This is a genomic window from Ralstonia sp. 22086, assembly GCF_052045975.1.
GTDB classification, from domain to species: domain Bacteria; phylum Pseudomonadota; class Gammaproteobacteria; order Burkholderiales; family Burkholderiaceae; genus Ralstonia; species Ralstonia wenshanensis.
Map to the genome: position 1 here is coordinate 1 of NZ_JBQEPZ010000004.1, position 762,307 is coordinate 762,307.

Genomic DNA, 762,307 nt, shown 5'->3' on the forward strand with positions numbered 1-762,307 from the left:
TGGAACCCGGACAAGTTCGTTGGCCCCGCCGGTCTGCTGCAGGCGTATCGTTTCATCGCCGACAGCCGCGATCAGGCTACCAGCGAGCGTCTGGACAACCTGGAAGATCCGTACCGCCTCTTCCGCTGCCACACGATCATGAACTGCGTCGATGTGTGCCCGAAGGGTCTGAACCCGACCAAGGCCATCGGCAAGATCAAGGAATTGATGGTGCGCCGCGCGGTGTGAGCGCGCAGTGGTTCAGACTCATCTGAGCCACTCACAAACACCAGTGCTCGCGCACAAGCGCCACGGCGCCCAAGTTGCCTTCAGCCTTTTTCCGGCGCGCCGTTCAGCCGCCCTCCGGCGGCAGCTAGAGGGAGAACTATCGCGCCGCCCATAGGCGCAGATAAGCCCCTTCGGGGTCGTACTCGGAGGCTTCCTTCCGGGGGTTGAATCGCCTGCCGCCACGTGGGTCTGTGCCGCGCCCCGCGATATACAACCAATTGCCCTGATTGCTGTAGACGTCGTAGTCCACGAGTTGCGATTCGAACCACGCGGCACCTGCGCGCCAGTCGCCTTTCAGGTCATGCACGAGGTAGCTGGCGACCACCTGCCTGAGCCTGTTGCTAAGGTACCCGGTGGCCTCAAGTTCGCGCATCGCCGCATCGACAAGCGGTTCCCCAGTCGATGCACGACGCCAGCGCTCGAAACCCTGGGCATCGAGGCGCCCGGCATGCTGCGGTTGATCGGAGAGCCCGCGTGCGCGGTAGAGTCGCGCGCCATGCTGAAGATGCAGGAAGCGAAAGTAGTCTCGCCATAGCAACTCGAACCACAGCCAATAGCTGCCGTCACTCTTGCCGTGCAACTGTTCGAACTGCCGCAGCTCCGCCACCACGCGCCGCGGCGACAACGCGCCGCTGGCCAGCCACACAGACCACTTGCTTGAGAAGTCCAGCCCCGCCAAGGCGTTGCGTGTGCGCTTGTACGTATGAGGCAGCTTGCGCTGCAGGTAATTGGCAAGGTGCTGAAGGCCCGCCCTCTCACCTCCATCAAACTCCGGCCTGCCATACGGAAACGACGAGCGCGAATCCGCCGCCGACACTTCGGCTGCATCGGGAGCAGGCCCACGCACCAGGCCAGGCGGAAAGACGAGACCAGGCGGCTGTGGCGGAAGGTAGGCCGGCGGAGGCAGAGGCTGCGACGGTTCGATCCGCGCTTGCTCGATCGCTTGCCTGAACGTTGTGAACACTCGCGGCAGCGATTGAACGGGCCAAGGCAGGCCAAGCGGATCAATCAGACTGCTCTGCCAGACCGTGTGCACATGCAGTCCCGCACTTCGCAGTTCGGCCACTTCCGCCTGCTCGTATGGTGCGGCGATGTCTTCGCAAAACACAGCCGTGGCACCCATAGCACGCGCCAATGCGGGCAGGACCTTTCCTGGCGGGCCGCAGCACTCGACCAGGGGGTTGCCGAGATCGGCCAACTGGCGCCTCAGATCCCGGACAGCTGCCGCAAGCACGGCCCGACGGTGCACGCCCACGCGTGCGAAACCCCAGGGCGTCGGCTCGTCGTAGTCGGCATGGCAGTACACCGGTACGAGATGCCCGGCCCCGCTCTCGCACGCTGCACGCAGTGCCCGCTGATCATGCAGCCGTAGATCGTTGCGAAACCAGAACAGGACGGTACTCAACGCGCCTCTCCATCGCGTGCCTTGCCTTGCTTGGCGTCTTTGCGGCAACGCTCGGAGCAGTACTTGACCGCACCCCAGTCCCTTGCCCACTTCTTGCGCCACGTGAACGGCAAGCCGCAGTGCACGCAGTGCTTGCTCGGCAGATTCAGCTTCTTGTGCATCGACGGATTCAAAAGTCGAGACTGAGCTGCGAGTACGTGGCCCCTTTCCCGCGGGGGGTGTCAACACGGTCCCGGCGCGAGCGGGAGGCGTGCCTCTTCACGATAACGTCATTGGCGGCCCGAACCTCCGGCCGGGCGCGCAGCGCATACACGCGCGTCTTGGCCTGCCGCGTAGCCGCATCAAGATCGACCAGCGGAACAGGGATGTCCTCCCCAACCCGCACGCCACAGCGGGCCTGCACATCGGGGGGCATACGCCACGGCTGCAGGAGCCATGCATCGGGCACGCGACGCAGCGCTGGCACCCAGCGCCTGACAAAACGGCCATGGGGGTCTTGATCCTGCGCTTGTTTGATGGGGTTGTAGACCCGAGTGGTGTTGATGCCGGTGGTGCCGGCTTGCATCTGCATCTGGCTCCAGTGGATTCCCGGCTCGTAATCGATGAACTGCCGGGCCAGCCAGAGGCCCACCGGCCGCCAGTGCAACCATAACGGGTAGGAAGCAACGGAGACAAGCATGGCCCGCATGCGAAAGTTGATCCAACCGGTTTCTCTCAGCATGGCCACACAGGCATCCACCATCGGCCAGCCGGTGCGCCCAGCTATCAGAGCAGCAAAGTGCGCCGCGTTCCATCCCGCTTCGCGCAGGCCGTCGTAGCCGCGGTGCAGATTGCAGAACTCGATGGCGGGTTCAGATTCCAGTTTCTGGATGAAGTGGCAATGCCAATGCAGGCGACTGACAAACGCAGACAGCCCCTTACGCTGCCACACCGCATCGTCGTCTGCGTTGCCCTTGAGCTGGAGCAGGCGTTGCTCGGTGCCCTGCACCACTTCACGCATGCTCAGGCATCCGTATGCCAAGTAAGGGGAAAGTCGCGAGCACGCGCTTGGCGCCGTCAAAGGTGAGGAGATTCCGCCTCGATAGTGGCGGCTTCGCTCGGACAGGAATTCGCGCAGTACCTCTGCGCCGCGCGCTCGTCCGCCGCGCTGGCGGCGCGGTGGCGAAGAGGCATCCAAGCCAAGTGCCTCGCACCCAGGCCAATCCATCGTCTTCCATGGCAGGGCAAGATCACTCAAGCTGCCCGCTTCGGGCGCGGCCACGCACGGCGCGTACATGTGTTCGGCCCAGCGGTCGTGCCAGACGTCCCGGGTCGGCAGGCGCCGCACCACCCCATGCTGGGGCCACTCGCGCCAGTTAACACCGTGATCAAGGCACCAACGGGCGACGGCTTTGTCGCGCGCGAATGTATGACCATTGCCCGTCTCTTCGTGAGACACCAGGTGGCTGAAAGGCGCCGCTGCATGCAGCCGCGCCAACACTTCTGTCACTTCGCCCACGGCCACCTGCAACCGTGCGCCGCACGCACGCAACTGTTGCGAGAGATCCCGCAAACATTCCTGGATAAAGAAATAGTGCTGCGATGCGGCGTCCGGCTGAGCCCAAAGGCTGGGCTCGATGACGTACAGACACAGGACCTTTCCCTGGCGGGCGGCATGGACAAGCGGGGCATGGTCGTGCACCCGCAAGTCACGCTTGAACCAGACGACGGTGTAGTTCATTGATCTTCGGCAACTGACAGCGCAGCTTGATCGGCCCGACCGAGTATATGGATGACGGGCCCGCAATCAACATGTGACATAGCCGGCCGGGCGCGAATTTTCAACGCATCCCCGATTCAATCAGCGGGGCACACCGTTGAAGATGCATTTCGCGCCTAATCATGTGCAGCTGCGCCGCGCGCGCTCAGGCAGTGGCCACGAAGCGCGCCATATCTGACAGCACAGGCCCCAGAAACTGCAGCGGCGAAGCCAGCGCGGCCACGAGTGTCTTATGGTCCAGCTGCGGGTAGACCTTGAGTTCCACCGGGTGCCGATACTGCATCAGGCGTTCGGCAAGCGACAGCGTATTTCGCCGGACATCAACGTACGCATCGTGCTCCCCAGTGAGCAGCAAAGCTGGAGGGAGCCACCCCTGGCTTACATGGAACAGCGGCTGGCTATCCGCTGTTTCGTTCGGATGATTGAACACGGGCAACACATCGGTTGCTTGAATCGGAAGGAAGTTGTAGGGGCCGGCCATACCGATCCAGCCCGATAGCGTTTCGATGCGCAGACCCTGCGCTTCGAGCCAGCGACCATCGGTCGCCACCATCGCAGCGTTGTAGGCGCCCGCGCTATGCCCGGCGACGAACAAGCGCGAGCCGGCATGGCCCTGCCGATCCAGCCACCGCCGCGCGAAAGCCGTGGCGGCTGCGCAGTCCAGCAGGAAGTCGGGGTAGCGCACTTCCGGATACAGCCGGTAGTCGGCAACCATCGCAATCGCCCCAGTTGCGGCCAATGCTTCACCCACGAATGCGTAGTCCTTGCGGTCTCCCTCGCGCCACGACCCGCCGTAGAAGAACACAACCGCACGGGGCGGCCCTTCCATCGGCCGGACGGGTCGATAGATATCCAATCTCTGGCGCGGGTGTGGACCATAGGCCAGACCCAGCGTCGGCACGCTTGCGTCGGACTTGGTCACTGCGTTGAGCACGTCCAGGGCGGAACACCCTGCGAGGCTCGCCAACGCAGTTGCCATCCATGCTCGGCGGGTTACGCCACGCATCGACTTCCTCCTTGCAGCCAAAAAAATGCCGGGCAAACGCACGGGTAGCGGTCAACGCCGCCCATGCTCGATGAGATATGAATCAAGTGCAGGCACATACAGGTTGAGTTCAAGACAGAGCGCTGGAAAATATACGCACACCCGTGCGCGTTGGATGCAATGTCCAGGATGGTTCGCGAAAACGTGATCGCACAGCCAGCCAACCTGCGCACGCACCCATCTGTGGCACTGATGCTCAAGCAGGGCCGTATGAATCTGTACGGCGGGGTGTATGACATCGAAACGGGCGGCATCGATGCGCTCGTTGGCGCAACACGCCGCTTTGCGGGGTTGGCCGAATCCCCCATCCCCCGACGAAGACAGCCCAGAGCTCTCGGGCTCGGGTCGGTAGCCGGCTATGCGCTGCGGGCGCAATGCCCTCCTCTGCAGGTCATTCTGCGGGGCGCCGGGTAGCGGGATGTTTCTCGCGCCCCAACAGGCAACCCAATGCCGCTTCCAGATGCGGAAAGCGAAATCGATAGCCGGCCTCCATCGCTTTCTTGGGTTGCAAGTGCTGGCTGCCCAGCAGCAACACTGACATTTCGCCTAGCGCCATGCGCAATGTCCACGCGGGAACAGACGAGAGCATCGGCCGGCGCAGCGTAGTCGCCAGCGTGCCGGCAAAGTCCGCATTTCTGACAAGATGCGGCGCACATGCATTGAAGGCGCCGCGGCAATCGGTGCGATGCAAGAGGAAATCGATCAGGCCGACCACGTCGTCAAGATGGATCCACGGCATCCACTGCTGGCCACTGCCGAGCCGTCCGCCAAGTCCCATGCTGAACGGCAGACGCAGCCTCGGCAACATGCCGCCGTCACGCGCCAGCACGGGCGCCGTGCGCAGAAATACGACGCGCATACCCAGCCCCTCCGCGCGGCGGGCTTCGTCTTCCCATGCGACGCAGAGTTGACTGCCAAAGTCGTGCTCGCCCGGGTGGCTGTCTTCATCCAGGGGCGCCTGCCCTCGATCTCCATACCAACCGGTGGCGGATCCGGAAACAAGCACGCGAGGCCGTTGCTCGCAACGGCTCAGCCAATCCACGAGCTCCCGTGTCAGGTCGACACGGCTGCGCCATAGAACCTTCCGACGCTGAACCGTCCATGGGCGATCGGCAATCGGTGCGCCGGCCAGATTGATGACCGCATCAAACGGCGGGGCGTCATCCAGCTCACGCAGCGTTGCCACACCGTGTGCACCCGCACACAACCGAGCTACCCGTTCAGGCGAGCGGCTCCAGACAACCAGATCGTGGCCCTGCGCACGCCACTGGCGGCAAAGCGCCCGCCCGATCAATCCGGTTCCGCCAGTCAACAAGATGCGCACGATGGTTGGTCTCCTGATTGCAGTTGAGCCGCGCAGGCCGTCGCATCCGTCATAACGTTTCGAGCCGCGCTCGCACTTGGGCTGCACGTGTGCGCAGGGCATCGCGCTCCTCGGCTTCCATCTTGGCGAGTTGCCGATACACCATGGCCAGGCGCGGATTGCGGCCGAACACGTCAATATGGCGTGCGAAGAAATCCCAGTACAACGCGTTGTAAGGGCAGGCGCGCTCTCCGACACGCTGCTTGCTGTCGTAGTGGCAGCCCTTGCAGTAATCGCTCATGCGCGAAAGGTAAGCGGCACTGCTGACATACGGCTTGGTGGCAATGCGACCGCCGTCTGCCCACTGGCTCATTCCCACCGTATTCGGCAGCTCCACCCATTCGAATGCGTCGATGTACACACCGAGATACCAGCGGTGGACCTCGTCGGGTGAGAGCCCCGCCAGCAAGGCGAAGTTGCCGATCACCATGAGGCGCTGAATGTGATGGGCGTGGGCCGTTTGCAGCGACTGGCCAATCGCCAGTTGCAGGCAGCGCATCTGCGTCTTTCCGCTCCAGAACCACGAGGGCAACGGCGCATCATGATTCAGCACGTTGCACGACGCGTATCCGGGCATCTGCGCCCAATAGATGCCGCGTACATATTCCCTCCAGCCCAGTATCTGGCGAACGAACCCCTCCACTGCAGGCAACGGCGCCCTGCCATGCCGATACGCTGCCTCTGCGCGGGCGATCACCTCGCGCGGATTCAGCATCTTCACGTTGAGGGAAAACGACAGCAGCGAGTGGAATAGCCGCTGGTGGCTGCTGCTCATGGCGTCTTCAAAATCGCCAAAATGCGGCAGCGTCTGTTCGATAAATGCGTCAAGGCAAGCCAGCGCTTCCGTGCGGTTCACGGGCCACCGAAACTCACCGGCCTGCGGGTCGCCGAACGACTTCACACCGCAGCGTTCCACCGTGAGCCACAACGCCTGGTGGTCATGCACGGGGCGCGCGTCGGCAGGTTCGGGGGGCGTGCCACGCCATGGCTTGCGGTTGTCATGATCAAAATTCCATTGCCCGCTTTCCGGCCCGCCCGTGTCGTCGAGCAGCACGTTGAAGCGGCGGCGCATCTCACGATAGAACCGCTCCATCAGCCACTGCTTGCGGCCTGCAAACATGGTGGCCAGATCATGCCTGCCCGTGAGGAAGTGTTCTGTGTCGACTTCGCACGTGGATAGCGGCTGCGTTTGGGCCCATTCGCGCAACTGCGCATCCAAGCGCCACTCATCGGGGGATTGCCACTCCACGCGCTCGGCACCGTAGTGTCTGGCCAATGCGGCAAGATTCTCGGTCAGGGACTGGCGGTTGCTTTCATCGTCGATCGCCACATAGCGAACCCGATGGCCGCCGGCCCGCAGCCCCTGTGCAAAATCGCGCATGGCTGCAAAGATGGCGAGGATCTTCTGCGCGTGATGCAGCACGTAATCGGTTTCTTGCCGCACCTCCATCAGCACATAGATCACGTCGTGATCCACACGCGCAAACCACGAATGCTGCGGGTTGAGCTGATCGCCCAGCACCAGCCGGATCGTCTTTGCGCTCTGGTTCATGTCATTGCCCGCCGGAACATGGCGCCACGGTCTTGCGCTGCGTGCTCGCTCTTGGTGTGGTGCATGCGCCCTCGCCGCTACTTGGACGGATCCTGCCGCTCGTGTGACACGGAGATCAGCGCGGACGTGTCAATGCCCAGCGCACGCGCACGCGCAAAGATCGCGTCACGCTGTGCGGGGTCGAGATGCTTGTCGCGTGTCAGCACCCAGCAGTAGCTGCGGTCCGGCCCGACAACCAGGGCCCAGCGATAGCCTGGATCGAGCGCCGCCACGTGGTAACCGCCGTAGAACGGACCGAAGAATGACACCTTCAGCGAACCGGTATCGTGGTCGCCCACGAACAGGGCCCTGCCAACCGCCTCACGCCATTCACCCTTGGCAGGATCAAAGCCACGATTGACCACGCGAACGCTGCCATCGGGCTGCGGCTGGTACGTGGCCGAGACATCGGTCAAGCCTCGCTCAAAAGAATGATCGAGCCTGGCCTGCTCGTACCAGCGCCCCTGGTAGCGTTGAAGATCGAACGGCGTGACGGCCGTGATGCCTTCTGGCGGGCTGGTTGGCGCACAACCTGCCAGGAATGCCCCTGCAAGCAGCGGAGCCAGCCAGTGCAGGCGCGCACGCACTGTGGACAATGCTGCCGCCCGCAGAACAACGCCGATCTGCTTGAACATGCCCCCGCCATGCAGCCCTGCGCGCTTCGCGAATTGAAATGCGGTTGTCAACGCATCTGCCATTCGAGTCCCCTTAGAGTGAATGCCGCTACTTGCGACATGAAACGCTGCGCAGCGCAGCCCGTCAACGAAATGCAGCAGAACAAGCGGCTCATTTCCGCCAATGAACATGCTTTGAGTTGGCATGCCAGCTCACGCAGCCGCAATCCCGGTGGTGCTCAGCAATGTCAATCGTGAGCAGGATTTGCATCAAGAAAACTTGGTGCGAGCGTTTCCGTGTCATACGCTGCGTCAGTAGACTTTGGAAGCCGACAGTCCGCCGCTTGACCCACCTGTAAGCATGCCCTCGCGATATGCCAGCCCAACGCATTCACGCCGTCCGAGCCCTGATCCTCACGCTTTGCACGCTCATGAGCGTTGGAGCGTGGGCCGACTGCCGCGACACGGTGCCCGCGCCGCAACTCTCCGGCAAGGGCGCGCTGTGCCTTTTCGGATTCTGCCTCTACGATGCACAACTATGGACCGCAGAACTCCCGCCCAGCTATAACGCGCCCTTTGCCTTGGAGGTGACGTATCGGCGCGCGATCGAACGCAGCCGCCTCATCGAGACCGCCATCGACGAGATCCGCAGACTCCAGGCGCCCGTCCCGTCCGATGACACCCTCGCGCAATGGCAGCGTGCAATGACCCCCGCCTTCCCCGATGTCAGGCCGGGCGACACCTTGTGCGGCGTGTATTTGCCCGGGCGCGGTGCACGCTTCTACGCCAATGGACAATTGACGACCGAGGTGGACGATCCGGCCTTCGCGCGTGCCTTCTTCGATATCTGGCTGGCACCCGGCACGCGCGCTCCGTCCCTGCGTCGTCATCTTCTGGGCAAGTCACGTTGACGCACGCAAGGCTAGTTGGCATCTCCCGGCGATTGGAAGCCCGGTTGCCCAATCTGGCTCGGCACTTGCGGCACACGCCGGAAGCGCGAAATGTCATATCCCATCGCGTCGAAACGGCTCAGTGCTGCGCGATAGTCGGCATCGCTCATGTTGGGGTCGCGCGAGAACACCCAGCCGAGGCTCTTGTCTGGATAGCCGAGCAGCGTCACCCGGTATTCCGGATCGACATACAGCGTCAGTTGCGACACGTAGATCGGCCAGAACAAACGCACGCGCCACTCGCCACCGCCGCTGCCCTCCACCACCGAATCAACGAACTGCATGCGTTTGAAGGGGGCATCGAAACTGCCCGGCCGGTAGACATAGGCGTCGTCAATACGGCCATCGGGCCGCAGGGACCATTCGGCATAGCTGCCGACATTGCCGCGCTCACCAAAGTACGGAATGTTGGCGATGACATACCAGCGCCCCATGTAGCGCGGCAGATCAACCGGTACGGTCTTCAGCGGCACGGCAGCCCGTGGGTTGGGATTCGGGGGTGGGCTGGAGCAGGCGGCACTGGCGATGGCCAGCGTGAACACCGCCAAACGACGTGCCCAACCTGACAGGGTGAGCCAACGGTGGCCTCTTTGATGCGTTCTCATCGTGCTCTCCTCTATACGGTAGCCGGACAAGCCGGCTGGTTTGTCTGCGTGCTGAGTGCCGCGCGCGATGCCGCGTGGGTCGGCATCGTTTTTGTCGCTGCGCTGCTGGCGCTTCATCTGCGGCAAGCCCACCGGCCATACCAGGAACTGCGGCTCGTGATGTGGGTGGTGGTGCTCGCGGCGCCGTGGGAAACCCTGCTGATACGCACCGGTGTCATCGTCTATCCGCACGGGGCCGTGTGGGCCGGGTTCGTACCGCCCTGGCTGCTGGCGCTGTGGGTGCTGTTCGCGATCCAAGTGAATGTCCTCTTTCGTTGGCTGCGCGGCAGGTGGTGGCTGGCCATGGCGCTGGGTGCTATTGCCGGCCCTCTGTCGTTTCGTGCGGGAGCGGCACTTGGAGCGGCGCTCATTCCCGATCTGACCACCACGCTGGGCGTGTTGGCCATCGGGTGGGCGGTATGGATGCCGCTCCTGGTATGGATGGGCGAGCGCAGCGACGGAACCGGCAGCCTGCCCTGACGGCCACGGCGGCCGGCGTTCAGCTAGCGCTTGACGAACCGGTAATGCGCCACGCCCCACTCGTTGCCGCCGGCATAGCCGAACAAGGTCGACACCGCCAGATAGAACATGCGCCACCGCTGAAACCACACGGCGGCCTGGCGCTCGCCATAGGTCTGCACGAACACCGGCATCAACCTGCCACGGGCCGCGTCAAGATTGGCCAGCCAATGGTCCGCCGTGCGCGCGTAGTGCGCGCCACTGACCCACCACTGCCGCGCCACGCGCAGGTCTTCCTGGAAATGCAGCAGCAGCGCTTCGGATGGCATGGTGCCGCCGGTGAAGAAGTACTTCGACATCCAGTCGGTGCCGTCCTGCACCTGAAAGTGATACGCCAGCGTGCGATGCGCAAAGATGTGCACGAACAGCACCGCATCCGGTCGCATCCAGCGAGCAATCTTGCCCAGCAACAGGCCGTAGTTCTTCATGTGCTCGAACATTTCGATCGACACGACGCGGTCAAAGCGGCCACCCGCGGGCATGTCTGCAAAATCGAAATCGACGATGTTTCCGGTGTGCACGCTGAGATTCGTCAGCCCGCGCTCGGCAGCCCGGGCCTCGATCCAGATGCGCTGACCGCGCGAATTGGACAACGCCACAATGCGTGCGTTGGGATAGCGCTTGGCCATCCACAACGACAGCGATCCCCAGCCGCAGCCCAGGTCCAGAATGCACTGCCCGTCGGCCAGGCTGGCGCGTTCGGCATAGCAGGCAAACATGGCCTCTTCCGCCTCGGCCAGCGTTTCATTGCCGCTCGGGTATAGCGCGCAGGAATACTTCAACTGCGGCCCCAGATGGGCCTCGAAGAATGCGGGTGGCAATTCATAGTGCTGCGTGTTGGCCGCGTCTGTCTCAATTGCGATGGGGCTGCCGTGCAACTCATCCAGTAGCGCGTTGAAGCGCCGTGAACGCAGTTCGCCGTCATGAAGGCCTTCATCTTGCAAACGCTGGCGCATCAGGGCGCGCATGCCGGCACGCACCAGCACATCCGGCAGCCAACCGCGCTCGCAGCATTGGATAAGCCAGCCGTCGCTGGCGTCGGCCGCGGCCTGCGGCGGTATGGTCGGCGTGGACAGCGCAGTCATGTGAGGCTCCTTGGGTCTGTATGTCTGTACATCAGTGGCGCGGCGGCCAGGGAATCAACACGCTCGTTGTGCGGGCGTATTCGGCATAGTCGTCGCGCGTGGCGCGCATATGGGCTTCGAGCATGGGAACGCCCGAGACCTTTACAAGCAGCCATGCCATGGCCACCGGCGGCAACAGCGTGAGCCATGCCCACGGCGTGCCGATCGCCAACGGCACGTAGGCCAGCCAGTGCACGCATTCAAAGAAATAGTTCGGGTGCCGCGAATAGCGCCACAGCCCCACCCGGCAGGTCTTGCCCCGGTTTGCCGGGTCCGCCGCAAAGCTGCGCAGTTGCCTGTCGGCCAGGGCTTCGCCGGTTACCGCCATCAGCCACAGGGCCACAGCGGCCGCCATGGCAAGCACACTCGGTGCATCGGGCCGGTAACTCGGCACGGCAAACGCGATCGACAGGAACATCGATACCGCCGCCTGCAATTGGAAGAAGCCAAACATGTTTCGCGGTGCGGCAGTGCCCCACTCCTCGCGCAATTTCCGGTAGCGCGCGTCTTCCGGCTTGCCCGCATTGCGGCGCCACAAGTGCCAGCCAAGGCGCGCGCCCCACACTGCGCCGCCTACCCCGACCAACACGCGCGCGAGCAGCGACCCCGTACCCAACCACGCGTAAAGCAATGCCACCATGCCCAGCGAAAACGCCCAGACAGGGTCGACCATGCCGGCGTTCCCACTGCGCAACTGCCACGCCCATACGGCGCTGAACACGGCCACCAGGAACACCAGCGCAACGAGTGCGACGCCGATCGCCGACATGGTCACCCCCGCTCCAGCAGAAACTGCGACACGCCGATCCGGCCCTCGTCAAAGCCGGCCTCGCAATACGCGAAGTACAGGCGCCAGATGCGGATGAAGGGCTCGTCGAATCCGAGTGCGCGCGCAGATTCCAACCGGGCTTCGAAACGCTGGCTCCAGCGGCGCAGCGTCTCTGCGTAGTCGCGACCGAAGTCGAGGCGGTCGACCAGTCGCAAGCCGTGCTGCTCCGCCAGCCTGATAAAGCGCTCGCGGCTGGGCAACATGCCGCCCGGGAAGATGAACTGCTGAATGAAATCGGTGCCGGCGCGGTACCGCTCGAAGTGCGCCTCGTCGATGGTGATGCTCTGCACCAGGGCCCGCCCGCCATGCCGCAAGCAGCGCACCAGCGTCTGAAAGTAGGTCGACCAATAAGATTCGCCCACCGCCTCGAACATCTCGATGGAGGCGATGGCATCGTAAGCACCGTCCAGGTCTCGGTAGTCGCGCAGTTCAACGCGGGCGCGTGGCTCGTCGGCCAGGCGCTCGGCCGTGTAGCGTCGCTGTTCTTCCGAGAGCGTGATGCCGTGAACATGGGCACCGCGCGCGCAGGCCATTTCCATCAGGCCGCCCCATCCGCAGCCGATTTCCAGCACATCCATGCCGGGCCCCACCTTGAGCAGATCGCACACGCGCCGGTACTTGGCGGCCTGGGCGTCTGCCAACCCCTGCCGCAGGTTGCCGTTGAACCATGCAGACGAATATGCCATGCCCTCGTCCAACCACAGCCGATAGAAATCGTTGCCGAGGTCGTAATGCAAGTGGATGTTGCGGCGACTGCCGCGACGGCTGTTCCTGCGCAGCAGGTGGCGCAAGCGAAGGACGGAACGCGCCAGCGCATGACCGAAGATCGCCTGATCAAGCGTGGCGGCATTGACGATGGCCAGGCGCAGCAGGTTGGCGAGGTTGCCCGTGTCGATCCATCCGTCACGATAGGCCTCGGCAAACCCCACATCGCCGCTGCGCAGGATGCGCCCGCACGCGCGCCAGTCGGTAATGCGCAGCTCGGCCGACAGCGGCGACGCGGCATCGCCGATCTGCACATCGCCGTCGGGCGTGACAAGATGAAGGAAGCCGTGCCGCAACCGACCGGCCAGTGCCAGGAACAGCCGGCCGGCCGCAGGAACATGAGGCGGCACCCAGGCCAGGGAGCGCGAGGCTGTCATCGGGAATTCTCCGGAGAAGTTCTGTCGTGGGCACCACGGCCAAAGAACGGCACGCCCTTGACCCACAAGCGCAGGGCCTGCCAATGGATGCGACAGATAACCTGCAGCGCAAGCAACGGCTGCCGCAGCAACGCACGGCGCAGGTGAGCCGCATCAAACGGCTGCAGCCATCCGCCGATGGCGGTATGCAGCAAGAGACCGTCGTGGTCGTGGTAATCGATGCGCACCAGCGCGGTTGCCGCCGTCTCGGTAAAGCGGAACCGATAACCGCCCTCGACCCTGCAGAAGGGCGAGACATGCAACTGCTTGCGGCACGTCAGCACGGTCTGTGCGTCGATGGCCCCGCCGTCCTGCGCGCACAGCAGGTAACGGTGGTGCTGCCCGAAGGTGTTGTTGACCTCAGCCAGCACGGCGCGCAGCGTGCCGGCCGCGTCGTGGCAATACCAGAACGAGACGGGATTGAACATCCAGCCGGCAATGCGCGGAAAGGTCTGCAACCAGACCTCGCCATCGGCAGGCAAACCCGCGCTGCTCAGCACGCCACGTATCCAGGCGAGCAGATCCGTGCCGTCCCGCGGGCCATAGTCACGCACGCGCAACGACAGCGGCCGCAAGCAGTCCACGCCAAACCACGCGCCCGTCAGTCGCCCCAGCGCCGAGAGCTTCACGCGCACGGCAAACACCGGGTAGACAAAGCGGTTGGCCACCGGCCGCAGGCGGCGGTGCATGACCTGGCCGACGAGAAGCTGCGCGTCGCCGTTCATGGCGCCACCTGCGCCCAGGCGGGAGCGCAGCCAAAATCCGCCACCACGCGCAGGGCAGACTTCAGCCCGTCTTCATGGAAGCCGTACCCCGTCCAGGCGCCTGCAAACCAGGTGTGGCCGCGACCTTGCAACTCCGGCAAGCGGGCCTGCGCGTCAATGGCCGGCTGATCGAACACCGGGTGCTCATATTCGAAGCGCTGATACTCCAGCTCGGGCGCGGGCGGTTCGGACGGATTCAAGGTCACGACCACCGGCGTCGACACCGGCAGCGGTTGCAACTGGTTCAGCAGATAGCTGACGCACGGCGCCGCGCCCGTTGTGCCCGCCCGCGAGGCATCGAGATAATTCCACGCCGACCACACGCGCCGCCGACGCGGAAGCAGGCGGGTATCGCGGTGCAGGAAGGCAGTGTTGGGCTGATAACGGAAGGCGCCCAGCACGGCGCGCTCGTCGTCCGTGGGATCGTCGAGCAGACGCAGCGTCTGGGGCGCGTGCGTGGCAAGCACGACGGCGTCATAGCGCTCGCTGCCGGAATCGGTCCGCACGTCGACGTGGTCCGCCGCACGGTGGATGCCGCGTACCGGCGTGCCGACGCGCACGTCTGCCAGCCCGCGCGCAATCGTGTGGACATAGCTGCGTGCCCCGCCTTTGACGGTGCGCCAACGCGGCCGGTTGAAAATCTGCAGCAAGCCGTGGTTCAGGCAAAACCGCAGAAAGGTTTCCGCCGGAAAAGCCAGGATGTCGCGACTGGGCGTGGACCAGATTGCCGCCGCCATCGGCAACAGGTAATGCGCACAGAACGGCTCGCCATAGCGGCCGGCGGCAAGCAGCGCGCCCAGGCTGTGGCGCTCGTTGCGCGCCGCCGCCAGATTGGCGTGGGCTTGCCGGTTGAAGCGCAGGATGTCGCCCAGCATCGACAGAAACCGCGCCGACACCAAGTTGCGCGGCTGGGCAAAGACCGTACTCAGGCTGGTGCCGGCCCATTCCAGCGCCCCGCCGTCAACCGACACGCTGAACGACATGTCGCTCTCGCAATGGGCAACGCCAAGCTCGTCAAACAGCGCGATGAGGTTGGGATACGTGCGCGCGTTGAAGACCAGAAAGCCGGTGTCGACACCGAAGACTTGCCCGCCTTCTTCAATATCGACTGTATTGGTATGCCCGCCAAGCCGAGGGGCGGCCTCGAACAGCGTCACGGCGTGCCGCTTCGCAAGAAAATGCGCAGCCGCGAGCCCCGAGATACCGGAGCCGACCACGGCAATGCGCTTTGCAGGAAACTGAAGAATGTTCAAGGCGATGCCTCTTAGTGTGGCTTGGCGCTCAATCGCCGGTGCGGCCGGGCAGCAGCGCAAGAAACTCGCGCCGCAAGCTGGGATCGGTCAGAAACACCCCGCGCATCACGCTGCTCACCATGCGCGATCCGTCGTCCTTCGTGCCGCGCCAGTGCATGCAGTAGTGTTCCGCCTCCAGCACGACCGCCAGGCCATCAGGCGCCATGCGGTCTTCCAGCAAGTCGGCAATCTGCTTGATGGCTTCTTCCTGGATCTGGGGGCGGCTCATGACCCAGTCGATCAGCCGGGCGTACTTGGACAGCCCGATCAACTGGGAGTCTTTGTGCGGCATGACACCAACCCACGCACGCCCCATGACCGGGCACAGATGGTGAGAGCAGGCGCTGCGCACGCGCAACGGCCCCACCACCATGAGTTCGTTGAGCCGCTCCGCATTCGGAAACGCGGTCACTTCGGGGGCCTCGACGTAGCGCCCCGCAAATACCTCGCGCACGAACATCTTGGCGACGCGGCGAGCCGTCTCCCGGCTGTTGTGGTCTTGCTCGACATCGATGACCAGCGCACGCAGCACGGCTTGCAGGCGCTCCTCAACCTCGGCCTGCAGGAGATCCAGTTCACCATCGCGCAGGTAGGCCGCGATGTTGTCATTGGCGTGAAAGCGGTGGCCGGCGCTCATCAACCGCTCACGAATCCGGACAGAAAGCGGCACGCTGCCAGCCGCACCGGCAAACCCGGGCGGATCCAAAGTCAGTTTCATTGAAGTTGCTCCGAAAATTCGGCGGTGCTGTCGCTGCCCATGCCGCCTCAGGCAAGCTCCCGAGCGAGGCGGATGGGACGCATACGGTATATACGTGGCTAACCTGCTGGTGGATGCAGCGATTCCGCCCGGATTGCGAATTCCATGGCGTCTTCGAGCATCAACCGGGCGCGGTTGGCGACATCCCCGAGATAGCGGTGCAGTTGTTCATCAAGCGAAGACCGCACCGCACAGCCATCGCTGAAACGCTCGAATGCATCGAGCTGGCGAATCAGCCCGACAAGGTGCCGCGGGCACTCGCAGGCAAGCGTCTGCGAGGCGTTGGCAAAGATCTCCAACTGCCGGTCTGTGAACCTGCGCGCATTGCGTCGCAACGGTTCGAGCTTTCCGTAGACCGCGTCCACACGCACGAGCTGCGCCAGTTCTTGCAGAACCTGGTCAAGCTCACCGTGCGCATTGGGCTCCCGATACAGCCGCACGCCGGCCGCGCGCAGCATGTCGGTGGCGCGCACCGTGCCGAAGCTGTAGATCACCCCGACGGCGCTGGCACCGCACCGCCGCGCCAGCGCCAATAAGGCTTCCGCCGTTTCCGGATGCAGGGACGCGGCTTCGGCGATCAACGCATCTGTGCTCGGCGGTGACTCAAGCTGGGCCTCGGCGTCCAGCGCGGGCAATTCGATGACGGGCTCGATCCCAAGCGACACCAGCGTGCTTTTTCTGCGCCGGACGCGCTCCGCCAGCAACGTGCCACAGACGGAAAGCGAAATTGCGGCGGTGGCCGGCGCGAGCGCCGGTGCTTCAGCAGCGAGCGAGGCGTCCAGCAACTGCTGGAGCTCGGTGCTGTCTGCATGCGCAATGGCGCCGATCGCGTGCCCCTGGTTGACGAGCGAGCGCAGAAGGGCAAGGCGCTTGACGTCCTCGCTCGAGTACAACCGCTGGCCGGACTGTGATTTGGTGGGCGAAATCACGCCATAGCGCTGCTCCCACACACGGAGCGTGGATACAGGCATCTTGGCCATGCGGGCGGCCGTTCCGCTTCGGTACATCGGCGCTGCGTTGTCTTCGTGTGGCACGTGCGTCTCCAAGCAAGCTGCTTTGCTGACATGAAACGCTGTGCCGCCGACATCGTCAATGAAATGAAGCGCAAAATGCGTGTCTTGCGCACAAATGAGTCGGAATTGAATCGCTATTCCGGTGTGGACGAACAGATCGCGCAGCGGCCACACGGGCGGGCTCCAGCCGCGCTCCCGCCAAACCGCTTCGGCGGGAGCCGCCCTCACGTTACGAAGCGCGTGCCGTCAACCACTGAGTTGGTTGCAGCGGGGCGCCCACAATCCGCATCTCCCCGAGACTGCCGAAGAAACCATTGCCCATGCTGCCACCGTACTGCGCGCAACCGATTGCCATCTGCTGGTTGCTCGCCACGTAGCGGATGCCGTCCATCCCGCTGTTGTTGCGCAGAATGGGCGCGCCTTCCACGTACATCGTCGTACTGCCCTTTCCATCGTTGACGATGGCAACGTGCAGCCATTGCCCGGCCGAGACACCGCCGGACCAGCACGCCAGGTTCTCGGTGTTATCGGTCGGGATGACCTCCCACTGGAACTCCATCAGGTTGGAAAACGCGAACATCGCCATTGTGTCGCCCTGGTCGACATCGCCCGGCCATGACACGCCAGTGGCTGCGCTGCGCGCGCCAAGCCGGTAGAGAATGCCCATCCACGCGTTGTTCTGGGCGGTCCAGGCCGAGTCGATCTTCACGAACGCCTCGATGGTGTAGCCATTGGCAAACGTTTGTACGTTCAACGGCGAAGTCGTATCGGTCGTGAAATACGAAGACCTCGTCTGGGTGGCGTTCTTGAACTGCAGGCTGCCCGGAGCGGAAGACAGCGGGTGATGATCCTTCGACCACACCAGGTCGCCGGGCTGACCACCCATCCACGTGTTGAGCGAAATGGGATTCGCGCCCGCCGTGGCATCGCCCGGCACGGAGGCGTCCTTGATCTGGAAGCCCGGTTGGTACGGCGACAGCGCCTGGCCTTCCGCAGCGGCCGTGTTGTAGAAGCGCCAGTGCGCCAGCGTGTTCGGTACCACCGGGTAGTCGTTCGGGCCGGACGCCGGCTTGCCCGCTTCCTGCGGCGGGTTGTGATAGTTCGCCAGGATCAGCCCCTTGGCGACATCCGTCAGGCTACCCGGCACCGAGCCGGCTGCCGCCTTGAAGGCGGGGTTGAAGCCGGCAAAGCGCTTGGCAAAATCGATGTCGATCGAGAAGTTCTGGTTATCCGCCGTCAGCCATGCCGAATCGAACTGATTCAGGCTCGCTTCCGGCTTGACCGGCACCCACGGCGAGAACGAACTGGCGATGATCTTGTTGTTCGTCAGATCGAATTCGTACAAGCGCATCAGGCCATTGCCGCCCATATACGCCATCTGATAATCGACGACCATGAAGATGACGTCGTTGCCGGCCGCGTTCTTTTTCGTCATCTTGCACGACCCGTGGTAGTGACCAGATACGGCCATGAAAATCTGGTCGTTATTCTTGATCAGCTTGTCCCACAGGTAATTCGAATACGCCGTATCGGCTGCCGTAACAGCGTCCGGGCCAATGCCCGCAAGCTGGTGGCAAATCAGGATGACCGGAATGCCGGGGTTCTTTGCGATGACCCAGTTGGCCCACGCAATCGCATCGTCCGAAGCGCGCCACGACATCGACAGCACCAGGAACTGATTCCCTTCCGCGTTGAAGACGTGGTACTCGTGAAAGCCCGAGCCATGGCGGCCGCCGAAGGTTGGCTGCCGTTGTGCACGCGCGGTCGGAAACACCTTCAGATATGGCTCCACCAACCCTTGCCGGTGGCTGCCGCCATCTTGGTACCCATCGGTGTTGTCAAAGCCCGAGACGCCAACGCCCCAGTCAGGCCCCCATTGCATCGACGAGCCGATGGCGCCAACGTCGTGGTTGCCCGCGCAGATCGAATAATTGCAGTTGGCCTTTTCCAGCACCCGCATCGCCTGGCTCGCCAGCTCCCATTCTTTGGTCACCGTGCCGTTGGTGAGTTGGCTATTGCTCAGCAGATCTGTGCTTGCACTCCACGGCGCCGAACCTTCAGACGTGTAATACCAGGACTGGTCGACAATATCGCCAAGGTGCGTGGTAAATGCCAGCTTCAGCGCTTTTGCATTTTGGGCAATCCATTGCGTCTGCGCCTTGAATGGATTGTCGAATTGCGGATTGATGGTCGGATAATTCTTTTGATACAACCCGCCCATTTTCGCAGATGCATAGCGCGGATAAAATTGCGTATCCGGCAAGGCCGCCAGCGTGAATGACGACACCAGCTTTGGTGTCGTCGTTCCGGTGCCCGGATCGCCCGCACTTGGCGGGGTGCCCGTTGAACCCGGTGAGGCGTCCGGCGAATCGCCGCCACCGCACCCGCTCAGCACGCCCGACAGTCCGACCGCCGTCGAAGCCAGCATCATGTGCAGCAATTGCCGGCGCTTCAGCTCAGGAACAGCGGCCAGATCATCCAGCGTCAGCTGCTGTTGATCGGCCCCACTTTTCATTGACATGGTTCTCTCCGTTACGTTTTAGGCTACCCAGAAGGCAAAGCGATTGCCGCCGCAATTCGCAGGGTTGGTCCAACGCTCGAAGGGAAATGAAGTGATGCCTGAAAAGCCGCAATTCTCATCGACACAGATCAACCGCACTGAGTCCCCGAGAAACAACATTCTCAAAAATCCTCAGATCGCGAATGCGTTCGATGCTCTTTTTATTGCCTGCGATTCATGAAATGAATCGGTCACATCGATTGGCACTCGCATGGTAGGAATGATGTGTGACAGGGGCGTTTCTTTAAGTCGTACACATTCAATCGCGATTGGATCAAATCGCAATTCGATACCCCGAAACAGAGCGCCTGTTTGATGCCGTGCGGGGAAGGCCAATACCGCGCTGCCATGCGCTGCCCCGGCCCGCAGCAGCACCTGCAGCGGGTGGCAGATGGACGATCCGTTGTCGCCCCAGCATGTCTGCAGACGTTGCCATCGAGCCCAATGCGACGCCGCACCGAGCGGGTTACCTAGTTGTCGTCGCCCTCCGTACCCCGCTGGTGGGGATCGGGAAAACCCGCCCTTGACCTCTAATATATCAATCAATAAATTCTGATATATCAAAAGACGTGCCCGGATTCAGCAGCCTCCTGCCGGGTCGACACGTCAGACAAAAAACCGACGAGGAGACCCAATGACAGCGCCCTTCCGTAACCGGCGGCGGCAGGCATCTGATGCCCGCGCCCCGCACAGTCCGTCGCGACGTGCCTTTCTGAGTTACGGCGGTGCCGTGGTCGGGGGCGCGCTGGTGAGCGCCTGTGGCGGCGGCTCCGACAACGCCGCAGCACCGGTCGCCACCACGCCCACCGCACCTGTGCAAGCGGACCCGATCTGGGGCACGAACGGCTTGGCCACCACCATCATTTCGTCGCTGAAGGGCGTGGCGCAGAGTGCGTTCCCGGCAGTTGATTTCCAGGTCGAGGCGTATGGCGCGCAGCCGTGCAGCGTTGTCGCACAAACAAGCCCCTACACCGACCCGACCAAGTCGCCCGTCAGTTCAGGCGCCAGCGCAACGCAGGCGCCCGGCGCATTCGATTCGCGCCCGGCATTCCTGGCAGCCATTGCAGCATGCAACGCAGCCGGTGGCGGGCGCGTGGTGGTGCCGTCGGGCACGTGGTATTGCGCCGGGCCGATCGTGCTGCAGAGCAACGTCAACTTTCACCTCAGCGCCAACTGCACGATCTATTTCAGCGCCAATCCGGCCGACTACGCCAAGGATGGCCCGATCGATTGCGGCACCAACGGCAAGCTCTACTACAGCCGTTGGCAGGCCGACGATTGCCTGAATTACGGCTCGCCCATCTACGCACGCAACGCCAGCAACATCGCGCTGACGGGCGAAGGGGCGACCTCGGTGCTCAACGGCCAGGCCATGACACCGTTTGCCGGCACGGGCAACACCAGCACGTGCTGGTGGACTTTCAAGGGCACCAACGGCGCCTATGGCTGCGCCAGCTCCAGTACGCCGTCGCAGGCTTACAGCAACCCGAACAACGTCGACTTGCAGACCGCGGTGCCGGGTATTCCGAGCGCGCTGTATACGCTGCTCACCAATCCGGCAACGCCCTGGCAGCAAGACCAGAACTATCTGCCCGCGCTGTCCGAAGCCGGCGTGCCGGTTGAGAAGCGCATCTTCGGGCTCGGTCACTACTTGCGCCCCAGCATGGTGGAGTTCATCGGCTGCACCAACGTGCTGATGGAGAACTACCGCACGGTCAACACGCCGTTCTGGCAGCACCATCCGGTGCACTGCACGAACGTGGTCATCCGTGGCGTAACGGTCGACAGCATCGGGCCCAACAACGACGGCTTCGATCCCGACGCCTGCAGCAACGTGCTGTGCGAAAACGTCACGTTCAACACGGGCGACGACTGCATCGCCATCAAGTCGGGCAAGAACCTCGACAGCGGCTACGGCCCGGCGCAAGACCACGTCATCCAGAACTGCACGATGAACAGCGGCCACGGCGGCATCACGCTGGGCAGCGAAATGGGCGGCGGCGTGCAAAACATCTATGCGCGCAACCTGGCGATGCTCAACCAGTTCTGGGCGACAAACTCGCTGAACATCGCCATCCGCATCAAGACGAACATGAACCGTGGCGGGTTCGTGAAGAATTTCTATGTCACCAACGTGAGCCTGCCCAACGGCGTGAACCTCACCGGTGCCGGTTACGGCAGCAAGATGCTGGCAGGCAGCCCGATCAACAGCACGGTGCCGCTGGGCGTGGTGACGGCGGCCGCAGCAAACCCGTCAGCTTCGCAAGGCGGCCTGATCACGTTCGACTGCGATTACCAGCCTGCAGCCGATGCCATTCGTACGCGGCCGGCACTGGTGCAGAACGTGAACATCTCCAACGTAACCGCCGGCAACGTCACCACCGGCGGCCTGACGGGCTCGTGCTTCCAGGCCATCGTTGCGCAGGGCCCCGTGGCGTTCGACTACAACGGCGCGCTGCCTGTGCCCACCGTTCCGCCCATTACTGGCGTGACGATCTCAAATTGCAACTTCGGCACGCCCACGGCGGCAGGCCCGGCAAGCGCCACTACGCCGGGGCCGATCTACGCCTACAACGTGCACGACATCACGCTGCAGAACGTCGTGATCGGTGGACAGACTTTCAACACCACCGTAACCGACGCCCGCTGAGCAACCCGCCTCCTTCGCGCTTGGCTGGTTCTGCTGGCCAGCGCCTTTTTATTCCGACCCTGCTGCCCATCCATCCATCATGAAACGCCCTACCGCAATCGCTCGTACCTCCCTGCTGTTCGCCGCACTGCTGGCCGCCTTTGCAAGCGGCGCTGCGCAAGCGCGCACTTTCCGTGTTGCCGACGTGCACGGCGATACCTACCCCACCAACATGGCCGTCAAGTTCATGGGTGAGGAGATCAAAAAGGCCACTGACGGCAAGGACTCCGTCAAGGTGTTCGGCAACAGCGCGCTGGGCTCGGAGAAAGACACCATCGACCAAGTGCGCATCGGCGCCATCGACATGGTGCGCGCCAATGGCGCGGCCTTCAACGAGATCGTCCCGGAATCGGTGATCCCCTCGCTGCCCTTCCTGTTCCGCGACATCGACCATTTCCGCAAGGTGATGTACGGCCCGGTCGGCCAGAAGATCCTCGATGCGTTTGCCGCCAAGGGCTTTGTCGCCCTGACGTTCTATGAGAGCGGCGCGCGCTCGATCTATGCCAAGAAGGCCATCCACACGCCGGCCGACATGAAGGGCGTGAAGATCCGCGTGCAGCCGTCGGACCTGATGGTCGACGAGATCAAGGCCATGGGCGGCACACCCACGCCGATGCCGTTCAGCGAGGTCTACACCGGCCTGAAGACGGGCCTGGTGGATGCGGCGGAAAACAACATCCCGTCGTATGAAGAAACCAAGCACTTTGAAGTCGCGCAGATCTACTCCGAAACGCAGCATGCGATGACGCCGGAAGTGCTCGTCTTCTCCAAGAAAATCTGGGACACGCTGACGCCGCAGGAGCAAGCCGCAATCCGCAAGGCTGCTGCCGACTCCGTGCCGTACTACGTCAAGCTCTGGACCGCGCGCGAGCAGGCGGCCACGGCAACCGTGACCAAGGGCAACGCCACGATCGTGCCGGCTTCGCAGGTTGACCGTGCCGCCTTCGTCAAGGCCATGCAGCCGATCTGGACGAAGTACGAGACCACGCCGCAGATGAAGGACATCGTCAACGCAATCGTTGCCACCAAGTAAGCCTGCATCACCGCTCAAGCGTGGGGCCTGCGACTTTCCCGCAGGCCCCACGCCGGGCAGGCTCCCGATGTATGCCGTTGGTACACCGGCCCCGCCTGCCCACCTCCGATACCGCGCTCCCCTCCAGGTTCAGCATGCAATCGATGTCTTTCCTCAAACGCATCAACGATGCGTTTGCGCTCGTGCTCACGCTTGTGGCGGCGTCATGCCTGGCCACGCTGACCGTGCTTGTCTTCTACGGCGTGATCATGCGCTACGTCTTCAACAACGCGCCGGATTTTGTTGAACCCATCGCCCTGCTCATGGTGGTGGCCATTGCCATGTTCGGGGCCGCGCTCAAGGTGCGCGAAGGCGGCCATATCGGCCTGGATTCCTTTGTCGAACGCCTGCCCGCGGGCGGCAAGCGCGCCGCGCACGTGCTGCAGAAGCTCTGTCTGATCGCCTTTGCCGTGGTGATCTTCATCGGCTGCTTCGACATGGCCGAAACCACGTTCAGTGACCGCATCCCCATCCTCGGCCTGCCGGAAGCCGTCCGCTACTGGATTCCCATCGTGGCCAGTGTCGCCATCGCCCTGTTCGCTCTCGAACGCCTGATCGGGCTGTTCGCGCAAGACGCAAGTTAAGTCACCATGGATCTCGCCATTCTCTCCGTCAGTTTTCTGGCGTTTCTTCTGCTGGGCGTGCCGGTTTCGTTCGCGCTCGGCCTGTCATGCGTGCTGACGTATCTGCACGAGGGTCTGCCGGCGGCCACCGCCATGCAGTCGATGATCTCGGGCATGAACGCGTTCTCGTTCCTGGCCGTGCCGTTCTTCATCCTGTCGGGCGAGCTGATGCTGCACGGCGGCATTGCAGACCGCATCCTGCGCTTCGCGCAATCCCTGGTGGGGCACTTCCGCGGTGGCCTGGGCATGGCCAACGTGGTGGCCTGCACGCTGTTCGGCGGCGTCTCGGGCTCGCCCACCGCCGACACGTCGGCCATGGGTGGCGTGGTAATCCCGCTGATGAAGCGCGAAGGCTACAGCGCCGCCTACGCCGTCAACGTGACCACGCATGCCTCGCTGGCCGGCGCGCTCATGCCGACTTCCACCAACATGATCATCTACGCCTTTGCGGCGCAGGGCATTGTGGGCTCGCTCAACGGCCAGCAGGTGAGCGGCGTGTCGATTGGCGACCTGCTGTTCTCGGGGCTGCTGCCGGTGCTGTGGGTCATGGGCTTCGTGCTGATTGCCGCCTACTGGCAAGCCAAGCGCTACGGTTTCCCGCGCCGCGCCGACGGCTCGACCGAGCTGCCGCCTTTCCCCGGCTGGTTTGCCGTGGCACGTGCCTTTGTGGGCGCAGTTCCGGGCCTGATGGTGATCGCGCTGATCCTGGTGTGCGTGGCCATGGGCATTGCCACCGCCACCGAAGCCGCCGCCATCGCAGTCGCCTATTCGCTGTGCCTGACGGTGCTCGTCTATCGCTCCATGACGTGGAGCAAGTTTCGTCGTGCGCTGGCCCACGCCGCCAAGACTACCGGCGTGGTGCTGCTGCTGATTGCCGTATCGAACATGCTGCGCTTCCAGATGGCCTACCTGGAGATCCCGGACGCCATCGAGCAGATGCTCACGCAGACCAGCGCCGCACCCTGGCTGATGCTGCTCTACATCAACATCCTGCAGGTGTTCCTGGGCACGTTCGTCGACATGGCGGCGCACATCCTGATCACCACGCCGTTGTTCCTGCCCATGGCCATGCATTGCGGCGTCGGCCCCGTGCAGTTCGGGATCATGCTGCTGCTCAACTGCTCGCTGGGGCTGGTGCATCCGCCCATCGGCTCGGTGCAGTTTGTCGGCTGCGCCATCGGCGAAGTCTCCATCGGCGAGACCACCAAGATCGCCTGGCCCTACTACCTCGCCATCTTCACCGCCATCAATGTGGTGACGTACATGCCGTTCTTCTCGACCTGGCTGCCGAGCGTGATCAACGGGCACCCGGTGTTCTGAGCGCATACCCAATCCAAAACGAATAACCAACATGCAGCCACGGCTGCGACATCAAGGAAGGAGTCATCATGAAGAGCCAAGTAGCAATCGCGGCAGCGATCGCACTCACGGGAGGGATCGCCGGATCGGCGTACGCGCAGAGCAGCGTCACGCTGTACGGCAACATCGACGTGTCGGTCGGGTATCAGAGCAACCAGACCTCGGTCGGCTCCACGTCGAACGGCCATTCGGTCGTCAAGCAGAACAGCGGCATCTGGTCGGGCAGCCGCTTCGGCTTCAAGGGCAACGAAGACCTGGGCGGTGGCAACAGCGCGCAGTTCGTGCTTGAAGAAGGCTTTAACGGCGACACGGGCTCGCAATCGGTCTCGGGGCTGATGTTCAACCGCCAGGCCTTCGTCGGTCTGGCCAACCGCGAGCTGGGCACCGTTACGCTGGGCCGCCAGTACACGGCGTACTTCTCGATCCTGGCCCCGTACAGCCCGATCAACTGGCTGACCGGCTTCTACGGTGCGCACCCGGGCGACATCGACTCGCTCGACACCAACTACCGCGTCAACAACTCCGTGGTCTATACCTCGCCCACACTGGGCGGCGTGACCTTCAGCGGCTCCTACGGCATGGGCGAAACGCCGGGCAGCGTGGGCAACGGTTCGACCTGGAGCTTTGCCGCGCGCTATGCCAATGGCCCGGTCGGCGTGGGTGCCGGTTTCATGCGCGTGAACAACTCGACGGTGGGTGGCGGTGCCTGGGGCGCGAACTCGGCGCTGTCCAACAACGGCAGCCAGCCGGCCGTGTCCGCCATCAACGCGGGCTACCAACTGGCGGCGGCGCAACAGCGCTTTGCCGTGCTCGGTTCGTACACGTTCTCGCCGGCATGGGACGTGTCGGTGTCGTACTCCAACGTGCAGTACATCCCCGGCGTGAACTCCAAGTTCGCCAGCGAGGCGATCTTCAACACCGGCGGCGCCGTCCTGCACTACAAGGCCACCCCGACGCTCGACCTGGCGGCCGGCTATTCGTACACGCGCGCCACCAAGGCCAACGGCATTGCGGACGCGGCGACATATCACCAGTTCAACCTGTCGCAGTACTACAGCTTCTCCAAGCGCACGGGCCTGTACCTGCTGGAGGCGTATCAGAAAGCCAAGGGTAAGACGATCTCCCCCACGGGGGGCATCATCGATGCCACGGCGTCCATCGGCGATGGCCAGAACGGCGCGCCCTCGGCAACCGGGTCGCAACTTACCGTGGCTGTCGGCATGATCCACCGGTTCTGACCGGTTTGAACGCCGGTCACGGCGTCCGCCCGGACGCTGTGACCGGGTTCACCTCAGTTCAAGTGCGCGGAGTTTGCCGCTATCATGGTGCCCGCGCTGCCCTTGGTCTCTGACCGCATCGACACCTCAGGCCGCGCCGTTGCGATCCCTTCCACTTCCTCCCGAACTCGTTGCGAGCTGTATGACTTCGCGCCCTTTCCCCTCGCCCCCTGAGGACGAGGCCACCATGACCGCCGCCCGACGCGTGTATCTGAAGCTGCGTGAGCGGATTGTCGAGATGGAACTGCTACCCGGAACGCGCATCGTCGAGAAGGATCTCGCAGAAGAATTTGGCACCAGCCGTACCCCCGTTCATGAGGCCGTCCAGCGGTTGGCGGAGGAAGGGCTGATCGATGTCCAGGCCCGTGTCGGGACGTTCGTGTCGCGCATTCCGCTCAACACGCTGGAAGAAGCCATGCTCGTGCGTGGTGCGCTGGAAGTCGCCATCATCGAGAAGGCTGCCGAGCGCATGACGCCCGAAGGCATCCACAAGCTGAACGTCGTGCTCGAACGGCAAGCGCAATGCGTGCGCGAGAGCAACCGGCGCGGCTTCTTCCGCACCGACGAAGCCTTTCACGCCACGCTGGCCGAGCTGTCCGGCTACCCCGGCGTCTGGCAGATCATCCTGGAAGTCAAAACGCAGATCGACCGCTACCGGCTGCTGACGCTCCCGCTCGAGGGCCGCATGACTGAAGTCCTGGCCGAGCACCGCGCGGTGATCGACGCCCTCGCCTCCAACAATCCGAAACGCGCCGTGCGCGCCATGCGTGAGCACCTGGACCATGTGCTGCCGGTGCTGGAAATTACCCGCCGGCTGCGTCCGGAGTACTTCACCATCTAGGCAGGTTCGGGCGAGTGGCCGCTTCGGGCTGGGGCGGCCGCCTGTTCAACCGTGTCGATGCACGGCCTTCGCCAGCCTGCACCACCGTGAGCGGCTTCGGCGCCGACGCGTGGAACATCGGGAATTTACATTCCCGAATCGATCTGCCGAATTCACCTTTCGTTCGACCTTGGCTCGCTGTTAATCCTCGATTCACATGCGCAGTGGATCATGTCGGACCGACTCGCTCCCCATGCAACGCCACTCCATGCCGAATTCCACTTCCGTGAATCCTTTGCCGAGCACCTTGTGCAGTGCCGTATTGGCACTCAGCCTGGCACTCTCGTTGCCAACGTTGGCGCAAACAAACGCCCTGCGTGTGGCCTCCGATGTAAAGGACATCCGCATCAAGGCGCTGAACGTGCTGCCCAAGGCCAATGGCAGCAAGAGCGACCGCGATGACTGCCCCCAGGCCGTCATGAAGCCCGTGTCGGCACCAGCCAGGCAGGTAGCGGCACAAGGCTGGGCGGTGATGGCCGATGTGCCGCTTGGCTCGGCATCTTCCGGCACGTATCGCGCCATCAGTTTTGCGGGCCGCCTGGAAGCCGGTACCAGCGCAACCTGCAACATCACGCAAGGCAACGTGGCCGTGTTCGACAACGACAAGCTCGTCGCGCTGGCCTACGGCAAATCCGCCGAAGACACCGCCATCGGCACCCTTACTGCGCTCGAAGGCGGCGCCGTGCGCGTGTGGGACGGCGACATGGTTGCGTCGCCGGTCGGTGACTTGCGTGTCGACGCTGATGGCACGGTGCGGCTGGGCAAAATTGCCGACGAAGATGCCGTCTGCCATGGCCGCGCCAAGGTGCCGACGATCTATGGCATGCCGATCGGCAAGGCCCGCAAGGCACTTGCCGCCAAGGGCTGGAAACCGGTACGAGGCGGCCCCAACGGTGAGCCGCGCCAGAGCGCCCTGGTCAAGCAGGGCCTGGTGGAAACCGAAAACTGTGCGGGCACCGGCCTCGCCTACTGCGACTTCAGCTACACCAGCCCCGCAGGCAAGCTGACCGTGACCACCGCGGGGGAGGACGACCCGCCGCACGTTGTCGACTACGAGGTCAAATGCCGTTGAACGGCAGTGGCGCGCTCGTCAGGCATCGCCACCGCTACATCTTGTTACATTTTCGCTTGCCAGGTCTGTCGATTCCGCCCACCCTTCATTCGACGTGCAAGTAGAGGCGCGAACATCATCCGTCGCCTCCAACCCAATCGAACTGAAGGAGAAGCACCATGCGATTCATGATTCTGCGTCTGGCCGACAAAGACACCGAAGCCGCCGTCATGCCAAGCGAAGAACTGCTCACCGCCATGGGCAAGTACATGGAAGACTTGGCCAAGGCAGGCGTGCTGCTGGGCGGCGAAGGGCTGCATCCCAGCTCGCGCGGCGCACGCGTGGAATTCAAGCATGGCAAGCCGACCGTGATCGATGGCCCGTTTGCCGAAGCGAAGGAGCTGATCGCCGGCTACACCATGTTGCAGGTCAAGTCGGAAGAAGAAGCACTGGAGTGGGTCAAGCGCTGGCCCGCACTGGATGCCGGCGGCAACGTGCGGCTGGAAATCCGGCGCGTGTTTGAAGCGGAAGATTTTGGTGCGGAGTTCACACCCGAAGCCCGCGAGCGCGAAGACCGCCTGCGCGCAGAACTGGCGGCCAGGCAGCAATAAGCGGCAATAAGCGGCACCGTCATGGCCGGTTCGACGCCCGATGCACTCGCCATCCACCGCACCATCGATGCGGTGTGGCGCATTGAATCGGCCAGGATCATTGCCGGGCTTGCACGCCTGTTGCGCGACGTGGGGCTGGCCGAAGAACTGGCGCAGGATGCGCTGGTCGCGGCGCTGGAGCAGTGGCCTGCGTCCGGTATCCCCGATAATCCGGCCGCCTGGCTTACTGCCACCGCCAAACACCGCGCCATTGACCGGCTGCGCCATCACACGCTGGCGGAGCAAAAACATGCGCTGCTTGCCATCCAGCTTGGGATCGAACAGGAGCTAGCCGAGGCCGATGCCGAAACAGCGCGCGAAGCCGCCATCGGCGACGATCTGCTGCGGCTGGTCTTCATTTCTTGCCATCCGGTGCTGCCGCACGAAGCCCGCGTGGCGCTCACACTACGGCTGCTTGGCGGGCTGACCACACACGAGATCGCCCGCGCGTTTCTGGTGCCGGAACCCACGGTGGCGCAGCGCATTGTGCGCGCCAAGAAGACGCTCTCTGCAGCACACGTGCCGTTCGAGCTGCCCGAGCCCGAAGCGTTACCCGAGCGGCTTTCGGCCGTGCTGCAGGTGATCTATCTCGTCTTCAACGAAGGCTATGCCGCTACCGCCGGTGACGACTGGACGCGCCCCACGCTGTGTGAAGAGGCGCAGCGCCTGGGCCGCATCCTGGCGGGGCTCATGCCAGGCGAGCCGGAAGTGCTTGGCTGGCTTGCGCTGATGGAGCTTCAAGCCTCGCGCCTGCGTGCACGCGTGGGCCCCGGCGGCCAGCCCATCCTCCTGATGGAGCAGGACCGCAGCCGTTGGGATTACCTGCTTATCCAGCGTGGCTTTGCGGCGCTGGCACAAGCCGAAGCCTGCGGGCGCGGGCTTGGCCCTTATGGGCTGCAAGCGGCCATTGCGGCATGCCATGCAAGCGCGCGCACTGCCGAACAAACCGACTGGACACGCATTGCCGCGCTGTACGACGCGCTCGCCCAGCTCTCGCCCTCGCCCGTCGTCGAACTCAACCGTGCCGTTGCTGTAGCCATGGCGTATGGGCCGCAAGCCGGCCTCGACATCGTCGATACGCTGCTCGCCGAACCGGCGTTGCGCAGCTATCACCTGCTGCCCAGCGTACGCGCCGATTTTCTTGCGCGCCTTAACCGCATGGAGGAAGCCCGCGTGGAGTACGAGCGCGCTGCTGCACTCGCACACAATCGGCAGGAACGCGCGCTTTTGCTGGAGCGCGCAGCCAAGTGCGCGTCCTCGGAGTAACACCGCGGCACGCTGCTTGCTACGCAGATTGGCTTGTCGACAACACGACCGCCGCGGAACCTTGATTGCGCTGCGGCCGTCCATCCTGCGTGAACCGTTCTCCGTCTTCCCTTCTCAGCATTCAGGCGCTGCGGGGCTTTGCCGCGCTGTATGTGGTGGTGTTCCACTCCGGGCTGGCCCTGGCCCACACCGACATCCCTGCCCTTGCGTGGCTGACCACACATGTGATCAAGCGCGGTCATGTAGGGGTTGATGTGTTCTTCGTCATCAGCGGTTTCATCATTGCGTGGGTCGCCATTCTTGGCCCGAAGGGGCCTGAGCCGGCCGGCGAATTTCTCGTCAAGCGTGCATTCAGGCTGGCGCCGCCTTACTGGTTGATGTCGGTGCTGCATTCCACGTGGCTCAACCCGGTGTCGGCCGGCGTTTTGCTCACGTCGCTCGCGTTTGTGCCGCAGGCCAATGTGGATGCACCGTACTTCGGGTATCCGGCACTGTATGTAGGCTGGTCGCTCAACTACGAGGTGTTCTTCTATGGGCTGTGCGCGGTGGGGCTTGCGCTGTTCGGCCGGCGTGCGCTGGGGCTGGTGGCACTGTCGTTGTTCACAACGACCATCATTGTGCCGTTCTGGCACAGCGGTTTCGTCCAGCGCAATCCAGATGCGCTTTACGCCTGGGCCACACCGCTGGAGGCCATGGCGGCAAACACACTAGTGCTGGAGTTCCTGCTCGGCGCGGGGCTGGCATGGCTGTATTCGGCGCATCGGCATCGTCTAACGCCGGCAGTTGCGCGGGGGCTGATGGCAGTAGGCGTAGCAACGTTCTTGATGTCGGTCGTTGGCCCGCTTCCGAAGTTCGATCTGCTCGGCCGGAGCTTGCCCGCAGGCGCTTTGCTGATCGGCATGGTGGCCATGGAGCACTGCGGCGAGCTTCGCGTGCCGCGCGTCGCCGTTTGGCTGGGTGAGCTGTCATACGCGCTCTACCTCGTGCACCCGAGCGTGATCGAAGCCACGCACCGACTGGTAGGCAGGCTGGCGCCGGAATGGATCGGCACGCAGTTGATGCTGTTTGCCGTCAACCTTGCGCTCACGCTGGTGTTGGCCATGCTGCTGCATCGCTATGTCGAGCGACCGTCCATCGCCCTGGGCCGCCGCGCCGTCGACTGGATGCGCAACCGTCGACACGCCTCGCGTATGCGCCTGGGCCAACAAGAATCTTGAGCTGCGACGCCTCCGCACCACCTGCGATGCGTAACGCGATGCCGATGCCGATGCCGCTAGCAGCTCCCCCTCAAGCTGTCACGCTGAACATCAACGCCTGGATCTTGCCCTCGACTGGGCCCGGGCCGAACTGCGCCGTCAATGCATCGGTACATACTTCGGTGGCGTCGGTCAGTGCATCGGGGCCGAATGCCTCCAGTTCGCCGCGCACCGGTGTGCCCTGGCAATAGGCGATGGCCACCCCGCGTGCCGTCTCTGCCCGGCTGCGCGCTGCAACAACGTCGTACATGACGTCTGCGGTAAAACCGCCCGCACGGGCGTCGGCTTGAATCGGCGCCGGGTCGTAATGGCCATGCGGCGTGCGCGCCAGAAACATGGGCGGATTCTCGGGAAAGCGCTGCACCAGCGCCTTCGTCACCACATTTGCGAAGTCGTTGTCTTCAATCCGGCCCCACACGCTCAAGAGCAGCTTGCCGCCCGGTGTCAGCACACGACGCGCCTCAGCAAAGGCCCTGGGCCGGTCGGGGAAGAACATCGCGCCAAACTGGCAGATCACCAGATCGAAAGAGCCGTCGGCAAACGGCAGTTGCTGGGCGTCGGCCTGCTGCCATGTCACGGGCCGGTCCGTGCCCACGGCGGCCGCGCGATCGAGCATCGGCAGGTTCAGGTCTGTTGCGACAATCTCCGTGGTTGCGGGTAGTGCACGCGCCAGTGCGCGCGTCACTGCTCCGGTACCTGCGGCAACTTCCAGCACGCGCTTCGGCTGACATGCCGCCGCCCGCGCAGCCATGTCCACCGCATAGGGCTCGAAGATCAACGGGACCAGCAGCGTGTCATACAGCTCGGGAATCGAACCGGAGAAGACCTGATCGGTGCCATGCGCAGCCATCGTTCACCACCTTTGCCCAAGAGGATGCTTGGGTATGAATGGTTATAGTCCGGAACCGCGCGGCGGGCACTCCGCCAAGTCGACTAGATGACATGCCTGCCAAGGCATGAAGGAGCCGGCAAGGCGCGGGATTACGCACGCTTTCTGACGGCCGCCCCCGCCTGACGGGGCATGCGCCCCAACGACGGCTTGAGCAACGGTGCGTGGTCGCCAAGAAAATCCCACAGCCGATTGGCGACGGGCCCGTGCGGCTGATCCCGCCGTCGTGCAACCGCCAGCTCCTGCACCATGCCAGGAAAATGCCGCCCCGCAATCGACAGCAATGCCCCTTCGCGCAATTCCGCATCGATCAGGAACCGCGGCAGATGCCCCCACGCCATGCCGTGGAGGATCAGCTCTTTCTTCATCAACTGATCGGGCACGGCGCACTGCGGCGCCCCTTCGATGACGTAGTGGGATTGCTCCGGTGGGTTCCGCGCCGAATCATTGATGACGCACTGCATGAAGCGCTGCATCTGCTGTGCCGTCACTGCCGGTGTGATGGGAAACGGGAGAAAGCCCGGCGCCACCACCGGCACCATGGCGATCTTGCCCAGGTCGATCCACTCCATGCGCACATCCCCTTTCGGCACGCGGTGGACGATCAGGTCAGTGTCGTCTTCCAGCAAGCGCTCCCACGGTCCGGTGACGGCCTCAAACTGCAATTGCAGACGCGTCTGCGGGCACTGACCGAAGAACTGGCTGAGCAATGCCAGCACGGGCTGCAGCGGGCACAGGTCACCCAGCACCACGCGTAGCTCGGCTTCCTCGCCCATCGCCAGCTGCTTTGCATGAGTCCGCAGTTCATCGCTTTCGCGCAGCACGGACTGCACCTTGCGGTGGAATGATCGCCCCGCCTCCGTCAAGCGCACGCGATAGCCGCTACGGTCCAGCAGGCACAAACCCAATTGCCCCTCCAGCTTGGCGACCGCCGCAAACACGGAAGGGTGCGAACGATGCAGCCGGTCGGCGGCCGCCTGAAAACTGCCGCCCGTCACCACCGCATCGAAGCACTGCAGCTCGTGAAGCGTGAAGTTCTGCATTGTCGGCAAAACCTACAAAGTTCGTCAGAACTTCATAGTATCCCCGAACCTCATCGGCTTCTAGGATGACGACATCCCAATCGTTTCAACCGTCTTTCTCAGGAGCCCATCATGACCACCCGAAACGACCTCTCGTTCATCTCCACCGGTGACGGCACACGCATCGCCTATCGCTTCGACGGCGCGGCGGGCAAGCCCGTCCTGCTGTTGTCCAATTCCATCGGCACCGACCTGCACATGTGGGACGTGAGCGTGCCGCGCCTGGCCGAGCACTTTCACGTGCTGCGCTACGACGCGCGCGGTCATGGCGCTTCGGATGCACCGGCCGGCGCATATTCGATGGATCGTCTCGGTCGTGACGTGGTGGAACTGCTCGATGCGCTGGGCATCCAGCGCGTGCATATGCTGGGGTTGTCGCTGGGCGGCATCGTGGCGCAATGGCTGGCGATCCATGTTCCGGAGCGCATCGACCGGCTGATCCTCTCCAACACCGCCGCGCACATCGGCCCGACACAGTATTTCGATCAGGCCATCGTCGAGCTCAATCGAGCACCCAACATGCAAGCGACGACGGAAACGTTCCTGCGGAACTGGTTTCCAGCACGGATGCTGGAGGCCAACGACCCAGTCGTTGATCCATTCCGCCGCACACTCCTGGCCACGCCGCGCGAGGGCATCATCGGCGGGTGGACGGCGGTGCGCGATGCCGACCTGCGCCGCACAATCACGCTGATCACGCATCCGACGCTCGTCATTGCCGGTCAGCACGACACCGTGACGTCTGCCCGCCATGGCGAGGAAATTGCCGCCGCCATTCCAGGAGCGCAACTGCACATGCTGGACACCGTGCACCTTGCCAACGTGGAGTTGCCGGACGCGTTCCTTGAAGCCGTGCTGGATTTCCTGGGCGTGCTCGAAACTGTTTGATACATCGACACACCGCAACGCAGCCGGTTAACATGGCGGCCATCCAACCGATGTGCCGCCAGCCATGTCCCGCGTCAAGAACGAAGACGAATTCGAGCTACGCCGCGAAAGCGTGCTCGACACCGCCGCCGAAGCCTTTGCGGCCGACAGCTACCCGAGCGTGTCGATGAACCAGCTTGCCGCTGCGTGCGGCGGCTCGAAATCGCGCCTGTATCACTACTACGAAGGCAAGGAGGCCATCCTCTTCGACCTGCTCGACCGCTACACGCGCCGGCTGGCCGATCTGGTTGAACGCGCCGAGAGCGACGCGCGCCATGCCAAGCTCTCGGCACGCGCCACATTGCATTTGCTGATCCGCACGTTTTTGGCCGAGTACGCCACGTCGCGCACGCGGCATGTGGCCTTGCTCAATGATGTGAAATACCTGGCGCCGGAACAGCGCGACATCGTGCTCGCGCGCGAGCGGGACGTGGTGGCAGCCGTGGGGCGGCAACTTGGTGCCGCCTACCCGGACAAGGTGGATGAAGCCAACCGCACGCCCATCACGATGATGCTCTTCGGCATGATGAACTGGACGTTCACCTGGCTCAAACCTGACGGACCGCTCTCGTACGAAGGCTATGCGGAAATGGTGATCGACATGCTGGAGAACGGCCTGGGCGGGCTAGCTGGCCCGAGCGGCACGAAAGGCTGACGTTCAACGCTCGTCATAGCTGACCACCACGCGCTGCGTGAGCGGCCGCGCCTGGCAGGTCAGCACAAACCCCTGCTGGATCTCCCAGTCTTCCAGGGTGAAGTTCTTGTCCATCTCCACACGGCCTTCCAGCACCTTGGCACGGCACGTGCAGCACACGCCGCCCTTGCACGCATAGGGCAGATCCAGCCCCGCACTCAACGCACTGTCCAGCACCTTGGCGTCGCCCGCCATCGGCACCTCGTGCAATTTGCCATCGAGCACAACGGTGAGCGCGACATCGCCCGCCACGGCGGCATGCTTGCGCGGCTTGGCCACCGCCGTCGCGTCGCCCACCGGCACGCCAAAGCGCTCGGCATGCACGCGCTCGCGCGGCACACCGCGCTCGAGCAGCGCCGCCTCCACCGCATCGATCATCGTCGACGGGCCACAGATGAAGGCAGCATCGATATCGTCGGGCGGGATCAGCGTGTCCAGAAAAGCGCGCACCTTCGCGCCATCAAGCCGCCCGTTGAACAGCGCGATCTCCTGCGCCTGACGCGACAACACGTGATACAGGGCGAAGCGATCGAGGTAGCGGTCTTTCAAATCTTCGAGCGCTTCGCCAAAGATGATGCTGTCGACACTGCGATTGCCATAGACCAGCGTGAAGTGGCTCTGCGGCTCCGCCGCCAGCGTCGTCTTGATGAGCGAGAGGATGGGCGTGATGCCGCTGCCAGCCGCAAAGGCGACGTAGTGGCGGGCGCTGTCGGCTGCAAGCGGCACGTAGAAGCGGCCGTCTGGCGGCAGCACATCGAGCGTCTGGCCTACGCGGATGCGGTCGTGCAAGTGGTTGGAGAAGACCCCCGCATCGACACGCTTGACTGCCACACGCAACTCGCCGTGCGCGTCATAGTCCTGTACGGCGCAGCAGATGGAATACGAGCGCCGCAGTTCTTCGTGTCCGGGCAGTTGGCCCGGCGGTACGCGCAGCGTCAGGAACTGACCCTGCGTAAAGCGGTATGCGCTACGCAGATCGTTCGGCACGTCAAAGCGCACGGAAATCGTATCGGCCGTCTCGCCGCGCACTTCGGCAACACGCAAGGGGTGGAATTGCGGAGTCATGGCGATCGCGCTCAGGGGGCTTAGTAGGGCTTGAAATAGTCGAACGGCTCGCCACAGGCGCGGCAGCGGTACAGCGCCTTGCAAGCTGTCGAACCGAAGGCGGAGATGAGTACCGTATCGTGCGATCCGCATTGCGGGCAGGCGATGTGCTCGGCCTGCGTTGGGCGAGTAAGACGAATCGGGCGTGCACCATCCGCTTCGGCCGCATGTGCCGGCGGCGCAATACCAAAGTCGCGCAGCTTGCGGCGCCCTTCAGTCGTAATCCAATCGGTCGTCCATGCCGGCGACAGCACCGAGCGCACGCGATACGCACCCACGTCTGCCGCCTGCAACGCACGACTCACATCATCGGCAATTTGCTCCATGGCGGGGCAGCCGGAATACGTAGGCGTGATCGTCGCCACCAGTGTGCCGGCCTCGTCGAGCTGCACATCGCGCAGGATGCCAAGCTCGGCAATCGTCACCACGGGAATCTCCGGGTCGGTGACGGCCTCCAGCGCGATACGTGCGCGGGCCAACCGCTCGCTTACCACGATGCCCCCGGGAACTGGCGCGCCAGCCCCTGCATCTCGGCCAGCAGATAGCCCATATGTTCGGAATGCACGCCGTGCTTGCCGGTGCTGACATACGGGCCAGGCTCCGGCCAACGCAGCGTCGCCTCATCCAGCGCGTCACGCACGGTGGCTTCCCATGCGTCACGCAGGTCTGCCGGGCGCACGCCAATGCCGGCCTCGGCCACGGCAGTTTCAACATCGTCCGTGGCGAAGACTTCGTTGGTGTATGGCATCAGCCAATCGAGCGCGGCTTGGGCCCGCGCATGCGACTCATCGGTGCCATCACCGAAGCGCACAAGCCAATCACGCGTATGGGCGAGGTGGTAACGCATCTCCTTCACCGATTTGGCGGCAATGGCGGCCAGTTCGGTGTCGGTCGAACGCGTCAACGCTTCCCAAAGCGGCACCATCAATGCCGCGTACAGGAAGTGGCGGACGATGGTGACAGCGTAGTCGCGCGCGGCTGCCGAGGTCGCTACCATCGGCCCTGCGTGCGGCAGCTCCAGCAGCGTGTAATTGCGGAAAGCGGGCTCCGCACGCCAGTAGGCGTACTCATCCTCGGTGCGCGGTGTACCGGTAAGCCTGCCTTCGATCTGCCCCGCGCGCGTGTAGAGCAACCGCGCCTGGCCGATCAGGTCAAGACTCAGGTTGGACAGCGCGATGTCTTCTTCCAGCACGGGGCCATGGCCCGTCCATTCCGCGTTGCGCTGGCCGAGGATGAGCGCGTTGTCGGCCAGACGAAGGATGTATTGCAGATGCGCGTCAGAAGTCATCACCGCGGCTCACATGTGGTTGACTTCATCGGGCAGCCGATAGAACGTCGGGTGGCGATAGATCTTGTCGGCCATCGGGTCGAACAGCATCGGCTTGTCGTCGGGTTCGCTGGCAGTGATGGCGGCCGACGGCACCACCCAGATCGAGACGCCTTCCTGCCGGCGCGTGTAGACATCGCGCGCCATCTGCAGCGCCTGCTTGGCGTCTACCGCATGCAGGCTGCCGCAGTGCTTGTGCTCCAGGCCCTGCTTGCTGCGGATGAACACTTCCCACAGCGGCCATTCGTGTTGATGCATGGTGGGCTCCTTCCGGTTCAGGCAGCTTGTTGGTTGGCGGCGGCGCGTTCGGCCTGCTTGCGAGCGTAGGCGAGCGCGGCTTCGCGCACCCACTCGCCTTCTTCGTGTGCACGTTTGCGGGTGGCAAGGCGCTCGCGGTTGCAGGGGCCGTGGCCATCGAGCACGCGCTTGAATTCGGACCAATCGAGCGGCGAGAAATCGTAGTGGCCGCGGGCTTCGTTCCACGTGAGGCCGGGGTCGGGCAGCGTCACGCCGAGCACGCGCGCCTGCTCCACGGTGGCATCAACAAACCGCTGCCGCAGGTCGTCGTTCGAGATGCGCTTGATACCCCAGGCCATGGTTTGCGCGCTGTTGGGCGATGCGGTATCGGGCGGGCCAAACATCATCAGCACGGGAAACCACCAGCGGTTGACGGCTTCCTGCACCATGTCGCGCTGCGCCTGCGTGCCTCCCATCATCGTCAACAACGACTCGTAGCCCTGACGCTGGTGAAACGACTCTTCCTTGCAGATGCGGATCATGGCGCGCGCATATGGGCCATACGAACAGCGGCACAGCGGGACCTGATTCATGATCGCCGCGCCATCGACCAGCCAGCCGATCACGCCCACGTCTGCCCAAGAGAGCGTCGGGTAATTGAAGATCGACGAATACTTTGCGCGCCCCTCGTGCAGCGCGTCGATCATCTCGTCGCGTGAGCTGCCGAGTGTTTCTGCAGCGGAATAGAGATAGAGGCCGTGGCCCGCTTCGTCCTGCACTTTGGCCAGGAGGATAGCCTTGCGCTTGAGCGACGGCGCGCGGCTGATCCAGTTGCCCTCGGGCAGCATGCCCACCACCTCGGAATGCGCGTGTTGCGAAATCTGCCGCAGCAGCGTCTTGCGGTACGGCGCGGGCATCCAGTCTTGCGGCTCGATCTTGTGGTCGGCCCCGATGCGTGCATCAAAGCGCGCCTGCAACTCGGCTTCGCCTTGGGAGGCGGCGGCCAGTTCCTGCTCTGTGGGCAGACCGCCGGGCTGGTCGAGGCTTTGGGTGTACATGCGATCCTCCGGCCGCTTTTGGGCATGTGCACGGCACGTCATGCGCGCCGTGTTTTGGATGGATCGATTATAAACCGTCCGACCGGTCGGTCAATAACGGGTTTCACCGCATGCCTCGTTTGAGACATGCGGTGCGTCCTTCCCTCTCTTCTTTTCCAGCGACTTAAATTGGCGCTGCCGACGATGCTTCGTCCTGCGCCGCTCCGTGCGCGCGCGTGCGCACGAACACGCCCGCCAGCACCGAGCCGAGCACCGCTGCAACCGCGCCCAGCAGGAACGCGAGGTGATAGCCGCCATTCAGCGCGGTCGTGGCATCGGCCCCTGCCGCAGCCAGACCTTCGGTGCGCCCGGCAGCCAGACTTGCCAGGATGGCGAGGCCCAATGCGCCGCCCATCATGAACGAGGTGTTGACCACGCCCGACGCCAAGCCCGATTCATCCGGCGCCACATCGCTCATGGCAGCCAGCAGCACCGGGTTGAATGCGACACCGGCGCCCAAGCCCAGCAATAGCATGCCGGGCAGCACGTCCAGCACAAAGCTGCCGCCCGCAGGCGCGCGCGCAAACAGCACCAGCCCAATGCCTGCCACCAGCAAACCCACCGAGAGCGGCGCGCGAATGCCGAAGCGCATCACCAGCTTGGCCGACAAACCCAGCGAGAACACCGCCATGATGATGTTGGCCGGCAGGAAGGCCAGCCCCACCTGCATGGCGCTGTAGTCGAGCACGCGCTGCATGTACAGCGCCGAGATGAAGAACCACGCGAACATCGCCGCCGCCCACAACACGCCCACCACGTTGGCCGTAGCGACGTTGCGCAGAGCAAACATGTGCAGCGGCATCAACGGATGCGACACGCGAGATTCAATGATCAGGAACGCGATCATCAGCGCAATGGCCATGCCCAGCTGCGTTAGCGTTTGCGTGGACGTCCAACCGGCTTCGTTGCCATGCACGACGGCGTACACCGCCAGCATCAGGGATGCGGTCACGGCAATAGCACCCGCCACGTCCAGCTTCGTACGGTCGGCCAACGGCTTGCCCGCAGGCAACAACGCCACGCACGCGGCGTATACCGCCACACCAATCGGCAGGTTGACCAAGAAGATCCAGTGCCAACTCAGCGTGCTCGTCAGCAAGCCACCGAGCAACACGCCGATGCTGCCACCGCCCGCACACACAAAGCCGTAGATGCCCATTGCCTTGGCGCGGTCCGCCGGCGAAGTGAACAGATTCATGATGAGCGACAGCGACACCGCCGACACCACCGCGCCGCCCAGCCCCTGCACGGCGCGCGCCGTGATCAGCAGCCCTTGCGAATTCGCGAGCCCGCATGCGGCCGACGCCAGCGTGAACAGCGTGAGCCCGAGCAGGAACACCTTGCGATGTCCGAACAGGTCGCCCAGCCGACCACCCAGCAGCAGGCAGCCGCCAAAGGTCAGCATGTAGGCGTTGACGACCCACACGAGCGAGGTTTCGGTAAAGCCCAGGTCTGCCTGGATGGACGGCAGCGCAACGTTCACGATGGTCGTATCCAGCACGATCATCAGCACGCCCAGACAGAGCACGATGAGGGCAAGCCAGCGCTTGCGTTCGTCGATGCCATGCGTCATGGAGTCACTCCTATGCTTGGCTGCTGCGCCTGGATGTCGCTCAGAATTGCGCAGCCGATTTAAGGTTGGCGAGACCGGCTTCAAAGCCCTTGCCGGCCATCGCGTTCATACAGAAAAAGGCCCGTCAGCTTGGCGATGTGCCCGGCACAGCGGTCATCGCAACGACGATGCCCAACGCAATGATCTTCAGCATGAAGAGCGCTCCGGCAGATGGGGCAGCACGTGAATTGGACGCCTTTGCGTGGGCCAGACAAAGGGTCGCGGCCAGACCAGCCGGTCGTCACCAAGGGGGTGGTTTCGTTGATATTGGTAAGGCCCCGGTGATCGCGCAGTCTAGCACCGGACCATCGCCCTGCGCCAAGGCAAGCTTCCTACGATTTTGCGTAGCACGGCCACCGCCCGGTGGCCGCTTGCACACGCATTGCAGCAATTACATCGGCTTGGGCGCGATCACCATCCACGTGATGCCAAAGCGGTCGGTCACCATGCCGAATGCGTTGGCGAAAAACGTTTCGGACATCGGCATCGTGACTTGTCCGCCCTCGCCGAGTGCCTTGAATGTCCGCTCGGCAGTGGCGTTGTCGGGCACGCTGACGGACAACCCGAAACCCTTGAAATCCGTCTTGCCGCCGGCCATGCCGTCGGACGCCAGAATCTGGGTTTCGCCCACGCGGAAGGCGGCGTGCATCACCTTGTCGAGCGGGGGCGCCACGCCGCCGCATTGCTCGGCAGTGGGCTGCGCATCCTTGGGCGCATCCTTGTAGCGCATCACGACATCGACCTTGGCGCTGAGCGTTTTCTTGTAGAACTCCAGCGCTTCTTCACAACGACCTTCGAAGAACAGATACGGTTGAACTTGCATCACAACTCCTTGGGGTGGACTCGGGGGACTGCAAAGCCGCGCATTGCGCCACGCGGTCGGGGGAAACCTCGCTCAGCCGCACGCCGGTTCAGGCACCGGCATCGGCACCGACGCATGCTCGTGCACGACTTGCCAACGACCATCGCGCTTGCGGAAACACACGGTGGCGCGCGTCTGTGCATCGTGCTTCGCACCGTCGCGATAGCGCGCACGCAGGCGATTGATGCTGAAGCAATAGGCCAGATCGCCACTCACCTCAAGATGCAGCTCGGCGAACTGGAAATCGGCCTGGCCCTCAAGCGCATCGAACCAGCTTTGCCAGTTGCGGCGGTATGCGTCGACACCTTTGACGAACAGCGGCGGCATCACATCGAACACCACTACGTCGGGCGCGTAATGACGCATGACGGCGTCGATATCCTTGGCGCGGACGGCGGCAGCCCATGCGTCGATCAACGTGCGGAGCTCCGCTGCATCGTCCGTTGCAGCTGTGGCTAGGGTCATGTTGGCCTCCGAAAGATCTGTCGCAATAAAGGCTTGGAAATTTGCGAAGCAGCGCCTACGGTTGAATTGTGAACACTGTCCACAAACAGTAGCAGACATAATGGACGGTGTCCACATAGAACTTGCGGAGTTGCATTGCATGACCCAGGAACCACCCCGACCGCCCGTGCGCACCACGTATCGCCATGGCGACTTGCGGCGTGCGTTGCTCGACGCCGGCATTGAACTGGCGCGCGCGGGCGGGCCCGACGCCATCGTGCTGCGCGAAGCCACGCGCCGCGCGGGCGTGGTGCCGAATGCCGCCTACCGGCATTTCGCGGGGCGACAGGACCTGCTGCAGGCCGTCCGGGCAGAGGCATTGGCCGCATTGGCGCGCGCCATGGAAGCGGAGTTGGATGCCATCGACCCAACGTGGCCCGAGGATGTGCGCGCACGTGCGTCGCTACGCGCCATCGGCGTGGGTTATCTGCGGTTTGCGCAGTCGGAAACCGGCCTCTTTCGCACAGCCTTTGCGGTGCCCGATGAAGTAGAAAACGACGCGGACCCCGCCAAGGCCGGCAATAGCGGCCTGAACCCGTTCCAGTTGCTGAGCCTGGCGCTGGACCGGATGACCGCTGCCGGCGTACTGCCGGCCGAACGCCGCCCGGGCGCCGAATACCTCGCGTGGTCGGCGGTGCACGGGCTGGCCCTGCTCATCATTGATGGGCCGTTGCGCGGGCGCCCGCCCGAGCAGACCGGCGCCATTGCATTGCGTGTGGTGGAAATGGTGGAAAACGGCCTGTAGAGACTGCCAGACCGGCGGGCCGATGGAATATTGCCCGCACCCAAAGTGTTTACCATCAGCACAAGCCACACACACCGGAGAATCACCATGCAGATGCGACCAGGCAGATGGATCGGCGCCGCCGCGCTCGTGCTGAGCGCATGCGCGTCGCTCTCACCCATCCAGACAGCACAAAAGATGATTGGCCAGCCCGAAAGTGCCGTACGCGAGACCTTTGGCGCGCCCACCGAGACGTATCAACTGGCAAACGGCACGCACCGCTGGATCTATTCCAAGCAGCCGATGGGGCACGAAGTCTATGCCGCCGACTTTGATGCCAGCGGCAAGCTCACCAACTATCGGCAGATGCTGACGGAAAAGGAAATCTACGAGGCACGCCCTGGTGTGTGGACCAAACGCGATGTGCTTGAGCGCTTCGGCTCACCGAAAGAGCCGACGCAGTACTACCCTCTGATGAAGCGGGAGGCGTGGTCATATCGGATGTACGTGCTCGGGTATCAGCAGGCGCACTTCAACGCCCTCTTCGACGACAACGGCGTGCTCGATCGCACCATGATCGTCGTCGACCCGCTTGGCGGCGATCACCAGAGCCGCAAGTGATACACAGCCCTGGTGGCGCATTGCACGCCGCCAGGGCTTCAGGGCTTAGCCCAGCGCAGAAGCGATAGCCTGCGCGAGTTCGTTGGCTTCAAACTTGGCGACGTAGCCGTTGGCGCCAACACGGCGTACGTGGTCTTCGTTGGCCGAGCCCGACAGCGACGAGTGGATCACCACCGGAATCGACTGGAACGCCGGCTCGGTCTTGATCTTGCGCGTCAGCGTAAAGCCATCCATCTCTGGCATTTCCAGATCGGTCAGCACCAGCGCGATCTTGTCGCGCACGGTCTTGCCTTCGCGTGCGGCATCGCGCGCGATGTTCTGCAGCGTATCCCACGCTTCCTGCCCGCTCTTGGTCATCACGTATGGTGTGCCCATCGCTTCCAGGCCATTGGCGATCAGCGAGCGCGCGAGGCCGGAGTCATCCGCAACCAGCAGCTTGGCGCCCGGCGGCAGCTTGATCGGACGCTCGTCATTGTCGGGCGCCAGATCGGTGCGGCGCGTCGGGAACACATCCACCAGGATCTGCTCAACGTCGATCACCTGCGCCAGGCGCGAGTTGTCGGCGTTGCCGTCCAGGCGCGCCAGGCTGGTGATGTTGCTGCTGCCCACACTCGCCTCGGCCGGGAAGATCTGGCTCCATTCCAGGCGCACGATCTCGTCCACCTCTTCCACCGCAAAGCCCTGGGTGGAACGCGCGTATTCGGTAATCAGCAGGATGTTGGCATTGCCGTTCTTGGTGCCGATCACGCTGGCAAGGTCGATCACGGGAATAATCTGGCCGCGCACATTGACCGCACCCAGGATATGGGCGCCAGCATCGGCTACATGCGTCACGGGCGGCATGACCATGATCTCGCGCACCTTGAAGACGTTAATGCCGAACATTTCGCGCTGATTGGAACGCGCAGATTCGCCCAGGCGGAACAGCAACAGTTCAAAACGGTTGTTGTTTGTCAGATTGGTCCGTTCATCAACTTCGTGCTGCGACATTGTCTTCCCCCGTTCAAGCACACGTTATGTGGCGGTAAACGGCACGGCGTTTGGCAACTTGAAGGGGTTTTGCGAATGTGAAGGCCGCGCCCTTCCTGCGTGGGGAAACACAAGCCTAGGCAACCTTTAGGTGCGCGACCAGAAAATCGAGAAATGCCCGCACGCGCGCCGGCAGATGCGCTCCCTGACCGACATAGACGGCGTGGATGTCTTCGGTCTCGCCCGGGTTGTAATCCTCCAGGACGGGGACGAGACGGCCCGCCTCCAGATCGGCGCGCACCTGAAACTCGGCCAGGCGCGCCAAACCCAGGCCAGCGACCGCTACGGCGCGCAGCGCCTCGCCATCGCTGAGCTGCGTGTTGCCGTGTGGGGTGAATTCGGTGCGGCGACCGCGCTTGATAAAGGGCCAGGCGTTGCCGGCGCGAACGTAACTGAACGCCAGGCAATTGTGGTTTGCTAAATCAGCCGGCGTGCGTGGCGTGCCCGCGCGTGCCAGATACGCCGGCGACGCCACCACCATCAAGCGTGTCTGCCCCAGCTTGCGCGCCACCAGCCGCGAACTCTTCAGCGGACCACTGCGCAGCGCAACATCGGTGCGGTCTTCCAGCAGATCGACCACGCGATCCGTGAGCGCAATGTCGAGCGACACCTCCGGATGGCATGCCAGAAACGCCGGCACAATCGGCAGCAACAAATGCGTGCCGACCGGCACATTCGCATTGATGCGTAATCGCCCCGAAGGCTGCGCCCCGGCGGAAGCCTCGCGCTCGGCCTCTTCCAGATCGGCCAGTACCGTCACACTGCGCTCGTAAAACGCCATGCCCTCGGGCGTGAGTTGAAAGCGCCGGGTGGAACGGTTCACCAGCCTCGCGCCCAGCCGGGTTTCCAACCGCGCGACCAGTTTGCTCACCGCCGATGGCGTCATCCGGCAAGCGCGCGCCGCAGCGGAGAAACCGCCCTCTTCCACCACCCGCACGAAGACTTCCATTTCGCCAAAGCGATTGACATCAAGCCGCGACATTGTGATTTCAATTCATAGATGTTGTGCTTGCAGGCAGTCTATCGCACAGATTCGATCGTTCTCATACTGGCCGCCATTGCCATCGCTGCGTTGGGCTCAACCCAACACCAACATGACTGCACAGAACAAAGTCGCGCTCGTCGTGGGCGCACAAGGCGTGATCGGCCGCAACCTGATCGAGCACCTCGCCACATTGGACGACTGGCGCATCGTGGGCCTGTCGCGCCGCGGCGGAGAATCCACTGAGCGCATCCAACATGTGGCCGTCGACCTGCTCGACGCGGCCGGCACGCGCGCCAAGCTCCGCGCGCTTGGCGACGTTACCCACATCTTCTACGCCGCCTTTCAGGATCGTCCGACCTGGGCTGAACTGGTGCCGCCCAACCTCACCATGCTGACCAATGTGGTCGACGCCTTGGAAGCCGCGTCGCCACATCTCACGCACATCAGCCTGATGCAGGGCTACAAGGTTTACGGCGGCCACCTCGGGCCGTTCAAAACCCCGGCACGTGAAACCGATGCGCATTTCATGCCGCCCGAATTCATGTTCGATCAGCAGACCTTCCTGGAAGCACGACAGGGGGGCAAGGCGTGGACATGGTCGGCAATGCGCCCGTCGGTGGTCGGCGGCTTTGCGCTGGGCAATCCGATGAACCTTTCCGTGGCCATCGCCATGTACGCGTCGATCTCGAAAGAACTGGGCCTGCCGCTGCGCTTTCCCGGGAAACCCGGCGCTTACGACCACCTGCTGGAAATGACCGATGCCGGCCTGCTCGCCCGCGCCACCGTGTGGGCCGCCACCGACGCGCGCTGCGCCAACCAGGCCTTCAACATCAACAACGGTGACCTATTCCGCTGGAGCGAAATGTGGCCCAAGATCGCGCGGTACTTTGACCTGGAAGTCGCCCCACCGCTGCCCTTGTCGCTTGACACCGTCATGGCCGACAAGGCGCCGCTCTGGCAGAGCATGATCGCCAAGCATGGCCTGGCGAACACGCCCTACCGCGATGTGTCTTCGTGGCGCTTTGCCGACTTCGTCTTCTCGTGGGATTACGACATGTTCGGCGACGGCTCCAAGGCACGCCGCTTTGGCTTTCACGAATACGTGGAGACGGAGGCGATGTTCATGCGCATCTTCGACGACTTGCGCCAGCGCAGCATCATTCCGGGGTAGAGCGTCCGGATGCCTCCTCGGGGACGATGCACTGACCGATCCGGCTAGGGGGATGTCCCGACTCGGGTTTCCACAGGAAGGGTCGATATAGTGAAGGCGGGACGGTAGCTCATGGGTCGAGCGGCGACGGTTTACCGACGCAGGCAGGCAGGTTCAAATCCTGTACGTCCCACCATCTCATGATTTATTGAGGATCAACAAAACTGTGCCGTTAAGCATAAAGTGGCCATTTGGACAGGTTATGGTTGTTTACCCGTTCGGCCACGTTATGCTTTATCGGCGCGGCGCATCTTAACGCGCGAGTCCTCAAACGGTCGCAAAACCGACGGGCAAAAACAGCCGGCCAATGGCCGGCTTTTGTCTTGACGTCTCACTCTTCGGTGACCTTCAGTCCGCCGCGATACGCTCTCCTTCGAAGCAGCGTGCGTGACTTCGCAAACGGCTCGAAAATCTAGCAGAGCCGGGAGAATACTGTTCACGCTGTCGCCGCTGACCGTTTCGAGACAAATGGCGGCGCGCCCGACAACAGGACTTGCCGCTTCAAATTGGACGGGATTCGAATGATCAGAAGGCCCCTTCGCGAACGTATTCAGGGCTGTCTCGCATCGCCTCGACGCGCTCCCGATCGGACGAAATCGCTGACGAACTCGCACTGCTGAGGAAATCGCACGTGCGGCTGGACCCCGGGGGTAAACAGGCCGCGTCTGCAGGCGTGCGCAACCCCACCAATTCACTACGTCGGCAGATGAACTTCAGCGCCTGTGCTTCAACTACACTCGACTAAAAGGAGAAAGGTTGTGGCTTGCGAGTTGATATGAGATGGGCAGATTTACTTGGTGTTAGCGGAGCCCGGCGTTTGAGCGCCGTTGAAAGGCTGCCGGAGTATGAGCAAGCGCTGTTGCGGATCTACCTGGGCCCGCTGCCCTTCCTGGCCTATGGAGTCGTTGCGTTCATCCAACCAACGCCTGAGGCCCACCGAACGCTATTGGCATGTCTTTTTTATGTCGTATTCAGCGTCGGTACGTATATAGCTGTCAATGCACTGTCCGGCCCATCGCGCACACGGTTAGTCACAACCACCGTCATGGACCAGGCTTCGGTGGTGATGATTCTTGCCGCAGGCGGCCGGATAGCATTGCCCATGCTCTGGGCCTTCTTCTGGTTTTTGGTAGGCGCAGGATGTCGCCATGGCAAACGCATGTTGGCACTCTCCTGCACTGTCGCGCTTGCTGGCATTGCAGCGCTCATGCGATGGGCGCCGTGGTGGCAAGAGAACTTTTCCGCCGCGCTAGGCATCGCCTTTGGTGTTACCGCAACCTCGATCTATTTGTCAGTGCTGGTCAACAGGCTCGAGAAGCGAGCCGCTACCGACCCTTTGACTGGACTGAGCAATCGCAAGAGCCTTGAGAAGACCATCGCGCGCGTACTGTGTGGTCATGATGGCGAAGCGGAACGAACGGCCCTGTTGCTCATTGATTTGGACGGGTTCAAACAAGTCAACGACGCATATGGGCACGGAGTAGGAGACTTGCTGCTGCAACGCTTTGCCCAAGCCTTGCAAGCTCGCATGCGTCGGGGCGATACGCTCTCCCGCTTGGGAGGCGACGAGTTCGTGATTCTGGCGCGCGACCTTGATAGCAAGACAGACGCCCAAGCCATTGCAGATGATGTCCAGTCGGTACTGAATGCGATTCAAACCGTTGATGGACATCCTGTTTCTGTGTCGGCCAGCATCGGCGTCTATCTGTTTTCAACCGGCACGGGAGGCAAACCGCTCGACATTCCTGCCATCATGCGCCGCGCAGATAATGCGATGTATCGTGCGAAGACCGTCGGCAAGAACCACACCGTGTTCTCCGACTAGCAGGTCCTGTGAGATGGTGGGGGAGCGGAAAACGCGCTCGCTTCCAAATGCGATCCGCTGCCGTTGCCGGATCTTTAACGGCCCGAACAGGCGAAGACATCCACCGCATTGATTTCAAGTCATCCCATGAGAAAAAGTCTACTGCCCTAAGGGGGGGTGGTTCACTAGTGCACCTGCTGTCGAATAGACAACGTCACTGTCTTCCAGGCACATGGAGCCACGTGGCAGGGCTGAGAGATCTTTCGCGCGAATCGTAAGCCAACTCCCCCCCGATATCTCGACACACCTGCGCAACGAATTTGCGCGCCGCGACTGACCGATCACACCGAAAGGCGCGAATGACCGCGCGCGCGTAAGGGCATGTATCCGATATCTGACGTGGCAACATGAAGTTCTCTGAGCGGCGGCCGATAACACCATTGTCTTCCCCCCAAAATGCCCCCCATGTCCGAGAGCGCCCCCAATCAAGGCTGTACCACGTGTCGGAACGGTCACCTTTGCCTTTCGCGCGGTTTGAACGCCCGTGAAGCCGCGCTGGTAGAAGACATCGCACAGCGAAAAATCCGGGTAAAGAGAGGCGAGTCAATCTTCCGCTCCGGCGATCCCCTGGATGAAATCTACGCGGTGAAATACGGTACGTTCAAGCTGACGCTTGGCACAGCCGAAGGCCGCGAGATGATTGCCGCGTTCTACCTGAGCGGCGACATATTCGGCGCGGATGGATTCGAATCGGATACCCGAACCTCAACCGCGATTGCATTGGAAGACTCGGAGGTGTGCGCCGTATCGTGGAAGCACCTTGCCGAGTTAGCACAGCAAGAAGGTGCGATTCAAAAACTGGTTACGCAGATCTTCAGCGCGCGCATCGGCCGCAAACAACGGCTGATGCTCTGTCTCGGATCCATGCGCTCGGAGGAACGCGTCGCCAGTTTCTTGCTCGATCTTTCGGAGCGCCTGAAAGAGCGGGGCTTTTCCGATCGGCACATTATTCTGCGCATGAGTCGCGAAGAGATTGCCGAGCACCTAGCCATGCAGCTCGAAACCGTGAGTCGAATTTTCAGTTCGCTCGCGCGCGAGGGCATTTTGCGGGTCAATCATCGCGAAATTCAGATATTGGACATCCAGGGGCTGGCGACGGTCTCACAGGCAGGTGTTCAGAAAAATCGTGCCTTCTAAGATCGTTTGCTTGCGGGTTGGCTCGTGAATACCGACGCAAAGAGCCATCAGGACCGTTGTAAATCGACGCTCGGACGAAAGATGCCTCCCGGCACAAGCGCGCAGATATCGAAGCCCATATCGTTGTCGCCAGTCTCTTCCGCGCCCTCGAGCGCCCAGTTCGCCCAATCCTTCAATCGCCCGCAGGTACTTGCTCGAGCGTCGATCGACTGGTGAAAGTAGATCTGCAACATCAACTCCGTCAGGTGAAATGAAAATGAATTGACCTGCTTGTCGCCTCGCGGGCCTTCTACGATCCACCACGCGTGTACATCGATTCCGCCCAGTTCATCGCCTTCAAGCCGCAAGACGGCCCGACGAGGCAGCGTTTCTGCTAGCGCATCTTGGAGTTCACGTAGACAAGTCCTTTCGGCTTCGTTGATCCGCTCGCGCATAAGACCTCCGCAGTTCCGCGCGCCCATACTCTCGGGCCGCTATTCGAAGGTAGCTGCTGCGCACCCCTGTGCCTTGACGGCGCACAATCAACCGGCGTTTAGAAGGCAGATCGGTGGGCAGACACACGTCAAGAACCTGCGGATAGAACTGCCGCTCACGTCAATGGCGGCAGGGATGCGCCCCGATGAAGCGAAAAATCGTGTTCTCGATCCTGCCGCCCCACACGAATGGCGTCTCTCTCATCAAGAAAGAAGCCGTTTGGCACGGTGAGCACCAGGTCGTAGCCCGTGTCTGCGCACTGTTCTCCGCCGTGGAATTCCAACTGGACGGACAGCCATTCGCTCACCCGCCGACAGATCTCTTCCCGTCTTGGATGATTGAATCGGCAGTACGCCTTGGCCTCAGCCACACTGAAATGCACCGCCAACGTGCATTCCTGCCGATTGCCACGGGCTGTAGACATGGTCCACTTCGCTGCCACGTCGTAGCCACCGCAATTGGCACGAGTCGAATTGACGAGGGCCCCTCTGGCTAACGCACGGGACACTGAGGACTCCAGTTCCCAAAGCGTGGCGGCGACCACCTCATCTGGTTGTTGTTCAAGCATGACGTTTCCCCGTTTTCAGCCTATTGGATGGCTCTTTCTAATAGCACTCCACGGTAAGCCGACGCCGGCCTTCGTTGGCTGATACAGATCAACCTCTGGATCTGTCGCGCAGCACCTGAGAAATGACGCTCGCGATTATCCAGCGCTCCAAGACCGCCGATCGTCCCTTTTTCCCCTCTATTGCAGAAATGGCCGACCGCCTCCGTTGCCCGGAAAGCCAATCGCTCCGCGCCCACCGGCGAAGAGCCCTGGCATGCCGGCTGCTTCCGCCCACGGGAGCGCAACGGAGGCCACGCATGCATTACGCATTACAAGTGACAAAACGAACAGCAGCTGGTTGGCTGTTCTTCCTGGCATCGACGGGCTGCGGCGGACTTTCGCTTGCGCAGCCTACTGAGCCGCGCCCGGCATCGCCAGACGTCGCTCCAGCAGCCCCACCGAAGACCGCAAAACATTCCTTGTCGCGATATCCGGACACCATGCCGGCCTCCGCGCCTGATCCGTCTACGCCGCCGGCCGCGTCTGCCTCCTCAGGAGCGGGCGGGACTGGCGGCATCACTGGGCCTTCGGGCAACAGTGCCGCCGCAGGCCCCGGCGGCCCGGCCGACATGCGTGGCGAGCCTGCGCATAAGCAGCCATTGCGTTAATGTTGTCGCCAAAACCTGATAGGGGTCTCGAATGAGAGCGAGTGATGACCAGCGCAGCGGAACTGATCGTGACAACGCCCAAAGGCTTGTACTGCCCAGTAGGCGACTTCTACATTGACCCTTGGCGGCCGGTTGACCGCGCCGTCATCACGCACGCCCACAGTGACCACGCCCGCATCGGGCACCAGCATTACCTCGCTGCCGCCCCTGGTGCGGGCGTGCTGCGTGCGCGCCTGGGTGACAACATCCCCCTGCAGACGCTGTCGTACGGCGAATCCATCGTCCATCACGGCGTCCGGTTGAGCTTTCATCCAGCAGGGCACGTGCTGGGCTCTGCGCAGGTGCGGCTGGAATACGGTGGCGACGTGTGGGTCGTATCTGGCGACTACAAGGTCGAGGCGGATAGCACCTGCACGCCGTTCGAGCCCGTGCGCTGCAATACATTCATCACCGAATCCACATTCGGACTGCCGATCTACCACTGGCGGCCGCAGACGGAGATCTTTGCGCAGCTCAACGCATGGTGGCGGGAGAATGCCGAGGCGGGCCGCGCGAGCGTCGTGTTCTGCTATGCGTTCGGAAAGGCTCAGCGCATTCTGTCGGGGCTCGATACCGGCATCGGGCCAATTGTTTCGCACGGCGCCATGCTGCAGTTGGACGCCGCCTATCGGCACGCGGGCGTGGCGCTCCCACCCACGCAACTGGCGGCCGACGTGCCCCGCGCTGAATTGCGACGCGCACTCGTGCTGGCACCGCCCTCCGCCCAACGCACACCGTGGATGCGCCGTTTTGGCGACTATGCCGATGCCTTTGCCAGCGGCTGGATGCAGCTTCGCGGGGCACGCCGGCGGCGCGGCGTCGATCGCGGCATCGTGCTGTCCGATCACGCAGACTGGCCCGGCTTGCTGCAAGCCATTGATGCCACGGGCGCCACGCGGGTCTATGTCACGCATGGCCAGGTCGCGCCGATGGTGCGCTGGCTATGCGAGCGCGGCCTGGATGCGCGCGCCTTCGCCACCGAGTATGGCGACGAAGGCGAAGAAGTCGAACCAGCGGCCCCTCCCGCGCCATGAAAGCCTTTGCCGACCTGTACGCGCAGCTCGACGCCACCACATCGAGCAACGGCAAGTTGGCCGCACTGGTGGCCTACCTGCGCACCGCGCCCGATGCCGACGCAGCCTGGGCGGTCTACTTCCTGGCCGGCGGCAAGCCCCGCCAGTTGGTGCCCGCGCGCGTGCTCGCCAGCTTTGCGCAGACCACATCCGGCCTGCCCGAATGGCTGTTTGACGAGTGCTACCAAGCCGTAGGCGACCTGGCCGAGACCATCGCCCTCGTCCTGCCCGATGCAGATCACGCAGACGACACCAGCCTGGCCGAGTGGATGGAAGCCCGCCTGCTGCCGTTGCGCGGGCAGCCGCCCGAGCTGGTGCTGCCTCGCCTGGCTGCACTGTGCCGCGGCCTTCCGCTGAAAGCGCGGCTGGTGTTGATGAAGCTGATCACGGGGGCGTTTCGTGTGGGGGTGTCAAAACTGCTGGTCACGCGCGCACTGGCCGAAGTGGGCGGCACCGATCCCAAGCACGTCGCGCAACGGCTGATGGGCTATACCGATATCGGCCAAGCGCCCACGGCCGAGCGCTATCGCGCGCTGCTGGCCGATGCCAGTGTCGACGGCCAAGCGCTCGATACCGGCCACCCGTATCCGTTCTTTCTCGCGCACCCGCTACAGGCCGAGGTGGACGCCTTCGACACACTGCTCGGCACGCCCGCTGACTGGCAAATCGAATGGAAGTGGGATGGCATCCGCGCACAGCTCGTGCGTCGCGCCGACAGCGCATGGCTGTGGTCTCGCGGCGAGGAACTCATCACCGAGCGCTTTCCCGAACTGTCCTCCATGGCGGAGGCGCTGCCTTCTGGCACCGTGCTCGACGGCGAGATCGTGGTGTGGCAAGAGGGCCGCGTGCAGCCCTTTGCGCTGCTTCAGCAACGCATCGGCCGCAAGACGCTGAACGCGCGCGTGCTGCGAGAAGCGCCGGCGGTGCTCCTGGCGTATGACCTGCTGGAATGGCAAGGGCAGGATTTGCGCGAGCGCACGCAAAGCGAGCGGCGCGTACAACTTGAACGCGTGATTGCCGAATACATTCATCCGGCGCTGGAGCTGTCTCCGCTGCTGTACGGCGACGATTGGCACCACCTTGCGCGCCAGCGTGAAGCCTCGCGCGAGCTCGGCGTGGAGGGGCTGATGCTCAAGCGGCGCGACGCGCGCTACGGCGTGGGGCGCACCAAGGATGTGGGCGTCTGGTGGAAGTGGAAGATCGATCCGTTCTCGGTGGATGCCGTCCTGATCTATGCGCAGCGCGGCCACGGCCGGCGCGCGAGCCTCTACACCGACTACACCTTTGCCGTATGGGATGCACCGCCTGAGGTGCCCGAGCGCAAGCTGGTGCCATTTGCCAAGGCGTACTCGGGCTTGAGCGACGCGGAGATCCGCAAGGTCGACGCGCTCATCCGCAAGACCACGGTTGAAAGTTTTGGCCCCGTGCGCAGCGTGACCCCAACGCTGGTGTTTGAACTCGGCTTTGAAGGCATTGCGCGCAGCGCGCGCCACAAGAGCGGCATCGCGGTACGGTTTCCGCGCATGCTGCGCTGGCGCCATGACAAGCCGGTCGCAGAAGCCGATACATTGCAGGCACTGGAAAGCCTGCTGCCTCCGCCATGAACGAACCCCCAATGCCCGATCTTGATGCGTGGTTTGCCGCGCGTGGCTGGACGCCAATGCCATTCCAGCGCACCGTGTGGTCGGCCATGGCACGCGGTGAATCGGGCCTGCTGCACGCCACCACGGGGGCGGGAAAAACCTATGCGGTGTGGCTCGGCGCGCTACAGCGGTTGGCGCAGGTGCGCGGGCGCGGCGGCGCGCCGCCTTTGTCGGCGCTGTGGCTCACGCCCATGCGTGCGCTGGCGGCCGACACCACGCGGGCATTGAACGAAGCTGCACAGGCGCTGGCACCGCACTGGACGCTCGGGCTGCGCACCGGCGACACCGGCAGCGCCGAGCGTGCCGCGCAATCGCGCCGCTTGCCCACGGCCCTGGTGACAACACCCGAAAGCCTGTCGTTGCTGCTCGCGCGTGCCGATGCGCGTGAGGCGCTCGGCTCGGTGCGCGTGGTGATCGTGGATGAATGGCACGAACTGGTCGGCAACAAGCGTGGCGTGCAGGTGCAATTGGCGCTGGCACGGTTGCGCGCGTGGTCGCCGGGGCTGGTCGTGTGGGGCCTCTCCGCCACGCTGGGCAACCTGCCGGAAGCCATGGACGCGCTGGGCGATGCGGCGGCGCCCAGCGCCGGCACGCTGGTGCAAGGCCACCTGCCCAAGCGCATGGAGATCGATACGTTGCTGCCGGATGGTGTGGGCCGGTTTCCGTGGGCCGGACACCTGGGCATGGCGATGCTGCCCCACGTGCTTGAGGAGCTGGAAAGTGCCCGCACCGCGCTGGTGTTTCTCAATACGCGCTCGCAGGCGGAGCTGTGGTATCAGGCCGTCATCAATGCGCGGCCGGAGTGGGCGGGGCTCATCGCGTTGCATCACGGCTCGCTGGACCGCGCAACGCGCGATTGGGTCGAGACCGGGCTCAAGCAAGGCATGCTCAAGGCGGTGTTCTGCACGTCGAGCCTGGATTTGGGTGTGGACTTTCTGCCGGTGGAACGCGTCCTGCAGATCGGCTCACCCAAGGGCGTGGCGCGCCTGTTGCAGCGTGCAGGGCGATCTGGCCATGCACCCGGCCGGGCTTCTCGCGTGACGGTGGTGCCCACCCATAGTCTTGAGCTCGTGGAAGGCGCGGCCGCGCGCGCGGCCGCCATGTCGGGCCACGTGGAAGCCCGCACCTCGCCGCATAAACCGCTTGATGTGCTGGTCCAGCATCTGGTGACGGTGGCACTCGGGGGCGGCTTCGTACCCGAGGCGCTGTTGCAGGAAGTGCGCCGGGCATGGGCCTACCGAGATCTGCGCGACGACGAGTGGCAATGGGCGCTCGACTTCGTGCGGCAAGGCGGCCACTCGCTCACGGCGTATCCCGACTACCACCGCGTCACGCCCGATGAACATGGTATCTGGCGCGTGCCCGACGCACGGCTCGCGCGGCGGCACCGCATGAGCATCGGCACCATCGTCAGCGATGCAACGATGACCGTGCGCTGGTGGCGCGCTTCCGGCGGCGGTGCGCTGGGCTCGATCGAGGAAGGTTTCATTGCGCGGCTGCGCCCCGGTGACAACTTCCTGTTTGCGGGCCGCCTGCTGGAGCTGGTGCGCGTGCAGGACATGACAGCCTATGTGCGGCGCGCCACCGGCAAACGCGCTGCCGTGCCGCGCTGGAACGGTGGTCGCATGCCGCTTTCCACCGAGCTGGCGCACGCAGTGGTGACGCAACTCGATGCGGCGGCACATGCGCGTTTCGACAGCCCCGAAATGGAAGCCGCGCGCCCGCTGCTGGAGCTGCAGGCGCGCTGGTCTGCGCTGCCCACCACGGCAACGCTGGTGGCCGAAACCCTGCACTCCCGCGAAGGCTGGCATCTCTTTCTCTACCCGTTTGCCGGGCGGCATGCGCACCTGGGGCTGGCAAGCTTGCTGGGCTGGCGCGCCGCCAATCGCACGCCGGCCACGTTTTCCCTGGCGTTCAACGACTACGGCCTCGAACTCCTGTCGGCCACGCCCATCGACTGGCCCGCGCTGCTGGCCAGCGGCGAACTCTTCGCGACCCACACGCTCATGCAGGATGTGCTGGCCAGCCTCAACGCCGGAGAACTGGCGCAGCGCCGCTTTCGCGAGATTGCACGCGTATCGGGGCTCGTGTTTCAGGGCTACCCCGGTGCGCACAAAAGTACCCGCCAGTTGCAGGCTTCATCCGGTTTGTTCTATGAAGTCTTCCGGCGCCACGACCCCGGCAACCTGCTGCTCTCGCAGGCAGAAACCGAAGTGCTGCGCCAGGAGCTGGACCTCGACCGCATCGAAGCCGCCCTCATCCGCATGCGCGGTTTGCGGCTCGAACTGTGCGCGCTGAAGCGGCCTTCGCCGTTCGGCTTTCCGTTGATGGTGGAGCGGTTTCGCGAGCAACTCTCGACCGAGAAGCTCGCCGATCGGATCGCCCGCATGCTGGCCGAAGCAGAACGCGCTGCCGGCCCCGAGCCGACCGATCCGGATGCCGCAACGCGGCCAGACATCGAGACAGACGTACAGGCCGCGCTGCGCCTGACCGATTCGCCCGACACCGCGGGCAAATCCAGCCGCCGCACGCGCCGGCCGCGCAAGACATCGAAGCCGCTGCCACTGCTATGACCTCTGCTCAAGACCTCGTCATCCAATGCGCGGGCGAGACCGTATGGCTCCTGCCCGAGCGCGCGCTGTGGTGGCCCGCGCAACGCATGCTGATGGTGGCCGACGCGCATTTCGGCAAGGCGGCAACCTTCCGTGCGCGCGGTGTGCCGGTGCCCGCCGGAAGCACAGTCCAGGCTATCGCCCGCCTGGATGCCATGCTGGCGCGGTTACCCGTCGCACATATTGCATGGCTGGGCGACCTGCTCCACGCGCGCGAGGCACACGGTGCAATCGACGCGCTCGTCGCGTGGCGCATACGGCACGCCGACATGGCCTGCACGCTGGTCCGCGGCAACCACGACCGCCATGCGGGCGACCCGCCTGCGGACCTGCAATTCAACGTGGTGGAAGAGCCGTGGGAGATCGGCCCCTTCGCGCTATGCCATGAGCCGCAAGTGGTGCCCGATCGCTACGTCATTGCCGGTCACGTGCACCCGGGCGTGGTCATCAGCGGACGCGGAAAAGATCGGCTCCGGCTACCGTGCTTCCGCTTCGGGCAACGCGGAGCGCTGCTACCCGCGTTCGGCGAGTTCACAGGGTTGTGGACCGCACCTGTTGCGGCCGGGGAAGCGCTCTACGGAGTTGTGGACGACCGCGTTTGGCCGCTACCGGGTTTGAGCTAGACACGACTTCCACAACTTCGCCCATCGTTTCATGACCGACGGCGACGCCGTCCTCCACGCCCGGCATGACGGCGTCGAACAGCAGGACTCAAGGCCACTCATGCGTCAGCAGCAACCGCGCCTGTTCCATCCCATCTCGAACGGCCTCGCCTTCGGTATACCAGCCGCGCCACGTCTGGGATATTTCCCGGATTTGGAACTGCCGCTCGCCGTTTGCGACAGCAATGCGCGGCACCCACACGCCCTGCGCGTCCTGCTCCGCGCTGACCGTGGCGGTATGGCCGGCACACTCGAACCGCACCTCGCCTTCGCGCGCCGTATCGCTCGCCATCATCGCTTTCCGTTCAAGAAAGGGTGAGGCGGATTGACGCCCGAATACATCAGCGCGAGTGGTTGCGCACCCGCCCCGAACACACCTGCGGGCAAGCCACGGGCGAGGGAGTACATGGCAATCACGGCAAGAGTGAGCGCCGCGATCGCAAGCAGTTCTTGCATATGCATGAGCGTCTCCATGTCTGTTCGAGCTTGAAACAGCCAGTGCCTGGCGTAGACGCAATGTCCAGGCCCGAGCGGCGCAGCACCCGGGCCTGGGTGCGGTCGTTACGTGGACGTTACGCCTTCGTTTCACCAAGCTCCGCGCCGGTCGTCGGATCGACAGCAGGATCCGACGCCAGGCGCGTCTTCATGGCTTCAAGCGCTTCCAGCTCGGCGTCGGTCAGGTTGACCGATGCGTTGCCGTCCCCGCCGTCGACGGGCACGGGCGGGTCCGAGACCAACTCGAGGCCCGTGCCGCTATTCCACGGCGCCTGCACGATGGGGCCACCGCGCGACATCTTGAAATACGCGTCGCTGAACTCAGGCACCGGCGGCCGCTTGCCCGGGGGAAAGTTGCCGTTGATGGCATACAGCGCTTTCTCGAACGACTTCTGGTGCGACACTTCGCGCGTCATGAGAAAGCCCAGCGCGTCGCGCACACCGGGGTCATCGCTCACGTTGATCAACCGTTCATAGATGATCTTGGCGCGTGCTTCGGCCGCAATGTTCGAGCGCAAGTCCGCCGTCGGCTCGCCCAGCGAATCGATATAGGCCGCCGTCCACGGAACGCCCGCCGAGTTCGTCAACGACGGGCCGCCGCCATAAAGCACCTGCGTCACATGGCTGTCGTTACCGGCGCCATTGAGCTTGCGATACAGCTCCGCCTGCTCGTCCACCGCTTCCGCCAATTCCCCTTTCGCACCGCGATTGAGCATGGCGACGATGGTGCCGATGATCTCCAGGTGGCTCAGTTCCTCCGTCGCGATGTCGTAGAGCATGTCCTTGCGGCCTGCATCTTCTTCTGCCACGGCTTGCGTGAAGTAGCGCATGGCGGCAGCAAGCTCGCCTTGCGGGCCACCGAACTGTTCCAGCAACAGGTTGGCCAAGCCTGGATCGGTTTCGCTGACCCGAACGGTGTACTGCAATCGCTTGTTGTGCATGAACATGGGTGTTCTCCGGGAATGGGTGGGTGCCTTCATGGCGCGTCCCTTCTCCGCAACACCCGTTCCATCGCACGCTGCACGCTTGCCCTGCGGGCAATCAGGTACGCGCGTTGCGAAGGGCCCTGCGCCACCTATCCGGGAGATTCCATGGACGACACTCTCGCGCTTGAACGCGACACCTCTTCTGCATCGCGATGCGTCGTCGCCCACGCACGCGAAGCGCTGGAAGGCCGGCGACGCGGTTGGCGCACGTGCATCCCGTTTGTGGGCCCGGCCGTGGTGGTTTCAGTTGCGTATACCGACCCGGGCAACATCGCCACCGGCATTGAAGCCGGTGCGCGATACGGGTATCAGTTGCTCTGGGTTGTGCTCGCGTCCAGCTTGGTGGCGATGCTCTTCCAGATGCTCTCTGCACGGGTGGGCATTGTGACGGGCCAGAATCTGGCGCAGCTCTGTCGCACGCATTTGCCGGCACCTGCCCGCCTTGGCATGTGGCTGCTCAGCGAGCTTGCGGCCATGGCGACCGACCTTGCGGAGTTCGTCGGTGCCGCTGTCGGCATCGCGCTCCTGACGGGAATGCCGTTGCTGCACGCCATGGTTGTCGCCGGTGTGCTGACCTATCTGCTGCTGATGCTGCAGGCGCGCGGGTTCCGCCATGTCGAGCTGATGATCGGCGCGCTGGTGGCCGTGATCGGTATCTCTTACATCATCCAAGTGTGGATCTTGCCTGTTTCGTGGACGGCCGCCCTTCGGCAAACCCTGGTCCCCACAGCACTTCCACCCGATGCATTCATGGTGGCGGCGGGCATTGTTGGGGCCACGGTGATGCCGCACGCGCTCTTTCTGCACTCGGGGCTGGTCAATGCGCGTGTACGCCCACGCAGTGCATCGGAGACGTCGCAACTGCTTCGGTATTCCAACCGCGAGGTGGTGGCCGCGCTAGCCGCTGCTGGCTGCATCAATCTCGCCATGGTGGTGGTATCAGCGGGCGCGTTTCACGGCGCACATGCGGAGGTGGCCGGCATTGAGGATGCCTATGTCACGTTGGCGCCGCTGTTCGGGGCATCAGCCGGGCTGGTGTTTCTGGTTGGGCTGATCGCGTCGGGGTTGTCCAGCTCGGTGGTCGGCACACTGGCGGGGCAGATGGTACTGCAGGGTTTCCTGCGTGCGCGCTTGCCGGTGTGGATGCGCCGGCTGATCACCATGGTGCCTGCGTTCATCGTCATCGGGGCAGGTATGGATGTCACGCGCGCCCTCGTGCTGAGCCAAGTCATTCTGAGCATGGTGGTGCCGTTTCCCATGGCGGCGCTGATCTGGTTGGCGCGCCGGCCCGACTTGATGGGACAGCATGCAGCCGGTCACGGTCTGGTAGTGCTGGCTGCGGTGGGCGCCGTGCTGGTTGCGGGGTTGAACTGTGCGCTGCTTGCCCATCTCGTCGCCTAGCAATGTGCGACGGCGCTCATTTCGGCGGCCTGATCATGCGAGCGCCGCCTGCACTACCGCCGCTGCAATGAAATCTGCCAATGAGACATGGCCGCGCACAACGTCGCTCAACATGTCGAAACCCTCGTCCAGAGTCACGGCGGTCATCCGTACGTAGGCGCGGGCAGCTTCATCAGAGAAGCCGAGCCCTTTGTAGATCGTTTCCCAACGGTCGCGTGGCGCAACTTCCACCGCCACACCACGGCCAAGCGTGCGCGCCATGGCTTGTGCAACATCCTGCGGTGTGTAGCGCTGCGGGCCCTCCACATAGCGCACGCCCACGTCTTCCACTGGTGTCAGGAGCCGCGCCGCCGCTGTCTCGCCCAGGTCGGCCGGTGCCACCATCGGCATCGGCATGTCGGCGGGGAACATGCTCGGCAGCTTGCCCGTCTGCGTAACCGTCTCAAGCAGGCCGGCCCAGTTGGTCATGTAATAGGCGCCACGATTGATTGCGGCCGGGATTGGCTGGCGACGCAAGCCCTCCTCCAATTCCCACAACGTCGTCAGGTCGCCGATGCCCTGCCCGGGGCGCGCGCCATAGGTTGACGCGGCCACCACCTTCTCCAGCCCTGAATCCTCCAGTGCCGCGAGAATGTTGGCGATCGTCCGGCGCTCCGCCGCATCGGTGTCGCCGGCAATATCGGCAGGCGGGTTGAGGAGGAATGCGCGCCGCCCGCGCCGGAATGCCGCCCTTAACGAATCGACGTCCTCCACGTCGGCCATCGCGACCGATGCACCTTTGTCCCGCCAGCGACCTGCGCGCTCGGGCCTCCGGGTCAGGATCGTCACCTGTTCCCCGCTCGCCAGCAGCGTTTGCGCAACGGCGCCCCCCACGTGTCCGGTTGCACCCATCACCACGTACATCGCGCGTCTCCTTGATGTCTTGGCTGCGTACCCGAGCAGCCCAGCGCCATCGCCATGGATGACTTGCGATGGTCTGAATGCCTCGCAAGCAGCGTTTGTGCCTGCGGATGGATGCGTGGCAGCGCATCGGATCAATCAGCCCAGGCGCGACAGTGCTCAAGATACTGGCGCTCGTGCAGCCCGAGCAGATCGACAATCGAAGACCACAGCCAGAACGGCGCATTGATGGAACGTCCGTGACGCGCCTCCAGCTCGCGGTGCCAGGCCATGGCGACATCTCGCGGCATCTGGCTGCCGTGTGCAAGGCCCACGACATTGCCCAGATACGCAGCCAATACCGTGGCGTCCTTGTGCTCCAGCTTGTCGACGGACAGCTTCATATCTTGCGGTTGAAGCTCACGCATGAAAAAGCTGCTGCCGAGCATGCGTCCCCATGCCATGCGATCACCCAGGTCGGGAGAGAGACGACGCGCGCCCGTGACCACGCGCTCGCCGTTGATCCGGGGCATATCGCGTGCGCAGGCACTGGGCGCTGCGGCTTTTCCCGCCTCCTTGATGTCGATCAGCCGATACCGCGGCCCGCGATCCTGGTCGACTGCCAGCAAGACGGCATAGCGCCGCTGCCCGAGCGAGCTGCAACCTTTGACCCAGTACGCCGCATCGACGATGCTGACGGAGGCTTCCCCAGGCATTTCGTAAAGGCGCGCCACCAGGGCAAGCACTTCGTGCTGGCTCACGAGTTGTTTCAGTTCGCGCCGTTCCTCGCGAGAGAGCGGCCAGAAATGGCGCCCGAGAGGAATGGTGGGGGACGTGCCGTCGAGCCGGTCCTTGGCCAGTTCTTTCCACGTGCGCGCTATCGCTGCCTTCATGGCCGTGCGCACGGACGCGGGGCGCGGCGGCAGGTGCGCCGCCGCATCCGGATCGATACCGTGCAGGTAGCCCGCCATCAGCGCTTCCACCATGCGTGCGGTCACGATGCCGGGCAGGTCCGACCCGCGGGCGGCCGTCGCCAGCGACACGCCAAGCCGAATCAAGTCGTGCGCGGGATTGCCCAGTACGGTCTGGTCCATATCCCGGATCTGTATGTGCGTGGCGCCAGAGGCATCGCCAACGGGGCCAAGGTTTCCGACATGGCAATCGCCGCAAATCCAGATGATGGGCCCTTCTGGGAACGTGTGCGGCTGCACCTCGCTCAACCACTCGTAAAACCTCACGGTACTGCCGCGAACGTACGCATGGGTCGAGCGCGTCATCTTGGATTGACGCAGCCGGGTGAGCACGGGCGCGCGATTCTTGGGGCTCACCACGCTACGCGACGATTTTCGTTGGGCCATGCTTGTGCTGAACTTGGCACGCTTGATCTGGTTGATGGACACCCCAAACCGCATGCAATAAGCGTTCCCTGCCCACCGGACAGTGGAGATAACACCTCAACGGCGCTGAACCTTTGCTATGCTTGCTCGAAGCGCGCTGCACAGCGTTGCTTCCATTGAATGGTCAACTTTACTCAACCATCTATTCTCACTATGGCCACCAAAACCAAGACCGCTGCCAAGACCGCTGCAAAGAAGGCCTCGCCGGCTAAGAAGGCCGCTCCGGCAAAGAAGCCTGCCGCAACGACGCCGACCCTCAAGCCTTTGAAGGACACGTTCACCAAGGCGAGCCTGGTGAGCCATCTGGCTGAACAAGCTGCCGTCGACGCCAAGGCGGTGAAGGCGGTGCTGCTCCATCTGGAGAACACCATCGTGGCTTCGCTGCACAAGAAGGGCGCCGGTGAATTCACGCTGCCGGGCCTGTTCAAGGTGACGTCGGTCAAGGTGCCGGCAACCAAGCGCCGCTTCGGCAAGAACCCCTTTACTGGCGTGGACCAGTGGTTCGAAGCCAAACCGGCAACCGTGCGTGTCAAGGTCCGCGCCCTGAAGAAGGTCAAGGACGCAGCCATCAACGGCTGAGCGCAGCCACAAAAAAAAGGGAGCTTCGGCTCCCTTTTTTTTTGCGTGTCTGCCGGCTGGACTAACCGGAAGTGAGGCTCAGTTCTGTGTCAGCGGGTTAAGTGCCGTGCACAAGAACCCCGCGCAGTTCGTGGGCTGGAAGTAATACGACGCAGCCGTCCCGAGCGCGAGGTCGCCAAAGTAGGCGATGCCCTGCGCGCCGAGCGTATTCGACTGCTGCACGAACGCCGCGCTGCTCGCTTGCATGGCGGCCGACTGATACGTGAACGTCGGCGATTGCGTCTGATCCTTCACGTAGATCCAGGCCACATCGGTGCCGAACGCCAACTCACCCTTCCCGCGATAGCCCTTGGCGCCTTCGCTATTTGCCTGTGCGAGGAAACTCGCCGCGCTGGCTTGCGGCGCCAGCGCGTCGTACGTATACGTCGCGCTGGACGCGTTGTTCTTCATGTACAGGCTCGCGCTGGTCGAGCCCAGCATGATCGGGCCCACCAGCCAATAGCCCGACTGCCCCTGGCCGTTCGCCTGTGTGAGAAACGCTGCCTGACTCGTCGGCCAAGCAGCGGCCACGTAGGTGTAAGTCGCTGACGAGCCGCCATCCTTGCGATAGAGGTTTCCGTATGTCAGCGGCCCTTCAAAGCGGTAGCCGCGCGCGCCCTCGCCGTTTGCTTGCGCGATGAAGGTCGACTGAGTCGTCTGCGCCGCGGCCAGTTCGTACGTATACGTTTGCGCAGCGCCGTCGTTGACGAAGATCGAACTCGTCGTGTTGGTCGTTGCGTTGAACATATCGCTCAGATAGCGGAAGCCCTTTGCGCCTTCAGCATTCACCTGCGTCAGAAAACTCGCTGCGTCGGGTGCGGGCGTCAGCGCTTCGTAGCGCAACGTCAGCGTGCTGCCTGAGGTGCCACCACCACTGCCGGATCCCGAGCCCGAACCCGAACCCGTGCCTGCACCAGTACCGGAACCCGACCCGGAGCCGGTCGCTACCGTGGAGGACGAATCGCCACCACCACAAGCCGTGAGCGCAACACAAGTCAGCGCAATGAGCGCAACGGTTTTCATAAGTTCACCTCGGCAGAGAAACAAACGGATTTTGGAATCCAGCCGCGCCTCATCCGGCGCAGCGGCACATCGATGAAATGAAAATATACCGATCTATCTCATTTCAACGGTGATCGTTTGTTAACCTATGTCGCCTTTCAAAGGATTTACTGCTGTGACGGCTAGCGCGCCTTGCCCCGCGCGGCCTTGCCGCCGCCGCGGGCAGCGTCCTGGCCAACGAAGGGGCCGTCCCCGCTCATGCGCTCCAGCCACGAAAGCGCGTCCACATACGACAAAAACTGCCGCAGATAATCGGGGGACACCTCGCGCATCAATAGCAATGACCGGTGCACAAGACTGCTCGAATTCAGCGGACCGGCATTCACCGGCACCTTGTCCAACGCATCGCGCAACTGTTTCTCGGCGCTGACGCGGGACCAGGTGTCCCGCACGTCTTCGAGAATCTTCAGTTCCGGCAATGCGTGCAGATGATGCCCCGGACCGCCGTCCGCAGCGCTCACGACATCCGTGCGTTCACGGTTGGCAATATCACGCAGCAGTTCGGACAGCACGCTGCCGGAAGGTGCCTCTGCGCCGGTCGCATCGGACATCACCGTCGCGCGATCGACCTCTTTTGCATAAGCCGCCATCAGCGCGCCCAGGCGCGCATCGAGAATGCGCCGCGCCTCGCCGGTTTGATCGGCCGTGCGCCGATGCAGCGCTTCGATAAAGCAAAAGCGCACGCGGTCCAGGCGGTCCGCGCCACTTGCGCGCCAACTGTCGAGCGTGGCTAGCGTGGGCAAATCAGTGCGGCTCACGGCGTCCACCGTTGGAAGCGGCCTGCCTTGGAACAGGCGCGATCTCCACCCGCCGGTTCTTGGCGCGCCCCACGTCGTCTGCATTGGAACTCACCGGCTGCTGCGAACCAAACGCTGCCGCAAACACGCTCGACGCGGGAATGCCTTCGTCAATCAGCGCGCGCGTTACGGTCAGTGCGCGCTTGGCGGACAGCTCCCAGTTATCTGCAAACAGGCGGTTGCCAGCACGCACCTGCTGGTCGTCAGAAAAGCCGCTCACCATCAGGATCTCTTCACGCGATGTGAGATACGCGGCCAGCGGCCCCGCCAAGCTCTTCATCAGCGCGCGGCCCTCGGGCTGCAGCTGGTCGGAGTTGATCGCGAACAGCACATTGCCATTGATGCCAATGCGCCCGTTGACGAGTGTCACGCGCCCCGCCGCCAGCGGGCCGGCCAGCGCCTGCTCCAGCGTCTTGCGGCGCTGCGCTTCGGCCTCGCGCTGCTTGACCTCGTTCTCCAGCTTGGACGACAGCTCCAGCTGCACGCCGATCACGCCCACCAGGATCAGCACGAACGCGCCCAGCAGCACCGACATCAGATCGCCAAACGCGGCCCAGACCGGCGCTGTGGCGTCGATGCCACCGTCAATCTCGTCGTTCATGCCGCTTCGGTCCCGGCCAGCGCGCGCTGATCACCCAGCCGCTGCAGGTCTTCCAGGATCTGCTTCTGAGACAGCATGCTCAGGTCGATCACCTCACGCGCCTGCGCCACGTAGTAGGCAAGCTGTTCGTCGCTGCGGGTGAGCGACTTGTCGAGCGCGGCTTCGATGCGCTGAAGCTGTGCCGCAAGCTTGTCGTTCGATTCGCCAAACAGCTGCACAGCCGCACCAAAGGCCTCGCCCAGGCTCGCCACCTCGACCGCGCTGCCGGTCACCTGCGCCGCCACCGCGCCAAGCTTGCCGGTCTCGGCTTCCACCCGATCGGTAAACCGCACGCCCACGCGCTCCAGCAGATCTGCCGACGTTGCCACCAGCGCATCCACCGCCGTGCGCTGCTCGGTCGACGCATGGTTGACCGCATCGAGCAGCGTTTCCAGCGTACCCAGCAGGCGCGCACGCTCGTCCAGCATCGCGGTATCGCGCACCATGCTGTCGGACAGCTTCTGGCGCAGTTCGGCCACCACTTCCGCTGCCGCCTTTGGTGCTTCCGATGCGGCCTGCACCAGGCGAGAAATCTCGCCGATCGTGTTGTTGGCGTGCGCCTGCGTTTGCGCGGAGATATCGCGCGCGGTTTGCGCCAGTGCGTCGCAAATCTGTTGCTGACGGCTCGCGGTATCGGCGCCTGTCTTCTCCCACGCCTCGCTCAGCTTGGCGGCCATCGTGCCGAGTGCATCGGTCCAGGCCGCCAGACGTTGCGCGTCGCGCGCTTCCAGCGCAGCTTGCAGCGTGGCATGCGATTGGCGCGATGCGTCCTGCTGCGAAGCGATATCGCGCGCGGTCTGCGCCAGCGCATTGCAGATGTCTTGCTGACGATTTGCCGTATCGGCGCCCGCTTTCTCCCACGCCTGGCTCAGCTTCTCGCCCGTGGCGCCGAGCGCCTCGGTCCAGACCGCCAGACGTTGCGCGTCCCGTGCTTCCAGTGCGGCTTGCAGCGCCGTATGCGACTGGCGCGACGCGTCTTGCAACGCCACGGCGTGTTGCTCGAACGTGGCGGCAGCGGCCTCCAGCGCGCGCTGGTTCCGGGCGGCCAGTTCGGCGTGGGCCTGATCTTGGCGGGCAAGCGCATCCGCCCAAGCGGTGGACAAGCCGCCCGCCGTGGCGTTCAGGCGGTCGGTTACGCCATCGAGCAACCGCGCCGAGCGTTGCTCGAATGTTTCAGCAAACCGGTCGAGCGAGGCACCGACTTGGCCAACCAGGGCTTCGCTGGAACGTTGATGCGCCGACAGGGCGTTGTTCCAGATGCCGGAAACCGTCTCGGCCGTGGCTTCAAAGCGGGTCGACAGGCCATCCAGCTGACGCTGCACCGCGTGCGTGACCGTTTCCTGCAGCGCCGCCGATTCACGGGCGAGCCCCGCCATCGTCGTTTCCACCACAGGCTGCAGGGCGGCGGTCGCAAGGCGGGCGCTCTCCGATGCGCTGTCTTTCAACGACTGCCCCACCGAGGATGCAAGCTGGCTGTAGGCGGCTTCCGTCTTGTCGAGAAATGCCTGCTGGGCGGTGATCTGTCGCGCGCCGCTGGCCGCACTCTGCTGCTCCAGCGACGCCATCATCGCCTGCAACCGGTCAACCAGTGCGGGCATCACATCGGATTGCCGCTGCAGGAGCTTGAACGTCTCTTCACGCTGATGCGCGTGCGAATAGATGCGCAGCGTGGTCGCGATCTTCGTGTCGAGCGCCTGGACTGCCTGCAGCCGCTCGCGCCGGCACAGCGCCGAGAGCAACCCCAGCATGGCGGATGTCGCCACACCGGCAATCGAGGTGCCGAACGAGAATCCCAACCCCTTGATGGGGGCGGCCAGCGATGCGCGGATCGCCTGCAGATCCGTCGCGCTCTCCAGCGCCGCACCTGTGCCTTTGAGCGTCACCACCATACCGAGCAGCGTGCCCAGCATACCGAGCAGCACCAGCAAGCCCACCAGATACGGTGTCAACGCGGGCGCAGGCAGCGCAACGCGCTCGCCTTCCACGCGCAGGCGCACGGCATTGCGCAGACTCGGGTGCAGTTGGTCCAGCCAGGTAGCCAGATTGGGCGGTGCCTCGGACAGCCCCGTCACGGCCTGCGCAACGGTGCTCGTGGCCTGACGATAGCGGCGCAGCTCGAGCGCGCCTGTTACATAGACGGCACCGATCACGAGCGTGACCGCCAGCGCCAGCAGGTTTCCGCCGACGACGTAGCCGCCGGCAATCCACCCCAAGGCCGCCAGCCCGACAAAGAAAACGATGAGATTCAGGTGAAGTCTGGACATGAATGGTGTCTGTCCCGCTTAGCGGGGGCGAAGGGCTGCGAGCAACCCGTCGATCGGTTGAAAACGAACATCAAGCTCGGCCAGGAGCACGCTCTGCATATCCTTGCGGAACGCGTCCAGCCAGGCGCGGGATGTGGATGGGGTGGCCTGGCCCTCTGCGGGCAACTCGGCCTGCCGCTGCTGCTCAGCCGCGCGCAAGCGCTCGAAGTACGGCCCCAGCATCGACGGAATGGCCCCCAGCAACGAACGTTCGCGGCCGGCGAGCGCCTGCTCCATGCTGGCATCCAGCACCGCAAGCCGCGCGAGGTCGGGCGTCCTGGCAGCCAGCAGGCGACGCAGACGGGCACGCAGGTCGCCGATCTCCAGTTCCATGGTCTGCTGCATCAACACATAGCGCTGCCGAAAATCGGCATAGTCGACCACCAACGGTACCGATGGGTTCTGAATCGGCGCGCGTGGCCCAGGCCTCGTCTCTGGCGCGCAACTGGACGCGATGGATTTCGTCAGCGCCGCACGGACACGGCTGCCGATGGTCTCGGCGTCGGGACCGACAGGCCGCCTGCTGGAGGCACTGGCCGGCGGTGCCGCGCTCAATGCCGACGACAGCGTGATGGCATCCGTCCAACTGAGCCATTGGCTCAACCGGTCGGAAAGCGGCTGCGCGGATGCGGAAACGTCGACGTCCGCCAGGCGAGCAAGAATGCGGATCAGCGCAGGGGCGCTGAGCGCCCTGCGTTGCTGGACGTGCGCCATGCTACGAGTGCCGAAAAAAGGCTGGAGTTTACACTGCCTGCCGGGTCGGACTGGCGTCTTTGGGTGGCAGAAGAATCACTTCGCCCGAAGAATTGCAGCGATCCATCGGCTCGCCGCCGATAGCGGCCCGCCTCTTCGCGCGCATAGCCTGGCATCGGGTCTTTTTCTGACACAGGCCCCATCGAAACCGCGTCAGTGCAGCGACGCTCGGGTCGCCCGCCCACATTTGTGCGATCACGCCGACAGCGGTATCGTGTCGCCCACGACCGCACCCTCCCCCGCCTTCCGCCCATTTCCCCCGTGACCGACCACCCCACCCTGACCTGGACCGACGACCGCCCTGAAGCCAGCAGCGACGCCGTCCATACCGCCCTCTGGCGCTCCGAAGCCGGCAATCCGCCGCCCAAGCGCGTGGTCATCGCCGACGATCGGACCACCGCCGATGCCGCCTACCGCCTCGCGTGCGAAGGCACCGCACTGCTATGGCAGGGCGATTTCCAGAACGCGCGCCAACTGCTGCAGGCGATGTCCCGCCGCACCGATCGCAAACCCGGCAAGGCACGCAAGGAACCCACCTCGCCCATCGATGCGTTCAACCTGCACCGGCAGGCGCAATCGCAGCGCGCCCGCACGCTCGGCATGCTGCTGATTCCGCTGGATGCGGATTACACGATCCCGCTGCGCCGCGCCCCCGACATGCGCGAGGCCTGCACGGAGGCCTACAACACGAGCAACGCCGCTTCCGTCGTCTCGCTGCGTGAGCTGCTGGGCCTGATCGGCGCGCATGAGTGGCGCAAGAAAGGGGTCGAGATTCCCGCGCTCGGTGGTGAGCGCATTCACCCGCACTATGGCGTGTTCTCGCCCGTGCGCGGGGAATACATCGAACTGGTGGCGAAGGCGCCGTTGCCTTCAAAAGCGCTGGCATTCGACATCGGCACGGGTACAGGTGTGCTGGCAGCGGTGCTGGCCAAACGCGGCGTGAAGCGCGTCATCGGCACGGACCAGGACCCGCGTGCCCTGGCCTGCGCCCGTGAGAACGTGGCGCGCCTTGGGCTGCAAACCCAGGTCGATATTGTTGAGGCCGATCTGTTTCCCGAAGGGCGTGCCCCGCTGATCGTGTGCAACCCGCCGTGGCTGCCCGCGCGGCCAAGCTCGCCCATCGAGCGCGCCGTTTACGACCCTGACAGCCGCATGCTGCGCGGCTTCCTGGACGGGCTGGCCGCCCACCTGGAGCCCAATGGCGAAGGCTGGTTGATCCTGTCGGACTTTGCCGAGCACCTGGGCTTGCGCACGCGCGATGCCCTGCTGGCCATGATCGACGCTGCCGGCCTGCAGGTTGTTAGCCGGGAAGACATCAAGCCGAAGCACCCGAAGGCGTCCGATGAGAACGACCCGCTCTATCGCGCCCGTGTTGCCGAGGTGACATCGTTGTGGCGCTTGAAGGCGCGCCAATAGGCCAGCAATTCAGCGCGCCATCTTCGCCAGGTAGTCGAGCGCGCCCTGCCCTGCAGCGGCGCCGCTCGCGAAGCACGCCGTCAGCAGATAGCCGCCGGTCGGTGCCTCCCAGTCGAGCATCTCGCCTGCGCAGAACACGCCCGGCAGCCGCTCGATCATCAGCTTTGCATCCAGCGCTTCGAACGCCACGCCGCCTGCGGTGCTGATCGCCTCGTCGATGGGCCGAGTGCGTGTGAGCCGCAACGGCAACGCCTTGATGGCCTTGGCCAGTTGCGCAAGATCGGCAAACGCCTCCTTGCTCAGGCACTCGCGCAGCAGGCCGAGCTTTACGCCCGTGATATTCAGCTTGCTTTGCAGATGACTCGACATCGAACGCGCGCCGCGCGGGCGCATCAGTTCATCGCTCACACGTTGCGCGCTCCAGCCTGGCGCAAGGTCAAGCCAGATCGTCGCACTGCCCTCTGCGGCCAGCGCATCGCGAATCGGGGCTGACAACGCATAGACGAGGCTGCCTTCAATGCCGGTCTGCGTGACGACGAACTCGCCCTGGCGGAATTGCAGCGCACCCTCATTGCCCGACGGCAAACCGATGGCGACCGACTTGACCGGCTGCCCCGCAAAACGCTCCTGGAAATACGCGCTCCAATCGGCATCAAACCCGCAGTTGGCAGGCTGCAATGGCTGCACCTGCACGCCGCGCGCCTCCAGCAACGGCACCCAGGCGCCGTCGGAGCCCAGGCGCGGCCAACTGCCGCCGCCCATGGCCAGCACCACGGCATCGGCTTGCACCAGCCGTTCAACATCGGCGGTTTCAAAGCGCAGCACCTGCGCGTGGTCCGACGGTTCTGCCCACCCTACCCAGCGATGCCGCATGTGCAACTGCACGCCCGCCTCGCGCAGCCGGTGCAGCCATGCGCGCAGCAGGGGCGCGGCCTTCATCTCGGTCGGAAACACCCGCCCCGAACTGCCGACAAACGTGTCGATGCCCAGCTCATGAATCCACGCACGCAGAGCGTCCGGGCTGAAGCGGCCGATGAACGGCGCCAGCGCCTCGCGCCGAGTGCGATAGCGCCCGAGGAACGCGTCGATCGGCTCGGAATGCGTGATGTTCATCCCCCCAATGCCCGCCAGCAGGAACTTGCGCCCGGCCGAAGGCATGGCATCGAACACTTCCACACGCACGCCGTTGCGCGACAGGACTTCAGCGGCCATCAGCCCGGCAGGGCCGGCACCGATCACGGCAACGAGAGGAGCGTTAGGTGTTTCTGACATGCGGGGTGGACGGGTTCATGCGGGACAGACAAGCGGGGCGCTATTGTCACATCCTGCCCGAGCGCGGGCAAACGAGGCCGCGGGTGGCGGCCACTGACGTGCGCTTGCCGTCGCCCACTGCGCTTTTCGGTAAACTGGCGCCCTCTTTCCGCTTTTTCTCCGCGCCGCCGCACCGATCCCCTTCCGTGCGACATGTCGCCCAAGCTGTCCTGACGATGTCCAACAAGACCCACGAAATCCGCCCCAACCAGTCGATCGAGCTGCTCAAGGAACTGCACATCCTGACGCGCGACGGCAAGATGAACCAGGACAGCCGGCGCAAGCTCAAGCAGGTCTATCACCTGTACCAGTTCATCGAGCCGCTGATGGCCGACGTGCAGCAAGCCAAGGGGCACGTCACGCTCGTCGACCACGGCGCGGGCAAGTCGTACCTCGGCTTCATCCTGTACGACCTGTTCTGCAAGGAACAGCCGGGCGATGGCACGTCCCACATTTACGGCATTGAGACGCGCGAAGAGCTGGTCGCCAAGTCGACCGAACTTGCCGCGAGGCTCGGCTTCAAGGGGATGTCGTTCCTGAACCTGTCGGTGGCAGAATCGATCACGTCTGACCGACTGCCGGCCACGATCGACATCGTGACCGCACTGCATGCGTGCAATACCGCCACGGACGATGCGATCCGCTTTGCGCTCGAAAAGCATGCGCAGTACATCGTGCTCGTGCCGTGCTGCCAGGCGGAGGTGGCCGGCGTGCTGCGCAAGAACAAAGGCAAATCGCTCGGCAATGCGCTCACGGAAATCTGGCGCCACCCGCTGCACACGCGTGAATTCGGCAGCCAGGTCACCAACGTGCTGCGCTGCCTGCAGCTTGAGGCGCACGGCTATCAGGTCAGCGTAACGGAACTCGTCGGGTGGGAACACTCGATGAAGAACGAGCTGATCATCGCGCAGTACAAAGACCTGCCGCGCCGCCGCCCGACCGAGCGGCTGAACGAGGTGATCAGCACGCTGGGACTGGGAGAACTGCACGAGCGGTTCTTTGCGCCGGCTGGCTCTTGAAGAAGTGGGACGCCGCGGTTATGCCGGGCGTCTACCTTCGTGCTGCACCCGCTTGTCTTCGTACATGGCCACATCGGCTTCGCGCAGCGTTTCTTCCAGGCGCCCGCCTTCGTGGCAGGTGGCGCAACCCATGGAAAAGCCGAGCACCGCGCCCGGATAGAACTGGTTGTTGAGTTCCACCAGCTTGCGCAAGCTTTCCACCAGTGCCGCACCGGCCTGTGCGTCGGCGCCGGGCAGCAGCACGGCAAACTCATCGCCGCCAATGCGCGCGGCGTGTGCGGGCTTGTCGATGGCCTTGCCGAGCACCTCGCCGGCGCGGCGCAGTAGCGCGTCGCCTGCGGCGTGGCCGAGCTGGTCGTTCACGCTCTTCAAGTCGTTCAGGTCGATCATGATGACCGTGACCGGGAACGGGCCCTTGCGCTCCAGCCGGTTGATCTCGTCCACGTAGAACGAGCGGTTCTTCAGCTTGGTCAGCACGTCGTGCTTGCCCAGATATTCGAGGTACGACTCGGCCTTCTTGCGCGCCGTGATGTCGGTCAGCGCCAGCAGCACCATGTCCCAATCCTTCTCGCGACCGGGGAAGACGGAGAACTGCAGGTGGATGTTCAGCGGGTTGCCATCGAGCCCATAGTTGATGACCTCGCGCTGCTGGAACAGCCTGCCGTCCCACAGGTCGATCAACTGCTCGCGAAAGTGCGAGCGCATGTCGTCGCGAAACACCTCCGGCAAGCGGCCAAGCAAGTCGTTGCGGTTGCGGGCCTTGAACATCTCCAGCGTAAAGCCGTTGACGTCGAGCACCTGGATCTCCTGCATGCAGCGCTCGACAAACTCAGGGTGCACGTCGGTAAAGGTGCGGAAATCGGTGATGCCCTGCATGCGCACTTCGTCCAGCAGCATCTTGATGGTGCTGAAGTTTTCCACCCACAGCGACACAGGCGCGTGCTCGAACACGCCGCGCGCGTAGAGCTGGCTGGCCGCGACGCGGCGGCGGGCGTCTTCAAGTTCGGTGATGTCGTCCACGGCCACCAGCACGCGGTCCCACGGCTGCTCGTGGTCGGGCAGGACCACGCCCTTGAGCAGGATGTCCAGACGGCGGCCGTCGAGCGTGTAGTTGACGCTGCGGCTCTCGAACGACGACTCGCCCGACCAAAGCTGCACGAGTTCGCCCACGTGGGCTTCGAGCATGTCGTCGCGCAGCACGTCTGCCAGGCGCGCGGTCAGGGTTTCGGCATCCGGGGCGGCGTACATGGACAACGTGCGCCGGTTCACGCGCAGCACCTTGATGCAGGCCGAACACGCCGCCACGCGTGAGACGTCTTCTTCCAGAAAGCGCTGCAGATCGGTCACGCCGGCGGCGCGCCATTGGGCGAAGAGGCGGTGCAGATCGCTGTAGTCCTCCAGCCACAATGACGTGGGCGTGACATCGAAAAAGTCGATCAGGTTGACACCCACAGCCGCCGGGCTGCTGACGCTATCGGACGCGGATTGCATGAATCGCTCTACGGAAGACAGAAAACACTTTGCGAACCTTGCGAGCGTACCGGTTTTGTGTAACACCGCGCACAGCGCCGGCCTCATCCGGAAGGATTACCCCCAGGCAGACGACGCTGATCAACTGCTGCAGCGCAATACCTTGCCGAATACGTGGAAAGTTCCCCAGCGCGATTTTCGACTCCCACTCCGTATTTAGTTTTGCTTTATCTGGCGTTGTAAAAATATCCGTTTCGATTTTTAAGATATTTTCACGAATCGCGAAGCGCATTTCATTTTTTCAACGCGCTTTGCAGAAGTCGCCCTTCACCCCGGAAAGCCGCCGCAGCTTTGCAGATAGGCATACCGAAAACTGCAAAGCCCCCAGCGCATTCTCTTGCACGTGATTTAAAAAACTTCGTCTCGATTCGCAGGCCGTTTCCTCCAGAATCCGTGCATCCCGTGCGCGGGCTGTGATTTGCACCGCGCAAGAAGCGGGTAATTCCTTGTCCCGATTCTGCGGCCTGCCCCCCACTTTTCTTTTGAGCCCTGGGCCGCCGATTCGTTTCCACCTCAGGAGAAATGCAATGCGGGATTCGACAACCTTCCGTCGTACGGCCACGACACGCACCGGACGCGCGCACAGCGCCCGGACACGTCGCTCGTTCAAGCTGGCACTCGTGGCCCAGGCTGCGGCAGCGCTGATTCTGGCCGCATGCGGCGGCGGCGGAGATGACGCGCTGACCCCGTCCGGCGGCAAGCTGGACGCAAACGGCTCGCAGCAGCAGGGCAATACCAATACCGGCAACACCAATGCGCAGGCGCCGGCCGTCGACGCATCGGTGCCCCCGGTTGAACTGCCGGACACCATCAAGCCCGTCAACTACAAACTGTGGTTCCGCCCGAGCGCAGACCTGAACAGCTTCTCGGGCCGCGCCGACGTGGAGATCAAGGTCACCAAGCAGACCGGCGCCGTGACGCTGGCCGTGCGTGACCTGAAGCTCGACGCCTCGCGCCTGACGCTCACGCCCACCTCGGGCGGCGGTGCATCGCGCGTGCTGGTGCCGATTCCGCAATCGCAAGGGGCCTTCTACGACCTGCGCGACCCGACTGGAGACATCAAGCCCGGCAACTACGTGCTGCACATGGAATGGACGGGCACGATCAACTTCACCAAGGCCGAGGGCATCTTCAAGCTGGGCCTGCAGGCGGCAACGGGTGAGAGTTCCGACGCCATCGTCACGCAGGGCGAATCGAACTTCGCGCGCGAGTGGTTCCCGAGCTGGGATGAGCCGGCCTTCCGCAACACCTTCGAGGTGACGGCGGAAATTCCGGGCGACTGGAAGGCCGTGGCCAACGGCAGGCAGACGGGTGCCACCAAGCTGCCGGATGGCTATCAGCAGGTGTCGTTTGCCAAGACGCCGTCGATGCCGGCGTACCTGCTGTTCTTCGGCGGCGGCAAGTTCGACATCCTGGAAGACCAGTTCACCAACCCGCTCGATGGCAGCAGCATGCGCCTGCGCTGGTGGGTGCCGCCTGGCGAGGCGCACTCGGCGGTGGCCGGCATGCAGTTCACGAAGGAAGCGCTGAACCACTACTACAACTACTTCCAGATCCCGCTGCCGTTCGACAAGATGGACACCATCGTCGCGAACGACAGCTACGACAACAAGAATGCCGGCTTTGGCGGGATGGAGAACTGGGGCGCCATCTTCGAATTTGCCGACCAGGTGCTGGTGCCGCCCGATGGCGCACCGACGACCGTCCACTCGATGGGCAAGGCACGCTCGTTCGTTGTTGTGTCGCATGAACTGGCGCACCAATGGTTTGGCGACCTCGTCACGCTGGACTGGTGGGACGACATCTGGTTGAACGAATCCTTTGCCAACTGGTTCGAGAACGTCACCAAGATCGCACTGCACCCGGAGTTCCAGGGCAACACGTGGGCCGACTATGCGGCCGTCAAGCAGCGCGTCTACACGCTCGACCTGCAGCCGACCTCGGTGCCGGTGCAGCACAACTTGAGTGATGCCGGCTCGATGGACTTCCTCGACCGCTTTGCCTACAACAAGGGCGGCCATGTCCTGCAGATGATCGAGAACTACGTCGGCAAGGACGCCATGCGCAAGGGGCTGCAGAGCTACCTGAACAAGTACAAGTTCGGCAACGGCACACCGCCGCGCCTGTGGGCAGAGCTTGAAGCCGCCAGCGGCAAGCCTGTCGGCAAGGTGGGCGACAGCTTTGTGCGCCAGACGGGCGTGCCGCTCGTCAGCATCGACGCGCAGTGCAACCCGGCCACCAACCAGAACGTACTGACGATCACGCAGAAGGCGTTCCCGAACAAGAACGTCTATTCCGGCTATCAGTGGAATATTCCGCTCACGATCGCCTACGGCGATGGGCTGGCGCAGACGCAGACGGTGGTGCTGGATCAGCAGACCGCACAGGTCACGCTGCCGACCTGCTCGGCCGTGCTGGCGAACCCCACGGGCCTGGACTACTACGTGACCAACTACAGCCCGACGCTGTGGAGTGCGCTGCTGGCGCAGGCCGGCACCATCACCAACAAGGCGACGACGACCAACATCGCCGGCGATGCAACGCAGCTGTACAACGCGCAGATCATCGACAAGGCGCTGTATGACCAGATCGTCGGCATCCAGAACATGCAGCCGGCCGTCGCAACGCTGCGTGCACAGGCTGTGACGCCGACGGGCTCGCTGCGTCCGCAAGCGGTGCAGCTGCAACAGATGCAGAACATGGATCGCCCGATCCACAAGTTCCGCTACGAAGGTCTCATGAAGCATCTGACCGACATCAAGCGGTAAGCACCAAAGCAAGCGGGCCGCTTCCCGTGTGTCTTAGGAAGCAGCCCGCTGCAACGTTGGCTCCTGATTTTCGGCGGACATGGTCCGCCGTTTTTCATGTGCGCATCACACGATCTTCAACCCGTGCGATGCAGGAAGGTGGCCTGAATCACATCGGTCATCCAGATGGCGCTGTCACCGGTCTGGCCGTGTTCCAGCACCTTGACGGCGCTTTCGAACAGCACGCCGGCCAGCGCATCGGAGGCCACGATCTCGATGCGTACGCGCGGCACAAACTCCGTCAGGTCTTCCTTGATGGAATGCGCGCCAGCCTGCGAAGCCGTTGGCGGATAGGCATTCACTTCGGCCACCGTCATACCGGGAAACCCCGGGCAACTGCGCAGCGCTTCATGCATGCGTTCCAGCAGTTGCGGGCGCACTACGATGCGGATTTCCTTCATGCCTTCGACTCCTCATCAAACCATTTGTACAGCGTGGGCAGCATCACCAGCGTGAGCAGCGTGCAGGTCAACAGACCGCCGATCACCACGATGGCCAGCGGCCGTTGCACCTCTGAACCCGGCCCCGTGGCAAACAGGAACGGGATCAAGCCCAGCATGGCCACCGTGGCCGTCATCATCACGGGCCGGAAACGCATGCGCGAGCCCAGCCGCACCGATTCCTCCACCGACATGCCCTGCTCGCGCAGACTGCGGATCGTGCTGACCAGCACCACGCCGTTGAGCACCGCGATGCCCCAAAGCGCCACAAAACCCACCGATGCTGGCACAGACAGGTACTCACCCGTGACAAACAGGCCGATGATCCCGCCCACCGAGGCAAACGGCAGCACCAGAATGATCAGCGTGGCGTAGCGCACCGAGTTGAACAGCAGGAAGAGCAGGAAGAAGATGGCGGCCACCGTAATCGGCACGATCACCTTCAGGTGGCCCATGGCGCGTTCCATGTTCTGGAACTGGCCGCCCCACTCCAGGTAGTAGCCCTCGGGCAGCTTGACCTTCTGCGCGACGGCCGCCTGCAACTCGGCCACGAAGCCGCCCAAGTCGCGGTCGCGCACATTCACGCCCACCACCACGCGGCGCTTGCCCAGCTCACGGCTGATCTGCGCGGGGCCGTCGGTCACATCAATGCGGGCGATGCTTTCCATCGGCACCTGTGCGCCATTGGGGGCGGCCACGATCAGGTTGCGGACGGCCTCCACGCTGCCGCGATATGCGTCCGGCAGACGCACCACCGCGCTGAAGCGGCGCTCGCCTTCGAAGATTTCCGTGGCTTCCTTGCCGCCGATGGCGGTCTCGATCACGTTGTGCACGTCGGCCGCGTTCAGGCCGTGACGCGCGATGGCCTGGCGGTCGATCGCGATCTGCAGATACTGCTGGCCGGTAATGCGCTCGACACGCATGTCCTGCGCACCCTGGATGCCCTGCGCCACCTTGGCAATCGCCTCGGCCTTTTCGCGCAGCGTGTTCAGGTCGTCGCCGAACACCTTGATGGCCACGTCGGAACGCACGCCGGTCACCATCTCGTCCACGCGGTCGGAGATCGGCTGCGCCATCACGATCTGCACGCCGGGCAACACCTGCAGCGCCTTGCGCATCGCCTCGGCAATGTCGTCCTGATTCCAGCCCTTGGGCCATTCGTCGCGCGGCTTCAATGACACGATCGGCGTCGATTCATTCTGGCCCTGCGGGTCGGCCGGAGACTCGCCTCGGCCCACACCGGAAACCGCCGACTTCACGCCCGGCACTTGCATCACTAGGCGCATGGCTTCCATCTCCATGCGGATCGACTCTTCCAGCGAGATATTCGGCGCGCGGTTGATGCCTGGCACCACCGAGCCCTCCTTCATTTCCGGAATGAACGCCGTACCCAGGAATGGCATCAGCGCGCCGGTGGCGAGAAACACCGCCACAGCCACGATGACGGTCTTGCGGCCGTTGTTCAGGCTCAGCTCCAGCAAGCGCAGATACGGCTTTTTCATCTTCCGAATCAGCCACGTATCGTGCGCATCGTGCTCGGCGTGTGGGTCATCGCTGTGTTCGCCTTCCACGTGTTTGTGCGCCTTGGGCTTGAGCAGATACGACGACAGCACAGGCGTCAGCGTCAGCGACAGCACCAGCGAGAAGAACAGCGCAATCGCAATCGTGAAGGCTAGCGGCGCAAACATCTTGCCTTCCATGCCCTCCAGCGTCATCAGCGGCAGGAACACCAGGATGATGATGCCCACGCCAAAGATCACGGGCGTCGCCACTTCCGTCACCGCATGCAGGATGATGCGGGCGCGGCTCTCGTTCGGGTCGCGCGGCTTGGCCAGATGCGCAAAGGCGTTTTCCACCACGACCACGGAGCCATCGACCATCAAGCCGATGGCGATGGCCAACCCGCCCAATGACATCAAATTGGCCGAGATGCCGAGCTTGTTCATCGCCATGAACGTCAGCAACGGCGTGAGGATCAGCGTGCCGACCACGATGAGCGATGAACGTATGTCACCCAGGAACAGCAGCAGCACGATCACCACCAGCACCACGCCTTCGGCCAGCACCTTGATGACGGTCTGCAAGGCTGAATCGACCAGCTCTGAACGCTCGTAGTACGGCACGATCTTCAGGCCATCGGGCAGCATGCCGTCGTTGTTGATGGCCTTGACGCGATCCTGGATGCGGGCGACGACTTCCTTGGCATTGCCGCCGCGCATCATCATCACCACACCGCCAACGGATTCCGTCACGCCGTTCTTGACCACCGCCCCCGCACGCACCGCCGTGCCGATCTTCACCTCAGCCACGTCGCGAATCGTGAGCGGCGTACCGTTGACCTCCTTGAGCACGATGGCGCCAATGTCGTTGGTGTCGCGCACCAAACCCACGCCGCGAATCAGGTACTGCTCTGCAAAGTGCGGCAGCACGCCGCCACCCGAGTTGGCGTTGTTGGCGGCCAGCGCCTCGAATACCTGCTTGACCGTCACGTTGTGGTGGCGCAGGCGTTCCGGGTTGACGAGCACCTGGTACTGCTTCTCGTAACCGCCCTGCGAGTTGATCTCGGCCACGCCCGGAATGGAGCGCAGCAGCGGACGCACCACCCAGTCCTGCGCAATGCGGCGCTGGGTGAGTTCCTCCACCGAAAGCTCCTTGTCGCCGTCATCCGGTTTGTCGAGCGTGTACTGATACACCTCGCCCAGCCCCGTCGATACAGGACCCAGCACCGGCGTCACACCCGCCGGCATACGGGACTGCACCTCGATCAACCGCTCCATCACCAGCTGGCGCGCGAAGTACACGTCGGTCTCGTCGGTAAAGACGAGCGTGATGAGCGACAGGCCCGGCTTGTTGAGCGAGCGCATCTCGGTCAGCGCCGGCAGGCCTGTCATGGCCATTTCCACCGGCACGGTCACAAAGCGCTCGACCTCTTCGGGTGAGCGCCCAGGCGCCTCCGTAGCGATCTGCACCTGCACGTTGGTCACATCCGGAAAGGCGTCAAGCGAGAGCTTGCGTGCGGCGTCCAACCCGAAGAACAGCAGCACGGCGGCGATCACCGCCACCACGAGCCGTTGCTTGAGCGCGCCGCGAATCAATGCGTCGATCATGCGCCCTCCATCTCGGCGCGCTTGCGCTCATTGTTCAGATGGAAGCCGCCTTCAACGACGATCGGCTGCCCGGCCTGCACGCCGGAGATGACCGGGCGCACACCGTTCGATTCATCGCCGAGCTTGACCGGCGTGAGCCGGTAGTTCGTCTCGCTGGCGCGCACGAATACGTAGTCGCGGTTGTCTTCACGCACCACGGCGGAGGTTGGCACCACCACCCGCTCTTCCGGGCGCGACTGGATGAGCAGCGTGGCCAGCATCGACGGCTTGAGCGTGCGCTCTGCGTTGTCCACTTCGGTGCGCACCGTGACCGTCCGCGTTTGCGGGTCGACAATGTCCGACACCCAGATCAGCTTGCCGACAATGCGGTCGCCGGCGCCGGTGTCGATCTCCACGGCCTGGCCTGCGCGCACGCCCGCAGCGGCGTTTTCGGGCACTTCGCCCACCACCCACACGCGCGACAGGTCGGCCACGGTGAACAGCTCATCGGCTGGCTGCACGACTTGGCCGCGCGTCACCTTGCGCTCCACCACCGTGCCGCTGATGCTTGCCACCACGGGCGAGATCGACGACATGCCGCCCGTGCGCATCTTTGCCAGCGTGCCGGGCGACACGCCCATCACGCGCAGTTGGTCGACGGCCGCGCGCACTTCGGCATCGGCCATCGCCAGTTCGCTCTGGCGCTTCTGGAGCTCGGCTGAGCCGATCACGTCGGCGGCCAGCAGCAGCTTGGCGCGCTCCAGCGCACGTGCCTGCAAATCACGCTGCGCAGCAGCCTTCTGATAGGCAAGCTGCGCGGCGCCAAGCTCGGTGCTGTGCAATTGCGCGAGGATGTCGCCTGCCTTGACGCTCTGCCCCGGCGTGGCGACCAGCTCCGTCACACGACCCGTGACGGTGGCACCAATACGCGCCACGCGCTGTTCGTCAAACGCGATCTGCCCCGGCACGCGCAAGCGCTCGGCAATCGGCTGCTTGCCCACCGGCGCCACTTTCAGGCGCTGCACCAGCGTGGGTTGTGCAACCACGAGATTCGGGTCGACGGCCTGTTGCGCGGCCTTGGCATCGTTGGCAGCGTCTTTGCCGCAGGCGCCAAGCAACAACATCGCCGCAAGGGCAACGCCGGCCAGCCGGATCGAAGAAGAGAAGGAAGCAGGTGCGTTCATGGTGAGGCTGGATTCATGGGTTCGGGAGGCAACGCGATGGCTCGGGCGTGTCATTGGGCCTCCGGGCGCAGGCGGTCGAGTTCAACGGCGGCGGTGCGCAGGTCTGCGCGTGCGGCAATCAGGTCATTGCGTGCCTGGCGGAAGACGCGCTGGGCATCGAGGTAGTCGAGAATCCCGCGCTCGCCGTGGCGGTATGCGGCTTCGGCCACGCGCAGCGCCGATTCGGCCTGCTTGATGACGCCGGATTCGAGCGCGCTGACTTGCGACTCTGCAATCTCGTATTGGCGATAGGCGGACTCCACCGCCTGCCGCACACGCAACTCGCGGTCGCGCAACAGGGCGCGGGCGCGTTCGCGGGCAGCCACGGCTTCGCCCACCGGGCCTTCACGTCGGTCGAACAGCGGAATCGACATCACCAGGCCCACGCGGCTGTCCTGCAGATCGGGCTGGCGATCGACCGATCCGCGCAGCGCGAGCGACGGCCAGCGTTGGCTGCGCTCGTGCGCGAGACGCGCTTCGGCCTCGCGCACGGCGGCACGGTCGGCCTCCAGCTCCGGATGCGTGGCAAGGACCGTGCTGACGAGATCCGCCAGAGGCGGCAGATGCGCCACCGGAGGGGTCTCCGCACCGGCATCGACATCGAACGTCAGCGGCAGATCGGCGCCCACGGCGCGGCGCAGTTCCGCCAGCGCCTGTTGCACGCGCAGTGCGGCGGCCTGTTCATTGCGCTGCGCGTTGAGCAACTCCGCGTCGCCACGGATGAGTTCATAGCGCGGGGCCTCGCCGGTTTCCACACGCACGGCCACGCCACGGCGGATCTGCTCGACCAGCGTCACGTCTTCGCGCGCGTTGCGCTGCTCGGCCTCGCGGCGCACCACGTCGTAGAAGCGCAGCTTGAGATCGGCCTCTACGTCACGTGCCTGCGACCGGGCAGTCGCCTGCGACGCCTCGTACGCGGCATCGGCGGCTTGCGTGCGGGCCGCGCGCTGCCACGGCAAGTCGAGCTTTTGCGTGATCGACACGCTATTGGTGCGGCCTTCCGCCGCACCCGGCATGCGGGCACGCTGGCGGCCGGCCATGGCTTCCACCTCGGGGTTGGGCCAGGCGCGCGCGGTGGCAGTGCCCGCCTGCGCGGCCTGCACCTGCGCCTGCGAAGCGGCGAGCGCCGGGTGGTTGGCGCGGGCTAACTCCAGCAACTGCGGCAAGGTGTAGCGCGGCTGCGGAAGCGCCTCGTCAGCGCGGGCAGTGGCGGTCTGGGCACCACGCGGTGAAGGCACTGGCGGCGCTGCATTGGCGTGGACGGCCATTGCGGCCAGCACAGCGAAAAGAACAGCACGTCGCGACGCGCGCGCACCGGCTGCGGGGCGCGGAGTGGCCGCATCCTGATTGGACAACATCCGAAATCATCCTGAAAAAGAAGAACAGGCAAGCGCGAGCGCGCAGCCGGTCAACAGACCAGTTGGCGCAGCACTAGCAACTCAAGGGGATGGTTTCCGGCGCATGCCGGAAGTCAGACGCGTGCGGGAGGACGCAGCATGGGGGCCGGCGTGGGGCCAGCCTGGAACGGAGGAAGAGAGACGCGGACGCGCGCGACACGCAAGCCGGGCATCAACGCCATCGGAGGCGGCGGCAGCCAGAGTTCCGGCGCGTCGCTGGGGTGATCGGGGGCGGCGGCGCTGCTCGTTGGCATATCCGGCGCATCGGACGCATGCGCCACCCAATGCTCAACGCTGAAACACTGGCCGGGCTGCTTGACCGCCTTGCCGAGCGCAACCTTGATGGCACGCTCGAAACCCTTGCCGGGCTTGGCCGTCTGCAGCGCATCGCCCGGCACGTCGTCGACCACGGCTTCGATGGCTTCCAGCGCGTCGTCCGCAGCCTGGCCATCTGGGAAGTGCGTGGCCGAGAACACCGACACCGTAAACAACAGGCACCAGATCGTGACGATCCAACGTACGCCGCGCACGCGCGACAGCACGCCCCGCGCGGTGGCGCGAGACAACGTCGGCAAGGCGGAGGAGAGAGTCGTCACAAACATGGGCCCCGAATACTATCGGAAAAATGCTGCATCCGCACACAACGTCGGGCAGATCGCGCGGATGTCAATCGGAATCGACCTGCGTTTTCCGGATCCGTTCCATTTCGGGCCAATGCGCGCGCACCCAGTCGTCCAGGCCGACGAGCGTCCGGTTGAGCGATTCACCGAGCGGGCTGAGACGATATTCGACGTGCGGCGGGACGCTGTCGTAGATGGTGCGCAGGATGAGGCCGTTGGCTTCCAGCTCGCGCAGCGTTTGCGTGAGCATTTTTTGGGAGATGCCGTCGCCCACGCGGCGCAGGAGTTCGTTGTTGCGCACGGGACCGTTTTCCAGCGCCGGGAAAATGCGCAACGCCCATTTGCCGGCTACCAGTTTGAGTGCGCGCGTAGACGGACAGGCGCCGGCGGTGCCTTCAGACGGGTTTTCCTGCGTTGAAGAAGAAGCCATGTTGTCGGCCATGGGGCCTCCGGAACACGATTGGGATACGCGTGACCGTACCGTCAATCGTGCCACCCTGCAACGCGCCCCGTCAGTCGAGCTGGCCCTGGCAAACGTACTTGGTGTGAAGGTAGTCGTCCAACCCGTGGACGGAGCCTTCCCGGCCGTAGCCGGATTCCTTCACGCCGCCAAACGGCGCGGCCTCGGCTGCCAGCGCGCCCTCATTGATGCCGACAATGCCTGTCTCCAGCGCTTCGGCCACGCGCCAGATGCGACGCACGTCCTGGCTGTAGAAGTAAGCGGCCAAGCCAAACGGCGTGTCGTTGGCGGCGGCAATCACGTCCTCTTCGGTGGTGAAACGCGTGAGCGGCGCGACGGGGCCGAAAGTTTCTTCGCACGCGCAGGCCATGGTGGCATCGGCGTTGATCAGCACCGTGGGTGCGTAGTAATTGGCGCCGAGCTGGGTCAGGCGTGCGCCGCCAGTCAACACCTTGGCGCCCTTGGCGATGGCGTCCTGCACGTGCCGGTCAATCTTCTCGACCGCGCGTGCGTTGATCATCGGGCCGATCTGCGAAGCGGGGTCGCTGGCCTGTCCGACCTTGAGTGCAGCCACGCGTGCGGCCAACTTGGCGGCAAATGCATCGTGCACCGCGTCGTGCACGAACACGCGGTTCGGGCACACACAGGTCTGCCCGCCGTTGCGAAATTTGGCTGCCATGAAGCCGTCCACGGCGGCATCGATGTCCGCATCCTCGAACACGATAAAGGGCGCATTGCCGCCGAGTTCGAGCGAGAGCTTCTTGAGCGTGTCGGCGCTGCGGCGCGCCAGATGCTTGCCGACCGGCGTCGAGCCCGTGAAGGTGATCTTGCGCACACGGGCATCGTCCAGCCAAACGTCCACCACCTCGGGCGTGCGTTCGCGCGACGCGGTGACGATGTTGAGCACGCCCGGCGGCACGCCCGCTTCCTGCGCGAGGCGCACTAGCGCGAGTGAAGTCAACGGCGTGTCTTCGGCGGGCTTGCAGACCACAGTGCAGCCCACGGCCAACGCCGGCGCAATCTTGCGCGCGATCATCGCCGCCGGGAAGTTCCACGGCGTGATGGCCGCCACCACGCCCACCGGCTCCTTGAGTGCAAACATGCGCCGGCCCGGCACGGGCGCGGGTATGACCTCGCCGTTCATGCGCGTGGCTTGTTCGCCAAACCATTCGATGTAGCTCGCGGCGTAGGCCACCTCGCCCTTGCCTTCGGCGAGCGGCTTGCCCTGCTCCAGCGAGATCAGCTTGCCGAGATCATCCTGATGCGCCAGCACGAGATCGTTCCAGCGTTTGATGATCTGCGCGCGCTGCTTGGCGGGCACCTTGCGCCACGCCGGGAAGGCGGCATGCGCGGCGTCAAGGGCAGCCCGTGCCTCATCCGCGCCGGAGTCGGGCACGCGTGTGATGAGGTCGCCAGTGGCAGGATTTGTCACGTCCAGCAGCGGCCCGGTTGCGCTCAGCCATTCGCCGGAAATGTAGTTGCCGCTGCGGATCAAGTCCGCGCGTTCGAGTGAGAGAGACATCGTCTTTTGGTCCACAGCAAATGAAAATCAGGCACCCGCAACGTGCGCGGCAATCGCCTCGCCCACCTGCGTGGTGTTGGCGGTGCCGCCCAGATCCGGAGTGCGCGGGCCGTCCTTCAACACGGCTTCGATGGCCGCGACGATGGCGTCGTGCGCCGCACGCCCCGCGCCCTGCCCTTGCGTCAGGAAATCCAGCATCAACGCGCCCGACCAGATCATCGCAATCGGGTTGGCGATGTTCTTGCCGTAGATGTCCGGCGCCGAACCGTGCACCGGCTCGAACAGCGAGGGGAACGTGCGATCGGGGTTCAGGTTGGCGGAAGGTGCCAGGCCGATCGTGCCCGTCGTTGCGGGGCCAAGATCGGACAGGATGTCGCCAAACAGGTTGGTGGCGGCCACCACATCGAAGCGGCCCGGCTGCAGCACGAAGCGTGCGGTCAGGATGTCGATGTGCTGCTTGTCGAGCGTGACGTCGGGGTATTGCTGCGCGACTTCATCTGCACGCTTGTCCCACCACGGCATGCTGATGGCGATGCCGTTGCTCTTGGTGGCGAGCGTCACGTGCTTGCGCTCGCGGCTCTGCGCAAGGTCGAAGGCGAACTTCAGCAGCCGCTCTGCACCCTTGCGCGAGTAGACCGATTCCTGGATCACGATTTCGCGGTCGGTGCCTTCATACATGATGCCGCCGAGCGATGTGTATTCGCCTTCGGTGTTCTCGCGCACGACGTAGTAGTCGATGTCGCCCGGCTTGCGATTGGCGAGGGGGCACGGCACACCTTCAAACAAACGCACGGGGCGCAGGTTGATGTATTGGTCGAACTCGCGGCGGAACTTGAGCAGCGAGCCCCACAGCGAGACGTGATCGGGCACGGTCGCCGGCCAGCCGACCGCGCCAAAGAAAATCGCGTCCATGCCTTTCAGTTGCGCCTTCCAGTCGTCGGGCATCATCGTGCCGTGCTGCTGGTAGTAGTCGCAGCTGGCCCAATCGATGGTGTGGCACTCAAGCTCGAAGCCAAAGCGCTCGGCCGCCGCCTGGATGACGCGCAGGCCTTCGGGCATGACCTCGCGGCCGATGCCGTCTCCGGGAATGATCGCGATGCGGAATGCTGGAATCATGTCGTTCCTTTTTTTCTCTGTTAGATGGAGACCGCCGCGGCATGGGCTACCGTGCGGTCCCGCTCGTCAAGCCAGCCCTGGCGCAGTTCGGGCACCGAGTTGGCAAGTTGTTCGTAGTACGGATGGTGCGGGCCGCGATCGAAATCGGCACGCGCCACCTGCGTGAGCTTGCGGCCGTGCTGCATGACGACGATCTCGTCGCACACCGCGCGCACCGTGTGCAGATCGTGGCTGATGAAGAGGTACGACACGCCCAGATCGCGCCGCAGGTCGGCCATGAGGTTGAGCACGGCGGCGCCGACCACGGTGTCGAGCGCGGAAGTCACCTCGTCGCAGAGGATCAGGTCAGGCTCGGCCGCCAGGGCACGCGCCAGGTTCACGCGCTGCTTCTGTCCGCCCGAGAGCCCGCCCGGCAAGCGTTGAGCCACACTGTGCGGCAAGCGCACCAGATCGAGCAGCTCGCGAATCCGCCGCTGCAATGCTTCGCCCTTCAACCCCTTATAGAACTGCAGGGGCCGCGCCAGAATGCGCTCGATGGTGTGCGACGGGTTGAGCGCCGTGTCGGCCATCTGGAAGACGATCTGGATGCGGCGCAGCGCGTCGGGCGAACGTTTTGCAAGCAGTGGTTCGAGCGCCTTGCCGTGGAACGTCATGCTGCCCTCGCACGGCGCAATCAACCCCGCAATGGCGCGGGCCAGCGTGGTCTTGCCCGAGCCGGATTCACCGATCACGCCGATGGCCTGCCCCCGATAGAGCTTGAAGTTGATGTCGTCGAGGATGCGCGTGGCGGGCTGGCCCTTGGCATCCACCGCCCCGTAGCCGGCGCCCAACCCCTGCACATCGAGCAGCAATTCGCCCTCGCCCAGGCAGTGCTCTGCCGGGCGCGCCTTTGGCCGTGCCGCCGCCAGCAGGCTCCGGGTGTAGTCGTGATCGGGCGTGGCGAGAATGTGCGCGGTCGGGTTGATCTCCTGCATCTGGCCGCCGCGCAGCACCAGGATGTGATCGGCCATCTGCGCCACCACGGCCAGGTCATGGCTCACGTAGACGGCGGTAGCGCGGCGCTCGCGCACCACGCGGCGGAACGCACGGAGCACTTCGATCTGCGTGGTCACGTCCAGCGCGGTGGTCGGTTCGTCCAGGATCACCAGATCCGGATCGATGATCAGCGCCATGGCAGCCATGAGCCGTTGCAACTGCCCGCCCGACACCTGATGCGGATACCGCTCGCCAATGGTTTCGGGATTGGGCAGCGCCAGTTCGCGGAACAACTCCACGGCTTTGGCCTCAGCTTCTGCCCGCGACATCGTACGGTGAATGCGCGCAGGCTCCACCACCTGATCCAGGATCGTGCGCGACGGGTTGAACGACGCCGCTGCGCTCTGCGCGATGTAGGCCACGGTGCGCCCGCGCAGCGCGCGCTGCTCTGCGGGCGGCAGGTGCAGCACGTCGATATCGCCAATGCGCACGCTGCCCGATGCGATCTCGCAGCCGCGGCGCGCATAGCCCATCAGTGCAAGCGCGGTGGTGGTCTTGCCGGAGCCCGACTCGCCAATCAGCGCCAGCACTTCGCCGGGCTGGATGGCAAAGCTGAGGTTGTCTACGAGGGTCTGTTCGCCTGCGGTAATGCGCAGGCCTTCTACGACGACGGACGCGCCCATGTTCAACGCCCTCCGCGTTCGCGGGCCCGAGAACGACCTCGGCCCGGCAGGTTGTCGATGACGATATTGACCGCAATGGTCAGGCTCGCAATGGCCAGCGCCGGCACGATGACCGAAGCGCCCGCATCCGGCAGCGCGCCGATGTTCTCGCGCACCAGCGAGCCCCAGTCGGCCGACGGTGGCTGAATGCCGAGGCCCAGGAAGCTGAGGCTCGCCAGCAGCAGCACGACGTACACGAAGCGCAGGCCCAGATCGGCCAGCATGGGCCCGAGGATGTTGGGCAGGATCTCGCGCAGCATGATGTACAGCGTGCCCTCGCCTCGTGTGCGCGCCACGGTCACGTAGTCGAGCGCGTTGATGTTGACCGCCAGCGAGCGTGCGATGCGATACGCGCCGGGCACGTAGATGATGGCGGCGGTCACCACCAGCATCGTCACCGAAGAACCGAAGCCCGCCACCATGAGCAGCGCGAACATCTTGCTCGGGATGGCCGTGAGCGTATCGAGCACGCGGCTCAACGTGGCGTCGACCAGACCACCCATGGCAGCGGCAAACAGCGCCAGCACCGTGCCCGTGCCGCTGGCCAGCACGGTGGCCACGAGCGCCACACCCACCGTGTAGCGCGCGCCTTCCACTACGCGGACGAACATGTCGCGGCCGAGGTAATCGGTGCCGAACCAGTGGGCCGCGCTCATGGGGCCGAATACATCGCCGTTGCCGTCGCCGCTGGTAATCAGGTGTGCGGGCAGCAGCGCGGGGCCGACCAGCGCCGCGAGCACCCAGAACACCAGCACGGCCAGGCCGATGAGGCCCGTGACACCGAAGCTGCTCAGCAGGCGCCGTATGGGGTGGCGCGGTGCGGGCGGCGCGGGTGGCGTGCCGGCCGGCAACGTAGGGGAAGTTGGCGTGGTTTCCATCGTCAGGCTCTTGTTCATAGGATCAGCATCAACGGTGGCGCAGACGCGGGTTGGCGACAATGCCCAGCACATCGGCCGTGGTCACGAGCAGCAGGTAGCCCGCACAGAAAATCATGGCGCAGGCCTGGACGAGCGGCATGTCACGCTGCGACACGCCATCCACCATCAACTTGGCGATGCCGGGATAGTTGAAGATCGTCTCGATGATGATCACGCCACCCAGCAGGTACGACAGCGACAGCGCCACCGCATTGGCGATCGGACCCACGGCATTGGGCAGCGCATGCGCAAGCACCACGCGCATCGGCGAGGCGCCCTTCAGACGCACCATTTCGATGTACGGCGCCTCGAGCTGGTCGATGACCGCGGCGCGGCTCATCCGCATCATCTGCGCAACGATCACGCAGCACAGGCTGAGCACCGGCATGGCAAACGCCTTCAGCATGTGGCCCAGCGATTCGATGTCGTTGACGTACGACAGCGCTGGCAGCCAGCGCAGCTTGACGGCGAACACCAGCACAGCGAGCGTCGCCACCAGAAACTCCGGCACCGACACCACGGCCACGGATGCCGTGGAGGCCACCCTGTCGAACCATGAGCCGCGCCAGACGGCCGAAGCAACACCAAGGCTGAGCGCGATCGGCACCGAGAACAACGCCGTCACCGCCGCCAGCAGGAGCGAGTTTGGCAATCGGCTTGCCACGAGTTCGGCCACTGGCATCTGCGTGGTGGTCGATTGCCCGAGGTCGCCGCGCGCAATGCCGGCGAGCCAATGCACATAGCGCTGCGGCGCCGGCACGTTCAGGCCCATCTGCGCACGCAGCGCGGCCAGGGCTTCGGGCGTGGCGTCCTGCCCCAACTGTTCTTGCGCGGCGTCGCCGGGCAGCACAGCGGTGATCGAGAACACGATGACCGACACCGCCAGCAACGACAGCAGCGCCAGCGCCACGCGCCGCACAAGCAGCTTAAGGATGACTCGATTCATGACAGCCCCTTCATCACCTTCGGCAAGAACGCCACCATCGCACCGTCAGGCTTCAAGCCAGACGTTCTCGGCAAACGAGTAGCCCATCAGTCCACCCAGCGGGATCGGGGCCAGGCCCTTGAGCTTGGTCGTGTGCCCATCGATGCTGGCCAGGAACAGCGGAATGCCGATGCCCGCTTCCCCGTGGATCATGGTCTGCATGTCGGCGTACATCTGCTTGCGCTTGGCGACATCGGTCTCGGCGCGGGCGGCGACGAGCAACTGGTCGAACTTCGGGCTTTTCCAGCGCGACTCGTTCCACGCCGCATCGGATTTGAAGAACTGCGTGAGGATGGTGTCGGCGCTCGGGCGTGGATTGACGTTGCCAAAACCGACCGGGCTGCTCAGCCAGTGGTTGGACCAGTAACCGTCGGCCGGCATGCGCTTGACGTCGAGGTCCAGGCCGATGCGCTGTGCGGTCTGCTGCAGCACCAGTGCAATCTCGACCGAATACTGGGCCGCCGGTGATGCCACAACAGGAATTTTGCCGGTCACGCCCGACTTCTGCAGGTGGAATTTCGCCTTCTCGATGTCAAACGCGCGCTGCGGCAGCCCCTTGAAATAGAAGCGGTTGGTCGGGTCGATCGGCTGGTCGTTGCCGAGCACCGCGTAGTCCAGCGCGATGGTCTTCTTCATCTGTTCGCGGTCGAACAGGTACTTCATCGCCATCACGAAATCGGGGTTCGCGCCCGGGCCCATATCCTTGCGCATGATCAGGTCAGAGTACTGGCCCGATTGCGTCGTGAAGATGGCGTAGCCTGGCGTGCTCTTGACGCGTGCCACGGCACGCGGGTTGACGGACGCCACCAGGTCCATCCCGCCCGAGAGCAGCGCGTTGACGCGCGCGCTTTCATCGCCGATGCCGACAAACTCGATCTCGTCCAGATACGGCTTGCCCGGTTTCCAGTACCCGTCGTTGCGCACGACGACGGTACGCACGCCGGGCTTAAACTCCTTGATCTTGTACGGGCCGGTGCCGATGCCGCCGCTGAAATCGGTCGTGCCGTCCTTGACGATATGGAAGTGGAAGGTGCCGAGGATCACGGGCAAGTCGGCGTTCGGAGCGGTCAGCACCACCGTCACCTCGTTCGGCCCGGTCGCCTTGACGCTCTCGATCTGGTCGGCCAGCACCTTGGCCTTCGAGGCAGTGGCCGGATCCTTGTGGCGCATGACGGAATACACCACGTCTGCCGGGGACAGGGCCTTGCCATCGTGGAAGGTCACACCCTTGCGCAGCGTCAGCACCCAGGTCTTGGCATCGGCCGTGTGGTACGACTCGGCCAGCGCAGGGCGCGGCGTGAGGCTGCCGTCCAGCACGAACAGGCCGTTGTAGACCATGTTGCAGCGCACGTAGTCGTTCTGGTTCGACTGCTTGGCCGGGTCGAGCGTGTCGGTCGCTGCTGCGGTGGCCGCCGCCACGCGGATGCGTCCACCACGGCGCGGCGTCTGCGCATACGCGCTGACGGCCGTGCCCGCCAGGCTGCCGGCGAGCGTGGCCTGCATGCCACCGGCCATCAGCATCTTCAACACGTCGCGTCGCGAGGCACCGCGCTTGAGCGACGCCATCACCCGCTGGCTTTCGGCGGGACCGACAAGGTTCTCGAACTCGTTATGGCTGTCGCTCATGGTGGGGCTCCTGATGGATCTGGTCTGATTGGAATGCGTTGCGATCGTTGGATACTGCGGAAGACTGCGTTTGCGGCACCGCTCAGGCAAACCGGTCTTTGAGCTGGTAGTACATGCCGACCGCGGGCAAAAACCACGGCGGGCCAAAGTGACCGGGAATGGCGCTCCACGCGCGATCTCGCCACGGGTTGGCAGCAGCGTCGCCGGCCATGACTTCGGCCATGCGCTCGCCCATGTGCACGGACATCTGCGTGCCATGCCCGCTGTAGCCCATGGAGTAGAACAGGCCGTCACGTTCACCCGCATGCGGCAGGCGATCTTGCGTCATGTCGACAAGGCCGCCCCAGCAGTAATCGAGGCGCACATCGCGCAACTGCGGGAAGGTTTCCGTCAGGCCGGCGCGGAGCACCTCGCCGCTCATCGCATCCTGCTGCGGGCTCGACACCGCAAAGCGTGCGCGGCCACCAAACACCAACCGGTGGTCTGGCGTGAGGCGGAAGTAATGGTGAATATTCGCCACCGTCACATACGTGCGGCGCGCTGCCAGCAACGCGTGCGCACGCTCCGCACCGAGCGGTTCGGTGGTGACGATAAAGCTGCCAATCGGGACGATGCGCCGACGCAGCCAGCCGAACGTGCCATAACCGCCGTGGCGCGACGCGCCCGTCGCCAGCAGCACCTGTTTGGCCAGCACCGTGCCGCGCGTGGTGTGGACACGATGCACCTGCCCTTGCACACGCTCGACGCGTTGCACGCACGTGCGCGTATGAACTTGAGCACCCTGACGCTGTGCCGCCATGGCCAGGCCCTGCGCAAAGCGGCCCATGTGCATCTGCCCGCTGCGCTTGTAGAGCAGGCCGCCATGAAAGCGCTCGCTCTGGATTTCAGCGCGCACGCGGGCAGCATCGAGTATCTCGACATCCCGATCCACACCATCCGCGATCAGCCGGTCCGCACTGCGTTGCAGGGCGTCCATCTGATACAGCTTGGTGGCGAGCTTGAGCTTGCCGTTGCGCTGGAAGTCGCAGGCGATGCCCTCCTCGCGCACGATGCGCTCCACCGTATCCACGGCGGCGTCGTAGGCGTGATACCAGGCGCGGGCGCGGTCCACGCCCACCTTGGCGGCCAGGTCGGCGTAATCCACTGCCAGGCCGTTGTTCACGTGGCCGCCGTTCCGCCCCGACGCCTCGGGCGCCACCCTCTCGCCCGCTTCCAGCACGACCACGCTGGCGCCACGCCGGGCCAGCGCCAGCGCGGCCGACAACCCCGTGAAACCACCGCCGACAATCACCACGTCTGCCTGCGCCGGCAGATCGTGCGCGTCCAGCGCCAGCGCGGGCACCGAGTCGTTCCAGTAGGAGTCGAGTTTCATGGAGGTCATGTGGGGTGGCGATCGAGACGCAGCTTAGAGGCCAACAACACCGGGCAGGCCGCCGATGTCCTGGATCTCGGTGTAACGGTACGCCGGATTGCCGGGGCCGTGACCGCGGTTGACGAACACCTTGTTGACGATGCCGAGGTCATCGGCCGACATCAGGTCGTAGCGCAGGCTGGACGACACGTGCAGCACGTCTTCCGGATTGCAGCCCAATGAATCGAACATGTATTCGAACGCCTTCAGGCGCGGCTTGTAGGCCTGAGCCTGCTGCGCCGTGTACACGCGGTGGAACGGCGCACCGAGCATCGCCACATTCTTCTGGATCTGCGAGTCATCGGCGTTGGACAGGATCACCAGCGGGATTTCCTTGGCGACCTTGGCCAGACCTGCCGGCACGTCGGCATGCGGGTCCCACGTCGGCACGGCATCGTAGTAAGCCTGGCCATCGGTGTCGAAGTATTGGATCTTCCATTTCTTGCACAGGCGGCGCACAGCGTTCTTCAGCACGACCTCGTACGGTTTCCAGTCGCCCAGCACCTCGTCGAAGCGGTAGGCAGTGAAGTCGGCGATGAACTGCTCCATCTGCTCGGCCGGAATGCGATCGGCAAACAGCTCGCGCGTCATCTCGCCCATGCGGAAGCGCGTGAGCGTGCCATAGCAGTCAAAGGTGATGTACTTGGGGCGGAAGGTCATGGTTTGAGGTCCTAAGGTCCTGAAGGTGGCTGCTGTTATGCAGTCTTTGCAGCACGGTTATGACGAAATCATTGAAGCACGCAGACTCGTCACGGTTGTAGGGAAATGCGCGGTCTCACGTGAGAAAGCTGCTGTTTCCGATGGCACTCGCGGCATGCCATGCGGTCTGCACCGCTGGCGTGCCGCACGCACCGCCAAGGCACGCTAGTGCGTCGCAGCAAAATCGATCAGCACACTTTTGAAGCGCAGGTTGGCCTCCACGGCTTGCCGGCCCAGATCCTTGCCGATACCCGACTGGTGATAGCCGCCGGTGGGGATGACGAAATCTGCGCTGCGTCCATAGCGGTTGATCCAGACCGTACCCGCTGCGATGCCACGCATGGCGCGCAGCGCGCGTCCGATATCTGCGGTGTGCACGCCGGCGGCCAGGCCGTAGTGTTCGTGTGCGGCGAGTGCCAGGCCTTCCTCTTCGTCATCGAAGGTTTGCACCGTCAGCACAGGGCCGAAGATTTCTTCCTGCACGGCGGGGTTGTCTGCGCGCACGCCTTCGAGCACCGTGGGCTGGAAATACGCCCCGCCGGGGCCGTCGCCAAACAGGCCGCCGCCGCAGCGCACCTGCGCGCCGGCATCGCGTGACCGCTCCACGATGTCGAGAATGCGCCCCGCCTGCGCCGCCGAAATGATCGGCGGCAGCGTGGCGGTGTCGTCCCAGGTGGCGCCGGGCCGCAACGCGGCAAAGCGTGCGGTGATGCGCTCGATCAATGCCTGGGCAATCTGCCGTTGCACGATCAGGCGCGAGCCCGCCACGCACACCTGCCCCGCGTTGCCGGTGATGGCACCCGCGACAATGCCGGCCACCCGGTCGATGTCGGGCGCGTCGGCAAAGACGAGCTGAGGGCTCTTGCCGCCCAGCTCCAACGTGACGGGCTTCGGGCCATGCGAGGCGCAGGTCGCCATGATGGCGGCGCCGGTGCGGGTCGAGCCGGTGAAGGTCATCTTGGAGATCAGCAGATGCCGCGTGAGCGCGTCGCCCGTGGTGCGGCCATCTCCCTGCACCACGTTGAAGAGGCCCGGTGGCACGCCCGCTTCGATGGCGAGTTCAGCCAGCCGGATAGCGGAATACGGCGTCAATTCGGAAGGTTTGAGCACGACCGCGTTGCCGGCGGCCAACGCCGCACCGACCTTCCACGAGACCATCACCAGCGGAAAATTCCACGGCGTGATCGCACCGACTACGCCATAGGGTTCGGCCACCACCATGCCGAGGTTGTCGTGACGCGTGGCTGCCACGTCGCCGCCGAGCTTGTCGGCGTATTCGGCAAAGAAGCGCAGGCCCTCGGCGGTGAATGGCACGTCCCAGGCGGCGGCGTCACGCAGCGGGCGGGTGGAGCACACGGCCTCGAGCGGCGCCATGTTGGCCACGTCGGCGTCGATCAGATCAGCCCAGCGGCGCAGCACGCGCGCCCGGTCACGCGGTGCACGGCGCGCCCAGTCCGTCGTGCGCCACGCCTGCCACGCATCTTGCACGGCAGCGTCCACGGTGGAAGCGTCCGCCAGCGGCAGCTCCGCATGCACAGCGTTGTCGGAAGGGCGGCGTACAGTGATGCGGCCGGCGTCGGGCACAAGCCTGCCGCCGATGAAATGGCCGGAAGGCACGCGGATGGTCTGGGGGTCAAATTTGGCCACGAAATTGGGGGCGCCGAAGCCCGGCACCCATATCGAAATGAGGTCATTGATGCTAGGCAGGAAGGCTCGGCATTTGGTTTCGTAACCGGGGGCGCTACCGCATCGAATTGCGAAACCCACACCCTCGACAGACGATGCTTGCAAATTGCGGGCAAACCCGAATTCGATCTGGCTCCCGGCGGCGATGTCGTCCAAGATGAGTGCCGGTGCCACCTTCATCCTTCGCCGGAAGGAACCTCCCATGTCTTCCTCGTCCGTACCTGCCCAGAACCTGCCCGCCGACGACGGCGTGGTGCTGCGCCCCATGACTGCCGACGATCTGGCCCAGGCGCATGCCCTGTCAGAAGAGCAGCGCTGGCCGCACCGCCCGGCCGACTGGGCGCAGAGTTTTGCGCATGCCGAGGGCATCGTCGCCGAGCGCGACGGCCAGATCATCGCCACCGCACAACGCTGGCGCTGGGGCCCCCGCCACGCCACCATCGGGCTGGTCATCGTGACACCGGCATGCCAGGGCCGGCGCATCGGCCATCGCTTGATGAGCGCGCTGCTCGACGGCCTGGACAACCACACCGTGCTGCTGCATGCCACCGCAGAAGGGCGCGGCTTGTATGAGCGACTGGGCTTTGTGCGCACCGGCGAGATCCGCCAGCACCAGGGCGTTGCGCAACCCACGCCGCTGATCGCCCTGCCCACAGGCTGGCGCTTGCGCCCTGCCGGGCTCAATGAGGCTGCGGATTTGCGCCGGCTCGATGCGCAGGCGCGGGGCATGCCGCGCGATGCACTGATCGACGATCTGCTCGCCAGCGCAGACGCCTGCGTCGTGCTGGACGACGACGGCGAGGCGCGCGGCTTTGCGATGCTGCGCCGATTCGGGCGCGGCCACGCCATCGGCCCCGTGGTCGCCCCGGACGCCGAGAGCGCCAAGGCGCTGATCGCGCATCTGGCGGGCATCAACGCCGGCCACTTCACCCGCATCGACATCGACTTCGACAGCGGCCTGGCCGAGTGGCTGGAGAGCATCGGCCTGCTGCGCGTGGACGCCCCCACCACCATGGTGCGCGGCGAGCCGCTGGCCACACCACCCGGCGCGCCCGCGCTGTTTGCCATCGTGACCCAGGCAATGGGTTGAGCCCCGAACACCGCGCCGATCGCTCATCGTGACCACCACGTTCCTCTACAAGTCCGACCCTGTTCGCGGCCGGCAATGGGCGGAGGTCTTCCGCCAGCACGCGCCCGACATCGACTTCCGCATCTGGCCCGACATCGGCGATCCGCTACGGGTGCGCTTTCTTGCAGCCTGGGAGCCGCCCGCCGATATCGCGACGCAGTTCCCGCACCTGGAGGTGCTGTTCTCTTCGGGCGCGGGGGTCGATCAATTCAACTTTGCCGCGCTGCCGCCCGCACTGCCCGTGGTGCGCATGGTGGAACCCGGAATCGTGCGCGGCATGGTGGAGTACGTCACGCATGCCGTGCTGGGCCTGCACCGCGATATTCCCGCCTACCGCCGCCAGCAGCAGGCGGAACAGTGGCGCCCGCTGCCGGTACGGCCCGCCAATGAACGCCGCATTGGTGTGCTCGGGCTCGGCTCGCTTGGGCAGGCCGTGCTGGCCCAGTTGAAGGGTTTCGATTTCGACTGCGCGGGCTGGAGCCGATCGCGCCATGCCATCGACGGCGTGCATTGCTTTGCCGGGCAAGAGGAACTGGAAGCCTTCCTGGCGCGCACCGACATCCTCATCTGCCTGATGCCGTTGACCGATGCCACGCGCGGCGTGCTGAACGCAGCGCTGTTCGCACAATTGCCGCAAGGCGCCGCGCTGGTGCACGTTGGCCGCGGCCCGCAACTGGTGAGCGACGACCTGCTTGCAGCGCTTGACAGTGGGCAGCTCAGCGAAGCCATGCTCGACGTGACCGACCCCGAACCGCTGCCCGCCGGCCATGCGTTGTGGCGCCATCCGCGCATCCACATCACGCCGCACATTGCCAGCATGACGCAACCGCTTTCCGCAGCAGCGGTGGTCATCGACAACCTGCGTCGCTTTACCGCCGGCGAACCCATGGTCGGGCTTGTGGACCGCTCGCGCGGCTACTGAAACCCCGCATCAAACGGCGCGCCGCACGATCTGCTGCTGCGCGCCGAACAACAGCAGCACGCTGCGTTCTTCCCGCGCAAAGCAGCACCAAGCCTCAGGCCGTACAGCCTACTCTTGAGTCCATTGATTGCCTTCACTGCACGAACGGACTCTGCCATGACCCAGCTCACCGATCTGCCCCAGCTTGCCTCGCTTGACGCCATCGACCGCGCGCACCTGATTCACCCGGTCGCCGCCTGGCGCACCCACGAGCAACGCGGGCCGACCGTGCTGACATCCGGACGCGGTGCGTGGCTGACCGACGCGCACGGCAACGAGTTACTCGACGCCTTCGCGGGCCTCTGGTGTGTCAACGTCGGCTATGGCCAGGAGAGCGTGGTGCAGGCCGCCGCCGAGCAGATGCGCCGGCTGCCCTACGCCACGGGCTACTTCCATTTCAGCAGCGAGCCCGCCATCCGCCTGGCCGACAAGCTCGTGCAGATCACGCCGCGCTCGCTCAATCACGTCTATCTCACGCTGGGTGGGTCTGAGGCGGTGGATGCAGCGGTGCGTTTTATCGTCCAGTACTTCAATGCCATCGGCAAGCCGGCGAAGAAGCATTTCATTTCGCTGGAGCGCGGGTACCACGGCTCGTCGTCCACGGGCGCGGGGCTGACGGCGCTGCCTGCGTTCCATCGCGGTTTCGACCTGCCGCTGCCGACGCAGCATTACATCCCTTCGCCCAACCCGTACCGCGCGGCCAATCCGGCAGACTCGCAGGGCATCATCGCGGCATCGGTGGCGGCATTGCGCGCCAAGGTGGCGGAGCTGGGCGCAGACAACGTCGCCGCATTCTTCTGTGAGCCGATCCAGGGCTCCGGCGGCGTGATCGTCCCGCCCAAGGGCTGGCTCAAGGCCATGCGCGACGCCACGCGCGAACTGGGCATCCTGTTCGTCGTGGATGAAGTCATCACCGGCTTCGGGCGCACCGGCCCGATGTTTGCCTGCGATGCCGAAGGCGTCGACCCCGACATCATGACGATGGCCAAGGGGCTCACGGCAGGCTACGTGCCGATGGGCGCGACGCTGATTTCCGACCAGATCTACGCGGGCATTGCCGACGGCGCTCCTGCCGGTGTGCCGATCGGCCATGGGGCGACGTATTCGGCCCACCCGGTGAGCGCGGCCGTGGCGCTCGAAGTGCTGCGCCTGTACGAAGAAGGCGGCATCCTCGCCAACGGCCAGCGCGGCGCGGCCAGTTTTGCGGCGGGACTGGACGGGTTGCTCACGCATCCGCTGGTGGGCGACTCACGCCATCGCGGCCTGCTGGGCGCGCTGGAACTCGTGAGCGACAAGGCCACCAAGCTCGGCTTCGATGCCGCACTTGGCCTGCCCAACCTGATTGCCTCGGCTGCCTATGGCAACGGCCTCGTGTTCCGCGCGTTTGGCGACAACATCCTCGGCTTTGCCCCCGCGCTGACCTACACCGAAGACGAATTCGCCCAACTCTTCGCGCGCCTGAAAAAGACGCTCGACGACGTGCTGGCCATGCCGGCCGTGCGTGCGGCGCTCGCCTGATGCAACCAGTAGCAACAGGCCCAACAAGCTGACACAAAAGACACCGGCTGCCGCAGAATCGGATCTATCTTCCACGCCTTCGCCCCTGCCATGACCGAAGCTCTCAAGATCGATCGTCTGGACCTGCGCATCCTCGCCCAACTACAGAAGAACGGGCGCATGACGAACGTGGACCTGGCCGACGCCGTGGGCCTGTCGCCCAGCCCGTGCCTGATCCGCGTCAAGCGCCTGGAGCAGGCCGGCTACATCTCCGGCTACGGCGCGCACATCCGCCTGGAAAAGCTGGGCGACACGCTGACCGTCTTCACCGAGGTCACGCTGTCGGACCACCACCGCGAAACCTTCGTGCGCTTCGAAGCTGCCATCCGCGAGGTGGACGAAGTGCTCGAATGCCACCTGCTCTCCGGCGGCTACGACTACCTGCTGCGCTTCATCACGCGAGGCGTCAACCACTACCAGGAAGTGATTGAAGACCTGTTGGAACGCAACATCGGCATTGCCAAGTATTTCAGCTACATCGTCATCAAATCGCCGTTCATCAAAACGCACTGTCCGATCGAACGGCTCTTTCCCAACCAACGCTGACGCCTCTCGAAACCGAGTCCACTGTTGGATACGGTGAGGACCCACCCTGCATGACAACCGCCCTGATGCTGCACCGCGCCGACGGCGCCCCAATCTCAACCGAGTTCCGGCAAGCCGCCCTGAGCCCAAACGACCCCTTCGCGCAAGAACGGGAGATTGCCTGGGAAGGGCCAAACGCAATGAGCGCGGGGCGGGCGACCTTTGTCGGCGAGCGGGATGTCGCTAGCTTTCCGCATACGGAGACGCTCGCCGTCGTGGAGGGCGAGTTGACGCTCACGGCGCCGGGCTCGGCACCGCAGGTGATCGGTGCGGGCTCCGGCGCGGTCATTGCATCCGGCACAGCGGTGCGCATCGAGGCTGCCGCCGGCGTTCGATTCGTGTTCTGCGCTGCTGTCATCAACACACCGACCACGCCGGCGCTCATCCCGCTGCACGCCGATGCGGACTTCAAACCGTCGGGTGGACCCGCGCCCGAAGTGCTGATCGGGCCGGTTCCGCAGTGTCGCAGCGATAACGTCTTCACCGACGAGCCAACGCAATACCGTGCGGGCACGTGGGACTCGACGCCGTATCACCGCATCGTGCGCGCGCATCCGGTGAACGAGTTCATGTACGTGCTCGATGGCGGTGTGCAATTCGCTGGCCCGGATGGCAACGTGCTGTCCGTTGGCACCGGCGATGCCATCTTCGTGCCGCAGGGCACCGCCATGGGATGGCAAAGCACAGAGCGCGTCGCCAAGTTCTACGTGGTGCAGAACGCACAAGCCTGAACGAACGAGGAGCACGAGTCATGTCCCAGCCGTTGCGCCTCATCGAGAGCGCCTCTTCCCTTCCAGCGCAGGCCGACGTCGTCGTGGTCGGCGGCGGCATCATCGGCGTCTTTGCTGCCTATTACCTGGCCAAGCGCGGCGTGTCGGTGGCCGTGGTCGAAAAGGGCCGCATCGGGGCCGAACAGTCGAGCCGCAATTGGGGCTGGTGCCGACAGCAAAACCGCGATGCACGTGAACTACCGATGGCCACCAAGAGCCTTGAACTGTGGGAGCAGTTTGCCGCTGACACGGGAGAAGACACGGGTTTCCGCCGGTGCGGCCTGCTCTATCTGAGCAACGACGAAGAAGAACTTGCCCGCTGGACGAAGTGGCGCGATTTCGCAAAGACGGCCGGCGTGACCACGCACATGCTGAGCAGCCAAGAAGCGTCCGAGCGTGGCCGTCTCACAGGCCGCGCTTGGAAGGGCGGCGTGTTCTCACCGAGTGACGGCACGGCGGACCCTGCCAAGGCGGCGCCATCTGTGGCGGCTGCGCTCATGAAGCTCGGCGGGACCGTTCACCAGAACTGCGCCGCACGGGGCATTGAGGTCGCGGGCGGCCGCGTGAGCGGCGTCGTCACGGAAGCCGGAACCATCAAGACCCGCACCGTGGTGTTTGCCGGCGGCGCTTGGGCCTCGTCGTTCTGTCGCCAATTGGGCATCCGCTTTCCGCAGGCCACCGTTCGCCAGTCCATCGTGCGGGTGACGGGCGTGACCGAGCCGGTGCCAGACGCCTTGCACACTGCACGCGTTTCCATCACCCGCCGCAGCGATGGCAGCTACAACCTGGCCATCAGCGGGCGCGGGCGCGTGGACCCAACCGCGCAGTTGCTGCGCTTCGCCCCGCAGTTTCTGCCGATGTTCGCAAAGCGCTGGCGCAATGTGTTTCCGGGCGGATTGGAAGGCATTCGCGCCGGCCACGAAACACTCGCGCGGTGGCGGCTCGATGCCCCCACGCCCATGGAGCGCATGCGCATCCTCGACCCGCGGCCCGATGCAGCGGCCGTCAGACAAACCTACAACCGCGCTGTTGAACTGCTGCCGGTGCTGGGCCAAGCAGGCGTCGCCAACGCCTGGGCCGGTTTCGTGGACAACACCCCGGACGGCGTGCCGGGCATCGGTGAAGTGCCGGAGATTCCCGGGTTCATTTTGGCCGCGGGCTTCTCGGGTCACGGGTTCGGAATCGGCCCCGGCGCCGGTCATCTGATCGCCGATCTGGTGACCGGTGAAAAGCCGATCTTCGACCCTGCCCCCTACGACCCGGCGCGTTTCAAGCACTCGGCCTGGGGCAAGGTCGCAGATTTCTAAGGCAGCAATATCGGCAAGGCGACGCGCGTGGCCGCGGTTCAAGAAGCAGATGGAACGGCGGCCAACGCGCGGCGGGCGACTTCGCAAAACCAGCGCACGCCCAGCGGCAACGCGTCGTCGTTGAAGTCGTAGCACGGGTGGTGCAGCGGGTATTCGCCATCGGGGCCGGCGCCGGCACGGCATTGGCCGAGCCAGAGATAGGCGCCAGGCTTGCGCTGCAACATGAAAGCGAAGTCTTCTGAGGTGAATGCAGCGCGTGGTGCCTCTGCAGCCTCCAGGCCGATCGCTTGCGCCGCGTCCAACGCGAGCAGCGCCTCGGCCGGCGTGTTGATGGTGGCCGGGTAATAGCGGCGGTAGTCCACCTCCACCTGCGTGCCGCTGCCCAGCGCGATGCCATTGGCCGTGTCGCGCAGCGCCGCCTCGATGCGATCCTGCGATACGGCATCAAAGCTGCGCACGGTGCCGGTGATGCGCACTTCGGCCGGCAACACGTTGTGGCTGTGGCCGCCTTCGATGCGCGTGACGGACAACACCGCCGATTCGTTCGGATCAATCCGCCGCGACACGATGGTGTGCAGCTGCGCCACCAGCTGGCTGGCCGCGAGGATGGCATCCGGCGTGTGGTGGGGCTGGGCCGCATGCCCGCCACGCCCGCGCACGGTGATGTCGAACCGGTCTGCCGCCGCCATGATCGGGCCGGGCCGCGTCTGCGCGTGCCCCAGCGGCAGATCCGGCCAGTTATGCAGCGCATAGACGCTGTCGCACGGAAAACGCTCGAACAGGCCGTCTTCAATCATCCGGCGCGCGCCGGCCTGGCCCTCTTCGGCTGGCTGGAAGATGAAGTGGACCGTGCCGTCGACGCCCGTTCGCGCAAGCTGGCGCGCCGCGCCGATCAGCATGCTGGTGTGACCGTCATGCCCGCAGCCGTGGTGCCTGCCCTGCATGCGGCTCGCGTGCGCTGAGCGGCCCAGCTCCACCATCGGCAGTGCATCCATGTCGGCACGCAGCGCAACGCTGCGTGTGCCCTGGCCGCCGCGCAGCGTACCTACTACGCCGGTGCCGCCGATGCCCTCCTCCACCGCCAGCCCCAACACCCGCAGCGACTGCGCGACGATGCCCGCCGTACGGTGTTCTTCGTAGGCGAGCTCCGGATTCGCGTGCAGGTCGCGGCGCAGTGCCACGAGGTCCGGCAGCAGATCGGCGACCGGCTCGGCAATGTCGTCGTGCTTCACTTGCCGGCCTCGACCGCATCGGCCAACTGGGCCAGCGTATGGAAATGGTAGTCAGGCACGGTGTGCTCGGATTCGATGGTGCCGCCCGAATCCTTCATGCCGTGCCGGCGCTCGATCCAGCAGGTGGTGATGCCGAGGCGCTTCGCGATGCCGATGTCGTGGTACTGGCTCTGCGCCACGTGCAGGTTGTCGCCCTGCTTGAAGCCCCACGCGCCTTCATAGCGGCCGCGTGCGTAGGCGAAATACCGCGCATCGGGCTTCTCGCACAAGGCATCGTCGCAGCTGAGCAGCAGATCGAACGGTGCGCCGAGCGTCCGTTGAAAATGGTCGAGCGCCCACGATTGCGCGTTGGTCATGGTGACGAGCTTGAAGTGCTTGCCCAACCGCTGCAGCGCCTCCACCGAATCGGGAAACGCCGGCCATTCGGCCACCGAATCGCGAAAGCCGCGGGCCAGCGTATCGGTATCGGGCAAACCAAGCTGCTGCGCGACGATGTGCCAGCACGGTACCAGGTCGTCGGGGTACCACTCGGTCTGGCCGCGTTTGCGTGCGGCCCGATAGGCGCTCAGAAAATCCTCGTCGGTAACCTTGCTGTCGGGCACCGCACGGCGCAGGTAGGCGAGCATGCCGCCCTCGAAATCGATCAACGTTCCGACGACGTCGAAAGTCAGCACTTTGAAATCCCGAAGGGCCATGACAACGCTCCTGAGTGGTTGAACGCGAGAATGAATCCAAGGGTGGCGGCAAGCCGCCTTGCATGGCGTCTAGCTTAGGAGCAGCGGCGCCGACGATGGTGCCGATCGCGCGCCGCGACACGGCAGCGAATTGCGTTTTTGCCGACGCAGCGCACAGATCGTTTGGTGGGCGCCCGGACGTCCGGAGGCCCGGAGGCCCGGACACCCTTAACCGCGCCGCCCGTGGTGGTTACCTCCAGGTGCGTACTTGTTGCCGCGCCGCACCGTCCTTACTCTGGGTGCATCGCAACGCATCCGCTTGCCGGCCCGGCAACGGAAACCACGGAGGCCCCATGCTTCAAACCGCCTGGCTCTGGCTGCTGGCAGCCGGCGCTGTGGAGATCGCCATGGCGATCTCGCTCAAATTTGCGCAAGGGTGGACGCGACCCATCCCCAGCGTGCTCGGCATCGTGACGGCGCTTGTCAGCGTCTTCTTGCTCACGCATGCCATGCGCGGCCTGCCTGCCGGCACGGCCTACGCCATCTGGACGGGCATCGGCTCGGTGGGGGTGACGGTGCTCGGCATCGTGCTCTTTGGCGAGAGCATGCAGCCCGCGCGCCTGGCCTGCATCGGGCTCGTGATTGCCGGCACGGTGGGCCTCAACTTCTTCAACGCTGCGTAAAACGTATCAGGATCCCATCATGACCCGCCTGCTTTATATCGAAGCTTCACCCATGAAAACGCTGTCCCACTCCATCGACGTGGCCAAGCAGTTTCTCAACGCCTACCGCACCGCGCACCCCGGCCACGAGATGGACACGATCGACTTGTGGAGCAAGAGCATCGACCTGCCCGAGTTCGACGCCGACATGATCGGCGCCAAGTTTGCCGTCCTGCGCTCCCAGAACGCCACGCCGGAACAGCATGCGCAATGGCAGCGCGCCGTGGCGTTGTCGCAGCGCTTCAACGCGGCCGATCATTACCTCTTTTCCGTTCCGATGTGGAATTTCGGAGTGCCGTATCGGCTCAAGCACTTCATTGATGTGGTGACGCTGCCGGGGCAGAACTGGAACTGGTCGGCCGCCACGGGCTATCAGGCGCTGCTCTCGGGCAAGAAGGCGGCGCTTATCTACGCCAGCGCCGGCGCATACGCAGCGCACACGGAAGGCGCGAGCGAATCGCCCGACGATTTCCAGAAGCCCTATCTGCGCCGCTGGCTGCGTTTTCTCGGCATTGAAGACGTGACGGAGATCAGCGCCGCCCCCACGCTGACGGCGCCCGATCTGCTCGCGGCGACCAAGGCCGACGCAAACGCGCGGGCGGCGGCGTTGGGCGCAGCCTTCTGAAGCGCACATCTTCTAGCCGGGTTGACTGCATACCAAAGTGTATCTACTATGGTTACACTTTGCGCTTACCACCATGTCTACCAGCAGCCGCTTCGCCGTCGCCGTACACATCCTGACCCTGCTCGCCAGTACGGAGGGGCCGGTGCCGTCATCGCTCATCGCTGGCAGCGTAGGAACGAACCCGGCGCTCATCCGGCGGTTGGTGGCGCAGTTGGCCGACGCCGGTTTCGTGACCTCGCAGATGGGCGCAACAGGCGGCGCCAAGCTGGCGCGGCCGGCAGATCGCATCACGCTGCTCGACGTCTTTCGCGTGGTGGAATCTCCGGTGCTGATTGCGCTGCCACCCAATGCGCCCAACCCGGCGTGCGAGGTCGGCCGCGAGATCACCGGCGTGCTGGAGCGCGTGACGGAACGCGCGCAAGCCGCGCTGGAAGCCGAGCTGGCGGCACAAACCATCGCCGGCATCCTCAGCGAGGTCGGACACGCACAGCGCCGCCGTCGCCGGGCCTAGCCGGGCCGCATGACGGCCTATTTTTTTACCCCTATATGTAACCACAGCAATTACATATAACGTTTCAGCCACCCACCCAACTATAAGGAATTGACCATGAAGATCGCAATCATCGGCGCCACGGGGCACGTGGGCACCCGCCTGATCGACGAAGCGCTACGCCGAGGCCATCAGGTGACGGCCATTGCGCGCACCGCGTCGAAACTGCCCGCACGCGCGGGGCTGACCACCAAGGATGTCGACGTGGCCGACCAGGCTGGCCTCGTTGCCGCGCTTGCCGGCAACGATGTGGTCTATAGCACCGTGCGTTTCTTGCAAGCCAATGCCGAGCAGATTGTTGGTGCGGTGAAGAAGGCCGCCGTGCCGCGCCTGCTGGTGGTCGGTGGCGCGGGCAGCCTGGAAGTAGCCCCGGGCGTCGCGCTGATCGACACGCCGCAGTTCCCCAAGGAGTACTTTGACGAAGCTTCGGCCGGCCGCGATTTCCTCAACGCGCTGCGCAAGGAAACCGAGTTGAATTGGACGTTCGTGTCGCCGTCGGCCATCTTCGAGCCGGGCGAGCGCACGGGGCACTTCCGCGTCGGCAAGGATTCGCTGCTGGTGGATGCGAACGGCAAGCCCTGGATTTCGATGGAGGACTTCGCCATCGCCTTCCTCGACGAAACAGAAAAGCCGGCACACCCGCGCCAGCGTTTCACGGTCGGTTACTGATCAGCGGCAGCTGGAGGTCTGTGCCGGCGCGCGCCAATCAATGGCTGGGCGTGTCGGCCATGCCGGGAGGCGCGTCATCGGGCTCGATCGGCTCGGGCGTGGAATCCAGCGCCGGCAGGCGGATCACGATCGCGCAGCCTCTGCCGTCTGCATGGGCCAGGCCGTCTTCGATTGCCACCGAGCCATTCCCCAGTTCAACGATACGGCGCACGATCGCCAGGCCCAGGCCGCTGCCCTGCGACTGGCTGGTGCGCGGGCGGTAGAAACGCTCGAACACGCGATCGCGCTCGTCGGGCGGGATACCGGGGCCGGAGTCTTCTATGCGCAGTTCGACCATCGGCGCACCGGCTTGCTCGATACGCTTGACGGCCAGGCGCACCTCGCCGCCGTTGGGCGTTTCGCGCACGGCGTTGTCGAGCACGTTTTCCACCAGCGTCGCAGCGTCTTCGTGCGATACCGAGACCCACGCCTGGTTGGCGCCGTCGTACGACAGCGTGATGTTGCGGCGCTCGGCGCGCGAAGCCTGCTGGATCACGCCGCTGCGCGCGCACCCCGCCAAGTCGGACAATGCGCCCTGCGCAAGTTGCGCCTCCACGCGGCGCGCGTCCAGCCGCGCGATGGCGAGCAGCTTGGCAAGCGACTGCGTTGCGCGCGATATGCCGCGATCAAATTCGCGCAGCGCGGTGGAACGATCGTCTTCGCTGTCGGAATGCGACACGACATACGCCTGCGCCTGAATGGCAGCGAGCGGCGTGCGCAGCTCGTGCGCGGCATCGGCAAAGAAACGGCGATCCGCCTCGATGCCGCGACGCACGCGCGCGAACAGTGCGTTCAAAGCGTCGACCAGCGGTTTCAGCTCGGCATGTTCCACGCTCTGCACGGGGTCGAGGTCGGCAGAATCGCGCGCCTCGACCTGACGCGTGAGCGTGCGCAGGGGCTTGAGGCCCTGGTGTGCGGCCCAGCCGACCATCACCATCAGCGCGCTCGCCAGGATGGCCAGCGCCACCGCCACTTCCTGGAAGAGATCGCGGATGGCGCGCTCGTAGGCCGTCAGCGGCTGCGCCACCGTGGCGGAAATCTTGCCGTCGACGCTGTCGACCGTGTAGCTGCGCCACGGCTTGCCTTCCAGCATGATCTCGACGACGGTGCCTTGCGCCTTGCCGCATGGCATGTTAGGCGCACCGGGGAAGGCGGTGATGACATTGCCGGCGCGATCGCACAGCACGTAGCGGAATTCGCCCGGCAGGATGTTGGGCAGCGACAGGCCCAGTTTGATGTCGGTGAGGCGGCGCAGGAATTCTTCGCGGCGCGGCACGTCATCCATGTTGAGCGTGGTGAGGTCCGCATAGGCCTGGGCCGACATGCGCAGATCGCTCACCACCTGGCGGCTGTTGGTGCGCGAGATTTCCAGATGCGCGATGACGAGCTGCACCAGCAGCATCAACACCAGCGCCAGCAGGATCAGCACATACAGGCGGAATGACAGCGAGCGAACCCGCAGGATGGCTGGAACCGCCAGCTTCATTGGGCGGCCCCACGGTTGCCGCCGATCATGTAGCCGACACCGCGAATGGTCTGGATGGTTTCGTTGCCGAGCTTGCGGCGCAGGTGGTGGATGACGACTTCGAGCGCGTTGGCACTGACGCTGTCGCCCTCACGATAAAGCGCGTCCATGAGCGTTTCGCGCGGCACCCAGCGGTGGGCGCGGCGCACAAGTTCAAGCAGCAGTTGGTATTCGCGCGGCGTGAGTTCGATGACCTGGCCCTCTTGCGTCACGCGCTTCTGCGAGGGCTCCACCACCAGGTTGCCGACGTTCCACTGATTGGTGCTCTGCCCCGCATGGCGACGCAGCACGGCACGCAGGCGGGCGATGAGTTCGTCCACGGGAAACGGCTTGACCAGAAAATCGTCCGCGCCGGAATCGAGCCCTTTCAGCCGTTCCGACAGCGCATCGCGCGCGCTCGCAATGATGACGGGCACGTCGCTGTGCGCGGCGCGCAGTTCTTCCAGGAACGTATGACCCTCACCATCGGGCAGCCCCAGGTCGAGCACGATGGCTTCGAAGGTGTTGGTGGTGATCCATTTCTGCGCGTCGACCAGGCGGCGCACCCAGGTCGCGTTGTAGCCGGCCTGACGCAGCGCGCGGGCCAGTGCGGTGCCCAGCGGCAAATCGTCTTCGATAAGGAGGATGGCGTTCATGCGCGGGAATCTCGGCGGCGGTAATGACGGTAAACGGACAACCGGCACCTTGAAAACAGGCGCCGGCGAAGGTCGAAATCTACCGCAACGGACTGAGCTTTGCCTTAAATGTGTTGAGACACGTGACGAGAAAGTCGCCTCGCGAACACATACCGGACGCGGGTCCGGGCATGCAACGTTGCATTTAGCTATCATTCCAAAATTCCGATTGCATTTTCCTTAAACCGCCGCGCATGTTCCGCCTGCCCACCACCGCCACCGCGCCGTTCTGTCCATCCGAGGTGCGCGGCACGGTTGCCGTGCCGCCCGGCCTGCCGCTGTGGAAGAAGCTGCTGCGCTTTGCGGGGCCGGGGCTGCTGGTGTCGGTCGGTTATATGGACCCGGGCAACTGGGCCACCGACATCGAAGCCGGCTCGCGCTACGGCTATGCGCTGCTGTTCGTGGTGTTGCTCTCCAGCCTGGCGGCCATGGTGCTGCAGTGCCTGTCGGCGCGGTTGGGCATCGTCACCGGCATGGACTTGGCGCGTGCTTCCCGCAACCGCTATCAGCCCGGCGCATTGCGCGTGCAATGGCTTCTGGCAGAGCTGTCCATCATTGCATGCGACCTGGCCGAGGTGCTGGGCTGCGCGCTGGCCTTCCATCTGCTGCTGGGCGTGCCGATCCTGTGGGGCGTGGCGCTCACCGCGCTGGACACGCTGATCGTGCTTGGCCTGAAGGGCAAAAACTTCCGCCAACTGGAAGCCATCGTGCTGGGGCTCATTCTCACGATCGGGCTGTGTTACTTCGTTGAACTCGTGCTCATCAAACCGCACTGGCCTTCAGTGGCGGCCGGGCTGATGCCCTCGTGGCAGGCCGTGAGCCAGCGCGAGCCGCTGTATCTGGCCATCGGCATCCTCGGCGCCACGGTGATGCCGCATAACCTGTACCTGCACTCGTCCATCGTGCAGACGCGCATGACGGCCAACACCGAAGATGCCAAGCGCGAGGCCATCGGCCTGTCGCGGCTGGACACCATCGCGTCGCTGGGCCTGGCCCTGCTTGTGAACGGCGCAATCCTGATCATGGCGGCAGCGGCATTCAACGCGCACGGCCATCAGAACGTGGCTGACATCGAGGACGCCTACCACCTGCTGGAGCCCATCGTCGGAACGGCGCTGGCCGGGCTGCTGTTTGGCATCGCGCTGCTGGCGGCGGGGCAAAGCTCCACCTTTACCGGCACCATCGCGGGGCAGGTTCTGATGGAGGGCTTCCTCGACTTGCGCATCCCCTGCTGGCAGCGGCGTTTGATCACGCGGGCGCTGGCGCTGGTCCCCGCGTTCATCGGTGTGGCGATGCTCGGCGACCACGCCATCGGCAAACTGCTTGTCATCAGCCAGGTGGTGCTCGGCCTGCAACTGCCGTTTGCGATGCTTCCGCTGATCCGCATGACGGGCGATCGCACGCTGATGGGCGTGTTTGTGAGCAGCCGGTTAACGTCTTGGCTGGCGTGGGGGTTATTCATCGTCATCAGCGTCGCCAACGTGTGGCTGGTGTGGCAGGTGCTGACAGGCTGAGTCGTACATTGCGGGATTCCCCCCACTAAAAAACCGCGCACGGGGTTGGCCACCGCTATTAGAATGCGCGCTTTGTTGCGCAATCCGGCCCCGCCCGCGCCCGCATCATCCCGTCGCGCCAGAGGGTCTCTCTTGCCCTGCCTTGAGCGCGAACCTGCCTACCGCCTCCGACCTGCCCGACGCTCGCACACCCTCGCGTGACTATCAGGCGCGCCATTTTGTGCCGATGATCATCGCGCTGAGCAAATGCGGCGTGCTCGGTTACGCCTTCGCGATCGTGCTGGGCTGGTCGGTCGGGCTGCTGCATCGGCCGGAGCCGCTGCTTGCGCTGCTCTTGCTGCTGATGGCAATCGTGGTGGTGGCACAGCGGTATCGGCACACCGGCTTGTGGGGGGTGCTGGCGCTTACGCACCTGCTGGCAGAGGAAGTGGCCATCATCGCGTTCGGTCATCAGGCGGGGCTCCAATGGGTACTGCCGGCGTTCTATCTAATGCCGCTTGCGACCAGCCCCGCGTGGCTCAACCGGCGTGATTTCTGCATCGCCATGGCGCTGTGCACGGCCGGGCCCATCGTCGCGCTGCTGATCGCGCCAGAACCCGCCACGGCAATCCACCACGGCTGGCTGGGGCTGGTGCTTTATCTGCCGATCTGCATGGCTGCGGCCGCCGTCATTCACCACTACCTGCTGCGCGCCATGGCGCGGCACTTTGCGGCCGAACGCAGCCTGGCCGATCGCGCCAACACCGACCACCTGACCGGCATGCTCGCGCGGCAACGCTTCTTCGAGCTGGGCACCTTTGCGGTCGAGCGCGCGCAGCATCATGCCGAGCCGTTGTGCGCGCTGTACCTCGACGTCGATCACTTCAAATCCATCAACGATACGTGGGGACATGCCGCCGGTGACGATGCACTCGTCGCGTTGTCCGATGCGCTGGCGGGCGTGCTGCGCCCGGCCGACCTGTTCGGCCGTCTGGGCGGAGACGAGTTTGCCGTGCTGCTGCCGGGCTGCGGCCTGACCGGCGCGCTTGCCGTGGTGGAACGGCTCAAGACGGCCGTGGCAGGCACGCAAACGCCCGTGGGGCCGCTGACAGTGAGCGTGGGGGCCGCGCCGCTGCGCCCCGGGCAAGATCTGGCGCGTCTTTTGGCCGATGCCGATCTCGGCCTGATGGAAGCCAAGCGACAGGGCCGCAACCGCGTGTGCGTGCCGACCGACGCAGAGCCGAAGGCAACATTGCGGCAGTAAGGCAGGCACGCTATGTGCGGCGCAGCATCCGTGTTTTCTGCACGGAGATGCCCATGGAGTGGCTCAACGCCCACACCTTCCTGCGCGTGCCGGCCCGCGATTGGGCCGCCGCCGCATTGACTGTGATCGCTGCATACGTGTTGCTGTCCAGCGTGTTGCACCTGATCTGCAACCGGTTTGATGCGCGCGCGCGCCGCACCGGCTACCGCTTCGACATTCTCGTCACGGCGGTGCTACGCGATACACACCCGCTGTTCATTGCGCTGGCCGCCTTACTTGCAGGTTCGTACTTCATCGATCTGCCCACGCGCATTGCCAACAAGCTCGATCACATCTGGTTCGTCATCATCGGCTTCCAGATCGCCCTGTGGCTCAACCGCGGCGTGAAGCTGTGGGCGCGTGATCGGCTGTCGACGCAGACCCACGCGACGCGCAACCCGGTGATCACTTCCATGACGGCATGGGTGCTGCGCTTTGCACTGTGGTCGATGCTGCTGCTGGCCATCCTGGCCAATGTGGGCGTCAACATCACCGCCTTTGTCGCCAGCCTGGGTGTGGGCGGCGTGGCGGTGGCGCTGGCGGTGCAGAGCATCCTGAGTGACCTGTTTGCCTCGCTCGCCATTGGGCTGGACAAGCCGTTCGAGATCGGAGACTTCATCGTCTTTGAATCGATTGCCGGCACGGTGCAGCACGTTGGCCTCAAGACCACGCGCATCCGCAGCCTGTCGGGCGAAGAGATCGTCGCTTCCAACACGGCGCTGCTCAAGAGCACGATTCACAATTACAAACGAATGTCGGAACGACGTATCGTCTTCACCTTTGGGGTGACCTACGATGCGCGTGCCGCACAGCTGCAGAAGATTCCGGACATCGTGCGCCGCGCGGTGGAAGCCGCCGGCAACACGCGGTTTGATCGCGCGCACTTCAAGGAATTTGGCGAGAACGCGCTGAACTTCGAGGTCGTGTATTTCGTGACCGATCCGGACTTCAACCTCTATATGGATATTCAGCAGCGCATCAACCTGACCATCCTGGAGGGGCTGGAAAACCTCGGCACCTCGTTCGCACTGCCCACACGCACGATCCAGCTCGTGCGTCGTGACGGTGAGCCCGTTGAACCCGAAGACCTGGCAGGCCGTAAATCAACCACGAGTACACAACGCGTCAGCGCGCGAGCTAGCGGCTGACCGCCACGGGCATGCTGAGGAACGCCGCATCGAGGCTGCGCCACAGCGGCCTTGAGCGCGGCACCATGTCCTGGCGGAAGTACCACCAGAAGTAGCCGCCGACAAAGCGAGGATGCGTGACCGCGAGCCCGTAGTAATGCGCAACGAGCGCCGGCTTGCGTGCGGCATGTCGCGTCCCGACCTCTCCAAACCCGAGCGCGGCATGCGAAAACAGTCCGCCTAGCCGGGTGAACACAGCGTTCCAGTCGGGCGGCGGGATCTTGCAGTCGTCTTCATAGAAGCTGATGAAGACGTAATCGAGCCCATCGCGCAGGCGCAGCGGCACATTACGTTGCACCCACTCGAACATCGCGCGTGACGGCTGCTCGGCGCAGCCTTCGTTGTAGTACAGCGTGAGCGCAGTGCGGCCGCCGCCGGCTCTGATGACTTCATAGGCCGCCATGGTCTTGTCGATCACGTCGCGTGTGGGGCCCGTCCACTCGCCGTTGATCTCGTTGCCCACTTCCCAGACGTCGACGTTGGTGCCGAGCGTGTGCAGGTAGGCGGCGGCACGCTCGCGCAGTTGCTGTGCGGTGTATTGCTTGAGCGTGGAGGAGTCCACCAGTTCGCCCATCACATACGCTACGTCCCGGATTGCGGCCACCGGCCCGACGTAATGCGGTGCATCCATGCCTTCATCAAAGACGACGCGCACTGTGGGCGTGCGCGAGAGATGCGACAACGCGTCCACCACGGCAGGCACGTTGTCCACTGCGTCAACCGTCACGCCATACAACGGCACAGGGCCGGCAGGCATTTCGCCCACCGACCCTGCGGCCTCAGAGGATGCGCTCAATGCCAGCATGACAGTCGCCAGTAACAAGCGCATCCGCCTCATCGTCACTTCACCGTGCTCGCGTCCGCCCAGGTGTACCCCATGCTGGTGATACCCGTGATGATGGTCTGGAAGTCGGTATAGCCCGGCGTACCAAGATCCGGCTCCAGCCAGAACGGATGGAAGAAGAACGAGGCAAAGCCGTCTCGTACCACCTGTGCATACGTCGCGTTGGTCAGGATGTCCTGTGCGGTGTACGTCAGGCATGACGACGGATCGATATTGCAGATGTTGTATTCCACGTTGCCGAGGTTTTCCGGAATGATGCGCTGGTTGTAGTAGTCCTTCTGAATGATGTAGGGGAAGAACTGGCCAACCGAAAAATCATGTCCTGCGGCGGTCGAGTTCAAGGTCTGCGGGTTGTCCGATGTGTAATACACCACGCGCTGATACGTGTTCTTGAAGTACTGCGGCACGGCCTTGATGGACAACGGAGACGATTGATAGTGCGGCGCCTCCCAGGCAAACGGCGCATAGCCATTGAGCTGGAACTCCAGCAAACCCGACGACAACCGCCCGGCTGCCCATTGCGTCGAGTCCTCGTTCACAGGCCGGTTCTGCGTGGCGAGCCAGAACTCGAAGTCGTTCGCGCTGACGGCGTTGATGAGGTTCGGGATGTTGCTGTACTGGTGGGTGTAGCCGTGCATCAGGATCTTCCCGCCACGTGGCAACGCATGGTTGAGCGCTGACTTGAGCCCCGTCGCGTTGACCAGGTGGATGGTCTGCGACACGCCGCCGTTGTAGACGCCGTTCGGGTCTTTGTACAGCGGGATGGTGGCGATCGAGAATGGGATCTTCTTGCTGTAGAGGTAGTCCGTCAGCGTGTTGATGGACGTCACGGTATTCGTCGCGTTGACGTCTTCCAGGCGCACCAGCGCGCGGTGCAGCGTAGGCGCATTGGTACCCAGGATGTCATGCAGCATGTCGCACATCGCCAGATAGCGATCGCGTGGGCCGATATACGAGAACGGCATGTCCGCCACGTACCAGAAATTACCCGACCGCATGATGTATGGCGCCGTCTCCTGCGTCACCGAGTTGGTGATCGTCACCACGCTGCTGGCCTTGGTCGGGTCAGCCACGGAGGTCACGCCAATGTCCGGATCCGCGCTGATGGCGCCGGTCGTGGCATTGAAGGCGTAGTACTTGGTCATGGTCTGGTTCTTGTACGACACCGTATCGAAGAAGCCGGGGTTCGGCGCGCTCGCCGACGGTGCCGCGTTCATGCCGCGCAGACCAACGAAGTTGATGCCGTAACGTGACGTGAACGGATACGCCGTGTTCCAGGCAAGTTCCCACAGGTTGTACTTGAACCAGACGACGGTCTTCTGCGTGGTGGTCACATCCGACAGGAACGCCGCCGGGATGGGGTTGTTGTAGTAACTCCCCATATAGAAGATGGCGGTGTACTGCTCGGTCATGCCAGCCGTGTAGTTCTGCACGGGCAGCATGGTGATGGTGGTGTTGAAGTGCGCGAGCAGGTTGTAGAGCATGATCGCGTATGCCTTGCCCAGATTGGTGTACTGGTCGTTGGGCGGCGCGTCGTACAGCACCAGCATGGGAGCTGGCGTGCTGGTTGTCGTCCCGCCCACCGTCACACAGATGGTGCCGAGGCCGATCGTGCAGGTTGCGGCCTGCGCTGGCGCTGTCAGCGATATGCCAAGCAGGCCGCTCGCAAAGACGAGCGCGCACAGGAACTTTCGTAGCAATGTCTTCATGATGACTCTCCGACTCATGGCAATCATGGGCGATAGAACGAGCCGTCCGCTTGGCGGTAGAGCCCGAGGTTGAAGTTGGGGCCACGATCGTGGCCACGGTCTGTACCTGCCGCCTCGTTTTCCGGCGTGCCGGGGCGGACTTCGGTCATGACTGCCGGGCGCGGCGGTGGGATGACCTGTCCGTTCTCGTCCATGACGCCGTAGCCGTAGGCGCGGCCGCCTCCAGTCACGGGCCTGGGTGTGACTGCTGCCACAACGGTGGGTTGCATGGGTTGCGCAGCCGTGGCCGTCGCCCTGGAAGACGCGGGCGCTGGGGCTTTCTTGTCTGTGTCGGTACTGAGGTTGCCCTGGCCAGTCGCGCCGGCCACGATGGCGGGGACACCTCCATCACCAGCCCACGGCGGCGCGACGATCAGCCACCCGGCAACAAGTGCGGACGCAACCAACACGCCGCCCCCGATTTGCTTCGCTTTCATCAAAGCCTCCTAACCGTTCAGGCGCTGCTGCGTTGACGACCCTTGCGCGGTGGCGCGCGCCGCTTCCAGATCGATGATTTCGGCCTCGGTGGCCGGTTTGCGAATGAGTTGCGGGCCGCGCGCCACCTTCTGCGGCTGTGTGGTGAACGCCTTCTTCAGCGCATCGACAATGCGCCGGCAGGCGTGGCCGTCGCCGTAGGGGTTGTGGGCCTGTGCCATGCGCTCGTATTCGGCAGTGTTGTTGAGCAGCGTTTCTGCTTCGTCGACGATGCGTTGCGTATCGGTGCCGACCAGCCGCGCGGTGCCCGATGCAACGGCCTCCGGCCGCTCGGTGGTGTCGCGCGTCACCAGCACCGGCTTGCCCAGCGCGGGCGCCTCTTCCTGGATGCCACCGGAATCGGTGACGATCAGGTAGGCGCGGTCCATCAGGTAGACGAACGGCAGGTAGTCCTGTGGCGCAATCAGGTGAACGTTGTCATGGCCGGATAGGATGGCGTTGACGGGCTGCTGCACGTTCGGGTTCAGGTGCACCGGATACACAATCTGCACATCCGGATGACGCGCCGCCAGCAGGCGCAGCGCCACGCAGAAGTTCTCGAATGGCTCGCCGAAGTTCTCGCGGCGATGGCCAGTCACCAGGATCATCCGACGCCTGGCCTCCAGAAACGGATAGCGCGCCGCCATCTGGGCGGACAGCGCGGCGTCGATGTCCAGCCGTTGCTTCACGGCCAGCAGCGCATCGATGACGGTGTTGCCGGTAAGCGTGACCTGCTCGGGGTCAATGCCCTCGTCCAGCAAGTTCTGGCGCGATTCGGCGGTGGGCGCGAAGTGCCATGTGGTCACGGAATCGGTGACGCGCCGGTTCAGCTCTTCCGGCCATGGCGACCAGATGTTGCCGGTACGCAAACCCGCTTCCACATGCCCCACCGGAATGCGCCGGTAGAACGCGGCCAGACTTGCCGCCAGCGTGGTTGTCGTGTCGCCGTGCACGAGCACGGCATCGGGCTTGTAGGCATCGAGCACGCCGTCGATGCCGCCCAACACGTTGGACGTGATGTCGGACAGCGTCTGCCCCGGCCGCATCAGATTGAGGTCAAACTCCGGCACGATGCCGAAGAGTTCCAGCACTTGATCCAGCATCTGCCGGTGCTGCGCGCTGACGCACACCGCCGAAGCAAAGCCTGCCTCGGCCTGCAATGCCTGCACCAGCGGCGCCATCTTGATGGCCTCCGGGCGCGTGCCGAACACGGTCAAGATCTTTCCCATCATCACTGCATTCCCCTGTCATCTGCTCGGCGCGCCTGCAAAGCGCGACAGGCACGAGGACGTGCGTGCCGCTTCTGACGCCGGCGCAGACTTCGCCACTGAGCGAAGGCCGTGCCATGCATCCCGCTTTGACCCACCACGGCGCCGCGACGCCATCCTGCGGACGTCGCTGCCGGTTCTCTTTGTTACCCGTTTCCCTCGGCGGTCAAAAACGTTTCATCTGCGACACCTCTGACTGGGGTCTGCTTGAATACGGTGTTGCCTTAGAACCAAAGAATGGCTCGCGCGACCACCCCCTTTGCTCGATCCGCGTGCGTCAATGGCAAGCGGTACTGCACGGTCAAATCCAGCCAACTGGCTGGCGCTGCGTAGTGCGACTCCCGAAACCAGTAGCGGAAGTTGATGCCTGGGCCAACACCCAGCGCAAGCCGCTGCCCGATCGCCTTGTTGTCGTGATCGCCCGCCAGCACGATATGCGGATACACCGTCAGGCGATCGCTGATCGAGTTGAGCAACCACGTGTGTCCGTAGCGCATTTCAGTGCTGATGATCATGCGGCCCTGGTTGAGGAAGTACGCGCCCTCGCCGTACACCTGCCACGTCTGCCAGCGCGGCTTGGTGACCTGCAGATCGAGCCCCTGATCGGTCGAAAATCCAATGCGCAGCAGCGTGTCGTTGGTGGTCAGTTGCCCGATGCGAAAGAGCCGTTCGGCGGTGAACACCAGGTTGATGTCCTTGATCGGCTTGTAGCGTGCGCCCACCGAACCCTGCGCGGTTGGCAGGCCGGTGTTGCCGTTGCGGTCGTACACGCTGTCGTAGCCACGCGCGAAGAGCTGGAAGATGCTGCCGTCTCGATAACCGATGCCCGGCGGCTGCCAGTACACCTCCGCGCCCGCCTGCGCTGCGCTGACGGTGTTGGGCAGCCCAAACGCTGAAGTCTGATACGCACCCGAGAGCACCATGCCGAAGGTGCGCTGCATCTGCTCGACTTCGCGCCGGTAGCCGAAGCGGCGGTCTGGCTGGAGGCGGTCGTCGCCGTTGCCACCGGTGTCGCTCTTGGCATCGGCATCGGCATGGTCAAGGCTTTCCCGGAAGAGCTTGATGGCGGTCGGGTTGTCGCCCAGGCGCTTGGCTGCGTAGGCGGCATCTGCGTAGTGTGTCCAGGTGCCCTCGCCCGTAGCGAAGCCACGCTGGAACGCTGCCAATGCAGCGCGATCGTCACGCGCACGCAAGTGGCTGTAGGCCTCGTTCAACTCGCGCTGGCCGACCACGCGCGGGTCATTGGCGGACGTGGCGTCGCCCTGCGCTTCCGGCGCCATCGCCTGGGCAAGCAGCGCCTTGGCGTAGCGCTGGCGCGCCGGATCCGCAGCGTGCTCGACGGCCAGCGTGGCCGCCTGGGTTGCGCCATCCCGGTCGCCCAATTGCAGGCGTGACTGCGCGAGGCGCACTTGCACGTCAGCATCGGGGTCGTCCTTCATGCCGCTGAGCGCATCCAGCGCGGCCTGCGGATGCTTTGCGGAATACGCGCTGTCCGACCAGGCCAGATGCAGGTTGCGCTGCTCCTGTGCAGTCCAGTCGGTGCCTTGTACAGCGTGCGCAAAGTCCTGTTCAGCGACAGCGGGGTCGTTGGCCTTCTGCGCGAGGAACCCGTGCTGCGCGTATACGCGTGGCTCGTCGGGATACTTCCGCAGCAGCGCATCGGCCTGCGCACGTGCCGAATCCAACTGGCCCTTGCGCGTGAGCACATCCAGCAGCAGCAGGTTCAGTTGCAGGCTGTCAGGCTGCACGGCCAATGCCGCACGCGTGGCGGCTTCGGCATCGTCAAGCTTGTTGGCATCGATGGCGTGATAGGCGCGGTCGGCGCGAAAGTAGGCATCGGGCTGCAACGGCGCGGGCTGCTCTGCCAGCGATACGCCATGACACAGCGCCCAGACTGCCGCGGCAATCGGCCAGCGCAGACGGCGCACGTTTAAAAGGTTGGCTCTCTCGTGTGTCATGCCACACCTCCCGCAACAGATGGGTTCGGCCGCGGGTCGGGCCCAGGGGGCAGGTCCGGCGGCACAGGAATCGGGGGGATGGTGGAAGCCTCGGGTGCGGGTGCCGTGCCGGCTACAGCTTCTGGGCCGGCGCCCGTCATGGATTCAATGGCCAGCATGGCCGAATGCGCCGCCGGGCCGAACACGACCGTGGTACGGCGGTTGGGATCAGCCATCTGCGCCAGCTCGGCCGACATTTCGTGATCGCACGCCATGAAGCACGCGACCTTGCGACCGGCCGCACGGGCCAACTCTTCCAGCACTTCGCCGTTGGGCAACTCCGACACGGCGATGTTGAGCGAACCGTCTTCGCCAATCGAGAACGGCACCACGTGATGCCGCACAGCCAGGTCACGCGGCAGGCAATCGGCCAGCGCACCGAGCACGACGTTGGTCAGGCTCACGCGCGGCAGGTCGACCTGCTCGGCCAGCGCATCGGCCAGCGTGTCGGGCGTGACCAGCCCCTGCTCGATCAGCACTTGCCCGAGCCGGCGCCCGGTCTGGCGCTGGATAGCAAGTGCGGCATCCAGCTGCTCCTGCGTGAGCACTTCCCACTTGACGAGCGTCTCGCCCAGCTTGCAGCGCGTGCGGCCCAGCGCGTCGTTCGACAGGTACGTGTGCTGCGTCTTGTCCCAGGCGATGGGCTTGCCGGTCAGGCAGTAGATCAGGAAGATCTTCCACGCCCGGCATACCGAGAAGAAGTTGATGAAGTTGTTCACCACCAGCCTGGGCAGACACAGCACACCCTGCAGCGGGCCGTTGAGCCGCCCGACAAAGTACACGCGCTGCGCCAGCCGGTTGAAGAGCAACGCGGCGTTGACGGCCAGCAGATCCTGCATCCAGATGCTGCCGACCACGAACGTGCCATCCGGAATGGTCATCACACCTTTGGCGGAAAGCGCGGCCAGCGCCAGATAGTTCAGCGACAACACATAGGCCAGGATCGAGAACAGCGCCGTCAGCACGCCCTTGCGGTCCCGGAAGAACATGTAGCGGGTGATGAGGTTGCCGTTCCAGCCCATCTGCAACCAGCCCTGGAACGCAATGCCGAGCACCCAGCGTGCGCGCTGGCGGTACGCCGTGCGGAACGTGCTCGGAAAGTACTCACGCGTGGCCAGCAGTTGCGGGCGGGCGCCCTTGCGCCGCCCAAAACGCCAGCGTGTTCTTGTCTTGCCCTGAGCGTCTTCAGTCGGCTCTGCGTTCTCGCAGATCGGGAAATGCACGAACGCTTCACGCATGCCGAGTTCGCGCAGCCGGAAGCTGAAGTCGTAGTCTTCGGTGAGCGTGCTGGTGTTGAACGGAGAATCACCGCGCACCTTCATCACCGCTTCTATGGCACGGCGGCTGTAGCACAGCGCAACACCGGCCCCGGGCACCGTGCCGGTCAGTGCCTGGCGCGCCACCAGGTCTTTCTGGTGCGTCTCGGAAAAATCATCCATGTACGTACCGGCCACCCACTCGTACCACTTGCGCTCAAGCGATAGCACCGGCAACTGCACGAGATCCTGATCGCGGATGAAGTAGTTGAAGTACTTCAGCTCCAGCGGGTGGATCACGTCTTCGCAGTCGTGCATGATCACGCCCGCAAAGCGGATGCCGTGGCCTGCCTCGTGCCGGATGATGGTCTGGATGATGGTGTTCAGGCAGTCGGCCTTGCACGTCGGGCCATCGTGCGTGACGGCTGCGCGCACCACACGGCCCGGATAGCGGCGCACCATGCGCTCGACTTCAGTGGTGGTTTCCGCATCGTTGCGGTACGCACCAGCAAAGATGATGAAGCGCGTGTACTCCATCGTCGCCAGGGTGTTCTCGACCATCTTGGCGATGACGTCGTACTCCTTCCACGCCGGCACCATGATCGCGAGCCATTGCTCTTCGCGCTCGCGCAACGATTGCGCCGAGATCGTGACCGGCGTGCGCCCACGCTGCGGCCACAGCCACAGTTCCCGCACCCAGTAAAAGGCGTCCAGGAAAAAATCGTCGGCGGTGCTGATGAAGATGACGAGTGTGGTCGCCACCGTCAAGGTGTTGAGCAACGCCAGGTAAAGCTCCCATGGCAGATCGCTCATGGCTGCTCCCCTGCTCCCACCCGACGGGCGCGTTGCCAGTGTCCGGCGTACCTTCCGCCTTGCGCTGCGGCGCTCATGCTTCCCCCAAGGTCTTTTCGACTTGCGGCGCAACCGCTTTGCGCCGTGGCATCCGACCCGTTCACCTACTGTCGACCGGGTTGATGCGTCGCCCTCTAGCCTGCTTCCGGCGAGGGAGAACGCGAGGACCATACCAACGCCCACCAAAGCGCACGGTTATGCGGTGCAGCGCACCACAGACGTCTTCGGACACGTGCCGGATACGCCAGGTTGTTGCATGCGTGAACGCAAGACGCGGGCGGCAAGGGTGGCAAGATCAACGCCACGGCATGCAACGCCATCAAATGAGCTGGGACATTCGTCCGGGCAGCGGACAAGGCCTCCCTACGAATGACGGAGGCGCAGAGCGGTCAGGTGCAGGGTGTTTGGGTTAGGCGAGCACAGCGCCCGCCAGACCGGCACGGTTCGCATGTTGCCGCATGCACGTCGGCGCGCAACGGGACGCGGCTCGCAAAGCCTTGTGCATAAAGGATCCGCCAGGGGGATCTCACACCGCAGGCATGCCGACCACGCAGGCTGCCTAGGCGCGCGCTACGTTGTCGCGCGAATCGCAATCCAGGCCGACAACATCGGCCCAAGCAATTCCGCAAATCCGTTACAGCGCTGAAACACAAAGCCGCGCTCGGGGCGCGGCTTGTTGAGATGAACGCGTCGACTTCTGCGTCAGAACTGTTCCCAGTCGTCGGCATCGTTGGAGGCCGCAGCCAAGGCAAGCTTGCCAGGCTTGGGGTCGGCTGCCATGGCAGGCGCTACCTTCACGCTCTGAGCCGGCACAGCAGCCGGCTTGACCCGCGCAGCGGCGCGCTTGCTGGCCGAACGCACCGTCGCCACGGCAGGTTTGCGTGCCGCCGGTTTAGCGACCGGGCTGGGCACGGCCGATGTATTCGACGCAGCCGACGCGGCAGGCGCCGCCTTTGCAACCACGGGCACCAGCACGGGTTCAGCGTGCACACCCGCTGCAGGCAGGCGGAACGATGCCACCGCCTCGCGCAGCACGCCAGCCTGCTCTTCCAGCGATTGCGCAGCAGCAGCAGCCTCTTCTACCAGCGCGGCGTTCTGCTGGGTCACCTCGTCCATCTGCGTGACGGCCTGGTTGACTTGCTCGATACCGGCGCTTTGCTCGTCCGATGCAGAGCTGATCTCGCCCATGATGTCGGTCACGCGCTTGACTGCCACCACCACTTCGTCAATCACCGCCCCGGCTTCGGTCACCAGCGTCGAGCCGTTCTCGACACGGCCCACTGAATCGCTGATCAACTCCTTGATCTCCTTGGCTGCCGTGGCCGAGCGCTGCGCCAGGCTGCGCACCTCGCCCGCCACCACCGCAAACCCACGGCCCTGCTCGCCCGCGCGCGCGGCTTCCACCGCCGCATTCAATGCCAGAATGTTCGTCTGGAACGCGATGCCTTCGATCACGCCGATGATGTCTGCGATCTTCTTGCTGCTGTCGTTGATGCCCGACATCGTCTCGATCACGCGGCCTACCACCTCACCGCCCTTGACGGCGATGTCCGATGCGTTGCCCGCGAGTTGGCTGGCCTGGCGAGCGTTGTCGGCGTTCTGACGCACGATGCTCGTCAGCTCTTCCATGCTCGACGCCGTCTCTTCCAGCGACGAAGCCTGCTCTTCGGTGCGCTGAGACAGGTCCATGTTGCCGGCCGCAATCTGCTTGGTGGCGCTGGCGATGGATTCGCTGCCGCCGCGCATCGTCACGATGGTGCGGATCAGGCCGTGCTGCATGTCGATAAGACCTTGCGTGAGCGCACCCATTTCGTCCTTGCTGCTGACGGTGATGCGCTCGGTCAGGTTGCCCTGCGAGATCGCGCTGAAGTGGCCCAGCATCTTTGAGAGCGGCACCGAGATCGCACGGTGCAGGCCAAATGCGCAGCCCAGCGCTGCGGCAATACCCACCACGATGGCGCCGACGATCAGCATCAGGAATGCGTGCGAGCGGGCGACCGCGCCTTCGTAGGCTGTCTTGGCCTGCTCAGCCTGGCTGCGATCCAGCACGTCAACGGCCGCAGACAGCGCCACAAACTGCGGCGGGATGACGGTCATGACCACCTTGTCTGCGGCAGCGGCATCGTGCGCGCGCAGTGCGCTCATCAGGGGCTCGATGCCGTCGCGGAACAACGCGGCGCGTTTGGCTTCAACGTCCGCGGCCAGGCGCGCTTCCTCCGCGGTCATGGGCAGCGCCTTGTATTGCTTCCACGCGCCTTCCGACTTGGCGCGGTAAGCGTTGGCCTTCTCGATGATGGCCGGCACGTCGGCCGCATCCGGATGGAAGACCGCCCGATCAAGCGTCGTACGCACGATCGCGGCATTCAGCTGCGCCTTGCCCATCAGCGATGCCGAAGCGAGCTGATTGGAGTAGATCTCGTTGATATTTGCGTCGGAGGCGCGCATCCCGATCACGCCAATGGTGCCCGTAATCGTGAGCAGCAAGGCGAGCAGCGTCAGCGCTGCGTTGAGACGGAAACGGATGGAAAGTCGATTGAGCATGGGAATCACCGCGGGGTTATCGCCTCCGCTATATCGGTCGGCCCGCGCCGTTTCTGAAGCCCGGCGCGGGCACATCCCATGCAGGATGTGGCTAGTACGGCACTGCCATGTTGTTTTCGATGCGGGCGCGATCCCCCACGCGCAGGCCGTTCGGGTTGTTCTGCGTGAGCGTCACGCGCGAGTTGTCGTTCAGCCGCATGGTCACGCGGTAGGTCTGGCCGACCACCGTGTTGCCTTCCACGGCGTTGCCCGCCATGGCGCCCGCCACCGCACCGCCGATGGTGGCCACGGTGTTGCCGCGCCCGCCGCCAACCTGGTGGCCAAGCAAGCCGCCCACCACGCCGCCGAGCACGGCACCCACGCCGCTCGACTGGCCCCGCACGGGCACCGCTTCGACGTATTCGACAACGCCGTAGCGGTTATCCGCCGGTGCTTGGTAAGACGGATCGCCGTTGCTCGGATACGGCGAATAGTTCGGCTGCGAGTAAGCCGGCTGTGGCTGCGAATAGGTCGGCGCCGGCTGCTGTGGATACGGCTGCGGCGCGTTCGTACCGTAGCCATTGTTGTACGTGTTGTCGTACCCGCTGGTATAGCCGCTGCTGTAAGTGGCCGGGCCGACGCTGTTGCCATAAGCATTACTGCCCGCGGCATAACCCGCCCCATAGCCCGCTCCATAACCGGGGTACGCAGGTGCTGTCACGCAGCCTGTCAGCCCGGCTGCCACGGCAGCCAATGTGGCTGCTGTCACCCAACGCGCTGCGCGCCCTGCACGGTCCGACTTGTTCGTTGCTCGCATGATGATTCCCGTCTTGTGAACGAGGCGTCTGCGCCGGACCTGCAGTCTGTTCTGCGGCCTGCGGCCATGCGCCTCTTGCCGCAAAGTCTATGCCGCAGCCCTGCAAACCCGTGCAACCAAACCTGCTCATCGGTAACGGGGTGTAACCGCATCGCCGCCGTGGCTTTGGGCAAGGCGCTGGGGGCGCGCGCTATCATCGCCAGGCGCCGTGCGACGCACCTCCTTGCCGATCGGGGTCTCGCCCCCATTGATGCGGTCCGCCTTCTCTCCTGACCATGCAACCGACCCTGCTGCTCCTCATTGCGATGACGCCCGATAACGTGGCGCAGATCGCTGAATATTTTCACGTCATCCATGCACCCACCCGCGCCGAACGCGATGCCGCCATCGCGCGCGAGGGGAAAAACGTCCGCATCGTGCTGACCAATGGCTCGACGGGCCTGACCGGTGCAGAGATCGCCGCGATGCCCAAGCTGGAGCTCGCCTGCGCGCTGGGCGCTGGCTACGAGAACATCGATGTAGAGGCCGCCCGCGCCCGCGGCGTGGTGGTGGCCAACGGCGCCGGCACCAACGACGCCTGCGTGGCCGACCACGCCTTTGGCTTGCTGCTGGCCACCGTGCGCGGCATTCCCAAGCTGGACCGGTCCACACGCAACGGCGTCTGGCGCGACGACATTCCGCTGCAGCCCGGCGTATGCGGCAAGCGCCTGGGCATCGTAGGTCTCGGCACCATCGGCATGCAGATCGCGCGCCGCGCTGCCGGCTTCGACATGCAGATCGGCTATCACAACCGCAAGCCACGCGACGGCGTGTCGTACCGCTACTTCGATGCGCTCAAGGACATGGCCGAGTGGGCTGACTTCCTGATCGTTGCCACGCCAGGCGGTGCGCAGACCAAGCACCTCGTCAACCAGCCGATCCTGGAAGCGCTGGGCCCCAACGGCTACGTGGTCAACATTGCGCGCGGCAGCGTGGTGGATACGGCGGCGCTGGAAGCGGCCATCCGCGCAGGCAAGCTGGGTGGCGCGGGGCTGGATGTGTATGAGAGCGAGCCCAAGCCGCCAGCCGGACTGCTTGACCTGGAGCAGGTCGTTCTGACGCCGCACATTGCCGGCTGGTCGCCGGAATCGGTGCAGGCCACGGTAGATCGCTTTCTGGAGAACGCCCGCGGACATCTGGCGGGCACAGGCGTGGTGTCCCCGGTCTAATGAACTGACCCGGGGACACCACGATCACGCGGTTACGACGCCGGACGCTTCATCTGGCACGACGTCGGCTGGGCCGCGAGGTGCGGTTCCAGCGTGACGTCGGTACGCCAGCCGTAGCCGGTGTTTTCCTGGTCGTACTTGATCTTCTTGCCGTCGGCCTTTACCCAGGTGGTCACGTACAGCGTCTGCTGCGCCTGGTGATCGGTCTTGCGCATTTCGATCGGACCATTGAGGCCATCGACCGTCATGCCTTCCATCACCTTGGCCACCTTGGCCGGCTCGGCCGAACCGCTGGTCTTGATGGCCTTGGCCAGGAAGGCGATGCCGGTGTAGACATCGGCATTAAAGAAGTCGTCGTTGTACTTCTTCTTGAAGCCGTCGAGCACGGCGCTCGTCTTGGCGTTGCCGTCGTTCGGGGCAAAGTAGCTGATGACCTTCACGCGATCCGCGCCTGAGGCGCCCATCGCCGTGGGCACACCGGTTGTGCCGGCATAGTACGTATAGAAATTGGTGGTCAGGCCCGCATCTTTCGATGCGCGGATCAGCAGCGCCAGATCGCTCCCCCAGTTGCCGGTGATGACGGTATCGGCGCCGGACGCACGAATCTTCGCGACATACGGCGAAAAGTCCTTCACCTGCGCAAGCGGGTGCAGATCTTCACCCACCACCTGGATGTCCGGACGCTTGCGCTTGAGGTATTCCTTGGCTGCACGCGCCACCTGGTGGCCGAACGAGTAGTTCTGGTTCAGCAGGTAGACCTTCTTGATGTTCTGGTCCTTGGCGAGATAGCTCGTCAGGGCCTCCATCTTCATGTCGGAGTTGGCGTCCAGGCGGAAGTGCCAGTAGTTGCACTTGCTGTTGGTCATGTCCGGGTCGACCGCGGCGTAGTTGAGATAGATGATCTCCTTGCCCGGGTTGCGGTCGTTGTACTTGGCGATGGCGTCCTGCAGCGCCATGCCCACGCTGGAACCGTCGCCCTGGGCAACGTAACGGATGCCCTGGTCGGTGATCTGCTTGAGGATCGTCAGGCTCTCTTGCGGCGACACCTTGTTGTCAAAGCCGACGACTTCAAATTTGGTGCCGTTGCCGCTCCAGTTCTGCTGGTTGGCCAGATCAGCCGCGTATTGCCAGCTGCGCAGCTGGTTCTGGCCCAGCGCGCCCATCAGCCCGGACAGCGGATCGATCCACGCGATCTTGACGGTCTCGGCGTGGACGGTGCCCGGGCAAAATGCGCCTGCGAATGTGCTAACTGCTGCCGCCGCGCACAGCGCGAGTCGGAATGCCTTCATGCAAATGTCTCCTGATGTCTTATCGTTTGACGCCGTGCAGAAGGCATCGTCGAGCATGGTTCTTACACTAAGCCGCAAACCAAGGCTTGCGGTAGCTCGATCCTTCCATACACAAACGTATGTGCATGGTAGGAGGGCGTTTGTTGCCGTGTCAACCCGCGCAAACCTGGGGGCCTCAGCACGATTTAAGCGCTGGACAGCCCCGCCAGCGGGGCTAGAATCCGCCTTCATGCCAAAGCCATCCCTGCAGATCGACGAACGCGACGAAGCCGTCGAAGTCGATGCCGATTCCGCCTCCCCCGCCGCGCCGCGTACACAGCTCACGCCTGACGACTGGGTGCGCGCCGCTACCGATCTGCTTGTGACAAAGAGCATCGATGCCGTGCGCGTGGACGTGCTTGCCAAGCAGCTGGACGTGACGCGCGGCAGCTTCTACTGGCACTTCAAGAACCGCGACGATCTGCTGCACCAGGTATTGCAGGACTGGAGCGAGCGCACGCGCGTGGGCCCCAAGCTGGAGCGGCAAAACCCGTCGGTGCAGGGCCTGGTGCGCGATCTGCTCGCGCTGCCGTTTCGCGGACGCAGCGCCCGCCGCACAGCCATGATCGAATTCGCCATCCGTGCCTGGGCGCGGCGCGACCCGATGGCGCAAGAAGCCGTCGAAGCGGTGGACGAGCATCGCATGGACTACTACGTCCAGCATTTCCAGGCGATCGGCTTTGCGCGCAAGGACGCCAAGACGCGCGCCTTCATGCTCTACGCCTACCAGCTATCGGAGGCCACGCTCTGGCACCAGGGCAGCAAGCCCGACAAGGACGCGCGCCGCCGCTTCTTTGAAGACACGCTGCTCGCGGGTGCACCCTCTGAAGGTTCGTCCGCCCCGTCGCAGGAATAATTCGTGCTGCATGGGGCGCATTCCCCTCCGAGTGCGCCGCGATGCCCGAATCGCCAGCCTTTCACACATCCGACCTTCCCAGCCGGCTCGATCGCCTGCCGTGGAGCCGCTTTCACACGCGCGTGGTCATTGCGCTGGGCATTACGTGGCTGCTCGACGGCCTGGAGGTGACACTGGCCGGTGCTGTGGCGGGCGCACTCAAGCAAAGCCCTGCCCTACATCTCACCAACGCGCAGGTCGGCATTGCCAGCAGCGCATACCTGGTCGGGGCGGTATTCGGGGCGCTGCTGTTCGGCTGGATGACGGACCGACTCGGCCGTCGCAAGCTGTTCTTCATCACGTTGGGCGTCTACATCCTGGCCACGCTGGCTACGGCGTTCTCATGGAGCTTTGCCAGCCTGGTCGTGTTTCGGGTGCTCACAGGCGCAGGCATCGGCGGTGAATACGCGGCCATCAACTCGACCATCCAGGAGCTAACGCCGGCACGCGTGCGCGGCTGGACTGACCTCGCCATCAACGGCACGTTCTGGATCGGTGCCGCGTTGGGCGCAGGTGCATCGTTGTGGCTGCTGGATCCGGCGCACATGAGCATCGATACCGGCTGGCGGCTGTGCTTCTTCATTGGCGCCCTGCTGGGGCTCATCATCCTGGTGATGCGTTTCTGGATTCCGGAAAGCCCGCGCTGGCTCATCACGCGCGGCCGGCACGAAGAAGCACAGACCATCGTGCAGGACATCGAAAGCGAAATTGCCGCACGCGGCCATCGCTTCGATACCGCGCCGCTGCCTGCATTGCGCATGCGCCGCCGCGGCCATCCACGCTTGATGGAAGTCGCACGCGTGCTGTTCATGCTGCACCGGCAACGCGCGCTGGTGGGCCTCGCGCTGATGGCGGCACAGGCGTTTTTCTACAACGCGATTTTCTTCACCTACGCGCTGGTGCTGACGGATTTTTATGACGTGCCCGCAACGAAGGTCGGCACGTACCTGCTGCCGTTCGCACTGGGCAATTTTCTCGGGCCGCTGCTGCTCGGGCGATTGTTTGACGTGGTGGGCCGGCGCACGATGATTGCAGCGACCTACGCAATCAGCGGCGTGCTGTTGCTGGCAAGCGGCGCGCTGTTCAAGGCCGGTGTGCTTGATGGCACCACGCAGACCATCGCGTGGACCGTGGTGTTCTTCTTTGCATCGGCCGCTGCCAGCTCGGCATATCTGACAGTGAGCGAAACCTTTCCGCTTGAGGTGCGCGCGCTGGCCATTGCGCTGTTCTATGCCGTGGGCACGGGGCTTGGCGGCGTGGCCGGGCCCGCGCTGTTCGGCTGGCTGATCGATACGCACTCGCGCGGCGCCGTGTTCGGCGGCTACGCATTCGGTGCCGTGCTGATGCTGCTGGCTGCCGTTGTGCAGGCTTGCTGGGGGACGGCGGCCGAACGCAAACCCCTGGAACACGTGGCTGCGCCGCTGTCGGTGGACGACAGCCCGGCTTGATCTGCGCCAAACCGGCGCCACGCGCGTCCCCGCCGGTCGCCTATATACTTTCGCGCAGCGCTTTCCCGTGCATTTCCCGCTTACTGGAGACACCCATGCCTGACGCGACTTACGACAACCAGAACATTTTCGCCAAGATCCTGCGCGGCGAGCTGCCGTGCATCAAGGTGTACGAAGACGACCACACCATCGCTTTCATGGACATCATGCCGCAGGCCGACGGCCACGTGCTGGTGCTGCCCAAGGAAGGCGCGGCAGAGCTGTTCGACCTGTCGGATGATGCTGCATCGGCCGCCATCCGCACCACGCGCAAGCTGGCGCGCGCCGTGCGCGCTGCGTTCACGCCGCCGGGCATCGCGGTCTTCCAGCTCAACGGCAGCGCTGCCGGGCAGACGGTGCCGCATGTGCACTTTCACGTGCTGCCGCGCTACAGCGATACGCCGCTGCAACCCCACGCCCGCGTGCAGGCCGACAGCGACAAGCTCAAGGCCCACGCCGAGAAGATCATCGCCGCACTGCAAGCGGAATAAGCGCCCCCGTCACGGCGCAGCGGACGGCACTGCCGAATCCGCCTGCGCCGTGGCGCCTTCTCGTCCGCCCTCCCGTCGATAAGCCAGCCGATACAGCACCGGCAACACCAGCAGCGTTAGCGCCGTCGACGACAGAATCCCTCCGATCACCACCGTGGCCAGCGGACGCTGCACTTCCGCGCCCGTACCGGTTGCCAGCGCCATCGGCACGAAGCCGAGCGACGCCACCAGCGCGGTCATCAACACCGGGCGCAAGCGTGTGAGGGCGCCCTCACGCACGGCCTCGTCGACCGACTTGCCGTTCTCTCGCAGGCCGCGGATAAAGCTCAGCATCACCAGCCCGTTGAGCACCGCCACGCCCGACAGCGCGATGAAGCCCACCGCCGCTGAAATCGACAGCGGAATACCGCGCAACGCCAGCGCCAGAATGGCGCCCGACAGCGCGAACGGAATACCGGAGAACACCAGCAAACCGTCCTTCAGGTTGCCGAACATCATGAACAGCAGCGTGAGCACCATGGCCAGCGCCAGCGGCACCACGATCTGCAGGCGTTCGGTAGCCGACTGCAACTGCTCGAACTGCCCGCCCCACGCCATCCAGTAACCGGCCGGCAGACGCACCTGCGCATCGAGCACCGCCTGCGCTTCCTCCACAAACGAGGCGATGTCGCGCCCACGCACATTTGCGCTGACGACGATGCGGCGCTTGCCGTCTTCGCGGCTGACCTGGTTGGGGCCCGTGATTTCGTTGAGCGTGGCCACATCCGCCAGTGGCACGTAACCCTGCCCGTTGGGCAACGCCAGCGGCAGGCGGCCCAGTGCTGCCGGATCACTGCGTGCGGTTTCCGGCAGGCGCACGACGATGCCGAAACGACGGTCGCCCTGGAATACCGTGCCCGCATCCTTACCGCCGATGGCCGCGGACACCGTGTCCTGGATCGCACCGATGGAGAGGCCGTAGCGTGCAGCCTTGTCGCGATCAATGTCGACGTTCAGGAAAGGCAGTCCGCCGGTCTGTTCGATCTTCACCTCGGTGGCGCCGGCCAGCTTGCCGAGCTGCGCGGCAATGATCCTGGCCTGCGCCTCAAGCACGCCCATGTCATCGCCGAAAAGCTTGACAGCCACGTCGCTGCGCACGCCCGAGATCAGCTCGTTGAAGCGCAGCTGAATCGGCTGCGAGAACTCGTACGCATTGCCGGGCAGTGCTTCCACCGTGGCACGAATGTCGGCGAGCAACTGATCCCGGTTGCGGCGTTTGCCATCGGCGCCGGCCGGCCAGTCGCGCTCGGGCTTGAGCATGATGTAGCCGTCGGAGATGCTGGGCGGCATCACGTCGGTCGCGACTTCTGCGGTGCCTGTGCGCGCGAATACACGCTCGATCTCGGGAAACTTAGCCTTGAGCGCGCGCTCGATCTGCATCTGCATGTCCAGCGATTGCGCCAGGCCCGTGCCCGGCACGCGCATGGCCTGAATGGAAAGATCGCCTTCGTTCAGGTTGGGCACGAACTCTGCGCCCAGGCGCGTGGCAGCCACCAGCGAGACCGACACGGCTACCGCGGCAAACGTCAACACCACGGCGGGTGCGGCCAGCACGCGTTCGAGCAGCGGCGCATACACACGGCGCGCCCAGCCCATCAGGCGGTTCTCCTTCTCGGCCACGCGTTCGCCAATGAACAACGCCACGGCAGCGGGCACAAACGTGATGGAGAGGATCATGGCCGCAGCCAGCGCCAGCACCACCGTGATCGCCATCGGGTGAAACATCTTCCCTTCCACACCCGAGAGCGCAAAGATCGGCAGGTACACCACCATGATGATGAGCTGGCCATACAGCAACGGGCGGCGTGCCTCGCGGGCGGCTTCAAATACCTCGTCGAAACGCTCGGCGCGCGTGAGCGGTCGACCACGTGCCTCCTGCGCATGCGCAAGGCGCCGCACGCAGTTCTCGACGATCACCACGGCACCGTCGACGATGATGCCGAAGTCCAGCGCGCCCAGACTCATCAGATTGGCGCTCACCTTGGCCGACACCATGCCGCTGAACGTCATCAGCATCGACAGGGGAATCACCAGCGCGGTCAGCACGGCTGCACGCAGGTTGCCCAGGAAGAGAAACAGCACCGCCATCACCAAAATGGCGCCTTCCAGCAGGTTCTTCTTGACCGTGGCGATGGCCTTGTCGACGAGTACCGTGCGGTCGTACACCGACTCCACCCGAATGCCCGGCGGCAGCGTCTTGCGGATCTCCTGCATGCGCTTGTCCACGGCCTGCGAAACCGTGCGGCTGTTCTCACCCATCAACAGGAATGCCGTGCCGAGCACCACCTCGCGCCCATTGCTGGTGGCGGCGCCCGTGCGCAACTCGCTGCCGCTTTCGATGGTGGCGACGTCACGCAAGCGCACCGGCGTGCCGTTCGGGCTGGCAAGCACCACGTTGCCGATGTCGGCCGCGTCACGCAGCTGGCCGGGCGCGCGCACGAGGTATTGCTCGCCCTTGCGTTCGATATAGCCGGCGCCGATGTTGGCGTTGTTGCGCTCCAGCGCGGCCACCACATCGGCCAGTGTGAGCTTGTACGAAGCCAGGCGTTCCGGGCTTGTTGCCACCAGGAATTCCTTTGCAAAGCCGCCGATGGTGTTGACCTCCGTCACGCCCGGCACGTTGCGGATCTGCGGGCGGATCACCCAGTCCTGCAACTCGCGCAAATCTGCGGGGGTGTAGGCGGTGCCGTCGGGCTTGCGCGCGTTGGCGTCGGCCTCCACGGTCCACAGGTAGATTTCGCCCAGGCCCGTGGAGACGGGCCCCATGCTTGGCGAAATACCATCGGGCAACTGTTCCTTTGCGGCCTGCAGGCGTTCGCTCACCAACTGGCGCGCGAAGTAGATGTCGGTGCCTTCCTTGAAGATCACCGTCACCTGCGACAGGCCGTAGCGCGAGAGCGAGCGCGTCTGCTCCAGCTTCGGTAAGCCGGCCATGGCGGTTTCCAGCGCATACGTGATGCGCTGTTCGGTTTCCAGCGGCGAATAGCCCGGTGCCGGCGTGTTGATCTGCACCTGCACGTTGGTGATGTCGGGCACCGCGTCGATCGACAGGCGCGTATAGCTGTACGCGCCAAACGCGGCGGCCGCCAGCACGGCCATCAACACCAGCCAGCGCTGCGCGATGACGGTGCGCAAGAGGCGTTCAAACATGGCGCCTCCTTTCAGTGGCCGTGGTCAGCGGACTTGCCGGCTTCGGCCTTCAGCACGTAGCTGTTGGCCGCAGCGTAGCGCGTGCCGGCGGGAAGGCCCTCCAGGATTTCCGTCCAACTGCCGTCAGTGCGGCCTGTCTTGACGGGGCGCACCTCGAAGCCGGTCGGCACGGGCACGAACACCGACGGCTTGTCATCGACGGTCTGCACGGCATCGGCGCGCACAGCCACGGGCACCTGCACGCGCCCCGATTCAACGGACACGTTGACGAACATGCCCGGGCGCCATGCGAGCTTAGGGTTGTCGAGCGTGACGCGGGCGGGCGCGGTGCGGGTCTGCTCGCCAAGCAATGCGCCAACGTAAGCGACCTTGCCTTGCACGGCGGTACCGGTGGCCGTGGCACGCACAGTGGCCGACGCGTTGGCGGTGACCGCCTCCAGATCCTTGGCGGTGACAGAGAAATCGGCCCAGACGGTGCGCAGGTCCGCCACCGTAAAGACGGCTGTTTCCGCCTGCACTGCTTCGCCCTGCGACAAGTGCTTGGCAACCACCACGCCATCAAACGGCGCACGCAGCTCGAAGCGATTCAACGCCGAGCCCGCCGGCGCGGCACCAATGGCTGTCAGCTTCTGGCGGGCGTTGTCCGCGGCAATGCGCGCTTCCTGCAGTGATGTACGCGCCTGCTGGTAATCCTGTTCGGCAGCGATGCCCTGCTCCCACAGGCGCTTTTCGCGTGCGTGTGTTTCCTGCGCGAGCGCAAGGCGTTGCTGGGCCGCCTGCAGTTCGCTGCGTTGATCCGACAGCGCGGGGCTGGACAGCACGGCCAGCAGTTGGCCGCGCGCCACCGGTTGGCCAAGCTCCACCGCCACCTTCTCCGCCACGCCCGCCACACGGGGGACCACGTGGGCGGTGCGGTCTTCGTTCAGGCGAATTTCACCGGGCAGGACAACCTCCGTTCGCAGCTCGGCGGCGCCTGCGCTTTCCACGCCGATCTTCGCATTGGCGATGGCTTCAGCCGTCATGGCAAGCGTTTCGGCGTGCGGTGCGTCAGGCTGCTCGGTGGTGGCGGGTGCAGGTGCCGCCTCGGCCTCGGGCGTCGCAGCCTGGCGCGCGCCCGTACCGAACCAGAGCCCGGCAGCGGCCAGCGCGCCAAGCACGACGATGAGCGCGATGGCGCGCCGTTGTTGCGGTGGAAGTGTCATGTCAGCGGAAAGAGAGCGGCCGCATTACCGGCCGAGGATGCGATCGATACCGGCGGCCGCCTGATGCGCGCGCGACAGCGCGGCCAGGTATTGCGCGCGCGCCTGGAACAGCGTGCGCTGGGCGTCCAGCACATCGAGAAAATTGAACTTGCCCGCATCAAAGCCGATGCGTGCGGCGTCATACGCGCGCTGCGCACCTGGCAACACGTCTTGCCGCAGCGACTGCACGGCGGCGCGCGCTGCGTCGAGCCGTGCCACGTCCTGCGCGAGCGTGGCGTTCTGTTCAAGCTGCAGGGCGCGGTAGTCTTCAAAGGCCTTGTCGGCCAACCGCTGTGCTTCGAGCTGGCTGCCCTGGTTGCGATCAAACAGCGGCAAAGGCACGGCAATGCCGAGCACCGCCATGTTGTTGTTCGCGGCGCTGTCGCGCTTGGCGCCCACCGTGAGCGTCACGTCGGGCACGCGTTTGCTGCGCTCCACGTTGGCAAGTGCCTGGCGGCGGTCGATCTCCAGACGGGCACGGACGGCACGGGGCGTATTTTCCAGTGCACCGGTGGCTTGGCGCGCTTCGGGCGGCACGACGGGCAGCGTCTCCGCGCTTCCGTCGGCTTCAGGCGCGGCAGAAGGCGTGCCCCAGAAGGCCGCCAATGCACGTTGAGCGACCAACAGTTCGGCATTCGCGTCACGCAGTTCGATGGCAGCACTGGCGCGGGCCACGCCAGCCTTGGTCTGCTCCACCGGCGAGACTTTCCCCGCTTGCACGCGCCGCGCGGCCGCGGATTCGGCCTGAGCGGCCAACGCATCCGACGCCTGCGCGAGCGCCAGGCGCTCCTGCGCGATCACCAGGTCGAAGAACGCGCGCGTGACATCCGCACGCAACTCGGCCTGCAGCACGGCGGCATCTTGCGCCGTGGCGTCCCGGGTGATTTGTGCGGCGCGCGTGCGGGCACCACGCTTGCCGCCCAGTTCCAACGGGATATTCAGTTGCGCCGTCATCGTGGCGCGGTCGCGCCGGACGTCTTCTGTCGTGAAGGCGGCGTCGGGATTGCGCAGCCGGCGGGCCTGGTCGAGTGCGCCCTCGCTGGCGGCCACCTCATACCCGGCAGCGGCCAGCGCCGGATGCGACTGCACCGCGCGTTCAACGGCTTGCTGCAGCGTCACGCGTTCGGATGACGCAGCCGCAGGCCCGCCTGGCATAGAAAGGGCCACCGGAGCGACGGGGTCCGGCACCGCTGCGGTGGCCAACGGGGCAGCCAAAAGGCAGATGAGAGCCGCCCCGGCGGTCTGGAAACAACGCATTACGCAATCGCGCCGTCGGTGTACGGATCCGGGCTGCGCGGGCTGCTCAAGCCGCCATCGGTGTAAGGATCGCGGGCGCCAACGCGGGCCTCGAGCGCCGTTTGTGCTGCACCGTCCGTGTAAGGATCGCGGGCGCCGGTTTTGCCGCCGTCGGTGTAGGGGTCGCGGGTACCGGACTTGGCGCCATCGGTGTACGGGTCACGCGCGCCGGCCTTGGCCAGCGGCGCGGCCATCGACTTGATCTGCGGAGCGCAGCAGGCAGACTGGTTGTCTTGCGCGGCAACGGCGGTGCCGGTTGCCAGCATTGCGGCCAGAGCCGCCAGGGACAGCACACGTTGGAATCGAATCGCCATGAGAATCTCCTTCAAAAGGCCTGACATCAGCAAACAGGAAGGGGGGCGATGTCAGTGGGGCCAGTCTAGGGAGCGGTGCACCACGCGGGCATGACTCGAAGATGACAAACTTGTCATCTTTGTGCCCCCGTCGGGGGTTTTGGCATATCGTGGCGGCACTGGCGGATGCATCAAGCGCGCGCCATTTTTCATCATGCGACTGCTCATTGTTGAAGACGAGCCCAAAGCGGGCGATTACCTGCTCAAGGGCCTGACGGAATCCGGCTTTGTGGCCGACCTCGCCCGCACAGGCCCCGATGGCCTGTTCCAGGCCATGGAGCATGACTACGACCTGATCGTGCTCGACGTCATGCTGCCCGGCATGGACGGCTGGCAGGTGCTGCAGGAACTGCGCCGCCGCAAGAGCACGCCGGTGCTGTGCCTGACCGCGCGCGATGAACTGGCCGACCGCCTGAAGGGCCTGGAGCTGGGCGCGGACGACTACCTCGTCAAACCCTTCGCCTTTGCCGAGCTGGTGGCGCGCGTGCGCACCATCCTGCGGCGCGGCCCGCTGCGTGAAAGCGAGATCCTCGAAATTGCCGACCTGACGATCGACACGATCAAGCGCCGCGTGACACGCGCAGGCCAGCGCATCGACCTGACCGCCAAGGAATACGCGCTGCTGCATCTGCTGGCGCGCCGCGCGGGCGAGGTCCTCTCGCGCTCGCTGATCGCCTCGCAGGTGTGGGACGTGAACTTCGACAGCAACACCAACGTGGTGGATGTGTCGATCCGGCGTCTGCGCGCCAAGGTGGACGATCCGTTCGAGCACAAGCTGATCCACACCTTGCGCGGCATGGGCTACGTGCTGGACGCGGTGGGCCGTTGATGCGCTGGCCTGCATCCCTTGCCGGCCGGCTCGTGCTGGCGTTTGTGGTGGTGGCGTCGGTCACGCTCACGGCAGCCGGCACGTATCTGTACTTCGCACTCAACGCGCAACTGCGCGTGGCTGACGATGCAATGCTGCTCGGCAAGATCACGCAACTGCGCCACCTGGCCAGTGAGGCGCTCAACGCCGACGATCTGGCGCGCACCGCGCACCGCTATACCGATGTGGTGTCGGGCCACGATGGGCTGATCCTGCGCATTGCCACGCCCGAAGGCCGCACCCTGGTGGAGGTGAACCCCGAGGGGGAACAGGTGAAGATGCCGCACGTGGTTGCGGCTGCGGTGCCGCCGTCGGAGTCTTCCGTACAGACTTGGACGTCGATGACTGGCATGGCATCACGCGCCGTGGCCGCGGAGGCATGGCTGGGGCAGAACACCGCAAAAGTCGTCGTGCTGGTGGCGCAGGATGGCGACAGCCGTGCAGCGTTGCTGACCCAGTATCAGCGCCACATCGTGTTTGCCGTGCTTGGCGGCGTGGCCGCGGTGGCACTGCTGAGCCTGCTGCTCGTGCGGGGCACGCTGCGCGGTTTGGCACGCATCGGCAATCAGGCCGCGGCCGTGGTGCCGAGCCAGCTCGACACGCGTCTCACGCTGCAGGGCGCGCCGCGCGAATTGGCGGACCTGCTGGCATCGCTCAACGCCATGCTCACGCGCCTGCAGGACGGCTTTGCGCGGCTGTCGCAGTTCTCTGCGGACCTGGCGCATGACTTCCGCACGCCGCTGGCCAATCTGGTGGGCCAGACGGAAGTCACACTCGCACACCCGCGCACGGTCGAGGAATACCGCAGCGTGCTCGAATCCAACCTGGAGGAATACGCGCGCCTGTCGCACATGATCGAAGACATGCTGTTCCTGGCGCGCGCCGACCATGCACGCGTGGCGCTGTCCATCGCGCCGCTGGATGCGCGGCACGAGGTGCAGGTGCTGGTCGACTACTTCGAGGCGGTGGCCGCCGATCGTGATATCGCCATCGATGTGCACGGTGATGCGCGGCTGCACGCAGACGCCACGTTGCTGCGCCGGGCGATCAACAACCTGCTCGACAACGCGCTGCGTCACACCCCTACCGGCGAGCGCATCGACGTGACGATCGCGGCAGCGCCGCAGGGGATCGCAATCGCCGTGCGCAACCCTGGAACGGGCATTCCGGCTGCGGCCCTGCCGCTGCTATTCGAGCGGTTCTACCGGGGCGACCCCGCGCGCGCGCAATCCGGGGCGCAATCGAGCCAGTCCACCGGGTTGGGACTGGCCATCGTCAAGACCATCATGGACCTGCACGGCGGTAGCGTGCACGCCAGCAGCCCGCCGGGTGGGCGGACCGAATTCCGGCTCGTGTTTCCGGCTTGACGCAAGGCTTAGGTGCCGATCCGCTGTGCCGACGGCGTACGCGCGGCATCCTGCCCGTCGTCACGCAGAATCTGCCGATACGCAGCCACCACCAGCAAGCCGATAAAACGCAGCAGGCGGCGCGGGGCGTTGATATCTTCGGTCACGGCAAAGCGCGCCGGCGTACCGTCGACCGGCTCACCGGAGAGCCAGAAGCGCACGCCCGCCGGCACGTCGATCGACTGGCCTGGCTTGAGCCAGATGTCCTGCCGCTGATGCTCTTGCGTGACCCACAACAGCCCGGCTTGTGCGGCGATGGTTTGGGCCCGTGCCGACCGCCAGCTCACCGGCACGCCCGGCCGGTCCAGTTCGAAGATTCTGATTTCGCGCATGATTGAGACTCCTGTGCCGGGGTTCGTGGTGGATTTTTATGGGGACTGCGGATCGGCACGGTTCCATCTTGCGCGGCAGATCAAACCGATGACATGAACAGTTGCGAACAGTTTGGCTGAACTGTTCAGCATCTTTCACGAACAGTTCATCGGCATGACCGACAGAACTGCATTTGGATATGTCAAACCGTTCGTTCTCGGCGGGGCGCGGGCTCATTAGCATGGTCCATCGCCATCTTTTGCCGGAGCCGCCATGCCAGACGATCACAACGCCGCCATCGACACCACGTTCGGCACCCTGCGCGTACGCCGGGTGGCCGGACATATCGGCGGGGAGGTGCTCGACCTCAAGCTCGGCGCGGAGTTGGCAGAAGACACGTTCGCGAGCCTGTATGCGGCGCTGCTCAAGTACAAGGTGTTGTTCTTTCGCGACCAGCAGCATCTGGACGATGACCGGCACCAGGCCTTCGGCAAACGCTTTGGCCGCATCGTCGCCCACCCGACCGTGCCGGCGCCTACCGGCACGCAACTGTTTGAACTCGACGCGTCAAAGGGTGGCGGCCGTGCAGACTCGTGGCATACCGACGTGACGTTTCTCGATGCGTTTCCGAAGGTGTCGATCCTGCGCGCGGTGACGATTCCGGCTTTCGGCGGCGACACGGTCTGGGCCAACACCGCCCGCGCCTATGAACAGTTGCCCGACCCGCTCAAACAGCTTGCCGAGCAGTTCTGGGCCGTGCACACCAACGATTACGACTACGGCGCCGAGCGCACTCAAATCGATAGCGCACGCCTGCGGCATCATCGCGATGTGTTTACCGCCTCGGTGTATGAAGCCTCGCACCCCGTGGTGCACGTGCACCCGGAGACCAGCGAACGCGCCCTGCTGCTCGGGCACTTCGTCAAACGCTTCACCGGGCTGTCGGGCAGCGAATCGACGCGGCTGTTCGAACTGCTGCAGAACCGCGTGACGCGGCTGGACAACACCGTGCGATGGCAATGGCGCCAGCACGACGTCGCCATCTGGGACAACCGCGCCACGCAGCACTACGCCATCAACGATTACGGCAACCAGCCGCGCCTGGTACGCCGCGTGACCGTGCATGGCGACACGGCCATCTCAGTGGACGGCAGCCGCAGCACGCAACTGCGCCGCCCCGAAGCCACCAACGACGCGCACATCGACACGCTGCTGGCGGCCTCGCACTGACATCAAGCCCCGGCCGCCTGCTGCACCAACCGGTGGTAGAACCGGATCAGCTCCACCAGGTTGGCCTCGGTGATCCGCTCGTTGGTGCCGTGAAAGCGCGGCAGGTCTTCGGGCTTGGCGCGCACCGGCGAGAACCGATACACATGGTCGGCAATTTCGATCATGTGGCGCGAATCCGTCGCCCCAATCATCAGCCCGGGCGCCACGACCGTGCCCGGGAACAGCTCGCGCACCGTCTTGTTGATCAACTGATACGACGCCGACTGCGTGGGCGACACCGGCGACGCTTCGCTGGAACCCGGCAGCCGGGTCAGCTCGAACTTGCCTTTGGGCGCGGCCGCCTTGGCGGCGTCTTCCACGTGCGCGGTGACGGAGGCGATGGTGTCGCCGGGCAGCAGGCGGAAGTTGACCGTGGCCTCGGCGCGGCCGGGCAACACGTTGTCTTTGTTGCCGGCCTGCACGATGGTCAGCGCGGTGGTGGTACGCAGCATGGCGTTGGAGCTGCCCGATGCTTCCAGTTGCTTCTGCACCAGCGGCCCGAACAGCCACAGGTTCGACAGTGCCACGCGGCTGAACCCCTGCATCTCGGGTGCCAGCGTTGCAAACATCTCCTGCGCAACGCCGCGAATGCCGGCGGGCAATTGATCGTCATCCAACCGCTTGAGCGTGGCGCTCATCATGGCGATGGCGCTCTGCCCGTGCGGCGGCGGCATCGACGAATGCCCCGGCGTGGCCCCGACCTTGAGCTGTACGGAGAGAAAGCCCTTCTCTGCCACGCCAATCAGCGCCGCCGGTTTGGTGAGCCCCGGCAGCACGCCCTCGGTAATCAGCAGCCCTTCGTCGATCACGAAGTCGAGACGCTCGCCGCGCGATTTAAGCAGCGCGGCAATTTGCTTGGCACCACGCTCGCCGCCCACTTCCTCGTCGGCACCAAAGGCCAGGTGGATGGTGCGGCGCGGCTTGAAACCGCTGGCGGCCAGCAGCTCGATGGCTTCCATCTGCGAGATCAGGTTGCCCTTGTCGTCCCACGCGCCGCGGCCCCAGACCATGCCGTCTTTCACCACGCCGTCAAAAGGTGGTTGGGCCCAGTCGCCTTCCGTACCGGGGGCGATGGGCACGACGTCCTGGTGCGCCATCAGCATGATGGGCTTGAGCGACGGGTCGGAGCCCTTCCAGGTGTAGAGCAACGCAAAGTCGCCCACTTGCTCACGCTGCAGCACGGCATGCGCCTTGGGATAACGGGCCTCGAGCATGGCGTGCAACTGGCGGAACTGGTCGGCATTCAGTTGCGCATCGGTCGCGCTCGACACGGTGCGTGCGCGCACGGCTTCCGCCAGGTGAGCCGCAGCCGTCGGGCCATCCACGGCGACCGGCGTAACGGCGGGCACATCGAGCTGCCGCGAGCTGTGCCGCCATGTATTGACGGCGACGGCAGCCGCCAGTGCCAGCAGGACGACGGCAACCGCCAACAACAAGCGGCCGACAACGCGGCCTGCCATCCCATGACGTCGCTTGAACGAAGCCTTCATTCGTCTCCCCTCTCTTTCGGTATGCGCAGTTGTTGAACCAGGAACGCAAGTATCACTGCAACTCGGTGCATTCGCCACTTGCCCGGGGGCTGGGTTTCCCAGGATTACAATGCGCTGAACAGTTGTGAACAGTCTTTGCCAACTGTCTCGTAGCTTTCACGCTCTACAGCCGTTCGCGCCATGAAACTCCAGATCGACCCCGCCACCCGCGTCCCCATCTCCGACCAGATCGTGGCCGGCGTGCAGGCATGGATCGGCGGCAATGACGTGCGCCCCGGCGCCAAGCTGCCGTCGATCCGGCAACTGGCGGCGGACTACGGCATTAGCCGCTTCCCCGTGATCGAGGCGTATGACCGGCTGGTGTCGCTGGGGCTGCTGGACTCGCGGCACGGCTCCGGTTTCTACGTGGCGGAGAGCAACCTCACCGGGCGCGACGGGCGCGGCTGGTCGGACCCGCGCCGGGCGGAGGCCGAGTCCAAGCACATCTTCGAGCAGTTCAGTTACCCCGACGGCATGCTCAAGCTCGGCGGCGGGTTCGTGCCGGCCGACTGGCGCGATGTGGAAGGCCTGACGCAGGCCATCCGCCAGGTCTCCCGCACCGACACGCACGCCGTCATCGACTATTCGTCACCGCTTGGCAACACCGCGCTGCGTCATCAGGTCATGATGCGAGCACGCCAGCTCGGCATCCAGGCAGACCAGCCCAATGTGCTCATCACCGCCGGCACGAGCCAGGCGATCGACTTGGTGATGCGCCACCTGCTCAAGCCCGGCGACACGGTGTTTGTGGAAGACCCGGGCTATTACACCGTGTTTGGCCTACTGCGGTTGCACGGGGTGAAGCTGGTCGGCATTCCGCGCCGCAGCGACGGGCCCGACGTGGAAGTCACCGAAGCGATGCTGCGCGAGCACCGGCCCAAGCTGTTCTTCATCAACAGCGTGCTGCAGAATCCCACCGGCTCGGTCGTGTCGCCGCCGGTCGCGTTTCGGCTGCTGGAGCTGGCGCGTCGCCACGGCTTCACCTTTCTGGAAGACGACATCTTTGCCGACCTGCAGGCCGATCCGACCGCGCGGCTGGCGACGCTGGACCAGCTCGACCATGTGATCTACGTGGGCGGGTTTTCCAAGACGGTGTCGGCGTCACTGCCGGTGGGTTACCTGATTGCCAAGCGTGAACTGGTGCATGACCTGACCAACGTGAAGATGCTCACCAGCGTGGGCGGCTCGCGCTTTGCCGAGGCCGTGGTGAGCACGCTGCTGGAGCGCGGCGCCTATCGCAAATATGTGGAGCGGCTTCGCCAACGCGCGGGTGACTCCGTCATCGCGTCGCTCGATGTGTTGGCGGATGCGGGCTGGGAGGTGTTTCACCATCCGTCGGGCGGCAACTTCCTGTGGGCGCGGGTGCCGCATGTGGAGGACTCGCGCGATCTGGCGGCTACTGCCGAAAAGCACGGTGTGACGCTGGCGCCGGGGCACTACTTTCGCCCGAACCTGGAAGTATCGCCATGGGTGCGCATCAATAGCGCGTACGCAACGGAGCCGCGTGCGGTGGGGTTCCTGCAGGAGGCAGGGCGCCGGCCTTCGCGCAAGCGGGCCTGAAGCCTCGGGGTCGGGCACGCGCGTTGCGGCGCTGTCGAGGTTCATGCCGCATGCAGCGGCGCAGGAGCCCGATCATGCACAACGCCGAGCACAACCAAGCGCAACCCCAACCCGAAGAGCCGGTGACTCACCGACCGGAGGGCTCCAAGCTGACGGAGCCACCACCCGACTCGCCGCGCGACGACCCGCTTGCGCGCGCCTCCCGTCGCATCCGCTCCGTCGACGCCGCAGGCGCCGAAGCATCTGACAACACCATCGACACAGACGGCAAGGGCCTGGAGGCAGCGAAGAGCCCATCACAATGGCAAGACAACGTCATCTACTCAAACGCGTCGCTGGAGAACAGCCGCCCCGAGCCCGACCCGGCAGCGCCCATCGCAGGGATCGACAGCCGGCCTAACCAGGGGCGTCCGACCATTGCGACGGAGCCCGGCCAGCACGTGGTCATGCGCGGCGTGGTCGATGAAACGGCCCGCAACGGCACGCGCGCGGCGCAGCGGTTTTCGCTGGAAGACGACGAGCAGCCTTAACGTGCCGTGCTGACGCCCTGCCTCAGACCTTGCCTGCGAGTTCGTGCTCAAGCCTGCGCTCAGGCGTTTGAATCCGCTCCGCGTGGGCTGAAGGTGCGCGGAAAAACGACCGGCGTGCTTCGGTCAATCAGGCGGTAGCCCTTGGCAGGGCGATACGAATCGCCTTCTGCCACGCCCGCTTCTTCCAAAAAGTTGGCAGCCAGCATGCGGGTGCGGAAGCCGCTTTTGTCGACCGGACGGCCGAGCACGATCTCGTACATGCGCTGCAACTGCGGCAGCGAGAACGGCTCGGCCAGCAGAAACGCCGGCAACGATGTGTATTCGACCTTGCTGCGCAAACGCTCTACGGCGGTGCGCAAAATCTCTGCATGGTCGAACGCCAGTTCTGGCGCGCGCAGTACATCGTCCACCGCAAACCACGCCACCTCAGCCGCATTGGCGCCCTTGGCAAGCGCCACACCCTGCGCCGGTATCAACGCAAAGTAGACATGCGTGGCAGACCAGCCGCGCGGGTCACGCGTGGCGCTGCCCCAGCTGCCCAACTGCTCCAGATACGGGCTGCCCACGCCGGTCTTCTCCAGCAGCTTGCGGCGCGCGCAATCTTCCAGCGTGGCATCGACGGCCGTATCGACAAATCCGCCCGGCAACGCCCACGCGCCGGAATAGGGCTCCCCTTCCGCATTGGGACGCTGCACGAGCAGCACGCGCAACACGTCGTCCAGCACCGTAAAGATGACGACATCCACGGTGGCGAATGGCAGCGGGAAGGACTTCACGGAAGGTCGGGTGGCCATGGCAGATCACAAATGTCTTGACGGCCCCAATAGTAAGTTGTATTGTCCAACCCATACAAGTTGTACTGTACAACTCAAAACAACAAGGAGGTCATCATGTTCGGCATCCGCTTCATCAAGTCGCAGCCCACCGTTCACCTCATGCAGTTCCGCGCCGGCAAGGTCGTGCGCGAAGGCTCGGGCCTGTCGTTCTTCTATTACGGCCCGACGACCACGCTGGTGGCGGTGCCGGTAGCCAGCCAGGACCGCCCTTTCATCCTTGAACTGGTGACGGCCGACTTCCAGAGCGTGACCGTACAGGGCCAGGTGACGTACCGCATCAGCGACCCGCGCCGCACCGCCGCGATGATGGATTTCTCGCTCGCCAAGAATGGCCAGAGCTACGTGTCCGAAGACCCGACCCGCTTGGGTGACCGTGTAGCGCAGCAGGTGGAAGTGATCGTGCAGCAGGCCGTGCAGGCCATGGAGCTGAAGGCCGCGCTGCGCGCATCGGCGGCCATCGCACGCACCGCGCAAGCCGAGTTGGCTGCGCAGCCTGAAATTGCCGCATTGGGGCTGGAGATCCTGGGCGTGTCGGTCATGGCGGTCAAGCCGACGCCTGACATCGCCCGCGCACTGGAAGCCGAAGCGCGCGAATCCAACCTCAAGGCCGCGGATGACGCTGTCTATTTGCGCCGCATGTCGGCCGTGGAAAACGAACGCGCCATCCGTCAGAACGAGCTGGACACCGACATTGCGGTTGAGCAGAAGAAGCGCCAGATCCGCGAGACGCAGATGGAAGCCAAGGCCACGCTGATGCGCAAGGAGAACGCCCTGCGCAACGAACAGATGGCCGCCGATGTGGAACTCGAAGGCCAGCGCAAGGCCTTCGTGGCCGGCCAGGCCGAGAACAGCCGCACGCTGGCCGAAGCCGAGGCCTACCGCGTGGCCGCTGTCATGCAGGCGCTGGAAAAGGCCGACCCGCGCATCGTCAACGCGCTGGCTGCGGCCGGCATGCAGCCCGGCCAGCTCATCGCGCAGGCCTTTGGCGGCATTGCCGAACGTGCGGAACGCATCGGCCAATTGAACGTGTCGCCGGACCTGCTGCAAGGGCTGATGAACGCCACCCCGCCCAACGCCACCGCACGGGCCGCATCATGAGCAACGAAGGCCGCAAGGTTGTGCTGGTGACGCGCCGCACCCGGCTTGAAGAGCTGGTGGCGCGCCACCACACGCTGGCACAGGCGAAGTTCTATCTGGAACACCTGGGCGCCGATTTTTCCGACTACCTGGCCGAGAACGCCGCCTACGCACGCAGCCTCGAAATCACCGTGCGCGCGCTGGAAACCTGGGGCCGCTATCAGGTGGTGGATCGCGGCTACCTGCCCAACTTCATCTTTGCGCCGGACGATATCGTCGTAGCGCTCGGGCAAGACGGGCTGGTCGCCAACTCGATGAAGTATCTCGACGGCCAGCCGCTGATCGGCCTGAACCCCGAGCCCGGCCGCTGGGACGGCGTGCTGCTGCCCTTCGAGCCGAAAGATCTCGGCACCGTGCTGGCCGACGTGGCGCGCGACAAGCGCCCCACCAAAGCCGTGACGATGGCCGAAGCGCGCCTGTCCGACGGACAGGTGCTGCGCGCCGTCAACGACCTGTTTATCGGACCGCGCACGCATGCGTCTGCGCTGTATGAAATCGAGCTGGGTGAGCAGCGTGAAGCGCAATCGTCGTCGGGCATCATCGTCGCCACAGGACTGGGTTCGACGGCGTGGTTGAAGAGCATCGTGACCGGCTCGATAGGCGTCGCACGCGCAATGCATGCCGGCGGAGACGGCTTCCGCTACGAACCCGAACCGTGGGACACCCCGCAACTGACGTTCGCCGTGCGCGAGCCGTTTCCGAGCCGCGCATCGCAGGCCACGCTAGTGTTCGGGCATGTGGATGCGGATCAACCGCTCAAGCTGCGCTCGCGCATGCCGGAGAACGGCGTGATCTTTTCCGATGGCATGGAGGCCGATTACCTGCGTTTTACCGCCGGCATGGAAGCGACGATTTCCGTGGCGGCCACGCAAGGGCGCTTGGCGGTTTGAATGAAAAAAGGCGGCCGGACCAGGGCCGCCGAAGGAGACACCGCCGCGCTCAATGCGCCACGGCGTTGAAATTGGGCGGCCGTCGATCGACAAACGCCCGGAAGGCTTCATGCGCCTCCGGAGACTGCAGCCGCTGCGCAAAGCAGGCGCTCTCCGCATCCATCTGCTGCTTGAGCAGTTCGGCATCGCGCATCAGGCGCTTGGTTTCGGTCAGGGCGCCCAGCGGCTGGCGCGCCAATCGCGCCGCAATGGCCTGCGCCTCCGTGCCAAGCTGGTACAGCGGCACCACCCGATTCGCCAAACCCCACGCGAGCGCCGATTCCGCGCTCACCGCATCGCCCAGCGCGAACATCTCGAACGCGCGCACGTGGCCCAGTCGGGCGGGCATCAGCAGGCTCGATGCCGCTTCGGGCACCAGCGCCAGATTGACGAACGGCGTGGAAAGCTGCGCGTTGTCCGCCAACAGCACGAAGTCGCAATGCAGCAGCATGGTCGTGCCGATGCCGACCGCGCGACCTTGCACCGCAGCCACCAGCGGACGCGTGGCCCGCGCCAGTGCATGCAGGAAGCGGATGACGTTGCGTTCACCACCGCCTTTGCCGCCAGTCATGGCAATCGATGCGAATTCGCCGATGTCGTTGCCGGCGGAGAACATGTCGCCTTCGGCGCGCAGCAACACTACGCGCACAGTGTTGTCGCGTTCGGCGGCGCTCAGCGCATCGGCCAGCGCGCCGTACATCGCATCGGTGATGGCGTTCTTCTTGTCGGCGCGTGCCAGGGTGAGCGTCAAAACGCCGTCGGCGTTGTGGCTCTGGATGTGTTCACTCATTGCTCGTCTCCGGTGGGGAACTTGGTTTGCAGACTGGCCAGCCAGCGTGCGACAACGTCGATCTCGGCGTCGGTAAAACCTTCGGTCAGCCGCGCGTTCAATTCGGCCAGGCCGTTGCGTGTTTCGGCCAAAGCGTCGCGGCCGGCCGGCGTGATCCAGAGCTGCCACGCGCGGCCATCCTTGGCATCGGCGCGGCGCTCGATGAGGCCCGCGTCGACAGAGCGATCGACCAGGCCGCTCATGGCGGAGGGGCCGAGGTCCAACGCGCCGCCGGCTTCGCGCATCAACGCGCCGTCGTTCTTCTCCAGGAAGAACAGCAGGCCGGATTGCGCGGCGGTCACACCCTCGCCGGTGCGCGATTGAATCCAGCGCTGCAGGCGGCGTTGCCCAACGCTGATCAGATAGACGAGGCGGCGGTCGGGTGCTGTCATGCGGCCTCCGCTTCGTTGCGTGTGGCGGCGGCACGCTCGCGCAGCCAATCCACCAGACCTGGCCACAGCGTGGCGGCAAACTGCGAACGGAAGAAGCCCATGTGCCCCACCGCGCCGCCGGCCTGCGCAGGCGCGATCTGCCGGCGCTCGACCCACGTGTTCGTGAAGTGCATGGTCAACGCGTTGATGGCGGCGGGCGTGGCCCACGGGTCGTCGTCAAAGCCGTAGACGAGCACGGGGTGCGTCACGCGGTTGAATCGCTCGATGGCGCCGAGCGTGGGGTCATCAAAAAAGTAGCGCTGCATGCCAGCCCATGCGCCCCATTCAATGGCGACGCCGCCCGGCAGGTCTTCGCCCAGGCCGAGGCGCTTGCCGGGCACGTAGCCGATCAGCCGGGCCATCAACGGGCCAACGGCGCGCAGGATCAGCTCCACGCGCCAGCGTTCGCCGCGTTGGCGGATGAAGCGCGAGTTGCCCGTGTGGCAGGCTACTTGCACCACGCCCGCGACATCCCAGTCGGCGCAGCACAGGCCGATGGCGTGGCCGCCGACCGAGTGTCCGACCGCCAGTTGCGGCAGTTCCGGATAACGCGCCTTCGCCCATCGCATCACGCCTTCTGCGTCGAGCAGCGCCCAGTCGCGCATGCGGGCCGCAAAACGCCGCAGGCTCTTGGGCCGGGATGCGCCGATGCCACGGTAGTCGTACGTAATCGTGTGAAAGCCGCGCTCGGCCAGAAACTTGGCAAACGCTTGATAGATGCGCTGCGGCACGCCCGTGGCCGGATGCATGACCACCACGCCCTGCGGCGTGCTGGCAGCCGTCCAGAGCATGGCGCCCAGCGGGTAGGCGTCGGTGGCGAGAATCGTTTGCGGCGTGCTGTCCATGACGTCGATTTAGTTCGTATGCGAAGTGTTTTACTTTGTATGCGAAGTAAATCGGTGTGTCAAACACGGAAAGATAAAGTACTTGCTTAACTATTCAGAGTCGCTATAGTTAACCACATGCTTAACCATGACACTTCCCTCAATCTCGCCTTCCAGGCGCTGGCCGACGGCAACCGGCGCGCGATGCTGGTCCAGCTCGTGCGCGGGCCGGCGTCGGTGAGCGAACTTGCCCAACCTCTCGATATCTCGCTGCCTGCGGTGATGCAGCACCTGGCGGTGCTAGAGCACTCCGGTCTCGTGCGATCGGAAAAGGTGGGCCGCGTGCGGACTTGCCGTATCGAACCCGAGGCGCTGAGCCTCGCAGAGCAGTGGATCAACCAGCGGCGCCTGGAGTGGGAACAGCACTTCGACCGCCTCGGCGCCTATCTGGAAACTCTGAAAACTGAAGGAGACTTGCATGACGACGACCATTGACAGCCCCGCCGGCACGACCCTGCGCCCCCTCGTGATCTCGCGCACCTTCCCCGTATCGCGCGACTGGGTGTTCAAGGCGTGGAGCACCGCCGAGCACATCAAGCGATGGTTCTGCCCGACGCACTTCACGGTGCCCGAAGCGACGGTCGAGTTTCGCGTGGGCGGCAAATTTGACGTCTGCATGCGCTCGCCCGAGGGGCAAGACCACTGGTCGCGCGGCCACTTTCTTGAGATCGTGCCTAACGCGCGCCTCGTCATCGACATGAACGTTGTAGACGGCGACAACCGCCCGCTGATGAACGCCCACACCGTCGTCACGTTTGCCGAAGAGTGCGGGGGCACACGCATGGAAGTCACGCAAACCCACACGCCGCTCGCCCCGATTGCCGAGATGATGATCAAGGGCGCGTCCGAAGGCTGGAAGCAGACGCTCGACAAGCTGGATCGCGAAGCCGCAAGCGTGCCGGTGGCCGATGGCATCCAGCGCTCGGTCGTGCATGCCACCTTCACGGTGGAGCGCACGTACGATGCGCCGCGCGCGCGCGTGTTCAAGGCGTTGACCGACCCGGCCGCCAAGGCCAAGTGGTTTGCCGGCGGCAACGGCTACACGCTGCTCGTGCGTGAGATGGACGCCACGCCCGGCGGCCGCGAAATCGTCAAGGGCCGTTGGGACAGCGGTGTCGTCTCCAGCTTCGAGGCGCTGTATCACGACGTCATCCCGAACGAACGCGTCGTCTATTCGTACGTGATGCACCTGGACGATCGCAAGATCTCCGCCTCGCTCGCCACGTTGGAGTTGCGTGAGCCCAAGGACGGCTCCGGCGGCACGCACCTCGTCATGACCGAGCAAGGCGCCTTCCTGGATGGCTACGACGATTCCGGATCGCGCGAGCGCGGCACGCAGTTCCTGCTCGACATGCTGGGCAACTCGCTCAAGGACTGAGCCTGTGCAATACGTCGCGCGCGACGGCCGCCAACGTGACCGCCGCGCCGACGATCAACACTGCTGCCCACAACACACCGCCCAGGTGCGCCAGCAGCGCCTGGCGCGGCGTCATTTCGCGTACTGCGCGAGACCGTTACCGAACGACCAGTTCTCGGGCAGCACCTCCACCAGGTTGATGAACACGTCTTCGGGCCGCACGCCGGGCTTGTCGCCCAGCAACTCGACGATGCGGCGATAGAGCGCCTGCTTCTGCTGCAGGTTGCGCGTGTTGTTCGCGGTGATCTGGATGATCACCACGTCGTCGCTGCGCGCGATGCCGAAGTAGTTCGGGCTGACGCTGAAGGTGCTGGCGTCGTGCTCGGTCAGCGTCATGAAGCGGTCGTCTTCCGGCACGTTGAACGTCTCGCGCATGGCGCGATAGACGCCGTCGAAGAGGGCCTGGTGATAAGCGGCAGGCTTGCCGCGCCGCAGCGACACTTGAACGAGAGGCATGGTCCACTCCTTGGTTTGCAGTGACCACAGAATGCCCCACGTTGATCATTGAAAAAAGGCATCCTAAGCTATTTCAATCATTCGATTTCAAAATGATTGAACCATGAGGATGCTCGATCTGGAGGCCGTCCAGGCCTTCGTGCTGACCGCCGATCTGAAGAGCTTCACGCGCGCGGCGCAGGCCATGGATTCCACGCAATCCGCCGTGAGCCTGAAGATCAAGCGGCTGGAAGAGGTGCTGGGCCGCCGGCTTCTGGAACGCACGCCGCGTCTCGTGCGGCTGTCTCAGGATGGCGCGGCGTTTCTGGCGGCAGCGCGTGACCTGGTCGCTGCGCACGAAGGCGCCCTGGGCTCGTTTGGCGTGGAACGGCGACGCTTGTCGGTCGGGATGAGCCACCACATCGTCGGCGCGGAACTGCCGCGCCTGCTGCGACAGATGGGCCGGGCCGAACCGACGCTCACACTGGAGATCCGCATCGCCAGTTCCTGGGAAGTCCTGGAGATGTTCGAAGCCGGCGTGTTGGATGCCGCCATCGTGCTGCGCCACGACAACCGGCGCACCGACGGCGAAGTCCTCATGGAAGAGCCGTTCGGCTGGATGGCCGCACCGGATTTCGAGCACCGCGCGGGCGAACCCCTCCGCTTGGCGAATCAGACCGAAACGTGCCGCATACGGCAAATGGCAACGACGGCATTGGACGCCGCGGGCATCGCCTGGCAAGAGGTGTTTATCGGCGGCGGCGTCGCCACCATTGGCGCGGCGGTGGCAGCCGGTCTAGCAGTCGCGGCATTGAGCCGACGCGTGGCACCCGCCGGCACCATCGATGTGGGCGAAGCGCTCGGTCTGCCGCCGCTTCCATCGCGCAGCGTGGTGCTGCATTCGCGGCTCGCCGATCCGACTGCAAAGAAGGCGCTGCGGACCTTCGCCTCCACCTTGCGGGCCACGGGCGGACGGTAGCGGAACGCCCTTCCCCCCACGCGCATTTTGCGCAATCGCTGCGCCGCACAGCGCCTGCGGGGCGACTATGCTTTGCCGCATGAAGCCCCGCACTGAACACGACTACCACCGCCGCATCGCCCGCGTGATCGAGGCGATCCTGGCCGACCCTGCAGCGCCGCATACCGTGCAGAGCCTGGCGGCGGTGGCGCACCTGTCTCCGTTTCATTTTCATCGCATTTACCGGGCGCTCACTGGCGAAGGGGTGTTTGAGACCGTCCAGCGCATGCGGCTGGCGCAGGCTGCGCACCGGTTGAGCGGCGCAGAAGATTCCGTCACCGACGTCGCGCTCAACGTCGGCTATGGAAGCCCGCAGGCATTCGCTCGCGCCTTTCGCGAGTTCACCGGCGTGAGCCCGCGCGCGTTCCAGACCCGGCAGCAGGCGCTGAATGCGCGCAGCACCGAGACTGCAGACCTGCCGCCCATCGAGCTGATCGAACAGCCGCCTCTGCACGCGCTCTGCCTGCGCCACGACGGCCCCGTTGCGACCATTCGCCAGACGTTTGTCATGCTGCGGCAACTGCTTGGCATCGATATGGAATCGGCGGATGCGCCTGACCGCATTGGCGTTTGCTATGGCGACCCGGAAACGCCTGGCTCGTTCGAATACTTCGCGGGCGTGATCCTCGATACGCCGCGCGCGATCACTGGCCGCCTGCTGCCGATGCGCATCGAAGGCGGTTTCTACGCTTGCCATCGGCTGATCGGCCCCTATGCGCTGATCGCGCCCACCATGCAGGCGCTCTACGGCGGTTGCCTCCCAAGCTACGGCTTCGAACCGGACGACCGGCCGGCGCTTGAGTTGTATCGCAGCCCCGGGCGGCACCACCCGCCTCGCGCCTGCGTGACTGACTTGATGATCCCCATCCGCAAGGAGTAAAGATGTTGCGTCGTTGCCTTGCCGCCGCGCTGGCGGCCTTTGCCATGGGCGCTGCCTATGGCGGTTCCGCTGACGAGCCCGCAGCGCCGTACCACGTGGGTGAAACTACCCGCGCGTTCCACCCGCAGGCTGAACGCCATTGGCGCGGCGCACGTACGCGGGCGCTCATTACCAACGTCTGGTATCCGGTGGACGTTTCTCTGCCGGAGGTTTCGCACAACGTCGATGCACCGGGCCGGTCGCCGTTCCGCATGCAGCCATCTGCGGGCGAAGCGCCCGTCGCGTCAGCGCAGGCGCAATATCCCTTGCTGCTGCTTTCACATGGCACCGGCGGCACGGCTGGGAGCCTCGATTGGATGGCCGCTGCTCTGGCCGCGCACGGCTACATCGTCGCGGGCGTGAACCACCCGGGCAACACGGCGCTGGAACCGCTCACGCACGACGGCTTCATGCTGTGGTGGGAGCGCGCCACCGATGTGAGCGAAGTGTTGGATGGCGTGCTCGCCGATCCCGTATTGGACGCGCATGTCGATCGCACGCGCATCGGCGCAGTGGGCTTTTCATTGGGCGGCTATACCGTGCTGGAGCTGGCCGGTGCGCGCACGGATGTCGCCGCCTTCATGGCGTTCTGCAGCTCGCCAAAGGGCGATGCAATCTGCCATCCGCCGGAGATGGCCCGCGCGCAGATCAACCCGGCTGCCGACACAACGAGGTCACCGCAGACGGAAGCGTCCCTCGCCCGCTCCGGTGCGTCTTACCGCGACGCACGCATCAAAGCCGTCTTTGCGATGGCGCCTGCACTGGGCATGGCGATGGACGCCACGTCGCTCGGCAACATCAGCATTCCGGTCTCACTGATGGCCGGAGACGCGGATGTCACCGTGCCCGTCGACACCAACGTGCGACGCGTCGCCAAGATGCTGCCCAAGGCCGATCTGCTGCTGGTGCCGGGCGCGTCGCACTACACGTTCATGGATACGTGCCTGCCCGGCGCCGCATCCCATGTGCCGCTGCTGTGCAAGGACAACCCCGGCGTGGATCGCGATGCGGTACATGCCCAGGCCGTGCGCCGGGCGCTGGACTTTTTCGGGGCGACGCTGCCCGCTCAAAGCTGAGCATCGCCGGCGATTCGATGCGAGTGATTACAGCTTCTGCACTGCCACGCTGCCGATCGAATAGCCCGCGCCAAACGAGCAGATCATGCCCAGATCGCCCGACTTCAGGTCGGCACGATGACGGTGGAACGCAATGATGGAACCTGCTGATGCGGTGTTGGCGAACTCATCCAGAATGACTGGCGCCTCGTCGGCCGATGCATCGTGCCCAAGCAGGCGCTTGCCGATCAGCTGGTTCATCGCCAGGTTGGCCTGATGCAGCCAGAAGCGGCGCACGTCGGCCGGGGCGTGGCCCAGTTGCTGCAGATGGCCGGCAATGTGTTCGGCGGCCATCGGGCAGACTTCCTTGAAGACCTTGCGGCCTTCCTGGCGGAAGAGCTGATCGCGATCGTCCGGGTTGCGGTCTTCGCTGCGCGAGAGGTAGCCGGCGTTGTTGCGGATGTTGTTGGAAAAGCTCGTCGCGCATTTGGTGCCGAGCACGCGCCAGGCGTCGGCCGAGCGCGTGTCTTCGGCGCGCTCGACCAGCACGGCCGTGCACACGTCGCCAAAGATGAAGTGGCAATCGCGGTCTTTCCAATCGAGGTGGCCGGAGGTGATTTCCGGGCTCACCACCAGCGCGGCGCGCGCCGTGCCGCTGCGCACGGCATTGATGGCCTGCTCCAGCCCGAAGGTGGCCGACGAGCACGCGACGTTCATGTCGAACGCATAACCGCCCGCGCCAATGCCGTTCTGGATCTCCACGCCCAATGCCGGATACGGGCGTTGGAAGTTGGACGTCGCGCACAGCAGCATGTCGACGTGTGCGGCATCGCGGCCGGCGGCGGCCAATGCATCGCGCGCGGCGGCCACGCCAATCTCGGCTTGCAGCGACAGCGCATCGTCCGGGCGCGGCGTCAGATGCGGGCGCATGCGCGTGGGGTCCAGCACGCCGGCCTTGTCGACCACGTAGCGCTGGCGAATACCCGACGCCTTCTCGATGAACTCCGCCGACGACTCCGCCAGCGCCGTCAACTCGCCCGCAGCAATCGCTGCGGCGTGCTGCGCGTTGTAGAGCTGTGCGTATGCGTTGTAGGAGGCGACCAGCTCCTCGTTGGTGATGACCTCGGGCGCGACCCACAGGCCCGTGCCGCTGATAACGACGTCGTGCATACCCGGAATGTGTGAATTTTTCGTGGCGGCGACGATAGCACATCGGCCTGGCAATGCGGGGCGCAGGATGTGGTCGTTTACATCTACTTTGACCTTGCGCTCCCACGCGCACATGGGCCGGCGGGCAACCCCAGCGGAAAACAATGCGTTACGCTAACCGCCATCTCGCAACTTCGCAGGAAACCCGCATGTCTATGCCCAGAACTTCCCGACTTGCCCAAGCGTGCGTGGCCGTGGGTGCCGCCCTCGTCACCACGCTGGCGCTGGCCCATCCGAAGCTGCTCTCGGCCAATCCTGCCGACAAATCGACGGGACCTGCGCCGGCCCAGATTGCGCTCCATTTCTCGGAAAAACTGGTCGCGCAGTTCTGCGACGCAACGCTGGTCATGACGGCAGCATCCGGCCCCACAACTGTGGCCGCCAAGATTGCCACCGGCAGCGACGGGCGCACGCTGACCGTATCCCCCACGCAGCCCCTCGCGCCCGGGGCCTACCGCGTCGACTGGCATGTCGTGGCCGCAGACACCCACCGCGTGGCCGGCAACCTCACGTTCCAGGTGAAGTAACGCAATGCCGGAGGACTGGCTGGCCGTCACCCTGCGCTTTGCGCTGTATCTGGATTTGATGGTGCTCTTTGGCGTATCGCTCTTCAGCCTTTACGCGCTGCACCCAACCGATCGGCCGTCGGCCATCTCGCGGTTGTACGGCAGGGTGACCGAAGCATCGGTATTGGCCGGCATCGTGCTGTCGATCTGGGATGTGGTGGCCATGGCCGAAGCGATGACCGGCGCCACGCGCTACAGCGAGCTGACCCGCCATGTCTTCGACATGATCCTGACCGGCACGGCAGTCGGCGCGGCATGGCTGGTGCGCGTAGTGGTGCTTGCCGCCGGTCTGGTCGTGGGAATCGCATGGCGCGGAAATACCCGCCGCCAACGAGCGGGGTTTGCTGCTTCGGGCGCCATCGCACTCGCCACGCTTGCGTGGGCCGGGCACGGCGCCATGGACGACGGCGCGCGCGGCATGTTCCATCTCGCCGCCGACATCGCACATCTGCTGGCGGCTGGCATGTGGGTGGGTGCGCTGGTCGCTTTCGTGTTGCTGTCGTCGGCTGCGGAGGCCAGCACGCCAGATTCGGTGCAAACACTCAGCCGTGCCGCACGCGGCTTCGCGACCATCGGTACGTGCATCGTTGGGATGTTGGTCGCCACGGGCGTCGTCAACTACGTGTTTGTCGCCGGCCCAACGTTCGATCCACTCTTCACCATGCCGTATGGATGGTTACTGCTTGGCAAGCTCACGCTGTTTGCGTTGATGCTCGCGCTGGCTGCAGGCAACCGCTATCGATTGAGCCCCCGGCTTGCAGCCGCCATCCGCACGGGCGACTACACGGGCGCTATCAAGACGCTGCGCACCAGCCTGCTGGTGGAAACCTGTCTTGCCACGCTGATCCTGGCGCTTGTGGCGTGGCTTGGCATGCTTTCGCCGTTGCCTTCGTAGCGCCCGCACAGGCAGCAAAGCAACGCGGACGTTGGTGCCCCTTCCGGCGTGGCGCGCACCGTTTCCACCTGGATACGGACCTTGCGCAATGGATGGGTGACGAGACCTGGGGCATGCGACCAGGACTATTCATCGCATGCATTACCGGTCATTCAAAGAATAAATTTCACAAATAATGCGTGCGCCGCTAATCTGATCCTCTTTGATTTGGCGAGCAGACGATGGCGGAGCTTTATCTCGTACGGCACGGACAAGCCTCGTTTGGCGCGGCAGATTACGACCGGCTCTCCGAACGCGGCGAGCAGCAGAGCCTCTGGCTTGGTGAATATTTCGCGCGACATGACATCGTTTTTGATCGCGTCATCTGCGGCACCCTGCGCCGACATGAGCAGACCGTCGACGGCATCCTGCGCGGCATGGGCACTTCGGGCATGGCGGTAGAGCAGCATGCCGGGCTGAACGAATACGACTTCCAGGGGCTGTTTGCCGCGCTCGGCGAAGATTTTCCAGAGCTGACGCAACTGGCTTCGGGCTCGATGCGCGATCACTACCGGGCGCTCAAGCAGGTGCTGCACCTGTGGTCGGACGACAAGATCCGCGGACCGCTGCCAGAGACGTGGGCCGCCTTCCAGCAGCGCGTGGCCGATGCACGCGCCGCGATCCAGGCCGGCGGCGGGCAGCGTGTGCTGGCGATCAGTTCTGGCGGCCCCATCGCCGTGACCGCACAGCAGGTGCTAGCCGCACCGCCCACCAGCGCCATTGCGCTGAACCTGCAGATCCGCAACAGCAGCGTCTCGCAATATTTCTTCAACGCCGAATCGTTTCAGCTCGCCACCTTCAACAGCATCCCGCATCTGGACGATCCGACGCGACGCGCTTTCCAGACATACGGTTGATCGCCCTGGCGGCCGACCAAAACACAAAACCATTGGAGGAGCACACCATGAGCACGAACCTGTTCGACCTGACCGGAAAGATCGCCCTGGTCACCGGCGCCAGCCGCGGCATTGGCGAGGAGATTGCCAAGCTGCTGGCAGAACAAGGCGCGCACGTGATCGTGTCGAGCCGCAAGCTGGGCGACTGCGAGGTCGTGGCCGAACGCATCCGCGAAGCCGGCGGCAAAGCTGAAGCCCTCGCCTGCCACGTCGGGCGCATGGAAGACATTGCGGCGGCGTTCGACACCATCCGCCGCACGCACGGCCGGCTAGACATTCTCATCAACAACGCGGCGGCAAACCCGCACTTCGGCCACATCCTCGACACGGATCTGGCGGCCTACGAGAAGACCGTGGAGGTGAACATCCGCGGCTACTTCTTCATGTCGGTCGAAGCCGGCAAGATGATGAAGGCGCAGGGCGGCGGCGCGATCGTCAATACGGCGTCGGTCAATGCGCTGCACCCGGGCGACAAGCAGGGCATCTACTCCATCACCAAGGCCGCCGTGGCCCACATGACGCGCGCGTTCGCCAAGGAATGCGGGCCCTTCGGCATTCGCGTGAACGCGCTGCTGCCGGGGCTGACCAAGACCAAGTTCGCGGGCGCCCTGTTCGAAGACAAGGCTACGTACGACCGCTGGATCAGCGAGATCCCGATGCGCCGCCACGCCGAGCCGCGCGAGATGGCCGGCACGGTGCTTTACCTCGTGTCAGATGCAGCGAGCTACACCAACGGCGAGTGCATCGTCGTCGATGGCGGCATGACGGTCTGACAATGGGGCGCTTACCGCATCGGCTGAGCCGCCTGTCACACTAGTGCGGCGCGGCCGCAACATCGTCCTTGAAATCTGTGAATACCTGTATATATTTACAGTAACTGTAAATTTATACAGCATTCACCATGGACGATCTGATCCGCATCGAAAACGAGTACGACCGCCAGACGGTGCTCTGGCTGCGCGAGCGCCTGGGTGAACAGGCGCTGAACGAAGTCGTGTTGCGCATGGATGTGCGCGGGCGGCCCTATGCGTCGGGAGTCTGCCGTACCCTGGGCCTGACGCCGCCGCCGCGCAAGCGGGCGACACCGCGTGCGCGACCGCTCAACCGGGCCGTTGGCGAGGCCTATCTGGCTACCATTCGCGGCATCCTGGGCGGCGGGCACGCGGCGGCGTAAGGCTGGCGTGCGTTAGTCAGCAAGCGTGGCGGCCGTTTCTTCGCGCAACCAGGCCAGCCACGTGCCGGCCGCGCTATCGGCCGCAATAGGCGCATCGGCCAGCAGGTAATAGCGCGAGCCATCACGCCGGAACCCTTCGGGCGCAATCAGCCGCCCATCTTTCAGGTCATCAATGGCCATCAGCTTTGATGCGATGGCGGTGCCCTGCCCCGCCAGGGCCGCCTGCAAGCTCAGATAGAAATGTTCGTAGCGCCCCTCGGGTAACCGGCCACGCGGCCGCGCCGTGCTGCTGGCCCGCCACCACGCCTGCCAAGCATCGGGGCGCGTGGCGGTATGCAGCAGTCGCCGGCGCGCGGCGATATCCGCTTGCGGAGCGTGCACCGGGCCGATCCACTCATCGCAAATGGGCGCTGCATGCACGTGCGCGGGCCATGCAAAGTCATCACGGCGCACTGCCACGTCCACACCGGTGCGTGCGAAATCGATTGGGCCGCCCGCGGCAAACAGATGCACCTGGATGGCCGGATGCCGGGCCTGAAAGCGCGACAGCCGCGGGATCAACCACCGCATCGCCAGCGTCGGTTCGCATGACACCACCAGCGCCGATGACGTTGCCCGGCGCGCAATCCGGTCGATGCTATCCGTGAGAATAGAGAACGCATCGGTAGCAGCGAGCCGCAACTGTTCGCCCGACGGCGTCAAGAAGACTGCCCGGTTGCGCCGCTCGAACAGCTCCACCCCCAAAGATGCTTCCAACTGCCGTATCTGGCGGCTGACCGCACCATGTGTCACGTGCAATTCCTGCGCCGCGCGCACGAAGCTGCCATGTCGGGCGGCGGCTTCAAACACGCGCAAGGTATTGAGTGGAGGCAGCGCCATCTGTCAGTTTTTCTCACTGAAAAACGGCATCATAAATCGATTTTCAGCGATGGCGGAGGCCTCCAGAATCGGCGCATCCTCACTTTGCAATTGCGCTCGACATGACCGAACTCCTTGCTGTTGCCGTCATCACCATCCTGGCCGTCATCAGTCCGGGCGCGGACTTTGCCATGGTCACGCGCAACAGCCTGCTGCATGGGCGGCGCGCAGGCGCGCTCTGCGCACTGGGCATTGCGCTGGGCGTGCAGGTGCACGTGTTCTACACAATGTTTGGCGTCGGGCTGCTGATTGCGCATGCTCCCGCGCTTCTGCACGGCATCAAGCTGGTAGGCGCGGCGTACTTGGTGTGGATTGGCTGGAGGACGCTGTCGGACAAGGCGTTGGCCAGCAGTGAGGCAAGCGCCCACGGCGTCGGCACGCCGACGCTATCGACCCTCGCCGCACTGCGCATGGGCTTTCTTACCAATGCGCTCAATCCCAAAACGACGCTGTTCGTGGTCAGCACGTACACGCAGGTCGTTCACGCGGGCACACCGCTGGTCGCGCAGTTCGGCTACGGCGTGTTCATGTCAGCAGCGCATGCGGCGTGGTTTGCATTGGTGGCAACGGTGTTTGCGTCAGGTACGTTGCGACGTTCGCTGCTGGCACGGCAGCGCATCGTGGACCGTGTGATTGGCGTGATCCTGATCGGGTTGGGATTGGCGCTGGGACTCGCGCGGCTTGCGTGATGTCATGCACGGCGGCCTTCCCATGCCTGTATCCATGCCGTCCGTCCCAGGTCTTCTGCTGCATTAACAGGCGCCAGCCCGTTTGAGACAGTGCCCTCGCGCCCTGCCCGTCGCCACGCGGCGATGAAGGCCACCGCGCAAACCTGACTCGCAGCACAACCTCACACCTGGAGTGCAACCATGCAATGGAATCGCGCCTTCACCGACCTCATCCGCAACGGCCGCGCAGCTTACTGGGGCAACTGGACGCTCGCGCCCACAATCAAACCCGGCGCCGTGGGTTTTGTGTCGCCCGACACCGGCGACTTCACGCCCGTCAAGCCAGAAACGCCGGGCGTGGCCATCAACACGCGCACCGTACCGAATCAATGGAAGCTGTCGACCAACAACGTCCACCGCACCGAGACCAACGTCAAACTCGATGGCTCGGCCACCGATCCTGAGAGCGGCACCAAGATCAACGCCGGCGTCGAAGTGAAATGGGAGTTCTCGTCCGTCGGGTCGATTGCCTCGGAGTTCGGCATTGCCTCGGAGTCGTACATCAACGACCTCACGCAGCTCACGCGGCCCGACACGATCAAGTGGCTGGCCGAGCAGGCGCAGTCCGTGAGCATGGGCTCGGGCGGCAACATTGCGCAGGGCTTCGGTGTGGTGACCAGTGTGATCCTGGCCAACAGCGGGCTGAACGTGGGGTCGCAAGACAACAACTCGTCGTTCTCGATCACGGGCTCGGCGGGTGCCGTGCATGACATGCTCGGCAGCGCGACGGGTAAGGGATCGTTCGTGTCGGTCAACCAGACCAAGAGCGTCGACCAGCACCTGTGGCCGTTCGAGCCGGGCAAGCAGGCGCCGGCGCCCATTCCGGTCGCCTACACGTTTGCGTCGTTCGACGGCAACCTGCTGATCCCGAACTGGATCACGCGCCTGGGCGGCTTCGAGATCTACTTCAACAACAAGCCGGGCTGCACCTACGTCACGCATATCAAGCTGCGCTACAACACGCCGCAGGGCCCGCGCAGCGATGAGTTCTCGCTCAGCGGCGGTATCTCCAAGACGGTCGCGAACATCCCGCTCAACGCCACCGATATCCAGGTCGACGTGAAATTCCAGGGCGTCGTGAACAGCGACAACTATTCGTTCCGCTGGCCCAACCCGCTCGGCCAGTGGCTGACCGGCCGGCGCGAGATCGAGATGACGGGCGTGTGGCCGGGCCCGACCCACGCCGTCGAGAAGTAACGCCCAAAGGCAGAAAGCAAAGCGGCGGATCTTCCGGGAGGGGACGTCCGCCGCGCTGCATCTGTAAGTGGTGTGGGTCGCGTTACGCCGCCTGCTGGCGCTTGCGTTCGATATCCGGCAGGAACACCGTCAACAAGCCGATAAGCGGCAGGAACGAACAGAGGTGGTAGACGTTGTAGATGTCGGTCGCATCGGCCAGCTTGCCGAGCACCGCGGCGCCAATGCCACCCAGGCCGAACGCAAACCCGAAGAACAGGCCCGACACCATCCCGACCTTGCCGGGAATCAGCTCCTGCGCATATACGAGGATGGCCGAGAACGCCGAGGCCAGCACCAGCCCGATGATCACCGTCAGCACGGCGGTCCAGAACAGGTTGGCGTACGGCAGCAGCAGCGTAAAGGGCGCCACGCCAAGGATCGACACCCAGATCACGACCTTGCGGCCCACCCGATCACCAATCGGCCCGCCCACGATCGTGCCCACCGCCACCGAGAACAGGAAGAGGAACAGGAACAGCTGCGACGTCTGCGCCGACAAGTGGAACTTGGTGATCAGGAAAAACGTGTAATAGCTGTTCAGGCTCGCCAGGTAGAAGTACTTGGAGAACAGCAGCACAACCAGCAGCGTCATCGCAAACGCCACCTGCTTGCCCGACAGCTTGACCGCGGCATGCGCTCGGCCACCCGCCTTGCGACCATGGCCCGCGGCACGTTCACGCTTGTACCAGCCGCCTACGTGGTAAAGCACGAAGATAGCGATCAGCGCAGCAATCGAAAACCATGCCAGGCTGTGCTGCCCATACGGCATGATGATGATTGCCGCGAGCAGCGGCCCCATCGCGCTGCCCACATTGCCGCCCACCTGGAACAGCGATTGCGCCAGCCCATGACGGCCACCCGAGGCCATACGCGCCACGCGCGACGATTCCGGATGGAAGATCGACGAGCCGGTGCCCACCAGCGCCGCCGCCAGCAGCACCGTGCCAAAGTTGGGCGCCACCGACAGCAGCACCAGCCCCACCAGCGTAAAGCCCATGCCCACCGACAGCGAATACGGCTTCGGATGCTTGTCGGTATACAGCCCGACCATCGGCTGCAGCAGCGACGCCGTGATCTGGTACGTGAGCGTGATCAGCCCGATCTGCGAAAAATCGAGGTGGAAGTTGCCCTTGAGCAGCGGATAGATCGCCAGGATCAACGACTGCATCATGTCGTTGAGGAAGTGCGCGAAGCTGATGGCGCCGATCACGCCAAAGCCGGTCTTGTCGGCCTGCGCGGCGGGGGCTGCCGATGCAGCGGCCGTGCCGTTTGCGGTGGTTTGCATGATGGTTTGAGGTCACGAGGATGAGGCAAGGAAGCGCTCAATCTTGCGCCTAAACGGTGCAGGCGTGTTACCGCAAATTCGACAACGATTAACGCAAACCGGACAAATTACTGTCGGGGCAGAAGCGTCAGCCCGCGCGGCGCCATTTCCACCAAAACACCGCCCCTCTTCCCGCAAACCCTTGCCCAGCTTGCCCTGGCAGGTAGCTAACGTGTTAGCCGTTTTCTCGCCCGGGGCTACTCCGTTCGGAGCATGGCCGCTCAGGAGACGCTTTCTATACTCGCCAGCATGGACTGCAGAACGACGCCAGAAGCAAGCGCAAGGCGCCAGTGCCGACAGCCTGACGGAACCCGCTGCGCAAGCAATTTCACACGCACAACGATCCGCAAACCGAACCGATGACCAGCATCGAGATGCCGCACATCGGCCAACATGGGAGGGGAGCCATGATGATCCTGCTAACGGGAACGCTATGCCGCGCGATGGGAGACCTTTTCTATCAGGCCCTGCTCGACGACCGGGTCGTCTGCTGCTTCGTCACGTCCGAAGCCGTGGATGTCACCGGCAACGCCACGCGCCCGCCGCCCGCTTCGTTCCCGTGTACCGACCCTCGGCTCGCTGACGTCTCTCGGTCAGCGAGTTATTGCGCGCCCCTCGTCCCGTAGGGCGCGCTCTTTTCTGCCGATGCCGTCAGCGCGGGGGCGCTGGCGGGTCACCCCGCACCTCAACCCAAGCGATAGATGTTTCAGCCGATCAGCTCGGCGTCCGTCAGCTCGCGCTTCATATAGGCGTACACCACGGGCGCGGCAATCACGCCACCCAAACCAAACAACGCCTCCATCACGATCAGCGCGAGGATCAGCTCCCACGCGCGCGCATCGATGCGGCTGCCGATGATGCGCGCGTTCACGAAGTATTCCAGCTTGTGCACCACCACCAGAAAGATGAGCGATGCCACCGCCAGCTCCAACGATGCGGTCACGCTCATCACCACGATGGCCGTGTTGGAGATGAGATTGCCCGCCACCGGAATCAGCCCTGCCACAAAGGTCAGCAGGATCAGCGATTTGGAATACGGCACGTGCTGGCCGAACAGCGGCAGCGCACCCAGCAGGTAGATGGCGGCGAGCGCCGTGTTGAGCGCCGAGATTTTCACCTGGGCAAACACCACGGCTTCGAACGCATCGGTCAACCGGCTCAGCCGGTTCACCAGTGCTGCGGCCAGCGGCTTGTGGTGCTCGGGGTCAAGCGTATCCGACCACGCCACCATCGCCCCCAGGATCAGCCCGACCAGCATCAATGCGCTGGCACGCAACCCGTCGATACCGAGAGTCGACACCTGGTGGCCATGCTCCTTGATCATCTGCACAAGCTGCACACGCAGCTCGGTCACCGATTGCGGAACGTAATTGACCACCGCCGCCGGCAACGATTCCCGAACGTTGTCGAGCACGTCGGCAATGTGCGTGAGCATCCCTTCCAACCCATGCCCATGCTCGACCAGGCGGCCGATCCCGGTGCCGAGGCCAGCCAGAATAAGGGCGGCAATGACGGACACGCAGATCACGGCAATCGACTTCGCGCGCTGGGACAGCCTGCTGCGCTCGCGCAAGCGCGCCTCCAGCTTGCGCGCCAATGCATAGACAAGAAAGCCGGCAATGGCGGCCGGCAAGAGGTGCAGCCACAGCACGGCAGCAATCATCGCCGCAACCAGCACGTAGCTGACAGCGTTGATGGAGCGAGCGGGTGCGCTGGAGGGAAGCTCGGGAGGCAGCATCGTCATGAAAACAGGCCGGCAGCAATGTTGATGGAGAGCGCGAGGATGCTCGTATTGAAGAAGAACGACAGCAGCGATTGCCCCAGCACCGCCCGCCGCATCGCACGCGAACGAATGCTGATATCGGCCGTCTGGCTGGCGACCGCGATCGTAAAGGAGAAGTAGAGGAAATCCCAGTAATCGGGCTCGATCTGGTCGTCGGGAAACCGCAATGGCGGCTCGTGGGACGCACGGTAATACAGATGCGCGTAGTGCACCGTGAACATCATCGGCACCATGAGCCACGCGCCCAGCACCGTGATACCGGTGAACAGGTAGTGCGACGACTGCGCATGCCCCGCCGACTTGGCCGTCGCGAGTTCAAACGCAATGGCCACCATGCTGGCCACCACCCCCAAGCAGACCACTGCCAGCACGGCCGAGGCGCGCTCGTCTTCGCGGCGGGCGACGGCGCGGATGCGGCGTGGATCTGCGCCCAGCATCATCAACGTGATCAGGATGAGGTACGCCCACACGGCGATGTCCCAGCCGAGCAGCAGACGCGCAAGCCACCCATGCGCTGGCACAACAGCGACCGCTACAGCGCCCAACGCAAACGCCGACAGCAGCCGCGGCCGTGTCGCTGCAAAGCGGGAAACCTGGGAGATCTCGGAGGACTTGTCTTGCGGGTTCACGTGCGCCTCAGGTGCGTGATGGGGGTGTTCACACAAGGCCGGCAACGCCAGCCGATGAGGCGACATGGTAGCCGCTTCAGCGCAGCATCAGGACAGAGAGAGCATTGAAGCAAACGAGCGCTTGCAGCGCTCCTGCAGGCGCTCGTGCGTTGAGAGCTGCTCTGCGATGACGGTGGCTTCCGGATACACGCGGCACATGCCGATCATGGCGGTCTCAAGCGACCCCTGCGAGCCGGCCTGGAACTGGAATTGCTCCAGCACCGTGTCATCGGCATCACGCACGGTGATCTGGAATGGGCCCGGCGTGACGGTCGCACAGCCAGCCAGCATGGCAGCCGCGGCCAGCGTAGGGCACAGGAGGGAGCGGGTCGGACGACGGAAACGAATCATCATGGCTTCCTGGTTGCGATGAGAGTAAGACGCCGCAATGGCAACTCGGTTCGCAATCATCGCGCTTCCCGGTGACGCAAACAAAAACGCCCGCTGTGTGCGGGCGCTTTTGCGGGACGAACCAGGCTCAGGCCACGGCGCCTTCGGTGTACGGGTCGAACTTGCTACCGGCCTTGGCACCTTCGGTGTAGGTATCGAACTTGCCGGCACGAGCCAGTGCACCTTCGGTGTACGGGTCGAACTTGCTGCCAGCCTTGGCACCTTCGGTGTACGTATCAAACTTGCCGGCACGAGCCAGTGCACCTTCGGTGTACGGGTCGAACTTGCTGCCAGCCTTGGCACCTTCGGTGTACGTATCAAACTTGCCGGCACGAGCCAGTGCACCTTCGGTGTACGGATCAAACTTGCTGCCGGACTTGGCGCCTTGCGTGTACGGATCGAACTTGTCGCCAGCCTTGGCGCCATCCAAATACACGTCGAAACGTTGGCTGACTTGCGTGGCACCTTGCGTGTACACGTCAAACTTGGCTGCTGCCAGGGCCGGCACACTTGCCAGGGCGATCAGGGCAGCAATCAGGGTACGTTGGGCTTTCATGATGTCTTCTCCAGATGGGCGCAGCGCGTCGGGCAGGTGATCCGGGCATTTCCTGGATCTTCTTTTTCGCTGCGGCGCCGCATTCGATGGAGTCATCGTAGGCGAGCCTGTTCAGACAATAAATGTCGCGACAGACAATTTATTGTTGCGATATGTGAAATTACGGGAAAACCCGCATCAACAGTGGTTTTGCGGCCTGTACCAAAGGCCGGCGGGCTAATTTGCGCAAATACAGAATGTGACTTTTTCGTCAAAAGCCAGCGTTGTGCGACTCTCGAACGGGTTTTATTGTTGCGCTCTGACGCATCGCATCATGGTTTCGAGACCCGCACAGATTGTCATTTCCCGATACAAACGCGCACAGGTTGGCGAATGACTCTGTGTCACACTGCGCGGCATTCTCTTTCAAACCCACCGACGATGAAACGCCTTCTGCTCGCAGTGTCCCTGCTTGGTGCTGCACTCCTTTCGGGCTGCGGCGTGGTGGCCGCGCCATGCCGCGTGGCATCGGCGGGCCTGAAGATGGTGCCGTTGGTGGGGCATGTGGCGGCCGCGCCCACCGACGCCTGCGCCGACATCATCGATTGAGCATCATTGGCTGCAGCCCGCCCAAACATCTATTGAGGTTTCGCAGCCTCCCTCTGCTGAATCACCCAATCCTGCAAGTCCTTCAGTTGCTGGGCGTTTCTGTGGAAAGCTTCGGCCTCGCGCTCATGCTGGGCTTCAACGTCAGAGAGGACAACGCCACTGGCGGCTTCATCAAGGAGGCCGGCGGCGGAGGGAAGCTCGGCGCGATTGGCGGAGTTCCACATGCCGACAAAGCGGCTAGGGATACGGCAAGCAGCATCGTCGTGCACAACGATTTCATGGGGTACCTCACGGTCTCGGTAAAGGATGCGGTCTCGGAAGACGGTCTGGATGCGCGTCTGGGCCTGGGCTGCTTGATCGGCCACGTGCGCGCTGACATTTGCCTGGCGCGTTTCGGTTTGTGCGACTGCCACCTTGGCTTGCAGCGCGTGCGATCGCTCGACCTGAAGCCGATGCAGATCGCCGGCGCCGTAGCCAAGGCCGAACGCGAACACCAGCGCCAGGATGGTGCACGCCCAGAAGCGTGGGTCGAGCAGGCTCATGACGCGGCGCCTCCAGTCAGCACAGCGCGAGCGCGCGACCACAGCGCGCGCCGATCATCGAGGCCATTCGTGCCGCCATTGATGCGGCGCGTCAGCTGCACAAATGCGGCGTCGGTGTCCTGATCTGCAAAGCGGTTGAGCCCATTGCTCAGCCAGAACCACGCGGCCGATGCAGCGGCGTTTGCGGGCGTCTCTAGCAGCTCGGGCTGCGTTTCCAGATCGAGGCCCAATGCGATGCCGCAGGCACGGTAGTTGACGCGACCGGTGATCTGGATAAGGCCACGGCCAAGAAAGCGCTTGCCGTCGCCGGGTTGCGTATTGCCGAGGTCGGCGCGCCCCTCATAGCCGCGCTGCGCCAGCGTCGGCCCCCACAGCTCGCGCACGTAGCGCAGTTGCCCGGATTCGTGCCCAACCTGCGCGAGAAACGCGGCAATGCGGGCGGGCGTGTTGATCTGCCGGAAGAGCAAAACGTCGGCGAGGATGGGAGCGAACACATCGGCGCGTCCGCCGGCGTTGGGCATGACGGCGCGCAGTTGCGCCGCGGTGATAAGCGGTTCAGCCATGGTTTGCCTTGTGCAGGGATTCGCGCACGTCGTCGACGACCTCGGCGAGGTCGGCATCGCGCCGCTTGTTAATGAAATTGAAGACCCAGCGCACGAACGCCCAGCCGGGCAGGCCGCAGACGAAATAGATGCCGCCGAGTGCCATGGCGCCGTTGCTCGAGCCGATCCAATGCGCCACCCCGAAGTACTGGATAACGGTGGCGCCACCGCCCAGGCTGGCGATGACGGTGGAGATGAGCGCAACGGCCCACTCCCCGCGCGCGCGCGGCAACGTCATGACCATGACGACAATGGTGGCGAGCACAGTCGCAGCGCCGGCCACGGCTGCGAACCCGCCAAGCGCCTTGAAGGCCGCCGCACCCGCAACCCCCGCTGCGGCGGTGCTGGTAATGGGTTCTGACATGGTGTCTCCCGGAAATGAAAACGCCCGCGCAAAGGCGGGCTCAGTTGCTGAGATGGAGGTACTTACCAGTCGATGGCCTGCACCTCTGCAATGCTCGTTGCTGCGTTGATCCTTGCGATCAGGTCGGCGTACTTCTGCTGCGCAGCGACGCGGTGGGCCAGCCAGTCGACGTTGACTTGCTGGACTTGTGCGGCGGTGTGCGCGGTGAAGGACCAGGCATCGTTGCTGGCACACCAGATGGGCGTCGTCCAGTTTGACGGAGCGACAATCGCAGCGCTGACGGCGCTTTGGAGGTTGCGTTGGTCGTCGTCTTGGGATGGGTAGGTGTGGGTTGTGCCGAGGGCGGATGAGGGGAAGCCGGCGGTGAGGGCCGAGGCGCAGGCGATGCTGGCTTTGGTGGTTTGCAACGCTTTCGCTTGTGCCAGAAGTTCCTCATTCGTCGGCGGCAATGGTGCGGCCAATGCACCGTTCACCACTGTGTAGCCGGGCTGGTTGATACAGGCAAGCCATTCGTCCTGCGTAATCTCAATTACGTTGGTCACGCCCGGGGGAACGGGACTATCGATGCTGTCGTAGTAGGCGGTGATGTGGCCTTGGGAGTCGTATGCTGCGAATTTTTGGGTCATGAAAACTCCAGATTAATAGCCCAAAGCGATAATGGAAGCGCCCGTCGAGTTCGCGATCGTCGAATAGCAATAGATTTGAATGTTGGACCGGCTGGAACCGCTCGAGCGCCATTGAACGGGGGCATCGTTGTTGTTGCCATTCTCAATACTGCTAACGGAGGCAAACAACAACGTACTGGGGAATGCGATTGGCGGCGTGTAGTTGATAACCTGCGTGGTACCACTAGCCGGGAAGCTGGTGACTCCCCACTGAATAATCAATCCGCTTGGCAGCTTCTGATAGCCCGCCCCTCCAAGCGATGACCCGAACTGGGAGGAAAACTGCGCCTGCCCGGAGCCTGTAATCGGCAACCAGCAGACAGTCGAAGCAAGCAAGGTTATCGAATCGTTACCAGCCAGGGGAAAAGCCGAGATATTGCCGCCTTGCCCAAAAATGGTGTCCGCACCTTGACGCTGAATGACGGTTCCTGAAGCACCACCAGGGTGAAAAGTGATGGTTGAGCCAACGGAAACAGACGACAGCAGAGGCAATGTCAATGTGATCCCGTTACCCACCACCGTGACCACTTTTCCGCAGACAGATACAGGCAATGTGGTGTTCACGCTGAAGCCGACGTAGTCCCCAAGCTGTAGCCCTGCGCTCTTCACAAACGCCGTCGTAGCCAACTTCCCACTGCTATCAAACTGCGCCGGCGTCGCCCCCGTCGTCAACGTCTGGCCGGCGCTGACCCACCCATTCACGCCGTTCGACACAAACTGCACAGCCTCGCCGGGATTGAGCGTGAGGCTGTTTGCGCTGCTGCCTTGGCCGAACGACAGCGTGTCGGTGCCATTGCGCGTGACGGCGGTGGACCCGCTCGCCTGCATGTACGTCACGCAGATACTGGTGCCATTCGGGCAGTTGGCTGCGGGCGGCAGCGTGACGGTCTGGCCGGTGGCCGTAACGTTCACCAGTGCGCCGAGCGCCGCCGTGCTGAGCGTGCTCGATACGGCGACGTTTTGAATGCTGGAATATCGCTCACCAATGGCCGCAAGGAAGCCGCCCGTCGGTGCCGTTGGCGCGCTCGGATACGGGACGATGCTGGCGCTGGTGATCGTGCTCTGGCCGTTGGCAACCGTGATGACGGCCAAGCCCACGTAGCCGGCGGTGACTGCAGGCGTCGTCTGCGTGCCGGTGGCCGCGGCGGTGCCGGCCACGAGCTGCAACGACACCTGCCCCGCCCGCGTGGTCGGTTGCGCATTGCCGCTGCCGCCCGGCCCGTTGAACGCCTGCGACGGATTCGCGCTGTTGTAGTACGGCAGCACGACGTTGTTGACGTCGGTCTCAAGGTAAGCCGCCTGGATCAGGTAGTTCTGGCTGTAGCCCGATGTGGCGGGCGTTGTGAGGACGAAGGACTGCGCGTCCATCAGGATGCCCTGCTTCAGGACGCTGTGCGCAGTATCTTGCGGCAGCGCGCTGTACGGCGTGCCGTCCACATTGGCGAGCTGGTAGATCTGCCCCGGGTTGATGGTCACGCTCATCGATGCGGGCGTGGTGGGCGCGCAGCCCAGGCCAGAGATGACGGTGGACGTGCCAAACAGATCGGCGCAGAGCTTTGCCAGCGCGTTCATGGTCTGCCTGTTCGTGTTCAGCAGGTCTGTGGTTTGCGGCACCTGGCCGCTGTAGACAATCTGACGATCCAAGACTGTTCTCCAAAAGAAAAACCCGGCGTAGTGCCGGGCTGTCGGTGGTTAGGAAAGCGTGTGTGCGCACCTAGGAGCTGATGCGCGTCCAGATGATCGAAGCCGCGGGCCGTACCGATTCGATGGCGGCATAGATGTCAGCGTCTGATACGTTGTTGCTGCTCATCGACGCGTCAACGTATTCGCCTTGCGACGGCGCGCTGTAGCCGGTGGTGACGATGCTGTAGCCGGCCACGTTCGGGATGCCGCTGCCGAGCGGCCGATACGCCTGCACAAATGCCTGATACGTCAATGAGACCTGCCCATACGCACCCGCCATGCCGTAGCCGCTGTTGGGCGCATCGTAGGCACCGCAGTCTGCGGGGCGACTGGGCTCGATGATCGTAGGCGCGCGTCCGGTCAGGTCGGTCAGTACGCGGATGATCGCGTTGCGCGTGCCCCGCTCACGAAACAGGTTGGCGACGATGTTGGCGCGAAACGATGCGTCGGACTGGCCGGTCCTGCGCCTGATCGACAGGCCGAAAAAATCCGCCGCAATCATGTCGAGCCAGCCATCGGACGCGGTCAGGATGCGCGTCTGCTGTTTCGCATAGGCATACAGGCTGTAGATGTATGCGCCGCTGTACGCGAGGCCCTGAAGCACCCCGTTGATGATGGGCGACTGCGCCACATCGCCAAACCAGCGCGGCAGGTAACCGCGGATGCGCGCGATGATGTCCTGTTGGTCACCGGTTGCCATTACGTCACCGTGATCGAGTTGGCGGTGGTCTTGATGACCTGCAAGCTCGTGGCAGGCAAGTCTGCAGTGCTGCCGTTGAGCAGTGCGCTGGTAACGTTGGTCACCGCGGGCGACGCGTCATACGCCACCTGGGCCAGCCGCGAGTACGCCAACGCCATACCCAGCGGCAGGCTGTTGATGTAGTTCAGCAACGCCGCCTGCACCTGCGCCGTGATCGTCTGATGCGTGTAGCCCGCGGCGGTGGTAATGCTCATGGAGACCGTCGCGTTCACGACGACCGGCCCATACACGTAGAACGTACTGGTCACTGGTCGCACGGCATCCACGGCGTTGCTCACGCTGGCGAGCAATGTAGACGTGGGCGTCCCCGAGCCGTCATCCACGATCACGATGAAAGTGCCGTTCTGCGGCAACCCGGCGTAGGTCTGGTTCTCCAGGATCACGTACGTCAACCCTTGCTTGACGCTGGCGATGGCCGAGCCGATGGCCGTCTTCGTGGCTTTTGACAGGCTCGCCACGTAAGCAATGAAGCGTGAACGGAACGCCGTGTCAGGCTCAGCATCCGCGCCATTCACGAACGTCACTGCATTGCTGACGGTGTCCACCCCGGAGATAGCGCCGACGATCGTCGACACCGCTCCCGCCACCGCATTGCCCGCCGCACCGGGCGTCACAGCTTGCACCGGCACGTTCACACTCGCCGTACCGGCAGCAATCACGTAGCCGCCCAGCGTGGCGCTGTAGGCAGGGTTGGTCGTATCGCCCACCACGTTGAACTGCTGCGTGCCATCGCCCGTCTGTACCACGGCGGTCAGCGGTACCAGCACTTGCTGCGTGACAGTGAAGCGCGAGAACGTGACAGTGCCCGTGGCCGGCACCGCCGCCAGGCGTGTCAAACCGAAATCGGCCATCCACGTATCGAGATCGGCGCCGCTTGAGGTTGCCGCCCGGGTGATTGCCAGCACCTGCAGGATCAACCCTTGCAGCCACACTGTGACCGCCGCGTTGGCTTCAACGACGGCGCGCAGCACCGATCCGACGGTCAGGTCGACCAGCACCTTGGCATAGCCCTGGATGGCCGCCACCTGGTTGCGCACGAGCGTCACCCAGTCTTGCGTCTGAATGGACATATCGATCATTTGCTCACATTGAATTGAAGGGACACCGGCTCACGCGTGACTGCACTGCTGTACAAGATGCGCACGCTCACGCCGCCTGTGATGGCGGCCACGTCCACCTGCGGCTCAGGGTCTTGCGCGACCCCGGCTTCCTGCAGGATTTGCGAACGGATCAAGCCGCGCAGCGCGGGCACGTCAAGCGTCTCGCCGATCTTCTGCGGCAGGCCTGCGCCATAGTCGGTGTGGAAGATGTAGTCGCCGGGGTTGGTGACGAGGCGCCGCACGATGCGTTGCTGCGTTCGCAGGTCCGCACTGGCAAGGCCCAGATCGCCGGTGGGCGACACGGTGATGTCGCCACCCACCCAGTGGTTCACATCGTTCAAAAGTTGCTGCGTCATGCCACGCTCCCTGTATTGCCGGACCCGGGCTGCACACCTGTATGGCGGTGCGTATCGTCGATCCGGCGGCCATTTGCCGAGACCTGGCCGCTGAACTGCGTATTGCCGCTGATGCTCATCGAGTTGCCCGTACCGTTGTTGCCCGACACGGCCATGCCCGCCTGGCCCGTGATGGTTTGCATGACCACCAGCGTGCCGTCGATCTGCACAGGCCCCGTGTGGTTCCACTGCGGCGCCTGGCTGGTGAGCGTGCCCGCGCTGACGAGCGTGACCGTGCCGTCGTTGTGGAACTGCAGCTTGGAGCCCGATGCATGTGTCAGGAAAAACTCGCCCGACTGCGCACCTGTGGGCCGTGCCTGATCACTGAACAGGCGCGCGCAGATGACGCCGTTCTCGATGTCGCCGCCCACGAACTGCACCTCTACCTGATCGCCCGGGCTGACCGGCGCATCGATGCCCCAGCCATTGCCGACCCAGGCAGTGGCAACGGGCATCCAACCGGTCAGCGAGCGCGCTGGGTCGGCGGGGTCTTCAGGTTGGAGACGTACGCGCGCAGAGGCCGTCCCCGGGTCGTAGCTAGTAACGATGCCCATGCGGTTCTCCGCGCGATTGGACTGCGCCATCATTGCGGCGAGCACCATCTGGTTGCGAAGCTGTTGGATCATTGGCTCGTGTCCTTGTTGATGTTCTTGGCCGACACCTCCATCACGTAGCCTTCGCTCAAGCTCATGCTGCGGGTGATGCTGTCGATGAGGTAGTCCTGATCGAAGTTCGTCCCGGTGCCGGTCAGGCTGACGATGTCGGTTGGTGTGAGGAAGTGGTCGGCGGGCAAGCGCGCACGCAGCTTCATTTCGTGCTGCGCGACCTCGTCGAACTTCTGCTTGGCCAAACGCTTGACGCCGGCCTGGTCGAGTCCGTTACGCTCGACGGTGTGCGTCGGCTTCTGGCCATTGCCACCACCGGGCGCATTGCTGTAGCGGGCCGTGAACTTCTTGCCTTGCTTTGGGTTCCACGAACGCGCCTCCACCGTCACGCCCTTGGCTACCGTCAGGTCGCGCGACAGTTGCAGACTCGAGACGTTGGCGGCCGGGTTGCCGTTTTCGTCACGCGCCCATCGCAACTCGTAGGGCAACGCAGGCCCTTGCAAGCGCGGCGCGAAGTAGAGCGTCTTGCCACTCACGTACCAGAGGAAGTCCTCTTCGCGCGCCAACGCGGCAAGCAGGTCCCATTCGGTACGTTGCGCGGTCAGGCTGACGTTGTCGTGCGCGTAGGTCTTGCCGATCAGCCGCTTCGTCTCCGGCCCGACGGTTTGCAGGCCGTGTGCCGCAGCCAGCTTTGCAACGACCTGCGATGCCGTCATGTTCTGAAACTGCAGCGTCACCTGCGCATCGATGAACAACGCAGTCAGGTCTCGGCCACTGAGCGTGAGTTGCGCGGAAACCGGGTCCAGCTCGACGCTATCCACACGTCCGTAGATGAGGCTTTGGAGCGTGGTCTCGTCGTACTGCAGCGGATTCGGCGGAAAGCCGGCAAAGATTTCAACGTCCAGCGCAAGCTGGTTGGAAAACCAGTTCGCATCGCGATCGGGAGGCAGAGCACTCGCCGCCAGCGTGATCTGGAATGTGTCCGCTTGCTCATACGAGTTGCTCAGGACCGACCAGCTCACACACGCGGGCACACGTTCGCCGCCCACCTTCACGACCGTGCGTGGCTGCCGCACATCGGGTATCACGGGTAGCTTGTTCAGGCTCATAAGAAAAAGCCCCGCGTGGCGGGGCTGTCCGGTTGATGAGAGCGGTGCGCTATGGATTCGGCAAACCACCGGCCGTGTCTTTGTGGAGCGGCACCATCAGTGTCTTGACGCCTTCCACCAGGGGGTCCCACAACAACTCGGGGTTGGCCTTGGCGAGGCTGGTCCATGCCATCGCGTCGTCGTACTCCTTGGCGGCCAGCTTCATCAGATCACCACCGGCTGTCACCACATGCTTGGCGCTCTTGTAGACCGACGCGATATTCGTCTGCATGCGGCCCGCAACGCGATCCAGTTGCACCAGCACGGGCAATCTCAGCGCCGAGTTGATCTGCCCGTTGAGCTTCGCCACCTGCTGCGCCACCGGATTGTTCGGCAGGATGCCGCCCAGCGTTGCCACCTTCATCAGTTCGCTGTTGGCTGACGCCACCAATGCCTGCGCACGATCCCGCACGGCCGTCACCTTCTGCAGCACGTTGCTGAGCGTGGACTGCGCGGCGTTGGCAAAGCTCGCCACGGTGTCGATGGCCGAGTTGGCCGAGTCGATCAGACCAGACAGCGTGCCATCACCAATCGCGCTGCCCATATCCGTCACTGCAGCGGCATCGCTTTTGATCTGGCGATCAATGCTCTGGCCCGCATCACTGCCTGCAAATTTCGACAGATCGCTCGCCACTTCGCACACGATCTTGTATGGGATCTTGTAAGCGCGCTGAAAATCTGCACGAAAGTCGCGAATGACGACGGCGTAGTAGATCTCGGACCACTGCAACAACAGCGAGGCGCCACGTTCGCGCAGATCGTCCAACTGCCGCGCGCGCGCCAACGCATCCTTGCCGAGCAGCCAGCCGGACCATTCGACCGGTCCGCAGAACGCCCCCATCGAATCGATCACGCGCGTGCCGCCCACCAAGTCGTGCATGGCGAGTTTCTGCGTCCCGCCAAACGGGATGCTTTCAGGGACTTCCAGATCCTTGAACTGGAAGTTTCCGAGTTTGAGAGCGAAGTCGGGCATGGTCAATCAGAGTCCGGATGGCATGAGCTGCATGCCGGTATTGAAAGTGCTGAAGCCAGTCTGCGGGCGCGCCAGGTGCCCTTCGATCTGCTTCCAGACCACCTGGCCAACGGAGCGGCCGTCCATGGTCACGTCGCCTTTTAGGTAGACGAACTTGGGCTCGGCGACCTTCACGGCGGTGCTGGGCGCGCTTGTGCCATGGCTGGAGTCCGGCTTGGTGGCTGGCAATTTCCTCACGGTGTCTCCGTGAAGTACGTCGTACAGAAACGTGCCCAGCGTCGCACCCTTGACTCCGCTGACCCGCTCGATCAATGGACTGATGACGTTGTCGTTAACGTAACCACCGAGCTTGTAACCGCCGTATGCCGCGGTGATGAGGCCGCTGCCTCGCCCCAGCACCCCCAGCACCCCCAGCGCCTTCGACGCAAGCGGCGATTCCATCAGCGTTCCTGCAGCGCTCAGCAGACCGCGGCCCACTCCACCGCCCGCGCGAACCATAGACAGGCTTGCCCGCCCCACACCGGCTCCCAGCCAAAGTGCGCTGGTGGCTGCAGACCTCACCATACGCGCTACGCCGCGTGCGAAACCACCGCCACGCATCGCTCCGCCGCCGCCCGGCAAAGGCACCGACAGCGTGGAGCTGACCTTGTGTAGGAAAGCGAGTCCCGTGGCGAACGCCATGATCGCCTTCGTTGTGCCCGGAAACTCCTGTGCAAGGTGGGTGATGCCCCCAATCAAGCCATTGAATTTCTCCAACCCGGCAATTGCCAACGGCAAAACATGTTCGCCAAGTGCGATATTGAGATTCGCCTTCTTGGCCTCGTAGTCCTTCAGCTTGCCTTCGAGCCCTTCGTTATCCTTCTCGTAAAGCTTGACCGCGCCCGGTCCTTTTCCGGCATTGGCGAGGTACAGCCCAGCTCGCTCCTTGTCGTGCTGAAGCTGCTCCAGGATGTTCTTCTCGCCCTGTATGCCGAGCAGGTTGCCCAGCTTGGCGTTGAGACTGTCTCCGGCATATCCGCGCTTCTGCAGCGCCGGCACGATCTCGTCCAACAAATACTGGAGCGGATTCTTGGCGAAGCTCTCCGCGTCCTTGACGCCCGTCGCATCCACGCCGGTGATGTGCCCAGCCTTGTCGCGACGCACGGCCTTGGGGTCCAGCAGCTTGACGCGTTCGAGCTCATGCACAACGGTCGCGGACATATTCCCCGCCACCCAGCCTTGGAGCGCCGACATGGCCTCAACGCCGGCCTTCGTGCCGCCATTGGCTTGCATGAACTGCTTCAGCCCAAACACCGCGGCCTCAGACGGCTTCAGTGCACCAGACAGCTTGCCGCCTTGCATGGCCTCCAGGTAGTCCTTGGGCAGCACACCGCCGCCGCTCGCCATCGCCGTATTGACGAGCATATTGAAGGTCTCTTCCACCTTCTTCGTATCGATCTTGCCGTCTCTGCCGATCACGCCGTCGCGCATCTGCGCAACCTTCAGCGCGGTCAGCGTCATGCTGTCAAGTTGCGCGCCGTCCTTGATACCTGTTGCCGAACCAAAGGCCGTCCGCGCCTGGGCCAGCAGTTTCGTCACGTCCTGTGCTTGGGTCGAACTCTGCAGAATGGTCTGCGCTCCGCCAAACAGCTGACCGACATCGGTGAGCGACATGCCCTTGATGTCGAGCCCTTTGAGGAACTTCTCGTTCGCCGCCGCAGCCCCGGCGTCAAAGCGGCTGATCCGTTCAAGAACAGCGTGGTACTTCGAAGCAGCATCCACCTGCTTGTCCCACATGTGGGCGGCTTCGTTGCCGGCCTTGAACAGACCGCTGCCGAACTCGGTCAGCTTCTTAACCCTCTCCAGCCGGGTCTCCAACTTCTCCGCACTCTTGTTGACGGAGTCGAACTGCGCGGCGATCGCCAACAACCCGCGCGACACGTTATCGACCAACGCAATCTGTATCCCGATTTTGTAAGCATCGAGGCTCATGGGAATCCTTGTTCGTCTGTTGAGGCCACCGATCTCACGTGTGCGCGCTTGCGGCGGAAGCCAACGGGCGGCCCTTCAGCACCGCCGTCACCGCATCACCCACACTCTTTTGCACAGCATCCGCGTGCGCGTCTGCCACCGCACCCAAAAATGGATGCGGTGGCGTCTGCGCACTGCCAAGCTCCAGGACGACGGCCCGGTTGGCGTTGGAGCCGATGGCCGCCTCCAACCCCTTGGCTTCCCGGCCGATGGAATCGCGCAATGCATTCACGTGCGCCGCATCCGTGATGCCGGCGGCTGCTGCGCTTTCCATCGCCTTGGCGCGGGCCGCCTGCTCCATTGCTGCTGTGGCTGAGGCCAGCCCCTGCGACAGCGCCTCCGGCACCCGCGCCTCCAACGCCGTCAGGCGACGCGACATCTCAATCAACGAGAGGTTCATTCGCGCTCCTTGAAAGACATCGTCTTCAGGTCGAACTCCGCGCCATGGAATTCGCTGCATTTGATGGCCATCGCCTGACGCATGGTGTCGTCCAGTGAAAACGCCACGTCGAACGGAACACCGTTATGCACGAGCCACATTGCCTCGTGAAACGGGCCGTTCGTCAGGAGTTTTTTAGCTCGGACTCCGACGTGGCAACGTTGATGAAGCTGGCCGCCACACCGCGCTGCGCGGCCTCGTTGCCCTCTTCGCCCAGGCGTTGATACAGCGCACGCAACTGGGCTTCCGAGGCGGGCGTCGGCACCGGTTCACCGTCAATGGCGCAGACGAACTTCAGATGCGCAACCTCGGCCAGGTACAGCATGTTCAACTCACTGCCGCCCGCGGCCTTGGCAAAGTCGAGGTTCGCCAGCGGGCTCGGTTTGCGCAGCGTGATCTTGCGGCCCAATGCATCGTCGACCACCTGCTCTTTCGCGGCGGCCTTGATGATCTGTTCGGAGGGAGTGATCGTCACGTTGGTCATCAGGACACCTTGATGCGGCGCGAAGCCACGAAGTTGACGGACTGCTTGATGGTGGCATCGCCGGCGCGGTTGCCTGCGTCGGCCAGCGTCATGAGCACCCCGTCATAGCGGAACTGCGAGACCGAGCCGTTGGCCTCCTGGATCGTTTCGTAGATCTGCGCGGGGGCCTCGTTCAGGCCCGCGTAGAAGCCTGCTTCGAGCTGCGCAAAGTAGTTGTCGAGCGTCGCGTCCTGGCGCTCCACGTCGAACGAACCCGACCAGCCGTCGAAGAAGCGCACATGATCGGTGATGCCGCCCAGGCGTTTGACGCGCACGTCGGTTACGTCCTGCTTGCTCTTGAATGCGGTGATCTTGTTCGGTTGCAGCGTGCCGCCTGCGGTCTGGATGACCAGGGTGTAGTCGCGGCCCACGGAGTAGCCTTGAATCGGCATAACGTTCTCCAAAAGAAAAGCCCCACGTCATGCGGGGCGAGAAGATTGATGGATATGCGAAGGGTGAAGCGCCTGACGCGCGTGTTACTGATTTGCCGTCGACGTGCGGATCACCGTGGCCTGCGAGCCTTCCACGTTCACCAGGAACTTCTCGATGACTGACAGGTAGACCACCTTCACGTCGGCCTGCATGTAGCCCAGCGCAACGCGATTCATCGGATTGTTGTTGGCATCGATCTGCACGGAGAACGCCGGGCCGCCATTGACCGCGCCGATCATTCCTTGCTGCTCCATCGAGCTGAGGAAGTTCGACAGCGTGGCTGCGGCCTGCGCGCGCACCGTGGCCGACTGCAGCTGGCCGACATACTTGCCCATGCCGGCGTTGATCGTGCTGGCGATGTAGTTGGTCATGCGCGTGTAGTTGTCGCCCTGCGTGAGCGCGTTGGAGCTGGTGTTGTGCCCCGCCCGGCAACCGAAGTACGCGCCGCCCGGCACGGGATTCGTCACGACATCGATGCCGGCCTGGATCAAGGCTTGTAACTCGGCCGAGCTGTAGCTCTGGTTGGCGAACGTCTTCTGCGTGCCCACCACGCCGTAGATCTGCTTGTTCAGGCTGCTGCTCTGCGGTGACAGGTTGGCCAGCAAGCCCGCAACGAAGCCTTGCGGCGACACCAGGCGCGTTACACCGTTGACGGTATCGAGCCAATACACCCAATCGCCAAACAGCAGCTTGAAGGCGTACGAATCGATGCCGGCGGTGCTCTTCGCCGTGACGGCATTGGCGATGGTGTCGCCGCTCGGACCTGTGCCGATCATGTAGATGCCTTCGGACAGGCCGAACGCCACCTGGGTCGGCCAGGTCGTTGCGTCGGTGCAGTCGGCGAGCATGGCAATCGACACGCCCTGGTTGCGCAGCGCGTACATGCCCTTACGCGGCACGGTATCCTGACCGAGCAGCACGGCGCCGGTGATGGTGGCCGCGCCGTCCGTACCGCCCGCCAGTTGCAGCGTGGCGGCCGTCGGTGCGGTGGTGCTCGCGCCTGCGGTGGCAGTGATGATTTGCGACGCGCCGCGCATCACGCTCACGCCGTTGTTGATGGCGTTGGCAATTGCGATCCACAACGCATTGCCGGTCTGACCGGCACCGATGTTGTCGAACACCTCAGGCGCCAGCGTCGGAGCGGCCACGGTCACCTTCCACGTGTTGGCGGCGGAGCCGGCCGTCAGCGCCACCGTGACGGTGTTGCCGAGCGAACCCGTGTACTTGGCCGTGAACGTCACGCCGTTGGTTTGCGCGACCACCGTGGCGGCGGTGTCGGTGCCGTCGGTCACGCGCACACAGCGGAAGTTGTTGGCGCCCTGCTGAACCGCCACGGCCACGGCCGTACCCATATCGTAGGTGCGGTTCTGGATCGCACCGAACGTCTGCGCGTACATGGCCATATTGCCGATCAGCGTCGGCGAGTTGACGGGGCCCCAGGTGGCCGTGCCGACCACGCCAAGCACGTTGGTGGGAACGCCGTTGAGCAGGGTGACCTGCGGCGGAACAATCTGGACGTACAGGTCCGGAACGATGAGTGCAGTGGTATTGATGCTGCCCTGCTGGACGATCGGCATGCGTGCCTCCGAGTGAGAAAAGCAAAAGGCCGCACAAAGGCGGCCGGACATAAAAAAAAACCGCCCTAGTTAAAACGGGCGGCACGGTGGGGTGACTTCGACCGCAATACGGCTACGGCTGCGCTACTGCACGAGTGTTCGAACAGGAAACTGCCCGTCCATCGCCGCGCCAGCGGTCACGTTCTCTACGCCCGTCGCAATCTGGTACGCCGTATCGGTCACGATGGTCGCGTACTCGACGGCATAGCGCAGGTCACGCCGGTAGATGCCATTGGTCAGGTCGTCGTATTGATGGCCGCGCTTATAGCGCAGCGCGGCGCCCTGGTCCGGCAACGTCAATCGCACGATGCCCGAGAGCACTGCATCGACCTTACCCGCGATGAGGTCGCGGGGCGCAGCACCATTCGCCCAAGCCGAGATAAGGAACGTGCGCTCTTGCCGGCGCGTCTCGCGCTGTACCGTACCGATGCCGCCCACGCGCGCCGAGATGTATGTCGCATTCGGAATGGTGATCGACGAATCAGCAGCCGTTGCAGGTCGGTCAACAGCAACCAGCGTAGCCAGCGCCGTCGCAATGCTGGCCGGTGTATCACTCGCCTGCACGGCGTAGGCATATGCGCGGCCATCCACCAACAGCACAACGTTCTGCGGCGTGCTGACGGTACCGTTCACCATGACGGTCTGGGCGGTCACGCTCAAGGCAAGTGTGTTTGCTGGCGGTGTGGCGACGGTCCAATCGGAGAACGCGGTGTTTGCGTGCCTTTGATGACTCGTGGTCGGAAAGATCGACACGTGTGCCTTGTTGGCTTGCAGGTCAGTCTTCAGTTGCGTCATGTTGGGCCAGCCGCTGTAGACCACCACCGGATTGCCCGTGATCGATGGCTGGCTGGTTCCGTTCGGATAGACCACGCCAGTGATCAGCGTGACGAGTGCGTTGGAAACATCGGAGAGATCTGCCATAGGACAAGTGCCTTCATCGATGCGCGCTGCAATGCGTGATCGATCGAGTGAGTTGCATCCAGGATTGAGACAGCCGCGCTCGGTTCCTCACCGTGCAGCGACATCGAGGCATGTATTGCGTGCGAATACGTCAGCGAGCGAAGCCGAGAAACAAAAAAGCCCGCTGGGTGGCGGGCTTTTCTTCGCGATGTCTGCGCTTCGTCTGGGTAAGTCAATGCACCCCAGTGGGGTGCATGTCTCGGTCTGAACCGGTTACGCCGCGAGGGCAATCGAACATCTGGGAAACAGAATACGAAGGGGATATAAACCGTGCAAGTGGGCTGAAGAAAAAATTCCGAAAAAAAATTTCAGGCAGCCAACGGAGCCGCAGTCACAGTCGCAGCAGCAGCCGCTGCACGCACGGCCTTCGTCATCTGCACACGGGCGACCTCCGAATCGATGACGTGCGACATGATCGACTGCGCCTTTGCAAGCCGGACCTTCCAGTGCTTGAGCGTGTGCGGCGACGCGCCGTACTTGCGCACAAGAATGCGGCACACCATCTCTGCCGGCATGCGATGCACGTAGTGATACTGCAATAGCCGCTTGGCTACGGGGTCGGCGATTTTTTGCCAAGCATGCTCCACCAGCCAGCCGTCGTTCACGTCGATGCTGACAATGGCCTGCGGCGCGCCGCTTTCTGCATCGCGCATGGCGACGGCCAGGCGTGCCCACGAAGCGCAGTACTGCGGTTGCCAGCTAGGGTCGCGCACGACGCGACTCCAGTTCTCCAGACGGTCTTCGATTCCCATGTCCCTTGTCCTCGTATGTTCATTGCTCGTTGATGCCGATATCGGGCTGCATCACTTGGCCCTCGCGCCGTCGCCTTGCACACTCCGGACAGCGCGAGAACACGACGATGCATGCGCCTATTGGAAAACGCGCACCTGCGCAGGCACCGCACGCACCGATTGCACCCAGCGGCCTGTGACGCCGCATTTGCGTTCCTCATCGAGCTCAAGCCGCTTGGCGGCGATCAATTCACTGCGGCGCGCAGAGACGCTCGATTTTTCAATACGCAGCGCCTGCGCGATCTCGGCAATCGTGGCGGTGCCACTACGGGCGACGTAGTCGGCAATGCGATCGCACTGCAGCTTGGCCGTGGACGTGGCACGGTCACGTCGAAAAGCATCCATCGAAATTTGGGTGGCGGTCATGGGAAGAGGCTCCAGTCGGCGCGGCGTGGCGCGCGGATTGAACAAGATTCCGATCGGCCGAGCCGCCCACAGTGGATGGGCGCCGAGCCGATGCAGAGAAGTTTAGATTGTTCTAAACTGTTGCGTCAAGACACTTCTAATACACAAATTAGAAATTTCTTGCTCTAATGCGACCCATGGACATCTACGACAACCGCCGCCAGTGGCTGACCTACTGGATCCAGACCCTCGTCAACGGAGACCGCTCGGCGTTCGAGCGTCTGTATGGGTATTCGCGCTCACAGGTGGCGCAGTTCCTGTCGCGCACCTATCAGGATGGACGCAGCATCGGCGACATCGCCGCGCGACGTCTTGAGAAGAAGCTGGGGTTTGCCGACCGCGTGATGGACACACCCTTCTCCGATGCCGCCGCGCAGGCCGCCGGCGGCAGCGCGGGGGACATCGTCCGCACGAGTGCTGGCGCATCGGCGCACAGCAAGGGCTTTCCCGCGCGCCCCATCACGACGTACAACAGCCTGGACGAACTGCCGGCCGAGACCACCATCTTGATCACGCATGTCGACGTGGCGCTATCTGCCGGCAACGGACGCGAAACGTGGCACGTTGAAGAGAAGGAACCGCTGCCGTTCCAGGCCGATTACGTCCGCCGGCTGGACGCCAGCCCCAAGCACCTCGTGGCGGTGAAAGTGCGCGGCGACAGCATGGAGCCGCGCCTGTTTGATGACGACACGGTGGTCGTCGATAAGGCGGATCGGCGCATCCCCACGGGCGGCGGCGTGTTTGCCCTGGTGTATTGCGGCGAGATGCTGGTGAAGCGACTGTTTCGCTTGCCTGACGGCTCCATCCGGGTGGTCAGCGACAACAAGGAGAAGCACGACCCATTCATCGTGACGCCGGACCAGCTCGAACACATCGACATCGTCGGTCGCGTCAAGTACCGGTCTGGCATGGGCGATTTTTGAGCCTTCCAGCCCCCCAGTTCTCAACATGCAAACCCGCTTCGGCGGGTTTTTTCGTGCCACGCCGCAACGTTCTAATCGAGAAAAGTAGACATTTCTTGACATAAAATTAGAAATATCTAAAATATCGGTGTGCGACACGTTCGAGACAAGGTCGCCAGGAGGGGGCATGATGGTCGGCACAGCCACCAACAAACATGGGGCATGGCCCCTGGCAGCGTGAACCACCACCTCCGGCGTCGCGCATGGATGCGCAACCGGCAGATCGATCTGGTGATCGTGCTGGCGCTGCTTGGCGCAGTGCTGCGCGGGCTAGGGCAACTGCTCTGACACCGAGACCCTCATGAAGCACGTACCGCATGCAGACCCACCGCCCGTGGCCAGCGGGCACACGGCCTTCGTCGACTGGCTGCTCGTCATCGTCATGGGGCTGTTCGCCGGCGGCGCGATGTATCTGGCCTTGCTCGTGCGCATCACTTACTGAACGCGCAGCGCTCAACCAACCTATCGCAAACTGAATGACTGAAACCGAAACACTCGACCGTATTCTTGAAGCGACCCGCAAGGCATGGTGCCTACCGGCCGTGCGACTCGGCGACCCTGCTCTCACCTCACAGGGCCCGCTGCATCAGCAGACAATCCAGCCAGCGTCCAAACTTGTAGCCCACCGCCTCCAGCACGCCCACCTCGCGAAACCCGCAGCGCGCGTGCAACTTGGCTGACCCCGGGTTCTCACGGCCGCCGCCCACCACGGCCACCATCTGCTTGAAACCCCGCGCCTGGCATTCGCGTATCAGCGCCTCCAGCAGCAACGTCCCCACGCCCCGGCCCTGCGCAGCAGTATCAAGATAAATGGAATCTTCCACCGTATGGCGATACGCAGGCCGCGCACGATGCGGGCCGGCATACGCGTAGCCGAGCAACGCGCCACCCGCTTCGGCCACAACGTAGGGCATGCCGGCATCCTGCAATGCGTGAAAGCGGCGCGTCATCTCGGCCAGATCGGGAGCGTCGATCTCAAAGCTGGCGGTGCCAGTACGCACATGATGTGCGTAGATGCCGACGATGGTCGGCAAATCCGCTACGGTAGCTGCGCGAATAGCGATGGCACCAGATTCGTCCACGGTAGCGGCGTCGATGGGCATTGCAGAAGACATGGCGGCAATTCAGAAGCGGTATGAAGTGCTCATTGTCACGCCAATTTCACTCGAACCGCAGATCGCCGAGCGCATTCCGGTGACATGGCTATCGGGCGGCGCCGGAATGCGGTAACTTGGCAGACGCTTTCGCCCCCGCCCGCCGCGCCCTTCCTGCCATGCACGACCTGTTTCCCCTGATCGCCGAATACGGCGCGTTTGCCGTATTCCTCAATGTGCTGCTGACGCAAGCCGGTGCGCCGCTGCCGGCCGTGCCAACGCTGCTGGTGGCCGGTGCGCTTACGTTCCATGGACCGCTCTACCTGATGGAGCTGGCGCCCGCCGCCGTGTCCGGCGCGCTGCTGGGCGACGGCCTGTGGTACTTCGCAGGCAAGCGCTATGGCCGGCACGTCATGGCACTGCTGTGCCGTGTGTCCCTGTCGCCCGATTCGTGCGTGCGGCGCACGCGCACACAGTTCGAGCGCTGGGGCGCGCCGATGCTGCTCATTGCGAAATTCGTTCCGGGTTTGTCGACCGTATCCTCTGCGCTACTGGGAACAATGCGCACGCCGTTCAGCACGTTTGCGCTGTACAACCTGGTGGGCTCCGCAGTTTGGGCAACGCTCTGGTTGATGCTGGGCCGCGTGGCGCATGACAGCATCGACCAGGCGCTGCGCCAGCTCGACCAGCTCGGCACGCGCGCCATACTGCTGATCGCGTTGCTGGCGGCGGTGTATGTGGCTGCACGTTGGCTGCAGCGTTGGCGCTTTCGCAAGATGCTGGAGATGGCACGCATCTCGCCCGATGAGCTGCACGCACTGATCGAATCGGGCGCGGCTCCCGTCATCATCGACGTGCGCGCCGACAGCTCGCGCATGCTGCAGCCGCAGCGCATTCCGGGGGCAATGCTGTACGACATGTCCGCCAGCCACCGCGCGATCGAGATCGATGGCCCCGACCGCGAGATCATCATCTACTGCGCCTGCCCCAACGAGGCGTCTGCCGTGATGCTGGCGCGCACGCTGATGGGGCGCGGCTTCAAGCGCGTGCGTCCGCTGCATGGCGGGATCGATGCATGGGTGGCGCGCGGCTATGGTGTGGAGCACGTGGTGTCGGTCACGCCCGCCACATTGGCAACGGCGGAAGCGGGCGCCTGAGGCTTTCCCGCTGGCGCACAAAAACAAAAAGCGCACCTCGCGGTGCGCTCTCCCGTAAGTACGGCAAACATGCGGTGCGCCAGCCCCCCGGCTCGGACACCCCGCATCGGTCCGTGTGCATCCGCCCGAAGACGGATGTGGCGAAATGATCCCCGTTTGATCCCTTCTTCGCCAGTCGGACTTGACCCCCTTGTTATTCATTTGCAACGCTGCCGCGCCAAACCTGTGCGCGGCGTGCTCGCATTGTTATTTCCCGTCCTTCTTTCGTTGCCTTGCGGCTGGCCATTTTTGCATGGCACTCGTGCGTACTAACGGCCGGCTGACCTCAAACTTTAGGCGCCGTCCGCAATCGTCAGGCGAATGTATCAATCACGCCTTCGTGGCTGGAAACCCGGCGCGGCGCCACCGTCAGCGTATCGGCGCGGTCTTGCGAGCCGCTGCTGCCATACCGGCTGCCGCTGCCACCGTTGCCTGAACCGCCACCTTGGTTTTGCGCCGACGAGCCTTGCGATGCACTCTGCTGCTGGCTGAAGTCGCCCGTGCTGACAGACGTTTGCGCAAGCTGCATCCCGCCTTGCTGCATGGCGTCGCGCAGGCGCGGCATGGCGTCCTGCACGAGTTCGGCCACGGCTTGGTGCTGGCAGACAAAGCTCGCGTTGACGGCGCCGTTGTCCACCTCCAGCTTGACGTGCATGCCCCCCAGCTCGGCCGGGTTCAACTGCAGCTCGGCTGACGATTGGCGATGTACCTGCATGAAGGCAAGCTGGCTGGCCATGCTTTGCGGCCATGCGGCATCGCCAAAGGTGGGCAGCGTGTGCACTTGCTGTGGCGTGATCGATGCCCCTGCCGCCGCGCCTGCGTTGGCGCCGCCCACCGCAAAGGTCGGTGCGGCCATGCCCGCGTCGCCATTGGCGCGCGACAGCACGCCCTGGAACTGCGCACCGTTGCCCTGCGCATTGGCTTGCGTGCCGGCGTTATCCGAATTGCCCGTGTTACCGCCATTGCTGGCGTGGCTGGTGGCATCGGTCACGGCGGCGGCAGGCGTTTGCGCGGTGGCGTTGTGTGCGCTCAAATCGCTGCGACGCGGCAGGCCCCGGTCGACATCGGCGCCTTTTGCAGCCGACGTGCAGCCGAGCTGACGCACGGTGGCCGGCGTGTTGTCGGCAACGGCGCGCGTGCGGGCCATGGCCTGGGCCAGCGTGCCGCTGTCAGGCAGTGCGGTGGCAGGCGGCGTCGGCGTGTTTGCGGCGTTGGCTTTGGCGTCCTTGGCGGCAGGCAGTCCGGCTTGGCCAACCTGTGCCGTCGCGGCCGGATCTGCGGCGCCCTGCGTCCCGTTGGCAGCCGCAGTTGCGGCAGCCAGTGCGGCGGCGTCATTTGTGGACGATTTGCCAGCAGCCTGCGTCGTCGCGTCTGTGTCGGCGTTGGTATTTGATTGAGCTGCGGGCTGGGCAAGCGGCAGTTGCGTGGCTGCGGCCTGCTGCGCAGCCTGGCGAGCGGCCTCGATCTGCGCAGCCAGTTGTGCGGCCGGATCGACCACCGCCTGTTGCGCAGCGGTATCGAGATCCTTGGCGTTGGCAGGCTGCGCCGGCTTGGCGCTGGCCGTATCGGCGGTGCTGGCCGGCGTGGTGATGGCCTGTTCCGGCGTGTTGGCATCGGCCGGTTTCGCATCCTGATCGTTGCGCGCGGCGCCGGTGCGTGCGACATCCTTGCGGGCGATGTCGGCTCGGCGGCTGGCATCGTCGGCGGTGGATTGCGCATCGGCGCGACGGCGCGCGGCGTCCTGAGCCAGGCGGTCGGACAACAGGTTGCCGAAGGTATCGGTGCCCGACGAAGAAGCCTGCGTCTTGTCTGCGGCGGCAGTATTGCCGGCCGACAGCATGGCGCCCAGGTCCTTGGCGGCGGTGTTGGGGGTGGCACTCAAGCCCACGTTGACTCCATCTTGCGACTGCGTGTTCGCGTTCGTCTTCAATTACCGCCCTGCGCCGCACGCATGCGGATCACCTTGGCGGCGTGTTCGTCGTTGTCGCGCTGGGCTCGGCGTTCTTCGTCCAGGCGCTGCTCTTCAATGTGGCGCTGGCGCAGGATGTCGAACGACTGTTCGCGGCGCTGCTTTTCCAGCCAGTTGGCACGGCTCATTGCGAGCTGCTGCTCCAGCGCATTGATGGTGCCCTTCTGCTGGTGCACGGCATTGCCCAGGCGGTCGATAAAAGCCGCGTAGTTGCGCAGGCGCGTCACGTCCATGCCGCCTTCGGCGCTGCTCAGCATCTGCTGGTGGTAGTTGTTGCGGTAGTCGGACAGCAGCGCCAGCTTTTGCGTGGCAGCCTCGCGCGTGTTCATCAGGCGGCCGACTTCCTGCGTGGCTTTCTCGGTGTCCTTCTGGGCCAGTTCCAGCACGGTTTCGAGGCGGAACGGCTTGTTCATGGTGGTCATCGGTCGACCCTCCAGCTTCCCGTTACATCAACCCATCGGACGCAAACCCGGCAGCTTTAGCCTCCGGTTTGCGCAACGCTTGCGGCTTCACAGTGTCAAGCGGGCACATCACGCCAGCACTCCCTGCATCTTCTGCAGCGTGTGCTCGCGGCTTTCGTTCTCGAACATGCCTTGCTGCAGGAATGCTTCCATGTCGGGGTAGCGCGCGATGGCCTGGTCGGTCACCGGGTCGCTGCCACGTGCGTAGGCGCCTACGGCAATCAGGTCGCGGTTGCGCTGATAGCGGGCGTAGAGCTGCTTGAAGCGGCGCGCCGTGTCGAGCTGCTCGCGCGGCACGATGGCCGACATCACGCGGCTGATCGACTGTTCGATATCGATGGCCGGGTAGTGGCCCTGCTCCGCCAGCTTGCGCGAGAGCACGAAGTGGCCGTCCAGAATGGCGCGCGCCGCATCGGCAATCGGGTCCTGCTGGTCATCGCCTTCGGCCAGCACCGTGTAGAACGCCGTGATGGAGCCGCCGCGGCCGTTGGCATCCACCATGCCGTTGCCGGCACGCTCAACCAGCGCGGGCAGCTTGGCAAACGCCGAGGGCGGATAGCCCTTGGTGGCCGGCGGCTCGCCGATGGCCAGGGCGATCTCGCGCTGCGCCATCGCATAACGCGTGAGCGAATCGACGATCAGCAGCACGTTGCAGCCGCGGTCGCGGAAGTATTCGGCAATGGTGTGGGCGTAAGCGGCACCCTGCAGGCGCATCAGCGGCGAGGTGTCGGCAGGCGCAGCCACCACGGCCGAGCGTGCCAAGCCTTCGTCGCCAAGAATCTCGTCGATGAATTCCTTCACTTCGCGGCCGCGCTCGCCGATCAGGCCCACCACCACCACGTCGGCCTGCGTGTAGCGGGCCATCATGCCCAGCAGCACGCTCTTGCCCACGCCGGAGCCGGCAAACAGGCCCAGACGCTGGCCTTGGCCAACAGTCAGCAGACCATTGATGGCACGCACGCCCACGTCCAGCACATGCTCGATCGGCTTGCGCTTGAGCGGGTTCAGCGGTGCGGGGTTCAACGTGCCCCAGGCCAGGTCTTCGTGCGCGCCCAGCGGCCCCTTGCCATCGAGCGGCTCGCCGTTGGCGTCCACCACACGGCCCAGCAGGCGCGGACCCACGGGCAAGAACTTGCTGTGCGAAATCGTCGGGTCGGCGCCGTCTTCGCTCGACACCGGCAGGCGTTGCGGCTCCATCGGGAACACGCGCGCGCCGGGCACCACGCCCACCAGATCCGTTTGCGGCATCAGGAAGGCACGCTCTTCGGCAAAGCCCACCACTTCGGCCAGCACGTGGCGGCCGTGCGGGAGTTCTACGCGGCAAGCGCTGCCCACCGGCAGCTTCAGGCCAACGGCTTCCATGACCAGGCCGGCCACGCGCGTGAGCTTGCCGCACGTCACCACCGGGCGCGCCAGACGCGCACGCTGCGCAGTCTGCTGCAGGTGGGTTTGCCAAACGCGCACGTTCGGGTTGTTGGCGGCGGGCTGCACGGTCTCAGGCGACATGGAGTGCTCCTCCTGCCACGCGCTCGGCTTCAGAGCGTTCGCTGGCAAGCCATGCGGTATCGCGGCCCAGCGCGCGGGTCAGTTCGGCCCAGCGGGTTTGCAGCGTGGCATCGGTTTCGCCAAAGCGGGTCTGCACACGGCAGCCGCCGCGCTCGATGGCGGCATCGACGATGAGCGTCCAGCCGGCCGCGGCCAGCTCGGTGCCCAGCGTCTGACGGATCAATTCGGCATCATCGGCGTGCACGCGCAGCATGGCCGGTGCCGGTGCGGTCGGCGCGTCGCCCAGTACTTCGCGAATCATCGGCAGGATGCGTTCGGGCTGGGCATGCAGCGCGCCGCGCAGAAACTGCTGCGCGAGTTGCAGCGCCAGATCCACCAGCTCTTCGGCAACGCTGCCGTTCAGTTGGTCGATCGCCTCGCGCACGGACTGCATGAGCGTGGCGATGTGCTTGGAATCTTCCTCGCCCTGGCGGCGGCCTTGTTCAAAGCCATCCTGAAAGCCTTGCGCGAAACCATCGCGGCGGCCTTCGTCGCGGGCGGTGGCAAGCTCGGCGTCCAGCGCGGCCTGCCATTCCTCTTCGGAAATGGGCGGTTCTTCGGGCTCAGGCGGCGGAGGCGGCGGCGCGGCTGCAGCAGCAGCCTCTGCGGCCTGCCGCCGGAAGTCGGTCGGCTCCCACGCCTGGTATTCGAGCAATGTGTCGCGCGGGATGATCGGAGGACGCGGCATCTCAGCGCCCCATCAAAACAATGCGGCCAGCGCGGTCAGACATAGGCGTCCTCCGCCTTGCGGCCGATGGTGATCTCGCCTTCGTCGGCCAGGCGGCGCGCAACGACCAGGATTTCCTTCTGCTGCGCTTCGACTTCCGACACCTTGACGGGCCCCAGCACTTCCAGCTCTTCCTTGAGCATCGTGCCGGCACGCTGCGACATGTTGGCGAACACCTTGTCGCGGAACTCCTGCTTGGCGCCCTTGAGGGCCACCACCAGAACGTCCTGGCTGATCTCGCGCAGCAGCGTCTGCAGCGCACGGCCATCCAGATCGATCAGGTTGTCGAACACGAACATCTTCTCGACGATGGCATCGGCCAGTTCCGGATCGCGCGAGCGCACGCCTTCGATGACGGAGCTTTCCACGGCGCTCGGCACCAGGTTGAGGATTTCCGCAGCCGTGAGCACGCCGCCCATCGCGTTCTTCTTGCGGTGGTCGTTGCCTTGCAGCAGCTTGGTCAGCACGTCGTTCAGCTCGCGCAGGGCGCTGGGCTGAATGCCGTCGAGCGTGGCGATACGCAGGATGGTGTCGTTGCGCAGGCGCTCGGTGAAATAGGTCAGGATTTCCGAAGCCTGATCACGATCCAGGTGGACCAGGATCGTGGCGATGATCTGCGGGTGCTCGTTACGGATCAGTTCCGCCACCGACGATGCATCCATCCACTTCAGGCCTTCGATGCCGCTGGTGTCACCGCCCGATAGGATGCGGTCGATGATGTTGGCGGCGCGGTCATCGCCCAGTGCCTTGCGGAAGACGGTGCGGATGTACTCGTTCGAATCCACGTCCAGCGGCAGGTCTTCGGCTTCCACAAAGAACGCGTCAAAGGCGTCGAGCACACGCTCGCGCGACACGTTCTTCAGCGCGGCCATGGTCGCGCCCAGCTTCTGCACTTCGCGCGGGCCGAGGTGCTTGAGCACTTCGGCGGCTTCGCTTTCGCCCAGCGACATCATGAGGATGGCGCTGCGTTGGAGTCCTTCGGCGCTCATTCGTTACTCACCCATTGTTTGATGACGGCCGCGACGGCGCGCGGGTTGCTCTGCGCCACGCGGCGCATGGTCTCGAGCTTCTTCTCGAAGTCGTTGTTCTTGAGTTGCGGCAGCGCGTCCGGCAGCTCTTCGGAATCGGTGCCGGCAGTTCCCGGCCCTTCCAGCTCCGGCCCGGCCGAAGCCGCGGCACCGGTGATGATCGGCGCGTTCGGATCTTCGCCTTCGCGGCCGACGAAGGTGGGCGTGGCCGCGTCGTCCTTCTTGCCCATCGAGCGGATCGCCGGACGGATCACCGCAAACACCAGGATAAGGAAGCCGATGGCCAGCGCCAGATACTTGGCGGCCTGGATGGCGTACTGGATCATCTCCGGCTGCTTCCACAGCGGCAGGTCGTCCTTGGCCATCGGCAGCGTGCCCGAGAACTGGCTGTTGACCACGTTCACGGAGTCGCCGCGCTTGGCGTCAAAGCCCACGGCATCCTTGACCAGCGCGTTGAGGTTGGCCATCTCGGCTTCCGACAACGGCTTCCAGGTCTTGCCGTCGCCACGGTAGTTGACGACCACGGCCACCGACAGGCGGCGCACGGTGCCCACTGCGGCGCGGGTGCGGCGCACGGTCTTGTCGACTTCGTAGTTGGTCGTCGTGTCGCGGGTGCTCGACGAGTTACCGCTGGTTGCGGTGCCGCTCGTGTTGGCAGCCGCTGCTTGTTGCGGTTGGCCGTTCGGGCCCGTTGCAGCCGGTTGCGACGCCGAGGCCGGCGCCGGTGCGGTCGGCAGCATGCGCGGCGCGGTCGGCGGTTGGTTGGACAGCGCGCCGGGCACGCCACCCTGGGCGTCGGCCTTGTTCTGCGTGGCTTCAGCGGTGTGCGTGCTACGCACGGCTGCGTTGGCCGGGTCCTGGTTCGGACGGTACGTCTCGGCCATCTGCTCGGTGTTGTCCAGATCGACGTCGGCCGTCACCTGCGCGCGTACGTTGTCTTCGCCCACCACGGGGCCGAGGATGGCTTCGATGCGCTTAATGTAGCCCTGCTCGACGTCGCGCACGTAGCTCAGCTGCGTCGGGTCAAGGCCCGAGGCGTTGTCCTGGAACGACGACGACAGCAGGCGGCCGGATTGGTCGACCACCGTCACGTTGGCCAGCGGCAGGTTCGGCACGCTGCTCGACACCAGGTGGCCAATCGCCTGCACCTGCGAGCGGTCGATCATGCGGCCCGGATACAGCTTGAGCAGCACCGAGGCGCTGGGCTTGGCCTGTTCGCGCACGAACACCGACGGCTTGGTCATGGCCAGATGCACGCGGGCGGATTGCACCTCCTGCATGGCCTGGATGGTGCGGGCCAGCTCGCCTTCCAGGGCGCGCTGGTAATTGACTTGTTCGGCAAACTGGCTGGTGCCGAATTTCTGGTTCTCCATCAGCTCGAAGCCGGCCTGGCCGCCCTTGGGCAGGCCTTGCGAAGCAAGCTTCAGACGCGCTTCATGCACGCTCGCCTCGGGCACCATGATGGCGGTGCCGCCTTCGGCAAAGCGGTACGGCACGTTCATTTGTTGCAGCGCAGCGATGATCGCCCCGCCGTCGCTGTCGGACACATTGCTGTACAGGACGCGATAGTCCGGAGCGCGGCTCCACAGCATCGCGGCGGCAATGACGGCCACCAGTGCGGCACCGCCGATCATCATCAGCAGGCGCGGCGACAGACGGCCGAGCGGGCCCAGGGCGCCCAGCGCACCTGCACCTCCCGCTTTCTGGCGCGTCATCGCGCCCTGGCCCACCGCCGGCATATCCACCGTACCGAGCGTGTCGGCGACAGCAACCGAATCGGCTGTCGTTGGCATCCCAAATCTCCTGACTGACTACGTTGCTTGAGCGCTCACCCAATGTCTGGGCATGGCTCCGTGGTTGCCATTATCGGCAGTGGGCGCGCAAGCAAATCGGCAAGAAGAGGGCCTTTTCCCGTTCTTTTGGGCGCTTGGGAACGGCGGCCTGGCGGCTACCTTTGCATCACCGTGGCGCCATAGCGACCAACCGGCCGGGACGGGAAACACCCCAGAAAGCCGGCCCAGGCAGCTAAACGGCGGCGCCGCAAGCAATACAAGCAAAGAGGAGTTGTCTTCACATGGATATTACGAACGCCAATTCAGTGGTTTCGCTGATGAACAGCGTGCTGGCGCCGTCGAAGACGGTGGGTGGCATTGGGGCGGGCGTCGGTTCGGGCGATGACGCCAAGGTCAGCGTCGACTTCGGCGCGGTGCTCAAGTCGTCGCTGGACCGGGTGGATGCGTCGCAGCAGAAGGCCGAATCCGTCTCGCGCAGCTTCGAAATGGGCAACAACGACGTCGACCTGCACGACGTGATGCTCTCGCTGCAGAAGGCCAACATCGACATGCAGACCGCGGTGCAGGTGCGCAACAAGTTCGTCTCGGCGTACCAGAGCATCATGAGTATGTCTATCTGACGTCACTTTTCACGCTTTCTTTTTTTCGCGCCGCATGTCCAAACACGCCAAACACCGCGCCAAGCTCGCCAAGAGCACTCTTGCGCTGGTCGTCATCGCCCGCGACGAGGCCGCGTGCATCGAGCGCTGCCTGATGAGCGCCAAGCCGCACGTCGACCGCATGATCGTGCTGGACACCGGCTCGACCGACGACACCGTGGCGATTGCCAAGGCGTGCGGCGCGCAGGTGCACCATTTCACGTGGGTGGATGACTTTTCCGCCGCCCGCAACGCCGCGCTGGCCGCCGCCAATGCGGACTGGAACCTCGTGCTGGACGCCGACGAATGGATCGAGGCCGGCACGGACGAGCTGCGCGACGCCTGCACCTTCGGCCCGTTGCTGGGCGTGGTGTGCATCCGCAGCGGGTTTGAAGTCTCGGGCAAGGTGGAGCAATCCAACAGCTGGATTGCGCGCTTGCTGCCGCGCGGCGTGCGCTACAAGGGCCGCATCCACGAGCAACCCGATGCCGACCTGCAACGGGTTCGCCTGCCGCTGGTGATTGGCCACGACGGCTACCTAGACGTCAAGCTCGACAAGAAGCGCGGGCGCAACCACACCCTGCTGCAGCTAGAGCTGGCCGCGCGTCCGGACGATCCGTACGTGCTTTACCAGCTCGGCAAGGATTTCCAGATCAACCAGGGCGATGCAGCCCAGGCCGCCGAGTATTACCGCCGCGCCGTGGCGACGGCACCCAAGCAGTCGCCCTATCGGCACGACCTGTGTATCTGCCTGCTGGCGTGCCTGAGCCAGACCGGACAACTCGACGAGGCCATCACCCTGGCCGGCGAGTGGATGGACGAATGGTCGGGCTCGCCCGACTACTTCTACCTGCTCGGCCACCTGATGTTTGAAGCCGCCGCCAAGCACCCGGCCGAGGCAGAAAAGCAATGGCTGCCGATGGCGGAAAACGCCTTCCTGAAGTGCCTGGAGATTGGCGAGCAGCCCAAGCTGGACGCTGCCGTGTTCGGGCGCGGCAGCTTTGCCGCCGCAAAGTACCTGGCGCTGACCTACCGCGCCCTGGCCGACACACTGGCCATCAAGTCGAACCAATATTCCGACCTCGCGCGGCAGATGCAGGAACGCAGCGCAGTCGCCGCCGCATGAGTACGCAATCATGAAGACAGTGATCCTGGCCGGGGGCCTCGGCACACGCATCAGCGAGGAATCGCACCTGCGGCCCAAGCCGATGATCGAAATTGGTGGCCGCCCGATCCTGTGGCACATCATGAAGATCTATGCCGCCCACGGCATCAACGACTTCATCATCTGCCTCGGCTACAAGGGCTACGTCATCAAGGAGTACTTCGCCAACTACTTCCTGCACATGTCGGACGTGACGTTCGATATGTCGAAGAACGAAGTGACCGTGCATGAGCGCCACGCCGAGCCCTGGCGCGTCACGCTGGTCGACACCGGCGAGCAATCGCAGACCGGCGGGCGCCTGAAGCGCGTGGCCGCCTACCTGGACCCGAACGAGCCGTTCTGCTTCACCTACGGCGACGGCGTGTCCGACATCGACATCACGAGCAAGATCGCCTTCCACCGCGAACACGGCAAGATGGCGACCGTGACGGCCGTGCAGCCGCCGGGCCGCTACGGCATGCTCCAGCGCGACGGCGCCCGCGTGACCGGCTTTACCGAAAAGCCGCCCGGCGACGGCGGCAGCTGGATCAACGGCGGCTTCTTCGTGCTCAATCCGTCGGTCATCGAATACATCGCGAGCGAAGACACGCCGTGGGAAGGCGCGCCCATGACGCGCCTAGCCGAGATGGGCGAACTGAACACGTTCGAGCACCACGGCTTCTGGCAGCCGATGGACACGCTGCGCGACAAGAACAGTCTGGAAGCCCTTTGGCAAGCGGGGAGTGCACCGTGGAAAAAGTGGTGACGCTCGACCCGCGTGCGTGGGCCGGCAAGCGCGTCTTCCTGACCGGGCACACCGGCTTCAAGGGCAGCTGGCTGGCACTGTGGCTGCGCCAGCTTGGCGCCGAGGTGACCGGCTACAGCCTGGCGCCCGAAACGCACCCCAATCTCTTTACGCTGGCCGAGGTGAAATCCGCCTTGGCCGGCCATACGCTCGGCGATATCCGTGACGCGGATGCCTTGCGTGCCGCCATGACCGCGGCGCGACCCGACGTCGTCTTTCACCTGGCCGCGCAACCGCTGGTGCGCGCGTCGTACAACGACCCAGTCGGCACCTACGCCACCAACGTAATGGGCACCGTGAACGTGCTGGAGGCCGCGCGCGGCTGCACGAACCTGTCCGCCATCGTGGTCGCCACCACCGACAAGTGCTACGACAACCGCGAGTGGGCCTGGGGCTACCGCGAGACAGATGCACTCGGCGGCCATGACCCGTACAGCGCCTCCAAGGCCTGCGCCGAACTGGTGGCCGCAAGCTACCGGCGCGCCTTCTTCGCCAACGGCCCGTTGCTGGCCACCGGCCGCGCAGGCAATGTGATCGGCGGCGGCGACTGGTCGGAAGACCGGCTCATCCCCGATGTCGAGCGCGCGATGCGTGCCGGTACGCCGCTGGTGATCCGCTCACCGCACGCCACGCGGCCGTGGCAGCACGTTCTGGACTGCCTGCATGGGTACCTGGTGCTCGCGCAACGGCTGTTGGCCGGCGACGCCGCGTGCGCAACCGCCTGGAACTTCGGCCCGGACAGCGCCGCCACGCGCACGGTCGAACAGGTCTTGCAAGGCTTGCAGCAACATTGGCCCGCACTGATCTGGCAACTGGACGCCAATGCCGCCACCGGCAAGCACGAGGCCGGCATGCTGCATCTCGACGCCAGCCGGGCACGCCAGCAACTAGGCTGGCAGACGGCGTGGCCGTTCGAGACCGCGCTGGAACAAACCGCCGCGTGGTACCGGCATCTGCATGAAAGAACCGCGGATGCGCGCGCGCTGTGCGACCAACAGATCGACCGCTTCACCGCTGCCGCATCTGCTGCCACACCCAGGAGCGCCGCATGAGCCGCTTCAGCATCCAACCGACACCGCTGGACGGCGTGGTTGAAATCAGCCGCAAGGTCATCGGTGACCATCGCGGTTACTTCACGCGCTTCTTCTGCGCAGATGAACTTGCCGCCGCCGGCTTTGACAGCCCGATCGCGCAAATCAATCACTCGTATTCCGCCAAGCGCGGCACCGTGCGTGGGCTGCATTTTCAATACCCGCCACATGCCGAGATCAAGCTGGTGAGTTGCGTGCGCGGTCGCGTGTTCGACGTGGCCGTTGACCTGCGTGCTGGCTCACCAACGTTCCTGCAATGGCATGCGGTGGAGTTATCCGCCGAACGCCACAACAGCCTGCTGGTGCCGCGCGGCTTTGCCCACGGCTTCCAGGCGCTGGAAGACGATTGCGAGCTGCTGTATCTGACCTCGACGCCGTACGCGCAAGCCGCTGAAGACGGCCTTAACCCGACCGACAGCCGCCTGGGCATTGCCTGGCCGCTCGACATTACCGAATGCTCCGACCGGGACCGCAACCATCCGCCGCTGACCGACGCATTTGCGGGCATCACGTTGCGTGCCCAGAATCCTGAACTGCAGGAACAGCCATGACCCAGAAGATTCTGTACTCCAAGCCGTCGATCACCGAGCTGGAAGTCGAATACGCCACCGACGCCGCACGCAACGGCTGGGGCGACCAGTGCTACGCCTACATCAACCGCTTCGAAAAGCAGTTTGCCGAGTTTGTCGGCACGCAGTACGCCATTGCGACCTCAAGCTGCACCGGTGCCATGCACATGGGCCTGGCCGCGCTCGGCATCGGCGCCGGCGATGAGGTGATCCTGGCCGACACGAACTGGATCGCCACGGCGTCGCCCATCACTTACGTGGGCGCCACGCCCGTGTTTGTCGACATCCTGCCGGACACGTGGTGCCTGGACCCGGCGCTCGTGGAAGCCGCCATCACGCCGCGCACGAAAGCCATCATCGCCACGCACCTCTACGGCAACCTGTGCGAGATGGACCGCCTGCTGGATATCGGCAAGCGCCACGGCATTCCTGTCATCGAAGACGCAGCCGAGGCTGTGGGCTCGCGCTGGCACGGGCATGCAACGGGTGCGCAAGGCATCTTCGGCACGTTCTCGTTCCATGGCACCAAGACCATGACGACGGGCGAAGGCGGCATGTTCGTCACCAACGACCGCGCGCTGTACGACCGCGTGATGACGCTGAACAACCACGGCCGCGTGCCGGGCGGCAAGCAGTTCTGGTCCGACTTCATCGGCTTCAAGTACCGGATTTCCAACGTGCAGGCCGCGATCGGCTGCGCGCAGCTTGAGCGTATCGACGCGCTGGTGGCGCGCAAGCGCGAGATCTTTGCCGAATATCAGGCGCACCTTGGCGGCGTTGCCGGCTTGGCGCTCAACCCCGAGGCACCCGGCACGCTCAACAGCTACTGGATGCCCACCGTCGTGTTTGACGAAGCGCTGGGCATTACGCGCGACGGGCTGCTGGCCGCGTTCTCGCGCTGCGGCATCGATGCGCGCGTGTTCTTCTATCCGCTAAGCCAGACGGAGTTGTTCGGCACGTCCGAGGCCACCGGGCGCCACAAGGCGCCCAACAGCTACGCGATTGCCGAGCGCGCCATCAACTTGCCCTCGTACCACGACATGTCGAGCGAGAACATCGAGACGGTGTGCAACGTGGTGCTCGATCTCGTGAAGGCCCATCAGGAGACGCTGACATGCCTGGCATCCTGAGCCCCGATCAGATCGAGACCTTCCGGCGCGATGGCCTGCTGATCCTGCGCGACTTCTATGCGCCGTCGCAGGTCGAGCCGATTCAGCGCGCCATCTACGACATCATCGGTCTGGTGATCGACAAATACAGTCTCGACATCGAGCGCGCACCGTTTGCGCCGGAGCGGTTCGACGACGGTTATCAGGCCGTCATCAAGGCCAATCGCAAATATGGCGCGGAGGTGTACGACGCCGTCAAGCAGATCCCCGCGTTTGTCCGCCTGCTGGGCGACGAGCGCCATGAGCAGCTCGTTCGCCAAGTGCGCCCCGGCGCGCTGCCGGGCATTGCGCACGCGGGCTCCGGCATCCGCATCGACAACCCGCGCGAAGAGAAATTTCGCGCCAACTGGCATCAGGAGTATCCGGCCCAGTTGCGCAGCCTGGACGGCGTGGTGTTCTGGAGCCCGCTCGTCGACATCACGCCCGAGATCGGGCCCGTGGAGTTCTGCCCGGGCTCGCACGTCGAAGGACCGCTGCCCGTCTTCAGCGCCGACCCGGACAACGCCGGCAAGCAAGGCGCCTACGCATTGCTGATCAAGGACGAGGCGAGCTACCTCGCGCGCTATCCGCACGTGCAGCCGTTGACCAAGCCGGGCGATCTGGTGATGGTAGACTTCCTGGTGCTGCACGCCTCGGGCCACAACACGAGCCAGCGATCGCGCTGGTCGATGCAGTTCCGCTACTTCAATTTTTGCGAGCCGACCGGGCGCTCGCACGGCTGGAAGGGCTCGTACGCCAACGGCGTCGACTTCCGTACCGTCCACCCAGAACTCTCCGTGGAAGCCTGACCATGACCCAAGGTGCACTGCCCTGCAATGTCTGCCAGCAACCGCTGGCCGAACCGATTTACCGCGCTGCGCCGCAAAGCTCGCTGTCTTCCCTGCGTCGTGCCATGGACGGCACGCTGGAAGTCTTCTGCTGTGCCGCGTGCGGCCATATCCAGACCGCCGAGCTGTGTGACAACGGCAGCTTCTACGACACGGAGTACGACATCCTCGTGGGCAGCGAGGAAGAAGACCAGATCTACGCGGTTGAGAACGGCCAGAAGATCTTCCGTGCCGACCACCAGGTCGCCACGTTCCAACGCAAGCTGGCCCTGCCGGAAGGCGCTCGGGTGGTCGACTTCGGCTGCGCAAAAAGCGCCACTATGCGCCTGCTGAAACAGCAGCGCCCCGACGTAAACGTCCACCTGTTCGATATCAGCGACCGCTACGTCGGCTTCTGGGAAAAGTTCCTGAGCCCCGAACAATGGGCGACGTACACGATTCCGCCGGCATGGCAGCGTTCGTTCGATGTCGTCAGCTCGTTCTTCTCGCTGGAGCACATCCCCGACCTGACGACCGCGCTGCGCAACATCCACAGCCTGCTGCGTGACGGCGGCCGGCTGTACGCGATCGTGCCAAACACGTTCACCAACTCGGTCGACTTTCTGGTGGCCGATCACGTCAACCATTTCACGCACACGTCGCTGCAGACGCTGCTGGCCAACCACGGGTTTGATCTGCTCGAGGCCGACGCCCAAAGCCATCGTGGCGCGTTCGTCGTGACCGCCGTGCGCCGTCCTGGTGACAGCAAAGTCGCGCCGATGCTCGACACACAAGAATTGGCCGACACGCAGCGCGCCGCTCGCAAGCTTGCGGGTTTCTGGCAGCAAGCCTCCAGCCATCTGACGGACTTTGAAACGCAGCACGGCAGCGCGCCCGCTGTGATTTACGGTGCCGGGTTCTACGGCGCCTACACCGCAAGCAACCTGCAACAGCCGCATGCCCTGCGCGCGTTTGTCGATCAGAACCCGTACCTGCAAGGGTCGTCCCTGGCCGGCAAGCCGGTGGTGGCGCTCGACAGCATTCCGGACGAAGTTGAAGTGGTGTACCTGGCCGTGAACCCGGTCATTGCCGATGAAGTGCGGCACACCGTGGAAGCCGCGTATCCGAATCGCTTCCGCTATTTCCGTTTCCAGCCATGATCGCGCGCGGTTCACTCGTTCTTCGGGAATGGCGCGAGAGCGACATCGCCCAACTGCTGCCGCTGCGCAACGACGTGCCGACGCAGCTGCAGCTCATGACGCGCCCGCGGCCAAACTCGGCTGCGAGTGTGCGCGACTGGCTGATCGCGAAATCGAAGCAGAGCGACCTGGTGCTCTTCGTCATTGCCAGCCAAGCAGATGACAGCGTGCTGGGCTATCTGCAGTTGAACCACATCGATGCGGTCAATCGACACGCTTCGCTGGGCATCTGCCTGGCGTCGTCCGCGCAAGGCAAGGGCCACGGGCGGGCCGCATGCGAAGCCGCGTTTGCGTACGCCAGCGAAACGCTGTGCCTGCGCAAGATCACGCTGGAGGTGCTGGCCGAAAACACACGCGCCATCGCGCTGTACGAGAAGCTCGACTTCCGCACCATCGGCACGTTGGCCGGCCACTACCTGCAAGACAACCGTTGGCATGACGTTGTCCTGATGGAACGGATGCTGGCGTCATGAAGGTCGTGATCACACAACCGATGCTGTTCCCGTGGGTGGGTCTGCTCGAGCAGATCATGCTGGCGGATGTGCTCGTCAATTACGCTGACGTGCAGTTCTCCAAGGGCAGCTTCACCAACCGGGTGCAGATCAAGGAGCCGGCCGGCACGCGCTGGATGACGGTGCCGCTGGAGAAGTTCCACCTCGGTGCGCGCATTGATGAAGTCAAACCCGCTACCAATGTCGACTGGCGTGCGCAGCATCTGCGCATGCTGGAGCAGGCCTACGAAGCCGCACCGCATGCAAGCGACATGCTGGCGCTGGTGCGCACGGTGTACGAGGCCGAGTACGCCAACATGGGTGCGCTGGCACTGGCGTCCATGCGCGCGGTGTGCCGCTACCTGGGCATCGACCTGGACAGCAAGTTTGTCGACTCGCCTGAGCTGGACATTCCCGGCCGCAACAGCGACCGCGTACTCGCCATCGTGAAGAAGCTGCAAGGCGACACCTACATCACTGGACACGGCGCCAAGAACTACCTGGCCCACGCCGAGTTCGAGCAGCAAGGCGTTGCAGTCGAATACATGAATTACGCCATGCGGCCGTATCCGCAACTGCATGGCGCGTTCACCCCGTTTGTCAGCAGCCTGGACCTGATTGCCAACCACGGCCCGGCCGGCAAGCAGTACATGTGCCCTCAGACCCTCCACTGGCGCGAGTTCATCCAATGAGTGAGATCGAAGCAATCCAAACCGAAGCGCTGCAGGACATCGCGCCCGTGAAGCACGACGCGGTCATCCAGCAGGTTGCGCTGAGCGTCTGCATCCCGACCTACAACCGCGCCCGCTATCTCGAGAATCTGCTTGCAGAACTCGTCTCGCAGATTGGCGAGCTGAAGTTCAGCTACGAATTGCTGATCGGCGACAACTGCTCGACCGACGCCACCGAAGAGGTCGTGGGCCGCTACCAGGACAAGCTGAACATCCGGTATTTCCGCCGCCCGTCGAACCTCGGCTCGGCAGAAAACCTGAACCAGCTCTATCGCAGCGCGCAGGGCAAGTACGTGCTCTACCACGCCGATGACGACCTCCCGATCCTGGCCGAAATCAACAACAACATCGACATCTTCGAGCGCAACCCGGGCGTGGATGTCATCTTTGCGCCGTGGTTCATTCACGACTTGCCGACGCGGCAGGACGTCACCGCGTTCTATCGCCAGGACGACAACTACCTGATCGAGCAGCACGACTACGCCAAGCTGCTGGCACTGGTGTTGTCGCACCACCTCTTTCCGGAGATCTACCTGGCGCGCCGCGAGGTGATGGACCGCATCTACTTCAGCGCGCCGGAACCTGCGTTCTACGCCTTCGTGCACGCGGCGGAAATGCTCGGCTCCAGCGCGGTGTACTTCAGCAAGACGCCGTTCTATCGTTCGGTCTCGCGCTACTTTGCCGACGAGACCCGCGCCCAGGCCGGCAACGAAGAAGTGAAACACGCGTGGGACCGCTATCGCGGTGGTCTCGAATATCTGTTCGGCAAGTTCTCGCACACGCTGCCGGCCGCCGAGCGCCCCGAATGGCTGAACGCCATCAACCAGTTCGTGCTGGCACGCATGAAGGTTGCGCTGCGCCTGCGCACGCATGAAGGCGGCAACTGGATCGACAACTACTACATCGCGAACCGCGTCCGCGCGCTGGGTGAAGTGTCCGATCTTCCCGCACCGTATGACCTGTACCGTGTCAACGCGGCGTTCGAATACGTGACCAAGCTCGACCCGTTCAAGCCCGAGCCGCCGAAGTACGCCACGCTGCGCCGCGCGCCGCTGCAGGTCTTCCACCACGCGCACGGCTTTGCCGACACGGAGTTCCTGGTGCTCGACGACGATGACGCCATTCCGCATCACACCATCGTCGTCACGCCGATCCCGATGGACATTGCGGTGCCGGCCGGCCGCGAAGTCCGTTTCGTGTCGGAACTCGAAACGCTCGCCAAATTCCCCTGAGTCACTGGTCACACCCACATGGATCTCTCCAACGCCCATTCCGTGGTCTCGCTGATGAACAGCGTGCTGGCGCCGTCCACTGTCGGCGGCAGCACAGCCAGTGGCGAAACCGGCAAACCCAGCGTCGACTTCGGCTCCGTGCTGAAGTCGTCGCTGGACCGCGTCGACGCTTCACAGCAGAAGGCCGAGTCCATCTCTCGCAGCTTTGAAATGGGCAACAACGACGTCGACCTGCACGACGTGATGCTCTCGCTGCAGAAGGCCAACATCGACATGCAGACGGCCGTACAGGTGCGCAACAAGCTGGTCTCGGCCTATCAAAGCATCATGAGCATGTCGATCTGAGATCACTCTCCCCTCCCCCTTTTTCCACGTTTGGGAAAAGGGTTTGCGGTCGCCCTTGCGATTTATATTGCACGCAATATAATTGCATCATCGATTTCCGACATCGATCTCCCGGCCGACATGTCGCCGACCGGGTTTCCCAGCAAGAGGACCCGACCATGAAGACGCTTTACCAGACCCAAGTCACCGCTGAAGGCGGCCGCGCCGGCCATGTTCGCAGCGCCGACGGCACGCTTGACCTGCCCCTGTCGCTGCCGCGCGAACTCGGCGGCGCTGGCGGTGCCGCCACCAACCCTGAGCAACTGTTTGCCGCCGGTTACGCCGCCTGCTTTGAAAATGCAGTGCTGCATGTTGCACGTGCCAAGCAGATCAAGCTGGCGTCGACATCGGTCACGGCCACGGTCGGCATCGGCCCGCGCGAAGACGGCGGGTTTGCGTTGACGGTGTCGCTGGCGGCCACCCTGAGCGGCGTTGATCAGGCGACGGCGGAGGCGCTTGTGGCTGCCGCACATGGTGTATGCCCCTATTCGCATGCCGTCCGTGGCAATATTGACGTCCAATTGAACACGGTCACGCGCTGAGCCTCGCTTAGCCTTTTCAGGGCCGATGCGGCACTCGCCGCTCGGGCGCCAGACCGTCCCCCCGGGAGTTTTCCGTGAACGACGTGCTGGCGCTCGATCAGCAGCTCTGCTTTCCTTTGTATGCCGCAGGCCATCTACTGACGCGCCTCTATCGGCCGCTGCTGGATGAGCTGGGCCTGACCTATCCGCAATACCTCGTGATGCTGGCGTGCTGGCAGCAGGCGCCGTGCGCCGTAGGTGACCTCGGCCGCACGCTGTACCTCGATACGGGTACGCTGACCCCGTTGCTCAAGCGCCTGGAAGAACAAGGCCTCGTCACCCGCACGCGCGATCCCGAGGATCAGCGCCGCGTCGTCATCGAGCTGACCGATGCCGGCCGCGGGCTGCGCGAGCGCGCTGCCAAGGTGCCCGAAGCCCTTGTCTGCAAGATTCCGCTGGAATTGGACGAGATTGGCGCCACGCGCAACGTGCTGCGCAAGCTGCTCGACGCACTGGCTACGGCGGACGACCGCGAATGAGCGCACCGTCCGCTTCCGCCGATGTGGCGCTGGTTGTCATCGCCCGCAATGAAGCCGCCAGCATTGCGCGCTGCCTGCTCAGCGCCAAGCCGTTTGTCGATCGCATGGTGGTGCTGGATACGGGCTCGACCGACGACACCGTAGCCATTGCCCAGTCGTGCGGCGCGCTCGTCAGCCACATGGCCTGGACGAACGATTTCTCGGCCGCGCGCAACACCGCGCTGCAGGCTGCCAATGCCGACTGGAATCTCGTCCTCGACGCTGACGAATGGCTGGAGAGTGGCGGCGAGCACCTCCGCACGCTCTGCGGCCGAGAGCCGTCCGTGGGCGTGGTGTGCGTCAAGAACGATACCGATGCGGCCGAAGCCGCCAGCCAACTGATTGCGTGGATCCCGCGCGTGCTGCCGCGTGGCGTGCACTATACGGGGCGCATTCACGAGCAGCCGGTGTCGTCATTGCCAGCGGCGCGCGTGCCGATCGTGGTCCGCCACGACGGCTATACCGCGGCCAAGATGCAGAAGAAAGGCGAGCGCAATACGCAACTGCTGCTCGATGAGCTCGCGCACCGGCCGGACGACCCATACGTGCTGTATCAGCTCGGCAAGGAAACCGAGCTGCACCATGAAGACTACGCAAAGGCCGCAACGTACTACGCACGCGCCTTCAGCCTGGCGCCGCCTGACGCGCCCTACCGCCGCAACCTCGCGCTGCGCTATGTGTACAGCCTCGGCAAGGCCGACCGCGTTGAAGAGGCGCTCGCGCAAGGCGATGTCGCCATCCAGACGTGGCCGGACTTTCCTGATCTGTGCTTTGCGCTGGGATTGGTGTTGCTGGATGCGGCGGCCAAGCAGCCTGATGAGGCAGGCGCCCGGTGGCTACCGTTGGCAGAGCAGGTCTTCAACCGTTGCCTTGAGATCGGCGATCAACCGGAGATGGACGGCAGCGTCGTCGGCCGGGGCAGCTTCCTCGCTGCCCAGCAACTGGCGATCGTGTACCAGATGCAGAGTCACGCGCTCGCACGCAAGTCCGAGCACTATCTGACGCTGTCAAAACAGCTGCAGGACGCTTCGTCTCAATAACGCGCCATGCTGCCGTAAGCGTTGCTTGCGGTGGTGGCGCGGCGCGCCGTGTCGATGCGCTTCTGCAGGCGGTCCAGGCGCGGATACACCATGGCGCGCACGCGGGCGTCATCTTCCAGAATGCGCACGAGCAGCGTGCGCTTGCGCTCCACGTCTGCACGCGAGAGCTGCGGATGCGGCTCGGAACGGCGCAGCGCATCCACATAGGCGGCGCTCTCGCGTTCCAGCGTACTGACGACTTCCCAGTTACCCACTTCGGCCGCGCTGACCATTTCGGCGGTCAGGCGTGCGATGGCTTCGTAGCAGGTGAACAGACTTTCGCTGTCCTTGATCGGGATGTTGCGGTGCATATTGGCTCCAGTTGGGCCGAATTCAGTCAAAGGTCGCGTTCCTACAAACGACCGGCAATCAGCTCACAACGCTCAGATGGCTGTTCGCCGCGGCGGCAGCCGGCTGGCCGGTCTGGCCGATGGCGAGCCACGCATCCTGCAGCGGGACCAACAAGGCGTCCACCTCTGCGAGGATTGTCAGATCGTTGTTGCCGTTGGCCACCAGCAGGCGGCGCAGCATGTAGTCGTACAGCGTGTTCAGTTGCACAGCGATGTCGCCGCCGCGCTGGTGATCGAGGCTGGCCTGCAGGCCCTGGCCGATGATCGAGATGGCCTTGTCGAACGCCCGCACCTTGGCCAGCACGTCGCCGCGCTGGATGGCGGCGCCGGCCAGGTTGATGGCGGCGCGCGCGCCTTCGAACAGCATGGCGATGAGGCGGTGCGGATTGGCGTCTACCACGGACGTCTCGATGCCGACTTGCGCATAGGCACCGATGGCACGGCGTGCAGCGTACATGGAAAAGGTCCTCGCTGTAGTCTGTTTTGTTTTGGGTTGTGCTCTAAACCTGAACCTGGCTTAGTTGCTGCTCGAAGTTTGCTTCGCAATGGCCGCGAGCTGCGTCGTCAGGTAATTGCTTGTGTTCGTCATGCTCGCCACCGCTGCCGACAACGCGTTGAACTGCGTGTAGTACAGCGCCTGCTTGTTATCCAGCCGCGTCTGCATGGCGGTGATCTGGCTGGCAAGCGAAGTGAGCGAACTGTTGATCGCGTCCGTCTCGTTCTGCACCATGCCGCTGGACGACAGCAGGCTCGTCATCACCGTATTGAGCTGGGCGGCGTAACCGCGCTGCACCGTGACCGTGCCACGGGCGCCCAGCGGGCCGCCGGCCACCTGCACCGTCAAGCCGTCGGTGGCCGAACCGCTGACCCCATACAGGTTCTGCCCCGAACTGGTGGCAGCAACGCCGTTGATGGTGCCCTGCACATCCAGACCGTTGGTGGCCGTCGGGCTCGCGCCGAAGAGCGATGAAGCCCCCGCGCCTGATACCGACACCGCCGACACCGAGCCGAACTGGCTATCGGTCACGCTCAGCACGCCGCTGGCGTCAGCCGACACCGACGCAGTGACCTTGGCGCTCTGCAGCGTGGTCGATGCGTTGATCTGGCTCTGGATCTGCGCAGCCAGGGTCGCTGCGGTGTAGCTGCCGGCCGCCAACGTCACGTTGACGGACATGCCGCTGATGTTGAACGCGAGCGTGTCATTCACACCCGCCGTGATGGTCGTGTTGGCGGCGGCAGAACCCGTGAGCGTGCCCTGCGTGGCCAACTGCGTCACGTTGACGGCGTAGGTGCCGGCCTGCGTGGAATCCGAAAACGTCGGCACGCTGACGAGCGAATCGGTGGCCGTGCCGGTACCGGCAAACAAGCCCGCCACCTGGCTGGGCGACTTTGCAACCGCTGCCGACAGCTTGGTGTTGTCAACCGACAGCGTGCCGTCGGAATTCATCGTCACACCCACGCTGCCCAGCGACTGGTAATTGCCGTTGCCGACCGCCTGGCCCAGCACGTCGGTAATCTGGTTGATGAGCGTCTTGGTGCTCACATCGCCCGCCAGCGGGCCGTTGTTGGCGCTGTTGGCGGTGTCGATCTTGGTGAGCGAATTCAGTTGCGTGCGCAGCGCGTTGTAGCCGTTCACGAAGTTGGTGACGGCGGTGGTGGTGGCGGTCGGGTCGTTGCCCACCGTCACGTTGGTGCTGCCCGTCTTTGAGAGCGTGAAGGACGTACCGTCCACCACGTTCGACAACGTGTTGGTCGGGCTCTGCACGGCAATGCCGTTGATGGTGGCCAGGGCGTTCTGGCCCGTGGTCACCTCGGTCATGTTCTGCGTGCCAGCCGGGTCTTGCGAGAGCAGCGATTGCAGCGTCGAGTCGCCCGACACCGAAATCTTCATCTCCGAGCTGGAGCCTCCTGCGGTGGACGTCAGCACCAGACGGTACGGGCTGCCGCTGCCGTCGTTCACGATGCTGGCCGACACACCCAGGTTGGCCGAGTTGATCGCGTCACGGATGCCCGCCAGCGTGTTGTTGGAAGAATCGATCGTGATCGAGCCACCCGCCAGATTGCCGTTCTGCGTGAACGTCGAACCGGTGTACTTGCCACCGGAAAACGAGCCGCCCGACACCGAGCCGAACGAGAACGAAATCGTGGTCGAGGCACCGCTGCCGATGGCGGTCGTGGTGGACGTCTGCCCCTGCGCCGCCAGCACCTGCGATTGCGCAAGCTGCGTGACATTGACCGCGTAGGAACCTGCAGGCGCCGAGCCCGTCACCGACGCACTCAGCATCGACGTGTCGTAGCCGCTGGCCTTCATCGCGCTGTAGTTCGACGCGCTCGTCAGGTTTGACAACGCGGTCTGGAAGGTCGATAGCGCACTCTTGAGCGAACCAACGGCCGACAGCTGCGTCTGGTACGAGCTTTGCTGCGTCTGCAGTTGCGTCAGCGGCTGGCTTTCCACCTTCATGAGGCTGGACACCAGCGAATTGACATCGATGCTCGTCCCGATACCGGGAATGGAGATCGGCGGAACGTAGCTGCTGGTTGAGGAGGTGGTAGTGGTAGTCGCCATGATCGGGTCCGATAAGCATCTGCGCCGGCGGAAGTCTCTCTACACAACGGCACTGGCCGCAGCTTCTTTAGGGCAGGTTATGCAGGCGCCACCCACGAAAAAGTGGGGTATCCGACAAAAGAAAAAAGGCCGACGCCCCGAGGAGCGCCGGCCCTTGGCCCAACCGCGAGGCGGCGAGGCTGCATCCAACTTACTGATTAACCCTTCAGCAGGCTCAGGATGCTGTTCGGTGCCGAGTTGGCTTGCGCCAGCATCGCCGTACCCGCTTGCTGCAGGATGTTCTGGCGGGTCATGTTCGACGTTTCCGACGCATAGTCGGTATCGATCATGGCCGACTTGGCAGCCGACAGGGCGGTGTTCGACGAGGTCAGCGTGTTGATGGTCGAGCTCAGACCGCTTTGCTGTGCACCCAGGCTGGCACGTGCCGACTTCAGGTTAGCCAGATCGGTATCGATGGCCGCCTGAGCTGCCGTTGCGTTGGCAGTCGAGGTCACGCTCGTGCTCGACAGCGTACCGAAGCTGGCCAGGTTGGCGTTGGTGACGGTGGCGACGTCGGTCGATGCGCTTTGGCCGTACTGGAACGTGGTCGAAGTCACCGAACCATCGAACAGCTTGGCGCCGTTGTAGTTGGCGTTCGTTTCGATGTTCTTGTTGGCGGTGGCCAGCTGTTGGTATTCCTTGTCCAGGTTGGCCTGGTCGGTGGTCGACAGACCGCCGTTGTTGGCTTCCACAGCCAGTTGGCGCATACGTTGCAGGTTGTTTTCAACCTGGCCCAGGTACGAGTCAGCCGTTTGCAGGTACGACTGAGCGTTGTTGGCGTTCTGGATACCTTGGGTTTGCGAGTTCAGCGTGGTGGTCAGGCTCGACGACACAGCGTAAGCGGCGGCATCGTCCTTGGCGCTGTTCACGCGCAGGCCGGTCGACAGACGTTGCAGCGACGTTTGCAGAGCGGACTGCGATTGCGACAGAGCTTGCTGCGTTTGCAGGGACGAGATGTTGGTATTGAGGCTGAGGGACATGACGGCTCCTAAGTTTCCCGATGGTTTGTTGCCCGTGTTTGCTAATTCCGGCTAGGCCGGGCAACGTGACCTGCAACTTGAAGGGGATCAGGTCTGCGTTGTACTCAGGTTATCGGTGGCCTCTGAGGAAAGTTTAGGGTCGCCTTGACAAATTTGTGCGTCGGCGGCGGTTTGGGCTTGCGGGCGCCTGACTTTAGGCACCCCTCCAAAAGAGGCGGTGAGCCTGCTTCTTGGCCTGCAGGCCCTCGGCTATACTCGATCGACCAGTCCATAGGCGCCAGCATCCTTCTCTATATAGAGCGCCACACAGTGCACAGATGGGGAGTTGCAAGCCTGCCAGGTCGGCCCAACAGCCTGCCGGCGGAAAGAAGAGCTCGATGCGAGCCCGCGTTTGACCCGCAACACCCACCATGCTCAATGTCCTGATCGTCGAACCGCACGATATTGCCCGTGTCGGCCTGCGCCAGATCCTCAAGGATTCGCGCCTGGCCCGGCAGATCGAGGCCGTGCCGGACCTGCGCGATGCCAATAACGACCTGCTCGCCCAGCGCGAGTGGGACGTCATGCTTTTCTCGGTGGAATCGGCCACCGGGGACGAATTCCAGACCATCAAGACCGTGCGCCAGCAGCATGCGCGCCTGGCCGTGCTGGCACTGGGCCGTCACCCCGAAGCGCTGCTTGCCGTCCGGGCGCTGAAGGCGGGCGCCGCCGGCTATCTGCCAATGGACGCCAGCCAGCCGCAGTTGCTGGCCGCCGTCAACGCCATCTCCAAGGGCAAGAAATACCTGCCTTCGGACCTTGTGGAAGTCCTGGCCGACAACCTGAACGTCGACTGGGACAAGCCCCGCCACGACATCCTATCCGACCGCGAATTCCAGACGCTGCGCATGCTGGGCTCCGGCCGCACGCTGGGCGAGATTGCCGAGGCACTGCAGATCAGCGTCAAGACGGTCAGCGTGTACCGGGGGCGCGTGCTCTCGAAAATGAAGCTGCGCAACAACGCCGAGCTGACCATGTACGTGGTCAGCAACGGCCTCCAACTCTAGGGTGCCCCGTAAAGCTACTGCGCACCCCGATCTTGGCCTTGCGATGCTCGCCGTACACGTGTACGGCTGTGCTTCTCACGCCAACCTCGGGGCGCTCGCTACGCTTTCCGGGGTCCCCTAAATGAACTCGATATTTACAGAAACCGGGGGACGCGCTCGCCGTAGCGGCGCGCGTTCTCGCGCACGAGATCCTGCACCGCCGTCGGCTCCAGTGGCCGCGTGAGCAGATAGCCCTGAAACTCGTCGCAGCCGACTTTCCGCAGGAATTCAAGCTGGCCGGTGGTCTCCACGCCTTCGGCCACGGTCTTCATGCCCATGGCCTGCGCCATCATGATGATGGCCCGCGTGATGGCCGCGCGCTCGGCCACATGCGGCAGGTCTTGCACGAACGAACGGTCGATCTTCAGCGTATCGATCGGGAAGCGGTGCAGGTACGACAGCGATGAATATCCGGTACCGAAATCGTCCAGCGCCAGCGATACGCCCATCGCGCGCAGCTCGGTCAGCAGCGCATGCAATGACGGATCGTCGCGAATCAGGATGCCTTCGGTCATCTCCAGTTCCACCGCGTTACCCGGCAAGCCGCTGGTCGATAGCGCACCACGCACCATCGCACTCAACTGCCCCGAGCTGAATGCCTGACCCGAAAGGTTGATCGACATGCGCAGGTCTGGCAGCCCGATGCGGCGCCAGCGTGCAAGCTGGTCGCAGGCGGCGCGCAGAATCCAGCGGTCGATCTCGACGATCAGGCCGGTTTCTTCGGCGTCCTGGATGAACTGGCCGGGCATCATGCGGCCGAAATCGGCCGAGTTCCAGCGGATGAGCGCTTCCACGCCGACGATGCGTCCGCTGCGCACATCCACGCGCGGCTGGTAGTCGGCGTAGAACTCGTTGCGGTCGCTCGCACGCCGCAGGCCCGATTCAATACGGAAGCGGCGCGAGACGCGATCGTCCAGGTCGCTCGTAAAGGTTTGGAAGTTGTTGCGGCCGCGCTCCTTTGCCAGGTACATGGCGGCATCGGCCTTGCGCAGCAGCGTGTTTGGGTCGTCGCCGTCGTGCGGCGCCACGGCAATCCCGATCGACACACCCAGGTACAGCTCCTGCCCCTCGATATGGAACGGCGCGCTGATGGCCGAGAGAATGCGTTCGGCCACGCGCCGCGTGCCCAGGCCATCAAGCGCTTCAAGCATGACGACAAATTCGTCACCGCCCAGGCGCGCCACGGTGTCGGCTTCGCGCGCGCAGGCCTGCAGGCGGGCCGCCACTTCGCGCAACAGCATGTCGCCAAACTGGTGGCCCAGCGTGTCGTTGACGTTCTTGAAACGATCGAGGTCGAGGAACATGACCGAGACGCGCGAGCGGTTGCGGCGGGCAATCGCCAAAGCATGCTCCAGGCGATCTTCCAGCGCGGAGCGGTTCAGCAACCCCGTCAGCGTGTCGTGCGTGGCCAGATGCCGGATGCGCTGCTGCGCTTCGCGGATCTGCGTGATGTCGACCAGCGACACCAGCACCGAATATGGCGTTGCACCGGCCTCCGAAGCCCGCGGAGAGGCCGTCATCGAATGACCGCCATCGGCATACAGCGGCGTCCAGTTGCTCGAAACCCACACCGTGCGGCCATCCACGCAGTGCATCCCGAAAATCTGGTTCAGCTGCGGCTGCCCTTCGGCGATCACTTCTTGATCGGGCCAGTCGGCCTCGTGGATGGACGCGTCGAACTCGTCCACCGCGGCATTGACGACCGTGGGCAGCAAACGCCCCAGCAGGGCCTCCACCGGCAAACCCAGCAGCCGCGCGGCGCTCGGATTGGCGTAGGTGACGCGGCGGTCCGACCCACACACGAGGATGCCCTCTGTCAGCGCGTTGACCATCGACAGCAGATCCAGCTTCGGGCAGAAGCCCGGCGGCTCGCCGCGCGCAGGACAGTCGGCCGGCAAGCCATCGGCATCGACAAGCGCCAGGTCAATACGGGTGGAAAAGGGCAAGGAATTCAAGGCGGCTTCCGGCAAAACAATGCAGGTATGCAGGGCCGGACCATGCCGGCCTGTTCTTTCCTTACAACGGCAAGCGCGGGCAAATCTTTCGGACCAACGTCACTTTTGCGGTGCAAGAGGCGAACAGGGGTACCGGTCAGGCGCCCGGGGCAACGTAACCCCCCACATAAAGTGCACTCTGAGTCACTTATAAAATCGTACGGCTTTGCACCGCACGTCGCAAACGCCCGAGATAAGCAGGATTGACCGCGTTTCTTGCTGGAATGAGCTGGACAGAGGTGGGGAAGAATGCCATCCGAGAACCCGACTCTGTGCTTTGCGTTGTTTTTTACGGTGTGTTGCGCGACGCGAGCCGGGAAAGCCCACCCCCCCTTAGTCCCCGAGTGATCCCCATGGCCGAAGCCGCTGCCGCCACTACCGCCCCCGCCCCAGCAAAGGGCGGCTCCACCAAGCTGCTGCTGATCATCCTGATCGTGCTCCTGCTCGTCGGCATGGGCGGCGGTGCCGCCTGGTTCTTCCTCGGAGGCGGCAATCACGCCGCATCCGGCCCCGCCGCACCGCCCAAGCCCAAAGAGCCGGTGTTCGTGGCCATGGAAACCCTGACCGTCAACCTGCAGCCCGAAGAAGGCAACGACCGTTACCTGCAGATCGGCATCACGTTCAAGAGCTTCGACAAGCATGCCGAAGAAGAGATCAAGACCTATACGCCCGAGCTGCGCAGCAAGGTCCTGATGCTCCTGGCCAGCAAGACCCCTACCGAGCTGTATCCGGCGGACGGCAAGGTCAAGCTGGCCAAGGAAATCGTTGAACTGTGCGAACACGTCTTCAAGGCTGTCGGCAAGGAATCGCCCGTGGCAGACGTCTTGTTCACCAACTTTGTGATTCAGTGACATGCTCAAGGAAGAGTTTCTTTCCCAGGAGGAAATCGACGCGCTCCTGAAAGGCGTGTCCGATGACGCGGACGACGACCCCGTCGAAGCCGCCGATCCCTCGGGCATACGCTCGTACAACCTGGGCTCGCAGGAGCGCATCGTCCGTGGGCGCATGCCCACGCTGGAAATCATCAACGAGCGGTTCGCGCGCAACTGGCGCATCGGGCTGTTCAACTTCATGCGGCGCAACGCGGAAATCTCCGTCGGGCCGGTGAAGGTGCAGAAGTACAGCGAGTTCATCCGCAACCTGGTGGTGCCGACCTCGCTCAACCTTGTGCACGTCAAGCCGCTGCGCGGCACGGCGCTGTTCGTATTCGACCCCAACCTGATCTTCCTGGTGGTCGACAACCTGTTCGGTGGCGACGGCCGCTTCCACATGCGCGTGGAAGGCCGGGACTTTACCGATGTGGAGCAGCGCATCATCCAGCGCATGCTGCAGCTCGTGTTCGAGCACTACGCCAAGGCGTGGCAGCCGGTCTACCCGATCGATTTCGAATTCCTGCGCATGGAAATGCACACCGAGTTCGCCAACGTGGCCACGCCCAATGAAGTGGTGGTCACCACCAGCTTCAGCATCGAGCTGGGCAACAACGGCGGCGACGTGCACATCTGCATGCCCTACACGATGATCGAGCCGATCCGCGACCGGCTCACATCGGCCATCCAGGGCGAAGCGCTGGAAGTGGACAAGCGCTGGCTGCGGCTGCTCTCGCAACAGGTGCAGACCGCCGAGGTGGAGCTGATTGCCGACCTCGCCACGGCCAAGGTGCAGGTATCCGACATCCTGAACATGAAGGTGGGCGACGTCATTCCGCTGGAGCTGGATGACAGCGTGACCGCCAAGGTAGACGGCGTGCCCGTCATGGAATGCAACTACGGCACGTTCAACGGCCAATACGCGCTGCGGGTCAACCGCATGCTGAATATGAGCGGCAGCGACGCTGCCACGGAGTCTGACGATGACAACTGAACCGACCATGAACCCCGAAGCCAACGCCGACGACATCGATGTCGAGATGACGATGGAAGAGGCCATGGCCCTGGAAGCCGCGCAGCGTGCTGCGGCAAACCCGCCGGCCGCCGCGCCCGCCGCCGCCGAATCCAGCCCGGTGTTCAAGCCCCTGACGGCCGACGGCCTGGGCGGTGCCCAGCGCAACGACATCGACATGATCCTGGACATCCCCGTGCAGTTGACGGTGGAGCTGGGCCGCACCAAGGTGCCCATCAAGAACCTGCTGCAGCTTGCGCAAGGTTCGGTGGTGGAACTCGACGCACTGGCCGGTGAACCGATGGATGTACTTGTCAACGGCTACCTGATCGCCCAAGGTGAAGTGGTGGTGGTCAACGAGAAGTTCGGTATCCGCCTCACCGACATCATTACGCCGTCGGAGCGGATCCGTAAGTTGAACCGATAAGCCATACACGCGCGCCGTCCATCGGCACCCTGACAGCAACCAGTGCTCCCCCCGGGCAAGGTGTTGAAATGAACCATGCAGTTGATTGGGCCCGCACCCTAGGCGGGCTGTTTGTAGTGTTGGCGATGATCGTGGCGGCCGGCTGGCTGCTGCGCCGTCTGCAGCAGCGCGCGGGCATGGGCCCCGGCGGTTTAGGCCGGCGCCGCAGTCAGGTGATCACCGTGGTCGCGCAGCAGATGCTGGGCGCCCGCGAGAAGGTCGTCGTCGTCGACGTGGAAGGCACATGGCTCGTGCTGGGCGTCACGCAGCAGCACGTGCAGACGCTCCACACGCTGCCGCGCCCCGCAGAAGCCGCTTCCACGCCGGACGACCCGTCCGGCGACGGCACTTCCGGCTCCGGCAAGCCGCCCCGCTTTGCCGACGCGCTGTCCATCCAGCTCAAGCGTCACCTGACGGGAAAGTCGGAATGAACGCGCGCACCTTCTTCCGCTGCCTGATTGCCCTGGCGCTGCTGGGCGCCGCGCCCGCCGTGTTCGCCCAGGCGCAACCCGGTCTGCCGCTGCTCACGGGCACCGCCGGCGGTCAAAGCTATTCGCTGCCCGTCCAGACGCTGGTCTTCCTGACGTCGCTCGGGTTTCTGCCGGCCATCATCCTGATGATGAGCAGCTTCACGCGCATCATCATCGTGCTGTCGCTGCTGCGCCATGCGCTAGGCACACAAACCACGCCGCCCAACCAGGTGCTGATCGGGCTGGCGCTGTTCCTCACGTTCTTCGTCATGTCGCCGGTGCTCGACAAGGTCTACACCGACGCCTACGTGCCGCTGCGTGACAACAAGATCACCGTCGAGCAGGCCATGGACACCGCCGCCACGCCGCTGCGCCAGTTCATGCTCAAGCAGACGCGCGAGCCGGACCTCGCCCTGTTCGTCAAGATGGGCAACATGCCGGCCATTGCCTCGCCCGAGCAAACGCCCATGCGTGCGCTCATCCCGGCCTTCGTCACGAGCGAGCTGAAAAGCGCGTTCCAGATCGGGTTTGCCATCTTCATTCCGTTCCTGGTAATCGACATCGTGGTGGCGGCCGTGCTGATGTCGATGGGGATGATGATGGTCACGCCGTCGATCTTCTCGCTTCCGTTCAAGATCATGCTGTTCGTGCTGGTGGATGGCTGGCACCTGCTGCTGGGCTCGCTGGCGCAGAGCTTTGTGCAATAAGCGCCGATAGGAAACCGACATGACACCCGAATACGTTCTGGACATGGCCCGTCAGGCCATGCAGGTCGCCATGATGGTGGGCGCGCCGATGTTGCTGGTGTCGCTCGTCGTCGGTCTGCTGGTGGCCGTGTTCCAGGCCGCCACGCAGCTCAACGAGCAGACGCTGTCGTTCATCCCCAAGCTGCTGGCCGTGGCTGCCACGATGGTGCTCGCTGGCCCGTGGATCGTCGCCGTGATCGTCGACTACACGCGCGGCGTGCTGACCAATATCCCCAACTACGTCAACTAACGCGACGTAGCGCGCAGGGCACCGACACCGATGATCCAATTCACCGCCACGCAGCTCAACGGCTGGATCGCCATGTACTGGTGGCCGCTGGTGCGCGTGCTCGCGTTCATCGCCATTGCGCCCCCGTTTGCCAATACCGAGATCCCGACGTCGATCAAGGTGGCATTCGGCGTGGTCATCACGGTGGCGCTGGCGCCCATGCTGCCGGTGCCCGCAGGCGTGTCGGTGGGCTCGTACGAAGGGCTGTGGATCACGCTGGTGCAGGTGTTGATCGGGCTGGCGCTGGGCTTTTGCGTGCAGCTCGTATTCTCGGCCATCAGCGGTGCCGGCGAGGTGATGTCGGTGCAGATGGGCCTGGGCTTTGCGTCCCTGCTCGACCCGACGCAAACCGAGAGCAGCATGCTGCTTGGCCGCTTCCTCAGCCTCACGGCCGTCACGGCGTTCATTGCCGGCGACGGCCATCTCGTACTGCTGCACGCCCTGTTCGACAGCTTTACCGCCCTGCCCGTCTCGGCGGCGCCGCTGGGCAACCCGGGCTGGCAAACGCTGGCCGGCGGCGGCACGATCGTCTTTGCGCTGGCCCTGCGCATCGCCCTGCCCATCATCGCGATCATGATGATCGTCAACCTTGGCTTTGCCGTGCTCTCGCGCACGGCACAGGCGCTCAACCCGTTTGCGGTCGGCATCGCCGCCACGCTGGTGGTGGGGCTGATGCTCGTCATGGTGATGATGACGTCGCTGGCGCCGGTAGTGGAGCGGTCTGTGATGGATGCGCTGGACTTGGGTGGGCGGGCGTTCAGCCAGTTCAGCACCCTGCCTCGATAGGCACCGCGCGCCAGCAGCAATACCTGCCGCGCGTGCGATGATCGCGGTATTCCGCCGACCGATCTTCAAGGGAGTCTCACCACATGAGCCGCCGCGTTCTTGTGACGGGTGCCAGCCGCGGCATTGGCCGCGCCATCGCCTACCAATTGGCCTCCGACGGGTTTGACGTGTCCGTGCATTGCCGCAGCGGCCGTGCCGAGGCCGAAGCCATCGTTGCCGACATCCAAGCCAAAAACGGCAGCGCTCGCGTGTTGCAATTCGACGTGCGCGACCGCGCCGCATGCCGCACCGAGCTTGACGCCGACGTGGAAGCCCACGGTGCCTACTACGGCATCGTCCTGTGTGCAGGCGTCACCCGCGACGCCGCCTTCCCTGCCCTGACCGACGAAGACTGGGACATCGTTCTCGAGACCGGCCTGGATGGCTTCTACAACGTCGTCCACCCGCTCACCATGCCGATGGTGCGAGCACGCCAGGGCGGGCGCATCGTCACCATCGCATCTGTCTCTGGGGTGATGGGCAATCGCGGGCAGGTGAACTACAGCGCTGCCAAGGCCGGGCTGATCGGCGCAACCAAGGCGCTGGCCGTCGAACTGGCGTCGCGCAAGATCACCGTCAACTGTGTGGCACCAGGCCTGATTGAAACCGACATGCTGGCCCACATGGAACACATCGACCAAGCCCTGCAAGCCGTGCCGATGCAACGTGTCGGCCAACCCGCAGAGGTGGCTTCCGTGGTCGCCTTCCTGATGTCGGATGCAGCGTCGTATGTGACGCGACAAGTGATCGGCGTAAACGGAGGCATGATCTGATGACCGCTGAAGCAACACACGTCGACGTCGCCATCATCGGCGCCGGCCCCTCCGGTGCTGTTGCTGCGGCCTTGCTGCGAAAGGCGGGCCACAACGTGCTGGTGCTCGAACGCCAGCAATTCCCGCGCTTCTCCATTGGAGAAAGCTTGCTGCCCCAAAGCATGGCCTACCTTGAAGCGGCGGGCATGCTGCAAGCCGTTGTGGAAGCAGGATTCCAGTACAAGAACGGGGCGTATTTCGTACATCAGGACAGGCACGCCTCCTTCGATTTCCGAGACAAGCATTCAGCGGGCTGGGGCACGACGTATCAGGTCGAACGCGCGGTGTTTGACCAGACGCTGATCCGGTGTGCGGCCGAGCAAGGCGCGGAGGTTCGCTTTGGCCACACCGTACGCTCCATGCATCCTGGCGACGCACCTGGGCTGGAAGTGGAAGACGAAGCCGGGGTCGCTTACGCCGTCCACGCCCGCTTCGTGCTGGACGCAAGCGGCTTTGGCCGCGTGCTACCACGCCTGCTGAATCTTGAAGCGCCGACCCGCATGCCAACGCGTGCGGCACTGTTCAGCCATGTGCGCGACGCCTTACCGGCCGGCAGCACCGATCGCGACAAGATCTGCATCGCTGTCCACCCGGAGCGGCGCGATGTCTGGTATTGGATGATCCCGCTGGCCAACGGTCGCTCTTCAGTCGGCTGCGTAGCCGAAGCGAGTTTTCTCGACGTACCGGAAGCAGAACGCGAAGCGACGTTGCGCAAACTGATCCGGGCCGAACCCAATATCGCAGCGCTGATCGGCGATGCGCCGTTTCTTATGCCCGTGCGCCAGATTGGGGGCTACGCCGCCAACGTGGAGCGTCTCTACGGGCCGGGCTATGCGTTGCTGGGCAATGCTGGCGAGTTCCTGGACCCGGTGTTCTCGTCAGGCGTAACGATTGCATTGCGCTCGGCGGACCTGGCGACGCGCGTCCTCGTACGCCAACTCAACGGCGAAACCGTCGATTGGCTTGCCGATTACGACAAGCCGCTGCGCAAAGGCGTCGATACGTTCCGCGCCTTCGTTGATCGGTGGTACTCGGGCGAGTTACAGGACATCATTTTCCACCCGCGCCATTCGCCGGGCATCCGCCGCATGATCAGCGCCATCCTGGCGGGCTACGCCTGGGACGAAACGAATCCGTTTGTGGTCAATCCAGAGCGGCGTCTGAATACGCTGCACGAGGTATGCCGGCGGGAAATGGCCTGAGAGAGGCGCCGCGCGCGCAGGCCGATGCAGCCCTGGCCCGCTTACCGCCTGCGCGCCAACAAATCATCCACCACCGGCACAACGGCCAGCAGCATCAGGATGGATGCCAGCGGAATCGTGGCGGCATAACCCAGATACTTGAAGCCCAACGCACCCGCCACGCCGCCCACGAAGAACATCCCCAGCAACGACGCCAGCAGTCGCAGCTTGGGCCGATTGGCCACGACGGCCGGCAGGTTCCGGTGCCCGTGGTTCCAGTAGAGCGCCTTGCCGACTTCGATGCCGATGTCGGTGGCCAGGCCGGTCACGTGCGTGGTACGGATCTCGGCTTTCGAAATCTTGGTGATGATGGCGTTCTGCAGCCCCATCAGGAAGCACAGCAGCGCCACGGTGGCCGGCACGAACACGACCCGGTATTGCCCCAGCGATGTGCCCATCAAGCCGAACAGCAACAGCAGCGCGGCTTCGAGCATGAGCGGCAACGCGAATTCGCTCTGCGTGCTGCGCCGGCGGCCCCAGTTGACGAGCACCGCCGTGCAGGCGGCACCACAAAGGAATGCCAGCAGCGAAGCGAATCCGGCGAGCACGAGGACGATATCGCCCAGCACGAGCGCGTCGGCCATCGTCGAGACGATGCCAGACATGTGCGAGGTGTATTGCTTGACGGCGAGAAATCCGCCTGCGTTGGCGGCGCCCGCCACGAAGGCCAGCGACTGACCGAGGCGCCGGTTGGCGTCCTCTGAGCGTTCTGGGCTGGTCAGGCGGCGAAGATACTGGATGGGCATGACCAGTCCTGACGGTAGGTGAGCCGACATGATACGCCGCGCCACCCCACCGTCTGCCCGCGCCGCATCAAGGATTGATGTACTGGAACAGCGACATGCCCTGCATGGCCGTGAACGTCTTCTGCGCGGCCTGCAGCGACACCTGCTGCTGAGAGAACTGCGAGATGGCGGTGGTGTAATCCACCGACTGCAGCTTCGAGATCTGCTCCTTCAACTGCTCGCCGTAGTTCGAGCCGCTGCTGTTGAGCGTTGTGATCTGCGCTTGCTGCGTGCCCACCGTCACCTGCGCTTGCAGGGCGACCTGATAAGCGTTGTCCAGATTGCCCTGCGCCGTCTGCACGGCCTTTTGCAGGTTCGCGACGTCGGTGGCCTGGGTGGCAGCGTTGATCGGGGTCGACAGCGCCGTGATCAGGTTCTCGTACGTCTTGAAAATGCTCTGGTTGGTGTTCGGGTTGGACGTATCCGAGTTGGGGATGCGCACGAACACCGAATCGCCCGACACCGAATTCGGCATCGAGATGTTCTGCGAAACCTGCACTACCGGCGGCTGACCGCTGCCGACGTACTGCACGGAACCGCTGGTGCTGGTGAAAGGATCGGTCGTGCCGTTGGCACCGCCAAACAGGGCCACGCCTGACGCATCGCGCTGGTTGGCCGTCGACAGTAGCTGCTGATACTGCTGCTTGACCTGCGCCAGCACGCCAATGCGCTGCGAATCCGTCATCAGCGAGGTGTTGGCCCCCACCAATGTCTGCTTGCCTTGCTGCAGCGTGGTCACCAGGTTGGTGAGCGCCGAAGACACGCTGGTCAGGCGTGCGTCGGTGGTGTCGCGATTGGCTTGGTACTGATCGTTGGCGTCCTGCGTTTGTTGCAGTTGCGCCATCTGGCCGAACGCGCTGGGGTTGTCGCCCGCGCTGTTGAGCGCGATGCCGCTCGCAATCTGCTGCTGCAGCGTGAGCAGGTTCGATTGCGTGTTCTGCATCGAAGCGGAAGACGCTGCAAAGAATTGGGCGCTACTGACTCGCATGATCGGTCCGGACGAAGGGCTTTAGGACGTTATCGGCAGGCGGGGCGATTTCTTCAGCTGCCCCGATCAGCCGCCGGCAATCGACAGCAGGCTGTCGAACAGCGAATTGGCCGTCTGCATCACCTTGGCGGAGGCCTGGTAGGCCTGCTGGTACTTCATCAGGTTCATCGCCTCGTCATCGAGATTCACCCCCGACACCGACTGCTGCTGTTGCGTGGAGCTGGCCAGCAGCGCCTTCTGCGAGGTCAGGTTGGTGCTGGCGCGGTTGGCCTGCACACCCACCTGGGTGACGAGGTTGTTCCACGCCGAGCCGATCGACGTCGTGCCGCCGTCCAGCAGGTTGCTGTTGCGCAGCTTGGCCAGCGCGCTGGCGTTGCCGTTGTCGGTGCTGTTGGCGGTGTTGGCCGAAATGGTGAACGTGTCGCCGTTGCCGGGCGAGCCCGAAAGCGTCATCTGCACGCCGTTGAAAGCGTACGTCGCGCCCTGCGTGTACGGCGCCGTACCGCCCGTGTACGTGGTCGACGTACCACCCACCGTGACAGTGACGCTGCCCGGGAACCCCGACAGCGAGCCGCCGACTGCCGAGCTGTACGTCAGGTTGATCGGCGACGTGAGCGGCGAGCCGGCATACGTGCTGTCCACGCCCAACGACGACACCGCGGCGCTGCCCGTGTTGTTGCTGCCCTGGTTGAGCACCACGGGCGAGGCCGCCGCCACGTTGTGGTAGTCGGTGGTGAGCGTCTGCATGGTGGCGGCCGCGTTGGCGGTCGGGCGCACCAGGAAGGAGTCACCGCTGTTCATCGTGCCCGACAGGTTCAGCGTGACGCCGTCGATCGTGGTCGGCCAGCTCGACACCGTCACGGAGCCGGAGCCGTCCGGATAGTGCGAAACGGTATAGGCGCCGCCCTGATACTTGACCTGGTAGTCGTAGCCCTGCCCCGCATTGGCGTTGGTGATGCTGGCCGTGAGCGTGCCGCTGCCGGTGTTGTTCGTGCTGGGCGCGACGCTGGGGCTGGCCACGGAGAAGAGGTCCGTGCCCATCTTGCCGTTGGCGTCCATGCCCAGCTTGTTCTGCGCATTCACGTCGGCCGTCACGGCCGTGGCCAGGCGGCCCAGGCTGTTCTGCGCCGGAATGAGCGTGTTGTTGCGGAAGTCCATCAGGCCGCCCAGCGCACCGCCGCCGAGCTGGCTGTCGTCGATGTTGACCGTGCCGCCCGGGCTCTTGTAGCCCACCGACAGTTGCGTCGGGTCGTACTGCGACGGCACCGCCGTCAGCTGGTAGCTCTGGTTGCCCTGCACAAGCGCCTGGCCGTTGCCCACGTAGATGTTGAACTGGCCGTCGCCGGTCTGCACCACGCTGGCCTTGATCGACTGATTGAGCGTCTGGACAAGCTGGTCGCGCTGATCACGCAAATCATTGGCCGGCTGGCCGGTCGACGCTTCGGCCTTGGAAATCTGGTCGTTCAACGAGGCGATCTGCTGCGCGGTGCCATTGACGGAGCTGATCTGCGTCTGCACCTGCGTATTGACCTGGTTGTTGAGCGAACTCAGCTGCCCGGCAATCGAATTGAAACGGCTCTGCAGGCCGGCCGCAGCGTTCAGGAAGACCTGGCGCGCGGTGGTGTCCGACGGCTTGGAGGCCAGGCCATCGGCGGCATTGAAGAAGCTGGTGAGCGACGAAGTCAGGCCGCTGTTGCTGTCCGACATGTACTTGCTCAGGCCCGACACCAGGCTGTTGAGCTGGTCGGCCGCACTGGTCGAGGCCTGGCCGCTTTGCACCTGCGCGGTCAGAAACTGGTCATAGATGCGCTTGACGGTCGTGACGTTGGCGCCCTGGCCGAGATAGCCCACGCCGGCGTACAGCGGAATGTTTTCCGTCTGCACGGCTTCCTGGCGCGAATAACCGGGCGTGCTGGCGTTGGCGATGTTGTTGCCGGTCACCTGCAGGTTGATATCGGCCACCCGCAGGCCGGACGCGCCAATATTCAGAAGGGAGCTGCTCATAGTTGTCTCGGTGCGGGCAGCACGAAGCCGCCGAAATAAGCTCTAGAAACAACATCGGCCGGACAAGCGGAAACTTGAGCCGGCCGTCGTCGCCAAAATATGCTTTTTAAATCACTCAAACGATCTGCTTGAGCACCGCCATGATCTTGTGGGCGTAGTTCGGGTCGGTGGCGTAGCCGGCGCGCTGCAGCCCCTTGGCGAACGACGCCGCATCGTTGCCGTTGCCGGCTGCCACGACGTTGCTGTAGCGCGGGTTGTTGGCCAGCAGGTTGGCGTAGTCCTTGAAGGCCTCGGCGTACGAGCTGTACGCGCGGAACTTCTCCTGCACCTTGTGGGCGACGCCGCCGATGTATTCGGTGGTGGTCACCGTGGCAGTCTTGCCGGCCCACGAGCTGCCGGCCTTGATGCCGAACAGGTTGTGCGTGATCGTGCCGTCGCGTGCCTTGATCTCGCGACGGCCCCAGCCGGACTCCAGCGCGGCATGCCCGATCATGAAGTTGGCCGGAATGCCGGTTTCCTGCGCGGCCTGCGATGCGTGGCCGATCAGCTTGTTGTAGAAGCTGGTCATGCGCTCGCCGCGCGGCTCGGACGCCACCGTCGACAGGTCAACCTCGGGCGGTGCGCTCGGGGTCTGTGCCTGCGCATCTGCCTGCTTGCGCAGGGCGGCCAGTGCACGTTGCACGCGTTCTTCCAAGCCGGGGCGCGGCACAGTGCTGATGCCCGAGCCGTCGTCTTCCGTGCCCGGCGCCACGGCGGCCGCCATGCTGTTGAGCGACGAACGGGCGATGGCCTTGGCGGCATCGCTCGTGGCACCGGCGGCACCAGCAGCACCCGGCAGCGCGGTATTGGTGGCCGTCGTGTTCGACAGGGCGGTGTTCACTTTGCCGCCCGCATCCGGGTTCACATGCGTGGCCTGACGCAGCATCTGCTTCAGAAGCTGGTCTGCAACGCCCACGCCGCGCGAGGCCATGGTCTGCGAAAGCTGCTGATCGAGCATCGACGTGTACATCTTGCTCGACGACGAATCGAGCGGCCCGTTCTGCGGCGATGCATCGCGCATCTGCTTGAGCATCATGTTCACGAAGATCGCGTCGAACTGCTTGGCGACGGTCTTGGCGGCGCCGGTCGGATCGGTACGCGCCGTTTGCTTGAGCGACTCGAAACCCTTGGAATCGAGCGCCAGGCGGCTGGTGAGGTCGGTTTGGTTCATCGTGGCCTCCCCAGCGTCAGATGATTTCCAGATCGGCGCGCAGCGCGTTGGCCGCCTTCATCGCCTGCAGGATCGAGATCAGGTCTTGCGGGTTGGCACCGATCGCGTTGATGGCCTTGACCACGTCCGCAAGGTTGGTACCGCCCTTCACGCTGATGAGGCTGCCCCCTTGCTGCTTGACCTCGATGCTCGAGCGCGCCGCCGCCACCGTCTGCCCTTGCGAGAACGGCGCCGGCTGGCTCACAACCGGGTCGGTGCTGATGGTGACCGACAGGCTGCCATGCGCCACCGCGCAGGGCTCGAGCTTGACGAGCTGGTTCATCACCACCGAGCCCGTACGGGCGTTGATCACCACACGCGCGGCGGCCAACGCCGGCGTCACGTCAATGTTCTGCAGCTTGGCCAGGAAGCCGACGCGGTCCGACGCCAGGGCCGGTGCCCGCACGTTGATCGTGCGGCCGTCCGCGGCTTGCGCCGTATCCGTGCCGAACTGCTTGTTGATGGCGGTAACGATGTTCTGCACGGTGCCGAAATCCGTCGTGCCGGTATCGAGCTGGATGCTGCCGGCCTCGCCCACCGTGGCCTGCACGGCGCGCTCCACCGTGGCGCCATTGGCGATGCGGCCGGCGCCAAGCTGGTTGATCTGCACCTTGCTGCCATTGGCCGATGCGCCTGCGCCGCCAATCACCACGTTGCCCTGTGCCAATGCGTAGAGCTGGCCGTCCACGCCCTTGAGCGGCGTGAGCAGCAGCGTGCCGCCACGCAGGCTCTTGGCGTTACCGATGGACGACACCGTCACGTCGATGGTCTGGCCCGGCCGCACAAAGGCAGGCAGCGTGGCCGTCACCACCACGGCGGCGGTGTTTTTCAGCTGGATGCTCGCGCCGGCCGGCACATTGATGCCGAACTGCGTGAGCATGTTGTTGAAGCTCTGGACCGTGAACGGGGTTTGCGTGGTCTGGTCGCCGCTACCGTCCAGGCCCACGACCAGGCCGTAGCCGATCAGCGCGTTGTCGCGCACGCCGGCAACGGTGGTCAGATCCTTGATGCGGTCAGCGTGTGCCGTGCTCGGAACAACCGCCGAAATTGCGCTCAGTGCCACCAGGGCCGCGCCGATGATGCGATGCAAAGTCATGGCAGATCCCTCAGAACGGTGACACGGTCAGGAAGAACCGCGACAGCCAGCCCATCTGCTGCGACTCGGCAACGTAGCCCGTGCCGCGGTATTCCATGCGTGCGTCCGCCACCTGGGTAGACAACACGGTGTTTTGATTGTTGACGGTGGTCGGGTTGACCACGCCGGAGAACTTGATCGACTCGGTGCCCTGGCCCACGGCCATCTGCTTCTCGCCGCTCACCACCAGGTTGCCGTTGCCCAGCACTTCCACCACCGTCACCGTAATCGTGGCCGTGAAGTTGTTCTGTGCACCGTTGGCGCCCTTGCTGTCGAACTTGTTGGCGTCGCTGGCCGACACACCCAGCAGAGAGAGCACGCCCGCGTTCATGCCGGCGAAGGTCGGCACCGAAGCGCTCATGCTGCCCGTGCGGTTGACGCTGCCGGAGGTCTGCTTGCTGGCCGCCGTGTTCTCGGTGATCACGATGGTGATCGTGTCACCCACCATGTGGGCGCGGCGGTCTTCGAACATGCCGCGGAAACCACCGCTGCCCGATGCCACTTCCTGGTAGATCGCCCCGTTCTGGCGCGGCGCCATCACCGGCATCGGTGGGCGCGCGGTTGTCGGACCCTGCACGATCGGGGCCGGCGGCGGCAGCATGCCGCACGCCGTAGCGAGCAAGGCGGCCGTGCCAAGCACGGCCAATCGAACGACTCGAGCAGCCGGCACAGCGCGGCCGCTGTGCTTGCCATTCTGGAGCGAGTAAACCGGGGGGGTATGCATCGCACTACATCCTCAAAAACTGCGCCGTCAGCTCAAAGCTGAGACAGCTTCTCCAGCATCTGGTCCGACGTCTGGACCGACTTGCTGTTGATCTCGTACGCACGCTGCGTCTGGATCATGTTGACCATTTCTTCCACCACGTTCACGTTGGACGTTTCAACGTAGTTCTGATTGAGCGCGCCCACGCCGTTCGAGCCCGGGTTGGCCAGGTTGGCCGTGCCCGACGCTTCGGTTTCGGCGTACAGGTTTTCGCCCATGCTGCGCAGGCCGGCCGGGTTGATGAAGTTGGCCAGCTGGAACGTGCCCACCTGCGTGTTGTTGACCGTGCCCGGCGTGGTGACCGTCACGACGCCGTCCTTGCCGATGGTCAGGCTGGTGGCGTTCTGCGGCACCGTCACGGCCGGCTGGACCGGGTAACCGCTCGAGGTCACAAGCTGGCCCTGCGCGTTGATCTGGAAGCTGCCGTCACGCGTGTAGGCCAGCGTGCCGTCGGGCATCTGCACCTGGAAGAAGCCGTTGCCGTTGATGGCCACGTCGGTCGAGTTGCCGGTCTGCTGCAGGTTGCCCTGCGTGTGCAGACGCTCGGTGGCGACGATGCGCGTACCGGTACCGATCTGCATGCCCGAAGGCAGCGTGGTCTGTTGCGACGACTGCGCACCCGGCTCGCGCACGTTCTGGTACAGCAAGTCTTCGAACACGGCGCGCGAGCGCTTGAAGCCCGTCGTGTTGACGTTCGCCAGGTTGTTCGAGATGACATCCAGCTGCGATTGCTGGGCATCCATCCCGGTCTTGGAAATCCACAGGGAGCGAATCATGTTCGAGTCCTTGGTTGATTCAATTCAATGCGCCGGCCGTTCAGGCGTGGCGCAGCAGTTCATTGGCCGACTGGGCGTTCGTGTCGCTCGTGTGCAGCGACTTCATCTGCATTTCCAGTTGGCGCGAGATTTCGATCATGTTGACCAGCGAGTCGGTCAGGTTGACGTTGCTGCCTTCCAGCGCCCCGCCGGTCACACGAACTTTTTCATCCACGTCGGCGTCCTGGCCGTCGCGCTGGCGGAACAGGCCGTCGGCGCCGCGGTCGATGTTCGACGGGTCGATGCTCACCAGCTTCAGGCGGCCCAGCGACACGGGCGGCGTACGGCTGTCGGCGCTGATCGCGTTGACCGTACCGTCCTTGGCAAACTGCACCGTGGTATCGGGCGGCAGCGTGATCGGGCCGCCATCACCCAGCACGGGCTGGCCGGAGAGCGTCTGGATCGTGCCGTCAGGACCGAGCTGGAACGTACCGGCGCGGGTGTAAGCCTCGCTGCCATCAGGCGTCTGCACGGCAAAGAAGCCTTGCCCGTCGATGGCCACGTCCAGGCTGCGGCCGGTGGTCTCGATCGGGCCGGGCGCGAGGTCCGTCCCGATGGCCGAGGCCATCACGTAGCTGCGCGTGGGCGAGCCATCGCCTTGCACACCCACCGTATGGAACGCATCGATCTGCGCCTTGAAGCCGGTGGTGCTGGCGTTGGCGAGGTTGTTGGCGCTGGCAGCCTGTTGGTCGAACAGGTGCTTTACGCCAGTCATCGACACGTAGATCGAGCGGTCCATGCGAGTGTCCTTGGTGTGCGGTCAGTCAGCTTCGGGCAACGACGATTACATCGTCACCAGGGTCTGCAGGATGGTGTCCTGCGTCTTGATGGTCTGCGCGTTGGCCTGATACGAGCGCTGGGCAATGATCATGTTGACCAGCTCGGCAGACAGGTCCACGTTGGATTGCTCCACCGCCGACGACTGCAGCAGGCCGAACGAACCCATGCCCGGCGTACCCAGGTTGGGGGCGCCCGAGTTGGACGTTTCCACCCACTGGTTGCCACCGATGTTCTGCAGGCCTTCCGGTGCCTTGAAATTGGCCATGGCGACCTGGCCCAGCGTTGCCGTGCGGCCGTTGGAGTAGCGCGCGGTGACAGTGCCATCGGTACCGACCGAGTAGCTGGCCAGGCGGCCGGTGGCGTAACCGTCTTGGGTCACGCCCGGAGCGGTGTCGTTGTAGCCGCCGCCGTACTGCGTGGTGCCCGTGAAATCCATGCTCGCGATGCTCATCCCGGGGAAGGCCGTGGCGATCTTGCTTGGCGTCGAGGTGAGCTGGCCGCTGCTGTTGAACGTGAGCGACGTCACCGGGTTGCCGCCGGTCGGGTTGTTGCCGTCAACTTGCGAGTACACATCCCAGCCCGAAGCGGTGCGCACGTAGTAATTGGTCAGCATGTGGGCCGTGCCCGTGCCGTCGTACACCTGTTCCGAAACGGAGTGGTTGAACGTTGCCGAGTTGGTGGGCGAGAACGGCGTGGTGGTCGGCGCCGTGGCGGCGGCGTCCAGGTTCACGCCGAACGCCGTGTTGGTGGTGGCCAGCGGCGCCAGGTCGTTGACGGGAATCTTCAAGTTGGTCAGCACGGCGGTGTTGACCTTACCGGTGGAATCCACGCCGTAGCCGGTCAGGTTCTGGCCGGTGGCCGAGATGATGAAGCCGTTCTTGTCGGTCTGGAACTGGCCGTTACGCGTGTACGACACCTGGCCGCTTGACGGGTCGACCATGCGGTAGAAGCCCGTGCCGTTGATGGCGATGTCCAGCGGGTTGCCGGTGTTGGTCACGTTGCCCTGCGTGAACGACTGCGAGACCTTGGTCACGCTCACGCCCTGGCCGATCTGGTTGTCGGACGCACCCACCAGCGAGCGTGCGTACACGTCGCCAAACTCGGCGGTCGATTTCTTGTAGCCGACAGTGTTGGCGTTTGCCACGTTGCTGCCGATCACGTCGAGGTTTGCAGAGGCGGCGTCGAGACCGCTGAGGCCTTGCTGGAATCCCATAATGTTCTCCCGTAGATAAAAAAGCGGGTTCGACCCGTTACTGAATGGTGGTGACGTCCGACAGCTTGGCCGTGTTGCCCGAGGCCAGTTGCAGCTGCGTCGTTCCGTTGGTGATGGTCACGCCCGTTACCTTGTCGGCGCCGGTGGCGTTGGCCGTTGTGATCTTGCCGCCAAGCGTGGCAGAAACCGAGATGGAGTAAGAGCCGTCGGCCACCGTGGTGCCGCTGTCGTTCTTGCCGTTCCAGGTGTAGTTGCCGCTGCCGGCGGACATCTGGCCCAGATCGACCGAACGCACGGTGTTGCCGTTGGCATCCTTGATGGTCACGACCACATCGTCGGCGCCGTTGGGTACCGAGATGCCGAAGTTGGCCGTGCCGGAGGCCAGCGTCAGGTTGGACGACGGCACCTGCACGGTACGGCCGATCAGTGACGAAGCCTGCGTGGCCGCGCTCTGCGTCGCCATGCTCGACATGGTGGTGTTCAGTTGCTGGATACCGTTCACAGTGTTGATCTGCGCAAGCTGCGAGGTCATCTGCGAGTTGTCCATCGGGTTGAGCGGATCCTGGTTCTGCAACTGCGCGACCAGCAACTGCATGAACGTGTTCTGCAGATCGGTGCCGCTGGTGATGGCAAGCTGGTTGCCGGAGGTCGTGCTCGAGGTGCCGGTGGTGCTGCTGGTTGAGCTGACGGTCATGTTCGTGTCTCGCTAGGAATGTGCCGCTTACTGGCCCAGGGTCAGAGCCTTGGAGGCCATCGTCTTGGTGGTGTTGGCGACTTCCACGTTGGCCTGGTACGAGCGCGACGCAGAAATCATGTTGACCATTTCGTCCACCACATCGACGTTCGGCATGGTCACGTAGCCGTCGGCATCGGCCAGCGGGTTGCCCGGCTGGTGCATGCGCTTCATGGGGGTGACGGTGTCTTCGACCACGCGGTCGACCGACACGCCCGTGGCGTAGTCGTCAGACTCCTGCACGGGCGAGAACACCACCTGCTTGGCGCGGTACGCCTTGCCGTCCGGGCCCGTCACGCTTTCGGCGTTGGCCAGGTTGGAGGCGACCACGTTCATGCGCTTGGACTGCGCGGTGAGCGCGCTGCCAGCTACATCCATCACCTTGAATAGCGACATGTTGATTCCGATGTCTTCAAATACTGTTGCCGGCACTGCTGCCGGACCGATCCGGTTGTTCTGTATGGCGGCTTGCTCCGGACCGATCTTTCCCGGCCCGGAGCGCCACACAGTTCCCGCCCCTCTTTCGCCGCGCGTGACTGCTGCGCGGTCGTCTTAATGCCTGTCTGCTGCTCTTGATGCTCTTGCTGCTGTTGCTACATCGCGCGCTAGCTGTTCTGAATGGCCGCCAGCATCGACTTGATCTTCTGCGTCACGATGCTCAGATCGGCCTCGTAGCGCACGGTATTATCGGCAAAGCGCATGCGCTCGCCATCCATGTCCACCGTGTTGCCGTCGATGGACGGCTGCTGCGACGTGCGGTACTGCACTTCACCCTGCAGCGCCTTGGTTTGCTGCGACAGCGACGCCTGCATCAGCGACACATCGCCGGCCGGTGCGCCATCCACTGTCAGGTGCCCCGCAGCCGTTGCCGTCATCGGCAGGCTGTTTCCGCTTTGCTGGCCGACCGCCTTCTGCAGCGCCGACTGAAAATCGAAGTCGCGCGCCTTGTAGTTGGGCGTATCGGCGTTGGCGATGTTCGAGGCCAGGATCTGGTGACGCTGCGAGCGCAAGTGCAGCGCCTGCTCCTGAAAACCGAACAACTGATCCAGCTTGTCGACCATGTCTGTCATTCCTTGCGTGTGGCGTCCTGGTGATTGCTGCCACCCGCCGGGGTTGCGTTCTGTCTTGCGTTTGTGTGTTGCGCGTTCCCTTCGGCTGGAGAACTCGGCATCAGCGGCCCCTTCAAAACCGCCGATGCCGTCTCCAAAACCGCTGAACCGCTTGTCATGCTGAGTTGCCGTCATGCAACCTCAGTGGAAAAGACCTGTCTGCGAATCCAGAGATTGGCCGGGAAACCCTCCCCCGGGGCAGGCTGTACGGCCAGGAACCGCACAACGCCAGGGACTTCACCACGTTGCAAAGTCTAGGGGCGGGTGTGCAAGACCATTCGTCCGAATAAGGGGGGGATTGGCCGACATTTCCGCATTTGGCGCTCGCGCACGCGTGGCTAAACTTCACCGGACTTTTGATGAAGGGGCTCTCCATGTCCACGCGGTTTGCACGCAGCGCGCACCACCCGACCCAACCTGCCACCACGGCCACGCCGCTGGCTGGGCGCCAGCGCAAGCTGTTGTTGATCCTGGCGCTGGGCCTGCTGGCCAGCGTCGTGCACCCGATCCTGGCGCACGCACAGGGCATGGTGCGGGTCGGGTATCCGCCCGCCCAAGCCGTACAGCAGCCCATGCAGCCCATGCAGCCCACCACAATCCAGGGGCCGAACGCCATTCAGATGCAGATTCAGCAGCAACTGCAGTCGCAACTGGACATCCTGGGCGGCACAAATGAGACGGGAGCGCCACGTGCGTCGGTCGAGGTCGGCCCGGTAGATGCCCGCGTGGCCAACCAGCCCTGCGACCAGATCGACCTGATGCTGCCGGCGGCCAACCGCCTGCGCGGCCGTATACAAGTGGGCGTGCGCTGCCGCTCGCCGCATGCCTGGGCGGCTTGGGTACCGGCCACAATTCAGATTACGGGGACGTATTACGTCGCCTCGCACCAGCTCTCGCCGGGCAAGACGCTCGATATGGGCGATCTGGAAGCCCGCACGGGCGACCTGTCGATGCTGCCGGCCTCGGTCGTGCAACAGCCGGCCGATGTGGTGGGGCGTGTACTGCTCACGAGCGTGGCCGCCAATCAGCCGCTGCGCGCCGAAAGCCTGCGCCTGCCAATTGCCGTGCAAGCCGGCCAGACCGTCAAGCTCATCGCCGAGGGCGGCGGCTTCCAGGTCAGCAGCGACGGCCGGGCCTTGAACCAGGCCGCCGTGGGGCAGGTGGCGCAGGTGCGCACGGCCAACGGCAATGTCGTCTCCGGCATCGCGCAGTCTGCCGGCGTCGTGGCAATCCAGTTCTAAGATCAGATTGATAACGACAGATCACTTTTCGATTGTGATGCTTGATCGATACCTGCCGCTAAAGTTTGGGCCGGGGTTGGCCGATATGGGTGATAGGATGAACGCGCTCTTCGGAGACACCCGTGAAAATCAACCATATCGTGAACAACACGCCGGCCGTTGCGCCGACCAAGGACGCTGCGTCCGGGTCGACGCGCGCGACCGGTTCGTCCCCGGCCGCTACGACGGCTTCGGGCACCACGCGCCACACCGGCGATGCACCGTCGCTGTCGGTCCAACAAGTCTCGCGCCAAGTGGGCAGCGGCGACTTCGACGCCGCACGCGTCGAGCAGATCCGCAGTGCCATCCAGAACGGCACGCTCAAGATGGACGCCGGCAAGATCGCCGATGCGGCGCTTTCCGACGCGCAATCGCTGCTCTCCACGCGCTCCAAGAAGGTCTGACGGGGGTTTCCCGTCGTCCGTCCCCTGTATTTTCTGACGCCGCCGGTCCGAGGGTTTCCGACTCTCGACCGATCGCGGCGGGGCGGTGTGCCAGCCGGCGGCTGCCCAAGCTTCCAAGCCTGAGCCTGAGGTAGTCACCATGGACAACACACTGCTGATCCGCACCCTTGCCGACGAGCAGGAACTGCTGCGCGCAGCCACCCTCACCCTGGATGCCGAAGCGCAGGCGTTGCGCGATGGCGACATGGTCGAACTCGAGCGCATCACCCAGACCAAGCAGAAACAGCTCGCCGCGCTGGGCGAAGCCGACCGGGACCGCCGCCTTTGGTGGGCCCAGCACGGCGGCGCCGATCCGTACGGGCTGGTCAAATACCTGCGCACCGATGAGACTGCCAGCCGCCTGTTCGACGAGAACCTGGCCCTGGCCCGCCTGCTGCGCCAGCGCAACATCGACAACGGCACCCTGATCGACCTGCGCCTGCGTGCCACGCAGAACGCGCTGTCTGTCCTGCATGCTGCCAACAACGGCGGCGGTACACCCTACGGCCGCGACGGCAAACAACCGCTGTCGATGCCACGCTTCTCGGTCGTCGCGCAATAAGCCACCACAACACGTTTTTTGGGTACAAAAGCCCCGCTTTACGCTTACGTCAATGGGCGTGAAGTGGGGCTAGCTGCTGCTGCCTGATCCTGCTATGTATAGAGGGGTCTAGCACACCACCGATCGGGGTAAACAAAAAGGTTTACATCCCATTGATGGGTGCAACAAGCATGCTGGGGATTTATTCTGCGATTTTGGCGGGGTTAATCCTCCGCGCCTGGCGACATAAACAAGAAAAACCGGAAGGATTTGCGCCTGAATGGCGTGCCAAGGTTTCGGCCCGGTGGCACCGCACTGCGGTGACTGCCGGTTGAACGGGGAAATATACCGAGACCGCACGTCAGAAGCATTTCCACACGCACGCCCACGTTGATTTTCGACCGGCTGGTCCAAATAGACGCGGCAACGAGCTGATTCCGGAAATGGGCAAACAAACCATAACCAGACAGGCGGCGCAGTGAAATCAATCGTAGTGGAGGCACACCCTTTGGTGCGTGCCGGCGCGACCCATGTGTTGCAATCCTTGCCGGCCATCACCGAAGTGGTCAGCGTCGAGCCGGACGAAGCTCTCTTTGAAAACCTCGCGGCGCATGCGGACGCCGAACTGGCCCTGATCGGCCTGCCCTTGCCTGGCATCGACGATCTGCCAGCGCTCTCCCGGCTGCTGCAACAGCCGCATCCCCGACATGTCGCCGTACTGGGCGAAACCGATTCCGCTGCGCACGTGCGCACGCTGATGCAATTGAATGTGTCGGCCTATCTGCTGAAAAGCTATTCCGGCAAATTGATTGCAGCGGCATTGGAATTGGTGCTCGCGGGCGGCCGTTATGTGCCGGCGTCGATCGTGCTGACACGGCCTGAAGCGATTGGGGCAGGTTCGGCCAACGGTAATGACGATGGCGCGTTACTCGGCCTGACGCAGCGTCAATATGAAATTCTCGTCTTGCTCTCGCGCGGGCATCCGGTCAAAACCATCAGCCGCATGCTGAGTATTTCCGAGGCGACAACCAAGGCGCATATCAACGCGCTGTATCGCCGGCTGGAAGTGCGCAGCCGTACCGAGGCTGTGTTCGTGGCCACGCAGCGCGGCGCCATGCTGCTGAATCAGCCAAACATTGGAGCCGAGGCTCCGGCGCCGCTATCGCCGCCGTTGCGCCTGGCGCGCACCGGCTGACACCGCCGCCCTTTCGGCTTTTGCCCATAACAAAAAACGGCGCCCGGAATCCGGACGCCGTTGAAAATGCCCACCCACGCTGTCGAGACGCGGGCGGTGACAAGGAAAAGCAGAACGCGAAGGCTTAGAACTTTGCGCGGATGCCTACACCGAAGGTGTCAGCCGTCGAGAGATCCGACACCTTGTCGCGGAAGTAAGCCGCATACACATCGGTGCGCTTGGACAGCGAATAGTCGTAACCGACCGCCCAGGTGTTGCGCTTCACGTCGGCTGCACCCGAGGTCTTCGTGTAGGCATACGATGCCAGCACGGCGCCCGGGCCCACCGGAATCGACACGCCCAGCTGACCGCCGTTGCTCTTGGCGTCGCCGGTGCTGATCGTGTTCTTGATGTACTGGTATTGGCCGTACAGCTTGACCACGCCAAAGTCGTACGTGGCACCCAACTGCCCCGCCGTCTGGCGCGCAAAGCCAGCCACCAGGCTGTTCAGGTCGCCAGGCGCGCCGTCGTAGCGCACCTGCTGGAACGCCGCCGTGGCCGCAAAGTTGCCACGGAAATACAGCAGGCTGCCGCCCCACTTGTTCTGACCGTTGTGGCCGGCTTGCTCGCCCGCGCCGTAGATCAGGTTGGCCGTCAGGCCGCCCATGTCCGGCGTGGAGTACATGATCGAGTTGTCCCAGCCCGAATCGCCCACCAGGCCCGAGATACCTGCGGCGCCCGTACGGCCGTTGCCGAGGTAGGTGTGGAACACCATCGGCGAGAACGTGTACGAATCGATGAACGGGTTAAACAGGATCGTCGAAACGAAGTACGGCGGGGTGTTACGGCCGAGCTTGATCGAGCCCCAGCTGTTCGACTGCAGACCGACAAACGAATTACGTGCGAAGAAGTGGTCGCCATCAAAGCGGCCGGACTTGCCCGTGTCGGGGCGGAAGAACGCTTCCAGCGTGAAGATGGCCTTCAGGCCGTTGCCCAGGTCTTCGCTGCCCTTCATGCCCCAGTACGACGTCGACATGCCGCCCGAGTTGACACCCCAGGCGCGGTCCTGGCCCAGGTTCTTGGTGGCGCCCGCCCAGGCATCCACCTGGCCATACAGCGTCACAGACGATTGGGCCTGCGCCGCGCCTGCAGTCAGGGCCGCGGCAGCAGCCAGTGCGGCCAGCGAAAAACGTCGCTTGAGTTGCATTGTTGATTTCTCCCTCTTGTGGTTCCGGTGTGTTGAATCGACTGAATCAGCGTTGAGGCGGCAGGTGGCTCAACCCGCCGCCGCTGAGATGGGGCCGTGAATGCAACTGCCGTGCCAATACGTTGTCGGCAAAGCGTCGCTTCACAAATAAATACGTTTTCTGGGGAAGGGGCGCAGACTAGCTTGAATACTTTAGGCGGACAAGTCCCCATCGCGGGGTGTGTGGCGCCGTTTCTGCACCGGTCTGGCGCAGTGCGCTTTCAGTCGTTTTGGAGCACGCGGATGTCGACTTCGCGTGTGTAGCGCTCGGGGGAAAAATCGCAGTACGTGAGGGAGATCGGCACGTCGGCCACGCTGTAGCCAATGCGGCGCACGCGCACCAGCGGCACACCCGCTTGCACGCCGAGCTGGGCGGCCTGGTGTGCATCGGCCACACAGGCAAGCGGCGCCTCGCGTGAGCGCGCGATGGTCAGGTTGGCGCGCTGGAAGACCTGCACGAACAGGCGATCTTCAAAGTCGCGCGCCTCCAGCATCGCCGCCAGCCGCGTCGTCAGCCACGTGCGCAGCAGCATGATCGGCTGCCCCTCCACCTGGGCGCGCCGCTCGACAAACGCCACCTGCGCGCCCACCGCCAGGTCGAGCGCGGCGGCCACGGTCTCGTCGGCCGCCTCCAGTCGAAAAGCACTGACCGTATAGACCGCGCCCGGCACGTATTCGAGCGCCGCATCTGACTGGCCCGGCGCATACAGCACCGGCCGATGCGGCCCCACGCGATCGAGCACCACGCTGCGCTGCCCCCGCGAGCGCTTGAGCAACCCGCGGGCCGCCAGCTCATTCAGCGTGCGGCGCGCCGTCAAGCGCGAGACGCCATAGCGCTGGGCGACTTCGTTCTCGCTGGGCGCGATGCTGCCCGCCGGCAGCGTTCCGTGCAGGATGTCGAGCCGAATGCGGTCGGCCAGTTCGAGGTATTTGGGCAGGCGGGGCGTCATGCCGTCGTTATACAGGAACGCTCATCGCGCGCAGCAACGCAAATGGCCCACCGGGCAGGTGGGCCATTTGCGTTGCACGCTTGCGTGCGCGCCAGGCAGGGCCTGGCAGATCAGGCGATCAGGAATTTATCGCGGTTCTTGCCGATCCAGGCCGGAGCACGGCCGCGGCCGGACCACGTTGCGCCCGTCTTCGGGTCACGGTACTTGGCCGGCACCGGCGCCTTCGCACCGGCACGGCGGCCGCGACGCTGAGCGAGGCCCAGGTCTTCAGCCGTCAGGCCATATTCGGCAACCGTCTGGCGCACTTGCTGGATCACCGCTTCCAGCTCCTTGGCACGCGCAGTTTCGATCTGCTCTTCCAGTTTGGCCTTTTGTGCAATCAATTCCTTGTATGTCGCCATATGCGCTCCCAATAAATTCTGGTGTGAAGTCTGGTGTGGATCAGATATTAGATCAATTGTATTCATAACTGAAATCAAATTTCAACGTTTTTGATCCTGCCCCTTCAAACCGCGCCACTAAGCCTGGAATCAACTCGCAACACACCGGATGCTCAGTTTCAACCGGAAAGTCGGATTGACGTATCGGATTAGCGTACGCGATCATGCAAGGCCACAAACTGGTATCGCGCTGCATTTCAGTGCCACCACCATAGCAAGCGCCGCCGGGTCCCGCAATTCCGGCTTTTGCCGCAAGCGGCAATCCGCAGCATCGCAGCAAACGCAATATCAATTCATATGCAAGTCGCCGGCCAGGTGTGCCATTGCACCGCGATGGCGCTCGCCAAGGCATGCCCATTTGGCGTGGCCGTAAAACGATTCAAAGCACCACCTTCCAGGTTGCAGTTGGATGAGACAACGATGAATTCGCTCTTGCCACGTCGTTTTTACTATCTGCTTTTGGTCTTTGGCGCGCTGGTCGGCTCCCTGTTTGTCGCCGCGACGTTTTTCTTTCCCGAACGTTCAGCCGAACGAATCAGCGCTTACTTCCTCCTGACAATGGGAACATGCGTTTTGATGTGTGCAATCGGGGGAGCACTGACGCATCGCTGGATCGATCAGCATTTCGCCGCGCCAGAACGTGGGAATGGCGCGGATACTGAAATAGAACGCGCACCCCCGACCGAGCCGCAGCAAACCGTTTTGAAACCCGTAACCCAAAAGAGCCACAGCGAGGTCGACAAAGCGCGCTCAGAATGTGTTGTATCGACCACAAACTAGACTTTGCGCCGCGCACGACTTTTGCGCATGATGAAGAGCATTGCCCCCGGCTTCCAGTAGCCGGCGTTCTCGTGGCCAGCGTCGCCCGAGGTCCATGCTGAGTGAGATATTGGGCAATACCTCAGGTTGGAGCGTGGGATGCCAGACGAAATTTCCTACCCGTTGTCGGCGCAAAGCCTTCCGGTTCCGCTCTATGTGGTGCTCGAAGGCCGCATCGTCTTTGCCAATGCAGCCGGCGTTTGCATGGTGCGGGCGCTTTCGTCCGACCAACTGCTCGGCGAGCCCTTTTCGCGCTTCTTCCAGGACGTGCCTGCGTGGCTCGAGACCCATGCCGGCGGCGACACCGATGCAGGCCCGCCCGATGCTGGGGCCACGTCGGCAGCGCAACTTGTCTCCGCCCTTTGCGCAGGCGACTCCAACGAGGTGGTCAGCGTTCGACTGACGGTCACGCCAACCCGCTTTGACGGGCTGCCGGCACAGCAGGTGGTGGTGCACGGATTGCCGCTGCCGCTCGATGCGCAACTGCCCGGCAAGGCCGGCGAGCGCGTGCTCAGCGCCGAAGCGATTGGCGCAGCGCTGCCGCACGAGCATCTCGATCACCTGCTTTCCACGCTGCCGTCCTCCGCGTCGCTGGGCGAGCGGCTGCATGCTGCGTTGCGGGCGCTGGAGGCAGCGTTGCCCTCGACGCTGTGCGTAGTGGTGCGTGTCGTCTCCGGCCGCGCGCGGCTCTATGGCACGCAGCGCGCGCGTGCGAAGCTGGCGTTGCGCGACGATCGTGCAGCGCACCAGCCTCCCACAGCGCACGGTGAATTCGATATCGAACTCGCCCGCATCGCGCCGCTGCTCAATGAGCTGGCGCCCATCGAGCTGATTCGCGAAACCAATGCGCCCACGGCTGTGCGCGATGCGCTCGTGCGCGTGCTGGAGACCGCGCAGCCGACATGGCTATGCCGCATCCCGGCCCAGCATGGCGGCATGGCCGTCGCCGATGATCTGCTCTGCCTCTTCTTCCCCACGGCCAACCCGACCGACGACGCAACGTTGCGCGCAGTGTGCGGCCGCTACATCGCCGCGTTGGTCAAGCTGCTGCGCCTGGAGAATGAATATCGCCAGTCCCGCGAGTTGCGCGACCAGTACCGGCTGGTCGTCAACCATCTGAGCGAGGGCGTGCTGACGCTGTCCACCGATGGCCGCGTGCTGTCGTACAACCGCAGCGCGGCCGAGATCCTTCGCATGTCGGGCGCGTCATGGAAAGGCCGCCCGCGTGTGGCACTGAACGACATGATGCTGGGCGAAGACGGCGCCATCCTGCCCCGCGCGGCATGGCCGTCCACACTGGCGGCCCGCACGGGACGCGCGATCAGCAACGTCGTCGTGGGTGTGCCGGCCGGCAATGGGCAGATCGTGTGGCTGCGTGAGTCGGTGCTGCCGATGTTCTCGCCGGACAGCGCGTCACCGCACGCGGTGCTGCTCATCTTTACCGACATCACGGCCGAGCGTTCCGCCTACGAGCAGTTGCGCCTGCTGGAGACCAAGGATTCGCTTACCGGCCTGCCCAACCGCGCGGCATTCATCGAGCGGCTCGATGCGCGGCTGGCGCTGCCGTCGACCGGGGAATCCGCACTGCTGTATATCGGGCTGGACCACTTCAAGACCGTGAACGAGGCGATGGGGCACCACGTGGGCAACCAGGTGCTCAACATGGCGGCGCAGCGCATCCGCAGCCAGGCGGGCCAACGCGCGTTGCTGGCACGATTGGGGGGCGATCAGTTCTGCGTGGCCATCGATGACCCGAAGGCCGCCGACACACTCGCCCAACAGGTGCTCGACGCGCTGGCCCGCCCCTTCACCGGCGGCGAGCGCGAGGTGCATCTGTCCGCCAGCATTGGCGTGGCGGCCTACCCCGAAGACGGCGGTGACGCGGCCACGCTGGTCAGTCACGCTGAAGCCGCCATGTACCGCGCCAAGGAAAGCGGCCGTAACCGCATCACCCGGTATTCGCGCACGCTGGAAACCCAGATGCTGCGCCGCTTCACGCTCAACGAGCGCATGCGGCGTGCGCTGGGGCGTGGTCAGGTGCGGCTGGTGTATCAACCCAAGTACGCACTCGACTCGGGTGAACTGGTGGCGGTTGAGGCGCTGATGCGGTGGTCGGACCCCGAGTTGGGCGCGGTGTCACCCAGCGAGTTCATCGACGTGGCGGAGGAGTCGGGCTACATCCTCGAGCTCGGCCGCTGGGCGCTCATGCAGGCCTGCGCGCAAGGCGAGGCATGGGCGCGAAAGTTCGGCTTCACAGGTCGCATGGCGGTCAACGTATCCGCACGGCAGTGCGATGCCGGCGTGATCGAGCGCGACGTCGACGAGGCACTCAAGGCCTCGGGCATGGCGCCGGGCCGGCTGGAGCTTGAATTGACCGAAAGCGTGCTGCTGGCCGACAGGCAATCGACACAGCGTCTGCTGATGAGCCTGGCCGCGCGGGGCGTGCGCATCTCGCTCGATGATTTCGGCATCGGGTTCTCGTCGCTGTCGTATCTGCGCAGCTTGCCGATCCACAACATCAAGATCGATCGATCGTTCATCAGCGGCGTACCTGGGGTGGCCGACTGCGTGGCACTCACCAAGACCATCATCGCAATGGCCCGCGCGCTGAACATGACCGTCACGGCCGAAGGTGTGGAAACCCCCGAGCAATCGGCCTTTTTGTCTGCGCATGCATGCGACGAGGTGCAGGGCTTCCTGTTTGGGCGGCCCCTTGAAGTGTCTGCACTGGAAGAGTTGCTGCGCACCCGTAGCCGCGCGCAGGCATAAAAAACGGACCCGAGGTTTAGCCTCGGGTCCGTTTCTTTTCAGGTCGACGCCCGGGTCGAACCGAAATCAACGCGTCGATACGTTGCCCACCAGGCCGCCCAGCGCGGCGCCGCCCAGCGTAGCACCGGGGCCGCCAATCAGCGCAGCGCCGGCCAACCCGCCCACACCCGCGCCGATGGCGGTATTGCGTTGACGTGCCGTCATGTCGGCACAGCCGGTTGCAGTCAGCAGCGTGGCACCGGCCAGCAGAATCGTCAGTACCCGAACCATGTTCTTCTCCTTGAATGCGTCGGTCGCGATCAAGCCATCGCGTATCGGAAGTCTGGCCAACGGGCGCTCAATATGCTGTTTCAAGTTGTAATCAATCGTTGCAATGTGCAGACCGGCGTCTTCCGACAAGCGCTTGCCACATTCGCGAGCAGCGCCGATCAAAACCCGTCACCACGCGGGTCGGATGATGTTTCCCACAGACTTATCCACATGTTCTGTGCATAACCTGCCCAAACGGCGAAGACCCAAGTCACAAAAGGGCTTGACGGGTTTGGGCAAACGTGCAGATCACGTAAAACGTGTGCGTGCAGCGCAAGTTATCCACATCGGCAGGGGCTGTTACATCGTGCAACAAACCCTTGTGCGTCAAGCGTTTGCGATGGGTTCTGCAAGCAGTGTGCGCGCTACTGTGGACAAGTTGTGCCGGCCGGAAGCGCCGGGCCGGTTTGCCGACCGCCGCAGGAACCGCACGCCCACGGGCGAGCGTCGGCCTAAAACACCCGTCCACGAGCGTTTGACGCTCGAACACGCGCGCTCAACTGTCGGCGTCGAACCTCTGCGAGCGGACGACGACCCTCAAACAGTCGCATTCGGATGTTCGAGCTCGAAATTTTCGACCTCTGACAACCGGCTCCCACCCTCGGACAGTGGCGCTTCGGCCTGAACGAGTCGACGTCGAGTCTTTGATGGCGAAGCTCGGCTCTCGGAGGTCCAATGGGTCGGATGTTTTTGGGCCGAGTCCGGACCCCTGAGGGCCGTGCACCACTGTTTAACGGTGACGTGCCGGTGTCGGACTATCGCAATCGAATGTTTGAGATCGGCACACGCACCCAACACAGCGGCGCTGGGCAAGCCGCAGTCAACCGGCGGGGCGCGTTGCGCTGGATCTGCTTGGCCGATGGCCGATCGCCGCATGCATCGGACGGACATACGCCCAGCGTGATCGGGTTCCGGAGCATTTCGGGCCAATCCGATCATGACGATCTCACCGGTCAGCAGATCGTGATCCGCGGCGGCGCCTCGTTGTGAGTCAATCCCGTTAGATCACGGGGTCAGATCGGCCGGCGTATCGACATCGCGCAAGATGCCGGCGTCATCGGTCTCGATGCGGATGAGCTTGTGGGGATCGATCAGTCGCCGCGCGCCCTCGTCGCCGTCGAGCGATGTCAGCCCTGCGAAGAAGTCGGCGCCGAAGCCGATGGGGTGGCCCCGCTGCCCGGCGTGAAAGGGCGCAACGCAAGAGTGCGAGTCGAGTGCGTTGGTAACTTGAGTGATGGTCTCGGGTGCAATCCACGGCATATCGGCCAGCGCGATGACCCACCCGCCGGCTTGCGGGCGCGCGGCCACACCGGCAGCCAGGCTGGCACCCATGCCACGTGCGGCCTCGGCATACCGCAGGACTTCACAGCCTGCTTCGCGCAAGAGCGCTACCAATTGCTCGACCTGCGCGCCATGCGTGGCAGCGGCGGGCACCACTGCCACCACGTCGCCCAATGCCTGCTTCAGATGGCGCGCGGCTTGGACTGCCACGGGGGTGCCATCGGGCAGCAGGGCAAGCAGCTTGTTGGCCACGCCCGCCGCATCAAACCGGCTGCCGCGGCCTGCGGCCAGCAACACACCAACAACAGGCCGCTGCGGCATCAGACCACCTCGGTCTTGAGCGTGACTTCCACGTTGTTACGCGTGGCGTTCGAATAGGGGCAGACCTGATGCGCCTGGGCCACCAGCTTCTCGGCATCGGCTTGCGACAGGCCGCTGATCCGCGCGGTCAGCCCCACCTTCAGGCCGAAACCGCCCTCCTCACGCGTGCCGATACCCACGTCGCAGTGGATCTCGATGTTGCTCGGATTGAGTTTGAGCATGCTCTTGGCGACAAAGTCGCACGCCGAGCCAAAGCAAGCGGCATAGCCTGCGGCAAAGAGGTCTTCGGGCGTGGTGGTGTTGGGCTTGCCGGGGCCGCCCATGGCCTTGGGCACCGACAGGTCGTGCGAGACCTGGCCGTCGTCGGTTTGCGTGTGGCCGTTGCGGCCGCCTGTGGCCTTGGCGTGGGCGGTGTACAGAATATTCAATGCCATGACATGCTCCTCCGGGGGTGAACAACGCAACCGCGGACGCAAGAATCGGTCCGCAATACTGGGGGATACGAGGCTGCAAGAACAAGAAAGCCGGCACACATCACTGCATACCGGCTTCTATCTCATCACGCGATGATGACAATCACACCGTATCGAACGGCAGCTTGCGCTGACGCTTGCCGGTCAGGGTGAACAGCGCGTTGGCCACCGCCGGTGCAATCGGCGGCGTGCCAGGCTCGCCCAGTCCGGTCGGGTTGTCTTCCGACGGCACGAAGAACACGTTCACCGGCGGCGCGTCCGGCATGCGCACGGGCGGGAAGTCGGTGAAGTTGCTGTTCTTGGTGGCACCGTTTTCGATGTCGATGGCAAAGCCGGGCTGGATCATCGCCAGGCCGAACACGCAAGCGCCCTGGATCTGCGCTTCCGCACCCATCGGGTTGACCACGCGGTTGGCATGCACGCCTGCGGTGACACGATGCACGCGCGGCTTGCCCTGGTCGACCGACACCTCCACAACGTACGCCACCACCGACTCGAACGACGCATGCACCGCTACGCCCCAGGCCTGGCCCTTGGGCAGCTTGCGCTTGCCGTAGCCGGACTTGTCGACGGCGAGTTGCAGTGCGGCGCGATGGCGCTCATGTTCCTTGCCGGTAAAGCGCGCGAGACGGAAAGCGACCGGGTCCTGCTTGGCTGCATGCGCAACCTCGTCGACCATCGTTTCCATCACGTACGCCGTATGCGTGTGGCCCACGGAACGCCACCACAGCACCGGCACGTTCACGTCCGGATGGTGCACCGTCAGCTGCATCGGGAAGCCGTAGTCGTTTTCGACCACGCCCTCGACCATGGTCTCGTCCACACCGTTCTTGACCATGAAGGCTTCGAACGGCGTGCCCTTGAGGATCGACTGACCGACGATCACGTGGTCCCAGCCGACGACCTTGCCACTGTTGTCCACGCCCACGTTGACACGGTGCAGATGCATCGGGCGGTAGTAGCCGCCGCGGATGTCGTCTTCGCGGCTCCAGATCACCTTGACGGGACCGTTGTGCCCGGCCGCCGCATAGGCCTTCGCCACGTTGGCGGCTTCCACTACGTAGTCCGACGTGGTGATCGCGCGCCGGCCAAAGCCGCCGCCCGCCATCATCGTGTTCAGCTCGATCTTCTCGGGCGATACGCCGAGTACCTTGGCGATGGCTCCCTGGTCGATGGTCTGGAATTGCGAGCCGACCCACACCTTCGCGCCCGTGGTCTTGCCACCGTCTTTCTGCAGATCGATCGTGCAGTTCAGCGGCTCCATTGGCGCGTGCGCGAGGTACGGAAATTCGTAGTCGGCCTGGATGCGCGTTGCGGCGGATTGGATGGCGCTCATGTCGGCGGCCTTGGCCACCGTGCCGGGCTGGCCGGCGAGCTTCTTGTACTCCGCCATCAACGCCGGCGTGGACACCGTCGAGCCGGCGTCTTCCCACGTGACCTGCAGCGCGTCGCGGCCCTGCTTGGCCGGCCAGTATCCGTCGGCAATGACGGCCACGCCCGTGCCGCCACGGTCGGTCGGGATCTGCAGCACGTCGACCACGCCCTTCACCGCCTTGGCCGCAGCCGCGTCGTACTTGGCCACCTTGCCGCCAAAGCGCGGCGGGCGCGCCAGCACGGCGACCTTCATGTTGGGCAGGCGCGTGTCGAGGCCAAACTTGAGCGAGCTGTCGAGCTTTGCGCGCGCATCCAGGCGCGCCGTCGGCTTGCCGACAATGCGGAACTGCGACGGGTTCTTCAGCGTGACCTGGGCCGGCACCGGCAGCGCCATCGCGGCCTGTGCAAGCTCGCCGTACGTAGCGCGGTGGCTGCCCGACGTAACCACGCCGTTGGCCGTGCGGCATGTGGACGGATCGACCTTCCAGCGCTCGGCCGCCGCCGAGATCAACATGGCACGCGCGCGACCGCCCAGCTCGCGGTATTGCTGGAACGAGTGGTTCAGCGCGGTCGAGCCGCCCGTCATCTGGATACCAAAGCCCGGGTCCTTGTACGGATCGCCCGCGGGCGCGAGCATGCCACGCACGTTGCGCCAATCCACGTCGAGTTCTTCGGCCAGCGCCATCGGCAATGCCGTGTGCACGCCCTGACCGAACTCAAGACGGTTGACCGCCACGGTGACAGTGTTGTCCGGCGCAATGATGATGAACGCCTGCGGCGGCGAGGGCGGCTTGGCCTTGGCGTCCTGCGCTCCGGCCAGCATCGGCGCCACACCCAGCGCCAGACCGCCGCCCGCCAGCGTCGTGAGTTTCAGAAAGCTGCGGCGATCAAACGTGGCCGACCCGGCATCCGCAGACGCCGGTTGATGTTGCGCGCCGCCACCGGCCAGCGCTTCAAGATTTCGAATACGCATCGTGAATTCTCCGGTGGGGTTCAGGCCAGCGATTTCGCTGCGTCGTGAATGGCCGCGCGAATGCGTTGGTACGTTGCGCAACGGCACAGGTTGCCGGCCATCGCGCTGTCGATATCGGCGTCGGTCGGCTTCTTCTTGGTGCGCAGCAAACCCACCGCGCTCATCATCTGGCCGCTCTGGCAGTAGCCGCATTGCGCCACGTCGTGCTTGACCCAGGCGTCGAGCACGGCCTTGCCGACCTTGTCATCGGCGATGTGTTCAGACGTGGTGATCTGCTGGCCGGCCACCGCAGAGATCGGCAGCACGCAGCTGCGCGTGGGCTGGCCGTTCAGGTGCACCGTGCAGGCGCCGCACGATGCGACACCGCAACCGAATTTCGTGCCAGTCAGACCGAGGTTGTCGCGCAGCGCCCAGAGCAGCGGCGTCGACGGATCAGCATCAACTTCCACTGGTTTGCCGTTGATGTTCAACGTGACCATTGGGGGATTCTCCTTGTGGGGCGTGAGGGGGTCTTGCCGTTATAAAGCCGTTGACATAGCGGGCTGGCGGCATGGACGGGGTGTATTAAAGCAGGTTCGGATGGGTTCTGCTGGCGCCCACGTCACATGGCTTCTGGCGGGTAGCACACGTTTTCGTTGGCGTTGGATCTGGTGTTTCATCTGCCCCAAAAAACCGACCTCTATCCGCCAAAGCAACTTGACAGCCCCCGGCCTTCCCCATCACTATCGCCGAATGCATTCTCAGCAGACCACCCTCCAAACCGCTCCTGCCCGCACCCTCTTGTGCGTGCGCGGTCTGCTATCCGCTTCTCTACTACGCGTGTAAGCGCGTAGACCTCTATTTCCCCCTCGTTCCGGTGTTTGACCGGTCCGTGCCCTAAGCGGCGACGGGCCTTGTGTGTGGCGCAGTCCGTGCGCCGAATCGTTGGAGCCTCTCATGCCCGCCTCGATCCCGCTTTCGCTACGACTACCGACCGGTTGCCAGACCACGCGCCCGTGGCTGTCTGGCCGCCACATCCCGAACCCGATTCCGGCCACCCCGGACGCCGCCCGCGCGGCCGACCCCGTTGTACGAAACCGATCTCGATCTCACAGGACGCACTCACCATGTTGAAGAACCCCGCCACCAAGTACCGCCCCTTCCCCGCTATCGCCCTCGCCGATCGCACTTGGCCCAACAAGACGATCACCCGTGCCCCGATCTGGATGAGCACGGACCTGCGCGATGGCAATCAGGCCTTGTTCGAGCCCATGAACGCCGAGCGCAAGATGCGCATGTTCAAGATGCTCGTGCAGATCGGCTTCAAGGAAATCGAAGCCGCTTTCCCCGCCGCCTCTCAAACCGATTTTGATTTTGTGCGCGAGCTGATCGAGGGTGGACACATCCCCGACGGCGTGGCCATCGAAGTGCTCACGCAGGCACGCGAAGACCTGATCCGCCGCACGATGGAATCGCTGCGCGGTGCCAAACGCGCCATCATCCACGTCTACAACGCAACCGCGCCGGTGTTCCGCCGCACGGTGTTCAACACCGACCGCGAGGGCGTCAAGCGCATTGCCGTGCAAAGCGCCAAGCTGATCCGCGAGATTGCTCAGACGATGCCCGAGACGCAGTGGACGTACCAATACAGCCCCGAAGTCTTCAGCGGCACCGAACTGGATTTCGCGCTGGAGGTGTGCAACGCGGTGACCGAGGTCTGGGAGCCGACGCCCGAGCACAAGATCATCTTCAACCTGCCTGCCACGGTGGAGATGGCCACGCCAAACATCTACGCCGACCAGATCGAATGGATGCATCGCAACCTGGCGCGCCGCGATTCGATCATCCTGTCCGTGCATCCGCACAATGACCGCGGCACGGCCGTGGCAGCGGCTGAACTGGCCGTGATGGCCGGCGCCGATCGCGTGGAAGGTTGCCTGTTCGGCAACGGCGAGCGCACCGGAAACGTGGATCTCGTCACGCTGGCGTTGAACCTGTATTCGCAAGGCGTGGATCCGGAGCTGGATTTCTCGCACATCAATGACGTGGCACGGACCTGCGAAGACTGCACGCAACTGCCGGTGCATCCGCGTCACCCGTACGTGGGCGACCTGGTGTTCACGGCGTTCTCGGGCTCGCACCAGGACGCAATCAAGAAGGGCTTTGCGGTGCAGAAACCCGATGCGCTGTGGGAAATGCCCTACCTGCCGATTGACCCGGCCGACGTGGGCCGCACGTATGACTCGATCATTCGCGTGAACAGCCAGTCGGGCAAGGGCGGCATCGCCTATCTGCTGGAATCCGGCTATGGCGTGGCCATGCCGCGCCGCCTGCAGGTGGAGTTCAGCAGCACCGTGCAGCAGTTGACCGATGAGAGCGGCCGCGAAGCGACGGGCGCCGACATCTGGGCGCTGTTTCAGCAGACCTATCTGCGCGGCGACGGCGCGATCGGCTACGTATCGCACCGCCTGACCGAGCGCGATGACGGCAGCCAGCACATCCGCCTGGTCGTCAACATCGCTGACCGCGAGCACATTTGCGAAGGCAGCGGCAACGGGCCGCTCGATGCGCTGGTGCATGCGCTGTCGCACGTGCTGGCGTCCCCCGTGTCAATCCATCATTACGAAGAACGTGCGCTGGGCCAGGGCGCCAATGCCGATGCCATCGCATTTGCAGAAATGGCTGCACCGGACGTGGCGGGCAGCGTATTCGGCGTGGGCGTGGATGCCAACCTGACCACCGCGTCGATTCGCGCCGTGGTGGGCGGGGTCAATCGCCTGATCGCACGCGCCGGTAGCAGCATGCTGCGCAGCGGCAAAAGCGAGGCGCAAGCGGTGTAACGCACAAGTCGGGCTCACACAGTGGAGCGCGAGTTGCTAAATTGGAAAGATGAGTCTCGGGCCGCGCCCGGGCTCATCCCTTTCCAAGCGCGCCCGCGTGCACATCCACTGCCACAGGAGAACCGACATGACCACTCGTCCGACCGCGAAAGAGAATGCCAAGCGTTTTGCCAGTGTGATCCAGGCGCTGCAGGCATGCGAGGCCGCTTGCACTCATTGCGCGACGGAATGCGGCAAGAATGGCCACGCTGAAGCCATGGCCCGCTGCATCAGCGTGTGCACGGATTGCGCGGAATACTGTGCCCTCACGCGCAAATTCCTGGAGCGCAACAGCGAATTCGCAGACCTGCTTCTCGAAGACTGCGCCGAGATCTGCTCCCAATGCGCGGAAGAATGCGATCATCACGGCCAAGGCCATTGCAGCGCCTGCGCAACGGCCTGCCGCGCCTGCATGGACGCCTGCCTGAAAGTCGCCGGCGTCGAAGCGGTCACCGCGGAGCCGACTGTTTTTTGATTCTTTTTTCAACGCGTATGAAAATTGGCGAACTCGCCCAGCGCACGGGCATCAGCATCGAGACCATCCGCTTCTATGAAGCGCAGGGCCTGCTGCCTCCGGCTGCGCGCGCCGCCAACAACTACCGCGTCTACACACCCGAGCATGTCGAGCAGTTGGCCTTCATTGCGAAGTGCCGGTCGCTCGACATGGCGCATACGGAAATCCGCCGCCTGCTCGAACTGCAGGCCAACCCGCAGGCGTCGTGCGAAGAGATCAACAACCTGCTGGACGAACACCTGCGTCACGTTGAAGCGCGCATCGCCGAGCTGACCGACCTCAAAGGCCAGATCGAGGCGATCGGGCAGCGCTGCACGACGGCCGCTTCGGTGGCTGAGTGCGGCGTGCTGCAATCGCTGCACGAAGAGCCCGTCGCCGCCAATCATCACGGGCACAGCCATGAACATGGCGAGGGCGAACACGCGCACCGGCATATTCGCGGCGTGCATCGCTGAGCGGTCTTTTCCCATACCGGGCACATCACTTTGACGTGCGCGTTGACGTGCCATACTCGCCGCATTTCACGACACGTGGGGTGGGGCGATGAAGGCAAAACCAGCGGCGGCAGCACGAATCCAGCATCGACAGCGCAAGGCACACGCGGCGCTTGGCGCGATTGCGGCAGTTGCGGCTATCACGGCGCAGGCAGCGACGCCTTCGCGCATCACCGATGTCACGTTGTATCCGGATAGCGCCACCGTCGTCCGCACGGCCACGGTGGCCGCAGGCGCCCGCAGCGTAGAACTGACCTGCCTGCCAATGACGTTCGACGCGGATAGCGTGCGCGTGGAAGGCGGCAGCAGCATCCGTGTGGGCGATGTGCGCGTGGAGAGCGTTCCCAGCGAAGGCAGTGGCTGTGCGAGAACGGCGCTGGACACGCAAATCCGCACGCTGGAAGACCAGCGCGCCGCACTTGGCGTGCAGATCCAGGCGAATGCGCTGTCGGCCAGCTACCTGAAGGCCGTGAGCGAGCGCACGGGCGGCGATGGCCGCGCACCGGCCACCGATTTTTCAACGCTGGGCCGCGCGACCGACGCGCTGGCACGTAACGCGCAAGACGTCTTTACCCGCCAGGAACATCTGAAGAAGCGCGACGCTGAATTGAAGGCGCAACTCGACGCGCTGCAACGCACGCATGGCTCGGCGTCGAGCACGCTGCGCACGGTGCGCATTGCCGTGGCGGCACCGCGCGGCGGTGAGTTGCGCGTCAGCTATCAGACGTCGCGTGCAGGCTGGCGGCCGGCCTATCAGGCGAGTGTCGATTCAGTGCGTTCGAATGTCGTTGTCGAACGGCAAGCCACGCTTGCGCAATCCACCGGCGAGGACTGGCGGGGCGTGCATCTGCGCCTATCGACCGGCCAGCCGCGCAACACGCCGCGCGGGCCGGAACCGTATGCGTGGCAATTGGACATCCAACCGCCACCGCAAACCCTGCCCTACCCGGCCGCACCCGCAGCCGCGATGGCGCCCGCGCCGAAGGCCAGAATCGGCCGAAACAACGAGCAACGCGAGGCCGATAGCGAACCGCTGTTCGAAGTGAACGCCGTCCAGACCGCCTTTGCCACCGAGTTCGATGTGCCGGGCGCGGCCGAGCTGCCCTCCGACGCGCAGAGGATCACGCTCACGCTGGCGAGCGAAACGCTGCCCGCCAAGCTGGCCGCGCGAAGCACGCCGCGCATGGACGCCACAGCCTACCTGGTCGCCACGGTGGACCGCCCGCAAGGCATCTGGCCCGCAGGCAACATGCAGTTACGCCGCGACGGCGCGGTAGTGGGCAGCACGCAGTGGAATCCGGCAGGCGAAGACCAGAAAGTCACGCTGCCCTTTGGGCGCGACGATCTCGTGAACGTGGTGGTGGAAGCGCCGAAGACCTTCCAGCGCAGTGTGGGCCTGCTCGACAACCGCAACGAGCGCCAATTGGCGGCGCTGTACACGGTACGTAACCGACACCGCGACGCGATCGACGTGCAGATCCTGGAAGCCACGCCGGTCAGCCAGTCCGACGATATCAGCGTGCGCTCGACCTTCTCGCCCGAACCCGCCAAGCGCAACTGGGAACGCCGCCCTGGCGTGATCGCGTGGGAGCAGACGATTCCGGCCGGCGAAAGCGCACGTTTCTCCGCCGACTACCAGATCACCTATCCGAAAGACGCGCGCATCACCGGCTTGCGCTGATCGCGTTGCCGCGCGCGCCGGCCAATCAGGCGTGCGTGCGCATCACCCGCAGGCCGTTGAACACCACCAGCAGGCTCGCGCCCACGTCGGCAAAGATCGCCATCCACAACGTGGCCTCGCCCATCACGGCCAACGCGAGAAACACTGCCTTGATGCCCAGCGCCAGCACGATGTTCTGACGCAGCACGGCCACCGTGCGACGGCTGATGCGGATGAAGCTGGCGAGCTTGCGCGGGTCGTCGTCCATGATGGCCACGTCGGCCGCTTCCAGCGCGGTAGCGGTACCTGCGGCGCCCATGGCGAAACCGATATCGGCGCGCGCAAGTGCGGGGGCATCGTTGATGCCATCGCCGACCATGCCGACGAAGCGGTGCTGTGCGGCAAGCTCACCCACCACGCGTTGCTTATCGGCGGGTAGCTGTTCTGCGTGCACGCTGTCGATGCCGACCGTCTTGGCGATGGCCTGCGCAGCGCGGCGGTCGTCGCCGGTGAGCATGACGGGCGTCACGTCCAGTGCGCGCAAAGCAGCGATGGCTTCGGCGCTTTCGGGGCGCTCGCGATCTCGCACGCCAAAGAGCGCAACTGCGCCGTTCGCATCGCACAGCGTGACGGCAGACATGCCTTCCGCTTGCAGCGACTCGGCAGCAGCGCGCCAGTCGGACGTGTCGAAGCCACGCTCTGCGACAAGCGCCGCGTTGCCCAGATGCCAACGCACGCCATTGAGCGTGCCCGCCACACCGCGGCCCGGCAGGACCGACAGGTCTTCCACCGAATTCGCATCGACCGCGCCGTGCGCCGCAGCGGCCTGCACGATGGCCACGGCAATCGGGTGCGTGGTGTTGGCATCGAGCGCCGCGGCCACTGCCAATGCTTGCAACTGCGTCGCGTCGGTTGCGGCGTTCAAATCCGCGACGGCGCGGCGTGCGCCGTCGGGCAGCATCACCGTATCCAGCACCGGGCGGCCGGCAGTGAGCGTACCGGTCTTGTCCAGCGCCAACGCGCGCAGGCGCCGGCCGCTTTCCAGATACACACCGCCCTTCACGACGATGCCGCGGCGCGCGGCGGCGGCCAGGCCGCTGACGACCGTGACGGGCGTGGAGATCACCAGCGCGCACGGGCAGGCGATCACCAGCAACACCAGCGCGCGATACGTCCACGCCAGCCAACCGTCGGCCGTGACCAGCGGGCCGATGACGGCCACCGCCAACGCCAGCAACATCATCGCGGGCGTGTAGATGGACGAGAACTTGTCGACAAAGCGCTGCGTGGGCGCGCGCTGCGATTGCGCTTGCTGGATAGCCCCGGCGATACGCGCCAGCGTGCTGTCCGCAGCCACCGCCGTGGCTTGCGCCTCGACCACGCCGTCGGTGACGATGGTGCCGGCAAGGATGGAGTCGCCAACGGCTTTTTCCACCGGCAGGCTTTCGCCCGTGACTGGCGATTCGTCCAGCGCGGCGCGGCCGCTCACGATGCGCGCGTCGACAGGCACGCGGCTGCCGGTGCGCACACGCAGGCGCGCGCCAACGGCAACGCTGTCGACCGCCACATCGCGCCAGCCGCCCGCCCCATCGGCTAACTCGGCGGTGTCCGGCGCGATGGCCGTCAGCGCGCGCACGGCATCGCGGGCACGCACCAGCGCGCGCGCTTCGATGGCTTCTGCCACGGCAAACAGGAAGATCACCATGGCCGCTTCGGCCCACTTGCCGATCAGCAGCGCGCCGATGACGGCCACCGCCATCAGGAAGTTGATGTTGAACGTGAGTGCGCGCACGGCGATCCAGCCCTTGCGCAGCGTCGGGCCGCCGGCCAGTGCAATAGAAGCAAGCGCCAGCGCCAGTACCGGCCATGCGTGATCACCGAGCGACCAGGCGATGGCCTCGGCGCCGAATGCGGTCACGCCACCGATGCCGAGCAGCCAGGTGCGGCGCGAGATGCGGGCCGGCTCAACAGGTGTTGCAGCCAGGCGATCGCGCTGCTCAAGCACCTCGCCGTCCATGCCGATGGCGCGCAGCGCTTCCAGGAAGGGCGCGACATCGTCAACGGTGTGGTGGATGGTGAGATGACGCTCCAGCAAATTGAAATCCAGCGCGACAACGCCCTCCGCATTGCCCAGCTTGGCGCGGATCATGCGCTCTTCGGTTGGGCAATCCATCTGCTCGATGCGCAGGACGGTGCGGCCGGTGGCGGCTGCGCGCGCTTCGGCATCGACGGGGGCAGCGGCTTCGGGCGCGTGGCCGTGGTCATGATCGTGGTGGTCGTGCTCATGATCATGCGCATGTTGAGCGGTGTCCCTTGCGACCGGTTGCGCATGACCGCAGCAACCGCCACAGCCGGAGGCTTCCGGCTTGGCGTGGTCGTGGACAGGCAGGGTGGAGGCGAGATCGGGTTTCATGCCTCCATTCAAAACCCTGAAGAAGCTTCAGGGTCAAGCCCCATGTTCCCGTGGCGTCAGATGAGGTCTTTCATCCACTTGGTGACGATGGCACGGGCTTCCGGCCAATCGCCCAGCCCCGATTCGGCATTGATATGGCCGCGCGCGCCGAGGTTGACGGGCTCGGCTCCCCACACTTCGGCCTGGCCATCGCTCCAGGCTGCGTCACTGAACGGGTCATCGGTGCTGGAGACGAGCACAGCGGGAAATGGCAAACGCTGTTGCGGAATGGGCCGGAAGTCGGCCAGCTCCGGCGGCATGTCGGCGCGATCAATCTGCGGCGGTGCGACCAGCAAGGCGCCGCGCACGCGCACCGCACGAGCTGAAGTGGCCGCCCAATGCGCCGTCAGCACGCAGCCGAGGCTGTGCGCCACCAATACGACATCGCCAGGCGCCGCGCTGACTTCGGCTTCCAGCGCGGCCACCCAATCCGCACGCTTCGGGGCAAACCAGTCGCGCTGTTGAACACGGCGGTCACCATGCAGGCGTTCCCAGCGCGATTGCCAATGCTCGGGGCCGGAGTTCTGCCAGCCGGGCAGGATCAAGACGGTCGGGGTAGCGCTCACGGGGGCTCCGGCGTTGGATAGGCAGATGGGGAATGCGAGACATTCTGCCGCGATTTGGCAGGCGGCGTAGGCACCACTCATCGGCAAGTCCGCACAATCGATCCAAATATTCTGTTTCACAGGCAGATCGCCAACTTCTACAGTCGCTCCTAAATCCCGCCAACAGGGATTCCGAATCCAAAAAACTCGGAGGAGACCATGCTCGCACTGCTCGGGCTGCTGACCATCGTGGCGCTGTTTGTCGTCATCCTGACGAAGCGCATGTCACCGCTGGTCGCGCTCATCGCCATTCCCGTCATCGCCGCGCTTGTGGGCGGCTTCGGGCTCAACACCAGCAAGTTCATCATCGGCGGCATCAAGGACGTCGCGCCCGTGGCGGGGATGTTCATCTTCGCCATCCTGTACTTCGGCATCGTCACTGACGCCGGCATGCTGGACCCGATCATCGACCGCATCCTGCGCACTGTGGGCAGCCGCCCGCCGCGCATCGTGGTTGGCTCTGCGCTGCTGGCCCTGCTGATTCACCTGGACGGCTCGGGCGCGGTGGCGTTTCTGATCACCATTCCGGCAATGCTGCCGCTGTATGACCGGCTCGGCATGGACCGCCGCATCCTGGCGTGCGTGACGTCAATGGCCTGCGGCGTGAACTTCCTTCCGTGGACCGGGCCAATGATTCGCGCATCCGCATCCCTGCACATGCCCGTCACGGACATCTTCAACCCGCTGATCCCGGTGCAGATTGCGGGGCTCATCTTCGTGTTCGCGTGCGCATGGCTGCTGGGCAAGCGTGAAGAAAAACGCCTGGGCCTCACCAACCACGCCGACGGCGCGCAAGTCGTCGCGCGCCCGCTGTCAGATGCGGAACAAGCGCTGCGCCGCCCGCGCAATTTCTGGATCAACATCATCCTCACCGTCGTCGTGATGGGCGTGATGGTGAGCGGCAAGGTCGACCCGGTGGTGATGTTCATGCTGGGCGTGGTGGCCGCGCTGCTCATCAACTACCCGAATGTCGATCAGCAACGCCAGCGCGTGGACGCCCACGCCAAGGCCGCGTTGATGATGGCGAGCATTCTGCTGGCGGCAGGCGTGTTCACCGGCATCATGAGCAAGTCCGGCATGCTCACGGCGATGGCGAAGACGGCGGTCGACTTCATTCCGCCCGGCATGGCACACCACATTCCGGTGGTGCTGGGCGTGCTGTCGATGCCGCTGTCGCTGTTGTTCGATCCGGATTCGTTCTACTTCGGTGTGCTGCCGGTTGTGGCAGAAGCCTCGAAGATGCTGGGGGTTGCACCGGTGCATGTGGCGCAGGCCGCCGTGCTTGGCCAGATGACTACCGGCTTCCCGGTCAGCCCGCTCACGCCGGCGACCTTCCTCGTGGTGGGCCTGTGCGGCATCGAGCTGGCGGATCACCAAAAATTCTCGATCCCCTTCCTGTTCGGTGCCTCGCTGCTGATGACCGCAGTGGCCGTGGTGCTGGGCGTGCTTCCGTGGTGATAGCATGCAGACCGCGTTGAAAACATTCCGCATCGGCGGCGGCGCCGGTTATTCCGGCGACCGCATCGAACCGGCGCTGGAACTCGCAGAGCACGGCGACATCGACGTGCTGATGTTCGAGTGCCTGGCCGAGCGCACCATCGCGCTGGCGCAGCAGATGCGCCGCAAAGACCCATCGCACGGCTACGACCCGCTGCTCGAAGCGCGCATGCGCGCCGTGCTGCCGGCATGCGCGGCGCGCGGCATCCGCATCGTCACCAACATGGGCGCGGCCAACCCGCAGGCGGCGGCGGAGCGCACGCGCGACATCGCCCGCGAGCTGGGCCTGAAGCTGCGCGTGGCGGCCGTGACCGGCGACGATGTGTTCGACCTTCTGCAAGCCCGCGGCCAGGACTTCACGCTGATGGATGGCGGCGCACCGGTCACATCGCTGCACGCGCGCATGGTGTCAGCCAATGCGTATCTCGGTGCGCAAGGCATTGTCGATGCGCTGGCGCAAGGCGCGGACGTCGTCATCACCGGGCGCGTGGCCGATCCGGCGCTCGCGCTCGGGCCGCTCATCCACGCCTTTGGATGGCGCATGGACGATTGGCACCGCCTGGGCTGCGGCACGCTTGCCGGGCATTTGCTCGAATGCGCGGGGCAAATCACCGGCGGCTACTTTGCCGACCCCGGCATCAAGGACGTACCCGACCTTGCGCGCCTGGGCTTTCCGATTGGCGAAGTGGGTGAAGACGGCTCGGTGCTGATCACCAAGGTCGCCTCGGCTGGCGGCCTCGTCACCGAAGCCACGTGCAAGGAGCAGTTGCTGTACGAGATCCATGACCCTGCGCGGTACCTCACGCCTGACGTGGTGGCGGACTTCTCCAACGTGCGCATGCACAGCGGCGGCAAAGACCGCGTCGTCATTGAAGGCGCCACCGGCACACCGCGCACGGGCCAGTTGAAGGTCTCGATCGGCTATCTCGACAGCTATATCGGCGAAGGCCAGATCAGCTATGCCGGCCCCAACGCGGTGGCGCGCGGCAAGCTGGCGCTCGACATCGTGCGCGAGCGATTGGCGCTGACCGGCGTGCAGATGACGGAAACGCGCTTCGAGCTGATCGGCGTGGATGCGCTGCACGGTGCAGCCCTCTCTCGCACCGATGCCGAACCGTACGAAGTGCGCGTGCGCGTGGCCGCGCGCACCGAGTCGATGGCCGAAGCCGTGCGCATTGGCAACGAAGTCGAAACCCTGCTGACGTGCGGCCCGTCCGGCGGCGGCGGCGCAACGAAGAGTGCGCGCGAGATCATCGCCGTGGCGTCGACGTTGATTCCCGCTGAACTCGCCCCGCACGCCGTGCACATTCTGGAGAGCTGATATGCCCCGCACCCTCCGCGACCTCGCCCACACCCGCGCCGGCGACAAGGGCGACATCTCGTGCATCTCCGTCATCGCACTTCGTCCGGAATGCGCCGAAGACTTCGCCGTGCTCGAACAACACGTGACGGCCGAGCGCGTGCGCGCGCATTTCGCTGAACTCGTCCGCGGCGATGTCGAGCGCTACGTGCTGCCCCAGCTCGGCGCGCTCAACTTTGTGCTGCACGGTGCGTTGGCCGGTGGCGTGACGCGCTCGCTGGCGCTGGATGCGCATGGCAAGTCGCTGTCCAGCGCGCTGCTCACGCTGGAGATTCCGGGCTAAGCTGGCGCAACCACGCCCGCCATCGCCATGAACCTTTCCGTCAAGCAGCTCCGCGCCTTTGCCGCGCTACGCGAGCACAAGAACTTCACGCAGGCGGCACAGACGTGTCACCTGTCGCAGTCGGCCTTCAGCGCGCTCATTCAGAACCTGGAGGCCGACGCAGGCGTGCGCCTGTTCGACCGGAATACGCGCCATGTTGAACTGACGCCCGAGGGCGAAGCCTTTGCAGAATCGGCGCTGCGGCTGCTGGCCGATTTCGAGGCGACGTTTTCCGAGCTGCGCGATCGCGCCGCAGCCCGCACGGGACGCGTAACGGTGGCCGCCTTGCCGTCGATCGCGGCGGGCATTCTGCCGGGCGTGCTGGCCGCGTTCTCTGCACAGCATCCGGGCATTCAACTGGCGCTGCACGATCAACTGTCGGACCCGTGCATCGACATGGTCCGGCGCGGGTCAGCGGACTTCGCCATTGCGGCCATGGGCGCCGACATGGCGGGCCTGACCGCGCAACCGTTCTGCACCGACGACTTCCACCTCGTCTGCCACCAGGATCACCCGCTGGCGCGCAAGCCGGCGCTGGCCGTGGGCGACCTCGTCGATACGCCGTTCATCCACCTCGCGCGCAACACCAGCATCCGCCAATACCTGGATGCGGCGTTGCACCCGACCAAGCTGCGCAGCGGCATGGAAGTCGAGCACCTGGCCACGGCGGCGGCGCTTGTGGCGGCCAACCTGGGCATCACCGTCATTCCTGCGCTGGCGCTGTTCCAGTTCCGCCTGCCGGAGTTGGTGGTGCGGCCGCTGCCGCTGCCTGGGCTCGTGCGTACGCTGTATGTCATCCGACGCGACGGGCGCAGCCTGTCGGTGGCGGCGCAAGGGCTGCTCGACTTGCTGCTGGCGCACCCCGCGCACACGACGGCGTCTGTTTGATGCGGCGCAACCCGGGCACATCCGGGTGCAGCATCCCCCACCTGCGCTGCTACAGTGAGGCATTCCCATTCCGATTCTGCGGAGCGCCCCCATGCATCAACGCATTCTTGCTGCCTTCGACGGCACCCATGAATCCCACCTGGCGGTGGAGGAAGCCGCCGCCCTTGCCCGCGCATTCAACGGCCGAGTCCGGGTCGTCTGGGCGATCGGCTCGCCGGCCATGCCGGAGTCGCGCGAAATCTACAGCGTCGACAAGTTGCGTGAAGAGGCCCACCGCACGGCCAGCGCATCGCTGGTCGAAGTGCAACGCCTGTTCGACGCTGACGGCACCGCTGCTGAAACTGGCGTGCTGATGCTTGACTCCACCGACGACGACATCGGCCTCGCGCTCGAGCACGAGGCCGAGCGGTGGCAGGCCGACACCATCGTGGTGGGCTCGCACGGCAAGCACGGGCTCGCGCGCCTTCTGCTGGGCAGTGTGGCCGAGCGCACGGCGCGCCTGTCGCACCGCACCGTCATCGTGGTACGTGCACCGCACCCCCAGAACGCTGCCGGCTGACAACGACTGAAGTCGAAGGGCCCCACTATGCAACTTGTTGCATAGAGAAAGTTGGCTGTGCTATGTTGCGTCCCACGTTGATGCAATCCGTTGCACTTTCTGCTCAGGAGCCAGCATGCCGCAGCCGATTCCCCAGACATTGAACGCCCCCGCGCAAGCCACGCTCGAGGCGTGGCACGCCATGCTCGACAGCGGCAACATGGACGATCTCGACCGGCTGTTCGCCGACGAAGTGGTCTTCCGCTCGCCCGTGGCGCACACGCCTTACCCGGGCCGCACTGCAACCACGCTGGTGCTGCGCACCGTCAACACCGTCTTTGAAGACTTCAAATACCACCGCAGCTTCGCCACCGACGATGGCGCCAGCGTGGTGCTGGAATTCAGCGCCAACGTGAGCGGCAAGGCCCTCAAGGGCATCGACATGGTGCGCTTCAACGCTGAAGGCAAGATCGTCGAATTTGAAGTCATGGTCCGTCCGGCCACCGGCTTGCAGGCACTCGGCGCAGCCATGGGCGCCAAGCTGGGCGACAAGCTCGCACTGCTCAAGGCTGAAGCCTGAGACCCGCTCGCCCCCTTTCCCTCATTCCATAACGATTCCAACGGAGACTGCCATGTCGCTGCCCCCGATCCTGCAAAACCGCCTGTCCGTGCCCGTGGTGGGCTCGCCGCTGTTCATCATTTCCAACCCCGACCTCGTGATCGCGCAGTGCAAGGCGGGCGTGGTCGGCTCGTTCCCGGCGCTGAATGCGCGACCGGCAGAGCTGCTGGAGACCTGGCTGCAGCGCATTACCACGGAGCTGGCCGAATACGACGCGCAGCACCCCGACAAGCCGTCGGCACCGTTTGCCGTCAACCAGATCGTGCACAAGTCGAACGACCGCCTGGAGCACGACCTGGAGCTGTGCGTGAAGTACAAGGTGCCCATCGTCATCACCTCGCTGGGCGCGCGTGAAGACGTGAACCAGGCGGTGCACAGCTACGGCGGCATCGTGCTGCACGATGTCATCAACAACAAATTTGCCAAGAAGGCGATCGAGAAAGGCGCGGATGGCTTGATTGCGGTGGCGGCGGGCGCGGGCGGCCATGCGGGCACGACCTCGCCGTTTGCGCTGATCCACGAAATTCGCGAATGGTTTGACGGCCCGCTGCTGCTGTCGGGCGCCATCGCCAACGGCAATGCGATCCTGGCGGCGTTGGCAGCGGGCGCGGACCTGGCCTACGTCGGATCCGCGTTCATCGCCACCGAAGAAGCCAACGCAATCGAGGGCTACAAGCAAGCGATCGTGGAAAGCACCGCCAGCGATATCGTCTACACGAACCTGTTCACCGGCGTGCACGGCAACTACCTGCGCAAGAGCATCGAAGGCGCCGGCCTTGACCCCGACGCGCTTCCGGAATCCGACCCGAGCAAGATGAACTTCGGCTCGGGCGGCGGCGCCAAGGCCAAGGCATGGAAAGACATCTGGGGCGCCGGCCAGGGCGTGGGCGCGGTCAAGCGCGTCGTGCCGGCAGAGGAACTCGTCAAGCGCTTTGCCGAGGAGTTCGAAGTGGCGCGCCGTCGCCTGAACAACATCGAAGCGCTGCGCGCTCCGGCCGGTAGCAAGGCGACGGCTTGAGTTTTAAGCGGTGACTGAGGCTGGCTCCAGCAACGGCAGCACATCGTCTGCCCATGCGAGCCAGCCTTCTTCGTAAACGATGCCGCGCTGAAGCACCGCGTGCTGCAACTGCTGCGCACGTGTGAGATCAGCCCGCAAAAAATCGCGCTGCTCGATTTCGCGGAAGGTGTTCAGGCGCGTGCGGTGCTGCTCGATCAGGCGCTGCATCTCGTCGGCAAAACCGAGCGGGCCGATCACGGCCTCGGCACGCAGCTTCACCAGCACTTCTTCTCGATTGTCCGACGACACGGTCGGCTCCAGCACCCAGCGGGCGAGTTCGTCCCGGCCCGGCGGCAGTACGGTGTACGTCTTCTTGCGGCTGTCTTCCTCTTCTTCCACGCTCACCCAGCCTGCTTCGGCCATACGGCCGAGCTCGCGGTAGATCTGCTGATGCGTGGCGCTCCAGAAATAGCCCATCGACTTGTCAAAGCGTCGGGCAAGCTCGTAGCCCGACGAGGGCTTTTCCAGCAGGGATGTCAGCAGTGCGTGTTGGATGGACATGGTGGAATTTTTTTTGTAAGCCGTTGATTCTAAATGCAGAGCGGCCCTCAAGTGGAGGATTTTTTCCCACCAAATCAAGGTTTTCCTTGGTAATAAAATCAATGACTTGCCAGGGGGTTTTGAACAGTAATTGCCCCCTCCGGCTCGCGCCGGCAGCCGCCGAGCAGAGCTCTAGGTGATCAAAGGCGCATTCGCCACGCAGTGCCCTTCCCTCCACGTCTGCATTGTCTACGTTGACGCGTAGCATCCGGCCCACGATACTGTATATTCATACAGTATCTGCGCCATGCCCTACCCCCTCCGCATCGAATACCCCGCGCTCAGCACCGAGCAACTGACGGCCATCGGCGACCGCTATGGCCACGACCCCGTCGTGCGGCGGCTGGTCATGGAAGTGCAGGCCCTGCGCAACCTCGTCTTCCGCGTGCACCAGGTCGCTCAGGCGGCCGGGCCCGGCGGACGAACAGACGCGTTCGGCATTGCCGTCGCAGCGCTGCACGAAGAGCTCGCGGCAGAGACATGGTTCCACGAGCACGTTGCAGAGAAAGAGGCATACCGCGCGTCCCTCCCCGCCGAGCCCGCGCCCCATGACCGCCGGGCCATGCGCAACGCTCGCAAATGGTGACGGTGCACCCATGGCGAAATACATCCGCGAGCGCTTTCCCGCGCTCACCCTTGCCGAGCTGCACAAGCTGGCCGAAGAGCACCGAGACAACGAAACCGTGATGCGGCTCCTCTGGGAGATCCGCGCGCTCCACAACGTCGGCTACCACGCCTGGCGCGTAGAAACGGAAGAGTATTTTGTCTACCCCGACAACCCGCTCGGCGCTGCGCTTTTAGCCTTGCGGGCGGTGCTGCAACAAGAGAGCTGGCTGTCAGAGATGATCGACAAGGTCAGAGGCAAGCGACCGCCAGCCGACCGGCGGTGACTGCCTAATACAAGCCGGATGCTCCCCCTTCTTGGTGGTTTGGTTTCTGTTTCAATCACCGATAATGAAGGTACGCAGGATGCTCATTGGCCCGTACTTTTGCGTCTCCTGCATTTTATGCCGCTTCCTTTCGAGGGGGGAGCGTCACGCCCGCGTGTGCAGGGCGTTTTTTTCCGGTTCGCAGCAAACGTTTACGCGGTCTGGTGAATCGATACGCCTTTCGCAGCGCCTTCCCATACGGGCCTGGGCTGATGCGGGTATACCGTCGCGCTGTCGCATCGGCGCGGGCAGTATCATCAGACACCCCACCGCATGGGTGTGCCTCCATGTGCTACTCCGCCCAAATCGAAGCCGACTATCGACGGTTCGTACACGAGTACGGCGCCATCATGTCGCTCGACGATTTCACGCGGATGGTGATGGAGTACTTCGCCAACCCGAAGATGCGCGTGCCGAGGGCGATGACCGCGCACTTCCTCGAATCGCCCGAGACTGACGAAGAAAAGAAAATCGCCGAGGTCATCCGCGCGCGCATGGCCGCAGACGAGATCGCGCTGCTGCAGGAGCTGGCCAAGCAGACCGAACGGCTGGAGAAAGCCCAGCAGAGCCTCGCCGCCAAGGCCACCAAGAAGGCCGCTGACGACGTCCGCATCGCCACCAACAAGATCGCGGCGGCCAAAGGCAAACTCGAAGAACTCAAGAGCACCGAACTCAAGCCGCGCGACTCGCGCATCTACCCCGGCTGGTACGCGCCCGTGATGGTCATGGAGAACGGCCGGCGCGTCGTCAAACCGATGCGCTACCAGTGCCGCCCCGCCGGCAAGCCGGCCTTCTACGACGAACAGTACCCCGGCACCTACAACGCCCGCCGTGACAACCTGCGCGGCTTCTGGAAAGGCCAGTACGGCCACACACACGGCCTGGTCCTGGTCGACGCGTTCTACGAGAACGTGACCGGGCCAGATGGCAAAAACGTCATCCTCGAATTCCGCCCCGACCCGCCGCAAACGCTGCTCGTTGCCTGCGTGTGGTCACACTGGCGCGCGACCAAGCCCGGCGAAACGGATCTGCTGTCGTTCGCCATCATCACCGACGACCCGACGCCGGAGATTGCCGAGGCCGGGCACGACCGCTGCCCGGTGCCGATCAAGCCGGAGAACTTTGATGCGTGGCTGAACCCGGAGCCGCGCGACCTCGATGCCGTGGACGCGATTTTGGATGACAAGCCACGGATTTTCTACGCGCACTCGAAGGTAAGTTAGCGACGCACATTGCCATGGCAGAAGTAATCAATGGCATGTCAGTACCACCTGAAATCGCGCATCCCTTCGACGCCTTGCCCGATGTCGTCGGACAGATCCACCGAGGGCTCGAAAGCGAGTTGGGGTATAGGAAACAAATCAACCAGAGCGCCTGATGTGCCGCACCCGCGCAACTTTGGTAGCAGTCCCCCCGTTGGGACTGTTCATATCGCAGACGTCCTATCTGGCCAGAACACGTTTAGGGGTACGACGACACTGATATCGAACCCCTCCTCCCCGTCACTCACACGGGGGCCACTATCGAGCGCCCACGCTGCCCATGCTTTCAGCCGAGAACATCGGTCAGCGCGTTCAGCCTGTGGCAATTGCAGGTAGGTCGCCAACATCGCCGAAGAGAGATAGAAGGACAGCGAATTCACTGCCTCCTGCCCATCAATGGTGCCCACCCGCCACCACGCGTGAACGTACAGTTCTGATAGATAGTCCTCTTCGAGTCGCAACACCGCGTTTTCTGGAAGTACCCCAAGGATCGCAGTGCGGAGTTCGCCATGCGCAGCGCAGCGAATGGCATCTAAGTCTTGCCGTTCCATGCTCTATCCATCCTTCCTGCGCACCCACGCGTGCCTTTCACTGGAGCATAGTCATGGGGTGCCAGACTAGGTTGACAAGGCTCAACGGGGCCAGCGATTACCAGCCGTTTCAAGCGTGCGCAGGCTGATTGCTGCGCACGTTTGATTCTCTCGGGGCGGACAGACATGAGGGCTTCGGGCCCTGCCGGCCACTCCTCCGGTCTGCCAACGTGTTCTGTCCGCCTGCCCTCATTACGAGTCTAAAATTGCTGACTCCGTGTCCAACGGTGGGCCGGGTGCTGACTTCTCGTTGAGCGCACCGGATCGAGGCCTTATCGTAAAAACTTGGATGACCAGGATTGCCGACACAGGAAATCTCGAAACGGGACACGTCGGACACTAAATATTGCGCCAAGGCCGTCGATACTTCATGTTGACAACCCGCGCGCCGCGTTTATGACCGAAACCCTTCAAGTGGAAGGCGCCTCCCCTTCCCGCCACGAGCTCCATGCTGCTGCAGTCGTGTCGGCGACCATTATTGCCTTGGCAATCGCCTCTTTCATTGGTGCACGTATTCAATTGCCAGAGGTCAGGTCATTCCTGCCCATCTTCCTGACAATGGTGGTCCTGTTTGAGGGCTTGACCGGCTATCTCCTGCTGCAGCGTGCGCGCCTAGCTGGTACGCCGTTCTACGGAGTTCTTGCCGGCGCTTACATCTTTACTGCCTCGGCAGCGGCAGCTCAACTGCCCGCCTTTCCTGGTCTCTTATCGGAGACCGGCCTTTTCGGCGCTGGCCCGCAAACGGCTGTATGGCTTTGGACGTTCTGGCACTCTGGATACCCGCTTTTGGCGTTGCTGGCGGGGCTGAGCCGACATTTCCACGAACGCGCACAACCGCATCAGTCTGTCTCAGCCACTCTTAGGGCTCTCCGTTGGACCGGTCCGGTGGTTGCCGCAGTCATTGTGCCGCTTTCCATCTGGGGCACGAGCCTTCTTCCACAACTCATTCAGGGTGGAACTTACGCCAACCTCGTCCACATCTTGGGTGTGCCAGTTATCGGCGCGAATGTCGTTGCGCTTATTGGATACCTGTCGCTGACCAGGCTGCGCCGTTCGGTGGACGTATGGGTGGCTGTTGCACTGGTCGTCAGCCTCGCGGATTCGGTACTCACGCTGCACGGCGGAGCACGATTCACATTGGGCTGGTATGCGGCACGGGTGTTGAGCGTGATTTCGTCGGCGGTTGTGCTATCTATGCTGATTGCTGAAATCAAGCGGCTGTACGGTGCTCTGATTGCCGCAAACAGAAGACTCGAACAGCAGGCGTCATTGGATGGTTTGACCCAGATTGCGAATCGACAGGCTTTCGCTAATCGATGGGACACAGAGTGGCGAAGAGCAGAGCGGGAGGGAACACCGCTCTCGATTCTCATGATCGACATCGACCATTTCAAGCAGATCAACGATACCTTCGGCCATGGTCGTGGAGATGCATATCTGATAGCCGTTGCGAGTGTCCTCTCGCAAATCGCAGCTCGGCGGGGGACGGACTTCGTTGCCCGCTATGGCGGCGAAGAGTTCATCGTTCTCCTTCCAAACACCGGACGCCCTGGCGCACAGCAGGTTGCAGAGCGAGTACGCCGCGACGTCGAAGCAGCCGCCTTGCCTGCGCCAACGATGGGCGGTGTTGTTACAGTAAGTGTTGGGGTGGCGACGGATATTCCAGCGCAGCACGCGGTCGCAGACCACACCCACGGCGGCATGTCCGCGCGCGCGACAGCAGAAGTCCTCGCTAGGGCCGATATGGCACTCTACGACGCCAAACGGGCAGGCAGGAACGCAGTCGCCATTCGCTGAATTGCACAGCAGCACGATTAGTGGTGCCGCCTGAAGTGAGGCCGGCGGTTTTTCGCAGAGGTGCAAAACCCGTCGCGTAACAAACTAGGAAGAAAGGCCGTGCAATTCCCCACCGCGATTCACAAAGACAAGGGAAGCGTCTATAGCGTCACGGTGCCGGACATTCCCGGCGTGCATTCCTCGGACAATAAGATCGAAGGGATGTGATCGATCCCCCTGCCAGGAAGAACCCCGCGATGCGGGGTTTTTTTTCGTGCTCGCACCAGATACGCAGCCATGCATATATGGGAGTACAGTGGGACACCATCCTCCCGTTCCGCACACGGTCTCTTGCCCGTTGATGCTCCGACTGGCGATGTAAGTCATGGAGACCCGTGATGCTCGACCTTGTCGCGTTTACAAAACCGATACTGGATGAAATAACCGGCCAGGATCTGCGGACCTGGCACTCCGCGCCGTGTGTGCTCGGTGCAAACTGGCAAGTACCTGAGTTCGACAGCCGTATCTGGCGTGGGAGAACGCTGACGATCGCATTCACTCACGAAGTCATGAATCAATTGATGCACGCAGATCGGCAAGACCTCTGTCAGCTGCAGTGCATGCTTGACCGAGTTCTGCGGTCGCAGTTGGGCCTGCATGCCCAAGCGGACCATGGAGATGGGTTGCTCGTGATCACCGTAGATCAACTAGCGGACGCATGACCGCCGCAGCCGTGAGCGGGTACTGCTAGCAGTCAAAATCGATGCCTAGCCGGGCATTGATGACGAACGCCACCGGTAGAAGCCAGTCATGATTACAAGCCCGTCTGCCACGTACAAAGGGTTCGATCTGTATCCATTGGTGTACCGGACTGAGACGGTTCCGTCCTGGCCACGCACGCGTCTCGAACGTACTTTCAACGCATCTGTAGTGATCTGCCGCGCAGGTCATCCGCCTGGAAGTGAACACTCGCGCGTCTTTCGGATGACTCCCACCGCGTGGGGGAACGTCGGCACCGCAAGACGGGGCGTGCTCAAGTTCGGCGAAGACGTTATCAATGGTTTGGTCCCCGGCGAATCGGTAGCATCGCTGTAACGCCCGCACCTCGTTTCTGTAATCGCAATTTTGATATTGCGTTGGCGAGGCGTGTTGCTCGCGGGACTTTGTTTGCGCACGCTTGGCAACTCCTATGGTGGGCCGGGTGGGGACTCCTTCGGGGGTGCCGGAGCCTGTGGTCCGGTCGGCCAACCCCGCTTCGGTCCACCCCCCACGCTTGGCCGCGTGGTGGGCGGTACAAAAACCGCACCACAGGAGTCTGCTATGACTATAAATCTCAGCAGCGCGTCCGCGCTCGCCTCCACCCCGAACACCTTCAATTTCGAATCCCACAGCGTGCGCGTCGTCATGCGCGACGACGAGCCGTGGTTCGTTGCCACAGATGTCTGCATGGCGTTGGGATTGTCGAATCCGAGCGAAGCCATGCGGTCGCTCGATAGTGACGAGCGAATGACCCTCAGCTTAACTGAGGGTCATTCCGGCCGACGTGGTGGAGCGCGTCTTCAGACGATCATCAGCGAATCCGGCATGTACACCCTAGTCCTGCGCTGCCGCGACGCCGTGAAGCCCGGCACCGTACCGCACCGCTTCCGCAAGTGGGTCACGTCCATCGTCCTGCCGGCCATCCGCAAGACCGGCCAGTTCGCGGCACAACCGTGCATCGACGACGCGCCCGCCGCCGCCCGCACACCCGCCGACCTCGCCAGCCTCTACCCCGCCGACGTCGAGCGCGCGCTGCAACTGCTCAACAAACACATCTACCAGGCAGACCGCTACACCGGCATGCTCATCGTCCTGCAGGACGACGAAGCCAAAGAACCCGTCGTCATCTCCGCCGGCAGCTATCGGCACAAGCGCGCCCGCGCGCTGACTGACTTCGCGCGGGCGTCGGTGCAGATTTCGGATTTGATTGAGGCGGGGGTGTAGGGAGCGGGATGGGGCTCGCATCGCTGGCCGGGTGGGCGGCGGTGCGGGCCATTTGCTTTGATCGGTTGAATCCGCAGTCGGGAGCAGACACCAGCTATGAGAACCAAGATCCTACTCAGTTCCGATTCAGCGCTACCAAGTAATCAATGCGAGCGCGTATTTGAATTGCGTTCTGCTGTGGGTCGCCGAAGATAAGCCTACGCAGGCTATCCACCCACCCCGCGATAGTGCTCCTCTAGGCCTGCGTCTTTCGACGTCCGTTTCGAAAGCAAAAACGTCTGCGCCCTTGTACAGGGCGCATTTTTTTGCTTGAAATGCAGGTCATCAGCCAAGTGGTGTGCCAACTTCTTCCAGTTGCTTGGCCCTACAGTCGAGCGCGTCGAGCTGTCGGTAAGCCGCCGGTTTGCACGTAACTGCAGCCCGCCGTATACTCGGCCAGTTGCCGAAACAGCGGCACACGGGGGTGACAGCCCGGAATACTCAGGCGCACATCAGCCGCGCTTTGTCTTTACGCGCGGCTTTTTGTTTGCGCACGTCTGGCACTCCTATGGGCGGGCCGGATAGGAGGGCTTCGGCCCTGCCGGTTCCTGAGTTCCGGTCTGTCAACCTGTTCGGTTCCGCCCCACCCTCGATTGACAGCGAGCGGGGCGGCCCACTTACCGCAACTCAGGAGTCTGCTATGACTGGAAATCTCAGCAGCGCGCCCGCGCTCGCCCCTACCCCGAACACCTTCAATTTCGAATCGCACGCGGTGCGCGTTGTCATGCGTGACGATGAGCCGTGGTTTGTCGCGACCGACATCTGCGGCGCGCTCAAGATTCAAAACGCCTCGCAAGTCATTGCCCGGCTTGATCAAGATGAACGGTCTATGTTCAACATAGGTCGTCAGGGCGCAGCCCATATCGTGAGCGAATCCGGCATGTACACCCTAGTCCTGCGCTGCCGCGACGCCATCAACCCCGGCACCGTGCCACACCGCTTCCGCAAGTGGGTCACGTCCATCGTCCTGCCGGCCATCCGCAAGACCGGCCACTTCACGGCACAACCGTGCATCGACGCCGCGCCCGCCGCCGCCCGCACACCCGCCGACCTCGCCAGCCTCTACCCCGCCGACGTCGAGCGCGCGCTGCAACTGCTTAACAAACACATCTACCAGGCAGACCGCTACACCGGCATGCTCATCGTCCTGCAGGACGACGAAGCCAAAGAACCCGTCGTCATCTCCGCCGGCAGCTATCGGCACAAGCGCGCCCGCGCGCTGACTGACTTTGCGCGGGCGTCGGTGCAGATTTCGGATTTGATTGAGGCGGGGGTGTAAAGCGGGTGGGATGGGGCTCGCATCGCTGGGCGGCTGGCGACGACGCGGGCCACTTACAATGACTGCTATTGGCCGAGAACGGACGCACGGTCAATTCGAGATGTCTTCTCGTATCGACTTCGAATTTTTGGGCTCCCAGTAGCCGCCGCTACCATGATACGTTTCCGCGCGCAGCCAGAACTCCTCACTGCAATGCAGGCAGCGAAAATGGTATTCAACGTAGTCGTCCCACTTTTCTCCTCTAAGGAGCTCCTCGAACGGGACGGAGACACATCGCGGATCAGGAATCGTTTCGACAAGTATCCCATCCGCGATGTTCTGCGCAGCGATTTTTATTGCTTTGTGCAGCTCGCGGGGATGTCGGATTGCGTAGCGAACACAAAGGTCTGCACATTGTTGGCACGGCACACGGGCCTCCATCGAAACTCGCTCTGGTAGGAAAGTCGTCCGATTTTCGATGATTGTGGCAATCAAGTCGAACGACGGCAGCTGGCCGGAAGCGGACATTCTGCAGGCTGCGTCAAACCTGACGAGGCACATGCCGATAGCGGCCCCGCTCATCAACCGGCAGAACCTTGGACCGCATCGCCTCACAGCACGCCCCTATGTGCGCAAAATTCGCCCGCGCTTGCCGCAGGGTGAGGCCGTGGTTTGCGCCCGACCACGAATCGAGGTCATCCAATTCGAAGCCGTCATCTTCCCAAAAGCACACAGGACAGATTTCCCACTCCCCTCTCACGCCCACGGTGAAGTAGTCACAGCAGCCGCATTGGTACTCGAGATCCATTGAGGCGCACCAGTCGTTGCAAAGCGATGATTCTCGCTCATTGGCGGCATGGTAACGGGCACGCTATCGTCCAAGAGCTGCAACTGCCACCCCAAGGACAACCACACACTGTTGGCCCGCCAACAAGCGGCGTATGCTTGGCTTTTCGGCTACCAGAAGCCTAGAGCACAACGACTCAAAGCATGCCCGCGCGACACAATGCAGCTCTGACTGCAGCCGCCCTTCTCGTTCTGCTGTTCCTCACAGGCTTCGGCATCTACCTGTCAGCCGATTGCCATGCCGCATCGCTGTTCCCCCGGTTCTACATCGCATTGGCCGGAGGGATCGTTGTAGGAATGGTGTTCACCCTAATCGAGCTTCAAGGGCAAAAACCATTTCCAACGAAAAAGAGGATGCCCGTGGAGCAGTTCGTCTGCTTCGGGTTGGTCGGGTTCTTGGCTGCGTGGATGTGGGCCACCGCGCTGCCGAGGATTACATCTAACCGCGTACTCACATCGCAGGCGTCGTATGTGAGAGTGCCGGGGTTCAAAAGCTGCCGCTACGCCATCGAATTTGATGATCCTGGGCGGGCCGGCACAATCCGGACGTGCGCTTCGCTGTGGGGCCTCCACCCCGTCCCTGAGCGCGGCACGGTCAGCGTCACCGAGAAGGTCAGCGGGCTGGGGGTCTACCTTATGGACATCAAGTTTAATCCTTCGTAGAGCAGTCAAAGGAACAAGAAATGCACATCACGAAGATCAGCATCGAAAACTACAAGAGCTTCCACAATGAAACCGAGATATTTCTTTCACCAGGAATAAATCTAATTCTCGGGGAAAACAATTCTGGCAAGAGCTCTATTCTTGATGCACTTATACCAAAAGAAGCCCAAGCAATTCCACATCTTTCAGAAATAACAAAACCGCACCCCACAGACACGCCGCCATCAACCTCCACGATTAGACTAACTTTCTCAATCAAAAAAGAAGAACTTTCCAGATACCTGGGAGAACAAGCATACATACCAGTTCCAGACGATCAAAAAAATATCGCAGTTGATTTCGCCTATTACATAAACAATTCGACCGACCTTCAGTTCCTAATTACAACGAATCTACAAATCACTGGTACCGCGATTGGATTTCAAATCCTAGTAAATAACAAAGCATATGGCCCCGCGAACCAAAACCATGACTCACACAATCTTTGCTATGTAAACTTTAAAGCCATAGACAAATTAAAAATTTCGAACTACTCGAATACATTTTCCTTACTGCAACAACAAAGCACATCACTGCTCTCCAAGCTCTATCGATTTAAAGCAGAGCGCCTAAATGTTGATCGCCACAACTTTGGCGCATCAGGACAATTAAGATCTGATGCGAGCAATCTCCCGGAATGCCTGAATTATTTGCAGTCGCACAACCCTGACCTCTTCAACGAATACAACGCATTAGTATCGCGGGTCTTCCCGAGCGTGTATCGCGTACAAGCAACACCATATCAGGCGCAGCAGTTCGAAATTCGGGTGTGGCTGGTTCCACCAAAATCGCGCCGCCCCGACATCTCCATCCCGCTTTCACAGTGTGGAACAGGAATTGGCCAAGTTCTTGCGATACTTTATGTTTCCATGAGCGCAACCTTACCGCTCTCGATCGCAATTGATGAGCCTAATAGTTTCCTCCACCCGAAGGCAGTACGCACCCTCCTACAGATTCTGAATGACCTAGACATAAAGCACCAATACATCATCACAACACACTCACCCGAGGTCATTCGCTCTTCGGAAGCAAGTACCATTACAAATGTGGTCAATGACCTCGGCGTATCAAAGACACTGTCACTCGACCCCACCAATCTTGATGACATCCAGAAAGGACTCGCAAACATTGGGGCCAAACTTTCAGACGTCTATGGTGCCGATCAGATTCTGTGGGTAGAGGGCGAAACGGAAGAGCTAGCGTTCCCACGCATAGCCTCTGAAATTGCGAAGATCAAAACAATTGGCATCTCCATCTTGAAAGTCAACTCGACGGGCGATTTTGAATCTAGGAAAACGCGCCCGCGCATGATCTTTGATGTGTACACCAACCTAAGCAAGGCAGGCGCACTATTGCCTCCGGCGGTCGGATTCATTTTTGACAGCGAAGGAAGACCGAGCCACGAGATATCGAGCTTGTCCGCCGCATCTAACGGACTGGTACATTTCCTTCCTCGCCTTTGTTTTGAGAACTTTATTCTCCACCCGCAAGCGATTGCGGAGACGCTATCGAGCTCAACGAAGCAAACATTCGGCGCCGACGCCATCAAAAATTGGATCGAAGAAAACGGGCGCCAACAGAGCTATCTATCGTCGACGACCGACATTCCGGACGAAGCTGATCTCCTTTCTTCGAGCGTTTGGTTGACGCGAGTGCACGCCCCCAAGCTCCTCAAGGACCTTTTCGCAGCCCTTCCTGAACAGCCCGAGCAATACCGCAAGACGACCCATTCCGTGGAGATCACCGAGTGGCTGATTGCAAACGAACCAACATTCCTGCAGCCTCTGGCGGATGTGCTGACCCGCGCCTTGTCGGCTTCATAACCTACGGTACGCCGAATAGCCTATGCCTTTTGGGCTGCCAGGGCTTTCGGCCGTCGTTGTCCTGTGACCATAACGCGTGATGCCGATTGCCATGACGACTTATGAAATCTGGGCCTCACCGCCGTCTCTCCGGCGAGATCCGATCTTGGTTGAGAAAGGAACCAAAGAGAAGCAACCGCAAGCCTTCGAAGAAGATTCGGTGTTGGTGAAAACGTTCGAGGCCGCAGTTGGGAGGAGGCCAATCAGGTCTTCTATGACTACATGGGCTTTGGCAAGTATCACCCGATGTGAAGTGGGTAGGACGGGCGGCCGGTTGGACGCCCCCTTTTTTCTCCCGCGCCGCTAGCAAATGGAACTAGGTGGGGTGCATTTGACCAGCACAGAAAACGCAGTCACCTCACCCAGGTCCGGAAATTCCTCCCCGAAATCACCCCACATGGTGACTGAGGCGCGATGGAGCGCGACGAGATACTTGTGATACTTGCCGTAGAACTCCGATAGTTTTAGGCCCGCACGCTCATGCTTTACGTGTCCCATCGCAATGTTGCGAGCTTTTCGGAACGCTTTTGCGAGGTCCCTCATCTCCTGAAGCGACACGCTAATTCCTGAGCCCAGCACAGACGAACCGAGCGGTGCGGAGTTGATGGATGACGTCCCGACCCTGAAAGCGCGTTGCGCGCAAGCTGCGATCACCCCCTCAGCGGCCTCTCCCTGAATTGAAGAGGTATCGCCCCGCGTGCGCTGATCACAAGCCAATATGAATTCGTAGAGGTGGAAGATGAAACGTGCGTAGGAATTGTATGCCCGATAGGCAAGCTCGCGCCCTTGCTCGCCATCCTGCAACTGCCGAGCTGCGGTCACGAAGTCATGAAACGCTTCGGTGCACCGCAAATACTCATGCCGTAGCATTCGGCAAAGGTTCGCGTCCGTTTCATCGCCAGGGATGAATTTCATTTCTTTATCTGACTGGGGAAGGTGGGAAGGAGACAGCCCTGTTCGGCACTGCCGTCGTGAGTTATCCCGCAGGCATCCGCCTGTAGGGCTCCTTCAAAGCAGCGGTCTGACCCGCCGTCTCCCGTCTTATGTCGAACTGCACTCCATCGGACCCGGCATGGTCGAATGGAAGCGGGTCTGAGCACGCCTGTGAAGGTAGCGCACAGAATGCCGCTTTTGACGTTACTCCCAGAACATCACCCCATAGGATCAGACCCTCACTGGATGCCGCCAGCGCGAACGGTTGGGGTATTCAAAAATTGGGTCAACATTCGGCCCTCCTTAAGAAGTCCCCATTATTGGGCCGGATTAGCTTGGCATAGGGCTGAAGCTCCGCGCAATACTCAAAATAGGGGTGAGCCGGTCCAACAAGTCGGTCAGCGGCTGATTTCTTTGCATTAACCCGTTTGTTTGCACGTAACCCCAACCAGCCGTATACTCGGCCGGTCGCCGGAAACACCGGCACACGGGATTGGCGTCCCGGTATACTTCGGCGCATACGAGCCGCGCCTACACATTGGTCGCGGCTTTTTGTTTGCGCAGCATGGTTCTCCTTCGGGCGGGCTGTGCAGGAGGGCTTCGGCCCTGCCGGTTCCGAAGTACCGGTACGCCAACCTGCACAGTTCCGCCCACCCGATTGGCGTCGGGTTGGCGGTTCACACACCGCTACTTCGGAGTCATGCCATGACTGGTACGTCTATTGGCGCGTCCGCGCTCGCCCCTACCCCCAACACCTTCAATTTCGAATCCCATGCGGTCCGCGTTGTCATGCGTGACGATGAGCCGTGGTTCGTTGCAGCCGACGTGTGCCGCGCGCTGCAACTCACGAATCCGACCAAGGCGCTTCTTTCTCTCGATGCCGACGAGAAAGCCCTAACTTCAATTCAGGGCTTATCCCGGGGGAACGATCAGGCCAACGTCATCAGCGAATCCGGCATGTACACGCTCGTCCTGCGCTGCCGCGACGCCATGAAACCCGGCACCGTACCGCACCGCTTCCGCAAGTGGGTCACATCCATCGTCCTGCCGGCCATCCGCAAGACCGGCCAGTTCACGGCTCAACCGTGCATCGACGACGCGCCCGCCGCCGCCCGCACACCCGCCGACCTCGCCAGCCTCTACCCCGCCGACGTCGAGCGCGCGCTGCAACTGCTCAACAAACACATCTACCAGGCAGACCGCTACACCGGCATGCTCATCGTCCTGCAGGACGACGAAGCCAAAGAACCCGTCGTCATCTCCGCCGGCAGCTATCGGCACAAGCGCGCCCGCGCGCTGACCGACTTTGCGCGCGCGTCGGTGCAGATTTCGGATTTGATTGAGGCGGGGGTGTAGGGGCTGGGATGGGGCTCGCATCGCTGGGCGATTGGCGGCGGTGCGGCCGTCCAGAATGGCCGTTGTTGGCCGAACTCGGCCATTCCAACAACGGCCGCACAGACATCCCCAAAAATGCAGTGAAAGTCTCGCTCGAGCACAGGGGCCCGCATCAATACGAGCTGCGATAGACCTCCACTTCACATCCATGGTGACAAGCCGCACCCTCGCGGCGGAACTGCAGTTTGCATAAAACACGAATAGAAGCATTGTTGCCCGGCCAGACCACGGCAACACATTCCGGCAGTTCAAGTACAGACTGCGAGTATTTGACCATCGCTAGCCCAGCTTCAGTGGCATAGCCCTTCCCCCAAGCCGTGCGAACGAAGCGGTAGGCAAGCTGAATTCGCCCAGTTTCTTCGAGCGGTGTCAGACTGGTCCACCCAATCGCAACCCCGTCTCGCTCCACGCACCAGTGCCCCAAACCATCGGCGTTGGCGGCGCAAACTGCCGCCAAAAGCTCATCGCGGCGCCTCGGGGTCGGCTCTATAAGACCGGTTGTGTAACGCATCACCTCCGGATCTGACTCCATGGTCAGGAACACGTCGATGTCTTGGATCGCAAGCCTACGAAGTGTCAGCCGATCGGTAGCCAGAGTCGTCATATTTGCCGGGTGCGTAGATGGAGAAGGAAAATTCGATTCCGGATTGTCGCCAATTCATTCGTGACTGTCGAAGGTCTACTTCTGGCTGCGGACGTTCACGTTCGCCCGAGCTGTTGCACCCCCGTCACGGCTGAACACAAACACCAGCCCCCTCAACCGCACGCTCACGCGCCTGCAAGTATCTCAGTTTCTCGGCATCCCGCTCTGCCCCGGCGAAGAGATCGACAAGATCCGCCGCATCCTCTCCAGATAGCTCACATCGGCCGGCGGCTCCATCGCCCAGGCCGGGGCCGGGCTTATCTTCACTTGCGCCGGCACGGGCGTCGGGTTGGCAACGGGCGCGCACTGACATCCGTACATCACCTGCAGCAAGAGCGCGCTGCAGACGCGTGTTTTCAGCGGTGGCACGTTGCATCTCCGAGAAATGGGTACGGTCGAGCGCGTCGAGCTGGTCGGTAAGCTGCCGGTGGCGGGCGATGGCAGCCTGGAGCGCCGTCACGACGGTATCGACGGCGGTCTGGCGCTCGATGGTGTGGTCGCGCTGGATCTGCGCGATGGCGGTTTCGTAGCGGTTGGCTTGCCAGCCCCACGCAGCTGCTGCAGCCACCGCTGCCACTGCCAGGAGCCGGGCGATTGCGAAGTTCATTGGCTTTGCCTTGTCGGATGATGTACGTGACCCACAGGCCCGCCACCGCCAGCACGCAATGCAGTTGCACGGTGGCGATGTCGCGATGGGCGTGGAGTGCTGCGGCGGCGCTGCCTAGCGCGCACAGGGCGACGGCGCACAGCAGCAGCGCACCGCGCAGCCCGTGCGGAATGGCCTGCGTGAGGGCAGACCACGCCGCGCCCGCGCAGATGGCCACGAGCGCCACGATGTCGATGGCGGTGAGCACGTCGTTTTGGGTGAGCGTCATTCCTTGCGGCCTCCTGTCCAGCGTTGCGCTGCCTGCTGCAGCCAGTCGTGCACCAGGCGCCGCAGCGCCGGAAGCTCGCCGTATGCGTAGCCGACGATGGTCAGCCCGAACACGCCGGCGATGAACTTGACGGCATCCGACACCAGCCCCGTTGGCACCTGCCAGAAGCCGATGACGCCGTTGCCGAGGTAATGCGCGCACACAATGCCCAGCAGCAGCGAAGCCACGCGCTGCACCGGCGTGCCCGGAATGAACCGCAACGACACCAGCGCGCCGGCCGCACTGGGCAAAATCGTGTCCAACACGCGCAGCAGCGCGCCCCAACCTGTTGGCTGTGCCATCTATGCTCCCAATGCTTGTTTGGCGACCGCCCAGCGCGCACGGCGTGCCTCTGCGCCTTCCATGGCCAGGCCGTTGATGCGGCGCGTGATCTCGTCAAACTTGCCGGCGTCGGCCAGCTTGCCGAGCCCAAAGGCCCACCAGTACCAGCCGGCGGAGAGCGCGGCGTATTCGTCCCGCTCCAGCAGCTCGGGCCGCGCAACGAGGTCGATATCCAGCGCGTGTCCGCACTCGCGGTAGTTGGCCCGGAAGGTGATTTGCTTGAGCCCGCGGCCCCGGTATCGCCAGCCGTCGCCGCTGGCGGCATCGCCATTGCCGTAGCGGTTGGCGTAAGCGATGTTGGCAATGCGCTGCTGCCGCTCGAGCGGCACCGCGCGCTCGCCCGGGTGTCGGCCGAGCGTCGCGGCCAAGGCGGGCGTGACGCGCGAGAACATGGCGGGCAGCGCTGCCACGGCGTAGTTGAAGGATTCCGTGACGCGCGTGAAGCCGGCGGACTCATGCCCGATCTGCGCGATAAACGCTGCCTGCTGTGCGGGCGTGGTGATGCCGAAGCGTTTGCACGTGGCATCGATGTGCGGCCACCAGCGATCGGCAAGCGCCGGCGGCAAGGCGGCTGCCTTGCTGAAGGAGTGTTTGTTCATGGCTTGGAAATGAAAAAGCCCGCCGGGTGGCGGGCTGTCTTGGATGCGCTCGCAACAGCGAACGCGTGTGTTTTATTGCTTGGGTGGCGCCGGAATGACCAGGTTGGTCACCTTGGTCGCCTTCTTGGCTTTGCCCTGCCCCGCCTTGGCCTTGCCGCTGTTGCCGCCGTTCAGGCTCACGTTCACCAGCCAGCTTTTGTTGGCGTAGATGTGCGTGACGGTTTCGGCCAGGTAGTCGCCGTCGGCCTGGGCTTTGAAGCCTTCCAGGCGCAGCGTTTTCTCGGCACTGATATCGCCGCGGCCCATCATCTCCACCTCGCCTTCGGCGGTGCTGCGATTCATGTCTTGCAGCTTGGCTTTGGCGGCGGCTTTTGCTGCCTGCGGGCTGGCGTGCACGTGCCGGTCGGTGTGCGTGGCCTGCGCCGGTGGGCCGTTGGGCGCTTCCGGGTTGGGGATGTACAGATCGATCTTGCGGCCGGTCTTGGCATCGTGCGCGCGGGTTCTGACGCCGCCCACGCTGCTGCGATCAGGAAACGTCAGGCGGTAGCGCATGAGGTCGGTCGGCCGCAGCACGATGGGCGCCAGCGGCTTGCCGTCTGCCGACTTGCCGCCGCCGCGCGGGGCAACGATGAGCCTGCCGCCCTTGACCGTTGCCGTGCCGCCGTACTGGCGAGCAAGCCGGGTGATGAAGTGCAGGTCGCTCTCGCCAAACTGGTCGGCGCGTTCGATCTGCGCCTCGCTCGTGCAAGCGGGCTTCCAGCCGTGCCGCGCGGCCACGCTCGCCACGATGGCGGCCAGCGTGGTGCCGGTATAGCTGGCGTTGCGCTGGGCCTTGGCGGTGGCGCGCATGTCGGCCGGCTTGCCGCGTATGACGATGGTGGCCGGTGGGCCGCTCAGTTCGATCTCGTCAACGGCGTACGTGCCGCGCGTGGACAGGCCCTTGCCCGCCCAACCGAACGAGATACGCAGCTTGGCGCCCTTGGGCGGGAAGGCGATTTTGCCGTCGCGGTCATCCAGGCGGATCTCGCAGCGGTCCGCTTCCATGCCGGGCTTGTCGGTCAGGCGGATTTCCAGCACGCGATCGCGCAGCAGCGCGGTGATGTCTTTGCCGTCTGCCAGGACTTCGAATTGGGCTTCCATACGCTACGTCCAAAGCTGGATGGGCTCGTCACGCGCGGGCGTGAGGTCGGGCAGGAAGATCTCCACGCCGGCAGCGTACGGCTGGCGCCGCGCGGCGAGGCCGGGGTTGGCATCGAGCACAGCCTCCACCGTGCCGGCCAGCGTGCCGTATGCGCGGTAGCACAGCACGTCCAGCACATCGCCGTCAGATGTTCTGATAGTCATCGCCATAGCGTCGGAACTCCAAATCGAAACCCTGTTTGCGCGGCGTGCCATCGGCAAGCAGGCCGTCTTGCTCTTCGCCAACGCGGTCGAGGAAGTAGCGGCCGAGCACGTCGCCCGAGCCGGTGGTGAGCTGCACGGGCTTGAGCGCGGCGCCGATGGCGCGCAGGCGGTCAAGCTGCCCTGCCCCGGCGCCGCCGGCGGTGAAGATGGCGCCCGATACGGTGATGGTGTCGCCGCCGGCGCCCACGGCCTGCAATGCCTCTTGCCGCTGGATGCGTTCTTGCGCGGCGATGTTGTAGCGGGTCTCGCGGCGTAGGCGGTCGTATGCCGCGGTCGAGAGGCCGAACTGGAATTGCTCGCCGTCGTCGGTGGACAGCACGAGCAGGCGTTCGGTGGCGCCAGCGGTTTGGCCAGCGCCGAGGATCTTGTCCGGGCCCAGCGCGTAGCTGGGCACCAGGCTGCGCACGTTGGGCGTGACGGCGGGCAGCACGGCATCGAGGCGGCGGCGCACGGTGGCCAGTGCGTCGCCGGTGGTTTGGGCGGCGCGCAGGACAGTGTTGAACCGCTCGCCAACGGCGGTGCGGTGGATGGCGCCCAGCGCGGCGTCTGTCAGGTTGAGAGCACGCTGTGCCGCGCCTCTAACCGCCGTCACGCGACCGGTACCGCCGATGGCCTCGCCGGCGGCGGCAAGCGCGCTGCCAGCGCTGCCTAGGTCGCCCAAGGCCTGCGCCTCGCGGCGGCGTGCGTTTGCATCGCCGCTGCCGTCAGGCTTGTCGAGCAAGCGCTCCATCTGCCGGACATGCTCGGCCGCGCGCGCCGCATGCGTTGCCGCTGCGGATGCGAACTTCTGAAAATCCATGATCTGTTCCGTTACACGTGCGAGCCGTCCGACATGGCGGCCCGGCGTTGCTGCGCGGCGTAGTCATCGAACTGGCGGCGCAAGTGCGGCATCAGTTCTTCAGCGAGCTTGCGCGGGTCTTTGACGTCGCCGTTGACCGTGAGGTCGATCTTTGGTGCGAACTCGAACCGCTGGTCGACTTGCAACCGTGGCGGCGGCGCATTGGCGGCTGCCTGGGCGGTACCGAGCGCTTCCTGCGCGCCGGCAGGCAGGACGGGCGCGCCTGCTGTGGGTGCTGCCTCGGGCTTCTTGTCGTTGAGGGCACGGTCGGCCAGCGCAGTGCTGGCCTTGCCGCCCAGGTACGAACCGAGCATGCCGCCAAGCAGCCCGCCAACAACGGTGCCGATGGGCCCTGCAATGGCGGTACCGGCCACGGCGCCAATGGCGCGGCCTGCTGCACCGCCAGCAAGCTCACCCGCGAGGCCTGCGCCAATGCCGGCGATGGCTTTGGCTTTGTCAGCCTTGGAGCCAGGGCGCTCGGCCGCTTCGGCGCTTGCCATGCCGGCCGTGCCCACCAGCGCCAGAACGCCAGCGACACCGCCAATCTTGCCCAGCTTGGGCGCTGCCCCTTTCAGGAACCGGCCCGAAGCACCGAACACGCCCGGCGCCTTCGCTGCGGCCGGCGCCACTTTGGCGGCGGTGCCAGCCACCTCGGCCGCGCGGCCAACGCCTGCTGCAACGGCAGTGCCCCGCCCGATGTCAGCCACGCCCTTGCCGATCTTCCATACAGCCCGGCCGGTCCTGAACGCCAGAATCGACGCCAGCACACCGCCGATGGCGACCGTGGCTTTGGGCGACTCGGCCGCCAGCTTGCCGACAGAGGTGCCGGCGCCAGCGGCGAGATCCGCCACCGAATCCGTTACGGGCTTGAGCGCATCGCCAATGCGGCGCATGGCTTCATCCCACGCCTGCCCGACCTCGGCCCATTTCTGTTTGGAACTATCGCGGCGGTCGGCCAGGTCTTTCTCGATCTCGCCCGCGGCCTTGGCGCCCTCGGTTTTCAGGCGCTGATACAGATCGGCGTTCTGCATGTAGGCCGTGAGTGCGGCTTTGACCTGCATGTCGTTGAAGAGGTCGCCCGTCTTCATCGTTTCGGCAAACGCACGCATCTGCGCTTCGCGCTTGGCGGGGTCGGATTCGCTATTGAACTGCTGCGCGGCGGCGGCAAGCTGCTTGGCTTTCTCGGGGTCGGCCTGCTCGATGTAGGCGCGGGCCAGCACAAACGATGCTTCCATCGTGCTCCAGCCCTTGCCGATGGCCTCGCGCATCTTGGCTTCGTAGTCGATGCCAGCCTTGGCGTAGTTGCCGGCCGTTTCTCCGCTGCCGATCTTGGAGAACCAATTCTTGGTGTTGTTGGCGGCCTCATCTGCACTGCCGGCAGTTTTCATCTGCACCTGCAGCAGCGCGCCGAGCTGCTCGACGGAGGAGTTGCCGACAATGCCCAGCTTCTGCATGTCAGCCAGCAGCACGGGGAACCAGCGGGCCATGTCGCTCGATTCGAACGACCCTTCCTTGCCCTGAAACGCGATGGTTTCCAGCGCTTGCGCCATCTTGGCCGGGTCGGCGATCTTGGCGTTCTGCTCGAGCGCCTGGATCATCCGGGCGGTTTCCTTCGGGTCCGCGCCCTGGCTGACGGAGAACTTGCCCACCAGCGGCGCGAACGACAGCGCGCGGTCGACGTCCATGCCGGCCGACACCATCTGGTTGACGGCATCTGCCAGCACGTTGCGGCCGATGCCGCTTTGCTGCGCGGAGGCGGCAATGCCGCTGCTCATCTCGCGCTCTTTGTCGGTGCGCGCGGCACCGGCCTTGATGGCGATGTCGCGGATGATGGCCTCGTAGCCGGCCGAGATGGCGGTCGGTACCGCCGCTGCGGCGACAAACTTGGTGGTGTCGCCGATGGTGTTGCGCAGGCGGTCTCGGCCATCTGCCACAAGTGCAGTACCACGGGCGCGCAGTTCCAGCCCGCGTGCGGTGCGGCCGAGGCGTTGATACGAGCGGTCTAGGCGGTCGACCTCGAACCCGGCATCGCGCAGCGCGCGGGTATTGCGCTCGATCTTGCGCCGCACTGCATCGGCGGCCTTGTCGCCGGCGGCGTGCAAGTCGCGAAACTCACGCTGCAGGCGCTGCGTCTCGCCGATGGTGTTCTGCCAGACGCGCGCCTCGCCAGCGCGCTTCTTGAGTGCATCCAGCTTGGTGCCCACCTCGTTGACGGCACGGCCCAAGGTTGAGCTGACCGCGCCACCGATGAGGATGCCAAGCGCTATGTCTTTTGTTGCCATCCGTGCTCCTGCTGTGTGGCGCTGCGTTGCCGCGTCAGTCGGTCAACCACCACACCATGTCGTCGACCGTCATGGCGTCAATGTCACGTGGGCTGACGCCCATCGACAGCAGGCGCTTGGTCAGCCGCTTGATGTCCGGCATCGGTAGCCTCGCGGTCGGCCAGCAGCCGAAAGTAGCCGCGCTGCACGCGTTGGTAGTCGACGTAGGTCAGGCCCTCGATGTCGTTCTGGCCGGCGGTGGCGAGCGACGCGAAGAGCAGGATCTCGCGCAGCTCTTCATCGCCGCCCGCCTGCTGGCCGGCGACGCGCATGTCGCGCACGGTGGGCTGACGCAGCGTGAGCGCATCGACCTTGACGCCGTTGACGACGGCGGGAAACTTCAGCTTGATGGTGGTGGTTTGCATGGTGGTGTGTCTCGTGTGGTGGCTTACAGGCCGATGGCGGCGCGCACTTCGGCGAGCTGGTCGACGCCGTCAATGACGCGCTTGCAGCCGAGCACGTCGATCTCATGCCAGACGCGGCCGTCGATTTCGAGCTTGTAGTAGTTGACGCTCAGGGAGTACTTGGATTCGGACTTCTCGCCCGGCTTCCAGGAGCCCGGATCGACCTCATACAGCATGCCGCGCAGGACGAGCACGACGCGGCGCGTCTTGCCATCGGTCGTGCGAAAAGCGCCGCGGAAAGTACCGTTGAAGGCGTTTTGATCCGCAAGGCCGAACAGTTTCAGTACAGCGGGCGCGAGCGTGACGAGCGAGAACGACGCTTCCATCGCCTCCATGCCCATGTCCAGCTTGACGGGCGCATCCATGCCGCCGGCGCGGTAGTCCTCGGTCTTGATCTTCAGCTTGGGCGGCGTGACCTCAGGCGCCTTGCCGGCAAGGCTGTTGCCATCCACAAACAGGTTGAAGTTGTAGAGTGTCTCGGGTACCAACATGCACCTCCGTTATTTGGTGTCGAGCACTTCGGTCAGCCACTCGTTGGTGACTTCGAAGCGGAAGATCGGGTTCTCTGCCGGGATGACGTCGGTAAAGCGCACGTTCCACACGACGCGGCCCTGCTCGATCTGGCTGGCGGTGTTCAGCACCGGGTCTGCGTAGACCTCGAAGTTGATCAGGGCACCCGCGTTGCGCTGGTCGCGCATGAACGCCTGCAGGCCTTCGGTGACGTCGTGGACGTACGTTTTGGTGATGCCACGGTCGATGGCCCATTTGTGACCGGCCTGCGCTGCATCCATGAGGATGTCGAGCGTGCGCACGCGCGTGACAAACGACCATTTCGGATCGGCCGACAACGTGCGGTTGCCCCACAGGCGATACCCGCCATCACGGATGATGGTGGCGATGCGGGCCTCGTTGAGCAGGTTGGCGCGGCAGGTCGGATCGTTGTCAAGAAACTCGATGGGCCGGCCGGTGCCGGTGATGCCGACGAATTCCTTGTTGGACGGCGACGCCCAGTAGCCGTACTCCGCATCGGTGTACGCAAACAGGCCAGCCACGTAGGCAGATGCCGGTGCATCGACCTCCGCATTGGCCGCGGTGTCCCACGTGCGCACACCCGGATCGACCATGTAGAGGCGCTTGGAGCCGAAGTTGCGTGCGTACGCGAGCGCGGCTTCGTCGGTGGTGTTCGGGCTGTCGATGATGCCGATGGCGCGCAGCTTGGAGGCCAGGGCATCAACGGCCGTGGCGACCGGCTGGCGCGCGGTGAACTGCGGCGCGATCAGCAAACGCGGCTGCACGTTGAAGCGGGATTTGGCATCGAGCAGCGATTGCAGGCCCGTGCGCATGCCGGCGCCGGTGGTGCCGCCAATCACGCTCGATGTGAGCGCATCAGCATCGTCGGACTGCGCGACGCCGGTGGCGACGATGACCGCAGAGGTGCGGGTATAGATGGCGTTGATGGCGCGCGTGATGGCGCTGTCCTGGCCGAAGGCCTGCGCCGCCTCGCGCGGGTTGGTGATTTGCACCGGCACATCGGGCTGCACGAGATCCGGGCCGGGGGTGTAGGTGTCTACCAGGCCGATGATGGACGAGGACGGCACCGCGATCGGGCGCGGGCCGGTGTCGACGATCGTGGTGGTGATGCCGTGGAAGAATGAAGATGCCATGCGGCTCCTCGATGGGATGTGGAAATGAAAAAGCCCCGCTCGATGGCGGGGCTTGCTGGGTACAGGGTTAGCGCGCTGACGGGCCAGCGCACTATGTCGACTTAGTTGTCGATGTCGATCTCGATGGGATAGCGCCCGTCGCGCGGCACATGCGCCTGCTGCGTGTGTATGGATTTCCCTGCGCTGTACACCGTGACGGTGTAAGTGCCCTCGGCGATCTCGATTTCCTTGCCGAAATCGACGCCGTTATGGCCCCAGCGCGCCGTACCGACGGTGACGGCCGGCCCGACGAGATTCTCTTTGTTGTGCCCCACAAGGGTGACGACGACTTTTGCCATGATTGCTCCTCAACTGTTCAGCGTGAAAGGGTCGTCATGGGCGCATGTGCATGACGCACGCCGATGACTCTCGTTACGGTAGGGAGCGGCGCGTCGGTTTCCTATGGGGCTTGCGTCATGTGTCGGAGGTCTGGGTGTCGGTGTTGTCGGCATCCACCGGCGCCTGGGCCGCCTCCGCGGCGGCTGCCTCCTCGGCGCGCTTTCTCTCAAGCTGCTCTGCCGCCGCCTGTTCGGCGAGCACCTGGGCCGTCACGGCTTCTACATCGGGTTCATCAGGCCAATCAATGCCCGCGGGGAAGGTCGGCGCAGACAGGACGCGCACAAGATCCATCTGATACGCAGCCCACGCTTTAAAGATTGCCACCTCCACATCGGACAGCAGTCCTGCGGCGTAGGCATCGGCTTTGCCGGCGTTGGCCAGTCTTGCGATTTCCATCTTTCCGTTGAAGACGGCCATCGCCTCATCGCGCGCTCGCTTGGCAACCTGCTCGGCGGACAACTGCCACCTGCCGTCTTTCCAGATATGTTCAGCGGAGGGACGCGGGTCAACTGTCAGCCCGATGTCTTGCGGGCGGATCCCGGGCGCGACGATCTCGGCCTGCTCGCCTGTGTCGGTTCGATACAGCACTTTGCCCCGAAAATCCGGCAGCAGCATCCATGCGCCGTCACGGAAGAACGGCCAGGTTTCGGCGGTGCGCTCCGGTAGCACCTGATCCGTTGCGAAGGCCGGCAGCAGCCAGCGCCCCGGAGCGCGCGGATCTGCATCGGCCAGTTGACTGCCGCAATATTGGCCGGTCTGGTTGTCGTAATGGTGAATCAACATGTGAACCCTCAGAATGCACGGATCATGGCGAGCAAGGCGACATTGCGCATGCGCGCCTCGGTGCCCCCGTCCGCGTTGATGGTGATGACGTGGCTATGAGAACCGTTGGCGCCGATGCCGACGTTGTGGCCGTGCGAACCGTTGCCGTCCAGGTACACGGTGTGGCTGTGGTTGCCGTCGGTGGTACTGGTGACCGACCAACTTCCGCCCGCATCGCGGTATGACCAAGCGCCCACCGGGGCGACGGGTATGCCACCGCCGATACCGTGGGCATGCGCGCCGCCCACCGACGTGGAGCCGGTGTGAGCGTGCCACCCCTGGGCGTCGGTCCACGCCAAGTGCGCGTGTTCGCCCGCCGCAGCGCTGGCGCCGGTGTGCGTGTGCTGCCGGTTCTGGCTGTCTTGCCACCTGCCGACGCCGCGCTTGGCATCGATGCCACGCCCATCATCCCAACACCGCAAACCTTCGCCCCGGAACTCCGGCAGTCGGAAGGTGGACTGTCCGTCTCCAATGGAAAAGCAGCCCCACGCGTTCGCAGACCACTCGGCCTCGGTAACCATGGCGCCGGTACCCGACGCATAGGCGAAGAGCTCCGGATAGTCAGCGCGCATGAGCAACGCTCCGTTGAGCCGCAAGCAGCCCGCGCGAGGCAGCGTGCGCACCTCAAAGAAGATGCGCCCAACCTCGTTGCCGGTGACTGCAGAAGCCACGTAGGCGCGCACGAAGGCGGTGTTTGCTGCCTGTAGGCTGTTATCGCCGATGGCAGGCGTCGGCACCCGCGGTGTACCGGTGAACTCGGGGCTGTCGGTTGCCGCAAGCTTGCGCCAAGGCACCCACGCCCCGTCTAGCAGGCGACGCGTATAGACATCATTGGTGTCTGCATGCGCAACCTGATAGACGGTGGTTCCGTGCTCGCGCCATACCTTCAGCAGGCCGCAGACGGAGGGCCCATTGATGTTCGTCGTGTTGTAGTAGTACTCGCCGGGCGCTGTCACCGCGTTCAGATCTCCCACAATGCCGTTGGTCAGGCTCAGATCTGCGCCGATACCCGCCGCCGTGCCTTGCAAGATCGTCACGGCATCGGCAATGCCGTAGCCCGCGAGGGTGGTGGCCTTATCCGCCTTCTCCTCGAGGGCGAGGCGCAGCTCCTGTACCTCGTCGTCGACATACTCGCGCGTTGCCACGACCACGGCCGGATCGATCTTCAGAACGATATTGCCGGCCGCCTTGTGGATCAGCATCATGCGGAAGAACTGGCCGCGCCCGGAGCCCTCTGCAAGCACGGGCTTGTAGCTGGGCGGCACGTTGGCGACCGCGAAGAGCTCGCCGTCTTCGTCGTACAAGCCCAGCTCGCGAGACCACCAGCCGCCGACCTCTTCAGGCAGGTAGACCTCGGCGATCACGATGCTCGGGTTCTTCTCGTCGCGGACGAGGCGATTCAGCGGCCGGCGGTGGCGTTCGCGCACGAGTGCGCGTTGCGCGGCGCTGGGCATCACATCCGCATCCGCGCCGCCATCGATGCCGCCATCGCCCACGGCCATTTCGGTGAGCGGGACCATCGTGTTGGAGACGAGCGTGCGGGCCATCTTGGCCTCGCCCGTCTCCGTCAAAGTCGCAAAGTACTTAGCCATTCGATACCGTAGTGATTTCAACAACGTGGGCGGCCACCGCGATGTGCGTGGCGCCCTCTGTGGCAATTGCCGTGGGCATGTACGGGTACACCGTCACCGTGTCGCCCTCCAGGCAGGCGGCGTGCGTGCCGGCGTAACCGGCAATCTCTGCACTGAGCGTGAGCCCTGTCAGGTGTCTTGATAGCGGCCGCACGTCGTCGACGATCTGCTCGATTTCGTCGTACGTCGCTTCAGTAGCGCCCGTGTTTTCGATGCCGACGTCGAGTGAGAACGTGCCGCGCCTGCCAGGTGGCTGCGTCTGCCACCACTCCCGAACGGTCAACCGGTATCCCAGCGGTTCAAGGGCGCGACGCAGCGCGCCTGCCGTGCCCTTGCGCTGGTGCACGGCGAATGCGTCTCGCACGACGCGCCGCTTGACCTCTTCGGGCCAGTTGGCGTTCCAGCGGTCAACCGAGCGGGCGCTTGCGAGGTATGGCAGCAGCGACACGGGGCACGTGTCCGCATCCCACAATTGATTGAGCGGAACGGGCGTATCGAGCAGCGTCAGGATGGTTTGCGCCAGTGCCCGCTCGAGCGGCGTTGCGTTGGCCGGCAGCAGCGTTTTGTCACTCATCCGCGCCCCCGACAACAACGTCGATGCCGGTGCAGTAAGACGCCTCTGTCAGGTCGACAATGATGTCTTCCGCAGGCGCGGTCACTTCGACGCGCTGCACGCCTGCTACGTGCGCGGCGGCGAAGATGGCAGAGCGCCGGACGTCCCGACCGATGCGGCGCTGCTCTTGCGCATAGGCTTGGAGCCGGTCCCATGCGGCCGCCACCATGGGCTCAGCCTCCGGGCCCGGGTAGTGGTACAGCACGACGCGCAGCCGGTACCGCAGGATGCGCGCCGCTTGTACGGTCAACCGGTCGGCCAGCGGGCGGACGTCTTCATCGCTTAACGCCAGCCGGACGCGCTCGACGAGCTCGTCAGATGCGGTGCCGTCGCCTTCGTTGCTGAGCACGGAAACGACAATCTCCGCAGGCGCCGGCGAGATTGCCCGCGCGTCTGCCACGCGGCCGTCTGCGGCGCGTGCGTGTAGCTCATACGCGGCGCGCGGGCCGGCGACGGAAAGGCGTTCGAATGCGCCCTGTGCGCGCGTGCGCAAGCTGGCTTCCGACTCCATGATGGGTGCGACGGGCGGGAACGCTTCCGGGTCGCCCGGCACGGCCACAAGCCGTTTCGTGTCCAGACCGGCGGCAAGGTGTTCGAGATCGGCGCCGACAGCAAAGCCCAGCATGGTCGAGCGCGCTGAGTCATTCACGTGCGCGCGCTGTTGTAGGTCGACGTACGCGAGCAGCTCGAGAAGCTTGACCACGGGGTCGGATTCCATGGTGGCGGACCACTCGGGACACAGCCCCATGAACGTTGCCAGGAGCCGCTGGTAGGACGCTTCAAAGTCGAGCGGTTCAACGACGTCGGGCGGTGGCAGTGCGGACAGGTCGATTACGCTCATGACAACACCTTCAGATCGACGGCTCGCTCGTTGTAGATGCCGACGACATGCCAGACCACTTTGCCGTCTTCAATGCCCTCCACCCGCACACGGGAGAGACGTAGACGCGGCTCCCAGCGTGTGATGGCGCGTGCGGCTTCGGCCTGTGCTGCGGCAACCCAGCCGCGCGTAATGGGCAGGTCCACCCGGTCGGGCAGATCGCTGCCGTAGTCGGGCCGCTCGCGGCGCGTGCCGCGTCGTGTGCTGAGGATGTCGGTCAGGCTCTGCAGCAAGTGGTCCATGCCCGAGAGCAGCGCGCCCGTGCGTCTGTTCATGCCGACGATGGCCACAGTGCCTCCAACGAAAAAAGGTGGCACATGGCCGCCTTGCGATTGATGATTGGGGAAACTAGAACGGCTCGCCCACCGGGGCGCCGTCGCCCTGCTCCATGTGCGAGTGGCCGCGCAGCGAAACATCACCGGCAACCACATCGTCGGTGGCCTGGATGCCGCCTTGAATGGCGACTGCGGTACCGCCTGCGGCGCCCTGCCCGGTCAGCCCCCCGAGGAACGCCAGCGCCTTCTCCACCAAGGCATTACCAGTGAAGGTGGACGCCGGCACGTCGGCCAGCAGTTGCGGCGCCTTCAACTCTGCGCCGTCGCTGCGCAGCGTGAGCGACGTATCCCCGACCTGCAGGACGATTTGACCGCCGGCCGGGACGGCGAGCCGATATTCGTGTGCGGCGTGGTCGTAATGCTCGCGAGCGCCGTCCGGGTAGTCGGAGGCGGTAACGTCTGCCGAATCGCCATTCGCACCGCCATGCTGGTCTGTGTAGAAGCCGGCCAGGACGAAGCCGCCTTCGAGGCAGCCTGATGGCGAGACGAGCAATGCCTGCTCGCCCGGTGATGGCGGGCGCCACTCACGCACGGCGCCGGCGGCACGCGACCACCACGGCAACCAGTCAGACGTCCAGTCAGCGACGGTGACGGTGCAGCGGGCGGCAACGACGTCCACCGCTGCGATGACGCCGGCCTGCACGATGCAGGCGAGGCGCCGGTCGGTTTCACCCGCTTCGTAGCTCATAGTCGGCCTCGGTGTGGCGCGGCTGGATGTCGAAATCGACGGTCGCGCCGCTGGTGTCTTCAAACGCCCATTCGGGCGGGCCGAGGTCGAACTCGTGTTTCCATTCGGCAGCGATGACGCTGTAGCCGTCGAGATCCGGACGCATGCCGTCTGGGTGGAAACCGTCGCTTTCCAGCTCGGCCATGGTGACGGGCAGGCCCCACGTCTGGTGGTGCAGAACCTTGATGAGCCGTGCGGCGAGTGCCCACATGGCGGCCTCGGCGTTCGGCTCGGTCGGGTCGCCAACGACGCGCAGCTCGATCACGATGTTGATGGGCGGTTGGCCTGTGCCGGTGTCGGTACCCGGGCGCAGCGCGCCGACGTACAGCAGGATGGCGGGCAGCGGCATGCTGTCTTCGATTTCAGGTGCCCAGCCGATGAGGGCGACGTCGGGGAATTGCGCTTTGAGGTGCGATTCCACGGCGTCGAACAGTTGCTGCAGATCAGCGAGCATGGCGGGTGGCCTTGAGGATTTCGTATTTCACTTCTTGCTCCAAGAGGACCATGAGGCGCGCTTCGATCTCAGCCGCGCCTTTGCGGAAGGCGGCTTCCCCCTTGTCTGCCCAGTCGAGTTTGACGGCCGTGATCGGCATGCGCGCCTTACCAACGCGGCGGAACACCTTGCCGTCGCTCTTGCTGCCGCGCGCACTTCGATAGATCCATGCCTTGTCAAAGCGGTGCCGGCCGACAGACACGCCGCGCCGCGTTTGGCGCGGGTTGCCGAGCCGGTGTGCCTCGACGGCGTTGAGGCCGAGCCAGACCTTGCCTTTGTCGGCGCTGCGCAGGAAGAAATAGAGCCGCTGGCGAACCAGTTTCTGCGTGATGTGCATCTCTGCGGAGACGTGCTTTGCGGTCTGGCCTTTCACCCAGTTGGCGCTTTTCTTCAACGCGCGGCGCCAGGCGTTGCGCATGGCGTCTTTGCCAAGGCTTGCGAGCGGCGCGAGCGCTGCGGCAATGTCCAGCTCGGCCTTTAACGTGACGGACATGGTTCTGGCCTCAATACGAGTTTGGTCATGCCGGAGCCGTCCGGCTGCAGTTCGACCACGCTGAACACGTCGCCCATGGCGCGCACGCGCGTGCGCGGGCGGACGCCTGCGGCATCGGCATCACGCAGGATCACGAACGGCTCGCGTAGCCCCGAGCGCTGGCCGCGTATGGGCTCGACGTCCAGCCATGGCGAATAGAACATGCCCATCACCGGATCAGTCTTGCCGTCGATCTGCACCTCGTCGGACAGCGCTTCGAAGACCGCCGTATCGAGGTCGGCCACGTGGTCACGAAACGTCATGTCAGGCGGCCTTGCCCGTGGTGGCCGCCAGCTTGATTACGGCGCGCGGGCGCGTGCACAGGTGCAGCGGGTTGGACTGCGCTTCCAGCTCGACGGCCTTGCCGAACTTGCCGGCTTCCTGCTTGGCGTAGTACGGCAGCCCGTTGGTGTTGACGGCTTCCATGTAGTCCGCCGGCGCGAAGCGGGTGATGAACAGTTCGGGCACGCCTTCGGGCACGGCGTAGGCTTCGTCGTCGCCGATGTAGCCGATGTTGCCGACGCGGCCGCGATAGCGCTCCCACGTGACGCCACCGAAGTCGAAGGTGTCGCGCGGGTCGCCACGCAGAGCGGCGGCCATCTGGGTGTTGAGGTACGTCTCGCGGATGTCCTTGGACGTCATCAGCTGACGCCAGAAGTTGCGCCCGCACAGCGCGCGCACGCCGGTATGCGGCGTGGCGCCCAACGAATCCTCGATCATGTCGAGCAGTTCCAGCGTGGAGGAACGCACGTCGCCGATGAGGATGGGCAGTTGCTGTTGCTTCAGCCCGAAACGCTCGAACAGATCAACCAGGACGGACTTGCCATCCGAGTCGAGGATCTGGCCCTTGATGGCGCCGATGCGGTGGAACTCGTGCGTGGCGTCGAGCTGGCGGCGCATCTTCTGCAGGCGCTTGCTGACCACGCTCTGCAGGGCTTCCAGTTCGGTTTCTTCGCCGAAGGCGCGTAGGTTCTGCACCTCGTCGGCCTTGATGGTGGCGATTTCCGGCAGGTGCACGGCGTTGAACGGAATCACCTGACGCTTGCTGCCGACCACAACCTGCCCGGGCGAGCCACGCTCTGCCGACGCAACGAGCTGCAGTTGTTCACCGTCGCGCTCGATCTGCGCAGTGGTGACGGTCATGCCCTCTTCTTCGAACAGGCCGAGGGCGGCCAGCCGCGAGGGCGTGGTTTCCAGCTCGTTGATGCTGGCGGTGAGCGACGTCATGGAAAAGGCGTCGTCATTGAACAGGGCCATATCAGCCATGGGGATCTCCTGAATTCGGGTGGGTGTGCTTAGCGAACGGCGATGAAGGCCGCGAGCAGGTCGGTGCGCGCTTTAGCGTCAAGGCCGGTCAAGCGGGCTTCGGCCACTTCCGCCAGGCGCACGATGCCGGTGGCGCGGCGGACGGTTTCCGAGGCGCTCAGCGGTGCGTAGAGGATGGCGGCGGCCTTGCCGTCGTCGGCGGTGCCGTACGGGACGTAGCCGGTGCCATCGGCCGCGTGCTCGAGCAGTTGGCCCGCAGGCAGCGCGTCGCCGGCGGCGACAGTGATTTGCTCGCGCGAGAGGCTGCCCGGCGCTTCGGTCAGCAGGAATTCGGCGGTCTGTACGCCTTGTGTCTGGATCTGCATCTTGGTGACTCCAATGGGTGGCTTCAGGCGAACGCCGAAGCGGTTTTCTTGCGGCGAGCGCTGTAGATGCTCGGGCCGTGCGGGCCGGTCTTGCGCTCGGTGGTTTCCTGCCCTGCCACCGGCTGGCGGTTGGACAGGCCGGGCGTGCTGCTGGCCATGACGCGGTCGTACAGCCGGGCGCGCACCTGCTCAGCGTTTAAACCGTCAGCAACGAATTGCGCAGCCAGTTCGGGCAGGTGCGCTGCCGTGCAGAGGCCGGCGATGTCTTTGGCGCGGGCGACAACGGCGTCGATGGCTTCGGTGCTGGCGAGCGCGCTGGATGACACGACCGCCTCGGCCAGTTGCGGCAGGCCTGCGGCGCGGCACGCTGCGAAGGCGTGTTGCGCCAGCGCGCCAGGATCGGGCGGCGGCGTGGTGGCGACTGGCGCTGCTGGTGCGGCCGCTTGCGGCGGCTCTGCCGGCGGGGCTTCGAGCGCTTTCAGCAACGCCTCCGGCGTGTGCTCGAAGCGTGCGAGCAGCTCTTCGGTGCGCACAGACGCCTGCAGCTTGACGGGCGCCTCGATCTGATCGGCAAAGCCGCGATCCTTCGCCTCGCTGGCCGTCATCCACGTCTCTGCGTCCATCATGGCGACGATCTCGTCGTCGGTCAGGCCGCACTTGTTGCGGTAGGCGGCGACGATGCCATCGCGCGTTTTGTCGAGCAGTTCGGCGGTCTTGCGCATTTGCGCGGCGTCGCCGGCGGCGATGGTCCAGGCGTTGTGGATCATCATCATGGCGTTCTCGGGCATGACGATGGTGTCACCCGCCATGACGACGAGCGAGGCGGCGGAGGCGGCAATGCCATCTACGCGCGCCGTCACCTTGCCGCTGTAGCGGCGCAGCGCGTTGTAGATGGCGAAGCCGTCGAACACATCGCCACCGCCGGAATTGACGGCCACGAGGATCTCGTCGGCGTCCTTCGCCACGGCGTCCAGCTCGTTGACGAAGGCCTTGGCGGTGGTGCCCCAAAAGCCGATGTCGTCATAGATGCGCAATTCCGCGACCGTCTTGCCGGCGGCGTTGCGCGCGGCCTTGAGGTCGTACCACTTCCTCTGTTTAGCTTTCATCGTTGGTGTGTTCCTGGTTGTCGGTCACGTTGCCGGCGCTGTCACGCATGCGCGGATCAGAGTCGAAAACGAGGCCGAGCCGGTCTGCGCGTTCGAAGTCGGCCGCGTACTCGGCATCGGTGGTTTCCGGGTCCTCGCCTTGGGCGAGGATCGTGGCCGAGCGGCTGGCCAGCCCGGCGCGGATGGCGATGCGCTGGGCCTGCACGTCTTGCAGCGGGTTGATGTACGGCCAGCCTTGCGGCACCCAGCGCACGCGCAAATAGAGGCGCCGGTCCCGGTAGTAGTTGGGCATGGGCAACACACCCGACAGCGCGACTGCATCCGTCCAGGCGGCCCACACGGGGCGGCAGTACTGGTGGATGAAGACGTTCCACTGCAACTGCTCGAGCTGGCGCCGGAATTCACCGAGGATCACGCGCAAGGCACGGTCGCTAACGTCGCGCAGGTCGCCGGTGAGCACTTCGTACGGCAGGCCGACGGATGCGGCTGCAGCCATGAGTTGCTGGCGCATGAAGGGGCCGTAATCGGTGCCAGCGCCCGGCGGTTCGGCGAACTGCACTTCCTCGCCGGGGAGCAGTTCCTGCAGGGAACCGGGCTCCATGGATGTGAGCGCTGTGCCGTCGCCGTCGAACTCGACTGGCTGGCCCGTCAACGTATCCAGCTTCACGCTGGTGGGCGCTGGCCGGGTGATAAAGCCGGCGAACAGGTTCGCCACCTCCTGCCGCACGAGCACAGCGTCGTCGAAGCTGTCGAGCGTGTGCAAGCGCAGGAGCACCGTCGCCAGCGACGAGCACCCGCGCACTGCACCCGGCCGCACCGGCTCGAATACATGCTGGATCTCGGCGGCTGGCACGCGGACCGTGCCGGCCTGCGTGGTGGCCCGGCCTGCCTCGCCGGGGTGCCGCCGGTGCAGGTGGTAGGCAACGCGATCGCCATCGCGGTCGAACTCGACGCCGGAGACGATCTCGCCGCCGTTGGGCAGCATCTGATTCAAGTTGGCCGGCAGGTGGTCGGCTTCGAAAAGCTGCACCTGCAGCGGCACGCACAGGCCACGTTCCGGGCGGCGGGGGCGGACGCGGTTCAGAACCTCCCCATCGGTGAACAGGGAGCGCGCAGCCAGCGTCTGCAGGCCGTAGAAGTCGAGCAGGCCATCGGCGTCGGCTTCCGGTACCCAGTCGCTCCAAAGCTCTTTGAGCGTCGTGCGCACTTCGAGATCCGGATGCATCGGGTGCGGGACGATGCCGGTGCCGATAGCGTTGGCCACAAGGCCGGCAATCGCCTTTTTGGCCCACGGGTCATTACGGACGGCGCCACGGGCGCGCGTGCGGATGGTGCCCAGATTCTGTGTGACAGAGGCGTTTGGCCCGGCGCCCGAGGTGCGCCAGGCGCGACCACGGCTGCCGGTGGTGCCGCCCGCTTCATACGCCTGCGCCCGAACCGCCCGCTCCGCCGGCAAGACGAAACCAAGCTGGCCCAGCGCAGGGAAACGGGTCATGTGACCCCCTTGCCCGCCGAGCGCAGCCGGATCACGCGCGATGCCGGTGCGGCGTCTTCAAGATTGCGGACGATCTCGCTACGGATGCGCAGCATTTCGTCCACGGAGCGGTAGCGGGCGCGCCGGTCCTGAAACTGAACCTCGAGCTCGCCCTTCACCAGTGCACGCTCGATGCGCTGGAGATCTTGCTTTGTATAAGCCATGCGGTTCTCTATCGTCGTTTGAGGTAGCGCGATGCGGCCACGCGGCGGCGTGTGTGCGCGGCGCGCGGCGGCTCGATGGCCAGTGGTGCGGCAGCCTCTTGTGGTGCTTCAGCGTTGACGGGCGCGGCGGTGAACAGGCTGCCTTGATCGAAGTGCAGCCGCAGGCGGCGCCAGTCGGGTTCCTGATACTTGTGCACGCCGAGGTAATACGCGGCGGCGAGGTTGTAGACGTTCAAGTCCAGGATCTCGTTACGGTCGCCGCGCGCCTTGACCCATTCGGTGCGCGGGAAGCCTTTCACGTAGCGCACGATCTGCTTCTCGGCGGTGAGCTGCTTGTAGAACTCCATGGGGAGATCATTCGAGAAGTGCAGCGCGCCGGGGCCGCTGGTCAGCTTGAAGCGGTTGTAGATCCAATCCTTGGCGGTGTCGGTGCCGACGATCCAAAGCTCAGCGCCGTCGACTTCGGTGGTGCCTTGCCATGTGACATCCACGCGCGACGGGCGCTGCGCGATCACGGGCCGGTTGGGCTTGCTGGCGCCCTTTACTGCCAGCACGTGGCGCCACTGACGCAGGCGCGTGAAGTGATACACGTCTTGCGTGTGGCTGCCGCCGGAGTCGATGGCCACGGCGCGGATCTGCATCTCTTTGCCCGAGGCGTGCAGGAACGTAGCCTGCAGAGCTTCGTCCAGCGTGGCCCACAGCGTGGCGTCCGACGGGTCGCCCATGAAGACCTGGTGGTCGATCGTCCAACGCTCCATGCCCTCGCCCCAGCCCATGATGAGCAGTTCGAGGCGGTCGTCTTGGGTATCGACGGCGGCGGTCAGCAGCAGCGCGCCGGCGGGGACGGTGCGCAGGCGGTAGTCCTCGGCGCGGTCGCGCAGCTCGTCTGCGCTGGTGCGCTGCTGGGCGTTGTCCCACAGGCGGGCGAGGCGCGTGTTGTAGAACACCTGCATCAGGCCGGGATCGCCCTTTTCCATCGCGAGCTTGGCCTCGCGATGTTCTTTAACGAGGGCGCGCCAGGACACCCAGCCGAGCGGCGCGTACATCGTCGACAGGTGGAAACCCACGGTCTCTCCGTCGCCCTGCCCGTGGGCGATCCAGCGGCCGGTCTTGTAGAGCGCGGGCTTTTCGTGCTCGCGGATCTTGTAGAAGCACGCGGGGCATTCGCAGTAGACGTCGCTCAGATCGTCACTGGCGCGCAGCTGCTCGAATTCGAGGATGTGCTCGTGGCCGCAGTGCGGGCAGGCCACGTAGTAGTGGCGCTGGTCGCTCTGCGCGTACAGCTCGGCGATGCGCGAGGCGCCGTCGATGGTGGGCGAACTCGAGTAGTAAAACTTGGCGTTGCGGCCGAAGGTGCTGGCGCGCTTTTCGGCGATGCCGATGGGGTCGCCTTCGTTGTTGAGGTCGCGCACCCAGCGGTCGATTTCGTCGCCGTACACGTAGCGCGCGGAGACCTCGGCCAGGTTGGCGGCAGAGCCGGCTGTGTTGATGAACAGCGTGCCCTTGCGGAAGTCTTTGCGCTCGGCGGTGTTGGCGGCGTCGCGCGAGCGGGCAGATGCGATGCGTTCACGCAGGACCGGTACGACATCGAGCGTCTTTGCCACACGGGCGGAGAAGCGGCGTGTGAGGCTGAGCGTCGGTTGCAGCGCGAGAAAATTGGCCGGGGCGCGATGGATCGTCGCCGAGATCCAGTTCAACCCGATCTGCGTCTTGAACAACTGCGACGCGACCATGGCGACCACGCGCAAACACGGGTGCGCAGGCGACAGGCACTGCATGGGCTCGACGGCGTATGGCGTGCGCGCGGAGCGGTATGGCCCGGTTTCGGCGGCGCCCGACTCATCGGGGATCACCATGAATTCTTCGGACCACTGGTCTACCCACAGCTCGGGGTCAGGCTTGAGGCCGGCCAGGAAGGCGCGGGCGAACAGTGCGGCTCCGTCGGGATGGCTCACGATGTGTCGATGGGCTCCATGGAGCCGTACCTCTCTTTCCCCGCGCGTGACAGGTCGGCCAACTTGCCGCGGTCGGGATCGTTGATGGATTCAGAAAGCACGTTTGCGCCGTGGGAGATCATGTCGTCGAGCACCTTGCGCAATGCGGCTTCGAGGTGGCGCTCGACGGCCCATGGGTCGGTCATCGAAGCCAGCTCGGGGGCGATCTGGCGCGGTAGGCCCATGATGCGATCGCGCAGGTTGGCGCCGATCTTTTCGGCGGCGTCTTCTACGGCAATGCGGCTGACCAGTAGGCCGGAGACCCATTGGTATTCAGTGCGGGCAAGCTGTGCCTGGTAGTACTCGCGTTCGGCGCGGGCGGCTTGGAAGTCGTGGCCGAGCGATGGGTCGGCGTCGGGCGTTGTGTCTCTGGCGCTGTAGACGTCGCGGTCGATGCGTGCGGCTTCGTGGCGGGCGCGGACGGCTTCTTTGGCTGGGTCTGCGCCGCGTTTGATCTTCGCGAGCGTGGCATCGACATCGACGAGCTTGCCGTCGGTCGTGGTGACCAGCTTCCCTTCTTTGCCGAGCTTGGTGACGTAGCTGGGCGACCAGTTCTGGCGCGCCGCGAACGCAGAGCGCGTCAGGAGGATCGTTTCAATCATGATTTCACCATTTCACCTCGCCGGAGGTGAATTTCACTAAGCTGGAAAACTGGCCGCTAACGAAGAATCGCGGGTCCGCTCACCCGCAGTACCCCATGAGCCGAGGGGCCCCCTGGCTTTCCGGGGGGGGCGAGGCCCGTGAGCTCGCGTGGCCCGACGCCCCGCCCGGCAGTCCGCCGAGCTCCAGCGAGCGCGCAAACAAAAAGCCCGACACGGACAACCGGTCGGGCTTTCGTTTTCTATGGGCGTGCGTCGTCCCACGAACCGAACTTTAAGCGACGCCCCCGCACCCCATCAATACTCGACACCGAATTTAACAATCCAAGGCCTGATCGCCATCTTCGCCGCCGCATACACCAACGGCTGCCGCAGCCCCGCACGCGGGTTCCGCCAGACACCCGGCCCACGCCGGTTCCGACACTCCACCCGAATCGCCAGCGCATGGTCGCCCGAGATCGCCTCAATCGCCGCCGCCACCTGCTGCATCTGCCACGCATCCACGCTCGCCTCGTGGATGTCATCCGTCGACATCCACTGCCGCGAGCTGGCCGACCCGCCGCACGTCGCATCCCGGTTCGAATACCACTTCTCGCCTGAGTACTGCGCCTCCCAGCAGAACCACGCGAACAGCAGATCATCGAGCGCCTGATCCTCGCTCGTCACCAACGCAGATCGCCTCGTCACCTCACGCGGCTTAACGCAATACATCCTGCCTCCTCGATCCGACGATTTCGCGCATGCGCGCAAGTTGCTGCTCTGCCTGCACCACAGACGGCGGCGCCCCCACCAACGGCGCCTGCGGAATCGGCGGCAGATGCTCCACCACCGCCACCCGCCAGAGCGCAGTCCACCGCTCCTCCGCATCAGCCCAGCGCGCCGCCCCAACGGCACGCATCCCAAACCGCACCGCCGACCAGAACACCGCCCGCGACGGCCACTCACCTTTGCCGCACGCCGCCAGCGCCGCCGCGTTGAACGCTTCCTCAGCCGTCATGCCGCACCTCGCTGCAAGCTCGCCGGCCGCAACCGCCCCGCATGCCACGGCAGCCCAGCCACCGCCTGCTCCGCCTGCGCCTGCAACCGCGCCAACGCCTCATCCTGCTGAAGCCGCAGCGCCCTCGCCCGCTCTCGCGATTCCCGCACGGCATTGGCATACGACGGCACCCAATCCGGATCGCTCGCCCGCTTCGCGTGGTACGCCAACATCGCAAACGGATCGTCCACACCACCAGCCGCCATACGGCCCCGCCATTCGTCGATCACCACCTGCCGCATGGCCATGGGTGCCCTGGCCACAATCTGCGCAACACGCGCCCGCTCCGGCCCTCTCAGGTCAACCGGCCAAGCAAGGTCTGCTTGCCACGCCACGCCTTGCCCATCCTCACTCTCTGCAAGCCCATCCCCAACCACACTCGCGTTCTGACCACGTTCCTCTGAGAGCCGGTGCCGCCGCGTGCCCCGACGGTGTTGGGGGCCGTTTCGATCCTCCCGCGCCGCAGGCGTGGGGGACTCAATCTCCTTCTTCTCACGCCCCCGGCGTGGGGGGTTAGGGGGGTTGGTTTTAAGGGTGTTACCGGAATACGGATGTGTGGCGGCTTTCGCGTTATCCACAGACTCGGGCACATCCTTAAAACCCGCGTCAGCATTGAACTCGTAGCCATCCTGCCGGTGTATCGAACCTCGACCGGCTTTCTTTTGGACGCACGAATCCGTATCCGCCAACGGGCACGCAAAAACAAGCTCGTACTGCCCGCCAAGCCGGCGCAGCAGCCCCAGCTTCTCCAACTGCGCCAGCATCCGCTGCAGCTTCGACTTGTCATGCGCCAGGTAGCGCACGCCACGGCGCGCAGTGCGCTCCGTCCACTCACGCAGCGCCTGATACGAGATCCGCACCACGCGGCCCACCACACCCGTACGGAAGTCCATACGCGGGCGCAGCGCCACCAGGTACAGATGCGCGATCTCCGCACCCGCCCCAGCCAGCGCGCTCAACTCAAGATCATTGATGCGATACGCCGACACCCTCGCCTCCATAGGTGCGCGTCAAGCCCATATACCCCGCCAGCCACGCCGCGTGATGCGCGCTGCCAACCGGATACTCGTTCGCCTCATCCAACGCGCGGCCAGACAATGCAGCCGCCCTGCCCTTGGCCCAAACAGCGCCAACGGCCTCGATAGGAATGTCCATGGAATCGCCCTTACAACCGCAGCGGTGCGGCCTTACACAGCACATCAAACACCGCCACAAACTCCGGCGACGTCGACGCAACAACAGTGGATCGAAAAGCGAGGCGCTCCGCCTCAGTAGAAATCGCGCGATAACGCGACGCGCAGGCCAACGCCAGCGCAGAAGACTCACCAGCCGCATTGAACGGCCAAAACACATCAGCCAACGGCCACGCGCAAGCATCAAGAAGATGCTCCGCAAACTTCGACAGCACCGGCAACCCGCGAGGCTTGAACGCCCCCGCAATGCGATGCCACGCACAACACATCTGGTCCACCCGCTCGCACGACAGGCCCACAGCAACACGCCCCGCCTTGCAGCACGTCATACCGTGTGAAAAGCGTGGCGTGTTGTCTTGCTTCTGTGTCATGCGATGCCGAACCCTGTCAAAAATCGATACAACGTGGCGTTGCAGGTTGCCGCCCGAACTGCTGGCGGCAACACTCCGTCGTCGGATCGATGAACCCGACCAAACGCCAACCCTTTCAACGAGGAAGCATGGAACTCAAAGACGCACGCGATGACGCAAAGAAATTGCTCATGACACTAATTGAGCAACAGCCCGCCATGTTTGGATCTGCGAACGCTCCCAACGGGCGCGCTGGCGAGACTGCGGCGCATTTCTGCTCGATGTTTATCGAGACCTACGCCGCCTACCTTGTCAAAACGACCGAGTAACCTCGGCCAGTAGCCTTAGCTCGCGCGTCAGGGCCTCACGAGCCACCGTTAGACGCGCGGGCATATCGAGAAGTGGGTCAATGTCCGCCACCACTTTCGCGCACAGCACATCAGCAATTTTCTTGGCATGCTCAGGCGACAACTTCGCCTGCCCACCGCAATTTTCTTTACAGCCTTGCATTACTTCTCCTATGCGCTCACGCGCTCAAAAAACAGCCAACGCACCCGCATCGGCTGACACATGCACAACGAACAAACATCAGGCGAATCACGCCTTGCCACGCAACCGCTGCAACCGCTCCGCATCACGCTGCGCACGCACGCGCAGCAGCTCACGCAGCACCATCACAGAAGCCGTCGCCTCTTCAAACTCCCGCTCCAGCTTCCGCATCTCACCCTCGGAGAGATGGTTGTCCGCCAGCGCCGCAGACATCGCGCGGCTCACATCGCCCACTTCGGCAAGCACGATGCAAAGCGCCTCATACAGATCCGTATTCGGCAGATCCTCACGGGCTACCTCCGGCAGCGGAATCGCCACCATCCCGTGACGCCAGCACAGCGCCTGAATCGGCAGCTTCGCGTTCGGCACACCAGCGCCCTCCGCGTGCTCCACAATCACCGACACCTCTTCAAACGACACGTAGTTCGTCTGCACGTGCGGCAGCAGCTTGTTGCGCAGCACCGCGGCCGACTTGTCCATCCGCGCGGCCAATCCTTCAACGCCGCCGGGGTAACCACGCGCCACCCAGTAGAGCGCGTCGTGTTGGTTGATCTCGGAATAGTGGTGGCTCAATTTGTCTCTCCTAAAGAAGCTGTCATGGGCGGGCTGTGCGGGTCGCACTACCGGCGGTTTTGGTGGGCGCGTACACTTGCCTCATCGTTGGAATGGCAAGATCCAGCGCCCAGAAGCTGACGGCTGAATGCCCTCGTTGCCGAGCAGGCACTGCTTGCCCGACTCACGCGATGAATGCGCCGAAGACGGCCCCGCGATGCCACAGCCGGTATCATTCGAGGCTTGGGCCGCATTGGCCGTTGGTGTAGCCGTGTGGACGGCGCGCGGACAGAGACAAGCTCGGGCCAGATCAGATGCCAGTCATCGGGACGAAGGTGTTTGCGCGTAACGAGCGCACACGTCTCCCTCTCAATGCCGACGCAGAACAGCGGCCCCAGCCGGATGCAAAGGCTGATTGCCTTGCGCAGATAGCGGATCGTCGTGCCACACAAGCGCGCGAATTCCGCCTGTTCATCCGGGGCCATTGCGTTTAAGTAAGCCCGCAGGTTTTCCATGCGACGATGGTACCCACGGGTATTTTTTATCTCAATACCTTGACGGGCCGTATCCGCGAAAAACAGGGCCGGAATTTGTAAAGAATGGATAAGTACGAACGACGTCGGCAGCGGCTGGACCAGATTCGCGCCTCGCGCTTCGAGGGCTCGATCGTCAAACTCGCGCAAGCAATCGGCAAAGCGCCGTCATACGTCGGGCGCATGCTGTACGAAGAAGGCAAAGCCGGTGGCAAGCGCATCGGTGAAGACGTCGCACGCGAGATCGAGCAAGCGCTCCACCTGCCGCCTTTCTCCCTCGATGCAGAAGACGAGGCGCCGCCAGCGCCGGACCTTGGCGCACTGGCAATCAGTGCACTGAATAATTTGTCCGAGCGAGAAATCGAAGCCGCGATTGCGACCCTTGAAGCAGTGCTTGCTGCGAAAAAGCAGCTCAAAGGCGGCGCGCGGCTTGTCGGGTCAGACGGACCGAAGGCAAAGCGCTTCGAGGAAGCGCCGGCAGAAGTTGCCGAGCCATCCGACTACGGCTACCCCCCTCTTCCCAAAGCAAAGGCTCAGCGCAAGCGCGCCAGTTAAAGAATCCCGCTTTGGCGGGATTCTTTTCGTGTTGAGACGAATGCGAATAGGGGAATTCATATTCTATTGTTGGCCGCCCGCTAACAACATTGCTGCCCGCGCGGGCAGTCAGTCGAATCACCAATGGGCACCCTCATTCAGTTTCCGCAGCCAGGCACGCGCACACCGCCTGGAAGACCTCCATCAAGCCAGAGCGAAACTCAAGATGCCCGTCTTGCTGCCGCGTATCGACGCGACCTCGATCGCGCGGTGGCCCTGTTGCTCGACCACGTTCAGAGCGACGCATACGACGGCGTCGCGCTCATCCTGAAACCGACGTCGCCGGGGCACAAGCCAGCCTTCGTCGTCGGCGGCTTCTACAGGCACAAGCTAACCGAGGCTGCCGATGCAGCAATGCAGTTGCGTCTTGCGATCAAGCTGCGAGCGAAGGAGCAAGGGCCAGAGCCGCAGCGCCGTGATACGCCCAACCCTCCCCAGCACCCACGTCACCACCAAACAGAAGCCTTAGACCAAGCTATGCAAGCTACTCTGCAAGAAAAATGGAACGAAACCACTGCACGCTATCACCGCTGCGAGCACATGCTTCGTCTGGCGTTCAGTAAGCAGTTGCGCGCATCGCCGGAAACAACGGCCATCCTGCTGAGCATCACACAGCTGCACATCGAAACGGTAGCGAACTGTCTTTGGGAGCTTGTGCGTCAGCCAGGACGAGCAACACCGCAGACGAAACTTGATACGTTAAATGCAATTCAGCTATTTCGGAACGTACGCGCACAGGTGTCTGCCTGGATGCCGCCCGCCGGTCTGGAAGCGGCGTATTTCGCCTCGAACGTTAGCGCTCTTTCGGAGGAGATGGTGATTGATGGGGATGCGCTATTGCACGAAGTGGAGTCCTCATTAAAGCGCCTTGTAGGCGAGGTCACAGTTGAAGCCGTAGGCACATAACACGCTGTGTAGCATGTAGTATTAGGAGACATGTGGCCCCAAACAGAGGGCCACTTCATACACTACAAGATACCGGGATGGGATTATGGCGGTGGAGTTTTTCGTCCAGCATACGAGCGCGGTACGCGTCCGTCGCGCGATCAACGTCGGGCCATCGCTTCGAGGAGCCGAGGCCGCATTGGGTGGGCCTGGCCAATGAAATGGTCGCTGCTGCGCGTTACAACATGGTGGGCCCGCCGTCGCGCCAAACTCGCCGCACAAGCCGCAAGAGCCGAGCGACCGGATGAGGGAATCGGTGCGGAAGCGCCGATTCGTACTGCGTCTGAGGATGGCCTACGCAGGACCGACTTTGCGGCGCATATTGCCGTTGTGCTTTCTGAGCTCAGCCTGCGTGAAGGGAGAGTTTTCGCGATTCGCGGCGGATGGGGCTTCGGCAAGTCTTCCCTAAAAAATTTGGTCACTGAGCAGCTTGACGCACGACGCGACACAGCTGACTGGGTAGACTTCAATCCTTGGCAATGGGGCGATGGCGACGCAATTGCTCGTGCCCTATTTGGTCAAATCGCGGATCGACTAGGCGGAGAGCATTCAAGGTCCGCAGTTGCGCGCGCTGAGGCATTACGACGCTACGGTGCAATCCTCACAGGATCCGGCGCGCCGTTCAAGAAAGCGAGCGCCTCTGGACAGATCATTTCTACTGTTCTGACTAACGCATCCGTCATCGCTGTTGCTACTGCCGTCGGCCTGCATCTTCCCACCGCGGCGGCAGTTGCTGCCGGTCTTGCCTTTCTTGCTGTCGCCGTACCATTTATCGGGCGTCTACTGCTGCATCTCGGACGTGACCGAACCGGGGAACCACTGGGGAAAGTACGAGAAGCGCTTGAGACTCGACTTCGCGAACTCGATCGCCCACTAATCGTATTTGTGGATGACCTCGACCGCCTAGAGCCGAAGCAGATACGGATGCTGTTGCGACAAGTGAAGGCGAATGCAAACCTTCCTAATATTGTCTTCGTCCTTCTTTTCCAACCCAACATCGTCGAGAGGGCATTGGATCCTGTAGCAAATGGAGACGGCCGAGCCTTCCTAGAAAAGATTGTGCAGGCGAACTTCGATCTACCAGCTACGCCTACTTCGACCGTACATCAAATTTTCGGGGAAGAACTCGGCAAGCTCGTCAGTCCGTACGCAACAGAAGCCAACGGGTTCTCGCAGACACGTTGGGGCAACGCCCTTATCGGCTCCGTCCAGCCCCTGCTGCGCAACTTGCGCGATGCGCGGCGGCTGCTCTCGTCTGTTTCTATTCATATGCCATTGCATTCGGCCGATGGCGTGTTCGAGGTGAACATCATCGACTTCCTTGTTCTGGAAGCGCTTCGTGTTTTTGAACCAGACCTCCACGCAGCGCTGTTCCGAGAGAGGGAATTGGTATTGCAAGAGTTTCGCTTCGGACAGGGAAGGCGAGACGCCGATAAGGCGGCGGCTGAGCGACTTTTAGAACTGCTCCCTGAGCGGCGCCGAGAAACAGCTAAAGCAGCGCTCAAGGAGTTGTTCCCCACGCTTGAATGGGCTTACGGTGGGACATACTACGCTGAAGATTTCCATGCCCACTGGCTCACTGCCAAGCGTGTATGCACCACACGCTACTTCCCTCGCTACTTCGAACTCCAGACAGCAGATGGGGAAATGTCAGAAAGCCGTTTCGTTGCATTTCTTGACGCAACCGGAACAGCAGACGCACTGTCTTCGGCGATAGAGGAAATTGAGCAGGCCGGCCTTTTGCCCTCGCTTGCTGCAAGGATAGACGAGTCAGTCAGCCGCTTGCCAATCGAGAATGCACAGGTGCTATTGCCGGCATTGTTCAGGATCGCCGAAAAATTTGCTGGTGGGAACCTGGATCCCTTCAGATCCCCTTGGATATCGGCATGGCGAGCGGTAACTTGGTTTCTGAAGCGGGTCCCGGAGGAATTGCGTGGCGATCTCGCGCTCGCGGCGCTCCGCGAGACGGAAGCGCTGTCTGTCGCGGCAATCTTGATTCATTTGAACGATCCTGCAGATCGAAAAGAAGGCACAGATGAAACATTCGATCCAACGCTAGACCTTGACACGGTGGCGGCGCTGAAAGACGAATGGTTACGCTTGGTAAGAAGCCGCGCCGCGAACGGCACCCTATACACCGCACCGGATCTGGTGAATCTGCTCTACCGCTGGAGGGACTACTCAGGTTCTTTAGACGGCCCGCGCGAGTGGATGCTGGAGGCTATTCGGACTGACGACAGCTTTGCAGAGATGGCATCGCGGTTGATGAGCCGCGGAACCCGCTATTCAGCGGGGGATCGGGTTGCTTCCCCGCACAATACCTTCAGCAGACAGGCCATTGAGGATTTCATTGGAATCGACTTGGCGAAAGAAAGGTCGGATGCACTAGACCCCGCACAATACCCGGCGCAGGAGGAGGCTTTAAGGGTTTTGCGCAGATCTCTGGCTCTTTGGCTTGGGCTAAGGAAGCCAGACCCGTTCGAAGTGTAGGGGCGACGACCGTCCGTCGGACTGCAACCGCAGCGCCCCAATTCGAGCAAGCCGCCCACAACCGGTCACACTTCTCTACATGGAAATCTCCCAAAGGTATTGAAGCAATAAATACCTGTAGGTATCTTTGCTCCACCAACAAAGTGGAGTGCAAATGCATACCCTGTGCCGTTTTAAGTACCTTGTCGCCTACGTCATCACCCTCGGCGTAGTCCTAGCCCTCCACGCATACGCCCTCCATCTCGACGAATCATCCGAGACAGAGCCCACGCGCATCACCCAGCGCCAGGCATGAGGAGGACACGATGCACCGTTCCGCCCTCCACCGCCTCGCGTCCGGCTACTTCAGCCACCACCCTGTCCTCGGCCTTGCCGTAGTGCTCTTCGCGTTCGGCCTCGCCGGCGCCATCGCGCCCGAAGCCGCAATGGTGCTCGGGGGCTGACATGCCTCCGCGCCCCATCGCAGACGCGGCCGTGCTCGCCGAGCGCAACAAGCTGCGCCTCATCTGCACCGACGCGCAGGCCCTGGCCGCGGGCCCCGTCCGCACCGCCATCGAGGCATCCGCGCACGCCCGCACCCATCCGCGCATTCGCACGACCCGCCGCGTGTGGGTCGACCTCAAGAAACTGGCTGCAGGCGACTTCGACGACTGACCAGCCGCAACGGAGACCAACCATGCATCGCATAATGAACCGTACCCCCGCCACCCTTCGCATCGGCAAGCACGACGTGCAACGCCGCCCCGTGCCCGGCTCGCTGCATTGCAGTTACACCCTGCGCGTCGACGGCGTTGTCGTGTGGGAGAGCATCAGCATCCCCTGCGCGCGAGATCTCGACGGCGCCGTCAAAACGCACCGCTCGTGTCAGGAGGAAGTCATGCAGGCCGCACGCCGTGGTGGGCGCCGGATGGGTATGCAGAAGATCAACGGCGCTGTTCGGCCGAAGCGGGGGGCGCTGTGATGACGGCCACGGAAAGCCCGAAGGAAAGCACGCTCAATCCCCCGGCCGGCTCAACGGAGCTCGCAAAGCTGCGCGCACTGATCGCAGATGATGGCTTTGCCGCCACGTTCCAAACGATGGGGCGGTACCGAACGGCACTGCTGCAGATCGCGTCCGCGCTTGCACGAAGCCCCGCTCCGAACGCTGAGCCGTTTGTTACCGACCATTCTGTTGAGGTCAACAAAATGGTTGAGGAGCAGGCCGCGCCGAAGACGGGCGAGCCTGAAGCGCTGGCCGAGCTGACATGGTGCATCGAGCATGGATGCCACGGCCCTCGCACCTACCGGGCTTTAGTGAATGCACGTGAACAACTGCTCGCCGCCTCTATCCGGGTAGGTCAATGACTTCAACGGGCCAAGCGGCACTGACGAGGTTACTGAAGAAGAACCTACATAGCAGGCAGATCGCGAAGCAACCGCCCTTCGTGCTTTTCAGGCGCCTCGACCTCGATCCACTCATAGCCGCTGTCGCCAACAACGACACCCACTTTCGGGCCGGGCACTCTGAGCCCTTGGATGGTGTGGAGCGCGTAGACATGATCACCGCTCATAAGAAGCATGATGATCTGGTCGATGTCTACATCTGCAAATGGAGATCCCCACGAGTTCGTCTGTGGGTTGATCAGCGCATAGCGAACATGGGTCGCACGCCCCGTTGCGTCGTCAATACGCGCGTGGGTAATGCCGTAGTACGCCATCTACACCTCCCGCTATTTCGAACATCGTAACACCGGCAACAAATGACCAACGCAGCAGCACGAATCATCGAAACGACCCGGCCGCACACGGAGCACATCATGAACCAACGACTGATGACCGAAGGGATAGCGACAAAGCACGGAGCACCGGTGTGAGCTTTACGGAGCCGCAAAAATCAATGAAACACCCGGCTGTATTGGGAGTGGAGTAAATAATGAAAGTCAGTCTTGAGAAATGGGCAGCCCGAAACTATGACCCGCCGCCGCACATCGACACGCTCCGCGCGTGGGCGCGCCAGGGCAAGATCTATCCTCCGGCCGAGAAAGTCGGCAAGGCTTACTACGTTGACGAGCACGCTGTCTTTTCAAAGGACGCGCGCCGGCGGCTTGTCCATCGGATCGCTGCGTAATGGCCGCACGCCCACGAATCCGCAAGCGCGCCAACTGGCCTGAGAACCTGCACGAGCCGCGCGAGGGCTATTACACGTTCCGCGACCCGCGCGACGGCAAGGTCCACGTGCTCGGCCGCATTCCATTGGCACAAGCAATCTTCGAGGTGCATGAAGCGAACGCCGCTATCGTCTCTGCACCACGCAAACTGATCGACCGCATTCAGAACCCTGGCACGGAAACGGTACGCGACCTTCTCGCAAAGATGCCCAAAGACGGGCTCAAACCGACAACTCTGGCGAGCCTGAAAACGCAGGATTCACGCATCGCCGAGGCGCTTGGCGACGTTCGGTGCAACGAGCTCACCATCAAAGCCGTCTCCGACTTCATCGAAGAGATGAAGGACGCCGGCAAGAAGCGCTTGGCCCAGATGATCCGAGGGCGCCTTTACATCGTGTGTCGAAAGGGCATGGCCTTAGGCTGGATGCAGTCGAATCCCGTCGAGGTCATCGAGAAGTTCAGCGTGAAAGTGCAACGGAAGCGCCTCACGCTGGAGACGTTTAATCGGATCTTAGAGAAAGCGCCGGAGGTAACACCATGGCTTGAGAGGGCCATGCTGCTTGCGCTTGTAAGCGGGCAGGATCGCTCAACAATTGCGAACTGGAAGCGCACATCGGTTCAGGAAGATTTCGCGGTCGTCCGACGATCCAAGACTGAGCTCGACATTGCGATCCCCTTAGACATTCGCCTCGACGTGATCGGCCTTTCCCTGCGGGACGTCATCGCCAGGTGCAAAAGCACCGGCGTCGTCAGCAAGTATTTGATTCACCACGTTAGAACGAACGGCGCCACCAAACGCGGTTCGCCGATCGCCCTTAATGCTATTTCAGCGGCATTTGCTCGGGCACGGCGCCTTGCATCGATCGACGAGAAAGGGGCCCCGACATTTCATGAGATTCGAAGCTTGGCCAAGCGGCTCTACATGGAACAAGGCAATGTCGACACAAAGGCCCTGCTCGGCCACCTGTCCGAATCAGCGTCCAACACCTATGCCAACCCCCGCGGCGTTGCGCCCGTCAAGGTCGCCATCTCGGGACAGTGATTTTGAACGAATTTTGAACACCTATTGAACAACCCGCATGGCTACGCCATTTGCGGCTCATGGTGCATGCTGGATGGACATGGGCGAGAGATAACGTCAGCTTTGTTTTGCGTCGGACTGGGCTTTGAGCATGGCTGGCCCGATCCGACAAATTCGATCTGCGAACTTTACAGAACCCCGATGGGCGAGTCATGCACTGCTTCGCCACCGTTGGTTTGGTGCCGAACGCGCGCGTTCTGCTTGCTCTGTGCACTTGCGAAAGCGCGGCGCCTTACCTTGCAGGCTGCGTGATCATGAAATCTTGCGCCGCTTTCACCAGCCATGTCCGCAGCGCTTGCAGCGGCGGGTAGTCAGCGCGGTTCGTGGGCCAGGCGAGGTAGTAACGCTCTGCGCTCTCCATCTCGGGTACATGCGGCAACGCCTGGACCAGGTCGCCTTGCTGCAGCTCGTGGGTGATCAGAAAACGCGGCAGCAACGCCACGCCCAGGCCCGCAACGGCAGCTTGCGCGGCGGTGGCAAATTGGTCGAACAGCATGCCCTGGGGTTCTGCCCCTGTTACCTGATGACTGGCCAGCCAGCGCGGCCAAGCATCGGGGCGGGAGGCCAGGTGCAACAGCGGCGCATGCAGCAGGTCGCGCGGCTGCGCAAAGTCGTAGCGGGCCAGCAGCGCCGGGCTGCAAGCGGGTACGACGGTTTCGCTCATCAGCAAGGCCAGTTCTGCCCCCGGCCAGTGCGGCGTACCGAAGTGAATGGCCGCATCCACCGCTTCCAGTTGAAAGTCGAACTGCGACAGCCGCGTCGTCAGATTGATGGTGATGCCGGGGTGCTCGTCGAAAAAAGCCGGCAGGCGCGGTGCCAGCCAGCGGGTGCCGAACGTCGGCAGGATGGCCAGATTCAAGCTGCCGCCCTGCGGATTGGCTCGGAACCCAACCGTGGCGCTGGAGATGCGCATCAACGCGGCGCGTATTTCCTCCGCATACGCCTGACCCGCCGCGCTCAGGCGCACGGTCTGGCGTTCGCGCACGAACAGTTCTGCACCCAGGCGCTCTTCCAGCGCGCGGATCTGGCGACTGACGGCACTTTGCGTGAGATGCAGTTCAGCGGCGGCAGCCGTGAAGCTCTGGTGGCGCGCGGCGGCCTCGAACGCGCATAGCAGGGACATCGGCGGCAGAAAGCGGCGTGACAGGAACATGGGAGCGCGGAAATTGTGCGATGCGAAAGTCGCCAAGTCATTCTCGATTGGAATGATCTACGCCCGGATTATCGTTTGACCGGGCTTCATTGGCCACCCTAGCATCGCTTTGCCCCTGCCAAATCGAACCCAGTCATGAGCGCTTTGCATCAACCTTCGGCCTTCCACTTCGTCAACGCCAACGAAATACGCTCGCGCTTTTCGCGCGCCATGTCCGCCATGTATCGCGAGGAGGTGCCGCAGTACGGCACCCTGGTCGAGCTGGTGGCTGACATCAACGCTCGCACGCTGGAGGCCCAGCCCGCGCTGCACGCGCAGATGGCGCAGTCCGGCGAGTTGGAGCGGCTGGACGTCGAGCGCCACGGCGCCATCCGCGTCGGCACGGCCGCCGAGCTGGCCACGCTGCGCCGGCTGTTTGCCGTCATGGGCATGGAGCCGGTGGGCTACTACGATCTGTCGGTGGCTGGCGTGCCAGTGCATTCGACGGCGTTCCGCCCGGTGGGCGATGCCGCGTTGCTGGCCAACCCGTTCCGCGTGTTCACGTCGTTGCTGCGGCTTGAGCTGATTGCCGACGCTGCCCTGCGCGAGAAAGCCGCTGCCATCCTGGCGCGCCGGCAGATCTTTACGCCGCGCGTGCTGGAACTGATCGCCCAATGCGAAGCCGAGGGCGGGCTGGCTGACGCAGATGCCGACGCGTTCGTACGCGAGGCGCTAGAGACCTTCCGCTGGCACAGCACGGCCACGGTCGACGCCGAGACGTATCGCGCGCTGCAAGCCGCCCACCGCTTGGTGGCCGACGTGGTGTGCTTCCGCGGCCCCCACATCAACCACCTCACACCACGCACGCTCGACATCGACGCCGCCCAGGCCGCGATGCCCACACGCGGCATGGACGCCAAGGATGTGGTGGAAGGCCCCCCGCGCCGCAACTGCCCCATCCTGCTGCGCCAGACCAGCTTCAAGGCACTGCAAGAAGCGGTGCACTTTACCGACGACGCAGGCGCCCACACGGCGCGCTTTGGCGAAATCGAGCAGCGCGGCGTGGCCCTCACGCGCAAGGGTCGCGCGCTGTATGACCAACTGCTGGCCGAGGTGCGCAGCATGGGCAATGCCGGCAATGCTGCACCCAACTACGGAAGCCGATTGGCACAGGCGTTCCGCGCCTTTCCCGACAGCCATGACGCGCTGCGTGCGCAAGGGCTGGCGTTCTATCGCTACACGCTTACGCCGTCGGGCCAGGCAGAGGCCGACGCAGCCACGGCAGCCGATTTGTCGTTGGATGAACTCCTGGCCAAGGGCTGGGTGCAGGCCGACCCCATCACGTATGAAGATTTCTTGCCGGTCAGCGCGGCAGGCATCTTCCAGTCCAACCTGGGCGGCGAAGAGCAGAAGCAGTATCAGGCCCACGCCTCGCAGCAGGCGTTTGAGGCCGCGCTGGGCGCGCGCGTGCACGATGAAATCGCGCTGTACGAAGCGGCGCAGCAGCGCTCCATCGATCAGGTGCGCGCCGTGCTGCGCGGCACGCCCGTGGTGGATGCCGCATGACCGGCCCGCACACGCCTGCCGCCCTGCCGGGCTTTGCCGCCCCGTTTGCAAACCCCGCCGGCTCGCCCATCCGTGAACTGTTTCCGTACCTCAGCCAGCCGGGGATGATCTCGCTGGCGGGCGGTTACCCGTCGCCCAGCCTGTTCGACGCCGAAGGGCTGGCGCACGCCACCGCCCAAGCCATGGCGGGCGACGCCCAGGCCTTGCAGTACGGCGCGACTGAAGGGCTGCCTATCCTGCGCTCGGCGCTAGCGGCATTGATGGATGCGCGCGGCATCCAGGCCCGCGCTGAACAGATGATGGTCACCACGGGCTCGCAGCAAGCGTTCGACTTGCTGGTGCGTACGTTGATCGAACCGGGGGATACGGTGTTGGTGGAAGTGCCCGCCTACCCTGCAACGCTGCAAGCCTTGCGCCTGGCGCAGGCCCGCATCGTGCCGATACCGATGGACGAACACGGCCTGCAAACCGATGCGCTGGCCGACCTGCTGCATCAGTTGCCCGCCACGCAGCGCCCCAAGCTGCTCTACACCGTCCCGAATTTTTCCAACCCGCGCGGCACGCTGCTCGCTGCCCAGCGGCGCGAAGCCCTGGTGCAGCTAGCCTGCACGCACGGCTTCTGGGTGGTGGAAGACGATCCCTACGGCGAGCTGCGCTTTGATACGGCAGAGGGCGACGCCTCTGCCATGCCACCCGCGCTGCGCGCAGTGGGCGATCGGCTTGCCGCAGGCGGCACGAACCCGGTGGTGTATCTCTCCAGCCTGTCCAAGACCGTCGCGCCTGCGCTGCGGATCGGCTGGATGCTGGCCGATGCCGGCCTGCTGCGCCGCTGCGCCATCGCCAAGCAGACGGTGGACCTGTGTACGTCTCCGCTGGCGCAGATGGTGGCGGCGCGCTATCTGGAAAGCGGCCGCTATCCGGCCACGGTGCAGCGCGCGCGCATCGAGTATCAGCAGCGCATGCAGGCCCTGGTGCAAGGTATCGCTACGCAGTTGAATGGCCATGTGCAGTGCGCCACGCCGGCGGGCGGCATGTTTGTCTGGGCCACGTTCGCGCCGTCGATCGACCCGCAGGCGCTCTTCGATGCCGCCGTGTCGCAGCAGGTGCTCTATGTGCCGGGCAAGGCGTTCTATCCGGACAACGCGCAACTGAACACCATGCGCCTGTCGTTTGCCGCGCCCGAGGTGCCGCAAATCGAGCAGGCCGTGCAGCGGCTGGCTGCGGCGGTAACGCTGGCCATGCGTTGACAGCGCCATCAAACAGACAACCTTCATCGTCATTGCCATGACACCCGACAACCTGATTCCGGCCTTGCGCGACATCGTGGGGGCCGCCCATGTTCTGACCGGCGACGACTGCGCCGAATACGAATCCGATTGGCGCCAGCGCGTGCGCGGCAAGGCGCTGTGCGTGGTGCGGCCCGGCTGCACGGCCGACGTGGCTGCGGTCGTGCGCGCGTGCGCACAAGCCGGTGTGTCCATCGTGCCGCAGGGAGGCAATACGGGCCTGGTGGAAGGCTCGGTGCCCGATGCCAGCGGCGAGCAGATCATCGTGAGCCTGCGCCGCATGCAAGCCGTGCGCGCCATCGACGCCGCCAACATGACGATGACGGTGGATGCCGGTTGCGTACTCCAATCGCTGCAGGAGGTTGCACGCGAAGCCGGCATGCTGTTCCCGCTGAGTCTGGGTGCGGAAGGCAGTTGCACCATCGGCGGCAACCTGGCAACCAACGCGGGCGGTACGCAGGTGCTGCGCTACGGCAATGCGCGCGAGCTTTGCCTGGGGCTTGAAGTCGTGCTGGCCGACGGCCAAGTCTGGGAAAACCTGCAAGGCCTGCGCAAGGACAACACCGGTTATGACCTGCGCAATCTGTTCATCGGCAGCGAGGGCACGCTGGGCATCATCACGGCGGCCACACTGCGCCTCTATCCGCAACCGGCCGCGCAATTGACAGCGTGGGCAGCCGTGCCTTCGCTGCAAGCCTCCACAGCGTTGCTGGCCCTGTCGCACCGGCATCTGTCTGCCGCGCTCACGGGCTTTGAGGTCATGAGTCAGGAGGGGCTGAAGCTGGTCGACACGCACTATCCGCATCTGCGCGTGCCGATGTGGCGCGAAACGATGTGGTGCGTGCTGCTGGAGGCGTCCGATAGTGAATCCGAGGCGCACGCCCGCGCGCAGTTTGAACACCTGCTGGAAACCGCGATGGAAGACGGCATCGTGACCGACGCGATCATCGCCGAGAACATCCGGCAAGCGCACGACCTGTGGCACATCCGCGAGAGCATCACGCTGGCCCAGGCGGCTGAAGGTCCCAACATCAAACACGATGTTTCGGTGCCGATCTCACGCATTCCCGAGTTTGTGGCCCAGACCGATGCGCAACTGCAGGCGCTTGCGCCCGGGCTGCGGCTCATCAACTTCGGGCACCTGGGCGATGGGAACCTGCACTACAACGTGCAGCCGCCAGCGGGTGCGGACGCCGCTGCGTTCGTTGCCGCGCATGAGGCTGCGATTGGCGATGCGGTGTACCAGTCCGTCCACCGCTTTGGCGGCTCGATCTCGGCTGAGCATGGCATCGGCGCGCTCAAGCGCGACCACCTTCCGCACTACAAGGCGCCGGTGGCCCTGCACTTGATGCGCACCATCAAACAGGCGCTCGACCCGAAATGCCTGCTGAACCCGGGACGCGTGCTCGAACGGCCGCCGGGTCAGATGGCGCGATAGGTATCGCTCACGGCCATCGATTGCATCGGGCGACGCAGCGTCGGATCGAACGGGTTGATCTGCGTGGTCAGGCGATTCGCTTCGCGCAGCAGCATGTCGTAGACGATGGGCAGGCGCTCGGGGCTCAGGCGGTTGGCGAGCGTGCCGACGGAAAGCGCGGCGACGACGTTGCCATTGCGATCGAACACGGGCACCGCAATGCCCGCCATGCCTTCGAGCAGCCCGTCCGTCTTGGCGCTGTAGCCGCGCTCGCGTGCCTTCCTGACCTCGGAGCGCAGATAGACCTCGTCGTAGACGCTGTAGTGCCGGATGCGCGGCAGGTTGTAGCGCAGCACCTCCTCCTGCTCGGCCTCTGGCAGGTGCGCGAGGATCACCAGCGCGCCCTGGCCGACACCGAGTTCGATGCGTCCGCCCACATCGCCGGTGAAGGTGCGAATTGGGTACTGCCCTTCCACGCGATCCAGACACACGGCGTCGAAACCCGAGCGCACCAGCAGCAGCACGGTGTCGCCCAGGCTGGCGTTCAGGCGCAAGAGCGCCGGCCGGGCGACGGAGCGCAAGTCGTTCACCGCGCCCGCCTGGGCCGCCAGGCAGAAAAGATCCAGGCTGAGCCGGTACAGCTTGTTCTGCTGATCCTGCTCGACCATGCCCTCTTGCGTGAGCCCCTGCAGCAGGCGGTGCGTGGTGGCCGGGGTCATTCCCAGCGTCTTGGCCAGGTAGGTGACGCGCACACCTTGGTGCTGCTGCTCCGCCATGGTGCGCAGGATCTGGAAAGTGCGGTGCATGGCGCTGCGCTGATGCGCGTCGTCGTCGGAATCTACGGACATAAAGCTGGAATGGACTGAATTTGGTGGATCGATTGTATTCCGCCAGACGGAATAAATACGATAAAAATTCCAATCACAGCGTATACACCTAGGATTGATCGATGTTTTGGCACACCTGTTGCAATAGCATAGCCATATTGTTCAATTGGAAGAGTCTGGCGACGCCCCCGATCGCAAAGGATCACCGATGAGTTTTCTGCGCCTGAACCATGTCTCCAAGCAGTACGGCGACCTACGGGTCGTACAGGACTTCAACCTGAACGTGCACAAGGGTGAGTTTGTCTCGCTGCTGGGTCCGTCGGGCTGCGGCAAGACGACGACGCTGCAGATGATTGCGGGCTTCGCGGAGGTGACCGAGGGTTCGATCGAGCTGGACGGCAAGGACATCACCCGTGCGAAAGCCAACGCGCGCGGCCTGGGCATCGTGTTCCAGACCTACGCGCTGTTTCCGCACATGACGGTGCGCGAGAACGTGGAGTTCGGGCTGGAGATGCGCAAGTGCCCGCCGGCCGAACGCCGCGAGCGCGCCCTGCAGACGCTGGCGCTCGTGCATCTGGACAAGCACGTTGACCGCTACCCGCGCGAGCTGTCGGGCGGCCAGCGCCAGCGCGTCGCCCTGGCACGCGCGCTGGTCATCAAGCCGCCGGTGCTGCTGCTGGACGAGCCGCTGTCGAACCTGGACGCCAAGCTGCGCGAAGAGATGCAGTTCGAGCTGCGTGAGATCCAGCGCAAGGTGGGCACGACCACCATCATGGTCACCCACGACCAGGCCGAAGCCATGTCGATCAGCGACCGTGTGGTCGTCATGGAGGCAGGCCGCATCACGCAGGTGGATACGCCGCTGGCGGTGTATGAGCATCCGCGCAATGCGTTCATCTCCACCTTTGTCGGCAAGGCCAACCTGCTGCATGCGGCAGTGGTGTCCGGCGCTGACGGCGAGCTTCGTGCATCGGTCGGGTCCGTGCAACTCGCGCTGCCGCCGGGCACGCCGGTGGGCAGCAAGGTCGTGCTGGCGCTGCGCCCCGAAAAGATGACGTGCACCGCCGACGGCACCGGCCGCTGCGAAGGCCGCGTGACCGAACGCTTCTTCCTCGGCAACCAGTGGATGTACACCGTCGACACGCCGCTTGGCGCGATGCTGGTCTCTGCCGTCAACGATGGCGATGCCCCGCGCGAAGTGGGCCAGACCGTCGGCGTGGATTGGCAAGACCGCTATGTCCGCGTGATCGGTACCGAGGGGACTGCAGCATGAGCCGCAGACCGATCTGGGTGCCGTGGAGCATGACCGGCCCGGCGCTGGCGCTCTTCGGCGTGATGCTCTTCGTGCCGCTCGCGCTGAGCGTGATGCTGTCGTTCAACGCGTTCGACGCCGACAAGGGCCCAATTGCGGGCACCTTCACGTTTGCGCACTACCTGCATGTGGTGCAAGACCCGTACTACTACGAAATCTTCTGGCGCACGCTGCGCGTTTCAGCGCTCGTGACGCTGATCTGCATCCTGATCGGCGCGCCCGAGGCCTACATCCTGAGCCGGATGCGCAAGCCCTGGCGCTCGATTTTCCTGCTCATCATCCTGGCGCCGCTGCTGATCTCCGTTGTGGTGCGCGCCTTCGGCTGGAGCATGCTGCTCGGGCCCGAAGGGTTGGTCAACGCCGTGTTCAAGGCGGTCGGCATCGGCCCGGTCAAGCTGCTGTACAACGAGACGGCCGTGGTGATTGCGCTGGTGCACGTGATGCTGCCGTTCATGGTGATTCCGGTGTGGACCTCGCTGCAAAAGCTCGACCCGTGGGTGGAAAACGCCGCGCTGTCGTTGTCCGCATCGCACTTCACCACGTTGCGCCGCGTGGTGCTGCCGCAAGTCATGCCGGGCATTCTGTCGGGCAGCCTGATCGTGTTTGGGCTGGCGGCCAGCTCATTCGCCATTCCGGGCCTGCTCGGCGGGCGCCGCGTGAAGATGGTCGCCACGCTCATCTACGACGAATACCTGAACGAACTGAACTGGCCGCTGGGCGCAGCCATCGCGCTGATTCTGCTGGCGGCCAACCTCGTCATCATGCTGGGCTGGAACCGCATGATCGAAGGCCGCTACAAGAAGACGTTGGGCTGAAGGAGCGCACATGCAAAAGAACGGACCGCTCGCGCTCATCTTCAACGCGCTCGTCATCACCTTCATGGTGGCACCGCTGGTGATCGTGTGCATCGTCGCCTTCACGCCCGAAGAAACGCTCACGCTGCCGACCCACCATTTCTCGCTGCGCTGGTTCGACCAGGTGCTGCATCACCCCGACTTCGTGCAGTCGTTCTGGAACAGCCTCTGGCTGGGCCTCGCGGCGGCCACGCTGTCGACCGCGCTGGCGGTGCCGGCTGCCATGGCCATCGTGCGCTTCCGTGCGCCGGGGCTGCAGTATCTGCAAGGCGTGTTTCTGTCGCCGCTGATCATTCCGCACCTTGTGCTGGGCGTGGCGTTGCTGCGCATGTTCTCGCTGGTGGGTGGGCAAGGCAGCTTCGGCTGGCTGATCTTCGCGCACGCGCTGATCGTCACGCCGTACACGATGCGGCTGGTGATGGCGGCGCTCGTGGGCTTTGACCACTCGGTCGAGCATGCTGCTTATTCGCTGGGCGCAAGCAGCTTTACGGTGTTCCACCGCATGACGCTGCCGATGATCCTGCCGGGCATCACGGGCGGCTGGCTGCTGGCCTTCATCAACAGCTTTGATGAGCTGACGATGTCGATCTTCGTGGTGTCGCCCGCCACCGTCACGCTGCCGGTGCGCATGTACATGTACGCCACGGAATCGCTCGACCCGATGATGGCCGCCGTCTCGGCGCTGATCGTCTTCCTCACGCTCGCGCTGATGCTGCTGCTGGACAAGGTCTATGGCCTGGACCGAATTCTGATCGGCAAGCATTGAGACAGAGATCACGATGAATGCTCCTGCAAACCGCTCTGCCCGCGCGCAGCTCCAGCGCCTCAAAGAGCGCAATCGCCCCACGGTGGCCTTCGTGCTGGACGGCCACCCCGCCGAAGCGCTGGCCGGCGATACCGTTCTGACGGCCGTGCTCACGCAAACGCGCCAGTTGCGCATCAATGAATTCAGTAAGCAGCCGCGCGCCGGCTTCTGCCTGATGGGCGCATGCCAGGACTGCTGGGTGCGCCTGGCCGACGGCAAATCGCTGCGCGCCTGCCAGACCATGATCGAACCGGGCATGCACATCTGCACGCAACCGGCCGGCAGTGAGGGCGCCGCGTGATGACGCAACCCGCCCCCACACTGCAGCGGCAATCGCAACAGGACCTGCAGCCCGTCATCATCGGTGCCGGCCCGGCAGGCGTGCGCGCGGCGCAAACCTTGCTGGCACATGGCCTCAAACCCATCGTGCTGGATGAGGCGCCGCGCTCGGGCGGCCAGATCTATCGCCGCCAGCCGGATGGCTTTAGCCGCAGCGCCGCTGATCTGTACGGCACCGAAGCCGACCGCGCTCAGGCCATACACCGCACCTTCGACCAGCTCCAACTGCAGATCGATTACCACCCGCAGACCCTGGTCTGGAATGCCCAGCCCGATCTGCTCGACCTGCTGCATGTGCCAACGCGCGCGGTCAGCAGCCTGCCCTGGCGCGATGTGATCGTCGCCACCGGCGCCACCGACCGCGTGCTGCCCATCCCGGGTTGGACGCTGCCTGGCGTCTATACGCTGGGCGGCGCGCAAGTCGCGCTCAAGTACCAGGGCTGCGCGATTGGCGATGCCGTCGTGTTTGCCGGCACCGGCCCGCTGCTGTATCTGGTGGCCTGCCAGTACGCCAAGGCCGGCGCGAACGTTGTGGCGGTGCTCGACAGCGCGCCTGCCTCCGCGCGCTACAAGGCGGCGCCTGCCATGCTGGGCCAGCCCGCCGTCATGGCCAAGGGGTTGGCACTGGTCGGCTGGCTCAAGCTACATGGCATTCCGATGCACCACGGCGTGCGATTGCTGCGCGCCGAAGGCGATGCGGCGGTGGAACAACTCGTGTGGCAAGACAGCGCCGGCCGCGAGCAGCACACTGCATGTTCCGCCGTGGGCATGGGTTACGCGCTGCGGCCGGAAACACAGCTCGCCGATCTGCTGAGCTGCGCGTTCGAGTTTTCTGCACTGCACCGCTGCCACGTGCCGCGCATCGACGCCATGCGGCGCAGCTCGGTCGCTGGCGTCTATCTGGCAGGCGATGGCGCGGGCATCATGGGCGCCGATGCAGCCGAGTACTCCGGCGAATTGGCCGCGCTCGCCTTGTTGCAGGATCGGCAAATCACGGTCGATGACGATCGCTTGGCTGCGCTACGCCAGCGCCTGCAGAAGATCGAGCGGTTCCGCCACGCGCTGGAAATCGCCTTCCCGTTTCCCGATGACTGGGCCGCGCACGCCAGCGACGACCTGGTGGTATGCCGCTGCGAAAACGTCACCGCGGGCACCCTGCGCCAGACGGCAGCCGAATGCGGCGTGCACGAGCTGAACCGGCTCAAGGCGCTGTGCCGGGTCGGCATGGGCCGCTGCCAGGGCCGGATGTGCGGCGCGGCGGCGGCGGAAATTTTGGCGCACGCGCAGTCCGTGCCGCTGGAACAGGTGGGCCGATTGCGCGGGCAGGCACCGATCAAGCCGCTGCCGCTGGATGTGACCGAGGTGATCGAACCGGAGGGCCACCATGCGTGAGCAGCTTGCATGCGACGTGGCCATCATCGGCGGCGGCATCATGGGCAGCGCCACCGCGCTGTTCCTGCGGCGGCGCGGGCTGACCGTCACCTTGCTCGAACGCGACCTGTGCGGCTCACGCTCCAGCGGCGTCAACTTTGGCGGTGTGCGCCGCCAGGGGCGGTCCATTGAGCAATTGCCGCTAGCGCAGCGTTCGCACCAGATCTGGGGGCGCCTGACCGAGCTGATCGGCACCGAGGCCGAGTACGAACGCAGCGGGCACTTCAAGATCGCGCGCAGCGTGGCCGACATGGAATCGCTGGCCGGTTATGCGGCGCGCAGCGAGGGGTTTGGCCTCGGCTTGCAGCTCATTGAAGGCCGGACCGCGCTGCAGAAGTATTTTCCGATGGGCGGCGATCAGATCGTCGGCGGCTCGCTGTGCCCGGAAGACGGACAAGCCAATCCGCGCCTGCTGTCGCCCGCATTTGCACACGCCGCGCAGGCTGCCGGTGCCGATGTGCGCGAGCACGCGCCGGTGCAATCGGTCGAGCACGATGGTGCGCGCTTCGTCGTCCATGCACGCCAGCATGATCGCGATCTGGAGGTCAAAGCCTCCGCGCTGGTCAACTGTGCCGGGGCGTGGGCCGCCCAGTTTGCCGCGCAATGGGGCGAGCCCGTGCCCATGTTCACCATCCCGCCCACCATGGGCGTGACCGAGCCGCTGCCGTTCTTCCTGCCCTGGAGCCTGGGCGTGGAAGGCGGCGGCATCTATTGCCGCCAGGTGCGGCGCGGCAATGTGGTGTTCGGCGGCGGGCGCGGCTACGTGCTGGACGACCAGCGCGCACGCTCGTCGCACGTGGCGATCCTGCGCCAGCTGCCGCAATTGGCGGCCCTGCTGCCGCAACTCACGGGCGCGCACATCATCCGCACCTGGAGCGGCACCGAAGGCAACCTGCCCGACGACCAACCCGTGATTGGCCCCAGTGCCCGCCGCCCCGGCCTGTTCCACGCGTTCGGCTTTGCCGGCGCCGGCTTCCAACTCGGCCCCGGCGTGGGCGATGTCATGGCCGAACTGATTGCCGAAGGCCGCACCACCACACCGATCGAACCCTTTTCCATCCAACGCTTTCTGCCACCCGCAGCTTGATGCACTTGATGCCCCAGGAGACCACCATGCTTGTGAAACACGCGAAAACATCGTTCACGTCCGTCATTGCTGCGGCTGCCGGTATGGCGCTGCTCGCCGCGGGCACCGCCCACGCCGACACCAAGACGCTGTACATCGGCATGAACGGCGGCAACATGGAACGCACCTACACCCAGTTCGTATTCCCGCCGTTCGAGAAGGCCAACAACGTCAAGGTCGTTGTCGTGCCCGGCACCTCGACCGACATCCTCGCCAAGGCGCAGGCGACCAAGGGCCGCGCACAGATGCATGTGATGACGCTGGACGACGGTGTCATGTTCCGCGCCATCGGCATGGGGCTGTGCGAAAAACTCAAGCCTTCGGCCAACCTGTCGACCGTGCCGGCCATTGCGCACCTCAAGGGTGACTACGCGGTGGGCTTGTCGATGGGCCTGACGGGCCTAGCCTACAGCACCAAGATCTTTGCCGACAAGGGCTGGACGCCGCCCACCTCGTGGGGCGATCTGGCTGACCCGAAATACAAGGGCAAGGTGGTCGTGCAATCCATGCCGGCTTCGTCGTTCGGGCTGGACGCCTTCCTGATGTTCAACCGCCTCAAGGGCGGCACGGAAAAGAACGTCGAACCGGCTTTCAAGGCATGGCCGACCACCATCGGCCCGAACGTGGTCGAGTACATCCCCAACTCGTCGAAGGTGGTGGAGATGATGCAGGCCGGCGATGCAGCGCTGTTCCCGTACACGCTCACGCAGGTGGAGCTGATGAAGTCCAAGGGCATCCCGATGGAATTCGTCGCGCCCAAGGAAGGCGCTGTGGTCCTGCTGACGGCGCAATGCGTGCTGGCCAACAACCCAGATGCCGACCTGGCGCAGAAGCTCGTGGATTACCTGATCAGCCCCGAGGCACAGGCGCTCGCCATGGAAAACGGCTCCTACAATCCAGTCAATCCCAAGGCCCCGCTCAAGGGCAAGGCGGCCGAAGAGCAGAACAAGATGAACACCATCCTGAAGACGGCCGTTGCGCTGGACTGGGATGTGATCAACGCCGAGCGCCCCGAGTGGAGCAAGCGCTGGAACCGCGTCGTCGAGCGTTGAGCGTTACACATCACCGCACCGCAACAGTTTTTCGATTGAACACGAGAGAAGAGCAAGGATTCACGCCATGTCAGATTCACGAACACGATTGCAGACCGTACTGAAGGCCCTCGGCCTGGACCTGAAGGCATACGAAGGGCCGGACTGGACAAGCCGCGCCCCGCGCGACGGAGCGGTACTGGCGACCGTGAAATCGCATACCGCCAGCGAGGCCGAGGCTGCCATCCAGAACGCGCATCAGGCGTATCTGGCATGGCGCATCGTGCCGGCGCCCGTGCGCGGCGAACTCGTGCGCCGCCTGGGCGAGGTTCTGCGCACGCACAAAGCGGCGCTTGGCGAACTGGTGTCGTTGGAGGCCGGCAAGATCACCTCCGAAGGCCTGGGCGAAGTACAGGAGATGATCGACATCTGCGACTTTGCCGTCGGCCTGTCGCGGCAACTGCATGGCCTGACCATCGCCAGCGAGCGCCCTGGGCACCGGATGATGGAAACGTGGCATCCGATGGGCGTGGTGGGCATTATTTCGGCGTTCAACTTTCCGGTGGCGGTGTGGTCGTGGAACGCCGCGCTCGCCCTCGTGTGCGGCAACGCCATCGTGTGGAAGCCGTCGGAGAAAACGCCGCTCACCGCCATCGCTTGTCAGCATCTGATGCAACAGGTGGTCGACGCGTTCAATGCCGAAAAGCCGGGGGCGATTCCTGCTGGTCTGAGCCAGTTGCTGATCGGCGGGCGCGACGTGGGCGAAGCGCTGGTGGCCAGCCACCTTGTGCCGGTGGTCAGCGCCACGGGCTCGACGCGCATGGGCCGCCAGGTGGGCGTGAAGGTGGCGGAGCGCTTCGGCCGCTCGATCCTGGAGCTGGGCGGCAACAACGCGATGATCGTCACGCCCTCGGCGGACCTGGAATTGGCGGCGCGCGCCATCACCTTTGCCGCCGTCGGCACGGCGGGCCAACGCTGCACGTCGTTGCGTCGCCTGATCGTGCACCGCTCGGTGGCCGACACGCTGCTGGCTCGCCTCGAAAAGATCTACCAGAGCATTGCCATTGGCGACCCGCTGGCCGACGGCACGCTGGTCGGCCCGTTGATCGACCAGGCTGCCTTCGACGGCATGCAGCAGGCACTGGCGCAGGCGCGCGCTGAAGGCGGCGAAGTATTGGGTGGCGAGCGCGTGCGTGAAGACCTCGGCGCCGATGCCTGGTACGTGCGCCCTGCGCTGGTCAAGATGCCGAAGCCGACGAAGGTGATGGAAAGCGAAACCTTCGCGCCCATCCTCTATGTCGTGACGTATGACGGCGACACCGAGCAGGCCATCGCGATCCAGAACGGCGTGCCGCAGGGCCTGTCGTCTGCGATCTTCACGGCCAACCTGAGCGATGCCGAACGCTTCATGTCGTCGGCAGGCAGCGACTGCGGCATCGCCAACGTCAACATCGGCACGTCGGGCGCCGAGATCGGCGGCGCATTCGGCGGGGAAAAGGAAACCGGCGGCGGGCGTGAATCCGGCTCGGATGCGTGGAAGGGCTACATGCGCCGCGCCACCAACACCGTCAACTACAGCGGCGCGCTGCCGCTGGCGCAGGGCGTCCGGTTCGACGTTTGATCCGCGCCTGATCGGTGTGATGTTCGGGCGGCGGCGCGCGATGCTCCGCCGCCCTGATGTTCAACGCACCGCGCCACCCACTTCCGTGATCGCGCTGTAGACCAGCGTGCGCAACTGCCGGCGCACGGGGTAGGCAGACGACGGCAGCACCTGCGTCAGGAACAGGCCGATGAGGTCTTCCCGCGGATCCACCCAGAAGAACGTGCCGGCCGCGCCGCCCCAGAAGAAGTCGCCCGTGCTACCGGGAATCAACGTGGCAGCCTGCGAGATCGTGGTCGCGAAACCCAACCCGAATCCGACGCCGTCATAGGCGGCCTCGCTGAACATCGAAGGCGACGACAGGCTCGACATGTCGCGCCCGCCCGGCAGATGGTTGGCCGTCATCAGCGCCAGCGTTTTGGGCCCCAGCAGGCGCACGCCGTCCAGCTCGCCGCCCTGCAGCAGCATGCGTGAGAAGCGCAGGTAATCCGCCGCGGTGGAAACCAAACCACCGCCGCCGGAGACGAAGCTGGGCGGCTTCAGATAGGGGCTGGTGTGCGGATCGTCCTGCAAGACCGGCCCACGATCGGACACCACCTTCGAGCCCATCGCGCCCACCGCATAGCACGCACAGAAGCGCGACGCCTTCTCTTCCGGCACATGAAAGGCCGTATCGACCATGCCCAACGGATCGAAAATCCGCTCCTTCAGGAAGGTCTCGAACGGCATGCCGCTGATCTTGCCGACCAGGTAGCCGAGCACATCGGTGGAAACGGAGTAGTTCCACGCGTCGCCCGGCGAGAACTCCAGCGGCACGCCGGCCAGCTTTTCGATCATCTCGTCGAGCGTGCCGTCGGTGGCAATGTCGCCCAGCTTGAGCCGGCGGTACGCTGCGTCGACATTCGTGTTCTGGTGGAAGCCATAGGTCAGCCCGGAGGTGTGGCGCAGCAGGTCGACCATGCGCATGGGGCGCTTGACCGGGCGCGACTGGAAGCCCTCCATGAAGCCGCCGGCGTGCACGCCCAGGTTCGCCCACGCGGGGATGAACTTGCTGACCGGATCGTCCAGCGCAACCTTGCATTCCTCCACCAGCATCATGAACGCCACCGACGTGATGGGCTTGGTCATCGAGTAGATGCGGAAGATCGAATCTTCAGCCAGCGGCACCTGGCGCTCGCGGTCGGCCAAGCCCAGCACGGAGTTCAAGGCCAGTTCGCCGCGCCGCCACACCTGGACGAGCGCGCCGGGTAGCTTGCCGGTCGCAATGTAGGCGTCATCGATGAAGCGCTCGACCCGTTCCAGCCGATCACGGGACATCCCCTGCGTTTGCGTGCCTTGCCTGTCCATGCCTTCTCCTTGCATTGATGCCCGCGCGAGCGGCGCAGGCGTGCCAGACTCCGATCCGGTCTGCACGGTATTCCGACGCGCGCAAACCGGCCCTGCGACACTGTACAGCGCTGATCCATTGCACGCGACAATGTCCGGCCCGCGCCTATGCTTCAATGCGGTTCGACCGCAACCCCGACCGAATATGAAGCGCTTCGACGACCTGTACCTCTTCACACGCGTGGTGGAAGCCGGTGGCTTTTCCGCCGCCGAGCGCGCCACGGGCATTCCCAAGTCGCGTTTGAGCCGGCGCATTGCCGAACTGGAGGTTCAGCTCGGCACGCGGCTGCTGCAGCGATCGAGCCATCGCGTATCGGTCACGCCCGTGGGTGAAGCGGTGTATCGGCATGCGCGCGACATGGCCGACGCATCTGCCGCCATTGAAGCGCTGACCGGCGCAGCACGCAGCGAACCGGCCGGCGTGCTGCGCGTCGGCACATCGCCGTTGCTGGCAGAGACGTTGGTGGCAGGCTGGCTTGCCGAGTTTGCCGATGCGCATCCGAAGCTGCGCATCGAGCTGGATTTGTCCAATACGTACGTCGATCTGATCGAGCAGCGCATTGACGTGGCGATCCGAGCAGCCACGGGGCCACTGCCCTCGCGCGATGTGGTGGCGCGGCATCTGGCGGTCTCGCCGCGTGTTCTGGTGGCCAGCCCCGCGTTGCTTTCCCGTGTGGGTGAGCCCGACACGCCCGCGGCGCTGGAAGATTTCCCTTGCCTGGGGCAAGGCTCGCTCACACGCAGCCGCGATTGGGTGCTGCAGGATGCGCGTGGGCACCGGATCTCGCTGCCGATTCGCCCTCGCTTTGCCAGCGACAACATCATCGCCCTGCGCGAAGCGGCCACCGCAGGGCTCGGGCTAGCTGTCCTGCCGCTGCATTGCTGTCATGCGGCGCTTGTCAGCGGCCGCCTGCGTACGGTGCTGCCAGGCTGGACCCCCGAGCCGGCCGACCTGCACGCTCTCTATCCGTCGCGCGCAGGCGTGCCGCCTTCAGTGAAGGCGCTGGTGGCGTTCCTGCGCGAGCGCTTTGCCGCCGAAGCCACCATGCAGCCGATGCCCTGACGCCGCGCGTTACTTCATCACGCGGCCAAGAAAGTCGAGCATGCGCGCACCAATTTCCGCATGGTGCGTCTCCAGCGCAAAGTGGCCGCTGTCGACAAAGTGGATCTCCGCATCCGGCAGGTCGCGCTTGAAAGCCTCCGCACCCGACGGAATGAAGATGGTGTCATTGCGTCCCCACACCGCCAGCAGCGGCGGGCGATGCGCGCGGAAGTACGCATGCAGCGCCGGATACAGTGCCACATTGCTCGCGTAATCCAGGAACAGATCCATCTGGATGTCGAGCTGGCCCGGACGGCTCAGAAAATATTGATCCAGCAGGTAGCCATCCGGCGCCACGCGCGTCGGATCCGGCACGCCGTTCAGGTATTGCCACTGCGTCATCTCATCCGACACGATTGCATGCAGCTCGCGGCGATGCGCTTCGTCCGGGTTGTTCCAATACGCCTTGATTGGCGCCCACGGACCTTCGCCCAGGCCTTCCTCATAGCCGTTGCCGTTCTGCGTGACGATGGCGCTGATGCGCTCCGGATGGGCCATCGCCAGGCGCCAGCCAACCGGCGCGCCGTAGTCGAACACGTAGATCGCATACCGCGACAGGCCGATCGCCTGCGTAAAGCCGTCGACCACATGCGCCAGGTTGTCGAACGTGTAGCGGAAGCCGCTCGGCACCTGCGTCAGGCCAAAGCCGGGAAAGTCCGGTGCCACCACGTGATAGCGCGCAGCCAACTGCGGAATCAGGTTGCGGAACATATGCGATGCGCTGGGAAAGCCGTGCAGCAACAGCACGGTCGGCGCATCGGCCGGGCCGGCCTCCCGATAGAACACGCGCACACCTTCGACATCCACCGTGCGATGACGTACAGCGGTGGGGGCATACGCATCGACAACCAGATCAGCGGCGCGGACAGGGGCGTTCATGGCAAGACTCCGGATGGGTTTCGAGAAAGCAGCGAAACCATAGTAACCCCGTAAACACTGTTTTTCAAGTTACATAAAATTTTCCCATTGCTCGCATGCCGATTTGTGATGCGAAACAAAACGGGCACGCCGTCTGGCGTGCCCGCGCGGGAAACGATGCAGCAGGAAAGCTCAGATGAGCCGCTCGAGCGCCTGGGCGGCAATGCGCCGCGTGATGGCTTCGGCCGACGCTTCCGTGGCCAGCCGGCCGGCTTGGCCTGACCACAGGTTGATGAAATCACCCGAGCCAGTCGGCTCCGTCTTGGCGCGCAGCGGCGCCAACGCGCCGCCGGCTGTCGGAAAGGCCGGCGCAAACGGGCTCATGGGGCCGATCTCGCGCATCAGCCGGTTGACGATGCCGCGCGCCGGTCGGCCGGTGAACAGGTTAGTGAGCGCGGTGTCGGCATCGGTTGCCTGCTTGAGCGCTGCGCGATGAATGGCCGAGGTCTTGGCCTCCGGCGACAACATGTAGGCCGTGCCGATCTGCACCGCCGATGCCCCCAGCGCCAACGCCGCCACCACACCGCGTGCATCGCCAATGCCGCCCGCTGCAATGATCGGCACCTTCACCGCATCGGCCACCTGCGGCACCAGTGCGAAGGTGCCCACCTGCGATTCGATCGTCTTGGCGAGGAACATGCCGCGATGGCCGCCCGCCTCGTTCCCCATGGCGATGATCGCGTCGACCCCGCGTGCTTCCAGCCACCGCGCCTCTTCCACCGTGGTGGCGGCGGAGATGACCTTCGCCCCCGCGGCCTCCACGCGGGCCTGCAATTCCGGCGCGGGCAATCCGAAGTGGAAGCTCACCACCTCCGGCTTCAGTTCCTCCACCAGCGCGCAGGTCGCTTCGTCGAACGGGGCGCGGTTGACGGCCGGCGCTTGCGCGTTCAAATCGATACCGAACTCGGCGTAGTACGGGGCCAGATGGGCACGCCATTTGGCATCGCGCTCGGGGTCCGGGCGCGGCGGCGTGTGGCAGAAGAAATTCAAGTTGATGGGGCCGCGCACGGCCGCCCGAAACTGCTCGACCTGCTGGCGAATCTGCTCGACATTCAGCATCGCGCACGGCAACGAGCCGAGGCCACCGCCGCGCGCCACGGCAATCGCCAGCTCCACGCCGGCCACCCCCGCCATCGGCCCCAGCACGATGGGCACCTCGATATTGAACAGTTCCAGCACGCGTGCATCGGGCCATGCGCTCATGATCGTCTCCGGCAAGTTACTTGGATGACACATGGTAATGCGGCGGACTTTTCACCGGATTGATCCATTGAAACGCATGCGCAACAAGTAACTGGAATAACAATTTAAATTGGTTACAATTTAATCCACCGCCTTTTTGAACACCGCCATGCCCGCACCTGCAGCTGCCACCGATGCCCCCCTGCTGATCGCCGACGATCCGGTGCTGGACATGCTCAACACCGTCGCCAACGTCAACGGCGAGCCGCACGATTTCTGGCAGAACGACGCCGATGTCTCCGATTGGCTGGTTCGCGCCGGCTGGCTTGCGGAGCCCGTGGCAGGTCGTTATCCGCCCGGCGTGCTGCTGGCGGTGGCGCGGCACCTGCGCGAAGTGATTCGCACATTGGTGGAGGCGCGCAAGTCGGGCCGTGCTGCCAGCGCCGATGCGCTCAATGTGTTCCTGCGGCAAGCGCCCAGCCATCCCGTATTGGTCTGGGAAAACGGCACCCCGCGCGTCGAACGCCTGCGCCCCACCGATTCGGTCGAGCAATGTCTGGCGCCGCTGGCGGAAGCCGCCGCGCATCTGCTCGCCGAAGGCGATTTCCAGCTCGTGCGCGTGTGCGAACACCCCGAATGCACGCTGTGGTTTTACGACCGCACCAAGTCGCACAAGCGTCGCTGGTGCAGCATGGCTCTCTGCGGCAACCGGCATAAGGTGGCGGAGTACCGCAAACGCCAGCAGGGCTGATCGGCCTTCCGTCGTTCCAATGCTGGAACGCCGCGTCGCGGCCAAACGGGCTGCGCGCACGTCTGCTGGTTCGTAACCTGTTCTCCCGAAACATCGCACCCAATCAGGAGAACAGCATGTCCGCAACGCAAGCCACCCCATCCACGATCACGCAACGCCTCGCAGGCCGCACCGCCATCGTCACCGGCGGCTCGCGCGGCATCGGCGCCGCCGTGGCGCATCGGCTGGCCGCCGACGGCGCGCGCGTGGCCGTGGTCTATCGCAGCAATGCAGCAGAAGCCGACGCGGTGGTCAACACCATCCGCAGCACCGGCGCGCAAGCGATTGCCGTACAAGCCGATGTGAGCGATGCCGTGTCCGTTGACGCGATGGTGAGCACCGTGCGAGAGGCCTTCGGCGCCATCGACATCCTCGTCAACAACGCCGGCATCCTGGAAAACCAGCCGGTGGGCCGCGTCGATCTCGCATCGTTCGACGCGCAGTTCCGCACCAATGCCTTCTCGACGATTCTCGTGACGCAAGCGGTGCTGCCGCATGTGCCGGCACGCGGCGGGCATATCGTGAACGTGTCTTCCAGCCTCGCGTACCGGCCCCGCGCAGGGCTGGCGGTGTATGCGGCAAGCAAGGCCGCCGTCAGCGCCCTCACCCACGCGTTTGCCGTAGAACTGGGCGCGCGCAACATCACGGTCAACGCCGTGGCACCCGCGCTCACGCGCACCGACATGACCGCGCCGATTCCCGATGAAGTCAAAGCGCGCATGCGCGAATCGACACCGATGGGCCGGCTGGCAGAGCCGGACGACATCGCCGACGCCATTGCCTTCCTGGCCTCCGACGACGCCCGCTGGATCACCGGCCGCACCCTGATGACCGACGGCGGCTTCATCTAACAACCCGCTTCTCCTACGGACGCCGGGCCAAGACGCCACCCCAGATATACAGATGGTGTGGCCGTACCCTGCCCTAGATGGCGCCTTGGATTTTTGTCGCGGGGAGGAAAAAGAGGGGAGGCTGTCTGAGCGCGGCGAGTTTGCCTCCCCTCCCTCCCCGTGACGAAAATCCAAGGGGAAGTCGCCATCTCGGGCGCGCCTTTCTTTGCTTACCTTTCTTTGGCAAGACAAAGAAAGTAAGTCGGCCCCGCGAGGGGCCGAAACCCAACAATAAACCCACACCAACAAGCTGCGCCCGCAAAAAAAGAACACGAGCGCAGCGCCCAGCCATTTACTCAGCCAACTGCTTCACAAGCCGATAAAGAAACTCCCGCCCGTCATACAACCGCGCAATCTCGATACGCTCATCCAGACCATGCGTGCGCAGGTCTGCCGGCTCGGTAAACAACCCCGACACGCCATACATCGGAATACCGGCATTGCGCATGAACCGGCTGTCGGTCGCGCCCGTGCTCATCGCCGGAATCACCGGCACATTCCACATCTGCTGCGTCAGCGCCTCCACCGTTTTCACCAGATCGCCATTGAGCGGCGACGCGGGGCTCGCCAGCGGCTTGTTGACGTAGCGCACGCTGATCTTCTCGTTGCCGATCACCTGCTTCAGCTGGCGATCGATATCGGCCGGATCATCGTGCGGCAGGATGCGGCAATTGACGGTGGCCTTGGCCGATTGCGGCAGCGCATTTTCGGCATGGCCGGCATTGACCATGGTGGCCACGCACGTCGTGCGCAACTGCGCGTTGTAGAACGGGATGGCCGAAAGCCGATCAATCGCAGCTTGGTCCGGCTTGCCGGTGCCGACCGAACGCATGTCGTCGGCCAGTTGCCCCGTGGCCAGCGGTGCGCTGCGCGCGAAGTAAGTTTGCGTCACGTCGGCCAGCTTGACGGGAAACTGATACGCGCCCAGCCGGTCCAGCGCGGCTGACAACGCATAGATCGGGTTCGTCTTTGTCGGCACCGAACTGTGGCCGCCCACGTCGCGCACTTCCAGCTCGTACGTCGTGTACATCTTCTCGGCCACCTGAATGCGGTGGAGCACCGGCTTGCCGTTGCGCAGCTCCCCACCGCCACCTTCGTTGATGCCGAACTCGGCCTTCACCAGCTCCGGCTTGTTGTTGACGATCCAGTACGCGCCGTTGGTCGGCACATCGCCGCGTTCCTCGTCGGTGGTCAACGCCAGGATGATGTCGCGCGACGGCTTGAAGCCTTCCTGTTTGAGTTGACCCAGCACGGACACGAAGGCCGAGGCCATCGCCTTGTCGTCAATCGCACCGCGCGCGGTGAAGTAGCCATCCGTCTCCTGCAGCTTGAAGGGGTCGGTCTTCCAGTCTTCACGCTTGGCTTCCACCACGTCAATGTGGGCAAGCAGCAGCATCGGCTTCTTGGCGCCGGTGCCCTTGAAGCGCAGCACCAGGTTGCCCTTTTTCGGAAAGGGCTCCAGCACCTGCATGTCGGCTGCGGCAAAGCCCGCGTCGCGCAGGCGCTTTTCCATTGCATGCGCGGCCTTGGTCGTATCACCCGCCGAATGCGTCGTGTTGATCTCGACCAGCTCCTTATAGATGTCGTGGTAGCGCTGCTGCTCGGGCGTGAGCGTGGTGGGCGCGGGCTTGCTGGCGGGGATGGTCTGGGCGAATGCGCCGGCGCTGCATGCCAACACGGCGGCAGACACCAAGACGCGAACGGAAACACGACGACACTGGAAACGCATGACACCTCCGGATAATCGTTATGTGAACCGGCTCATGGCTCGTAGCGAGTGGCTCGGGGGGCGTGGCAGGACCATGAGCGGCTTCTGGATGCACCGCATAAAGCAAAGCGGGGCCGACCCGAAGGCCGACCCCGCAGTGTAGCGCCGCGACAGCCATTTAGCTGCCACGGCAACCCATCAGGAAACGTGCTTTACATCGCCACGCGGAACACCGCCACAGCGCGGCGCAGTTCGTCCGCTTGTTCCTCCAGCGCCTGCGCAGCGGCAGCCGCTTCTTCCACCAGCGCGGCGTTCTGCTGCGTCACGTCGTCCATCTGCGTGACGGCTTCGTTGATCTGCTCGATGCCGGTACTTTGCTCAGCCGAGCCCGCGCTGATCTCGCCCATGATGTCGGTCACGCGCTTCACGGCCACGACGATCTCTTCCATCGTCTTGCCCGCACGCGCCACCAGCGTCGAACCGGATTCCACACGCGTGGCGGAATCTTCGATCAACGATTTGATCTCCTTAGCGGCACCCCCGCTGCGCTGTGCCAGCGTGCGCACTTCACCGGCCACCACGGCAAAGCCGCGCCCCTGCTCCCCGGCACGCGCGGCTTCCACAGCAGCGTTGAGCGCCAGGATGTTGGTCTGGAACGCAATGCCTTCGATGACAGCGATGATGTCGGTGATCTTGCGCGACGATTCGCTGATCTCACCCATCGTGGTCACCACGTCTTGCACCACGGCACCGCCCTGCACGGCAATGTCGGAGGCGGTCACAGCCAGCGTGCTTGCCTGACGGGCGTTGTCGGCGTTCTGCTTCACGATGCTCGTCAGCTCTTCCATGCTGGATGCGGTTTCCTCCAGCGAGCTGGCCTGCTCTTCGGTGCGTTGCGAAAGATTGGTGTTGCCTGCGGCGATCTGCTGCGTGGCGGACGCAATCGACTCGCTGCCGCGACGCACCGTCACCACGGTCTCCTTCAGCTTGGCTTGCATCTGCTGCAGGCCTTCCATCAGCAGGCCCATCTCGTCACGCGAGTGGATGCGCACGTCGGTGGTCAGGTTACCGCCCGAAATTTCATGGAAGTGCACGAGCATCTCTGCGAGCGGGCGAGAGATCGCGCGCGACAGCACCAGGTAACAGGCGGCCGCCAGCGCAATACCCACGGCAATCACGATGATGAACGCCCAAACCAGACCGTCGAAGAACGACTGCGCCTTGCTGTAAGCCGACGCGGCAATCTCTGCTTGAATGGCGTTCAGGCGATCGGCCTTGATGGCGTAAGGCACGAACAGTTCGTACAGCTTGTCGAGCACCAACGGACGCGCGGCTGCGTAGTCGTGACGGTCAAACGCTGCCAGAGCCGGCTTCAAACCCTCGTTGAAGAACGCATCGCGCAGGCGCTTGGCCTCGCCAGCGGTCTGCTCTTCTTCAGGCGTGGCGAACGGCAGCGCGTTGTAGGCATTCCAGCCATCGTCGCTGGCCTTGACCTGCTCGCGGGCGGCCTTCACCAAGTCTGCGATCTTGGCGTCGTCCGTTTCATAGACGGCACGATCCAGCGCCGTACGGACCTGCACCAGCCTCGAAATGGCCTGACCCAGTGCGCGCGTGGAGGCGAGCTGATTCGAATAGGTTTCCTTCAGCGCCTTGTTGGAGCGCATGTTGCCGTACAGCCCCAGCGCGCCGACGCCCGCAAGGAATACAGCCAGAACAAACAGGACCAGCGCCAGCCGAGCCTTGATGGAGAGCGTCTTCATATCTGCCGTGGATTGCTAAGGACAAAACGTCGCGACTGCCCGTGGGGGCGCCGACGTAAGCCAAAGTAACGACAGATAGTCCGTAATCTTTAATCAAGATCTAATGGTTTGTACTGAATATACGGCGCGTAACCACACGTAGTTAAACGCGCTTCACACGCTGCACGTCCATGCGTTCAACGTGTGAAACACGCGGCCTGAGTTCGCGCCATCAATGCGTTATCGAGCAGGACACCGCGCACCGTGACGCGTTGGCGTGCAAGCACTCCAAACCCGTTGCGAGCAAAGAAGGGTTCTGCGCTCAAACTCACATGCGCCTGCACGCTCGGCACGTCACGCTGCGCTGCCAACTCGAGGATGTGACTCATGAGCTGTTGCCCGACACCTCTTCGCGCGTGCACGGCCGATACGAAGAAGTGATCGATATAGCCGTTGGTCTGCAAATCGGCATAGGCCACGGGCTGCCCGTTGCGTTCCGCCACGAAGGGCTGGATGCGGCGGATGCGCTCATTCCATTGTGCGACGTCGTAGTGGGTCGGGGCCCACGCTTCGCACTGCTGCGGCGTATATTGCGCGGCGGCCAGACCGTGCACGGCGGAATGGAAGACCGCATGCAACAGGGGCTCGTCACCGGGTCTGAAGGCGCGGATGACAACGGTCGATTGTTCAAGCGGTGCGTTCATGATCATTGCCCCGCATGCGGCAGGTCCATCGACGCAAGCACATCCTTGATGTGCTGCGCGGCCTGCTGGGCGTTCTGCGCGGCGGGCACGGGCGGCTGTTGATCGGTCGACAGGTTGCGCACATGGTCATCAATGCTGATGCCGGTGCCAAGTGGCGCGAGCATCGCCGCCGATTCGTGCATGGCCCACTGGAAGTCATTGAGCGGCGCGTTGCGGGCGGCCTGCAAACCGGCTGGGTTCGCCGCCATGGCGCGGGCGGCGACTGGGTCGCGGTTGTCATCTGGCGCACTCAATTCCAAGACCTGCCCCAGGTCGGGTGCGCTGGCATCGCGCGCAGTGAGCGGCGTCCGGATGTTGTAGCGCATGCGCAGCGTCTTGATGATGGCGGTGTGATCGTACGGCTGCGCCACGGTCGAGCGGAAGATCGTGCCCTTGGGAATCCATGGCGACACCACCACCGCCGGCACGCGCACACCCAACCGGTCGAACGCGAAGAGCTGCCCGGGCTGCGGCGGGCTCGGCGGCACCACGGCAGGCGGCGGCACGTGGTCGAAACAGCCGCCGTGCTCGTCGAAGGTGATGATGAGCATCGTCTGGTGCCACTGCGGCGAACTGCGCAGCGCGTTGTACACCTGCGCGACGAGCGCGTCGCCGTAGCCGACGTCATGCGGCGGGTGCATGTCGTTGGGCCAGTCGAGGTCGGCAAAGTAGCGCGGCTCGATAAAGCTGTACGAGGGCAGCTTGCCGCTGGACGCATCGTCGAGAAAATCGTCGAACAGGTGGAAGTGGTCCAGATGCAGCCACAGCCGCGTGAGCGTGAGCGACTGCGCGAAGTCATGGTAATAGACGGCCCAGTCATCAGGCGCCACGCCGTCGAGCACATTGAACAGCGTCGGCATCAAGTACGGAAAGTGCACCGGCGAGTTGTTCGGATAACCGTGCGCGGTGCCGGTGTGCACAAAAAACCGGTTGGGCCACGTCTGGCACGGCGCCGAGGCAAACCACGCATCGCACACGGCGTAATTGCGCGCCAGCGTGCTGAGCGCGGGCACTTGGTCCGGCGTGAAGAAATGCATGATGTCGCGCGGGTCGCCACCGTTCTTGGCGTAGTTGGTGGTGAAGCCCTGCATGGTGGGCGTCTGCCCCAGCGGCATCTGCTGGCCGAAGAGCTGCTGGTTGATGTCAGTGAAAAGTTCGCCCGGGTCGGGATTGGGCAGCGTCATCACGTTGGCCGGCGCGGGCGTCGTCCACACGCGGATGGGCTGGCCGCCACCGTCGGGGTTGGTTTCTTCGCCCGACAGGCCGTCGAACTCCGCGCTCTTTGAATACAGCGTGCCGAACAGGTTGTCGAACGACCGGTTCTCCAACATCAGCACGACCACGTGCTCGATTGCGCCCAAGCCTGCCATGGTGGCCCCCTCGTTTCGTTGCGTTGCTTCGTTTTACGGAGCCGCACCGGGCGGCGCCTGCGGCTCACTATAGGAAGAAACAAGGGGATTGGCGTTGCGTGCGGCTACGGACGGGCCGCCGGCAGCACACGCCACGCAATCAGCGCGCTGCCTGCCGCCACGAGCCACACCACCGGCCATGACGACCAGGCCAGCACCTGCGGCAAACACAGCGATGTCAGCCCCAGCGCCGCAAACGCGCCCGTGTTGCCCAAACCCAGCGCCGTGCCGGCACGCTGCGCACCGGCCAGCGTCGCCAGCTCGGTGTAGCCCACGCCATGCCACGCCGATACGCAGATGCCGCCGGCCACCACGGCCGCCACCAGCCCCACGCGCATGATCGACAGATCGATCGACAGCGCCGACGTCATCCATGCCACGCCGGCCAGCACGACGAACAGCGCAACGCTCAACCGTGCACACGCGAGCAGATAAGCGCGGCGATTGCCGTGACGGTCGGTCCAGCGGCCGCTCCACACGCGCATGACGGCCGCCCCGCCCTGCACCGCTGCCATGGTCAGGCTGAGCGTGAGCACATTGGCGTGTGCAAAGTCGCGCAGGAACACCGTGGCGAAGGCCACCACCGCGCCTTGCGGCACGCACAGCAGCCCAATGGCCAGGGCCATGCGCAACAGCATCGGATCGCGCAGCGGCCCCGTGCCGCCAGGCGCTACAGTTTGTGCTGCCCCATTCACCGTGGCCGGCGCGTCATGCACCCACAGCCACGTGAGCGCCGCAGTCAACGCACACGCCGCCGCCAGCACGCCATACACGGCCGCAAACCCGGCGTGCGCGGCCAGGCTCGGCAGCACCAGGGCACCAACGCCGCCGCCCAGCGGTACGGCGGTCTGGCGGATGCTCATGGCCAATCCGCGCTCGCCTTCGCGAAACCAGCCCATGACCGCGCGGCCGCTCGAACCGTTCACGCTACCGCCCAGCAGGCCGACGCTCAGCATGCCGCCGACCAGCCACGCGAGCGGCGGCACATTGCCATGCAGCGGCACCACGCAACATGCCATCACGAACAGGGCCAGCGCGGTCAGCCCAAGCCCCGTCAGCAGCACCGTGCGATCGCCCCAGCGGTCTGTCAGCAAGCCCCACGGCAATTCGCTGATGGCGATGCCCAGCCCCAGCGCGCCCAGCGTCACGCCCAGCTCCGCATTGCCCAGGTGATACGCCGAGCGGATGAACACGGCCGTCGTCGGGATGCCCGAGAACGCTGCCGAAAAACTCGCATTGGCCGCCACACCCACGCCCAGCACCTTCCAGCGGTGATGGCGCGACAGGGGCATCGAAGTGGCCGGCAGGCCCATCGCGGTTGTCATGATCGTCTCTCCAGAAATGCGTTTGACAGCAGCAGTCTGGCGGAGCAACATTAGGCCTAAATGACGTTATTCCCTCATTTCAAGACATCATGCGCAGAATCGGCTTTTTGGTGTTTCCGGGCTGCAGCCTGCTCGATTTCACCGGCCCGCTGACGGCCTTTGACGTGGCGAACCGCCTGGCACCCCAGCCGGCGTACCGGATCGACGTGCTGTCAGAAGGCGGCACGTTGGTCCAGAGCGCGCCGGGCCTCGTCATGCAGACGCAGGGCCTGGACGATCCGGCCTTTGATACGTTGATCATCTCGGGCGGCAATGGCCCGCGTGAGGATGCGTTCTCGCCCCGGCTGATCGCCTTCGTGCGGGAAGCGGCGCAGCATTCACGGCGCATGACGAGCGTATGTTCCGGCGCGTTTGCGCTGGCGGCGGCAGGCCTGCTTGATGGCCGCCGCGCCACTACGCATTGGCGTATGGCGGCACTGTTGCAGCGGCGGTATCCGCGCGTGCAGGTGCAGAGCGACCACATCTTCATCCACGACGGGCCGGTGTGGACGTCGGCCGGCATCTCGTCAGGCATCGATCTGGCGCTGGCGCTCATCGAGGAAGACCTGGGCGTCGACGTATCGCGCGCTGTGGCTCGCGAACTGGTGGTCTATCACCGGCGGCCCGGCGGGCAATCGCAGTTCTCGACCCTGCTGGAGCTGGACCCGGCATCGAGCCGCATTGCGCGTGCGCTGGGCTATGCGCGCGAGCACCTGCACGAAGCGCTGGACGTCGACCGCCTGGCCGAAGTCGCGCACCTGAGCCGCCGCCAGTTTGACCGCGCCTTTGTGGCCGAGACGGGCCAGACGCCCGCCAAGGCCATCGAAAAACTCCGTGCCGAAATCGCCCGGCCACGCGTGGAAGCCGGTGATGAATCGCTGGAACAAGTCGCGCGCGCCGTGGGCTTTGCTGACCCCGAACGCATGCGGCGCGCGTTCATCCGCGTGTTCGGGCAGCCGCCGCAATCGGTGCGGCGCTCGGGCCGATCCGGGCACACACGCCTGGTGGTCCAGCCCGCCGCGCCCGTGAATCCGCTACCCTGACGCGCCTGAAATCCGTAGCCCCGCATTCGTACCAATGTCCGACACTCCAGCCTTGCCCCTGCTCTACAGCTATCGCCGCTGCCCCTATGCCATGCGCGCGCGCCTGGCGATGCTGCAGGCCCATCGCCGCTTCCAGACGTTTGAGATCGTCATGCGCGACAAGCCTGCCGAACTGTTGGCGCTGTCACCAAAGGGCACAGTTCCCGTCTTGCGTTTGTCAGACGGCGGCGTGCTGGAAGAGAGCCTCGACATCATGCAGTGGGCATTTGAAGCACGCGACCCGGAAGGCTGGTGGCGCCGCGCGCAATCCGACGACAACCTCGCCCTGCTGCGCGCCAACGATGGCGAGTTCAAACGCCAGCTCGATCGCTACAAATACCCCGACCGCTATCCGCAAGAAACCACGCCGCGTGAGACAGCCCGTGCCCGGGCAACAGAAACCCTGCTGATACCGCTGGAATCCCGCTTGCTGGATCAACGCTATCTTGGCGGCTCCACGCCGTGCGCGACGGACTTGGCGATCTTCCCGTTCGTGCGGCAGTTTGCAGCGGTGGAGCCGGACTGGTTTGCCGGCCAGCCGCTGCCCGCTGTGCAGGCCTGGCTTGCCGAGTGGCTCTCCAGCCGCTTGTTCGAGGTCTGCATGACGAAGCAGCCCGTGCAGGCCGTTGCCGTGTTTCCCGAGTATCAGCATCCCAATTGACTGGCTGGTCTACCGATGGAGGCGTGTGTGCAATGAACGAACCACAGACAGCATCCCCCGACAGCACCGCGGCGCGCGTCGCGTTGTGGCGCGCCTTGCATGTGCACAGCGATGCACCGCCGCACGTGCTGGAAGACGAAGTGGGCCTCAAGCTGCTCGACCCCCAACCCGACTGGCAACAACGCGGCGACATGGACCCGCAGTTCACGCGTCCGTTTCGTGCGTCCATTGTGGCGCGTGCACGCTTTATCGAAGACCTCGTCATCGAACAAGCGGGCCGTGGCGTGAGCCAGTATGTGATTCTCGGGGCGGGGCTCGACAGCTTTGCGCAACGCCGGCCTGATGTGGCATCGCGCATGACGGTGTTTGAAGTCGATCAGCCCAGCCCGCAAGCCTGGAAGCGCCAGCGTCTGGAAGCGGTGGGCTTCGGCATTCCGCATTGGTTGCGCTTCGTGCCGGTGGATTTCGAGGCGCGCGAATCCTGGCAGGATGCGCTGGTCGCGGCCGGGTTTGATGTGAGCCAACCGGCCATCGTGGTGTCCACGGGCGTGAGCATGTATCTGTCGAAAGAAGCGAATGCGGCCACGCTACGGCAGGTGGCGTCACTTGCACCGGGCTCGATGCTGGCGATGACGTTCCTGCTGCCGCTGGAGATGGCGGACCCGGACGTCCGGCCCGGCCTTGAGATGGCGGAGAAAGGTGCACGCGCGAGCGGCACCCCGTTCATCAGCTTCTTCACGCCGCCCGACATGCTTGCACTCGCCCGCGAAAACGGCTTTCGCGATGCCCAGCACATCTCGGCAGACATGTTGACGGAGCGCTATTTTGCTGGCCGCACCGATGGGCTGCGTCCGCCCCGCAATGCCGAAGAGCTGCTGGTGGCGACGGTCTAGCCGCGCGCCCGCCTACCGCTCGCGCAGCGGCCCGGGCAGTGCCTTCAGGCCAATCCACAACACACCGATGACCACGTTGACGGGTACGCTCAACGCGCTGGGCACGTAGAACAGTACCGACAGGCCCGGCGTGTTGAGCCCCAGTTCCAACACGCCGCCCAGTGCGTAGCAAAGCAACCCGCACCAGAGCCAGCGGCGCATATAAGCGAGCAACCAGTGCGCATGCGCCTGGTTGAAACGCCACGCGGCAGACCGTTCGAACAGGTTGCCGCGGCTGGCATCCTTGAACAGCCAGCCGAAGAAGAAGTAGCGGTACAGCAGCGTGCGAAAGGCGAGCTCTTGCATGATGGCTCCCTCGGTCAAACCAGCCTTCAAGCGAGCAAGTTTGGCTCCAAAATCGCGCGGGCGCCATGCCCTGCGGCGCAGGGTTGATCATGGCGCACCCGGCTGCGCTGCTTCGTCTTTCAGCCTGCCAGCTTCTTGAAGGTTTCAAGCACTGCGTCGCCCTTGAACGGTTTGACGATCCAGCCCTTGACCCCGGCGGCCTTGCCGCGGTCTTTCATGGCAGGGCTGCTTTCGGTGGTGAGCATGATGACGTTGACCGTCTTGTTGCCCAGCTCGCCGCGCACCTTTTCGACCATGGTCAGGCCGTCCATGTTGGGCATGTTCACATCGCTGATGACGAGTCTGACGCCGGGGTTGGCCTTGATCTTCGCCAGGCCGTCCTTGCCGTCCACGGCGGTTTCCACCGCCAGACCATGCTTCTTCAGGAAACCGGCCACCTCATCGCGGACGGTGCTCGAATCGTCGACAACCAGAATCTTGCTCATAGCGCTTTCCTCGCTCTCAATCTTTCCAATCAAAACAATTCCAACTCCCCGCCGGATTCCACTTCGTCGCTCACATCGGCCACGAAATCCAGCGGGGCGTGGGTACACACGCACACGGTGGCGCTCACGCGCACGGTGTCGTTGATGGTGACCGTGTAGGCGGCCACGTAACCGGGCTTGAGCACGTCCAGATACGGCAGGCAGCGCGCGCTCACCACATAGGGCGTGGACATGCCAAGGTCGGGAAACACCTGCAGCAGCTCCTGGTTGAGCGCGCCGCAGCACAGGTTGCCGATTTCCAGACGCGCTTCTTCAAACGATCGCCCCGTACCTTCACCAGTGAAGTAGGCGCGCGTGGCGTCGGAGTCATCAAAGCGCAGCACCAGCAAGAGGCGGAATGCGATGGACGAAATGGTGAGGATCAGGGCGTCCTCGCCATTCAGGGTGCCGCCTTCGGCCGCGGTGCCGATATGGCAGGTGTCTTCCGGCTGCCGCGTGAGCCGCGTACGTGCGGCCTTGCGGAAGATGCGATCGAAACTCTCTTGTGCGTTGCTGCGGATCACGTCGGGCCTGCCTAGTGAAGCTGGTGTTGAAACTGGCTGGCCAGCGCCTCGACGCTCGACAGCGACGCGGTGATCATCTTGCCGCCCGCCTGGATGTCCTGGAACGTGGCAGTGGTGGTCAGATCGTTCAAGTGCAGGCTGTTGCGATAGCTCTTCGACAGTTCTTCCGAACGCGCGGCGAGCGCACGCACCTCGCTGGCCACCACGGCAAAACCCCGGCCCGCCGTGCCCGCACGCGCCGCCTCGATAGACGCATTGAGCGAGACGATCACCACATGCCTCACGATGGACTGCAGCTCCTGGTTCTTCGTGTGCATGTCGTGGTTCTGCTCCATGAGCGAGATCATCTGCTCGTGCCACCGCTCGAACGTCAGTGCCAGGCCGCGCAGGCGTGCGGCTTCTTCGGCAATCTGTCTGGCGCGGCTCGCCCACTGTTCCTTGGCTGCCGTGGCCGACTGCAACTCGGTCCGCAGCTGCTCGATCACTTCCAGTTGGTCGGCAGCGGCATCGCGCATCTGGGCGACAGTGGTTTCCATTGCGGCCACCTCGCGCATGCCCGTATCCACCAGCGCAGCGTGCTTCGCCAGATCAGCCGACAGATCGGCGATGCGGCCATCGGCATCGCCCAAGGTGCGCGCCATCGCATTCACCTTCCGTTGCCGGATCAGCCACACCAGCACACCGGCCACCAAGCCGCCCGTGATGACGGCCAGAACAATCGTCCCCATCACGATGCTTCCTTATCCAAGTCCATACGCACTGCCCGTTGTGCGCCGAGCGCGGCGTTCACGCTGTCGACCGCAAGACGTTCGGGCAGGCACACCACCGTCTGGAACTGGCGAAACGCAGCACCCTTGTTGTCGTCGGTAAAGCGCAGTTCGATGCGGCCATGCTCACGCTTGAGGAACTCCTGCACGGCATCCATGCCGACGCCGCGTCCGGACACTGCCGTTACCTTGTCGGCAGTCGAGAAGCCGGGGCGGAAAATGCACTGCGCGATGTCTTCGTCACTGGCGGGTTGGTCGGCGCCGATCCAGCCGCGCTCCGCCGCGATGCTGCGGATGCGGTCGAGCGCCAGGCCTCGGCCGTCGTCGCACAGCGTGATCTGCAGCATGCCCTGATCAACGCCCACTTCGATGTCGATCGTGCCGGCTGCAGGCTTGCCGTGTGCAATGCGCTCAGCAGCGGGTTCAATGCCGTGGTCGATTGAATTGCGCAGCAGGTGCATGAACACGTTCTGCAGGATGCCTCGGGCCTCCGTGCGCACGCGGTAGCCGTTGTCGTCGATGCGCACGGCAACGGGCTCCTTGCCCAGTTCCTGCGCCAGCGACGGCAGCGATTGCAATGCGCCGGACAACAGCGCGTCCACCGTCTCGCTGCCCAGCAGGCGCAGCTGCTCATAAATGGAATCGCGCATCGCAACCAGTTCGTCCAGGTTGCCTGGGTTGACCCTCTCGAGCAGGCGCAGGCTTTCCTGAATGCCTGCCATCACATCAGGGGCGGCCTGCATGGTATTGCCCGATACCGCATCGCCCTTGCGGCCAAGCTTCACCTCGTTGATGCGGGCGTAGTTCTCGATGGCCTCGCGCACGCGCGTCAGCTCTTCCATCAGCCAGTCCTGGTCCCACGTGTGCTCGCTGTCGGGCTCGCGCAGCGCGTGGTAGGTCTGCTCGGTCTCGTGCACCACGTTGGTCAAATGCTGCAGGTTGTACGTGCGCGCATTGCCCTTGATGGTGTGCATGTTGCGGAACAGCGCCGCAATGGCCGCGCTGTCCGCCTGCGAATACTGGCGGATGATCCGCTCGTTCTCGTGCACAAAGGTCGTGGAGCTGTCGATGAAGTGCTGGAACTTCTCCTGGCTCACCGCCAGGATCTCGCCGATCATCTCCAGGTTGCGGCGCTGCTCGCTGGCCTCGGCCGCCAGCTTGCGCAGTTCGGTCACATCGCGCACGCACAGCATCAGGCGCAGGATCGTGTCGCTCTCATCGGTGATGGCCGACCACGACAGGTCGAGCGTCTTCACGCGCCCATCCGGCATGCGCTTTTCCACCTCGCTCGCAAGCAGATGCTGGTTGAACGCGAAGTTGATGATGTCCTGCCCCAGGCATGCATCGACCGCCGCTTCCACCTGCGACAGCGCATCGGCGCCCAGGCTGGTATCGGCAAAGATCAGCTCCATCAAGTTGCGGCCTGCAATCTCCTGCGTCTCAAAGATCGATTCGAGGTAGACCGAATATTCCTCGTGCACCACGCCGCCATCGACCACGGTCAGGATGCCCTGCTGCATGTTCTGCAGCATCGCCTGGATGTCGGCCGTCTTCTGTTTGAGCAGCGCGGCGTTCTCCTGGATCTTCTCGATCATCCGGTTGAACGCGACGACCGAGTGGCCAATCTCGTCCATGCGGCCCACCGGCACACGGCGCGTAAAGTCCTGGCTGGTGGCGATCTCGCTCATCTCGGCCTGCATACGCGTCAGCGGCCGGGTGATCTGGCGATACAGCAGCATGCCGATGGCCGTGAGCAGCACGATGGCCACGCCGCTCACCACGCCAATGGTGGTGGCTGTGCTCGCAAGCTTGCCGTTCAGGCCGGCAATGGCTTCGTCCTTCTCGCGGTTCTTCTCGATGCGCAGCGTCTCGACAATCTTTTCCAGCACGTCGCGGTAGCTGGCGACGTTGGCAAACAGGAAAGCCTGCGCCAGTTCATCCTTGCCCGCCAGCTTCATGTCGGTGGTCTGCTGGATGGCCTCGACGTAGCTGTCGATGGTCTCCTTGGCCTGCGCGACCAGGCCTTTCTGTGCTTGGCTGTTGGCGCGCTTGGCCTGTACATCCAATGCAGTGCGCAGCGCCGCTTCCTTGGCCTTCAGGTCGTCTCGGGCCTGTGCAACGATGTTGCCGTCAGGCGCATACACCAGCACCATCGTCGCCAGTTGCACGTCCTTCACGAGCGACACGAGGTCCGCCGACGCCAGCGCACTCGGCACCACGCCCTCCGTCACCTGGCGGACCTCCGCAGCGCTGCCGCGGGTCTGGTAGACGGCGTATCCGCCGATGGCCGCCAATGCGGCAAACATCAGCACCACGAGCAATGTAATGCGATGACGAATGGTCATTTGAAATTCTCTCGATTCAGGCACCCCCTGAAAGAAGGGGTGCTTCAATATGTTTTCCTGAACACCGGAGGCGCAATTATTGAAGCCGAAAGATGACCAATCGATGACCGTCGCATCAACCATCCGGGCATTGCGGTATTGAATTTTCGTGCGCAGGCATTGCGCCGCATACCCGCTCGGCACTTGGGTTTCCGGCGAAATCGTTTGGCTCCCCCACTCAAGTAGGGGAATTGCACGAAAGCGCTAAAGTTATTTTTCTTGTCGCCGTTAACTCAGCGCCGTCTTGTTTTCTCTTTTATTTCGCGCATTATTTTTCGCCTTGATTCCAATAGCAGAAAAAAGGCGTTTCTCATTTTCCCGGCGCAACCTGATGGCGTCTCTCGCCCACCGTTGCCAAGTGGCTACCGGCCCATGTTCCTGCCAGAATGTTCTGCTTGGGCCCACCACGGAGGTAGACACATGAAGAAGAGCACGCAGGACACCGCAGCACCCGCGTCCGAGCTGATCGACGCGCGCATTGCTGAGCTGGACGACTGGCGCGGCGACATGCTCGCCCGCCTGCGCGCCATCGTCCGGGCGGCCGACCCCGACGTAGTGGAGGAATGGAAATGGAGCGTGCCCGTGTGGTCGCACCATGGCCTGATCTGCACCGGCGAGGCCTACAAGCAGACCGTGAAGATGACGTTTGCCAAGGGCGCCTCTGTGCCCGACCCCGCCGGTCTCTTCAATTCGAGCCTGGACGGCAACACGCGCCGCGCCATCGATTTCCGCGAGGGCGACAAGGTGAACGAGAAAGCGCTGAAGGCGCTTATCCAGGCGGCCATTGCCGTGAACAAGGCTGGCGCCAAACGCTGAAGAACGCACAAGCTCGCGCGGGCAGGGCCGGAGCCGTTAACATGCGGCCCGCCTGATCAACCAACGGAGCAACCGCAGTGATTCAACCGACCAGCGTATTCAAGGACAACCTCGCCCAACTGCCTGCCATTGACGGCATCGAGCGCATCGATCTGGTCGATGGCCAGGGCGCCGTGGTGGCCGACATCGAAAACAAGCCCGGCAAGCAAGGTTCGGTGGCGGTGTATCACTACCTGCAGCAGACGTTCGGCCAGCTCGACGCCACGGCCGCCGAGCACGGCCTGGCCGTGTTTGCCGAGCACACCATCGACGCACGCAACCGCCCCGGCGCCCATCCGAATGTAGACCGCCTGTTGGCCATCGCGGCAGGTGAGCCGGCACTGCGCATCAACGTCGTCAAGGCCTGATGACGCCTCGCTGATGCGCGCCGCAAGTAGCGAGTGAACCACCTGTTCTCTCGCTGCACTGCACACACACCGGCATCAGGAAAACTGTGCACGGCGCACGCTGATTGCCAGCCATGGGCACGCGGCGTAGCATGAGGCAGCCCTTCTTCGGGAGCCGCCTCATGTCTGCCCAGCACGAAGACAAGGTCCGCCAGCACATGGCGGATGCAGTGGCCCTGGCGCGCGAACGTGCGCCCGATATTGCCGACCTGTTCGAGCCGTTCCTGCGGCATTACTACGGCCTGGCAGACCCCGAAGACGTGATCTCGCGCAGCGTTGCCGACCTCTACGGCGCGGCCATGGCGCACTGGCAACTGGGCCAGAAATTCGTGTCGGGGCAACCGCGCGTACGCGTCTACAACCCAAGCCTCGAACAGCACGGCTGGTACTGCGGCCACACGGTCGTTGAAATCGTCAACGACGACATGCCGTTCCTGTTCGACTCCGTGACCATGGAGATCAACCGGCAAGGGCTGGCGCTGCATTCCGCCTTCCACCCCGTCTACCGCGTACAGCGCGACGCAGCCGGCATGCGCGTAGCGGTTTCGGCGGGCGGCGGCGTCCAGCGCCCGGCGGCCCTTGCGGGCGACATGCCCGATACGCCCGCCGATGCCGACAGGGAAACCCACGGCGTTGCCCGCTTCGAATCAACCATCCACATCGAAGTCGATCGGTTCTCCGAGCCCGAACGCCTACAGGCATTGCACGAGGGCCTGATGCGAGTGTTGGGCGACGTGCGCGCCACGGTGGAAGACTGGAAGCCGATGCAAGCCGCAGCCCACGCCGCCATCGACGCACTGGCCGTACGCGCCGCACAGCCCTCCACCGGTGACGTGGAACGCGCCGAGATCACCGAAACACAGGCCTTCCTCAGCTGGATGCTCGAGCGGCATTTCACCTTCCTTGGCTATCGTGATTACGAACTGATCACGCAAGACGACGGCCATTACCTGCGCGGCATACCCGGCACCGGCCTGGGCGTGCTGCGTGAAGCGCTGCGCGACACCTCCACGCCGGACACGACGCGCCTGGCACCGGGCGCGGCCAAGTTCATCGACGCCCCCGAGCCCATCTTCCTCACCAAGGCCAATTCGCGCGCCACCGTGCACCGACCCGGATATCTCGACTACGTCGGCATCAAGCTGTTCGACGCCGAGGGCCGCGTCTGTGGGCAGCGGCGCTTTCTGGGGATGTACACGTCGAACGTCTACATGGTGCCGGCCGAAGACATTCCGCTGGTGCGCCGCAAGGTGGCTGACGTGATCCGGCGCACGGGCTTCCTTCCCGACGGGCATCTGGCCAAGACGCTGGTCACGATCCTGGAGCAATACCCGCGCGATGAGCTCTTCCAGATGGATGCCGAAGCGCTGCACGACATCGCACTCGGCATCCTGCGGTTGCAGGAGCGCCAGCGCACGCGCCTGTTCGTGCGCCGTGATCCGTTTGACCGCTTCGTGTCGTGCCTCGTGTTCGTGCCGCGCGAAAAATTCAACACCGACCTGCGCGTGCGCATCCAGAGCCTGCTGCAGGCCGCGTATCACGGCACCGCCGTGGAGTTCACGCCGCAGTTGTCGGAATCAATGCTCGCGCGCATCCATATCACCGTGCGCACGCAGCCGGGCAATGTGCCAGACGTGGACGTTGCCGAACTCGAAGACCGCATCGTGCAGGCGGCGCGGCGCTGGCAGGACGACCTGGCCGACGCGCTGCTCGAACGCGGCGGCGAAGAGCGCGGCAACCGCCTGCTGCGCCGCTATGCGGGCGCCTTTCCAGCGGGTTTCCGCGAGGACTACGCTGCGCGCCTTGCCGTGCGCGACATTGAACTGATGGAGCCGCTGCTCGCCGCAAACGCCGCGGACAACGTGCTGACCATGCAGCTCTACCGGCCGCTCGAAGCGCCGCCCGGGGCGCTGCGTTTCAAGATCTACCGCGCGGGGCAGCCGACATCGCTGTCGCACAGCCTGCCGATGCTTGAACACCTGGGCGTGCGCGTCAACGAAGAGCGCCCCTACTGCATCGAACCCGCAGATGCCGCCCCCATCTGGATGCACGACTTCGGCATGGAGACCATCGACGGCAGCGAGGTCGATCTGGACGAAGCCCGTGCGCGCTTTGAAGACGCCTTCGCGCGCATCTGGAGCGGCGAGCTGGAGAACGACGATCTCAACCGCCTCGTGCTGCAGGCTGGCCTGACCTGGCGCGAGGTGCGCATCCTGCGTGCGTATGCGCGCTACATCCGCCAGATCGGTTCGACCTTCAGCAACACATATATGGAGAGCGCGCTGAACGGCAACCCGTCGATTGCGCGGGCGCTGGTGCGGCTGTTCCTGGTGCGATTCGACCCCGCCCTTGCCGAGGCCGAGCGTTCGCGCGCAAGCGAAACGCTGCGCAAGCAGATCGACGAGGCGCTCGAAGACGTGCCCAACCTGGATGAAGACCGCATCCTGCGGCAGTTCCTGGGTGTGGTGGAAGCCACACTTCGCACGAACTATTTCCAGAGCCTGCCGGATGCCGGGCAGGAGCAGCCCAAGCCCTATCTGTCGTTCAAGTTCGACCCGGCGCGCGTGCCCGGCCTGCCCGAACCCAAGCCGATGTTCGAGATCTGGGTGTATTCGCCGCGCGTGGAGGGCGTACACCTGCGCGGCGGCAAGGTTGCGCGGGGGGGCTTGCGCTGGTCTGACCGGCGCGAGGATTTCCGTACCGAGGTGCTGGGCCTGGTCAAGGCGCAGATGGTCAAGAACACGGTCATCGTCCCGGTGGGCTCCAAGGGCGGCTTTGTCGTCAAGCAACCGCCACCGGCCAGCGACCGCGATGCGTACCTGGCCGAAGGCGTGGCGTGCTACCAGACCTTCCTTCGCGGGCTGCTCGACCTGACCGATAACTACGTCGACGGCCGCGTCGTGCCGCCCCCCGATGTCGTGCGCTATGACGAAGACGACCCCTACCTAGTCGTTGCCGCCGACAAGGGCACGGCCACATTCTCTGACTACGCCAACGCCATCTCGGCCGAATACGGCTTCTGGCTGGGCGATGCATTCGCCTCCGGCGGCTCGGTGGGCTACGACCACAAGAAGATGGCCATCACCGCGCGCGGCGCATGGGAATCGGTCAAGCGGCACTTCAGCGAGATGGGCGTCGATACGCAAACGCAGGATTTCACCGTTGTGGGCGTGGGCGACATGTCAGGCGATGTGTTCGGCAACGGCATGCTGCTCTCGCGCCATATTCGCCTGCTGGCGGCGTTCGACCATCGGCACATCTTTCTTGACCCGTCGCCCGATGCGGCCGCGAGCTTTGCAGAGCGCGAGCGCCTGTTCAACCTGCCGCGTTCAAGCTGGGCCGATTACGACCGGGCGCTGATCAGCCCTGGCGGCGGCATCTTCCCGCGCACGGTCAAGTCGATCCCGCTCACGCCAGAGGTGCGCGCCATGCTTGATGTGACGGCCACCGAGATGGCGCCAAACGACCTGCTGCACGCCATCCTCAAGGCGCCCGCCGATCTGCTCTACAACGGCGGCATCGGCACCTACATCAAGGCCAGCACTGAAACGCATGCCCAGGTGGGTGACCGCGCCAACGATGGCCTGCGCGTGAACGGCGCAGAGCTGCGCTGCAAGGTCGTGGCCGAGGGTGGCAACCTGGGCTGCACGCAGCTCGGCCGCATCGAATACGCGCAGCATGGCGGACGCATCAACACCGATGCCATCGACAACTCCGCTGGCGTGGATTGCTCCGACCACGAGGTCAACATCAAGATCCTGCTGGGGCTGGTCGTGGCCGACGGCGAGATGACGCTCAAGCAGCGCAACACGCTGCTGGCCGAGATGACTGACGAGGTGGGCGAACTGGTGCTGCGCGACAACTACTTCCAGACGCAGGCGCTGTCACTGGCGCGCACGCGCACGGCGTTGTGGCTCGACCCCGAGGCGCGGCTGATGCGTTATCTGGAACGTGGCGGGCGCCTGAACCGCGCGATCGAATTCCTGCCCGCCGATGAAGAGATCGACGCCCGCCGGGCAAGTGGCGGCGGCCTGACCACGCCCGAACGCGCCGTGCTGATGGCCTACAGCAAGATGTGGCTGTACGACGTGCTGCTCGGTAGCGATCTGCCCGACCAGCCTTTCGTGGCCGACGGTCTGCCGGCGTATTTCCCGCAACCGCTGCACACGCGTTGCGCGACCTCGATCCCGCGGCACACGCTGCGTCGCGAGATTCTGGCGACGATGCACGCCAACGCGCTCGTCAACCGTGCCGGCGTGACCTTCGTGCACCGGATGGCCGAAGAAACCGGCGCAGAACCGATTGCCGTGGTGTGGGCCAGCCTCGTCGCGCGCGCGGTCTACCGGCTCGACGCGCTCTGGCAACAGGTCGATGCCCTGGATGCGCAGGTGCCGCACGAAACGCAAACCGCCCTGTTCGCAGCGCTCGCGCAGTTGCACGAGCGCGCGACGCTGTGGTTCCTGCGGCGGCGCGTGGGGGACGTGCCGGCAGCGGTCGAGCACTTCCGGTCTGCGGTGGATGCGCTCGCACCCGAGATTGACGCGCTGCAACCGGAGGAATCTGCGCAAGCCGCCGCTCAGCAGCGGCAGGTCTTTACCGAGGCCGGTGTGCCGGAAGTACTGGCGCGCGTGGCAACTGGCGTGCCGGCACGCGTGTCGTTGCTCGACATTGCGGAGGTCGCTACGGCCAGCGGCTGCGATGCGAGGCTCGCCGCACGCGTGTACTTTGCCCTCGACCAGCCACTGGGTTACGGGTGGCTGCAAGGCGGCATTCTCGGCCTGCCGACACAAACGCATTGGCAGATGCTGGCGCGCGCGACGCTGCTCGAAGAACTGGGGCAATTGCGGCGTCGGCTCACGCAGTCGGTGTTGCAAAATGCAGCCCCTGGCGCGAGCGCGGAAGCCCTCATCGACACATGGCGCGGTACGCGACAGGAAGCGCTGGCGCGCTACAACCGCGTGATTGCCGATCAGGTCGCTGCTGGCTCGGCCGATCTGGCGATGCTGTCGGTGGGCCTCAACGCGCTGGCCGAGGTCGACGCTTGATCAACGCCGCTCTCTGGCGCGCGCCAGTGCGGCGTTGACGCGCACTGGCGGCGTATCGTGCGAGAACGGCGGCTGCACGACGAAGGCATCCACCACGCCTGGCTGAAAGAACATGCAGTACGTCGAGCCTCCGTACTGGAAGTAGCCAAGCTCCTCGCCCTTGCAAACGTGCTGGCCCGGTGTCACGTCGACCATGCACGAAGACACCTCTGCCATGCCGATGAACACGCAACCCACGGTGCCCACGGCAGGATCGTCGCAAGCAATGGTGATGACCGCGCGTGCAGCCATGGCTGCGCTGTAGCCTTGCGAATCGTTCAGCCCTTCCGGGTCAGCGCCTTCCGATTCCACGCACGAGTAGTACGTGCCATCTACGTGAAAGGTATCGACGATGGTGCCGGCGACGGGCGCATGCCAGCGGTGGTAGTTGTAGGCACTCAGGAAGGCCTGGTAGACACTGCCGCCCGAAAACAGCTCGGCGAGGTGTGCCTTCCCCGGTCCGAAGATGTCGCGCAATGAATAGGGCTGCGCCTTGATCCAGAACGCATCTTCATCGCGCGCATCGTGGCTGATGTTGTAGGGGGCGGCCTCGCAAGCGCTGACGATCAACTTGTTGTCGTCCTCGCCTGCGACGGGTCGCATGCCGGCACGAAAGCGGCGCGTAAAGAAGTCATTCCAAGAGGTAAAGCCCCAGTACGGTTGCGACGGATCGCACAAGAACTGCTCCATGCCGATACGCCGTGTCGCCTCGGGGCTGAACCAGCCGTCGGGCTCGCGCGTGTTCAGATAGGCACGCGAATGCGGGCCGCTGAGAAATGCGCTCCAGCCATTGAGCACGGCCTCGAGCGCATCGTTGAAGCGGCGGTCACGAAACAGCGCGTAGCCCGATGGCATGCACATCGGCCAATCGAGCAATGCATTGAGCGGACAGACCACCAGCGCCTTCTCGCTAAAACGCGGCGCGCACGTGACGACATGGTCGATGGCGAGCAGCAATTCTGCGCTGTCCTGGTAGCCGAGTTCGTATCCGCGCTCCTTCGCTTCGTCGATGGCGCGCGCGAGGTGCATGCGCAATGCCGGCTCGCCATCAATGAGATTAGCGAGCGCACGCACGGCGGCCACTGAGGGTGTCTTTGACGGACGAGACAGCGCTTGCGCAACCAGCTCGGCGCGAAACGCCGCAAGTTGTGCCTCGCCTTCCGGCAGCCAGTTGCCGAGCCGGCGCCGCCGGTCCAACGGAACATTCGGTGCAGCTTCCAAAGTGGTCTCCTCGTCCATGCGGGAGGCCAAGCAACGTGCGTTCCACATGGGCGCAGTGGCATTCGGGTTGCTTTGTCGTTGCTGTTCTCATTTGCCTGCCCATGAAGAAGCCCCCTCCCGCCTCCCCGCCCGCCAGCAACGAGACCGACCCCGACCAACAGCCGGACTCGCTCGACGCGTGCCGCCGTTGCGATCTATGGCGGCATGCCACGCAGGCCGTACCGGGGGAGGGCAAGCGGCGCGCCCGCATCATGCTCGTTGGCGAGCAGCCCGGTGACGGCGAAGACCTGGCCGGCAAGCCGTTTGTGGGCCCTGCCGGGAAACTGCTCGACCGCGCGCTGGAAGACGCCGGCATCCCGCGGGACGAGGTGTTCATCACCAACGCGGTCAAGCACTTCAAATGGGAACTGCGCGGCAAGCGGCGTCTGCACAAGACGCCTGGCCAGCGCGAGGTGCAAGCCTGCATGTACTGGCTGGAGCGCGAGCTGCAGCAGGAAGCGCCGGCGGTGGTGGTGGCGTTGGGTGCGACTGCGTTGAAGGCGTTGCTCGACGATGCGCATGCGCGCCTGCAAGAGCATTTCAATCAGCCGCTGCGCCATGAAGGCCGTACGGTGTTGGCGACATGGCACCCGTCATATGCGCTGCGCGCGCCAGAGCAGGCGGCGCGTGAGAGCGCCTATCTCGACATCGTGACCGCACTCAAACATGCGCGGCGGCTTGCTGCCGGCAAGTAGCTGCGCGGGCGCGCGAGTTGCGTCGGTGGAACCGACACGGACACTTCACCGGAGCAGATGATGATTTGCACGCAATATGCCGCACGCACGTTCTGCGCAGCGGCAGCACTGTTCGTTGCCCTGGGCAGCGGCAACGCGTTCGCGCAAGCAACAGGTGCACAGTCCGGCAGCAGCGACAACGCACCCGCAGCCAATGCAAACAGCACGACCGCAACGGGCACCACAAGCCGCACCGATCGCCCCACCGGGCGTGACGCCACGCGCAACCGCACTCGCACCGACAGGGCCAATCCTTCCGGCGAGTACGTTCCGCGAACGGGTTCCAGTTCGCATCAGGACAAAAACGGCAACGTGGTCAAGGACAGATCAACCGGGGGCAGCCCGCACGGCCGCGAGCGTCCGCCCGCGACCCCGCCGAACATTCCGGCCACGCACCCTTGAAGCAACACATACCGACTCGCGCGCATTCAGGAGCACCTCATGAACAACGAAAACCCCATCCCAGGCACGCCTCCAGCGCCCGTCGCACCCGGCGACGAAGCGGCGCCCGGGGCACCCAGCAGCGGCGAGGCAGTCTGCCCTGTGTGCAACGGCACCGGTCAGCGCGACGACGGCAGCCCCTGCCCCATGTGCGAGGGCAGCGGCAAGATCATTCAAGGGATTGGTGGAGGCTGATGCGCCCCGCCTTCTGCGCTAGCCGCCGGGCGGGGACATCGCAGGCACGTCACTCGCCCTTGGGCTCAGGCCCAGGCAACGACTGGCTGCATGCAATGAAGAAAGGTGCGCTTAGTGGGACACGGCCATCGAACGGCGGCCGTTGGTGCGAACGTGTCCGGAAGCCTTGAGCAGGACGTAGCCCTGGAGGGTTACCCGGGCATAGCAGTGATCGGGGCCACGGCGCTCCAGCGTAACGAGCTGTCGCTCGATGAGCGCTTCGACATCGGCGCGATCCAGGTCGTCGGATTCAGCGCCGTCGTTGACGAGAAGCAAAACGGCAAATTCATGGGGACTCAGCACAGTTGTCTCCAGCTTGTCTATTGGTCACGGCATGCGACGCGTGACTGGGGTGGGCTTGGTTTTCACTGACACCATGAGCACTGCAAGAGCCGCCAAGAACACCGGGAGAGAGCAGCTGGGCTTGCAGGAAAAGCCAGCATAGGCACGCTCGCAGCCGCATTCAAGAGTGCAAATCGGTGCGTTGCCCACTGGAGGCATGTCACCCAATGGTCGATGATGGGGCACCAACCGTTTGCCGTGCAGTACAGCGCACGGGCGGTAACGATTGCGCAGTGCAGGGAACGCCGCCCTCCTCCGTTTGCGCTAAGTCAATTGCACAAAAGAATGCGCCCCGGTGACTCGCATCACCGGGGCGCTGCACGCTGCGCTGGAGCGTTGACCTTACACGTCGTCGGCGACGATGTTGGCGCGTCGGCCAAAGCCGTGCAGCGGGTCAATGCGTTCGACGCGTTGGAGTCGCGCGTAAGGATCGTCCAGTTGTGCATGCGCACCAAATGCATGCAGCGCGCGATGGCGTTCTGTGGCTCGGTCCGCTGCGTGCACTGCAGCACGGCCGTGCACCACTGCGGTCACGCTGCCGTAATGGCGGGCCATGCCGGGCCGCATCGCGTACGTCTGCACAGGGGACGCAGCCGATTCGGGCGCTTGCGGCTCGACCCAATCGTTGCGGCCCAGACGCCCGCGGTAGCCGAAGCGATGGAAGCCCGAGGCCTCGGCTGTCACCGCATCCACGGCCTTCACCACGTCGCGCGGTTGTTGTGCAGGTGCATCAACGCGCGCCAGCGAAGGCTCTTCCCGATCGAGGTTCTCCAGCACGATCGCCTCGCTGACGGGGCGGGCGCCCAGTACCGGCTCTTCCGGGTCGTATTCCGGGCTGCGGGTGAAGGGTGTGGGCGGCGTGGCGGTGCCGGCAGGTGCAGGGCGGCCCGCCCACTCCTGCCATGAGCGCACATGGGTGATATCGCCGTCGTCGTCGTGATCGACCACCAGCAGGCGCGTGTTGCGCGGACGCTGCCACGCGGGCTGCTGCGCATGCAACGCCCCGCGCGACGCGCGAGCTGCGGCCCCGGCGGATGGAGCCGGCATTGCCGGCGCACGCACGAGCCTGCGGCGAATGGCACGATCCAGCCGCGACAGAACCATCCACACCACGAGCACCCCGCCCATGCCGGCGATGATGTTGCCGTACATGCGCAGTTGCTCGAATGGCAGGCCGCTGGGGCCCACGCTGCTGATGGAGTAGCCCACGTACAGGCCCAGCAGGCCCCAGATCGAGATCACGAGCACCGGACGGAAGATGCGGAACCACAGCACATGGTGCAAGGTCCCGACGACACCCTTGTCCGAGAACGACTGTCGGATCGAGTTTCGCGAAACATCAATGACGAGCATGGTCATGGCGAATTCCCCTGTTGTTGTTGGATGCCCCGGTCGGGGCTCGTCCAGCGGGCACGGGCACGGGTACGCTGGAAGGCGACGGCCGGAAAGCCGACCACCGTGGTGACAAGGTTCAGGATCCAGAACGCAACCGGATACCAGACGGTGTCGATGAAGTAGCGCAGGATGTTGTCGTCGTAGCGGCGATCGATAAAGCAGCCGATCAGCAACTGCAGCACGCAGGTGATGAAGAGCAGCGTGCCATGCCAGCGCGGGAGTGCTTCCATGCGCCATTCGGGAGGCAACTCGACGAAGAAGCCGACCATCGACCACGTGATGACGATCAGCATGTTGTACGCCCACACCACCGACAGTGCGTACTCGAAGAAGATCGGCCACATCATCGATTGCCGCAGGCTCGCCATGGCCGGCGCGTACTTGATGAGCGCCTGGATGCCGCCCTTGGCCCATCGCAGGCGCTGCTTGTAGAGGCCGCGGAAGGTCTCGGGCATCAGGATCCACGACAGCGCGCGCGGCTCGTAGCGGATCATCCAGCCGCCCACCTGCAGCTTCCAGCTGATGTCGATGTCCTCGGTGAGCATGTCATTGCTCCAGTAGCCGACATCCTCGATGGCGTGCTTGCGGAACATCACGACCACGCCCGACACCGTCAGCAGCCGGCCATAGACCTGCTGCGTGCGCTTGATGAGCCCCACGATCGACGAGAACTCGCCCACCTGCATGCGCCCCAGCAGGGTGGAACGCGTGCGGATGCGCGGGTTGCCCGTCACCGCGCCAATGGTCGGGTTCTCCATCAGGTGGCGAATCATCCAGGCAATGGCATCCACGTCCAGGATCGAATCGCCATCGATGCACATCAGGTATTCGGCGTCTGTCACCTGCGCGGCGGTGGTGAGGCCAATTGCCTTGCCCTGGTTCGACGACTGGTGGATCACCACCAGCTGCGGGTATTCCGCAGCCAGTTCGTTGAGTCGTTCACCGGTGCGGTCGGAGCTGCCGTCGTTCACGGCGATGATGTCGTAGTTCGGATACCGCATGCGTGCGAGGTGGCTGATCACCTCGCGCACATTAGCCTCTTCGTTGTAGCAAGGCACGATGATCGACACCTTGGGGTAGCTCTTCACCCCAAGGAGTGCCAGCGGATGCCGCACATTCTGCGTGCCGCGCTCGAGCAGGAAGTAGTGCAGCAACCCGCCGATCATCCAGAAATACGACATGAAGAACGGGTAGTAGAAGACAAAGCCAGAGATCCAGCGCTTGGCGGTGAGTGCGTCCACCATCTCAGCCTCCCGCCTTGTTTGCGTGGGACGGCGCTGCCGCTTCGGTGGTCGCGGGCTTCTTGTCTGCACCCGCGGCGTTGCCATTGGGCGACGGGCTCTGCGGTGCGGCGCTGCTCTCGAGCTTCTCAACGCTGGCCTTATTGCCGCCGGGCGGCTTGCGCGTCTCGATATACGTCTTGAGCGACATCACATCGCGCAGCACCTCGGTATCGGGCCGGCCGGCAATGAAGTCATCCGGGTAGTAGCCATAGTTGAGCGCCCCTGCCGAGCGCAGTGCGCGCATCTGGTCACGCAACTCGGTCGTGGGGATCGGCTTGTCCTGATTGCGCCAGTCCACCGCCTGCAGCTCGAAGATGGTCTTCTTCAGGCCATCCTTGTGCTTGGCCACGGCGGCGGTCAGCTTCTTCATCCAGTCCTTCGGGTCCTTGGCCTCTTCCATGTACGGCATGGCTTCGAGCGCCACGTAGTCGTACGCCTCCAGGAAGTCGTCATAGTTCTGCGCCGTCCACGTTTCAGCCTTCGGATCGAGCACCGGCCCCGAAAAGATGTTGCGCGCAGTCAGCATGTCGCGGCCGTTCTGATAGCCCTGCGCCACCGCGATCAGCTCTTTCGAGAACGAGATCAACGCAGCGGTCTTGGCGCGCGACCACTTCTGCATCAGCTCGGGCGACTGGCGAATCTTGTTGATATCGCCGGGCAGGCCCATGGCCTCGTAGGCCTTGAGCGCGGCGGGGCTGGCATCTTCGTAGTCGTCGAGCACGCCGTCGTCGTGGAACAGCACGCCGTCGATGATCGAGTTCTTGGCCAGGTCCTCATAGATGTCCCGAATCATCTGGCGCGCCTGCGGATCGAACGGCGACAGGCGCGGCGGCTTGACGGTGCCCGGCTTCTGCGGCGCGCCCGGCAGCGACTGCACCAAGTGCGTGGCCGCCGGATTGTTGGCCGGCAGTTTGTACGACAGCATCGGCAGCCACGCGTATACCTCTACCTTTGCACGCGTCTTCAACTGCCACGACACGCGCGAGAACAGGTCTGCACGCATCGGCATGTGCCGGTTCGGGAAGTACACGGCGTCCACTGCGCCGTTGCCCTTCGGGTCGGCGAATGCCTGCAGATACACCACACGCGGCGCGAGGTCCTTGATGCGGTCGATCAGCTTGCCGAGGTTGGCTTCCTGCTGCTTCGGGTCCGGGTCGTAGATGTAATCCATGTCGACCTGAACCACGCGCTGCACGGGGTTGATCTCACCGTGGTGCGTCACAGGCTCGCGCAGCGAGCGCTCCAGATCACCGGTGTCGGTGTCGTAGCCCATCAGGCTGCGGCGGATGGCGGTGAGCGGCACGTCCGGCGTGTTCGGACCCGGCTCCAGCGTCAGCATGTACTTCAGGCCCACGTTGGCGGCTTCCTGGTCGAGCATCTGGTTGTGGGCGCCATACGGCCACACCACCGTCTGCACCTTGGTGCCCACGTTCTTCTGGATCAGGTCGATGCTGCGCTGCAGGTCGTCATGCACGCGCTTGCGGTACTCGTCGTCGGTTTCATAACGGCCCAGATTGCGCAGATATTCGTGCGTGGTAGCCGCCGGCATCTCGTTGCCCTGCGGGTTGCCCAGCGCACCGTGGTGCATGTCCGCCGTGTGGGTGGCGAACTCGGCCAGCCCCGAGGCCTGCATCTCGCGGATCTGGTTCCAGTTCATGAAAAAGTCACGTGGCACGATCTGCTTGTCCGACAGCTTGATCTTCGCGCCCGCAGGTGCGTTGGTCCACTCCGTGACCAGCCCGAACACGGCGGGGAACCGGAACTGCTTGAGCAGCGGGAAGACCTTCGTGTAGTGGCTTTCATAGCCGTCATCGAACGTCAGCAGGATCGGGCGCTTGGGCAGCGGCTTGCCGCCGTGGCGCGCGGCGTCGATCTGCGCGAGCGTGACCGGGTGGTAGCCGTTGGCCTGGATCCAGCTGAACATGTTCGTCAGCATCTTGGTATCGACGGCAAACCCATCGGGCAGCTTCTCGAAACTGGCACGCAGGTTGTCGCGGATGTCGTGAAAGCACAGCACGCGGAACGTCTTGCCGTCATCCGGATCGGGCTTGGGCAGGAAGTCCACCTGAACGGCGGCGGCCGGTCGAACGGCGGCAAGGAAAGCCAACGTCAGGGCCAGCGCCAGTCTCGGTGCCATCCAGGCGAAGAATCGTCGCAATGACGGTTGTCGGAGAGCTTGCATGGGCATCACAGCGGAATGTTGAGGTTCAGGTACAGGAACTTGCGGTTCTCGGGCTGGCCGTCGTAGCGATGGCGACCAAAGCCGATGCCGTAGGACACCTGCGTCTTGCGATTGATTTGCCACACGTGCTCCAGCCGCGCTTCGACCATCGGGCTGCTGCCGAACGACTGCTGGTTGTACATGCCACCGGTCAGGTACACGCGCTGCGTGAACGACTTGTCGGCGTAGCGCCAGGGCGTCCACGACCAGATGGCCGTGGCCTGGCCGCTGTAGTCGCGCGACGGGCTGAAGTAGTTCAGGCCCGTCATCGTGTTGCGGCTGGTATCGGCCCCGAACAACACGCCGATGGTGTGCCGCGGCGAGGTGAACACCTGCTGGTAGAAGTTGGCTGCCACGCGCTGGCGCAGGTTGTCGTCGGTGTAGCGCGACACGCCGTACGTGAGCGATGCGTAGCGCGTTTCGTCCCAGGTGTAGCGAACGTTGCCGCTGACGCTCTTGCCGGTCACGCCCACCTGGTACGCCTTGTAGGGCACTTCCAGGTCATCGTTGGTGACCATGCCCGACACCTTCCAGTGGTCACTGGGTATCCACGTGGCATCCAGGGTGCCGCCGGTCTTGCCAGCCGCGCCGACAGACTGGTGCACCTCGCCGTTCACCTCGACGCCGGTGTCGAACCACTGCAGGCCCGCGCCGTTGCGCACGCGGCTCTCCGATGCGCCGTCAAACTGCGCGCGGCCCGCAAAGTTGTGGAAGAACAGCCGATAGTGGTCTGCAAACGGCCCGCTGTATGCCTTGGTGTCGATACCGTACTCGTTGTTGGCGAACGCCGAATTGCCCTTGTCCGCCGTCGACTGGATGATGAGCTGCGGGCTCTGATAGACGTCCAGATCCTTGCGCAGCGCACGCACCGAGCCATTCTCCGGAAAGCGTTCGTCCAGCCCGTTGGCGACGTTCTTGGCGGTCTTCAGATCGTCCACCGCCAGCGACGCGCGGCCATAGCCGGCCACCACGCTCAGGTCATCCGGGTGCTCTGCAAGCGCCGTCTTGTACATGTCACGCGAGCGATACGGCTCGGTCTGCACCATCGCGCCGTCGGCACGTGCGCTGACGAGCGAGGCGGCGAACGGCGCTTCGTGCCGCCACTTGTCCAGCTCGGCAATGCCCTGGTGCGTGCGGCCCGTCAGGATCAGGTACTGCGCTTCCAGACGCTTGATGCGCGAGTAATCGGGATTGGGCGTACCGGCTTCCGGCGCCAGGCGCACGTATTCCGGGTTGTCGGCCTTCATCTTGTCGAGCAGCGCGCGGGCCTCTTCAAAGCGGCCGGTGTCGAGCATGGCGTAGAACAGGCCTTCCTGAACATCGCCCGTTTCGATCTCGCCGGGGCTCGCATCCTTGAGCGCGCGGGCGTAGGCGTCGGCGGCCTTGTCCGGCGTATCGAGATACGCGTAGGCATCCCCTGCTGCCACACGTGTGTAGGCCGGAACCTTGCCCGTCTGCGACATGGCTTCGTAGCGCTTGACGGCGTCTTTCATGCGCCCGCGCGAAGCCAGTGCCACCACTTCATCGGCCACGATCTGCTGGCGGAACTCTGCGTTTTCCGGCGTATCGGGCACCTTCTTAAGCAGCGCCTCGATTTCGGCCACCGCCTGATCGATGATGACGAAGCGCTCCGGCCCGTTGATGACCTTCAACTGCTGACGCCCCCAGCGGATGCGCTGCGCGGCGGCGGCATGGTCGACGTGCCACGATTCGCTTTCCTTGAACCAGTCCGGATGCTGGCGCAGGTTTTCTTGCGCAAGCGTGGCCGCGCCCTCGCGCGACTCCCGCATGACCTCGTCGTGGAACGCCTGACGGTCGGTTGGCATCGCGCCTACGGGCGCGTTGTCGGGCGCATTGCCAGCGGCATGGGTGGCCGCCGCATTGGCCGCTTCCGGCGACACCTGCAGCGGTTCGAGCGCGCCGGGCCCTTGAGCGCTCGGGCCTGAAGGCATGGCCGGCGCCTGTGCAGACGTATCCGGTGCAGGCGTGCCCGGCGGCAAGATCACCGTGGGCGACGGCGATGCGGGCCGAGGTGCGGGCGGCGCTGCCTCAACAGCAGGCATTGGCGAGGCGGCGGCCGGTGCGGTTGCCGCGGGCGATGTCTTGACGGACGAATCTGCCGGCGGCACCGCCTGTTGCGCAACGAGCAGCGTGTTGGCCGGAGACGCCGGCACGTCGTCACCTCCGGCGATGACGGTCGTGGATGCAAACGTGGCCGGGCCCTTGGCGGCGGCGTCGGTCAGTTGCGAATCGATCAAGCGGCGCGTGGCCGCGTTGGAAGCATCGTCGGTCGCGGCGTGCGCGATCATCGGCACCGTGCCGACCACCACAACGGTGGCAGCAGCAATAGCGCAGCGGCGGGGATGCCATGCCGCGGCCGCGCTGGTGCGCGCGGCCGGCAGGCTCCAGGAGAGTGGCTCGTGGGTTGTCATTGTTGTCATGTCCAGTGGGCGGCGCGTGCGGGCGCACGCCATCCGCATTGCATGAAGGGCTGCCGGGGCTGAGTCAGCCGAGGCGGGCCGTACCGTTGGCGGCGCGCACCGGGGCGCGCATCGGCTTGGCAGGCGTCACGCCCCCAAAGGCTCGCGTCATGGCAGCCCAGCGCGATTCGGCGCCCAGTTCAGCGCCCGATGCGGTCACCGACGTGGTGGTCCGTTCGGACGCCCCCGGCTGGGGGGAGGAAGACGCCATCACCGCATCTCGGGCCGGTACGCCGGCCTGGAGCGGAGTCGATGTGCGTGCAGCGGTTTGCACGAACACGTCTGCGTCTTGCGCATCTCCAGACACCTGGACCGATGTCTGTGCGGATGCAGCGCTAATGGTGGCGGCAGCCCCGCCCTGCAGTTCCAGCGGAATACCCAAGCGCATGGCGGCATACACCGCTTCGCTCTTGTTGCGCACGTTCAGGCGTCGATACAGCGTGCACGCATGCGTCTTGACGGTGGCTTCCGAAATGCCCAGCAGGCGGCCGACACCCTTGACGGAGTGCCCGCGCGAGAGCAGCACCAGCACTTCGTACTGCCGTAGCGACACATTCAGCCGCTGCGCCGCTTCGGACGCATCCAGCGAGAGCATCGGCATGGCTGCATCGGCTGCACGCGGTATCAGGGCCGGATACGACTGGCCGCCGGCCAGCACAAGCCGCAGCGTGGCCAGCAAGACTTCCGGCGATTGCGATTTGGCGCAGTAGGCATCGACACCGCACGTCATGGCAGCGTGCGCTTCTTCAGCAGACAGGCTGGCGGCCAGCAGCACCACGCGGCTGGCCTCGCTGGCGTCCATCGCTTCGCGCAATTGGGCAGCGAATTGACCAGCGTTGAACGGGCCCTCGGCCTCGTCCAGCCCGATGACGAGCAGATCAGCTCGCTCATCGAACGCGTGCAGTTCGCCAGGGATGCCCGCAGGCAATGCCGGGGCGACGACCTCCAGGCCGAGGGTGGGATGCGCCAGCAACTGCGCAAGTCCGGCCCGTAGCAAGGGATGATTCTCCAGCAGGACTGCTTTCATGGTTTCCTCGTTTTCTTGTGAAGCGATTCCGGTCAGGCGCGCACAAGCCAGCCGCTGCGGGCGAGCACGCATATGACCGTCGAAACCCCGGGACCGTCCGAGAGAAAGCGCCCTGCCGCCAGCGATGCGCCGGCTCTGGAGAAGCGAAGTGCGAATGCCGTGGGGACCGTGGGGCCGTGGGGACCAATCCGGTTCCGGATCCGCTTATGGGAAAAACCTGTTCTGCAGGTGGCGGAATTGCCTTGCACATGCAGAGTGACCGCACGACATAGAGCAAGCATCGGGCCACCTCCGTGCAGCGCAACATCTGCTTACACTTGCGGCACAAATGATGACGTGCAGAAGGCGGGCGAAACCCGCTGTGGCAAAGGATTGGCGGGCCGCGGCATCGATTGGTGCGATGCCGCAAATTCACTTCATTTCTGTAACGATTCAGTTACGAATTCGCGACGTGTGACGACCGGCCCGATCATGCCGCCGGTTGTCCACTGAACGTTTTTACAACCTGTTTTAAAACTTACCGAGCGAGCGCGGCAGACGCCACATCACAGGCATGCCGGCGGTGGATAGATGACCGATGCGCCCCCTTCAGGGCTTATGGCGCATGGCAAAGAGGAAGAGGCTGTCGATGGCGCCCACCATGAAGATGATGCCCGCAGCCGTATGCAGCATCCAGGCACCGTCGGAAAAGGGCAGTTGGATCGACGTGTGTGGAATGGCCGCCACCGCGCCCGCGGCCACCGACATGCGCAACACCGGCACCCACCAGGTGCGCTTGGCGGGCTGCGGATCGTCGCGATGGCGCGGCGCGGGGTCGGGTGTCGAACAAGACATGCGGCAGGGACGAGAAGTGATGGCCATGCTGCATTGTTGAACACAACCGATCGAAGCGAAACACAAAACAGCGCCCTGCAATGCCCGCAATTCCCCTAACTGAAGCTGCCTAGGCTGGATGCGCAGCCAGGTGGGCGAGGTTCTGCAGCATGTCGGTCGTCATCTCCGCCACACCGTATTCGGGCTTCCAGCCCCAGTCGCGCCGGGCGACCGAATCGTCGATGGAATTCGGCCAACTGGCCGCGATCGCCTGGCGGAAATCCGGCGCATACGCCACCTCGAACGACGGACGATGCCGGCGGATCTCGGCCGCCAGTTGCTCGGGCGTAAAGCTCACGCCTGCCAGGTTGTAGCTGCCGCGCTGGCTGATGCGCTCGGCCGGGGCCTCCATCAACTCGATGGTGGCGCGCACGGCGTCCGGCATATACATCATGGGAAGCGCCTCATCGTGCTCCAGGAAGCACGTATAGCGCTCGCCCTTCACGGCCGAATGGAAGATGTCGATCGCGTAGTCCGTCGTGCCGCCGCCCGGTGCGGTCTTGTACGAGATCAGCCCCGGATAACGCAGGCTGCGCACATCGACGCCGTGGTGCTCGAAATACCAGCGGCACCAGCCTTCGCCCGCCAGCTTGGAAATGCCATAGACGGTCTTGGGCTCCATGATCGTGCTCTGCGGGGTGTTGTCCGCAGGCGTGGTGGGCCCGAACGCGGCAATCGAGCTGGGCCAGAAGATGCGCTCAAGCTGATGATTGCGCGCCGCCTCCAGCACATTCAGCAGACCGTTCATATTGAGCGCCCAGCCCCACGTGGGCGACTGCTCTGCCGCGGCCGACAGCGCTGCAGCCAGGTGATAGATCTGCGTGATGCCGTGGCGCTCGATGATCTCGCGCAACTGGCCGCGATCGGTCACATCCAGCGTTTCGTGACGGATCTGCGGGTGGCGGCCACGGGGCACCATGTCGCTCGTCACGACGTTGCCAGTGCCATAGCGCTCGGCCAGCGCGGCGGCCAGCTCCGTCCCCAATTGCCCATTGGCGCCGATGATGAGGATGCGCGGCGCCGTTCCAAAATTCGCGCTCGTACCGGTGCTCATCAGATGATCCCCAGTTCCTTGCCGGCGGTTTCAAACGCCTTGAGCGCCGCGTCGAGTTGCGCGCGCTCGTGCACCGCGCTGATCTGCACGCGGATGCGCGCCTGCCCCTTGGGCACCACCGGGTAGAAGAAGCCAACCACATACACGCCTAACTCCAGCAGGCGTTTGGACAGCGCCTGCGCCTTCTGCGCGTCATACACCATGATCGGCACGATCGGGTGGTCGCCCGGCTTGATATCGAAGCCCAGCTCGACGATCTTGCGGCGGAAATACAGCGCGCTGTCTTCCAACTTGTCACGCAGCGCGGTGTCGGCTTCCAGCAGATCGAGCACCTTGATGGTGGCCCCGACAATGGACGGCGCCACCGTGTTCGAAAACAGATACGGCCGCGAGCGCTGGCGCAGCAGCGCCACCACTTCCTTGCGCGCGCTCGTGAAACCGCCCGACGCGCCGCCCAGGCCCTTGCCCAGCGTGCCGGTAATGATGTCGATCTTGCCGAACACGCCGCGGTGCTCGTGCGAGCCGCGGCCGCGCTTGCCAAGGAAGCCCGTGGCATGGCATTCGTCAATGCCGAGCAGCGCGCCGAACTCGTCGCAGATGGCGCGGATTTCATCCAGCCGCGCGATGGTGCCGTCCATCGAGAACACGCCGTCAGTAAACACAAGCTTGAAGCGCGCGCCCGCCGCATCGGCTGCCTGCAATTGCGCGCGCAGATCCTCCAGGTCGTTGTGCTTGTAGCGATAGCGTTGCGCCTTGCACAGGCGGATGCCATCAATGATGGACGCGTGGTTCAACTCGTCGCTGATGACGGCGTCTTCGGCCCCAAGCAGCGTTTCGAACAAGCCACCGTTGGCATCGAATGCCGAGCCGTAGAGGATGGTGTCTTCCGTGCCGAGAAACTTCGCCAGCCGCGCTTCCAGCGTCTTGTGCAGGTCTTGCGTGCCGCAGATGAAGCGCACCGAGCTCAGGCCAAAGCCATGCGTGTCGAGCGCCTCGTGCGCCGCCTTCAGCACCTCCGGGTGCGACGACAAGCCGAGGTAATTGTTGGCGCAGAGGTTGATGACCTCCTTGCCGTCAGCCGTGCGGATCACGGCGCCCTGCGGCGAGGTGATGATGCGCTCGGTCTTGTAGAGACCGGCTTCCTCGATCGCCTCCAGTTCGCGGCGGATGTGCGCGTAGAAAGCGTCGGTGGAGGCGTTGGCTTGCGTTGTCCCCATGGTGCTGCTCCTGTAGACTGCGTTGATCGATAAATCGAACATGTTCGATATATCGAATAATTTGTTCAATTTACAAGATACCAACCGATGGCACAAGCCCCCGCCACCGATGTCCTCGCCGACGGGCCGCCCGCCGTTGGCGCCAAGCTGCAAGCGCTGCGCCAGGCGCGCAAGCTGTCGCTCGATGAACTGTCGCGGCGCGCGGGCGTGTCCAAATCCATGCTCTCGCAGGTCGAGCGCAACCTGGCCAACCCGACCGTCGCGGTGCTGTGGCGCCTGGCCACCGCGCTCGGCGTCGGGCTGGCGGATTTCCTCTCGCCTGAAGGCGCGGCCGATGCGGCGCCCGCGGTGACGGTCATTCCCGCTCACTCCATCCCAGTCATCAAAAGCCCGGATGGCAAGTGCGAATTGAAGATTCTTGGCCCGGTGGACCTTGCGGCGCGCTTTGAATGGTATGAACTGGCGATCCAGCCCGGCGGCATGCTGGCGTCAGAGCCTCACGAGCTGGGCTCGAAGGAGCACATCTCGGTGCTCAGCGGCACGGTGACGGTGCAATCCGGCCCGAGTGAGAAGAAGGTGCGGCACGGGGAATCGGCGCGCTATCCGGGGGATGTGCAGCACGCCATCTCGAACGCCGGCAAGACGGTGGCGACGGCGTTGCTGGTGGTGGAATACGCGCAGCAGTAGGCGCTGCAGATTGGCGCCGCCTAGGCCGCCTGCAGTTCGGGCGCGCGCCACACGCGCGGCAGCAGCACCCCAAGCATCAGCCCGCGCAAGGCCATGAACCCCAGCATCGACAACCACAGCCCGTGGTTGCCCCACAGCGGCTGCAGCGTGACCGACAGGCCCCAGAACGCGGCAGCCGCCGCGGCCATTGTCACCAGCAGTTCACGGGTGCGCGTCGCGCCGATGAACACGCCGTCAAACTGGAAGCCCCATACCGACACGATCGGCAGCAACGCCGCCCACACCAGATAGTGGCGCGCGGCTTCGCGCACGGCAGGCTGATCGGTCAGCACGCCGATGATGCCGGCGCCGGCCAGCGCATACACGGCGGCAAAAAGCCCAGCGCCAAGCACCGACCAGAACGTCGACACGCGAATCGCCATGCGCAGCGCAGCGCGGTCCCGCGCACCCATGGCGGCGCCCACCAGCGCTTCGGCCGCGTGTGCGAAGCCGTCCAACCCGTAGGCCATGAAGGTCAGGAAATTGAGCAGCAGCGCGTTGGCAGCCAGCACCACATCGCCCTGCTTGGCGCCCGCGTGGGCAAACCAGCCGAAGGCGGCCAGGAGGCAAAGCGTGCGCAGGAAGATGTCGGTGTTCAGGCCCATCAGGCGACGCCAGGCGTCGCGGGCCAGCAATTCAGCGAGGGTGAGCGTCGGCAGACCAGTGGGCCGTTGCAGCCAGAGCAGCAGCATGCCGAGCCCAAACCCCGCAATGTCGGCCAGCGCCGTTGCCGCGCCAATACCGCCCACGCCCAAGCCTGCCCCCAGCACCAGAGCCAGCACTGCCGCCATGTTGACGGTGTTGATGAACACCTGCAGCAGCAGCGCCCGCCGCACCTGCTGACGCCCGAGCAGCGTGCCGAGCACCACGTAGTTGGCCAGCGCAAACGGCGCCGACCAGATGCGCGCGTGGCAATACATCTCGGCCATGCGGGTGACGGATTCGCTCGCACCGAGCAGCGCCAGCGTGATGCGGATCGCCGGCACCTGCAGCACCAGCAATGCCGCTCCAATGGCAAAGGCCAGCAGCAGCGCGCGCACCACGCTCGCCCGCAACGCCTGCGTGTCGCCCGCGCCGTGTGCCTGCGACACCAGCCCCGTGGTGCCCATGCGCAGAAAGCCAAAGCCCCAGAACACAAAATTGAAGAAGACCCCGCCCAGCGCCACGCCGCCAATGTATTCCGGCCCCGGCAGATGACCGGCCACGGCGGTATCCACCGCCGAGAGGATCGGCTGCGTCAGGTTGGCCAGCACGATGGGAAACGCCAGCGTCAGCACGCGCCGGTGCCACTGCGCAGGTGACGCAGGTGCAACCGAAGTGGCGAAAGAGGACTCCATGGGGAGAAAAAACTGCGAGGAACGATGAAAAAGGCGGTGCAACCGTTCACGATTTCGCTATCATTGCGCCCCATTGCGGGCTCCGGAAATCGGGCGGCAAGTGCGGCACCCCGCACAACGTCGTCGATGACTATACGCGAATCCCCCCGGAAGGCAGACACCGTGTTTTGCCTTTCATCGCGGCCGGACGGGTGCGGTTGATGCTACGCATCATCCGGCACACGCATGTCCCAGGCTGGTGACACCCACCACACGGGACGGCGGGCGACGCCCAAACAGCGTCGCCTCGGTAGAACTAAGCGGACTGGTAAGCAACCGCGATGCCCTGTCGAACTTCCGACTCGCCGGGGCGGAGACTCCTCTTGGAAAAAAACGTACAACGCAATCTGGGCGCCTGGGCATTGATGCTGACCGGGCTGGGCTCGATCATCGGCTCCGGCTGGCTGTTCGGCGCCGGCCACGCTGCAAAGGTGGCGGGCCCCGCTGCCATCTTCACCTGGATCATCGGCGCAGTCGTCATCCTGGCCATTGCCCTGACGTATTCCGAACTGGGCGCGATGTTCCCGGAATCGGGCGGCATGGTGCGCTATGCGCGCTACTCGCATGGCTCACTGGTGGGCTTCGTGGCGGCCTGGGCAAACTGGATCGCCATCGTCACCGTCATCCCCATCGAGGCCGAAGCCTCCATCCAGTACATGAGCAGTTGGCCGTGGCCCTGGGCGCAGTCGCTCTTCCAGCACGGTGAGCTGACGCCGCCTGGGCTGGTGCTGTCGGCCGTGCTCGTCGTCGTGTACTTCCTGCTGAACTACTGGGGCGTGAAGGTGTTTGCCAAGGCGAACAACGCCATCACGATCTTCAAGTTCATCATTCCGGCCGCGACAGCGGTGGCGCTGGTTGCAGCCGGTTTCCACCCGGGCAACTTTGGCGGTAGCACGGCCGCGAATGTGGCAGGACAAGGGTTCGCCCCCTACGGCTGGTCTGCGGTGCTGACCGCCATTGCCACGAGCGGCATCGTGTTTGCGTTCAACGGATTCCAGAGCCCGATCAACCTTGCGGGCGAGGCGCGCAACCCGGGCCGCAACGTGCCCATCGCGGTGATCGGTTCGATCCTGCTGGCGGCGGTGATCTACGTGGCGCTGCAGGTGGCCTTCCTCGGTGCGGTGCCGCCTGAGTCGCTCGTCAATGGCTGGCACGGCATTGATTACCACTCGCCGTTCGCCCAACTGGCGATTGCGCTGAACCTGAACTGGCTGGCCATCGTGCTGTACATCGATGCGTTCGTCAGCCCGTCGGGCACCGGCAGCACGTACATGGCCACCACCACGCGCATGATCTACGCGATGGAGCGCAACAACACCATGCCGGCCATCTTCGGCCGCGTGCATCCGCTGTTTGGCGTGTCGCGTCCGGCCATGTGGTTCAACCTGGCGGTGTCGTTCATCTTCCTGTTCTTCTTCCGTGGCTGGGGCGCGCTGGCGGCTGTCATCTCGGTGGCGACGGTCATTTCGTACCTGACCGGCCCGATCAGCGTGATGTCGCTTCGCCGCACGTCGCCGCAACTGCATCGCCCGCTGCGTCTGCCGGGGCTCTCGCTCATCGCGCCGTTCGCGTTTGTGTGCGCATCGCTCATCCTGTACTGGGCCAAGTGGCCGCTGACGGGCGAGATCATCGTGCTGATGCTGGTGGCGCTGCCCGTGTACTTCTACTACCAGGCCAAGGCCGGCTGGCCCGACTTCAAGACGGAACTCAAGGGCGCGTGGTGGATGATCGCCTACCTGCCGACCATCGCCGCGCTGTCCTACTGCGGCAGCACGGAGTTCGGCGGCCACGGCTACATCCCCTACGGCTGGGACATGGGCATCGTGGCGGTGCTCTCGCTGTTCTTCTATCACTGGGGCGTGGCCAGCGGCTGGCACACGCGCTATCTGGATGAAGTCGAACACGTACATGACGACGTGCAAGCGCACGACACCAAGCGTGCGCCGCGCGCCGTGCCGCAACGCGCCTGATACCGCTTTGCTCGTAAGAAAAAACGCCCGACCGGTTCTGCCGGCGGGCGTTTTTTTCGTTGGAGCAGTGATGCCGTAGCGAGAACCTCAGCTGCTAAGGTTCAGACGGCGTCTTGGCCTGACCCTGCCTTGATGAAATCGATGAACGCCCGGAGCGGAGCCGGAACGAGCCGCCGTCCCGGGTAGTAGAGATACGGCCCAGGGAACGGCCGCCACCAATCCTCGAGCACGGGCTCGAGCGCCCCGCTCACAAGATGCGGGCGCAGCCAGTCTTCGTAGAGGTGGACGATGCCGACGCCGGCGACGGCGGCATCCACGACAAGATCGGTCGCGCCACCAATACGGACGAGCAGCGGGCCAGATGGGTCCACGTTGACCACTTCACCATCACGCTCGAATTCCCACGGCGGCATGGCGCCGCTCGCAAACCGGCCGCGCATGCAGGCGTGGCCGAGCAGGTCGCGCGGATGCGTGGGGCGACCGCGTCGATCGAGATAGCCGGGTGCGGCTGCCGTCGCGAACCGCTGCGTTCGCGGCCCGATCGGAACGGCGATCATGTCCTGTTCGAGCCGCTCGTCATAACGGATGCCTGCGTCGCAGCCGGCGGCCAGAATGTCGACAAAGCTTTCTTCGGCCACGACCTCAAGCCGGATCTCGGGATAGGCTTCGAGGAATCCGGGGATGACGGCAGGCAGCACAAGCCGCGCGGCGCTCATCGGCACATTGAGCTTCAGCGTGCCGGCAGGTCTTTCGCGGAAATTGTTGACCACGTCCAGCGCGGCTTCCACCTCGCTCAAGGCGGGCCGCAGGCGGGTCAGCAGGCGCTGCCCCGCTTCGGTGGGTGAAACACTGCGCGTCGTGCGGTTCAGCAGGCGCACACCAAGCTGCGATTCCAGCCGCCGCACGGCCTCGCTCAGCCCGGATGCGCTCGCGCCCATCAGCCTTGCACCTTCGCGAAAGCCCTTGGCCTGCGCCACCGCCACGAAGGCATTCAGGTCACCCAGATCGACTTGCATTGTTCGCCCTCTCGCACAACCCGTGCGGATTATGCCCACTTATCGAGCAGCGAGCTTGCGCCTAACCTGCCGTCACCTCGTCTTTCACACAGGAGTGTGACCATGTCTCCCATCCTTCAATCCGGCACGTTTTCCATCGGCGGCCACCAGGTGCACCGTCTCGGCTATGGCGCCATGCAGCTCGCTGGCCCAGGCGTTTTTGGGCCGCCCAAGAACCGCGACGCCGCGCTTGCCGTATTGCGCGAAGCCGTTGCCTCGGGCGTCAACCATATCGACACGAGCGACTTCTACGGCCCCCACATCACGAACCAGTTGATCCGCGAAGCCTTGCATCCGTATCGCGACGATCTGCTCATCGTCACCAAGATCGGTGCCAGGCGCGACGCCCAAGGCGCGTGGCTGCCGGCATTTTCAGCGCAGGCGCTGACCGAAGCCGTACACGACAACCTGCGTAACCTGGGCGTGGATGTTCTGGACGTGGTGAACTTGCGGATCATGTTCGACACGCACGGCCCGGCCGAAGGATCGATCGAGGCGCCCCTCTCGGCCCTGGCCGAGCTGCAACGGCAGGGACTCGTGCGGCATATCGGGCTGAGCAACGTCACGGCCAACCAGATCGCACAAGGGCGACGGATCTGCGAGATCGTCTGCGTGCAGAACCACTACAACCTCGCCCACCGAAGCGACGACGGGCTGATCGACACGCTGGCCGCCGACGGCATCGCGTATGTCCCGTTCTTTCCGCTGGGCGGGTTCAACCCGCTGCAATCATCCACGCTCAACGCTGTGGCAGCGCGGCTCGGCGCAACTCCGATGCAGACGGCACTCGCCTGGCTGCTGCACCGGTCGCCGAACATCCTGGTGATCCCGGGCACCTCGTCGGTGGCCCATCTGCGTGAGAATCTGGGCGCGGCGACGATATCGTTGCCGGAAGATGCGATGCGCGAACTCAACGCGGTCGCGCTTTCCACGGACGAGGCCGCCTGATTTTGTGCAAACGACTGGCGGGCCCGCCGAGTCATCATCGAACGCGGTACCCGCCGTCTGCGCCGCTGCTACGCCGCCTTCATCAGCCCCTCCATCGCCTCACGCACATAGGCGATCAGGTCCGGGCCCATCCACGGGCTCGCGGATAGCTCGGGCTCGCGCTCCATTGCCAGTCGCACCTTGGCTTGCGTTTGCGGATCGTCCCCCGCATACGAACGGAACAATTCGATCCAATGGCGCGCGAGCTGCTGCATGGCAGGCGCATGCGCCGGCGTGCCCTTGGCCAGATGCTGCCGTATTTCGGCAATGAGCGTCGGCCACTCGTTGGCGCGCTTGCCAAAGTTCTCGCGCATGAACTGCAGCTCTTGCGCCGACAGATACTTCGCATAGATCGCCAGCTTGGTTTCGTTGGCCGCCTCCATGATGAAGTCGAGCATTTCCAGGCTGATGCCGGTGCGCTCCTGCAACGCCGGCTCGTTGATGTGCATTTTGTGCAGCTTGGCCGAGAGGATCGGGTCCAGCGCCGCATCCTGCGCGAGCAGCGCCATCCACTGCTTGGCGAGCGCCTGCGCCTCGCTGCTGCGTGAAGGCACCTGGCGCGTCATTGCATCCTGCACGGTTGACACCAGCGCCGCCCACCGCTCATGACGGGCCGTATCGGCATCCATGCGTTCGGCACGGGCACGTTCTTCCTGCGAAAGATATTTGTCGTACATGGTCATCCATTCCAAGGTTGTGAGCCACTCGGTCAATTCGGGCTCCTCTTGGCGCACGAGCTGGCCGTGCAGCCGCGACAACCGATCGCGCAGTACGCTGGCTTGCGTGATCTGCTGATCGAGCATCGCAATCTGCCGTTCCACGATCGTGGTGAGGGGAATATCCGGATTGGCCAGGAAAGCTCCGACATCGGCCAGCGACATGCCGAAGCGCCGCAACGCCTGGATCTGGTGCAGGCGTGCGACGTCGGCCTTGTCGTACAGCCGGTAGCCGCTGTCGGAGCGGGCCGAAGGCGTGAGCAGGCCGATGGTGTCGTAGTGGTGCAGCATGCGCACCGAGAGGCCGCAGCGTTTGGCGAGATCGCCCACTTTCAACAACATGGTGGCTCCTGTCTTCTGGCTTGGACACAGGCTAGGACCTCACACAATGTGAGGGTCAAGCACGGCGTGATCGGATCGCAATGAACGGCGCCCCCGGGAAGACGCAGGCGCGTCCAGCATTCTGGACCAGTCCCCTCTGTGGTGGGGACCATGCGCCGCGAACCCGCGCCGCTGCGTGCGTCACAAAAAGTTCATTCAACTCTGTGTTCAGCGGGTCGTTTAGCGGAATGTCCGATCTTGCGTCTGCCGCTAACGTCATGACTTTCTCACCGCTTCCCTTGCCCGCGGGCATTGCGCCCGAGATGCTGCGCACGGTGTTCCAACCGATCTTCCGCCTCTCCACCACCGAGGTGCTCGGCTACGAAGCGCTGCTGCGCGGACCGGTGGGTTCGGCCATGGAGTCACCCGCAGCGCTGTTTGGCGCAGCGTCGGACACCGCGGGCACGATTGCCCTGGAGACCACTGCCGCGCGTCTGGCCATCGCCAATTTCTCGACGATGCGGCTGCCGGGCAAGCTGTTCCTGAACTTCAGCGCGCTGGGTGTACGCCAGTTACTGGAAGACCATGCCCGCCTGCTGCATGCCATTGCCGACCACGACCTGCACCCCTCGCGCATCGTCATCGAGCTGACCGAGCAGACGCCCATCGACGATCTGGCCAGCTTTGCCGAGGCACTGTCGGTGGCACGCGACTTTGGCCTGCAATGCGCGCTTGACGATTTCGGCACGGGCAATGCCAACCTGAACCTGCTGATCGAACTCACGCCCGACTTCATCAAGCTCGACAAGTATTTCCTGCGTGACATTGCCAAGCACCCGGCCAAGCTGGACATGGCACGCACACTGCAACAGACGCTCAAGGGCGGCGCCACCAGCATCATTGCCGAAGGGCTGGAGACTGAAGACGAACTGGGCGTGGTGCGCGACCTGGGCATCCGCTTCGGGCAGGGGTTCTTCCTGGCGCGTCCACAGGACAAGCCGGCGAGCGACATGTCGAGCCACGCCGCGCGCGTGCTGCAGTCTTCGCAGATTGCGGTGTTTCCGCAGGCCGTGCGCGTGGGCTGGCGCGCCATCACGGCCAGCAAGCTGCTTCGCGTTGCGCCCACGCTGCCCTTGCGCAGCAGCAATGACGACGTGCTGCATCTGTTCAACCGCCACCCTGATCTGCACGCCATGGCGCTGCTCGATGAAGACGAGCGCCCGCTGGCGCTCATCGCTCGCCGCGCCTTTATCGACCGCTATGCGATGCCGTATCACCGCGAGCTGTACGGCAAGAAACCGGCGCTGGCGTTTGCCAACCGGCAGCCGGTGCTGGTGGAAAAATCCGCTTCGCTGGAAGACATGTCGGCGCTGCTGATGAGCGAAGACCAGCGCTACCTGACCGACGGTTTCATCATCACCGAACATGGCCGCTACCTGGGCCTGGGCACCGGTGAAGAGCTTGTGCGCACCGTGACGGAAATCCGCATCGAAGCCGCGCGCTACGCCAACCCGCTGACGTTCCTGCCAGGCAACATTCCGTTGAACCTGCACATTGAACGTTTGCTGGAAGCGCGCGCGGAGTTCTACGCATGTTATGTGGACCTCAACCACTTCAAGCCCTTCAACGACCAGCACGGCTATTGGCAAGGTGACGAAATGCTGAAGATGGCCGCTGCCGTGCTGGCCAACGCATGCGAGCCCACACGGGATTTTCTTGGCCACGTGGGCGGCGACGATTTCCTGATCCTGTTTCAGAGCGCCGACTGGCAGGCGCGCATCACGCAAGCCATGGCAGCGTTCAACGCGAACGCGCTCGCCATGTACACGCCGGCGGACCGCGCGGCGGGCGGCATCCATGCAGAAGACCGCAAGGGCCTGCCCACGTTCTTCCGCTTCGTGACCATCGCGGTGGGCGCGCTGCACGTATATCCCGGTGCGGCACACAACAGCGATGACATCGGCACCGCCGCAGCCCTGGCCAAGCGACGTGCCAAGCAAAGCGAAAACGGCTTCCATCTGGAAGCCATGCGCCCTGCCCCTGCCGTGCGGGCCATCGCATGACACCGCTGAGCCCACGCTACGCCATCGCCGGAATCAGCCCCATCAGCGCGGCCTTCACCACGGCATGCGTCTTGTTGGCGGCGTTGAGCTTGATGATGGCGTTGCGGATGTGGAAGTTCACGTTGCGCTCGGTCATCTCCAGGATGGCCGCGACTTCGGCCGCCGTCTTGCCTTCGGCCGTCCAGTGCAGCGTCTGGCGCTCCACCTCTTTCAAACGCGTGGCGGCATCGGGCAAGACTTTTTCGGCCATCAGCGTGCTGAGGCTGGCGTGCGCGCGCTGGCTCAGCCAGATCATTTCGGGCTCGCTCGCGGCCAGCTCATCTTCGGTGATGGGCGTGGCGCGGCGCACCAGGCTGAAGGTACCGAAGATGCCGGTGTGATCTCGTATGGTGTGCGACCAACCGTGGTTCAACCCATGGCGGCGCGCGTCGATCCAGAACGGCGCGTCTGCGGTGGCGATGCTGGACCACAGCGTTGGCTTGATGCAGCGCTGCCCGAACTGCAAGACCGGGTCGACGGCCAAATAGCCGCGCAACCGGTAATGCTCGCACCAGGGCTCCGGATAGGTGCTCCAGCAGATGGTGTTGAAGCGCGTGATCGGAATCGCTGCACGCAGGGCGTAGGCGCAATAGTCGAAGCCCAGCAGAACCACCGCCTTTTGCAGGCAGCGGATAACTGCATCGGCATCGCGCGGGGCAGTCAACTCGCGCAGCAATGCCGCCCGCCAGGATATTGCGCAGCCATGCGGCACTTGGTTGTGAACGCCCATTCCCTCGGCCTCCAAAGCCCCCCCTAAATCGCCATGCCCGCGCCCATTCCCGCTTATCGGCTTTCGTTATTTCAAACGGGCGGAGAGCGTGGTCAGTCTTGCGTTTTACCAAGGGCAATCATTGGCGTGCTGAAACTATACCTAATCCGAAACGAATTGCAGATCACGCATAGCCAATGCAATTAGTAGATTTTCTCGAATACAGGAATAGCGCAATACAGAAATAAATGAATTGATTGCCAAACACTTTTGCGCAAAACAACATTCATTATTTAAATCTGCTTTTTATATACGGCATACCCGCCCTCGACATTGCAAGCTGGCTACAGGGGCCAGCTTTTTTTACAACGCCGGGGTAGGCCGAATTCGTACCGTCGGCTTCCGCCAATGCCGGTTGGGGGCGGCATAGGTGCGCCTCGCAGCGCATGACACGCTTGCCGTATCGAAAACGCCGCAAAGCGGGCGCCGACGCCACTTCCGGATGGTGCGCAAACGCGACACCCAGCAAGGTTTGCACCGCGGAGGCGCGGCAAAACGCCGCAGTAAAAATAACAATAACGCCTTCGCACGTGCAGTTTGACCGACGTCCGGAAAATTTGACGTGTCAGATTTACACGTGCGTGTGGCGATTCGCTACCACGGCAGCGAATTAGGGCAAGAACGGCATTCTTATTGGGGTTTCACAGTGTCAGTGAAACCCTTACAGTCTGGTCCGCGACTCGCCCTCTCGATGTAGTCGAGGCCCCGACAAGAAACACGACGGTACGAAGCAACAGGGTTTTCTGGCGCGTCTTTATCTTCGTCACTCCCCCGGTTTGTGGCGCTTTTTCAAATCCGGACTTCCCGGAATTGGCGGAGCTTTGCCCAAATTCAGAAAAGTGACGCGGACTTAATGCGGCGGTTATCCCCGCCCCACTGACCCATTTGCATAGGAAGTCCCGTTTCATGCGCTCCACTCTGATTTCTCTTGGCCTTGTAGCCACCGCAGCCCTCGGTCTGTTCTCTGCTGGCGCCCAGGCCAACTGCGTTGCCAATCCGCCCACGCAATCCAACACGAGCTTCCCCGCCAGCTTGACCGGCAAGCTCGCGTATCACAGCTACGTCAGCTACGGCGACGGCACCAGCCAGATCTTCATCTACGATTTTTCGGCACGCACGCTGCAGCAGGTATCGAAGGCGGCCTGGGGCATCCAGGACCCGATGAATGCGGTGTTCAGCCCCGACGGCAAGTGGATCGCCTTCATGGGCATCACCAACAACGCGTGGAACGTGTTCTTCTGGCAAGTCGGTTCGACCAACATGCCGATCAACCTGACCAACAGCACCGGCCAGACGCGCAATGAAGATCCGAAGTTCAGCACCGACGGAAAATCGCTGTTCTTCAAACAGAACGGCGATGTCATGCAGGCTGCGCTGTCGTACACCAGCTCGGGCCCCGTCTTCACCTCGACGGTGAATTTGACGCGCACGGCACCGACGCTGGAAAACTCGATGCCGTTTGCGACGCCGGACGGCACGGCCGTCTACTACACCACGGGCACGGGCTCGGGCATGGGCCTTTACAAGCAGACCGTGGGCAGCACCACCAAGGTGGCGTTCGACACGCCCGCCGGCCTGGCGACGTACTACCCGATCGTGCGCGCCGACGGCACCGTCTTCTATGCCCGCTGGCATGACGCCACGAGCCAGGCCGACCAGATCTACACCAAGGTCAACCCGAGCGACACACCCAACCAGCTCACGCTCAACGACTGCAACAGCAACAACTCTGATCCGTCGCCCGTGAACGGCACGAACTACGTGTTCTTCTCGTCGACGAGTGCGGGCGGCTACCAGCTCTACCTGGGCGACGCGAGCAACGGCCAGCGCTGGAGCCTGTCGCAGTTCGGGGTGAACTCGGACACGACCAAAGCCAAGCTCGGTTCGAACTACTACCCGGGCACGCCGACGGCCGCTGCACAGGCTGTCACCCTGCTCTCGCAGGGCAAGCCGGCCAGCGCGTCCACCAGCTACAGCGCCAGCCTCGGCCCGGCCTACGCGTTCGACGGCAACACCACCAACACACGTTGGGATTCGGTGGAAGGCGTGGCCGGCGCGCAATGGCTGATGGTCGATCTGGGCTCGACCCGCACCATCACCGGCGTCGACCTCTACTGGGACGCTGGCGCCAAGGTGTACTACATCCAGACCTCGAACGACGGCGTGACTTGGACGAACATCTACTCGACTTCGAGCGGTGCCTCGTGGGGCCACACATCGCTGGCCAACCTCAAGGGCAGCGGCCGCTATGTGCGCATGTACGGCACGCAGCGCGCCACGCAGTGGGGTTACTCGCTGGATGAGATGCAGGTGTGGGGCTACTAAGCCGCAGCCCCCGCATCAGCATCGTCTGGCATGACAAACGCCCCGCTGGCTTCGGCCATCGGGGCGTTTGTCATTGGTCATGGAGTCGACGAGCGGCCCGCATTGGGACCTACCCCTAGATTGTCAAAAGCTGAACATTCAGCAGGGGTACGACTCGGCACGATGGCGTCTCCGCCCCACGCCAGAGGATCACGATGCCCTCCCGCACACCCCCGAAGACGCCTGCGCACGGTATGAGCCGGCGCGATTTCCTGACGCTAGGCACCGCCGCCGCGGGCCTCGGCGCGCTGGGCCTGAGCCTGCCGGAAGGCGCACAAGCCGCCGCACGTGCCGCCGACGCCAACTGGCATGCCGGCCAGCTCGCGCATCTGATTCCCGCGGCCAGCCACGACCGCTTTCTCATCAAGGCTTCGTTCCAGGCGCCACTTGCACGTGCGCCGTGGCTAATGGTCAACGGCAAGCGCGTCGCCGGCGAGCAAACCGATGCCGCCGGCCGCTTCTGGCGCTTCGATGCGCGTGGCCTGCAGCCCGCCACGCAATACACGCTGCGCATTGTCGATGCGGCCGGCAAGCCGCTGGCCGATGCGTGGCCGCTGCGCACCTTTCCCGCACCCGATGCCACACCCGCGCGCCTGCGCATCCTGGCCTACACCTGCGCAGGCGGCTACGATGGCCCGCCGGTGGCCGGCAAGACCGCATGGCTGGACATGACAGCGCGCCGCCGCCTGCTCGCGCGCGGCATGTCGTTCGCGCCCGACACCGTCATCGCCAACGGCGACCATATCTACTGGGATCTGCAGACCTCGCAGAACAAGCCGTTCGCCCGCCAGGTGCGCGAACTGATGTGGGCGAAGTTTGGCGGCGCGCTCGACACATCGGTGCCGATGTCGCACCCAAAGAACGAAGCCATCTTCACGCGCGTGTGCGACTACCAGATCAGCGGGCTGTACGGCACCACGCTGCGCTCCACGCCCGCGTACTTCCTGACCGACGACCACGATACCTTCGAGAACGACGAGTTTGACGACAAGGTGGCCACCCTGCCGCCGGAGCCGTACGGCCTAGTCGGCGCAGAGCTGACACAGCGCCGCTACTACCCCGAATTTCTGCCCGACGCGAACCGCCCCGTGTGGCTGCCTGGCGGTGACAAGGCCGGCATGCCCGCCGACACCAACAGCGCCTTCGGCACGCTGCGCTACGGTGCGCTGCTCGAAGCCGTGCTGTACGACTGCCGGCGCTTTCTCGACAACAAGGGCATCCACGCACGCGTGGTACCGCAGTGGGTGGAAGACTGGCTCGTGGCACGTACGCGCGCCGAAGACACCGCGCATTTTTTCCACGTGCCTTCGCTGCCGTTTGCGTATTCCTCGGGCAAGCTGGGGGACTGGTACCCGGACCTGCTCGACAGGAAGACCGGCCGCCTCGTGGCCAACCAGCCCAAGCCCGGTTGGCAGGCCGGCTGGCACGCGCAGCACCAGCGCCTGGTAGCGGCGTTGGCCGAGCAGAAACAGCGCGCGGCCGTGATCGTGCAGGGCGACTTCCATGCATCGGCGGCCGGCTCAATGTCGCGCTCGGGCGATCTGGCGTTCGCGCATCCGGTGCATACGGTCATGACCGGCACGCTTGGCACTGGCGACCTCGCCTTCCCGTCGGCATTCCGCAGCATCGAGACCACGCCTGCCCTGTCCGTCGCCATGCAGGAGGCGCTGCGCCCGACCGAGAAGAACGGCTTTACCATCATCGACGTGACGCCCGAGAAGATGACCTTCTCGCTGTTCATGTGGCGCCCGCCCGAGCCGGTGGAAGCCATCGATACACTGCAGCCGGCGCTGGTGTACGAGGTGCCGCGCCTGGCGTGAGGTGCCAGCGCAACAACAAGGAGACACATGGCGAAGATCTGCATCGTGGGGGCCGGCTCGATCGGCTGCTATCTGGGTGGCCGTCTGCTGGCGGCCGGCGCCGATGTTTCGCTGGTCGGCCGCGCGCGCATCGGCAACGAGCTGCGCGCGCACGGTCTCACCTTGACGGACTATCGCAACGGCCGCTGGCAAGTACCGCCGGCTGACGTGCGCTACGTGACGGATCCCGGCGCTCCCGCCGATGCCGATCTCGTGCTCGTCACGGTCAAATCTGCCGCCACGCAATCCGTCGCCGATGAACTGAAGCCCGTGCTACGCGCGGGCGCCATCATCGTCAGCTTCCAAAACGGGCTTGGCAATGCCGACGTGCTGCGAGCCACCCTGCCGCAGCACACTGTGCTGGCCGGCATGGTGCCCTTCAATGTGATGCAGCCTGGCCCGGGCGCTTTCCATCAAGGGACGGGCGGCGAGCTGGAAGTGGCAGCGTCGCCCTTGCTGCAGCCGTTTCTCGGCGACTTCCTCCGCGCGGGTCTGCCGCTCACGGAACGCACCGACATGACGGCTGTGCAGTGGGCCAAGCTGCTGCTCAACCTGAACAACGCCATCAACGCACTGGCCAACCGGCCGCTGAAGGGAGAGCTGTCGCAGCGTGCGTACCGGCGCTGCCTCGCGCTGGCGCAGATGGAAGCGCTCCGGCTGCTGTCCCGCGCGGGCATCCAGCCCGCCAAACTCACGCCGATACCGCCGACGTGGATTCCACGCCTGCTCGCCACACCTGACGCGGTGTTTGCGCGGCTGGCCGGCAAGATGCTCGCCATCGATCCGCTCGCGCGTTCGTCCATGTCCGACGATCTGGCCGCCGGGCGCAAGACCGAAGTCGACTGGATCAACGGCGAAGTCGTGCGCTTGGCGGAGCGCCTCGGGCAACGCGCGCCGGTGAATGCGCAACTGTGTGCGATGGTGCATGCTGCCGAATCGGCCGCCACGCGCCCGAGCTGGTCGGGCAACGATCTGCTGGCGGCCTTGGGGGCGTCGAGCTAGGGGCGGCGGGTTAGTCGGCGCCGGCTTCGCTGGCGCCAAGCAACAGCGCCATGTCCTGAATCTCGATGTGCCCATAGCGCAGGCGGATCGCACCGAGCTTGACCAGCGCCTGCAGCTCCTTGCTGAGCGTTTGCCGGCTGATGCCCAACATCATCGCCAGCGCGTCTTGCGAGGTGGAGATGCTCGCGCGGCCTTCTGCCGATTGCGACACGTCGCCGTGCGCGAGCGAAGCAATACGCCGCGCCACGCGCGCCCGCGTGCCGTGCAGCGCCGCACTCGCCAGCGAGCCATACGCCAGGCGCAAGCGCGTCGCCACCAGCCGCGCAATCGCTCCGGCAAATGCGGCATCGCGCATCAATGCTTCAAAGCGCGCCACGCTCACACCCAGCACGTCCGAATCTTCCAGCGCGATTGCGCAATGGCCGCGCGGTTGTTGATCAAGCGTTGACACCCCACCAAACCAGTTGCCTGGCTCCACCAACGTGAGGATGGCCTCGTCTCCGTCGGCATTGAAGATGGAGAGCTTGAGCGCGCCACTGGCCACGCCAAAGAATGCGTGCGAACTGGCGTCCATCGGATCGCCCTGGCGAAAGAGAAATGCACCGGCGGCGATGTGCAGGGGCACCGTGGCTTCGAGTAGCGCGTCGGCAACGTGCGGAGGGAGGCTCCGGAACCAGGGGTTGGCGGCAAATGCGTTCATCACGATTCAGTTTCCGCCGCTCAGCGCCGGCGCCCTAACACCCACCCAACCGACAGCACATAGCGGCTGCCCCCCACCACGCGCGTCACGCTGTGCTCGCACGCGTCGGGGCGGAACAGCTTGATACGCCGCGTCTGGAAGATCGGGCTGGCGCAAACGAACTCGCCGCCGGCCCGCGGCGACTTCAGCACGATGTTCAGCCGATAGTGCCGGCCGTTGGTGACGGGGTCGGTATGCGGCGGAATTTCCGAACCGTCCGGATAGCGGATCAGGTAGCCGTCAATCGGGATGGGCCACGGCGCGGTGGCCAGCAGCATCTTGTCGTAGCCGGTGCCCTGGCGGCCGCGCTGCCAGCGGAAGGCCGTGCTGAAGAATGCGCGCAAGGAAGACATGGAAACGAAGCAGCCCGATGGAATCCGGGCATGGTAGCCGGGAACTATCGGCGCTTGTCGAATTTCTGCCAGTACCCGAACGGCTCCTGGTGGCACTCGTAATCCAGCTCGGCCACACGCGTGTGCAGGCGTTCTTGCGCTTCCTGCACGGCAAGGTTGTAGACCACCGGGCCGATCTCTTCCAGAAAGAAACTCAGCAGCGCACCGGCCTGGATGTTGCCGATGCGCTCTTCCATGTGCTCGTTGAAGTAGCGCTGGATGGATCGAACGGCCTCTGCGCGGACGTCGCGGTCAAGTTCGATGGGCATGCGAGGGGCCGGTGGTGGCGGATGAAACCGCCAGCTTACTGCCCGCGGCCATACGCATCCAGCAGCTTGAGCGTGACACCGTTGGTCCAGCCGAAGCCGTCCTGCAACGGATACTCACCCCCGCCGCCGCCCGTGCCCGTTCCATCGACGATGTATTTCTCGACGAGCTTCTGCTGGCTGGCGTAGAGCTGCTCCACGCTGCCGAGAAAGCGCTCACCGATCGCCTGCGCAAGCGGCTGCCAACCGTACCGCTGCGCCCCGCGCAGTGCGATCCATTGCAGCGGCGCCCAGCCGTTGGGCGCATCCCACTGCTGGCCGGTCTTGAAGGTCGTGGTCGACAACCCGCCCACCTGCAGCAGCGCCTGCTGCGTCCATTGCAATGTCTTCCACGCGCGGTCTGGGCGAGCAGCGCCCACAAACAGCGGATACATCATCGCGGCTGACTTGTTGTCGCGAATGCGGCCGAGCTGCCAGTCGTAGTCTGCGTAGTAGCCGGCCGGGTGCCACAGGTAGCGCTCGATGGCGACGGCACGTTTTCCGGCGCGCACGGAGTATTCCACCGTGCACGCAAAATCGCGCGCCGCTGTACAGCCGCGCGCAATGGTCTTCTCCAGCTGGAACATCAGGCTATTCAGATCCACCGGCACGATCGACGTCGTACGGATGGTGCCCAGCGTAGCGTTGTCGCCAAACCAGCGCGAACTGAAATCCCAGCCGCTTTCAGCCGCTGCGCGCAGGTCGCGCCAGACTTCGTTGGCAGGGCGTGCGGGTGTTTGCTGCGCGGTGGTCACGTCTTGCAGATAGGACTCGGGGCGCGGGGTGTCCTGGTCGTCCCAGTAGCGATTGAGCACAGTGCCGTCGCGCATGACGACGACGTTGCTGCTCGCCTGCCCGGCGGGCGTAGTGGCGGCGCCGCGCATCCAGTACGCATACTCCTTGCGCAGTTGCGGCAGGTAGCGCTTGAGCGCCGCGTCGCCCTCCTGCTGCGCGGCCAGCTCCACCATCAACGCAAAGAACGGCGGCTGGGACCGGCTCAGGTAGTACGTGCGATTACCGTTCGGGATGTGGCCGAACTGGTCGATGGCATAGGCGAAGTTGTCGAGCATGTTGTCGACCAGGTCTTCGCGGCCGGCCTCCTGCAGGCCAAGCATGGTGAAGTAGGTATCCCAGTAATAGCCCTCGCGAAAGCGGCCGCCCGGCACCACGTAAGGCTTGGGCAGGGGAATGAGCGAGCTGTTGTCAGGCGCGCTGGTCGTTGTGCGTGTGAGCGCCGGCCACAGCCAGTCGATATGCGCGCGCAAGGATTGCCCCGCTGGCGGCGTCACCGGCGTATCCACCGGCGGCGTGAAGTACTCATCGACGAACGCCTTGAGCGAGAAGCCCGGCACGCCCTTCTGTGCCTGATACGCCTGGAGGATGACGGCCGGCGCGGCCTTGGGCACCGCATCGACGAACGTCTTCTGATCCGGATACACCTGCGCCGTCTGTACCGCCACGAACAAGTCGCCGTAGAGCTTGTCGGGCGACGGCGGCAGCGCGGCACCCACGCCCACATCGGCCAACGCGGACGAGGCCGCCAAACCAAACGCCAGCCATGCGGCAACGTTCGCCACACGGCGCCGGATCAAAAAGTGAGCCTGTCGATGCATCGTCATCTCCTGCCTGGTGGACGGAAAGCCAGTCCAGAAAAGGAGACACCGACAGCGTTGTCAAATCGACAGGTTTTGCGCAAAACGGCGGCGTGCCCAAGCGGCAGGAATGGCGCCGTATCAGGCTCTGCGGGCAAGCAACTTGCTGATGGGCGGCGATGCGTGGCGCGATCATCCGGCCCGGCGATCCTGCGCTGAAAGGTGCGCTACCCGCGCACGACCTCGTAGCGCAACTCGACGAAGGTGTTCTTGTAGGGCACGGCGGAAGTGAGCTTGAGCGCGGGCTGTACGATGCGGCGTGGCAACAGCGGCAGCCCGGTGCCCAGCGTGACAGGCATCACCTGCACGATCAGTTCGTCCAGCAGCCCCGCATCGAGAAATTTGCCGGCGAGTTCACCGCCGCCGACGATCCACAGATTGCGCCCGCCGGCTGCGGCGAGCATGTCGCGGTGCACGGGCGCCACTTCACCACGCACGAAGCGGACGTCTGCGCCTTGCACCGCCGGCAGCGTGCGCGATGTGAAGACCCACGCAGGCTGCACGTAAGGCCATGGCTGGGCTTGCCCCTCGGGGCCGGGCTTGGCCAGTTCGCGCAGCAGCCATTCGTACGTGGACGCACCCATCGCCAGCGCGCCCACGTCGCGAATAAAGCTGTCGTAGCTGGTGCCTTCCAGTGAGCCGAACTGCATCAGCCAATCGAGCGAGTGATCCGTCGTGGCGATGAAGCCGTCCAGGGTGGTAGCGGCGTAATACTGCGTCTTCGACATGGCGGGCTCCCGTTGAAATTCAGGAGCGAAATGCTACGTCGTACGGATTGCCGTTGCCTTGCGCGCCCGACGGGTCAGGGCTGCAACACGTGCTTTCCGGAACCACCGCACAGGACGATCAACGCTTCGGCCCGAGATCGTCCACGGCATGTCCACCTGCGGGCCGCAGCGCGGCTTCGGCGGCGTCCACCTGGGTGGGCTCGGCATCGATGGTCAGCAGAAAGCGCCCGCCGATCACGACGTTCCGGAATTTGCGCTCGTAGGTCTCGGCGTTCTCGCCGCCGGGCTCGTAGTCGCCGCAAAGGAAGTTGCCGCACAAGGCACCGGCCTCGTCACCCTGATGCGACAGCGAGACGCGCTCCAGGGTGAGGCCGGTATTCAATACGGCTTCGCGGGCCGCCTCAGCAGCGGCATGGTCTGTGAAGATGCGGACGATGGTTGGCATGGGGGTTCTCCTCGTCGTGGTGAACCCAAAGTTGACGCATCGGCCGTGCCCATCGACACGCCGGACGAGGGCGTTCAGAACAACGCCATCTGCCGCATCCCAAACCCGATCGCCTCTTCGACCCGCATGCGTGCGTGCGTGAGCGACCCCTCGATGCCCGAGAGCGTACCGGCGAGCCAGCGGTAGAGCAGCGGTGCCTGACCGCGCGGGCTCAGGTGGATTTCACCGAGCTTCTTGCCGCGCTTGTCGCGGTAGTAGTGGGAGCGGTAGCCGCGTTCCCAATGGGTGATTGGGCCGCGCCATCGGCGCAAGCGGCGGGGTTTGGTGGGGGAAGTGTCGGCTGGCGATGCCGACGCCGGTTCCTCCCAGCCGAAAGCGGGTTTGGCGAACAGCGGCAAACCTTCCAGATCGGGGTAGAAATCCATCGTCGTATGCTCAGCTAGCCGCGCCGCCGCAGGCTTTGCGGACAAACACGGCGCGTAGCCCGCATGATACCTGGGTTTGTGGCAGACAGCACGTGCAAACGGCCTAACGGCGGGCATCGGAACAACGTTGCGCACGCCGGCCGGTCAGCGCTTCGGTATGATTGCCGCTCCCAGTCTCATGACACGCAGCTATCGACCGGTACTTAGCATGAAGAACGCCTTTAACACGTTGATGACACCCCGAATTGCCTGCACCCTGCTGTTGGCGGCGAGCTTCGCCACCCAGGCTCACGCCCAGGAAGGCGCCTTCGCACCGCTGCTCCGCCATCTGGCGGATCGCCTGGTCACCGCCGATCAGGTTGCGCTGAGCAAATGGGACAGTGGCCAGTCGGTCTACGACCCGGCGCGCGAAGCCAAGGTCATCGCCAATGCCTCGGCGCAGGCGCCCGCCTACGGCCTGGCGGCCGCGGACGTGAGCGATGTCTTCACAGACCAGATCGAGGCGAACAAGGAAGTGCAGTACGCCCTGCTGAACGACTGGCGCCGGGCCGGTGCCGCGCCCACCGCGCAGCGGCAGAGCCTGCCGGATGTGATTCGCCCCAAGCTCGATGGGCTGCAGAAATCCATTCTGCAAACGTTGCACGATGCTGCGCCGGCACGCCGGCAGGCGGATTGCCCCGTACAGGTAGCGAAGGAGATCAGCAGAGTGTCGCAGGAGAAATCACTCGACACCCTGCATAGGATCGCTCTAGACCGTGCAACGGCAAGGCTCTGTACCACCCGCTGAGCCCCTGAAAAAAACGGCGCGGTCCTGAAAGGGCACGCGCCGCAGCATCCGTCACGCTTATCTGAGAAATCAGGGCGTGGGCGTCCAGCTCGCGCCGTTGCCATCCTTGAAGCTGGCGAACACCTTGGCGGTGGTGTTGAGCCCACTCAAATCAATGGCGCTGGTGGCGTATTGGGTATCCCGACCCGACATGCTCAACGCATTGCCGGCCGCGTCCATGCTCAGCCATTCACGCCATCCCGCGGTGGCGGTTGGTGTTCCGGGGTAGGGTGCCATGGCGCCGTTGGTGTTCGGATCTTGCCAGCCGCCGCCTGCAATGTGTGTGCCCATCTTCGTGCTGATGTACGCAGCTGTGTCGCAATACAGTTGAGCATTGCCCAAACTGCCGGTGCCGGTGTACTGCTGGGTGCAGTAGCTGTTCGTGGCCTGGGTGGCACCGGTCAGGGATCGGGCGAGATAGGTGGTCGCGGCAGGCACCGTAGCATCCGCGGTCAAGGCGCTGTTGAGCACCACGAATCCCGGGTAACCCGTGGCCGCACGTGCCTGAATGATGGCGTTGGCGCTGTAGCTGCCGCCCGACCCGGCGATCGGGTCAAACGTCGTATGCAGCTCGCTCTGCTCGAACAGTGCTGCATAGGGCGAGCCCCAGATGAAATCAACGTTTCCGGCAATGTAGGACTTGTAGTACCAGACCCAGCCCTTGGTCTGGATCGTATCCTGCGCGCTGAGGAAGTTCATGAAACTTGCCACCATGCGGCTGGCGGTCAGGGTCGAGGTGTTGTAGTAAAGCGCTTCGGCCTGGTTGTTGAAGTTCGACTGTCTGACGTGCGAGTTCTGCAACGTGAAGTTGGTGAGCTTGAGCAGGTCGGAACCTTCCACCAGAAGGACGGATCTTCCGCCTCCCAGGGCGCGCCGGGTGCCGCTGCCTTCCGTCGTCAGCGTTGTGGCCGGTGCCGCCTTGCTGCCGCCGGTGCCTGGGTTGTAAGACTCCGAATTGTCCTGATAGACGATGGTGCCCGCCTGGCTCTGGCCCGAGATCGTCAGGTTATTCACGTTGCGCAGGAACAGCTGCTCGTTGTAGCTGCCATCCTGGATCGTGATCGTCTTGTTGGCCGACGCGTTCGCGCTGCTATTGCGCATGATCCAGTCGAGCGCACCCTGTACGGTGCGGAAGTCCGCCGTGCCGGTGCTGGCGACGGTCACGGCCGTCTGGGATGCCGGGGCCGCCTTGGTCGTGAAGGTCCACGCGGTAGGCGAGGTGATGCCCGCAAAGGGGATACCGTTCATCTTGCCGGCCAGTACACCGTTGTCGATGGTGACGTAGTACTTGGTGCCGTTGCTGAGCATGTTGTCGTGCAGGCGGATGGTGGCCGTGTTACCGGAAATCGTGACCGGCGTGTAGTACACATACCGCCACTGGGTCAGCCCGGTGTTGTTGCCCAGCGTGTCGATCTCGGTGTTGGCGGCCGGCATATAGGTCTGCGTTTCGCCGCCGGCGGTGACCGGTGCACCGCTGATATCGATCTGGTCGACCTGCGCACCCGTCGTGGCGTTAAAAACCTTGATCAAGCCGGTCGCACCCAAGATGGGGGTGCCATCAAAGCTGAGTTGCAGCCGCGTGTCGACATAGGCGGCGGTTTCTCCGTTGGCGGGAACCAACCCGACCGCGTTCGTCGAGCCTGACGACGAACCACCAGAAGACCCCGCTCCGCCGGCAGCCGGCGCAACCGTCACTGACGTACTGCAACTGCCCTGGGCCGCACAGCCCGACACCCCTTCGCCGGATGTCGAGACAGAACTGGTGAGGCTACCGGCGGTTGTGGCCGTGGCCGTCAGGGTGACGGTCGCGGCGGCTCCGGCTGCGAGCCCGGGCGGGATCGTGCACGTGAGCGTGCTGACTGCCGGCCCGCATGTTGCACCCTGCGCGTTCACCGCGATACCACCGACGTTGCCTGGCACGCTGACCACCAGCGAAACGGTATCCCCGGTGGCGCCGCTTCCGTTGTTCACGGCGGTGATCGTCCAGATCACCCTGTCCCCAACGGCGGCGCTCGTCTGGCTGGAGGTCTCGGACACATTCACAGAAGCGAGGCTGGCCGTTGTCGCCGAGCCACCGCTTCCTCCGGTGGTGGCGCTGGCAGTGTCGGCGCCACCATCTCCGCCGCAGCCCGCCAACAGCAGTGCCGGCAGGGCTGCAACCACAATTGCGCGCTGGAACGTTCTTGTCATTGTTGTCTCCTCTTCTTCTTTTTGGATGAGCGGAACCCAGTTGCGCTCAATGAATCGACATCGGCGCATTCACTGCGGGGAAGTCCACAAACGCGGCCGAGCAGTCATAGGGCGCCGGGGTTGCCGCCCGGTTGTCGAAGATGTGGACGTGGTTGATGTCCTGCCCCGCGAGCAGCAGGCTGGCAAACGACACCGGCCCCGAACCCATCGTCAACTCCGCATAGGACGGCACGGGATTCGTCAGCTTGGTCGTTGCCCAACCCGGCAGAGAATCAAAGACCACGTTGTCGAAGACGACGTTGTAGAGATAGTTGAACTGGCCCTGCGACTGGTAGCCGCGCAGCAGTAAGGCTGCGTTGGCGCCGTCATAGACGGAGCCGGCCACATCCAGGTAGCGGAAATTGCGCACCGTGATGTCATGAAGGTTCGGGTAGAGCGCCTTGGCCGAGCCGGAAGCGTCGCCGTAGTACGGGTCCATCACGATCGGCTGTTGCAGACGCCGTGCGCACACACCGTCAACCGTCACATTCTTGACTTCACCGCCACGGCTATCGTCGGTCTTGATGCGAAAGCCGCTGGTGGCGCCCATGTCGAAACCGTCGATAGTCAGGTCGCGGATCGTGATGCCATTCATGCCGCTGTCGGTTTCGCTGCCGAGCGACATGCCATGCGTGAAATAGAAGCGGTTGTGCAGGATCTGCACGTTGGAAACGGGGCCCGTGGTACTGGCGTGCGACTTGATGGCGATACCGTCGTCGCCATTGCTGATGTGGTTGAACGCGATGAGCACGTTCTGCGATTGGCCCGGGTCGATGCCGTCTGTGTTCTTGACGGTGGCAGGCGTAAAGCAGGTGCTGGGCGTGGTGGTATTGGGCGAACCTGAGACGACCGGCATCGTGTTGGCTGCGCATTGGTAGCCTGCCACGGAATATTCGAGCGAGGGCGTCAGGATCTTGGTGCCCCAGGCGGTCACGCCACTGACGCCGCTCGTGACAACGTGGAACTTCGGCGCGTTCTGCAACGTAATCCGATAGAGGCTGAAGTTGCTCCCGCCATTCACCTGGATCAGGCGCGGGTTGTTCTGGCTGGCGTTGCTCATGGTTTTGGTCAGCGCGCCGACATCCCACCACGTGAGCTTGTTGGCATACAGGCCGGAGGTGAGCACCTCGCCGCCGCGGCCGTCGATCACGCCGTCGCCGACCACACCGTTGCCATTGGGCGTCGTGGTGATGAGCGCGTTGCAGCCGTTATCGCTGCTGGCGGTTTCGCCGCAATTGTTCTTACCGCTGATCTGGTAGTCAGACGGCTTACGTGAGGCGAACAGTGTCACCCCCGCATCGACCCAAAGCGTGACTGACCCCGGCAAGACGATCGGGCCACTGAGGAAAGCATTTTGGCCTTGGCTTCCCTTGACCAGCTTCACCGCTTGTCCGGCAGGACAACCGTTGATGGCCGCCTGAATGTTGGCGGTGTCGGGCTCAGAGTTGGCCGGCGGCGCATCCACCGACGCGTCGAGCAGCCCCTTGCTGTTCTTGGTCAAGGTGGCGCTCAAGGTCGCGCACACCGTAGTCGGTAGCGACGGCTCCTTGCCCTGCACGGCCGGATCCGAAAGCGCCGTGGCCGGCCAGAGCGCAGGGGAAGTTGTCGTAGATGTACCGGTGCCGACTCCAGGGCCGGTTCCAGGGCTGGTGGCGACACCACCGCCGCTGCTGGCGATGTTGCTGCTGCCATCACCACCCCCGCAGCCGGCCAAAGCAAGGCTGACAGATAGGCAGATCAGGCCGATGCAGGCACGCGCTGGCCGCACCGCTATTGAATGGGTCATCGTGTTGTTCTCCTCGTTTGCTTCGTATGGGTGTGAATTCAGCGCGCGTGCAAGCCGCTCGCAGACGGAACCGCACGCGTTTGGCGGAGGTAGGCGCGCGTGGGAATACGAACGCCGAATGGGCGGATCAGCACGCGCCGGTGTTGCGCTGCAATGTGCGTCGTGAAGACGCGAAAAGCGTATGGGCGCGTGTTGGCGCCCACCGCCGGTGGCGGGGGTATTGCATGCGTCTCCTCTCTGCTTTTTGTATTGGCATCTACCGGAGGACTGCATCGTTGCGAGCAGGCATGTCCGCAGGGAGCCAATTTCTGATATATCAAAATCTATTAATTGATATATTAGAAGTCAAGGCAGGGTTTTCCCGGCAAAGGCGTAGGGCCGGCAAGACAAAAAAAGCCGGCCCCTTGGGACCGGCTATTCGAGGAGATGCAGCGCCGAGGTCTACGTCAACCGAGATCCACGGGCACGAAGATCTTCGTATCGTCACGCTGCACCAACAGCGCGACATGCTTGCCGGCGCGATCCACCAGCGTGCGCAGCTCCTGCACCGATGACACCGGCGTGCCGTTGAGCGACAGGATCACGTCGCCGGGCTGGATGCCGACCTTGGCCGCCGGGCCGGTTACGTCCATCACCACGAGCCCGCCAGGCAGGCCGTTCTGGCGCTTCTCTTCCGGTTGCAGCGGACGCACCGCCAAGCCCAGACGGCCTTGGTCGGGCGCAGCCTTTTCACTGGACGCCACCTTGGCGTCCTTGGCGGCACCGACGGTCACAGTCAGCGTGGTCTGCTTGCCCTGGCGGATGATCTGCAGCGGGACGGTGGTCCCAGGCTTGATGTCGGCCACCTGTTCGGGCAGATCACCCGACCGGTCGATACGTGCATCGCCAATCTGCAGGATCACGTCGCCTGGTTGCAGGCCTGCCTTGGCTGCGGGGCCGCCGTCTTCGACCGAGTTGACCAATGCGCCTTCGGGCTTGGGCAGCTTGAAGGAGTCGGCAAGCGACTGGTCAACCTCCTGCACCGCAACGCCCAGGCGGCCACGCGTGACCTTGCCGGTCGACACGAGCTGCTGCTCCACCTTCATCGCCACATCGATCGGCACGGCAAACGACAGGCCCTGGTAGCCGCCGGTCTGGCTGTAGATCTGCGAGTTGATGCCGATCACCTCGCCGCGCTGGTTGAACAGCGGGCCACCCGAGTTGCCGGGGTTCACGGCCACATCGGTCTGGATGAACGGCACATAGGTATCGTCCGGCAGCGAGCGCGACTTGGCGCTCACGATGCCCGCCGTGACGGTGTTCTCGAAACCGTACGGCGAACCGATGGCCAGCACGGGCTCACCCACCTTGGTATTGGCTGGGCTCCCAATTTGCACCACCGGCAGGTTCTTGGCCGAGATGCGCAGCACTGCCACGTCGGATTGCTTGTCGACGCCCAGCACCTTGGCCTTGAACTCGCGGCGGTCGGTCAGCTTGACGTTGACCTCTTGCGCGCCATCCACCACGTGGGCGTTGGTCAGGATCAGCCCATCGGCCGAGACGATGAAGCCTGAGCCCAGACCGCGCACGATCTGGTCGCCGCGCTGCTGCGGCATCTGCGGCATGAAGTGCTTGAAGAATTCGGAGAACGGATCATCCGGGCTCATGCCAGGCGGCAGACCCTGCATGCTGGTGCGCTGCGCATGCGCGGTGGTGCTGATGTTGACCACCGCCGGGCCGTAGCGATCGACGATGCCGGAGAAATCCATGGGCGCCGCAACAGCCACCGCAGCTGTGCCAGGAGCGGACGCGTTGGTTGCCGCTGCGGTGGCCACGGGTGCTGCCACCGCACGCGAAATCATGTCTTTTTGAAGATAGGCATAGCCGCCTGCAACGGCGACCACAGCGGCCAGGCCAGCCGCACTGCGTGCCAGGGTTTGACGCGTCATTGTCGTGTCCTCTCTTGCTGAGCACGAGGGTCACGGCCTGCGGAGTCGCCTGTCGTGCCCATCGGTTGAAGGCATCGTAGGCGGGCAGACTTAAACGAGACTTAAAGGTGCAAGGTGCACGCGCACATCACACGAAACAAAATGTTTCTACGCGCTGGCCTTGAATGGAAAGCGCAGCACCACGCGCAAGCCGCCACCCTCGCGCGCTTCCAGCGCAAGGGTGGCGTCGTGCGCCTGCGCAATTTCGCGGACGATGGCGAGCCCCAGGCCGCTGCCGCCCGTGGGCGCCTGCGCAGGCCGATAAAAGCGATCGAGCACGCGTTCGCGTTCTTCCGCAGGGATGCCGGGGCCGTTGTCCTCCACCACGAGCTGCGCGCCACCGTCTGGCGTATGTGCCGTCGACACATCGACGCGCGCCCCGGCCGGACAGTATTTCAACGCGTTGTCGACAAGGTTCACAAGCAGCACACGCAGCGCATCGGTATTGCCCATGACCGAAGCCGGCTGCGACTCCACCGCAATCCCCAAATCAATGCCCTTGTGCACTGCCGCCGGCGACAACTCGGCAACCACGTCGGCCGCCACGGCGTCTAGCGCAACGGATGCGCGTTGCGTATCGGCGGCGCCAGGCTCCTGCCGCGCGAGCGTGAGCAACTGGCCGACGAGACGGATCATGCGTTCCACACCCCGATGCAGATCAGCATGTGCGGCGCGGCGTTCGTCTTCGTTCTCGGCGCGGTCGGCCACCTGCAACTGCAGCTTGAGGGCGGCCAACGGTGTACGCAGCGCGTGGGCGGCGTCGGCAACGAACGCGCGCTGGTGCGCGAGCGCGGTGCCGAGTCGCGCAAGCAGATCGTTCAATGCGTTCGTCAGCGGGCGGATCTCGTCAGGCAGGCCCTGCGTGGGCAACGGCGACAGCGCGGCCGCATCACGCGCCTGCACCTGCTTGGCCACAGAGCCCAGCGGCGCCAGCCCACGCCCGACGGCAAGCCACACGATCCAGCCCAGCAGCGGCAACAGGATCAGCAGCGGCGCCACCGTGCGCAGCGCCATGCGCGCCGCCACCTCGTGCCGCGCGCTGTATGGCTGGGCGATCTGCACCACGGCGGGCCCGAACGCAACGCTGTAGATGCGCCATGGGCCTTCCGGCGTATTCGCGTCGGAAAAGCCCAGCTCCGCCTGGTCCGGCAGATCGGGCCGCGCGTGCGAGAGATACAGGCTGCGGCCGGTGCCGTCCCAGATGCGGATCACGACATCGTCGTCACGCGCAATGCCGGCGAGCGCCGGCGGCGGCGGGTCGATCCACTGGCTCGGCAAGGCGGCGGCCACCTGCTGCATCTGGTAGTCGAACAGCGCGTTGGCCTCCTGGCGCGCCTGCGCGTAGATCAGGCCGGTGGCGATGACAATGCCCGCCAGTAGGCCGCCGGCCAGCCACCACAGCAGGGTTTTACGGATCGATTGCATGGGTTATTGGTGCGCGTCGTCGCCGGCAGGTTCCGCAGGCGACGTTGCCGCCTCACGTGGAATCACATACCCCACGCCGCGGATGTTCTGGATGAAATGGCTGCCGAGCTTCTTGCGCAGCGCATGGATGTAGACCTCGACCGTGTTGCTGCCGACCTCTTCATCCCAGCCGTAGAGGTTGTCCTGCAGTTGTGCGATCGACCACACCTTGCCCGGCCGCGCCAGCAGCGCATGCAGCACCGCAAACTCGCGGCCCGACAGCTTGACCGGCACCCCCGCGCGCAGCACCTCGCGGGTGACGGGGTTGAGCAGCACCTCGCCGTGGCGCATGAGCGGATCGGCACGGCCGCCTTGTCTGCGCAACAGCGCATGCATGCGGGCAGCCAGTTCCTGCAGGTCGAAGGGCTTGACCAGGTAGTCGTCTGCGCCGGCATTGAGACCGGCCACGCGGTCGGCCACGGCGTCGCGCGCGGTGAGGATCAGGATGGGGATGGCGATACCGCGCTGGCGCACCTCGCGCACCACGTCGAGCCCGTCGCGCTTGGGCAGGCCGAGGTCGAGCAGCATGAGATCGAACATGGTGGTGCCGGATTCTGCACCGGCAGCGCCGGGGGCGGTCACGGCGTGCACGGCAGCCTCGCCGTCGCGCACCCAATCGATGGCGAAACCGTCGTGGCGCAAACCCTTGCGCACGCTGTCGCCGATCATGTCGTCGTCTTCTACGAGAAGCACACGCATCACTGTCTACCTGGGGTATTCGAGAAACCTACGCTGAAGCCTACGCTCTGGCATGCATCCATGCCACCCGCCCTCACCGCCGAACGCATCATAGCGCTGTCGGTGCACCCGCCCCATGGAAGCCGGCCCGTGCCAATGTCGTGACGCTTGGCACCTGTTTGCGTCCAGAGGCGAGTGCCACGATGACGTCGTAGGCGTACTGCAGCGTCATGCGCCTTAACGTCAATGGAGAACGAAGATGCCACGCAGACTCTCGGACCAAACTCTGAAGAAAGGCAATGGGGAAATCGCAATCACCTTCCTGCAAGAAGGCTTCGGCAACTTCCAGGCAGTCAAAACAAATAACCCGGGTGATGGCTCAGAAGAGTGCACAGTCACGTTGCATTACAGCGGCGGCTCTATCGAGGGCAAGACTGGCAACGGCCACGGGCACGCAGAAATGGACGCCCTGCACCAGTTGTGGGCCGACGTCTGCAACAAGGACCTGAATACCTTCCTGACCTATTCGCGCAACCTCACGCTCGACTGCACTGACAAGCCGTGTTGCGTCAAATGCTCCTCGGTGCTCGGGTGGATGGGGGTTTTGCCGCGCACCGCCGATACGAAGAAAACCCCGTACACAATGGGAAAAACGTCATGGAACGTCAGCACTGACGTACTGAACCTGATCCGCGAAGTCACGAAAGTGCCCACCGATGCCTTCCGGCAGTTCGCCAACATGAGCCAGTCCGATGTCCGCAAGCATCTATAGCAGTGCGGCTGGGCGGGCGGCTCGCGCTTTGTGCAAAACCGCCCGCAAACTCACTCCCGCGTCAGAATCCGCCCGATTTGATCAGTTGATTCAACGCGCCGATGTTCAGGCTGCCCCAACCCGTCGGGTAGTCCCAGCCTTGCGCGGCGTTGTAACCGTAGCCCTGGTAGCCGTTGTTGCCCGAGACCACGTCATAGCGCAGCAGCGACGCGTTGGCCGGAATGGCGCTGTACAGGCGCGCCGCCGGGAAGCCCAGGTTGCCGTTGGCCGCCAGCAGCCGTGCCCAGAAGCCGACGAAGATGGGCGATGCGAGACTCGTACCGCCAATCTGCTGCAGTCGCCCGTAGTTGTAGATGTAGGCGCCGGTGCTCTGCGCCGCATCGAACGACACGTCGGGCAACAGTCGCGCATTGCCGCCTTGCCAGCTCGGTGCCGGCAGGATCTGGCTGATGCCGCCGCCCGTGGCCCAGAGCTTGCCGTTGCCGTCGAGCCCCTCGTTCCACACGCTCTCGCTGGCGAAGCTCGATCCGCTCGTGTAGAGCGTGGTGCCGCCAATGGCGAGCACGTGCGGTGACGATGCCGGCCACGATACGCTGTAGTTGCCGCCATCCGGATAGCCGCGGTTGTTGCACTCATAGACGCCCTCGTCGCCCGAAGACACGGAGAACGTCTGCCCTTGCGCAGCGGCTGTGGTGAAGATGGCCTCTTCCGCATCGAGCGTGCCGTCGGCGCTGGCGTCGTTCTCGCACCAGCCGAGCGACACGTTGATGATCTTGGCGGTGTTGTCGGTCACCGCCTTGTTGAAAGCCTTGGTCAGGCCCGTGTTGCCCGGCGCATTCAGGTCGGCCATGTAGAAGGCGAGCTTGCCAACCGCGCCGCCGGCCGCACCCACGATGGACTGGCTGTCGAGGTTCCACTCACCCTGGCCTTCCTGGTCATCGGTGTAGTTGCCGCTGGTGCCGTTCGTCTTGATCGTGGTGGTGGACACCGTGGCGTAGCCGTTGTTGCTCGTAAACGTCCGCAAGTCACGCAGCGTTTGCGATACACCGCCGATGGTGATGACACCAACGGTGGTGCCCGCCGCCGTCGGCACGCCGGTCGCGCCATACAGCGCCGGGAATTCCTTCGGGTAGTGGCCCGTCGCCGTGCCCGCCGCCAGCGTGCGCGCTTCGGCCACATCGCCCACGCGCAGCAACGGACGCGCACGCGCGACGTTCTGCAGGCCCAGCACCGAGCCGACGATACCGCCCAGGGCGCGCGGCACCTGCGCCTTGCCGCTGTTCGCAAACCCGCTGCGGCCGGCCAGCTGGTAATGCACCAGCGGCGTGTTGAATGCCGCCTTGACCGTGCCGGCCGTACCGCGCGCCGACACCAGCAACCGGTTGGGCGCAACGTCAATATCGATAAAACCGTTCTGCCGCAGATAGCGCACCACGGCATCCACCTGCGCCTGCGTGGGCGCGTGGTCGGCCAGGAACTGCTCGCTCGTCAGGTACTTGCGGTAGCGCGGGCTGCGCGGGTCGTTGACGTCGTGGGCAAGCGTCTTCAGCGTGGCCTCGTTGCGCAGCTTGAGACTGATCAGCACGTCGGTCGCCTGGCCCGGTGCGACCTCGTTGGCGGCACCGCGCGCCATGAGCTGCGGGCCGGTCACGAATGCCTTGGTGTGGGTGTCGACCCAATCGGTGGCAGCATGCAGCGGCCCGGCCGCAAACACCAGCGGCCATGCATACGCCAGATGGCGGCACAGGTTGGAGAAACGCTGCATGGGGAGAGCAGTACGGAGCATCGGATGTCCTTTTGAGGAGTATGACGTTGCAGGACCACGCCGCTTGTGACGACGTGGGCGTCGTTCACCGTATCCAACCCGCTGCCCTCGCAACAGTGCAAAAACAGGCAGTTGCACTCGGAGCGCGCTGCATCTAGCAACCCCTCGCCGGGCGGTTGCGCACGGCTGCGCTTGCCTTTATCGTGATGCGATCCGCCATTCGAATCCCGCGCGCAGATGAGCGCTCAGCAAGCCACTTCCTCCGCCACCCCCGATGCCCCGACCGACCTGCGCGAGCGCATTCGCGCGGCGCGCCCGTCGCTCTCTCCGGCCGAACGCCAGGTGGCCGACTGGGTGCTGCGCCAGCCCGGGACGGTGCTGAGCCTGCCGGTGGCCGCCATCGCACGCGAGGCCGGTGTCAGTCAGCCCACGGTTATCCGCTTCTGCCGCTCGATGGGCTGCCATGGCCTGTCGGATTTCAAGCTGCGGCTCGCGCAAGGCAACGTCGCCCGCGATGCTGCACCGGCGCGCATCGCGTCCCCCTCCGGCACGCGCGTCCTGCAAAACGCCATCGATTCGCTCACCACGCTGCAAGACCGCTTCGACCCGCGCACGCTCGATGCGGCGGTTGCGCTGGTCGACAGCGCCCACCGCATCGACCTGTACGGCTTCGGCAGTTCAGGCGTCGTGGCGCTCGATGCGCAGACGAAGTTCTTCCGCTACGGCATTCCCGCGAATGCGTATAGCGATCCGTATCTCGTGTCGATGTCGTTGAACGTGCTGCAGGCGCGCGACGTGGTGATCGCCATTTCCAAATCGGGCGCGTTGCCCGAACTGCAGACGGCGGTGGAGCGCGTGCGTGAACTGGGCGTGCGCGTGATTGCCGTGACTGCGCCCGGCAGCCCGCTCGCGGCACTCGCCGATGTGGTGCTGCCCGCAGACGTGGACGATGCCGTGGCCGACCGCTCGATGGTCGCGCGCCTGTTGCACCTGGCGCTGCTCGATGCGCTGGTGCTGGAGGTGGCGCTGCGCAAGGGCAGCGCACTCCAGCACGCCGATCAACCCGAGTAACACCAACGCCAACGCAGCGTCAGTGTCCCTGCGCCACCGCGTGGTCCATGGCAGCACAGAGGCCGATCAGCCCCGGGTACGGGGAATGAATCACGTACACCGGCATCGACGCCACATAGGCCGAGAAGCGGCCCTTGTCTTCAAAGCGGCGCCGGAACGGTGAGTTGGCAAACGCCGGCCCCAGACGCGGGACGATGCCGCCGCCGATGTACACGCCCCCGCGCGCACCCAGCGTGACCGCCAGGTTGGCCGCGATGGTGCCGAGAAACGCACAGAACGTATCGACGGCATAACGGCAGCGCGCGTGGTCGCCAGCGGCATCTTCCATCTCGCCCAGCGCGATGGCGGTGATGTCGGCCGCGCGGCGCAACGTTGGGCCTTGCTGCCAGAGATCGAAGCACGCACCCAGCGCCTCGTAGATCAGCTCCAGGCCCATGCCCGAAATCAGCCGCTCGGCCGACACATGGCCGAAGCGCTCGCGTGCGAAGCGCCAAATGACAGCTTCCTCGTCGTTCATCGGCGGAAAGGCGACATGGCCGCCCTCGCCGGCCACCGCGATGTAGCGGCCCTCCGCCGTCGGCAGCAGCGATGCGACACCCAGGCCCGTGCCGGCGCCGAGCAGCGCCCGCGGTGCATCGGCCAGGCTCGCGCCGCCGCCCACCTGTTCCAGCTCGTCTGCCGGCAGATACGGCAACGCATGCGCCAGCGCGGCAAAGTCGTTGAGCACGACGAAGGTGTCGAAGCCCAGCGATTGGCGCATCGCCTCGATCGAGAACGCCCAGTCGCGGTTGGTCATGCGGATCTGGTCACCCAGCACCGGATTGGCGATGCCGATGGCCGCATGGCGCACGCCAGCGGTTGCGATTTCCGGCGGCAGCGATGCCAGGTACGCGCGCATGGCTGCTTCCAGCGACGGATAGTCATCGCCGGCCAGCACACCGATGTGGGCCAGGCGCATGGGCGCCATCTCCACCGCAAAGCGCACGTTGGTGCCGCCCACGTCGGCCACCAGCCGCGGGTAGGCCAGCATGTCGGCCAATTGGTCGGCCCCCGTGCCCGCGTTCACCTCATGTAGTCCAATAGACATCGAGCGGCACCTCCCGCTGATGAATGACGTAGCTCACCGGCAGCGCGCGCTGTGCCACGCCTCGCGCGGCATCGTCGAACACACCGCGCTTGACCGGCCCGGAGATCGAAAGGAACAACCGCCGCGCCGCACACAGCGCAGACAGATTCAGGCTGATACGCCGATGCGGCGCTGTGCCCGGGCGCACAGGCAGATAGGCCGGCGCCTGCGTGCGATCGATGCCCTCGTTCAATTCGGGCGCGTCGGGAAACAACGATGCGGTATGCCCGTCGTCGCCCATGCCGAGTATCACTACGTCGGGTTGCTGAAACGGATCATTGGCAGTTGCCACGCATGCATCCACGTCAACCGATTCGCCATGCACATGCGGTGACAACACCAGCGGAAAAAAGCGCGCCGCTGCTGCCGCATCCTGCAACAGGTGCTCGCGGACAAGGCGCGCGTTGCTGTCGGCGTGCCCGGGCGGCACGGCACGCTCGTCGACCAGCGTGATCGACACATCAGCCCAGCGCAGTGGCAACACGCGCAGCGCGGCAAACAGCGCGATGGGCGAACGCCCGCCAGAGACAGCCAGGCACGCGCTGCCCTGTTCCTCGATCACATGCGTGAGCGTGTTGGCAACGGCCGCTGCCAGCGCTTGCACCTGCGCAGCGGCGTCCGGAACTGCGTGCCAGCGCATCGCCATTACATCTCCTCGTGCCAGGCGGCGTTGTCGCGCGAGAGCAGCGCGCTCGATGCCGCCGGCCCCCAACTGCCCGCGGTGTAACCCTTGGGCGCAATGCGCGCTTCGTTCCACGCTTCAATGATCGGCTCGACCCAGCGCCAGGCTTCGGCCTGTTCATCGCGGCGCACGAACAGGCCGAGCTTGCCGTTGACAGCGTCCATCAGCAGTCGCTCATACGCGCCGGCATGGCGCACGCCGCCGTGGTCGGTAAAGTCCAGATCCAGCGTGGACGGCTGCAAGCCCAGCGCCGCGCCCGGCGTCTTGGTCAGAAACTGCAGGCGGATGCTTTCTTCCGGCTGCAGGCGGATGACCAGACGGTTTTCCGGAAACTGGATCAGCGGCTTGGGAAACAGCGCGTGCGGCACATCGTGAAAACGCACCACGATCTCCGCGAGGCGCTGCGGCATGCGCTTGCCCGTGCGCAGGTAGAACGGCACGCCAGCCCAGCGCCAGTTGGCAATCTCGGCCTTGATCGAGACGAACGTTTCGGTACGGCTGTCAGGCGGAATGCCCTGCTCATGCAGATAGCCCTGCACCGGCTGCCCGGCGATGGCGCCTTCCTGATACTGGCCGCGCACGGTCTTTTCCGGCACCTCTTGCAGCGGAATGGGCTTGAGCGCCTTCAGAATCTTCAACTTTTCGTCGCGGATGGCGTCTTGGGACAGACTCGACGGCGGCTCCATGGCGACGATACACAGGAGTTGCAGCAGGTGGTTCTGCACCATGTCGCGCAGCGCGCCGACGCCATCGTAGAAGTCACCGCGCTTTTCCACGCCAAGCTGCTCGGCAATGGTGATCTGCACGTCCTTGATCCATTCGCGGCGCCACAGCGGCTCGAACAGCGCGTTGCCAAAGCGGATCGCCATCAGGTTCTGGACGGATTCTTTCCCGAGGTAGTGGTCGATCCGGTAGATCTGGTCTTCGGCAAAGAATTGCGCCACGGCAGAATTGATGCGCTCGTTCGACGCGAGATCGGTGCCCAGGGGCTTTTCCAGCACCAGCCGCACATTCGGCGTATTCAGCCCGACACGGGCGAGCTGCTTGCAGATGTCGATGAAGAAGCCCGGCGCCGTGGCCAGATAGCACACGGTCACTGGTGCGCGGTCCTCGCCCAGCGCGGCGGCCAGCCCGTCGAACTGCTCGGGCTTGCGGGCGTCGACCTGCTGATAAACGATGCGCTCGGCAAACGAAGCCCAGGCGTCGTCTGAGACGGGCGCCCCGGAGTACAGGCGCATGGTCGGGCGCGTTTCACGCTCCAGCAGGGCAAGGTAGCCGGCGGTCTCCAGCGGCTGCGTGCCGATGGCGAAGATCCGCCCGCGCGGGTGCAGTTCGCCGCCCTGATGCGCATCGAACAAGGCCGGAATCAGCTTGCGGCGGGCAAGATCGCCCGTACCGCCGAACAACACCATGTCGAATGCGGGCACCGACATCGTCATCTCCTGTGTGTGAGCCATCGATTAGGCTAGCCTAGCTGACTAGCAAGACAACACGTGTTTTTAGCTCATTTTGTAGTATTACTACATCGCGGGCAAGGCATTCATGAAACTGCCCCGGCAAGCGTTTCCGGCGAAACTTTTGCCGCGGGGCACCGGTTCTGGCGCGCCTTCTGGCACGCAATTCGCGTGCTCGCCCGTGTTAAGGGCGCTGCATCGGATGCGGTACCTGTGGAAAACCCTGCACCACATTCGGCGCATTTGTAGGAAAATTACAGCATTCCGTCCTGTCCGGACCTACCCCCCAGGAGAACCCGCATGGCCCTGCACCGCACTTTGGCCGCCGTCACCCAGCGCATCATCGACCGCAGCCGCGGCCCCCGCCAGGCCTATCTGGACGTCACCCGCAAGAACGCCGGCCGCAGGGTCGAGCGTACGCTGCTCTCGTGTACGAACCTCGCCCACGGTTTTGCGGCCATGCCGGGTGAAGCGAAGATCCGCCTGAAAGCGCTGGAGCGGCCGAACCTCGGCATTGTCTCGGCGTACAACGACATGCTCTCTGCCCACCAGCCGCTGGAGGCATTTCCCGCGTGGCTCAAGCAGGCCGCGCTGGACGCTGGCGGCACCGCACAGTTTGCCGGCGGCGTGCCGGCCATGTGCGATGGCGTGACGCAGGGGCAGGACGGGATGGAGCTGTCGCTGTTCTCGCGCGACACGATTGCCCTGTCGACAGCAGTCGCGCTGTCGCACCAGATGTTCGACGCGGCGCTGTACTTGGGCGTGTGCGACAAGATCGTGCCGGGACTGGTGATCGGCGCGCTGTCGTTCGGCCACTTGCCCGCCGTGTTCGTGCCGGCAGGCCCGATGACTACCGGCATCAGCAACGATGAAAAAGCCCGCACGCGCCAGCTCTACGCCGAGGGCAAGCTCTCGCGCGCCGACCTGCTGGAAGCCGAATCCAAGTCGTACCACGGTGCCGGCACCTGCACGTTCTACGGCACGGCCAACTCCAACCAGATGCTGATGGAGGTGATGGGCCTGCACCTGCCGGGCACCGCCTTCATCAACCCGAACACGCCGCTACGCGAAGCGCTCACGCGTGAATCGGCGCGCCAGGCGCTCAAGCTCGTGTTCAGCGGCGACCAATACACCCCCATCGCCGACGTGCTGGATGAGCGCGCCTTCGTCAACGGCATCGTCGGCCTGCTGGCCACGGGCGGCTCGACCAACCACACGCTGCACCTGGTGGCGATGGCGCGCGCGGCCGGCATCCTGCTCACGTGGGACGACTTCAACGATCTGTCGGGCGTGATTCCGCTGCTGGCGCGTGTGTACCCGAACGGCAAGGCCGATGTGAACGAATTCCAGGCGGCGGGCGGCCTGTCCATCGTGATTCGCGAGTTGATCGATGCCGGCCTGCTGCACGACGACGTGACGACGATCATGGGCAAGGGCCTGCGCCGCCATGCGCAAGAACCTTTCCTGGACGGTGACAAGCTGGTGTGGCGCGACGGCGCCGCCGCCTCGCTCGATACCAACATCGTGCGCGGCGTGGCCGAGCCGTTCTCGCCCGACGGCGGCCTGCGCGTGCTCGACGGCAACATCGGGCGCTCGGTCATCAAGGTGTCGGCGGTCAAGCCGGAACATCGCTTTGTGGAAGCGCCGGCACGCGTGTTCCTCGCGCAGGACGATCTGATCAATGCATTCAAGGCCGGTGAACTGGAGCGCGATTTCGTGGCTGTGCTGCCGTATCAGGGCCCGGCCGCCAACGGCATGCCCGAGCTGCACAAGCTCACGCCAACGCTGTCGGTGCTGCAGGAGCGCGGTTTCAAGGTCGCACTGGTGACGGACGGCCGCATGTCGGGCGCGTCGGGCAAGGTGCCGGCCGCCATCCACATCACGCCGGAAGCGCTCAACGGTGGGCCGCTGGCGCGTGTGCGCGATGGCGACATCGTCGTGCTGGATGCGGAAGCGGGCACGCTGCAAGTGCGCGTGCCGGAGGCGGAGTGGAAAGCCCGCCAGGTCAGCACGCCGGATCTCTCGCACTACCACGCCGGCGTTGGACGGGACTTGTTCTCGGGCTTCCGCCGCAATGTGTCGGCGGCGGAAGAAGGTGCCTGCACGTTGTTCGTATCGGCAGGCGCATAAGCCGAAGACGATCCACCGGTCGAGGCCCGATGCCTCGGCCGGCTGGTTACATCTACAGCATCGACTTGTCGATCGAGATGCCGAGCTCACCGGCCATCTGCTCGACAAGTGCCTGCAGCCTGGCCACCTTGTCGGCCAACTGCTTCTGCTCCGCCTTCAGCGCCTCGAACTCGGACGGCGCGATGGACTCATCAGCGCCGCCGGTTTGCCGAATCTCGGCCTGCGCAACTTCACCGCACAGCAGGTGCATCCAGCGGCTTTCACGCTCGCCCGGCATGCGCGGCAGCTTCACGACATAGGGCGGATCGTGCTCGGCCAGTTCGTCCAGAAACGCTTCAACGGATGAAATATCGGCAAAGGCGTGGAACCGCGCGGCGTTCAGTCGCAGCTCGGCTGCGGTCTGCGGACCGCGCAGCAGCAGCACCGTGAGCAACGCAATGGACTGGCTTGGCACACCCAGCACGCGGTTCATGTTGTGCTCGAAGCGCGGCACGCGGCTGCTGCTGCCTTCCATGACGAGGCTCATCGATTTCAACCCATCGATGGCCGTGAGGATCTCGGCTTCAGTCACGGACATGACCGGCGCACGTGCGGTTTTCTGGTTGCAGCCGGCCGCCAGCGCGTTGAGCGTCAGCGGGTAGGTGTCGGGCACCGTGTGTTGCTTTTCGACCAGAACGCCGAGCACGCGGCCTTCAAGCGCGGTCAGGGTGCGGATGGCGCGACGCTGTGGAGCGTCGGAATGGATGTTCATGATGGGACGGCGACGGATACGCTGTGGGTTGGGGCAAATCGGATCCCAGCATCATATCCGCCACGCGCAGGCAAGCGACCCTGCCTGCGCAACAGCAAGCGAAACTCAGCCCTTGGCCGGACCGCGCACCAACAACACCGGCGTGGTCGCCTGGCGGATGAACTTCTCGGCCACGCTGCCCAGCATCGCATGCGCCAGCCCACGGCGGCCGTGCGTGCCGATCACCACCACATCGGCGCCACTGCGCACCGCTTCGCCTTGCAGAGCGGCGGCCACATCTTCCCCCACGTTCTGCGTTTCCACCAGCACCGTTTCCTGCTGCAAACCGGCAGAGGTCAGCGTTGCGGCGGTGTCGGCCAACAACGCGGTGCCGGCCTGGATAAACGACTTGCGCAGCTCGGTCGGGTCGTAATAGCCGACGTCGAACAGCATGGCAGGGCTGTCGACGATATAGACCGCGCGGACAGTGCTCTGGAATGCCTTGGCCAGGCGCACGGCCTCAGCCAGGGCCAGCTTGCTGGTTTCGCTGCCATCAATGGCGACCAGGATCTTCTTGTACATGGTTCAAGCCTCGCAGGGGAGTGGTTGTCGGAATACTGTGCCGGGGCAGCAACATGGCCGCCTACGCACTATTCTGTGACATCCACGGCCCTTTTGCGTTGCGCCAGATCAGATGGCCGCGACCATGCGACGCAACAATGCACCGCCATCCGCCCGCCCCTACGCCCGAGTTGATTGCTGCTTACCGCAGCGCGCGGTATCGCGTCAGCACGCCGGAAGGCGACGTGCTGCTGCGCGTCGATGCCGTCAACCCATGCGTGGCGGCTCTGCTTGCGCAAGCCAACGCACCGTGGGCCGTCTTCGTGACGGCGCATCACCCTTTCTCCCACCCGGTGTCTGCCGATGAAAACGCTGCGCGGCAGGCTGAACTGCTCGCCTGGGCCATCGCGCGCGGCATGCCGTGGCTCGATGGCGAAGGCGGGCCACCGGAAGATTCCCCGGCAAACCCGTGGCCGCCCGAGCCGAGCCTGCTGCTGTTCATTGAAGACGAGGCCGTCGCCGACACCCTGATGCTCACGTTCGAGCAGAACGCCGTAGTGCTGTGCGATGCGCACGGATTTTGTACCTTGCGTTGGCACCCGTATCTGCCAGACTGATTTTGCACAGGGCACTTGGCAGACAGCGCTTTGCAGCACCCTAAGTGGCGCTTCCGATTCCTAAGTGCTTGCGTGGATACATCAGCAGGAGGTTTGTATGGAACTGCACATGCAATCGCATCATTGGGAGCGCCGCATGCCGGACTGGCTCGCCGCCAGCGTGGCAGGCCTCGTGGGCGGCGCACTGGTCATCGTGCTCGAGTTCTTCTGGTCAACCATGGTGCTCAATGAAAGCCCATGGCGCCCGACCCACAAGATCGCCGCCATGGTCATGGGCCGGGGCGCGCTGGAAGAGATGTCCCTGTTCAGCTACAGCATCGTGGCGACGGCGCTCGTGCTGCACTTCGTGCTGGGCGCGATCATGGGGATGATCCTTGGGGCCATCATCGCCCCGTTCCACTTCGACTCGAGCCCCGGCATGCTCGCAGCCGTTGGCGTGGTCTTCGGGATCGTGGCGTACGTGGTGAATTTCTACGGCATGACGGCCGTGTTTCCTTGGTTTGTGTCGGAGCGCGGCTCGGGGCCGCTACTGGCCAACCTGCTGTTTGGGGTGGCGGCGGCCATCACCTACGGCATGCTGGAGCGGCGCGTGGGCGAACCGATGCACTGATCCCCCGACCTTTTTTCCTGCGGCGCCGCAAGCTGAGCGGCGCCATCAGGAGGCGGCCGCCTCTGGCAACCCATGCCGGAGGCGGCCGCTTTGCATTGCGGCGCAGCACGCAGACGCCGCATTGGCGCGATCCGTACGCGCGGTGCGCCTCGTCCTTACGTTGCCTTGCACGATCCGGGTGCGCGACCTAGCCTGTCTTTAGCGTGTTGAGGGAATCCCTCGCCGGGAGGTGCCCATGGCCCTTGCGATTGCGCTCGTGCTGATCGTCGTGCTGGCGGTGGGGTTTCACTTTGCCAGTCCGTGGTGGATCACCCCGATCGCCTCCAACTGGGTGCGCATGGACGACACGCTGACGATCACCATCGTCATTACCGGCGTGTTGTTTGTCGCCATCAACCTCTTCGTCGTTGCAGCGCTCCTGCGCTATCGCCATCGCGATGGCCAACCTAACCAGCGCGCCGCCTACGAGCCGCACAACACGCGACTGGAATGGTGGCTGATCGGCGTCACCACGGTGGGTGTGGCGGCGCTACTGGCGCCCGGCCTGTTCGTCTATGCCGATTACGTGCGCCCGCCATCGAACGCCCTGCAGATGGAAGTGCTCGGCCAGCAATGGCAATGGCGCTTCCGCTTTGCCAGCCCCGGCGGCAAGCTCGGCACGACCGACGTGCGCTACATCAGCAACGACAACCCGTTCGGCATGAACCCGGCCGACCCGAACGGGCGCGACAACTACCTGATCGAAACCCCCGAACTGCACCTGCCGATCAACCGCCCGATCCAGGTGCTGGCGCGCTCGCGCGATGTGCTGCATGACTTTTACGTGCCGCCGTTTCGCGCACGCATGAACATGGTGCCGGGCATGGTCACCACGTTCTGGTTCACGCCCACCAAGGCGGGGCGTTACGACATCCTGTGCGCGCAACTCTGCGGTATCGGGCACTCCAACATGCGCGGCGTGGTGGTCGTGGAAGACGAGGCATCGTTTGCACGCTGGCTCGCGCGGCAGACCACCTTCGAGCAGAGCCAGAAGGCCAAGGTGCAGGCCGCCCCCGCCGCTGCCGGCGGCAGCGCGCAGGCATTGGCCGAGCAAGGCCACACGCTCGCCCAGGCCAAGGGCTGCGTCGCCTGCCACTCGGTGAATGGCAGCCCAGGCGTCGGCCCGACATGGAAGGGTTTGTACGGCTCCACCCAGACCATGGCCGACGGTTCGACCGCAGTGGCCGATGAAGCCTATCTGCGCGCCTTCATCCGCGATCCGAAAGCGCGTGTGGTCAAAGGCTTCGCGCCCATCATGCCGACCTTCGACCTGAGCGAGCAGGAGCTCGCAGCGCTGGTGGCGTACATCAAGGCGCAAGGTGGCGACGCAGCGGCGACCGCCACCAAACCGTAGCGAGGAGAAACCATGTCCTACGCACACGCCGACCACGGCCAGGATCACGCACCGCAAAGCTTCTGGACACGCTACGTCTGGAGCCAGGATCACAAGGTCATCGCGGTGCAGTATTCGCTTACGGCCATCGCCATCGGGCTGGTGGGGCTTGTGCTGTCGAACCTGATGCGGCTGCAGCTGGGGTTTCCGGGCAAGTTCGCCTTTATCGACGCCAACCACTACTACCAGTTCGTCACCATGCACGGAATGATCATGGTGGTCTACCTGCTCACGGCGCTGTTCCTGGGCGGCTTCGGCAACTACCTGATCCCGCTGATGCTGGGCGCGCGCGACATGGTGTTTCCGTTCCTCAACATGCTCAGCTACTGGGTGTATCTGCTGGCCGTGCTGGTGCTGGTGGCGAGCTTCTTCGTACCGGGCGGGCCCACCGGCGCAGGCTGGACGCTGTATCCGCCGCAGGCGATCCTGCCCGGCACGCCGGGCACCGAATGGGGCATCGTGCTGATGCTGGTGTCGCTGGCGATCTTCATCGTGGCGGCAACGATGGGCGGTCTGAACTACGTGACCACCACGCTGCAGGCACGCACGCGCGGCATGACGCTCATGCGGATGCCGCTCACCGTTTGGGGCATCTTTACGGCGACCGTGCTGGCGCTGCTGGCGTTTCCGGCGCTGTTCGTGTCGGCCATCATGATGCTGCTCGACAAAACCCTGGGCACCAGCTTCTTCGTACCGGCTGTGGTGTCGATGGGGCAGCAGCTCAAGCACAGCGGGGGCAGCCCGTTGCTGTTCCAGCACCTGTTCTGGTTCTTCGGCCACCCCGAGGTGTACATCGTCGCGCTGCCCGCCTTCGGCATCGTGTCGGACCTCATCAGCACGCACGCGCGCAAGAACATCTTCGGCTACCGGATGATGGTGTGGGCCATCGTCATCATCGGTGTGTTGTCGTTCGTCGTCTGGGCGCACCACATGTTCGTCTCGGGCATGAACCCGTACTTCGGGTTCTTCTTTGCCACCACCACGCTCATCATTGCCATCCCGACGGCGCTGAAGGTCTACAACTGGGTGCTCACGCTGTGGCGCGGCAACATCCACCTGACCGTGCCGATGCTGTTTGCCATCGGCTTTATCAGCACGTTCCTGATCGGCGGCTTGACGGGGCTGTTCCTCGGCAACGTCAGCGTGGACATTCCGTTGTCCAACACGTACTTCGTGGTTGCGCACTTCCACATGGTGATGGGCGTGTCGCCGATCTTGGTGGTGTTCGGCGGGCTCTATCACTGGTACCCGAAGGTGACGGGCCGCATGCTGAACGACACGCTGGGCCGCGCGCATTTCTGGATCACCTTCATCGGCACGTACCTGATCTACTTCCCGATGCACTACCTGGGCTTGCTCGGCATGCCGCGCCGGTACTACGCGTATGAGGGCTACAGCTTCATCCCGCCCTCCGCGCAGACGCTGAACACGTTCATCACCGTCATCGCCATCATCGTGGGCGTGGCGCAGTTGCTGTTCCTCTTCAACCTGGCGTGGAGCCTCGTGCGCGGCAAAAAGGCCGAGGCCAACCCGTGGCGCGCCACCACGCTCGAATGGCAGACGCCGCAGACGCCACCCGTGCACGGCAACTGGGGGCCGACGCTGCCGGTGGTCTATCGGTGGGCATACGAGTACAGCCCGCCCGGCCGTGCCGATGACTTCGTACCGCAGAGCGAACCACCCACCGGCGCACCCGACATGGGAACGGAAGCAGCGCCGGGCACCGACATCCTCCACACCAGCGGGGTGCGCACATGACGACCCTTCCCCGCCACTTTGTTCCCGATACCGCGCCTGTATTGCCGCACCCCGGGCGCATTGGCTTGCGTGTGTTCATGGCCGTGGTGACGGCGCTGTTCTCGCTGCTGATCCTGGCTTATGCCATGCGCATGCGCGAGCCGGATTGGATGCCGGTTCCGCAGCCGGTCCTGCTTTGGTGGAACACCGGCGCGCTGGCGCTGGCCAGCGTGGCCATGGAACTGGCACGGCGAACCGACGCACGCCGCACGATCTGGCTACTCGCGGGTGGCGCGCTTGCCGCACTGTTCGTGTTCGGGCAATGGGCAGCATGGCAACAACTGTCGGCCACGGGGCAAGGCGTGTCGGTCAACCCATCCAACAGCTTTCTATATGTGTTCACCGGCCTGCATGCAGCGCATGTCATCGGTGGTCTCGTCGTCTGGGCGGTGACGGTCGCGCGCCTGCACAGCAACGCCGATCGCACGCAACGTGCCGTTGCCCTCTGCGCGACGTACTGGCACTTTCTGCTGGCCGTGTGGCTCGTGCTGCTGGCCGCAATGTGGTGGATCACGCCCGCATTCGTCAGTGCCATCTGCGGGCCGCTGTACGGAGCCACGCCATGAGCAACCCCACGCTTCCCACCGACCCGGCCAACGCCTTGCCCGAAGGTTGGCCTGGCGTCGTCAACGACTGGTCTGGCGACCGCGAAGCCTTCAAGGTGCCGTGGGGCAAGGCCATGATGTGGATCTTCCTGCTGTCGGACACCTTCGTCTTCAGCAGCTTCCTGATCGGCTACATGACGGTGCGCATGTCGACCACGGTGCCGTGGCCCAACACGGCCGAAGTGTTCGGCATGAAGATCGGCGGCGTGGAGGTGCCGTTGCTGCTGATCGCCATCATGACCTTCGTGCTCATCAGCAGCAGCGGAACCATGGCCATGGCCGTCAACTTCGGCTACCGGCGCAACGCCAGGCGCGCCGCCGCGCTCATGCTGGCCACGGCATTGCTCGGCGTCTGCTTCGTCAGCCTGCAGGCATTCGAGTGGACCAAGCTGATCGTGCTCGAAGGCGTGCGGCCCTGGGGCAATCCGCTGGGTGCGGCGCAGTTTGGCGCATGCTTCTTCATGATCACCGGCTTCCACGGCTTTCACGTGACCTGCGGCGTGATCTACCTGTTGCTGATCGCACGCAAGATCCGGCAGCCGGGCTTTGCCGAACACGGCAACTTCCAGATCGTGGAGATCGCGGGCCTCTACTGGCACTTCGTCGATCTCGTCTGGGTGTTCATCTTTGCGTTGTTCTACCTGTGGTGAGGCAGCCATGAACCACACCGACCCATCTCCCACGCCAGCGGCGCCCGACACCCATGGCCAGCAGCACAGCATCAGCGTCTACCTGAAGATCTGGGGCCTGCTGTTCGTGCTCAGCACGCTGTCGTACTTGGTCGATTACTTTCGCGTGGAAGGCCTCACGCGCTGGGTGCTGATCGTCGTGCTGATGATCGCCAAGGCTGGGCTGATCGTCTCCGTGTTCATGCACATGATGTGGGAGCGGCTGGCCCTGGTGTACGCGATCCTGATGCCGCCGCTCGCGCTGCTGGTGCTGATGGTGTTGATGGCGGCGGAGGCGCATCACACGTTCGGGATGCGCATGTTGTTCTTCCACTGAGCCGCCTCTCGGCTGTCGTTTGACGGGCCGCCCCAGGCCGACAACGCCTACCTTTTCCGTCCAGTATCAATCTGGTGAATGTCGCGCATTCACCAGCCGACTGGCGTGCCTCCTCGGTGCCCGCTACCTTCAGCGCACACCTACAAAAAACTGAGGAGACACCATGCTGCCCCACCCTGCAACCATCGACGTGCGCGCGTGGCTCGATGGCCAGCGCTTTTCCGCGTTCCAATGGCGCGTCGTCGCGCTGTGTTTTTTCATCGTCGCCATTGACGGCTTTGATACCGCATGCGTCGGCTTCATCGCACCGGCGCTCGTGCAGGACTGGCACGTCACCCCCGGCGTGTTGGGCACCGTGTTCAGTGCCGGCCTGGCGGGGCTGATGGTTGGGGCGCTCGCCTTTGGCCCATTGGCCGACCGCATCGGGCGCAAGCGCACGCTGCTGATTACGGTCTCGGCGTTTGGCGTTGCCACGGTGGCATCGGCGTTTGCACCAAACGTCAGCGCGCTGATTGCGTTGCGATTCCTGACGGGCCTCGGCCTGGGCGGCGCCATGCCCAACGCCATCGCCCTCACGTCTGAATACTGCCCGGAGCGGCGGCGCTCCTTCCTCACCACCGTCATGTTCTGCGGCTTCACATTGGGGTCGGGCTTTGGTGGCATCGTTGCCGCGCAACTGGTGCCCGATTTTGGCTGGCGCAGCGTGCTGCTGTTCGGCGGCGTCGTGCCGCTGGTGCTGGTGCCGGTGATGGCCTTTGCATTGCCGGAGTCGGTGCGCTATTTAGTGTCCAGTGGCGCAAGCAACACAGCGGTCGGCAAGCTGCTCAACCGGATTGCGCCATTGGACGTCACGCCCGACACCCGCTTCGCGCTGCATGAAGCCAAGGCGCCGGGGTCGCCGGTGCGGCAGCTCTTCCTGCCGGCTTTCCGCACGGGCACGCTGCTGCTGTGGACGGTGTTCTTCATGAGCCTGCTGATCGTCTATCTGTTGACGAACTGGCTGCCGACGCTGATTCACGCGGGTGGCGTGTCGCTCGCGCTGGCGTCGCGCATTGCGGTGATGTACCAGGTGGGCGGCACCATCGGCGCGCTCATCATCGGACGGTTGATGGATCGGCACCCCGCGACGATCGTGCTGTGCGGCACCTACGGCCTGGGCGCCATATTCCTTGCTCTGACCGGCGTGACGCAAGGCACGATGCTCGCCTTTGCCGTCACGGGCGTCGGTTTCTGCATCAGCGGCTCGCAAATCGGCGCGAATGCGTTCGCAGCGCAGTTCTATCCCACTGCCAACCGTGTAACGGGCATCAGCTGGGCACTGGGCGTGGGCCGCCTCGGTTCGGTGTGCGGTGCGCTGGTGGGTGGCGTCTTGCTGACGGCAAACATCGGGTTCCAGCTGCTGTTCCTGATCGTGGCGGTGCCGGCAGCAATTGCGGCGGTGGCCATGTTCCTATGCGGCAGCCAAGCCAAACGCTCCGCCGCTGGGCAGGCGTTGCCCATGGCGTCGGAAGGCACCTAAGCATCCGGCCCGTCGAGGGCGGATTGCGGACCTCAAACAGTGAAGCTCCACTGTCTGAGGTCGAAAATCTCGACCTCCAACTGCGGCGCTCGACCGTCCGGGAGCGGAACGCCAGCCTCAACGCGACAACTTCGCCGATCCCAGAACGAAATGCAGGCCTCGGAGCACGGATGGGTCGGATGTTTTAGAGCGGAGCGCGAGCCTCGGATAGTCGCCTTCGAGCGTTCGAGACTGAAACGTCAGCCTCCGAGCGTGGCAGTCGAGTGTTCGCGGGTGAAGCACGACCCTCTGGCGGTGGAGTTCGACCCTCAGAGCGCCAAGTTCGAGCGTTCGAGCCGGACGCTCGACCCTCGGACGGTGGGGCGCCAGTGTTCGAGCTTGAAGCGTCACGATCCAAAGGTGGAATTCGAGTGTTAGGCGGTGAGGCGCGAGGCTCCAATACTCACCGACGACGAAGCCGACGCGTTGCCGGCCCGCCTAGATGGCAAACATCTCGAACAACAGCTGCCGCAGCCATTGATTGGCCGGCTCGCGGTGATTGCGCCCGTGCCACAGCACATTGATGGTGATATCCGGGATCTTGGCCGGGCACGGCGCCGTGGCCAGGTCAAACGGTTTGAGCGTACGCGTGGCATAGGCCTCGGGCACCACCGCAATCATGTCGGTCGACTGCAGGATGTGCCCCAGCGCCACGAAGTGCGGCACACGCAGGCTCACGCGCCGCGACATCCCTGCCCGCAGGATCGTTGAATCCACCATGCCGTGGCCCGTTCCCTCGGCGACGATCGACACATGCTCGGCTTCCAGGAAGCTCTTCATTGTCATGCCGTTCCTGGCGAGCGGATGGCCCTTGCGGAAGAGGCACACATAGCGCTGCTTGAACAGCCTGCGCTGGAAGAACCCCGCTTTCAGATCCGGTAGAAAGCCAATGGCGAGGTCCACGCGGCCGGCCTCCATTTCATCGCGCAGCGTGTCGGCATGGTTGCGCACCGTACTGATGGTGACCCCAGGCGCGTCCTTCTCCAGGCGGCGCATCAGACTGGGCAGAAAGTAGATCTCGCCAATGTCCGTCATCGCGATGGTGAAGGCGCGTGTGCTCGTCTTGGGGTCGAACTTGGTCGTGGCGTTGAGCGAGTTGTAGATCGCCCCGAGTGCGTAAGCGATGGGTTCGGCCAGCGTCTCGGCAAACGGTGTCGGCACCATGCCTTTCGATGTGCGGATGAACAACTCGTCCCCAAACAACTTGCGCATGCGGTTCAGCGCATTGCTGATGGCGGGTTGCGAGATGCCCAGTGTTTCCGCCACGGCAGAGACACGACGTTGCCGAAGCAACTCATTGAAGACGACCAACAGGTTGAGGTCGATGTCCTGTAGTTCCACCGCGTGTCTCCTCTCGCTTTTGCATTATCACTGCAGGTGATATGACACATCAGGTTGCTTCTATTTATGTATGTCGTCAAGCGAGCCATGATGCGTTCACACAGAAAAACGACTAGCCCGGAGACACGGCATGGACGTCACCGTCACCCCACTGCAGCGCATCGTCAGCGCGCGCTCGGGCGATAACCTGCTCGAAGTCCTTCGCACCAACGAAGTGCCCATCTCGTACAGCTGTATGGCGGGCCGCTGCGGTACGTGCCGCTGCCGGGTCGTGTCCGGCAATGTGGCCGTGACCGGCGGCGCAGATATGAACGGCCCCTCGACTTCCGGCCAGATTGTGCTGGCGTGCCAGACCACGCTGGTGGAAGACTGCGCGATCGAGCTGCCGGAAATCGATGAAGTGGTTGTGCACGCGGCCAGGATCGTCAAGTCGAAGGTGGTGTCCATCGAGGACATGACCCACGACATCAAGCGCATCCAGCTGGACCTCGCCAAGCCACTCGAATACTCGCCCGGCCAGTACGCCACGCTGCAGTTCACGCCCAAGCATGTGCGGCTGTATTCCATGGCCGTCGCCAACGAAGGGAACACGCTGGAGTTCCATGTGCGTGTGGTGCCGGATGGCCGCGTCACCTCGTATATCGCAAGCGAACTCAAGGTTGGCGACGATGTACGCGTAAGCGGCCCACTGGGCACGGCGTATCTGCGCCGCCGCAATGCAGACCCGATCCTTTGCGTAGCCGGCGGCACGGGTCTCGCGCCCATCCTGTCCATCCTGCGCGGCATGGCCGATGCGCGCATGACGAACCCGGTGCACGTGTACTTCGGCGTGCGCTCGCCCATCGACGTGTACGGCACGCATTGGCTGGACGCGCTGCGCGAGCGTCTTCCAAACCTGCACACGCACGTCGTCATCACCACATCGAATACGGACCGCCGCTACCGCTCGGGCGTCGTCACCGATGCCGTGGCGAGCGACTGGCCGAGCCTCACCGGCTGGCGCGCCTATCTGGCTGGCGCGCCCGTCATGGTGGACGCCGCGAGCCTGCTGCTGCGCCAGCGCGGCGTGCTGCCCGAACACATCTACGCGGATGCCTTCTACGCCGTTGGCGTCTGAAGCAGCACGCATTACAAACCTCGGAGACGCCCATGAAAGAGTCGACCCTCACGTTTTCCAGACCCGTCTGGAAAGACGACGGCTGCAGCCGGATTCCATTCCGCGCGTACACCGACGACGAGATCCACCAGCGCGAGCTCGAACGCCTGTTCTACAACGGCCACTGGTGCTACGTCGGCCTGGAAGCGGAGATCCCCAACGCGGGCGATTTCAAGCGCACGGTGGTGGGTGAACGCTCGGTGATCGTCACGCGCACGCCGGACGGCTCGATTGCCGTAGTGGAAAACGTCTGCGCGCACCGCGGCGTGCGCTTCTGCCGCGAGAAATCCGGCAACCGCAAAGACTTCACCTGCCCATACCACCAGTGGAACTACGACCTGAAAGGCAACCTGATCGGCGTGCCGTTCCGGCGTGGTGTGAAGTCGGAAGGCAAGGTGCAGGGCGGCATGCCCGCCGACTTTGACCCGAAGGAACACGGCCTCACGCAGCTCAACGTCGCCGTGCGCAATGGGGTCATCTTTGCCTCGTTCGACCACGACCTGCCGTCATTGGAAGACTTTCTGGGGCCCACCATCCTCGGTTACTTCGACCGCGTATTCGACGGCCGCAAGCTGAAGATCTTGGGCTACAACAAGCAGCGCATTCCGGGCAACTGGAAGCTGATGCAGGAGAACATCAAAGACCCGTATCACCCGGGCCTCCTGCATACGTGGTTCGTCACGTTCGGGCTCTGGCGTGCCGACAACAAGTCCGAGCTGAAGATGGATGCGCTGCATCGCCATGCAGCGATGATCTCCACGCGCGGCACCGGCGGCAAAAGCGCCGTCACCAGCGGCGTCACAAGCTTCAAAGAGAAGATGACGCTGCACGACGACCGCTTTCTCGACGTGGTGCAGGAACCCTGGTGGGGCGGCCCGACGGCCGTGATGATGACCGTCTTCCCGAGCGTGATCATCCAGCAGCAGGTCAATTCGGTGTCCACGCGGCATATCCAGCCCAACGGTCACGGCTCGTTCGATTTCGTCTGGACCCACTTCGGTTTTGAAGACGACACCGAAGAGATGACGCAGCGCCGCCTGCGCCAGGCCAACCTGTTCGGGCCCGCCGGCTTTGTCTCGGCAGACGACGGCGAGGTCATCGAGTTCTCGCAGGAAGGCTTCGAGCAGAAGCCCGGCCACCGCACCGTGGTCGAACTGGGCGGCCGCGAGGTGGGCGACACCGACCACATGGTCACGGAAACGCTCATCCGGGGCATGTACGAATACTGGCGCAAGGTGATGGAGATCTGACATGGCTGACGTCGCTTACACGCTCGATTTCCCGACCTACCAGCAACTGCTGGCGCTCTACACCCGCTACGCCAGCGCCGTGGACAACGCTGCGTGGGATCAATGGACCGACCTCTTCGTCGACGACTGCACCTACAAGGTCCAGCCCCGCGAAAACTACGAACGCGGCTTTCCGCTCGCCACGCTGTCGTTCGAAAGCAAGGGCATGTTGAAGGATCGCATCTACGGCATCACCGAGACGATCTTCCACGACCCGTACTACCAGCGCCATGTGGTCGGCCTGCCCGAGGTGACGCACGTGGAGGGCGACCGCATAGAGGCGCAGGCCAACTACGCCGTGTTCCGCACCAAGCCCGACGAGCTGTCGACGGTGTTCAACGTCGGCCGTTATATCGACACCATCGTCCGCACCGAAACGGGATTGAAGCTGAAGTCGCGCACCTGCGTGTTCGACAGCGAAATGATCCCCAACTCGATCATCTACCCGATCTGAGGTCTGCCCATGAGCAACACATCAACCACCACCTGGCTCAAGCTCATCAGCGTTGACGACCTGCCGGACGACGACGTGATCGCAGTCGTTGCCGGCGATGCGGAGATCGCGGTGTACCGCGTTGACGGCGAGGTCTTTGCCACCGACAACGTCTGCACGCATGGTCATGCGCGCCTGTGCGACGGCTTTCTCGACGGCTACGAGATCGAATGCCCGCTGCATCAGGGCAAGTTCGACGTGCGCTCGGGCAAGGCGATGTGCGAACCGCTGACGACCGACGTGCGCACGTTCCCGATCAAGATCGAAGACGGCCACGTCTTCGTCGAGCTGTAAGGAGCCGTCATGACATCCACCACGCTGCAAACGGAGCGCAGTGCGTACTACGCGCAACTCGATGGCAAGCAACTGGCGCCGCTGTGGGAGTCGCTGCATTCGCTGGTGCCGCGTGAGCCCAAGCCGCGCATCGTGCCCGCCATCTGGAAGTACAACGAGGTGCGCCCGCTGGTCATGCAGGCCGGCGCCGTCATCAGCGCGGAAGAGGCCGTGCGCCGCGTTCTGATCCTGGAGAACCCGGGGCTGCCGGGCAAGGCCAGCGTTACGTCCACGCTGTATGCAGGGCTGCAACTGATCCTGCCCGGCGAGATCGCGCCGAGCCACCGGCATACGCAGTCGGCGCTGCGTTTCATCGTCGAAGGCCGTGGCGCATGGACGGCGGTGAATGGCGAACGCACGACGATGCACCCCGGCGATTTCATCATCACGCCTTCGTGGACGTGGCACGACCACGGCTGCCCGACGCTTGAGGATGGCGGCGAACCCGTCGTCTGGCTGGACGGCCTCGACATTCCGCTGGTGCAACAGTTCGACTGCGGCTTTGCCGAGAACTACGCGCAAGCTCAGCAACCCGTGATGCGCCCGGAAGGCGACAGCTACGCGCGCTTCGGCCACAACATGGTGCCGGTGCGCCATCGTGTGACCGACCCCACCTCGCCCATCTTCAGCTACCCATATGAGCGCACGCGCGACGCTCTGGACACGTTGTACCGCCACGGTGAACTGGACCCCTGGGACGGCGTGAAGCTGCGCTACGTCAATCCCGCCACCGGCGGCTGGCCGATGCCGACCATCGCCACCTTCATGCAGTTCCTGCCCAAGGGCTTTGCGGGCAAGGCCTACCGCAGCACCGATGCCACCGTCTACAGCGTGGTGGAAGGCCGCGGCACGGCTCGCATTGGCGACATGCAATTCGAGTTCGAGCCGCGCGACGTCTTTGTCGCGCCGTCGTGGGCGCCGGTGCAGCTCCATGCATCGGAGGATGCGGTGCTGTTCAGCTATTCCGACCGGCCCGTGCTGTCTGCACTGAATCTGCTCCGCGAAGCGCGTACCTGACGAGACCCCACTCCATTGCTCTTGCGGGGTGCCAGCTGGCACCGCCGCCGGACCCATTCACCCCTGCGTTTTGACTGACCACACTGAGCCGACCATGAACTACGTCTTCACGCCCCCAGCCCTTACCGCCGTGCCCGTTGCGGGCAGCAACGAGGAGTTTGTTGTCCGCCGCGTCTATTGCGTCGGCCGCAACTACGCCGCCCACGCCCGTGAAATGGGCTACGACCCTGACCGCGAACCGCCGTTCTTCTTCTGCAAGCCCGCCGATGCCATCGTGCCGGTGGCTGATGGGCAGACGCTTGAACTGCCGTATCCGTCGCAAACGCAGAACTACCACTACGAAGCCGAGCTGGTGGCCGTGATCGGAAAATCCGGCGCCGACATCTCGGTGGACAACGCGCTCGATCATGTGTGGGGCTACGCCGTCGGGCTGGATATGACGCGCCGTGATCTGCAGATGAAGATGCGAGAGATGGGCCGCCCCTGGGAGATCGGCAAGGCGTTCGATGTGTCCGCGCCGATGGGGCCAATCCACCCGGCCACCAAGATCGGCCACCCGCAGCGGGCCGGCATCTGGCTGACCGTCAATGGCGAGACCAAGCAACGCAGCGACGTATCGCACCTGATCTGGTCGGTGGCGGAAACGGTGGCGTACCTCTCGCAGTTCTTCCGGCTGGAACCGGGCGACGTGATCTTTACCGGCACGCCGGAGGGTGTGGGTGCCGTGAATCCCAGCGACAGCATCGTGATGGGAGTCGACGGCCTGGGCGAGCTGAAGGCTCGCATCGTCTGAGCGCGCCGGCCATGCAGCTCTACAGCTTCTTCAACAGCTCGACGTCCTATCGGGTGCGCATTGCGCTGGCACTCAAAGGGCTGCCTTACGAGACCTTGCCGGTCAACATCCGCACCGACGAGCATCGCGCGGCGGGTTATGTGGAGCACATCAACCCGTCGGCGGGCGTACCGGCGCTCATCGACGGTGAGATGCACTTGAGCCAGTCGCTCGCGATCGTCGATTACCTCGACGCGTGCCACCCCGCACCACGGCTCATTCCGCTCGAACCGTTGCGGCGCGCACGCGTGCTGGAACTGGCCAACGCCATTGCCTGCGATATCCACCCCGTCAACAACCTGCGCGTGCTGCGCTATCTGCAGGACGTGCTGAAGGTCTCACCCGAGCAGAAAGACGCCTGGTACCGCCACTGGATCGACGAAGGCATGTCCACCGTGGAACGCTTGCTCGCGCGGTACAGCGCAGGCCCCTGGTGCTTTGGTGAATCGCCCACGCTGGCCGACGTGACGCTCGTGCCGCAGATGGCCAACGCGCTGCGCATGGGGTGTTCGCTGGAACGGTACGAACGGGCGATGGCCGTCTACGAACACGCCAGTGCGCATCCGGCCTTCAAGGCGGCTGCCCCGGCACAGCAACCGGATTTCACCGCCTGATGCACGTCACGCATTGCTGAAAAAACAACCACAATGGAGGAGACATCATGAACCTGCGCCACCTGGCGTTCCCCCTGCTGCTGGCGGCGCCCGCGCTTGCCGCCGCACAATCAGCAGCCCAATCCGTGACGCTGTATGGCGTGATCGATACCGGCGTCGAATACGTCAACCGCATCGGCTCGACCGGCAATAGCGTCGTGCGCATGCCCAACCTGAGCGGCACGGTGCCCTCGCGCTGGGGCCTGCGCGGCACCGAGGATCTGGGCGGCGGCGCCAAGGCGCTGTTCACGCTGGAATCGGGCTTTGCGCCCGACAGCGGCACGAGCAACCAGGGCGGCCGCCTGTTTGGCCGGCAGGCGTGGGTGGGCCTGTCCAACAACTGGGGGCAAATCAGCCTCGGCCGTCAATACACGATGCTGTTCTGGGCCACGCTCGATACCGATCTGCTCGGCCCCAACGCCTACGGCTCCAGCTCGCTCGACACGTATCTGCCCAACGCCCGCGCCGACAACGCCGTTGCCTACAAGGGCAAGTTCGGCGGCTTCACGGTGGGTGCCACCTACAGCTTTGGCCGCGATGCCGTCAACGCCGGGCCCAGCCCATCCGGCACCAACTGCGCAGGCGAGAACCCCGCTGACAGACTGGCCTGCCGCGAGTGGTCGGCCATGCTGATGTACGAGACCGGCAAGTGGGGCGTGTCGGCCGCGTACGATTCGCAACGCGGCGGGCCCGGCGCATTTGCCGGGTTGACGTCAAGCTCGCTCAAGGATGAGCGCATGGCGTTGGGCGGCTATGCGCTATTCGATCGCGCAAAGGTCGGCCTGGGCTGGATTGGCCGACGCAATGGCGCATCGGCCACGCCGCGCAGTGATCTCTTCTACGCCGGCGCCGCATACGATCTGACACCGGCCCTGACGTTGACTGGCGAGGTGTTCCATCTGCGGTTCCACAACAGCGCCAACAAGGCATGGCTGGGGGCGGTGCGCGCCAGCTACGCGTTCAGCAAGCGCTCGTCGGTATATGCCACGGTGGGCTATATCGACAACCGCGGCAGCCTGGCGCTGTCAGTGGACAGTGCCGCCACGGGCGCCGCACCTGCCGCTGGCGGAAACCAGCTCGGCACGATGGTTGGTATCCGGCACGTGTTCTGACGTGCCATGAAAAAGGCCCGCCACTCTGTGCGAGTGTGCGGGCCTTCAAAACCGCATCGATGTCGGCTTAGCCGACGGCCGTAGCGTCCAGCGCCTGCGTGAAATCGGCCAGCAGGTCAGCTTCGTCTTCAATGCCGACTGATACGCGAACCAGCGAATCGGCAATCCCCATCGACGCGCGGCGCTCGGCGCCCATTTCCCAGTAGATGGTCGGCGCCACCGGAATCACCAGCGTGCGCGTGTCGCCCAGGTGCGTGGCGCGCACGGCGTAGCGCAGGTGGTCGAGCATGTCGACGTAGTCAGCGCCGTCCACCAGTTCGAAGCTCAGCAGGCCGCCGTAGTGACGGAACAGCTCGGTGGCGCGGGCGTGTTCGGGGTGCTCCGGCAGGCCGGGGTAATACACGCGTGCCACCTTCGGGTGCGCGGCCAGCGTGCGGGCCAGCGCCAGCGCGTTGCTGCAGGTGCGGTCCACGCGCAGCGCCATCGTTTCGGCGCCCACGGCAATACGGTGCGCGGCATCGGCAATCAACGTCGCGCCCTGATCGCGCAGGCCCTTCTTGCGGATCTGCTGGATGCCCTGCATTTCCGGCTTGGCCTTGCGGTATGCCGGGTAGATGTTCGGATACGCCGTCCAGTCGAACAGGCCCGTATCCACCACCGCGCCGCCCAGCGCGTTACCGTGCCCGCCGATGTACTTGGACAGCGAATGCACCACCAGGCTCGCCTGCGCATCACGCGCGCGGAACAGCCACGGCGAGGTCATCGTGCTGTCGACCACGTAGATCAGCCCGCGTGCCTTGCAGATGTCACCAATGCCCTTCAGATCCGCCACTTGCGTGCGCGGGTTGGCAATGGTTTCCACAAAGACGAGGCGCGTGTTCGGCTGCACCGCATCGGCCACGGCCTGGGCCGACGTGGCATCGACAAACGTCACTTCCACGCCCAGGTTGCGCAGCGTTTCGAACACGCTGTTGGTGTTGCCGAACAGGAACGCGCTGGAGACCACGTGGTCGCCGGCGCGCAACATGGTCGAAAACACCGCCATGATGGCCGCCATGCCTGTCGCAAAGCACGCAGTCGCCACACCGCTTTCCATCATCGCGATCTTGGCCTCGAGTGCGGCCGTGGTAGGGTTGCCCTGGCGGGCGTAGGTGTAGCCGGGCTTGCCCTGGAACACGTCGATCAGCTCGCGCGTATCGGTATAACCGTACGTGGTGGACGTGTGCAGCGGCTTGTGGATGGCGTAGTGCTCGACGCCGGCTTCGCGGTCGGCGTGCAGGAGGGCGGTGGTCAGTCCGGTCATGGCGGGGGCAGCAGAAAGGCAGGAAACAGCAGGAAACGGCACGAAAGTCCTGCATTATCGCGCGATTCCGGGGCCACCTGGGCGGTAGAACCGGAGCGGGCGTGGAACATGGCTTGCGTCGCACCCTCGCGTTGCAAGACCGACCGGATTCCACGCCTGGTGACGAGCCCATCTCCTGCATCCTCCCCTCCTCCCCATCCTGCTGAGGCATCGAGCCTGCAGCAGCGGATCGTGGGCGCGCTGTGGCGCGCCATCTGGCGGTACCGCAAGCGCGTGCTGGTGGCCGTGGGGCTGCTGGTGCTGGCCAAGCTGTGCGCGGTGGGCGTGCCGATCGTGCTCAAGTGGATTGTCGATGGCTTTGGCGATGCCACGCGGGCGCGTGTCTTTCCCGCCTTCCTGCTGCTGGCCTATGCGGTGCTGCGCTTTGGCGGCACGCTGTTCGGCGAGCTGCGTGACATGGTGTTCTCGCGCGTGTCGCAGCCGACGGTGGCGGGCTTCATGGCGCAGGCGTTCGAGCACCTGCACCAGCTCGGGCCGCGCTTTCATGCAAGCCGGCAGACCGGCGGGCTGATCCGCGATGTGGAGCGCGGCACGACCGGCATCGAGTTCCTGCTGGGTGTCGCGCTGTTCACGATCCTGCCGACCATGGTGGAGATCGGCTCCGTGCTCATCATCATGATGAGCCGCTACAGCGGGTGGTATCTCGTCACCATCCTGGCCACGTTTGCGGCCTATTGCACCGCCACCGTGCTGCTCACGCGGCGCCGCGTGCGCCTGCAGCGGCAGATGAACGAGTTCGACTCGATGGCTGGCAGCCGGCTGCTCGACAGCATGCTCAACCACGAAGCCGTGAAGGTCTACACCAGCGAGCGTTTCGAGGCGCACCGCTACCGTGACATCCTGCGCCAGCGCATCGAGACGGCGGTCGCCAACCAGCGCGCGTTGTCATTGCTGCATGTGTCGCAAAGCGGCGTGATTGCTGCCGGTGTAGCGACCGTCATGCTGCTGGCCGGGCAGGACGTGACGCGCGGCGTGCTGTCGGTCGGCGACCTCGTGCTGATCAACGCGTACATCATCCAGGTGTGCCTGCCGCTCAACGCGCTGGGCTTCATGTTCCGCGAGGCGAAAGACGCCGCCATCAATGCAGAGCGGCTGTTCCAACTGCTTGAACAGCGGGCCGACGTGGTGGACCTGCCCAACGGCGCACCGCTGCGCGTGACGCAGGGCGAGGTGCAATTCGACCACGTGGATTTTGGCTACGAGAACACGCGACCCATCCTGCACGACCTGTCGCTGCACATTCCGGCCGGGCACACGGTGGCCGTGGTGGGCGGCAGCGGCTCGGGCAAGTCGACGCTGGCGCGGCTGCTGCTGCGCTTTTACGACCCGTGGGCTGGGCGCGTGTCCATCGACGGGCAAGACCTGCGCGTGGTCACGCAAGACAGCGTGCGGCGCGCGATCGGCATCGTCCCGCAAGACACGATCCTCTTCAACGACACCATCGCCTACAACATCGCCTACGGGCGCGAAGGCGCAACGATGTCCGAGGTGATCGAGGCCGCGCGCGCGGCCTATGTGCACGACTTCATCGCCGCGCTGCCCGAGGGCTACCAGACCATGGTCGGCGAGCGCGGCCTGAAACTCTCGGGCGGTGAAAAGCAGCGCATTGCCATTGCGCGGGCGCTGCTGAAGAACCCGTCGATCCTGATCTTCGACGAGGCGACCTCCGCCCTGGATACCCGTTCGGAACGCGCCATCCAGCGCGAGCTGGACCGGCTCTCGGCACACCGCACGACGCTGGTGATTGCACACCGGCTTTCCACGGTGGTGGACGCCCACGAAATCGTCGTGCTGGAAAAGGGCCGCATCGTCGAGCGCGGCCGCCATGTCGATCTGCTAGCGTCCAACGGCGTCTACGCCCAGCTCTGGACGCTGCAGCGTCAGCAGTCCGACCTGGAACAGGCCCAGCACCGGCTTGCACAGCAGCCGATCAACCTCGTGGCACTGGTGGTGAGCGTGCTCGACGGCTTGCGCGAGGCAATCGATGCACGCCGTATCACGGTGTATTCCGTCATCCGATCAGAAACGCCAAGCATCACGGGTGACCCGAGCCGCCTGCAAGGCATCGTGGGCGACGTGCTGAGCCACGCCGTGCTCGCCAGCCACCCAGGCAGCCGCATCGAGATCGTGCTGGAGCGCGTGGAAGGCATGGCGCAGTTGCGTGTGACTGACACGATTGCCATACCGGCTTCGGCCGCTGCCGCCATTCCCACCGCCTCGCACACGCCTGCCGAGATGGAGCCCGACGCCGCATTGTCAGCCTTTGGGCCGACGGCAACCCCGCCGGCGCCCGCGCCGTTCGACGTGCTGGACCCGGTGGAACCGCTGGCGCCGCTGCGGCAAGAGCCGCGCGCGTTCGACACCGCGCTCGTGGCCACCGCGCAAGACACGGCCCCGACACCCGCAGCCACGCTTGACCCGTTGTGGATTCGCTCTGTCGTCGAACAGCACGGCGGGCGCTTTGCCGTCGTGCCGCTGCCCCATGGCGAGGGCACAACGTATGTGATGGACTTCCCGATCCGCGCCGTGGCGCCGCTTGCGACCGCGCCCGGCGAGCCCGTGCCCGCCACCGCGCAGCAGGCGCCACGAGGCGAACGCACCACGCTTGCGCCGCCGGATGCGCTATCCGGTGTGCACGTGCTCATCGTCGATGACCAGGAAGACGCCCGCGAGATACTCCAACTGCTGCTGGAAGACTACGGCGCCACCGTCACCGCTTACGGCGCGGCCAAGCCTGCACTTGCTGCGTTGCGCGCGGCGCCGGGCAATTCCTGGCCCGATGTGCTGGTCTCCGACATTGCCCTGGGTGACGACGAAGACGGCTACGCGCTGCTGCGCAACGTGCGCATGCTGGAGAGCGAACGCGACATGCCGCTCGATGCCCGCCTGCCCGCCGTCGCGCTATCCGGCTATGACAGAGCCGAAGACCGCACGCGCGCGCTGCTGGCCGGCTTCCAGCTGCACCTGGCCAAGCCGACCGAACACGGCGAGCTGGTCACCGCCATCCTGAGCGTCATTCGCGCACGGCATGCGCCCGCACGTGAATCGCACGCATCCGTTTCCTTCCAATCAGCCCAGGAGTCTCCATAAGCATGCTGGCCGATTTCGATCCTTCCGCCCAAGCAGAGCCAACGCAGGCGACGCAGAAACCACCGCAACAGAGCACATCGCACTTTGCCAGCGCAGACGCCGCGCGCCGTGCTGTCGAAATGGCACTGCCGCTCATCACGCAAGCGATGACGCGTCCGCAGGAGGTGGGCGACAGCGGTTTTCTGCACATCGTGGTGATGGACCCGGCACGCTCGCTCGGCGAATGCGCCTTCGACGAGGCGGTGCTCTACGAATACTCGGTGGGCGATCGCACGCAATGGGATGCGGACTACGCCGCTTACGCGCGCGCCAAGGCGCGGCTGGCGTGGCAGCACGGCATGAGCACACATGCACTGCAGGCACTGCGCCCGCACGTGCTGCGTGCGGGCGACACCAACCTGTGGGGCAGCGCCGTGCTCGACGGCATCGTGATCGGCGTGAGCGGCGCACTGCCGTTCTATGACGAAGCCTTTGCACATGTGGTGGCCGCGTGCCTGCGCGCCATCGCCAAACAGGCCGCGGCCGCCACGAGCGGTACGCTGCGGCTCGCCTGACGCCCTCCCTTCCGCGCGCGGCACGACGGGCGTGATGCCGTCGCCGCGCCGTTTCTCCTTGCCCTCCACGTAAGAATTGCGCGGTCACTTCGGCGGCAGCTCGTGCCAGCCGAGTGTCGCCATGGCGGCCGACGGCGCGCACAGGTCGCACGCCATGTCCTCGCCAATCTCCCGCAAACGCTTGTCCGGACAAGCGAGAGACGCTTCTCCGCAGGCGCTCCACGCGCACTGCCGGAATACCCCCGCCGCATCAGGTCGCGCGCCATGGCACGCCGGCTGCTGTAGGTCTTCGCACGTGGCTTCCAAACACCTCACCACCACAGGCCGCGACGATAAGAGGAGAAACGACATGCGCATCGCCATGGTCAGTGAACACGCATCGCCACTCGCCGACCTGGGCGGTGTCGACTGCGGCGGACAAAACGTCTACGTGCGCCATGTCGCGCGCCAGCTTGCACGGCTGGGCCACCGTGTCGATGTCTTCACGCGCCGCGAGCGCCCGTGGGACCCAGAGGTGGTGCCGTTCGATAGCGGATGCCGTGTCGTCCACGTACCGGCCGGGCCGGCTGCCGTGCTGCCCAAGGAAGCGCTGCTGCCGCACATGCATGCCTTTGGCCGCTACCTGCTCAACCATTGCGCGCGCGCCCAGGCCAGCGGCGACGCCTACGACGTCATCCACGCCAACTTCTTCATGTCGGGCCTCGCATCGCTGGCAGCGTCCGCGCGGTTGCACCTGCCGTTGGTCATGACCTTCCACGCGCTCGGCCGCGTGCGCCGGTTGCACCAGGGCAGCGCCGATGGCTTTCCTGATGCGCGCTTCGCGATTGAAGAAACGCTGGTGCAACGCGCCGATCGCGTCATTGCCGAATGCCCGCAGGATCAGGCTGATCTGGAAACGCTCTACCGCGCGCGCGCCGAGCAGATCGACGTGGTGCCGTGCGGCTTCGACGCGAGCGAGTTTGCTCCGATTGACCGCGCGCAAGCGCGACGCCGGCTGGGCGTGCCGGCCGACGCGTTTGTCGTGCTGCAACTCGGCCGCATGGTGGCGCGCAAGGGCGTGGACAACGTCATCGAGGCCATCGGCAAGCTGCCGCCCGATGCCCGTAAGCGCGTGCGCCTGTATGTGGTGGGCGGCAACACCGTCGCGCCGGACGTGGCCGCCACGCCTGAACTCGGCCGCCTGCAAGCCATTGCCGAGCGCGCCGGCGTGAGCGCGCAGACCACCTTTGTCGGCAAGCGCGGCCGCGCCGATCTGCGCGCCTGGTACAGCGCCTGCGATGTGTTTGTGAGCACGCCGTGGTACGAGCCGTTCGGCATCACGCCGGTGGAGGCCATGGCGTGCGGCCGTGCCGTCATTGGTGCCGACGTGGGCGGCATCCGATCGACCCTTCGGCATGAGCGCACCGGCTTCCTTGTGCCGCCCAAGGACCCGCAAGCCCTGGCCGCACGCCTGCTGCAACTGATACAGCAACCCGAGCTGTGCCGCGAGCTAGGGCAGGCCGGACTGGTGCGCGCCCGCATGCTCTACACGTGGCTGGGTGTGGCCGGACAGCTTGAACGCGCCTACCTCAAGGCCATCGACACCCACGCGCGCGCCATGGGCCGCATGACCGACGCCGCGCCCAGTGCCAACGCTGCGGCGCTGGCGGGCCTTGCGGCTTGACCGCTTTCTTCCCACCCACCCATCCCATCCATCTTCACGCTGCCATGACCCAGACTGATTTGAACTCGAACCCCAACGCCACGCCCACGCTACGCGACCAGGTCATCATCGTGACCGGCGCGGGGCGCGGGCTGGGCGCCGCCATCAGCCGCGGGCTCTCTGCCGAAGGCGCCACGGTGGTGGCCACCGATTACGATGCCGGCACCGCGGACCGCACCGCCGCCGAGCTGATCGCCGAGGGCAGCCAGTCGCACGCCATTGCGCTGGACGTGGGCGACGAAGCCGCCGTACGCGGCGCGCTCGATGAAGTGGTCGATCGCTTTGGCCGCTTGGATGCCGTCATCAACAATGCGGCCATCGATATCACGCTGCCCATTGATGAACTGAACGTCGAAGACTGGGACCGCGTGGTGCGCACCAACCTGCGCGGCCCGTTCCTGCTGGCCAAGCACGCCAGCGTGCTGATGCGCAAACGCGCGAGCGGCGCCATCGTCAACATTGCCTCGACCGCATCGCGCCGTGCGTGGCCGAATGCGTCGGTCTACCACGCCACCAAGTGGGGGCTGCTGGGGTTGTCGCATGCGCTGCATGCCGAGCTGCGCCCGCACGGCATCAAGGTCTCTGCCGTGATTGCCGGCGGCATGCGCACGCCGTTCCTGCTCGACCGCTTTCCCGATATTGATGTGAACAATCTGCAGGACCCGGCCAACGTGGCCGCCGCCGTGCGCTTCGTGCTGCTGCAGCCGCCCGAAACCGTCATCCCGGAAGTGATGGTGCTGCCGATGCGGGAGACGTCATGGCCCTGATGCGCACGCCGTTGCGGCTGAGACCAAGCCCCGCCGTCTTTCTCGACAAGGACGGCACGCTGCTCGAAGACGTGCCCTACAACGTCGACCCCGCGCGCATTGCATTGGCACCCGGGGCGGGCGAAGGTCTGCGCATGCTGGCCGCCACCGGCCTGCCGCTGGTCGTGGTGAGCAATCAGCCCGGCGTGGCGCTGGGCTACTTTGCCGAAGAGGCGCTCGACGCCGTAGCCACCCGGCTGGGCGAGCTGTTCGCGCTGCACGGTGCCACGCTCAGCGGCTTCTACTTCTGCCCGCACGTGCCGGCAGACGATGGCAGCGTCAGTTGCGCCTGCCGCAAGCCCGGCGATGGCATGTTGCGCCAGGCCGCCGCCGAGAACGGCCTTGCGCTGGAAGGCTCGTGGATGATCGGCGACATCCTCAACGACGTGGAGGCCGGCCGGCGCGCGGGGTGCCAGACCATCCTGATCGCCAATGGCAACGAGACGCTGTGGCAGCCGGGGCCGCTGCGCGTGCCGGACTACATCGTCGGGCGCTTTGACGAGGCGGCTGCCATCGTGATTGCACAGCAGGGCTGGCACGCGGCCCACGCGCAACACCTGAGGGCGGTCGCATGATCCCAGCCGGCATTCCCGAGCGCCGCGCCGTGTGGGCCAACGCGAGCCGCATCCTGTGTGTGCGGCCCGACAACCTGGGCGACGTGGTGATGACCACGCCCGCCTTCCACGCGCTCAAGGCCGACCAGCAAACGCGCCACGCGAGCCGTCATCTCACGTTGCTGACGTCGCGCTCGGGCGCCACGGCCGCACCGCACCTGTCCGACATCGACGATGTGATCGTCTGCGATGTGCCGTGGGCCAAGCATGCCACCGCCGCCGACGCCGACCAGACGCGCGCGCTGGTCGACACCCTGCGCGACGGCGCGTTCGACGCGGCAGTCATCTTTACCGTGCACACGCAGAATCCGTTGCCGGCCGCCATGCTGTGCTTTCTGGCGGGCATTCCGCTGCGTCTCGCGCATTGCCGCGAGAACCCGTACGCGTTGCTGACCGACTGGATTGCCGACCCCGATGCACGCATTGCCGCCACCGCCCCTGGCGACGTGCGCCACGAGGTGCGCCGCCAACTGGACCTCGTGCAGCACGTGACCGACGTGGCTGCGCATCTGCCGCATCGGCTGCGCTTCAACGTACGCGCGGCGGACCGCGACGCCGTGCGCGCCAAGCTGGCCGAGCGGGGCGTGACCACGGATGCTCCGTGGATCGTCCTGCACCCGGGCGCGACCGCGGCCTCACGGCGCTATCCGCCCGATCGCTTTGCGCATATCGCCTGCACGCTGGCAAACCGCTATGGCTGCCCGGTGCTGGTGACCGGTGCGCCCACCGAAGCGGAACTGGTGCAGCAGGTATGCCTGCCGGGGCTGATTGCCGGGCAGCGCGTGCTGAACCTGGCCGGCGCGCTCACGCTGGGCGAGCTGGCCGCGCTCATCGAAGGTGCGGCGCTGCTGGTGTCCAACAACAGCGGCCCCGTGCACTTGGCCGCCGCCACGCAGACACCGGTGGTCGATCTCTACGCGCTGACCAATCCGCAGCACACGCCATGGGCCGTGCCGCACGCGGTGCTCTCGCACCAGGTGCCTTGCCGCTATTGCTACCGCAGCGTGTGCCCGCTCGGCCATCAGGCTTGCCTGACCGGCGTGACGGAAGAGGAAGTGGTGGCCGCCGCGCACCCGCTATGGCAGTCGTCGCGCGTGGCGCGGGCGTTATGGCCTGCCCCCGCCATGTCTGCGTTGCCTGAATCGAATGCGCCAACGCCGGTCGCCTGAGCGTTGCGCATGACTTCACCTGACTGAACCGATTGACGGAGCCCCCGCATGGAAGCCAAACCGCGCTACACCCTCGGCATCAACGCGGCGTATCACGATTCTTCCGCTACGCTGGTGCGTGACGGTGTGGTGATCGCCGCCGCTGAAGACGAACGCTTCACGCACGTCAAGCACGCCAAGCGGCCGGTGCCCTTTTCCACCTGGCAGCTGCCGTATCACGCCATCGATTACTGCCTGGCCGAAGCCGGTATCGACCTCGCACGCGTGGACCAGGTCGCCTATTCGCTGGACCCGGCCCTGCTGACCGACCTGCAGGCGCAGACCCATATCGCGCTGCCGCTGCAGCCCTCGGCCCAGATGGATCTGCCCCCCGGCGCCGCGCCGTGGGACCCGTTGTTTCTGTCTTACGTGATGAACGCCCCGCGCCAGCTGGCCGACGGTGCACCGCATCACCTGCAGGCGCGCTTCGCCAACGTGAAGCACACGGGGCCGTTCCGCTGGTCGTTTGTCGAGCACCACCTGGCGCACGAGGCCAGTGCATTCCTGGCGGCTCCGTTCGACGACTGTGCCGTGCTTACGATGGACGGACGCGGCGAGCGGGCAACCACTTCCTACGGCCTCTTCCGCAACGGCGAATACACGCGCCTGCAGCAGGTGGACTTGCCGCACTCGCTGGGCCTGCTCTATGAAGAGGTGACGGACTACCTGGGCTTTCTACGCTCGTCCGACGAGTACAAGGTGATGGCGCTGGCCTCGTACGGGGAGCCGCGCTATGTCGACGCATTTCACGAGATGGTGCGGGTCGAGACGGACGGCCGCTACACCGTGGCACCGCTGCGCCTGGAAGAGCGCTTCGGCCCGCCGCGCCAACGTGGCGGCCCGATGGAACCGCGCCACTTTGACATCGCCCGTTCGCTCCAGCAGGTGCTGGAAGAGACCGTGCTGACGATGAGCCAGTGGCTGCATCAGGCCACGGGCGCGCGCAACCTGGCCATGGCCGGCGGCGTGGCGCTCAACTGCGTGATGAATGCGCGCATACGCGACCGCGGCCCGTTCGAAAACGTCTGGGTACAACCGGCGGCAGGCGATGCCGGCACGTCGCTTGGCGCAGCGCTATGGACGGATTACCAGACACGCGGCAACAAGCAGCGCCTGTGGAAGATGGACCACGCCTATCTCGGCCCGTCGTATGCCGATGAAGAGATCGAGCAATTCCTCACGTGGTCCAAACTGCCGTTCGAGCGCCTGGACAACATTGCCGAGCAGACCGCCGAGCTGCTGGCGCAAGGGCAGGTGATCGGCTGGTTCCAGGGGCGCATGGAGTTCGGCCCGCGCGCGCTGGGTGCGCGTTCGATCCTTGCCTCGCCGATCCCCGCCGACATGCAGGCGCGGCTCAACGAGATCAAGGACCGCGAGGACTTCCGCCCCGTCGCCCCGGTGGTGATGGAAGAGCGCGCCGCCGACTGGTTTGTCGGTGCGCAATCCGCGCCGTTCATGCTGTTCATCTTTGACGTGCGGGAAGACCGCGCCACGCAGATTCCGGCCGTGCGCCACGTTGACGGCACCGCGCGCGTGCAGACCGTCAACCGCCGGCAGCATCCGCTGTACTACGACCTGCTGGCTGCGTTCGAGCGTCGCACCGGCGTGCCGATCCTGGTGAACACATCGTTCAATACGCGCGGCGAGCCGATGGTCTGCAGCCCACGCGATGCGGTGGAATCGTTCTGGACATCGCCGCTCGATGCCTTGGTGATCGGGCCGTTCCTGCTGCGCAAGACGGCCGTCCGCCCGGACCAAACGCAAACACAGGAAGACGGCGCCGTGCGCAATGTCGACGGCTTGCGGCGCGTTCCCGGCCTGGCGGGGGTCGCATGAACCAGCCGATGCCGTTTGACGTGTCGTCAGTGACGCCGACGCAGGCAGCGCCAGCTATGTCGATCGTCATTGCCACATGGCGGCGGCCGCAGATGCTGCAACGCTGCCTGGACGGCCTGCTGGCCCAGACGTTCGACGCGCGCCGGCTGGAGTTGGTGGTGGCTGACGATGGCCCCGACGACGCCACCCGCGCCGTCGTGGACGGCTTTGCCGCAGCGGCCCCCGGCTGGCGTGTGCGGTACGTGCCCGTGCGCGAAACGCAGGGCCCCGCCGCCGCACGCAACCGCGGCTGGCGCGCCGCCACGGGCGACATCATCGCCTTTACCGACGACGACACCATTCCCGCGCCCACATGGCTGGCCGAAGGCTGGCGCATCATGACCACGCCCGAAGACGCTGGCGGTGCCGACGGAAGCGCACCGCCTGACGCCGCGACCGGCGCTGTGCGCATGCCGTTGCCCACACGCCCCACCGATTACGAACGCGACGCCAGCGGCCTCACCCGCGCCGAATTCGTCACCGCCAACTGCTTCGTGCGGCGCACGATGCTCGAACGCATCGGCGGCTTTGATGAACGCTTTCGGCTGGCGTGGCGTGAAGACTCGGATCTGCAGTTCCGCATCCTGGATGCGGGCGGGCGCATCGTGCAGGCACCGCGTGCATTGATGCACCACCCGGTGCGGCCTGCGCCGTGGGGCGTAAGCGTGTCGCAGCAGCGCAAGGTGTTTTACGACGCGCTGCTCTACAAGAAGCATCCGCAGCGCTACCGCTCACGCATCCGCCCGGTGCCGCCATGGCATTACTACGCCATGGGCGCCGCCGCGGTGATTGCGCTCGCTGCGCTGGCTGCGCATCTGCCTTGGGTGGCTGCTGCAGCCGCCATGGTCTGGCTGGCGCTCACGCTGCGCTTCACCGCCATGCGGCTGCGCGGTACCGCACACACCGCGCGGCATGTGCTTGAAATGTTTTGGACATCCATCGCCATTCCGCCGCTGGCGCTGTACTGGCGCCTGCGCGGCGCGTGGCATTTCCGGGTCTGGTTCCTATGACGCCCGCTGCTGAACTCCTGCGCGGCGCACGCCGCATTGCCGTCTTCCGCGCCTTGCAACTGGGCGACATGCTGTGCGCCGTGCCGGCGCTGCATGCGTTGCGGGCCGCTGCGCCACAGGCGCATATCACGCTGGTCGGCCTGCCGTGGGCGTGCCAGTTTCAACAGCGCTATACCGATCTGCTCGACGACTTTGTCGCCTTTCCGGGCGGCGAGGGCTTTCCGGAAGCTGGGCCCGCCGATGCGGATGCCACACACGCGTTCTATGCCGGGATGCGGGCCCGCTGCCTGGATGTCGCCGTCCAGTTGCACGGCAGCGGGCCGCAATCCACCGAAGTGGTCCGCCAGTTTGGCGCGCACCATGTGTTCGGGTTTCAGCCCAGTGGCGTGATCGCACGGCACGCCAACGCAGGGTTGCTCCCTTGGCCGACGCAGTTGCCCGAGGCGCAACGCCTGCTGGCGTTGCTCAATCACGTGGGGGCACCAGCGGTGCCGGCCACACCGGATTTTCCGCTTGGGCGCGACGACTATGCCGAAGCGCTGGCCCTGCTGCGCCATCAAGCCCTGGACCGCGATCGCCTTGTCTGCTTGCACCCCGGCGCCCGCATGCCCACGCGGCGCTGGTGGCCGGAGCGCTTTGCGGCGGTAGCCGACACGCTCATCGTCAGCGGTTTCCATGTGGCGTTCACGGGTGCGCCATCGGAAGCGGCGCTTGTTGAAGAGGTTCGCGGCCACATGCGCCAGCGTTCGGCGTCGGTGGTGGGGCAGACCTCGCTCGGTGGGCTCGCGGCGCTGTTGCGTCTGGCGCGCCTGCTGATCTGCAACGACACCGGCGTCTCGCACGTGGCGGCAGCCGTGCGTGCGCCCAGCCTTGTCATTGCCTGCGGCAGCGACGTGGAGCGCTGGGCGCCGGCGGACCGTACGCTGCACCGCGTGCTGGCGGCACACCCGCCCTGCCGCCCCTGCATGCACTGGACCTGCCCCACGGGCCACGAATGCGCGCGCGATGTGACGGTGCACCAGGTGCTGGATGCGGCGTATGCCGCGCTGTTCGACCCCGATGTGCACCTGCGCGCGTCGCACGCGCCGCAGCCAGCCGACACTCCCACCGCATCGCACACGATCGAGAATTCGACCTCATGAACCACCCGACGCGACAACGCCTGCGTATCCTGACGTGGCACGTGCACGGCAACTACCTGTATTACCTGTCGCAGGTGCCGCACGACTTCTATCTTGTTACGCGCCCGCCCGACGCCTCAGGGCGGGTGCCGCCGGGTTATGCGGGCAAGGTGGGCGCGCTGCCCTGGGGTGACAACGTGCACGAGGTGCCGTTCGACGCCGTTGCGGGGCAGCACTTCGATGCGGTGCTGTACCAATCCCGCGCGCAATGGGAAAGCGATCGGCTGTCGGTGCTGAGTGCCGCGCAGCGCGCGTTGCCGACGATCTATCTCGAACACGATCCGCCCCAGGAACACCCGACCAACACCCGGCACTGGGTGCAAGACCCCAATGTGCTGCTGGTGCACGTGACGCCATTCAACGCGCTGATGTGGGACAGCGGCATCACGCCAACGCGCGTGATCGAACACGGTGTGCACCTGCCCGTGCCGGCGCGCTACAGCGGCGAACTGGAGCGCGGCATCGTCGTCGTCAATCATCTGCACAAGCGCGGGCGCCGGCTGGGTGCAGACGTGTTCCACTCACTGCGCCAGCGCGTGCGGCTCGATCTGGTCGGCATGGGCGCGGAAGAGGCAGGGGGCATCGGTGAAGTGGGCAATCTCGCCCTGCCCGCCTTCTGCGCGCGCTACCGCTTCTTCTTCAACCCGATCCGCTACACCAGCCTGGGACTGGCCGTGGTGGAAGCCATGACGATCGGCATGCCAATCGTCGGGCTGGCCACCACGGAGATGAGCACCGTCATCCGCAACGGCGACAACGGCTACGTCGATACCAGCCCCGATGCGCTGGCCGGCGTCATGCAGACGCTGTTGCGCGACCCGGCACTTGCCCGCCGCTGGGGCGACGCCGCACGCGAGACGGCGCGCACACGTTTCGGCATAGACCGCTTTGTCGCCGATTGGCTGAACGCATTTGCCACCGTCATGGAAAACAGAAGGGAGGCGGCATGAGACACCACGGAGATGCACATCACCCCGGCCACCCCGAACCGCACCACCACTGGCGCGACCAACGCCGCGTGCTGGTCACGGGCGGCGCGGGCTTTCTCGGCTCGCACCTGTGCGACCGCCTGCTGCGCGACGGGCACGATGTGCTGTGCGTCGACAACTTCTACACCGGCACCAAGCGCAACATCGCCCACCTGCTGGGGCACCCGCGCTTCGAGGTACTGCGCCATGACGTGACCTTCCCGCTGTATGTGGAAGTGGACGACATCTACAACCTGGCCTGCCCCGCCTCACCCATCCATTACCAGCACGATCCGGTGCAGACCACCAAGACGAGCGTGCACGGTGCGATCAACATGCTGGGGTTGGCCAAGCGCGTGGGTGCGCGCATTCTGCAGGCATCCACCAGCGAGGTGTACGGCGACCCACATGAACATCCGCAAACCGAAAAGTACTGGGGCAACGTCAACCCCATCGGCGTGCGCTCGTGCTACGACGAGGGCAAGCGTTGCGCCGAGACTCTCTTCATGGACTACCGCCGCCAGCATGGCCTCGACGTCAAGGTGGCGCGCATCTTCAACACGTATGGCCCGCGCATGCACCCGAACGATGGGCGCGTGGTCTCCAACTTCATCATGCAGGCGCTGGCCGGCGAGCCCATTACGCTCTATGGCGATGGCCGCCAGACACGGGCCTTCTGCTATGTGGACGATTTGATTGACGCAATGGTGCGGCTGATGAACACGCCGGCGGAATTTGCAGGACCGGTCAACATAGGAAACCCGGTGGAAATGAGCATGCTCGATATTGCGCGGCAGATTGTGGCTTGCACACGCTCGACATCGGAACTCGTATTCCACCCGCTGCCGCAGGACGACCCGACGCAGCGTTGCCCCGACATCACGCTGGCCCGCGATGTGCTCGGGTGGGAACCCCGCACTGCGCTTGAAGTAGGGCTGGCGCGCACGGTGGAGTATTTCCGGCAGCAGTTCTTCCTCGCGCCGATGCCGGTGCTTGCCTGATGTTCGCGCCGCCAGCCCGCGTTAGCCGACCGACAGCGTGGGGATGGCGCGGCGGCGCTGGCGGTCGGCGTCCATCTGCCGCCACAGCGCCACGGTGGTTGGCTGCACGGTATGCCGGCGCAACAAGGTGCGCGGCAGGCGGACCAACGCGGCGGGCAATGCCTCCGCAAGCACGCCTTGTTCGGCCATCGCACGTATCGCCCGGCCGGTGACCCGCCACGCGAGGTCCAGCGGCAACCGAAGCCAGGCGCTCAGCAATTCGTTGCGCGTGAGCAGCGCCCGCCGCTGCATCACGTCTCGCACCGGCGAGGGGTTGTGGTGCGTGACCACCTCCCGGCAGTAGACGATGCGCCAGCCTGCGTCGACCAGGTCGAGCGCCAGCACGCTTTCTTCGCCGCCGATAAAGAGGTCGCGCCGGTAGCCACCCGCCTCGGTAAATGCGCGCGTGCGCGCCACGCACGCCCCGGCCATGAAGCCGAGCAGCGCGGGGCCCGGCAGACCGTCGGCGGGCAGTGTGCTGGTGGCCATGGGTTCGCACGCGGTGTCGTCGCGGCGCGTGGGGCCAACCACCACGTGCGCCGCCACCACGCCCACCGATGGGTACCGCTGCAGCACATCGACCGCGCGTGCCACGGAGCCTGGGAGCCACGCGGTGTCGTCATCGCAGAAGGCAACGTACGGTGTATCGACCGAGGCGACGCCAAAGTTGCGGCCAGCCGCGCCGTAGTTGCGCGGCGCACGCACGATGGCGACGTCAGGAAAGCGCGCGGCGATCTGGTCGGCGGTGCCGTCGGTCGAGCCGTTGTCCACCACCACGATGGGCCACGGTTCCTCCAGCGCCACCAGCTTGCCAAGCGTCTCGAGCACGGTGGCCGCGCGGTTGTACGTGAGCACGACGATGGAGCACGGTGCCTGCGCCCGGCGGGCGTCATCCAGCGGTTGCATGATCGGATTCTCCTTGCTTGGGTTCCAGCAGCCAGAACCGTTCGGGCTGGTGCAGGTCTTCCACGCCGCCGGGGCCGAAGACGCGCAGCTGGCTGGCGTAACAGGCCACGGCGCGACGCTTCCGGCGGCCATCGGCGGCCGTGACAGGCGACACCGGCGTGGCAACGATGTCCTGCGCAGCCAGCGCAACGATGCGGTCCTGCACGGCGCCGCGCCCGCGCCGGTACAGCGCATCCTCATAGCCGATCCAGAGGCGTTGCGGCACCTTACGCATCAGCATCAGGGCCGCTTCGTGCACGAGTACGTGATCGCTGTGGAACAGCCCGAGCGGCACGAACACCGCATCTGCCGTGCGCTTCTCCACCAAGCGGTAGAGCGCCCGCTCCAGCTCCGTCACGGTGGGCGTCTGCCCGTACTGGCTGTCGCAAAAACCGAGGTGGTGCACCGTGGCGCTCACCTGCGCATGCGCCTGCGCGTCTTCCTGCCGGCGCGCGGCTACCGCTTCATTGGAATCGGCAAAGCCGGCGTCGCGATCCCACACCGTCGACACGGGCGTTGGCGGCGCGCCGCCGAACACCGTGACGGTACGGCTGCCGTGATGCGCAGCCAGCAAGGCGCCGCACGAGAAGATCGCGTCGTCAAAGTGCGGCGAAATCACCAGCACCGGCCCCAGGCTTGCGACGCGATCATGCAGCTCCCGACTCATGCCCGTGAGGCGCGGGGCGTGCGAGCGCCATCGGTGGCTTGCGGATCGAGCTTCACCTTCATCCAGCCCGGCTCGCGCGTGTCGAAGGCGCGGTAGGCGTCGAGTGCCGCCGCCATCGGCTCGCGCACCGACAACACCGTCGCCGGATCAATGGCGCCCGTGCGGACCAGTTCCACGAGCTTGGGCAGATAGCGCCGGTGGTTGCAGTTGCCCATGCGGATGGTCAGGTTCTTGTTCATCGCCATGCCGATGGGAAACGTCGTGTCGTTGGGCGGGTACACGCCGATGATCGACAGCGTGCCTGCCTTGGCCAACCCTTCGACCGCCCAGCGCAGCGCTTGCGATGGGGCGTCGCCGGCTTGCCACGGCGCGTTCTCGTTCGCGTCGGATACGGCGCCCGTGCCGCGCGCTTGCGGGGTGGTGGCCTTGCGCTCGGCGGCAAACGCTTCGGCGGTCTTGTCGTCAGGGCGGGCGGGGCCGTGGTCGGCATGCTGGGCATCCACACCCACGGCATCGACGGCGCAATCCACACCAATGCCGCCCGTGAGCCGGCGCAACGTCTGCACGGGGTCTTCACGCTCGAAGTCGATCACCTCGGCGCCTTGCGCGCGGGCCATGTCGAGCCTGTCGGCCACATGGTCCACCGCAAAGATGCGCCCGGCACCCATCAACTTGGCCGAGGCAATCACAAACTGGCCGACCGGCCCTGCCCCGAACACGGCAACGGTGTGGCCTGGCTTGATGTTGGCCAGATCGGCGCCGAAGTAGCCCGTGGGAAAGATGTCCGACAGCAAGATCGCCTGGTCGTCCGACACCTCGTCGGGCAGCTTGACGAGGTTGACGTGCGCAAAAGGTACACGCGCCTTCTCGGCCTGCAAGCCGTCAAACCCGCCGGCTTCCTCCGGGCCGCCGTAGAACGACGTGCCGGCCAGGTGCCCGTGCGGATTCGCCACGTCACATTGCGCGGTGTAGCCTGCACGGCAATATGCGCACGCACCGCATGCAATGGTGGAGGGGATCACCACCCGATCACCCACCGACAGATTGCGCACATCGTCGCCCAGCGCTTCCACCACGCCCACGCCTTCGTGGCCGAGGATGCGCCCCTCCTTCACATCGGCCATGGTGCCGCGCACGAAGTGCAGATCCGTCCCGCAGATGGCACTGGCCGTCAGACGCACGATGGCGTCGGTGGGCTCGCGCAGTGTCGGCTCGGGCACGTCTTCCAGACGAATGTCACCGATGCCGTGAAATACGACAGCTTTCATGATTGACCCCTGGTTGGTGAACAGGACACCGCGCCTGTTGCGCGGTTTTGCCCAAGACACGCAACCCCGGTGCCTGCGCAGGCCGACCGCCCTTTTTACGACCCCTGCACAGCCAGCGCAAAGAACAGCAAGGTACTGGCGCACATGCACAGGGTCGCCACCCAAGCGGTGCCATGCAGCAGCCGTGAACTGGGGAACGGCCCCATCACGGACTTCCGGCGCGACATCAACTGCAGCATCACCATGACGGGCGTAGCCGCCACGCCATTGAGCACGGCGGCCCAATACAGCAGCTTGAACGGCTCGATGGGCAGGAACACCATCACCGTGGCCACCGCCATCACAAGCGCCAGGAACAGGTAGAACTTGGGCGCACGGTGCACCTTGGCCTCCAGGCTGCTGTGCCACTGGAAGGCCTCGGCGGCGGCATAGGCGGCGGAGCCCGCCAGCACCGGCACAGCCAGCAGCCCCGTGCCGATCACGCCCAGGGCAAACAATGCCTGCGCAAAGCGGCCGGCCACGGGCTTGAGCGCTTCAGCGGCCTGGGCGCAGGTCTCGATTTGCGTCACGCCGTGCGTGTGCAGCGCGTAGGCGGCCGTCAACATGATGCAGAAGGCGATCAGCGCCGACACCACCATCCCGACCGTCGTGTCGATGCGGATGCGTGCGAGCTGGTCCTTTGCCTGCCACGGCGCTTTCTTGAGCGGCGCTTCGTCTTCGGCCAGCCGCGTCTCTTCCACTTCGCCCGCGGCCTGCCACACAAACAGATAGGGGCTGATGGTGGTGCCGAACACGGCGACGAGCGTCATTGCATAGTCTTTCGACCAATGCAGCCGGGGGACCACGGTGTCGTGCAACGCGTGCGCCCAGTCCACCTTCACGACAAACGCCGTGGCCACGTATGCCAGCAGCGACAGCGCGGTCCATTGCAGATAGCGCGCATAGCGGCGGTACGGCATCCAGACTTGCAGCACGAGCGTAAAGACGGCAAACAGGCACGCATACCACGCTGTCGAGCCACCCAGTAGCAGGCGCACGCTGTCGCCCATGGCCGCGATGTCGGCGCCCACATTGATGATGTTGGCAAGCGTCACCAGCGCGACAAACGCATACGCGAGCCACGGCGACTGATGCCGCCGGATGTTTGCGACCACCCCCCGGCCCGACACCCGCCCCAAGCGCGCGCTGACGAGCTGGATGGAAATCATCAGGGGCAGCGTCAGCAACAGCGTCCACAGCATGCCGGTACCCATTTGCGCACCGGCTTGCGCATAGGTGGCGATCCCGCTCGGGTCGTCATCCGCGGCGCCCGTGATAAGGCCGGGCCCCAACCGGCGGTACCACGGGGCGTCGTCTGCGGCGGGCACGTTGCGCTCAGCTGCGGTTATCTGTGGGCGAAGCGCCGGGCGTCTGGTCTCCGGGGTCGTGCAGCTTGTCGCGCGTAATGCCAGGCGGCACCTCGCCCTGGCGCATGCGGCGCAGCGTGTCGTGCGGGCTCTGCGGCTTGGGTGCCGTGCTGCCGGTGCGGCCCACCTCTGCATTGGCCGGCCGGTCCCCCGGCTTGCGGTGCGAATCAGCCTGTTCCCAATCAGCCTTGCGTTGTTCGGCGTCTCGGTTTTCCTGCTGTTGCTTGTCTCGCATGGTTGGCTCCAGTGTGGGTGTGCGGGTGTGCAAAATCAGCGGCGCTTGCGGATCAGGCTGACCTGTCCGTTGCGCTCCAGAATGGCGGCCTCCACGTCCTCCAGCGTGCGTGAGCCCAGGGTCTGGCGCACGCTCTCTTGCAAATCGCCCACGGTGATGAGCGCCGCATCCATCTGGCCTTGGTCGAAGCGCCCTTCGCGATAGACCTCGCGTTCGCGGCCCGCGATGAGCCGGTCGAGCTTCGGCAGCCGCACGCACGCCCAGCCCAGCAGGCGGTGCACGGCCACCAGCGCGAGCGACGCCGACACCGTGGCCACAAACGGCGACGCGCCGACAATCGCACGGCTCAGCGTTGCCCCCAGCAACACGGCAACAACGAAGTCGAACGGCGCACGCTGCCCGAACGAGCGCCGGCCCGACAGGCGCACCAGCGCCAGCCCAATGGCGAACACGACCACCGCGCGCATCGCGGTTTGCAGCGGGTTGAGATCCTTGCCTTCGCCAAACAGGAACAGCAGCGTGTCCATGGCGCCTCCCGTGGTCGATGTGGAGTCTGTTCCACCAGCAGAGCAAGCGGCGTGCCGCACGGCATGCGCACGCGAGTGCATCTCACGCCGCGTTCAGGCGCAATGGCATGCCGTGTGCTGAAAGCCGGTGTATCCACCCTCTCATAGCGAGCCCGCCATGCCAGACCAGCCACAGCAGCAACCGCCACAGCATCAAGACCGCCAGCCCGGCGCCGAGAGCGACATGACGCCACGCCCGCGCGCCGAAATGGAGAACTACATCGGCAGCGGCAAGCTGGCAGACAAGGTGGCCATCGTCACCGGCGGCGACAGCGGCATCGGGCGCGCGGTGGCCATCGGCTTCGCCAAGGAAGGCGCCGACGTGCTGATCGCCTACCTGGACGAACACGACGACGCCAACCAGACCTGCCGCCTCGTCCGCGCGACCGGCCGCCGCTGCGAAGCCATTGCCGGCGACCTGGGCGACGAAGCGCATGCCCGCGCGGTAGTCACGCAGGCGGTGGCCATGTTCGGCAAGATCGACCTCGTGGTCAGCAATGCCGCAGAACAGCACCCGCAGCAAAGCCTGGCCGACATCGATGCCGCTCAACTGGAGCGCACGTTCCGTACCAACGTCTTTGCGATGTTCTATTTGATCCGTGCCGCGCTGCCGCACCTGCATGAAGGCGCGCGCATCATCACGACCACGTCTGTGACGGCGTTCCGCGGCAGCGGCCATCTGGTGGACTACGCCGCCACCAAGGGCGCGATCGTGGCGTTCACGCGCTCACTGGCGCAGCAATTGGCGGACAAGGGCATCCTGGTGAACGCCGTGGCGCCGGGGCCCATCTGGACCCCGTTGATTCCGTCCACCTTCGATGCCGAGCACGTCGCCAAATTCGGCAGCAAGGAGCCACTAGGCCGGGCTGGCCAGCCGGATGAAGTGGCACCCTGCTACATCTTTCTGGCGTCTGCCGATGCGAGCTACATGACGGGGCAGACGCTGCATCCGAATGGGGGGGAGATCGTCAATGGGTGACGGAGCGCCTCCCCGCCCTTCATCAAAACGCCGTCCGCATCCCCACCATCGCGCCGAGCTGGTTCACGCCCTTGGCAGGCGTGGTGCCGCCGCCTCCGCCGCTGACGGAATATTGCGCGTTAGCGCTGTTCCAGAGATAGCCCGTCTGCGCGTACAACGCGGTCCGCTTGGACAACGCATAAACGCCGCGCACCACAGCCATCGTCGCGCTGCGGCTCTGGTCGGCGTTCACGAGGCGGATCAGCCCTGCATCCAGCGTGAGCGCGCCCGTGAGTGGATAGCTGCCGTTGACGAAATACAGGTTCGAGCGCACGTCGCCGGCAACGGCCTGCACGTGGCGACCGATCCAGCCGACGCCAAGCTTGGCGTTACCGAGTTTCACGTAGCCGTTGGCGACGATGCGGCGGTCCTTGTCGCCCGCATCGGTAAGCGCGATGGGCGCGCTGCCGTTAAAGAACGATGCGGTGGCGCCGGTGCCGCCGCGTTGCTCCTCGTAGGCGCCGGCCACGCCAAAGGTGGCCGCGTCGTATTTCACCATCGCCGACATGGCACGGCACGCCGATGCGTTGCCCGCCGCTTCCCCTGCACAGGTGCCGGACGCCGGCACACCGCCCGCCGCATCACGCCCGAACGAATACGTAGCGCCCACTGTCAGGCCGCTGAAGGTGCCTTTGTAAGCGATGGTGTTGTCCGTGCGCGCGTTGGGAATGTACGCGTCCAGTGAACCGATGGCGTATTGGCTGGGGCCGAGGATGTCAGCATCGGCCAGCGACAGAAACACCATGCTGTACTGCCGACCCAGCGTGACGGTGCCGTAATCGCTTGCGAGCCCGACCCATGCCTGCCGGCCGAACAGGCGGCCGCCCTGGCCGGAGGTGCCGGTGTCGGTGTTGAAACCGCTTTCCAGCGTGAACACGGCCTTCATGCCGTTGCCCAGGTCTTCCGCGCCGCGCAAGCCCCAGCGTGAGGGCAGCGTGCCCGTGACCGACGGGATGCGCGTGAGGCCGTTGCCGTTGGCATTGGCGTGGCTCACGTATTCGATGCCGGTGTCGATCAGGCCGTAGAGCGTGACGCTCTGCGCGTTGGCCGCGCCGCTGGCGAGTGCGCTCGTGGCCGCTGCCAGTGCGAGACAGTGCGTGCGCAAGGTGGTGGTTTGCATGTGGGGCCCCTCCTAGGGTCGAGCCGGTCCCGCCCCCCATGTCTGGCGAGCCGGCAGTTTGGAATACGTGGGAAGGCGCCATCCGGGCGGACGGCGCTGAAGAACCGCTGTGTCAGTCCTGCACGCGTGGCCGCTTGAGCAGCAGCAGCGCAGCCAGCGCCGCGATGATTGTGACCGGGATGCTGGCGCCGATGATCGTGGTGGCGTGCTGCCCCATCGCCAGCAACTGGCCCGCCAGCAGCGGCCCTGCGATCGAGCCGAGCCGGCCCACCGCCACCGCCGCGCCCACGCCGGTGCCGCGCACGACGGTCGGGTAGTACGCCGCCGCCAGCGCATACAGCACCGACTGCGCGCCGATCACGAACAGCCCGGCCATGAAGGCACCGGCCGACATCGACGCCATACCGCCCGCAGCGGCCAGCAACGACAGCGCCGCGATGATGCCGACATACATGCCCGACACCACCCAGCGTGGGCGCGCCGCGTCCATCAGCATGCCGATGCCCAACGCACCTGCGCCACCGCCGATGTTGAACAGGATCTGCACCATGCCCACCTGCGGCCGGCTCAGCCCCTGCGCGGCCATCAGCGAAGGCAGCCAGTTGAGCAGGAAATACAGCACGATCAGCGTGAAGAAATAGCTGACCCACAGGAACAGCGTGGCGGCCGTGCGGCGCTCGCCAAACAGCGCCCATGACACGGGCGGTGGCTGGATGGCGCCACGCTGTGCGCTGTCGAACCGGCGCGATTCCTGCAGCGTCAGCAGCAGCGGCACCACCACCAGCGGGCCGAAGCCGCCCACGTAAAAGATATGGCGCCAACCGGAATCGCCCGCGCTCAACATGCCGACCACCGCGGCGATGGCGCCGCCAAACGGGATGCCGCAATACATGACGCTCACGGCGGTGTTGCGCAGGCGTGTGGGTACTGCCTCAGCACACAGCGCGATCAGGTTGGGCATGGCGGCACCCAGGCCGATGCCGGTGGCCACGCGGATCATCAACAGGCTGTTGAAATCCCACACGTGCGCGGTGGCGATCGAAAAGATGCCGAACAGCGCCGTCGCCAGGATCAGCACGCGCTTGCGGCCGATGCGATCGGCCAGGCGGCCGCCCAGCATGGCCCCCGGCAACAGGCCGAACGTGCCGGCGCTGAATGCCAGGCCCATCTGCCCGACCGACAGGCCGAACTCACGCGCCATGCGCGGCGCGGCCACACCGATGGATTGCAGATCGAGCCCTTCAAGCAGCGCAACGATGAAGCACAGCGCAAGGGTCATGGCGACACCGGGGCCGACGTTCTCCCGGCTCAACGTCGTGGTGGTGGTTTGCATGGCGTCTCCTTCCGGATGTTGGGCGGCCGTCATTGGCAACTGAAGCTCGAGGCGTCGTTGATGTTGCCGGTGCCCGTATAGCGGGCGTTCTTCGGGTAGGCGCACAGCGGGCGCGTGCGGTCGTGGCCGGTTGCATTCCAGTCGCTGGGCACTTCGGCATTGGGCACGGCGTTGGCAGGGCCGCGCGCCGTGGCGACCACGCTGTCGGGCGCCACGCCGTGTTCCACCCAGGCCACCAGCGGCGTGAGCATGTCGAACTGGTCGGCGGTCGGCCCGCCCGCGCAGTGGTTCATGCCGGGCACCGGATAGAAGCGCGCGAAGTTGCTGGCATCGCCACCGTTGGCTGCGGCCAGGCGCTGGTACCAATCCGTCGTGTCGTCGGACGAGAACACCGGGTCGCTCGTGCCGTGATAGACCATCAGCTTGGCGCCGCGCCCCTTGAGCGTGCCCAGGTTGGTCTCATCGGGCGGCGTCATGAACGACCAGGCGGATTCGGTGTACGTGGCGTCAGTGGCGAAGATCTTCGGCGCGTCGGTGTCCATGTTGAACGCCAGGCCATACGCGGTGAGCGACGTGATGGCCGACGCCGGCTGCGGCGTGGTCGTAAACACGAACGCCAGGGCGGCGGGGTCGAGCTGGATCGAGTTGCCTTGCTTCCAGGCCGCCCAGTTGCTGCCGCTGATGCCGGCGTCAAATGAAAAGCCCGAGTACAACGCCTGCCCTGCGCTGTTGTGCGCGCCGGCAAACAGGTTGGCCATTACCGTCTTCTGCGCGGCGGTGAGGCAGGTGCCGTCACGGGCGCCGGTGCAGGTCGGCACATCGTTGGCGAGACTGAAGGCGGTCTGGCACGCCTTGAGGTTGTTGACCATGCCGTCGGTCGTGCCGTCCAGCGCATCGCACTTGGCGAGCACGTGGCTGGCCACCATGGCGCGCTCGGTGGCGGTCAGAGACGTCGTGATGTCTGGAAAGCCAGCACTGGTGTTGGCTGTCGCCACCGTCGCCAGTTGCTGCGCGCTGTACACCTCGTTGATGGCTGCCTTGGGCAGATGGAAGCCCGGGTCGCCGGCCACGATGCCGTCATACGCATTGGCCGAACGTGCAGCGGCCACCATCGCGTGACGCCCGCCGTTGGAGCACCCGCCAAAGTAGCTGCGGTCGGGCGCCTTGCCGTACACCTGCGCGATCATCGACTTGGCCATCGGCGTAAGTGTGGCGACGGCGTTGTAGCCGTAGTCGAGGCGGGCCTGCGGGTCGCGCCCGAACAGCGGCACCTGGCTGCCGTTATGCCCTGCATCCGAACTGATGACGGCAAACCCGGAGCCCAGCGCACTGCTGATGGGACCGCCGCCGAGCGTGCCGAGCGCAGTCACCACCGAGCCATCCAGCCCGCCGTTGGCCTGGTAGTAGAAGCGACCGTTCCACGCCTTGGGCAGGCGCATTTCAAAACCGATGGCGTAGGTCTTGCCATCCACCGGGCTCACCCGCGTGTTCATGGTGCCGGTGATCAGGCAGTGCTCGGGCACGGCGTTGCCGCCCACGCTCAACGTGCCTGCCGCCACGGTCGAGATGGCGGTGATGCTGGTGTTGGCAAAACTCAGCTTGCCGGCAAAGCTCTCGCACGCGCTGGCGAGATTCAACCCCGTAGCGGGCGTGAGCTGTGGCAGTTGCGATGCCTGCGACGTTGATGCGTCGCCTGTGCTGTCGTCGTTGCAGCCGGCGCAGCTCAGCGCGAGGGCGAGCGCGGCCAGCGCCATGCCCCGTGACATGACGGTCTTCATGTGTCTTCTCCTGGGTGGATGAACCGGTCTTTGCCGGTTGGTCGGATTGCTGCGTTGGAATCAGCCCGCGCGGATGACAGCGGGATCGCCATCGCGATACAGCGTGTCGACCTGCTCGGCACGGTGGGCCAGCACGGCGCGCTGGTTGAGCGTGCCCTTGTCGGTGACCTCGCCCCGGTCCAGCGATGGGGGAGCGTCAAGCAACAGCAGCCGCGCCACGCGCGTCGCACTGCCGGTGGCCGTGGCGTTCAGCTCGTGCAGCAGCGCGGCAAATGCGGCGCGCACGGCGGGGGCGGCCAGCACTTCGGCTGTGCTCGCGGTGGGCGGCAGGCCAGACAGGCCGCGGCATCGCTCCATTTGCGGAAACACGAGCAAGCCGATGTCATCGCGGTTCATGCCGGCAATCACCACGTCCTGCACATACGGCGCGCCCGCCGCGATCACGCGGGCGCGCAACGGCCCCACGCTCACGAAGGTGCCGGAGCTGAGCTTGAAGTCCTCCGCGATGCGGCCATCGAAGACGAGGCCTTTCTCGGGGTGCTCCGGATCGTAGAAACGCAGCGCGTCACCGCTGCAGTAATAGCCGTCTTCATCAAAGACCGGCGCGGCAGGCTCTTCGCCCAGGCGCCAGTAGCCACGCATGACGTGCGGGCCGCGAAAGCGCGCCTCCAGCTTGTCGCCCACGGGCACGAGCTTGAGTTCGCAGCCCGGCGCCGGCGTGCCGACGTAGCCCGAGCGCATGATCGGCGCGGTGGTGAACAGGCAGCACGGCGAGGTCTCGGTCATGCCCAGGCCGGCCATGATGCGGATGCGCTCGCCGCAGTGCTGGCCGGTCACGCGCTCCAGCCTATCCCATGCCTCTTGCGACAGCCCGGCACCGCCAAAGAAGTACAGCTTCACGCGCGAGAAGAAAGTCTCGCGCAGGGCCGGGTCCCGTTCCAGCGCCAGCGCGAGTTCTTCCCACCCCTTGGGCACGTTGAAGTACGCGGTGGGTGCGATCTCGTGCAGGTTGCGCAGGGTTTCGTCGAATTTGCCGGGCACCGGGCGGCCGTCATCGATGTAAAGCGTGCCGCCGTTGTAGAGCACGATGCCAACGTTGTGGCTGCCGCCAAAGGTGTGGTTCCAGGGCAGCCAGTCCACCAGCACCGGCGGCTCCTTGGCGAATTCGGGAATCGTCTGGCGCAGCATCTGCTGGTTGCTGCACAGCATGCGGTGCGTGGTCGGCACTGCTTTGGGCACGCGCGTCGAGCCGGAGGTGAAGAGCACCTTCACCAGCGTGTCGGGACCGGTCGCGGCCTGTGCGGCGTCTGCGGTCGTTACGGGCGTCTGCAGGAGCGTGTCGAAGGCTGTAGCGCTGCGCCGGGGCAATACGCCGTCGCGCGTGATGACCTCCACGCCCTCCGGCACCACCGCATCAATGGCGTTGGCAAAGGCCGCGCCATCTGCCGCATAGACGAGCCCCGGTGTGAGCACGTCGAACACATGCCGCAGCTTGCCGAAATCCGTCGACACCAATGCATACGGCGGCGACACCGGCGCGTAGGGCACACCCGCCCACATGGCGCCCAGCGCCAGCTGCAAGTGCTCAAGATCGTTGCCGGACAGAATCGCCAGCGGGCGTTCGGTGCTGACGCCGCGATCCAGCAGCGCCTGGCCGATGGCGCGGGCGCGCTCCAGCATCTCGCGATACGTCAGCTTGATCCACGCGCCGTCGGCTCCACGGCGTGCAGCCAGCACACGATCCGGATGGCGCTGCGCGCCCGCGACCAGGCAGTCCGTCATGCGTTGCGGATGCTCGGCAAGCGCCTCGGTATTGCGCACGTGCCAGACAGTGCGGTCGCGCGCGTCCGTCTCGCAACGCGCAGGCGCATCGCTCACGGCGACCTGCCTGTAGGGGTGATCTGGCACACCTGCCGGGGGCGGCGTGTGGTGCCCGGGTTGAACCTGCGGGCCTTGAGCCTGCATTTCGACGTGATTCACGTCTTGTCTCCTGAATGCGCCGCCCGTTTTATGGTTGTGGTGGGCGGCTGCCGAACTTCAGATCGGTTAAATCGGATAGTGGCGCGGCGTATTCTGCAAGGTGATCCAGCGCAGCTCCGTAAATTCCGCAATCGACGCCTTGCCGCCAAAACGGCCGTAACCGCTGCTCTTCACGCCGCCAAACGGCATCTGTGCCTCGTCGTGCACGGTGGGGCCGTTGATGTGGCAGATGCCCGATTCGATACGCTGCGCGACTCGCATGGCGCGCGACACATCGCGGCTGAACACGGCGGCCGACAAGCCGTATTCACTGTCGTTGGCCAGGCGGATTGCCTCTTCATCGCCGTCCACGCGCGCCACCGTCACGACAGGGCCAAACGATTCCTCGTTGTACAACCGCATGGCGGGTGTCACGCCATCCACGATGGCGGGCTGCACGATGGCGCCATCCATATGCAGGCCGACGGGCAGCGCAGCGCCGTGCGCACGGGCATCTTCCACCAGCGCCTGCACGCGCTTGGCCGCATCCACGCTGACCATCGCGCCCAGTTGCGCGGTGGCATCGGTCGGGTCACCCGCGCGAAGCGTGCGTGCCTTGGCGGCCAGCTTGTCGACAAGGGCATCGGCAATCTTGCGATCGGCGATGACGCGTTCGGTCGACATGCAGATCTGCCCCTGGTTGAAGAATGCGCCAAACGCAATCGCGTCCACCGCGGCATCCAGGTCCGCGTCGTCCAACACCAGCACCGGCGCCTTGCCGCCCAGTTCCAACAGCGCAGGCTTCAGATGCCGCGCCGCATGCTGCGCAATGATGCGCCCCACGTGCGTCGAACCCGTAAAGTTCACACGGCGCACGGCCGGATGCGCGATCAGGCGTTCGACCACCTGGGCCGCATCGGCCGGGGCGTTGGTCACCACGTTGACCACGCCATCGCCCAGACCGGCCTCCTGCAGCACGGTGCCGATCAGCCGGTGCACGCCCGGGCACAGCTCCGATGCCTTGAGCACGACGGTGTTGCCGCATGCCAGCGGCATCGCCAGCGCACGCGTGCCCAGGATCACCGGCGCGTTCCACGGTGCAATGCCGAGCACCACGCCGCACGGCTGGCGCACGGCCATCGCAAAGTTGCCCGGCACATCAGACGGGATGACGCTGCCGTCGATCTGCGTGGTCATGGATGCGGCTTCGCGCAGCATGTTGGCCGCCAGCATGACGTTGAAGCCGATCCAGTTGGGGCTGGCGCCGGTTTCGGCCGCGCCGGCGCGGATGAAGGCGTCGGTGTGCTGGTCCATCAACTCGGCGGCCTTGAGCAGGCGCTTGCGGCGCTCGCCCGGCGGTAGCGCTGCCCACGCGGGAAAGGCATCGGCGGCAGCCTGGACAGCGGCGTCGGCATCCTCCAGCGTGGCCGCCGACGCGCGCGATGCGACCGCGTCGTTGACGGGGTTGCGGCGCTCGAAGGTGGCACCGTTGGCGGCCGGCCGGCTTTGTCCGCCGATCAGCAGGGTCACAAGCTGAGTCACGTCAGGCATGGGTTCGTCTCCGGGGGCGTTGGAGGGAGCGGATCAGGCGCGCTTGTACGCCTGCAGGCCCGGCTTGATCGACTTGTCGTCCAGGAACTGCTTGAGGCCCTGCTCGCGACCGCCCTCCGGGTCCCGCAGCGTGGCCTGGTCGAGCTTGGCGTACAGGTAATCCTCGTTCTGCTCCCACGTCAGCTCGCGGCTGCGCTTGAAGCCGTGCTTGGCGGCACGCAGCACCACCGGGTTCTTTTCCAGCAGCTTCTCGGCCAGCGCCACAGTGCGGGCGCGCAGGTGGACACGCGGCACGCTCTCGTTGACGAGGCCCATGGCGGCAGCCTGCTGGCCGGTGAAGGTTTCGCCGGTCATGATGTAGTAAAGCGCCTGGCGGTGGCCCACGGTATCGGCCATCGCCTTGCTGACCAGGTTGCCCGGCGGGATGCCCCAGTTGATTTCCGACAGGCCGAAGGTGGCCTCGTCTGCCGCAATCGCCAGATCGCACGCCACCAGCGGCGAGAACCCGCCGCCGAAGCACCAGCCGTTGACCATCGCGATGGTCGGCTTGGCATACATGCGCAGCAGCTTCCATTGCCACTGGCAGGCATCGCGGCGGATCTTCTCCTGCAGGATCTCCGGGCCCGCGTCCACTTCGCGGAAGTATTCCTTCAGGTCCATGCCCGCCGTCCAGGCATCGCCCGCGCCGGTCAGCACCAGCACCTTGGCATCGGCATCCAGCTCCAGCGCTTCGAGCACCTGGATCATTTCCGAGTTGAGCGTCGGGCTCATGGCGTTGCGCTTCTCCGGGCGGTTGAACGTCACCCATGCAATGCCCTGGTCCACCTTCACGTCCACGGTCTGCCAGCGCCCTTGGTAATCAGCCATTTCCATCTCCTTGATCTGTCGGCTGCTTGAGACGCCCGCCGCCTTGTGTGTGCGGCGCGTCTCAGCTTGGTGCCCATTTAATATCAGGCAACCTGATATAACAAGGAGATTATCATTGCCGTAAACCCTGATCCGAACGACACGTAGCAGAATGTGCGCATCTGCATAGGTGCACACCCACTCACATCCATGGCGGCCACACGAACCAAACGCAACCCACCTCAGCCCGCGCAAGAGGGGGCCTCGGCAACGTCTGCCCGACTGCCCTACCTGATCGGCCGCACTGACCGCATCGTCAAGCGGCGCCTGGGCGAAGCGCTCGCCCCGCACGGGCTGACGGTGCCGCAATTCACGGCGCTGTCCGTGCTGCACGCGCGCGGCAGCCTGTCGAACGCGCAACTGGCGGAACGCTCGTTCATGTCGCCACAATCGGCCAATGAAGTGGTGAAGACAATGGAGGCGCGGGGCTGGGTGACGCGCACGCCCGATCCGACGCACGGCCGCATCGTCATGCTGGGCCTGACCGACGAAGCGCTCGCGCTGCTGGCGCTGTGCGACGAGGCCGTCAGCCGGCTGGAGAAGGAAATGCTGCAGGGAATCGACGTCGCGCACGCGGCATTGCTGCACGATCTGCTGCTGCAATGTGGGCGGAATCTGCGCTGAGCGGGCGCCTTCAGTTGCCCCGGCAGCCGCCGTTATTCAATGTAATAAAGTCTGATCATAGGAACATTCTGATCGACACCCCTCGGCGATAGAATGGCTGGTCGCCGCCGTTCGAGCGGCCTTCGCCTCCCCTTCAACGCACCGCGGTTCTGAAACGCCTCCATGTGGATTGTCCAACTCGCGCTGCGAAGGCCGCTGACGTTCATCGTCCTCGCGCTGCTGATCCTGCTGGCGACGCCGTTTACGCTCATGCGTACGCCCACGGACATCTTTCCGGAAATCGACATTCCGGTCGTCAGCATCATCTGGAATTACAACGGCCTGCCCGCCAAGGAGATGGCCGACCGCATCGTGTCTGTCACGGAGCGCAGCCTGACGACCACCGTCAACGACATCGAGCACATCGAGTCGCAATCGTTGAACGGCATCTCGATCGTCAAGGTGTTCTTCCAGCCGACGGCCAATATCCAGACCGCGCTGGCGCAGATCGTTTCGGTGTCGCAGGCGCAGGTGCGGCAGTTGCCACCGGGGACGACGCCGCCGCTGATCATCAAATATTCGGCGTCGAGCATTCCGATCCTGCAGTTGGGCCTGTCGAGCAACACGCTGTCGGAGCAGGAACTCAATGATGCGGCGCTGAACTTCCTGCGCCCGCGCCTGATCACGGTGCCCGGCATCGCCGTGCCGTTCCCGTATGGCGGCAAGAGCCGGCAGATCACGGTCGATCTCGACACGCAGAAGCTGCTGGCGCAGGGCCTGACCCCCGTGGACATCGTCAACGCGGTGGGCGCACAGAACCTGATCCTGCCGGCCGGTACGCAAAAGATCGACGCCACCGAATACGGCGTCACGCTCAATGGCACGCCGGGCAGCATCGCCGCACTCAACGCCATTCCGGTCAAGACCAGCAACGGCGCCACGCTGTACCTGGGCGACGTGGCCCATGTGCGCGACGGTTTCTCGCCGCAGACCAACGTGGTGCGCCAGGACGGCCAGCGCGGCGTGCTGCTGTCCATCCTGAAGAACGGCGGTGCGTCGACGCTGGATATCGTCAGCAACATCTACAAGCTGCTGCCCACCGCCGCGGCGGCGCTTCCGCAAGACATCAAGATCACGCCGCTGTTCGATCAGTCGCTGTTCGTGAAGGCCGCGATTGAAGGCGTGATTCGCGAGGCGCTCATCGCCGCGTGCCTGACGGCCGCCATGATCCTGCTGTTCCTCGGCAACTGGCGCAGCACGGCCATCATTGCCGTGTCGATTCCGCTGTCGATCCTGTCGTCGATCATCGTGCTGCATCTGCTGGGCGAGACCATCAACCTGATGACGCTCGGCGGCCTGGCGCTCGCGGTGGGGATCCTGGTGGACGATGCCACCGTCACCATCGAGAACATCGAGCGCCATCTGCACGAGGGCAAGGAGCCCGTCACCGCCATCCTGGACGGCGCGGCCGAGATTGCCGTGCCGGCCTTCGTGTCGACCCTGTGTATCTGCATCGTGTTCGTGCCGATGTTCTTCCTCACGGGCGTGGCGCGTTACCTGTTCGTGCCAATGGCCGAAGCGGTGATCTTCGCCATGCTGGCGTCGTATGTGCTGTCGCGCACGCTGGTGCCGACGCTGGTGATGATGCTCATGACCGGCCACACGCAAAACGCCACGAAAGCCGACGCAAAACCAGGCACATTCGGCCGCATCTACCGGGCGTTCAACACGCAGTTCGAGCACATGCGCGGCAACTACGCCGCCATCCTGGGCGGGTTGCTGGAGCGTCGCCGCATGTTCGCACTGTCGTTCCTGGGCTTCTGCGTGGCGTCGTGCGCGCTCTTCCTGGTGCTCGGCCGGGATTTCTTCCCCGATGTGGATGCCGGGCAAATCCGCCTGCACATGCGGGCACCGTCGGGCATGCGCATTGAAGAAACCGCACGCCTGGCCGACGAGGTCGAAACCGCCATCCGCGAAATCATTCCGAAAAAGGAACTGTCGACGATTCTCGACAACCTGGGCGTGCCGAACTCCGGGATCAACCTGTCGTACAGCAACGCCGGCACCATCGGCACGCTCGACGGCGAAATCCTGATCGCGCTGCAGGAAGGCGAGCGCAAGCCCAGCGCTCAGTACGTCCGCCGCCTGCGCGAAGAACTGCCCAAGCGCTTCCCGGGCGTGGAGTTCGCTTTCCAGCCTGCGGACATCGTCAGCCAGATCCTGAACTTCGGCCTGCCATCGGCCATCGACGTGCAGTTCTCGGGCGCCGACGTGGCCACCAACAAGCAGCTCGCGGGCATGCTGGCCAACCGCATCAAGCAGATCCCGGGGGCGGTGGATACGCACGTGCACCAGCGCTTCGACCAGCCCACGCTGGCCCTGAACATGGACCGCACGCGCATCCAGCAGGTGGGCCTCGAAGGGCGCGACGTGGCGCAGAACCTGCTGGTCTCGCTCAGTTCGAGCTTCCAGACCTCGCCCACGTTCTGGCTGAACCCGATCAACGGCGTGGTGTACCAGGTGGCCGTCACAAGCCCGCAGTACCGCGTCGATTCCCTTGACGCACTGCTGCGCACGCCGGTGGCAAGCTCGCGCGGTGGCGCCGCTCAGGCAGGCGGCCCGCAACTGCTGGGTAACCTCGTGCAGGTGAGCCCTGCCGTGCAGCCGCAGGTCGTCTCGCATTTCAACATCACCCCCGTGGTGGACGTGTACGCCGCCGTGCAGGGCCGAGACCTGGGCGCCGTCGCCAAGGAGGTGCAGAAGGCCGTCGATGACATCCGCCCCAAGCTGCCGCGCGGCGCGCAGGTCACGGTGCGCGGTCAGGTGAAGACGATGGAATCGTCCTTCATCGGCCTGGGCGTGGGGCTGGTGATGGCGATCGTGCTGGTGTACCTGCTGATCGTCGTGAACTTCCAGTCGTGGATCGACCCGCTCATCATCGTGACCGCCCTGCCGGCCGCGCTGGCGGGCATCGCCTGGATGCTGTTCGTGACGGGGACCACGCTGTCGGTGCCATCGCTCACAGGCGCGATCATGACGATGGGCGTGGCGACGGCCAACTCGATTCTGTTGATCTCGTTTGCGCGTGAGCGATTGGCCGAAGGCATTGCGCCGGTGCAGGCCGCGCTGGAAGCGGGGGCCACGCGCCTGCGCCCGGTGCTGATGACGGCCCTGGCGATGATCATCGGCATGGTGCCCATGGCGTTGGGCCTGGGCGAAGGCGCAGAACAGAACGCGCCGCTGGGGCGCGCGGTGATCGGCGGTCTGCTGTTTGCGACCGTGTCGACCCTCTTCTTTGTTCCGGTGGTGTTTGCCAGCGTACACAACAGATTGCAGCGGCGCGCCGCCCGGCGTAGTCACGATTTGCGGGGAAGCGAAGGACATGTCTGAGCAAACATCCGGTGCCCATTCCGGGGCGCACTCTGGACACTTGGCGGACGGCCCGCCCCACCACGTTGTCACGGTGGACCCGATCGAACAGGTAGACCGCGGCCCTGCCATGCGCCGCGCACGCTGGGTCGTGATTGTCGTGGGGGTGCTCCTTGCGCTGGGCGCTGCGCGCACGCTGGTCGGCCGCTACTACAACGCGCACGCACTGGAGCGGCAGGTGAACGCGCAGACCAGCCGCTACGTCACCACCATCGCCCCCAAACCGGCTCACACCACTCGCGAACTGACGCTGCCCGGTACGCTGCAGGGCTATGTTGAATCGCCCATCTATGCGCGCACCAGCGGTTACGTGCTGCGCTGGTTCAAGGACATCGGCGCCCACGTCGACAAGGGCGAAGTGCTGGCGCTGCTCGACACGCCGGAAGTCGACCAGGAACTGAACCAGGCACAGGCCACGCGCAACCAGGCCGCCGCACGCAAGGCGCTGGCGCAGACCTCACTTACGCGCTGGCAGAACCTGCGCCAGAAAGACGCCGTCTCGCAACAGGAACTGGACGAGCGTACCAGCGCCGCCAACCAGGCCCAGGCCGACCTGGCCGCTGCGGAAGCCAACGTGCGCCGCCTGCAGGAGCTGCAAGGCTTCCGCCGGGTGGTGGCGCCGTTTGCGGGCGTGGTGACCAAGCGCAATGTCGATGTCGGCGCGTTGGTCAATGCCGGCAACGCGGGCGCCAACCGCGAGCTGTTCACGCTGGCGCAGACCGATCCGCTGCGCATCTACCTGTATGTGCCGCAGGCGTATTCGCAACAGGTGAAGGTCGGGCAGGATGTGGCCGTGACGCTGGCCGAGCTGCCGGGCCAGACCTTCCACGGCACCATCGCGCGGGCCTCCGGCGCCATCGACGCCACCACGCGCACCATGCAGGTGGAAGTACAGTTGCCCAACAAGGACGGGCGCCTGCTGCCCGGCGCCTATGTGCAGGTCGCCATCAAGGGCACAGCCGGCGGCGACGCAGCCGGCGCCAGCGCGAAGGCAGATGCACCGGTTGCATTCACGGTGCCGACCAACACGCTCCTCTTCCGCAAGGAAGGCCCGCGCATCGCCGTGGCAGAAAACGGCCACGTCGACCTGCGCCCCGTCACCATCGGACGCGACTACGGCCGCACGGTGGAAATCATCTCCGGCCTGAAGGCGACGGACGCGCTGATCCTCAACCCGGCCGATTCCATCGAGCAGGGCGAAGCAGTGACCATCGTCACGCCGGCCCCGGCATCGGCGCCCGCGGCCTCCGCGCCGCACGCATCATGATCCGCCGACCGCGGCTGCGCACCACCGCGCTGGCGGCCTCGTTGATCGTCTCGCTGGCCGGCTGCTCGCTCGCGCCGACCTACGAGCGCCCCGCCATGGACGTGCCGGCGCACTGGCAAACCGAAGCACCGTGGCGTGCCGCGCAACCCGCCGACGCCGCGCCCAAAGGCCCGTGGTGGCAGCGCTTCAACGATCCGCAGCTCGACAAGCTGGTCACGCAGGCGCTGGCGCATAACCAATCGCTCAAGGTCGCGCTGTCGAACCTGGAGCAGGCGCAGGCGCAGACGCGCGTGGCGCGTGCCAGCCTGCTGCCGACCATCACGGCCAACAACAACGACTCGCGTACGCGCACGTCGTCGGAACGGCCGCTCTCGTCGTACACCAGTCCGACCATGTCGACCATCCAGAGCGATTTCGTGCTGCGCGCCGACGCGAGTTACGAAGCCGACCTGTTCGGCCGCGTGCGCAACACCGTCGCCAACGCGGCGGCGAGCGAAGAACAGGCCGGCGCCAATTTCGAGAACTTCCGCCTGCTGCTGGCCGCGCAGGTCGCCACCACCTGGTACAACCTGCGCGAGACCGATGCGGAAATCGCCGTGGTGCAGGAAGGTCTGGCGCTGCAGCATAAGGCGCTCGATTTCGTCACCTCACGGCATCAGGATGGCGTGGCTTCGGGCCTCGACCTCGCGCAGCAACAGGCGCTCGTCGACAGCACCGCCACGCAGGCCGAACTGCTGACCAGGCAACGCGCGCAGTATGAACACGCGCTGGCGACGCTGGTCGGCACACCCGCTCCCGCCTTCCACATCGAGCCGACGCCGCTCAAGGGCACGGCACCGCAGATCCCTGTGGCGCTGCCGTCTGACGTGATCGAACGCCGCCCCGACGTGGCCGCCGCAGAGCGCGGTGCCGCTGCCGCCAACGCGCAAGTTGGCGTGGCACGCGCGGCGTTCTTCCCGAGCGTGATGCTCAACGGCGGTGCCGGTTGGGAAAGCCGCGATCTGGCGCTGCTGTTTTCTGCGCCCACGCTGCTGTGGTCGTTCGGCACGCAGATCGCCCAGACGGCGTTTGACGCCGGCCGCACGCGGGCGCGCGTGGACATTGCCAATGCGGCCTATCAGGGTGCGATCGCCAACTACCGTCAGACGGTGCTGGGGGCGCTGCAGGAAGTGGAAGATGGACTGGCCGGCCTGCAATCGCTGGACCGTGCGGCAAACCAGGCGCGCCATGCCGTGGAAAGCGCCCGCAAGGTCTACGACATTGCCAGCGTGCGCTACGAGGGCGGGCTCGCAACCTCGTTGGACGTGATCACCGCGCAGCAATCGCTGCTGAACAACCAGCGCACGGCGGTGCAGATTCTCGGCCAGCAGCTGACGACGAGCGTGTTCCTCGTCAAGGCGGTGGGTGGCGACTGGAACCAGGCCGCAGCCGCGCCGACGGCCGCGCGGTAGGCGTCAGGCAACGCGGCGCAGGAAACCCGCGCCAACAAAGAGGCCGCCCAGCCAGCTCAGCGTGAGCGCCACGGCAACGAGCAGTTCAAGCAGATCGGTGCCGTCGCCAGGCACGCGCAGCGCCAGCGCAATCACCGCGGCCATCAGCACGCCGGCGGCCAGCAGGCTTACCAGCAGCGCGCCCAGCCCGGTCGACAACGTGCGCACGACCGGCGGATGCACATGCGCCGGCGGACACAGTTCTGACATGCGCGCACGCACATAGGCCGCCGTGCGGGTGCCGTCGGTGGCATCGGCGTGATGCCGCATGACGTGCATCCAGGTTCGGGTGTCCAGCACGCCCGAACTCAGTTCCTGTGCAACGCGCCGCAAGGCTGCGCGCTCGCGCGCGTGGTCGGTGGCGTCAGAGGGCGTTTCGTTGGGGGCGGGCTTGTCGAACACGGCCGGTGCTGCAGCAGGATCGGCCAGCCGCACCTCATGCCGATAGGTCACGCGCACGCGGCGCGAAAACCACATGTACGCTGCCGAGCCGATGAGCAGCAGCGCCTCCGCCGCCAGCAGCAGCATGATCGGCATGCGCCCTGCCGTGCCGCCGGAGGCTTGTGTCGTCCAGGCATGAATGCCGCCGCTCATGGCCAGCGTGGCCAGCAACTGGAGCAGGCCGTATCCGAGCCACACCATCGGAAACCAGCGCACGCGCAGGAAGGCCAGGGTGACGAGCCCCATCGGAAAGACGAGCCCAGCCAGTGCCGGCGCCGCCCGGGCTCCCCCACCGTTGGCCTCGCCGAGCGTGAGCATCATGCCCATCGCCAGCACGATCGCCAGCGCCGGCAGCGTGTTCAGCCACAGCAGTGTCACGAGCCAGCCGCGCACGCCGTACAGGCGATGCGCCCGTGCGCGCGCCGCCGAAATTGCCATCCAACTCTCTTGCATGAAGCTCCCCGACCGGGTCTGCCATGCGTCGCACGTGGCGCAGCATGACTTCTGAATTTTCGCGATTGTGTCACCGGGGCAAGTCAGTTGCCCCCCTCCAAAGTGGGGACAGCCGCACATTGTTGCCAATGTCTTGCCGCATCCAATGCTGGCAAGGCTTTGCGGGTGATTAGTTGTTCTTAATTCAGATATTGATAACGCTGAGTGTTGTATTGGCGTCTGCGCACAAGCGCTCCGGCACCGCGAACCCCTGCATGTCCGTTCCGCATACCGGGCCGAACCATTTGCATGCGATGTGGGCAACAAGGCTCCTTACACTCGCTGCAAACCACAAGGAAGCCGATATGCGCCCACACCGTCTGCTGCAGTGCCTGCTGTCCGCCCTCACCTTGAGCCTTGCGCTCACTGGCCCCGCCCAAGCCGCGCCGGAGCCTGAACCGGTCGACATCCTGATCCGCAACGGCACCGTGGTCGACGGCAGCGGCGGTGCGCCGTTCGTGGCCGATGTGGGCATCCGCAATGACCGCATCGTGCTGGTGCAGCCCTCCGCCGCGGGCGTGCAGGCGAAGACGGTGCTCGATGCGCGCGGGCTGGTGGTGGCGCCGGGCTTTATTGATCCGCATACGCACGCCTATCACAACCTCGTCTCCAAAGACCGACACCAGAACCTGCCGTACCTGCTGCAAGGCGTGACGACGGTGGTGATCGGCAACGACGGCATCGTGCTCGAAGGCGACGGGCAGGATCTCGACCGCATCGGGCCGACGCTCAAGGCGCTGGACGCCAACCGCATCGGCACCAACGTGGCCATGCTGGTGGGCCACAACGCTGTGCGCCACCGCGTGATGGGCGACGTGGCGCGCGCACCCACCGGCGACGAACTCAAGGCCATGCAGGCGCTGATGGAAGACGGCATGCGCGACGGCGCATTCGGCATGTCGACGGGCCTCGTCTATACGCCTGGCGTGTTCGCCAAGACCGACGAGGTGGTGGCGCTGGCCAAGACCGTGGCCGCGCGTGGCGGCATCTACGACACCCACCTGCGCGACGAGGGCAACTTCCGGACTGGCCTCATCAACGCTGTGAAAGAGGCGCTGGACATCGGCCGGCAGTCGGGCATCCCGATCCATATCTCGCACATCAAGGCGCTGGGCGTGGATTCGTGGGGCAAGAGCGCGGAGGTCATCGGCTTGATACGTGAGGCGCAAGCCAGCGGCATCAACGTATCGGCAAGCCAGTATCCGTACACGGCGTCGAGCACGCACATCATTCCGGCGCTGGTGCCGGGCTGGGCACGCGACGGCGGCAACGACGCGCTGCTCAAGCGCCTGGAAGACCCGGCCACGCGTGCGCGCATTGCCACCGACATGGAAAAGGCCATGCAACAGCGCAATGGGCCGGCGGCGCAGGTGCTGATTTCCACCAAGCCCGAGTACAACGGGCAATCGCTCGAAGCGCTGGGTAAGAAGCTGGGCGTGAGCCCCGTCGATGCGGCCATCAGCGTGATCCAGCATGGAGGCACGAACATCGTGTCGTTCAACATGAGCGACACCGACCTGGAAGCCTTCATGAAGCAGGACTTCGTCGTGGGCGGCTCCGACGGCATTGCCGGACACCCGCGCGAGGCCGGCACCTTTGCACGCCGCATCGGTGAATACGTCACGCGCAAGCACGTGATGACGATGCCGTTTGCCGTTCGCCAGGCGAGCGCCCGCACGGCTGAAATCTTCGGCATCAAGGATCGCGGCACGGCGCAGGCGGGCAAGTTTGCCGATCTGGTCATCTTCGACCCCGCCACTTTTGCCGACCGCGCGAGCTATGAACAGCCTGGGCTGCCGCCTGTGGGCGTGCGCTGGGTGGTCGTCAACGGCGCGGTGGCCGTGGCCGACGGCAAGGCGGTGCCGGATGTTCTGGCGGGGCGGGCGCTGCGCAAGTGAGTCAGTCACGCGGCGCGCGCGGTGACGAAGCTCAGATCACGTCGCCCAGTTCGCGCACGTCGGTGCCGGTGCAGCACGCGAGTATCTCGGCGTCTTCCTTGCTGACTGACAGATAGACGTGGCCGACTGCGCTGTCGAAGTACAGGCTGTCGCCGGGCGCCAGGCGAAAGGCGTCGCCGTTCTCGAAGCGCAGTTCGATCTCGCCGCCCAGCACGAAGACGAATTCCTCGCCGGGGTGGCGGATGTAATCGGGAAAGTCGTCGACCGAGCGCGCGCGGATGTGTGCGCGCATCGGCAGCATGCGTTTGCCGGTTAGCGCGTCGGCCAGCATGCCGTATTCGTAGTTCGGCGTGTCATAGATGACCTGGCCGCCCGACGGCGTAAACGTCGGGCGTAATGGTCCGGCATCCGGCGTGCGGCGGCGGCCCAGCAGTTGCTCGAACTCCAGCCCCAATGCCTGCGCCAGGCCGGCAAACTTCTCATACGTCAGTGCAATGTCGCCGCGCTCGGCCTTGGAGATGGTCGACAGTGCCACGCCAGAGCGCTCCGACAATTCTTGCAGGGTGAGCCTGCGCGCCTTGCGTGCCTCGCGAATGCGCGCCCCCACCTCCTGGTGATTGAGCTGCGCCGGTGCCTCGTCGATGGGGGGATCGGCCTGGATAGCCGCTTTTGCGCTGGATGCCACGCATGTCTCCGGGTTTTCTCGTATACGAGAATTTGATTTTTCTCGTATACGATAACTCAAACCCTCCCCAGCCTCCAACCTAGGAGAGCAGCCCGTGTCGACACTCGCCCTCGACAGCCGCCCCGCGCTGTCACGCACGCAAGTCATTGCCGCTACCACCATCGGCACTGCGCTGGAGTTCTACGACTTCACGATCTACAGCTATTTCGCCATCCAGATCGGGCAACTGTTCTTTCCATCGGCATCGCCGGTGAACCAGTTTCTCCTGTCGATCGGGGTGTTTGGCGTGGGCTTTGTGGTGCGGCCGCTGGGCGGCGTCATCATCGGTGCCTATGCTGACCGCGTCGGCCGCAAGAAGGCGATGGTGCTGACCATCATGATGATGGCGCTGTCGTGCGCGCTCATCGCCACGGCGCCCACATACGCCACGGCGGGCATCTTCGCGCCGATGATCGTGCTGGCCGCGCGCCTGATGCAGGGCTTTGCAGCCGGCGGCGAATTCGGGCCCGGCACCACGCTGCTGGTCGAATACGCAAGCGACCGTACGCGAGCGTTCTTTGCCAGCTGGAACTTTGCGGCAACCGCACTGGGCCTCGCGCTGGGCGCGGCAGTCGCCACGCTCATCAACGTGACGCTGCCCAAGGAAGCGGTGCTCGCCTGGGGCTGGCGGCTGCCGTTCCTGCTGGGCATTTTTGCGGCCCCGGCCGGCATGCTGATCCGCCGCCGGCTGGAAGAAACGCTCGACCGCCGCGATGCGGCACCCAGCCACGCCAAGCCGCAAGGCGCGCTCAAGGCCGCGCTGACCACGCATCTGAAGCTGACCATTCTCGGCACCTTTGCAGAGCTGGGCGGCTCGGTCTCGGTGTACATCACCGCGTTTTTCCTGCCGAGCCACGCGGTGCGCACGCTGCATATGTCGCCAACGGCGGCGGTGGCTTCCGGCGTGGTCAGCTCGCTGGTGCTGTTTGTCGCCGCACCGATTGCCGGGCGCCTGGCCGATCGCTACACCCGCAAGCGCCTGCTGGTCACCGCGCGCGTCATCATGCTGCTGGCGGTGTACCCAGCGTTTGCCTTCCTGAGCGTGCATCCAACGCCGCTGGCGCTGTACGCGGTATCTGCATTGCTGGCGATATTCGTGGCCGCGCAGATCGTGCCCGTGCTGGTGATGATTCCGGAGCTGTTTCCCAAGCACGTACGCGCCACCGGCATTGCACTCACGTATGTGGTGAGCGCATCGTTCTTCGGCGGGTTCTCACCGTTCATCGCGAGCTGGCTGGTGGAGCGCACCGGCAACCCGCTGGCGCCGGCGTGGTATGTGGCGGCGGCGTGCCTGGTGTCACTGGTGCCGGTGATCTGGCTGCGCGACCGCACGGGCGAAGCGCTTTAAAGGGAATGCTTATGTCGCACAACGAACAACTTGTCAGCCTGTCTGCGGTGGAACTGCGCCGGCTGATCGGCGCCAAGGAAATCTCGCCCGTCGAGTTGCTCAATGCCTGCATCGACCGGATCGAAGCGATCAACCCTGCCGTGAATGCCGTCACGGCGACGTGCTTTCCGCAGGCACACGAAGCCGCAAGAGCCGCAGAGCGCGCCGTGCTCAATGGCGAACCGCTCGGCCTGCTGCATGGCCTGCCGCTGGGCGTGAAGGATCTCGAAGACACAGCGGGCTTACTGACGACCTACGGCTCGCCCACCGCGCGCAGCAACGTGCCGACGCAAGACGTCTTGCTGGTCGAGCGTCTGCGCGCCGCAGGCGCCGTGCTGGTGGCCAAGACCAACGTGCCGGAGTTCGGTGCGGGCGCCAACACGCGCAACCCCGTGTGGGGCGCGACAGGCAATCCGTTCAACCCGATGCTCAATGCCGGAGGTTCGTCGGGCGGCGCGGCGGCGGCGCTGGCGTGCGACATGCTGCCCGTCTGCACGGGCTCCGACACCGGCGGCTCGCTGCGCATTCCTGCATCCAAATGCGGCGTGGTGGGCTTTCGGCCATCGCCGGGGCTGGTGCCGAATTCACGCAAGAAACTCGGCTGGACGCCCATTTCGGTGGTCGGCCCGATGGGGCGCACGGTGGCCGAAGCCTGCCTGCAACTGGCCGCCACGGCTGGGTTGTCGGCAAGCGATCCGCTCAGCTTCGACGTCGATCCACGGAGCCTTCTCACGCCCGCGCCGCTCGATCTGTCCACACTGCGCGTCGGCTGGACGGAAGACTTCGGCAGCTGCGATGTCGACGCCCGCATCCGCGCGGTCTTCCGCGAACGCATTGCCGCCATCGCGCCGATGTTCCGCTCATGTGAACCCGTGCAGTTCGACCTAGGCGCAGTGCACCGCTGCTTTGATGTGATCCGCGCAGAGAGCTTCGTCGCCGGCCTGCACGATGCTTATGCGCGCGACCCGGCATCGATTGGCCCCAACTCGCGCGCCAACTACGAGCTGGGCGCCGCGATGACGCTTGCCGATTGTGCGTGGGCGCAGGCTGAACAGACGCGCATCCTCAAACGCTTTCAGGCGGCATTCAGTCAGTTCGACGTGATCCTGTCGCCCACAACGCCGGTGTCGCCCTTTCCGTGGAGCGAGCTGTACGCGACACACATCGATGGCCGCGCGCAGGAGAACTATTACCGCTGGCTGGCGCTGACCTACGTGGTCACGCTGACCACGCACCCGGCGCTGTCACTGCCGTGCGGCGTTGACCACGCCGGCATGCCGTTCGGCCTGCAGATCGTCGGTCCCTTCCACGACGACCGCAAGACGCTTGCCGTGGCGCATGCGCTTGAGCAGGCTTTCGACGCGTCTGCTACGCTGCGGCGGCCGCGTCCGGACCTAGCCAAGCTTGCGCAGCCGACGCCGGCGCTCCAATCCATCGTCACCGCGCCGCCGGCGTTCGATACCGCCACAAGCGGCATGGGCACCTCGGCCGTTTGAACCTACAACGGACTTCTTCCCGACATGACCGCCATCCAACGCCTCCACACCAACGCCCGCATGAGCCAGATCGTGATCGCCAAGGGCATCGTGCATCTGGCCGGGCAAGTACCCGACATCGACTTCAAGTCGGTCACCGAGCAGACCAACAACATCCTCGAGCGCATCGACGCCCTGCTGGCCGAAGCCGGTGTCGACAAGACGCGATTGATTTCCGCCAACATCTGGCTGACCGACGCCAAGCACTTCGCCGAGCTGAACGCCGCGTGGGAAGCCTGGGTGCCGGCCGGCCACGCGCCCACGCGCGCCTGCGTGCAGTCGGGCCTGATGCGCCCGGGCATCGATGTGGAAATCGCCGTCACGGCGCTGGCCAAGGGTTAAGGAGCCGGCCGCCATGCGCTTTGACACCCTTGTGCTGGGCGCCGGCATTGTCGGCGTATCGGTGGCGGTGCATCTGCAAAAACGCGGACGCGCCGTCGCCCTGGTGGACCGCCGTGCGCCGGGATTTGAGACGTCGTTTGGCAATGCCGGGCTGATCCAGCGCGAGGGTGTGTATCCGTATGCGTTCCCGCGCGACCTGTCGACGTTGTTGCGTTATGCGAGCAACACGTCGGCGGACGTGCACTACCACCCGGGCGATCTGCCCCGGCTGCTGCCGTTTCTGTGGCAGTACTGGCGCAACTCGCACCCCGCGCGCCACGCGGCGATTGCGCGTGCGTATGCGCCGCTCATTGCGCACAGCGTGAGCGAGCACCGCGCGCTGGCCGAAGCCGCCGGCGCCACGCATCTGATCCGCCCCAGCGGCTGGATCAAGGTGTTCCGCAATACCGCCACGCAGGACAAGGAAACCCGCAACGTCGAGCGTTGGCAGCGCGAATACGGTGTCGCGTTCGAAGCGCTCGACCCGGCGCGCCTCCACGTGGCGGAGCCTCATCTGGACACATCGCTGCTGGGCGGCCTGCGCTATACGGAAGCGGATTCCGTGAGCGACCCCAACGCGCTGGTCACGGCCTACGCGAAACATTTCGAGCAACTCGGCGGCCGTTTCTTTGAGGCCGATGCCAACACGCTCACGCCCAACGCACCGTGGCTGCTGCAAACCAAGGAAGGCGAGCTGCGCGCGGACAATGTCGTCATCGCCATGGGCCCGTGGGCGGACGTCATTACCTCGCGCCTGGGCTACAGCCTGCCGCTGGCCGTCAAGCGCGGCTACCACATGCACTACGCGCCCGCGCCAGGTGCGCAGTTGAACCATCCCGTGCTTGATGCGGACGGCGGTTACGTGCTGGCACCGATGGCACGCGGCATCCGCCTGACCACCGGCGCAGAACTCGCGCACCGCGATGCGCCAAAGACGCCCGTGCAGCTCAACGCGGTGGAGCCCGTCGCCCGCAAGTTGTTTCCCCTGGCCGAGCGGGTGGATGCAGAACCGTGGATGGGCGCCCGCCCCTGCACGCCCGACATGCTGCCAATCATCGGGCCGGCGCCGCACCATCCAAACCTGTGGTTCGCGTTCGGCCATGCACACCACGGCCTGACGTTGGGGCCCATTACCGGGCGATTAATTGCGGAAATGATGACGGGCGAGACATCCACCGTGGATGTTCGCCCGTTCCGTGCGCAACGCTTCTGGGATTCAGCGCGCTAGCTCAACCCGCCCTGGCACAGGTACTTGATCGACAGATAGTCGTCGAGCCCGTACTTGGAACCCTCGCGGCCGTAGCCCGACTCCTTCACGCCGCCAAAGGGCGCCGCCTCGCTGGCGAGCGCGCCTTCGTTAATGCCGACGATGCCCGCTTCCAGCGCGCGTGATACACGCTCGATGCGGCGGATGTCTTGCGTGTAGAAGTACGAGGCCAGCCCGAACGGCGTGTCGTTGGCGGCCTGCACGGCTTCGGCTTCATCGACGAAGCGGAACAGCGGCGCAACGGGGCCGAACGTTTCCTCGCCGCACAGGGCCATGCCGCTGTTGGCGTCGGCCAGCACGGTGGGCGCATAGAAGTGTTCGCCAACTTCTGGCAAGCGCTTGCCACCGGCCAGCACGCGCGCACCGTTGGCAACGGCGTCGTGCACGTGGCGTTCGATCTTGTCGACGGCGCGGGCGTTGATCATCGGGCCGATCTGCGCATCCGGATCGGTGGCCGGCGCGACTTTCAGCGCGGAAACCCGCTCGGCCAGCATGGCGCCGAAGCGCTCGTACACGCCGGCCTGCACGTAGACGCGATTCGGGCACACGCAGGTCTGGCCGCCGTTGCGGAACTTGGCCGCCAGCAAACCCGTGATGGCCGCATCGAGGTCTGCGTCGTCAAACACGATGAACGGAGCGTTGCCGCCCAGCTCCAGTGACAGCTTCTTCAGCGTGCCCGCCGACTCGCGCGCCAGATACTTGCCCACCGGCGTCGAGCCCGTGAAGGTGATTTTGCGCACGCGGCTGTCTTGCAGCCAATCGGCTACGGCCTCGATGCCGCGATCACGCGAGGCGGAAATCATGTTCAGCACGCCCGGGGGCAACCCCGCTTCCTGCGCGAGCTGCGCCAGTGCCAGCGCCGTGAGCGGCGTGTCTTCCGCCGGCTTGGCGACCACGGTGCAGCCCGCCGCCAGCGCCGGCGCGATCTTGCGCGCAATCATCGCCAGCGGGAAATTCCACGGCGTGATGGCCGCCACGATACCCACGGGCTCCTTGACGGCGCTCATGCGTTTGCCGCGCTGCTGCTGCGGGATGAGGTCGCCGTAGATGCGCGTAGCCTCGTCTGCAAACCACGCAACGTACGACGCGCCGTACATGACCTCGCCGCGCCCTTCGGCAAACGGCTTGCCCTGCTCCAGCGAAATCAGCCTCCCCAGCGCATCGGCATTGGCAACGATGGCCGCGTGCCAGCGGCGCAAGATGGCAGCGCGCTCTGCCGGCAGCGTGTCGCGCCATGCGGGAAAGGCGCGTGCTGCCGCATCGGTGGCGGCACGCGCATCAGCGGCGCTGCTGTCGGGCACGTTGGCGATGAGGCTGCCGGTGGCAGGGTCCGTCACCGCAAAGCGTGCGCCGTCGGTGCCGGCGACCCACTGGCCGTCGATCAGGTTGTCGGTGCGCACGAGCCCCGTCTGGCGGAGTTGGTCAAAGCTGAAAGCCATCGTCGATTCCTTCAATCCGCTCAACCGAGGTGCGCGGCAATCGCCTCGCCCAACTGCGTGGTATTGGCGGTGCCGCCCAGGTCAGGCGTGCGCGGGCCGTCCTTGAGCACGGCTTCGATGGCCGCGACGATGGCGTCGTGCGCGGCACGGCCTTCGCCCTGGCTTTCGGTCAGGAAGTCCAGCATCAGCGCCGCCGACCAGATCATCGCGATCGGGTTGGCGATGTTCTTGCCGTAGATGTCCGGCGCCGAGCCGTGCACCGGCTCGAACAGCGAGGGGAACGTGCGATCGGGGTTCAGGTTGGCGGAAGGCGCCAGGCCGATCGTGCCCGTCGTCGCGGGGCCAAGATCGGACAGGATGTCGCCGAACAGATTGGTGGCGGCCACCACATCGAAGCGCCCCGGCTGCAGCACGAAGCGCGCGGTCAGGATGTCGATGTGCTGCTTGTCGAGCGTGACGTCCGGATAGTTTTGCGCGACTTCATCCGCGCGCTTGTCCCACCACGGCATGCTGATGGCGATGCCGTTGCTCTTGGTGGCGAGCGTCACGTGCTTGCGCTCGCGGCTCTGCGCGAGGTCGAACGCGAACTTGAGCAGCCGTTCTGCGCCCTTGCGCGAGTAGACCGACTCCTGGATCACGATCTCGCGGTCGGTGCCTTCGTACATGATGCCGCCGAGCGATGTGTATTCGCCTTCGGTGTTTTCACGCACGACGTAGTAGTCGATGTCGCCCGGCTTGCGATTGGCGAGCGGGCACGGCACGCCTTCAAACAAACGCACCGGGCGCAGGTTGATGTACTGATCGAACTCGCGGCGGAACTTGAGCAGCGAGCCCCACAGCGAGACGTGATCGGGCACCGTAGCCGGCCAGCCGACCGCGCCGAACAGGATGGCGTCCATGCCTTGCAGTTGCTGCTTCCAGTCGTCCGGCATCATCGTGCCGTGCTGCTGGTAGTAATCACAACTAGCCCAGTCGATGTGCTGGGTTTCGATGCTGATGCCGAAACGGCGCGCGGCGGCTTCGAGCACGCGCAGGCCTTCGGGCATCACTTCGCGGCCGATGCCGTCGCCTGGGATCACGGCGATCCGGTAAGTCTTGCGGGTCATGTCAGATCCGGTAGAAAGAGGAAAAAGAATCAGGCACCTTGCGGCGCGATGAACTCGCGGGCGAGCTTACGGGCGCCATTGGCGAACATCAGGATATCAACACCGGTGGCGACGAAGGTGCAGCCCAGCTCCAGATAGTGACGTGCAAGCGCCGCATCGGACGTCAACGTGCCGGCGGCCTTGCCCGACGCAACAATCGTGCGCACGGCGTTGTCGATGGCAGCCTGCACATCCGGGTGGCCTGCATTGCCACGGTGTCCCATCGACGCTGCCAGATCCGCCGGGCCGATGAACACGCCGTCCACGCCATCCACATCGCAGATGGCTTCGAGGTTTTGCAGCGCGGTGACGGTCTCCGCCTGGACGAGCAGACACGCTTCGTCATCGGCAACCTGCAGGTAATCGGTGCGGGCGCTCCAGCGCGATGCGCGGCCCACGGCACTGCCCACGCCGCGAATGCCGTGCGGGGGATAGCGCACCGCGCGCACGAGTTCGCGCGCCTCTTCCGCCGTGTCGACCATCGGCACCAGTAGCGTGCGCGCGCCGATGTCGAGCAAGCGCTTGATGAGCGATGGATCGCCGTTGTACGGGCGCACGATGGGCTCGGCGCGGTACGGCGCCACCGCCTGCAGTTGCGCGAGGATCGTGCGTACATCATTCGGGGCGTGCTCGCTGTCGATCAGCAGCCAGTCGAAGCCGGCAGTGGCACTCACCTCCGCCAGGTACGGATCGCTCATCGCCAGCCAGAAGCCGATCTGGCGTTGCTTGGCGGCCAGCGCGGCCTTGAAACTGTTCGGGCGGTTAAGCGCGGGCGTTTGCATTGCGTTGGTCATGCGAATGGAGTGTTTCAGAAATGGGCTCGAAGCTGATGGGTTCCACCTTGCCGAGCAGGAAGAGGTAATTCAGGATCGCGAGGCCGATCAGCGCGGCGGAAAATACCAGCGCCGGAATGAACGAACCCGTGGCGCCCACGATGGCGCCGGTGACGATCGGGCCGACCACGCCGCCCATGTTCGACACGCTGTTCTGCAGGCCCGCCACCATCGACACGTTGTTGCCCGGTGCCACATCGGCCGGCAGCGCCCACACTTGCGACGCCGCCACCGTCGTGCCCGACTTGGCGATGCACAGCAGGATGACCGCCACCACCGCCGATTGCGCGAACGCCGCCAGCCCGATGCTCGACGCCATCACCAGGCCGATGATGAGGAAGAGTTTGCGTGTGGCCGTGAGCGACAGCTTGCCCGAGGCATACACGCGGTCCGACGCCCAGCCCGCAAACACCTCCACGAACATCGACACGAACAGCGGCAGCGACGCCATGAGGCCCATCTGCATCAGGCCCATGCCGCGCTCCTTGACGAGGTACGTCGGCAGCCACGTGATGAAGAAGTACGAGTTGTAGTTGATCATGAAGAAGCCGATGCACATTGCCCAGATGTTCCGGTGCGTCAGCAGCTTCGTCCAGGGCACCTTGGGTTCATCCTTGCTACGAGCTGGCGGCAGGCCGCGCTGGATGTGGGCCAACTCGGCAGCGTTCACGCCCTTGTGCGCTTCGGGCGTTTCCTTGAACACCGCCCACCACACCACCGCCCACACAATGCCCAGCGCGCCCGTCACCGCAAAGGTGATCTTCCAATCGAACATCACCAGCAGCCACGCGATGAGCGGCAAGGCGACAGCGCTGCCCAGCTTGGAGCCGCTATCGAAAATAGCGGCCACCGTGGCACGTTCCTGCTTGGGGAACCAGCGCCCAGTGATGCCTGCGCTGCTCGGGTACGCACCCGCCTCGCCGATGCCCAGCGCCACACGCAAGCCCACCAGCGATTTGAAGCCGTTTGCCAGGCCTGTCAACGCCGTCGCAACGGACCACCACAGCACCGCAAAGCCCAGCACCTTCTTCTGCCCGAAGCGGTCGGCCAGAATGCCCGCCGGCAACTGCAGCAGCGCATACGACCAGAAGAACGCCGACATGACGACGCCCATCTCCACCGCGCTCAGGTGGAACTCCTTCTGGATGTGCGGCGCGGCGGCCGACAGCACGGTACGGTCGATGTAGTTGATGGCAATCGCCGCCCACATGAGGCCGGCGACGACCCAGCGCACTTTGGAGCGCGGGCCGCCCTGTGATGTGTCCTGCATGGTTTGTCTCCTGTTTTGTAATAGGTGATGCGTGCCTTCGAGTCGAGGCGTTAACTCACGATGCCCATGTGCCAAGGCACGAATTCATGGTCTCCAAGACCGAGCAGTTCGCTCTTGGTGCGCTCGCCCGAGGCGGTGCGCAGGATGTGCTCAAAGATGTCCTGGCCCATCTCTTCCACCGAACGTTCGCCGTCGAGAATACGGCCGCAGTTGATGTCCATGTCTTCTTCAAGCCTGCGGAACATGGGCGTGTTGCTGGCGAGCTTGATCGTCGGTGCGGGCTTGGAGCCGAACATCGAGCCACGCCCCGTGGTGAAGCAGATGAGGTTGGCGCCGCTGGCAATCTGGCCCGTCACGGCGACCGGGTCGTAGCCGGGCGAATCCATGAAGACAAAGCCCGCGCGGTCGATGGGCTCGGCGTATTCGTACACGGCCTGCAGCGGCGTAGTGCCGCCCTTCATGGCCGAGCCGAGCGACTTTTCGAAGATGTTGGCCAGACCGCCCTGCTGGTTGCCGGGGCCCACCACGCCATTGAACTGGCCGTTGTGGCCGCGCGTGTAGTTCTCCCACCAGGCGAGCCGATCGAGCAGCTTCTGGCCGACTTCCGGCGATACCGCACGGCGCGTGAGCATGGTTTCTACGCCGTGAATCTCCGGCGTTTCCGACAGGATGGCCGTACCGCCATGGCGCACCAGCAGATCCATCGCCGCGCCGAGCGCCGGGTTGGCGGTAATGCCCGAGAAACCATCGGAACCGCCGCACTCCAGGCCGATCTTGATATGACTGGCCGATACCGGGCGGCGAACGATGTCGTTGGCCACCGGCAGCATCTTCTGGATGGCGCTGATGCCCGCCTCGATGGTGGCGCGCGTGCCGCCCGTGTCCTGCATCACCAGCGTGTGCATCAGCTTGCCGGCTTCCAGGTCTTGGCTCGTCATCAAATCCGCCACCTGGTTGCGCTCGCAGCCCAAGCCGACGATCAGCACACCCGCCAGGTTCGGATGCCGCGCATAGCCCGCCAGCGTGCGGCGCAGCACATCGAAATGCTCCGATGGCGACGACATCCCGCAACCGCTCGTCTGTGCAAACGCCACCACGCCATCCACATTGGGAAACGGCGCCAGGCGCTCGGGCGTGAACCACGCCGCAATGTTCTTGATGACGGTGGATGAGCAATTGACCGACGCCAGGATGCCGATGAAGTTGCGCGTGGCCACACGGCCATCGTGCCGGACGATGCCATTGAACGTTGCGCGCTGCGCCTCCGGGATGTAATCGACCGGGCGCACATCCAGGCCAAAGCCGGGGTCGCGTGCGTAATCGATCAGCTCGACGTTGTGCGTATGAACGTGCTCGCCGGCTTCGATGTCGCGCGCTGCCCGGCCAATGATCGTGTCGTACTTGCGGATGGCTTCGCCCTGCGGGATCCGCCGCGCGGCGATCTTGTGACCGGCCGGCACCTGCGCGCGCAGGCGCACCGTCGTGCCGTTGATCGACAGGTTCGCCCCAAGCGACAGCCCTTCGCGCGCAATCAGCACGTTGTCTGCCGCGTTCAACTGAATCAGCGGCCCAGCGTACGTTGGCGTTGCCTGCAACATCCTTTGCTCCTCCGGGCTGTCTTCTGGTGCAGCCGTCGTTTATCGTCAGTTTTCATGTTACCGGTTTATGTAACCGGTAACATTGGCGCAATCGTAGACGCGTTTTGCGATAATTGCTAGCCCCTTTTTCCCTGTGTTTCCCTAATCGGCCCATCGATCACGTGACCAAGCCCACCACCGTGTCCCTCGTAGATACCGCGCCCCCCGCCACACGCCGCGCGCGCAAGAGCACCGGGCGCGTCACATTGAGCGACCTTGCCAAGCTGGTGGGTGTGACCAAGGTGACGGTGTCCCGCGCGCTGAACACGCCCGAGCTGGTGTCGGGCGACACGCTGGCACGCGTGCGCGAAGCGGTGCGGCAGACGGGCTACACACCGGACCTTGTGGCGGGATCACTGGCATCCAACCGCAGCCGGTTGGTCGTTGCGCTCATCCCGACGATTGCGGGCAGCGTGTTTCAGGAAACGGTGGCCGCGCTCACCACAGAACTGGCTGCGGCGGGCTATCAGTTGCTGATCGGCCAGAGCGGCTATGACGAATCACGCGAAGATGCGCTGCTCGATGCCATCGTCGGACGGCGCCCTGCGGGCATCGTGCTGACCGGCGTGGTGCACTCGGCCAGCGTGCGGCAGAAGCTGCAGGCTGCCGGCGTGCCGGTGGTGGAAACGTGGGACATCACGCGCAACCCGCTGGATATGCTGGTGGGCTTCTCACACCAGAAGGTGGGGCAAGCGGCGGCGCGCTATCTGAAGCAGCGCGGCGCAAAGCACGCCGCCGTCATCACGCCGAACGACCGCCGCGCGCAGGCACGCGCGCAAGCTTTCGTGAAGGCCTTCGGCTCAGGGGCCGACATTCCCATGATTGCCGCCGAATCCCCCGCCAACCTGGGCGACGGCCGGCGTGCGCTGGGCACATTGCTCGCGCAGCATCCGGACACCGATGCCATCTTCTGCGGCGCCGACATCCTTGCGCTCGGTGTGCTGATGGAAGCGGAACATCGGGGCATTGCCGTGCCCGGCCAACTTCGCGTGGTCGGCTACGGCGACCAGGTGTTCGCCAAGGACACCACGCCTGCGCTCACGACCATCCGCATCGACGGAACGGGCATCGGCAAGCTGGCGGCAACGTTGCTGATCGATCGCATCGAACACGGCGACGAAGAACGCCGCACGGTCGATGTGGGTTTCACGCTCGTTGAGCGCGACAGCGCGTAGCGCTCAGGCAGTCGCCGCTTCTGCATCGAGCGGAAACACGGGCCGCTGCACCTTCGCAAACGGAAAGCGCGCGTAGTCTGAACTCGTTACGCCGCCGCCGTCGCACTCCACCACGGCCTTGGCAATCGGAACAAAGACGGGCCGGCAGTACATGCGCGACTTCAGCAGCACGAAGCGCGCGGCACGTGGGTCCACACCGATGTGCGTGAAGATGCCGAGGTCCCAATGCTCCTGCGGCGTCTCGGTGACGACGATCTGCGCCGCGCCGATGTCGAGCAGCGCCGTGCGGCCCATGCGGATACGTTGCCCGGTATAGGTGGGCCCCGTGATCGTGTATTCGCCGTCGCTGATGGCGACGACCTTGCCCGTCAGCGCGCGCGGCACCGGGTAGATGCCCAGTTGGGTGAGCGGCACCTTGTCGCCTATGGGCAGCGTGACCGTGGCACCCTCGCCCGCCTCAATCATCGCCGCGACGGCTTCCGGATCGCACACCGGCCCGACGGCGATGCCGCTCAAGCCTTGTCGCAATGCTTCGTGCAGGACGTGCATGTCGTCGCACGTGCCGCCGGACATGCAGTTGTCGCCGTGGTCGAGCAGCAGCACGGGGCCGCTGCCCGGGGCGTCGGCCAACTTGGCCGCGCGCGCGATCGATTCGGCCAACGGTTCAGAGCGGTAGACGAATCCTTCTCGGTCGGCCCAGATGGCATCGGCAATCCGTTGCGCTGCAGCGTCGGCGGCATGTTTGTCGCCGTTGCCGACCACCACGATGGAAAGGCACGGGGCGGCTATGTCCGCCAGCCCGAATCCGGCCAGGATCGACACGGCCAGCATGCCTTCCTGCTCGGCCTGCCTGGCCAGCGCCACGGCGCGGTGCATCGCGCCTTCATCGGTGCGGCTGCGCAGCGTGTGCGTGACCATCGGCAGGCGGCGCCACGCGAGCACGGGATTCGCGCGGCCGGCCAGCTTGTCGAACAGCAGGCGGCCGGCGTGCTCGCCGGTCTTGTACATGTCGACGTGCGGATACGTCTTGAAACTGACGGCGATGTCGGCCAGGTCGATGAACTTCTGCGTGAGATTGCCGTGCAGATCCAGCGCAACGGCAATCGGCACATCGGGCGCGACCGCGCGCAGGCGTTCGAGCAGATCGCCTTCGCCGTCGTCGCTGTTCTCCGCGACCATCGCGCCGTGCAGGTCGAGCAGCAGCGCATCACACCCGGGCGCAGCCGCGACAATCGCGTCGCACAACGTGGTGTACGCGTCGGCTGCCACGCGCCCGCTGGGGTTCGCACCGGCAACGACGGGCACGACGATTTCCGCACCGGCCGCCTCGGCCAGATCGATGAACGCACCGGCCGCCGTGCGCGTGCCCTTGGCGGCGCGATAAGCGTCATCGCCGTAATGCGGATGGAACGATGCCAACGGCGTCGGCACCGGCGAGAACGTATTGGTCTCGTGATTGAAGCGGGCGATCAGGATACGCATGGGCGGTCGGGTGAGGGTGTCAAACGCGGCCGGCGGCCTGCAGCATCGCGTGCAGCAGCACGTTGGCCCCGGCTTCCAGATGTTCGGGGCGGGCGTCTTCGATCTCGTTGTGGCTGATGCCGTCCTTGCACGGCACGAAGATCATCGCGGTGGGGGCCACGCGGGCAAGGTAGACCGCGTCATGGCCTGCGCCGCTGATCACATCCATCTCTGACAAGCCCAGCTTGCGGGCTCCGCTGCGCACTGCGTTCACGAGCGTCGCGTCAAACGGCTGCGGCGGGAAGTAGACGACCTGGCGCAAGGCGATGTCGATGCCGCTGCGTGCGCGCAGTTCGGCCACTGCCTCATGCAGTGCCGCGTCCATGTCGGACAACATCGCATCGTCGGCGGCACGAAAATCGATCGTCATCGATACTTGGCCCGGAATCACGTTGCGCGAATCCGGATGCACGCTCAGGCAACCCACCGTGGCGCGCGCATGCGGCGGGCGCTCCAGCGCGATGCGGTTGGCAATGCCGACCAGTTCTGCGGCGGGCAGCAACGCATCGCGGCGCAGCTCCATCGGCGTGGGGCCGGCGTGCGCCTCCATACCGGTCAAGACCACGTCGTACCAGCGCTGGCCGAGGGCGCCCATCACCACGCCGATCGTCGTGGCGTGCGCCTCCAGCACCGGCCCTTGCTCGATATGCGCCTCGAAGTAGGCCCCGACGGTTCGGCCGCCCACCGGCTCGCTCCCCGCGTAGCCGATGCTGCGCAGCGCCTCGCCCACGGCCACGCCGTCGCGGTCCTGCGCGGCCAGCACGGCGTCCAGCGCAAACTCGCCGATGAACGCGCCGGAGCCCATCATCACCGGTACAAAGCGCGAACCTTCTTCGTTGGTCCACACGGCCACTTCGATGGGCGCTTCCGTTTCGATGCCCGCGTCGTTGAGCGTGCGCACGACCTCGATGCCGGCAAACACGCCGTAGTTGCCATCGAACTTGCCGCCGGTCGGTTGCGTATCGATGTGGCTGCCCGTCATGACCGGCGGCAGCGCATTGTTGCGCCCGGGGCGGCGTGCGAACAGATTGCCGATGGCATCGACGCGCACGGTGCACCCGGCAGCCTTTGCCTGCGCGACAAAGAAGTCACGCCCCTGGCGGTCGAGATCCGTCAGCGCCAGGCGCCGCACGCCACCCTTGGGCGTGGCGCCGATGCGCGCCTGCTGCATCAGGGTGTCCCACAGGCGCGCGCCGTTGATACGGAGTTGAGTCTCTGTCGTCATCATTTCTCGCGAGTTCATGCAGCCAGGCCGACGCCAAGGTAGCGGTCCTTGATGGCGTCGTCGGCGCGGAAGGCTTCGTTGCTGCCGGTGTAGACCACACGGCCCTGTTCAATGATCACGTGGCGGTCAGCCAGCTGCGTGCAGACCTCCAGGTTCTGCTCGACCAGCAGGATGGACACGCCCGCCTGCTTGATCATCTTCAACTGCGCGACGATCTCTTCCACGATGACGGGCGCCAGGCCCTCCACCGGCTCGTCCAACATCAGCAGGCGCGGGTGGTTCATCAGTGCGCGGCCAATGGCCAGCATCTGCTGCTCGCCACCGGAGAGGTTGGCGCCGCCGTTGCGCCGCCGCTCATGCAGGCGCGGGAAGATGCGATAGATGTCGGCCAGCTGCCACGGAGAATCCCGCCGCGCGCCGAGCTTCAGGTTCTCTTCCACCGTCAGCAGCTTGAAGATGCCGCGATGCTCGGGCACGAGGCACAAACCCTGCGCGGCAATGCGATGCGCCGGCTGTCCGGCAATGTCCTTGCCCCGAAAGCGCACCTGCCCACGCGGCGTCACCACACCGGCGATCGCCTTGAGCGTGGTCGACTTGCCCGCGCCATTGCGGCCGAGCAGCGTCACGAGTTCACCCTCGCCCACCGATAGCGCCACGCCCTGCAGCACGTGGCTCTTGCCGTAATAGCCGTGGAGGTCTGCAACGTCGAGAATCGCCGTCGTCGTCATTTCTTGCCTCCCGTGATCATGTTGCCGAGGTACGCCGCGCGCACGCGTGGGTCAGCGCGTACGGCGTCGGGCGTGCCCTCCATGAGCACCTTGCCCTGCTGCATGACGGTGATCGTGTCGGAGATGTCCATCACGATGTCCATGTTGTGTTCGATCAGCACGACGGTGTGGTCCTGCGCCAGGCCGCGAATGAGCGTCTTCATGGCGGGCAAATCGTCTACGCCCATGCCGGAAGTCGGTTCGTCGAGGAAGATCGCGCGCGGACTGGCGGCCAGCGCCATGCCGACTTCCAGCCGACGCTGCTGGCCGTGCGAGAGCGCGGCAGCGGGCGTGTCTGCCAGGCGCGGCAATTCCAGCCGGTCGAGCACGCGGTCGACCGTATCGGAGCAGGCAAGATCGCCCTGCGGCAGGCGCCAGCCGTGCATGGCGCGGCGTGGCGTGGTGCCGAGTGCCGCCAGGCGCAGGTTCTCGCGCACGGACAGGCTCGGGAACAGGCTCGTCACCTGGAACGAACGCGCGATGCCGCGCTGCACGCGCTGGTAGTCAGCTTCACGCGTCACGTCGTGGCCATCGAAGACGATGGTGCCGCTGGTGATCATGCGCGTGCCCGTGAGCATGTGGAACAGCGTGGTCTTGCCCGCGCCGTTCGGGCCGATGACGGAGTGCACCGTGCCGGGCATCACACGCAAATCGACGCCACCCAGTGCGGTGAACTTGCCGTATTGCTTAACGATGCCGGTGGCTTGAAGGATGGGCGTGGCGGTCATGCGCTTTCCTCCTGCACTGCCGGTGCGTTACGCGGTGCGCGCATGCGTTGCCACAGCTTCTGTCCGAGCCCGAACAGCCCGCGCTGCATGAACAGGCTCACCGCAATCAGCAGGAAGCCGAGCAACATGAGCCAGCGCGGCCACAGGCTGGAGAGCCAGTCCGACAGCAGCACGTAGAACGCCGCACCCAACACCGAGGCAAACACGTTGCCCGTGCCGCCGATGACCGTCATCACCAGGATCATCTCGCTGACGTGGTAATCGATATTGGCCAGCGGCGCGATGCCCGTGAGCATGGCGTGCAGCGCGCCGGCCAGGCCCGTGACGGCGCCCGAGATGACGAAGGCCAGCAGCTTGAACGCACGCACGTTGTAGCCGACAGCGAGGGCGCGTTCTTCGTTGTCGCGAATCGCCAGCAGCGTGCGGCCGAATACCGATTCCGTCACGCGTTGCACGAGGAAGAACACAACAAGGAACAGCACCGCCACGAACGCATAGAACGCCCAGGGCGAGCCGGCAAACGCCGGGCGCGGAATGTCGAGCAGGCCGTTATCCCCGCCCGTGAGCGATGGCGTGGTGTAGGCCAGGAAATAGAACATCTGCGAGAAGGCCAGCGTGAGCATGACGAAGTACGTGCCGCGCTGGCGGATGGCAAACCAGCCGACCAGCGCCGCCACGATCGCACCGACCACAACGGCCAAAACAAGCGCCACAGGCATCGGGAGCGACAGCTGCGTGAGGCCGACGCCCACCGCATAACTGCCCAGCCCGAAGAAAATGCCCTGCCCGAACGACAGCAGCCCCGTATAGCCAAGCAGCAGGTTGCAGGCCATGACGGCCATCGCATAGACGAGCACTTCGGTGGCCAACGTGCCTGACGTCAGCACCAGCGGCAGCAATAGCGTCACGCTCAGCGCCAGCCACCAGAAGCGGTAGCGCGAAAGTCCATGGAATGCGGCGTGCATCATCCCCTCCCCAGCAGGCCGTGAGGGCGCAGCAGCAGCACGGCCGCCATCGCCACGTAGATCATCAGCCGCGCGCCCTCGGGCCACAGCGTGCTCATCAGGCTCTGCACGATGCCCACCAGCAGGCCTCCGACCAGCGCCCCCGCAAAGCTGCCCATGCCGCCCACCACCACCACAACGAAGGCGACGCCGAGGGCCTCTACGCCCATGAACGGCTCCGCGCCGCGAATGGGCGCAGCCAGCACCCCGGCCACCGCCGCCGTAGCCGCGCCCAGCGCAAACATCAGACTGAACAGGCGGAACACGTTGATGCCGAGCAGCGACACCATCTCGGTCGATTCGCTGCCCGCGCGCACCGCACTGCCCAGGCGCGTGCCCTCCAGCAGCCACCACAACGCGAGTGCCAGGACGGCCGTAAAACCGATGACGAAGAGGCGATATTTCGGGTAGACGAAATCGCCCCACATCACCACGCCCTGCAGCGCGTCGGGCGTCGGCACATCCACGCCCAACGGCCCCCACGCGACGATGATGAGTTCCTGCACCACCAGCGCCAGCCCCACGGTGACGACGATGTGGAACTCGTGCGCCTGCGCATACACGTGGCGCAGCAGCACCTTCTCCGTCACCCAGGCAAGCGCGCCGATGACGATGGGCGCGAGCACAAGCGCCAACCAGAAATTCATGCCTAGTTGCAGGGCCTGAAAGCAGAGATACGCACCGAGCGCATAGAACGCGCCGTGGGCAAAATTGACGAAGCGCAACAGCCCGAAGATGATCGACAGCCCCACCGCCAGCAGGAAGTAGAGCATGCCGATCCCCACGCCGTTGACGACCTGGAGCAGGTAGACGTTCATTGGAATCGCAGGTGGAGAGACGAGCACCCACACCCTACGTTGAGTGCGGGCGTATGACGCATCAGGTCAGCTTGCACTGCGTCTGTTCGACCGGCAGGAAGGCTTTGCCCACCGACACCACTTCGGCAAAGTCGTCCTTGTCCTTCATGCGGTTCTTGGGCTTGCCCTTGAGCAGGTAGTAGTTCTTGAGCACCTGGTGGTCAGCCGCGCGAATCTCTTCGGGGCCCGTCAGGCCGTCGTACTTCATGCCCTGCAGCGCGGCAATCACGGCCTTCGGGTCGACGCTGCCGGCCTTGACCATCGCGTCGAGCAGGATCTTCGTGCAGGTGTACGAGCCCGCGAGGCTGTAGTTCGGGTTGGCCTTGAACGCAGCCTGCGTGCGCTTCACCAGATCGTGGTTGGCAGGCGTATCCACGTCGTGCCAGTACTGCGCGCCAAAGTACACGCCATCGCACAGGTCGGCGCCGAGCGATTCGAACTGCTCCAGGCCAGACGCCCACGCCACCAGGATCGTCGTGTTCTTCTTCATGCCAAAGCTCACCGCCTGGCGCAGCGTGTCGGACGACTGCGAGCCGAAGTTCAGGATCAGCAGCACATCGGGCTTGGCGGCCATCGCGTTGGTCAGGTAACCGCTGAATTCCTTCTCGGTGAGCGCGTGGTAGCTGTTGCCCACATGCTCGATGCCCTTTTCCTTGAAGATGTTCTTGGCCGCCGAGAGCAACCCGTCGCCAAACACGTATTGCGGCGTGATGGTGTACCAGCGCTTGGCCTTGGGCATCGATTCGATCAGCGGGCGCACGGTGCGCTCGATGGCGCCGTAGGTCGGCACCGACCAGCGGAAGGTCGCGCGGTTGCAGTCCTTGCCGGTAATTTCATCGGCCCCTGCTGTGGTGATGAACACGCCGCCAAACTTCTCCGCCTCCTTGCCCATCGCCAGCGATTCGGACGACAGGATGCCGCCCGCGAAGTAGCGCGCATTCTTCTGCTGCGCGAGTTCCTGCACCTTGCGCACGGCCGTGGCCGGCTTGCCTTCGGTGTCGAGCACGCTATACGCCAGCGGCCGGCCGAGCACCTTGCCGTATTGCTCCACGGCCAGCTTCATGCCGAGGTCGGCAAACTTGCCGTTGGCGGCAAACGGACCGGACATCGGCACCGGGCAGCCCAGTTCGATGGCATCGGCCGCCCACGCAGAACGGGCCTGCAGCGAGGCGGGCACGGCGGACAGCGCCGCCAGTTTGAGCAAGTCTCGACGATTCAAAGCGCACTCCTTGGGTTCATGTGGATGACAGAACAGCGCTCGGAGCCACCACCGACGGCAGCTTCCTCCTAGCCTTGACCGGCGAGGTTTTCGCCGACCATCACGTCGAGCAAGAACCAGACCAGTTTCTTATATTTGTTATGATAAATAGGCGAAATCATCATAGAAGCCGCGTCCACGCCGCGTCAACGACGACGAGGTCGGTGTTTACGCCAAGGTGTGTGCGATGGAGGTGCCGGGCGACGATGCGGAAACGCGGTGCGTGCGCACGATCGAAGGGCATGCATGCACCACTTCGGGCAGCCCGTGCAGCACAACCCGGCAGTTAGAATGCGCGCAACTAGGAACGGACATTCATGGCCACACTCGGAGCAGGCAAGACGGCGTCAATCGGCATCCGCAAGCAGAAGCGCGCCGACCTCGTTGCAGAAGAACTGAAGCGGCTGATCACGCAGCGCAACCTCAAGCCCGGCGACAAGCTCCCGCAGGAGATCAAGCTGCAGGAAACCTTCGGGGTGAGCAAGGGCACGATTCGCGAGGCGCTCAAATCACTGGAGGTGCAGGGCCTGGTGAGTGTGAGCACGGGGCCCGCCGGCGGCGGCACCATCGTCGAGGTGCCGCTGGACCGCACGTTCCAGCTCATGCAGAACTATCTGTTTTTCAAAGACATCGGGATTGCAGACGTCTACACCGTGCGCCGGCTGCTTGAGCCAGAGCTGGCCGCCGGGGCGGTGCCGCATCTGACGGACGACGACTTCCGCGCACTTGAGCACACCATCGACCTGTGCGACCCGGCTTCTGCCAAAGCTGCCGCGCCGCTCGATCAGCGACAGGAAGACCTGAGCTTTCACGACATTCTGGCTGCGGCCAATCCCAACCCGATGCTGCGGTTCTGCTGCGAGCTGATCAACGAAATGATTCGGCAGCTTGTGGTGTTCGGCAATGAAACCTCTCCGAAGGACCACGCCAAGTTCGGCGCGTCCAACGTCAAGTTTCACCGGCAGATTCTGGATGCAGCGCGCGCGCGCGACGCCGAGACTGTGCGCGAACTCATGAGCACGCACATGGAAGATTGCACGCATCACGTCACACGCATGAAAGGCCGCGTGCACGGCCGTCTTGTGCTCGACTCCGAGATGCCGCGCCGCAATCGGCCGCAGCTGGACGACCACGACGACAGCGACGACGGCGCGTGACGGCTCAGTAGGTCTTGTAGGGCAAAAACTTGCCGCTCATGACGATGCGAACGCGATCGCCCTTGGGATCGGGCTCGCGCGTGAGATCCATGTTGAAGTCGATCGCGCTCATGATGCCGTCGCCAAACTCTTCGTGGATCAGCGCCTTGAACGTCGTGCCGTACACGCTGATGAGTTCATAGAAGCGGTAGATCAGTGGATCCGTTGGCACCGTTGTGGGCAGCGACCCTTTGTACGGCGTCACCTGCAGCAGCATGACGGCCTCTTCAGGCAGATCCAGCGCTGCGCCAACGGCCTTTGCCTGCGCTTCGGTCAGCGTCATCTGGCCGAGCAGCGCGGCGGTGCTCCATTCCTTGCTGTGGCCGATCACCTCGGCCAATTGCGTCCACGTCAGTTGCTTTTTGATCTTCTGCAGGACGATCAGATCTGTTACGTCTTCGCGTTGCATGGCAGCTCCCTGGGTTGGGTGAGAAAACAGCACGCGACATGAGCAAGGTCGATGCCAACCAGGGAACGCCGCGCCCCCTTTCTGAAGGTTGCGCCGATGACGGCCATGCCGCCATCGTGCTTTGACGTTCGACGCGAAGGACGTCAGAACCAGTGCATGATCCCGGTGTACACGCCTTGCTGGCCCGAGCCGGGGGCCGGCTTGCCGCCACCCGCCTCAACCGAGAAAGACGCGTTGCTGCCGTTCATCACGGTACCGATGGTGCCGTACAGCAACGTGCGCTTCGAGAAGTAGTAGTTGGCGCCCACCGTCAGCAGCGTGCCGTTTCCGCCGCCCTGGTTGCGGTTCGCCCTGTATGCACCGCCGATCAGCGTCAAAGCCGGCGAGACCTGGTAGTTGGCCCCCAGCCAATAGGTTTGCTGGTGGGTCGCGCCGGTCGGGTTGTCTGCATCCGCAACAGTGGCGCCGCCCGACTGGATACGGCTGTAGCCGCCGAACAGCTTGACGTCACCGATCTGATAGGTGCCACCTGCCGTGAACAGGCGGGAAGCCGTATAGAGGTTGGTGAACTCGCCGTTGGTGTCGCGAATTTCTTCGTAGAACGCCTTGAGCATCAGCGGGCCGCTCTGGTAGGCCAACGCACCGGCAAGCTGCCTGCCGGCATTGAAATGCCCTGCGGTTCCGTTCAGGCCCGCCTGGGCACGGAACGAGAAGCCGCCCCAGGTCGGCGAGTTATAGGTGATCGCCTTCTGGCGCGAGCCCCAGGTGCGATTGGCCTGCAGCGTCTCGGCGCCCATGTTCTGCAGACCCATCGGGTCAATCGACCATGTCTCGCCATCGGGGATGCCCATGGCGCGGCCCAGCAACAGCGTGCCATACGTCTTGCTCGACAGCCCGACGACCGCGAAACGATTGAACAGCGCATCCGACGAACCGGAACCCGAGTTGAAGCCGTTCTCGAGGTTCATCACGGCAGACAGCCCGCCACCCAGATCCTCGGAACCCTTGAGGCCCCACATGCTGGTCCCCCATTGGTTGCCGCCGTACTGCAGGTTGCTGGCGGTGCCGTTTGCTGTCGCGATCTTGTTCGTGTAGTCGATGCCGCCGCCGACGCGGCCATACAGCGTGACACTGCTCTGCGCGGCAGCCAGGCCGCTGGTCGCTGCCAGCAGGGCTGCAGCGGCCGCGATGGCAATCCGCTGGGATGGGTTCTTGATACGCATAGCTTTCGTCTCCTCAATTTGGCGTTGTCTTTGTTCGTTCGAGCCGAGTCTCTTGGCGGGCCCGGACAGGAGAATGAGGAGAATTGACAGCGCTGTCAATGTAGGGAGTTGCCCTAGTTCTTTGCCAAGGCACGTCACTGCAAGGCGTTGGAGACAATCGCGTGTGGTGCCTCGGACCTAGGGCAAATCCCGAGATTGACAGCGCTGTCAATTTTGACCATTCTCCAGTCCCAACCGGCCCGTGAACCGGATGCCGGTGCCGGCCAAAACGCCCTTGCGCGTGATGGCGACGAATCTCCATGTGCGCGAGCCGTCCTGCGGCTGGCCACAGAGCCGTCGATGTACTTCCGTCCTAATCTGCAGTACATCTTGCATCCGGACGGCACCAGCCAGAACAAGAACGCGTTCGTGATCAGGCTGACAGCCGGCATAGCGTTCTGAACGACAACATCAATGAAGAAGGAGACATTCATGCTTTCCCGCGTACTGAACACCATTGCCGCTGCCGCGGTCCTCACTTTCGCAGCCACCTCGGCCCACGCCAGCAAGGAAGCCCCGGTGATCGGCTTCTCGATCGACGACCTGCGCGTGGAGCGCTGGACGCACGACCGCGACTACTTTGTCGAATCGGCCAAGAAGCTGGGCGCGACCGTGAACGTGCAGTCGGCCAACGCCAACGAAGCCAAGCAGATCGCCCAGATCGAAAACCTGATCGCCCAGAATGTCGACGTGCTCGTGATCGTGCCGTTCAATTCCAAGGTGCTGGGCAACGCCATCGCCAGCGCCAAGAAGAAGGGCATCAAGGTGGTGTCGTATGACCGCCTGATCCTGAATGCCGACATCGACGGCTACGTAACCTTCGACAACGTGAAGGTGGGCGAGCTGCAGGCGCAGGGCGTAGTCAAGCTGGCACCGAAGGGCAACTACTTCCTGCTGGGCGGCGCCGCCACCGACAACAACGCCCGCCTGCTGCGCGAAGGCCAGATGAAGGTCCTCAAGCCGTACGTCGACAAGGGCGACATCAAGATCGTCGGGGAGCAGTGGACGCCGGAGTGGGACCCCTCGAAGGCGCAGAACATTGTTGAGAATGCGTTGACCGCAAACAACAACAACATCCAGGGCATCGTCGCCTCCAACGACGGCACGGCCGGCGGCGCCATCCAGGCGCTGGCACGCCAGAAGCTGGCGGGCAAGGTGCCGGTGTCGGGTCAAGATGCCGACTTGGCCGCCGTGCGCCGCGTGGCTGAAGGCACGCAAGCCATGACGGTGTACAAGCCGATCAAGGAAATTGCCGCCACCGCCGCCGAGATGGCCGTCGACTTCGTCAAGGGCACCACGCCCAAGTTCAACACCAAGCTGAACAATGGCAAGAAGGACGTCGATACCGTGCTGCTGACCCCGACGCTGCTGACCAAGGACAACCTGGATAGCACCGTCGTCAAGGACGGCTTCTATACGCATCAGCAGATCTTCGGCAAGTAAGCAGCCGGTGCAGCAGTCGGTCGTCGGTCGTCGGTCATCGGCGGTCAGTGGTCAGTCGTAGTCAGTAGGAGAACGCCATGAGCAGTAACGGCACCCTGTTCGAGATGCGCAACATCGTGAAGTCGTTCTCCGGTGTGCGTGCGCTCGACGGCGTCAGCCTGGCAGTCAAGCCGGGCGAGTGCGTCGGATTGTGCGGGGAGAACGGCGCCGGGAAATCGACCCTCATGAAGGTGCTGTCGGGGGTCTACCCCTACGGCACCTTCGAAGGCGAGATCCTGTGGGAAGGTGAGCCGCTGCACGCGCATTCCGTGCGTGACAGCGAGCGCGCCGGCATCGTCATCATCCATCAGGAACTGATGCTGGTGCAGCAGCTCTCCGTCACGGAGAACATCTTCCTCGGCAACGAGATCACCAAGCCGGGGGGCCGCATGGACTACGACGCCATGCACGCCAAGGCGGAAGAGCTGCTCGCCCGCCTGCGCCTGACCGACGTGAACGTGGCCGCGCCCGTGATGAACTACGGTAGCGGCCACCAGCAGCTCTTTGAGATTGCCAAGGCGCTGGCCAAGAACGCGCGGCTGTTGATCCTGGACGAGCCGACGTCTTCGCTGTCCGCCAAGGAAATCGAGGTGCTGCTGTCCATCATCGACGACCTCAAGCGCAGCGGCGTGGCGTGCGTGTACATCTCGCACAAGCTCGATGAGGTCAAGCGCGTGTGCGACACCGTCACCGTCATCCGCGACGGCAAGCACATCGGCACGCGCCCCGCCGCCGAAATGACCATCGACAACATCATCACGATGATGGTCGGTCGCGAAATGACATCGCTCTTCCCCAAGGTGGAACACACCGTGGGCGAAGTCGTGATGGAAGCGCGCAACGTCACCTGCTGGGATGTCACTAACCCGAACCGCAAGCGCACCGACAACGTGAGTTTTGCCGTGCGCCGCGGCGAGATTCTCGGCGTTGCCGGTCTGGTGGGCGCCGGGCGTACGGAGATGGTATCGGCGCTGTTCGGCGCCTACCCTGGCCGCTCCAGCGCCGAGATCATCATCGAAGGCAAGCCGGTCAAGGTCAGCACACCCGCGCAGGCGATTGCCAACGGCATCTGCCTGGTGCCCGAAGACCGCAAGCGCCACGGCATCGTCCCGCTGATGGCCGTGGGCGAGAACATCACGCTCGCCACGCTGGCTCAGTACGCACGCGGTTTGCGTGTCGACAAGGGCGCCGAACTCACCACCGTCGACCGCGAAATCAAACGCCTGCGCATCAAGACCGCAAGCCCCGCACTGGCGATTGCCAGCCTCTCCGGCGGCAACCAGCAGAAGGCCGTGGTCACGAAGATGGTGCTCGCGATGCCCAAGGTGCTCATCCTCGATGAGCCGACGCGCGGTGTCGACGTCGGCTCCAAATACGACATCTACAAAATGATTGCCGACCTGGCCGCCAGCGGCGTGGCGATCATCATGGTTTCTTCCGAGATGCCGGAAATCCTTGGCATGAGCGATCGTGTCCTGGTCATCGGCGAAGGCCAGTTGCGCGGCGACTTCGTCAATCAAGGCTTGACCCAGGAGCGCATCCTGGCTGCTGCAATCAACGCTGAACCCGGCCGCCAAGCGGCTTGAATTGCCATGTCCAATATCCTGCAATCCCAACTCGCCCGCCAAAACGGCGGCAATGGCGGCCCGCGCCTGGATGGCCGCGCCATCCAGCAACTGTTCGTGCGCTACAAGGTGCTGGCGCTGCTGCTGGCCGTCGCACTCATCTGGTTCTTCTTCTACTTCCAGACCAACGGCACGTTCCTCAAGCCCAACAGCATCTCCAACCTGTTCCTGCAGATGTCGGTGACGGGCATGCTGGCCTGCGGCATGGTGTTCGTCATCATCGCGGGTGAGATCGATCTTTCAGTCGGCTCGCTGCTGGGCCTGCTGGGCGGGCTGGTCGCCATCCTGACCGTCAACCTCGGATGGAACACCTGGCTGGCTGTGGGCACGGTGCTCGTGGCGGGCGCGGCCATCGGCGTGGTCAACGGTTTCATCACGACCAAGCTGCGTGTGCCGTCGTTCATCGTTGGCCTGGGCGGGATGCTGGCCTTCCGTGGCTTGCTGCAATGGAGCACCGACAGCGTGACGATTGCCCCGGTGCCTGACGACCTCGGCAACCTCGCGCAGGGCTTCGTGCCGGCATGGCTGTCGTGGTCGCTGGCCGCCGTCATCGTCGTGGGCTCGGTTGTGCTGACCGTGCGCCGCCGTCGCGAGCGCGCTCGCCTATCGCTCTCGCTCACGCCGATCTGGGCGGACGGGCTGAAGCTGCTGGCCATCGCCGCAGCATCGTTTGGCTTTGTCGCAGTGCTCAACGACGCCAGCGGCGTGCCGCTGCCCGTGCTGATCCTGCTGGTGCTGCTGGCCATCTTCTCGTACGTCGCTACGCAAACCGTGTTCGGCCGTCACGTCTATGCAGTGGGCGGCAACATGGAAGCCACGCGCCTGTCCGGCGTGAACGTCGGCCGCGTCAAGCTGCTGGTGTTCGTGCTGATGGGCCTGATGTGCGCGTTCGCGGGCATCATCACCACGGCCCGTTCGGCCGCAGGTTCGCCCTCCGCCGGTGTGGGCGGCGAACTGGATGCCATCTCCGCGTGCTTCATCGGCGGCACGTCGATGCGCGGCGGCTCGGGTACGGTGTACGGCGCGCTGATTGGCGCGCTCGTCATGGCCAGCCTCGACAATGGCATGCAGCAGATGAACGTCGACGCCTCGTGGCAGATGATCGTCAAGGGTGTGGTGCTGGTGGTCGCAGTGCTGATCGACGTGCTGTCGGGCTCCAATCGCGGCTGACCTCGGCGGCTGACGTCGGCAGACGCCACACAACTCCTGGGCCCGTCTAGGCCCCCTCCTGATCTCGAACGACACGGCGGCGCGCGATGGTGTTGCAGCGCCAGCCGCCGGTCGCGCCTTTCTTTCCTTCATCCCGAACGGAATTCCACATCGTGGCTGACTACCAAACCCCTGCTCGCGTTCTTGTGACCGGCGTCGCTGGCAACCTAGGCCGCAAGGTCGTCGAGGCACTGGCCTCCGCCCCGTGGTGCACCTCCATCATCGGCGTCGACTGGGTTGCACAGAACATCGAGTTCTCTCCGCAAGCGGCCCAACGTTTCCAATGGGTCAAGGCCGACCTGACGCAAGCCGATGGTGCATGGACGGATCTGCTGAGCAACGTCGATGCGGTCATCCACCTGGCTGCCATCCACTCCACGCCAGACGCCACGTGGGAGCAGGCGCTGGCCTCCTACGGAATGACGCTCAATGTGCTGCAGGCCGGCGCCACGCACGGCGTGCGCCGCTTCGTGTTCGCCTCGTCCAACCACGCGATGGGCGCATACAAGGACCAACCCCTGGCTGGCACCATCGGCCCCGGTAAGCTCACCGCCGAGCTGCCGCCCGCCCCAGGCACGCGCTGGAATAACGGCACTGAAGACGTCTACTCACTCGCCTACGGAACGTCCAAGGCAATGGGCGAACGGCTCTGCAAGGCAGTGGGCGCCGTCTGCGCAGCCAACGGCGGCAAGCTGTCGATCGTGTCGCTGCGCATCGGCTGGGCGCTACCCGACGAGAACGACCCCAACGACATCAACTATTCCGGCACCGCCGGCACACCCGTGCCGACGGAGCTGCCCGATGAGGCCAGCCGCACCGCACTGCGCTGGTTCCGCAACATGTGGCTCTCGAATGGGGATTTGCGCCGGCTTTTCCTGTGCTCCATCACGGCCGACCCGGCGCGCTGGCCAGCACCGGCCATCGTCGTGAATGGCGTGTCGAATAACCGAGGAATGGATTGGGGCCTGGAGACCGGGCGCGAGTTGCTGGGGTATGACCCGCAGGATGATTTGTATGGGTTGATCGAACAACCAGCCTGATCGCCGCCTTGCCGCCGGCCAGACTGCTCAACGCGTCGCCGGCGCGCAAGTCGATTCCCGAATCACCAGCTCATACTGCAAGTTTTCGTGCACCGAATGCGGCTTCAGCCCCGGCAGATGCGGGCGATGAATCGCAATGAGCTGTTCCACAGCCGCATGCGCCATCGCCTGGATCGGCTGGCGCACGGTGGTGAGCGCTGGCCAGAGCTGGCGTGAGAGCGGCGTGTCGTCGTAGCCGCAAATGGAGAGTTCTTCCGGCACCTTGATGCCGCGCGCCTGGGCCACCCGCAGCACGCCGGCAGCCATGTCGTCGTTGCCGGCAAAGATGGCGGTGGGACGTGGCTCGCAGGACAGCAACCGCTCAGCGCAGGCCACGCCAGACTCGAACGAGTGCTCGCCCTGCTCGACCAATCGTTCGTCGACTTCGATGCCGGCCTGCGCCATCGCGTCGCGATAGCCAAATACGCGTTGATACGCCGCGCCATGGGCCGGGTCGCACACCACGAAGCCGATGCGGCGGTGGCCCAGCCCGATCAGATGCAGCGTCATGTCGCGCGCGGCAGCGCGGTCTTCGGTGTTGACGGACAGCCCTTTGTGCTCGCGGTCGGCCGGTGCCAAGCGCACGTAGTCGATGCCGGCTTCATCCAGCGCCGTAATGAGCGACGGCACGTCCGACACCGGCGGCGTCAGGATGATGCCGGCCAGGGCACGCTGGCGCGCACTCTGGATGATCTGCTCGGCGAGGTTCGGGTCGCGGTAGTTGCACGGCGTGAGCAGCAGGCTGTAGTCGAGCGCCTGGCAGGCTTCGAGCGCGCCATGCTGAATGTTGACGATGTAGTTGTCGGAGGGGTTGTCGTAGACCAGCGCGATGATGTCGGCGCGCTTGCTGGCCAGTCGCCGGGCAGCCGGGTTGGGCCGGTAGTCGAGCGCCTGCATCGCCTCGACCACCTTCGCGCGCGTCTTTTCGCTGATGTTGGGCTCGTGGTTGAGCACGCGCGAGACGGTCTTGATGGACACGCCCGCATGCGCGGCAACATCATCGACGGTGACAGCTCCTGCGTTGCGCTTCATGGTCTGACGATGGTCTGGCGAGAGTGGTTCTGGAACACGGAACGGGCGCCATCACGCGCCCGTCAATGTGTTCGATTTTACCGCCAACCCCCGCGCGGCGCGGCCGAAAAAAAAACTAACGGGCGCTCAATCCCGAACGGCCGATCGGCAACCGGACGATGCCTTGCGCCAGGCTCACGCCCAGCAGAACGAGGCCGCCCCCGATCCAGTGATACCCGTGCACCGTCTCACCCAGCATCACGGCAGCCATACCGGCCGTGAAGACCGGCATCAGGTTCATCAACACCGCCGTACGCTCGCTGCCGATGCGCTTGAGCCCCTGCATCCACAGATACGACGCGGCGATCGACGAAGCAATGCCGGCATAGACCACCAGCCCGATGCCCTTGGCCGGCACGGCCAGGCTATGCGCCGTCATGGCCAGCGGCACGAGCATCACGACGGCCATCAGTACCTGCACGTACAGGTTGAGCCACTGCCCGAACGGCAACGCCCAACGGCGGTAGAGGATGTTGTAGAGCGCATATGCAGTGGCGCCGGCAAGCACCAGCACGTCGCCGTGATTGATGCCGCCATCGAACAGGTTGGCCGGCTCTCCGCGCCCCAGCAGATAGAGCACGCCCAGGAGCGACACCACCACGCCCGTCACGGCCTGCGCACCGACCGGCTGGCGAAATACCACCACGTTCAGCATCAGCCCGAGCATCGGGACCAGCGCCCCGATCACGCCCATGTTGGTCGCGCTCGTGCTGTGCGCCGCGTAATACGCCAGGCATTGGTACATCACCATGCCGAGCAGCGCGAGCACCGCAAAGCGCCGCCACTGCGCCAGCAGAGCCCGCCGTTGACGCCACAGCGGCCGCGCGCAGAACGGCGTGAGCACGATGGCCGCCAACAACCACCGGTAGAACGAAATGGCCGCCGGGTCCACTACCCCGGCCGCGGCCTTCGACACGATCGTGTTGGCGGCCCAGATCAGCACCGCCATCAAGGGATACAGCACAGGCACGACGGCCTCCTCGAACACTGGAAGACGGCAGTGTAGTAATGTCCGGTTCAAAACATATACTTCGAACCGGACAACATCACCCCTCGAAAGCGACAACCGTGGCTGACACTCTGTACACCGCCTACCGCGATGCCGATCGACGGGTGCCGCAAGGAGCCCCGTTCTACTTTCGCTACGACCATTTCGAGCCGGAAACCGATATCGAGCCGCACACGCACCCGTGGGGCCAGATCAACCGCATCAGCCTCGGGTTGATGGAGGTGGTGGTCGGTGGCCGCCGGCTGACGGCACCCGCCGAATACGTGATCTGGGTGCCGGCCAACCAGCCCCATTCGGCATCGATCCGGCAGGCGACGGACTTCCTCTCTGTGTACATGGCCGAACCGCTTGCGCAGCGGCTGCCGCCCATGGCCTGCCTGATTCCGCAGACGCCGCTGGTGCGCGCGCTCTTCGAAGACTTCGCCACGCGCCGCGTCACCACCATGACCGACGAATGGGACCTGCGCCAGTTCGAGCTTCTGGTTGAAACGTTGGTGCGCGCCGGCCACGCCGACAGCTACCTGCCCGACAGCACCGATCGCCAGCTCGAGCCCATCCTGCACGCCATCCGCCTGGACCCAGCCGAGGCCACCACGCTGCAGCAATGGGCCGAACGCGTGCACAGCACCGAACGTACCCTGGCGCGCCGCTTCCAGACCGAACTGGGTATGAGCTTCGTGCAATGGCGCAACCGCGTGCGCCTGCTGCGGGCGCTGGTGTGGCTCAAGGAAGACCGCCCAGTGCAGGACATTGCGCTCGCGCTCGGCTATGGAACACCCTCGGCGTTTATTGCGATGTTCCGCAAGCAGGTGGGGTTTTCGCCCGAGCGCTATCGCCGGCAGATGTGCGGCGAGACCGAACGCCCCGGCGCATAGGCCATCGGCATCAAGGTGCCGAAGCGCGTGGAATCGTGCGCGCGCTGCGACGGTTCGAACCGCAAGCGAATGGGCCCGGTATCGGCACGGGTACGGAGGGTTTTAATGTGTTGGCCACGCAGTTGAAGGGCCTTTGCCCAGGCTGGGCACTGGCAACACTTCGCTGCAACAACTCAAAACAATTGTGAGAAACCGCGCCGCGTCGCCGTTTGCGGGCCGCCATGTCCTTTAGAATTCGCTCTGTTGCAGATTTGGAAGTCCACACATGCGCACACCACGGTTCGCATCTGCCCGGATGCTGGGCAGCGCGCTCACCCTGAGCACGTTGGCACTCAGCGGCTGCAGTTCACTGATGTCGGAAGGCACGACCACGGCGGCCGGTATCGGGGGGGCAGCCCTCGCCGCCAAGGTGACCGACAACGCCGCGGTGGCCACCGGCATCGGGCTGGGCGTACAGGCCGGCGCACGGGCCGCGTTGCAGCACAGTCAGCGCGTTGTCCACACCGAAACGCAAGACCACATCGCGCAGATTGCCGGGGCGCTGGCCGACAACACTGTCGGCAACTGGCTGGTCAAGCACCGCATTCCGTTGGAGCCCGACGAACACGGCCGCGTGGTGGTCACGCGTTCGATCAACGGGCCGCTCGTCAACTGCAAGGAAATCCTCTTCACCGTGGACGGAGTTGAAGACGGCGCCGCAAAGGTCGACTTCTTCGTCGCGTCGATCTGCCATGACGGCAAGCAATGGAAGTGGGCGACGGCAGAACCGGCCACGGCGCGATGGGGATCGCTGCAATGAGCCGCGCGCGCTGGTTTGCCGCAGCGTGTGCGGGCCTGATGACTGGCTGCTCGTCGGTCGGGCCGTTGACCGGCGCCGCGGCGGGCGTGGCCACCGGCACAGTCACGGGAAACCCGGCAGTGGCTTATGGCGTGGCGGTGTCGGTCAACGCCGCGACCGATGCGTCGATCAAATACGCAACGCGCAAATGGGCCGCCAGCGAACAGGATGCGCTGGCCATGGCAGTCGGGCGGTTGAGCGACAGCACGCCTTCGCTCAACTGGTCGCTCGAACGCATGATGGGCCTGACCAAGGCGCACGGCCAAGTCGTGTTGGTGCGCACGTTCACGACACCGCTGGCCACCTGCCGCGAAGCCGTCCTGACCGTTCAGGAAGCCCAAGCGCCCAAGAATGCGCCCGGTGCCGGTTACACGATCTATGCGTGCCAGAACGGCACCACATGGCAATGGGCCAACGCCGAGCCCGCCGTGCCGCGCTGGGGCAACCTGCAGTAGCGCGCTTCCTCCATCGGCGCTGAGCAGCCACGCGCGCGGCACTCGCCTAGACGCTCCCCGGCGCCGAATTAAGCATCGATCAGACGAGACATTAGAAAGTTTCACCTCAGATTGTTGGAGAACGGGCCGTTCTGGGGGATGCGCTTTCTGCGCGCCCTCTCTACGATGCGGGCGCGCATTTCGATGCGGGGGCAGCGCGTTAGCCATATGCGCTGTGGCATCGAAGCGGCTTTCCAAACTCCATCAATAAGAAGGACTTTCATGTTTCGCATTTTCGTATCCGGTATTGCCCTTTCTCTTGCCCTGTCTGGCTGCGCGGTCAGCGTCGGCAGTGGAACGGGCGTTGACAAGATTGCCGACGCCACACAGGAATCGTTGCAAAAGCAATTCGTCCCAGGCGTCGCCAAACGTGAGGACGTAGCGCTCGAGCTGGGCGCGCCGAGCGACAAGGCTGCGGCCGGCGGTCTCGACATCTGGAACTATCGTTACGCGCGAAACGCGGCGATCGGCGTCGTGTTTGTCGGGATTCCGATTGGTTCGAAGAAGATCGCCTCGTTCTACTTCGACGATGCCGACGGCGTGCTCAAGAAGATCGAATACAAGGTCCTGCAGCAGTAACCCCTTTCTCGCCTGCCGTGCCCGCCACCTTGGTGCGGGCGCGGCATGGCCAACATCTCCTTTCCGCAGTACGTCAATTCCCCCAACCGCAACGCGCGAACAAGGCTGGCTTGTTAAATTTAATACGAATCATTATCATTTGTGTTCTCAAAATAAATTGAACACTGCCATGCACGGTATTGCCCTCCTGCTCGGGCTGCTGGCGGCGGGCTGCCTGTATGCGGCTGCGCCCAACCAGGTGTTGCTCGCGCCCGCTTCGCGCCTGCGCAGGCGCGTCCTGTGTAGCGTTGCCGTTGCGTTGTCGGTCATCGCCGTGGTGCTGTGGAACGACGTGCTTGGTTGGGCGGGGGCCGTTATCGCGGTGGTGCTGGCGGTCACGGGTGCGTTGTCGCTGTGGCCCATGGTGGGTGCGTGGACGCGGCAACGGCGTGCAGGCGTTGAGGCGCAGTCATGAACGGCATGGGCACCAAGTGGCTGGCCGGTACCGTTCTGGGGCTGCCGCTGTCGGTCGCGCTGTGCACGCTGTCGATTCTGTGGCTGCCGGGCGGCTGGGAAAGCGGCGTCATCGGCGCGCTGCTCGCGTGCCTGCCGCTATGGGCCGTGATCATCAGCGTGAGCGTGTTGTTTCCCACCAGCGCCCGTGCGTGGACCCTGCTGGCTGCCGCCAACGCGGTTTCGTTCGGCGTGCTCTGGCTACCGCGCCTGATGGTGACCTGACCTCGCCATGAAATCGACGACCTTGCGTCTGTATCAGACGCTGCATACCTGGGTGGGCCTGATAGCGGGTTGGGCGCTATTCATCGCGTTCTTTGCGGGGGCGCTCACCGTGTTCCATGAAGAACTGCACGCGTGGCAGAACCCGCTGCGCGCCAAACATGCGGCCGTCGCCACCACCCCTGCCGATATCGACCACTTCGTAAACGCGCTGGTCCGCACGCATCCGGCCGCTGCGGCCAGCGCGTACGTCATCTTCCCGAACGAGGGCGAGCCGGATTTCTCCGCGTATTGGCAGACCAGCAAAGGCGATTGGCAGATGACGACCGGCAGTGGGCTGGCGGCTGGTAAGACCTCGCCGAAAGACCTGTCGATCGAGCCATCGAGGGGCGAGCTGGCCAATTTCCTGAACCGGCTGCACTACTCGCTGGGTCTGGACGCGCCGGGCATGTACTTCATGGGCGTGATCTCGGTGCTCTACGGTGTGGCGCTCATCTCAGGCGTGCTGCTGCACCTGCCGCGCCTGAAGAAGGATCTGCTGGCCGTGCGCCCAGGGCGCAATCTCAAGCGCTTCTGGATGGACATGCACAACGTGCTCGGACTGTTCAGCCTGCCCTTCCACCTCATCTTCGCGATCACAGCGCCGGTGCTGTGTCTGAGCATCGTGCTGATGACCGTGTTCAACACGGTGGCGCTCAACGGCAAGCTGTTCGATGCGGTGCCGCGTGTGACAACAGCGGCCGGCACGGTGGTTGCGGCCAACCGCGCAGCGCCGATGCTGCGAGCCGAGCAACTGCTGGCCCGTGCACGCGAGTTGACCGACCCGAACTTCACCATCAAGTCGATTCACTACCAGCACATTGGCGATGCGAATGCCGTGGCGGAGCTACGCGGCAGCAGCACACGAGCGGTCGGCGACTACGGCTCCGTGGCGATTCACGCAGCGGCCAACCAACCCAACAGCGGCAAGCTCGTCGGCAACCAGACACCCGATGCGCGCGACACCAACCACGCCATTTACAGCCTCGTCTACGGCCTGCACTTCGGCACTTACGGCGACATCGCGCTGCGTCTCGCGTATCTCGTGATGGGGCTGGCGGGGGCCTTCGTCTTCTACTCGGGCAACCTGCTGTGGATCGAATCGCGCCGCAAGCAGCGCAAGGCAGAGCAACCGCGCCTGCATCAACTGCTGGCCCGCGCCACGGTGGGCGTGTGCATCGGATGCTGCGTCGGCGTAATGGCGACATTCCCGGCGGCGCTGCTGTGGCCGGAGCGTTCGGCGGGCGTGACGTACTACACCGTGTTCTTCGCGGCGATTGCCTGGGCGATGCTGCGGCCGCCAGTACGCGGCGCCGTGGAACTGCTGAGCGCTGCCGCTATTGCAGCAGTGCTTGCGCCCGTCACCAACGCCGCCGTCACCAGCGACCACCTGCTGCGCACGATGGCGCGTGGCGATTGGATGGTGGCCGGTTTCGACCTGGGTGCACTGGCGCTTGCGTGCGGCTTTGTCGGCCTTGCGCGTGCGACGCTGCGCCGGGCGCGCCACGGTGCGCATGATTCTGTCTGGGCCACACCGGTGCGTGAAGCGCGCGTCGGCAATGACCTGCATCCGAGCGTCGCCAGAGAGCCATAGCTCCACACGCTCCGCACCACGAAACCACAACACCCGCACAGAACTCCGCGCATGCCGCACGTCGGCTCGCGCGGGACTGCGCACGCCTGTCCACTACATTGATCCAGGGGAGCTTGATCATGCGAGCCGTTGCTTTGCCACCCGCTTCACGTCGTTCCATCAACCGCCTTCGCCCAACGCCGCTGGCGCGGCGGCTCGCGCTGGCATTCGTCGCCATGGGTGCAGGCGCATCGGCGTACGCGCAGCAGACCACCACGCAGGTCGACCTGCCCGCCACGCAAGTCACTGCCGGCAAACCTGCTGCCTATGGCGCAAAGCAGGCCAGCACCGGCGCACTGGGCGACAAGGCTGTGCTCGACACGCCGTTCACCATCAACGTTGCCACGCAAGAGTTGATCCAGAACCGTCAGGCGCAGACCATCGGCGAGGTGTTCAAAGGCGATCCGGCGGTCACCGCCAACAACGACGGCTACATCGGCGAGGCGTCGAACATCACCATCCGCGGCCTGCAGCTCGACTTATTGGAGGGCTACAAGGTCGACGGCCTGGCCGTGCCCAACTGGGGCAGCGATGTGCCGCTCGAACACTTCGAGCGCGTGGAACTGCTCAAGGGCCTGTCGGGCTTCATGTATGGCTTCGGCACGCCCGGCGGCATCGCCAACTTCGTGACCAAGCGCCCGACGAACACCTTTGGCGGCAGCGCCACGTTCGGCTTTACCAGCGGCGGCACGCTCAAGGAATCGGTCGATGTGGGCGGGCGCTTCGGCCCGACCAAGGCCCTGGGCGCGCGCCTGGGTGTGGTGCATGAAGAAGGCGACACCTTCGTCGACGGCGGCCATATCAAGCGCGACTCCGCATCATTGGCGCTCGATGCGCGCATCACGCCGGATCTGCAGTGGTCGTTCGACGGCCTGTACATGCAACGCAACGTGCAGGGTGCGTACTACGGCATCATCCCCGGCCAGGATTTTGGTGTGCCGGTCACGGAGTTCGTGCGCACGCCGCGCGCCATTGACGGCAGCCAGCGTGTGTCATCACCAGGCTCGTATTACGAGACCGAGATCAAATCCGTCGGCACCGAACTGAACTGGGCCGCCACGCCCGACTGGAACGTGCGCGCCGCCTATCGCTACACGCAGCAGAACCGCGGCAACGCCGACAGCGCGATCCAGCTGACAGACAACGCAGGCAACTTCAGCGAGCTGCAGTACAGCTCGTACCAGCGCTACCAGTACAGCCAGGCGCAGGTGATGGCCAACGGCAAGGTGCGCACAGGCCCGATCGAGCATGAACTCGTCTTCGGCACCTCGTGGCAGAGTCTCACGCAAGCCACGGGCGGCTTTGCTTCCACGCTGCTCGGCACGGGCAACTTGTACGACACGTCGGCGTTCGTGTCGTCCGGGGCGACACCAATGCGGGTGCCTGCGTCCGACGGTCTGGCTCGCCCATCCAGGATCGATCAGACCGCCATCTTCGCCAGCGATACGGCCAAGTTCAACGAGCACTGGTCGGTGCTTGGCGGGTTGCGCTATACGCGTTTCAACCAGACCGGCTACAACGCCGACGGCAGCACCTCCGCCAAATACACTCGCGAGCCGATCACGCCCACGCTGGCGGTGATGTTCAAACCCGTGCAGCCGGTGACGCTGTACACGAGCTACGTGGAATCGCTGGAGGCCGGCGCCACCGCACCCATCACGGCACTCAACGCGGGCACGGTATTCGGGCCGCTCAAGAGCAAGCAGATTGAGGTGGGCGCCAAGGCTGAGCTCCACGACTGGACATTCGGCGCGGCGCTGTTCCAGGTGCAGCGCGGGCTGGCGTATTTGCGGCCGGATAACGTCTATACGCAAGACGGCATGACGCGCTATCGCGGGCTGGAGTTGAGTGCACGCGGCAAGCTCGCGCGTGACTGGACGCTGCTGGGCGGGGTGCTGTTCATGAACTCAGAGAACACGGAGTCCGACGCGTCCGTGCTGGGCAAGCGCGCCTACGGGTCGCCGCGCTTCAAGGCGACGGCCTATGTGGAATATGCCGTGCCGCCGGTGCCTGGGCTCGTGCTGTCGGCAGGTGGGCAGTACGTCGGCAACTCGGCGCTTGAGGCGGACAACAGCAACATCGTGCCGGGGTATCACACGTTTGATGTGGGGGCGCGGTATTCGACCAAGGTGGGCGGCAAGCCGGTGACGCTGCGGTTCAACGTCGACAACCTGACGAATGAGAAGTACTGGTTGCCGAGCTGGGGGTTCATTCTGGTGCAGGGGGCGCCGCGGACGTTTAGGGCTAGTGCTACGGTTTATTTTTGATTTTTCTGTTTTGCTTTTGTTTGGTGTTGTTGGTGCGCCCCTTGTTTCATCCCCTGCCGGGGCTGACTCACTTTCTTTGGTCTTGCCCAAAGAAAGTAAGCAAAGAAATGCGCGCCCGAGATGGCGACCCATTCCTTGAATTTCTGTAACCGTGCGGGGAAGGAGGCAAACTCGCTGCGCTCAGACAAGCCTCCTTCCTTTTTCCGCCCGCTTACAGAAATTCAAGGCGCCATCTAGGGCAGGGAAGTCAAAGGCCAAACCATCTAAGCGCAGGCCCAAACGACAAGGCCAACCTCACGACGGGTTAGCCTTTTTCTTTTGACGTTAGGCCCTTGATGGCGCCTTGGATTTTTGTTGCGGGAAGGATAAAGAGGGGAGGCCTGTCTGAGCGCAGCGAGTTTGCCTCCCCTCCCTTCCCGCGACACAAATCCAAGGAGGGGGTCGCCATCTCGGGCGCGCCTTTCTTTTGCCTACTTTTCTTTGGCAAGACAAAGAAAAGTAGGTCGTGCCCGGCAGGGAACGAAACAGGGGTGGACCACCAGCATAAAAAACAAGTTGCATATCTAACCATCATCCCCTACCATCCACCTCACCATGTTCGACCACTGCCTCTACTTCAACACCACCGCCCTGGCCCGCAAGCTCGACCGAGTCTGGGCAGACGCCTTTGCGCCGTTCGATCTCACGCCGCCGCAAGGCTTCATGCTCCGCGCAATCGTCGATCGCCCGGGCATGCTGCAAAGCGAGTTGTCGGAAGCGATGTCCGTCACGCGCCCCACGGCAACGCGCGCGCTAGATGGACTGGAGGCCAAGGGCCTGATCGAACGTCGCAAGACGGAAGCCGACGGCCGCGAGACCGCCATCTTCCCGACGCGGGAAGCGGTCAAGATCGGCGCCGCGTTGAACGAGGCAAGCGGCGCCGTGACCGCAAGGTTGAAGCGCGTGCTGGGCAGTACCGAATTCACCGATACGGTGACGAAGATCCGCGGTGTGCGCTCCACCCTGACATAAGCGTCCATTTTTTTTGACCAAGTAGTTGCATTGCTAACTAACAGGAGAAACCATCATGCCTATCCTCAACGTCAAAGTCAGCGCCCAACGTTCTGCAGAAATGACGCAGAAGATCGCCAGCACCTTGCTGGACCTTACCTCCCGCATCCTCGGCAAGGACCCGAAGGTCACGGCCATTGCCATCGACTATGTCGACCCGGAAGACTGGATCGTCGGCGGGCAGACGCTGGCCGCGCAAGGCAAGAACAGCGTCTATTTCGACATCAAGGTGACGGACGAAACGAATACCAAGGCGGAGAAGGCGCAGTACATCGCCGAGGCGTTCGCGGCGTTTGCTGAGCTACTCGGCAATCTGCATGAAGAGAGCTATATCTATGTGCAGGACGTTCGCGCCGCAGCTTACGGCTACGGCGGCAAGACGCAGGAATACCGCTACCAGCACGCGTAAATATGCCGGCCGCGTCGCTCCAGACCCAACAACGATCAGGTGAAATCATGAACCGCATGAGCGCATTCTTCGCGGCCAGTTGGCTGGCCGCCGCGTTGCTGTACTTTGGCCAACATTCGTTGCCGTTGACCGCGCTGTCGGGTGTGGTGTTGCTCGCTGGCTTCGATCTGCTGCGTCCGTGAAACTTCAGTGGGTGCGGTGCTGCGCCCGGTATTGCAAGGGGCTGCAGCCGTGGCCCGCGAAGAACGCGCGGCTCAGTGCGCTGACGCTGCCGTAGCCGCATTCATCGGCAATGTGATCGAGCGGCTGGCGGCCGGTGCGCAGCAAAAACGCCGCGAGCTCCCCACGGAGCGCCGCCACGTAACGCCTCAGGTTGCTGCCGGTGGCGGCGGCAAAACGGCGCGTCAAGGTCCGCTCGCTCATCGCTGCCTGGGCGGCCAGTTCTGCAAGTGCTGGGGGCGCTGCCAGTTCCCGCTCCACGATGTCCTGGATGGCCAGGATGGCCGCATCGCCATGGCGCTTGAACTGCGCGGTCCACACGGCCATGTGTTCGTATGACGGCAGCGATTGCGTGAGCGCCGTGCGCAGCATCCGCCGCGATGCACCCGCCCCGCAGCAGTGATCGATGACGTACGCGCAAGCGTCCACGGCGGGGTTGATACCGCTGACGGTGATGATGCGGCCGTCCACCGCCAGCGGCTGGTCGGGCGTGTAACGCACGCCGGGAAAATGCCGGGCAAACCAGGCGCGCTCGCTCGCCAGCCCCGTCGCCCGGCAGCCATCAAGCAGCCCCGCCTTGGCGAACAGCGGCGCCGCGTTCATGCCAACGACCAGGGCGCCAGCCTCATAGCGCCTGCGCAGCCAATCGGCGATACGCGCCTCTTCCGCATCCAATGCCGCCTCCGGGGCGAACTGCGCGGGCACGATCACGACGTCGTAGGCCGCCTCGATCAACGCGGCGGTGGCGGGCACGGGCATATCACCAAAGCTCGATACGGCGCCACCATCGGTGGACAGCAGATCGATGTCGAAAAGCCGGCTGCCCATCACATCCACGCTGCGCGCCTGCATGGTGCCGGCAATGAGCAGCATCTCTTGAGTGATAAACACGTAACCGGCAAACAAGCGAGGCGGCAGCAGGATGGCGATGCGCGCCCGCGCGTGCACACCGTGGCGTTTGGAGGCTGCTTTCGGCTGGCGCTTCATGTCAATAAAGTGGCGATTCAGATCAACCGGAATTGTCGCGGCCTTGTTGAAATACGGCAACCCCTCTGCCACCGATCCTGAGCCGCCATGATTGCCCGCACGCTGTTCGACGCTGAACACGACACCTTCCGAGACTCCGTCCGCCGCTTCATCGAGGCCGAAGTCCTGCCCCACCACGAGCGCTGGGAAGACCAGGGCTACGTCGACCGCGCCATCTGGGAAAAGGCGGCCGCCGCCGGCTACCACTGCGCCAGCATGCCCGAAGCGTATGGCGGCGCAGGTGCCGACATCCGCTACAGCACCGTTCTGATGGAAGAGATCGCGCGGGCAGGCGCAACGGGCCTGGGCTTCGGCCTGCACTCCGAAATCGTCGCGCCGTATCTGCTGCACTACGGAAGCGAGGCGCTGAAACAGTCCTACCTGCCCAAGCTGGCGAGCGCAGAGATGATCGGCGCGATTGCCATGACCGAGCCCGGCGCCGGCTCCGACCTGCAAGGCGTGCGCACCACCGCCACGCGCAGCAGCGACGGCAGCCACTACGTGCTCAACGGCTCGAAGATCTTCATCACCAACGGCTGGCACGCCGATGTGGTGATCGTCGTGGCGCGCACCACGCCGGAAGGCGGCGCCAAGGGCACGAGCCTCTTCGTGGTCGACACGAGCATGGAGGGCTTCAGCAAGGGCAAGCGCCTGAAGAAGGTCGGCATGAAAGCGCAGGACACCGCCGAGCTGTTCTTCGACAACGTGCGCGTGCCGGCCGCCAACCTGCTCGGCGAAGAGCATCGCGGTTTTGCCTACCTGATGCAGGAGCTGCCGTGGGAGCGCCTGCAGATTGCCATCGGCGCCATCGCTTCGGCCGAAGGCGCGCTTGAATGGACGCTGCGCTACGTGCGCGAACGCCAGGCCTTCGGCAAATCCATCCTCGATTTCCAGACCGCGCGACACGCACTGGCGGAACTGAAAACCGAAGTCCAGATCGGCCGCGTGTTTGTCGACCAGTGCATCGCGCTCAAGCTGGCCGGCAAGCTCGATGCCGCCACGGCGTCCATGGCCAAGTACTGGACCACCGACCTGCAGTTCAAGGTGATGGACCGCTGCGTGCAACTGCACGGCGGCTACGGCTACATGTGGGAATACCCCATCGCCCGCGCGTGGGCCGATTCTCGCGTGCAGCAGATCTACGGCGGTACCAACGAGATCATGAAAGAGCTGATCGCCCGCACCCTTTAACGAGCACGACCTTCAGGACGCAACGCTATGGAAGCCTATATCTACGACGCCGTGCGCACCCCGCGCGGCAAGGGCAAGAAGGACGGCAGCCTGCACGGCGTGACGCCGCTGCGCCTGGCCGCGACCGCACTGCGCGCCATCCGCGATCGCAATCAGCTCGACACGGCACTCGTGGACGACGTGGTGCTCGGCTGTGTTGAACCCGTGGGCGAGCAAGGCGCGTGCATCGGCCGCGTGGCAGTGCTGTCCGCCGGCTATGCCGAGACGACGGCCGGGGTGCAGATCAACCGCTTCTGCGCTTCGGGCCTGGAGGCCTGCAACATGGCTACCGCACAGGTCATGGCCGGGCAAAGCGACTTCGCCATCGGCGGCGGCGTGGAGAGCATGTCGCGCGTGCCGATGGGCGCCAGCGGTGGCGCATGGCCGGTCGACCCGGCCGCCGCCATCCCGCTGTATTTCGTGCCGCAGGGCGTGTCGGCCGACACCATCGCCACCAAGTGGGGCTACAGCCGCCATGACGTCGACGCCTATGCCGCGGAGAGCCACCGCCGCGCCCATGCGGCCAGCACGGCGGGCTGGTTCACGGGTTCCATCGTGCCGGTGCGCGACCAGAACGGCCTGACCATCCTCGACCGCGACGAGATGATCCGCCCGCAGACCACCGTCGACACACTCGCGCAGCTCAAACCCTCGTTTGCGGAATTGGGCGAGCAATACGGCTTTGACGCGGTGATCCGCCAGCGCTATCCGGAACTGGAACGCATCGAACACGTGCACCACGCGGGCAACAGCTCGGGCATCGTCGATGGCGCCGCGGCCGTGCTGATCGGCAGCCGCGAGGCCGGCAATCGCGCGGGCCTCAAACCGCGTGCTCGCATCCGCAGCTTTGCGAGCATCGGTTCGGAGCCGTCGATCATGTTGACGGGGCCATCGTATGCAGCAGAGAAGGCACTCAAGCGCGCCGGCATGTCGGCATCCGACATCGATCTGTTCGAGCTGAACGAAGCCTTCGCCTCGGTCGTGCTGCGCTTCATGGAGGTGCTGGCCGTGCCGCATGACCGCATCAACGTCAACGGCGGCGCCATTGCGATGGGCCATCCGCTCGGTGCAACGGGCGCCATGATTCTCGGCACGCTGCTCGACGAGCTGGAACGGCGTGGCGCAAGCACGGGCCTGGCCACGCTGTGCGTCGGTGCCGGCATGGGCACCGCCACCATCATCGAACGCGTTTAAGGAGCGTGCTGACATGATCGACATCATCATCGACACCGACGGCATCGCCACGCTCACGTGGAACCAGCCGGGCCGCGCGCAGAACGTGCTCAACGGCGACACCTGCGCCGCCTTCTTTGCCGCCATCGACCGCGTATGCGCAGATGCGAGCGTCAAGGGCATTCTCGTCACCTCGGCCAAGGCGGATTTCATTGCCGGCGGCGACCTCGAATGGCTGCAGGCCAGCGACGACGCAGCCACGTTGTTTGATCGCACGTGCGAGCTGCACCGCATGCTGCGCAAGCTGGAAACCTGCGGCAAACCCGTGGCCGCCGCACTGCCGGGCTCCACGCTGGGCGGCGGGTTGGAGATTGCGCTCGCCTGCCACTACCGCGTGGCGGCAGACAACGCCCGCGCGCGCTTTGGCCTGCCGGAAGTCACGCTGGGCCTCTTGCCGGGTGGCGGCGGCACGCAGCGTCTGCCGCGCTTGATTGGTGTGCAGAAAGCGTTGCCGATGCTGCTGGAAGGCAAGCGCATCAAGGCCGCCGACGCGCTCAAGCTCGGCATTGTCGATGCGGTCGTCAATGCGGGCGAAGAAGCCGACGCCGCGCGCACGTGGCTGCTGGGCGAAGGCCAGACCCGCGCGCAGCAGCCGTGGGACATCAAGGGCTACAAGGTGCCCGGGGGCGGCATCGCCAGCCCGGCCGTGCAGCAGCTATTCACGGCGGCCAACGCCATGCTGCGGCAGAAAACCTACGGCAACTATCCGGCCGCGGCCAGCATCCTGTCGTGCGTGTATGAAGGGCTTATCACTGATCTCGATACGGGCCTCAAGACCGAGGCGCGCTACTTCGTGCAGGCGGTGCTGTCTCCGGAGGCCCGCGCGATGATCCGTACCCTTTTCTTCAGCCTGAACGCCGCCAACAAGCTGGCCGCGCGCCCGGCCGATGTGCCGGTGCGGCGCTACGCCAAGGTGGGCGTGCTTGGTGCCGGCATGATGGGCGCGGGCATTGCCTATGTCACAGCCAAGGCGGGGGTGCCCGTCGTGCTGCTCGACACCACGCAGGAAGCCGCCGAACGCGGCAAGGACTATTCACGCAAGCTCGTCGAGAAACAGGTACAGCGCGGCCGCCTGCATGCCGAGCAGGCCGACGCGCTGCTCGCCCGCATCAAACCGACCACCTCATACGCAGACCTCGACGGCGCGGGCCTCATTGTCGAGGCTGTATTCGAGCAGCGCGAGATCAAGGCCGACGTCACGCGCATGGCCGAAGCCGTGATCTCGCCGGACGCCATCTTCGCGTCCAACACGTCCACGCTGCCGATTACGGGGCTGGCGGAGGCGAGCCAGCGCCCAGGCAACTTCATCGGGCTGCATTTCTTCTCGCCGGTCGACAAGATGCCGCTGGTGGAGGTGATCGTCGCCCGGCAGACCACGCGGGCCACGCTGGCGCAGGCGCTCGATTACGTGAAGGCCATCGGCATGACGCCCATCGTCGTCAATGACAGCCGAGGGTTCTATACGAGCCGCGTGTTCTCGACCTACGTGCTCGAAGGCCTGGCGATGCTCGCCGAAGGCGTGGCACCCGCATTGATCGAGAATGCCGGGCTGCTGGCCGGCATGCCGGTCGGGCCGCTCGCGCTGATCGACGAAGTCTCGAGCGAGCTGATCCACAAGGTCAACCAGCAAACCCGCGCCGACCTGGGTGTCGCCTACATCGAGCGCCCCGGCGAAGCCGTGGCCGAGCGCATGGTGGCGCTGGGCCGCATCGGCCGCAAGGCGGGAAAAGGTTTTTACGACTATCCGGAGAACGGCAAGAAGGCGCTATGGCCCGGGTTGGCGACCGAATACCCCAAGGCCGCCACGCAGCCCGACGTCCTGACGCTGGTCGATCGCCTCATCACCGTGCAGGCCGTGGAAACCGCACGCTGCCTGGATGAAGGCGTGGTGACCGACCCGCGCGATGCCGATGTGGGTGCGCTGCTCGGTTGGGGATTCCCTGCATTCCGGGGTGGGCCGGTGTCGCACATCCATCGCGTGGGGGTGGGCGCCTTTGTCCAGCTGTGCGACCGGCTGGCTGCAGAGCACGGCCGCCGTTTCGCGCCGCCCGCCCTGTTGCGTGACATGGCAGACAAAGGCACTGCGTTTTACGAACGCTGACCTCTCCAGCGCCGCGCGAGCCAAGTTCGCGCGGCGCCTCACTCGGCAAGCGTTGCGCTCAAGCACCAACCCGGGTGCCGCCCAGGGTTGCCCACCCATAAGCAAACGATTGCGCATCCATGCGCCGGTCTGACCGTTCGGCTTAAGACACATGTGCTTCGCTCCGATATAGAGTGGAAGGCACATAAAATTGCCGACGTCAGGCACGCTGCGCGCGTGCCCGAGACAACTGGACACGCAAACGCTGGAGTGGGGATGCCCGCAGAGCAATCGAAGGCTTCTTCTGATGGCACGACCGGTAACACGCCCGGGCAAAGATGGGGGCAGAGGCTGCTGTCGCCGCTGAATGTTGGTGCGGCGGTAGTCTTGCTGTTCATCTGGACGTTCACATTCCACCAGCTCACCCTGGAGCACGACAGGCTGATCCGCGATGCGCAGGCGCGCACGCAGGTTGAAGCACGGGCATTTGGTGAGTACTCACTCGGCAGCGTGCGGCGCGTGTCGGAGTTCCTGCTCGATCTGCGCGCGAGCTGGCTGTCGGGTCGCGACGTGTTCGAGCACGTCATCCACGAGCGGCAGGAAGCCGTGCGCGATCTGACCTTCCAGGTGGCCGTGATCGACGAGAACGGCATGCTGGTCTACTCCAGCATCGGCCCCACGACAGAACGCCTCGACCTGAGCCAGCGCGAGCACTTTCGCGTGCACAAGGAATCCGGCGGACGCGACGTGCTGTTCATCAGCGACCCGGTGCAGGGCAAGGTCTCGAAAAAGTGGTCGATCCAGTTCACACGCCCGATCCTCAGGGCTGGGCAGTTTGCCGGTGTCGTGGTGGTGTCGGTCAGCCCGGAACAGTTCGCCAGCTTTGCCAATACGCTTGCGATTGGCAAGGACGGGGCTGCCACGATCATCCGCGAGTCAGGGCAGGTCCTGGCACGCGTGCCCAATCCGACCGCGGGTATCGAAAAGCCGCCGCGCGCCCGGCAGTTCAACAAGCCGGGTGCGCTGGGAACAGGCAACTACCGCGTGGTGTCGGGCACCGACGGCGTGGAGCGCATCATCGGCTATCACCATGTGCCGGAGATCGGACTGTACTTCCTGGTGGGCGAGTCGGTTGCCTCGGTGCTCGCGCCTTACGACGGCTATCGGCGCACTTCGCTGGTGGAGGCAGCCGGCTCCACCCTGCTGCTCGCGCTGCTGTATTTCACGCTGCGCCACCAAGGTGCCGAGCGCAAGCGGCACATCGAAGAGATGCGCCTGGCCTCCATGGTCTATGCATCGAGCAGCGAAGCGATGATGGTGATGACGCTCGACGGCCGCGTGATTGACGTGAACCCGGCGTTTACCGTCACCACGGGCTATTCGGCGCAGGAATTCAAGGGCCAGTCCAGCGACACCATCCGTTCCGAATGCAACGAGCGGGCCGTGATCGAAGCCATGCGCGAGGGCGTTGCAACCAAGGGGTCGTGGAGCGGCGAATACCTGATCCGCCGCAAGGACGGCAGCGAGTTCCCCGCCCTGCTCACGATCGACACCTTTGCCGACAGCACGCTGGGTGAGCCGCGCCGGGTTGCGCTCATCCACGACATGACGGAGAAGAAGCGCGCCGAAGAGGTCATCTGGCGGCAGGCCAACTTCGATGCGCTCACCGATCTGCCCAACCGGCATATGTTCTACAACCGCCTGCGCCAGGAGATTGCGCGGGCGCGTCAGACGTCCACACAACTAGCGTTGTTGTTCATCGATCTGGACCGTTTCAAGGAAGTGAACGACACGCTCGGCCATGACCAAGGCGACGTTCTGCTCAAGGAGATTGCCCGGCGCATCTCGGCCATCGTGCGCGGCACCGATACGGTCGCGCGGCTGGCGGGCGACGAGTTCACCATCATCCTGCCGGACCTGTCCGATGACGGGGCGGTCACGCCCATCATTCGCAGCCTGCTTGCGCGCATTGCCGCACCGCTGCCGCTTGGCCAGGAAAGCGTGGAAGTGTCGGCCAGCATCGGGGTGGCGCTGTACCCTCGCGACGCCGACACCGCGGAATCGCTGCTCGTGCGCGCCGACCAAGCCATGTTTGCGGCCAAGAGCGCGGGGCGCAATCAATGGGCGGTTTTCACCCCGGCCTTGCAGCGTGCCGAACAGGAACGCCTGCGCGTGACCAGCGACTTGCGCGTGGCGCTCGCGCACGGGCAGCTTGCGGTGCACTACCAGCCCATCGTCGATCTGCTCACGGGCAAGGTCCACAAGGCAGAGGCGCTGATCCGCTGGACCCACCCCGTGCGGGGCGAGATCGATCCGGGAGATTTCATTCCGGTGGCCGAGGACACCGGGCTGATCGTCGAGATCGGCAAATGGGTGCTGAACAAGGCGCTGGACCAGCTCACGCACTGGCAGGCCACGCTCGACACCACGATGCAGGTGTCGGTGAACAAGTCGCCGCTGGAGTTCCGCGCGCACCAGTCGGGCACCGAATCGTGGCCCAAGGTGGTGGAGCGCCGGGGGCTCCCGCCGCACAGTCTGGTCGTTGAAATAACCGAAGGCTCGTTGATGGCAGACAGCGCGGAGGTGATCGAGCACCTGCACGAATTCCGGCGCGCGGGTGTGGACATCGCACTCGACGATTTCGGCACGGGGTATTCGTCGCTCTCGTACCTGAAGCGCTTTGATATCGACTACATCAAGATCGACCAGTCGTTCGTGCGCAGCCTCGCGCACGACCCAAAAGACATCGCACTGTGCAGCGCCATCGTGAGCATGGCGCACGCGCTGCGCATCAAGGTCATTGCCGAAGGGATTGAGACCGAGGAGCAGAAGGCGATCCTGGTGGCGGCAGGCTGTGACTACGGCCAGGGCCACCTCTTCTGCCCGCCGGTGCCGCCCGCCGCGTTTGAAGCCTTTGTGGCCAAAAGCCAGCTTGCCGAAACTTAGGTACCACGGCGCGTGCCGCTTCGATCATTCGGCCCGCATGGCTTGCAGCACCTAGACGCCCCGGGCCGCACGTGAACCCGCGCCGACCACCGTGCGGTTCTTGCCTTCGTGCTTGGCCTGATACAGCGCAAGGTCGGCGGCTTCGATCAGCGTGGTGGTCGGCACGTCGTGCACCGGATGCACCAGCGCGCCGCCGATGCTGACCGTTACGTAGTCGCCGGTGGACGAATGCAGGTGCGGCACCCGCAGGCTCTCGATCGCACCGCGGATCTTCTCTGCCAGCAGCTTCAACCCCTCGGCACTATTGCCGGGGAGCACGACGGCAAACTCCTCTCCGCCGAAACGCGCTGCCAGATCGCCGGGGCGGCCCAGGCACGCTTCCACCGTGCTGCCGATGCGCTTGAGCACCTCGTCCCCGGCCACATGGCCGTAGGTATCGTTGTAGAGCTTGAAGTTGTCGACATCGATCATCAGGAACGACAACGTCGTGCCCTCGCGTGCGCCGCGCCGCCATTCCGCGCTCAGGTATTCGTCGAGATAGCGGCGGTTGGCCAGCCCCGTCAGGCCATCGGAGTTGGTCAGGCGGCGCAGTTCCAGATTGGCTTCGAGCAACTGCTGCTGCGACTGGCGCAGCGCGCGGTACGCCTCGTCACGCTGCAGCAGGTTGACGTACGAGCGCGAGTGGTAACGGATGCGCGCCAGCAATTCGATGCGGTCGGGCAATTTGACAAGGTAATCGTTGGCGCCCGCTGCAAAGGCAGCGCTCTTGATGACCGGCTCCTCCTTGGTCGACAGCACGATGATCGGCACGTCGCGCAGCACCGGGTTGGCGCGATAGTCGCGCACCAGCGTCAGACCGTCGGTGCCCGGCATCACCAGGTCCTGCAGGATGACCGTGGGGCGCGTCTGGATGGCGGCGATCATCGCCTCGTCGGAGCGCGCGCAGTAGTGGAAATCAATACGATCTTCACTGCTCAGCGCCTGACGGATGGCCTCGGCCACGATGGCCTGATCGTCCACGAGCAGCACCATCACCGGTACATCGGCAGCTGCCGGCGTACGCAACAGCGCGCGTGCGGCCTCCAATGCGGCTTCCGCTGCAGGCATGGGCTTATTCTGGTCAGCTCCATCCGGATGATCCGGAATCTCATGTTGGTTGGTCATGTGATGCTCCCCGTTTCTGGTTATGTGTGTCATGGCGATGGCTCGTGCGTGCTTCAGGCGCGCACGAGCGCGATGAGTTCGTCGGCAATGCGGTCAAGCGGCAGGATGGCGCGCGCCGCATCCAGCGCAGCTGCAGCCTTGGGCATGCCATACACCGCGCTGGTGGCAGCGTCCTGCGCGATGGTGTGGTAACCCTTGGCGCGCATCGCCTTCAAGCCGATGGCGCCGTCCCGGCCCATGCCCGTAAGCAGCACACCGATGGCGCTGCCCCGCCAGTGCTCGACCACGCTGTGGAAGAACACGTCGACCGACGGCCGATAGGGCGTGCTGGCCGGCTCACGCGTGTAGCCGAAGGTACCGCCGGGCAGCACATGCATGTGGTCATTGGTGGCCGCGAGCAGCACCTCGCCTGCATGCGGGCGATCGCCTTCCACGGCCACGCGCACCTTCAGGGCGGTCTGGCCGTTCAGCCATTCGGCCATCCCGGCTGCGAAGGCCTGGTCAACGTGCTGAACCACCGCAATGCCCGCGGCAAACTCCGCTGGCAGTTTGCCCAGCACGGCGGCCAGCGCGGTGGGCCCTCCGGCAGAGGCGCCGATGGCCACCAAAGGCACCGCGCCGTCACGCGCGGGGGTGCCCACACACGGCCTCGGCGCCACGGGTTTATCCAGGAGGCGGCCGATCTGGTCGATCTTGGTGAGCAACGGGTGGTTGGCCTCGGCATCCGCGCCGCCGCCAAGCGTGGGCGTATCCACGGCGTCCAGCGCGCCGGCGCCCATCGCCTCGTACACGCGCCACGCGTTGGCACCCACGCTGCTGGTCACCACCAGGATCGCGCACGGGTTGCGCGACGCCATGATCCGTCGGGTGGCTTCCACGCCATCAAAGCGGGGCATGATCAGATCCATCAGCACCACGTCGGGCGGCTGCGCGGCACAAAATTCAACGGCCTGCGCCCCATCGGTCGCCACCCACAGCACGCGGTGCTCGGGCCGGCGTGCGATCGTGCGGCGCATGGCTTCAACGGCCAGCGGCATATCGTTGACGATGCCGATCTTCATGTCCGCGCTTCTCCAATCAGGTCGCGCACTGCGTCGAGCAGCGCTTCATCGTGGAAACTGCCTTTGGCGAGGTAGTAATCCGCTCCGGCATCCAGGCCGCGGCGGCGGTCTTCCTCGCGGTCCTTGTAGGACACCACCATCACGGGCAGCGCCTTGAGCGCGGCGTCACGCTTGATGAGCGTGACCAGTTCGATGCCATCCATGCGCGGCATGTCGATGTCGGTAACGACAAGGTCGAAGTCTGCGCCGCGCAAGGCGTTCCAACCGTCCATGCCGTCTACGGCCACGGTGACGGCGTAGCCGCGTTTTTCCAACAGCTTGCGTTCCAGCTCGCGCACCGTGAGCGAATCGTCCACCACCAGCACATGCTTGCGCTGCTGCACGGTCACGCCCTGCCCGCGCTGGACCTTGTCGAGCTGGCCGCCGCGCACGAGCTTGTCGACTGAACGCAGCAGGTCGTCGACATCGACGATCAGCACCGCATCGCCGTTTTCCATCAGCGCACCGGCGGCAATATCACGCACCTTGCCAAGCCGAGCATCCAGTGGCTGGACCACCAGCATGCGCTCACCCAGGAAGCGGTCGACAGCAATGCCGTATGTCTCAGCGCCCTCGCCAATCACGACCACCGGCACGCTCTCGCGCGCTTCGCCCGGGGGTTGCGTACCGAGCAACTGGTGCGCCGTCACCAATCCTGTCGGGCGGCCCTCGAATCGGAAATGCTGCTGGCCTTCGAGCATGTCGATCTCGGTGCGGGCCAGCTCAAGCGTGCGCCGCACGTAGGCCAGCGGAAACGCATACGCCTCGCCGCCCACGTCCACCAGCAGGCTGCGGATGACGGACAGCGTGAGCGGCAACTGCAGCATGAAGCGCGTGCCGTGCCCCGGCTCGTTGTGGATGCGGACGGTGCCGCGCACCGCCTTGACCATCTCGTGCACGGCATCGAGCCCGACACCACGTCCGGACACATCCGTCACCTGCTCGCGCATCGAGAAACCCGGCAGCAACAGGAAGTCGAGCAACTCGTGATCCGACAGGCGGCTGGCGGTATCGGCATCGGACAGACCGCGCCGCACCACTGCTGCGCGCACCGCCTCCAGGTCGATACCGGCACCATCATCGGCCACGGTAATCAGCAGTTTGCCGGCGCTGTGGCGCGCTTCCAGCGTGATGCCGGCTTCCGCTGGCTTGCCTTGTGCCTCGCGGGTTGCGGGCGTTTCCACGCCATGGTCGACGGCATTGCGCAGGAGGTGGCCAAGCGGTGCGTCAAGCATGTCGAGAATGTCTCGATCGACCTGCGTGGCCTCACCGACGATGGTCAAGCGCACCTGCTTGCCCAGTGAGCGCGCCAGGTCGCGCACCACGCGCGGATAGGCATGCGTCGCGTCGCCGAACGGCCGCATGCGGCATTGCAATGCCTCGTCGTACAGCTGCTGAGCAAGGTGTGTGCTGCGACGATCGAAGCGATCGAGATCGTCGATGTGCTCGCCCAGCGTCTGCTGCATGTGGCTGAGCATCTGGCGCACGTCGTTCAGCGCAGCGTGCATGTCGGCGTCGGCATGCCGGTCGAGCCGCTCGACCAGCGTTTCGTAAAGCGTGTCGAGCGCCAGCGCTGCCGCGCGGTGCGTGCGTTTGACGCGCAACATCGATTCGCCAAACGGCTTGAGCCAACGAGACTCCACCAGCGATTCACCCGACAGGCTCAGCAGGCGGTCAAGGTTGTCGGCGCGCACGCGCAGCATGCGATGCGGATCGCTTGTGCTGCCGATGGGCGCACGTTGCGGTGCGGGTGCAGCGGGCTGGGGCGGCGGCACCGCAGGCGCGGAGAGCGCCGCCACCTCGGCATTGAGCAGCGCCATCGCGGCCTGCAGCGTGGCGTCTTCGGTGGCGGGCTCCGGTTCGGCAAACGTTGTAGCTGCGCGTGCGACGGCGGCGCCCTCCGGCGCGGAAAACGCAGCCAGAACGGCATTGACCTCCGCTCGCGGCACCTGCCCGCCCGTAGCAGGCAGCCCCACACGCAGCAGCAGATCGGTGCCACGCAGCAGCACGTCGATATGGGCAGCGCTTAGTACCAGCGTGCCGTTCTGCGCGGCCACGAACCACTCTTCCATGCGGTGTGCAACGTCTACACCGTCCTGCAGGCCGACGATGCGCGCCGCGCCCTTGAGCGAATGTGCCGCACGCATGCAGGCTTCGAGCGCGGCGGCATCGGCGGGAGCACGCTCCAGCGTCAGCAGTCCGGTGGACAGCACACGTGTCTGCGTCTGCGCTTCTTCATGGAACAGCGCGAGCAACGATTGGCGGCCCAGATCGTCATCCATGCTCATCGCAGGCTCCGGGCAATCGAGTCGAACACGCGGTCGGTATCAAGCAAGCCAATGGTGGCATCGCGCCACGCCAGTACGCCGCGTGCGTGGGCCGTGGTCGCGTGCGTGAGGGTGGACGGCACCGGCAGCAGCGCGGTGGCCGGAAAGCGCAGCACGCCTTCCACTTCATCCACCGGGAAGACGGCCGGTTCATCCCGGTGCGCAGCCACCAAGAGCCGCGCATAACCATTGCGCCCGGCGTGCTTGCTGCCCGCTTGATCCAGCCCCAGCAGCTCACCCAGCGACACCGCCACCGTCAGTGCCCCGCGAATGTTGACCAGCCCCAGCACCACCCGGTTGCGCCGATGCGGCAACGTGTGGATGGCGCGCGGCGTATCGATCTGCCGCAGTGCGGTGGCCGGCAGCGCGAGCCATTCATCGGCGATACGGAATACGAGTACGGCCAACTCCGCGCCCGCCTGCTCCAGCGTACGCAGCGGCGCGGCCGTGCGATGCGCCAGCGCCGCGGCTTCCAGGTCGGCATCGCTCAGCGCGCGATCCAGCAGCGCGGCGGCCCCCTCTTCAAAGATGGGGCAGTTCAGGCAGCGCGCGTACTCAGGCAGGCGCGGGCAGGATTGATCGCCACGCGTGCCGATGCGGTTCCAGCAGTCATCTACGAGCGTGGTAACGCCCGCGTGGTCATGGACGGCGTGCGCCATGTCTTCCTCGTGAGTGCTCCGGGGCTCCGGAGAGTGCAGATGGGGTCTTGTCCTGGCGCGCCAGGGCGCGCTCCGCACGCAGCATGAGCTGGCGTGCGCCCACCGTATCGCCGGCAACGTCGAGCAGCGCGGCCAGGTGGGTCAGCGCCTCGTAATGCGCGGGTTCCAGGTACAGCGCCTTGCGGTAGAAATCCCCTGCATCCGCCTGGCGCCCGCGCGCATCGGCAATCAGGCCGAGCAGGTAGAACGTATCGGCCTCGGGGGCACGCAGGTTGGCGATCTCCAGCGCCACACGTTCGGCTTCATCAAGATTGCCAGCGTCGGCCAGCCGCCGTGCGTCGGCCACGGTGGGCGGCTCGCGCAGCACGGCCTCAATCTCTGGAATGGCGGGCAGTAACGGGCGTGCGGCGAGGCTCGGCGCCGGGTTCGGTCTGGGTGGCGCAGACACGCGCGCCGCCACGGGACGCACCGGTACGGATGGCAATGCCACGCCGGGCAATCCCACCACCGGAACCGCATGTTCGGGCGGCAGTGGCAAGCGAAACGGCAACGGCGTCCGCACGCCAGTTTCACCGGCTGCCATGCGTTGAAACGCAAACGCCAGCGGAATGCGCGCAGAGCTCATCGCATGACGCATCATCAGGCCCGTTTCCGCCGGGCCGACGAAGATCATGCCGTCTTCCGCCAGTTGTGAATCGAGCCGGCGAATCGCCTGATCCTGCGCATCGCGGTGAAAGTAGATCAGCACGTTGCGGCAGAAGATGAAGTCGTAGCGCGTGTCATCGGCCGGTGCGTCCGACAGGTTGGCTTGTGCAAAACGCACCAGCCCGCGCACGGTATCGCTCAACTGCCAGCCGCCGGCGGCTTCAGTGAAATGCCGGTCGCGAAAGGTCAGCGGATGGCCTCGGAATGCATTGCGCCCGTACACCCCACGCCGTGCCTGTTCAATGGCGCGCACGCTGATGTCGATCGCCTCAATGGTGAAGCGTGCGGGGTCGATGCCTGCATCGAGCAGCGCCATCGCTGCAGAGTACGGCTCTTCCCCCGTCGAGCACGGCGCACTCAGGATGCGCAGTACGCGCATCGGCTCGCGCGCAAGTTTTTCGCCCACCACGCGGGCAAGCGTGACAAAGGCCTCGCGGTCTCGGAAGAACCACGTCTCGGGCACGACCAGCGCTTCGATCAGGGCCTGCCGTTCTTCGGGCACAGTGTTCAGGCGCAGCCAGTATGCGTCCAGCGCCGCTGCGTCCACGGTGTTCGGCATGCCGCGCGTGGCCAGCATTGCGCGCGTGCGGTCCAGCACCGCGCGCTCCAGCGTGTTTGCACCGAGCGACGGCGCGTCAATGCCCGTCTCGTGCGAAAGCCAGGCTTCAAAGCGGGGATCAACGGCCACCATGATGCTCAGCCAACGGCTGCCGGAAACAGCAACGCACGCACGTGCGCGTCGAGCATCGCCTCGATATCGACCCGCTGCACCAGGCCGTCGTCCAGGCTTGCCACGGGACCGAGCCAGCGCGCATTGGGCGTGGCGACACCGCTGTCGGCAAAGTGCACTTCGTCGATACGTCGCGTGTGCGTTGCGTGCTCAAGCATCAGGCCCAGCAGCGGCGCCTCGTCGCCACGGATGCCGGATTCATAGCGCACCAGCACCAGCCGCGTGGAGCGCAATGGCCGCGCGGGGCGGCCCAAGGCAAGCTGAGGCACGTCGATCACCGGCACGGGCGCGCCATGCCGTTCGATCACGCCCGCCACCCAATCTGGCGCACCCGGAATCGACTTGGTGGCCGCCAAGGGCAGCACTTCGGCAATCTGCGCCACGTTGAGCGCATAGCGGTCGCCATCGAGCTGGAACAGGAGATAAAGCATGGCGATTCTCGCTACAGCAAAAACACCTCAATGCGGATGCGTTTCGGATCAGGCTTCGATCTTGAAACGCGACACGCCGGTACGAAGCTGGTTGGCCACCAACGTCAGGTCATCAATCGCCTGCGACGATTGGCGCAGCGACTCCGCCGTCTGCTGCGCGGCTTCGGACAACTGCGACAGCGCCTGCGTAATCTGCTCGGCGCCAGTGGCCTGCGTCTGCATGCCTTCGTTCACCATCTGGAAGCGCGGCGCGAGCGTCTGCACTTCGGTAATGATCTGCGAGAGCTGTGTGCCGACCTGCTGCACATCACGCATGCCGCGCCGCACCTCTTCCGAGAACTTGTCCATACCCATCACGCCGGCGGAGACGGCCGACTGGATTTCCTTGACCGTCTGCTCGATGTCGTAGGTGGCAACTGCTGTCTGGTCGGCCAGTCGGCGGATTTCCGTGGCCACCACCGCAAAGCCGCGGCCGTATTCGCCGGCCTTCTCCGCCTCGATCGCAGCATTCAACGACAGCAGGTTCGTCTGGTCAGCCACCTTGGTGATGGTCGAGACCACCTGGTTGATGTTGGTCGCCTTTTCATTGAGGATCGCCAGCTTGGCGTTGACCGAACCTGCCGCTTCCATCACGCCGCGCATGGTGTCTTCCATGCGCGTGAGGCCGCTCTGGCTGGCGCCGGCCAGCGTGGCGGATTGCTCGGCCACGCTCGATACCTCGTTCATCGTGCGCAGCAGGTCACGCGAGGTGGCAAATATCTCGCGCGACGTTGCGCCGATCTCGGTGGTGGTGGCGGCGGTCTCGGCGGCTGTGGCCTGCTGCTCCTTGGACGTGGCGGCAATCTCGGCCACGGACGTCGTCACCTGCAGGGAAGATTTCTGGGCCTGCGACACCAGGCTCGCCAGCTCTTCGGCCATGCGGTTGAAGCCTTCTTCCAGTGTGCCGAATTCATCGTTGCGGCGCAGATCGAGCCGGCCAGACAGGTTACCGGTGCGCATGTCATCGTGCGCATCCACCACACGGGCCATCGGCACCGTAATCGCCTTGAACAGCGCATAGCCCAACACCAGCGCGGCGAGCAACACCACGCCAAGCGCCACGGCCAGCGTCACCTCGGTGCTCTGTACGGAGCTGCGAATCTGCTGCGCCGATTGGTCGGCTGCCGCACGGTTGTCCGTCACGAGCTGCTCGGCAACCTTCACGGCCTCTTCCCAGGCAGGAATGGCACGTTGCGCCACAACCTGTGCAGCTGGCCTGGATTTGGCGGCCTGTTGCACAGCGTCGTTGAACATGGCCAGGTATTTGTCGATGGCGGCGCGATACACGCCAAACCGCTGGCGGTCATCCTCGCGGAAGATGGTGGCCTCGTAGGCGGTCGAGTATTGATCCAGCTCCCGCACGCTTTTGGCCGCACGGTCCAGGTCGCGCCGCACGGCATCTGCATCGGTATCGACAAACAATGCACGTTCGAGCATCGCCTGGCTGTTGCGCGTGGCCGCGCGCAGCGATGTCGACAAATACAAACCCGGTACCGAGTCGCGCTCCAGGCTCATCGCCTCTTCGTCAATCGCGCGAAGCCGCGTGTACGACACCGCCGCCATGATGACCATCAAAACGAACAGCGCACCGAAGCTCAAGACGATGCGGTTGCCGAGTGAGAAGCGGCCGCCGCGAAGCATGCCTGACAGGGTTGCGTTGCTGATGCGGGGCGTCGCAGAGACCATGTTTGAAACCTAGAAGAAGCCGACAAGAAAGCCGTGGCGAAAAAGACGTGACAGCGGCACGGAGCGCGCCACACAGGACTGTTTGGAATGGTAAAGGAACGTATCGGTCACCGGAACCGAAACCTTTGTGATTCCGCGTCAATACAAGGGGAAGCCCGTGCCGGGACAAGATTGACGCGCCGCCCCATTGAGCACATGCGCGCACATGGGCGGCGTCTGCGCGGTGGTCTCAACCGCCCCGCAGGGCCTGCGCAAACGCTTGCACCACGTCGGCAGAGGCGTCGGTGATGGCCCAGTAGCCCATGCCGGCAGTGCGCCAGACCATCAACTGGTAGCCGCGCTCGGTGCGCAGCGTGGGCTCGGTGTCGCTGCCGGCCTCGGGGCGTACATACAAGTCGACGGGATGCTTCGCGGAGCGGTAGACCAGCACCGCCACCGGACGCCCGTCGATGTAGTCCAACCGGCCGCCGATCAGCGGGAAACCCCGAGCGGCGAGGTCGACGACCGGCGGCGCATAGTCAATACGGCCGTTGAACCACGGCTTGACCGTGTGGCGATCGGACGACAGTACATCGGTCTCCCGCGCCCCCAGCAGCGCCCGCACATGGCTGGCGGTGATGTCGTGCGCTGTGAGCGCCGCCGCATCGGGCCGGCCAACCAGCACGCCCACACCAAGTGCTACCGCTGCGAGCGCGCCTGCGCCCAGTCCCAAGCCGAGCCCGCGAGATGGCGTGACCAACCAGTTGGCCATGCGCTGCCATGGTGACTCCATGCGGCGCGGCGCGCGCGCGCGAGTCGATTCGGCCTGCACGCCAGCCTCCGCTCGCACGGCCTGCAATACACGCTGGCTCAATCCTGCGGGCGCCTTCGTGTACAACGCCGGCGCGCGCAGCCCCTGGCGCAGTGCACGCACCACGCCATCGTGACGCGCGGCGATGTCGGTGCAAGCGGCGCATGTGGCCAGATGCGCCTCCATGCGCAGGCTGTCGGCCGCACCGAGTTCGCCATCGGCGCGGGCAGCCAGCAGCGCGCGGATGTCGTCACAGTTCATGGCGGAACTCCTTGGTGCTGTTTCCCAGGCCGCCCGATGCGCGGATGGGCGTCACATTGGTGCGCAGCGGCGCGTTGTCTTCCGTGAGCAGGCGGGCGAGTTGCTGCCGAGCACGCGCCAGCCGTGACATCACCGTGCCGATGGGCGCGTCGACCACGGCGGCTATGTCGCGGTACGGCAGGTCCTCCAGTTCGCGCAGCACGAGCACCTCGCGATACGGCACCGGCAACTGCGCCAGCGCGGCATGCACGCGGCGCACGTCGTCGATGCGGGCAAGCAGCGCGGCCGGGTCGACGCCGTAGCTGGTGCTGTCGTCGTTGCTCTGGCAGGCGGCCGCGTCGTCATCCCACGGCTGGGCCGGGGCCTGTTTGCGGCGGGCACATTCCGAGAACCACGTGTTGCGCACGATGGCCAGCAGCCACGGGCGGCCATCGCCGCCGCGAAACCCGCCAAACAGCCGGAATGCGCGCAGGCAGGCTTCCTGGACGATGTCGTCTGCGTCTTGCGCGTCGCCCGAGAGCCAGCGCGCCAGGTTGTAGGCGGCATCGACATGCGGCAACACCGCCTGCGCAAAGCGCTGGGCGTCGGTGGGCAGATCGAGCGTGGGGTCTGACAGGTCGGGCATAACGGCCTGGAGGCAGTTGACCTCCGTATACCGGGGCGCAATCCAGTTTATTCCCGCCCCGAAGAAATTTTGTGGAAACGCCAATCTTGTGGAATACGCGGGCACCCCGGCCGGTATGACAGACAGGACCGGCGCTTCCGTCATTGCCCTCGCGCTGGACTGCTACCCAACTCAGTCATCTATTGCAGGGGACACCCATGAGCAAGCAACCCGGACGACGCCAGTTCCTGCAACTGGCCGCGGTCGGCGGTCTGGTGTACGCATCGGGCCTGCCCGGCTGGCAGGCGATGGCCGCCACCGCGCGCACCGCCGGCGCCAAGCCAGACGATTTCTATTTCGTGCAGTTATCCGACACGCACTGGGGTTTCAAGGGCGCGCCCAACCCGGATTCGCAAGGCACGCTGCCCAAGGCGATTGCGGCGGTGAATGCGCTGTCGCCCGCGCCCGACTTTGTCATCTTCACGGGCGACCTCAGCCACATCAGCGACGACCCCGCCGAGCGCCGCAAACGCCTGGCCGAGTTTCGCGACATTGCCGCGCAGATCAAGGTGCCGGTGGTGCACTACATGCCGGGCGAGCACGATGCCTCGCTCGACAACGGCGAGGCCTATATCGAACTCTTCGGCCGCACGCACTATTCGTTCGATCACAAGGGCGTGCACTTCATCGCCATCGACAACGTGTCCGACCCATCGGCGCGTGTGGGCGAAGCTCAGCTCGCGTGGCTGGCGGCGGATGTGCGCTCCGTACCGGAGCACACGCCTATCGTCGTGTTCACGCATCGGCCGCTGTTCGATCTGTACCCGCAATGGGATTGGGCCACGCGCGATGGCCAGCAGGTCATCGACCTGTTGATGCCGCACCCGAACGTGACGGTGTTCTACGGCCACATCCACCAGGAGCATCACCACATGACCGGGCATATCGCGCACCACTCGGCGCGCTCGCTGATGTTCCCGCTACCCGCGCCACCCGCGCCAGGCTCGCAGGCCAAGCGCAACCCGGTCCCGTGGGATGCCGCCGCGCCCTACCGGGGCCTGGGCTGGCGCAGCATCACCGAGCACGGCAAGCAGGACGCCGCCACCTGGGCGCTCGCCGAACAGCCAATCCAGGCGAACACCAAAGCCAACACCATCACCAAGACGCCGGAGACCACCTGACATGCGCCCTCTCATTGCACACAACCCCAAGCGCCGGCTGGCGCTGCGCCAGTTCACCGTGCTCGCAGCGGGTGCGGCGCTCGCCTGTGTTGCGCACGGCGAGGGCCCGACGGTCATCCGCGTGCACGCGCGCAAGTTCACGTTCACGCCAGACAAGATCACGCTCAAGCGCGGTGTGCCGGTGGTCTTCGAACTGACCGGGCAGGACATCCTGATGGGTTTTTCGATTCCGGATTTCAACGTACGGGCCGACGTGGTGCCGGGTCAAACCGTGCGGCTGGCGCTTACGCCCGACAAGACAGGCACGTTCGATTTCCTGTGCGACATCTTCTGCGGCTCGGGCCACGAGACGATGAATGGAACGTTGACCGTCACCTGAAGCGCATCACGCGACACTCAACGCAAAACGCCCCGAACAGGTCGGGGCGTTTGCATCTGCGAGCGCGGTTTTAGGCCAGCGCGCCCCGCTCGGTCAGGGTCAGCAGCAGCTCGTCGAGGCGCTCCAGGGTGGAGGTCATGCCCTCCTTCATACCCATGTCGATGACCTTCTGCACATCCTCCGGCGAGTTGTACAGCACCACAGTGGTCACAAGGGTGCGTGCGTTCGCATCGGTAAAGGTGACATCCCAGCGTGCGCGGGGCAGATCCGGATTGACCGCGCCGGTTTCATCAGAAAAGGCGTCAAGAACCGCATAGCCGTCGATCGGGTTGATCTTCTGATAGTCCTGACGGCTCCAGAACGACTGTCCATCAGGGGTGATCATGGCGTAGTGCCAGTAGCCGCCCTCCTTGAATTCCATATGCTTGGTCTTGGTGGCGAGCGGCTTGGGCGCAAACCACTGATCGAGCAGTTCGCGCTTCGTATGGCAATCCCACACAAGCTGGCGCTTCGCCGCGAACTCTCGCCTCACCGTGAGGCTGCTCTTTTGCATGTCGACCACGAAATCAAACCGAAGATCAGCCTTCATTGCCTTCTCCTTGGAGTTTCTCTAAGAGGTTGTCCAGATTGCCGTACCTGCTTGCCCAGATCGCGTGCTGTTGCTCAAACCAGCGCTCGGCGGCAGCCAGCTTCTTGCGCTCGAGCATGCACGTCCGGATTCGTCCGCTCTTTTCCGAGCGGACCAGCCCGACGCCTTCCAGCACCCGCATGTGCTTCATGAACGACGGCAGCGCCATGTCGAATGGCTCTGCCAGTTCACTCACCGTCGCGGGTCCTTCGCCGAGCCGTTGAATAACCGCCCTGCGCGTTGGGTCCGAAAGCGCGTGAAATACCGCGTCTAGCGCAATTCCATTGTTATCCATTTGGCTAACTATATACGTGAGAATGCTTTGATGCAACAGAGCTCGAGAGCGTGTTGTGACGTAGGCGGTTGGCCCGTCAGCATGAACACACTCCCATGCTAGGATGACCTTCCCCCCGGCAGCCGCCACACCGCACATGACGACCATCTACGCGACCCTCGGCGTGCAGCCGAACGCGACCCTGGACGAAATCAAGCGCGCTTACCGCCGCGCCGCAATGAAGTGGCACCCAGACCGCAACCCCGGCCGCGAAGCCGAGGCCTATGCGGCGTTCCAGGAAATCCGCGAGGCCTACGCCATCCTCTCCGATGCTGAACAGCGCCGGGTCTACGACGAGGTATTCGCGCAGGAAATGCAGCGCTGGCAAGCCGAGCAAGAGGCACAGGAAGCACAGGAGCGGGAAGCGCAACGCGAGCGCGAACGCCTTGCGCAGGCGCATTACGAAAAGATGGTCGCCATCGCGATGCGCTTTGCCGACGACGGCCACAATCGCGACGTCCTGTTCGGCGTGCTGCTTGGCCGGGACTGCGATGCAGAACTTGCCGCGCGCATTGCCGACAGCGTGTGGGCTTTGCAGGAAGCACGACGCGACACCGCGGCCACCACAGACACGCCCGACAGCGAAGCGACGCCCCAACCCGATGAGGCGACTTCGCCCCAGCGGCACGCGAGCGCGTTCGAGTCGTTCTGGCAAGGGTTGTTTGGTCTGCGGCAATAGTTGCAGATGCCAGACGCCGCGTAGAGAAAGCAATCGAATGCGCGGGCACCGCTCACATGCAAATGGTGGCGGCGATCAAGCATGTCGGGCACTCGACGGCCCCGGCCATATCGTTGAGAATCCGGGCGATATTTCGGCTGCTATTGCGTGCCGTTGGCATGTGGAGAATCAATGCGAATCGATGTACAGATCGTCAGGTCGTTGACTGACGGAGAGAGCGGGGGAAACCCCGCGGGGGTTGTGATTGACGCTGATGCGCTCTACGTTAACCAGAAGCGGGAAGTTGCCAGGCAAGTCGGGTTATCAGAAACAGCCTTCGTGTCGAAGTCGGGCATAGCGACGATCAAACTCGAGTTCTTTACGCCAACGCGCCAGATTGCTCACTGCGGACACGCGACGATTGCGACCTTCTCGCTGCTGAGGAAGCTCGGTAGGGTCGCCGATGGAAGTCTGTCAAAAGAGACGATCGATGGCTGCAGGACCGTTCTCGTTGACGGTGACGTTATCTTGATGCAACAGCAGCCTCCCGTGTATCACCCAATCAAGCAGGAATCCGATCTCGCTGCGCGAATTGCAAGATCGATTGGGATGAAGCTGGAGGACATCTATGGCATGGCAGAACCGACCGTGGTCAACACGGGCAACAGCTTTCTTATCGTTGCGTTGCCCGACGAATACTCCGTCGCTGCAATCCGCCCGGATCAACGGGCGATCGAAGCGATTAGCGAGGAACTCGACCTGATCGGCTATTACCTCTTTTCGACATCAACGCGGACTGCTGATCGTCAAGCAAGAGCGCGCATGTTCGCACCAAGATTCGGGATTCATGAAGAGTCGGCAACCGGCACAGCAGCAGGCTCTTTGGCTTGCTTTCTATACGAGAAAATGGGCGTCAAGCACCGGGTGATGACAATAGAACAAGGACAACTGATGCTGCCGCCATCTCCGAGTGCGATCAAAGTGATTCTCGATATTCAGGAAGGCACGATCGCTGGATTGATGGCCGGAGGGACCGCGACATTGGAGCAGTCTGTGAGGGTAGATGTCTGACTGTGGGGTCGGTGACGGACTGCCCGACATACGCCAATTCTGATTTATAGTTTCGCCCCTGCTCAGACGAAGCAGCCATCGGTACACTCTGCGCCATCGTTTTCCGTGCCATAGAGAAAGCGATCGAGGCTTGGAACCCTCGGACATAACGGGCAAGCGCCGAGCATAGGTGCTTGTCCTCAACCGCTATGGCTTGGCTTCGTCTCCCTCATTGGGCGAGCCAGGCTTGTACGGCTTCGGCCGTGCCGATCGTTATGTCTCGGTGTTCCAAACCTGCCTGTGCTCGCCCACCCCTCCCCAAGGGTTGGGCGCGGTTCCGTTCATCACATGAAGAGGAATGCCGTGACCCGCTCGGTCTCCCACGCCGCCAGCTCACACGCGGTGTTCAATCGCAACGCTGCCGGCAACGCATGCGCAACAAGCGCGGCCCATACGCCGGAACACCTCCAGCAACAACGCTGACTTCATGGGCGACCCAGGCGCATGAGGTCTGCTGGTGCCGATGTTGCAGCATCGGTGCCGGGGCTTGCCTGGGCTCGCCCGCCCTTTGCCCGCTGTGAAGCACGTCACGCATCCACGACTTCGGTCGTAATGCAGACAACGTCGATACTCGCCGCGGATTGAACGTTCGACCGCAAGGAGTCCGTCGACTCGCCATCAACATGTGAATTCTTGTTGGGTTGATAGAAGTCGGAGACCGCGCAAGCTAGCCTTGCCAGTTCTCCCGCGTTGGCTGCCGGTCGGCTCATTGCCAAGCGCGGATTCCATGACTTCTGTTGGAACGCCGCCCATGGGCAACCGTCTTGCTTTGCTGAATACGCGCACAGTGTCCGTCACGGGCCACGGCCTGCCAGAAATTCTGGGCAAACCGGCGCTGGTGTTCTCCAAGCTCTCCGGCACCGAGCGGCTGTGCGAACTGTTCGAATACGAAATCGAACTCAAGACCCCCGACGAACGCAACGTCCTCTACGGCCCGGCCGCCAACCTCGACACCAACGCCCTGCGCGGCCAGGAACTCACTGTCACCATCGCGTTGGACGGCACCGACGCCGGCACCCGACAAATCAGCGGGCTTGTCACCGACATCGTCGGTCCCACCCCGGTCAATGGTGGCCGCCAACTCAAATATCGTCTCACGCTGCGCCCCTGGCTTTGGCTTGCCACGCTCAACCGCGACACACGCATCTTTCAGCAGCAGACCGTGGTGGAGATTCTGGATGCGCTGCTGGGTGGCTACATCTTCCCCGTCGAACGCCGGCTCGACATCGCCCGCTACCCCAGGCGCGACTACCAGGTCCAATACAACGAAAGCGACTTCGAGTTCTTCCAGCGCCTGACGCAGGAATGGGGCATCGCCTGGCACATCGAGCACTCGGGCGGCAAACATCGTTTGGTGCTCACCGACGGCAACGGCGCGTTTGGTCCATTCGCCAGCCCCGCCTACCAGACCATCCGCTGGCAGCCGTCTTCCGACCGCATCGACGAAGAACACCTGCACACCTTCGAGCTGCACGACAAAGTCGTCTCGGGCCAATGGGCGGCCACCGACTACGACTTCGTCAAGCCGAGCGCCGACCTCACCGTCCGCGCCGCCGATCCGCTCGATACGGCCCACGCCAATGCCGAAGTGCGCGAATGGCCCGGTGACCACAGCCAGCCTACTACCGGAAACGACCCTTGGAAGGAAGGCGACCAGATCGCCCGCATGCGCATGGAGGCCCTGCGCCAGCACGGCCGCCGAGCCCGGGGTGCCGGTAACGTGCGTGCGATGGTCCCAGGCTGCACCTTCACCCTCACGCACTTCGTCCAGAGCGAGGCCAACCGCGAATACCTCATCGTTGGCGCCCAGCTTCTGATTGAGGACGTACCCGAATCTTCTGGCGGCAATCCAGCGTGGCGCTGCGAAGTGAGCTTCACCGCCCAGCCCAGCAACGAGCTCTTCCGCCCCGAGCGCACCCAGCCCAAGCCGAGGACAACCGGGCCCCAAACGGCCACCGTCGTAGGTCCGGAGAACCAGGAGGTCTGGAGCGACGAATACGGCCGCGTCAAGGTGCAGTTCCACTGGGACCGCATCGGTCAACGCAATGCAAACAGTTCCTGCTGGGTGCGAACATCGTCTCCCTGGCAGGGTGAGCGCTTCGGCGCCATCCAGATTCCACGCATTGGGCAAGAAGTCATTGTCGACTTCCTCAATGGCGATCCGGATTGCCCGATTATTACCGGGCGCGTCCCTAATCGGGAGAACATGCCCCAGTGGCCCATGCCAGGGCACCATGCGCTCTCTGGTTTCGTCAGCAAGGAATTGCACGGGGGTAGGACCAACACCTTTGTCCAGGACGACACCCAAGGCCAAATCCAGACGCAGCTGCAGAGCGACCACCAGAACTCCAGCCTGAGCCTGGGGTTCATCACTCGCATCCTGCGCGGCACCGGACGCCAGGACAAACGTGGCGAAGGACTGGAAGCACGCACCGATGGCCACGCTGCAGTACGTGCCGCACTGGGCTTGCTTCTGACCACCCTCCGCCGCCCAGAGGCCGAGGGTGGCATGATGAGCGTGGAGGACGTGATCGGCTTCGTGCAGGAAGCGCTAACTTTGGCGGACTCGCTCGGGCAAAGCGCGGTCAATGGGCAAGCCCAAACTGGTGAGCAACAGGACGTAGCGAAGGTGCTGCACAGGCAGGTCGGTGCCATCAAGGGCGGCGGCAAACTGGCCGAATTCAGTGAACCTCATATCACGGTAGCAAGCCAGGCCGGCATTCTCACGTCAGCCCCAGGCACCACTCATATCGCCAGCGGTGAGCATATCGCGCTCACGAGTGGGCAGCACCTGTCCTTCTCTTCCGGTGGCGGCATGTATGCCACCGCGACCGAACGCTTCTCGTTGTTCGTGCAGCGCGGCGGCATCAAGTTGTTCTCCGCCAAGGGCAAGGTCGAGATGCAAGCGCAATCCGACGCCATGGCCCTGCTAGCGCAGAAGGTGCTGCGCATCCTGTCAACGACAGACTGGGTTGAGATCAGCGGGCAGAAGGGCATCCGCCTGAACGTCGGCGGGAACGAAATCCGCATCACCCCCGAAGGCATCGAAAGCCTCTCGCAAGGCAAATGGGCCGTGTACTCGGCCAGCAAGCTGCTGACCGGGCCGAAGACAGCGGCCTACGCCATGCCCACTACCAAAATCTGTGCACACCTCGCAGCCGGGGCCGCCACGAACGGCGCGGGCGCTGTACCCATTCAGTAAGAAGCGGTCATGGCGACATTCAAGACTGATCATCTGTTACCGAAGCCATGGCCGCCCGCTTGGGACACCGGCGTGCTGGTATTGGACCTACTCAACCATGATCCTGCCGTGCTGGATTTGTCATCGCTGACCCTGCACGAATGCCTGCCCTCCGGCGTAGGCGATAACGCCAAGCTGATGCCGGTGTTGCTGGACCTGGCCGAAACGCCTCCGGACATGCGGCGCGCCTTGGCGCATCTGATGTGGCGAGGCGCGCAGCGCGCTGACCCGCCCGTGGTGTGTGCCCGGCTGCAAGGGCCCGTACCGATCCAAGACGTGACTGCGCATCTAGCAGGCTGCCTCATCGGTACCGATCACCAGCAAGGACAAGCGCTGTGGCGCTTCTATGACCCGCGCGTCTTCATCCACATGGCGTGGCTGTTGCGGCCCGCGCAACTGAAGGCACTCTACGGGCCGTGCGAAACCTGGGGGTTTGCCTGGGCCGGCGACTGGTATGAACTGGACCGACCCGCAGCACCCGCGTCATCAGACAACACCGATCCACGTCCATGGTGGCCCGACGCCAAACAATGGCCCACGGTCGAAAACGTGACCGACATCGAGCGAGTGCTGGCGCGGATGGTCAACTACGCCAAGCCATCGATTGCACGAGCGCCCAATGTGGACCGGTTACTGCGGTTTGCCGCCCAGGACTTGCACGTATCAAACCACACCGACCGCCAGCACTACGCCACCTATGCGGCAGCCTTTGGCCAACCCTTCGAGCAGCACACCAAGCTGCAAGCACTGTGGCCGTCCGTCGCCCGTGGCGAGATGACGCTGCGCCAAGCGATGGCGCGGTTGTCCAACGACGACTGGGAACTGATGAAGATCATGGCCCAAGCCGCCAAACAGACTCAACACCCCCCGCAGCATGGATAACGCCAAGAATACAGTTGACCGCTTCACACCGCCCGTCAAGGGCTGCCAGTTTTGTGATCATGCGCCGGGACTCGCCGTGCTGCCGGTGCGCTACGCCGTCATCGGGCCGGAAGACAAAGTTGGCGCTCCCGCGCTGTCCGGCAACTTCAAGATCGAGAACGCCCCTTCCCAGCTGGGCGGCGGAGCCCAATACACCCTGCGCACCATGCGCCCCGGCTTCCTCTACGTGTTTCACGAAGCCTCGCAGTCATGGGAGACCTACCTCGTCGTCAACGGCGGCCACCTGTGGAAAATCATCCCCGAGCGACCCGCCCCACCAAGATCGCCTGACGAATTCTTCTGCAGCATGGGCATCGGGCACGGCTACACCTCGATGTACTTCACCATCCCGGACGCCAAGAACGCCACTACCTTTTGGTATGCCTACTCCCACGTACAGTGGACCCAAGCGCAGCTTGACGAGAACAAGAGCCGTGCCGACGTACGCCGGCAACACATGCAATCGCTCAACGTGCAGGCATGGCTTGCCAGCCACAAGGCACCGCACGCCGCACGCGCCACCGAGCTTAAGCAGCATGTCGCCTCCTACGCTATGCCGCCCGAAGCGCAGGACAAAGCTTTCCAGTATCTGAGCGCACCGCCGCGCACCAAGGCGGGCAATCGCCTGGACCTGATCGGCTTGAGCGCTGGCTCCATTCTTTCTGAAACCATGGAGCGCATCTCACCCGGGGACGCTGTCGTCCTAGCCTTCGAGGACCCCAAGGGCATCATCAAAGACCTCTCCGTGCTCACCAACGACAAGATGCACGCGGGCGCCGCCAACAGCGTCATCTGGGACAAGAACACCGACTTCCTGCTCGACCGGCTGCAAGCCAACCTTGAAGCCCAGGCCATCGCCCGGATGACCGCAGAAGAACAAGCCCGGCGCACCGAAACCGACGCAGAGGGCCGTCCCGGCTATGAACTCCTGTCGGCCATGTTCGCCTATGAGAAGACCAAGGCGCGCTGGGCCAGAGAAGACGCCGAGCGCGAAGCCACCCGCCAGAAGCGCCAGACTGATGCCAAGACCGCCGCCTGGAAACCCTACGCCGACGTGCTCGACAACAGCAAGCGGCACCGAGACCATACCGCCCGCCTCAGAACGCTCAACGAAACCGTCCTCGCCCCGATTGCGCTGAGCCACAGCCAATGGCTCACCAGCGGCCAATTCACCAGCTACATGACCCATCGTCATGACCGGATGGACCTCGGGCACGGCTACCACTACAACGAAGCCCTCACACGTTGCATCGAGGGTGCACTCGACACCGTCGAGTGCCGCAAAGTCATCAAGCGCTGGTACGAAGACGCTAATCCACAAAAGGACAGCAACCTGCTTGCCCGCGCCCTGTATCTCAACTACCAACCGGCAATCAAAACCGTAGCGGATCCAACCGACGCTGCCTACAGCGCCATGCTCGCCGTCTTCCGCTCTGGCCTGGAAGCCATGGATGGCTTGCTTGATCGGGGTCTGTCACTAACCGAGGCCGTCACCAAGCTCAAGCTCGTACCCCGTTTGGCCTGGGTGCTGTCCGATGAGATCATCCCGGCGCTCGCGAACAAGCTGGGTTCCAAACCCGCCTGGATGTATATCCATGGCCTGAGCCTGTTTGGCGGTGTGCGCATCGTCAATGCCGACCGAAGCGTGATGCAGCTTCGGGCCTCCATGCTGGACGACTTGAAAAAGCAGAACGCCAAACTGTATAGCCAGCTCGGCCGAACCCAACGCCGGGAAGAAGCCGTGGCATTCGCCCGGCAGGCCCAACGCATGGCCCGGAATGCCCGACTGGTGTGGTTTGATCCGAAGCATCTGGCCCAGACAACCGGGTTGGGCGCGCTAGAGCTGAAAACCACAGCCGACGTCCCCGGTGTCAAACAGGTCAAGGCGGCGTTGGGTTCACCGCACGTCAACATCGGCGCGATTGCGTGCATTCTGCAAGGCGTGGCGGTCTACCACGCCGCGCAGTCCTTCCGGGCTGCGGGCGAGTTTGATGAAGCGGAGAAAGGCACCAAGCTCATGGGCGGGCTGGTGACGATGGTCGGGACGTTGGCAGAGCAGGCCGGCGTGGCCGTGTCCAAGGCGCCGACGCATCCGCTGGTGGCAAGAGCCATGCGGGCTACGCCGCGAGAACAATGGGTGGCGAAAGGAGAAAGACTGGCGCGAGGGGGAAGGTGGATTGGCTTCGCGGGGGCGACTGTGGCTGTTGGGTGGGATGCTTACCATGCGGGCGATGAGTACATGAAAGGAAATCGCCTCGTCGCGGTCTTGTATATGACCTCAAGCGCTTCTGGCCTCGCGGCAGCAGCGCTCCCGGTCGCAGCCGATATTTTCCCTCTGATATTTGGTGGGGTCCCGGTCTGGCCGGCCCTCGTAATCCTGTTTGGCGTGAACGTTGGCTTGGCGATGCTGGATGATCCCGCCACGCTCAAGTGGGTTCAGAAATGCCACTTTGCCAAGCGGCCCGACCCCGACAAATATCACTCGATGGAAGCCGAGTGGAAGGAGTTTGTGCAATTGGGAATCGAAGTCAAGGACGAGGGCGTGAAATGAGATTTGCGCCAAAAGATGAGCGTATTCATTTTTACCAAAGAGGCAAACCACTTGGAGAGTGGGAGCGAGAACACCGGCTCCACATTGACCAACCCGCGAGCGATGAGATTTTCGAGATTGGTAACGTCTACCGTATCGACTCGACGTGCCTGGAGATCACCGACGAATCGCAAACGCGTGTGCAGTTGGCCGGGATGCTGTTCATCATCTGTCTTGTCGCGGTTGCCCTCGGGGTTAGTGGAGCAGCAATGTTTGCGTCGACGCCATTTCATGTTTCGGCTGAAGAGATGGGGCGAAATGGGAATTGGCTTGCGACTGTGCTTGGGACCGTTATTGGACTTGCTGGTGCTGCATTCTTTGGCCTATTGGGAGGCGAAGCAGCCCGCCGCTACCTGTTCTCCCTCAAGCACCGTCCCATCCGCCTCAACCGCAAGACCCGCCGCATCTACGCCATGCGCACCAAAGACCGCGATGGCCTCTGGGAAGTCCGCTGGAGTAACGACGAGTTCTTCTGCATCGGCAAGCGCAGGGTAGGCGGCCTGTCCACCAGCTATTCCATGTACGACATCCGCCACTACACGCTGGATGCCGATGGCAACGTCGTGCGAGGGTTCGTACTGGGTCGTCTGATGTTTACGCTGGAGCAAGCCCAACAACAATGGGAGTACTACCGTCGCTACATGCAAGACGGCCCCGCCGACTTGCCCGAGCCGCACCGCTTCTGGAACCCCCGCGAATCGTTCTGGGAAGGCTTCAAGATTTGTCGCGAAGACAAGCTCTCCAGCCTGTTCAATTCGCTCTTCGACTACGTCTTCTTCCCGTTCATGCTGCTGGATGCGACCGTACGCTGGCTCGTGCTTGCCACCTGTAGCGCCCCCGTCTGGCCCGCCGAGATTGAGGAAGCCTGCAAGCCCGAACCCAACGACCCATACGCCCGCCCCTACGCCGACGACTACATCGGTTTCGCCAGCGGACCGGGCGGCAGGCCCTCGCGGGCAGACCTGGAACGCGCGTGGGCACTGGAACCCCAGCGCAGGCGAGAGGGCGCGCTGACCCGATCCGAGGCAGAAGCCATTCTCAAGCATCAGAAATCACGGGCGGTGGTGTAACGCGATGATCGCGCGCCAACCCTCGAATTGCCTGCCAAGCTTAAACATGAATCACGAACAAACGATAACCACCTCTTCCGCAACAACCAGTACGGGCCCGTTGGCCTGGCGAGCAATCGAGATTGACCAGCACACCGACGAATGGAAGCTCAGCGTGCTGCTGATGGACGGTTTCATCACCGAAGCCGTCCATGATCAAGCGATCCAATTGCTTCAAGACACGAAGGCCGCCAGCACGAAGCGCATTCTCCTTGACGCCCCGCTGTTTGCCAGCCCTGGGGGCGCCATGCATTGGCTGGTCAAGCATGGTCTCGTGCCTGACGAGATGTTGGATGAGGTTGCATCCAAGGTCTTGAAGGCGTCCGAAAGCGACGAATACCTTGTGGCCGAGACCCGGCTAATTTCCTATTGTGAGCTGGATCCAGATCGTTTTCTGGAAAAAATCAGACCGATTTCGATCCGGATGAATCGCCGTAAAAGGCTGTGGCGCTTTGGCGGGTGGGCGACGGGGCTTGGCGTTGTGGCGGCGGCAGCAGCCTTCTACCTCGCCCCTCCCACTACGCCAGCCTGTAAATCGAAGGGGGCATCCGCATCCTTATTCAATATATCGATGAGTTCGTACTTGTCATCCATCGATGCAATACAGGCAGGACCTCCTGATTTGTCTAACATTCGGGAAATCGGATACGAAAAAACTTCACGCTCCCGTGGATGCACGGCTGATGTCAAGGTCGGTAATTTGAAGACGACCGTTGGTTTTGTCATTCGCCCAGCAGCCGAGGGGGGCCCTGGTTTTGAGGTCGCCATGGTGCCCGCGAAGTTTGTTCAGACCCAATACGGTGGCGAACGAAATAGCGAATCGCTGGGGGCGCCGATCGGAAGCGAGAGGCTCCGCAAGGCATTCATGAACGGCCTGGAAGTGCTGCAAAAGAAACACGTTTCAGCCTCACCCACAAATAATCGGAAGGACTGGTTCGGCGTCAGCCATTCAAAAACATTGCGCCAGCGAGTGATGTCTGTGAGCCCCACGGCAGATTGCACCGAGAAATCGCCCTCTCAACAGTTATGCCCGTTGCGGATCGCATACGAGGATCCGCTGCTTGCAAAACTCTCTGAAAATGGCGTGCTTGAAATCGATGGAGAATTTACCTTTGAAAAGAAGGGACAACTTGATCGATGGCATGTGTCCGAGCAATTTGAGACTGAGTTTCTCACTGCGTTGAGCAAAGCATTGGCAGCCGCTCCTAAGATCCTATTCCCTGAAAGTACTCGCGAAGGAAAAATCAAAGACAAAAAGTAAGGACCGCGCAAACATGGACGGAAGCATGATCACAGTGGGTTGCCGGCACTCCCATGGCGGCCATGTCACAACGGGCTCGCGAGACAGCCTGCTCGATGGCAAACCCCTCGCGCGGCGCACAGACTGGGTGGACTGCCCGATTCACGGGCCCAACAAGATCATTAAGGTGCGCTGCGATATGGAGGTGGATGGCGAGCATGTTGCCACGCACGGGGACGAGACCGAGTGTGGCGCGGTCCTCCTCGGGGATGGCTGCGCCATTGTGGATTGACACCACTGCGCCACGGGTTCGCATTACCACCATCATTCACTCGTGCGTGCCCCACTCCCAGATTGGCGCGAAACGCCCGCAGCAGTACTAAGCCAGACCGATGGACGACTTATTGGCAAGCTCCGACCGGCCTGGAGACTGGATTGAACGTCTACCGAGACGCACGCAATCCGACGCTATGGATCGACCCGCTGGATACACCGCACATGATCACCGTGCCCCCAACAACCGACACTCCGCCGACAACGCCAGCAGGTTCGGATCGCGCTCCCGATTGCGCTGCATCACCAGCACAATGTGCTGGCTGATGGCATAGCGCGCCGCCAACGGAATCAGTTGCACCTTGGGGCTGAAATCGGCCACGCGACGCGGCAGCAACGCGTAGCCGATGCCGCCGCTCACAAGGTTCATGAGCGAAAAGATATCGCCCACGCGCAGGGCAATCTGCGGCGCAAAGCCGGCCTTGTCAAAGGCGGCCATGAAGTCGTGGTACGTCGCAAAGTCGTCGCCGAGCGCAACGAACTTCTCGCCGCGTACAGCTTGTAAATCGATCTCCGCTGACGCCGCATACGGCGAGCCGAGCGGCGCGGCAAACAGAATCTCATCGTCGAACATCGGCACGGTCAGCAGATCGGGATTGCGCAACGGCTCGCCCAGCGCGATGACGATGGCGTCTAGCTGGCCGTCTTCCAGCTTGGCGAGCAGGCTGCGGTTCGAGCCCAGCGTGAGTTCGATGTCGAGTGCGGAGCGGCGGGTTTTCAGCCCCGCAAAGATGCGCGGCAACGTGCCGACCGTCATCGAATAGAGGCCGCCGATCTTCAGCGTGGTTGACGAGAACCCCGCCGCTTCGCGCGTGCGGCGCACGCCGGCTTCGCACTCGGCCAGGATGCGTTCCACGTGTTCGGCAAACACGTAGGCGGTCGAGAGCGGAATCAGCTTGCGGCCATCGCGCTTGAACAGCGGGCAGCGCAAGCCTTCTTCCAACGAATGCAGCGCGCGGTGCACGCTCACCGTGCTTTGCCCCAACGCCTCCGACACGCGGGCCATGTTGCCCAGCGTCATGAACGACTGGAAGACTTCGAGCTTCTTCAGGGTGATGTCTTCATCGATTGCCATGGCAGGGGCTCCTCCGGGCGCGTTCTACGGGCGCGCTGCTATCAGAATCGGCCATTGTTTCATTAACTTCAAGTTAATGAAACCGCGCCTAGGTTGATTGAAGTGCACCTTTTTACAGCCTACGGTACAGGGCATCAAATCAATCAAGGCTGGAGACGCCACCCAATGCAACCGATGCCCAACCAATCGGCAAACGGGATCAACGCACCCATCCCGCCGCAATGGCGCCGGCGGCGCGACGAGAAGGAACGCCGCCTGACTGCAGCGCGCCGCATTGCCAACGGCAAGGTCATTCCCACTGGCGACATCGTCGCCGCGCTCGAAGCGCTGCTCGCCCCGCGCGACCGCGTCGTGCTGGAAGGCAACAACCAGAAGCAGGCGGATTTCCTCTCTCGCTCGCTGGCCAAGGTGAACCCCGAGCGCCTGCACGATCTGCACATGATCATGCCGAGCGTGAGCCGCGCCGAACACCTCGATATTTTTGAAGCCGGCATCGCGCACAAACTCGACTTCTCGTTTGCCGGGCCGCAAAGCCTGCGCATCAGCCAGTTGCTGGCCGACGGGCTGCTGGAAGTCGGCGCCATCCACACCTACATCGAGCTGTATGCACGGCTGGTGGTGGACCTGATTCCCAACGTGTCGCTGGTGGCCGGTTTCAAGGCCGACCGCGACGGCAACATCTACACCGGCCCGAGCACCGAAGACACGCCCGCGCTGGTCGAGCCCACTGCGTTTTCCGATGGCATCGTCATCGTGCAGGTCAACGAGATCGTCGATGACCCGGCCGACCTGCCGCGCGTCGACATTCCCGGCTCGTGGGTCGACTTCATCGTGCAGGCCGACAAGCCGTTCTACATCGAGCCGCTGTTCACGCGCGACCCGCGCCTCATCAAACCCGTGCACGTGCTGATGGCGATGATGGCGATTCGCGGCATCTACCAGCGGCACAACGTGCAGTCGCTCAACCACGGCATCGGCTTCAACACCGCTGCCATCGAGCTGATCCTGCCAACGTACGGCGAACGCCTGGGCCTCAAGGGCAAGATCTGTCGCAACTGGACGCTGAACCCGCATCCGACGTTGATTCCCGCCATTGAATCCGGCTGGGTGGAAAGCGTGCACTGCTTCGGCACCGAGCTGGGCATGGAGCGCTACGTGGCCGCGCGCCCCGATGTGTTCTTCACCGGCCGCGACGGCTCGCTGCGCTCGAACCGCATGCTGTGCCAGCTCGCCGGCCAATATGCGGTGGACCTCTTCATTGGCGCGACGCTGCAGGTAGATGGCGAAGGGCATTCGTCCACCGTCACGCGCGGTCGGCTGGCCGGTTTTGGCGGCGCGCCCAACATGGGCCACGACCCGCGCGGCCGCCGTCACGCCACGCCGGCGTGGCTCGACATGACCGAGCCCGTGACGATGCTCGAGCGCGGCAGGAAGCTCGTCGTGCAGATGGTCGAGACGTTCCAGGAAGGCGGCAAGCCGACCTTCGTCGACACGCTGGATGCAGTGGCCGTCGCCAAGCAAAGCGGCATGCCGCTGGCGCCCATCATGATCTACGGCGACGACGTCACCCACCTGCTGACCGAAGACGGCATCGCCTATCTTTACAAGGCCCGCTCGCTGGAAGAGCGGCGCGCCATGATTGCGGCGGTGGCGGGCGTCACATCCATCGGCCTGCGGCATGACCCCTCCAAGACCGAACAGATGCGTCGCGACGGCCTGATCGCCCTGCCGGAAGACCTCGACGTGCGCCGCAGCGACGCCAGCCGCGAGCTGCTCGCCGCCAAGAGCATCGCCGACCTGGTCGAATGGTCCGGCGGCCTGTACGACCCGCCTGCACGCTTCCGGAGCTGGTAATGGAGAAGACATTGCAACGGCCCCTGCCGGCCAGCCCGAAAGCGCGTGCAAAGCGATTGGCCGCGCTGGTCGAGTCTGCCCTCATCGACGAGGTGACGCTGTCGCCCAAACCCGGTCTGGTGGATGTGCGTGGCAACGGCGCGCATCACGATCTGGACTGGACGCTGATGGTGCATTCCGCCCAAACCCTGCGCCCAGCGTTTGAAGCCATGGCATTGGCTGGCGCGCAGATCGAAATGCAGGCCGGTGCACAACTCGCGCTGCGCGAGCGCATCGGCCGCCTCGGCCGCGAAGGCGAAGCGGCCATGTTCGATGCCACCGGCGGCATCAACACGCATCGCGGTGCCATCTGGGCGCTCGGCCTGCTGGTCACGGCTGCAAGCCAAGCGCCGCATGCATTGGGTGCGGCCGCTGTTGCGGGCCGCGCGGCACGCCTGGCCAACATCCCGGATCGCTTTGCGCCTGTCTCCACTGGCCACAAGGGCGAGCGCGCCTGCAATGACTACGGCGTCGGCGGTGCGAAGGGCCAGGCCTGTGCCGGCTTTCCGCACGTGATCAAGGTCGCGCTGCCGGCGTTGCACCATGCGCGCGCTGTAGGCATTCGCGAAGACCATGCGCGCGTGGATGCATTGCTTGCCGTCATGGCTGCGCTGGACGACACCTGCGTGCTCGCACGCGGCGGCGCCAAGGCACTGCACGTCGTGCAGACCGGCGCAGCCACCGCGCGAGCAGAAGGCAGCTTGGCAACAGCGCAAGGCCGCCGCGCTTTCCGCATGCTTGAACAAGACATGCTGGCGCTGCACGTGTCACCCGGCGGCGCGGCCGACCTGCTGGCTGCAGCCCTCTTCCTCGACCGCCTGCCGACAGACGCGCGCGCAGCGTCTGACACCGAATCCGCTCATCAGGAAACCGAACATGGAGCAGCTTGATTTTCAGTTCACCGGCGGCGCACCCGCCGCGCGCCGTGCGTATGCAGGCGTGGTCGGCTCGGGCGACCTTGAAGTGTTGCTGACGCCGGGCAACGCCGGCCAGATCGATGTGGCCATCACCACGTCAGTCAATGGCATGAGCGCGACGTGGCAGGCGCAACTTGCACGTGTGTTCGGCTCGCACACGTGGCCGGCGGCCAAGATCATCATCAACGACTTCGGCGCGACACCGGCCGTCGTGCGGTTGCGGCTTGAGCAGGCGCTTGAATCGCTTAACGCGCTCGGGTCATAAGGAGAAGCCATGTCACGCAACCCGATTGAACGCGACAGCTTTATCGAACGCGACGCGCGCCGACGTGCGATTGCCCTGCTCGACCCCGGCACCTTCCGAGAGCTGCTCGACCCATTCGAGCAATTGACCTCGCCGTGGCTGCCGCGCCAGGGCATCGTCACGCAGGCAGATGATGGCGTGGTGGTGGCCCGCGGGACGCTGGGCGGGCAACCTGCGGTGGTGCTCGCCATTGAAGGCGCCTTCCAGGGCGGCAGCATGGGCGAGGTGTCCGGCGCCAAGATTGCCGGCGCGCTAGAGCTGGCGGCAGAAGACAACCGCAATGGCATTCCCACACGCGCCGTCATCGTCTTCGAAACCGGCGGCGTGCGACTGCAGGAAGCCAACTTGGGCCTGGCTGCCATTGCCGAGATCCACGCAGGCATCCGTGCGCTGCGCGAATACGGGCCGGTGATCGGCATCACCGCGGGCGTTGTCGGCTGCTTTGGCGGCATGAGCATCGCGGCGGGCCTGTGCAGCTACCTGCTGATGACGCGTGAGGCACGCCTCGGCCTGAACGGCCCGCAGGTGATCGAGCAGGAAGCCGGCATTGAAGAATACGACTCGCGCGATCGCCCCTTCATCTGGAGCCTGACAGGCGGAGAGCAGCGCGCCGCCACCGGCCTGGCCGATGTCTGCATCGAAGACGATTCCGTCGCCATCCGCGCGCAGGTGATCGAGTGGCTGCGTGCCGGCGCGCCCAAGCAACAGCGCAGCGAGCAGATCGACCACTACCTCGCACAACTCGCCGCCGTCGACACGTCGCGCCAAGCCACGGCCGAAGATGTGCGCACGCACTACGCAAAGGACGTCGCATGAGCCAGAACGAACTTTCCACGCGCGGCGCAACCTGGATGCGTGCGCTTGCCGACGGCACGCCGGTACCGGGTTACGGCAGCACGCTGCAAGTCGTCGATGCGGCGCTCGCAGGTCAGCCCGCGCGCTACATCGCCGTCGTGCCCGATGCCGAGAACCGCTTTCCTCGCGCACGCAACGGCGAAGTGGGCCTCATCGAAGGCTGGCAGCTTGCGCGTGCCGTGCGCGATGTGATGACAGCAGATGCCGCGCAGGAAAAGAAGCGCGCCATCGTCGCCGTCATTGATGTGGCAAGCCAAGCCTACGGGCGCCGCGAGGAGGCCTACGGCATCCACCTCGCCCTGGCTGCAGCGGCGGATGCCTACGCTGCCGCCCGCCTGGCCGGTCACCCCGTCATCGGCCTCATCGTCGGTCGCGCCATGTCGGGCGCCTTGCTGGCGCACGGCTACCAGGCCAATCGGCTGCTCGCACTGGACGACGCCGACGTGATGGTGCACGCGATGGGCAAGGCCGCAGCGGCGCGCGTGACGCTGCGCTCGGTCGCCGACCTGGAACGCCTCGCGCAAGAGATTCCGCCCATGGCATACGACATCGCCAGCTTCGCGTCGCTCGGCTTGCTGTGGAAACTGCTGAAGGTCAAATCCGCCGATGCACCCGACGCCGGAGACGTCGACACCGTGCAAACCGCACTCGCCGCAGCACTGGCCAACATCGCGGCTGATCCATCGCGCGGCCTGGAAAGCCGCCTGGGCGCACCGCTGCGCAGCGCATCGTCAGAAGTCCGCAAACGCCTACGCGAGCAATGGAACGCGCAGCCGGAAAGCGCATAACGAATAGGAAGCACATCACGGCGCGAACCTAAAGCACCAGATGGTGTGGCCGTGCCCTGCCCTATGCGGCGCCTTGAATTTCTGTAAGCGGGCGGAAAAAAGAAGGGGAACTGTTTGAGCGAAGCGAGTTTTCCCCTTCTCCGCCCGGTTATGGAAATTCAAGGAGGGGTTCGCCGCATCGGGCGCGCCTTTCTTTGCTTACTTTCTTTGGCAAGACAAAGAAAGTGAGTCAGCCCCGGCAGGGGATGAAACAAGGGATGCACCACCAACGCAATCAACGCAGGCAACGCAAAAAACCAGTCCTCACCCCTCGATCACCAAAACACCACACAACAGGCGACCCATCGCCGTTCCTTCAGGAGACAAAGACGTGATCATTTACGGTACAACCCTGCTGGCGCTATGTCATCTCGCCGGCCTCTTCCTGGGCGATCTGCTCGGCCAGGCCATCGGCGTGAAGGCCAATGTCGGCGGCGTGGGCATTGCCATGCTGCTGCTCATCTTCGCGCGGCTCTACCTGCACAGGCACGGGCTCATGCCCGCCGCCACCGAAGCGGGCGTCTCGTTCTGGGGCGCCATGTACATCCCGGTGGTAGTGGCCATGGCGGCCACGCAGAACGTGGTGACGGCACTGCGCGGCGGCCCCGTTGCGTTGCTCGGTGCCATCGGCGCGGTGATCGTGTGCGGTGTGTGCATCGCGGTCATCAACCGCACTGGCAACGCGGAAGACCGGCGCCCCCTGCCACCGCTGCCTGAAACCGAACAAGCCCGCGCTTAAGGAGCCGCACCATGCTGTCAATGCTAGAGAAAGTTCTGCAGCACAACGGGCTGGTCGCGGCGTTCGCGCTGGTCGGCATCGTCATGGGCCTGTCGATGTGGGTGTCCAAGAAGCTGACGTTTGGGCGCGTGCACGGCTCGGCCATCGCCATCATGATCGGGCTGGTGCTCGCCTATTGGGGCGGTATGCAGACCGGTGGCGAACGCGGCCTGGCTGACCTGAAGCTGTTCGGCGGGATCGGCCTGATGGGCGGGGCCATGCTGCGCGACTTCGCCATCGTGGCCACGGCCTTTGAAGTGCAGGTGACTGAGGCACGCAAGGCGGGCATGATCGGCGCCGTCTCGCTGCTGCTCGGCACGGTGCTGCCGTTCATCGTCGGCGCGTGTGTTGCCTATGCCTTCGGTTACACCGATCCGGTGAGCGTCACCACCATCGGCGCAGGTGCCGTCACGTACATCGTCGGGCCGGTGACCGGTGCAGCGCTGGGTGCCACCTCCGATGTGATGGCGCTGTCGATTGCCACGGGGCTCGTCAAGGCGATCCTGGTGATGGTCGGCACGCCATTCGCTGCCAAGGCGCTGGGCTTGAACAACCCGCGCGCGGCCATGGTGTTCGGCGGATTGGCGGGTACGGTCAGCGGGGTGTCGGCGGGTCTGGCGGCCACGGATCGGCGCCTGGTGCCTTACGGCTCGCTGGTGGCCACGTTCCATACGGGTATCGGCTGCCTGCTCGGGCCGTCGATCCTGTTCCTGGCCACGCAGGCATTGCTGCGATGACACCCACGCCGCTGCGCGCGCACGATCTGCTGTGGGTGTCGGAGATGCCCACAGCGACGGATGGCACTCCCCTGCCGGACTGGGCCATCACGGCATGCCGGCAAGGCGCGCCAGTCGTTGTGCGCCGGGCCCCGCGCGGCAGCGATGGTGCAGTGCCGGTCGGACTGCGCGGGAGTGCGCGGCATGAACGCTGCGCAGCCACGGTGTCTGCCAGCAGCATCACGCGTGTGGTCTCGCCCGAGGCGCTGGCCGCCACAACGGCCTCCATCGCACCCGACGCGCCGCTTGCGGCACTGCGCACCTTGCGTGCGCTTGCAACAAAATTCGACGCGCTGGGCTGGGCGTGGGGCCCGACCGGCGGTGCGGGCTTCGCGCTCGCCAGCGGCTTGCCGGTGCTGCATGCGGATAGCGATCTCGATCTCGTGCTGCGCATGCCGCATGCACCGTCGGCCGCGCAGCGCGATCAGCTCGTGCACGTGCTGGCCGAAACCGAATGCCGCGTCGACCTGCAGATCGACACCGGGCGCGGTGGATTCGCGTGGCGCGACTGGTTGAACTCGCCCCGCCAGGCCTTGCTCAAGACCGATCACGGCCCACACTTGGTTGCAGACCCGTGGAGCGATCTCGTATGAGCGTGCTCTTCATGTTTCCTGGCCAGGGGAGCCAACGCGTGGGCATGCTGCATACGCTACCTGACGACCCGGCCGTGGCACAAACATTGAGCGAGGCGGGCGACGTGCTGAGCGTCGATCCGCTCACCCTCGACACCGCAGAGGCGCTGCGTTCGACCGTGGCCGTGCAGCTCTGCCTGTTGATTGCCGGTGTGGCTGTGGCACGCACGTTGGTTCGGCAGGATGCGGGGCCGGACATGGTGGCGGGCCTGTCGATTGGCGCGTGGCCTGCAGCCGTCATTGCAGGCGTGCTGGAATTCAGCGATGCGCTGTGTCTTGTACGCCTGCGCGGGCAACTCATGGAAGACGCGTACCCCAGCGGCTACGGCATGGCCGTCACGGCCGGACTGACTGAACCCGAGGTCGCCGCCATCGTGGCGCAGGTCAACTCGGCCGCAACGCCAGCCTATGTCGCCAACCTGAATGCGGAACGGCAGATTGTCGTGGCGGGCAGCGATGCGGCGCTCACGCAAGTCATGACGCGCGCGCATGCGGCGGGCGCATCGACGGCAACGCGGCTGTGCATGGCAGTGCCGTCGCACTGTCCTCTACTTGACGCACAGGCTGCCGAGCTGGCTACCGCCGCCGCAAAGGTCACGGCCCACCCGCCGCAACTCACCTACGTCAGCAGCAGCCGGGCGCGGGCGCTCTTCCGTGCAAACCTAATCGTCGAAGACCTGGCCTGGAACATGGCGCGGCCGGTGCTGTGGCATGACACGGTGCGCCACGCGTTTGAGCGTGGCGCACGGATGGCCGTGGAGATTGCGGGCAACGGTGCGCTGATGCGCCTCGCACAGCCCGTCTTTGCAAATGACGCGGTGCTGGATGCGAGCAGTGGGCTGGATGCGGTGAGGGTGCGGATACAACGCCAGCGGCGTTTGGACAGCCGATAGCCGATAGCGGATAAAAGAAACGGAGCTTCGCGCCCCGTTTCCTTTTGCCCATCGCCGCTTAAACGATTTCCCGCGTTTCCATGAACTGGATGTCCGGGAAGCGCTCCTGCGTCAGGCGCAGGTTCACCTGGCTGGGCGCCAGGTACACGTAGTCGCCCGCACCGTCCAGCGCCACGTTGTGGCCGGCTTTGTCGATCAGCTTGTCGATATCTTCCTGCTTGCCGCGCAGCCAGCGGGCCGTGGAGCACTCATGCGGTTCGAAGATGGCATCGACGCCGTACTCGTGCTCCAGGCGGTGCGCAACCACATCGAACTGCAGGATACCGACGGCGCCCAACACGAGGTCGTTCGAGGCCAGCGGGCGGAACATCTGCGTGGCGCCTTCTTCGGCCAGTTGCTGCAAACCCTTCTGCAACTGTTTGAGGCGCAGCGGGTTGTTCAGACGCGCGCGACGGAAGAACTCCGGCGCAAACGACGGGATGCCCGTGAACTTGAGCGTCTCGCCTTCCGTGAATGCGTCGCCCAGCCGGATCGTGCCGTGGTTGGGCACGCCGATGATGTCGCCGGCGAACGCCTCTTCCGTGGTGTTGCGGTCCTGCGCCATGAACGTGATGGCGTTGTTGATGGCGACCGTCTTGCCGGTCGACACCTGCAGCAGCTTCATGCCGCGCTCGAAGCGGCCCGAGCACACACGCACAAAGGCGATGCGGTCCCGGTGCTTCGGGTCCATGTTGGCCTGGATCTTGAAGACGAAGCCGGTGAACTTCTCTTCCATCGGCTTGACTTCGCGCGTCTCGGTGGGGCGCGCCAGTGGCTCGGGCGACTGGTCGACCAGCGCATCCAGCAACGACTGCACACCGAAGTTGTTCACCGCCGAGCCGAAGTACACCGGGCACTGCTTGCCGGCCAGGAACGCCTCTTTGTCGAACGTATGCGATGCGCCGCGCACGAGTTCGATATCGATGCGCAGTTCTTCAGCCTGCGAGCCCAGCACGCGATCCAGCTCCGGGTTGTCCAGGCCTTGAATCAGGCCGGCGGTGGCGCCTTTCTCGCTGTCGGCATTCGGATCGAACAGCTGCACCGTATCGTTCACGAGGTGATACACGCCCTTGAACGACTTGCCCATGCCGATCGGCCACGTCATCGGGGCGCACTGGATCTGCAGCACGCTTTCGATTTCATCGAGCAATTCGATGGGCGCGCGGCCTTCGCGGTCGAGCTTGTTGATGAACGTGAGGATGGGCGTGCTGCGCAGGCGGCAGACGTTGAGCAGCTTGATGGTCTGCGCTTCCACACCGTTGACGGAGTCGATCACCATCACGGCGGAGTCGACGGCCGTGAGCGTGCGGTACGTGTCTTCCGAGAAGTCTTCGTGGCCCGGGGTGTCGAGCAGGTTGACGATGTAGTCGCCACCTTCGTTCCGATACGGGAACTGCATCACCGACGACGTCACCGAGATACCGCGCTGCTTTTCCATCTCCATCCAGTCGGAGGTGGCGTGGCGGTTGGCCTTGCGCGCGCGCACGGCGCCGGCCATCTGGATGGCGCCGCCGAACCACAGCAGTTTCTCGGTCAGCGTGGTTTTACCCGCATCCGGGTGGGCAATGATGGCGAACGTCCGGCGGCGCCGGATCTCCTGCTGCAGCGTACTCACGGGCAAAAACCGAAAGGGAGAAGTGATGAATGCGCCCATGGCGTGGGCGCTGGCTGGCGGGGTCATCCCGGCGGCCGATGGACTGCCCGAACGGAGTTGTCAATCCGGGGCAGCCGAGATTGTACGCGATCGGCGCCCTTGCTTAAGATCGACTGATCCGAGCGGCAAACAGGGGAAACCCCCTAGGAACCGTCCCCCGGACGGACGAGACCAACCCGTTGTGGGAATGCGCTGACAACCCTTTCGGAGTCGATGTTATCGAAGTTGTCATGAAGCTCCCGTATTGTGGAGGCCGTCGCGAAACCCGCCTTTGGGTACGCCGCGACGTCGAAAGAAGCAAAGAAGCAAGGAGTCCAACATCGTGCGTAGTCGAACCCCTGTCGATCCGGCAGTGCAACGCATCATCGAGACCACCCGCAAGGCGTGGCAACTCGACGAACAAAGCGTGCGCGCGGCGCGTCAGCAGCGTGCCGCCAATCGCCGCAAACGGATCAAAGCCCTGCCGCAGGACAGCCTGCAGGCACTCGCCGCACTGGCCCTGCAAGCTGAAATCTGGGCCGTGCGCAAGACCGTGGTGACGGTCGGCTAGCCGCGCAGTTCCTCACCGTGTCGAGGGCCACAGTCGTGGCCCTTTTCTTTTGGGCGTCATACGGCCGCGGGGTCGCATGAGAGGGGGCATGGCGGTTGCTTGTGATTGGCTGACATGACTCAGCTCAGGAGGCCGACATGACCGAACTGACCCCCAAGCCGCCCACCAGCAGCAATGGCACCAACGGCACACATGGCGCCAACGGTGCGACCATCACCACGCTGCATCCGCAGATCGATCACACCGCGCAGCGCGTCAAAGATGCCACGGCAGAAGGCATCGACCGGCTGGCGAGCGTTCTTTCCACGGCGCTCACGCAATTCGACAAACGCACCGAACAGTTGAAGAACCTGCACGCGAATGTCTCGGAACAGGCGAGCGGCTCCGTGCGCCAGCATCCGGTCATTACGATCGGCTTGGCGTTCGTGGCCGGAATGCTGCTGGAGCAGTTGACGCGGGATTGAGTTGGCGTCTCAGGGCTTAGCCGCTGTTGCGCGCGGGGGTTCGGGTTGCCCCCGTCCCGCCACTGGACAGATTTGCCGCCAGCGTTGGGTTGAGCAAGGCCGCCTGCGCGGCCGCGCCGGTCTGGCCTGACGCTTCGTACTGGCGGCTGCCGAATCGCAGCGCGTATTGCCGCGTGACCAGCGCCCCAAAGAAGAAGATCTGGGCGGAGTAGTAGATCCACAGCATCAGCGCCACCACCGAACCCGCTGCCCCGTAAGACGACGCCACAGCGCTGTTGCCGAGATACAGGCCGATGAGATGTTTGCCCAGCGTGAAGAGCAGCGCCGTGACGACGGCGCCCAGGGCAACGTCGCGCCAAGCCACGCGCGTTTCGGGCAGCATTTTGAAAATGGTGCCGAACAGCAGCGCAACGACGGCAAACGAGAACGCCGACGACAGCACCTGCGCCACCAGCAACGCAATGCCCGAAGTGGAACCCGCCCACAACGCGCCCCAAAAGCGCTCCACCACGGCCAGCGCCGCATTGATGGTGAGCGACACCAGCAGCAAAAACGCCAGCACGAGGATCAGGCTGAACGACAGCAGGCGCGAACGCAACAAGCCCCAGAGCCCTGCCTGTTGGCGCGGCGGCACCTCCCAGAGTTCATCCAGGCTGTCCTTGAGTTCGGAGAAGGCCGTCGTGGCGCCCACCAGCAATAGCGCGACGGCCGTGACCGCCGCGAAGAGGCCACTGCCCGAGCGCCGCGTGGCTGCGAGCACGGCCTCCACCGCAGAGGCGCCCTGCGCACCCACCAGCCCCTGGATCTGCCCGAAGATTTCGCCACGCGCCGCCTGTTCGCCAAAAAACAAGCCGGCAATGGAAATGACCAGCACCAGCACCGGTGCCATCGAGAACAACGTGTAGAACGACAACGCCGCGCCCTTGCTCGCGGCGCGGTGCGCAGACCACTGCCGCAGCGCCCCCATCAGCACTTGGGCAGAGCGCTTGAGCAGGTCGCGGTCGAAGAAGGCAGCCAGGCGCATGGGGGATCCTTGCAAAGCGACGCGGCCAGCGCTGTGCCGGCCTCGACCTTGAGCCTAGTCAGCGCACGGCACGCGCGCAAGCGCGACCGTGGCTGCGAGGAGTCTTGAGGGCTGACGCCCTCAGTCGTTACCGCTGCCCAGCAACCGGCTGATCAGAAAGCCTGCGCCGAACGCCAGGCCGATCGTCGCAAGCGGATGCGAACGCATGCAGTCCGCCGCGTCGCTCATCAAGCGCTGCTGCGAGGCGCGCCACTGATCGCGCTTGGCCGCGGCCTCGTCAAGTGCGGTGGCCGCAGCGTCGGCAGTGCGGTCGATGGCCTGTGCCGTGGTCGCCTTCACACGCTCGGCGGCTTGCGCCACGTCGCCGCGGATGAGGTTGCCATTGGCATCCGATTTGGGAAAAGGATTGGTTTGAGACGGTTCCATCAGTCGGTGCTCCTGGAGTTGCATGGCATCGTGAGAGCCGGGTTGAAAGCTGTACGCTTCATCCCGGCGTCATCCTCTGCCCGCGACCAGACCCCAGATGAGGCTGACCACAAACAGCACCACGAAAATCATGAAGAGAATCTTGGCAATGCTCGCTGCGCCGGCAGCGATGCCGCCAAACCCGAGCACGGCCGCAATCAGGGCGATGATGAAAAAGACGACTGCATAACGCAGCATGGTGACCTCCTGTGCAGTTGAGTGAGCTTGCCGCCATGGGGCGGATACCCCACTGGTTCAGCAAGCCGCGTACCGCGCCAGGATGTCGGGTTATGCCTCGGTGGCATGCGCGCGGCCGGAGCCCGCGCTGTTGCCGTCGCCGCCGTCGTCGGCGTTGCTGTTGCCGTATTCCTCCAGCCGGTTGTAGAGCGTCTTGAGGCTGATACCGAGCAGTTCAGCCGCGCGCTTTTTCACGCCGCCGCACTGTTCCAGCGTGGCGAGGATGATCTTCTTGTCGGCGCTCGCCAGTGAGGTGCCGACCGAAATCGTCAGCGTGGAACCGGACGAAACCTGCGTGCTCGACACCTGCAGCGGCACGTTGGCCGTATCGATGCCGGCGTCGTCCGACAGGATGTACGCGCGTTGCACGTAATTGCGCAGTTCGCGCACGTTGCCCGGCCAGTGATAACCGCGCAGCGTGTCCATGGCCGGCGGCAGGAATGCCTTCTTGGTATTGCTCTGCGCGTTGAGCTGATCCAGGAAATGCTGGGCCAGCAGCTCGACATCCTTGCCGCGCTCGCGCAGCGGCGGCAATTGCAACGGAAACACGTTCAGGCGGTGATACAAGTCGGCGCGCAGCTTGCCATCGGCCACGGCCTCTTCGGGGTCGCGGTTGGTGGCGGCAATCACGCGCACGTCGGAGTCGATTTCGCGATTGGTGCCCACGCGCATGAACACGCCGGTTTCCAGCACACGCAGCAGTTTCACCTGCAGCTCGATCGGCATCTCGGTAATTTCATCGAGGAACAGCGTGCCGCCGTTCGCGCGCTCGAAGTAGCCTTTGTGCTGACGGTCTGCGCCGGTAAAGCTGCCGCGCTCGTGGCCGAACATTTCCGACTCGATCAGGTTGGGCGAAATGGCGCCGCAGTTGACCGGCAGGAACGGCTGCTTGCGACGCAGGCTGAGGTCGTGGATGGTCTGCGCGGCCAGTTCCTTGCCGGTGCCCGACTCGCCAATCAACAGCACGGTCGCCTCGGTGGGCGCCACGCGGCTGACCTGGTCATACAGCGTCTGCATCACCGTGGAATTGCCGAGCATCTGCCCGAAGAGGCCCAGGCGGCGCAGCTCGCCGCGCAGGTTGCCGATTTCGGCTTTCAGATCGCCGGGGCGCGGGATGCGCGCCAGTACGGATTTCAAGCGCTGGAAATTGACGGGCTTGACCAGGTAGTCGGCCGCGCCCATGCGCAGCGCCTCGACGGCGGTTTCCACGCTGGCGTGGCCCGTCATGACGATGATCTCGGTGCCGGAATGCGGCGCGATGTCTTCCATCAGATCCATGCCGTTGCCGTCGGGCAGGACAAGATCGATCAGCACGGCATCGGGGCTGTGACGCGACATCTGAATGCGCGCATCGCGCAGCGACCCGGCCAGCGCGGTGGTGAAGCCTTCGGCGCCCACCAGCTCACCTAGAGCGGCACGTGCGTTGGCATCGTCTTCGACAATCAGGATATGTGGCATCTCGATTTGGTTGGATGAACCGGTATGTGCCGGCAATCATGCATGGCGCAACGGTGCGCTGGGCGGCAGAACCGGCGGCATGTGCAAAAAGTATTCCATCCAATACAACCTCAGCGATGGCGTGCGAAAACCCGCGTTGGCAATGTTGGCGTCGGTAATTTTTACACGCACGCATGCAAGAAATGGAACGAATGCATCACACCACGGCGAGCCGTTGGTATCACGCACGAGTCAGCATAGTTGAGATGGTCGGCGCTTCGCCACCTGCGGGCTGAAATGGATACCTTACGCCGCTTTGAAATGTGAAACCCGCGCGGCATCTGCGTCTCAGGCCCGTTTCTTGTCAGCGTTTGGCCGACAGGATGGAAGAAACGTCAGCGCATGCCCGACATACAACGCGCTTGGGCGGACCTGATAATGGCTCAACTTTTCAACACAATGTGACGGGATGACGACGTACCCTGCCTTCCGAAGACTGCATCGCTGACGATGCAGCCGCTCGCCAGGACGTCCCCGTCGCAACCAACCACGAGGGAGCCATGTCCTTGAGCGAAGCCTTCGCCGACGAACGTGCAGTGACCGTTGGGCGCCTGAGCTATCCCCCTGCCCTGGCCGACTTTGACGACACCGAGCGCGTGCCGTCGGACGCCGAAACATCCCCCGCCCAACCGATTGCCGAGCCGGATTTCGGCCACCTCTACGGCCGCTCGTCGGTGATGCGCGCGCTGTACGACCAGATTGGGAAGGTGTCAGGTACGCTGGCCACGGTGCTCATCATGGGCGAATCGGGTACGGGCAAGGAATTGATCGCGCGCACGGTGCACGACATGAGCCCGCGCGCAGACCAGGCCTTTATTGCGGTGAACTGCGGCGCCATCTCGCCCAACCTGATCGAGTCGGAATTGTTCGGCCACGAGAAGGGCAGCTTTACTGGCGCGGCCCAACGTCATATCGGCTATTTCGAACATGCCTGCGGCGGCACGATCTTCCTCGATGAAATTACCGAGATGCCGGTCGAGATGCAGGTCAAGCTGCTGCGCGTGCTGGAGACCGGCGTGTTCATGCGGGTGGGCGGCACCGAGCCGATCCAGACGCGTGCGCGCATCATCGCGGCCACCAACCGCAACCTGCTGGAAGCGGTGAGTGAAGGTGCCTTTCGCGAAGATCTGATGTATCGCTTGGCCGTGGTGCCGCTGCAGGTACCGCCGCTGCGCGATCGCGAAGACGATATCGAAGAGCTGGCCTTGCACTTCCTTGCCCAGTTCAACGCTGCGCACCAGACCGACAAGGTGTTTTCCCGCCAAGCTCTGGCGTCGCTGCGTGGCCAACCGTGGCCCGGCAATGTGCGTGAGTTGCGCAACGCTGTGCAACGCGGCTACATCCTCGGCGAGAAAACCGTCGAACTGGCTGCGCCACTGGCGCCCGCACGCGGCCCCGCGCGTCCGACCGTCAAGGAAGGTGTGCTCAGCCTGTCGGTGGGCGTGACGCTGGCCGATGCGCAGCGCGCAATGATCCTGGCCACGCTGGAGCATTTTCATGGCGACAAGCGCCAAGCCGCCAAGACGCTCGGTGTCAGCCTGAAGACGCTGTACAACCGCCTCGACCTCTACCAAAGCACCGCGGCCGCCGCCATGGCGGCTTGACCGCGCGCTTTCAAGCTCAACCGCCCCCCGGCTCTGAGGCACCCACCGCATCCGCGCTGACGTTCTAGCGCGGATGCGCGTGCGCGCGTTCGCCCGGATGCTCGTGGCGGCGGCGCTCCTGCGGTTCCGGCGTCCGCCGGCGCGGAGTGGGTTCGGTCTCCGCGCGGGCGCGCGGGCCCGTGCGGACGGCGGTGGTGAGTGTCATCGGCATGGCGAGCCCTTCCCTTTCAACGTTACTGACCTTGCTTCGAGCTACCGGGGTAGGAATTCCCGGTGGTCGTTGCGGCCTCATTGCCTCCGGCCTGCACGCCCGAGTGCGACATGTCGCCCGCGCTGTTGGCACCGCCCGGCACGGTCGAATTCGATTTCGATTTCTTGTGATGGCGATGCTTCTTGTGCATCGGCTTGCTGGTGTCGTTGCCGCTCCCTGCGGCGGGGGCCGCCTCGCTGCCGGGCATCGCTGTATTGGCCGTGCGGTCGGCAGTCGAAGACGGCGGTTCGGTGCGCTTGCCCGGCGCCTTGGTGGGGTTGCTGGATTCCTGGTTGTCGACCGGTGCGGTCGTCGTCTGGGCGACGGCCGTGCCGATGCCAAGCCCGACGATGGCGCTGGCGAGGGCAGCGGTCAGGAAACGTGTTCGCATGTGGTTTCTCCTGGGATGTGATGCGCGGTAAGAAGGCAGATGGAAGCGCACTGCGGCGCGTCTCCCGCCCTCCAGCGCAGCAACGCATGTACCTGCGGTGCCACCCCTCTGCGTCTGCCGGCCCACTCTGCAACCACCTCCTGTGCTGTCATGTGCCGGCAACAATGCGCATATAAAAACGACATGACCATGTAGAAACGGCGTGCCAGCCGCCCGTAAAGCCTTGTGGCGACTGGCTTTGTTGACATGGCATACCCTTTGCATCGATGCGGTGACCGGTCGACGGAAATGTCGACGCCCACTCACCAAAGGAGGCAAGGCGAATGGTCAAGGCCGCTCTGGAAATGCGTGCGAAGCAGCATCTCGCGCTCACGCCGCGACTGCAGCAATCCGTCAAGCTGCTGCAGTTGTCTGCAACCGAATTTGCGCAGGAAATGCAAGAAGCGCTCGCAAGCAATCCGTTCCTGGAAGAGGTCGAGCAAGAAGCGGGGGCGCAGCCCGATGCGGCACGCACCGGCGACATTGCCATTGCGCCCGATCTCGACGGCGCCGCGGCTGACCACACGCCTGTAGACGATGCCCCGCTGGAAACCACCACCAGCGCCATTGAAACCGACGCGACGCTGGCCGCATCGGAAGATTTCCCGACCGACTTCAGCACCTACTACAGCCACGGCGGCGCCCACCATGGCGACGGTGAAGACAGCGACATCGGCGAATGGGTGCACTCCACGCCGAGCTTGCGCGAACACCTGCATCAGGAGTTGCGCAGCTATCGCCTGTCCGAGCGCGACTGCCTCCTCGCACAGACGCTGATTGAAGCGCTGGACGACGACGGTTACCTGCGCCAGTTGCTCTCCGAGCTGATTCCACTCGCGCCGGTGGAGCCGCCGCCCACCGAAAAGGAGATGCAGATTGCGCTGGCGCTCGTGCAGAGCCTGGACCCGCCGGGCGTGGCTGCGCGTGATCTGGCGGAGTGCCTGCGCCTGCAGATCGAAGCCCGCCCCGCCGACACCGAAGCCGAAGAACGCATCCAGGAGATCGCGCAAGACATCGTGCGCAGCCACCTGCCCCGATTGGCCAAGCGCGAATTCACGCAGATGCGTCGCGCGCTCGCCTGTACCGAAGAGGAGTTGCGCGACGCCTGCGCACTGATCCGCATGCTGGACCCGCGCCCGGGGCTGCGCTTTTCGCAGGCCCATGCGGGCTACATCGTGCCGGACGTGATCGTCACCAAGATCAAGGGCAAGTGGGTTGCCCTGACGAACCCGGCGGTGGCGCCGTGCGCGCGCGTCAACAAGGTCTACGCAGAGCTGTTTGCCCAGACACGGGGCCACAATCGCACGCCGCTGGCGCACCAACTGCAGGAAGCACGCTGGCTGATCCGCAATGCGCAACAACGCTTTGCCACGATCCAGCGCGTGGCCGAGGCGATCGTCGCGCACCAGAAGCACTTCCTGGAATACGGGGAGGTGGCCATGAAGCCGTTGGTGCTGCGTGACGTGGCTGAAGAGCTGGGACTGCACGAATCGACCATCTCGCGCGCCACGGGCAACAAGTACATGGCCACGCCGCGCGGCATCTTCGAGTTCAAGTACTTCTTCTCGCGCCAACTGGCCACCGACACCGGCGGCGCATGCTCGGCCGCTTCGGTGCGGGCATTGCTCAAGGAGATGATCGAAGCCGAAGATTCGGACGCGCCGCTCTCCGATGTATCGCTCGCCAAGATGCTGGCCGAGCAGGGCGTGATCGTTGCGCGCCGCACCGTGGCCAAGTATCGCGGGCTGATGCGCATTGCGCCGGCCGAAATGCGGCGCCAGGTCTGACGCGCCCGCCACCGACAGGAGCCCCGTGCGCAAGCTTCCCACCGATCAGGACTCGCCACACCGCGTCGACGATGCGATGACCGCGTCATTGCATCTGGCGGACGTGACGATGTTCTGGGCGGCGGAAAGCGGTGGCGTCAAACGCTACCTGCGCGCCAAGCACGACTTCCTGCGCTCCACGCACTGGCGGCACACGCTGGTCGTGCCGGGTACGGCGGACGACGCGAGCAACGAGATCGCCGTGGTACCAGGCGTGCCGCTGCCCCTGTCGCATGGTTATCGCATTCCGTTGCGGACCGGGCCGGCCATGCGGGCGCTGTGTGCGCTGTCGCCGGATCTGATTGAAGCCGGCGATCCCTATCGGCTGTCGTGGGCGGCGGTGCAGGCTGGCGCGCAACTGCAGGTGCCGGTAGCGGCCTTCTATCACTCCGATCTGCCCGCGTTCTTCCGCCGGCTGGGCGGACCGCCCGCAGAGCTGGCCGCAGCGGCGTACGCCCGCAAGCTGTATCCGCACTTCGATACGGTGTTCGTGCCCAGCCGCTACATCGCGCAGAAAGTGGCTGACCTGGGCGTCCAACGCATTGAACTGCAACCGCTGGGCGTGGACACGCGCCTGTTCCACCCAGCGCGGCGCTCGCTGCGTTGGCGCGAACAGCTTGACCTGCCGCGCGATGCGCGCGTGCTGCTGTACGTCGGCCGCTATGCACCCGAGAAAAATCTGCACGTGCTGTGTGATGCAGTGGACAAGCTCGACGACGGCAGCGTGCTCGTCACCATCGGTTCGGGTCCGACACCGCCACGTGGCAAGCACGTGCGCGCGCTCGCTTATGAAGGCGATCCGCAGCACCTGGCCGCGGCCATGGCGAGTGCCGATGCGTTTGTGCACGCGGGCGATCAGGAAACATTTGGCCTCGTCGCGCTGGAAGCGATGGCCAGCGGCGTCCCGGTCGTCACCTGCGCGGCCGGCGGCTTGAGCGAGCTGGTGAACGAGCGCGTGGGCTATGCCGTGCCGCGTTGCCGCGCCGACGATTTCGCACAGGCGCTTCAGGCGCTGCGCCAACGCGATCCGGTGGAACTGGCGCACGCGGCGCGACGCCACGCCATGCGGTACGACTGGCGGGCCGTGCTGCCGCAACTGATGCAACGCTATCTGATGCTGCTGGGCCGACAAACCGGCACCACTGCGGAAACCACCACCCCACAACCGGCTCGCGAGCGCGTGCGTGCATCGCGCGGCCGGTAGCCCTGACCGATCCTGTTCATCATGTCGCGCCATCTCATTCTTGCCATGCACGATGTCACGCCGGCCACCTGGCCTGCGTGCAAGGTGTTGCTCTCCGCGTTGGATGAGGTGGCGCGCGTACCAAAGTCTCTGCTGGTCATTCCGAACTTTTATCGCGGCCCCACCGCACGCAGCAGCGAGCGCTTCTGCCGCGTCATGAGCGAATGCCTGGCCGAGGGCGATGAGCTTGTCCTGCACGGCTATGCGCACCTGGACGACCAGCCCCCCGGCGGCATGATCGACCAGTTGATCCGCACGCGCTATACCGCCGGCGAAGGCGAATTCTCTGCGATTCCGCGGGCAGCGGCGCGTGCCCGCATTGAAGCCGGCGCCGCATGGTTTGCCGCCAACGGTTGGCCGCTACACGGCTTCGTCGCCCCGGCGTGGCTGATGAACCCAGCCACCTGGGAGGCGCTCGACGGACTGCCGCTGCGCTATACGACCACGCTGCAGCGTTTCTTTTTGCTGCACCCCCGGCGCCCGCTGAAGGCGCCGTGTCTGACATACAGCGTGCGTTCGCCGGCGCGCCGGCTGGTGTCGCGGTATTACCTGCGCTGGCTGGCGCAGCAACACGCAGAGGCACCACTGGTGCGCCTTGGCCTGCATCCGGCCGACGCGGCGCATCCGGACGTCATTCGTCATTGGCAAGAGCTGCTCGCCGCGTGCCTGGAGACGCGCACGCCCGTCACGAAGAACGGCTTTGCGCAGGTGCTGGCCCAGGCGTGGATGGGCGGCCCGGAAACCGCCGTTGCCGGGCACGCACAAACATCGTATTGAGCGCGGGCGCTAAAACAACCACACCGACAATCCGCCGATCAACATTCCGAGGCCTGCACCCGCCAGCACGTCGCTCGGATAGTGCAGACCAAGCACGACGCGAGAGACGGCGACCGTGAGCGTGAACGGCACGAGCGCCAGTGCCATGCGCGGGTAATACGCCGCCATCACGATGCTGAACGACACCGCATGCAGCGTGTGGCCCGATGGAAAGCTGAACTGATCGAGCACGCGCCCGCACAGGTGGATCTCTTCGCACGAGAGGTAGGGCCGAGGCCGGCACACGCCGCGCTTGAGCAGGATGTAGATGACCAGCGAGAGCAGCCCTGTCAGGCCCATCTGCTTGGCGCATTCCCAGCCGGTGTCACCGCCCACCACGGGCAACGCCGCCATCAACGCATACCAAAGCATGCCGTCGCCAAGGCGACTGACACCACGATAGAAGCGCATGGCCGACGCATCGCCCGCCACGTGGTTGAGCGCCACGGCGAGCTGCCGATCGCGCTCGCGCCAGCGCTTCCAGTCAGGCCAGGCGTGGGTCGCCATGGTAGGCCTCCCCGCTGGTGGCAGCGTCGTGCACGGCGATGAGCGCGGCTTCAAAGCGCTCGAGCACGCGCGGCCAATCCAGCGCCTGCGCAGTCAACCGCGCCGCTTGGCCCAGGCGCTGCCGCAAGCCGGCATTGGTGGCGAGTACGACGGCCGCCTGCGTGAACGACGCGGCATCGCCGACAGGCGCAAGCCAGCCGTTCTCGTGGCTGCGCACGTGCATGCCGGCCGCGGCAGTATCGAACGCCACCACGGGCAAGCCGCTGGCCATGGCCTCGACCACCACGTTGCCGAAGGTCTCGGTCAGGCTTGGGAAGAGAAACACGTCCGCCGATGCATAGTGCGCGGCCAATGCCTCGCCGTGCTGCGTGCCTGCAAAGATGGCATCGGGGCAACGACGGCGCAGCGCGTTGCGTTGTGGACCGTCGCCCACCATGACGAGGCGGGCCTCGGGAACGCGCTCGCGCACGGCATCAAATGCATCCAGCGCGACACCCAGGTTCTTTTCCAACGCAAGACGCCCCACCGTGAGCACGACCGGTGTGTCGGCACTGGCGCCCCATTGCGCACGCAACGCGTGACTGCGGTCTTGCGGCGTGAACCTGTGTGCGTCCACGCCCCGCGTACTGACGGTCAGGCGCTCAAAATCGAGGTCGCTTAACTGCCGCTGCAGCTCGCGCGTGGGAACGAAGGTGCGATCGGTGCGATTGTGAAAGGCGCGCAGATAGGCGCGCACCAGCGTTACGGCCCCATCCCACGCGTAGTGGCGGCCGTACTCGTCAAAGCGCGTTCTGAAATCCGAAGTCACGGGCACGCCAAGTTGCCGCGCAGCCCGAATGGCCGACCAGCCCAACGGCCCTTCCGTGGCGACATGCACCAGGTCGGGTCGATAGACGCCCCACGCGCGAAGCAGGCGCCGCCGTGCGGGCAAGCCCATGCGCAAATCCGGATACAGCGGAATCGGCACGCCACGAACACGCAACGTTTCGTCCGCCAACGCAGGCTGGCCGGCGTCGATGGCGCCCTGGCGCGGGCGCACGACCATCACGTCATGCCCGCGCGCCTGCAAAAATGCCACGGTGCGCGCGGCAGTGAGCGACACGCCGTTGAGTTCCGGCGGCCAGGTTTCGGTCACATAGGCAATGCGCATGGGCCGATCAACCTTTGTGTTCGTCGCGGCTGCGCGAAGGGCCACCTGCGTGGCCCCGCTTGTCAGCAAGGTCGTCTGCGCTGCGGTTGGCGACTTGGCGATCGCTGTCGTTGCGGTTGGCCGCATGGCGTTCTCGCACGACGCGTTCTACGCCCGGGGTGTTGTGCAGATCAGTGTCGAGCTGGCCGCTTTCGATGTCGCGCGCGGCCTGCTCGACATCGCTGCGCGGGGCGGAACGTTGCTCTTCAAGTTGCTGGTCGCGCTCGTGCGGGAGCCGATCTTCCGAGCCCGACTCCGACTTGCCTTGCTCGGGCTTGCCGAGCATCTTGTCGATGTTTTCAGCGTTTCGGCCCGCCCCTGGCGCACGCGGCGGTGTCGTACCTGCCGGCCGTTCGCTGCGCTGATGCGGGCCACGTAAGGTGGGGCGTAGTCGGTTCATGGCGCCCTCCTGCGGACGTGATCTGATTGCCTTGCGCACCGCAACCGACGTGCCCACAGCGCACGCATACCACATGCAATCGACAAGACCCGCACCACTACTGCACAACAACGCGACGTCAACGATACAACCTGCCGACGCATGCGCTGGCGTCGAGACGTGATCGTTGCGTAAGCGTTACATGCACGCTTGTAACGCTTGCTGCGCAAGGTGACGCTTGTGCAATCAGCGGAGAAGCCGCACGCGCTCCGAGCGACGTGTCGGGCGGCCGCGCAGTCGGTCCAGCAACCGCTGCGACACGCCGGCGGGCGCATCGGTGGTGCCGAGCAGCGTACCGAGCGGACGCAGCCGATCGACGTGATCACATACCACCTTGATCATCGCCGTGATCGACGTCCCCAGCAGCAACCCCCATAGGCCCCACAGCCAGCCCCACAGCAGCAGGCCGATGTAGACCACGCACGGATCGAGCTTGGACGCCCGGCTCTGCAGCCACGTCACGAGCAGCGTGCCGACCAGCGTGGCCAGCAGCAGCGTGACGCCTGCCACGACAAGCGCATCTGACCACGCGCCCATCTGCAGGTATGCGCCAATGCCGCTGGCCACGGCAATCACCACCGAACCGAGATACGGCACGAAATGGAGCACGGCGGTCGCGAGCCCCCAGACCGCCGCGTCTTCCATACCGAGCAGCACAAAGGCCACGGTGGTCAGTACCCCCAGCACAATGTTGGTGGCAAACAGCACCAGTAGCGAATACTGGATCTGTGTGCCGATGACCGCCATCATGCGCACCGCGCGCTTTTTCTCGCTCAGCGTGTTGCCCACCGCGCGCACCCATTTGCGCTTGAGCGCCTGGCCAGACGCAAGCAGGAAGTAGACGAGAAACGAGACCACGACGAGTTGGCCCGCCAGCGCGAAGAGGTTGGCTGAGCCCGTCCACAGGAACTCGCGCAATGGCAGGACGGGCTGTGCGGCCGCCTGATCAGCAGGTGCAGCAGCTGCAGGCGAGCGCTTGGCAGGCGCCGGTGCCGGCTTGCCCTGCACGCCTTCGGCGGCGTGCTCGAGCGCGACGGTCACCTCGCGCATCTTGTCGAATGCGCCGCCCATGTGCCCGCGCATACCATCGACGGCTTCTGCCATGCGCTCCGCGGCCAACGGCAGCCGGGCCGCCATGGCAGAGACGCCGTCTTGCATTCCGAAAACCAGCACTGCACCGGCAATCCACAGACCGAGCACCACGATGGCCGCTGCAATGGGGCGCGGCACATAGCAACGCCGCAACCACACGACCACCGGGTTCAGCGCAAACGCGAGCACCACGCCAAGGGTGAACGGCACCAGAAACGCCCGTGCCCATTGCAGAAATACCAGGGTGCCACCAATGGCCACCAGCACCATCGCCACGCGCCAAGCCGGCTGCCGCAGCCCGTCGAGAAGGCTGCCGTGCAAGGGTTCCGGCTGCGGGGGAGGCGGTGTGAGTTCAGCTGGCATGGCAGAGAAAGTGGTTCACCGTTCTCTGCGCAAAAATTGTGCCTTGGTGCGCCTATGAAGGCGTGGAAGCAGGCATGGCAAGCATGCGCAACGTGCGCACCAAATCGTACGGCGACACGGGCTTGATCAGGTGTTCCTGAAAACCCGTGGCCAACGCCTGCGCACGATCGTGCGGCTGTGCAAATGCAGTCAGCGCAATGGCGGCCATCGGCGCAGTACCTGCCGGCAGATGCTCGTGTTCCCATGCACGAATTCTCTGCAGGATCGCGTAGCCGTCTTCATCGGGCAACGCGATGTCGCACACCACCGCCTGCGGGCGACCTGCTTCGCCCCGCGCGCTCCAGGCGTCGAGCAGCGCCATCGTTTCGTGGCCGGAGCCCACGCTGCCGACTTCCGCACCGACTTGCGTGAGCAGTGTGGCCAGCGCGTCGCGGGCATCGTGCTGATCGTCGACCAGCAGCACGCGCAGGCCCGCCAGCGAGGGCAATGGCCCGGTGCGATCGGGGTCGTCAGCCAGCGGCGTGATCAGATCGGCGCCAGCATGCAGCGGCAGATATACGGTGAAGGTGGTGCCTTGCTGTTCACCCTCACTGCGCGCATACACGCGCCCGCCATGCAGTTCGGTCAGGCGCTTGACCAACGCCAGACCCAGTCCGAGGCCGCCCGTGCGCCGCGTGTGCGCGCCGTCAGCCTGGCGAAATGGATCAAACAGGTACGGCAGGAACGCCGGCGCAATCCCGCGGCCGTTATCGCGCACGACAATGCGCGCCACCTCGCCCAGCAGATCGGCTGACAGCCAGACCTCGCCACCTTCCTGCGTGAACTTGATGGCGTTGGTCAGCAGGTTCCACACAATCTGCTCGACCCGATCGGCATCGCCGTCAATCTCGTGATCGTTCAGTTCGATGGTGGTGTGCAGGGTGATGTGGCGTTCGGCTGCCAGCGTGTGCACGCTGTTGAGCGCGCTCTCCAGCGCCGCGCGTAGCACGAATGGCTCGCGTGTCAGGCGCAGCTTTCCGCTCATCACGCGCGTGGCGTCCAGCAGGTCTTCGATCAAGCGCACCTGCTGCTCGACGCCGGTCTTGATACCGGCGAGCGCGCGCTGCATGAGCGGCGCACCGCCTGCGATCTGGCTCTCCAGCACATACGCCCAGTTCTGGATGCCATTGAGCGGCGAGCGCAGTTCGTGCGACACCACCGCCAGGAACTGATCCCGCGCCAGCGCTGCGGCCTCCGCTTGTGCACGCGCGGCTTGTTCGCGCAACAACAAGGCATCGCGCTCGCGCTCGGCCTCGGTACGTTCGGTCACGTCGTAAATGATGAGCAGCGCCGATTCCATCGCACCATTCCGGTCGGCTTCCGGAATGACACGCGCGTTGTAGTGCGCAATGCGCGGGCGTCCGTCCCGCACGTCCAGATGCAATGCAAGCGTCTGTTCAGCGCCCAAGGCGAAGGCGCGGCGCGCGGCGTCCTCCAGCGGGCACGTGACCTCGGCGGAAAGGGGCGATGCAGCCAGCGTCTTTCCGATCAGCCCGGCAGGCGTCACACCAAAGGCTTCGGTGACGGCGCGGTTGACATACACGCAGCGCAGTTCGCGATCGAGCCGCGCAATCACGTCGGGCGCGTTCTCGACCAGCGTGACGAACTCGCGCTGATGGCGAAAGCGCTCGTGCTCGGCCTCCTTGCGCTCGGTGATGTCTTCCACCACGCAAACGAGCGCCTGCACGCTGCCGTCCGGACCATGCTGCGGCGAATACGCGGCATGCACGAAGCGGCGGCCAACATCGGCCGGGTACGACAGCTCCATTTCGAATTCGACGCGCTGCCCAGCGAATGCATCGCTCAGGTATGGCAGGACGCGCGCATATGCCGCCTCGCCCATCAGTTCGCGCAGATGGCGCCCCAGCACGTCTTCGTGCCGAGCGCCAAAGCGCTCTGCATAGGCGCGGTTTGCAAAGCGCACGCGGTGCTCGGGGTCGATCTGCACAAGCGGAAACGGCACGCTTTCGGTCAGCCATTGCAGCTGGAATTCCGACTCGGCGAGCACCGCCAAGGTCTGCTGGCCCTGCGTCACGTCTTCGACCACGCCGACGGCATGAGCGGATGCACCGTCGAGGCTTGGCATGAGGTAGCCGCGCTCCCGAACGCGGTATTCGCGCGTTTGCCCGTCGTCGGGACCGAGCCAGCGGTATTCGAGGACGAACTCCTGCCCCCGCGCCAAGCCCTCCCAGGCGGCACGCAGGGCCATATGGTCATCCGGATGCACATGGACGAGCCAGCGGTCGCGGATACCGCACAACGAATCGGGCTGCACGCCCCACGTCTGCGCCCCGGCGCTCACGTGCAGACGCGTACCCGTCAACGGATCGTCTACCCAGAACACATCAACCTGCTTCCTGGCGGCCAGTGCAGCACGCGTCTCGCGCGCTGCGCGCACGGGTGCCGACCAGCCCGTTACGGATTCACTCATTGCGCCCTTCGCTAGCAGTTTTCATTCCCGGCAGGCGCCGCCCAAAAAAATGCGGTGCCGCAGCACCGCATCATAGGGCGTGGAACGACGTTACTGCGAGGGCAATTCAGAGGCCGTCTGCGAAGCGCCGTTAGCCTGTGCCACCAGCACACGAATCGCGTTCGGTGTAACCGCGCCAACACCCCCTGCCGGCAGCGTGGTGATCAGCCAGTCGGCGTTGTTGGCCAGGCTGAACGGCTGCGAGGTGAAGATGATGTTTTTCGTTCCCGCCGTCGCCACGCGCACCTGGTACGTGCCGCCATCGACGTAGATCGAATCCTGCGTGCTGGCCGGCGCAGCGCCGCCATACGCAGCACCGCTCATCGTCGGCGCAATGGCGGAAAGATCCACATTCGGCGCGGTCACGTACACGTCGACGTTGGGGGCGTTGTACGAAGCGTTGAAGGTGCGCACGCGCGCCTTGTCCGACAGGATCGACTTGTTGTACGGATCATCGATCAGTGCCAGGCTCGTCGCCGAACCGTTGGCGGCCACGATGGCCAGCGCCGTATAGCGGTGGCCGTTTGCGGGCGTGAAGCCGGTCGAGGCCAGCGGCGTGCTGCTGCCCGTGTTCGACACCGTGCCCGTGCTGGCCGTCGCGTCGATGCCGAAATAGTTGCTGACGTTCTTGAAGCCCACATTGGTGATCTTCGTGGTGCCGTTCACCCCAAAGTCAACGTTGCCGATGAACGGGTTGGCGTGCACCGTGCGGTATTGCGGCGAACTGGTGCCGATGATCTGCCCGATGTCGTCGTCACCGCCGCCGCATCCGGCAAGCACGCCCAACGAACCCAGCGCCAGCACGGCGACGATCTTCCTGATCTGTATCTTCATCTTGCACCTCGGAGGGAGAGTCCTTTCATGAATCGGGCCGCAACCATCGCACGCCCATGTCCGTTGTTGTCAACTTGTGGAGCCGAAGATAAACGCGCACATTCCGCGCGCCTATCGAACCGGTTCCGATCGTTTTGTCGGATGCGTCCGACATACGAAGCGACGTTCCCGCATTGAGCACGGCGCGTGCCCATCGCAGTTGAATGACCACTCCAATCAGGTCTCGCGGCCTGGGCGTGAATGCGGATCGCTATACTTGCGCGATCTGTTTTGCCTTCGTGCCTCACACACGCTTCGCATGCTCGAACCACGCCCGGCTGATGCCGTGCCCCTTCCCGATAACGCCGCTTCCCAGGCCGATCTGCAGGCTTTCGCGCAAGAGCGCGAACGCGTGCAGGCGTGGCTCGCTGCGCGCGCTTCTGGCGCCCGTGCGGTGAGTGCTTCCACGCTCTCGCAGTACCGCGTAGAAGCGGAGCGCGTGTGCTGGTACGCGCGCACATTCGGTAAGCCGATCGCAAGCTGGCAGCGCGACGACGCGTCGGCCTATTTGCGCTTTTTGCAAGAACCGCCTGCATGGGCGATCAGTGCGCGCGGCATCGAACGCGACGATGCCAACTGGACGCCGCTGCGCGGCCCGCTCTCGGCACGTTCCACTCGGCAGAGCAGCGTCATCGCGGCGAATCTCTGCGGCTGGCTGCAGCGCACGGGTTATCTGCGCGCGAATCCATTTCTCGATGACGATGCGATCGTCATTACCGTGCCGGCGCCAAGCGCGCCTGCACCCAAATCCGTCGGGGCATCCGAATCGGACTCGGCACTGAGCGCATCCGACATGGCATTGATGATCGATGCCGTGCGTGCGCGTGTCGCCTTGGGCCGTGAAGCGCGCTTGCGCCAGGCGCGCGATCACTTCCTCGCCGTGCTGCTCGCACAGGCGGGGATACGTGTATCGGAGCTGGTGTCCGCCCGCATGGGCGACGTGGCGCTGCACGCCGTGCCGACCGGCCACGCGACATCCGACGCACTCTTGCCCGCGTCGGTCTGGCTGCTGGCGATCGGCACAGGCCGCTCGCAGCGCTGGCTGCCATGCGATGCGTTGATGTCTGCGCTGCGCGAGTACCGCACAGCCTTTGGCCTGTCGCCGCTGCCGTTGCCGAATGAAGCTACGCCGCTGCTGCTGTCGGTGCGCAAGCGATCGCCACGACGCGCAGACGGCACCATCATCGACTCCCCCGCCCTGCGCCGCGACTTCGGCGAGCGCAAGGGCATCGCCTCGCGTTCGCAACTGCTGCTCATCGTCAAGGCCATGCTCGGTGAAGCGGCTGAGTACGCTCGTGGCCTGGGCCACGCCGACGCGGCAGTACGCCTGGCGAATGCCTCGTTGCGCGGCGTGCGCGGGGCTCACTTGCGCGAGCGGCTTGCCGCTGGCGAAGCCGCCGCCGACATCGCCCATGCGCTCGGTCTTACCGCCCTGCCGAGTGCTTCCGTGCGTGCGCGCGAAGCCGATCTGGCCGCCAGCATTGCTGACGCTGCGCGCAAACTGGCCCTGCCGTCCGCCTGACATTCCTCCACACATCGCGCAGAAACGGGTACGCACCGTCTGCGCAGATGCCGTATTCACGCATTGTCGAAATCAATTGTCGGCGCGATTTGCGCGACAGTTGTCGCTTACCTCGTCCGCAGAATTGGGTACGCTTCGCCGCCAAATTGTCGACGGCGGCACGCAGAAACGGGTACGCTCGGCCCCGAAATCGCACGCAGAAACGGGTACGCTTTGACTCAAATGCTCCAAAAAAAAAAACGCGGACCCGAGAGTCCGCGTTCATTGTGTGTTGCTTGAAGACCCTGGCGCTCAGTGCCCGCCCGACAGATAGAAGAAGCGGAACAGGAACACCGCCGAGATGATCCACACGATGATCGGCACTTCGCGCATGCGGCCCGTGAACAGCTTCAGCCCCGAGTACGTGATGAAGCCGAACGCGACGCCGTTGGCGATGGAATACGTGAACGGCATCATCAGCGCTGTCAGCACGGCCGGCACGGCTTCGGTGGTGTCTTCCCAGTTCAGATCCACCAGTTCGCGCAACATCAGGCACGACACATACAGCAGCGCGGGCGCCGTCGCGTAAGCCGGCACCACGCCAGCCAGCGGCGAGAAGAACAGGCATAGCAGGAACAGCACCGCCACCGTCAGCGCGGTCAGCCCTGTCCGGCCACCGGCCTGCACACCCGAAGCGCTTTCGATATAGGCGGTGGTCGACGACGTGCCCAGCAGGGAGCCCGCCATGATGGCCGTGCTGTCGGCCAGCAACGCCTTGTTCAGACGGTCCATCTTGCCCTGCTTGAGCAGGCCCGCGCGGTTGGCCACGCCCATCAGCGTGCCGGTCGCGTCAAACAGCTCCACCAGGAAGAACACCAGCACCACGTTCAGGATGCCGACCGATAGCGCACCCATGATGTCGAGCTGCATCAGCGTGGGCGCGAGCGACGGCGGCATCGACACCACACCGTGGAAGGTATTGCCCGCAAAGAAGAAGCTCGCTGCCGTCACGGCCAGAATGCCGATCAGGATGGCGCCCTTCACGCGCAGGTGGTCCAGCGCCACGATCACGAAGAAGCCGATCACCGCCAGGATGACGGAAGGCTGGTGCACATCGCCCAGCGTCACGAGCGTCGCCGGATTCCCGACGATCAGCCCCGCGCCCCGCAGCGACACGATGCCCAGGAACAGCCCGATACCCGCCGTGATCGCCACGCGAATCGAATGCGGAATCCCGTTGACGATCATCTCGCGGATGCGGAACACGCTCACGAGCAGGAACAGGCAGCCGGAAATGAACACCGCGCCCAGTGCCGCCTGCCACGTAAAGCCCATGCCCTTGACCACCGCGTACGCAAAGTAGGCGTTCAGGCCCATGCCCGGCGCCATCGCGATCGGGTAGTTCGCGTACATCCCCATGATGACGGTGCCGATTGCCGCGGCAATGCAGGTGGCAACAAACACCGCGTCGTGCGGCATGCCTGCGTCAGCCAGGATGTTCGGGTTGACGAAGATGATGTACGCCATGGTGAGGAACGTCGTCAGCCCGGCAAGCACTTCCGTGCGGACGTCGGTCTGGTGTTCCTCGAGCTTGAAGGTGCGCGCGAGCCAGGTCATTCAGGTTGTCTCCTCTTGTTGTGAAGTGTCATGGCTGGCCGACGCCGTCCTGCGCCTGGCTCCCCCGATGCACGCCCACCATGGGGCGAGGCTACTCTTAGCAAGATTCCGGCGCCCCAAGGCGGCGCGTACGAAATGCCGTTCATGCGAATCGAATGATGGAAAACGCGCCGGCCAAGTGCCAGCCCGGTGCGCGGGATGCGCATGATGCCCGAAACGCCGGGCGTGTGCACATCGCCTGGCGAGCCCTATCGCCCAGGCAGCGCAGGACACGACTCCACCGACAAACCGTACCCGTTTCTGCGAAGGCCCGATGCTACGCGGCCTGCGTGGCGACGGGCGTACCCGTTTCTGCGCTTGTCTGCGCAGAAACGGGTACGAATTTCCACGAATACAGAGGGCGTACTGACAGGTAAAGGCGTACCTGTTTCTGCGAGCCGTTGAAGTGCGACGCCGTACCCATTTCTGCGCATGGTCGCGTCCAAGGCTCCCTCCAAAGCGAACCCGTTTCTGCGGAAGAAGCCCGGCGCTGGCTGTACCCGTTTCTGCGCGGCCCTCCGCAGAAACGGGTACGCCTTATCTGCACGCCCCCTCGCCAAGCCCTTGGCCAATAAGGCTTTTTACCCGCAGAAACAGGTACGGCCGCTGGAACGTCTCGCCGCGAGACATTGCCAAACAGTCTGCCCTCGTCCAGGTTTCAGCGATGAAAGTTCAGGATTCATCCGTCTTAGGCAGCAGGCTTGATGATCAGCAGCTATATGCCGTTTTCTAGCCGCCACGCAGAAACGGGTACGCGTGGGTCCTATGCAGATGGTGCGAAGCGTGCGCTCGCTTTCAGCGAACAGCCAACGGTAACAAGCACCAAGAAATCGCCGGAATCGGCATGCGCGCAGATTTGGGTACGCCAACATGTGCCGAAATCCCCTTGATCCACGCAGAAACAGGTACGCTTCGACGACAAACAGGCTGAGCCGGTCTAAAAAATCGTCAAATCGGCCGCAGAAACGGGTACGCGCGTACGAAAACGCACCGAACGGCCTCGCCCAACCCCGGTTTTCTGTGGATAACACTGTGGACAACATGATGTTGTCCCCGCAGATTCCGGTACGCCCAATGCGCAGAAGCGGGTACGGTTTCGCGCAGAAGCGGGTACGCCGTCGCGCAGAATCTGGTTCGCGCGTTCGCAGAATCTGGTTCGGTTTACCCCTCTAAACCCAGCTCTGACAAGGCTTTACGGGCCGCGTATACGGTTTACCTGTAGTAAACGTAGAAGGTATATATAGCTTGTAGTGAGGAAAGGTCTTCCGTGGACAACCTTAACGGTTGCCCACCGATGCCCTTCCCGCGACAACGAGCGAAAATAAGAAAACGTACCCAATTCTGCGTGACAAGGCGAAGGCGTTTTAGTACAAAGGCTCTGAACAATTCTTGCCCACCATGGTCACCAAACGCCTTACACCCAATGGGAAACCGGCCGACGAGTCGCCCGGCCGCATCATCGTCCCCTCGGGAGGGCAAGTCATTGCCGCGCCGGAGAAGTTTCAGCGCCTGTTCGACGAAGCACAGGCGATGGAACGGGAAGACGCCTGGCAAAGCGGCGAGGTTGGCTTTCTCAGCCGCGCCAGCGTGCAGGTCACCCTCCCCTATCGCGCTCCAAAGGGGGCACCGCCAGTCTGGACGCGTTCCAGCGGCAACATTTCGCTGATGATCCAGCCGGGCTACTTCACGCAGCAGCGTTCTGAGCGGGCCAGCAATGGGCGGCAGCGCATCGTCTCCGAGACGGTCTCTTTCGGCTATCCCTATGGCTCGTATCCTCGGCTGATGCTGGCCTGGATCGGCAAGGAGATCATGGCCAAGAAGAAGCGCGGCGAATTCCAGGGCACGGTGGAAGACCGGCGCATTTCGCTGGGCAACTCGCTGTCCGAGTTCATGTACAACTTGGGCATCCCAATGGCCACCGGCGGTAAGCGTGGCACCATGACGCTGGTGCGCCAGCAGATGATCCGCCTGTTCTCTGCCACGATTGCCATCGTGCAGAACAAGTCGGCGCCCAGCAGCCAGAATCAGAACCAGGAACCACTGTCGATCGATCGCATCGGTTACCTGCTGGCCGATCAATTGTCGACGTGGTGGGATCCAATGCAGCCGGGCCAGGGCTCGATGTTTGAGAGCTTCGTGGTGCTGTCCGAACCGTTCTTCAACGAGCTCGTAAATCGTCCTGTGCCGGTGGATATGCGTGCGTTGAAGGCGCTCAAGCAATCGCCGTTTGCACTGGATGTGTATTCGTGGCTCACATACCGCTTCTTTACGATCCAGAAGCGTACGGAGATCCCTTGGGAAGCGCTGCAGATGCAATTCGGTACCGAGACCGAAAGCGAGCGGAAATTCCGTGCGTTGTTCCGCAAGGCGCTGAAGGACGTGCTGGTTGTCTATCCAGACGCGAAAGTCGATGCTGACTCGTCCAAGGCGCTGATTCTGCAGCCATCGCGTACCAGCGTGCGGAAGCTGGCCTGAAGCACGCAAAAGCGTTGGACAAAAAGAAAGGGGAGCAGATGCTCCCCTTTTTCATCTCAGGCGATCAGCCTGAAATTTATTCCGGCTTGATCGCCGAGGCTTGCAGACCCTTCGGGCCTTGCTTCACCTCGAAGGTGACCTTCTGGCCGTCCTTCAGGGTCTTGAAGCCCGAACCCTGAATTTCGGAGAAGTGCGCGAACAGATCTGCGCCGCCGCCGTCCGGAGTGATGAAGCCGAAGCCTTTGGTTTCGTTAAACCATTTGACAGTACCCGTGGCCATGCAAAAATTCCTTTAAAAAACAAAAAACACGTCGTCCAGCCGATCCGGACATCGCACGAAGAACCGGCTGATTCCGAATCTTGCGTAGACAAAGTCTTCAGACGACTGTCCGAGCATCATAACCAGTTTGAGGCAGAGTGTCGATGGGCGGTATTTTCGCGAAATGTCGCTTTTATGCATCCCACTGGTAAACACCTACAAAGCCCGTAAATGTTGGGTTGAACGCAGAAAGTTATGCGCTAAAGGCCGCATTTACATCTCAATTTAGGTGAATTGAAAACCACCTAGACGGCCTCTTTTTCGGGTGCGCCTATCCGTTGAAATTTGTATGAATTGAAATTTATCGAACTTGTGTTTTTATGCTGTCTTCCCTAAGATGAGCGCTGCTGACTTTCAGCGCTGAAAGTGGAGGACCAGTGAGCGCCAAGATCGTAACGGTATTCAATCAGAAAGGCGGATGCGGCAAGACCACGGTCAGCATGCACATCGCCGGAACCCTTGGTTTGCGGGGGAGTAAAACGCTGCTGGTCGATATGGACGAGCAAGGAACGGCCACACGGTGGGCCGCTCAAGCGCCCGAAGACAAGCCCTTTCCAGCTTCGGTGATCGGTTTAGCGCCGTCTGGCGGCGCCATGCACAGAGAGGTGCGCAAGTTTGTGGCGGACTACGATTACATCGTCGTCGATTGCCCTCCAGCGGTCCACTCGCCGTCTTCGTCAAGCGCGCTGCTGATCTCCGACATTGCGTTGATTCCCGTAGTGCCGTCGCCTCCGGATCTCTGGGCTGCCGTGGCCGCCAAAGCCCTCGCGCAGCAGGCCCAGGTAACCAACGAAACGCTGCGCATTCGCGTACTGGCGAACATGGTCCAGCGGCGGGTTTCGCTCGCGAAGCAAGCAATTGAAATTCTTGGTGATGATGGTGATATTCCTTTGATGGATTCCATGATCGGTTCGCGCTCTGCATTTCGGGAGTGTCAGGCGATCGGTGCGACGGTGCATGGTGTGTCGGGCGCCCGGGAAGCCATCAGTGAAGTCGACATCTTGATCGACGAGGTGTTGCAGTTGTTGCAGGAGGAACGTGTATGAGCGCGAAGTTGAAATCGCTCAAAGACGGCATGCTGGCCGGCATTGCCGCAGAGAAGACCAAGGCGACACCCGTTGATCGTTTTGCGCTAGCAGAAAAAGCGATTACATCGCACCCTCGCGGCCTGCTTGGCCAAGCTGCCCCCGCCGCTGCTTTCAGCGCTGAAAGTCCTGTGCCCGCGAATACGTCTGAACGCCGGGTGATCAAGGTTCCGCTTGAACGGTTGCAGGAAAATCCGCTTAACGCCCGCCGCATCTACGATCCGCAAATCGTCCAGGAGCGGGCGGCGTCCATCGCTACGCATGGTCAGCAGACGCCAGGCTTGGCGGCGCCAGACCCGGCACGCCCAGGTTGGTATGTCCTGATCGATGGCCACTACCGGAAGCGTGCCTTGGCCGCCGCTGGGAAGGCCGAGATGGACTGCTTCATCGAGGACGGCCTGTCGGATATCGATTTCTATCGGCTGTCCTTCGTCTTGAACGAGCAGCGTTCCGGCCAATCCGTGTTGGACAACGCCATCGCTTGGCGGCAGCTGCTAGATGAAGGAAAAGTTAAAAAAGAAGAAGATATTTGCGAGATTACCGGCGTATCCGCAGGAACGGTCAACAAGACGTTGGCGCTGCTGAAACTGCCGGAGTCAGTGCTCGAAGTCATGAAGGAGCGACCGGCTGGTATTGGTATCGCGACCGGATACGAGCTGACGCTGTACTTCAAGAGCGCGGGCGAAGACCGTACGCGTGAGCTGGTACATCGCGTACTGGAAGAGGGGCTCTCAAGCCGCGACGTGGAGCAGATCCGCAAGGTGGCTCAAGAAGGGCGTACTCGCAAGGTGAAGGAAGTCAGCCGCCAATACAAGATTCGAAGCGCGGAAGGTGATCTTCTCGGCACAATCAAGGAGTGGGATTCCGGGAGAGTGATGCTTGATGTGAAGCTCGGAGATCGTGCCGCCCGGGAATCGCTGGTGGAAGCGCTGAAAAGCCGATTTGGCCTGGACGTCGCCCTACTGTAGTTCCGCCGCAGATTTGTCCACAAGAAGCGCCCCATGGGGCGCTTTTTTTTGCCCTGATTTCGGCCACGAGGGCCATATCGGCGCGTGGAGCGTACCCATTTCTGCGCAGGCTCAGCGGTGTCCGGTGCACCCCATGGAAGGCTCGTTCCCCCGCCCGCCCGGCGCTGAAATGAGGGGGGCTTGCCATTCAAAGGGGATGTTTATGCTTCACGATTGGACTGCAAGTACAAATACGCAAAATGTAAATAATGATATGTAACATACACCGCTTGAGGTTTTTAACCCTTTATGTACACTATATGGACACTCGATAGCCCCTATGGCACGCCCCGGTCTCTATTTCTCGGCTGAGCAGCAGCAACGAATCGTTGAAGCGATTCGACGGTTGGATATCGCCTTCCCGCACGACAACGCTGTGTTCCTCGATGAGGTGATCGAAGCCGTTCAGGCGGTGACGCGCCGTGTCTACGGCGTTCGGCGTTACGTGCAGTGGCTGGCGGAAGCCGGAGTACGCCGGCGTCCGAGCAATGCGACGTTACAGAAGGCGATCGACCGGGCGCAGGGGCGTGGGCCGGTTGCAAGTGGTATCGGTACGGATGCGGTTGAGCCTTGGCCGATCCCGTTGGCACACGCAGAAACGGGTACGCTTTCAGCGCGCGACGAACGCAACCGCATCGCTTCGCGCGCCATTGGCGCGCCCGGTGCGGGTGCCGAATGGATGGAAGCGCGCATCCGAGCCGAGGTGGCGGAGCGCGCGCTGGAACACGAAGCCGCGCGCAATCGGCAATTGCAGGCCGCCATGGCTGACTTGGAGCGGCGTCTCGGCGAAGCGCTTGCCACGGCGCCGGCCGTGCCGCCCAAGTTGACCGACGCGACCCTCGAGCGCCTGGAGCAGACCATGGAAACCGTGACCCGCCTGGAGGGCGCGGCCAGCGCGCTGGCGGGTACGGAGCGCTTTCTACGCCTGCAAAACGATGCGGTGCGCCAGCAGACGCAAAACGAAGCCGATCAACTGCGTCAGCGCATCCGCACCCTGGAAGCCGAGGTCGCGCAACTGAACGCCCAGATCGATGCCTACCGGCGCACGCCCGAGCGCACCGCGCCGGTCTCGCGCGGCTGGGTCAAGCCATCTTCCTGATTTTCGACCCACTGTTAGCGGGTGCTTACTGGTCTGGCCGAGCGCGAGTTGGCTCAGAACGGCACGCAGAATTGGGTACGCTTTTCGACTTTCGGCGCTGAAAGTTGGTGCGACGGAGTTTCAACCCGTTGTAGGAAAGGTGCCGATGCAACGCCCGCAACGTTGCGCGGGGGGCGCCAGATGGTGCTCCGTCAAAGGGTCGACCCCTTTTATTTACGCTGGCATATGACTTGCTCATGACGCTACGTCTCACCAATGGAGTTGTCATGAACGAGAAGATCACCAAGGCCGTGTTTCCCGTGGCGGGACTCGGTACACGTTTTCTACCCGCCACCAAGGCCAGCCCGAAAGAGATGCTGCCGATCGTCGATAAGCCGCTGATCCAATATGCGGTGGAAGAGGCTGCCGCCGCGGGTATCACGGAAATGATCTTCATCACGGGCCGCGCCAAGCGCGCTATCGAAGACCATTTCGACAAGGCTTACGAGCTTGAAACCGAGCTGGCCGCCAAGAACAAGCAGGCGCTGCTGGAGATGGTGCAATCCATCAAGCCGTCGGGCGTCGAGTGCTTTTATGTGCGTCAGCCGGAGACCCTGGGTCTCGGCCACGCCGTGCTCTGTGCGCAGAAACTGGTACGCGACGAACCCTTCGCCGTGATCCTGGCCGATGACTTGCTGGACAACCAGCCGCCCGTCATGCAGCAGATGACGGAGCTTTACGATCACTACCGTTGCTCCATCGTCGGCGTCGAAACGATTGCGCCCGAAGCCTCGCGGTCGTATGGCGTGGTTGCCGGCCGTGAATGGGATGATCGGCTGGTCAAGCTCGATGGCATCGTCGAAAAGCCGGCGCCGAAGGATGCGCCGTCGAACCTGGGCGTGGTCGGGCGCTACATTCTGACGCCGCGCATCTTCGATCATCTGCGCAATCTGAAGCCTGGCGCAGGCGGCGAATTGCAGTTGACGGACGCCATCCAGAGCCTGATGGCCGAAGAGCAGATACTGGCCTATCGCTACCGTGGTCAGCGGTTCGATTGCGGAAGCAAGTTCGGTTACCTGCAGGCGACGGTCGAGTTTGCGCTGCGCCACCCGGAAGTGCGTGCTGACTTTGAGGCGTATCTGCATGAGCGTCTGGGCCTGTCCCAAACGCATGAAGATGTGTCTGCCGAGATGGAGTCGTTGGTTCGCGACACCGTTCCGCTGAGCGTGGCCGCCTGAGCTTCGTCCCTTTCAGAATCGGTCGTGCGGGTTTCCGCACAGGCCGCCCGGCCGATTCTGATAAACCGCACACCTCTCCGATCTCCCGTTGTTCGGTCGATTCCCCGCAAAGCCTGGTGCCATGGGCGTTTGTGGCGGGTCGACACGCCTGTTTTCTGCATGGAATGCTTCTTGAGTAAGAGCGACCACCCATAAACCGGCGGACCGATTGGACGTCGCACACGCAGCTCCGTGTGCGAACTGTCACCAGCAAAGGCCGCCGCAACGCTCCAAGGAGACACCATGACGCAGCCTCAGGCTGGTGCGGTCACGGGCGACTTTTCGCCCGCGCAGGCCCCCACCAAAGACACTCCCGCAGACGTACGCCGTCGTCTGCGTTCCATCTTCTCCGGTTCGATTGGCAACCTTGTCGAGTGGTACGACTGGTATGTCTACTCGGCGTTTGCCCTGTACTTTGCCAAGTCGTTCTTCCCGAAGGGCGACCAGACCGCGCAGCTGCTCAATACGGCGGCGGTGTTTGCGGTCGGCTTTCTGGCGCGTCCGGTGGGCGGGTGGTTGATGGGTATCTACGCCGATCGCTACGGCCGCAAGCGCGCGCTGTTCTTCTCGGTGGTGCTCATGTGCGCGGGCTCGCTCATCATTGCGCTCACGCCGAGCTACGCGACCATCGGCGTGGCGGCACCCGTGCTGCTGGTGCTGGCGCGTCTGCTGCAAGGCTTGTCGGTCGGCGGAGAATACGGCACCTCGGCCACGTACCTGAGCGAAGTCGCCAACAAGGAAAACCGCGGCTTCTACTCGAGCTTCCAGTACGTCACGCTCATCGCCGGGCAACTGACGGCGCTGGCCCTGCTGATCGTGCTGCAGCAGTTCGTGCTGTCGCCGGCGCAGCTTGAGGCGTGGGGGTGGCGCATCCCGTTCTTCATCGGCGCGCTGTGTGCGCTGCTGGCAATGGTCATGCGCTCGCACATGGAGGAGACGCAATCCTTTACCGCCGCGAAGACAAACAAGAAGCGAGGCACGCTGTCGGAACTGGCCAAGCATCCGCGCGCCGTTGCAACGGTCGTGGGCCTGACGACGGGCGGTACGGTGGCGTTCTACACGTACTCGATCTACATGCAGAAGTTCCTCGCCAACACGGTGGGGCTGTCGAAGGACACGGCGACGCTGGTGTCCGGTGCCACGCTGCTGCTGTTCGCGATGCTGCAGCCGATCGTGGGCGGGCTGTCCGACCGCATTGGCCGCCGTCCGATCCTGATCGCGTTTGGCGTGCTGGGTACGCTGTTCACCGTGCCGATCATGACCGGCATCAGCCAGACCACCAACGTGTGGACGGCGTTCTTCCTGATCATGGCCGCGTTGGTGATTGTCTCCGGCTACACGTCGATCAACGCGGTGGTCAAGGCGGAGCTGTTCCCCGCGGAAGTGCGTGCGCTGGGCGTGGGCCTGCCGTATGCACTCACGGTGTCGATCTTCGGCGGCACGGCCGAGTACATCGCGCTGTGGCTCAAGCAAGCGGGTCACGAGTCGCTGTTCTACTGGTATGTGACGGGCACGATCTTCCTGTCGCTGTTGGTGTACGTGTTCATGCGCGATACTCGCGAGCATTCCCGCATCGAACATTGACCCCATGTCGCCAACCGACGGCCACGCCGACCTTGCCCACCCCGCACACGGGCGCGGCTGGCGCATGGCCGTCGCGCTGGCCATGGCGGCGTGCTGTGCGGCAGCGGGGTGGGGCGCTTACGCCATCGCCCTGCAACGCTACGTTGCCACGCGCGCCGAAGAGGCGGGCCAGCGCACCACCTTCTACGCACAGAACCTGCGCAGCACGCTGGCCCGCTATGAATCATTGCCGAGGCTGGCGGCGCTGGAGCATGTGCTGCACGTCGCACTGCAAGAGAATCCCCAGGCTGGCGACGCTGTCATGCGCCGCGCAGCCAATGCCTATCTGAAGGAAGTGCAGGCGGCCACCGATCTGGCCGCTGCGCACCTGATCAATACGACCGGCCTCACGATTGCGGCCAGCAACTGGGATCTGCCGACCTCGTTCGTCGGCCAGAACTACGCATTCCGCCCGTACTTTGTCGAGGCCATGCGCGAAGGGCTGGGTCGCTTCTACGGCGTGGGCAATACCACCGGCGAGACGGGCTATTTCGTGGCCGCCCCCGTGCGCGAAGACAACAAGCCGATCGGCGTGGTCGTCGTGAAGGTCAACCTCGATGCATTCGAGGCCACGTTGTCGCGCAGCGGCGATACGGTGCTGCTCGTGGATCGGTACGGCGTGATCTTCCTGTCGTCCGTACCCGAGTGGAAATACCGCACACTCGGCACCTTGAGCGCGGACCAGCGCGTAGCACTCGACGCGACGCGCCAGTACGCCCCCCACAACCTCACGCCGCTCGGAATGCGCGACGGGCAAGCCGCAAGCGTACCCTTTTCTGCGGACCACCCGCCGCAGACCGTGCGCGTGGCGTTGCCCGGAAAATCGGCGTCGACGCTGCGTGTGCAGTACCGCCCGGTGGGCCTGCTCGGCTGGCAGGTCGCCGTGTTGATCGACCCTCGCGACGAGCAGCGTACCGCGCTGGTGGCCGGTGCAAGTGCAGCGTTTGCGATGGCGTTGATCTTCGCCGTACTCGTGGCTTTGCGCCTGCGTACGCGCCGGCGCGAAGAGCAACACCGCGCGCGCGCCGCACTGCGCGAAATCCAGCGTGATCTGGAAGCACGGATCGCACAGCGCACTGCGGAGCTGACGTCCGCCAACACCGCGCTGGCCGGCAAGGTCGAAGCGCTCGATGCCGCGCAACGCATCCTGCGTGAAACGCGCGATGCTGCCGTGCAGGCCGGCAAGCTCGCTGTGCTCGGCCAGATGGCCGCCGGCATCACGCACGAACTCAACCAGCCGCTTACCGCGCTAACCACGCTGTCGGACAACGCCAACCAGCTTGCCGAGCGCGGCCGCATCGACGAAGTGCGCGGCAACCTCACGCACATCAGCCAGCTTGCCGAACGCATGGGCCGCATCGTTTCGCACATCAAGGCGTTCTCGCGCAAGGGCGATGCGGCACGCGCGGCCGTGTCGGTGGACGAAGCGATTCGCCAGGCGCTGATGCTGGTCGAGACCCGTCGCCGCCAGGCCGGGGTGACGGTGGTGACCGAACCCGTCCCAGCTGATCTTGCGGTCTGGGCCAACGCCGTGCGGCTTGAGCAGGTGCTCGTCAACCTCATCCGCAATGCCATTGATGCCACCGCCGAGGGACCGGTCGCCGAATCGGCTACCGTGCGCGTAAGCGTCGAGCCCATCGAGAAATGGGTACGCATCACCGTGCGCGACTTCGGTCCGGGCATTTCCACTGATGTGCTGCCGCGCCTGTTCGAGCCGTTCTTCACCACCAAGGACGATGGTCAGGGCCTGGGGCTCGGGCTGGCGATTTCGCTGGCGATCATCGAAGACTTTGGCGGCCGGCTCGAAGGCCGCAATGCGGGTGACGATGCAGGTGGCGCAGAATTCATCATCGAGCTTGAACGCGTTGTGAAACCCACATGACTGAACACGGCACGCCAGACCCTTCCCCCATCGACCACGCGCCCGTATTCCTGATCGAAGACGATGACGTCGTGCGCCTGGGCTGCGAGCAGGCACTCTCGCTGGCCGACGTGCCGGTGCAGTCCTTTGCCGACGCGGAAAGCGCGCTGGCCGCACTCGCCACGCAAACGCCGGCCGTGGTCGTCACCGACGTGCGCCTGCCCGGCCGCGACGGCCTGGCTGTGCTGCGCGAGATGCTGCGGCACGACCGCCAGTTGCCCGTCATCCTCATCACCGGTCATGGCGATGTGACGATGGCCGTGGCCGCCATGCGCGCGGGCGCATACGACTTCATGGAGAAGCCGTTCCACTCAGAGCGCCTCGTCGACGTGGTGCGGCGTGCGTTGGAGAAGCGCCGGCTCACGTCCGAAAACCTGCGTTTGCGTGAAGCGCTGCAGGGCCGGCAGGCGTACCTATTGATCGGCCAGAGCGCCGTCATGCAGAACGTACGCCGGCTCGTCACCGCGCTGGCGCCGACCGATGCCGACATCCTCGTGACGGGCGAGACCGGCTCGGGCAAGGAAGTGCTCGCGCGCGCCATTCACGAAGGCAGCCGACGTCGCGGGCCGTTCGTCGCGCTCAATTGCGCGGCGCTGCCGGAGTCCGTGTTCGAGAGCGAGATGTTCGGCCACGAGGCGGGCGCTTTCACAGGTGCCAACCGCCGCCGCATCGGCAAGATGGAATATGCAGATGGCGGCACGCTGTTCCTGGATGAGATCGAATCGATGCCGCTGGCGTTGCAGGCCAAGCTGCTGCGAGCGCTGCAGGAACGCAGCATCGAACGGCTGGGCAGTAACGCGAGCGTGCCGGTCAATTGCCGTGTGGTGGCTGCCGCCAAGGTCGACCTGAAGGAGGCATCCGATCACGGGCAGTTCCGCGCGGACTTGTATTACCGCCTGAACGTCGTGTCGATTGCGCTGCCGGCGCTGCGCCAGCGTGCCGAAGACATTCCGCTGCTGATGGCCCACTTTCTGCAGCAGGCCGCGGTGCGCTACGAGCGTGCGGCGCCCGATTGGTCTGCGCAAGACATGATGCGCTGGCAGCACCACGACTGGCCCGGCAACGTGCGCGAACTGAAGAACGTGGCGGAGCGCTTTTGCCTCGGATTGGACGACGGCCTGGTGGTTTCAGAGGCGAGCCAGCATTCCCTGGCCGGTCGGATGATGGCGGTCGAACGCACCACCATCGAAGAAGCACTGCGCGCCACGGAGGGCAACGTTGCCCGTGCGGCCGATTTGCTCGCCGTGCCGCGCAAGACGCTATACGACAAGCTCAACCGGCACGGCATCGAGCCGGACAAGTTCCGCAGCAGTTAGCGCAGCGAGGATTCGCCGATCTTGCGGCCGCCTTGCGGAGGCCAGCACGTTGCTGCCAGCAGCACGGCGGCCACGGCGTAGATCGCTTCGGTCACCGCCAGGGGCAGCACATGTACCTGGTACAGCGCAGCGGGCAAGTCAGCCAGCGCATGCAGCAACACCGCCAGCACGACGATCACAAACCGCCGCTGCCGCACCGCGTGCCACACCACCAGCGTGAGCGTGAACTGGATCAGCATCGCCGCAAGGCGCTCGCTCACCGCACCGAGCGCCAGCCACGGCGACAGCTGCGCCAGCATGGCATGGATGGTCCCGACCATGGCATCGGCACCGCTGGCCGCGAGGCGCGATTCCAGCTCGCCGCGGTTGCTGGCAATGCCGAACATCACCATCTGGGCCTGCGATGCCGCACCGACCAGCCAGGCTTCGATGCCCGCGTGACCGAGCGCATACGCCACCGGTGTGGCGGCACCCCCCGGCTTGCGCACGAGAAAACGCAGGCCGAGCCAGCGGCCGCTTTCCTCGAACAAGCCGGCCATCAGCGCGCCGTAGATGACGAACAGCACGGGCATGCGCAGCCAGTGCGCCGTGGTCGGGTTGAGCTGCAGCAGGTACAAATGCAGCGTGCGTTCCAGCACCAACGCAAACACCACAAACACCGCCGCGCCCACGCCGATGTCGCGCCATGCAAGGTCGAAGCGCCGCCGCAGCCAGAACCACGCTACGACGGGCACGCTTGCGATGAGCAAGGCCGCGATGGCGTGGGCAACAAGGGCAGGGATGGCGACGGTGAACATGGCGGATGGAGACAGTCGGGCAATCGAGTTGGCCGCATGCTACCTGAGCGTGCTGGCGCGAGTCTTGTGGGCCGATTGTTACAATACGTACCTGCGGCAGCAATGCCGCTTCTTGGCTTCTTGATATGGCAGGACGGACGGTCGTGAAACGCATGATGTGGCGGTGGATCTGGATATGCAGTGTCGGCGCGGGCGCCTTCGGCATGGCGGTGCCTGCCCAGGCCGCACGCTGGCACCAATACCTGACGACGACGTCCGTCGTGGCTTCCATCGATCGCACGTCGCTGCGCTCCAACCGTACCGGTCACAAAATTTTTCTGGCGCGCACGGTGCTCAAGCGCAGTGAACGCCGCGCCCATGGCGCCCATTACCGGCCCGGCACGATGATCCTCTCGCGCCAGGAGATCGACTGCCATCGCCAGCGCATCCGCCTGGTCGACTACGTGGTGCGCGGTCCCGACGGCGCCACGCTCGATACCGATACCGCAGCCGGCGCGCACTGGATGCGCATCCGCCCCGGTACGCTCGCGGCGCGCTCGGCCGCCTATGTCTGCGGCCGCCGTTAGACACGGCGGCGACTCGACATTGATCGGCGGGCATAGCACTATGGTGTTTGCCCTCACACCACAACAAGACGCCGGCCGCGAGGGGCGCCGGCGCCAGCCGACCGTTTGATGAAACTGACCCTGAAGTCGCAGGCGGCCATCATGGCGACCGTCATCAGCGTGACGGTGGTGAGCGTGTTCGGCTGGTCGCAACGCGAGCCGATCCGCCGCGAGGTGATGGCGCAGATCAAGGCGCAGCAGACGGCCATGGTCAAGGAGTCGGCGGAAGACCTGAAGCAGCGGCTGGACACATACCTGGGCGTGCTCGAGCGCACTGCGCAGCAGATGCGCACCGTACACTTCGACACGCCGGCGCAAGAAGCGGCGTTCTACCGCTCCATCCAGCCGGCCAGCGGCCTGTTCGACGGCGTGTTCCTGGCCTCGGCTGACGGCAAGGTGACAGCCACCTCGCCGCACCGCGCGGGCGTGGTCGGCATCGACATTTCGGATCGGGATTACTTCAGGCAGGTCATGGTGGTCGACCAGCCGACCATCTCCGCACCGCTGCGCAACCGTGTGGGCGGCGAGCCCATCGTCATCATGGCCGCGCCCGTGCATGATCAGGATGGCAATCTCGTCGGGCTGATCGGCGCGTCGCTGTACCTGCTCAAGCCGAACTTTCTGGGCGACATGCGCGACATGCGCGTGGGCCAGACCGGCCATGTCTACCTGGCCACGCGAGGTGACAACCCCGTTTATATCGTCCACCCCCAGGCCGACAAGACGCTGGCGCCGCTCGATGCCGATCCGGCGGTGGCCGCAGCCTTTTACGCGAATCCGGACGCACTGCCTGATCGCGGTGGCGACGTGGTCACCACGCAAGACATCACCTCGGCCGGCTGGACCCTCGCTGCGGTGTTGCCCGGCGCCGAGGCCAACCGGCAGCTCTTCCTCATGCGCCAGCGTTTTCGCTGGTCGCTCCTGGTGCTGGCGGCGATGATCGGCGCATCGGTGTGGGCGGCGATGCTGTGGCTGTTGCGCCCGCTTGGCCGGTTGCATTCAGCCATGACGCAGCTTTCGGCCACGGACTTGCGCAACGCGCCTCCGCTCGAGCTGGGCAGTACCTCTGCGGAAATCGACGCAGTATCAACGGCGTTCCATAAGCTGATGGACGAGGTCGTCCGCCAGCGCGCCGAACTCGAAGCCGTCAACGATGCGTCGCCGCTCGGGTTGTTCCGCTCGGATGCGGAGGGGCGGACCGTCTATACCAACGAGGCGTATCGCCGGCTGCTCGGTGCAACGCATGAAGAGGCGCTGGCCGATGTGTGGCTCGCACGTCTGCATCCGGACGACCGGGATGCCACCATGGCCGGTTGGCGCGATGCGGTTGCACGCGGGGCCGGCTACAACGCCGAGCAGCGCGTGATCGTGCCAGGCCTGGGTGAGCGACTGCTGGTGGTCACGACAGCGCCGGTGCGGGTGGACGGCGAGGTGGTCGGCCACGTTGGGGCCATGGAAGACATCACCGTGCGGGCGCGGGCGCAACAAGCCTCGCGCGTGCTGACCAAGATCCTCGACTCCACCACCGACTTCGTTGCGCAAAGCGACGTACAGGGCAACGTCACCTACATGAATCCGGCCGGCCGCCGCTTTGCCGGCATTGCGCCGGGTGCCAATCTCCAAGGCCTGACGGTTGCGGATTTCTACCCGCCCGAGACAATGGGCTGGCTGCGCGAGGTGGCCGTACCCGCAGCCTCGCGCGATGGCGTATGGATTGGCGAAACCACCGCGCGAGGTGCCGAGGGTCAGGTCGTGCCGATCAACCACATGATCATCGCGCACCGCGATCCTGCCGGGCGTATGGAGTATTTCTCGTCGGTCATGCGCGACATCACGCAGGACAAGGCCGCCAAGGAAGCGCTGCAGCGCAGCCGCGAAACGCTGCAGACCGTGACCGATGCGCTGCCCGCGCTGGTGGCCTTCATCGACACCAAGGAGCACTTCCGCTTCCTGAATGCCGCCTACGAGAAAGCGTATGGACGATCGACCGTGAGCATGCTCGGGCAGACGCTGCGCGAAGTCGTGGGGGACGACGCTTACAGCAACCTCCGCGATGCGTTGCAGCGTGCGCTGGGCGGAGAGACGATGGTCTTCGAGCGCGAGACCGGGGCCCTCGATCAATACCGGTGTGAAGAGGTCAGCTATCTTCCGCAGTTCGATTCGCAGGGCCGCGTGGCGGGTGTGCATTCGGTTACGCTGGATATTACGGAGCGCAAGAAGCAGGAGCTGCGCCTGCGCGCGCTGACCACCACCGACCACCTCACCGGCCTGGCCAACCGTGCCGGCTTTGAAGCGCGTTTGCAGGGGGCGCTGGACCAGGCACGTGTGAATGGATCGACCGGAGCGCTCCTGCTGATCGATCTCGACCACTTCAAGGTGGTCAACGACACGCACGGGCATGCCGTTGGCGATGCGCTGCTGCGTACTTTCGCGCAGCGGCTGGCGCGTGCTGTGCGCCCGTATGACGGCGTGGCGCGTTTTGGCGGTGACGAGTTTGCCGTCATCCTGGAGCACCTGTCGCACCCGGGCGACGCAAAGACGGTTGCCGCGAATATCCTTGCCGCATGCAACAAGCCGTTTCGCCTGCGTGAGGCGATGGTGCAGGTGGGCGCGAGCATCGGTATCGCAACCTTCGACGCGCGTACGCTGGCGCAGAGCGTCGTCTTCGAAGCCGCCGACGAGGCGTTGTACGAAGCCAAATCGCGTGGCAAGGGCTTGTTTGTCAGCGCCGACGAGCTGCCCACGGGCTGATTTCGCAGTGCGGCAAGGCACGCAGAAACGGGTACGCTCCACGTCGACCTGACGGTGTTGCGCAGGCAATGTTGCGCCGCAATGACCGCCCCCCAGGCCGGGCGGCGGACAATCCCCTATCGCACGGTCGTGCGCTTTCCGGTAAAGTCCCGCGACTGACTGCACGTGCCGGCCACCCCGGCGCGTCGCACAAGAGCGCTGTACCCATGGCGCCTTCGCTTCACACTCCGACGCACTTCCGGTGCACGCATGCCCGATCCGGCATCGCTCGCCCGGCAGGTCTTCCGCCGTTTCGCCAACGTTGTCTTGTCTTCGTGGCGCGAAACCCGGCAGGCGAGCGTCCGGACGCGATGCAGGGCGCATGCGGGGGGAGCGACGGTGTTGGGCCAGCGCATCTTCGAGACGCATCGCATTCAAGCAATCGCGACGGACAAACAAGGAGCAGGTTCGCATGCAAAAAATGATCAAACGGCTGCTGTTGACGGCAGTGGCTGCGGGGGCGGCAATCGCAACGGGCGCGGCAACTGCGGCCCAGGACATCAAGATCGGTGTGGCCGAAGCGCTGTCGGGCGGCGCAGCTCAGTACGGCGTGGCCATCCGCAACGGCTTCCAGTTGGCCGCTGATGAGATCAACGCCGCGGGCGGTATCAACGGCAGCAAGATCGCACTGGTGATCGAAGACGAGCAGGGCAAGAAGGAAGAAGCCATCAACGTCTTCAAGAAGCTGATCTTCCAGGACAAGGTGGCGATGGTGTTCGGCCCCACGCTGTCGAACTCGGCACAGGCGGCCGACCCGATCGCGCAGGCTTCCAAGACGGTCGCCTTTGGCACCTCCAACACCGCAGACGGCATCACCAGCATCGGCGATTTCGTCTTCCGCAATTCCGTGACCGAAGCCGACGTGTTGCCGGCCACGATCCAGACCGTTGTGAAGAAGGCCGGCGTGAAGAAAGTGGCCGTGCTCTACGGCAACGACGACGTCTTCACCAAGAGCGGGTACGACAACTTCAAGAAGGCGCTCGAAGACCTGAAGATTCCGGTGACAACCACCGAGACCTTTGCCAAGGGCGACGTCGACTTCAAGGCGCAACTCACGAAGATCAAGGCGACGAACCCGGATGCGATCGTGCTGTCGGCGCTGATTGCCGAAGGTGGTCCGATCATGGTGCAGGCGCGTCAGCTCGGCCTGAATGTGCCGGTCATCGGCGGCAATGGGATGAACTCGGTCAAGGTGTTCGACCTGGCCAAGGATAAGTCCGACAACCTGTGGGTGGGCAGCCCGTGGTCGATCGAGAACCACACGGCCGAGAACAGCAAGTTCATCACCGCCTACACCGCCAAGTACAAGGCCGCGCCGGACCAGTTCGCCGCGCAGGCGTATGACGCCATGTACATCGCGAGCAAGGCGCTGAAGACGGTCAAGTTCAGCGGCAACCTCGAAGCCGATCGCAAGGCAATCCGCGATGCACTGCCGGCAGTCAAGCACACCGGCGCGACGGGCGCGTTTGCCTTCCGCCAGGTGACGGCACGCGGCAAGCCGGCCGGCTACGACGCCGTGCAGACGCCGATCGTGAGCGTGACCAAGAACGGCAAGTACACCATCGAGAAGTAATCTTCGGTTCTCGTTGAAACCCTTTGAACGAGACAGGCGGGGCGTAGCTAAACCTACGCCCCATCGCTTTTTTTGCGGCTGCTTTGGTGACTGCTTTGGTCCCCTTCGGCCGCACCTCACTCTGATTCATCATGCTGGAACAGCAACTCGTCAATGCGCTGTCGCTCGGCTGCGTGTATGCGTTGTTCGCCCTGGGGTTCACGCTGGTTTTCGGCATCCTGGGCGTGATCAACCTGTCGCACGGCGCGGTCTTCATGCTCGGTGCCTATGCGGCGCTGCAGGTCGTCCTCCACTTCGATCTGCCGCTATGGGCGGCGCTGGCCGTCGGTTTTGCCGTGAGTGGCGTGGCCGGCCTCATCATCGATGTGCTGCTGCTGCGCCCGCTGCGCCGGCGCAACGCGCCGCACCTGATCCCGATGATCGGGACCATCGGTGCGGGCATCGCCATCAATAACGCCATGCAGGGCGTGTTCGGGGCGGAGAACCTGCGCTTCCCGGCGGGGCTCGTGTCGGATGCCTCCCTAGACTTGGGCGGCATTCATCTCACGCCGCTCGAGCTGAGCATCATCGTGCTGTCGTTCGTGCTGATGGGCGCGCTCATGCTGCTGCTCAAGCGCACGCAACTCGGCCGCGCGCTGCGCGCGATCGCAGAGTCGCCGAAGGCGGCGGCGCTGCTCGGCATCAATGTCGAAGGGCTGTTCCTGCTGACCTCGTTTGCCGCCGCCGCGCTGGGCGGGTTGTCGGGCGTGCTGATCGGCCTGTACTCCAACGCCGTGTTCCCGTTGATGGGCCAGCCGATGCTGCACAAGGGCATCGCGGTCATCATCCTGGGTGGCCTGGGCGATATTCGCGGCGCAATGTTGGGCGGCCTGTTCCTCGGTTTTGCCGAAGTGCTGTCGGTGGCCTACATCGGCTCGACCATGCGCGACGCGGTGGCGTTCGGCTTGCTGTTCCTGATCCTGCTGGTGCGGCCGCAAGGGCTGTTCGGCAAGGTGCTGGAACGCAAGGCATAAGGAGACCGACGACATGGAATGGTTCGACAACTTCTGGTCGGTCTACAGCAACCTGGTGCTCACGCTGGGCATCAATGCGCTGCTGGCGCTGTCCATTTACCTGACGCTGTCGTGCGGCTTGCTGGCGATGGCGAATGCGGCCTTCATGGGCATCGGCGCCTACACGGCGGCGCTGCTGACGATGAACGCCGAGATGCCGTTTTCCGTCGCGCTGTTGGGCGGCATGGTGGCGCCGGCCGTGGTGGCCGTGGTCATCGGGCGGCCCACGCTGCGTCTTTCCGGCGTGTATCTGGCCATGGCCACGCTTGGTTTTGGCGAAGTCGTGCGCGTGCTGATCCTGAACACCGAAGACTGGACCGGCGGCGCGCTGGGCCTGAACGGCATTCCGCAGCTGACCGAGTGGTGGCACGTGGCGCTGGCCGTATTGGCGACGCTGTTCGTGCTGGCGCGCATGCGTCGGTCGAAGGTTGGCCGCGCTTTCGAGGCCATCAAGGAAGACGAAACCGCTGCTGGCCTCATGGGCATCAACGTGGCCGGCACCAAGCTGCTGGCGTTCACGCTGGGTGCGGCCATCGCCGGGCTCGCGGGTGCACTCAATGCGCATCTGACGTTCTTCATCGGCCCGAACGAGTTCGGTTTTGATCGCGGCGTGGAGATTCTCACGATGACGATCCTGGGCGGCACCAACGGCCTGACGGGCCCGGTGCTCGGCAGCCTGATCCTGTCGCTGCTGCCCGAGTTGCTGCGTGCGTTCAAGGATTTCCGCCTGGTCGTCAACGGCGTGATCCTGATGGTGATCGTGCTGTTCCTGCCCAAGGGCATCTGGGATCCGGCGCGTTTCGCGCGCTGGTTCGGCATCAAGCGCGGCGGCACCATGCCGGGCACGGGCAACACCCCGGCCGCTTCCAATGAATCGCACTGAGGCCGCCATGCTGAAACTCACCTCCATTTCCAAGCGCTTTGGCGGCCTGTCGGTGCTGCAGGACGTCAACATAGAAGTGCCGCAAGGCACCATCTTCGGCTTGATCGGCCCGAACGGCGCCGGCAAGACGACCGTCTTCAACCTGATCACCGGCCTGCTGGCACCCACGGGCGGCTCGCTGACGTTCAACGGCGAAAATCTTGTCGGCAAGAAGCCGCACCAGATCACGCAGATGGGCATCGCACGCACGTTCCAGAACATCCGCATCTTCAAGGAGATGACGCTGCTGGAGAACGTCGTGGTGGGCATGCACCGGCATCTGGACTACGGGGCACCGGGCCTGCTGCTGTCGCTGCCCAAGTACCGCGCTGCCGAGCGCCGCGCGCGCGACCGGGCGCTGGAGCTGCTCTCGTGGGTCAAGCTCGACCACAAGGCGCACGACATTGCCGACAACCTCTCGTACGGCGACCAGCGCAAGCTCGAACTCGCGCGGGCGCTGGCCACCGAACCCAAGCTGCTGTTGCTCGACGAGCCCGTCGCCGGTATGAACACCGGCGAGAAGGTCGACCTGATGGCCGAGATCGAAAACATCAAGGCGCGCGGCTACACGATCTTCATGATCGAGCACGACATGCGCTTCGTGATGGGCTTGTGCGAGCGCATCGCGGTGCTCAACTTCGGCCGCATCATCGCCGAAGGGCCGCCCGAGGCGATCCGCAATGACCCGCAAGTCATCGAGGCGTACCTGGGCCGCGATGACGACGATGACGCGAACGGCGATGCCGCGCAGAAGGAGACGGCATGACCACGTTGCTGGAAGTCAAAGGGCTGGATGTGTCGTACGGGCACATCGCAGCCGTCAAGGGCATCGACTTTGCGCTCAAGGCCGGCGAAATCACCTCGCTGGTGGGCGCAAACGGTGCGGGCAAATCGACCACGCTGCTGGCGCTCTCGGGCCTGATCCCGAAGTCGCAGGGTGACGTGCGCGGCCAGATCCTGTTCGAGGGCGAAGACGTTACGCAGTGGTCCGCCCACAAGCGTGTGGAGCGGGGCATCGTGCAGGTGGCCGAAGGGCGGGCCACGCTCACCACGATGACGGTGCGCGAGAACCTGGAGCTGGGCGCCTACACGCGCAAGGACAAGGGGCAGATCGCCTCGGATCTGGAGCGCGTGTTCCACCTGTTCCCGCGCCTGAAGGAACGCATCGATGGCATGGCCGGCAACCTGTCGGGCGGCGAGCAGCAGATGCTGGCCATTGGCCGCGCGCTGATGGCTCGCCCGCGCGTGCTGCTGCTGGATGAACCCTCGATGGGCCTTGCGCCGATCATCGTGCAGGAGATCTTCCGCATCCTGCGCACCATCAATGCCGAGGGTCTGACGATTTTCCTGGTCGAGCAGAACGTGCGTCAGGCGTTGAAGATCGCGCAGCACGGCTACGTACTGGAAACCGGCGAGATCGTGCTGGCTGACAGCGGCAAAAACCTGTTGGGCAATCCACGCGTGCTCGAAGCCTACCTGGGCGGCTGAGCGTTCCGAATGCGCCTCGGCATGCAATATTGCCGAGGCGTAAGAACCGCATATCCATTGGGTTTGCGGTTCATTTTCATCCAAAAGCGTACCCGTTTCTGCGTACGTTCAAATCCCTGCCAAGACGTGGCGCTGTGCATCGAACAGGGCGATCAATGCGTCGGCCACGGCCCGCACGCGCGGTGAGCGTCGAACGTCGGGGTGGATCACCAACCAGATTTCTCGATGCAATGCAGGGTCGTCGATGGGCAATCGGCGCAAAAGCGTACCCGTTTCTGCGGGCGCGCCAAGCAGGTGAGGCAGCGCCGCGACACCCAGTCCGGCCAGCGCCGCCTGATGCATTGCGGCCAAATCGCTGCAGCGTAAGACCACGCGACGTTCGCCTGCGTAGTTGTCCAGCCAGCGCTGTTGCGGGACGTGGCGCAGGTTTTCGTCGTAGCCGATGAATTCCCATTCGGCTTCGGGGCGTGCGAGTACTTCTGCGGTGGCGTACAGACCGTAGCCGAGGTCGCCCAATGGCCGTGTCGCCAAGGTCGATGACGTCGGACGCGACAAGCGCACCGCCAAGTCGGCTTCGTGCGCCATCAGGTTGGCGTTGCGCTTTTCGCCCAGCAGCACGAGGTCGATGCCGGGCCATTGCCGGCGCAGTGTCGCCAGGTTTGGCGCAATGATGTGGCTGGCCACCGTGGGTGGCGCGGAGATACGCACCGTCCCGCGCAAGCTGCCCGCGCCCGCTGCCGCACGCGCAAAGCCGGCGGCTTCCTGCTCCATGCGCTCAGCGCGCTCGGCCAGTGCGTTGCCTTCAGCGGTCAGGCGCCAGCCGCGCGGCAGGCGGTCGAACAGGCGCACGCCCAACGATTGCTCCAAGGCATCGGCACGCCGCGCTACCGTGGTGTGTTCCACCGCCAGCCGCCGTGCAGCGGCCGACAAGCTGCCCTCGCGCGCCAGCACGAGAAAGTAGCGCACGTCATCCCACTGCAAGGAAGAGGAAGGTTCGGCCGCCGCCGCACGCGCCGGGGCGCGCGCATTTTTTGGCCGACCTGGGCTTTTTTGCACAGAAGCTGATCGGTTTTTGTGAATTCCCGGGTGATTCTGAACGGATTACGCTTCTTTCACAACGTGACGAACGCAGTACCCGTCATCCACCAAACCGAAAAGCGTACCTATTTCTGCGAGGACATTTGCCATGCATGCCAAGGTGATCCAACTGCGCGAACCCGGACCGGCATTGGGTTTGCGGCCCGCCAGCCTGATGTTGGCGCCGCCTGCGCCGAACGAGTTGACGGTGCGGCACACGGCCATCGGCGTGAACTTTGTCGACGTGTATCACCGTGTCGGGCTGTACCCGGTGCCGGCATTCCCAGCGGTGCTCGGGGTAGAGGGCGTTGGCGTGGTGGAAGCGATGGGGTCGGAAGTGCGCGGCTTTGTCGTTGGACAGCGCGTGGCCTGGGCCGGCCTGATGGACGGCGCGCCCGGCGGCTACGCCAGCCACCGCAACATCCCGGCCGAACGGGCGATTGCCTTGCCCGATGCGCTGGATGACGAAACCGTGGCAGCCACGTTGGTCCGCGGCATCACTGCACACATGCTGCTGACGCGGGTACGGCAGACGCGCGCCGGCGATACGCTGCTCGTACACGCTGCAGCCGGCGGCCTGGGCGTGTTGCTGGTGCAGTGGGCCAAGCGCCAGGGTGCGCGTGTGATCGGCACGGTTGGCAGCGAAGCCAAGGCCGCCGTCGCGCTGGGCCACGGCGCAGACCACGTTGTGCTGCATCGCCAGCAGGATGTGCGCGAAGCCGTGCTGCAGCTTACCGGCGGGGAAGGCGTCGACTACGTGATCGACGGCATTGGCGGCGCGATGCTGCAGACCTCGTTGGCAGTGACGCGGCCGTTCGGCATGGTGGCGAGCATCGGACAAGCAGGCGATGTCGGCAACGCCCAGACCAATGCTGTCGACCTTGCAGCGCTCGGACCAGCGCGGTCCATTGCGTTGGCGCGGCCGGGTGTCATCCGCTACATGGCCGATCTGTCGAACTACCGAACTGGAGCGCAGGCGGCATTGCAACGCATGCTGGATGGCGTGCGCGTGCCGGTGGGCGGTACCTATGCGTTGGAAGATGCGGCCGCCGCGCACGCCGCGCTGGAAGCCGGACAGACTTCAGGGGCGTTGCTCTTGTGCCCTTGAGAACCCCGCGCGCCGAAGGGTTTCCGTACAAAGCGTACCCATTTCTGCGGGGCACTCAGCATCGTTGCTTCACGCTGCCAGGTCTCGCGTTTCGAAGGTTTGACCTCATCCCACAAGGAGCCATCGCATGCTGTACCTGATTCTTTTCAACTACACCGCACCGCTCGAAGCACTCGATCGGGTGCTGCCTGCGCACCGCGCGCATCTGGACGCGCACTATGCGAGCGGCCACTTCCTGATGTCGGGGCCGTTCTTCCCGCGTGAGGGCGGCGGCATCCTGGCGCGTGCCGAATCCCGCGAAGAGATCGACGACATCGTCGCGCGCGACCCTTTCGTCATCGAAAACCTCGTGCAGGCGCGCGTCATTGCCTGGGGCCCGAATCGTCGGAGTGCTGATACACCGCAGGCGTGGTTGCCAGACGCCCTGGTCGCGACGTCGACTTAAAACCGGTGCGGCGCCGCCGCTATTATGTCGGCTTGTCCTTGCGCGAACCGACATGACCGACACGCCGCCGCCTCAATCTGAAGTGCCGCGCCAGCCATGGTGGCGGCGCGCGACTGCCCGGCTGCCGTTCGGTCGCGAGCATCTGGTGTTCGTGATCGCCGGGGTGATCGGCTGCGCGGGCGCCTTGTCGACGATCCTGTTTCGCGAGTGCCTGCGCCATCTGCAATGGTGGCTCTCCGGTACGGACCAGGGTTTGGTGGCCACGGCACGCGCGCTGCCGTGGTGGGCGCGTCTGTTGGTGCCGACGGTAGGTGGACTGCTGGCAGGCATCACCTTGCAGGTGGGCCTGAAGTGGATCCCCCGAAAAGGCTCGGAAGACTATATGGAAGCCATTGCCGTGGGCCATGGCGTGCTCAGCGCGCGCCAGAGCCTGGTGCGCAGTGCGTCGTCGTTGTGCTCCGTGGCCAGCGGCGCGTCCATCGGGCGCGAAGGGCCGATGGTGCAACTGGCAGCAATGTGCGGCTCGCTGGTCGGCCGGGTACTGCGGCGCTGGACGCCGGTGCCGGTCGAGCAACTGCGTCTGCTGGTCGCTTGCGGTGCGGCCGCTGGCATCACGTCTGCCTACAACGCGCCCATCTCGGGCGCCGTGTTTGTCTGTGAAATCGTGTTCGGCGTCATCACCACGGCAACGCTCGGGCCGCTGCTGGTGGCGGCTGTCACCGCCGATATCGTGGTGCGCCAGTTCTTCGGGTACGGGGCGGTCTACGAGATGCCGCACTTCGATTTCGTTTCCGGCTGGGAAGTGCTGACGTATCTGGGCCTGGGTTTGGCGGCGGGGATGGTGGGGCCGCTGCTGCTGGGGCTGATTGACCGCGCGCGTGATGCGTTTGCACAGACCAAGCTGCCGCTCACGCTGCGATTGGCGGCCGGCGGGTTGATTGTCGGTGCGCTGTCCACGGGCGTGCCCGAGGTCTGGGGCAACGGCTACAGCGTGGTCAATAGCTTTCTGCACGAGCCGTGGCTCTGGCAGACGGTGGCGCTGGTGCTGATCTGCAAGGTGGTGGCGACGGCGTCGAGCGCGGGCTCTGGCGCGGTGGGTGGCGTGTTCACACCCACGCTGTTCTGTGGCGCGGCGCTCGGTTTGCTGTACGGCACGGGCATGCACGCGCTGCTGCCGGGTGCTGCGCCGGTGCCGGTCAGCTACGCGGTGGTCGGTATGGGTGCGCTGCTGGCAGCCACCACCCATGCGCCGCTCATGTCGATCCTGATGATCTTCGAGATGACGCTGTCGTATCAGGTGGTGCTGCCACTCATGTTGGCGTGTATTACCGGCTATGTGACGGCACATGCAGCCGGTGCGCCGTCGGTGTATGCGCGTGCGCTGGCGCGCAACCGTGCAGATGCTGGCGACGATGCGCAGCACCTTCCATCGCCCTCACCGGGCACGCAGAAATAGGTACGCATTGCTGGTTTGGGAGGCGCCCGACCACAGATATTCCTTGATGGCAAGCTTGCCAAGTCAGCTAAATCCAAGGAAAAGCGCTCTATAAGCCTCTTTGAATTGTGCGTTTCCGGGAACTTTCAGGAGTTTTTGCGACATTTTGTTGCTGTTGCGAATCGTTATCATTTATATTTGCGTCCGCAATTCGTAGTGCGCTCTCGTGCACGGCGGCACGGGCGCAGGAGGGCGTTCCGGAGCGGCTGGCACTCAATAGAAGAGCGCCGCCGGAGAAACCACGCAATGAACCGCCGCACGCCCGTCGCCAGCGCCCTGTTGGCTCTGTTTGCCACCCCCACCGTCGCACTTGCCCAGCAGGCCACGCTAGCCCAGGCACCGGCCACCACCACGTTGCCGGAAGCCGTTGTGAAGGGGTCTGCCCCGCGCGACGACTACAACGCCGCCAAAAGCTCCATCTCGAAGCTGCCCGAGAACCTGCGCGATGTGCCGCAATCGGTGACGGTCGTGCCCAAGGCGCTGACCGATGCGCAAGGCGGCAGCTCGCTGGCCGATGCGCTACGCAACGTGCCGGGCATCACCATCGGTGCGGCCGAAGGCGGGCAGATCGGCAACAACATCAACCTGAACGGGTTCTCGGCGCGTACCGACATCTACCTTGATGGCTTCCGTGATCGCGGTCAGTACTACCGCGACCTGTTCGCCCTCGATTCGGTGGAAGTGCTGATGGGCCCGTCGTCGATGCTGTTCGGCCGCGGTTCAACGGGCGGCGTCATCAACCAGGTGACGAAGAAGCCGAAGCTGAAGGCGGCCACGGAAATCACCGGTTCGGTCACGACCAACGGCCTGGTGCGCGCCACCGCCGACGTCAACACGCCGACGTCCGATACCTCCGCCTTCCGCATCGCCGCGATGGCGCAGAACGGCAAGACCAGCACGCGCGACGAAATGACCGCGCAGGATTTCGGCATCGCGCCGTCGTGGCGTTTCGGCATCGGCACGCCAACCGAGGTGACGCTGTCCGCGCTGCTGCAGCACAACCGCGACATGCCCGATTACGGCCTGCCCAACCTCAACGGCCACCCGGTCAACGTCAGCCCCAAGACGTATTACGGCTACACCGACGACCGCACCACACAGGACGTGGCGTCGTTCTCGGCGAATATCGATCACAAGTTCTCGCCCAACCTGCGCCTGCGTAACCAGACGCAGTTCAATTACGTACAGACCGATGCGCGCGAGACGGCGCCCAACGCGGTGGGTACGGTCAATTCGTCGGGCGTGTTCACGGCATTGACCAACAGCAATCTGCCGCTCTCGGCGCTGTCGGTGCGCCTGCAAAGCCATGACCGCCGCATCCGTGACTATTCGCTGTTCAATCAGACCGAGCTGACAGCCAAGTTCGATACGGGTTCGGTCAAGCACACGCTGCTGGTCGGCACCGAGTTCGGCCACGACGGTTACGACAACCAAAACTATTACCGCAACGGCTCGTGCAACGGCACGCCGCTGGCGCAGTCGAGCATGACAAGCGGCTTCGTCTCGTGCGAGCCACTGGTCAGCCCGAGCTACACCACGTCTCCGGCCAGCACGCCGTCGAGCCTGGGCAACCTGCAGGGCGGCTCGGCCAACACGGTGGCGGCGTACTTCAACGATTCGATCGAATTCACCAAGCAGTGGAAGGCGGTGGCCGGCCTGCGCTACGACCGCTATGTGGCGAGCATTTCGAACTCGCTGAATTCGGCGAACACGCCGGCGTCGGCCAAGATCACCGCGCTGCCGTATGCGCAGCAGACCGTGAACTTTGTCAGCACGCGCCTGGGCGGCATCTGGCAACCGACGGACTGGCAGTCGTACTACGTGTCGTACGGCACGTCGTTCAACCCGTCATTGGAACAACTCGTGGGCACCACGGGCCAGCAGGGGTTGGACCCGGAGAAGAACAAGTCGTATGAAGCCGGTGGCAAGTGGGATCTGCTCAACGGCGATCTGTCGGTCAGCTCGGCGCTGTTCCAGATCACCAAGGACAACGCCCGCACACAGATCGACAGCACGACGTACACGTCGGCCGGCAAGATCCGCGTGCGCGGTGCGCGCCTGGGTGCCACGGGCCATGTCACCGACAAGCTGCAGATCTTCGCGGGCTATACGTATCTGGATGCGCAGATCGTCAATGGCATTGCCGCGGGCACACAGGGCATGACGCCGGCCAACACGCCCAAGCATTCGGCCACAGTATGGACGAGCTACGCCTTTGTGCCGAACTGGGAAGTGGGTGCGGGCGCGTTCTACATGTCCCAGCGGTATGCCAACAACACCAACACCGTGCAGACGGGCGGCTTCGTGCGTTGGGACGCAATGCTGGCCTACCATCAGCCGAAATACGACGTGCGGCTGAACCTGTTCAACGTGTTCAACAAGACGTATTACGATGCGCTGATTCCGTCCGATGGCGGTCGCGCCGTGCCGGGCACCGGCCGTGCGGCGATGCTCTCGGTGGTCTATCGGATGTAATGGCTGGGGGATGGGCCCTCGGCTGCATCCCCGTTTCTTTCGAGCGCCATGCTTGTCTGCATTCCGAACGTTTTCAACGCCGCGCAGGTGGCTGCGCTGCGCGATCTGCTCGATAACGCGGGCGATGCCTGGGTCGATGGCCGCGTGTCGGCCGGATATTCGGGGGCGCCGGTCAAGGTCAACCAGCAGATTGATGAGGGCGCAGAAGTGGCCCTGCAGTGCCAGCAGCTCATCCTGAGCGTGCTGGAGCGGCATCCGCGCTTCATCAGCGCGGCGTTGCCGAACGTGGTGTACCCGCCCATGTTCAACCGCTACGGCGAGGGCATGACCTTCGGCGCGCATGTCGATGGCAGCGTGCGCATCCACCCGCACAACGGCACAAAGCTGCGCACCGACATCTCGGCCACGCTGTTTCTGTCAGACCCCGCCAGCTATGACGGCGGCGAACTGCAGATTGAAGACACATACGGCATGCACAGCGTCAAGCTCAATGCCGGCGACTTGGTCATCTACCCGGCAACGAGCCTGCATCAGGTGACGCCCATCACGCGTGGGGTGCGCGTAGCGAGCTTTTTCTGGATCCAGAGCCTGATTCGCGATGACGCGCAGCGCGCCATGCTGTTCGACCTGGACAACGCCATCCAGACGCTCAACCAGACCGACGCGGATGCCACCGCGCGCCGCACGCTCATCGGCGTGTATCACAACCTGATGCGGCAGTGGAGCGAGACCTGATCTGAGCGCCCAGCGTCACACCCGTGGCGGTGCGGCGCACTGTGAGCCGTGCGCTTCGGCTTAGTGGCCCGAACGGCGATACAGCTCGGCCATCATGCCGCAGCTTTCCACGTGCAGCGCGACGGCGCGGCTGGCTTCACGGCGCACGATTTGCCAGAAACGGGCGAGGCGCGAGGCGGGGGCGGCTTTGAGAGCGACGGTGTTCATGGCGATTCCTTCTGAGGACTGATTTAGGGATAACCCTAGTAGGGAATACCCGAATGTTAGTCCGAATATTGCGGCGCAGCAAATCGCATTTGCCAGTGTCGCCTCATCGCCACATATGCGTGCCTAATCGGCCACTCTGCTGACCGTGCCGGCATTGCCGTCCACGCAGATCGTCTCGCCGTCTTCCAACTGTGCCCGGATGCCGGGCAGGTTCACCACCGCCGGAATCCCGAACTCCCGCGCCACGATGGCGCCGTGCGAGAGGTAGCCGCCGGTTTCCATGACGAGCCCGCCGGCCTTCAGGAAAAGCGGCGTCCAGGCGGGGTCGGTGCTGGGGGCGACCAGGATATCGCCCGTTTGCAGCGCCGTGCCGGCAGCCGCGTGATCGACGAGCCGAGCCTGCCCCCGTGCCGAGCCTGCGCCTACGGCGGTGCCGCTCCACGCATCGCCTGTGAGGGCGATTGGCGCGCTGGTCCCGACCCGTGCCTCGCCATGTTCGGTGAGGATGTCCGGCTCCTGCGCGGCGGCCCAATCGTCCAATTGCTGGCAGCGTTCACGCGCGCGCTGGCCGGCGAAGCGCCGAGGCAGCGCACCGGTGCCCGCGGCAACGCATTCGTCCAACGTCAGGTTGAAAATGTGTTCGGGCGCATCGAGTCCTTCTTCGCCGACAAGCCTGTCAGCCAGTTTCAACAGACCGATGCGCAGCGCGTCCAGATACGCCACCAGTGCGCTGCGCGCGGCTTCGCGCTGGTTGCTATCGCGCACGGCACCCTTGAGCATCCCCCGCACAATCGGGCGCAGCCAGAACGGCAGGCGCGCCCACGCACGCTTGGAGGCAGCCAGCTGCCGTTGCCGCACGGCATTCGCGTCGCTGCCGATCAGCCCGACGACGAGGTCGAGCACATAGTCGGGTTGCTCGCGCCAGCGCGGGCGGCGGAAGTAGCTCTCTTCAATGGCGCGGTGCCCGTAGCGCTCCAGAAACGTACTGAAGTGCTGGCGGAACGGGCTGTGCGCCGGTAGTTGCAGCGCCCATTGCGTGCCGATGCGGTTGTCGGCGCGAAGCCAGGCGAGCGCCTCGGCATCGGCGGCGGCCGTTTGCGCCAGGGCCATCAGTTCGTAGCTTTGCTGCGCGGTAACACTGGGTTCAGCGCCGGCCATGAGCGCGGCGGCCAGGGCGTGGCCCTCACCAGGGCACTGTTTTTCGATCACGTCGACCAGGCCCGAAACGGAGCCGCCCGCCGAGCCTTGCAGGAAGAACAGGCCGTCTGCGCGGCGCGCGATGTTGAAGCGGTCGCGCAGGCAGGTGGCCAGCTCTGCGGTCGATGCCGGCCAGGCGTCTTCACGCCATTGCGCGGCCTGCTTGCGGGCGCGGTTCAGATCGCTCTGTGCATGGCGGCGCGCGGCGCCGGCGCTGCACAGATAACGCACAAGCCGCGCGCCACGCGCCAGCCGTTGCGGCCATGTGGCGCGCGGCAGCGCAATCTCGGGCTGCGTGCCGCCCAGCATGCGGTTGATGGCCTCTGGTGCAATGCCGAACGCGTCAAAGGCCTCCCACTGCATCAACGAGACATCCAGATACACGCGGCCACCAAACAGCCTGGCGCGCGCCAGCCCTGGCAGCAGTGCGTAGCCTGCCAGCGAGTACGCCAGCATCAGCATCCGGTTGGCTGCGTGACCATAGAGCGTCCAGTCGATGGGCGACAGCGGCGCGGGAAACACCTCGCGCGTGTTGCCGCGCGTCCAGAACGTCGGCTGGGTTTGGAGTGCGGCGTAAGTCTGGCGGGCGGCCGTGGTGATCGGGCGCGCCTGCACGATCCAGAAGCGTTGCCCGTCCCAGACCCATTCGATGTCATAGCGGGGCTGGGCAAAGTCGAGCGCACGGGCCGTGTCGCGCGCGACCGTGGCCAAGGCGATGAGCTGCGCGTCGTCCAGCACGGCGCGGCGGGCGTCCGCAGTGGCGGTGTCTGCGAGTGCGGTGCCGCCTTCGGACAGCGCCCGCGTCATGCGGTGCTTCGTGCCGATCCGGCGTTCGACCACATGCAGCGTGTCGTCTTGCGGCGCAACTTCCAGCCGGTCGACGTCGCCATCGGCATGGCCGCCCACCAGCGCTTCGCCCAGGCCCCAGTGCGCGTTGACGACGATGTGGTCGTCGCGGCCCGTCAGCGGGTCACACGTAAACGCGATGCCTGCGGCCAGTGCCGGCAGCATCGGCATGATGACCACGGCCATCGCCAGGTCTGTCGTGTCGATGCCAAAGCGCTCGCGGTATGCCAGCGCTTGCGGTGCATGCGCCGAGTCCCACACTGCGCGCACCGCGTCCGCCAGCGCCTGCATGCCCATCACGTTCAGTCGCGTCTCGTGAATGCCCGCGAACGAGCGTCGCGCGGAATCCTCCTGCGGCGCGGAAGAGCGCACAGCCAGCGGCGTGTTTTGCCAGCCGCGCGCGGCCAGCGCTTGCGCGATGGCAGCCAGCACCGTATCGGGCACCGCCTCTCCGTGATTCCGCCGGAGGCTGGCGTCCGCGGCCAGCACGAAACCATCGGGCACCGGCACGCCGAGTTTCGACATCCGGCCAAGCTGCCAGCCCTTGCCGCCCGCCACAGCGGCACCAGCCGCCGCTGCAGCCGGCCAATCGAGCACGAGCGGGTTCATCAAGCCTCCTTGCGGGCCATGCCGTGCAGGAACAGGTCGATGACGGCGGAGAAACCCGCGTGCAGGTCTGTTTCGGGACGTGCCAGCCAGCGCATGAGCGCGCCGAGATACAGATACTCGAACAGCCCCGCGAGCTGCTCGGCATCGAATCGGGTGTCAAGCTCGCCCGAGCGCTGCGCCGCGTCGATGAGCGCCATGAACACCGCTTCCAGCCCGCTGCGCTTCTCCGGGTCACGGTTGCGGGCGGCCAGGTCGGCGCTGGCAAAGCGGTAGCGGAAATACGCGGCCAGATAGGGCCGGCGCACGTTGCACCAATCGGCCGAGGCGGAAAGCAGCACCGCCAGGCGGGAGGCGAAATCCGGCTGCGCCTCGATCTGCGAACGCAACTGCGCGCCGCCTGCCGCCAGTTCGGCGTGGAACTGGTGCGCCAACAGGGCTTCCTTGACCGGAAAGTGGTTGTACAGCGTGCCCTTGGACACATCGGCCTGCGCTGCAATCTGCTCCATCGTCATCGTGTCGTAACCGTGCTGCTCGAACAGGGAGAAGGCGGTGGCCGCCAGGTGGTCCAGCGTCTGGTTGCGCTTGCGCTCGCGGCGGCCGGCTTCAATGGGGATCGGGTTGGACGACATGATGGGCACACCATTGTTTAAACGATGTGCAATTTTATACGTCGTTCAAAAATATGTGCAAGCGAGAGCCCCTATGTAGAATCAGCCCATTCTTCCGGCAACCTTTTGACAGGACCGACCATGACTGCACTGCGCACGCTATATCCGCCCATCGAGCCCTATGAAACCGGCATGCTCGACGTGGGCGATGGCCACACGGTTTACTACGAGCGCGTTGGCACGCCCGGTGCCAAGCCCGCGGTGTTCCTGCATGGGGGGCCGGGTGGCGGCGTTTCGGTTGATCATCGCCGCGTGTTCGATCCCGCACGCTACGACGTGATGCTGTTCGACCAGCGCGGCTGCGGGCGGTCGACGCCGCACGCGGGGCTGGAGGCCAACACCACGTGGCATCTCGTGGCCGATATCGAACGCCTGCGCGCCATTGCCGGCGCCGAGCGCTGGCTTGTCTTTGGCGGCTCGTGGGGTTCGACGTTGGCACTCGCTTACGCGCAGAAGTATCCGCAGCACGTGAGCGAACTCGTGTTGCGCGGTATCTACACCGTCACGCAGGCCGAGCTGCGCTGGTACTACCAGTACGGCGTATCGGAGATGTTCCCCGAGAAATGGGCCCGCTTTCAGGCGCCCATTCCCGAGGCCGAGCGCGGCGACATGATCGCCGCCTATCGCAAGGTGCTCACCGGCAATGACACCGCCAGGCAGATCGAAGCCGCCCGCGCCTGGAGCGTGTGGGAAGGCGAGACCATTACGCTACTGCCCGACCCGAGCAACAGCGCCAAGCACGCCGACGACCATTTCGCCCTGGCCTTCGCGCGGCTGGAGAATCACTACTTCACGCACCAGTGCTGGCTGGAAGAGGGCCAGTTGCTGCGCGAGGCGTACAAGCTGGCGGGCATTCCCGGCGTGATCGTGCATGGCCGCTACGACATGCCGTGCCCCGCGCGCTATGCGTATGCGCTGCATCAGGCGTGGCCCGATTCAGACTTCCACCTGATCGAAGGTGCCGGCCATGCGTGGTCCGAACCGGGCATCCTCGATCAGCTGCTGGCCGCAACGGATCGCTTTGCCGGCAAGTAACCCATGACGGATTCCGCCGACCTGCGCTTCCTGCTGGCCATCCAGGACAACGGCAGCCTGGTGGCGACGGCGCGCGCGTTGGATGTGACGCCGTCTGCCGTGTCGCAACGCCTGCAGCAACTGGAGAAGAAGCTCGGCACACGGCTGGTCGATCGCACCGCGCGCAGCCTGCGCTTTACGCAAGAGGGCGCGCTGCTGTGCGAGCGCGGCGCAGAGCTGATTCGCCAGCTCGACGCATTGTCAGAGGATTTGCACACGCGCCGGGGCGGTCTGGTCGGCACGCTCAAGGTGAATGCGCCGCTGGGGTTTGGGCGACGTTACGTCGCCCCCGTCATTGCCGATTTCCAGCAGCAGCACCCTGATGTCGACATCGAACTGGCGCTGTCCGATGCACCCCTTATCGAAGCGGCGGACCGGTTTGACGTGGTGGTGCATATTGGCGCGCTGCAGGTGTCGAACCTGGTCGGCCATGCGATTGCACCGAACGCACGCTTTGTCTGCGCGTCGCCCGCATTTGTGAAGCGCTTCGGTTTGCCCGAAACGCCCGATGACCTTGCCGCGCTGCCTTGCATCGTGCTGCGCGAGAACAAGGAAGACGTGTCGCTCTGGCACTTCAGCAAGGGCCGCACGAGCCGCAGCGTGCGCGTGCCGAGCCAACTCATCTGCAACGACGGCGATGTCATCCGCCAGTGGGCGTGCGAAGGGCGCGGCGTGATCCTGCGCTCCGAATGGGATGTCGCCGATGATCTGCGTGCGGGCCGCCTCGTGCGATTGCTGCCCAGCTGGAAGGCGCCGGATGCCAACGTGATCGCGCTCACGCACAACCGCGCGGGGTTGCCGCAACGTACGCGTCACTTCATGCAGGCGCTGCAGAACCGCTTCAAGCCGCAGCCGCCGTGGCGCGCATGATGCAGCGTCACTGAATCTTTGATTCAACCTGGCTTCACCGAAAGCCGCTGCGCGGTACCTACAATCGGTGGCATCGATCTCCACCGATTTGCAGGTGACAAGCGTGAACGCTTCCACGGTTTCTCCCGACGCCCGCTATCCCAAGGCCATCCTGTTCGATCTGCTGACCGCGCTACTCGATTCGTGGTCGTTGTGGAACCGTGCTGCGGGCTCCGAGCAGGCAGGCCGCACGTGGCGCGCCGAGTATCTGCGGCTGACGTACAGCTGTGGCGCGTACGTTCCGTATGAAGCGATGGTGCGGCGGGCCGCGCAGAACGCTGGCTTGCCGGCTTCCGCCCCGGAAGCACTGGAAGCCAACTGGTTGCATCTCGCACCGTGGAGCGGCGCAGCGCAAGCGCTGGCCCAGCTCCAGCCGCATTGCAAGCTGGCCATCGTCACCAACTGCTCGGAACGGCTGGGCCGGCAAGCCGCTGCGCTATTGCCTGTTACCTGGGATGTCGTCATCACGGCCGAGCAGGCGGGTGTGTATAAGCCCGATCCGAAGCCGTATCGCATGGCGCTTGAACAGCTTGGCGTGGATGCGGCTGACGCGGCATTTGTTGCGGGCTCCAGCTACGACATGTTCGGCACAGCGGCCGTCGGCCTGCGCACGTACTGGCACAACCGCGTCGGCCTGACGCCGGTGGAGGGCGCGCAGCTGCCGGAAATCACCTCGCCCACGCTCGACGATCTGCTGCCCTGGGCCCGCCGTTTTGCCGCATGAGGATGCAAACCATGACCGCCGACACGCACACGCTTGAAACCCTCGACACGCCGGCTGCGCTGATTGACCTGCCGCGCATGCAGCACAACATCGCCCGCATGCAGCACCGCATGAACGCGCTGGGCGTGAAATTTCGTCCGCATGTAAAGACCACCAAGTGCCTCGACGTGGTGCGCGCGCAGATGGCGGCCGGCGCGCAAGGCATCACCGTATCGACGTTGAAGGAGGCCGAGGCCTTCTTTGCCGCCGGCATCCAGGACATCCTGTACGCGGTGGGCATTGTCGCCACCAAGCTGCCGCGCGCGATGGCGCTGCGCAAGCGGGGCTGCGATCTCAAGCTCGTGGTCGACAACGCAGAAGCCGCCCACGCTGTGGTCGACCACGCCCGCGCGCACGGTGAGCGCTGTGAAGTGTGGATCGAAGTCGACACCGATGGCCACCGCTCCGGCATCACGCCCGAGCAAGATGCACTGCTGGAAGTCGGCCGCATCCTGAAAGACGGCGGCATCGACGTGGGCGGCGTGATGACGCACGCCGGCTCCAGCTACGACCTGAGCGACCGCGCCGCGCTGGCGGCATTGGCCGAGCAGGAGCGTGCCGGTTGCGTGCGCGCCGCGCAGCGCCTGCGCGAAGCCGGGGTGCCGTGCGCGGCGGTGAGCGTGGGCTCCACGCCCACCGCGTTGGCCACCGAGCACCTCGAAGGCGTGACGGAAGTGCGCGCGGGCGTCTACGTATTCTTCGATCTGGTCATGCACAACGTGGGCGTGTGCGCGCTGGACGAAATTGCACTGAGCGTGCTGACCACGGTGATTGGCCATCAGCCCGACAAGGGCTGGGTGATTGTGGATGCCGGATGGATGGCGATGAGCCGTGACCGCGGCACCGCCAGGCAGTCGCAAGACTTTGGCTATGGCCAGCCGTGCACGCTCGATGGCACGCCGCTCGACGGGCTCATGCTGATTGGCGCAAACCAGGAGCACGGCATTCTGGCAGCGAGCGATGGCTCGGTACAAGACGACTTGGTGGCGCGCTTTCCGGTCGGCACGAAGCTGCGTGTACTGCCAAACCATGCGTGCGCCACGGGGGCCCAGTTCCCGGAGTACCAGGCGGTGTCGTCGCGGGGCATGGTGCAGACGTGGGGGCGGTTCCACGGGTGGTGAGTGGTGCGGCCGCGCCCAGCATGAAACCGCGCAGGAGCAGGCTTGACGCGAACAGAGCGGGTGGCCGGCGGTGCCTCGTCGCTGCATCGCTGCGGAGCACAAGCCTCGGCATGCCGAACCCATCCAGACAACAAAAAACCCGCGAGGCTCATCGCCACGCGGGTTTTTGGTCGCCCCTGAACTGCTTGGGACTGTGTTTGGTGCCCAGGAGAGGACTCGAACCTCCACGGAGTTACCCGCTAGTACCTGAAACTAGTGCGTCTACCAATTCCGCCACCTGGGCTAGGTGAGCGGCGCATTTTACCGACCGCCAAAAAATTTGCAAGCCCTTCTTTTCTGATCGGCTATTCCACCGGCGCGCCTGCGTTACAGCCGTTACGCGTGTGGCGGTCCGCAGGACGGCAACCTCGCTGCTACGCTGCCACGCAGCTATTTGCATTCCCCCCAACATGAGGTTGATCGATGATGAAACTCCGCCACGCCGCCACCGGCGCCCTGCTGGCCGCGCTTGCCACCTTTGCCCACGCCGAGCACCCGATCTGCACGATCGTGGCCGATGCCGCCACGGGCAAGGCCGTCTTGCACGAAGGCAAGTGCGACGAGCGCGTGACCCCCGCTTCCACCTTCAAGCTGGCGCTGGCCGTCATGGGGTTTGACCACGGCTTCCTTAAGGACGAACACACCCCCGTAGAGCACTTCAAGCGCGGCGACCCCGACTGGGGCGGCGAAGCCTGGCACCAGCCCATCGACCCGGCGCTGTGGCTCAAATATTCAGTGGTCTGGTATTCGCAGCGCATTACGCATGCGATGGGCGCGCAAACCTTCCAGGCGTACGTGCGCAAGCTCGGCTACGGCAACATGGACGTGAGCGGCGACCCAGGCAAGAACAACGGCATGGACCGCTCGTGGATCACCTCGTCGCTGAAGATATCCCCGGAGGAGCAGGTCGACTTCATGCGCCGGATCGTCAACCGGCAGTTGCCGGTATCTGCACGCACCTACGAGATGGTCGACCGTACCGTGCAGACCTGGCAGGTGCCGGGCGGCTGGGCGGTGCAGGGTAAGACGGGCACCGCCGGCCCGGCGCCGGGCAATACGTCGCCCGACGGCACGTGGGACCAGGCGCACGCTTACGGCTGGTTTGTCGGCTGGGCCAAGAAGGGCGACAAGACGTATGTGTTTGCCAACCTCATCCAGGACGACAAGGTTGAACCGACCTCGGGCGGCATCCGCTCGCGCGATGCGCTGCTTGCCCGCCTGCCGGAAGTGCTGGCCTTCGCCGGGCACTGACCAACGGCGTCATTCATGCATGACGGTGCTCGGCTTCGCTGCGCACCGTCGTCTCATCCACGCCCAGGCGCTGATGCAATTCCTGCCAGCCCTTGGGCGTGACCAGCACCGCGCGTGAATCCCGTGCGCGCAGCATCCACCCGACATCGCACAGGCGCCGCAGGAACTGCACCCCCAGCGGACCCGCCAGGTGATGCGTGCGCTCCGTCCAGTCCAGGCATTGTCGCGCCAGCCCGCGCCGCGTCGGGCGAATGGCACGCACGTCGAGCCCCACATCGCCAAACCACGTCACGCCGGCAGGCGTGATCTCGTATTGCTTATCTGGCATCGGCAGCAGATAGCCGCGTGATTGCAGCGCGTGCGTGACAGCCACGCCCACTTGGCCCGCAAGGTGGTCGTAGCAGCAGCGGCAGAAGCCCAGTTCGCGCGCTTTTGGGCTGGGTGTGGTGCGTCGCACGGCCGCGGCCGGCGTGATGGCGGCAAGGTGCTCCAGCGCTTGTGCCACATGTGCCCCGGCCAGCCGAAAGTACTTGTGCCGTCCCTCGGTTTCCACCACCACCAAGCCACCGTCGAGCAACTTGGCCAGATGCGTGCTGGCCGTCTGCGCGGTGACGCCCGCAGCATGCGCCAGCTCCCCAGCAGGCAGCGCGCGCCCATCGAGCAACGCCGTCAGCATGGCTGCCCGTGCCGGGTCGGCGATCAGGAAGGCCGTGCCGGAAAAGCTGTTCGGATGCGACATGTCGGGCTCCTCGTCATCTGGCCATTCTAGGGAGCCGCGCGCCGCGATGCTTCGACACGCATCGAAGCGTTGCCCAGAGTGCCGGCACTACGCTGGGGCCATCGCTTGCTAAAGCAAAAGCCAGAGGCTCCCAGATGGATGGAATCACGATGCAACCAACGCATGCCAACACCGCGACGCATAAGCGTCTGGTGCTGTGCGTGCTGTCGATGGCCGTGTTGGTCGCACAGATCGACACCGCCGTCGTCAACCTGGCGGTGCGCCCGATAGGCCAGTTCTTCCACGCACAGGTCGGCCCGCTGCAGTGGGTGATCGACGCCTACAACCTCGCCTATGCCGCGCTGCTGCTCAGCGGCGGCCTGCTGGCGGACCTGTACGGCCGGCGGCGGGCGTTTGTGTCAGGTGCGGCGGTGTTCTCGGTGGCATCGGTGCTGTGCGCGCTGGCGCCGTCGATCGGGTGGCTGATCGGCGCGCGTGCCATGGCGGGTGTGGGAGCGTCGCTGCTGCTGCCGGCATCGCTGGCGATCTTGCGGGTGGTGTGGCGCGACGCAGGCGAACGGGCGCATGCGCTGGGTGTCTGGGCGGCATGCAACGGCCTGGCCATGGCGATCGGGCCGACGGCCGGCGGCGTGCTGGTCACGCACTTCGGCTGGCGCGCCGTGTTCTGGGTGGTGGTGCCGGCCAGCGTGGCCATCATGGTGCTGGCCGTGCGTGTGGTGCCGGAATCGTCCGACGCCGCGCATCGTCGTTTCGATGCGCTGGCCCAGGTGTTGGGCGCGATCACGCAGGGTGGGCTGGCCTTTGCTGCTATCGAGGCGCATCACGCGCCTGCTGTGGCGGCGGCTGTGCTGGCCGTGGCGCTCGTCGCGCTGGCGTGGTTCATCCGCGTAGAGGCACGCCACGGCAGCGAGGCGCTGGTGCCTCTGGATCTTTTTCGCGTGCGCGCGTTCCGCGGCGCCATCGTCGCCACGGCCGGCATGACGTTCGGCATGTACGGTGCGCTCTTCCTGCTGCCGCTCATGTGGCAGAGCACCGGCCGCTTCAACGTCATTGGCGCGGGCCTTGCGCTGATGCCGATGGCGCTGGTCTTCATGGCGGTGTCGCCCATGTCGGGCACGGTGGCGCGCCGCCATGGCGTGCGGCTGGCCACGGCGGGCGGGGTGGGCATCATCGCGCTGGGGCTGCTCACGTTGGGGGTATGTGCCGGCGCGGCATCGGTGGTGCCGGCAGCCATCGGGCTGGCACTCACGGGGCTCGGCATGGGCTTTGCCACCGGGCCGCTGATGGGGGCGGCGGTAGGTGCCGTCGGGCCGGAGCGTTCTGGCACAGCATCGGCGCTCGTCAACGTGGCGCGCATGACAGGGGCGACGCTGGGCGTGGCGACCCTGGGCGCGGTATATGCCGTGTGCGGCAGCGGCGCATCGGGGTTGCGCGTGGCCATGTTGTGCGGTGGCGCGGTACAGCTTGCGTGCGCTGCGGTGGCGTGGCGGCATGGCGCTGATCGCCGCTGAGGGTTCCGCAATGTCCCCTGCTTTTACGGCAGATTGGCGCAGGCAAGGCCATCTGACGCGCGGCCAAAAAAATGCCCAGCGAGGGGATTGCCGGGCAAAGTGGGATGTGAATGCGTACGATGGAACTACCTTACAAGTATTTCTTCAATCAGATTGAAAACAAATTCAAAACACCACACGTTCTTGAGTGTTTGCTCTAAAGAAACGGGCGCTTGAATATCAATGCATGTGCGGGTTTTTCCTGATGGCTGCGCCGTTTGCGGGTGGATGGCAAACGATTTCCACTTGAAAGAAAAATCTCAATGACAGGGCCGTTAAATTAAAAAAAGAAGATAAAAAAACAAAATGAAAAAGACTTTTTTTGATTGAAATGAATTGGAAAGTGGATTTAATCCATTTTGAATTGAATTGTCGCTTCGACCGGGTGTGTTGGCCGCTAGTCGCCGTTGGCACGCACACCACTGCATGAGCAGGCATTTGCATTGATTGAATTTCGGGGCGCGTCAGCCGTCCAGAATTCGGGGGTTCTGCGTGTCCGTCCTGCACCGAGGGTCTCAGCTGGAAGCGCTCGCACGAGCGCCTGCGCGGCTATGTCGGCAAGCCCGGCATGCGCTGGAACGGGTAAGCCGGCAGCAACGTGGCAGCGAGGCACGCTGCAGAAACCCTGGACATGCCAGGGCTTATGCTGCAACACAACAATCGACGGGGAGCCACTGCGGCTCCCCGTTGTGCTTGGTGCCATGCGGCACCGTGGCCGCTTGCTGGTTTGGCGCACGCAATCGACCGCTGTCTGTCATGACAGGAATTCGTGAAAACCCTAGGAAACCCGCGCCCACCTTAGCGATTGGTTATTTCATGCGAAAAGCCTACGCTTACTACGTAGTACTACGTGTGGCTGCTGCGTACAGGTGCGGATGGTTTTCCAGAAGGCGCTCGATCACAGTGCGCCGGATAACTACAAAGGCGGAAAGCAATCCGTCAGACATCCGTCTGGTCACGCATCGGGCGTGGCGCCTCACCTGTTCAAAACAACATCCGAAGTCCCCGAACTAGGAGACAACCCATGAAGTTCTTGCTCGCACTGCCTTTCATCGGCCTGCTGTGGGTGCCGTTCTACAACCAGGAAATGCCGGCGCTCTTCGGCTTTCCGTTCTTCTACTGGTACCAGTTCCTCTGGGTGCCGATCACCTCGCTGCTGATCTGGATCGTCTTCAAGAACGGTCAGAGCAAAGGAGAAGAATGATGGGCGGACAAATCAACTGGACTGCGTTGGCGGTCTTCATCTTCTTCTTCGCGCTGGTCACGGTGATGGGCTTCATCGCCTCGCGCTGGCAGCGCGGCAACTCCGACAAGGGCGCCCACATTGAAGAGTGGGGCCTGGGCGGCCGCAACTTCGGCACCTGGATCACGTGGTTCCTGGTGGGCGGCGACTTCTACACCGCCTACACCGTGATCGCCGTGCCGGCACTCGTGTATGCCGTGGGCGCGTATGGCTTCTTCGCGCTGCCGTACACGATCCTGGTGTACCCGATCGTGTTCCTGATCATGCCCAAGCTGTGGAAGGTGGCGCATGCCAAGGGCCACGTCACGGCGGCCGATGCCGTGTACGGCCGCTACGGCTCGCGGCCGCTGGAGTTTGCGGTGGCGCTCACGGGCGTGGTGGCGACGATGCCCTACATCGCCCTGCAGCTCATCGGCATGGAAGTCGTGATCAAGGCCCTGGGCTTGACGGGTGAGCTGCCGCTGGCGGCTGCCTTCGTCATCCTGGCGCTGTACACGTACTCCGCCGGCCTGCGCGCGCCTGCGCTCATCGCCTTCGTCAAAGACATCATGATCTACATCGTGGTGCTGGTGGCGGTGGTGCTGGTACCGGCCAAGCTGGGCGGCTACGGTGCCGTGTTTGCCACCGCGCATGATGCGTTTGCCTTGAAGGGCGGCGCCACGGGCCTGACGCTCAAGCCTGCGCAGTTCCTGCCGTTCGCCACGCTGGCGATTGGCTCGGCGCTGGCCGCGTTCATGTATCCGCACACGCTCACGGGCATCTTTGCCGCGCGCAGTGCAGACACCATCCGCAAGAACGCCGTCTTCCTGCCGGCCTATACGGTGCTGCTGGGCTTGATCGCGCTGCTGGGCTTCATGGCCTACGCGGCAGGCATCAAGGTCACCAACAACAACGACGTCGTGCCTGCGCTGTTCAACGCGCTGTTCCCGAGCTGGTTCACGGGCTTTGCGTTCTCGGCCATCGCGATTGGTGCGCTGGTGCCGGCGGCGGTCATGTCGATTGGCGCGGCCAACCTGTTCACGCGCAACTTCTGGAAGCCTTACGTGGCCCCGGACCTCACGCACGCTGGCGAGGAAAAGGTTGCCAAGGTGATCTCGCTCATCGTCAAGGCGGGCGCGCTGGTGTTCATCCTGTTCCTGCCGACCAAGTTCGCGCTGGACCTCCAACTGCTGGGCGGCGTGTGGATCGTGCAGACGTTCCCGTCGGTGGTGTTCGGGCTGTTCAACATCTCGAACCGCTTCCGCGCACCGGCGCTGCTGGCCGGTTGGGCGGCAGGGATGATCGCCGGCAGCTGGCTGGCGTTCTCCGATGGCATCAAGCCTGTGCACACCTTCGTGATCGGCGGTGACAAGTACACCATCTACACGGGCCTGGCAGCACTGGCCTTCAACATCATCGTTGCGGTGGTGGTGCAGTTGCTGATGGGCAAGCGCGGGCAGGAAACGGCCGCGCTGCGTCAGGCAGGCTGATCGACGCTGCAACTCGCAGAAGCAGGAGAAAGGGCCGGCACCTCAGGGTGCCGGCTTTTTCTTTGGGCGACCGGCACGCCGCGCAGCCGGGAGGTTCAAGCCCGACATGTCCGGCATTGAACTCGCACAGTGCGCGTCCACACTGCATCCGGAACTCCGCGTCGTCTTCGCCTCCGGCAACCCGATTCCCAACCACGACCGCTTTGCGTTCAGGTGGACTGCGCTACGCAAGCCTTACACGCTCGATCAGTTGCAGCACGCACTGCAATCGATGATGGCGCCAGAGCGGTCCGCCACCGATACATAGCCGAGCGCCGGGGTTTGAGGGCGGCGTTAGGCCCTCGGAGACCCGTCTTCCACAGTCGGAGGCGCACGCACGGCACTCAGACTGTGGAACGCCGCAGTTTTCGCTCGAAATTTTCGACCTCCGAGAGTCGTGCGCGAGGGCCAGACTTTGGAGCGCGAGCGTCAAACCGTGGCGATCGACCGTTTGAGGCCGGAACGCGGCTCTCGGAGGTCGAAAATTTGAGGCTCGAAGAGCCGAGCGCGAGGGGCAGACCGTGGCGCGCGAGTGTCTGACGGTGATGCGCGACGCTCCGAGGGTCGAGAGCGAGGGTTTGAGGGTCGAGCGTGGGGCTCAGAGCTTGGTGTTTGAGTGCCTGGGAGTGGAGCGCGAGGGTTTGGAGGTGGGTCGTGGCGCATTTGGAGTGACGCCCCACAAATCAGACCTGCGCTGCCAGCCCCATCGCTATAATCCTTCCCGCTGCCGCACCAACGGCAGCCGGGCGTGGAAACCCGACATTGACCCAAGGCGGACAGCATGTTGTCCGAGACGCTCACGCACGCCTGTTTTATGGCGGGCCGGGCGGAGCAGCCTACGGGCTGGCTGGCTTCCTTGGGTGTCAGTTTTCCACCTCCGCTGTCGGGCCCGCCACCCTCACGTGGACGTGGAAATGAGCGGCGGGTCTCCAACTACCCAAGGAGGCTCCATGCCAATCGCTTCATACCCCTCTCCACCACGGTGCGCCCCTCACGCCGACGCCACGTCAGCGGCAACGGCCAAGCTCACCAAGAATCGCATTTACCTGAACGGCGCGCTCGCTGGGCAGGCTTATCTCAAGCGCACGCGCACCGCAATGTGCTCGCATGGTCAATGCCGACCCGGCATGCTGCGCGAGCAGCTCCAGAGCTTCTCGGCTCACAGTTTTCCGCCTGCATTCGTGAAGGGCTTTGTCGATGCGATCGATGTGTACGTGTCGATGTCGCTTGGCGGCCGGGACATCGATCCGCAAGCATGGGATGTGCTCGCCGCCATTGAGCGGCGTGGCTATAGCGAGCAGTAACGACGGATGAAGGCATTCCGAACCGGAAATGCTCTATTCCGATCGAAAAAACGCCTCCGCCGCGCGCCCGTGGACGGGAGTCTGCGCGGCGGGCGTCGAGCGATTAGCTGAACATCGAATCGTCATCCGAGTAATCACTGCCGCCCAGGTCGCTGTCGTCGATCAGCCCAAGGCTGTCGTCGCGCGACGCGGTGTTGGTATTGCCGTTGTTACCGCCGCTGTCGCTGTCGTAATAGTTGTTGATGACGGTTTCCGTGGCGCCGCCCATCACCGGCTGCTGGCCGAAGAAGCCGCCACCGCCACTGTTGTGGTGGAACATGTTCTCGATGCCCTGGAACAGCAGCGCGCCGCCGGCCACGCCGGCTGCGGTGGTCGCGACGCTGCCGAGCGTGCTGCCCAGGCCGCCGCTGAAAAAACCCGAGCGCGCCGGTTGCGCCGGGGCCTGTTGGGCCTGGGGCGGCATCTGCGCCGGGGCGGCCTGCTGCGGAGCGTATGCGGGCGTGGGCGTCGGGCTGCCGGCGTGGCTGCCCCAGTTGTTGGCCGAGTCCATGAACGACGCGCTGCGGCCGGCTTGCGCCGCCTGCAACTGGTTCTGCAGCGTGGCGATTTGCGCCTGCGCCGAGGTCAGCGCCTGGTCGAGCAGCATGGCGCGCTGCACGAGCAGATAGGCCGCGTCCGGCTGGCGGGCCACGGCGTCGAGGATGCGGGCTTCGGCCTGCGGGTCCTTGGCTGCGGCGCGGGCTTGCGTCAGTTGGGCCAGGAAGTTTTCCAGCGCTTGCTGTTCTTGCGGGGACATGGTGTGGGGTCCTGTCTGGGTGGGTGCGACGTGACCAAGGTAGGCGTCAAGTCTTAAACGAAAATTAAGGCCCGGCAGCTTCTTGTGTAACGGCCTGTAACCCCAGGCCCCTAGACGGCCGGGCGGTATTGGCTGGGGTTGGCGCCCGACACTTTGCGCATCAGGCGCCGCAGCGCGGTGGCGTCTTCGTAGCCTACGGCTTCGGCCACGCTGTCGATGGTCATGCGGCTCGATTCGATCAGCATGCGGGCGCGGTTCAGGCGCACGCTTTGCACGAGGGCCAGAGTGCTTCTGCCGGTGGCCTCCCGCACGTGCCGCGACAGGGTGCGTTGCGACATGGCCAGCTCGTCGGCCAGCGCCTGCACGCTGGGCGGGTTGGGCAGGGCGGCTTCAATGCGTGCCACCAGCCGGGCAATCAGCGCGTTGCCGTTGGCCAGCATGGCGGGCACCACAAACGGCGCTTGCGCGTGACGGCCGTCGATCAACAGCACGCGCCCCACGGCATCGGCCAGCGCCACGCCAAAGCGCGTGCGCAGCAGATGCAGCATCAGGTCGGTCTGCGCAAAGGCGGCGCCGGCGGTGGTAATCGGGCCGTCGGCGCACACCATGCGGTTTGCGTCGACGGTGCATGCGGGCTCCCACTGCTGCAACGTTGGGGCGAGCCACCAAGACGTGGTGACGCAGCGCCCCGGCAGCACGCCGGCCGCCTGCAGCAGGAATACCGCCGAGCACGATGCCGCCACCTGGCCGCCCGATGCGACTTGCGCGGCCACGGCGCGCACTGCTCGCTGCGCATCGTCCTGCGCCAGCCGCGTGGCTATGACGCCGGCATGGTCGAGGCCTACGCCAGGCACGATCCAGGTGCTGCCATCGGGGCGCGGTCGCTTTGGCAGGGCGGCAGCCTCCACCTGCATGCCGTTGCTAAGGCGCACGCTGGGCGCGTCGGCTGACAGTACGCGCCACGTTGGACGCGGCGCCTTGACGCGCGGGGCGAGTGTCGACGCGGCTTGCATGATGTCGAGTGTGGCCGCCACGCTGGTGGCGTAGGCGCCGGAGAGTACGAGGATGGTGAAATCCGCCATGACCGAAGTTGCCCGAAAGATGTCGAAATCGACACTGCCAGTCTAGCGGCTGCGCGGGTTCAATGCAGGCATGTCAACGACGCTCTCGAGTGCCCCCATGCCGAACATCCTCGTCAAGATTCCTGCAAACACGTTTGACGGCGACGAGCGCGCGACGCTCGCACGCCGCATCACCGAGGCGGCCGCGCAGGCCGAGCAGATTCCCGATGATCCGCGCCGGCGCGCGACGACCTGGGTGGTCATCGACGAGGTGCCAGCCGCCTCGTGGTGGTGCGGCGGGGCGGATGTGACAACGCAGATGGTGCCGTGTCTGGCCGTCGCTTATGTGCCGGCGGGTGTGCTGGATGCCGCTGCGCGTGCGCGCTTCGTTCAGCAGATGCACGAAGCGTTTGCACAGGCGTTTCCAGCGGCCGACGCGCGGCGCGTGGTGACCTCGGTGATGGTGCATGACGTGCCCGACGGCACCTGGGGCGTGAACGGCGCGCTGTGGACGCTGCCCGATTTCGCCAGGGCGGCCGGTTATGCGCATCTTCAGCATCTCGCCGCCTGAGCCAGGCCATTCCAACGGAGCCCACGCATGACAAGCCAGCACACGCAGCAGGATGACCGCCTGGAAGACTTCACGCGCCGCCAGATCACCCTGGATGGCATCGCCAAGACCGTGTACGTGGCAGGCACCGGCCCGGGCGTGATCGTCATGGCCGAGATGCCGGGTATCAGCCCGCACGTGGCGCGGTTTGCACGCTGGGTGCGCGATGCGGGGCTGACGGTCTACATGCCGTCGTTGTTCGGGCGCGATGGCGCGGTGCCCGAAGCGGAGCCGGGTGCGGAGGTGTTCCGCCATGCGTGCGTGAGCGCGGAGTTTCGTGCGTTTGCCGCCAACCAGTCGAGCCCGGTCACACAGTGGCTGCGCGCGCTGGCGCGGCTGGCCCATGCGGAGTGCGGCGGCCCGGGCGTGGGCGCCATCGGCATGTGCTTCACCGGCAATTTCGCGCTGACCATGATGCTGGAGCCGGCCATGCTGGCGCCGGTGCTGTGTCAGCCTTCCTTGCCGCTGAACGCACCGAACGGGATCGAGATCGCGCCCGAGGATGCGGCCGCCGTGCGCCAGCGGCTGGAGCACGAAGACCTGACCGTGCTGGCCTACCGCTTCGAGGGTGACCGCTTCTGCCGTGCCGAGCGCTTTGCCGCGTATGCACAGGCGCTGGGCCCTCGTTTTGTGGCGCGCGTGCTGCCCGACAGCGCTGCGCACCCGAATCCGCCGTCGTTTTTTGCCCAGCATGTGCCTTGTCCGCACAGCGTGGTGACCGCCCACCTGATCGACGCGGCCGGCGAGCCCACGTTGGCCGCTCGCGACGAGATCCTGGCGTTCTTCCGGCAGCGCCTGAGCTGAGTGGGGGCTCACATGCGGGTGTGAGCCCGGCGCCGCCCGGTTTGGTGTAAACCCAGGGGCGACGTCTGAGCAAATTGCTTTACAACTAAACTATTCATGACTAAGGTAATACCGCATCAAACGCGGAGCCGTTGTCATGAAGATTGTCTGTATTGGTGGTGGGCCGGCCGGCCTGTACTTTTCCCTGCTGATGAAGCTGCAGGACCCGTCGCACGACATCACCGTGGTGGAGCGCAACCGCCCGTATGACACGTTCGGCTGGGGCGTGGTGTTCTCTGACCAGACGCTGGGCAACCTGCAGCGCGCCGACGCCAAGAGCGCCGCGCAGATCCTCGACGCCTTCAACCACTGGGACGACATTGAAGTCCACATCCGCGGGCAGGTCGTGCGCTCCGGCGGCCACGGCTTCTGCGGTATCGGGCGCAAGCGCTTGCTGAACATCCTGCAGGCGCGCTGCGAGGAAGAGGGCGTCAAGCTGGTCTTTGAAACCGACGTGCAAGATCAGGATTTGGAAAACGACACGTCCTACGCCGATGCCGACCTCATCATCGCCAGCGACGGCCTGAACAGCCGCATCCGTACCAAGTACGCCGCAACCTATCAACCCGATATCGACACGCGCCGCTGCCGCTTTGTCTGGCTGGGCACGCACAAGCTGTTCGAGGCCTTCACGTTTGCGTTTGAAGAGACCGAGCACGGCTGGTTCCAGGCGCATGCATACCGCTTTGACGACGAGACCTCCACCTTCATCGTCGAGGCACCCGAAGAAGTGTGGCGCGCCGCCGGTTTGGAAACGATGGAGAAGGAAGATGCCATCGCGTACTGCGAGCGGCTCTTCGCCAAGTACCTCGACGGCAACAAGCTGATCTCCAACGCCACGCACCTGCGGGGCTCTGCGCAGTGGATTCGCTTTCCGCGCGTGGTTTGCCGGCATTGGGTGCATACCAACGCGCACGGCACGCCGGTGGTGCTGATGGGCGACGCCGCGCACACGGCGCATTTCTCGATCGGCTCGGGCACCAAACTGGCGCTGGAAGATTCGATTGAACTTGCGCGCAGCATCGGCCAGCACCCCGGCGATTTGCGTGCCGCGCTTGAGCACTACGAGGCAGTGCGCAGCGTGGAAGTGCTGCGCATCCAGAACGCGGCGCGCAACTCGACCGAGTGGTTTGAAAACGTAGACCGCTACGCCAACCTGCCGACCGAGCAATTTGCGTATTCGCTGCTCACGCGCAGCCAGCGCATCAGCCACGAAAACCTGCGTCAGCGCGACAAGCGTTATCTCGAACAGTTTGAAGACTGGATTGCCGAGCAGGCCGGCGCCCCGCGCGGGCCGCAGCACGGCCCCGTGCCGCCGATGCTCACGCCCTTCACGGTGCGTGGCGTCACGCTCAAGAACCGTGTGGTGGTGTCGCCCATGGCGCAGTACTCGTGCGAAGACGGCCAGCCGGCGGACTATCACCTCGTGCACCTCGGCGCGCGCGCCATGGGCGGTGCCGGCCTGGTGATGGCGGAGATGACGTGCGTGTCACCGGATGCGCGCATCACGCCGGGCTGCCCGGGCTTGTGGAACACCGACCAGCGCGACGGCTGGGCGCGCATCGTCCAATTCGTGCACGCCAACAGCGATGCGAAGCTGGGTATCCAGCTCGGCCATGCCGGTGCCAAGGGCTCGACGCGCGTTGCGTGGGAGGGCATCGATCTTCCGCTGGAAGACGGGCAGAACTGGCCGCTGATCTCCGCATCGCCGCAGCAGTACCTGGATGGCGTGAGCCAGTGGTCGCGCGCCATGACGCGCGACGACATGGACCGCGTGCGTGACGACTTTGTTCACGCCGCGCGCCTGGCAGCTGAAGCCGGATTCGACTGGCTGGAGCTGCACTGTGCGCATGGCTATTTGCTGTCATCGTTCATCTCGCCGTTGACGAATCAGCGCAATGACGAATATGGCGGCACGCTGGACAACCGGCTGCGCTTTCCGCTCGAAGTCTTCCACGCGGTGAGGGAGGTGTGGCCTAGCAACAAGCCGATGTCGGTGCGCATTTCCGCCCATGACTGGGTGGAGGGCGGTATTACGCCCGACGATGCAGTGGAAATTGCGCGCGTCTTCAAGGCCGCAGGCGCGGACATGATCGACTGCTCGTCGGGCCAGGTCAGCAAGAAGGAGCAGCCCGTGTACGGCCGCATGTTCCAGACGCCGTTTGCCGACCGCGTGCGCAACGAAGCGGGCATTGCCACCATTGCGGTGGGGGCCATCTCCGAGGCGGACCACGTCAACAGCATCATCGCGGCCGGCCGTGCCGACCTGTGCGCCGTGGCGCGCCCGCACCTCGCCAACCCGGCCTGGACGCTGAACGAAGCTGCGCGCATCGGCTATCTCGACATGCCGTGGCCCAAGCAATACCGCGCAGGCAAGCTGCAGTTGGAGCGCAACCTGGAGCGCGAGCGCGCGATGGCGGCGCAGGCAGCGGGGCTGTCTCCGCTGGAGCAAGCCAACCGCATGCAGGGGGTTTGAGATGGCGACACCTGCAATGCTGACGGGGCACCACGCCGTCGTTACTGGCGCAGGGCGCGGGATTGGCGCTGCGATTGCCGCGCAACTCGCGGCGCATGGCGCCACGCTCACGCTGATGGGTCGCAACGCCGATGTGCTGCACGCCACTGCCAAGACGTTGCCCGACAGCGCCCGCGCGCAAGTCGTGACGTGCGATGTGACCGACGAGGCGAGCGTGTCGGCGGCGTTCGAATCTGCACGCGCGGGGCTTGGCCCCATCTCCATCCTCGTCAACAACGCGGGCCAGGCTGAGAGTGCGCCGTTTGCCAAGACCACGCTCGACCAATGGCAGCGCATGCTGGCCGTGAACCTGACGGGCACGTTCCTGTGCACACAGGCGGCGCTGGCCGATGTGCAGGCGTCGGGCCGCGGCCGCATTGTGAACATTGCCAGCACGGCGGGGCAGCGCGGTTATGCGTATGTGTCGGCGTATGTGGCCGCCAAGCATGGGGTGATCGGGCTCACGCGCTCGCTGGCGCTGGAGTTGGCTACGCGCGGCGTCACCGTCAACGCGGTGTGCCCCGGCTATACGGAAACCGACATCGTGCGCGAGAGCATCGACCGCATCGTCGCCCGCACCGGCCGCAGCGCAGAAGACGCGCGGGCCGAGCTGGTGAAGGGCAACCCGCAGGGCCGGCTGATCACGCCGGACGAAGTGGCGAACGCCGTGGTGTGGCTGTGCTCCGATGGCGCATCGTCGATCACGGGGCAGGCCATCTCGGTATCCGGCGGGGAGGTGATGTGAGCAAGCCACGCAAAACCGCGCTGGCCACGCGCGCCTCCGGCCACCACGCTGTCGTGCAGGCGTTGGGCGACCAACATATCGGCCTGGAAGCCCGCGCGCATGTGGACGACCACATGGACGTCAAGATCTGGCTGCGCCTGTTGGCCTGCAGCACGCAGATCGAACAGCAGATCCGCCAGCGCTTGCGCACGCGTTTCAACACCACGTTGCCGCGCTTCGACTATCTGGCACAACTCGACAGGCATCCGGACGGCCTGCGCATGAACGTGCTGTCGCGCTACCTGATGGTGACCGGCGGCAACGTCACCGGCCTGACCGACCAGTTGGAGAAGGAAGGGCTTGTCAAACGCGAGGCGGATCCGGATGATCGCCGGTCCTTTCGCGTGCTGCTGACGGATGCCGGCCGCCGCCACTTTGCCGAGATGGCCGCCGAGCACGAACGCTGGCTGATCGAGATGTTCGACGGCCTTGGCATTGCCAACAAAGACGCGCTGTATGCGCAGCTCGGCCACCTGCGCGTGCACCTCGCGCAGCGCGAGCAAGAGCTGGACGCCCGCGAAGATCAACCCTGAACGAATCCGACCCAACCATGACCGACCCGAATCACCATGTGGACCCGGCCCTGCTGGCCGGCAACCGCCGACCGCTGGCGGGCTATCAAGCCAAGCATTTCCTGTGGAGCGTCGAAGGCGGCGTTGCCACCATCACGCTCAACCGGCCCGAGCGCAAGAACCCGCTCACGTTCGATTCGTACGCCGAGCTGCGTGACCTGTTTCATCAGCTCAAGTGGGCGGATGACGTCAAGGCCATCGTGCTGGCCGGCGCGGGCGACAACTTCTGCTCCGGCGGCGATGTGCACGAGATCATCGGCCCGCTCGTGCAACTGAAGGCGCCCGAACTGCTGATGTTCACGCGCATGACGGGCGAGCTGGTGAAGACGATGCGCGCGTGCCCGCAGCCGATCGTTGCGGCAGTTGACGGCGTGTGCGCGGGCGCGGGCGCCATCCTGGCGATGTCTTCCGACCTGCGCCTGGGCACGGCGCGCAGCAAGACGGCGTTCCTCTTCAACCGCGTCGGCCTGGCCGGGTGCGACATGGGCGCCTGCGCGATCCTGCCGCGCATCATCGGCCAGGGCCGCGCGAGCGAACTGCTCTACACGGGGCGTTCGATGAGCGGCGAAGAGGGCGAGCGCTGGGGCTTCTTCAACCGCCTGTGCGAACCGGCCGAGGTGCTGAGCCAAGCGCAGGCCCTGGCTGCCGACCTGGCCGCCGGCCCGACCTTCGCCAACGGCATCACCAAGACGATGCTGCATCAGGAATGGACGATGACGATCGAGCAGGCGATCGAGGCCGAGGCGCAGGCACAGGCCATCTGCATGCTGACCGAAGACTTCTCGCGGGCTTACCACGCGTTTGTCGCCAAGCAGAAACCGGTATTCGAGGGGAACTGAGATGAGCGACAAAGACTATCTGCAATGGCCCTTCTTTGACGACAAGCACCGCCAGCTCGAAGCCGAACTCGACGCCTGGGCCACGAAGCACATCCCGCACGACCACGGCCCGGATGTGGATGCCGAATGCCGCGCGCTGGTGAAGCTGCTCGGCCAGGCCGGCTGGCTGCGCCACGCCGTGGGCGGTACGGCGCACGGCGGTGCGGGCGAGACCATCGACACGCGCGCCATCTGCCTGATCCGCGAAACGTTGGCGCGCCATTCCGGCCTGGCCGACTTTGCCTTTGCGATGCAGGGGCTGGGGTCGGGCGCCATCTCGTTGCACGGCACGCCGGAGCAGCGCGAACGCTATCTGACGAAGGTGGCGCGCGGCGAGGCCATCGCTGCATTTGCGCTGTCCGAACCCGATGCCGGCTCCGATGTGGCCGCCATGGCTTGCGCCGCGCGTGAAGACGGCACTGATTACGTGCTCGACGGCGAGAAGACGTGGATTTCCAACGGCGGCATCGCCGACTTCTACGTCGTGTTTGCCCGCACCGGCGAGGCGCCGGGCTCGCGCGGCATCAGCGCGTTCATCGTCGAAGCCGGTACGCCGGGCTTTGAGATTGCGGAGCGTATCGACGTGATTGCACCGCACCCGCTCGCGCGCCTGCGCTTTACCAACTGCCGCATTCCGGCCAGCCAGCGCGTGGGCGCGGCAGGCGAGGGCTTCAAGGTGGCAATGCGCACGCTGGATGTGTTCCGCACATCGGTGGCGGCGGCCGCGCTGGGCTTTGCACGCCGGGCGCTGGACGAAGCGCTGGCGCGCGCCACCACGCGCAAGATGTTCAGCGGCGTGCTGGCGGATTTCCAGCTCACGCAGGCCAAGCTCGCGCAGATGGCCACCGCCATCGACAGCGCCGCGCTGCTGACGTACCGCGCGGCGTGGCAGCGCGACCAGGGTCGCAACGTGACGCGCGAGGCCGCCATGGCCAAGTTGACCGCCACCGAGAATGCGCAGCAGGTGATCGACGCCGCTGTGCAGATGTGGGGTGGCCTGGGCGTGGTGAGCGAGCAGCCTGTCGAGCGCCTGTACCGCGAGATCCGCTCGCTGCGGATCTACGAAGGCGCGACGGAAGTGCAGCAACTCATCATCGCGCGCGAACTGCTGCGTGCGGCGGCGCCCGCCAAGTCCTGAATACGCCACGTCCACGCCAGAGACGGAGAGTCCTCCATGCCCAGCGCCCATATCGACACCTTCGCCCGCGACCGGCTGCCGCCGGCGGAGCTGCAACCGGTGTATCGCTTCGACCTGCCAGCGCTGCAGTTTCCGCCGCAGCTTAACTGCGCCACCGAACTGCTCGACCGCCGTGTTGCCGCAGGCGAGGGCGGCCGCCTCTGCATCCAGGCGCCCGGCATCCGCTGGACGTACGCCGACCTGCAGGCGCACGCCAACCGCATCGCCAATGTGCTGGTCAATGAGATGGGCGTCGTGCCGGGCAACCGCGTGCTGCTGCGCTCGCCCAACAGCCCGATGCTCGCCGCGTGCTGGTTTGCCGTGATGAAAGTGGGCGCGATTGCGGTGACCACCATGCCGCTGCTGCGCGCCAAAGAGCTGGGGCAGATTCTGGGCAAGGGCGAGATTGGCTTCGCGCTGTGCGATGCGCGGCTCGTCGACGAGCTGCGCGATGCCGTGGCGCAAGCGGCCAAGCCCGTGCAACTGCTGTGCTTTCACGATGACACGCCGGAAGGGCTGGAGGCGGCCATGGCGCGCCAGCCGGCCACCTTCACCAACGTCGATACGGCGGCGGACGACACGTGCCTGCTCGCCTTCACGTCGGGCACGACGGGCGTGCCGAAAGCGACGATGCATTTTCATCGGGACATCCTCGCCATTTGCGCGTGCTGGCCGCCGCATGTGCTCAAGCCGCGCGCGGACGACATCTTCATCGGCAGCCCGCCGATGGCGTTCACGTTCGGGCTCGGCGGTCTGCTGCTGTTTCCGATGAGCGTGGGTGCTTCGACGGTGCTGCTGGAGAAGGCATCGCCGAACGATCTGGTCGATGGCGTCCGCACGTTTGGCGCGACGGTTTTGTTTACCGCCCCGACCACGTACCGCAACATCGCGGCGCGCGGAGACGAGTTGCGTGCCACGCCGCTGCGCCGCTGCGTGTCGGCCGGCGAAGCGCTGCCGGTGGCCACGCGCACGCTGTGGAAGAACGCCACCGGCATCGAGCTGATTGACGGCATTGGCGCGACCGAGATGCTGCATATCTTCATCTCCGCTGCCGATGCCGACGTGCGCCCCGGCGCCACCGGCAAGGCTGTCCCCGGCTATGTCGCACAAGTCGTGGATGACGCAGGCAACCCCGTGCCGCCGGGCACCGTGGGCCGCCTGGCGGTGCAAGGCCCGACCGGCTGCCGCTACCTGGCCGATGACCGTCAGCGCGCCTACGTGCGCAACGGCTGGAACCTCACGGGGGATGCCTATGTGATGGACGAGGAAGGCTACTTCCACTACCACTCGCGCACCGATGACATGATCATCTCCTCCGGCTACAACATCGCCGCGCCCGAGGTGGAAGACGCGCTGATGCAGCATCCGGCGGTGGCCGAGTGCGGCGTGATCGGCGAGCCCGACGAAGAGCGCGGGCAGATCGTCAAGGCCTTCGTTGTATTGCACCCCGGCCACGCGGCGGGGCCGGAGATGGTCAAGACGCTGCAGGACTTTGTGAAGCAGACCGTGGCCCCGTACAAGTATCCGCGTGCCATCGAGTTTCGTACGAGCCTGCCGCGCAGTGAAGTCGGCAAGCTGCTGCGCTACCGCCTGCGCGAACACGTCAAATCATGAGTGACTACCACTTCGAGCGTGCCGCCCGCATCCGCTTTGCACACTGTGACCCGGCCGGCATCGTCTACTTTCCGCAGTACCTCGTGCTGCTCAACGGCCTGGTCGAAGACTGGTTTACCGACGGCCTGGGTGTTTCGTATGCGCAGATGCTTGGCCCGCGCCGCATCGGCCTGCCCATCGTCAAGCTGCACTGCGAGTTCAGCGCCATCAGCCGCATGGGTGACGACGTGCAGTTCAAGTTGAAGCTGGAGCGGCTGGGCAATGCGTCGCTCACCTTAGACCTGGATTGCTGGGCCGGCGACGAACAGCGCGTGCGCTCGCAGCAGGTGCTGGTATTTACCGATCTCAACACGCATCGCGCGATGCCGATGCCGCCCGATGTGCGGCAGGCGATCGAGGCGAGCGTTCAACAGTAGTCGCAATCGAACTAGAAGGAATTGCATCATGGAAGTACTCCTCCCTCCCAACTGGCCGCGTCCGAAGGGCTATGCCAACGGTGTGTCCGCACGCGGACGCATGGTGTTCGTGGCCGGCATGATCGGCTGGGATGCGCAGGGCGTGTTCCACACGGATGACTTGGCCGGTCAGGTCCGCCAGGCGCTGCAGAACATCGTCGAGGTGCTGGCCGCCGGCGACGCCAAGCCCGAGCACATCGTGCGCATGACGTGGTACGTGACCGACAAGAAGGCCTACGTGGCGGCCTATCCCGAGATCGGCAAGGCGTTCCGCGAGCTGATCGGCAGCTTCAGCATTGCGATGACGGCAGTGGAAGTGGCCGCGCTGGTGGAAGACCGCGCGAAGGTGGAAATTGAGGTGACGGCGGTGGTGCCGGATTAGCCGTTTTTGGTGCCCCCTGGAAGCCGTGGCGCGCGCTTTGCCGCCGCGGATCGCGATGGCCGGTCATCTTCGACCGGCTTTTTCTTCCCTGCTAGGGCTAATCAAAGATGAGATGCAGGAGGCGTCCGGTAGCCGGGCAGGCTTAAGCAGGCTTTTCCCTAAACAGGAACGTTGTGCCGGCCTCTCGTCCGCGCCGGTATGACTGCTCAGAGGGCGATCATCTGCAGTCCGATGCTGGGTGACATCCTTCGAGTTTGCACGTCGGGCAATGAAAACGCCTCAACGGACGAATCAACGGCACCGGACATATCCCCTTCCAGGCAGTGCCCATTCCAATGGGGAGCGTTCCCTGTGCGGGTTATCCCGAGTTTCGATGGACGCATGCCTACCCTAGCATGAAGTTCATTTTGAGAACAATTGTTCGCAATTAGAACTTCTCGCTTGTCAGTGAAGCGAAGGGATGGTGCTGGTAGAGGCGGTATGCCTTGGTCCATTCCTATGAAGCATTTGACCGTCCGTTCAAGCCATAGCGCTCCTTGGAGCCTGTTGAAAGTCGGCACGGATTGTTGCGGCTTATCTCTTGGAAACACCATGAGTCAATCTAACGTCGACGCACAGAGCATCATCAATGGCAGCCGGTTCGGCCCGTTCCAGTGGCTTATCTTTGGGATGTGTTTCTTTATCGTCCTGTTGGATGGCTTTGACACAGCAGCCATAGGCTTCATTGCGCCATCGCTTGTGTCGGAGTGGGGCATTTCGCGCCCAGCTCTGGCCCCCGTTTTGAGTGCCGCGCTCTTTGGCTTGGCAGTGGGTGCTCTCGTCGCCGGACCACTGTCAGACCGGATCGGGCGCCGCCTTATGTTGATCGTCTCTGTGCTGGTCTTCGGTGTCGCTTGCCTCGCATCTGCGTATGCGAGCAGCATCACGAACCTGACAGCGTTGCGCTTCGTAACCGGTATCGGGCTTGGTGCCGCAATGCCGAACGCAGTGACCCTGATGAGCGAATTCTGTCCTGACAAACGCCGCGCGGTCATTGTGAACCTGATGTTTTGCGGCTTCCCTCTAGGTGCTGCGTTCGGAGGGTTCTTGGCCGCCTGGATGATTCCGCATTTCGGCTGGCGTAGCGTTCTCATGCTGGGTGGTGTTGCGCCGCTGGTGTTGCTCCTGCTGCTGGTGTTGCATTTGCCGGAGTCTGTTCGCTACATGATTGCGAGGAGCCAATCCGTGGAGCAGATTCGCCGTACGTTGGCGAAGATCAATGCGGCCGCGCACGACGCGTCATCGTTCTTCATGACCGAGCAGACCCAGGCCCCATCGGGCCAAGGCGGTATTGCGTTGGTTCTGTCCCGATCCTATGTTGTCGGATCGATCATGCTTTGGTTGGCGTACTTTATGGGGCTGGTGATCTTTTATGCCTCCATCAATTGGATGCCCATTCTCTTGAAGGAGGCTGGGCTCACGCCCAAGGCTGCAACGTTGATTTCTGCGCTCTTCCCGCTGGGCGGCATTGGGGCTGTTCTGTGCGGCGCCCTAATGGACAGATTCAACGCCAATCGGGTGATTGCAACTTGCTACGCGCTGACTGCCCTGACCGTGTATGGCATTGGCCAGGCCGTTGGCAACGTCGGACTGCTCGTTGTTGTTGTTTTTGCTGCCGGCGTTCTGATGAACACAGCACAGTCGTCTATGCCCGCGCTGGCCGCCGCTTTTTACCCGACGCAAGGTCGGGCTACAGGCGTTGCTTGGATGCTTGGAATTGGGCGGTTTGGTGGCATAGCCGGTTCCTATCTTGTGGCAGAGCTCACCCGTCAACAAGTCGGGTTCAGCGGCATCTTCTCAATCATTGCCATTGCGGGCTTGATCGCGTGTGTCGCTCTCTTCATCAAACAGCGCGCGCTTCCGCAGAAGTCGGAGCCAACAGGGATTCGCTCAACCGAGATAGTCGGTCACTAAGCGCCCGCCTTGGGCGTTCTCTTCCTGAAGGAGCGCATTGCTGGCGTTTCACTGGCCGTGATAGGTGCCCGATTGCACTGAAATGAAAGTGCAGTCGGGACGCTCCCGCTTCGTTCCTTCTCTCTGATCGTCCGGTTTGCTTCGGTCGATCCTTCTTTACCAGGCGCGCTGGCTGTATGTGCGCTGACTTTTTCCTGCCGTTGGCACTGTATGGCCCGACCAACACGGTCATCCTGAACCAGGTGCCTGTGCACATGCGTGGGACGATCTCCGGTTTGAGCATGCTGCTGATCAATGTGTTTGCCATCACGCTCGGCAACCTCGCGGTCGGCCTGATCAGCGATCGGCTCGCCCGATCGGGAGCCCCAGCGCCCCTGACCTTCGTGCTATTGGGCACCGACGTGCTGGCCATCCTGTCGGGCGTTTGCTTCCTGGTGGCTGCACGCGGTGGACTTCGCACATTTGCGGCGCCCGGCCAGGTTCATTCCCTGGTATCCCACCCCCACGCCTGACGCGGCTTTTTGCGCCATCCGGAAGACAGATTCGAGGCGAGGAATCTCCTGACTTGCTGAAGCGGATGATTGAAGGTGCGCGGTGCATGGTCGAAGATCACGTGGCCTGTGCAGATGAAATCGCGCGGCCCACCAAGCTTCGCTTTAGATGCCGCGGGTTCGGACGGTGCACGTCGGCCTCACCTTGGTGCAAGCAGACTTGAACGCGTTCCAACCTGGTTCAATGTGTTCTGCCGCCCCATGCCACTCAAACTGCCCTGCATCTCGTCCAGTGCGCCTGCCGCCCATCCCTCGTCGTCCCAAGCGACTGGCGGCGAGACGAATACGCCATCCACATCTGCCAGACAGGCGTCTCGCCGGCGCGGCGAACTTGACGGGTTGAAGAAGGCACCGCCAGCGCCGCCAGCGCTGCCGGGCGCACCGCAGGCCAACGTCGGCATAGCGAAGCGGATAGGCAAGGCAATGCGTGCGCAAGTCAAAAGCACATTCAGTGGCGTGACGAAGGACGGTGCGAGCCGGCTCGACTGGAACACGCCGTTTAGCGCCCACTCGCGGGCCGGCAGGCCCACTACGTTGCGTGATTTCGCGCACGTCAAGCAAGCTGCGGCGCGGATCGCCGCCGCGCGCGAGGACGCGCCGCAGCCCGGCAGCCCTTCGGGTTCGGCACGTAGAACGGAGCAGGCGCTCAATCAGGCAATGACGGGGCTGCGCACCCAGATTTCAGCGATCACCAATGCCAGCGCCAGTCTCCACGGTGGCCAGATGCAGGGGGCGCAAGCGCTGCAGCACGTTGATGATGTCATTGCCTACTGGGAGACGGCGCAAGGGCAGGCGCTTGCCGCGAAAGTCAGCAGCGAACCGGCGGCATTCGTGGCTGGGGTGCAGGAGATGGCTGCGGCGCATTCGCCCGCCGTCGCCATGGCGGTATCGCTGGCGCTCGTGTCGGCCAAGGAACGTCTCGACCCGGAGAACGCCACAAAGCTCAATGGCGACGTCTTCTCTTATCTGAAGCATGCGGACCTGGGCGCCGAAATCGGACATGCGAAAACGCATTCCGAGACATCGCGCGACTCCCATATCCTTGCCCTGCGTGGCGCGATGGAGCAGACGCGCGATGCCTTGATGGCAAGCCGGTGCACCACGGGCGCGGGTTCGGGCGGCGAGTCTTCCGCGCCGTCACACGCGATCGACGTGAAGGCGCTGCAGACCTTCATCCAGACGGTGCGCGATTTCCCCATCGCCATGCGCGGGGCGGCACGACAGGCGCCGCAGGCCCTTGCCGATTGGCCGGGTGTGCGCGACAGCCACGCGCAGTTCGATGCGCGCAACGCCGAGGCGGCTGCCGCATGCTTGGCGACGCTCGAAGCGGTGGCTGATGAAATCGGCTCGCAACCGCCTGCGCACGCGCAAAAGGGTGCGGTTGAAGTTTCCGCCCACACCGCCGAGAAAATACGCGAGGCGCAGGAGGCGATGATCTCGGTGGTTTCGACGCCGGCTCACCTGCACGCACACGACCAGCAGCTCAAGCATGCCGAAACGGGGCGAGCCGTTGCGTGGGGCGCCCTGCAGCATGCCGCGACCACCGGTAATTTCGAGGCAATGCTCGCCGCCACCGGCAACCGCAATCTTGACGCAACCGCTCAAGGAAACCTGCGCGTCCATCTGCAGGCCGGCGCTGTGATTGCCGCAGCGCTGAAGGCCAAGCCGACCCCGGAGGCACTGATTGCAGCGCGGCTTGCCCCGCACGAGGCCGTGTCGAGCGCGACGAATTTCGCCCAGCGCGTCAGCGACGCAAGCGCCAAGCTGATCCACGGTGTAGGACCGTCGACGTTGAGCGCCGCCGACAAGAGTGATCTGGTCGCATGGCGCAACGGCTTCACCGACGACGCACCGGGTTCCGACCTGAGCCAGTTCAAGGCGCGTATGTTCAAGTCGCTTGCCTGGGTTGACCGGATGGACGACGACCGGCGCGCGACATTGCCAAGCCACCACAAATCGCCGCTCTCTGCGGCGCGCTCTGGTATGGCGCAGGGCGATCGCGCCGTCCTGGCGAACGAGCAGAAAGCGTTGATGGCCGAGCTGGCGAAGCCGGCGGTCAATGAAGTGGTGCAGGCGGTGGCTGTCGAGATGGAACGCCTTTGCGGTAGCACCCCGCCCGCTGAGGTTGCCTCCGGAGACGGGGTGCCCACTCGCCCGGAAACGTTGAGCGATACACATTGCCAGTGGATCGCGCTGCGGGTCGCGCTTGACGACTGGATGCCCGAACACCAGGCCGCCCGCCAAGGGCATCAGCTCGTGCTCGGCCGCGAATTTTCGCCAGCAGCGTTGCCGGAAGCGGTTGAGCAGCGTATTCGCAAGTTCACGGAGGATGCTGCTCACAAGGTGACATCGGGCTCGCCCGAGGCCCTTGAACAGGCGATTGCAAACGTCCGGCAGCATCTCGGCAATGTGCGCCTTGGCTTTGAAGATGTGCATGCGCTTGCAAATTTCCTCAATGTCGAGCAGCCCGAGCCCTTCCAAAAGGCAATGGAGGCGGCCCGAAAAATTGCCACGGCGCCGCCGCTGGCCCCCGCAGACAGATCCCAGCACAGCGTGCGTGCCATGCTGGTGGATTACCTCAAGACGATTCCGGGTGGCAACACGGTGCGGTTCAGCCGCGGCACCACCGGCGGGTTCAGTACCAAGGGCATTACCAAGGCGCTCGTCAACGCCAAGAAGCGGCTGCTGGGCGTGCCGGTGGCCGGCAATGCCCGTGTCGATCTGCGTTATGAGAAAGGGCGCGAAGCGGCGGTCTCCATGTCGTACCCCGTGCACGCCGCCGAGTTGTTTATCGGCACGGAAAAGCGCCACCGTGGCCGCATCGGCGCGGGCTGCTTCTTTGGTGCCAAGCTGTTCAAATGCTGCCGCACGGGTGCCAACGTCGACGTGAACCCTTACGAGCACGAGCGCACGGACGCTACCGGCATCATGGTCCGCATCCCGCGCCGGACGGCGGCCAAAGATGCGGAAGTCCGCGCGCTGTTCTCGCGCGTCACCGACTTCATGTTCTCGGCCGCGGATGCCCGGCGCCGCTCGCCTGAGGGCATGCCCGACGCAGACGCGCTTTTCCACGCCTTTGCCAGCGAGTTCTATGCCGAGCACGATCTCTCGCTCAGCTGGATCAACCAGAAGACGCGCGCGCATCGCAGCGAGATGTCGGTCGGGATCGGTGTGTCCGTCACCAAGCTGCTCAACCCCGGCCAGCACCGTAAAAGCCAGCAAGAGACTGGCGCTCTTGGCACGAGCCTGGGCTACTCGTTCGAGAAGCAATGGCTGTCGACATTCAAGCAGCTCGACGCCACCGGCACCTACCGGATTGCCAACCTGCGCGAGCAGAAGCTGAGTCGGCACAAGGTCAACCTCGGGCTCACCACATCGGCAGTGACTGGCACGACTGGTAATACGTCGGCCGATCTCTTCGGTGGGGGCGCGGTGGTCAAGGAGCGTGGCACGAACGTGAAGCTGCGCCTGGCGATCGATCGAGACAACGTGCTGCCGACAAAGTCGGTGGCCGATTTCGAGTTCGACAGCTTCCACGACTACGCCCGGTATGTTGAAGCCACCAAGCAGGAGTGGGTGAAATTCTTTGCCTATCCGCACCGGAACGATCCGGATGGCGGCCTGGCGAAGGGTCTCAAGGCGGTCAACGACAACCTCGATACGGCGCGGCTGCTCGACAGCCCTTACAACGCCTTCTTTGTGCGGCGCGCCCTCACCGCGGATGCTGCGAAAACGCTCAACGATCTGCAGCAGCTTTCGCTGGTGACGCCGCAAAGCGAGACCAAGCTGCACGAGCAGCTTGCTGCGTCCTACACGAAGACCATCAACGCCCCCAATTCCTGGATGCCGATCGGCTTGCGTGCTTACGAAAAATACAGCGAGGCCGACGGGTTCAACGTCAATGCGGGGCTGCGCCTGACGCAGAACACCGGGCTCAAGGTTGAGCGGCAGATCGTGTTCGATACGATCGATGCCAAGCTGCTGAAAGAGTACGAAGCGCAGTTGAAAGAAGGTCAGAACACGCCGCCTCATTCAGCGGCAACACAAGACCCGCCCCGCGTGCCGCCATCGACTCGCCCGCTGCAGCGCCAGGGTTCTTCGGACATACCGCTGTATCAGAGCGTGCAAGGTGCGCGTTCCGAAATCGAACGAGCGGACGAAGAGGTCGACCGCGAATCGGCTTCCGTCCCGCCGCGCGGGCAGCGGTCTTCGTCGCTTGCCGACATGTTGGCCATGTCTCCGCCGCGTTCGCGACCCGACGACACACGCGCGCATCTGGAGCGGTTGAAACAGCAAATGGATGCGAAGGCCGGCATTGCTTCCGCTCCCAAGAAGTCCGGCAGTCTGTCCAGCAAGCTGTTTGGGCAGCGCAAGCCCAAGCCGCAATCGGTCGGGTCCCGTGTGCAGGAGCGGCCGGTCAGCACGGGCTCCGGCTCAAGCCGACAAAAGGCGGTGGTGTTGCCGGAAGCGACTGCGGCGACGACTTCGACCGCCAAACCACAGGCATCCGAGACATCGTCCACCTGACTGGAATAACACATCGAATGCTGCTGGGCGCCCTCCGTATTGAACCGGCCTTGGTATGCGCTCTTCTTGTCCGATCAACGGTCATTCAACATTACGATCGCGTTGTTAAATCGCTTGGTGAATTAAATGATGAAAGCTTCATGACGGTGATGCTCACATTGTTCAATTAATCTCATCGATGTTCGTTCGCAGGCAATGCTCCGATAAACTAGCCGGTAGCCATGATTCACGTGCCTCCGTGAAGAGCGGTCAAGAAGCCCCGGGCGGTTACAAGCTGCCTGGGGCTTTCTTTCTTTGGATGGCGCAGCTCCAACGCTCCGGCCTTCAGCACCACGTCGATCACGCAAAGAACGTTCGCCCTCTTTCTTCATATTGCCGCAGCAATCGCGGTGAAGCGAGTTTTGAAAAAAATACCAATCAATACTTTCGTATCGCATTGGTTCCTTCAAAAAAACTTCAATTAACCTCACCCGTCATTCATGCGCACCAAGCGATGGTAGTCTCGCCATGGTGGTTGGCATACGTTCTGATCATGCTTATCTGGAACATCAACTTTATTTAAAAGTTTTGATGTTTGTTCTGCTCGCGTCCTTTGTGAGTAATTGAAGGACGGATGTATGCGCCGCTGGATTCAAATATTAAACAAATTTGACGAGGTCGGGATCATGAAAAAAGAGGGTGGTGCAGGCAATGCGCGAGAAGCGCGCTATGCGGCAGATTCGTGCATGAAGGGGCGCGGATATTCTCATCGGTATGCGGCGGCCGCTTTGATTTCGCTTGCGCTGTTCGGTTGCGGGGGCGAAGGCGACGGCACGAGCGGTGGTAGCGCGGGCACGCAGGCGGCGAGCAGTGCGTCGGCAACGACCCAGCCGGGTGCGAGCGAGGGGGGGCTCAAACACACGCAGGGCACCGAGAGCGCCCCCGCAACCGCCATCCTCAACAAGATGGGTCGCGTGCCGCGCCTGCAGGTCGGCTTGGGTTCCGGTCAGTCCACCGATGACATGAAAGCGCAGAATATTCGCCCCGACATCGTCGATACCTACCTGGTTGGCGTCGGACAAAACGCCTGGCCTAACTGGAACACGGACGGCGCCTACGTGACCTACACCGCGCAGCGCGTCCAGGGCATGGGTGCAACGCCGATGTTCACGCTTTACCAGATGGCCTCCAATGGCGACGGCAACATCAGCGGCATCAACGACGCGACGTTCATGAACAGCTACTGGTCGCAAGTGCGCATGATGTATGACCGCATCAACGCACTGGGTACGCCGGTGCTGGTCAATCTGGAGCCGGATTTCTGGGGCTACGTGTGGTCGAAGGCGCCCAATCATGATCCGGCGCAGCTTGCTGCCTCTGTGAACAACCAGCAGGAATGCAGCTGGCTGCCCAATACCGCAGCTGGCATCGGCATGTGCCTGGTGTCGATGGGCCGCTGGCACGCACCCAAGGCGTTGCTCGGGTTCCCGCCCTCGTTCTGGACTGGCACGCCCGACGTGATCGGCAAGGAAATGCAGGCAGTCGGTGCGAACCAGGCTGACTTCATCGTCGCCCAGGCTGGCGACCGTGATGCCGGCTGCCTCGAGGCCGCCGCAGTTGGCGAATGCATGGGCCGCACCGGCCCGTTCTATCTGGACGAGAACAACGTGCAGACGCCGAACTTCCACCAGGAGCAGAACAAGGTCGCAGCCTACCGCGATGCGCTGGGCAATGGGCTGCCGATCCTGTGGTGGCAGACGCCGTTGGGTGTGCCGTCCGACACGCCGGGTGGCACCCCCAACCACTACCGTGACAACCACGTCGATTACATGTTGCGCAACCCGTGGGAGTACGGCGGCCTGCATACGTTCGCGATCGTCTTCGGCGGTGGCGGCACGTATTCGACAAATATCAACACCGATGGCGGCCAGTTTGCGCGCCTGTTCGGCCAGTACCTGTCGTACGGTGGTGTTGGCGTGCAGTAAGTGAGGTGCCCGCCAGAGACATCCTTTGTCTCAAGTGCGGTTCAGCACGCCCGGCGTGGCCAAGCGACGCCGGGCGTGACACGTTCCAAGTCGCGGCGGGCGTGCGCAGCGGTACGCCGAGCTTCGCTATGGGGTGGGTGCGACGTAGCGGATCATGTTGTTTGCCAGGTCGGCAACGTACAGGTTGCCGTTTGTGTCGACCGCGATGCCGGAGGGTTGATTGAACATCGCGTTGCTCCCAGGGCCGTCGGCGCTGCCCGCGTTGATGGAGCCCGCCAGGGTGGCAACCACGCCCGCCGGGGTCACCATGCGGATCAAGTTGTTGCCGTCGTCGGCGACATAAAGCACGCCGTTGGTGCCGATCGCGAGGCCCACCGGGAGCGAGAACGTTGCCGCGGTACCCACGCCGTCATCACTGCCGGCCACGCCGGAGCCCGCCAATGTCGAGACGACACCTGCCGGGGATATCTGCCGGATATCGCTGTTGAACCACTCCGCCACATACAGCGTGCCCGACGGAGAGAGTGCGATGCCCGACGGGCCGTTGAAGGTGGCGAGCGCGGCCGCGCCATTGTTGCTGCCCGCTGTTGTCGTGCCGGCCAGTGTGGTCACCACGCCGGCTGGCGTGATCTTGCGGATCATGTTGTTGCTGTAATCCGCCACGTAGACGTTTTCGTTGGCATCCACCGCGATGCCCAGCGGGTTGTTGAATGAGGCGCTTGCGCCGATGCCGTCGGCGCTCCCCGCCGTTGCCGACCCGGCAAGCGTCGTCACGATGCCGCCCGGCGTGATCATTCGAATATCGTTGCCGTAGAACTCCGTCACATAGATGTTGCCGCTGGCCGCCACGGCAATGCCGACAGGCGTCGCGAACTTGGCGCTGCCCGCCATGCCATCGACGTGGCCCGGGCTGCCCGTGCCCGCCAGGGTCGTGACGACGCCGCCCGGTGCGATTTTGCGAATGACGTGGTTGGCGTAATCCGCTACATACAGGTTGCCAGAGGCGTCCCGTGCAACACCGCTCGGCTGTCGGAACGACGCAGCCGAACCCGTGCCGTTTGCATACCCCGCAGTCGTCGAACCGGCGATGGTGGACACCATCGATTGTGCGACAGCACAGTTCACGCTCACGTTATTGACATTACCGTTGGCCAGCCCGCTGCCGTTTGCAACGGCGCAGGACTGCCAAAGCGGTTCGGCGTTGACGGAGACAGCGTAGGCGCCGCCTGCCGCTACGGAAACGGAAAAGCTGAAGCCGCCGTCGGTGGCTTGGACAATCGGATCCGCACCGTTGTTAAGCAACGTGAGGCTGCCGTAATCGAGCAAGCCTGTGACCGTTCCCGCAATGGAGTAAGTGGCCGGGGCCGTTGGGGCCACCGGGCCGACCGGTGCTCCAATTGGCGCGCCCGGCTGCGTTGCACTGGGGGGTGGCGTGGTGGACGCATCGCCGCCACCGCCGCATGCGGCCAGGATCAGGCAAATCGGGATGGCTTTCAGAAGCGGAGGGCACGCGGAGGGCATGGCGTGGTGCTGGCTAGACGTCGATCAGGTTGGATTGGGCCATCGACCCCAGCGATCAGGGGCGCGGCATGTGCCTTTTGCGCCGCCACATAGACCATCTCCGATATGACGCCAGACTCGGCAATGTGACGCAAACGATTGAGCATTTGCGTGCCCCCTCGCTTTGACGCTTGGCTGGAAGTATCAGGGCTCGTTTTAGATCGACGCGGATCAGACGATCTGAAGCGGCTCTTTCTAGAAAAAACGTTTGCGTGGGGGTTTCCACTGCCTGGGCGTCCAATGTGAGGGCGCCGTATACATACGATCCTGCACATGCTGCGGCATGCGTGATGCGGCGGGCTCGCGGTGCGTGCGCTTCCTGTTGCCTCCCAAGTTCCACGTCCTCTGCGATCTACCGTGATGACACCGTCTCGTTATTGTGTCGGGCGCGCGGGCCGCGCTCGGTCAGCGGATCGCCGTTATCGTGGAGTTGGGTGTAGATCGCGGCCAGCGCAGATTGAACCTTGCGCATGCGCATTCGGTAGAGCATCAAGGCGGCCATCAGCAAAGCCAGCAAGACTCCCAAGACTGGGCCGATGATGTGGGCACGCTTCCAGGGTGCCGGGTCATCGGTCGTAATCGGACTGCGGCTTGCAAGCCCACCGTCTGGCGTGTGGCCCTCTTCCCCGGCCGTCGCCGATGCTGCGGCAGGCTGTGCCGAGGCATTCTTCAAGGCTGCGAGCCGCCGCATATCGGCCAGGTTCTGCTCAACTTGCGCAAGGCGCGATTCGAGCTCATGGATCGCCTGCCGGGCTGCAACCAACTCCTCGTTGAGCTGTTCCACCTTCGCCTGCTCTTGCGGGCCTGTAGCGGAAATGCGCAGCGTGTTTTTGTCCGCCGCATCGGCTGGCACCGAAGGTGGCCGACTGCCGGCGATGGCGTTGGCATTTGCCTTGGGCACAGGCGGTGCGCGGTCGGTAGCCGCAGTCTGCGTCAGCAAGCGGAGCTGGCGTTTGGCTTCAACGCTCGCCACCGCCGTTGCTTCCTCTGCCGTGGGCACACGTAGCGTGGCGCCGACGCGCAGTTGGTTGATGTTTCCACCAATGAAGGCGTGCGGATTGCTGCGGTAAAGCGCCAGCGCGGCTTGTCCGGCGGACACGTACGCCCGATTCTGCACGGTGCCGAGCGCGATCTGTGAGAGGTTGTCGCCCGCTTTGACGGTATAGACGGCTTCGGCGTGCCTGTCGTCTTCACCTGCAGACGGCGCCGTGGCGGCAGCCGATGGATGCGCGCCGTCTGCCGTGTTGACGGCGGGAGCCGATGCGACTGCCACTGCTTGCGTCTGCGGGCGGTGTGCCGGTGCACTGCTGGGCGGCGACACTCCCGAAGCGGGCGCCGATTTGCGTTGCGTCTGCAGGAACGTGGTGGGGGCGCTTGCCGCGCCCGGCGGACTGAGCAACACCGTATAAGTCGCCAGCGTGTTTCCACCTGGCCCCGCAAGGCGCACGACGATATCCGCAATGGCGTCTGCCTGCGGAACGGTCGAGTACACGCGAACGACATAGCTGCCGTCTTGCCGCCGTACCAATGTCGTATGCAGCGAAGTTGCGCTTGCGCCGTAAGGCACGCCGGCGGCGAGGTAGCTTTCGCGGTTGCCGGGCTGCAGCACCAGCGCTTGTGCGTCGTGCGGCTGCAACCCCGTCAAGTCGATTTCAGCCTCAAGCGGCTGGCCAATGTTCGAATGCAGATGTAGCACGCCCAGCTCGACTGCGTGCGCAGCCGGCAGGAAGGCCCAAAGGGCGGCGGCCGCCCCTGCAGCTAGCGACCGACGGACAGGCCCATGCGCAATTCCTCCACGAAATCGCTTGTTCATTTTGAATGCTCCCCTTGTATTACTGTCACCCGATTTATTGGTTTTGGGGGGTGGCCGGGAAGGATAGAGCGTTTCGTCTGCGGACCGCCATGGACGACGGGGCAGTTGAGAAAAATTCAGAGTTCGAGCGTCGTGCCTGTTCGGACCCTGGGGCGGCAAACGCAACGCGGCATGCAGGGCCGGTCGGGCCACGCAAGCAAGCGATGGCGCCCGGGCTTACCGGCTGAACCGGTCTCGCAAGCTTGCACTCTGGTTCAGGCTGGTCAGCATGGCATCGAGCCAATGTTCATCTTCACCTGCCGTCGGGGCGCTCAACACATGCCTGCTGTGCTCGGGTGGCGCATCTGTCGCGTGCTTGAGAACGACGGCGTGCATGGGTTTGGCGGCATCCTGCATGGGTTGCGGCGCCGGCTCTTGGGCACGCGTTTGCCCGGCAACCGGCAGCGGCGTGCGTGCTGCGAGCTTGCGGTTCAGGATGCCTTCCACGGCCCGGGCATAGATGCCGTTTTCCCCTGGAGACTCTGAGTGATAGGCGCCGATGGCATGCCAGCTGTTGCCGTGCAATTGCACCTTGCGCGCCAGATGCCAGGCGGCCACATAGGCGCTGACGCACGGGTCATAGAGCATCTGGCGGCCAATACCGTAGCGCGACAGCTCCGGCAGGTGGATGGTGTTGATCTGGAACATGCCCAGGTCTTCACTGCCGTTGCGGTTTCGGTTGTGCGCTTGCGGATTCAGGTGCGATTCCTGATAGCCGATGGCACGCAAGACTTGGGCGTTGACGCCGTGGTACGCGGCGGCATCGTCGATGCAATCTGCCAGGGCTGCGGCAGGCAGGCAGCCAAGCAGCGCAATGGCGAAAACCAGTCCCCGCCGCAGCACCGCGGCAAGTCGGTCACGCCCACGCATGGTCTTGCCTGCCAGCGCAGGCGCGCGTCACGGGGTGGCGTTGTTGCAGGCGTTGCTGCTGCCAGTTGTGACGTGTTTCGCGACGTGTGGGCGGGGCTGCATGGGTAGTTGCGCGACGCTCCCGCGCAGCCATGATGCGAGACGATGGGGCATGCATTGCGGATCTCCGGTAACGAGCATGCGCGCATCATAGAAACGCGTGCCGGGCGATGCGCACGCGCCGTGCGAATTTGCCGGGCTTGCAGCGAAACCGGATCGAGAGCGTGCATGGGCACGATGGTTCGCCGCGGGCGCAACGGGTTCGTCCGGCCACAAGTCGTGTTGCGCGGTGGTCCATACGATCAGCAAACAGGCGGAAAGGGCGTGTGGCCCGCCGCCGATTGCCACTTCATCTTTTCTTGGGCCCATCATGCAATCACATTACGGTAGTGCCCCCATGCCGCCCGATACCCTCGCGCAGACCCGTGCCGATCACGGTGAGGCGGATGCAGGTGTGTCGGTGACCAACAAGCTGTCGCGCGCATTGCGGCGCGTGCTGCAACGTGTGCGGACCGGGCACGCCGAGCCGTCGCCAGCCGCCAGCCGATTTCACGTGCCGACACCGCATCATGATCGACAGGTCGCGGCGACTGCTTCGCGCACACAGCATCAACAGCGCGCAGGCGCGGCGCGCGATGCGTTGCGCATCCAGCAGGCCATGCCACAAGGCCACGGCCTGCGTGCCCCCGTTCCTCCTACTGATGCCAGCCGCTGGCTGGCCGTATGCGAGGCGGTGGCGGGTTGGCAGCAGGAGATGGCGCGTCGCTTGCACCGCTACAGCGGCCCGTTGCTGACCGACACCGCACGGCCCACGGAGCAAGGCCTGGCCCTGGCGGCCACGCGCATGCTGCTGGCCATGCAGCAGAAGAGCCGGCACCTCGTGCTCGACGGTATTCCGGTGATGCGCCTGCCAGCGGCCCTGTGCCTGGCCGAAGAGCTGGAGCGGCTGACCGTGCACGATTGCGATCTCTTCGAGTGGCCGGCATCTGGTGGTTTGCCGGTCAACCTGAGCGCGCTGCATTTCGCGCGCAACCCACGGCTGTCAGCGTTGCCCGGGCGGATCGGCAAGCTGTTGCAGCTGCAGGAGGTTGTCGTGCTCGATTCGCCGCTGCGCGCGCTGCCGTCGTCGTTGTCGCAGTTGCCGAAGCTGGAGCGACTGGTTCTGCAGGGCACGGATCTGCGCATCGTGCCGGTCGAGCTTGGCTCGCTGGCCGCATTGCAAACACTGACGCTGGCCTCCAACAAGCTGCTCGTGCAACTGCCCATCAGCCTGGGCCAGCTTGCGCAACTGCGAGAGCTTCACTTGCGCGGCAATCCGCTGCTCTCCGTGCTGCCCGATACCTTGGGCAACCTGGCTGAACTGGAGCGGCTGGACCTGCGCGAGAACAGCGCCATGACCACGCTGCCGGAGTCCTTGGGGCGACTGCACAAGCTGCGTCATCTGGATGTCTCCGGCATGGCGAGCCTCGTGGCCGTGCCGGAAAGCATTGGCCATTGCACACAACTCCGTACGCTGCGCCTGCGCGATTGCGGATCGCTGCGCTGCTTGCCTGCGTCCGTGGGTGACCTGAAGGCGCTGACGCACCTCGATTTGCGTGGCTGTTACGCCTTGTCGGGCTTGCCCGATACGCTGCGCGATCTGCCGCCAGCGTGCCGCGTCGATGTGCCGGCGCACTTGTCCGCTCGGTTGGACGAATTGCGCCCCGCAGCCGGTGCCGTCTCGACGGCAGGTTCCAGCATTGCGCCAGATTGGATGGCGCTGCGCCAGGGCTGGCGCGCGCGCCTGCAGCCCTATGACGCCGAATATGGCAGCGACGCCTTGTGCATCTGGATGGAGCGCTATATCAACGCCATCACGCCCGACGCCATGCGTGCATACCGCGACAGCCGCCGTCTCGGCCAACTGGTGGATGGCCTGTGCGAACTGCCGGCGCTGCGCAGCGCCGTCTTTCAGCGAGCCCAAGAGCGCTATGCGCTGGGTTGCCTTGACGAAGAGGCCCTGCCGCTTGACGCGCTGATGGCGCTGTTGGTGAGTGAGCGCCTGCGCGAGCCCGGGTTGCCCGAAGACGCTGCCGCGCGAATGGTGCGCGCCGAGGCTTTCGCAGCGTTGCTCGAATATGGCGCCGCTGGCGGATCGATCGACGAGGCGGTCCAGAAGCTCGCGGCTTGGCCGCCGCTGCAGAGCTACGTTGCACGCTACGTCAGGGCCGGCGAGGGCGTGGCACAGCGGCACGTTGCCGTTGCGCGCGACTGGCTGCACGCTGGCTAATACGGCCGTTCAATCGTGTATTCCATGGGCCGGCTCGATGCCGGCCTTTGTCTTCTTGAGCCTGGCAACGAAACCAGAATGCTTGCGGGCAGGTAAAAAAAAGCCAGCCCGGGCGCATCCCGAGCTGGCGGTGGAACGTGAAGTCAGCAGCCCTTACGTCTGCGATTCGCCCTCGTTGGTCGGGAATGCGTTGCCGAGCACCGCTTTGCGGCGCTGCAGCTCCTGCTGCGCCTGTTGGCTGATCGGCAGGTTCATGGCGGCGAGCCGCTGCAGATCTGCCAGGTTGGCCTGCTTGACCGATGCCCTGGTCGGCTCCAGGCGCGTGCGCAGTTGGCCGATGGTGCCCGTGGGTTGTGGTTTGCCGTGCAGGGCCGCTTGGGTTCGGTTGTTCTCGCGTTGCAGCGCCTTGGGGTTGCGCACCAGCGACTGGATACCGGTATTGCGCTCCTCGGTATGGAACAGCGCGGCCGAGTTGATGGCGCGCGTGTTGCCGATGATCTTCGAGAACGCGTCGAGCAGCGGACGCCCCTGGTTGGAGTCGCACAGATAGTCGGCGCGTTCCTCGATGGTGGTCATGGCTTGCAGGCGCGCACGCATCGCGTTCACGTCGATGTGGCTCACGTCGATCGGCTTGGCCAGCGGTTCGGCAAGCTTGAACAGCGGTTCGCCGTTGGCGGTCGAGCCTGGAGCGTGCGCAGCCACCTGCGTCGACACCTGAGCCGCACGTGCAAACGGTGTTGCGGCGTGGTAGCGCACGAACTCGTTCTTGATCTGGACGGGGCGGTTTTCGGCAGCCGCGGCGTTGATCTCCTGCGTAGCTGCTGCGTACTTGGCCACCACGTCGACCATCAGGTTCGGGTTGGCGAGGTAGCGATCACGTTGTACCGGATTCGCATCGAACGCCTGCCGTAGCGCGGCATCTTCCTGGTGGGCTTCTGCGTCGACGATCTTGGCCAGGAACGGGTGCTGCATGATGAGGTAGCTCGTGTCGGAGCCCATCACCTCGCCAGCGTAGCTCTGCGTGCTGTCCGTATGCGAGACCGACGGCGTGAACGTGCCGTGCGGTGTCGGTACCGTTACCGCCAGGCTCATGCCGCTGTTCTTGTTGCGCAGGACGCGCGCGTATTGCAGCTCCATTGGCGCGTTCTGCACGTCGGGGGCCTGACGCAACTTGACGACCAGGCTGGTGCCGTCGGTCACATTGAGCAGCAGGCCCTGCGTCTGGCGGATCACTTCCTGCGGATCGAACTTGTCGTCCTGCAGCCGCATGTTCGGCGCGAATTTCTCGATGGCCGCTTCGATGGCCTTGTTCAGTATCGCGCCGGTAATGGGGGCACCGCCCTGCGCTGTGAACGTCAATTGCAGGAACTTGCCCGTTCGGCTGGGGTTGGGTTGATTATTGGCGTTCATCAGGCGCGCCTCGGCGCTGAGCGAAACCTGCCCGGCGCTATTGCCAACCGAGATGGAACCCGTGAAAGGCCCAAGTTGCACCTTGCCGCTGGACCGGCCGAAGCGGTTAAGGATCGCGTTGAGCGCACTGCTTTGCGCACCGCCGGACACCGTCGCCTTGAGTGCCGTATCCCAGCGCTGCCACAGCGATTTGTCTTTCAGCGGGCCGCTCTTCTGCACGTCGTAATTCTTGAGCGGCAGGTACGTCTTGTCCAGCATTTCACGCGCGGTCTTGTACATCGAATCCGCCGTGAGGATGGCTTCGGCGGCGGCCGTGCCGTGCTCCTCACGCAACGCCATCTGCTGCTTCACGACAGAGATATGCGCGCCCACACAGCCGAGCGCCAAGCTGATCGCAGCATGGCTCTTGGCGACGAATGCTTCGGGGTGGGCCAGCGCATCTTTCTGCGGGTACCGGCCATGCCATACGGTCTGGTTGATCTGCGCGAAGGCCGCTTCGCGATGCTGGTTCAACGTATCGCGTTCTTTGGCGGGCATGAAGCGATCGTTCCTGGCGAGCACGGCGCCAGCATGATTGGCAAATTGCAGATAGGAGCCCATGAGCTGCTCCAGCTGATCCGTCGCATGATTGAGCTGGTCGGGGCTTGCGTGGGTGATGGCGTTGCGGAACTGCGCGGGAATGTCGGCTTCCTCACCGTAGTGCAGCCGTTCGGTTTCGGTAAAGGGCTGCGCAGGGCCGGCGTGCAGTTCGTGCGTCAGTGCCTTGCGTGTCTCGTTGTACAGATGGAGTTGCGCGGGCGGCGGTTCGGCACAGGCCGCATCGAGCTGCTGATGCAGCTTGAACGTGGACTGGTAATCCTTGTGATAGCCGGGGTCCAGCAGCGTGTGCGGTGCGGCTGCGCTTTCTGTGAAGAACTGCGCGACGTTGCCGCGCAGATTCACATCAAAGCTGCCGGCGGCTTCCAGGTTGGTGCCGCCTTGGGTCTCGTTGCCGACGGTGGCATCCAGGCTGCCGGTCACCTGGCGATAGGCCAGGATGCGGTCGCCATAGGCCACCGAATCGGGCACGTCGCGTCGCGGTTGCGCCGGCATGGGTTGCCCGCTGCCGATGCGATCCGTCAGCACGTCGACGATGGGCGGGTACGCGGCCTTCATCAACGTGCTGAAGTGCTCGCCGCCCAGTTTCTGGTCGATGGCGCCCGCCAGCAGCGTCATCTTCAAGGTGTTGAAGCCCTTGGCAATCTTGGCGTCGTTCAGGAAGTAGGGCTTGCCGGCGGCTTCCGTGTAGTTGCGGCCCAGCGCGTGAGACACGAGGTTGGCCAACGATTCCAACTGCTGCATCGCCTGGCGCGCATGCGGCCCGGCAGACTTGACCCAGGCATGGTTGGCATCGTGATTGGCAACGAGCTTGACGAGTTGGCGCAAATCATCGTGTTCGAGGAAGACATTGCCGCCGGACAGGTCCAGCCGGCCCGTGAGCTTGGCGGCCCACTCGCCCAGCTTGCCGCCCAGCGCAACCTTGGCAAAGGCTTGAGCCGAGGGCCAGTAATCCACGTCGCCGTCGTCGTCGGCAAAGTAGATGCGGCCCTTGCCGCCACCCGCTTCCACCGACACGTGGGCACCGGCATAGCGGTTGGTGGGGAAGGCCGAAATTGACACGCTGCCAGACGTGCCTGTGCTCACGTTGGAGCCGGGCTTTGCCGTGCTGATGCCGGGCGCCTTGGCTTCGAGGTTGGCGGTTTCCTTCTCGGCGTAGTGGCTCATGACCTCGTGCGCGCTGCCGCTCAGGTGCGTGCGCTTGAGTTCTGTGAGCAACGCGGCGATGCCCTTGTATGCATCAGCCGGATCATGATTGCCCAACGATTTGGCAAGCTGGCGCGCGGTCTTGGCCGCCGACGCAAATGCATCACGCACGGCCGTGCCGACCTCATGCGGGGCCTTGCGGGTGTTGTCTGCGGCAATCGTCTGGATGGAGCCCAACTGATGCTGGAGCTTGGCGAGCAGCCCGTCGCTTTGCGGGTGCGAGTGCATGAGCTCCACCGGTACCCTAGGCAGCGCATCCTTGAGCGCCAGCGCCATCTGGCGTAACTGTGGCTTGTTCAGCGCGCCGGTATCGGCATCGAATACGGGCGCATCCGGCGGCGTGTGACGGCCGTGCTCGCGCTCGCTGGACAAGGGATTCAACGGCGGTTGCGCCGGCTGTTGGGGCGGCCACTGCAGCTTGCCGTTGCGAATACGCTTCTGGGCTTCCCGGTGCGCGGCGCGCGTTCCGCGTCCGCTCAACGTGGTGCTCGACAGCGCAACCTTGAGCTGCTCGTTCGTCAGCGATGCGGCGCTTTTCTTTTGGCGGCTCGCCGTCACCATGTCAGCAAGGTCACGCAGGCCGCCAGGCAACTGCGAAGTCTTGCGCACGCTTGGCAGCGAGGACTGCGATGCCGACGTACTGGACGACGTCTGTGCCGGAGGCGTCGCACTGGAGTGGCGGGAGAATATCTTCATGACGGGCGAGGGCTCCGAAGGTTGGCATGCCGGGGCAACGCGGTTTCGCCCGAGCACAATTGAACCTTGCAAGCGTAGCCAGCCCCCGCCGGCCAATGTTGCGGGCGCCGAAGTGCTGCGTCGGCATCCGAAGCGACCGGCTCGGCGGTTCAATATCGTGTGGGCGCGCCGCCGTCGTCCAGCTCAGCCGTAAGCGCAGCGATGGCGTCAAGCAAATCGGTCGCTTCGGGATCGTCATCCAGCGCATAGCGGAAGCGATAGATCATCTGGCCGGTCTGCGGGTGTCGCACGACGCTGCCGCGTGCCGCGCCGTCCACTTCCAGGCAGAGACTAAGCAGTAAATTGAGCGTCAACGCCACGTCCAATGTGTCGCGCGGGCCAAGCTCGACATACGCCGTCAGCATGTCGGGCTCGGCGTAGCTGTCATAAGCCAGCCAGACGTTGCGGCTGCCAATGCGCAGGGCATGCGCGGGCAGTGCGTCGTTGTCAAACGGGGGTTGGGGCAATTCTTCGGGGGGCATGGGCGGGCGCCGTGGCGGTTGTTGCTGCAACGAATTGCAGCAACCGGGTTGCACCGCTCAACGATGCCAGCAGGGGGCTTCCGGATGTCGTGGGTGTGCCGAAAAACTGCGATAAAAGCCGAAAAAATGCGCCCCTGAAATATCAGCGGTGGGTAAAATCTCGACATCTGGGTGTGGGCTTTCTCGCCAACAGATCGGGTCGTTTGCCGACGGACGGCCAGCACAGATTTTCGCGGAGGGTACCGTGACGCAAACCTGCCAGCCAGTTACCGAACTGGCCTCTGACTGGTTCCGACAACACTATGCTTGGCTCGCCCGCCGTATGGGCTGCAAGACAGGCTGCCGCTTTGGCGCCGAAGACATTGCGGCGGAAGCCTTTGCGCAATTGCTGCAGAGGCCAGGGTGGCAAGACACCCGTGAGCCGCGCGCCTTGCTGACAACGATTGCGCAGCGCCTGCTCTATGACATCTGGCGTCGTCGTGATCTGGAAGAGGCCTATATGGCCTGGGCCGCCACGCAACCGCAAGCGACGCTGCCATCGCCGGAAGAGCGCGCGTTGATCCTCGAGACCCTCACCTCCATCGATCGCGTGCTCGATGGGTTGCCGCCCAAGGCGCGCAGCGCCTTTCTCTATAGCCAACTCGATGGCCTCACGTACCCGGAGATCGCCGAACGCTTGCAGGTGTCTGTTCGCATGGTGCAGAAATACATGACGCAGGCCTTGCGCCTGTGCTATTTGGCCGAATCATCGTGAAGCACGTGCTGGACGATCGGATTGCCGAGCAGGCGATCCAGTGGCTTGTCATACTGCGTTCGGGTACGGCGTCCGAGATGGAGCGCCAGCGCTTTGCCGCCTGGCAGGAGGCCGATCCCGCGCACGCCGCCGCCGTGCAACGTTTGCAAGGCGCGTTGGGCTCGATGGCACTGCCGTCCGTGGCAGAACCGCATCGGCGCGCCGCGCGACGGCTTCTCGATGCGCCTTCGTCGACAGCACGGCATGTGCGCCGCGCGCTGATCTTCAGCGGGCTGGGTTTGGGCGTTGCCGCCCTCGTTGACAGAGAGATTCCACTATCCGACCTGGCTGCCGACATGCGCACGGCGACCTCGGAGCGTCGCGACTTCACGCTGGCTGGCGGCTATCAACTACGCCTGAATGCGCGCAGCGCGGTCGATGCCTCTGCGGTTGCGCGCGGTTACGACGTGCGTCTGCGCAGTGGCAGCGTGCTGGCCGTCGCCGGGTCGCCGTCGGGTCAGTTGCGGTTGTGGTCTGCCGCGGGCGCGGTGGAATGCACGGGCGGCATGATTTGCGCAACGCTGGAGCCCGATGGCGCGATGAAGGTTGCCGTGCTCGAAGGCACCGCGGCGTTGTCGACGCCGGCCGGTGCCGTTTCCACGGCACGTACGGGCGAGGTACGGCGCCTTGGTGACGGCGGCATCGAAAAACTGACGCTGATGGCCCGCAACGTGGCGGCCTGGACGCGCGGCATGGTCGAGGTCGAACACCAGCCCTTGTCCGACGTGATTGACGCATTGCGCCCCTACCACCGCAGCCTGATCGAGCTGCTCCCTGACGTGGCAGATCTGCGCGTGACCGGGCGGTTCCCGCTGGACGGACGTCGTGCCCTGCACATGCTGGCCGAAACACTCCCCATCCAGGTGAAGGAGCTTGCCGGCGTGTGGGTGCGCATCGGCCCACGCTGAGCGCTCGTCTGCCGCAAAAATTTTTTTGCGATTGGGGTTCCGGTTTTTCTTTCTCGTTGCACAGAGAGAGTAAGAGGCTGCCGCGGTACCCATCCGCGAGCGCCACTGCATCCAGATGCATAGCTTTCACGAGAGCGAAGGACGACATGAACGCCCGGGTCCAGAACGACGTGCTGCTACACGCAGCCGACAGCACGGCAGAAAGCCGGTATTTCTCCCCTTTCCCTGCAGCTGCCGCTTGGCGGGCGCAGGCGGTGGTGCCTCTCACGATCGCGGTTCGGCAGGTTTCGCCCGCCCCAAACGGTGGGATCCTGGTCGACTTGACCGAACTGGCCGAGGCCGCCGGCGAAGAGCCGCCCGCCCAGCCCGTTACGCTGGAGCAGGCGCATGCGATGCTTGGGCGGATGTTGGAATCCAGGCGGCGGGCGCCTGCCCGTTCGTCCGGCAAGGGGGCGTTGCTCTCCGCGCTGACCCCGCGCCAACGCGACATCCTGCGAGAGGCGGCATCGGGAAAATCCAATGTGGAAATCGCGCAGGCGCTGCATATCGGCGTAGAAACCGTGAAATCGCACGTGCGCCAAATCCTGATGCGCTTACAAGCACGCAATCGGACCGAATTGGCAGCGCTATATCAGCAATGTGCGGGTGAAAACCGCTCGCACGAAAATCACTAACGCGATAACCATTAACAAGGTAATATTTTTTAAACCGGCACTGAATTTGTTAAGCCGATACTGAAATTATCTGCCTTGAAGCGTTTTATTAAGAAATGCTAAAACAATCTGCCGTGGGTGCGGTGGGCCCCGCGGTGCGCAATCGTTTGCGCAAAAAGGCCGCTTAGGCGGCCAGGATGGTGCGCGCCTCGGGGCCTGCGGGCTCGTTGCTGGCGGCCTGCACGGCGAGCTGATAGCCGCGTGCATAGACGGTCTTGAGTTCCACGCCGGTCTCGGGGCCGAACTGCAGTTTCTTGCGCAGCTTGTAGATGTGCTGCTCGATCGAGCGCTCGACGATGCTGGCGTCTGCGCCCCACACGGCGGATGCGATCTGCTGGCGCGAGAGAAACGACCCGGGCGACGAGAACAGCAGCCATGCCGTCGCAAACTCCCGCGCGGTCATGCGAATGGGGATGCTGTTGACGGTGGCCGTGCGGGTCAGGCGGCAAAGGCGATATGGCCCCACCACGACGTGGATGCCGGCATTCTGGCGCACTGGCTCGGCTCGGCGCAGTGCTCGTTGCACGCGGGCCTGCAGCTCTTCAGCGGTGAAGTGTCCGGTCAGCACGTCGTCCACGCCGGCATCGAAGGCCGACGCCATGTCCCCCCGGTCGACAAACTGCCCGAACACCAGGGTGGGCCAACACATGTCGGCATTGCACTCCCGCCACGACAGCACCAGCTGCCCGGCCGTACGGAAATGCTGGGCATCGATCATCAACAGATCAAACGTTTCCGTGCGGCGCGCGCGCAGCAGCGACAGGGCGTCGTCAAAGCGGACGCACTCCGCCTCCTGGGTGGATAGACAGCTCGCCACGTAGGCAAAGCTGGATGGGTTCGAGGTCAATACGGCGAACTTCATGGCGCTCCCCTTTCAAGCCACTGCACTACAGAATCGAATCGTTGCAGATGGCGCTTCAAACTGAGGCCAAGCATAACGTTCACAATTTGCTCACACATCCCTATAAAGAGTGAAATCGCGTTTAGATCTGATTAAGTTTTTTTGTTGACTCTGCAAATGTAAGTTGAGCATGCACATGCCGCATTATGAGTGAACGATTATGCGCATATGCAAATTAAAAAACCGCCGAGAACATTAATTCGGCGGCTGATATGACAATCTGATGAAAGGATCTCTAGCCGAACTTGATGGCGGCGAGTTCACGGGTGCCTTCGGCTTCCTTGCTGGCACGCAGCTGCAGCGCACTCGTCAGGCCACGGCTGCGGCTGGTGGACACTTGTTCGACGATAGCGAGCTTCTCCGGCACGCGGGATGTGGGCGCTTCGAGCAGCGCCTGCGCAAGCGCTTCTGAAGCTTGCGCGTCGGCAGAATTCGGGTCGATGCTCCGGTGCAGGTCCGCCAGCGCGAGGTGGCCTTCGATCTCGCGAGCAGCGGACGGCCGGAGCCGATGCCGGTTCAGGTAGCGCTGGTTGGGGCGGGCGTGCTTTTCAACGGTCTCGCAGTAGGCCTCGAACTCGCGCGCGGCCTGTTCCGGTGTGCCGCCTGGCTTGTGCGCAAGCATGTTGATCCATGCATCGCGTTCGCTGCGCACGACGGCCAGGTATTCGCGCACGCTGCGGTATTCGGTGTCGAAGTAGCTGACGCGATCGGCAATCTTGCCGTTCTGGTAGCCCATCTTCACCTTCGTCGTATGGCCGCCTTCCGAGAGTTTCCAGTTGAACCCGAGCGGCATGCCGCCGGTAAACGACTGTGTGAACTTGCCGCTCTCGCCGGCTTTGGCCGAGGCGTTGTCGTCAGGAGCCGCCGTGTAGAAGGTGCGGCCCACCGAGAACGCCAGTCCACCCCGGGCCGTCACCTTGTGCCCCGTCGCGACGCTGAACTGCTCGACGCGCATCGTGCCGGTCTTCTCCTGCAGGGTCGCCGTGTTGCTGAGCGTCTTTTCGCCGCGCAGCCGGGCCGACGGGCCGATCCGCACCGGCGTGTGCGGGCTGCTCACGCGTACATTCATGCCGACGCTTGCGTCCATCGAGGCGCGCCAGCGCTTCTTGGTCTGGTCGACCCAACTGATCGAAATGCCGCCGCTTTCGCCACAGTGCTGTGCCAGCGCATTCCACAGCGTATCGGCATCGGGCCGCTGCTCGGGCGCGGCGCACGCGTGCTCGAACAGCAGGTTGGTGGCCTTGACGATGGCATCCGCAGCGGCTTTGTCGTCGTACTTGATGGGTTCCCAGTCGTCGTGGCCCTCCACGGGGCGCTGCGTGGGCCGCGTGGCCCGGATGACCACGCCGCGCGGCTCACCTGTCTCCAGATCGAATGGCGTGACCTTGACGGCGAGCAGATTGGCGCGCAGGCGCTTGCCCCACGTTTTGAGGTCGTAGCCAACGGAGGCCCCCACGCCAACCGAAGCGCGCATCGTGCGGTCAGTGCCGACGAACACGTCGCGCCCATGAGAACTGCGTCCGATTTCCACCACGGCCTGGCGGCCTCTGCCGTAATTGGCGTCCAGTTGCACGGATACGGGCACCGGCAGCGCCTTGCCGACGTGCGACAAGCCTGTCGATACGCCGGCCGTGCTGCCGCCAATCCAGCCACCGTTGGACAGGCGCACCTTGTTGCCCGATTCCATGGACGTGAGCAGCGTCTCGATGGTCTTGCGCGCGTCTTCGATGGTGGGCGCCTGCATCTTGAGGTCTTCCGGGTGCTCGAGCTTGTCGGCACGCTCAAGTGCGCTTCGGAATGCGGGCGCCTCGGCGGCCTCGCCCGCGTGGGCACTCCAGTAGCGCAACAGCGTGGCCGACGGCTGGAGCCCCACGAGGTATTCCGGCGGCTCGCCCGTCAGGCCGGCGTGGTCGATGAGCTGCGTCACGTGAGCCTGCGCGGTGTTGACTTGCGGCAGGGTCAGCGTGTCCAGGCGGGTTTGCGCCCACGCCCGGGTGTCTGCATCGTCGGTCAGTCCGGCCGCGGCCACGAACTGCGCGAATTCCTGATGGGCCGGTGAGCTGCCCGGTGTGCGTGCGACGGCAGTCGGCTCGGCGCTTTCGCGCTGCATGCGGCTGACCGCTGCGCCGACATCCGGTTGCAGCGCACGCAGCTTCTCTGCCGTGAGCGCGTAGTCGCTCAACGGCGCGTTGGCAGCTGCCAGCCCGGCCCAGTGCGCGAGGATGGCGCTGCGCCAGAGATCGCCGGGGTGGGCGATGGCGTGCAGCGGCGGTGCATTACCAGCCTGCGCGAGCGTGTCGATCATCGTCCGTAGCGCCGCCGTATAGGCGTCCATTTCCTTGACGAGCCCGGGCCGCTGTGCGCCGTGCATGCCAAGCGCAGCCGATGACAGCGGCGATTTCTTCTTGCCGATCATCTGCCAGAAATGGCTGCCCGTGGTTTGCCTTTCTACGCGCGGAATGGTGCGCCCGACAAACTTGGCCAGGCGTGCCTTGGTGTTGGCCAGATCTGAGCCCGGACCATCTTCCCGAAAGCCCTGGTGCCACGCAAAGAGGACCCCCGCCTGTTGCGCGCTGACGGGCTCGCCGCGCAGCTTGAGCGCAGCGGCGTGCATGACGTTGACGGCGAGTGACTTGGCCTGCGTGCCGCTGCCAGCCGGACGCGCCTGCAGCAGGGCGGTGGGGTCGGCCGCGGTGGTGGCGGCCGTATGCACATGGTCGGCCGCCTGCAGGAAGGCGCGCGCGGTGTGCGCCTGCTCCGGTGTGGGCGGAGTCTGCATCAGGCCGGTCAGCGCTTCAAAGCCGTGATGGCTGCGCGAGAGCAACTGCGCCGTGCGCCAGGCCGCGCTTGCCACGCCCGCATCGCTCATGCCCTGCGGCATTGGCGGGACCGCCAGGCTGCTTGAAGAGCGACCGGAGCGACCGGAGCCACCCGACCCGTCTGAACTGCTTGATCCGTACTGGGCCAACAGGCTGGATTGCCGGGAAAGCGAACGCGGGCTTTGCTCGTCACTGGTTCGGCTGGCGCCGGTTTCGCTGCGCTGTGGCGACGTTTCGCCCTCGCCAAACAGATGAGACAGGCCCAGGTCCGACGTGCTGGAACGGTGCGACGCCGTTGCCGATGCCGTCTCATTGAACAGGCGGCCCATGCCCAAGGAGGAGCTGCTCGTGGAATGTGTTGAGCCCTCATTACTCGGCGTCGAAACAGGTGCCGCAAAGGCGGCAGCATCAAAGTGCACCGCATGCGTGACGTGCTGCAGCACCCGCAGCGCATCGCCTGCATTGCCGCCACTGGTGGCCGCCAGCGCGCGCGCCGCCAACATCGGGCGGATGTAGCTGCCTGCGGCGGACGAGGTGCCCTGCGCTGGAGCCGCCAAGACGCCGAGCCGATCGGCCAGCAGCTCACGTTCGCTTGCGCTGCCCGCCATGCGGAACAACTGCGCAATGCTCTGGCGGAACGCTTCGGCCGTAGCCGGAACCGTCAACGCTGCGGCGGGCGATGCCGCTTGGGGCGTCGGCGGTTTTCCGCGTTGGCGCAAGCGCTGCGCACCCTGTTCAGCGCGCTGCATCATGGTCGACGTTTTGCGCTGCGAACGTGCCGCGCGGCGTGTCTCGTGATGTTCCTGCTCCTGCGGCGTGACAGGGTGCGGGGTGCCTTCGGTGGCCTGCGGCGTTGCCTCGGGCGTGGTCGTCAACGTGCCGCGCGTGGGCGCCTTGTAGTTGTCCACCGTATTGAACGACGTGCCGGAGCGCTTGCGGTCGCTTAACAGCGTGGCCAGTTCTGTCTCGTCACTCTTGGGCAGCTTTTCGCGCACGCGCGATTTCAGGTTGCTGAGCCAGCCACCCTTCTTGCGGGGCTGCAGAGCATCACCGCCATCGGCCGATGGCGATGGCGTGCGCGCGGCGAAGTCGTGGAGTGTCTCGTACTCCGACGGTGATGTCGGCACGTTGACGGGCAATAGGCGTGAAGGTGGCATGGCGCGAGATGTTCAGGCACTGGCCTGGTCAATCGGCATACCACTTTGATGCGGCCGAATGACAAACGCGCGCGCAATGCGAATCCGCCGTGACGATGGCGAAGTTGCATGCCACCGGCCCAGGCGCAATCGGCTAGTGCACCGACCACTTCGAGACCGATGTCGCTGACGCCGCAATCCCGGTCATTGCATCAATGAGCAAAGCGCCCGTCGGGTCGTCGTGAAGCGTGTAAGGGAAGCGATAGACCAGCGTGCCGGTGTGCGCCTGCTGCGCCACCACGCCTCGCGACGAAGCAGGCAGGCCGAGGCACAGCCCGAGGATCACGTGCAGTGCTTCGTCAACGTTGATCTCAAGCGGCTTGCCTAGGTCGATACAAACGGTGACCGACTCATGGTCGGCATTTGCATCTGCATCACAGGTGAACCAGAGCTGGTATGCGCCGATGAGGATGGGGTGCGCAGCGAAGGGGAAGAACTCGCCGGCGCGCAGAAGCGGAATGTCTATGGTTGGCAGATACGGTGTGCGTGAGGCGGACATGAACTTGGATTGGCGATGCCGCCGAGCCGACGCGTCAGCTTCAACGAGCACCTTCGCATGTAATGCCGCGAGCGTACGGCGTTATATGACAGCAGACGTTTGCGTTCACGAAATCATCACGGGTACTGCGAAGCCGGTCCGGTGGCTGCGCTTTCGTGCGCGCCAGGCCTTGCGCGTTAAGCGCGAATCCAGACGTAGGTGCCGTTCGCGAGGTTTTCAAACATGTCGTCGGTCGTCTGCAGGATGTTGTCGCGCCAGTAGCGGCCGTGCTCGGCATAGTGGCCCAGCAGTTCGGCCAGTTGCTCGCCGTCGATGTCGGGGTCGTAGGCCACACGCACGATCAGGATGATGCCGCCCGTATCGCCATCCAACCCGAGTTGTGCATGGTCTTGCGCATAGATGGTGACGTTGGCTTCAAGCATGAGGCGGAACACGCGCAGCGTGCGGCCGCCTGTGACGATGCCGTAGTCGAAGTTCAGGTAGAACGCGTCGATGTCTTCCTCGACTGCATCGATGATGACTTCGAACCCCTCCACCGTGAGCCGGCCGGCGGCGATGATGGCATCGGCATCCGGAATCTGCAGATGCATGCACATGTCGCGGATGAGGCTGTCGCGCCGTTCGATGCTCATGCTTTACACCAGCAGATCTTTGGCCGCTTTCGGGCCGGCTTCCATCAGCTTGGCGAATGCCTGTGTGCGGTTCAGCTCATCCTCCAGATGGGCTGTGTTCAGCATGTCGTCCGCGCCGGCGGATACCACGGCATGCAGCGTGCCGGATGCGTGCACACCTGTGTGGCCGTGCGCAGGGTGCGATGCAGACGGATCCTGCGCAGGGGTTGCGGCAGCTGCAGAAACGTTGCGGTGGATCGGTGTCATGTCGGGATCGCGGTAGCGGGTCGGATTCGGTGAATCGGGCTGCGGCGCGATGGGCCGGGGGGAACAGCAGAAGCGCGCGGGTGAACCATTCAAAAAGCCGCTCGGGAACGGCGCGGCCCCGTTCCCGAACGTTGGCGGCACAGAATGTGCCGTCCGGAACCGACCATTACGAGATCAGGTCCTTGGCGGCCTTCGGGCCCGCTTCCATCAGCTTGGCGAACATGTTGGTGCGGTTCAGTTCGTTTTGCAGACGGGCTGCGTTCAGCATGTCTTGCTCGCCTTCTTTCGTGATGGCTTCGTTTTGAGCATCGAACGACAGGCGGCTACCGGTGTCACGCAGGGCAGCGGTGGTGGTTTGCACGGTCATGGAAAACTCCTTTTCGGTGGATGAGTGGTCTCGGGTGAGAGCCGGGTTTTTCAACAACACCCCGGAATGGGATGCCGCTGATTCGGTTCAGCGAACGTGCTGCTGTTGTGTTCGCCGTGAAGTCATCATCGTGGATTTCATTGCGCTGGACCGGCGAAGAGGCGAAATGTGATGTCGTCTCGCGAAGCCCGTATGTGCACTGCGCGCGTTATGCCGGGATCAAGCCCGAGCACACTTGTGCCGCGCTGGAAAAGCCGTGCGACAGCACGCGAAGCTGCTCGCGGTTGTTGACGTCCGTCGCACGAATGGCGCGCTGTTCCATGTCCATGGCGGTGTGCTTGAGCGCTTCGATAGCCTTGTTCAGCGGGCCGAAATCCTTCGGGCCTTCCTGCTTAGCAAAAGCCTGAATGTCGTCAAACGTTTCGATGATGTCGAGCGTGAAATGGTCAAACATGTGAGTCTCCAGAAGAAGGGGAATGGCAAGAACGATCTGCGCCTTAACGCTGCGCAGCGAGAAAATCCTTGGTGCCGTCGGAGCTTTCGATGTAGCTCAGTTCATCCACGGAAAGCGCGGATGTGGCATCGGCCTTGGGGTCACGCACGCGTGCCTGCGTGATGTCCAGGGCGATGTCCTTGATGTTGCCGCCCAGGTCGCTGCGCACGTGGTCTGCCGTTGCGCGAACTCGCTCAGGGTGCACGGCTGGGCCCGTAATGGAGAACCGGTTGCTGCCCAGGTAGCTGATGCGCAGCCCCGGTTCCTGCAGCGATTCACGCAGGTTTTCAATGACCTCCTGCGCGATGGAAAGATCGGTGCGGACAGACGCTGACACCGCTCGCAGATCGCGCAGCGTGGCAAGCTCTTCGTTGGCTGACGTCACGATGCCGTGCACGATGATCTCGTTGTCGTGCTGTTCGATCTGCAAGCCGTCGATGCGGTGCAGTGCCAGGCATGTGCGCACACGTTCGATCAGCGGTATTTGTGCCGTGGCTGCGGAATGCGCGGCGGAGGATGGCTCGCGTGTCGATGCCAGCAGCAGCGCGCACGGCGTGAGCAGCGCGACTGCTGTCACGCCCATCCAGCCTTTGCGTGCGCGAGGCCGGGTGGGCGCGGGCGTCTCGGAAGCAGGGGCTTGCGCAGCGGCAACGCTGTGGCTGCCGGTGTCCGTGGCTGCGGGCGATAGCACCCGCTCCAGCAGTGCAAGGTCGGATGGCCATGCCTCGCCGGCCGACCCGACACAGAGAATGACCTCGCCAAAGCGGCGAGGGGTCAGGTCGTCCCAGGTGCTGCCGCCATCGTCGGATTCAATCAGGATGCCGTGTTCCGTATCGACAAGCAGCGCGATCGGATCGCCCGCCCAATCAGAGATGCGGATGCTGGCTTGTGCGTCGGGGCCGACCGTCCAGCGGCCCGGCGTCAGGTCGAGGCAGGCGCCGGCATGCGCGCCTGCCAACACGCGGATGTGCTTGTTCATGGTGATTGCGGGGAAGGATCAGGAAGCGGAGGCAGGGCCAGACCCAGCCCCGCCCGGTAAGACCAGAGGTCGGTCGTCCAGCGGCGCGCGACGGCGCTGCTGCGTGCGATGCTCTCGTCGCGCTCGCGGCCAATGCGCGGCCGCGAAGGACTGAGCAGCAAGAGCGGAAACAGCAGGTTGAATGTCTTTTCGCGATCGGTCAGCGCGCTGGTGGCGTGTTGCGGCGCAGTGGTCGCCAGGAGCCGGTCTTTTACGGCGGCCAGCGTGCCTGGTGTGCCTTCAATGGGCGTCTGTTTCAAATAGCTGCGCAGGATGTCGAACGCCATGCGCAACGGCATCGGGTGGCCCGTGTGCATGGCGTGCCGCACGGCAAGCAATTCCTGTTCAAGGCGCTGATAGCTGGGCGATTCCACCTCGGCCAGTAGCGTGTCGGCCGGCAACGCGCCGGCCTCTGTGGCCGCTGTCTTCTGTGGTGCGGCGGCAGCGGTCTCGGCGGCTTGTTCCTGCAAGTACTGCTGCAGCAGGGCGCGACGGCCCTGTGCGCTGCGGCGGTCTCTTGCCTGATCGTCGTCGCCGTCGCTTTGGTCTTGCCGGGACGACAGGCCAATCACCATCGGCTCGACCTTGCGCGCATGCTCTTCCAGCATGAGGAGCAATTCTTCGAACGTGCTGTCGGTGATGGGCTCTTCGGGCGAGCCCGCGCCGCTGCGCTTGCCTGTGCGCGGCCGGCGTACGCGCTTTGCAACCTGTGCGACGTGCTTGTGGCGGTGCAGTTGGTCTTCGACCAGCTGGTCGGCCCAGTGGTGGTGTCCGTGCGCACTATGCCGATGATGCTTGCGATGGTGCGGCGCGGCCGTGTTCTGCGGTGCCTGTACCGGATCGGGCAACGAGAGAACGCTGGGCGGCGAGGCGGAGATGCGTGTCATGACACCGTCCTACTGGAAGAGCGATTGCAGGATCGTGTTGCCGAACTGCAGGATCGATGCCGCGCCCCACGGTGCAGCCACCACAATCACCACGGACACGATGATGAGTTTCAGCCCATGCGAGATGCTGCTGTCCTGCAATGAGGTCACGGCTTGCACGAACGAGATCAGCAGCCCGGCAATGGCGGACACCGCCACAGCGGGCAAGGACACCAGCAGGCACAGCATGAGCGCCGTGCTGGTCAGGCGCGTGATGTTGTCGTAGTCCATGGCGGCCCCTTTAACGATAGGTGTTGACCAGGCCGTGAATCAGCACAGACCAGCCGTCCATCACCACGAAGAGCAGCAGCTTGAACGGGATGGCAACGTTGCTGGGTGTCACCTGCGATAGCCCCAGCGCCATCAACAGGTTGGCGATCACCAGGTCGATCACGATGAAGACGAGATACAGCAGGAAGCCGATGCGGAACGCCGCCGTCAGCTCCGTCAGCGTGAAGGCGGGCGCGAGGATGATGAGGTCGTCTTCCTTGAGCTGTGCGGCTTTGGCCGGTGGCCATAGTTGCTGAGCCGAGCGCATGAAGAACGCTTTCTCGCGTGCGTTGGTGTGCTTGTCCAGGAACTGCCGGAACGGCTCGCGCGCGGCATCGAGCAGCGGCATGACCTGGCTGACGTTCGCGCTGGAATCATTGAGTTGCATGTGGGCGCGCTGCATGGCCTCCATGCCGACCGGCGCCATCACGAAGCACGACACGATCATCGCGATGCCGTTGAGCACCATGCTGGGCGGCACCTGCTGCACGCCCAACGCATTGCGCAGCAGGCCGAGCACGACCACGATCTTGGTGTACGACGTGACCACCATGGCGGCAAACGGCAGCAGCGCAATGGCAACCGCCGCAATGATGAGCGAGGCGAACTCAATGTTCTGCATGGCGCGCGCTCATGGCGGTGATCTGCAGGCCCAGATGCTCGCCCACTGCCACGAGCTGGCCCTGGCCAAGAGTCTGGCCGTGGCAGACCAGGCGCACCGTGGCGTCGCGCAGCAAGACGGGCAACTGCAGGACGTGGCTTGGCGCGAGGGCAGCCAGCTCGGCCAGCGGCAGGCTCATCACGGCAACCTCAAGGTGTACGGGCACCTCCAGTGCTTCTACTGCGATGCCGTCAGTGCTGTCGGGTGTGGTGTCGTGCGTGGCGGCGGTGTCGTCGTCTGCGAGCGCGGGAACATCGAGAATCGTCACGGTGCCTTCCTTGTAGTGAGCATGGGCAGTGAAGTGGGCGCGTCGGCTATCACCGCATGTGAGGCGTACGGCGCCTTCATCGGTGTCGGGGCGATAGGCGTGCATGCCCCAGCCGAGCAGAACGTCGCCGGCCGCGAGCGAAGAAAGCGTGTGCGTTGGGCATCGACGGCTGGCGATACGAACGCCCATCGGCAGTCCCACCACGCCGAGTTGTGCAAGCACAGCGTTGCGATCGGCCACGGGTGGCGCGGGCGGCGCGGCATGCCAATCGAGCGTGGCGATGCGGCATGGCGTTTCACCGTGTGGCCCATCCAGCCGCATCGGCAATTCCGGCTGATCGCTACGTTGCGCATCGTTGTGTTCGGGCGTGAATGTCGCCAAGGTGGCGTCTCCCAGCCCTGCCGCAGACAGCGTGTCGAGCATTGGCGCGAGCCAAAGCCCGGCAAGCGCCGTGCGGCGTTGCGCATCGGCTTCGTGTGCGATGGCGTGGAGTGCGGGGTGGTTGGCGCCTTCAACAACAACGTCGACAGCACACAGCGATGAGCGAATGCCTAGTCGCATAGGCGCCTGCATGGGCGCGGCGTGGTCTACGGCGTGCAGTTGCCAGCGGCGTCCGTGGTCATCCGGGAACGGCGTTCCGGTCAGCCGTGTCAACGCGGCCTGGGCCGGCGTGAACGCACGCAGGTGCGCATCGAGCGGGGATGGCGTGAGCCCGGTGTCCATGGCGAGTCGGCGGAAGGTGTCGGGTGAGGCGTGGGAACGATCACCACACTTCGAGTTCGATATCGATGCGCTGCTCCAGCAAAACGTGAATGCGTTGGCGCAGTGCATCGCCATGCTCGGAGAGTAAGTCGCGCGCCCGCGGGTGTGCCGCCAGGAAGCGAAGCCATAGCGTGTGGGGCGAAAGGCGCAGAGTGAGGCGGGTGTCGGGCAGCACGCGCGGGTCGAGGTCCAGCGTCACTTCCCAGCATTCGCTGTTGGCTTTCACAACACGGGAGCCGCAGAACCTGGAAAGCAGCTGCGCGAGATGTTCCGTCACGGTGCTCCCTACGCTGATCTCTGAGCACGTGCGCACCAGGCGGCTGGCCATGGCCGACGTGTGAAGCGGCGGGGCGTCGGGCGGCGCTTCATTGGGCTGCGCATCGGCGTGATCTTGCGTGGGTGGTTCGTGCTCTGGGGTGTCCTCGCATGCGGCGTCGCTGTGTGCATCGAGCGGTATCCAGGCGGTAGCTTCATCCGTGCAGGGCTCGGCCTGCATGCCGGCTCGCGCGTCTGCGCTGCGTTGCGCGACGGGCCGCCGGACGGGCGTGGGCGGATGGACGATGGGCGGGGCTCGCCACAGGCGTACGGGCGTGGTCATGGCGGCTTACAGCGTGAGCTTGCCCACGGGCTGCAGATCAACGTACGCGCCCAGCTCCTGGAATGAATACACGTTCAGCGCCTGCAAGCGCGGCTCGATCATGCGGCGGACATAGCGTCGGATGTCCATGGACGTGACGATGGCAAGCGCACCGACCGGCGTCGCACCCGATTGCGGCGCGCTGCGGCTCATGTGTTCGAGCCGCGTGACGATGGTGTCAACCTGTTGCGGGTCCAGCGTCAGGAAGTTCCCTGCCGGCGTGGGTTTGATCGCCTGGCGCACCGTCTGCTCCACCGTCGGGTCCAGCAGAATGGCGGGCATTTTGCGTGAGCCACAGGTGGCCTGGTGCGCGATCTGTCGCCCCAGATCGCCGCGCACGTACTCCACCAGCATCAGCGTGTCTTTTTCTTTCGGGCCCCAGATGACAAGGCTTTCGAGGATGGCGCGCATGTTGCGGATGGGCACCTGCTCTTCCAGCAGGCGGCGCAGCACGTCGGCCATGCGCTGTGCGGGCACGGCCTTCTGCGCCTCGGTGACCAGACCCGGGTACTCGGTGGTCACGCGTTCCATGATCCATTGCGTTTCCTGCAGGCCGATGAACAGATGTGCGTGCTTGCGCAGCACATGCACGACGTGGTCGGCAATCACCTGCTCGGCGTGGGTTGCTGAATCGGGCGCTGCGTCCAGTTGCGCACGCAATGGTTCAGGCAGATCGGATACCGATACTTTGCCCTCAGACACCGCGACCGGCTGGCCAGGGATGTCGTGCACCAGCACTTCGTACGCCTCTTCAGGTTGCGCGGCGCTCTTCCAGACCGCAATGCCGGGGAAGGGCAGGCCCAGCTCTTCAGCCAAGGCGTGCCGCCCGCTTTGGAACGCGGCATCGAGTTTGGGAATGTCGAGCCCCTCTGCCAGCCGCGTGCCGAGCCTTACCCCGAGAGGCGCGGTGAACGACGGGGCCTTGTCGGCAATGGTCGGCGCTTTATCCTTGGACCCTTCGCGCAGCAGCGCAGGCAGGGTGTCGGTGTCGGTCGTGCTACCCGTGTTCAGGCGCTTGCGCAGCGTGTAGCCAAAAGTGAAGACAACACCTGCCAGCGCGACAAACAGAAACGACGGAAAGCCCGGCACCAGCGCAAAGCCGGCCAGTAGCGCGCTGGCGGTGAACATGGCCCGTGCGCTGGTCGAAAGCTGCCGCACGATCTCCTTGCCGAGCGAGCTTGGCTTGGCGCCGTGGTCGTCGTCTGACACGCGCGTGATCATCACCCCGGCCGCCACCGAGATCAGCAGCGAGGGAATTTGCGACACCATGGCGTCGCCGATGGACAGCACGGCAAAGCGGTTGGCAGCTTCACCGGCCGTCATGCCGTGGTACGTGATCCCGATCACGATGCCTGCGAGGATGTTGACCAGCGTGATGACCAGGCCGGCAATCGCATCGCCCTTGACGAACTTCATGGCGCCGTCCATGCCGCCGTGCAATTGGCTTTCCATGGCCAGCAACGCGCGGCGCTTGCGGGCCTCGTCTGCGCTCAGGTGCCCGGCGCGCAGGTCGGCGTCAATGCTCATCTGCTTGCCGGGCATGGCGTCGAGCGTGAAGCGCGCGCCAACTTCGGCCACACGTTCAGATCCCTTGGCAATCACGATGAACTGCACGGTGGTGATGATCAGGAACACCACCAGACCCACCACCAGGTTGCCGCCCACCACGAGCTTGCCGAAGCTCTCGATGATGTGGCCGGCGTCTGCGTGCAGCAGGATGGACTTGGTCGATGCGATGTTCAGCGAGAGCCGCAGCAGCGTGGTGAACAACAGCAGCGACGGAAACGCCGACAGCGACGTTGCCGCCGGGATGTACATCGTCACCATCAGCAGCACGACCGATAGCGTGATGTTCAGCCCCAGCAGCGAATCGATCAGGACGGTGGGCAGCGGCAGCACCATCAACGCGATGACGGCAACCACCAACGCGGCGATGCCGATTTCGCCGCTGAATTCAGAGAAGGCGGTCTTCTTGGCCATATCGGATGCCTCAGTTCAAGATGGAAGGGCTTGCGCCCGAGTGTTTGGCGCCGGGGTCTTTCGCGCCGATCTCGCCCACCCAGGCCAGCACTTCGGCCACGGTTTCAAACAGGGCCTCGGGCACGGGATCATTCAGCTTCACGAGGTACAGCGCGCGTGCTAGCGGCGGGTTGCCGATGATCGGAATGCCGAGCGCCTGCGCTTCTTCGCGCAACCTCAGGGCTTCGTCGTCGACGCCCTTGGCGGTGATGCACGGCAAGCCGCATTGTTCGGGTGCGTAACGGATCGCCACGGCGTAGTGCGTGGGGTTGACGATCACGGCCTGCGCGCCGGCCACGGTCTGTTTCGGCTTGGCTTCGTCCACCATCTGGCGCGCCAGCTGCTTGCGCTGGCCCTTGATGTGCGGATCGCCCTCGCTGTTCTTGTGTTCGCGCTTGACTTCGTCCTTGCTCATGCGGTGGTCGCGGATGAAGAGCCAGCGCTGGATGCCAAAGTCCACCGCGCCGAGCAGCAGAAACAGCAGGCCGCCCGCGCCCAGCAGCTTCACCAGCATCGACATGCCGATCTGCGCGATATCCATGACGGGCTGATACGGCGTGCCCACAATGGTCGGCAGCAACATCAGGACGAGCTTCCACAGCGCGGCCCCAACGGCGAGCGCTTTCACCACCATCTTGAGCAGGTCAATCATCGAGCGCATGGAGAAGATGCGCTTCAGACCCGATGCGGGGTTGATGGCGCTCATCTTCAGTTCGAGCGGCTTGGTTGAGAGCACGATGCCCGTCTGGCCCCACGTGGCAATCCAGGCGACCAGCGCAAACGCGAGGCTCAGCGGCAGCGTCATCAGGGCCAGCTGAAGTGCGACGTGGCCGAGCGTCTGCTTGAGCGTCATGGCCGGGTGCCGGCTGTTGTTCACATCGAGCGCGAGGTCGACCAGCGCCCGCCAGCGGTCGCCCAGCAGCGATGCCGTCATGGCAAGCAGCAGGCAGCCCGTGAGCAGCACGACGGCGGCAATCAGGTCGGCACTCTTGGCGGTTTCGCCGTCTCTGTGCGCGTCTCTGAGTTTCTTGTCTGTGGGCTCTTCGGTTTTTTCGTCCGACATGGCGGTGCCCTGGGGTGTCGACGGAGGAGGCCGCGGCGTACGGTGCCGTAGCGATGCGAGGCATTGTGCAGACGCGGGCACTACGCGCTTGGCGCTTGAGCGAAGGCGGATGCGCCGTTCCGAAGCCGGCGGGCGGGTCGGACGAAAACAGGCGGTTCTGCGTTGTGCATGGGGGCGCACAGCGCTGACCGACTTCGGGGCGGGGCGCTCTTTTTCGGGGTGGGTGGCTGGCGCGCGGCATGCGGGCGTCTATGGTTCCACCAGAGCTTGGCCGGAGCACCCACGCCGGCATCGACATGACCCGACACGGAGAACCCTGCGATATGGAACCGATTCAATGTAGCAACCGCCTGCTGGGCGGGCTGCTCGAAGTCTTGATGTATGCAACGCGCAGCGGCCAGTTCGACAACGCGCAATCGCTGCTGACTGCATTGCGCACGCTGCGCCCGAATTTTCGCGAACTCGACCTGGTGGAAGGCTGGCTGCTGGTGGGCCGCCATCAATACGCCGATGCCGCGCGCATCCTGCGCGAGCTGCACAACGGCGAGCGGGCCGAGAGCGTGGTGCCGTTTGCCTCGGCCATGATGGCGCTGTGCCTGAACGCCCTGGGCGATCAGGAGTGGCATGTGTATGCCAATGAGGTGCTCGCCCGCAACGAAGACGCCGATTCCGTCGCGCTGGTGCGCACGCTGATCGGCGTGCAGGAAGAAATGGATGCCGGCACGTTCGGCACCACCGCCGCTGCCGCGCCGGCCGCAGAAAGCGTGGATCTCAGCGCTTACCACAGCGCGCACTACTTCACCCGCGCTTAACCATCCTCTCGGGAGTCCATCATGATCCAAGGTCCGACTGCCATTCCGCCGGTCACTGCCGGCACGCCGGGCGCCGGCATTGCCCCGGCTGAAACTGCCGCGCCCGCGCCCGAGCTTGTTGCACGCTTCGAATCGATGCTGCAGAACGCCAAGCACAGCCAGCATCACAGCAAGGGGCCTTCAGCCGTTGGCGAACTGGTCAAGAAAGAGGATGCCGCCGTGCAGGCGTCGATGGCGCGTGTGGAGGCCATGACCGAGGCCGAACGCGGTATGTCCGTGCAGGAAGTGGTGGCTGAGGGCGTGCGCGTGCAAATGGAGTGCGCGGCCACCATGACGAAGGTTCACTTGGGCAGCACCATTGCGCATTCCGGCAAGAACGCCGTGCAGACCCTGATGCGGAACCAATGATGCGGACCGCGCTTCCATCCTGCCGCACGCGGCGCGGCGCACTGGCACTGCTCTTCGTGCTGACTGCGCTGCTGGCTGGCTGCAACAAGCAGCTCTTTGCCCAACTGAGCGAGGCCGACGCCAACGACATGCTCACCGTGCTGCTGCAGGCCGGCATCGACGCGCAGAAGAATTCGCCCGACGATGGCAAGACCTGGTCGGTGATGGTCGACCAGGATGCCTTTGCCCGCGCGATGGAAGTCCTGCACAGCCACGGCTTGCCGCATGAAAAGTACGCGAGCCTGGGCGACATCTTCAAGAAGGACGGGCTCATCTCTACGCCCACGGAAGAGCGGGTGCGCTTCATTTACGGCGTATCGCAGCAGCTTTCGCAAACGCTTTCGCGCATCGACGGCGTGTCCGTAGCCAATGTGCAGATCGTGCTGCCCAACAACGATCCGCTGGCCACCGTGGTCAAGCCATCCAGCGCATCGGTGTTCATCAAATACCGCCCGAGCGCCAATGTGTCTTCGCTGGTTCCGAGCATCAAGAACCTGGTTGTGCACAGCGTGGAGGGGCTTACCTACGAGAACGTCAGCGTCACGCTGGTGCCCGGCACCGTAGATGCGCCCACCACCGATGTCGCCGGCCGCGCGCCCGCTGGTGTGTCGTGGGTCACGCTCGGGGCCGTGGTGGGTGCGCTGGGCGTGATCGTCCTGCTGTGGCGTGCCGCAACCCGGCTGTCCGCCGTACGGACACGGCTTGACGCAGCGCGTGCGCGCCTGGAAGACAAGTTGCCGGCACGCTGGAAGAAGCGCGCAACAGCATGATCGAGACGAGCGCCGCACCCGATCCGGCCGCCGCCATGATCCTGCGCATGTTGCACGCGTATCAAGAGCGGATGCATGGGCTGGTGCATGTGTTCGATGCATCGGCATGCGCCGCGCAGGCTAACGGTGTACCGGCAGGCGCGGCCAAAGACTGGCGCCAGGTCTGTATCGCGCTTGGCGTGGGTCAGGTGGGCTTGCCGACATTGCTTTCGCGCGGGCATCGCCTCGCCGTGCTCGATAAAGACGACCTCCAGCGCGTGCTGGCCGCCCGCATGCTGATCGGCAGGCGTGCCTCGCTGGCCCGATGCATCGACGGTGCTTACCTCGCCGGTCTTGCCGGACTGTTGGGGGAGGCAGCGCTCACGGCGTTGACGCAACGCGAGCACTGGGCGCCAGGCGCCAGTGGGCCGCTGCCCGCGCTCCACTTGGCGCAGCTTGCCGAGGCCGGCCTGCATGCCCTGATTGCCGACGGTACGGTGTCGGATCCGTCGCTCGCGCAATTGATGCGCCTGACGATCGGCATGCAAGCGCCGTTGCCGCCGGGTGCCGGCACTCCCTCAGATGGAACGCCAGCCGAATCCTTCATGGCTGCGTTGCCTGTTCTCTTTCCGGAGTTGGCATGGTTATTTGGTTGAGGCGCGATGCCCCGCTTGGCATTGGCTCGGACGTGATCCGTGCTGAAGACTACGGGCACGTGGTCGAACTGGATGCCGCATGGCGGGCCGCGGAGGAGGCGCGTGAGGCCGCAATGGCGCAGGCTCACGCCCAGGCTGAAGCCATCGTGGCGCAAGCCCAGGCCAATGCCGACGAGTTGCTCAGGCAAGCCGAGCAGCGCGCGCAGCGCAGCGCCAAGCTCGGTTATGCCGCTGGTCAGCGACGTGCGTTGGAGGATTTTCATGCGTCCATGGCCGCGCGCGCGTACGACGATGAGGAAGCCACACGCCGCGAGGAGGACCGCCTGATCGCCACGGTCATGCAGGCAGTCGAGCATGTGGTGCTGGAATCCGACCGCCAGGCGCTGTTTGCGCGTGTAGCCGCCACGCTCGGCCGCGTGCTGCAAAGCCAAGCGCGCTTGACGGTGCGTGTGTGTGCAGACGAGATCGAACCGGCTCGCGCCGCCTTCGCCAAGGCCGTGCAGACGGGGTCCCTCAATGCCGCCTTCGAGGTGCTGGCAGACGATCGCGCCGAGCCCGGACACTGCCAATGCGAATGGGACCACGGCGTGGCCGATGCGAGCCTGCGTGTGCAATTGGCCGCACTGCGACAGGCGCTTTCCGGTCGCAAGCGCAAGCCGGTTGAACATGCCGATCCGCACGAAGGCTACGCAGATGACGACGCCGGATTTGACGAGGATGCGGCATGACCAAAGCTGCGCTGATCGACGCCATGGATGAAGCCATCCGCAGCGTGGCGCCTGTCCAGCGCCTGGGCAAAGTCGTGGAAGTGACAGGCACCTTGCTACGCGTAGGCGGCGTGGACGTCAAGCTCGGCGAGCTTTGCACGTTGACCACGCCGGACGGCACGGAGCTTCAGCAAGGCGAGGTGGTCGGCTTTAGCGAGCACTTTGCATTGCTGGCGCCCTTTGGCGGCGTGGTGGGCTTATCGCGCTCGACTCGCGTGGTGCCGAGCGGGCGCACGCTTTCGGTCGGGATCGGGCCCGGGTTGCTCGGCCGCGTGTTGGATGGTCTGGGCAGACCCGCCGATGGTGGACCGCCGCTGGATGTGTACGACTACGTGCCGGTGTTTGCGCAGGCGCCCGACCCGATGTCGCGCCGCTTGGTGGAGCAGCCGCTAGCCACCGGTGTGCGCGTGATCGACGGATTGGCGACGCTGGCAGAGGGGCAGCGCATGGGCATCTTCGCGCCGGCCGGTGTGGGCAAGAGCACGCTGCTCGGCATGCTGGCGCGCGGCACCGAATGCGACGTCAACGTGATCGTGCTGATTGGCGAGCGCGGCCGCGAGGTACGCGAGTTCATCGAACAGATTCTGGGTGAGGAAGGCATGCGCCGCTCCGTGCTGGTGTGTGCAACGTCCGATCGTTCGTCCGTGGAGCGCGCCAAGGCTGCGCACGTGGGCACCGCCATCGCCGAGTATTTCCGCGACCAAGGGCTGCGCGTGCTGCTGATGATGGATTCGCTCACGCGCTTTGCCCGGGCGCAGCGCGAGATCGGCCTTGCAGCGGGCGAGCCGCCCACGCGGCGCGGCTTTCCGCCGTCAGTGTTTGCTGAGCTGCCGCGCCTGCTCGAGCGGGCAGGCATGAGCGCCACGGGCTCCATCACCGCGCTGTACACCGTGCTGGCCGAAGACGAATCCGGCAACGACCCCGTGGCCGAAGAAGTGCGCGGCATTCTGGACGGCCACCTGATCCTGTCGCGCGACATTGCCGCGCGCAATCGCTATCCGGCCATCGACATCCTGAATAGCTTGAGCCGTGTGATGACGCAAGTCGCGCCGGCTGACCACTGCGCAGCAGCCGGCCGCATGCGCCAGTTGCTTGCCAAGTACAACGAGGTCGAGACGCTGCTGCAGATGGGCGAATACAAGGAAGGCAGCGATGCCGTGGCCGACACCGCCGTGCAATGGAACGGCTGGATGGAAGACTTCCTGCGCCAGCGCACCGACGAGTGGTGCAGCCCAGACGAGACGTATCGGCTGCTGAGCGAGGTGGGTCAGACATGAAGCGCAAGCGCTCCGCTGTCTGGCACACGCTGATCGAAGCCAAAACGCGCCAGCGCCGTCGTGTCGAAGCGGAGATTGCTGCCGCACAGCAAGCCGTGGCGGAAGCAGAGGCCACCGCGCAAGACAGCGAAGACGCGTGCGAGCGCGCGCATGAGCGGCTGCGCGGGCATATCGGCCGCATGGATCAACTGATCGCCGCCCCCGTGCTGCTGGCCGATGCGTACTTGCGCTACGACGCGTTTCGCGGCGAGCTGGATGATGCGGTCGTGCAGGCCGAGCACGACGTGGCGGCCGCGCACGCCGCCGTGGCCGAACGCGAGGCCGAACTCAAGGCGCGCCGCCAGGCACTGGCGCGGCTTGATGCCATGCTCGATCAATGCCGTAAGACTGCGGAGCGGATCGACCAGCAGGAAGCCACTGAGCGCGAGCTTGCCACCGAGGAAGAGGCCGTGGAGGCCATCCTGGCGCGTCCGCGCCCACGCGCAGCGGCTTGATGGCGAAACATTCTGACGACATTCACGCCCTCATATGGAAGCGATCGATACCGTTCTGCACGCCTGGTTTGATCTTGATGAAAGCGCGGAGGTCATCCTTGCGCTGCTCGCGCTGTCGTGCGTGCGCATCATGACCATCTTCGCGATCCTGCCGGCCACGAGTGACCAGTCCGTGCCCGGCACCGCCCGCAATGGCGTGGTCTACACGCTCGCCATCATCGTTGCAGCGGCACAGCCGCCCGCCGTGGCGGAACACCTGAGCGCGGCCCGGTGGTTCCTGCTGGCCGGCAAGGAGATCTTTCTGGGCGCGTGCCTCGGCTACGCGGCGTCCACGGTGTTCTGGGTGGCGCAGACGGCGGGCACGATCGTCGACAACATGGCGGGTTTCAACAACGTGCAGATGAGCAACCCGTTGCAGGGCGACCAGAACACGCCGATCGGCAACACGTTATTGAATCTGGCCGTCACCTTGTTCTATGCAGCGGGCGGCATGCTGTTCCTGCTGGGCGTGGTGTTCGAGTCGTTCCACTGGTGGCCGCTGGGCGCCACGCTGCCCGACATGAGCGCTGTTGCCGAGAGTTTTCTGCTGCAGCAAACCGATTCCATCTTCTCCACGGCTGTGAAGCTCGCAGCGCCGGTGATGATGACGTTGTTCCTCATCGATGCCGGCATCGGCCTGCTATCGCGTGCGGCAGACAAGCTCGAACCCGCTTCGCTTGGCCAGCCCATCAAGGGTGCGGTGGCCATCCTCATGGTCACGGCGCTGGTCGTGGCCATGTCCAGCCAGGTGCGGGATACGCTCACCTATAGCCAGTTGCTGCAGCGGGTCAAGAGCGGACTGGTGGGCGATGACACGTCGTCAAAACCGAAGAATATGCGGTGAGGATTGTTCAGCGCCTGACGAAGCTTTGTTGAGATTGTGGGTGCGGCGATTTCTTAGGATGTCCTTACGAAATCCAACACCAAGCGGCCCGCGCTTCGCGAGCCGCAATCTCTGACACGGGAGCGTCGACATGCTGGGAAACATCTACTTTGCCTTGGCCTCCGGATTGGCAGCGCGTGAGCGTCTGCCTGACTATGCGAAGGCCGTCTTCGCGGAGGATTTCGACCGCGCGTATCAACTGGTCGATGATCATGGCGGCTTGCACGGCAAGGACGCTGGCGACTACGCCGGGGTGCTGGCCATGGCCGATGCATCGATGCTGCTGGAATGCGATGAAGACGCCGAAGAAGCGTTCCGCACCGCGCAGCGTCTGATTCGCCATTCGGATGATCAACTGCGCGTGGTCTCGTGCCGCAACATGGGCTGGCAATCGCTGCTGCGCGATCGGTATTCGGCCGCGGCGGGCTGCTTTTCCCGCATGGCCGAAGACGATGGCGCGACGTGGCTGCAGCGCATCGAAGGCATGATGGGCCTGGCCCTCGTGCATCACCAGCTTGGTCAGCAGGACGCAGCAGACGAGGCGCTGCAATCGGCGCGCGCCATTGCAACGGAGCGCAACGACGCCGGCTGGCTCGCCACGCTCGATCTCGTCGTGTACGAGTTTGCGGTGCAGGCTGGCATCCGGTGCTCCAACCGCTTGCTCGAACACGCGTTCTGGCAGTCGGCCGAAGTGGGTGCTGCGATGCTGCACCACCATGGCGGCCGCGACGGATGGGCGCCCAACGGCAAGCACGATGCGAGTGTGCCCGCGATGATCCATCGCCGCGCCGAGTATCTGAGCCTGCTGCGCCGCATGGCCGATGGCGATCGCACCGCAATCGACCCGCTCATGGCGATCATCGGGCAGTCACGCCGCATGGGCAGCCGCCTGTTGATGCAGACGAAGGTGGAGGTGGTGCTGGCAGCGCTCAGCGGCGAGCAGCACGACGTGGCCGGCAAGGTCTATGACCAGATCTGCAACCGCGATACGTCTTTCGGCGCACGCCGCTGGAATTTCGACTACCTCTACTGCCGCGCCAAGATGGCCGCGCAGCGCGGCGACGCAGCCGGTGCGCTCAAGTACTACACCGCCTACATGCAAGACGCCCTGCGCTGCCTGCGCACCGAATCGCCCGGCGTGCGCCGTGTCAGCCAGACCACGCCCGCCGCGTCACGTGCGTCCGATGATGTGAGCGCGCGGCTGTCTGCCAAGTACCGGCGTGCGTATCACTACATCCTGGACAACATTGAGCGCAGCGACCTGACCACGCGTGAGGTGGCCGCGCATATCAACGTGACTGAGCGTGCGCTGCAACTTGCGTTCAAGAGCGCGGTGGGCATGTCGCCCAGCTCGGTCATCCGGCGCCTGCGTCTGGAGGGCATCCGCTCTGACCTGCTGGACGAGGGGCGCGGGCCGTCGAACATCATCGATACGGCATCGCGCTGGGGCATCCGCAGCCGCTCGGCGCTGGTCAAGGGGTATCGCAAGCAGTTCAACGAAGCGCCGTCGGAAACCATCTGGCGTTAATTCGCGGGCGCTGTATCGCGTGGCCGCGCGCTGGTGCGGTCTGTCTTCTTCATTCTCACGAGTGCAACCATGCATCTGACTCGAATTGCGGGCCGGAAGGGTCGCGTGCTGGCCGCGTGCCGGTGCCTGATGGCCGCGGCCATCGCAGTGCTGTCGCTGGCCGGAAGTGCCGCTGCGGCGGTGATCCCCTGGCAGTCGCAAAAATTTGAATACGTGGCCGACCGCAAAGACGTGAAGGATGTCTTGCGAGACCTCGGCGCCAGCCAGCACGTCATGACGTGGATTTCGCCGCAGGTCGAGGGCAGCGTGACGGGCAACTTCAATGAAACACCGCAGCGTTTTCTCGATCGCATGGCGGCCACCTTCGGCTTTGCGTGGTACTACGACGGCGCCGTGCTGCGTGTGACGGGCGCCAACGAGGCGCAGAGCGCGACCATTGCGCTGCAACGCGCGTCCACCGCGCAGGTCAAGCGTGCGCTGACGCGCCTGGGCGTGACCGACCCACGTTTTCCCGTGCTGTACGACGACGAAACCGGCAGCGTGGTCGTATCCGGGCCGCCGCGCCTGGTCGAACTCGTGCAGGACATCGCACGCCTGATCGATCGCGGCCGCGAGGACGCCAACCGCACCGTCGTACGTTCCTTCCCGCTGCGCTATGCCTGGGCCACGGACCACACCATGATGGTGGACGGCCAGTCCATCACCATCCGCGGTGTCGCGTCCATCCTGAACAGCATGTACGGCAACAACGCACCGAGCACGGAGAACACCCCGCAGCGCGGCAGTGACCGTCGCGTCGACAGCGTCGCCCCCGGCGAGGCAAACGCAGGCCGTGGTGGCACGCGTGCGCTTTCTGGCCTGGGCGGCAATGATCGCAGTGGCGGCAAGGCGCCTCTGCCGCCTGGCGGTATCGGCCAATATGCCGGTGGTGGCGCTGTGGCACCGCTGCCCAGCGGCGAAGGCCGCAGCCGTACGGATGCATTCCAGGAAGACGGCGGCAGCGCCCCGATCATCCATGCAGACCCGCGCAGCAACTCGGTGCTCGTACGAGACCGCGCAGACCGCATGGCGGCCCACCAATCGTTGATTGAATCGCTGGACACACGCCCGGCTGTGCTGGAGATCAGCGCCAATATCATCGAGATCAGCGAGAGCGCATTGGAAGACCTCGGCGTTGACTGGCGTCTGCACAACAGCCACATCGACATGCAGACCGGTTCTGGCACGAACACGCAATTGTCCAATCCGGGCTCGCTCGATGCGGTCACCACCACGGCCAATGCCGCTGCGGCCATTGCCGCTACGCCAACGGGGGGTGTGTTGACCGCCGTGATTGGTGGGGCATCGCGTTACCTGATGGCGCGTATCAGCGCGTTGCAGCAGACGAACCAGGCGCACATTACCGCGAGCCCTAAGGTGGCCACGCTCGACAACACCGAGGCCATCATGGACAGCAAGCAGAATTTCTACGTGCCGGTGGCGGGGTATCAGTCGGCGGATCTGTACAGCATTTCGGCGGGCGTGTCGCTGCGCGTGTTGCCGATGGTGGTGACCGATGGAGGCACGTCGCGCATTCGGATGAACATCCATATTGAGGATGGCCAGATCACCAGTCAGATGGTCGGCAACCTGCCGGTGGTGAACAAGAGCGAGATCGACACCCAGGCACTCATCAACGAAGGCGAAAGCCTGCTGATCGCCGGTTACTCCGTCGACCAGCAGACCAAGGGTGTGGATGCTGTGCCCGGGCTTTCGAAGATCCCGTTGCTGGGGGCGCTGTTCCGGCATGACCAGACGACTGGCCAGCGGTTCCAGCGCTTGTTTTTGCTGACCCCGCGAGTGGTGGCGCTGTAAGGCCACTTGCCAATGCAGCAGAAAAAAAGCCTCCCGTCGGGAGGCTTTTCTGTTTGTGCTCGCCGGCAACGCGGTCAACGGCGGTTTGACGGCTCGGCGACGCCTTGCTGCGCAAGCGCATTCCAGTGGTGCTGGGCGATGGGAAGCAGTGCCAGCGCAAGGCCTTCCCGGCGTTCGTCTGCAGTGCCGTGTTGATCCTGCCGTGCCAGCCGGTGAAGGGCCTGCGCCTTCGGGTCGTGCGCAATCCGCGTGGCCAATTGCGGCAGAAGACGCCTGAGCGTGCTCGTTCCCTTGGCACCCTCGGCCACCTTGCTGAGGTCCAACACGAACTGGCGGCCAGCTTCTGAGGCCAGCAGCGGTTTCAGTTCAGTCTGCAATGGTTGTGCAAGCGCCGCGAGTGCGGCCTGGGCCTGCGTGGCGGTCCACAACTGCTGAACAATCGGTACCAGCTGTGCAGCCACCTGGTGCGCAGGGCTGGTTGACAGAGGACGCCTTGCCTGTTCGCGCAGACTCTGGATCTGCGCGTGGTTGGCAATCTTCTGCGCGAACGCGGGAAGCATCTGCTGCAGCCGGCTGGAGCCTCGCACGCCAAATGCACCTTCGCCAATGGCGATCACCAGTTGACGCCCCGAGCTGGAGGCCACCAGATCGGCCAGTTCATGCTGCAGGGCGCGCGGCAATGCACGTGCAGCGGTATCCAAACGTGCGAACACCTCGCGATCGGGCTCAACGTTGAACGCGTTGGCCAACGCCTGCCGCATGGCGGCAGACGCATCGGCCTGCGGGGCTGCCGGATTGCGCAGGGCCTGATTCCTCACTTCGGGCAACTTGTCATGGGCATGCTTCAGTCGAAACGCGACCGAGAACAATTGGCCGTCATTCATGTCGCTTGCCGAACCGAAGACGGCGTTTTCCATCTCTTCGTTCTTGCGCTCGATGTCGGCCTGCAGCAGTTGAAGGCGCGGCGCATTCTTCATCGCCCATTCTTCACGCACCTTGCCGATTTCGGTGCGCAGATGTTCCGGGAAGTGCACCTTGCGGCCGGGCATCGGGGTGATGAGCGATTTCGGCAGACCCTGCATGGTGAGGCCCGTGCAGCCACGCAGATCGAGGGTCTTGATCTGGTGTAGTTTTCCGACCGACGCCGGCACGGCACGGAGCTTTGGACAGTCGGAGAGATCGAGCGTTTTCAGATGACGCAGTTGCCCAATGGAATCAGGCACCGAAGTCAGGCCTACGTTGTTGTGGAGGTTCAGTTCGGTGAGCTTCGACAGATTGCCGATGCTGGCAGGTATTTCGCGGAGATAGGTATGCGCAAGAGACAGTGTTTTCAGTTTGCGTGCGTTGCCGATGTCGCGCGGCAGCCAGGTGAGCGGTGAATGCTGGATGGCAAGGTGCTCCAGGTTCGCCAGACCGTGCATGGCCGGCAACTCGCGCACGCCACTTCCCACGATTTCAAGATGTTTCAGGCTCGACAACTGCCCGAGCGTGTCGGGCACCGCATGCAAGCGTTGGTTGTCGTGCAGCTTGAGCGTCTCCAGCAGGCCAAGGTTGCCCAGATCATGCGGCAACTCGCGCAAGTCGCAATCCGACAGGTGGAGCGTCTTGAGGTGTGCGATTTCGGAGACGAGATCCGGCAGATGGAGCACGGGCGTCGCTTTCAGTTCGATCTTGTCTGCGGGCTCTCGACGCCCTCGCGCTACGTCTTCGATGTGCGTCAGTGCAACGTTGAGCTGCCGTTCCGCATTGAAGTGGGCAGGCGGGTTTGCCGGGCGGTAGTCGGCAATCCGGGTAAGCATCTGCGCGTGCCACGCTTCCAGGGCCTGGCGGACACCGGAGCCGGCGATGCGCGCATTCACGGCGGCGGCGCCGTGCAGTGGGCTTTCCAGCGCGGGGGCGTGTACATGGAGTGGGCTGTTTGGCGCCGTGCGCGATGGGCCAGTGGACGTGCCGGCACGGATGTTGGGGCGTGCAGCGGCAGGCCCGCCGGCATTGGCGGGCGAGCGGCGCAGCCCGAACAATCCGGCAATGCCGCTGCGCCGTGGCTGCCGTGCAGGCTCCTGCCGCGGGGGCGTGGCGTAGGCGGGGACGTTGCTGCGCGCTGGAGTGGAATCGGCGGCCTGAGCCTGCGAAGTGCGGCGGAATGGGTTGATCGAATGCATTGAAGTTCGCGTCGAGAGGTGCACCGCGGTGGCGTCGCACCGATGATGGAAAGCATCAGCCCCACGCAAACATCGCGTGGGGCCGACGTGAAGCACACGAAGGCGCTGGCTTACGCGGCCTTCTTATGCGTCGACGTGCTGACGTTGGCGCTAGCGCTCACTTGGCTCGAGCCGGAGGACTGCGGTGCCGAAGCGGGTGCCTTGGAGGTGACGTCGTCGCCGTCGTCATCGTCGTCGTCATCGCCGTTCGACTTGATGGCGTTCAGCATGCGTTGATGCGCAGACTGCTGTTGCAGGAGTTGCAGCTGCAGGAGCGCATCCTGCCCGGTGGGGTCCGCGCCGTTGGGTTGAGCGTTGTTGTTGCCGTTGCCCGTCTTGCTGGTGCCATTACCGTTGCCGTTGCCGGAGTCGACTTCGGCCTCGTGCTTCTTCTTGCCCTTGCGGCTTGCGCCTTCGTGGTCGTCCGCGACGGCTTGATGTTGCGTGCCGGTGTGGTGGGCTTCAGGCGGCGTGGCGTGACGGTTCTTGCGCGAGGCATGGAAGTCTCCTGCCACGCCAGCGCCCGCGGCAGCAGCGCCGAGCAGCATGTCGCCGTTGCCGTTGCCGTTGCCATTACCGCTCACCTTGTCGAACAGGTTCTGCGCCTGCACGCCGGCCTCCGCCTTGGTGCCTTCCTTGGCGGCAAGCTTGACTGCGTCCTTCAGGCCGCTGCGGCCGCCCGTGAGCGCACCTTCCACCACGGAGTCGACCACCGTACCGCCCAGGTGGGTCTTCTGCAGTGTTGCCACGGCCGCGCTGGCGGCCAGACCTTCCGGCGTGAGGTCCGAGGCCAACTGTGCGGCGTTACCAGCGGCTGAGCCGATGTCGCCCAGCGCTTCACCGAAGTGACCATGCGCGGCGGCTTTGCCGGCTGCAATGGTGCTGTCTGCGAAACCGTTGACGCTATCGCCGATGCTCTTGACCGTGCGGTCGGCGATATCGTTGACAAAGCCCCGGGCCTTGTCGACCTTGCTCAGGGCCTTGTCCAGGCCCTTGCTCAGGTGGGCGTTTTCCAGCGATTTTTCTGCCACGTCGAAAGCGGCGGTATTCAGATCCCGCATGCCCTTGAAGGTGGCTTCGCCAACGCCCACGGCATCGTGCAGCGCTTTTTGAATACGCAGGTGCACCAGATCGTTGGTCATGGCTGCCGTCTGCTTGGCAACGGCCTCCACGTCGTGGACGAGGTTCTTTCCGACGCTCTCGGCGGCGTGGGCAATGCCCTTGCCGACCTTGGCGATGTCATTGCCCAAGTGCTGAAAGGCGTGCTTGATTTTGCTGAAGATACTCATGGTGAGTCTCCGTGCTTGAGATAGCAAAAATGACGACCGTTGCCGGCCGTCAGGTTAAGTGGCCTGGCGTTACGCGCCCTGCACCTGGGAGTGCTGCTGTTGCGTGCCGCCGGCCTTTTGGGCTTGCAGTTGCTCGAGCACCTTGATCATGTCTTTGAGCAGCGTTTCGAGCTGCGCCATGGGGCTGTTCGCTCCGTTTCCGGTGCCGTCTGCGCCGTTTGCGCCATCGGCCGTGGCGGTGTTCGGCGTGCCGGACGCACCAGACGGGCCGTTTGCGCCACCGGCTGCCGTGCCGCCCGCTGCGCCACCCGCGCCTTGCGCACCACCTGCCGCGCCCGCGTTGCCTGCGCCACCGGCGCCAGCGCTGCCGCCTTGCGTCTGATCGCCGCCAAGCGCCTGCTGCTGTTGTTGCGCCAGCATCTTCACCAGGTCGTCCAACACCTTCAGCAGTTGTTCGATCATGGCGTCGTTGCTCTTCTGGCCGCTGCCCTCGGCGCCGTTGGCGTTGTCCGCGCCCGTTGCGCCACCGGCATCGCCTGTGGCGTCAGCACCGTTCGCGCCGCTGGTGTCGCCCGAGTTGTCGGTGCCGTTTGCGCCGCTGGTGTCGCCCGAGTTGTCGGTGCCGTTTGCGCCGCTGGTGTCGCCCGAGTTGTCGGTGCCGTTTGCGCCGCTGGTGTCGCCCGAGTTGTCGGTGCCGTCTGCGCCGCTGGTGTCGCCCGTGCCGTCAGCACCGTTTGCGCCGCCTGCGTTGTCAGCACCGCCAGCGTCGCCAGTGCCAGCGCCACCATCAGCGCCACCTGCACCGGCACCACCGTCAGCGCCACCTGCGCCGCCCGCACCGCCGAACGCGTTTGTCATCATCTGCTGCTGCATCAGTTGCAGCGCGTCGTCGAGCATCTGGAGCATGTCGTCCATGTTGAGGCCCTTGCCGCCGTTGGCACCGCCTGCGCCATCGACGCCCTTGGCGCCTTCGCCCGTGTCGAGCTTGTGCTGCATCTGCTCGCTGAGCGTCATGAACTTCAGCAGGTCTTCCAGCAGCTTCATGAGCGCTTGCATCGGGTCCTGGCTGCTGGAGTCGCCGCCGTTGTCATCGCCAACTTGCTGGCCTTTGCTGGCACCTTGCGCGCCTTGCGAACCCTGGGCGCCTTGTGCGCCTTGGCTGGCCGACGGGCCATGCGCAGCACCCGCGCCCGGGGCGCCACCGCCGGCTGGGCCACCCGAGCCACCGCCGCCACCTGCATTGGCGCCGCCTTGTGCGGTGGCGTTGCGCAGCATGGCTTCAAGCACCTTCAGGATGTCTTGCACGAGATGCTGCAGCGGGCTGTCGGCCTGGTTCTGTTTGCCGGGCTGATCCAGTTGGAGCTGGGTCGAGATATTCAGTGAAGCGTTGTCTTGGACCTTCATATTCATGTGTCACCTCAGTGGGCAGGCGTGATGCATGGCACCGCCCAGGCCGCTGACAGGGCGCATGCCGATACAGAGAGGAGAGAAGCCGCGCGACCGGCCTCTGCAGAGAAACGGCGGCACGGCAATCGCTTCCGATTCCGGTTCGGGTCGCGGGGCCGGCATGGCCCTGCGCGTTCTGCCCGTGCCGGGCCGCGCAGCCCTGGGCAGCCGCGTGCCGGCACGCCGATCGCAGAGCGAAATGGCATGTCGGGCGACTTTGGTGGAACGTTAGGGAATGTCGGCCATCAGGCGATGCTGCGAGGCCGAAGCGCTGATCACCGAGACGAAATCGCAGGCCAGAGAGATATGAGAGGAGGCAGGCTCACGCGCGCGCCGCCGTGTCAGGGCACGCGGCGGACCCATCGGGAGTGGGTTTCAGAAGTTGTGCGTGACGCGCAGCGCCAGCGTGCGGCCGGGCAGGATCGGGATGTAGCTGCTGCTGAGCGTGTTGCCGTACGTGCGCACGTTGAAGAGGTTGCGGGCAAAGACGTCGATGCGCCAACGCTTTTGGTGCCAGAAGAGGCTGGTGTCGACGCGCACTGCGCCGGGTACTCGAAAAGAGGTGTCACCATGCGCGTCAGCACGGCCCTGCGCGCTGATGCCAAGCCCCATGCCGGCGCCTGCGAGCACGCCGCTTTGTATGGTGTACGTCGTCCAGAGCGCGGCGTTTCGGGCCGGAACGCCGGGTGCGTAGCCGCCCGGCAGCCTTGCCGACATGCGAGAGGCCGACAACCACAACGAGGCCTCCCAGCCGCGCGCCACCGTGCCCTGCATCGACAGTTCCACGCCCTGGTTGGTTTGTTCGGCCAGTTGCGCGTAGTAGCCGGGGTGCGACACGTCGGCCAGGCTCACGTTCTTGGCATCGATGCGGTAGAGCGCTGCTTGTGCCGTCAGCGTGTGGTGGGCGTTTTCCCATCGCAGGCCGGTTTCCACCTGGCGGCTGCGCTCGGGTTGCGTGCCGGTGCCGTCATAGAAGTAGCCGGTGTTGATCTGGAAGCCGCGCATGTAGTCGGCAAACCACGCCGTGCTGGGCGTGAGCTTGTAGAGCACGCCGACGGCGGGCGTCCAGGCCACGCCTCGCAATTGCGTATGGGGCAGCAGGGCGACGAAGTTGTTCGCGCGGATGGAACCGGACATCTCCCATCTGTCGCCAATGGCGACGTGGTCGCGCAGCCGAAAGATCGATTGCCGCAACGTTTGCGACAACCCGTTGCCCGGAACGAACGTTGGCTCCGGCAGCGGTACGGGCGCAAACGGGTCTTGCGTGACCTGGGCGATGGACCCTGGTTTGATCAGGTTCTGCCGTTCCTGGATCTCTTCCCAGCCGAGCGTGAATGCATGGCGCACGGCGTTGTGCGACAAGGTGCCCGTCAACTCGTTCGACATGGCCCACAGATGGCTTTCTGTGTGGCGCAGCCCGCAGATCGTGTTGTTGGGCATGACGCGATACGACGAGGCGGAGCCGAGGTCCCACTGGGCCGATTCCTCTCTCACGGATTCATAGCTCGCCCGCGAGTGGATGGCCCAGTCATCGGTCAGGTTGCGCGAGGCCGTGTAGTAGACGCGCGTGCCGCTGCCTTCCACGCGGTCGTCTACGTTGCCGAAGGGAAGCTGCGCGGGCACGCGGGCAGGTGCGCCGCCCAGCGCGAAGGTGGCGGGCGGCACGGGCTGCCGGCTGGTGAGCGATTCGATTCCGGCGGTAATGCTTGTTGTGCTGTCGTTCCAGCCCAGCGCGGCGTGGACGTAGCTGACGCGGTGGCCCGCGTATCCGGCGTCGCTGTCGGTCGTCGTGTCATTGAGCCCAACGAAGCGGTAAGACAACCCGTTGCCCCCGAAGCCGCCGGCCAGGTCCGCTACCACCTTACGGCCGGTGTGCGAGCTCATCTCCATGGCGATGCTGCGCTGCGCGACGGCGGTCGGCGCCTTCAGGCTGGCATTGATGGCGCCGCCAGCCATGGTGACGCTCGCCACGTCGGCGTTCGGTCCTTTGATGACGTCGATCTCTTCAAGTGCATCCACGGGCCGCAAGGAGCCGAGCTTGTCCGGCAAGCCATCCACCGAAATTGTGTTGGTCAGGTAGCCGCGGATGGCATAGAGGGGCGGTGCTGTGGGGTCAGCCAATACCGATGCCACGCCGGCCTGCGCCAGTGCGGCATTCAATGAGGTCGGCTGTTGGCTGGCCAAGAGACCGCGTGTGACCGTATTGACGGCGTGCGGCATGCTCGTCATCGGCATTTCAACGCGGGTGATGGCGCTGCTGGAGCCTACCGCGAATCCTATGTCGCCCGCGCCATGGACTTCCGACGGCGGTAGTGAGCCGATGTCACGCGGTGAGTCGGGCGCGCCGGCGTTGTCGGCCGCCACAACGGTGAGCGTGCCGTCAGGCAGCACGGAGAGCGCCAGCCCGCTGTTTTGCAGTGCCAACCGGGCCGCGTCTGCGGCCGTCATCTTGCCGTCGATCGGGCCTGCCCAGCGCTCCTTCACAAGGCTGGATGCGAACGACACCGGTTGACCGCTCAACCGCGTGATTTCCATCAGGACATGCTCGAGCGTCGAGTGCTCGATATGCAGTTGCAGCGGCTCGTCGGCCGCCATGGCATGCGCCTGCTGTGCCATCGACAGTCCGATCAGCACGGCAGCCAGGCCAGGGAGGCGGAACCAGGTAAGAGGCAAGGGCGTCATGAGGGGCAGCGCTGTCACCGTGCGGTGAAGGTCTGGAAAGGACGGAGAACGCAGGACGTTCGCGCCCCCTGCGCCTGAAACTTCCGAGGCGCTCTGCCGCGTCGCAGAAACAGGCGGATCTGCCTGCTAGGCGCACCCCCGGTCCAGACTGGCGCGATGGTCCAGTCCACACATGCCGAACTGGCGCCTGCCTTTCGCCAGCGCGATCGCCGGGATCCGCTTGTTGTTCATACCCCACCCGTATTTTTATTGGCGTGAAACGGGCGCCAATAACGCACGATCCATGCCACGTTTCCCCTCCGAAGAGGGGGGGTGATTTTTCTCGAGCCGCTTGACGCAGTCTCTCGGCGCACCGTAACGCAGTCTCTGATCTGTTGAGCGCTTCCTTTGGACGCACGTCATTGGATGATGGGCGCGACCTTGTTTCGCGCCGCAACAGTTCCTTTCGCGCTGTGGCGCTGCCATGCGCCGGGCGGCCGCTATGGTTGTGGCCGTCCGTGACTCGTCCTGCTGCCGTGGTGTTTATGCTGTCATCAACGTCTTGCCTTGCCGATGCGCTGGCCGAGCGCATTCGTTCGTCGCTTCGAAGGGCCGCTGAAACGCGTGGACTTGCCGCGCGGCACGAGCGCTTCTATGCCGCCGCCCAGGCGCTGCGCTCCGAAATTCTGGAATTGGTGTCCGAAGAGCCGGACGACCTCGCCGTGCTGAAGTGCGTTCAGGCCTTTCGAGAAGAGACGCAGGCATTCAAGCAGTCGCACGCCATTGCGCGACTCGCGTATTCGCCCGAGGTCGACCAGGGCTATCCGTTTCGCGACGAAATGGAGCAGCCCATTCTTATCGCCACGCTGGAGCCGACCGGTCGATCCAGAGACCGCTTCGAGCGTTACCCGGCAGACGCCGTATGGCCGTATCTGCAGGCCGATGTGGCGCCCCCCCTGCGTGGCGCGCTGTACCAACGCACGCTTGTGTGCCGGCGGATGCAGCGCGCTGACCTACGCGACGCGCGCGAGGAGGCACTCATTGGCGAGCGTGGTGTATTTGCGGTGCGGGACATCGACGTTGGCGAATGCCTCGGCGTCTACGGCGGCAGGCTCCTGACGCCCGCCACTTATTACACCTGTCTCGACGATTCCTTCGTGCTGAGCACCACCGCTGGCGGCGTCGATTCCTGGGTCGACGGGGAAAACATCCTGGCGATGGCCAACACCATCTTTACCTACGAACGCGGCAAGGCGGATCGGCAGGCGGAGTCGGGCTACAACATGGAGGCTGCGGTGTTTGAGGCGACTTCACGTTGCGGACGACGCTTTGCCATCCGCGCCTTCTTTGCCACACAGCGCGTGGCCGCCGGTGTTGAGTTGCGCTGGAACTATCGCTATTCGCCAGAGCTGATTCGCCAGCGGTTTGGCGCGTACGCTGCAGTCTAAGGGTAGGACGCCGAATCCATCGCAGCGTCAGCGGCGTCGGTTTCACCAATGCGCTTGCCGACATCCTGTCCAGGAGCTGCGTGCCAAATCACTCCAGGCGAATGGCAAGACCGCTCATTGAAATGGACATGAAAAAGGGCGCTCTACCAAATCAGAGCGCCCCAGCGTGCATCGATCAGCGACGAGCCATCACGGCTCGTGGCGCAGATACCCTTCCTTGCTCGGGTCGGGCATGAAGTACGTCACAACGAGAGACACCGCGCACAGCGCTGTCACATACCAGTAGAACGTCGATTCGGTGCCGGCCTGCTTGAACCACAACGCCACGTATTCCGCCGAGCCGCCGAACACCGCATTCGCAATTGCGTACGACAGGCCTACGCCCATCGCGCGCACTTCCGGCGGGAACATCTCAGCCTTGATCAGCCCGCTGATCGATGTATAGAAGCTGACGATAGCCAGCGCCAGCGTGATGAGGCCGAAGGCCGCGAGCGGGCTCGACACCGTGGCCAGCGCCTTCATGAGCGGCACTGTGCCCAGCACCGAAAGCGCGCCGAACAGCAGCATCGAATTGCGGCGGCCGATACGGTCGGACAGCGCGCCAAACACCGGCTGCAACACCATGTAGACGAACAAGGCGCCTGTCATCACGTTGGAGGCGGTCTTGGTCTCCATGTGCGCCGTGTTGACGAGGTACTTCTGCATGTACGTCGTGAACGTGTAGAAGATCAGCGAGCCGCCGGCGGTAAAGCCGATCACGCGCAGGAACGCGCCCTTGTGCTGCCACGCGCCGCGGATCGTGCCGGCGTGCTCCGCCTTGCGCGCCGAGGCGGTCTGCGTTTCGTGCAGTGACTTGCGCAGATACAGGGCGATCAGCGCCGTCAGCGCACCCACCACAAACGGAATGCGCCAGCCCCACGCTTTCAGCTCGGCCGTCGTGAGCAGTTGCTGCAGGATCACCAGTACCAGCACCGCGCACAACTGGCCGCCGATCAGCGTCACATACTGGAACGAAGCAAAGAAGCCGCGCCGCCCCTGCAGCGCCACCTCGCTCATGTAGGTCGCGCTGGTGCCATATTCCCCACCCACCGACAGGCCCTGGAACAGCCGCGCGACGAGTAGCAGGAACGGGGCCAGAGCGCCGATCTGCGCGTAGGTCGGCAGTACAGCGATGAGCAGCGAGCCGCCGCACATCATCAGCACGGAGATCATCATCGCCGTACGCCGGCCGTGCCTGTCGGCAATGCGGCCGAACAGCCAGCCGCCAATCGGCCGCATCAGGAAGCCTGCGGCGAACACACCCGCCGTGTTCAGCAGTTGCGTCGTGCGGTCACCGCTGGGGAAGAACGCCGGCGCAAAGTACAGCGCGCTGAAAGCGTAGACGTAAAAGTCGAACCATTCGACGAGGTTGCCCGACGACGCGCCGACGATGGCAAAGATGCGGCGGCGTGTGTCGTGCGGGTCAACCGCATGCGGGGTGGCAGTGCTATCCATGAGGGCGTCTCGGTGTGGTTGTTCTGTGGGCAGCCTAAGCTGACCCTCAGAATTGTAGCGACATGTCGCAGATTGTCGCGCCCCGGAATTGCCCCGATGGATGAGATGGTGTGTTGCGGGAGGCCTGCGGAGGTTACGCAGAAACGGGTACGCCCGGCCTCTTACACCGCGACCGCATGCAGGCGAATACCCAACGCCCGCATGACTTTGAGCACAGTGGCAAAGCTCGGGTTGCCTTCTTCGGACAAGGCCTTGTACAGCCCTTCGCGCGTCATGCCGGTGTCACGTGCGAGCTGCGTCATGCCGCGCGCTCGGGCCACCACGCCCAGCGCGTGGGTGATGAATGCGGGGTCGTCGGCCGCTTCCTCCAGGCACGCGTCCAGATATGCGGCCATGTCGGCCTCGGTCTTGAGATGCTCGGCGGAGTCCCACGGGCGGGTTTTGACGGGTTTGTCGTTAGGCATGGTCACTCCACGTCGAGATGGCGCGACAACTCAATCGCGCGTCGGATGTCGGCTTCCTGTGTCGACTTGTCACCGCCACATAACAGGATGATCAGTACTGCGCCACGCTGGACGAAATACACCCGGTAGCCGGGGCCGTGATTGATGCGTAGTTCACTGACACCAGCTCGGACAGGCTTCACATCACCTGGATGACCCAGTTGTAAGCGGTCGATGCGCACCTGGATACGGCGCTGCGCAGTCTTGTCACGCAGCTTCGAAAACCAGGTGTCGAAAGCGGTGGTGGTGCGGATCGTCAGCATGCGGGGATGCTAAGGATCGCACTTCGACCTGTAAACTATAGTTCACAAATGGTCACAACCGCAATGCCGAGCGGGCTTGTCAACGGGCCCCCTGCCGCACGTTGAACACTGCACGCAGCCCGAGCGCCACCAGGGCCGCCGCCGTACAGAACGTCATCAGTCCCGTCCAGCGCGCGCTCGTCCACGCCAGGCTCGCGCCATACGCGCCCACCGACATGCCGATGAACAGCGCCGTCATGAATACCGCGTTGATGCGGCTGCGCGCTTCGGGTGCCAATGCATAAATGATGGTCTGGTGCGAGACCAGCGCCGCTTGCACGCCCACGTCAAAGATGAGCGTGCCGATCACGATGGCGATCAGCGATTGCGGGAACAGCGCCATCGCGGCAAACGTCACTGCCATGAGCAACGCGCCACCCGCTGCGATGTGGCCGGGCGCAACGCGGCCCGACAATCGCCCGGCAATGCTCGCGCCCAGCGCGCCCGCGGCACCGGCAAAGCCAAGCAGCCCCGCTTGCCCGGTCGAGAGCCCGAGCGTACCCGTCAGGTGTAACGCCACAGTCGACCAGAAGCCCGAGAACGCAATGCCGATGAACGCTTGCGTGATGGCCGACGCGCGCAGCCGCGGATGCTGCGCGAACAGCGTACCGAGGGAGCGCAGCAACACGAGGTAAGGCTGCCTCGTGGTGGCGGAGGGCGGCGCCACACCAAAGTGCGCGGCGCGTACGGCAATCGCCAGTCCGACAATCGCCACCGCTGAGACGCCGAATGCCGCGCGCCAGCCGAAATGGTCCGCCACGATGCCGCTGAACACGCGTGAGCTGACGATGCCGATCAACAGCCCCGTCATCACCGTGCCGATGTTGCGATTGCGGTTGTGGTCTGTGCTGATGGCGGCGGCGCTGGGCACGAAGTCCTGCGCCATGGTGGCTGACAGCCCCACCGCAAAGCCTGCCGCTGCCAGCAGGGGCAGGTTGGGCGCAAGGCAACTGGCGATGAGCGCCAGCGTGAGCAGCACCGCCTTCCACAGGATGACGATGCGGCGATCGTAGCGGTCGCCCAGCGGGCCGAAGAAGAAGATGCCGCTGGCGTAGCCCGCCGCCGTAAGCGTTGGCAGCACGCCCAAGGCCTGCGGCGCAATGGCGAGGTCGCGGCCGATCAGGCCCAGTAGCGGGTGGTTCAGGTAAATGCACGCCACGCTGATCCCCGCGCCGGCGGTGAGCAGGCGGATCAGCCCTTGGGTGTCAGGTGCGGCAGGTGCGGTGGTGGTATTGGCAGGCGTTGGGGACGCAGGCGAGGTCGACATGGGAACCTCATGGAGGAGATTGCTGCATCGCAGCGAAGCGGCGATCCTAACAATTTTCCTCTGGGCCTGCTGACGGCCAATAACCTTGCTGATGGTGGTGTCAGGCGCGCTGTCCGGTGGGGGCGGGCGCTGAGGCGGGGGTCTCTTCCACGTCTTCGCTATGGCCGCCCTGCACGTCGTGGCCAGCGTTGTCGATCCACAGACGAGCGCGATCTTCGCCCACGCGCGACAGCTCCATGCGGTATTCGTAGCGGTCGGGCCGGTAAAGGCCCTGCAGCAGTTGCACGGGTCGCCCACTCATCTCGCGCACGATGCGCTTGACGGAAAGCAGCGGCGCGCCCACCGACACATCCAGATACTGCGCCGTCGCCACATCGGCCAATCGCGCGGAAACCACCTGCGACGCCCGGTCGATCCGCACGCCCGAGCCCTCGATCAGCCGCAGCAACGACTGGTTCGCCAGGCGGTCCAGCGTGAGCTTGCTCGTCACGTCCAGCGGCAGCCATGTGGTGATGAGCGCCATGGGCGTGTCTTCCAGGTGGCGCACGCGCACGAGTTTCTTGATCGGCGTGCCGGGCGGGATTTCCAGGCACTTGGCCTCGTCGGGCGGGGCCAGCACGTCTTCAAATTCGACGACGACGGCGGAGGTGCGTTCGCCCACGTCGATGATGTTCTGCAGCAGCGTCTGGGCGCCGCCGCCCATCGTCACCGGGTCATCGGGTTTGACCACAAACGTGCCCATGCCGCGATGGCGGCGCACCAGCCCTTCCTTGACGAGGTAGTCGAACACGCGCCGCATCGTGACGCGCGAGGCCCCGAACTGGCGGGCCAGCTCGATTTCGCCCGGCATCGGGCCGTCACTGAACCGGCCCTCAAGAATCTGTTGGCGCAGGACGACGTAGATCTGGTGGTAGAGCGGTACCACGGCATCAGGCATGGCAGTCGTGGTTCCGGGCGTGAGCAGCGAGGTCGAGGGCGAAGTCAGGAGGGGCAACCATCAGCCGATGGTGGGAAGGCGCGGGATGCGTTGGAAAGCCGGGTTGAACGCGGCCGTTTGCCCTTTCATTCGCGACGATAGGGCGTTTTTCCGGGCCTGTAAAGTTGTGTGTTACCCGTTGGCCGGAGGCGTATCCGCAGCCGTTGCAGCGGGATTTTCCCCCTGCCCATAACGGGGATTGCGCTCGCGTATCGAGTTCTTGGGCGCAACCGGCTCGCCCAGCGCATTGACCAGCGCCACGTGGATCGGCGTGCCGCTTTCGCGGTCGCGCAACAGGATCGGGCCTTCGCCGTCGGGCGTGAGGTAGCGGTCGCCCCATTGCATCAGCGCGACGATGGCGGGCAGCAGGTCCACGCCCGCCCGCGTGAGCCGATAGGCGTCGCGCACGCGGTCACCCGGCTCCTGGTACGGCACGCGCCGCAGGATGCCGTACGTCACCAGTGCCTTGAGCCGCGACGACAGGATCGCCGACGAGCACCCGGTGCGGCGCAAAAACTCATCAAACCGCGTCACGCCCGAAAAAGCCTCGCGCAGCACAAGCAGCGTCCATTTCTCGCCGACGATCGACACGGCGGCCGCGATGGAGCAAGGCTGTTCCATCGACGTCACAAGCTCCGACGCCGCTGGGACGGGAAAGGGTTCCGGAATTCTCATGGCAAAAGCATAGTCAATTCTGACTTTACTTGCAAAAGTCAGGGTTTCTGCTAATCTAGCTTCAAATTAGAAAGTCAGGCGGTGATCCCGTGCTGGCGGTCAATAACAACGATCCATCGCGTGAGGAGATCCCCATGCTTTACACCATCCACCGTTACCCCGCCGAATGGATCGACCGCTGGACCATGCACGACGGCTCCATCGCCACCGTGCGCCCGATTCTGCCGCAAGACGCCCCGCTTGAGGCCGCTCTGGTCGAGGGCCTGTCGTCCGAGTCCCGCTACGCGCGCTTTCTAGTGGGCGGTGGCCGCCTGACCGACGAGATGCTCGCCGCCTATACACAAATCGACTACGTGAACCACATGGCGCTGGTCGTGAGCGTGGCGCGCCCCGACGGCACCGGCGAAGACCTCATCGCCGACGGCCGGTTTGTGGTGGAAGACGGTGTGGCCGAGTTCGCCATGCTGGTGGCCGATGCGTGGCAGGGCAAGGGCGTCGGCCGGCGCCTGTTTGCCACGCTGGTCCGCGCTGCGCGGGTGTCCGGCGCGCGTGAGGTCTTCGGTGAAGTGCTGTCCATCAACCGCCGCATGATCAGCCTCGCACGCGATGCGGGTTTCCGCGTGGCCAATGTGCCGGGCGACGCCACCGTCTGCACCGTGCGCCTGCCGCTGGCGGCGGCCGAAGCCGTCATGACGCCATTCGTTTTCGCCTGAACCGTCCCAGTTTCGCGTGCCTGCGCCCATGCAGGCGCGCTGACCGTGTGTCTCTTTCGCCGCCGTTGGGCGGCTTCTTTTTTGGCTGATTCATCGATATTGATGGTGCTCACAGCAAAAAATCATCGCTTTTGCGGATGAATGGATGCGCATAGACTCATCCCGCGTGGCCCGGTGCGTGGGTGCCCCCCACCTGCGTGCCGGTGCCGCCTTGTTCAATCCCTGCCGCCTTTGCCCCGACCATGAGCGACGTCACCCCTGTGCTTGCACCGTTTCACCTGGCTTTTCCTGTCCACGACATTGCCGCGGCGCGCGCCTTTTATGGCGGCATCCTCGGTTGCCCGGAGGGCCGCAGCTCGCCGGACTGGGTGGATTTCAATTTCTACGGCCACCAGATCGTCGCCCATCTCGCGCCCGACGAAATCGGCCACCGCAAGACCAGCGCCGTCGACGGCGACAACGTGCCCGTGCGCCACTTCGGCGTGGTGCTTTCCATGCCCGAGTGGGAAGCCGCCGCCGATAAGCTGCGCGCCGCCGGCATCGCGTTCATCATCGAGCCGCACATCCGCTTCAAGGGCGAAGTGGGCGAGCAGGCCACGATGTTCTTCCTCGACCCGTCGGGCAATGCGATGGAGATGAAGGCGTTTGCCAACATGGCATCGCTGTTTGCCAAGTAAGGCGGCGCGGCGCGCGTATCCTTGCGCTTCTCTTCTGATCCGCGCGCCTCATGCTTCGAGAACTCAAGACCTTCATCGCCGTCGCTCGGCACGGCACCTTTGCGGGCGCGGGCGAGCGCATCGGCTTGACGCAGTCGGCTGTGAGCGCGCAGATCCAGCGGCTGGAAGAATCGCTCGGCTTTCAATTGTTCGATCGCACGGGGCGCTCGGCCACGCTCAACGCCGCCGGGCGCGATGCGCTGGCCTTGGCCGAACACATCGTCACGCTGTATGACCGTCTGGGCGACCAGGCCGGCGGCAACGAGCAGCGCGGCCTGGTGCGCATCGGCGCGATTGCCTCGGTGCAGACGTCGTTCCTGGTGGATGCGCTGGTGCAGTTTCGCGGCGAGTTTCCGCATTGCCGCGCACGCATCGTGCCGGGCGTCTCGCTTGATCTGCTTGGCCTGGTGGATGCCGGCGAGATCGACCTCGCCGTGCTGATCCGGCCCCCGTTTGCGGTGCCGGCCGATCTGGAATGGCGCACGCTGGTGGCCGAACCCTTCGTGCTGCTGGTGCCCGCAAGCGTGCCCGGCGACGACTGGCGCGCGTTGCTCGCGCATCAACCGTTCATCCGCTACGACCGCCGCTCGTTCGGCGGCCGCCGCGTCGACCAGTTCCTGCGCGACCAGCGCATCACCACGCACGACGTGATCGAACTCGACGAGCTGCAAGGCATGACGCAGCTCGTGGCGCGCGGGCAGGGCGTCGCACTCGCCCCGCAGACCGCCGCGCAAGACGGGTGGCTGTCCGGCACACGTGCCATCAGCCTGGGCGACGCCACCTTCTACCGCGAGATCGGCCTGATCGAGCGCCCACGCCACAGCCGCCAGCCCATTGCGGGGCGGCTTGCCGATTGCATTGACGAAGCCGCGCGTCCGCATCAGTGATGCGGTGTGCCGCGGGCACTCAACCGATCAAAAGCTCAGGCTCTGTTCGATTTCCTGAACCTTGCGCCGCGCCAGCGCCAGGTTCGATTTGTTCTTGTCGAGCACGACGTAGAGGAACAACCCGGGCTTGCTCGCGACGGGGCGAATGATGTGGTACTGCTTGCTGAGCGTAATCAGGATGTCGTCAATGACGTCGTCGAGCTTGAGCGCCTGCATGGTCTTGAGCTTGGCGCGTACCACCTCGGTATTGCCCGCTGCGGCGAGTTCGAGATCGATGCCATCGCCTGCCGATGCGAGGATCATGCCGCTGGCGCTGTCGACCAGCATGGCGCACATCGCACCGTCGAAGGTTGCGAGATGGGTAATGGAACTGTTGAGATTGCTCATGATTGGACTCCCCCGATGGTGTGAGTAGGTTGTGGCGATGAAATCAGTGCGACCACGGCCGATGCGGCTAGGCGGGTCGGTGCAGCAAAGACATGGCGGGCAGCGCAGCGAGTTCTTCTGCGATGCGCTTGGCCTCCCACAGGGCGCGCCCGAGCACGGCATCGTGCCGGTTCGCCATGCACACCTGCACGATCGCGGACTGGCGCACGGGCTGGAACACCATGGTTCCCATGTCGGTTTCGAGCACCATGCGGTGGCAGGTGTTGAATTGCATCTCGCGCCCCAGCGCACGCACCACCGACATGACCGTGCTGGTCATGGCCGAGAGGCGTGCCGCGCTATAGCGCGTTGGGTCCAGCTCAGAGGCAATCGTGAAGCCGTCGAGCGTACAGAGCGTCGCGGCGGACAGGTCGGGTAGCGCATCGGCGTACCTCGTCAGCACCGCCGTGGCGGCGTGCGTGAGTTCGGTTGGAACGGGGGATACTGCTGCGTTCATGTTTGCAGGGTGTAGAGCATGATTTCGACGATATCGAGCATCTGTGCCGGCTCGCGGACATCGGCCATGACCACCGGAATGGCCCGCCCGAGCACCTGGCTGAGCCGGGCGGAAAATGCATCGACCTGGGCGGGCGTGGCCGGCCGCGCCACGAGCACCAGCGTGGATGGCTGTGTGGGTTCCGAGGCGATGCGACGCAGCAGCGGGATGCAACGCTCGCCGACGTCGGGAGCGTTGACGTCAACCATGACGATCGCGCCGGCGATGACGGAGATGAGCCAATCCCGCAGGAAATCGAAACGGTCCTGCCCGGGGCTGCCGTAGACCTGCAGCAGTTCGCCATTGCCAAGGTCCACCTCGCCGAAGTCGACGCCAACGGTTGTGGTGGCCTTGGCGGACGCGTGGCGATCAAGATTGGGCACATCGCAATCGATGGTCACCTCACCGCATAGCGTGCGAATGGCTGTTGTCTTGCCGATGCCCATCGGGCCGAAAATACCAATGCGATGCATTCAGTGTCGGCCCTGTAGCTGATGGCGAGACGTCCGCAGCCAGCGTCCGACGACGTCGAAGAAGCGGCTGTGCGAAACACCTGCGTTGGCGGGCGTGGTTGCCACGGGAGCATCGCGGTGCACGTCGATTTGCAGGGCGCCAAGCCGATTGAGCGTACGCAGCAGCAGGCGGGCCTCTTCCTGTTCAAGTCCGCCGTCCGTCGTCAGCCAACGCAGGCTGACCGCGCGATTGGTCATGGTTGCCATCGCCCGCCGGAAACGCAGCGCCTGCAGATGCATCTCGAGCGTGACCCAGCGCAGCAGGCGGTAGGTCGGCTCGGGGCTGGCCTCAGTTGTTTGCGTGGGGAGGGATTCGACGGGTGCGGTGCTTGGACGCGCGGGTTTGTCCATGAGGCGCAGCGCGACGCGATCCAGCGTCACCCAGAGGTCCGGCAGGCTGAACCCAAGTGGCAAGTGGAACGCGTCGTCGCCGTGGCTGGATTGTGGTGTTTCGTCGAGCCAGATTTTGATGGGAGCTACAGCGACCGCATCGGCCGACCCGGGAGCGAGTACCACCACGTCGGCCTGGCCGGGCAGGACTTCATCCCATTGATAGAGCGAGCGGCCGACAAGCGCGCCGATGCCTGAGCGCAGCCGGCGCTGCAGACCTTCATCAAGATGCTGCAATGAGATGCGGCCACGTCGGTGATCCACGCGCGCGTGGCCCGGTGCGAGCGGCTCCATGCCTGTTCCCCCCAATTCAGAGATCCCGAACCACGAGAACGGCCGGCGCATTGCGCGGTACTTCTGCGTGGAGATGCGGCATGCATGCCGGGGCTTGATCAAGCCACTGGTGCGCTGCCTGCTGTTGTTTGTGTCTCGATTCCGGCGCCGTTCTGGCGCCCGTCAATCGGTGAGCGAGAGGCTAGCATCGTCATCGGCGCCTTTGGGCGGGCCTGAGGAATCTTGAGTTTTGCTTGTGAATCGCTGAGCAGTCCGGGAGGGGAACGAAGTGACGAGACACAGGCCCGGCATCGGTGATACCGGACATACGCCGCGGCTCATTGACCGGGCGTTATATCGGCTCGTATATTACGGCCGGTCATCCATCCACTTTCCCGGGTCTGTCATGCAACGTTTCTTGCCGCGCGCGCACGTGCGCACCATTGGTCTGGTCGCCGCGTTGTCGCTGGGCTTGGCAGCGCCCGCGCATGCGGCGGACCTCGTTGTTTCAGCGGCCGCCAGCCTGACCAACGCCTTCAAGACGATTGCGCAGCAGTACGAAGTGCTGCATCCGGACACCAAGGTCGTGCTCAACTTTGGCGCGTCCGACGTGCTGATGCAGCAAATCGTGAAGGGTGCCCCCGCTGACGTGTTTGCCTCTGCCGATCAGGAAGCGATGAACAAGGCCGTGGCCGAGAAAGTCATCAAGGCTGAGACGCGCCACGACTTTGTCGCCAACCAGCTCGTGCTGATCGTGCCGGCCTCAGGCACGGTGCCCGTGCATGCCCTGACCGATCTCACGAGGCCCGACGTGAAGCGTGTGGCGATCGGCAATCCGGCGTCGGTGCCGGTGGGCCGCTACGCCAAGCGTGCGCTGGAAGCGGCCAAACTGTGGGAGCCGGTGGAGGCCAAGGCGGTGCTGGCGCAGAACGTGCGGCAGGCGCTGGACTATGTGTCCCGCGGCGAGGTCGAGGCCGGCCTGGTGTTCTCCACCGATGCCGCCATCGCCGCCGACAAGGTGAAGGTGGCGAGCCCCGTGCCGCTGAATGTGCCGCTCACGTACCCGATCGCCGTGACATCCGGCACGAAGCAGCCGCAGCCGGCGGCCGACTTTGTGGCGTATGTGCTGTCGCCGGCGGGCCAGTCGGTGCTGGCCCGGTACGGTTTTCTGAAACCTTGATTACGCGGTAGCCGGTTGACCCGCGCGCTCGGCATCCTGCTTGGGCGTGCGGTGAATGCGCAGCACCAGGAAGGCGCCCGCCACGCACAGCCCGCCCGAAATCATGGAAGCGAGCGTGTAGTTGCCCAGCGAAGCGCGCATCATGCCCGCGCCCAGCGTGGCAAACGCCGCGCCCAACTGATGCCCCGCGACGATCCAGCCGAACACGATGGGCGCGGCGGCCTTGCCGAACACGTCGTTGGTCAGGCGCACGGTGGGCGGCACGGTGGCAATCCAATCCAGGCCGTAGAAGACGGCGAACACCGGCAGGCCGAAGAACTCGAAGCCGAACGCATACGGCAGGTAGATCAGCGACAGCCCGCGCAGGCCGTAGCACCAGAACAGCAGCACGCGGCTGTTGTAGCGGTCGGACAGCCAGCCCGACAGCGTGGTGCCCACCAAGTCGAAAATCCCCATTGCGGCGAGCAGGCTCGCCCCTTTCACTTCAGAGAAACCGTGATCTGCGCACATCGCGATGAAGTGCGTGCCGATGTAGCCGTTGGTGCTCGCACCGCAAATGAAGAAGCTCGCAAACAGCAGCCAGAAATCGCGCTTGCGTGCCGCCTGCACGAGCGTCTGCATGGCCAGGGTGATCGGGTTGGCGCGCGGGCCTTGCGCGGCTTCCGGCGCATCGGCGGGTTCGCCATAGGTGCGCAGTCCGACGCTCTTGGGCGATTCCGGCAGCAGCAGCCACACGACCGGCAACAGCAGCGCCAGCGCGCCGGCCACGATCAGCACCACCGGGCGCCAGCCGTAGCTCTCGACCACCGCGGCCATCATCGGCAGGAACACGAGCTGGCCCGTGGCCGAACTGGCCGTCAGGATGCCCATGGCCAGCCCGCGATGCGAAGTGAACCAGCGGTTGACCACCGTCGCGCCCAGTGTGATGGCCGCCACGCCCGTGCCGCCGCCCACCATCACGCCCCATAGCAGCACCATCTGCCACGGCTCATGCATCATCGCCGAGAGTGCCGTGCCCGACACCAGCACCGCCAGCGCACCCAGCACCGTCGGGCGGATGCCGAAATACTGCATCGATGCCGCCGCAAAGGGCCCCGTCAGGCCGTACAGCGCAATGCCGATCGAGATGGCCAGTGAGATCGTGCTGCGGCTCCAGCCAAATTCGTGTTCGAGCGGCAGCATCATCACGCTGGGCGTGGCGCGTGTGCCGGCCGCGCACAGCAGGATCAGGAATACCACCGCGAGCGCAAGCCAGCTGTAGTGGAAACGGGGGGCGATGAGGCGGGCAAGTCGCTGCATGGGGCGTCCGATTGTTCGATGCTTTTTCGATTCTTGTTGGGGCGACAATATCGCATTCGTTACCGGTCGGTAACAACGTGGTTGCGATAGTAGGTACCGATCGGTAACATGTCAAGCTGCATTCGAATGACACCGGCGTGGCTGGGGGTTTGCCTCCCACCGCGCTTGCAGGAGCATCACCATGGCCACGCTCAATCGTCGCGGACCTCGCGCACTTTCCACCACCGTTGATCAGCCCAAGCCGACGCCGCGTCGCATCAGCGGCGAGGACGCGCACGCCAGCCTGCTTGAAGCGGCTCGTCAACTGTTTTACTACGAAGGTGTGCGGGCCGTTGGTGTCGAAGCCGTGGTGGAGAAGGCCGGCGTCAACAAGATGAGCCTGTACCGCCAGTTCAAGTCGAAGGACGATCTCGTCATCGCCTACCTGGAGCGCAGCGACGAGAGCTTCTGGGGCTACTTCAACGCCAGCATGGCCAAGCACCCGGACGACGCGCGCGCGCAACTGCTGCAGTTCTTCATCGATGTCTCCGAGCGCGCCTCACGCCCCGGCTACCGGGGCTGCCCGTTCGTGAATGTGGCGGCGGAGTTTCCGGACCTGACGCATCCGGCGCGGCAGTTTGTCCAGCGCAACAAGGCGCTGTTGCTCGCTCGCCTGCGTGATCGCGCCCAGGCCGCCGGGGCGGCCGATCCCGATGCGCTGGCCGATGACCTGGCTTTCCTCATCGAAGGCGCCTATACCGCCAGCCAGACCTTCGGCACCGATGCGCCGCGCCTGATCAAGAGCCTGCCGCGCACGGCACGCGTGTTGCTCGATGCGGCTATCCCCGCGCGCAAACCGGACTGATGTTGTAGCGCGCTCACGCAGACAAGACATGGGCGCGCGGGTGTCGTGGGATGCCGCTACACTCGCTGGCATTGTTGCTTCGGCTGCACCTTGATGACGCCCAACCAAGCCCCGCTGTCTCCCGTTCGTACGACACCCGCCACGCCGCTCACGTTGCCGGCTGCGCTGTCGCAGGCGCAACGTGCGCTCGATCGCATCGTGCTCGGCAAGCCGCTGCAGATCCGTCTGGCGCTGGCGTGTCTGCTCGCACGCGGGCATCTGCTGCTGGAAGACCTACCCGGTGTGGGCAAGACCACGCTGGCGCATGCGCTGGCCCGCACGCTTGGCCTGCAATATCAGCGCGTGCAGTTCACGAGCGATCTGCTGCCCACCGACCTGATCGGCGTGTCGATCTACGTGAAAGAGAAGGGCGCATTCGAATTCCACCCGGGGCCGCTGTTCGCGCAGGTGGTGCTGGCCGATGAAATCAACCGCGCCACGCCCAAGGCGCAAAGCGCGCTACTCGAAGCGATGGCCGAAGGGCAGGTCACGCATGACGGGGCGACGTATCCGTTGCCCGAGCCGTTCTTCGTGATTGCTACGCAAAACCCGCTGAACCAGATCGGCACGCATCCGCTGCCGGAATCCCAACTGGATCGCTTCACGATGCGGCTGTCGCTGGGTTATCCCGATCAAAGTTCCGAACGTGCGCTGTACCTCGGCGGCGGTGCGCCGCAAGACATCGAGCCGGTGTTGAGCGCCGCGCAGGTCATCGCCTTGCAGACGGCTGCCGATGCTGTGCACGTGGCAGCTGCGCTGGTCGACTACGTGCTCGCACTGGTGAATGCCACGCGCACCGATGCACAGGTGCAGATGGGCCTGTCGCCGCGCGCCGGGCTGGCGTTGCTGGCGGCCGCGCGTGCCTGGGCGCTCATCGATGATCGCGATGCCGTGCTGCCCGAAGACGTGCAAGCCGTATTCAAGGCTGTGGCGGCGCACCGGTTGTTGCCCACGGGCGGCACGCTGTCGGCAACCGCACTGGCGCAGCGGCTGCTCGACACGGTCGCCATTCCCTAAGCACGCGGCGCCATGGCGCGGGTCACGTCTCTGCTGCTGGCGCCGCTGCGCGTGCTTGGTGCGGGCCTTGCAATGTTGCCGGGCGTGCGCTTTGCTCGGGCACGCGTCCAACGCTTTCTGCAGCGACCGCGCAAGCCGCGCGAAGGCCGCATCCGGCTGGACCGCAATCACGTCTACATCCTGCCCACCGTGGCCGGCGGCGGCTTTGCGCTGCTGCTGGTGGTGATGCTGCTCACCTCGCTCAACTACAACGTGAGCCTGGGCTTCCTACTGACGTTCGTGCTGGCTGGCGTGGCGGCGTCGGCCATGTGGCAGACCCATCGCAACCTCGTTGATCTGGAAGTGCGCGGCGCGGCGGGCGATGCCGTGTTTGCCGGGCATGCGTTGAATGTGGGCGTGGCATTGGCCAATGTCACGCCATGGGCGCGTGTGGGGGTGGACGTGAGCGCCGCGCAAGCCGCCGCGGTGGAAACGTCGCTCGACGCGCAGGACGCCATCGTGGCCGCGTTGTCTTTCGCCGATCAGCCGCGCGGCTGGTTCAAGTTGCCGCGCCTGACGGTGTCGACGCGTTTTCCGCTCGGCCTGTTTCGCGCGTGGAGTTATGCCGATGTGCCGCTGACCTTGCTCGTCTATCCCGCGCCCGAACCCTCTGCGCCGCCGTTGCCCGCCAGCTTTGCGCCCGACCCTGGCGACGAAGACGACACGCGCGCCGCCCGCACCCATGTCGAAGAAGCCGCAGACCAACTGCGCACATACCGCCCCGGCGACGCACTGCGCAGCATTGCCTGGAAACACAGCGCGCGGCTCGATACCTGGATGAGCCGCACCGGCCAGCAAGTCCGTCACGCGCAATGCGTGCTTGCGTGGGAAGCATTGCCGCCCTCGATGAACGTGGAGCAACGCCTGTCGCGCCTGTGCGCCTGGGTGCTGGCCGCCGAGCACGCGCCCGCCGGTGATGAGCCCGAATACACGCTGAGCCTGCCGGGCGTTGTCATTGGTCCGGCGAGAGGTGCCGCGCATCGGGATGCGTGTCTGCGTGCGTTGGCGTTGTGGGGCAAGCCTGCGATGCCGGAAGGCGAAACCGCATGACGACGACCGCCACCATCGGCACCGAAGCGGCCGCCTTCGGCTCCGCCCGCGCGCTGACCCATCGCGAACATGGCTGGCTGATTGCGCAGCTTGCCGTCGTGCTCGCGCCGCTGCTGCGTGCGCTGCCGCTCGTCACGTGTGCGGTGTTCGGCGTGCTGCTGCTCTGGCGCGCGCTGCTGTGGGTGCGGGGCGCGCCATTGCCGGGCAAGTGGGTGCTGGGGCTGACGGGCGTGGCCACGCTTGTCGTAACACTGGCACTCGCCATGCGCACCGGCGGAAACATCGGCCGGGACTTGTCGGTGGCGCTGCTTGGCGCGTTTCTCGTGCTCAAGCTGATGGAATCGCACACCGTGCGCAACGGCGTGCTCGTCACGCAGTTGTGCTGCTTCCTGCTGCTCTCGCAGGTGCTGTTTGACCAGCCGCCCTGGCTGGCCGCGACCATGCTGGCGACCGTGGCGCTGCTGTTGCGCAACTGGCTGTTGCTGCTGCATCCGCAGGCGCGCGCGCGCGTGTCGCCTGCGCGTGTGCTGGCGCGCCTGGTGCTCATGGGTTTGCCGTGCGCGGCAGTGCTGTTTCTGTTGTTTCCGCGGCTGGATCATCCGCTGTGGCGCCTGCCGCAAACAGCCGACACCGCAGTCAGTGGCCTGTCTGATCGCATGGCGCCCGGCTCTGTCGGCCAGTTGATCCTGTCCGACGATCTGGCCTTCCGCGTTGACTTTGTCGGCGCGCCGCCACCGCTCGACACGCTCTACTGGCGCGGCATGGTGCTGTGGCGTTTCGATGGCCAGACATGGACGGCTGCATCGATGCGGCAACGTCCCGCGCCTGAAAGCGTACCCAATTCTGCGGACGCAATCAGCGGCGCGCCGGGTGTGTTCGACTACAACATCACGCTGGAACCGACGCGCCAGCGCTGGCTGTTTGCGCTCGATCGTGGCCAGTCGATCGAGGCGCGCGACGGTACCGGCCGCAGCATCGACGGCGAGTTCCTCAGCACGCAACTGCTCGACCAGCGCGTGCGCTATCACGCGCGCTCGCAGTTGCCTGGGCGCAATCGCGCGGACGATGCACGGCCGCTGGACCCTCTCACGCAGCAGATGGCGCTGGCGTTGCCGCCGGGCAACCCGCAAGCGCGCGCGCTGGCGGCGCAGTGGGCACCGCTGCCGCCGGCCGAGCGCGTATCGGCAGCCCTCAAGCTATTCGGCCGCGCACCGTTTGCCTACACGCTTGAACCGGAGCCGCTGCAGGATCAGCAGATCGACGATTTCCTCTTCCGCACGCACCGTGGCTTCTGCGAGCACTACGCGGGCAGCTTCGTCTTTCTGATGCGCGCGGCGGGCGTGCCAGCGCGTGTGGTGGTCGGTTACCTCGGGGGCGAGGTGAACGCCATGAGCGGTGACATCATCGTGCGCCAGTCCGATGCACATGCCTGGGCTGAGGTGTGGCTCGACGGGCGCGGCTGGGTGCGTGTGGACCCGACCGCCGCCGTCGCGCCGCAACGCGTTGAACGCGGCTTGGCCGCCGCTGTGCCGGCGAGTGAATTCCGCTCGCGCCGTGCGGAAGAACCCGGCTGGCTGCGCAGCGTGCGCTGGGGGCTCGATGGCCTCATCAGCGGCTGGAACAGCTGGGTGCTCGGCTACGACCGCAACCGCCAGGCACGCCTGTTTGCGTGGCTGGGGCTCGATGCGGCGGACCCCCGCGCGGTGCTGTGGGGCGTGTCGGGCCTCTTCCTGCTCGCGGCGCTGCCGCTTTTGTGGCAGCAGCGCAAGCCCAAGCCTGACCCGGTGCAAGCCCAGTGGCAGCGCTTGTGTGACAGGCTGGCGCGGCATGGTTGCACGCGTGGCATTGCCGAAGGCCCGATGGCCTATGCCGAGCGCGCTGCCACGCAGTTTCCACAAGCGGCACAGGCGTTGCGCGATGCCGCCGCCGGCTATGTCGCCCTACGCTATGGGCGTGACGATGGCGATGCGCAAGCGCGTGCCCGGCGGTTCACGCAATGGCGCGAAGCCGTTGCGCAAGTTCGTCTGGGCTAACGCGCAAGCTGTTGATCGGCTTAGAAGATGTGCCCCAAATGCGGGCACCCGCTCGGTCGATCCAGCATGCTGGTCATTCACCTGTGATGGAATATTTTCCGATCCAGGGATTAAATATTTCGGATAGATAACTCGGGCAGTGCAATAACTGCACGCAGTTTCCCGATTGCAGATAATGGGTGCGACACAGTCGCGCAGGGCATGCGCATTATCGGTGCATATTCGATTGAATTAGGCGTCGATACCCTCACTGGCACAGCGGGAACCTTTCTCATACGATGGTTTTCGTAACGTTTCCGCTGCACTGCAACGTTTGCAGAGAACGCCCGCCCAGTTGGGTTTCCGGGCAGCAGCGGTTTCGCAGATTCCGCAGGAGCCATACCAATGCATCGACCGAAACGCATGCTTGTCGAGAATGTCGCGTGGGCGCACGAAACAGCCGCGCGCGACCCCGGATTCTTTTCGCGTTTGGCCCAAGGCCAACAACCCCAGGTGTTATGGATTGGGTGTGCAGATAGCCGTGTGCCGGCTGAAACCATTACCCATTCCAACCCGGGCGATTTATTCGTCCACCGCAATATCGCCAATCTTGTTTGCCCGGCGGACGACAACACAATGAGCGTGCTGGAATATGCGGTGCGCGTGCTCAAGGTCGCGCACGTGATCGTGTGCGGGCATGACGGCTGCGGCGGCGTCCGTGCATCGCTGCTGCCGCCGCCTGACGGTTTGCCGCACGTGGCGCGCCGCATTGCGCCGCTGTGTGCGCTGGCGGGTCACCACCGTGCAGAACTCGATGGCGTGCCCGATCTGGACGCGCGCGTCAATCGCTTGGCTGAACTCAACGTACTCGAACAGGTGCGCTGCCTGCGCGAGAGCCCCATCGTGCGCGAGGCGGAACGCCCGCCGCGCATACATGGCTGGATCTTCGGCCTGGCCGATGGGCATATCCGCGTGCTGGCGTCGGGCGATCCCGATGCGGAACACGCCACCCGCGGCGACATCCTGATGCCCGCCGAGGCCATCGCTTAACCCGATCGGCGGTGGCTTTCGCGGCTGTCGCCCGTTCCCGACGTTTTCTCTCTCCTCACGCATGCCGGCGGTGCCCCCGCCCGCAGGCAGGCGTTTGCGCGTGCGCAGTTCCTACAACTCCAACAATCATGCAGACACCAACCTCACCGGCTTTCTTCCCGCGCGACATGCTCGCCGGGCTCATCGTGTTTTTTGTCGCCCTGCCGCTGTGCCTGGGTATTGCCAATGCATCGGGTGTTGACCCGCTTGCCGGGCTGCTCTCCGGCATGATCGGCGGCCTGGTGGTGGCGCTGCTCAGCGGCTCGCAACTGAGCGTGAGCGGGCCGGCTGCCGGCCTCGTCGTGATCGTGGTGGATGGCATTGCCAAGCTGGGCGGCTTCTCGGCGTTTCTGGTGGCTGTGGCGCTGGCGGGCGCGCTGCAGTTTGTGTTCGGCATGCTGCGCGCTGGGCGCTTTGCGGCGTATGTGCCGTCGTCGGTCATCAAGGGCATGCTCGCGGCGATCGGGCTGCTGCTGATCATCAAGCAGATGCCGCTGGCGTTCGGGCTGGCAGGCGATGACGGCGCTGCAGGCGTCGTGGGCGCGGGCATGATCGCCACGCCGTGGGGCTCGGTCTCGTTGCCGGCGTTGCTGGTGTCGCTGTTGTCAGCCGCCGTGCTCATCGGTTGGGACACGCCGATGCTGCGCCGTTTCACGTTGGTCCGCGCACTGCCTTCACCGCTGGTTGTGGTGGCACTCGGCATTGGCGTGACGTTGCTCCTGGAGGTGGTGGCGCCGGGCATTGCAGTACCGGCCGAGCATCGTGTCGATCTACCGTCGCTGGCGTCGTTTGGGGCGTTTCTCGATGCGCTTGAGTCGCCCACGCTCGGTGCACTGGGCAATCCCGATGTCTGGCGCGTAGCCATGGCATTGGCCATCGTGGCCAGCCTCGAGACGCTGCTGTGCCTGGAGGCGGTTGAGCAGATCGACCCAAAGAAACGTGCCGCATCGCCGGATCGCGAGCTGAAGGCGCAAGGCGTGGGCAACATGGTGGCGGGCCTGCTGGGCGGGTTGCCCATCACGTCCGTCATCGTTCGCAGTTCGGCCAACGTGCACGCCGGCGCGCAGAGCCGCTGGTCGGCGGTCGTGCATGGCGCGCTGCTGCTGGCGAGCGTGTTTGCGCTCACCGCCATCGTCAATCTGATTCCGCTGGCGTGCCTGGCCACCATCCTGATCTTCACCGGCTACAAGCTGGCCAAGCCGTCGCTGTTCGTGGCGGTGGCGCGGCAGGGGTGGGACCGCTTTGCACCGTTCATTGCAACCATCGTCGGCGTGCTGCTGACGGACTTGCTGATCGGCATCGTGATCGGCATTGCGCTGAGCATCGCGCTGGCGATTCGCGCCAACCTGCGCCGCACGATTGTCATGGCGCGCCATCACGACCACTTCCTGCTCTCGTTCCGCAAGGATGTGTCCTTCATGGGCAAGGTGCCGCTCAAGCGCTATCTGGCGCAAGTGCCGGATCACGCCACGCTCATCGTCGACGGTGCCCGCGCGGATTACATCGACCCCGACGTGCGCGAGATGGTCGAGCACTTCATCGAGGCAGCGCCGGCGCGCGGCATCGTGATCGAGCGCCATCACTTTGATGCGACCGTGCCACAGCGTGCTCCTGGGCTTCGCATGCCGCGCCTGCCATTTGTGCGAACGGCTGCCCGATAACGTGGGCCTGGATTTAACTCAATTTGAGTAATTTGGAGCATTGCCTCCAAACATAATCAGAAACGCTTGCCGCCAAGCGAACGTTTGCGCCACGGTGGCACTGCGCTTGGCGGCGATTTCCTGCCCGCAAATGGCTTCAGAGCAGGGATCGCCGGCGTTTGACAATGTTTGCAATTGCCATCGACTCGGTTAATAGACTGCATTTGAAAGCGCTATGCGGTGATTCGGATAGCGCGCCGATAAAGATCGAATCAGGCAAAAGTGCGCATTATCAAGCGCATTTTTAAAACGGGAGGCAGACATGAAGACATTGCAACGAGGGACACTGGTTTCGGCGGCCTTGGTGGGCCTGCTTGTGCTGGGCGGTTGCGCCAGCTCAGGCTCGGGCGACATGAGCGGTACCTCCGGCAGCGACGGCAGCTCCGCCAGCAACGGCGGCGGCTCCGGTTCCAACGGTTCTGGCGGCACGACAACGACTGCATCCACCACGCCCACCGGCGACATCGCCTACAAGAGCGGCGGGGTGGTGACGGCCACGGGGGACGCAATCAGCAGCCTGGGGTCGACTGTCGGCGGCAGCAATCTGCCGGGTGCGTCGGCGCTGGGCAACGTGGTCGACAACGTGGGCAATACGGTGTCGGCGCTCGGCACGGGGGTGCAATCGGGCCTGGGTAGCATCGGCACCAGCTCGAACCCGGTCGGCACCACGGTATCGAGCACCGGCAATGTGGTGACACAGGCCGGGAACACCGTCGATGCAACGGGCGCTCTTGTGAGCAGTCTCGGCACCGGACCGCTGCAACCGCTGTCGCCGGTGACGTCACCGGTGGGCGGTGCGGTTTCGCAGGTGGGGCAGGCGGTGGCCGGCGCGGGTGGCACGCTCGGCACGGCCCTGTCGACCGGGCCGGTGGAGCAGGTCACGCAACAGGTCAGTTCCGCGGTGGTGCCGCTCACCTCGCAGGTGACGACGGCCACGCAGACGCTGGGTAACACGACAGGCCTGGGCGTACCGGCAACCAATCTGCTGCAGACCGTGGGCGACGGGGTGGCGAATGTGGGCACGTCGCTCACGGCGACGAACACGCCGGTCGTGTCGGGCCTTGGTGGCGTGGTGACGGCCACGGGCAACACGGTGGCCGCGTTGGGCGGGGTGACCTCCGCACCGGGGGGTGCTACGTCGGCCAACGCGTTGGCACCGATTACCGGCGCACTGGGCGGCAGCAATCCGCTGGGGAGTGTGACGGGCGCATTGGGCGGTCCAGCCGGCGGCGGCACGACGGCGCCGGTTGGCTCGCTGGTCACCAGCGTCGGCACTTCGCTCACATCCACCGGGGCGACCACGCCGCTTGCGCCCGTCACGGGTGCCGTCGGCGGCGCGCTGACCACCGTGGGCGGCGCGCTGCTCCACTGAACGCATGCAGCCACGGCGGGCCGGTCTGTGCGTCTGGCCCGTCATCGAGCCGTTACCGCCGTGTGCGGAACGGCTCGTACGCGTGTTCGTATGACGCGGCCTGCCGGTTTTCGGCATAGAGTTGGCCTGACCGCGCCCCCCCTCTGCGCGCGTATCAGGAGACTTCAATGATTCAGTACGCATTGTTTGCCCGGCTGACTGCCAAACCGGGCAAGGAACAGGCCGTCGCCGATTTTCTGTCGGCGGGTCTGCAAATGGCCAACCAGGAAGCAACCACACCCATCTGGTTTGCACTGCGCATTGCGCCCAACGTCTTCGGCATCTTCGATGCGTTTGCAAGCGAGCAGGATCGCCAGGCACATCTCGACGGCCCGATTGCCAAGGCGCTCATGGCGAATGCGGCCGAGCTGCTGGCCTCACCGCCCGAGATCGCGCCCATCGAGGTGCTCGGCATGAAGAACACCGGCGCAAGCTGAGTTCCGAGAGAAAAAAAGAAACCGCCGCACCCAGCCATCAGCCGGATGCGGCGGTCTTGTTAACGTGCGCCGCTCGCGGGTTCAGCCCGGCACGCGCACCCAGCCTTCCATCAGCACACGTGCGCTGCGGCTCATGATGGCCTTGGTGACCGTCCATTCGCCGTCCACCAGCTTGGCCTCTGCGCCCACGCGCAGCGTGCCCGACGGATGCCCGAAGCGGACCGCGCCACGTTCTCCACCGCCCGCGGCCAGGTTGACCAGCGTGCCCGGAATGGCCGCCGCCGTGCCGATGGCCACCGCCGCCGTGCCCATCATCGCGTGGTGCAGCTTGCCCATCGACAGCGCGCGCACCAGCAAGTCCACATCGCCCGCGCCGACCTGCTTGCCGCTCGACGCCACGTAGTCCTTTGGCGGTGCGACAAACGCCACCTTCGGGGTGTGCTGCCGCGTGGCGGCTTCATCGATGCTCTTGATCAGCCCCATGCGCACCGCGCCGTGCGCGCGGATGCTCTCGAACATCGCCAGCGCCTTCGCATCGCCGTTGATGGCGTCCTGCAGCTCGGCGCCGGTGTAGCCGATGGCCTCTGCGTTGATGAAGATCGTCGGGATGCCCGCGTTGATCATCGTCGCCTTGAGCGTGCCCACGCCGGGCACGTCCAGGTCGTCGACGAGGTTGCCGGTGGGGAACATCGCGCCGCCGCCGTCGCCGTCTTCCTCGGCTGCGGGGTCGAGGAATTCGAGCTGCACTTCCGCCGCCGGGAAGGTGACGCCGTCCAGCTCAAAGTCGCCCGTCTCCTGCACCGCGCCGTTGGTGATGGGCACGTGCGCAATGATGGTCTTGCCGATGTTGGCCTGCCAGATGCGCACGATGGCGGTGCCGTTCTGCGGCACACGGCTCGGGTCGACCAGCCCGTTGCTGATGGCGAACGGGCCGACCGCTGCGGAGAGGTTGCCGCAGTTGCCCGACCAGTCGACAAACGGCTTGTCGATGGAGACCTGGCCAAACAGGTAGTCCACGTCATGGTCCGGGCGCGTGCTTTTGCTGAGGATCACCGTTTTGCTGGTGCTCGACGTGGCGCCACCCATGCCGTCGATCTGCTTGCCGTACGGGTCGGGGCTGCCGATCACGCGCATCAGCAAGGCGTCACGCGCGGCGCCCGGCTGCTGAGCGGCCTCTGGCAGGTCTTGCAGACGGAAGAACACGCCCTTGCTGGTGCCGCCACGGATGTAGGTGGCGGGAATCTTCACTTGCGCGGGATGGCTCATGCTGCCTCCTTGGAAGACTCAAGGAAGTCCTGTGCGAAACGCTGCAGCACGCCGCCGGCTTCGTAGATCGACACTTCCTCATCGCTGTCCAGGCGGCACGTGACGGGCACTTCCACGCGCTCGCCGTTTTTGCGATGGATGATGAGCGTGAGGTCCGCGCGCGGCTTGCGTTCGCCGACCACGTCAAAGGTTTCGGTGCCGTCAATGCCGAGCGTGAGGCGCGTGGTGCCCGACTTGAACTCCAGCGGCAGCACGCCCATGCCGATCAAATTCGTGCGGTGGATGCGCTCAAAGCCTTCCGCCACGATGACTTCCACGCCGGCCAGGCGCACGCCCTTGGCGGCCCAGTCGCGCGAGCTGCCCTGGCCGTAGTCGGCGCCGGCAATCACGATCAGCGGTTGCTTGCGGTCCATGTAGGTTTCGATGGCTTCCCACATGCGCGTGACCTTGCCTTCGGGCTCGATGCGCGTGAGCGATCCCTTCTTCACGGTGCCATCGACCACGGCCATCTCGTTGATGAGCGTGGGGTTGGCAAACGTCGCACGCTGCGCGGTCAGGTGGTCGCCGCGGTGAGTGGCGTACGAGTTGAAATCCTCTTCCGGCAGGCCCATCTTGGCCAGGTATTCACCTGCGGCGCTGCTCGCCAGGATGGCGTTGGAAGGCGAGAGGTGATCGGTCGTGATGTTGTCTCCCAGCACCGCCAGCGGGCGCAGGCCCTGGAGCGTGCGTTCACCGGCCAGCGCGCCTTCCCAATAGGGCGGGCGGCGGATGTAGGTGCTCTGCGGGCGCCAGTCGTACAGCGGGCTCACATTGGCCACAGAAGCGCTGCGCTGTTCGAACATCGGGATGTACACCTTGCGAAACTGCTCCGGCTTGACCGACGCACGCACGATGGCGTCGATCTCTTCGTCCGTCGGCCACAGGTCTTTGAGCAGGATCGGCTTGCCGTTTGCATCCGTCCCGAAGCTGTCGCGTTCGATATCGAAACGCACCGTGCCCGCAATCGCATAGGCCACCACCAGCGGCGGTGACGCGAGGAACGCTTGCTTGGCATACGGGTGGATGCGGCCGTCGAAGTTGCGGTTGCCCGACAGCACAGCCGTGGCGTACAGGTCGCGATCGATGATCTCTTGCTGGATCTTCGGGTCCAGCGCGCCGCTCATACCGTTGCAGGTGGTGCAGGCAAACGCGACGATGCCGAAGCCGAGCTTTTCGAGTTCGTGCTTGAGGCCGGCTTCTTCCAGATACAGCTCAACGGCCTTGGAGCCCGGCGCCAGCGAACTTTTCACCCACGGCTTACGCGTCAAGCCCAGGCGATTGGCGTTGCGCGCCAGCAGCGCGGCGGCAATCACGTTGCGCGGGTTGCTGGTGTTCGTGCAGCTCGTGATGGCCGCGATGATGACTGCGCCATCGGGCATCTGGCCCGGCGTTTCTTCCCACTTGCCGGCGATGCCCTTGGCGGCCAGGTCCGTCGTTGCCACACGCGCGTGCGGGTTGGACGGGCCGGCCATGTTGCGCACCACGCTCGACAGGTCGAAGCGCAGCACGCGTTCGTATTCAGCGTGCTTGAGCGTGTCGGACCACAGGCCCGCGGTCTTGGCATACGTCTCGACCAGCTTGACCTGCTCGTCGGTGCGGCCGGTCAGGCGCAGGTAGTCGAGCGTGTTGTCGTCAATCGAGAACATCGCCGCGGTGGCGCCGTACTCGGGGGCCATGTTGGAGATGGTGGCGCGGTCGCCCAGCGTCAGCTTGGATGCACCTTCGCCGTAGAACTCGAGGTAGGCGCCCACCACCTTCTGCTTGCGCAGGAATTCGGTCAGCGCCAGCACGATATCGGTGGCGGTGATGCCGGGTTGGCGCTGGCCGGTCAGCTCCACGCCGACGATGTCCGGGAGGCGCATCCATGATGCACGGCCGAGCATCACGTTCTCGGCTTCCAGGCCGCCCACGCCGATGGCGATCACGCCGAGTGCATCCACGTGCGGCGTGTGGCTGTCGGTGCCGACGCAGGTGTCGGGGTAAGCCACGCCGTCATGCGCCTGGATGACGGGCGACATTTTCTCCAGGTTGATCTGGTGCATGATGCCGTTGCCCGCCGGGATCACGTCGACGTTCTTGAACGCGAGCTTGGTCCAGTCGATGAAGTGGAAGCGGTCTTCGTTGCGGCGGTCTTCAATGGCGCGGTTCTTGGCGAAGGCATCGGGGTCGAAGCCGCCGCACTCCACGGCCAGCGAGTGGTCGACGATCAACTGCACCGGCACCACCGGGTTGACCTTGGCGGGGTCGCCGCCCTGGTCGGCAATGGCGTCGCGCAAGCCGGCCAGATCCACCAGCGCGGTCTGGCCCAGGATGTCGTGGCAGACCACGCGCGCCGGGAACCAAGGGAAATCCAGATCGCGCTTGCGTTCGATGAGTTGCTTGAGTGAATCGGTGAGGGTGGCGGGGTCGCAGCGGCGGACCAGGTTTTCGGCCAGCACGCGTGACGTGTAGGGCAGCTTGTCGTAGGCGCCTTGTTTGATGGCTTCTACAGCTTCGCGAGCATCGAAGTAGTCGAGCTTTGTGCCGGGGAGGGGCTTTCTGTGGGTGGTGTTCATGGTGCTTGTGCCTGCCTGGTGTTCGGTCTGCGGTTGATGCTGTTGTGCATCCACCGGTTTCGTCCCCTGCCGGGGCCGACTCACTTTCTTTGTCTTGCCAAAGAAAGTAAGCAAAGAAAGGCGCGCCCGAGATGGCGAAAGACTCCTTGAATTTATGTCGCAGAGAGGGGAAGGGGAAAACTCGCTTCGCTCAGACAGTTCCCCTTCCTTTTTCCTCTCTGCAACAAAAATTCAAGGCGCCATCTAGGGCCGGAACGTCAACGGCCAAACCGTCTGTGGTTTGTGATTGACGTTCCTTTCTTGCCTTCTTACGGGCGCTTACCGATCGGTACGAACTTCAGGTCATCCGGGCCGGTGTAGTTGGCGCTCGGGCGGATGATCTTGTTGTCGATGCGTTGCTCGATGATGTGCGCTGCCCAGCCCGACGTACGTGCGATCACGAACAGCGGGGTGAACATCGCGGTCGGCACGCCCATCATGTGGTACGACACGGCGCTGAACCAGTCCAGGTTCGGGAACATCTTCTTGATGTCCCACATCACGGTTTCCAGGCGCTCGGCAATGTCGAACATCTTGGTGTTGCTGGCTTCCTTCGACAGCTTGCGCGCGACTTCCTTGATGACCTTGTTGCGCGGGTCGGACACGGTGTACACGGGGTGGCCGAAACCGATCACGACTTCCTTGGCTTCCACGCGGCGGCGGATGTCGGCTTCTGCCTCGTCCGGGGTGTCGTAGCGCTTCTGGATTTCGAAGGCGACTTCGTTGGCGCCGCCGTGCTTCGGGCCGCGCAGTGCACCGATGGCGCCGGTGATGGCCGAGTAGATGTCCGAGCCCGTGCCGGCAATCACGCGGCCGGTAAACGTCGATGCGTTGAACTCGTGCTCGGCATACAGGTTGAGCGACACGTGCATGGCGTCAACCCACGACTTCGGCGGCTCCACGCCGTGCAGGAGGTGCAGGAAGTGGCCGCCGATGGAGTCGTCATCCGTTTCGACTTCGATGCGCTTGCCGTTGTGGCTGTAGTGGTACCAGTACAGCAGCATCGAACCGAGCGATGCCATCAGGCGGTCGGCAATGTCACGTGCGCCGGGGGTGTTGTGGTCGTCCTTCTCGGGCAGCACGGTGCCGAGCACCGACACGCCGGTGCGCATCACGTCCATCGGGTGGGCAGAGGCGGGCACCCATTCCAGGGCGGCCTTCACGTTGGCGGGCAGGCCGCGCAGCGCCTTCAGCTTGGCCTTGTAGGAAGCCAGTTCGGCCTTGTTGGGCAGCTTGCCGTGCACCAGCAGGTGGGCGACTTCTTCAAACTCGCACGCGCCGGCCAGGTCGAGGATGTCGTAGCCGCGGTAGTGCAGATCATTGCCCGTGCGGCCCACGGTACACAGCGCGGTGTTGCCGGCCGTCACGCCCGACAGGGCCACGGACTTCTTCGGCTTGAAGGCGCCGGTGTTCGGCGTGCTGTTATCGGCTTCGCTCATGGTGTGGTCTCCTTGGATGCGTTGGGTTTGTAGCGTTATTTCTGTGCGGCAAACAGCGCGTCGAGCTTGTCTTCGTACGCGTGGTAGCCGAGATATTGGTAGAGATCGGCGCGCGACTGCATGGTTTCCACGGCGGCCTTCTGGGTGCCGTCGCGCATCACCGTTTGATAGAAGTTGAGTGCCGCTGCGTTCATTGCACGGTAGGCGCCGCAGCAGTACAGCGCGATATCCACGTTGGCGCTGCGCAGTTCGTCGGTGGTAAAGAGCGGCGTGCTGCCGAATTCGGTCAGGTTGGCGAGGATGGGCACCTTCACGGCGGCCTTGAAGCGGCAGTAGTCGTCCAGCGTCTTCATGGCTTCCGGAAAGATCATGTCGGCGCCTGCTTCCACGTAGGCAACGGCCCGCTCGATGGCCGCGTCGATGCCTTCGGAGGCGGCTGCGTCAGTGCGGGCCATGATGACGAAATCGTCATCGGTGCGGGCATCCACGGCGGCCTTCACGCGGTCGACCATTTCGTCGGTGGAAACCACTTCCTTGCCCGGGCGATGGCCGCAGCGCTTCTGGCCGACCTGGTCTTCCAGGTGCACGGCGGCCACACCGGCCTTGATGAACGAACGGATGGTGCGTGCGATGTTGAAGGCGCCGCCCCAGCCCGTGTCGATATCGACCATCAGCGGGATCTGCACGGCATCGGTGATGCGGCGGGCGTCGATCAGCACGTCTTCCATCGTGCTGATGCCCAGGTCCGGAATGCCCAGCGAGTTGGCAGCCACGCCGCCGCCCGACAGGTACACGGCCTTGAAGCCGGTCTGCTCGGCCATCTTGGCAGCGTAGGCAGTGATGGCGCCCACCACTTGCAGCGGTTGGGATTCAGCCACGGCGGCACGGAATTTGGCGCCGGCGCTGGTGGGGTGTCGTTGCGTTGTGCTCATGTCTGGCTCCAGAAAGATCGGCCTAAGAGAGCAGGAAGCGGGCCACCCACGCAAGCCGCTGTAACTCCTTGATTTGTATGAATGTGATGTTGACGCCCGGGCGCACACCATTTCAAAAATGAAATTCGCAATTTCAATATGGAAAAGCCCGGCGCATAATGTGTGAACCCTGTTTTTCCGGCCGCACTGCACCATGAGCCCCACTGGAACCGACCTGACCGACCGCCCCCGCATCTGGGCCTGCGGTATCAGCCGACTGAGCGATCTCTTTCTCGACATTGCCGCCGAATACAACGACCGCGCCGAACTGCGCGTCATCACGCGCGGCTTTGAAGACATCGTGCGCGAGATCGAGGCCGCCGGCACAGAGCGGCCCGACGTGGTGGTGGCGGGCGGTTCCAACGGCGCCTACTTGAAGCCGCGTCTGTCGCTGCCCGTGGTCGTCATCAACCCGACGGGTTTTGACGTGATGCACGCGCTGGCGCGCGCACGGCGGGATGCAGAATCGGTAGCGCTCGTCACCCACGGCGACACGCCCGAAGAGGTGCGCCGCTTTGTCGCCGCCTATGGCATGGACGTGGTGTTTGCCTCGTACACCTCGCGCCAGGGCGCAGAGAGCTGCGTGCTGGACCTGCGCGATCGCGGCGTGGGCGTGGTGGTCGGCCCCGGTTTGGTGACGGACCTGGCAACGCAGGCGGGCATGAACGCCGTGTTCCTGTATTCGCGTGACTCCGTGCGTGCGGCCTTCGATACCGCGCTGGAAGTCGTACAGGCCACACGCCGCGAAACCCTGCGCCGCCAGCGGCTGGACAACCTCCTGCAGCATCTGCGTGACGGTGTGGTCGCGCTGGATGCGCAGGGCCGCGTGGAGGCCATCAACCAGCGGCTGGCCACTGCATTGGGCATCGAGGCCAAGCAGGCAATCGGGCAACCGCTGCTGAGTATTGCGCCCAGCCTGTTCGGCTTGCTGCCCGATGCCGACGGCGACACGCTGGGCACCGTGCGGGGCGTGAATTACGTCATCCACCGTGGCCCGCTGACGAGCACCGGCGCCGGTGCCTCTGAAGGCACGGTCTTCACCTTCCAGGAATCCCGTGCGGTCGAGCGGCTGGACCGTACATTGCGCTCACGCCAGCGCCCGCAGCAGTTCAGCGCGCGCTACCGGCTCGAAGACCTCGTGGGCGAATCGATGCCGATGGAGCGTGTGCGCACGCTGGTGCGTCGCTATGCCAAATCCGACGCCACCGTGCTCGTGCTGGGCGAATCCGGCACGGGCAAGGAGATGGTCGCGCAGGGCATGCATCAGCTCAGCGCGCGGCGCGATTTTCCGTTTGTCGCCATCAACTGCGGCGCATTTCCCGAGGCGCTGCTGGAAAGCGAACTGTTCGGCTACGAAGAGGGCGCCTTCACCGGCGCGCGCAAGGGCGGCAAGACCGGGTTGATTGAAGCCGCGCACCGCGGCACGCTGTTTCTCGATGAAATCGGCGAGATGCCGCTGCCGCTGCAAAGCCGTCTGCTGCGCGTGTTGCAGGAGCGCGAGGTGGTGCGGCTGGGTTCCACCGAGCCCACACGCGTTGACATCCGCGTGGTGGCCGCCACACACCGCGCGCTCACAGACGCGGTAGAAGCCGGCACCTTCCGCGCCGACCTTTACTACCGGCTCAACATCCTGAGCATTGCGCTGCCCCCGCTGCGAGAACGGCCCGACGACGTGATGCCCCTGGCCGCTGAACTGCTCGTGCAAGCCGCGCGCCGCGAACCGCGCCTGCTGCTGCGCATTGCCGATACCGAAGAGGCCGCCCGTGTGCTGGCCGGCATTGCCGAGCCGCTGCGGCGCTACGCTTGGGCCGGCAACGTGCGAGAACTGCAGAGCGTGATCGAACGGATTGCCGTGGAGCTGGCTTACACCGAAGACGCCAGCGCCGTCACGCAAGATGTGCTGCGGCTGATTGCACCGGAAGTGTTTGCCCACGCCACGCCCGGCAAAGCAGCTGCACTCACGCTGCGCGAGCGCAGCCGTGGCGTGGAAGCCGAAGAGATACGTGCAGCGCTGGCAGCCCACGACGGCGATCGCGACGCCGTATGTGCGGCATTGGGCATCAGCAAGACGACGTTGTGGCGGCGGTTGCAGGCGGGTTAGATCAAAATTGCCCCGCGTAGGTGGTTGCGGTCGACTGCCGCGATGACTATCGTGCAATCCTCCATCGAGCCTCAATGCGTGCTGGCAGGCGCGCTACCAAGAAGGTCAACACCATGGCACAACAAAGCCGCCCCCACATCATTCTCGCCAGCCTGACGCTTGCTGGCGGGTCGCGCTATCCGTCGGCTCTGGGCCACCTCATCCGGACCGCTGCTGTTGCGGCATACCTGGCAAACGTTTTGGAGCTGGACGACGCCGAGCAGAGGCGCATCTACCTTGTGGCGCCCGTGCACGACATCGGCAAGCTGGGCATTCCGGATGACGTGCTGCTCAAGCCCGCCTCCCTGACCGACTCAGAGCAAGAGGTCATGCAGCGGCACTCGGATATCGGTGCCGACCTGCTGGCCGGAACGCCCGACCCGATCCTGCAGTTGGCAGCCAGCGTCGCGCGCCATCATCACGAGCATTTTGACGGCAGCGGCTATCCGGGCGGCCTCGCGGGTGACGATGTTCCGCTTGCCGCGCGGGTCGTAGCGATTGCCGATGCGTTCGACGCCATGCTTGAGCCACGCGTCTACCGCCAGGGGATGCCGGAAGACGACGCGCTCGATGTGGTGGCCGACCAGAGCGGCCGATATTTTGACCCGACGCTGGCGGAATGCTTCCTGAAGAACGTGGCAGGGGTTCGGCGCGCTCGTGCTGCTGCAGAAAGCCTGGTGCAGCAGTACGGCGACGTGTCGGGCGTCATCCGGTTCTACGGAGCGCGAGGCGAATCCCCTTCATTCTTGAGGTATATCCAGACGCTTGGATAACCGGCGCGCGGCGCAGCACGTCATTGCTGGCGGCACATGCCGGGGCGATGAAACGCCGTGTGCGCCCGTCATGCCAAACGGGATCACGCTCTTGGCGCAGATGTTTGCCTCGACACCAAATTTGGCGAGCTGCAGCCATGCAGCGCGATGCCCACACAACCCTTTGGACGGCTTTTCGGTGGGGCCGGAACCGTGGAGAATCGCGCTCCAACCCTGCTCGCCAACCTGTAGTTCGGAATGACAGAAAACAATCCCTCGGAGACCGCCCGGCACGCCCTCAAGCTGCTGGCCTCACGCAGGTTGGCGCCCACGCCAGACAACTTCGCCTCGATCTATTACGAAATCGCCGGCAGCAAGCCAAACGGAGACGCCCAGGACGCCGAACGGCTGGCCCTGGTACGCGAGTTGTGCGAACAACTCGCGCGCACGGTGGAATGCTGCCTGCCGGTGCTTGGTGAAGACGATGCCAGCATCGGCCCCGCCGCCTGGGCGCTGATCCGGGCTTGCCGCTCCGAATTTGAAAGCCTTGCCAATCTGAACGCCAAGCTCTCGACGTTCAACCACCGGTTGTCGCTTGCGGCCGAAGACCAGAACGAGATCCGCCGTGCGCTGCTGGGCCTGCTGCAGTTGGTGTTCGAGAACATCGGCGAGCTGTCGTTGGACGATCACTGGCTGCGCGGCCAGATCGACGCCCTGATGAAAGCCAGCGAAGCCCCCGTGAGCCTGCGCCGGCTGGATGACCTGCGGCGTCGCCTCATGGAGGTGATTCAGAAGCAAAGCTCGTTGAAGTCGAAGTCGATCGAAGCCCAGGAAGAGATGAAGCGGCTGCTGGCTGCCTTCATGGAGCGCCTGTCCGTTGCTGCTGAAACCTCCGGCGAGCATCATCGCCAGATGGAAGCCTGTGCCAAGAAGATCGAATCGGCCAACAGCATCGCAGAGATCGCGCCGGCCATTCAGGACGCGCTGTCAGCCACCCGCTGGATGTCGCTGGAGTCGGCCCGCAATCGCGACGTGCTGTCGGCCATGAAGGTCAAGGCCGAAGAGGCCGCCGCCGAGGTGGCGCAACTGCGCAAGGCGCTCGACATGGCATCGGCGTCGGCGCGCCACGATCTGCTGACCGGCGCGCTCAATCGCAAGGGTTTGGAAGAAGCGCTGGAGCGCGAAGTTGCCCGTGCGGCGCGCCAGAACACCGTGCTCTCCATTGCGTTCCTGGACATCGACGACTTCAAGTCGATCAACGACACGCACGGCCACAGCTTTGGCGACGATGCGCTGTCGCACCTGGCCCAGGTGGCCCGCGAATCGATGCGCCCACAAGACACGCTCGCCCGTTTTGGCGGCGAGGAATTCGTGATCCTGATGCCGGATACGCCGTTGGAAGAAGGTGTGCAGACCATCGTCCGCCTGCAGCGGGCGCTCACGCAGCGCTTCTTTGCAGCGGGCGACACCCGCCTGTTCATCACCTTCTCTGCCGGCGTGGCCGAAGTCGGCAAGGACGAACCGCCCATGGCGGCCATCCATCGCGCCGATCGCGGCATGTATCAGGCCAAGCGCGCCGGCAAGAACAAGGTCGTCAGCGTCTGAAGCGCGCCGACAACTTCTCGCCATTTACTCCAGCATCGATAGCGCATCCGCCAGCGACAGCACCGTCGTGCGCGATTCAAACGCCGTCGCAAAAAGATGGTCGTGCACGATCGGGTCCGGGTCGTAGCAGCAGTCCTTCACGGTGAACAGCCGGTAGTCCGCATCGCTCGCGTGGGCAATGGTCGACAGCATCACGCCCGTCGACGCCACCCCCACCATGATCAAGGTATCGATGCCCTTGGCGGATAACCGCACCTGCAGATCGGTGCCATAGAACACGCTGGCGCGGTGCGCGATGATGATCGGCTCATCCGGCTGCCGACCGAGCTCCGGCGAGATGCGATCTTCAACGAACAGCCCCAGTTGCTTCACGCCTTGCCCGTTCTTGTTCAACGGGCTGACTTCCGGATAGCCGGGGCTGAAGTGGAACTTCGCAAAATAGACGCTCACACCCTTGGCCCGCGCGGCGTCGCACAGCTTGCGGGTGTTGGAGAGCAACGTGGGTGCGACGGCCGGAAACAACGCCATGATGTCGGTCTGGTAGTGCATGACTAACAACGCCGTTTGCTTGGGAACAAGCGCGAATGTCGACATAGGGCTACACGATCCGGGGAGGGGCGGACGACTCTATCACGCGGCATCGCTGCCTGGACTGCCGCGTGCGATCAAGGCCGCACGACTAGGCCGACTCATGTCGGGTCTTATAATCTCCGCTTCCCAGACCCGACACCCCAGCCTCATGTTTTCTCCTCTCCACATCGCAGATCGATCAGTGCGTCGGGCCAGGAGACTCTGGGCAAACTACGGCATCTTCTGGCTCGGTGCCGTTCTCGTGGGTCTGGTATCCGTCGCCTACGCCAAGCTCATCGATTTGGGCTTCGAGCTTTTTCGCGGCATGGTGTCGCACGCGTTCTGGCTACCGATCGTCATTACACCGCTTGGCGCGGCGCTTGCCATCTGGCTGACGCGCCAGTTTTTTCGCGGTGCCGAGGGCAGCGGCATTCCGCAGGTCATTGCGACGCTGGAGGACGGGCGGCTGTCCAGTGCGCTGCTCTCCCTGCGCATCATGTTCGGCAAGATCGTGGTCTCGTTCCTCGGCATCCTCTGTGGCTTTACGATCGGCCGCGAGGGCCCCACGGTGCAGATTGGCGCATCGCTCATGTACGCCATGCGGCGGGGCTATCGTCGAAGCAGCAAGCACATCGAGCGACAGCTTGCCCTTGCAGGCGCAGCGGCCGGGCTTGCGGCCGCGTTCAACACGCCGCTGGCGGGCGTGGTGTTTGCCATTGAAGAACTCACGCGCAGTTTCGTGGCCCGCAACAGCGGCACGCTCATTACCGCCATCATTTTTTCTGGCGTGGTCGCGCTGGGCTTGCAAGGCAACTACCTGTATTTCGGGCGCATCCAGGCCATTGGGCAGTTTCATCTGGCGCTGGTGCCCGTGGTGATTGCCGCGAGCATCATTTCGGGCGTGGCGGGCGGCGCGTTCTGCTGGCTGCTGCTCAACATACCGCGCTGGATGCCTGCACGGCTGGTTGATATCAAACAAGGGCAACCGGTGTGGTTTGCCTTTTTGTGCGGCATCGCCATCGCGCTGATCGGCCTCGTTTCGGGCGGCACCACGTTCGGCAGCGGTTATGCAGAAGCGCGGGGCCTGCTGGAGACCCATCAGGCGCTCTCGCCGTTCTATGCGGTGCTCAAGTTCGGTGCGCTGATCGCGTCGTACCTGTCCGGCATTCCGGGCGGCATTTTTGCGCCGTCGCTGGCCATTGGGGCGGGGCTGGGCAACGTCATGTCGCTGGTGACATCGGCGATCCCGTTGCCGAGTCTTGCCGCGCTCTGCATGGTCGGCTACCTGGCGGCAGTCACGCAGTCGCCCATCACATCGTTCGTGATCGTGATGGAGATGATCGACGGCCACGAGATGGTCTTGCCGCTCATGGCCGTGGCATTGCTGTCCAGCCAGGTCTCCAAGGCGCTGTCGCCGTCGTTCTATCACACGCTTGCGCACCGGTTCCGGGCGTTGGCGCGACACCCTGTCGCGCAGTGAGCGCGCTCGTTTAACGGCACAAACGCGCTCACTTTGTATCGGCACGCTCACCAGCGCACCGACTCCTCAACCGGCCAGGAAGGCTCAACCGCGCCGCGCCGCCTCAATCGTCGCGATGTCAATCTTGCGCATCGTCATCATCACGTCGAAGGCGCGCTTGGCCGCTGCGCGGTCCGGGTCGGTAAAGGCCGCAGTGAGCGCGCGCGGCGTGATCTGCCACGACAGCCCCCACTTGTCTTTGCACCAGCCGCACGCGCTTTCCTGCCCGCCGTTGCTGACGATGGCGTCCCACAGCCGATCCGTCTCGGCCTGATCGTCGGTCGCAATCTGAAATGAGAATGCTTCGCTGTGCTTGAACTGCGGGCCGCCGTTCAGCCCCAGGCACGGAATGCCCGCCACGGTAAATTCCACCGTCAGCACATCGCCCTCCTGGCCGGCCGGGTACTCGCCCGGTGCGCGGTGCACAGCGGTGACTTTGCTGTCAGGGAAGGTCTTAGCGTAGAAGTTGGCTGCGTCCAGCGCATCGCGGTCGTACCACAGACAGATCGTGTTCTTGCTGACCATGCGTGTCTCCTGAAGAGCGGGCATCGGCGTGTGCGGTCGAGGCATTCCACAGAGTGCGCGTGCCCGTGAGGTGAAGTGGATGCCATTGCCGTGGCTTGCACTCTCGCACATTCCTACGGCAGAGGCGGGTACGGATTCTCGTAGGACTGACGCATCCGTCATGCCGGCTCGGGCAGCTTGGCGATCACCTTGATCTCGAACTGGAAACAGTAAAGCCACGTCCCGCCAATGCCTGTGAGCGTGGGGTGGGGCGCCTCGCCCACTTGCTCCAGCGCGAGGTGCGCCTACGAGATCATCGCGCTGGACGGAACGACGCGCCCTTTATCGGGCTGGTAGCGCCCCCTCAAGGTCGGGGTCCAGTTCCTCTAACCTCACAGTGCTTCGAGGAAGGGGTCGGGCTTGCTCGCCAGCAAACATCTGGAACACGCGATCGCCAATGCTTTTCAGTCCGTTCAACATGTCCGACGGGCTCATGCTCATGAGAGCCTCGATGCCACGTGCAGCGGCATGCCCCACTGGCCCCGGCATCGTCAAGTTCAATGCGCTCATCGCGATCGAGCCGACCAGCAGTCCACTTACGCCGCGCTCCATGAAGTCATTCGCCGCTTTGTTGGCCGCGAGTACCGCGAGCATGACCAGGCTCAGTCCAACAAACGTCTTGAACTCTTCCAAGGCGTCTTTGCGGCTTACGTTCTTGTCCGCCATCAAGCTGAACATCAATGCGGAGGTAAAGGCAGCGTCGGACGCGAGGTCCACAGTTCCAATCTTGTCAGGCAGCATCAAAACCGTCGTTGCTGTGCAAACCGCGGTCGAGAATAGAGCGAGCGCGAGTTTTGCGGAGCGGTCGCTATTCTGTGCGTGCCCCTCGGCGGCCGGAAGACCGATGCACTCGGCGAGTTCGTCTGCAATGCGCTGATAGGCGTTGACCGCAATCGCCACCTGCTTACTCAAGTGGGGGCTCAGCTCACGGCCGTGCTCCGTAATGAACCTATCCTTGGCGCCATTGAGTATCTGCTGGTCCATCTCGACCGCGTTTTTCACTGCATCCAGCGCGGCTTTCGTTTCGGAAGAGAGCGCCACGCCTGCCTTGCGCAAGTCTGGATGTTTCGACCCGGTCCGCCAGACGTTGTACTTGTCCCGAATTTCTTTCGAGAGAAAGCCGCCGAACAGTGCACCGGTCGATACGGCGCCGGCCGCAATGTTGAACGCCGGACTGTCGTTGAGGAATCGCAGGCCGCTGACAAACGTAGGCAGGGCAAACTCCACCGCTTGCACTGTGTTCGCGTAGTAGCGCGCCATCGCACGGTCTTTCAGGAGATTGTTGTCTGTCGTCGGCGTGCGAATCATGCCGATGGCTTCGACCATTGCTTTGGCCATCAGCGCCACAATTTCCGCTTCAGTCTTCTGTTGCCGTGGCTTCGTCATGAGCGGGATCATCAACGGCAACGGCGCGAGCAGGGCGTTCAGGCCAACAACCTTCGCGGCACGTTCGCCCAGCGGTTTATCCGTTTGCAGTGCTTTGAGCGTGACCCCCACCTCATCAAGGCGCGCTTTGAATCGCGTTGCCAGCGCGCCATCGAGCCCCGCGCTATCCAGGTGGGTCTTCAACTCCGAAACGTGGCCTGCCAGGCGATCCAGCCGGGCGCCATGGCCATCGGCATTGGCCTCGTCCGTGGGGGCCCGCAATGCCGCGATGAATTCATGATCGTCGGCTTGGCTCAGCAGTGTGCGTATGTCGGCCATGTTCCATAGCCGTTGCATGACGCCGGCTTGCGAAGATGCTGCCAATGGCATCGACGCGTCTTGCGTGCTGCCCGGCGGGACTGGCCCGTGCGCATCACCGATCTCGACGCTGTGTTCGCTCCTGGCGCTAGAGGCGGGTGTCCTGATTCCGCTTACGCCGGGGCTACGAGCGTGCTGTCCCGTCGCGACGGAGCGTTGACTGGCTGTTGCCAGCCTTCGGCCGGCCGCTCGGCGTGTTTTCGTCTCTGTTGAGTCGTCGGACAAAGCGGCACCGAGCCGCGCCGGAAGGCTACGCGTGCGGCGAAGCCCATGCAACGGGCTACCTTCCGCCACGGAAGACCGTGATGCACCCGCTGATGCGACGTGAACTTCATTCCCGGGAGTGTGACTCTGCTCAGCAACTGTCGGCATGGCGACGTTGCCGGTTGGATTGATTTTCATCGTTTCGAGACTCCAATTCTGTACACCGTGACTGCGGCAAGCGCTGCCTACGGCGTCGAGGTATGCGCCATATGGCAAGTGAACGTTCCACAGTACGTTGGAGCGTCGATAAAGGTCACGGATAACGCGAAGGGCAGGGGAACGTGACGAAACTCTCCGATCCGGTATGGCGAAACTTCGTATCCGGTCGTGTTCTTCGACGCGCTGCGGATGAAGTTTCGGGAGGATGCCGTAGTACGCAGCCAGGCCGCCGGTCTGGCGCTGGCCGGGTCCTGTCCGACGGCACGCGCGGCATCGGGGCCTGGGGTGGCCGTGATCGCAATCCGCGCCTAAATATTTCAAATAGGTGTCAATTTGATGACAAATGCATCGATTCGCAGAGGAATTGCTGCCACACCGGAATATCACTCTTCGGAGGGATGTGTGAAGGAATTGTGAAAGTTATGCTGGGGTAAAAGAAAACAAGCGGGGCCGACACATTGATTGGCGCCGCATCAGTCGGGGTACGCCATGAAATTCGCCATCCTTACCAGCAATCCCTCCAACTTTGCGTTCGTGACGGCTTGCCTCTCAGCGCAAGACGTGTCGTGCGAGCGATTCGACGATGCATTGGCGTTGCTGCGCGCGCGGCGCAGTGAGGTCTTCGATTTGCTGATGATCGATGCACAGCTATTCAGCACGGCCGGCAAACTCGTGCTGTCCTGGCGCGAGTGCAACGCCGATATGTGCTGGCCAACGCTGGTGTTCGGCAATTTTGTCGAACGCGCCGAAATGCGGGCCGTTTTTGACAGCGCTGTCGATGACTTCATCACCGGCCACTTCACCGCCGAGGAGTTGAAGGCGCGTGTGCGCCGCATCCTGCGCAGCGCCGAGCACGGCACGCAGCAAACCGAGTCCGCCACGCGTGCGGTGGTCGGGCCATACCGTTTGTGCCGGCTTACCCGGACGGTGACGTTGCACGGCACGCCCATCCGTTTGACCGCCCGCGAATTTGCCACGGCCTGGCTGTTGTTTTCGTCTTCGGGGGCGTTCCTGTCACGTCAGCAGATCGCTTCCGCAGTGTGGGGGACGGACGCCAGCGTTGCTGAGCGCTCCATCGAACAGCACGTCTACAAGCTGCGCAAGAAGCTGTGCTTCGGAAAGGCCACGGGGGTCGAGCTCAAGACGGTCTATGCGCGTGGCTACCAACTGGCGGTACATGAGGAAGAGAGGCAGGCGACGACTATTGCGTCTGCACTACAGCTGGCCGCCTGAAGGCAAACGCCTGCCCGATGCCGCCACGCGCTCTGCAGCAGCGCCGTTGGCGCGGCTACCGCGCTGCGTTCTGCGGAATTCCTCGATGGCCCTTTTATATAGAGACGGTCGGTAGGTCGGTCGTGCTCAGTTGGCGCCGCCCGTTGTTGCGCCAGCCGGTGCGGATGCGGGGGCCGGGCCCGGCGTGGGTGCCGGCGGCGTGGTCACCGCAGGAGCCGATGCCGGTGCAGCATCAACTGGCGCCTTCGATGCCGGTGCAGAAGCCGGCGCAACCACAGGCGCCGCCGCAGGCGTTGAAGCGGGCACAGACGCCGGCGCAGCAGCCGCAGCCGAAGCCGGCGCCGCCACCGGCACAGGCGGCGCGGCCGGCGTGGGCACCACCGGCGTCGTCATCTTCATCGGCTCGCCCTGCGGCGTGGGGGCGGGCTCGGGCAGCGGGGCCACGTGTTCCTTCTCTGCCGCCTTGGCCACCTTGCGGTCATGGCGGGCCGGGTCGATCTTCAGGAAGTGGTCGACCAGGTTGAAGTAGCGCTCGTAGAACACGCCGGCCGGAATCGTCTCGCTTGCCACCTTCACCATCGAATCGTCACCCGAGCCGATGGGCAGCGACACCGACCCCAGGATGCTCAACCCCACGCTTGCCGACGTGCTCGTCTTCTTGAGCGTGTAGCGGTCTTGCACCGCGTTCACATAGGCCGTGCTCGACGTGCCCTCGGTATTGGCTTCTGCGCACACCACGTGGAACGAGATCACCACGTGCGAATCATTGCTCGGCTGGAAATTCTTGCTGCCGTCGATCGTGTCAGCGCGCGGCGAACTCGACACATACCCCTGGCTCAGCAGCGCCCGGCGTGCCGCCTCGCACGTCGCGTCGGACTTGGCGTGGAAGGTGCGCGCATACGGGCTTGCCGCCGCATCGAACTGCTCCTGCTGATAGAGCGGCGTGGGCGCAGAGCTGCACGCAGCCAGAGCGGCAGCCATGCTGGCAGCAGCGCACAAAACAGACAACGGACGGAAGCGGTAGGGCATGGCGTTGGGTAAAAGGGCTTGGCCGGGTGACGTTGCGGCCCGGTGGCCACCGCAGGTGCGGCGCAAGTTTTGTGCGCGGCAGGCGGTGGCGGCTTAGGCGGGTGGCCGGGCGACATTATAAGTTTGTCGGGTGACGGAAACAGACTTCGGCGGCCGCAATGCCTGTCTTGGCCGGGTGCCCTATCAGAAGTGTTGTAACAACGACTCAACGGTCGTTCTGCCGTGCAACGCCGCCAGCCAGCGCCGCGGAATGGCGTCTTCCCCGTAGACCAATCCAGCCAATCCGCCGGCAATACATGCCGTGGTGTCCGTGTCGTTGCCCAGCGCAACCGCCCGCTTAACACAGTCCTCATAGCTGTGTGTCGACAGCACGCAGTGCATTGCCGACCAGAAGCTGTCGACCACATAGCCCGACCCTTGCGGAGCGTCGAAGCGCCCATCCAGCGCGATCTTCAGTTCGCTCTCTTCCGGCGTGCCGGTATGGCGGTCGAGCAGCGCGTCCTCGGCGGCGCGTACTGCATCGGCTGCGGACTGGCCTTCCAGAATGCCCATGGCAGTCAGGCAGTAGAGCGCACAACAGAGTTGAGAGCGCACATGCCCGTGCGTGGGCAGGCTCTGCTTGCGGGCAAGGTGGATTGCGTCGTCGCGAGTGGTCGCCACCATGACGACGGGCAGGCAACGCATGAGCGATCCGTTGCCGTTGTCGCGTTCGCCGTCCGGCCCGGACGTGGACGCGCTCTTGCCAGCCGCGATGGCGTAGAAAGCCTGCCGGGTTTGCAAGCCGACATCGAAGACATTGCCGTCTGGTGTGAACGCGCCTTGCTGGAACCAGTTCAGCAGGTTTGCAGCAAAGGTGTCGAGGTTCAGCGTTCGGTCACGCAGCAGCGCATCGAGCAGGGCCAGCGCCTGGGCACCGTCGTCGCTCCACGTGCCAGGTGGCACGCCCACGTGTGCACGGTTAAAGCCCACTGGCGGCGTCATCTCGATCTCAGCAGAGGGCGGGATCGACGCAGCGTCGTGAAATTCGTAAGGCACGCCTAGGGCATCGCCGATCAGGAGGCCAAGGAGACCACCGCGCAGGCGCGTTTGGCGGGATGGGGTTGTCATGTGCGGGTGTTTGTTAGTAGCGGCTGGCTAGAGGATCGCCAAATGCGCAATGCCGAGGCCCGCAGCGCCGCCGGCCAGTGCGGCCGCATAGGTGTTTTCTGTCGTGAGATAGCCCACCAGCCCCAGCACAAACGCACCCGAATACCCACGCGGCCTTCTTGCGGCTCATCGTGTAGTGCAGCCGATATGCGGCAACCATGTCTTGTTCAGTGGTCTGGAAGCGGATAGCCATAACGATGCGCGGAAGAGGTGCCGCATCGTACCCGAGAGAATTTGCGCGAGTAAGTGGCAGCGGCCGCACAGCCAATGGCAAATGTGAAAGCGCGCCGCCAGCCCGTCGCTCCGGACATGCCCAATTCTTAATTCAGATTTTCGTCAAATATAAATCAGCCCCGCCGTTTCGATCTTTATCAACCCCCACCCCAAAAAACCACCCAAAACCCCACCAACGGGGGCAGCGCAATCCCAACGCATCGCCTATGCTATTTCCCAATTAAAAACCGGCGCCCTGATTTGAATCGGATTATCAGAGAAAGCGCCTAGTCATAAATATCTAAAAAGCATTAGGCCGGGGGCGGTAGATGGGGCGGAGGAGAAAACAAGCATCCACCAGCGACATGCTGTTGGCGCTGCCGTGGTGGATGCTGGCCATTGGCTCGGCGGCCAGTTACCTGATTCTTCACAACATCCTCCCGGCCGCGTTTGGCGCCAACCCACTGTTGAGCGCCATCGGCATGCTGGCGCGCGGGCTGGCTTGGATGCCCGCGCTGCTGCTCGGCTTCTTTGCCGTGCTGTCGTACCTGCGGGCGCGCAACCGGCAGGCCGATGCCCGGCTCGGGCCCCCGCGCACGGAACCGACTGGGCGAGCCCGCCCGCCGAAGGCACCGCCCCAGCCCGCCCGCAACGCCGCGGGCAGCAACACACCCAACCCGCCTAATCCGCCTAACACCACACGCAACACCACCACACCCACGCAAGCCCCTACGCCGGCAGAACCCGCCACGCCCCAGAGCTGGACGCTGGAGGCCATCCAGTCGCTTGAGTGGAAGCGGTTCGAGCTGCTGTGCGTGCAGTACTACGAGCAGATGGGGTTTGCCGTGAAGACCGTGCCGCACGGCCCGGACGGCGGCATTGACGCCACGCTGTACAAGGCCGGCCTGGATGCGCCCGTGGCGGTGGTCCAGTGCAAGGCGTGGTCCAAGCCCGTGAAGGTGGAACAGGTGCGGGCGTTGGGCGGCTCCATGCTGGCGCACAAGGTCAAGCGGGGCGTGTTCTGGTCTTTGTCCGGTTATGTCGGCAACCCGGTGCAGGAGTTTTCAGAGCTTGCTGGTATCCAGCTATTGGACGGGCCGGCGGTGCTTGAGCGCATCCGAGCACTGGCCGAAGACAAGCAGGCCGCGCTGCTGGCAAAGTGTTTGAGGGGGATTACCGGACGCCTTCGTGCCCGGCTTGCGGGGTGAAGCTGGTGGCGCGGAATGGGAAGAGTGGGGCGTTTTGGGGGTGCAGTAATTACCGGGTGGGGTGTCGGTATACGTTGCAGATGGGGCGCGCAGTCAGTGTAGGTGCGACTTTCAATGACGGAATAGCGGATCGTATTTATTAAATGCTAAAAAGAACTATTAGCCTGTCTGTTGATGCCAAGACTTTTCCTAAAGGGTTAGTTCCTGCTTTTCTTGCTGGATCAGGTGCGGCCACATTAGATATGGGTCAAGCATTATTGATGCTTGGTACACTTAGTATTCCAGGTGGGTTTACTTCCGCATCGCCTGCCAGATACTGGAGTTGGGTTAGATATTTTTCTGCGATATCGCCGCATTCGGATCTGAGAATAGTGCAGCAATTTGTGGATCTCGATCCGCATCAAAAAACAATACTAAGTGACGATTTTGGTGTTGCAGTTACGACGCAGCTTATTTTTGACAAACTGGGTGGATTCAAGGATGTCGTGGATGGTCGACAATTTATTAGTCTGTACGCAAGCCTAATTAGATCAGGTGGGTTAAAAAAGAAATTTCCAAAGGTGGGGCCGGGAAAGTGCCCGGATTTTGTGATCTTGGATAAATCTGGCAAGTGGCATGTATTGGAGTGCAAGGGGACTCAAACAAGTGGGGTTGTTAGAAATGGTCAGTTAAAAACTGCCTTTGATCAAAAAAATGCTATCCAGGTAAAAGGGGCCGTGCGAGGCGAGCGTTTGGCTGCTGGTCTATATCTGGCTGACGAGTATTCCACAATTAGTTCAAGCATCAAGATTGTGGATCCCGAGCCAGAGCCTTACGTTACCGTCGATTACAGGCGGCAACACGATGCAGAGAAGGTGCAGCGTAGATTGGCTATTTCGCGAGCTCTAGGATTATCAGGATTTATTCCCTTGGCGGAAGAGTTATCAATGCCGACGGAAATTCATGAGGATACTATTCAGTTTTTGAGCACGGAGGAGCGCCGGCGCGCAAAAATCCCTGCTGCTGATAGATTGAATGCCGCCGTTGTTATGTTGGCACGTACAAAGACTTCCCCATTCGCTGTGAGGAAAAAAGAATTTACAGGCCGGAGCGTGACAATTGAATTGCCATCATCGCCGTTTTCTGACCGCGGGGGATTTTCGCGGGTCAAGGTGAGCGTGGGTATCGACGTCAATCTCTTGGAGAAGATACGAGGGATATCAAAAGTTGGTATGGGTGTGATTGAAGAGGTTGACGACCGGATCGGTGATCTAATTTCTCAGGGCGAAGTCGTTGTTGATTCGAATGAAAGTGAGATTTCCATAAGGGCCGGGAATTTCTATGCCGCTGATCTTCAATTCATTTAATGGTGGTGCGATAAGGGACCAAGTTCGGTGTAAAGCTTCCTAGAATATTGGAGGGGGGATGGCCTTCTATCTAAGAGATCAGCACATTGTCAATGTCAGTTTAGACGATGATGCGCTTTTGCATATAAATAATGTATTCGAGGATAGATTCTCGAAATTAAAGACAGAGCTGGGCGCTGTTGGGAAGGTTGCGCATTTTACTTACATAATAAGATTTGACAATAAGGGCTATCGTGTTTTCTCCCTTGATGAGTTGATGGCGTATTTCAATCAGGCGCGCCAAGTTGAGAGGGTACTTTTTGCGATTGAATCGCAAGATGCACTAGCGAGTGGTAGAAGCACTGGTGCATATCTCGAGCTTTGTCTGGACTCTAGAGAGCCAAATCGTTGTGTTCTCGTTTCTTCTTCTGACGATAAGGACTGGGCCGAGGCTTCTTTCGCAACAGTGCATGAGGTGCTAGCAAAATACAGGACAAGAGCGGGGCTGGTTAGAAATCCATGGACGAGCTTTGTTGTGCAAATAATGGGGGTGATTCTGGGTTTTTTTGTAAGTTTGTGGATTTCATTTAAGGTGTCCCCGAATCTTAAATTCGAAAATTCATTTGTAATATCATTTTTATTTATTATATTGATTTTTTCAAATATATGGGGTTATGCGAATAATATGTTTATGGGTTTTGTTTGGAAGCTTTTCCCGAATGTGGAGTTTATTCGGCCGGCCAAAGCCAGGTTGCATTGGATCCTCCAAGCAATTGTGGGGTCTTCCGCATTTGCGGTCGTCGTTTACATGCTGGGCATGGTGGCAACATTTGTATCGGATTTGATTTCGCGCGCTTTATAGATTGTGGCCGGACCTCAGTGAGACAAGCTTTATGTGTTGCGTGATCGCTTGCTTGGCCTGATCCATACCCGCTAAACTCCCCCCGCTGCGGCAACAACCGCAGCCGAGACTGCAATCTCGATCGTTCCTGTCCGGAAGAAACTCAAGTTTCTACCGCTGTCGTCGTTCGCCCATTCGGGCGGGCCCGACAGGGAGGGCTTCGGCCCTGCCGTCATGACAGTAACGTCGGTATTGCAGACCTTGTCGTGTGCCCGCCCACCCTCCCGGGTGGGTGGCTCCTCACTCAACCAGAGGCAAGACAATGGATCAACCGACCCAAGCCGTACCCATCCCACGCGGGCATCGCCCTGCAAATTGCAGCTCCACCTGCATCGCGCAACGTCCTCCGTCCGGAGGTGCCCGATGAGCCTTGAGACCAACATCCTGTATGCACAAGGCGCCCTGAGCGCGCGGGATTATCTGCGGCGCGCGCAGATGCACATGAAGATGCACCGGCAGTTCGAGCCGCATACGCTGCGCTTTGAGCTTCAGTTCCACGTCAAGGACAAGGCCCTCGATTACCAGGCCGGGTTCATGGACGCGATTGGGGCCTACATGCTGACCACGCTCGATGGCGTGACAGTTGACCTGTACCGGTGGGAAGTGCTGCAAGTGCTGGACCGCGTGAACCGCAAGAAGAAATAACTAAAACAGCAGTAAAAGCGAACCCGCGACGGGCGGGGGCGCTAGCGTCGGGCGCAACGCCCAACCCTTTATGTGCCGAGCCCAGCAGGCCGAGCACGACACTCAAAGGCCCGACCGCCACGGTCCGAGGCCCATACGCCGAGCGCCAACACCCAAGCGCCGCTTTCAGACATTCAAAGTTTCGAGCCCAAACACTCGCGTGCCGAGGTTAGAGGGTCGACTGCCGAGCTAAAACTGTCGAACGTCGAGCTCGGAGCTCGGAAGATGGAGTTCAGAACTCGACACGCCGAGCTCGGAGCTCGGATGATGGAGTTCAGAGCTCGACACGCCGAGCTCAGAGCTCGGAAGATGGAGTTCAGAACTCGACACGCCGAGCTCGGAGCTCGGACGATGGAGTTCAGAGCTCGACACGCCGAGCTCGGAGCTCGGAAGATGGAGTTCAGAACTCGACACGCCGAGCTCGGAGCTCGGAAGATGGAGTTCAGAACTCGACACGCCGAGCTCGGAGCTCGGAACGTGGAGTTCAGAACCCGGTGCGCCGTTAGATGCGCCGCTTAGCTCACCTGTTGGCTGCGTTGATAAATCGTCGCCAGCTCCGTGCGGTTTCGCGCACCCAGCCGCGCGAGCAGTTGGCGCATGTGGGTTTTGACGGTTTCGACGCTGATATGCAGCCGTTCCGCAATCTCAGAGTTCGAGCGGCCGCAGACCACCTCTTGAAGAATGTCGTGTTGGCGGCGTGTAAGGGGCCTGGGCTCCGCATGGGCCAGCAATGTGTCGGCGCCCACGCCGCCGGCCGGCACGGGTGGTTGCAATGCGCCGCTCAGCATCTGCTGCACGTCTTTCAGCGCCATCGGCTGCAACGTGGTCTGCGATGGCAGCCAGGTGGAGTCGTTCAGTAGCGAGCTGTCCAGAAATATGACGGCCAGCGGTGCGGGCGCCGCGTCCCAACGCGCAACCATGGCGGTTGATGGAAGGCTGGTGCGGTATAAGTCCGGCAGGCTGGTCGACGATAGTAGTGGCGCTGGCATGCGGGTTCCCTCAGAAAAGCACGATGCAACTTCGGTTAAGGCCGCGGGGGTGCCGGTTCAAAGCCGACAGACAGTCCTCCGCAGGCGCACTATCGCAAAATCGGGCGGCCGGCAACCATAGCTATGGATAGCGATGGTCAGTGCGGGGCGGGTGCGTTACGCGGGGTGGGCCAAATCCTGCTTTGACCAGAAATCAGCAGCGCTTGGCACCACTGAAGTGCACGGGCTATAGCCCAGCGCCGTTATGCCGATAGTCCTATTTGTATTGGTGCTGACACGCGTGACCAGATCACCACACCGAATTCCCAGACTCAGCACCCGGTAGTAGGCCGGCCAAGCCATTGATGGATCTTTCCACTGCAGAACTGCGCGCGCTGCTCGATATCACGGGGCGTCTTCATGAGCCCGCGAGCGGCAGCCTTGTCGAACGCCCTGAGCTGATCCAAAAGCTCGGGTCGCTGCTGCATGTCGATCTCATGGCGCAGTTGTTCTGGTGGCCGGGCGGTGCGCACCACCCACATTCCAGCGCCTTGTGGGGCCGGGATCAGGGCATGCGCGCGGAGTACCGACACTATTTCCATGCGCTCGATCCGATCGCGGAGCTGCTGCAAGACAGCTTTGAACCCGTGGTGATCGAGCGGAAGATTTCCCGTGCGGAATGGGGCCGCTCGGAGTACTTCACCGACTATCTCTGTCGGCATCAGGCGTATCCGGGCGTCAGCCTGCGCCTGCCCTACGCCAACGGGATGCTGCTGGACTATCGATTCAGCACCAGTGACCCAAAAAAGCGTTTCGGCGAGCGAGAGATCTTGTTGCTCAGCCTCCTGAAGCCGCATCTGCTGAATGCCCAGCAGCTTCGCGTGATTCAGGAGTCGGAGGAAGTCGGCGCCGATACCGAGATGCACACGCCCACGTTTGAGCTGAACGGCACGTCGCCACCCCAGCCGAACGCAAAGGCCCGCGCCATCCTGGCCGGCGTCAGCAGTGAGGAGCGTGATGCGCTCTATGTCGAATTGGCTGCAGTCGCCAACGGATCGCGCGACGCGCAGTGGAACGGCTTCGAGTTTTGCGTGGAGCGGCCGGGTGAGGACAGCTGCGCCGCGCCGGTGTATCGGGTTCACCTGATCGCGCGGGTGGTGGGGTCGTCTGCGTGGTTCCAGCAGCGGTTTGGCGTGACCGCGCGCGAAGGCGAGGTCTGCCACCTGATGCTCAAGGGCATGTCAGACAAGCAGATCGCCCTGGCCCTGAACATCAGTTACTGGACGGTGCGCACCCACGTCGGGCACATCATGAGAAAGGTGGGCGTGGATTCACGCAGTGCCATCGGCCTTGCCGCCATCACAGTCGGCGGACTACCGAAATAATGTATGTGCGCGTGCACATGTGTGCCGCGCGGGCAACGGTTTGGTTGCCGGAAATTCAAACATCCTCAAATCGGTTTTTCAAAAAGACGTTAGTCTGGTGACGCTGCGCCGCAGCAGAGCAGCAGAGCAGCAGAGCCTCAGACAATCGGCAACCGCTTGGTCGACTTCACCTGACGAAGCGAGATGTTCGAGCGGATGCCAAACACACCGGGCAGCTTTCTCAAGACCTTTTCAACGAAGCGGCTGTAGTCGTCCAGATCGGTGGCGACCACCTGGAGCAGGTAGTCGGCTTCGCCCGTGGTGTTGTCGCAGGCCAGGATGTTGGGGCTGGCCAGGATGAGCCGTTCGAACTCCGCCGTCACCTCTTCGGTGTGTTGGGTGCACATGATCTGCACGTAGGCCATCACGCCCATCCCAAGCTTGCGACGGTCGAGCGCCGCGTGATAGCCCTCGATCAGGCCCGCATCATCCAGGCGCTTGAGCCGCCGCCAGCATGACGCTTCACTCAACGAAAAGCGCTCCGCCAGCTTGGCATTGGAGACGCGTCCGTCCTGCTGGAGCTGATCCAATAGGCCCAGATCGATGGAGTCGAGTGCTTCCATGAAATCTCCTTTCCACGGCGTGTCGGAATTGGAAAGGGCGCTTCGCAAGACTCCAGAAACGCCCTCAAATTAGAAAGGTACTTTCGGCTGCTGCGGCTTATATTGCAACGCTTATCCGCCAAGCGTTGCAATCATGAAAGCCATTGTCTACGAAGCCTTCGGCGCCGTGCCGAAGTACATGAACGTTCCAGACCCGACGCCGGCATCGGATGGCGTGGTCGTGCAGGTCATGGCCAGCGGCGTCTGCCGCAGCGACTGGCACGGCTGGATGGGCCACGACACGGATATCGAGCTGCCGCACGTGCCGGGTCACGAGCTGGCCGGCGTGGTTGCGGCGGTGGGCGCGGATGTGACGCGCTGGAAGGTCGGTGACCGTGTAACGGTGCCGTTCGTGGCCGGCTGTGGTCACTGCCCCGAATGCCATGCGGGGCATCAACAGGTGTGCGAACAACAGTTTCAGCCCGGCTTTACGCACTGGGGCTCGTTTGCTGAATACGTCGGCATTGGCTATGCCGACCTGAACCTCGTGCGCTTGCCTGATGACCTGGACTTCACCACGGCGGCCAGCCTCGGTTGCCGCTTCGTGACGGCGTTTCGTGCGGTTGTCGACCAGGGCAAGACCTCGGCCGGCCAATGGGTAGCGGTGCACGGGTGCGGCGGCGTGGGCCTGTCGGCCATCATGATCGCCAACGCCATCGGCGCAAATGTCGTGGCCATCGACATTTCTGACAGCGCGCTGGAGTTGGCGCGCGCGCTCGGTGCCGTCGCAACGGTCAATGCATCGCGCGAGTCTGACGTGGTTGAGGCCGTGCGGGGCATCACGCAAGGCGGCGCGCATGTGTCGCTCGATGCGCTGGGCCACCCCGCCACCTGCTTCAACTCGATCAGCAATCTGCGCCGGCGTGGCAAGCATGTGCAGGTTGGCCTGATGCTGGGCGATCACACGACACCCGCAGTGCCCATGAGCAAGGTCATCGCGCATGAGCTGGAGATTCTGGGCAGCCACGGCATGCAGGCCCATCGCTATGGCCCCATGCTCGACATGATCCGCACGGGCAAGCTGCAGCCTGGGCGAATGGTGCGCAGGGAGATCAGCCTCAGCGCCTCGATCGAGGCATTGACCAACATGAACAGGTTTGAAGCCGCCGGGGTGACGGTGATCACGGATTTCTCATCCTGAGCCCGTCAAGGCTGCCCCTGGGCGGTGTTGAGTGGATCACTTGCGTTGCCGCTCAATGGTCGAGGGTCGGCCGCCACCGCCGCCGCATCGCTAGTCATAGGGATGGATGAACACACTGTGATCGCTATCCTGTGGCGAAACACAACAGCGGGGTAGACGTGTTGATCAACCCCGCACCGTCGGGGCTTGCCATGAAATTTGCCGTACTCACCACCAACCCATCCAGTTTCACCTACATAGCAGCATGCCTGTCTTCGCAGGGCGTAACCTGCGTGCGGTTCGACGACGCATTGGCCCTGATGCGCATCGGACATACCGAGGCGTTCCAGGTGGTGATGATTGATGCGCAGCAGTTCGGCTCTGCCGCCCGGCTGTTGCTCTCCGGGCGCGGGCGCAACGCCAATCTGTGCCGGCCCACATTGGTGTTTGGCGACTTTGCCAGCCGCCACGAAATCCTCGGCGCTTTCGATGCCGGCATCGACGATGTCATTTCCGGCCACTTCAGTGCCGAAGAGTTATGCGCGCGCGTGCAGCGCATCCTGCGCGGGGCCGGCAAGTCGACGCAGGTCGCCATCGATACACAACTCGCGGCCGGGCCCTACCGTCTGTGTCGCCTGACCCGCACCGCCACATTGCACGGCGTACCGATCCGCCTGACCGCACGTGAATTTGCCACGGCGTGGCTGTTGTTCTCTTCGTCCGGGTCGTTTCTGTCACGCCAGCAGATCGCCTCTGCCGTATGGGGCACGGACGCCAGCATTGCAGAGCGCTCGATCGAACAGCACATCTACAAGCTGCGCAAGAAGCTCGGCTTCGGCCAGGCAACTGGCGTCGAGCTCAAGACGGTGTATTCGCGCGGCTATCAGCTGGCCGTGCAGCCCGCAGCGGAGCAGTCGGAGAGCATCGACCCGAACGCGAAGCTGGCAGCTTGAAGTGTGTGTGCCGGCATGCTTTAACGGGTCTTGTTGGCTTGCGGTTGAGTGAGCAGCTTTAACCGACGACCAGATAGTGCCCATCCTGTTTGACGACATAGTGATGACGAATGCCGGCGACAGGTGAAGCGACAGCCAGAACGCTGAGCGTAGCCAAAGAGGGGTGAGGCTCGGCGCGGTCCAGGAAATGTCCGAGCATGCCTTTGGTGGACAGTTCATCGGCAATTTCAAGCCCTTGGCGTTTCATGCGCTCCCAGCGCAGCTTGCTCGGCGCTTCCCCCTCAGACGCCTCAGCCGTGTCGACATGATTCACGCGGGTTTCACCATGGGCGTTGTAGATCGCCATGGTGCAGCCGGTGAACGGGCCACTCACCGTGGGTTGGCCCTGCATCCGCGTGTAGCTGATCGCGCCTGCGACGTAGGGCAGGACGTTGATCTTGTGCTGTCCGGATTGGTCGGCGTGGAAAACGACTTCGTTGCCGGTAACGGTGTAGCTGCCGCTCAAGCCACGATGAACCTCTGCGTTGTCAGCGCCAATGACGCCCCCTCCGTCCAGCAGTCTGGCAAGGCCCTTGATCACCATTCCTTTTCGGAGTGGAAGCGCGTCGTCAGCCGCAACCTCTGGCGGTTGCGATACTGCGCTCACGGAATGCCGGGTGGGCGAGCTGGTCGACCGACCCCGTAGACGTGGGGTCAGGCCCCCGAGCAGTCCACTGGCTTGCCTCGCCCGGGGTTCGCTTCGAGCGGTCTCGCTTGTGCCCGACACTGCGGTGCTTGTCTTCTCGGTTGGCCGCAGGCAGGCGGAAAGCGGGTTTGGGATTTTCATGGATCTCTTGGGCTACTTGGTACGGCGCTTCAGTGCTGCACATTGTCTTTAACCAGCATCAGGGCGATGAAGTGCCGCGCTTGGGGCTGGTGTGTGTGGTCGCCTTCGCATGCGTGCTTGACTCGTGCATGCCGGCACGCCGCTTTACTGGTCTTTCCAAGCCAAAGAGAAGCCAAGCGAGGATGCGCTTGGCTTCGGAAGGAAAGACAGTCCGATGATCAGTCTGGCCGCTTCAAAAAGATGGCTTCAAGGTGCACCCGGTCAGGCGTCCGGAATTGATCAGCGAAGAATTTTGCGGTGTCGCGGAACTCCAAAGATGTTCCGTGAAACGGTTCCCGGATCGTCAAGTGAAACTTCCCTTGCGATTCGCGAATGCCGTCCAACATGACCACGTGGCCGCCTTTCGCGAAAATGCACGGCCCCATCTCGTTGATCTTCTTTGCAAGATCCCGCCAAGCTTGCTTGCGGCTCGGATGGGCAGAACCGAAAGTGCCCTTTTTGTAGCTGATGTCGTGTTCCACCATGACAGGCGTCCAACCCGTCTTGTGCTGGAGCGAGGCCATGATCTCGGACAGCTCGCGCCGATTACCCATGTTCTCCCCTTCGTAGCGATCAGCGTTATGGAACCCGATATGCCCGTGATCGAACATCATCATGAGCTCGCAAGCATTCGTGCAATCGCGGAAACCAGGCTGAGGGACTAGCACCTTTCCGTTTGGCAGGGGGTACGCCTGGAACTGCCAGCCGACCTTGATCGGGCTCACTGCATAGCCGTCGACCTCGAATGCTGCATGCGATCCGTTTCCGGACACGCTGAAGCCGCCAATGCGTTTGGTCACCCGATCCGCAGGGGCGTCGTAAATGAGGCCCTTCTCAACTTGCGCCATATAGTTGCGGCTACTGTCGCCAGCGCTCGGAAAGCGGCGAACCAAGCCATCGCTGCAGCGGACCATCGGCTCTGCTAGCGGGCCATACTTCACGTGCGCGGGAATCCCGTAGGCAGCAGACGGCTTCTCGTACATTGCGCCGACGATATTTGAAACGCCCTCAAAGCCCCTGAAGTCAGACGCGGGGTGAAGCGGCCTGTGGGTGCTGTGGGTCAACACGGGGGAGGGCGGCGCAAACTGTGCCGAGGATGAAGCCGCACCCGCGCTGCTTCGCTGGCCCCGTGCCGCACTGGTCTGCGGGCTCGCGGGCAACTCCGCACGGCGCCGGGTGCGCCCTTCCGTATTGGCGCTTCTACGTTCGCGCCGCCCCGCCGGCATTCCATCAGGCCTGCGCAGTGCCTGTCGAGGGCGTTGCGATTCCCAGCCAGGCTGCGGAGATTGGGCAGGATGCTGAGGACTTTGGTCGACCTGCAACTCGTTCATCCTGCGTTGCATGTCTGCGTATGCGGCCGGGTCGTAAAGGGCAGCGTTGAATCGAGGATCCATTTTGAAGTGTTGATGTTATTGATGGAGCTTGTAATGGTCTTTCCCTGAAGCGTTGCTGAATTCACGGCGTGCGAAAGATGCGACGCCCTGGCGAAGCGCAACATCACGCTCGGCAGAAACGGTGCACGCATTGCGCAGGATCGTGCGGCAAGGCGCTCACCACCCTGAGAGGTACCAGCCAACATCTCCCGAAAACCGCTGATCCCGCCGCACCCCCTGCAGTTTCGAGTTCCAACCACTTCGCATGCCGCGCCATGTTTTCGGTCGGGCAGCCGCTGCTGACCTTTCCCACTCTTACGCTGGCTTTCCAGGCCTCCGCTTGCAATGCGGGGCGCCAATTCGTGCCCGCTCGGCCAGCCTTGTTGTGCTGAGTCGGCGGGCTGTTGAAGGGAAACGCGATCCATACGAGGCATGACGGCATGCGTGATCCGTACTTGATCGCGAAATACCGGCTTTGCCACAGGTCGCAACGACACGTTCAAGTGTTCAAGTGGGAGCAGGTATGTCCGTTCATATGTCTTCATCCAACACTGCCAGCCGCGAGGCGAAGCACGCAAGCCGGAGCGATATGGCCGACGCGGCCGTGGATACCGCAACGACCATCGCGGGCATGGGCGGTTTGCCGGGCCAGCAAGGCCCATCCGACCAGACGCAGTTGAGCCTTTACCAAGGCATCAGCGCCAAGTTGACTGCGTCGCTCGCTTCTCAAAACAACGATGACGATGACGGCGATGACGACGACGTCACGCAGAACAGCGGCAACCGGCATGCGGTGACGCAGCCCAATGCGGCGCCCCAGCAGGGCAATGCAGCGTCTTCACAGCAAGCGGGGTCGCCGCAGTCCACCGTAACGTGGAACGGCGGCACGCTCAGCCAATCGGAAGTGCAGATCGTGTCGGTGCTGGATCGGCACAAAGACCAATGCCCGATCAGTTGGGATGGCCTGCAGGACAAGATCAACGACCCTTCGACGCCGCCTGATCTGAAGGCGGCACTGCAGGGCCTGGCACAAGACCAGCAACTGTTCACCGCCATCGGATCGCAAGGTGACGGCCGTTGCGGCGGCAAGATCAAGGCCAAGGACCTGGATGCCTTCACGGCGGAACACGCACAGGTGAGCGCGTTCAACGAGCAACAGGCCAAGAGCTTCGAGCAGAACTACATCCCGTCGGATGGCAATGCGAATGGTCAGCCTTCCGTCATGTCGGAAAGCGATGCGCTGCGCGAGCTTTACAAGTATTCCGACAACCTCACGAAGAATCTGGGCAAAGACGAGTTCCAGCAGATCGTTGATGGCGACGCCAAGACCGGCAAGACGCCGCCGCAGGTCATTGCAGCGGCGCAGTACTTCCTCGACCATCAGGACGCCTGGAACCGGCTGACGGGCGGGGGCGAGGTCAAGAAGGCAGACTTCCTGCAAGCTGCGTCCTCATCCATGAGCCTGACGCAAGCCGAGCTGAACACGCTCAAGACGATGAACGGCAACCAGGCAGCGTTCTTTGGCGATGGCGATCTCACGCGAGACAAGCTGTCGAGCATGGCGAACGACAAGCAGCTCGACCCGAATGTCCGGCAGGCAGCGAAGAATCTGCTGCAAGACCCGGTGCTGTTCAGCCTGATGAACAACGCCATCACGGGTTACAAGACGCACCACGGCTTCTTCGATTTCGGCGGCGGCCATACGGTGGATTCCGGCAATATTGCCGGCCGCGATTTCCAGAAGTTCTACGGCAACCTGTCGCAGGCCAACCAGACCGTGCAGAAGCCGCAGACCCACACGCCCAAGACCGACGCAGACAAGAACGCCGTGGCCTGCATGTTGATGGGCACGGCCGACCAGCCCGAGATCAAGTCGCCCAAGCACAACGGCGGTTTCCTGATGCACGCCATCGATACCGCGCTCAAGGTGGAAGGCAAGCTGCTGGACTGGGCATCCATGGCGGTGGGCGCGCTGAGCTTCATTCCCGGCATTGGCGAGCTTGCGGACGCTGCATCCACGGCGCTGGAAGCCGAGTCCCAAGGCTGCAACGTCCTGCATGCAATGGTCAGCGGCGGCAACGTGAAGAAGGCGCTGGAAGAGGCGGGCCTCAACCTGGCGGCCGCCGCCATCGGCAACATCGGCGGCCCGGAAGTTCGGCTTGCAATGAAGGAAGGCATCACCAAGATCGTTGCCGAGAAGGCCATCAACGCAGGCATCAATATGGGCGTTTCAGAAGCGCAGGACCACGCCGAGAATTATCTGGCCGGCCTGAAGGCGCGCCTGGAAGATCCGTCGCAGTCGCCTGCTGGGCAGGATGATTCGCAAGAGGTTGGCGAGGACGGCGCGACGGTGGATGCGTCCGCTTCACAGCCGCCCATGCAGCCGCCAGTGCAACCCAAGCAGCCCGAAGACGAGGCCGAAGAAGACAGCGTCGTGTAAGCCTGCGTGCAGCCGGGGGGGCCGCCGCGGTTTGTTGGCGGCCCCCGTGTGTGCTGTTACTTCAGCAGATCGACGGCGTCGAACGCGTAACCGGGGCTGAGAAAGCCTTCTCCGGCATTCCCGCTGACGACGTTGATCTTGAGTTCATTCAGGCCCGCCACAAAGGCCGATGCTGGAATATCGAACGCAAAGGTGGCGTTGTTGCCGCGATAGGACCCGGCCGTGAGGCTGCGCGTGGCCGGCTCCACTGCGGGTTGCGGCGCGGGCGCGCTCCACTGGTTGACCGTGATGCTGGGGCGGGCGTGGGCAAAGGCCGTGGTGATGCCGATGCGTAGCCGGTGATCGGCAATGTCGCGCTGGCTGAGGTTGAAGCGCACAACCAGCGTGCCGTTGACGGCTTTCCACTGGTAGGCGGGGAAATCGTTGGCGGGGGTGGAGCGGCCGACGATGTATTCGGGGCCGGTCCACGGTTGCATCCGCACGTCGGAGGGATGCATCACCGTGACCTTGTCGCCGTTGCGGAACTCGCGCGGGGTGCCGTCCCAGGTGCCGATGCGCCACAGCGCGGCATCGTGTTGCGGGTCATGGTCGACACCGCCGCATGCACAAGGCGTCGTGCGGGCGGGCTGCACATCGACGTTGAAGCGTTTCACCTCCAGCTCATTGCGGAACAGCGTCGCCTGATACTGGCCTGGCAGCATGCCGCGCACATGGAAGTGGCCGTCTTTTGCAGCGACATCGCCCCAGTACTGCGCATGCGCGTTGCTGAGCGCCAGGGTGTACGGCGCGTCTTCAGTCAATCCGGTAAAGCGGCCTTCGAGTGCGCCGCGATCGTTCTCGGGCACGTAGCCGGGCAGGCCCATGTCTTTGAACCAGTGGGTGTCGACTTCACTGGGCGGTTCGCCATCGGTAAAGGCCAGAACGTAGCTGTTGAGAACGCCCATGCGGTAGGGCTCGGTCTGGTTCTCACCGTAGTTGACGATATAGGTCAGCTCCTGGTCTTCAGCACCCTGGTCGAGGAGGCTGCGGTAGAACGGCCCGCCCGACCCGCCCTCGTTGTTGTCGCGCACCATCCACATGCCCGCGCCTGGGCCCGTGGCGCCAAAGTACTGCCAGTCTTTCAGGCGCATGTTGGAGTAATGCTTGGAGCGCGTTTGGCCGTCGGCCAACCCAAAGACGTCATGGGCTTCCACACCGCGCACGGCGGTGGTGATGTCTGCGCATGGCGGCCCATCGGGCAGGCGCGCGTGCGGCACCCGAACGACAAAGCGCACGAGATTGGGCTTGGGCTCGGCGGTGAAATACGTCGCCATGTAGATGTTGGGCTGCCCACGGCGCGCCATGTAGACGTGGGTCAATGCCCCGGCGCTGACGGTGATCTTGATGGCGTCATTGCCCAAGCGTGCGGCGTCTACATTGACGCGCTCATCCCCGTCATACAGGCCAGAAAAACCGGAGTTCACCTGGCTGCCTTTGCGCGGGTCTTGATACTGCACGCCATGCCAGAGCATTGAGACGATGTCGCCCTTGCCCCGGTCACCGCCGTTGGCGCCTCGCGTTCGGATCTTGAATACCAGTCCGGCGCCAGTGTCGACGGTGTAGGCGTTGGCATCGGCGCTGACGCCGAATTGGCCGGCCGGCACGGGGTGCCAGCCAGTGCGGGTACCGTGATCCGCGTCGATGGCTGCGTCATTGCCGACCCGGCAGGGGGCCGCGCGATTGTGCAGAGGCTCGGCGCCGGCAATCTGCAGACAGACCAGCGGCAGCGCAAGGGCGAGCGCGCGGACCTGTTTCAGGCCACGGCGTTTGGCCCAGTGGGTATCGAGCACAGATCGTGTTGTGGGCATGGGTATATCGGGCAGCTACGGCCTTTGCGCAACGACGGCGTTCCGGCACAGGCGGAGCGGCGGGAAGAGAGGAGGGATATTGACTCCCTGAAAAGAAAAAAGCCCCGAGGTGGTCAATCCCCGGGGCTTCCCGACCACTTTCGTCACATAGGCTCGTGAACTATGGCTACGGGCAAGTCTACTCACGTGGCCCTGGACCAGCACGCGTTGCTGAGAATTATTGAGGAAGCGGTGCACTGCCGCCGGTGGCAGTGAATGCGACTCCGACATCGGCCAGTGATAGCCCATGGGCATGATCGTTGCGCCGCCGCAGAAGGGCGCGGTTGGCAAATGCCACGCCGGTATCGCGCCCATTTCCTTTCTCCAACCCAACCCACAGCGAGGACATGCAATGCATTGGATCGATCCTGAGAGTCTTCCGGAAGTCCGCGGCACGGTACGCAACTTCCTTCTGAACCCGGAAGGGGACGTCGATGGCTTTGTGCTGGGTGGTCGTACACCTCGGCAAGTTCACGTGCCGCCCCATCTGTCGCGACACCTTGCCCGGTATGTTGCGCTGGGCGACAAGATCCGCATACGCGGGGTGAAGCCCAGAGGCGCCGACATGATCGCGGCGATCTCGCTCACCACTGAGAGCGGCAAGGTCATCCTCGATGAAGGTCCGCCCGCCAAGGGGGACAAGCCGCCCAAACGCGCCAGTGCGCATCGGCCGATGGAAGCCGCGGGCGAGGTCAAGCTCTCTCTGTTCGGGCCGAAGGGTGAGCTGCGCGGCGCGTTGCTCGATGACGGCACCTCGTTGCGTATGCCGCCCCATGCTGCGACGGAACTGGCTTCATACCTCACACCCGGCGCGCATGTTCATGCGTGGGGGCACGGCTTGAAGAACAAGTTCGGCAAGACGCTCGAAGTCGACGAAATTGCAGAACTCGTGGATTGAACCGCATGCCAGCGCCCACCTGCTTTCGATGGGTGGGCTTCGATGGCTTCATGGCGCTGGAGGGCGCGTCGTGCGATGGCGGCCCGCTAAAAGCGCGAAGGATTGCGCCCGAACACTCAAAAATCCTCATCGTTTTGGAGATTGCGTTGACGCGCATTCGCACACTGACCTACGGTTGCGCCACTACAAAAAACAGTCGGGTCAATCAATATGTCCAAAAAGTCGGTGGGGTACGCAAACGTTAGCGAGTTACCCAATCCTGTACGTCGCGCGTTGACACTGGGGCTGGGGTTGTTCCCCATGCTGCCGCTGCTGCCGGGGTGCGGCGGCGGTGTCGATGACGCCTCTGCGCAGGGGCTGGGTCCGACGCAGGAAAAGACCGGAGGAGGCCAGGCCACGACCGCTCCGGCACCTGCGACGCCCGCCCCGGCGCCTGAGGCTGTACCGGCTTCAGAGAGTGGTGTCTTCCGCCACCCGGGGCTGCTGGTCACCGAAGACGATGCCACCCGCATCCGCGCGCTCATCAAGGCTGGCCAGGAGCCGTGGACGGGCTGGTGGAACAAGCTGTGCGCCGAGCCCAACGCCTCTTTGACCGCCAAGCCGAATCCGCAGCCCGCGGTCTACCGGGCCGACAGTACCAAGTACGCTTTGTACGGCGACATCTGGCACGCCTGGACCCTGGTACTGCGCTGGAAGCTGTCCGACCCGCAGGACAACCGCTATGCCGACAAGGCCGTGGAGTTCCTGGATGCCTGGGCGAACACGCTTAAGGAGGTTGGAACGGTGCCGCCCGGTTCGACCGCCCATGATGACCACACCTTCATCATCCTGGCGGGCATCCAAGGCCACCAGTTGGCGCAGATCGGCGAGATCCTGCGCACCTACTCGGGCTGGGCGCCGGCGAGCCTGAAGCGCTTTCAGGACATGCTGCTCAACGTCTTCGCGGGCATCTCGCAAAACCGTCTCAACAACGCAGCGCTGGGGTCTCACGCCAACTGGGACATGGCATCGCTGTGCGGTGCGCTGTCGATCGGCGTGTTCTGCGACCGGCCCGACCTCTATCGCCTGGCCGTTGACTACTACGCCGGCAACAACCGCGGCACGCTGAAGATGTTTGGCAATGGCTCCATCGTGCATAGCGTGTATTTCACGCACCCGGGCCATTTCGGGCAGTGGGAGGAGAGCGGCCGCGACCAGGGGCATTCGACGCTGGGCATGTCGCTGGGCGGCGACCTGCTGGAGATGGCGTGGAACCAGGGCGACGATCTCTACGGGATGCACAACAACCGCTTCCTCGCAGCCGCCGAATACGTGGCGCGCTCCAACCTGCTGGACGAGAACGGCAAGACCTATCCCATGCCCTATGCGCGTGAACAGGATCCGTCGCAGCCGCACACGAACCTGTGGACGCAGGTGAACCAGTCGTTCCAGCACGGCCGCAACGCCTGGGAGCCGATCTACAACCACTACGTGAACCGCATGGGGCTGGCGGCGCCCAACGTCTCGCGCATCGTGAAGTTGGTCGAGCCGAAGTACGGCGGCAGCAGCGACGACGTCATGTGGCCGACGCTGATCCATCGTCGCGTGGACTATGCGGGCCCGATGAAGCCGCCGTCTGGCCTCACGGCCAACCTGCGCGGCAACCGCGTCGTGCTGTCGTGGTGGGGCAGCGTCGGGGCAACCTCGTATGCGGTCAAGCGCGCAAGCCAGGCCAACGGCCCCTTCAACCTGCTGGGCACCGTTTCGGCCAGCGAGCTGCTGACCTACACCGATATCCCGCCCAACGGCGTCTGGTTCTACCAGATCACCGCCCAGGGCGCCGGTGCCTCGGGCGCCGGTTCCAACGTGGCCCGCATCGCCGTTCCTGGCGAGCTCCGCCTGTCGCTGCCGCTGAATGATCCGAACGGCACCGGCACGGTCGGCGCGCTACTCACCCCCGCTGGCACCACGACCTTGGTGCAGGGCACGTTGCTGGACGGCGCGACCTGGGGTGACGGGCGTGTCAGCGACAAGGCCATCGCGTTCGACGGCCAGAAGGCCGGCCTGCAATTGCCGTCCGGGGTGTTCAGTGACCTCGAAGACTTCAGCCTGTCTTTCTGGGCCTACGCGAACGGGTTGCACTGGGACACCTGCATGTTTTTCTCAGGGCAGGATGGATTCAGCTCCATGTTCATCGCCCCACAGTCTGGCAGTAGTGGCGTGCTGCGTTTCGGGATCTTCGGCGCAGGAGCCAACGACGCGCAGGTTGTGGCAGCGCCGTGGGCCATGCCGATTCGTCGCTGGGTCCATGTGGCCGTCACGCTGCAGGGCAACACCTGCCGCCTCTACGTTGACGGCACCGAGGTGGGCAAGACCGACGACATGCTGCTGTCGCCGCGGCAGGTGGGCGATCAGGTCACCTTCCTGGGCCGCAACTGGGCGCATCCATCGTTCAACGGCCGCATCCAGGGCTTGCGCGTGCAGGCGGGCGCATTGAGTGCCGCGGAGGTTGCGGCGCTGGCCAAGTGAGGTGACGCGACATTGCTCGACGCCGGTGGCGAACACCGCCGAGGTAAGTCGCAGGGGGAGCGCCTAGGCAGGCGCCCCCGCTTCACCCGATATTCCACTGCGGCGCAATCGCCAGCAGTTGCCGTCGGAGGTTCTCGATCTCGTTGGCAAAGCCTTCGGCCAGCGCGCTTTCCACAGTGGGCGTGCCGGGTGCGGGGCTTACCTCGGCGCGGTCGGCCGCGCGTGGCCGAGCCAAGCGCGCCACCGTGCCGAACCGCAGTGCCCGCGACATGCCGATCAGCGTGTCGCGGATGCGCCGCGCACCCACGCCGGGCAGTGCGTCGCCGCTGGGTTGGCCCAACGTCCCGTGGGTTGCATTGAGCAGTTCGAGCGTGCTGATGCAGATGCGCAGGCTGCGCTGGATGTTCTCCAGGCGCTCGACGGGCACGTCAATCTCTTTGGACACCGACGGCATGAGCGAGCGCAGTTGCACCAGCAGCGTGTTGAGCTTGCCGAGCTGCTTGCTGCGCTCGCCCGGGGCTTCACTGGTGTGGCCGAGGTTGGCATACGCCCTGGCGCATTCGCGTAGCGCATCGGCCAGCCGGTAGCGCCACGAATACGTGGCATACAGCGGCAGCGCAAACGAAAACAGCAGCGCAATCGCAATCCCCACCAGCACGTTGAGCGTGCGCCAGGCGCCGTCGAGCAGGTTGTTGTCGCCATGCCCCACCACGATGACGAGCGTGATGGCGGCGAGCAGCGCGATATAGCCGCCCTTGCCGATGGCGTGATACGCGCAGACGCCGCACGCGATGGCCGTGAGCGCGTAGGTGAGCGGCAGGTGCCCGAGCCACGTCTGCTGAACGATGATCAACAGGCCCGCCACGGCGCCGATGAGGGTGCCCCACGCACGCTCTGCCGCGCGCTTGCGGATGTTGCCGTGGTGCTGCAGGCCGGCAATGACGATCAGCAGCGAGATGGTGGCCCACTCGCCATGCGGCCATCCAAAGCCCGACGTGACAGCAATGGAGAGCAGCACGCCCAGGCCGACGCGCGTTGCGTGGATGTACCGGGCATGCCGATAGCGCCGGTGCGGGTCGCGCACAAGGCGGAGCAGGGAAAGCAAGGGGGCAGGGAGTTTCACGGTGCGGGGCGCACGAAGGGAAATCGACATAAGCAAGATCGTTGCAGATTCTGGGGCGCGCCGTACATAGGGCGGGCGCCATGTTGGTGCCGATGCCTTGATGTGGTGCGCGCCTGGTGCAAGTGGCGCGTCATGGCTTCGGGTTTCCCCTAGGTATTGCACAAAGCTTGCCATGGGCGGGTGAGCATTTTTGCGTATTGCGTAAGGGGTTTCGCTTCAGCGCACGCCGCTTCGTGTCGATTACGATGCATAGCCCGATAGGCAACGCTCCGGGCGACCGGGGATGTTGCCGACTCACCTCGAACAAAATCCAGTCCTATGACGACGCATGCGCTATCGCCCTGGCTGAGGTTGTTGAGCGCTGCCGAGCGCTTCGACCGTGGGCCGTATTTCATTGCCATTCGGCGCGGGCTGGCGCTCTCTTTGCCGCTCATCATGGTGGGCGCGCTGGCGCTGCTGTTGCGCAATCCGCCCACCGCCGGCATGCGGCAGGTGTTGATGGAGGCCTTTGGCGCGCGGCTGGATGCGTTTTGCGACAGCGTGCTGGCGGGCACGGTCGGCATCGGTTCGTTGGTTGCGTTGTTCGGGTTTGCCGATGTGTTGGCGCAGTTGTACAACCAGCGCGGTGGGCATCGCGTGGTCAACCCGACGGTGGCGGCCGTGGTGGTGGTGTCGTGCTTCTTTACGCTCATTGCGCCGGATGCGGATGCGTCTTTGATGGCATCGCTCTCGCTGGGGCAGGGGCTGTTTGGCGCATTGCTGGTTGCGTCGCTGGGCGGCAGCCTGTTTCTGAAGCTGTGCGGCATCCGCCGTTTGCGCATTCCGTCTCACCATTTGAGCAACGATCTGCTGGTGGGCGATGTGCTGTCGGTCATGCCGGCCGGCATGCTGACGATCCTGACGTTTGCCCTGCTCAAAGCCGGCATGGCCTGGGCGGGCTGGCCGCAGCTCACGGCGGCATTGGGCGCGCTGCTGGCGACGCCGTATTCGGAAGTGGCTAACAGCCTGCTGTTTGGCTTGGGCTACGAAACCGTGGCGCAGGTCCTCTGGCTGTTCGGCATTCATGGGCCGAACGCGCTGTATGCGGTGCACCAGCACATCCTGGAGCCGGCCACGCAGGCCAATGCGGTGGCGGTTGCCAGTGGAGGCCAGCCGCAGTTCATCTTTACCTATCACTTCTTCGCGGTGTTCGCGCGCATGGGGGGCTCGGGCGGCACGCTCAGCCTGATCCTGGCACTGCTGATGTCCAGGCGCACGCTGCGCGGCCGCAAGATGGCGCTGGTCGTCATGCTGCCGGCGCTGTTCAACGTGAACGAGCCCTTGCTGTTCGGGCTGCCGCTGGTGCTCAACCCGGTCTATGCGATTCCGTTTCTGCTCACGCCGCTGGTGCAGATCCTGATTGCCTATGCGGCCACCATTGCGGACCTGATGCCCAAGACCGGCTACCCCGTGGCGTGGACCACCCCGGCGCTGTTCAGCGGCTACGCGGCTACCGGCTCGGTGTGGGGCGCGGTGGTGCAGCTCATCGGCCTGGCGGTGGGCGCGGCCATTTACCTGCCGTTTGTGCGCATGGCGGATGTGCTGTCCGCACGGCGCAGTCAGGATGTGCTTGCGTCTTTGCTGCGGATTGTCGAGTCGCCCGAAGTGAGCCTGAAGTGCCGGCGCTGTCTAGACCTGCCCGGCGACGAAGGCCGCATGGCGGTGGCGCTGGCCAGCGACCTGGAAGCCGCCATCAAGAAGGAAGGCCAGATCTTTCTGGAGTTTCAGCCGCAGGTGGATTGCACCACCGGGCGCGTGTTTGGGGCCGAGGCGCTGCTGCGGTGGCAGCATCCGGTGCTGGGGCGCGTGGCCCCGCCGATCGTCGTGGCGCTGGCCGATGACATCGGCCAGATCGACCAACTCGGCCTACGCATCCTGTCGCTCGCATGCCGCCAGCGCGCTGCCTGGCGCGATATCTTGCCGGACGATTTCGTGGTCGCCGTGAATCTGTCGCCACGGCAGTTGCTGAACTGCAGGTTGTACCGGAACGTGCTCGACATCCTGCAGCGCGAAGGGTTGTCGGCCACGCAGCTTGAACTGGAGATCACTGAATCAACGATGCTGCTGCCGGACATCAACGCCATCGGCAACCTGAAGCAGCTGCGCGAGGCCGGTGTGAAAGTCGCGCTCGATGATTTCGGGATGGGCCATACGTCGCTGCACTACCTGCGCGAACTGCCGCTGGACACCGTGAAGATCGACCGCTCTCTGGCCGACGTGAGCGCGGGCAGCGTCAACGAGCACATCGTGCGCAGCATTGCCAGCCTGAGCCGTACGCTGAACCTGTCGACGGTGGTGGAAGGTGTGGAGACTGAACAGCAGCTCAAGCGCCTGTCAGCCCTCGGGTGCGATCGGTTTCAGGGGTATTTCTTCAGCCGACCGCTGGCGCCGAGCGTGTGTCAGCAGTTTGTGCTGGATGCCAATCTGCGGGCGTTGGCGCCTGTGCTTTGAGGGCGTGTGTGTGGCTTAGCGGTACTTGCCGACAAAGTTTTCGCAGCGACGGACGCGGTCAACCCTCGCGGCCCATCGGTACAAGCCTTCCACCAGGCTCTTGCCGACCGTGACCGGCTGACCATTGATCTGCCCGAGCACTTCCGATTGGTTCTGGTAGGGCTTCTCAAACAGCAGCTTCATCTCGCTGCCGCCGCCGAGTGCCAGGTAGACGGCTTCGCGAGGCTCGAACTGCAGTGCGAACGAGTTACTGCGCACGCTGTTGCGCTCGATGGAATCAACAAAGTTGGCGATGAGCGCGGCGTCTTCGGTGCTGTATTCGCAGCCGGTGTCTTTCAGTTGCGCTTCGTCCACGGCCTTGAGCGATGCCATTGCCGGGTCCAGCAGATACAGCGTGATCGCACGCGCCTTGCGCATTCGCGCGCTGAGGCCTTCCGCTTCCCAATAGCTTTGTTCGACCTTGGCGATGGGCTCGGCTTTTGGGGTGGGCTCCGGGGCGGGCGCTTCGGCTTGCGGGGCTTCCGGCATGGGCGCTTCCGCTTGAGGTGTGCCCGCTTGAATGACTTCAGCCTGGAGCGCTTCGCTTTGCGGCGCGTCCGTCAGTGGCGCTGCCATTGAGATTTGTCCGAAGGCCGCCTGGCTCATGCTGCAAGCGCAGGCCAAGACCAGCGAGAGGATCTTTTTCGACAACTCCTACCCCTTTTGAAACGTACGTTGTTGTTGTATCGCGTGGTGAATGCTAAGCCGATCTGCGCGTGCGCTTTCGCCCCGCAAATCACACGTCATGCCATTGGTGGAAGGTGGCAGCTTGCCCGTGGTACACACCGTCGCTGTCGACGAGATTCCACACGGTGCCGCCCTCGATCCAGAACCGCCTGCCGGAGCGCGAGATGCGCACGCCGCGATACCCCGTGGCGAACCCACGGGTGCGGACTGCTTCGAGCAATTGCGCGCGCTCTTCGCGGTTCGGCTGCTCGGCCGAAAAACGCGAGCGCAACGCTGTGATGCCGTCCCAATCGTATTCAAAGCAGCGCTGCGCGGCGCGGTTTGCATAGATGAAGCGCGGGTCGGCGTCGGTGTTGTGTGCCAGCACGCAGAACGGCGCGTCTTCGTAAAGCCACCGGGCCGCATCAGCGCGCGCGATGGTGCTGTCGAACAGCGGCGCGCCAACCAGCCGTTGGTGGCTGTCGGCCAGCAGGTTGAAGAACTGCGGGTCCAGGCTTAGGGATACCGTCATCGCGTTGTATCGGTGAGCTTCAAGAAAGAGGAGGTGACTTTATCAGCCCGCCCCCACCAGCTTGAACACCGACACGACGTCTTTCAGCTTGCCCGCCTGTTCCTCCAGCGATTGCGCAGCCGCAGCAGCCTCTTCCACCAGCGCGGCGTTCTGCTGCGTCACCTCGTCCATCTGATGAATCGCGGTGTGCACTTGCTCGATGCCGCGCGTCTGCTCGTCCGACGCGGCGGTGATCTCGCCCACGATGTCGGACACGCGTTTGATCGCGTCTTTCACCTGCCCGATGGTGGAGCCGACAGCCAGGGCTTGCGTTGCGCCGTCCTGAATCATCGAGACCGATGCGCCAATCAATGTCTTGATCTCCTTGGCGGCGGACGCAGAGCGCTGCGCAAGGCTGCGCACCTCGCTGGCCACCACCGCAAAGCCGCGGCCTTGCTCGCCGGCACGAGCGGCTTCCACCGCGGCATTGAGCGCGAGGATGTTGGTCTGGAACGCGATGCCCTCGATTACGCCGGTGATCTCCGAGATCTTGGTCGAGCTGCCGCTGATCTTTTCAATGGTGCTGACCATGCCTTGCATGGCGTCGTTGCCGGCGTCTGCCTTTTCGGTGGCGAGTGCGGCGAGTGTATTGGCCTGGCGCGCGTTGTCTGCGTTCTGCTTCACGGTTTGCGTCAACTGCGTCATGCTCGATGCGGTTTGCTCAAGCGAGGCGGCCTGCTGCTCCGTGCGCGAGGACAGATCAACGTTGCCGCTGGCAATCTCGCGCGATGCCACAGACACCGATTCCGTGCTCGTGCGAATTGACCCGACCACCGCTGCAAGGCTGCCCTGCATTTGCACGACCGCATGCAGGATGCTCTGCCGGTCGGCCGCACGCGTGTCCACACGTGTTTGCAAGTCGCCACCGGCAATTTGCGCAACCACACGCGCAACCTGCGCAGGCTCGCCCCCGATCTGCCGCACGATCGATCGGGCAACGGCCAGACCCAGCGCAAGCGCGATACCCACGCCTACCGCCGCGCAACCCACAATCCAGCGCGTGACCCCGGCAACGAGTGCGACGCCCGCTTCGGCGCGTGTTTTGGCCGAGGCATCGCGCAGGTTGGAGAATTCGATCAGGATCTTGCGGATCTTCACGTGCAGGCCATCCGTGTTGGCTTGCATCTCGGCAAGCGCAGCGGGCTGGTCGCCTTGGCGCGCCAGGTTTTCCACCTTCTGCACGGAAGCAAGATAGATCGGCCAGGTGGCATCAAAATCCGCCAGCAATTGCTTTTGCCGATCGTCAAACGGGTGCGCACGTTCGTAGTCGAACGCGGCGATGATGGCGGCCTCGCCGCCCTTGTTGAATGCCAGTGTGTCTTCGCGGCCCTTCGGGTCGGTCTTCACGACGTAGTCGTACAGCCGCCGATAGTGCGCTGCCGCTTGCCACGCGGCGGTGCCAATCTGCCGGATGGGCACGACTTCGCTCTCGTACATCGTCGTTTGCATGGTGGCGAGCTCACGCACCTTGACGGTACCGACCACCCCAACAACCACCGTGGTGGCTGCGCAGAGCAGCAACAAGCCCATGAGCTTGTGACCTAACTTGAGACTGGCGAACCATTGCATGGCGGGACTTCCTCTTGTGTTGTATCCGTTCTGATATATCAATCCCGCTGCGCGCCGGCCTGCCGAGATTGTCTCCACTGTCAGGTAACGGCGGTGGCGCGCCGGTTCTTTAGCGCGCGTTGGTGGAAGTGTGGGAGTAACTCTTCTGAGGGAGGCAATCGGCCTACAACGCCCGTCACCTAAAACAACGTGCCCGCCGCCCGATTGAACGTCCTTGGCGGCGGGTGGGCGTCAAGCCCTTTAACTCACAAGCCGCGCATGATTCAGCCGACCAGGTGGCCGTTACTTCCGATCATGGTTACGTCCACGTAATCCAGCCCGGCGTGGTTGTTGCGGTCGTAATGGACGCGCACGCCGCCAAAGTCGCGTGTGCCGAAGCCTTCCAGCGCCTGGATGAAGCCTTCGCGCGTGGGGTTGCTGCCGCAGGCGCGCAGGCCTTCCACGATGACGCGGGCGGTGAGAAAGCCCTCTACCGCTTCGTAGGTCTGATTGTTGTGGTCGCCGAACTTGTCATTGGCCTCGCGAAACGCGCGCACCAGCGGCTGGGTCCGCACGTTGGGGCCCGGCATGACCTGCGTGACAGCCACGCCATGGGCCAGCGTGCCGGCCTTCTCGAACACGGTCTTGGGCGTGGTAACAGACAGGATCCACGGCTGCGGCAATGGCACGGGGCCGTGCTTGGCCTGATAGCGCATCAGCATGTCGGCCACGGAGGCGGGCGACGTAAACAGCAGCGTGGTCTGCGGGTTGGCGGCGGCAATCTTGTCGACCACCATGTCGATGTCGTCGCCCTTGGCGTTGTGCGGAATGAGCGCAACGATCTGCGCACCGAACTTGCTGGCGGCGGCTTTGGCAGCGTCGGCATTGCCGGAGCCGAAGGGGTTGTCCTGGTAGACCACGGCCACGCGCTTGAGCCCGATGGTGGTGGCGTGCTGCACCATCTTCGTGACTTCGTCGGCGTAGCTGGCGCGCGTGTGGAACAGCGGTGCGCTGGCTTTGCGCGCGGCGGTGGCGCCTGTCATGGCGCCCACCATCGGCAGGCGGTATTGCTCCAGCAGCGGCAATGCGGCGATGGTGTTGCCGGTGCCGCCCATGCACACCAGCCCGAACACGCCTTCCTGCATGAGCGTCTTGACGTTGGCCACGGCCTTGTCGGGCAGGTAGTTGTCTTCGAGCCGCTTGACGACCAGCTTGCGGCCGGCTACGCCGCCCTGGGCGTTGACTTGCTCGAAGCCGGCCAGCAGCCCATTGGTGTAGTTCTTGTACAGCCCGCCCCACACGCTGTCGAACCCGACCGTCTGCCCAAAGACGATCTTGTCTGCAAACACGCCGGCCTCCGCCGCGCGCGCCATGGGCGACAGCATCATTGCGCCGCCCAGTGCTACTGAACTCCGTACGAATTGCCTCCGGTCCATACCTGTCTCCGCCCCTTGTTTTATTGGTGGTGTGGCAGGAGTGTCGAAAAGGTGAGGGCCGGCCGAAATGGCGGATAACCCTGAGGCGAGAATTGTTGAGATATCGGGACGAGCCTCTAAACGCAGTGGTGCCGTGCGTTAATGGGCCGCGACGGGGGCACAGCCGCACGGCAGCACAAACGCTGTGCCGTCGCGCCCGGCCAACTCGAAGTACACGCTGCCAGGCGGCAGCAGGTCGATGATGCGGAACGCGCCCCCGACGTTGAAGACGATGGTGTGCGACACCAGCGACACCGTCACCGATCCATCTGCATGGCGCGCATTGGCGGGGTCGGTGAGGGCGGGCAATGTCCAGCCGCCCAAGCCCGCGCGTGCCATGGCCGCGAGGATGTCGGCATGGGCGTCTTGGGCGCAGCCGGGTGGCGGGTCGATCTTGCCGAGTTCTTTGCGCAAGCGGTGCAGGCGCTGCCGCGTTTCGAGTGTCCGCAAGGCTTTGACGCGGGCTGGCGCGGCGGGTTGGCGTGCAGCGGTGGGTTTGGGCAGTTGCGTGAGGCCAGGGCCCGGCGCCCGGGGGATGCAGGCGGGCGAAGGTGCAACGCGCGTCGGGCGCCCTGCGTGCGGCCCGTCATGCGGGCTGTCATGCCGCGGCGGGATACCGTTCGCGCTGCTGATCTTCGACATCGGGAGTGGGTTGCACTGAGTGGTGGCCAGAGGTTGACGGCCATGCACGTGGTGTTGCGCATGACCGTCGGACCCGGCATGGCCGCTTGTAGCAACCCGTCGGGAGGGCAGCATCTTAGGTAACTGGCGCCGTGGCGTCACCCTTCAGCCGGGCGATACGGCGGTGAGCTTTCGTATTTGTGAACAGGTCTTCGGCGGCAAAACGCCAATCGAGCCGGGTTCCGGTTGAATCCTCAATTTTCCTCACTGATATACCAATGAATATGCATTGATATATCGTGAATCGAGGGTGCGGTTTGCCCAGGTGGCACCGACACGCTGCCCTTCCGGTGCCGAACACCAAGACAGGAGTGAGACATCGATGAACATGCAAACCAAGGTCGGGTTGATCCTGGCCGCATCCTTGTTGGCTGCCGGCGCTGCGGGCTCCGCCGGTGCGCAGACGCTGGCCACGGGAGATAGCCGCACTGTCACGCAGCCGACGTATCCGGGTATCTGCACGACGATCAACGCGCGGTATTCAAGCGCGCTGCGCACGTCGCCGCCATCGTCTTCGGCTGACGACACCAGCGTCATTCAGCAGGCACTGACCAACTGCAAAGGCACCGGCAAGAGCGTGGTGCTGGCCGCTTCCGGCTCGAATGACGCGTTTTACACGGGCAGCCTGTCTATCAGCGGAGCGGGGCTCGTCATCAATTCCGGCGTGACGCTGTTCGGCAACGACAGCTACAGCGGCAACGCCAACTTGCTGTCGTTTACGGGCACCAATGCATCGCTCATGGGTCCGGGCACGGTGGATGGCCGTGGCGACATCATCACCGGCACGCCGCGCCTCGTGCAGGCGAGCAACATCACGAACTTCACCGTCTACAACGTCACGCTGGCACAGGCCGCGCACCCGAACCTTTATGTGGAAGGCGGCAACGGCTTTACCGCTTGGGGTGTGTCCATCCGCACGCCGGCCACGCGCAAGAACGCAGACGGCATCGACATCGACAGCCTGGCCAACGCCACCGTCACGCGATCCGATATCGAGGCCGGAGACGATGGCATTGCCGTCAAGACCAACTCGGGCGACATTTCCAACGTGACGGTGTCGAACACGCGGCTGCACGGCACGCATGGCCTGTCGGTGGGCAGCATCGACCAGAACACCGTGTCGAACATCCTGTTCACGAACAACTACGTGTACGGCAATGACCTGAGCGGCACGCAGTCCACCAACAACAACGGCATCAACGTGAAGACGGGGCCGTGCTCGCTCACCGTCAAGCAGGTGAGCTACGTCAACACCTGCATGACCGGCGTGAAGCATCTGATTGTGATGGACACGAACTACAACGCGTGCACGACCGGCGGCAGCCCGTCGCTGTCGAACATCGTGGTCAACGGTGCGTACTCCACGCAATCGGTGTCGGGTGCGTACACGAAGATCGACGGCCGCAACGCGAGCTTCCCGGTCAACGCGTACCTGGCCAATGTCAGCCTGGATGCCACGGCGCAAAGCGGTGACCAGTACGCCAATGTCGGCCTGTACAAGTCGAACGATGTGCCGTCGGGCACCGGCGTGACTACGTCGAGCTTCACGATGTCGGGCAGTGTGCCGAGCTGTTCGTTCTGATCGGCCGCACGTACCTTGCCATGCAGTGGCGTCTTACGGTCCTGCATGGCGCGGGCGCCTTCAATGCGAATCCAGACTGAACCCCTGCGCGACCGGCGCACCTGGCATCTGAGCGCCGTTGCGGTCGGTGCGGCCGTCGTCGGCTTGTCGATTGGCGTAATGACGACGCGGCTGCCTGAATCGGAAAACCCTGCAGCGGTTGAGCCGCACGCATCTGGCGCCGATCTCATATCGCCCGCACCCAACCGCATGCCGATCACAACGTCAGCCGGAGGGGGCGATGCTCCTGCGCTCACCATCACAGCGCAGCAGACACTGGTCGTGGACACCGCTTTGCTGAACGTGTTCAACACGTTCCTTCTCAAGCACGACGATGATCGCGCTGAACAGTTGAAGGCCTATCTCAGCAGCAAACTTCCACCCACTGCGTCGGCGGAGGCCGTCCGGTTGGCCGAACGCTATCAGGCGTACATGCACGCGCATGACGAGCTGCTGACAGCCCAGCACCTGAGCAGCGACATGCAGGCCGCCACTGTAGATATCGAACGTATCGCCGTCTGGCGCGAACAGCGCGACCGCCTGCGGCAACGCCTGCTGGGCGATCGGGTGGTGCAGGCCTGGTATCAGAACGACGACGCGCAACTCGACCAGGTGCTGCAGGAGTGGCGTCAGCGGATGGCCGATGCGCAGCGCGTCAACTTGCAGGGTGAGCGGTACCCGGTGCCGCATTGGAGCGATCCTACGCAGGAGGCGAGGCACCAGGAGTACATGGTGGGGGTGTTGCGTGGGACGGTGACGCGTTATGCGATGCGGTGGGGCGGCCAGGAAGCAAAGAGGACGTTGCAGAAGTAAGCACCTCCGCTGGTCACTCGCACTTCGCTCCACGCCAACTCGGTGCGGCGCGGCTGTCAGCCTTGCCGATCCCCCATATTGCTCGCCGCCAGCCGCCTGAGTTCTGCCCGTGCCGCTGCCAATCGGGAGTGCAGCACCGTGTTCTCGATCAGCAACAGCAACAGCACAAAGCTCGCGCCCAATAGCCCGAACACGCGGCCGGCATAGAAGCCGAGGTCATAGCGCCCGCCGTTGAATACGGCGCTGAGCGCGACATCGCAGATCCACACGCACAGCACCACCATCAGCCAGATATCGAGCGTCAGGTGCGGGCGGCTGCGCCAGAGCACGACCAGCGCGACCACGCAAAAGCACCATGTGCCGCCGGCCACGATCCACATGGTCGGCGTGTAGCGGTTGGCGGTCATGATGGCGGGCAGCAGGTGTTCGCCGGCGGTGGCCAGCGCCACGCAGGCGGCCGCTGCGCCCAGCACGGCCGCCATCGTGCCCAGCGCCGTCTGTCGCGTGAGCGTATGAGCCGGGAAGCGGTCGGGCTCCTGCTCTTCGCGCGCCTTCAGCACGGCGTAAGCGATGACAAACAGTGGAAAGCCCGCGTGCCAGAACATGTAGATCCACGCGGTGCTCTGCGGCCCCGCGCCGAGCAGGCCGCCGGACGCGAACAGCCCCGGAAACGATAGCAAGTGCCCCACCGCCGTGGCCGCTGTGAACAGGTAGCCACTGGCGAGGGCGAGCATGGCGCGCGACCGCGTGATGGCGAACTGCCCGAAGAGCAGCGCGGCGGTAATCAGGTCATTGAGGATGAGGGCCGATTCGTAAAGCGGCACGAACGAGGGAAGATGCGCCAGTTGCACCTTGGCGAACGGCACGGCCGACACCAAAACCACCAGCGACAGCAACGCCACCGCCTGCGCCATCCAGTACGTCCGGCGTCCTGGAGAGAGGCTCAGCAACAAGCCCCGCTGCATGTCCAGCGTTTCCGACATCACGTTGGCCCCCTTTTGCGCTGACTGTGTCACTCGTTCGCTTGTGGTGTGACTTGCGGTGCGAGATGTGATTGTTGCCAGGCGGCCGTCTTCAATGGTGCGCCCCCGCGCATTTTTGGGGGGGGCGGCGGCGCCCGACCTCTTATAGACGCGTGATAGTCAGCCGCCCGCCCAATGTCAAAGCGGCGAAGGGGTAGGCCTTTCAGGTCTGGCGTCGCCGACGGCCAACCGGCCCCTACTGGCAACGCCTGAGTGCGACGCGGGCGCTGCAGGGATAGACTGGTGCCCACCCCAGGGCACCTGCCTGCAAAGGAGCGCGCGCATGCAACCTCACCCCACCACCAACGCCGCCGCCGACGCACCCGTCCTGCGCGATGACCGCGACGGTGTCGTCACCCTGCGGCTGAATCGACCCCTGCAGTTCAATGCGTTATCCGAAGCCATGCTGGATGCGCTGCAGCGCGTGTTGGACGACATTGCGCAAGACGCGACGGTGCGCTGCGTGGTGCTCGGCGCCGAGGGCAAGGCCTTCTGCGCCGGACACGACTTGCGGGAAATGCGCGGCACACCTGAACTTGCGTATTACCAGGGGCTGTTTGCGCGATGCAGCGTGGTGATGCAGGCGATTCAGGCGCTGCCGGTGCCGGTTATCGCCCGCGTGCATGGCGTGGCGACTGCGGCGGGCTGCCAGTTAGTTGGCAGTTGTGACTTGGCCATTGCCTCCGATGCGGCGCGGTTTGCGGTGTCGGGCATCAACGTCGGCCTGTTCTGCTCGACGCCTGCGGTGGCGTTGTCGCGCAACGTGCTTGCGAAGCGCGCATTCGACATGCTCGTGACGGGCCGCTTTATCGATGCCGCCACGGCCGCCGACTGGGGCCTCATCAACGAGGCCGTGCCGGCTGAGGAGCTGGATGCTGCCGTGGCTCGCAAGGTGGCGGACATCGTTTCGAAGAGCCCCTCCGCCATCCGCTACGGCAAGGCGATGTTCTACCGGCAACGCCAGATGCCGCTTGCCGATGCCTACGCTTACGCAGGCGATGTCATGGCCCGCAACATGATGGAAGAAGACGCCGGCGAGGGCATCGACGCCTTCCTGGAAAAACGCCCCGCCCGTTGGCGCTCGTAAGCGCCGTGCGGGCGGGTTGTCTCCCGCCGCGCCGTCACGCGGGCTTCTGCGGCTTTTGATTTGCCAGCAGCTTCTGGATGGCGGCTTCCGTTTCAGCGTAGCGGCCTTCGCCAAAGTGCTGGTAGACGATGCGACCGTCGGCATCGATCAGGTACAGCGCGGGCCAGAACTGGTTGTGGAAGGCTGACCACGTTGCGTAGCTGTTGTCCTGCGCGACCGGGTAGCGCACGTCCAGGCGCTTGAGCGCTTCCTGCACGTTGGCGGTCGATTTTTCGAACGCGTATTCCGGTGTGTGCACGCCCACCACGACCAGGCCCTGATCCTTGTATTTGTCGTACCACTGCTTCACGTGCGGCAGCGTGTTGAGGCAGTTGATGCAGGAGTACGTCCAGAAATCCACCAGCACGACCTTGCCGCGCAGGTCCTTCATGGACAGCGGTTGTGAATTCAGCCACTGGTTGATGCCCGTGAATTCTGGCGCGGCGGCGCCGGTGGCCGCGGTCTGGCTGAAGGCGGGCGCGCCAGTCCCGACAAAGTAGACGGCGCCGATGGCGAGTGCCGCGAGGGCGGCGCGGAAGGTCGTGCGCATGATGTGGAATCCGTGAAAGGTTGAGAGCGAAGGCCCGCGGCCATTGGTGGCGTGCGGCGTGCGGCGGGCCATGCGGTGCGTCAGACCAGGTTCAGCTCGACGTGGATGTTGCCGCGCGTGGCCTTCGAATACGGGCAGAGTTGGTGGGCCGCTTCCACCACGGCTTGGGCGACTTCGCGGTCCAGGCCCGGCAGGCTTACGTTCAGCCGTGCCTGCAGGAAGAAAGCGTCGTCGGTGGTGCCCAGGTCGACTTCGGTGTTCAAGGCCAGATCGGCCGGCAGCTTGATCTTCATCTGGCTGGCCGCACGGCCCATCGCGCCGATAAAGCAGGCCGACCACCCTGCGGCAAACAGTTGCTCGGGATTCGTGCCGCGGCCGTTGCTGCCCGGGGGCGAGAGCTTCAGGTTCAGGCGGTCGTCATCGCTGTGCGCCTGGCCGTCGCGGCCGCCGGTGACGTTGACCTTGGCGGTGTACAGAACGTTCTCGATGCGGGTCATGGTGATCTCCTTTTGGATGAAGGGGGAAGACGAGGGTTGGATTTGCGTCCCGGCGTCAGCGGCTTGGTGTTCGCTGGTTGCCGGGGCCACGAGACGTATTAAAGAAGGCCGACGTATCCCTGAAGTAGCGCGGAAGGGCCGTTTTGTCTGGGTACGTATCTGCGTCGCGTCTGGATACAAACGCGTACAAAACGGCCGCGCGCGGTCAGCCGAAGGTGAAGGCGTAGGCATGCGCCCCAGCATCGAGAAAGCGGATCTCGAACGTGTGCTCGCCCACCGTGCCGGCTTGCCGGACGAGCTGGTAGAGGCGCGTTTGCGTGACGGCGCCATTGCCGTTTGCATCGGTGTCGGCACCGTGACTGGCGCCGGGGGCCTTGCCGTCGATCGTGACGGTGAAGCGCACCGCACGGCCATCGGCGGCGGGCCCGAGCACGAGGTGCAGGTCTCGTGCGTGGAATCGGTAGACGATGCTGCCGTCAGCGCGGTCCAGCGTGGCCTGCTCGGCGTCGATGGTCCATTGGCCGGACAAGCCCCAATCGTTCAGGCCGAGCTTGCCGACGCGGTATGCGTGCGACGTGCCGATCTGTGCGCCGCCGGGCGATGCAAAACGCGTGGCTTGCGCGTAGCCGACATACGTTTCCGGTGAGCGGACGTTGTCCAGGTCTGGTGCGGCTTGCGCGCCGGGCGCATCGGGCACGACAACGCCGCCCGCCACCTGCTGGTTGCCTGCCTCCGCCAGCAGCGCCTGGATGACGCGCTCAGAGGCGGCGTAATCACCCTCGCCAAACTGGTGGTGCCGGATGTTGCCCTGGGCATCGACAAAGTACGCGGCGGGCCAGTAGCTGTTGTGGAAGGCATTCCAGATGCGGTAGTTGCTGTCGATGGCGACCGGGAAATTGAGGCGGAAGCCGCTGACGGCGCGGGCGACGTTCTCGGGCGACTTCTCGAACGCGAATTCCGGCGTGTGCACGCCGACCACGGTCAGGCCCTGGTCCTTGTACTTGTCGGCCCACGCGCGCAGGTATGGCAGCGTGCGGATGCAGTTGATGCACGAGTACGTCCAGAAATAGACCAGCGTGACCTTGCCGCGCAGTTGGTCGGCTGTGAGCGGCGCGGAGTTGAGCCACTGCACCGCGCCGTCGAACGAGGCCAGGCGGCCTTCCACGGGCAAGCCGCTGGGCTTGGCCACCGGCGCGGCGTTGGCTTCGGACACCACGTTGAGGCTGGCCTGGGGTGTCGGCCGAGTCACGCCCAACCCGTTGACCAGTGCCTGTTCAAGTTGCGTGGTGCCGCCGGAAGACAGGCGCGCCAGCAGGCCCGTATCGGCGCCCAGCCCGATGAGGGCCACGCCGCCCAGCACGCTTGCGCCCATGATGCGACGCGCCCACTCGCCCAGGCCCATGGAGCGCTTCATGGCCGTGAACACGCGGCCGCCCAGCCCCAATGCTGCTGCCAACGACGTGGCCGCACCCGCGGCATAGGCCGCCAGCGCCAGCGCGCTGGACACGCTCGCGCCATTGAGCGCCACGCCGGTCAGCACCAACCCGAGGATCGGGCCGGCGCACGGCGCCCACAGCATCCCCGTGGCGACGCCCAGCAACAGCGAGCCCGCCACCGAAGGTTCTGCCGAGGCGCTGCCGGTCGACGCTTGCCCCGCCAGCCGGTTGCCCAGCGCCATAACCGGCCGGGCCATCAGATCGCCCAGCCTGGGCCACAGCAGCGACAGCCCGAACACGGCCAGCAGCGCGAGCGCCGCAAAGCGGCCGACTTCATTGGCGCGCACCGCCCACGCACCGCCCGCCGAGAGCAGCGTCGCAAAGCCGGCAAAGGTGAGCGCCATGCCGGCGAGCATCGGCAGCTTGCTGCGCAAAAAGGGCTGGCCGGTACGGCTCAGCACAAACGGCAGAACGGGCAGGATGCACGGACTCAGGATGGTCAGCGCGCCGCCCAGGTAGGCGAGTATCAGCAGGCTCATGGTCGACATTCCTTGGCAAGGGATCGGGATGGCCTCTATCAGACGCCGCGCGCGTAGCTGGCTTGTATCGCCGCAGGGGCGACTTTGTATCGGACTGTACAAACGCATCCGCCAGATGCATTGCGATACAACGCGGGCTCGCGACGTCACTCGGAGAGGCGCAAAATGGCGCCTTCCTTCCACCTTCCATCGTGCCGAGGTCACCACCCATGGACGCCCACGTCGACCACATCCTGATCGTCGATGATGACCGCGAGATTCGCGAACTCGTTTCGACCTATCTCACCAAGAACGGGCTGCGGGTGACCGCCTCGCCCGACGGGCGCCACATGCGTGCGTTCCTGGAGGCCAACACCGTCGACCTGATCGTGCTCGACCTGATGCTGCCCGGCGACGACGGCCTGGTGCTGTGCCGTGAACTGCGCGCCGGCAAGCACAAGGCCACGCCCGTGCTGATGCTGACCGCGCGCGACGACGAGACCGACCGCATCATCGGCCTGGAAATGGGCGCCGACGATTACCTGGCCAAGCCGTTTGCCGCGCGCGAGTTGCTCGCCCGCATCAAGGCAGTGCTGCGCCGCACGCGCATGCTGCCGCCCAACCTGCAGGTCTCCGAAGCTGGGCAGATGCTGGCCTTTGGCGATTGGCACCTCGATACCACCGCGCGCCACCTGATCGACGCCGAGGGCACCATCGTTGCGCTGAGCGGCGCGGAATACCGGCTGCTGCGCGTGTTTGTCGACCACCCGATGCGCGTGTTCAACCGCGATCAACTGCTCAACCTCACGCAGGGCCGCGAGGCCGAGATGTTCGAGCGATCCGTCGACCTGCTGGTCAGCCGCCTGCGCCAGCGCCTGAACGACGACGCGCGCGATCCGGCGTACATCAAGACCGTGCGCAGCGAGGGCTATGTCTTTGCCAAGCCGGTGGAGATCAAGGAGGCCCGCCAATGACCACAACCATGAGCGCGCGTGCCTGGGCATGGCCGCGCACGCTGGGCTCGCGCCTCTTTGTGATCCTGCTGGCGGGGTTGGTGGTGGCGTATGCGCTGTCGTTTGCCGTGCTGTTTTCCGAGCGCTACATGAGCGCGCGCGAGGTGATGCTCGGCACATTGGAAACCGATGTGTCCACAGCAATCGCCATCCTCGATCGCCTGCCCGCGGAAGAGCGCCCGCAGTGGCTGCCGCGTTTGAACCGCGGCAACTATCAGTACATCCTCGGCCCCGGCCTGCCCGGTGTTCCTGAGATGACGCAGCGTGGCAAGGACATCGCCGCCCGCATCAGCGAGGCAAGCGGGGGACGCTTTCCCGTGACGGTGGAGTCGATACCGGGCGACGGCAAGCAACTGCAGGCACACCTCACGCTCAGCGACGGCAGCACGCTCACCATTGACGTGCATCCACGCATGACGCCCATTGCGCAGTGGCTGCCGTATGTGCTGGTGGTGCAATTGCTGTTGCTGATCGTGTGCTGCTGGTTTGCGGTGCGATTGTCGATCCGCCCGCTGGCGGCATTGGCCGACGCCGCCGACGCACTCAACCCCAACGCCCAGACGCCCCCGCTGGACGAGAACGGCCCGACCGAACTGGCCCGCGCCGCGCACGCGTTCAACGCCATGCGCCAGCGCATTGCCCGCTTTGTCGAAGAGCGCGTGCAGATTCTGGCCGCCATTTCGCATGACTTGCAGACGCCCATCACGCGCATGAAGCTGCGCGCCGAACTGGCGGAAGACTCCGAAGAAAAGCGCAAGCTGCTGGGCGATCTGGCCGAGATTGAAACGCTCGTGCGCGAGGGCCTGGCCTATGCGCGCAGCGCGCATGGCGATGGTGAAAAGCCCTCGCGCATCGACGTCGGATCGTTTGTCGAAAGCCTGGTGTACGACTACCAGGACACCGGCAAGCCCGTCACGCTGGAGCAGCACGCTACCGGTGCGATCGTCACGCGCCCGCACGCATTGCGCCGCGTGTTGACCAACCTGACCGACAACGCGATCAAGTTTGGTGGCGCGGCCGAAGTGAGTGTGCGCCGCGACGGCGATGCCGTGGTGATCGAAGTGCGCGACCGCGGGCCCGGTATTCCGGAAGACAAGCTCGATGCGGTGCTGCAGCCGTTTGTGCGGCTGGAGAATTCGCGCAGCCGCGAGACGGGCGGCACGGGGCTGGGCCTGGCGATCGCGCAGCAGTTGGCTGTGGCTGCAGGCGGCGGGCTCACGTTGCGCAATCGCGAAGGCGGTGGGCTGGTGGCGGAAGTCAGGCTCGGCCAGGCGGCCGCGCCAGGGCAGCGCGAGCAAGCGTAGCCTGCGCTTGGGCGCCGGCTTCGCGTTCGCTGTGTTCTGTGCATGTATGCGGCGTGGTAGCTGGCGGATGCTACGCCCTCACGTTTGCGCGAGAAACGTCGCGATGCGATCGGCAATCGCACCGGGCGCATCTTCAAAGCTGTAATGCCCAACGCCGGGCAACCGATGCACCGGCGCGTCCGGAAACAGCTCACTGAACAGCGGCAGGAAATGCACTGCATGCAACGTGCGGTCTGCCATGCCCCAAATCGCCATGGCGGGTTTGGTGGCGATGGCACGGCGCGCTGCAGCGTCCGGCACTTCAAAGCGATGGGCGCCGGTCGCAAAGCCTTTGGCCCAACCGATGGCGCCAGCGCAGTCCGCCGGCGTTGCAAAGCGCGCGCCGTACGCCTGCAACCACGCATCGTTGATGAGCCCGTGGTCTTCAAAGCCGTTGAGCTTTAAGGTGCTGAGGATGTTGAAGCCGAGTTCACCCAGTACGGCTTCAAGACGCCCCTCCGATTCGGCCCGCATGATCCACTGAAACCATGGCGACACTGCCGCGTTGGCGGCCAGGCGTTCACCCAACGTCGCCTGCCCGAACGGCGTTGGCCCGTTGACGCTGACGATGCGCCGAATGCGATCCGGATGCCGTGACGCGAGCCCCATCCCGACTGGCCCGCCAAAGTCGTGCATGACGAGCGTGATGCCGCGCAGGTCCAGCGCGAGCACGAAGCGCTCAAGGTTGTCGATGTGGTCTTGCAACCAGTAGCTGTGAGATGGCGGTGTTTCGCTCCTGCCAAAGCCCATGTGGTCGAGCGCCACCACGCGGTGGGCGCCGCGCAGTGCCGCGATCAGGTGCCGGAAGAGGAAACCCCATGTGGGCTCGCCATGCAGACACAGCACGACTTCGCCATCGGCGGGGCCCTCGTCCACGAAATGCATCGAGAAGCCCGGTGCATCGGTAAAGCGGGGGGTATAGGGGTACATCCCATCGAACGTATCAACGCGCATGTCGTGCTTCCTCCTTGCCTTAAGTGGTTGCAATATGAAACCGTTGCGTTATAGCAGTCGAGGTTTTATATTGCAACCACATTGAATATGAGGACGCGCACAGCAAGCGCGATACAGATGGTCAAACGTACGAGCCACGCGGAGTCTCTTTGCGGCGTCGCCAGGCCGCTGGATGCCATTGGCGACTGGTGGTCGCTGCTGATCGTTCGGGATGCGTTCGATGGCCTGCGCCGTTTTGGCGAGTTTCAGCGCAGTCTGGGCCTGTCGAAAAACATCCTGGCGGTGCGCCTGCGCAACCTCGTGGCGCACGACATTCTCGAGACGGTGCCGGCGTCAGACGGCAGCGCGTATCAGGACTATGTGCTGACCGAGAAAGGACGCGCGCTGTTTACATTGCTCGTGGCGCTGCGGCAGTGGGGTGAAGCGTTCTGCTTTGCGCCGGATGAGGCGCACGTTGTCCTCGTCGACAAGGCAACGGGGAAGCCGGTGCCCCGCCTTGAACTCCGTGCGCAAGACGGGCGTGCCCTGGCACCGGAGGATACGGCGGTCGTCCACCCCGCAGCCGTCAAGCAGGCGAAGCGCCAGCGGGCGAAGGCGGGCTGAGCGCTAGCGCTCAGACGCGAGCCGTCATCTCATTCGGCACGCAGCCGTTCGAGCAAGCGTCGCGCATCGGAAGGCGCTTCGACTTTTTTATCGTTATCGAAGTAGCAATAGATGTCGCGGCCGCTGCGCCGCAGTTTGGCGGGCGCGCCAACGCGATGTGCGTCGGCCGGCTCGCTCCCCGCAGCCCATTGGCGGATGCGGTCGGCCCAGCGGTCCAGCGCGGCATCGGCATAGGCGCCGCTGTAGAGCGCATCGGCGCCGTGCAGGCGCAGGTAGACGAAATCGCTCGTCACGTCTTCAAGGTACGGCCAGTCCGCAATGGCATGTGAGACCACCACCGCAGCGTGATGCCGGCGCAGGAGCGCGGCAAACTCCGGTGTGCAGAAGCTGTCGTGGCGCACTTCCACCGCATGACGCAGGCGCTGCTGCCCGCGCGTGGCAAACCAGGGTGCCTTGACGCGCCCATCGTGCTGTCGGGCCAGCGCACGAGCGGCTGCCGTGTCGCGCGGCAACAGTGACAGGAAGCGCTCGAACCGTTCTGCATCGAACCGGTAGCTGGGCGGAAATTGCCACAGGAACGGCCCGAGCTTGCGCCGCAGCGCCAGCACCCCGGAAGCGAAGAAGTTAGCCAGCGCCGGCACCGCCGTCTCGTCACGGAAGCGCAGCATGTGGGTCAGGTAGCGCGGCCCCTTGACGGCAAAAACAAAGCCGTCGGGCGCGGTGTCGTGCCAGGCCTTCCAGCTTGTGATCGATTGCAGCGAGTAGTGCGAGCCGTTGATCTCGATGGTGTCGAACTGGCGCGATGCATATTCCAGCTCGCGGCGCTGTGCCAGGTCTTCCGGGTAGAACACGCCGCGCCACCCTGCGTAGCGCCACCCTGAAATGCCGATGTGCACGGTCATTGCTGTGCCCCGCGCGGGCGATGTCTTTCACCAGCCGCGGCGGTCATTCGGTCAGGGAGGTGCGGCGGCCTTTGCGCGCCATGCGCGTCACTGATGCGGCGCATTCACCTGCGCTTGCACGTACACGAGACCGGTCTGCGGCGCCCGCAGGCCCAGCGGCTCGTCGGTCAGATCGCGGGCAAGCGAATAGGCTGTGATCACGGCCAGCGTAACGCCCACGATGGCCAGCATTTCCCGAGTGTTCATACGCGTCTCCTCCTTCGCTCGTTGCGTTCCCGGTGTCCGTTTTGCTCGCCCTTTCTTGTCGAGGTTGGGCGGCGCCGGAGCTCGGACGCAAAGTTTGGGCCTGAGGAAGGCGAATGGCGCAGCGGTGCGGGTTTAAGTGAAGTTAGCGTGCGCGCAATGAAGACGGAGGTACACCCAACAGGCGCTGGAAACTGCGCCGCATGCGCTCGGTATCGCCAAAACCGCATTCGGTGGCCACGCGCTGCATGGAGACGGCACCGCTTTCCAGCGCGGCGCGTGCAGCCTCCACGCGCAATTTTTCCACGGCCTTTGCAGGCGTGAGACCGGTTTCAACCTGAAACGCGCGTGCGAAATGGCGCGGGCTCATGCAGGCGTGCTCGGCCAGATCGCCCACGCGATGCGGTGCGCCCAGGTTGCGCCGCACGTGGTCGAGCAGCGGCTTGAAGCGGCCGCGTGCCGAATCCATCTCATTCAGCGCTGAAAACTGCGACTGCCCGCCGGGCCGGCGGTAGTACACGACCAACTGCCGCGCCACCGCGCGTGCCAGGCGCTCGCCCAGGTCTTCGGCGATGAGGGCAAGCGCCAGGTCGATGCCCGCGCTGATGCCGGCGCTGGTCCAGATCGGGCCGTCGTTCACGTAGATGTGGTCGGGTTCGAGCTGCACCTGCGGAAACGTGCGCGCGAACTGCTCGCTGCGGCTCCAGTGGGTCGTGGCGCGACGGCCGTTCAGCAAGCCCGTGGCGGCCAGTAACAGGCTGCCCGAACACACGCTGGCGACGCGCGCGCCGCGGGCTGCGCAGCGCTGCACAAAGCGGCGCGTGCGCGCATCGGCCATGGCTGCATCCACGCCGTCGCCGCCGGCAATGAGCAGCGTGTCGACCTGGCTGGCCGGGGGCAGGGCGTCGGCATCCCAGCGGGCACCGGACGAACTACGAACAAGGCCGGCCTGCGCGGCAATCATGCGCAGTGCGTAGTGGTCGTCACGATACCGGCTGGCGACTTCAAATGCCGCCACCGGCCCGGCGGCGTCGAGCAGTTGGAAGTCCGGAAAGATCAGCACAGCGATGCGGTGGGCCATGGCAGAAAAAGTGGGAGACTGGTCATTGCTGCCAACACGATAGAGCGCGATCCTGTGAAGCGTCAACCACCACCGCATCACGCTCAGGAGAGCCGAACCATGACGAATTCCCCGTTCATCGTTGTCTTTGCGCTGTACAACCGCGTCACCCAGCTCGATTTCACCGGCCCGCATGAAGTGTTCTGGCGGCTGCCGGGCGCGCAATGCGTGGTGGCTTCCGCAGCCGGTGGCGAGATCCATGCCGATGGCGGTCTCACGATCTCGAACGTGCAGCGGCTGGCGGATATCCCGCATGCCGACTTGATCTGCGTGCCCGGCGGTTTTGGCGTGATCGAAGCCATGGAAGATGCCGAGTTCGTGCGCCAGGTGCGGCGACTGGCCGACGGCGCGCGCTATGTCACCTCCGTCTGCACTGGCTCGCTGGTGCTGGGTGCGGCAGGGTTGCTGCAGGGCAAGCGCGCGGCCTGCCACTGGGCCTGGCGCAACCTGCTGCCGGCGTTTGGCGCCACCGTAGATGAAGCCCGTGTGGTGCGTGACGGCAATCTCATCACCGGCGGCGGCGTGACGGCCGGCATCGACATGGCGCTGACCGTCATGGCCGACATTGCCGGCGCCGAGCATGCGCAGGCTGTGCAGCTCGGTATCGAATACGCCCCGGCGCCGCCGTTCGATTGCGGCCGCCCCGAGCGCGCGGCACCGGAGATTCTCGAAGCGGTGACCTCGCGGCTCGATCGTTTGCGGGCCGATCGCCATGACGCCGTGCAGCGGGCGGCGCAGCACCTCTGAGCAACGGCGCCGGCGGGCGGCCGGATTGCGGCGACAATGGCGTCTTTCGACGTATCCACGCCCCAAGCGGGGCGCCGCCTCCTGCATGAACATTCCGTCTTCCCAGCCCAACGCCCGTGGCCCGATCGGCATCGTTGCTGCCCTGCATGAAGAGATCAACGAGCTGCTGACGTGGCTGACAGATGCACAGTGCGTCCACATCGGCAGCCGCGATTTCTGGACGGGCTGGCTCGACGGCCACGCGGTGGTTGTGGTGCTGTCGCGCGTCGGCAAGGTCGCTGCGGCGTCCACCACGGCGGTGCTGATCACGCAGTTCAACGTACGCGCGGTGGTGTTTGCCGGCGTGGCCGGCGCATTGGCGCCGGGCGTGGCCGTGGGCGACGTCGTGGTGTCAGAAGAACTGCTGCAGCACGATGTTGATGCGTCGCCGCTGTTCCCGCGCTGGGAGATTCCGCTGACCGGCATGGCACGTTTCCCCGCTGACACGTCGCTCGCTAACGGGTTGCGGGAAAGCGCCGGCGCGGTGTTGGCGGATCCGCATGCGTTGCTCGGCCCGGATGTCATGCGCGCGTTCGGGATTGCGGCGCCGCAGGTGCATCGCGGCCTGATCGTCAGCGGAGACCGCTTTGTCTGCACCTCGGCAGAAAGCGCGGTGCTGCGTACGGCATTGCCGGATGCCCTGGCCGTCGAGATGGAAGGCGCCGCCGTGGCGCAGGTGTGCCACGAGTGGGGCGTGCCGTTTGCCGCGATCAGGACGATTTCCGACCGCGCCGATGATGCCGCCAGCGTCGACTTCGCGCAGTTCATCGCACAGGTGGATTCACGCTACAGCGTGGCCATCCTGCGTAATTGGCTGTCGACGACCGCCGCGGCCTGAACGGTTTATTGCCCCTTCGTGGCCAGATACTTGTCGAGTGCGTTGGCGCGCTCGCTCAGGCGGAAGACTTCGTTTTCGAGGCGCTGCAGATCGTCGCGCTTGTCCTTGCCGTAGATGGCGGTTTCAAGGGCGGCCGTTTTGGTGTGAAAGTCCTGCCACGCCTGCTCTGAACAGTGCCTCTTTTGGCTTGCCATTCAATCGGCTCAAGAGCGTTTTGTACGAGCGGTCCAGACGCTCGTCTTGCGCGGTCTTTTCTGTGGAGAGACATGCGTCGATAGCGTCGGCATTGTCCGGCGCCTTGTCGACGCACGCATACAACTTGGTGGAAATGCCTTGCGGCGCACGGCGCTTGATGCCGTTGGCCAGGCTTTCGGCTGCAAACGCGCCAGCGCTGTGGGCCAGCAGCGCAACGGTAACGGGAATGGCCAGCGTCTTCAGTGTCGTCAGCGTGTTCAAGAAGTGACTCCTGATCGCGTGTCTGCGATGCGTGAAGGGCCGTCCAGTCTATCGGCTGTCCAACGCACCCGCGATCAGCCAGGCAGGTGAGGCCGCAGGTTGCGCAGGGCGTTTTCCACGTAGGCCTCTTTCTCGCCGACGGGCGCCACGTAGTGCAACGCCTCTGCTGCGGCCTCCACGCCTTCCGTGCGTGCAATCACCCACGCCGCCAGGTACGGCGAAGCAAAGCAGCCGCCTGCCGTCGCCACATTGCCGTTGGCGTAGAACGGCTGGTTCAGCACTTCCACGCCGGCTTCCTGCACCCAGGGCTTGGTGGTCAGGTCTGTGCAGGCTGGCACGTTGCCGAGCAGCCCCAGCTTGGCCAATACCAACGTGCCCGAGCACTGCGCCCCAATCAACTGACGTGACGGATCGAGCGCCAGCCGCGCCATCAAAGCCGGATCGGCTACCACGTCGCGCGTGCGGATGCCGCTGCCGACGAGCACGGCATCTGCGGTGCGTGCGTCTTCCAGCATCGATTGCGCATGCATCGTCACGCCGTTCATCGAAGTGACTTCGGTATGCGGGCAACACAGGCTCACGCGCCAGTCCGGTTTCTTGATGCGGTGAAGCACGCCAAAAGCGATAAGCGAATCCAGTTCGTTGAACCCATCGAAGGTGAGGATGGCGATGTGCATGATCGTGTGCTGTCGCGTTGGGAAAGATCGCATGCTAGGGGCATGGGGCAATACAATCAAAAAATTGTCCTTAGTACACCAGACATGACCCAGGCTCGCTATCAGCCGCTCGTCGACGAGCTGGCCACGCACATCCGCAGCGGCCGTTTGCCGCCCGGCACGCGCCTGCCCACGCACCGGCAACTGGCGCAGCGGCACGGCGTTGCGCTGGTCACGGCCACGCGCGTGTATGCCGAGCTTGAAGCGATGGGCCTGGTGAGCGGCGAAGTGGGGCGCGGCACCTTCGTGCGCGAGAACACGCTGCCGCGCGGCCTCGGTATCGACCAGCAGGCCGTGGCCGCCGGCGTGGTGGATCTGAACTTCAACTATCCGTCGCTGCCCGGACAGGCCCGGCTGTTGAGCCGCGCGTTGCGCAAACTGGCCGCCGGGGGCGATCTGGATGCGTTGTTGCGCTATGCACCGCATGGCGGCCGCACGCATGAACGCGCCTGCGTTGCGCGCCACCTAGCACGGCGCGGTTTGCCTGTCGCGCCGGACAACGTACTCGTGGTCGACGGTGCGCAGCACGGTCTGGCCGTGACTGCGATGGCGCTGCTCAAGCCTGGCGATGTGGTGGCGGTGGACGCGCTGACGTATCCCGGTTTCAAGGTCATCGCCGAGATGCTGCATCTGGAACTGGCGCCGCTGCCGCCCGCCGGGCAAGGGTTGGACCCGGATGCATTGGAGCGGCTGTGCGCACGCCGCCGTGTACGCGCCGTCTACGTCATGCCGACGCTGCACAACCCGCTCGGCTGGGTGAGCGGCATCGGCTGGCGGCGCCAACTGGCAGCCATCGTGCGCCGCCACGGCCTGCTCGCCGTGGAGGACGCGGCCTATGCCTTTCTGGAAGACAACCCGCCGGTGCCGCTGGCTGCGCTGGCGCCGGAATCAACCATCTACATCTCGGGTCTATCGAAGAGCGTTGCCACCGGCCTGCGTTTCGGCTTCGTTGCCGCGCCGGCGGTGTGGGTGCCGCAACTGGAACGTGCCATCCGCGCCACGACGTGGAACACCCCGGCCATTGTCACCAGCCTCGCATGCGCATGGCTGGACGACGGCACGGTCGAGCGCCTGGAGGCCGAGAAACGGTGCGATGCCGCAGCGCGTCAGGCGATTGCCCGCAAGGCGCTGGCCGGGCTGACGCTGGTCACACATCCGGTGTCGTACTTTGTCTGGCTTGCACTGCCGCCTGAGGTGCGCGCCGACCGCGTCGCCGTGGCGCTGCAGCAGGACGGCATCTCCGTGTCGACCGCAGAGCCGTTTGCGACATCGAAGCAGGTACCGCATGCGCTGCGTCTGGCGCTGGGCTCCGTCGCGCTCGACCGGCTTGATGCCGCATTGCAGACCGTGAGGCGGCGCGTGGAAGCGGAGATGGATCGATAACGAAAACCGTGCCAAACCTCGTGCGCTTGCCTACACTCTCGTCGCAACGAAACAGCCCGATTTGCCCACAGGAGACCTCATGAAGAACTGGCTTGCGACGATCGCAGGATGGACGCTCTGCGCATGCGTGGCGTTCAGCAGCACCGCCCATGCAGCCGATGCCCCTGCTGATGGGGCGACGCTGACCGTCAACATCGGCACGGAGCACCGCACGCTGTCGCGCGATGCATTGCTGCACGATCCGCACCTGACCAGCGTGACCGTGGAAGACCAGAACCTGAAGGCCCGTCTGACCTTCAAGGCGATCCCGGTGACGGCGCTGTTCCGCGGGCAGACGGTCAGCCCGGATGCCAGCGCCACTACCGCTGCCAGCGACGGCTACGTTTCGCACCTGCCGATGCGCCTGCTGCTGGGCGATCGCGCCGACGGGCCCCGCGCCTGGCTGGCTGTCGAAGACCCTGCCGCACCGTGGCCGACGCTCAAGGGCCAGGACATCGGCCCGTTCCGGCTGATCTGGACGGCGCCCGCGGCCAAGGCGTCGGTCGTGAACGAAAGCCTGTGGACTTACAGCATCGTGCGCATCGATGTGGCGGCGCTGCCGGGCGAGCGCTTCGCGGCCATCCGGCCCGCCGCGGGGCTGCCCGCAGATGGCCCGGTCATGCGCGGTTTCGCCACGTTCCAGCGCGTCTGCTTTTCGTGCCACACGCTCAATCGTGCCGGCGACGCCAACCTTGGCCCCGACCTGAACGTGCCGTACAGCCCCGTGGAATACCTCGGCGACGAGAAGCTGCGCCACCTGATCCGCGATCCGCAATCGCTGCGCTGGTGGCCCAACGCACGCATGTCCGCCATCGACGAGAAGACGCTGTCCGATGCGCAGCTCAACGATCTGCTGGCGTACTTTCACCACATGACCAAGCGCAAAGCGGCAGCGCAATGACCTGCGCTTACCGCCGCTATTCGGTCGCCCAGTCGACCAGCGTGGCGATGGTGTTCATGTTGCGCGCCGTCCCCGTCTTGGCGGCGGGGATCTTCAGTTTGGAATCGGCCATGCCGTCGCCGTAGTGCACGTAGATTTCGCGGGTGCCCAGGGCCATCTCTTCCGCCCTGTGGCCCGTGGCAGCGGCGAGCGCATCGGCGGGTGGCGGCATGTCCAGGAAGATCGCGACCGTTCGGTTGGGTGCCGCCGTCTTGAACGGATTGCCTTCCAGCACCGCTGCCAGCTCGGCACCCGTGCGCACGAGCACGCCCACGGGTTTGCCGGCGTAATCCTCCAGGCAGCGTTCCAGCTTCGCCTTGATGGTCGCCTCTGCCAGCCGGCTCTGAAAGACCACGTTGCCGCTCGCAATGTAGGTGCGTACGCCGCTCAGGCCGATCGATTCGCACATCGCGCGCAGTTCGGCCATGGGTAGTTTGCCGGTGCCGCCTACGTTCACGGCGCGCAGGAAGGCGATATAGCTGGGCATGGGTTCTCCTGTGTTCTTGTTCCTCTGTCTTATCAACGGCTTACGGGCGCCCTCGAACTGGCAACATTCTGTTACGAGATTGACGAATGTGTTTAACCCGCCCCGTTGCGTGACTTGTATTCTGCGCCCCGAACACATCGAGCCCGGATCGGCCCCCTCAGTACTGGTTTGAGTGCCGCATCCTGCATTTGCGCATAAGGAGAACACCATGTTGAAGAAGATTGCACCTGCCCTGATTGTGGCAACGCTCGCCGGCCTGACGGCCTTGCCCGCAGCGGCGGATGACCTGCGCAATGCCTTGGGCGGCGCGCTGGGTGGCGCTGGCGGCGCGGCCGTGGGCGGCGCGCTCGGCGGGCAGACCGGCTCGGTCATCG

The 762,307-nt window shown here is 64.4% G+C and carries 715 protein-coding genes, 1 tRNA gene and 3 pseudogenes; 353 read left to right on the plus strand and 366 right to left on the minus strand.

Going from position 1 to position 762,307, the window contains the following annotated elements:
- Window positions 1–228: pseudogene (gene sdhB / locus ACTJK6_RS17170) on the plus strand (succinate dehydrogenase iron-sulfur subunit); the annotation flags it as partial.
- Between the two features lie 136 nt (window positions 229–364).
- Here the strand turns inward: sdhB and ACTJK6_RS17175 are convergent.
- From ACTJK6_RS17175 to ACTJK6_RS17190, 4 genes are all read right to left on the minus strand, one after another.
- Entirely contained in the window at window positions 365–1,672 is a 1,308-nt protein-coding gene (locus ACTJK6_RS17175) for a DASH family cryptochrome (protein WP_440839632.1), read from the minus strand.
- Window positions 1,669–1,833, minus strand: a complete 165-nt coding sequence (locus ACTJK6_RS17180) for a DUF2256 domain-containing protein (RefSeq protein WP_440839633.1) — start codon at window positions 1,831–1,833, stop codon at window positions 1,669–1,671. Before ACTJK6_RS17180 ends, ACTJK6_RS17175 begins: the two co-directional genes overlap by 4 nt.
- An 8-nt stretch (window positions 1,834–1,841) precedes the next feature.
- On the minus strand, window positions 1,842–3,392 hold the full coding sequence (locus tag ACTJK6_RS17185; protein ID WP_440839634.1) for a deoxyribodipyrimidine photo-lyase/cryptochrome family protein: 1,551 nt from the start codon (window positions 3,390–3,392) through the stop codon (window positions 1,842–1,844).
- A gap of 184 nt (window positions 3,393–3,576) precedes the next feature.
- Entirely contained in the window at window positions 3,577–4,437 is an 861-nt protein-coding gene (locus ACTJK6_RS17190) for an alpha/beta hydrolase (protein WP_440839635.1), read from the minus strand.
- 162 nt (window positions 4,438–4,599) lie between these two features.
- Between ACTJK6_RS17190 and ACTJK6_RS17195 the strand changes: the two are divergent.
- A pseudogene (locus ACTJK6_RS17195) lies at window positions 4,600–4,806 on the plus strand (carbonic anhydrase); the annotation flags it as partial.
- A gap of 61 nt (window positions 4,807–4,867) precedes the next feature.
- Here the strand turns inward: ACTJK6_RS17195 and ACTJK6_RS17200 are convergent.
- The 3 genes from ACTJK6_RS17200 to ACTJK6_RS17210 form a co-directional block, all read right to left on the minus strand.
- A complete protein-coding gene (locus tag ACTJK6_RS17200) occupies window positions 4,868–5,800 on the minus strand; it encodes a TIGR01777 family oxidoreductase (RefSeq protein ID WP_440839636.1) in 933 nt (310 codons plus the stop codon).
- A 49-nt stretch (window positions 5,801–5,849) separates the two neighbouring features.
- Window positions 5,850–7,391 (minus strand): cryptochrome/photolyase family protein, encoded by a 1,542-nt coding sequence (locus tag ACTJK6_RS17205; protein ID WP_440839637.1) that lies wholly within the window; start codon window positions 7,389–7,391, stop codon window positions 5,850–5,852.
- Between the two features lie 77 nt (window positions 7,392–7,468).
- Window positions 7,469–8,065: a lipocalin family protein gene (locus ACTJK6_RS17210; RefSeq protein ID WP_440839638.1), complete on the minus strand. Its 597-nt coding sequence runs from the start codon at window positions 8,063–8,065 to the stop codon at window positions 7,469–7,471.
- A gap of 410 nt (window positions 8,066–8,475) precedes the next feature.
- Here ACTJK6_RS17210 and ACTJK6_RS17215 point away from each other — a divergent pair, with 410 nt between their 5' ends.
- The gene (locus tag ACTJK6_RS17215; RefSeq protein ID WP_260803145.1) at window positions 8,476–8,955 is read left to right on the plus strand and encodes a chalcone isomerase family protein; all 480 of its coding nucleotides are present in this window, start codon (window positions 8,476–8,478) and stop codon (window positions 8,953–8,955) included.
- 11 nt (window positions 8,956–8,966) lie between these two features.
- Here ACTJK6_RS17215 and ACTJK6_RS17220 read toward each other — a convergent pair whose 3' ends face one another.
- Entirely contained in the window at window positions 8,967–9,599 is a 633-nt protein-coding gene (locus tag ACTJK6_RS17220; protein WP_232039247.1) for a lipocalin family protein, read from the minus strand.
- On the opposite strand from ACTJK6_RS17220, the gene ACTJK6_RS17225 reads away from it, so the two are divergent.
- Window positions 9,588–10,118, plus strand: a complete 531-nt coding sequence (locus tag ACTJK6_RS17225; protein ID WP_440839639.1) for a DUF2878 domain-containing protein — start codon at window positions 9,588–9,590, stop codon at window positions 10,116–10,118. The genes ACTJK6_RS17220 and ACTJK6_RS17225 overlap by 12 nt on opposite strands.
- Window positions 10,119–10,141: 23 nt before the next feature.
- Here ACTJK6_RS17225 and ACTJK6_RS17230 read toward each other — a convergent pair whose 3' ends face one another.
- The 8 genes from ACTJK6_RS17230 to ACTJK6_RS17265 all read right to left on the minus strand — a co-directional run bounded on the left by ACTJK6_RS17230 (window position 10,142) and on the right by ACTJK6_RS17265 (window position 19,638).
- Window positions 10,142–11,242, minus strand: coding sequence for an SAM-dependent methyltransferase (locus ACTJK6_RS17230; RefSeq protein WP_440839640.1), 1,101 nt, complete (start codon window positions 11,240–11,242; stop codon window positions 10,142–10,144).
- Window positions 11,243–11,273: 31 nt separating this feature from the next.
- Window positions 11,274–12,050: a DUF1295 domain-containing protein gene (locus tag ACTJK6_RS17235; RefSeq protein ID WP_343621095.1), complete on the minus strand. Its 777-nt coding sequence runs from the start codon at window positions 12,048–12,050 to the stop codon at window positions 11,274–11,276.
- A 2-nt stretch (window positions 12,051–12,052) separates the two neighbouring features.
- The gene (locus tag ACTJK6_RS17240) at window positions 12,053–13,252 is read right to left on the minus strand and encodes a class I SAM-dependent methyltransferase (protein ID WP_440839641.1); all 1,200 of its coding nucleotides are present in this window, start codon (window positions 13,250–13,252) and stop codon (window positions 12,053–12,055) included.
- Entirely contained in the window at window positions 13,249–14,016 is a 768-nt protein-coding gene (locus ACTJK6_RS17245) for a DUF1365 domain-containing protein (protein ID WP_440839642.1), read from the minus strand. The genes ACTJK6_RS17240 and ACTJK6_RS17245 overlap by 4 nt, the downstream gene beginning before the upstream one ends.
- Window positions 14,013–15,308: an NAD(P)/FAD-dependent oxidoreductase gene (locus ACTJK6_RS17250; protein WP_322018503.1), complete on the minus strand. Its 1,296-nt coding sequence runs from the start codon at window positions 15,306–15,308 to the stop codon at window positions 14,013–14,015. Before ACTJK6_RS17250 ends, ACTJK6_RS17245 begins: the two co-directional genes overlap by 4 nt.
- 28 nt (window positions 15,309–15,336) lie before the next feature.
- Window positions 15,337–16,065 (minus strand): GTP cyclohydrolase I, encoded by a 729-nt coding sequence (gene folE / locus ACTJK6_RS17255; protein ID WP_232039240.1) that lies wholly within the window; start codon window positions 16,063–16,065, stop codon window positions 15,337–15,339.
- 98 nt (window positions 16,066–16,163) lie between these two features.
- Window positions 16,164–17,138 carry a MerR family transcriptional regulator gene (locus ACTJK6_RS17260; protein WP_316871626.1) on the minus strand — a complete coding sequence of 325 codons (975 nt, stop codon included), beginning with the start codon at window positions 17,136–17,138 and terminating at the stop codon, window positions 16,164–16,166.
- Window positions 17,139–17,346: 208 nt separating this feature from the next.
- Complete coding sequence (locus ACTJK6_RS17265) at window positions 17,347–19,638, minus strand: LamG-like jellyroll fold domain-containing protein (protein WP_440839644.1); 2,292 nt, start codon at window positions 19,636–19,638, stop codon at window positions 17,347–17,349.
- 673 nt (window positions 19,639–20,311) lie between these two features.
- Between ACTJK6_RS17265 and ACTJK6_RS17270 the strand changes: the two genes are divergently transcribed.
- The 10 genes from ACTJK6_RS17270 (at window position 20,312) to ACTJK6_RS17315 (ending at window position 31,761) form a co-directional block, all read left to right on the plus strand.
- Window positions 20,312–22,327 (plus strand): glycoside hydrolase family 28 protein, encoded by a 2,016-nt coding sequence (locus ACTJK6_RS17270; protein WP_440839645.1) that lies wholly within the window; start codon window positions 20,312–20,314, stop codon window positions 22,325–22,327.
- Window positions 22,328–22,406: 79 nt separating this feature from the next.
- Window positions 22,407–23,399, plus strand: a complete 993-nt coding sequence (locus ACTJK6_RS17275) for a TRAP transporter substrate-binding protein (protein ID WP_232039236.1) — start codon at window positions 22,407–22,409, stop codon at window positions 23,397–23,399.
- A gap of 134 nt (window positions 23,400–23,533) precedes the next feature.
- Window positions 23,534–24,022: a TRAP transporter small permease gene (locus ACTJK6_RS17280; protein WP_440839646.1), complete on the plus strand. Its 489-nt coding sequence runs from the start codon at window positions 23,534–23,536 to the stop codon at window positions 24,020–24,022.
- Window positions 24,023–24,028: 6 nt separating this feature from the next.
- Entirely contained in the window at window positions 24,029–25,381 is a 1,353-nt protein-coding gene (locus ACTJK6_RS17285) for a TRAP transporter large permease (RefSeq protein ID WP_260803158.1), read from the plus strand.
- A gap of 68 nt (window positions 25,382–25,449) precedes the next feature.
- On the plus strand, window positions 25,450–26,658 hold the full coding sequence (locus ACTJK6_RS17290; protein ID WP_024979305.1) for a porin: 1,209 nt from the start codon (window positions 25,450–25,452) through the stop codon (window positions 26,656–26,658).
- 226 nt (window positions 26,659–26,884) lie between these two features.
- Complete coding sequence (locus tag ACTJK6_RS17295) at window positions 26,885–27,538, plus strand: GntR family transcriptional regulator (protein WP_024979306.1); 654 nt, start codon at window positions 26,885–26,887, stop codon at window positions 27,536–27,538.
- A 301-nt stretch (window positions 27,539–27,839) separates the two neighbouring features.
- Entirely contained in the window at window positions 27,840–28,649 is an 810-nt protein-coding gene (locus ACTJK6_RS17300; RefSeq protein WP_440839647.1) for a hypothetical protein, read from the plus strand.
- 158 nt (window positions 28,650–28,807) lie between these two features.
- On the plus strand, window positions 28,808–29,239 hold the full coding sequence (locus ACTJK6_RS17305) for a YciI family protein (RefSeq protein WP_232039232.1): 432 nt from the start codon (window positions 28,808–28,810) through the stop codon (window positions 29,237–29,239).
- Window positions 29,240–29,260: 21 nt separating this feature from the next.
- Window positions 29,261–30,544, plus strand: coding sequence for an RNA polymerase sigma factor (locus ACTJK6_RS17310; protein WP_440839648.1), 1,284 nt, complete (start codon window positions 29,261–29,263; stop codon window positions 30,542–30,544).
- Window positions 30,545–30,633: 89 nt separating this feature from the next.
- Complete coding sequence (locus ACTJK6_RS17315; protein WP_440839649.1) at window positions 30,634–31,761, plus strand: acyltransferase family protein; 1,128 nt, start codon at window positions 30,634–30,636, stop codon at window positions 31,759–31,761.
- Window positions 31,762–31,831: 70 nt separating this feature from the next.
- Here the strand turns inward: ACTJK6_RS17315 and ACTJK6_RS17320 are convergent, their stop codons facing one another.
- Window positions 31,832–32,650, minus strand: a complete 819-nt coding sequence (locus tag ACTJK6_RS17320; protein WP_440839650.1) for a class I SAM-dependent methyltransferase — start codon at window positions 32,648–32,650, stop codon at window positions 31,832–31,834.
- 131 nt (window positions 32,651–32,781) lie between these two features.
- Window positions 32,782–33,732: a LysR family transcriptional regulator gene (locus ACTJK6_RS17325; RefSeq protein ID WP_440839651.1), complete on the minus strand. Its 951-nt coding sequence runs from the start codon at window positions 33,730–33,732 to the stop codon at window positions 32,782–32,784.
- 111 nt (window positions 33,733–33,843) lie between these two features.
- On the opposite strand from ACTJK6_RS17325, the gene pcaD reads away from it, so the two are divergent.
- Together pcaD and ACTJK6_RS17335 are read left to right on the plus strand one after the other, a co-directional pair.
- On the plus strand, window positions 33,844–34,659 hold the full coding sequence (gene pcaD, locus ACTJK6_RS17330; protein WP_440839652.1) for a 3-oxoadipate enol-lactonase: 816 nt from the start codon (window positions 33,844–33,846) through the stop codon (window positions 34,657–34,659).
- A 64-nt stretch (window positions 34,660–34,723) separates the two neighbouring features.
- The gene (locus ACTJK6_RS17335; protein ID WP_316871644.1) at window positions 34,724–35,353 is read left to right on the plus strand and encodes a TetR/AcrR family transcriptional regulator; all 630 of its coding nucleotides are present in this window, start codon (window positions 34,724–34,726) and stop codon (window positions 35,351–35,353) included.
- A gap of 3 nt (window positions 35,354–35,356) precedes the next feature.
- Here the strand turns inward: ACTJK6_RS17335 and paaE are convergent, their stop codons facing one another.
- The 8 genes from paaE to ACTJK6_RS17375 form a co-directional block, all read right to left on the minus strand.
- Window positions 35,357–36,457, minus strand: coding sequence for a 1,2-phenylacetyl-CoA epoxidase subunit PaaE (gene paaE / locus ACTJK6_RS17340; protein ID WP_440839653.1), 1,101 nt, complete (start codon window positions 36,455–36,457; stop codon window positions 35,357–35,359).
- 20 nt (window positions 36,458–36,477) lie between these two features.
- Window positions 36,478–36,990, minus strand: a complete 513-nt coding sequence (paaD, locus tag ACTJK6_RS17345) for a 1,2-phenylacetyl-CoA epoxidase subunit PaaD (RefSeq protein ID WP_440839654.1) — start codon at window positions 36,988–36,990, stop codon at window positions 36,478–36,480.
- Entirely contained in the window at window positions 36,984–37,784 is an 801-nt protein-coding gene (gene paaC / locus ACTJK6_RS17350; RefSeq protein ID WP_316871647.1) for a 1,2-phenylacetyl-CoA epoxidase subunit PaaC, read from the minus strand. The genes paaD and paaC overlap by 7 nt, the downstream gene beginning before the upstream one ends.
- A gap of 9 nt (window positions 37,785–37,793) precedes the next feature.
- Window positions 37,794–38,081 (minus strand): 1,2-phenylacetyl-CoA epoxidase subunit PaaB, encoded by a 288-nt coding sequence (paaB, locus tag ACTJK6_RS17355; RefSeq protein WP_004635034.1) that lies wholly within the window; start codon window positions 38,079–38,081, stop codon window positions 37,794–37,796.
- 17 nt (window positions 38,082–38,098) lie between these two features.
- Window positions 38,099–39,118: a 1,2-phenylacetyl-CoA epoxidase subunit PaaA gene (paaA, locus tag ACTJK6_RS17360; RefSeq protein ID WP_316871649.1), complete on the minus strand. Its 1,020-nt coding sequence runs from the start codon at window positions 39,116–39,118 to the stop codon at window positions 38,099–38,101.
- A gap of 163 nt (window positions 39,119–39,281) precedes the next feature.
- A complete protein-coding gene (locus tag ACTJK6_RS17365; RefSeq protein ID WP_440839655.1) occupies window positions 39,282–40,730 on the minus strand; it encodes a DHA2 family efflux MFS transporter permease subunit in 1,449 nt (482 codons plus the stop codon).
- 430 nt (window positions 40,731–41,160) lie between these two features.
- Window positions 41,161–41,592, minus strand: a complete 432-nt coding sequence (locus tag ACTJK6_RS17370; RefSeq protein WP_232039219.1) for a VOC family protein — start codon at window positions 41,590–41,592, stop codon at window positions 41,161–41,163.
- Window positions 41,593–41,664: 72 nt separating this feature from the next.
- The gene (locus ACTJK6_RS17375; protein ID WP_232039218.1) at window positions 41,665–42,096 is read right to left on the minus strand and encodes a YybH family protein; all 432 of its coding nucleotides are present in this window, start codon (window positions 42,094–42,096) and stop codon (window positions 41,665–41,667) included.
- A 139-nt stretch (window positions 42,097–42,235) separates the two neighbouring features.
- Between ACTJK6_RS17375 and ACTJK6_RS17380 the strand changes: the two genes are divergently transcribed.
- On the plus strand, window positions 42,236–42,880 hold the full coding sequence (locus ACTJK6_RS17380) for a TetR/AcrR family transcriptional regulator (RefSeq protein WP_232039217.1): 645 nt from the start codon (window positions 42,236–42,238) through the stop codon (window positions 42,878–42,880).
- An 87-nt stretch (window positions 42,881–42,967) separates the two neighbouring features.
- Window positions 42,968–43,480 (plus strand): hypothetical protein, encoded by a 513-nt coding sequence (locus ACTJK6_RS17385; RefSeq protein ID WP_440839656.1) that lies wholly within the window; start codon window positions 42,968–42,970, stop codon window positions 43,478–43,480.
- A 45-nt stretch (window positions 43,481–43,525) separates the two neighbouring features.
- Here the strand turns inward: ACTJK6_RS17385 and ACTJK6_RS17390 are convergent, their stop codons facing one another.
- Window positions 43,526–44,470 (minus strand): chemotaxis protein, encoded by a 945-nt coding sequence (locus tag ACTJK6_RS17390; protein ID WP_092971204.1) that lies wholly within the window; start codon window positions 44,468–44,470, stop codon window positions 43,526–43,528.
- Between the two features lie 115 nt (window positions 44,471–44,585).
- Window positions 44,586–45,491: a LysR family transcriptional regulator gene (locus ACTJK6_RS17395; protein WP_440839657.1), complete on the minus strand. Its 906-nt coding sequence runs from the start codon at window positions 45,489–45,491 to the stop codon at window positions 44,586–44,588.
- Window positions 45,492–45,603: 112 nt separating this feature from the next.
- Between ACTJK6_RS17395 and ACTJK6_RS17400 the strand changes: the two genes are divergently transcribed.
- The 3 genes from ACTJK6_RS17400 (at window position 45,604) to ACTJK6_RS17410 (ending at window position 49,705) form a co-directional block, all read left to right on the plus strand.
- Window positions 45,604–46,665, plus strand: a complete 1,062-nt coding sequence (locus ACTJK6_RS17400) for an SDR family oxidoreductase (protein WP_440839658.1) — start codon at window positions 45,604–45,606, stop codon at window positions 46,663–46,665.
- 856 nt (window positions 46,666–47,521) lie between these two features.
- On the plus strand, window positions 47,522–48,529 hold the full coding sequence (locus tag ACTJK6_RS17405; RefSeq protein WP_440839659.1) for a GGDEF domain-containing protein: 1,008 nt from the start codon (window positions 47,522–47,524) through the stop codon (window positions 48,527–48,529).
- 513 nt (window positions 48,530–49,042) lie between these two features.
- The gene (locus ACTJK6_RS17410; RefSeq protein WP_232039155.1) at window positions 49,043–49,705 is read left to right on the plus strand and encodes a Crp/Fnr family transcriptional regulator; all 663 of its coding nucleotides are present in this window, start codon (window positions 49,043–49,045) and stop codon (window positions 49,703–49,705) included.
- Window positions 49,706–49,752: 47 nt separating this feature from the next.
- Here the strand turns inward: ACTJK6_RS17410 and ACTJK6_RS17415 are convergent, their stop codons facing one another.
- Together ACTJK6_RS17415 and ACTJK6_RS17420 are read right to left on the minus strand one after the other, a co-directional pair.
- Window positions 49,753–50,139: a hypothetical protein gene (locus tag ACTJK6_RS17415; protein ID WP_260803190.1), complete on the minus strand. Its 387-nt coding sequence runs from the start codon at window positions 50,137–50,139 to the stop codon at window positions 49,753–49,755.
- Between the two features lie 155 nt (window positions 50,140–50,294).
- Window positions 50,295–50,747 carry a hypothetical protein gene (locus ACTJK6_RS17420; RefSeq protein WP_260803191.1) on the minus strand — a complete coding sequence of 151 codons (453 nt, stop codon included), beginning with the start codon at window positions 50,745–50,747 and terminating at the stop codon, window positions 50,295–50,297.
- Window positions 50,748–51,438: 691 nt separating this feature from the next.
- Between ACTJK6_RS17420 and ACTJK6_RS17425 the strand changes: the two genes are divergently transcribed.
- The 4 genes from ACTJK6_RS17425 to pdeM are packed head-to-tail and all read left to right on the plus strand — an operon-like array spanning window position 51,439 to window position 57,384.
- On the plus strand, window positions 51,439–52,467 hold the full coding sequence (locus tag ACTJK6_RS17425) for a ligase-associated DNA damage response exonuclease (protein ID WP_260803192.1): 1,029 nt from the start codon (window positions 51,439–51,441) through the stop codon (window positions 52,465–52,467).
- Window positions 52,464–54,110 carry an ATP-dependent DNA ligase gene (locus ACTJK6_RS17430; protein WP_322018523.1) on the plus strand — a complete coding sequence of 549 codons (1,647 nt, stop codon included), beginning with the start codon at window positions 52,464–52,466 and terminating at the stop codon, window positions 54,108–54,110. Before ACTJK6_RS17425 ends, ACTJK6_RS17430 begins: the two co-directional genes overlap by 4 nt.
- Entirely contained in the window at window positions 54,107–56,722 is a 2,616-nt protein-coding gene (locus tag ACTJK6_RS17435) for a ligase-associated DNA damage response DEXH box helicase (protein ID WP_440839661.1), read from the plus strand. Before ACTJK6_RS17430 ends, ACTJK6_RS17435 begins: the two co-directional genes overlap by 4 nt.
- Window positions 56,719–57,384: a ligase-associated DNA damage response endonuclease PdeM gene (pdeM, locus tag ACTJK6_RS17440; RefSeq protein ID WP_440077961.1), complete on the plus strand. Its 666-nt coding sequence runs from the start codon at window positions 56,719–56,721 to the stop codon at window positions 57,382–57,384. Before ACTJK6_RS17435 ends, pdeM begins: the two co-directional genes overlap by 4 nt.
- An 88-nt stretch (window positions 57,385–57,472) precedes the next feature.
- Here pdeM and ACTJK6_RS17445 read toward each other — a convergent pair whose 3' ends face one another.
- From ACTJK6_RS17445 to ACTJK6_RS17455, 3 genes are all read right to left on the minus strand, one after another.
- Window positions 57,473–57,718 carry a DUF6566 family protein gene (locus tag ACTJK6_RS17445; protein WP_440839663.1) on the minus strand — a complete coding sequence of 82 codons (246 nt, stop codon included), beginning with the start codon at window positions 57,716–57,718 and terminating at the stop codon, window positions 57,473–57,475.
- Window positions 57,715–57,897, minus strand: a complete 183-nt coding sequence (locus ACTJK6_RS17450; protein ID WP_373407682.1) for a hypothetical protein — start codon at window positions 57,895–57,897, stop codon at window positions 57,715–57,717. Before ACTJK6_RS17450 ends, ACTJK6_RS17445 begins: the two co-directional genes overlap by 4 nt.
- Before the next feature lie 98 nt (window positions 57,898–57,995).
- Complete coding sequence (locus ACTJK6_RS17455) at window positions 57,996–58,865, minus strand: manganese catalase family protein (protein ID WP_440077960.1); 870 nt, start codon at window positions 58,863–58,865, stop codon at window positions 57,996–57,998.
- Between the two features lie 144 nt (window positions 58,866–59,009).
- Between ACTJK6_RS17455 and ACTJK6_RS17460 the strand changes: the two genes are divergently transcribed.
- Window positions 59,010–60,305, plus strand: a complete 1,296-nt coding sequence (locus ACTJK6_RS17460; RefSeq protein WP_440839664.1) for an Nramp family divalent metal transporter — start codon at window positions 59,010–59,012, stop codon at window positions 60,303–60,305.
- Window positions 60,306–60,338: 33 nt separating this feature from the next.
- On the opposite strand, the gene ACTJK6_RS17465 is transcribed toward ACTJK6_RS17460, so the two are convergent.
- Together ACTJK6_RS17465 and ACTJK6_RS17470 are read right to left on the minus strand one after the other, a co-directional pair.
- Window positions 60,339–61,208, minus strand: coding sequence for an NmrA family NAD(P)-binding protein (locus ACTJK6_RS17465; protein WP_316871677.1), 870 nt, complete (start codon window positions 61,206–61,208; stop codon window positions 60,339–60,341).
- A 131-nt stretch (window positions 61,209–61,339) separates the two neighbouring features.
- Window positions 61,340–62,542, minus strand: coding sequence for a DUF2252 family protein (locus tag ACTJK6_RS17470; protein ID WP_440839666.1), 1,203 nt, complete (start codon window positions 62,540–62,542; stop codon window positions 61,340–61,342).
- A gap of 192 nt (window positions 62,543–62,734) precedes the next feature.
- Here ACTJK6_RS17470 and ACTJK6_RS17475 point away from each other — a divergent pair, with 192 nt between their 5' ends.
- Window positions 62,735–63,160, plus strand: a complete 426-nt coding sequence (locus tag ACTJK6_RS17475; protein ID WP_232039144.1) for an HU family DNA-binding protein — start codon at window positions 62,735–62,737, stop codon at window positions 63,158–63,160.
- 78 nt (window positions 63,161–63,238) lie between these two features.
- Here ACTJK6_RS17475 and ACTJK6_RS17480 read toward each other — a convergent pair whose 3' ends face one another.
- The 5 genes from ACTJK6_RS17480 to ACTJK6_RS17500 form a co-directional block, all read right to left on the minus strand.
- Entirely contained in the window at window positions 63,239–64,222 is a 984-nt protein-coding gene (locus ACTJK6_RS17480) for a hypothetical protein (RefSeq protein ID WP_316871680.1), read from the minus strand.
- Window positions 64,223–64,383: 161 nt separating this feature from the next.
- Window positions 64,384–65,028 (minus strand): DUF2894 domain-containing protein, encoded by a 645-nt coding sequence (locus ACTJK6_RS17485; RefSeq protein WP_440839667.1) that lies wholly within the window; start codon window positions 65,026–65,028, stop codon window positions 64,384–64,386.
- Window positions 65,006–65,659, minus strand: a complete 654-nt coding sequence (locus ACTJK6_RS17490) for an OmpA family protein (RefSeq protein ID WP_206274768.1) — start codon at window positions 65,657–65,659, stop codon at window positions 65,006–65,008. Before ACTJK6_RS17490 ends, ACTJK6_RS17485 begins: the two co-directional genes overlap by 23 nt.
- Complete coding sequence (locus ACTJK6_RS17495; RefSeq protein WP_440839668.1) at window positions 65,656–67,962, minus strand: DUF802 domain-containing protein; 2,307 nt, start codon at window positions 67,960–67,962, stop codon at window positions 65,656–65,658. The genes ACTJK6_RS17490 and ACTJK6_RS17495 overlap by 4 nt, the downstream gene beginning before the upstream one ends.
- Before the next feature lie 18 nt (window positions 67,963–67,980).
- Window positions 67,981–68,715, minus strand: coding sequence for a DUF3348 domain-containing protein (locus ACTJK6_RS17500; RefSeq protein WP_440839669.1), 735 nt, complete (start codon window positions 68,713–68,715; stop codon window positions 67,981–67,983).
- Window positions 68,716–69,015: 300 nt separating this feature from the next.
- On the opposite strand from ACTJK6_RS17500, the gene ACTJK6_RS17505 reads away from it, so the two are divergent.
- The gene (locus ACTJK6_RS17505; RefSeq protein WP_440839670.1) at window positions 69,016–70,170 is read left to right on the plus strand and encodes a methyltransferase; all 1,155 of its coding nucleotides are present in this window, start codon (window positions 69,016–69,018) and stop codon (window positions 70,168–70,170) included.
- A gap of 9 nt (window positions 70,171–70,179) precedes the next feature.
- Here ACTJK6_RS17505 and ACTJK6_RS17510 read toward each other — a convergent pair whose 3' ends face one another.
- Window positions 70,180–71,442 carry a TIGR03862 family flavoprotein gene (locus tag ACTJK6_RS17510; protein WP_440839671.1) on the minus strand — a complete coding sequence of 421 codons (1,263 nt, stop codon included), beginning with the start codon at window positions 71,440–71,442 and terminating at the stop codon, window positions 70,180–70,182.
- 215 nt (window positions 71,443–71,657) lie between these two features.
- Between ACTJK6_RS17510 and ACTJK6_RS17515 the strand changes: the two genes are divergently transcribed.
- On the plus strand, window positions 71,658–72,500 hold the full coding sequence (locus ACTJK6_RS17515; RefSeq protein ID WP_322018534.1) for a class I SAM-dependent methyltransferase: 843 nt from the start codon (window positions 71,658–71,660) through the stop codon (window positions 72,498–72,500).
- A gap of 18 nt (window positions 72,501–72,518) precedes the next feature.
- Here ACTJK6_RS17515 and ACTJK6_RS17520 read toward each other — a convergent pair whose 3' ends face one another.
- Both ACTJK6_RS17520 and ACTJK6_RS17525 read right to left on the minus strand, forming a co-directional pair.
- Window positions 72,519–73,991 carry a sensor domain-containing diguanylate cyclase gene (locus tag ACTJK6_RS17520; protein ID WP_316871687.1) on the minus strand — a complete coding sequence of 491 codons (1,473 nt, stop codon included), beginning with the start codon at window positions 73,989–73,991 and terminating at the stop codon, window positions 72,519–72,521.
- Window positions 73,972–74,262, minus strand: a complete 291-nt coding sequence (locus ACTJK6_RS17525) for a hypothetical protein (RefSeq protein ID WP_440839672.1) — start codon at window positions 74,260–74,262, stop codon at window positions 73,972–73,974. The genes ACTJK6_RS17520 and ACTJK6_RS17525 overlap by 20 nt, the downstream gene beginning before the upstream one ends.
- Before the next feature lie 295 nt (window positions 74,263–74,557).
- Here ACTJK6_RS17525 and ACTJK6_RS17530 point away from each other — a divergent pair, with 295 nt between their 5' ends.
- Entirely contained in the window at window positions 74,558–76,798 is a 2,241-nt protein-coding gene (locus ACTJK6_RS17530; protein WP_433868228.1) for a M1 family metallopeptidase, read from the plus strand.
- A gap of 116 nt (window positions 76,799–76,914) precedes the next feature.
- Here the strand turns inward: ACTJK6_RS17530 and ACTJK6_RS17535 are convergent, their stop codons facing one another.
- The 15 genes from ACTJK6_RS17535 to ACTJK6_RS17605 form a co-directional block, all read right to left on the minus strand.
- Window positions 76,915–77,238: a P-II family nitrogen regulator gene (locus ACTJK6_RS17535; protein ID WP_260803210.1), complete on the minus strand. Its 324-nt coding sequence runs from the start codon at window positions 77,236–77,238 to the stop codon at window positions 76,915–76,917.
- Window positions 77,235–80,384, minus strand: a complete 3,150-nt coding sequence (locus ACTJK6_RS17540; RefSeq protein ID WP_440839673.1) for an efflux RND transporter permease subunit — start codon at window positions 80,382–80,384, stop codon at window positions 77,235–77,237. Before ACTJK6_RS17540 ends, ACTJK6_RS17535 begins: the two co-directional genes overlap by 4 nt.
- Window positions 80,381–81,601: an efflux RND transporter periplasmic adaptor subunit gene (locus ACTJK6_RS17545; RefSeq protein ID WP_440077946.1), complete on the minus strand. Its 1,221-nt coding sequence runs from the start codon at window positions 81,599–81,601 to the stop codon at window positions 80,381–80,383. The genes ACTJK6_RS17540 and ACTJK6_RS17545 overlap by 4 nt, the downstream gene beginning before the upstream one ends.
- A complete protein-coding gene (locus ACTJK6_RS17550; RefSeq protein WP_440839674.1) occupies window positions 81,598–82,944 on the minus strand; it encodes a TolC family protein in 1,347 nt (448 codons plus the stop codon). Before ACTJK6_RS17550 ends, ACTJK6_RS17545 begins: the two co-directional genes overlap by 4 nt.
- A 113-nt stretch (window positions 82,945–83,057) precedes the next feature.
- Window positions 83,058–83,585, minus strand: a complete 528-nt coding sequence (locus ACTJK6_RS17555) for a hypothetical protein (protein WP_440077945.1) — start codon at window positions 83,583–83,585, stop codon at window positions 83,058–83,060.
- Window positions 83,586–83,649: 64 nt separating this feature from the next.
- Window positions 83,650–84,045, minus strand: a complete 396-nt coding sequence (locus ACTJK6_RS17560; protein ID WP_322018538.1) for a winged helix-turn-helix transcriptional regulator — start codon at window positions 84,043–84,045, stop codon at window positions 83,650–83,652.
- A 70-nt stretch (window positions 84,046–84,115) separates the two neighbouring features.
- Complete coding sequence (locus ACTJK6_RS17565) at window positions 84,116–85,585, minus strand: NAD-dependent succinate-semialdehyde dehydrogenase (RefSeq protein WP_440839675.1); 1,470 nt, start codon at window positions 85,583–85,585, stop codon at window positions 84,116–84,118.
- Window positions 85,586–85,612: 27 nt separating this feature from the next.
- Window positions 85,613–86,701: a tartrate dehydrogenase gene (locus ACTJK6_RS17570; protein ID WP_440839676.1), complete on the minus strand. Its 1,089-nt coding sequence runs from the start codon at window positions 86,699–86,701 to the stop codon at window positions 85,613–85,615.
- A gap of 20 nt (window positions 86,702–86,721) precedes the next feature.
- Entirely contained in the window at window positions 86,722–88,359 is a 1,638-nt protein-coding gene (locus ACTJK6_RS17575; protein ID WP_440077936.1) for an ABC transporter ATP-binding protein, read from the minus strand.
- Window positions 88,360–88,361: 2 nt separating this feature from the next.
- A complete protein-coding gene (locus tag ACTJK6_RS17580; RefSeq protein WP_232040239.1) occupies window positions 88,362–89,276 on the minus strand; it encodes an ABC transporter permease in 915 nt (304 codons plus the stop codon).
- A gap of 28 nt (window positions 89,277–89,304) precedes the next feature.
- Window positions 89,305–90,261, minus strand: a complete 957-nt coding sequence (locus ACTJK6_RS17585; RefSeq protein ID WP_316871698.1) for an ABC transporter permease — start codon at window positions 90,259–90,261, stop codon at window positions 89,305–89,307.
- 45 nt (window positions 90,262–90,306) lie between these two features.
- Window positions 90,307–91,926, minus strand: coding sequence for an ABC transporter substrate-binding protein (locus ACTJK6_RS17590; protein WP_440839677.1), 1,620 nt, complete (start codon window positions 91,924–91,926; stop codon window positions 90,307–90,309).
- An 82-nt stretch (window positions 91,927–92,008) separates the two neighbouring features.
- Window positions 92,009–93,298 (minus strand): NAD(P)/FAD-dependent oxidoreductase, encoded by a 1,290-nt coding sequence (locus tag ACTJK6_RS17595; RefSeq protein WP_232039125.1) that lies wholly within the window; start codon window positions 93,296–93,298, stop codon window positions 92,009–92,011.
- 33 nt (window positions 93,299–93,331) lie between these two features.
- Window positions 93,332–93,997, minus strand: coding sequence for a haloacid dehalogenase type II (locus ACTJK6_RS17600; RefSeq protein WP_232039124.1), 666 nt, complete (start codon window positions 93,995–93,997; stop codon window positions 93,332–93,334).
- Between the two features lie 204 nt (window positions 93,998–94,201).
- Window positions 94,202–95,683 (minus strand): aldehyde dehydrogenase family protein, encoded by a 1,482-nt coding sequence (locus tag ACTJK6_RS17605; protein ID WP_440839678.1) that lies wholly within the window; start codon window positions 95,681–95,683, stop codon window positions 94,202–94,204.
- Window positions 95,684–95,924: 241 nt separating this feature from the next.
- Here ACTJK6_RS17605 and ACTJK6_RS17610 point away from each other — a divergent pair, with 241 nt between their 5' ends.
- The 6 genes from ACTJK6_RS17610 to ACTJK6_RS17635 all read left to right on the plus strand — a co-directional run bounded on the left by ACTJK6_RS17610 (window position 95,925) and on the right by ACTJK6_RS17635 (window position 102,031).
- On the plus strand, window positions 95,925–96,812 hold the full coding sequence (locus tag ACTJK6_RS17610) for a GNAT family N-acetyltransferase (RefSeq protein WP_232039122.1): 888 nt from the start codon (window positions 95,925–95,927) through the stop codon (window positions 96,810–96,812).
- 28 nt (window positions 96,813–96,840) lie between these two features.
- Window positions 96,841–97,773, plus strand: a complete 933-nt coding sequence (locus tag ACTJK6_RS17615; RefSeq protein ID WP_440839679.1) for a 2-hydroxyacid dehydrogenase — start codon at window positions 96,841–96,843, stop codon at window positions 97,771–97,773.
- Between the two features lie 156 nt (window positions 97,774–97,929).
- A complete protein-coding gene (locus tag ACTJK6_RS17620) occupies window positions 97,930–99,330 on the plus strand; it encodes an aspartate aminotransferase family protein (protein ID WP_440839680.1) in 1,401 nt (466 codons plus the stop codon).
- Window positions 99,331–99,420: 90 nt separating this feature from the next.
- Complete coding sequence (locus ACTJK6_RS17625) at window positions 99,421–99,915, plus strand: Lrp/AsnC family transcriptional regulator (protein WP_039599256.1); 495 nt, start codon at window positions 99,421–99,423, stop codon at window positions 99,913–99,915.
- A 50-nt stretch (window positions 99,916–99,965) separates the two neighbouring features.
- Window positions 99,966–100,685: a cupin domain-containing protein gene (locus ACTJK6_RS17630; protein ID WP_440839681.1), complete on the plus strand. Its 720-nt coding sequence runs from the start codon at window positions 99,966–99,968 to the stop codon at window positions 100,683–100,685.
- A gap of 20 nt (window positions 100,686–100,705) precedes the next feature.
- Window positions 100,706–102,031: an NAD(P)/FAD-dependent oxidoreductase gene (locus ACTJK6_RS17635; protein WP_440839682.1), complete on the plus strand. Its 1,326-nt coding sequence runs from the start codon at window positions 100,706–100,708 to the stop codon at window positions 102,029–102,031.
- 38 nt (window positions 102,032–102,069) lie between these two features.
- Here ACTJK6_RS17635 and ACTJK6_RS17640 read toward each other — a convergent pair whose 3' ends face one another.
- A complete protein-coding gene (locus ACTJK6_RS17640) occupies window positions 102,070–103,263 on the minus strand; it encodes an amidohydrolase (protein ID WP_440839683.1) in 1,194 nt (397 codons plus the stop codon).
- The gene (locus ACTJK6_RS17645; protein WP_440839684.1) at window positions 103,260–103,958 is read right to left on the minus strand and encodes an HAD-IA family hydrolase; all 699 of its coding nucleotides are present in this window, start codon (window positions 103,956–103,958) and stop codon (window positions 103,260–103,262) included. Before ACTJK6_RS17645 ends, ACTJK6_RS17640 begins: the two co-directional genes overlap by 4 nt.
- Before the next feature lie 332 nt (window positions 103,959–104,290).
- On the opposite strand from ACTJK6_RS17645, the gene ACTJK6_RS17650 reads away from it, so the two are divergent.
- The 4 genes from ACTJK6_RS17650 to ACTJK6_RS17665 all read left to right on the plus strand — a co-directional run bounded on the left by ACTJK6_RS17650 (window position 104,291) and on the right by ACTJK6_RS17665 (window position 106,503).
- Window positions 104,291–104,620 (plus strand): DMT family transporter, encoded by a 330-nt coding sequence (locus tag ACTJK6_RS17650; protein WP_440839685.1) that lies wholly within the window; start codon window positions 104,291–104,293, stop codon window positions 104,618–104,620.
- Between the two features lie 19 nt (window positions 104,621–104,639).
- Window positions 104,640–105,284, plus strand: a complete 645-nt coding sequence (locus ACTJK6_RS17655) for an FMN-dependent NADH-azoreductase (RefSeq protein ID WP_440839686.1) — start codon at window positions 104,640–104,642, stop codon at window positions 105,282–105,284.
- Between the two features lie 73 nt (window positions 105,285–105,357).
- Window positions 105,358–105,795 (plus strand): Rrf2 family transcriptional regulator, encoded by a 438-nt coding sequence (locus tag ACTJK6_RS17660; protein WP_440839687.1) that lies wholly within the window; start codon window positions 105,358–105,360, stop codon window positions 105,793–105,795.
- Between the two features lie 96 nt (window positions 105,796–105,891).
- Window positions 105,892–106,503, plus strand: a complete 612-nt coding sequence (locus ACTJK6_RS17665; protein WP_316871722.1) for an NAD(P)-dependent oxidoreductase — start codon at window positions 105,892–105,894, stop codon at window positions 106,501–106,503.
- A gap of 37 nt (window positions 106,504–106,540) precedes the next feature.
- Here ACTJK6_RS17665 and ACTJK6_RS17670 read toward each other — a convergent pair whose 3' ends face one another.
- Window positions 106,541–108,028 (minus strand): ATP-binding protein, encoded by a 1,488-nt coding sequence (locus ACTJK6_RS17670; protein WP_440839688.1) that lies wholly within the window; start codon window positions 108,026–108,028, stop codon window positions 106,541–106,543.
- Window positions 108,025–108,702 (minus strand): response regulator, encoded by a 678-nt coding sequence (locus tag ACTJK6_RS17675; protein ID WP_004631528.1) that lies wholly within the window; start codon window positions 108,700–108,702, stop codon window positions 108,025–108,027. Before ACTJK6_RS17675 ends, ACTJK6_RS17670 begins: the two co-directional genes overlap by 4 nt.
- A 233-nt stretch (window positions 108,703–108,935) precedes the next feature.
- Here ACTJK6_RS17675 and ACTJK6_RS17680 point away from each other — a divergent pair, with 233 nt between their 5' ends.
- The 3 genes from ACTJK6_RS17680 (at window position 108,936) to ACTJK6_RS17690 (ending at window position 112,685) form a co-directional block, all read left to right on the plus strand.
- Window positions 108,936–110,255 (plus strand): Nramp family divalent metal transporter, encoded by a 1,320-nt coding sequence (locus tag ACTJK6_RS17680; RefSeq protein ID WP_440839689.1) that lies wholly within the window; start codon window positions 108,936–108,938, stop codon window positions 110,253–110,255.
- A 142-nt stretch (window positions 110,256–110,397) separates the two neighbouring features.
- Window positions 110,398–111,498, plus strand: coding sequence for a GGDEF domain-containing protein (locus ACTJK6_RS17685; RefSeq protein WP_440839690.1), 1,101 nt, complete (start codon window positions 110,398–110,400; stop codon window positions 111,496–111,498).
- Window positions 111,499–111,551: 53 nt separating this feature from the next.
- Entirely contained in the window at window positions 111,552–112,685 is a 1,134-nt protein-coding gene (locus ACTJK6_RS17690; RefSeq protein WP_232039108.1) for a mechanosensitive ion channel family protein, read from the plus strand.
- Here ACTJK6_RS17690 and ACTJK6_RS17695 read toward each other — a convergent pair.
- The 8 genes from ACTJK6_RS17695 to ACTJK6_RS17730 form a co-directional block, all read right to left on the minus strand.
- Window positions 112,675–113,562, minus strand: coding sequence for a hypothetical protein (locus ACTJK6_RS17695; protein ID WP_260803237.1), 888 nt, complete (start codon window positions 113,560–113,562; stop codon window positions 112,675–112,677). The two genes, ACTJK6_RS17690 and ACTJK6_RS17695, sit on opposite strands and share 11 nt — an antisense overlap.
- 2 nt (window positions 113,563–113,564) lie before the next feature.
- On the minus strand, window positions 113,565–115,277 hold the full coding sequence (locus ACTJK6_RS17700) for a DUF2334 domain-containing protein (RefSeq protein ID WP_440839691.1): 1,713 nt from the start codon (window positions 115,275–115,277) through the stop codon (window positions 113,565–113,567).
- Between the two features lie 23 nt (window positions 115,278–115,300).
- Complete coding sequence (locus ACTJK6_RS17705) at window positions 115,301–115,753, minus strand: hypothetical protein (RefSeq protein WP_440839693.1); 453 nt, start codon at window positions 115,751–115,753, stop codon at window positions 115,301–115,303.
- A 9-nt stretch (window positions 115,754–115,762) separates the two neighbouring features.
- A complete protein-coding gene (gene wecB / locus ACTJK6_RS17710) occupies window positions 115,763–117,019 on the minus strand; it encodes a non-hydrolyzing UDP-N-acetylglucosamine 2-epimerase (RefSeq protein WP_440840043.1) in 1,257 nt (418 codons plus the stop codon).
- A gap of 263 nt (window positions 117,020–117,282) precedes the next feature.
- A complete protein-coding gene (locus ACTJK6_RS17715) occupies window positions 117,283–119,016 on the minus strand; it encodes an NfrA family protein (protein ID WP_440839694.1) in 1,734 nt (577 codons plus the stop codon).
- Entirely contained in the window at window positions 119,013–121,124 is a 2,112-nt protein-coding gene (locus ACTJK6_RS17720) for a glycosyl transferase family protein (RefSeq protein ID WP_232039103.1), read from the minus strand. The genes ACTJK6_RS17715 and ACTJK6_RS17720 overlap by 4 nt, the downstream gene beginning before the upstream one ends.
- Before the next feature lie 741 nt (window positions 121,125–121,865).
- Window positions 121,866–123,704: a methyl-accepting chemotaxis protein gene (locus ACTJK6_RS17725; protein ID WP_440839696.1), complete on the minus strand. Its 1,839-nt coding sequence runs from the start codon at window positions 123,702–123,704 to the stop codon at window positions 121,866–121,868.
- A 91-nt stretch (window positions 123,705–123,795) separates the two neighbouring features.
- Window positions 123,796–124,500, minus strand: coding sequence for a glycine zipper 2TM domain-containing protein (locus ACTJK6_RS17730; RefSeq protein WP_232039101.1), 705 nt, complete (start codon window positions 124,498–124,500; stop codon window positions 123,796–123,798).
- Between the two features lie 275 nt (window positions 124,501–124,775).
- Here ACTJK6_RS17730 and ACTJK6_RS17735 point away from each other — a divergent pair, with 275 nt between their 5' ends.
- Window positions 124,776–125,708 (plus strand): 2-hydroxyacid dehydrogenase, encoded by a 933-nt coding sequence (locus ACTJK6_RS17735; RefSeq protein ID WP_440839698.1) that lies wholly within the window; start codon window positions 124,776–124,778, stop codon window positions 125,706–125,708.
- Window positions 125,709–125,740: 32 nt separating this feature from the next.
- Here ACTJK6_RS17735 and ACTJK6_RS17740 read toward each other — a convergent pair whose 3' ends face one another.
- Complete coding sequence (locus tag ACTJK6_RS17740; protein WP_440839700.1) at window positions 125,741–126,997, minus strand: branched-chain amino acid ABC transporter substrate-binding protein; 1,257 nt, start codon at window positions 126,995–126,997, stop codon at window positions 125,741–125,743.
- Between the two features lie 229 nt (window positions 126,998–127,226).
- Here ACTJK6_RS17740 and ACTJK6_RS17745 point away from each other — a divergent pair, with 229 nt between their 5' ends.
- From ACTJK6_RS17745 to ACTJK6_RS17755, 3 genes are all read left to right on the plus strand, one after another.
- Window positions 127,227–127,892 (plus strand): TetR/AcrR family transcriptional regulator, encoded by a 666-nt coding sequence (locus tag ACTJK6_RS17745; protein ID WP_414562658.1) that lies wholly within the window; start codon window positions 127,227–127,229, stop codon window positions 127,890–127,892.
- Between the two features lie 41 nt (window positions 127,893–127,933).
- On the plus strand, window positions 127,934–129,379 hold the full coding sequence (locus tag ACTJK6_RS17750) for an MFS transporter (protein WP_433868248.1): 1,446 nt from the start codon (window positions 127,934–127,936) through the stop codon (window positions 129,377–129,379).
- A 95-nt stretch (window positions 129,380–129,474) separates the two neighbouring features.
- Complete coding sequence (locus ACTJK6_RS17755) at window positions 129,475–129,909, plus strand: HIT family protein (RefSeq protein ID WP_092971142.1); 435 nt, start codon at window positions 129,475–129,477, stop codon at window positions 129,907–129,909.
- Window positions 129,910–129,918: 9 nt separating this feature from the next.
- Here the strand turns inward: ACTJK6_RS17755 and ACTJK6_RS17760 are convergent, their stop codons facing one another.
- From ACTJK6_RS17760 to ACTJK6_RS17775, 4 genes are read right to left on the minus strand one after another with little or no spacing between them, the layout of a single operon-like run.
- Window positions 129,919–133,098, minus strand: a complete 3,180-nt coding sequence (locus ACTJK6_RS17760; protein ID WP_440839703.1) for an efflux RND transporter permease subunit — start codon at window positions 133,096–133,098, stop codon at window positions 129,919–129,921.
- 11 nt (window positions 133,099–133,109) lie between these two features.
- Complete coding sequence (locus ACTJK6_RS17765; protein ID WP_440839705.1) at window positions 133,110–134,300, minus strand: efflux RND transporter periplasmic adaptor subunit; 1,191 nt, start codon at window positions 134,298–134,300, stop codon at window positions 133,110–133,112.
- 24 nt (window positions 134,301–134,324) lie between these two features.
- The gene (locus ACTJK6_RS17770) at window positions 134,325–135,596 is read right to left on the minus strand and encodes a TolC family protein (protein WP_440839707.1); all 1,272 of its coding nucleotides are present in this window, start codon (window positions 135,594–135,596) and stop codon (window positions 134,325–134,327) included.
- Window positions 135,596–135,949 (minus strand): hypothetical protein, encoded by a 354-nt coding sequence (locus tag ACTJK6_RS17775; protein WP_440839709.1) that lies wholly within the window; start codon window positions 135,947–135,949, stop codon window positions 135,596–135,598. The genes ACTJK6_RS17770 and ACTJK6_RS17775 overlap by 1 nt, the downstream gene beginning before the upstream one ends.
- Before the next feature lie 193 nt (window positions 135,950–136,142).
- Here ACTJK6_RS17775 and ACTJK6_RS17780 point away from each other — a divergent pair, with 193 nt between their 5' ends.
- On the plus strand, window positions 136,143–136,817 hold the full coding sequence (locus ACTJK6_RS17780) for a heavy metal response regulator transcription factor (RefSeq protein ID WP_232039092.1): 675 nt from the start codon (window positions 136,143–136,145) through the stop codon (window positions 136,815–136,817).
- Window positions 136,814–138,223, plus strand: coding sequence for a heavy metal sensor histidine kinase (locus ACTJK6_RS17785; RefSeq protein ID WP_440839711.1), 1,410 nt, complete (start codon window positions 136,814–136,816; stop codon window positions 138,221–138,223). Before ACTJK6_RS17780 ends, ACTJK6_RS17785 begins: the two co-directional genes overlap by 4 nt.
- Before the next feature lie 8 nt (window positions 138,224–138,231).
- Here ACTJK6_RS17785 and ACTJK6_RS17790 read toward each other — a convergent pair whose 3' ends face one another.
- Entirely contained in the window at window positions 138,232–138,594 is a 363-nt protein-coding gene (locus ACTJK6_RS17790; protein WP_045203446.1) for a DUF2917 domain-containing protein, read from the minus strand.
- A 253-nt stretch (window positions 138,595–138,847) separates the two neighbouring features.
- Here ACTJK6_RS17790 and ACTJK6_RS17795 point away from each other — a divergent pair, with 253 nt between their 5' ends.
- The gene (locus ACTJK6_RS17795; protein ID WP_440839713.1) at window positions 138,848–139,804 is read left to right on the plus strand and encodes a TauD/TfdA dioxygenase family protein; all 957 of its coding nucleotides are present in this window, start codon (window positions 138,848–138,850) and stop codon (window positions 139,802–139,804) included.
- A gap of 2 nt (window positions 139,805–139,806) precedes the next feature.
- Here ACTJK6_RS17795 and ACTJK6_RS17800 read toward each other — a convergent pair whose 3' ends face one another.
- Window positions 139,807–141,333 carry a M20 family peptidase gene (locus tag ACTJK6_RS17800; RefSeq protein WP_414562679.1) on the minus strand — a complete coding sequence of 509 codons (1,527 nt, stop codon included), beginning with the start codon at window positions 141,331–141,333 and terminating at the stop codon, window positions 139,807–139,809.
- Window positions 141,334–141,513: 180 nt separating this feature from the next.
- Between ACTJK6_RS17800 and ACTJK6_RS17805 the strand changes: the two genes are divergently transcribed.
- Both ACTJK6_RS17805 and ACTJK6_RS17810 read left to right on the plus strand, forming a co-directional pair.
- The gene (locus tag ACTJK6_RS17805; RefSeq protein ID WP_440839716.1) at window positions 141,514–142,932 is read left to right on the plus strand and encodes a PLP-dependent aminotransferase family protein; all 1,419 of its coding nucleotides are present in this window, start codon (window positions 141,514–141,516) and stop codon (window positions 142,930–142,932) included.
- Window positions 142,933–143,006: 74 nt separating this feature from the next.
- Entirely contained in the window at window positions 143,007–143,462 is a 456-nt protein-coding gene (locus ACTJK6_RS17810; RefSeq protein WP_440839718.1) for a DUF3005 domain-containing protein, read from the plus strand.
- Between the two features lie 59 nt (window positions 143,463–143,521).
- On the opposite strand, the gene ACTJK6_RS17815 is transcribed toward ACTJK6_RS17810, so the two are convergent.
- Window positions 143,522–144,256 (minus strand): NUDIX hydrolase, encoded by a 735-nt coding sequence (locus tag ACTJK6_RS17815; RefSeq protein ID WP_440839719.1) that lies wholly within the window; start codon window positions 144,254–144,256, stop codon window positions 143,522–143,524.
- A 96-nt stretch (window positions 144,257–144,352) separates the two neighbouring features.
- On the opposite strand from ACTJK6_RS17815, the gene ACTJK6_RS17820 reads away from it, so the two are divergent.
- Both ACTJK6_RS17820 and ACTJK6_RS17825 read left to right on the plus strand, forming a co-directional pair.
- Window positions 144,353–145,396, plus strand: a complete 1,044-nt coding sequence (locus ACTJK6_RS17820) for an SPFH domain-containing protein (RefSeq protein ID WP_316871759.1) — start codon at window positions 144,353–144,355, stop codon at window positions 145,394–145,396.
- Entirely contained in the window at window positions 145,393–146,325 is a 933-nt protein-coding gene (locus ACTJK6_RS17825; RefSeq protein WP_440839720.1) for a sugar kinase, read from the plus strand. The genes ACTJK6_RS17820 and ACTJK6_RS17825 overlap by 4 nt, the downstream gene beginning before the upstream one ends.
- 49 nt (window positions 146,326–146,374) lie before the next feature.
- Here ACTJK6_RS17825 and ACTJK6_RS17830 read toward each other — a convergent pair whose 3' ends face one another.
- From ACTJK6_RS17830 to ACTJK6_RS17840, 3 genes are read right to left on the minus strand one after another with little or no spacing between them, the layout of a single operon-like run.
- The gene (locus tag ACTJK6_RS17830) at window positions 146,375–147,154 is read right to left on the minus strand and encodes an enoyl-CoA hydratase (protein WP_322018569.1); all 780 of its coding nucleotides are present in this window, start codon (window positions 147,152–147,154) and stop codon (window positions 146,375–146,377) included.
- Window positions 147,151–147,585 carry a MarR family winged helix-turn-helix transcriptional regulator gene (locus tag ACTJK6_RS17835; RefSeq protein ID WP_440839721.1) on the minus strand — a complete coding sequence of 145 codons (435 nt, stop codon included), beginning with the start codon at window positions 147,583–147,585 and terminating at the stop codon, window positions 147,151–147,153. Before ACTJK6_RS17835 ends, ACTJK6_RS17830 begins: the two co-directional genes overlap by 4 nt.
- A complete protein-coding gene (locus tag ACTJK6_RS17840; RefSeq protein WP_440839722.1) occupies window positions 147,582–148,469 on the minus strand; it encodes an alpha/beta hydrolase family protein in 888 nt (295 codons plus the stop codon). Before ACTJK6_RS17840 ends, ACTJK6_RS17835 begins: the two co-directional genes overlap by 4 nt.
- 117 nt (window positions 148,470–148,586) lie before the next feature.
- On the opposite strand from ACTJK6_RS17840, the gene ACTJK6_RS17845 reads away from it, so the two are divergent.
- Both ACTJK6_RS17845 and ACTJK6_RS17850 read left to right on the plus strand, forming a co-directional pair.
- Window positions 148,587–148,943 (plus strand): ArsR/SmtB family transcription factor, encoded by a 357-nt coding sequence (locus ACTJK6_RS17845; RefSeq protein WP_433868260.1) that lies wholly within the window; start codon window positions 148,587–148,589, stop codon window positions 148,941–148,943.
- Entirely contained in the window at window positions 148,927–149,886 is a 960-nt protein-coding gene (locus ACTJK6_RS17850) for an SRPBCC family protein (RefSeq protein ID WP_440839723.1), read from the plus strand. Before ACTJK6_RS17845 ends, ACTJK6_RS17850 begins: the two co-directional genes overlap by 17 nt.
- Here the strand turns inward: ACTJK6_RS17850 and ACTJK6_RS17855 are convergent.
- Both ACTJK6_RS17855 and ACTJK6_RS17860 read right to left on the minus strand, forming a co-directional pair.
- Window positions 149,876–150,001, minus strand: a complete 126-nt coding sequence (locus ACTJK6_RS17855; protein WP_440839724.1) for a hypothetical protein — start codon at window positions 149,999–150,001, stop codon at window positions 149,876–149,878. The two genes, ACTJK6_RS17850 and ACTJK6_RS17855, sit on opposite strands and share 11 nt — an antisense overlap.
- Window positions 149,998–150,381, minus strand: coding sequence for a tautomerase family protein (locus ACTJK6_RS17860; protein WP_232039078.1), 384 nt, complete (start codon window positions 150,379–150,381; stop codon window positions 149,998–150,000). The genes ACTJK6_RS17855 and ACTJK6_RS17860 overlap by 4 nt, the downstream gene beginning before the upstream one ends.
- Before the next feature lie 103 nt (window positions 150,382–150,484).
- Here ACTJK6_RS17860 and ACTJK6_RS17865 point away from each other — a divergent pair, with 103 nt between their 5' ends.
- From ACTJK6_RS17865 to ACTJK6_RS17875, 3 genes are all read left to right on the plus strand, one after another.
- Window positions 150,485–151,339 carry a LysR family transcriptional regulator gene (locus tag ACTJK6_RS17865; protein WP_440839725.1) on the plus strand — a complete coding sequence of 285 codons (855 nt, stop codon included), beginning with the start codon at window positions 150,485–150,487 and terminating at the stop codon, window positions 151,337–151,339.
- 79 nt (window positions 151,340–151,418) lie between these two features.
- Window positions 151,419–152,258, plus strand: coding sequence for an AraC family transcriptional regulator (locus ACTJK6_RS17870; RefSeq protein WP_440839726.1), 840 nt, complete (start codon window positions 151,419–151,421; stop codon window positions 152,256–152,258).
- 2 nt (window positions 152,259–152,260) lie between these two features.
- Window positions 152,261–153,373, plus strand: a complete 1,113-nt coding sequence (locus ACTJK6_RS17875; protein ID WP_440839727.1) for an alpha/beta hydrolase family protein — start codon at window positions 152,261–152,263, stop codon at window positions 153,371–153,373.
- A gap of 27 nt (window positions 153,374–153,400) precedes the next feature.
- Here ACTJK6_RS17875 and ACTJK6_RS17880 read toward each other — a convergent pair whose 3' ends face one another.
- Window positions 153,401–154,522 (minus strand): beta-ketoacyl-ACP synthase III, encoded by a 1,122-nt coding sequence (locus ACTJK6_RS17880; RefSeq protein ID WP_440839729.1) that lies wholly within the window; start codon window positions 154,520–154,522, stop codon window positions 153,401–153,403.
- 188 nt (window positions 154,523–154,710) lie between these two features.
- Here ACTJK6_RS17880 and copC point away from each other — a divergent pair, with 188 nt between their 5' ends.
- From copC to ACTJK6_RS17905, 5 genes are all read left to right on the plus strand, one after another.
- Window positions 154,711–155,088: a copper homeostasis periplasmic binding protein CopC gene (copC, locus tag ACTJK6_RS17885; protein ID WP_440839730.1), complete on the plus strand. Its 378-nt coding sequence runs from the start codon at window positions 154,711–154,713 to the stop codon at window positions 155,086–155,088.
- A gap of 4 nt (window positions 155,089–155,092) precedes the next feature.
- Window positions 155,093–156,022 (plus strand): copper homeostasis membrane protein CopD, encoded by a 930-nt coding sequence (gene copD / locus ACTJK6_RS17890; protein WP_440839731.1) that lies wholly within the window; start codon window positions 155,093–155,095, stop codon window positions 156,020–156,022.
- A 221-nt stretch (window positions 156,023–156,243) separates the two neighbouring features.
- A complete protein-coding gene (locus tag ACTJK6_RS17895) occupies window positions 156,244–156,918 on the plus strand; it encodes a histidine phosphatase family protein (RefSeq protein WP_440839732.1) in 675 nt (224 codons plus the stop codon).
- Window positions 156,919–156,965: 47 nt separating this feature from the next.
- Window positions 156,966–157,730 (plus strand): SDR family oxidoreductase, encoded by a 765-nt coding sequence (locus ACTJK6_RS17900; protein ID WP_232039071.1) that lies wholly within the window; start codon window positions 156,966–156,968, stop codon window positions 157,728–157,730.
- Window positions 157,731–157,858: 128 nt separating this feature from the next.
- Complete coding sequence (locus tag ACTJK6_RS17905; RefSeq protein WP_440839733.1) at window positions 157,859–158,131, plus strand: hypothetical protein; 273 nt, start codon at window positions 157,859–157,861, stop codon at window positions 158,129–158,131.
- Between the two features lie 12 nt (window positions 158,132–158,143).
- Here the strand turns inward: ACTJK6_RS17905 and ACTJK6_RS17910 are convergent, their stop codons facing one another.
- Window positions 158,144–159,010, minus strand: coding sequence for a LysR family transcriptional regulator (locus ACTJK6_RS17910; protein ID WP_440839734.1), 867 nt, complete (start codon window positions 159,008–159,010; stop codon window positions 158,144–158,146).
- 101 nt (window positions 159,011–159,111) lie between these two features.
- On the opposite strand from ACTJK6_RS17910, the gene ACTJK6_RS17915 reads away from it, so the two are divergent.
- Together ACTJK6_RS17915 and ACTJK6_RS17920 are read left to right on the plus strand one after the other, a co-directional pair.
- Window positions 159,112–159,738, plus strand: a complete 627-nt coding sequence (locus ACTJK6_RS17915; protein WP_440077896.1) for a LysE family translocator — start codon at window positions 159,112–159,114, stop codon at window positions 159,736–159,738.
- 180 nt (window positions 159,739–159,918) lie between these two features.
- Entirely contained in the window at window positions 159,919–160,974 is a 1,056-nt protein-coding gene (locus ACTJK6_RS17920) for a hypothetical protein (protein WP_414562708.1), read from the plus strand.
- Window positions 160,975–161,056: 82 nt separating this feature from the next.
- Here ACTJK6_RS17920 and ACTJK6_RS17925 read toward each other — a convergent pair whose 3' ends face one another.
- The 5 genes from ACTJK6_RS17925 to ACTJK6_RS17945 all read right to left on the minus strand — a co-directional run bounded on the left by ACTJK6_RS17925 (window position 161,057) and on the right by ACTJK6_RS17945 (window position 165,734).
- Window positions 161,057–162,298 (minus strand): MFS transporter, encoded by a 1,242-nt coding sequence (locus ACTJK6_RS17925; protein WP_232039066.1) that lies wholly within the window; start codon window positions 162,296–162,298, stop codon window positions 161,057–161,059.
- 745 nt (window positions 162,299–163,043) lie between these two features.
- Window positions 163,044–164,081 carry an AI-2E family transporter gene (locus tag ACTJK6_RS17930; RefSeq protein ID WP_260803267.1) on the minus strand — a complete coding sequence of 346 codons (1,038 nt, stop codon included), beginning with the start codon at window positions 164,079–164,081 and terminating at the stop codon, window positions 163,044–163,046.
- Window positions 164,078–164,749: a DUF1345 domain-containing protein gene (locus ACTJK6_RS17935; RefSeq protein ID WP_260803268.1), complete on the minus strand. Its 672-nt coding sequence runs from the start codon at window positions 164,747–164,749 to the stop codon at window positions 164,078–164,080. Before ACTJK6_RS17935 ends, ACTJK6_RS17930 begins: the two co-directional genes overlap by 4 nt.
- A gap of 87 nt (window positions 164,750–164,836) precedes the next feature.
- Window positions 164,837–165,139 carry a hypothetical protein gene (locus ACTJK6_RS17940; RefSeq protein ID WP_316871906.1) on the minus strand — a complete coding sequence of 101 codons (303 nt, stop codon included), beginning with the start codon at window positions 165,137–165,139 and terminating at the stop codon, window positions 164,837–164,839.
- Window positions 165,140–165,266: 127 nt separating this feature from the next.
- On the minus strand, window positions 165,267–165,734 hold the full coding sequence (locus ACTJK6_RS17945) for a hypothetical protein (RefSeq protein WP_440839735.1): 468 nt from the start codon (window positions 165,732–165,734) through the stop codon (window positions 165,267–165,269).
- Between the two features lie 420 nt (window positions 165,735–166,154).
- Here ACTJK6_RS17945 and ACTJK6_RS17950 point away from each other — a divergent pair, with 420 nt between their 5' ends.
- A complete protein-coding gene (locus ACTJK6_RS17950) occupies window positions 166,155–166,322 on the plus strand; it encodes a DUF6726 family protein (protein WP_232039061.1) in 168 nt (55 codons plus the stop codon).
- 29 nt (window positions 166,323–166,351) lie between these two features.
- Here the strand turns inward: ACTJK6_RS17950 and ACTJK6_RS17955 are convergent, their stop codons facing one another.
- The 20 genes from ACTJK6_RS17955 to ACTJK6_RS18050 form a co-directional block, all read right to left on the minus strand.
- Window positions 166,352–166,864 (minus strand): hypothetical protein, encoded by a 513-nt coding sequence (locus tag ACTJK6_RS17955; protein WP_316871858.1) that lies wholly within the window; start codon window positions 166,862–166,864, stop codon window positions 166,352–166,354.
- Window positions 166,861–167,427 (minus strand): glycoside hydrolase family 19 protein, encoded by a 567-nt coding sequence (locus ACTJK6_RS17960; RefSeq protein WP_260803272.1) that lies wholly within the window; start codon window positions 167,425–167,427, stop codon window positions 166,861–166,863. Before ACTJK6_RS17960 ends, ACTJK6_RS17955 begins: the two co-directional genes overlap by 4 nt.
- Complete coding sequence (locus tag ACTJK6_RS17965; protein ID WP_260803273.1) at window positions 167,420–167,830, minus strand: hypothetical protein; 411 nt, start codon at window positions 167,828–167,830, stop codon at window positions 167,420–167,422. Before ACTJK6_RS17965 ends, ACTJK6_RS17960 begins: the two co-directional genes overlap by 8 nt.
- Window positions 167,831–167,892: 62 nt before the next feature.
- Entirely contained in the window at window positions 167,893–168,456 is a 564-nt protein-coding gene (locus ACTJK6_RS17970; protein WP_316871859.1) for a DUF4376 domain-containing protein, read from the minus strand.
- A gap of 12 nt (window positions 168,457–168,468) precedes the next feature.
- On the minus strand, window positions 168,469–170,139 hold the full coding sequence (locus tag ACTJK6_RS17975) for a gp53-like domain-containing protein (protein ID WP_440477073.1): 1,671 nt from the start codon (window positions 170,137–170,139) through the stop codon (window positions 168,469–168,471).
- A 70-nt stretch (window positions 170,140–170,209) separates the two neighbouring features.
- Entirely contained in the window at window positions 170,210–170,878 is a 669-nt protein-coding gene (locus ACTJK6_RS17980; protein ID WP_316871861.1) for a hypothetical protein, read from the minus strand.
- On the minus strand, window positions 170,878–172,017 hold the full coding sequence (locus ACTJK6_RS17985) for a baseplate J/gp47 family protein (RefSeq protein ID WP_440839736.1): 1,140 nt from the start codon (window positions 172,015–172,017) through the stop codon (window positions 170,878–170,880). The genes ACTJK6_RS17980 and ACTJK6_RS17985 overlap by 1 nt, the downstream gene beginning before the upstream one ends.
- On the minus strand, window positions 172,014–172,394 hold the full coding sequence (locus ACTJK6_RS17990; RefSeq protein ID WP_322018597.1) for a phage tail protein: 381 nt from the start codon (window positions 172,392–172,394) through the stop codon (window positions 172,014–172,016). The genes ACTJK6_RS17985 and ACTJK6_RS17990 overlap by 4 nt, the downstream gene beginning before the upstream one ends.
- Window positions 172,391–173,059, minus strand: a complete 669-nt coding sequence (locus ACTJK6_RS17995) for a phage baseplate assembly protein V (RefSeq protein WP_316871864.1) — start codon at window positions 173,057–173,059, stop codon at window positions 172,391–172,393. Before ACTJK6_RS17995 ends, ACTJK6_RS17990 begins: the two co-directional genes overlap by 4 nt.
- Window positions 173,056–174,147, minus strand: a complete 1,092-nt coding sequence (locus ACTJK6_RS18000) for a phage late control D family protein (RefSeq protein WP_440839737.1) — start codon at window positions 174,145–174,147, stop codon at window positions 173,056–173,058. Before ACTJK6_RS18000 ends, ACTJK6_RS17995 begins: the two co-directional genes overlap by 4 nt.
- Before the next feature lie 49 nt (window positions 174,148–174,196).
- On the minus strand, window positions 174,197–175,159 hold the full coding sequence (locus ACTJK6_RS18005) for a hypothetical protein (RefSeq protein WP_440477075.1): 963 nt from the start codon (window positions 175,157–175,159) through the stop codon (window positions 174,197–174,199).
- Window positions 175,160–175,165: 6 nt separating this feature from the next.
- On the minus strand, window positions 175,166–177,130 hold the full coding sequence (locus ACTJK6_RS18010; protein ID WP_440839738.1) for a phage tail tape measure protein: 1,965 nt from the start codon (window positions 177,128–177,130) through the stop codon (window positions 175,166–175,168).
- A gap of 34 nt (window positions 177,131–177,164) precedes the next feature.
- On the minus strand, window positions 177,165–177,569 hold the full coding sequence (locus tag ACTJK6_RS18015) for a hypothetical protein (protein ID WP_260803283.1): 405 nt from the start codon (window positions 177,567–177,569) through the stop codon (window positions 177,165–177,167).
- Window positions 177,566–177,700: a hypothetical protein gene (locus tag ACTJK6_RS18020; RefSeq protein ID WP_260803557.1), complete on the minus strand. Its 135-nt coding sequence runs from the start codon at window positions 177,698–177,700 to the stop codon at window positions 177,566–177,568. The genes ACTJK6_RS18015 and ACTJK6_RS18020 overlap by 4 nt, the downstream gene beginning before the upstream one ends.
- 32 nt (window positions 177,701–177,732) lie before the next feature.
- Complete coding sequence (locus tag ACTJK6_RS18025; protein WP_260803284.1) at window positions 177,733–178,092, minus strand: hypothetical protein; 360 nt, start codon at window positions 178,090–178,092, stop codon at window positions 177,733–177,735.
- Window positions 178,092–178,523 (minus strand): hypothetical protein, encoded by a 432-nt coding sequence (locus ACTJK6_RS18030; protein ID WP_440839739.1) that lies wholly within the window; start codon window positions 178,521–178,523, stop codon window positions 178,092–178,094. The genes ACTJK6_RS18025 and ACTJK6_RS18030 overlap by 1 nt, the downstream gene beginning before the upstream one ends.
- Window positions 178,524–178,607: 84 nt before the next feature.
- Window positions 178,608–180,140 (minus strand): phage tail protein, encoded by a 1,533-nt coding sequence (locus ACTJK6_RS18035; protein ID WP_440839740.1) that lies wholly within the window; start codon window positions 180,138–180,140, stop codon window positions 178,608–178,610.
- A gap of 123 nt (window positions 180,141–180,263) precedes the next feature.
- Entirely contained in the window at window positions 180,264–181,100 is an 837-nt protein-coding gene (locus ACTJK6_RS18040) for a hypothetical protein (RefSeq protein ID WP_260803287.1), read from the minus strand.
- A 347-nt stretch (window positions 181,101–181,447) separates the two neighbouring features.
- The gene (locus ACTJK6_RS18045; protein WP_260803288.1) at window positions 181,448–181,891 is read right to left on the minus strand and encodes a hypothetical protein; all 444 of its coding nucleotides are present in this window, start codon (window positions 181,889–181,891) and stop codon (window positions 181,448–181,450) included.
- Window positions 181,892–182,008: 117 nt separating this feature from the next.
- Window positions 182,009–182,296, minus strand: coding sequence for a hypothetical protein (locus ACTJK6_RS18050; RefSeq protein WP_260803289.1), 288 nt, complete (start codon window positions 182,294–182,296; stop codon window positions 182,009–182,011).
- A gap of 176 nt (window positions 182,297–182,472) precedes the next feature.
- Here ACTJK6_RS18050 and ACTJK6_RS18055 point away from each other — a divergent pair, with 176 nt between their 5' ends.
- Window positions 182,473–183,258 (plus strand): S24 family peptidase, encoded by a 786-nt coding sequence (locus ACTJK6_RS18055; RefSeq protein ID WP_260803290.1) that lies wholly within the window; start codon window positions 182,473–182,475, stop codon window positions 183,256–183,258.
- Between the two features lie 340 nt (window positions 183,259–183,598).
- Window positions 183,599–183,739 (plus strand): hypothetical protein, encoded by a 141-nt coding sequence (locus tag ACTJK6_RS18060; protein ID WP_260803291.1) that lies wholly within the window; start codon window positions 183,599–183,601, stop codon window positions 183,737–183,739.
- Window positions 183,740–183,866: 127 nt separating this feature from the next.
- Here the strand turns inward: ACTJK6_RS18060 and ACTJK6_RS18065 are convergent, their stop codons facing one another.
- Window positions 183,867–184,412: a GNAT family N-acetyltransferase gene (locus tag ACTJK6_RS18065; RefSeq protein ID WP_392397771.1), complete on the minus strand. Its 546-nt coding sequence runs from the start codon at window positions 184,410–184,412 to the stop codon at window positions 183,867–183,869.
- A gap of 158 nt (window positions 184,413–184,570) precedes the next feature.
- On the opposite strand from ACTJK6_RS18065, the gene ACTJK6_RS18070 reads away from it, so the two are divergent.
- Entirely contained in the window at window positions 184,571–185,548 is a 978-nt protein-coding gene (locus ACTJK6_RS18070) for a DedA family protein/thiosulfate sulfurtransferase GlpE (protein WP_232039060.1), read from the plus strand.
- Window positions 185,549–185,900: 352 nt separating this feature from the next.
- Here ACTJK6_RS18070 and ACTJK6_RS18075 read toward each other — a convergent pair whose 3' ends face one another.
- The 6 genes from ACTJK6_RS18075 to fliF form a co-directional block, all read right to left on the minus strand.
- Window positions 185,901–187,475: a flagellar hook-length control protein FliK gene (locus ACTJK6_RS18075; RefSeq protein WP_440840044.1), complete on the minus strand. Its 1,575-nt coding sequence runs from the start codon at window positions 187,473–187,475 to the stop codon at window positions 185,901–185,903.
- 38 nt (window positions 187,476–187,513) lie between these two features.
- A complete protein-coding gene (gene fliJ, locus ACTJK6_RS18080; protein ID WP_065855816.1) occupies window positions 187,514–187,978 on the minus strand; it encodes a flagellar export protein FliJ in 465 nt (154 codons plus the stop codon).
- 108 nt (window positions 187,979–188,086) lie between these two features.
- Window positions 188,087–189,523, minus strand: a complete 1,437-nt coding sequence (gene fliI, locus ACTJK6_RS18085; RefSeq protein WP_316871873.1) for a flagellar protein export ATPase FliI — start codon at window positions 189,521–189,523, stop codon at window positions 188,087–188,089.
- On the minus strand, window positions 189,513–190,250 hold the full coding sequence (fliH, locus tag ACTJK6_RS18090; RefSeq protein WP_260803292.1) for a flagellar assembly protein FliH: 738 nt from the start codon (window positions 190,248–190,250) through the stop codon (window positions 189,513–189,515). The genes fliI and fliH overlap by 11 nt, the downstream gene beginning before the upstream one ends.
- A gap of 35 nt (window positions 190,251–190,285) precedes the next feature.
- Complete coding sequence (gene fliG, locus ACTJK6_RS18095; RefSeq protein ID WP_027679900.1) at window positions 190,286–191,278, minus strand: flagellar motor switch protein FliG; 993 nt, start codon at window positions 191,276–191,278, stop codon at window positions 190,286–190,288.
- Complete coding sequence (fliF, locus tag ACTJK6_RS18100) at window positions 191,275–193,110, minus strand: flagellar basal-body MS-ring/collar protein FliF (RefSeq protein ID WP_440839741.1); 1,836 nt, start codon at window positions 193,108–193,110, stop codon at window positions 191,275–191,277. The genes fliG and fliF overlap by 4 nt, the downstream gene beginning before the upstream one ends.
- A 281-nt stretch (window positions 193,111–193,391) precedes the next feature.
- On the opposite strand from fliF, the gene fliE (ACTJK6_RS18105) reads away from it, so the two are divergent.
- The 15 genes from fliE (ACTJK6_RS18105) (at window position 193,392) to ACTJK6_RS18175 (ending at window position 205,508) form a co-directional block, all read left to right on the plus strand.
- Window positions 193,392–193,730 (plus strand): flagellar hook-basal body complex protein FliE, encoded by a 339-nt coding sequence (gene fliE, locus ACTJK6_RS18105; protein WP_260803294.1) that lies wholly within the window; start codon window positions 193,392–193,394, stop codon window positions 193,728–193,730.
- A gap of 34 nt (window positions 193,731–193,764) precedes the next feature.
- A complete protein-coding gene (locus ACTJK6_RS18110) occupies window positions 193,765–194,874 on the plus strand; it encodes a glycosyltransferase family 2 protein (RefSeq protein WP_232039055.1) in 1,110 nt (369 codons plus the stop codon).
- A gap of 10 nt (window positions 194,875–194,884) precedes the next feature.
- Complete coding sequence (gene rfbF / locus ACTJK6_RS18115; protein ID WP_440818089.1) at window positions 194,885–195,658, plus strand: glucose-1-phosphate cytidylyltransferase; 774 nt, start codon at window positions 194,885–194,887, stop codon at window positions 195,656–195,658.
- Complete coding sequence (gene rfbG, locus ACTJK6_RS18120) at window positions 195,643–196,749, plus strand: CDP-glucose 4,6-dehydratase (protein ID WP_440839742.1); 1,107 nt, start codon at window positions 195,643–195,645, stop codon at window positions 196,747–196,749. The genes rfbF and rfbG overlap by 16 nt, the downstream gene beginning before the upstream one ends.
- Entirely contained in the window at window positions 196,746–197,339 is a 594-nt protein-coding gene (gene rfbC / locus ACTJK6_RS18125) for a dTDP-4-dehydrorhamnose 3,5-epimerase (RefSeq protein ID WP_232039053.1), read from the plus strand. The genes rfbG and rfbC overlap by 4 nt, the downstream gene beginning before the upstream one ends.
- A complete protein-coding gene (locus ACTJK6_RS18130; protein ID WP_440839743.1) occupies window positions 197,336–198,487 on the plus strand; it encodes a DegT/DnrJ/EryC1/StrS family aminotransferase in 1,152 nt (383 codons plus the stop codon). Before rfbC ends, ACTJK6_RS18130 begins: the two co-directional genes overlap by 4 nt.
- A complete protein-coding gene (locus ACTJK6_RS18135; RefSeq protein WP_440839744.1) occupies window positions 198,472–199,314 on the plus strand; it encodes a phytanoyl-CoA dioxygenase family protein in 843 nt (280 codons plus the stop codon). The genes ACTJK6_RS18130 and ACTJK6_RS18135 overlap by 16 nt, the downstream gene beginning before the upstream one ends.
- A gap of 2 nt (window positions 199,315–199,316) precedes the next feature.
- Window positions 199,317–200,492, plus strand: a complete 1,176-nt coding sequence (locus tag ACTJK6_RS18140) for a class I SAM-dependent methyltransferase (RefSeq protein ID WP_343619755.1) — start codon at window positions 199,317–199,319, stop codon at window positions 200,490–200,492.
- A complete protein-coding gene (locus ACTJK6_RS18145) occupies window positions 200,489–201,004 on the plus strand; it encodes a GNAT family N-acetyltransferase (protein WP_343619757.1) in 516 nt (171 codons plus the stop codon). Before ACTJK6_RS18140 ends, ACTJK6_RS18145 begins: the two co-directional genes overlap by 4 nt.
- Window positions 201,001–201,714, plus strand: a complete 714-nt coding sequence (locus ACTJK6_RS18150) for a WbqC family protein (RefSeq protein WP_440839745.1) — start codon at window positions 201,001–201,003, stop codon at window positions 201,712–201,714. The genes ACTJK6_RS18145 and ACTJK6_RS18150 overlap by 4 nt, the downstream gene beginning before the upstream one ends.
- Complete coding sequence (locus ACTJK6_RS18155; protein WP_012430701.1) at window positions 201,711–202,985, plus strand: glycosyltransferase family 2 protein; 1,275 nt, start codon at window positions 201,711–201,713, stop codon at window positions 202,983–202,985. Before ACTJK6_RS18150 ends, ACTJK6_RS18155 begins: the two co-directional genes overlap by 4 nt.
- Before the next feature lie 18 nt (window positions 202,986–203,003).
- Window positions 203,004–203,330: a flagellar hook-basal body complex protein FliE gene (gene fliE / locus ACTJK6_RS18160; RefSeq protein ID WP_027679887.1), complete on the plus strand. Its 327-nt coding sequence runs from the start codon at window positions 203,004–203,006 to the stop codon at window positions 203,328–203,330.
- 158 nt (window positions 203,331–203,488) lie between these two features.
- Window positions 203,489–203,911: an organic hydroperoxide resistance protein gene (locus ACTJK6_RS18165; RefSeq protein WP_232039045.1), complete on the plus strand. Its 423-nt coding sequence runs from the start codon at window positions 203,489–203,491 to the stop codon at window positions 203,909–203,911.
- Between the two features lie 74 nt (window positions 203,912–203,985).
- Window positions 203,986–204,429, plus strand: a complete 444-nt coding sequence (locus ACTJK6_RS18170; protein ID WP_433868278.1) for a MarR family winged helix-turn-helix transcriptional regulator — start codon at window positions 203,986–203,988, stop codon at window positions 204,427–204,429.
- A complete protein-coding gene (locus tag ACTJK6_RS18175; RefSeq protein ID WP_440839746.1) occupies window positions 204,426–205,508 on the plus strand; it encodes a glycosyltransferase in 1,083 nt (360 codons plus the stop codon). The genes ACTJK6_RS18170 and ACTJK6_RS18175 overlap by 4 nt, the downstream gene beginning before the upstream one ends.
- On the opposite strand, the gene ACTJK6_RS18180 is transcribed toward ACTJK6_RS18175, so the two are convergent.
- The 4 genes from ACTJK6_RS18180 to ACTJK6_RS18195 all read right to left on the minus strand — a co-directional run bounded on the left by ACTJK6_RS18180 (window position 205,502) and on the right by ACTJK6_RS18195 (window position 209,482).
- Window positions 205,502–205,858: a flagellar protein FliT gene (locus ACTJK6_RS18180; protein WP_027679883.1), complete on the minus strand. Its 357-nt coding sequence runs from the start codon at window positions 205,856–205,858 to the stop codon at window positions 205,502–205,504. The genes ACTJK6_RS18175 and ACTJK6_RS18180 overlap by 7 nt on opposite strands.
- 58 nt (window positions 205,859–205,916) lie before the next feature.
- Entirely contained in the window at window positions 205,917–206,354 is a 438-nt protein-coding gene (gene fliS, locus ACTJK6_RS18185; RefSeq protein ID WP_232039042.1) for a flagellar export chaperone FliS, read from the minus strand.
- 60 nt (window positions 206,355–206,414) lie between these two features.
- Window positions 206,415–208,463: a flagellar filament capping protein FliD gene (gene fliD, locus ACTJK6_RS18190; protein WP_440839747.1), complete on the minus strand. Its 2,049-nt coding sequence runs from the start codon at window positions 208,461–208,463 to the stop codon at window positions 206,415–206,417.
- Between the two features lie 197 nt (window positions 208,464–208,660).
- A complete protein-coding gene (locus ACTJK6_RS18195) occupies window positions 208,661–209,482 on the minus strand; it encodes a flagellin N-terminal helical domain-containing protein (RefSeq protein ID WP_316871885.1) in 822 nt (273 codons plus the stop codon).
- A 410-nt stretch (window positions 209,483–209,892) separates the two neighbouring features.
- On the opposite strand from ACTJK6_RS18195, the gene ACTJK6_RS18200 reads away from it, so the two are divergent.
- Window positions 209,893–210,528 carry a LuxR C-terminal-related transcriptional regulator gene (locus tag ACTJK6_RS18200; RefSeq protein WP_024977602.1) on the plus strand — a complete coding sequence of 212 codons (636 nt, stop codon included), beginning with the start codon at window positions 209,893–209,895 and terminating at the stop codon, window positions 210,526–210,528.
- Window positions 210,529–210,662: 134 nt separating this feature from the next.
- Here the strand turns inward: ACTJK6_RS18200 and ACTJK6_RS18205 are convergent, their stop codons facing one another.
- Entirely contained in the window at window positions 210,663–212,399 is a 1,737-nt protein-coding gene (locus ACTJK6_RS18205; protein ID WP_440840045.1) for an EAL domain-containing protein, read from the minus strand.
- Between the two features lie 515 nt (window positions 212,400–212,914).
- Here ACTJK6_RS18205 and fliL point away from each other — a divergent pair.
- From fliL to ACTJK6_RS18250, 9 genes are all read left to right on the plus strand, one after another.
- The gene (gene fliL, locus ACTJK6_RS18210; RefSeq protein WP_024542098.1) at window positions 212,915–213,412 is read left to right on the plus strand and encodes a flagellar basal body-associated protein FliL; all 498 of its coding nucleotides are present in this window, start codon (window positions 212,915–212,917) and stop codon (window positions 213,410–213,412) included.
- 1 nt (window position 213,413) lies between these two features.
- Window positions 213,414–214,424 (plus strand): flagellar motor switch protein FliM, encoded by a 1,011-nt coding sequence (fliM, locus tag ACTJK6_RS18215; RefSeq protein ID WP_232039039.1) that lies wholly within the window; start codon window positions 213,414–213,416, stop codon window positions 214,422–214,424.
- Window positions 214,414–214,869, plus strand: a complete 456-nt coding sequence (fliN, locus tag ACTJK6_RS18220; protein ID WP_004631438.1) for a flagellar motor switch protein FliN — start codon at window positions 214,414–214,416, stop codon at window positions 214,867–214,869. Before fliM ends, fliN begins: the two co-directional genes overlap by 11 nt.
- A gap of 68 nt (window positions 214,870–214,937) precedes the next feature.
- Window positions 214,938–215,339: a flagellar biosynthetic protein FliO gene (fliO, locus tag ACTJK6_RS18225; protein ID WP_260803304.1), complete on the plus strand. Its 402-nt coding sequence runs from the start codon at window positions 214,938–214,940 to the stop codon at window positions 215,337–215,339.
- Window positions 215,336–216,085, plus strand: coding sequence for a flagellar type III secretion system pore protein FliP (fliP, locus tag ACTJK6_RS18230; protein WP_260803305.1), 750 nt, complete (start codon window positions 215,336–215,338; stop codon window positions 216,083–216,085). The genes fliO and fliP overlap by 4 nt, the downstream gene beginning before the upstream one ends.
- Before the next feature lie 19 nt (window positions 216,086–216,104).
- Window positions 216,105–216,374, plus strand: a complete 270-nt coding sequence (gene fliQ, locus ACTJK6_RS18235; RefSeq protein WP_004631435.1) for a flagellar biosynthesis protein FliQ — start codon at window positions 216,105–216,107, stop codon at window positions 216,372–216,374.
- Window positions 216,375–216,404: 30 nt separating this feature from the next.
- On the plus strand, window positions 216,405–217,199 hold the full coding sequence (gene fliR / locus ACTJK6_RS18240; protein WP_316871887.1) for a flagellar biosynthetic protein FliR: 795 nt from the start codon (window positions 216,405–216,407) through the stop codon (window positions 217,197–217,199).
- A gap of 83 nt (window positions 217,200–217,282) precedes the next feature.
- A complete protein-coding gene (locus tag ACTJK6_RS18245; protein WP_316871888.1) occupies window positions 217,283–218,011 on the plus strand; it encodes a 3-ketoacyl-ACP reductase FabG2 in 729 nt (242 codons plus the stop codon).
- A complete protein-coding gene (locus ACTJK6_RS18250; protein WP_440839748.1) occupies window positions 218,011–219,252 on the plus strand; it encodes an NAD(P)/FAD-dependent oxidoreductase in 1,242 nt (413 codons plus the stop codon). Before ACTJK6_RS18245 ends, ACTJK6_RS18250 begins: the two co-directional genes overlap by 1 nt.
- 41 nt (window positions 219,253–219,293) lie before the next feature.
- Here the strand turns inward: ACTJK6_RS18250 and ACTJK6_RS18255 are convergent, their stop codons facing one another.
- The 12 genes from ACTJK6_RS18255 to flgB form a co-directional block, all read right to left on the minus strand.
- On the minus strand, window positions 219,294–220,037 hold the full coding sequence (locus ACTJK6_RS18255) for a YoaK family protein (RefSeq protein ID WP_232039033.1): 744 nt from the start codon (window positions 220,035–220,037) through the stop codon (window positions 219,294–219,296).
- A 67-nt stretch (window positions 220,038–220,104) separates the two neighbouring features.
- Window positions 220,105–221,064: a flagellar hook-associated protein FlgL gene (gene flgL / locus ACTJK6_RS18260; RefSeq protein ID WP_343620893.1), complete on the minus strand. Its 960-nt coding sequence runs from the start codon at window positions 221,062–221,064 to the stop codon at window positions 220,105–220,107.
- 66 nt (window positions 221,065–221,130) lie between these two features.
- A complete protein-coding gene (gene flgK, locus ACTJK6_RS18265) occupies window positions 221,131–223,068 on the minus strand; it encodes a flagellar hook-associated protein FlgK (protein ID WP_260803309.1) in 1,938 nt (645 codons plus the stop codon).
- A 115-nt stretch (window positions 223,069–223,183) separates the two neighbouring features.
- Window positions 223,184–224,278, minus strand: coding sequence for a flagellar assembly peptidoglycan hydrolase FlgJ (gene flgJ / locus ACTJK6_RS18270; protein ID WP_440839749.1), 1,095 nt, complete (start codon window positions 224,276–224,278; stop codon window positions 223,184–223,186).
- A gap of 16 nt (window positions 224,279–224,294) precedes the next feature.
- Window positions 224,295–225,413 (minus strand): flagellar basal body P-ring protein FlgI, encoded by a 1,119-nt coding sequence (locus ACTJK6_RS18275; protein WP_232039029.1) that lies wholly within the window; start codon window positions 225,411–225,413, stop codon window positions 224,295–224,297.
- Window positions 225,414–225,423: 10 nt separating this feature from the next.
- Window positions 225,424–226,176: a flagellar basal body L-ring protein FlgH gene (locus ACTJK6_RS18280; RefSeq protein ID WP_260803312.1), complete on the minus strand. Its 753-nt coding sequence runs from the start codon at window positions 226,174–226,176 to the stop codon at window positions 225,424–225,426.
- A 32-nt stretch (window positions 226,177–226,208) separates the two neighbouring features.
- The gene (flgG, locus tag ACTJK6_RS18285) at window positions 226,209–226,991 is read right to left on the minus strand and encodes a flagellar basal-body rod protein FlgG (RefSeq protein WP_009240010.1); all 783 of its coding nucleotides are present in this window, start codon (window positions 226,989–226,991) and stop codon (window positions 226,209–226,211) included.
- A 40-nt stretch (window positions 226,992–227,031) separates the two neighbouring features.
- A complete protein-coding gene (gene flgF, locus ACTJK6_RS18290) occupies window positions 227,032–227,769 on the minus strand; it encodes a flagellar basal-body rod protein FlgF (RefSeq protein WP_232039027.1) in 738 nt (245 codons plus the stop codon).
- Between the two features lie 45 nt (window positions 227,770–227,814).
- Entirely contained in the window at window positions 227,815–229,023 is a 1,209-nt protein-coding gene (gene flgE / locus ACTJK6_RS18295) for a flagellar hook protein FlgE (protein WP_232039026.1), read from the minus strand.
- A gap of 37 nt (window positions 229,024–229,060) precedes the next feature.
- The gene (locus ACTJK6_RS18300; protein ID WP_260803313.1) at window positions 229,061–229,717 is read right to left on the minus strand and encodes a flagellar hook assembly protein FlgD; all 657 of its coding nucleotides are present in this window, start codon (window positions 229,715–229,717) and stop codon (window positions 229,061–229,063) included.
- Between the two features lie 27 nt (window positions 229,718–229,744).
- The gene (gene flgC / locus ACTJK6_RS18305; RefSeq protein WP_024977566.1) at window positions 229,745–230,152 is read right to left on the minus strand and encodes a flagellar basal body rod protein FlgC; all 408 of its coding nucleotides are present in this window, start codon (window positions 230,150–230,152) and stop codon (window positions 229,745–229,747) included.
- A gap of 209 nt (window positions 230,153–230,361) precedes the next feature.
- Complete coding sequence (gene flgB, locus ACTJK6_RS18310; protein WP_045203514.1) at window positions 230,362–230,817, minus strand: flagellar basal body rod protein FlgB; 456 nt, start codon at window positions 230,815–230,817, stop codon at window positions 230,362–230,364.
- A gap of 422 nt (window positions 230,818–231,239) precedes the next feature.
- Here flgB and flgA point away from each other — a divergent pair, with 422 nt between their 5' ends.
- The 4 genes from flgA to ACTJK6_RS18330 all read left to right on the plus strand — a co-directional run bounded on the left by flgA (window position 231,240) and on the right by ACTJK6_RS18330 (window position 234,324).
- Window positions 231,240–232,106: a flagellar basal body P-ring formation chaperone FlgA gene (flgA, locus tag ACTJK6_RS18315; RefSeq protein ID WP_440475564.1), complete on the plus strand. Its 867-nt coding sequence runs from the start codon at window positions 231,240–231,242 to the stop codon at window positions 232,104–232,106.
- 122 nt (window positions 232,107–232,228) lie between these two features.
- On the plus strand, window positions 232,229–232,549 hold the full coding sequence (gene flgM / locus ACTJK6_RS18320; protein ID WP_092971051.1) for a flagellar biosynthesis anti-sigma factor FlgM: 321 nt from the start codon (window positions 232,229–232,231) through the stop codon (window positions 232,547–232,549).
- Window positions 232,550–232,688: 139 nt separating this feature from the next.
- Window positions 232,689–233,150: a flagella synthesis protein FlgN gene (locus ACTJK6_RS18325; RefSeq protein WP_004631399.1), complete on the plus strand. Its 462-nt coding sequence runs from the start codon at window positions 232,689–232,691 to the stop codon at window positions 233,148–233,150.
- Between the two features lie 457 nt (window positions 233,151–233,607).
- Window positions 233,608–234,324, plus strand: a complete 717-nt coding sequence (locus tag ACTJK6_RS18330) for a LuxR C-terminal-related transcriptional regulator (RefSeq protein ID WP_440839750.1) — start codon at window positions 233,608–233,610, stop codon at window positions 234,322–234,324.
- Between the two features lie 124 nt (window positions 234,325–234,448).
- Here ACTJK6_RS18330 and ACTJK6_RS18335 read toward each other — a convergent pair whose 3' ends face one another.
- From ACTJK6_RS18335 to ACTJK6_RS18345, 3 genes are all read right to left on the minus strand, one after another.
- Window positions 234,449–235,510: a porin gene (locus ACTJK6_RS18335; protein ID WP_045203518.1), complete on the minus strand. Its 1,062-nt coding sequence runs from the start codon at window positions 235,508–235,510 to the stop codon at window positions 234,449–234,451.
- A 260-nt stretch (window positions 235,511–235,770) separates the two neighbouring features.
- Window positions 235,771–236,499: a GntR family transcriptional regulator gene (locus tag ACTJK6_RS18340; RefSeq protein ID WP_440077863.1), complete on the minus strand. Its 729-nt coding sequence runs from the start codon at window positions 236,497–236,499 to the stop codon at window positions 235,771–235,773.
- Between the two features lie 110 nt (window positions 236,500–236,609).
- Window positions 236,610–236,900 carry an H-NS histone family protein gene (locus ACTJK6_RS18345; RefSeq protein ID WP_009240021.1) on the minus strand — a complete coding sequence of 97 codons (291 nt, stop codon included), beginning with the start codon at window positions 236,898–236,900 and terminating at the stop codon, window positions 236,610–236,612.
- A 459-nt stretch (window positions 236,901–237,359) separates the two neighbouring features.
- On the opposite strand from ACTJK6_RS18345, the gene ACTJK6_RS18350 reads away from it, so the two are divergent.
- Together ACTJK6_RS18350 and ACTJK6_RS18355 are read left to right on the plus strand one after the other, a co-directional pair.
- Window positions 237,360–237,719, plus strand: a complete 360-nt coding sequence (locus tag ACTJK6_RS18350) for a hypothetical protein (RefSeq protein WP_440475565.1) — start codon at window positions 237,360–237,362, stop codon at window positions 237,717–237,719.
- A 138-nt stretch (window positions 237,720–237,857) separates the two neighbouring features.
- Entirely contained in the window at window positions 237,858–240,527 is a 2,670-nt protein-coding gene (locus ACTJK6_RS18355) for an EAL domain-containing protein (RefSeq protein WP_440839751.1), read from the plus strand.
- Between the two features lie 66 nt (window positions 240,528–240,593).
- On the opposite strand, the gene ACTJK6_RS18360 is transcribed toward ACTJK6_RS18355, so the two are convergent.
- From ACTJK6_RS18360 to ACTJK6_RS18380, 5 genes are all read right to left on the minus strand, one after another.
- Window positions 240,594–240,797 carry a hypothetical protein gene (locus tag ACTJK6_RS18360; RefSeq protein WP_009277078.1) on the minus strand — a complete coding sequence of 68 codons (204 nt, stop codon included), beginning with the start codon at window positions 240,795–240,797 and terminating at the stop codon, window positions 240,594–240,596.
- A 1,044-nt stretch (window positions 240,798–241,841) separates the two neighbouring features.
- Window positions 241,842–242,438, minus strand: a complete 597-nt coding sequence (locus ACTJK6_RS18365; RefSeq protein WP_440839752.1) for a nucleotidyltransferase family protein — start codon at window positions 242,436–242,438, stop codon at window positions 241,842–241,844.
- The gene (locus tag ACTJK6_RS18370; RefSeq protein ID WP_440839753.1) at window positions 242,438–242,872 is read right to left on the minus strand and encodes an organic hydroperoxide resistance protein; all 435 of its coding nucleotides are present in this window, start codon (window positions 242,870–242,872) and stop codon (window positions 242,438–242,440) included. The genes ACTJK6_RS18365 and ACTJK6_RS18370 overlap by 1 nt, the downstream gene beginning before the upstream one ends.
- 142 nt (window positions 242,873–243,014) lie before the next feature.
- Window positions 243,015–245,258, minus strand: a complete 2,244-nt coding sequence (locus ACTJK6_RS18375) for a xanthine dehydrogenase family protein molybdopterin-binding subunit (protein WP_343620448.1) — start codon at window positions 245,256–245,258, stop codon at window positions 243,015–243,017.
- Window positions 245,259–245,278: 20 nt separating this feature from the next.
- A complete protein-coding gene (locus ACTJK6_RS18380; protein WP_004631388.1) occupies window positions 245,279–245,737 on the minus strand; it encodes a (2Fe-2S)-binding protein in 459 nt (152 codons plus the stop codon).
- Window positions 245,738–246,364: 627 nt separating this feature from the next.
- On the opposite strand from ACTJK6_RS18380, the gene leuA reads away from it, so the two are divergent.
- The 4 genes from leuA to ACTJK6_RS18400 all read left to right on the plus strand — a co-directional run bounded on the left by leuA (window position 246,365) and on the right by ACTJK6_RS18400 (window position 250,805).
- Window positions 246,365–248,077: a 2-isopropylmalate synthase gene (leuA, locus tag ACTJK6_RS18385; protein WP_232039015.1), complete on the plus strand. Its 1,713-nt coding sequence runs from the start codon at window positions 246,365–246,367 to the stop codon at window positions 248,075–248,077.
- Window positions 248,078–248,204: 127 nt separating this feature from the next.
- Entirely contained in the window at window positions 248,205–248,591 is a 387-nt protein-coding gene (locus ACTJK6_RS18390) for a four-helix bundle copper-binding protein (protein ID WP_232039014.1), read from the plus strand.
- A gap of 17 nt (window positions 248,592–248,608) precedes the next feature.
- A complete protein-coding gene (gene cadR, locus ACTJK6_RS18395; RefSeq protein WP_232039013.1) occupies window positions 248,609–249,085 on the plus strand; it encodes a Cd(II)/Pb(II)-responsive transcriptional regulator in 477 nt (158 codons plus the stop codon).
- An 88-nt stretch (window positions 249,086–249,173) separates the two neighbouring features.
- Window positions 249,174–250,805 carry a mucoidy inhibitor MuiA family protein gene (locus tag ACTJK6_RS18400; RefSeq protein ID WP_440839754.1) on the plus strand — a complete coding sequence of 544 codons (1,632 nt, stop codon included), beginning with the start codon at window positions 249,174–249,176 and terminating at the stop codon, window positions 250,803–250,805.
- Window positions 250,806–250,830: 25 nt separating this feature from the next.
- On the opposite strand, the gene ACTJK6_RS18405 is transcribed toward ACTJK6_RS18400, so the two are convergent.
- Together ACTJK6_RS18405 and ACTJK6_RS18410 are read right to left on the minus strand one after the other, a co-directional pair.
- Window positions 250,831–253,197 (minus strand): heavy metal translocating P-type ATPase, encoded by a 2,367-nt coding sequence (locus ACTJK6_RS18405; RefSeq protein ID WP_440839756.1) that lies wholly within the window; start codon window positions 253,195–253,197, stop codon window positions 250,831–250,833.
- 56 nt (window positions 253,198–253,253) lie between these two features.
- Window positions 253,254–253,802 (minus strand): RBBP9/YdeN family alpha/beta hydrolase, encoded by a 549-nt coding sequence (locus tag ACTJK6_RS18410; RefSeq protein ID WP_440839757.1) that lies wholly within the window; start codon window positions 253,800–253,802, stop codon window positions 253,254–253,256.
- Between the two features lie 198 nt (window positions 253,803–254,000).
- On the opposite strand from ACTJK6_RS18410, the gene ACTJK6_RS18415 reads away from it, so the two are divergent.
- The 7 genes from ACTJK6_RS18415 (at window position 254,001) to ACTJK6_RS18445 (ending at window position 260,083) form a co-directional block, all read left to right on the plus strand.
- Window positions 254,001–255,299, plus strand: coding sequence for a CitMHS family transporter (locus ACTJK6_RS18415; RefSeq protein ID WP_440839758.1), 1,299 nt, complete (start codon window positions 254,001–254,003; stop codon window positions 255,297–255,299).
- A 4-nt stretch (window positions 255,300–255,303) separates the two neighbouring features.
- Window positions 255,304–256,659: an acyclic terpene utilization AtuA family protein gene (locus ACTJK6_RS18420; RefSeq protein WP_440839759.1), complete on the plus strand. Its 1,356-nt coding sequence runs from the start codon at window positions 255,304–255,306 to the stop codon at window positions 256,657–256,659.
- Window position 256,660: 1 nt separating this feature from the next.
- Complete coding sequence (locus ACTJK6_RS18425; RefSeq protein ID WP_440839760.1) at window positions 256,661–256,981, plus strand: AtuA-related protein; 321 nt, start codon at window positions 256,661–256,663, stop codon at window positions 256,979–256,981.
- A 27-nt stretch (window positions 256,982–257,008) separates the two neighbouring features.
- Window positions 257,009–257,908, plus strand: coding sequence for a LysR family transcriptional regulator (locus ACTJK6_RS18430; RefSeq protein WP_260803329.1), 900 nt, complete (start codon window positions 257,009–257,011; stop codon window positions 257,906–257,908).
- 91 nt (window positions 257,909–257,999) lie between these two features.
- Entirely contained in the window at window positions 258,000–258,467 is a 468-nt protein-coding gene (locus tag ACTJK6_RS18435; protein ID WP_440476659.1) for a universal stress protein, read from the plus strand.
- Between the two features lie 115 nt (window positions 258,468–258,582).
- Complete coding sequence (locus ACTJK6_RS18440) at window positions 258,583–259,026, plus strand: nuclear transport factor 2 family protein (protein ID WP_296223536.1); 444 nt, start codon at window positions 258,583–258,585, stop codon at window positions 259,024–259,026.
- A 52-nt stretch (window positions 259,027–259,078) separates the two neighbouring features.
- Window positions 259,079–260,083: an NAD(P)H-dependent flavin oxidoreductase gene (locus ACTJK6_RS18445; RefSeq protein WP_316871904.1), complete on the plus strand. Its 1,005-nt coding sequence runs from the start codon at window positions 259,079–259,081 to the stop codon at window positions 260,081–260,083.
- 3 nt (window positions 260,084–260,086) lie between these two features.
- On the opposite strand, the gene ACTJK6_RS18450 is transcribed toward ACTJK6_RS18445, so the two are convergent.
- Window positions 260,087–260,623, minus strand: a complete 537-nt coding sequence (locus tag ACTJK6_RS18450) for a PadR family transcriptional regulator (protein WP_316871905.1) — start codon at window positions 260,621–260,623, stop codon at window positions 260,087–260,089.
- Between the two features lie 286 nt (window positions 260,624–260,909).
- Between ACTJK6_RS18450 and ACTJK6_RS18455 the strand changes: the two genes are divergently transcribed.
- From ACTJK6_RS18455 to ACTJK6_RS18465, 3 genes are all read left to right on the plus strand, one after another.
- On the plus strand, window positions 260,910–261,248 hold the full coding sequence (locus ACTJK6_RS18455) for a hypothetical protein (RefSeq protein ID WP_440839761.1): 339 nt from the start codon (window positions 260,910–260,912) through the stop codon (window positions 261,246–261,248).
- Between the two features lie 10 nt (window positions 261,249–261,258).
- Window positions 261,259–261,552 (plus strand): hypothetical protein, encoded by a 294-nt coding sequence (locus ACTJK6_RS18460; protein ID WP_440476661.1) that lies wholly within the window; start codon window positions 261,259–261,261, stop codon window positions 261,550–261,552.
- Window positions 261,553–261,878: 326 nt separating this feature from the next.
- Window positions 261,879–262,814, plus strand: a complete 936-nt coding sequence (locus ACTJK6_RS18465) for an SOS response-associated peptidase family protein (protein ID WP_440839762.1) — start codon at window positions 261,879–261,881, stop codon at window positions 262,812–262,814.
- Window positions 262,815–263,017: 203 nt separating this feature from the next.
- Here the strand turns inward: ACTJK6_RS18465 and ACTJK6_RS18470 are convergent, their stop codons facing one another.
- Window positions 263,018–263,404, minus strand: coding sequence for a hypothetical protein (locus ACTJK6_RS18470; RefSeq protein WP_147213673.1), 387 nt, complete (start codon window positions 263,402–263,404; stop codon window positions 263,018–263,020).
- Between the two features lie 435 nt (window positions 263,405–263,839).
- Here ACTJK6_RS18470 and ACTJK6_RS18475 point away from each other — a divergent pair, with 435 nt between their 5' ends.
- The 6 genes from ACTJK6_RS18475 (at window position 263,840) to ACTJK6_RS18500 (ending at window position 268,520) form a co-directional block, all read left to right on the plus strand.
- Window positions 263,840–265,240: a sensor domain-containing diguanylate cyclase gene (locus tag ACTJK6_RS18475; RefSeq protein WP_440839763.1), complete on the plus strand. Its 1,401-nt coding sequence runs from the start codon at window positions 263,840–263,842 to the stop codon at window positions 265,238–265,240.
- 99 nt (window positions 265,241–265,339) lie between these two features.
- Window positions 265,340–265,447 carry a type II toxin-antitoxin system HicB family antitoxin gene (locus ACTJK6_RS18480; protein ID WP_261796899.1) on the plus strand — a complete coding sequence of 36 codons (108 nt, stop codon included), beginning with the start codon at window positions 265,340–265,342 and terminating at the stop codon, window positions 265,445–265,447.
- A gap of 170 nt (window positions 265,448–265,617) precedes the next feature.
- The gene (locus ACTJK6_RS18485) at window positions 265,618–265,941 is read left to right on the plus strand and encodes a hypothetical protein (RefSeq protein WP_147213671.1); all 324 of its coding nucleotides are present in this window, start codon (window positions 265,618–265,620) and stop codon (window positions 265,939–265,941) included.
- 88 nt (window positions 265,942–266,029) lie between these two features.
- A complete protein-coding gene (locus ACTJK6_RS18490; protein WP_147213670.1) occupies window positions 266,030–266,314 on the plus strand; it encodes a hypothetical protein in 285 nt (94 codons plus the stop codon).
- 225 nt (window positions 266,315–266,539) lie between these two features.
- The gene (locus ACTJK6_RS18495) at window positions 266,540–267,202 is read left to right on the plus strand and encodes a BRO-N domain-containing protein (RefSeq protein ID WP_440839764.1); all 663 of its coding nucleotides are present in this window, start codon (window positions 266,540–266,542) and stop codon (window positions 267,200–267,202) included.
- 679 nt (window positions 267,203–267,881) lie between these two features.
- A complete protein-coding gene (locus ACTJK6_RS18500; protein WP_440839765.1) occupies window positions 267,882–268,520 on the plus strand; it encodes a BRO-N domain-containing protein in 639 nt (212 codons plus the stop codon).
- Between the two features lie 90 nt (window positions 268,521–268,610).
- On the opposite strand, the gene ACTJK6_RS18505 is transcribed toward ACTJK6_RS18500, so the two are convergent.
- Window positions 268,611–269,027 carry a hypothetical protein gene (locus ACTJK6_RS18505; RefSeq protein WP_440839766.1) on the minus strand — a complete coding sequence of 139 codons (417 nt, stop codon included), beginning with the start codon at window positions 269,025–269,027 and terminating at the stop codon, window positions 268,611–268,613.
- Between the two features lie 13 nt (window positions 269,028–269,040).
- The gene (locus ACTJK6_RS18510) at window positions 269,041–269,307 is read right to left on the minus strand and encodes a CPCC family cysteine-rich protein (RefSeq protein WP_440839767.1); all 267 of its coding nucleotides are present in this window, start codon (window positions 269,305–269,307) and stop codon (window positions 269,041–269,043) included.
- A 182-nt stretch (window positions 269,308–269,489) separates the two neighbouring features.
- Here ACTJK6_RS18510 and ACTJK6_RS18515 point away from each other — a divergent pair, with 182 nt between their 5' ends.
- Complete coding sequence (locus ACTJK6_RS18515; protein WP_440839768.1) at window positions 269,490–270,008, plus strand: hypothetical protein; 519 nt, start codon at window positions 269,490–269,492, stop codon at window positions 270,006–270,008.
- 20 nt (window positions 270,009–270,028) lie between these two features.
- Complete coding sequence (locus ACTJK6_RS18520; protein WP_440839769.1) at window positions 270,029–271,870, plus strand: ATP-dependent nuclease; 1,842 nt, start codon at window positions 270,029–270,031, stop codon at window positions 271,868–271,870.
- A gap of 342 nt (window positions 271,871–272,212) precedes the next feature.
- Here ACTJK6_RS18520 and ACTJK6_RS18525 read toward each other — a convergent pair whose 3' ends face one another.
- Window positions 272,213–272,824, minus strand: coding sequence for a hypothetical protein (locus ACTJK6_RS18525; RefSeq protein ID WP_440839770.1), 612 nt, complete (start codon window positions 272,822–272,824; stop codon window positions 272,213–272,215).
- A 723-nt stretch (window positions 272,825–273,547) separates the two neighbouring features.
- Between ACTJK6_RS18525 and ACTJK6_RS18530 the strand changes: the two genes are divergently transcribed.
- On the plus strand, window positions 273,548–274,198 hold the full coding sequence (locus ACTJK6_RS18530) for a BRO-N domain-containing protein (protein ID WP_440839771.1): 651 nt from the start codon (window positions 273,548–273,550) through the stop codon (window positions 274,196–274,198).
- A gap of 151 nt (window positions 274,199–274,349) precedes the next feature.
- Here ACTJK6_RS18530 and ACTJK6_RS18535 read toward each other — a convergent pair whose 3' ends face one another.
- The 33 genes from ACTJK6_RS18535 to ACTJK6_RS18695 all read right to left on the minus strand — a co-directional run bounded on the left by ACTJK6_RS18535 (window position 274,350) and on the right by ACTJK6_RS18695 (window position 299,255).
- Window positions 274,350–274,841, minus strand: coding sequence for a GNAT family N-acetyltransferase (locus ACTJK6_RS18535; protein WP_440839772.1), 492 nt, complete (start codon window positions 274,839–274,841; stop codon window positions 274,350–274,352).
- 124 nt (window positions 274,842–274,965) lie between these two features.
- Entirely contained in the window at window positions 274,966–275,487 is a 522-nt protein-coding gene (locus tag ACTJK6_RS18540) for a lysis system i-spanin subunit Rz (RefSeq protein WP_440839773.1), read from the minus strand.
- 264 nt (window positions 275,488–275,751) lie between these two features.
- On the minus strand, window positions 275,752–276,096 hold the full coding sequence (locus tag ACTJK6_RS18545) for a hypothetical protein (protein WP_440839775.1): 345 nt from the start codon (window positions 276,094–276,096) through the stop codon (window positions 275,752–275,754).
- Entirely contained in the window at window positions 276,097–276,735 is a 639-nt protein-coding gene (locus ACTJK6_RS18550; RefSeq protein WP_440839777.1) for a glycoside hydrolase family 19 protein, read from the minus strand.
- Window positions 276,736–276,807: 72 nt separating this feature from the next.
- Window positions 276,808–277,875, minus strand: a complete 1,068-nt coding sequence (locus ACTJK6_RS18555) for a phage late control D family protein (protein ID WP_440839779.1) — start codon at window positions 277,873–277,875, stop codon at window positions 276,808–276,810.
- Between the two features lie 3 nt (window positions 277,876–277,878).
- The gene (locus ACTJK6_RS18560) at window positions 277,879–278,085 is read right to left on the minus strand and encodes a tail protein X (RefSeq protein ID WP_102079707.1); all 207 of its coding nucleotides are present in this window, start codon (window positions 278,083–278,085) and stop codon (window positions 277,879–277,881) included.
- Window positions 278,060–278,938, minus strand: coding sequence for a phage tail protein (locus ACTJK6_RS18565; protein WP_440839781.1), 879 nt, complete (start codon window positions 278,936–278,938; stop codon window positions 278,060–278,062). Before ACTJK6_RS18565 ends, ACTJK6_RS18560 begins: the two co-directional genes overlap by 26 nt.
- Window positions 278,939–278,949: 11 nt before the next feature.
- A complete protein-coding gene (locus ACTJK6_RS18570; RefSeq protein ID WP_440839783.1) occupies window positions 278,950–281,259 on the minus strand; it encodes a phage tail tape measure protein in 2,310 nt (769 codons plus the stop codon).
- Window positions 281,260–281,342: 83 nt separating this feature from the next.
- The gene (locus ACTJK6_RS18575) at window positions 281,343–281,663 is read right to left on the minus strand and encodes a phage tail assembly protein (RefSeq protein ID WP_440839785.1); all 321 of its coding nucleotides are present in this window, start codon (window positions 281,661–281,663) and stop codon (window positions 281,343–281,345) included.
- A 23-nt stretch (window positions 281,664–281,686) separates the two neighbouring features.
- Window positions 281,687–282,190, minus strand: a complete 504-nt coding sequence (locus tag ACTJK6_RS18580; RefSeq protein ID WP_322016903.1) for a phage major tail tube protein — start codon at window positions 282,188–282,190, stop codon at window positions 281,687–281,689.
- A 12-nt stretch (window positions 282,191–282,202) separates the two neighbouring features.
- Window positions 282,203–283,366, minus strand: coding sequence for a phage tail sheath subtilisin-like domain-containing protein (locus ACTJK6_RS18585; protein WP_440839787.1), 1,164 nt, complete (start codon window positions 283,364–283,366; stop codon window positions 282,203–282,205).
- Between the two features lie 101 nt (window positions 283,367–283,467).
- Complete coding sequence (locus tag ACTJK6_RS18590) at window positions 283,468–283,704, minus strand: hypothetical protein (protein ID WP_316664502.1); 237 nt, start codon at window positions 283,702–283,704, stop codon at window positions 283,468–283,470.
- 115 nt (window positions 283,705–283,819) lie between these two features.
- A complete protein-coding gene (locus ACTJK6_RS18595) occupies window positions 283,820–284,527 on the minus strand; it encodes a tail fiber assembly protein (protein WP_440839790.1) in 708 nt (235 codons plus the stop codon).
- Between the two features lie 8 nt (window positions 284,528–284,535).
- Window positions 284,536–286,158 carry a phage tail-collar fiber domain-containing protein gene (locus tag ACTJK6_RS18600; protein WP_440839791.1) on the minus strand — a complete coding sequence of 541 codons (1,623 nt, stop codon included), beginning with the start codon at window positions 286,156–286,158 and terminating at the stop codon, window positions 284,536–284,538.
- Entirely contained in the window at window positions 286,151–286,771 is a 621-nt protein-coding gene (locus ACTJK6_RS18605; RefSeq protein WP_440839792.1) for a phage tail protein I, read from the minus strand. Before ACTJK6_RS18605 ends, ACTJK6_RS18600 begins: the two co-directional genes overlap by 8 nt.
- A complete protein-coding gene (locus ACTJK6_RS18610; protein ID WP_440839793.1) occupies window positions 286,764–287,651 on the minus strand; it encodes a baseplate assembly protein in 888 nt (295 codons plus the stop codon). The genes ACTJK6_RS18605 and ACTJK6_RS18610 overlap by 8 nt, the downstream gene beginning before the upstream one ends.
- Complete coding sequence (locus tag ACTJK6_RS18615) at window positions 287,648–287,965, minus strand: GPW/gp25 family protein (RefSeq protein ID WP_260803368.1); 318 nt, start codon at window positions 287,963–287,965, stop codon at window positions 287,648–287,650. Before ACTJK6_RS18615 ends, ACTJK6_RS18610 begins: the two co-directional genes overlap by 4 nt.
- A 73-nt stretch (window positions 287,966–288,038) precedes the next feature.
- Window positions 288,039–288,713 carry a phage baseplate assembly protein V gene (locus ACTJK6_RS18620; RefSeq protein ID WP_440839794.1) on the minus strand — a complete coding sequence of 225 codons (675 nt, stop codon included), beginning with the start codon at window positions 288,711–288,713 and terminating at the stop codon, window positions 288,039–288,041.
- Complete coding sequence (locus tag ACTJK6_RS18625) at window positions 288,694–289,206, minus strand: hypothetical protein (protein ID WP_440839795.1); 513 nt, start codon at window positions 289,204–289,206, stop codon at window positions 288,694–288,696. The genes ACTJK6_RS18620 and ACTJK6_RS18625 overlap by 20 nt, the downstream gene beginning before the upstream one ends.
- Window positions 289,196–289,738, minus strand: coding sequence for a phage tail protein (locus ACTJK6_RS18630; protein WP_440839796.1), 543 nt, complete (start codon window positions 289,736–289,738; stop codon window positions 289,196–289,198). The genes ACTJK6_RS18625 and ACTJK6_RS18630 overlap by 11 nt, the downstream gene beginning before the upstream one ends.
- The gene (locus ACTJK6_RS18635) at window positions 289,723–290,040 is read right to left on the minus strand and encodes a head-tail joining protein (RefSeq protein ID WP_440839797.1); all 318 of its coding nucleotides are present in this window, start codon (window positions 290,038–290,040) and stop codon (window positions 289,723–289,725) included. Before ACTJK6_RS18635 ends, ACTJK6_RS18630 begins: the two co-directional genes overlap by 16 nt.
- Window position 290,041: 1 nt before the next feature.
- On the minus strand, window positions 290,042–291,043 hold the full coding sequence (locus ACTJK6_RS18640; protein ID WP_440839798.1) for a major capsid protein: 1,002 nt from the start codon (window positions 291,041–291,043) through the stop codon (window positions 290,042–290,044).
- 29 nt (window positions 291,044–291,072) lie between these two features.
- A complete protein-coding gene (locus tag ACTJK6_RS18645) occupies window positions 291,073–291,408 on the minus strand; it encodes a head decoration protein (RefSeq protein ID WP_440839799.1) in 336 nt (111 codons plus the stop codon).
- Window positions 291,409–291,431: 23 nt separating this feature from the next.
- Window positions 291,432–292,514, minus strand: coding sequence for a head maturation protease, ClpP-related (locus ACTJK6_RS18650; RefSeq protein WP_440839800.1), 1,083 nt, complete (start codon window positions 292,512–292,514; stop codon window positions 291,432–291,434).
- The gene (locus ACTJK6_RS18655; protein ID WP_440839802.1) at window positions 292,504–294,009 is read right to left on the minus strand and encodes a phage portal protein; all 1,506 of its coding nucleotides are present in this window, start codon (window positions 294,007–294,009) and stop codon (window positions 292,504–292,506) included. The genes ACTJK6_RS18650 and ACTJK6_RS18655 overlap by 11 nt, the downstream gene beginning before the upstream one ends.
- Window positions 294,006–294,212, minus strand: a complete 207-nt coding sequence (locus ACTJK6_RS18660) for a phage head-tail joining protein (RefSeq protein WP_045203149.1) — start codon at window positions 294,210–294,212, stop codon at window positions 294,006–294,008. The genes ACTJK6_RS18655 and ACTJK6_RS18660 overlap by 4 nt, the downstream gene beginning before the upstream one ends.
- Before the next feature lie 8 nt (window positions 294,213–294,220).
- Window positions 294,221–296,167, minus strand: a complete 1,947-nt coding sequence (locus ACTJK6_RS18665) for a phage terminase large subunit family protein (RefSeq protein ID WP_440839804.1) — start codon at window positions 296,165–296,167, stop codon at window positions 294,221–294,223.
- Window positions 296,164–296,808, minus strand: coding sequence for a hypothetical protein (locus ACTJK6_RS18670; protein ID WP_440839805.1), 645 nt, complete (start codon window positions 296,806–296,808; stop codon window positions 296,164–296,166). The genes ACTJK6_RS18665 and ACTJK6_RS18670 overlap by 4 nt, the downstream gene beginning before the upstream one ends.
- 294 nt (window positions 296,809–297,102) lie before the next feature.
- Window positions 297,103–297,471, minus strand: a complete 369-nt coding sequence (locus tag ACTJK6_RS18675) for a hypothetical protein (protein ID WP_440840046.1) — start codon at window positions 297,469–297,471, stop codon at window positions 297,103–297,105.
- 31 nt (window positions 297,472–297,502) lie between these two features.
- Window positions 297,503–297,802 carry a hypothetical protein gene (locus ACTJK6_RS18680; protein WP_440839806.1) on the minus strand — a complete coding sequence of 100 codons (300 nt, stop codon included), beginning with the start codon at window positions 297,800–297,802 and terminating at the stop codon, window positions 297,503–297,505.
- Complete coding sequence (locus ACTJK6_RS18685) at window positions 297,799–298,800, minus strand: hypothetical protein (protein WP_440839807.1); 1,002 nt, start codon at window positions 298,798–298,800, stop codon at window positions 297,799–297,801. The genes ACTJK6_RS18680 and ACTJK6_RS18685 overlap by 4 nt, the downstream gene beginning before the upstream one ends.
- 7 nt (window positions 298,801–298,807) lie before the next feature.
- Window positions 298,808–298,996, minus strand: coding sequence for a hypothetical protein (locus tag ACTJK6_RS18690; protein ID WP_316880409.1), 189 nt, complete (start codon window positions 298,994–298,996; stop codon window positions 298,808–298,810).
- Window positions 298,997–299,006: 10 nt separating this feature from the next.
- Window positions 299,007–299,255 (minus strand): hypothetical protein, encoded by a 249-nt coding sequence (locus ACTJK6_RS18695; protein ID WP_316856962.1) that lies wholly within the window; start codon window positions 299,253–299,255, stop codon window positions 299,007–299,009.
- A gap of 278 nt (window positions 299,256–299,533) precedes the next feature.
- Here ACTJK6_RS18695 and ACTJK6_RS18700 point away from each other — a divergent pair, with 278 nt between their 5' ends.
- Window positions 299,534–299,713 (plus strand): hypothetical protein, encoded by a 180-nt coding sequence (locus ACTJK6_RS18700; RefSeq protein ID WP_102079702.1) that lies wholly within the window; start codon window positions 299,534–299,536, stop codon window positions 299,711–299,713.
- A 268-nt stretch (window positions 299,714–299,981) separates the two neighbouring features.
- On the opposite strand, the gene ACTJK6_RS18705 is transcribed toward ACTJK6_RS18700, so the two are convergent.
- On the minus strand, window positions 299,982–300,506 hold the full coding sequence (locus ACTJK6_RS18705; RefSeq protein ID WP_440839809.1) for a phage regulatory CII family protein: 525 nt from the start codon (window positions 300,504–300,506) through the stop codon (window positions 299,982–299,984).
- Between the two features lie 578 nt (window positions 300,507–301,084).
- On the opposite strand from ACTJK6_RS18705, the gene ACTJK6_RS18710 reads away from it, so the two are divergent.
- The 7 genes from ACTJK6_RS18710 (at window position 301,085) to ACTJK6_RS18740 (ending at window position 306,391) form a co-directional block, all read left to right on the plus strand.
- Complete coding sequence (locus ACTJK6_RS18710) at window positions 301,085–301,573, plus strand: hypothetical protein (RefSeq protein WP_440839810.1); 489 nt, start codon at window positions 301,085–301,087, stop codon at window positions 301,571–301,573.
- A 123-nt stretch (window positions 301,574–301,696) separates the two neighbouring features.
- The gene (locus ACTJK6_RS18715) at window positions 301,697–302,518 is read left to right on the plus strand and encodes a hypothetical protein (protein WP_440839811.1); all 822 of its coding nucleotides are present in this window, start codon (window positions 301,697–301,699) and stop codon (window positions 302,516–302,518) included.
- A gap of 195 nt (window positions 302,519–302,713) precedes the next feature.
- Window positions 302,714–305,047 carry a KAP family P-loop NTPase fold protein gene (locus ACTJK6_RS18720; protein ID WP_440839812.1) on the plus strand — a complete coding sequence of 778 codons (2,334 nt, stop codon included), beginning with the start codon at window positions 302,714–302,716 and terminating at the stop codon, window positions 305,045–305,047.
- A 305-nt stretch (window positions 305,048–305,352) separates the two neighbouring features.
- Window positions 305,353–305,490 (plus strand): hypothetical protein, encoded by a 138-nt coding sequence (locus ACTJK6_RS18725; protein ID WP_440839813.1) that lies wholly within the window; start codon window positions 305,353–305,355, stop codon window positions 305,488–305,490.
- A 31-nt stretch (window positions 305,491–305,521) separates the two neighbouring features.
- Window positions 305,522–305,701 carry a hypothetical protein gene (locus ACTJK6_RS18730; protein WP_206275325.1) on the plus strand — a complete coding sequence of 60 codons (180 nt, stop codon included), beginning with the start codon at window positions 305,522–305,524 and terminating at the stop codon, window positions 305,699–305,701.
- 34 nt (window positions 305,702–305,735) lie between these two features.
- Window positions 305,736–306,008, plus strand: a complete 273-nt coding sequence (locus ACTJK6_RS18735) for a hypothetical protein (protein ID WP_440839814.1) — start codon at window positions 305,736–305,738, stop codon at window positions 306,006–306,008.
- Complete coding sequence (locus ACTJK6_RS18740; RefSeq protein ID WP_440839815.1) at window positions 306,008–306,391, plus strand: hypothetical protein; 384 nt, start codon at window positions 306,008–306,010, stop codon at window positions 306,389–306,391. The genes ACTJK6_RS18735 and ACTJK6_RS18740 overlap by 1 nt, the downstream gene beginning before the upstream one ends.
- A gap of 44 nt (window positions 306,392–306,435) precedes the next feature.
- On the opposite strand, the gene ACTJK6_RS18745 is transcribed toward ACTJK6_RS18740, so the two are convergent.
- Entirely contained in the window at window positions 306,436–306,744 is a 309-nt protein-coding gene (locus tag ACTJK6_RS18745; protein ID WP_440818041.1) for a hypothetical protein, read from the minus strand.
- A 215-nt stretch (window positions 306,745–306,959) separates the two neighbouring features.
- Between ACTJK6_RS18745 and ACTJK6_RS18750 the strand changes: the two genes are divergently transcribed.
- Together ACTJK6_RS18750 and ACTJK6_RS18755 are read left to right on the plus strand one after the other, a co-directional pair.
- The gene (locus tag ACTJK6_RS18750) at window positions 306,960–307,154 is read left to right on the plus strand and encodes an excisionase (RefSeq protein ID WP_260803393.1); all 195 of its coding nucleotides are present in this window, start codon (window positions 306,960–306,962) and stop codon (window positions 307,152–307,154) included.
- Window positions 307,154–308,236 carry a tyrosine-type recombinase/integrase gene (locus tag ACTJK6_RS18755; RefSeq protein ID WP_440839816.1) on the plus strand — a complete coding sequence of 361 codons (1,083 nt, stop codon included), beginning with the start codon at window positions 307,154–307,156 and terminating at the stop codon, window positions 308,234–308,236. Before ACTJK6_RS18750 ends, ACTJK6_RS18755 begins: the two co-directional genes overlap by 1 nt.
- A gap of 271 nt (window positions 308,237–308,507) precedes the next feature.
- Here the strand turns inward: ACTJK6_RS18755 and gcvA are convergent, their stop codons facing one another.
- Entirely contained in the window at window positions 308,508–309,428 is a 921-nt protein-coding gene (gcvA, locus tag ACTJK6_RS18760) for a transcriptional regulator GcvA (RefSeq protein WP_260803395.1), read from the minus strand.
- 135 nt (window positions 309,429–309,563) lie between these two features.
- Here gcvA and hglS point away from each other — a divergent pair, with 135 nt between their 5' ends.
- From hglS to ACTJK6_RS18775, 3 genes are read left to right on the plus strand one after another with little or no spacing between them, the layout of a single operon-like run.
- The gene (hglS, locus tag ACTJK6_RS18765) at window positions 309,564–310,973 is read left to right on the plus strand and encodes a 2-oxoadipate dioxygenase/decarboxylase HglS (protein ID WP_440839817.1); all 1,410 of its coding nucleotides are present in this window, start codon (window positions 309,564–309,566) and stop codon (window positions 310,971–310,973) included.
- A complete protein-coding gene (locus tag ACTJK6_RS18770) occupies window positions 310,970–312,220 on the plus strand; it encodes a PLP-dependent aminotransferase family protein (protein WP_440839818.1) in 1,251 nt (416 codons plus the stop codon). Before hglS ends, ACTJK6_RS18770 begins: the two co-directional genes overlap by 4 nt.
- Window positions 312,221–312,257: 37 nt before the next feature.
- The gene (locus ACTJK6_RS18775; protein WP_440839820.1) at window positions 312,258–313,697 is read left to right on the plus strand and encodes an FAD-binding oxidoreductase; all 1,440 of its coding nucleotides are present in this window, start codon (window positions 312,258–312,260) and stop codon (window positions 313,695–313,697) included.
- On the opposite strand, the gene ACTJK6_RS18780 is transcribed toward ACTJK6_RS18775, so the two are convergent.
- On the minus strand, window positions 313,682–314,524 hold the full coding sequence (locus ACTJK6_RS18780; protein WP_316879935.1) for an IclR family transcriptional regulator: 843 nt from the start codon (window positions 314,522–314,524) through the stop codon (window positions 313,682–313,684). The two genes, ACTJK6_RS18775 and ACTJK6_RS18780, sit on opposite strands and share 16 nt — an antisense overlap.
- 187 nt (window positions 314,525–314,711) lie before the next feature.
- Between ACTJK6_RS18780 and ACTJK6_RS18785 the strand changes: the two genes are divergently transcribed.
- From ACTJK6_RS18785 to amaB, 8 genes are all read left to right on the plus strand, one after another.
- Window positions 314,712–315,776, plus strand: coding sequence for an ABC transporter ATP-binding protein (locus tag ACTJK6_RS18785; RefSeq protein WP_440839821.1), 1,065 nt, complete (start codon window positions 314,712–314,714; stop codon window positions 315,774–315,776).
- Window positions 315,773–316,630 (plus strand): ABC transporter permease, encoded by an 858-nt coding sequence (locus tag ACTJK6_RS18790; RefSeq protein ID WP_440818686.1) that lies wholly within the window; start codon window positions 315,773–315,775, stop codon window positions 316,628–316,630. The genes ACTJK6_RS18785 and ACTJK6_RS18790 overlap by 4 nt, the downstream gene beginning before the upstream one ends.
- 10 nt (window positions 316,631–316,640) lie before the next feature.
- Window positions 316,641–317,435: an ABC transporter permease gene (locus ACTJK6_RS18795; RefSeq protein ID WP_440839822.1), complete on the plus strand. Its 795-nt coding sequence runs from the start codon at window positions 316,641–316,643 to the stop codon at window positions 317,433–317,435.
- A gap of 13 nt (window positions 317,436–317,448) precedes the next feature.
- Window positions 317,449–317,775, plus strand: a complete 327-nt coding sequence (locus tag ACTJK6_RS18800; RefSeq protein WP_316869082.1) for a (2Fe-2S)-binding protein — start codon at window positions 317,449–317,451, stop codon at window positions 317,773–317,775.
- The gene (locus tag ACTJK6_RS18805; protein WP_440839823.1) at window positions 317,775–319,205 is read left to right on the plus strand and encodes an FAD-dependent oxidoreductase; all 1,431 of its coding nucleotides are present in this window, start codon (window positions 317,775–317,777) and stop codon (window positions 319,203–319,205) included. The genes ACTJK6_RS18800 and ACTJK6_RS18805 overlap by 1 nt, the downstream gene beginning before the upstream one ends.
- A complete protein-coding gene (locus ACTJK6_RS18810) occupies window positions 319,198–320,331 on the plus strand; it encodes an NAD(P)/FAD-dependent oxidoreductase (RefSeq protein WP_440839824.1) in 1,134 nt (377 codons plus the stop codon). The genes ACTJK6_RS18805 and ACTJK6_RS18810 overlap by 8 nt, the downstream gene beginning before the upstream one ends.
- A 26-nt stretch (window positions 320,332–320,357) precedes the next feature.
- Window positions 320,358–321,422, plus strand: coding sequence for an ABC transporter substrate-binding protein (locus ACTJK6_RS18815; protein ID WP_232038994.1), 1,065 nt, complete (start codon window positions 320,358–320,360; stop codon window positions 321,420–321,422).
- Window positions 321,423–321,489: 67 nt separating this feature from the next.
- Window positions 321,490–323,022: an L-piperidine-6-carboxylate dehydrogenase gene (gene amaB / locus ACTJK6_RS18820; protein ID WP_440818690.1), complete on the plus strand. Its 1,533-nt coding sequence runs from the start codon at window positions 321,490–321,492 to the stop codon at window positions 323,020–323,022.
- 60 nt (window positions 323,023–323,082) lie between these two features.
- Here amaB and ACTJK6_RS18825 read toward each other — a convergent pair whose 3' ends face one another.
- Complete coding sequence (locus ACTJK6_RS18825) at window positions 323,083–324,348, minus strand: serine hydrolase domain-containing protein (protein ID WP_440839825.1); 1,266 nt, start codon at window positions 324,346–324,348, stop codon at window positions 323,083–323,085.
- Between the two features lie 184 nt (window positions 324,349–324,532).
- On the opposite strand from ACTJK6_RS18825, the gene ACTJK6_RS18830 reads away from it, so the two are divergent.
- The gene (locus tag ACTJK6_RS18830; protein WP_440839826.1) at window positions 324,533–325,450 is read left to right on the plus strand and encodes a LysR substrate-binding domain-containing protein; all 918 of its coding nucleotides are present in this window, start codon (window positions 324,533–324,535) and stop codon (window positions 325,448–325,450) included.
- Window positions 325,451–325,459: 9 nt separating this feature from the next.
- Here the strand turns inward: ACTJK6_RS18830 and ACTJK6_RS18835 are convergent, their stop codons facing one another.
- Window positions 325,460–326,368, minus strand: coding sequence for an alpha/beta fold hydrolase (locus tag ACTJK6_RS18835; protein ID WP_440839827.1), 909 nt, complete (start codon window positions 326,366–326,368; stop codon window positions 325,460–325,462).
- 171 nt (window positions 326,369–326,539) lie between these two features.
- Window positions 326,540–327,610, minus strand: a complete 1,071-nt coding sequence (locus tag ACTJK6_RS18840) for an NAD(P)H-dependent flavin oxidoreductase (RefSeq protein WP_440839828.1) — start codon at window positions 327,608–327,610, stop codon at window positions 326,540–326,542.
- A gap of 148 nt (window positions 327,611–327,758) precedes the next feature.
- Here ACTJK6_RS18840 and ACTJK6_RS18845 point away from each other — a divergent pair, with 148 nt between their 5' ends.
- Window positions 327,759–328,340 carry a CGNR zinc finger domain-containing protein gene (locus ACTJK6_RS18845; RefSeq protein WP_232038988.1) on the plus strand — a complete coding sequence of 194 codons (582 nt, stop codon included), beginning with the start codon at window positions 327,759–327,761 and terminating at the stop codon, window positions 328,338–328,340.
- Between the two features lie 116 nt (window positions 328,341–328,456).
- Window positions 328,457–329,230 carry an SDR family NAD(P)-dependent oxidoreductase gene (locus ACTJK6_RS18850; RefSeq protein WP_440839829.1) on the plus strand — a complete coding sequence of 258 codons (774 nt, stop codon included), beginning with the start codon at window positions 328,457–328,459 and terminating at the stop codon, window positions 329,228–329,230.
- Window positions 329,231–329,561: 331 nt separating this feature from the next.
- Here the strand turns inward: ACTJK6_RS18850 and ACTJK6_RS18855 are convergent, their stop codons facing one another.
- The 5 genes from ACTJK6_RS18855 to ACTJK6_RS18875 form a co-directional block, all read right to left on the minus strand.
- Window positions 329,562–330,998 carry a M20/M25/M40 family metallo-hydrolase gene (locus ACTJK6_RS18855; RefSeq protein WP_260803413.1) on the minus strand — a complete coding sequence of 479 codons (1,437 nt, stop codon included), beginning with the start codon at window positions 330,996–330,998 and terminating at the stop codon, window positions 329,562–329,564.
- 191 nt (window positions 330,999–331,189) lie between these two features.
- On the minus strand, window positions 331,190–332,737 hold the full coding sequence (locus tag ACTJK6_RS18860; protein WP_440839830.1) for a methyl-accepting chemotaxis protein: 1,548 nt from the start codon (window positions 332,735–332,737) through the stop codon (window positions 331,190–331,192).
- Window positions 332,738–332,913: 176 nt separating this feature from the next.
- On the minus strand, window positions 332,914–333,420 hold the full coding sequence (locus ACTJK6_RS18865) for a GNAT family N-acetyltransferase (protein WP_433868304.1): 507 nt from the start codon (window positions 333,418–333,420) through the stop codon (window positions 332,914–332,916).
- A gap of 2 nt (window positions 333,421–333,422) precedes the next feature.
- On the minus strand, window positions 333,423–334,829 hold the full coding sequence (locus ACTJK6_RS18870) for an alkaline phosphatase family protein (RefSeq protein ID WP_414563088.1): 1,407 nt from the start codon (window positions 334,827–334,829) through the stop codon (window positions 333,423–333,425).
- A gap of 104 nt (window positions 334,830–334,933) precedes the next feature.
- Window positions 334,934–336,193: an MFS transporter gene (locus ACTJK6_RS18875; RefSeq protein ID WP_440839831.1), complete on the minus strand. Its 1,260-nt coding sequence runs from the start codon at window positions 336,191–336,193 to the stop codon at window positions 334,934–334,936.
- 89 nt (window positions 336,194–336,282) lie between these two features.
- On the opposite strand from ACTJK6_RS18875, the gene ACTJK6_RS18880 reads away from it, so the two are divergent.
- From ACTJK6_RS18880 to ACTJK6_RS18890, 3 genes are read left to right on the plus strand one after another with little or no spacing between them, the layout of a single operon-like run.
- Window positions 336,283–337,275, plus strand: coding sequence for a GlxA family transcriptional regulator (locus tag ACTJK6_RS18880; RefSeq protein WP_260803418.1), 993 nt, complete (start codon window positions 336,283–336,285; stop codon window positions 337,273–337,275).
- A 34-nt stretch (window positions 337,276–337,309) separates the two neighbouring features.
- Window positions 337,310–337,975 (plus strand): glutathione S-transferase, encoded by a 666-nt coding sequence (locus ACTJK6_RS18885; RefSeq protein WP_316869101.1) that lies wholly within the window; start codon window positions 337,310–337,312, stop codon window positions 337,973–337,975.
- A 32-nt stretch (window positions 337,976–338,007) separates the two neighbouring features.
- A complete protein-coding gene (locus ACTJK6_RS18890) occupies window positions 338,008–338,868 on the plus strand; it encodes a class I SAM-dependent methyltransferase (RefSeq protein WP_260803420.1) in 861 nt (286 codons plus the stop codon).
- Window positions 338,869–338,880: 12 nt separating this feature from the next.
- On the opposite strand, the gene ACTJK6_RS18895 is transcribed toward ACTJK6_RS18890, so the two are convergent.
- From ACTJK6_RS18895 to ACTJK6_RS18915, 5 genes are all read right to left on the minus strand, one after another.
- Window positions 338,881–339,213: a hypothetical protein gene (locus ACTJK6_RS18895; RefSeq protein ID WP_147217811.1), complete on the minus strand. Its 333-nt coding sequence runs from the start codon at window positions 339,211–339,213 to the stop codon at window positions 338,881–338,883.
- A 119-nt stretch (window positions 339,214–339,332) separates the two neighbouring features.
- Window positions 339,333–339,698 carry a response regulator gene (locus ACTJK6_RS18900; RefSeq protein ID WP_414563093.1) on the minus strand — a complete coding sequence of 122 codons (366 nt, stop codon included), beginning with the start codon at window positions 339,696–339,698 and terminating at the stop codon, window positions 339,333–339,335.
- Window positions 339,699–339,727: 29 nt separating this feature from the next.
- Window positions 339,728–340,261, minus strand: coding sequence for a hypothetical protein (locus ACTJK6_RS18905; RefSeq protein ID WP_440839832.1), 534 nt, complete (start codon window positions 340,259–340,261; stop codon window positions 339,728–339,730).
- An 11-nt stretch (window positions 340,262–340,272) separates the two neighbouring features.
- Window positions 340,273–340,989 (minus strand): methyl-accepting chemotaxis protein, encoded by a 717-nt coding sequence (locus ACTJK6_RS18910; RefSeq protein ID WP_343621284.1) that lies wholly within the window; start codon window positions 340,987–340,989, stop codon window positions 340,273–340,275.
- Entirely contained in the window at window positions 340,989–343,373 is a 2,385-nt protein-coding gene (locus ACTJK6_RS18915) for an ATP-binding protein (protein ID WP_440839833.1), read from the minus strand. The genes ACTJK6_RS18910 and ACTJK6_RS18915 overlap by 1 nt, the downstream gene beginning before the upstream one ends.
- 459 nt (window positions 343,374–343,832) lie before the next feature.
- Here ACTJK6_RS18915 and ACTJK6_RS18920 point away from each other — a divergent pair, with 459 nt between their 5' ends.
- The 3 genes from ACTJK6_RS18920 (at window position 343,833) to ACTJK6_RS18930 (ending at window position 349,719) form a co-directional block, all read left to right on the plus strand.
- On the plus strand, window positions 343,833–344,228 hold the full coding sequence (locus ACTJK6_RS18920; protein ID WP_260803425.1) for a DUF1801 domain-containing protein: 396 nt from the start codon (window positions 343,833–343,835) through the stop codon (window positions 344,226–344,228).
- Between the two features lie 77 nt (window positions 344,229–344,305).
- Window positions 344,306–344,635: a DUF2322 family protein gene (locus tag ACTJK6_RS18925; protein WP_116575053.1), complete on the plus strand. Its 330-nt coding sequence runs from the start codon at window positions 344,306–344,308 to the stop codon at window positions 344,633–344,635.
- A gap of 161 nt (window positions 344,636–344,796) precedes the next feature.
- Window positions 344,797–349,719, plus strand: a complete 4,923-nt coding sequence (locus ACTJK6_RS18930) for an NAD-glutamate dehydrogenase (RefSeq protein ID WP_440839834.1) — start codon at window positions 344,797–344,799, stop codon at window positions 349,717–349,719.
- On the opposite strand, the gene ACTJK6_RS18935 is transcribed toward ACTJK6_RS18930, so the two are convergent.
- Window positions 349,720–350,997: a phosphatidylserine decarboxylase family protein gene (locus ACTJK6_RS18935; protein ID WP_414563103.1), complete on the minus strand. Its 1,278-nt coding sequence runs from the start codon at window positions 350,995–350,997 to the stop codon at window positions 349,720–349,722.
- Between the two features lie 83 nt (window positions 350,998–351,080).
- Between ACTJK6_RS18935 and ACTJK6_RS18940 the strand changes: the two genes are divergently transcribed.
- Together ACTJK6_RS18940 and ACTJK6_RS18945 are read left to right on the plus strand one after the other, a co-directional pair.
- Window positions 351,081–351,713: a UdgX family uracil-DNA binding protein gene (locus ACTJK6_RS18940; protein WP_322018029.1), complete on the plus strand. Its 633-nt coding sequence runs from the start codon at window positions 351,081–351,083 to the stop codon at window positions 351,711–351,713.
- Window positions 351,714–352,193: 480 nt separating this feature from the next.
- The gene (locus ACTJK6_RS18945; protein WP_253540313.1) at window positions 352,194–352,388 is read left to right on the plus strand and encodes a hypothetical protein; all 195 of its coding nucleotides are present in this window, start codon (window positions 352,194–352,196) and stop codon (window positions 352,386–352,388) included.
- Between the two features lie 111 nt (window positions 352,389–352,499).
- Here ACTJK6_RS18945 and ACTJK6_RS18950 read toward each other — a convergent pair whose 3' ends face one another.
- From ACTJK6_RS18950 to kbl, 9 genes are all read right to left on the minus strand, one after another.
- Window positions 352,500–352,730, minus strand: a complete 231-nt coding sequence (locus ACTJK6_RS18950; RefSeq protein ID WP_232038967.1) for a hypothetical protein — start codon at window positions 352,728–352,730, stop codon at window positions 352,500–352,502.
- Window positions 352,731–353,111: 381 nt separating this feature from the next.
- Entirely contained in the window at window positions 353,112–354,128 is a 1,017-nt protein-coding gene (locus tag ACTJK6_RS18955) for a PgaD family protein (RefSeq protein WP_260803431.1), read from the minus strand.
- Window positions 354,125–355,408: a poly-beta-1,6-N-acetyl-D-glucosamine synthase gene (pgaC, locus tag ACTJK6_RS18960; RefSeq protein ID WP_232038965.1), complete on the minus strand. Its 1,284-nt coding sequence runs from the start codon at window positions 355,406–355,408 to the stop codon at window positions 354,125–354,127. Before pgaC ends, ACTJK6_RS18955 begins: the two co-directional genes overlap by 4 nt.
- Before the next feature lies 1 nt (window position 355,409).
- Window positions 355,410–357,584: a poly-beta-1,6-N-acetyl-D-glucosamine N-deacetylase PgaB gene (pgaB, locus tag ACTJK6_RS18965; RefSeq protein ID WP_316879896.1), complete on the minus strand. Its 2,175-nt coding sequence runs from the start codon at window positions 357,582–357,584 to the stop codon at window positions 355,410–355,412.
- A 50-nt stretch (window positions 357,585–357,634) separates the two neighbouring features.
- Window positions 357,635–360,100 (minus strand): poly-beta-1,6 N-acetyl-D-glucosamine export porin PgaA, encoded by a 2,466-nt coding sequence (gene pgaA / locus ACTJK6_RS18970; RefSeq protein WP_322018025.1) that lies wholly within the window; start codon window positions 360,098–360,100, stop codon window positions 357,635–357,637.
- Between the two features lie 73 nt (window positions 360,101–360,173).
- A complete protein-coding gene (locus tag ACTJK6_RS18975; RefSeq protein ID WP_322018024.1) occupies window positions 360,174–361,175 on the minus strand; it encodes a response regulator transcription factor in 1,002 nt (333 codons plus the stop codon).
- A 588-nt stretch (window positions 361,176–361,763) separates the two neighbouring features.
- Window positions 361,764–362,009 (minus strand): hypothetical protein, encoded by a 246-nt coding sequence (locus ACTJK6_RS18980; RefSeq protein WP_260803435.1) that lies wholly within the window; start codon window positions 362,007–362,009, stop codon window positions 361,764–361,766.
- A 109-nt stretch (window positions 362,010–362,118) separates the two neighbouring features.
- Window positions 362,119–363,102 carry an NAD-dependent epimerase/dehydratase family protein gene (locus ACTJK6_RS18985; RefSeq protein ID WP_232038960.1) on the minus strand — a complete coding sequence of 328 codons (984 nt, stop codon included), beginning with the start codon at window positions 363,100–363,102 and terminating at the stop codon, window positions 362,119–362,121.
- On the minus strand, window positions 363,102–364,319 hold the full coding sequence (gene kbl, locus ACTJK6_RS18990) for a glycine C-acetyltransferase (protein ID WP_147217788.1): 1,218 nt from the start codon (window positions 364,317–364,319) through the stop codon (window positions 363,102–363,104). Before kbl ends, ACTJK6_RS18985 begins: the two co-directional genes overlap by 1 nt.
- Window positions 364,320–364,406: 87 nt before the next feature.
- On the opposite strand from kbl, the gene ACTJK6_RS18995 reads away from it, so the two are divergent.
- Window positions 364,407–365,006 carry a helix-turn-helix domain-containing protein gene (locus tag ACTJK6_RS18995; protein WP_322018022.1) on the plus strand — a complete coding sequence of 200 codons (600 nt, stop codon included), beginning with the start codon at window positions 364,407–364,409 and terminating at the stop codon, window positions 365,004–365,006.
- 20 nt (window positions 365,007–365,026) lie between these two features.
- Here the strand turns inward: ACTJK6_RS18995 and ACTJK6_RS19000 are convergent, their stop codons facing one another.
- Complete coding sequence (locus ACTJK6_RS19000; RefSeq protein WP_440839835.1) at window positions 365,027–366,382, minus strand: MATE family efflux transporter; 1,356 nt, start codon at window positions 366,380–366,382, stop codon at window positions 365,027–365,029.
- Window positions 366,383–366,744: 362 nt separating this feature from the next.
- Between ACTJK6_RS19000 and ACTJK6_RS19005 the strand changes: the two genes are divergently transcribed.
- Window positions 366,745–368,391: an APC family permease gene (locus ACTJK6_RS19005; RefSeq protein ID WP_232038956.1), complete on the plus strand. Its 1,647-nt coding sequence runs from the start codon at window positions 366,745–366,747 to the stop codon at window positions 368,389–368,391.
- A gap of 101 nt (window positions 368,392–368,492) precedes the next feature.
- On the opposite strand, the gene ACTJK6_RS19010 is transcribed toward ACTJK6_RS19005, so the two are convergent.
- Window positions 368,493–369,407, minus strand: a complete 915-nt coding sequence (locus tag ACTJK6_RS19010; RefSeq protein WP_232038955.1) for a LysR family transcriptional regulator — start codon at window positions 369,405–369,407, stop codon at window positions 368,493–368,495.
- Window positions 369,408–369,509: 102 nt separating this feature from the next.
- On the opposite strand from ACTJK6_RS19010, the gene ACTJK6_RS19015 reads away from it, so the two are divergent.
- Window positions 369,510–370,394, plus strand: coding sequence for an aldo/keto reductase family oxidoreductase (locus ACTJK6_RS19015; RefSeq protein WP_440839836.1), 885 nt, complete (start codon window positions 369,510–369,512; stop codon window positions 370,392–370,394).
- 68 nt (window positions 370,395–370,462) lie between these two features.
- Here the strand turns inward: ACTJK6_RS19015 and ACTJK6_RS19020 are convergent, their stop codons facing one another.
- The gene (locus ACTJK6_RS19020; protein ID WP_316869116.1) at window positions 370,463–371,491 is read right to left on the minus strand and encodes a MerR family transcriptional regulator; all 1,029 of its coding nucleotides are present in this window, start codon (window positions 371,489–371,491) and stop codon (window positions 370,463–370,465) included.
- Between the two features lie 257 nt (window positions 371,492–371,748).
- On the opposite strand from ACTJK6_RS19020, the gene ACTJK6_RS19025 reads away from it, so the two are divergent.
- Window positions 371,749–373,533: a phosphodiesterase gene (locus ACTJK6_RS19025; RefSeq protein WP_440839837.1), complete on the plus strand. Its 1,785-nt coding sequence runs from the start codon at window positions 371,749–371,751 to the stop codon at window positions 373,531–373,533.
- A gap of 16 nt (window positions 373,534–373,549) precedes the next feature.
- On the opposite strand, the gene ACTJK6_RS19030 is transcribed toward ACTJK6_RS19025, so the two are convergent.
- Window positions 373,550–374,302, minus strand: a complete 753-nt coding sequence (locus ACTJK6_RS19030; RefSeq protein ID WP_322018017.1) for an autoinducer binding domain-containing protein — start codon at window positions 374,300–374,302, stop codon at window positions 373,550–373,552.
- A 945-nt stretch (window positions 374,303–375,247) separates the two neighbouring features.
- Here ACTJK6_RS19030 and ACTJK6_RS19035 point away from each other — a divergent pair.
- The 3 genes from ACTJK6_RS19035 to ACTJK6_RS19045 all read left to right on the plus strand — a co-directional run bounded on the left by ACTJK6_RS19035 (window position 375,248) and on the right by ACTJK6_RS19045 (window position 379,566).
- Window positions 375,248–376,666 carry a discoidin domain-containing protein gene (locus ACTJK6_RS19035; protein WP_440839838.1) on the plus strand — a complete coding sequence of 473 codons (1,419 nt, stop codon included), beginning with the start codon at window positions 375,248–375,250 and terminating at the stop codon, window positions 376,664–376,666.
- Between the two features lie 194 nt (window positions 376,667–376,860).
- Window positions 376,861–378,525: an alkaline phosphatase D family protein gene (locus ACTJK6_RS19040; RefSeq protein ID WP_440839839.1), complete on the plus strand. Its 1,665-nt coding sequence runs from the start codon at window positions 376,861–376,863 to the stop codon at window positions 378,523–378,525.
- A gap of 27 nt (window positions 378,526–378,552) precedes the next feature.
- On the plus strand, window positions 378,553–379,566 hold the full coding sequence (locus tag ACTJK6_RS19045) for a 2-dehydropantoate 2-reductase (RefSeq protein WP_440839841.1): 1,014 nt from the start codon (window positions 378,553–378,555) through the stop codon (window positions 379,564–379,566).
- A gap of 10 nt (window positions 379,567–379,576) precedes the next feature.
- Here ACTJK6_RS19045 and ACTJK6_RS19050 read toward each other — a convergent pair whose 3' ends face one another.
- The 7 genes from ACTJK6_RS19050 to ACTJK6_RS19080 form a co-directional block, all read right to left on the minus strand.
- Complete coding sequence (locus tag ACTJK6_RS19050; RefSeq protein WP_316869123.1) at window positions 379,577–380,266, minus strand: Crp/Fnr family transcriptional regulator; 690 nt, start codon at window positions 380,264–380,266, stop codon at window positions 379,577–379,579.
- 20 nt (window positions 380,267–380,286) lie between these two features.
- Window positions 380,287–380,658 (minus strand): 2OG-Fe(II) oxygenase, encoded by a 372-nt coding sequence (locus ACTJK6_RS19055; RefSeq protein WP_440839842.1) that lies wholly within the window; start codon window positions 380,656–380,658, stop codon window positions 380,287–380,289.
- 44 nt (window positions 380,659–380,702) lie between these two features.
- Window positions 380,703–380,966, minus strand: a complete 264-nt coding sequence (locus tag ACTJK6_RS19060; protein WP_316869125.1) for a DUF2164 domain-containing protein — start codon at window positions 380,964–380,966, stop codon at window positions 380,703–380,705.
- Window positions 380,967–381,001: 35 nt separating this feature from the next.
- Window positions 381,002–382,615 carry an alpha,alpha-trehalase TreA gene (treA, locus tag ACTJK6_RS19065; RefSeq protein ID WP_440839843.1) on the minus strand — a complete coding sequence of 538 codons (1,614 nt, stop codon included), beginning with the start codon at window positions 382,613–382,615 and terminating at the stop codon, window positions 381,002–381,004.
- A gap of 206 nt (window positions 382,616–382,821) precedes the next feature.
- A complete protein-coding gene (locus tag ACTJK6_RS19070; RefSeq protein ID WP_440839844.1) occupies window positions 382,822–383,382 on the minus strand; it encodes a dihydrofolate reductase family protein in 561 nt (186 codons plus the stop codon).
- A gap of 118 nt (window positions 383,383–383,500) precedes the next feature.
- On the minus strand, window positions 383,501–383,827 hold the full coding sequence (locus ACTJK6_RS19075) for a hypothetical protein (protein WP_440839845.1): 327 nt from the start codon (window positions 383,825–383,827) through the stop codon (window positions 383,501–383,503).
- A 74-nt stretch (window positions 383,828–383,901) separates the two neighbouring features.
- The gene (locus tag ACTJK6_RS19080) at window positions 383,902–384,252 is read right to left on the minus strand and encodes a hypothetical protein (RefSeq protein WP_232038942.1); all 351 of its coding nucleotides are present in this window, start codon (window positions 384,250–384,252) and stop codon (window positions 383,902–383,904) included.
- A 208-nt stretch (window positions 384,253–384,460) separates the two neighbouring features.
- Between ACTJK6_RS19080 and ACTJK6_RS19085 the strand changes: the two genes are divergently transcribed.
- A complete protein-coding gene (locus ACTJK6_RS19085; RefSeq protein WP_440839846.1) occupies window positions 384,461–385,039 on the plus strand; it encodes a chorismate mutase in 579 nt (192 codons plus the stop codon).
- Window positions 385,040–385,108: 69 nt separating this feature from the next.
- On the opposite strand, the gene ACTJK6_RS19090 is transcribed toward ACTJK6_RS19085, so the two are convergent.
- The 5 genes from ACTJK6_RS19090 to ACTJK6_RS19110 form a co-directional block, all read right to left on the minus strand.
- Window positions 385,109–387,337, minus strand: coding sequence for a pectate lyase (locus ACTJK6_RS19090; protein WP_440839847.1), 2,229 nt, complete (start codon window positions 387,335–387,337; stop codon window positions 385,109–385,111).
- Window positions 387,315–389,093, minus strand: coding sequence for a glycoside hydrolase family 28 protein (locus tag ACTJK6_RS19095; protein ID WP_440839848.1), 1,779 nt, complete (start codon window positions 389,091–389,093; stop codon window positions 387,315–387,317). The genes ACTJK6_RS19090 and ACTJK6_RS19095 overlap by 23 nt, the downstream gene beginning before the upstream one ends.
- 446 nt (window positions 389,094–389,539) lie before the next feature.
- Complete coding sequence (locus ACTJK6_RS19100) at window positions 389,540–391,021, minus strand: DegQ family serine endoprotease (protein WP_440839849.1); 1,482 nt, start codon at window positions 391,019–391,021, stop codon at window positions 389,540–389,542.
- 147 nt (window positions 391,022–391,168) lie between these two features.
- Window positions 391,169–392,485, minus strand: coding sequence for an ATP-binding protein (locus tag ACTJK6_RS19105; RefSeq protein WP_322018005.1), 1,317 nt, complete (start codon window positions 392,483–392,485; stop codon window positions 391,169–391,171).
- 3 nt (window positions 392,486–392,488) lie between these two features.
- Entirely contained in the window at window positions 392,489–393,223 is a 735-nt protein-coding gene (locus tag ACTJK6_RS19110) for a response regulator transcription factor (protein ID WP_260803458.1), read from the minus strand.
- Window positions 393,224–393,461: 238 nt separating this feature from the next.
- Between ACTJK6_RS19110 and ACTJK6_RS19115 the strand changes: the two genes are divergently transcribed.
- Window positions 393,462–393,974: a hypothetical protein gene (locus ACTJK6_RS19115; protein WP_440839850.1), complete on the plus strand. Its 513-nt coding sequence runs from the start codon at window positions 393,462–393,464 to the stop codon at window positions 393,972–393,974.
- Between the two features lie 61 nt (window positions 393,975–394,035).
- Here ACTJK6_RS19115 and ACTJK6_RS19120 read toward each other — a convergent pair whose 3' ends face one another.
- Window positions 394,036–395,760 carry a S53 family peptidase gene (locus ACTJK6_RS19120; protein ID WP_440839851.1) on the minus strand — a complete coding sequence of 575 codons (1,725 nt, stop codon included), beginning with the start codon at window positions 395,758–395,760 and terminating at the stop codon, window positions 394,036–394,038.
- Between the two features lie 216 nt (window positions 395,761–395,976).
- Here ACTJK6_RS19120 and ACTJK6_RS19125 point away from each other — a divergent pair, with 216 nt between their 5' ends.
- Complete coding sequence (locus tag ACTJK6_RS19125; protein WP_440839852.1) at window positions 395,977–396,810, plus strand: MurR/RpiR family transcriptional regulator; 834 nt, start codon at window positions 395,977–395,979, stop codon at window positions 396,808–396,810.
- Window positions 396,811–396,829: 19 nt separating this feature from the next.
- Here the strand turns inward: ACTJK6_RS19125 and ACTJK6_RS19130 are convergent, their stop codons facing one another.
- The 3 genes from ACTJK6_RS19130 to zwf are packed head-to-tail and all read right to left on the minus strand — an operon-like array spanning window position 396,830 to window position 400,051.
- Window positions 396,830–397,897 (minus strand): glucokinase, encoded by a 1,068-nt coding sequence (locus tag ACTJK6_RS19130; protein ID WP_440839853.1) that lies wholly within the window; start codon window positions 397,895–397,897, stop codon window positions 396,830–396,832.
- Window positions 397,878–398,582, minus strand: coding sequence for a 6-phosphogluconolactonase (gene pgl, locus ACTJK6_RS19135; protein ID WP_260803461.1), 705 nt, complete (start codon window positions 398,580–398,582; stop codon window positions 397,878–397,880). Before pgl ends, ACTJK6_RS19130 begins: the two co-directional genes overlap by 20 nt.
- Window positions 398,582–400,051 (minus strand): glucose-6-phosphate dehydrogenase, encoded by a 1,470-nt coding sequence (zwf, locus tag ACTJK6_RS19140; RefSeq protein WP_260803462.1) that lies wholly within the window; start codon window positions 400,049–400,051, stop codon window positions 398,582–398,584. Before zwf ends, pgl begins: the two co-directional genes overlap by 1 nt.
- A 321-nt stretch (window positions 400,052–400,372) precedes the next feature.
- On the opposite strand from zwf, the gene edd reads away from it, so the two are divergent.
- Window positions 400,373–402,202: a phosphogluconate dehydratase gene (gene edd / locus ACTJK6_RS19145; protein WP_316879853.1), complete on the plus strand. Its 1,830-nt coding sequence runs from the start codon at window positions 400,373–400,375 to the stop codon at window positions 402,200–402,202.
- Window positions 402,203–402,254: 52 nt separating this feature from the next.
- Here the strand turns inward: edd and ACTJK6_RS19150 are convergent, their stop codons facing one another.
- Window positions 402,255–402,953, minus strand: coding sequence for a YceH family protein (locus tag ACTJK6_RS19150; protein WP_440839854.1), 699 nt, complete (start codon window positions 402,951–402,953; stop codon window positions 402,255–402,257).
- A 105-nt stretch (window positions 402,954–403,058) separates the two neighbouring features.
- Window positions 403,059–403,514, minus strand: a complete 456-nt coding sequence (locus ACTJK6_RS19155) for a universal stress protein (RefSeq protein WP_024977942.1) — start codon at window positions 403,512–403,514, stop codon at window positions 403,059–403,061.
- Window positions 403,515–403,651: 137 nt separating this feature from the next.
- Between ACTJK6_RS19155 and ACTJK6_RS19160 the strand changes: the two genes are divergently transcribed.
- From ACTJK6_RS19160 to ACTJK6_RS19195, 8 genes are all read left to right on the plus strand, one after another.
- Window positions 403,652–404,110 carry a DUF3293 domain-containing protein gene (locus ACTJK6_RS19160; RefSeq protein WP_440839856.1) on the plus strand — a complete coding sequence of 153 codons (459 nt, stop codon included), beginning with the start codon at window positions 403,652–403,654 and terminating at the stop codon, window positions 404,108–404,110.
- Between the two features lie 97 nt (window positions 404,111–404,207).
- Window positions 404,208–404,720, plus strand: coding sequence for a hypothetical protein (locus ACTJK6_RS19165; RefSeq protein ID WP_316879848.1), 513 nt, complete (start codon window positions 404,208–404,210; stop codon window positions 404,718–404,720).
- A gap of 235 nt (window positions 404,721–404,955) precedes the next feature.
- Complete coding sequence (locus tag ACTJK6_RS19170) at window positions 404,956–406,113, plus strand: cytochrome c oxidase subunit II (RefSeq protein WP_440839857.1); 1,158 nt, start codon at window positions 404,956–404,958, stop codon at window positions 406,111–406,113.
- A gap of 12 nt (window positions 406,114–406,125) precedes the next feature.
- Window positions 406,126–407,910, plus strand: a complete 1,785-nt coding sequence (ctaD, locus tag ACTJK6_RS19175; protein ID WP_322017997.1) for a cytochrome c oxidase subunit I — start codon at window positions 406,126–406,128, stop codon at window positions 407,908–407,910.
- Window positions 407,907–408,515: a cytochrome c oxidase subunit 3 gene (locus ACTJK6_RS19180; RefSeq protein ID WP_322017996.1), complete on the plus strand. Its 609-nt coding sequence runs from the start codon at window positions 407,907–407,909 to the stop codon at window positions 408,513–408,515. The genes ctaD and ACTJK6_RS19180 overlap by 4 nt, the downstream gene beginning before the upstream one ends.
- A complete protein-coding gene (locus ACTJK6_RS19185; RefSeq protein WP_322017995.1) occupies window positions 408,512–409,204 on the plus strand; it encodes a heme-copper oxidase subunit III family protein in 693 nt (230 codons plus the stop codon). The genes ACTJK6_RS19180 and ACTJK6_RS19185 overlap by 4 nt, the downstream gene beginning before the upstream one ends.
- A 7-nt stretch (window positions 409,205–409,211) precedes the next feature.
- On the plus strand, window positions 409,212–409,559 hold the full coding sequence (locus tag ACTJK6_RS19190) for a cytochrome C oxidase subunit IV family protein (protein ID WP_316677283.1): 348 nt from the start codon (window positions 409,212–409,214) through the stop codon (window positions 409,557–409,559).
- A 163-nt stretch (window positions 409,560–409,722) separates the two neighbouring features.
- A complete protein-coding gene (locus tag ACTJK6_RS19195; RefSeq protein ID WP_433868336.1) occupies window positions 409,723–411,078 on the plus strand; it encodes an MFS transporter in 1,356 nt (451 codons plus the stop codon).
- A gap of 477 nt (window positions 411,079–411,555) precedes the next feature.
- Here the strand turns inward: ACTJK6_RS19195 and ACTJK6_RS19200 are convergent, their stop codons facing one another.
- Window positions 411,556–412,458, minus strand: coding sequence for a LysR family transcriptional regulator (locus ACTJK6_RS19200; protein ID WP_260803474.1), 903 nt, complete (start codon window positions 412,456–412,458; stop codon window positions 411,556–411,558).
- 130 nt (window positions 412,459–412,588) lie between these two features.
- On the opposite strand from ACTJK6_RS19200, the gene ACTJK6_RS19205 reads away from it, so the two are divergent.
- From ACTJK6_RS19205 to ACTJK6_RS19240, 8 genes are all read left to right on the plus strand, one after another.
- A complete protein-coding gene (locus tag ACTJK6_RS19205; RefSeq protein WP_440839858.1) occupies window positions 412,589–413,575 on the plus strand; it encodes an FAD-binding oxidoreductase in 987 nt (328 codons plus the stop codon).
- 32 nt (window positions 413,576–413,607) lie between these two features.
- Window positions 413,608–414,864 (plus strand): aromatic ring-hydroxylating dioxygenase subunit alpha, encoded by a 1,257-nt coding sequence (locus tag ACTJK6_RS19210; RefSeq protein WP_260803476.1) that lies wholly within the window; start codon window positions 413,608–413,610, stop codon window positions 414,862–414,864.
- Window position 414,865: 1 nt separating this feature from the next.
- Window positions 414,866–415,357, plus strand: coding sequence for an aromatic-ring-hydroxylating dioxygenase subunit beta (locus ACTJK6_RS19215; RefSeq protein ID WP_260803478.1), 492 nt, complete (start codon window positions 414,866–414,868; stop codon window positions 415,355–415,357).
- A 9-nt stretch (window positions 415,358–415,366) separates the two neighbouring features.
- Window positions 415,367–415,690: a non-heme iron oxygenase ferredoxin subunit gene (locus tag ACTJK6_RS19220; RefSeq protein ID WP_260803480.1), complete on the plus strand. Its 324-nt coding sequence runs from the start codon at window positions 415,367–415,369 to the stop codon at window positions 415,688–415,690.
- Window positions 415,691–415,699: 9 nt separating this feature from the next.
- A complete protein-coding gene (gene gtdA / locus ACTJK6_RS19225; protein ID WP_433868337.1) occupies window positions 415,700–416,746 on the plus strand; it encodes a gentisate 1,2-dioxygenase in 1,047 nt (348 codons plus the stop codon).
- Window positions 416,747–416,840: 94 nt separating this feature from the next.
- A complete protein-coding gene (locus ACTJK6_RS19230) occupies window positions 416,841–417,539 on the plus strand; it encodes a fumarylacetoacetate hydrolase family protein (RefSeq protein ID WP_260803482.1) in 699 nt (232 codons plus the stop codon).
- Between the two features lie 11 nt (window positions 417,540–417,550).
- Window positions 417,551–418,192: a maleylacetoacetate isomerase gene (maiA, locus tag ACTJK6_RS19235; RefSeq protein WP_440839859.1), complete on the plus strand. Its 642-nt coding sequence runs from the start codon at window positions 417,551–417,553 to the stop codon at window positions 418,190–418,192.
- Window positions 418,193–418,239: 47 nt separating this feature from the next.
- Complete coding sequence (locus tag ACTJK6_RS19240) at window positions 418,240–419,343, plus strand: porin (protein WP_440839860.1); 1,104 nt, start codon at window positions 418,240–418,242, stop codon at window positions 419,341–419,343.
- Window positions 419,344–419,410: 67 nt separating this feature from the next.
- Here the strand turns inward: ACTJK6_RS19240 and ACTJK6_RS19245 are convergent, their stop codons facing one another.
- Window positions 419,411–420,646: a cystathionine gamma-synthase family protein gene (locus ACTJK6_RS19245; protein ID WP_440839861.1), complete on the minus strand. Its 1,236-nt coding sequence runs from the start codon at window positions 420,644–420,646 to the stop codon at window positions 419,411–419,413.
- Window positions 420,647–420,877: 231 nt separating this feature from the next.
- Between ACTJK6_RS19245 and ACTJK6_RS19250 the strand changes: the two genes are divergently transcribed.
- From ACTJK6_RS19250 to ACTJK6_RS19300, 11 genes are all read left to right on the plus strand, one after another.
- The gene (locus tag ACTJK6_RS19250) at window positions 420,878–423,796 is read left to right on the plus strand and encodes an ABC transporter transmembrane domain-containing protein (protein WP_440839862.1); all 2,919 of its coding nucleotides are present in this window, start codon (window positions 420,878–420,880) and stop codon (window positions 423,794–423,796) included.
- 2 nt (window positions 423,797–423,798) lie between these two features.
- Window positions 423,799–424,350: a hypothetical protein gene (locus ACTJK6_RS19255; RefSeq protein ID WP_440839863.1), complete on the plus strand. Its 552-nt coding sequence runs from the start codon at window positions 423,799–423,801 to the stop codon at window positions 424,348–424,350.
- Window positions 424,351–424,699: 349 nt separating this feature from the next.
- Entirely contained in the window at window positions 424,700–426,013 is a 1,314-nt protein-coding gene (locus ACTJK6_RS19260) for a glycosyltransferase family 4 protein (RefSeq protein ID WP_440839864.1), read from the plus strand.
- Between the two features lie 44 nt (window positions 426,014–426,057).
- Window positions 426,058–426,819, plus strand: a complete 762-nt coding sequence (locus tag ACTJK6_RS19265) for an SDR family oxidoreductase (RefSeq protein ID WP_440839865.1) — start codon at window positions 426,058–426,060, stop codon at window positions 426,817–426,819.
- On the plus strand, window positions 426,810–427,433 hold the full coding sequence (locus tag ACTJK6_RS19270; RefSeq protein WP_440839866.1) for a D-glycero-alpha-D-manno-heptose-1,7-bisphosphate 7-phosphatase: 624 nt from the start codon (window positions 426,810–426,812) through the stop codon (window positions 427,431–427,433). Before ACTJK6_RS19265 ends, ACTJK6_RS19270 begins: the two co-directional genes overlap by 10 nt.
- Window positions 427,430–428,641: a lipopolysaccharide heptosyltransferase II gene (gene waaF, locus ACTJK6_RS19275; RefSeq protein WP_440839867.1), complete on the plus strand. Its 1,212-nt coding sequence runs from the start codon at window positions 427,430–427,432 to the stop codon at window positions 428,639–428,641. The genes ACTJK6_RS19270 and waaF overlap by 4 nt, the downstream gene beginning before the upstream one ends.
- Before the next feature lie 48 nt (window positions 428,642–428,689).
- Complete coding sequence (locus ACTJK6_RS19280) at window positions 428,690–430,516, plus strand: carbamoyltransferase family protein (RefSeq protein ID WP_440839868.1); 1,827 nt, start codon at window positions 428,690–428,692, stop codon at window positions 430,514–430,516.
- Complete coding sequence (locus ACTJK6_RS19285; RefSeq protein WP_440839869.1) at window positions 430,513–431,565, plus strand: glycosyltransferase family 2 protein; 1,053 nt, start codon at window positions 430,513–430,515, stop codon at window positions 431,563–431,565. The genes ACTJK6_RS19280 and ACTJK6_RS19285 overlap by 4 nt, the downstream gene beginning before the upstream one ends.
- Window positions 431,562–432,707, plus strand: coding sequence for a glycosyltransferase family 9 protein (locus ACTJK6_RS19290; RefSeq protein WP_440839870.1), 1,146 nt, complete (start codon window positions 431,562–431,564; stop codon window positions 432,705–432,707). The genes ACTJK6_RS19285 and ACTJK6_RS19290 overlap by 4 nt, the downstream gene beginning before the upstream one ends.
- Window positions 432,704–433,696 carry a glycosyltransferase gene (locus ACTJK6_RS19295; protein ID WP_232038913.1) on the plus strand — a complete coding sequence of 331 codons (993 nt, stop codon included), beginning with the start codon at window positions 432,704–432,706 and terminating at the stop codon, window positions 433,694–433,696. Before ACTJK6_RS19290 ends, ACTJK6_RS19295 begins: the two co-directional genes overlap by 4 nt.
- A complete protein-coding gene (locus ACTJK6_RS19300) occupies window positions 433,693–434,715 on the plus strand; it encodes a UDP-glucuronic acid decarboxylase family protein (protein WP_440839871.1) in 1,023 nt (340 codons plus the stop codon). The genes ACTJK6_RS19295 and ACTJK6_RS19300 overlap by 4 nt, the downstream gene beginning before the upstream one ends.
- 21 nt (window positions 434,716–434,736) lie before the next feature.
- Here ACTJK6_RS19300 and ACTJK6_RS19305 read toward each other — a convergent pair whose 3' ends face one another.
- The 6 genes from ACTJK6_RS19305 to ACTJK6_RS19330 form a co-directional block, all read right to left on the minus strand.
- Window positions 434,737–435,660 carry a glycosyltransferase family 2 protein gene (locus tag ACTJK6_RS19305; RefSeq protein WP_440475733.1) on the minus strand — a complete coding sequence of 308 codons (924 nt, stop codon included), beginning with the start codon at window positions 435,658–435,660 and terminating at the stop codon, window positions 434,737–434,739.
- The gene (locus ACTJK6_RS19310) at window positions 435,644–436,366 is read right to left on the minus strand and encodes a PIG-L deacetylase family protein (protein WP_260803500.1); all 723 of its coding nucleotides are present in this window, start codon (window positions 436,364–436,366) and stop codon (window positions 435,644–435,646) included. Before ACTJK6_RS19310 ends, ACTJK6_RS19305 begins: the two co-directional genes overlap by 17 nt.
- On the minus strand, window positions 436,363–437,634 hold the full coding sequence (locus ACTJK6_RS19315) for a zinc-dependent alcohol dehydrogenase (RefSeq protein WP_414563170.1): 1,272 nt from the start codon (window positions 437,632–437,634) through the stop codon (window positions 436,363–436,365). Before ACTJK6_RS19315 ends, ACTJK6_RS19310 begins: the two co-directional genes overlap by 4 nt.
- Window positions 437,635–437,729: 95 nt before the next feature.
- Window positions 437,730–439,001 (minus strand): Nramp family divalent metal transporter, encoded by a 1,272-nt coding sequence (locus ACTJK6_RS19320; RefSeq protein ID WP_232038908.1) that lies wholly within the window; start codon window positions 438,999–439,001, stop codon window positions 437,730–437,732.
- Between the two features lie 7 nt (window positions 439,002–439,008).
- Complete coding sequence (locus tag ACTJK6_RS19325) at window positions 439,009–439,275, minus strand: hypothetical protein (RefSeq protein WP_232038907.1); 267 nt, start codon at window positions 439,273–439,275, stop codon at window positions 439,009–439,011.
- Window positions 439,276–439,310: 35 nt separating this feature from the next.
- Window positions 439,311–439,802 carry a DUF421 domain-containing protein gene (locus ACTJK6_RS19330; protein WP_232038906.1) on the minus strand — a complete coding sequence of 164 codons (492 nt, stop codon included), beginning with the start codon at window positions 439,800–439,802 and terminating at the stop codon, window positions 439,311–439,313.
- A 157-nt stretch (window positions 439,803–439,959) separates the two neighbouring features.
- Between ACTJK6_RS19330 and ACTJK6_RS19335 the strand changes: the two genes are divergently transcribed.
- Window positions 439,960–440,820, plus strand: a complete 861-nt coding sequence (locus ACTJK6_RS19335; protein ID WP_260803503.1) for an SDR family oxidoreductase — start codon at window positions 439,960–439,962, stop codon at window positions 440,818–440,820.
- 22 nt (window positions 440,821–440,842) lie between these two features.
- Here ACTJK6_RS19335 and ACTJK6_RS19340 read toward each other — a convergent pair whose 3' ends face one another.
- From ACTJK6_RS19340 to ACTJK6_RS19365, 6 genes are all read right to left on the minus strand, one after another.
- Window positions 440,843–441,979 (minus strand): porin, encoded by a 1,137-nt coding sequence (locus ACTJK6_RS19340; RefSeq protein ID WP_440839872.1) that lies wholly within the window; start codon window positions 441,977–441,979, stop codon window positions 440,843–440,845.
- A 112-nt stretch (window positions 441,980–442,091) separates the two neighbouring features.
- Complete coding sequence (mhpT, locus tag ACTJK6_RS19345; RefSeq protein ID WP_260803505.1) at window positions 442,092–443,312, minus strand: 3-(3-hydroxy-phenyl)propionate transporter MhpT; 1,221 nt, start codon at window positions 443,310–443,312, stop codon at window positions 442,092–442,094.
- Between the two features lie 29 nt (window positions 443,313–443,341).
- Window positions 443,342–445,090, minus strand: coding sequence for a tannase/feruloyl esterase family alpha/beta hydrolase (locus ACTJK6_RS19350; RefSeq protein WP_440839873.1), 1,749 nt, complete (start codon window positions 445,088–445,090; stop codon window positions 443,342–443,344).
- 60 nt (window positions 445,091–445,150) lie between these two features.
- Window positions 445,151–447,055 carry a feruloyl-CoA synthase gene (locus ACTJK6_RS19355; RefSeq protein WP_440840047.1) on the minus strand — a complete coding sequence of 635 codons (1,905 nt, stop codon included), beginning with the start codon at window positions 447,053–447,055 and terminating at the stop codon, window positions 445,151–445,153.
- Between the two features lie 81 nt (window positions 447,056–447,136).
- On the minus strand, window positions 447,137–448,600 hold the full coding sequence (locus tag ACTJK6_RS19360) for an aldehyde dehydrogenase (RefSeq protein ID WP_440839874.1): 1,464 nt from the start codon (window positions 448,598–448,600) through the stop codon (window positions 447,137–447,139).
- Between the two features lie 33 nt (window positions 448,601–448,633).
- Window positions 448,634–449,467: a p-hydroxycinnamoyl CoA hydratase/lyase gene (locus tag ACTJK6_RS19365; RefSeq protein WP_440839875.1), complete on the minus strand. Its 834-nt coding sequence runs from the start codon at window positions 449,465–449,467 to the stop codon at window positions 448,634–448,636.
- 189 nt (window positions 449,468–449,656) lie between these two features.
- Here ACTJK6_RS19365 and ACTJK6_RS19370 point away from each other — a divergent pair, with 189 nt between their 5' ends.
- The 4 genes from ACTJK6_RS19370 to ACTJK6_RS19385 all read left to right on the plus strand — a co-directional run bounded on the left by ACTJK6_RS19370 (window position 449,657) and on the right by ACTJK6_RS19385 (window position 456,256).
- Window positions 449,657–450,130 carry a MarR family winged helix-turn-helix transcriptional regulator gene (locus ACTJK6_RS19370; protein WP_440839876.1) on the plus strand — a complete coding sequence of 158 codons (474 nt, stop codon included), beginning with the start codon at window positions 449,657–449,659 and terminating at the stop codon, window positions 450,128–450,130.
- Between the two features lie 162 nt (window positions 450,131–450,292).
- Window positions 450,293–453,499, plus strand: coding sequence for an efflux RND transporter permease subunit (locus ACTJK6_RS19375; protein ID WP_440839877.1), 3,207 nt, complete (start codon window positions 450,293–450,295; stop codon window positions 453,497–453,499).
- The gene (locus tag ACTJK6_RS19380) at window positions 453,492–454,805 is read left to right on the plus strand and encodes an efflux RND transporter periplasmic adaptor subunit (protein ID WP_232038898.1); all 1,314 of its coding nucleotides are present in this window, start codon (window positions 453,492–453,494) and stop codon (window positions 454,803–454,805) included. The genes ACTJK6_RS19375 and ACTJK6_RS19380 overlap by 8 nt, the downstream gene beginning before the upstream one ends.
- Window positions 454,805–456,256: an efflux transporter outer membrane subunit gene (locus tag ACTJK6_RS19385; RefSeq protein ID WP_440840048.1), complete on the plus strand. Its 1,452-nt coding sequence runs from the start codon at window positions 454,805–454,807 to the stop codon at window positions 456,254–456,256. The genes ACTJK6_RS19380 and ACTJK6_RS19385 overlap by 1 nt, the downstream gene beginning before the upstream one ends.
- Before the next feature lie 3 nt (window positions 456,257–456,259).
- On the opposite strand, the gene ACTJK6_RS19390 is transcribed toward ACTJK6_RS19385, so the two are convergent.
- Entirely contained in the window at window positions 456,260–457,174 is a 915-nt protein-coding gene (locus ACTJK6_RS19390; protein ID WP_440839878.1) for a hypothetical protein, read from the minus strand.
- 359 nt (window positions 457,175–457,533) lie between these two features.
- Between ACTJK6_RS19390 and ACTJK6_RS19395 the strand changes: the two genes are divergently transcribed.
- Window positions 457,534–459,126 carry an N-acyl-D-amino-acid deacylase family protein gene (locus tag ACTJK6_RS19395; RefSeq protein WP_440839879.1) on the plus strand — a complete coding sequence of 531 codons (1,593 nt, stop codon included), beginning with the start codon at window positions 457,534–457,536 and terminating at the stop codon, window positions 459,124–459,126.
- Between the two features lie 31 nt (window positions 459,127–459,157).
- Here ACTJK6_RS19395 and ACTJK6_RS19400 read toward each other — a convergent pair whose 3' ends face one another.
- A complete protein-coding gene (locus ACTJK6_RS19400) occupies window positions 459,158–459,811 on the minus strand; it encodes a helix-turn-helix domain-containing protein (protein WP_316879799.1) in 654 nt (217 codons plus the stop codon).
- A gap of 94 nt (window positions 459,812–459,905) precedes the next feature.
- Between ACTJK6_RS19400 and ACTJK6_RS19405 the strand changes: the two genes are divergently transcribed.
- The 4 genes from ACTJK6_RS19405 to ACTJK6_RS19420 are packed head-to-tail and all read left to right on the plus strand — an operon-like array spanning window position 459,906 to window position 464,381.
- Window positions 459,906–461,198 carry an MFS transporter gene (locus tag ACTJK6_RS19405; protein ID WP_433868358.1) on the plus strand — a complete coding sequence of 431 codons (1,293 nt, stop codon included), beginning with the start codon at window positions 459,906–459,908 and terminating at the stop codon, window positions 461,196–461,198.
- Window positions 461,199–461,209: 11 nt separating this feature from the next.
- Window positions 461,210–462,733, plus strand: coding sequence for an amidase (locus tag ACTJK6_RS19410; protein ID WP_440839880.1), 1,524 nt, complete (start codon window positions 461,210–461,212; stop codon window positions 462,731–462,733).
- A gap of 24 nt (window positions 462,734–462,757) precedes the next feature.
- A complete protein-coding gene (locus tag ACTJK6_RS19415; RefSeq protein WP_440839881.1) occupies window positions 462,758–463,114 on the plus strand; it encodes a RidA family protein in 357 nt (118 codons plus the stop codon).
- A 13-nt stretch (window positions 463,115–463,127) separates the two neighbouring features.
- Complete coding sequence (locus tag ACTJK6_RS19420) at window positions 463,128–464,381, plus strand: NAD(P)/FAD-dependent oxidoreductase (RefSeq protein WP_440839882.1); 1,254 nt, start codon at window positions 463,128–463,130, stop codon at window positions 464,379–464,381.
- On the opposite strand, the gene ACTJK6_RS19425 is transcribed toward ACTJK6_RS19420, so the two are convergent.
- From ACTJK6_RS19425 to ACTJK6_RS19445, 5 genes are read right to left on the minus strand one after another with little or no spacing between them, the layout of a single operon-like run.
- Complete coding sequence (locus ACTJK6_RS19425; protein WP_440839884.1) at window positions 464,378–465,859, minus strand: NAD-dependent succinate-semialdehyde dehydrogenase; 1,482 nt, start codon at window positions 465,857–465,859, stop codon at window positions 464,378–464,380. The genes ACTJK6_RS19420 and ACTJK6_RS19425 overlap by 4 nt on opposite strands.
- Before the next feature lie 20 nt (window positions 465,860–465,879).
- The gene (locus ACTJK6_RS19430) at window positions 465,880–466,965 is read right to left on the minus strand and encodes a tartrate dehydrogenase (protein WP_260803519.1); all 1,086 of its coding nucleotides are present in this window, start codon (window positions 466,963–466,965) and stop codon (window positions 465,880–465,882) included.
- Window positions 466,966–466,994: 29 nt separating this feature from the next.
- Complete coding sequence (gene hpaI, locus ACTJK6_RS19435; protein ID WP_440839885.1) at window positions 466,995–467,798, minus strand: 4-hydroxy-2-oxoheptanedioate aldolase; 804 nt, start codon at window positions 467,796–467,798, stop codon at window positions 466,995–466,997.
- Complete coding sequence (locus ACTJK6_RS19440; protein ID WP_440839886.1) at window positions 467,767–469,107, minus strand: MFS transporter; 1,341 nt, start codon at window positions 469,105–469,107, stop codon at window positions 467,767–467,769. Before ACTJK6_RS19440 ends, hpaI begins: the two co-directional genes overlap by 32 nt.
- Window positions 469,108–469,157: 50 nt before the next feature.
- Window positions 469,158–470,705: a UxaA family hydrolase gene (locus ACTJK6_RS19445; RefSeq protein WP_440839887.1), complete on the minus strand. Its 1,548-nt coding sequence runs from the start codon at window positions 470,703–470,705 to the stop codon at window positions 469,158–469,160.
- Window positions 470,706–470,866: 161 nt separating this feature from the next.
- Here ACTJK6_RS19445 and ACTJK6_RS19450 point away from each other — a divergent pair, with 161 nt between their 5' ends.
- Entirely contained in the window at window positions 470,867–471,919 is a 1,053-nt protein-coding gene (locus tag ACTJK6_RS19450) for a LacI family DNA-binding transcriptional regulator (protein ID WP_232038887.1), read from the plus strand.
- A 3-nt stretch (window positions 471,920–471,922) separates the two neighbouring features.
- Here ACTJK6_RS19450 and ACTJK6_RS19455 read toward each other — a convergent pair whose 3' ends face one another.
- The 7 genes from ACTJK6_RS19455 to ACTJK6_RS19485 all read right to left on the minus strand — a co-directional run bounded on the left by ACTJK6_RS19455 (window position 471,923) and on the right by ACTJK6_RS19485 (window position 479,240).
- Window positions 471,923–473,401: a M81 family metallopeptidase gene (locus ACTJK6_RS19455; protein WP_440839888.1), complete on the minus strand. Its 1,479-nt coding sequence runs from the start codon at window positions 473,399–473,401 to the stop codon at window positions 471,923–471,925.
- A 19-nt stretch (window positions 473,402–473,420) separates the two neighbouring features.
- Entirely contained in the window at window positions 473,421–474,683 is a 1,263-nt protein-coding gene (locus ACTJK6_RS19460; RefSeq protein ID WP_440839889.1) for a Zn-dependent hydrolase, read from the minus strand.
- Window positions 474,680–475,393 (minus strand): ABC transporter ATP-binding protein, encoded by a 714-nt coding sequence (locus ACTJK6_RS19465; protein ID WP_414563213.1) that lies wholly within the window; start codon window positions 475,391–475,393, stop codon window positions 474,680–474,682. Before ACTJK6_RS19465 ends, ACTJK6_RS19460 begins: the two co-directional genes overlap by 4 nt.
- Complete coding sequence (locus ACTJK6_RS19470) at window positions 475,390–476,160, minus strand: ABC transporter ATP-binding protein (protein ID WP_440839890.1); 771 nt, start codon at window positions 476,158–476,160, stop codon at window positions 475,390–475,392. Before ACTJK6_RS19470 ends, ACTJK6_RS19465 begins: the two co-directional genes overlap by 4 nt.
- Window positions 476,157–477,125 carry a branched-chain amino acid ABC transporter permease gene (locus ACTJK6_RS19475; protein WP_252693995.1) on the minus strand — a complete coding sequence of 323 codons (969 nt, stop codon included), beginning with the start codon at window positions 477,123–477,125 and terminating at the stop codon, window positions 476,157–476,159. Before ACTJK6_RS19475 ends, ACTJK6_RS19470 begins: the two co-directional genes overlap by 4 nt.
- Window positions 477,125–477,982 carry a branched-chain amino acid ABC transporter permease gene (locus ACTJK6_RS19480; RefSeq protein ID WP_440839891.1) on the minus strand — a complete coding sequence of 286 codons (858 nt, stop codon included), beginning with the start codon at window positions 477,980–477,982 and terminating at the stop codon, window positions 477,125–477,127. The genes ACTJK6_RS19475 and ACTJK6_RS19480 overlap by 1 nt, the downstream gene beginning before the upstream one ends.
- Before the next feature lie 61 nt (window positions 477,983–478,043).
- Window positions 478,044–479,240: an ABC transporter substrate-binding protein gene (locus tag ACTJK6_RS19485; RefSeq protein WP_440839892.1), complete on the minus strand. Its 1,197-nt coding sequence runs from the start codon at window positions 479,238–479,240 to the stop codon at window positions 478,044–478,046.
- 356 nt (window positions 479,241–479,596) lie between these two features.
- Here ACTJK6_RS19485 and ACTJK6_RS19490 point away from each other — a divergent pair, with 356 nt between their 5' ends.
- Window positions 479,597–480,436, plus strand: a complete 840-nt coding sequence (locus ACTJK6_RS19490) for a FadR/GntR family transcriptional regulator (protein WP_440839893.1) — start codon at window positions 479,597–479,599, stop codon at window positions 480,434–480,436.
- Window positions 480,437–480,440: 4 nt separating this feature from the next.
- Here ACTJK6_RS19490 and cynS read toward each other — a convergent pair whose 3' ends face one another.
- Both cynS and ACTJK6_RS19500 read right to left on the minus strand, forming a co-directional pair.
- Window positions 480,441–480,884, minus strand: coding sequence for a cyanase (gene cynS / locus ACTJK6_RS19495; RefSeq protein WP_260774054.1), 444 nt, complete (start codon window positions 480,882–480,884; stop codon window positions 480,441–480,443).
- 143 nt (window positions 480,885–481,027) lie between these two features.
- Complete coding sequence (locus ACTJK6_RS19500; RefSeq protein ID WP_440839895.1) at window positions 481,028–482,107, minus strand: porin; 1,080 nt, start codon at window positions 482,105–482,107, stop codon at window positions 481,028–481,030.
- Window positions 482,108–482,320: 213 nt separating this feature from the next.
- Here ACTJK6_RS19500 and ACTJK6_RS19505 point away from each other — a divergent pair, with 213 nt between their 5' ends.
- From ACTJK6_RS19505 to ACTJK6_RS19525, 5 genes are all read left to right on the plus strand, one after another.
- Entirely contained in the window at window positions 482,321–482,548 is a 228-nt protein-coding gene (locus ACTJK6_RS19505; RefSeq protein WP_260803530.1) for a carbohydrate porin, read from the plus strand.
- A 30-nt stretch (window positions 482,549–482,578) separates the two neighbouring features.
- Complete coding sequence (gene xylF / locus ACTJK6_RS19510; RefSeq protein ID WP_232038879.1) at window positions 482,579–483,589, plus strand: D-xylose ABC transporter substrate-binding protein; 1,011 nt, start codon at window positions 482,579–482,581, stop codon at window positions 483,587–483,589.
- A gap of 77 nt (window positions 483,590–483,666) precedes the next feature.
- Window positions 483,667–485,214 (plus strand): xylose ABC transporter ATP-binding protein, encoded by a 1,548-nt coding sequence (locus tag ACTJK6_RS19515; RefSeq protein WP_232038878.1) that lies wholly within the window; start codon window positions 483,667–483,669, stop codon window positions 485,212–485,214.
- A gap of 6 nt (window positions 485,215–485,220) precedes the next feature.
- The gene (locus tag ACTJK6_RS19520) at window positions 485,221–486,423 is read left to right on the plus strand and encodes a sugar ABC transporter permease (protein ID WP_440839896.1); all 1,203 of its coding nucleotides are present in this window, start codon (window positions 485,221–485,223) and stop codon (window positions 486,421–486,423) included.
- Window positions 486,424–486,575: 152 nt separating this feature from the next.
- Window positions 486,576–487,502 carry an NAD-dependent epimerase/dehydratase family protein gene (locus ACTJK6_RS19525; RefSeq protein WP_440839897.1) on the plus strand — a complete coding sequence of 309 codons (927 nt, stop codon included), beginning with the start codon at window positions 486,576–486,578 and terminating at the stop codon, window positions 487,500–487,502.
- 27 nt (window positions 487,503–487,529) lie between these two features.
- Here the strand turns inward: ACTJK6_RS19525 and ACTJK6_RS19530 are convergent, their stop codons facing one another.
- Complete coding sequence (locus ACTJK6_RS19530) at window positions 487,530–488,573, minus strand: LacI family DNA-binding transcriptional regulator (RefSeq protein ID WP_414563227.1); 1,044 nt, start codon at window positions 488,571–488,573, stop codon at window positions 487,530–487,532.
- A 115-nt stretch (window positions 488,574–488,688) separates the two neighbouring features.
- Window positions 488,689–489,582, minus strand: coding sequence for a DMT family transporter (locus tag ACTJK6_RS19535; protein ID WP_260803537.1), 894 nt, complete (start codon window positions 489,580–489,582; stop codon window positions 488,689–488,691).
- Between the two features lie 98 nt (window positions 489,583–489,680).
- Between ACTJK6_RS19535 and ACTJK6_RS19540 the strand changes: the two genes are divergently transcribed.
- The 8 genes from ACTJK6_RS19540 to ACTJK6_RS19575 all read left to right on the plus strand — a co-directional run bounded on the left by ACTJK6_RS19540 (window position 489,681) and on the right by ACTJK6_RS19575 (window position 497,060).
- Window positions 489,681–490,496, plus strand: coding sequence for an AraC family transcriptional regulator (locus tag ACTJK6_RS19540; protein ID WP_260803538.1), 816 nt, complete (start codon window positions 489,681–489,683; stop codon window positions 490,494–490,496).
- 265 nt (window positions 490,497–490,761) lie between these two features.
- A complete protein-coding gene (locus ACTJK6_RS19545) occupies window positions 490,762–491,295 on the plus strand; it encodes a hypothetical protein (RefSeq protein WP_440818758.1) in 534 nt (177 codons plus the stop codon).
- Window positions 491,292–491,789 carry a hypothetical protein gene (locus tag ACTJK6_RS19550; RefSeq protein WP_232038871.1) on the plus strand — a complete coding sequence of 166 codons (498 nt, stop codon included), beginning with the start codon at window positions 491,292–491,294 and terminating at the stop codon, window positions 491,787–491,789. Before ACTJK6_RS19545 ends, ACTJK6_RS19550 begins: the two co-directional genes overlap by 4 nt.
- 138 nt (window positions 491,790–491,927) lie before the next feature.
- Window positions 491,928–492,407 carry a hypothetical protein gene (locus ACTJK6_RS19555; protein ID WP_440839899.1) on the plus strand — a complete coding sequence of 160 codons (480 nt, stop codon included), beginning with the start codon at window positions 491,928–491,930 and terminating at the stop codon, window positions 492,405–492,407.
- A 169-nt stretch (window positions 492,408–492,576) separates the two neighbouring features.
- On the plus strand, window positions 492,577–492,861 hold the full coding sequence (locus ACTJK6_RS19560) for a hypothetical protein (RefSeq protein ID WP_440839900.1): 285 nt from the start codon (window positions 492,577–492,579) through the stop codon (window positions 492,859–492,861).
- On the plus strand, window positions 492,858–493,124 hold the full coding sequence (locus tag ACTJK6_RS19565; RefSeq protein ID WP_440839901.1) for a hypothetical protein: 267 nt from the start codon (window positions 492,858–492,860) through the stop codon (window positions 493,122–493,124). The genes ACTJK6_RS19560 and ACTJK6_RS19565 overlap by 4 nt, the downstream gene beginning before the upstream one ends.
- A 7-nt stretch (window positions 493,125–493,131) precedes the next feature.
- On the plus strand, window positions 493,132–494,754 hold the full coding sequence (locus ACTJK6_RS19570) for a PepSY-associated TM helix domain-containing protein (protein WP_440839902.1): 1,623 nt from the start codon (window positions 493,132–493,134) through the stop codon (window positions 494,752–494,754).
- Between the two features lie 119 nt (window positions 494,755–494,873).
- Window positions 494,874–497,060 (plus strand): TonB-dependent siderophore receptor, encoded by a 2,187-nt coding sequence (locus ACTJK6_RS19575; RefSeq protein WP_440839903.1) that lies wholly within the window; start codon window positions 494,874–494,876, stop codon window positions 497,058–497,060.
- On the opposite strand, the gene ACTJK6_RS19580 is transcribed toward ACTJK6_RS19575, so the two are convergent.
- Complete coding sequence (locus ACTJK6_RS19580; RefSeq protein ID WP_440839904.1) at window positions 497,051–497,248, minus strand: hypothetical protein; 198 nt, start codon at window positions 497,246–497,248, stop codon at window positions 497,051–497,053. The genes ACTJK6_RS19575 and ACTJK6_RS19580 overlap by 10 nt on opposite strands.
- A gap of 406 nt (window positions 497,249–497,654) precedes the next feature.
- Between ACTJK6_RS19580 and ACTJK6_RS19585 the strand changes: the two genes are divergently transcribed.
- From ACTJK6_RS19585 to ACTJK6_RS19595, 3 genes are read left to right on the plus strand one after another with little or no spacing between them, the layout of a single operon-like run.
- Window positions 497,655–498,071: a MarR family winged helix-turn-helix transcriptional regulator gene (locus tag ACTJK6_RS19585; RefSeq protein WP_232038865.1), complete on the plus strand. Its 417-nt coding sequence runs from the start codon at window positions 497,655–497,657 to the stop codon at window positions 498,069–498,071.
- A 55-nt stretch (window positions 498,072–498,126) separates the two neighbouring features.
- On the plus strand, window positions 498,127–498,519 hold the full coding sequence (locus ACTJK6_RS19590; RefSeq protein WP_322017947.1) for a tautomerase family protein: 393 nt from the start codon (window positions 498,127–498,129) through the stop codon (window positions 498,517–498,519).
- A 47-nt stretch (window positions 498,520–498,566) separates the two neighbouring features.
- A complete protein-coding gene (locus ACTJK6_RS19595) occupies window positions 498,567–498,701 on the plus strand; it encodes a hypothetical protein (protein WP_004632518.1) in 135 nt (44 codons plus the stop codon).
- 4 nt (window positions 498,702–498,705) lie between these two features.
- On the opposite strand, the gene ACTJK6_RS19600 is transcribed toward ACTJK6_RS19595, so the two are convergent.
- Complete coding sequence (locus ACTJK6_RS19600) at window positions 498,706–499,725, minus strand: GlxA family transcriptional regulator (RefSeq protein ID WP_440840049.1); 1,020 nt, start codon at window positions 499,723–499,725, stop codon at window positions 498,706–498,708.
- A gap of 87 nt (window positions 499,726–499,812) precedes the next feature.
- Between ACTJK6_RS19600 and ACTJK6_RS19605 the strand changes: the two genes are divergently transcribed.
- From ACTJK6_RS19605 to ACTJK6_RS19620, 4 genes are all read left to right on the plus strand, one after another.
- On the plus strand, window positions 499,813–500,955 hold the full coding sequence (locus ACTJK6_RS19605; protein WP_232038862.1) for an acyl-CoA dehydrogenase family protein: 1,143 nt from the start codon (window positions 499,813–499,815) through the stop codon (window positions 500,953–500,955).
- 27 nt (window positions 500,956–500,982) lie between these two features.
- Entirely contained in the window at window positions 500,983–502,188 is a 1,206-nt protein-coding gene (locus ACTJK6_RS19610) for an acetyl-CoA C-acetyltransferase (protein ID WP_440839905.1), read from the plus strand.
- A gap of 13 nt (window positions 502,189–502,201) precedes the next feature.
- Window positions 502,202–504,328 (plus strand): 3-hydroxyacyl-CoA dehydrogenase NAD-binding domain-containing protein, encoded by a 2,127-nt coding sequence (locus ACTJK6_RS19615; RefSeq protein WP_440839906.1) that lies wholly within the window; start codon window positions 502,202–502,204, stop codon window positions 504,326–504,328.
- Window positions 504,329–504,583: 255 nt separating this feature from the next.
- A complete protein-coding gene (locus ACTJK6_RS19620; RefSeq protein ID WP_260801073.1) occupies window positions 504,584–507,253 on the plus strand; it encodes a bifunctional diguanylate cyclase/phosphodiesterase in 2,670 nt (889 codons plus the stop codon).
- Between the two features lie 51 nt (window positions 507,254–507,304).
- Here the strand turns inward: ACTJK6_RS19620 and ACTJK6_RS19625 are convergent, their stop codons facing one another.
- The 9 genes from ACTJK6_RS19625 to ACTJK6_RS19665 form a co-directional block, all read right to left on the minus strand.
- Entirely contained in the window at window positions 507,305–508,360 is a 1,056-nt protein-coding gene (locus ACTJK6_RS19625) for a diguanylate cyclase domain-containing protein (protein ID WP_440840051.1), read from the minus strand.
- A gap of 110 nt (window positions 508,361–508,470) precedes the next feature.
- Window positions 508,471–509,478, minus strand: coding sequence for a chemotaxis response regulator protein-glutamate methylesterase (locus tag ACTJK6_RS19630; protein WP_316869246.1), 1,008 nt, complete (start codon window positions 509,476–509,478; stop codon window positions 508,471–508,473).
- Window positions 509,475–511,805, minus strand: a complete 2,331-nt coding sequence (locus tag ACTJK6_RS19635) for a hybrid sensor histidine kinase/response regulator (protein ID WP_440839907.1) — start codon at window positions 511,803–511,805, stop codon at window positions 509,475–509,477. The genes ACTJK6_RS19630 and ACTJK6_RS19635 overlap by 4 nt, the downstream gene beginning before the upstream one ends.
- Entirely contained in the window at window positions 511,802–512,503 is a 702-nt protein-coding gene (locus ACTJK6_RS19640) for a chemotaxis protein CheW (protein WP_253540744.1), read from the minus strand. Before ACTJK6_RS19640 ends, ACTJK6_RS19635 begins: the two co-directional genes overlap by 4 nt.
- Window positions 512,484–513,899 (minus strand): CheR family methyltransferase, encoded by a 1,416-nt coding sequence (locus ACTJK6_RS19645; protein WP_440475938.1) that lies wholly within the window; start codon window positions 513,897–513,899, stop codon window positions 512,484–512,486. Before ACTJK6_RS19645 ends, ACTJK6_RS19640 begins: the two co-directional genes overlap by 20 nt.
- Window positions 513,900–513,904: 5 nt before the next feature.
- Window positions 513,905–514,369, minus strand: coding sequence for a chemotaxis protein CheW (locus ACTJK6_RS19650; protein WP_232038854.1), 465 nt, complete (start codon window positions 514,367–514,369; stop codon window positions 513,905–513,907).
- 48 nt (window positions 514,370–514,417) lie between these two features.
- On the minus strand, window positions 514,418–516,094 hold the full coding sequence (locus ACTJK6_RS19655) for a methyl-accepting chemotaxis protein (protein WP_260801078.1): 1,677 nt from the start codon (window positions 516,092–516,094) through the stop codon (window positions 514,418–514,420).
- Window positions 516,095–516,323: 229 nt separating this feature from the next.
- The gene (locus ACTJK6_RS19660; RefSeq protein ID WP_343619681.1) at window positions 516,324–517,145 is read right to left on the minus strand and encodes an anti-sigma factor family protein; all 822 of its coding nucleotides are present in this window, start codon (window positions 517,143–517,145) and stop codon (window positions 516,324–516,326) included.
- Window positions 517,135–517,770: an RNA polymerase sigma factor gene (locus ACTJK6_RS19665; RefSeq protein WP_232038851.1), complete on the minus strand. Its 636-nt coding sequence runs from the start codon at window positions 517,768–517,770 to the stop codon at window positions 517,135–517,137. The genes ACTJK6_RS19660 and ACTJK6_RS19665 overlap by 11 nt, the downstream gene beginning before the upstream one ends.
- A 197-nt stretch (window positions 517,771–517,967) precedes the next feature.
- Between ACTJK6_RS19665 and ACTJK6_RS19670 the strand changes: the two genes are divergently transcribed.
- Window positions 517,968–518,930, plus strand: a complete 963-nt coding sequence (locus ACTJK6_RS19670) for a metallophosphoesterase family protein (protein ID WP_232038850.1) — start codon at window positions 517,968–517,970, stop codon at window positions 518,928–518,930.
- A gap of 1 nt (window position 518,931) precedes the next feature.
- A complete protein-coding gene (locus ACTJK6_RS19675; protein ID WP_322017939.1) occupies window positions 518,932–519,309 on the plus strand; it encodes a cytochrome c oxidase subunit II in 378 nt (125 codons plus the stop codon).
- Window positions 519,310–519,379: 70 nt separating this feature from the next.
- Here the strand turns inward: ACTJK6_RS19675 and ACTJK6_RS19680 are convergent, their stop codons facing one another.
- Complete coding sequence (locus tag ACTJK6_RS19680) at window positions 519,380–519,898, minus strand: SRPBCC family protein (protein WP_440839908.1); 519 nt, start codon at window positions 519,896–519,898, stop codon at window positions 519,380–519,382.
- Complete coding sequence (locus ACTJK6_RS19685; RefSeq protein ID WP_440839909.1) at window positions 519,888–520,379, minus strand: ArsR/SmtB family transcription factor; 492 nt, start codon at window positions 520,377–520,379, stop codon at window positions 519,888–519,890. Before ACTJK6_RS19685 ends, ACTJK6_RS19680 begins: the two co-directional genes overlap by 11 nt.
- Between ACTJK6_RS19685 and ACTJK6_RS19690 the strand changes: the two genes are divergently transcribed.
- The 8 genes from ACTJK6_RS19690 to ACTJK6_RS19725 all read left to right on the plus strand — a co-directional run bounded on the left by ACTJK6_RS19690 (window position 520,369) and on the right by ACTJK6_RS19725 (window position 531,432).
- Window positions 520,369–520,950, plus strand: a complete 582-nt coding sequence (locus ACTJK6_RS19690) for a J domain-containing protein (protein ID WP_440839910.1) — start codon at window positions 520,369–520,371, stop codon at window positions 520,948–520,950. The two genes, ACTJK6_RS19685 and ACTJK6_RS19690, sit on opposite strands and share 11 nt — an antisense overlap.
- A gap of 171 nt (window positions 520,951–521,121) precedes the next feature.
- Window positions 521,122–522,000, plus strand: a complete 879-nt coding sequence (locus tag ACTJK6_RS19695; protein ID WP_440839911.1) for a PhzF family phenazine biosynthesis protein — start codon at window positions 521,122–521,124, stop codon at window positions 521,998–522,000.
- Window positions 522,001–522,748: 748 nt separating this feature from the next.
- Window positions 522,749–525,241: a type VI secretion system Vgr family protein gene (locus ACTJK6_RS19700; RefSeq protein ID WP_440839912.1), complete on the plus strand. Its 2,493-nt coding sequence runs from the start codon at window positions 522,749–522,751 to the stop codon at window positions 525,239–525,241.
- Window positions 525,242–525,250: 9 nt separating this feature from the next.
- A complete protein-coding gene (locus ACTJK6_RS19705) occupies window positions 525,251–526,162 on the plus strand; it encodes a DUF4123 domain-containing protein (RefSeq protein WP_440839913.1) in 912 nt (303 codons plus the stop codon).
- On the plus strand, window positions 526,155–528,752 hold the full coding sequence (locus ACTJK6_RS19710; RefSeq protein WP_440839915.1) for a T6SS effector BTH_I2691 family protein: 2,598 nt from the start codon (window positions 526,155–526,157) through the stop codon (window positions 528,750–528,752). Before ACTJK6_RS19705 ends, ACTJK6_RS19710 begins: the two co-directional genes overlap by 8 nt.
- Complete coding sequence (locus ACTJK6_RS19715; RefSeq protein WP_440839916.1) at window positions 528,749–529,861, plus strand: DUF6708 domain-containing protein; 1,113 nt, start codon at window positions 528,749–528,751, stop codon at window positions 529,859–529,861. Before ACTJK6_RS19710 ends, ACTJK6_RS19715 begins: the two co-directional genes overlap by 4 nt.
- A gap of 46 nt (window positions 529,862–529,907) precedes the next feature.
- Window positions 529,908–531,161 carry a hypothetical protein gene (locus ACTJK6_RS19720; RefSeq protein WP_440839917.1) on the plus strand — a complete coding sequence of 418 codons (1,254 nt, stop codon included), beginning with the start codon at window positions 529,908–529,910 and terminating at the stop codon, window positions 531,159–531,161.
- 25 nt (window positions 531,162–531,186) lie between these two features.
- A complete protein-coding gene (locus ACTJK6_RS19725; RefSeq protein ID WP_440840053.1) occupies window positions 531,187–531,432 on the plus strand; it encodes a PAAR domain-containing protein in 246 nt (81 codons plus the stop codon).
- A 210-nt stretch (window positions 531,433–531,642) separates the two neighbouring features.
- Here the strand turns inward: ACTJK6_RS19725 and ACTJK6_RS19730 are convergent, their stop codons facing one another.
- On the minus strand, window positions 531,643–532,548 hold the full coding sequence (locus tag ACTJK6_RS19730; RefSeq protein WP_260801090.1) for a LysR substrate-binding domain-containing protein: 906 nt from the start codon (window positions 532,546–532,548) through the stop codon (window positions 531,643–531,645).
- Between the two features lie 165 nt (window positions 532,549–532,713).
- Between ACTJK6_RS19730 and mdcA the strand changes: the two genes are divergently transcribed.
- From mdcA to mdcH, 9 genes are all read left to right on the plus strand, one after another.
- Window positions 532,714–534,402 carry a malonate decarboxylase subunit alpha gene (mdcA, locus tag ACTJK6_RS19735; RefSeq protein ID WP_440839919.1) on the plus strand — a complete coding sequence of 563 codons (1,689 nt, stop codon included), beginning with the start codon at window positions 532,714–532,716 and terminating at the stop codon, window positions 534,400–534,402.
- Window positions 534,402–535,331 carry a triphosphoribosyl-dephospho-CoA synthase gene (locus tag ACTJK6_RS19740; protein ID WP_440839920.1) on the plus strand — a complete coding sequence of 310 codons (930 nt, stop codon included), beginning with the start codon at window positions 534,402–534,404 and terminating at the stop codon, window positions 535,329–535,331. Before mdcA ends, ACTJK6_RS19740 begins: the two co-directional genes overlap by 1 nt.
- Window positions 535,318–535,623 (plus strand): malonate decarboxylase subunit delta, encoded by a 306-nt coding sequence (locus ACTJK6_RS19745; protein ID WP_440839921.1) that lies wholly within the window; start codon window positions 535,318–535,320, stop codon window positions 535,621–535,623. Before ACTJK6_RS19740 ends, ACTJK6_RS19745 begins: the two co-directional genes overlap by 14 nt.
- A gap of 9 nt (window positions 535,624–535,632) precedes the next feature.
- On the plus strand, window positions 535,633–536,478 hold the full coding sequence (locus tag ACTJK6_RS19750; protein WP_316879729.1) for a biotin-independent malonate decarboxylase subunit beta: 846 nt from the start codon (window positions 535,633–535,635) through the stop codon (window positions 536,476–536,478).
- A complete protein-coding gene (mdcE, locus tag ACTJK6_RS19755) occupies window positions 536,475–537,305 on the plus strand; it encodes a biotin-independent malonate decarboxylase subunit gamma (protein ID WP_232038837.1) in 831 nt (276 codons plus the stop codon). Before ACTJK6_RS19750 ends, mdcE begins: the two co-directional genes overlap by 4 nt.
- Before the next feature lie 370 nt (window positions 537,306–537,675).
- The gene (gene madL, locus ACTJK6_RS19760; protein ID WP_232038836.1) at window positions 537,676–538,083 is read left to right on the plus strand and encodes a malonate transporter subunit MadL; all 408 of its coding nucleotides are present in this window, start codon (window positions 537,676–537,678) and stop codon (window positions 538,081–538,083) included.
- A gap of 11 nt (window positions 538,084–538,094) precedes the next feature.
- Window positions 538,095–538,859 (plus strand): malonate transporter subunit MadM, encoded by a 765-nt coding sequence (gene madM, locus ACTJK6_RS19765; RefSeq protein WP_012430902.1) that lies wholly within the window; start codon window positions 538,095–538,097, stop codon window positions 538,857–538,859.
- Window positions 538,856–539,491: a malonate decarboxylase holo-ACP synthase gene (locus ACTJK6_RS19770; RefSeq protein ID WP_440839923.1), complete on the plus strand. Its 636-nt coding sequence runs from the start codon at window positions 538,856–538,858 to the stop codon at window positions 539,489–539,491. The genes madM and ACTJK6_RS19770 overlap by 4 nt, the downstream gene beginning before the upstream one ends.
- On the plus strand, window positions 539,488–540,423 hold the full coding sequence (gene mdcH, locus ACTJK6_RS19775; RefSeq protein ID WP_440839924.1) for a malonate decarboxylase subunit epsilon: 936 nt from the start codon (window positions 539,488–539,490) through the stop codon (window positions 540,421–540,423). The genes ACTJK6_RS19770 and mdcH overlap by 4 nt, the downstream gene beginning before the upstream one ends.
- 58 nt (window positions 540,424–540,481) lie before the next feature.
- Here the strand turns inward: mdcH and ACTJK6_RS19780 are convergent, their stop codons facing one another.
- Window positions 540,482–542,077: a peptide chain release factor 3 gene (locus ACTJK6_RS19780; RefSeq protein ID WP_232038832.1), complete on the minus strand. Its 1,596-nt coding sequence runs from the start codon at window positions 542,075–542,077 to the stop codon at window positions 540,482–540,484.
- Window positions 542,078–542,438: 361 nt separating this feature from the next.
- Here ACTJK6_RS19780 and ACTJK6_RS19785 point away from each other — a divergent pair, with 361 nt between their 5' ends.
- Together ACTJK6_RS19785 and ACTJK6_RS19790 are read left to right on the plus strand one after the other, a co-directional pair.
- Entirely contained in the window at window positions 542,439–542,666 is a 228-nt protein-coding gene (locus ACTJK6_RS19785; protein ID WP_232038831.1) for a hypothetical protein, read from the plus strand.
- 137 nt (window positions 542,667–542,803) lie between these two features.
- A complete protein-coding gene (locus tag ACTJK6_RS19790; RefSeq protein ID WP_232038830.1) occupies window positions 542,804–543,130 on the plus strand; it encodes a hypothetical protein in 327 nt (108 codons plus the stop codon).
- A gap of 16 nt (window positions 543,131–543,146) precedes the next feature.
- Here the strand turns inward: ACTJK6_RS19790 and ACTJK6_RS19795 are convergent, their stop codons facing one another.
- The 4 genes from ACTJK6_RS19795 to ACTJK6_RS19810 all read right to left on the minus strand — a co-directional run bounded on the left by ACTJK6_RS19795 (window position 543,147) and on the right by ACTJK6_RS19810 (window position 546,314).
- Complete coding sequence (locus ACTJK6_RS19795) at window positions 543,147–544,154, minus strand: YihY/virulence factor BrkB family protein (protein WP_232038829.1); 1,008 nt, start codon at window positions 544,152–544,154, stop codon at window positions 543,147–543,149.
- Between the two features lie 120 nt (window positions 544,155–544,274).
- On the minus strand, window positions 544,275–544,580 hold the full coding sequence (locus ACTJK6_RS19800) for a hypothetical protein (protein ID WP_045205628.1): 306 nt from the start codon (window positions 544,578–544,580) through the stop codon (window positions 544,275–544,277).
- Window positions 544,581–544,649: 69 nt separating this feature from the next.
- Window positions 544,650–544,817, minus strand: coding sequence for a DUF1328 domain-containing protein (locus ACTJK6_RS19805; protein ID WP_004632450.1), 168 nt, complete (start codon window positions 544,815–544,817; stop codon window positions 544,650–544,652).
- Between the two features lie 90 nt (window positions 544,818–544,907).
- Window positions 544,908–546,314, minus strand: coding sequence for a sigma-54-dependent transcriptional regulator (locus tag ACTJK6_RS19810; protein ID WP_045205627.1), 1,407 nt, complete (start codon window positions 546,312–546,314; stop codon window positions 544,908–544,910).
- 539 nt (window positions 546,315–546,853) lie between these two features.
- Here ACTJK6_RS19810 and ACTJK6_RS19815 point away from each other — a divergent pair.
- Entirely contained in the window at window positions 546,854–547,957 is a 1,104-nt protein-coding gene (locus ACTJK6_RS19815) for a sigma-54 interaction domain-containing protein (protein WP_232038828.1), read from the plus strand.
- A 233-nt stretch (window positions 547,958–548,190) separates the two neighbouring features.
- Here the strand turns inward: ACTJK6_RS19815 and ACTJK6_RS19820 are convergent, their stop codons facing one another.
- A complete protein-coding gene (locus ACTJK6_RS19820) occupies window positions 548,191–548,598 on the minus strand; it encodes a hypothetical protein (protein WP_440839925.1) in 408 nt (135 codons plus the stop codon).
- Window positions 548,599–548,921: 323 nt separating this feature from the next.
- Here ACTJK6_RS19820 and ACTJK6_RS19825 point away from each other — a divergent pair, with 323 nt between their 5' ends.
- The 3 genes from ACTJK6_RS19825 to ACTJK6_RS19835 are packed head-to-tail and all read left to right on the plus strand — an operon-like array spanning window position 548,922 to window position 552,483.
- The gene (locus ACTJK6_RS19825; RefSeq protein WP_232038826.1) at window positions 548,922–550,424 is read left to right on the plus strand and encodes an RNA polymerase factor sigma-54; all 1,503 of its coding nucleotides are present in this window, start codon (window positions 548,922–548,924) and stop codon (window positions 550,422–550,424) included.
- Window positions 550,425–550,449: 25 nt separating this feature from the next.
- Window positions 550,450–551,667 carry a glycosyltransferase gene (locus ACTJK6_RS19830; protein ID WP_433868401.1) on the plus strand — a complete coding sequence of 406 codons (1,218 nt, stop codon included), beginning with the start codon at window positions 550,450–550,452 and terminating at the stop codon, window positions 551,665–551,667.
- A gap of 21 nt (window positions 551,668–551,688) precedes the next feature.
- Entirely contained in the window at window positions 551,689–552,483 is a 795-nt protein-coding gene (locus ACTJK6_RS19835; RefSeq protein ID WP_440839926.1) for a DUF2334 domain-containing protein, read from the plus strand.
- A gap of 9 nt (window positions 552,484–552,492) precedes the next feature.
- On the opposite strand, the gene ACTJK6_RS19840 is transcribed toward ACTJK6_RS19835, so the two are convergent.
- The 6 genes from ACTJK6_RS19840 to ACTJK6_RS19865 form a co-directional block, all read right to left on the minus strand.
- A complete protein-coding gene (locus tag ACTJK6_RS19840; RefSeq protein ID WP_260801105.1) occupies window positions 552,493–553,029 on the minus strand; it encodes a phosphatase PAP2 family protein in 537 nt (178 codons plus the stop codon).
- Entirely contained in the window at window positions 553,007–554,179 is a 1,173-nt protein-coding gene (locus tag ACTJK6_RS19845) for a glycosyltransferase family 4 protein (RefSeq protein WP_440839927.1), read from the minus strand. The genes ACTJK6_RS19840 and ACTJK6_RS19845 overlap by 23 nt, the downstream gene beginning before the upstream one ends.
- Before the next feature lie 7 nt (window positions 554,180–554,186).
- Window positions 554,187–554,618, minus strand: a complete 432-nt coding sequence (locus ACTJK6_RS19850; protein ID WP_440477324.1) for a hypothetical protein — start codon at window positions 554,616–554,618, stop codon at window positions 554,187–554,189.
- A 225-nt stretch (window positions 554,619–554,843) separates the two neighbouring features.
- On the minus strand, window positions 554,844–556,070 hold the full coding sequence (locus ACTJK6_RS19855) for an AI-2E family transporter (RefSeq protein WP_316869271.1): 1,227 nt from the start codon (window positions 556,068–556,070) through the stop codon (window positions 554,844–554,846).
- Window positions 556,071–556,164: 94 nt separating this feature from the next.
- On the minus strand, window positions 556,165–558,582 hold the full coding sequence (locus tag ACTJK6_RS19860; RefSeq protein ID WP_440839929.1) for a PAS domain-containing protein: 2,418 nt from the start codon (window positions 558,580–558,582) through the stop codon (window positions 556,165–556,167).
- 90 nt (window positions 558,583–558,672) lie between these two features.
- Window positions 558,673–559,455 carry a DUF4397 domain-containing protein gene (locus ACTJK6_RS19865; RefSeq protein ID WP_260801110.1) on the minus strand — a complete coding sequence of 261 codons (783 nt, stop codon included), beginning with the start codon at window positions 559,453–559,455 and terminating at the stop codon, window positions 558,673–558,675.
- A 298-nt stretch (window positions 559,456–559,753) separates the two neighbouring features.
- Between ACTJK6_RS19865 and ACTJK6_RS19870 the strand changes: the two genes are divergently transcribed.
- On the plus strand, window positions 559,754–561,016 hold the full coding sequence (locus ACTJK6_RS19870) for an integrase (protein ID WP_440839930.1): 1,263 nt from the start codon (window positions 559,754–559,756) through the stop codon (window positions 561,014–561,016).
- A gap of 291 nt (window positions 561,017–561,307) precedes the next feature.
- Here ACTJK6_RS19870 and ACTJK6_RS19875 read toward each other — a convergent pair whose 3' ends face one another.
- Window positions 561,308–562,612, minus strand: a complete 1,305-nt coding sequence (locus tag ACTJK6_RS19875; protein WP_232038817.1) for an NCS2 family permease — start codon at window positions 562,610–562,612, stop codon at window positions 561,308–561,310.
- A gap of 1,437 nt (window positions 562,613–564,049) precedes the next feature.
- Between ACTJK6_RS19875 and ACTJK6_RS19880 the strand changes: the two genes are divergently transcribed.
- Window positions 564,050–565,126 carry a replication protein RepA gene (locus ACTJK6_RS19880; protein ID WP_045205615.1) on the plus strand — a complete coding sequence of 359 codons (1,077 nt, stop codon included), beginning with the start codon at window positions 564,050–564,052 and terminating at the stop codon, window positions 565,124–565,126.
- Window positions 565,127–565,202: 76 nt separating this feature from the next.
- Here ACTJK6_RS19880 and ACTJK6_RS19885 read toward each other — a convergent pair whose 3' ends face one another.
- Window positions 565,203–565,406: a cold-shock protein gene (locus tag ACTJK6_RS19885; protein WP_004632415.1), complete on the minus strand. Its 204-nt coding sequence runs from the start codon at window positions 565,404–565,406 to the stop codon at window positions 565,203–565,205.
- Between the two features lie 416 nt (window positions 565,407–565,822).
- On the opposite strand from ACTJK6_RS19885, the gene ACTJK6_RS19890 reads away from it, so the two are divergent.
- The 7 genes from ACTJK6_RS19890 (at window position 565,823) to ACTJK6_RS19920 (ending at window position 574,752) form a co-directional block, all read left to right on the plus strand.
- Window positions 565,823–566,491 carry a ParA family protein gene (locus ACTJK6_RS19890; RefSeq protein ID WP_316668838.1) on the plus strand — a complete coding sequence of 223 codons (669 nt, stop codon included), beginning with the start codon at window positions 565,823–565,825 and terminating at the stop codon, window positions 566,489–566,491.
- Window positions 566,488–567,498, plus strand: coding sequence for a ParB/RepB/Spo0J family partition protein (locus ACTJK6_RS19895; protein WP_316879699.1), 1,011 nt, complete (start codon window positions 566,488–566,490; stop codon window positions 567,496–567,498). Before ACTJK6_RS19890 ends, ACTJK6_RS19895 begins: the two co-directional genes overlap by 4 nt.
- Before the next feature lie 319 nt (window positions 567,499–567,817).
- Window positions 567,818–568,636, plus strand: a complete 819-nt coding sequence (locus ACTJK6_RS19900; RefSeq protein WP_260801113.1) for a DNA-binding protein — start codon at window positions 567,818–567,820, stop codon at window positions 568,634–568,636.
- Window positions 568,637–568,902: 266 nt separating this feature from the next.
- Window positions 568,903–569,853 carry a UTP--glucose-1-phosphate uridylyltransferase GalU gene (gene galU / locus ACTJK6_RS19905; RefSeq protein WP_440839931.1) on the plus strand — a complete coding sequence of 317 codons (951 nt, stop codon included), beginning with the start codon at window positions 568,903–568,905 and terminating at the stop codon, window positions 569,851–569,853.
- Window positions 569,854–570,135: 282 nt separating this feature from the next.
- A complete protein-coding gene (locus ACTJK6_RS19910; protein ID WP_232038813.1) occupies window positions 570,136–571,476 on the plus strand; it encodes an MFS transporter in 1,341 nt (446 codons plus the stop codon).
- Between the two features lie 4 nt (window positions 571,477–571,480).
- Complete coding sequence (locus tag ACTJK6_RS19915; RefSeq protein ID WP_440839932.1) at window positions 571,481–573,397, plus strand: sensor histidine kinase; 1,917 nt, start codon at window positions 571,481–571,483, stop codon at window positions 573,395–573,397.
- Entirely contained in the window at window positions 573,394–574,752 is a 1,359-nt protein-coding gene (locus ACTJK6_RS19920; protein ID WP_440839933.1) for a sigma-54-dependent transcriptional regulator, read from the plus strand. The genes ACTJK6_RS19915 and ACTJK6_RS19920 overlap by 4 nt, the downstream gene beginning before the upstream one ends.
- On the opposite strand, the gene ACTJK6_RS19925 is transcribed toward ACTJK6_RS19920, so the two are convergent.
- Window positions 574,749–575,549, minus strand: coding sequence for a YhfC family intramembrane metalloprotease (locus tag ACTJK6_RS19925; RefSeq protein ID WP_260801117.1), 801 nt, complete (start codon window positions 575,547–575,549; stop codon window positions 574,749–574,751). The genes ACTJK6_RS19920 and ACTJK6_RS19925 overlap by 4 nt on opposite strands.
- Window positions 575,550–575,674: 125 nt before the next feature.
- Between ACTJK6_RS19925 and ACTJK6_RS19930 the strand changes: the two genes are divergently transcribed.
- The 7 genes from ACTJK6_RS19930 to ACTJK6_RS19960 all read left to right on the plus strand — a co-directional run bounded on the left by ACTJK6_RS19930 (window position 575,675) and on the right by ACTJK6_RS19960 (window position 583,979).
- A complete protein-coding gene (locus tag ACTJK6_RS19930) occupies window positions 575,675–576,115 on the plus strand; it encodes a surface-adhesin E family protein (protein ID WP_260801118.1) in 441 nt (146 codons plus the stop codon).
- Between the two features lie 108 nt (window positions 576,116–576,223).
- Window positions 576,224–578,905 (plus strand): diguanylate cyclase domain-containing protein, encoded by a 2,682-nt coding sequence (locus tag ACTJK6_RS19935; RefSeq protein ID WP_440839934.1) that lies wholly within the window; start codon window positions 576,224–576,226, stop codon window positions 578,903–578,905.
- Window positions 578,906–579,356: 451 nt separating this feature from the next.
- On the plus strand, window positions 579,357–580,517 hold the full coding sequence (locus ACTJK6_RS19940) for an ABC transporter substrate-binding protein (RefSeq protein WP_252694067.1): 1,161 nt from the start codon (window positions 579,357–579,359) through the stop codon (window positions 580,515–580,517).
- 131 nt (window positions 580,518–580,648) lie between these two features.
- The gene (locus tag ACTJK6_RS19945) at window positions 580,649–581,530 is read left to right on the plus strand and encodes a branched-chain amino acid ABC transporter permease (protein ID WP_232038806.1); all 882 of its coding nucleotides are present in this window, start codon (window positions 580,649–580,651) and stop codon (window positions 581,528–581,530) included.
- A 13-nt stretch (window positions 581,531–581,543) separates the two neighbouring features.
- On the plus strand, window positions 581,544–582,452 hold the full coding sequence (locus ACTJK6_RS19950) for a branched-chain amino acid ABC transporter permease (protein WP_232038805.1): 909 nt from the start codon (window positions 581,544–581,546) through the stop codon (window positions 582,450–582,452).
- A 7-nt stretch (window positions 582,453–582,459) separates the two neighbouring features.
- On the plus strand, window positions 582,460–583,257 hold the full coding sequence (locus tag ACTJK6_RS19955) for an ABC transporter ATP-binding protein (protein WP_232038804.1): 798 nt from the start codon (window positions 582,460–582,462) through the stop codon (window positions 583,255–583,257).
- Window positions 583,254–583,979, plus strand: a complete 726-nt coding sequence (locus tag ACTJK6_RS19960; RefSeq protein WP_440839935.1) for an ABC transporter ATP-binding protein — start codon at window positions 583,254–583,256, stop codon at window positions 583,977–583,979. The genes ACTJK6_RS19955 and ACTJK6_RS19960 overlap by 4 nt, the downstream gene beginning before the upstream one ends.
- A gap of 108 nt (window positions 583,980–584,087) precedes the next feature.
- Here the strand turns inward: ACTJK6_RS19960 and ACTJK6_RS19965 are convergent, their stop codons facing one another.
- On the minus strand, window positions 584,088–584,960 hold the full coding sequence (locus tag ACTJK6_RS19965; protein ID WP_232038803.1) for a LysR family transcriptional regulator: 873 nt from the start codon (window positions 584,958–584,960) through the stop codon (window positions 584,088–584,090).
- Window positions 584,961–585,165: 205 nt separating this feature from the next.
- Here ACTJK6_RS19965 and ACTJK6_RS19970 point away from each other — a divergent pair, with 205 nt between their 5' ends.
- The 5 genes from ACTJK6_RS19970 to ACTJK6_RS19990 all read left to right on the plus strand — a co-directional run bounded on the left by ACTJK6_RS19970 (window position 585,166) and on the right by ACTJK6_RS19990 (window position 591,314).
- On the plus strand, window positions 585,166–586,164 hold the full coding sequence (locus ACTJK6_RS19970; protein WP_440839936.1) for a quinone oxidoreductase family protein: 999 nt from the start codon (window positions 585,166–585,168) through the stop codon (window positions 586,162–586,164).
- Between the two features lie 127 nt (window positions 586,165–586,291).
- A complete protein-coding gene (locus ACTJK6_RS19975; protein ID WP_232038801.1) occupies window positions 586,292–586,609 on the plus strand; it encodes a YciI family protein in 318 nt (105 codons plus the stop codon).
- A 52-nt stretch (window positions 586,610–586,661) separates the two neighbouring features.
- On the plus strand, window positions 586,662–588,065 hold the full coding sequence (locus ACTJK6_RS19980; RefSeq protein ID WP_440839937.1) for a ClcB-like voltage-gated chloride channel protein: 1,404 nt from the start codon (window positions 586,662–586,664) through the stop codon (window positions 588,063–588,065).
- Between the two features lie 285 nt (window positions 588,066–588,350).
- Window positions 588,351–590,579 carry a TonB-dependent receptor gene (locus ACTJK6_RS19985; RefSeq protein WP_440839938.1) on the plus strand — a complete coding sequence of 743 codons (2,229 nt, stop codon included), beginning with the start codon at window positions 588,351–588,353 and terminating at the stop codon, window positions 590,577–590,579.
- 48 nt (window positions 590,580–590,627) lie between these two features.
- On the plus strand, window positions 590,628–591,314 hold the full coding sequence (locus tag ACTJK6_RS19990) for a Fe2+-dependent dioxygenase (protein ID WP_027679602.1): 687 nt from the start codon (window positions 590,628–590,630) through the stop codon (window positions 591,312–591,314).
- Window positions 591,315–591,374: 60 nt separating this feature from the next.
- Here the strand turns inward: ACTJK6_RS19990 and ACTJK6_RS19995 are convergent, their stop codons facing one another.
- The 3 genes from ACTJK6_RS19995 to ACTJK6_RS20005 form a co-directional block, all read right to left on the minus strand.
- Entirely contained in the window at window positions 591,375–591,521 is a 147-nt protein-coding gene (locus ACTJK6_RS19995) for a hypothetical protein (RefSeq protein ID WP_252694076.1), read from the minus strand.
- 123 nt (window positions 591,522–591,644) lie between these two features.
- Window positions 591,645–594,173, minus strand: a complete 2,529-nt coding sequence (locus tag ACTJK6_RS20000) for a PEP/pyruvate-binding domain-containing protein (RefSeq protein WP_440839940.1) — start codon at window positions 594,171–594,173, stop codon at window positions 591,645–591,647.
- Complete coding sequence (locus ACTJK6_RS20005) at window positions 594,173–594,802, minus strand: TetR/AcrR family transcriptional regulator (protein WP_440839941.1); 630 nt, start codon at window positions 594,800–594,802, stop codon at window positions 594,173–594,175. The genes ACTJK6_RS20000 and ACTJK6_RS20005 overlap by 1 nt, the downstream gene beginning before the upstream one ends.
- Before the next feature lie 120 nt (window positions 594,803–594,922).
- Between ACTJK6_RS20005 and pip the strand changes: the two genes are divergently transcribed.
- The 4 genes from pip to ACTJK6_RS20025 all read left to right on the plus strand — a co-directional run bounded on the left by pip (window position 594,923) and on the right by ACTJK6_RS20025 (window position 598,708).
- On the plus strand, window positions 594,923–595,876 hold the full coding sequence (pip, locus tag ACTJK6_RS20010; protein ID WP_316869292.1) for a prolyl aminopeptidase: 954 nt from the start codon (window positions 594,923–594,925) through the stop codon (window positions 595,874–595,876).
- 3 nt (window positions 595,877–595,879) lie between these two features.
- Window positions 595,880–596,785, plus strand: a complete 906-nt coding sequence (locus tag ACTJK6_RS20015) for a LysR family transcriptional regulator (RefSeq protein ID WP_440077688.1) — start codon at window positions 595,880–595,882, stop codon at window positions 596,783–596,785.
- A 94-nt stretch (window positions 596,786–596,879) separates the two neighbouring features.
- On the plus strand, window positions 596,880–597,548 hold the full coding sequence (locus ACTJK6_RS20020) for an HAD-IA family hydrolase (protein WP_440839943.1): 669 nt from the start codon (window positions 596,880–596,882) through the stop codon (window positions 597,546–597,548).
- Window positions 597,549–597,559: 11 nt separating this feature from the next.
- Entirely contained in the window at window positions 597,560–598,708 is a 1,149-nt protein-coding gene (locus ACTJK6_RS20025) for a DSD1 family PLP-dependent enzyme (RefSeq protein ID WP_440839945.1), read from the plus strand.
- A gap of 198 nt (window positions 598,709–598,906) precedes the next feature.
- Here the strand turns inward: ACTJK6_RS20025 and ACTJK6_RS20030 are convergent.
- Window positions 598,907–598,991: transfer RNA gene (locus tag ACTJK6_RS20030), tRNA-Leu, on the minus strand.
- Window positions 598,992–599,170: 179 nt separating this feature from the next.
- Here ACTJK6_RS20030 and blaOXA point away from each other — a divergent pair.
- Window positions 599,171–599,998: an OXA-22 family class D beta-lactamase gene (gene blaOXA, locus ACTJK6_RS20035; protein WP_232038791.1), complete on the plus strand. Its 828-nt coding sequence runs from the start codon at window positions 599,171–599,173 to the stop codon at window positions 599,996–599,998.
- Window positions 599,999–600,011: 13 nt separating this feature from the next.
- On the opposite strand, the gene ACTJK6_RS20040 is transcribed toward blaOXA, so the two are convergent.
- Window positions 600,012–600,737, minus strand: coding sequence for an ArsR/SmtB family transcription factor (locus ACTJK6_RS20040; protein ID WP_440839946.1), 726 nt, complete (start codon window positions 600,735–600,737; stop codon window positions 600,012–600,014).
- Between the two features lie 134 nt (window positions 600,738–600,871).
- Here ACTJK6_RS20040 and ACTJK6_RS20045 point away from each other — a divergent pair, with 134 nt between their 5' ends.
- The 5 genes from ACTJK6_RS20045 to ACTJK6_RS20065 all read left to right on the plus strand — a co-directional run bounded on the left by ACTJK6_RS20045 (window position 600,872) and on the right by ACTJK6_RS20065 (window position 606,342).
- Window positions 600,872–602,248 (plus strand): MFS transporter, encoded by a 1,377-nt coding sequence (locus ACTJK6_RS20045; RefSeq protein ID WP_440839947.1) that lies wholly within the window; start codon window positions 600,872–600,874, stop codon window positions 602,246–602,248.
- Between the two features lie 1,063 nt (window positions 602,249–603,311).
- Window positions 603,312–603,491 carry a DUF3311 domain-containing protein gene (locus tag ACTJK6_RS20050; RefSeq protein WP_024978098.1) on the plus strand — a complete coding sequence of 60 codons (180 nt, stop codon included), beginning with the start codon at window positions 603,312–603,314 and terminating at the stop codon, window positions 603,489–603,491.
- Entirely contained in the window at window positions 603,491–604,999 is a 1,509-nt protein-coding gene (gene mctP / locus ACTJK6_RS20055) for a monocarboxylate uptake permease MctP (RefSeq protein ID WP_440840054.1), read from the plus strand. The genes ACTJK6_RS20050 and mctP overlap by 1 nt, the downstream gene beginning before the upstream one ends.
- Window positions 605,000–605,105: 106 nt before the next feature.
- Window positions 605,106–605,306, plus strand: a complete 201-nt coding sequence (locus tag ACTJK6_RS20060; RefSeq protein WP_440839948.1) for a hypothetical protein — start codon at window positions 605,106–605,108, stop codon at window positions 605,304–605,306.
- A 682-nt stretch (window positions 605,307–605,988) separates the two neighbouring features.
- The gene (locus tag ACTJK6_RS20065; RefSeq protein ID WP_440839949.1) at window positions 605,989–606,342 is read left to right on the plus strand and encodes a hypothetical protein; all 354 of its coding nucleotides are present in this window, start codon (window positions 605,989–605,991) and stop codon (window positions 606,340–606,342) included.
- A gap of 103 nt (window positions 606,343–606,445) precedes the next feature.
- Here ACTJK6_RS20065 and ACTJK6_RS20070 read toward each other — a convergent pair whose 3' ends face one another.
- Window positions 606,446–607,138, minus strand: coding sequence for a DUF2076 domain-containing protein (locus ACTJK6_RS20070; protein WP_440839950.1), 693 nt, complete (start codon window positions 607,136–607,138; stop codon window positions 606,446–606,448).
- Between the two features lie 110 nt (window positions 607,139–607,248).
- Window positions 607,249–608,220: a GlxA family transcriptional regulator gene (locus ACTJK6_RS20075; protein WP_440839951.1), complete on the minus strand. Its 972-nt coding sequence runs from the start codon at window positions 608,218–608,220 to the stop codon at window positions 607,249–607,251.
- Between the two features lie 97 nt (window positions 608,221–608,317).
- Here ACTJK6_RS20075 and ACTJK6_RS20080 point away from each other — a divergent pair, with 97 nt between their 5' ends.
- The 15 genes from ACTJK6_RS20080 (at window position 608,318) to ACTJK6_RS20150 (ending at window position 627,024) form a co-directional block, all read left to right on the plus strand.
- On the plus strand, window positions 608,318–608,770 hold the full coding sequence (locus tag ACTJK6_RS20080) for a tautomerase family protein (protein WP_440839952.1): 453 nt from the start codon (window positions 608,318–608,320) through the stop codon (window positions 608,768–608,770).
- A 27-nt stretch (window positions 608,771–608,797) separates the two neighbouring features.
- A complete protein-coding gene (locus tag ACTJK6_RS20085; protein WP_440839953.1) occupies window positions 608,798–609,613 on the plus strand; it encodes a dienelactone hydrolase family protein in 816 nt (271 codons plus the stop codon).
- Window positions 609,614–609,749: 136 nt separating this feature from the next.
- The gene (locus ACTJK6_RS20090; RefSeq protein WP_440839954.1) at window positions 609,750–612,128 is read left to right on the plus strand and encodes a bifunctional salicylyl-CoA 5-hydroxylase/oxidoreductase; all 2,379 of its coding nucleotides are present in this window, start codon (window positions 609,750–609,752) and stop codon (window positions 612,126–612,128) included.
- A gap of 1 nt (window position 612,129) precedes the next feature.
- Entirely contained in the window at window positions 612,130–612,912 is a 783-nt protein-coding gene (locus ACTJK6_RS20095) for an SDR family NAD(P)-dependent oxidoreductase (protein WP_440839955.1), read from the plus strand.
- Window positions 612,909–613,484 carry a MarR family winged helix-turn-helix transcriptional regulator gene (locus ACTJK6_RS20100; RefSeq protein WP_316869323.1) on the plus strand — a complete coding sequence of 192 codons (576 nt, stop codon included), beginning with the start codon at window positions 612,909–612,911 and terminating at the stop codon, window positions 613,482–613,484. Before ACTJK6_RS20095 ends, ACTJK6_RS20100 begins: the two co-directional genes overlap by 4 nt.
- A 17-nt stretch (window positions 613,485–613,501) precedes the next feature.
- Window positions 613,502–614,362, plus strand: a complete 861-nt coding sequence (locus tag ACTJK6_RS20105) for an enoyl-CoA hydratase family protein (protein WP_027679572.1) — start codon at window positions 613,502–613,504, stop codon at window positions 614,360–614,362.
- A gap of 1 nt (window position 614,363) precedes the next feature.
- On the plus strand, window positions 614,364–615,539 hold the full coding sequence (locus ACTJK6_RS20110; RefSeq protein ID WP_440839956.1) for an acyl-CoA dehydrogenase family protein: 1,176 nt from the start codon (window positions 614,364–614,366) through the stop codon (window positions 615,537–615,539).
- A gap of 36 nt (window positions 615,540–615,575) precedes the next feature.
- Window positions 615,576–617,192: an AMP-binding protein gene (locus ACTJK6_RS20115; RefSeq protein ID WP_440839958.1), complete on the plus strand. Its 1,617-nt coding sequence runs from the start codon at window positions 615,576–615,578 to the stop codon at window positions 617,190–617,192.
- A complete protein-coding gene (locus tag ACTJK6_RS20120; RefSeq protein WP_232038771.1) occupies window positions 617,189–617,608 on the plus strand; it encodes an acyl-CoA thioesterase in 420 nt (139 codons plus the stop codon). The genes ACTJK6_RS20115 and ACTJK6_RS20120 overlap by 4 nt, the downstream gene beginning before the upstream one ends.
- A 28-nt stretch (window positions 617,609–617,636) precedes the next feature.
- Complete coding sequence (locus tag ACTJK6_RS20125) at window positions 617,637–618,029, plus strand: RidA family protein (RefSeq protein WP_027679568.1); 393 nt, start codon at window positions 617,637–617,639, stop codon at window positions 618,027–618,029.
- Window positions 618,030–618,620: 591 nt separating this feature from the next.
- Window positions 618,621–619,982, plus strand: coding sequence for an MFS transporter (locus ACTJK6_RS20130; protein ID WP_440840055.1), 1,362 nt, complete (start codon window positions 618,621–618,623; stop codon window positions 619,980–619,982).
- Window positions 619,983–620,158: 176 nt separating this feature from the next.
- Window positions 620,159–620,494 carry a hypothetical protein gene (locus ACTJK6_RS20135; protein ID WP_440839959.1) on the plus strand — a complete coding sequence of 112 codons (336 nt, stop codon included), beginning with the start codon at window positions 620,159–620,161 and terminating at the stop codon, window positions 620,492–620,494.
- A gap of 462 nt (window positions 620,495–620,956) precedes the next feature.
- Window positions 620,957–625,060 (plus strand): hypothetical protein, encoded by a 4,104-nt coding sequence (locus ACTJK6_RS20140; protein ID WP_440839960.1) that lies wholly within the window; start codon window positions 620,957–620,959, stop codon window positions 625,058–625,060.
- Window positions 625,061–625,298: 238 nt separating this feature from the next.
- Window positions 625,299–625,622 carry a hypothetical protein gene (locus ACTJK6_RS20145; RefSeq protein ID WP_440839961.1) on the plus strand — a complete coding sequence of 108 codons (324 nt, stop codon included), beginning with the start codon at window positions 625,299–625,301 and terminating at the stop codon, window positions 625,620–625,622.
- A 103-nt stretch (window positions 625,623–625,725) separates the two neighbouring features.
- Complete coding sequence (locus tag ACTJK6_RS20150; RefSeq protein WP_322018139.1) at window positions 625,726–627,024, plus strand: hypothetical protein; 1,299 nt, start codon at window positions 625,726–625,728, stop codon at window positions 627,022–627,024.
- Window positions 627,025–627,150: 126 nt separating this feature from the next.
- Here the strand turns inward: ACTJK6_RS20150 and ACTJK6_RS20155 are convergent, their stop codons facing one another.
- The 3 genes from ACTJK6_RS20155 to ACTJK6_RS20165 form a co-directional block, all read right to left on the minus strand.
- Entirely contained in the window at window positions 627,151–628,545 is a 1,395-nt protein-coding gene (locus ACTJK6_RS20155) for an NHL repeat-containing protein (protein ID WP_440839962.1), read from the minus strand.
- Between the two features lie 391 nt (window positions 628,546–628,936).
- A complete protein-coding gene (locus tag ACTJK6_RS20160; protein ID WP_440839963.1) occupies window positions 628,937–630,280 on the minus strand; it encodes a type IV pilus assembly protein FimV in 1,344 nt (447 codons plus the stop codon).
- 333 nt (window positions 630,281–630,613) lie between these two features.
- The gene (locus ACTJK6_RS20165) at window positions 630,614–631,306 is read right to left on the minus strand and encodes a lytic transglycosylase domain-containing protein (RefSeq protein ID WP_232038763.1); all 693 of its coding nucleotides are present in this window, start codon (window positions 631,304–631,306) and stop codon (window positions 630,614–630,616) included.
- Window positions 631,307–631,742: 436 nt separating this feature from the next.
- On the opposite strand from ACTJK6_RS20165, the gene ACTJK6_RS20170 reads away from it, so the two are divergent.
- Entirely contained in the window at window positions 631,743–633,614 is a 1,872-nt protein-coding gene (locus ACTJK6_RS20170) for a leucine-rich repeat domain-containing protein (protein WP_440839964.1), read from the plus strand.
- 153 nt (window positions 633,615–633,767) lie between these two features.
- On the opposite strand, the gene ACTJK6_RS20175 is transcribed toward ACTJK6_RS20170, so the two are convergent.
- Together ACTJK6_RS20175 and ACTJK6_RS20180 are read right to left on the minus strand one after the other, a co-directional pair.
- Window positions 633,768–637,523 carry a type III effector protein gene (locus tag ACTJK6_RS20175; RefSeq protein ID WP_440839965.1) on the minus strand — a complete coding sequence of 1,252 codons (3,756 nt, stop codon included), beginning with the start codon at window positions 637,521–637,523 and terminating at the stop codon, window positions 633,768–633,770.
- A gap of 149 nt (window positions 637,524–637,672) precedes the next feature.
- Entirely contained in the window at window positions 637,673–638,044 is a 372-nt protein-coding gene (locus tag ACTJK6_RS20180; protein ID WP_260801164.1) for a hypothetical protein, read from the minus strand.
- Window positions 638,045–638,288: 244 nt separating this feature from the next.
- Here ACTJK6_RS20180 and ACTJK6_RS20185 point away from each other — a divergent pair, with 244 nt between their 5' ends.
- From ACTJK6_RS20185 to ACTJK6_RS20195, 3 genes are all read left to right on the plus strand, one after another.
- Window positions 638,289–638,798: a sigma-70 family RNA polymerase sigma factor gene (locus ACTJK6_RS20185; protein WP_232038759.1), complete on the plus strand. Its 510-nt coding sequence runs from the start codon at window positions 638,289–638,291 to the stop codon at window positions 638,796–638,798.
- On the plus strand, window positions 638,795–639,745 hold the full coding sequence (locus ACTJK6_RS20190) for a DUF4880 domain-containing protein (protein WP_232038758.1): 951 nt from the start codon (window positions 638,795–638,797) through the stop codon (window positions 639,743–639,745). The genes ACTJK6_RS20185 and ACTJK6_RS20190 overlap by 4 nt, the downstream gene beginning before the upstream one ends.
- A 320-nt stretch (window positions 639,746–640,065) precedes the next feature.
- Complete coding sequence (locus tag ACTJK6_RS20195; protein ID WP_373407704.1) at window positions 640,066–640,419, plus strand: response regulator transcription factor; 354 nt, start codon at window positions 640,066–640,068, stop codon at window positions 640,417–640,419.
- 163 nt (window positions 640,420–640,582) lie between these two features.
- On the opposite strand, the gene ACTJK6_RS20200 is transcribed toward ACTJK6_RS20195, so the two are convergent.
- From ACTJK6_RS20200 to sctU, 15 genes are all read right to left on the minus strand, one after another.
- Window positions 640,583–641,320: a response regulator transcription factor gene (locus ACTJK6_RS20200; protein WP_232038756.1), complete on the minus strand. Its 738-nt coding sequence runs from the start codon at window positions 641,318–641,320 to the stop codon at window positions 640,583–640,585.
- 274 nt (window positions 641,321–641,594) lie between these two features.
- Complete coding sequence (locus ACTJK6_RS20205) at window positions 641,595–645,335, minus strand: hypothetical protein (RefSeq protein ID WP_440839966.1); 3,741 nt, start codon at window positions 645,333–645,335, stop codon at window positions 641,595–641,597.
- Between the two features lie 133 nt (window positions 645,336–645,468).
- Window positions 645,469–645,873, minus strand: coding sequence for a hypothetical protein (locus ACTJK6_RS20210; RefSeq protein ID WP_232038754.1), 405 nt, complete (start codon window positions 645,871–645,873; stop codon window positions 645,469–645,471).
- Between the two features lie 176 nt (window positions 645,874–646,049).
- Window positions 646,050–646,505, minus strand: coding sequence for a molecular chaperone Tir (locus ACTJK6_RS20215; RefSeq protein ID WP_232038753.1), 456 nt, complete (start codon window positions 646,503–646,505; stop codon window positions 646,050–646,052).
- Between the two features lie 3 nt (window positions 646,506–646,508).
- Window positions 646,509–646,751 (minus strand): serine kinase/phosphatase, encoded by a 243-nt coding sequence (locus ACTJK6_RS20220; protein WP_440839968.1) that lies wholly within the window; start codon window positions 646,749–646,751, stop codon window positions 646,509–646,511.
- A gap of 166 nt (window positions 646,752–646,917) precedes the next feature.
- A complete protein-coding gene (locus tag ACTJK6_RS20225; protein WP_414561497.1) occupies window positions 646,918–647,118 on the minus strand; it encodes a serine kinase/phosphatase in 201 nt (66 codons plus the stop codon).
- Window positions 647,119–647,326: 208 nt separating this feature from the next.
- Window positions 647,327–647,572, minus strand: a complete 246-nt coding sequence (locus ACTJK6_RS20230; protein ID WP_440818794.1) for a type III secretion protein HrpX — start codon at window positions 647,570–647,572, stop codon at window positions 647,327–647,329.
- Window positions 647,573–647,615: 43 nt separating this feature from the next.
- Complete coding sequence (locus ACTJK6_RS20235) at window positions 647,616–648,590, minus strand: HrpD5 family protein (protein ID WP_440839969.1); 975 nt, start codon at window positions 648,588–648,590, stop codon at window positions 647,616–647,618.
- Window positions 648,587–649,516, minus strand: coding sequence for a type III secretion protein HrpV (locus ACTJK6_RS20240; protein ID WP_440839970.1), 930 nt, complete (start codon window positions 649,514–649,516; stop codon window positions 648,587–648,589). Before ACTJK6_RS20240 ends, ACTJK6_RS20235 begins: the two co-directional genes overlap by 4 nt.
- Window positions 649,517–649,525: 9 nt before the next feature.
- Window positions 649,526–649,786, minus strand: coding sequence for a type III secretion system export apparatus subunit SctS (gene sctS / locus ACTJK6_RS20245; RefSeq protein ID WP_024978147.1), 261 nt, complete (start codon window positions 649,784–649,786; stop codon window positions 649,526–649,528).
- Between the two features lie 10 nt (window positions 649,787–649,796).
- Window positions 649,797–650,447, minus strand: a complete 651-nt coding sequence (gene sctR, locus ACTJK6_RS20250) for a type III secretion system export apparatus subunit SctR (RefSeq protein WP_045205537.1) — start codon at window positions 650,445–650,447, stop codon at window positions 649,797–649,799.
- Entirely contained in the window at window positions 650,434–651,477 is a 1,044-nt protein-coding gene (sctQ, locus tag ACTJK6_RS20255; protein ID WP_440839971.1) for a type III secretion system cytoplasmic ring protein SctQ, read from the minus strand. Before sctQ ends, sctR begins: the two co-directional genes overlap by 14 nt.
- A 40-nt stretch (window positions 651,478–651,517) precedes the next feature.
- The gene (gene sctP / locus ACTJK6_RS20260; protein ID WP_440839972.1) at window positions 651,518–652,114 is read right to left on the minus strand and encodes a type III secretion system protein SctP; all 597 of its coding nucleotides are present in this window, start codon (window positions 652,112–652,114) and stop codon (window positions 651,518–651,520) included.
- 6 nt (window positions 652,115–652,120) lie between these two features.
- Window positions 652,121–654,133, minus strand: coding sequence for an FHIPEP family type III secretion protein (locus ACTJK6_RS20265; protein ID WP_440475748.1), 2,013 nt, complete (start codon window positions 654,131–654,133; stop codon window positions 652,121–652,123).
- A 10-nt stretch (window positions 654,134–654,143) separates the two neighbouring features.
- Window positions 654,144–655,235, minus strand: a complete 1,092-nt coding sequence (gene sctU, locus ACTJK6_RS20270; protein ID WP_232038744.1) for a type III secretion system export apparatus subunit SctU — start codon at window positions 655,233–655,235, stop codon at window positions 654,144–654,146.
- A 323-nt stretch (window positions 655,236–655,558) separates the two neighbouring features.
- Between sctU and ACTJK6_RS20275 the strand changes: the two genes are divergently transcribed.
- The 10 genes from ACTJK6_RS20275 (at window position 655,559) to sctC (ending at window position 664,741) form a co-directional block, all read left to right on the plus strand.
- Complete coding sequence (locus ACTJK6_RS20275) at window positions 655,559–656,047, plus strand: HrpB1 family type III secretion system apparatus protein (RefSeq protein WP_232038743.1); 489 nt, start codon at window positions 655,559–655,561, stop codon at window positions 656,045–656,047.
- A 21-nt stretch (window positions 656,048–656,068) separates the two neighbouring features.
- Entirely contained in the window at window positions 656,069–656,455 is a 387-nt protein-coding gene (locus tag ACTJK6_RS20280; RefSeq protein ID WP_440839973.1) for a type III secretion protein HrpB2, read from the plus strand.
- Window positions 656,452–657,264, plus strand: coding sequence for a type III secretion system inner membrane ring lipoprotein SctJ (sctJ, locus tag ACTJK6_RS20285; RefSeq protein WP_440839974.1), 813 nt, complete (start codon window positions 656,452–656,454; stop codon window positions 657,262–657,264). Before ACTJK6_RS20280 ends, sctJ begins: the two co-directional genes overlap by 4 nt.
- Window positions 657,261–657,899, plus strand: coding sequence for a type III secretion protein HrpB4 (locus ACTJK6_RS20290; protein ID WP_440839975.1), 639 nt, complete (start codon window positions 657,261–657,263; stop codon window positions 657,897–657,899). Before sctJ ends, ACTJK6_RS20290 begins: the two co-directional genes overlap by 4 nt.
- The gene (sctL, locus tag ACTJK6_RS20295; protein ID WP_440839977.1) at window positions 657,884–658,627 is read left to right on the plus strand and encodes a type III secretion system stator protein SctL; all 744 of its coding nucleotides are present in this window, start codon (window positions 657,884–657,886) and stop codon (window positions 658,625–658,627) included. Before ACTJK6_RS20290 ends, sctL begins: the two co-directional genes overlap by 16 nt.
- Window positions 658,624–659,943, plus strand: a complete 1,320-nt coding sequence (sctN, locus tag ACTJK6_RS20300; RefSeq protein WP_045205528.1) for a type III secretion system ATPase SctN — start codon at window positions 658,624–658,626, stop codon at window positions 659,941–659,943. Before sctL ends, sctN begins: the two co-directional genes overlap by 4 nt.
- A complete protein-coding gene (locus ACTJK6_RS20305; protein ID WP_440839979.1) occupies window positions 659,940–660,437 on the plus strand; it encodes a type III secretion protein HrpB7 in 498 nt (165 codons plus the stop codon). Before sctN ends, ACTJK6_RS20305 begins: the two co-directional genes overlap by 4 nt.
- Before the next feature lie 34 nt (window positions 660,438–660,471).
- Window positions 660,472–661,320: a type III secretion system export apparatus subunit SctT gene (sctT, locus tag ACTJK6_RS20310; RefSeq protein WP_232038738.1), complete on the plus strand. Its 849-nt coding sequence runs from the start codon at window positions 660,472–660,474 to the stop codon at window positions 661,318–661,320.
- 130 nt (window positions 661,321–661,450) lie between these two features.
- A complete protein-coding gene (locus ACTJK6_RS20315; RefSeq protein WP_232038737.1) occupies window positions 661,451–662,887 on the plus strand; it encodes a helix-turn-helix transcriptional regulator in 1,437 nt (478 codons plus the stop codon).
- Between the two features lie 69 nt (window positions 662,888–662,956).
- Window positions 662,957–664,741 (plus strand): type III secretion system outer membrane ring subunit SctC, encoded by a 1,785-nt coding sequence (sctC, locus tag ACTJK6_RS20320; protein ID WP_440839980.1) that lies wholly within the window; start codon window positions 662,957–662,959, stop codon window positions 664,739–664,741.
- Between the two features lie 74 nt (window positions 664,742–664,815).
- Here sctC and ACTJK6_RS20325 read toward each other — a convergent pair whose 3' ends face one another.
- The 4 genes from ACTJK6_RS20325 to ACTJK6_RS20340 form a co-directional block, all read right to left on the minus strand.
- On the minus strand, window positions 664,816–666,903 hold the full coding sequence (locus ACTJK6_RS20325; protein WP_440839981.1) for a leucine-rich repeat domain-containing protein: 2,088 nt from the start codon (window positions 666,901–666,903) through the stop codon (window positions 664,816–664,818).
- A gap of 110 nt (window positions 666,904–667,013) precedes the next feature.
- Entirely contained in the window at window positions 667,014–668,231 is a 1,218-nt protein-coding gene (locus tag ACTJK6_RS20330; RefSeq protein ID WP_440818784.1) for a hypothetical protein, read from the minus strand.
- Window positions 668,232–668,300: 69 nt separating this feature from the next.
- Window positions 668,301–669,641, minus strand: coding sequence for a hypothetical protein (locus tag ACTJK6_RS20335; RefSeq protein WP_440839982.1), 1,341 nt, complete (start codon window positions 669,639–669,641; stop codon window positions 668,301–668,303).
- 411 nt (window positions 669,642–670,052) lie between these two features.
- Window positions 670,053–672,359, minus strand: a complete 2,307-nt coding sequence (locus tag ACTJK6_RS20340; protein WP_440839983.1) for a TonB-dependent siderophore receptor — start codon at window positions 672,357–672,359, stop codon at window positions 670,053–670,055.
- 497 nt (window positions 672,360–672,856) lie between these two features.
- Here ACTJK6_RS20340 and ACTJK6_RS20345 point away from each other — a divergent pair, with 497 nt between their 5' ends.
- Window positions 672,857–673,786, plus strand: a complete 930-nt coding sequence (locus ACTJK6_RS20345; protein WP_440839984.1) for a type III effector protein — start codon at window positions 672,857–672,859, stop codon at window positions 673,784–673,786.
- A gap of 189 nt (window positions 673,787–673,975) precedes the next feature.
- On the opposite strand, the gene ACTJK6_RS20350 is transcribed toward ACTJK6_RS20345, so the two are convergent.
- From ACTJK6_RS20350 to ACTJK6_RS20375, 6 genes are all read right to left on the minus strand, one after another.
- A complete protein-coding gene (locus tag ACTJK6_RS20350; RefSeq protein ID WP_232038730.1) occupies window positions 673,976–675,280 on the minus strand; it encodes an MFS family transporter in 1,305 nt (434 codons plus the stop codon).
- A gap of 161 nt (window positions 675,281–675,441) precedes the next feature.
- Window positions 675,442–675,744, minus strand: coding sequence for an addiction module antidote protein (locus tag ACTJK6_RS20355; protein WP_232038729.1), 303 nt, complete (start codon window positions 675,742–675,744; stop codon window positions 675,442–675,444).
- A gap of 2 nt (window positions 675,745–675,746) precedes the next feature.
- Window positions 675,747–676,046: a type II toxin-antitoxin system RelE/ParE family toxin gene (locus ACTJK6_RS20360; RefSeq protein ID WP_322018113.1), complete on the minus strand. Its 300-nt coding sequence runs from the start codon at window positions 676,044–676,046 to the stop codon at window positions 675,747–675,749.
- Window positions 676,047–676,125: 79 nt separating this feature from the next.
- Window positions 676,126–677,352: an MFS transporter gene (locus ACTJK6_RS20365; RefSeq protein ID WP_322018112.1), complete on the minus strand. Its 1,227-nt coding sequence runs from the start codon at window positions 677,350–677,352 to the stop codon at window positions 676,126–676,128.
- Window positions 677,353–677,452: 100 nt separating this feature from the next.
- On the minus strand, window positions 677,453–678,289 hold the full coding sequence (locus tag ACTJK6_RS20370; RefSeq protein ID WP_440839985.1) for a GntR family transcriptional regulator: 837 nt from the start codon (window positions 678,287–678,289) through the stop codon (window positions 677,453–677,455).
- 171 nt (window positions 678,290–678,460) lie between these two features.
- The gene (locus ACTJK6_RS20375; RefSeq protein WP_260801192.1) at window positions 678,461–679,003 is read right to left on the minus strand and encodes a winged helix-turn-helix transcriptional regulator; all 543 of its coding nucleotides are present in this window, start codon (window positions 679,001–679,003) and stop codon (window positions 678,461–678,463) included.
- A 134-nt stretch (window positions 679,004–679,137) separates the two neighbouring features.
- Between ACTJK6_RS20375 and ACTJK6_RS20380 the strand changes: the two genes are divergently transcribed.
- The 3 genes from ACTJK6_RS20380 to ACTJK6_RS20390 all read left to right on the plus strand — a co-directional run bounded on the left by ACTJK6_RS20380 (window position 679,138) and on the right by ACTJK6_RS20390 (window position 681,319).
- The gene (locus ACTJK6_RS20380) at window positions 679,138–679,716 is read left to right on the plus strand and encodes a GNAT family N-acetyltransferase (protein ID WP_232038724.1); all 579 of its coding nucleotides are present in this window, start codon (window positions 679,138–679,140) and stop codon (window positions 679,714–679,716) included.
- A gap of 242 nt (window positions 679,717–679,958) precedes the next feature.
- Window positions 679,959–680,393 carry a VOC family protein gene (locus tag ACTJK6_RS20385; protein WP_316869370.1) on the plus strand — a complete coding sequence of 145 codons (435 nt, stop codon included), beginning with the start codon at window positions 679,959–679,961 and terminating at the stop codon, window positions 680,391–680,393.
- Window positions 680,394–680,443: 50 nt separating this feature from the next.
- The gene (locus ACTJK6_RS20390) at window positions 680,444–681,319 is read left to right on the plus strand and encodes a LysR family transcriptional regulator (RefSeq protein WP_440839986.1); all 876 of its coding nucleotides are present in this window, start codon (window positions 680,444–680,446) and stop codon (window positions 681,317–681,319) included.
- A 27-nt stretch (window positions 681,320–681,346) separates the two neighbouring features.
- Here ACTJK6_RS20390 and ACTJK6_RS20395 read toward each other — a convergent pair whose 3' ends face one another.
- From ACTJK6_RS20395 to ACTJK6_RS20410, 4 genes are all read right to left on the minus strand, one after another.
- Window positions 681,347–681,706 carry a hypothetical protein gene (locus ACTJK6_RS20395; RefSeq protein ID WP_232038721.1) on the minus strand — a complete coding sequence of 120 codons (360 nt, stop codon included), beginning with the start codon at window positions 681,704–681,706 and terminating at the stop codon, window positions 681,347–681,349.
- A gap of 67 nt (window positions 681,707–681,773) precedes the next feature.
- Window positions 681,774–682,202 carry a roadblock/LC7 domain-containing protein gene (locus ACTJK6_RS20400; RefSeq protein ID WP_440839987.1) on the minus strand — a complete coding sequence of 143 codons (429 nt, stop codon included), beginning with the start codon at window positions 682,200–682,202 and terminating at the stop codon, window positions 681,774–681,776.
- Window positions 682,199–682,714: a GTP-binding protein gene (locus ACTJK6_RS20405; protein WP_232038719.1), complete on the minus strand. Its 516-nt coding sequence runs from the start codon at window positions 682,712–682,714 to the stop codon at window positions 682,199–682,201. Before ACTJK6_RS20405 ends, ACTJK6_RS20400 begins: the two co-directional genes overlap by 4 nt.
- Window positions 682,715–683,437: a hypothetical protein gene (locus ACTJK6_RS20410; protein WP_440839988.1), complete on the minus strand. Its 723-nt coding sequence runs from the start codon at window positions 683,435–683,437 to the stop codon at window positions 682,715–682,717.
- 385 nt (window positions 683,438–683,822) lie between these two features.
- Between ACTJK6_RS20410 and modA the strand changes: the two genes are divergently transcribed.
- Window positions 683,823–684,596, plus strand: coding sequence for a molybdate ABC transporter substrate-binding protein (gene modA / locus ACTJK6_RS20415; RefSeq protein WP_316869380.1), 774 nt, complete (start codon window positions 683,823–683,825; stop codon window positions 684,594–684,596).
- Here modA and ACTJK6_RS20420 read toward each other — a convergent pair whose 3' ends face one another.
- The gene (locus tag ACTJK6_RS20420; RefSeq protein ID WP_440839989.1) at window positions 684,597–685,895 is read right to left on the minus strand and encodes an MFS transporter; all 1,299 of its coding nucleotides are present in this window, start codon (window positions 685,893–685,895) and stop codon (window positions 684,597–684,599) included.
- A 181-nt stretch (window positions 685,896–686,076) separates the two neighbouring features.
- On the opposite strand from ACTJK6_RS20420, the gene ACTJK6_RS20425 reads away from it, so the two are divergent.
- From ACTJK6_RS20425 to ACTJK6_RS20460, 8 genes are all read left to right on the plus strand, one after another.
- A complete protein-coding gene (locus tag ACTJK6_RS20425) occupies window positions 686,077–686,739 on the plus strand; it encodes a TetR/AcrR family transcriptional regulator (RefSeq protein WP_260801200.1) in 663 nt (220 codons plus the stop codon).
- 93 nt (window positions 686,740–686,832) lie between these two features.
- Window positions 686,833–687,795 carry an AAA family ATPase gene (locus ACTJK6_RS20430; RefSeq protein WP_440839990.1) on the plus strand — a complete coding sequence of 321 codons (963 nt, stop codon included), beginning with the start codon at window positions 686,833–686,835 and terminating at the stop codon, window positions 687,793–687,795.
- 12 nt (window positions 687,796–687,807) lie between these two features.
- Window positions 687,808–688,884 (plus strand): DUF58 domain-containing protein, encoded by a 1,077-nt coding sequence (locus tag ACTJK6_RS20435; protein ID WP_440839991.1) that lies wholly within the window; start codon window positions 687,808–687,810, stop codon window positions 688,882–688,884.
- A complete protein-coding gene (locus tag ACTJK6_RS20440) occupies window positions 688,881–690,917 on the plus strand; it encodes a transglutaminase TgpA family protein (protein WP_440839992.1) in 2,037 nt (678 codons plus the stop codon). Before ACTJK6_RS20435 ends, ACTJK6_RS20440 begins: the two co-directional genes overlap by 4 nt.
- A gap of 384 nt (window positions 690,918–691,301) precedes the next feature.
- Complete coding sequence (locus tag ACTJK6_RS20445) at window positions 691,302–691,946, plus strand: carbonic anhydrase (protein WP_316869385.1); 645 nt, start codon at window positions 691,302–691,304, stop codon at window positions 691,944–691,946.
- Window positions 691,947–692,074: 128 nt separating this feature from the next.
- Entirely contained in the window at window positions 692,075–693,646 is a 1,572-nt protein-coding gene (locus ACTJK6_RS20450) for a SulP family inorganic anion transporter (RefSeq protein ID WP_440839993.1), read from the plus strand.
- A 301-nt stretch (window positions 693,647–693,947) separates the two neighbouring features.
- Complete coding sequence (locus ACTJK6_RS20455; RefSeq protein WP_440839994.1) at window positions 693,948–695,057, plus strand: collagen-like triple helix repeat-containing protein; 1,110 nt, start codon at window positions 693,948–693,950, stop codon at window positions 695,055–695,057.
- A 167-nt stretch (window positions 695,058–695,224) separates the two neighbouring features.
- Window positions 695,225–695,533: a putative quinol monooxygenase gene (locus ACTJK6_RS20460; protein ID WP_232038708.1), complete on the plus strand. Its 309-nt coding sequence runs from the start codon at window positions 695,225–695,227 to the stop codon at window positions 695,531–695,533.
- A gap of 81 nt (window positions 695,534–695,614) precedes the next feature.
- Here the strand turns inward: ACTJK6_RS20460 and prpF are convergent, their stop codons facing one another.
- The 4 genes from prpF to prpB form a co-directional block, all read right to left on the minus strand.
- Window positions 695,615–696,799: a 2-methylaconitate cis-trans isomerase PrpF gene (gene prpF / locus ACTJK6_RS20465; RefSeq protein ID WP_440839995.1), complete on the minus strand. Its 1,185-nt coding sequence runs from the start codon at window positions 696,797–696,799 to the stop codon at window positions 695,615–695,617.
- Complete coding sequence (gene acnD, locus ACTJK6_RS20470; protein WP_440839997.1) at window positions 696,796–699,393, minus strand: Fe/S-dependent 2-methylisocitrate dehydratase AcnD; 2,598 nt, start codon at window positions 699,391–699,393, stop codon at window positions 696,796–696,798. Before acnD ends, prpF begins: the two co-directional genes overlap by 4 nt.
- A gap of 308 nt (window positions 699,394–699,701) precedes the next feature.
- Window positions 699,702–700,871, minus strand: a complete 1,170-nt coding sequence (prpC, locus tag ACTJK6_RS20475) for a bifunctional 2-methylcitrate synthase/citrate synthase (protein ID WP_440839998.1) — start codon at window positions 700,869–700,871, stop codon at window positions 699,702–699,704.
- A 35-nt stretch (window positions 700,872–700,906) separates the two neighbouring features.
- Window positions 700,907–701,803 carry a methylisocitrate lyase gene (gene prpB, locus ACTJK6_RS20480; protein WP_440840000.1) on the minus strand — a complete coding sequence of 299 codons (897 nt, stop codon included), beginning with the start codon at window positions 701,801–701,803 and terminating at the stop codon, window positions 700,907–700,909.
- A 193-nt stretch (window positions 701,804–701,996) separates the two neighbouring features.
- Here prpB and prpR point away from each other — a divergent pair, with 193 nt between their 5' ends.
- The 3 genes from prpR to ACTJK6_RS20495 all read left to right on the plus strand — a co-directional run bounded on the left by prpR (window position 701,997) and on the right by ACTJK6_RS20495 (window position 706,339).
- Window positions 701,997–703,943, plus strand: a complete 1,947-nt coding sequence (gene prpR, locus ACTJK6_RS20485) for a propionate catabolism operon regulatory protein PrpR (RefSeq protein WP_440840001.1) — start codon at window positions 701,997–701,999, stop codon at window positions 703,941–703,943.
- Window positions 703,944–704,056: 113 nt separating this feature from the next.
- Window positions 704,057–704,755 (plus strand): HD-GYP domain-containing protein, encoded by a 699-nt coding sequence (locus tag ACTJK6_RS20490; protein ID WP_440840003.1) that lies wholly within the window; start codon window positions 704,057–704,059, stop codon window positions 704,753–704,755.
- 237 nt (window positions 704,756–704,992) lie between these two features.
- Window positions 704,993–706,339, plus strand: a complete 1,347-nt coding sequence (locus tag ACTJK6_RS20495; protein ID WP_440476733.1) for a GGDEF domain-containing protein — start codon at window positions 704,993–704,995, stop codon at window positions 706,337–706,339.
- A gap of 24 nt (window positions 706,340–706,363) precedes the next feature.
- Here the strand turns inward: ACTJK6_RS20495 and ACTJK6_RS20500 are convergent, their stop codons facing one another.
- Window positions 706,364–706,933, minus strand: coding sequence for an isochorismatase family cysteine hydrolase (locus ACTJK6_RS20500; RefSeq protein ID WP_433867679.1), 570 nt, complete (start codon window positions 706,931–706,933; stop codon window positions 706,364–706,366).
- A 145-nt stretch (window positions 706,934–707,078) separates the two neighbouring features.
- On the opposite strand from ACTJK6_RS20500, the gene ACTJK6_RS20505 reads away from it, so the two are divergent.
- The gene (locus ACTJK6_RS20505; RefSeq protein ID WP_260801213.1) at window positions 707,079–708,389 is read left to right on the plus strand and encodes a chloride channel protein; all 1,311 of its coding nucleotides are present in this window, start codon (window positions 707,079–707,081) and stop codon (window positions 708,387–708,389) included.
- 84 nt (window positions 708,390–708,473) lie between these two features.
- Here the strand turns inward: ACTJK6_RS20505 and ACTJK6_RS20510 are convergent, their stop codons facing one another.
- Window positions 708,474–708,953 (minus strand): VOC family protein, encoded by a 480-nt coding sequence (locus ACTJK6_RS20510; RefSeq protein WP_433867683.1) that lies wholly within the window; start codon window positions 708,951–708,953, stop codon window positions 708,474–708,476.
- A gap of 321 nt (window positions 708,954–709,274) precedes the next feature.
- Complete coding sequence (locus ACTJK6_RS20515) at window positions 709,275–710,696, minus strand: hypothetical protein (protein WP_440840005.1); 1,422 nt, start codon at window positions 710,694–710,696, stop codon at window positions 709,275–709,277.
- Window positions 710,697–711,308: 612 nt separating this feature from the next.
- Between ACTJK6_RS20515 and ACTJK6_RS20520 the strand changes: the two are divergent.
- Together ACTJK6_RS20520 and ACTJK6_RS20525 are read left to right on the plus strand one after the other, a co-directional pair.
- Window positions 711,309–711,442: pseudogene (locus ACTJK6_RS20520) on the plus strand (transposase); the annotation flags it as partial.
- 205 nt (window positions 711,443–711,647) lie between these two features.
- Complete coding sequence (locus ACTJK6_RS20525; protein ID WP_440840006.1) at window positions 711,648–712,391, plus strand: response regulator transcription factor; 744 nt, start codon at window positions 711,648–711,650, stop codon at window positions 712,389–712,391.
- 126 nt (window positions 712,392–712,517) lie between these two features.
- Here the strand turns inward: ACTJK6_RS20525 and ACTJK6_RS20530 are convergent, their stop codons facing one another.
- Entirely contained in the window at window positions 712,518–713,420 is a 903-nt protein-coding gene (locus ACTJK6_RS20530; protein ID WP_440840007.1) for a DUF2242 domain-containing protein, read from the minus strand.
- Window positions 713,421–713,603: 183 nt separating this feature from the next.
- Complete coding sequence (locus ACTJK6_RS20535) at window positions 713,604–714,527, minus strand: ADP-ribosylglycohydrolase family protein (RefSeq protein ID WP_440840008.1); 924 nt, start codon at window positions 714,525–714,527, stop codon at window positions 713,604–713,606.
- A gap of 617 nt (window positions 714,528–715,144) precedes the next feature.
- Here ACTJK6_RS20535 and ACTJK6_RS20540 point away from each other — a divergent pair.
- The 5 genes from ACTJK6_RS20540 (at window position 715,145) to ACTJK6_RS20560 (ending at window position 718,858) form a co-directional block, all read left to right on the plus strand.
- Window positions 715,145–715,987, plus strand: coding sequence for a restriction endonuclease (locus tag ACTJK6_RS20540; RefSeq protein ID WP_440840009.1), 843 nt, complete (start codon window positions 715,145–715,147; stop codon window positions 715,985–715,987).
- A gap of 5 nt (window positions 715,988–715,992) precedes the next feature.
- The gene (locus tag ACTJK6_RS20545; protein ID WP_440840056.1) at window positions 715,993–716,130 is read left to right on the plus strand and encodes a hypothetical protein; all 138 of its coding nucleotides are present in this window, start codon (window positions 715,993–715,995) and stop codon (window positions 716,128–716,130) included.
- On the plus strand, window positions 716,131–717,333 hold the full coding sequence (locus tag ACTJK6_RS20550) for a hypothetical protein (RefSeq protein ID WP_440840010.1): 1,203 nt from the start codon (window positions 716,131–716,133) through the stop codon (window positions 717,331–717,333).
- A gap of 58 nt (window positions 717,334–717,391) precedes the next feature.
- Entirely contained in the window at window positions 717,392–718,174 is a 783-nt protein-coding gene (locus tag ACTJK6_RS20555; protein ID WP_440840011.1) for a hypothetical protein, read from the plus strand.
- A 402-nt stretch (window positions 718,175–718,576) separates the two neighbouring features.
- Window positions 718,577–718,858: a hypothetical protein gene (locus ACTJK6_RS20560; RefSeq protein WP_260801228.1), complete on the plus strand. Its 282-nt coding sequence runs from the start codon at window positions 718,577–718,579 to the stop codon at window positions 718,856–718,858.
- A 554-nt stretch (window positions 718,859–719,412) separates the two neighbouring features.
- Here the strand turns inward: ACTJK6_RS20560 and ACTJK6_RS20565 are convergent.
- On the minus strand, window positions 719,413–719,886 hold the full coding sequence (locus ACTJK6_RS20565; RefSeq protein ID WP_260801229.1) for a helix-turn-helix domain-containing protein: 474 nt from the start codon (window positions 719,884–719,886) through the stop codon (window positions 719,413–719,415).
- Window positions 719,887–720,230: 344 nt separating this feature from the next.
- Between ACTJK6_RS20565 and ACTJK6_RS20570 the strand changes: the two genes are divergently transcribed.
- Window positions 720,231–721,250, plus strand: coding sequence for a response regulator transcription factor (locus ACTJK6_RS20570; RefSeq protein ID WP_316869726.1), 1,020 nt, complete (start codon window positions 720,231–720,233; stop codon window positions 721,248–721,250).
- Between the two features lie 137 nt (window positions 721,251–721,387).
- On the opposite strand, the gene ACTJK6_RS20575 is transcribed toward ACTJK6_RS20570, so the two are convergent.
- Complete coding sequence (locus ACTJK6_RS20575) at window positions 721,388–721,852, minus strand: Lrp/AsnC family transcriptional regulator (protein ID WP_440840013.1); 465 nt, start codon at window positions 721,850–721,852, stop codon at window positions 721,388–721,390.
- 133 nt (window positions 721,853–721,985) lie between these two features.
- Between ACTJK6_RS20575 and ACTJK6_RS20580 the strand changes: the two genes are divergently transcribed.
- Complete coding sequence (locus ACTJK6_RS20580) at window positions 721,986–723,032, plus strand: zinc-dependent alcohol dehydrogenase family protein (protein ID WP_440840015.1); 1,047 nt, start codon at window positions 721,986–721,988, stop codon at window positions 723,030–723,032.
- A gap of 191 nt (window positions 723,033–723,223) precedes the next feature.
- Window positions 723,224–723,964 carry a response regulator transcription factor gene (locus ACTJK6_RS20585; protein ID WP_440840016.1) on the plus strand — a complete coding sequence of 247 codons (741 nt, stop codon included), beginning with the start codon at window positions 723,224–723,226 and terminating at the stop codon, window positions 723,962–723,964.
- A 58-nt stretch (window positions 723,965–724,022) separates the two neighbouring features.
- Here ACTJK6_RS20585 and ACTJK6_RS20590 read toward each other — a convergent pair whose 3' ends face one another.
- A complete protein-coding gene (locus ACTJK6_RS20590) occupies window positions 724,023–724,547 on the minus strand; it encodes a hypothetical protein (RefSeq protein WP_440840017.1) in 525 nt (174 codons plus the stop codon).
- Between the two features lie 461 nt (window positions 724,548–725,008).
- Complete coding sequence (locus ACTJK6_RS20595; RefSeq protein ID WP_440840019.1) at window positions 725,009–725,812, minus strand: hypothetical protein; 804 nt, start codon at window positions 725,810–725,812, stop codon at window positions 725,009–725,011.
- Between the two features lie 979 nt (window positions 725,813–726,791).
- On the opposite strand from ACTJK6_RS20595, the gene ACTJK6_RS20600 reads away from it, so the two are divergent.
- The gene (locus tag ACTJK6_RS20600; protein WP_440840020.1) at window positions 726,792–728,642 is read left to right on the plus strand and encodes an HrpF/NolX family T3SS translocon protein; all 1,851 of its coding nucleotides are present in this window, start codon (window positions 726,792–726,794) and stop codon (window positions 728,640–728,642) included.
- Between the two features lie 56 nt (window positions 728,643–728,698).
- On the opposite strand, the gene ACTJK6_RS20605 is transcribed toward ACTJK6_RS20600, so the two are convergent.
- The gene (locus tag ACTJK6_RS20605; RefSeq protein WP_440840022.1) at window positions 728,699–730,489 is read right to left on the minus strand and encodes a rhamnogalacturonan lyase B N-terminal domain-containing protein; all 1,791 of its coding nucleotides are present in this window, start codon (window positions 730,487–730,489) and stop codon (window positions 728,699–728,701) included.
- A 391-nt stretch (window positions 730,490–730,880) separates the two neighbouring features.
- Between ACTJK6_RS20605 and ACTJK6_RS20610 the strand changes: the two genes are divergently transcribed.
- Genes ACTJK6_RS20610 through ACTJK6_RS20620 form a run of 3 tightly spaced genes read left to right on the plus strand, consistent with a single transcriptional unit; the run spans window position 730,881 to window position 733,934 of the window.
- A complete protein-coding gene (locus tag ACTJK6_RS20610) occupies window positions 730,881–731,426 on the plus strand; it encodes a hypothetical protein (protein WP_322017924.1) in 546 nt (181 codons plus the stop codon).
- A 5-nt stretch (window positions 731,427–731,431) separates the two neighbouring features.
- Window positions 731,432–731,671, plus strand: a complete 240-nt coding sequence (locus ACTJK6_RS20615) for a hypothetical protein (RefSeq protein ID WP_440840023.1) — start codon at window positions 731,432–731,434, stop codon at window positions 731,669–731,671.
- A 55-nt stretch (window positions 731,672–731,726) separates the two neighbouring features.
- Entirely contained in the window at window positions 731,727–733,934 is a 2,208-nt protein-coding gene (locus tag ACTJK6_RS20620) for a LamG-like jellyroll fold domain-containing protein (protein WP_440840024.1), read from the plus strand.
- 82 nt (window positions 733,935–734,016) lie between these two features.
- Here ACTJK6_RS20620 and ACTJK6_RS20625 read toward each other — a convergent pair whose 3' ends face one another.
- A complete protein-coding gene (locus ACTJK6_RS20625) occupies window positions 734,017–735,087 on the minus strand; it encodes an FUSC family protein (RefSeq protein ID WP_322017921.1) in 1,071 nt (356 codons plus the stop codon).
- Between the two features lie 288 nt (window positions 735,088–735,375).
- Between ACTJK6_RS20625 and ACTJK6_RS20630 the strand changes: the two genes are divergently transcribed.
- On the plus strand, window positions 735,376–737,547 hold the full coding sequence (locus ACTJK6_RS20630) for a PTS sugar transporter subunit IIC/EAL domain-containing protein (RefSeq protein ID WP_440840025.1): 2,172 nt from the start codon (window positions 735,376–735,378) through the stop codon (window positions 737,545–737,547).
- Between the two features lie 15 nt (window positions 737,548–737,562).
- Here the strand turns inward: ACTJK6_RS20630 and ACTJK6_RS20635 are convergent, their stop codons facing one another.
- The 5 genes from ACTJK6_RS20635 to ACTJK6_RS20655 form a co-directional block, all read right to left on the minus strand.
- On the minus strand, window positions 737,563–738,162 hold the full coding sequence (locus ACTJK6_RS20635) for a hypothetical protein (RefSeq protein WP_260801238.1): 600 nt from the start codon (window positions 738,160–738,162) through the stop codon (window positions 737,563–737,565).
- Between the two features lie 160 nt (window positions 738,163–738,322).
- Window positions 738,323–738,784, minus strand: a complete 462-nt coding sequence (locus ACTJK6_RS20640; RefSeq protein WP_440840027.1) for an MEKHLA domain-containing protein — start codon at window positions 738,782–738,784, stop codon at window positions 738,323–738,325.
- A 42-nt stretch (window positions 738,785–738,826) separates the two neighbouring features.
- Window positions 738,827–740,392 (minus strand): methyl-accepting chemotaxis protein, encoded by a 1,566-nt coding sequence (locus ACTJK6_RS20645; RefSeq protein ID WP_322017917.1) that lies wholly within the window; start codon window positions 740,390–740,392, stop codon window positions 738,827–738,829.
- Between the two features lie 263 nt (window positions 740,393–740,655).
- Complete coding sequence (locus ACTJK6_RS20650) at window positions 740,656–741,807, minus strand: ABC transporter substrate-binding protein (protein WP_440477429.1); 1,152 nt, start codon at window positions 741,805–741,807, stop codon at window positions 740,656–740,658.
- A 138-nt stretch (window positions 741,808–741,945) separates the two neighbouring features.
- The gene (locus tag ACTJK6_RS20655) at window positions 741,946–742,488 is read right to left on the minus strand and encodes a hypothetical protein (protein WP_260801241.1); all 543 of its coding nucleotides are present in this window, start codon (window positions 742,486–742,488) and stop codon (window positions 741,946–741,948) included.
- Window positions 742,489–742,849: 361 nt separating this feature from the next.
- On the opposite strand from ACTJK6_RS20655, the gene ACTJK6_RS20660 reads away from it, so the two are divergent.
- Both ACTJK6_RS20660 and ACTJK6_RS20665 read left to right on the plus strand, forming a co-directional pair.
- Window positions 742,850–744,109, plus strand: a complete 1,260-nt coding sequence (locus ACTJK6_RS20660; RefSeq protein WP_260801242.1) for a glycoside hydrolase family 28 protein — start codon at window positions 742,850–742,852, stop codon at window positions 744,107–744,109.
- A gap of 63 nt (window positions 744,110–744,172) precedes the next feature.
- Window positions 744,173–744,961, plus strand: coding sequence for a hypothetical protein (locus ACTJK6_RS20665; protein WP_440840028.1), 789 nt, complete (start codon window positions 744,173–744,175; stop codon window positions 744,959–744,961).
- Window positions 744,962–745,017: 56 nt separating this feature from the next.
- Here ACTJK6_RS20665 and ACTJK6_RS20670 read toward each other — a convergent pair whose 3' ends face one another.
- Window positions 745,018–745,944 carry an MASE4 domain-containing protein gene (locus tag ACTJK6_RS20670; RefSeq protein ID WP_414561546.1) on the minus strand — a complete coding sequence of 309 codons (927 nt, stop codon included), beginning with the start codon at window positions 745,942–745,944 and terminating at the stop codon, window positions 745,018–745,020.
- A 322-nt stretch (window positions 745,945–746,266) separates the two neighbouring features.
- Between ACTJK6_RS20670 and ACTJK6_RS20675 the strand changes: the two genes are divergently transcribed.
- On the plus strand, window positions 746,267–747,070 hold the full coding sequence (locus ACTJK6_RS20675; protein WP_440840029.1) for an enoyl-CoA hydratase: 804 nt from the start codon (window positions 746,267–746,269) through the stop codon (window positions 747,068–747,070).
- Between the two features lie 34 nt (window positions 747,071–747,104).
- Here ACTJK6_RS20675 and ACTJK6_RS20680 read toward each other — a convergent pair whose 3' ends face one another.
- The 3 genes from ACTJK6_RS20680 to ACTJK6_RS20690 form a co-directional block, all read right to left on the minus strand.
- Window positions 747,105–747,659 (minus strand): thioredoxin family protein, encoded by a 555-nt coding sequence (locus ACTJK6_RS20680; RefSeq protein ID WP_414561548.1) that lies wholly within the window; start codon window positions 747,657–747,659, stop codon window positions 747,105–747,107.
- An 80-nt stretch (window positions 747,660–747,739) separates the two neighbouring features.
- Entirely contained in the window at window positions 747,740–748,156 is a 417-nt protein-coding gene (locus ACTJK6_RS20685; RefSeq protein WP_260801246.1) for an organic hydroperoxide resistance protein, read from the minus strand.
- 205 nt (window positions 748,157–748,361) lie between these two features.
- Window positions 748,362–750,131: a cytochrome c biogenesis protein DipZ gene (locus ACTJK6_RS20690; protein WP_440840031.1), complete on the minus strand. Its 1,770-nt coding sequence runs from the start codon at window positions 750,129–750,131 to the stop codon at window positions 748,362–748,364.
- Between the two features lie 209 nt (window positions 750,132–750,340).
- Here ACTJK6_RS20690 and ACTJK6_RS20695 point away from each other — a divergent pair, with 209 nt between their 5' ends.
- Window positions 750,341–751,084: a response regulator gene (locus ACTJK6_RS20695; protein ID WP_440840033.1), complete on the plus strand. Its 744-nt coding sequence runs from the start codon at window positions 750,341–750,343 to the stop codon at window positions 751,082–751,084.
- A gap of 8 nt (window positions 751,085–751,092) precedes the next feature.
- A complete protein-coding gene (locus ACTJK6_RS20700) occupies window positions 751,093–752,427 on the plus strand; it encodes a sensor histidine kinase (protein ID WP_440840057.1) in 1,335 nt (444 codons plus the stop codon).
- Between the two features lie 78 nt (window positions 752,428–752,505).
- On the opposite strand, the gene ACTJK6_RS20705 is transcribed toward ACTJK6_RS20700, so the two are convergent.
- Window positions 752,506–753,420, minus strand: a complete 915-nt coding sequence (locus ACTJK6_RS20705; RefSeq protein WP_440840034.1) for an alpha/beta fold hydrolase — start codon at window positions 753,418–753,420, stop codon at window positions 752,506–752,508.
- A gap of 117 nt (window positions 753,421–753,537) precedes the next feature.
- Here ACTJK6_RS20705 and ACTJK6_RS20710 point away from each other — a divergent pair, with 117 nt between their 5' ends.
- Window positions 753,538–754,023 (plus strand): winged helix-turn-helix transcriptional regulator, encoded by a 486-nt coding sequence (locus tag ACTJK6_RS20710; protein ID WP_440840035.1) that lies wholly within the window; start codon window positions 753,538–753,540, stop codon window positions 754,021–754,023.
- A 29-nt stretch (window positions 754,024–754,052) separates the two neighbouring features.
- Here the strand turns inward: ACTJK6_RS20710 and ACTJK6_RS20715 are convergent, their stop codons facing one another.
- The 3 genes from ACTJK6_RS20715 to ACTJK6_RS20725 all read right to left on the minus strand — a co-directional run bounded on the left by ACTJK6_RS20715 (window position 754,053) and on the right by ACTJK6_RS20725 (window position 756,249).
- Entirely contained in the window at window positions 754,053–754,925 is an 873-nt protein-coding gene (locus tag ACTJK6_RS20715) for a DUF72 domain-containing protein (protein ID WP_440840036.1), read from the minus strand.
- 87 nt (window positions 754,926–755,012) lie between these two features.
- On the minus strand, window positions 755,013–755,171 hold the full coding sequence (locus ACTJK6_RS20720) for a hypothetical protein (RefSeq protein WP_260801259.1): 159 nt from the start codon (window positions 755,169–755,171) through the stop codon (window positions 755,013–755,015).
- 142 nt (window positions 755,172–755,313) lie between these two features.
- On the minus strand, window positions 755,314–756,249 hold the full coding sequence (locus ACTJK6_RS20725; RefSeq protein WP_440840037.1) for a GlxA family transcriptional regulator: 936 nt from the start codon (window positions 756,247–756,249) through the stop codon (window positions 755,314–755,316).
- A gap of 99 nt (window positions 756,250–756,348) precedes the next feature.
- Between ACTJK6_RS20725 and ACTJK6_RS20730 the strand changes: the two genes are divergently transcribed.
- Together ACTJK6_RS20730 and ACTJK6_RS20735 are read left to right on the plus strand one after the other, a co-directional pair.
- Complete coding sequence (locus ACTJK6_RS20730) at window positions 756,349–757,035, plus strand: DJ-1/PfpI family protein (RefSeq protein WP_440840038.1); 687 nt, start codon at window positions 756,349–756,351, stop codon at window positions 757,033–757,035.
- 85 nt (window positions 757,036–757,120) lie between these two features.
- Window positions 757,121–757,912 (plus strand): 5'-methylthioadenosine/adenosylhomocysteine nucleosidase, encoded by a 792-nt coding sequence (locus tag ACTJK6_RS20735; RefSeq protein WP_440840039.1) that lies wholly within the window; start codon window positions 757,121–757,123, stop codon window positions 757,910–757,912.
- A gap of 123 nt (window positions 757,913–758,035) precedes the next feature.
- On the opposite strand, the gene ACTJK6_RS20740 is transcribed toward ACTJK6_RS20735, so the two are convergent.
- Both ACTJK6_RS20740 and ACTJK6_RS20745 read right to left on the minus strand, forming a co-directional pair.
- On the minus strand, window positions 758,036–758,368 hold the full coding sequence (locus ACTJK6_RS20740; RefSeq protein WP_440840040.1) for a hypothetical protein: 333 nt from the start codon (window positions 758,366–758,368) through the stop codon (window positions 758,036–758,038).
- Between the two features lie 74 nt (window positions 758,369–758,442).
- Entirely contained in the window at window positions 758,443–759,045 is a 603-nt protein-coding gene (locus ACTJK6_RS20745; RefSeq protein ID WP_260772930.1) for a DJ-1/PfpI family protein, read from the minus strand.
- An 84-nt stretch (window positions 759,046–759,129) separates the two neighbouring features.
- Here ACTJK6_RS20745 and ACTJK6_RS20750 point away from each other — a divergent pair, with 84 nt between their 5' ends.
- Window positions 759,130–760,467 (plus strand): PLP-dependent aminotransferase family protein, encoded by a 1,338-nt coding sequence (locus tag ACTJK6_RS20750; protein WP_440840042.1) that lies wholly within the window; start codon window positions 759,130–759,132, stop codon window positions 760,465–760,467.
- 79 nt (window positions 760,468–760,546) lie between these two features.
- Window positions 760,547–761,407, plus strand: a complete 861-nt coding sequence (locus tag ACTJK6_RS20755) for a c-type cytochrome (RefSeq protein WP_433867713.1) — start codon at window positions 760,547–760,549, stop codon at window positions 761,405–761,407.
- 16 nt (window positions 761,408–761,423) lie between these two features.
- On the opposite strand, the gene ACTJK6_RS20760 is transcribed toward ACTJK6_RS20755, so the two are convergent.
- Window positions 761,424–761,933, minus strand: coding sequence for a DUF1697 domain-containing protein (locus tag ACTJK6_RS20760; RefSeq protein WP_260801267.1), 510 nt, complete (start codon window positions 761,931–761,933; stop codon window positions 761,424–761,426).
- Window positions 761,934–762,307 lie beyond the last annotated feature (374 nt).

Excerpts from the sequence above, each read along its gene's own strand:
- ACTJK6_RS17180 (WP_440839633.1), bottom strand. The coding sequence starts at position 1,833 with ATGCACAAGAAGCTGAATCTGCCGAGCAAGCACTGCGTGCACTGCGGC.
- ACTJK6_RS17185 (WP_440839634.1), bottom strand. The coding sequence starts at position 3,392 with ATGAACTACACCGTCGTCTGGTTCAAGCGTGACTTGCGGGTGCACGAC.
- ACTJK6_RS17190 (WP_440839635.1), bottom strand. The coding sequence starts at position 4,437 with ATGCGTGGCGTAACCCGCCGAGCATGGATGGCAACTGCGTTGGCGAGC.
- ACTJK6_RS17205 (WP_440839637.1), bottom strand. The coding sequence starts at position 7,391 with ATGAACCAGAGCGCAAAGACGATCCGGCTGGTGCTGGGCGATCAGCTC.
- ACTJK6_RS17210 (WP_440839638.1), bottom strand. The coding sequence starts at position 8,065 with ATGTTCAAGCAGATCGGCGTTGTTCTGCGGGCGGCAGCATTGTCCACA.
- ACTJK6_RS17215 (WP_260803145.1), top strand. The coding sequence starts at position 8,476 with ATGAGCGTTGGAGCGTGGGCCGACTGCCGCGACACGGTGCCCGCGCCG.
- ACTJK6_RS17225 (WP_440839639.1), top strand. The coding sequence starts at position 9,588 with ATGCGTTCTCATCGTGCTCTCCTCTATACGGTAGCCGGACAAGCCGGC.
- ACTJK6_RS17220 (WP_232039247.1), bottom strand. The coding sequence starts at position 9,599 with ATGAGAACGCATCAAAGAGGCCACCGTTGGCTCACCCTGTCAGGTTGG.
- ACTJK6_RS17230 (WP_440839640.1), bottom strand. The coding sequence starts at position 11,242 with ATGACTGCGCTGTCCACGCCGACCATACCGCCGCAGGCCGCGGCCGAC.
- ACTJK6_RS17235 (WP_343621095.1), bottom strand. The coding sequence starts at position 12,050 with ATGTCGGCGATCGGCGTCGCACTCGTTGCGCTGGTGTTCCTGGTGGCC.
- ACTJK6_RS17240 (WP_440839641.1), bottom strand. The coding sequence starts at position 13,252 with ATGACAGCCTCGCGCTCCCTGGCCTGGGTGCCGCCTCATGTTCCTGCG.
- ACTJK6_RS17245 (WP_440839642.1), bottom strand. The coding sequence starts at position 14,016 with ATGAACGGCGACGCGCAGCTTCTCGTCGGCCAGGTCATGCACCGCCGC.
- folE (WP_232039240.1), bottom strand. The coding sequence starts at position 16,065 with ATGAAACTGACTTTGGATCCGCCCGGGTTTGCCGGTGCGGCTGGCAGC.
- ACTJK6_RS17265 (WP_440839644.1), bottom strand. The coding sequence starts at position 19,638 with ATGTCAATGAAAAGTGGGGCCGATCAACAGCAGCTGACGCTGGATGAT.
- ACTJK6_RS17270 (WP_440839645.1), top strand. The coding sequence starts at position 20,312 with ATGACAGCGCCCTTCCGTAACCGGCGGCGGCAGGCATCTGATGCCCGC.
- ACTJK6_RS17275 (WP_232039236.1), top strand. The coding sequence starts at position 22,407 with ATGAAACGCCCTACCGCAATCGCTCGTACCTCCCTGCTGTTCGCCGCA.
- ACTJK6_RS17280 (WP_440839646.1), top strand. The coding sequence starts at position 23,534 with ATGCAATCGATGTCTTTCCTCAAACGCATCAACGATGCGTTTGCGCTC.
- ACTJK6_RS17285 (WP_260803158.1), top strand. The coding sequence starts at position 24,029 with ATGGATCTCGCCATTCTCTCCGTCAGTTTTCTGGCGTTTCTTCTGCTG.
- ACTJK6_RS17290 (WP_024979305.1), top strand. The coding sequence starts at position 25,450 with ATGAAGAGCCAAGTAGCAATCGCGGCAGCGATCGCACTCACGGGAGGG.
- ACTJK6_RS17295 (WP_024979306.1), top strand. The coding sequence starts at position 26,885 with ATGACCGCCGCCCGACGCGTGTATCTGAAGCTGCGTGAGCGGATTGTC.
- ACTJK6_RS17305 (WP_232039232.1), top strand. The coding sequence starts at position 28,808 with ATGCGATTCATGATTCTGCGTCTGGCCGACAAAGACACCGAAGCCGCC.
- ACTJK6_RS17310 (WP_440839648.1), top strand. The coding sequence starts at position 29,261 with ATGGCCGGTTCGACGCCCGATGCACTCGCCATCCACCGCACCATCGAT.
- ACTJK6_RS17320 (WP_440839650.1), bottom strand. The coding sequence starts at position 32,650 with ATGGCTGCGCATGGCACCGATCAGGTCTTCTCCGGTTCGATTCCCGAG.
- ACTJK6_RS17325 (WP_440839651.1), bottom strand. The coding sequence starts at position 33,732 with ATGCAGAACTTCACGCTTCACGAGCTGCAGTGCTTCGATGCGGTGGTG.
- pcaD (WP_440839652.1), top strand. The coding sequence starts at position 33,844 with ATGACCACCCGAAACGACCTCTCGTTCATCTCCACCGGTGACGGCACA.
- ACTJK6_RS17335 (WP_316871644.1), top strand. The coding sequence starts at position 34,724 with ATGTCCCGCGTCAAGAACGAAGACGAATTCGAGCTACGCCGCGAAAGC.
- paaE (WP_440839653.1), bottom strand. The coding sequence starts at position 36,457 with ATGACTCCGCAATTCCACCCCTTGCGTGTTGCCGAAGTGCGCGGCGAG.
- paaC (WP_316871647.1), bottom strand. The coding sequence starts at position 37,784 with ATGACTTCTGACGCGCATCTGCAATACATCCTTCGTCTGGCCGACAAC.
- paaB (WP_004635034.1), bottom strand. The coding sequence starts at position 38,081 with ATGCATCAACACGAATGGCCGCTGTGGGAAGTGTTCATCCGCAGCAAG.
- paaA (WP_316871649.1), bottom strand. The coding sequence starts at position 39,118 with ATGTACACCCAAAGCCTCGACCAGCCCGGCGGTCTGCCCACAGAGCAG.
- ACTJK6_RS17365 (WP_440839655.1), bottom strand. The coding sequence starts at position 40,730 with ATGACGCATGGCATCGACGAACGCAAGCGCTGGCTTGCCCTCATCGTG.
- ACTJK6_RS17370 (WP_232039219.1), bottom strand. The coding sequence starts at position 41,592 with ATGCAAGTTCAACCGTATCTGTTCTTCGAAGGTCGTTGTGAAGAAGCG.
- ACTJK6_RS17375 (WP_232039218.1), bottom strand. The coding sequence starts at position 42,096 with ATGACCCTAGCCACAGCTGCAACGGACGATGCAGCGGAGCTCCGCACG.
- ACTJK6_RS17380 (WP_232039217.1), top strand. The coding sequence starts at position 42,236 with ATGACCCAGGAACCACCCCGACCGCCCGTGCGCACCACGTATCGCCAT.
- ACTJK6_RS17385 (WP_440839656.1), top strand. The coding sequence starts at position 42,968 with ATGCAGATGCGACCAGGCAGATGGATCGGCGCCGCCGCGCTCGTGCTG.
- ACTJK6_RS17390 (WP_092971204.1), bottom strand. The coding sequence starts at position 44,470 with ATGTCGCAGCACGAAGTTGATGAACGGACCAATCTGACAAACAACAAC.
- ACTJK6_RS17395 (WP_440839657.1), bottom strand. The coding sequence starts at position 45,491 with ATGTCGCGGCTTGATGTCAATCGCTTTGGCGAAATGGAAGTCTTCGTG.
- ACTJK6_RS17400 (WP_440839658.1), top strand. The coding sequence starts at position 45,604 with ATGACTGCACAGAACAAAGTCGCGCTCGTCGTGGGCGCACAAGGCGTG.
- ACTJK6_RS17415 (WP_260803190.1), bottom strand. The coding sequence starts at position 50,139 with ATGCGCGAGCGGATCAACGAAGCCGAAAGGACTTGTCTACGTGAACTC.
- ACTJK6_RS17420 (WP_260803191.1), bottom strand. The coding sequence starts at position 50,747 with ATGCTTGAACAACAACCAGATGAGGTGGTCGCCGCCACGCTTTGGGAA.
- ACTJK6_RS17425 (WP_260803192.1), top strand. The coding sequence starts at position 51,439 with ATGACCAGCGCAGCGGAACTGATCGTGACAACGCCCAAAGGCTTGTAC.
- ACTJK6_RS17430 (WP_322018523.1), top strand. The coding sequence starts at position 52,464 with ATGAAAGCCTTTGCCGACCTGTACGCGCAGCTCGACGCCACCACATCG.
- ACTJK6_RS17435 (WP_440839661.1), top strand. The coding sequence starts at position 54,107 with ATGAACGAACCCCCAATGCCCGATCTTGATGCGTGGTTTGCCGCGCGT.
- pdeM (WP_440077961.1), top strand. The coding sequence starts at position 56,719 with ATGACCTCTGCTCAAGACCTCGTCATCCAATGCGCGGGCGAGACCGTA.
- ACTJK6_RS17445 (WP_440839663.1), bottom strand. The coding sequence starts at position 57,718 with ATGATGGCGAGCGATACGGCGCGCGAAGGCGAGGTGCGGTTCGAGTGT.
- ACTJK6_RS17450 (WP_373407682.1), bottom strand. The coding sequence starts at position 57,897 with ATGGAGACGCTCATGCATATGCAAGAACTGCTTGCGATCGCGGCGCTC.
- ACTJK6_RS17455 (WP_440077960.1), bottom strand. The coding sequence starts at position 58,865 with ATGTTCATGCACAACAAGCGATTGCAGTACACCGTTCGGGTCAGCGAA.
- ACTJK6_RS17460 (WP_440839664.1), top strand. The coding sequence starts at position 59,010 with ATGGACGACACTCTCGCGCTTGAACGCGACACCTCTTCTGCATCGCGA.
- ACTJK6_RS17465 (WP_316871677.1), bottom strand. The coding sequence starts at position 61,208 with ATGTACGTGGTGATGGGTGCAACCGGACACGTGGGGGGCGCCGTTGCG.
- ACTJK6_RS17470 (WP_440839666.1), bottom strand. The coding sequence starts at position 62,542 with ATGGCCCAACGAAAATCGTCGCGTAGCGTGGTGAGCCCCAAGAATCGC.
- ACTJK6_RS17475 (WP_232039144.1), top strand. The coding sequence starts at position 62,735 with ATGGCCACCAAAACCAAGACCGCTGCCAAGACCGCTGCAAAGAAGGCC.
- ACTJK6_RS17480 (WP_316871680.1), bottom strand. The coding sequence starts at position 64,222 with ATGAAAACCGTTGCGCTCATTGCGCTGACTTGTGTTGCGCTCACGGCT.
- ACTJK6_RS17490 (WP_206274768.1), bottom strand. The coding sequence starts at position 65,659 with ATGAACGACGAGATTGACGGTGGCATCGACGCCACAGCGCCGGTCTGG.
- ACTJK6_RS17495 (WP_440839668.1), bottom strand. The coding sequence starts at position 67,962 with ATGTCCAGACTTCACCTGAATCTCATCGTTTTCTTTGTCGGGCTGGCG.
- ACTJK6_RS17500 (WP_440839669.1), bottom strand. The coding sequence starts at position 68,715 with ATGGCGCACGTCCAGCAACGCAGGGCGCTCAGCGCCCCTGCGCTGATC.
- ACTJK6_RS17510 (WP_440839671.1), bottom strand. The coding sequence starts at position 71,442 with ATGTCAGAAACACCTAACGCTCCTCTCGTTGCCGTGATCGGTGCCGGC.
- ACTJK6_RS17515 (WP_322018534.1), top strand. The coding sequence starts at position 71,658 with ATGTCCAACAAGACCCACGAAATCCGCCCCAACCAGTCGATCGAGCTG.
- ACTJK6_RS17520 (WP_316871687.1), bottom strand. The coding sequence starts at position 73,991 with ATGCAATCCGCGTCCGATAGCGTCAGCAGCCCGGCGGCTGTGGGTGTC.
- ACTJK6_RS17525 (WP_440839672.1), bottom strand. The coding sequence starts at position 74,262 with ATGCGCTTCGCGATTCGTGAAAATATCTTAAAAATCGAAACGGATATT.
- ACTJK6_RS17530 (WP_433868228.1), top strand. The coding sequence starts at position 74,558 with ATGCGGGATTCGACAACCTTCCGTCGTACGGCCACGACACGCACCGGA.
- ACTJK6_RS17535 (WP_260803210.1), bottom strand. The coding sequence starts at position 77,238 with ATGAAGGAAATCCGCATCGTAGTGCGCCCGCAACTGCTGGAACGCATG.
- ACTJK6_RS17540 (WP_440839673.1), bottom strand. The coding sequence starts at position 80,384 with ATGATCGACGCATTGATTCGCGGCGCGCTCAAGCAACGGCTCGTGGTG.
- ACTJK6_RS17545 (WP_440077946.1), bottom strand. The coding sequence starts at position 81,601 with ATGACACGCCCGAGCCATCGCGTTGCCTCCCGAACCCATGAATCCAGC.
- ACTJK6_RS17550 (WP_440839674.1), bottom strand. The coding sequence starts at position 82,944 with ATGTTGTCCAATCAGGATGCGGCCACTCCGCGCCCCGCAGCCGGTGCG.
- ACTJK6_RS17555 (WP_440077945.1), bottom strand. The coding sequence starts at position 83,585 with ATGTTTGTGACGACTCTCTCCTCCGCCTTGCCGACGTTGTCTCGCGCC.
- ACTJK6_RS17560 (WP_322018538.1), bottom strand. The coding sequence starts at position 84,045 with ATGGCCGACAACATGGCTTCTTCTTCAACGCAGGAAAACCCGTCTGAA.
- ACTJK6_RS17565 (WP_440839675.1), bottom strand. The coding sequence starts at position 85,585 with ATGTCTCTCTCACTCGAACGCGCGGACTTGATCCGCAGCGGCAACTAC.
- ACTJK6_RS17570 (WP_440839676.1), bottom strand. The coding sequence starts at position 86,701 with ATGATTCCAGCATTCCGCATCGCGATCATTCCCGGAGACGGCATCGGC.
- ACTJK6_RS17575 (WP_440077936.1), bottom strand. The coding sequence starts at position 88,359 with ATGGGCGCGTCCGTCGTCGTAGAAGGCCTGCGCATTACCGCAGGCGAA.
- ACTJK6_RS17580 (WP_232040239.1), bottom strand. The coding sequence starts at position 89,276 with ATGGAAACCACGCCAACTTCCCCTACGTTGCCGGCCGGCACGCCACCC.
- ACTJK6_RS17585 (WP_316871698.1), bottom strand. The coding sequence starts at position 90,261 with ATGAATCGAGTCATCCTTAAGCTGCTTGTGCGGCGCGTGGCGCTGGCG.
- ACTJK6_RS17590 (WP_440839677.1), bottom strand. The coding sequence starts at position 91,926 with ATGAGCGACAGCCATAACGAGTTCGAGAACCTTGTCGGTCCCGCCGAA.
- ACTJK6_RS17595 (WP_232039125.1), bottom strand. The coding sequence starts at position 93,298 with ATGAAACTCGACTCCTACTGGAACGACTCGGTGCCCGCGCTGGCGCTG.
- ACTJK6_RS17600 (WP_232039124.1), bottom strand. The coding sequence starts at position 93,997 with ATGACCTTCCGCCCCAAGTACATCACCTTTGACTGCTATGGCACGCTC.
- ACTJK6_RS17610 (WP_232039122.1), top strand. The coding sequence starts at position 95,925 with ATGTCTTCCTCGTCCGTACCTGCCCAGAACCTGCCCGCCGACGACGGC.
- ACTJK6_RS17620 (WP_440839680.1), top strand. The coding sequence starts at position 97,930 with ATGACCCAGCTCACCGATCTGCCCCAGCTTGCCTCGCTTGACGCCATC.
- ACTJK6_RS17625 (WP_039599256.1), top strand. The coding sequence starts at position 99,421 with ATGACCGAAGCTCTCAAGATCGATCGTCTGGACCTGCGCATCCTCGCC.
- ACTJK6_RS17630 (WP_440839681.1), top strand. The coding sequence starts at position 99,966 with ATGACAACCGCCCTGATGCTGCACCGCGCCGACGGCGCCCCAATCTCA.
- ACTJK6_RS17635 (WP_440839682.1), top strand. The coding sequence starts at position 100,706 with ATGTCCCAGCCGTTGCGCCTCATCGAGAGCGCCTCTTCCCTTCCAGCG.
- ACTJK6_RS17645 (WP_440839684.1), bottom strand. The coding sequence starts at position 103,958 with ATGGCCCTTCGGGATTTCAAAGTGCTGACTTTCGACGTCGTCGGAACG.
- ACTJK6_RS17650 (WP_440839685.1), top strand. The coding sequence starts at position 104,291 with ATGCTTCAAACCGCCTGGCTCTGGCTGCTGGCAGCCGGCGCTGTGGAG.
- ACTJK6_RS17655 (WP_440839686.1), top strand. The coding sequence starts at position 104,640 with ATGACCCGCCTGCTTTATATCGAAGCTTCACCCATGAAAACGCTGTCC.
- ACTJK6_RS17660 (WP_440839687.1), top strand. The coding sequence starts at position 105,358 with ATGTCTACCAGCAGCCGCTTCGCCGTCGCCGTACACATCCTGACCCTG.
- ACTJK6_RS17665 (WP_316871722.1), top strand. The coding sequence starts at position 105,892 with ATGAAGATCGCAATCATCGGCGCCACGGGGCACGTGGGCACCCGCCTG.
- ACTJK6_RS17670 (WP_440839688.1), bottom strand. The coding sequence starts at position 108,028 with ATGAAGCTGGCGGTTCCAGCCATCCTGCGGGTTCGCTCGCTGTCATTC.
- ACTJK6_RS17675 (WP_004631528.1), bottom strand. The coding sequence starts at position 108,702 with ATGAACGCCATCCTCCTTATCGAAGACGATTTGCCGCTGGGCACCGCA.
- ACTJK6_RS17680 (WP_440839689.1), top strand. The coding sequence starts at position 108,936 with ATGTTCCGCCTGCCCACCACCGCCACCGCGCCGTTCTGTCCATCCGAG.
- ACTJK6_RS17690 (WP_232039108.1), top strand. The coding sequence starts at position 111,552 with ATGGAGTGGCTCAACGCCCACACCTTCCTGCGCGTGCCGGCCCGCGAT.
- ACTJK6_RS17695 (WP_260803237.1), bottom strand. The coding sequence starts at position 113,562 with ATGAGGCGGATGCGCTTGTTACTGGCGACTGTCATGCTGGCATTGAGC.
- ACTJK6_RS17700 (WP_440839691.1), bottom strand. The coding sequence starts at position 115,277 with ATGAAGACATTGCTACGAAAGTTCCTGTGCGCGCTCGTCTTTGCGAGC.
- ACTJK6_RS17705 (WP_440839693.1), bottom strand. The coding sequence starts at position 115,753 with ATGAAAGCGAAGCAAATCGGGGGCGGCGTGTTGGTTGCGTCCGCACTT.
- wecB (WP_440840043.1), bottom strand. The coding sequence starts at position 117,019 with ATGGGAAAGATCTTGACCGTGTTCGGCACGCGCCCGGAGGCCATCAAG.
- ACTJK6_RS17715 (WP_440839694.1), bottom strand. The coding sequence starts at position 119,016 with ATGACACACGAGAGAGCCAACCTTTTAAACGTGCGCCGTCTGCGCTGG.
- ACTJK6_RS17720 (WP_232039103.1), bottom strand. The coding sequence starts at position 121,124 with ATGAGCGATCTGCCATGGGAGCTTTACCTGGCGTTGCTCAACACCTTG.
- ACTJK6_RS17725 (WP_440839696.1), bottom strand. The coding sequence starts at position 123,704 with ATGCTCAATCGACTTTCCATCCGTTTCCGTCTCAACGCAGCGCTGACG.
- ACTJK6_RS17730 (WP_232039101.1), bottom strand. The coding sequence starts at position 124,500 with ATGCGAGCAACGAACAAGTCGGACCGTGCAGGGCGCGCAGCGCGTTGG.
- ACTJK6_RS17735 (WP_440839698.1), top strand. The coding sequence starts at position 124,776 with ATGCAACCGACCCTGCTGCTCCTCATTGCGATGACGCCCGATAACGTG.
- ACTJK6_RS17740 (WP_440839700.1), bottom strand. The coding sequence starts at position 126,997 with ATGAAGGCATTCCGACTCGCGCTGTGCGCGGCGGCAGCAGTTAGCACA.
- ACTJK6_RS17745 (WP_414562658.1), top strand. The coding sequence starts at position 127,227 with ATGCCAAAGCCATCCCTGCAGATCGACGAACGCGACGAAGCCGTCGAA.
- ACTJK6_RS17750 (WP_433868248.1), top strand. The coding sequence starts at position 127,934 with ATGCCCGAATCGCCAGCCTTTCACACATCCGACCTTCCCAGCCGGCTC.
- ACTJK6_RS17755 (WP_092971142.1), top strand. The coding sequence starts at position 129,475 with ATGCCTGACGCGACTTACGACAACCAGAACATTTTCGCCAAGATCCTG.
- ACTJK6_RS17760 (WP_440839703.1), bottom strand. The coding sequence starts at position 133,098 with ATGTTTGAACGCCTCTTGCGCACCGTCATCGCGCAGCGCTGGCTGGTG.
- ACTJK6_RS17765 (WP_440839705.1), bottom strand. The coding sequence starts at position 134,300 with ATGACACTTCCACCGCAACAACGGCGCGCCATCGCGCTCATCGTCGTG.
- ACTJK6_RS17770 (WP_440839707.1), bottom strand. The coding sequence starts at position 135,596 with ATGCGTTGTTTCCAGACCGCCGGGGCGGCTCTCATCTGCCTTTTGGCT.
- ACTJK6_RS17775 (WP_440839709.1), bottom strand. The coding sequence starts at position 135,949 with ATGGCGATTCGATTCCAACGTGTGCTGTCCCTGGCGGCTCTGGCCGCA.
- ACTJK6_RS17780 (WP_232039092.1), top strand. The coding sequence starts at position 136,143 with ATGCGACTGCTCATTGTTGAAGACGAGCCCAAAGCGGGCGATTACCTG.
- ACTJK6_RS17790 (WP_045203446.1), bottom strand. The coding sequence starts at position 138,594 with ATGCGCGAAATCAGAATCTTCGAACTGGACCGGCCGGGCGTGCCGGTG.
- ACTJK6_RS17795 (WP_440839713.1), top strand. The coding sequence starts at position 138,848 with ATGCCAGACGATCACAACGCCGCCATCGACACCACGTTCGGCACCCTG.
- ACTJK6_RS17800 (WP_414562679.1), bottom strand. The coding sequence starts at position 141,333 with ATGAAGGCTTCGTTCAAGCGACGTCATGGGATGGCAGGCCGCGTTGTC.
- ACTJK6_RS17805 (WP_440839716.1), top strand. The coding sequence starts at position 141,514 with ATGAAACTCCAGATCGACCCCGCCACCCGCGTCCCCATCTCCGACCAG.
- ACTJK6_RS17810 (WP_440839718.1), top strand. The coding sequence starts at position 143,007 with ATGCACAACGCCGAGCACAACCAAGCGCAACCCCAACCCGAAGAGCCG.
- ACTJK6_RS17815 (WP_440839719.1), bottom strand. The coding sequence starts at position 144,256 with ATGGCCACCCGACCTTCCGTGAAGTCCTTCCCGCTGCCATTCGCCACC.
- ACTJK6_RS17820 (WP_316871759.1), top strand. The coding sequence starts at position 144,353 with ATGTTCGGCATCCGCTTCATCAAGTCGCAGCCCACCGTTCACCTCATG.
- ACTJK6_RS17825 (WP_440839720.1), top strand. The coding sequence starts at position 145,393 with ATGAGCAACGAAGGCCGCAAGGTTGTGCTGGTGACGCGCCGCACCCGG.
- ACTJK6_RS17830 (WP_322018569.1), bottom strand. The coding sequence starts at position 147,154 with ATGAGTGAACACATCCAGAGCCACAACGCCGACGGCGTTTTGACGCTC.
- ACTJK6_RS17835 (WP_440839721.1), bottom strand. The coding sequence starts at position 147,585 with ATGACAGCACCCGACCGCCGCCTCGTCTATCTGATCAGCGTTGGGCAA.
- ACTJK6_RS17840 (WP_440839722.1), bottom strand. The coding sequence starts at position 148,469 with ATGGACAGCACGCCGCAAACGATTCTCGCCACCGACGCCTACCCGCTG.
- ACTJK6_RS17845 (WP_433868260.1), top strand. The coding sequence starts at position 148,587 with ATGCTTAACCATGACACTTCCCTCAATCTCGCCTTCCAGGCGCTGGCC.
- ACTJK6_RS17850 (WP_440839723.1), top strand. The coding sequence starts at position 148,927 with ATGACGACGACCATTGACAGCCCCGCCGGCACGACCCTGCGCCCCCTC.
- ACTJK6_RS17855 (WP_440839724.1), bottom strand. The coding sequence starts at position 150,001 with ATGACGCCGCGCCAGGCGCTGCTGGCGCACCTGGGCGGTGTGTTGTGG.
- ACTJK6_RS17860 (WP_232039078.1), bottom strand. The coding sequence starts at position 150,381 with ATGCCTCTCGTTCAAGTGTCGCTGCGGCGCGGCAAGCCTGCCGCTTAT.
- ACTJK6_RS17865 (WP_440839725.1), top strand. The coding sequence starts at position 150,485 with ATGAGGATGCTCGATCTGGAGGCCGTCCAGGCCTTCGTGCTGACCGCC.
- ACTJK6_RS17870 (WP_440839726.1), top strand. The coding sequence starts at position 151,419 with ATGAAGCCCCGCACTGAACACGACTACCACCGCCGCATCGCCCGCGTG.
- ACTJK6_RS17875 (WP_440839727.1), top strand. The coding sequence starts at position 152,261 with ATGTTGCGTCGTTGCCTTGCCGCCGCGCTGGCGGCCTTTGCCATGGGC.
- ACTJK6_RS17880 (WP_440839729.1), bottom strand. The coding sequence starts at position 154,522 with ATGCACGACGTCGTTATCAGCGGCACGGGCCTGTGGGTCGCGCCCGAG.
- copC (WP_440839730.1), top strand. The coding sequence starts at position 154,711 with ATGTCTATGCCCAGAACTTCCCGACTTGCCCAAGCGTGCGTGGCCGTG.
- copD (WP_440839731.1), top strand. The coding sequence starts at position 155,093 with ATGCCGGAGGACTGGCTGGCCGTCACCCTGCGCTTTGCGCTGTATCTG.
- ACTJK6_RS17895 (WP_440839732.1), top strand. The coding sequence starts at position 156,244 with ATGGCGGAGCTTTATCTCGTACGGCACGGACAAGCCTCGTTTGGCGCG.
- ACTJK6_RS17900 (WP_232039071.1), top strand. The coding sequence starts at position 156,966 with ATGAGCACGAACCTGTTCGACCTGACCGGAAAGATCGCCCTGGTCACC.
- ACTJK6_RS17905 (WP_440839733.1), top strand. The coding sequence starts at position 157,859 with ATGGACGATCTGATCCGCATCGAAAACGAGTACGACCGCCAGACGGTG.
- ACTJK6_RS17910 (WP_440839734.1), bottom strand. The coding sequence starts at position 159,010 with ATGGCGCTGCCTCCACTCAATACCTTGCGCGTGTTTGAAGCCGCCGCC.
- ACTJK6_RS17915 (WP_440077896.1), top strand. The coding sequence starts at position 159,112 with ATGACCGAACTCCTTGCTGTTGCCGTCATCACCATCCTGGCCGTCATC.
- ACTJK6_RS17920 (WP_414562708.1), top strand. The coding sequence starts at position 159,919 with ATGCAATGGAATCGCGCCTTCACCGACCTCATCCGCAACGGCCGCGCA.
- ACTJK6_RS17925 (WP_232039066.1), bottom strand. The coding sequence starts at position 162,298 with ATGCAAACCACCGCAAACGGCACGGCCGCTGCATCGGCAGCCCCCGCC.
- ACTJK6_RS17930 (WP_260803267.1), bottom strand. The coding sequence starts at position 164,081 with ATGACGATGCTGCCTCCCGAGCTTCCCTCCAGCGCACCCGCTCGCTCC.
- ACTJK6_RS17940 (WP_316871906.1), bottom strand. The coding sequence starts at position 165,139 with ATGATTCGTTTCCGTCGTCCGACCCGCTCCCTCCTGTGCCCTACGCTG.
- ACTJK6_RS17945 (WP_440839735.1), bottom strand. The coding sequence starts at position 165,734 with ATGAAAGCCCAACGTACCCTGATTGCTGCCCTGATCGCCCTGGCAAGT.
- ACTJK6_RS17950 (WP_232039061.1), top strand. The coding sequence starts at position 166,155 with ATGAAACGCCTTCTGCTCGCAGTGTCCCTGCTTGGTGCTGCACTCCTT.
- ACTJK6_RS17955 (WP_316871858.1), bottom strand. The coding sequence starts at position 166,864 with ATGAGCCTGCTCGACCCACGCTTCTGGGCGTGCACCATCCTGGCGCTG.
- ACTJK6_RS17960 (WP_260803272.1), bottom strand. The coding sequence starts at position 167,427 with ATGGCTGAACCGCTTATCACCGCGGCGCAACTGCGCGCCGTCATGCCC.
- ACTJK6_RS17965 (WP_260803273.1), bottom strand. The coding sequence starts at position 167,830 with ATGTCAGAACCCATTACCAGCACCGCCGCAGCGGGGGTTGCGGGTGCG.
- ACTJK6_RS17970 (WP_316871859.1), bottom strand. The coding sequence starts at position 168,456 with ATGACCCAAAAATTCGCAGCATACGACTCCCAAGGCCACATCACCGCC.
- ACTJK6_RS17980 (WP_316871861.1), bottom strand. The coding sequence starts at position 170,878 with ATGGCAACCGGTGACCAACAGGACATCATCGCGCGCATCCGCGGTTAC.
- ACTJK6_RS17985 (WP_440839736.1), bottom strand. The coding sequence starts at position 172,017 with ATGATCGATATGTCCATTCAGACGCAAGACTGGGTGACGCTCGTGCGC.
- ACTJK6_RS17990 (WP_322018597.1), bottom strand. The coding sequence starts at position 172,394 with ATGACGCAGCAACTTTTGAACGATGTGAACCACTGGGTGGGTGGCGAC.
- ACTJK6_RS17995 (WP_316871864.1), bottom strand. The coding sequence starts at position 173,059 with ATGATCCAACAGCTTCGCAACCAGATGGTGCTCGCCGCAATGATGGCG.
- ACTJK6_RS18000 (WP_440839737.1), bottom strand. The coding sequence starts at position 174,147 with ATGAGCCTGAACAAGCTACCCGTGATACCCGATGTGCGGCAGCCACGC.
- ACTJK6_RS18005 (WP_440477075.1), bottom strand. The coding sequence starts at position 175,159 with ATGCCCGACTTCGCTCTCAAACTCGGAAACTTCCAGTTCAAGGATCTG.
- ACTJK6_RS18010 (WP_440839738.1), bottom strand. The coding sequence starts at position 177,130 with ATGAGCCTCGATGCTTACAAAATCGGGATACAGATTGCGTTGGTCGAT.
- ACTJK6_RS18015 (WP_260803283.1), bottom strand. The coding sequence starts at position 177,569 with ATGAACCTCTCGTTGATTGAGATGTCGCGTCGCCTGACGGCGTTGGAG.
- ACTJK6_RS18025 (WP_260803284.1), bottom strand. The coding sequence starts at position 178,092 with ATGACCAACGTGACGATCACTCCCTCCGAACAGATCATCAAGGCCGCC.
- ACTJK6_RS18030 (WP_440839739.1), bottom strand. The coding sequence starts at position 178,523 with ATGCCGATTCAAGGCTACTCCGTGGGCCGCGACTACACCCTGGTCATC.
- ACTJK6_RS18035 (WP_440839740.1), bottom strand. The coding sequence starts at position 180,140 with ATGCCGATCGTCCAGCAGGGCAGCATCAATACCACTGCACTCATCGTT.
- ACTJK6_RS18040 (WP_260803287.1), bottom strand. The coding sequence starts at position 181,100 with ATGGCAGATCTCTCCGATGTTTCCAACGCACTCGTCACGCTGATCACT.
- ACTJK6_RS18045 (WP_260803288.1), bottom strand. The coding sequence starts at position 181,891 with ATGGGAATCGAAGACCGTCTGGAGAACTGGAGTCGCGTCGTGCGCGAC.
- ACTJK6_RS18050 (WP_260803289.1), bottom strand. The coding sequence starts at position 182,296 with ATGACCGCCACCCAAATTTCGATGGATGCTTTTCGACGTGACCGTGCC.
- ACTJK6_RS18055 (WP_260803290.1), top strand. The coding sequence starts at position 182,473 with ATGGACATCTACGACAACCGCCGCCAGTGGCTGACCTACTGGATCCAG.
- ACTJK6_RS18060 (WP_260803291.1), top strand. The coding sequence starts at position 183,599 with ATGAAGCACGTACCGCATGCAGACCCACCGCCCGTGGCCAGCGGGCAC.
- ACTJK6_RS18065 (WP_392397771.1), bottom strand. The coding sequence starts at position 184,412 with ATGTCTTCTGCAATGCCCATCGACGCCGCTACCGTGGACGAATCTGGT.
- ACTJK6_RS18070 (WP_232039060.1), top strand. The coding sequence starts at position 184,571 with ATGCACGACCTGTTTCCCCTGATCGCCGAATACGGCGCGTTTGCCGTA.
- fliJ (WP_065855816.1), bottom strand. The coding sequence starts at position 187,978 with ATGACCACCATGAACAAGCCGTTCCGCCTCGAAACCGTGCTGGAACTG.
- fliI (WP_316871873.1), bottom strand. The coding sequence starts at position 189,523 with ATGTCGCCTGAGACCGTGCAGCCCGCCGCCAACAACCCGAACGTGCGC.
- fliH (WP_260803292.1), bottom strand. The coding sequence starts at position 190,250 with ATGCCGCGTCCTCCGATCATCCCGCGCGACACATTGCTCGAATACCAG.
- fliG (WP_027679900.1), bottom strand. The coding sequence starts at position 191,278 with ATGAGCGCCGAAGGACTCCAACGCAGCGCCATCCTCATGATGTCGCTG.
- fliF (WP_440839741.1), bottom strand. The coding sequence starts at position 193,110 with ATGCCAACGACAGCCGATTCGGTTGCTGTCGCCGACACGCTCGGTACG.
- fliE (WP_260803294.1), top strand. The coding sequence starts at position 193,392 with ATGGATATTACGAACGCCAATTCAGTGGTTTCGCTGATGAACAGCGTG.
- ACTJK6_RS18110 (WP_232039055.1), top strand. The coding sequence starts at position 193,765 with ATGTCCAAACACGCCAAACACCGCGCCAAGCTCGCCAAGAGCACTCTT.
- rfbF (WP_440818089.1), top strand. The coding sequence starts at position 194,885 with ATGAAGACAGTGATCCTGGCCGGGGGCCTCGGCACACGCATCAGCGAG.
- rfbC (WP_232039053.1), top strand. The coding sequence starts at position 196,746 with ATGAGCCGCTTCAGCATCCAACCGACACCGCTGGACGGCGTGGTTGAA.
- ACTJK6_RS18130 (WP_440839743.1), top strand. The coding sequence starts at position 197,336 with ATGACCCAGAAGATTCTGTACTCCAAGCCGTCGATCACCGAGCTGGAA.
- ACTJK6_RS18135 (WP_440839744.1), top strand. The coding sequence starts at position 198,472 with ATGCCTGGCATCCTGAGCCCCGATCAGATCGAGACCTTCCGGCGCGAT.
- ACTJK6_RS18140 (WP_343619755.1), top strand. The coding sequence starts at position 199,317 with ATGACCCAAGGTGCACTGCCCTGCAATGTCTGCCAGCAACCGCTGGCC.
- ACTJK6_RS18145 (WP_343619757.1), top strand. The coding sequence starts at position 200,489 with ATGATCGCGCGCGGTTCACTCGTTCTTCGGGAATGGCGCGAGAGCGAC.
- ACTJK6_RS18150 (WP_440839745.1), top strand. The coding sequence starts at position 201,001 with ATGAAGGTCGTGATCACACAACCGATGCTGTTCCCGTGGGTGGGTCTG.
- ACTJK6_RS18155 (WP_012430701.1), top strand. The coding sequence starts at position 201,711 with ATGAGTGAGATCGAAGCAATCCAAACCGAAGCGCTGCAGGACATCGCG.
- fliE (WP_027679887.1), top strand. The coding sequence starts at position 203,004 with ATGGATCTCTCCAACGCCCATTCCGTGGTCTCGCTGATGAACAGCGTG.
- ACTJK6_RS18165 (WP_232039045.1), top strand. The coding sequence starts at position 203,489 with ATGAAGACGCTTTACCAGACCCAAGTCACCGCTGAAGGCGGCCGCGCC.
- ACTJK6_RS18175 (WP_440839746.1), top strand. The coding sequence starts at position 204,426 with ATGAGCGCACCGTCCGCTTCCGCCGATGTGGCGCTGGTTGTCATCGCC.
- ACTJK6_RS18180 (WP_027679883.1), bottom strand. The coding sequence starts at position 205,858 with ATGCACCGCAACATCCCGATCAAGGACAGCGAAAGTCTGTTCACCTGC.
- fliS (WP_232039042.1), bottom strand. The coding sequence starts at position 206,354 with ATGTACGCTGCACGCCGTGCCATCGGTGCCTATGCGCAAGTCGGCATC.
- fliD (WP_440839747.1), bottom strand. The coding sequence starts at position 208,463 with ATGGCGACTACCACTACCACCTCCTCAACCAGCAGCTACGTTCCGCCG.
- ACTJK6_RS18195 (WP_316871885.1), bottom strand. The coding sequence starts at position 209,482 with ATGTCCCTCAGCCTCAATACCAACATCTCGTCCCTGCAAACGCAGCAA.
- ACTJK6_RS18200 (WP_024977602.1), top strand. The coding sequence starts at position 209,893 with ATGCTCAATGTCCTGATCGTCGAACCGCACGATATTGCCCGTGTCGGC.
- ACTJK6_RS18205 (WP_440840045.1), bottom strand. The coding sequence starts at position 212,399 with ATGGTCAACGCGCTGACAGAGGGCATCCTCGTGTGTGGGTCGGACCGC.
- fliL (WP_024542098.1), top strand. The coding sequence starts at position 212,915 with ATGGCCGAAGCCGCTGCCGCCACTACCGCCCCCGCCCCAGCAAAGGGC.
- fliM (WP_232039039.1), top strand. The coding sequence starts at position 213,414 with ATGCTCAAGGAAGAGTTTCTTTCCCAGGAGGAAATCGACGCGCTCCTG.
- fliN (WP_004631438.1), top strand. The coding sequence starts at position 214,414 with ATGACAACTGAACCGACCATGAACCCCGAAGCCAACGCCGACGACATC.
- fliO (WP_260803304.1), top strand. The coding sequence starts at position 214,938 with ATGAACCATGCAGTTGATTGGGCCCGCACCCTAGGCGGGCTGTTTGTA.
- fliP (WP_260803305.1), top strand. The coding sequence starts at position 215,336 with ATGAACGCGCGCACCTTCTTCCGCTGCCTGATTGCCCTGGCGCTGCTG.
- fliQ (WP_004631435.1), top strand. The coding sequence starts at position 216,105 with ATGACACCCGAATACGTTCTGGACATGGCCCGTCAGGCCATGCAGGTC.
- fliR (WP_316871887.1), top strand. The coding sequence starts at position 216,405 with ATGATCCAATTCACCGCCACGCAGCTCAACGGCTGGATCGCCATGTAC.
- ACTJK6_RS18245 (WP_316871888.1), top strand. The coding sequence starts at position 217,283 with ATGAGCCGCCGCGTTCTTGTGACGGGTGCCAGCCGCGGCATTGGCCGC.
- ACTJK6_RS18250 (WP_440839748.1), top strand. The coding sequence starts at position 218,011 with ATGACCGCTGAAGCAACACACGTCGACGTCGCCATCATCGGCGCCGGC.
- ACTJK6_RS18255 (WP_232039033.1), bottom strand. The coding sequence starts at position 220,037 with ATGCCCATCCAGTATCTTCGCCGCCTGACCAGCCCAGAACGCTCAGAG.
- flgL (WP_343620893.1), bottom strand. The coding sequence starts at position 221,064 with ATGCGAGTCAGTAGCGCCCAATTCTTTGCAGCGTCTTCCGCTTCGATG.
- flgK (WP_260803309.1), bottom strand. The coding sequence starts at position 223,068 with ATGAGCAGCTCCCTTCTGAATATTGGCGCGTCCGGCCTGCGGGTGGCC.
- flgJ (WP_440839749.1), bottom strand. The coding sequence starts at position 224,278 with ATGAACCAAACCGACCTCACCAGCCGCCTGGCGCTCGATTCCAAGGGT.
- ACTJK6_RS18275 (WP_232039029.1), bottom strand. The coding sequence starts at position 225,413 with ATGACTTTGCATCGCATCATCGGCGCGGCCCTGGTGGCACTGAGCGCA.
- ACTJK6_RS18280 (WP_260803312.1), bottom strand. The coding sequence starts at position 226,176 with ATGCATACCCCCCCGGTTTACTCGCTCCAGAATGGCAAGCACAGCGGC.
- flgG (WP_009240010.1), bottom strand. The coding sequence starts at position 226,991 with ATGATTCGCTCCCTGTGGATTTCCAAGACCGGGATGGATGCCCAGCAA.
- flgF (WP_232039027.1), bottom strand. The coding sequence starts at position 227,769 with ATGGACCGCTCGATCTACGTGTCGATGACTGGCGTAAAGCACCTGTTC.
- flgE (WP_232039026.1), bottom strand. The coding sequence starts at position 229,023 with ATGGGATTCCAGCAAGGCCTCAGCGGTCTCGACGCCGCCTCTGCAAAC.
- ACTJK6_RS18300 (WP_260803313.1), bottom strand. The coding sequence starts at position 229,717 with ATGACCGTCAGCTCAACCAGCAGCACCACCGGCACCTCGAGCACGACC.
- flgC (WP_024977566.1), bottom strand. The coding sequence starts at position 230,152 with ATGTCGCTATTCAAGGTGATGGATGTAGCTGGCAGCGCGCTCACCGCG.
- flgB (WP_045203514.1), bottom strand. The coding sequence starts at position 230,817 with ATGGTCGACAAGCTGGATCAGTTGTTCGGTTTTCAGGAGCAGGCGCTG.
- flgA (WP_440475564.1), top strand. The coding sequence starts at position 231,240 with ATGTCCACGCGGTTTGCACGCAGCGCGCACCACCCGACCCAACCTGCC.
- ACTJK6_RS18325 (WP_004631399.1), top strand. The coding sequence starts at position 232,689 with ATGGACAACACACTGCTGATCCGCACCCTTGCCGACGAGCAGGAACTG.
- ACTJK6_RS18335 (WP_045203518.1), bottom strand. The coding sequence starts at position 235,510 with ATGCAACTCAAGCGACGTTTTTCGCTGGCCGCACTGGCTGCTGCCGCG.
- ACTJK6_RS18340 (WP_440077863.1), bottom strand. The coding sequence starts at position 236,499 with ATGACGCCCCGCCTGCCCAAATACCTCGAACTGGCCGACCGCATTCGG.
- ACTJK6_RS18345 (WP_009240021.1), bottom strand. The coding sequence starts at position 236,900 with ATGGCGACATACAAGGAATTGATTGCACAAAAGGCCAAACTGGAAGAG.
- ACTJK6_RS18350 (WP_440475565.1), top strand. The coding sequence starts at position 237,360 with ATGAATTCGCTCTTGCCACGTCGTTTTTACTATCTGCTTTTGGTCTTT.
- ACTJK6_RS18355 (WP_440839751.1), top strand. The coding sequence starts at position 237,858 with ATGCCAGACGAAATTTCCTACCCGTTGTCGGCGCAAAGCCTTCCGGTT.
- ACTJK6_RS18360 (WP_009277078.1), bottom strand. The coding sequence starts at position 240,797 with ATGGTTCGGGTACTGACGATTCTGCTGGCCGGTGCCACGCTGCTGACT.
- ACTJK6_RS18365 (WP_440839752.1), bottom strand. The coding sequence starts at position 242,438 with ATGCCGCAGCGGCCTGTTGTTGGTGTGTTGCTGGCCGCAGGCCGCGGC.
- ACTJK6_RS18370 (WP_440839753.1), bottom strand. The coding sequence starts at position 242,872 with ATGGCATTGAATATTCTGTACACCGCCCACGCCAAGGCCACAGGCGGC.
- ACTJK6_RS18375 (WP_343620448.1), bottom strand. The coding sequence starts at position 245,258 with ATGCGTATTCGAAATCTTGAAGCGCTGGCCGGTGGCGGCGCGCAACAT.
- ACTJK6_RS18380 (WP_004631388.1), bottom strand. The coding sequence starts at position 245,737 with ATGGTCACGTTGAACATCAACGGCAAACCAGTGGAAGTTGATGCTGAT.
- leuA (WP_232039015.1), top strand. The coding sequence starts at position 246,365 with ATGTTGAAGAACCCCGCCACCAAGTACCGCCCCTTCCCCGCTATCGCC.
- ACTJK6_RS18390 (WP_232039014.1), top strand. The coding sequence starts at position 248,205 with ATGACCACTCGTCCGACCGCGAAAGAGAATGCCAAGCGTTTTGCCAGT.
- cadR (WP_232039013.1), top strand. The coding sequence starts at position 248,609 with ATGAAAATTGGCGAACTCGCCCAGCGCACGGGCATCAGCATCGAGACC.
- ACTJK6_RS18400 (WP_440839754.1), top strand. The coding sequence starts at position 249,174 with ATGAAGGCAAAACCAGCGGCGGCAGCACGAATCCAGCATCGACAGCGC.
- ACTJK6_RS18405 (WP_440839756.1), bottom strand. The coding sequence starts at position 253,197 with ATGAAACCCGATCTCGCCTCCACCCTGCCTGTCCACGACCACGCCAAG.
- ACTJK6_RS18415 (WP_440839758.1), top strand. The coding sequence starts at position 254,001 with ATGCTCGCACTGCTCGGGCTGCTGACCATCGTGGCGCTGTTTGTCGTC.
- ACTJK6_RS18420 (WP_440839759.1), top strand. The coding sequence starts at position 255,304 with ATGCAGACCGCGTTGAAAACATTCCGCATCGGCGGCGGCGCCGGTTAT.
- ACTJK6_RS18425 (WP_440839760.1), top strand. The coding sequence starts at position 256,661 with ATGCCCCGCACCCTCCGCGACCTCGCCCACACCCGCGCCGGCGACAAG.
- ACTJK6_RS18430 (WP_260803329.1), top strand. The coding sequence starts at position 257,009 with ATGAACCTTTCCGTCAAGCAGCTCCGCGCCTTTGCCGCGCTACGCGAG.
- ACTJK6_RS18435 (WP_440476659.1), top strand. The coding sequence starts at position 258,000 with ATGCATCAACGCATTCTTGCTGCCTTCGACGGCACCCATGAATCCCAC.
- ACTJK6_RS18440 (WP_296223536.1), top strand. The coding sequence starts at position 258,583 with ATGCCGCAGCCGATTCCCCAGACATTGAACGCCCCCGCGCAAGCCACG.
- ACTJK6_RS18445 (WP_316871904.1), top strand. The coding sequence starts at position 259,079 with ATGTCGCTGCCCCCGATCCTGCAAAACCGCCTGTCCGTGCCCGTGGTG.
- ACTJK6_RS18450 (WP_316871905.1), bottom strand. The coding sequence starts at position 260,623 with ATGTCCATCCAACACGCACTGCTGACATCCCTGCTGGAAAAGCCCTCG.
- ACTJK6_RS18455 (WP_440839761.1), top strand. The coding sequence starts at position 260,910 with ATGCCCTACCCCCTCCGCATCGAATACCCCGCGCTCAGCACCGAGCAA.
- ACTJK6_RS18460 (WP_440476661.1), top strand. The coding sequence starts at position 261,259 with ATGGCGAAATACATCCGCGAGCGCTTTCCCGCGCTCACCCTTGCCGAG.
- ACTJK6_RS18465 (WP_440839762.1), top strand. The coding sequence starts at position 261,879 with ATGTGCTACTCCGCCCAAATCGAAGCCGACTATCGACGGTTCGTACAC.
- ACTJK6_RS18470 (WP_147213673.1), bottom strand. The coding sequence starts at position 263,404 with ATGGAACGGCAAGACTTAGATGCCATTCGCTGCGCTGCGCATGGCGAA.
- ACTJK6_RS18475 (WP_440839763.1), top strand. The coding sequence starts at position 263,840 with ATGACCGAAACCCTTCAAGTGGAAGGCGCCTCCCCTTCCCGCCACGAG.
- ACTJK6_RS18485 (WP_147213671.1), top strand. The coding sequence starts at position 265,618 with ATGCTCGACCTTGTCGCGTTTACAAAACCGATACTGGATGAAATAACC.
- ACTJK6_RS18490 (WP_147213670.1), top strand. The coding sequence starts at position 266,030 with ATGATTACAAGCCCGTCTGCCACGTACAAAGGGTTCGATCTGTATCCA.
- ACTJK6_RS18495 (WP_440839764.1), top strand. The coding sequence starts at position 266,540 with ATGACTATAAATCTCAGCAGCGCGTCCGCGCTCGCCTCCACCCCGAAC.
- ACTJK6_RS18500 (WP_440839765.1), top strand. The coding sequence starts at position 267,882 with ATGACTGGAAATCTCAGCAGCGCGCCCGCGCTCGCCCCTACCCCGAAC.
- ACTJK6_RS18505 (WP_440839766.1), bottom strand. The coding sequence starts at position 269,027 with ATGTCCGCTTCCGGCCAGCTGCCGTCGTTCGACTTGATTGCCACAATC.
- ACTJK6_RS18510 (WP_440839767.1), bottom strand. The coding sequence starts at position 269,307 with ATGGATCTCGAGTACCAATGCGGCTGCTGTGACTACTTCACCGTGGGC.
- ACTJK6_RS18515 (WP_440839768.1), top strand. The coding sequence starts at position 269,490 with ATGCCCGCGCGACACAATGCAGCTCTGACTGCAGCCGCCCTTCTCGTT.
- ACTJK6_RS18520 (WP_440839769.1), top strand. The coding sequence starts at position 270,029 with ATGCACATCACGAAGATCAGCATCGAAAACTACAAGAGCTTCCACAAT.
- ACTJK6_RS18525 (WP_440839770.1), bottom strand. The coding sequence starts at position 272,824 with ATGAAATTCATCCCTGGCGATGAAACGGACGCGAACCTTTGCCGAATG.
- ACTJK6_RS18530 (WP_440839771.1), top strand. The coding sequence starts at position 273,548 with ATGACTGGTACGTCTATTGGCGCGTCCGCGCTCGCCCCTACCCCCAAC.
- ACTJK6_RS18535 (WP_440839772.1), bottom strand. The coding sequence starts at position 274,841 with ATGACGACTCTGGCTACCGATCGGCTGACACTTCGTAGGCTTGCGATC.
- ACTJK6_RS18540 (WP_440839773.1), bottom strand. The coding sequence starts at position 275,487 with ATGAACTTCGCAATCGCCCGGCTCCTGGCAGTGGCAGCGGTGGCTGCA.
- ACTJK6_RS18545 (WP_440839775.1), bottom strand. The coding sequence starts at position 276,096 with ATGGCACAGCCAACAGGTTGGGGCGCGCTGCTGCGCGTGTTGGACACG.
- ACTJK6_RS18550 (WP_440839777.1), bottom strand. The coding sequence starts at position 276,735 with ATGAACAAACACTCCTTCAGCAAGGCAGCCGCCTTGCCGCCGGCGCTT.
- ACTJK6_RS18555 (WP_440839779.1), bottom strand. The coding sequence starts at position 277,875 with ATGGAAGCCCAATTCGAAGTCCTGGCAGACGGCAAAGACATCACCGCG.
- ACTJK6_RS18560 (WP_102079707.1), bottom strand. The coding sequence starts at position 278,085 with ATGGCGATGACTATCAGAACATCTGACGGCGATGTGCTGGACGTGCTG.
- ACTJK6_RS18565 (WP_440839781.1), bottom strand. The coding sequence starts at position 278,938 with ATGGATTTTCAGAAGTTCGCATCCGCAGCGGCAACGCATGCGGCGCGC.
- ACTJK6_RS18570 (WP_440839783.1), bottom strand. The coding sequence starts at position 281,259 with ATGGCAACAAAAGACATAGCGCTTGGCATCCTCATCGGTGGCGCGGTC.
- ACTJK6_RS18575 (WP_440839785.1), bottom strand. The coding sequence starts at position 281,663 with ATGCAAACCACCACCATCAAGCTGAAGTTTCCCGCCGTCGTCAACGGC.
- ACTJK6_RS18585 (WP_440839787.1), bottom strand. The coding sequence starts at position 283,366 with ATGGCATCTTCATTCTTCCACGGCATCACCACCACGATCGTCGACACC.
- ACTJK6_RS18590 (WP_316664502.1), bottom strand. The coding sequence starts at position 283,704 with ATGGCAAAAGTCGTCGTCACCCTTGTGGGGCACAACAAAGAGAATCTC.
- ACTJK6_RS18595 (WP_440839790.1), bottom strand. The coding sequence starts at position 284,527 with ATGTTGATTCACCATTACGACAACCAGACCGGCCAATATTGCGGCAGT.
- ACTJK6_RS18600 (WP_440839791.1), bottom strand. The coding sequence starts at position 286,158 with ATGGCTAAGTACTTTGCGACTTTGACGGAGACGGGCGAGGCCAAGATG.
- ACTJK6_RS18605 (WP_440839792.1), bottom strand. The coding sequence starts at position 286,771 with ATGAGTGACAAAACGCTGCTGCCGGCCAACGCAACGCCGCTCGAGCGG.
- ACTJK6_RS18610 (WP_440839793.1), bottom strand. The coding sequence starts at position 287,651 with ATGAGCGTAATCGACCTGTCCGCACTGCCACCGCCCGACGTCGTTGAA.
- ACTJK6_RS18615 (WP_260803368.1), bottom strand. The coding sequence starts at position 287,965 with ATGAACAGACGCACGGGCGCGCTGCTCTCGGGCATGGACCACTTGCTG.
- ACTJK6_RS18620 (WP_440839794.1), bottom strand. The coding sequence starts at position 288,713 with ATGAGCTACGAAGCGGGTGAAACCGACCGGCGCCTCGCCTGCATCGTG.
- ACTJK6_RS18625 (WP_440839795.1), bottom strand. The coding sequence starts at position 289,206 with ATGCTCGCTGATCTGCAGCAACTGTTCGACGCCGTGGAATCGCACCTC.
- ACTJK6_RS18630 (WP_440839796.1), bottom strand. The coding sequence starts at position 289,738 with ATGTCCGTCACGTTAAAGGCCGAGCTGGACATTGCCGCAGCGCTCGCG.
- ACTJK6_RS18635 (WP_440839797.1), bottom strand. The coding sequence starts at position 290,040 with ATGACGTTTCGTGACCACGTGGCCGACCTCGATACGGCGGTCTTCGAA.
- ACTJK6_RS18640 (WP_440839798.1), bottom strand. The coding sequence starts at position 291,043 with ATGGCTGATATGGCCCTGTTCAATGACGACGCCTTTTCCATGACGTCG.
- ACTJK6_RS18645 (WP_440839799.1), bottom strand. The coding sequence starts at position 291,408 with ATGCAGATCCAGACACAAGGCGTACAGACCGCCGAATTCCTGCTGACC.
- ACTJK6_RS18650 (WP_440839800.1), bottom strand. The coding sequence starts at position 292,514 with ATGAAAGCTAAACAGAGGAAGTGGTACGACCTCAAGGCCGCGCGCAAC.
- ACTJK6_RS18655 (WP_440839802.1), bottom strand. The coding sequence starts at position 294,009 with ATGACCCGTTTCCCTGCGCTGGGCCAGCTTGGTTTCGTCTTGCCGGCG.
- ACTJK6_RS18660 (WP_045203149.1), bottom strand. The coding sequence starts at position 294,212 with ATGGCTTATACAAAGCAAGATCTCCAGCGCATCGAGCGTGCACTGGTG.
- ACTJK6_RS18670 (WP_440839805.1), bottom strand. The coding sequence starts at position 296,808 with ATGATTGAAACGATCCTCCTGACGCGCTCTGCGTTCGCGGCGCGCCAG.
- ACTJK6_RS18680 (WP_440839806.1), bottom strand. The coding sequence starts at position 297,802 with ATGACGGCTGAGGAAGCGTTCAACGCGGCGGCGCTGGCGGCGTGCGGC.
- ACTJK6_RS18690 (WP_316880409.1), bottom strand. The coding sequence starts at position 298,996 with ATGGACATTCCTATCGAGGCCGTTGGCGCTGTTTGGGCCAAGGGCAGG.
- ACTJK6_RS18700 (WP_102079702.1), top strand. The coding sequence starts at position 299,534 with ATGGAACTCAAAGACGCACGCGATGACGCAAAGAAATTGCTCATGACA.
- ACTJK6_RS18710 (WP_440839810.1), top strand. The coding sequence starts at position 301,085 with ATGGATAAGTACGAACGACGTCGGCAGCGGCTGGACCAGATTCGCGCC.
- ACTJK6_RS18715 (WP_440839811.1), top strand. The coding sequence starts at position 301,697 with ATGGGCACCCTCATTCAGTTTCCGCAGCCAGGCACGCGCACACCGCCT.
- ACTJK6_RS18720 (WP_440839812.1), top strand. The coding sequence starts at position 302,714 with ATGAAATGGTCGCTGCTGCGCGTTACAACATGGTGGGCCCGCCGTCGC.
- ACTJK6_RS18725 (WP_440839813.1), top strand. The coding sequence starts at position 305,353 with ATGCACCGTTCCGCCCTCCACCGCCTCGCGTCCGGCTACTTCAGCCAC.
- ACTJK6_RS18735 (WP_440839814.1), top strand. The coding sequence starts at position 305,736 with ATGAACCGTACCCCCGCCACCCTTCGCATCGGCAAGCACGACGTGCAA.
- ACTJK6_RS18740 (WP_440839815.1), top strand. The coding sequence starts at position 306,008 with ATGACGGCCACGGAAAGCCCGAAGGAAAGCACGCTCAATCCCCCGGCC.
- ACTJK6_RS18745 (WP_440818041.1), bottom strand. The coding sequence starts at position 306,744 with ATGGCGTACTACGGCATTACCCACGCGCGTATTGACGACGCAACGGGG.
- ACTJK6_RS18750 (WP_260803393.1), top strand. The coding sequence starts at position 306,960 with ATGAAAGTCAGTCTTGAGAAATGGGCAGCCCGAAACTATGACCCGCCG.
- ACTJK6_RS18755 (WP_440839816.1), top strand. The coding sequence starts at position 307,154 with ATGGCCGCACGCCCACGAATCCGCAAGCGCGCCAACTGGCCTGAGAAC.
- gcvA (WP_260803395.1), bottom strand. The coding sequence starts at position 309,428 with ATGTTCCTGTCACGCCGCTTTCTGCCGCCGATGTCCCTGCTATGCGCG.
- hglS (WP_440839817.1), top strand. The coding sequence starts at position 309,564 with ATGAGCGCTTTGCATCAACCTTCGGCCTTCCACTTCGTCAACGCCAAC.
- ACTJK6_RS18770 (WP_440839818.1), top strand. The coding sequence starts at position 310,970 with ATGACCGGCCCGCACACGCCTGCCGCCCTGCCGGGCTTTGCCGCCCCG.
- ACTJK6_RS18775 (WP_440839820.1), top strand. The coding sequence starts at position 312,258 with ATGACACCCGACAACCTGATTCCGGCCTTGCGCGACATCGTGGGGGCC.
- ACTJK6_RS18780 (WP_316879935.1), bottom strand. The coding sequence starts at position 314,524 with ATGTCCGTAGATTCCGACGACGACGCGCATCAGCGCAGCGCCATGCAC.
- ACTJK6_RS18785 (WP_440839821.1), top strand. The coding sequence starts at position 314,712 with ATGAGTTTTCTGCGCCTGAACCATGTCTCCAAGCAGTACGGCGACCTA.
- ACTJK6_RS18790 (WP_440818686.1), top strand. The coding sequence starts at position 315,773 with ATGAGCCGCAGACCGATCTGGGTGCCGTGGAGCATGACCGGCCCGGCG.
- ACTJK6_RS18795 (WP_440839822.1), top strand. The coding sequence starts at position 316,641 with ATGCAAAAGAACGGACCGCTCGCGCTCATCTTCAACGCGCTCGTCATC.
- ACTJK6_RS18800 (WP_316869082.1), top strand. The coding sequence starts at position 317,449 with ATGAATGCTCCTGCAAACCGCTCTGCCCGCGCGCAGCTCCAGCGCCTC.
- ACTJK6_RS18805 (WP_440839823.1), top strand. The coding sequence starts at position 317,775 with ATGACGCAACCCGCCCCCACACTGCAGCGGCAATCGCAACAGGACCTG.
- ACTJK6_RS18810 (WP_440839824.1), top strand. The coding sequence starts at position 319,198 with ATGCGTGAGCAGCTTGCATGCGACGTGGCCATCATCGGCGGCGGCATC.
- ACTJK6_RS18815 (WP_232038994.1), top strand. The coding sequence starts at position 320,358 with ATGCTTGTGAAACACGCGAAAACATCGTTCACGTCCGTCATTGCTGCG.
- amaB (WP_440818690.1), top strand. The coding sequence starts at position 321,490 with ATGTCAGATTCACGAACACGATTGCAGACCGTACTGAAGGCCCTCGGC.
- ACTJK6_RS18825 (WP_440839825.1), bottom strand. The coding sequence starts at position 324,348 with ATGGACAGGCAAGGCACGCAAACGCAGGGGATGTCCCGTGATCGGCTG.
- ACTJK6_RS18830 (WP_440839826.1), top strand. The coding sequence starts at position 324,533 with ATGAAGCGCTTCGACGACCTGTACCTCTTCACACGCGTGGTGGAAGCC.
- ACTJK6_RS18835 (WP_440839827.1), bottom strand. The coding sequence starts at position 326,368 with ATGAACGCCCCTGTCCGCGCCGCTGATCTGGTTGTCGATGCGTATGCC.
- ACTJK6_RS18840 (WP_440839828.1), bottom strand. The coding sequence starts at position 327,610 with ATGAGCGCATGGCCCGATGCACGCGTGCTGGAACTGTTCAATATCGAG.
- ACTJK6_RS18845 (WP_232038988.1), top strand. The coding sequence starts at position 327,759 with ATGCCCGCACCTGCAGCTGCCACCGATGCCCCCCTGCTGATCGCCGAC.
- ACTJK6_RS18850 (WP_440839829.1), top strand. The coding sequence starts at position 328,457 with ATGTCCGCAACGCAAGCCACCCCATCCACGATCACGCAACGCCTCGCA.
- ACTJK6_RS18855 (WP_260803413.1), bottom strand. The coding sequence starts at position 330,998 with ATGCGTTTCCAGTGTCGTCGTGTTTCCGTTCGCGTCTTGGTGTCTGCC.
- ACTJK6_RS18860 (WP_440839830.1), bottom strand. The coding sequence starts at position 332,737 with ATGAAGACGCTCTCCATCAAGGCTCGGCTGGCGCTGGTCCTGTTTGTT.
- ACTJK6_RS18865 (WP_433868304.1), bottom strand. The coding sequence starts at position 333,420 with ATGAACGCACCGCTTGAACAATCGACCGTTGTCATCCGCGCCTTCAGA.
- ACTJK6_RS18870 (WP_414563088.1), bottom strand. The coding sequence starts at position 334,829 with ATGGCAGGCTTGGGCGCAATCGAGCACGTGGTCGTGCTGATGTTGGAG.
- ACTJK6_RS18875 (WP_440839831.1), bottom strand. The coding sequence starts at position 336,193 with ATGACAACCGCGATGGGCCTGCCGGCCACTTCGATGCCCCTGTCGCGC.
- ACTJK6_RS18880 (WP_260803418.1), top strand. The coding sequence starts at position 336,283 with ATGCGCAGAATCGGCTTTTTGGTGTTTCCGGGCTGCAGCCTGCTCGAT.
- ACTJK6_RS18885 (WP_316869101.1), top strand. The coding sequence starts at position 337,310 with ATGTCCGACACTCCAGCCTTGCCCCTGCTCTACAGCTATCGCCGCTGC.
- ACTJK6_RS18890 (WP_260803420.1), top strand. The coding sequence starts at position 338,008 with ATGAACGAACCACAGACAGCATCCCCCGACAGCACCGCGGCGCGCGTC.
- ACTJK6_RS18895 (WP_147217811.1), bottom strand. The coding sequence starts at position 339,213 with ATGCAAGAGCTCGCCTTTCGCACGCTGCTGTACCGCTACTTCTTCTTC.
- ACTJK6_RS18900 (WP_414563093.1), bottom strand. The coding sequence starts at position 339,698 with ATGAGCAAGATTCTGGTTGTCGACGATTCGAGCACCGTCCGCGATGAG.
- ACTJK6_RS18910 (WP_343621284.1), bottom strand. The coding sequence starts at position 340,989 with ATGGGGACGATTGTTCTGGCCGTCATCACGGGCGGCTTGGTGGCCGGT.
- ACTJK6_RS18915 (WP_440839833.1), bottom strand. The coding sequence starts at position 343,373 with ATGACCATTCGTCATCGCATTACATTGCTCGTGGTGCTGATGTTTGCC.
- ACTJK6_RS18920 (WP_260803425.1), top strand. The coding sequence starts at position 343,833 with ATGAAGAAGAGCACGCAGGACACCGCAGCACCCGCGTCCGAGCTGATC.
- ACTJK6_RS18930 (WP_440839834.1), top strand. The coding sequence starts at position 344,797 with ATGTCTGCCCAGCACGAAGACAAGGTCCGCCAGCACATGGCGGATGCA.
- ACTJK6_RS18935 (WP_414563103.1), bottom strand. The coding sequence starts at position 350,997 with ATGGACGAGGAGACCACTTTGGAAGCTGCACCGAATGTTCCGTTGGAC.
- ACTJK6_RS18940 (WP_322018029.1), top strand. The coding sequence starts at position 351,081 with ATGAAGAAGCCCCCTCCCGCCTCCCCGCCCGCCAGCAACGAGACCGAC.
- ACTJK6_RS18945 (WP_253540313.1), top strand. The coding sequence starts at position 352,194 with ATGAACAACGAAAACCCCATCCCAGGCACGCCTCCAGCGCCCGTCGCA.
- ACTJK6_RS18955 (WP_260803431.1), bottom strand. The coding sequence starts at position 354,128 with ATGACCATGCTCGTCATTGATGTTTCGCGAAACTCGATCCGACAGTCG.
- pgaC (WP_232038965.1), bottom strand. The coding sequence starts at position 355,408 with ATGGTGGACGCACTCACCGCCAAGCGCTGGATCTCTGGCTTTGTCTTC.
- pgaB (WP_316879896.1), bottom strand. The coding sequence starts at position 357,584 with ATGGCACCGAGACTGGCGCTGGCCCTGACGTTGGCTTTCCTTGCCGCC.
- pgaA (WP_322018025.1), bottom strand. The coding sequence starts at position 360,100 with ATGACAACCCACGAGCCACTCTCCTGGAGCCTGCCGGCCGCGCGCACC.
- ACTJK6_RS18975 (WP_322018024.1), bottom strand. The coding sequence starts at position 361,175 with ATGAAAGCAGTCCTGCTGGAGAATCATCCCTTGCTACGGGCCGGACTT.
- ACTJK6_RS18980 (WP_260803435.1), bottom strand. The coding sequence starts at position 362,009 with ATGTCTTGTTCGACACCCGACCCCGCGCCGCGCCATCGCGACGATCCG.
- ACTJK6_RS18985 (WP_232038960.1), bottom strand. The coding sequence starts at position 363,102 with ATGAGCACCGGTACGAGCGCGAATTTTGGAACGGCGCCGCGCATCCTC.
- kbl (WP_147217788.1), bottom strand. The coding sequence starts at position 364,319 with ATGGGGACAACGCAAGCCAACGCCTCCACCGACGCTTTCTACGCGCAC.
- ACTJK6_RS18995 (WP_322018022.1), top strand. The coding sequence starts at position 364,407 with ATGGCACAAGCCCCCGCCACCGATGTCCTCGCCGACGGGCCGCCCGCC.
- ACTJK6_RS19000 (WP_440839835.1), bottom strand. The coding sequence starts at position 366,382 with ATGGAGTCCTCTTTCGCCACTTCGGTTGCACCTGCGTCACCTGCGCAG.
- ACTJK6_RS19010 (WP_232038955.1), bottom strand. The coding sequence starts at position 369,407 with ATGCAAGTCGATCTGGGTGACCTGAATGCCTTCGTGGCGGTGGCGCAG.
- ACTJK6_RS19015 (WP_440839836.1), top strand. The coding sequence starts at position 369,510 with ATGTCTCCCATCCTTCAATCCGGCACGTTTTCCATCGGCGGCCACCAG.
- ACTJK6_RS19020 (WP_316869116.1), bottom strand. The coding sequence starts at position 371,491 with ATGTTGTTGAAAGTGGGCGATCTCGCCAAACGCTGCGGCCTCTCGGTG.
- ACTJK6_RS19025 (WP_440839837.1), top strand. The coding sequence starts at position 371,749 with ATGACTTTCTCACCGCTTCCCTTGCCCGCGGGCATTGCGCCCGAGATG.
- ACTJK6_RS19030 (WP_322018017.1), bottom strand. The coding sequence starts at position 374,302 with ATGGGCGTTCACAACCAAGTGCCGCATGGCTGCGCAATATCCTGGCGG.
- ACTJK6_RS19035 (WP_440839838.1), top strand. The coding sequence starts at position 375,248 with ATGCGCTCCACTCTGATTTCTCTTGGCCTTGTAGCCACCGCAGCCCTC.
- ACTJK6_RS19040 (WP_440839839.1), top strand. The coding sequence starts at position 376,861 with ATGCCCTCCCGCACACCCCCGAAGACGCCTGCGCACGGTATGAGCCGG.
- ACTJK6_RS19045 (WP_440839841.1), top strand. The coding sequence starts at position 378,553 with ATGGCGAAGATCTGCATCGTGGGGGCCGGCTCGATCGGCTGCTATCTG.
- ACTJK6_RS19050 (WP_316869123.1), bottom strand. The coding sequence starts at position 380,266 with ATGAACGCATTTGCCGCCAACCCCTGGTTCCGGAGCCTCCCTCCGCAC.
- ACTJK6_RS19055 (WP_440839842.1), bottom strand. The coding sequence starts at position 380,658 with ATGTCTTCCTTGCGCGCATTCTTCAGCACGGCCTTCCGCTGGCAGCGC.
- ACTJK6_RS19060 (WP_316869125.1), bottom strand. The coding sequence starts at position 380,966 with ATGCCCATCGAACTTGACCGCGACGTCCGCGCAGAGGCCGTTCGATCC.
- treA (WP_440839843.1), bottom strand. The coding sequence starts at position 382,615 with ATGCATCGACAGGCTCACTTTTTGATCCGGCGCCGTGTGGCGAACGTT.
- ACTJK6_RS19070 (WP_440839844.1), bottom strand. The coding sequence starts at position 383,382 with ATGTCGAAGACGCAGTATTACGCCGCTACCACCCTGGACGGCTTCATC.
- ACTJK6_RS19075 (WP_440839845.1), bottom strand. The coding sequence starts at position 383,827 with ATGCCAACCATCGTCCGCATCTTCACAGACCATGCCGCTGCTGAGGCG.
- ACTJK6_RS19080 (WP_232038942.1), bottom strand. The coding sequence starts at position 384,252 with ATGGATTTCTACCCCGATCTGGAAGGTTTGCCGCTGTTCGCCAAACCC.
- ACTJK6_RS19085 (WP_440839846.1), top strand. The coding sequence starts at position 384,461 with ATGAAGAACGCCTTTAACACGTTGATGACACCCCGAATTGCCTGCACC.
- ACTJK6_RS19090 (WP_440839847.1), bottom strand. The coding sequence starts at position 387,337 with ATGCGCCGATGTCGATTCATTGAGCGCAACTGGGTTCCGCTCATCCAA.
- ACTJK6_RS19095 (WP_440839848.1), bottom strand. The coding sequence starts at position 389,093 with ATGACCCATTCAATAGCGGTGCGGCCAGCGCGTGCCTGCATCGGCCTG.
- ACTJK6_RS19100 (WP_440839849.1), bottom strand. The coding sequence starts at position 391,021 with ATGACGCGTCAAACCCTGGCACGCAGTGCGGCTGGCCTGGCCGCTGTG.
- ACTJK6_RS19105 (WP_322018005.1), bottom strand. The coding sequence starts at position 392,485 with ATGCAATCGATCCGTAAAACCCTGCTGTGGTGGCTGGCCGGCGGCCTA.
- ACTJK6_RS19110 (WP_260803458.1), bottom strand. The coding sequence starts at position 393,223 with ATGCGTGTGCTTCTCGTAGAAGACGACGACATGATCGGCGACAGCGTG.
- ACTJK6_RS19115 (WP_440839850.1), top strand. The coding sequence starts at position 393,462 with ATGCCACGCAGACTCTCGGACCAAACTCTGAAGAAAGGCAATGGGGAA.
- ACTJK6_RS19120 (WP_440839851.1), bottom strand. The coding sequence starts at position 395,760 with ATGCTCCGTACTGCTCTCCCCATGCAGCGTTTCTCCAACCTGTGCCGC.
- ACTJK6_RS19125 (WP_440839852.1), top strand. The coding sequence starts at position 395,977 with ATGAGCGCTCAGCAAGCCACTTCCTCCGCCACCCCCGATGCCCCGACC.
- ACTJK6_RS19130 (WP_440839853.1), bottom strand. The coding sequence starts at position 397,897 with ATGTCTATTGGACTACATGAGGTGAACGCGGGCACGGGGGCCGACCAA.
- pgl (WP_260803461.1), bottom strand. The coding sequence starts at position 398,582 with ATGGCGATGCGCTGGCACGCAGTTCCGGACGCCGCTGCGCAGGTGCAA.
- zwf (WP_260803462.1), bottom strand. The coding sequence starts at position 400,051 with ATGTCGGTGCCCGCATTCGACATGGTGTTGTTCGGCGGTACGGGCGAT.
- edd (WP_316879853.1), top strand. The coding sequence starts at position 400,373 with ATGGCCCTGCACCGCACTTTGGCCGCCGTCACCCAGCGCATCATCGAC.
- ACTJK6_RS19150 (WP_440839854.1), bottom strand. The coding sequence starts at position 402,953 with ATGAACATCCATTCCGACGCTCCACAGCGTCGCGCCATCCGCACCCTG.
- ACTJK6_RS19155 (WP_024977942.1), bottom strand. The coding sequence starts at position 403,514 with ATGTACAAGAAGATCCTGGTCGCCATTGATGGCAGCGAAACCAGCAAG.
- ACTJK6_RS19160 (WP_440839856.1), top strand. The coding sequence starts at position 403,652 with ATGCACCGCCATCCGCCCGCCCCTACGCCCGAGTTGATTGCTGCTTAC.
- ACTJK6_RS19165 (WP_316879848.1), top strand. The coding sequence starts at position 404,208 with ATGGAACTGCACATGCAATCGCATCATTGGGAGCGCCGCATGCCGGAC.
- ACTJK6_RS19170 (WP_440839857.1), top strand. The coding sequence starts at position 404,956 with ATGGCCCTTGCGATTGCGCTCGTGCTGATCGTCGTGCTGGCGGTGGGG.
- ctaD (WP_322017997.1), top strand. The coding sequence starts at position 406,126 with ATGTCCTACGCACACGCCGACCACGGCCAGGATCACGCACCGCAAAGC.
- ACTJK6_RS19180 (WP_322017996.1), top strand. The coding sequence starts at position 407,907 with ATGACGACCCTTCCCCGCCACTTTGTTCCCGATACCGCGCCTGTATTG.
- ACTJK6_RS19185 (WP_322017995.1), top strand. The coding sequence starts at position 408,512 with ATGAGCAACCCCACGCTTCCCACCGACCCGGCCAACGCCTTGCCCGAA.
- ACTJK6_RS19190 (WP_316677283.1), top strand. The coding sequence starts at position 409,212 with ATGAACCACACCGACCCATCTCCCACGCCAGCGGCGCCCGACACCCAT.
- ACTJK6_RS19195 (WP_433868336.1), top strand. The coding sequence starts at position 409,723 with ATGCTGCCCCACCCTGCAACCATCGACGTGCGCGCGTGGCTCGATGGC.
- ACTJK6_RS19205 (WP_440839858.1), top strand. The coding sequence starts at position 412,589 with ATGGACGTCACCGTCACCCCACTGCAGCGCATCGTCAGCGCGCGCTCG.
- ACTJK6_RS19210 (WP_260803476.1), top strand. The coding sequence starts at position 413,608 with ATGAAAGAGTCGACCCTCACGTTTTCCAGACCCGTCTGGAAAGACGAC.
- ACTJK6_RS19215 (WP_260803478.1), top strand. The coding sequence starts at position 414,866 with ATGGCTGACGTCGCTTACACGCTCGATTTCCCGACCTACCAGCAACTG.
- ACTJK6_RS19220 (WP_260803480.1), top strand. The coding sequence starts at position 415,367 with ATGAGCAACACATCAACCACCACCTGGCTCAAGCTCATCAGCGTTGAC.
- gtdA (WP_433868337.1), top strand. The coding sequence starts at position 415,700 with ATGACATCCACCACGCTGCAAACGGAGCGCAGTGCGTACTACGCGCAA.
- ACTJK6_RS19230 (WP_260803482.1), top strand. The coding sequence starts at position 416,841 with ATGAACTACGTCTTCACGCCCCCAGCCCTTACCGCCGTGCCCGTTGCG.
- maiA (WP_440839859.1), top strand. The coding sequence starts at position 417,551 with ATGCAGCTCTACAGCTTCTTCAACAGCTCGACGTCCTATCGGGTGCGC.
- ACTJK6_RS19240 (WP_440839860.1), top strand. The coding sequence starts at position 418,240 with ATGAACCTGCGCCACCTGGCGTTCCCCCTGCTGCTGGCGGCGCCCGCG.
- ACTJK6_RS19245 (WP_440839861.1), bottom strand. The coding sequence starts at position 420,646 with ATGACCGGACTGACCACCGCCCTCCTGCACGCCGACCGCGAAGCCGGC.
- ACTJK6_RS19255 (WP_440839863.1), top strand. The coding sequence starts at position 423,799 with ATGCTGGCCGATTTCGATCCTTCCGCCCAAGCAGAGCCAACGCAGGCG.
- ACTJK6_RS19260 (WP_440839864.1), top strand. The coding sequence starts at position 424,700 with ATGCGCATCGCCATGGTCAGTGAACACGCATCGCCACTCGCCGACCTG.
- ACTJK6_RS19265 (WP_440839865.1), top strand. The coding sequence starts at position 426,058 with ATGACCCAGACTGATTTGAACTCGAACCCCAACGCCACGCCCACGCTA.
- ACTJK6_RS19270 (WP_440839866.1), top strand. The coding sequence starts at position 426,810 with ATGGCCCTGATGCGCACGCCGTTGCGGCTGAGACCAAGCCCCGCCGTC.
- waaF (WP_440839867.1), top strand. The coding sequence starts at position 427,430 with ATGATCCCAGCCGGCATTCCCGAGCGCCGCGCCGTGTGGGCCAACGCG.
- ACTJK6_RS19280 (WP_440839868.1), top strand. The coding sequence starts at position 428,690 with ATGGAAGCCAAACCGCGCTACACCCTCGGCATCAACGCGGCGTATCAC.
- ACTJK6_RS19285 (WP_440839869.1), top strand. The coding sequence starts at position 430,513 with ATGAACCAGCCGATGCCGTTTGACGTGTCGTCAGTGACGCCGACGCAG.
- ACTJK6_RS19290 (WP_440839870.1), top strand. The coding sequence starts at position 431,562 with ATGACGCCCGCTGCTGAACTCCTGCGCGGCGCACGCCGCATTGCCGTC.
- ACTJK6_RS19295 (WP_232038913.1), top strand. The coding sequence starts at position 432,704 with ATGAACCACCCGACGCGACAACGCCTGCGTATCCTGACGTGGCACGTG.
- ACTJK6_RS19300 (WP_440839871.1), top strand. The coding sequence starts at position 433,693 with ATGAGACACCACGGAGATGCACATCACCCCGGCCACCCCGAACCGCAC.
- ACTJK6_RS19305 (WP_440475733.1), bottom strand. The coding sequence starts at position 435,660 with ATGCAACCGCTGGATGACGCCCGCCGGGCGCAGGCACCGTGCTCCATC.
- ACTJK6_RS19310 (WP_260803500.1), bottom strand. The coding sequence starts at position 436,366 with ATGAGTCGGGAGCTGCATGATCGCGTCGCAAGCCTGGGGCCGGTGCTG.
- ACTJK6_RS19315 (WP_414563170.1), bottom strand. The coding sequence starts at position 437,634 with ATGAAAGCTGTCGTATTTCACGGCATCGGTGACATTCGTCTGGAAGAC.
- ACTJK6_RS19325 (WP_232038907.1), bottom strand. The coding sequence starts at position 439,275 with ATGCGAGACAAGCAACAGCAGGAAAACCGAGACGCCGAACAACGCAAG.
- ACTJK6_RS19330 (WP_232038906.1), bottom strand. The coding sequence starts at position 439,802 with ATGGACACGCTGCTGTTCCTGTTTGGCGAAGGCAAGGATCTCAACCCG.
- ACTJK6_RS19335 (WP_260803503.1), top strand. The coding sequence starts at position 439,960 with ATGCCAGACCAGCCACAGCAGCAACCGCCACAGCATCAAGACCGCCAG.
- ACTJK6_RS19340 (WP_440839872.1), bottom strand. The coding sequence starts at position 441,979 with ATGCAAACCACCACCTTGCGCACGCACTGTCTCGCACTGGCAGCGGCC.
- mhpT (WP_260803505.1), bottom strand. The coding sequence starts at position 443,312 with ATGCAAACCACCACCACGACGTTGAGCCGGGAGAACGTCGGCCCCGGT.
- ACTJK6_RS19350 (WP_440839873.1), bottom strand. The coding sequence starts at position 445,090 with ATGAAGACCGTCATGTCACGGGGCATGGCGCTGGCCGCGCTCGCCCTC.
- ACTJK6_RS19355 (WP_440840047.1), bottom strand. The coding sequence starts at position 447,055 with ATGCAGGCTCAAGGCCCGCAGGTTCAACCCGGGCACCACACGCCGCCC.
- ACTJK6_RS19360 (WP_440839874.1), bottom strand. The coding sequence starts at position 448,600 with ATGCCTGACGTGACTCAGCTTGTGACCCTGCTGATCGGCGGACAAAGC.
- ACTJK6_RS19365 (WP_440839875.1), bottom strand. The coding sequence starts at position 449,467 with ATGGCTGATTACCAAGGGCGCTGGCAGACCGTGGACGTGAAGGTGGAC.
- ACTJK6_RS19370 (WP_440839876.1), top strand. The coding sequence starts at position 449,657 with ATGGCGGCCACACGAACCAAACGCAACCCACCTCAGCCCGCGCAAGAG.
- ACTJK6_RS19375 (WP_440839877.1), top strand. The coding sequence starts at position 450,293 with ATGTGGATTGTCCAACTCGCGCTGCGAAGGCCGCTGACGTTCATCGTC.
- ACTJK6_RS19380 (WP_232038898.1), top strand. The coding sequence starts at position 453,492 with ATGTCTGAGCAAACATCCGGTGCCCATTCCGGGGCGCACTCTGGACAC.
- ACTJK6_RS19390 (WP_440839878.1), bottom strand. The coding sequence starts at position 457,174 with ATGGCAATTTCGGCGGCGCGCGCACGGGCGCATCGCCTGTACGGCGTG.
- ACTJK6_RS19395 (WP_440839879.1), top strand. The coding sequence starts at position 457,534 with ATGCGCCCACACCGTCTGCTGCAGTGCCTGCTGTCCGCCCTCACCTTG.
- ACTJK6_RS19410 (WP_440839880.1), top strand. The coding sequence starts at position 461,210 with ATGTCGCACAACGAACAACTTGTCAGCCTGTCTGCGGTGGAACTGCGC.
- ACTJK6_RS19415 (WP_440839881.1), top strand. The coding sequence starts at position 462,758 with ATGACCGCCATCCAACGCCTCCACACCAACGCCCGCATGAGCCAGATC.
- ACTJK6_RS19420 (WP_440839882.1), top strand. The coding sequence starts at position 463,128 with ATGCGCTTTGACACCCTTGTGCTGGGCGCCGGCATTGTCGGCGTATCG.
- ACTJK6_RS19425 (WP_440839884.1), bottom strand. The coding sequence starts at position 465,859 with ATGGCTTTCAGCTTTGACCAACTCCGCCAGACGGGGCTCGTGCGCACC.
- ACTJK6_RS19430 (WP_260803519.1), bottom strand. The coding sequence starts at position 466,965 with ATGACCCGCAAGACTTACCGGATCGCCGTGATCCCAGGCGACGGCATC.
- hpaI (WP_440839885.1), bottom strand. The coding sequence starts at position 467,798 with ATGACCAACGCAATGCAAACGCCCGCGCTTAACCGCCCGAACAGTTTC.
- ACTJK6_RS19440 (WP_440839886.1), bottom strand. The coding sequence starts at position 469,107 with ATGCAGGACACATCACAGGGCGGCCCGCGCTCCAAAGTGCGCTGGGTC.
- ACTJK6_RS19445 (WP_440839887.1), bottom strand. The coding sequence starts at position 470,705 with ATGTTGCAGGCAACGCCAACGTACGCTGGGCCGCTGATTCAGTTGAAC.
- ACTJK6_RS19455 (WP_440839888.1), bottom strand. The coding sequence starts at position 473,401 with ATGCGTATCCTGATCGCCCGCTTCAATCACGAGACCAATACGTTCTCG.
- ACTJK6_RS19460 (WP_440839889.1), bottom strand. The coding sequence starts at position 474,683 with ATGAACTCGCGAGAAATGATGACGACAGAGACTCAACTCCGTATCAAC.
- ACTJK6_RS19465 (WP_414563213.1), bottom strand. The coding sequence starts at position 475,393 with ATGACGACGACGGCGATTCTCGACGTTGCAGACCTCCACGGCTATTAC.
- ACTJK6_RS19470 (WP_440839890.1), bottom strand. The coding sequence starts at position 476,160 with ATGACCGCCACGCCCATCCTTCAAGCCACCGGCATCGTTAAGCAATAC.
- ACTJK6_RS19475 (WP_252693995.1), bottom strand. The coding sequence starts at position 477,125 with ATGCACGCCGCATTCCATGGACTTTCGCGCTACCGCTTCTGGTGGCTG.
- ACTJK6_RS19480 (WP_440839891.1), bottom strand. The coding sequence starts at position 477,982 with ATGAACGTCTACCTGCTCCAGGTCGTCAACGGCGTGGGGATCGGCATG.
- ACTJK6_RS19490 (WP_440839893.1), top strand. The coding sequence starts at position 479,597 with ATGGCCACACTCGGAGCAGGCAAGACGGCGTCAATCGGCATCCGCAAG.
- cynS (WP_260774054.1), bottom strand. The coding sequence starts at position 480,884 with ATGCAACGCGAAGACGTAACAGATCTGATCGTCCTGCAGAAGATCAAA.
- ACTJK6_RS19500 (WP_440839895.1), bottom strand. The coding sequence starts at position 482,107 with ATGCGTATCAAGAACCCATCCCAGCGGATTGCCATCGCGGCCGCTGCA.
- xylF (WP_232038879.1), top strand. The coding sequence starts at position 482,579 with ATGCTTTCCCGCGTACTGAACACCATTGCCGCTGCCGCGGTCCTCACT.
- ACTJK6_RS19515 (WP_232038878.1), top strand. The coding sequence starts at position 483,667 with ATGAGCAGTAACGGCACCCTGTTCGAGATGCGCAACATCGTGAAGTCG.
- ACTJK6_RS19520 (WP_440839896.1), top strand. The coding sequence starts at position 485,221 with ATGTCCAATATCCTGCAATCCCAACTCGCCCGCCAAAACGGCGGCAAT.
- ACTJK6_RS19530 (WP_414563227.1), bottom strand. The coding sequence starts at position 488,573 with ATGAAGCGCAACGCAGGAGCTGTCACCGTCGATGATGTTGCCGCGCAT.
- ACTJK6_RS19545 (WP_440818758.1), top strand. The coding sequence starts at position 490,762 with ATGCGCACACCACGGTTCGCATCTGCCCGGATGCTGGGCAGCGCGCTC.
- ACTJK6_RS19550 (WP_232038871.1), top strand. The coding sequence starts at position 491,292 with ATGAGCCGCGCGCGCTGGTTTGCCGCAGCGTGTGCGGGCCTGATGACT.
- ACTJK6_RS19555 (WP_440839899.1), top strand. The coding sequence starts at position 491,928 with ATGCGCTTTCTGCGCGCCCTCTCTACGATGCGGGCGCGCATTTCGATG.
- ACTJK6_RS19560 (WP_440839900.1), top strand. The coding sequence starts at position 492,577 with ATGCACGGTATTGCCCTCCTGCTCGGGCTGCTGGCGGCGGGCTGCCTG.
- ACTJK6_RS19565 (WP_440839901.1), top strand. The coding sequence starts at position 492,858 with ATGAACGGCATGGGCACCAAGTGGCTGGCCGGTACCGTTCTGGGGCTG.
- ACTJK6_RS19570 (WP_440839902.1), top strand. The coding sequence starts at position 493,132 with ATGAAATCGACGACCTTGCGTCTGTATCAGACGCTGCATACCTGGGTG.
- ACTJK6_RS19575 (WP_440839903.1), top strand. The coding sequence starts at position 494,874 with ATGCGAGCCGTTGCTTTGCCACCCGCTTCACGTCGTTCCATCAACCGC.
- ACTJK6_RS19585 (WP_232038865.1), top strand. The coding sequence starts at position 497,655 with ATGTTCGACCACTGCCTCTACTTCAACACCACCGCCCTGGCCCGCAAG.
- ACTJK6_RS19590 (WP_322017947.1), top strand. The coding sequence starts at position 498,127 with ATGCCTATCCTCAACGTCAAAGTCAGCGCCCAACGTTCTGCAGAAATG.
- ACTJK6_RS19595 (WP_004632518.1), top strand. The coding sequence starts at position 498,567 with ATGAACCGCATGAGCGCATTCTTCGCGGCCAGTTGGCTGGCCGCCGCG.
- ACTJK6_RS19600 (WP_440840049.1), bottom strand. The coding sequence starts at position 499,725 with ATGAAGCGCCAGCCGAAAGCAGCCTCCAAACGCCACGGTGTGCACGCG.
- ACTJK6_RS19605 (WP_232038862.1), top strand. The coding sequence starts at position 499,813 with ATGATTGCCCGCACGCTGTTCGACGCTGAACACGACACCTTCCGAGAC.
- ACTJK6_RS19610 (WP_440839905.1), top strand. The coding sequence starts at position 500,983 with ATGGAAGCCTATATCTACGACGCCGTGCGCACCCCGCGCGGCAAGGGC.
- ACTJK6_RS19615 (WP_440839906.1), top strand. The coding sequence starts at position 502,202 with ATGATCGACATCATCATCGACACCGACGGCATCGCCACGCTCACGTGG.
- ACTJK6_RS19620 (WP_260801073.1), top strand. The coding sequence starts at position 504,584 with ATGCCCGCAGAGCAATCGAAGGCTTCTTCTGATGGCACGACCGGTAAC.
- ACTJK6_RS19625 (WP_440840051.1), bottom strand. The coding sequence starts at position 508,360 with ATGCCTGCAGCGGAAGCCGCATTGGAGGCCGCACGCGCGCTGTTGCGT.
- ACTJK6_RS19630 (WP_316869246.1), bottom strand. The coding sequence starts at position 509,478 with ATGAAGATCGGCATCGTCAACGATATGCCGCTGGCCGTTGAAGCCATG.
- ACTJK6_RS19635 (WP_440839907.1), bottom strand. The coding sequence starts at position 511,805 with ATGAGCATGGATGACGATCTGGGCCGCCAATCGTTGCTCGCGCTGTTC.
- ACTJK6_RS19640 (WP_253540744.1), bottom strand. The coding sequence starts at position 512,503 with ATGGCGCACGCCGTCCATGACCACGCGGGCGTTACCACGCTCGTAGAT.
- ACTJK6_RS19645 (WP_440475938.1), bottom strand. The coding sequence starts at position 513,899 with ATGGTGGCCGTTGATCCCCGCTTTGAAGCCTGGCTTTCGCACGAGACG.
- ACTJK6_RS19650 (WP_232038854.1), bottom strand. The coding sequence starts at position 514,369 with ATGCTTTATCTCCTGTTCCAGCTCGATGGCGACCGCTATGCGCTCAAC.
- ACTJK6_RS19655 (WP_260801078.1), bottom strand. The coding sequence starts at position 516,094 with ATGGTCTCTGCGACGCCCCGCATCAGCAACGCAACCCTGTCAGGCATG.
- ACTJK6_RS19660 (WP_343619681.1), bottom strand. The coding sequence starts at position 517,145 with ATGAACTGTGACGACATCCGCGCGCTGCTGGCTGCCCGCGCCGATGGC.
- ACTJK6_RS19665 (WP_232038851.1), bottom strand. The coding sequence starts at position 517,770 with ATGCCCGACCTGTCAGACCCCACGCTCGATCTGCCCACCGACGCCCAG.
- ACTJK6_RS19670 (WP_232038850.1), top strand. The coding sequence starts at position 517,968 with ATGAGCAAGCAACCCGGACGACGCCAGTTCCTGCAACTGGCCGCGGTC.
- ACTJK6_RS19675 (WP_322017939.1), top strand. The coding sequence starts at position 518,932 with ATGCGCCCTCTCATTGCACACAACCCCAAGCGCCGGCTGGCGCTGCGC.
- ACTJK6_RS19680 (WP_440839908.1), bottom strand. The coding sequence starts at position 519,898 with ATGAAGGCTGATCTTCGGTTTGATTTCGTGGTCGACATGCAAAAGAGC.
- ACTJK6_RS19690 (WP_440839910.1), top strand. The coding sequence starts at position 520,369 with ATGACGACCATCTACGCGACCCTCGGCGTGCAGCCGAACGCGACCCTG.
- ACTJK6_RS19685 (WP_440839909.1), bottom strand. The coding sequence starts at position 520,379 with ATGGTCGTCATGTGCGGTGTGGCGGCTGCCGGGGGGAAGGTCATCCTA.
- ACTJK6_RS19695 (WP_440839911.1), top strand. The coding sequence starts at position 521,122 with ATGCGAATCGATGTACAGATCGTCAGGTCGTTGACTGACGGAGAGAGC.
- ACTJK6_RS19705 (WP_440839913.1), top strand. The coding sequence starts at position 525,251 with ATGGCGACATTCAAGACTGATCATCTGTTACCGAAGCCATGGCCGCCC.
- ACTJK6_RS19710 (WP_440839915.1), top strand. The coding sequence starts at position 526,155 with ATGGATAACGCCAAGAATACAGTTGACCGCTTCACACCGCCCGTCAAG.
- ACTJK6_RS19715 (WP_440839916.1), top strand. The coding sequence starts at position 528,749 with ATGAGATTTGCGCCAAAAGATGAGCGTATTCATTTTTACCAAAGAGGC.
- ACTJK6_RS19720 (WP_440839917.1), top strand. The coding sequence starts at position 529,908 with ATGAATCACGAACAAACGATAACCACCTCTTCCGCAACAACCAGTACG.
- ACTJK6_RS19725 (WP_440840053.1), top strand. The coding sequence starts at position 531,187 with ATGATCACAGTGGGTTGCCGGCACTCCCATGGCGGCCATGTCACAACG.
- ACTJK6_RS19730 (WP_260801090.1), bottom strand. The coding sequence starts at position 532,548 with ATGGCAATCGATGAAGACATCACCCTGAAGAAGCTCGAAGTCTTCCAG.
- mdcA (WP_440839919.1), top strand. The coding sequence starts at position 532,714 with ATGCAACCGATGCCCAACCAATCGGCAAACGGGATCAACGCACCCATC.
- ACTJK6_RS19740 (WP_440839920.1), top strand. The coding sequence starts at position 534,402 with ATGGAGAAGACATTGCAACGGCCCCTGCCGGCCAGCCCGAAAGCGCGT.
- ACTJK6_RS19745 (WP_440839921.1), top strand. The coding sequence starts at position 535,318 with ATGGAGCAGCTTGATTTTCAGTTCACCGGCGGCGCACCCGCCGCGCGC.
- ACTJK6_RS19750 (WP_316879729.1), top strand. The coding sequence starts at position 535,633 with ATGTCACGCAACCCGATTGAACGCGACAGCTTTATCGAACGCGACGCG.
- mdcE (WP_232038837.1), top strand. The coding sequence starts at position 536,475 with ATGAGCCAGAACGAACTTTCCACGCGCGGCGCAACCTGGATGCGTGCG.
- madM (WP_012430902.1), top strand. The coding sequence starts at position 538,095 with ATGCTGTCAATGCTAGAGAAAGTTCTGCAGCACAACGGGCTGGTCGCG.
- ACTJK6_RS19770 (WP_440839923.1), top strand. The coding sequence starts at position 538,856 with ATGACACCCACGCCGCTGCGCGCGCACGATCTGCTGTGGGTGTCGGAG.
- mdcH (WP_440839924.1), top strand. The coding sequence starts at position 539,488 with ATGAGCGTGCTCTTCATGTTTCCTGGCCAGGGGAGCCAACGCGTGGGC.
- ACTJK6_RS19790 (WP_232038830.1), top strand. The coding sequence starts at position 542,804 with ATGACCGAACTGACCCCCAAGCCGCCCACCAGCAGCAATGGCACCAAC.
- ACTJK6_RS19795 (WP_232038829.1), bottom strand. The coding sequence starts at position 544,154 with ATGCGCCTGGCTGCCTTCTTCGACCGCGACCTGCTCAAGCGCTCTGCC.
- ACTJK6_RS19800 (WP_045205628.1), bottom strand. The coding sequence starts at position 544,580 with ATGGAACCGTCTCAAACCAATCCTTTTCCCAAATCGGATGCCAATGGC.
- ACTJK6_RS19805 (WP_004632450.1), bottom strand. The coding sequence starts at position 544,817 with ATGCTGCGTTATGCAGTCGTCTTTTTCATCATCGCCCTGATTGCGGCC.
- ACTJK6_RS19810 (WP_045205627.1), bottom strand. The coding sequence starts at position 546,314 with ATGCCACATATCCTGATTGTCGAAGACGATGCCAACGCACGTGCCGCT.
- ACTJK6_RS19815 (WP_232038828.1), top strand. The coding sequence starts at position 546,854 with ATGTCCTTGAGCGAAGCCTTCGCCGACGAACGTGCAGTGACCGTTGGG.
- ACTJK6_RS19820 (WP_440839925.1), bottom strand. The coding sequence starts at position 548,598 with ATGCGAACACGTTTCCTGACCGCTGCCCTCGCCAGCGCCATCGTCGGG.
- ACTJK6_RS19825 (WP_232038826.1), top strand. The coding sequence starts at position 548,922 with ATGGTCAAGGCCGCTCTGGAAATGCGTGCGAAGCAGCATCTCGCGCTC.
- ACTJK6_RS19835 (WP_440839926.1), top strand. The coding sequence starts at position 551,689 with ATGTCGCGCCATCTCATTCTTGCCATGCACGATGTCACGCCGGCCACC.
- ACTJK6_RS19840 (WP_260801105.1), bottom strand. The coding sequence starts at position 553,029 with ATGGCGACCCACGCCTGGCCTGACTGGAAGCGCTGGCGCGAGCGCGAT.
- ACTJK6_RS19845 (WP_440839927.1), bottom strand. The coding sequence starts at position 554,179 with ATGCGCATTGCCTATGTGACCGAAACCTGGCCGCCGGAACTCAACGGC.
- ACTJK6_RS19850 (WP_440477324.1), bottom strand. The coding sequence starts at position 554,618 with ATGAACCGACTACGCCCCACCTTACGTGGCCCGCATCAGCGCAGCGAA.
- ACTJK6_RS19860 (WP_440839929.1), bottom strand. The coding sequence starts at position 558,582 with ATGAGTGAATCCGTAACGGGCTGGTCGGCACCCGTGCGCGCAGCGCGC.
- ACTJK6_RS19865 (WP_260801110.1), bottom strand. The coding sequence starts at position 559,455 with ATGAAGATACAGATCAGGAAGATCGTCGCCGTGCTGGCGCTGGGTTCG.
- ACTJK6_RS19870 (WP_440839930.1), top strand. The coding sequence starts at position 559,754 with ATGCTCGAACCACGCCCGGCTGATGCCGTGCCCCTTCCCGATAACGCC.
- ACTJK6_RS19875 (WP_232038817.1), bottom strand. The coding sequence starts at position 562,612 with ATGACCTGGCTCGCGCGCACCTTCAAGCTCGAGGAACACCAGACCGAC.
- ACTJK6_RS19880 (WP_045205615.1), top strand. The coding sequence starts at position 564,050 with ATGGTCACCAAACGCCTTACACCCAATGGGAAACCGGCCGACGAGTCG.
- ACTJK6_RS19885 (WP_004632415.1), bottom strand. The coding sequence starts at position 565,406 with ATGGCCACGGGTACTGTCAAATGGTTTAACGAAACCAAAGGCTTCGGC.
- ACTJK6_RS19895 (WP_316879699.1), top strand. The coding sequence starts at position 566,488 with ATGAGCGCGAAGTTGAAATCGCTCAAAGACGGCATGCTGGCCGGCATT.
- ACTJK6_RS19900 (WP_260801113.1), top strand. The coding sequence starts at position 567,818 with ATGGCACGCCCCGGTCTCTATTTCTCGGCTGAGCAGCAGCAACGAATC.
- galU (WP_440839931.1), top strand. The coding sequence starts at position 568,903 with ATGAACGAGAAGATCACCAAGGCCGTGTTTCCCGTGGCGGGACTCGGT.
- ACTJK6_RS19910 (WP_232038813.1), top strand. The coding sequence starts at position 570,136 with ATGACGCAGCCTCAGGCTGGTGCGGTCACGGGCGACTTTTCGCCCGCG.
- ACTJK6_RS19915 (WP_440839932.1), top strand. The coding sequence starts at position 571,481 with ATGTCGCCAACCGACGGCCACGCCGACCTTGCCCACCCCGCACACGGG.
- ACTJK6_RS19920 (WP_440839933.1), top strand. The coding sequence starts at position 573,394 with ATGACTGAACACGGCACGCCAGACCCTTCCCCCATCGACCACGCGCCC.
- ACTJK6_RS19925 (WP_260801117.1), bottom strand. The coding sequence starts at position 575,549 with ATGTTCACCGTCGCCATCCCTGCCCTTGTTGCCCACGCCATCGCGGCC.
- ACTJK6_RS19930 (WP_260801118.1), top strand. The coding sequence starts at position 575,675 with ATGGCAGGACGGACGGTCGTGAAACGCATGATGTGGCGGTGGATCTGG.
- ACTJK6_RS19935 (WP_440839934.1), top strand. The coding sequence starts at position 576,224 with ATGAAACTGACCCTGAAGTCGCAGGCGGCCATCATGGCGACCGTCATC.
- ACTJK6_RS19940 (WP_252694067.1), top strand. The coding sequence starts at position 579,357 with ATGCAAAAAATGATCAAACGGCTGCTGTTGACGGCAGTGGCTGCGGGG.
- ACTJK6_RS19945 (WP_232038806.1), top strand. The coding sequence starts at position 580,649 with ATGCTGGAACAGCAACTCGTCAATGCGCTGTCGCTCGGCTGCGTGTAT.
- ACTJK6_RS19950 (WP_232038805.1), top strand. The coding sequence starts at position 581,544 with ATGGAATGGTTCGACAACTTCTGGTCGGTCTACAGCAACCTGGTGCTC.
- ACTJK6_RS19955 (WP_232038804.1), top strand. The coding sequence starts at position 582,460 with ATGCTGAAACTCACCTCCATTTCCAAGCGCTTTGGCGGCCTGTCGGTG.
- ACTJK6_RS19960 (WP_440839935.1), top strand. The coding sequence starts at position 583,254 with ATGACCACGTTGCTGGAAGTCAAAGGGCTGGATGTGTCGTACGGGCAC.
- ACTJK6_RS19970 (WP_440839936.1), top strand. The coding sequence starts at position 585,166 with ATGCATGCCAAGGTGATCCAACTGCGCGAACCCGGACCGGCATTGGGT.
- ACTJK6_RS19975 (WP_232038801.1), top strand. The coding sequence starts at position 586,292 with ATGCTGTACCTGATTCTTTTCAACTACACCGCACCGCTCGAAGCACTC.
- ACTJK6_RS19980 (WP_440839937.1), top strand. The coding sequence starts at position 586,662 with ATGACCGACACGCCGCCGCCTCAATCTGAAGTGCCGCGCCAGCCATGG.
- ACTJK6_RS19985 (WP_440839938.1), top strand. The coding sequence starts at position 588,351 with ATGAACCGCCGCACGCCCGTCGCCAGCGCCCTGTTGGCTCTGTTTGCC.
- ACTJK6_RS19990 (WP_027679602.1), top strand. The coding sequence starts at position 590,628 with ATGCTTGTCTGCATTCCGAACGTTTTCAACGCCGCGCAGGTGGCTGCG.
- ACTJK6_RS19995 (WP_252694076.1), bottom strand. The coding sequence starts at position 591,521 with ATGAACACCGTCGCTCTCAAAGCCGCCCCCGCCTCGCGCCTCGCCCGT.
- ACTJK6_RS20000 (WP_440839940.1), bottom strand. The coding sequence starts at position 594,173 with ATGAACCCGCTCGTGCTCGATTGGCCGGCTGCAGCGGCGGCTGGTGCC.
- ACTJK6_RS20005 (WP_440839941.1), bottom strand. The coding sequence starts at position 594,802 with ATGTCGTCCAACCCGATCCCCATTGAAGCCGGCCGCCGCGAGCGCAAG.
- pip (WP_316869292.1), top strand. The coding sequence starts at position 594,923 with ATGACTGCACTGCGCACGCTATATCCGCCCATCGAGCCCTATGAAACC.
- ACTJK6_RS20015 (WP_440077688.1), top strand. The coding sequence starts at position 595,880 with ATGACGGATTCCGCCGACCTGCGCTTCCTGCTGGCCATCCAGGACAAC.
- ACTJK6_RS20025 (WP_440839945.1), top strand. The coding sequence starts at position 597,560 with ATGACCGCCGACACGCACACGCTTGAAACCCTCGACACGCCGGCTGCG.
- blaOXA (WP_232038791.1), top strand. The coding sequence starts at position 599,171 with ATGATGAAACTCCGCCACGCCGCCACCGGCGCCCTGCTGGCCGCGCTT.
- ACTJK6_RS20040 (WP_440839946.1), bottom strand. The coding sequence starts at position 600,737 with ATGTCGCATCCGAACAGCTTTTCCGGCACGGCCTTCCTGATCGCCGAC.
- ACTJK6_RS20045 (WP_440839947.1), top strand. The coding sequence starts at position 600,872 with ATGGATGGAATCACGATGCAACCAACGCATGCCAACACCGCGACGCAT.
- ACTJK6_RS20050 (WP_024978098.1), top strand. The coding sequence starts at position 603,312 with ATGAAGTTCTTGCTCGCACTGCCTTTCATCGGCCTGCTGTGGGTGCCG.
- mctP (WP_440840054.1), top strand. The coding sequence starts at position 603,491 with ATGGGCGGACAAATCAACTGGACTGCGTTGGCGGTCTTCATCTTCTTC.
- ACTJK6_RS20060 (WP_440839948.1), top strand. The coding sequence starts at position 605,106 with ATGTCCGGCATTGAACTCGCACAGTGCGCGTCCACACTGCATCCGGAA.
- ACTJK6_RS20065 (WP_440839949.1), top strand. The coding sequence starts at position 605,989 with ATGCCAATCGCTTCATACCCCTCTCCACCACGGTGCGCCCCTCACGCC.
- ACTJK6_RS20070 (WP_440839950.1), bottom strand. The coding sequence starts at position 607,138 with ATGTCCCCGCAAGAACAGCAAGCGCTGGAAAACTTCCTGGCCCAACTG.
- ACTJK6_RS20075 (WP_440839951.1), bottom strand. The coding sequence starts at position 608,220 with ATGGCGGATTTCACCATCCTCGTACTCTCCGGCGCCTACGCCACCAGC.
- ACTJK6_RS20080 (WP_440839952.1), top strand. The coding sequence starts at position 608,318 with ATGCCGAACATCCTCGTCAAGATTCCTGCAAACACGTTTGACGGCGAC.
- ACTJK6_RS20085 (WP_440839953.1), top strand. The coding sequence starts at position 608,798 with ATGACAAGCCAGCACACGCAGCAGGATGACCGCCTGGAAGACTTCACG.
- ACTJK6_RS20090 (WP_440839954.1), top strand. The coding sequence starts at position 609,750 with ATGAAGATTGTCTGTATTGGTGGTGGGCCGGCCGGCCTGTACTTTTCC.
- ACTJK6_RS20095 (WP_440839955.1), top strand. The coding sequence starts at position 612,130 with ATGGCGACACCTGCAATGCTGACGGGGCACCACGCCGTCGTTACTGGC.
- ACTJK6_RS20105 (WP_027679572.1), top strand. The coding sequence starts at position 613,502 with ATGACCGACCCGAATCACCATGTGGACCCGGCCCTGCTGGCCGGCAAC.
- ACTJK6_RS20110 (WP_440839956.1), top strand. The coding sequence starts at position 614,364 with ATGAGCGACAAAGACTATCTGCAATGGCCCTTCTTTGACGACAAGCAC.
- ACTJK6_RS20115 (WP_440839958.1), top strand. The coding sequence starts at position 615,576 with ATGCCCAGCGCCCATATCGACACCTTCGCCCGCGACCGGCTGCCGCCG.
- ACTJK6_RS20120 (WP_232038771.1), top strand. The coding sequence starts at position 617,189 with ATGAGTGACTACCACTTCGAGCGTGCCGCCCGCATCCGCTTTGCACAC.
- ACTJK6_RS20125 (WP_027679568.1), top strand. The coding sequence starts at position 617,637 with ATGGAAGTACTCCTCCCTCCCAACTGGCCGCGTCCGAAGGGCTATGCC.
- ACTJK6_RS20130 (WP_440840055.1), top strand. The coding sequence starts at position 618,621 with ATGAGTCAATCTAACGTCGACGCACAGAGCATCATCAATGGCAGCCGG.
- ACTJK6_RS20135 (WP_440839959.1), top strand. The coding sequence starts at position 620,159 with ATGTGCGCTGACTTTTTCCTGCCGTTGGCACTGTATGGCCCGACCAAC.
- ACTJK6_RS20140 (WP_440839960.1), top strand. The coding sequence starts at position 620,957 with ATGCGTGCGCAAGTCAAAAGCACATTCAGTGGCGTGACGAAGGACGGT.
- ACTJK6_RS20150 (WP_322018139.1), top strand. The coding sequence starts at position 625,726 with ATGAAAAAAGAGGGTGGTGCAGGCAATGCGCGAGAAGCGCGCTATGCG.
- ACTJK6_RS20155 (WP_440839962.1), bottom strand. The coding sequence starts at position 628,545 with ATGCCCTCCGCGTGCCCTCCGCTTCTGAAAGCCATCCCGATTTGCCTG.
- ACTJK6_RS20165 (WP_232038763.1), bottom strand. The coding sequence starts at position 631,306 with ATGCGTGGGCGTGACCGACTTGCCGCGGTGCTGCGGCGGGGACTGGTT.
- ACTJK6_RS20170 (WP_440839964.1), top strand. The coding sequence starts at position 631,743 with ATGCCGCCCGATACCCTCGCGCAGACCCGTGCCGATCACGGTGAGGCG.
- ACTJK6_RS20175 (WP_440839965.1), bottom strand. The coding sequence starts at position 637,523 with ATGAAGATATTCTCCCGCCACTCCAGTGCGACGCCTCCGGCACAGACG.
- ACTJK6_RS20180 (WP_260801164.1), bottom strand. The coding sequence starts at position 638,044 with ATGCCCCCCGAAGAATTGCCCCAACCCCCGTTTGACAACGACGCACTG.
- ACTJK6_RS20200 (WP_232038756.1), bottom strand. The coding sequence starts at position 641,320 with ATGAAGTTCGCCGTATTGACCTCGAACCCATCCAGCTTTGCCTACGTG.
- ACTJK6_RS20205 (WP_440839966.1), bottom strand. The coding sequence starts at position 645,335 with ATGCCACCTTCACGCCTATTGCCCGTCAACGTGCCGACATCACCGTCG.
- ACTJK6_RS20210 (WP_232038754.1), bottom strand. The coding sequence starts at position 645,873 with ATGTCCGCCTCACGCACACCGTATCTGCCAACCATAGACATTCCGCTT.
- ACTJK6_RS20215 (WP_232038753.1), bottom strand. The coding sequence starts at position 646,505 with ATGAGCATCGAACGGCGCGACAGCCTCATCCGCGACATGTGCATGCAT.
- ACTJK6_RS20220 (WP_440839968.1), bottom strand. The coding sequence starts at position 646,751 with ATGACACCGATCCACCGCAACGTTTCTGCAGCTGCCGCAACCCCTGCG.
- ACTJK6_RS20225 (WP_414561497.1), bottom strand. The coding sequence starts at position 647,118 with ATGACCGTGCAAACCACCACCGCTGCCCTGCGTGACACCGGTAGCCGC.
- ACTJK6_RS20230 (WP_440818794.1), bottom strand. The coding sequence starts at position 647,572 with ATGTTTGACCATTTCACGCTCGACATCATCGAAACGTTTGACGACATT.
- ACTJK6_RS20235 (WP_440839969.1), bottom strand. The coding sequence starts at position 648,590 with ATGAACAAGCACATCCGCGTGTTGGCAGGCGCGCATGCCGGCGCCTGC.
- ACTJK6_RS20240 (WP_440839970.1), bottom strand. The coding sequence starts at position 649,516 with ATGACACGCATCTCCGCCTCGCCGCCCAGCGTTCTCTCGTTGCCCGAT.
- sctS (WP_024978147.1), bottom strand. The coding sequence starts at position 649,786 with ATGGACTACGACAACATCACGCGCCTGACCAGCACGGCGCTCATGCTG.
- sctR (WP_045205537.1), bottom strand. The coding sequence starts at position 650,447 with ATGCAGAACATTGAGTTCGCCTCGCTCATCATTGCGGCGGTTGCCATT.
- sctQ (WP_440839971.1), bottom strand. The coding sequence starts at position 651,477 with ATGGACACCGGGCTCACGCCATCCCCGCTCGATGCGCACCTGCGTGCG.
- sctP (WP_440839972.1), bottom strand. The coding sequence starts at position 652,114 with ATGACCACGCCCGTACGCCTGTGGCGAGCCCCGCCCATCGTCCATCCG.
- ACTJK6_RS20265 (WP_440475748.1), bottom strand. The coding sequence starts at position 654,133 with ATGGCCAAGAAGACCGCCTTCTCTGAATTCAGCGGCGAAATCGGCATC.
- sctU (WP_232038744.1), bottom strand. The coding sequence starts at position 655,235 with ATGTCGGACGAAAAAACCGAAGAGCCCACAGACAAGAAACTCAGAGAC.
- ACTJK6_RS20275 (WP_232038743.1), top strand. The coding sequence starts at position 655,559 with ATGGAACCGATTCAATGTAGCAACCGCCTGCTGGGCGGGCTGCTCGAA.
- ACTJK6_RS20280 (WP_440839973.1), top strand. The coding sequence starts at position 656,069 with ATGATCCAAGGTCCGACTGCCATTCCGCCGGTCACTGCCGGCACGCCG.
- sctJ (WP_440839974.1), top strand. The coding sequence starts at position 656,452 with ATGATGCGGACCGCGCTTCCATCCTGCCGCACGCGGCGCGGCGCACTG.
- ACTJK6_RS20290 (WP_440839975.1), top strand. The coding sequence starts at position 657,261 with ATGATCGAGACGAGCGCCGCACCCGATCCGGCCGCCGCCATGATCCTG.
- sctL (WP_440839977.1), top strand. The coding sequence starts at position 657,884 with ATGGTTATTTGGTTGAGGCGCGATGCCCCGCTTGGCATTGGCTCGGAC.
- sctN (WP_045205528.1), top strand. The coding sequence starts at position 658,624 with ATGACCAAAGCTGCGCTGATCGACGCCATGGATGAAGCCATCCGCAGC.
- ACTJK6_RS20305 (WP_440839979.1), top strand. The coding sequence starts at position 659,940 with ATGAAGCGCAAGCGCTCCGCTGTCTGGCACACGCTGATCGAAGCCAAA.
- sctT (WP_232038738.1), top strand. The coding sequence starts at position 660,472 with ATGGAAGCGATCGATACCGTTCTGCACGCCTGGTTTGATCTTGATGAA.
- ACTJK6_RS20315 (WP_232038737.1), top strand. The coding sequence starts at position 661,451 with ATGCTGGGAAACATCTACTTTGCCTTGGCCTCCGGATTGGCAGCGCGT.
- sctC (WP_440839980.1), top strand. The coding sequence starts at position 662,957 with ATGCATCTGACTCGAATTGCGGGCCGGAAGGGTCGCGTGCTGGCCGCG.
- ACTJK6_RS20325 (WP_440839981.1), bottom strand. The coding sequence starts at position 666,903 with ATGCATTCGATCAACCCATTCCGCCGCACTTCGCAGGCTCAGGCCGCC.
- ACTJK6_RS20330 (WP_440818784.1), bottom strand. The coding sequence starts at position 668,231 with ATGAGTATCTTCAGCAAAATCAAGCACGCCTTTCAGCACTTGGGCAAT.
- ACTJK6_RS20335 (WP_440839982.1), bottom strand. The coding sequence starts at position 669,641 with ATGAATATGAAGGTCCAAGACAACGCTTCACTGAATATCTCGACCCAG.
- ACTJK6_RS20340 (WP_440839983.1), bottom strand. The coding sequence starts at position 672,359 with ATGACGCCCTTGCCTCTTACCTGGTTCCGCCTCCCTGGCCTGGCTGCC.
- ACTJK6_RS20350 (WP_232038730.1), bottom strand. The coding sequence starts at position 675,280 with ATGGATAGCACTGCCACCCCGCATGCGGTTGACCCGCACGACACACGC.
- ACTJK6_RS20355 (WP_232038729.1), bottom strand. The coding sequence starts at position 675,744 with ATGCCTAACGACAAACCCGTCAAAACCCGCCCGTGGGACTCCGCCGAG.
- ACTJK6_RS20360 (WP_322018113.1), bottom strand. The coding sequence starts at position 676,046 with ATGCTGACGATCCGCACCACCACCGCTTTCGACACCTGGTTTTCGAAG.
- ACTJK6_RS20365 (WP_322018112.1), bottom strand. The coding sequence starts at position 677,352 with ATGTCGACCTCGCCTGCGTCCCCAACGCCTGCCAATACCACCACCGCA.
- ACTJK6_RS20370 (WP_440839985.1), bottom strand. The coding sequence starts at position 678,289 with ATGCCTGATGCCGTGGTACCGCTCTACCACCAGATCTACGTCGTCCTG.
- ACTJK6_RS20375 (WP_260801192.1), bottom strand. The coding sequence starts at position 679,003 with ATGAGAATTCCGGAACCCTTTCCCGTCCCAGCGGCGTCGGAGCTTGTG.
- ACTJK6_RS20380 (WP_232038724.1), top strand. The coding sequence starts at position 679,138 with ATGCTTTACACCATCCACCGTTACCCCGCCGAATGGATCGACCGCTGG.
- ACTJK6_RS20385 (WP_316869370.1), top strand. The coding sequence starts at position 679,959 with ATGAGCGACGTCACCCCTGTGCTTGCACCGTTTCACCTGGCTTTTCCT.
- ACTJK6_RS20390 (WP_440839986.1), top strand. The coding sequence starts at position 680,444 with ATGCTTCGAGAACTCAAGACCTTCATCGCCGTCGCTCGGCACGGCACC.
- ACTJK6_RS20395 (WP_232038721.1), bottom strand. The coding sequence starts at position 681,706 with ATGAGCAATCTCAACAGTTCCATTACCCATCTCGCAACCTTCGACGGT.
- ACTJK6_RS20400 (WP_440839987.1), bottom strand. The coding sequence starts at position 682,202 with ATGAACGCAGCAGTATCCCCCGTTCCAACCGAACTCACGCACGCCGCC.
- ACTJK6_RS20405 (WP_232038719.1), bottom strand. The coding sequence starts at position 682,714 with ATGCATCGCATTGGTATTTTCGGCCCGATGGGCATCGGCAAGACAACA.
- ACTJK6_RS20410 (WP_440839988.1), bottom strand. The coding sequence starts at position 683,437 with ATGGAGCCGCTCGCACCGGGCCACGCGCGCGTGGATCACCGACGTGGC.
- modA (WP_316869380.1), top strand. The coding sequence starts at position 683,823 with ATGCAACGTTTCTTGCCGCGCGCGCACGTGCGCACCATTGGTCTGGTC.
- ACTJK6_RS20420 (WP_440839989.1), bottom strand. The coding sequence starts at position 685,895 with ATGCAGCGACTTGCCCGCCTCATCGCCCCCCGTTTCCACTACAGCTGG.
- ACTJK6_RS20425 (WP_260801200.1), top strand. The coding sequence starts at position 686,077 with ATGGCCACGCTCAATCGTCGCGGACCTCGCGCACTTTCCACCACCGTT.
- ACTJK6_RS20430 (WP_440839990.1), top strand. The coding sequence starts at position 686,833 with ATGACGCCCAACCAAGCCCCGCTGTCTCCCGTTCGTACGACACCCGCC.
- ACTJK6_RS20435 (WP_440839991.1), top strand. The coding sequence starts at position 687,808 with ATGGCGCGGGTCACGTCTCTGCTGCTGGCGCCGCTGCGCGTGCTTGGT.
- ACTJK6_RS20440 (WP_440839992.1), top strand. The coding sequence starts at position 688,881 with ATGACGACGACCGCCACCATCGGCACCGAAGCGGCCGCCTTCGGCTCC.
- ACTJK6_RS20445 (WP_316869385.1), top strand. The coding sequence starts at position 691,302 with ATGCATCGACCGAAACGCATGCTTGTCGAGAATGTCGCGTGGGCGCAC.
- ACTJK6_RS20450 (WP_440839993.1), top strand. The coding sequence starts at position 692,075 with ATGCAGACACCAACCTCACCGGCTTTCTTCCCGCGCGACATGCTCGCC.
- ACTJK6_RS20455 (WP_440839994.1), top strand. The coding sequence starts at position 693,948 with ATGAAGACATTGCAACGAGGGACACTGGTTTCGGCGGCCTTGGTGGGC.
- ACTJK6_RS20460 (WP_232038708.1), top strand. The coding sequence starts at position 695,225 with ATGATTCAGTACGCATTGTTTGCCCGGCTGACTGCCAAACCGGGCAAG.
- prpF (WP_440839995.1), bottom strand. The coding sequence starts at position 696,799 with ATGAGCCATCCCGCGCAAGTGAAGATTCCCGCCACCTACATCCGTGGC.
- acnD (WP_440839997.1), bottom strand. The coding sequence starts at position 699,393 with ATGAACACCACCCACAGAAAGCCCCTCCCCGGCACAAAGCTCGACTAC.
- prpC (WP_440839998.1), bottom strand. The coding sequence starts at position 700,871 with ATGAGCGAAGCCGATAACAGCACGCCGAACACCGGCGCCTTCAAGCCG.
- prpB (WP_440840000.1), bottom strand. The coding sequence starts at position 701,803 with ATGAGCACAACGCAACGACACCCCACCAGCGCCGGCGCCAAATTCCGT.
- prpR (WP_440840001.1), top strand. The coding sequence starts at position 701,997 with ATGAGCCCCACTGGAACCGACCTGACCGACCGCCCCCGCATCTGGGCC.
- ACTJK6_RS20490 (WP_440840003.1), top strand. The coding sequence starts at position 704,057 with ATGGCACAACAAAGCCGCCCCCACATCATTCTCGCCAGCCTGACGCTT.
- ACTJK6_RS20495 (WP_440476733.1), top strand. The coding sequence starts at position 704,993 with ATGACAGAAAACAATCCCTCGGAGACCGCCCGGCACGCCCTCAAGCTG.
- ACTJK6_RS20500 (WP_433867679.1), bottom strand. The coding sequence starts at position 706,933 with ATGTCGACATTCGCGCTTGTTCCCAAGCAAACGGCGTTGTTAGTCATG.
- ACTJK6_RS20505 (WP_260801213.1), top strand. The coding sequence starts at position 707,079 with ATGTTTTCTCCTCTCCACATCGCAGATCGATCAGTGCGTCGGGCCAGG.
- ACTJK6_RS20510 (WP_433867683.1), bottom strand. The coding sequence starts at position 708,953 with ATGGTCAGCAAGAACACGATCTGTCTGTGGTACGACCGCGATGCGCTG.
- ACTJK6_RS20515 (WP_440840005.1), bottom strand. The coding sequence starts at position 710,696 with ATGGCCGACATACGCACACTGCTGAGCCAAGCCGACGATCATGAATTC.
- ACTJK6_RS20525 (WP_440840006.1), top strand. The coding sequence starts at position 711,648 with ATGAAATTCGCCATCCTTACCAGCAATCCCTCCAACTTTGCGTTCGTG.
- ACTJK6_RS20530 (WP_440840007.1), bottom strand. The coding sequence starts at position 713,420 with ATGCCCTACCGCTTCCGTCCGTTGTCTGTTTTGTGCGCTGCTGCCAGC.
- ACTJK6_RS20535 (WP_440840008.1), bottom strand. The coding sequence starts at position 714,527 with ATGACAACCCCATCCCGCCAAACGCGCCTGCGCGGTGGTCTCCTTGGC.
- ACTJK6_RS20540 (WP_440840009.1), top strand. The coding sequence starts at position 715,145 with ATGCTGTTGGCGCTGCCGTGGTGGATGCTGGCCATTGGCTCGGCGGCC.
- ACTJK6_RS20550 (WP_440840010.1), top strand. The coding sequence starts at position 716,131 with ATGCTAAAAAGAACTATTAGCCTGTCTGTTGATGCCAAGACTTTTCCT.
- ACTJK6_RS20555 (WP_440840011.1), top strand. The coding sequence starts at position 717,392 with ATGGCCTTCTATCTAAGAGATCAGCACATTGTCAATGTCAGTTTAGAC.
- ACTJK6_RS20560 (WP_260801228.1), top strand. The coding sequence starts at position 718,577 with ATGAGCCTTGAGACCAACATCCTGTATGCACAAGGCGCCCTGAGCGCG.
- ACTJK6_RS20565 (WP_260801229.1), bottom strand. The coding sequence starts at position 719,886 with ATGCCAGCGCCACTACTATCGTCGACCAGCCTGCCGGACTTATACCGC.
- ACTJK6_RS20570 (WP_316869726.1), top strand. The coding sequence starts at position 720,231 with ATGGATCTTTCCACTGCAGAACTGCGCGCGCTGCTCGATATCACGGGG.
- ACTJK6_RS20575 (WP_440840013.1), bottom strand. The coding sequence starts at position 721,852 with ATGGAAGCACTCGACTCCATCGATCTGGGCCTATTGGATCAGCTCCAG.
- ACTJK6_RS20580 (WP_440840015.1), top strand. The coding sequence starts at position 721,986 with ATGAAAGCCATTGTCTACGAAGCCTTCGGCGCCGTGCCGAAGTACATG.
- ACTJK6_RS20585 (WP_440840016.1), top strand. The coding sequence starts at position 723,224 with ATGAAATTTGCCGTACTCACCACCAACCCATCCAGTTTCACCTACATA.
- ACTJK6_RS20590 (WP_440840017.1), bottom strand. The coding sequence starts at position 724,547 with ATGGTGATCAAGGGCCTTGCCAGACTGCTGGACGGAGGGGGCGTCATT.
- ACTJK6_RS20595 (WP_440840019.1), bottom strand. The coding sequence starts at position 725,812 with ATGTACGAGAAGCCGTCTGCTGCCTACGGGATTCCCGCGCACGTGAAG.
- ACTJK6_RS20600 (WP_440840020.1), top strand. The coding sequence starts at position 726,792 with ATGGCCGACGCGGCCGTGGATACCGCAACGACCATCGCGGGCATGGGC.
- ACTJK6_RS20605 (WP_440840022.1), bottom strand. The coding sequence starts at position 730,489 with ATGCCCACAACACGATCTGTGCTCGATACCCACTGGGCCAAACGCCGT.
- ACTJK6_RS20610 (WP_322017924.1), top strand. The coding sequence starts at position 730,881 with ATGCATTGGATCGATCCTGAGAGTCTTCCGGAAGTCCGCGGCACGGTA.
- ACTJK6_RS20615 (WP_440840023.1), top strand. The coding sequence starts at position 731,432 with ATGCCAGCGCCCACCTGCTTTCGATGGGTGGGCTTCGATGGCTTCATG.
- ACTJK6_RS20620 (WP_440840024.1), top strand. The coding sequence starts at position 731,727 with ATGCTGCCGCTGCTGCCGGGGTGCGGCGGCGGTGTCGATGACGCCTCT.
- ACTJK6_RS20625 (WP_322017921.1), bottom strand. The coding sequence starts at position 735,087 with ATGTCGATTTCCCTTCGTGCGCCCCGCACCGTGAAACTCCCTGCCCCC.
- ACTJK6_RS20630 (WP_440840025.1), top strand. The coding sequence starts at position 735,376 with ATGACGACGCATGCGCTATCGCCCTGGCTGAGGTTGTTGAGCGCTGCC.
- ACTJK6_RS20635 (WP_260801238.1), bottom strand. The coding sequence starts at position 738,162 with ATGGCAGCGCCACTGACGGACGCGCCGCAAAGCGAAGCGCTCCAGGCT.
- ACTJK6_RS20640 (WP_440840027.1), bottom strand. The coding sequence starts at position 738,784 with ATGACGGTATCCCTAAGCCTGGACCCGCAGTTCTTCAACCTGCTGGCC.
- ACTJK6_RS20645 (WP_322017917.1), bottom strand. The coding sequence starts at position 740,392 with ATGCAATGGTTCGCCAGTCTCAAGTTAGGTCACAAGCTCATGGGCTTG.
- ACTJK6_RS20650 (WP_440477429.1), bottom strand. The coding sequence starts at position 741,807 with ATGGACCGGAGGCAATTCGTACGGAGTTCAGTAGCACTGGGCGGCGCA.
- ACTJK6_RS20655 (WP_260801241.1), bottom strand. The coding sequence starts at position 742,488 with ATGTCGAAGATCAGCAGCGCGAACGGTATCCCGCCGCGGCATGACAGC.
- ACTJK6_RS20660 (WP_260801242.1), top strand. The coding sequence starts at position 742,850 with ATGAACATGCAAACCAAGGTCGGGTTGATCCTGGCCGCATCCTTGTTG.
- ACTJK6_RS20665 (WP_440840028.1), top strand. The coding sequence starts at position 744,173 with ATGCGAATCCAGACTGAACCCCTGCGCGACCGGCGCACCTGGCATCTG.
- ACTJK6_RS20670 (WP_414561546.1), bottom strand. The coding sequence starts at position 745,944 with ATGTCGGAAACGCTGGACATGCAGCGGGGCTTGTTGCTGAGCCTCTCT.
- ACTJK6_RS20675 (WP_440840029.1), top strand. The coding sequence starts at position 746,267 with ATGCAACCTCACCCCACCACCAACGCCGCCGCCGACGCACCCGTCCTG.
- ACTJK6_RS20680 (WP_414561548.1), bottom strand. The coding sequence starts at position 747,659 with ATGCGCACGACCTTCCGCGCCGCCCTCGCGGCACTCGCCATCGGCGCC.
- ACTJK6_RS20685 (WP_260801246.1), bottom strand. The coding sequence starts at position 748,156 with ATGACCCGCATCGAGAACGTTCTGTACACCGCCAAGGTCAACGTCACC.
- ACTJK6_RS20690 (WP_440840031.1), bottom strand. The coding sequence starts at position 750,131 with ATGAGCCTGCTGATACTCGCCTACCTGGGCGGCGCGCTGACCATCCTG.
- ACTJK6_RS20695 (WP_440840033.1), top strand. The coding sequence starts at position 750,341 with ATGGACGCCCACGTCGACCACATCCTGATCGTCGATGATGACCGCGAG.
- ACTJK6_RS20700 (WP_440840057.1), top strand. The coding sequence starts at position 751,093 with ATGAGCGCGCGTGCCTGGGCATGGCCGCGCACGCTGGGCTCGCGCCTC.
- ACTJK6_RS20705 (WP_440840034.1), bottom strand. The coding sequence starts at position 753,420 with ATGCGCGTTGATACGTTCGATGGGATGTACCCCTATACCCCCCGCTTT.
- ACTJK6_RS20710 (WP_440840035.1), top strand. The coding sequence starts at position 753,538 with ATGGTCAAACGTACGAGCCACGCGGAGTCTCTTTGCGGCGTCGCCAGG.
- ACTJK6_RS20715 (WP_440840036.1), bottom strand. The coding sequence starts at position 754,925 with ATGACCGTGCACATCGGCATTTCAGGGTGGCGCTACGCAGGGTGGCGC.
- ACTJK6_RS20720 (WP_260801259.1), bottom strand. The coding sequence starts at position 755,171 with ATGAACACTCGGGAAATGCTGGCCATCGTGGGCGTTACGCTGGCCGTG.
- ACTJK6_RS20725 (WP_440840037.1), bottom strand. The coding sequence starts at position 756,249 with ATGGCCCACCGCATCGCTGTGCTGATCTTTCCGGACTTCCAACTGCTC.
- ACTJK6_RS20730 (WP_440840038.1), top strand. The coding sequence starts at position 756,349 with ATGACGAATTCCCCGTTCATCGTTGTCTTTGCGCTGTACAACCGCGTC.
- ACTJK6_RS20735 (WP_440840039.1), top strand. The coding sequence starts at position 757,121 with ATGAACATTCCGTCTTCCCAGCCCAACGCCCGTGGCCCGATCGGCATC.
- ACTJK6_RS20745 (WP_260772930.1), bottom strand. The coding sequence starts at position 759,045 with ATGCACATCGCCATCCTCACCTTCGATGGGTTCAACGAACTGGATTCG.
- ACTJK6_RS20750 (WP_440840042.1), top strand. The coding sequence starts at position 759,130 with ATGACCCAGGCTCGCTATCAGCCGCTCGTCGACGAGCTGGCCACGCAC.
- ACTJK6_RS20755 (WP_433867713.1), top strand. The coding sequence starts at position 760,547 with ATGAAGAACTGGCTTGCGACGATCGCAGGATGGACGCTCTGCGCATGC.
- ACTJK6_RS20760 (WP_260801267.1), bottom strand. The coding sequence starts at position 761,933 with ATGCCCAGCTATATCGCCTTCCTGCGCGCCGTGAACGTAGGCGGCACC.